General features: G+C 72.4%; 669 protein-coding genes, 3 tRNA genes and 7 pseudogenes (1 of these 679 only partly in view). 358 read left to right on the forward strand and 321 right to left on the reverse strand.

Features of this window, described 5'->3' with window-relative positions:
- Positions 1–611 precede the first annotated feature (611 nt).
- Together WME98_RS43925 and WME98_RS43930 are read left to right on the forward strand one after the other, a co-directional pair.
- Positions 612–2,165, forward strand: coding sequence for an RHS repeat-associated core domain-containing protein (locus tag WME98_RS43925; protein ID WP_437954088.1), 1,554 nt, complete (start codon positions 612–614; stop codon positions 2,163–2,165).
- Positions 2,162–4,936: a hypothetical protein gene (locus tag WME98_RS43930; RefSeq protein WP_437947585.1), complete on the forward strand. Its 2,775-nt coding sequence runs from the start codon at positions 2,162–2,164 to the stop codon at positions 4,934–4,936. The genes WME98_RS43925 and WME98_RS43930 overlap by 4 nt, the downstream gene beginning before the upstream one ends.
- Before the next feature lie 176 nt (positions 4,937–5,112).
- On the opposite strand, the gene WME98_RS43935 is transcribed toward WME98_RS43930, so the two are convergent.
- Together WME98_RS43935 and WME98_RS43940 are read right to left on the reverse strand one after the other, a co-directional pair.
- On the reverse strand, positions 5,113–5,616 hold the full coding sequence (locus WME98_RS43935) for a hypothetical protein (RefSeq protein ID WP_437947586.1): 504 nt from the start codon (positions 5,614–5,616) through the stop codon (positions 5,113–5,115).
- Positions 5,617–5,633: 17 nt separating this feature from the next.
- Positions 5,634–6,545, reverse strand: coding sequence for a LysR family transcriptional regulator (locus WME98_RS43940; RefSeq protein ID WP_437947587.1), 912 nt, complete (start codon positions 6,543–6,545; stop codon positions 5,634–5,636).
- Positions 6,546–6,674: 129 nt separating this feature from the next.
- Here WME98_RS43940 and WME98_RS43945 point away from each other — a divergent pair, with 129 nt between their 5' ends.
- Positions 6,675–7,367 (forward strand): O-methyltransferase, encoded by a 693-nt coding sequence (locus WME98_RS43945; protein ID WP_437947588.1) that lies wholly within the window; start codon positions 6,675–6,677, stop codon positions 7,365–7,367.
- Between the two features lie 71 nt (positions 7,368–7,438).
- On the opposite strand, the gene WME98_RS43950 is transcribed toward WME98_RS43945, so the two are convergent.
- The gene (locus WME98_RS43950) at positions 7,439–8,461 is read right to left on the reverse strand and encodes a zinc-dependent alcohol dehydrogenase family protein (protein WP_437947589.1); all 1,023 of its coding nucleotides are present in this window, start codon (positions 8,459–8,461) and stop codon (positions 7,439–7,441) included.
- 96 nt (positions 8,462–8,557) lie between these two features.
- Here WME98_RS43950 and WME98_RS43955 point away from each other — a divergent pair, with 96 nt between their 5' ends.
- Together WME98_RS43955 and WME98_RS43960 are read left to right on the forward strand one after the other, a co-directional pair.
- Positions 8,558–9,496, forward strand: a complete 939-nt coding sequence (locus WME98_RS43955; RefSeq protein WP_437947590.1) for a LysR family transcriptional regulator — start codon at positions 8,558–8,560, stop codon at positions 9,494–9,496.
- Positions 9,497–9,639: 143 nt separating this feature from the next.
- Positions 9,640–10,566: a peptidoglycan-binding protein gene (locus WME98_RS43960; RefSeq protein ID WP_437947591.1), complete on the forward strand. Its 927-nt coding sequence runs from the start codon at positions 9,640–9,642 to the stop codon at positions 10,564–10,566.
- A gap of 39 nt (positions 10,567–10,605) precedes the next feature.
- On the opposite strand, the gene WME98_RS43965 is transcribed toward WME98_RS43960, so the two are convergent.
- Positions 10,606–11,466 carry an NAD(P)H-binding protein gene (locus tag WME98_RS43965; RefSeq protein WP_437947592.1) on the reverse strand — a complete coding sequence of 287 codons (861 nt, stop codon included), beginning with the start codon at positions 11,464–11,466 and terminating at the stop codon, positions 10,606–10,608.
- 166 nt (positions 11,467–11,632) lie between these two features.
- Here WME98_RS43965 and WME98_RS43970 point away from each other — a divergent pair, with 166 nt between their 5' ends.
- The 3 genes from WME98_RS43970 to WME98_RS43980 all read left to right on the forward strand — a co-directional run bounded on the left by WME98_RS43970 (position 11,633) and on the right by WME98_RS43980 (position 14,230).
- Entirely contained in the window at positions 11,633–12,580 is a 948-nt protein-coding gene (locus WME98_RS43970; protein WP_437947593.1) for a LysR family transcriptional regulator, read from the forward strand.
- Positions 12,577–13,161: a hypothetical protein gene (locus WME98_RS43975; RefSeq protein WP_437947594.1), complete on the forward strand. Its 585-nt coding sequence runs from the start codon at positions 12,577–12,579 to the stop codon at positions 13,159–13,161. The genes WME98_RS43970 and WME98_RS43975 overlap by 4 nt, the downstream gene beginning before the upstream one ends.
- A gap of 229 nt (positions 13,162–13,390) precedes the next feature.
- Positions 13,391–14,230 (forward strand): cyclase family protein, encoded by an 840-nt coding sequence (locus WME98_RS43980; protein ID WP_437947595.1) that lies wholly within the window; start codon positions 13,391–13,393, stop codon positions 14,228–14,230.
- A gap of 24 nt (positions 14,231–14,254) precedes the next feature.
- Here WME98_RS43980 and WME98_RS43985 read toward each other — a convergent pair whose 3' ends face one another.
- Complete coding sequence (locus WME98_RS43985; RefSeq protein ID WP_437947596.1) at positions 14,255–15,520, reverse strand: Kelch repeat-containing protein; 1,266 nt, start codon at positions 15,518–15,520, stop codon at positions 14,255–14,257.
- Positions 15,521–16,308: 788 nt separating this feature from the next.
- Between WME98_RS43985 and WME98_RS43990 the strand changes: the two genes are divergently transcribed.
- Together WME98_RS43990 and WME98_RS43995 are read left to right on the forward strand one after the other, a co-directional pair.
- On the forward strand, positions 16,309–17,220 hold the full coding sequence (locus tag WME98_RS43990; RefSeq protein ID WP_437947597.1) for a glycoside hydrolase family 43 protein: 912 nt from the start codon (positions 16,309–16,311) through the stop codon (positions 17,218–17,220).
- A 159-nt stretch (positions 17,221–17,379) separates the two neighbouring features.
- A complete protein-coding gene (locus tag WME98_RS43995; RefSeq protein ID WP_437947598.1) occupies positions 17,380–17,706 on the forward strand; it encodes an antibiotic biosynthesis monooxygenase family protein in 327 nt (108 codons plus the stop codon).
- Between the two features lie 73 nt (positions 17,707–17,779).
- Here the strand turns inward: WME98_RS43995 and WME98_RS44000 are convergent, their stop codons facing one another.
- Together WME98_RS44000 and WME98_RS44005 are read right to left on the reverse strand one after the other, a co-directional pair.
- On the reverse strand, positions 17,780–19,219 hold the full coding sequence (locus tag WME98_RS44000; RefSeq protein ID WP_437947599.1) for a PLP-dependent aminotransferase family protein: 1,440 nt from the start codon (positions 19,217–19,219) through the stop codon (positions 17,780–17,782).
- 3 nt (positions 19,220–19,222) lie between these two features.
- Positions 19,223–19,810 (reverse strand): LysE family translocator, encoded by a 588-nt coding sequence (locus WME98_RS44005; RefSeq protein WP_020735854.1) that lies wholly within the window; start codon positions 19,808–19,810, stop codon positions 19,223–19,225.
- Positions 19,811–19,950: 140 nt separating this feature from the next.
- Between WME98_RS44005 and WME98_RS44010 the strand changes: the two genes are divergently transcribed.
- The 4 genes from WME98_RS44010 to WME98_RS44025 all read left to right on the forward strand — a co-directional run bounded on the left by WME98_RS44010 (position 19,951) and on the right by WME98_RS44025 (position 23,515).
- On the forward strand, positions 19,951–20,490 hold the full coding sequence (locus tag WME98_RS44010; protein WP_437947600.1) for a hypothetical protein: 540 nt from the start codon (positions 19,951–19,953) through the stop codon (positions 20,488–20,490).
- A gap of 642 nt (positions 20,491–21,132) precedes the next feature.
- Positions 21,133–21,285, forward strand: coding sequence for an ATP-binding protein (locus tag WME98_RS44015; RefSeq protein WP_437947601.1), 153 nt, complete (start codon positions 21,133–21,135; stop codon positions 21,283–21,285).
- A gap of 127 nt (positions 21,286–21,412) precedes the next feature.
- Positions 21,413–22,120 carry a response regulator transcription factor gene (locus WME98_RS44020; protein ID WP_437947602.1) on the forward strand — a complete coding sequence of 236 codons (708 nt, stop codon included), beginning with the start codon at positions 21,413–21,415 and terminating at the stop codon, positions 22,118–22,120.
- 3 nt (positions 22,121–22,123) lie between these two features.
- Positions 22,124–23,515, forward strand: a complete 1,392-nt coding sequence (locus WME98_RS44025; RefSeq protein WP_437947603.1) for a HAMP domain-containing sensor histidine kinase — start codon at positions 22,124–22,126, stop codon at positions 23,513–23,515.
- A gap of 79 nt (positions 23,516–23,594) precedes the next feature.
- Here WME98_RS44025 and WME98_RS44030 read toward each other — a convergent pair whose 3' ends face one another.
- The 3 genes from WME98_RS44030 to WME98_RS44040 form a co-directional block, all read right to left on the reverse strand.
- Complete coding sequence (locus tag WME98_RS44030; protein WP_437947604.1) at positions 23,595–24,032, reverse strand: hypothetical protein; 438 nt, start codon at positions 24,030–24,032, stop codon at positions 23,595–23,597.
- A gap of 120 nt (positions 24,033–24,152) precedes the next feature.
- Positions 24,153–25,160: an anion permease gene (locus WME98_RS44035; protein WP_437947605.1), complete on the reverse strand. Its 1,008-nt coding sequence runs from the start codon at positions 25,158–25,160 to the stop codon at positions 24,153–24,155.
- A complete protein-coding gene (locus WME98_RS44040) occupies positions 25,157–25,774 on the reverse strand; it encodes a DUF47 domain-containing protein (RefSeq protein ID WP_437947606.1) in 618 nt (205 codons plus the stop codon). The genes WME98_RS44035 and WME98_RS44040 overlap by 4 nt, the downstream gene beginning before the upstream one ends.
- 166 nt (positions 25,775–25,940) lie before the next feature.
- On the opposite strand from WME98_RS44040, the gene WME98_RS44045 reads away from it, so the two are divergent.
- Positions 25,941–26,714, forward strand: a complete 774-nt coding sequence (locus WME98_RS44045; RefSeq protein WP_437947607.1) for a polyphosphate polymerase domain-containing protein — start codon at positions 25,941–25,943, stop codon at positions 26,712–26,714.
- Positions 26,715–26,739: 25 nt separating this feature from the next.
- Here the strand turns inward: WME98_RS44045 and WME98_RS44050 are convergent, their stop codons facing one another.
- The 5 genes from WME98_RS44050 to WME98_RS44070 all read right to left on the reverse strand — a co-directional run bounded on the left by WME98_RS44050 (position 26,740) and on the right by WME98_RS44070 (position 33,340).
- Positions 26,740–28,146: a TolC family protein gene (locus tag WME98_RS44050; RefSeq protein WP_437947608.1), complete on the reverse strand. Its 1,407-nt coding sequence runs from the start codon at positions 28,144–28,146 to the stop codon at positions 26,740–26,742.
- Positions 28,134–30,224: an HlyD family efflux transporter periplasmic adaptor subunit gene (locus WME98_RS44055; protein ID WP_437947609.1), complete on the reverse strand. Its 2,091-nt coding sequence runs from the start codon at positions 30,222–30,224 to the stop codon at positions 28,134–28,136. The genes WME98_RS44050 and WME98_RS44055 overlap by 13 nt, the downstream gene beginning before the upstream one ends.
- A gap of 148 nt (positions 30,225–30,372) precedes the next feature.
- A complete protein-coding gene (locus WME98_RS44060; RefSeq protein ID WP_437947610.1) occupies positions 30,373–31,056 on the reverse strand; it encodes a DUF4956 domain-containing protein in 684 nt (227 codons plus the stop codon).
- 44 nt (positions 31,057–31,100) lie between these two features.
- Complete coding sequence (locus WME98_RS44065) at positions 31,101–32,786, reverse strand: CotH kinase family protein (RefSeq protein ID WP_437947611.1); 1,686 nt, start codon at positions 32,784–32,786, stop codon at positions 31,101–31,103.
- A 269-nt stretch (positions 32,787–33,055) separates the two neighbouring features.
- The gene (locus WME98_RS44070) at positions 33,056–33,340 is read right to left on the reverse strand and encodes a hypothetical protein (RefSeq protein WP_437947612.1); all 285 of its coding nucleotides are present in this window, start codon (positions 33,338–33,340) and stop codon (positions 33,056–33,058) included.
- A 323-nt stretch (positions 33,341–33,663) separates the two neighbouring features.
- On the opposite strand from WME98_RS44070, the gene WME98_RS44075 reads away from it, so the two are divergent.
- Positions 33,664–33,807, forward strand: a complete 144-nt coding sequence (locus WME98_RS44075) for a hypothetical protein (protein WP_437947613.1) — start codon at positions 33,664–33,666, stop codon at positions 33,805–33,807.
- 1,049 nt (positions 33,808–34,856) lie between these two features.
- Here WME98_RS44075 and WME98_RS44080 read toward each other — a convergent pair.
- The 3 genes from WME98_RS44080 to WME98_RS44090 are packed head-to-tail and all read right to left on the reverse strand — an operon-like array spanning position 34,857 to position 36,537.
- Positions 34,857–35,678, reverse strand: a complete 822-nt coding sequence (locus WME98_RS44080; protein WP_437730028.1) for an ATP-binding protein — start codon at positions 35,676–35,678, stop codon at positions 34,857–34,859.
- Positions 35,678–36,154, reverse strand: a complete 477-nt coding sequence (locus tag WME98_RS44085) for a hypothetical protein (RefSeq protein ID WP_437947614.1) — start codon at positions 36,152–36,154, stop codon at positions 35,678–35,680. Before WME98_RS44085 ends, WME98_RS44080 begins: the two co-directional genes overlap by 1 nt.
- Positions 36,145–36,537: a transposase gene (locus WME98_RS44090; protein ID WP_437947615.1), complete on the reverse strand. Its 393-nt coding sequence runs from the start codon at positions 36,535–36,537 to the stop codon at positions 36,145–36,147. The genes WME98_RS44085 and WME98_RS44090 overlap by 10 nt, the downstream gene beginning before the upstream one ends.
- 314 nt (positions 36,538–36,851) lie before the next feature.
- On the opposite strand from WME98_RS44090, the gene WME98_RS44095 reads away from it, so the two are divergent.
- The 3 genes from WME98_RS44095 (at position 36,852) to WME98_RS44105 (ending at position 38,345) form a co-directional block, all read left to right on the forward strand.
- Positions 36,852–37,571 (forward strand): lectin-like protein, encoded by a 720-nt coding sequence (locus WME98_RS44095; protein WP_437947616.1) that lies wholly within the window; start codon positions 36,852–36,854, stop codon positions 37,569–37,571.
- Positions 37,572–37,702: 131 nt separating this feature from the next.
- Positions 37,703–37,843 carry a hypothetical protein gene (locus tag WME98_RS44100; protein WP_437799447.1) on the forward strand — a complete coding sequence of 47 codons (141 nt, stop codon included), beginning with the start codon at positions 37,703–37,705 and terminating at the stop codon, positions 37,841–37,843.
- Between the two features lie 358 nt (positions 37,844–38,201).
- Positions 38,202–38,345 carry a hypothetical protein gene (locus WME98_RS44105; RefSeq protein WP_437947617.1) on the forward strand — a complete coding sequence of 48 codons (144 nt, stop codon included), beginning with the start codon at positions 38,202–38,204 and terminating at the stop codon, positions 38,343–38,345.
- Between the two features lie 876 nt (positions 38,346–39,221).
- Here the strand turns inward: WME98_RS44105 and WME98_RS44110 are convergent.
- The 3 genes from WME98_RS44110 to WME98_RS44120 all read right to left on the reverse strand — a co-directional run bounded on the left by WME98_RS44110 (position 39,222) and on the right by WME98_RS44120 (position 42,220).
- Positions 39,222–39,371 carry a hypothetical protein gene (locus WME98_RS44110; protein WP_437947618.1) on the reverse strand — a complete coding sequence of 50 codons (150 nt, stop codon included), beginning with the start codon at positions 39,369–39,371 and terminating at the stop codon, positions 39,222–39,224.
- 316 nt (positions 39,372–39,687) lie between these two features.
- Entirely contained in the window at positions 39,688–40,671 is a 984-nt protein-coding gene (locus WME98_RS44115) for a protocatechuate 3,4-dioxygenase (protein ID WP_437947619.1), read from the reverse strand.
- Positions 40,672–40,762: 91 nt separating this feature from the next.
- Positions 40,763–42,220: a hypothetical protein gene (locus WME98_RS44120; protein ID WP_437947620.1), complete on the reverse strand. Its 1,458-nt coding sequence runs from the start codon at positions 42,218–42,220 to the stop codon at positions 40,763–40,765.
- Positions 42,221–42,585: 365 nt separating this feature from the next.
- Between WME98_RS44120 and WME98_RS44125 the strand changes: the two genes are divergently transcribed.
- From WME98_RS44125 to WME98_RS44140, 4 genes are all read left to right on the forward strand, one after another.
- Entirely contained in the window at positions 42,586–43,299 is a 714-nt protein-coding gene (locus tag WME98_RS44125) for a response regulator transcription factor (RefSeq protein ID WP_437331909.1), read from the forward strand.
- Complete coding sequence (locus tag WME98_RS44130; protein WP_437947621.1) at positions 43,296–44,666, forward strand: sensor histidine kinase; 1,371 nt, start codon at positions 43,296–43,298, stop codon at positions 44,664–44,666. The genes WME98_RS44125 and WME98_RS44130 overlap by 4 nt, the downstream gene beginning before the upstream one ends.
- A 1,366-nt stretch (positions 44,667–46,032) precedes the next feature.
- On the forward strand, positions 46,033–46,152 hold the full coding sequence (locus tag WME98_RS44135; protein ID WP_437947622.1) for a helix-turn-helix domain-containing protein: 120 nt from the start codon (positions 46,033–46,035) through the stop codon (positions 46,150–46,152).
- 204 nt (positions 46,153–46,356) lie between these two features.
- Entirely contained in the window at positions 46,357–47,343 is a 987-nt protein-coding gene (locus WME98_RS44140; protein ID WP_437947623.1) for an NAD(P)-dependent alcohol dehydrogenase, read from the forward strand.
- Between the two features lie 16 nt (positions 47,344–47,359).
- On the opposite strand, the pseudogene WME98_RS44145 reads toward WME98_RS44140, so the two are convergent.
- The 3 genes and pseudogenes from WME98_RS44145 to WME98_RS44155 all read right to left on the reverse strand — a co-directional run.
- Positions 47,360–47,596: pseudogene (locus WME98_RS44145) on the reverse strand (ArsR/SmtB family transcription factor); the annotation flags it as partial.
- Between the two features lie 99 nt (positions 47,597–47,695).
- Positions 47,696–48,361 carry a hypothetical protein gene (locus WME98_RS44150; RefSeq protein WP_437947624.1) on the reverse strand — a complete coding sequence of 222 codons (666 nt, stop codon included), beginning with the start codon at positions 48,359–48,361 and terminating at the stop codon, positions 47,696–47,698.
- A gap of 77 nt (positions 48,362–48,438) precedes the next feature.
- Positions 48,439–50,346, reverse strand: a complete 1,908-nt coding sequence (locus tag WME98_RS44155; RefSeq protein ID WP_437947625.1) for a M6 family metalloprotease domain-containing protein — start codon at positions 50,344–50,346, stop codon at positions 48,439–48,441.
- Positions 50,347–50,539: 193 nt separating this feature from the next.
- Here WME98_RS44155 and WME98_RS44160 point away from each other — a divergent pair, with 193 nt between their 5' ends.
- Together WME98_RS44160 and WME98_RS44165 are read left to right on the forward strand one after the other, a co-directional pair.
- On the forward strand, positions 50,540–52,054 hold the full coding sequence (locus WME98_RS44160) for a sigma 54-interacting transcriptional regulator (protein ID WP_437947626.1): 1,515 nt from the start codon (positions 50,540–50,542) through the stop codon (positions 52,052–52,054).
- Positions 52,051–55,413 (forward strand): protein kinase domain-containing protein, encoded by a 3,363-nt coding sequence (locus WME98_RS44165; RefSeq protein WP_437947627.1) that lies wholly within the window; start codon positions 52,051–52,053, stop codon positions 55,411–55,413. The genes WME98_RS44160 and WME98_RS44165 overlap by 4 nt, the downstream gene beginning before the upstream one ends.
- 16 nt (positions 55,414–55,429) lie before the next feature.
- Here the strand turns inward: WME98_RS44165 and WME98_RS44170 are convergent, their stop codons facing one another.
- A complete protein-coding gene (locus tag WME98_RS44170) occupies positions 55,430–56,332 on the reverse strand; it encodes a hypothetical protein (protein ID WP_437947628.1) in 903 nt (300 codons plus the stop codon).
- A gap of 511 nt (positions 56,333–56,843) precedes the next feature.
- On the opposite strand from WME98_RS44170, the gene WME98_RS44175 reads away from it, so the two are divergent.
- Positions 56,844–57,605 (forward strand): AAA family ATPase, encoded by a 762-nt coding sequence (locus WME98_RS44175; RefSeq protein WP_020735859.1) that lies wholly within the window; start codon positions 56,844–56,846, stop codon positions 57,603–57,605.
- 378 nt (positions 57,606–57,983) lie between these two features.
- Here WME98_RS44175 and WME98_RS44180 read toward each other — a convergent pair whose 3' ends face one another.
- The 3 genes from WME98_RS44180 to WME98_RS44190 all read right to left on the reverse strand — a co-directional run bounded on the left by WME98_RS44180 (position 57,984) and on the right by WME98_RS44190 (position 65,784).
- Positions 57,984–58,412, reverse strand: coding sequence for a hypothetical protein (locus WME98_RS44180; RefSeq protein ID WP_437947629.1), 429 nt, complete (start codon positions 58,410–58,412; stop codon positions 57,984–57,986).
- 372 nt (positions 58,413–58,784) lie between these two features.
- Positions 58,785–59,645 carry an SDR family NAD(P)-dependent oxidoreductase gene (locus WME98_RS44185; RefSeq protein ID WP_437947630.1) on the reverse strand — a complete coding sequence of 287 codons (861 nt, stop codon included), beginning with the start codon at positions 59,643–59,645 and terminating at the stop codon, positions 58,785–58,787.
- 181 nt (positions 59,646–59,826) lie between these two features.
- Positions 59,827–65,784 (reverse strand): AAA family ATPase, encoded by a 5,958-nt coding sequence (locus tag WME98_RS44190; protein WP_437947631.1) that lies wholly within the window; start codon positions 65,782–65,784, stop codon positions 59,827–59,829.
- A 436-nt stretch (positions 65,785–66,220) separates the two neighbouring features.
- Between WME98_RS44190 and WME98_RS44195 the strand changes: the two genes are divergently transcribed.
- The 4 genes from WME98_RS44195 (at position 66,221) to WME98_RS44210 (ending at position 74,257) form a co-directional block, all read left to right on the forward strand.
- Positions 66,221–70,117, forward strand: a complete 3,897-nt coding sequence (locus WME98_RS44195) for a serine/threonine-protein kinase (protein ID WP_437947632.1) — start codon at positions 66,221–66,223, stop codon at positions 70,115–70,117.
- An 83-nt stretch (positions 70,118–70,200) separates the two neighbouring features.
- Positions 70,201–71,046, forward strand: a complete 846-nt coding sequence (locus WME98_RS44200) for a hypothetical protein (RefSeq protein ID WP_437947633.1) — start codon at positions 70,201–70,203, stop codon at positions 71,044–71,046.
- 295 nt (positions 71,047–71,341) lie between these two features.
- A complete protein-coding gene (locus tag WME98_RS44205; protein WP_437947634.1) occupies positions 71,342–72,568 on the forward strand; it encodes a sialate O-acetylesterase in 1,227 nt (408 codons plus the stop codon).
- A 600-nt stretch (positions 72,569–73,168) separates the two neighbouring features.
- The gene (locus WME98_RS44210; protein ID WP_437947635.1) at positions 73,169–74,257 is read left to right on the forward strand and encodes a hypothetical protein; all 1,089 of its coding nucleotides are present in this window, start codon (positions 73,169–73,171) and stop codon (positions 74,255–74,257) included.
- A gap of 75 nt (positions 74,258–74,332) precedes the next feature.
- On the opposite strand, the gene WME98_RS44215 is transcribed toward WME98_RS44210, so the two are convergent.
- Positions 74,333–74,800 (reverse strand): hypothetical protein, encoded by a 468-nt coding sequence (locus WME98_RS44215; RefSeq protein WP_437947636.1) that lies wholly within the window; start codon positions 74,798–74,800, stop codon positions 74,333–74,335.
- A gap of 150 nt (positions 74,801–74,950) precedes the next feature.
- Between WME98_RS44215 and WME98_RS44220 the strand changes: the two genes are divergently transcribed.
- Complete coding sequence (locus tag WME98_RS44220; protein ID WP_437947637.1) at positions 74,951–75,595, forward strand: TetR/AcrR family transcriptional regulator; 645 nt, start codon at positions 74,951–74,953, stop codon at positions 75,593–75,595.
- Positions 75,596–75,700: 105 nt separating this feature from the next.
- Positions 75,701–76,210 (forward strand): hypothetical protein, encoded by a 510-nt coding sequence (locus WME98_RS44225; RefSeq protein WP_437947638.1) that lies wholly within the window; start codon positions 75,701–75,703, stop codon positions 76,208–76,210.
- A 216-nt stretch (positions 76,211–76,426) separates the two neighbouring features.
- On the opposite strand, the gene WME98_RS44230 is transcribed toward WME98_RS44225, so the two are convergent.
- Both WME98_RS44230 and WME98_RS44235 read right to left on the reverse strand, forming a co-directional pair.
- Positions 76,427–77,386: a DUF1259 domain-containing protein gene (locus WME98_RS44230; protein ID WP_437954090.1), complete on the reverse strand. Its 960-nt coding sequence runs from the start codon at positions 77,384–77,386 to the stop codon at positions 76,427–76,429.
- A 77-nt stretch (positions 77,387–77,463) separates the two neighbouring features.
- Entirely contained in the window at positions 77,464–78,075 is a 612-nt protein-coding gene (locus tag WME98_RS44235; RefSeq protein ID WP_437947639.1) for a hypothetical protein, read from the reverse strand.
- Positions 78,076–78,383: 308 nt separating this feature from the next.
- Here WME98_RS44235 and WME98_RS44240 point away from each other — a divergent pair, with 308 nt between their 5' ends.
- Positions 78,384–78,512, forward strand: a complete 129-nt coding sequence (locus WME98_RS44240) for a hypothetical protein (protein WP_437947640.1) — start codon at positions 78,384–78,386, stop codon at positions 78,510–78,512.
- A 53-nt stretch (positions 78,513–78,565) separates the two neighbouring features.
- On the opposite strand, the gene WME98_RS44245 is transcribed toward WME98_RS44240, so the two are convergent.
- Positions 78,566–79,366: a bile acid:sodium symporter family protein gene (locus WME98_RS44245; RefSeq protein ID WP_437954091.1), complete on the reverse strand. Its 801-nt coding sequence runs from the start codon at positions 79,364–79,366 to the stop codon at positions 78,566–78,568.
- 122 nt (positions 79,367–79,488) lie between these two features.
- Between WME98_RS44245 and WME98_RS44250 the strand changes: the two genes are divergently transcribed.
- The 3 genes from WME98_RS44250 to WME98_RS44260 all read left to right on the forward strand — a co-directional run bounded on the left by WME98_RS44250 (position 79,489) and on the right by WME98_RS44260 (position 82,223).
- The gene (locus tag WME98_RS44250; RefSeq protein ID WP_437945512.1) at positions 79,489–80,034 is read left to right on the forward strand and encodes a hypothetical protein; all 546 of its coding nucleotides are present in this window, start codon (positions 79,489–79,491) and stop codon (positions 80,032–80,034) included.
- 119 nt (positions 80,035–80,153) lie between these two features.
- A complete protein-coding gene (locus tag WME98_RS44255; RefSeq protein ID WP_437945511.1) occupies positions 80,154–81,449 on the forward strand; it encodes a hypothetical protein in 1,296 nt (431 codons plus the stop codon).
- Positions 81,450–82,040: 591 nt separating this feature from the next.
- On the forward strand, positions 82,041–82,223 hold the full coding sequence (locus WME98_RS44260) for a hypothetical protein (protein ID WP_437947641.1): 183 nt from the start codon (positions 82,041–82,043) through the stop codon (positions 82,221–82,223).
- A 102-nt stretch (positions 82,224–82,325) separates the two neighbouring features.
- On the opposite strand, the gene WME98_RS44265 is transcribed toward WME98_RS44260, so the two are convergent.
- The 7 genes from WME98_RS44265 to WME98_RS44295 form a co-directional block, all read right to left on the reverse strand.
- Positions 82,326–83,213 carry a chromate resistance protein ChrB domain-containing protein gene (locus tag WME98_RS44265; RefSeq protein WP_437947642.1) on the reverse strand — a complete coding sequence of 296 codons (888 nt, stop codon included), beginning with the start codon at positions 83,211–83,213 and terminating at the stop codon, positions 82,326–82,328.
- Between the two features lie 444 nt (positions 83,214–83,657).
- Positions 83,658–84,731 carry a DMT family transporter gene (locus tag WME98_RS44270; protein WP_437947643.1) on the reverse strand — a complete coding sequence of 358 codons (1,074 nt, stop codon included), beginning with the start codon at positions 84,729–84,731 and terminating at the stop codon, positions 83,658–83,660.
- A 249-nt stretch (positions 84,732–84,980) separates the two neighbouring features.
- Complete coding sequence (locus WME98_RS44275) at positions 84,981–86,312, reverse strand: hypothetical protein (protein ID WP_437947644.1); 1,332 nt, start codon at positions 86,310–86,312, stop codon at positions 84,981–84,983.
- A gap of 37 nt (positions 86,313–86,349) precedes the next feature.
- A complete protein-coding gene (locus WME98_RS44280) occupies positions 86,350–87,390 on the reverse strand; it encodes a hypothetical protein (RefSeq protein WP_437947645.1) in 1,041 nt (346 codons plus the stop codon).
- 370 nt (positions 87,391–87,760) lie between these two features.
- The gene (locus WME98_RS44285; RefSeq protein WP_437947646.1) at positions 87,761–88,489 is read right to left on the reverse strand and encodes a hypothetical protein; all 729 of its coding nucleotides are present in this window, start codon (positions 88,487–88,489) and stop codon (positions 87,761–87,763) included.
- A gap of 7 nt (positions 88,490–88,496) precedes the next feature.
- A complete protein-coding gene (locus WME98_RS44290) occupies positions 88,497–89,579 on the reverse strand; it encodes a hypothetical protein (RefSeq protein WP_437338543.1) in 1,083 nt (360 codons plus the stop codon).
- 163 nt (positions 89,580–89,742) lie between these two features.
- Positions 89,743–89,919 (reverse strand): MbtH family protein, encoded by a 177-nt coding sequence (locus WME98_RS44295; protein WP_437954093.1) that lies wholly within the window; start codon positions 89,917–89,919, stop codon positions 89,743–89,745.
- 453 nt (positions 89,920–90,372) lie between these two features.
- On the opposite strand from WME98_RS44295, the gene WME98_RS44300 reads away from it, so the two are divergent.
- Both WME98_RS44300 and WME98_RS44305 read left to right on the forward strand, forming a co-directional pair.
- Positions 90,373–92,121 carry a lipoxygenase family protein gene (locus WME98_RS44300; protein WP_437947647.1) on the forward strand — a complete coding sequence of 583 codons (1,749 nt, stop codon included), beginning with the start codon at positions 90,373–90,375 and terminating at the stop codon, positions 92,119–92,121.
- Between the two features lie 27 nt (positions 92,122–92,148).
- On the forward strand, positions 92,149–93,483 hold the full coding sequence (locus tag WME98_RS44305) for a cytochrome P450 (RefSeq protein WP_437947648.1): 1,335 nt from the start codon (positions 92,149–92,151) through the stop codon (positions 93,481–93,483).
- Positions 93,484–93,517: 34 nt separating this feature from the next.
- Here the strand turns inward: WME98_RS44305 and WME98_RS44310 are convergent, their stop codons facing one another.
- From WME98_RS44310 to WME98_RS44325, 4 genes are all read right to left on the reverse strand, one after another.
- On the reverse strand, positions 93,518–94,837 hold the full coding sequence (locus WME98_RS44310) for a hypothetical protein (protein ID WP_437947649.1): 1,320 nt from the start codon (positions 94,835–94,837) through the stop codon (positions 93,518–93,520).
- Positions 94,837–97,602 carry a TonB-dependent receptor domain-containing protein gene (locus WME98_RS44315; RefSeq protein WP_437947650.1) on the reverse strand — a complete coding sequence of 922 codons (2,766 nt, stop codon included), beginning with the start codon at positions 97,600–97,602 and terminating at the stop codon, positions 94,837–94,839. Before WME98_RS44315 ends, WME98_RS44310 begins: the two co-directional genes overlap by 1 nt.
- A 196-nt stretch (positions 97,603–97,798) precedes the next feature.
- Positions 97,799–98,482, reverse strand: coding sequence for a potassium channel family protein (locus WME98_RS44320; RefSeq protein ID WP_020735879.1), 684 nt, complete (start codon positions 98,480–98,482; stop codon positions 97,799–97,801).
- A gap of 206 nt (positions 98,483–98,688) precedes the next feature.
- Positions 98,689–100,263 (reverse strand): CotH kinase family protein, encoded by a 1,575-nt coding sequence (locus tag WME98_RS44325; protein ID WP_437947651.1) that lies wholly within the window; start codon positions 100,261–100,263, stop codon positions 98,689–98,691.
- Between the two features lie 230 nt (positions 100,264–100,493).
- Between WME98_RS44325 and WME98_RS44330 the strand changes: the two genes are divergently transcribed.
- Entirely contained in the window at positions 100,494–101,669 is a 1,176-nt protein-coding gene (locus tag WME98_RS44330; protein ID WP_437947652.1) for an MFS transporter, read from the forward strand.
- 21 nt (positions 101,670–101,690) lie between these two features.
- Here WME98_RS44330 and WME98_RS44335 read toward each other — a convergent pair whose 3' ends face one another.
- The 4 genes from WME98_RS44335 to WME98_RS44350 all read right to left on the reverse strand — a co-directional run bounded on the left by WME98_RS44335 (position 101,691) and on the right by WME98_RS44350 (position 105,086).
- The gene (locus WME98_RS44335; RefSeq protein WP_437947653.1) at positions 101,691–102,617 is read right to left on the reverse strand and encodes a hypothetical protein; all 927 of its coding nucleotides are present in this window, start codon (positions 102,615–102,617) and stop codon (positions 101,691–101,693) included.
- 15 nt (positions 102,618–102,632) lie between these two features.
- The gene (locus tag WME98_RS44340) at positions 102,633–103,070 is read right to left on the reverse strand and encodes a CHAT domain-containing protein (protein ID WP_437947654.1); all 438 of its coding nucleotides are present in this window, start codon (positions 103,068–103,070) and stop codon (positions 102,633–102,635) included.
- A gap of 252 nt (positions 103,071–103,322) precedes the next feature.
- Positions 103,323–103,556 (reverse strand): hypothetical protein, encoded by a 234-nt coding sequence (locus WME98_RS44345; RefSeq protein WP_437947655.1) that lies wholly within the window; start codon positions 103,554–103,556, stop codon positions 103,323–103,325.
- Between the two features lie 264 nt (positions 103,557–103,820).
- Positions 103,821–105,086: a PAS domain S-box protein gene (locus WME98_RS44350; protein ID WP_437947656.1), complete on the reverse strand. Its 1,266-nt coding sequence runs from the start codon at positions 105,084–105,086 to the stop codon at positions 103,821–103,823.
- A gap of 499 nt (positions 105,087–105,585) precedes the next feature.
- On the opposite strand from WME98_RS44350, the gene WME98_RS44355 reads away from it, so the two are divergent.
- Together WME98_RS44355 and WME98_RS44360 are read left to right on the forward strand one after the other, a co-directional pair.
- Positions 105,586–105,798 (forward strand): MbtH family protein, encoded by a 213-nt coding sequence (locus WME98_RS44355; RefSeq protein ID WP_437947657.1) that lies wholly within the window; start codon positions 105,586–105,588, stop codon positions 105,796–105,798.
- 291 nt (positions 105,799–106,089) lie between these two features.
- Positions 106,090–107,373 carry a hypothetical protein gene (locus WME98_RS44360; protein WP_437947658.1) on the forward strand — a complete coding sequence of 428 codons (1,284 nt, stop codon included), beginning with the start codon at positions 106,090–106,092 and terminating at the stop codon, positions 107,371–107,373.
- 13 nt (positions 107,374–107,386) lie between these two features.
- Here WME98_RS44360 and WME98_RS44365 read toward each other — a convergent pair whose 3' ends face one another.
- The gene (locus WME98_RS44365; RefSeq protein ID WP_437947659.1) at positions 107,387–107,911 is read right to left on the reverse strand and encodes a GNAT family N-acetyltransferase; all 525 of its coding nucleotides are present in this window, start codon (positions 107,909–107,911) and stop codon (positions 107,387–107,389) included.
- Positions 107,912–108,595: 684 nt separating this feature from the next.
- On the opposite strand from WME98_RS44365, the gene WME98_RS44370 reads away from it, so the two are divergent.
- The 4 genes from WME98_RS44370 (at position 108,596) to WME98_RS44385 (ending at position 111,950) form a co-directional block, all read left to right on the forward strand.
- Entirely contained in the window at positions 108,596–109,783 is a 1,188-nt protein-coding gene (locus WME98_RS44370; RefSeq protein WP_437947660.1) for an HNH endonuclease family protein, read from the forward strand.
- 262 nt (positions 109,784–110,045) lie between these two features.
- On the forward strand, positions 110,046–110,591 hold the full coding sequence (locus WME98_RS44375; RefSeq protein WP_437947661.1) for a hypothetical protein: 546 nt from the start codon (positions 110,046–110,048) through the stop codon (positions 110,589–110,591).
- A 542-nt stretch (positions 110,592–111,133) separates the two neighbouring features.
- Positions 111,134–111,460: a DUF6968 family protein gene (locus WME98_RS44380; protein ID WP_437947662.1), complete on the forward strand. Its 327-nt coding sequence runs from the start codon at positions 111,134–111,136 to the stop codon at positions 111,458–111,460.
- Positions 111,461–111,743: 283 nt separating this feature from the next.
- Positions 111,744–111,950, forward strand: a complete 207-nt coding sequence (locus tag WME98_RS44385; RefSeq protein WP_437947663.1) for a hypothetical protein — start codon at positions 111,744–111,746, stop codon at positions 111,948–111,950.
- Positions 111,951–111,999: 49 nt separating this feature from the next.
- Here the strand turns inward: WME98_RS44385 and WME98_RS44390 are convergent, their stop codons facing one another.
- From WME98_RS44390 to WME98_RS44400, 3 genes are all read right to left on the reverse strand, one after another.
- The gene (locus tag WME98_RS44390; RefSeq protein ID WP_437947664.1) at positions 112,000–113,193 is read right to left on the reverse strand and encodes a PAS domain-containing protein; all 1,194 of its coding nucleotides are present in this window, start codon (positions 113,191–113,193) and stop codon (positions 112,000–112,002) included.
- Between the two features lie 383 nt (positions 113,194–113,576).
- Entirely contained in the window at positions 113,577–115,514 is a 1,938-nt protein-coding gene (locus WME98_RS44395; protein ID WP_437947665.1) for a TrkH family potassium uptake protein, read from the reverse strand.
- Positions 115,515–115,591: 77 nt separating this feature from the next.
- Positions 115,592–117,067, reverse strand: a complete 1,476-nt coding sequence (locus tag WME98_RS44400) for an ATP-binding protein (protein WP_437947666.1) — start codon at positions 117,065–117,067, stop codon at positions 115,592–115,594.
- A 704-nt stretch (positions 117,068–117,771) separates the two neighbouring features.
- On the opposite strand from WME98_RS44400, the gene WME98_RS44405 reads away from it, so the two are divergent.
- Positions 117,772–118,347, forward strand: a complete 576-nt coding sequence (locus tag WME98_RS44405; protein ID WP_437947667.1) for a hypothetical protein — start codon at positions 117,772–117,774, stop codon at positions 118,345–118,347.
- Positions 118,348–118,426: 79 nt separating this feature from the next.
- Here WME98_RS44405 and WME98_RS44410 read toward each other — a convergent pair whose 3' ends face one another.
- Positions 118,427–120,820: a HEAT repeat domain-containing protein gene (locus tag WME98_RS44410; RefSeq protein WP_437947668.1), complete on the reverse strand. Its 2,394-nt coding sequence runs from the start codon at positions 120,818–120,820 to the stop codon at positions 118,427–118,429.
- A gap of 744 nt (positions 120,821–121,564) precedes the next feature.
- Here WME98_RS44410 and WME98_RS44415 point away from each other — a divergent pair.
- Positions 121,565–123,100 (forward strand): hypothetical protein, encoded by a 1,536-nt coding sequence (locus WME98_RS44415; RefSeq protein WP_437947669.1) that lies wholly within the window; start codon positions 121,565–121,567, stop codon positions 123,098–123,100.
- Positions 123,101–123,136: 36 nt separating this feature from the next.
- Here the strand turns inward: WME98_RS44415 and WME98_RS44420 are convergent, their stop codons facing one another.
- Genes WME98_RS44420 through WME98_RS44430 form a run of 3 tightly spaced genes read right to left on the reverse strand, consistent with a single transcriptional unit; the run spans position 123,137 to position 126,379 of the window.
- Positions 123,137–124,510 (reverse strand): sigma-54-dependent transcriptional regulator, encoded by a 1,374-nt coding sequence (locus WME98_RS44420; protein ID WP_437338574.1) that lies wholly within the window; start codon positions 124,508–124,510, stop codon positions 123,137–123,139.
- Entirely contained in the window at positions 124,507–126,024 is a 1,518-nt protein-coding gene (locus WME98_RS44425) for a sensor histidine kinase (protein WP_061629297.1), read from the reverse strand. The genes WME98_RS44420 and WME98_RS44425 overlap by 4 nt, the downstream gene beginning before the upstream one ends.
- A gap of 37 nt (positions 126,025–126,061) precedes the next feature.
- Positions 126,062–126,379 carry a hypothetical protein gene (locus WME98_RS44430; protein ID WP_437947670.1) on the reverse strand — a complete coding sequence of 106 codons (318 nt, stop codon included), beginning with the start codon at positions 126,377–126,379 and terminating at the stop codon, positions 126,062–126,064.
- A gap of 195 nt (positions 126,380–126,574) precedes the next feature.
- Here WME98_RS44430 and gspC point away from each other — a divergent pair, with 195 nt between their 5' ends.
- Positions 126,575–127,510, forward strand: a complete 936-nt coding sequence (gspC, locus tag WME98_RS44435) for a type II secretion system protein GspC (RefSeq protein ID WP_437947671.1) — start codon at positions 126,575–126,577, stop codon at positions 127,508–127,510.
- Positions 127,511–127,518: 8 nt separating this feature from the next.
- Here the strand turns inward: gspC and WME98_RS44440 are convergent, their stop codons facing one another.
- The gene (locus tag WME98_RS44440) at positions 127,519–127,977 is read right to left on the reverse strand and encodes a hypothetical protein (RefSeq protein ID WP_437947672.1); all 459 of its coding nucleotides are present in this window, start codon (positions 127,975–127,977) and stop codon (positions 127,519–127,521) included.
- A gap of 224 nt (positions 127,978–128,201) precedes the next feature.
- Here WME98_RS44440 and WME98_RS44445 point away from each other — a divergent pair, with 224 nt between their 5' ends.
- The gene (locus tag WME98_RS44445; protein ID WP_437947673.1) at positions 128,202–128,942 is read left to right on the forward strand and encodes a helix-turn-helix domain-containing protein; all 741 of its coding nucleotides are present in this window, start codon (positions 128,202–128,204) and stop codon (positions 128,940–128,942) included.
- On the opposite strand, the gene WME98_RS44450 is transcribed toward WME98_RS44445, so the two are convergent.
- From WME98_RS44450 to WME98_RS44465, 4 genes are all read right to left on the reverse strand, one after another.
- A complete protein-coding gene (locus WME98_RS44450; RefSeq protein WP_437947674.1) occupies positions 128,920–129,393 on the reverse strand; it encodes a DinB family protein in 474 nt (157 codons plus the stop codon). The genes WME98_RS44445 and WME98_RS44450 overlap by 23 nt on opposite strands.
- Positions 129,394–129,580: 187 nt before the next feature.
- A complete protein-coding gene (locus tag WME98_RS44455; RefSeq protein ID WP_437947675.1) occupies positions 129,581–129,976 on the reverse strand; it encodes a cupin domain-containing protein in 396 nt (131 codons plus the stop codon).
- 193 nt (positions 129,977–130,169) lie between these two features.
- Complete coding sequence (locus tag WME98_RS44460) at positions 130,170–131,945, reverse strand: rhamnogalacturonan lyase (protein ID WP_437947676.1); 1,776 nt, start codon at positions 131,943–131,945, stop codon at positions 130,170–130,172.
- 882 nt (positions 131,946–132,827) lie between these two features.
- Entirely contained in the window at positions 132,828–132,977 is a 150-nt protein-coding gene (locus tag WME98_RS44465; protein WP_437947677.1) for a hypothetical protein, read from the reverse strand.
- Positions 132,978–133,546: 569 nt separating this feature from the next.
- On the opposite strand from WME98_RS44465, the gene WME98_RS44470 reads away from it, so the two are divergent.
- Positions 133,547–133,975, forward strand: coding sequence for a CBS domain-containing protein (locus WME98_RS44470; RefSeq protein WP_437338588.1), 429 nt, complete (start codon positions 133,547–133,549; stop codon positions 133,973–133,975).
- A gap of 114 nt (positions 133,976–134,089) precedes the next feature.
- On the opposite strand, the gene mnhG is transcribed toward WME98_RS44470, so the two are convergent.
- The 8 genes from mnhG to WME98_RS44510 form a co-directional block, all read right to left on the reverse strand.
- Complete coding sequence (gene mnhG / locus WME98_RS44475; protein ID WP_437947678.1) at positions 134,090–134,464, reverse strand: monovalent cation/H(+) antiporter subunit G; 375 nt, start codon at positions 134,462–134,464, stop codon at positions 134,090–134,092.
- Positions 134,454–134,735: a monovalent cation/H+ antiporter complex subunit F gene (locus WME98_RS44480; RefSeq protein WP_437947679.1), complete on the reverse strand. Its 282-nt coding sequence runs from the start codon at positions 134,733–134,735 to the stop codon at positions 134,454–134,456. Before WME98_RS44480 ends, mnhG begins: the two co-directional genes overlap by 11 nt.
- Position 134,736: 1 nt before the next feature.
- The gene (locus WME98_RS44485; RefSeq protein WP_437947680.1) at positions 134,737–135,234 is read right to left on the reverse strand and encodes a Na+/H+ antiporter subunit E; all 498 of its coding nucleotides are present in this window, start codon (positions 135,232–135,234) and stop codon (positions 134,737–134,739) included.
- Positions 135,235–135,238: 4 nt separating this feature from the next.
- Positions 135,239–136,729: a proton-conducting transporter transmembrane domain-containing protein gene (locus WME98_RS44490; RefSeq protein ID WP_437947681.1), complete on the reverse strand. Its 1,491-nt coding sequence runs from the start codon at positions 136,727–136,729 to the stop codon at positions 135,239–135,241.
- A complete protein-coding gene (locus WME98_RS44495; RefSeq protein WP_437954095.1) occupies positions 136,726–137,019 on the reverse strand; it encodes a sodium:proton antiporter in 294 nt (97 codons plus the stop codon). The genes WME98_RS44490 and WME98_RS44495 overlap by 4 nt, the downstream gene beginning before the upstream one ends.
- 53 nt (positions 137,020–137,072) lie before the next feature.
- A complete protein-coding gene (locus WME98_RS44500; protein WP_437947682.1) occupies positions 137,073–137,495 on the reverse strand; it encodes an MnhB domain-containing protein in 423 nt (140 codons plus the stop codon).
- Positions 137,477–139,795: a hydrogen gas-evolving membrane-bound hydrogenase subunit E gene (mbhE, locus tag WME98_RS44505; protein ID WP_437947683.1), complete on the reverse strand. Its 2,319-nt coding sequence runs from the start codon at positions 139,793–139,795 to the stop codon at positions 137,477–137,479. Before mbhE ends, WME98_RS44500 begins: the two co-directional genes overlap by 19 nt.
- Before the next feature lie 335 nt (positions 139,796–140,130).
- On the reverse strand, positions 140,131–143,061 hold the full coding sequence (locus WME98_RS44510) for a molybdopterin oxidoreductase family protein (RefSeq protein WP_437947684.1): 2,931 nt from the start codon (positions 143,059–143,061) through the stop codon (positions 140,131–140,133).
- A gap of 532 nt (positions 143,062–143,593) precedes the next feature.
- On the opposite strand from WME98_RS44510, the gene WME98_RS44515 reads away from it, so the two are divergent.
- Genes WME98_RS44515 through WME98_RS44530 form a run of 4 tightly spaced genes read left to right on the forward strand, consistent with a single transcriptional unit; the run spans position 143,594 to position 148,646 of the window.
- Complete coding sequence (locus tag WME98_RS44515; protein WP_437947685.1) at positions 143,594–145,837, forward strand: bifunctional alpha,alpha-trehalose-phosphate synthase (UDP-forming)/trehalose-phosphatase; 2,244 nt, start codon at positions 143,594–143,596, stop codon at positions 145,835–145,837.
- Positions 145,834–147,558, forward strand: coding sequence for a DUF389 domain-containing protein (locus WME98_RS44520; protein ID WP_437947686.1), 1,725 nt, complete (start codon positions 145,834–145,836; stop codon positions 147,556–147,558). The genes WME98_RS44515 and WME98_RS44520 overlap by 4 nt, the downstream gene beginning before the upstream one ends.
- A 39-nt stretch (positions 147,559–147,597) precedes the next feature.
- The gene (locus WME98_RS44525; RefSeq protein ID WP_437947687.1) at positions 147,598–148,311 is read left to right on the forward strand and encodes a hypothetical protein; all 714 of its coding nucleotides are present in this window, start codon (positions 147,598–147,600) and stop codon (positions 148,309–148,311) included.
- On the forward strand, positions 148,230–148,646 hold the full coding sequence (locus WME98_RS44530) for a nuclear transport factor 2 family protein (RefSeq protein ID WP_061614382.1): 417 nt from the start codon (positions 148,230–148,232) through the stop codon (positions 148,644–148,646). The genes WME98_RS44525 and WME98_RS44530 overlap by 82 nt, the downstream gene beginning before the upstream one ends.
- A 56-nt stretch (positions 148,647–148,702) precedes the next feature.
- Here WME98_RS44530 and WME98_RS44535 read toward each other — a convergent pair whose 3' ends face one another.
- The 4 genes from WME98_RS44535 to WME98_RS44550 all read right to left on the reverse strand — a co-directional run bounded on the left by WME98_RS44535 (position 148,703) and on the right by WME98_RS44550 (position 164,189).
- Positions 148,703–152,893 (reverse strand): ATP-binding protein, encoded by a 4,191-nt coding sequence (locus tag WME98_RS44535; RefSeq protein ID WP_437947688.1) that lies wholly within the window; start codon positions 152,891–152,893, stop codon positions 148,703–148,705.
- Positions 152,894–153,030: 137 nt separating this feature from the next.
- Complete coding sequence (locus WME98_RS44540; protein WP_437947689.1) at positions 153,031–153,429, reverse strand: nuclear transport factor 2 family protein; 399 nt, start codon at positions 153,427–153,429, stop codon at positions 153,031–153,033.
- A 112-nt stretch (positions 153,430–153,541) separates the two neighbouring features.
- Positions 153,542–158,971, reverse strand: a complete 5,430-nt coding sequence (locus tag WME98_RS44545) for a type I polyketide synthase (RefSeq protein ID WP_437947690.1) — start codon at positions 158,969–158,971, stop codon at positions 153,542–153,544.
- Positions 158,958–164,189 (reverse strand): amino acid adenylation domain-containing protein, encoded by a 5,232-nt coding sequence (locus tag WME98_RS44550; protein WP_437947691.1) that lies wholly within the window; start codon positions 164,187–164,189, stop codon positions 158,958–158,960. Before WME98_RS44550 ends, WME98_RS44545 begins: the two co-directional genes overlap by 14 nt.
- 1,038 nt (positions 164,190–165,227) lie before the next feature.
- Here WME98_RS44550 and WME98_RS44555 point away from each other — a divergent pair.
- Positions 165,228–165,680 carry an Rrf2 family transcriptional regulator gene (locus tag WME98_RS44555; RefSeq protein ID WP_044986266.1) on the forward strand — a complete coding sequence of 151 codons (453 nt, stop codon included), beginning with the start codon at positions 165,228–165,230 and terminating at the stop codon, positions 165,678–165,680.
- Positions 165,681–165,721: 41 nt separating this feature from the next.
- Here the strand turns inward: WME98_RS44555 and WME98_RS44560 are convergent, their stop codons facing one another.
- Positions 165,722–165,856 (reverse strand): hypothetical protein, encoded by a 135-nt coding sequence (locus WME98_RS44560; RefSeq protein WP_437947692.1) that lies wholly within the window; start codon positions 165,854–165,856, stop codon positions 165,722–165,724.
- Here WME98_RS44560 and WME98_RS44565 point away from each other — a divergent pair.
- The 3 genes and pseudogenes from WME98_RS44565 to WME98_RS44575 form a co-directional block, all read left to right on the forward strand.
- Positions 165,855–166,472: pseudogene (locus tag WME98_RS44565) on the forward strand (class I SAM-dependent methyltransferase); the annotation flags it as partial. The gene WME98_RS44560 and the pseudogene WME98_RS44565 sit on opposite strands and share 2 nt — an antisense overlap.
- 141 nt (positions 166,473–166,613) lie before the next feature.
- Positions 166,614–167,189, forward strand: coding sequence for a hypothetical protein (locus WME98_RS44570; RefSeq protein WP_437954097.1), 576 nt, complete (start codon positions 166,614–166,616; stop codon positions 167,187–167,189).
- Positions 167,190–167,379: 190 nt separating this feature from the next.
- Positions 167,380–167,862 (forward strand): hypothetical protein, encoded by a 483-nt coding sequence (locus WME98_RS44575; RefSeq protein WP_437947693.1) that lies wholly within the window; start codon positions 167,380–167,382, stop codon positions 167,860–167,862.
- A 52-nt stretch (positions 167,863–167,914) separates the two neighbouring features.
- Here the strand turns inward: WME98_RS44575 and nhaA are convergent, their stop codons facing one another.
- Positions 167,915–169,321: a Na+/H+ antiporter NhaA gene (nhaA, locus tag WME98_RS44580; protein ID WP_437947694.1), complete on the reverse strand. Its 1,407-nt coding sequence runs from the start codon at positions 169,319–169,321 to the stop codon at positions 167,915–167,917.
- 335 nt (positions 169,322–169,656) lie between these two features.
- Here nhaA and WME98_RS44585 point away from each other — a divergent pair, with 335 nt between their 5' ends.
- The gene (locus WME98_RS44585) at positions 169,657–170,676 is read left to right on the forward strand and encodes a phosphotransferase family protein (RefSeq protein WP_437947695.1); all 1,020 of its coding nucleotides are present in this window, start codon (positions 169,657–169,659) and stop codon (positions 170,674–170,676) included.
- Here the strand turns inward: WME98_RS44585 and WME98_RS44590 are convergent.
- The 3 genes from WME98_RS44590 to WME98_RS44600 form a co-directional block, all read right to left on the reverse strand.
- Positions 170,645–171,292, reverse strand: a complete 648-nt coding sequence (locus tag WME98_RS44590) for a histidine phosphatase family protein (RefSeq protein ID WP_437947696.1) — start codon at positions 171,290–171,292, stop codon at positions 170,645–170,647. The two genes, WME98_RS44585 and WME98_RS44590, sit on opposite strands and share 32 nt — an antisense overlap.
- Before the next feature lie 189 nt (positions 171,293–171,481).
- A complete protein-coding gene (locus tag WME98_RS44595; protein ID WP_437947697.1) occupies positions 171,482–172,210 on the reverse strand; it encodes a DUF4336 domain-containing protein in 729 nt (242 codons plus the stop codon).
- A 70-nt stretch (positions 172,211–172,280) separates the two neighbouring features.
- A complete protein-coding gene (locus WME98_RS44600; RefSeq protein WP_437954098.1) occupies positions 172,281–173,627 on the reverse strand; it encodes a DUF1552 domain-containing protein in 1,347 nt (448 codons plus the stop codon).
- 803 nt (positions 173,628–174,430) lie between these two features.
- Here WME98_RS44600 and WME98_RS44605 point away from each other — a divergent pair.
- A complete protein-coding gene (locus WME98_RS44605) occupies positions 174,431–174,952 on the forward strand; it encodes an HPF/RaiA family ribosome-associated protein (RefSeq protein ID WP_437947698.1) in 522 nt (173 codons plus the stop codon).
- 6 nt (positions 174,953–174,958) lie between these two features.
- Here the strand turns inward: WME98_RS44605 and WME98_RS44610 are convergent, their stop codons facing one another.
- Complete coding sequence (locus tag WME98_RS44610) at positions 174,959–176,296, reverse strand: PQQ-dependent sugar dehydrogenase (RefSeq protein ID WP_437954100.1); 1,338 nt, start codon at positions 176,294–176,296, stop codon at positions 174,959–174,961.
- 332 nt (positions 176,297–176,628) lie between these two features.
- Here WME98_RS44610 and WME98_RS44615 point away from each other — a divergent pair, with 332 nt between their 5' ends.
- Entirely contained in the window at positions 176,629–178,947 is a 2,319-nt protein-coding gene (locus WME98_RS44615) for a nitric-oxide reductase large subunit (protein ID WP_437947699.1), read from the forward strand.
- 288 nt (positions 178,948–179,235) lie between these two features.
- On the opposite strand, the gene WME98_RS44620 is transcribed toward WME98_RS44615, so the two are convergent.
- From WME98_RS44620 to WME98_RS44645, 6 genes are all read right to left on the reverse strand, one after another.
- Positions 179,236–179,619 (reverse strand): hypothetical protein, encoded by a 384-nt coding sequence (locus WME98_RS44620; protein ID WP_437947700.1) that lies wholly within the window; start codon positions 179,617–179,619, stop codon positions 179,236–179,238.
- A 79-nt stretch (positions 179,620–179,698) separates the two neighbouring features.
- Complete coding sequence (locus WME98_RS44625; protein WP_437947701.1) at positions 179,699–182,608, reverse strand: biotin/lipoyl-containing protein; 2,910 nt, start codon at positions 182,606–182,608, stop codon at positions 179,699–179,701.
- Positions 182,609–182,610: 2 nt separating this feature from the next.
- Positions 182,611–184,344, reverse strand: coding sequence for an acyl-CoA carboxylase subunit beta (locus WME98_RS44630; protein ID WP_437947702.1), 1,734 nt, complete (start codon positions 184,342–184,344; stop codon positions 182,611–182,613).
- A gap of 261 nt (positions 184,345–184,605) precedes the next feature.
- On the reverse strand, positions 184,606–186,516 hold the full coding sequence (locus tag WME98_RS44635) for a GNAT family N-acetyltransferase (protein ID WP_437947703.1): 1,911 nt from the start codon (positions 186,514–186,516) through the stop codon (positions 184,606–184,608).
- A gap of 85 nt (positions 186,517–186,601) precedes the next feature.
- Positions 186,602–187,012 (reverse strand): CBS domain-containing protein, encoded by a 411-nt coding sequence (locus WME98_RS44640; protein ID WP_437947704.1) that lies wholly within the window; start codon positions 187,010–187,012, stop codon positions 186,602–186,604.
- Between the two features lie 262 nt (positions 187,013–187,274).
- Entirely contained in the window at positions 187,275–187,694 is a 420-nt protein-coding gene (locus tag WME98_RS44645; RefSeq protein ID WP_061621948.1) for an outer membrane protein assembly factor BamB family protein, read from the reverse strand.
- 589 nt (positions 187,695–188,283) lie between these two features.
- On the opposite strand from WME98_RS44645, the gene WME98_RS44650 reads away from it, so the two are divergent.
- Positions 188,284–188,871 (forward strand): hypothetical protein, encoded by a 588-nt coding sequence (locus WME98_RS44650; RefSeq protein ID WP_437947705.1) that lies wholly within the window; start codon positions 188,284–188,286, stop codon positions 188,869–188,871.
- Positions 188,872–189,167: 296 nt separating this feature from the next.
- On the opposite strand, the gene WME98_RS44655 is transcribed toward WME98_RS44650, so the two are convergent.
- Positions 189,168–189,953: a CBS domain-containing protein gene (locus WME98_RS44655; protein WP_437947706.1), complete on the reverse strand. Its 786-nt coding sequence runs from the start codon at positions 189,951–189,953 to the stop codon at positions 189,168–189,170.
- 416 nt (positions 189,954–190,369) lie between these two features.
- Here WME98_RS44655 and WME98_RS44660 point away from each other — a divergent pair, with 416 nt between their 5' ends.
- Complete coding sequence (locus tag WME98_RS44660; RefSeq protein ID WP_061621391.1) at positions 190,370–191,044, forward strand: universal stress protein; 675 nt, start codon at positions 190,370–190,372, stop codon at positions 191,042–191,044.
- Between the two features lie 220 nt (positions 191,045–191,264).
- Positions 191,265–192,608: a sialate O-acetylesterase gene (locus WME98_RS44665; RefSeq protein WP_437947707.1), complete on the forward strand. Its 1,344-nt coding sequence runs from the start codon at positions 191,265–191,267 to the stop codon at positions 192,606–192,608.
- A 92-nt stretch (positions 192,609–192,700) separates the two neighbouring features.
- Here WME98_RS44665 and WME98_RS44670 read toward each other — a convergent pair whose 3' ends face one another.
- A complete protein-coding gene (locus tag WME98_RS44670) occupies positions 192,701–194,242 on the reverse strand; it encodes a hypothetical protein (protein WP_437947708.1) in 1,542 nt (513 codons plus the stop codon).
- A 712-nt stretch (positions 194,243–194,954) separates the two neighbouring features.
- Between WME98_RS44670 and WME98_RS44675 the strand changes: the two genes are divergently transcribed.
- The 10 genes and pseudogenes from WME98_RS44675 to WME98_RS44720 all read left to right on the forward strand — a co-directional run bounded on the left by WME98_RS44675 (position 194,955) and on the right by WME98_RS44720 (position 208,260).
- Positions 194,955–196,034: a latent transforming growth factor beta-binding protein gene (locus WME98_RS44675; RefSeq protein ID WP_437947709.1), complete on the forward strand. Its 1,080-nt coding sequence runs from the start codon at positions 194,955–194,957 to the stop codon at positions 196,032–196,034.
- 38 nt (positions 196,035–196,072) lie between these two features.
- Positions 196,073–196,849, forward strand: a complete 777-nt coding sequence (locus WME98_RS44680; RefSeq protein WP_437947710.1) for a hypothetical protein — start codon at positions 196,073–196,075, stop codon at positions 196,847–196,849.
- Positions 196,850–196,913: 64 nt separating this feature from the next.
- The gene (locus tag WME98_RS44685) at positions 196,914–198,056 is read left to right on the forward strand and encodes an aromatic ring-hydroxylating oxygenase subunit alpha (RefSeq protein WP_437947711.1); all 1,143 of its coding nucleotides are present in this window, start codon (positions 196,914–196,916) and stop codon (positions 198,054–198,056) included.
- Positions 198,053–198,871 (forward strand): hypothetical protein, encoded by an 819-nt coding sequence (locus WME98_RS44690; RefSeq protein ID WP_437947712.1) that lies wholly within the window; start codon positions 198,053–198,055, stop codon positions 198,869–198,871. The genes WME98_RS44685 and WME98_RS44690 overlap by 4 nt, the downstream gene beginning before the upstream one ends.
- Before the next feature lie 146 nt (positions 198,872–199,017).
- On the forward strand, positions 199,018–199,854 hold the full coding sequence (locus WME98_RS44695) for an AraC family ligand binding domain-containing protein (protein WP_437947713.1): 837 nt from the start codon (positions 199,018–199,020) through the stop codon (positions 199,852–199,854).
- A gap of 254 nt (positions 199,855–200,108) precedes the next feature.
- Positions 200,109–200,957, forward strand: a complete 849-nt coding sequence (locus WME98_RS44700) for a family 16 glycosylhydrolase (RefSeq protein ID WP_437947714.1) — start codon at positions 200,109–200,111, stop codon at positions 200,955–200,957.
- Positions 200,958–201,319: 362 nt separating this feature from the next.
- Positions 201,320–201,640 (forward strand): annotated as a pseudogene (locus WME98_RS44705) (protein kinase domain-containing protein); the annotation flags it as partial.
- 187 nt (positions 201,641–201,827) lie between these two features.
- Positions 201,828–203,399: a hypothetical protein gene (locus tag WME98_RS44710; protein ID WP_437947715.1), complete on the forward strand. Its 1,572-nt coding sequence runs from the start codon at positions 201,828–201,830 to the stop codon at positions 203,397–203,399.
- A gap of 335 nt (positions 203,400–203,734) precedes the next feature.
- Positions 203,735–205,150, forward strand: a complete 1,416-nt coding sequence (locus tag WME98_RS44715) for a serine hydrolase domain-containing protein (protein WP_437947716.1) — start codon at positions 203,735–203,737, stop codon at positions 205,148–205,150.
- A gap of 278 nt (positions 205,151–205,428) precedes the next feature.
- Entirely contained in the window at positions 205,429–208,260 is a 2,832-nt protein-coding gene (locus WME98_RS44720) for a PAS domain-containing protein (RefSeq protein ID WP_437947717.1), read from the forward strand.
- On the opposite strand, the gene WME98_RS44725 is transcribed toward WME98_RS44720, so the two are convergent.
- The gene (locus WME98_RS44725) at positions 208,244–209,488 is read right to left on the reverse strand and encodes a zinc-binding metallopeptidase family protein (protein WP_437947718.1); all 1,245 of its coding nucleotides are present in this window, start codon (positions 209,486–209,488) and stop codon (positions 208,244–208,246) included. The genes WME98_RS44720 and WME98_RS44725 overlap by 17 nt on opposite strands.
- Positions 209,489–209,696: 208 nt before the next feature.
- Positions 209,697–210,701 carry a hypothetical protein gene (locus WME98_RS44730; protein WP_437947719.1) on the reverse strand — a complete coding sequence of 335 codons (1,005 nt, stop codon included), beginning with the start codon at positions 210,699–210,701 and terminating at the stop codon, positions 209,697–209,699.
- A 45-nt stretch (positions 210,702–210,746) separates the two neighbouring features.
- On the opposite strand from WME98_RS44730, the gene WME98_RS44735 reads away from it, so the two are divergent.
- Positions 210,747–211,703: a LysR family transcriptional regulator gene (locus WME98_RS44735; protein ID WP_437947720.1), complete on the forward strand. Its 957-nt coding sequence runs from the start codon at positions 210,747–210,749 to the stop codon at positions 211,701–211,703.
- A 252-nt stretch (positions 211,704–211,955) separates the two neighbouring features.
- Here the strand turns inward: WME98_RS44735 and WME98_RS44740 are convergent, their stop codons facing one another.
- The 4 genes from WME98_RS44740 to WME98_RS44755 form a co-directional block, all read right to left on the reverse strand.
- Complete coding sequence (locus WME98_RS44740; protein ID WP_437947721.1) at positions 211,956–215,162, reverse strand: glycosyl hydrolase 115 family protein; 3,207 nt, start codon at positions 215,160–215,162, stop codon at positions 211,956–211,958.
- 228 nt (positions 215,163–215,390) lie between these two features.
- On the reverse strand, positions 215,391–215,972 hold the full coding sequence (locus WME98_RS44745; RefSeq protein ID WP_437947722.1) for a hypothetical protein: 582 nt from the start codon (positions 215,970–215,972) through the stop codon (positions 215,391–215,393).
- Positions 215,951–217,360 carry a M64 family metallopeptidase gene (locus tag WME98_RS44750; RefSeq protein ID WP_437947723.1) on the reverse strand — a complete coding sequence of 470 codons (1,410 nt, stop codon included), beginning with the start codon at positions 217,358–217,360 and terminating at the stop codon, positions 215,951–215,953. The genes WME98_RS44745 and WME98_RS44750 overlap by 22 nt, the downstream gene beginning before the upstream one ends.
- Before the next feature lie 296 nt (positions 217,361–217,656).
- Complete coding sequence (locus tag WME98_RS44755) at positions 217,657–218,502, reverse strand: LysR family transcriptional regulator (protein WP_437947724.1); 846 nt, start codon at positions 218,500–218,502, stop codon at positions 217,657–217,659.
- Positions 218,503–218,593: 91 nt separating this feature from the next.
- On the opposite strand from WME98_RS44755, the gene WME98_RS44760 reads away from it, so the two are divergent.
- Together WME98_RS44760 and WME98_RS44765 are read left to right on the forward strand one after the other, a co-directional pair.
- Entirely contained in the window at positions 218,594–218,989 is a 396-nt protein-coding gene (locus tag WME98_RS44760; RefSeq protein ID WP_061625898.1) for a tautomerase family protein, read from the forward strand.
- Between the two features lie 510 nt (positions 218,990–219,499).
- Positions 219,500–221,212 carry a glycoside hydrolase family 5 protein gene (locus tag WME98_RS44765; protein ID WP_437947725.1) on the forward strand — a complete coding sequence of 571 codons (1,713 nt, stop codon included), beginning with the start codon at positions 219,500–219,502 and terminating at the stop codon, positions 221,210–221,212.
- A 100-nt stretch (positions 221,213–221,312) separates the two neighbouring features.
- On the opposite strand, the gene WME98_RS44770 is transcribed toward WME98_RS44765, so the two are convergent.
- Positions 221,313–222,257 (reverse strand): cupin domain-containing protein, encoded by a 945-nt coding sequence (locus WME98_RS44770; protein ID WP_437947726.1) that lies wholly within the window; start codon positions 222,255–222,257, stop codon positions 221,313–221,315.
- Between the two features lie 166 nt (positions 222,258–222,423).
- Between WME98_RS44770 and WME98_RS44775 the strand changes: the two genes are divergently transcribed.
- On the forward strand, positions 222,424–223,467 hold the full coding sequence (locus tag WME98_RS44775) for an aldo/keto reductase (RefSeq protein WP_437947727.1): 1,044 nt from the start codon (positions 222,424–222,426) through the stop codon (positions 223,465–223,467).
- Between the two features lie 113 nt (positions 223,468–223,580).
- Here WME98_RS44775 and WME98_RS44780 read toward each other — a convergent pair whose 3' ends face one another.
- The gene (locus WME98_RS44780; RefSeq protein ID WP_437947728.1) at positions 223,581–225,386 is read right to left on the reverse strand and encodes a glycosyl hydrolase family 28-related protein; all 1,806 of its coding nucleotides are present in this window, start codon (positions 225,384–225,386) and stop codon (positions 223,581–223,583) included.
- 520 nt (positions 225,387–225,906) lie between these two features.
- On the opposite strand from WME98_RS44780, the gene WME98_RS44785 reads away from it, so the two are divergent.
- The 5 genes from WME98_RS44785 to WME98_RS44805 are packed head-to-tail and all read left to right on the forward strand — an operon-like array spanning position 225,907 to position 231,102.
- Positions 225,907–228,069, forward strand: a complete 2,163-nt coding sequence (locus WME98_RS44785) for an ABC transporter substrate-binding protein (protein ID WP_437947729.1) — start codon at positions 225,907–225,909, stop codon at positions 228,067–228,069.
- Positions 228,066–229,034 (forward strand): branched-chain amino acid ABC transporter permease, encoded by a 969-nt coding sequence (locus WME98_RS44790; protein ID WP_437947730.1) that lies wholly within the window; start codon positions 228,066–228,068, stop codon positions 229,032–229,034. The genes WME98_RS44785 and WME98_RS44790 overlap by 4 nt, the downstream gene beginning before the upstream one ends.
- Positions 229,034–229,804 (forward strand): ABC transporter ATP-binding protein, encoded by a 771-nt coding sequence (locus WME98_RS44795; RefSeq protein WP_437954101.1) that lies wholly within the window; start codon positions 229,034–229,036, stop codon positions 229,802–229,804. Before WME98_RS44790 ends, WME98_RS44795 begins: the two co-directional genes overlap by 1 nt.
- A complete protein-coding gene (locus WME98_RS44800) occupies positions 229,779–230,492 on the forward strand; it encodes an ABC transporter ATP-binding protein (RefSeq protein WP_020735987.1) in 714 nt (237 codons plus the stop codon). Before WME98_RS44795 ends, WME98_RS44800 begins: the two co-directional genes overlap by 26 nt.
- Positions 230,493–230,538: 46 nt before the next feature.
- Complete coding sequence (locus WME98_RS44805) at positions 230,539–231,102, forward strand: DinB family protein (protein ID WP_437947731.1); 564 nt, start codon at positions 230,539–230,541, stop codon at positions 231,100–231,102.
- Here WME98_RS44805 and WME98_RS44810 read toward each other — a convergent pair.
- Positions 231,099–231,920, reverse strand: a complete 822-nt coding sequence (locus WME98_RS44810) for a phytanoyl-CoA dioxygenase family protein (protein WP_437947732.1) — start codon at positions 231,918–231,920, stop codon at positions 231,099–231,101. The genes WME98_RS44805 and WME98_RS44810 overlap by 4 nt on opposite strands.
- A 296-nt stretch (positions 231,921–232,216) precedes the next feature.
- Here WME98_RS44810 and WME98_RS44815 point away from each other — a divergent pair, with 296 nt between their 5' ends.
- A complete protein-coding gene (locus WME98_RS44815; protein WP_437947733.1) occupies positions 232,217–233,413 on the forward strand; it encodes an endo-1,4-beta-xylanase in 1,197 nt (398 codons plus the stop codon).
- A gap of 268 nt (positions 233,414–233,681) precedes the next feature.
- On the opposite strand, the gene WME98_RS44820 is transcribed toward WME98_RS44815, so the two are convergent.
- Entirely contained in the window at positions 233,682–235,481 is a 1,800-nt protein-coding gene (locus WME98_RS44820; RefSeq protein WP_437947734.1) for a vWA domain-containing protein, read from the reverse strand.
- An 18-nt stretch (positions 235,482–235,499) separates the two neighbouring features.
- On the opposite strand from WME98_RS44820, the gene WME98_RS44825 reads away from it, so the two are divergent.
- Positions 235,500–236,420 carry a pirin family protein gene (locus tag WME98_RS44825; RefSeq protein ID WP_437947735.1) on the forward strand — a complete coding sequence of 307 codons (921 nt, stop codon included), beginning with the start codon at positions 235,500–235,502 and terminating at the stop codon, positions 236,418–236,420.
- A 160-nt stretch (positions 236,421–236,580) separates the two neighbouring features.
- On the forward strand, positions 236,581–237,426 hold the full coding sequence (locus WME98_RS44830; protein WP_437947736.1) for a helix-turn-helix domain-containing protein: 846 nt from the start codon (positions 236,581–236,583) through the stop codon (positions 237,424–237,426).
- A gap of 132 nt (positions 237,427–237,558) precedes the next feature.
- On the opposite strand, the gene WME98_RS44835 is transcribed toward WME98_RS44830, so the two are convergent.
- On the reverse strand, positions 237,559–238,395 hold the full coding sequence (locus tag WME98_RS44835) for an SDR family NAD(P)-dependent oxidoreductase (RefSeq protein WP_437947737.1): 837 nt from the start codon (positions 238,393–238,395) through the stop codon (positions 237,559–237,561).
- Between the two features lie 391 nt (positions 238,396–238,786).
- On the opposite strand from WME98_RS44835, the gene WME98_RS44840 reads away from it, so the two are divergent.
- From WME98_RS44840 to WME98_RS44850, 3 genes are all read left to right on the forward strand, one after another.
- The gene (locus WME98_RS44840) at positions 238,787–240,445 is read left to right on the forward strand and encodes a serine/threonine-protein kinase (RefSeq protein WP_437947738.1); all 1,659 of its coding nucleotides are present in this window, start codon (positions 238,787–238,789) and stop codon (positions 240,443–240,445) included.
- A gap of 305 nt (positions 240,446–240,750) precedes the next feature.
- Positions 240,751–241,395, forward strand: coding sequence for a TetR/AcrR family transcriptional regulator (locus tag WME98_RS44845; protein ID WP_437947739.1), 645 nt, complete (start codon positions 240,751–240,753; stop codon positions 241,393–241,395).
- A 59-nt stretch (positions 241,396–241,454) separates the two neighbouring features.
- Positions 241,455–242,207 carry a class I SAM-dependent methyltransferase gene (locus WME98_RS44850; protein ID WP_437947740.1) on the forward strand — a complete coding sequence of 251 codons (753 nt, stop codon included), beginning with the start codon at positions 241,455–241,457 and terminating at the stop codon, positions 242,205–242,207.
- 19 nt (positions 242,208–242,226) lie between these two features.
- Here the strand turns inward: WME98_RS44850 and WME98_RS44855 are convergent, their stop codons facing one another.
- Positions 242,227–243,471, reverse strand: coding sequence for a glutathionylspermidine synthase family protein (locus WME98_RS44855; protein ID WP_437947741.1), 1,245 nt, complete (start codon positions 243,469–243,471; stop codon positions 242,227–242,229).
- Positions 243,468–244,319 (reverse strand): DUF350 domain-containing protein, encoded by an 852-nt coding sequence (locus WME98_RS44860; protein ID WP_061623759.1) that lies wholly within the window; start codon positions 244,317–244,319, stop codon positions 243,468–243,470. Before WME98_RS44860 ends, WME98_RS44855 begins: the two co-directional genes overlap by 4 nt.
- A gap of 161 nt (positions 244,320–244,480) precedes the next feature.
- Between WME98_RS44860 and WME98_RS44865 the strand changes: the two genes are divergently transcribed.
- Genes WME98_RS44865 through WME98_RS44875 form a run of 3 tightly spaced genes read left to right on the forward strand, consistent with a single transcriptional unit; the run spans position 244,481 to position 247,366 of the window.
- Positions 244,481–245,437: a hypothetical protein gene (locus WME98_RS44865; RefSeq protein ID WP_437947742.1), complete on the forward strand. Its 957-nt coding sequence runs from the start codon at positions 244,481–244,483 to the stop codon at positions 245,435–245,437.
- Complete coding sequence (locus WME98_RS44870) at positions 245,434–246,792, forward strand: hypothetical protein (RefSeq protein ID WP_437947743.1); 1,359 nt, start codon at positions 245,434–245,436, stop codon at positions 246,790–246,792. The genes WME98_RS44865 and WME98_RS44870 overlap by 4 nt, the downstream gene beginning before the upstream one ends.
- 1 nt (position 246,793) lies before the next feature.
- Positions 246,794–247,366: a hypothetical protein gene (locus WME98_RS44875; RefSeq protein ID WP_020736002.1), complete on the forward strand. Its 573-nt coding sequence runs from the start codon at positions 246,794–246,796 to the stop codon at positions 247,364–247,366.
- 327 nt (positions 247,367–247,693) lie between these two features.
- Here the strand turns inward: WME98_RS44875 and WME98_RS44880 are convergent, their stop codons facing one another.
- On the reverse strand, positions 247,694–248,467 hold the full coding sequence (locus tag WME98_RS44880; RefSeq protein WP_437947744.1) for a hypothetical protein: 774 nt from the start codon (positions 248,465–248,467) through the stop codon (positions 247,694–247,696).
- A gap of 197 nt (positions 248,468–248,664) precedes the next feature.
- Here WME98_RS44880 and minC point away from each other — a divergent pair, with 197 nt between their 5' ends.
- The 3 genes from minC to WME98_RS44895 all read left to right on the forward strand — a co-directional run bounded on the left by minC (position 248,665) and on the right by WME98_RS44895 (position 252,477).
- Positions 248,665–249,507, forward strand: coding sequence for a septum site-determining protein MinC (gene minC, locus WME98_RS44885; RefSeq protein WP_437941780.1), 843 nt, complete (start codon positions 248,665–248,667; stop codon positions 249,505–249,507).
- Between the two features lie 610 nt (positions 249,508–250,117).
- A complete protein-coding gene (locus WME98_RS44890) occupies positions 250,118–250,684 on the forward strand; it encodes a hypothetical protein (protein ID WP_437947745.1) in 567 nt (188 codons plus the stop codon).
- Positions 250,685–250,893: 209 nt separating this feature from the next.
- Complete coding sequence (locus WME98_RS44895) at positions 250,894–252,477, forward strand: MSCRAMM family protein (RefSeq protein WP_437947746.1); 1,584 nt, start codon at positions 250,894–250,896, stop codon at positions 252,475–252,477.
- Positions 252,478–252,505: 28 nt separating this feature from the next.
- Here the strand turns inward: WME98_RS44895 and WME98_RS44900 are convergent, their stop codons facing one another.
- Positions 252,506–254,233: an ABC transporter substrate-binding protein gene (locus WME98_RS44900; protein WP_437947747.1), complete on the reverse strand. Its 1,728-nt coding sequence runs from the start codon at positions 254,231–254,233 to the stop codon at positions 252,506–252,508.
- A 309-nt stretch (positions 254,234–254,542) separates the two neighbouring features.
- Between WME98_RS44900 and WME98_RS44905 the strand changes: the two genes are divergently transcribed.
- Positions 254,543–255,214, forward strand: coding sequence for a cyclase family protein (locus tag WME98_RS44905; protein WP_437947748.1), 672 nt, complete (start codon positions 254,543–254,545; stop codon positions 255,212–255,214).
- A 60-nt stretch (positions 255,215–255,274) separates the two neighbouring features.
- On the opposite strand, the gene WME98_RS44910 is transcribed toward WME98_RS44905, so the two are convergent.
- Positions 255,275–256,240, reverse strand: a complete 966-nt coding sequence (locus tag WME98_RS44910) for a DUF4423 domain-containing protein (RefSeq protein ID WP_061623014.1) — start codon at positions 256,238–256,240, stop codon at positions 255,275–255,277.
- A gap of 151 nt (positions 256,241–256,391) precedes the next feature.
- On the opposite strand from WME98_RS44910, the gene WME98_RS44915 reads away from it, so the two are divergent.
- Positions 256,392–257,066 (forward strand): hypothetical protein, encoded by a 675-nt coding sequence (locus WME98_RS44915; protein WP_437947749.1) that lies wholly within the window; start codon positions 256,392–256,394, stop codon positions 257,064–257,066.
- Between the two features lie 70 nt (positions 257,067–257,136).
- Here the strand turns inward: WME98_RS44915 and WME98_RS44920 are convergent, their stop codons facing one another.
- From WME98_RS44920 to WME98_RS44935, 4 genes are all read right to left on the reverse strand, one after another.
- Positions 257,137–257,580 carry an NADAR family protein gene (locus tag WME98_RS44920; RefSeq protein ID WP_437338667.1) on the reverse strand — a complete coding sequence of 148 codons (444 nt, stop codon included), beginning with the start codon at positions 257,578–257,580 and terminating at the stop codon, positions 257,137–257,139.
- Positions 257,581–257,654: 74 nt separating this feature from the next.
- Positions 257,655–258,782 carry a substrate-binding domain-containing protein gene (locus WME98_RS44925; RefSeq protein WP_437947750.1) on the reverse strand — a complete coding sequence of 376 codons (1,128 nt, stop codon included), beginning with the start codon at positions 258,780–258,782 and terminating at the stop codon, positions 257,655–257,657.
- 322 nt (positions 258,783–259,104) lie between these two features.
- Entirely contained in the window at positions 259,105–259,854 is a 750-nt protein-coding gene (locus WME98_RS44930; protein WP_437947751.1) for a S1 family peptidase, read from the reverse strand.
- A gap of 442 nt (positions 259,855–260,296) precedes the next feature.
- On the reverse strand, positions 260,297–262,882 hold the full coding sequence (locus WME98_RS44935) for a protein kinase domain-containing protein (RefSeq protein WP_437947752.1): 2,586 nt from the start codon (positions 262,880–262,882) through the stop codon (positions 260,297–260,299).
- Positions 262,883–263,268: 386 nt separating this feature from the next.
- On the opposite strand from WME98_RS44935, the gene minD reads away from it, so the two are divergent.
- A complete protein-coding gene (gene minD / locus WME98_RS44940; protein WP_020736015.1) occupies positions 263,269–264,096 on the forward strand; it encodes a septum site-determining protein MinD in 828 nt (275 codons plus the stop codon).
- Between the two features lie 11 nt (positions 264,097–264,107).
- Entirely contained in the window at positions 264,108–264,422 is a 315-nt protein-coding gene (gene minE, locus WME98_RS44945) for a cell division topological specificity factor MinE (RefSeq protein WP_020736016.1), read from the forward strand.
- Positions 264,423–264,652: 230 nt separating this feature from the next.
- Here the strand turns inward: minE and WME98_RS44950 are convergent, their stop codons facing one another.
- The 5 genes from WME98_RS44950 to WME98_RS44970 form a co-directional block, all read right to left on the reverse strand.
- Positions 264,653–265,582, reverse strand: coding sequence for an SWIM zinc finger family protein (locus tag WME98_RS44950; RefSeq protein ID WP_437947753.1), 930 nt, complete (start codon positions 265,580–265,582; stop codon positions 264,653–264,655).
- Positions 265,579–268,710 carry a DEAD/DEAH box helicase gene (locus WME98_RS44955; RefSeq protein WP_437947754.1) on the reverse strand — a complete coding sequence of 1,044 codons (3,132 nt, stop codon included), beginning with the start codon at positions 268,708–268,710 and terminating at the stop codon, positions 265,579–265,581. The genes WME98_RS44950 and WME98_RS44955 overlap by 4 nt, the downstream gene beginning before the upstream one ends.
- A 313-nt stretch (positions 268,711–269,023) precedes the next feature.
- Positions 269,024–269,626 carry a peroxiredoxin gene (locus WME98_RS44960; RefSeq protein WP_061624557.1) on the reverse strand — a complete coding sequence of 201 codons (603 nt, stop codon included), beginning with the start codon at positions 269,624–269,626 and terminating at the stop codon, positions 269,024–269,026.
- 11 nt (positions 269,627–269,637) lie between these two features.
- On the reverse strand, positions 269,638–270,267 hold the full coding sequence (locus WME98_RS44965) for a DUF3501 family protein (protein WP_437947755.1): 630 nt from the start codon (positions 270,265–270,267) through the stop codon (positions 269,638–269,640).
- 214 nt (positions 270,268–270,481) lie between these two features.
- On the reverse strand, positions 270,482–272,845 hold the full coding sequence (locus WME98_RS44970) for a hypothetical protein (protein WP_437947756.1): 2,364 nt from the start codon (positions 272,843–272,845) through the stop codon (positions 270,482–270,484).
- A gap of 311 nt (positions 272,846–273,156) precedes the next feature.
- On the opposite strand from WME98_RS44970, the gene WME98_RS44975 reads away from it, so the two are divergent.
- Positions 273,157–274,119: an SMP-30/gluconolactonase/LRE family protein gene (locus WME98_RS44975; protein WP_437338676.1), complete on the forward strand. Its 963-nt coding sequence runs from the start codon at positions 273,157–273,159 to the stop codon at positions 274,117–274,119.
- A gap of 37 nt (positions 274,120–274,156) precedes the next feature.
- Here the strand turns inward: WME98_RS44975 and WME98_RS44980 are convergent, their stop codons facing one another.
- Positions 274,157–274,930: a queuosine precursor transporter gene (locus WME98_RS44980; RefSeq protein ID WP_437947757.1), complete on the reverse strand. Its 774-nt coding sequence runs from the start codon at positions 274,928–274,930 to the stop codon at positions 274,157–274,159.
- Positions 274,931–275,008: 78 nt separating this feature from the next.
- On the opposite strand from WME98_RS44980, the gene WME98_RS44985 reads away from it, so the two are divergent.
- Complete coding sequence (locus WME98_RS44985; RefSeq protein ID WP_437947758.1) at positions 275,009–275,992, forward strand: asparaginase; 984 nt, start codon at positions 275,009–275,011, stop codon at positions 275,990–275,992.
- Here the strand turns inward: WME98_RS44985 and WME98_RS44990 are convergent.
- The 6 genes from WME98_RS44990 to WME98_RS45015 all read right to left on the reverse strand — a co-directional run bounded on the left by WME98_RS44990 (position 275,960) and on the right by WME98_RS45015 (position 282,364).
- Positions 275,960–277,561 (reverse strand): amidohydrolase family protein, encoded by a 1,602-nt coding sequence (locus WME98_RS44990; protein WP_437947759.1) that lies wholly within the window; start codon positions 277,559–277,561, stop codon positions 275,960–275,962. The genes WME98_RS44985 and WME98_RS44990 overlap by 33 nt on opposite strands.
- A gap of 276 nt (positions 277,562–277,837) precedes the next feature.
- Complete coding sequence (locus tag WME98_RS44995; protein WP_437947760.1) at positions 277,838–278,293, reverse strand: nucleoside deaminase; 456 nt, start codon at positions 278,291–278,293, stop codon at positions 277,838–277,840.
- Entirely contained in the window at positions 278,290–279,339 is a 1,050-nt protein-coding gene (locus tag WME98_RS45000) for an ABC transporter substrate-binding protein (RefSeq protein ID WP_437947761.1), read from the reverse strand. Before WME98_RS45000 ends, WME98_RS44995 begins: the two co-directional genes overlap by 4 nt.
- A complete protein-coding gene (locus WME98_RS45005; RefSeq protein ID WP_437947762.1) occupies positions 279,336–280,190 on the reverse strand; it encodes an ABC transporter ATP-binding protein in 855 nt (284 codons plus the stop codon). The genes WME98_RS45000 and WME98_RS45005 overlap by 4 nt, the downstream gene beginning before the upstream one ends.
- On the reverse strand, positions 280,187–281,059 hold the full coding sequence (locus WME98_RS45010) for an ABC transporter permease (protein WP_437947763.1): 873 nt from the start codon (positions 281,057–281,059) through the stop codon (positions 280,187–280,189). The genes WME98_RS45005 and WME98_RS45010 overlap by 4 nt, the downstream gene beginning before the upstream one ends.
- Before the next feature lie 306 nt (positions 281,060–281,365).
- On the reverse strand, positions 281,366–282,364 hold the full coding sequence (locus WME98_RS45015; protein WP_437947764.1) for a PAS domain-containing protein: 999 nt from the start codon (positions 282,362–282,364) through the stop codon (positions 281,366–281,368).
- A 495-nt stretch (positions 282,365–282,859) separates the two neighbouring features.
- On the opposite strand from WME98_RS45015, the gene WME98_RS45020 reads away from it, so the two are divergent.
- From WME98_RS45020 to WME98_RS45030, 3 genes are all read left to right on the forward strand, one after another.
- Positions 282,860–283,780, forward strand: a complete 921-nt coding sequence (locus tag WME98_RS45020; RefSeq protein WP_437947765.1) for an SMP-30/gluconolactonase/LRE family protein — start codon at positions 282,860–282,862, stop codon at positions 283,778–283,780.
- A gap of 113 nt (positions 283,781–283,893) precedes the next feature.
- On the forward strand, positions 283,894–284,904 hold the full coding sequence (locus WME98_RS45025; protein ID WP_437947766.1) for a helix-turn-helix transcriptional regulator: 1,011 nt from the start codon (positions 283,894–283,896) through the stop codon (positions 284,902–284,904).
- 78 nt (positions 284,905–284,982) lie between these two features.
- Positions 284,983–286,956, forward strand: a complete 1,974-nt coding sequence (locus WME98_RS45030; RefSeq protein WP_437947767.1) for a serine hydrolase domain-containing protein — start codon at positions 284,983–284,985, stop codon at positions 286,954–286,956.
- A 9-nt stretch (positions 286,957–286,965) separates the two neighbouring features.
- Here the strand turns inward: WME98_RS45030 and WME98_RS45035 are convergent, their stop codons facing one another.
- Positions 286,966–288,015 carry an endonuclease/exonuclease/phosphatase family protein gene (locus tag WME98_RS45035; protein ID WP_437947768.1) on the reverse strand — a complete coding sequence of 350 codons (1,050 nt, stop codon included), beginning with the start codon at positions 288,013–288,015 and terminating at the stop codon, positions 286,966–286,968.
- Positions 288,016–288,224: 209 nt separating this feature from the next.
- The gene (locus WME98_RS45040) at positions 288,225–289,355 is read right to left on the reverse strand and encodes a pirin family protein (protein ID WP_437947769.1); all 1,131 of its coding nucleotides are present in this window, start codon (positions 289,353–289,355) and stop codon (positions 288,225–288,227) included.
- A 146-nt stretch (positions 289,356–289,501) separates the two neighbouring features.
- Between WME98_RS45040 and WME98_RS45045 the strand changes: the two genes are divergently transcribed.
- Positions 289,502–290,719: an MFS transporter gene (locus tag WME98_RS45045; protein ID WP_437320957.1), complete on the forward strand. Its 1,218-nt coding sequence runs from the start codon at positions 289,502–289,504 to the stop codon at positions 290,717–290,719.
- A 49-nt stretch (positions 290,720–290,768) separates the two neighbouring features.
- Here the strand turns inward: WME98_RS45045 and WME98_RS45050 are convergent, their stop codons facing one another.
- Positions 290,769–291,122: a hypothetical protein gene (locus WME98_RS45050; RefSeq protein WP_061625477.1), complete on the reverse strand. Its 354-nt coding sequence runs from the start codon at positions 291,120–291,122 to the stop codon at positions 290,769–290,771.
- A 157-nt stretch (positions 291,123–291,279) separates the two neighbouring features.
- On the opposite strand from WME98_RS45050, the gene WME98_RS45055 reads away from it, so the two are divergent.
- The gene (locus tag WME98_RS45055) at positions 291,280–293,109 is read left to right on the forward strand and encodes a sigma 54-interacting transcriptional regulator (protein ID WP_437947770.1); all 1,830 of its coding nucleotides are present in this window, start codon (positions 291,280–291,282) and stop codon (positions 293,107–293,109) included.
- Positions 293,110–293,134: 25 nt separating this feature from the next.
- Here WME98_RS45055 and WME98_RS45060 read toward each other — a convergent pair whose 3' ends face one another.
- The 3 genes from WME98_RS45060 to WME98_RS45070 all read right to left on the reverse strand — a co-directional run bounded on the left by WME98_RS45060 (position 293,135) and on the right by WME98_RS45070 (position 297,336).
- Positions 293,135–294,148, reverse strand: a complete 1,014-nt coding sequence (locus tag WME98_RS45060) for a hypothetical protein (RefSeq protein ID WP_437947771.1) — start codon at positions 294,146–294,148, stop codon at positions 293,135–293,137.
- Between the two features lie 18 nt (positions 294,149–294,166).
- On the reverse strand, positions 294,167–296,212 hold the full coding sequence (locus tag WME98_RS45065) for a DUF4215 domain-containing protein (protein WP_437947772.1): 2,046 nt from the start codon (positions 296,210–296,212) through the stop codon (positions 294,167–294,169).
- Positions 296,213–296,322: 110 nt separating this feature from the next.
- A complete protein-coding gene (locus tag WME98_RS45070; RefSeq protein ID WP_437947773.1) occupies positions 296,323–297,336 on the reverse strand; it encodes a hypothetical protein in 1,014 nt (337 codons plus the stop codon).
- A 293-nt stretch (positions 297,337–297,629) separates the two neighbouring features.
- Between WME98_RS45070 and WME98_RS45075 the strand changes: the two genes are divergently transcribed.
- Positions 297,630–300,479 (forward strand): nSTAND1 domain-containing NTPase, encoded by a 2,850-nt coding sequence (locus WME98_RS45075; protein ID WP_437947774.1) that lies wholly within the window; start codon positions 297,630–297,632, stop codon positions 300,477–300,479.
- A gap of 173 nt (positions 300,480–300,652) precedes the next feature.
- Here the strand turns inward: WME98_RS45075 and WME98_RS45080 are convergent, their stop codons facing one another.
- From WME98_RS45080 to pheS, 3 genes are all read right to left on the reverse strand, one after another.
- A complete protein-coding gene (locus WME98_RS45080; RefSeq protein WP_437947775.1) occupies positions 300,653–302,962 on the reverse strand; it encodes a glucosyltransferase-I in 2,310 nt (769 codons plus the stop codon).
- 607 nt (positions 302,963–303,569) lie between these two features.
- A complete protein-coding gene (gene pheT / locus WME98_RS45085; RefSeq protein WP_437947776.1) occupies positions 303,570–306,032 on the reverse strand; it encodes a phenylalanine--tRNA ligase subunit beta in 2,463 nt (820 codons plus the stop codon).
- 32 nt (positions 306,033–306,064) lie between these two features.
- Positions 306,065–307,114: a phenylalanine--tRNA ligase subunit alpha gene (pheS, locus tag WME98_RS45090; protein WP_061626417.1), complete on the reverse strand. Its 1,050-nt coding sequence runs from the start codon at positions 307,112–307,114 to the stop codon at positions 306,065–306,067.
- A 910-nt stretch (positions 307,115–308,024) separates the two neighbouring features.
- On the opposite strand from pheS, the gene WME98_RS45095 reads away from it, so the two are divergent.
- The 18 genes from WME98_RS45095 (at position 308,025) to WME98_RS45180 (ending at position 331,009) form a co-directional block, all read left to right on the forward strand.
- Positions 308,025–309,077, forward strand: a complete 1,053-nt coding sequence (locus WME98_RS45095; protein ID WP_437947777.1) for a TRAP transporter substrate-binding protein — start codon at positions 308,025–308,027, stop codon at positions 309,075–309,077.
- Positions 309,077–309,733 (forward strand): TRAP transporter small permease, encoded by a 657-nt coding sequence (locus WME98_RS45100; RefSeq protein ID WP_437954103.1) that lies wholly within the window; start codon positions 309,077–309,079, stop codon positions 309,731–309,733. The genes WME98_RS45095 and WME98_RS45100 overlap by 1 nt, the downstream gene beginning before the upstream one ends.
- Before the next feature lie 21 nt (positions 309,734–309,754).
- A complete protein-coding gene (locus WME98_RS45105) occupies positions 309,755–311,047 on the forward strand; it encodes a TRAP transporter large permease (protein WP_437947778.1) in 1,293 nt (430 codons plus the stop codon).
- A 719-nt stretch (positions 311,048–311,766) separates the two neighbouring features.
- Positions 311,767–313,389 (forward strand): carbohydrate porin, encoded by a 1,623-nt coding sequence (locus WME98_RS45110; protein ID WP_437947779.1) that lies wholly within the window; start codon positions 311,767–311,769, stop codon positions 313,387–313,389.
- Positions 313,390–313,517: 128 nt separating this feature from the next.
- Complete coding sequence (locus tag WME98_RS45115) at positions 313,518–314,864, forward strand: MFS transporter (protein WP_437947780.1); 1,347 nt, start codon at positions 313,518–313,520, stop codon at positions 314,862–314,864.
- A gap of 5 nt (positions 314,865–314,869) precedes the next feature.
- Positions 314,870–315,631: a 2-dehydro-3-deoxy-D-gluconate 5-dehydrogenase KduD gene (kduD, locus tag WME98_RS45120; RefSeq protein ID WP_437947781.1), complete on the forward strand. Its 762-nt coding sequence runs from the start codon at positions 314,870–314,872 to the stop codon at positions 315,629–315,631.
- 11 nt (positions 315,632–315,642) lie between these two features.
- Entirely contained in the window at positions 315,643–316,731 is a 1,089-nt protein-coding gene (locus WME98_RS45125) for a PfkB family carbohydrate kinase (protein ID WP_437947782.1), read from the forward strand.
- 13 nt (positions 316,732–316,744) lie between these two features.
- Positions 316,745–317,416 (forward strand): bifunctional 4-hydroxy-2-oxoglutarate aldolase/2-dehydro-3-deoxy-phosphogluconate aldolase, encoded by a 672-nt coding sequence (locus tag WME98_RS45130; RefSeq protein WP_437947783.1) that lies wholly within the window; start codon positions 316,745–316,747, stop codon positions 317,414–317,416.
- A 27-nt stretch (positions 317,417–317,443) separates the two neighbouring features.
- Complete coding sequence (locus WME98_RS45135) at positions 317,444–317,803, forward strand: cupin domain-containing protein (RefSeq protein ID WP_129575856.1); 360 nt, start codon at positions 317,444–317,446, stop codon at positions 317,801–317,803.
- Positions 317,804–317,903: 100 nt separating this feature from the next.
- Entirely contained in the window at positions 317,904–319,589 is a 1,686-nt protein-coding gene (locus WME98_RS45140; protein WP_437947784.1) for a pectate lyase, read from the forward strand.
- A 258-nt stretch (positions 319,590–319,847) separates the two neighbouring features.
- Entirely contained in the window at positions 319,848–321,338 is a 1,491-nt protein-coding gene (locus WME98_RS45145) for a right-handed parallel beta-helix repeat-containing protein (protein WP_437947785.1), read from the forward strand.
- Positions 321,339–321,403: 65 nt separating this feature from the next.
- Positions 321,404–322,663: a pectate lyase family protein gene (locus WME98_RS45150; RefSeq protein ID WP_437947786.1), complete on the forward strand. Its 1,260-nt coding sequence runs from the start codon at positions 321,404–321,406 to the stop codon at positions 322,661–322,663.
- Positions 322,664–322,817: 154 nt separating this feature from the next.
- A complete protein-coding gene (locus tag WME98_RS45155) occupies positions 322,818–323,987 on the forward strand; it encodes a vWA domain-containing protein (protein WP_437947787.1) in 1,170 nt (389 codons plus the stop codon).
- Between the two features lie 264 nt (positions 323,988–324,251).
- Complete coding sequence (locus WME98_RS45160) at positions 324,252–326,006, forward strand: protein kinase domain-containing protein (protein WP_437947788.1); 1,755 nt, start codon at positions 324,252–324,254, stop codon at positions 326,004–326,006.
- Between the two features lie 28 nt (positions 326,007–326,034).
- Complete coding sequence (locus WME98_RS45165) at positions 326,035–326,856, forward strand: hypothetical protein (protein ID WP_437947789.1); 822 nt, start codon at positions 326,035–326,037, stop codon at positions 326,854–326,856.
- Positions 326,857–328,489: 1,633 nt separating this feature from the next.
- Positions 328,490–329,395, forward strand: a complete 906-nt coding sequence (locus tag WME98_RS45170; RefSeq protein WP_061628867.1) for a ParA family protein — start codon at positions 328,490–328,492, stop codon at positions 329,393–329,395.
- Complete coding sequence (locus tag WME98_RS45175; protein ID WP_437947790.1) at positions 329,392–330,138, forward strand: hypothetical protein; 747 nt, start codon at positions 329,392–329,394, stop codon at positions 330,136–330,138. Before WME98_RS45170 ends, WME98_RS45175 begins: the two co-directional genes overlap by 4 nt.
- On the forward strand, positions 330,128–331,009 hold the full coding sequence (locus WME98_RS45180) for a hypothetical protein (RefSeq protein WP_437947791.1): 882 nt from the start codon (positions 330,128–330,130) through the stop codon (positions 331,007–331,009). The genes WME98_RS45175 and WME98_RS45180 overlap by 11 nt, the downstream gene beginning before the upstream one ends.
- Before the next feature lie 36 nt (positions 331,010–331,045).
- Here the strand turns inward: WME98_RS45180 and WME98_RS45185 are convergent, their stop codons facing one another.
- Entirely contained in the window at positions 331,046–332,401 is a 1,356-nt protein-coding gene (locus WME98_RS45185; RefSeq protein ID WP_437947792.1) for a sigma 54-interacting transcriptional regulator, read from the reverse strand.
- Between WME98_RS45185 and WME98_RS45190 the strand changes: the two genes are divergently transcribed.
- Both WME98_RS45190 and WME98_RS45195 read left to right on the forward strand, forming a co-directional pair.
- Positions 332,370–333,482 carry a diguanylate cyclase gene (locus WME98_RS45190; RefSeq protein ID WP_437947794.1) on the forward strand — a complete coding sequence of 371 codons (1,113 nt, stop codon included), beginning with the start codon at positions 332,370–332,372 and terminating at the stop codon, positions 333,480–333,482. The two genes, WME98_RS45185 and WME98_RS45190, sit on opposite strands and share 32 nt — an antisense overlap.
- 131 nt (positions 333,483–333,613) lie before the next feature.
- Complete coding sequence (locus WME98_RS45195; protein ID WP_437954104.1) at positions 333,614–334,198, forward strand: HD domain-containing protein; 585 nt, start codon at positions 333,614–333,616, stop codon at positions 334,196–334,198.
- A gap of 49 nt (positions 334,199–334,247) precedes the next feature.
- On the opposite strand, the gene WME98_RS45200 is transcribed toward WME98_RS45195, so the two are convergent.
- The 4 genes from WME98_RS45200 to WME98_RS45215 all read right to left on the reverse strand — a co-directional run bounded on the left by WME98_RS45200 (position 334,248) and on the right by WME98_RS45215 (position 340,184).
- Positions 334,248–335,324 (reverse strand): pectate lyase, encoded by a 1,077-nt coding sequence (locus WME98_RS45200; protein WP_437947795.1) that lies wholly within the window; start codon positions 335,322–335,324, stop codon positions 334,248–334,250.
- Positions 335,325–335,630: 306 nt separating this feature from the next.
- On the reverse strand, positions 335,631–336,701 hold the full coding sequence (locus WME98_RS45205) for a vWA domain-containing protein (protein WP_437947796.1): 1,071 nt from the start codon (positions 336,699–336,701) through the stop codon (positions 335,631–335,633).
- Positions 336,702–337,098: 397 nt separating this feature from the next.
- Positions 337,099–338,544, reverse strand: coding sequence for a DUF1552 domain-containing protein (locus tag WME98_RS45210; RefSeq protein ID WP_437947797.1), 1,446 nt, complete (start codon positions 338,542–338,544; stop codon positions 337,099–337,101).
- Entirely contained in the window at positions 338,541–340,184 is a 1,644-nt protein-coding gene (locus tag WME98_RS45215; protein ID WP_437947798.1) for a DUF1592 domain-containing protein, read from the reverse strand. The genes WME98_RS45210 and WME98_RS45215 overlap by 4 nt, the downstream gene beginning before the upstream one ends.
- Here WME98_RS45215 and WME98_RS45220 point away from each other — a divergent pair.
- On the forward strand, positions 340,183–340,332 hold the full coding sequence (locus tag WME98_RS45220; RefSeq protein ID WP_437947799.1) for a hypothetical protein: 150 nt from the start codon (positions 340,183–340,185) through the stop codon (positions 340,330–340,332). The genes WME98_RS45215 and WME98_RS45220 overlap by 2 nt on opposite strands.
- Before the next feature lie 175 nt (positions 340,333–340,507).
- Here the strand turns inward: WME98_RS45220 and WME98_RS45225 are convergent, their stop codons facing one another.
- On the reverse strand, positions 340,508–341,920 hold the full coding sequence (locus tag WME98_RS45225; protein WP_437947801.1) for a pectate lyase family protein: 1,413 nt from the start codon (positions 341,918–341,920) through the stop codon (positions 340,508–340,510).
- A gap of 119 nt (positions 341,921–342,039) precedes the next feature.
- Positions 342,040–342,501 carry a hypothetical protein gene (locus WME98_RS45230; protein WP_437947802.1) on the reverse strand — a complete coding sequence of 154 codons (462 nt, stop codon included), beginning with the start codon at positions 342,499–342,501 and terminating at the stop codon, positions 342,040–342,042.
- A gap of 154 nt (positions 342,502–342,655) precedes the next feature.
- Here WME98_RS45230 and WME98_RS45235 point away from each other — a divergent pair, with 154 nt between their 5' ends.
- Complete coding sequence (locus WME98_RS45235) at positions 342,656–342,847, forward strand: Uma2 family endonuclease (RefSeq protein WP_437947803.1); 192 nt, start codon at positions 342,656–342,658, stop codon at positions 342,845–342,847.
- Between the two features lie 2 nt (positions 342,848–342,849).
- On the forward strand, positions 342,850–343,041 hold the full coding sequence (locus WME98_RS45240) for a hypothetical protein (protein ID WP_437947804.1): 192 nt from the start codon (positions 342,850–342,852) through the stop codon (positions 343,039–343,041).
- A 15-nt stretch (positions 343,042–343,056) separates the two neighbouring features.
- Here the strand turns inward: WME98_RS45240 and WME98_RS45245 are convergent, their stop codons facing one another.
- The 8 genes from WME98_RS45245 to WME98_RS45280 form a co-directional block, all read right to left on the reverse strand.
- Complete coding sequence (locus tag WME98_RS45245) at positions 343,057–344,196, reverse strand: response regulator (RefSeq protein ID WP_437947806.1); 1,140 nt, start codon at positions 344,194–344,196, stop codon at positions 343,057–343,059.
- Complete coding sequence (cheB, locus tag WME98_RS45250; protein WP_437947807.1) at positions 344,193–345,299, reverse strand: chemotaxis-specific protein-glutamate methyltransferase CheB; 1,107 nt, start codon at positions 345,297–345,299, stop codon at positions 344,193–344,195. The genes WME98_RS45245 and cheB overlap by 4 nt, the downstream gene beginning before the upstream one ends.
- On the reverse strand, positions 345,296–347,365 hold the full coding sequence (locus tag WME98_RS45255) for a hybrid sensor histidine kinase/response regulator (protein WP_437947808.1): 2,070 nt from the start codon (positions 347,363–347,365) through the stop codon (positions 345,296–345,298). Before WME98_RS45255 ends, cheB begins: the two co-directional genes overlap by 4 nt.
- A 9-nt stretch (positions 347,366–347,374) precedes the next feature.
- Entirely contained in the window at positions 347,375–348,847 is a 1,473-nt protein-coding gene (locus WME98_RS45260; protein WP_437947809.1) for a CHASE3 domain-containing protein, read from the reverse strand.
- Positions 348,844–349,416, reverse strand: a complete 573-nt coding sequence (locus WME98_RS45265) for a chemotaxis protein CheW (RefSeq protein ID WP_437947810.1) — start codon at positions 349,414–349,416, stop codon at positions 348,844–348,846. Before WME98_RS45265 ends, WME98_RS45260 begins: the two co-directional genes overlap by 4 nt.
- Positions 349,413–350,972, reverse strand: coding sequence for a CheR family methyltransferase (locus WME98_RS45270; protein WP_437947811.1), 1,560 nt, complete (start codon positions 350,970–350,972; stop codon positions 349,413–349,415). Before WME98_RS45270 ends, WME98_RS45265 begins: the two co-directional genes overlap by 4 nt.
- Positions 350,969–351,406 carry a chemotaxis protein CheW gene (locus tag WME98_RS45275; RefSeq protein WP_437947812.1) on the reverse strand — a complete coding sequence of 146 codons (438 nt, stop codon included), beginning with the start codon at positions 351,404–351,406 and terminating at the stop codon, positions 350,969–350,971. Before WME98_RS45275 ends, WME98_RS45270 begins: the two co-directional genes overlap by 4 nt.
- A gap of 155 nt (positions 351,407–351,561) precedes the next feature.
- Positions 351,562–353,004 carry an ABC transporter substrate-binding protein gene (locus WME98_RS45280; protein WP_437947813.1) on the reverse strand — a complete coding sequence of 481 codons (1,443 nt, stop codon included), beginning with the start codon at positions 353,002–353,004 and terminating at the stop codon, positions 351,562–351,564.
- 483 nt (positions 353,005–353,487) lie between these two features.
- Between WME98_RS45280 and WME98_RS45285 the strand changes: the two genes are divergently transcribed.
- Positions 353,488–357,792, forward strand: coding sequence for a DNA topoisomerase 3 (locus WME98_RS45285; RefSeq protein ID WP_437947814.1), 4,305 nt, complete (start codon positions 353,488–353,490; stop codon positions 357,790–357,792).
- Between the two features lie 18 nt (positions 357,793–357,810).
- Here the strand turns inward: WME98_RS45285 and WME98_RS45290 are convergent, their stop codons facing one another.
- The 3 genes from WME98_RS45290 to WME98_RS45300 all read right to left on the reverse strand — a co-directional run bounded on the left by WME98_RS45290 (position 357,811) and on the right by WME98_RS45300 (position 360,760).
- Complete coding sequence (locus tag WME98_RS45290; protein ID WP_020736078.1) at positions 357,811–357,939, reverse strand: hypothetical protein; 129 nt, start codon at positions 357,937–357,939, stop codon at positions 357,811–357,813.
- 260 nt (positions 357,940–358,199) lie between these two features.
- On the reverse strand, positions 358,200–359,816 hold the full coding sequence (locus WME98_RS45295) for an SBBP repeat-containing protein (protein WP_437947815.1): 1,617 nt from the start codon (positions 359,814–359,816) through the stop codon (positions 358,200–358,202).
- 125 nt (positions 359,817–359,941) lie between these two features.
- Complete coding sequence (locus WME98_RS45300) at positions 359,942–360,760, reverse strand: SDR family NAD(P)-dependent oxidoreductase (protein WP_437947816.1); 819 nt, start codon at positions 360,758–360,760, stop codon at positions 359,942–359,944.
- 402 nt (positions 360,761–361,162) lie between these two features.
- On the opposite strand from WME98_RS45300, the gene traA reads away from it, so the two are divergent.
- Positions 361,163–363,223, forward strand: coding sequence for an outer membrane exchange protein TraA family protein (gene traA / locus WME98_RS45305; protein ID WP_437947817.1), 2,061 nt, complete (start codon positions 361,163–361,165; stop codon positions 363,221–363,223).
- Between the two features lie 2 nt (positions 363,224–363,225).
- Entirely contained in the window at positions 363,226–365,115 is a 1,890-nt protein-coding gene (locus WME98_RS45310) for an OmpA family protein (protein WP_437947819.1), read from the forward strand.
- A 386-nt stretch (positions 365,116–365,501) separates the two neighbouring features.
- On the opposite strand, the gene WME98_RS45315 is transcribed toward WME98_RS45310, so the two are convergent.
- Positions 365,502–366,158, reverse strand: a complete 657-nt coding sequence (locus WME98_RS45315; protein WP_437947820.1) for a hypothetical protein — start codon at positions 366,156–366,158, stop codon at positions 365,502–365,504.
- A gap of 166 nt (positions 366,159–366,324) precedes the next feature.
- Here WME98_RS45315 and WME98_RS45320 point away from each other — a divergent pair, with 166 nt between their 5' ends.
- Both WME98_RS45320 and WME98_RS45325 read left to right on the forward strand, forming a co-directional pair.
- Positions 366,325–366,840 carry a peptidylprolyl isomerase gene (locus WME98_RS45320; protein ID WP_437947822.1) on the forward strand — a complete coding sequence of 172 codons (516 nt, stop codon included), beginning with the start codon at positions 366,325–366,327 and terminating at the stop codon, positions 366,838–366,840.
- 123 nt (positions 366,841–366,963) lie between these two features.
- The gene (locus WME98_RS45325) at positions 366,964–367,455 is read left to right on the forward strand and encodes a hypothetical protein (RefSeq protein WP_437338735.1); all 492 of its coding nucleotides are present in this window, start codon (positions 366,964–366,966) and stop codon (positions 367,453–367,455) included.
- A gap of 35 nt (positions 367,456–367,490) precedes the next feature.
- On the opposite strand, the gene WME98_RS45330 is transcribed toward WME98_RS45325, so the two are convergent.
- Positions 367,491–369,290, reverse strand: coding sequence for a HAMP domain-containing sensor histidine kinase (locus WME98_RS45330; RefSeq protein ID WP_437947823.1), 1,800 nt, complete (start codon positions 369,288–369,290; stop codon positions 367,491–367,493).
- A gap of 131 nt (positions 369,291–369,421) precedes the next feature.
- On the opposite strand from WME98_RS45330, the gene WME98_RS45335 reads away from it, so the two are divergent.
- From WME98_RS45335 to WME98_RS45345, 3 genes are all read left to right on the forward strand, one after another.
- Positions 369,422–370,039, forward strand: coding sequence for a DUF47 domain-containing protein (locus tag WME98_RS45335; RefSeq protein WP_061621730.1), 618 nt, complete (start codon positions 369,422–369,424; stop codon positions 370,037–370,039).
- On the forward strand, positions 370,036–371,043 hold the full coding sequence (locus WME98_RS45340) for an inorganic phosphate transporter (protein WP_061621731.1): 1,008 nt from the start codon (positions 370,036–370,038) through the stop codon (positions 371,041–371,043). Before WME98_RS45335 ends, WME98_RS45340 begins: the two co-directional genes overlap by 4 nt.
- Positions 371,044–371,147: 104 nt before the next feature.
- The gene (locus tag WME98_RS45345; protein WP_437947825.1) at positions 371,148–372,026 is read left to right on the forward strand and encodes an NmrA family NAD(P)-binding protein; all 879 of its coding nucleotides are present in this window, start codon (positions 371,148–371,150) and stop codon (positions 372,024–372,026) included.
- Positions 372,027–372,039: 13 nt separating this feature from the next.
- Here WME98_RS45345 and WME98_RS45350 read toward each other — a convergent pair whose 3' ends face one another.
- Positions 372,040–373,239 carry a 6-phosphofructokinase gene (locus WME98_RS45350; RefSeq protein ID WP_061622868.1) on the reverse strand — a complete coding sequence of 400 codons (1,200 nt, stop codon included), beginning with the start codon at positions 373,237–373,239 and terminating at the stop codon, positions 372,040–372,042.
- A 244-nt stretch (positions 373,240–373,483) separates the two neighbouring features.
- A complete protein-coding gene (locus WME98_RS45355; protein ID WP_437947826.1) occupies positions 373,484–376,225 on the reverse strand; it encodes a phosphoenolpyruvate carboxylase in 2,742 nt (913 codons plus the stop codon).
- Between the two features lie 511 nt (positions 376,226–376,736).
- Between WME98_RS45355 and WME98_RS45360 the strand changes: the two genes are divergently transcribed.
- Positions 376,737–378,236 (forward strand): serine/threonine-protein kinase, encoded by a 1,500-nt coding sequence (locus WME98_RS45360; RefSeq protein WP_437947827.1) that lies wholly within the window; start codon positions 376,737–376,739, stop codon positions 378,234–378,236.
- Positions 378,237–378,244: 8 nt separating this feature from the next.
- The gene (locus tag WME98_RS45365; protein WP_437947828.1) at positions 378,245–379,153 is read left to right on the forward strand and encodes a LysR family transcriptional regulator; all 909 of its coding nucleotides are present in this window, start codon (positions 378,245–378,247) and stop codon (positions 379,151–379,153) included.
- A 14-nt stretch (positions 379,154–379,167) separates the two neighbouring features.
- On the opposite strand, the gene dut is transcribed toward WME98_RS45365, so the two are convergent.
- Positions 379,168–379,623: a dUTP diphosphatase gene (gene dut, locus WME98_RS45370; protein WP_437338742.1), complete on the reverse strand. Its 456-nt coding sequence runs from the start codon at positions 379,621–379,623 to the stop codon at positions 379,168–379,170.
- 50 nt (positions 379,624–379,673) lie between these two features.
- Positions 379,674–381,053 (reverse strand): site-2 protease family protein, encoded by a 1,380-nt coding sequence (locus WME98_RS45375; RefSeq protein ID WP_437947830.1) that lies wholly within the window; start codon positions 381,051–381,053, stop codon positions 379,674–379,676.
- A gap of 148 nt (positions 381,054–381,201) precedes the next feature.
- Between WME98_RS45375 and WME98_RS45380 the strand changes: the two genes are divergently transcribed.
- Positions 381,202–382,071: an SGNH/GDSL hydrolase family protein gene (locus WME98_RS45380; protein ID WP_437947831.1), complete on the forward strand. Its 870-nt coding sequence runs from the start codon at positions 381,202–381,204 to the stop codon at positions 382,069–382,071.
- 126 nt (positions 382,072–382,197) lie between these two features.
- Here WME98_RS45380 and WME98_RS45385 read toward each other — a convergent pair whose 3' ends face one another.
- The 5 genes from WME98_RS45385 to WME98_RS45405 all read right to left on the reverse strand — a co-directional run bounded on the left by WME98_RS45385 (position 382,198) and on the right by WME98_RS45405 (position 385,643).
- On the reverse strand, positions 382,198–382,950 hold the full coding sequence (locus tag WME98_RS45385) for a lysophospholipid acyltransferase family protein (protein ID WP_437947832.1): 753 nt from the start codon (positions 382,948–382,950) through the stop codon (positions 382,198–382,200).
- 130 nt (positions 382,951–383,080) lie between these two features.
- On the reverse strand, positions 383,081–383,512 hold the full coding sequence (locus tag WME98_RS45390; RefSeq protein WP_061623647.1) for a secondary thiamine-phosphate synthase enzyme YjbQ: 432 nt from the start codon (positions 383,510–383,512) through the stop codon (positions 383,081–383,083).
- Between the two features lie 9 nt (positions 383,513–383,521).
- The gene (locus WME98_RS45395; RefSeq protein ID WP_437947833.1) at positions 383,522–384,421 is read right to left on the reverse strand and encodes an HvfC/BufC family peptide modification chaperone; all 900 of its coding nucleotides are present in this window, start codon (positions 384,419–384,421) and stop codon (positions 383,522–383,524) included.
- Positions 384,405–385,277, reverse strand: a complete 873-nt coding sequence (gene bufB / locus WME98_RS45400) for an MNIO family bufferin maturase (protein WP_437947834.1) — start codon at positions 385,275–385,277, stop codon at positions 384,405–384,407. The genes WME98_RS45395 and bufB overlap by 17 nt, the downstream gene beginning before the upstream one ends.
- Positions 385,278–385,337: 60 nt before the next feature.
- Positions 385,338–385,643, reverse strand: coding sequence for a hypothetical protein (locus tag WME98_RS45405; protein ID WP_061623645.1), 306 nt, complete (start codon positions 385,641–385,643; stop codon positions 385,338–385,340).
- A 367-nt stretch (positions 385,644–386,010) separates the two neighbouring features.
- Between WME98_RS45405 and WME98_RS45410 the strand changes: the two genes are divergently transcribed.
- Both WME98_RS45410 and WME98_RS45415 read left to right on the forward strand, forming a co-directional pair.
- Positions 386,011–386,997: a hypothetical protein gene (locus WME98_RS45410; protein WP_437947835.1), complete on the forward strand. Its 987-nt coding sequence runs from the start codon at positions 386,011–386,013 to the stop codon at positions 386,995–386,997.
- Positions 386,978–388,012, forward strand: coding sequence for a hypothetical protein (locus tag WME98_RS45415; protein ID WP_437947836.1), 1,035 nt, complete (start codon positions 386,978–386,980; stop codon positions 388,010–388,012). Before WME98_RS45410 ends, WME98_RS45415 begins: the two co-directional genes overlap by 20 nt.
- 12 nt (positions 388,013–388,024) lie before the next feature.
- On the opposite strand, the gene WME98_RS45420 is transcribed toward WME98_RS45415, so the two are convergent.
- Genes WME98_RS45420 through WME98_RS45430 form a run of 3 tightly spaced genes read right to left on the reverse strand, consistent with a single transcriptional unit; the run spans position 388,025 to position 390,001 of the window.
- Positions 388,025–388,603: a hypothetical protein gene (locus WME98_RS45420; RefSeq protein ID WP_437947837.1), complete on the reverse strand. Its 579-nt coding sequence runs from the start codon at positions 388,601–388,603 to the stop codon at positions 388,025–388,027.
- Positions 388,600–389,877 (reverse strand): AAA family ATPase, encoded by a 1,278-nt coding sequence (locus WME98_RS45425; protein WP_437947839.1) that lies wholly within the window; start codon positions 389,875–389,877, stop codon positions 388,600–388,602. Before WME98_RS45425 ends, WME98_RS45420 begins: the two co-directional genes overlap by 4 nt.
- On the reverse strand, positions 389,870–390,001 hold the full coding sequence (locus WME98_RS45430) for a hypothetical protein (protein WP_437947841.1): 132 nt from the start codon (positions 389,999–390,001) through the stop codon (positions 389,870–389,872). The genes WME98_RS45425 and WME98_RS45430 overlap by 8 nt, the downstream gene beginning before the upstream one ends.
- A gap of 278 nt (positions 390,002–390,279) precedes the next feature.
- Between WME98_RS45430 and WME98_RS45435 the strand changes: the two genes are divergently transcribed.
- Positions 390,280–390,756: an SRPBCC family protein gene (locus WME98_RS45435; RefSeq protein ID WP_437947843.1), complete on the forward strand. Its 477-nt coding sequence runs from the start codon at positions 390,280–390,282 to the stop codon at positions 390,754–390,756.
- Between the two features lie 526 nt (positions 390,757–391,282).
- On the opposite strand, the gene WME98_RS45440 is transcribed toward WME98_RS45435, so the two are convergent.
- On the reverse strand, positions 391,283–393,901 hold the full coding sequence (locus WME98_RS45440) for an efflux RND transporter permease subunit (RefSeq protein WP_437947845.1): 2,619 nt from the start codon (positions 393,899–393,901) through the stop codon (positions 391,283–391,285).
- A 285-nt stretch (positions 393,902–394,186) separates the two neighbouring features.
- On the opposite strand from WME98_RS45440, the gene WME98_RS45445 reads away from it, so the two are divergent.
- Entirely contained in the window at positions 394,187–394,849 is a 663-nt protein-coding gene (locus tag WME98_RS45445; protein ID WP_437947847.1) for an HAD family hydrolase, read from the forward strand.
- A 59-nt stretch (positions 394,850–394,908) separates the two neighbouring features.
- Here the strand turns inward: WME98_RS45445 and WME98_RS45450 are convergent, their stop codons facing one another.
- Complete coding sequence (locus tag WME98_RS45450) at positions 394,909–395,769, reverse strand: hypothetical protein (protein WP_437947849.1); 861 nt, start codon at positions 395,767–395,769, stop codon at positions 394,909–394,911.
- 13 nt (positions 395,770–395,782) lie between these two features.
- Positions 395,783–396,865 (reverse strand): fatty acid desaturase family protein, encoded by a 1,083-nt coding sequence (locus tag WME98_RS45455; protein ID WP_437947851.1) that lies wholly within the window; start codon positions 396,863–396,865, stop codon positions 395,783–395,785.
- Positions 396,866–397,200: 335 nt separating this feature from the next.
- Here WME98_RS45455 and WME98_RS45460 point away from each other — a divergent pair, with 335 nt between their 5' ends.
- The 18 genes from WME98_RS45460 (at position 397,201) to WME98_RS45545 (ending at position 418,939) form a co-directional block, all read left to right on the forward strand.
- A complete protein-coding gene (locus WME98_RS45460; RefSeq protein WP_437947852.1) occupies positions 397,201–398,022 on the forward strand; it encodes a fatty acid desaturase family protein in 822 nt (273 codons plus the stop codon).
- A 661-nt stretch (positions 398,023–398,683) separates the two neighbouring features.
- Entirely contained in the window at positions 398,684–400,477 is a 1,794-nt protein-coding gene (locus tag WME98_RS45465; RefSeq protein ID WP_437947854.1) for a phage tail sheath family protein, read from the forward strand.
- An 11-nt stretch (positions 400,478–400,488) separates the two neighbouring features.
- Positions 400,489–401,016 (forward strand): phage tail protein, encoded by a 528-nt coding sequence (locus tag WME98_RS45470; protein ID WP_061624199.1) that lies wholly within the window; start codon positions 400,489–400,491, stop codon positions 401,014–401,016.
- Positions 401,017–401,018: 2 nt separating this feature from the next.
- Complete coding sequence (locus WME98_RS45475) at positions 401,019–401,750, forward strand: phage baseplate protein (protein WP_437338758.1); 732 nt, start codon at positions 401,019–401,021, stop codon at positions 401,748–401,750.
- Positions 401,747–402,778, forward strand: coding sequence for a hypothetical protein (locus tag WME98_RS45480; RefSeq protein WP_437947857.1), 1,032 nt, complete (start codon positions 401,747–401,749; stop codon positions 402,776–402,778). Before WME98_RS45475 ends, WME98_RS45480 begins: the two co-directional genes overlap by 4 nt.
- A gap of 6 nt (positions 402,779–402,784) precedes the next feature.
- Entirely contained in the window at positions 402,785–404,026 is a 1,242-nt protein-coding gene (locus tag WME98_RS45485) for a DUF4255 domain-containing protein (protein ID WP_437947859.1), read from the forward strand.
- On the forward strand, positions 404,026–406,002 hold the full coding sequence (locus WME98_RS45490) for an ATP-binding protein (protein ID WP_437954106.1): 1,977 nt from the start codon (positions 404,026–404,028) through the stop codon (positions 406,000–406,002). The genes WME98_RS45485 and WME98_RS45490 overlap by 1 nt, the downstream gene beginning before the upstream one ends.
- Before the next feature lie 11 nt (positions 406,003–406,013).
- Positions 406,014–406,259 (forward strand): hypothetical protein, encoded by a 246-nt coding sequence (locus tag WME98_RS45495; protein WP_437947860.1) that lies wholly within the window; start codon positions 406,014–406,016, stop codon positions 406,257–406,259.
- Positions 406,256–406,909 carry a hypothetical protein gene (locus tag WME98_RS45500; protein WP_061622520.1) on the forward strand — a complete coding sequence of 218 codons (654 nt, stop codon included), beginning with the start codon at positions 406,256–406,258 and terminating at the stop codon, positions 406,907–406,909. Before WME98_RS45495 ends, WME98_RS45500 begins: the two co-directional genes overlap by 4 nt.
- Before the next feature lie 13 nt (positions 406,910–406,922).
- A complete protein-coding gene (locus tag WME98_RS45505; RefSeq protein ID WP_437947862.1) occupies positions 406,923–407,213 on the forward strand; it encodes a LysM domain-containing protein in 291 nt (96 codons plus the stop codon).
- Between the two features lie 2 nt (positions 407,214–407,215).
- Positions 407,216–408,334, forward strand: coding sequence for a hypothetical protein (locus tag WME98_RS45510; RefSeq protein ID WP_437947864.1), 1,119 nt, complete (start codon positions 407,216–407,218; stop codon positions 408,332–408,334).
- Positions 408,331–408,900: a phage baseplate assembly protein V gene (locus WME98_RS45515; RefSeq protein WP_061622523.1), complete on the forward strand. Its 570-nt coding sequence runs from the start codon at positions 408,331–408,333 to the stop codon at positions 408,898–408,900. Before WME98_RS45510 ends, WME98_RS45515 begins: the two co-directional genes overlap by 4 nt.
- A gap of 1 nt (position 408,901) precedes the next feature.
- On the forward strand, positions 408,902–409,243 hold the full coding sequence (locus tag WME98_RS45520) for a hypothetical protein (protein ID WP_437947866.1): 342 nt from the start codon (positions 408,902–408,904) through the stop codon (positions 409,241–409,243).
- Complete coding sequence (locus WME98_RS45525; protein ID WP_437338767.1) at positions 409,244–409,606, forward strand: GPW/gp25 family protein; 363 nt, start codon at positions 409,244–409,246, stop codon at positions 409,604–409,606. It begins immediately after the preceding gene.
- Positions 409,603–412,251, forward strand: coding sequence for a putative baseplate assembly protein (locus WME98_RS45530; protein WP_437947868.1), 2,649 nt, complete (start codon positions 409,603–409,605; stop codon positions 412,249–412,251). The genes WME98_RS45525 and WME98_RS45530 overlap by 4 nt, the downstream gene beginning before the upstream one ends.
- On the forward strand, positions 412,248–415,265 hold the full coding sequence (locus tag WME98_RS45535) for a baseplate J/gp47 family protein (RefSeq protein WP_437947870.1): 3,018 nt from the start codon (positions 412,248–412,250) through the stop codon (positions 415,263–415,265). Before WME98_RS45530 ends, WME98_RS45535 begins: the two co-directional genes overlap by 4 nt.
- Positions 415,262–417,418: a hypothetical protein gene (locus WME98_RS45540; protein WP_437947872.1), complete on the forward strand. Its 2,157-nt coding sequence runs from the start codon at positions 415,262–415,264 to the stop codon at positions 417,416–417,418. The genes WME98_RS45535 and WME98_RS45540 overlap by 4 nt, the downstream gene beginning before the upstream one ends.
- A gap of 21 nt (positions 417,419–417,439) precedes the next feature.
- Positions 417,440–418,939: a DUF6519 domain-containing protein gene (locus tag WME98_RS45545; protein ID WP_437947874.1), complete on the forward strand. Its 1,500-nt coding sequence runs from the start codon at positions 417,440–417,442 to the stop codon at positions 418,937–418,939.
- A gap of 554 nt (positions 418,940–419,493) precedes the next feature.
- On the opposite strand, the gene WME98_RS45550 is transcribed toward WME98_RS45545, so the two are convergent.
- The gene (locus WME98_RS45550) at positions 419,494–420,264 is read right to left on the reverse strand and encodes a hypothetical protein (RefSeq protein WP_437947875.1); all 771 of its coding nucleotides are present in this window, start codon (positions 420,262–420,264) and stop codon (positions 419,494–419,496) included.
- Positions 420,265–420,296: 32 nt separating this feature from the next.
- On the reverse strand, positions 420,297–420,722 hold the full coding sequence (locus WME98_RS45555; RefSeq protein ID WP_437321042.1) for an EVE domain-containing protein: 426 nt from the start codon (positions 420,720–420,722) through the stop codon (positions 420,297–420,299).
- A gap of 331 nt (positions 420,723–421,053) precedes the next feature.
- Here WME98_RS45555 and WME98_RS45560 point away from each other — a divergent pair, with 331 nt between their 5' ends.
- Both WME98_RS45560 and WME98_RS45565 read left to right on the forward strand, forming a co-directional pair.
- Positions 421,054–422,100: an RNA polymerase sigma factor gene (locus tag WME98_RS45560; protein WP_437947877.1), complete on the forward strand. Its 1,047-nt coding sequence runs from the start codon at positions 421,054–421,056 to the stop codon at positions 422,098–422,100.
- Between the two features lie 233 nt (positions 422,101–422,333).
- Positions 422,334–423,347: an OmpA family protein gene (locus WME98_RS45565; protein ID WP_437947879.1), complete on the forward strand. Its 1,014-nt coding sequence runs from the start codon at positions 422,334–422,336 to the stop codon at positions 423,345–423,347.
- Between the two features lie 26 nt (positions 423,348–423,373).
- On the opposite strand, the gene WME98_RS45570 is transcribed toward WME98_RS45565, so the two are convergent.
- A complete protein-coding gene (locus tag WME98_RS45570) occupies positions 423,374–427,786 on the reverse strand; it encodes a hypothetical protein (protein WP_437947881.1) in 4,413 nt (1,470 codons plus the stop codon).
- A 141-nt stretch (positions 427,787–427,927) separates the two neighbouring features.
- Here WME98_RS45570 and WME98_RS45575 point away from each other — a divergent pair, with 141 nt between their 5' ends.
- The 5 genes from WME98_RS45575 to WME98_RS45595 all read left to right on the forward strand — a co-directional run bounded on the left by WME98_RS45575 (position 427,928) and on the right by WME98_RS45595 (position 434,680).
- The gene (locus tag WME98_RS45575) at positions 427,928–428,206 is read left to right on the forward strand and encodes a type II toxin-antitoxin system Phd/YefM family antitoxin (protein WP_437617145.1); all 279 of its coding nucleotides are present in this window, start codon (positions 427,928–427,930) and stop codon (positions 428,204–428,206) included.
- Entirely contained in the window at positions 428,203–428,580 is a 378-nt protein-coding gene (locus WME98_RS45580; protein ID WP_437947883.1) for a type II toxin-antitoxin system RelE/ParE family toxin, read from the forward strand. Before WME98_RS45575 ends, WME98_RS45580 begins: the two co-directional genes overlap by 4 nt.
- Before the next feature lie 145 nt (positions 428,581–428,725).
- Complete coding sequence (locus tag WME98_RS45585) at positions 428,726–431,131, forward strand: peptide ABC transporter substrate-binding protein (RefSeq protein WP_437947885.1); 2,406 nt, start codon at positions 428,726–428,728, stop codon at positions 431,129–431,131.
- A gap of 171 nt (positions 431,132–431,302) precedes the next feature.
- Positions 431,303–432,319, forward strand: a complete 1,017-nt coding sequence (gene galE / locus WME98_RS45590; protein WP_437947887.1) for a UDP-glucose 4-epimerase GalE — start codon at positions 431,303–431,305, stop codon at positions 432,317–432,319.
- A 45-nt stretch (positions 432,320–432,364) separates the two neighbouring features.
- Positions 432,365–434,680, forward strand: coding sequence for a peptide ABC transporter substrate-binding protein (locus WME98_RS45595; RefSeq protein ID WP_437947889.1), 2,316 nt, complete (start codon positions 432,365–432,367; stop codon positions 434,678–434,680).
- On the opposite strand, the gene WME98_RS45600 is transcribed toward WME98_RS45595, so the two are convergent.
- Positions 434,562–435,098, reverse strand: coding sequence for a protein kinase (locus WME98_RS45600; RefSeq protein WP_437947891.1), 537 nt, complete (start codon positions 435,096–435,098; stop codon positions 434,562–434,564). The two genes, WME98_RS45595 and WME98_RS45600, sit on opposite strands and share 119 nt — an antisense overlap.
- Before the next feature lie 106 nt (positions 435,099–435,204).
- Here WME98_RS45600 and WME98_RS45605 point away from each other — a divergent pair, with 106 nt between their 5' ends.
- Complete coding sequence (locus WME98_RS45605) at positions 435,205–437,604, forward strand: glycoside hydrolase family 31 protein (RefSeq protein WP_437947893.1); 2,400 nt, start codon at positions 435,205–435,207, stop codon at positions 437,602–437,604.
- 26 nt (positions 437,605–437,630) lie between these two features.
- Here WME98_RS45605 and WME98_RS45610 read toward each other — a convergent pair whose 3' ends face one another.
- Positions 437,631–438,530 (reverse strand): LysR family transcriptional regulator, encoded by a 900-nt coding sequence (locus tag WME98_RS45610; RefSeq protein ID WP_437947895.1) that lies wholly within the window; start codon positions 438,528–438,530, stop codon positions 437,631–437,633.
- On the opposite strand from WME98_RS45610, the gene WME98_RS45615 reads away from it, so the two are divergent.
- The 4 genes from WME98_RS45615 to WME98_RS45630 all read left to right on the forward strand — a co-directional run bounded on the left by WME98_RS45615 (position 438,529) and on the right by WME98_RS45630 (position 443,186).
- A complete protein-coding gene (locus tag WME98_RS45615; RefSeq protein WP_437947897.1) occupies positions 438,529–439,296 on the forward strand; it encodes an SDR family oxidoreductase in 768 nt (255 codons plus the stop codon). The two genes, WME98_RS45610 and WME98_RS45615, sit on opposite strands and share 2 nt — an antisense overlap.
- Before the next feature lie 331 nt (positions 439,297–439,627).
- The gene (locus WME98_RS45620; protein ID WP_437947899.1) at positions 439,628–440,905 is read left to right on the forward strand and encodes a parallel beta-helix domain-containing protein; all 1,278 of its coding nucleotides are present in this window, start codon (positions 439,628–439,630) and stop codon (positions 440,903–440,905) included.
- Positions 440,877–442,049, forward strand: a complete 1,173-nt coding sequence (locus WME98_RS45625) for an SO2930 family diheme c-type cytochrome (RefSeq protein WP_437947901.1) — start codon at positions 440,877–440,879, stop codon at positions 442,047–442,049. The genes WME98_RS45620 and WME98_RS45625 overlap by 29 nt, the downstream gene beginning before the upstream one ends.
- A gap of 204 nt (positions 442,050–442,253) precedes the next feature.
- Positions 442,254–443,186, forward strand: coding sequence for a fibro-slime domain-containing protein (locus tag WME98_RS45630; RefSeq protein WP_061625248.1), 933 nt, complete (start codon positions 442,254–442,256; stop codon positions 443,184–443,186).
- A 99-nt stretch (positions 443,187–443,285) separates the two neighbouring features.
- Here the strand turns inward: WME98_RS45630 and WME98_RS45635 are convergent, their stop codons facing one another.
- Complete coding sequence (locus WME98_RS45635) at positions 443,286–444,983, reverse strand: hypothetical protein (protein ID WP_437947903.1); 1,698 nt, start codon at positions 444,981–444,983, stop codon at positions 443,286–443,288.
- Positions 444,984–445,428: 445 nt separating this feature from the next.
- Between WME98_RS45635 and WME98_RS45640 the strand changes: the two genes are divergently transcribed.
- Positions 445,429–446,295, forward strand: a complete 867-nt coding sequence (locus WME98_RS45640) for a mechanosensitive ion channel family protein (RefSeq protein ID WP_437947905.1) — start codon at positions 445,429–445,431, stop codon at positions 446,293–446,295.
- Between the two features lie 186 nt (positions 446,296–446,481).
- Positions 446,482–447,474: an aldo/keto reductase gene (locus WME98_RS45645; protein WP_020736128.1), complete on the forward strand. Its 993-nt coding sequence runs from the start codon at positions 446,482–446,484 to the stop codon at positions 447,472–447,474.
- A 60-nt stretch (positions 447,475–447,534) separates the two neighbouring features.
- On the opposite strand, the gene WME98_RS45650 is transcribed toward WME98_RS45645, so the two are convergent.
- From WME98_RS45650 to WME98_RS45665, 4 genes are all read right to left on the reverse strand, one after another.
- Entirely contained in the window at positions 447,535–448,944 is a 1,410-nt protein-coding gene (locus WME98_RS45650) for a PLP-dependent aminotransferase family protein (RefSeq protein WP_437947907.1), read from the reverse strand.
- A 208-nt stretch (positions 448,945–449,152) separates the two neighbouring features.
- Positions 449,153–450,370, reverse strand: a complete 1,218-nt coding sequence (locus WME98_RS45655) for a hypothetical protein (protein ID WP_437947908.1) — start codon at positions 450,368–450,370, stop codon at positions 449,153–449,155.
- A 464-nt stretch (positions 450,371–450,834) separates the two neighbouring features.
- Positions 450,835–452,313 (reverse strand): hypothetical protein, encoded by a 1,479-nt coding sequence (locus WME98_RS45660; protein WP_437947909.1) that lies wholly within the window; start codon positions 452,311–452,313, stop codon positions 450,835–450,837.
- 182 nt (positions 452,314–452,495) lie between these two features.
- Positions 452,496–454,037, reverse strand: coding sequence for a GH1 family beta-glucosidase (locus tag WME98_RS45665; protein WP_437947910.1), 1,542 nt, complete (start codon positions 454,035–454,037; stop codon positions 452,496–452,498).
- Positions 454,038–454,181: 144 nt separating this feature from the next.
- Between WME98_RS45665 and WME98_RS45670 the strand changes: the two genes are divergently transcribed.
- Positions 454,182–455,150, forward strand: a complete 969-nt coding sequence (locus WME98_RS45670) for a quinone oxidoreductase family protein (protein WP_437947911.1) — start codon at positions 454,182–454,184, stop codon at positions 455,148–455,150.
- Positions 455,151–455,172: 22 nt separating this feature from the next.
- Here the strand turns inward: WME98_RS45670 and WME98_RS45675 are convergent, their stop codons facing one another.
- Positions 455,173–455,661 carry a LuxR C-terminal-related transcriptional regulator gene (locus tag WME98_RS45675; RefSeq protein WP_437947912.1) on the reverse strand — a complete coding sequence of 163 codons (489 nt, stop codon included), beginning with the start codon at positions 455,659–455,661 and terminating at the stop codon, positions 455,173–455,175.
- Between the two features lie 161 nt (positions 455,662–455,822).
- Here WME98_RS45675 and WME98_RS45680 point away from each other — a divergent pair, with 161 nt between their 5' ends.
- From WME98_RS45680 to WME98_RS45720, 9 genes are all read left to right on the forward strand, one after another.
- Positions 455,823–457,322, forward strand: coding sequence for an ATP-binding protein (locus WME98_RS45680; protein WP_437947913.1), 1,500 nt, complete (start codon positions 455,823–455,825; stop codon positions 457,320–457,322).
- 284 nt (positions 457,323–457,606) lie between these two features.
- Positions 457,607–459,160: an AAA family ATPase gene (locus WME98_RS45685; RefSeq protein WP_437947914.1), complete on the forward strand. Its 1,554-nt coding sequence runs from the start codon at positions 457,607–457,609 to the stop codon at positions 459,158–459,160.
- A gap of 257 nt (positions 459,161–459,417) precedes the next feature.
- Positions 459,418–459,717, forward strand: coding sequence for a hypothetical protein (locus tag WME98_RS45690; RefSeq protein ID WP_437947915.1), 300 nt, complete (start codon positions 459,418–459,420; stop codon positions 459,715–459,717).
- Between the two features lie 49 nt (positions 459,718–459,766).
- Positions 459,767–460,132 (forward strand): glutaredoxin, encoded by a 366-nt coding sequence (locus WME98_RS45695; protein WP_061625238.1) that lies wholly within the window; start codon positions 459,767–459,769, stop codon positions 460,130–460,132.
- 257 nt (positions 460,133–460,389) lie between these two features.
- Complete coding sequence (locus WME98_RS45700) at positions 460,390–461,310, forward strand: ABC transporter permease (protein ID WP_020736135.1); 921 nt, start codon at positions 460,390–460,392, stop codon at positions 461,308–461,310.
- A 2-nt stretch (positions 461,311–461,312) separates the two neighbouring features.
- The gene (locus WME98_RS45705) at positions 461,313–462,386 is read left to right on the forward strand and encodes an ABC transporter permease (RefSeq protein WP_437947916.1); all 1,074 of its coding nucleotides are present in this window, start codon (positions 461,313–461,315) and stop codon (positions 462,384–462,386) included.
- Between the two features lie 41 nt (positions 462,387–462,427).
- A complete protein-coding gene (locus tag WME98_RS45710; RefSeq protein ID WP_437947917.1) occupies positions 462,428–463,441 on the forward strand; it encodes an ABC transporter ATP-binding protein in 1,014 nt (337 codons plus the stop codon).
- Positions 463,438–464,454 (forward strand): ABC transporter ATP-binding protein, encoded by a 1,017-nt coding sequence (locus WME98_RS45715; protein WP_061621690.1) that lies wholly within the window; start codon positions 463,438–463,440, stop codon positions 464,452–464,454. The genes WME98_RS45710 and WME98_RS45715 overlap by 4 nt, the downstream gene beginning before the upstream one ends.
- Before the next feature lie 125 nt (positions 464,455–464,579).
- Complete coding sequence (locus tag WME98_RS45720; protein ID WP_437947918.1) at positions 464,580–466,088, forward strand: hypothetical protein; 1,509 nt, start codon at positions 464,580–464,582, stop codon at positions 466,086–466,088.
- A 186-nt stretch (positions 466,089–466,274) separates the two neighbouring features.
- On the opposite strand, the gene WME98_RS45725 is transcribed toward WME98_RS45720, so the two are convergent.
- Entirely contained in the window at positions 466,275–467,054 is a 780-nt protein-coding gene (locus tag WME98_RS45725) for a hypothetical protein (protein ID WP_437947919.1), read from the reverse strand.
- Positions 467,055–467,223: 169 nt separating this feature from the next.
- On the opposite strand from WME98_RS45725, the gene WME98_RS45730 reads away from it, so the two are divergent.
- Positions 467,224–467,574: a BolA family protein gene (locus WME98_RS45730; RefSeq protein ID WP_044988516.1), complete on the forward strand. Its 351-nt coding sequence runs from the start codon at positions 467,224–467,226 to the stop codon at positions 467,572–467,574.
- A 14-nt stretch (positions 467,575–467,588) separates the two neighbouring features.
- Complete coding sequence (locus tag WME98_RS45735) at positions 467,589–468,401, forward strand: metallophosphoesterase family protein (protein WP_437321083.1); 813 nt, start codon at positions 467,589–467,591, stop codon at positions 468,399–468,401.
- Between the two features lie 99 nt (positions 468,402–468,500).
- Here WME98_RS45735 and WME98_RS45740 read toward each other — a convergent pair whose 3' ends face one another.
- Complete coding sequence (locus WME98_RS45740; protein ID WP_437947920.1) at positions 468,501–469,262, reverse strand: Rpn family recombination-promoting nuclease/putative transposase; 762 nt, start codon at positions 469,260–469,262, stop codon at positions 468,501–468,503.
- A 1,311-nt stretch (positions 469,263–470,573) separates the two neighbouring features.
- On the opposite strand from WME98_RS45740, the gene WME98_RS45745 reads away from it, so the two are divergent.
- A complete protein-coding gene (locus WME98_RS45745) occupies positions 470,574–471,452 on the forward strand; it encodes an AAA family ATPase (protein WP_437954108.1) in 879 nt (292 codons plus the stop codon).
- Between the two features lie 5 nt (positions 471,453–471,457).
- A complete protein-coding gene (locus tag WME98_RS45750; protein ID WP_437947921.1) occupies positions 471,458–472,585 on the forward strand; it encodes a hypothetical protein in 1,128 nt (375 codons plus the stop codon).
- A 42-nt stretch (positions 472,586–472,627) separates the two neighbouring features.
- On the opposite strand, the gene WME98_RS45755 is transcribed toward WME98_RS45750, so the two are convergent.
- Positions 472,628–473,071: a CBS domain-containing protein gene (locus WME98_RS45755; RefSeq protein WP_437321085.1), complete on the reverse strand. Its 444-nt coding sequence runs from the start codon at positions 473,069–473,071 to the stop codon at positions 472,628–472,630.
- A 713-nt stretch (positions 473,072–473,784) separates the two neighbouring features.
- Here WME98_RS45755 and WME98_RS45760 point away from each other — a divergent pair.
- The 4 genes from WME98_RS45760 (at position 473,785) to WME98_RS45775 (ending at position 481,103) form a co-directional block, all read left to right on the forward strand.
- Entirely contained in the window at positions 473,785–474,612 is an 828-nt protein-coding gene (locus tag WME98_RS45760) for a hypothetical protein (RefSeq protein ID WP_437338808.1), read from the forward strand.
- Between the two features lies 1 nt (position 474,613).
- On the forward strand, positions 474,614–478,696 hold the full coding sequence (locus tag WME98_RS45765; RefSeq protein WP_437947922.1) for a serine/threonine-protein kinase: 4,083 nt from the start codon (positions 474,614–474,616) through the stop codon (positions 478,694–478,696).
- Positions 478,697–479,151: 455 nt separating this feature from the next.
- Entirely contained in the window at positions 479,152–480,063 is a 912-nt protein-coding gene (locus WME98_RS45770) for an esterase/lipase family protein (protein WP_437947923.1), read from the forward strand.
- Between the two features lie 14 nt (positions 480,064–480,077).
- Positions 480,078–481,103, forward strand: coding sequence for a lipase secretion chaperone (locus tag WME98_RS45775; RefSeq protein WP_437947924.1), 1,026 nt, complete (start codon positions 480,078–480,080; stop codon positions 481,101–481,103).
- 183 nt (positions 481,104–481,286) lie between these two features.
- On the opposite strand, the gene WME98_RS45780 is transcribed toward WME98_RS45775, so the two are convergent.
- The gene (locus tag WME98_RS45780; protein WP_437947925.1) at positions 481,287–481,751 is read right to left on the reverse strand and encodes a hypothetical protein; all 465 of its coding nucleotides are present in this window, start codon (positions 481,749–481,751) and stop codon (positions 481,287–481,289) included.
- 531 nt (positions 481,752–482,282) lie between these two features.
- On the opposite strand from WME98_RS45780, the gene WME98_RS45785 reads away from it, so the two are divergent.
- Together WME98_RS45785 and WME98_RS45790 are read left to right on the forward strand one after the other, a co-directional pair.
- A complete protein-coding gene (locus WME98_RS45785) occupies positions 482,283–482,609 on the forward strand; it encodes a DUF1587 domain-containing protein (RefSeq protein ID WP_437947926.1) in 327 nt (108 codons plus the stop codon).
- A 90-nt stretch (positions 482,610–482,699) separates the two neighbouring features.
- A complete protein-coding gene (locus WME98_RS45790) occupies positions 482,700–483,206 on the forward strand; it encodes a hypothetical protein (RefSeq protein WP_061628507.1) in 507 nt (168 codons plus the stop codon).
- Between the two features lie 44 nt (positions 483,207–483,250).
- On the opposite strand, the gene WME98_RS45795 is transcribed toward WME98_RS45790, so the two are convergent.
- From WME98_RS45795 to WME98_RS45805, 3 genes are all read right to left on the reverse strand, one after another.
- Positions 483,251–484,921, reverse strand: a complete 1,671-nt coding sequence (locus WME98_RS45795) for a S28 family serine protease (protein WP_437947927.1) — start codon at positions 484,919–484,921, stop codon at positions 483,251–483,253.
- 235 nt (positions 484,922–485,156) lie between these two features.
- Positions 485,157–485,921: a hypothetical protein gene (locus WME98_RS45800; protein WP_437947928.1), complete on the reverse strand. Its 765-nt coding sequence runs from the start codon at positions 485,919–485,921 to the stop codon at positions 485,157–485,159.
- 92 nt (positions 485,922–486,013) lie between these two features.
- On the reverse strand, positions 486,014–487,582 hold the full coding sequence (locus tag WME98_RS45805) for a GMC family oxidoreductase (protein WP_437947929.1): 1,569 nt from the start codon (positions 487,580–487,582) through the stop codon (positions 486,014–486,016).
- A gap of 825 nt (positions 487,583–488,407) precedes the next feature.
- Here WME98_RS45805 and WME98_RS45810 point away from each other — a divergent pair.
- From WME98_RS45810 to WME98_RS45850, 9 genes are all read left to right on the forward strand, one after another.
- Positions 488,408–491,191, forward strand: coding sequence for a DUF2169 family type VI secretion system accessory protein (locus tag WME98_RS45810; RefSeq protein WP_437947930.1), 2,784 nt, complete (start codon positions 488,408–488,410; stop codon positions 491,189–491,191).
- Positions 491,188–493,059, forward strand: coding sequence for a type VI secretion system Vgr family protein (locus WME98_RS45815; protein WP_437947931.1), 1,872 nt, complete (start codon positions 491,188–491,190; stop codon positions 493,057–493,059). Before WME98_RS45810 ends, WME98_RS45815 begins: the two co-directional genes overlap by 4 nt.
- Positions 493,056–495,482, forward strand: a complete 2,427-nt coding sequence (locus tag WME98_RS45820) for a pentapeptide repeat-containing protein (RefSeq protein ID WP_437947932.1) — start codon at positions 493,056–493,058, stop codon at positions 495,480–495,482. Before WME98_RS45815 ends, WME98_RS45820 begins: the two co-directional genes overlap by 4 nt.
- Positions 495,469–496,548 carry a pentapeptide repeat-containing protein gene (locus WME98_RS45825; protein WP_437947933.1) on the forward strand — a complete coding sequence of 360 codons (1,080 nt, stop codon included), beginning with the start codon at positions 495,469–495,471 and terminating at the stop codon, positions 496,546–496,548. The genes WME98_RS45820 and WME98_RS45825 overlap by 14 nt, the downstream gene beginning before the upstream one ends.
- A complete protein-coding gene (locus WME98_RS45830) occupies positions 496,545–497,234 on the forward strand; it encodes a DUF3540 domain-containing protein (RefSeq protein ID WP_437947934.1) in 690 nt (229 codons plus the stop codon). Before WME98_RS45825 ends, WME98_RS45830 begins: the two co-directional genes overlap by 4 nt.
- A 9-nt stretch (positions 497,235–497,243) precedes the next feature.
- Positions 497,244–497,630, forward strand: a complete 387-nt coding sequence (locus WME98_RS45835; RefSeq protein WP_437947935.1) for a DUF4150 domain-containing protein — start codon at positions 497,244–497,246, stop codon at positions 497,628–497,630.
- Between the two features lie 1,382 nt (positions 497,631–499,012).
- A complete protein-coding gene (locus WME98_RS45840; protein WP_437947936.1) occupies positions 499,013–499,357 on the forward strand; it encodes a molybdopterin oxidoreductase in 345 nt (114 codons plus the stop codon).
- Positions 499,358–499,609: 252 nt separating this feature from the next.
- Entirely contained in the window at positions 499,610–501,463 is a 1,854-nt protein-coding gene (locus WME98_RS45845) for a serine/threonine-protein kinase (protein ID WP_437947937.1), read from the forward strand.
- Positions 501,464–501,565: 102 nt separating this feature from the next.
- On the forward strand, positions 501,566–502,354 hold the full coding sequence (locus WME98_RS45850) for a hypothetical protein (RefSeq protein ID WP_437947938.1): 789 nt from the start codon (positions 501,566–501,568) through the stop codon (positions 502,352–502,354).
- Positions 502,355–502,436: 82 nt separating this feature from the next.
- Here the strand turns inward: WME98_RS45850 and WME98_RS45855 are convergent, their stop codons facing one another.
- The gene (locus WME98_RS45855; protein ID WP_437947939.1) at positions 502,437–503,198 is read right to left on the reverse strand and encodes a hypothetical protein; all 762 of its coding nucleotides are present in this window, start codon (positions 503,196–503,198) and stop codon (positions 502,437–502,439) included.
- A gap of 407 nt (positions 503,199–503,605) precedes the next feature.
- Here WME98_RS45855 and WME98_RS45860 point away from each other — a divergent pair, with 407 nt between their 5' ends.
- The gene (locus WME98_RS45860; RefSeq protein WP_437947940.1) at positions 503,606–504,472 is read left to right on the forward strand and encodes a hypothetical protein; all 867 of its coding nucleotides are present in this window, start codon (positions 503,606–503,608) and stop codon (positions 504,470–504,472) included.
- A 63-nt stretch (positions 504,473–504,535) separates the two neighbouring features.
- Here the strand turns inward: WME98_RS45860 and WME98_RS45865 are convergent, their stop codons facing one another.
- The 6 genes from WME98_RS45865 to WME98_RS45890 form a co-directional block, all read right to left on the reverse strand.
- Positions 504,536–505,330, reverse strand: coding sequence for a hypothetical protein (locus tag WME98_RS45865; protein WP_437947941.1), 795 nt, complete (start codon positions 505,328–505,330; stop codon positions 504,536–504,538).
- Positions 505,327–505,968: a hypothetical protein gene (locus WME98_RS45870; RefSeq protein WP_437947942.1), complete on the reverse strand. Its 642-nt coding sequence runs from the start codon at positions 505,966–505,968 to the stop codon at positions 505,327–505,329. Before WME98_RS45870 ends, WME98_RS45865 begins: the two co-directional genes overlap by 4 nt.
- A gap of 118 nt (positions 505,969–506,086) precedes the next feature.
- Positions 506,087–506,728: a hypothetical protein gene (locus tag WME98_RS45875; RefSeq protein ID WP_437947943.1), complete on the reverse strand. Its 642-nt coding sequence runs from the start codon at positions 506,726–506,728 to the stop codon at positions 506,087–506,089.
- A gap of 838 nt (positions 506,729–507,566) precedes the next feature.
- Entirely contained in the window at positions 507,567–509,339 is a 1,773-nt protein-coding gene (locus tag WME98_RS45880) for a DUF2169 family type VI secretion system accessory protein (protein ID WP_437947944.1), read from the reverse strand.
- A gap of 1 nt (position 509,340) precedes the next feature.
- Complete coding sequence (locus WME98_RS45885) at positions 509,341–510,297, reverse strand: nucleotidyl transferase AbiEii/AbiGii toxin family protein (protein ID WP_437947945.1); 957 nt, start codon at positions 510,295–510,297, stop codon at positions 509,341–509,343.
- Entirely contained in the window at positions 510,294–512,378 is a 2,085-nt protein-coding gene (locus WME98_RS45890; protein ID WP_437947946.1) for a DUF4365 domain-containing protein, read from the reverse strand. The genes WME98_RS45885 and WME98_RS45890 overlap by 4 nt, the downstream gene beginning before the upstream one ends.
- 291 nt (positions 512,379–512,669) lie before the next feature.
- On the opposite strand from WME98_RS45890, the gene WME98_RS45895 reads away from it, so the two are divergent.
- The 4 genes from WME98_RS45895 to WME98_RS45910 all read left to right on the forward strand — a co-directional run bounded on the left by WME98_RS45895 (position 512,670) and on the right by WME98_RS45910 (position 517,466).
- Entirely contained in the window at positions 512,670–512,888 is a 219-nt protein-coding gene (locus WME98_RS45895) for a hypothetical protein (protein ID WP_437947947.1), read from the forward strand.
- Positions 512,889–512,901: 13 nt separating this feature from the next.
- On the forward strand, positions 512,902–514,149 hold the full coding sequence (locus tag WME98_RS45900; RefSeq protein WP_437947948.1) for a DUF2169 domain-containing protein: 1,248 nt from the start codon (positions 512,902–512,904) through the stop codon (positions 514,147–514,149).
- A 24-nt stretch (positions 514,150–514,173) separates the two neighbouring features.
- On the forward strand, positions 514,174–515,628 hold the full coding sequence (locus WME98_RS45905; RefSeq protein ID WP_437947949.1) for a hypothetical protein: 1,455 nt from the start codon (positions 514,174–514,176) through the stop codon (positions 515,626–515,628).
- Positions 515,629–515,966: 338 nt separating this feature from the next.
- Positions 515,967–517,466, forward strand: a complete 1,500-nt coding sequence (locus WME98_RS45910) for a phosphatidylserine decarboxylase (protein WP_437947950.1) — start codon at positions 515,967–515,969, stop codon at positions 517,464–517,466.
- Positions 517,467–517,544: 78 nt separating this feature from the next.
- Here WME98_RS45910 and WME98_RS45915 read toward each other — a convergent pair whose 3' ends face one another.
- From WME98_RS45915 to WME98_RS45925, 3 genes are all read right to left on the reverse strand, one after another.
- Complete coding sequence (locus tag WME98_RS45915; protein ID WP_437947951.1) at positions 517,545–519,005, reverse strand: FAD-dependent oxidoreductase; 1,461 nt, start codon at positions 519,003–519,005, stop codon at positions 517,545–517,547.
- Positions 519,005–521,134, reverse strand: coding sequence for a molybdopterin oxidoreductase family protein (locus tag WME98_RS45920; RefSeq protein WP_437947952.1), 2,130 nt, complete (start codon positions 521,132–521,134; stop codon positions 519,005–519,007). Before WME98_RS45920 ends, WME98_RS45915 begins: the two co-directional genes overlap by 1 nt.
- 208 nt (positions 521,135–521,342) lie before the next feature.
- Positions 521,343–522,848, reverse strand: coding sequence for a hypothetical protein (locus tag WME98_RS45925; RefSeq protein WP_437947953.1), 1,506 nt, complete (start codon positions 522,846–522,848; stop codon positions 521,343–521,345).
- A 630-nt stretch (positions 522,849–523,478) separates the two neighbouring features.
- On the opposite strand from WME98_RS45925, the gene WME98_RS45930 reads away from it, so the two are divergent.
- Positions 523,479–524,354 (forward strand): hypothetical protein, encoded by an 876-nt coding sequence (locus WME98_RS45930; RefSeq protein WP_437947954.1) that lies wholly within the window; start codon positions 523,479–523,481, stop codon positions 524,352–524,354.
- Positions 524,355–524,830: 476 nt separating this feature from the next.
- Positions 524,831–526,177: a hypothetical protein gene (locus WME98_RS45935; RefSeq protein ID WP_437947955.1), complete on the forward strand. Its 1,347-nt coding sequence runs from the start codon at positions 524,831–524,833 to the stop codon at positions 526,175–526,177.
- Positions 526,178–526,196: 19 nt separating this feature from the next.
- Here the strand turns inward: WME98_RS45935 and WME98_RS45940 are convergent, their stop codons facing one another.
- Entirely contained in the window at positions 526,197–527,498 is a 1,302-nt protein-coding gene (locus WME98_RS45940; RefSeq protein WP_437947956.1) for a hypothetical protein, read from the reverse strand.
- Positions 527,499–527,944: 446 nt separating this feature from the next.
- On the opposite strand from WME98_RS45940, the gene WME98_RS45945 reads away from it, so the two are divergent.
- From WME98_RS45945 to WME98_RS45960, 4 genes are all read left to right on the forward strand, one after another.
- Positions 527,945–528,694: an RNA polymerase sigma factor gene (locus tag WME98_RS45945; protein ID WP_437947957.1), complete on the forward strand. Its 750-nt coding sequence runs from the start codon at positions 527,945–527,947 to the stop codon at positions 528,692–528,694.
- Positions 528,691–531,174: a serine/threonine-protein kinase gene (locus tag WME98_RS45950; protein ID WP_437947958.1), complete on the forward strand. Its 2,484-nt coding sequence runs from the start codon at positions 528,691–528,693 to the stop codon at positions 531,172–531,174. Before WME98_RS45945 ends, WME98_RS45950 begins: the two co-directional genes overlap by 4 nt.
- A 147-nt stretch (positions 531,175–531,321) precedes the next feature.
- The gene (locus WME98_RS45955; protein ID WP_437947959.1) at positions 531,322–533,112 is read left to right on the forward strand and encodes a glycoside hydrolase family 44 protein; all 1,791 of its coding nucleotides are present in this window, start codon (positions 531,322–531,324) and stop codon (positions 533,110–533,112) included.
- A 350-nt stretch (positions 533,113–533,462) separates the two neighbouring features.
- Complete coding sequence (locus tag WME98_RS45960; protein ID WP_437947960.1) at positions 533,463–535,334, forward strand: protein kinase domain-containing protein; 1,872 nt, start codon at positions 533,463–533,465, stop codon at positions 535,332–535,334.
- A 29-nt stretch (positions 535,335–535,363) separates the two neighbouring features.
- Here the strand turns inward: WME98_RS45960 and WME98_RS45965 are convergent, their stop codons facing one another.
- The 4 genes from WME98_RS45965 to WME98_RS45980 all read right to left on the reverse strand — a co-directional run bounded on the left by WME98_RS45965 (position 535,364) and on the right by WME98_RS45980 (position 559,739).
- On the reverse strand, positions 535,364–540,802 hold the full coding sequence (locus WME98_RS45965) for a trifunctional serine/threonine-protein kinase/ATP-binding protein/sensor histidine kinase (protein WP_437947961.1): 5,439 nt from the start codon (positions 540,800–540,802) through the stop codon (positions 535,364–535,366).
- A complete protein-coding gene (locus WME98_RS45970; protein ID WP_437947962.1) occupies positions 540,775–548,307 on the reverse strand; it encodes an amino acid adenylation domain-containing protein in 7,533 nt (2,510 codons plus the stop codon). Before WME98_RS45970 ends, WME98_RS45965 begins: the two co-directional genes overlap by 28 nt.
- 162 nt (positions 548,308–548,469) lie before the next feature.
- Positions 548,470–553,152 (reverse strand): type I polyketide synthase, encoded by a 4,683-nt coding sequence (locus tag WME98_RS45975; protein WP_437947963.1) that lies wholly within the window; start codon positions 553,150–553,152, stop codon positions 548,470–548,472.
- Entirely contained in the window at positions 553,149–559,739 is a 6,591-nt protein-coding gene (locus WME98_RS45980; RefSeq protein WP_437947964.1) for a type I polyketide synthase, read from the reverse strand. Before WME98_RS45980 ends, WME98_RS45975 begins: the two co-directional genes overlap by 4 nt.
- Before the next feature lie 170 nt (positions 559,740–559,909).
- Here WME98_RS45980 and WME98_RS45985 point away from each other — a divergent pair, with 170 nt between their 5' ends.
- The 3 genes from WME98_RS45985 (at position 559,910) to WME98_RS45995 (ending at position 568,217) form a co-directional block, all read left to right on the forward strand.
- Positions 559,910–565,333 carry a type I polyketide synthase gene (locus tag WME98_RS45985; protein WP_437947965.1) on the forward strand — a complete coding sequence of 1,808 codons (5,424 nt, stop codon included), beginning with the start codon at positions 559,910–559,912 and terminating at the stop codon, positions 565,331–565,333.
- A complete protein-coding gene (locus WME98_RS45990) occupies positions 565,330–566,232 on the forward strand; it encodes a phytanoyl-CoA dioxygenase family protein (RefSeq protein ID WP_061627950.1) in 903 nt (300 codons plus the stop codon). Before WME98_RS45985 ends, WME98_RS45990 begins: the two co-directional genes overlap by 4 nt.
- A gap of 68 nt (positions 566,233–566,300) precedes the next feature.
- Complete coding sequence (locus tag WME98_RS45995; RefSeq protein WP_437947966.1) at positions 566,301–568,217, forward strand: formylglycine-generating enzyme family protein; 1,917 nt, start codon at positions 566,301–566,303, stop codon at positions 568,215–568,217.
- Between the two features lie 208 nt (positions 568,218–568,425).
- On the opposite strand, the gene WME98_RS46000 is transcribed toward WME98_RS45995, so the two are convergent.
- Entirely contained in the window at positions 568,426–569,607 is a 1,182-nt protein-coding gene (locus WME98_RS46000) for an endo-1,4-beta-xylanase (RefSeq protein WP_437947967.1), read from the reverse strand.
- A 214-nt stretch (positions 569,608–569,821) separates the two neighbouring features.
- A complete protein-coding gene (locus WME98_RS46005) occupies positions 569,822–570,088 on the reverse strand; it encodes a DUF6289 family protein (RefSeq protein WP_061627948.1) in 267 nt (88 codons plus the stop codon).
- 597 nt (positions 570,089–570,685) lie between these two features.
- Between WME98_RS46005 and WME98_RS46010 the strand changes: the two genes are divergently transcribed.
- On the forward strand, positions 570,686–571,645 hold the full coding sequence (locus WME98_RS46010) for a DNA-formamidopyrimidine glycosylase family protein (RefSeq protein WP_437947968.1): 960 nt from the start codon (positions 570,686–570,688) through the stop codon (positions 571,643–571,645).
- A 94-nt stretch (positions 571,646–571,739) separates the two neighbouring features.
- Positions 571,740–572,498, forward strand: coding sequence for a hypothetical protein (locus WME98_RS46015; protein WP_437947969.1), 759 nt, complete (start codon positions 571,740–571,742; stop codon positions 572,496–572,498).
- 54 nt (positions 572,499–572,552) lie between these two features.
- Here WME98_RS46015 and WME98_RS46020 read toward each other — a convergent pair whose 3' ends face one another.
- The 5 genes from WME98_RS46020 to WME98_RS46040 form a co-directional block, all read right to left on the reverse strand.
- Positions 572,553–573,638, reverse strand: coding sequence for an AI-2E family transporter (locus WME98_RS46020; RefSeq protein ID WP_437947970.1), 1,086 nt, complete (start codon positions 573,636–573,638; stop codon positions 572,553–572,555).
- A 442-nt stretch (positions 573,639–574,080) separates the two neighbouring features.
- The gene (locus WME98_RS46025; protein WP_020736186.1) at positions 574,081–574,611 is read right to left on the reverse strand and encodes a pyridoxamine 5'-phosphate oxidase family protein; all 531 of its coding nucleotides are present in this window, start codon (positions 574,609–574,611) and stop codon (positions 574,081–574,083) included.
- Between the two features lie 203 nt (positions 574,612–574,814).
- Complete coding sequence (locus WME98_RS46030; protein WP_437947971.1) at positions 574,815–575,819, reverse strand: zinc ribbon domain-containing protein; 1,005 nt, start codon at positions 575,817–575,819, stop codon at positions 574,815–574,817.
- Complete coding sequence (locus WME98_RS46035; protein ID WP_437947972.1) at positions 575,816–576,877, reverse strand: hypothetical protein; 1,062 nt, start codon at positions 576,875–576,877, stop codon at positions 575,816–575,818. The genes WME98_RS46030 and WME98_RS46035 overlap by 4 nt, the downstream gene beginning before the upstream one ends.
- 40 nt (positions 576,878–576,917) lie before the next feature.
- Positions 576,918–577,991: an alpha/beta fold hydrolase gene (locus WME98_RS46040; RefSeq protein WP_437947973.1), complete on the reverse strand. Its 1,074-nt coding sequence runs from the start codon at positions 577,989–577,991 to the stop codon at positions 576,918–576,920.
- A gap of 821 nt (positions 577,992–578,812) precedes the next feature.
- Between WME98_RS46040 and WME98_RS46045 the strand changes: the two genes are divergently transcribed.
- Complete coding sequence (locus WME98_RS46045) at positions 578,813–579,145, forward strand: hypothetical protein (RefSeq protein WP_437947974.1); 333 nt, start codon at positions 578,813–578,815, stop codon at positions 579,143–579,145.
- Between the two features lie 40 nt (positions 579,146–579,185).
- Here the strand turns inward: WME98_RS46045 and WME98_RS46050 are convergent, their stop codons facing one another.
- From WME98_RS46050 to WME98_RS46060, 3 genes are all read right to left on the reverse strand, one after another.
- Positions 579,186–580,727, reverse strand: coding sequence for a hypothetical protein (locus tag WME98_RS46050; protein ID WP_437947975.1), 1,542 nt, complete (start codon positions 580,725–580,727; stop codon positions 579,186–579,188).
- Positions 580,728–580,774: 47 nt separating this feature from the next.
- A complete protein-coding gene (locus WME98_RS46055) occupies positions 580,775–582,349 on the reverse strand; it encodes a hypothetical protein (protein WP_437947976.1) in 1,575 nt (524 codons plus the stop codon).
- Positions 582,350–582,581: 232 nt separating this feature from the next.
- The gene (locus WME98_RS46060) at positions 582,582–583,619 is read right to left on the reverse strand and encodes an extensin family protein (protein WP_437947977.1); all 1,038 of its coding nucleotides are present in this window, start codon (positions 583,617–583,619) and stop codon (positions 582,582–582,584) included.
- Positions 583,620–584,429: 810 nt separating this feature from the next.
- Here WME98_RS46060 and WME98_RS46065 point away from each other — a divergent pair.
- The 3 genes from WME98_RS46065 (at position 584,430) to WME98_RS46075 (ending at position 588,243) form a co-directional block, all read left to right on the forward strand.
- Positions 584,430–586,292, forward strand: coding sequence for a M14 family zinc carboxypeptidase (locus tag WME98_RS46065; protein WP_437947978.1), 1,863 nt, complete (start codon positions 584,430–584,432; stop codon positions 586,290–586,292).
- A gap of 258 nt (positions 586,293–586,550) precedes the next feature.
- Positions 586,551–587,153, forward strand: coding sequence for a DUF4360 domain-containing protein (locus WME98_RS46070; RefSeq protein WP_437947979.1), 603 nt, complete (start codon positions 586,551–586,553; stop codon positions 587,151–587,153).
- A gap of 94 nt (positions 587,154–587,247) precedes the next feature.
- Positions 587,248–588,243 carry a hypothetical protein gene (locus tag WME98_RS46075; RefSeq protein WP_437947980.1) on the forward strand — a complete coding sequence of 332 codons (996 nt, stop codon included), beginning with the start codon at positions 587,248–587,250 and terminating at the stop codon, positions 588,241–588,243.
- 48 nt (positions 588,244–588,291) lie between these two features.
- Here the strand turns inward: WME98_RS46075 and WME98_RS46080 are convergent, their stop codons facing one another.
- The 6 genes from WME98_RS46080 to WME98_RS46105 all read right to left on the reverse strand — a co-directional run bounded on the left by WME98_RS46080 (position 588,292) and on the right by WME98_RS46105 (position 595,070).
- Positions 588,292–588,717 carry a hypothetical protein gene (locus WME98_RS46080; RefSeq protein ID WP_061627990.1) on the reverse strand — a complete coding sequence of 142 codons (426 nt, stop codon included), beginning with the start codon at positions 588,715–588,717 and terminating at the stop codon, positions 588,292–588,294.
- Between the two features lie 220 nt (positions 588,718–588,937).
- Complete coding sequence (locus tag WME98_RS46085; RefSeq protein ID WP_437338845.1) at positions 588,938–589,537, reverse strand: RES family NAD+ phosphorylase; 600 nt, start codon at positions 589,535–589,537, stop codon at positions 588,938–588,940.
- 20 nt (positions 589,538–589,557) lie between these two features.
- On the reverse strand, positions 589,558–590,190 hold the full coding sequence (locus WME98_RS46090; RefSeq protein WP_437947981.1) for a hypothetical protein: 633 nt from the start codon (positions 590,188–590,190) through the stop codon (positions 589,558–589,560).
- A 184-nt stretch (positions 590,191–590,374) separates the two neighbouring features.
- Positions 590,375–592,546 (reverse strand): DNA ligase D, encoded by a 2,172-nt coding sequence (ligD, locus tag WME98_RS46095; protein ID WP_437947982.1) that lies wholly within the window; start codon positions 592,544–592,546, stop codon positions 590,375–590,377.
- Positions 592,547–593,103: 557 nt separating this feature from the next.
- The gene (locus WME98_RS46100; protein ID WP_437947983.1) at positions 593,104–593,559 is read right to left on the reverse strand and encodes a hypothetical protein; all 456 of its coding nucleotides are present in this window, start codon (positions 593,557–593,559) and stop codon (positions 593,104–593,106) included.
- 203 nt (positions 593,560–593,762) lie between these two features.
- Entirely contained in the window at positions 593,763–595,070 is a 1,308-nt protein-coding gene (locus tag WME98_RS46105; protein ID WP_437947984.1) for a hypothetical protein, read from the reverse strand.
- A gap of 472 nt (positions 595,071–595,542) precedes the next feature.
- Here WME98_RS46105 and cysK point away from each other — a divergent pair, with 472 nt between their 5' ends.
- A complete protein-coding gene (cysK, locus tag WME98_RS46110; RefSeq protein WP_437947985.1) occupies positions 595,543–596,535 on the forward strand; it encodes a cysteine synthase A in 993 nt (330 codons plus the stop codon).
- Positions 596,536–596,542: 7 nt separating this feature from the next.
- Positions 596,543–597,538, forward strand: coding sequence for a serine O-acetyltransferase (locus WME98_RS46115; RefSeq protein WP_437947986.1), 996 nt, complete (start codon positions 596,543–596,545; stop codon positions 597,536–597,538).
- Between the two features lie 216 nt (positions 597,539–597,754).
- Here the strand turns inward: WME98_RS46115 and WME98_RS46120 are convergent, their stop codons facing one another.
- The 3 genes from WME98_RS46120 to WME98_RS46130 all read right to left on the reverse strand — a co-directional run bounded on the left by WME98_RS46120 (position 597,755) and on the right by WME98_RS46130 (position 599,827).
- Complete coding sequence (locus WME98_RS46120; RefSeq protein ID WP_437947987.1) at positions 597,755–598,045, reverse strand: SelT/SelW/SelH family protein; 291 nt, start codon at positions 598,043–598,045, stop codon at positions 597,755–597,757.
- A 33-nt stretch (positions 598,046–598,078) separates the two neighbouring features.
- The gene (mgtE, locus tag WME98_RS46125) at positions 598,079–599,512 is read right to left on the reverse strand and encodes a magnesium transporter (RefSeq protein WP_437947988.1); all 1,434 of its coding nucleotides are present in this window, start codon (positions 599,510–599,512) and stop codon (positions 598,079–598,081) included.
- Positions 599,513–599,617: 105 nt separating this feature from the next.
- Positions 599,618–599,827 carry a hypothetical protein gene (locus tag WME98_RS46130; RefSeq protein WP_236644690.1) on the reverse strand — a complete coding sequence of 70 codons (210 nt, stop codon included), beginning with the start codon at positions 599,825–599,827 and terminating at the stop codon, positions 599,618–599,620.
- A gap of 166 nt (positions 599,828–599,993) precedes the next feature.
- Here WME98_RS46130 and WME98_RS46135 point away from each other — a divergent pair, with 166 nt between their 5' ends.
- A complete protein-coding gene (locus tag WME98_RS46135; RefSeq protein ID WP_437947989.1) occupies positions 599,994–601,613 on the forward strand; it encodes an SEL1-like repeat protein in 1,620 nt (539 codons plus the stop codon).
- Positions 601,614–601,920: 307 nt separating this feature from the next.
- The gene (locus WME98_RS46140; RefSeq protein ID WP_437947990.1) at positions 601,921–603,909 is read left to right on the forward strand and encodes an ATP-binding protein; all 1,989 of its coding nucleotides are present in this window, start codon (positions 601,921–601,923) and stop codon (positions 603,907–603,909) included.
- A gap of 168 nt (positions 603,910–604,077) precedes the next feature.
- Here WME98_RS46140 and WME98_RS46145 read toward each other — a convergent pair whose 3' ends face one another.
- Positions 604,078–607,374: a UvrD-helicase domain-containing protein gene (locus WME98_RS46145; RefSeq protein ID WP_437947991.1), complete on the reverse strand. Its 3,297-nt coding sequence runs from the start codon at positions 607,372–607,374 to the stop codon at positions 604,078–604,080.
- Between the two features lie 529 nt (positions 607,375–607,903).
- Between WME98_RS46145 and WME98_RS46150 the strand changes: the two genes are divergently transcribed.
- From WME98_RS46150 to WME98_RS46180, 7 genes are all read left to right on the forward strand, one after another.
- Positions 607,904–610,225 (forward strand): DUF2169 domain-containing protein, encoded by a 2,322-nt coding sequence (locus WME98_RS46150; RefSeq protein ID WP_437947992.1) that lies wholly within the window; start codon positions 607,904–607,906, stop codon positions 610,223–610,225.
- A gap of 112 nt (positions 610,226–610,337) precedes the next feature.
- Positions 610,338–612,755, forward strand: a complete 2,418-nt coding sequence (locus WME98_RS46155) for a type VI secretion system Vgr family protein (RefSeq protein ID WP_437947993.1) — start codon at positions 610,338–610,340, stop codon at positions 612,753–612,755.
- 67 nt (positions 612,756–612,822) lie between these two features.
- Positions 612,823–613,290 carry a hypothetical protein gene (locus WME98_RS46160; protein WP_437947994.1) on the forward strand — a complete coding sequence of 156 codons (468 nt, stop codon included), beginning with the start codon at positions 612,823–612,825 and terminating at the stop codon, positions 613,288–613,290.
- Between the two features lie 45 nt (positions 613,291–613,335).
- Complete coding sequence (locus tag WME98_RS46165; protein WP_437947995.1) at positions 613,336–615,984, forward strand: DUF2169 domain-containing protein; 2,649 nt, start codon at positions 613,336–613,338, stop codon at positions 615,982–615,984.
- A complete protein-coding gene (locus tag WME98_RS46170; protein ID WP_437947996.1) occupies positions 615,981–617,030 on the forward strand; it encodes a pentapeptide repeat-containing protein in 1,050 nt (349 codons plus the stop codon). Before WME98_RS46165 ends, WME98_RS46170 begins: the two co-directional genes overlap by 4 nt.
- A gap of 17 nt (positions 617,031–617,047) precedes the next feature.
- Positions 617,048–617,692 (forward strand): DUF3540 domain-containing protein, encoded by a 645-nt coding sequence (locus WME98_RS46175; protein WP_437338861.1) that lies wholly within the window; start codon positions 617,048–617,050, stop codon positions 617,690–617,692.
- 18 nt (positions 617,693–617,710) lie between these two features.
- Positions 617,711–618,103 carry a DUF4150 domain-containing protein gene (locus tag WME98_RS46180; RefSeq protein ID WP_061627573.1) on the forward strand — a complete coding sequence of 131 codons (393 nt, stop codon included), beginning with the start codon at positions 617,711–617,713 and terminating at the stop codon, positions 618,101–618,103.
- Between the two features lie 25 nt (positions 618,104–618,128).
- On the opposite strand, the gene WME98_RS46185 is transcribed toward WME98_RS46180, so the two are convergent.
- Positions 618,129–619,409: a hypothetical protein gene (locus tag WME98_RS46185; RefSeq protein WP_437947997.1), complete on the reverse strand. Its 1,281-nt coding sequence runs from the start codon at positions 619,407–619,409 to the stop codon at positions 618,129–618,131.
- Between the two features lie 483 nt (positions 619,410–619,892).
- On the opposite strand from WME98_RS46185, the gene WME98_RS46190 reads away from it, so the two are divergent.
- A complete protein-coding gene (locus WME98_RS46190; RefSeq protein ID WP_437947998.1) occupies positions 619,893–621,329 on the forward strand; it encodes a DEAD/DEAH box helicase in 1,437 nt (478 codons plus the stop codon).
- 319 nt (positions 621,330–621,648) lie between these two features.
- Complete coding sequence (locus WME98_RS46195; protein WP_437947999.1) at positions 621,649–622,575, forward strand: M23 family metallopeptidase; 927 nt, start codon at positions 621,649–621,651, stop codon at positions 622,573–622,575.
- 166 nt (positions 622,576–622,741) lie between these two features.
- On the opposite strand, the gene ltrA is transcribed toward WME98_RS46195, so the two are convergent.
- Positions 622,742–624,253 (reverse strand): group II intron reverse transcriptase/maturase, encoded by a 1,512-nt coding sequence (gene ltrA / locus WME98_RS46200; protein ID WP_437948000.1) that lies wholly within the window; start codon positions 624,251–624,253, stop codon positions 622,742–622,744.
- A gap of 556 nt (positions 624,254–624,809) precedes the next feature.
- Between ltrA and WME98_RS46205 the strand changes: the two genes are divergently transcribed.
- From WME98_RS46205 to WME98_RS46215, 3 genes are all read left to right on the forward strand, one after another.
- On the forward strand, positions 624,810–625,904 hold the full coding sequence (locus WME98_RS46205; protein WP_437948001.1) for an alpha/beta fold hydrolase: 1,095 nt from the start codon (positions 624,810–624,812) through the stop codon (positions 625,902–625,904).
- Positions 625,905–626,329: 425 nt separating this feature from the next.
- Positions 626,330–626,731: an SPW repeat domain-containing protein gene (locus WME98_RS46210; RefSeq protein WP_437948002.1), complete on the forward strand. Its 402-nt coding sequence runs from the start codon at positions 626,330–626,332 to the stop codon at positions 626,729–626,731.
- Positions 626,732–627,279: 548 nt separating this feature from the next.
- Positions 627,280–627,780 carry a hypothetical protein gene (locus WME98_RS46215; RefSeq protein WP_437948003.1) on the forward strand — a complete coding sequence of 167 codons (501 nt, stop codon included), beginning with the start codon at positions 627,280–627,282 and terminating at the stop codon, positions 627,778–627,780.
- Positions 627,781–627,901: 121 nt separating this feature from the next.
- On the opposite strand, the gene WME98_RS46220 is transcribed toward WME98_RS46215, so the two are convergent.
- A complete protein-coding gene (locus WME98_RS46220) occupies positions 627,902–629,158 on the reverse strand; it encodes a dicarboxylate/amino acid:cation symporter (RefSeq protein ID WP_437321154.1) in 1,257 nt (418 codons plus the stop codon).
- 151 nt (positions 629,159–629,309) lie between these two features.
- Here WME98_RS46220 and WME98_RS46225 point away from each other — a divergent pair, with 151 nt between their 5' ends.
- A complete protein-coding gene (locus tag WME98_RS46225; RefSeq protein ID WP_437948004.1) occupies positions 629,310–630,944 on the forward strand; it encodes a protein kinase domain-containing protein in 1,635 nt (544 codons plus the stop codon).
- 85 nt (positions 630,945–631,029) lie between these two features.
- On the forward strand, positions 631,030–631,524 hold the full coding sequence (locus WME98_RS46230) for a hotdog fold domain-containing protein (RefSeq protein ID WP_061626140.1): 495 nt from the start codon (positions 631,030–631,032) through the stop codon (positions 631,522–631,524).
- A 49-nt stretch (positions 631,525–631,573) separates the two neighbouring features.
- Here the strand turns inward: WME98_RS46230 and map are convergent, their stop codons facing one another.
- Positions 631,574–632,323, reverse strand: coding sequence for a type I methionyl aminopeptidase (map, locus tag WME98_RS46235; RefSeq protein ID WP_061626141.1), 750 nt, complete (start codon positions 632,321–632,323; stop codon positions 631,574–631,576).
- A gap of 104 nt (positions 632,324–632,427) precedes the next feature.
- Between map and WME98_RS46240 the strand changes: the two genes are divergently transcribed.
- Entirely contained in the window at positions 632,428–632,745 is a 318-nt protein-coding gene (locus WME98_RS46240) for a LysR family transcriptional regulator (RefSeq protein WP_061626142.1), read from the forward strand.
- Between the two features lie 29 nt (positions 632,746–632,774).
- Complete coding sequence (locus tag WME98_RS46245; RefSeq protein ID WP_437948005.1) at positions 632,775–634,673, forward strand: inositol monophosphatase family protein; 1,899 nt, start codon at positions 632,775–632,777, stop codon at positions 634,671–634,673.
- A 29-nt stretch (positions 634,674–634,702) separates the two neighbouring features.
- On the opposite strand, the gene WME98_RS46250 is transcribed toward WME98_RS46245, so the two are convergent.
- Positions 634,703–636,895 (reverse strand): AAA family ATPase, encoded by a 2,193-nt coding sequence (locus WME98_RS46250; protein ID WP_437948006.1) that lies wholly within the window; start codon positions 636,893–636,895, stop codon positions 634,703–634,705.
- 2 nt (positions 636,896–636,897) lie between these two features.
- Here WME98_RS46250 and WME98_RS46255 point away from each other — a divergent pair.
- Positions 636,898–637,008: pseudogene (locus tag WME98_RS46255) on the forward strand (inositol monophosphatase family protein); the annotation flags it as partial.
- Between the two features lie 268 nt (positions 637,009–637,276).
- On the opposite strand, the gene gnd reads toward WME98_RS46255, so the two are convergent.
- Both gnd and WME98_RS46265 read right to left on the reverse strand, forming a co-directional pair.
- Positions 637,277–638,260 (reverse strand): phosphogluconate dehydrogenase (NAD(+)-dependent, decarboxylating), encoded by a 984-nt coding sequence (gene gnd, locus WME98_RS46260; protein ID WP_437948007.1) that lies wholly within the window; start codon positions 638,258–638,260, stop codon positions 637,277–637,279.
- A 101-nt stretch (positions 638,261–638,361) separates the two neighbouring features.
- Positions 638,362–639,387 carry an STAS domain-containing protein gene (locus tag WME98_RS46265; RefSeq protein WP_437948008.1) on the reverse strand — a complete coding sequence of 342 codons (1,026 nt, stop codon included), beginning with the start codon at positions 639,385–639,387 and terminating at the stop codon, positions 638,362–638,364.
- A gap of 307 nt (positions 639,388–639,694) precedes the next feature.
- Between WME98_RS46265 and WME98_RS46270 the strand changes: the two genes are divergently transcribed.
- The 8 genes from WME98_RS46270 (at position 639,695) to WME98_RS46305 (ending at position 649,353) form a co-directional block, all read left to right on the forward strand.
- Complete coding sequence (locus tag WME98_RS46270; RefSeq protein ID WP_020736229.1) at positions 639,695–639,916, forward strand: hypothetical protein; 222 nt, start codon at positions 639,695–639,697, stop codon at positions 639,914–639,916.
- 267 nt (positions 639,917–640,183) lie between these two features.
- Positions 640,184–640,699, forward strand: a complete 516-nt coding sequence (locus tag WME98_RS46275) for a hypothetical protein (RefSeq protein ID WP_020736230.1) — start codon at positions 640,184–640,186, stop codon at positions 640,697–640,699.
- Between the two features lie 58 nt (positions 640,700–640,757).
- A complete protein-coding gene (locus WME98_RS46280) occupies positions 640,758–641,999 on the forward strand; it encodes a YcaO-like family protein (RefSeq protein ID WP_437948009.1) in 1,242 nt (413 codons plus the stop codon).
- Positions 641,996–643,402, forward strand: a complete 1,407-nt coding sequence (locus tag WME98_RS46285; RefSeq protein ID WP_437948010.1) for a TfuA-like protein — start codon at positions 641,996–641,998, stop codon at positions 643,400–643,402. Before WME98_RS46280 ends, WME98_RS46285 begins: the two co-directional genes overlap by 4 nt.
- A gap of 140 nt (positions 643,403–643,542) precedes the next feature.
- Positions 643,543–644,409: a hypothetical protein gene (locus WME98_RS46290; RefSeq protein WP_437948011.1), complete on the forward strand. Its 867-nt coding sequence runs from the start codon at positions 643,543–643,545 to the stop codon at positions 644,407–644,409.
- 185 nt (positions 644,410–644,594) lie between these two features.
- Entirely contained in the window at positions 644,595–645,455 is an 861-nt protein-coding gene (locus WME98_RS46295; RefSeq protein ID WP_437948012.1) for a hypothetical protein, read from the forward strand.
- A gap of 157 nt (positions 645,456–645,612) precedes the next feature.
- Positions 645,613–648,327 carry a tetratricopeptide repeat protein gene (locus tag WME98_RS46300; RefSeq protein ID WP_437948013.1) on the forward strand — a complete coding sequence of 905 codons (2,715 nt, stop codon included), beginning with the start codon at positions 645,613–645,615 and terminating at the stop codon, positions 648,325–648,327.
- 126 nt (positions 648,328–648,453) lie between these two features.
- On the forward strand, positions 648,454–649,353 hold the full coding sequence (locus tag WME98_RS46305) for a hypothetical protein (protein WP_437948014.1): 900 nt from the start codon (positions 648,454–648,456) through the stop codon (positions 649,351–649,353).
- Between the two features lie 287 nt (positions 649,354–649,640).
- Here the strand turns inward: WME98_RS46305 and WME98_RS46310 are convergent, their stop codons facing one another.
- Positions 649,641–650,501 carry a hypothetical protein gene (locus WME98_RS46310; protein WP_437948015.1) on the reverse strand — a complete coding sequence of 287 codons (861 nt, stop codon included), beginning with the start codon at positions 650,499–650,501 and terminating at the stop codon, positions 649,641–649,643.
- Between the two features lie 432 nt (positions 650,502–650,933).
- On the opposite strand from WME98_RS46310, the gene WME98_RS46315 reads away from it, so the two are divergent.
- Entirely contained in the window at positions 650,934–652,202 is a 1,269-nt protein-coding gene (locus tag WME98_RS46315; protein WP_437948016.1) for a DNRLRE domain-containing protein, read from the forward strand.
- Here WME98_RS46315 and WME98_RS46320 read toward each other — a convergent pair.
- From WME98_RS46320 to WME98_RS46350, 7 genes and pseudogenes are all read right to left on the reverse strand, one after another.
- The gene (locus tag WME98_RS46320; RefSeq protein ID WP_437948017.1) at positions 652,187–653,209 is read right to left on the reverse strand and encodes an ABC transporter permease; all 1,023 of its coding nucleotides are present in this window, start codon (positions 653,207–653,209) and stop codon (positions 652,187–652,189) included. The two genes, WME98_RS46315 and WME98_RS46320, sit on opposite strands and share 16 nt — an antisense overlap.
- Positions 653,209–654,345, reverse strand: a complete 1,137-nt coding sequence (locus WME98_RS46325) for an ABC transporter permease (RefSeq protein WP_437948018.1) — start codon at positions 654,343–654,345, stop codon at positions 653,209–653,211. The genes WME98_RS46320 and WME98_RS46325 overlap by 1 nt, the downstream gene beginning before the upstream one ends.
- A complete protein-coding gene (locus WME98_RS46330) occupies positions 654,342–655,184 on the reverse strand; it encodes an ATP-binding cassette domain-containing protein (RefSeq protein WP_437954110.1) in 843 nt (280 codons plus the stop codon). Before WME98_RS46330 ends, WME98_RS46325 begins: the two co-directional genes overlap by 4 nt.
- A 222-nt stretch (positions 655,185–655,406) precedes the next feature.
- A pseudogene (locus tag WME98_RS46335) lies at positions 655,407–655,838 on the reverse strand (ATP-binding cassette domain-containing protein); the annotation flags it as partial.
- Between the two features lie 83 nt (positions 655,839–655,921).
- A complete protein-coding gene (locus WME98_RS46340) occupies positions 655,922–657,214 on the reverse strand; it encodes a BMP family lipoprotein (RefSeq protein WP_437948019.1) in 1,293 nt (430 codons plus the stop codon).
- Positions 657,215–657,327: 113 nt separating this feature from the next.
- The gene (locus tag WME98_RS46345) at positions 657,328–658,554 is read right to left on the reverse strand and encodes a vWA domain-containing protein (RefSeq protein ID WP_437948020.1); all 1,227 of its coding nucleotides are present in this window, start codon (positions 658,552–658,554) and stop codon (positions 657,328–657,330) included.
- 316 nt (positions 658,555–658,870) lie between these two features.
- Positions 658,871–659,845 carry a quinone oxidoreductase family protein gene (locus WME98_RS46350; RefSeq protein ID WP_437948021.1) on the reverse strand — a complete coding sequence of 325 codons (975 nt, stop codon included), beginning with the start codon at positions 659,843–659,845 and terminating at the stop codon, positions 658,871–658,873.
- A gap of 271 nt (positions 659,846–660,116) precedes the next feature.
- On the opposite strand from WME98_RS46350, the gene WME98_RS46355 reads away from it, so the two are divergent.
- Together WME98_RS46355 and WME98_RS46360 are read left to right on the forward strand one after the other, a co-directional pair.
- Positions 660,117–660,356, forward strand: coding sequence for a type II toxin-antitoxin system Phd/YefM family antitoxin (locus tag WME98_RS46355; protein WP_437948022.1), 240 nt, complete (start codon positions 660,117–660,119; stop codon positions 660,354–660,356).
- A complete protein-coding gene (locus tag WME98_RS46360; protein ID WP_020736246.1) occupies positions 660,353–660,760 on the forward strand; it encodes a type II toxin-antitoxin system VapC family toxin in 408 nt (135 codons plus the stop codon). Before WME98_RS46355 ends, WME98_RS46360 begins: the two co-directional genes overlap by 4 nt.
- A 16-nt stretch (positions 660,761–660,776) precedes the next feature.
- Here the strand turns inward: WME98_RS46360 and WME98_RS46365 are convergent, their stop codons facing one another.
- Positions 660,777–662,372, reverse strand: coding sequence for a metallophosphoesterase family protein (locus tag WME98_RS46365; protein WP_437948023.1), 1,596 nt, complete (start codon positions 662,370–662,372; stop codon positions 660,777–660,779).
- A gap of 129 nt (positions 662,373–662,501) precedes the next feature.
- Here WME98_RS46365 and WME98_RS46370 point away from each other — a divergent pair, with 129 nt between their 5' ends.
- Positions 662,502–663,749 (forward strand): SUMF1/EgtB/PvdO family nonheme iron enzyme, encoded by a 1,248-nt coding sequence (locus WME98_RS46370; protein ID WP_437948024.1) that lies wholly within the window; start codon positions 662,502–662,504, stop codon positions 663,747–663,749.
- A 138-nt stretch (positions 663,750–663,887) separates the two neighbouring features.
- Here the strand turns inward: WME98_RS46370 and WME98_RS46375 are convergent, their stop codons facing one another.
- Positions 663,888–667,355 carry a Kelch repeat-containing protein gene (locus tag WME98_RS46375; protein WP_437948025.1) on the reverse strand — a complete coding sequence of 1,156 codons (3,468 nt, stop codon included), beginning with the start codon at positions 667,353–667,355 and terminating at the stop codon, positions 663,888–663,890.
- 309 nt (positions 667,356–667,664) lie between these two features.
- On the opposite strand from WME98_RS46375, the gene WME98_RS46380 reads away from it, so the two are divergent.
- Together WME98_RS46380 and WME98_RS46385 are read left to right on the forward strand one after the other, a co-directional pair.
- Positions 667,665–668,393 carry a hypothetical protein gene (locus WME98_RS46380; protein ID WP_437948026.1) on the forward strand — a complete coding sequence of 243 codons (729 nt, stop codon included), beginning with the start codon at positions 667,665–667,667 and terminating at the stop codon, positions 668,391–668,393.
- Between the two features lie 291 nt (positions 668,394–668,684).
- Entirely contained in the window at positions 668,685–674,222 is a 5,538-nt protein-coding gene (locus WME98_RS46385) for a thrombospondin type 3 repeat-containing protein (RefSeq protein WP_437948027.1), read from the forward strand.
- Here the strand turns inward: WME98_RS46385 and WME98_RS46390 are convergent.
- Complete coding sequence (locus WME98_RS46390) at positions 674,212–675,195, reverse strand: aldo/keto reductase (RefSeq protein WP_437948028.1); 984 nt, start codon at positions 675,193–675,195, stop codon at positions 674,212–674,214. The genes WME98_RS46385 and WME98_RS46390 overlap by 11 nt on opposite strands.
- Before the next feature lie 772 nt (positions 675,196–675,967).
- On the opposite strand from WME98_RS46390, the gene WME98_RS46395 reads away from it, so the two are divergent.
- The 6 genes from WME98_RS46395 (at position 675,968) to WME98_RS46420 (ending at position 685,811) form a co-directional block, all read left to right on the forward strand.
- Positions 675,968–676,804: a hypothetical protein gene (locus WME98_RS46395; protein ID WP_437948029.1), complete on the forward strand. Its 837-nt coding sequence runs from the start codon at positions 675,968–675,970 to the stop codon at positions 676,802–676,804.
- Between the two features lie 386 nt (positions 676,805–677,190).
- The gene (locus WME98_RS46400) at positions 677,191–678,999 is read left to right on the forward strand and encodes a serine/threonine protein kinase (protein ID WP_437948030.1); all 1,809 of its coding nucleotides are present in this window, start codon (positions 677,191–677,193) and stop codon (positions 678,997–678,999) included.
- 25 nt (positions 679,000–679,024) lie between these two features.
- Positions 679,025–680,917 carry a PEGA domain-containing protein gene (locus WME98_RS46405; protein WP_437948031.1) on the forward strand — a complete coding sequence of 631 codons (1,893 nt, stop codon included), beginning with the start codon at positions 679,025–679,027 and terminating at the stop codon, positions 680,915–680,917.
- A 437-nt stretch (positions 680,918–681,354) separates the two neighbouring features.
- On the forward strand, positions 681,355–683,184 hold the full coding sequence (locus WME98_RS46410) for an OmpA family protein (protein ID WP_437948032.1): 1,830 nt from the start codon (positions 681,355–681,357) through the stop codon (positions 683,182–683,184).
- Between the two features lie 258 nt (positions 683,185–683,442).
- Entirely contained in the window at positions 683,443–684,915 is a 1,473-nt protein-coding gene (locus WME98_RS46415; protein ID WP_437948033.1) for a hypothetical protein, read from the forward strand.
- Between the two features lie 122 nt (positions 684,916–685,037).
- The gene (locus WME98_RS46420; protein WP_437948034.1) at positions 685,038–685,811 is read left to right on the forward strand and encodes a PP2C family protein-serine/threonine phosphatase; all 774 of its coding nucleotides are present in this window, start codon (positions 685,038–685,040) and stop codon (positions 685,809–685,811) included.
- Between the two features lie 42 nt (positions 685,812–685,853).
- Here the strand turns inward: WME98_RS46420 and WME98_RS46425 are convergent, their stop codons facing one another.
- Both WME98_RS46425 and WME98_RS46430 read right to left on the reverse strand, forming a co-directional pair.
- Positions 685,854–686,915 carry an EfeM/EfeO family lipoprotein gene (locus tag WME98_RS46425; RefSeq protein ID WP_437338899.1) on the reverse strand — a complete coding sequence of 354 codons (1,062 nt, stop codon included), beginning with the start codon at positions 686,913–686,915 and terminating at the stop codon, positions 685,854–685,856.
- A 96-nt stretch (positions 686,916–687,011) separates the two neighbouring features.
- Positions 687,012–688,244 (reverse strand): di-heme oxidoredictase family protein, encoded by a 1,233-nt coding sequence (locus WME98_RS46430; RefSeq protein WP_437948035.1) that lies wholly within the window; start codon positions 688,242–688,244, stop codon positions 687,012–687,014.
- 174 nt (positions 688,245–688,418) lie between these two features.
- Between WME98_RS46430 and WME98_RS46435 the strand changes: the two genes are divergently transcribed.
- Positions 688,419–689,207 (forward strand): hypothetical protein, encoded by a 789-nt coding sequence (locus WME98_RS46435; protein ID WP_437948036.1) that lies wholly within the window; start codon positions 688,419–688,421, stop codon positions 689,205–689,207.
- Between the two features lie 22 nt (positions 689,208–689,229).
- Here WME98_RS46435 and WME98_RS46440 read toward each other — a convergent pair whose 3' ends face one another.
- On the reverse strand, positions 689,230–690,759 hold the full coding sequence (locus WME98_RS46440) for a PGRS family protein (protein WP_437948037.1): 1,530 nt from the start codon (positions 690,757–690,759) through the stop codon (positions 689,230–689,232).
- Positions 690,760–691,034: 275 nt separating this feature from the next.
- Between WME98_RS46440 and WME98_RS46445 the strand changes: the two genes are divergently transcribed.
- Positions 691,035–691,520, forward strand: a complete 486-nt coding sequence (locus WME98_RS46445; protein ID WP_437948038.1) for a hypothetical protein — start codon at positions 691,035–691,037, stop codon at positions 691,518–691,520.
- A 96-nt stretch (positions 691,521–691,616) separates the two neighbouring features.
- Here the strand turns inward: WME98_RS46445 and WME98_RS46450 are convergent, their stop codons facing one another.
- Positions 691,617–693,476 (reverse strand): acyl-CoA dehydrogenase, encoded by a 1,860-nt coding sequence (locus WME98_RS46450; protein ID WP_437948039.1) that lies wholly within the window; start codon positions 693,474–693,476, stop codon positions 691,617–691,619.
- Positions 693,477–693,736: 260 nt separating this feature from the next.
- Here WME98_RS46450 and greB point away from each other — a divergent pair, with 260 nt between their 5' ends.
- Both greB and gloA read left to right on the forward strand, forming a co-directional pair.
- Positions 693,737–694,210 (forward strand): transcription elongation factor GreB, encoded by a 474-nt coding sequence (gene greB, locus WME98_RS46455; protein ID WP_020736264.1) that lies wholly within the window; start codon positions 693,737–693,739, stop codon positions 694,208–694,210.
- Positions 694,211–694,260: 50 nt separating this feature from the next.
- Entirely contained in the window at positions 694,261–694,656 is a 396-nt protein-coding gene (gene gloA, locus WME98_RS46460; RefSeq protein ID WP_061628651.1) for a lactoylglutathione lyase, read from the forward strand.
- 146 nt (positions 694,657–694,802) lie between these two features.
- On the opposite strand, the gene WME98_RS46465 is transcribed toward gloA, so the two are convergent.
- On the reverse strand, positions 694,803–695,720 hold the full coding sequence (locus WME98_RS46465) for a hypothetical protein (RefSeq protein ID WP_061628650.1): 918 nt from the start codon (positions 695,718–695,720) through the stop codon (positions 694,803–694,805).
- Positions 695,721–696,056: 336 nt separating this feature from the next.
- Here WME98_RS46465 and WME98_RS46470 point away from each other — a divergent pair, with 336 nt between their 5' ends.
- Positions 696,057–696,365 carry a YciI family protein gene (locus WME98_RS46470; RefSeq protein WP_437948040.1) on the forward strand — a complete coding sequence of 103 codons (309 nt, stop codon included), beginning with the start codon at positions 696,057–696,059 and terminating at the stop codon, positions 696,363–696,365.
- A 42-nt stretch (positions 696,366–696,407) separates the two neighbouring features.
- On the opposite strand, the gene WME98_RS46475 is transcribed toward WME98_RS46470, so the two are convergent.
- Entirely contained in the window at positions 696,408–698,924 is a 2,517-nt protein-coding gene (locus WME98_RS46475; RefSeq protein WP_437948041.1) for a hypothetical protein, read from the reverse strand.
- A gap of 186 nt (positions 698,925–699,110) precedes the next feature.
- Here WME98_RS46475 and WME98_RS46480 point away from each other — a divergent pair, with 186 nt between their 5' ends.
- Complete coding sequence (locus WME98_RS46480; protein ID WP_437948042.1) at positions 699,111–700,049, forward strand: hypothetical protein; 939 nt, start codon at positions 699,111–699,113, stop codon at positions 700,047–700,049.
- A 70-nt stretch (positions 700,050–700,119) separates the two neighbouring features.
- On the opposite strand, the gene WME98_RS46485 is transcribed toward WME98_RS46480, so the two are convergent.
- Positions 700,120–701,418 (reverse strand): glycosyltransferase family 4 protein, encoded by a 1,299-nt coding sequence (locus tag WME98_RS46485; protein WP_437948043.1) that lies wholly within the window; start codon positions 701,416–701,418, stop codon positions 700,120–700,122.
- Positions 701,419–701,713: 295 nt separating this feature from the next.
- Here WME98_RS46485 and WME98_RS46490 point away from each other — a divergent pair, with 295 nt between their 5' ends.
- The 3 genes from WME98_RS46490 (at position 701,714) to WME98_RS46500 (ending at position 706,612) form a co-directional block, all read left to right on the forward strand.
- Positions 701,714–703,177, forward strand: a complete 1,464-nt coding sequence (locus WME98_RS46490) for a hypothetical protein (RefSeq protein WP_437948044.1) — start codon at positions 701,714–701,716, stop codon at positions 703,175–703,177.
- Between the two features lie 417 nt (positions 703,178–703,594).
- The gene (locus WME98_RS46495) at positions 703,595–704,956 is read left to right on the forward strand and encodes a TIGR03013 family XrtA/PEP-CTERM system glycosyltransferase (RefSeq protein WP_020736272.1); all 1,362 of its coding nucleotides are present in this window, start codon (positions 703,595–703,597) and stop codon (positions 704,954–704,956) included.
- A gap of 117 nt (positions 704,957–705,073) precedes the next feature.
- Positions 705,074–706,612, forward strand: a complete 1,539-nt coding sequence (locus tag WME98_RS46500; protein ID WP_437948045.1) for a hypothetical protein — start codon at positions 705,074–705,076, stop codon at positions 706,610–706,612.
- A 29-nt stretch (positions 706,613–706,641) separates the two neighbouring features.
- Here WME98_RS46500 and WME98_RS46505 read toward each other — a convergent pair whose 3' ends face one another.
- Entirely contained in the window at positions 706,642–707,352 is a 711-nt protein-coding gene (locus tag WME98_RS46505) for a PA14 domain-containing protein (protein WP_437948046.1), read from the reverse strand.
- Positions 707,353–707,667: 315 nt separating this feature from the next.
- Here WME98_RS46505 and WME98_RS46510 point away from each other — a divergent pair, with 315 nt between their 5' ends.
- Positions 707,668–712,017 (forward strand): PAS domain S-box protein, encoded by a 4,350-nt coding sequence (locus WME98_RS46510; RefSeq protein WP_437948047.1) that lies wholly within the window; start codon positions 707,668–707,670, stop codon positions 712,015–712,017.
- 184 nt (positions 712,018–712,201) lie between these two features.
- On the opposite strand, the gene WME98_RS46515 is transcribed toward WME98_RS46510, so the two are convergent.
- The 3 genes from WME98_RS46515 to WME98_RS46525 all read right to left on the reverse strand — a co-directional run bounded on the left by WME98_RS46515 (position 712,202) and on the right by WME98_RS46525 (position 712,608).
- A tRNA-Asp gene (locus WME98_RS46515) sits at positions 712,202–712,278 on the reverse strand.
- A 138-nt stretch (positions 712,279–712,416) separates the two neighbouring features.
- Positions 712,417–712,493: transfer RNA gene (locus WME98_RS46520), tRNA-Asp, on the reverse strand.
- A gap of 43 nt (positions 712,494–712,536) precedes the next feature.
- Positions 712,537–712,608, reverse strand: a tRNA-Val gene (locus WME98_RS46525).
- 866 nt (positions 712,609–713,474) lie between these two features.
- Here WME98_RS46525 and WME98_RS46530 point away from each other — a divergent pair.
- The 3 genes from WME98_RS46530 to WME98_RS46540 all read left to right on the forward strand — a co-directional run bounded on the left by WME98_RS46530 (position 713,475) and on the right by WME98_RS46540 (position 716,073).
- Positions 713,475–713,933, forward strand: coding sequence for a hypothetical protein (locus tag WME98_RS46530; RefSeq protein ID WP_437948048.1), 459 nt, complete (start codon positions 713,475–713,477; stop codon positions 713,931–713,933).
- Entirely contained in the window at positions 713,930–715,057 is a 1,128-nt protein-coding gene (locus WME98_RS46535) for a carboxylate-amine ligase (RefSeq protein WP_437948049.1), read from the forward strand. The genes WME98_RS46530 and WME98_RS46535 overlap by 4 nt, the downstream gene beginning before the upstream one ends.
- Before the next feature lie 251 nt (positions 715,058–715,308).
- Positions 715,309–716,073: a hypothetical protein gene (locus WME98_RS46540; RefSeq protein ID WP_061626381.1), complete on the forward strand. Its 765-nt coding sequence runs from the start codon at positions 715,309–715,311 to the stop codon at positions 716,071–716,073.
- Positions 716,074–716,129: 56 nt separating this feature from the next.
- On the opposite strand, the gene WME98_RS46545 is transcribed toward WME98_RS46540, so the two are convergent.
- On the reverse strand, positions 716,130–717,551 hold the full coding sequence (locus WME98_RS46545) for a serine/threonine protein kinase (RefSeq protein ID WP_437948050.1): 1,422 nt from the start codon (positions 717,549–717,551) through the stop codon (positions 716,130–716,132).
- A gap of 648 nt (positions 717,552–718,199) precedes the next feature.
- On the opposite strand from WME98_RS46545, the gene WME98_RS46550 reads away from it, so the two are divergent.
- Both WME98_RS46550 and WME98_RS46555 read left to right on the forward strand, forming a co-directional pair.
- Positions 718,200–719,852, forward strand: a complete 1,653-nt coding sequence (locus tag WME98_RS46550; RefSeq protein WP_437948051.1) for a hypothetical protein — start codon at positions 718,200–718,202, stop codon at positions 719,850–719,852.
- 103 nt (positions 719,853–719,955) lie between these two features.
- Entirely contained in the window at positions 719,956–720,507 is a 552-nt protein-coding gene (locus WME98_RS46555) for a GNAT family N-acetyltransferase (RefSeq protein ID WP_437948052.1), read from the forward strand.
- Between the two features lie 579 nt (positions 720,508–721,086).
- Here WME98_RS46555 and WME98_RS46560 read toward each other — a convergent pair.
- The 6 genes from WME98_RS46560 to WME98_RS46585 form a co-directional block, all read right to left on the reverse strand.
- Positions 721,087–722,358 carry an outer membrane protein assembly factor BamB family protein gene (locus tag WME98_RS46560; RefSeq protein ID WP_437948053.1) on the reverse strand — a complete coding sequence of 424 codons (1,272 nt, stop codon included), beginning with the start codon at positions 722,356–722,358 and terminating at the stop codon, positions 721,087–721,089.
- Positions 722,345–723,640, reverse strand: coding sequence for a tetratricopeptide repeat protein (locus WME98_RS46565; RefSeq protein ID WP_437948054.1), 1,296 nt, complete (start codon positions 723,638–723,640; stop codon positions 722,345–722,347). The genes WME98_RS46560 and WME98_RS46565 overlap by 14 nt, the downstream gene beginning before the upstream one ends.
- Before the next feature lie 31 nt (positions 723,641–723,671).
- Positions 723,672–727,130 carry a sulfatase-like hydrolase/transferase gene (locus WME98_RS46570; RefSeq protein WP_437948055.1) on the reverse strand — a complete coding sequence of 1,153 codons (3,459 nt, stop codon included), beginning with the start codon at positions 727,128–727,130 and terminating at the stop codon, positions 723,672–723,674.
- A 71-nt stretch (positions 727,131–727,201) separates the two neighbouring features.
- Positions 727,202–727,678: a transcription elongation factor GreA gene (greA, locus tag WME98_RS46575; protein WP_020736283.1), complete on the reverse strand. Its 477-nt coding sequence runs from the start codon at positions 727,676–727,678 to the stop codon at positions 727,202–727,204.
- Between the two features lie 114 nt (positions 727,679–727,792).
- Complete coding sequence (locus WME98_RS46580; RefSeq protein ID WP_020736284.1) at positions 727,793–728,107, reverse strand: hypothetical protein; 315 nt, start codon at positions 728,105–728,107, stop codon at positions 727,793–727,795.
- Positions 728,104–728,964, reverse strand: coding sequence for an outer membrane protein assembly factor BamD (locus tag WME98_RS46585; protein ID WP_061627909.1), 861 nt, complete (start codon positions 728,962–728,964; stop codon positions 728,104–728,106). Before WME98_RS46585 ends, WME98_RS46580 begins: the two co-directional genes overlap by 4 nt.
- Positions 728,965–729,081: 117 nt before the next feature.
- On the opposite strand from WME98_RS46585, the gene WME98_RS46590 reads away from it, so the two are divergent.
- A complete protein-coding gene (locus tag WME98_RS46590; RefSeq protein WP_437948056.1) occupies positions 729,082–730,602 on the forward strand; it encodes a sigma-54-dependent transcriptional regulator in 1,521 nt (506 codons plus the stop codon).
- A 40-nt stretch (positions 730,603–730,642) separates the two neighbouring features.
- Here WME98_RS46590 and WME98_RS46595 read toward each other — a convergent pair whose 3' ends face one another.
- Positions 730,643–732,160, reverse strand: a complete 1,518-nt coding sequence (locus WME98_RS46595) for an ATP-binding protein (protein ID WP_437948057.1) — start codon at positions 732,158–732,160, stop codon at positions 730,643–730,645.
- A 262-nt stretch (positions 732,161–732,422) separates the two neighbouring features.
- Here WME98_RS46595 and WME98_RS46600 point away from each other — a divergent pair, with 262 nt between their 5' ends.
- The 5 genes from WME98_RS46600 (at position 732,423) to WME98_RS46620 (ending at position 741,967) form a co-directional block, all read left to right on the forward strand.
- Positions 732,423–733,073, forward strand: coding sequence for a transaldolase family protein (locus WME98_RS46600; protein WP_061627907.1), 651 nt, complete (start codon positions 732,423–732,425; stop codon positions 733,071–733,073).
- Positions 733,074–733,112: 39 nt separating this feature from the next.
- Positions 733,113–734,639 carry a methyltransferase domain-containing protein gene (locus WME98_RS46605; RefSeq protein ID WP_061627906.1) on the forward strand — a complete coding sequence of 509 codons (1,527 nt, stop codon included), beginning with the start codon at positions 733,113–733,115 and terminating at the stop codon, positions 734,637–734,639.
- Between the two features lie 181 nt (positions 734,640–734,820).
- A complete protein-coding gene (locus WME98_RS46610; protein ID WP_437948058.1) occupies positions 734,821–735,792 on the forward strand; it encodes a hypothetical protein in 972 nt (323 codons plus the stop codon).
- A gap of 197 nt (positions 735,793–735,989) precedes the next feature.
- Positions 735,990–740,057: a hypothetical protein gene (locus WME98_RS46615; RefSeq protein WP_437948059.1), complete on the forward strand. Its 4,068-nt coding sequence runs from the start codon at positions 735,990–735,992 to the stop codon at positions 740,055–740,057.
- A gap of 200 nt (positions 740,058–740,257) precedes the next feature.
- Positions 740,258–741,967, forward strand: coding sequence for a hypothetical protein (locus WME98_RS46620; RefSeq protein ID WP_437948060.1), 1,710 nt, complete (start codon positions 740,258–740,260; stop codon positions 741,965–741,967).
- Positions 741,968–742,061: 94 nt separating this feature from the next.
- Here WME98_RS46620 and WME98_RS46625 read toward each other — a convergent pair whose 3' ends face one another.
- From WME98_RS46625 to WME98_RS46635, 3 genes are all read right to left on the reverse strand, one after another.
- Complete coding sequence (locus WME98_RS46625) at positions 742,062–742,304, reverse strand: hypothetical protein (RefSeq protein ID WP_236644703.1); 243 nt, start codon at positions 742,302–742,304, stop codon at positions 742,062–742,064.
- A gap of 53 nt (positions 742,305–742,357) precedes the next feature.
- Positions 742,358–743,638 carry a hypothetical protein gene (locus tag WME98_RS46630; RefSeq protein ID WP_437948061.1) on the reverse strand — a complete coding sequence of 427 codons (1,281 nt, stop codon included), beginning with the start codon at positions 743,636–743,638 and terminating at the stop codon, positions 742,358–742,360.
- A 169-nt stretch (positions 743,639–743,807) separates the two neighbouring features.
- The gene (locus WME98_RS46635; RefSeq protein ID WP_437948062.1) at positions 743,808–745,175 is read right to left on the reverse strand and encodes a hypothetical protein; all 1,368 of its coding nucleotides are present in this window, start codon (positions 745,173–745,175) and stop codon (positions 743,808–743,810) included.
- A gap of 296 nt (positions 745,176–745,471) precedes the next feature.
- Between WME98_RS46635 and WME98_RS46640 the strand changes: the two genes are divergently transcribed.
- On the forward strand, positions 745,472–747,400 hold the full coding sequence (locus WME98_RS46640) for a L,D-transpeptidase (protein WP_437948063.1): 1,929 nt from the start codon (positions 745,472–745,474) through the stop codon (positions 747,398–747,400).
- Positions 747,401–747,584: 184 nt separating this feature from the next.
- Complete coding sequence (locus tag WME98_RS46645) at positions 747,585–748,610, forward strand: tetratricopeptide repeat protein (RefSeq protein WP_020736297.1); 1,026 nt, start codon at positions 747,585–747,587, stop codon at positions 748,608–748,610.
- 125 nt (positions 748,611–748,735) lie between these two features.
- Here the strand turns inward: WME98_RS46645 and WME98_RS46650 are convergent, their stop codons facing one another.
- The 8 genes from WME98_RS46650 to WME98_RS46685 form a co-directional block, all read right to left on the reverse strand.
- The gene (locus WME98_RS46650) at positions 748,736–749,215 is read right to left on the reverse strand and encodes an ATP-binding protein (protein WP_061628164.1); all 480 of its coding nucleotides are present in this window, start codon (positions 749,213–749,215) and stop codon (positions 748,736–748,738) included.
- Entirely contained in the window at positions 749,212–749,796 is a 585-nt protein-coding gene (locus WME98_RS46655; protein WP_061628163.1) for a SpoIIE family protein phosphatase, read from the reverse strand. Before WME98_RS46655 ends, WME98_RS46650 begins: the two co-directional genes overlap by 4 nt.
- Positions 749,793–750,578: an anti-sigma regulatory factor gene (locus WME98_RS46660; protein ID WP_437948064.1), complete on the reverse strand. Its 786-nt coding sequence runs from the start codon at positions 750,576–750,578 to the stop codon at positions 749,793–749,795. Before WME98_RS46660 ends, WME98_RS46655 begins: the two co-directional genes overlap by 4 nt.
- Positions 750,559–750,954 carry an STAS domain-containing protein gene (locus WME98_RS46665; RefSeq protein WP_020736301.1) on the reverse strand — a complete coding sequence of 132 codons (396 nt, stop codon included), beginning with the start codon at positions 750,952–750,954 and terminating at the stop codon, positions 750,559–750,561. Before WME98_RS46665 ends, WME98_RS46660 begins: the two co-directional genes overlap by 20 nt.
- A gap of 23 nt (positions 750,955–750,977) precedes the next feature.
- Entirely contained in the window at positions 750,978–752,327 is a 1,350-nt protein-coding gene (locus tag WME98_RS46670; RefSeq protein ID WP_437948065.1) for an STAS domain-containing protein, read from the reverse strand.
- A gap of 543 nt (positions 752,328–752,870) precedes the next feature.
- Entirely contained in the window at positions 752,871–753,560 is a 690-nt protein-coding gene (locus WME98_RS46675; protein WP_061628160.1) for a tetratricopeptide repeat protein, read from the reverse strand.
- A gap of 195 nt (positions 753,561–753,755) precedes the next feature.
- Complete coding sequence (locus tag WME98_RS46680; protein ID WP_437948066.1) at positions 753,756–756,188, reverse strand: DEAD/DEAH box helicase; 2,433 nt, start codon at positions 756,186–756,188, stop codon at positions 753,756–753,758.
- A gap of 39 nt (positions 756,189–756,227) precedes the next feature.
- Positions 756,228–756,761, reverse strand: a complete 534-nt coding sequence (locus tag WME98_RS46685) for a hypothetical protein (RefSeq protein WP_061621702.1) — start codon at positions 756,759–756,761, stop codon at positions 756,228–756,230.
- Between the two features lie 228 nt (positions 756,762–756,989).
- Here WME98_RS46685 and WME98_RS46690 point away from each other — a divergent pair, with 228 nt between their 5' ends.
- Positions 756,990–758,489: a hypothetical protein gene (locus WME98_RS46690; RefSeq protein ID WP_437948067.1), complete on the forward strand. Its 1,500-nt coding sequence runs from the start codon at positions 756,990–756,992 to the stop codon at positions 758,487–758,489.
- Between the two features lie 10 nt (positions 758,490–758,499).
- Here WME98_RS46690 and WME98_RS46695 read toward each other — a convergent pair whose 3' ends face one another.
- Positions 758,500–759,438 (reverse strand): hypothetical protein, encoded by a 939-nt coding sequence (locus WME98_RS46695; protein WP_437948068.1) that lies wholly within the window; start codon positions 759,436–759,438, stop codon positions 758,500–758,502.
- A gap of 266 nt (positions 759,439–759,704) precedes the next feature.
- Here WME98_RS46695 and WME98_RS46700 point away from each other — a divergent pair, with 266 nt between their 5' ends.
- The 3 genes from WME98_RS46700 (at position 759,705) to WME98_RS46710 (ending at position 764,577) form a co-directional block, all read left to right on the forward strand.
- The gene (locus WME98_RS46700; protein ID WP_437948069.1) at positions 759,705–761,201 is read left to right on the forward strand and encodes a TolC family protein; all 1,497 of its coding nucleotides are present in this window, start codon (positions 759,705–759,707) and stop codon (positions 761,199–761,201) included.
- Between the two features lie 160 nt (positions 761,202–761,361).
- Complete coding sequence (locus tag WME98_RS46705; RefSeq protein WP_437948070.1) at positions 761,362–762,957, forward strand: 3,4-dehydroadipyl-CoA semialdehyde dehydrogenase; 1,596 nt, start codon at positions 761,362–761,364, stop codon at positions 762,955–762,957.
- A gap of 63 nt (positions 762,958–763,020) precedes the next feature.
- Positions 763,021–764,577, forward strand: a complete 1,557-nt coding sequence (locus tag WME98_RS46710; protein WP_437948071.1) for a protein kinase domain-containing protein — start codon at positions 763,021–763,023, stop codon at positions 764,575–764,577.
- 83 nt (positions 764,578–764,660) lie between these two features.
- Here WME98_RS46710 and WME98_RS46715 read toward each other — a convergent pair whose 3' ends face one another.
- A complete protein-coding gene (locus WME98_RS46715) occupies positions 764,661–767,318 on the reverse strand; it encodes a dynamin family protein (protein WP_437948072.1) in 2,658 nt (885 codons plus the stop codon).
- Between the two features lie 164 nt (positions 767,319–767,482).
- Here WME98_RS46715 and WME98_RS46720 point away from each other — a divergent pair, with 164 nt between their 5' ends.
- The 6 genes from WME98_RS46720 to WME98_RS46745 all read left to right on the forward strand — a co-directional run bounded on the left by WME98_RS46720 (position 767,483) and on the right by WME98_RS46745 (position 780,043).
- Positions 767,483–772,678: a pentapeptide repeat-containing protein gene (locus tag WME98_RS46720; RefSeq protein WP_437948073.1), complete on the forward strand. Its 5,196-nt coding sequence runs from the start codon at positions 767,483–767,485 to the stop codon at positions 772,676–772,678.
- 179 nt (positions 772,679–772,857) lie between these two features.
- Positions 772,858–773,445: a Uma2 family endonuclease gene (locus WME98_RS46725; protein WP_437948074.1), complete on the forward strand. Its 588-nt coding sequence runs from the start codon at positions 772,858–772,860 to the stop codon at positions 773,443–773,445.
- 98 nt (positions 773,446–773,543) lie between these two features.
- Positions 773,544–774,338, forward strand: a complete 795-nt coding sequence (locus WME98_RS46730; RefSeq protein ID WP_437948075.1) for a helix-turn-helix domain-containing protein — start codon at positions 773,544–773,546, stop codon at positions 774,336–774,338.
- 24 nt (positions 774,339–774,362) lie between these two features.
- On the forward strand, positions 774,363–774,824 hold the full coding sequence (locus tag WME98_RS46735; RefSeq protein ID WP_437948076.1) for a DoxX family protein: 462 nt from the start codon (positions 774,363–774,365) through the stop codon (positions 774,822–774,824).
- 332 nt (positions 774,825–775,156) lie between these two features.
- Positions 775,157–776,185 carry a hypothetical protein gene (locus WME98_RS46740; protein WP_437948077.1) on the forward strand — a complete coding sequence of 343 codons (1,029 nt, stop codon included), beginning with the start codon at positions 775,157–775,159 and terminating at the stop codon, positions 776,183–776,185.
- 63 nt (positions 776,186–776,248) lie between these two features.
- Positions 776,249–780,043 (forward strand): outer membrane protein assembly factor BamB family protein, encoded by a 3,795-nt coding sequence (locus WME98_RS46745; protein WP_437948078.1) that lies wholly within the window; start codon positions 776,249–776,251, stop codon positions 780,041–780,043.
- A 149-nt stretch (positions 780,044–780,192) separates the two neighbouring features.
- On the opposite strand, the gene WME98_RS46750 is transcribed toward WME98_RS46745, so the two are convergent.
- The 5 genes from WME98_RS46750 to WME98_RS46770 form a co-directional block, all read right to left on the reverse strand.
- Positions 780,193–780,456: a hypothetical protein gene (locus WME98_RS46750; RefSeq protein ID WP_437948079.1), complete on the reverse strand. Its 264-nt coding sequence runs from the start codon at positions 780,454–780,456 to the stop codon at positions 780,193–780,195.
- A gap of 89 nt (positions 780,457–780,545) precedes the next feature.
- Positions 780,546–782,300, reverse strand: a complete 1,755-nt coding sequence (locus WME98_RS46755; protein ID WP_437948080.1) for a hypothetical protein — start codon at positions 782,298–782,300, stop codon at positions 780,546–780,548.
- A gap of 76 nt (positions 782,301–782,376) precedes the next feature.
- Positions 782,377–783,402: a hypothetical protein gene (locus WME98_RS46760; RefSeq protein WP_437948081.1), complete on the reverse strand. Its 1,026-nt coding sequence runs from the start codon at positions 783,400–783,402 to the stop codon at positions 782,377–782,379.
- Positions 783,403–783,605: 203 nt separating this feature from the next.
- Positions 783,606–786,494, reverse strand: a complete 2,889-nt coding sequence (locus WME98_RS46765; RefSeq protein ID WP_437948082.1) for a serine/threonine-protein kinase — start codon at positions 786,492–786,494, stop codon at positions 783,606–783,608.
- A 241-nt stretch (positions 786,495–786,735) separates the two neighbouring features.
- The gene (locus WME98_RS46770) at positions 786,736–788,205 is read right to left on the reverse strand and encodes a hypothetical protein (RefSeq protein WP_437948083.1); all 1,470 of its coding nucleotides are present in this window, start codon (positions 788,203–788,205) and stop codon (positions 786,736–786,738) included.
- A gap of 370 nt (positions 788,206–788,575) precedes the next feature.
- Between WME98_RS46770 and WME98_RS46775 the strand changes: the two genes are divergently transcribed.
- A complete protein-coding gene (locus WME98_RS46775) occupies positions 788,576–789,310 on the forward strand; it encodes a hypothetical protein (RefSeq protein ID WP_061621259.1) in 735 nt (244 codons plus the stop codon).
- Positions 789,311–789,362: 52 nt separating this feature from the next.
- On the opposite strand, the gene WME98_RS46780 is transcribed toward WME98_RS46775, so the two are convergent.
- The 4 genes from WME98_RS46780 to WME98_RS46795 form a co-directional block, all read right to left on the reverse strand.
- Positions 789,363–790,559 carry an outer membrane protein assembly factor BamB family protein gene (locus WME98_RS46780; protein WP_437948084.1) on the reverse strand — a complete coding sequence of 399 codons (1,197 nt, stop codon included), beginning with the start codon at positions 790,557–790,559 and terminating at the stop codon, positions 789,363–789,365.
- Positions 790,560–790,669: 110 nt separating this feature from the next.
- Positions 790,670–791,260: a Uma2 family endonuclease gene (locus WME98_RS46785; RefSeq protein ID WP_437948085.1), complete on the reverse strand. Its 591-nt coding sequence runs from the start codon at positions 791,258–791,260 to the stop codon at positions 790,670–790,672.
- Positions 791,261–791,317: 57 nt separating this feature from the next.
- Positions 791,318–791,905, reverse strand: a complete 588-nt coding sequence (locus tag WME98_RS46790; RefSeq protein ID WP_437948086.1) for a Uma2 family endonuclease — start codon at positions 791,903–791,905, stop codon at positions 791,318–791,320.
- Positions 791,906–792,120: 215 nt separating this feature from the next.
- Positions 792,121–792,747, reverse strand: a complete 627-nt coding sequence (locus WME98_RS46795) for a CDP-alcohol phosphatidyltransferase family protein (protein ID WP_129576052.1) — start codon at positions 792,745–792,747, stop codon at positions 792,121–792,123.
- A gap of 246 nt (positions 792,748–792,993) precedes the next feature.
- Between WME98_RS46795 and WME98_RS46800 the strand changes: the two genes are divergently transcribed.
- The gene (locus WME98_RS46800) at positions 792,994–795,417 is read left to right on the forward strand and encodes a PQQ-binding-like beta-propeller repeat protein (protein WP_437948087.1); all 2,424 of its coding nucleotides are present in this window, start codon (positions 792,994–792,996) and stop codon (positions 795,415–795,417) included.
- 66 nt (positions 795,418–795,483) lie between these two features.
- Here WME98_RS46800 and WME98_RS46805 read toward each other — a convergent pair whose 3' ends face one another.
- Complete coding sequence (locus WME98_RS46805) at positions 795,484–796,068, reverse strand: septal ring lytic transglycosylase RlpA family protein (protein WP_437948088.1); 585 nt, start codon at positions 796,066–796,068, stop codon at positions 795,484–795,486.
- Complete coding sequence (locus WME98_RS46810; RefSeq protein ID WP_437948089.1) at positions 796,068–796,613, reverse strand: hypothetical protein; 546 nt, start codon at positions 796,611–796,613, stop codon at positions 796,068–796,070. The genes WME98_RS46805 and WME98_RS46810 overlap by 1 nt, the downstream gene beginning before the upstream one ends.
- Positions 796,614–796,826: 213 nt before the next feature.
- Between WME98_RS46810 and WME98_RS46815 the strand changes: the two genes are divergently transcribed.
- The 3 genes from WME98_RS46815 (at position 796,827) to WME98_RS46825 (ending at position 800,913) form a co-directional block, all read left to right on the forward strand.
- Complete coding sequence (locus WME98_RS46815; RefSeq protein WP_437338959.1) at positions 796,827–797,492, forward strand: RNA polymerase sigma factor; 666 nt, start codon at positions 796,827–796,829, stop codon at positions 797,490–797,492.
- 62 nt (positions 797,493–797,554) lie between these two features.
- Positions 797,555–798,433 carry a hypothetical protein gene (locus WME98_RS46820; RefSeq protein WP_437948090.1) on the forward strand — a complete coding sequence of 293 codons (879 nt, stop codon included), beginning with the start codon at positions 797,555–797,557 and terminating at the stop codon, positions 798,431–798,433.
- Positions 798,421–800,913 carry a hypothetical protein gene (locus tag WME98_RS46825; protein WP_437948091.1) on the forward strand — a complete coding sequence of 831 codons (2,493 nt, stop codon included), beginning with the start codon at positions 798,421–798,423 and terminating at the stop codon, positions 800,911–800,913. The genes WME98_RS46820 and WME98_RS46825 overlap by 13 nt, the downstream gene beginning before the upstream one ends.
- Here WME98_RS46825 and WME98_RS46830 read toward each other — a convergent pair whose 3' ends face one another.
- Both WME98_RS46830 and WME98_RS46835 read right to left on the reverse strand, forming a co-directional pair.
- Positions 800,914–801,687, reverse strand: coding sequence for a sigma factor-like helix-turn-helix DNA-binding protein (locus WME98_RS46830; RefSeq protein WP_437948092.1), 774 nt, complete (start codon positions 801,685–801,687; stop codon positions 800,914–800,916).
- 237 nt (positions 801,688–801,924) lie between these two features.
- A complete protein-coding gene (locus tag WME98_RS46835; protein ID WP_437948093.1) occupies positions 801,925–802,422 on the reverse strand; it encodes a MerR family transcriptional regulator in 498 nt (165 codons plus the stop codon).
- 374 nt (positions 802,423–802,796) lie between these two features.
- Here WME98_RS46835 and WME98_RS46840 point away from each other — a divergent pair, with 374 nt between their 5' ends.
- The 3 genes from WME98_RS46840 to WME98_RS46850 are packed head-to-tail and all read left to right on the forward strand — an operon-like array spanning position 802,797 to position 807,486.
- Complete coding sequence (locus tag WME98_RS46840) at positions 802,797–803,690, forward strand: alpha/beta fold hydrolase (protein WP_437948094.1); 894 nt, start codon at positions 802,797–802,799, stop codon at positions 803,688–803,690.
- Positions 803,690–806,380, forward strand: a complete 2,691-nt coding sequence (locus tag WME98_RS46845; RefSeq protein ID WP_437948095.1) for an ABC transporter substrate-binding protein — start codon at positions 803,690–803,692, stop codon at positions 806,378–806,380. Before WME98_RS46840 ends, WME98_RS46845 begins: the two co-directional genes overlap by 1 nt.
- Positions 806,377–807,486: an ABC transporter permease gene (locus WME98_RS46850; RefSeq protein WP_437948096.1), complete on the forward strand. Its 1,110-nt coding sequence runs from the start codon at positions 806,377–806,379 to the stop codon at positions 807,484–807,486. The genes WME98_RS46845 and WME98_RS46850 overlap by 4 nt, the downstream gene beginning before the upstream one ends.
- 18 nt (positions 807,487–807,504) lie before the next feature.
- On the opposite strand, the gene WME98_RS46855 is transcribed toward WME98_RS46850, so the two are convergent.
- The 3 genes from WME98_RS46855 to WME98_RS46865 form a co-directional block, all read right to left on the reverse strand.
- A complete protein-coding gene (locus WME98_RS46855) occupies positions 807,505–810,606 on the reverse strand; it encodes a response regulator (RefSeq protein WP_437948097.1) in 3,102 nt (1,033 codons plus the stop codon).
- A 181-nt stretch (positions 810,607–810,787) separates the two neighbouring features.
- Positions 810,788–812,671 carry a protein kinase domain-containing protein gene (locus tag WME98_RS46860; protein ID WP_437948098.1) on the reverse strand — a complete coding sequence of 628 codons (1,884 nt, stop codon included), beginning with the start codon at positions 812,669–812,671 and terminating at the stop codon, positions 810,788–810,790.
- A gap of 118 nt (positions 812,672–812,789) precedes the next feature.
- Positions 812,790–814,022: an SPFH domain-containing protein gene (locus WME98_RS46865; RefSeq protein ID WP_437948099.1), complete on the reverse strand. Its 1,233-nt coding sequence runs from the start codon at positions 814,020–814,022 to the stop codon at positions 812,790–812,792.
- A 350-nt stretch (positions 814,023–814,372) separates the two neighbouring features.
- Here WME98_RS46865 and WME98_RS46870 point away from each other — a divergent pair, with 350 nt between their 5' ends.
- Positions 814,373–815,491 carry a hypothetical protein gene (locus WME98_RS46870; RefSeq protein ID WP_437948100.1) on the forward strand — a complete coding sequence of 373 codons (1,119 nt, stop codon included), beginning with the start codon at positions 814,373–814,375 and terminating at the stop codon, positions 815,489–815,491.
- A 147-nt stretch (positions 815,492–815,638) separates the two neighbouring features.
- Complete coding sequence (gene nikR, locus WME98_RS46875) at positions 815,639–816,082, forward strand: nickel-responsive transcriptional regulator NikR (RefSeq protein ID WP_061627294.1); 444 nt, start codon at positions 815,639–815,641, stop codon at positions 816,080–816,082.
- Between the two features lie 63 nt (positions 816,083–816,145).
- Here the strand turns inward: nikR and WME98_RS46880 are convergent, their stop codons facing one another.
- On the reverse strand, positions 816,146–816,973 hold the full coding sequence (locus WME98_RS46880; RefSeq protein ID WP_437948101.1) for an SPOR domain-containing protein: 828 nt from the start codon (positions 816,971–816,973) through the stop codon (positions 816,146–816,148).
- A gap of 290 nt (positions 816,974–817,263) precedes the next feature.
- Here WME98_RS46880 and WME98_RS46885 point away from each other — a divergent pair, with 290 nt between their 5' ends.
- Complete coding sequence (locus WME98_RS46885) at positions 817,264–819,219, forward strand: potassium transporter Kup (protein ID WP_437948102.1); 1,956 nt, start codon at positions 817,264–817,266, stop codon at positions 819,217–819,219.
- A 122-nt stretch (positions 819,220–819,341) separates the two neighbouring features.
- On the forward strand, positions 819,342–820,754 hold the full coding sequence (locus tag WME98_RS46890) for a hypothetical protein (protein ID WP_437948103.1): 1,413 nt from the start codon (positions 819,342–819,344) through the stop codon (positions 820,752–820,754).
- A gap of 157 nt (positions 820,755–820,911) precedes the next feature.
- Here WME98_RS46890 and WME98_RS46895 read toward each other — a convergent pair whose 3' ends face one another.
- Entirely contained in the window at positions 820,912–821,448 is a 537-nt protein-coding gene (locus tag WME98_RS46895) for a carboxymuconolactone decarboxylase family protein (protein ID WP_437948104.1), read from the reverse strand.
- A 699-nt stretch (positions 821,449–822,147) separates the two neighbouring features.
- On the opposite strand from WME98_RS46895, the gene WME98_RS46900 reads away from it, so the two are divergent.
- Positions 822,148–822,765 (forward strand): DUF47 domain-containing protein, encoded by a 618-nt coding sequence (locus WME98_RS46900; RefSeq protein WP_061625957.1) that lies wholly within the window; start codon positions 822,148–822,150, stop codon positions 822,763–822,765.
- Positions 822,766–822,793: 28 nt separating this feature from the next.
- Complete coding sequence (locus tag WME98_RS46905) at positions 822,794–823,363, forward strand: hypothetical protein (RefSeq protein ID WP_437948105.1); 570 nt, start codon at positions 822,794–822,796, stop codon at positions 823,361–823,363.
- On the opposite strand, the gene WME98_RS46910 is transcribed toward WME98_RS46905, so the two are convergent.
- The 5 genes and pseudogenes from WME98_RS46910 to WME98_RS46930 all read right to left on the reverse strand — a co-directional run.
- Positions 823,354–824,091 carry a PepSY domain-containing protein gene (locus WME98_RS46910; RefSeq protein WP_437948106.1) on the reverse strand — a complete coding sequence of 246 codons (738 nt, stop codon included), beginning with the start codon at positions 824,089–824,091 and terminating at the stop codon, positions 823,354–823,356. The two genes, WME98_RS46905 and WME98_RS46910, sit on opposite strands and share 10 nt — an antisense overlap.
- Before the next feature lie 279 nt (positions 824,092–824,370).
- Positions 824,371–825,171: a nucleotidyltransferase domain-containing protein gene (locus WME98_RS46915; protein WP_437954111.1), complete on the reverse strand. Its 801-nt coding sequence runs from the start codon at positions 825,169–825,171 to the stop codon at positions 824,371–824,373.
- A gap of 116 nt (positions 825,172–825,287) precedes the next feature.
- Positions 825,288–825,737, reverse strand: a complete 450-nt coding sequence (locus WME98_RS46920) for a formylglycine-generating enzyme family protein (protein WP_437948107.1) — start codon at positions 825,735–825,737, stop codon at positions 825,288–825,290.
- A 61-nt stretch (positions 825,738–825,798) separates the two neighbouring features.
- Positions 825,799–826,593: pseudogene (locus WME98_RS46925) on the reverse strand (serine/threonine-protein kinase); the annotation flags it as partial.
- Positions 826,594–826,637: 44 nt separating this feature from the next.
- Positions 826,638–827,057 (reverse strand): annotated as a pseudogene (locus WME98_RS46930) (toll/interleukin-1 receptor domain-containing protein); the annotation flags it as partial.
- Between the two features lie 516 nt (positions 827,058–827,573).
- Here WME98_RS46930 and WME98_RS46935 point away from each other — a divergent pair.
- Positions 827,574–830,708 (forward strand): DNRLRE domain-containing protein, encoded by a 3,135-nt coding sequence (locus tag WME98_RS46935; RefSeq protein WP_437948108.1) that lies wholly within the window; start codon positions 827,574–827,576, stop codon positions 830,706–830,708.
- 154 nt (positions 830,709–830,862) lie between these two features.
- Here WME98_RS46935 and WME98_RS46940 read toward each other — a convergent pair whose 3' ends face one another.
- Positions 830,863–831,915 carry a helix-turn-helix transcriptional regulator gene (locus WME98_RS46940; protein ID WP_437948109.1) on the reverse strand — a complete coding sequence of 351 codons (1,053 nt, stop codon included), beginning with the start codon at positions 831,913–831,915 and terminating at the stop codon, positions 830,863–830,865.
- 206 nt (positions 831,916–832,121) lie between these two features.
- Here WME98_RS46940 and WME98_RS46945 point away from each other — a divergent pair, with 206 nt between their 5' ends.
- Positions 832,122–833,075, forward strand: a complete 954-nt coding sequence (locus tag WME98_RS46945) for an SDR family oxidoreductase (protein ID WP_437948110.1) — start codon at positions 832,122–832,124, stop codon at positions 833,073–833,075.
- 24 nt (positions 833,076–833,099) lie between these two features.
- Here the strand turns inward: WME98_RS46945 and WME98_RS46950 are convergent, their stop codons facing one another.
- The 5 genes from WME98_RS46950 to WME98_RS46970 form a co-directional block, all read right to left on the reverse strand.
- Positions 833,100–833,876 carry a class I SAM-dependent methyltransferase gene (locus WME98_RS46950; RefSeq protein WP_437948111.1) on the reverse strand — a complete coding sequence of 259 codons (777 nt, stop codon included), beginning with the start codon at positions 833,874–833,876 and terminating at the stop codon, positions 833,100–833,102.
- 5 nt (positions 833,877–833,881) lie between these two features.
- On the reverse strand, positions 833,882–834,472 hold the full coding sequence (locus WME98_RS46955; protein WP_437948112.1) for a TetR/AcrR family transcriptional regulator: 591 nt from the start codon (positions 834,470–834,472) through the stop codon (positions 833,882–833,884).
- A gap of 243 nt (positions 834,473–834,715) precedes the next feature.
- Positions 834,716–835,153: a 23S rRNA (pseudouridine(1915)-N(3))-methyltransferase RlmH gene (locus WME98_RS46960; protein ID WP_020736363.1), complete on the reverse strand. Its 438-nt coding sequence runs from the start codon at positions 835,151–835,153 to the stop codon at positions 834,716–834,718.
- Positions 835,154–835,161: 8 nt separating this feature from the next.
- Positions 835,162–836,052: a ribosome silencing factor gene (rsfS, locus tag WME98_RS46965; RefSeq protein WP_437338984.1), complete on the reverse strand. Its 891-nt coding sequence runs from the start codon at positions 836,050–836,052 to the stop codon at positions 835,162–835,164.
- Positions 836,053–836,111: 59 nt separating this feature from the next.
- On the reverse strand, positions 836,112–837,392 hold the full coding sequence (locus WME98_RS46970; protein WP_437338985.1) for a glutamate-5-semialdehyde dehydrogenase: 1,281 nt from the start codon (positions 837,390–837,392) through the stop codon (positions 836,112–836,114).
- A gap of 70 nt (positions 837,393–837,462) precedes the next feature.
- Between WME98_RS46970 and WME98_RS46975 the strand changes: the two genes are divergently transcribed.
- From WME98_RS46975 to WME98_RS47035, 13 genes are all read left to right on the forward strand, one after another.
- A complete protein-coding gene (locus WME98_RS46975; protein ID WP_437948113.1) occupies positions 837,463–837,828 on the forward strand; it encodes a hypothetical protein in 366 nt (121 codons plus the stop codon).
- Complete coding sequence (locus tag WME98_RS46980; protein ID WP_437948114.1) at positions 837,825–838,118, forward strand: hypothetical protein; 294 nt, start codon at positions 837,825–837,827, stop codon at positions 838,116–838,118. The genes WME98_RS46975 and WME98_RS46980 overlap by 4 nt, the downstream gene beginning before the upstream one ends.
- A 117-nt stretch (positions 838,119–838,235) precedes the next feature.
- Positions 838,236–839,810, forward strand: coding sequence for a glutamine-hydrolyzing GMP synthase (guaA, locus tag WME98_RS46985; RefSeq protein ID WP_437338988.1), 1,575 nt, complete (start codon positions 838,236–838,238; stop codon positions 839,808–839,810).
- Between the two features lie 2 nt (positions 839,811–839,812).
- Entirely contained in the window at positions 839,813–840,130 is a 318-nt protein-coding gene (locus tag WME98_RS46990; RefSeq protein ID WP_437338989.1) for a PEGA domain-containing protein, read from the forward strand.
- A 174-nt stretch (positions 840,131–840,304) separates the two neighbouring features.
- On the forward strand, positions 840,305–840,727 hold the full coding sequence (locus tag WME98_RS46995; RefSeq protein ID WP_437948115.1) for a hypothetical protein: 423 nt from the start codon (positions 840,305–840,307) through the stop codon (positions 840,725–840,727).
- A complete protein-coding gene (locus tag WME98_RS47000) occupies positions 840,724–841,653 on the forward strand; it encodes an RNA polymerase sigma factor (protein ID WP_437948116.1) in 930 nt (309 codons plus the stop codon). The genes WME98_RS46995 and WME98_RS47000 overlap by 4 nt, the downstream gene beginning before the upstream one ends.
- Positions 841,654–841,708: 55 nt before the next feature.
- The gene (locus tag WME98_RS47005) at positions 841,709–841,879 is read left to right on the forward strand and encodes a hypothetical protein (protein ID WP_437563796.1); all 171 of its coding nucleotides are present in this window, start codon (positions 841,709–841,711) and stop codon (positions 841,877–841,879) included.
- Positions 841,880–842,204: 325 nt separating this feature from the next.
- Positions 842,205–843,878: a serine/threonine-protein kinase gene (locus WME98_RS47010; protein ID WP_437948117.1), complete on the forward strand. Its 1,674-nt coding sequence runs from the start codon at positions 842,205–842,207 to the stop codon at positions 843,876–843,878.
- Between the two features lie 67 nt (positions 843,879–843,945).
- Positions 843,946–844,929, forward strand: coding sequence for a hypothetical protein (locus WME98_RS47015; RefSeq protein WP_437948118.1), 984 nt, complete (start codon positions 843,946–843,948; stop codon positions 844,927–844,929).
- Between the two features lie 135 nt (positions 844,930–845,064).
- Positions 845,065–846,375, forward strand: a complete 1,311-nt coding sequence (locus WME98_RS47020) for a 3-deoxy-7-phosphoheptulonate synthase class II (protein ID WP_437948119.1) — start codon at positions 845,065–845,067, stop codon at positions 846,373–846,375.
- Positions 846,376–846,679: 304 nt separating this feature from the next.
- Complete coding sequence (locus tag WME98_RS47025) at positions 846,680–847,384, forward strand: hypothetical protein (protein WP_437948120.1); 705 nt, start codon at positions 846,680–846,682, stop codon at positions 847,382–847,384.
- A gap of 339 nt (positions 847,385–847,723) precedes the next feature.
- Complete coding sequence (locus WME98_RS47030; protein WP_437948121.1) at positions 847,724–848,107, forward strand: ribosome-binding factor A; 384 nt, start codon at positions 847,724–847,726, stop codon at positions 848,105–848,107.
- Positions 848,104–849,231, forward strand: coding sequence for an RtcB family protein (locus WME98_RS47035; RefSeq protein WP_437948122.1), 1,128 nt, complete (start codon positions 848,104–848,106; stop codon positions 849,229–849,231). The genes WME98_RS47030 and WME98_RS47035 overlap by 4 nt, the downstream gene beginning before the upstream one ends.
- A gap of 47 nt (positions 849,232–849,278) precedes the next feature.
- Here WME98_RS47035 and WME98_RS47040 read toward each other — a convergent pair whose 3' ends face one another.
- A complete protein-coding gene (locus WME98_RS47040; protein WP_437948123.1) occupies positions 849,279–851,891 on the reverse strand; it encodes a S8 family serine peptidase in 2,613 nt (870 codons plus the stop codon).
- Positions 851,892–852,497: 606 nt separating this feature from the next.
- On the opposite strand from WME98_RS47040, the gene WME98_RS47045 reads away from it, so the two are divergent.
- The 4 genes from WME98_RS47045 to WME98_RS47060 all read left to right on the forward strand — a co-directional run bounded on the left by WME98_RS47045 (position 852,498) and on the right by WME98_RS47060 (position 856,401).
- Complete coding sequence (locus tag WME98_RS47045; protein WP_437948124.1) at positions 852,498–852,851, forward strand: hypothetical protein; 354 nt, start codon at positions 852,498–852,500, stop codon at positions 852,849–852,851.
- On the forward strand, positions 852,848–853,810 hold the full coding sequence (locus WME98_RS47050) for an NAD-dependent epimerase/dehydratase family protein (protein WP_437948125.1): 963 nt from the start codon (positions 852,848–852,850) through the stop codon (positions 853,808–853,810). Before WME98_RS47045 ends, WME98_RS47050 begins: the two co-directional genes overlap by 4 nt.
- Positions 853,811–853,860: 50 nt before the next feature.
- Positions 853,861–854,535, forward strand: a complete 675-nt coding sequence (locus WME98_RS47055) for a glutathione S-transferase family protein (RefSeq protein WP_437948126.1) — start codon at positions 853,861–853,863, stop codon at positions 854,533–854,535.
- A gap of 117 nt (positions 854,536–854,652) precedes the next feature.
- Positions 854,653–856,401, forward strand: coding sequence for a cation:proton antiporter (locus tag WME98_RS47060; RefSeq protein WP_437948127.1), 1,749 nt, complete (start codon positions 854,653–854,655; stop codon positions 856,399–856,401).
- Between the two features lie 25 nt (positions 856,402–856,426).
- On the opposite strand, the gene WME98_RS47065 is transcribed toward WME98_RS47060, so the two are convergent.
- Positions 856,427–857,365 (reverse strand): DMT family transporter, encoded by a 939-nt coding sequence (locus WME98_RS47065; protein WP_437948128.1) that lies wholly within the window; start codon positions 857,363–857,365, stop codon positions 856,427–856,429.
- A 302-nt stretch (positions 857,366–857,667) separates the two neighbouring features.
- On the opposite strand from WME98_RS47065, the gene WME98_RS47070 reads away from it, so the two are divergent.
- Both WME98_RS47070 and WME98_RS47075 read left to right on the forward strand, forming a co-directional pair.
- Positions 857,668–858,543 carry an ABC transporter permease gene (locus tag WME98_RS47070; protein WP_063823965.1) on the forward strand — a complete coding sequence of 292 codons (876 nt, stop codon included), beginning with the start codon at positions 857,668–857,670 and terminating at the stop codon, positions 858,541–858,543.
- 19 nt (positions 858,544–858,562) lie between these two features.
- Positions 858,563–859,456, forward strand: a complete 894-nt coding sequence (locus WME98_RS47075) for an MlaE family ABC transporter permease (protein ID WP_437948129.1) — start codon at positions 858,563–858,565, stop codon at positions 859,454–859,456.
- Between the two features lie 25 nt (positions 859,457–859,481).
- Here WME98_RS47075 and WME98_RS47080 read toward each other — a convergent pair whose 3' ends face one another.
- Positions 859,482–860,222 (reverse strand): ABC transporter ATP-binding protein, encoded by a 741-nt coding sequence (locus WME98_RS47080; RefSeq protein ID WP_061629343.1) that lies wholly within the window; start codon positions 860,220–860,222, stop codon positions 859,482–859,484.
- A 161-nt stretch (positions 860,223–860,383) separates the two neighbouring features.
- Here WME98_RS47080 and WME98_RS47085 point away from each other — a divergent pair, with 161 nt between their 5' ends.
- Complete coding sequence (locus WME98_RS47085; protein ID WP_061629344.1) at positions 860,384–861,406, forward strand: MlaD family protein; 1,023 nt, start codon at positions 860,384–860,386, stop codon at positions 861,404–861,406.
- A 70-nt stretch (positions 861,407–861,476) separates the two neighbouring features.
- Here the strand turns inward: WME98_RS47085 and WME98_RS47090 are convergent, their stop codons facing one another.
- Complete coding sequence (locus WME98_RS47090) at positions 861,477–861,692, reverse strand: biotin/lipoyl-binding carrier protein (protein WP_437339000.1); 216 nt, start codon at positions 861,690–861,692, stop codon at positions 861,477–861,479.
- Positions 861,693–862,145: 453 nt separating this feature from the next.
- On the opposite strand from WME98_RS47090, the gene WME98_RS47095 reads away from it, so the two are divergent.
- From WME98_RS47095 to WME98_RS47105, 3 genes are read left to right on the forward strand one after another with little or no spacing between them, the layout of a single operon-like run.
- Positions 862,146–862,913: a hypothetical protein gene (locus WME98_RS47095; protein WP_437948130.1), complete on the forward strand. Its 768-nt coding sequence runs from the start codon at positions 862,146–862,148 to the stop codon at positions 862,911–862,913.
- Positions 862,914–862,932: 19 nt separating this feature from the next.
- A complete protein-coding gene (pyrF, locus tag WME98_RS47100) occupies positions 862,933–863,712 on the forward strand; it encodes an orotidine-5'-phosphate decarboxylase (protein WP_437948131.1) in 780 nt (259 codons plus the stop codon).
- Position 863,713: 1 nt separating this feature from the next.
- Positions 863,714–864,460 carry a TrmH family RNA methyltransferase gene (locus tag WME98_RS47105; protein WP_437339003.1) on the forward strand — a complete coding sequence of 249 codons (747 nt, stop codon included), beginning with the start codon at positions 863,714–863,716 and terminating at the stop codon, positions 864,458–864,460.
- 512 nt (positions 864,461–864,972) lie between these two features.
- Here WME98_RS47105 and WME98_RS47110 read toward each other — a convergent pair.
- Entirely contained in the window at positions 864,973–866,196 is a 1,224-nt protein-coding gene (locus WME98_RS47110; protein ID WP_437948132.1) for a cysteine desulfurase family protein, read from the reverse strand.
- Positions 866,197–866,201: 5 nt separating this feature from the next.
- Positions 866,202–867,464, reverse strand: a complete 1,263-nt coding sequence (locus WME98_RS47115; protein WP_061629350.1) for a hybrid sensor histidine kinase/response regulator — start codon at positions 867,462–867,464, stop codon at positions 866,202–866,204.
- A gap of 389 nt (positions 867,465–867,853) precedes the next feature.
- On the opposite strand from WME98_RS47115, the gene lnt reads away from it, so the two are divergent.
- A complete protein-coding gene (lnt, locus tag WME98_RS47120; RefSeq protein ID WP_437948133.1) occupies positions 867,854–869,548 on the forward strand; it encodes an apolipoprotein N-acyltransferase in 1,695 nt (564 codons plus the stop codon).
- A gap of 54 nt (positions 869,549–869,602) precedes the next feature.
- On the opposite strand, the gene WME98_RS47125 is transcribed toward lnt, so the two are convergent.
- The 3 genes from WME98_RS47125 to coaE all read right to left on the reverse strand — a co-directional run bounded on the left by WME98_RS47125 (position 869,603) and on the right by coaE (position 872,646).
- Positions 869,603–870,253 (reverse strand): DUF72 domain-containing protein, encoded by a 651-nt coding sequence (locus tag WME98_RS47125; protein ID WP_020736395.1) that lies wholly within the window; start codon positions 870,251–870,253, stop codon positions 869,603–869,605.
- Between the two features lie 127 nt (positions 870,254–870,380).
- A complete protein-coding gene (locus tag WME98_RS47130) occupies positions 870,381–871,982 on the reverse strand; it encodes a ribonuclease H-like domain-containing protein (RefSeq protein WP_437948134.1) in 1,602 nt (533 codons plus the stop codon).
- A 37-nt stretch (positions 871,983–872,019) separates the two neighbouring features.
- Positions 872,020–872,646 (reverse strand): dephospho-CoA kinase, encoded by a 627-nt coding sequence (gene coaE / locus WME98_RS47135; protein WP_437948135.1) that lies wholly within the window; start codon positions 872,644–872,646, stop codon positions 872,020–872,022.
- A 318-nt stretch (positions 872,647–872,964) separates the two neighbouring features.
- Between coaE and WME98_RS47140 the strand changes: the two genes are divergently transcribed.
- On the forward strand, positions 872,965–874,971 hold the full coding sequence (locus tag WME98_RS47140; RefSeq protein ID WP_437948136.1) for a sensor domain-containing protein: 2,007 nt from the start codon (positions 872,965–872,967) through the stop codon (positions 874,969–874,971).
- A gap of 70 nt (positions 874,972–875,041) precedes the next feature.
- Here the strand turns inward: WME98_RS47140 and WME98_RS47145 are convergent, their stop codons facing one another.
- Together WME98_RS47145 and WME98_RS47150 are read right to left on the reverse strand one after the other, a co-directional pair.
- Positions 875,042–875,725: a cysteine hydrolase family protein gene (locus tag WME98_RS47145; RefSeq protein ID WP_061629254.1), complete on the reverse strand. Its 684-nt coding sequence runs from the start codon at positions 875,723–875,725 to the stop codon at positions 875,042–875,044.
- Positions 875,726–875,804: 79 nt separating this feature from the next.
- The gene (locus WME98_RS47150) at positions 875,805–877,181 is read right to left on the reverse strand and encodes a nicotinate phosphoribosyltransferase (protein WP_437948137.1); all 1,377 of its coding nucleotides are present in this window, start codon (positions 877,179–877,181) and stop codon (positions 875,805–875,807) included.
- Between the two features lie 151 nt (positions 877,182–877,332).
- Here WME98_RS47150 and WME98_RS47155 point away from each other — a divergent pair, with 151 nt between their 5' ends.
- Genes WME98_RS47155 through WME98_RS47170 form a run of 4 tightly spaced genes read left to right on the forward strand, consistent with a single transcriptional unit; the run spans position 877,333 to position 880,993 of the window.
- On the forward strand, positions 877,333–878,196 hold the full coding sequence (locus WME98_RS47155; protein WP_437948138.1) for a bifunctional 5,10-methylenetetrahydrofolate dehydrogenase/5,10-methenyltetrahydrofolate cyclohydrolase: 864 nt from the start codon (positions 877,333–877,335) through the stop codon (positions 878,194–878,196).
- A 2-nt stretch (positions 878,197–878,198) separates the two neighbouring features.
- On the forward strand, positions 878,199–879,494 hold the full coding sequence (locus tag WME98_RS47160) for an alpha/beta hydrolase (protein WP_437948139.1): 1,296 nt from the start codon (positions 878,199–878,201) through the stop codon (positions 879,492–879,494).
- Positions 879,491–880,243, forward strand: a complete 753-nt coding sequence (locus WME98_RS47165; RefSeq protein WP_437948140.1) for a class I SAM-dependent methyltransferase — start codon at positions 879,491–879,493, stop codon at positions 880,241–880,243. Before WME98_RS47160 ends, WME98_RS47165 begins: the two co-directional genes overlap by 4 nt.
- A gap of 9 nt (positions 880,244–880,252) precedes the next feature.
- Positions 880,253–880,993 carry a hypothetical protein gene (locus WME98_RS47170; RefSeq protein WP_437948141.1) on the forward strand — a complete coding sequence of 247 codons (741 nt, stop codon included), beginning with the start codon at positions 880,253–880,255 and terminating at the stop codon, positions 880,991–880,993.
- Between the two features lie 277 nt (positions 880,994–881,270).
- Here the strand turns inward: WME98_RS47170 and WME98_RS47175 are convergent, their stop codons facing one another.
- The 7 genes from WME98_RS47175 to WME98_RS47205 form a co-directional block, all read right to left on the reverse strand.
- Entirely contained in the window at positions 881,271–882,209 is a 939-nt protein-coding gene (locus WME98_RS47175) for a hypothetical protein (RefSeq protein WP_437948142.1), read from the reverse strand.
- Between the two features lie 324 nt (positions 882,210–882,533).
- Positions 882,534–883,835 (reverse strand): DUF1552 domain-containing protein, encoded by a 1,302-nt coding sequence (locus WME98_RS47180; RefSeq protein WP_437948143.1) that lies wholly within the window; start codon positions 883,833–883,835, stop codon positions 882,534–882,536.
- Positions 883,832–884,458: a DUF1588 domain-containing protein gene (locus tag WME98_RS47185; protein WP_437948144.1), complete on the reverse strand. Its 627-nt coding sequence runs from the start codon at positions 884,456–884,458 to the stop codon at positions 883,832–883,834. Before WME98_RS47185 ends, WME98_RS47180 begins: the two co-directional genes overlap by 4 nt.
- Before the next feature lie 223 nt (positions 884,459–884,681).
- A complete protein-coding gene (locus tag WME98_RS47190) occupies positions 884,682–885,197 on the reverse strand; it encodes an RNA polymerase sigma factor (protein ID WP_437948145.1) in 516 nt (171 codons plus the stop codon).
- Between the two features lie 596 nt (positions 885,198–885,793).
- On the reverse strand, positions 885,794–886,438 hold the full coding sequence (locus tag WME98_RS47195; RefSeq protein ID WP_437954113.1) for an ATP-binding cassette domain-containing protein: 645 nt from the start codon (positions 886,436–886,438) through the stop codon (positions 885,794–885,796).
- Entirely contained in the window at positions 886,438–887,730 is a 1,293-nt protein-coding gene (locus WME98_RS47200) for a hypothetical protein (RefSeq protein WP_437948146.1), read from the reverse strand. The genes WME98_RS47195 and WME98_RS47200 overlap by 1 nt, the downstream gene beginning before the upstream one ends.
- 199 nt (positions 887,731–887,929) lie before the next feature.
- Entirely contained in the window at positions 887,930–891,334 is a 3,405-nt protein-coding gene (locus WME98_RS47205; protein WP_437948147.1) for a hypothetical protein, read from the reverse strand.
- Between the two features lie 601 nt (positions 891,335–891,935).
- Between WME98_RS47205 and WME98_RS47210 the strand changes: the two genes are divergently transcribed.
- From WME98_RS47210 to WME98_RS47220, 3 genes are all read left to right on the forward strand, one after another.
- Positions 891,936–893,027 (forward strand): DUF72 domain-containing protein, encoded by a 1,092-nt coding sequence (locus WME98_RS47210; protein WP_437948148.1) that lies wholly within the window; start codon positions 891,936–891,938, stop codon positions 893,025–893,027.
- A 286-nt stretch (positions 893,028–893,313) separates the two neighbouring features.
- Positions 893,314–894,879, forward strand: a complete 1,566-nt coding sequence (locus tag WME98_RS47215; protein WP_437948149.1) for a phytoene desaturase family protein — start codon at positions 893,314–893,316, stop codon at positions 894,877–894,879.
- A gap of 352 nt (positions 894,880–895,231) precedes the next feature.
- On the forward strand, positions 895,232–896,641 hold the full coding sequence (locus WME98_RS47220; RefSeq protein WP_437948150.1) for a hypothetical protein: 1,410 nt from the start codon (positions 895,232–895,234) through the stop codon (positions 896,639–896,641).
- Positions 896,642–896,748: 107 nt separating this feature from the next.
- Here WME98_RS47220 and WME98_RS47225 read toward each other — a convergent pair whose 3' ends face one another.
- Positions 896,749–897,213 (reverse strand): hypothetical protein, encoded by a 465-nt coding sequence (locus WME98_RS47225; RefSeq protein WP_437948151.1) that lies wholly within the window; start codon positions 897,211–897,213, stop codon positions 896,749–896,751.
- A gap of 185 nt (positions 897,214–897,398) precedes the next feature.
- The gene (locus WME98_RS47230; RefSeq protein WP_437948152.1) at positions 897,399–898,307 is read right to left on the reverse strand and encodes a sugar phosphate nucleotidyltransferase; all 909 of its coding nucleotides are present in this window, start codon (positions 898,305–898,307) and stop codon (positions 897,399–897,401) included.
- A gap of 429 nt (positions 898,308–898,736) precedes the next feature.
- Between WME98_RS47230 and WME98_RS47235 the strand changes: the two genes are divergently transcribed.
- From WME98_RS47235 to WME98_RS47270, 8 genes are all read left to right on the forward strand, one after another.
- A complete protein-coding gene (locus tag WME98_RS47235; protein WP_437948153.1) occupies positions 898,737–901,052 on the forward strand; it encodes a family 2 encapsulin nanocompartment cargo protein terpene cyclase in 2,316 nt (771 codons plus the stop codon).
- A 21-nt stretch (positions 901,053–901,073) separates the two neighbouring features.
- Complete coding sequence (locus tag WME98_RS47240; RefSeq protein WP_437948154.1) at positions 901,074–902,480, forward strand: family 2B encapsulin nanocompartment shell protein; 1,407 nt, start codon at positions 901,074–901,076, stop codon at positions 902,478–902,480.
- Positions 902,481–902,576: 96 nt separating this feature from the next.
- Entirely contained in the window at positions 902,577–903,977 is a 1,401-nt protein-coding gene (locus WME98_RS47245; RefSeq protein ID WP_437948155.1) for a family 2B encapsulin nanocompartment shell protein, read from the forward strand.
- 14 nt (positions 903,978–903,991) lie between these two features.
- Positions 903,992–905,677 carry a mechanosensitive ion channel family protein gene (locus WME98_RS47250; protein ID WP_437948156.1) on the forward strand — a complete coding sequence of 562 codons (1,686 nt, stop codon included), beginning with the start codon at positions 903,992–903,994 and terminating at the stop codon, positions 905,675–905,677.
- Positions 905,678–906,025: 348 nt separating this feature from the next.
- Entirely contained in the window at positions 906,026–906,259 is a 234-nt protein-coding gene (locus tag WME98_RS47255; RefSeq protein ID WP_437948157.1) for a hypothetical protein, read from the forward strand.
- 95 nt (positions 906,260–906,354) lie between these two features.
- Positions 906,355–907,743, forward strand: coding sequence for an MFS transporter (locus WME98_RS47260; RefSeq protein WP_437948158.1), 1,389 nt, complete (start codon positions 906,355–906,357; stop codon positions 907,741–907,743).
- A 217-nt stretch (positions 907,744–907,960) separates the two neighbouring features.
- The gene (locus WME98_RS47265; RefSeq protein WP_437948159.1) at positions 907,961–908,725 is read left to right on the forward strand and encodes a YoaK family protein; all 765 of its coding nucleotides are present in this window, start codon (positions 907,961–907,963) and stop codon (positions 908,723–908,725) included.
- On the forward strand, positions 908,725–909,975 hold the full coding sequence (locus WME98_RS47270) for an MFS transporter (protein ID WP_437954115.1): 1,251 nt from the start codon (positions 908,725–908,727) through the stop codon (positions 909,973–909,975). The genes WME98_RS47265 and WME98_RS47270 overlap by 1 nt, the downstream gene beginning before the upstream one ends.
- A gap of 232 nt (positions 909,976–910,207) precedes the next feature.
- Here the strand turns inward: WME98_RS47270 and WME98_RS47275 are convergent, their stop codons facing one another.
- Entirely contained in the window at positions 910,208–911,833 is a 1,626-nt protein-coding gene (locus WME98_RS47275) for a protein kinase domain-containing protein (RefSeq protein WP_437948160.1), read from the reverse strand.
- A 368-nt stretch (positions 911,834–912,201) separates the two neighbouring features.
- Between WME98_RS47275 and WME98_RS47280 the strand changes: the two genes are divergently transcribed.
- Positions 912,202–912,828, forward strand: coding sequence for a hypothetical protein (locus tag WME98_RS47280; protein WP_437948161.1), 627 nt, complete (start codon positions 912,202–912,204; stop codon positions 912,826–912,828).
- A gap of 28 nt (positions 912,829–912,856) precedes the next feature.
- Here the strand turns inward: WME98_RS47280 and WME98_RS47285 are convergent, their stop codons facing one another.
- Together WME98_RS47285 and WME98_RS47290 are read right to left on the reverse strand one after the other, a co-directional pair.
- Entirely contained in the window at positions 912,857–913,549 is a 693-nt protein-coding gene (locus WME98_RS47285; protein ID WP_437948162.1) for a nucleotidyl transferase AbiEii/AbiGii toxin family protein, read from the reverse strand.
- Positions 913,530–917,048, reverse strand: a complete 3,519-nt coding sequence (locus WME98_RS47290) for a hypothetical protein (RefSeq protein ID WP_437948163.1) — start codon at positions 917,046–917,048, stop codon at positions 913,530–913,532. The genes WME98_RS47285 and WME98_RS47290 overlap by 20 nt, the downstream gene beginning before the upstream one ends.
- An 870-nt stretch (positions 917,049–917,918) precedes the next feature.
- Here WME98_RS47290 and WME98_RS47295 point away from each other — a divergent pair.
- On the forward strand, positions 917,919–918,542 hold the full coding sequence (locus WME98_RS47295; protein WP_437948164.1) for a hypothetical protein: 624 nt from the start codon (positions 917,919–917,921) through the stop codon (positions 918,540–918,542).
- 330 nt (positions 918,543–918,872) lie between these two features.
- On the opposite strand, the gene WME98_RS47300 is transcribed toward WME98_RS47295, so the two are convergent.
- The 4 genes in view from WME98_RS47300 to WME98_RS47315 are tightly spaced (at most 44 nt apart) and all read right to left on the reverse strand, a layout consistent with a single transcriptional unit that may run on beyond the window.
- A complete protein-coding gene (locus WME98_RS47300) occupies positions 918,873–920,609 on the reverse strand; it encodes an Hsp70 family protein (RefSeq protein WP_437948165.1) in 1,737 nt (578 codons plus the stop codon).
- Between the two features lie 44 nt (positions 920,610–920,653).
- Complete coding sequence (locus WME98_RS47305) at positions 920,654–921,310, reverse strand: nucleotide exchange factor GrpE (RefSeq protein WP_437948166.1); 657 nt, start codon at positions 921,308–921,310, stop codon at positions 920,654–920,656.
- Positions 921,310–921,657 (reverse strand): DnaJ domain-containing protein, encoded by a 348-nt coding sequence (locus WME98_RS47310; RefSeq protein ID WP_437948167.1) that lies wholly within the window; start codon positions 921,655–921,657, stop codon positions 921,310–921,312. The genes WME98_RS47305 and WME98_RS47310 overlap by 1 nt, the downstream gene beginning before the upstream one ends.
- Positions 921,654–922,746, reverse strand: the final stretch of a protein-coding gene (locus WME98_RS47315) for a hypothetical protein (RefSeq protein WP_437948168.1). Its footprint extends 1,328 nt past the window's final position; the window shows 1,093 of its 2,421 coding nt (coding positions 1,329–2,421); its start codon lies beyond the right edge, outside the window; its stop codon occupies positions 921,654–921,656. The genes WME98_RS47310 and WME98_RS47315 overlap by 4 nt, the downstream gene beginning before the upstream one ends.

Raw genomic sequence — 922,746 nt, forward strand, 5'->3', positions numbered from 1 at the left:
AGCCGAACGGAGAGATCACACGGTTTCGATACAACCGTGAGGGGCGCCTGGTCGAGATCCAGAATGCGCTCGGGGAGCGCCACAGGATCGAGCTCAACACCGCGGGGATGGTGACCAGAGAGCGTGGGTTCGATGGGCGCGTGTCTCGATACAAGTACGATTACAATGGCCGTCTGATCACCTTCGAGAACGCCGCGGGCGAGAGGACGGAGTACACGTACGACCTCGCCGGGCAGCTTGTCGCGCGTACCTTCGGCGACGGTAGCGTCGAGACGTTCACCTACGACGCCCGCGGCGACCTCATCGCCGCCGAGAGCCCCGCCGGCTCGTTCTCTTATGAGCGTAACGCCGTCGGCTGGGTCGTGTCCGAGACCCAGATCGTGGGAGGCGAAACCGCGACCGTCCGGCGCACCTTCGATCTCATGGGTGACGTCACGGAACGCACCACGTCGCTCGGTCACTCCGCCAGGTGGATTCGCAACGTTGGCGGGCTCGCCGAGAGGGTGATCCTCGACGGAAGAGACGAGGTTGGGATCGCGTACGACGCCGCGGGGCGTGAGGTCTGCCGCGCGCTCCCGCGAGGCGGCCGGGTCGAGAGCGTGTGGGACCTGATGGATCGCCTCGTGGAACGGCGCGTCTCCTCGCCGTCGAGCCGTGTCCCGGTCGGGCCGAACGAACCAGCATGGGTGGGCCCAGCGCCGGCTTCGGTGACGGTCCACCAGGCGTACCGATACTCGCCAGCGTCGGAGCTCGTCGAGGCGTGGGACCAGGCGTACGGCACGCGCCGCTTCGAGTACGACCCTGCGAACCAAATCCTGGCGAACCTCCCGGAGCACGAGCGTGCCGAGCTCTTTCGGTACGACGCCTGCGGGAACGTGTTCGACGTCGCCGCCGGCAAGGTGGATCGCTCGTACGGTCCTGGCAATCGCTTGCTCAAGAAGGGAGATACCGAGCTCGTATGGGACGACGATGCGCGCCTGAAGGAGACGCGGACCAGGACGCCCGCCGGAGCGCTCGAGGTCACCCGGTACGCATGGGACGCCCGTGGGCTGTTGCGGTCGGTCGAGCGCGCCGACGGGACCGTCGTGGAGTTCTCGTACGATCCGGACGCCCGGCGCGTCGCCAAGCGGGTCTCCCGGCGGCTCGCGACCGGCGAGCTGCGGCAGGACAGCGCGACGAGGTTCGTCTGGGATGGCGCCGAGCTCGTGCACGAGATCCGGCGGGTCACCCGCGACGCGGCTGCCCCCGTCGTGGAGGCGCGCACGTACGTCTTCGAGGGCGGCGCGCCGTGGGCACAGCGCGCCGGGGAGGGCGAGTGGTACCATTACCTGAACGACGAGATCGGTACGCCGGAGCGGCTCGTTGGCCCCGACGGCGCCGTCGCATGCGAGCTGCGGCGGAGCGCCTGGGGAAAGATCGAGCCCGCGCCCGGCGCGTCGACGTCGACGCCGATCCGCTTTCGCGGGCAGTACTGGGACGACGAGATTGGCCTCTGCTACAACCGCAATCGCTACTACGATCCCGAGGCGGGGCGCTACATCAGCGCTGATCCGATCGGGGTCCTCGGCGGGCTCAACGGATTCGCCTACGCGGAGAACCAGCCGACGCGGCTCATCGATCCGGACGGGCTCATGGCCAAGGCCGGGACCGAGATCGAGACCGCCGGCGGCAAGACGCACCACGGATCGAGCACGTTCGGGGGCGCGCTCGACACTGCGCTCCAGCCCGCTGTCGCCAATGCCCACAAGAAGTTCGACGACGGCAAGGTGGCGGGGCCGGCGCCATCGAGCGCCGGGCACTGCGCCGAGATCGATGCGTTGAACAACCTGGCGAAGGACATCCGGCAGGACCGCAAGAAGAACGGTAAGACGTTGAAGGACACCGCGGCCGAAGACATCGAGATCAGGAAGGAGCTGCAGAAACAGGTGAAGGAGGGCAAGATGACGACGACGGACAGGCGCGGTAAGCTCATGGATCCATGCAAGTTCTGCGCGCAGGTCCTGCGTGAGCTCGGCCTTCACCCGGCGAACAACGGCGGTACTGGCAAGAAGAACGGTGTCATCGGCTCGGATGGCAAGGCGTGGAACGGCAATGTATGGCTAGCGGGACGCTCCGTGCCGTTCAGGACTGCTCCCTCGAGCACGCCACCCTTCGAAGGGACATGAGCCCTCCTTCGCGAGCACCGGATGCGCCGGCCGCCGGCCCGGCGGCGGCGGAGCGCGGCGTCCTCGACTTCTGGCGCGAGGTCGAGCGCTGCCGCAGCGCCCCCCTCGGCGGGACAGCGCGCGCTGGCGCCGTGGCGGGCCTCGAAGCGTGGCTGGAGCATGGCGGTGCGCGCGTGGCGCTGCTCGGGCCGAGCGGGCGCGGCAGGTCGATGCTGCTGGGCGCGTGGGCGCTGGAGCTGGCCCGCGCGGGCCGGCACGAGGTAGCGTTCGTCCCAGTGAGCCGCCGGTTCGGTACGGCGCTGGAGTCCACGGCGCTGAACCTCCTCTATGCTCGCGTGGCTCTGTTCCTCAGGACGCCGCGGCGCACCGGCGAGCGGCCGCACGGGGTCGAGCAGATGCGGCGCGACCTTGCGCTCATGCTCGCGGAGGGCCGCCCGCCCGGAAGCAGGCCGCTCGTCGTGATTCTCGACGGGTTCGACGAGGGCGTCTCCTGGACCCTCGATGCCGCGCAGCGATTCCTGCGAGACCTCGGCCCCGGCGTGCGCGCCGTGCTGTCGGCGCGCTCGATCGAGGCGCTCGGACGGCTCCGGGAGGGGACGGAGGTGGTCGCGCTGCCGCCGATCGCGGTCGACGAGGTCGCGGAGGCGATCGGGCGGAGGCTCGGCGAGCTGCCGGCCAGCGTGAAGGACGAGGTCGCACGGGTGAGCGGCGGGGAGCCGCTCCTCGTGGAGGCGCTCGTCGAGGCCTTGGCGCAGGATCCCGTGGCTGTGGCGCCGGCGCTCGCGAGCGTTTCCGCCGGAGCTCAGGGGGTCCTGGATCTCTGCGCCGGCGGCGCGATCCGCCCTGTATTGCTGCCATGGCTTGCAGGCGCTCTCGCGCCGATCGAGGTGGAGGAGCTCTTCGAGATCTCGACGGTGAACGGCGGAGCCTGGAACGAGCCGAGCGGACCGCTCGTCGCCGCCGGAGAGCCGGGCCTCGCGCTCCGTCACCCGGCCTGGGCCGAGGCCATCGAAGGGCGGCTCGCGCCGCATGAGCGCGCGGCGGTCGATCGCCGGTTCGCCGACCACGGGAAGCGCGCGTTCGCGTCGGGCACGGTCTCCGACTACGTATGCCGGAACTGGCGCGCTCACCTGGAGCGGGTCGGCGCGAGCCTCGCAGAGCGGATCGAGCTGGCCTCGAGGGCGTGGCTCGACGTGTGGAGGACGCGCCCGGATGGCTCGTCCGGGTTCATCGCCGACGTGGACGCGACGGCGGCGTGCGCGGCGAGCCTTCTGGTCGATGCCGCGGCCGGAGGCGATGTCGTGGCGGTGCTGGCCGCGCGGGTCCGCTGTCTGCTCGTCACGAGCTCCGTGCGGGAGATCCTTGGCTTCGAGGAGACGCGGCGTGTGCTGGCTGCGCAGGCCGCGCAGGACGACGAGGAGGAAGAGGAAGGGGCCGAGGGAGGCGAGGGCTCCGCCGGACCCCACATCGAGATGCCGCGCGTCGGCGAGGACGTCCTCGAGGCCGGGCGGCCGATCGCCGACGCCGCCGAGCGCGCCGGTGCCCTGATCCGGCTGGCGCACGAGCTGCCCGACGCCGAGCGCGCCGTCGTGCTCGCCTGGGCGCTCGAGGCCGCCAGCGAGGAGCACGCCGAGGGGGGCGCGCTCGCCGCCGTGGCGCACGCGCTCGACGGGCAGGCGCGCGTGACGGCCGCGCGCGAGGCGGCGGCGCGGCTCGGTCGCGAGCCGACCAGGGAGAGCCGCCTCGCGCGCGTGTCCCTGGCGGCGCTGCTGCCCGAGGACGAGGCGCGCGACCTCGGTCGCGAGGCGTTCGCCGAGGTCCCGGCCGACGCGAGGAGCAACGAGCTGCCGCGGCTCTCGGAGGCTGCCGCGCGATGGTCTCCCGCGGCGGTGCGCGGGCTCTGGGCATGGTCCGAGGCGCTGCCCCCCTCGGAGCGGCACATGGTCCTCGCGCGCCTCGCTTCGGGCCTGCCCGCGGAGGAGCGGGAAGCGGGCGCGTCGGAGGCGCTGGGGCTCGCGCTGTCGCTGCTCTCGGGCGACTGGCTTCCGCAGGACGCGTGCTGGAGCGTCTGCGCGCTCGCGCCGCATGCACCTGCCGGCGCCGCGTCCGCGCTGGTCCAGGCGTGCGGGGCTGTGGCCGGCCTCTACCCTCCGGTGGTGACGGCCGTCGCCGCGCGCCTCTGCGATCTGGGGCGCGTGGAGGATGCGCTCGCGCTGGTGGAAACGTTGCCCCAGCCGTCGGACCGGATCGAGGTGCGATCCGCGCTGCTCGCGCACCTGCCCGCCGCGGTCCGCGAGGCCGCCTGGGCCCAGCTGTCGGGCGATCTGCGGGCGAGCGACGGCGCGCGCCTGCTCTTCGCGCGGAACGCCGCTGCGTGGACCCGGGCTCTCGGGGCCGATGCGGTCCTCGACCTGTCACGCGAGATCGGCGCCAACTGGCCAGCCCTGGTCGCGATCGCCGTGGCCTCGCCGGACGACGCGCCGGCGATCGCGCGCGATCTGGTCGAGCGCGCTCTGGAGCAGCCGAGCGACGAGGACGAGGCGCTCTTCGCGCTGATCCCGCTGGCCGCCTGGATGACCGAGCCGCACGCGCGCCGCCTCTGCCAGAGACTCCTGAACGAGCTCGGCTGGAAGCCGCGGCCCGATCTCCTCGACGACTGGACGAAGGACGACCTCGGGCACCTGGCGCCGTTGTTCGCCCGCGTCGCTGGACCGCAGGGCGTCGTCGCGGTGGCGCGGGAGATCGTCGACGTTTGCCGGTGGCTGCCCTGAGCGTCCGCTGGGGAAACGGCCGGCGCGACGCCTGGAGCTCTCCCGGCGAATGCTGCGTATTTCAACAATGCGACGCCTCCGCCTGGAGGTCCGGCTGCTCTAGGTACGTGGGAGCATCGGAACGGGCAGTGGACGCGGATCCATTGAGCGCCGAGGACCCTATGGCAACAAGGAATCTAGAAGAAATCGATCCATCGCTTCTCTCCTGGATCCAGCGCCATGCCAAATTCAACCGCTCGTGGGACGAGCTCCTGCTGCGCGGGCTCCTCGAAGGGCGCGGCGTGCCTTGCTCCGACATCCTCGTCGCCTGGGAGCGCGATCTCCATGCGCTCGGCGAGGGGAATCGAACGGCTTCCCCTTATCTGCTCGAGCTGTCCGACACAGGCTTCGGAACCGTGGCGGCGGGCGCCGCTCAGGCGACGCTCCCCGGAGACGGCCGGAACGTCGTGATCATAGGCCGCTTCGTGTGGGGCGGCGCGCTCGGGATGGACGAGCGCGGGAGACTGTACAGCAGCGATGGAGATGAGTGGATTGCCCTCGCCGAGCACCCGGCAGTTTACCTTGCGAGGCTCGCGCTCGCGGGGATGGCCGAGGAAGAACAGCGACTGCACCTCGTGCTCCCGGGGCGCGAGCAGGCAGGCCTGCTGGCGGAGAGACTCGGCGTGGTGGAGATCCTTCATGGGCAGCGTGGCCGTGCCTACGCCCCGAGCTCCGCGATTGACCGGCAGACGCGGCGGAGCCGGTCGCGCAGCCACCGGTGCGCGGGGTCGGCGTCGAAGCGGGGGTGCCACGCCTGCGCGATGGTGATGCCCGGCGTGGTCACGGGCAGCGGGAAGGTGACGAGATCGAACCGCGGTGCGGCGTGCGCGAGCCATTTCGACGGAAACGCGCCGACGAGGTCGGAGCTGGCGAGGAGGCACAGCGCCGCATAATGGCCTGACGCCACGGCCGCGGTGGTCCGGGCGAGCCCTTTCTTCTTGAGGGCGTCGTCGATGGGGCCCCAGATCTTCCCCTGCCTCGACACGCCGAGGTGGGCGTGCTCGACGAACCGCTCCAGCGTCACCTTGCCGGACGCGAGCGGGCTGCCGCGGCGCACCACGCCCACGAAGCGGTCCCGGGCGAGCGCCTGCACGCGGATCTCCGGGCCCATCTCGCCGATGATGCCGACGTCGAGATCGATCCGGCCCTCGCGGAGCGCGGCCACGTCCTCGTCGCCCTCGGGGAGGAAGCGGACCGTGACGCCCGGCGCCTCGGCCCTCAGGGCGTCGAGCAGCGGGGCGCCGAGGAGCCCGAGCATGCCGTCGCTGGTCCGCACCGCGAAGCTGCGGGTGAGCGCGGCGACGTCGAGCGCGCCCCGCTCGCGGAGGACCGCGCTGGCCGAGGCGACCACCGCGCGCACGCGCGGGCGCAGCTCCGCGGCGCGCGGCGTGGGCACGAGCCGCTTGCCGGCGCGCACGAGGATCGGGTCGCCCACGGCCTCGCGGACGCGCGCGAGCGTGCGGCTCATGGCCGAGGGGCTGAGGTGCATCCGCCGCGCGGCGACGAGGACGCTCTCCTCCTCGAGGAGCACGTCGAGCGCGACGAGCAGGTTCAGATCCATGGAGTGCATGGGACGCAACGATACCTTACCGACCATGCACTGGAAGCCATGTCTCTCCGGGCGCACCTTCCGTGTCGAACAGGGCAGCCGCGAGGGCAGCAGCGCCGTCGCCGTGAGCCCCGGAGGAGAATCGCCATCATGAGCACCACGCTCGATTCGCCGCGCATCCAAAGCATCCTCGACCGCCTCTTCCAGGACGCCGACAGCGGCGATCCGAGCATCATCGCCCGCGTCCGCGGCGACTGGGAGCGCCGCGGGCCGAGCCCGGACGCCGAGGGGCTCGCCCACATGTTCGCCGACGCGTATCTGCCGGTCTCCCGCGACGTCGGCCGCTTGCTGCACCTCCTCGCCTTCGCGGCGAGGGCGCGCACGGTGGTGGAGTTCGGCACGTCGTTCGGGATCTCGACGCTGTTCCTGGCCGCGGCCCTCCGCGACGGGGGCGGCGGGCGGGTGATCGGCAGCGAGATGCACCCGGAGAAGGTGCGGCGGGCGCGGAACAACCTCGATGAGAGCGGGCTCGGCGATCTCGTCGAGATCCGCGAGGGGGACGCGCTGGTGACGCTCCGGGACGTGGAGGGGCCGATCGATTTCGTCCTGCTGGACGGCTGGAAGAACCTCTATCTGCCGGTGCTCCGGATGCTCGAGCCCCGCCTGCGGCGGGGCGCGCTCATCGTCGCCGACGACCTCGACATCGCGCCCGACGACCTGCGGCCTTATCTCGAGTACGTCCGCGGCGCGGGCAGCGGCTACGGATCGGTGGAGGTCCCGCTGGGGGACAGGCTGGAGGTCTCCTGCTGGCACGGCCGCGACGGCGGCGAGGGCGGGGCGTGAGCGCGAGCCTGCCCCTCGCGCGAGGGCGACCGGCGTGATCCGGCGCGCGAGGGGCTCGGGCCGGCTCCGCTTCAGTCGAGCCGGATGACGACCTTGCCGAAGTGCTTGCCCGCGGCGAGCTTGGCGAGCGCGTCGCTCGCCCGCTCGAGCGGGAAGACCTCGTCGATCACGGGGCGGATCGCGTGCGCCTCGAGCGTCGCCGTGAGATCGACGAACGACTGGCGCGAGCCGACGATGACGCCCTCGACGCGGATCGCCCGGAACAGGATCGGCATCGGATCGATCTGGCTGCCGACCCCGGTGAGCAGCCCGATGAGGCTCACGACGCCGCCGGCCTTCACCGCCTGCAGCGAGCGCGGGAGCGTGCCGGCGCCGCCGACCTCGATCACCCGATCCACCCCCTCGCCGCCGGTCAGGCGCAGCACCTCCTCGTGCCACTCCGGCTGCTGCCGGTAGTCGATCGTGTCGGTCACGCCGAGCGCGCGCAGGCGCTCGATCTTCGCCGCGCTGGACGACGTGGCGATGACCCGCAGCCCCGCGGCGCGCGCGAGCTGCGCGGCGAAGAGCGACACGCCGCCGGTCCCCTGGACGAGGACGGTGGCGCCGGGCGCGGGGCGCGGCCACGACTCGAAGAGCGCGGACCACGCGGTCACGGCAGCGCACGGGAGCGTCGCCGCCTCATCGAAGCCGAGGTGCGCGGGCGCGGGGAGGAGCCCGTCCTCGGCGAAGACCACGAGCTCGGCGAGGACGCCGTCGTTCTGGCCGGCGCCGAGCTGCGCGGCGCGGTACGCCTGGCGGAACGATCCCGACGCCCACGTCGGGAAGTACGTCGAGACGACCCGATCCCCGGTCTTCCAGCGGCGCACGCCGGCGCCGACCTCGACGACCTCGCCCGCGGCGTCCGCGAGGGGGATGAGGTCGTCTTTGCGCTCGCCGTGATACAGGCCGCGCGCGACCATGAGGTCACGGTAGTTGATCGACGCGGCGCGGATGCGCACGAGCACCTGTCCCGGACCGGGCCTGGGCGCGGGGCGCTCGGCGAGCGTCCATGCGTCGGCTTCGGAGGCGTTCTTTCGAATGATGACAGCTTTCATGGCGTGTCCTCCCTGGACACCCCATCCGTAGATCCATTCCGCCGGGCGCAGTAGTCCGCGCGAGGGAACGTCACCTGTGCTATTTCGGCACAGATCATGATCTCGCTAGCCGCGATCGAGCTGCTCGTCGCCACCGTCGAGACCGGGAGCTTCTCTCGCGCGGCGCGCCGGCTCGGCGTCACGCCCTCGGCGGTGAGCCGTCGCGTGATGCGCCTCGAGCGGGAGCTCGGCGTGGCGCTCCTGGCGCGCACGACGCGGTCGCTCCGCCTGACCGACGACGGGCAGGCCTTCTATGCGCGCTGCGTGCGCATCGTCGAGGAGCTCGGGGAGGCGACGGAGGCGATCGCGCGCGCCAGCACGAAGCCGGTGGGGCTCCTGCGCGTCGACGCGCCGGTGACGCTCGGACGGGAGGTGATCGCGCCGAGCCTGCCGCGCTTCTCGGCGCGCTATCCAGACGTCCGGGTCCACCTGACGCTGCGCGATCAGCACGTCGACCCCGTGGCCGAGGGGCTCGACCTGCTCGTGCGCATCGGCCAGCTCGGCGACTCGAGCCTGGTGGCGCGCCGGCTCGGCGCGAGCCGCATCGTCCACTGCGCGGCGCCGTCGTACATCGCGCGGCGCGGCGCGCCACAGGCGCCGGCCGATCTCGCGCGCCACGACTGCGTCGGGTACCTGCGCGATGGGCGGCCGGATCCGTTTCGCTTCCCGACCGGGGACGGGGATGCCGTGCTCGATGTGCCCATCTCCGGGCCGCTCCACGCGAACGACGCGGATGTCCTGAAGCGCCTCGCGCTCGCGGGGAGCGGGATCGTGGCGATGTTCGATTTCCTCGTGAAGGACGCGCTGGCCGAGGGGACGCTCGTGACCGTGCTGGAGGAAGCTCGGACGATGAGCTGGCCGATTCACGCGCTCTACCCGAAGAATCGACATTTGCTGCCGAAGGTACGGGTGTTCGTCGAATACCTCGCGGAGGTCTTCGCGCCGTCAGGGGCGCGGCGCGGGGGGGAGCGCCGGCGCGGCGCGCGGCGTGGGTGAGACGCTCGTTGATGGCTCTGGTCTGGCGTCTTGGACGGCGCTCCGGGCAACCTCGGCATGGACCTTCGTGACGAGATCACGGTACGTTGTCCCTGGGGCGCGCGATCCGCGTCCGTCACGCGAAGCGGCGGGGAGGTTGCACGATGAGCGATGTATTGACGACGGCCCAGGCGATCGAGGCAGCGAGATACAATGACGCCCGCGCGCTCGACCTGCTGGTCATGCTGCGGGGCTTCTTCGGCGTCGACCAGCAGGAGAGCAAGCGCACCTACACCGAGGCGCTCGTGCAGCGCATCGCATGGTTCCAGCGGCGCTTCGACCTCTCCGTCGACGGCAAGATCGGACCGACGACGCACCCGCTCATCCTCGAACAGATGGGCGCCGTCGACGCGGGCCCGCTCTGGCCGGCCGAGGACGCGCCGCCGGAGGCCCGGCTCGCGCACTACACGATGCTGTGCAAGCTGGTGGGGCACGACCCCGCGGGATCGAGGACGACCTTGCTCGGCCTGCGCGGCGTCCGGCTCTTCGGCCTGCGGACCCATATCGTGAGGAGCCGGAGCGAGTACGACGACGCGTTCGTGCTGCTGAGCTTCCAGGGCGACGAGAAGGTGTACGAGTTCCGCGGCGCGACGCACCCGTACCAGACGATCTCGATGGCCTCTCCGGACTTCGACGGTGATCGCCGTCCCGACGTCGGGATGCTGAGGCCGGGGCACTATCATGTCGAGGCCCGGTCCGACCTCTACAAGGGTCACCCGGCGCTCATGGTCCTCCGCCCCTCGGGAGCGAACCGCGGGCGGCTCCCCGCATACCGCGACACAAACCACGACGGGCTCTTCGACGAGGCCGAGATGCGCGCGTCCGAGGCGGCCACCTCCGGAGGGCAGGTGTCGGAGGGGATGGGGGCGTGGATGGATCAGGTGCTCTTTCATCCGGGCCTCGGATTCAGCTCGATCGGCTGTCAGACCGCGCGTTCCGAGGACATCAGGAAGCTCCACGCGCTGGGGAAGTTCGAGTACCTGCTCGTCAATGCGGTGGACGTGCTCGCCCTCATGAAGCAGAGGCGATGAAGGAGCCTCGGGGCTGACAGGCGAGTCGCGCCCGGCGCCTCAGCGTGACAGGCGCGCCGCCAGGTAGTGACGCATGGACATCGGCGCTCGGCCGAGCAGGCGCTCCAGCGTCGGATCCACGGCGGCGAACTCGCGCTCCCGGCTCGCCGCGAACAGGCCCAGGAGCAAGTCCGCCCGTTCTTCGGGGACGCCGTGAGACACCATGTCCGCTCGGAACGCTCGATCGCTGACGGTCACCCGCGTGATCGAGCGCCCGAGGAGCTCCGAGGCGATCGCGGCGATCTCCGCGAGGTCGAGGGCGGGGGAGGCGGTGAGCGGCGGGGTCGACCCCCCGAGGCGCGCCTCGTCCGTCAGCGCGATCACCGCCGCGTCGGCCAGGTCGCCGTGCTCGGTCCACGAGACCGGGCCGTCCTCTGGCGCGACGAGCTTGCCGGTCTCGAGCGCCCGCTCGAGGAGCATGAGCGCGGACGCGGCATAGAACCCGTTGCGGAGCGAGGTGAAAGCGACCCCCGACCCCTGCAGCAAGGCCTCGGTGGCTGCGTGGTCGCGCATCGGCGCGAAGCGGGACGCCGGGTTCGAGCCCATGTGGCTCGTGTAGAGGACGCGGTGCGCGCCCGCCGCGCGCGCCGCCTCGATCGCGGCTCCATGCTGGCGTACCGCGGCCTCGCCTGCGCTGTCGACGGAGACGATCAGGACGTGCGACGCGCCCTCGAAGGCGTGGCGCAGGCTCGCGGGGTCCTCGAAGGTCCCCCGACGCACGCGGACGCCGCGCGCGGCGAGCGCGCTGGCCTGCTCCGGGTTGCGCACGCTGACGCCGAGCCGAGCGGCGGGCACACGCTGAAGGAGCCGCTCCGTGATGGCTCGGCCGAGCTGACCGTTGGCTCCAGTGACGATGATCATGACAACCTCCTGCCGCGTCGGGCGCAGCGACCGTGCGCAATCGTCCCGAGGACCACGCGGCTCTCCATGCGCCGCGCGGCCCGTGACGGTGGCGCTCTTGACGGGGTCGAACCTAGCGCCCGCCGCCGGAGCGCATTAGTGTGCTTGGAGGGAAGGAACTGTTGCCGTGGACGCACAGATCGATCTGGACCTCAACGACGCCGCGCTCCTCGTGCGGGTCGTCCGGGCGCGCAGCTTCTCGGCCGCCGCCCGCGAGCGCGGGGTGCCGGTCTCCACGGTGAGCCGGCGCATCGCGCGGCTCGAGTCCGCGCTCGGCGTCCGGCTCCTGGAGCGAACGACGCGGCGGCTGCGGCTCACCGACGCCGGGCGCGCGTACTTCGGCCACGCCGAACGGGCGATCGACGACCTCGCGCAAGGCACGCATCACGTCCGCGAGCTCCAGAGCGAGCCGCGCGGGCGCGTGCGGATCGTGGCGCCGGTCTCCCTCGGCGCCGCGGTGGCGAGCGCCGTCTGCACCTACCTCGCGAAGCATCCCCGCGTGTCGGTCGACCTCGAGATCGACTCGCGGCGTGTCGATCTCCTCGCCGGGAGCTTCGATATCGCGATCGTCCCGGGCAAGGTGGACGACACGACCGACTTCGTGGCGCGGGAGCTGTGGCGGGCGACGCGGAAGCTGCTGTACGCAAGCCCGCGCTACCTCGAGGCGCGGGGCGTTCCCCAGCGGGTCGAGGACCTCGCGCGCCACGATTGCATCGCGCTGCACGCGACCGAGGGGATGGCCACGTGGACGCTCGGGCAAGGGCGCCGGAGGCGGCGCTTCGCCTTCGAGCCCCGCTTCTATGTGAGCGAGTCCTCCGCCGCCTACCGCGCGACGCTCGCGGGCATCGGCATCGCGATGCTTCCGGAGGTGTTCTGCGCCGAGGACGTGGCCGCGAAGCGCCTCGTCCGCGTCCTCAGGGGCTACGAGGCCGAGGCCGGGGGCGTCAGCCTCGTCTATCGCGCGCATCGAGCCCTGACGGCCGCCGTCCGGACCTGCGTCGACCATCTCCTCGGGGAGCTGCCGGCGACCGACCCGGCGCGCGCCGGCCGCGGCCGCCGCGAGGACCGACGTTGAGCGCGCGCATCATCCTGGTTCGGCACGGCCGCTCGGCGCACGTCCACACCGGCTGGATCGACGCCGCCGGGTTCCAGCGCTGGCGCGACGCCTACGACGCCGCGGGCCTTTTGCCCGGGGAAAGCCCGCCGCCGGCGCTCCGGGCCCTGGCGACGCAGGCGGGCGCGGTGGTGGCGAGCGATCTGCCGCGCGCCCGCGCCTCGGCCGAGCTGCTCCTCCCCGGCGGCGAGATCGCCACGTCGGCGCTGCTGCGCGAGCTGGAGCAGCCGGCGCCGCCGCTGGGCAACGCGCGGGCGCCGCTCGCGGTCTGGGCGCTCGCGATCGGGCTCCGGAAGGCCTACGGGGCGCTCCGCGCCGAGCCGCCGCCCGCGGCGCAGCAGCGCCAGGCCGCCGAGGCGGCCGAGTGGTTGATCGGGCTCGCGGCCCAGCGCGGCAGCGTGCTCGCGGTCACCCACGGCTGGCTGCGCGAGGTGCTCGCGCAGGCGCTGGTCGAGCGCCGGTGGAGGCGCGAGCACATGTCCGGGCGCTACGCCCACTGGAGCGCGTGGACGCTGACCGACGGGCGTCGATCGGGATCGTGATTGCCCGCCTGGTGGGCTTGCTGCGACCAACGAGCTGAAACTGCCTGAGAGCGCAGAGCTTCGAACCGCCAAGGCGCCAAGGACGCCAAGAAAAAGACAATATCTTGGCGTTCTTGGCGCGCCTTGGCGGTTTACTTCTCGTCGATTCCTCGCCGGGGCGTAGCCTTGGCGCTCACACGACGCGGGGGCGCGGCGTCTCGGGCCTCCGGTCGGGATCCGGGAGGGAACCATGGCACGTGCGATGTTCTGTGCGCTCTTCACCGCAGTGACGCTCGCGCTCGCGAGCGGGTGCGCCGCCGGGAACGAGGCCTCGACGCCCAAGGCGGCCGCGACCCAGGGCGGGCTGCGCCTGCCCGAGGGAGCGAGGTTCGTGGATCTCACGTACCCGTTCGACGACACGACGATTTACTGGCCGACAGCCGCGACGGGCTTCGTGCTGAATCGGGTGCACCACGGCCCCACGGAGGCTGGATACTTCTACGCTTCGAACGACTTCTGCGCGCCGGAGCACGGCGGGACGCACCTGGACGCGCCCATCCATTTCGCGGAGGGCAAGAGCACCGCCGACGCCGTGCCGATCTCGCGCCTCGTCGCGCCGGCCGCCGTCGTGGACGTGTCGGCAGCCGCTGCGAAGGACGCCGATTACCGCGTGACGAGGGCCGACATCGAGGCCTTCGAGCGGGAACACGGCGCCATCGCGCCCGGGACCGTCGTGCTGATCCGCACCGGCTGGGGGAGCCGCTGGCCCGATCGGAAGCGCTACCTCGGCGACGACAGGCGCGGCGACGCGTCCAACCTGCACTTTCCCGGCATCGGCGAGGACGCCGCGCGCGCCCTCGTCGCGCGGAAGGTGGCCTCGGTCGGCATCGACACGGCGAGCATCGATCACGGGCCGTCGAGGGACTTCATCGCGCACCGGGTGCTCCTCGGCGCCGACATCCCCGCGTTCGAGAACGTCGCCTCGCTCGAGGCGCTGCCGGCGCGCGGCGCCCTCGTGTTCGCGCTGCCCATGAAGATCCGCGGCGGCTCGGGGGGACCGCTTCGGATCATCGCCCTGCTCCCGCGGTAGCGCCGGCGCTGGGGCGTGAACGCGTCAATGCCTCTTTTTGCAGCCCCCGTAGCGCTCCACGCTCGCGAGCGTCGGCGGGTTGACGAAGTACGTCGCGTCATACCCGCCCGTGACGAGCACCGACCCGTCCTGCAGCGTCGTCGCCGTGTGGAAGCCTCTCTGGATCGGCTCGTCGATCACCGTCCAGGTGTTGTTGGCCTCCTTGTAGATCTCGGCTCCCTCGCTGCCGACCGCCATCACGCGGCCGTGATCCAGGGGCGCCACGGCGGACGCCCAGGTGTGGCGGAAATTCGGCGGCGGGGTCGACGTCCACGTGTCGCTCGCGGGGTCGTAGATCTCGGCGGTCTCGCCGGCGTCGACGAGGACCACGATCTCCTCCTCGGTGCCGCCGTAGATCCTGCCGCCGCCTCCGACCACCAGCACGCGCCCGCTCGGCAGCAGTGTGGCCGTGTGCTGCATGCGGGGCAGGTTCGTCGGCGCCGCCGCCGTCCACGCGCCCGTGGCCGGATCGTAGATCTCCACGCTGGTGCGACCCTCGGGCATCTCGTTGCCGTTCAACGTGTAGCCGCCGACGACGAGCACCCGACCGTCCTGGAGCAGCGTCGCCGTGTGCAGGTGGCGCGTGACCGACATCGACCCTGCGCTGGACCAGGTGTTCGCGGCAGGATCGTAGAGCACCGCCTCCTTGAGCACGCGGTCGTCGTCGCTGCCGCCCGTGCGCAGCAAAAGCCCGCTCGGCAAGAGGGTCAGCGCCGTCTGGGCGAACTCCCAGCCGCGGGCCGCCTCGGCGGGGGTGAAGGGGACGCTCGTCGTCGCTCCCGTGCTCGGATCGTAGACCAGCCCGCCCGGGCTGAAGAGCACCCTGCCGTCCTGCAGGAGCGCCGCACCCACGGGGGACATCGGGTAGGGCAGCGCGTCACCGATCGTCCACGTGTCCGTGGCAGGATTGTAGAAGTCGACCGTCGTGGGGTAGGGGTAGTCGCCGCTGCCGCCGGCGACCATCACCTGGCCGTCCGGCATGAGCAGCGCGATGTGCCGCTCGCGCGCCTGGGGCAGCGGCGCCACGGATGACCACTCCTCGTGGACGCCGACGTGGCGGCGGCACTTCTTCTTCGCGTGCTCCGCGTGGTGGCCGGCCATCGGCGCCGCGTGCGCCTCGAGCGCCGCCTCCTCGGATGCGTCATCCGCCAGGGCCGCCGGCTCCGCCTCAGGGCCGCACCCGGCGGCAGCGAGCGCGGCGAGGGAAAGGCAGGCGACCAGACCACGATGGCGACGACCGGTGGTAGACATGGTAGGACCTCGTCAGGAGTTGGGGGAGGGTGAAGCCGTCCCGTGCGGGGACCGCCACGAGCGCAACCGACGATCCTACCAGACGGCCGCGCGGGGGAGCACCTATCATCCAGGACACCACCGGAGCCTCCCGTGCCCGAGGCGCTCCCTTCCGTGCTCCCGGAGGAGCTCGAGACGAGCTCTCCTGGGACAGCTCACGCGGACGCCGTGGCCGGCCGCCGCTGCGCACCCGTCGCGGTCGAGAGCCCCGCGAGGGTCATTTTGCTTTGACATCGGTTATGTTAACGTTAACAATAGGGTCTCCGGCTCGGATCCTTGCTCATTCAGGGGCGTGATCCCGCTTTGGGCGGCGAAACCTCGCAGATCCCCGGCCGGCTAGGTCCATCATGAAGAGGCGACAACTCCCTTTCTTAGGAGCGCAGTCTCTGGCGCTCGTCATCGCTGGGCTCTGGCTCACGGCTTGCGACTCGTCGGGCCAAGCGTCGAGCGGCGCCGGAGGCGCCGGTGGACAGGCCGAAGGCGCCGGTGGACAGGCAGGAACTGGCACCACCGCGACCGGCAGCACCAGCAGCGTCGCCACGACCGGCAGCTCCGCCACGACCGGCGGCACCGGCGGCGGCACGGGCGGGACGATCGATCCCGGGGAGGGCGGCGGCGGGACCGGCGGCACCGGCGGCGCGGACGACGCGCCACCACCGACGGAGTTCGACAATCCCATCATCAAGTACGACGCGCCAGATCCGACGAGCGGTCCTGGAGACCCCATTTTTACCGCAGATGCCGCCGCGATGGTCTGGAACAACAAGGTCTACCTGTATACCGGCCATGACGAGCAGGCCGAGGGGGCGAGCGGTTATCGCATGTTCGACTACCGGCTCTGGACCTCGTCCGACATGGTCCGCTGGGAGAACAAGGGCGCGGTGATGCGCTACGATGTGTTCTCCTGGGCTCGCGGCGGCGAGTCGACGGGCAACGCCAATGCGGGGCAGGTGGTCCATCGCGACGACAAGGACGGCAACCCGAAGTTCTATTTCTACGCGCCGGTGGAGGGCGGCCAGTCCGGCTACGGGATCTCGATCGGCGTCGCGGTCGCGGACAAGCCGGAAGGACCGTTCAAGGACGCACGTGGCGTCCCGCTCATCTTCTTGGCCGACACCCAGGGCACGGCAGAGCATTCGTGGCGCAACCTCGACCCGACAGTCCTCGTCGACGACGACGGCCGGGTCTACATGTACTGGGGAAATAAAGTCCTGTACTGGGTCGAGCTCGAGCAGGATATGATCCACCTGAAGGGGGAGACCTACACCACCGACGGCAGCGGGAAGATGCAGAACCGCAGCCTCGGCAGCGCCCAGATCCATGTGCTCAAGGACATCCCCAGCTACACCGAGGCGCCGTTCCTCTCCAAGCACGGCAGCCTCTATTACTTGACGTACGCTTCCGGGTTCCCGGAGACCATCTCCTACGCCACCAGCACATCGCCGGAAGGGCCGTGGCAACATCGGGGCGTCATCCTGGACCGGGTGCCGAACAGCGACACCATTCACCAGTCGCTCTTCGACTTCAAGGGGGCCAGCTACCTCACGTACCACAACGCCGGGCTGCCGACCGGCGGCAGCTACCGGCGATCGACATGCGTGGATCGCGCCTACTTCAACGACGACGGTACCCTCAAGAAGATCGTCCCGACGCACAAGTGATCGGTCGCGAGCGCGTCGCGTCGCATCGGGCGTTCCGGCTGTCCTCGAGGGCGCGTCTGCTGCGGCGCGCTTGACAGGGGCGAGAGCTCTGGCGTTTCGTACGCCCCGCAGCGCGGGGCATCGATCGCGTACCCCGGGCGCGCTGCTGCAGGAGGTCGCATGATTCGACGGATCTGGCACGGCTGGACAACCCCCGAGAACGCAGACGCGTACGAAGCCCTGCTCAAGACGGAGATCTTCCCGGGGATCCTGGCGAAGCAGGTGAGAGGCTTCCGCCGCATCGAGCTGCTCCGGCGCCCGCTCGGAGACGAGGTCGAGTTCGTCACCATCATGGGGTTCGACTCGATCGAGGACGTGAAGGCGTTCGCCGGCGAGGCCTACGAGACCGCGTACGTGCCAGCCAAGGCGCGCCAGGTCCTCGCCCGCTTCGACGCCCGATCGCAGCACTACGAGGTCCGCGAGACGCGCGTGAGCGAGGACCCGTAAGCCAGCGCCACCCACGCCGGCGACGCGCGATCCCTCCCAGCAGGCGTGACGCCGGCGGCCGCCCCCCGGCCCGCTACGCCACCACCCCGGCCCTCTCCATCGCCCCCCGCGCGCTCGCCACCGCCGCGAACCGCTGCGTCAGGTACTCCGCCACCCGCGCGTGCTGGCTGAACACCGCGTTGAACCGGAGGTGCGGATCGCCCGCCCCGTCCGCCATGAACGTCGCCCCGCGCGCCAGCAGGATCTTGTTGAGATAAGCGTCCTTCACCAGCTCGTCGACGTCCACGCCGCGCGGCACCGCGCCCCAGAGGAACAGCCCGCCCTCGCCCGGATGGTCGAGCAGCACGCCGGCGTCGCGCAGCCGGCGCGCCGCCGCGTTCCGCGCCGCGCCGAGCTTCTGCTGCAGCCGGTCGATGTGCTTGCGCCACCTGCCGGCCGACAGCACCTCCAGCAGCACGAGCTCGTTCAGCGCGCCGGTCGTCAGCACCGAGTAGATCTTCTCGCGCAGGAGCGGCTTCAGCCGCCCCGGCTCGGCCGCGATGTAGCCCAGGCGCAGCGCCGGGCTCAGCGCCTTGCAGAAGCTCGAATAATAGACGACCCCGTCCAGCCCCGAGAGCTGCGCCAGCCGCGTCGGGTGCCCGGGGTGGAAGTGACCGTGCACGTCGTCCTCGGCGATGAGCACGCCGTGCTGGTGCGCGATCAGCAGCGCGCGGTGCAGATTGGCGGCGCTCGACCCCCAGCCGGTCGGGTTGTGCAGCACGCTCTGCAGGAACATCAGCTTGGGCCGGTGCTCGCGGCACGCCGCCTCCAGCGCCCCGAGATCCACGCCGTCGGGCCTCCGCGCGACCGGCACGATGCGGTAGCCCGCTTGCCGCAGGCGGCCGAATATCAGGAAATAGCCGGGGTTTTCCACGAGCACCGCGTCGCCCGGCTGGAGGGTGCTCCGGCAGATCAGGTCGATGGCGTGCGTGCCGCCCCAGGTGGTGAGCACGCGGCCCGCGTCGGCCGGGATGCCCTGCGCGCGCAGCAGCGTCGCGATCCGCTCGCGCAGCGCGGGCAGCCCCTGCGGCGGGCAGCGCGCCGCCATGCCGGCGTCGCTCCGGGCGAGCGCGCGCTGGAGCACCGTCGCGGGGATGGCGTCGCTCAGCCAGCTCGCCGGGAGGGCGCCGCTGCTCGCCAGCAGCACGCCGGCGCGCTGGTCGTTCGACTGCTGCGCCAGCCACACCGGCTCCTGCTCCTCCCCGGCCTCGAGCCACGCCTCGCTCGGCATCGGCGACGCCGCCTCGCACACGAAGTAGCCGGACGTGCCGCGCGACTCGACGAGCCCGGCCGCCGCCAGCCGATCGTAGGCCGCGACCACGGTGTTGGGGCTCACGCCCAGCTGACCGGACAGCTGGCGGATCGACGTCAGCCGCGCGCCGGGCGGCAGCCGCGCGCCCTCGATCAGCGCGCGCAGCCGCGCCTCGATCTGGTCGGCCAGGGGAACGGCGGAGTCGCGGTCGAGCGAGAACATGGGTCAGCGCAGGAACAGGAGCGCCAGCACCGCCAGCGCGCCGGCCATGATGCCATTGAACACCCGCTGCCGTCGCGGATCGGTCAGAAATCGCCGGAGCGCCACGCCGAACAGCGCCCACGCCGAGATGCACGGGAAGATGACGACGAGGCCGACGGCGGACACGAGCAGCGCGCCGCTCGCAGCGCCCATGCCCGCCGGCATGAACACCGAGGCCAGCGTGACCGCCTTGACCCAGCTCTTCGGGTTGACGGCCTGGAACAGCGCCCCCTGTGCGAACGACAGCGGCCGCGGCACCTCGGCGCCCTTGAGCGCGGCGCCGCCGGTCAGCCGCCATGCCAGCACGAGCAGGTACAGCGCGCCGGTCACGCGCAGCACGCCGTGGAGCGCCGGGTACGCGGTGAACAGCGCGCCCAGGCCGAGGCACGTGACGAAGGTCTGGACCGCGCCGCCCACGCTGATGCCCAGCACATGCGGCAGCGTCCCGCGGTAGCCGAAGTTGGCGCCCGAGGCGGTGAGCATCATGTTGTTCGGCCCGGGGGTGCTGGACATCACGAAGCAATAGGTCGCAAGGGGCACGAGCTCGGTCATGGGGGGAAGCTCCGGTCGGGGATGGGCCAGAGCGTAAGGAGGCGGCGCTCGCCGGTGAAGGCACAGGGGCCGCGCCGCGCGAAAGCACTGTGTCAGTCGCGCGGCTGGTACAGTTCGGAGGCCGTGAGCGTGGAGGAGACATGACGGACGAATCAGCGGACCGCGCGGCCGAGAACGCGGCGTTCTTCCGACCGGAGAACGAGGAAGAGGGCTCGCGCGAGGAGAGCTCGAGCCCCACGGGGAAGTACAGGCTCGTGGTCTCGAGCTACTCGACCGGACACGGCACCTGGGACTACACCCAGGGCGCGGTCTACAGGGCGGGCGCTGCCGACCCCATCGCCGTCGTGCAGCGGAACTTCGGGTCGTTCCCGTTCCTCTTCGTCGAGGCGCACCCGAACGGCCACGACTACCTGGTGTGCGGCGAGGACTATCAGGGCCAGACCGTGGTGGAGCTCGACACCGGGAAGCGCCGAGACCACCTGCCGGAGGAGGCGAGGGAAGGGGTCGGCTTCTGCTGGGTGGACATGCGGTTCGAGCCGTCGGTCGCGATGCTCGTCGTCGAAGGGTGCGTCTGGGCGTGCCCGTACGAGCTGCGGTTCTTCGACTTCGCGGACCCGATGTCCGGGTGGCCCCGGGAGCGGGCAAGAATTCCCGCCAGGATTTTTGTGATGATTAGGTAGGGCCGGGAGAATTGTCAATGATTTCATTTGTTTGTGGCTGTTTTCCAGCCGAGCGAGCCCCCCCATAAATCAGACCGACTACGCCGGATGCGCCGGTTGAAACGACCACGAGCATCATCAAATCAACTGCCATGGACCAACCGCGTGAACTGCGTGACGCCAGCATCCAGACGATGATGAGTGGAATCGTCAGCAGTCCCGACACGGCAATGCTGAACAGCGACCGCAGTGAACCCAGATCCTCTCGGGAATTTGCCGCTGCGCGGATGGCTAGCTCGTAGCCCAGAACTAGTGCAGAGTAGCCTAGCAGCGCTACCGAGAGGAAACCTCAGCCGTCGCCCCAATTGACGTTTATCGGCTTGGACATCGCCACGCCGCCGACGACGATGACGCCGAGACCGAGGGACAGTGCACCTGCTCGTTCGGGAGTGTTCATGCCGCGATTGTACCGGGTGCATGCCTCAACGAAGCCCGCACCTAGCGACTGGTGGCACCGCTCTGTTCGGGACGGGTCGCTTGCTCAGCTCGACAACCGGCGCCGCGGCGCGGACCTTGACGCTGCGGCCGCCTGCCTCTCGGGCGCCATGTACGGGGCGCAGATGACGGCACCGAGCTCGCTCGATGTCTCCCCGGGCGGCCCCGGTGACGAGCGCGCGACCGGGGGTGGGCCTCGGCCTGGTGCTGGCGCGTCGGATCGTCGAGGCGCACGACGGCCGGCTGGAGATCGCGAGCCGCGTGGGCGAGGGGAAGACGGCGCGGATCGCGCTGCCGGCGGCGGCGGGGGACGCTGCGTGAGTCCTGCGAGCGGGCAGGGAGCCTCGGTGCGCGTGCAACGCTCGTGGCCGCATGCCCGCTCCATCCATGTTAAGCAACGGTTAACGGGCTTCCCCGCCCGGCGCGCGAATGTTACGCTGCGGTGACAATGGCAGTTGAGAGGTGCGCGGCGTCGATCGTGTACATCGAGGACGACGAGAAGCTCGCGCGGCTCACGGCGCGGTACCTCCAATCGCACAACATGTGCGTCACGGTCGTGGCCGAGGCTCGCGAGGGCATCGCCTGCGTCCTGCGCGAGCGTCCCGACGTCATCCTCCTCGATCTCATGCTCCCCGAGATCGACGGCATCGAGGTCTGCCAGAAGCTCCGCGCCCGCGTCGATACGCCGATCATCATGGTCACGGCGCGGGGCGAGGAGACCGATCGCGTGCTGGGCCTCGAAGGAGGCGCGGACGACTACATCGCCAAGCCGTTCTCGGCGCGGGAGCTTTTGGCGCGCATCCGGGCGCAGGCGCGGCGCGCCCGCGGCCTCGCGGGCCCCACCTCGGAGCGCCGCCTCGTCACCGGCTCGCTCACCGTCGATCCGGCCGCGCGGCGGGCGATCTTCGGCGGCGCCGAGCTGTCGCTCACGACCTACGAGTTCCAGCTGCTCTACACGCTGGCCGGGCGCGCAGGGCGCGTGCTCACGCGCGAGCAGCTCGTCGAGCTCGTGCGGGGCAGCGCCGACGAGGCGTTCGATCGGTCGATCGACGTGCACATCTCCCACTTGCGCAGAAAGCTCGGCGACGATCCGAGGAGCCCCCGGATCATCAAGACCGTCCGCGGCATCGGCTACCTCTTCGCCGACGACGCGTGAAGCATGGCGATCCGGGACCTCCTGCGCGGGCGGCTGGCGCTCCGCATCTACCTCGTGGGGCTCGCGCAGATCGCGGTCGTCGTGGCCGGCTTCATCGCCGTCATGGAGCTGAACCGGCGGACCGGCCAGAACCCCGGTAGGCAACAGCTCCGATTCATCGCCAGCGTCATCGCCCGCTCGATCGACGATCCGCGCGCGCTCGAGGGCGTCCTCGCGAGCGCGAGCGAAGAGCTGAACGCCACGATCACCGTGATCGATCCGGACGGCGCGGTCCGCGCGAGCGGCGCCCCCGCGGGGGCTCTGCGCTGCGTCCCGACAGGCTCAGCCTGGCCGCCGGATTCCGAGACACCGCGCTGCCATACGTCTCCGCTCCGCTTTCCGGACGGCCGGGAGGGGCTCGTCGAGCTGATGGCCCCGCCGCCGCCGCCGCCGTTCAGCGGGCTGCGCGTGATCGCCTTCGTCCTCTTCGTGGTCGGCGTCTCGTCGTGGCTCCTGGCGCGCACGCTCACGCGCCCGCTGCGCCAGCTGTCGGCTGCCGCGCGCGCCTTCGGCGGCGGCAACCTGAAAGCCCGCGCCGTCCTTCCGAGCCGGGACGAGCTTGGCGAGGTGTCCCGCGCCTTCGACGAGATGGCCGATCGTGTGACCGAGCTGTTGCGGGCCGAGAGGGAGTTGCTCGCCAACGTCTCGCACGAGCTGCGCACGCCCCTGTCGCGCATCCGGATGGCGCTCGCGCTCATCTCGGAGGCGGAGGGAGACGTCGCCGTCGCGCAGGAGCTGTTCGCCGACGTCTGCGGCGACCTCGACGAGCTCGAGCGGCTCATCACCGACGTCCTCACCGCCGCGCGGCTCGACCTCGAGGACGCCGCCTCGCCAGGCGGCATTCCCCCGCTCCGGCGCGAGCACGTGGACGTCGCCGGTCTGCTCGCGCACGCGGCGTCGCGCTTTTGCGCGGCGCATCCGAAGCGGACGCTGCGGCTCGACGTGCCCGAGGATCTGCCCTCGATCGACGCCGACGCCGTGCTCCTTCGGCGCGTCATCGACAATCTGCTCGAGAACGCTCACAAGTACACGGAGCGGACCTCCGCCGCGATCGAGCTAGTCGCGCGCGGTGGGAGCGAGGTCTCGATCGAGGTGATCGACGAAGGCATCGGCATCGCTGCCGCGGACCTTTCGCGCGCATTTCGACCGTTCTTTCGCGCCGACAGGAGCCGCACCCGCGCGACTGGAGGCTTGGGGCTCGGCCTTACGTTGGCGAAGCGCATCGTCGACGCCCACGGGGGCCAGATCGAGCTCGTGAGCGCCCCGAACGAAGGGACGCGCGCGCGCGTGCGGCTCCCGATCGCGCGCGCGCCGGCGGCTCGTTCGATGCCCGCGCACGATCGCGGCGAAGGCTAAGCGCTTCGAGGAAGCCACCGCCACCGGCGGTCGGGGGATAACGACGTTCCAGGCCCGAGCCGGCGGGCCTCGCGTGGCGTCACTGGGCCGCCCCGGGCACGCAGAGGCCCATCATGCAGTTGTTGCCGGCCGCGCAGTCCTGCGCTCCGGCGCACGGGAACGAGCATCGTTGCGCGGTCAGGTTGCACCTGTGCGTCCCGCAGCTCGAGTCGGACTGACACGGCAACGCCAAAGGGTTTGTCGTGGTTCCTGCCGCGGTCGCCGTCGTCGTGGGCGCCGTGGTGGTCCCTTGCTGCGGGTATCCTTGCTGCGGATACCCCTGCTGCGGGTATGCCTGCTGCGGGTATGCCTGCTGCGGATACCCCTGCTGCGGGTATGCCTGCGCGGCTCCCTGCTGGGTATATCCTCCCTGCGCCGTGGACGGGTCCTGCGCCGGAGGCTCGCTGGAGCAGGCGGTGACCGAGATCGGCATGGTGAAGAGAGCGAGGGCGAACAGCGAGGAGACTTTCTTTTCCATAGAGCTGTATCCCCGAGCCTGCGGGATCTCTGTTCTGGAGGTGTGAACGGATTGTGAGCGATTGTGTAGCTCGCCTCGAGGCGAGCACGGCGCCCCGGCCCCCGCGTTTGCAGGCCTCGGTCAGGGCGCTCCGGTCACCGCGCGGGCCGCGGCGTAGGTGAGGGCAGCGAGCAGCGCCGAGGCCGGGATGGTGAAGATCCAGGCCCAGACGATGCGGCCAGCCACGCCCCAGCGCACAGCCGACAGCCGGCCGCTCACAGCGCCGACGCCGACGATCGCGCCGGTGATGGTGTGCGTGGTGCTCACCGGGACCCCCAACGCGGTCGCGCTGAAGAGCGTGGCCGCGCCCGCGGTCTCCGCGGCGAAGCCGCCCACGGGCCTGAGCTTCGTGATCTTCATCCCCATGGTCTTCACGATCCGCCACCCGCCCGACAGCGTGCCCAGGCCCATGGCGGCGTGGCAGACCAGCACCACCCAGAGCATGGGCTGCATTTTCGCGCCGCCCTCCTGGACGCCGGTCGAGACGAGCAGCGCGGTAATGATGCCCATGGTCTTCTGCGCGTCGTTGCCGCCGTGCCCGAGCGAATAGGCTGCTGCCGAGAGCAGCTGCAGACGCCGGAACCGCACGTCCACCGTGCCAGGCGCCGAGCGCCGCCCGAGCCGCCGGATGGCGTGCATCAGCGCGAACCCGAGCGCGGAACCCACGAGCGGCGAGACGACGATGAACGCCGCGGTCGTCCCGAAGATCTTCGCGTCGAGCACGGAGACGCGGCCGGCGTTGAGCACGGCCGCGCCCGCGAAGCCGCCCATGAGCGCGTGCGAGGACGACGAGGGCAGGCCCCACCACCAGGTGAGCAGGTTCCAGAGGATCGCGCCGGCGAGCGCCGCGAGGATCACGTTGGGGGTGATGAAGGCCGGCTCGACGCCCTTGGCGATGTTGCGGGCGACCGTCGGCTCGAACAGGGCGAACGCGATGAAGTTGAAGAGCGCGGCCCAGACCACCGCGCTCCGCGGGGAGAGCACCCGTGTGGAGACCACGGTGGCGATGGAATTGGCGGCGTCGTGGAAGCCGTTGATAAAGTCGAAGGCCAACGCGACGACGATGATGGCGATGACGTAGGTCGTCATGCGTGCTCGAGCACCACGCCCTCGATGACGTTGGCGACGTCCTCGCACCGGTCAGTGGCGTTCTCGAGCTGATCGTAGATGTCACGCCACTTCATCACGAGCAGCGGGTCGCTGCCCTGCTTGAAGAGCGCCGCCAGGGCCACGCGGTAGTGCGCGTCGGCGGCGTTCTCGTGGCGGTTGATCTCGACGCAGAACTCGAGCAGCCGGGCGCGGTTCTTCACGTCGCGGAGCGAGCTGGTCGCCGCGCTCATGGTGACGCACGCGGCCACCACCGACTCCGCGAGGAGGCGCGCCTCCGCTATCGCGCTTTTGATCTCGAAGAGGACGATACGCTCGCTGGCGGCCTCGATGCAATCGAGCACGTCGTCGAGCCGGGTGATCAGCGCGTGGATCTCCTCACGATCGAGGGGGGTGATCCAGGTCCTGTGCAGCGCAGCCAGGCAGCTGTGCGTGATCCGGTCCCCCTCGTGCTCGATCTCCTTAATTCTCTTGGCGATGACCGGGGCGTCCTCCAGCTGGTCGAGCATTTGCAGGAGGAGCTTGCTCGCCGTGGCGCTCTTCTGCGCGTGCTCGGCGAGGGCGTCGAAGAAGAAGGCGTCCTGGGTCAGTCCCATGCCGAGTTGAATAATCCGGGATCCCGGGGCGCGTCAACGCGCGCAAACGAACCAAAACACCTCGTTAATAAATGAAAACAATGGGACTCGCCTCCTCCTCCTCTTGCGAGTCCCACCGTCGATCTTACGATCGAGCACGTTGAGCGCGCGCCGCTCTCCTTCCGCCATGGACAGCATCATCGAGCGCTACGAGTACAAATACCTGATCCCGGATCGGCTCATCCCGGCGATCCGCGCCGCGGCGCGGACGACCTCGCGCATCGACAAATACGCCGGGCCCGACGGGACGTACCGCATCCGGTCGCTCTATTTCGACACCGACCGCTTCGACCTCTACTGGGCCAACGAGCGGGAGCAGGGGGATCGCTTCAAGCTGCGCGCCCGCGTCTACCCGGGGAGCAAGGCGAGCCCCGTGTTCCTGGAGGTCAAGCGGCGGGTGCTGGACGTCATCGTGAAGACGCGCGCGGCCGTGCCGGCGGAGCTGTGGCGCGAGGTGCTCGCAGGGCACGACACGGCGCTCTCCGCGCTCCCACCCGCGGCGCGGGCAGGGGCCCTGCGCTTCCTCGCCCCGTATCACCGCCACCACCTGCGCCCCGCGGTGCTCGTCGAGTACGAGCGGGAGGCGTTCATCAGCGAGGTCGAGGCGTACGCGCGGCTGACGTTCGATCGCAAGATCGCGGTTCAGAGCTGGGACTCGCTCGATCTGGAGGCAGATCCGCGGAGGTGGCGGCCCATCGATCATACGGCGCAGACGCGGACGGCGGAGCCCGTCACCGTGCTCGAACTCAAGTTCGAGCGGCGGCCGCCGGCGTGGATGGTCGCCCTGGTCAAGCGCCTCGAACTCATCCGCTATTCGTTCTCGAAGTACTGTTATGGCGTGAACGCGGAGCTGACTCTGCCGGGGGAGCGATCGCCGAGGAGGGGCGGGCGCGGCGGGTGAGCCGCCGATCAACCACCCTTCATCTTCATCGTCGCGCGGCGCCGCCCGGCGCCGCGGGGAGGTGGCCGCCGACGGCGCGGCGCAGCTCGGTGAGCGCCGTGCGATGGCGGCGCAGGAGCTCGAGGAGCTTGATCTCCATCTCCAGGCGCTGTTCGTCGGTGGAGAGGGCGTCCACGGCGGGGAGGGCCCGGTCCTCGAGGGCGCGCCGGGCCGCCGTGGCCGCGCGCTCGGCGACGGGGAGCGCCCGGGCGCGGAGCTCGGTGACCAGCGTCGCGGCGGCCTCGACCTCCCGGAGGCGCGCGCGCACCTCGCGCGCCACCAGCCTCACCTGGGCGGCGAGGCCGCTCCGCGCCGCGCGGGTCGCCGTCTCGGCGGCGAGGGTAGCCGAGCGGTTGGAGTTGAAGATGGGCAGCTCGATGCCGGCCTCGAACGTCCAGCCCAGCCCGCGCTCGGTGCCAGGCGAGAACTCGTAGCCGAGCTCCAGGAACGAGAACCAGGGCCAGCGCTTGCGGCGCTCGATGAACGCCTGCGCGTCGGCGGCGTCGATCTGCGCGGCCGCGGCGGCGACCTCGAGGCGGTTTCTGAGCGCCGTCTCGATCAGCGCGTCCTCCGAGGGGAGCGCGGGGGGCGGCCACGCGGCCAGCGGATCGCCGACGAGGCGCACGGGCGCGGCGGGGTCGAGCCCGACGCGCTCCAGGAGCTCGCCGCGCACGGCGCGCAGGCGCGCGCGGTGGTCCACGCTATCCTGCTCCGCCTCGATCGCGGACAGCTCAGCCTTGGCCTCGTCGAGCGCCGTGGCCGCGGCAGCCTGGACCCGGGTCTTGGCGTTCGCGGCGATGGCCCGGCGCACCGCGACGACGGCGTCCGCGGCCGCGATCTCCGCCTCGAGCAGGATCGCGTCGTCGAAGAGCCAGCGGATGTCGGCCTCGACGGCGAGCACCTCGGCGTGGGCCTCCGCGCGCGCGGCGGCCTCCTCGGCGCGCGCCGCGGCGACCTCGGCGTCGATCTCGCCCGGGCGGGCGGGGCGGAAGCGGACCCCGGCTGCCAGCCGTGGCTCGCCGGCGAGGACCTCGTCGAGGCGCAGCTGCGAGACGCGGAGCTCCGGGTTCTCGTGGTGGCTCTCCGCCGCGGCCGCGGCCTCGGCCGCGTCCGCGAGGGCGGTGAGCTCGGCGAGGCGCGGGCTGTTGTCCCTGGCCATGGCCACCGCCTGGTCCACGGTCAGCGTGCCGGGAGCCGCGCCCGCGGCCGCGCGCGCGGCGGGGCGGAGCGCAGGGCCTCCTCGCGGCGCGGGGTGAGCGCCGCCGCGCGCGCGGTCCTGGCGGTAGAGGGCGACGGCGCGCTCGACGCCGGGCGCGCTGCTCGGCGCGTAGCAGCCCGCGAGCGCGAGGCCCAGCGCGGCGAGGAGGACGCGCTCGACCCTCAGCGGTCCCACGAGAGCTCCTGGAAAGACGGCGCGCTGCTGCCGGCGTCGAAGACGACCATCAGCTTGCCCGCGGACAGCGAGGGGGCGATCCCCTCGGGCTTCAGCCCAGGGAAGCGCTGCACGAGGCGCGGGGCGAGGGCGCCGGGCTGCGGGCCGTCGACCCGCCAGAGCGCGCCCGCGTCGCCGTCCGCCGTGGAGGGCGTCGACGCGATGGCGAGCGAGCCGTCGGGCAGGAACAGGAGATCGGAGATGCCGCCCGGCGTGGCCCGGCCCGCGAGATCCACGTCGACGCGCGCGCGCGCCCAGAGCGAGAGGCCGGCGTCCTCGAGGAGCTTCGGGTCGGCCGGGGGCTCGCTTCCTTTGCCCTTGCCCCTGCCGGCGGTGCCCGTCGCGGGCCGCCGTTCCGGGAAGAGCGCGCCCGGCGACGCGACCCGCCAGATCATCGCGTTGCCCTGCGCGTCGAGCGGGGCCTTCAGCCCGAGGTAGAGCGAGCCTTGGTTGAAGGCGATGCCCTCGATGTCGAGCTCGCGCGTGCCGCGCGGGAGCCCGAGCGCCGCGGCGCGCTCGGCGCTCGCGTCGAGCATCTCGGCGAGGTGGACCTCGCCGTCCACGCGGAAGCCCTGACCGTCGCTGCGCAGGCGGAGGAGCGCCGTGCGGCCCGGCTTGCGCCGCCCCTTCTTGTTGTAGCTCTGCGAGGAGAGGAGGTAGATCTCGCCCGCGTCGCCGGCGGCGATCCCCTCGACGTCGACGAGCTCGTCGACGCCCTGCACCACGACGGGCTCCGGGTCGACGGCGCCGGTCGCGGACATCGCGAAGAGCCACGGCGCGCCCTCGTCGTCCTTGCCGTCATGGCCCGTGTCGTCGCTGATGATCAGGTAGCGCCCCTCGGCGGGGCGAACGAGGAGCCCCGAGGGCTCGAACCGCGATCGCTGCGAGAGCGCCGGCGGCACCCGCATGGCGAGCGCGCGCACCGCTGCGGCGGGCGACGGTGGGGCGGCGGAGGACGGGGCGGCGCTGAGCGCGGCGTGGCCGGGCTTGAACACCACGTCGAACGCCTGGCCGGCGAGGACGTCCACGGGGTACTCGAGCGCGATGGTGACCTCACGGCCCCACATGGGCTGCCGCGGCGACGTCCAGCAGCGCATGGGCAGCTCGGCGACGAGCGGGCCCAGCGCGGCGATCTTGCCGGGGAGCGGCTCGCCGCGCCGGCCGCGGACCCAGAGCCGGGCGGCGTCCCCCTCGGCGAGGCCGAGGGCGGAGCGCTCCGGGACGCAGGCGACCACGGCGCCGCGCGGGCTCACCACGCGCACCACCGGTTCGCCGGGCGCGGCCACGTCGCCGACCTGCTTGTCGATGCCGGCGACGCGCCCGCCGCTCGTGGCGCGGAGCGCGTAGCCCGCCCGGCGTTGCTCGAGCATCTCGACGTTGCGCCGGGCGACGAGCAGGTCGGCCTCCAGCTTGGCCGCGGCCGCGGACGGCTGCCCCTCCGCCTCCTGCCGGCGCTGCTTGGCGACCTGGATCTGCCGGGAGAGGAGGCCGAGCGTGCGGGGCTTCTCCGCGGCGAGGGCCGCGGCGCCGGCTTGCTGCACGGCGAGCTTGGAGAGGTCGTCGACGACCGCCAGCCGGTCCTCGACGAGCTGCTTGACCCTGGCGACCTCGTCGCCGAGCACCTGGGCCTCGGCGCTCGCCTGGAGCTGCTCCTCGCGCTGCCGCGCCAGATCGCGCTGAAGCTCCTCGACGGTCAGGTCGAGCTCGTGGGCGAGGAGGGACTGCTCGGCCCGCGCTTCGGCCTCGAGCTGCGCCGCCTCCGCCTGGGCGACGGCGATCTCCGCGTCGATCGCGGAGGTGTCCAGCGTGGCCACGATCTGCCCCGGGGCCACCTCGTCGTTGAGGCCGACGTGGATCGACGCCACCCGCGCGATCTCGGTGGGGGCGAGCGCCTGGAGCACCGGCTGCTCGAAGCCGACGATGGGCCCGCGATCGTCGCCGCCGAAATGGAGGTACGAGGTGACGCCGAGGGTGGCGACAAGGCAAATCCAGGGGGCGGCGTCCTGGAGCGCCGCGCGGAGTCGGTGGGTGATCATCATGGAAGGATCCTCGCGCGCTGAACAGCGCAATGAATCAACGGCACTGGTCCACTGCCCTCAAAGCTCGTTCTGGGTCTCTGGCGCCACGCGGCGCGCAAGAAGCAGCCGGAAGGGACCGGCGGGAGCGTGGGTATCCGAGGCCCCTGATTCAGAGATCCAGCGTCGGCTCCTGCAGCAGCAGGGAGACGTCGCGCATCCCCGGGAGGGCCTGGAGGCTGGTGACGAGCGGGGTGCGGAGCTCGGGGGCGAGGACGCTGACCTGGTAGGCGTGCTCCATGACCGTGCCCTGCGCCGCCTCGCGGAGCGTCACCAGCGAGAAGGTGCGGCAGTGCGCGCGGAGGATCCTGGCGATGGCCTCCTCGACCCCCTGTCCCGAGGGCGCGACGAAGCGGAGGAGTCCATCCGGCTGCCGGCGCGCGCCGTAGCCCGTGACGTGCAGGAGCACGGCCCCGCCCCCGAAGATCAACGTCCCCGCAATGGCGGTGCCGTAGGCCTGGAGGCCGCTCGCCATGCCCACGCCGAGCGCCGCGAAGACGAAGATGATGTCGCGCGGATCGCGCATGGTGGTGCGGAAGCGGACCACGCTCAGGCCGCCCGCGACGCCGATGCCCGCGGCGATGTTGGCGCCGATGGCGAGCATCAGCATGCAGGTGATGATGCTGCCCATGGCCATCCCATGCACGGTGGTCCGCGCGTACGACAGGCCGCGAAAGGTGGCCATGTACACGGCGGCGATCACCTGGCCGAGCCCGAAGGCGAGCAGGAGGGCCACGACGGCCCTGCGCCACTCGAAGACGCTCCCGGTGATGACAGGCTCGAACAGCTCGTTCATATGACCCTTCCGCGCGGCGCTCGCCGGTCAGCGATCCCTGTGCGTCACTGCCCGAGGAACGTGGTCACGTCCTCTTGGCGCGTGCTGGCGTGGGCGATCAGCTCGTCCAGGGCCTCGTTGAACGAGGCCTCCGATTCCACGAAGGTGTGTTTCTCGATCTCGCCCTCCGGGCCGACGACGTACGGTGCGATCAGCGCGTGCGCCTCGCGGAAGCGCTGCTCGGCGGCGGCCGGCTCGTAATCGACCTGCACGGTCTGGGCGAGGTTGTCCCGGTACATCTCGGCGTAGACCGGATCGTCGAGGAGGAAGCGGATCAGCGGCCATTCGTCGGTCAACTCGTCCAGCGAGAGGGACAGCCCCCGGCCGAATCCCCCGCTCGTCGCGAACGCGAAGCTGTGATCCCAGGGGATCCACCGGAACTGGCCGTCTCTGTCTTCGTCCGCGTACAGGAAGTAGTTGTGCGCCATGCGGCCGTACTGGTCCCAGTCCTCGATCACGGTGTTGACGGCGAGCCAGCGCAGAAAGCCCTCGACGTCGAGGTGAGCCTCCAGCCCGGCGCGCCACGCCGGGGCGTCGGTCCGGTCCGCGTGCAGCGCGTCGAAGAGCGCCTGCGCGTCCGAGAAGTCGGCCTCGTCTTTATTGTTCTCCTTGCCGAGGGTGTCCGGATCCCACGTGGCCCAGGTCGCGCCGGCGCCGTCGGGCTTGTAGACGTTGCCCTCGTCGTTGTCGAACTGGGTCTTCAGGAACACCTTGTCCGACGGGAGCTCGATCCCGGTGTACAGCCCGAAGTAGGTGGGCCCCTCTCCGTGGTCGATGAAGACCCGGTAGAAGGCGGTCGCCGGCGACGGGACGCCCGCTCTGGCGAAGATCTCGGTCGCGATCTTCTCGCGCACGAGGGATTGATCCCCCGTGCCGTTGGCCAGGCTCAGGTTCTTGAAGCCGTAGAACCGCTGGTCCTTGATCTCCGGGTAATCGTCCTCGAACTTATCGAACGAGAGGCGGAGCGGGAGCTTCCAGCTGCCCTGCGACCAGGGCATGGCCAGGCTGGAGTTGCCCTTGAAGCGGATGCCGACGTGATGCCACTCCCGGTCCTCGGTCGCGACGTCGCACTCGACGTAGATGGGCGTATCGTCGATCAGATCGATGCTGCCGCCATCCGGCCCTCCCGGCCCTCCCGGCCCACCACTCGGCTCACAGAACAGGCTGCCGTCGCTGTACTCGGCGCATGTCCCCGCGAGCTCGTTCCCTGCGAGTTGCGCGGCGCAGGCGTCGCCGAGCGTGAGCCCGGCGCACGCGTCGAAGAGCTCCTGCGGCGGCGCGCCGGGGCCGCCCGGGGCGCTGCCGCCGTCGCCGCCCGGCCCGCCCGGGACGCTGCCGCCGTCGCCGCCCGGCCCGCCCGGCCCGCCCGGGACGCCGAGGCCGCCCTCGCCGAAGGCGCCCACCTGGGCGGTCATGTCGTCGAGCATGGCCTGCCAGTTCTCCCGCGTGATGGTGATATCGAGGCGGGGCACGCGGTCCTGCGGAAACGCAGCATCGTAGTCGGGGTCCTCCTTGGCGTCGTCCTCCTCGCCGCCCGAGCCCGCTCCCCCTGCGCCTCCACCTCCCATCCCCGTGCTGGCGGTCGCCCCCGTGGTTCCGTCGGCGTCAGGGGTCGAGTCGCCGCAGCCCTGAAGCGTCGCGGTGGCCAGCACAACGGCCGTCGCCGTGGTCGTAAGGAATCTAATATCCATCGATTCACTCCCGTGGTCGCGTGGTGGATGGAGATCCTGTGACAAAATTGTGTTACGTGAGCGAAGGAATTGTTTCGATATGTGAAGACACCGTGAACGACCCGCCCCGCGCGTATCCCGGGAGCTCCGAGCCGTGCGCACCATGGATGGGTATGCGGGCATGGCGCCGGACTTCGGCGGTACGGAGCGTGACCGCGCTCTCGTGACGAGCCTCGCATCAGGCGTGCCGTTGCGCCTGCGCCGGCCCGGCGAGCCCGCCTGTCGCCCGCTCACTCTGGGAAGAACGTCTCGAGCGTCAGCGCCGGCGTCCCGTCCGCGTGGACCCCGCCGAGCAGCGCGAGCGTCCCGTTCGGCGCGGGCACCACGGCAGCGCCTCGCCGCGGCGCCCGCAGCGGCAGCTCCTCGACCTGCGCCGCCGCGACGTGGACCAGGAAGCTCCGCGTCGGCCCGTCGTCGCCGGCCTCGGAGCCCACCGCGAGGATGCGCCCGCCGGGCAGCGCGAACGCGGCGACGCCCCCGAGGGCCGCCGTCAGGGCGGCGCCCTCGACCTCCACGGCCGCGCAGGTCGCGGCGCTGCCATCGCTCTGTCCATGTGGAAGAGCAAGGCCATGTGGAAGAGCAAGGAGGAGTACGACCCGACGAAGCGTCGCAAGCCAAGCTGACAGCCTGCCTCATGTGCGGACACGCCCCGGCCGAAGATCGGCTACACGTTGGCGTAGTACCTGGAGACAGGCATGATTCGAGGGTGAGCATCCATTGGATTTCTGGCACCGGAGCATGTCTCCGGATGCCCCAGGGTCAGGAAATCCAAACGCGATCCGAAAATCAATCTCCTCGTAGTGGCCGTCCCACCGTACAGCCACGCTGCACGCGCTGGTTGACGTATAGAACCTTACGCGATCCGCATCCCCAGCTGCACGACGGGAAGCTCTCCTACGAGGCGAACATCGTGATCGGGGGTGTGGAGTTCGAGCTCTCGGTCGACGCCGACGGCAACATCATTGAGCTGAACTATCCTTAGCTCGCGTGTCAGAAATCCCGCCAGAAAAACCGGTCGATGGCGAGCGGCCGCCGGAAACAGTAGCGATTTCGATAACTTCCGCCTGTTTCGCCGCCGAGGGCGGCTCCGGTGTGGCCCAACGGGGCGCCCTCCGCCGCCGCGTCGCCTGAGGTGAAGGGCCCGCGGCATCACCGATCGGGGTCGGCGACTGGCCTGACGGCGCAGCGCCGAGGGATTCTTCTTTGCTCGCCGGCCTGTTGCTGGACCGTTTGATACGCTGCCGCCTGTTTCGGGATCGTGCCTGCGTCCCCGCGCTCTTACGGCCCAACGACTGGCGTTATAGGGTGTAGAGCGTCAGGAAAAGTTGCTGTCGCTTGACAACCGCGTTCGCTACCGGCTCACCCTTCGCCGCGCCGCTTTGCTTGGCACCTTCGCACGGCGTTTGGACGAGCTCAGCGTAATATTGTATACGTTACGCTGGTGCGGCGCAGAGCGCGCGAACAGGCGCATTGGCGGGGAGCCTGGGGCTGATCGAACCTCGACCAAGCCCATCCGATCGTCGCATCCATGAGGCGGTGCTCACCGACCGGCGCCTTCCACGCCTGAAACGCCTGCGAATACCGCGCGCTAGCTTGAGGTGCTCGTGCCCTTTATCGGGCGTGGGGGTTCAAGTCCCCCTCCGGACGCAGAAGAAGAGCCCCTGACCCGTGAGGTCAGGGGCTCTTCTCTGCCACGTCGCAGGGTCATGGGGCCACCCCTTTGCAGGGTCATGGGGCCAGGGGGAGACGACGTGATCGGTCTCGACCATGCCCGAGACCGCGAAGCGTGTCGAGGTCTCCGGAGCCGGGCGCGAAGCGACCGGCGACGTCCCTCTTTTTGCAGGGTCATGGGGCCACCCGGGCCCCCTGGTAGATCCGGCGCAGGAGCCGCGACGCGCAGGAGCAGAACGTCCACCCCGCCCCCGGTGCCCCTCGCGGTCACCTTGACGAGGGTGAGCGAGGCGCGGCGAGTGGAGCGAGGGGGTCAGCGGCGCGGCCCCGGGATCGACGTCCTCGCCGGGGCCGCAGCGGTCATCGCCGCTTGCTGCGTGGATGGGTGGGCGGCTTGCTGCGCGCGGGCACTGGCGCGGCCGTGTTGCTCTCGTCGAGCTTCGGCTTGAGCCGTGGCCTGTACGACTCGCCCTCGACGATGAAGTCGAACGCCGCGTTCTTGAACCGGTCGACGGCGCTCTGCGCGAGCAGCACGTCGTCGAACATCGCGAGCCACTCGGCCGTGTCGCGATTGCTCGTGACGATCATCGACGCGTGGCCGGTGCGCTCGAGGAAGAGCTGGTAGACGTCGCGGCTCTCTTCCTTGCTCATCGCCTCGAGCGCGAAGTCGTCGAGGATGAGCAGATCGACGGTCGTGAGCGCGACCATCTCGGCGTCGCGTGAGTTGTCGAGCCTGCTCTGGCGCAGCCTGCGCAGCATCGCGTCGGCGCGCAGGAAACGCACGCTGTAGCCGTGCTGGCACGCGAGGTGTCCGAGCGCGTTCGCGAGGAAGGTCTTGCCCACGCCGACCGAGCCGAGGATGACGATGTGCTTGTGTTCTTCCAGAAAGCGCAGGCTCGTGAACCCACCGAGCAGACGCTTGTCGAAGCTGACCTTCGCGGTCTTGTCCCAGAGCTCCAGCCGCATGTTGGGATCGAGCCCGGCGTCGCGTACGCGGCTCTCCGTCGCGCTCGCCTCGCGGCGCGCGATCTCGTCGGTGAGCAGCATGAGCAGCATCTCCTCGTGCCCCATCGACTGCTTCTCGGCCAGCAGCAGCCGCTCACGCAACGTCGCTGCGATGCGGCCGAGGCGCAGGCGCTTGAGCGCCGTGACGAGCGCAGGGTCGACTTCGCTCGAGCTCATCACGCTTCCTCCTTCGTCGCGGCAGCCGCCAGCGTGCGCGTCGCGAAGTGCTCGGTGCTGCGCGCGAACCGCGGCGTGGGGAGCGTGACGACCTTGCGCTCGTCCGTGGGCGGTGACGCGGGCGTCTTCGCCGCCTCGAGCATGCGCGTCACGCGCTGCACGTCGACGACATCGAACGCGAGCGCGCTCTGGCAGATCGCCTCGACGCGCCCGTTGCCGAACTTGTTGCACAGCCGCAGCAGCGCATAGACGAGCCGCATGCGCGTCCAGGGGAGCGGCACATCGAGCAGCCGCTCGGCGTAGATGCCGACGTGCACGCCGCACTTCTTCGCGCTCGCGATGAGCGAAGCCACATCGCGCTCGGCCGCGATGTCCTTGCCCACGGGGTAGTCGCTCGGGTCGGTGGAGCGCTTGCCCGGCGCAACGCGCGCGTGCACCTTCACGAGCTGCGTGCCGGCGTAGATCCTTACGGACACGCTGGCTCTCGTCCCGAGACGGCGGAGGCGCAGAGCGCTGCCTCGGGCTCGTCGTCCTCCTCGACGTCGTGCTCGATCTCGAGGTGCCCGTGCCGCCGGAGGTAACGGAGCATCCGCCCGACGGCGTGCTCTAGGACCTGACCGACCTCGCGCGTTCGCAGGTGACCGAGCTCGTTCCGCACGAGCTCGGTGCCGTCTTCGTGATAAGCCCCGTCGAGGAAGACCACGTGCAGATGCGGATTGAGCCGCATGTCGCCGGACGTGCGTTGCACGAGGGTCACCGCGCCGCTCCTGACCGCGCCGCACGCGCCTCGGCGCGCGGCGCGCTCTTCGTAGAACCGCTCGACGCTCTCGACGAAGAGGCGCGTCAGCACGCCGAACAACGCCCCGTCCTGGGCGAGCCTGCGCCGCCACGGAAACGGAAGCGCGCGTGAAGCGCTGATTCTGGATCGTGCGCGGTCGGCAGGGCCGATTGGGGGGAGTCCGTCGGGACTTCCCTGGTTGCTCTGGCAGTCGCAGTTTCGACCTTGATCGTCGCCGTCGGAGGACGGCGGTGGGGTCAACCTGAACCGGGACCACCGAGGGGAGATCCGCGAACGGCTCGCGCCGATCGCCGAGCCCGTGGATTTGAATTGACACCGAAAATGTGAACGTTCACAATCGACCCGATCTGTATCCCCATTCCCCATGAGTCCGGGTGCTGCGACGCGAACGCCACATCGGTCTTTTGCGGGTCGAAAGCTGGAACGAATCGATGAAACTCTCGGATTTTTCTCTGAAGCTTTGGGGCTTCCTTGCCTCAGGACTGCTCGTCTCCTGCTCCTCGGACTCCCCGCCGGGAAGCAACGAAGGCTCGGCCGGGCAAGGCAGCGCGGAGGGCGGAGCCGTGACGACCGGTGGTGCCGGAACGGCTGGCTCCGCGACGGCTGGTGGCGGTGGTGGTGGTGGTGATGGTGGTAATGGCTCCGGGCAAGGCGGCAGCGGAGGAACCAGCGGCGGTGGAGACAACGGAGGAAGCGCTGGTATGGGAACGGGCGGCTCGAGCTCGGGCGCGCATCCCGGCGACGCCGTGCAGTTCAACGGTCATTGGTACCGCCATACGACTGCAACCATCGATGCAGCGGCAGCTCAGGCGATCTGCTCCGGGCTGGGAGGCTATTTGGTCTGCATCGAGAGTCAACCAGAAGATGCCTTCGTGCTGACGCTCGCGGGCACCACCCGCCCGTGGATGGGCATGAACAACTTGAAGGACGTCAATCACTACGAGTGGATCAATGGCAGCCCGGTGACCTACACGCACTGGCAGCCGGGCCAGCCGGACAACCCCGCGAACGAGCGCTGGGTGAAGATGGTCGCCGACGGCACCTGGGACGACGGCAACATCGACACCTCATACATTTGCGAATGGGACGACTGACGCCCAGAGTCTCGAGAAACCTGCGCAGATTTCCGCGTGGACGAGATCTTCGGGCTCGACACCTCGATTGCGGTTTGAAGCGGGGACCAGAGCGAAGCTGGGTCGAGTTCGGCGTTCAGCGACGCGAGAGCGTGGAGACCGCGCTCGAAGGCATGCAAGCAGTCGTGTATCTGATGACGTGCCCACGCCGTTCGATGCCGCCGCGCGCCGAGCTCGGCCGCCGCTCGCGGCTGCTCGAATGGTGGCTGCAGCAGCTGGCGCGTCGCGTCTGAGCTCGGGTACGCTCGCGGTAGCCTCGCTCGCCAGCGCCCGCTGCCACGGCCGGTCGGGGAAGCAAGGTGGGCGCCACTGCTGTAGCGCCCACCGCGGCATGTGAGCGCACCCGCAGCTGCGCCGCCGATCCACCGAGATTTTTTGCCTGCGCATCGACGACATGCAGCTTGTACGTTCCGGCGCTGGCCGGCACGGCGATGGACGTAGCGTCCCCTGCCGCCTTCGTCATCGCCGCGCCTTCCGTGAACGTGCCGGTGCCGGCCGGATCACGAGACGCTATGCGGCGTCACCGAGCGCCTTGCGGCGCAGAACGGTGCTCTTCCAGTACGGCGGCCGCCGCGTCGGCGCTGGGAGAGCGTGCTGGAGAAGCTCGGCGGAACCTTCGAGATCGCGATTCCAGAGCAGAAGACGCCCACGGATATCGGCTACGATACGAAGCGTGGACGCGTCCTTGTGCCCCACGTCTTGGTGGACACGGTGGACGTCTACGAGCTGAGGTAATCAGCGGACGCACGCTGGGCCGCGCCTGCGGGTGGTGAGGGAGCTTGGGGTGCTCACCGGAGGGGCTGGAGTGCAGGCGAGCCACAAAAGGGGCTCGCCGGATGGAGTGCAGGCGAGCCACAAAAGGGGCTCGCCGGAACGCAAGCTCTCCCGCGACGAATGGCAGGCCCGCCGCGCGTCGATTTCGTGAGCCGGGGGACGCGTTCGGGTAGCATCGCGGCCGTGGCCCTGCTGCGTCCGCTCGCCCCGCCGTACGATCCGCTCGACTGGGTGAAGCGGCCGGCACGAGCGGGCTCACGATGATCGTGAGCTCCGCGCCAGCCTGCTCGACTCCGGCGAGCTCGACGTGCGCGAGCTGCGTGGGCGCCAGCCGTGGGCGGGCTCGTGACCGACGTGGACGCCGTCGTCGTCGGTCCGCGCAGCTGATTGCGATCCTATGGGCTCGACCAGCTTTCACCCCTAATCTAGCCAAGAGGCTGCGACTGCTCACGCGCAGCCCGAGGCGGTCCACCCATACCGGACCGCCGCCGAGGGCGAAGGGGAGCCCTCTCCTCGAGCCATTCTCGATGCTCGTCAACTCCGCGAGGCGAGGTCCTTCACGCGGAGCTCGGCCCATTCAAGCAGACGGAGGCCGGCGCCGTACAGGAGGGAGGCCAAAAGGAGCGGGACGCCGGTCATGCGATCCAGGAGAGAGCTCACCTCGGTCGGAGTCAGCACCGCGGGGAGGCGCGCGGGGCGCTTCGCTCGGGTGAAATCGACGTGCCGCGCGAGGGGGAGCGCGAGGACGTGGGTGTAGAGGAAGAGGATGGCGGCGAGGGGCTTGGTTCTGGGTCGAGGCGCTGACGTGCTGGTCGGTCGCCAGATGCGTGAGGAGGCTCATGCCTCCGGTGCCACCGGCAGCCCGAGCAGCCGACCGAGCGCCCCGTGAACGACCCGGGCCGCCACCTCATCCCCGAGAGCGACGGCGCGGCTCAGGGTGCACGCGAGCGAGGCGACGACGGCCGCCCGAGGCGACGGATCGGTCACGGCGAGCTCCTCAGGCCTGAGGCTTGACGCTTGGGCCCGGGTTGGGCCCACGCCTTCCGAGGGGCTGCGATCCGTCGTCACGCTCTCCCCAAATCCCCGGGGAAGCGACAGATCGCAACGGTTCGCCCCCGCGGAAGAGTCCCGCCAGGGATTGCTGACGCGCGAAACCAGCGCGGACGCGAAGCCGGTCGCCCCCGCACCAGGCGCCTGCGCTCGCCGCGCGGCATCGCCCGCCTCTTCGAGCCGTGGTTCGCCCGCTCTGTGGCGCCGTGGCGCGGCGAGAGCGCTCCCGGGCGATGGGCTCGATAGCTGCGGTTCAGCCGCCGGGCGGGCCACCCCCAGCACCGGGCGGGCCACCCCCAGCGCCGGGCGGGCCACCCCCAGCGCCGGGCGGGATGGGCGGCCCGCTGGTGTCGCCGCAAAGCGTCTCCTCCAGCGACGAGCGGATCACGAGCACCTTCCACGCGAGCAGCGCGCCGTCGGGCTGGAGTGCGGTCGAGAGCAGGGCCTCGTCACCCACGTAGACGAGATCTGTCGAGTTGCTCGTGTCCGGCTGCCCGAACTCCTTGTAGTCCGCGTGCTCGGCGAAGATCTGCGCGGTCAGATCCTCGGGGAAGAAGAGCTGGGACGTGACGTACTCCTGACCTCCGACCCGCAGGGTGAAGTGGATGTGGACGGCGCGCCCCTCGTACCACCCCGGATAGCAGGTGTCGAAGTCGACCCGGCCGTCGGCGCCGGTCGTCTGCACGCCGCGGAAGTAACGGTGCGACTCGGCATCGGCGTCATCGAACGTGCACATATCCACCGCGTCATTGCCAGAATACAGGCCTGCATTGCGGGTGTGCCAGATATCGACGGAAGCGCCCTCGACAGGGTTGCAGGACTCGTCGACGACGAGGAGCGCGAGCCGGACGGGCAGGCCCGGGTACCCCTCGCTGATGTCCCTTCGCTCGATTGTCTCCGCATAGCAGGGCCCGAGCATGAGCGCGCAGGTCATGGCACAGGTGGTGCCGAGGTCGTCCGTGAAGGGATCTGGATAGTCGCCGGACATCGATGCCGTGCCGCCGCTCGCCCAGTCGCCGGCGCTCGTGGTTCCGCCCGTCGCTCCGGTGCCGCCGGCGCCGCCCGTCGCACTCGAGCCGCCGGTCCCGCTCGAGCCGCCGGTGCCGCTCGATCCCGTGTCGCCGCATCCGCCGAGGCTGGCAAGGGGCATCACCGACAGGGCGATACCGAGGCCATGAAGAACATCGCGCCGCGTGACGGCGCGTGGCGCTTTTCTCTGCTCCATCTCGTCTCTCATCTCTTCCTCCTGGAAACATCCGACGTCCCGTGTCAGTCAGCGCCGCCGCTGAGAGAAGAACGCCTGGTGGCCCCTGGCCGCCCGGCGCGCGTCACTCCGCCGTGGCGCCCGCCTCGATCCAGGCGCGGATTGTCTGGATCTCCTCGTCCGTGGGCTTCACGCCGGCGGGGGGCATCGTCGTGCCGCACTCGGTGCATTCGATGTTGCTAAAGTCTCCGGTCAGCTTGCGGATCAACCAGCTCGTGCTGGGGGAGCCTGGATCGACCAGCGGCATATCGATCTCGGTGGCCGTCACCCCGACCAGGGCTTCGCGCACCTTGGAGGGGGCCACACCGCTGAGCACCAGCCCTTTGGAAGCAGCCACCGCGCCGTGGCAGCCGGTGCAGTACGCGTTCAGGATGGGCGCCACCTTCTCCGCGAACACGCCCGTTTCCGTGGTGGTCGGGCCGCTGGACGGTGGCGCCGCGTGGCCGAGCGCATGCATCTCCTCGCACTGGGCGATCATCTCGGCCTTGTATTTCGCCTCGTCCTCTCCAATGCCCTTCGCGACCCGATAGCGCTCCCACATGTCGTCGATCCAACCATGCAGCCGCCAGAAGGACACCAGGGCGACATTGACGTTGTTGTCGACCAGGTTGTACGGCGAGCCTGGCACGGCCCACTGCGAGTGCAGCCCGCCGTGGATGCCACCCGGAGGACGGCCGGAATCGTCCGTTCCACCCCCGTCCCCACCCAGTCCACCCCCGCCCCCACCCGGTCCGCCACCGCCTCCACTCGTTCCGTCGCCGCCAGCCGATCCGTCACTCCCACCCGTTCCATCGTCGCTCCCGCCCGGTCCGCCGCCAAAGCCGGGAGGACCCCCCGGCGGGAACCCGCCAGGACCCCCCGGCGGGAACCCGCCCTCTCCCAGCTGGATCCATTGTCCCAAGTCGTCCTCGCTTTCGAACAGATCGAGGTTGTTCTCGATGTCCTGCAGGAGCGCGATCGCTGCCAGCTGGTCCTCGCTCCAGCGGATGTCGACCCACGGCAACGGGTTCTCGGGATCGTCCTGGGTCAGCGGCACCTCCTTGAAGCCGCTGATGATGGCGGCGTGCTTGGGGAACGCTTCCTTGAATCCACGGATCATGTGGCGATGCATCACGAGGAACGCATAGCCGTCGCCGGGCTCGCCTTCCTGGATCTCGGCGCGCCACAAGCCACGCGCTGCCATGACCTCGGCGCCCTCGCAAATGCCTCCTGGGCGGCCCTGCACGCAGCCCTGATCCCAGCGCCGGATGTTGTGCCAGTCGCCGTGCTCCTGATCCCATTTCTGCTCCTCGATCCAGTCGAACATCTCCTGAGGCAACTGCAGGTCGTATTGGTCGTCCGAGGGATCGTTCGGGTCGCCCTCGCTCGTGTAGATCCGGATGAGCTCCCCGGTCATCGTTGCGTCGCGCGGATCTGGATCGTAGGGTATGCCGCATTGGGCATGCTCTCCGACGTGCGTGCCCGTGTCGGCCTGCGCATCATCGGTCGTCTTCGTGCACGACGCCGGGACGAGGACGAGCAAGAGCGCGATGGGCGAGAGCCCTCTAGCGCCCCCGCTGCCCCGGCCCGAGGAGGCGGAGTCCGTTCCCATGTTTCTCAACATGAGTCGCTCCGAGCGGACGAAAGGCGCGGCCTGGGCCGGAAGCCCTGCCGCCCATCGCAGAAATCGAGCGTGAACCATGTCAGTTCTCCTTGGCGCCTTCTTTGCTCGGCCGGCGACGCCGGTGATCGAGAGGAGGAAGGCCGCTCTCCTCACGAAGGCGTTCCACGTCCGCCCGACCCGCCCGCGACGATGGCCGCCCGCCATGTGGGCGTCGTTGCTGGAGTGTGTCGGAGTGTTGCAGGCGGGCTCGCCCCGCCCCGCCCGGGGTTATCTTCGGATCTCGAATGGATACCCTGGAGCCTCCGATCCGCGCCCTCCTCGTCGAGGACGACGAGCGCCTCGCCCGCTTCACCCGCGAGTACCTGGAGGAGCACGGCGTCTCCATCACCCACGCCGCCGACGGCGAGGCCGGCCTGCGCGAGGGCCGGCGCGGCGGCCACGACGTGATCATCCTCGACCTCCTGCTCCCGCGCCGGAGCGGTCTCGAGGTCTGCCAGGCCCTGCGCGAGGGCTCCGACGTGCCGGTCCTGATGGTGACAGCCCGGGCCGAAGAGGCCGATCGCGTCCTCGGCCTGGAGATGGGCGCGGACGATTACCTCACCAAGCCTTTCTCCTCGCGCGAGCTGCTCGCGCGTATCCGCGCCATGGTCCGCCGCGCCCGCGGCCAGGTCACCTCGGGGCCGCGGGTGCTGCGCGTGGGCCCTCTGGTGCTCCACACCGGCAGCTTGCGGGCCACCCTGGGCGGCCGGGAGCTCGCGCTCACCGCCTACGAGTTCACGCTGCTCCGCGTGCTGGCCGAGCGCCGGGGCCGGGTGCTCACCCGCGAGCAGCTGCTCGATCTGGCCAAGGGCGCCGCGGAGGAGGCCTTCGATCGCTCCATCGATGTCCGCATCTCGCGCCTCCGGCAGAAGCTCGAGGAGGACCCGAAGCGCCCGCGCCTGCTCAAGACCGTGCGCGGCGCCGGCTACCTGCTCGCCGACGACGAGGCGGACCTGTGAGCCGCACCGGCCGCGCGCTGCGCCGCTTCCTGGTCCGGGTCTACCTCCACGGCCTGCTTCTCATCTTCCTCGCCGGCGCCTCGGTCTTCCTGGTGCTGGAGTCGATGGTGCGCCCCGCCATGGATCAGCGCGTCGACGGCACGACCGCCTGGGTGGTGGATCACATGGCCCTCTCCACGGGCGATCCGGCGCGCCTCGAGCGCGAGCTCGCCGCCCTCAAAGGCCGCGCCAACATCCAGCTGTCCTTCTACGACGCGCGCGGCGCGCTCCTCGCCACCGGCGTCCATCCCCCGTTGCCCCCGCTCCCTGCCGAGCAGGCCGCGCGCCTCGAGCCCGGGGTAGCCACGCCCATCGGTCCCCCGCACACGCACGCCGTCGGCCTCTTCACCGACGGCCGCCGCGTCGGCCACGCGATCGCCCATCGCGCCATTCCCGCTTCGCCCATCACGCCCGCGGTGGTCGCGCTCCTCGCGGTCCTGCTGGTGCTCGCGGCCGCCTCCATCCCGCTCGCCCGGTCCGTGGCGCGCCCCATCGAGCGCCTGCGCGGAGTGGCCCAGGCCTTTGGCGCGGGCCAGCTAGAGGTGCGCTCAGCGATCGCGCGGCAGGACGAGATCGGCGATCTCGCCCGCTCCTTCGACGAGATGGCCGATCGCCTGGTCGCGCTGCGCCGCGCCGAGAAGGAGCTGCTCGCCAACGTCTCCCACGAGCTGCGCACCCCCCTGTCGCGGATCCGGGTCGTGCTGGATCTCGCGAGCGAGGGCGATCCCCAGCGCGTCCGCCGCTACCTCGGCGAGCTCGCGGAGGACCTCGGCGAGCTCGAGCGGCTGGTCAACGACGTGCTCACCGCCGCGCGGCTCGATCTCGCCGTCAACCCCGGCGGCCTCCCGCGACTCGAGCGCGCGCCGGCGGATCTCGGCGATCTCGTCGAGGGCGCGGCGACCCGCTTCCGCGCGCGCTCTCCCGAGCGGCAGCTCGCCCTCGCGGTGGATCTCGACGGGCCCGTGTCATTCACGGCCGACCGCTCCCTGCTCCGGCGGGCGATCGACAACCTGCTCGACAACGCGCAGAAGTACTCCGACGCCGACGCACCCGTGACGCTGCGCGCCCGCCTCGACGGCGGCGCCGCCGTGATTGAGGTGGAGGATCGCGGCGTCGGCATCCCCGAGGAGGACCTGCCCCACCTGTTCCGCCCCTTCTTCCGCGGCGACCAGAGCCGCACCCGCGCGACCGGCGGCGTCGGCCTCGGCCTGATGCTGGCCCGCCGGATCGTGGAGGCGCACGGCGGCCGGCTGGAGATCGAGAGCCGGGTGGGCGAAGGAACGACGGCGCGGATCGCGCTGCCGGTGGAGGCGGGGGAGGCGGCGTGAGTCATGCGAGCGCGGCGGAGCGCCGCGAGCCCGCCCAGAGCGCCCGCATCTGCGTCACGCTCGGCGGCGCCACGCAGCGGCGAGGCCTGAGGCGGGGGATCCGCACATGTGAAGCAACGGTGAGCGGGCGCTTCCGCCCGGCGCACGAATGAGGCCGATCAGGTCGATCGTCGGGCGATCGACGAGCAGATCGAGCTCGTGATCGCGTTGCTCGTCGATCTCGACGCCTCGCAGGGCGCGGGCGCCGCGGTGACGGGGCCCGGGGAGATCGTGCTGGTGGGCGGGGTGCAGGGCGGCGCCGCGGCGCCGACCCGGCGGCTCGCGCCTGGGTGCGCCGGCGCGTGCGCCGCCGCGGAGGTCGCGGGCGCCCGCCCTGCCGGCTGCGGTCGCGGACGTCGCGGCGTTCGCGCTGCCCGGGGGCCGGGTCCTCGCCGTGGGCTCCGAGGCCGGCGCGGACGGGCTGACGAGGAGCTTCGTGGTGCGAGAGATTGATCGCCCGCGCACGCCCTCGCGCTTGCCTCCCCGGCACAGGCCTGCTGATTGCCGACAGCTCCCCAGGCCCGGGGCTTGACAGCTGGGCCCGGGTCGGGGCCATGCATCCCGAGGGAGTGCGATCCGCCGTCACGCTCCCCAAAATCCCGGAGGATCCGACGGAACGCGACGGTTCGGCGCCGCGGAACAGTCCCGCCAGAAACACCGGTCGATGACGAGCGGCGGCCGGGAACAGTAGCGATTTTCGTAGCTTCCGCCTGTTTCGCCGCCGAAGGCGGCTCCGGTGTGGCCCAACGGGGCGCCCTCCGCCGCGGCGTCGCCCGCGGTGAAGGGCTCGCGGCATCACCGGTCCCACCGTACGGCCACGCTGCACGCGTTGGTTGACATAGAGAACCCTATGCGATCCGGCCCTCCTGGGAAAACGACGCTATATCAATAATTTATCTATGCATCTAAGGGGCCGTCTTCACGCCACAGCCTGCGGGGCGCTGGCCATGGCGTATCTCTATGGCGAGCTCGGGCTCGATCCCGACGAGGCCGAGAACCGCCGGTATACGATGGCGGCCGAGCACGCCATCCAGCACCGGCAGGCTCCCCCGTGAGCGCCCGGGCGCCCACGCGGTCGCGACGTGCCAGCGCATCGCCCGAGGACCGAGGACCGAGGGTGAGCTGGTCCCTCGCCGGCGGCCAGCCGGGCGCGGCGCGTGCTAAAACGTCCGCATGGAGGCGATGAGGATCGAGGGAAGCGAGCGCGATCTCGAGACGTTCGCGGCGGGGATCCTCCAGGGCGCCGCGCCCATCGAGACGCCCACCCCGTTCGAGCGCCAGGTGCGCTGGGACCTGCAGGGCAACACGGGAAGAGGCCCATCGCCTGTTGCGCCAGCGGGCGTGCAACGTGACCGAGGTGGCGCAGCGGGTGGGGTACGAGAACCCGAGCAAGTTCGCGGCCGCGTTCCGCAAGCGGTTCGGCGTGCCCCCGTCGACGGTGGGCTGAGCGCCCTGGGGGCGACGCTCGCTGCCGCGGACGGCGAGGGGGCGCGCGGGGAGCATCGCCACGAGGGGTAGGCGCTGCCAGGGGCCGGCTCGAGGCACGGTCCTCCCGCTGGGAGCTGAAAGGCTCCTGCGTGGAGCGGCGGCGTGCGGCCTCCGGAACCACCATCGCAGCGGGCGGCGAAGGGGCTCGCCCCGGGAGAATGCGATGAAGGCGATTGTTCAGTACGAATACGGTTCGGCGGACAACCTGCGGCTTGAGGAGATCCCCATGCCCGCGCTCAGGGACGACGGTGTGCTCGTGCGGATCGAGGCCGCGTCGGTGAACGCGGCCGACTGGCACATGATGCGGGCGGATCCGTTCTTCCTTCGGTTTCTCGGCTTCGGGCTCTTCGCGCCGAAGCACCGGGTGCCCGGCGCCGACATCGCCGGTCGGGTGGAGGCGGTGGGGAAGAACGTGACCCGGTTCCGGGTGGGCGACGAGGTGTTCGGGGATCTGTCCGCTCACGGGTGGGGAGGCTTTGCGGAATACGTCTGCACGTCGGAGCAGGCGCTGGCCCCGAAGCCGTCGAACGTGAGCTTCGAGGAAGCTGCGGCCGTCCCCTTGGCGGCGTTGGCTGCGCTCCAGGCGCTCCGCGACTGCGGGCGGGCTCGGGCCGGGCAGCGGGTGCTCGTCAACGGCGCCTCCGGAGGGGTGGGGACGTTCGCCGTCCAGATAGCGAAGGCCCTGAACGCGGAGGTGACAGGGGTGTGCAGCACCAGGAACCTCGATCCGGTGCGGTCGCTGGGCGCCGATCACGTCGTCGACTACACGCGCGCGGACGTCACCCGGAGCGGGCACGAGTACGACCTGATCGTGGACGCGGCGGCTTACCGATCCGTCTCGGACTACCGGCGCGTGCTCCGCGATGGCGGCACGTACGTGCTCGTCGGAGGAACCACGGGGGCGTTTCTGCGGGTCGCGCTCCTGGGGCGATGGTCCGGGTCGAAGGCGATGAAGGCGCACGCGTCGCGTCCGAGCGCCGCCGATCTCATCGCCCTGACGAAGCTGATCGAAGCGGGCACGGTCAGGCCGGTGCTCGATCGGCGTTATCCCTTGAGCGGGGTACCGGAGGCGGTCCGCTATCTGGAGAGCCGTCGCGCGCGGGGGAAGGTGGTGGTTACGCCCGCCACCGCCGTCGTCCCGCCGTCGTGACGCGGGGCCTCCCGCGTCACGTCTCCAGATCGCGCTTCAGCCGATCGAGGAGATCGACCGCGGCGGTGGCGTAGGGGCTGATCCACCGGTCGTGGATCCGCTTGATGGGGAGCACGTTCAGGTAGTTGCAGCGATGGCGTCCCTCCCGCTTGATGATCACGAGCTCGGCCTTCTCCAGCACGCCGAGGTGCTGCATCACCGTGCAGCGATCCCAGTCGACGAAATGGGCGCAGAGCTCGCCCGTCGTCTTGGGCCCGCTCAGCGTGGTGTAGACAACATTACACAGCCGAGTGAACTCGTTGGATCGCGCCTAAGGCCGAGGGGAATAAGTGCGGGCCGACGGTTCAGAGGTCTACGCGGCGACGTATCGCCGCTGCAACACACGGCGCTCCTCCTCCGTCGTCGCCACGATGAGCGCGATATAGGGCTCGAAGGCGAGGGGCATGGGGAGATCGAAGAGCAGGTGCTTCTCGGGATCGACGCTCTTCCCCGCGCCATGGCAGAGGAACAGGCGCTCCTGGAGGAGCGGGAAGACGGCGATGGAGGTGAGCTCGTGCCGCTCGATCGTCTCGATGTCGGCGATCGACGGCTCGAGGAGCTCGTCGAACACGCCGCTCGGATGCTTGAACGGACCTCCGGCGTGACGGTTCACGTCCTTGCGCACGAGCGCCCCGCCGCGACCGATCGTGATGAACGAGCGCTCGTGAGGCGTGCCCTCCCAGACCGTCACCCGCCGACTCGTCGCGTCGGGGTGGATCCACACGGTCGGGAGGTCGATGTTCAACGGCGCCACGCCCTTGACCCGGCCGATCGTGCTCGACCCGAGGAACTGCCGGGTGACGGCCGCGCAGAAGAGGACGTCCGTCGGAGCGAGCCGTGTCCCATGCCAGCCGCGATCCCGGCGGAAGTGACGGAAGAAGAGGAGGTAGGGAGACCTGCACATCTGCGCGAGGACGAAGAGCCCCCTGCGGGTCTCGACGTCGATCACGTTGCCTTCGCCCCAGGTGACGCGCCCCATCGCGACCGCGACTCTACCCGTTCAGGCTCGCTCCGGCGAGGGGAGCGTCTCCTGTCAGCACAAGGAGGTCGCTCCGCTCAGTCGCAGCCCCCCACGCTCCACATGCCCGGCGCCTCCACGTGGAGCGTGACGACCTCGCTCTTGTCGAGCCCGAGCGCCTCGTGCGCGCCCGTGGTGCGGTATCCGAGGAAGATCTGCCCGTCCCCGAAGTCCACGATCTGCTTCTGCGCGCGGCCGTGGATCTCGTGCTCCGCCACCGACGCGGTGATCGCGTTGCAGGCGAAGGGCACGTAGCTCACGTGCGCGAGCATGATCGGCCCCGCGGCGTTGAAGCCCGTGATCGAGAGGCCGGTGAACTGCCCGTCCGCGTCGTCGCTGCTCGGATCGGTGAGCGGCGTGAAGGTCCGGCCGCCCTCCGCGTTGTAGAGGTTGGCGAGGGAGCTCGGCGAGCTCGGGTTGCCCGCCATGAAGGCGACCTTCCCGGCGCTCGCCTCCCTGGCCTCGTCGATCCGGTAAATCCCCACGCCGCCGGAGACGTCCTCGAAGTCGAACCAGCGCTGCAGACCGCGATCATAACCCTCGTTCTGCCGGTTCTCGACCAGGAAGTACTGGTCCGGATCCGAGGTCTCGATCTTGTAGATCGTCGGAGCGACGCTCTGCCCGAAGAGCTCCGCGCCGGCCGACTGGACGATGGGAATGTCGTGCGCCGGCGCCCCGGGCTCGATCACGGTCGGCGCGAGGAAGCCGGCCTTGACCCGGCTCCAGGCGCCCATCGCCACGGGCACCGAGCCCGCGGGCGCCCCGTCCGTGCTCCCCCAGCTCCCGCTCGCCATCACGCACCACGCCCCGACCGGCGTCGGGCCCTTGTAGAGATCCGGCAGGCCGATCGCCGCGTGCCCGAGCTCGTGGACGATGACGCCCACGGTGGCCGGCATGGTGGTGGGCACGCCGCGGATCTTGTGGACCTGCCGCTCGCCGATCGCGGCGTAGCCGGGGAGGACCTTCCCGTCGAGCGTGATCGGCGCTTCAAAGGGCTTGGCGTGAGCCCACACGGACGGCGTCTTGCTGCCGTTCGAGGTCTCGTAGCCGGCCACGACGAAGAGCACGTTGAGCTCGTCGCCGCGGACCTTGCCGTCGGCGTTGACGTCGTACGAGGCGAAGTCGACGAACGGGTTCGCCATCACCAGCGCCTCCTTCAGGTAGGGCTCGAGGAGCGCGAAGTCCTTCTTGCTGTTCGGGTGCGCGAACGGGAGCTTGACCCGGACGATGCCGTCGTTCGCCGTGCCCTGCGTCTCCCGAGCGCGGGTGAACGAGAACTTCCCGCGCGACATGTCGGCGTAATAGTGGTTCACCGAGCCCGGGAGGCTCCCGTACAGGGTCTGCTTCCAGTGCGCGATGTCGGTCTCGAAGTTGCCGGTGAACGCGCCCGGCAGGGCGATCCCGCCCCCCTGGGTGAACTCCAGCTGGATGGTGAGCAGCGGGCGCCGGATCGCGGAGGTCGCGGCCAGCCCCGCCGCGCGCGGGAGCGCGCCCGCGGCGCGCGGGATCGCCGCCTCCCAGAGGGCGTCGAGCTCCTCGGCGTCGATGCGCGGGAGCAACGCCGGATCCACGGCGCCGCCCTGCGCGCGGAGATCGCGGACCAGCACCCCGGAGGGGACGAGCGCGACGGCGCCGCTCCTGGTCGAGCCGAGCTCGGCGACCTCGTAGTCGCCCGAGAGGTCGTTGAGCACGACGACGGTGCGGTCCGCCATCCGCAGGTAGTCGAAGTGCTCGTCGCCGATCACCTCGGCGCGGAAGGTCGCGCCGGTCGCGTCGAGCGGGATCTCGCGCAGCCCAGGCTCGGCGCTCACCGCGGCCGCCGGGCGGCTCATCGAGACCGCGCTCGCCAGCACCGCGAGCCCGACGAGCCCGAGCCTCGCCCCGCCCCGCGCGCCGATGATCCCCTGGTGCTCCACCTTGCCCGCGCCGCTGTACCGAGACGTCATGTCCGCATCCTCCTCAATCCGCGTTTCGCCGCGTTCGATGAGGGCGCATCGCAACCGACGTGCCGCGCTGACGGGCGGCGCGGATCGCCGCGTTTTCAGGCCGATCCGCGCATCGCGGGCGAGCGCCGCGCCCCGCGCCGGAACGCCGCCGGAACAGCTGTCACGCGCGCGCGACGGCGGCTGTCGCGGCGGCATGACAGCGGTCCTCCCGGCGCGCCGGCGCGGCCCCGCGGGCGCCGGCGCGGCCCCGCGGGCGCGCTGGTTCCTGATTGACGCGGCCCCCCTCGAGGGCACCATGGCGATCATGGGCGACGATCCCGGGGCGACCTGCACGCTCACGAGCTTCGATCAGGGGCGCTCCCTCCGGCTCCCGGCGCTCTCCGTGACGGTCGCCCTCCCGGACCGGCGCACGCTCGCCGCGCCGCTCGATCTGCGCCCCATCGTCGTGGGGGCGGGCGCCGACTGCGATCTGGTGCTCGCCGATCCGCGCGCCTCGCGCAGGCACTGCGAGATCCGGTTGACCGAGCAGGGCGTGCTCCTGCGCGACCTGGGCAGCAAGAACGGCACGCTGATCCGCGACGTCCGCATCCGCGAGGCCTTCCTCCCGCCCGGCGTCCCCGCCACGGTCGGCGGCTCCGAGATCGTCGTCGGCCCCGCGGGCCCCGCGGCGGTCCTGCCGCTCTCGGCCGCGGACGCGTTCGGCGAGGCCGCGGGGCGGAGCCTCCCGATGCGCGCCCTGTTCGCCCGCCTGGAGCGCGCGGCCCCGACCGACGAGACGCTGCTCCTGCTCGGCGAGTCGGGCACCGGCAAGGAGGTGCTGGCGCGGGCGATCCACGCGCGGAGCCGCCGCAAGGACGGCCCCTTCGTGGTCGTGGACTGCGGCGCCATCGCCCCGAACCTGGTGGAGAGCGAGCTCTTCGGCCACGCCCGGGGCGCGTTCACGGGCGCCGCGGCGGCGAGGCCGGGCCTGCTCGAGCAGGCGAGCGGGGGCACGCTCTTCATCGACGAGATCGGCGAGCTCCCGCTCGACCTCCAGCCGAAGCTGCTCCGCGCCATCGAGGGGCGGCAGATCCGGCGCCTCGGGTCGAACGAGTGGGTCCCGTTCGACGCGCGCATCGTGGCGGCCACCCACCGGAACCTGCGCGCGAAGGCCCAGGAGGGCTCGTTCCGGGCCGATCTCTACTTCCGGCTCTCGGTGGTGGAGGTCCACGTCCCCGCGCTCCGGGAGCGCAAGGACGACCTCCCGCTCCTCGTCGAGCGCTTCCTCGCGGCGCGGGACCCGCCGCGCGCGCTCGCGGACCTGCCGCCTGGCGCGCTCGCGCTGCTGGACGCCTACGACTGGCCGGGGAACGTGCGCGAGCTCCGGAACACCGTGGCGCGGCTCGTCCTCTTCCCCGAGCTGCTGCACGAGATCGTCGGCGCCGCGCCGCCGGCGCCTCAGGGGCTCGATCCATCCGGCGCAGCTTCCTCCGGCGGTGCGCCCTCCGGCGAGGCGCCCGCGGGGCCCGGGGACGCCCGCCTCCGCAGGCTCCTCGAGCTGCCGCTGCCCGAGGCGCGGGAGGTCGTGCTGGAGGAGCTGGAGCGCGCCTACGTCACCGAGAAGCTCCGCCAGCACGGGGGCAACATCTCGCACGCGGCCGACGCGATGGGCGTCTCCCGCCAGCTCGTCCACCGGCTGATCCAGCGCCACGGCCTCCGCGCCCGATGATCCGGCCCACGGACGCCGACGACCCCCGCATCGCGACCCCGCCGTGGCCGCGGCGCGGGCGCGACGACGCGACCGTCACCGGCCCGGCCCCGCCCGCCGCGCCGGGCGTCCTGCCCGACGGCGCGCCCGGCGCACCCGAGGCCGCGCCCGCGGCGCCCGAGCCCACCCCCGACCTCGGCCTCGGCGAGGAGAGCCGCCGCCCGAGCGCCGCGCCGGAGGCGCCCTCGCCGATCCCGCCCTCGCTCCACGCCCGCTTCGAGGACTTCCACCTCCTCGGCCGGGGCGGCATGGGCGTCGTCTACCGGGCCCGGGATCTCCGGCTCGGCCGGCGCGTGGCCATCAAGCTCCTCGCCGCGGGCGCGCAGGTCGACGGGAGCTTCCTGCGCGAGGCGCGCTCCCAGGCGCGGCTCCGCCACGAGAACGTCTGCGAGGTCCACGAGGCCGGCGTCGCCGATCACGTGCCCTTCCTCGTGATGCGCTACATCGACGGCCGGTCGCTCCAGGAGGCGCGCGGCGACCTGACCCTCGAGGAGAAGGTGCGCGCCGTCCGGGCCGTCGCCGCGGCGCTCCACGAGGCGCACCGGCTCGGCCTCGTGCACCGCGACGTGAAGCCGAGCAACGTCATGCTCGAGCGCGGCGAGGACGGGGCCTACCGCCCGTACCTCATGGACTTCGGCATCGCGCGCGAGGCCGGGGAGAACGGGCCCACGCTCACCGGCGCCCTGCTCGGAACCCCCGCGTACATGGCGCCCGAGCAGGCGGCGGGGCGGGTGCGCGCCCTCGACCGGCGGACCGACGTCTACGGCCTGGGCGCGACCCTCTACGCGCTGCTCGCCGGCCGGCCGCCGTTCGTGGGGGGCGCGGTGATGGACGTGCTCCGCCAGGTGCTCGAGGACGACGCGCCGCCGCTCCGGACCCTGGACCGCGACGTCCCTCGGGATCTCGAGGCGGTGGTGATGCGCTGCCTCGAGAAGGAGCCCGGCGCCCGCTACGAGTCGGCGCGGGCGCTCGGGGAGGACCTGCAGCGCTTCCTGGACGGCGATCCGGTGCTCGCGCGCCGCGCCTCCCTCGGCCGCCGCCTCGCCCGGCAGGCGCGGCGGCACCGGGCGGCGGTCGCGGGCGCGGCCGCGCTGGTCGTCGCGGCGCTGGTCGTCGCCGGCGTCTTCGTGCGGGGCCGCCGCGCCGCCGCGGAGCAGGCCACGCTCGCGCGCGAGCTCGGCGAGACCGTGAAGGAGATGGAGCTCTTCCTCCGCGGCGCCCACGGGATGCCGCTCCACGACGTCGAGCGCGAGCGCGACGTGGTCCGCGCCCGGCTCCGGGCCGTGGAGGCCCGCATGGCGCAGGCGGGCGAGGCCGGCCGCGGCCCCGGGGAGTACGCGCTCGGCCGCGGCCTGCTCGCGCTCCAGGAGCCGGCCGCCGCCCTCGAGCACCTCCGCGCGGCGGAGCGGGCCGGGTACCGGTCGCCGGGGCTCGACTACGCCGCCGGGGCGGCGCTCTCCGAGCTCTACCGCCGCGGCCTGGAGGAGACCCGCCGCATCCGCAACCCCGCGCAGCGCGAGGCGCGGATCGCGGCGCTCGAGGCCGAGCTCAAGGCGCCGGCCGTCGCGCACCTCCGCGCGGCGCTCGACGGCGCCGTCGCGGCCCTCGAGGCGCCCGCGTACGCCGAGGGGCTGCTCGCGCTCGCCGAGGGGCGGCACGAGGCGGCGCTGGAGAAGGCCCGGGAAGCGTTCGCGGGGGCGCCGTGGCTCCACGAGGCGAAGAAGCTGGAGGGCGACGTGCTCTTCGCGATCGGGAGCCGTTACCGCCACGACGCCGCCACCTTCGATTTCGAGAAGATGAAGGGCCCGTTCGATGGCGCCGCCGAGGCGTACCGGATCGCCGCGGATCACGGCCGCTCCGACCCTTCGGTCCACGCTGGCGCGTGCGAGCTCTGGACCCAGACCATGAACGCCGCCGGCAAGCACGGCGCCTCGATGCGCCCGAGCTTCGAGCGGGCGCGGGAGGCCTGCGCGCGGGCGATCGCGGCGAGCCCGCGGAGCCCCGAGGCGTACGTGAAGCTGGCGTGGGTCCACGGCTGCTTCGCCTGGTGGGTCGCGAGCGGGATGCAGGAGGGCGAGGACGCGGAGGCGGCCCTCGGCGAGGCGCTCGCGCGCGCCGAGGAGGCGATCACCAGGAGCCCGGACGACGCCATGGCGCGGTACGCGGTCGCCCTGGTCTTCCGGGCGCGGGCCTACCACGCGGACCACCTCGGCCGCGACCAGGGCGAGGCTCTCGAGCGCGCCATCCAGGGCTACGAGGCCGCGCTCCAGCGCGATCCGGCGTTCGTCTGGGCCCTCAACGAGCTCTGCGTCGTCCTCGCCGAGCGCGGCCGCTACGAGTCCCTGCGCGGCCTCGACCCGGAGAGCTCGTTCGAGCGCGCTCAGGCCCGCTGCGACCAGGTCCTCTCGATCGACCCTGGCTTCGGCAGCGCGCGCACCTCCCGGCTGACCACCGGCTTCTACGAGGTCGAGCACCTGGTCCGCACCGGGCGCTCCCCCGAGGCGGCGGTCCAGCGGATGCACGGGGTGATCGACGCCATGCATCGAGACGATCCGTCCTGGACCGGGGCCCCTTATTGGCGGCTCTGGCTGGAGCACGCGCTGGCGCTGCATGCGCTGGAGGCCGGGGTCGATCCCGGCCCGGCGCTCGAGCGGGTCCAGGCGAGCGCGCGGGCGGTGGCGCCGGGCGTCGCCGCGTATCCGGAGTCGCTGCGGGGGATGCTGGGGATGCTCGAGGCGCGCGTCCGGCTCGCGCGGGGTGAGGACCCGGCGGACGCGCTGCGGATCGTGCGCGAGACGCTCGATCGCCGGATCGCCGAGGCGCCCTGGGACGTGTCGGATCGGGTGCAGCGCGTCGAGGCGGAGCTCCTCGCGTTCCGGTGGAGCGCGCGGCGGGGCGCTCCGGACGCGGCGCGGCTCGACGCGGCGCTCGTCCCGCTCCGCCCCCTGCTGCTCGGGGAGCCGTCCGCCGATCCGCGGCCGTACGCGTTGCTGGCCGAGCTTCACGAGGCCCGCGCCGCCCTCCGGGCCGGGCGCGGGCAGGACGCCGCGGCCGAGATCGACGAGGGGCTCCGGCACGCGGGCGCGGCGCTCCGGCTGAACCCGCGGTCCGATCGCGCGCTCGCGGCCCAGGGCGGGCTCTTTCGCCTGCGCGCCGCGGCGGCGCCCGACGCGGCCGGGCGGTGGGAGGCCACGCTGCGCGAGGCCGAGGCCCTGGAGGCGGCGATCCAGGCGAACCCGCTGCGCGTCCGGACGGTGGGCGCGCGCGCCGCCGAGGCGCGGCGGCTCGCGGGCGAGGCGCCTGGCCCCGGCGCGCCCTGAGCGGCGCCCGCGGGGCTCAGGGGGTCAGTCGACGCGGCCGCTCGCACCAGGGCGGCTTGGGGTCCGTCAGCCACGTCATCGTGCACGGCTTCCCGTTGCAGGTGTAGCGGCCGTACTTCGGGTCGCCGTCGACCACGCATTCGGTGGGGTAGTCCTTGAGGAATCCCTTGTAGTCGAGGCCGCAGGAGCCCTGCTCGTAGCAGTACCGCTGCGCCAGCGCCGCCGCGGGGTCGAGCCCGCACCCCCTCGCGAAGGCCTCCGTGACGTAGACGTCCACGCCCACGTCGTAGGTGACCGTGACGGCGCCCGTGGAGGAGCTCGTGACCGGGACGACGTTCGCGCACCAGACCGCCTCGCCGTAGATGAAGCCGTGGTGTTCCTCCGGGTCGTCGTTCACCAGGGGGCCCGTGAGCAGGACGCTGACCCCATCGGTCTTGTCGTTGACGAACGCAATCACGCACTCGAGCACGTTGGTGATCACGTTCATGGGGAGCGCGCCCTGCGCCCAGCTCGACGCGCCGGCCACCACCCCTCGTCCCTTGTACTCGTGGTCGCCGTGGGTGATGGAGAAGCCTCCCTCGACGGCGCAGCGGAAGGCGTGATCGAAGACCTCCTGCCCCCCCGGGTCGTCGAGGAACCCCATGGCGAGGATCTCCGGGTTGAGCTCCGGTTTGCTCTCGGGGTCCAGCGGGTCGTAGCCCGGGAACAACGGGCGCAGGAGCGCGTCCACGAGTGGCCCCTTCCACGCGTGCCAGGCGCTCTTGGGGGTGCCGTTGGGGTCCTGCGTTCCGGGCTTGTCCCACGTCGCCTCGAGCCCCGGCCCCGCGATCTCGCCCTCGATCTGCGGCGCCTCCCCGCAAGCCGCCGTGAAGAGCCCGACGCCCATCGCCATCCCGAGCGCACCGACAGAGCGCATCATTGCGATCTCCTCGTCCAAAGAGTTTCGAGCCTTCGTTCCGGCGAGCTGGCCGTCAAGGATGCAAGGGGCCATGCTCGCACGCGCTGCGCGCCGGAGACAAGCAGCACGCGCCGTGCCACCCCTGCGAGCGGCGCAGGATCCGCGGATCGCCCGCGCTCGTCGCGTGGAGGTGGTACCGCGGCGTGACAGGTGACCGCCGCGTGGACAGCCGCTGTCACGCGGCGGCGACAGCGGGCCATCGGCGTTGCCGGCGTGAGCGGCGGGGGAGGGGAGCGAGCGACCGGCAAAGGGCGCGTCGTCGGACCGGGGAGGGGTGGGATTCACCTGGCTGCGCCGCCGGCTATACTCGGCGCATGCGCACGTACCCTTCTGCATGCGGCGGGCTCGTTTCCTGCTCGCCCTTGCGCGCCGCCCTCGGCCGCTCGTCCGGGGAGCAGGCGGGCGCAGCGCCGAGCCTCGTGGCGCCCCGGGAGGCGCGCGGGCGGGCGCGTGGCGCCGCCTCGGCGGCGTCATGAAGCGCGCACACCTCCCGGGGGGCTTCATCCGCTCCGTCCAGCTCCTGCGCGAGCGGGTCGAGGATTTCTCGAGGTATCCGTTCAGCATCCCCGCCGTGCGCGCCCTCGAGGAGCTCGCGCTCGACCCCAAGGTGACCTTCCTCGTCGGCGAGAACGGCTCCGGCAAGTCGACCCTCATCGAGGCGCTCGCGCTGCTCGCCGGCTTCAACGCCGAGGGCGGCTCGAAGGGCTTCAACTTCGCGACCCGGCGCTCCGAGTCCGAGCTCCACGCCGCGATGCGGCTCGTCCGCGGGGCGCGGCGGGAGAAGAACGGCTTCTTCCTGCGCGCCGAGAGCTTCTTCAACGTCGCCACGCAGGTGGACGAGCTGGGCGCGACCCAGTTCTACGGCGGCACGTCGCTGCACGAGCAGTCGCACGGCGAGTCGTTCCTGGCGCTCGTGAAGCACCGGTTCAAGCCCGAGAGCCTCTTCCTCCTCGACGAGCCCGAGGCGGCGCTGTCGCCGGCCAGGCAGCTGACGCTGCTCGCGCACATGCACGAGCTCGTCGAGCGGGGGCGGTCGCAGTTCATCATCGCCACGCACTCGCCCATCGTGCTCGCGTATCCCGGGGCGACGATCTACCGGCTGTCCGAGGACGGCATCGCGGAGGTCGCGTACGAGGAGACGGAGCACTTCGCGCTCACGCGCGATTTCCTGCTGCACCGGGAGCGGTTCTTCCGGGAGCTCTTCAGGGGCGGTGATGACCAGGATACATCTTAGCCGCTCGATAGCGCTTCCCCGCCCGACAGAAATGCGATGAGGCCGTGCGGGGCGGTCTCGCCGAAGCAGAGCTCGAAGGTCGCCGCGGCCTCGGGAGCGGCCTTCGCTCCACGGCTCTTCTCATCGTCGCGCTGATAGTTAGGATCGCTTATGGTTAGAATCACTAACGATTCGTTGCGAGGATAGAGGGGCGCCGCCGCCGCCGCGCTCCGGGCGCTCGCTCCCACGTACGCCCAACTTCGGTCGGCGCTCGAGCGAGCATCGCGTGATCGGTGATGGCGCCGAACCGTCGGCTCCTTCGCCCGGATAAACAGCGCCTCCTCTAGCCGGGGTGCTCGGCACACCTCGCCATCAGAGGCGGCCACGGACGACAGGATGCTACATCATCCCGACCGGCGTGCGCTCCCGAATCGCGTCCTGCAACGCGCGCTCGAACAGGGCGCGGGACGGGTGGACCGTGAGCTTGCGGATGGCCGTGTTCGCGACCTGAACCCCGAAGACGACGACCTTCGACCCGAGCAGGAAGTGCCCTCCCTCGATCGCATCGAGAACGGACATCGTCGCCTCGGTCAGCCGCGTGCGCGAGGGGAGATCATAGTCGGTCATCGCCTCCCAGTCGTTGAAGACCAGGACGCGGCCGTCCGCGGCGACCCGGCGCAACATCACCTCCTCGATCGCCTGAGCGCCCTCTTCGACGAGCACCCCGGTGACGCACGTGACCAGCAACGCCGGCGCAGGACACCAGATATTTACCGTGCCCTTGTTGCACCAGTGGCTCTGAAGCGGCTGTGTCGGGAGCGCGAGCATATCCGGTGCGCGTAGACTGGGACGCGCGCGCCCGTTCGTCGAGGGGCGAATCGCAGGTTTTCTACATCGGACCCGAGCGCCAGAGCAACAGGCGGAGCGTTCCGAGTCCGTGAGGCTGTAATCGCCTCGGCCGTCAGCAGAGATGAAACATCGTTTTTACATGAGCGCTAAAAGCTCATCCAGTCCGATCTTCTTTTTACAATCGCAGCCGCGATCGGAGACGATCATGGGTCCGTCGATCGCGCGGGACGGGAGCGGGGACGGCCCCACGCCGCTGCGGCGGCGCCAGGGCAGCGCGACGCCGTGGGGTGTGCGTGGGCATGAATCTGCATCCGCCCGCACAGGGCTCCTGCTCCGGAGGAGCCCTACGCGTCAGGGCTTCGCCGCGCCCGCCATGTAGGCCGCGAACGCTTCCGCGAAGTCGGGGTGCCAGCGCGACAACGCGGGTCGGTTCCGGATGAGGTCGTCGGCCGCCCACTGGATGCGGCGCTCATCCATCTCGCGCGTGACCGCGTTGTCCGGGCAGAGGACGTAAAAATCGCCCCGGCCCATGCTGACGATCATCATGTCCACCACCTGCTCGGCGGTCCACGCCTCCGCGGGCTTCTCCGGGCCGCGCGCGGTCATGCCGGTGAACGTGTACCCCGGGATGAGCAGGTGGGCCGTGATCTTGCTGCCGGCGACGTTGCGCAGCTCGTGAGCGAGCTGCTCGGTCACCACCTTCACGCCGGCCTTGGAGGCGTTGTAGGCGGCGTCGCCCGGCGGGGTGGTGATGCCCTGCTTCGAGCCCGTGTTGACGATGGCGCACGGGGTGCCCTGCGCGAGCATCGCCTCGGTGAACGCGTGCACGCCGTGGATCACGCCCCAGAGGTTGACCTCGATGAGGCGGCGCCAGCGCTCGATGTCTCTCCACGGCTTGGCGCCGTCGCCGACCCCGGCGTTGTTCATCAGGACCGCCACCTCGCCGAACGCGTCGTAGGCGACCTGCTTCAGGCGCTGCACGTCCTCCAGCCTGGCGACGTCGGTCGGGGCCGCTCGCACGTCGGCCTCGCCGCCGGCCGCGACCGCGGCGACGCGCGCGAACGCCTCGCGCAGCGCCGGCCCGTCCAGGTCGGCGAGACAGACCTTCAGGCCCATGCGCGCGAAGCGCTCGGCGGCGGCGAGGCCGATGCCGCTGGCGGCGCCGGTCACCACGGCCACGCGGCCAGGTGTCAATGCGGGATGGTTGCTCACTGGGGATCTCCGTCGGGCGTTGGGGTCGCGCCAGCCGCGGCGCGACGGTCGCGGCGAGTGTAGAGGGCGCCGGCGCGTCGAGCCAGCGCCTCTGGCCGGCGCACCGCGATGCGCCGTGATGCGCTCAAACCAGGGCCCGCCGCCGCGAGCCAGGGCGCGACCCGCTGCTCACGGGTGAGCGCTACCCGCCAGAGCGGGAGGCGACCGCGCTCTTCGGCAGGAGGAGGACCAGCATGAACGGCCGGTGGCCATCGCGCTCTTCCCCGGTGAAGCGCACCAGCGCGTCACCGCCGCGCGCCCGGAGGCGCTCGCGCACGATGTCGAGCCCGACGCCTCGACCGGCGACTCGACCGATCGTCTCTGCGGTCGAGACGCCGGAGAGGAAGATCTGGTCGGCCAGGGCTTCATCCGGCAGAGGAGGATCGCCCCCCCGCCGGCGCAGCTTCTCGAGCGGAAGCCCGCGGCCGTCGTCGGAGATCTGCAGCTCGAGCGCGCTCGGTCCGCTCCGCGCGCGAACATGGATGCGGCCCTGCGCCGGTTTGCCGGCGAGCGCTCGCGCGTCGGGCGTCTCGATGCCGTGATAGAGGGAGTTGCGAAAGCACTGCACCAGGATGTCCTTCACGAGCCCCGTCCAGTCGCCGGCCAGCTGCGCCTCGGCGTGCTCCGTCAGCACCGCGGGCGGGGGCCTGCCGAGCTCGGCGGCCAAGCTCGGCAACATCTCGCGCGTCTCGTCGACGACGCGCGCCACCGACGTCGGGTCGAGCCGCGCGAGGGCTCGACGCAGCTTGCGCGCCAGCTCCTGCGCGTCGGCGGAGTCTGCCGTCGCGACCAGGCCCCGGATGTCTTGAAGGACACTCTCGCTCCGCTCGTCCGGCCTCTTGAGCGCGGTCGTCAGCTTCTCCTGGCAAACCGACTCGTACTCGGCGACCGCTCGCTCGACCGCATCCAGGCGCTCCAGCAGCACGTGCCTCTCGATCGGCTGCCCTGGAGCTCGGCGCAGCGCCTGATAGGCGCTCTCCGCGGAGTGCAGGCAGTCCACCAGGTGCGTGAAGCCGTGCAGGCGAGCGTTGCCCTTCAGCGTGTGGAGGTTGCGCAAGGCGGCGTCGCAGCGCCGCTCGGACAGCTCGGCGTCCGGCCCGAGCGCCGCGCGATTCTCGGCCAGCAGCGCGCGGCAGTCGGCGCAGAACGCGCGCGTGGCGTCGACCCCGCGATCGAGCGCCTGCACGATGATGTCGACCTCGCGCTCCTTGTTGCGCGCCGTCTGCTTCAGGCTGCGCAGCAAGGTCACGTCGCGAACCGTGACCAGCATGCGCTCCACGTGATCTGACTCCGACGCGATGAAGCTCCAGGAGATCTCGAGGAACTGGGGCTTGCCGCCGGGGCCCGTGCGCTCCACCTCGCGGATCAGGTGGTCGATGTTCAGCGCCGCCAGCCACTGTTCTTGATCGAAGGCGCAGCACAGCGCCGCCTCCGCCGCGCTCCGCGCGTCCGGGCGCACGCTCGAGCCGTCGAACAACAGCGCGAGGCAGTCTCGACCGACCAGATCGGTATCGCCGAGGATCTCCATCAATCGTCGAGAGTATCCCGGCTCGACGCGCCGGCTCCGGTCGATGGTGAAGACGCCATCGTCCAGGTTGTCGAGCATCGACGCGATCTGGCGGTTCTTGAGCGCCAGCTCCTCGGTGCGCTGCGCCACGCGTCGCTCCAGCTCCTCGTAGAGCTGCGCGTTGTAGATCGAGATCGCCGCCTGGCTGGCGATCACCTGCAGCGCGGCCAGGCGCTCGCGCGTGAAGACATACGGGCTGACGTTGTTCTCCACGTACAGCGCGCCCAGGACGTCTCCCTTGCGCATGATGGGAGCACACAGCACCGAGCGTACCCCCCGCCTCCGAATCTGCGGGTCCTCCAGGAAGGCGCCGGCCTTCGACGCGTCGTCCAGCGTGACGGCCTCTCCCGTGTGCAGCACGTAGCTGACGACGCTCGGGCACAGGAACTCGGCTTCCGAGTACGCAACGCGCCGCGGGAGGCTCGCGATCGGGCGCTCCACGTGGGCGCGCGCCTCCACGTAATACGTGCGATCGGCGTCGTCTCGCAGGACGAGGCAGCCGTGCTCCGCTCCGGCGTTCTCGATCAACGTGGCCATCAGGGCGGCGAACAGCCGCTCGGGCTCGACCTCGACGAAGATGCTCTGCGTCGCCTTGAGCAGGGACGCGCCGTCGAAGCCCAGGCCGGCCGCCGCCGCGCCGCGCGGCGTCGCGATCTCTCCCAGGACGGCATCCGCGAGCAAAGCGGGGTGCTCGTGCGCGAGCGATTCGAGCTTCGCCGTCGCGCCCCAGTCGTTGTAGAGCCTGTAAGCCGCCTCCAGGCACGTCCTCGCGTGGAGGGGCTCGTCCAGCGACAGCCACATCTCTGCTTGGTGCTCGTGCACGAGCGCCCGTAGGTGGATGAACCCGTCTCCGGCCGTCCGGATCGCGTCGCGGTGGCGGGCGAGCACGACGTGCAGCGGCTGCCCCGTCAGGCGCGCGTGCTCGGCGGATAGGAAATGATATTTGTGGGCGAAGTTCTCCGCGCACAGGCGGGACCAGACCTCGAGCTGCTTCAGGTTCTCCTCGACGACCGCGAGCTGCGCCTCCCGCGTCTCCGGGCCTCCTTCGCGGCACGCCCGCGCCGCCAGCAGCCCTTCGAAGAGCCTGTAATCGGGGAGCGAGAACTGCCCCGCCGAGATGATCAAGAACTCCCGGGTGAACTCCATCCACTGCCGCGCCGAGGCGAAGTCGCCGAGGATGAAGCTCGTCATCATCTGGGCTTGCCCGTGGGCGTAGCAGTACTGGGTGCTCTTCTCGGCGGCCATCACGGCCGTGGCCTCGCGGTCGGCCGCGGCCACGGCCTCCCGCTCCGACTCGCGCGCCATCAGCCGAGCGACGGCTCGCTCGACGACCAGCGCGTTGACCAGCTGGCCCGCCGCCGAGATGTGCGTCAAATACCGCCGCAGCTCCGCGACCTGCTCGCGGCACGCCCGCAGCCGCGCGCCGACCAGGAACGAGCGCTGGGCGCGATCGTTCTTGGCGTAGGCGACGTGCTGCAGGTCGCCCAGCATGAGCCCGCTCTTCTCCCCCCGGTCGTAAACCGCGAACAGATCTCGGTACGTTTCCTTCCAGTGCGCGAGAAAGGCCGCGAACACGAAGCACACGCCCGATTCGACCGGGGTCGGCGAGAAGCGCTTCAAGAGCTCGAAGGCAGCCAGGCCCATGCGATAGGCAGCATCGTAGTCGCCCAGCACCGCGAGGAGGATGATGCCGCAGTCGGCGAAGTTCTTGCACGAGACCGCGTCGACGCCGCGGCTCAGCGCCAGGTCGAACATGATGAGCTCCGCCAGGAAGAACAGGGGCGGATACGTCTGAAACGCCGGAGGGATCACCTGCGCCAGCAATTCGAGGGCCAGGCGCGACTCGGGGTCCTCCGCCCTCGGGAGGGCCGGCAGGCCCTCGATCGTCACGCGCGAGAGGTGCGCTTGCAGCTTGCCGATACCCTCCCCGATGCCCTGGTTGATCTCGTCGGGCGCCTCCGGCAAGCGCACGCCGAGCTCGGCCAGCGCCGCGCGCACCTGGACCACGGCGTCCTGCATTCGCCCGCCGTGCTCGAGGATCCGGGTCTTCAAGACATGAACGCGGCCGCGCGCCAGGCGGTCGGGGGCGAGCCCGAGCGCCTCCTCGCAGAGCGCGTCGACGCGCGGATCCGCCAGGACGAAGGCCGTCTCGGCGCGCGCGAAGATCGCTCGAAAGGCCAGCTCCGGTGGACGTTCGCTCTCGCAGCTGGCCAGGAGCTCGACGGCGATCTCGGCGTGGGTCCCCGCGATGCTCCACGCGCCGCTCTGGAGCGCCTGGTCGCTCGCGGTCAAGTTGAGCTCCACGAGGTCGAGGCGCTCTCCTCGGTCATGGATCGCGCCGCGAGCGGCGTTCAAGTGACGGAGCACCTCGAAGATCCGACCCGGCGCGCGATCGCCCCGCAGGCGCTCGCGCAGGACCCGCCCGATGGACGCGTCGAGCGCCACGCGCTCCGCGTCGCTGGCGCGCGAGAGCGCCGCCTGCCGCACGCGCGAGTGCTCGAAGGCGTACGAAGCGGGCTCGTGACCCCGGACAGGCTCCGGCCGCTCCGCTCGAGCTTCGGCCGAGACCTCGGACACGAGGCGATGGGCCAGCGCCTCCCGGACGAGCTCGAGGCAGGCCGCGACCGGCCTGTCCACGGCCTCGGACAGGGTTTGCAGATCGAAGCGCATCCCGAAGCACGCCGCGGCGGACAGGAGCCTCGCCGCGTCGGGGCCGAGGTTCTCGAGGCGCTCCGCCATCAGCGCGCCGACGTTGTCGCAGGCGGGGTGCGCCTCCGCGCGCCGCGCGTCGGCGGACCACCGGCCGCGCTCGACCTCCAGGCGCAGCGCGCCCTGTCGATGCAAGGAGACGAGCAGCTGGCCGATGAAGAACGGGTTGCCGTCGGTCTTGCGCTTCACGATCTCCGCGAGCCCACGGACCTCGGCGACGGGCGCGCGCATCGAGCGCGCCACGATCTCCGCCACCGCGTCGGACGACAGCGGCCCGAGCGGCAATGTCAGCACGACCTCCTTCGTCCGGCGCGACGCGTTCCGCAGGTTCAGGAGCGTCGGTACGTCGCCGACGTCGCCGCCGCGGAACGCGGCCAGCACCATCACGTGGCTCGAGTCCGGGTTCGTCAGGAGGGCAGACAGCAGCTCGGCGGAGGCGGCGTCGAGCCACTGAGCGTCGTCGAGCACGAAGACGAGGGGGCGCTCCGCCGTGGCGAAGACACGGATGAAGGAGAGGAAGACGTGCTTGAGCCGGCGCTGCGCCTCGAGGGGATTCAACGCCACGACGGACGTGGAGGCGCCGGTGACGCAGGAGAGCGCCGGCACGAGCTCGGTCAGGAGACCTGCGTTGTGCCCCAGGGCCGCGGTCACGCGCTTCCGCAGCTCGGTCAGCTCGGCTTCGGAGAGCGACAGCAGGTCCCCCGCCAGGCCTCGCAGCACGTGCGCCAGACCCGACAGCGGCACGGCCTCGCCCCGCTCTTCGAACGCCGTCGACAAAAGGCGCGCCGGCGCTCCGCCGTGCCGCCTCAGGAACTCCGCGAGCACGGCGGACTTTCCGGCCCCCGCCGCCCCCGGCATGAGCACGAGCAGCCTCTTCCCGGAGCGCGCGCCGTCGAGGGCGCCTCCCAGCTCCGACAGCTCGGCGTCGCGCCCCTGGACGTCTCGACTGACCACGAATTCGGTGGAGACGTCGCTCGCCCCCAAGACGAGGGCAGGGAAGGCCCGCGTCCGCCGGAAGCTCTCGCACAGCGTGGTCAGGTCGCTCAGCAGCCCGTGGTCGCTCTGGTAGCGCTCGTCAGGATCCTTCGCGAGCAGCCTGGACACGAGCTGCGCGAGGACGGGCGGCACGTGGGGCGACAGCTCCGTGACGAGCGGCGCGCGCTTGGACGCGTGCGCGTGCGCCCAGCCGATGGCGTCGCTCGCCGCGAACGGCAGCTGGCCCGTCAGCATCTGGAAGAGCGTGACGCCGAGAGAATAATAGTCTGCACGGTGATCGGGGCGACGATTGAGGCGCCCCGTCCGCTCTGGCGCGACGTGGGCGAGCGAGGTCGCGAATTCGAAGGCGGCGCCGCCCGCCGCGCCCTCGGAGACCGCCAGGAGGTCAGCGAACTCGACACGCAGCGTCGCGAGGTTGACCAGGAAACTGCCATGGCTCACGTCCTCGTGCAGCCACCCCTGCTCGTGCAAGCCATGCAGCGAGCGAGCCATGCCGAGCGCGAGCTCCAGGCACGTTCCGACGTCCAACCCGTCCGCGGGGATCGCGAGCGGCGCGCCTCCGAAGTCCTCCACGATCAGCGACGGCTCGCCGTCCACCTCGCACACGTCGCCGTCGATCGCCAGCGCGCCGATTCGACGCCATTTCTGCAGCTCGAGCTCCAGGACCCGACGTGGCTGCGCGACCGCGCGCCGGAGCGAGTGCAGCAGCACGCTCGCGCCGGAGGTCGCGTGGCGCGCGCGCCGCCAGATGCTCCGCGGCAATACGGCCACGGTCTCCGTGACCTGATAAGCGTCCTGACCGAGGTGCGCTTGGCTGTGTCGGTTCATTGAATCGGATTCCCGTTCGCTTTCGTCGGCCGGCGTTGGCTCTGTCGTGTGGGCGAGGGCGGCGCTCCTCCTGACGGCGTGAAGGAACCACGGCGCTCCGCGACCCCCCGGGCGAGGAGCCGCTCACGCCTCGCACCCCTACGCCGCCCCCGCTCTCCTCCTGGCACGCACGTGCCGACCCTGGCGCCTCCCGCAGGAACAGAACATCGAAACGCCTCGGAAACGTCAAGCGTCAACTGCGGAATCCGCCCCGGCTGGCGGACATGCTTCGCTGCGCGCGGCCTGCGGGAGCTCGCCCAGAGCGGCCCGGCATCGGTCCCACCTGGGTCTGAATCGGGTCCAACCATCGATGCGCCCCGGGCGCCGCGCGCGCGGATCCGCGGCCCAAATTCACACCATCACTGGACGAACCGCATTCTCCGTCTATCCTTGATGGGTGCGCTCGGGGGAGCTCTTGGGGGGGCGCTTCCGCGTCGAGGCGCTCGCGGAGATCGGGGGCATGGGCGCGGTCTACCGCGCCTGTGACGTGACCACCGGAGCGCGGGTCGCCGCGAAGGTGCTGCACGATCCGTCGCCGCTCCACGTCGCGCGCTTCGCGCGGGAGGCGGAGCTCCTCGCCCGCCTCGCACACCCGGGGATCGTCCGGTACATCGCCTACGACGCCGCGCGCGAGGGCACGCCGTTCCTGGTCATGGAGTGGCTGGAGGGAGAGGACCTCTCCCGCCTCCTCGCGCGGCGGCGGCTCACGGTCGCCGAGACGGTGGAGCTCGGGGCGCGCGTCGCCGCGGCCCTGGGCGCCGCCCACGCGCTGGGGGTCGTCCACCGCGATCTCAAGCCGGCCAACATCTTCCTCGTCGGCGGCCGGATCGACGAGCCCAAGCTGCTCGATTTCGGGATCGCCCGCTTCCCGGGCATGGCCCCGATCACCGGCGCCGGGGTGCTCGTCGGAACGCCCGAATACATGGCCCCGGAACAGGCGCGCAGCGGCGATGAGGTCGGCGCGCCCGCCGACATCTTCTCGCTCGGCTGCGTGCTCTTCGAGTGCCTCACCGGCGCCCCGCCGTTCCAGGCAGATCACCTGATCGCCCTCCTCGCCAGGATCATCTTCGACGAGCCCCCGCGCCTGTCGGAGCGCTGCCCCGACGCGCCCCCGTGGCTCGACGCGCTGCTCGCGCACATGCTCGAGAAGGATCCGGCGCGGCGCCCGCGCGACGGGGCCGCGGTCCACGCCGCGCTCGCGGCCGAGGAGGTCCACGGCGGGTCGATCCCGGCGCCGCCGAGCTCCGCGCTCACCACCAGCGAGCGCCGCTTCCACGGCGTCGCGGTGGTGGGCCGCGCGAGAGCCTCCGCGCTCGACGCCACCCTCTCGGCCGGCGAGGCGGGCGCGGACGCCGGCGCGCTCCGGGAGGTCGCCGCCCGCTTCGAGGGGCGCCTGGAGCTGCTCGCCGACGGCACCGCGGTGCTCATCGTCGGCCGGCCGCACGTGCCCACCGACGTCGCCGCGCAGCTCGCGCGCTGCGCCCTGGCCCTGCGCGAGCGCGTCCCCGATCGCCCGATCGCGATCACCGTCGGCTGGGGCGAGCTCGGGCGCGGCCTGCCGGTCGGCGACGCCATCCAGCGCGCCGCCGGGCTGCTCCGGAGCGCGGACGGCGCGGGCGCGCCGCCGATCCTCCTCGACAAGACCACCGCCGGGCTGCTCGAGGCCCGCTTCGAGGCCGCCATCGCCGCGTCCGGCGCCCTCGAGCTCCGCGGCGAGCGCAGCGCCGCCGAGCCGTGGCGCCCGCTCCTCGGCAGGCCCACGCCCTGCGTCGGCCGCGATCACGAGCTCCGCCTGCTCGAGCAGACCTTCGCCGCCTGCGCCGGCGAGCCCGCCGCCCGGGCGGTGCTCGTCATCGGCGCCGCGGGCATGGGCAAGTCCCGCCTCCTCCAGGAGCACCTCGCCGCCCTCCGGCGCGCCGGCGCGCCCGCGGAGATCTGGGCGGGGCTCGGGGATCCGCTCCGCGCGCGATCCACCGGCGGCCTGCTCGCGGAGGCGATCCGCGGCGCGGCGGGGATCAAGGGCGGCGAGCCCCTCGAGGAGCGGCGTGCGCTCCTCCGGGTCCGCGTCGCCCGCCGCGTGCTCGAGGCGGATCGGCGCCGGATCGAGGAGTTCCTCGGCGAGCTCGCCGGCGTGCCGTTCCCCGACGAGGACAGCCTCCCGCTCCGCGCCGCCCGGCAGGATCCCGAGCTGCTCGGCGAGCAGATGCAGCGCGCGCTCCGCGATTTTCTGCGCGCCGAGTGCGCGGCCCAGCCGGTGGTGCTCGCGCTGGAGGACGTGCACTGGGCCGATCGCGCCTCCGTCGCTGCCATCGACGCGGTGCTGCGCGAGCTCGCGGACCAGCCGCTCGTCGTGCTCGCCACGGCGCGCCCCGAGGTCAAGCAAGCGTACCCCGATCTCTGGGCCGAGCGCGGGCGCCAGGAGCTCTGGCTCAGGCAGCTCCCGCCGAGGGCGTGCGCGCAGCTCGCGCGGGAGGCGCTGGGCGACGCGGCCGACGGCGCCCTCATCGATCGTCTGGTCACCCAGTCCGAGGGCCAGCCGTTCTTCCTCGAGGAGCTGATCCGCGCGACGGCGGAGGGCCGGGGCGACGCGCTGCCCGAGACGGTGGTGGCGATGGTGCAGGTCCGGCTGGAGGCGCTCGCGCCCCCCGCGCGCCGGATCCTGCGCGCCGCCAGCGTGCTCGGCGAGGTGTTCTGGCGAGGGGCCGTCGCGCATCTGCTCGGGGGCGACGAGGCCGAGCCGCTCGCGGAGCACCTCTCCGCGCTCGTCGCCGGGGAGCTCTGCGTCCGCCACCGCGAGGGTCGCTTCCCCGGCGAGGAGGAGTACGCCTTCCGCCAGGCGCTCCTGCGCGAGGGCGCTTACGCGCAGCTCACCGAGGACGACCGAGCGCTCGGCCACCGCCTCGCCGCCGACTGGCTCGAGGCCGCGGGCGAGGCCGATCCGCTGGTGCTCGCGGCGCACTGCGAGCGCGGCGGCCTGACCGCCCGCGCGGCGTCGCTCCTCGCCCGCGGCGCCGAGCTCGCGGCCGCGCGCCGGGCCTACCTCGACGCCGAGGGCTGCTACGGGCGCGTCGAGGCGCTGCTCGGCGCGCTGCTCCCCGAGGAGCGCCGCGCGCGGGGCCTCGCTCGCTTCCGGCTCGGGCGCCACACCGAGGCCCTCGCCGACCTCGCCGTAGCGCGCGAGGCGGCGGCCGCGGCGTCGGAGCCGGGGGCGGAGATCGAGCTCCTCCTCGACGAGGCCATGATCCTCGACTGGACGGGCGAGTACCGGGCGGCGAGCGAGCGGGTCGCGGCCGCCGAGCGCCTCGCCGACCGGGCGGCCTCGCCCCTGCTCGGCGCCCGGCTGCTCCTCGGCGTGGGCCGCTCGCTCCACCGCGCCGACCGCGAGGACGAGGCCGCCGCGGTGCTGACGCGCGCCGCGGCGCAGGCGGCGCGGCTCGGGGACGAGGGCCACGAGACGCACATCATCGCGCGGCTGCTGCTCGGCTTCATCCTGGCCAGCCTCGGCCGCGTGGAGGAGGCGGCGCGGGACCTCGACGCGGTGATCCAGAGCTGCGAGGAGCGCAGCGATCTCATGCACCTCGGCGCCGCGCTCAACAACCGCGGGCTCGCGCGGGCCCTGGAGGGCGATCGCGCCGGGATGATCGCCGATTTCGAGCGCACCATCGCGCTCGGGCGCGACCTCGGCCAGCCCGCGTTCGAGCTCGTCGGGCGTTACAACCTCGCCGAGTACCTGTACCTGATGGACGATCTCGCGGCCGCGCGGCCCCATGCGCGCGCCGTCCAGGCGATAGCGTCCCGCTGCGGCGATCGCCACGCGCCGGTCGTCGTGGCGCTCCTGATCGCGCGCCTGCGCCTCTACCAGGGCGACGAGGCGGGCGCTCGCCGGATCGCCCGGCGGCTCCGCGCGGCGCGCGACGACGCCGGCTGCGAGGCGCTGAAGCCTTCAGAGGACGTGCTCTGCGCGATGATCGAGCTCGCGACCCGCGACGACGACCGCGCCGCGTGGGCCGCGCTCGAGGAGCGCTCCGCGCGCTGCTCGGTCGGGCAGGAGCGAATCGAGGTGCTCGAGGCGCGGGCGCTCGCCGCCCTGCGCCGCGGCCGGCGCGCCGACGCCCGGGCGCAGCTCGAGCGCGCCCTCGCGGCCGCCGCCACCATTCCGACCGTCATGGGCGGGCGACTCCGGCGCTGGCACGCGGCGTTGACGATGGCGGAGGCGGACGCGACTGACATCGATCTCGCCGCCGCCGAAGCGACTTTCACCGGCGCGACGGCGCGGGAAAAAGTAGAATATTGAACCCATCCAGCGAATCGATGGGAGCCCGCGCGCGCCGCGCGCAGGGCGCCGTCGGATCATGCGCCAGGAACACGGGGGAATCCATGTCTCTCAAGCGGACATTCATCGTGCTTGGTTGGGCAGGGGTGCTGTCGGGCTGCGTCGCCGAGGTAGAGGACACCGATGCGTGGGACGAGCCTGTGGGGGAATCCCAGGGCGCCCTCTTGGGCGGCAACGCGCTCAGCACCAACGCCCTGAACCTCAACGCCTTGAACCTCAATGCCCTGAACCTCAACGCCTTGAACCTCAACGGCCTCAGCGCGCGGAACCTCGCCGCGATCCAGGATCCCGGGTCGAGCGGCGCGCTGGCGCGCGAGTTCGTGCGCTATGCGACGAGCTGCGCCCTGAGCAGCTCGTCGTCTTTCAATTTTTCGTGGACCGACTCGAGCGGCACCAGGCACGATGAGCGCTACCCCGGGTTGCTCGGCGTCGCGCGCGCGTGGGCGACCGGGCCGCTCGACGAGGCCGGGCAGCGCATGGTCTCCAGCTGCGTGGCGGCGCGCGTGAACTACTATCAAGTACCGGTGCTCCTGTCCGCCCGCTCGCTGCGGGATCCGCTGAAGACGCTCTCCTCCAGCCAGGAGCTCATCGATTATCCGGACATCGAGGGGGCCTTCTGGGGCAACCTGTTCGCCGCGCAGCCGTACCTCAACGCCTGTTACAACAGCGCGACGGTCGACAACTCGCGCGCGTACCAGCGCGACTGCGCCGCGGGCCACCTGACGTCCGGGGGGAGCATCGCGGAGTGCGGGTTGATCCGCATCGTCGGGTCCTGCGACCGGGTCTGCCAGAACATCAACGGGGCGGGCCAGTACTACCCGTCCTGCGTCGATCGCCCCGGCCAGAGCACGGCGACCACGAAGGACGTGATCACCACCGCCTTGCCCTGACGCTATCGAGAGCCTGGCGCGCTTCGCGGAGCGCGGCGCGCGGCGCTCGCGGAGGTCTTCGACGATCGTCCGGAGATCTCGCACGACGTCCAGCCATGCTCCGTCGCGGTTGCTCTAGCTCCCTACAGGGGCTCCCTCGAGCACGAGCACGACAGCGCGGTTGCCTCGTGATGGGCCCGCTGCGTTGCCCGCGCGACGCGTCCGTTTCAAATTTCCGCGGTCCCGGACCATGAAACCGCTTCGCCTCGAAAGGAGCGGTCGGCGCTTGAGGCGAAGCGAAGAACGAACGCCGTCGATGATGAAAAAATCCAGCGTCAAGGTCTTCTCCTCGTGTCGTCCGACAAGCCGAATCCTGGACGCCAAGCGCCCAAGATGCGATAGGCTGGGCCCCGGCGCTGAGCTCTTTGCGGGCGAGGTTCGCCGCGCCGGCATCGCGACGCCGGCCTACCACTTCCGCCATTCTCTTCAGATCGCGCCCCGGCGCGACGAGGTAACGACCATGACCGAGATGAACCGCACGACCCGAGGCACACCCAGGTTCCTGCTCCTCCCAATTCTCTGCATCATCGCTGCGTCCGGTTGTGGTGAGTCCGGCGCGGGCGGTGAGGACGACAACACCGGAGGGGCCGGCTCGGGGACCGGCGGCGCCACGACGGGCAGCACGAGCGCGGGGACTGGAGGCGGCGCCACGACGGGCAGCACGAGCGCGGGGACCGGGGGCGACGCGGCAGGCAGCACGAGCGCGGGGACTGGAGGTGACGCCACGGGAGGGACCGCGTCGGTCAGCAGCGGGGCAGGCACCGGCGGCGCGCCGAGCGCAAATCCGACGTTCCACATCTTCATGCTCATGGGCCAGTCGAATATGGCTGGCGTCGCCGACAAGCAGGACAGCGACAAGAATTCTGACGAGCGGCTCAAGGTCCTCGGCGGATGCAATCAGCCGGCCGGACAGTGGAACCTGGCCAATCCGCCGCTCAGCGATTGCCCTGGTGAAAAAGGATGGAACCTGTCGACCTCCGTCGACCCGGGCATCTGGTTCGGCAAGACCCTGCTCGGAAAGCTGCCTGAGGGGGATACGATCGGGCTGGTCGGCACCGCTGAGAGCGGCGAGTCGATCAACACGTTCATCTCTGGCGGCTCGCATCACCAGATGATCTTGAACAAGATCGCCAAAGCGAAGACAGCCGAGAACGCGCGCTTCGCGGGCATCATCTTCCACCAGGGTGAGTCCGACAACGGCCAGAGCTCATGGCCCGGCAAGGTCGTTCAGCTCTATAACGAGGTGAAGGCGGCCTGGGGGGTCGACTACGACGTTCCCTTCATTCTCGGAGAGCTCCCCGCGGGCGGATGTTGCAGCGGTCACAACAACCTCGTGCACCAGGCGGCCGACATGTTGCCTATGGGATACTGGATCAGCCAGCAGGGGACGAACGTCATGGATCAGTACCACTTCGATCATGCGTCCGTCGTTATCATGGGCACGCGTTATGGGGAGAAGATGATCGAAGCTCTGAAGTGGTGACAGAGCGGCCCGCGGCGGGGGGCCGCGCGACCGAGGCCGCTCGGATCCCCTGGGTTCGAGCGGCCTTATGCTGTCGGCCGCGGGGATCGCGGGATATTGGCCCCGGAGTGATCCCCATGAAGGCGGGAAGGCGGGAAGATCATTGATCTTTTCTTCCCGCCTTCCCGCCTTCATGTTCAAATCCGGCCACCACCCGGAGCTACACGGTCATCTGCGAGGCCGCTAGCTAGGGCCGCCGAGCCAAGGATCGGCGCCCCGGGTCCGGCTCCTCGGCGACCCGCGGGCAGCGACCCATGGAGGAGCGCGGTGGATGCAGCGGCACCGGCGCTACCGTGGGGACGAGCGCCTCGTCCGCGCTTCGCCCGCCGGGCAGCGGGGTGACATTCCCGCGAAACCGAGCGGCAGGCTCATCGTAGGTGCAGGGTGAAGACGCCGCGAGCCGATGCGGCGTCGACCTCCCCGGTGCTCGGGTCTCGTCCACGGCCCTGGCGCGAAGCCGGTGAACCGCGTCGAGCTCCACGCCGGAGCCGCGTTCGGCAGAACAACCCTCGTCGATTGGAGAAGAACATGCTGCAAGGCCATCGCAATGCGTTTGCGTCCATGAGCCCGCTCGAGAATGTCTCGGTGCACCGCACGACGCGGGGCCCTGGACGACATGTGCGGTTTCGCTCTTCGCTCGGTCCGCTGCTCCTCGCAGCGCTGGGCGCCGCGCTGACCGTCTCCGCCGCGCCGAGGTCCGCCGAGGCGAGCGTCTTCGACAGCGCGAGTCGCTGGCCTGAGGACGCCGACGGCTATGTCCGGATCCCGGTCTGCATCGACCCCACGAGCTCGGCGGAGCAGAGGGCCGACGGCGCCGCGGGCGGGCTGATCCATGCGCCCAACCCCTCGCTCGCGGAGGTCATCACGCGCGTGCGCACCGCGCTCCAGGGCAGCTGGGAGCGCTGGAGCTCGGTTCGCTTCACCGGCTGGGAGAGCTGCGATTCGCTCCTGCCGGCCACGCGCATGACCTACGTCGGCGTCAGGATCCACCCCGACGCCCCCAACCAGTCGGACTCGATCGGCGTCTACAACAAGGGCGGCTTGGTCCAGTTCAAGCCCTGGGGCGCCGACTTCAACCGTTGCATCAAGTACAACTGGCAGACGACCCGCGTCGAATACAGCTTCGACTGCGTGGAGCAGTACGCGATCCACGAGATGGGTCATGCGATCGGCTTCATGCACGAGTGGCATCACCCGTTGGTCCCCAGCGGCTGCAGCCAACGACAGCCGCTGCCCGCGAGCGAAGTCGCCAGCGGGTGGCCCTCGAACCGCCGGTACATCGTCGTGAACCCTGGCTTCTACGACTACGACTCCATCATGACGTACTGGGGTGGGTGTTCGGATCAGGACGGCGTGCGCTTCGGGAGCGAGAGCCTCGACGCGGTGGACATCCAGGCGGTCGCCACGGTGTATCCGCCCGTCGCCGGGGCGCCCGATGTGTGCAATCCCGGCTGGTTCGCAGGAAAACGCTGGTTCTGCGCGGCTCAGCCGACCGTCTCGGTAGGGAACTCGTGCTCGTCGGGGTGGGTGGAGTGCCTCCCGCACTGCAACCCGCGTCCGTTCCAGGGCGAGTGGTGGACCTGCCCGACGAACCCCTCTACGGTCACCGGCCAGAGCTGCGCCGCCCCGTGGGAGCTCTGCGGCTACTGACGACGACCGCCGCTCGGAGAGCATCGATCGATGCCCCGAGCGGCGCAGCCCGGCGTTGCGGCCTGCAGCCCGCGCTCAGCGCAGCGCGAGCAGGGAGGACGCGAAGCCGAAGAGCCCCAGGCCCACCCGCACCCAGTGCCAGCGGGCCCAGCGCGAGAGCTCGGCCGCGAGCCCGGAAGGCCCGGGGCTCGCCGCGGCGAAGCCCGCGTTGGCCCGCCGGAAGTACAGGAAATAGACCGCCACCAGCGACGCCGCGAGCCCGGCCGACAGCAGCGATGCCCAGCGGGTCGGGCTCGACGCGAGGAGCGAGACCGCCGCCGCGACGACCGCGAGCAGCGAGGCCGCCGTCGTCAAGGGCGCGAAGAAGCGGTAGAGCCGCGGCCCGAAGGCGCCGTGCAGCGCGAAGAACTCGGCCGGGGGCAGCGAGCGCCAGTAGGGCACGAGCAGCACCCCCTCGGCCAGGAGCGCGCCGATGAAGAGGCCGAAGAGCCCCGAGGAGAGCAGCTGCAAAGCCTCGGAGAGCGGGAGCAAGGCGCTAGCCACGGCGGCCCCCGAGCGCCGCGCGCGCGGCGGGCCCCGACCGGCGACGAAGGCCCAAGGGCGGGCGGCGACAGAGGATCATAAAAGGGAGCATATGCTCCCTTTTGTTGCCGGTCAAGCCGTCGGCCGATACCGTGGGGCCAGGAGGCAGCCATGGCGAAGGCCGCGATCGATCTCGCCCCGCGCCGAGAGCCCGAGCAGGAGCGGGCCCGGCAGACGCGCCAGCGCCTGCTGGAGGCGGCGGCGGCGCTCCTGGCCGAGGTCGGGGTCGAGGGCTTCAACACGAACCTGCTGGCCGAACGGGCGGGGGTGCGCGTGCGCAGCGTCTACCGCTATTTTCCGAACAAACTGGCGGTGATCGTGGCGCTCGCCGAGGCCATGGTGGCCGAGTGGGGGGCCTGGTTCGACGAGGTGGACGACCTGGCCGACCCACGCTCCGACTGGCGAGCGATCTGGGGCCGCCTCATCGACGCCTACGTCCGCGGCATCCGGGCCTTGCCCGGGGGCACGGCGGTGCGGCGCGTGATGCACGCGGTGCCGGAGCTGCGGGCCATCGATCAGCGGGACAACGCGGACCTCGCGCGGCGGGTCGCGCACAACCTCGCGCGGCGGGCGGCGAGGCCGGACGCGTCGGCGGCGGTGCTCTCGCGGGTGCTGCTCGAGACCGCGGCGTCCGTGATCGATCTGTCGCTGAGCCTGCCGGCCGAGGAGTCGCGCGAGGCCGTCGAGCAGCTCAAGCGGATGCACCTGGCCGCGATCGGGCTCTGGCTCGAGGGCGAGCCGAGGGGGGCGGGGTGAAGTACGAGCGCGTCTTCCACGCCGCGCGCGCCGCGCCATTGCCTCCGGCGAGCCTCGCGCGGGCGTGATGCAGGCGGCGCGAGCGCATGGAGGCTACCGTGACCCATGGGTCCCTCCTGCACCTTCTCGGCGGCATCCTTCTCCGAGCTGGATGAGCACGCCCGCGTCGATTTCGGGGCGAGGAGCTTCGCGCGCCTGACCGGCGCACAGCAGCAGGGCCTGGTCGACGCGCTGCTCGGCGGAACGATCGTGCCGCTGACCATGATCGGCCCAGACGCCGCGCTCGCGCTCCAGGCGCGCGGTCGCCTCATGGTCATCATCGTGAAGATCGCATACTGGACGAACTTCCCGGAGCACCGGGTCCGGGCGGGAGCGCTTGGCTTTGGCTCGGGCGAGCTTGTCTTCTCCGATCCCGAGAACTTGATCACCAACCCGAACGACATCGACACGATGACGGCCTTCGATTATCTGGGGTGGCATTACCCTTTGCGGATCGGCGTCGAGCGCGACTACGAGGTCGCCTTCCTCCAGGCAGGCGTCGATGAGGACTCCGACGCGACGCTCATCAGCCTCCTCCAGAGAGACCAGGATCGGACGTTGATCAAGGACCCTTGAGCCGACGCGCCCAGCCTTGGGCTGCCAGGTGTCGGAGTCGCTGCAATATACCTGCTGGTCATGGCTCCCGCTCGCCAGCCGTCCCGGCTGTTCGCCTTCCACGCCCGTCTCGTTCTGCTTGGGCCCGCCGGCGAGCGCTCGAGGCGCTCGCTCGACCCGAGCCTCGCGGGACGTGACGGGGGCTTCAGACCGTCGCTGCAGGGCGCCGGCCCGCAGTCATGGCTGGCTCTTCGTGAGCCCGAGCGCGCCCTTCAACACCTTGCCGAGCTCGGCGACGGGGCCGCGCCCCCAGTAGTGGAAGAAGAGGATGCGCGGCTCCTCGCCGACCATGTGGTGGTGGATCGCCACGATATGGATCTTGCCCGCGCGGAGCGCCTTGAGGACGGGCTGGAGCTCGTCCTCGGTGACCGCGAAATCGCCATCCACGACGGCGTTGTCGTCCGTGCCCGCGAACGCAGCCCACGTGTTCACGCCCATCGCCTTGCCGATCTTGCAGCCGCAATCGGCCACGGCGGCAGGCCGGCCAATCACGGCCTTGACCATGCCGTCCTTGACAGTCCCCTTCACGCCGAGCGCCGCCTCCACCTTGGCCGGATCGATGGCGCTCTTCGCAGGAATGGCCGGCCCCTCGAAGCGTTCGCGTGGTTTTGGCGTCGCCTTCCGGATGGTCCTCGTCGCGTCGAGGGCCGCGCGCACCCCCTTGCCGAGCGCGTCCAGCTTGCCCTCGCCGCCGATGTGCATGAAGTAGATCTTGGGCCGGTCATAGAAGAAGTGGTTGTGAAGCGCGGTGACCTCGAGCCCGGCGTCGAGGGCGGCGCTCATGGCGTCGCTGACCTCGTCCTCGAACAGGACGAGGTCGCCCATCACCATCGCCTCGATGCCCGGTTTCTGGCCGGGGGTGAACCCGGCCCACGAGGTGAGCCCCATGAATGGCGGCATGGCCCAGCCATCCACCTCGACCTTGACGTCGTTCCGCGGGAACGAGACCTTGACGACGCCTTCAGCGACCTCCGCCTTGGCGCCCGTGGACGCCTCGACGACCGCGGGATCCAGCGCGGCCGGGGCGGCCGGCGCTGGCTGAGCGGCGGGCTCGGCCGCAGGCGGAGCCGTGGGGCGCGGGGCCGCCGGCGGCTCCGCCGAGGGCGCCGGGGGTGCGTTGCTACAGCCGAGCGCCATCAGCGCGGCGAGACAGAGCCAATCAACGATGTTCCTCATAGCTTCTTCTCCTCTTGTCCAAGCGGCATCTTCTCAGATCAGAGCGGCATGATGGTGAGGTCGTCAAAGTACGTGACCGAGTCCGCCTTGGTCCAAACGCCGACCTTCCCCGGCGCAGTGAACGTCCGGTCCGTCGCGTCGATGATCTGGCTCCCGTCCCAGTGGACCTGGATCCGGTCCTCGCGGGCACCTACCTGCAGCTCGTGCCAGTTGCCAGCTACCGCGCCGCTCCAGCTCGCGATCTGCGTCCGGCGTCCGTCCTTGACATGATAGAGCCGCACATTGCCCTCGAGCGCGTTCGCACGGGTGATGTAGTAGTTGTTCTCGTCGAGATAACGGAAGACGAGACCACACGCCTGGTCCACCTTGCCGGAAACGGCCCTGCACTTGACCGAGGCCCGGAGGTCGCGCAGCGTGGGCTCATCGGCGACGGCCACGGGAAACCGGGAGCTCGTGGCGTCGGCGTCGACCTGCGCGAGGACGTTCGTTCCGCTCGGGGCTCCGGCCTCCGTCTTGATCACCCACTTCCCCACGGCGCCCCCGCCCGTCCTGCCGAAGGAGAACCCGGCTGGCGGCGCGCCAGCTTGCTGCGCGTCGAAGTCCCAGGTGCGCGCCGCCGCCGACCCAGATGGAGCCGAAGGCGACGGCACCGAGGAGGCCGCAGGCGCGGCAGCGCCACCGTCGCCGTCGCGCGGCTCGGTCGTCGGTTTCGCGGATGTGCCGGGCGTCGAGAGGGGCGGCGCCGCGGGACTGGGTGGGGCTGCCTGCTCGCCACGACATGCGCCGAGCGCGACAAGGGAGAGGAGCGCTGCAACAGGTCTCGTCATCGTTCGCCTCGCTGGAGCCATGGCACCGTATGATACATCTGCTCTATGTGTGTAACAACTGTTGCATACGGCCATGCCCGCGCGTAGGGGATGGGAAAACTGGATCCACGTGAAGCATCCCGTCGTTCCTGATGGTCCTCGGGCTCTCGGCGCTCTACCTCCGCTTCGGGCGGCTGCCGTGGATGCAGGGCGCCTTCTACGGCGTGCTCGTCGCGGCGGGTGTCGTGGGCCTCCTGCTGAAGGGAGCGCTCAGGACATGAAGCGACGTCGTGTCGAGCTCCCCGAGGTCGAGGTGATACGTGCCGGCGGATCGTCACGAACCTCGTCTCCATCGTGAAAAGAGCCCCGGACCTGACGAAGGGGACCGAGCGATCTTCCGCGCAGCAGCGCTTTGGCTGCGTGCGTCGACAACTCCGGCCACGATCTGCTGAACCAGGTTGTAAAAGATGATCGGCAGCATCACCTCCGGGTGATCCGGAAGTGCAACGGATGCCAGCACCAGCCCTGTCCCGTTGTTGGTCATGCCCAGACCGAACATCAGCGCGAGTCTATCGGCCGCGTCCGCCCGCATGCAGCGCGCGAGGAATCCCCCGAGACCGAAGCTGAGAACGCACAACGTCGTGGTGATCGAGGCGATGATGAGCAGCAGATCCCAATCGGGGTGGCTGAGCGCTTGAGGCAAGGCGCTCGATGCGTTGGAGTAGTTTAGCACCAGCAGGTCTACCAAATTGAGCAGCTTCAATGCCGGCGATACCACATCCCGCGCTCTTGAGCCCAGCGCGCGCTGCAGAAGCATGCCCACCAGGGATGGCACGACGACCGCGACGATGAGAAATCCGCTGCTCCCCTGGAATGCCAGCTCGTGCAGATCCTCGGCGTAATCCCCACGCGCCATAGAGCCGACGAGGTGCAGCCCCACCGGGGTGATGAGGGGGCTACAGAGCGTCGACAGTAGTACCAGGCCCAAGCTCAAAACGGGATTGCCTCCGGCGTTTTGCGACCACGCCGTAGAAGACCCGGAGACAGGCATGGATCCTATGAGCGCCAGCCCGACCAGGATGTTCTGTAACTCGTCGTCATGCCTCGGCACGGCCAAAAGCGAGACGGCTAGCACCAAACGCCCCCGATCCCTTCGGAGCGTTCACCGACGACTTCCGCCTCAACGTATGATCATCGCCCGAGCCTGGCTGCTGCAGGCTTTCGTCGCTGTGGGATGCTCGTCATGGGGAGGGCATCATGACGACGGACACGGCGACGACACAGGCGAGCGAGGCGCCGCAGCAGGCGTGGGTACGCTGGCAGCGCAAGCATGCGGACGTGCTGGAGGGGGCGACACGGTCGGAGCAAGTCCTGCTGGAGGCTGCGGTGCGGTTTGGGGCCGCCATCGCGGCCCAGCCGATCCTGCTGCGCGTCGCAGCCTTTTTCCTCCTGCATGCGGACATGGGGCTGACGGCCGCGCAAGTGGGCGCGGCGGTCGGTCGCACCGACCGGGCCATGCGCACCGTGCGCACGCTCTCGGCCCACCAGATGCTCGAATCGATCTGGTCGGAGCTCGGGCGACACCGGCAACCGCGGCTGCGCCCGGAGCATGCCGGTCCGATCGCCAAGTACCTCGTCGACCATCCACGATGCACTCAGCCCGAGGTGGTCGCGTTCATCCAGCGCGAGCTCGGGATCGACATCGAGCAGCAGACGCTCCGCCGGTTTCTCGACGCCTACGGCCTGTACGTCTTTCGCCCGGAGCACGATCGCGCGGAGGCGCATGTCGCGCGCCCCACCTGATCGGGCGCACCCATTTCGGGGGCGCCTTCCTCCTGCTGCCGGCCGCGCTCGCTCTGAGCCGCGCCGCGGAGCGCACGCTGGCCAGGGCGCTGGGGAGCGCGGACAAGGCGCAGCGCCTCGTGCTGTCGCTGTTCTTCCGCGCGAGCCTGGGCATCGAGCGCATCTTTCACTTCGAGACCCTCGACGATCCGGGCTTTGCGATCCTGTCCGGCGGCAAGAAGGTCATGTCTCGATCCCGCCTTGGCGGGCTCGTGCGCGCGGTGACGACCGAAGGGGTCAAGAGGCTCACGCGCATGACCGAGTCGTGGGGCGCGCTGCGCCACCGCAGGGTGACACTGAGCCTCGACGAGCATGTCGTCGCCCGCTTCACGCGCAAGTTCAAGATCCCGAAGGGCTTCCATACCCTCCGCAACAAGAAGATGCGCGCCGAGAAGCTCTTCTTCCTGCACTGGCCCCAGGCGCGCCGCTTCCTCGGGCTTGTCGTCACCCGCGGCAACGGCAAGCTCATCGAGCGGACCCTCGGCTTCCTCCGCGCGGTGCGTCGGCGCGTCCGGGTCCGTCAGCTTCGCTTGATCATCGACGCGGGCGCCTCCGCCACCAACGAAGGCCTTCGGCGCCTCAATCGCTTCCGCAAGACCGTGTTCTTGATCCGCGCGCCTCGTCGGCCGGGCTATGTCAACGCGTGGAAGCGATTGCCACGAGCGCGGTTCACCCCCTATGAGGAGCCCGGCCGGTACACGGGCGCCAAGCCCAAGAGGATCGAGCTCGCCGAGACGACCACCACGATCCGCGGCATCGCTCGGCCCCTGCGGACCGTGGTCGTGCGCGAGCACGCGATGAAGGGCAAGGACCGCTGGCACGCGCTCTTCGTCTTGCACGACACCACGACGCCGGCCCTGGAGCTGCTGCACGAGTACCGCACTCGCCAGCACCACGAGCAGGGCCACCGCATCGGCGTGCACGACCTCTGGCTCGACACCTCGGCGAGCGGTTATCCCAAGCGCGGTCGGCCCGACCGCCCCGGATTTCGCCAAGGACCGCTCGCGCTCTGCGCCTGGATCGCTGCGCTCGCCTGGGACGCGCTCCGCGCCTTGGGCGACGCCCTGCCCCCCCGCTTCCACTTCGCCCACCCGCGCACGCTGCGGCGCTGGGTCCTGATGCGCGACGCCGACCTGATCCTCACGCCCTCGCACCTGCTCGTCGTGCTGGCCTTCCTGCCGCGTCGAGCCTGGCTCCGCCCGCTGGTCCAACGCTTCAACGCGGCAGAGATCGGCTTGCCGTGGCTCGGCGGGCGCCGCGTCGTGATGGGGTTCGCTGCCAGGGGTCGCACGCCGTCAGACGCACGGCCTGTGCTGCCAAATACCGCGGAAGCGGGTTCTGGCAGCGCGAAGGGCTGTGGGAGCGTTTGGTGCTAGCGTGAAGAGGATTGGTAGAACGGTGCTGGCCGCGAGTCCGATGCCGAGGAGCCCGATATACCTGGTCAGATGCCTGAGTTGCTGCACGCGAGCGCCGAAACCCGCGTTTGCCAAGAGGAACGCCAGCAGGAGCAACGGCAGAGAAAGCTCGACGCGGCCGCCGCGCACCCAGGGGAGCGACCCGGCAGACAGGTTGCGCAAACGTAGACCTGGCCCGGACACCAACCACGCCAGCGCGTAGGAGCAGAGGAGCAGCCACAGCAGTCGGCGCTGCATCCAATCCAGAGCCTTCTGGACGATCTGGTTCATGAGGTCCTCGCACCGGCGCCTGGCAGGTCCACCTTCGATCCTGGGAACTCGCCGTCCTCGCCGAGCCTGCCCTCCGCGCCGACGAGGACGCTGCAAGCCAGCTCATGCGCGCTGCCGGCGTCGAGGCCAGGGGAACGCCGCAGCGTACACTCGCCTCTATGGTACAGCTGTTCTACTCATGGATCAGTTGATCCACAACCATGGCCGTCCATTGGACGTAGCCGCTGCGACGGACCGGCCGCCGCGAGCGTCACGAACGTGCCGCGCAGCCTCGCAGCGGCCATGGCGCCGCTCCTCGCGGGCGCGATGCTCAGCCGCTCGAGCTTCGGCTGGCCGCTCCTGTGCGGCGGCATCGCCAAGACCGTCTACGACGTGCTCCTCCTGAGCCAGTTCGGCGCCGTCAAGCCGCCGGAGGAGACAGCACACGGGGGCACGGCAGCGACCCGACCCCGGTGCTCACGATGAACCAGACCGTCGCGCGCTCACGGTGACCGCTCTCGCGATCGTCGCCGTCGGCAGGGTCGAGCTCGGCCGCAAGTCAGCACAGCGAGGCGCACATGTCGCTCTTCATTCTCTCTTGCGCGCGAGCGACTCGTACAGATCGCCGAAGAGCGCCGCTCCCCGGGCGAGCCGCGCCTCGTCATCCCGCTCGACCATGGCCAGCCCGTTCACGAGGCACTCCACGCCCGGCCGCTCGGGCCGGTTGAACTTGGCGTCCTTGAGGTCGATGTCGTGGATGATCTCGGCAATGAGGCCCAGCGCTGGATCCGCGAGCCCGAACCGCTCGAGGAGCACCTCGAACGTGCAGCGGTCGCCCTCGTGGGTGAACTCGGCCTCGAACATGTCGAAGCGCAGCTCGCCCGGTTCGGGCGTGTAGCCCTTGCCGCTCACGAACTTGAAGCGCGCCTCGGGATCGAGGAAGCGCCGGATGAGCCACGCGCTCGCGATGCGGTCGACGTGGATGTGCTTGCGGGTGACCCAGGTACGGCCGCGCACGTCGGCCAGCGCCGCCGGCTGGCGCTTCGTCGACGGTTCGCTCGCGCCGCCTTCGAGGCGCACCTCGAGTCCATGCACGAGCCCCTCGACCGTAACGCGCCCGGTGGACGCGAAGAAGTCGACCGCGGCGATGTCGGCGAGCTGCTTCCTGAGCCGCGCGACCTCGCCCGCGAGCTCGGCGCGGCGCTCTTCGGGGATGCTTCCGCGCCGAGGGAGGGCCTTCTGAACGGCGCGCGCCTCCTCGGCCAGGGCCTCGCAGTCGGCATTCCGGGCTGCGTGGAACAGCGCCTCGATCTGCTCGTCCGAGAGCCCCGCGAAGAACCGCGCCTCGCACACCGACGCCTCGCCGCCGCCGTCGATGATCTCGCGGTGCACCCAGGCGAAGTCCTCGCGCGCCGCGTCGGTCGCCGGGAGCGCGTAGACCGAGTTCTTGATGGCGACGGCGCCCAGGCGATGCAAATGGCGCCCGATCTTCACGCGGAGATACGCCGGCTTGGGCGGGAGCTGATGGATGAGGAGCAGCCATCGCCCGGTACGTGCGTCGTCTGGGTGTGCGGCCGCCGGAAAGTCGCGCACGTGTTCGCCCGGCGCGACCGGAGCGTCATCGCGCCGAGCGTCAGGTGCGGGGCGTGCTGCGCGGGAAGGCGGCATTCAGCAGGCATGTTTTCCGATGTGGAGGTCACGTGTCAACGTCGAGAGCCACCGTGGCTGGTATGTTCCGGGGTCGTCGGTCGCTGGGCCGTCAGCCGAACCGACCCGGAGCATCAGGGCGGATGGCGGGGTACTCCTATGCTCGCGTCTGGCCATGCGGGGCTCCGCGGATGGCGGGACGCCGAGGTTGTCGGGCTGGTAGGGGAGACACCCGCGACGGGGTGCCCTGTCGCAGCGGCGCTGCGCTCGGCTTCAATCGTGCTCGTGCCGGTGGTGGAGGTCGGGCACGTGCGGGTGGGCGTGAGAGAGCGGCTCGTGCCGGTGCGGGTGGGCGTGCGGCGCGTCGAGCGCGGCGTGCGGGTGGACGTGCGCGTGCTGGTGGTGCTCTTCGTGGGTGTGGACGTGGTCGTGCTCGAGCGCCGCGTGGCTGTGCGTGTGCGCGTGCTGCTCGCTCCGGAGGAGCGCGACGCCGGCCACCATGAGGCCCGCCGCCGCGAGATCCGTCGCGCCGGGCCGGTCACCGAGGAGAGGGACAGAGAGGATCGCGCCGATGAAGGGGGCCGTCGCGAAGTACGCGGCCTCGCGGGCGGCGCCGAGGATCCGGAGCGCCTTCATGTCGAGCACGAGGCTCACGCCGTAGCTGAGGCAGCCCAGCAGGAGCGCAGGTATGGCCAGCGAAGGCTCGGGGAGCGGCTGCCCGGTGAACAGCGCGAGCGCCGCAGCGCAGGCGCCCGCCCCCAGCGTCTTGATCTGGACGACGGCGAGCGGGTCGCGCAGCGTGAGCCGCTGGCTCAGGTTGTTGTCGATGGCCCAGCTCAGGCAGGCGCCGGCGATCGCCGCGACGCCCGCCGCCGAGGCGTGCAGCTCGCCCGGCCGGATGCCGAGGAGCGCGGCGCCCGCGACGATGAGGGCCGCGGCGCCCGCCGCCCGCCGCCCGAGGTGCTCGCGGAACACGAGGACCGCGAGCGTCATGGTGAGCGGCGCTTCCAGGTTGAGGAGCAGCGACCCGGCGAGGCCGGACACGCGCGCGAGACCGAAGAGCATCAGCACCGGTCCGACGAGGCCGCCGAACAGGACGACTCCTGCGAGGAGCGCGACGTCCGTCTTCCGGAGCGCGGCCTCCCGGGGCGCGGCGTGCCTCGCTGCAAGGAGCCGGATGAGGGTCAAGCCGACACCGGCGCCGAGGTAGAGGAGCGCCGCGAGCACGAGCGGTCCGGCATGCGGCAGCAAGAGCTTGGCAAGGGGAGCGCTGGCGCCGAAGAGCGCGGCGGCCGCGAGCCCGTACGCGCCGCCGCGCCGATGGGCGGTCCGTTCAGGAGTTGCCATGCCTTACCTTGCTACATATCCCGGCCGACCTTGCATCCAATCGACCTTTCTGCCACTCGCTCCCCGCACCAGGGAGGCACCCCAGGGACGAGCTGGCGGTGGCGTAGCGGCGCGAGGCCAGCCGGTAGGGGCCGACGCGAGGCCGACCAGCGACAACCAACGTGACACGGCGACGGTGCCATTGTCCCCGCCGAGCCTCGCGCGGGGGTAACGCAGGCAGCGTGAGCGCATGGGGGCGCTAGGAGCTGGCTACCGCGCCGGCGCGCGCGGCGGCGAGCCGTCGAGATCGGCCATCTTGCCCTCTCGCTCCAGCCGCCAGATGTCCTCGTCGGTCACGAAGTCCTGCGCGAGGAGCTCCCGCGCCCGCTTGATCTTGGCGAGGAGGACCGGCTCCGTGACCGGGATGTTCGACTGCTTGGTCGGCGCGGGCGGCGGCCGCATCAGCGAGAACGTCCCGCGCGCCGGGTACCCCTCCGCCGTCTTCCCCTCGAGGAAGTACGTGATCGTGAAGACATCCGGTTCGCCTCGCGTGTCGAGCTTCACCGCCACGTCGACGCCCTGACCCGGCGGGATCTCGGCCAGGCCGAGCGAGGCCTGCTCGTGCGGTGAGCTGTTCGCCGCCTGGATGTAGTGCCGCACCGCCGTGACCGCATCGATCCGGACCGGCGCGTCGCGGTGATGCCAGAGGCGGAAGGACTGCCGCACCACGCCGTCGCCGTCCTGCCTGGGAAAGCGGGGCGTCGGCGTCGCCAGGACGGTCACGACCCCTCGCTCGGCGAAGTTCTGAAAGATCATGTTCGGGATCTGGAGCAGGGCGCGGCCGGTGAGCTTCTCCCCCGCATCGCCGCGGACCTCCACCCGGAGCAGAAACTCGGAGACGAGCGAGGTTTGCGGGCGGCGCTCGTAGCTGTGGGTCACGAACGGAGCCGCCGTCTCCTCCGACTCCCCGTCGTCGAACACCCAGGTATAGCGCGCGGGCTTGAACGGCCTCGCGTCGGGGTCGTCCTTGGCCCCGACGTCGACGATCCGCGCCGCGAGCTCGACCTCATCGGCCGTGTTGGGCAGCAGCCTGTGGGTGACGGCGACGAGCCGCTCCGGCTTGCAAGCTTTGACCGTGTATCTCGGGACCTCGATCTGACGCATCACGTTGTTCCGCCCGAACACGGAGATGACGGGCATCTCGTACGAACCGTCCGCGTCCGGCCAGATGCGGAGCGGCACCCGCGACCCCGCGTGCCCGCCGATGACGCCGTGGAGGTGGTCGTCGGTCCCGTTCGTGGTGTGGGCGCGCACGGCGATGAGGTTCTCCTCACCGGCGCACACCTCCGACTTCTCGACCTCGACCCCGTCGATGACGGGCGCCGGATCGCCCGCGGGCGGCTTCGCGCTCGCCGCGGCCGCGCTCGCCGCGCGCTTGGCGGCGGGCGGGGCCTCGGGCGCGCTCGCCTTCCGCGCCGGCCGAACGGGCTCGGGAGCGCCGGGAGCGCGGAGATATCCGATCGAGAGCCCCAGCGCGGCGGCGAGCACCGCCGCGCCGGCCCATCGCGCCTTGGACCGATGCGCATCGACCTTGGTCGTCATGGCCTGAGCTCCTCACGTCATCGTGCTCGAACGCGCGTCAGTACCAGCACCCGTAGACGTTGCCTCCAGAGTTCCACTGGACGTTGTGCCCGATATCGGCGGACCAGACCGTCGCGCCGGGCTGCGTCCCCCAGACGTGCCCGCTCCAGCCGCCGATTCGGTCGGGGCTGATCGACACGGCGACGGTGCTCGGCGTGTCGCGGACGCCTCTCCACAAGCTGCCGCTGCTGGTGTCGCAGGCGTGCGACGCCATGCAGTTCGCCACCTGATTGGCGGCCTTCCCGCAGATGTCCGTGGTGAGGCAGGCGATCGAGGTGCCGATCGAGCCCCAGAACCCCAGGCTGCTCTCGCAGCTGTCCCTCACCCCGGCGTACAGGGCGTTGGCCGCGTTGGCGAGCTTCTCGTGGCCGTACGTGTACGGGGGGATGGCGCCCTGGCCGTCGACGTAGTGCGCGTACGCCAGGAAGGAAGAGCAGACCATGCCGTTGTTCCACGCCGGCCCGCCGGTCGGCGTGCCCTCGGTGGTGCGGTACTGGTACAGCGAGTAGCGCACCCGGGCTCCACGGATGTTCGGTCGATCGATCTCGACCGCCTCGTCGACGATCGAGTGATCGGCGTAGTAGGCCACCTCCCACCAGATGGCGTCGCCGATCGAGGCGGCCTTCTTGCCGTCGCCGACCTGATACGTCAACGAGGCCGGCCCGCTCCCGCCGCTCCCGTAGAGGAAGCGGTAGATCCCGCCCTGGTTGACCTGCGACAGCCCAGGATAGCCCTCGATCAGGTCGCTGGGCGTGACGGGCGTGCTGCACACCGCAGGCCAGGAGTTCTCGGTCGGCTGCTTCATCGTGGCGTGCGTCACCCACTTCCCGGGGCCGTGCGACAGCATGGAGTGCGTCCTGATCTCGCCGACCGCGTTCAGGAGGTCCCCGATCAGCCCGGAGCCGACGCTGAACACGGCCGCGCCGTTCGGCGCGTTCCAGCCGGCGCTGGAGTACCCGCACGCCTGCTCGGCGGCGGCAGCGGCGGAGACGAAGCACGACGATGCGACGACGAGCGGTATGACGATCGCTGAATTCACGGGCGCACCTCCGATCGACAGCATGGCCACGGGGACACGAGACAGTGACGCGGGCGCATGGAGCGTTGGGCGGAGCGGCGCGAACGTCGCGAGCGGCCTGACGCGAGGGGCGCTCGCTCAAGATAGAACCGAAAGGATTGGACCCCGAGACCGGCGGCGCACGCGCGGCTCCCCACCCCAGGAAGAGGATGGGGTCTCAAGAAACAGCGAGCAAGCGGAAAATCGAGGTGTGATTGCCCTCTGTCGCCGGTTCGAGCGCCGCCGAGCGCTCAGATCTCGGACGCGCAGGACGGATGAGCGATGCCCTTGTGTCGCCCGGCGGGCGCTGGCGGCGCCGGCTCCCCGTGGGATGGCGGGCGCGGCGCGGCCGTCAGGCGCCGAGGAGGCGCACCCCGCAAGCGAGCACCAGTGGACCGAAGGCGGCGAGCATCATGGCGCCGATCGCGAAGCAGCCGAATCGCCGGCCCTTGGGGCTAGGGACCGCGCCCGCCGAGAGGAGGCCCGCCGCGGCCGGCGGCTCCGGTGGCTTTTTTTTTAAGGTCGGCACCCGCGTCCACCGCGACGGCGCCGCCTCGCCGTCGCCCAGCGCCACCGGCGGGGTCGCCTTGACGATCGCCATCGCGCGCGCGGCCCGGCTCTCCTCGTGGCTCCGCTTCCAGGCGCGGATCGCCGCCTCGGGGAGCCCGAACACCTCGCCGGAGCCGTACGTCCCCGCGAGCCCGTCGAGCACGCGAAGGTGCCAGTCGACGGGGACCGCTTCGGGCAACGTCGCGGCCGCCTCGGGCGGGACCGGCGGGAACCAGGCCGCGAAGTGCTGGACCTGCCGTCCGGTCCAGTCCCTCCGCGCCGGATCGAGGAACCTCACCGCCACGTAGGGATAGGCGCGCGGCGCCCTCTGCCCGCGCTCGTCGACCTCGAGCAGGCCGTAGCGGAGCTCCCCGGCGCCCGCGTCGGCGTCGCCGAGCATCGCCTCGAGCGTCGAGAGCCAGGCGGGCAGCGCCGGGATCTCGGGGACACAGATGAACTCGTAATCCCAGTGCTCGCCGCGCGTCCTCCAGAGGAGGCGCGATGTTTCGACGAGGGGCGCGGGCGCGGGCATGACGACCTCACTGGTTCTGGTGGTAGGCGCGGGCGCCCTCGTCGTCGCGCAGGGCCGCGACCATCGCGGTCAGGACCGCGGTGAAGGTGTCGCCCTTCCGGATCGCGTCCTCGCGCGTCTTCTTGAGCCGGTCGAGCCGGGTGGTCGCGAAGTCCTTGATCGAGATGAACCGCAGGATCTTGCTCACGATCTGGTATCGCTTCGGCAGGAAGTCGTCGAGGGAGTCGACGAACTGCACGAGATCGCGCAGGCCCTGGAAGAACGTCTCTCCGGCCGACTTCTCCTTTCTCGCCGCCTGCGCCTCGCGCACCGCGCCCTCGACCGTGCTCACCAGGATCGCGGGGGCGAGGGTGCGCACGCCGAGCGACGTCCTCGGATCGACCGCTGCGCCGGCCGGGGCGGCGACCGACGAGAGCAGCATGAAGCGGTGCCCGAACGCGTGCTCGGCGCGGAGCACCGAGCAGAGCTTCGCGAGCTGATCGTCGGCGTCCCGGCAGACCTCGCGCTCGAAGTCCCTCGCGCCGTAGTCCGGCGGGAAGAGATCGGCCTTGCTGAGGGCGAGGATCCACTCCCGCGGGAAGCTCACCTCGTCGCCCGTGGCGGCGCTGGCCCGGCGCAGCCGGTCGCACTCGTCGGCGAAGTGCTCGAACAGCCACCGGATGTACCCGGTGCCCTCGGCCCGGTACTTCGCGCCGTCCGCGAGGAGGATGCCCACCTGGCTCATCCCGAGCCGGAGGAGGCCCTGGCGCATCGCCTCCCGCTCGTCCGCGTCGACCGGCTCGTCCTCCCACCAGCGTCCCGGGTAGTCGTACCAGTGGATGCGGACCGCCGGCTCGGGCAGATCTCTCGGGAAGAAGTCGAACTCGTACTCGTCGAAGCGCGTGCTGCCGTCCGGGAATCTGCCCTCCTCGAGGCGATAGAACCGACCGAGGAGCTGGTTGCCCTGCGCCTTGTTGACCGCCTGGATCTTGTACGCGTACTCCTGCTGGAACGAGGGCTGGGTCTGCGCCCGGTAGAAGGCTGCCAGGAGGACCGTCTTGCCGGCGCCGGAGGCGCCGAACAAGGCGACGTGCAGATCGAGGGGCGGCATGACGGATGCGTACGGGAGCGCGGGCCCCGGCACAAGCGCCGGCGCGCGCGACGTCGACGGGCTCGCGCGATCCCGCGCGGCGCAGCCGGCCGAGCGCGACGATGAACCGGCGGCTGAGCCCGCCGCCCGGCCGCTCGCGACGGGCGCTCGGGCGGCCCGCGATTCAGGGGCTCTCGGCCATCCTCTTCCGGAGGCTGAGCGGGCGCATGTCCGTCCAGACCTCCTGGATGTACGCGAGACACTCCGCCTTGTTGCCCGTCTTGCCGGCCTCTGTCCAGCCGAGCGGGTTCTCTCGGTCCGCCGGCCAGATGGAGTATTGCTCCTCGTAGTTCACCACCACCTTGTAGAGATACGAGCACGAATCGGACGACTTGCGCGGTTGCCATTCAAGCCATACGTCGTCGAGGTAGCGGTACGTCGGGAGCGAATACGCCCGGCGCAGGGGGGGCGCGGCATCCGGCCGCTGGCCCCGGTGCCGAACAAAAGAGCTTGACACGCGTGAACGCTCCACGGTTTCCTAGCAGCCTCGACAATGCACGCGTAAGCATCGATCGCGTGCAACTCGGCGCGACGGCTCTTCGTGGAATCGCACCTGGTCGATTCTACGTCGAAGGGAGACGCGATCGGCTGCGGGGGCAGGTCGAGGACGGGGGGCGGCGCTGGATGATTGAGTCCTGTTGCGACTGAGACGGAACCATTCCGGCGCGCGCTCGGACCGCTGCGACGCGAGAGCGATGCTTGACGTGAACCACCCAATCCACCGTCCGTCTGAGACGGAGAAGAGAGCACGAGCATGAGGGAGCCCAGCTCGACACCGAACTGGCGCAATTTCGGGTCCAACCTGCCGGCCGGCAGCGATTCCGTGCCGCCGGGGGAAGGTTTTCCGATCAAGAAGATCTTGGCGCTCAACCTCGGCAAGTGGAAGGACACTGCCGGACTGCAAATCGCGCAGACGCTTCACCTGTTCGCGTACGGGTACAGGCGCTATCGCGAGGGGAAGTTCATCCTCAGGGCCACGTCCGACCTCGGGCTGGGCGCCATCTTCGAGTCCATCGACAACTGGGAGAGCTTCGATCAGTTCGAGGAGTTCTTCAAGCCGTGGACCTTCATCCGCAAGCCCTTCGTTGCGACGCGGTGGGCCGAGGACGCCGAGTTCGGGCGGCAGCGCCTCGTGGGGATCAACCCGGCGCACATCCGCCGCGCGACCCCGGCCGATCTCGCCGATTTCCTGAGCGGCGCCGAGCCCAAGCCGGTGACGATCGCCGACGGTCGCACGCTGGAGGCGGTGCGCGAGAGCGGGCAGCTCTACTTCCTCGACTACCGCATCTTCAAGGACATCGTCGACACCGACGTGCAGGAAGAGCTGGGCAAGTACCCGCTGGCGCCGATGTGCATGCTGCACCAGACCGCGGCCGGCGAGCTCTTGCCCGTGGCCATCAGGCTCGTGGACTCGCGCGCCGAGAAAGGGGCGCACCCCGACAAGATCTTCACCCCTTCGGGCCCGTCGGACGACTGGCTCACGGCGAAGATCGCCGTCGCGAGCGCCGACGCCATCTTCCAAGGCCAGGTGAGCCACCTGCTCTACGCGCACCTGATCGTGGAGCCGTTCGCGGTGAGCACCTACCGCAACCTGCCCGCGACGCATCCGCTCCATCAGCTGCTCAGGCCGCACTTCTTCAACACCCTGGCCATCAACGAGCTGGCTCGCCGGCGCTTCCTCGGGCGAGGGCGCTTCTTCGACATCACGAGCTCGGTGGCCAACATGGGCTCGTTCGAGCTCTTGACGCGCGCCTACAGCGGCAAGGGCGTCAAGGGCTACCGCGGCAAGCCCTACCGGTTCTACGAGAGCGCGCTCCCCCACGACCTGGCGGCGCGCGACGTCCGCGACCTTGTCGGCTATCACTACCGCGACGACGCGCTGCTGCACTGGGACGCGATCCAGGAGTACGTCGGGCAGGTCCTGAAGATCGCCTACCCGACGCCGGGGCGCCTGGCGAGCGACGCCAGCCTGCAAGCGTGGATGAAGGAGCTCGTGTCTCCCGAGCTCGGCGGCATGGATAGCCTGCTCCCGCCGGACAGTGAGAAACAGCTCGCGAAGCTCACGAGCCTCGACGACCTGATCGCGATCGCCACCAACGTCATCTTCACGGCGACCGCGTACCACGCCGCCGTCAACTTCGGGCAAACGGACTATTACACCTGGATCCCGAACGCTCAGTTTGCCACCTACCGCTCCTTCGGCGATGTCCTGAACGGCAGCGAGAAGCGGCTGTTCAAGCCGCTGGAGCGCCTCCCGGGGCGCGCGCAGAGCATCCGCCAGATGGTGCTCAGCCGCTCGCTCAGCATGGGACCGCCGCTGACCAGCGAGAGCCTCTTGACGATGAAGTGCCTGTTGCAAGATCCCGCGGCGAAGCAGGCGTTCGCCCGCTACCGCGAGCGCCTGGCGCACATCGAGCGGGAGATCACCGAGCGCAACCGCACCCGCGAGCAGCCGTACCTGTACCTGCTCCCGTCGATGGTCCCCCAGAGCGTCGCGATCTGATCGGCATGCGAGAAAGGAATTCGCCTCATGAGCATTCACATCGAAGAAGACGGGCGAGCGGACGCTGCCAAGGCGCCGCCCTTCGACTACCTGCAGGCCCTCCACAGCGCGCTGTCGAACGAGAACGATCCGGTCAAGCGGAAGCAGATCGAGGCCGGCATGGTCTTCAAGTGGCTGAGGGAGGAGCCGCTCCCGTTCCTCAGCCAGCTGCGGCGCGAGAAGCCCATCTTCTCCATCCCGGCCATCACGCTCGTGACCCGGTACAACGACGTCGTCGAGGTCCTCAACGCCAACGACGTCTTCTCGGTCGACAACATCGCGCCCAAGCTCGTCGAGAACGTGGGCCAGAACATCCTGGCGATGAACGATTCGCCCAAGTACGAGCACGAGAAGTCGCTCCTGCGCCTCGCGTTCCCGCGCGCCGATCTGCCCCGCTACCGTCAGATCGTCGTGGAGGAGGCGAACCGGCTGCTCGCCAAGGTCGGCGTCGACAAGCCGTTCGACCTCACCGGCGACTACGCGCTCAGGGTGCCAGCCGGCGCGATGGCCCGGTACCTCGGCGTCGGCGAGATCCCGACCGAGAAGGTGGTGGCGTGGACCCACGCGCTGTTCCACGAGATCTTCCTCAACCCGACCAACGACCCGGCGGCCGTGGCGGCGGCGAGGGCCGCTCGCCAGGAGGCGCTGCCGCTGATCGACGCGATCGTCGCCGCGCGGAAGAAGCAGCTGGCGAAGTCGCCCCCGCCAGAGCAACCGTCGGTGCTGGACCGCTACCTGCTCATGCAGGCGGTCCCCGAGACCTACGAGAGCGACGAGGGGATCCGCGACGTGATCCTGGGGCTGCTCATGGGCTGCGTGGACCTCAGCGGCGGCGCGATCGTCAACGCCCTGGTCGAGCTGATGAAGCGCCCGCGCGTCCTGCGCGACGCGCTCAACGTGGTGAACGTCGAGGACGACGCCGCCATCACCGGCTATGTGCTGGAGGCGCTGCGCTTCCGTCCCCCGTCGACCGGCGTCACCAGCCTCTGCGTGCGCGACTACACGGTCGGGCGCGGCACGCGGCACGAGGAGAAGATCCCCGCCGGCGCGCTGGTGATGGCCTGCAGCGCCTCGGCGATGCATGACCACGAGCACATCGACGCCCCGGACCAGTTCAGGCCGGGGCGCCTGCCGAGCAAGAACTACCTGTTCTGGGAGTCAGGGATCCACACGTGCCACGGCAAGTACGTGGCCATCCTGCACATCTCGCTCGCCGTCAAACAGCTGCTGCGGGCCGGCGTCCCCAGCGCGATCGACCCCCTGCCGCGCGTCCACGGGTACCCTGCGCCGTTCCGCGTGCGCCTGACCGCCGCCGAGGGCTGACCCGCTCCTCGCGTGGGGCGGCTTGGTCCTGGCGTCACTCCACCTGCACTTCCCGTCGCCTCACGCTCGCGCCGCCCCGCGTGTCGTGAACCACCGCCCACAGCGACACGCGCCCCGGCTCCGAGGGCGGCGTCCACGTGGTCCCGTTGCCCCCGCGGGAGGCGCCGGTCGTGTCGTTCACCAGGCGGCGCGCCCCCTCGAACTCGCCCCCGTCCGTGTAGTAGTCGACCCAGATCGCCTCGCGCGCCGGCGGACCCCCGAGGCCGGCGGCTTCCTCGTCCACCTCGGCGGCCTCCTCCGGCACGACGGCCTCGATCTCGTAGGTCGTGCACTCGTCCTCTGCCGGCTCGGTCCGGCCGCAGCCCTGGGCCTGCTCCTCCGACCGAACGCACCGCTTCACGACGGGCACACCGTCCTCGCCCGGAGTGACGGGTTTGCCATCGAGCTTCAGCGTGAAGTCGTCGATGGGCGGGTTCGCGTTCAGCCGCTCCTTCTTGAAGACGTAGACCTGCGTGTAGCCCACGACGAAGCTGTCCGGACCGAGCACCGTCCCGTCGTCGCCGACGCACTCCAGCGGAAACCCGGCCTTTTCGGGCGCCGACGCCACGCGTGTCCTGCCGGCGCACACGGCGAACAGCACGTAAGCCGACGAGTACACCGTCCCCGTCTCGGTGGGCCTCGCGTCCTTGAGGATCTCCTTGGGCAGCTTCCACGTGAACGAGACCGCATCGGGCTCGCCGCTCTTCTCCGGACCGCTCTCCTGCTGCGCGAAGGGGACGGTGCGCTCCTCGTCGCCGCCGCTGCCGCTGCCGCCATCGCCGGCGGCACCGCCGCTGCCGCCGGCACCGCCGCTGCCGCCGGCACCGCCGCTGCCGCCGGCACCGCCGCCACCCCCACCACTGCCGCCACCCCCACCACTGCCGCCGGCACCGCTGCCGCCGGCGCCACCACTGCCGCCGTCACCGCTGCCGCCGGCGCCACCACTGCCGCCGTCGCCGCCGGCACCGCCCGGATTCGCGACGATTCCCGCCGCATAGGTGCCCAGCCACTGCGGAATGCACCCGAGGTGCTCGTCCACCCCGACCGGCGGATTCACGCAGCCGCCCACCCACGTGACCTCGACCTTCCGCGGCGCGCCGTCCTCCGCGCCCTTCGCGTCGGCGTACGTCATCCGGAATGTCACGAGCTCCTCCGCCGCCGCGTACGGCTTGTCCGCCGTCACGGCGAGGACGCGGAGCCCCTTTACCTCGGACGAAGGGGCCATGTCGCTCCCCGCGCAGCAGGGGATGCCCACGGCCAGGGTCGAGAGCGCGGCGAGCAGCGCGCGACGAGCGGGCAGTGCGGTCCGTTTCATCAGAAATCTCCTCGCAGCCCGAGCGTGGGCAGGAAGGGGAGCCCCGTCACGTACTCCCGCTGCGTGTAGTTGAAGTTGTAGCTGATGCCCTCCGCCGCCATGTAATTGTAGACGTTCTGGATGTCGAGGTAGAGCCCGAGCTGCCACCTCTTGAATTTCCACGTCTTGTCGGCGCGGATGTCGAGCTGGTGGAACAGCGGCATCCGCTCGCTGTAATCACCCCCGAGCGGGATCGGCGAATATCTCGCAGAGGACGCGTGGTAGATCGCGTTCACCCGGTTCGGATTGCACCCCTTCTCCTCCGGATCGCAGACATAGGGCGTCTGCAGGTTGCCCGACACGAGCCGGAAGCGCGCGCCCAGCTCCCAGCCCCGGCCGAGCCGCAGGCTCCCGAGCACCGTGAGCACGTGCGTCTGATCGAACTGCGTGAGGTGCTCCTCCTCGTCGGGGCCGTCCTTGCGCACCGACCGCGAGAGGGTGTACGCCGCCCAGCCGAAGAAGCGCTCGTCCGGCTTGTACTTCAACAAAAGCTCGCCGCCGACCGCGTATCCGGTGCCGTCGTTGGCGTAGTCGTCCTTCTCCGGCGAGAAGACGACCAGCCGATCGAGCTGCTTGTAGAACCCGTCCAGCGTCACCTCGACCTGCGGCGTGATCTCCTGCTCCACGCCGAGGCCGTAATGCACGGCGCGGTTCGACTTGAGCTCCGCGTTGCCGAACGGCTCGATGCTCTCCGCGAACTGCGGCGCTTGATAATAAAGACCCACGCCCCCCTTGGCCGTCGTCCGCGGGAAGCCGGGCCGGATGTCGTAGCGCGCGTTGACCCGCGGGCTCACGTCGAGCGTCTGCGTATCGAGCGCGTAGTCGACCCGCACCCCGGGGACGATCCGCGCCCGCGACGAGGGGACGACCTCGAGCTCGGCATACGCGGCGGGCCGCGAGTACGCGCCGTCGAACGACCGGTCCTGGAACGGGTACGTCGAGAACGGCTGGTTCGACGGGTGGCCGGCGGGCTGCTGCGACGGCGCGCGGATGTTGACCGTGGCGACGCCGCCCGAGAGGTCGGTCCCGACGTTCATCGTGAGGTACCGCGCGAACCTGTGCGAGAGCTCCAGCCGCAGGTCGAGCGACGTCGAGACGACGTTGAAGGCGAGGGGAGAGATCTCGAAGTCGGCGATGTCCCGGCCGAGCGCCATCGACCACAGCAGCCGATCCCGGCTCCCGATCCGGTTCTCGTAGCTGAGCTGGAAGCGCTGGAAGGCGGTGTGCAGCCCGAAGTCGCCCGTCAGCGCCGGCTCGTCCTCCGGCGGCTTGTCCAGGGTGATCTTGAAGGCGTCGTCCGATCCGTAGAAGCTCGCGCGCACGCGCTCGCTCGCGGAGGGGCGGCCCTCGAGGACGAACTGGTAATCGTAGTAGACGGGCGCCTGCGTGACGCTGGAGCCCGCCTCCTTGAGCACGGGCCCGAGCCACGCGTCGACCCAGCTGCGGCGGCCCGCGGCGATGAAGGTCCAGTCCTTGAGGAACGGGACGGGGCCCTCGAGGAGCACGCGCCCGTCGATGAGGTCGAGCTGGACGACGCCGTGGTACTTGCCGTCCTGCTTCGGCGAGCGGAGCCCGACGTCCACGATGCCGCCCATGGCGCGGCCGTACACGGCGCTGAAGTTGCCCGGATAGAAGTCGATCTTCTCGAGCATCTCGGTCGGCACGACCGAGGAGAGGCCGCCGAAGTGGTAGATGATCGGCACCGGGGTGCGATCGACGAACGTGAGCGTGTCCTGGGGCGCGGACCCGCGCACGATGAGCAGCCCGAAGCCGCTGCGCGCGACGCCCGGCAGGCTCTGCAGCGAGCGCAGCGCGTCGCCGCCGGTCCCGGGGATGCGGTCGATCTCGCGCCGCTCGATCGTCCTCCGCGTCACCTCGCGCGGCGGGCGCTCCCCCTGCACGGTCACCTCGATGCCCGGCGCCGTGCCGTCCTGCGGCGCGGCGAGCGCGATGCGGTAGCGCACCTCGATCGCCTCGCCGGCCGCGATCTCCTCCTCGGCCGCGAACGGCTCGAACCCCGCGGCGGCGACCTCGACCCGGTACTTGCCGGGGGGGAGGTTCTTGAAGCGGAACTTGCCGCCCTGGTCCGTCTTCGCCTCCTCGCGGCCGCCGTCGGGGCGCACGAGGGTGACCGCGATGTCCGGGAGCGGCTCGCCGGTGCCCGCGGACAGGACGGTCCCGACCACCGTCTCGACGTCCGCGGGCGGCGCCGGCGCGGCCGCGTCGGCGGGCCTCGGCGTGAGCGTGAACGCGTACCGGTAGAGGATGCGCGCCGCCGCGGGCGTGCCGTCCGGGCGCCGCGCCGGCGCGAACTCCAGGCCGGGCGCGGCCGCGAGCGCGGCCTCGTCGAAGCCGTGCCCCCCCGGCGTCGCGACCTCGGCCTTGGTGACGCGCCCGGTCTTGTCGATGTCGAGCTTGAGGATGACGCTGCCCTCGACGCCGGCGCGCTGGGCCTCGATCGGATACGCGGGCGGGGAGTACTTGAGCAGCGTCGGCGGGCTGACGGCGGCGGGCGCCGGCGGGGGCGTGCCCGGCTGAGGGACGACGACCGCGCCGGCGCCGCCGCGGGGGACCGAGGCGCCGCCCGAGTCGCCCTCGGCGGCATTTGGCTCTGGGGGGGGCGCGCCGGCGGGCTGCGCGCGCGCTGCGCTGCCGGTCATCGCGACCGCGAGCAGCAGCGCTTCCGAGACGACGAGGCGCATCACGGAGGACGCTGTGGAAGGCATGCGGTCCGCCCTCTTGCATGGCGAGGCCGAGGCGGAAAGACGCATCGCGCAGCCAGGACCGTGCTTCACATTGCTTCACACGTTGGCCGCCGCGCGCGCGCACGTCGACAGCGCGCGGCGCGAGCGCGGGCGGCGCGCGGCGCGAGCGCGGGCGGCGCGCGGCGCGAGCGCGGGCGGCGCGCGGCCCGCGGCGCGATCAGCCGCCGACCTCGGCCACGAACCGGCTCACGTCGTCGCTGTCGCCCACGAGCAGCAGCGTGTCGCCGTCGCGGATCACGTAGTCCGGTGTGGGTGCCTCGAGCCGCGGCTTGTCGCCGGGCAGCTTGTTCGTGTGCGGCCGCACACCGAGCACGTTGATGCGGTAGCGCTGGCGGATCTTCGAGCCGGCGAGCGTCTGTCCGACGAGCGGCCCGTGGGCGTTCCAGGGCACGACGCGGTAATGGCTCGCGAGGTCGAGGAGGTCCTGCGCGAGCGGCATCGTGATGTCGGCGCCGACGCGGCGGCCCATCTCGGTCTCGAGCTGGATGACGCGGGTCGCGCCCACCGCGCGCAGGATGTCGGCCTGGCGATCGGTGGCGGCGCGCGCGATGATCTCGCGCACGCCCATCCGGACGAGGGAGGCCACGCAGAGCACCGACGGCTCGAAGTGCTCGCCGAAGGTCACGATCGCGGTCTCCACGTACTGCGCGCCGATCCCCTCGAGCACCTTGTGGACGGTGGCGTCGCCGACGAACGCGGCCGAGGTCTTGTCCTTCACGGCGTCGACGGCCTCCGGGTTGTTGTCGACCGCGATGACCTCGGCCCGGTTCTTCCAGAGGGTCTCGACGACCGACGTGCCGAACCGGCCGAGCCCGATGACGAGGACGCTCTTCGATTTCATGATCTCCGGTCGCGCGCCGCCCCCTCGGGGCGCGGCGCCGCGAAGGTCTCACGGATGCGCCGGGAGCGCCACGGGTCGCCGCTGCCGTCGCCGCCACGGCGTGGGTCGGCGCTGCCGTCGCCGCCACGGCGCGGGTCGGCGCTGCCGTCGCCGCGGCGGCGCGGCTCACGCGGCCCGCGCGGGCCGCGCCGCGCGTCGCGCGCCGCTCAGTAGAGCTCGTCCTGGTGCTGCCACCGCTCCGAGATCCACGCCTTCAGGTACGCGATCTCCTCCTCGTACGTCGTGAAGTCGTCGCGCCCGCTCCAGCCCTCGTAGCCCCGGTACGCCTCGCCCCACCGCGCCTCGTCCCGGCGCGCGCTCGCGTCGATGCGCTCCACGTAGCCGTCCACGATCCCGTGGATCTCGGCCTCGGCGAAGGCGCCGCGCAGGACCTGCCCGTAGCGGGCGCGCAGCGGGTCGCCGATCGAGGGCTCATCGAGGAGGCGCTCGAAGAGGAGGTTCGCGTCCCGGTACTCGACGCGCTCCGAGGCCGGCTCGCGCTCGGTCTCCCACGACTGGCCGAAGCTCGCGTTGAAGTCCCACGGCGCGTAGCGGAAGACGCCGTCCGAGGCCGGATCGCGGTAGTGGTAGCTGTTCTTTCCGGCCGAGTCGTTGGCCATGATGAACGTGACGAAGATCCACCAGTCCTCGTAGTCGCGCAGATCGATCCGCGACCCAATCTCGGCGGCGAACGTGGCCTCGTTCGACTCGGACACGAAGGTCACGAGATCGTCGAGATCCGAGAACGCCCCGGGCTCGCCCTCGGCCGGCGCCCCCTCTTTCTTCTCGAAGCCGTCGTGCAGCGTCTCCTTCTTCTCGCCGGAGTGGTCGATCAACGCGAAGTTCGCGTCGTGGCTGACCGCCTTGTAGAGGTTGCCGTCCTGCGGGTAGCCGTGGTCCTCCATCAGGTAGCCGTCGATGTGATCCGCGACGGTGTAGAGCCCGGCGTACTCCCCGTCGAGGTACAGGACGGCGCTGTAGGTCTTGACCTGGATGTGCTCGGGATCGAGGCGGTTCCAGAGGTCGTAGGCGAGGCGCTGCCGGACATAGGAGTTGTCGTCGAACGTGGTGATGAGCACGACCTTGCGACGATCGGTGAAGCCGCCCGCCTCGTCGGGCTCGTTGAACTTGTCGTCCTTGGGGAACTTGAGGGTGTAGCTCCGCTTCGGGTACGAGAGCGAGCTCTCGCCGCGGAGCTCCGCCTCCGCGGCGTACGTGTGGCCGCGGTAGATCACCGTGGCCGGGGCGTACTCCTTGTCCTTGGGGACCGGTGAGAGGAAGAGCACCGGCAGGCCGTACTCCTCGGGGTAGCGGGCCGGATCGACGACGGGCACGTTCGACGGATCGGCGAAGGCGTCGGCGACGCCGACCTTGACGCGCCCGACCTCGGACGTCTGCGCCACGCGGATCTCGATGTCGTAGACGGCCGCCTGATCGAGCCCGGGCGAGAACGTCACCTCGCGCTCGATCGGGTCGTAGGCGGCGCCCTCGGGGAGCGGGCCGACCTCGAACGCGTCGCCGGCGAGCGCGAGGCCGGTAGCGCACGCCACGGGGAACGTCACGGTCTCCCCCTCGAGGAGCCAGTGCGGCCCGCCGCCCGACGGATCGCAGCGCGAGCCCGCGTCGCTGGCGCCGGACGGCCCATCCGCCGCCGCGGACGAGCCGTCCGAGCAGCCGGTGGCATGCAGCGATCCGAGGAGCAGGGCCGCCGTCAGCGGCAGAAAAGGGTGAAAAGTTCGCATGGCATCAATCTTACGCGACCGCGCGCCAGCGTGGGGGGGTCGCGCGCGGGCTGGCTGGCTGGCTGCCTGGCGGATGAGCAGGCACGACAGTTCCGCCCATGAACGGGCCGCCCTCACGTAGGTGGCGGGCGGGTGGAAAACATGCAATCTCGCCCGTTCATGCTTCCACCGAGATCGCGGAAGACACGTCGATCCAGGGCCAGCGGGGCGCCTGGGGAGAGGCCGCCCGCGTGCCGCCGCTCCTGATCCTCACCTACGTGGGGTTCGTGAGCCTGGGCCTGCCCGACGCGGTGCTCGGCGTCGCGTGGCCCTCGCTGCGCGCCTCGTTCGGGCTCCCGCAGAGCGCGCTCGGCGCGCTCCTGGTCGGGACGGGCGTGGGGTATTTCTCGTCCAGCGTCGCGGCGGGGAAGCTCGTGGATCGGCTCGGCGTGGGCAAGCTGCTCGCGCTGAGCAGCGGGCTCATCACGGTCGCCCTGCTCGGTTACGCGGCGACGCCGGTCTGGCCGCTGCTGATTTTCTGCGGGCTGATCACCGGGCTCGGCTCGGGCGCGATCGACGCAGGGCTCAACGCCTACGCGGCGAGCAACTTCTCCGCGCGCCACGTGAACTGGCTGCACGCCTGCTACTGCGCCGGCGCGGCGCTCGGGCCGCTCATCGCGACGGCGGCGCTCACGACCACCGGCTCCTGGCGCTCGGGCTACGCGATCATCGGCGCGATCATGTTGCTCCTGACCACGGCCTTCGCCGTGGTGAAGGGGTCGTTCCGCGCGCGGGCCGCGGCCGCCGAAGGCCCGGAGGAGGCGCCGGCGCCGGGCGTCCCGCTCGCCGCGGCGCTGCGGCAGCGCCGCGTGTGGCTCCAGATCGCGGTGTTCTTCCTCTACACGGGCCTCGAGGTGATGCTCGGGCAGTGGAGCTTCACGCTCAACACCGAGGCGCGCGGCGTCGCGGCGGAGACGGCCGGGGTGTGGGCGGGCGCCTACTGGGGCAGCATCGGCGTCGGGCGCGTCGTGCTCGGCATGGCGGTCGATCGGGTGGGCGCGGACCGGCTCCTGCGCATGGCCACGGTGGTGGCGCTGCTCGGAACCGCGCTGTTCGCCGTCGGCCCGGCCTGGCCAGGGGCCGCGGGGCTCATGCTGGCGGGGCTCGGCCTCGCGCCGATCTACCCGACGCTGATGTCCCGCACCCCGGCTCGGCTCGGCCCCTACACGGCGCACGCGATCGGGTTCCAGGCGAGCGCGGCCATGGTCGGCGGCGCGGTCCTGCCGAGCATCGGCGGCGTGCTCGCCGCGCGCGTGGGGCTCCCGTCGATCGGCACGCTCGCGGTGCTCACGGCCGCGGGCCTGTGGCTGCTCCACGAGATGCTGGTCCGGTCGACGCGCCCTCGGGGCACGAGCGACGGCGCGTAGGCATACCGCCCGGCCTCGAGCTCAAGGCTCCGGCCGCTTCGGGGTGATGCGCACGCGGATGGTCGCCGGCGGCGGCGCGCCGGCGATGGACAGCGTCATGGTCCGCCCATCGGGGAACGACCACGACGCTCTGCCGGTCACCTGTCCATCGATCACACAGCCGAGGAACGCCTCCTCGGCCTTGCACTCGTCCGGGATCACGAAGCTGCGCTGGCCCGGCTTGCCGAAGAGCCGGACCAACGCGGCCTCGGTGTCGCGCAACGCGCCGGCGAGGCCCCCCGCATCCTCGGCCGGGTCGATGACGAGCTCGACCGCCGAGAGACGGCCGTCCGTGAACTCGAGCTGCGCCGAGGCGCCCGGGAGCTCCCCGGAGGGCTTGCCGCTGCAACGGGCAGCGCCTGCGGCCTCGCTCCACTGGAGCCCGGCCCCCCAGCAGGTCGCGGCGGCCTCATCCATCAATTCGCCAAAGACGAAGCCGGCGGCGCCCGGCGGCGGGGCAGGGGGGCGAGCGTCGCGGCGGGGCTCCTCATGAACCAGAGGCGCGCTCCCCATGCCCTCGCCCAGCTCCTTCTTTCGATGATGCGCCTTCGCGCACTGGCCAAGGACGTTGAAGCCATGGATCGCTGAGATCCCGGAGACCACGATCCCGGCGCCGCCGACGAGGATGCCCGCCTCGGGGCTGATGGCGTACGGCTTATACTCCCTGGCCCAAACCCCGGTCTCGGTCGCGGCCGGAATGATGAGCGTTAAAACCATGCTGGACACGATGGAGATATCCATGATGGCCCACCACGGGTGATCCGTGCAGTCCAGCGCCGCCTCGGGACCCGTCTCCTCGGGGTCGGTCTTGGGTCCGCGGCTGAAGGCGAAGGAGCAGCCCGCGCACGAAAGCCCGAGCCCGCCCGCGACCAGCACCGCCAGCATCCGTGTCTTCTCGCGCCCATCCATGATCGCATCCTCCCATCATCCCCCGAACCAGAGGCTGTTCACGCCCGCGGTGAAGGGCGCCTCCGCGCCGCGTTCGTCGACGAGCGCGCCGAAGGGGACGAGGTGCAAGGGGCCATCCAGGCTGAGGAAGACCCAGCGGGTGTCGCCGAGGAGCTCTCGGACGGGCTCCATCAGGAGACGGTCGAGGTCGCGGGCGGCCGGCCTGGGGTCGTGCGTGAGATCGTGGTCGGCGAGGGCGCGGCGGAGGGCATCGACGGCAGCCTCGAGGGGGGCGGCCTCGCCGAGATCCGTGAAGGCGGGGTCGCCGCCCGGCCCGAGGACATACGCGACGTAGCGGGGGGCGCCCCAGTGACCCGACCGCGTGTCGGGGCGGAGGTGGTAAGGACGATACTGCGCGATCTCGACAAGCGCGGCGCCTTCGGGGATCGCCGCCTGCACGTCGGGCAGGATCACGGGCTTTTGCTCGGCGCGGAACGAGGCGCTCCGCTCTCCGACCTCCGCTTCCAGCGCTTCCCGCTGCTGCTCGAGCGCGGCGAGCCTCTCGCGGTGACGAGGCCGCGGCGTGGCTCGCCCGCTGCGAGGCCACGGTCGGCCCGCGCCGGCAAGGCGGCGCAGGCTGGCGCTGAGAAGGCGCCGCGACGGCCGCGCGCCGGAGATCCCGGCGGGGGACAGGGCGCGCGAGGCGAGGGTGAGCCGCCGGCGATGTCAGGGCGAGCCGTCGGGGTCGCGCCGGTCGGGCATGACGATGCCCTGATGTTGCCTGCACTCCGTGCCGTTCCACACGCAGCCCTCCGGGCAGACCGGCGGCGGACCTGCGTCGACCACCGGGCACACATCGGCGGGCGCGTCGGCGGGCACCGCGGTCCCTCCACAGGCGCAGAGCGCGGCGGTCATCGCGATGAAGAGGGAGCTCGGCGAGAGGATCGACGGGAGACGCATGTTCCTCCAAGAGGACCTGTCGTTGCGCGTGCGGCGCAGGACGGCGCCCGCAGATGCCCCGGCCGGTAGGACGCGTCAACTCATCGATGCATCGACGATGAGGCGGCCTTCACCCCACAGCCTGCGGGCTGTGGGTAGTGCTCAGTTTGCCCGGAGAGAGTTCACATGAAGGCGGGAAGGCGGTAAGATCATTGGTCTTTTCTTCCTGCCTTCCCGCCTTCCCGCCTTCATGTTCAATTTCAGCACTGCCGGCCTGCGCGCGGCCTAGGCGCTGCAGCGGGAGAGCGCGTAACGGAGAGCGCTCTGGAGCAGCCCGAACGTCAGAAACGCCCCCTCCGCGCTGCCGATCTCGGTCATGGTCCGCGCGATCGCCGGCGAGATCCCGGAGACGAGGCACTGGCTACCGAGGAGGCTTGCCGCGCGCACCACGGCGAGCAGGTGCGACACGGTCGCGGCGTCCACCGCGCTGACACCGGTCAGGTCGAGGATCGCGAAGCGCGCCTGTGTCCGGACGATCTCGGGGAGCAGCCGCTCCATGATCTGCGCCGCCCTCGCGGTCTCCACGGCGCCGATGACCGGCAGCACGAGCACGCCCTCCCACGCCTGGATGATCGGCGTCGACATCGCGAGCATCGTCTCCTGCTGCTGCCGCAGCAGCGCCTCGGCGCGCTCGCGCTCGGCGTTCTCCTCGGCGAGCTCGCGGTTCTTCCGCTGGAGCGCCTCGGCGTCGCTCTCCCGGCGCCGGAGAGCCTCCCGGAGCTCCGCTTCCAGCTGCTTGGACGCCGTGATGTCCTTGACCGTCACCGCGACTCCGTCGTCGAGCGGGACGATCTGGTATTGCAGCCACAGGCGCTTGCCCCCGGGCAGCGGGCTCTCCGTCTCCACGAGCAGCCGCTCGCGCGTCCGAAAGACGTGCTCGTATTTCTCGAGGAGCCCGAAATCGCGAACCGCGGGAAAGACCTCGGCGACCCGCCGGCCGAGGATCTCCTCGCGCGGCTTCGACGTCACCTGGCTCACCAGCAGGTTGGCGTCGGTGAACACGAAATCAACGGTCTCCCCCGGCTCGCCGACCGTGCGACGCAGCAGGCAGAACCCGTCGAGGCTCCCGTCGATCGCCGCCCGGTACCGCGACTCGGCCGCGAGCAGCGCCTCCTCGGCGCGCCGGCGCTCGGTGATGTCGCGCGCTACGAAATAGACGAGCTCAGCGTCCGGGTAGATCGCCGAGTTCCACTCGATCCACAGATACGAGCCGTCACGGCGTCGATATCGGTTCACGAACGTCGCGGTGGCCTCGCCGGACAACAGCTTCGCCGACGCGGTCACGGTGCGCTCGCGATCTTCGGGATGAACGAAGTCGAGGAAGGGCCTGGTCAGGAGCTCTTCGCGCGAGAAGCCGAGCGTCTGCTCCCAGGCCCCGCCGATGCGCTTGAAGTATCCGTCGAATCCGGCGATCCCCACCAGGTCGACAGAGAGCTCGAAGAAGCGGTCGAGGTCGTCGCTTCGAGAGGCTTCAGGCATGATGAAGAGCATGGCTATCACCTCCGCCGCGGGCCGTCGACCCCCTCGGCCAGGCGCCCCGCAGCGAGCCGCGCGATGGCCGCAAAGCACACCACATCAGACCACGAGGTCATGGCAAGTGCGCGGCCGCCTCGCGCCCGCGGCTGTGGCGCCCGTCGGACCGCATCGGCGTCGTGCGCGCGACGCCAGCCCACCCCATGGCCACCACCCGCTTCTATCGGGCCGGCGATCCCTACGGGCTCTTCTCCAGCGTCTCGCGCCGTCCCGCCTCTCGCTCACGTGTCACGCGCCCGAGTCATGAATGCGCCGCGGGGGCCCGATGCTCCGGCGCTGCGCGCTCGTGACGCATGCCATGACGTGGGCGTCGATCCCGGCGTGATGCCGTCTCGGGCGAAGACGGCCTGATCCTGCGATCCGAGCTCGGAGATTCCGGCTCGACGGCGCGAGCGCCGAGGTTATCGTGCGACCCCGCAGCGCAATCGGGCCGACCCGCGGAGGTAGAGAGGTAGAGATGAGCCAGGGAGAGGGACAGGACGCAGCGACCTATCGCGTCGTCGTCGATCACGAGAAGCAGTACACCGTCTGCCCCGTCGAGCGCGCGATCCCGCGCGGGTGGCGGGAGGCCGGCAAGCAGGGCTCCGTCATGGAGTGCCTCGCTTATATCGATCAGGCATGGGAGCGCCTGCGCGCCCCGGCGGAGGTCGCGAGCGCGCCTTCGCGCTGACGTTCGCGAGCGCGCCTTCGCGCTGACCTCCGGAGCGCACCTCCGCGCTGACCCCGCGCGCGGACGCCGCCAGGCTCCGGCCCCCGCACCCCTCCGCTCCGCCGCCCGCCGCCAGGCTCCGGCCCCGCACCCGTTCGCTCCGCCGGAAAGCTGCGCGCCGCGCGCCGCCGTCGGCCCTGTCCTTGACACGCCCTCGCGCACGGTTTAAACGATTGTTTGAAACGGTTGATCGTTGGGAGTCTGCCGGAGAGCAGCGGCTCCTGGTTCGGCCGTGCAGAGCGGAGGTGTGCGATGACGTGGTGCAAGACCGTGCGCGTAGCGCGGGGCGCGGCGGCGCTCGTGCTCGGGGTGATGGGGGTGACGGGCTGCGGGGACGACGAGCAGGCGCCCTCGCCGTCGGGGTCGAAGGTGACGTGGTATCGGGACATCCAGCCGCTCGTGGAGCGCTCGTGCGCCTCCTGCCACGACGGCGCGGGCGTCGGCGGGGTGGCGCTGACGGACGCCGCGACGGCGCAGCGGCTTGCGGAGCTCATGGCCCTCCGGGTGAGCGACGGGGCCATGCCGCCGCCGGTGCTCGACCCGAGCTGCCGCAGCTACGCGGGCGCGGAGCGGATGAGCCTCACCGTCGAGGAGCGCTCTCGCTTCGAGGCCTGGGCCAGCGCGGGCGCGCCGCTCGGCGATCCGGCCGACGCGCCCCCGCCGCAGCGCGCGAAGGACACCATCGAGGCGCCCGACGCCACGCTCGAGATGCCCGAGGCGCACGACGTGACGCTCGACGACGACGGCAACGAGTACTTCTGCGCGATCATCGACAACCCCTTCACCGAGCCCGCCTGGATCACGGCGTTCGAGGCGATGGTCGGCGATCCCGCGGTGGTGCACCACATGGCCGTGTATCGGGATCTCGCCGGCGACGCCGGTATCGGATACGGCGTTCCGCCGGGGACGCGCGCTTTCCCGTGCCGCGATCCGGTCATCGAGCTCGACTGGCAGCTCCTCCACAGCTGGGCGCCCGGCGTCGGGGTGACGCGGCTGCCGGAGGGCGCCGGGGTGCGCGTCGAGCCGGGCGAGCAGCTCGTCCTGCAGATGCATTATTTCGGGCGCCGGGGCACGAGCAGCCGCGATCGATCGGGGTATCGACTGCAGCTCTCGCGCGAGCAGCCCCGCGCCGAGGTTTACATGGATGTGTTCGGCCCGGTGCCCTTCACGATCCCCGCCGGCGCCGCGGGGCACACCGAGCGGAGCAGCACGCAGAACGAGGGCCCGCCGCGGCTCGTCTACGGCCTGTTGCCGCACATGCACCTGCTCGGCCGCTCGTACCGGGCCTGGGTCGAGCGCGACGGCGGCGAGGAGGAGTGCGCGGCGCGCGGCGAGTTCGAGTTCCACCACCAGGCGCTCTACATGTTCGACGAGCCGCTGCGCTGGGGGACGGGAGATCGCTTCGTGGCCGAGTGCACCTGGGACAACACGGCCGAGAGCGAGGGGCAGTTCCAGCTCCCGCCGCAGGACGTGCCCTGGGGGGAAGGGACGAATCAGGAGATGTGCTTCATGGTCGCGTATCTGTCGGACGAGTGATCTCCGGGCGCCGTCACGTCGCGCCGAGGTCGAGCCGCATGGCGCAGCGCCGCGCCGGGTCGAGGCCTTGACGCGCCTCGTTCTTCAGGATCGCCGCGAGCCGCGGCGGCGTCTCGGCCGGCGACAGCTCGCGAAAGCCCATGGCGGCGTAGAACGGCCCATTCCAGGGGATGGTCCGGAACGTGGTCAAGGTGATCGCCTGGAGTTTCGCGCTCCGCGCCCACGCGATGACATGGCCGAGCAGGCGCCGACCGAGCCCCTGGCCCTGGCGTTCGAGCGCGACGTCGAACTCGCGGATATGAAGCTCGTCGCCGATCGCCTCGGCGCCCAGGAACGCGATGGGCGCGCCGGCGCCGTCGTCGACGACCCAGAGCGTCCCTGCCCGGAGCGCATCCCGCCATCCGTCGGCCGGCGTCACGCTGGCGAGGGCATCGAGGTTGAGGTCCGTCCCCCGGAACGCCTCGCTGGCCGAGCGTTCGATCTCGGGGAGGCGAGGGAGATCGGACTCGATGGCTTGTCGCACGAACGCTGACGTCATGGGGTGGCGATGGCTCGAGCGTAGCTGGATCGGCTGACCTGGGATCGACGAATCTAACGATAACGAGGGGGCGCGCTCTTCAATTATCCGCGCGCGTGACGGCTTCTTGCGATCGTCACGAGCCTCAGCGTGACGCCCGGCTCGTCGAAGTCATCGAGGATGTCGCCTATCTACGCACATCCCCCCGAGCACGAGCTGCACCTGCACCGGGGTACCTCGGATGTTTCTGGCCGACGTACCGCTCGATCGCGTGCTCCTGAACGCCTGAGCCGTGCGCGATACCGTCCAGCACGACGGCGTTCCACTTCCACCTGCACCCCGAGCTGGTGTTTCATGGAACGGTCCCCCCACCAACGCGCGAGCTCGATCCGTGCCCCCTGCCGCCTCGCCCAACTTCTCCTTCCTCGCCCACCACGACCCGCGCCTTGCCGTCCTCGGCACGCAGGCGGAGCGCTACTTCACCGAGGACCCGAACACCTGCCTGGTGAAGCTGCGGCAGTTCGGCGAGATCCTCGCTCAGCGTGCCGCGGCGCGCCTCGGGCTCTACACGTCGCCCGAGGACAACCAGGCCACGCTGATCAACCGTCTCCGCGAGCGCGGCGCGCTCGACGCGACGAGGGCTCGATCGTCCGCGAGACCGACGTGTACTCCGCCCTCAAGGCGCGGGTGGACGAGGATCGCTCGATGGGTCCGCTCGATCACCTCCGGCGCCTCGACAAGTTCTCGCAGTACTACACCATCCTGCTCCGGCCGCAGCACGAGCCGAGCGCCCAGTTGCGGGACCGGCTGATGCGGCTGAACCGCCTGGAGGTCACTGTCGCGTATCCCTTCCTGCTGAACGTCTATGGGGACTACGACCGCGGTGCCCTCTCGGAGGCCGACGTTATCGACCTGCTCGACACGCTCGCGAGCTTCCTGGTCCGCCGGTTCGTGTGCGCGGTGCCCACCCACGGCCTGAACAAGATCTTCGCGCCGCTGTACGCGCAGGCGTCCGCGGAGCCGAAGTTCGTCGAGGCCGTCCGCAAGATCCTCGCGGGCAAGGGGTACCCGAGGGACGAAGATTTCCGCGACCGGCTCGAGTCCGCGCGCCTCTACGGCGCCGGCGACCGGCGCGAGAAGACGAAGCTCCTGCTCGAGCGGCTGGAGGCGTCGTTCTGGCACAAGGAGCACGTGGTCACGGCCGGGCTCACCATCGAGCACGTGATGCCGCAGTCGTTGACCGACGAGTGGCAGGCGGAGCTCGGGGCGACGTGGGAGGAAGATCACGAGCAGCTCCTGCACACGCTGGGGAACTTGACGCTCACGGGATACAACTCGGAGCTCGACAACGATCGGTTCTCGGACAAGCAGAAGCTCTACGCGGAGAGCCACCTCGAGCTGAACAAGTACTTCGCCACGGTCGAGCACTGGACCGCGGCGGAGATCGACAAGCGCGCCGAGGCCCTCGCCGAGCGCGCCCTCGCCGTGTGGCCCTACTACGGCCCGGTCCACGTGCCGGCCGGCGCGACGGACAAGTCCCCGGTCACGGGAACGATCCCGCAGACGGTGCAGGTGCGCGGGCGCAGCTACCCGGTCAAGGCGTGGGTCGAGGTGGCGGCGGTGACGATGGAGACCATCGCGAGCCTTGGGGACGAGGAGTTCGACCGGGTGGCGACGGAGCTGCCGAAGTTCGTGAACCGGGACGCCTCGTCGTTCCGCAAGTCGAGCCGGCTGAAGACCCTGACGAACGGGGCGTACATGGAGATCAACCTGTCGGCCGCCGCGTTCCACCGGTTCTGCGTGCAGGCGACGCAGCTAGCCGGTCTCGGCCCGTACGAGTGGCGGGTGCGCTACGCGCCGCGCGCGGTGGCGGAGTCGGCGATGGCGGGCTGAGCTGAGCCCCTCGACGGGGTGTTTGGTTCGCGTGTCCTTGCCTGACGTGACTGTCTTCAGCGCGGACCCCCAGCCTCGGCCGCGTTTCTTCCCGCGCCATCCGGGGCGTGCCGGATCCCGGCTGACGGTAGGGGTGGCGGAACGTCGCACCCCCGCCTTGCCACGATCCGTAATCGTTGCGACAGTACGGACATAATTGTGGCTTAGATTCCAGTTGACGCCGCTCTCTGGTGGGGAGAAACCGCACGAGTCGGGGGTAGAGATGGGGGACGGGCTGGGGACGAAAGCGCGCGCGCTCGTTTTGTGCGGCTGTGCCTGTGCGCTCGTCGTCGCTCCGGAATCGGCGAAGGCTTTCGAGCTCAGCGGCGGCGTGAGCGTGGGCGGGATCCAGATCGGGACCGGTCCCAGGCTGGCGCTGAGCCCTTTCGTCGGCTTGCTCTGGCGCCAGGAGAAGGAGCTCCTGCTCGAAGTCCACAACATGTTCAGCGTCGTTCCAGGGGCACGCGTGGGGGCCTGCGATCGAACCGCATTCACGCTCGTGTACGCCTGGAGGACCGGCAAGGTCAGCCTGGGTCCGTCCTTGTCGATCTATTCAATGCCGGTATGCGGAGCCACGATCTGCAACCGGGTGGTGGGGGTTGCTCCGGGCGGTCATGCCCAGGCCGACTGGTACTTCTCCGAGCCTTTAGGGGCGTCGTTGAGCGCCAATGCGGATTGGGCCGGCGGAAACAGCCGTGTGCTTCATGGTAATCTGGCAGCGATGGTCACTGTTGGGCCTGTCTGGAGATTCGGGGGAGATTCCAAATGAACAGAGCTTTGGCCACCGTGCTTCTCGGTCTGGTGGCTTGCAACTACGACGTGGGCGAGTGCTGGGTCCCCGGTGACGAACCGAGCGGGGCCGGGGGTGGCATCATCAACCCGACAGGGGCCGGCGGATTCGGGGCTGTGCCGCGGCAGCCACAAATCATCGGCGACTCCTGGGATCTGTGCAGCTCGCAAACCGTGGAGTGCACGGTCATGTGGAGGGCCGGTTCGAGCGCTTGCAGAGGACGCGAAGCCAGTTGTACAACGATCTACCAGGGCCAGCACGCCTCGCTGGACGAGGCCGAGGAGCAGTGCGAGAGAATCAATGGGGTTGGAAGCGACTCCGGAGCGCAGTCTTGTGGTTCTTGTGAGTGGGCGACGAGCTCGGCGAATAATTCTTGCCGCAAGATCTGCGAAGAAAGAGCAGAGGCTTGCGAAGCGGAATGTCGCAAGCTCCCTGAGGAAGACAAAGTGGCTCGTCGGAGATGTTGGGAGGCGTGCAATAATGCCTATGCTGAATGCGTCAAGAAGTGCAAGGGCTAACCCATGAGCACGCATACGCCTCCCAGATCGCTGGTGCGCACGCTTCAAATGACCGTGGCCGGATCGAGCGACGTTCGCGACATCATCGTTCGTATCGGGTTGCCAGAGCGCGATCCCGTTTCAGGCGGAGACTTCCGGGTGCTGGTTGAGATCGAGGGGTTGGATGAACCGTACTCGCGCCACTTCCATGGCGTCGACGAGCTCCAGGCATTCCTCGCGGGTTGCTGGATTGTGCCGCAAATCCTGCCTGCTCTCGCCCCACCTGGCGCCAGGCTGACATGGCTCGGGGAGGACGACCTCGGGTTCGGGACTCCTTCTGCGACCCCATGAAGCGCACTTGCAGCGCGGCGCCGGCTTCCGCCGTGGGATTTGCGATAGACACGAGTCTTGGTTGTCAGGGAACGCCTCAAAAAAATATGATTCGTGAGCTGCTGCGAAGGTCGTGCCAAGCGGACAAAAATCAAGTCTGTTGCGTGAGGTGCAATAATGAATGTTGATTGTATCTCAGAGGATGTGGTCGAGGCTGCTGGGGGCGTCGGTGCTTGAGCTCATTGCAAAGTTTACGCCAGCAGATGGAAGCTCGCCGCGAACGATCACCCTCCGGATCAGCGACGTGCGCCCCGATCCTGATGGGATCACGTGGTCCGTCGCCGTCGACGTGCTCGGGTTCAAACACGATGACAGCGTGCGCTTGAAGCAGGTGGACTGGGTGCACGCGATTCGAGACGCCGCGAGCTTCATCGCCAGGATGGTGGCAGACAAGATCGAGCACGCAGGCGGAGGGACGCTCGATCCGCCCCTCGATCCGCCGGAGTGGTGACCCACGACCGCACGCGGACGGGGCGGCGCAGCCGGCGGGGCGCGCGGGCTCAGGGCGCCGGTTTCTGGGCGGGCGCCGGGCTCGCGGCGACGGACGGCGCCTGGGCGCGGGTCATGGACCGGATCGCGTGGTTGAGCGCGGCGCGGAGGTTGCGCTGCGTGTTGAGCTGCGACATGTCGAGCCCGAGCGCGACCATCGTCTGGGCGACGTTCGGCTTGATGCCGGCGACGATGCCTTCGGCGCCGAGCAGCCGGATCGCGGTGACGAGCTCGATGATGTGGCTCGCGACCTTCGTGTCGACGACCTCGACGCCGGTGAGATCGAGGATCGCGTATCGCGCTTGCTTCTCGACGATCTTCGAGAGCAGGCTGTCCATGACGTCGGCGGTGCGAACGCTGTCGACCGTCCCCACCATCGGGAGCGTGAGGACGCCGTCCCAGACCTCGATGATCGGCGTGGAGAGGTCGCGGATGACCCGCTGTTGCGCCTCGATCTGCTGGAGCTGCGTGCGCAGCTCCTTCTCGGCGCGCTTCGCCTCGGTGATATCGAAGGACACGCAGACCACGCCCGCCCCGGGCTCACCGCGATCGTCGCGCAGCGGAATGGCCCAGAGGTCCCAGTAGATGCCGAAGAACTCGTCGCGATGGCGGTGCGTCGTCCCGTCGAACCACGCATGAAGGTCGATGCCTGCCTTGCGCGCCTCATCGTCGAAGATCTCGAACCAGTTCGCCCCGACGAGATGCCCGGGCTTCAGCCCAGCGTTCGCGAGCCCCTTCCCCTCGTGGTAGAAGCACACCGCATCGCGATCGAGCCCCCAGATCACGGTGTCGTCCAGGTGCTCGACGATGGCGTCGAACATGCGCGCCTTGGAGCGAAGCGCCTCGAGCTCCTCCTCCGTCGCCTCGGTCGTGGCCCGGAGCGTCCCGAAGACGACACCGCGGTCCGACGACCGCCTCGCGTTGCAGGAGAGCGGCCGGTGCGCCCCGCTTCCGTCGCGCAGGCGAACGCGGAAGGAGACGGGACCCTCCGCAGCGACCAGCCTCGACCAGGCCTCCGCGAGCGCCGCGCGATCGTCCGGGTGAGCGAGCTCCGCGAGCGTCGCGCCCTGCAAGGCCGCGGGGCCGAGCACCTCCCGCAGCGCGTCGCTCGCGTGCAGCAGCGCCCCCTCGGCCGACGCGACGAAGAGCAGGTCTGGACAGCCGGCGAAGAACTCCCCGAGCAACGCGTTCGAGTCAGATTCCATCAGGCGCTCATCTCCTTGAGGCGGGAGAAGGAAAACTACCGTGAGCGGAGCGTATCAGGGAAGGGTCCTCGCGCCGCCTCGGCGCTGTCATGCCGCGAACAGGCGGAATCGGCGGTGGTGGAGATGCGGAAGGAGAGCGAGGCCGCGCACGTTGCGCGCGGCCTGTGCAATTCAGACCGCGCTCAGCGCTTCTGGAACCCTCGCCGATGCGCCGGGCCGAACAGAAGTCGCCATCATGACTCACATTCTCCTGCACGAGCTCCTGATCGGCGCGCACCCGGTGGATCCGATCTCGATCCCGGCGCTCATCCAGGTAGCCGACCTGGAGATTCCCATGTCGAGAGGGGAGAGCCCAGCTCCGATCGCGCCCGCCCCGCCCCCCCTTACCCGATCCCCACGCGCTCCTCCGGCAGCCGGTAGCTCCGCGCCCTCGCCTGGTTCGCCAGCGCCAGGGCCAAGGTCAGCGGCCCGATGCGCCCGATGAACATCGCCACCGTGATGACCAGCTTCCCCGGCGCGCTCAGCGACGGCGTGATGTTCGCCGACAGCCCGACCGTGGCGAACGCGCTGACCGTCTCCAGCGCGAGCCCCATCGGGTTGTGCGGCTCCAGGGCGAGCATCACGAGCAAGAACCCCGAGACGAGCACCACCATCAGGAACGCGACCCCGAGGGCACGGCGCACCGTGCCCGCAGGGAGCGTCCGGCCGAGGAGGCTCGGCGCCTCGTCGCCGCGCAGCTCGGCGCGCACCGTCGCGAACAGCGCGGCGACCGTGGTCACCTTGACCCCGCCCGCGGTCGACCCCGGCGCCCCGCCGATGAACATCAGCATGCACGTGAGCATCCACGTCGCCGGGCCCATGAGCCCGTAATCCACCGTGTTGAAGCCCGCGGTCCGCGTCATCGCCGACTGAAAGAAGCTCGCCAGCACCTTCACCGGCCACGACAGGCCGCCCATCGACCGGCGCCACTCGAGCGACAAGAAACCCGCAGCCCCGACCACGAGCAGCACCGCCGTCGTGATCAGCACGACCCGGCTGTGCAGCGACAGCCGCGACGGGCGCTCGCCCCGGAGCCGCAGCCGCGCCCGGCGCAGCAGCTCGTCGTGCACCGGGAAGCCGAGCCCTCCGAGGATCACGAGCGCCGCCACCACGAAGGACACCGCGGGCGAGCCGACCAGCGGGACGAGCCCCTCCCGGAAGAGGGAGAAGCCCGCGTTGCAGAACGCGCTGACCGCGTGGAAGACGGCCGCCCAGAGGTGATCGCCGGCGCCCGAGAGGGGCTCGCCGGCGACGGGCCCGGAGGCTATCGGGTGGTGGGGCAGGAAGCTGAACAGCAAGGCGAGCGCGCCCACCGCCTCGATGACGAGCGTGAACAGGACGATCGCGGCGACGTTGCGGCGGAGCTGGGCGAACGACTCGGCGTCGATCATCTCGGCCATCACCGCCGCGTCGCGGAGCCGGAGCTTCCTGCCGGCCACGATGGCGAAGAACGTCGACAGCACCATGAGCCCGAGCCCGCCGACCTGGATCAAGAGGAGCAGGACCGCCTGGCCGAACGGCGTGTACGTCTCGGCGACGTTGTGCACGGCGAGCCCGGTCACGCACACCGCGCTCGCGGACATGAACAGGCCGTCGATGAACGAGGCGTGCTCGATGTCCCGGAGCGACTGCGGCAAGGTGAGCAGGAAGCTGCCGAGCAGCGTGGCGACCCCGAACGACACCACCATGAGCCGGGCCGGGTGCTCCGCGGCCGTCGCCAGGAGCCGCTCGAGCGGCCGGCGCCCCAAGATGCCCCCGAGCGCCACGAAGAACGCGAGCGCCGTGTACGTGCGGTAGAGCGCGACGACCCGCTGCCCCGGATCCCCGGCCGGCCGCCCGAGCACGAGGAGCCACTTCTCGCCGAGGCACGCGAGCAGCAGGACGAACGCGAGCACGAACAGGGCGAGCCGGGGCTTCCTGGCCTGGAGCCTGGCGCCGGCGAGCGCCCTGCGCAGGCGCTCCAGCGAGACCACGGCCGCGACCCACGCGGGCACGAGCAGCGTCTCCACCGCGGTCAGCGCGGCCGAGGCCCGCGGCGTGATCGCCAGGGCGAGGTCGACCCCGAGGAGGGCGGCGCTGCCGACCAGCAGGGGGGCCGGCCGCATCCACGCGGCGCGCCTCCGGGGCGCGATCGAGACGGCGCCCGTCGCGGCGACCCCCGGCGCGGGCTGCGCGAGCATCGAGGCGACCGTCGGCCGCTGCGGGGCAGGGGCGCCGGACGGCGCGGTGCGCGGCGCGCTCGGTCGCGACGACGGGCTCGGCGATGGATCCACGCGCCGCATTCACGCCGCCGCGACCGGCGGTGTCAAGCCGCCGTCCCGGGCGGTCCACGCGACCTCCACGGCGGCGGCGCGCCCCGTCAGGACGCGCGCGGCAGCTCGACCCGGAACACCGAGCCGGCGCCGGGCTCGCTCTCGACCAGGACGCGGCCGCCGTGCGCCTCGACGATGCGCTTCGCCACGGCGAGCCCGAGGCCCGTCCCCGGGATCGCGCCCGCCGACGCCTTGAGGCGCCGGAACGGCTCGAAGAGCTGCGGCAGATCGGTGGGATGGATCCCGACCCCCCGATCGCGGACAGCGATCTCGGCGCGGCCGTCGCCGCCGCGGACCGTCACGTCGACCTGGCCGCCGGCGGGAGAGTACTTGAGCGCGTTCGAGAGGAGGTTGTTCAGCACCTGCTCGATCCGGGTCGCGTCGCAGCGGACGGGCACCGGCGCCTCGGGGAGCGAGAGCTCGATCGGGTGCTCTGGCGAGACCGGGCGGTAGAGCTCCACCGCCTCCTGCGCGAGCTCGCGCAGGTCGCGCTCCTCGAGCTTGAGGTCGAGCTCGCACGCCTCGATCTGCGACGCATCGACGAGATCCCCGACCATGCGCTCGAGGCGATCGACCTGCCGCCCGACGAGCGCCATGGTCCGTTGGACGCGAGGATCCGGCGGGGGGCCGTCGAGGTTGAGGAAGCTCACGGACAGCCGGAGCGCCGAGAGAGGGTTCCTGAGATCGTGCGCCACGCCGCCGAGGAACGCGAGCTGCGCCTGTCGCTGGCGCTCGAGCGACTCCGCCGTGCTGTTGAAGGCCCGCGCGATGTCGCCGAGCTCGCGCGGCCCGACGAGCGGCGCGCGCGCGGCGCGATCCCCGGCGCCGTAGCGGCCGATGGCCTCCTGGATCGCGACGACGGGGCCGTAGACGAGCCGCCGCGCGCTGAGGAGGACCAGGGACGCGCCGGCCATGAAGAAGATGACGGCCGCGACGCCGGCGGAGCTCGCGCGCTGGCCGAGGCGCGCGACGAGCTCCTTCGACGCGCTGGCCTGCTCGAGGTTGATCTCGACCAGGCGATCGAGGGCCCGGAAGGCATCGTCGAAGTCGAGCGCGTCCACGGCGGGCGCCACGGCGGACGGCGAGGGGGGCAGGCTGACCTCGTCGGCGGCGCGGCGCCGGGCGAGGTACGCGTCGACGCGCCGCTGCGCGTCCTCGAGGACGCTGCCCTCTTCCGGGCTGCTCACGTAGCGGTGCGCCTCCGCGAGGCCCGCCCTCAGCTCGCGCTCCCACGCATGGTCGTCGGCGATCACCCCGAGGCTGCCGAGCCCGGCCCTGCGGCTGAGCTGGTGCGCGTCGAGGAAGAGGTCGACCTGCAGCCGGTCCGCCAGGCGGACGCTCTCGCTCGCGTCGCCGAGGATCCGGGTGGCCTGTTGCATCGTCGTCGAGGCGACCAAGAGCGCGGCGACGACGGCGATCGCCGTGCCCGTGAGGAGACATGTCGCGGCCGCGAGGAGCGTGCTCAGGCTCAGCTGCCTCGGCTGGCGGAGCTCCTGCGGGAGCTGCGTCGCAGTTGTTTCCATGTCCTCGATTGATCCGGTTTTGTGCCCGATGCAAATCCGGCGCGCTCCTCCGGCGGCCGGGCCCGCTCGCACCGGCGACCCCGGCGCCCCGGCCGCCCGGGATCGTGGCGCGCCTCGCACACCCATCCTGTGTCGCGCCGGCGCATCGCCGCCGGACACGAGGCCTGCTTCGACCTCGTCCAGGAGGTCCGCCTCTCCGGAGGGGCGGACCACGCAACGAAGGACGGTCCGTCGACCCGGAGCAGGGCGCCTGCGCCCCGTCGAGGCTTGATATCCATCAACCGTCCTGGGCCTCATCATCCCTTCCGAGCCGCGCAGGAGTCCCAGCTCTCCCCCTGAAGGCTCGTGAATTTCGCCCCCCCCGCGGCACCGTCCGCTACGCCGGCCTCCACCTGTCTCTCGTCTCTCGTCTCTCGTCTCTCGTCTCTCGTCTCTCGTCTCTCGTCTCTCGTCTCTCGTCTCTCGTCTCTCGTCTCTCGTCTCTCGTCTTCCGTCTTCCGTGCTCGTCCTTCGTGCGCGTGCGCGTGCGCGTGCGCGATTCCCGGAGTATCCCATTGCGATTCCAATCTTCCGAAAACTTTCCGAACGACCGGCGGCGATCATAACGTCCAAAATACAATCCACGGCTCCGCCGACAAAACCGACAGCTCCAACGAGCTCACCGAGTCGCGTGATATCGTCCCCCCCACGCCGGAGACGAGATCATGGACAACGACAAGCCCCAAAACCTCACCCCATCTCTCACGGATCTGATGGGCGCCATGGCGGCAGCCCAGGCCGCGCAAGAGCCGTTCTTCCTCGGCCGCCTCCGCGCGCACTTCGGCGCCGACCCCCGAGCCCTCCCGGTCGTCGCCGAGGAGTTCCCGCCCTCGGACCACCCGAACTTCCAGCTCGCCATCGAGACCCACCTCCGCGACGGCGGGTTCACCGCCGAGCTGCTCGGCGTCTCCGGCGGCGATATGTTCCGCGGGGTGAGCCTCCCCGATCTCGTCTCGCCGCCTCCGGCGATACCCGGGGTCGGCGGGGCGCCGCCCTCGCTGGGCCCCGTCCAGTACCGCAACGTCCGACTCGACGAGGAGCGCGTCATCGCCTGCGTCGCCGGCGGCATCTACCTCCTCGGCCACGGGGAGGACGAGCGCTTCGCGCTGCTGGTGCGCGGCCCGAACGACGCCGGGTTCCGGCGCCAGCAGCTCACCGTCGAGGCGCTGCACGAGCTCCTCGTCGACGGGGGGCCGCTCACCCGCAGCCTCCTCGGCGCTCAGGGCCACCGTCCCTCCTGACCGCCCGGGCGCCCGCCGGCGCGTACGAGCCCGCCGCTCCGCGCCCCGTCCCGCTCCGTGTCGAAGCGTGGATGTCTCGTCAGGCGCCCATGGACGCCAGCGCGTTCCGCGCGAAGCGCCGTACCTCGGGCGACCAGTCCTGGAGCGCGAACCGGAGCAGCTCCCGGGCGACCGGTCCGCCGAAGTGCCCGAGCGAGCGGGCGCCGTCACGGCGGACGCGGAAGTCGGCGTGGCTGAGCGAGCGCGCGATGAGCTCGAGCGTGCTCGGATCGCGCAGGTACGCGAGCGCGCGGACGCCGCTCATCAGCTTGTTGTACTCCGGGTCTTCCAGGCGCTCGACGCGGCGCTGAAGGAGCCCCTCGACGAGGTCGACGAGGGGCCGCACGGCGCGGCCGTCTCCGACCTTCCCGAGCGCCAGCGCGGCCTTGCAGCACACGGCGTACTCCGGGTCGCCCAGCGCGCGGGTCAGCGGCTCGACGGCCCTGACGCCGCCGTGCGCGGCGAGGGAGGCCGCCGCGCTCGCCCGGACCGCGGGCGCAGGGTCGCCCAGCGCGGCGAGCAGGGCGTCCACGGCCTCCACGGCGGCGTACCGCTCCAGCGCCTCCGCGGCCGCCTGGCGCGCCTCCGGATCGGCGCCGACGAGCGCGTCGACGAGCGGCACGACGGCGGCATCGCCGATGGCGTCGAGCGCGGCGCAGAGAGGCTGGCTGCGCCCGGGGAAGGGCGCGTTGCGCGAGAGCGCGAGGGCGAGCGCAGGGGCGAGCGCCGGATCGGCGAGCAGGCGGGCGACCCCCGCGGCGGCCTCGACGGGGTCCGAGGGCGTCTGCGTGAGCGCGCGGATCAGGGCGCCGCGCAGGAGGGCGCGGGTCTCGTCCGACCGCGGCGACGTGCTCCCGGCGGCGCCGTCTCCCGCGGCGGCGGCGAGCACCCGGCCGATGGCGTCGAGCACATGAGAGCTCATCGAGTGCAGGGGCCTCATGCACCCCTGCTGCTCCCACGAGATCTCGTCGCCGAGCGCGGCGGCGAGCGTCGGGAGGAGCGGCGTGCGCCGGTAGAGCATGAGATCCGCGAGCCCGTCGAGGGCCGCGATCCGCACGCGGACATCCGGATCGCGCACGGCGGTCGCGAGGTGCGCGGCGACCTTCGGGTCGCGCAACCGGGCGAGCGCAGAGGCGGCGATGATGCGCACGCCGGGGTCGGGATCGCGCAAGGCGCTCGCGAGGTGCGCCGCGTGCACCGGGTGGAGCAGCCAGGACAGCGCGGACAGGGCCTGCCGGCGCACGCCGGGCGAGGGCTCTCGCGACAGCTCGACAAGCGTCCGCGAGGCCAGCGGGCTGCCGATCGACGCGAGCGTCGTCGCGGCGTCCATGCGGATGCCCGCGTCCGTGTGGCGGAGGAGCGGCTTCAGCAGCGCCTCGCCTCGCGTGCTTTGCACGTGGCCGGCCAGCGCGGCGTAGACCTGGCCGCGCACCGCGGGCGAGGGGTCGCCGGCCCAGGGCGCGAGGCGCTCGAGCGCGTCCGGCCCGGCGGCGAGCCTCGCGACGAGCGCGACCGCACCGCTCCGGTGGGCCTCGTCCGGGTCGCTTTGCAGGCGCGAGAGCGCGGCGCCCGCGCGCTCCGGGTGAAACTCGACGAGCGCGAGGGCCGCGGCGTGGCGCACGGCCGCGTCCTCGTCGTCGAGCCGGCGCTCGATCTCGTGGACGATCGTCGCGTCGCCCAGCCGCGCCAGCGCCGCGACGGCGGCGCACCGCACCGCCGCGCTGCCGTCCGCCAGCGCCCGGAGCAGGGCCGCGCGCACGTGCCGCGGATCGAAGCTGCCGAGTGTGTCCCTGGCCGTGGCGCGCACGTCGTCGCGCGCGTCCGCGAGCGCCCGCACGAGCTCCGGGATGGCCGCGTGGCTGCGCAGCTCCCGGATCAACGTGGCCGCCTCGAAGCGGACGTGCCCGAGGGGCTCCTCCGTGAGCAGCTTGAGGAGCGGCTCCAGCGCCTCTCTGCCGAAGCGGCGGAGCAGCTCGTCCCTCTTCTGATCGTGGTCGCTCAGGCAGACCCCGATGATGTGCTCGTTCTTGCGATCCGCGACGGCGGCCTCGTCCCTCCTCCTGGTGAGCTCGGCGAGGCTGCGCACCATCGCAACGATGTCGTCGGCGGTCGATCGGTCGTCGATGGCCGCGGGCTCGCCGCGATCGACCGCGTAGGCGACCAGCACGGAGGGGAGCGAGACGGTCTCACCCTCCTGCCCGCGCGTCAGGAGGATCTTCCCCGCCCGCGGCGCGAGGAGCGTCGCGCCGATGTGCGTTGGGCCGAACGCCAGACCGAGGAGGTCCGTCACCACCTCGACGAGGGGCTGGTCCTTGGCCACCTCGTCGCCCGGCGAGACCAGCCATTTCTCGATCTCTGCCGTGTCGACCCAGTGGAGGAGGCTGACCAGCTTGAACTCATGGGTCGTTCCCTCGGTCTCGTTGACGTCGTGCATCTCTCGGCCCGTACGTACAGAGACCTCGCCCGGAGGTTACAGGGCCCGCAACGGGCCAGCATGGGCGTCGCACGGGGCTACGCGCGGCGGCACGGGCGCGCCGCGGGGTCGCCCCTCGGCCAGGGGATCATCTCCAGGTAGAGCCGCCGCACCCAGAGCCCCGCCAGGGATCTGCCTCGCGACCAGCCAGCGGCGGCGCGCCGCCATGCCGCGTCGCGTCGAGTCGGACCTGCGGCGCCCGCGCCGACGGGGCCGCGGCGGGCTCACGGCCTGATCGCCGCGAACCGGACCGTAATGCAGGGCCGAGTTGGCGGTCGATGGAGAAATCGCGATCGCTTAAGAAATGGTGTTGCAATAGGTGCCCGAATCCCATAATGAGATCAGCATGGGATGATCACGTTCGCGTGTCGTTCCTGCATTGCGGCAGCATGACGCTGGCCGTGGGCTCTCATGGGCGCTGCGCCATGCCGTATCGCGTGAGGTCGGGTCTGCAGCGCCCGCGGTGATGGAAGCCGCGGGGCCTCACGGCCTGATCGCCGCGAACCGGACCGTAACGGCCGGGCCGAGATCTCGGCCGATGGAGAAATCGCGATCACTTAAGAAATGGTGTTGCAATAGTTGGCCGAGTCTCCTATTTAGACCACCATGGGAGATCACGTTCGCGTGTCGCTCCTGCATTGCGGGCGCATCACGCTGGCCGTGGTCTCTCATGGGAACTGAATCTTCTTTGGAGGGGTACGAACCATGGAACAGCACGTACGATTCGCTCTATCCGCCGTGCTCGTGGCTGCGTCGCTGAGCGTGGCAGGGGCAGCTTATGCAGGCGTGACCGTCACGGGGGATGTGTCGCCCGGAAACCCGAGTGATCCGTGGGATCTGGGGTCGAGCACGCTCATCGTTGGCGGCGCGAGCAACCCCTGGGAGCCGACCGCCGGTAGCGGGGGGCTGATCGTCGTGAACGGCGGGCAGCTGATCAGTGCGAACGCATGGATAGCCAAGGATTTCATCGGTACGGTTCAGATCAGCGGGTACGGATCGACGTGGACCAACAGCGGGGCCATCGAGATCTGCGTCGACGGCCACCTTTGCGATGGGCTGCTCGTCGTCCGGGACGGCGCCGAGGTGCTCACCGATGATCTCGTGGTGGGTCGTCGGTCCTCCGAGAACTATGGCCGCATGGTCGTCGAAGGGTATGACGCCACCGTGACGAGCCGAGCGAACACGTACGTCGGCCTCAGGGCGAAAGGTCGTGTCGAGCTCAAGAAAGGGGGGGCCTTCTTCTCGAACAATGTCTACATCGGCGGCGGCAGCGGCGCGTCGGGCTGCACGAGCTGCAATGGCCACGTCACCGTGACCGGCTCCGCGACGAGGTGGGTGAGCACGGGAGAATTCGCTGTGGGCGTGAACAGCCCGGGCACGCTGGACATCGACCGGGGCCAGGTCTTCACGAACAATGCCAGGATCGGTCACAGGGATATTCTCATGAGGAGCAAGGTCAGCGTGCGCGGTTGGGGTGGTACGTGGACCAACCAGGGGCTCCTTCGCGTGGGGGCGGCGAGTGGATATGGCGAGCTCACCGTCGGGGCGTACGGGACCCTCGTGACGGAAGATACAGAGATCCATTCCGAGCTCGGCGGGGGCTTCATCAGGGTGAACGACGTCTATGCGTCATGGCTCAACAGCGGCGACGTCACCATCTTCGCCAAGGGCAATGCGTCTCCGTCGCTCCTGGTCGACAAGGACGCTTTCGTGAGCATCGGCGGCCTCCTCCGAGCCGCGCCGGTGGTCAGCACCTATCCCTACGTGGGGCCCTCCGTGCGCCTCGCGGACGGCGACCTCGTCGCGGGCGCCATGGAGGTCGAGGAGGGCGACTTCGACTTCGCCGGCGGGCGCCTCGCGATCGGCAGCTTCGTGGGCGATCTCGACAACTTGCAAGCCGGCGAGCTCGCGGTCGGGGAGGAGCACGCTTCGACGGCCATCGTCGGCAGCTACAGCCAGGGGCCGGGATCCACCCTGCGCATCACCGTCGGGGGTTCGAGCCCGTCGCCGCTCCTCCAGGTGGACGGGGACCTCCTCCTCGACGGGGCGCTGGAGGTCGTGCCGGCCGACAGCTCCGTGCCATTCCAGGCCGGGGACTCCATCGTGCTGCTCGGCTGGGGCGGCGACCTCGCGGGGACGTTCGCTGCCATGAACATCGACCTGCCGCTCGCCCCGGGGCTCGCCTGGGACACCTCCGCCCTGTACACGACCGGCGAGATCACCGTGGTTCCCGCGATCTGATCACGCCACGGCGGGCGCGCGGTGGCGGGCGCTCCCTCACGCCCCCTCCTCGCCCTCGCTCCCCCCACCGAACCAGCGCTGCAGCGTCCGCCGGTCGACGCCGAGCAGCGCCGCCGCCCGCTGCTTCTTGCCGCCCGCGCGCCTGAGGACGATCTGCGCGTACTCGCGCTGGAGCTCGTCGAGCGTCATCAGCCGATCCGCCGCGGCCTCCAGGAAATCCGGCGCGCCTCGCCGCGCGCGCACGCCCTCGGGGAGGTCGTCCGGGGAGATCCGCCCGCCGTCGCAGAGCGCCGCCGCCCGCTCGATCGCGTTCTCCAGCTCGCGGACGTTGCCGGGCCAGTCGTACGCGAGCAGGCGCTTCAGCGCCGCGCCCGAGAACCCCGCGATCGGCTTGCCCGCGTTCGCGGCCGCGCGCGCCAGGAAGTGCTCGGCCAGCGGCACGATGTCGTCCGTCCGGTGCTTGAGCGGCGGGATCGCGATCTCGATCACCGCGAGCCGGTAGAAGAGATCCTCGCGGAAGGCGCGCTCGGCGACCGCCGCGCGCAGATCGCGGTTCGTCGCCGCGATGACGCGCACGTCGACCGGCTCCGACGACACCGAGCCGACCGGGCGGACCTCCCGCTCCTGGAGCGCGCGCAGGAGCTTCGCCTGGAGCGGCAGCGCGAGCTCGCTCACCTCGTCGAGGAAGAGCGTCCCGCCGTCGGCCTCCTGGAACATCCCGGGCCGATCGCTGCGCGCGTCCGTGTACGCGCCCTTGCGCACCCCGAACAGCTCCGCCTCGATGAGCGCCTCGGGGATCGCCGCGCAGTTGACCGCCACGAACTTCCGCCCGCGGCGCCGGCTCTCGCCGTGGAGCGCGCGCGCCACGAGCTCCTTGCCGCTCCCGCTCGGGCCGCTCACGAGCACCGTCGCCGGGTTGTCCGCGACGCGCCGCACGAGCGCGATCACCTCCTCGATCGCCCGGCTGCGGCCGATCATGCCGGCGATCGAGAACCGGTGCGCCACCTCCGAGCGCAGCTCGGTCAGCTCGACCGTCATCGCGCGCTGCCCGAGCGCCCGCTCCATCCGGAGCGCCATGTCCGCCGGCTGGAACGGCTTCGGCAGGTAGTCGAACGCGCCGGCGCGCATGGCGCGGACCGCGGTGTCGATCGAGCCGAACGCCGTCATGGCGATGATCGCCGCCCGCGGGTCGAAGCGCGCGATCTGCTCGATGAGCTCGATCCCGTCCATCTCGGGCATGCGCACGTCGGTCACGACGAGGTCGAACTCCCGCTCCTCGAGGAGCGGCAGCGCGAGCAGCGGCGCGGTCAGCGTCGTCGGCTCGTGGCCCATGTCGCGGGCGATGTCGGCCACGAGCTTCACCATCTCGAGCTCGTCGTCGACGACGAGCACCCGCGCGCGCGGGCTCACGCGCGCGCCTCCACGCCCACGCCGCGCGCGGCGAGCGGCGCGGCGGCGCCGCGCGGCAGGGTGACGCGGAAGCAGGCGCCGCCGCGGCCGGTGCGGACGAGCTCGACCGAGCCGCCCGCGTCGCGCACGATCCCCTCGACGATCGCCAGGCCGAGCCCGGTGCCGCCCCCGTCGCCCCGCGACGTGAAGAACGCCTCGAAGATGCGCGCGGCGACGCCCGGCGGGACGCCCGGGCCGCGATCCTCGACCTCGAACGACGCCTTGCGGCCGTCGGCCTGCGCGAGGCGCACCGCGATCTCGCCGCCGTTCGGCTGCGCCTGCGCCGCGTTCAGGCACAGGTTGAACAGCACCTGGAACAGGTGATCCGCGTCGAGCGCCACGTGGAGCGGCGCCTCGTCGTGGTCGATCCGCGTCGTGATCCCGCGCTGCCGGCACTCCGGCCCGAGGAACGCGAGCACCTCGCGCGCGACCTGGGCCACGTCGCTGCCGCGGCCGAGGGTCCGCGGCGGGCGGGCGATGGAGAGCAGCCGCGCCACCACGCGGGAGATGCGCTCGGACTGCGTGGCGATCGTCTCGAGCTCGCCGCGGGCGGCGTCGGGCCAGCCGGGCTGGTCGGCGAGGCGGCGCGCGCGCGCCAGGATGACGTTGAGGGGCGAGCCGATCTCGTGGCCGATCGAGGCGACCACCTGCCCGACGGCCGACAGCGCGTGCGCCTGCTGGAGCTTGCGCTCGACGGCGGCCCGGGCGGCCTGCTCCTGCTCCAGGTGGGCGCGCGCCTCGGCGAGCGAGGCGGTCATCGCGTTGAACGCCCGCGCGAGCCGCCGGAGCTCCTCGGCGCCCCCCTCGGGCACCGTCACCCCGAGCTCGCCGCGCGCCACCCGCTCGACGCCCGCCACGATCGCGCCGGCCGGCCGCCCGACCGTCGCCCGGCTCGCGAACGCGGCGATCAGCGCCGTCGCCGCGAGGAGCGCGGCCCCGGCGAGCGCCAGCCCGCGGTTCGAGCTGCGCGCGAACGCGTCCAGGTAGCGGAGCTCCCGGACGACCACGGCGACCACGGACAGCCCGCGCTGCGAGAACGTGACGGTGCGCACGAGCGCCGGCGCCCCGCCGAGCGTGCGCTCCTCCTCGATCTCGGCGCCCGTCGAGAGCGCCCTCCGCGCCAGCGCCGCGAGCTCCGCCGCCTCGCCGGCGATCGGATCGGTCACGAGGATCGGGCCCCCGGCCGCGTCGAACGCCGCGATCCCGAGGATGCGGTCGGCCTGCGCGAGCCGCTCGATGCGGTGCTTGAGCAGCTCGACCTGGCCCCGCTCGACGGCGCCGCCGATCGCCGCCTCGACGAGGCTCGCGTGGTGGCGCAGCTCGGCGGCCGCCTGGCTGCGGAGGAACTGGTGCCGCGTCGTGTGGATGACCGCCCCGTAGAGCGCGACGGCCAGGACGATCGGCACGAGGAGCATGAGCCACAGCTGGAGCGTCAGCCCCATGGTGGTCCGCCCCTCTCGGCTTCGCGCGTTCATGCGATCCATTGTCCCAGATGCGACACGATGTCGCACGTCACCGGTCCTCGCACGTGCCGTCGCGGCAGAGCTGGTCGGATCGGCAGTCGCGCGCGTCCCGGCACCGGAGCACGCAGCGCCCGTCGACGCACTCGTTCCCTGCGCCGCAGATCGCGCTGGAGAGGCACTCCACGCATGTCGCGCTGATGCAGTACCTGAGATCCTCGTCGCGGCGCCGGCACTCGGCATCTCTGGAACAGGGCGCGTTCTGCGGGTCCGGCGCGCATCCCGCGGCCAGAGGTGCGGCGATCGCGGCGATCGCGGTGAGGAGCGCGATGGGGCGGGGGCGCGGTGCGGAGCCTGTCCTTGTCGTCATGCGCCTGCGGGCAGCAACTCCCAAGCCACGTGGGCACGGATGCTGCTCCACCACGGGCAGGCTGCGCTCGCGCGAGGGTCGCGGCGCGCAAGGCGTGCAAGCAACACCCGCGCGGGCGCCCGCGCTCCATCCGTGGCCGCCCTCGGGTCGCGGGGGCGCCGGCGCTCGCGCGGACACCCGATCTGGAAGACGACGTTGATCCCGGAAGTCCTCATCAAGCGAGCTTTCCCGGCGCTCCTCGGCGGGATGATCATGACGGCTGCGTACCAGCAGGCCTCCGGGATCTCGTACCTCGTCGAGGAAGCGTGGCTCTCCGGGCTGCCCGCGGCTCGGCCGGAGCCGCCGCCGCCGCCGCCCGTCCTCGCGCCCAGCGATCACGCGACCAGCGCGGCGGCGATCCTCGCGCGGAACCCGTTCGACTCGAGGACTGGGCCCCTCACGCCGAGGCCCGCGCGCGAGGAGGCGGACGAGGACCCCGCGGCGTTCGGCGATCCGCTGCTGGATCCGACCTGCGAGGACGCGCGCGTGCTGCTCATCGCCGCCTCGGAGGATCCCACCTGGTCGTTCGCCACGATCGCGGTGGGGCGAGGGGAGCCGCTCCTCCGCCGGGCGGGCGACGCGGTCGAGGGCCGCTCGGTGCTCGCGATCGGCTGGGACCGCGTGTGGCTGGCCGAGCCGGGGGCGCGCTGCCAGGTCCGCATCGGCGACAACCGGCGCGCGCCGGCGCCGCCCGCGCCCCGCGCCGCGCCGAAGCCGCCGAAGCGCGGCGCGCTCCCGCCGGAGATCGCGTCGAAGATCCGGAAGGTGAGCGACACCGAGTTCATCGTCGACCGGACGGCGATCGATCTCGTCCTGGAGAAGCAAGGCGAGCTCATGCGCTCTGCGCGGATTGTCCCCGTCCGCGAGGGAGAGCGGGTGATCGGCGTCCGCCTCTCGCGCGTCGGGGCCGGCTCGCTCTTGACCGCGGTCGGCCTGCGCAAGGGGGACACCCTCCGGTCGATCAACGGCTTCGATCTGACGGACCCGCAGAGCGCCCTCCAGGCCTATGCCCGGCTGCGCTCGGCGGACAACCTCGCGATCGCCGTCCAGCGGGGCGGAAAGGACATGACGATCGACCTCCGGATCCGGTGAGCTTGCGCTTACAGGTCCATGACCTCGACGTGATCCGACGCGGAGGCTCCCTCCGTGATGCGCAGGAGGCCGTCGAGCAGGTGGCCGAACACGTCGTCGAGGCGGTCGCCGGACGGCGCACCGAGCAGCGGCACGGAGTCGCCCCAGTCCTTGACGAGCATCGTCTCGCGCTCCGCCGGCGGCGGCCAGCGCAGGCTGAGGACCGCGCGGGTCCGGCCGCTGATCGCCAGCGCGTCGAGCGGGCGCCCCGCGAGCGCGGCCCGCGCCCGCCGGAGCTCGTCGTGGAGCTTTTGCGCCGGGAGCACCACGCGCTGCCCGCCGAGGGCCCCGGCCGCTCCGTGGATCGCCGCGAACTCCTCGCTCGGACACCCGTCTTCGAGGTGGTGCTGGATGCTGTCCCGCAGGAGCGCGTACACGATCCAGCGCTGCTCGATCCACCCCCTGGGTCCAGAGAAGGACAGGCTCATGACCGGATTCTTAGCTCGCTCATTGTTTGAGATCAAACCGATTTCCGCGGCGGACGCCCGGCTCTGGACCTCGCCGCGTCTCCTCGGGGCTCCGCCCCGCTCCGCACCCCGGCGTCCGCTTCGCGGCCGCCCTGGAAGCCCCTCGCCCCCCAGAGCGCCTGAGCTAGGATGGACGAGCTGATGAGCCCGCGGATGTCGACATCCCCCGAGGGAGCCAGCCACCGTTGAGCACGCCGGCGAGGTTGAACGGTACGGTGTTCGCCTCGGAGACGCGGATGCTCTACGTGGGCCCCCTCGTCGCCACGAGGCGCCACGCGCATCACGCGGCCCAGGTCGTCATCGCGCCGCAGGGGCTGTGCATCGAGGACGGCGCCGGCGGGCGCCTTCACGTCGGCGCCGCCGTCATTCCCCCACGCATGCCCCATCGACACGGCGCGTGCGCGCACGCTGCGATGCTGTTCCTCGACGGGGACGACGTGGCGAGCCGAGCGCTCTCTCGTGACGCCGAGCCCCGGTGCGCGACGTGGGGCCGCGACGCGATCGACGTGAGCGTCCCCCGCGATCCCACGCCGGAGATGGCGCGCGGCCTCATGGCCTCGATCCTCTCCGCCGTCGACCTGCGTCAGCCGCCGGAGCCGCGACACCCGGCGGCGCGCCGGATGTGCGCCTACCTCGACGGCCCCGACCCGGTCGACCTCGCGCGCCTCTCGCACGAGGCCGGGCTCTCGCCGCGGCAGATGCGTCACGCCTTCGCGCGCGACGTCGGGCTCCCGATGCGGGCGTACCTGCGGTGGAAGCGCCTGCGCCGCGCCATCGCCGCGGTGGAGGGGGGAGCGAGCCTGAGCGCCGCCGCGGCCGCCGCCGGGTTCGCGGACAGCGCCCACCTGAGCCGCGTCTTCCGGGAGCAGTTCGGCATGACGCCGACGCAGGGGCTGAGCTCGATCACGTGGCGGACGCTCGACTGACGAGGAACTCGGGGAATCCGTCCCTCCGGCGCGGCATCCCGCACTGGTACATGATGGCGTCCACGTTTCCGCGGTGATGGGTCGTGTGTGTGACCACGTGGAGGATCATCGTGGCGGCGGTCATCGGCACGACCTTTCCGTCGGTGAAGCGCACATCGCGAGGTCGTGAGAGCTCCTCTGGTCCGAGCGACGCCGCGGTATCCACATACCAGCGGTCGATGGCCTCGGATCCGCGATCGAGCTCCTCGAGCGCAGGAAGGACCGCGCTCTGCGTGGACTCGTAGCCGTGGGATACGCCCTGGAGGTGGGCCTGGAAGATGCGGCTGACGACGTGGATGTGGTCGAGAACGCGCACGATGAGGTCTGCGCCCTTCTGCGATCCGAAGGCATCGACGTCGCGAAGGGCGGCGAAGAGCTGTCGGTTGGCCCACGCGGCGTGAGCGACGAGCATTTGGAGTGGCTGGATCGGACGGTTCATGCGTCCGAGCGTGGGCAGCGAGCGGGCTGCGCGCTTGAACGCAACGGCGGTCTCGGCGCCGCGTCGGGCCGAGCTCGCGGGCGACGTCGCGAGCCGGCAGCCCCTCGGCCAACACCCCCCGCAGGCGCTGCGGGGGCCCCCCGCCGGTCATCGCGTGGGATCAGCTCGCGCGGTGCTGGGTACCCTCGCCGGGCGTGATGAAGATCATCACGCTCGGCGCGCGCACGATCTGCCCGTGCCAGACGCCGCGGGGGACGATGCACGCGCCCTGATCGCGCAGCTCGATCACGCGCTCGCCGAGCTCGTCTTCCAGCACGACGTCGACCGCCCCGGAGAGCAGGATCAGGACCTCGTCGCCACGGGGGTGGACCTCGCGGTGATCGGGGCTCTTGTCCATGTGGAAGAGGCCCACCATGCGGCCGGCGTGCAGCTCCTCGCGCTCGCCGATCTTCGCCCAGAACTCGGCGTCCACAGGGATCGGCTTCGCGGCGCCGCCGTCGAGGAGCTGCAGATAGGTGTCGGAGAGATGAAAAGCGTGGCTGTCGTGTCGGGTCATGCGCCCACCATGAGCCGTCGCGCGCGCCGGTGATTGTAGATTTTTTCCGAGCATGCCGGCGCCCTCCACGGAGCCCTGGCGCGCGTCGTCAGGGTCGGGATGCCCATGGCCTGCTCGCTGGCGCGCTCCAGCCCGTCGCTCCGGCCCCGCGCGGCGGCGGCGCCGTGAGCGGGCGCACGACGGCGCGCCGGCGTCACCGCACCGTGATGTCGGGTCTGGGGGGCTCCCTCATGCCGTCGCCGATATGGAAGCTGGTGTGCGGCGGCTGGTTGTAAGTAGCGTTCTGGGCCGACACGTTGGCACGGTACTGCGGATCGTGCATCAGCGTATAGATGCGGCGTCTGGTGATCTGATCGGTGGTGTAGATGCGCAGGCTGTCGCCGCACAGGAAGACGACCTCCTCGCGCCAGTCGCCGAACAGGTCCGCGCTGAGCGTCGGCACCGACTTGCTGCCGTTGATAGAGGTGCAGCCGCTCGCGGTGAAGCCCCTGCCTTCGCCGTCGAAGTTCGTGACGGTGTTGCCGTCGAGCAGCTCGCGGCTCTCGTCGCCGTCCCACCAGATCAGGAAGTTCACCTGGCGGGGACGGGAGCCGATGTTGCGACCGCTCTCCGCGCTGAACAGGCCTGCGGTGTTGGTCCAGGCCTCACCTCCGGGGTTGTCGGGCGAAATGTCGTCGGCCGCGCCGCGGCCCGGTCCCTCGCCGTCGCTGTTCGGGCCGCGCCACAGGACCTCGCAGGTGTCCGCATCTCGCACGAAGTAGGAGGGCACGCCGTCCGCTTCGGTTGGCTGAAACACCTCGAGCCCGGGGCGTGAGGGGACCAGGTCGGCGACGTGAATCGCGTCGCCGTGTCCATAGAAGTCGACGGCGCACTTGCCCTTGCCGTCGGGGCCTATCGTCGCGGCGCCAGGGATGATCTCCTGCCTCAAATCGCCGTCCGTGTCCGCCGCCATGACGCTGTGTACGCCCTTGCCGGCGAAGGCGCCGTTGCCGTTCGCGGACGAATCGAAGCTCCACACCAGGCTCAGCCGGCCTTCGCGGTAATTGTATGCTCCGAACGTCGTTCGGGCGTAGTAGCCCCGCTGCATGACGACGCTCGGCTGGCCCGAGTCATCGAGGAAGGCCAGCGTGGCGTTGTAGCGATCCGAGCGGTTGCCGTTGTTGTCGCCGAAGCTGCCGCTCGTGATGGGGGCGTGGTACTGGATGGTCGCGAGCTCCGCGCCGTCGACGCCGCTGAAGACCGTGAGGTATTCCGGTCCGCTCAAGATCTTGCCCGCCCCGTTGCGGTAGTCTCGCGCGTCGTCATCGTCGGCGGCGGGACCGGTGTGCAGGAACGCTCCCTTCCCATCGCGTGTGCCGGGCGCGGTCTTGACGGCGATCTCGGCGCGACCATCGCCGTCGAGGTCGTACACGACGAAGGGCGTGGTGTGCTCGCTCTCGCGGATGTTGATGCCCAGGTCGATGCGCCACAGGAAGGTGCCGTCGGTGTCGTAGGCCGCGAGCTTGGGCTGGCCGGTGCGGCCGTCTTGCGACGGATCGCGCGGGTTGTTCTGCTCTTTGACCACGAGCTCGTAGTCGCCGTCGCCGTCGAGATCGCCGGGAGAGGCGTCGCCGGCTTGATAATTGTCGGGCGTCTTGAGCGGGATGGTCAGATAGTTTCGCGCCCACGTGGGTGTGCCCGGGTCCCCGCCGCGCGTGTTGGCCGAGTCGCCCTGCTCGGCGTCATCGATCACGGCGCGGACGGTGTACTTCGCGTCTCCGGGGGCTCCCGAGTCGAAATAGTTGGTCGAGTCGGTGATGGGAGCGTCGTTCACCTTGGCGCCGTCGCGGTAGACGTTGAACCCGATCTCGGGATCCTCGTAGCCCATCAACCGCCAGCTGATGAAGTTGCCTTCGCCCGAGCGCACGGCCACCACGCCACGGCACAGGTTCTCCAGCGCGACGTGGCCGGTCGCGGCGGCCGGCGTCACGCCGCAGATGGACTCGCCTGGGCTGTCGGTGCCGCCCGTGCCGGGGTCTCCGCCGCCCGCGGCGCCGCTGGACGACTGCCCCGCGGCGCCGCTGGATGTCTGCCCGGACGCGCCGCTGGATGTCTGCCCGGACGCGCTGCCTGCATTCGGAGCGCCGCCGGAGCCGTCATCGCCCGACTCGGACCCGCCGCACGCACCCAGGGCTCCCGCCACGACCAGGGCCATGGTCCCATAAGCAATAGCTCTCATTGTAGTACTCGCCTTTCAAGCCAATCGAAAACGAGACGAACGCCGGCGCCGGCGCTGCCGGACGTGGCGCGCGTGAGCTGGTCGCGGATCACTCCGAGATCGAGGGCCCGCTGAGCGGCCGCTACGGAACGTCCGAGATCACCGTTTCCAGAGCTCGACGTGGTTGTGGGATGAGGTGCTGGCTTTCGGTCACCACTCGGAGGCGTCCACTCAACTTTTTTTGATGGCGCATCCCGGAGGAGCCGCAGGAGTGGAATTTTGTTGTGGTCGGGCGGGATGGTAGGCTCGACGCGCCGTGACGTTCTTGCGCCCGCATCCCGAGACCGGGGAGATCCTCGACCAGCGGGACGTGCCCCGAACGGTCCTCGATCTGTTGAGAGCGCCGGGGTCTTCGCAGGTGCGCCACGTCCGGCCGCTGGGGCCCCTGCGGCTCCGGTCCGGGAGCGTGTCGGTCGCCGATCCGGTGAGCTATCCTGCGCCCTCTTCGGTTAGCCGGCGCTGCCGCCGCGCCTGCGCCGCCAGGCGCGCTCATCGAGCGGTCTATCGCAGGGCTGGTACAGCGTTGCCCAAGCTCGTCCCTGGTGACGGAGAAGAAGAAGGGAGCGAACGCTGCCGCGCGTCGCGCGGGGCGGCTCAATCGTCGAGCAGGAACGAGCCGAACGTCGGCTCGCCCGCGCGCCGATAGGTGTTGAGCACGACGCCCCGCCCGGTCGCGCGCGTGGCCCGTAGCTCGAAGGCCGTGGGCGCGACGCGCTCGAAGAGGCGCTTTCCAGCGCCGAGCACGACCGGGAACGTGAGCGCAAGAACGCATCGGCGCGCTTGAACACGTCGACCATGAAGGCGCCCAGGTCGTCGTCGAAGTGGGGCCGCACCCAGCCCTCGTAGGCGAAGCCCCCGCTCGGGTCTTCGCCCGGCCCGCCGGGGGCCTGCATCACGCCGTCGAGCGTCACGAACGTCGTCATCGTCAAGATCGCCATGGCTCACGCTCCTCGGGGCGCGGCGGGACGGTCCGCCGCGACCTCTGTCACTTCGACCCCTCGAGCCGCCGAGGATCATCGGCCCGACGACGATTTCTTCTCGCCGGCCGGCGCCGGGCTCGTGCGACGGCGGCACGAGGTCAGCCTGCGGATGGGTCAGGGCAGGGGACTGACCAGACCGAGCGCTGGAGAGCGCTGCCGCCTCGTGCCCGCTCGGTCGTCGCGAGATCGCATTCCGCGCCATCCCCTGTTCGTCGCGAGCTCGACACCCGTGCCTCGCGGCGCGATGGCTCGTCATTTGCTGGTGCTGGATCTCCAGACGAGACGATGGGCGTCTCGAACACGAAGCGGAATTCGATGCCAGGAGGAGAGACAATGAACTGCTCCGAGCTCATGAAGACCGACGTGGCGTGCTGCAAGGCGGGCGAGCCCGTCGAGCGCGTCGCCGAGCTGATGCAGTCGCGGAACATCGGCTTCGTTCCGATCTGCGGCGATGACGGCTCCGTCATCGGGACCCTCACCGATCGCGATCTCACGATCCGGGTGCTCGCGGAGCACCGCCAGGCCGCGTCGACACGGGCGGAAGACGTCATGACCCGAGAGGTCGTCTGCTGCCGTCCGGACGAGGACGTGAACGTGGCGGCGAGCCTCATGAGCAACCACAAGAAGTCGAGGATCGTCTGCGTCGACGACCAGAAGCATCCTGTCGGCGTCATCAGCCTGTCGGACATCGCCGACAAGGACGGCGGGGCGAGGTCGTCAGCGCTCTTGAGCTCGATCTCTCAGCGAGAGGCCCGCGCGTAGCGCCCGCCGCGCCGCGCTCGTGCCGCTCGTGCGCCAGGGCGGCCCGCCGCGCGCCGGCGGGCCCGCCCCGCGCGCGGCCCTGCGGGCGCGGCGGCGTGCTCCGCCGGCCTCGGCTCACCCGTCCTCCTTCACGTCCTCCGCACACTCGGGGTTGTCGCGCTGGCGCTGCACGGAAGGCCCGTACTCGTCGACCCGCGCGCCGGGCGCCCGCATGCCGCTGCGGTACGCCGCCCGCGCCAGGATGTGCGCGCCCACGGGCGCGGTCACGCCCACGAAGAACAGCGCCAGCGCCGCCTTGGTCACGCTCGCCAGCTCCCCGAAGTGCAGCGCGAGCGCGGCCAGCAGGCACGCGAGCCCCAGCGTCGCGGCCTTCGTCGGCGCGTGGATGCGCGCATAGAAATCCGGGAGGCGCAGGACGCCGAGCGACGCCATGAACATGAAGAACGTCCCCGCCACGGCGGCGGCGATCTCGAGCCCGCTAGCGAACAAGGGAGCCCTCCAGGTAGGCGGCCAGCGAGATGGTGCCGATGAACCCGAACAGCGCGGTCACCAGCACCATGTCGATGAACGCGTCCGTGGCGAGCAGCATCGATGCCACGAGCGCCACGCCGACGACGTTCATCAGCAGGCAATCGAACGCGAGCAACCGATCGAAGTGCGTTGGCCCGCGCGCGATGCGGATCGTGCAGAGCCCGATGCCGGCGCCGAGCACGAGGAGCGAGGCGAATAGGACGGCGGACCGCGGGTCGACGCTCTCCATGTCATTCCCCCGGCGACGGCGGCGGCCCGCGGCCTGCGGCGCGCTGGATCAGATCGACGAAGCGGCGCAGCCGGCCGCGCAGCTCCGCCGGATCATTCGCGTAGAGCGAGTGGATGTAGAGCGCCCGCTCCTCCGAGCCCACGTCGACCGTGAGCGTGCCCGGCGTCAGGGAGACGAGGCAGGCGAGGAGGATCGTCTCGACGGGGCTCAGGTCGCGCACGTCGAGGCGGACGAACGCCGGCTGGAACGCCGGGCGCGGGCGGAGGATGTCGCGCGCGAGCGTGAGGCTCGAGAGGACGAGCTCCCGGACGAAGCTCCAGGCGAGGGCGAGCACGCCGGCCGCGGCGCGGGAGTAGCCGCTCCGGCCGAGCGCGCGCTCGGTGAGCGCGATCGCGCCGAAGCCCACGAAGAAGCCCAGGACCAGCCCCCCCAGGGAGAGCTCCGCCTGGAGCAGGACCCAGACGATCGCGAGGAGCAGGTTCGACGCGAGGCGGTTCATGGGCTCATCGCCGCTGCACGAGGACCGCGTCGAGGTAGGGCGTCACCTCCAGGAGCGCCGCCGCCGTCCGCTCGAGGTGCGCGAAGAGCGGCGCCGCCGCGAGGCCCAGGATCACGGTGAGCGCGCCGAGGCCGAGCGTCGCGCCCAGCATGCCCAGGTCGCCGCCGCGCCGAGGGAACCGCTGTCCGGTGGGCTCTCCCCAGAAAACAGCGGTCCATATCTTGAGCATCGACGCGAGCGTGAGGAGGCCGACGACGAGCGAGACCGCGGTGACGGCGAAGGCTCCGGCCCGGAAGCCGGCGACGACGAGGAGCAGCTTTCCCCAGAACCCGCTGAGCGGGGGCAGCCCGGCCAGCGACATGGCCGGGACGAAGAAGCCCGCGGCCACCCACGGGTGCGTGCGCGCGAGCCCGCGGGCGTGGGAGAGCGCCCCGGACCCGCCGATGCCCTCCGCGATTCCCCCGGCGAAGACGAGCGCGGTCTTCGCGACCATGTTGTGGATCGTGTGGAAGAGGCCCGCCGCCAAAGCGAGCGGGGTGAACAGCGCGAGGCCGAAGATCATGTATCCGACCTGGCTCACGATATGGAACGACAGGATGCCGCGCATCGTGCTCCGCCCGAGCGCGCCCACGACCCCGATGACCATCGTGGCCGCGCCGAGCGCCAGGAGCGCCGGGCGGAGCCCGCTGGGCGCGGCGGCGCCCAGGAGCGCGACGGCGCGAAACAGCGTGTAGACACCCACCTTGGTGAGGAGCCCGGCGAAGAGGCCGTTGACCACGGCTGACGCCTCCGGGTACGCGTCGGGCAACCAGAAGAACACCGGCGCCAATGCCGCCTTGACCATGAACACCACGATCACCAGGGCCCCCGCGCCCCAGAAGGCGGGAGGCAGGCCCCCCTCGCGGACGCGCACCGCGAGCTCGGCCATGTTCACGGTGCCGGCCGTGCCGTAGACCGCGCCCACGCCGCCGAGGAGCAGCGCGCTGGCGACGAGGTTCATCACCACGTACGTGAGCGTAGGTTGGAGCCCCCCGGCCCGGGCGCCGAGCGCGAGCAGCGCGAAGGACGAGAGGAGCATGAGCTCGAAAAACACGAACAGGTTGAAGAGATCGCCGGTGACGAGGGAGCCGTTGACCCCTGCCATCATGAGCTGATGGAGCGGGTAGAAACACCGCCGCTCGCGCGCGCCGCGCAGCGAGCCGGGTGCGTAGGCGAGCGCGGCCATGGCGACGATCGACGCGAACAGCAGCATCAGCGCGGCGAGCGGGTCCGTCACCCACACGACGCCGACGCGCGGGCTCCAGCCTCCGATCGCGAGCACGAGGATCTCGCCATGGGCGGTCCGGGCGGCGATCGAGAGGGTGGTAGCGACGAGGAGGGCGCCGCTCCCGAGCGACAGCCATCGCTCCAGCCGCGGCCTCCCGGAGAGCTGCGCCAGGAGCGCCGCGGTGAGCAGGGGCAGCAGCACCGGGAGCGCCACGAGCGCGGCGCTCATGCGTCGTCCCTCCCGGAGGGCTCGTGGTTCGCTTGGCTCCGGTGGATGTCGACGGCCATCGCGAGCAGGAACGCGGCCATCCCGAAGCCGATCACGATCGCCGTGAGGATGAACGCTTGCGCGAGCGGATCGGCCGTGGTGCGGGCGAGGGTGGCGGCCGGATCGTCAGCCGGGATCAGCGGCGGCGCGGCGCCCGCGGGCATTCCCGCGGACGTCAGCACGAAGAGGTTCACGCCGTTGGACAGCAGGAAGAAGCCGATCGCCACGAGCTGCACGTCGCGGGACAGCATCAGGTACAGGCCCGCGGCGAGGAGCACCCCGGCGGCGATGGCGGCGGCTCCGATCACGGCGGCGCCTCCGCGGCGAAGGCGTCTAGCACCTTGATGGCAGCGCCTACCACCGTGAGATAGACCCCGACGTCGAAGAGCAGCGTCGTCGAGAGGCGGAGCGCGGGAGCGTCGGGGAGGTCGAGTTGTACGTGGTGATGGGTCAAGAACCCCTGGCCGCGCGCGGCCGCCGGCACCCCCGACGCCGCGGCGACGAGCAGGCCGATCCAGGGGAGCCGGCAAGCGAGCGGCGCGAGCGCGGCCCGCACGGTGCCCGCGCCGAAGGCGAGGGCCGCCAGGACGAACGCGATGGTCGTGACGAGCCCGGCGATGAAGCCGCCGCCCGGCGCGTCGTGCCCGCGGAGCAGCAGGAAGAGCGCGAAGACGGCGATCAGCGGGAGCATCCCTGTGGCGGCGGCGCTCAGGAAGGGCGATCGCATGACCCGGCCCCCCCGTGCCCGGACGTCGGCGCCGGCTCGCGCCGCGGGCGCAGCGCCGCCACGCCCAGCGCGGCGACGGCGAGCACGGTGATCTCGCCGAGCGTATCGGCGCCCCTGAAATCCACGAGGATGACGTTGACGGCGTTTCTTCCGTGGGCCTCGGGGAGCGACAGCGCGAGCTGCTCCGCTCCGGCAGGGGCTCTCGGAGGATTCACGCCGGTGCTCCAGGCGAGGGCCGCCGCGAGGGCCGCGACGGCGCCGGCCACCGCGGCGTGAGCGACGCGCGCCCTGCGAGGCCGCACGTCGGCGCCTGGCCTGGGGAGCCTGCGAAAGACGAGCAGGAGCAGGATGAGAGAGACCGTCTCGACCAGGATCTGCGTGAGCACGAGGTCGGGCGCGCGAAAGAGGATGTAGAAGACGGCGACGCCGTACCCCGCCACCGCCAAGGTCACGACTCTGGCGATGCGGCTGCGCCCGAACGGCGTCAGCGCGGCGCCGGCGACGATCATGAGCGCCGGAACGCAGGCGATCCCGAGATCGGGGCCCCACGTCCTCGTCCCGAGAGGCCCATTTTCCAGGGCGATGGCGGCGCACGACGCGGCGGCGGCGAACAGGAGCATCACCGCCAGATAACGCGGCAGCCCCCCTGCCTGTGCGGCTCGACCGGCCCAGCCCGAGAGTCGGAGGACGGCCCCGGAGATGCGGTCGGAGAGGACCTGCGTCTCCGGCTCGCGGGGCGGCTCCGCGATCCGCCTCCAGAGGAGATAGCCGACGACCCCCAGCGCGATGGTGAGCAGGCTGAGGGCGAAGAGGGCGTCCACGTGGTGCCACACGGCCAGCCACCCCAGCCGCTCGGATCCGGGCTCGAGGAGGGAGCCCAGCCGCCCGGGCGCCACGCCGCCGATCACCTGCGGAGCGAGCAAGAGGAGGGGCACGACCAGCAGCCATGGCGAGAGCTGGCGCCTCGGATGGCCGCGATCTGCGGGCGGGATCTCGGGACCCCAGAACGAGCTGACGAAGAGCTTGAGGGCATAGGCGACGGCGAAGGCCCCGCCCACGACGGCCGCCGCGAGCGCGATCACGCCGGCCGGGGAGCGTTCGGCGAGCAACGCCTCGTAGAGGATCTCCTTGCTGATGAAGCCGAGCACGAAGGGAAAGCCCGCCATGGCGGCGGCGCCGATCCCGATCAAGACCCCGGCGACCGGCTCGCGCCGGAACCAGTGCTCCTCCTTCAGGATCGACAGATCGCGTGTCCCCGTCACCTTCTCCATCCAGCCGACGAGCAAGAACAGAGAGGACTTGTACAGCGCGTGGTTCGCGATATTGAGCAGCTCACCACGCGTCCCCGCCGTCGCGTACAGGCCGTACAGCGCGGTCAGCACGCCGAGGTATGCCACCGTGCTGTAAGCGAGGAGCTTCTTCAGGTCCCAGGCCCGGACGGCGTCCCATCCGGCCACGACGAAGGTGGTGAGCCCCACCGTGACGAGGACGGGTCGCCAGGCGGGGGACGCATGAAATATCGGGAGCAGTCGGCCCATCAAGAAGATACCGCCCTTCACCATCGTGGCGGAGTGGAGATAGGCGCTGACGGGCGCGGGCGCGGCCATGGCGCCCGGGAGCCAGAAGTGGAACGGGAACTGCGCCGATTTGGCGAACGCCCCGGCGAGCAGGAGGAGGAGCGCGGCGACATGGGCAGGGTTCGCCACGATCTCGCCCGCGCGCGGGGCGAGCTCGGACAGGTTGTAGGTGCCGGCCAGCTGCCCGAGCAGCGCCACGCCGGCGAGCATCGCGAGGCCCCCTGCGCCCGTGACCAGGAAGGCGCGGATCGCGCCGCTCCGCGCCGCCGGATCGGTGAAGTCCATCCCGATGAGGAGAGCGGACGCGATGGTGGTCAGCTCCCAGAAGACGTAGAGGAGCACGAGCGAGTCCGAGAGGACGATCCCGACCATGGCCCCCATGAACGCGAGGAGCGCCGCCCAGTAAGCGGGTTTGCCCTTCGAGCCCAGGTACGCGCGGCTGTACTGGACGACGCCGAGGCCCACGCCGGCGACGAGCAGCACGAAGAAGGCGCCGAGCCGGTCCAGGCGCAGATTCGCCGCTATCCCGACGGAGGGGAGCCACGCGATCGGGACCGTCGTGGATCCGCCCGCGGACACCTCCGGCCAGCGCGGAAGCATGATGAAGAGCAGGAGCACGGGGGGGACGAGCGCGACGCGTCCGGCCCACCGCGGGGGGAGAAACAGCACGAGCGCTGCGCCCAGGAAGGGAACAGCGATGGTCCATGCGAGGGTCGGTAGCATGCGAGGTACCTTGTTGCCGGACGGTGCATGTCCCCCTTGGCATGTGGCTACGCTCCGCCGCGCGCGCGGCCATGGACTCTCCGTTCTCCGTGCGAACCATCGCGCCCGTGGACGTCGGCGCCGCGCGCGTCCTCGCCGAGCCGCTGGGCGAGGGGCGCAGCGGCTCGCCCGGCTCGCCGTGCCGCTGGAGAAACGCCGGTGTCGCAGGCGATCGGCATGGGTTGCCGTGAGACAGCGAAAGGTGTGCCTGCCTGTGCGGCGTGCGACGATTGCGCGCTCGGTTGCTGGCGAAGCGACCGAGCGGCCATGCCGCCGGCCGCCTGGTCGCGCCCTCGTCAGAAGGGGACGCCCAGGACCTGCGGCGCGTTCGCGCCGACCTGGGTGAGGAGCCACGCCTGCTGGCGGTGCGTGTTCTCCTCGATGCGGTCGCAGCTCGCCATGAGCGGGCGGTCGAGCAGCATCATGGCCGTCTTCTTCACGGCGACGAGCGTGATGTGCAGGTCGGCCGCGAGCACGTAGAGCTCGTGCAGCCCGCGGAGCTGCCCGAGCTTGCCCTCTCTGGCCCGGTTCAGGCGGATCTTCTCCGGCAGCGAGCCCAGCTCGTTCGCGTCGCCGGCCGGCGGGGCGGGGTTGTACGGGCGCGCCGCCGGCTCCAGCCACGAGAGCGACCGCCGCGAGAGCTCCTGCAAGCGCGAGAGCCCCATCGACAGCTCGCCCTCGTTGAGCTCGTGCTCGGAGGCGGCGTCGCACGCCGCGATGAACCGCTCGTGGGCCAGCCGGAGCAGGCCGAGGTAGTCGCCCAGGCGCTGCCGCTCCGCGGTGTCGCCGGAAGGGCGCGCGATCGCCGACGCGACCGCCGAGGCCGCGGCGCCGGCGCGCGCGACCGCCCGCTCCGCCGCGCCGGCGATCTTCGCGGCGGCGCTGCGCGCGGCGCTCACCTTCTGCACCCTGGCCGCCGCGAACTTCACCGCCGGCTGCTTGCTCACCGGATCCCACGTCGTCATCGTCAGCTCGTTCGCGGCCCGAGGGCGCCCGTCCGGCTCGGCCCCGTCCGTCCCCTCCTCGTCCCAGTATCCGTAATGGAACGGGATGAACAGGTGCCCTGGGAGGATATCCCCGATCCTCGCCGCCCCGCGCACCCGGCCGCGGCGGGTCACGACGTCGACCATCTCTCCCTCGCTCACGTCCATGCGCGCGGCGTCATCGGCGCTCATCTGAACGAACACGTCCGGGGCCGCCGCCTGCAGCGCCGGCGACCGGCCCGTCTTCGTTCGCGTGTGAAAATGGTAAACGAGCCGCCCGGTCGTCACCCACAACGGGTACTCGTCGTCGGGCGACTCCGGTGGAGCGAACCAGTCGGCGGCCTTGAGGATCGCGCGGCCCGCCGGGTCGTTGGCCGAGTATTCCTCGCGCGAGACCGCCGCGCCGGTCTCGATGTCGTGCCCGTAGCTCCCGCACGCGTCGGCGCCGGTCGGGAAGCGCAGATCCGCATACAGCCGCTCGGTCCCGTCGGGGTGCGCGTCGTTCACCGGCCACTGGATGCCTGAGCCGCCGGTGAGCCTTGCATAGGTCAGGCCGCTGTAATCGCAGTTCTGGCCCTTGGTACACGCGCGCCACGCGTCGAACGCGCCCTCTGGCGTGTCCCACGGGATCAGCGGCCGACCGTCCTTGTCGGTGAACCCCATGCGGCGCGCGAAATCCACGAAGACATCCATGTCCGGCCGCGCCTCGCCGGGCGGGTCGACGGCCTTGTACGAGATGTGCACCGTCCGATCGGCGTTCGTGAACGTGCCGGTCTTCTCCCCCCAGATCGCGCTCGGCAGCACCAGGTCCGCGAACCGCGTCGTCTCGGTCGGGAAGGCGTCCTGGACGACGACGAAGAGATCCTCCTTCGCCAGCGTCTTGCGGATGCGGGGCAGGTTGGGCACCGAGACGGCCGGGTTCGTGCCGATGATCCAGAGCATCCGGATCGACCCCTGCTCGGCCAGGCGGAACAGCTGCGTGCAGTGGGTGTGGGGCGCGAACGTGGGGATCACGTCCGGCTCGACGTTCCACACGCGCGCGAGGTCGGCCACGTGCGCCGGGTTGTTCATGTTGCGGAACCCCGGGAACTCGCCGTCCGCGCCGGTCTCGCGGGTGTTCTGGGCCGTCGGCTGGCCGTTCGACTGGATCACGCCGCAGCCGGGTTTGCCGATCATGCCGCGGATCAGGACGAGGTTGTTGACCTGGCACGCCGCGGCCGTGGCCTCGTGCGCCTGATAGACGCCCTGGAGCACGGTGGCCAGGAGCCGCTCGCTCGTCCCGAGCAGGCGGGCCGCGGCGTTCAGCTGGTCCACGGGGACGCCGGTGATCTCGGTGACGCGCCGGGGCGGATACGCCGCGACCTTCTCCCGGAGCACCTCGAACCCGACCGTGTGCGCATCGATGAACGGCTGATCCACATGCCCGTTCTGGATCAGCAGGTGCATGAGCCCGTTGAGCAGCGCCACGTTCGTGCCGAGGCGCGGGGTCAGGTGGACGTCGGCCTCCCGGGCGGTGTCGGTGGTCCGCGGGTCGATCACGACGAGCCTGGGCGGGTTCGGGCCCCGGCGGCGATCGAGGATGCGCATCCACGACACGGTCTGCGTCGCGGCGATGTTGTGGCCGACGTGCAGGATGCAGTCGGCGACGTCGAAGTCCCGGTAGCTGGACGGCTGCCCGTCGCGGCCGAACGTCTCGCGGAGCGAGCTGCCGGCGGTGGCGGTGCACAGCCGCGTGTTCCCGTCGATATGGTTCGTGCGGAGCCCGGCGTGGGCGATGACGCTGAGCGTGTAGTAGTCCTCGATGAAGAGCTGCCCGCTGTTGTAGATGGCGACCGCGCCGGGCGTGTACCGCGCGACCACGTCCCTGCACCGGCGGGTCATGAGATCCATCGCCTCGTCCCACGTGGCCTCGCGGAACGCGTCGCCGGGCTTCTTGCCGGTGCGGATCAGCGGCCGGGTCAGCCGGTCGGGGCTGTTGTTCGCGACCCAGCCGTGGAGCCCCTTCGGGCCCAGCCGGCCGTGGTTCACGACGTCCTGGGCCCGGCCGCGGACGCCGACGATCCTGTTCCCCTTGACGCCGATATCGAGCCCGCACCCGTTCGTGCACAGCACGCAGCAGGACTGGACCCATCGCTCCGGCTCCTCCTGGGTCTGCTCGTCGACCCGTGCCGGCCACTGATGCTCGCCGAAGTACGGCGTCCGCTCGCCCCACGGGCTCGTCACGCTGTTCCGTGTCTGGGCCATGCTTGGACTCCTTCCATGTCGCCAGCGTGGGCCATGTCGCCAGCGTGGGCCATGCGGCCAGCGTGGGCCATGTCGCCAGCGTGGGTATCCGTGGCGGGTGGCGTAGCAGGGGCGCGGTGGGGTGCCAGCTTCGATGCACCGCCTCGATACCGCGCGATCGAACAGACATCCTCGAGCGAGTCGCGCCTGACAGGATGCGCCTGACCTCCATCGGCGCCCGACGCGCCGCGACACGCCTGCGCGGCGAGGTGCGAGGTGGACGACCGATCGGCGCGCGCGGCCGTCCGGCGCGCCGGATCAGCTTGCGCGACGCCGCGCGATATGTTTTGAGTTCAAAGTATTCGCTCAGCCACGCGCGCCCGCGGCGGACCCCGCGGTGGGCGTCGCGCCCTGTTCGTTTTCGGCGGTACGCGGCCTCGCGCGAGGCGCGCGGCTCGTCCCGGCGCCGGCGCGCCTAGCGCCCGGCCGACGAGGGCGGCGCCGCGCCTCGCGCCCGGCGAGCGGCCTCGTCACCGCAGAGGAGGGGAATTCCATGGCCCGACTGCTCATCGTCTCGAACCGTCTCCCGATCAGCGTGCGCGTCGATCGCGGGGCGCTCTCCCTCACGCGCTCCTCGGGCGGCCTCGCCGCCGCGATGCGCGGTCCGCACGAGCGCCACTGCGCCGTCTGGATCGGGTGGCCCGGCAGCGTCGCGAGCCTCTCCCCCGAGCAGCGGCAGGACGCCGACGCGGCGCTCGCCGGGATGCGCGCCGTGCCCGTGCACCTCGGCGCCGCGGAGCAGCACCGCTTCTACGACGGCTTCTCGAACGGCGTCCTCTGGCCCCTGTTCCACTACCTGCTCGACAAGGTGAACCTCGACGCCGAGCTCGACTGGGAGGCCTACCAGCGCGTCAACGAGCACTTCGCCGACGTCGTCGCCGCGCAGTACACGCCGGGCGACGCGATCTGGGTGCACGACTACCAGCTCCTGCTCCTCCCGGCGCTCCTCCGGCGGCGCCTCCCCGGGGCGCGGATCGGCTTCTTCCTCCACGTCCCGTTCCCGTCCGCCGAGGTCTTCCGCATCCTCCCGTGGCGCGAGCAGATCGTGCGGGGCCTGCTCGGCGCCGACCTGATCGGCTTCCACACGGCCGGCTTCCGCAGGAATTTCGCGGCGTCGGCGGCGCACGTGCTCGGCGTCGAGCCGGGCGAGGCGGCGATCGAGCACGACGGGCGCGCGGTCGCCCTGGGGGTCCACCCCATCAGCATCGACGCCGCGGAGATCGAGCGGCTCGCGGGCCACCCCGGCGTCCGGGAGGAGGCGGCGCGCATCCGCGCCGAGGCGCGCGGCCGCAAGATCGTGCTCGGGATCGACCGGCTCGACTACACGAAGGGGATCCCGCGCCGCCTGCTCGCGATCGAGCGGTTCCTCGAGCGCGAGCCGGAGCTGCGCGATCACGTCCGCTTCCTCCAGCTCGCCGTGCCCACGCGCGAGTCGGCCGGCGCGTACGCCGATTTCCGGCGGCTCGTCCACGAGATGGTCGGCCGCATCAACGGGAAGTACGGGACGACGTACGCGACGCCGATCCACTACATGCACCGCTCGCTGCCGTTCGAGCAGGTGGTCGCCCTCTACCTCGCCGCCGACGTGATGCTGGTGACCCCGCTGCGCGACGGCATGAACCTCGTCGCGAAGGAGTACGCCGCCGCGCGGATCGACGACGACGGCGCCCTGATCCTGAGCGAGTTCGCGGGCGCGTCCTCCGAGCTCGCGGAGGCGATCTCCGTCAACCCGTACGACATCGGCTCGGTCGCCGCCGCCGTGAAGCAGGCGATCGCCATGCCGCCCGCCGAGCAGCGGCTCCGGATGGCGGCGCTGCGCCGCCGCGTGGCCACGCACGACGTGCACACCTGGGCGCAGTCGTTCCTCGACGATCTCGACCGCGCCGCGCCGACGGCGCCCGCGGCGGCCCCCCCGTCGCGCCGGGGGATGCCCGAGAGCGTCGTCGAGGGCGTCCGCCGGGCGCCGCAGCGCGTGTGGATCCTCGACTACGACGGCACGCTGGTCCCGTTCGCGCCGGTCCCCGATCTCGCCGCGCCGGACGAGGAGCTGCTCGCGCTGCTCCGGGCGCTGTCCGAGCGCGACCGCGTGCACGTCGTGAGCGGCCGCCCGCGCGCCGACATCGAGCGCTGGCTCGGCGCGCTGCCGCTCCACCTCCACGCCGAGCACGGCTTCTGGTCGCGGCCCAAGGCGAGCGACGACTGGGTCGCGCTCGAGCCGGACGCCGCCGCCTGGAAGGGCGAGGTGCGGAAGATCCTCGAGGACGTCACCCGGCGCACCCCGGGCACCTTCATCGAGGAGAAGACGGTGACCCTGGCCTGGCACTACCGCACGGCCGAGCCCGAGCTGGCGAGCCAGCACGTGCGCGAGCTCTGCGCGCGCCTCGAGGCGCGCCTCCCCATGGATGCGCTGGAGCTGCTCGCCGGCGCGAAGGTGATCGAGGTCCGGCCGCGCGGCGTGCACAAGGGCAGGGTGGTGCCGCTCATCCTGGACGACGTGCCGGCGAGGGCGGCGGTGATCGCGATCGGCGACGACCGCACGGACGAGGACATCTTCGCGGCGCTGCCGCCGTCCGCGTGCACCATCCACGTCGGCAACGCGAGCAGCCGCGCCGCCTACCGGCTGCCCGACGCCGGCGCGGTGCGGCGCCTCCTGCGCGTGGTCCACGCGGGGCTGGACGCGGGCCGCGCGGGGCTGGACGCGGGCCGCGCGGGGCAGGGCGCCGGGGTCGTGGCTTGACGCACGCCGCGTGGGGGGCGCTCCAGGACCGCATCGCGGCCGCGTTCGGGATCGAGCCCGAGGCGCGCGAGGCCATCGTCCGGAGCATGCTGGAGCGGAGCGCCAAGGGGGCGGCGGGCTACTGGCTCCAGCTCTTCCTCGCCATGGGCATCGCCTCGCTCGGGCTCGTCCTCGGCAGCGGCGCGGTCGTCATCGGCGCGATGCTGATCTCGCCGCTCATGGGGCCCATCGTCGAGCTCGGGATGGGCCTCGCCATCGGCTCGCCGTTCCTGGCGCTGCGCTCTTTCACCCGCGTCGCCTTCAGCGTCGTCATGGTCGTGACGAGCGCCGCGGCGCTCACCCTGACGCTGCCGTTCTACGAGGTGACGTCGGAGATCGCCGCGCGCACCTCGCCGACCGCGCTCGATCTGCTCATCGCGATCTTCTGCGCGATCGCGGCCGCCTACACCACCGTGCGGCCCGGCTCGGACACGACCTCGACCGCCGCGGGCACGGCCATCGGCATCGCCCTCGTGCCCCCGCTCTGCGTCGTCGGCTACGGGATCGGCACGCGGGTGAAGAGCATCGCCAGCGGCGCCGCGCTGCTCTTCACGGCGAACCTCTGCGCGATCCTCCTGTTCGCCATCCTCTGCTTTTTGCTCCTCGGCTACAGCGCCGTCAGCACCGCGGAGCTCGAGCACGCGGAGCTCGCGAAGCAGAAGCCGGGGGCGATCCGCCGGGTGGCGCGCGCGCTGCAGGTCTTCTTCGAGCTGCGTCACGGGTGGATCTTCCGCGTGATGATGCCGCTCGCGCTCCTCGGGGCCGTGTACCTCCCGCTCCGGGAGGCGCTCGCGCGGGTGTCGTGGCAGGTGCGCGTCCGCACGGCGATCGTGCGCATGCTGGACGCGCTGCCGCAGAGCACGGTGCGGTCGAGCGTCACCGTCGACCACGGCAGCGTCGCCGTGCGCCTCGTGCTGCTCGGCCGGGCCGACGAGGCGGAGCGGCTCGAGCGCGATCTGCGCGATCGGATCGCCGTCGTCGCGGGCGTCACCCCGAAGGTCGACGTGATCGCGGTGCTCGACGCGAGCGCGCTGGAGGAGGTGGCGGCGTCGGTCCGGGCGAGCTCGGCGCCCATCGACGTGGCGCCCAAGGAGGCGGAGCTCGCGCTCGTCCAGCGGGAGCTCGCCGCGTCGCTCGGGGGCGCGTGGCCGCACGCGGCGGGGCCGCTCGTCGCGTGGCGGCTCCGGTTCCCGGACAACGAGCCGGCCGTCGTGGAGGTCGTGCACGTCGGCCCGGCGCTCGGCGCCCCGGCGGCCGACCTGCTCGGGCGCGCTCTGTCGCGGGAGCTCGGCGCGGAGGTGGCGGTGCAGGACCGCGCCATCGCGCCCGAGCCGATCGTCGCCGAGCCGGAGGGCGGGTGGCCCTGGCTCCAGGAAGCCCGGCCCGCGCTCGCCTGGCTGGACGACGTGGAGGCGCTGCACGGGTGCGTCGAGGTGCCGCCGAGCCCCGGGGAGGCGAGCCCCGGGGAGAAGGCGAGCGGGGAAGTCGAGGCGGTCCTCGCGGCGCTGCGGTCGCTGCCGGCCCTCCGCTCGGATCGGGTGCACGTCCGCGAAGGGGCGCGGTGGCGGGCGGTCGTCTCGACCGTGCCGTGCGCGCCGCCGGAGCCCGCGCCGGCCGACGCCGCGGCGGGGGCCGACGCCGCGGCGGGGGCCGACGCCGCGGCGGACGCCGGCGCGCGCTGAACGCTCTTCGGCCTGCTGGAGGGGCGGACGTCCAGGTACATGCCCGCTGCCCTGCTGATGCTCGCGGCGCTCCAGCTCATGGCGGCGCTCTCGTTCGCGGCGTACGGGCCGCAGGAGGCGCGCGCCGCCGAGGCCTCCGCCGCGCCGGACGCGCGCGCCCGCGCGCTGTACTGGCCCATGGTGGCCATGGGCGCGGGCGCCTTCCTGGTGATGAGCCTCCTCATGGTGCCGACGCCGCTCCAGATGTGCGGCGTCGAGCAGCGCTCGGTCCAGCAGGCGAGCTGGGTGATCCAGGTGCACCTCCTGAGCATGTACCTGCCCTCGCTCTCGGTCGGCGCCCTCCTGAAGCGGATGTCGATCGCGCAGCTGCAGGGCGTGGGGCTGCTGTTCCTGCTCGTTGGGTTTCTGGTCAGCTGGGTTCCGGGGTTCGAGGGGGCACCTGGTCGGCTGGCGCTGGTCGGGGTCGTGTGGTGTTACGTGTTCGTGACCGCGACGACCCTTGTCGCGCGCAGCCGCCCGGGCTCCGAGCGCTTTCGCGCGCAGGGCGTCGCGCGTCGCCTCCGGGGTGCTGTATGCTCGGCCGAGATCAGGCTCGGATCGGTACGGGAGCAGCGGAGCGCATGGAGTCCTCGGAGAGAAAGCCGGCAAGTCCAGAAGATTCGGTTCGCCAGATGCTCGTCGAGTTCGCGCGCGCCTTCGAGCGAGGCGACGTGGACGCGTTATGCGACATGTTCGTACGTGACGATGCCCTGATCTTCTACGGCACACACGACAAGCTGCACTTCACGCGCTGGGCCGAGATCGAGGCCTCGTTCCGGCGGCAGAGCGAGATCCTGAAGGACCTCGTGTGCAGGATCACCGGCGATGTCCAGGTGCGTCTGCTGGCCGGGGGAGCGGCCGCCTGCGCCGGGACGGCCGGCTTCGGTATCCACGCCACCATGGGCGGCGTGCGCTTCGACCTGCCCGCGCTCCGACTGACCTGCACGGTGGAGCGCCACGGGGATCACTGGCGGTTCGTGCAGCTCCACCTCTCCGTGTCGGACAGGCCGTTCCTCGACAGCGTGGGCCACGTGCTCGAGAGCGCCTGAGAGCGCCTGAACGCCGCGCCGCCACACCACGCCGGTGCGGCGGCGCGGCCCGCGCCTCACGTGGGGACGTCGCTCGACTCCGCCAGATCCCGGAGCGCCCTCTCGCTCCGGCGCAGCGCCTCCTCGGTCCGCTGGACCTTCAGCGCCTCCTGCTCCAGCTCGCCGCGGAGCACGGTGTTCTGCAGCGACAGCGCGGCCAGGAACTCGAGGAGCGGCAGCCGGCGCAGGATGAACGCGCCGTGGACCAGCCGGTTCTCCAGGTAGAGGAGGCCGCCCACCTCGCCGGGGTTCTTCATGAGCGGCATGCACAGCACCGACTTCGGCCGCTCGCGCACGAGGTACTCGTCCCCGGCGAAGGCGCCGCTCGCCCCGACGTCGCTGAGCACCACCCGCTCCCGCGTCCGCTCGACATAGTTGACGATCGACGCCGGGACGCGGGTCGCGAGCGGCGCCGTGCTCCGCTCGTACACGCGGATGCTGATGCCGTCGCGGTCCACCACGGCCTCGGCGGCGAGCCGCAGGCCGTCCCCGATGAGCAGGAGACAGCACCGCTCCGCCCCCTCGTGCTCGACGACGAGCCGCATGAGCGACTCCATCATCTCCTTCGGCGTCATGTCGCTCGAGAGCGACCGCGAGACCTTCACCGCGGTCTGCGCGTCGATGGCCTCCGCCGCCATCGTCATGACGCCGCTGCTCGTCGCGCGGCGCTGCTCCTGGTTCAGGACGAGCGCATGCCGCTGCTCGATCTGCCTCACCTTCTCGCTCGCGCCCCAGCGCGAGTACGACGCCACCGCCTCCCGCAGGTAGAGCCCCGGCAGGCCGCTGTAGCCGCGATCCAGGTAGAACCGGGCGGCGAGCTCGCTCGCGAGCGCCTCCTGGTGGATGAACCGGGACTCGCGGAAGGCCACGATCGCCTTATCGTAGAGCGCCGCGGCCTCGTCGTGCCTGCCGTCGACGCGCGCGCGCTCCGCCGCTACGAGCGCGTGTTTGCCGGCGAAGTTGTCGGGGCAACTCTCGGCCCAGACGCGCAGCTGCTCCTCGTGGCAGGCGAGCGACCGCCGGAGCCCGGCCTGCTCCTCGGCCGGGGCCCCGGAGAAGCGGGCCGCCCGGGCGAGGGCGCCGAAGTAGTGGTACTCGGCCGAGAACAACATCCCGTTGCCCCCCGAGATGTTGCGCTCCGCCTTCTCCGCGGCCAGGGCCGCCTCGTCGGGGTTGGAGGCCAGGAGGTGCTGCGCGGTCTTCATCACGTAATGGACGAGCCGCACGCTCGGGAAGCTCTCCTTCTCGAGGCGGTCCTCGAACGCCTGCTCGTCGAAGTCGTCCGCGCTCATCGTGCCGAGGTGGCGCGTGGCGCCCCTCATCGCCTGGACCAGGCGCAGCATGCTCGTCACGGCGTCCGCGGCGAACGTGATCTTCGCCTTCGTCGCGTAGTCGAGCGCGCTCACCGCGCCCTTGTACGCCTCCTCGAGCGGGTCGCCCCGCACGATCACGTTCAGGGTGAGCTGGATGTGGCTGAAGCTCCCCCACGTCAGGTTCCCGACCTCGTTCGCGGCCTGGATGCTCACGCGCTGGCAGGCGATCCCGGTGTCGATGTGGCGCGTCCAGACCGAGATCAGACAGCCATAGAGGTTGGCCACCTCGGGCTTGTAGACGAGCGCGTTCATCTTCTCGGTCAGCTCGTAGCCCACCCTGCCGATCCGGTCGCCGTCCTGGTACGCGCCGAGCTTCTGGCAGAGCGCCTTGCCGAGGCACGTGTACCCGATGCCGGTCGGCTCCGCGTTGCCGTGGAGCAGGCTGAGCCGGACCATCTGGCAGACCAGGAGGTCGTTGAGGTTCGGATCGGTGTAGAAGGTCGAGGCGTACATCACGGCCATCACGCCCATCGCCGCGAGCATCGGCGGCGCCGTCATCCTCGGCTGGCCGAGGATCTCGTCGGCCGTGCGATCGCGGAGCGCGTCGCGCAGCGCCGTGATCTCCGCGACAACCTCCTCGTCGGCCGGCTGCCTCCCGAGCTTGATGCCGAGCAGCGCGAGGCACTCCAGCCCGACGCCGATGCACGCGTCGTGCTCGGACCGGGCCATGTGGTTCTGCATCAGGACGCGGTAGGCCGCCGCCTTGTCGAGCTGCGTGCGCGCGCGCTCGAGGAGCATCGAGCAGAGGTCGATGGACCGATCGAACTCCCCGTTCACGCACGCGCTCTCGGCGAGATCGAGGTGCAGCGCGAAGGCGAGCAGATCGTCGGCTCCCGCCCAGTCGTCCTCCCCGATCAGCGCGCAGCCCGCGGCGAAGTAGGCCACCGCGGAGCCGTAGGCCCCGGAGGCCCTCGCCTTCCTGCCGGCGCGGAGGTTCAGCTCGGCCGTCCTGCGCCGCTCGCCCGGATCGGTGATGAAGGAGGCGCCGATGTTCAGCTGGTTCGTGATCTCGAACAGCCGGTCCTCCAGCGCCTCCTCCGGCGTCTGGACGAGCAGCAGGCGCCCGATGCGCAGGTGCGTCGAGGCGTGGTTGCCCTCGCGGATGAGCAGGTACGCGGCCTGCTGCACGCGGTCGTGGAGGAACTTGTACGTGCTGCCTCGGCGCGCCACGAGCCCCTCGCGGATGGCCGGGGAGATGGCGGCGTGCGTCGTCTCGGTCGACTCGCCGTACATGGCCGAGAGGACCTCGGCGTCGAAGCGGGCGCCGAGGCACGCGGCGAGGGAGAGGACCCGCTGCGTCTCGCCGTCCAGCCGCCTGAGGCGGCCCAGCACCAGGTCGACGACGTTGTCGGTCAGGTTCTGCGCGGCGATGGCCTCGATGTTCCAGCACCAGACGGCGCTCACGGGATCGACCCAGACCAGCTTCTGGCGATAGAGCTCCGTCAGGAACTGGCCCACGAAGAACGGGTTGCCGCCCGTCCTCTGGACGAGGAGCCTGGTGAGCTGAGCCCCCGGCTCGTCCTCGCAGCGGAAGGTGTCCATGACGAGCTCGAGGACGTTCTCGTGCGGGAGCGGGTCGAGGCTGAGCGTCGAGACGCGCGCGCCCGTGGCGTGGATCTGCCGGAGCACCTCCATGAGCGGGTGCGACGGGGTCACCTCGTTGTCGCGGTACGCCCCGATCACGAGCAGGTGCCGCTTCTCGGGCGCCGCGATGACGTCGCGGATGAGCCTCAGGCTGGCGGGATCTGCCCACTGCAGGTCGTCCACGAACAGCACGAGCGGGTGCCGCTTGCGCGCGACCACGCCGAGGAACGCATGGAACACGCGGACGAAGCGGCTGCGCGCCTCGTTCGGCGCGAGCGGCGGCACCGGCGGCTGCTCGCCGAGGATCAGCGAGAGCTGCGGGATGATGTCGATGATGACCCGCCCCTCCTCGCCGAGCGCGTCGCTCAACCGGTGCTTCCACCCCGCGAGCGACTGCGGGCTCTCCGTCAGGATCTGCCGGACGAGCTCCCCGAACGCCTGGGCGATCGTGCGGTAGGGGATGTCGCGCTGGAGCTGATCGAACTTCCCGGAGATGAACGCCCCGCGCTCGCGGACGATGGGCGCCTGCACCTCCTTCACGAGCGAGGTCTTCCCGACGCCCGAGTACCCGGCGACGAGCACGAGCTCGGCCGTGCCCGTGGCGACCACACGCTCGAACGCCTTGAGCAGGATCGCGCGCTCGCGCCTCCTGCCGTAGATCTTCGTCGGGAGCTGCAGCCGGTCCGGGATGTCGGCCGTCCCGAGCGGGAACGAGTCGATCATCCCGAGCTCCTCCAGCTCGGTCTGGCACATGAGGAGATCCGACCAGAGCCCGCGGGCGGTCTGATAACGCTCCTCCGGAGACTTCGCGAGGAGCTTCATCACGATCTCGGAGACGATCCGGGGCACGTCATGCACCAGCTCCGCGAGCGGCACAGGGGCCCTCGCGATGTGGGCGTGCGCCCACGCGGGCGCGTCCTCGGCGTCGAGCGGCAGCTTGCCGGAGAGCAGCTCGTACAGCGTGACGCCGAGCGAGTAGAGATCGGCGCGCTCGTCGATCGGCCAGTCGACGCGGCCCGTCCGCTCCGGCGCGATGTAGGGCAGCGACTCCGGGTTGATCTTCGTCTCGTCGGACAGGCCGAGATCGCCGCGCACCACGGCCAGCCCACCGTCGAGCGACACCTCCCCGCTCTCCGGGTGCACGGAGAGGTTCGCGGGGCGGATGTCCAGGTGAAGGGTGCCTGACTTATGAAGTTTCGACAGCGCAGATGCGATCTGCACCGCGTGCGTGAGGAACCGGCGAAGATCCATGAGAGCCCTGGTGATCGTCGATAGGACGATCCTGAGTGGACGGTACTCGAAGCAGGATCCCTGTCAACGTTTTCTCCGGCCTCGCCGGCGAGGCGCCGGCCGCCGGAGCGCTTCGACCCGCTCGGCGCGGACGTCGATCACGACGCGTCATGGATCCTCGTCGTGTGGTGCACGAGGGCTTTCCATTCACCGCCCTGGAGCTCCCAGACCGCGGTGAAGGCGATGGTGTTATCGAGCTTGACACCGCCCTTGAGCTCGGCGCGCGAGCGGTAGACGCCGCTCACGATAGCGACGTCCCCGCCGACGATACGCACGTCGCACTGCCGGAGCTCCTGCGTGTACGTCAACATGCTGTCGACGAGCTTCAGGTACTCGTCCTTGCCGCGCTGCACTCCGTTGTAATCGACGTACCGCCAGCCTTCGGCCAGGTGGCGATCGAGGAAGCCGTAGTCCTTGACGGCCCCCACCGCCTTCGTCCACGCCTTGAGGAGCGCGACGTGCTCCTCTCTCGCCTGCTCCGCGGTGATCTTCGACATTCTCCACCTCCGCCGCGCGCCCTGGCCGCACTCGATCCCGCGCGACCGCGCGGGCGTGTCGCCGTCGCCGCTCCACACCCATGGTAAAGAGCCCGCCGGCCGGGCGTCAACATCAGCCCTGATGTCCCGCCGCCTCGAGGGCCGCGCGCAGATGATCGGCCATGATTTGCACGTTCGGCGGCAAATTCATGGTGATGTGATTGCCAGGGACCTCGTGGACAGTGAGCTGGCCCTGGATCAAATCGAGCCATCCCCGCGCCGGGTTGTTCACGGTCATGGCGTCGCGCTCGCTCGCCTCGAAGAAGAGCACGTCACCCGGGTAGGGGCGGGGGACATAGCGCAGCATCGCCTGCAGGTTGGCGGTGACGATCTTGCGGAACGTGGCGAGCTCCTGGAGCGCCAGCTTCGGGAACATCCGGGAGACACCCTTCTTGCGCTGGAGCACGTGGAGCAGCTGCTCGTCCGGGGAGAGGTGCCGGATCTCCTCCGCGGGGACGGGGAGGCTCGCATCGCCGCTGATCAGGTAGGCGAGGCGCTCGGGGGTGTCGAGATCCTCGGGGAACACCGCCGAGGGCGCGGGCGTGTCGATCATCATGAGAAGCGCGACGCGCTCGCCCCCGGAGATGAGCTGGTGCGCCATCTCGAAGGCGACGACCCCGCCGAAGGACGACCCGCCGAGCACGTAGGGGCCCTCCGGCTGGATGTGCCGCCGTACCGCCTCGAGGTAGCGCGCGGCCATCTCCTCGACGCGGGTCAAGGGCGGCGCCTTGCCTTCGATGCCCTGCGCCTGCAGCCCGTACACGGGCTGCGCCGGGTCCAGGCAGGTGGCGAGATCGTGGTAGAAGTAAACGTGCCCTCCGACCGGGTGCATCAGGAAGAGCGGCCGCCCGGTGCCGGGCTTGATCCGCACGAGCGACGCGGGCAAGAGGCGCGCGGGAGAGCGCCTCGACAGCGAGGTGGATGAGGGCGAGTCGGACTGCGCGACGAGGTCGGCCAGGGCCGCCACGGTCGGCGCGTTGAGCAGGCTGTGGCCGGGGAGATCCATGTTCACGACGCTGCGCAGCCGGGAGATGAGCTGGACGGCGAGCAGCGAGTCGCCGCCGAGCGCGAAGAAGTCGTCGTGGACGCCGATCCGCTCGATGCCGAACAGCTTCTCCCACGTCTCGGCGACGGCGCGCTCCAGCGGATCGCGCGGCGCCACGTAGGCCGTGCCGAGGTCGGGCCGCGGGTGGACGGATCTCGGGATGCCCTCGGACTCGACGTCCCGCGAGGGCGGCGCGATCGAGCTGGCCGAGGGGCGCTGCTTAGCCTGCGCTTCCCGCTTCAGGACCAGGACGTGGGGCGTGGGGCTCGTGAGGACGCGCATCCAGGCGTCGAGCGCCTCGTCGCGCGAGATCCCCTCCTCCGCGGCGGCCGCGCCGCCCTCGCTCGAGTCGGCCGCGGGCTCGGGATCCTTGCCGCGCGAGGCGTCCTGCCGCTGCCACGGGTCCCACTCGATCGCGATCGTGAGCGGGCCGTCACCGGCGGCCCGCCGCTGCGCGAAGGCGCCGAGGAAGGCGGTCGCGGCGCACTGGCCCGCGAGGCCCGCCCCGCGGGCGCCCGCGGTCCGCGCGGCGCACAGCGCGACGAAATCGGGCCGGAGGCCCCGGAGCGACTCGTCGAGGACGAGCGCGCCGTCGAGCTTCGGGGCGAGGAGCGCCTCGCCCTCCTCGCGCGTCATGCGCTGGAGGGGCACGGCGCGGCGGGCGCCCGCCGCGTGGATCACGCCGTCGATCCGCCCGAAGCGCTGGAGCCCCTCGGCCACCGCGCGCTGCATGTCGTCGAGCCGCGTGACGTCGGCCGTCACGAGCAGCACCTCGGCGCCCAGCCGCTCCATCTCGAGCACCGCGCCGATCTTGCGGCGTAGCGCGTCGAAGGCGCCCGCGCCGGCGAGGCCGTCCCAGGCCTCCCGGGGCGGGAGCGCCGTCCGGCCCGCGAGCACGAGCTTCGCGCGCGCGACCTTCGCGAGGTGCTCCGCGAGGGCGGAGCCGACGGCCCCGAGCCCGCCGGCGATCAGGTAGACGCCGCCCTCCCGGAGGCGCGGCGGCAGGCCCTCGGCGCGGTCCATGCGCGCGGGCTCGAAGATCCGGACCCAGCGCTCCCCGTTCCGGTAGGCGATGACGGGCTCGGTCTGCTCCAGCGTGACCTCGGCGAGGAGCTGGTCGATGAGCCTCGCCTCCTGCAGCGTCCGCGGCTCCGGCAGGTCGATGTCGACGCTGATGCACGAGACGTTCGGGTACGCCCTGGGGATGGCCTCGCACGGGCCGAGCAGCGTGGCCTTCTCGGGGCAGAGCACGGCCGCGTCGGTCACCTTCTGCATGTGGCTCGTCACGACGCCGAGCCGCACCTCGTCGCGAATCCCCGCGTCGCCGATCCCCTGGGCCAGCGCGACGAGGCTGGCGAACCCGAGCCGCTGGGCCTCCGCGAGGCGGCCGGCGTCGAGCGGCGCGCGCGCGGGCTTGGTCACGCCCCACAGGAACATGATGCGCGAGGGGGACACGCCCGCCGCGCGCAGCGCGCCGAAGAGGGACGCGTGGTCCGCGCGGCTCGCGGGGGCGACGGTGAACTCGCCCTCGCCCGTCTCGGCGAAGCCCTCGCCCGGCCGCACGGTGATGACCTTGTAGCCGTCCCGGCGGAGCCGCATCTCCATCCGGGCGCCCAGCCCGTAGCTGTCGGCGAAGACGACGCAGCACTGCGCCCTGGCCGGCCGGGCCGACGCCTTCATCGACCCCGACAGCACCGAGCGCTTCCAGGCCAGGAGGTGGATCAGGCCGGCCGGCTCCGGCGCGCTGCGCGCCGGCCGGCGCGCGGCGCTCGAGGGCGGGTCGATCCAGTACCGCTTCCGCTCGAACGGGTAGGTCGGCAGGGACACGCGCCGGCGGGGCTCGTGGGTGTAGAAGCCCGACCAGTCGACGCGGACGCCGGAGAGCCAGAGCTGGCCCAGCGTCTCCAGCAGGAACCCGATGTCGGACTGGCGGTGGTGGACGTGCCGGATCGACGAGAGCATCACCCGGCGGGCGCCCCGCGCGGGGTGCTGCTTGGCCAGGGTCGCGAGCACCCGGCCCGGGCCGACCTCGAGCAGGGCGCGCGTCGGATCGGCGAGCACCTCGCCGAGCCCCGCCATGAAGCGCACCGGCTCGCGCACGTGCCTCGCCCAGTACCCGGGGTCCTGCGCGTCGGCCGCGGACAGCCAGGTGCCGGTGACGTTCGACGCGATCGGGATCTTCGGGGCGCTCGGGCGCGCGCGGGCCACGATCGCGGTGAACGACGCGAGCATCGGCTCCATCATCCGGGAGTGGAACGCGTGCGACGTCTGGAGGCGCGTGCACTCCAGCTCGCGCTCGGCGAAGAGCCGGTCGGAGAGCGCCTCGACGGCGTCCTCGGGCCCGGCCACGACGCAGGCGGCCGGCCCGTTGACGGCCGCGAGCGAGAGCGCGCCGCCCCCCTCGTCGAGCAGCGGCTGCACCTCGGCCTCGGGCAGCGGGACCGCGAGCATCGCGCCCGGCGGCATCTCCTGCATCAGCTTGCCCCGCCGGGCGACGATCTTCAGCGCGTCCTCCAGCGAGAAGACGCCCGCGAGGCAGGCCGCGACGTACTCGCCGAGGCTGTGGCCGATCATCGCCGCGGGCCGGATGCCCCACTCCATCCAGAGCGTGGCGAGCGCGTACTCGATCACGAAGAGCGCGGGCTGGGCGAAGCGCGTCTGCTTGAGCAGCTCCGCGGCCGCCGCCTCCCGCCCCGGGGGCGGGTAGATCACCTCGCGGAGATCGAACCCGAGCTCGGGCTGGAGCATGGCCGCGCAGAGATCGACGCCGGCGCAGAACGTGGGCTCCCGCTCGTACAGCTCCCGCGCCATGCCGGCGTATTGCGTGCCCTGCCCCGGGAACATGAGGACGACCGGGCGATCGATGGCCTCCTCGACGTGCGCGAGGACCCGCCGCTCCCCGAGCGTCGACAGCAGGCTCACCGCCTCGTCTGCGTCGTTGCAGACGAGCATGCGCCGGTGCGGGAACGTCTTGCGGCCGACCTGGAGCGTGAACGCGACGTCCGGCAGGCTGACGTCCGGGTGCGCCTTGAGGTACCCGACGAGGTTCTCGGTGATCGTGTCGAGCGCGGTCCTCGTGCGGGCGGAGAGCAGGAGGAGCTGCCAGGACCGCCCGCCGGGCGCCGCCGCCGCGTGGGGCGCCTCCTCGAGGATGGCGTGGGCGTTGGTGCCGCCGATGCCGAACGAGCTCACGCCGGCGCGGCGGGGCCCGTCGCCGGGCTCCCAGTCCGCGAGCGCCGCGTTGACGTAGAACGGGCTGTTCGCGAAGTCGATCTCCGGGTTCGGCGTCTTGAAGTGCAGGCTGGCCGGGATCTGCCGGTGGCGGAGCGCCTGCACGACCTTGATCACGCCGGTGATGCCGGCGGCGACGTCGAGGTGCCCGACGTTCGGCTTGACCGAGCCGAGCGCGCACCAGCCCTTGCGCTGGCCGCGGGACCGGGCGCGGAACGCCCGGGTGAGCGCCGCGACCTCGATGGGATCCCCGAGGCGCGTGCCGGTGCCGTGGGCCTCCACGTAGCTGATCGTCTCGGGATCGGTGTTCGCCATCGCCAGGGCCTGCGCGATGACCTGCGCCTGCCCCTCCACGCCCGGCGCGGTGAACCCGATCTTGCCCGAGCCGTCGTTGTTGACGGCCGAGCCCCGGATCACCGCCTCGATGTGATCGCCGCTGTCGAGGGCGTCCTCGAGCCGGCGCAGCACGATGACGCCCGCGCCGTTGCCGACCACCGTCCCCTGCGCCTCGGCGTCGAACGCGCGGCAGCGCCCGTCGGGCGAGAGGATCATGCCGTGCCGGTACAGGTAACCCGACCGCGTGGGGACGTTGATGGCCACGCCGCCGGCCAGCGCCATGTCGCACTGGTAGGTGAGCAGCGCCTGGCAGGCCATGTGGACGGCCACGAGCGAGGTGGAACAGGCGGTCTGGACCGCGACGCTCGGCCCGCGGAGGTTCAGCTTGTACGAGGTCCGCGTGGGCAGGAAGTCCTTGTCGTTGGCGACGTAGACTTGATAGTCCATCGCCTTCCTGAGCTCGTGGTTCGGGTAAAGGTTGCTCAGGAAGTACGTGTCGTGGCCGCTCGCGCCCGCGTAGACGCCGATGGTCCCCTTGAACGCCTCGGGGTTGTACCCGGCGTGCTCGAGCGCCTCCCACGCGCACTCCAGGAAGAAGCGGTGCTGCGGATCCAGGATCTCGGCCTCTCGCGGGGTCATCCCGAAGAAGGCCGCGTCGAACCACTCCACCTCGTCGAGCACGGCCCGCGCGCGGACGTAGCTCGGGTCCGAGGCCACCTCCGGGGGCACGCCCGCCGCGGCGAGATCCTGATCCGAGAGCGCCGCGATCGACTCGACCCCATCGCGCAGGTTCTGCCAGAAGGCGTCGACGCTCCTCGCGCCCGGGAAGCGGCCGGCCATCCCGATGATCGCGATTTGGTCCTCCGGGACGGGTTGATCAAGCGGATCCATTCTGTCTGCTCTTGGCTGCCTGCTTCTTTCGTTTCAGGATCTCTCGCTGTTTCAGCGCCCGGGCGTTGGCCTCCGAGAGGTCGCTCCCGCCGCCGCTGCCGCTCGCGAGGAACGCGGCGAGATCGGTGACCGTCGGGCGCGCGAACACATCGACGATGGAGAGATCGCTGCCGAACGACTCCCGGACGCGCTCGTGGAGGCGCATCAGGAGCAGCGAGTGGCCGCCCAGATCGAAGAAGTTGTCCTGCACGCTCACGCGCTCGATGCCGAGGACGTCCTGCCATATCGCGGTGAGCCGCTCCTCGATCGAGCTCCGCGGCGCCACCATGGGCGCGCTCTCGGGGCGGAGCTCGACGGGGGCCGGCAGGGCGCGGCGGTCCACCTTGCCGTTGCCCGTGAGGGGCAGCGCGTCGAGCAGCACGATGGCCGAGGGGTGCATGTAGTCGGGCAGCCGCCGCTGCGCGTGATCGCGGATCGCACGCTCGAGCCCGCCGGTCGGATCCGCCATGAACGGGCGCGCGCGGGCCCCGGCTTGCGCGGGCGGCGCCGCGGCCCTGCCGCCGTGCGGGACGACGTACGCCACGAGGCGCCGGTCGCCCGAGCGCGCCGGCTGCGCCACCACGACCACCTCGCGCACGGCCGGGTGCTCGCCGAGGACCACCTCGATCTCGCCGAGCTCGATCCGGTAACCGCGGACCTTGACCTGCTGATCCATGCGGCCGAGGAACTCGAGCTGCCCGTCCGGCATCAGGCGGACGCGATCGCCGGTCCGGTACAGCCGCCCTCCCGGCTCGCCGCCGATGGGATCGTGGATGAACCGCTCCGCGGTGAGCTCCGGCAGATCGAGGTAGCCGCGCGCGAGGCCCTCTCCGCCGATGCAGAGCTCCCCGGGGACGCCGGCCGGGACCTCGTTGAGATCCCGGTCGAGCACGTGCACCCTCGTGCCGGGGATCGGGCTTCCGATGGGCACCGTGTGGCCGACCGGGCGCTCCACCGCGGCGCAGCAGGCGAACGTCGCGGCCTCCGTGGGCCCGTAGCCGTTGATCATCCGGCACCCCGGGAGCTCGGCGAGGACCCGGTTGACGTGCTGCGGGGACAGGACGTCCCCCCCGGCCACGATCTGGCGCAGGCCGCGCAGCGCCGTGATCCGCTCGTCCACGAGGAGGTGGAAGACGCCGGCGGTGAGCCACACCGTGGTCACCCCGTGCTGCCGGATCACGCGATCCAGGTCGTCGAGCGACGCGGGCGCGGGGGGCATGACGACCAGCCGGCCGCCGTTGAGGAGCGCGCCCCAGATCTCGAACTGCGACGTGTCGAAGGAGATCGACGCGAGCTGCAGGAAGACCTCGTCCGGCGCGAAGCGCGCGTACGTCGTGCCCTTGACGAGCCGGGCCACGCCCCGGTGCGGCACGGCCACGCCCTTGGGCCGGCCGGTGGAGCCCGACGTGTACATGACATAGGCGAGTTGGTCCGGCGTCGCCAGCTCCGTCGGGTTGTCGTCGCGCGCCCGGCCGATCTCCTCGGGATCCGCGTCCAGGCAGAGGACGCGCGCGCGGCACCCCGGCAGCACCGCGCCGACGCGCACCTGGGTGAGCATCACGCGGACCCGGGCCTGCTCCAGCATGAACGCGAGGCGCTCGGTGGGGTAGGTCGGATCCAGGGGCACGAAGGCGAGGCCCGCCTTCAGCACGCCGAGGAGCGCGACGATCATCTCGATCGACCGGTACATGCACACGGCCACGCGGTCTTCGGGCGCGAGGGCGCCCTCGTCGGTGCGCGCGAGGGCCCCCTCGTCGGGGCCGGGCGCGGCTTCGGGCCCCGGCGCCCCCGGCGCCCCCGGCGCGCGGAGGCCGAGCAGGGTGTGCGCGAGCTGGTTGGCCCGCCGGTTCAGCTCCCGGTAGGTGAGCGACGTGACGTTGCCCGCGCCGTCGTCGAAGACGACCGCGACGGCCTCGGGAGAGCGCTCGACCTGGGCCTCGAAGAGGCGGTGAATGCACGCGTCCGACCCGGGGCCGGCCGGGGCGGTGCCCCACGCGCGGAGCGCGCTCCGCTCCTCGGGCGTGAGCAGCGGCAGCGCCGAGAGGCGCAGATCGACGTCGCGCGACGCGCCCTCGAGCAGGGCCTCGTAGTGGCCCGCCATCCGCTCGATGGTGCGGGCGTCGAACAGCGCGGTGCTGTACTCGATGCGCCCGATGATGCCGTCCTCGCGCTCGTCGAGCTCCAGCATCAGGTCGAACTTGGACGCGCCCGTGTCCACGTCGAGCTGGCTCAGGGTCCAGCCCGGATCGAGCGCCGGCACGGGCGGCTCCAGCACGAAGGCGACCTGGAACAGCGGGTTCTGGCCGGGGACCCGCTTCGGCTGGAGCGCCTGCACGACGCTGGCGAACGGCACGTCCTGGTGCGAGAGCGCGGCCTGGCTCACCGCTCGCACGCGCCCGAGCAGCTGCCGGAACGTCGGGTCGCCGCGCAGGTCGGTGCGCAGCACGAGCGTGTTCAGGAAGAAGCCGAGGAGGTCCTCGGTCTCCGGCGGGTGGCGGCACGACGCGGACGTGCCCACGACGACCTCGTCCTGCCGCGCGTACCGGTAGAGCATCGCCTTGAAGGCCGAGAGCAGGACCACGAAGAGCGTGACGCCCTGCTCCCTGGCCAGCGCCTTCAGCCGGAGCGTGAGCTCCCGCGACAGGGCGACGCAGTGGCGGGCCCCCGCGAGGCTCGGGGCGGCCGGGCGCGGCCTGTCGGTCGGCAGCTCCAGGGTGGGCAGGTCGGCGAGCTGTCGCCTCCAGTAATCGAGCTGCGGCTGGAGGGCGCCGCTCAGCTGCTGCTCCCGCTGCCAGACCGCGTAATCGGCGTAGTGGATCGCGCGCTCGGGCAGCGGCGACGGCCTGCCCGCGGCGAACGCCTGGTAGAGCGCGTGGAGCTCCCTCGGGAGCGCGTCGAAGATGGAGACTCCATCCATCAGGATGTGGTGCACCACCACGAACAGCACGTGGTCGGCCTCGTCGAGCCGGACCAGCGTGGCCCGGAGCAGCGGGCCGCGGGCGAGATCGAACGGGCGCCGGGCCTCGTCTGTGGCGAGCGCGACGGCGCGCCCCCACCGCGCCTCGGCCGGCAGCGCGGTCAGCTCGACGACCGGCAGATCGAGCGGCGCCGGGGGCAGGATCTGCTGCACGGGCTCGCCGCCGACGACCGCGACGACGCTCCTCAGGATCTCGTGGCGCCTGAGGAGCTCGTCGAGGGCGCGCCCCAGGACCGGGACGTCGAGGGGCCCGCGGAGGCGCAGGGAGAACGGCTCGTTGTAGAACAGCGCGCCCGGGTGGAGCGAGGCGTGGAGCCAGATCTGCCGCTGCCCGTGCGAGAGGGGGATGGGCCGGTCGCGCGGCGCAGGCCGGATGGCCGCGGCGGCCGGGCGCTGCTTCGGCCGGGGGAGCGACTCCACGAGCTCGGCCAGCGCGGCGACCGTGGGGGCGTCGCACAGGCTCTGCAGGGAGAGCTCGACGCCGAGCGCGCGGCGCAGCCGCGACAGCACCCGCGCGGCGAGCAGCGAGTGCGCCCCGAGGTCGAAGACGTCGTCGTGGACGCCGAGGTGCTCGATCCCGAGCGCCTCGGCCCACGCCGCGGCGATCGCCGCCTCGATCTGGTTGCGCGGCGCGAGGGGCTCGCCGTCGCCGCGATCGGGCCGGGCGGCGTCCGGCGGCGGCAGGGCCGCGCGGTCCACCTTCCCGCTGGGGCCGAGCGGCAGCGCGTCGAGCAGCACGAACGTCGACGGGATCATGACCTCGGGGAGGCTCTCGCGGAGGAAGCTGCGCAGCGCGGGCACGACGGCCCGGGGGGCGGCCGGGGGCGCGTCCGGCGCGTCCGGGCGTGCGACGACGTAGGCGACGAGGCGGCCCTCGCTGGCGACGGCCACCGCCGCGCGGACGGCGGGGTGGCGCCCAAGCGCGGCCTCGACCTCGCCGAGCTCGACGCGGTGGCCGCGGATCTTCACCTGCTGGTCGACGCGCCCGAGGAAGGCGAGATCGCCGCCGGGCAGGCGGCGCACCACGTCCCCCGTGCGGTAGAGCCGGGCCTCCGGGGTGGAGCTGAACGGATCGGGGACGAACCGCGCCGCCGTGAGCTCGGGCCGTCCCAGGTAGCTCCGGGCCAGCCCGGGTCCACCGAGGTAGAGCTCGCCGGCCTCGTCGTCCGGGACCGGGCGCATGGCATCGTCGAGCACGTAGCAGCGCGCGTTCCTGATCGGCCGGCCGATGGAGAGGGGCTCGCCGGGGTCCCGAACCGGGTCGAGCCCGTCGGCCATCGTGGCGCACACGGTGAACTCGGTGGGACCGTAGGCGTTGATGAACCTGCGCCCCTGCGCCCAGCGCGCGGCGAGGTCGGCCGGGCAGGTCTCGCCGGCGACGATGAGGGTCCGGAGCGCGGGCAGCGAGCGCTCCGCGCCCTCGGGGAAGGCGGCGAGCGCGGAGGGGGGGAAGGTCGCGATCGACACCTCTTCCGCGCGCATCCGATCGAGCAGCGCGGGCCCGGGGATCATCTCGGCCTGCGCCCCCATCACCAGGGTGCCTCCCCGGGCGAGCGTCATCGCGATCTCCCAGACCGACGCATCGAAGCTGAGGGACGCGAACTGGAGCACGCGGCAGCCCGGCGCCACGTCGAATCGCTCGGCCAGCGCGCGGGTGAGGTTGGTGAGGCCGCGGTGCGTCAGCAGCGTGCCCTTGGGCCTGCCGGTCGAGCCCGACGTGTAGATGACGTAGGCGAGGTCGTCGGGGCCCGTGGTGTCCGGCGGGTCCTCGCCGCTGAAGCCCGCGGTCAGATCGCGATCGCCGTCCAGGAGGACCACGCGCGCCCCGTGGCGCGGCAGCGACGGGAGCAGCCGCGCCTGGGTGAGCAGGACAGGCGCCCCGGCGTCCTCGAGCATGAAGGCGACCCGCTCCCGCGGGTACGCGGGGTCGACAGGGACATAGGCGCCGCCGGCCTTGAGCGCCGCGAGCAGCCCGATGAGCGCCTCCAGGGAGCGCTCGGCGCAGAGCGCGACGAGGACGTCGCGGCCGACGCCCAGGCTCCTCAGGTGGTGCGCGAGCTGGTTCGCGCGGCGATTCAGCTCTTGATAGGTGAGCCGGTCAGGGCCGAAGGATGCGGCCACGACGCCGGGCGTGCGCCCGGCCTGGAGCTCGAACGAGCGGTGAATGCTGGCGTCCTCGGAGCTGAAGTCGTGATAGGTCATGTCGTGTGTGGTGGCAGGAGTCTTTTCAGGGGCAGAACATCAGCCGCCGTGTGCGAGCCCGAGCAGCGACGCGAGGGCGTCACGCATCTCGTTCAGAACCGTCCCAGGAGCACCGGAGTGAGCTCCAGGGCGGCAGCCGGTGACACGGGCGCGCCCCCGACGTTTCAGGGGCGCGGTCGGCACGGATACCATGCTGCATCACACTGGTACTCACGCCTCGATGGGCGAGTCCATCGACGCCGTGGCAGGGTGACGGTCCACAATTCAAGGCTATTCGCAGCGCAGCCGATTACACACAACCGCGGAATGAAGGTCAAGCGGGACGTACGGCTTTTTTCGGCGTGGAGGGGCATGTGGTCGCGGCGCTGCGTCATGAGGCGATCGCTCCCGGCCGGCAGTCGTGGCCCGCGTGGCCCGCGTGGCCCGCGACGACCGCGCCGGGCTCGCACACCGCGACGGAGCCCGCCGCGAACGAGGCGTCGGGAGCACTCGTAATCAGGTGGTGATCGACGATGTCCCGATTGCCGATCGTACGGGTTTCATGAATCGAACACCGCCGATCTTCAGAGGTCGCCGAGAGGGGCTGTCGAGCGTCCGCCCCGGCCCCGACCGCGCCGAGACATCCCTCGCGCGGAGCCCTGCCGCGGGGCGGGCCCGCGGCGCGTCCATCGCCGGCGCCGCCTCACCGCGCCTCCGCGGCGGACGCGCCGCGACCCGGACCGGCGCCGCGCTCACCCGATACCCACGCGCTCCTCGTTGAAGCCCTCCGTCCGCGTCATCGCCGACTGGAAGAGGCTCGCCAGCACTTCGCCGCGTTGGGAGTGTGCCAACGAATAGGCGTTTGCGGGACTGCGCCGAGACCTCGCCGTCGCTGCTGCTCAGGCGCCACGGTCGCGCCGCGGCGGCGGGGCGCCGCCGAGCTCGCCGCGAGCGCTTCCCTTCGAGAAGGCCGCCGAAGCGCTTGGGCGCGGGTCGACGGCCGAGCTTCCGCGGCCGTGCTCCTTGACAACCCTCCGGTCACGTAACATCATAAGTTGCGTGAGACGAGACAGCCGACTCTCCGGGGTGCTTCACGTCCTGCTGCACATGGCCCAGCACGAGGGGCCCTTGACGTCCGAGCAGATGGCGAAAGCCATGGACACCAATCCGGTGGTGATCCGGCGAGTCATGGCCGGTCTCCGGGAGCAGGGATACGTCCGGTCGGAGAAGGGACATGGGGGGGGGTGGTCCCTGGCGTGCGATCTCGCGAAGGTGACCCTGCGCGACATCTACACTGCGCTCGGCTCGCCCTCGCTGCTCGCCATTGGGAACCGGACGGAGACGCCCGGCTGCGCCGTCGAAGAGGCGGTCAACGCGGCTCTTAGCAAGTCGTTCGAGGCTGCGGAGTCGCTGCTTCTGTCGCGCCTCGGCGAGGTGACGCTCGCGGCCCTGGGCGAGGACGTGCGGACTCGGGTGGCTGCTCGCCCCGCGCCTCCCAGTGACATGAGATGAACGATGAAGGCGAATCCATCCACACGAGCAGGCGCCGCCGATCAAGCCATCCACGCCCCTTCCCAGCGCCGCGCCGTCCTGGCCGGCGTGTGCGTCGCCCTCATGTGAAGAAGTACATCGTGGAGGCGCCCCAAAGGCCATGAGTAGTTCACGACGAGCAGGAGCCAAACCATCATGACCGAATTCTGGGAAACCGCGTTCGCCGAGAAGCAGCTGATGTGGGGACTGGAGCCGACGACGTCTGCTTCTCTCGCGCGCGACACGTTCGCTCGAGCCGGTGTCAAGAGTGTCCTGATACCCGGCATCGGCTACGGCAGGAACGCGAAGCCGTTCCTCGAGCGCGGGATGTCAGTGGCGGGGATCGAGATCTCTGCGACGGCGATCGAGCTCGCCCGCTCGCGACTCGGTCTCGAGATCCCCATCGTCCACGGATCAGTCACCGACATGCCCTTCGACCGCCGGCAGTACGACGGCATCTTTTGCTACGGGCTCGTCTTCCTCCTGGATGCCCGCGGTCGCGAGAAGCTCATTCGAGACTGCTACCGCCAGCTGGCGCCCGGTGGGCACATGATCTTCACGATCATCTCAAAGAAGGCGCCAATGTACGGACATGGGCTCCGGCTCGGCGACGACTGGTACGAGCGCCTGCCCGGTCTTCCGATGTACTTCTACGACGCCGAGTCGGTGAAGCGGGAGTTCGGTCCGTACGGGCTCGTCGAGCTCTCCGACATCGACGAGCCTGCGGGCAGTAGCGCGACTCTCCCATTTATCAATGTAGTCTGCAGGAGGGACGCCGTGATCGTCGGCGCAGATGAAGCCGTGAGGCGGCTCCACGCCGGACAGGTTGAGGTCACGGTCGACGGCGCGCTCCGGCAAACCCAGGTGGAGGCGATCGCGAAGGCTCTCGAGACGAGCAAGACCACTATCCTGAGGATGGGCGGCTGCCAAATCACAGACCTTGGCTGCAAGGCCATCGGAGACGCTCTCCTCGCCAACACCGCGCTCAAGGAGCTGTGGCTGTTCAACAACGAGATAGGGGACGTCGGCGGCGAGGCTCTGGGAGATGTCCTGAGAAAACACGCTTCTCTCGCGACGCTGTGTCTCAACGAAAACCGAGTGGGCGATGTTGGGGCCAAGGCGATCGGAGAGGCTCTCCGAGCGTCCACTTCATTGGTCGAGCTGGGGCTCGGGCGGAACCAGATCGGCGACGTTGGCGCCGCGGCCATTGGAGAGGCGCTCGCATCCAACAGCTCGTTGATCGCGCTCAGCCTCAACCACAACCAGATCTGCGACATCGGCGCAGCGAGTGTCGGCGACGCCCTTCGCAACAACGCCTCGCTCAAGATTCTCCGGCTGCGCAACAACGCCATTGGGGACGTTGGTGCGGAGGCGGTGCGGACCGCAATCGCTATGAACACCACCTTGAGAACCGTCAACTTCGAAGAAAACCCCGCGTCCCCTGCCTTTCACGCTGGCATCAAGGCAGCCCTGGAGGGGCGTCGCCAATGAGCACGGACTCGCGCGGACGGATCCGGGGCGGCTCGGGTCGCGCGGGCATGCCTTCCCTCTTTTCGGCTGCGCATGGTGCGCACCGGTGACGGGACACGCGAGGACCGGCTCGTGGCCGTGGAGATCCTGGTGGAGTGAGATCGGCCTTCCTGCTGTTCGCTCCGCGGGAAATCGCCCGTACCCTGTCGCCATGGACTGCCCCACGTGCGCCCGCTCGAACCCGGAGGCCTATGTCTTCTGCCCGGACTGCGGCGCCCGGCTCTCCCGCGCCGCGAGCGCACACGTCGCGGATCCCGTCACCGATCCCCACGCCGCGAGCGCGCCGGCGGGGCGCTCCCTCGAGGAGCGGGTGGGGCGGCTCGAGCGCGAGGTCCAGGCGCTGCTCGAGCGGCGATCCGCGTCGATGCGCGACGAGCTACGCTGCCCCGCATGCGGCGCGAGGAAGATCCTCCACGCGCCCAAGGTCCTCGACGCGGACGCCGACGGGCGGAGCGAGCTCGCCATCGCGCAGCCGAGCGTCTGGAGCAGCCGGAGGGTCGGCAAGCTCGAGGCGTACATCTGCGCGGGCTGCATGCTGGTCGAGTGGCACGTGAGGGAGCTCGAGGGGCTCGACGAGCACGTGGAGGTGTCGGTGCTCGATGGCGAGGCGCCGCGCCAGGGACCGTATCGTTGATCGATCGCGTCCGCCTCTGGGTTCCTGCCCGGACTCCTCGCGGAGGGTGGGGCTACTGCTCCGTCGACGCCTCGGCCTCGGCGGCCGTCCGCGCCGCGCCGAGCGCCGGGGCCGCCGGCAGCGCGAGCCTGCCGACGAGGAGGCCCACCACGGCGGCCACGGCCGAGGCGAGCAGGACGCCGAGCTTGGCCGCGGCGAGCTTCGCGGGGTCGTCGAACGCGAGGCCGGCGATGAAGATCGCCATCGTGAAGCCGATGCCCGCGACGCAGCCCACGACGGCGATCCCGCGCCAGCCGACGCCGCGCGGCAGGGCGCAGACGCCGAGCCGGACCATCGCGAAGCTCGCGAGGAAGATGCCGATCGGCTTGCCGACGACCAGGCCGAGCATGACCCCGAGCAGGATCGTCCCCGAGGACGCGTGGCCGAGCGAGGAGCCGTCGACGCGGACGCCGGCGTTGGCGAAGGCGAACAGCGGCATGATGCCGTACGCGACCCACGGGTGGAGCGCCGCCTGGAGGCGGACCACGGGCGGCAGCGCCTCGAGCTGGGCCTGCCGGATCCGCCCGAGGGGCTGCAGCAGCTCGTCCGCGCGGTGGTCGTCGCGCTGGACGAGCGCGGCGACCCGGTCCACCGTGTCGCGCGCCGCGGCGAGGAACCCGTGGCTGCCGAACCAGGAGCGCACCGGCGTGAGCAGCCCGATGACGACGCCGGCGATCGTCGGGTGGACGCCGGCGCTGAGCATGCCCCACCAGAGGACGGCGCCGGGGGCCACGTAGGCGGCGGGCGAGCGGACGCCGAACCGCTGGAGCAGCCGCACCGCGAGCAGCCCGCCGCCGGCGATGAGCAGCCCGCTCCACGCGACGCCCGACGAGTAGAACAGCGCGATGACGATGATCGCGCCGATGTCGTCGATGATCGCGAGCGCGAGCAGGAGCACGCGCAGGGCAGGGGGCACGCGCTTGCCGAGCAAGGCCAGGACGCCGACCGCGAACGCGATGTCGGTCGCCGTGGGGACGCCCCAGCCGTGCCGCGAGGCGGGCGACATGTTGAGCGACAGGTAGAGGAGCGCGGGCGCCATCATGCCGCCGAGCGCCGCGGCGACCGGCAGCGCCGCGCGCTTGAGATCCGAGAGCTCCCCCTCGTGCATCTCCCGCCGGATCTCCAGGCCGACGACGAAGAAGAAGATCGTCATCAGCCCTTCGTTGATCCAGAAGTGCAGGGGCTGCGTGAACACCAGCGAGCCGGCGCCGATCGTGATCGGGAGATGCCAGAGGTGCTCGTACGCGTCGCCCCACGGAGAGTTCGCCCAGGCGAGGGCGACGACCGCCGCGATCAGCAGGACGATCCCGCTGGCGGCCTCGACGTGCAAGAAGCGCTCGATGGGGCCGAGGACGCGCTCGGCGATGCGGCGCGCGGGGGCCCAGGTTCCGGGGGCGAGCTGGGAAGGGGATCGGCTCAAAGGACCGCCAAGGCGCGAGCGACGTCGCGCAAGAGGGGAAGGCGGCCCGACCGTCCCACGAAGACCTGTCGCGGCGCTCCGCCGCCGCGACACCCGCGCGGGAGGATACTCATCCGGGCGGCCGAATCCAGCGCGAACGGGCTCGCGGACCACGTGCGCGGCGCTGGCGCCGCGCCGTCGCGGTCGCGCGCCGCTGCTCCGGGCCGCTGCTCCGGCGCTTCGCCTCCGCCGCTCGAACATCGGCAGGCGCACGGCTCCGGCGCGTGGACCAGATTCGAGGCGCCGTGTGGATCGTGAGCTGGCCTCGGCGCATGGTGCGGTCAGGGAGGTGATGGATGACGCGAGATGCCCTGGATCGCGCCGCGGTGGCGGCGTTTCTCGTCGGGCGCCACGGCGACGCTGCCCGCGACGCGGCCATCGAGGTGCGCCCGCTCCCGGGCGGGCTCTGCTCGGAGGTCGCGCTGATCACCGCGCAGCTGCGCGGCGGCGCGGGGGCGCGCCCGGTCGCGCTCGTGGCCAAGCTCGCGCACGGCGCGGCCGCGCGCGAGGCCGCCGTCTACCGGCGGCTCTCGAGGTCCGTCGCGCGGCGCTTCTCGCCCGAGCTGCTCGGCGTAGAGCGGCTCGGGCGCGGGCGCTGGCTGCTCTACCTCGAGCGGATCGAGCCGGCGCACGCCTGGCCGTGGGCCGACAGCGCGCACACGGCCCAGGTGCTCGAGCGGCTGGCGCGCCTCCACGCGACGGCGCCGGGCGCCTCCCTGCCGGCATGGGACTACGAGGCCGAGAACCTGGCCGCGGCGCGGGGCACCCTCGCGCTGGCCGAGCGCCTGCCCCGCGGCGAGGTCCCGGCGCTCGCCCGGTCGCTGCCCGCGCTGCGGCGGGTCGTGGCGGCGCTGCCCGCGATGCGCCGCCAGCTCCTCGAGATCCGGCCGCTCGGCCGCGCGGTGATCCACGGCGACGTGCACCCGGGGAACGTCATGGTCCGCCGGCGCGACGGGGTCGTCGAGCCGGTGCTGCTCGACTGGGCGCGCGCGCGGATCGGCTCGCCGCTGGAGGACGTGAGCTCGTGGCTCCAGGCCCTCGGCTATTGGGAGCCGGAGGCGCGGCGCCGCCACGACACGCTGCTCGCCGGCTACCTCTCGGCGCGCGGCCTCGCCCCGGCGCTGACCCGGCCGCTGCGCGACGCCTACTGGTTCGCGGCCGCGTCCAACGCGCTCGCGGGCGCGCTCGGGGTCCACCTCGCGCTGGCGTGCCGGGCGAGCGAGCCCGGCGCGACGCCGGACGCGCGCGCGGCCGCCGCCCGGAACGCGGCGGACTGGCTGCGCGTCATCCGCCGGGCCGACGCGTGCTGGCGCTGACGTGCTCGCGGTCGTCGAAGCGCAGGAGGACGCCGCGCTCGCCCTGCCACGAGAGCGACGTGAGGCTGGCGTTGCCTGGCCGGAACGGCTCCCAGCGCGCGGCCGGGACGCCGTGCAGCGCCCCGAGGATCTGGCCGATGACGCCCGCGTGCGTGACCACGAGCGCGCGCTGCCCCGGGTGCGCCGCGGCGATCGCGCCGATCGTCGCGAGGCAGCGCGCGCGGAACTCGCGGTAGCTCTCCCCGCCCGGCCAGCGGAAGTCGTCGTCGTCCTGGCGCAGGTTCGCCTCCCAGAGCGCGGCGTGGCGCGCCTTGACCTCCTCGATCGGCGCGCCGTCCACGTCGCCGCAGCAGATCTCGCGCAGGCCGTCGTGCGGGCGGACCGGGCCCCACGCGCCGGCCGCGATCCGCGCCGTCTCGAGCGCGCGGCTCAGCGGGCTCGCGTACACGGTGTCGAACGCCGGGCCTCTGGCGAGGCGGCGGCCCAGCGCCTCGGCCTCCTCGCGCCCGCGCGCGTCGAGCGGCGTGTCGGTCCACCCGCTCATCGGCGTCGCGGGACCGCCGCGGTTACCCGCGGTGCGGCCGTGGCGCACGAGGAACAGGAGGCAGGGTCGCATGGTCCGGGGGAGCGGGGGCGCTCGGCCAGGAGGCTAGTACCGCGGGTCAGGAGTCCCGCCAGAAGGACCGGTCGATGGCGAGCGGTCGCCGGCAACCGTAGAGATTTCCATGGTTTCAGCCTCTTTCGCCGCCGAGGGGTTCTCCTTCGCTCGCCGCCCTGCCGCCGGGCCCTTCGGTGCGCTGCGACGCTAGCGCGTGGCGCCGGGCTGCCTCAGGTGAGGAGGAACAGCGAAGTCCCAGGCTTCGGCGAGCCGTTGAGCGGGTCGATCCGTGATCGGATCGGCGTGGGCCACGAGGATCCGCTGGAGCGGCAGCGCGCGCATCTGCGCGATCGATTCAGCCACCGCCGTGCTCGCACGAGCATGCATTCGGACGTCGGGGGGCGTCCCGACTTTCTCGTAGCGTCCCGTGATGCGCGCTGCAGCTCGCCAGGTCCAGTGGTCGCGCGCGCAGGCGGACATGAGCAGATCTGCGGCGATCAGAGAGCCGCTCGCCGGGTGGAAGAAGACCGTCTCGTCGAGAAAAGGAACGCCCCTCAGCTGAATAGGGGTCAGCTCAGGGGTAGAGCGGAGATACGCGGGATCGTCCGCGCCCATGGTCGAGCGGACGCGCGGGTTGCGCGCCTCTGCAGACCTTGGTCCGACGACGAGCGCGTCCGGGTATCGAGCGGCAGTGGCCGGCGTTTGCAGGTGGTGGAATCGATTGGGCACCACGATCCAGCGCACCTTGCCGAGCGCATCGAGCGCCGCGCACACGTCGTCCGTGGGGGTGCAGGGGCTATGAACCCAGAGGGCATCGCCCGAGAGTCGAACGACGGTGGTCCTCGATCGCAGGCGAACGCCGCTGAACCATACCGGGCGTTCGGTGACCCAGATGGAGTCTGGCACGACGACCTCGAAGACGCCGGGAGCTGTCACTGGGGTAGCTTACGCTCCTTCGGGTCTCGCTGCCGGAAATCTGCTCGCAGCGCGGCCCGCAAGGCCGGGCCTACGTGAGGTTCGTGAGCGGCCCGGTGCAGTGCGCCAGCGAGCCGAACGTGGTCCGGGGGTCGCCGAACAGGTTCAAGATCGAGACGAGCAGGTTGTTGTGCGGGAGGCTCGGGTACTGGACCCAGCGCCCGGTGCGCAGGCCCCCGCCGCCGCCGGCCAGCAGGAACGGCATGTCCTTCTTCGCGTGGGTCGCCGGATCCGAGATCTCGGAGCCGAAGAAGACGACGCTCTCGTCGAGCAGCGAATGCCCGCCCATGTCGATCTTCTCCATCTCCTGCAAGAGATAGAGGTGCTGCTGCGAGTACCAGGTGTGGATGCGCGCGCACTCGACCGGCCTGTAGCCGCCGTTATGCTGGTAGAAATGGTGGTTCTCGGTCAGGTTCAGCCACGGCAACGTGTGCTTCGCCTCCGTGTCGCTCCACTGCAGGGTGCCGACCGCGGTGATGTCGCAGGCGAGCGCCATCACCAGCATGTCCGTCATCAGCTTGCCCACCCTGGGGATGGCCGCGTCGGTCGAGGCGTCCACGTTCGCGCCGTTGTCGTCCGCGTTGAGCCCCGAGCTCGGGTCGTAGTCGGACGTGTCGACCCCCGTCGGGACCCGGCAAGCGGCCGTCGCGGCCGGCGTGCTGCCGAGGCTCTGCTCGATCTCGCGGATCTTCGTCAGGTGCTGGTCGATCTTCTGCTTGTCGGCCGCGCCGAGCCGCGCGGAGAGGGCGGCGTAGCGCCCGTCGAGGAAGTCGAGGATCGATCGCTTCCGCGCGAGGCGGAGGGCGGCGTCGTCGCTGGCGCCGGGGTTCAGCGTGCCGAAGAGCTCGGTGAAGATCTCCACCGGATCGAGGCGCGGCGGGATGGGGCTGAACGGCGCGGTGTCCTCGAAATTGACGACGTTCATGGGCGACATCAGGCCGTGGGACTTGCCCGTCGCCCAGCGCACCGCGAGCTGGAGGCTCGCCTTCGCCTTCCGACCGGCGGAGATCCGGGAGGCGATCACCTGATCGATGGACGGCCCCCTCCCGTAGCCGCCGTTGCTCGCGCCCTCCTGCTCCGTGCCCGTGAGCCAGGCGATGATCCCGGCCTGGTGCTGCTCCCCGCGCGCGCTCTTCATGTCGAGGCCGTCGACGACGAGCAGCCGGTCCTGCACCGGCGCGAGCGGCGCCAGGATGGGGCCCAGGGTGAAGCTCGTCTCGGTGCCGGTCGGACGCCAGCGGTCCATCACGGTCCCGCCGGGCGTGTAGACGGCGAGGAAGCGCCGGGCGGGGGCGGGTTGCGCGTGCGCCGGGCGCTCGGTCCCCATGATCTCCAGCCACGGGAGCGCGACGGCGATGGCGCCGGCGCCGCGCAGCATGGCGCGTCGACTCAAGCGGACCTTCGACATACCCCTCGCTCCTGTCAGGCAGCCATGTAGAGGAAACCGCACGTCCGGGTGAGCTCGACGAGGAGCCGCAGGCCCGTGACCTGAGGACCAGAGCTCGTCGTCGCTCCTCGCCCGCACCGGCCACGCCGATGCCCCGTGATTCAACAATACTATTTACGAAATGACCAGAGGATTGTGGTCCGGGGCCCACCGGACCACGATGCGGGGCACGACGAGAGCGCATGCCGTACAGATGCATTTCTCCTATTATCGGGGCGGGCCTCATTGCCGCGATGCGGCATGTCTGGCTGCGGGCGGGATTCCGGCAATTCGCGTACGTCCGGCACGGCGGGCGAGCGCGGCTCTGCCATGGCCACAGGCAGCTCGGCTGTCCGAGATCGTCTTCGAGGCCGCGAAAGAGCTTGCCGACGCGGCGGCAAGGCGCAATGTCGTGGGCGGGGGACACGCCATGGGGTGCACGCAGGGACGGGCGGCCCGGAGTGACGCAGAACAGCCGGGCGACGAGCGGCGTCGGGGCGAGGAGCAGCGCGCCGGGCAGGCTGGACAAGTGGGCCTGCCGGCCAGGCCCCCGCGTGATGTCGATGTCGTGGACGAGGCCTGTCAGCAGTCGTTTCCCGCGAGCGATCCGCCGGCGTGGACGCCTGCGAGGGCCGGCCTCCCACGCAATGAGCTCGTGGCCGAGCGAGGCTCGGGAGCTGAGCTCGGCTCGGCGATGAGGCGCATGCAGCACCCCCGTCGCGGCAGCGCTCCCCGCAAGCAGCGGGGGACCTATCATGGGTGATCGAACTCGCAAGGTGGCAGCAAGCAAGTTTCGGACAGCGCTGCCGGCCGAGCTCCCGCGGCCCGTCAAGCGGGCCGGGAGCTCCCGCGGGCAGCCGCCTGCCCACGTGCGCACGATCGGGGTGGACCTCGATCCCACGGACCGGGAGCACATCCGCCAGAAGCTGGGCAGGAGGCTCAGCAAGTTCGGTGCGTCCATCGAACGCATCAGCGTTCGCCTGACGGACACCAACGGGCCGCGCGGGGGCATCGACAAGATCTGCCGGATCAAGGTGGTCCTCTCCGGGCTGCCGAGCGTCGTTACCGAGCATCGAGATGCGTCGAAGCAAGCCGCGATCGATGGCGCGCTCTCCAGGATCGAGCCGGCCGTGCGGTCGCGCCTCGGGCGTGCACGCATGAAGCCGCTGCACGGAAGAGCGTCCCGCCCGCTCGTACGCACGCGCCGAGCGCCGACGCGGGGAGTCGAGCCAGCGCGTGGATCGGCCACGCCCCGCTCCCGCGGCTCGGCCGCTTAGCGCTTCTCAATCGGCGGGAGCGCGGCTTCCGCCGTAGGCGACCCGCCACACGGTGTTGCTCTGGTCGTCGCTGACCAGCAGCGCGCCGTCCTTGGCCACCGCGACGCCGACCGGACGGCCCCACACGTCGCCGGTCCTCGTGACGAAGCCGGTCATGAAGTCCTCGTAGTACCCCTCCGCCTTGCCGTCCTTGACCGGGATGCGGATCACCTTGTAGCCGGTGCGCCGCGAGCGGTTCCACGAGCCGTGCTCCGCGGCGAAGATGTGGCCCTGGTAGTCGGCCGGGAACTGCTGGCCCGTGTAGAAGCAGAGATCGAGCGACGCCGAGTGCGACTGGATCAGCACGTCCGGCACGAGGACCTTGTCCCTCAGCTCGGGGCGCTTGCCCTCGTGGCGCGGATCCTGGTTCGGGCCGAGGTAGTACCAGGGCCAGCCGTAGAAGCCGCCCTCTTGCACGCGCGTCACGTAATCGGGGACCAGGTTGTCGCCCAGCTCGTCGCGCTCGTTCACGCTGGTCCAGAGCGCGCCGGTCGACGGCTCGATCGCCAGCCCGACCGGGTTGCGGATGCCGGACGCATAGAGCGTCTCGTCCTTGCCGTCGGGCGTGAAGGCCAGGATGCAGGCGCGGCGGTGCTCGTCCTCGTCGTCGTCGACGTTGGAGCGCGAGCCCACGGACACGAACATCCGCTGGTTGTCCTTGCTGAAGGCGATATCGCGGGTCCAGTGGCCGCCGCCGCCCACCATCTCCTTGCCCGAGGGGATGTTGGTGACCAGCGGCTCGGCCGGGCCGCTGGCCTTCGTGTCGCCCGTCTTGTAAGGGAACCTCACCACGCTGTCCGTGTTCGCGACGTAGACGTGCGTCGGCGCGTCGGTGCCCGACGGATAGAAGGCGATGCCGAAGGGGCGGTTGAGATCCTCGGCGAACGCGCTGCGGGCTTCGGCCTTGCCGTCGCCGTCCGCGTCCCGGAGCACCGTCACCCGGTCCGCCCCGCTCTCGGCCACGAACACGTCGCCGTTCGGCGCCACCTGGAGGACGCGCGGCTCGTCCAGGCCCGTGGCGAGCTCGGTGACGGTGAATCCTGACGGCACTTTGGGGAACACACCGGCTGGACGATCTGCCTTGCTCGGCCGGTTGACCACCGACTCGTCCTCGTTGGGCGGCGGGAGGTCAGCGACGGTGATCTTGCGTTTGACGCCGGGCGCGTCCGTGGTCCAGTCGCCCAGCGCGTCGGCGCCGGTGAGGATCCTGTCGGTGGGCGCTGGCTGCGGCGTGACCTCGGCGCGCTTGGGCGAGCACGCGGCCAGCGCGCCCGCGCCGGCGAACGCCAAGAGCACCCGAGCCACCCTGCGCCGGGCCCACCGGCGGTCTGTTCTTCGGTCGTCCATGACCTGTGATTGCCATTCGGATCCTCCTCTGTCCACAGCTCCTTTCAACCACCGATCAGCGACCGATGAGCCCGCCAATCTCCTCGCCTCGCGTCAGGCGCACCGGCGCCCCCGCGCGGCAGAGGACGTCGAGCAACGGGTGCGCGTGGGCGCAAGACGTGCGCCCCAGCACCCACGAAATGAAGCGGGGAAGGGGACAGGCACGCCTCCTGCTTATTGGCCTGATGTCGCGACCGGAGCCCGGAGGCGCCGCTGGCGCGCCGCGGGCTCGCGCGAACCACGAGGTCGATATGCATAGCCTACGACGACTCTGGCTGGCGCTCGCCGCCGTCATCACCCTTGGATTCTTGATCCTCGGCTTCATGGGCCGGGAGGTGTACCGCAAGGCCCCGCCGATCCCCGAGATCGTGCGGACGCCGTCCGGCCGGGTGCTGCTCACGAAGGACGATATCCTTGACGGGCAGCTGGTCTATCAGAGCATCGGCGGACAGCAGGTCGGCAGCGTCTGGGGCCACGGCGCCTACCAGGCGCCGGACTGGTCGGCCGACTGGCTCCATCGCGAGGCCGAGGCGCTCCTCTCGCTCTGGAGCCAGCGAGCGCACGGCGCGCCGTTCGCGGCGCTGCCCGACGAGGCGCAGGCCGCGCTCAAGGCGCGGCTCCAGCGGACGATGCGCGACAGCGCCGTCGACCCGGCGACCGGCGCGCTCACGATCTCCGAGGATCGCGCGCTGGCGATCGAGGAGACCGCGGCGCACTACCGCGCGCTGTTCGGCGATGAGCCGGCGCTCACCGGCCTGCGCGAGAGCTACGCGCTGCACACGGGCGCGGTCCCGGACGCGGGGCGGCGCGACAAGCTGACGGCGTTCTTCTTCTGGACCTCGTGGGCCTGCGCCGCGGAGCGCCCCGGCACCGGCGCGAGCTACACGAACAACTGGCCTCACGAGCCGCTCATCGGCAACGTCCCCACGGCCCCCAGCGTCGTCTGGTCGGTCGTGAGCATCGTGCTCTTGCTCGCGGGGATCGGCGCCCTCGTGTGGTACCACGCCTTCCGCCGCGCCGAGGACGCCGCCGCCCCCGCGCCGGCGCGCGATCCGCTGGCCGGCTGGGTGCTCACCCCGTCGATGCGGGCCGTCGGCAAGTACTGTGTCGTCGTGGTCGCGCTGCTCGCGCTCCAGGTCGCGCTCGGCGCGCTGACCGCGCATTACACGGTCGAGGGACACGAGGTCTTCGGATTGCCGGTCGCCGACTACCTGCCTTACGCGGTGACGCGCACCTGGCACGTCCAGCTCGGCGTCTTCTGGATCGCCACGGCCTTCCTCGCGGCGGGGCTCTTCCTCGCGCCGGCCGTGGGCGGGCGCGAGCCGAGGGGGCAGCGGCTCGGCGTGAACGTCCTCTTCGGCGCGCTCGTCCTCGTGGTCTTCGGCTCGCTCGCCGGAGAGTGGCTGTCGGTCAAGCAGCGCTTCGCGCTCGAGGCGTCCTTCTGGTTCGGGCACCAGGGGTACGAGTACGTCGACCTCGGCCGCGCCTTCCAGATCGCGCTCTTCGGCGGCCTCGCGCTCTGGCTCTTCCTGATGCTGCGCGCCCTCTGGCCCGCCCTCGCGCGGCGCGACGTGAGCCGGCACATCGTGCTGCTCTTCACCGGCGCCACGGTCGCGATCGGGATGTTCTACGGCGTGGGCCTGTTCTACGGCGCGAAGACGCACCTCTCGATCATGGAATACTGGCGCTGGTGGGTCGTGCACCTCTGGGTCGAGGGGTTCATGGAGGTCTTCGCCACCGCGGCGATCGCGTTCCTGTTCACGCGGCTCGGGCTCGTGCGGCCCGACAGCGCGGCGCGGGCCGCGATCCTGTCGACCTGCATCTTCCTCGTCTCGGGCATCCCCGGCACGTTCCACCACCTGTACTTCAGCGGCACGCCGGTCTCGGTGATGGCCGTCGGCGCGAGCTTCAGCGCCCTGGAGGTGGTGCCGCTCGTCCTCGTCGGGATGGAGGCGCACGAGACGTGGCGGATGCAGCACCGGAGCGCGTGGATGCAGGCCTATCGCTGGCCCATCCAGTTCTTCGTCGCGGTCGCGTTCTGGAACTTCGTGGGCGCGGGGGTGTTCGGGTTCCTCATCAACCCGCCGATCGCCCTCTATTACATGCAGGGCCTGAACACGACGCCCGTGCACGCGCACGCCGCCCTCTTCGGCGTCTACGGCCTGCTCTCGCTCGGCCTCGTGCTCGTGATGCTCCGCCGGCTGCGTCCCGAGGCGGTCTGGAACGAGGCGCGGCTCCGGGTGGCGTTCTGGGGGATGAACGCCGGGCTCGGGCTGATGATCGCGCTGAGCCTCCTGCCGATCGGCCTCGCGCAGGCGTGGGCCAGCGTCGACCGCGGGCTGTGGTACGCGCGGAGCGCGGAGTTCCTGCAGCAGCCGCTGCTCGAGGCGCTGCGCTGGATGCGCCTCGTCGGGGACAGCGTGTTCATCGCCGGCGTCGTGGCCTTCGTGGCGTTCGTCGCGGGGCTCTGGACGCGGCGGCCGGCGGGCGCCGCCTCGGCGAGGCCCGCCGCGGCCGGCGAGGCGGCGGCGATGGCCGCGCCCGCGGCGAGCCGCGCGCCGGCGGCCTGAGGCGCCCGAGGCCCGAGTCGCTGTGGGTGATGACCCAATTGGCCCCGGAGTGATTCACATGAAGGCGGGAAGGCGGGAAGATCATTGATCTCTTCTTCCCGCCTTCCCGCCTTCATGTTCAAATCCGGCCATCACCTCGCTGTGCACGAAAAGGCGAGCTGCCGGCGGAGGGGGGCCGCCGGCGCGAGAGGCGGCGAGCGACGCTTCCTGGGTCAGGGCGTGATCGTCATGATGCTGCCGTCTTCGCCGTAGGTGAGGTCGGCGAGCTCCACCGAGCGAAGCTGCCCTTCAGAACAGCAGCCGAACGCCTCCGCCGAGCGGGCCGATGTGCAGCTCCGCCCGGGTCTTCGCGCGATCGCTCTGGATCTGCCCCGTGATCCAGAGCGGTATGCCGGTGACGGCCATCGCGCCTCCGAGGCTCATGAGCACGGTGGGAAAGACCCACGCCTTCGACGCGCAACCGCAGAGATCCTCGCCGCGCGGCCGGGTGAGGAAGTACATCCCCGCTCCGACGGAGCCGAGCACCAATCCGCCGACGGAGAGGCCGACGCCCACGTCGCGCCGGGTGGTGTCGACGGGAGGAACGGGCGCGGCTTGCTCGGCCCGCGCGTCGCCCGCGAGGAGCGCGTTGCCCGCGAAGAGCACGATCGACCCGAGCGCGGCGAATCGCATGCCTGCGAGGATCCCTGGTCCCGGCGCGCCCGTCAAGGCGAGCCGCGGAGGGGCGCCCCGCGCCGGGGCGCTCGCTCCCTCAGGGCCCCTCCGGATCGAAGATGGCGTCGACATAGCGCGTCGTCTGCTCGCGCCGGCGGCGCTTGCGCTCGGCCGCGTCCTCCTCGACGTGCGCCTCGTCCGGCCTCACGCGGAAGAGCGGCTGCCCCTTCTGCACGATCGTCCCCTCGCCGCCGTCGATGAGCACCTCCTCGATCGTGCCCGAGAACGGCGCGAGCACCTTGTTGAACATCTTCATCACCTCGAGGACGTAGAGCGGATCGCCCGCCTCGAAGTGGCTGCCCTTCGCCACGAAGGGGGGCCGATCCGGCGCCTCCTGCGCGTAGAACATGCCGCCGGTGACCGCGACGATCTCGTTCGCCCGCGTGGCGGGCGGCGGCGCGAGGACCTTGCGCATCCGGGCCGCGAGCTCGCGGTCGAGCAGGCGCTCGGGGATGACGACCTCGCCGTCCTCGCGCACACGGAGCTCGAAGAAGCGCGCGGCATCGCCCGCGAGGACCAGCGCGTCGAGGAGCTCCAGCCCCGCCTGGAAGCCGAGGTGCGCGCCGCGGACCCGCCGCCAGAGCTCACCGTCCCAGCCGGGAGGCGCGGCGGGCTGCGACAGGGCCTCTCGCAGCGCGGGCCACGACGGCGCGCCGCCCGCCTGGCCCATCCGCTCGCCGAGGCGCCGGTAAAAGCCGAGCGCGCGCGCGAGGAGCGCCTCGTCGTGATCCCAGATCACGTGGGCCGCGGGGGCGTGCGGCTGCGGCGTCATGTTGAGCAGCCAGTACGTGTCCGCCAGCACCTCGACCGGGTTCTTGAGCCAGCGCACCCGCCCGGACCGGACCTCGAACGACCCCAGGTTCCGGCTGAGCCACGCCGACAGCAGGTGCGGCTCCGCGCAGATCCGCTCCACGGGGCGGCGCACGAGCGTGTCCTTGAGCGCGAACACCTTCCTGAGCCCCGCCTCCGCGCCGTCGCCGGCCTGCGCCGCGAGCCGGCGCTCGTGGCGGGCGCCGAGCTCGGCCCACATCGCGTCGAAATCGAGGCCTCCGAGCTCCGCCGAGAGCTGGCCGACCAGCGTGAGGTACGGGACCACGAAGCGCGTCGTCGGCTTCGCCCACACGTCCCGCGCGAGGAACCAGTGCACGAGCCCGTAATGAAACAGGAGGTTCGTGTGGAGATCGCTGCCCCGCAAGGTCGTCGTGCGCAGGATCTCGCAGAGCCGCAGGTAGGACTCCTCGCGGGAGCCGCCGTAGGTCACGAGGAGCGCGACGTTGCTGTCGTACGCGCCCGCGAGCCGGTAATGCATGAACACCCCGGTGTCGGGGTTCTTCACGCAGATGCCCTGATCGTCGCGGATCTCGTGCGGGTGCGGATCGCTCCAGGAGACGATGACGCCGCCCGCGTGCGGCTCCAGCGCGCCGTTCGTGGCGTTGAGGCGCGCCTCCACCGCGGACCCCTCGCGCCGGACGCGGACCGGCCGCGGCAGCCGCTCGCCGTGGCGCGCGAGCAGGACCATGCACTCGATGAGCGACGTCACCTCGAACGCGTCGGCCGGATCGGCCGGGTTCTCGAAGCGGAGGGCATAACAGAGCTCCGACACCCGGTGCTCGACCTGGATCCGGGTGTTGACCTCCATGAAGTAGTGATGATCGCCCTCGACGATGCACTCGAACGTCGAGGCCGAGTTCAGCCCAACGGCGAGCCCGAACCGCTCCGCCTCGGCCTCCATCCGGGCGAGCGAGGCGAGCTCGCGCTCGAGCGACGCCGCTCGCCGCTCGTCGCCGGCGGCGCGCGCCCGCTCGATCGCCTCGCGGAGCCCCTCCTGCGTGATCGCCACCTCGAGCAGCTTCTGCTCGTGCATCTGGATCGAGCAGTCGCGCCCGCCCAGCGCGACGCACCACGCGCCGTTGCCGATCAGCTGGATCTCGTTGTGCCGCGTCTCCTCGACGTTGAGCTCGAGCAGGATGTTCTTGTTGTCGCCGACGCCCGCGGCCTTCACCTCCGCGAGGACCTCCCGCGCCAGCGCGGGGACCTCGGCCGCCCGCGCGCGCGCCGCGGCCTCCGGCTCCGCCGCGCCCTGGGCGACGCCGGCGAGGAGCCGCTGCCCCTTGCCGCCGCCGCCGCCGATGGCCTTGAGCCGGATCCGCCGCCCCGGGTGGCGGGCGAGGAGCTCGGCCGCGCCCCGCTCGAGCTCCGCGCAGAGCTCGTCGGTCGTGTAGAGGTCCACGCGCGCCGCGTAGGCCGCCGCGAGCAGCGCGTCCGCCGCCTCGGCGAGGGGGACGCCCTCGGCGAGCCGCGCCGCGGCGCCCGGGTCGCGCAGCAGCCCGCGCTCGGCAGCGGCCGCGCGCAGGGCCGCGTGATCGGGCCACCTGCGGAGCACGATCCGCCGGGTCGCGTCGTCGATGCCGGGCGTCACGCTGACCGCGGTCGCGAGCGCCGTGCGCTTCGCCTCGTCCTTGAGCCCGGCCGCGCGCTGGACCGACGAGCGGGGGCCGATGAAGACGAGCCCCGCCTCCTCGAGCGTGCGCACGAACTCCTCGTCTTCGGCCATGAAGCCGTACCCCGCGAACACGTGCGTGTAGCCGCCGGCCCGCGCGATCGCGACGATCTCGTGCATCAGCTTGACGCGCTCGTCCTTCGTCGCGCCGGTATAGTCCTTGACCCGGTGCACGTGCGCCGGGTGGATGCACCGCAGCTCGGGCGCCAGCGCGTGCGTGTAGACGATCGAGTCCTTCTCCGAGAGGAGGATGCCATAGTGCTCGATCCCCATCTGGGCGAAGACGTCCATCGCCTCTTTGCGGATTGGACCCCGGCCGACGATCAGCGGCCGCACGTCGTCGGCGGCGAAGGACCGCGCCCACGCCGAGCTCGCTCGGCCGAGCCGGCGGTCGCGCACCACCATCGGATTGCGGTCGTAACCGCGCGTGCTCCCGAACCCATCCATGCTCAATGAAACTCCCGCTGAACCCCGGTGAACGGCCCTGGCTGGTAATGGCGGAGCAAGAACTCCAGGTTCTCTCCGATCACCGCGCGGAGCTCGCGCGGCATCACGAGCCGCGAGATGGAGCCCAGGCTGAGCCCCTCGCGCGGGTTCATGAGCTCCCGCTCGTACCGCGCGCCGAACTCGGCCTCTCTGGCCTTCAGCCACGCCGCGGCCTCCTCGCGGGCCTCGGCCTTCGCCTTCGCCTCGTCCAGGCCGCGGCCGAGCCGCTCCTTGACGCCCGCCTTCTCCCTGGCGCTCGCCTGCGCGCGCACCTTGCGGAGCTCGTCCTTGTAGACGAACTCCTTGCCGGCGGGCCCCATCACGGCGACGCGCGTCGTGGGGAGCGCGAGGACGACGTCCGCGCCGGTCGCGTAGTTGTTGAACGAGGCGTAGGCGCCGCCGAACGCGTTGCGCACGAGCAGCAGGATGCGCGGGGTGCGCACGTCGATGATCGCGTCGAGCATCGCCCGGCCGGCCTGCACGATGCCCATCGCCTCTTGCTCCCGGCCCGGGAGGAAGCCGGTGGTGTCCTCCATGAAGAGGAGCGGGATGTTGTAGAGGTTGCAGAAGCGGATGAAGCGCGCGTTTTTGTACGCGGCCGCCACGTCGATCTGCCCCGAGGCGACCGCGCTGTTGTTGGCCACGAAGCCGACGACGCGCCCGCCGATCCGCCCGAACGCGGTGATCGTGTTGCGCGCGCGCTGCGGCTGCACCTCGAAGTAATCGCCGTGATCGCAGATGCGCTGGATGATGATGCTGATATCGAGCGGCGTGTTGAAGCCCGTGGGCGACGAGAGCGCCCTGCGGAGCAGCGTGTCGATCTCGGTCGTCTCGCGGTCGAGCGGATCGCTCGTCCGCTGGAACGGCGGGCTCTCGCGGTTGTTGCTCGGCAGGTAGCCGAGCAGGCGGACGGTGGTGCGCAGCGCGCCGACCTCGTCCGGCACCGTGAGATCGGCCACGCCCGAGGCGCCGTGGACCCGCGGGCCGCCGAGGTCGTCGGGCGAGACCACCTCGCCGAGGACCGATTTGACGACCGCCGCCCCGGTGAGGCCGAAGAACGTCCCGCCCGGCTGGATGACGAAGCTGCCCTGCCGCGGCAGGTAGGAGCCGCCGCCGGCGTTGAACCCGAACATGCACATGATGCTCGGCACCACGCCGCTGATCTTGCGCAGCGCCGCGAACGCCTCGGCGTAGCCGTCGAGCCCGCCGACCCCCGCGGGGACGTAGGCGCCGGCGCTGTCGTTGAGGCCGATGAGCGGGATCCCGCGCTCTCCCGCGAGATGGAACAGCCGCGCGAGCTTGCGGCCGTTCGTCGCGTCCATCGACCCGGCGCGGACCGTGAAATCGTGGCCGTAGAGCGCGACGTCGCGGCTGCCGATGCGCAGGATCGCCGTGACCAGCGAGGCGCCGTCCAGGTTCGGCCCCCAGTTCTCGAAGAGCACGCGCGGCGGCTCGGGGGTCAGCACGCGGATGCGCTCCCAGATCGTCATCCGGCCTTTGCTGTGCTGCCGGATGATGTTCTCCGGGCCCGCGGAGACATAGGGCCGCCGGCGGAGCTCCTCGGCCTCCCGGAGCGCGGCGTCGTACGCCGAGGCCGGCGCGGCCGCCCCGCCGGGCGCCTCGTCGAGCGGATCGTCGAGCGAGGGCACGACGGCGGCGGGCTTCGTCACGAGTTCGTTGCGATCAAGGGGGCTCATGGACAGGCGCGCCACTCTACCATGGCGCGATCTCGCGGCGCACGCCGCGCGCCCAGCGAGGCGCGCGCCCGTCGCGGCGTGTGGGGCGCGGCACGGAGCGCTGCCTCGGAGGCGGCTCGACGAGTCCGCGGCTGCGCCGCGACGCGTCTTCACCGCGTGCGGCGGGACCGTATGCGGCGGGACCGTATGCGGCGGGCGGCGCGCGGCGTCGACGAGACCGGGCGCGCGGCGGGCGGCGTCGACGAGGCCGGACGCGGCGAGTCATGGATGGCCGGTCGCCGCGCTGCCCGGGCCGGCCGCCGGCGCGCGGCCTTCGGGCGCGTCGAAGCGCGCGGTGACGTGGTAAACGCCGGCCTCGAGATCGAGGCTCAGGCGCAGCCCGCTCTTCTCGAGCACCCGCATCATCGCCTTGTTCGAGAGCAGGACGTCGGCCTCGAACCCCGAGAGCCCCCGGGCCCTCGCGATCTCCGCCATCCGCCGCATGAGCAGGGTGCCGACCCCCTTTCCCTGCCATTCATCGCGGACCACGAAGGCGATGTCGGCGAGGTTGTTCTTCGGATCGACGTCGTAGCGGGCCATCCCGACCACGGCGTCGCGCTCCGGGCCGGCGCAGGCCACGATGGCCATGTTCTGCTCGTAATCGAGGTTCACGAGCTGCTGCATCTCCTCGTGGGGGTGCTCGCGCTTGTGGCTCATGAAGCGGCGATAGACGCTCTCGTCCGAGAGGCGATAGAAGAGGTCCTGCAGCGCGGCCTCGTCGGAGAGCCTGACCGGCCGGCAGAGCAGCGCCTCGCCGGAGGGGAGGCTCGCCGCCCGCGCCTCCTGAAAGGGGTAGTCCGCGCGCGAGACGACCTGGTCGCTGAACACGTAGCGGCGCTGCTTGGCGGCGGCGAGGAGGTCGGCGCGGTGATCGGGGTGGGCGATCTCGATGAGCGCGAGCGCGCGCTGCCGGATGTTCCGGCCCCAGAGGTCGGCGACGCCGTGCTCCGTCACCACGTAGTGCACGTCCCCGCGGCTCGTCACGATGCCGGCGCCCTGCTCGAACGCCGGCTGGATCCGGCTGATCGTGCCGTCCTTCGCGGTGGACCGGAGCGCGATGACCGGCTTGCCGCCGCGGCTCCGCGCGGCGCCCCGGATGAAGTCGACCTGCCCCCCGATGCCGGAGAAGAAGCGGCCCATCAGCGTGTCGGCGGCGACCTGGCCCGTCAGATCGACGGCGAGCGCCGCATTGATGGCGATCATCCGGTCGTTCCGGGCGATGATCAGCGGATCGTTGGTGAAGGCGCAGCCGCGCATCTCGAGGACGGGGTTGTCGTGGGCCCAGGCGTAGAGGGCGCGGCTCCCGAGGAGGAACGAGGTCACGAGCTTCCCTGGCAGGAGGGACTTTCTGCGGTTCGTGATGACGCCGCGCCGGACGAGCTCCATCACGCCGTCGGAGAGCATCTCGGTGTGGACGCCGAGGTCGCTCCGGCCCTCGAGCGCGGCGAGCACGGCGTTCGGGATCTTGCCGATGCCCGTCTGGAGGGTCGCGCCGTCGGGCACGAGGGTCGCCACGTGCCGGCCGATGGCGCGGTCGATCTCGTCGAGCGGCTCGATCGCGCGCTCGGGCAGCTCGCGATCCACCGGGACGAGGTGGGTTATCCGATCCACGTGCAAGAACGAGTCTCCGTGGGTGCGGGGCATCCGCGGGTTGACCTCGGCGAGGACCAGATCGGCCGAGTCGACGGCGGCGCGGACGATGTCGACGGAGACGCCGAGGCTGACGAAGCCGTGGGCGTCCGGGGGGCTCACCTGGATGAGGGCCACGTCGATGCGCACGCGGCGCGAGAGGATCAGGCTGGGGATCTCGGAGAGGAAGACCGGCATGAAGTCGGCGCGCCCCTCGTGGACCGCCTCGCGGACGTTCTGGCCGATGAAGAACGCCGTGTGCCGGAACCGCCGCTCGAGGCCGGGGCGGACGTAGGGCGCGGGGCCCTCGGTCATCAGGTGGACGATCTCGTTGTCGGCGAGGTGATCGCCGGACTCGACGAGCGCGTTCACGAGCTCGCTCGGCTCCGCGGCGCCCGAGCCGACGAGGATGCGCCGCCCCCGCGGGATCGCGCGGACGGCCTCCTCGGCCGTCTTCACTTTGTCGGCGAAGCGCGTTTGCCAGTCCGTGACCGTCTGTTGCATCGAGTGCCTCTTCCTGCTGTGCTGGTGGGGAGTGGAGGGGGTGTTGCCGGCGCGGGCGCGGGCCGCGGCGCTCGCTGGGCCGCCGTCAGGCGGTCTCTTTTTCGGCGAGCAAGGCGGCCAGGACGGCCAGGGCGTCGGTCGTCGTGAAGACGCCGACGACGTGCGCGCCGTTCAGCACGACGGCCGAGCCGTACTTGTGCTCGGCCATCTCGCGGACCACCTCGGAGAGCGGCGCGTCCGGCGCGACGGCGTAGGGGCTCGGCGACATGGCCTCGCTGACGAGGAGCTCGTCGCCCTCTTGGTCCTTGAGCGTCTCGATCCAGTAGATGTCCCGCTCGGAGATCATGCCGACCAGCCGGCCGCCGCGCAGCACCGGCAGGTGCCGGATGCGGTGTCCTCGCATGAGCTTGCGGGCGAGGCCGACCTTCTGATCGGCGCCGATCGAGTGCGGGCTCCTGGTCATGCAATCCTGGATGCGAAGGGTCGAAGAGCTCATGAGGCCTCCCCGGGCGCTGGGCGTCCGTGACGATCCGAGCGATTCAGGCGTCTGCAAGAGGGTCAGCAAGATGCGGACCACCGGGCGGAGCTCGGCTTCTGGCAGCGGTGGTCAGCGCGGCGGGCGAGCTGAGCTGGCTCGATGCGCCGCGTGCGCGGCGCTGGCGACCTCCGACTTCCGGCCGCCGGCGAGGGCGCGCCTGCAGCGATTGCGCGCGAGCGCAGGGGGTTCGCCAGCGCGGACCAGGGCGCCTCGGCGCGCGTCACTCCTTGTCGTCGGCCTGGGCGACGTTGCCCGGCACGCCCAGGGCGACCGGGCCCATTCCCTTGCCCTTGAAGCGGTTGTGCCAGAGGCGCTGGCCGGTGATCGAGAAACACTCGATCTCGCCCTGTTTGGCGACGAAGAGCCGGTCTCCCTCCAGGACCAGCGTGGCGCGGCCGTGCGTGGCGGTCTTTACCTCCCAGAGCAGCTCGCCCGTCGGGTAGCGCAGGCAGGCGACGCTGCTGAGGGCCGCCGCGTAGATCGCAGCGGGTGTGATCAGGAGCGCCGTGGACGTGATCCCGGCCCCGTCTTGCTTGTGCTCCCACAGCACGCGCCCGGTGACCGGGTCGATGCCGAAGATCTGACCCAGGAACGCCGCCACCAGCACCGGCGCCGCTGCGGTTGTCCGGTATTCGCTCATCCGCCGCCTCCGTTCGTGATTGCTCTCAGCGAGCTATCAGCAGGGGGCCGGCGCGGCAAGGTGCGAGCGCGCGTGATCGGGAAGATCGACAGGTCACCGCGCTCGCTTTACGCTCCTGGCCTCGATGAGAGACACTGCACCGGCCCAAGGCCTGCGAGGCCGGCAGCGACCCGCTCTGGAATCACGTGATGTGGGCCTATCCAGATTTGGGCGAGAGCGCCGACGATTCGTGTCAGCTCGCGCTCCTCGGCGGCTACGCCCCCGTCCCCGGTCCCTTGGCCCCGACCTTTCTGCAACGATTCTTGCAGGGCTCGCTGCGCTGAAGCGCGCCCTCGTCCTGCGCGTCGTCGCCGCGCTCGCGGCAGCCCTGGCAACAGGTCAGTCGGGTTGTGATCGAGAGCGCCTTCCCCAAGGCGACGTTTCGACGGGGGGGCTCCCATCGTCGGCGAGCGCGCCGGCGGCGCCGGCCTCGCCCTCCGGAGCCCCTTCGGCGGGCGGCGGTGGGCTGAACGACCTCGATGCTCCACGCCCCGGCACCACCGGGGCTCCTCGATCGGGATCGCCGCCGTCGTCGCTCGGCGATGCAGGGGTGGCCTCACCCGCTCCTGCGACCACCGCCGGCCCGAGCGCGCCGGCTGGCCCGCCGTTCGACCAGGATGCCTGGCTGGCCGCCCGCGGCGCCGTGTGGCGTCCCGATGCCGCGTGCTGGTCGACCCTCGCCACGAGCCCGCCTCAGCGCATCAACATGTGCTCGTGCCACCAGGCGCTCAGTCTGCCGGAGGTCGAGCTGATGGTGTGCTCTCGCGCGCGCGAGCCGGAATCCGACGCGGCGCCCGTCGTGACGCACACGGTCCTCTACGCAGCGCGGAGCGGCGCGCTCCAGGTTGTGCTCGACGTCCCCACCGGCGCGACGCTCGACGAGTGCGCGCCGGGGGCCCCGATCCCGTGCTCGGTGGTGCTCGAGCTTCGCGTCGAGGGGAGCTCGATCCGATTCGACGATACGGCGGGGACGACCCCCTCGTGCGACCATCCCTGGATCGCCGCGAACAACTCCCTCCCAGGCGCGTCCGGCGGGAGCAGCGCCTCCGGGCAGCGCGTGCGCGCCGCCTACCGGCGCATCTGCAGCGCCCGCGGCCGCTACGTCTGGCAGCGCGGCGCGCTCCGCCGCGCGCCGTGATCAGGCAGCCCCGCCTGCGCGGGAAGGCTCGAGACCACCGCAGGAGGCAGGTCTGTGTGCTGAGCTAGACCAGAAGCCTCGCTCCGGAGACAGATCTGTATGATGAGCTACACCAGGAGCCTCTCCCGGACACAGATCTGTATGATGAACTACACCAAGTACCTCTCTCCGGAGACAGATCTGTATGATGCGCTACTGTTGGATCCAAATTCGCAGACAGATCTGGTTGATGTCCTACGTCGACCCCCAGATCCGCAGACACGTCCGCGTATCTTCTTGCTCGGGGCGCTCGCCCCTCAGGCTCTCCTGCGCCCCGGCGGGATCAGGTATCCGCAGCTCCGCCCGAACCACCGCAGCACGTCGAGCGACGACAGGATGCCCACCACCTTGCCGTCGTCCGAGACGATCGGCAGCCGGTGCACGCCCTCGTAGGCCATCAGCGACGCGGCCTGCCGGATGCTCGCGCTCTCGTGCAGCTGCACCACGACGGGCGTCATCACGTCGCGCGCGGTGACCTTGACGGGCTCGTACACGTAGAAGCCCTGCTCCATGTCGAGCGGCGCGACGTCGGCCGGGTGCAAGCTCATCCGCTCGGATTCCTCGGTGTCGCCGCGCTCCTCGGCCGCCCGGAGCACGTCGGCCCGCGACACCATGCCGACCGGCTTGCCGTCCGCATCCACGACCGGCATCCCGCTGATCCCGTGGCGGATGAGCAGGGCCGCGATCTCGTCGACCGTGACCTCCGGCCGCACGCAGATGACGTCCCGGCTCATGATCCCGGCGAGCGGCGCCGCCGGATTCACGTGCTGACTCACCCCGGCCAGCGGGTCCGCGCTCCCCATGGCCGACATCGCGCGCTCGGTATGGCAGACGACCGACGTCGTGCGCGACGCCGCGTCGAAATGCAGCGCGTGAAACCGACGGCACGACTCGCACTCGGGCACCGTGGCCGACCGCTCCTTGAGCGGGCAATAGACGGTCGCGACGACCGACGCCTCGCCGTCGTCTCCAACGATGCGCGCGCTGCGGATCGCGTGCTGCGGGATGGGGTGCTCTCCGTTGATCGGTCCAAGGGTCGTCATCGTCATCTCTCCGCTCGCCTCCGCGGCCTTCGCTCCGAGGCGCGCCCTGCGTTGAGCACCGCCCGTGCCACGCCCGAGCGCCCCGGAACGCCGCGGCAGGGCGGCAGGCCCCGAGCGCCGCGCCCGCGCCGCCGCGCGCCGTTTGCGCCGCGGCGAAAGGCATGCACGCCCCGCGCGCCGCGCGCGGAGGTCCGCCGCCCGCGGGGCGACGCGCCCAGCGCGCGAGTCGCCCGCGCTCCGCCTTCGGAGCGCATGGCAGGGCCCGCCGCTCTCCGCCTTTCGGAGCGCATGGCACGGCCCGTGCGAACCCTGCGAGCAGCGCGCGCGCGGCGTGCCGAGAGGCGCGCCGCGCAGCACGCCGGGCAGAGCAGGGCAACCCGCCCGGATGGACTGGCAACGAGGCTGAGGAGGACGTCATGTCGAGCGTGGGCGCAACGGGTCGGTTCATCGTCGTGGTCGGGATCGACTTCTCGGATCTGAGCAACCGCGCGCTCGATCAGGCGCTCGAGTCCGCCTGCTGCCGCGACAACGCGGAGGTGCACGGGGTCTACGTCGAGCCCGAGAGCTGGGTCGGCGTCGGGCTCTCGCGGGCGCCGGCGGCGGCCACCAAGCCCGACGTGGCGCTCCAGCAGCTCCAGGCGCGCGCGAGCGAGCGCGTCCGCGCCCTGGGCGCCAAGCTCGACGGCAGGCGGCTCAAGCGCGTCGTCGTCCACTTCCGCCGCGGCGATGCGGCCGGGAACATCGCTCAGCTCGCCGCCGACCTCGACGCCGACCTCGTGGTCGTCGGCTCTCACGGCCACCGCGGGCTCGAGCGGCTGCTCCTCGGCTCGGTCGCCGAGCGCGTCGCCCGGCTCGCGCGCTGCCCGGTGTGGATCGTGCGGCCGAAGGATCACGCGACCGCCGGCCGGGTGCCCGAGATCGAGCCGCCTTGCCCCGAGTGCGTGAAGCGCCGGCAGGAGACCGGCGCCGCCGATCTCTGGTGCGCGCGCCACTCGGAGCATCACGTCCGGCCCCACCGCTACTCGTACGCGACGAACGGGGTCTACGCGACGTCGAGCGCCGCCTACCACGCGACGCCCGAAGGGAATTGATCGTGATTGATCGTGATCGAGAGGCGAGCTCGACGAGGTTGCGCACCTGCGGGGTAAACCCCCGACATCCTGTCCTGTGAACGCCGGACGAACGGCGCATTCAAGCGTCGAAGGTCGAAGATCGCGCCGCCGCTCCCTCGCGTTCGATCTCATCGGACGGCGGCCCCCGCCGCGCGCCGGCGTATTGACGCTGCGCTGCCAGCGGAGAATATACCGTGTCATGAAGCGCTCCTGCATCGCCGTGGCGGCTCTCGCGATCTCGCTCTCCGCGTCCGCCGCGGCACAGCCGGTGAAGCTGTTCGTGCTCGCGGGCCAGTCCAACATGGTCGGCTACGGCGTGGGCACCGCTTTGCCGGCCGAGCTCCAGAGCCAGCCCGACATCTGGTACGACCACCACAACCCCGACGCGCGCGAGGGGGGGCCGTACGCCGCGGCGACGAGCACCGACTGGGGGCCGCTCGAGCCGAAGGGCGAGGCGCGCCGCTACGGGCCGGAGATCACGTTCGGCCACGCGATGGCGGCGGCGTACCCCGAGCACCGGATCGCGATCGTGAAGCTGGCGCAAGGGGGCACGAACCTTGTCGACCACTGGGGGCGCGGGCTGGGGCCGGATCCGGAGGTGCTCTACAAATCGCAGCTCTACCACGCGCTCCTCGGCAAGCTGGACTCCGCGACGTACACAGGCGATCGCGCCCTCCGCTACCCCGACGAGCCGACGCGGCTCGACAACGCCCTGGCGCGGCTCGAGTCGGAGGGGCACGACGTCGAGATCGCCGGGCTCCTCTGGATGCAGGGCGAGAACGAGGCGGGGTGGGCGGCCGCGTTCACCTACGGCGACACGCTGCGCGGCTTCATCGCGGCGATCCGCGAGGATCTCGGCGCGCCCGGGCTCCCGGTCGTGCTCGGCCGGATCAGCGACAACCTCTACCCGGCGAACGGCGGGCCCATCGCCGCCGGCAAAGAGGCGAACATCGACGCCGTGCGCGCGGCGCAGGTGGCCGTGGCCGAGGAAGACCCTCGGGTCGCGTGGGTCGACACGGACGACTTCGCCCCGCGGCGGGCCGACGATACGTGGCATTTCGACTCCGCCGCGTACCAGCTCCTCGGCGAGCGCTTCGCCGAGGCGTACCTCGCGCTGGTCGGCGAGACGGGCTCGCCGGGCGCCTCGTCGGCGAACAGCGCCACGAGCGCGGGCGCGGGGGGAGGGGGCGGCGCGGCGGGGGCGAGCGGGAGCACGGTGGCGGCCGGCAGCGCCGCGGGCGCGGGGGGAGGCGGCGGCGCGGCGGGAGCGAGCGGGAGCTCGGTGTCGTCGGCGAGCGGCGCCGCGAGCGCGGGCGTGGGAGGGGGCGGCGCGGCGGGAGCGAGCGGGAGCGCGGCGGCCGCGGGCAGCGCCGGGAGCGCGGCCGGCTCGAGCGGGGCCGCGCCCGGGGGCGCCGGCGGTAGCAGCGGCTGCGGCTACCGGACGGCCGGGGCCCCGGGCCAGGGGCCGACGGCGGCGGCGCTCGCGCTGATCGCGCTGGCGGCATTGCGACGGCGCCGCCGGAGCGGGCGCGAGCCCGGCTGAACCGGGGCTCGCCGCCTCAGGGAGGAGGTCGCAGAGGCCCGCCGTCGCGTTGGACGGGCCCTCTGCGGGTGCTCAGCGCCGCTGGGTCAGCCCTACAGGCAGAGGCCAGCGCTGCACACGTAGCCGTCGCGGCAGTCGTCCGCCGTCTCGCACTCGGCGATGCAGGCGCTGTTGCCCTCACTGTCCGAGTCGCAGTAGCCGCCGCCGGCGCAGTCGTCGGCCCCGGGAGTGCACGGGCCCGTGCAGTACCCGCCCGGCCAGCCATCGGCGTCGGAGAAGCAGAAGCCGCCGGCGCAGTCGGCGTCGGCGGCGCAAGCGTCGCCGTCGGCGCCATCGCCCGCCGGCGGGTCGCAGTAGCCAACGGCATTGCAGACGTACCCGTCCGAGCACTGAGCGTCGCTGGTGCAGCCCGGGTAGCAGGTATTGTCGGCGTCACAGATGTAGCCGTCGCGGCAGTCGCTGTCCGCCGTGCACGAGGTGAGGCAGATGCCGGTGGTGTCGCCCGGCTCCATGTAACAGGTGCCACCGCCCGTGCACTCGAGGTCGACGCCGCAGAAGCCCGAACAGTAGCCGCCCGGAAAGCCGTAGTCGGCCTGGGAGATGCACCAGTCGCCAGAACACACGCTGTCCTCCGTGCAAGCGCTGCCGTCCGGAGTATAGCAGGCGCCCCAGTAGTCATCGCACACGCCCACCTCCGTGCACTGCGCGTCGCTTGTGCAGCTCGGCCAGCACACCCCGCCTGGGATGCACGCATAACCGTCGCGGCAGTCGTCCGATGTCTCGCACTCGGCGGCGCACATGGTGAAGCCAGATTCCTCGTTCACGAGGAAGCAGGTGCCGCCGCCGGCACAGTCGCTGTCCGTCACGCACTCCGCGCTACAGTACCCGGAGGGAAAGCCGCTTCCGGTCTCCGGGAGGCAGGCGCCGCTGGCACACGTGGCACCGTCGGTGCAGGCAGCGCCGTCGGCAGCGGGCTCGCCGCCGCCGGCGCCGGTGGTGGCGGAGGTGGTGGAGGTGACGCTGCCGCCGCCGCCGGTGGTGACGGAGGTGGTGGAGGTGACGCTGCCGCCGCCGCCACCGTCGCCGCCGCCGCCAGTGGTGACGGAGGTGGTGGAGGTGACGCTGCCGCCGCCGCCACCGTCGCCGCCGCCGCCAGTGGTGACGGAGGTGGTGGAGGTGACGCTGCCGCCGCCGCCACCGTCGCCGCCGCCGCCAGTGGTGACGGAGGTGGTGGAGGTGACGCTGCCGCCGCCGTCGCCGCCGGTACCGGTGGTGGCAGAGGTGGTGGAGGTGACGCTGCCGCCGCCGCCGCCGTCGCCGCCGCCGGTGGTGGCGGAGGTGGTGGAGGTGACGCTGCCGCCGCCGCCGCCGTCGCCGCCACCGGTGGTGGCGGAGGTGGTGGAGGCGACGCTGCCGCCGCCGCCGCCGTCGCCGCCACCACCGCCGGTGCCGCCACCCTGGCCGCCGGTGCCGCCACCCTGGCCGCCGTCGCCCTGGCCGCCGGTGCCGCCGCCCTCGCCGCCAGCGCCGCCGGTTCCCGCCGTCGTGCTGCCGCTGGTCGTCGTGCTGCCGCTGCCTCCGCTCCCGGGGGTCGTCGGGTCGTCATCGCCGCACGCCGCGGTCACCAAGCTCAACGCAAAGAGGCACACCAAAGATCGCATCTTCATCCGCTGCTCTCCAGCCGGTAGGGGTCCAGTGACGCGGTGCCGGCCGTCGGAGGCGAGGCGCCGCAGCGCGATGGGCGCGCGCGCATCTTCTGTCGAAACGACACGGAAGCCAACGGCTCTTTTCACTTCCTCTCCGCTCTTCCGCGCGGAGAGCACCCGGAAACGCCGCGCTCGATCGACGCCGCGCTCACCCCGCCCCCGCAGAGCCCGTTCAGCGCAGCTTTTCGACGGCGACCCCGCGCGATTGTCGGGTCCGCTCCACGTCGCGCGCAGCACGCATTGCGGGCAGCAGCGTCGTTTTCTCGTCTGCCGCGCGAGCCCTCCTCCTGACCCGCGCGCCTGACATGCCACACGTCGCTGCATCGCCGCTACGCTGCGTGCCCCGCTGTGATCTCCCGACTCGAGCTCAGCCCGAGCGCGCGCACTCCGCTGCTGCCGCCGCGAGCGCCGCCTCGATGATTGACCCGCCGCCTGCTGAGCTGGTATACGTAGCCGTTTTCCTTCGGAAGAATTTTACAATCACATTCGAAGCGAGGATCGGACGAGCGCGGTGTGCGCAGGTGAAGGGTACCTGGAGCTCCCAGCGCCAGCCGTGTCGTAGTGCCCTCGCCGGCTTCGCGGCGGCGCGCTGCGCTCCGGCGGGACGAGCCCTCGCTTCAGAAGATGATGAGGAGATCCCATGCGTGTCGCACACGTGATGATCACAGCAGCTCTCGTCAGCCTCTTCGCCGCCTGCGCCACCTCGGGCGGCGGCGGCGGCGGGCCGCCGGTCTACGCGACGGTCTGCGAGGCCCGCTGCGCCTGCGAGGACTGCTCCGGGGACAACGAGGGCCTGTGCGAGGCCGAGCAGGAGGCCATCGAGGAGCGGGCCGAGGAGCGCTGTCAGGACGAGCACAAGGCCTATGCCGACTGCGTCCGCCTGGAGGGCCGGTGCGTGGATGGTCATCACCTGGCCGAGGTCTGCAACGCCCACGCGGCGGCCCTCCTCGGCTGTCTCGAGCCAAAAGGCCGCGATCACTGCCCCTCTGCCGGCGACGGCATCTGCGACGAGCCCCAGGGCACCGACACGTGCGCGGCCGGGACCGACCCAGCCGACTGCCTCTCTTTCTGTCCGTACACCGGCAACGGCATCTGCGACGAGCCCGAGGGCGCCGGCCGGTGCCCGGCGGGCACGGACGTCGACGACTGCAAGCTCGTGCCGTGCCCGTCGGTGCAGGACGGGACCTGCGACGAGCCCCAGGGCACCGGCCGGTGCGACGAGGGCTCGGACGTCGACGACTGCATGGGAGCGACCTGCCCCGAGGCGAACAACGGCGAGTGCGACGAGCCCGAGGGCACCGGGATCTGCGACGAGGGCACCGACGCGGCCGACTGCGCGGGCGCGCCGTGCCCCTACGTGAACAACGGCGACTGCGACGAGCCCGAGGGCTCCGGGTACTGCGAGGAGGGCACGGACGTCATCGACTGCGAGACCGGCGCCGTCGCCTGCGACGACATCGGCGTCTGCGGCAGCGCCACGAGCGGGTGCGTCGCGTGCGCGAACGAGGGGAGCTGCGCCGACGAGCTCGAGGCGTGCACCATCAGCGACGACTGCTACTTCCTCGTCCAGTGCCTCGTGACCTGCGCGAACGACGCCTGCATCGATGAGTGCCTGGAGGTGTATCCGGACGGGGTGCAGACGTACTCCAGCTACGATAGATGCTTGAACTGCGAACAGTGCTACTACTCGTGCGGCGGGAGCGACGTGTTCGAGTGCTGAACCGTGGCGCATCCCCGAGCGCCGCGGAGGAGATGGACATGCTTGATCGACGAGACGTTCGTGCGCGTTCGGCCCGCGCCGCCCTCCTGGCCGCCCTGGCCGGCGTCGCCTCGTGCGGCGGCCTCTCCGCGGGCGACTACGCGGTGTACCGCGTCGCCCTCGAGGCGCCCGAGCAGGCGCCCGGCTGCTTCCCCGGCGACCGGCCGCTCCTCGCGCAGAAGTACGACGCCACCACGTTCCGGGACGGCCAGACGCTGCTCCTCTACCTCCCGACCGACGACGAGGCGGTGCTCGACACCGGCGGTCTCGTGCTGCATGGCTCCTCGGAGGACGACCCGTATACCTTCGAGGGCAGCTCCGAAGACATCGAGTTTCCCTTCCGCGACACGGTCACCGACGCCGACCAGGACGGCATCTCGGACGACGTCGACCCGTTCGTCGACGCCGACAAGGACGGCGACGACGACACGGATCCGTCGCGCGACCGCGTGGTCGACACCGACGGCGACAAGCTGGACGACCGCGATGAGCTCGAGGACGGGTTCGTCGACGCCGACGACGACGGGGACGACGACCGCTTCCGGGAGATCGTCGGCGCCACGAGGACGATCGCCCGCCTGCGGGTGAGCGTCTCGATGACGGTCGACGGGTCGACGGTCAGGGGCGTCGTGACGCGGACGACCGAGGAGACGTGCGAGGGCGACCTGTGCCCGCCCCACGTGGACCAGCCGTGCGTCGACGTGCAGCGGTTCCGCGGCGTCGAGGTCGACGAGGCGCTGCTGACCTTCGGGGTCGACGCGCGCCCGACCGGCTGAGCGGCGCTTCTTCGGCGCGCCGCGCGGCGCGCGCCTCGCTCCCGTTCTGGTAGCATCGCCCCGCTTGCCGGCGCTCCCGCTCTCCCCCGCCGACCTCCGCGCCGTGCTCGCGCCGCTGTCGGCCGCCCGCCCGCTGCCCGCGCGCGCCTACTGGGACGAGGACGTGTTCGCCTTCGATCAGGCCGAGATCTTCGGTCGCTCGTGGGTCTGCGTCGGCCGCGAGGACGAGATCGCCCGCCCCGGCGAGTGGGTGCTCGCGCCGCTCACGCCGGCGGGGATCCTCGTCCTCCGCGGCGCGGATCTGGAGATCCGCGCGTTCCACAACGTCTGCCGCCACCGGGCGGCGACGCTCGTCGACGGCGCGTGCGGCCGGCTCTCTCAGCTCGCGTGCCCGTACCACGGCTGGACCTACGAGCTCTCCGGCGCCCTGCGCGCGGCGCCCCACGCGCCCCCCGGCTTCGACCGCGGCGCGCACGGCCTCCTGCCCGCGCGGGCGGGCGCCCTCTTCGGCTTCCTCTTCGTGGCGCTCGACCCAGGGGCGCCCCCGCTCGAGAGCGCGCTCGGCGGCGCGCCGCCGTGGCTCGCGCGCCCCGAGCTGCGCTCGCTCCGGCGGGGCCGGCGGGTGGAGTACGAGGTGGCCGCGAACTGGAAGCTCTGCGTCGAGAACTTCCAGGAGTCTCACCACTTCCCGCGCGTCCACCCCGCGCTGGAGCGGCTCACCCCGTGCGACGACGCCGTGTCCTGGGGCGGGGGCGGCCCGTGGCTCGGCGGGCTCATGGAGCTCGTCCCCGGCGCCGAGACGGTCTCGCTCGGCGCGGCGCGCGGGGCGCGGCCGCTGATCGTCCCCGAGGCGGAGCGGCGGCGGGTGCGCGACGCCATGCTCTTCCCGGGCCTGCTCACGAGCCTCCAGCCCGACTACCTGCTCACGTACCGGCTCACCCCGCGCGCGCCGGACCGGACCCACGTGGTCGCCGACACCTACTTCCACCCGGCGGCGTTCACCCCCGGCTTCGATCCGGCCGACGTGTTCGCCTTCTGGGACACCGTGAACCGCGAGGATCGGTCGATCTGCGAGCGCCAGCAGCGCGGGATGCGCGCCCCGGGCTACGCGCCGTCGACCTACGCCGCGGTGGAGGACGGCGTGCACGCGTTCGATCGGTGGGTCGCCGAGCGGTACCTCGCGGCGCTCGGCGCGGGGGCGTCGTGAGCAAGCTGTGCGGCCTGTGGGGCCGCCCGTACATCGATCTCTCGCCGTTGATCGACACGTCCTGCTTCCCGGAGCTCGATCGCGAGATCGTGCTCGGGCTCTGCCGCGTCGAGCCCTCGTACACCGGCGGGAGCCTGAAGTGGATGGGCGTGGTCGCGCCGTGGGTGCACGAGGATCCGTACGTGGACTACGGGCAGGTCATCGGCGGCTTCTCGCGCGAGGAGCTCCGCGACTTCGTGGCGCTCGCCGACGACCCGTCCGCCTTCGATCTCGAGCGCGGCGGCGAGCACACCTTCGGAGACGAGACCGATCACCCGCTCTCGCGGGCGCAGATGCTGTACCTGAAGTACCGCTACGGCGTCTATTTCCCCTGGAAGGTCTGCTATCACCTCCTCGAGAACGACCGCTGGGAGGACAAGCACTCCGGCGCCGGCAAAGATTTCTCGGCAGAGGCGAGGGCGGTCTTCCCGCGGACGGTCGAGTTCCTCCGCGGGCTTCCGTTCGTCGAGATCGGGCGTTGCGTGCTCTTTGGCCTCGAGGCGAACGACCACGCGCCCGCGCACCGCGACACCGAGCCCGGGAGCGCGCTCGGCGTGGCGCAGTCGATCTCGTTCGCGCCGCGCGGCGGCAAGCGATTCTATGTCTGCGACAGGGAAGGGGAGGAGCGCACGGTCGTCCAGGCACCCATCTACTGGTTCAACGACATGGATTACCACGGGGTCGAGCCGGACCCGTTCTTCCGCTACTCGATCCGGGTGGACGGGGTGTTCGAGCCGGCGTTCGTGAAGCGGCTCCAGCGGCTCTATCGGCGCTGAGCCCGTGGACCCCGAACAGCTACAGCGTGGCTGTACGAGAGGCGGGCAGCCGCGAGAGCATGACTTCACGGAAGCCGTTTGCTTGTCCTGGCCCCCGCTTTTCATGAGTGCTTCCCTAACCAGGCTGCACTATCCTTGGACGTACCGTGAACCTGCTGTGGCAGTCGTTCCCCATGCCCGAAGGTCGACGCGCCCAGGCCTGGCGATATCATCCCGTCTACCGGCGACCAGCCCATTTCCACGACGAGCCGGAGTTCAACCTCGTCGTCCGGGGAACCGCCATCTTTCGCGTGGGGCATCGTCGCGTTCCGATGGGCCGCGGATCCTTGTTGTGGTACCCGCCCGGGCTGGATCACTATCTCGAAGACGCCAGCCCGGACCTCGAGCTCTATGTGGTAGGGTTCCGGCCCGAGCTGATCGATGCGTTCGCGCGCGAGCACGGCTGCGCGCCGAGCTTCTCTCGGCCTCCGCAGCGCCTCGACGAGGCGGCCTTGTTGGCTTGTGCAGACGCGATGGCCCAGGTGCCGAGCAGCCGCGACGACCCGGCCGTCGAAGGACGGCTGCTCGATCTGTTCGCAGCGCTGGCCCAGACGACGCCTCCTCCGCAGGTGAGCCTTGGCCACCGCGCTGCGGCCCTGCTGGTCGAGGCGCCGAGCCTCCGCCGCGACGAGCTGACCCGGCGCCTGGCCAGCAACCGCGGCGATGTGAGCCGCAAGTTTCGCCGCGACCAGGGGCTGTCGTTGACGGAGTACAAGAACCGGCTGCAAACGCTGAAGCTCCTCGATCTGCTCGAACAGGGCTGCATCCACTTGACTCACGCGGCGCTCGACGCCGGGTTCGGCAGCTACTCGCGCTGTCACCAGGTGATCAGAGAGTTGCTGGGCATGGCGCCCAGCGCGCTCCTCGACCCAGGCACCCGGAAGCTGCTCGCCGACAGGTTGGAACCGTTGAGCGCACGGCACGATCGCCGAGATCCCGGGTAGCTCGCGCGACCCGACCCCTCGTTCCGGCATCGCTGCTCCGCGAATCGGCCTTCAGGCTGCGGAAACGCACAAACTTGGATGCTCGCCGTGCGGCGGTTGGGTATGCGATCGGCATGCGAAGTCGATCAGCCCTCGCCTTGCTCGCGCTCCTGGCGTTCTCGGGATGCTCCAACGACTCGCCGGATCCGGGCTCCTCCCCCGGCACCGGTGGAGGTCCCTCCAACACGGCGACGGGTGGGGCTGCTGCCGGCCCCATGACCGGCGGCGATGGCAGCATGCCGCCAGAGATGCCCATGACCGGTGGCGCAGGTGGTACGGGGGGCGCAAGCTCCGGCGCGACGAGCGGCGCAAGCTCCGGCGCGACGAGCGGCGCGACGGCTGGCGGCACGGGTGGCGCCGCTGGAGGCGGCGCTGGCGATGGCAGCTTCGAGCTCGCCTGGGAAGATCCGTTCGACACCGTCGATCTCGCGCGCTGGCAGCTGATGACCCACAGCTGGGACGGCAATCTCGCGCAGTTCACCGGCGAAAACGCGGCGGTCAGCGACGGCATCCTGCGCCTCTCGCTGACGGCAGCCAACGATACCAGCAAGCCCTTTCGCGGCGTGGAGATGCGCTCTCGCGAGACGCTGACCTACGGAAAAATAGAAGCGTCAGCGCGGTTCGCGCAGGGCTCCGCGGTCGTCTCTTCTCTGGTGCTCATTTATACCCCATGGCCGCCCGACGACTGGAACGAGCTCGACATCGAGTTTCTGGGCAAAAACACCGATCGCGTTCAGTTCAACCACATGGTGAACATCCCGCCCGCTGATCCAGCCACCGGCCACCTCCAGTTCCCCGAGCTCGTTACTTTGGGCTTCAACCCCGCAGCGGGCTTTCACACCTATGTCATCGAATGGGTGCCCGGTGAGGCGCGCTTCTACGTCGACGGAGCGCTCTTGCACACGGCCACCGAGGAGATGGAACGCATGGTCCTCCCTCAGAACATCCTCTTGACGATCTGGGCTTCTGGGTCGCCAGATTGGGCAGGCCCGGTCGACAGCAGCACCGCCCCCACGCGCGCCGAGTACGACTGGATCCGCGTCTACCGCTACGTCGGTCCGTAGGCGCTTCGTGGGTTCCGAGCCGCTGAAGGCGGCTCGGGCGCGCGCAGCTTTCCGCCTCGTCTCGGCCGGCGGCGGGGGCTCGGGCGCTGCCTCGCTCAGCCGCCGAGCGCCTTGTCGATCGCCTGCGGCGCGGGCTGCTTTCGGTCTGGACAGGTGAGGCCGGACGCGTAGTGTAGTCTGTCGTGCGCAGCGCACCGGAGGGGAGCGACACGCAGGACCTCCAGGCGACGTCGGACGCTCTGGGAAGGGCGTCTCCGCCTGGCGAGGGCGACGAGCGAGCCGAGGGCGCGAGGCGGAGCTTTCGCCCCGGCGACATCGTCGCAGGCAAGTACCGGCTGGATCGGCTGCTCGGCGAAGGGGGCATGGGCGTGGTCTGGGCCGCGAGCCACGCGCTGACCGGCGCGCGGGTCGCGCTCAAGCTCGTGAAGGGCGTGTCCGGCGCGGTGCGCTTGCGCCTGCTGCGCGAGGCGAGGATCGCGCACGAGCGCGACCACCCCAATGTGGTCGCGGTGCACGACGTGGCGCTCGAGGACGGAGCGCCCGTGATGATCATGGAGCTGCTCTCCGGCGAGTCGCTCGCCGACAGGCTGTCTCGCGGGCCGAGGATGTCCCTCCCGGAGGTGGCCTCCATCTTCTCGCAGGTGGTCTCGGCCGTCGCCGCGGCGCACGCCCGGGGCGTCATCCACCGCGATCTGAAGCCGGAGAACATCTTCCTCGTCGACGGCTCGAGCCAGCGGGTCAAGGTCCTCGCCGAGGTCGACCCCATGGCGCCGACCGAGCGCCCCAACACCCCGCCGCCCCCGGCGGAGCCCCGCTCGACCGGAAGGCGCACCGTCGCCCGGGCGGGCGGCCTGGACGATCGGCCTCGCCGTGGCGCTCGCGGGCCTGGTCGCCGTGGTGCTGGCGTGGCGGGGGGGCCCGGCTCCGGTCGAGGAGCGGCCGCCGCCCCCCGCGATCAATCCGCGGGCGCTGTCCCGGTACGCAGCCGCGCTCGAGGCCGTCGGCGACGCCAACGAGGGCGAGGCGGCGGACCGCCTGCGGCAGGCGATCGCCCTCGACGACGCGCTGGCCGCAGCGCACCTCCGCCTCGCGATCTACGCGCCGGACCGCGCCGAGGCGCGGATGCATTACGCGCGCGCCGAGGCGCTGCGCGATGGGCTCGACGCCCGCGAGCGAGCGCTCCTCCATGCCATGGAGCCCCTGCTCGGCGGCGATCCCGGGGACGCGGCGCTCTGCGCTGCGCGGCTCTCCGCGCTCGCCGCGCAGCGCCCGCGCGACGCGGAGGTGCTCGCCCTCTTCGCGCGCCGCGCGCTGCGCTGGAACATCCACGCCAGCGTCGAGGCGGCGACGCGGGCCACGACGAGCGAGCCGCAGCGCGCCCAGGGCTGGGCCGCGCTGGCGCGGTCGCTGCGGCACCTCGGGTCGTTCCAGGACGCAGCCGCCGCCGTCGACCAGTGCCTCGCGATCTCACCCCAGGCGGCGAGCTGCTACGAGGTCAGGAGCGAGATCCACAGCGCGCTCGGCAGCTGCGGCGAGGTCGAGCAGGACCTGCAGCTCATGCTGTGGATGACGGGCGCGAGGGGCCAGGCGATCCAGCGCAAGCTCGCGTCGTCGAGCTACGCGCAGGGGCGGTCTGCCGACGCGGTGATGGTGCCGCTGCGGCAGGGCTGGGTCTCGCTGCCGGACTCGGAGCGACGCTACGTCGCGCTGATCGACGAGGCGAGCGTGCGCGCGCTCACGGGCGACTTCGCGGAGGCCGAGGTGCTGCTGCGAAGCGCGCGCCTGCGGATGAGCGCGGAGTCGAGGGCGCACGCCGACGTCGCCCGCGCGCTCGTCGATATCTATCTCGAGACCGATCGCGAGATCGAGGCGGCGCGCATCGCGGAGACGTGCCTCGACAACTACGTCGCCTGCGCCAGCGGCTCGGCGGACCTCTTGCGGGTCATGCTGCATGCGGGCTTCATCTCCTGGCCCGCGTTCCAGGAGCGGCGCGCCGAGCACCTGCCGCCGTCGGGCGCTCCGGCCGGCGCCGAGCGCGCGCTCTCCGCCGTGGTGAGGGCGCACGCGCGCTGGATCGAGGGCTTCGAGGAGGCCGCGGAGGCTGTCCCCGCGCTGCCGGTCAGCGCGCTGATGAGCGATCAGGTCGATCACGACGTCCACGCGGATCTCGGCGCGGTCTACCACCTCGCGGGCATGCCCGGCCACGCGATCCCCGCGCTCCGCAAGGCGGTCATGACGTGCGATATGCTGGACTGGCCGGTGACGTACGTGCGCTCGTTCTGGTTCCTCGGTCAGGCCCTCGAGCAGACGGGGGACATCGCCGGCGCGTGCCAGGCCTACGCGAGCGTGATCGCGCGCTGGGGAGGCGCGAGCCCGCCCTCGCAGACCGCGGCGCGGGCGCGCGAGAGATCGATGGCGCTCGGCTGCGGACCGATCGACTGACCCGCCCGCCCGCCCTCCGCGCGCCGAAGCCGAAGAGGCGCGCCGCGGCATCGTGGACGGAGAGGTCGGGCGCGATGCGCTCACCGCATGTGGCCTATGCAACATCTGACGGCGCGATTGTTTGCGAGCGTTCATCGGACACGTGTGCAGAGCGGCGGCGCCTTCGCACAAGGGCGCTCGTTTCGTCTTGACACCCCGTGTCCGCGGGGCGTCTGCGTACGTCAAACCAGCATCGTTGTCGGGACAAACCCGGCTAGCTGACGCGCTGGAGAGCGCGTTATCATGGTGGTCTCGACCTTTTGTCGCCGGGCAGCTCTGGCGAGGAGGCATCATCCATGGGAACGACGTCTATTCTCGTGTCTTCCTTGGCGGTCCTGGCGGGCTTCGGCGCGCCGGACGTCGCTTACGGGGGTGCCTCTCAGCCCTCGAGCGGAGCGTGGCCCCGCAGGCTGCAGCCCGCGGAGCCGGAGTCCGTGTACATGAGCAGCGCCGGGCTGCGCGATGCGACGCTGGCCCTGGAGGACGCCATCGCGGGCGGGGAGATCCAGGGCGCCGTCCTCCTGGTCGCCCGCCATGGGCGGATCGTGCTCCACGAGGCGCTGGGCGAGCGCGACGGGTTCAACGCGAGCTGGCCGGACATGCCCTCGCCGCCGATGCCGCGCGACGGGATCTTCGATCTCGAGTCGATGACGAAGCCGTTCACCGTCTTCTTGGCGATGAGGATGCAGGAGTCCGGCCGGTTCCCCGGCTTCAAGATCGACAACACGGTCGCGTCGTACTTCCCCGAGTTCGCCACGAGCCCGGACAAGGCGCGCGTGACGGTCAGGGACCTGATGCGCTACGTGTCGGGCGAGGACATGGACGCGAGCGGCGTCCTCGGCGCCAGCGACCGCTGGCACACGATGCTCACGGCGCCCTTGCTCTACACGCCGAGCCAGAAGGTCCTCTACAGCGACCTCGGGTTTCGCCTCCTCGGCCACGTGCTGGAGAAGGCGGGCGGCGACTCGCTGCAGGGGCTGATGAAGACCAACATCTTCGATCCGCTCGAGATGTCGAGCACGTCCTACCGGCCGAAGGTCTACATGCCGGCGAAGGGCGAGCGCTTCGTGGGGACGGCGTGGTCGAGCGTGCGCGGGCGTTACCTGCGGGGCGAGGTGCAGGACGAGACCGACTACGACGTGGAGGAGAACACGGGGACCCCTCAGCACGGCCACCTGACCGGGTGCGACGGCCTGTTCTCGACGGCGCTCGATCTCGCCAAGTTCGGGCAGATGCTCCTGAACCGGGGCGTCCACGTCTGGGGCCCGGACGCGCTCTGCAACCCGATGCTCCTGTCCTGTCCGGGCCAGCGGATCATGTCGCGGCCCTCGGTGGAGCGCATGACGACGCTGCAGACGGGCGACATGGGCCTCCCGACGCCGGCGACCACGTTCGCCCAGAACCTGTTCTACTCGGGCAAGGGGCTCGGGTGGGAGATGTACGATCCCGGCGCGTGGCCCGGCGGCGATCACACCTCGACCGTCGCGTACAGCAAGACCGGCGGCGCCGGGACGCTCATCGTCATCGACCCCGATCCGGCGCGAGACCTGATGATCATCCTGCTCACGAATCACGGGCTCCCGGGCTACGACCACCTCGGGGTCGACGAGGACCAGCTGTGGTACTGGGACGATTTCGACGCGATGATCGAGGCGATCCGCGCGGAGGAGGTCAGCGATGCGGTCAACCTGTCGCTGATGGATGTCCCGTAGGGGCCGCACGACGGCGTCCGTCGGCGGGACATGGGGTGTTCGCATCGGGGTCATTCAGCACATCGGGCCATCGCGCGAAGTCGCTCGGCGCTGTCAGCGTAGGAGCGGCGAGCAGGCCGCTCGCCGGGGGTGCGCCCGCGATCGCGCGGGGTGACCGGGCGCGGCGGGCGCGGCGGTGCGCCGGGGCGTGCGCCGAATGACGCGGCGGAGCGCATGGCGCTTGCGCTCGTGCGAGCGCGCCCGCAAAGGTAGGTGTCCCGCCGCAAGGACGCCCCCGGATGAACGACGACCTCCGCACCAGCCAACCCCACGCCGCAACCCGCACCGAGACGGCGAGCGCCGAGGCGGAGCTCGCCCCGCTCTCCGGCGAGGATCGCCTCTCCTCGTTCTACGCCGGGTGCCCGGTCGCGCTCTTCACGACCACGCCCGCGGGGCGCTTCATCGACGCGAACCGCGCGTTCGCGCGCCTCCTCGGCTACGCGGACCACACGCAGTTCCTCGACCTGCCCGTCCCAGGCTTCTACGCCGACCAGCGGCAGCGGCAGGAGATCATGCGGATCCTCGACCAGGAGGGCGCCGTCCACGGCTACGAGGTCGAGTTCGTGCGCCTCGACGGGACGCACCTGTGGGTCAGCATCACCGCGCGGGCCATCCGCGACGCGACCGGGCGCGTCGCGCGCTACGAGGGCGCGCTCGAGGACGTGACGCCGCGCCGGATGGCGCAGGACCTGATGCGCCTCAGCGATCAGCGCTTCCACCTGCTCGCCAAGGCCACGAACGACACCATCTGGGACTGGGACTTCACGACCGGCACGGTCTGGTGGAACGAGAACTTCGAGCGCACCTTCGGGTACCGGCTCGACGATCTCGAGCCGGGGCCCGAGAGCTGGACGGGCCGCATCCACCCCGACGACCTCGAGCGCGTCTCGCGCAGCATCCACGACGCCATCGACGGCACCGCGACGACGTGGAGCGGCGAGTACCGCTTCCGCCGCGCCGACGGCGAGTACGCGTACATCTACGACCGCGGCCTCGTGCTGCGCGACGCGACTGGGAAGGCCGTCCGCATGATCGGCTCGATGATGGACGCCACCCTGCAGCGCCGGCAGCAGATCCTCCTCGGGTGGCAGCGCAAGGTGCTCGAGATGATCGCCCTCGACCAGGGCATCGAGGAGACGCTCGAGGTGCTGTGCCGCGACGCCGAGGAGCTCTCGGCGGGCCGCCGCTTCACCGTCCTGCTCGCGAGCGAGGACGGCCGCCGCCTCCTGCACGGCGCGGCGCCGAGCCTGCCGGCGTCGTACAACAAGGCGGTGCACGGGATCCTCGTCGGCCCGCGCGCGGGCTCGTGCGGCACCGCCGCCCACCGCCGCGCGCCGGTCGTCGTGGAGGACATCGCGACCGATCCGCTCTGGGCCGACTTCCGCCAGCTCGCCCTGCCGCTCGGGCTGCGCGCCTGCTGGTCCACGCCCATCGTCTCCTCGAAGGGCGAGGTGCTCGGCACCTGGGCCGTGTACCGGTCCGCGCCCGGCGCGCCCACCCCCGCCGACGAGGAGATCGTCCGCGTCGCGACGCGCCTCGCCGCCATCGCCATCGAGCGCGCCCGCGCGGAGCGCGCGCTGCGCGAGAGCCGCGAGCAGCTCGCGAAGGCGCAGGAGGTCGCGCACCTCGGGAGCTGGTCGTGGGACGTCGCCGCGGGCAAGCTCGATTGGTCCGAGGAGCAGCTCCGCATCCACGGCCTGCCGAGCGAGAGCGGCGGCGTCCGGCCCGACGCCGCCATCGCCTGCGTCCACCCGGAGGACAGGGCGCGCGTCGCCGCCGTGCTCGAGGCGCTGCTCTGGCAGGCGGGCGCTGGCGAGATGACCTACCGCATCGTGCGGCCCGACGGCGCCACGCGCTGGGTCCACGCGCGCACGGAGGTCGAGCGCGCGCCCGACGGCGGGCCGGCGCGGATGCTCGGCACGTGCCACGACATCACCGAGCAGCGGCAGGCGCAGCGCGCGCTCCAGGAGAAGGAGGAGCGCCTCCGCGCGGCGCTCGACGCCTCGGCGACCGGTACGTTCCGCTGGATCCCGGCCACGAACGAGCTCGACTGGGACGAGAACCTCGATCGGCTCTTCGGCCTGCCGGCGGGCGCGACCGCGCGCCACATCGACCAGTTCACGGGCCTCGTCCACCCCGACGATCGCGAGCGCGTCCTCGAGGCGCTCGATCGCTGCGTGCACGACGGCGCCGACTTCGACCTGGAGTTCCGCGTGGTGTGGCCCGACGGCAGCGTCCACTGGCTGCTCGATCGCGGCCGCATGCTCCGCGACGCCGAGGGCAGGCCGCTCACGATGACGGGCGCGTGCACCGACGTGACGGAGCGCATGAACGCGGAGCTCGCGCTGCGCCAGCGCGCGGACGAGCTGGCGAGGCTCACGGAGGCGCTGCAGCGCATGAACCGCGAGCTCGACCAGTTCGCCTACATCACGTCGCACGATCTCAAGGCGCCGCTGCGGGGCATCGCGAACCTCTCGCAGTGGATCGAGGACGACGAGGGCGAGCGGCTCAGCGACGTGTCCAAGCGGAACCTGGAGCTCCTGCGCATCCGCGTGCAGCGCATGGACGCGCTCATCGACGCCATCCTCGCGTACTCGCGCGTCGGGCGCATCCGCGTGCCCACCGAGGTGGTCGCCGTGGGCCCGCTCGTCGACGAGGTGGTGGATCTCCTGTCGCCGCCGGGGGGCTTCCGCGTCGAGATTGCCGGCCCGTTGCCCAGCGTCGTTGCCGAGCGCGCGCTGCTCCAGCAGGTGTTCATGAACCTCATCGGCAACGCCATCAAGCACCACTCCGACAAGGGGAACGGCCGCGCGGTGGTCTCGTGCGCGGACGCCGGCTCGCACTGGCGCTTCACGGTGGCGGACAACGGCCCTGGCATCTCGCCGCGCTTCCACGACAAGGTGTTCATCATCTTCCAGACGCTGGAGGCGCGGGACCGGTCGGAGGGCACGGGGGTCGGGCTCGCGCTCGTGAAGAAGATCGTCGAGAGCAGCGGCGGCGCCGTCGCCCTCGACTCGGACGTCGGGCGCGGCGCGGCCTTCTCGTTCACCTGGCCTAAGGCGCTGGTGTAGCGGCGGGCGCGGTCGCGGCGGGCGCGGTCGCGGCGGGCGCGGTCGCGGCGGGCGCGGTCGCGGCCGGCTGGGTCGCGGCGAGGGCTCCGTTCACCACGAGGTGGATGAACTGAAGCTTGGCCACGGCGGGGCGCGGCATCACGAACGGGTAGAAGTCGTGCTGGCCCATGCTGCGCGACATCTCGTTGAGCACGGCCGTCAGCTCCACCCAGGCGTTCAGGAAGCCGAGGAAGCTCGCGGCCCCTGGATCGTCCGGCCGCCACAGCGCGTCGGTGCCCCAGGGCTCGACGTCGAGCTCCACCTCGTCGGCGTCGATGCCGAAGCTGAGGGCCGTGTCCACGGTGTCGACCATGTGGAGGTAGTGGGCCCAGGTCTCGGCCCAGTCTTCCCACGGGTGCATGCTGGCATAGGCGCTGACGAAGCGCTGCGGCCAGTCGGCGGGCGGGCCTTGCTCGTAGTTGGCCTTCAGCGCTGCGGCGTAGTCCTGCTGCTCGTCGCCGAACAGCTCCCGGAACGGCGCGAGCCATCCGGTGTCGCGCACCAGGCGGTCCCAGTAATAATGGCCGATCTCGTGCCGGAAGTGCCCGAGCAGCGTGCGGTAGGGCTCGCGCATCGCGGCGCGGATGCGCTCGCGCGTGGCGTCGTCCGCCTCCTCGATGTTCAGGGTGATGACGCCGTCGGCGTGGCCGGTCATCACCCTGGGCCCGTCGGGCGGCGAGGCGAGGAAGTCGAAGCAGAGGCCGTGCTCCGGATCCTCGCCGACCTTGGACTTCACCGGCAGGTTCAGCGCGAGGAGCTGCGACACGAGCCGTCGCTTGGCCGTCTCGATGCGGCGCCACAGCGCCTGGTGCTCGACGACGGTGAGGTCCGGAATGGTGCGGTTGAGCCGGCACGCGGCGCAGAGCGCGGGCGTCTCCGCCGCCACCGGGACGAGCCAGTTGCAGCCGGACGCCGTGTCGAAGTTGCCGCAGCGCCGGTAGAGGCGCGGCGCGGCCGCGGCGTCGTGCCAGAGCTGCCAGGTGCCCTCGGGCGCGCCGGGCTTCAGCGGCATCACCTGGGCGCGCTCGGGCTCATAACCGAGCGGCGTCTTGCAGGCGAGGCATTCGCTGTTGCGGAAGAACACCGGCCGCTCGCACTGGCACCGGTAGGCGCGCGGGGCGGTGGGTTGCTTGACCGGTTTCCATGCGCTGCGCAGGCGCGTGATCAGGCTGTCGAAGCGGGTGGACATGGTGGTTGGGCGGGCCGAGGAGAAGCGGTTTCGTCCTGGATTCCTGGCGCCGCGCTGTCGGCGTGTTGGCAATCCATGTGCCAGGCGAGCAGCGCGCGATTCGCGTCGCGGCTGAGGCCGCGCGACGAGTTGCCGCTCGATTGGCCGTCGCGGACTGTCTCAGTGTGGCAAAAACGCCGTCCTGTCCGGCCGAGCGCCGCGCTCCTGCCTAGAGCCGACGGATCCAGGCGCGCAGCGCCGCCAGGCCGTCCTGGTCGACGATCTCGGTCCCGAGGGGCGGCATCGAAGGCCAGTCCGGATCGCGCCTCCGGGCGCGCTCCACCACGTCGCTGTCGTCGGGATCGCCCGGGCGGATCACCGTGCCCACGGCGGTGCGGTAGGTGGCGGTGGCTTCGACCGACGCGATCTCGTCGACCCGGAGCGTGAAGTCGAACCTGCGCTGCGGGTCGTAGCAGCGCGCGCCGTCGCTGCTCGGGCGGGTCCTGTTGTGGCAGTGGCTGCAGTTCGCGTGCAGCCAGCCGAGGGCGGCTTGCGCCACGGCGTCTCCCGGGAGCCGGACCGGCCGGCGCGGAGGATCCGAGAGCATCCCCCGGGCGGCGATCGCGTCGAGGTCGACCTCGCCGCGGCTCGCGGCGAGCTGGATCGCGGAGAACCCGAGCACGCGGCTCTCGGTCCCGCCGTGGCAGCCCATGCATTCTGCCGCCGCGGGCACGTCGTGCGGCGTGCCGCGCGCGTCCTCGGCGCCGCCGGGCGTCGCCAGCGCGTCGGTCCCGTCGGCGTTCCAGACATAGGCGACGGCGGCCCAGTCCTCGGGGGCGGGGCCCACCTTGGCGAGCAGGCGGGTCTCGACGAGGACTCCGTCCCTCCGGAACTCCTTCCAGAGGCGGGTCCCGTCGGGGAACTGCCATGCATCCTGAGCGCTTGTGTCGATCTGCGCGCCCTCCGGCAGCCGGATGAACCGCTGCTTGTCCGCGCCGTCGCTCCAGAGCTCGAAGCCGGGCTCGTAGGCCACCACGTCGCTCGCCACCGTGCGCGCGGCGATGTCGGCGTAGAGGCCGGTCTGCGACAGCGCGGCGGGCAGCGCGGCCTGGCGCTCCGGATCGGGGGGATCGCACTGGCGGAGATCGTCGCAGCCGGCGGCGGCGAGGCCGGCGGCGGCGAGCCACAGGGGCGCGAATCCAGCGCGTGTCGGGCGTCTCTCGCGGGTGGACATGGCCGTATCTAGACAGGGGCCGCGTGCCACCTCCAGTGATGGATCGTGATAGATGTCATCACCGTGGTGAATCTATCGGCCATCGATCTCAACCTGCTCCACGTGCTCGCGGTGACGCTCGAGGAGCGCAGCGCGACGCGCGCCGCGCGCCGGCTGGGCGTCACGCAGTCGGCGGTCTCGAACGCGCTCGCCAGGGCGCGCGAGCTCCTCGGCGATCCGCTGCTCGTCCGCGATGGCCGCGGCATGGCGCCGACGCCGGCGGCCGAGGAGCTGCTGCCGGAGCTCGCGGCGGCGATGGCCCAGGTGCGGTCGGTGGTCGAGCACCGGCGGACGTTCGACCCGCGCTCGTCCACCCGGGAGCTCACGCTCGCCTGCGCCGACAACTCGCAGATCGCGGATGTGCCGCTGGTCGCGGCGGCGCTCGCGCGGGAGATGCCGCTCGCGCGGCTCCGGGTGGTGAGCATCGACGCCCTGATCGCCTCGGGGGGCCTTGCCCAGGGCGGGATCGACGCGGCGATCGTGCTGCGGCGGCGCGATCCTGGGCTCCGCGTCGCGGCGCTCTACCGGGATCCGACCGTGGGGGTGGTCCGCCGGGATCATCCGGTCGTGGGCCGGCGCCTGACGCGGAGCGCGTTTCCGCGGCTGGGCTTCATCGACGTGCACATCACGCTCGGCCGTCCGGGCCGGGGGCACGCGCTTGTCGAGCGGGCGTTCCGCGCGCAGGGTCTGGTCCGCCGGATCGCGCTGGTGGTCCCCGGGTTCGCGCCCGCGGCGATGGCCGCGGCCGGCAGCGACCTCGTCGCGTGCATGCCTCGGCGCGCGGCGCAGGCGCTCGCGTCGCACCTCCCGCTGCGGGTCGTCGAGCTGCCCGTGGCGGACCTCGGGCACGAGATGTGGCTCGCGTGGCACGAGCGGACGCACAAGGACCCGGCGGCGGCCTGTCTGCGGAAGGCGATCGTGCAGGCGCTGCGGGCGCCCGAGGGTCGGCCCGACCCGGGTTGAGGCGAGGGGGGCGGGGCGACCCAGGTTGAGGCCGGGCGGGCGGCTCAACCCAGGTTGGGGTCACCCGGCCACGGCACGGTGTCCTTGCGAGCGTGTGCCAGCCGTCGTGGCTCCCCGACACGAGGCTCGACGTCTTGTCGGTCGTCGTCTCCCACGAGGTCAGCCACATCGTGCTGGTGTTGCCCTAATGGTAGGTGGTGGACGCCGACAGGCCGGTGCTGTCGTAGCTGGTCGACGTCACCTCGCGCCGCGCTACCGCGTCGCGCGGAAGCTCTCCGGCGGCCCCAGGTAGCTCGGCTTGAGCCCGCCCGTGTCCACCACCAGCTTCTGCACCACCACGGTCGGATCGACCATCCAGAGCTTCAGCACGTGCGCGCCGGGCTGAGCGATGGTGTGCGTGGTCGACGTGCGGTTCACGTTGTCCGACGTGTTCCTCTCCCACGACTTGTTCATCGGGATGCCGTTGAGCGCCGTCGTGACGTTGACGATCTGCGGCTGCCCGTCGTCGATGGACACCGCGTACTTCAGGCCGTCGGTGCGCAGCACGTTGTTCCTCGGCGACAGGTACGCCCAGACCGTCACCTTCCCGGTCGTGAAGAGGTGGATCGTGTACTCGAGGCGCGGGCTGTCACCGCCGGGCGTCTGCCTGGCCGCGGTGACGGGGAAGGGCGTCATGCCCCCGGCCGTCCGGCCGATGTCCGGGATGAGCTGCCACGAGATCGGGTCCGCGCTCACGGCCCGGGTGAAGTGCTCGGCCTCCATCGAGACGTACCCGTTGCTCTCCACGAACCCCTCGATCGCCTCGCGGTTCACCTCCGGGTTCTTGACGACCGCCTGGACGACCACGGTGCGCCCGTTCGACGCCGTCACCGTGATCGGCACCTCCGTGGTCCCCTGGGGCGCCGCCGCCCAGTCCACGCTCACGGTCGCGCGCACTTCCTTCTCGATCGTGCCGTTGTTCGGCGAGACCTTCACCCAGGGCACCGACGGCTCGATCTGGTAATCGAACGGCTCCTGACCGCGGTTGAAGACCTCGATGTACTGGGCCGGCTGGGCCTGGAACGGGCTGAGCTCGGGCAGCACCGCGGGCGTCCGCTCCGCGGGCCAGACCTTGTCGGACCCGTCGATCGCCACGCCCATGTCCGCCGCGCGCGGCACGTTGATCTGCTTGAGCTCCGGCCAGATGAAGTCGTCCAGCAGGGTGCCGTTCCTCTCCGGCTGCTGCCAGCCCGAGTCCGGATACGGCCCGCCATAGCCGATCTTGGGCTGCGTCTGAAAGCCCTTCCACTTCCCGCCGGCCAGCGCATTGTTGTAGTAGTCCGACATGGCCTTGTCGTCGGCGAGCCGGGCCTCGGCGGTCGCGGCCATGTCCTTCGTGGCGGCGCGCCCCTGGGCGGCGTAGAGGATGTTCTTGAACCCGGCCAGGCGGAGCTCGTACAGGTTGGCGCTGGCCTTCACCTGGTAGAGCACGAGCTGGTAGTAGGCGTCCCGGTACGCCTCCGGCAGCTCCTCGTTGATCCGCTCCGCCTCGGCCGCGAGCGCCTGCCACTCCGCGACGACCCGCTCCGCCTCGCCGTAGTGGATCAGGCTGAAGGGGCTCCCGTCGGCGTAAACCACGGCGCTGTCGGGGTTCGTGGCGATGTTGGCGTTCGGGTTGAGGGTGATGACCCGGTTGAGCAGCTCCGGCTTCCGGCGCGACTGGAGCCTGGAGTACATCGTCAGCACCTCGGCGATCTCGGCCGCGTGCTTCGGCCCGAACTGCTGCGCCGCCCACTGCCGCTCCCACACGGGCAGGCGCTCGATCGGCCACCGCTCGGGGTTCCACGCGTAGTCCAGGAAGAACTCGAGCGGGTGCTCCTCGTTCTTCAGGTCGCCCACGTTCACCACCCACAGCCGATCGACGCCGTACCGATACGACAGGTGGAGCTGCTCCCAGATGTTGGGGAGGAGGTTCGTGTCAATCCACTTGTAGTTCCGGCCGCCGCCCACGTAGTCGAAGTGGTAGTAGAGCCCGTAGCCGCCCGACCGCTCCGGCGCCGACGGATCGGGCAGCTCGCGCATGTTGCCCCAGTTGTCGTCGCACCAGTTGATGATCACGTCGTCCGGCGCCCGCATGCCCTCGTCCCAGAAGCGCTGGACCTCCTTGTAGAGCGTCCAGACCTGCGGGATGGTGGTGACGTCCTTGCCCGTGACGTCGGCCAGGATCTTCCGCTGCGCCTCCACGATCCGCTGCATCAGATCGATGTTGCCGCCGTCGTCGATGGGCAGATCGCCGTTGCCGCGCATCCCGACGGTGACCACGCTCTCGTAGTCCTTCATTCGCTTGATGCTGTCGGTCCAGTACTTCTTCAGCGCCTCCGTGTTCTTGTCGAAGTTCCACTGCCCGTTGCCGCCGTACCGGCCCCCGGACTGTCCGTAGCGATCCCACTCGTCCTGCGCTCGCATCATCGGCGCCTCGTGCGAGGTCCCCATCACGACGCCGTACGCGGCGGCCAGCGCCTGGTTCTCGGGATCGTCGTCGAAGAGCGACCTGCCCCACACGGCCGGCCACAGGTAATTGGCCTTGAGCCGGAGCAGGACCTCGTACACCTTGGCGTAGAGCTCGTGGTTGAAGCCGTTCGGGCGGCTCGTGTTGGGCGCGGGGCCGAACGTGTTGCGCGCCCACGTGCCCAGGGCGGGGTTCTCGTCGTTGATGAAGAAGCCGCGGTATTTCACCTTCGGCTCCCCCTGCGAGTAGCGGCCGGGCAGGATGTACAGCGCGCCGTGCTGGTGCGCCGGGACATCGTCCCAGTAGTGCCAGGGCGACACCCCGATGTTCCGCGAGACGTCGTAGGCGCCGAAGATCGTCCCGCGCTGATCGCTGCCCGCGATCACGAACGCCCGGCGGACGCCCGGCGCCGGATCGTTCACGACCTGCAGGAGGGACGTCTCCCAGCGGCCCGCGATGCCGGCGACGTCGAGCTTGTTCTCGCTCACCAGCTGGTCCACGAGCTTGCTCTTGCCCAGGGTCCCGATGATCACCACGTCCTCCGACGCCGGGATCGCGTCGAGCGAGACCTCGGGCTCGACCTGGGTGACCCGCCCGATGTCGGCCTTGAGGTCGCTCACGACGCGGATCACGCCCGCGTGGTCGCTCGAGCTCACGACGAGCGGCGCGGCCTTGCCGGCGGCGACCAGGGGGAATCTGTCGGACCCCGGCTCGAACGTGACGTACTTCTCCGGATCCTCCGGGTGCGGCGCCGGGTCGTCCGGCCCTCCCGGCCCTCCCGCTTGCCCGTCCGGCCCTCCCGCCTGCCCATTCGGGCCACCGGCCTGTCCGTCCGGCCCTCCCGCCTGCCCGCCCGGCCCGCCGGTCTGCGCGCCTGGATCGCCGGGCTTCGGCGACGCGTCGTCCGATCCCGAACAACCACCCCCCAGCGCGGACAAGGAGAGCGGCAGCGCCCCGCAGAGGATCCCCATCCGCACCAGGGGACGCCAGGCGGCCCAGAGCGCGCCGAGCGCCCGTCTGCCTGGAGCGGCGCAGGGACGACGGGCGCGCCGGCCGCGGGGGACCGCTCGGTGGAATCGCGTCGACGCATTGGCCCTGCAATCTTCTTCATTGGCTGTCATATGCGACCTTTTCACGCCTGACGCGGCCAGCGCGGCGCGCCCTTCATCCCGTCGTGCGCCAGCGCGGTTGGGCGTCCTTCAACCACCTTCGAGGCAGATCGTGCGCACGAAGCGCCTCACGGTGGAGGCGCGATGCTCGGCGTAGTAGCCCTCCGCCGCCGTTCTCGAATCCTCGCCCGGCGCCTCGAGGCACCCCGCGATGATCTCGTAGCCGTCCTGGAGCCGGCTCGGGTCCCCGGGGTGCGTGCGACGATACTCGCGCACGAGCTCGCGCATGCGCGCGCCGTCCCGCGCGCTCATCGCGTCGTTCAGCAGCGCAATCAGACCATTTTCATGCTGCATCTCGAGGTGACGCGGCGTGACGGGGTGGGGGTGAGCGGGGCCGTCGTGCCGGTCGTCGGGGCTCGGCCCGACGACGGGCAGGTCGATGGCCGCCGCGGCGAGCTCGGCGCCGGCGGCCGGCGCGGGCGGCTCACTCGCCCTGTGGCGCGACGCCGCCTCGCGCGGCGCCTCCTGCGGCGCTCCCTGCCGGGACGAGGGCAGCCGCCGTCCATCGGGCTCTCGCGAGCGATCGACGAGCCATAGCGCCGCGCCGAGGAGCACCAGCGCGGCCACGCCCCAGCGCCCGCGCGCCGGCCTCATGGAATCGTCACCGTCCACGTCACCGTCTCCTGCGAGCGGGGCCAGTTGTCGCGACCCCAGCAGGGATCGTAGTACCTGGGGTCGGTCGACGGCGGCGGGTCCAGGCACTCGCCGCTGCGGTAGCGCACCCACGCTTCGCCGGCGTTGTCGTAGGCCTTCGCGACGATCGTGTGCGTGCCCGGAGCGAGGCCCGCCGCGGCGACGTTGTAGACGGGGCCGCCGTCGGTCGCGATCACCTCGCCGTCGAGCGTCCAATCGACGCTGATGACCTCGGGATCGATCACGTTGACCGCGAGCGTCGCCGGGTCGGTGACGGCGCCGGCGGGCGGATCGGTCGAGTCGATCGGCTTGATGCGCATCCAGATATCCATGATCATCTTCTCGCGCGAGACCGGGTTGAAGCTCGTGTTCTTGTGGCCTCCAAACAGGCTGTTCATCATCGAGTTCGACGACGGGCGGTACTGTCCGCCATCGACGTAGCGGCTGCCGACGAAGGTGCCCTGGAGGCCCGTGGCGTCGGCGGCGTCGTAGCCCAGCCACTTGTCCCATTTGCCGGCCGTCGTCGCGCAATCGGCCGTCGAGTTCACCTCGACGTACTCGGTGCCGCTGCCGCCGCACGTGTTCGCGCCGCAGCCCGCGCCCGTCGCCTTGGCGCAGTACTCGTCGGCGAGCTGATGAAAGCCGTGGCCGCCCTCGTGCAGGGCCGCGCCGGCAGCCTCCGGATGCGCGCCCGACCAGAGCATCCAGGAGGAGCCCGTGTTCCACCAGCGATCGTTGTTCAGCACGATGGCGTGCCAGTCGACCTCGAAGTCGGCGGGGAGGTTCGCCTCGAGCGCGGCGTCCGCCGCGCGGGTATCGCAGTCCGCGAGGCGGCTCTCGTCGTCGCCGGTGCAACCGAGCACGCCCGGGACGCCGTTCGAGGGGCTGACCACCTTGATGGCGCAGATGTTGACGAACTTGCGATATCTGCCGTACGGCTCGCCGATCGGGCTGCTGAAGCGCAGGGCCATCGCCGCCTCGATGTGCTCGAGGTACGTGGTGTTCACGGCCTCGGCGTCATAGCCGTCGCCGATGATGACGTAGTTGACGCGGTTCTCGGGCGGGCCCGCGCTCTCGATAGCCACGCCGTTCGTGCCGCAATCGAGGACGTAAGCGGAGCCGCCTCCGCCATCGCCGCCGGGCACGAAAGCACCCCCGGCGCCCGTGCCGGCCGAGCCGCCCTGGGCCGCGCCGCCCGAGCCTGGACCGCCGGCGCCTCCGGCGCCTCCGCCCGCTGAGCCGCCGGCCGCGAGATTGCCGCCCTCCGACGTGCTGCCGCCGTCGGTCGTCGCGTCGCTGTCCGGTGCGTCGCCGCAAGCGCAGAGCGCCACCAGACATGAAACGCGCAGGATCCAGCTCGACTTCATCGATTTAGCCTCACGATTCCTCGCCGGTGGTACCCATCGCGCCGTCGTCGATGACAAGGTCCGAGCGCGCATCCACCCATCCGGAGCGACGCGCCAGAAGACCCCCTTCGAGGCCGGAATGTGAACGTTAACATGTTCGGTGTCAACGGCGATCGGCCGGCCCGCGGCGATATCGAGCCGATACAGGAAAACGCCCATTGGTTCTCCTCTCGAGCGCCGCGTCAAGTCAAGAAGAGGGGTGCCGTGTCACGCCGGCCAGGGCGCCGCGCCCGCGAGGAGCGTCGGCCAGCGAGGCGTCAGGCCGCCTTGGCCCACGCCGCGAGCGCGCCGAGCAGGCGCTGGAACCCGGGCCGGGACAGCCCATAAAAGGAGAGCCGCCCGGGGGAGCGCCAGCGCCGCGCGTCCTGCTGGGCCAGATTCACGAGGTCGGGCGGTACGGCCGACGCGTTGAGGCAGCCCACGCCCCAGCCCGCGCGCACCGCGGCGACCGCGGCCTGGCTGCCGCTGCAGGTGAGCCGCACCTCGTGGGCTCGGCCGCCGCGCGCGAGCGCGCCGAGCGCCATGGCGCGCACGGGGCAGTCCGACCCGAGCAGGACCAGCGGGACGGCGCCTTCGGCCGGCGGTCGGACGCCGGCGCCGACCACCCACGCGAGCGGCTCGCGGCGCAGCAGGCGCGCGTCGGGGAGCGGCTCGCTGGCGGTCACGACGACCGCATCGGCCTCGCCGGCCTGCCATCGCCGCTGCAGCTCCGCCGAGCTCGCCCAGAGGAGCTCGAGCCGGGCGCCGGCCGCTTGATGCTCGAGCAAGGCGAGCAGCGCCTGGAGCCGGTGGGGAAGGAAGTACTCGCTGATCCCGATGCGCCACACGCCCTGCTGCGGCGCGGGCTTCAGCGCGGCCTGGGCGGCGGCCTGCAGCTCGAGCAGGCGCTGCGCGTAGGGCAGGAACCGCTCGCCCTGCGCGCTCAGGCGCAGCGAGCGGGTGGTGCGCTCGACGAGGCGCGCGCCGAGCGCGGTCTCGAGCTGGCGCAGGTGCGTGCTCACGGCGGAGGGCGTGCGGTGCACCTGCTGGGCCGCGCGCGCCACCGCGCCGCTGGCGGCGATGGCGACGAAGCTCTGCAACCAGAGCGGCTCGAGGTGATTCATCAGAATTTCTGCCGAATAGGACGAAATTGTTCTGCTTCTCTGCGCAATGATGGCGACCTAGAATGAGGGCGTCAACTCGAAAGGAGCCGTCATGCCCTATATCCATATCCAGATCTCAGGCCCCGCCGACGACGCGCTCGCGCAGCGGACCGCCGCCGCGGCGAGCGCGCTGACCGCGCAGATCTTGCACAAGGACCCGTCGCTCACCGCGGTGGTGATCGACTTCATCGAGCCCTCGCGCTGGTTCGTCGCCGGGCGCGCGCTGTCGCAGCAGGGCGCGCGCTCGTATCACTGGATGGTCAGCATCACCGACGAGACCAACACCAAGGCCGAGAAGGCGGCCTACCTGAGGGCGGTCCACGAGGCGATGCGCGAGCTCCTCGGCGAGGTGGCGGAGCACTCCTACATCCATATCGCGGACCTGCGCGCCAGCGCCTACGGCTACGGCGGGCTCACGCAGGAGCACCGCTACCAGCGCCCCACATGACGGCGAAGCGCACAGTGACGGCGCCCTCGCTCGACCGCCGTGAGCAATGACACGCCGTTTCCCTGGGTTTGACACAGAGCATCATGAGGTCGCGAGAGCTTGACACGGAGCATCATGGCGGCGCGTCGAGGCCCGGAAAATTCGTCGCCGATCCGAAAGTCAAGCTCCGCGAGGCCAAGGCTGTAGGGACATCCCTGCTGCGTGCGCTCTTCGGATCGATGAGACGATGAAGAGATCCACCCCCGTGGGAAAGCGACACTCTGTCGATAATTATCCAGCCATGCCCGCATGGCGGGGCACATCCCATCTTGACCCCTTGTTTTACGGCGGGTAGTGTACAGCCCCGGTTGGCAACCCGTCGGTGTTGCCTGTCTGCGAATTCTGCACAGGGTCGACGTCGAGCGCGACCAAGCCTTGAGATTGGATTGGCTTGCGGTTGTGTCACGGGGGCGTGGACGCTCGAAGCCGTGTACCGTGCGCTGAGTTCGGGCTTAAAGAAAGAGCGGAGCTATGAGAATCCGAGGAAGCCATATCTTTTTGTGTTCCTTTTCCATCGCCGGCCTGCTGGCCATCGGCTGCGGCGGTGACAGCTCGAGCGGGTCCAGCGGCGACACCACGGGCTCGGGCGGCGCGGGCGCGAGCGCGGGCGTCGGCGCTGGGACCCCGACCAGCAGCGGCGTTGGCGCTGGCACCCCGACCAGCAGCGGCGTTGGCGCTGGCACCCCGACCAGCAGCGGCGTTGGCGCTGGCATGCCCACGGGCACGGGCGTCGGCGGCGGCGGCGGCGGCTCCAGCAACCCGAACGGGGATCCCACGCCGCCGACCGATGGCTCGCCGCCCGGCCGCTTCCGGGTCAACGCCGATGGCCGCCTGACGCAGGACGGCACGGCGATCCAGGTTCGCGGCGGCAACTGGTTCGGGCTCGAGGGACAAGACGACCTCCAGCGCCCCGGCGCCATGGAGCTCTTCATCGGGTCGATGAACTGGGTGAATACCACGCGCACGATCGAGCAGACGATGAAGGAGCTCACGAGCTCCGCTCTCAAGTTCAACACCATCCGGCTTCCGATCGCGCCGCAGACCCTGGTCGCCAACCACCCGGACGGCGACTACAGCAGGACCTCGCCCAAGATCAGGAACAACAACGCGACTGTCTACCCGTACGCCAACGCGCGCGAGGCGCTCGAGGACTTCCTCGTCCAGGCCAACAAGAACAACCTGAACGTCATCATCGGCATCCACTCCTGCTCGAACCACCTCGGGTGGCGCGCGGGCAGGCTCGACGATGCTCCGCCCTACGTGGACAGCGCGCGCGAGAACTACGACTACAAGGCGGACGCCTACAACTGCACGATGGGCGAGGACGCCTACAACATGGAGAAGTGGCTCGCGGACATCCGCACGATCGCGCAGCTGCCCAAGAAGCTCAACATCAAGAACGTCATCGGCATCGACTGCTTCAACGAGCCGTGGAAGTACTCCTGGGCCAAGTGGGCAGACATGGCCAAGGCGTGCTACGACGTCATCAAAGAGGAGAACGACGACATGATCGCCGTTGTCCAGGGCGTGTCCGGCAGCTTCCAGCCCGAGGGCACCAGCGGCCTGACGTCGATGCCGGAGCCCCACGGCGATGAGAACCTCAACCCGAACTGGGGTGAGAACTTCTTCGGGCAGCACGCCTACCCGATCCAGATCCCCAAGGATCGGCTCTGCTTCTCGCCCCACACCTACGGGCCTGCAGTGTTCGTTCAGAAGCAGCACGTCGATCAGTCCCAGGCCGGGTGCGCCGATCTCGAGGACGAGGAGGCCGCCAAGGCCAAGTGCGGGCTGGACATCGAACGGTCCAACCCGGCGGCCGTCGAGAGGCTCGCGAAGCAGTGGGACGAGCACTTCGGGTTCCTCCACGACGAGAAGTTCTGCGTGATCACCGGCGAGTTCGGCGGCGTGAAGGACTGGCCGAAGAACGAGATGGATCCGGGGCTGGCCCAGATGTGGGCGCACTTGCCTGCCGGCAAGCGCTACGACTGGGAGTGGCAGAACATGTACGTGGACTACCTGATCAAGAAGGGGATGACGGACTTCACCTACTGGTCCATCAACCCCGAGTCGGGTGATACGGGCGGCATCTACGGCCACAAGTACACCGACGCCGACAAGACGGGCTGGGGCACCTGGACCGAGCTCGACAAGGAGAAGGTCGATATGCTGGCTCGTCTCAAGTAGACCGAGCCGCAGATCGTGACGACCGCCCGCAGGCCTGCCCCTGCGGGCGGTTTTTCTTTGTGGCCAGCGCCGGTGACCGACCGGGCGCCAGCCGGACGCGTCACTCCACTCGCTGCTCGTCGAGCCGATGCTTCCGGCGGTAGCGCCCCGGCGACACGCCCATGACGCGCCGGAACACCTTGCCGAACGAGCTCTCCGACTCGTAGCCGACCGCCGTCGCGATCGCCGCGAGCTTCATCGGCCGGCTCTCGCGCATCATGCTCGCGGCCCGCACCATCCGCCACTGCGTCAGGTGATCGAGCGGCGTCTCCCCGACGAGCTCGCGAAACCGCGCGGCGAACGCCGAGCGGGACATCGAGGCGACGCGCGCGAGCTCCGGCACCGTCCACGCGCGGCCCGGCGCCGCGTGCATCTGCCGCAGCGCCTCGCCGATCTGCGGGTCGGCGAGCGCCCGGAGCCAGCTCTGGCTCCCGTCCGGGAGCGACGCCTGGATGCGCGCGCGCATCGCCTGGACGAAGAGCACCTCGGCGAGCCGGTCCACGACCGCGGGCGACCCGGGCAGGCCCTGCGCGATCTCGGCGGCGATGAACTGGAGCGTCGACTGGAACCAGGGCGCCGCGTGCGCGTCCGACGCCGCCAGGTGGAGCATCGGCGGAAGATGCCTGACCAGGAGCTCGCTGTCGGGCGAGGCGAAGGTGAAGCACCCGGCGACCACGGTGACGGGCGCGCCGCCGCCGCCGTGCGCGATCAGCCGCGACCGGTAGAACTCCTCCGGCGGCGTCACGTCCTCGGCCGCGCGCAGGCGCGCCCTGGGGCTGCTCCGGAGCGAATACGCCTCGGGCGCGGGCAGGAAGACGAAATCGCCGCCGACGAGCGGCACGAGCGCCTGCTCGTCGACGCCGAGCAAGCAGGAGCCGCGGGTCACGATGAGACAGATGCCCTTCTTGCCCGGGAACTGGAGCCCGAACGGGGCCGTGAGCTCGAGCCTGCCGTAGAGGTGCCCCTGGGTCCGGAGCAGCGCCATGATGTCGGTGAGAACATCCACATCACCCTCGCTCGCGTGGCGTTTTGGACCAGAAAACCGGCGCATTCGACATGGATGCTCCAGGCCGTGAGGCGTACGGTGCGGTCACCGCGTGAGCATAAGCGGCCGTGATCGTCTGGTCTACGTCGGCCGCGGAGGGCGTCATTCCCGCGGTGAGGAGCTCTCGATGCGCTACAAGATTCTCGGCCGGCGAACCGGCCTCAAGGTCTCCGCGTTGTGTCTGGGCACCGGGATGTTCGGGAGGGCGTGGGGCTACGGCGCCGCGCCGGACGAGGCGCGGAGCATCCTGCAGGGCTATGTCGAGGCGGGCGGCAACTTCATCGACACCGCCGACAACTACCAGCACGGCGAGGCCGAGCGGCTGATCGGCGAGATCGTCGCCCCGTATCGGAACGACCTCGTCATCGCGTCCAAGTTCAGCCGCGGCGCCGGCCCGGCGCCGGCGCTGGCCCGGCTCGGGAACAACCGCAAGGCCATGGTGCAGGCCGTCGAGGAGAGCCTCGTGCGGCTGAAGACGGACCGCATCGATCTCTATTTCGTGCACATGGACGACGGCGTGACCCCCATCGACGAGATCGTCCGCGGGCTCGAGGACCTCGTGCGGGCCGGCAAGATCGTCTACGGCGGGCTCTCGAACTTTCCGGCCTGGCGCGTCGCCGTGGGCGTGAAGGCCGGCGATCTCCGCGGCGCTTCCCCCATCACCGCGATCCAGGTCGAGTACAGCCTGCTCCAGCGCACCACGGAGCGCGAGCTCCTGCCGATGGCGGACGCGCTGGGCCTCGGCGTGATGGGGTGGTCGCCGATGGCCGGCGGGCTCCTGACCGGCAAGTACCGGAAGGGAGAGCGGGGCCGCGCGACCGATCTGAAGGCGAGCGTGCTGCACGACGAGCCCGCGCGCCACGACCCCGTGCTCGACGCGCTCATCGCCGTCGCGGACGAGCTGGGCGCGAGCCCGGGTCAGGTCGCGATCGCCTGGGCGGCCGCGAAGGGCGTGATCCCCGTCGTCGGGCCGCGGACCCGCGCGCAGCTCGACGAGAACCTCGGCGCCGCGGCGCTCGCGCTCGACGACGCGAGCCTCCGCCGCCTGGACCAGGTCAGCGCGGTCCCGTTCGGCTACCCGCACGAGCTGAACAGCCACGCCGAGCAGCGCGCGGTCATGACAGGGAACCGGTGGGAGCAGATCGACTTCCCCGAACGGACCGTTGCGTGACGGATCGATGAAGGCGGGGAGGTCACCCCGGCGGACGCGCCCGGGCAGGTGAGCGGTCATTCCGGCGCTTCATCTCACGGGGTCTCCGAGCGACGCGCGCGGGCAGGTGTCACTCAGTCATAAGGGCATACCATCGAATGTGGCGCGCTCGTTCCGTCGTGTAGGAAGACGTCCGAGTAGACAATGTCCTCCGGATAGAAGAGCACCTCCGCGCCTGGTGGGCCCGACAACCAGCATTGCCACTGGATGGACTTCGATTGCCTCCCGCGCGAGGTGCAGAACTGCGGCAAATAGCCGTCGTCCTGCCCGAACTCGCCTCCGTTGATCGTGACGTCACTGGCATGAATCATGATTCCAGGGTAGTCGCCCGCTTCGGGGGTCAAAGCGTTGTTGAAGATGATCGGGTTCTCCAGGGTCACGGTCCCGACCCGGAGCGCGCTCGCGGGCAGCGATCCCTTCGACTGCAGGTACACGCCGGAGTATCCATTGCCCCAGGACCAGAGGTCCAGGAGCTCCACATCGGTCCCCGCCTGGATATGGACACCATAGCTCCCGTTGTAAGCGGACCTGACGCCCTCGAGGCGGATCTTCTCCGGGCGCTTATCCGCGATGGGGCTCGCCATCATGACCCCAGAGCCGCCGTTGTGGTGAAAGTAGCTATCCTGGACCAGGACATTCCTGGGCCTCGTGCTAGGATTCGAGTTTTGGGCGGCGATCCACAGCCCGTGCCCGCCAACTGCGGGAAGGCCATCGCGCGGATGAATCAGGCTGTGGTGCACCTCGCAGTTTCGCACGGTCACATTGGAGGTGATGATCTTGATCCCGGCTGCTCCGACGGGGCCGTTGATGTTTCTGATCTCGCAGTTCTCCACGTAGGTGTGGGGCGTGGTGTTGGTGCCGGTGCTGACCGTGGACAGGTAGATGCCGCCCTTCGGTACGCCGTCCACGATCACGTTCCGGATCGCGCCCCAGGACCCCAGGCCGAAGGTGATGCCATCCAGGTTGGGTGGCTTGCACTGAGGCGGCTGAGGCAGCTTATCGGGGAGGGGAGCGTACCGCATGATGATGTTCTCCACCTCGCAATTCGAGCAGCTGTTGACTCGGATGCCGCTGTTGGCCTGGACCCAGGGGCCATCCGTGAGCCTGATCTGAAAATTGCGGATCCAGACCCCCGAGACTCCAGGCTTGTTGACCTGGATCGCCCCGGGAAACTGCTCCGGATTGCAGGGGACCGCCACCAGCGTCGCGGTCCCGGGATCGCCAGGGGCGGCGTTCGGAGACAGCTCCGGCCCCTCCAGGGTCAGATTGCTGTGCTCGGGTCTCAGCGGCGTGCGCAGCACGTAACGCCCGGCAGGGAAGTACACGGTGTGCCTGGTCGTCGGCTGCGACATTGCGCATTCGATCGCCCTCGAGATGGCCAGGCTGTCATCGACGTCGTCGCGTTCATCAACGGCGGGATTGGCGGAGAAGTCCGCTCCTTCCGGTCGCGTCACATTCACATAGGGCAGGACATTGACCACGCCATCCGTGACAGACCCTGCCTCACAGCAGGTGATACCCGTGTCAACGTCCGTGTCGCCGTTCCTGTCGACGCCGCATCCGTTCGAATTCTCATGCGGCTGTTCGTTTCCCTTGCAGACATTGCCGGGGAGGCAAAAATCTCCCGTGCAGCGCGGCGGCGGGTCTGGGGGGGCCGTGGGACAGCCAACGTTGCTGTCGCCGTCTCTCGTGAACGGAGTCTCGTTGTACGGGGCGTCGAGGCTGCACAAATTGAAGTCCTCGGCGCTCTGCTCCGCCGGAGGGTGATAGCCCCAAACCGCGCCGGAGCTGGCCGTGGACGCTGCCGCCCCGGCCGGCGCGGAGACGAGCGCGAACAGGCCAACTAGAAAGGTCTTCGTGATCCGCCGCGTCGACAGCATACGTTTCCTGTTGTTGGTCGAGTGTGGGAACTCGTTTTTCCGAGCCGCCGGGGAGCAAGAACCACACCACCAGGTCGGCCTGGTGCACCGGGTGGCCGACGAGACGGGGGCGCGTGCGCGCCCCGAGGAGGGTTGCCGGAACCATAGGGGCTCGTCGGCGAGCCCAGCTGCCCATCGAGCGATGCGAGCGCCAGGCGGACCGGCGACGAACAGGCAGGCCGTTCCTCTGCCGGTGTCAGCGTGCCAGCGTGCCAGCGTGCCAGCGTGCCAGCGTGCCAGCGCGGCGGGACCCGACCCCGTGGCCCAGCAACGTGAACCAGGGCGCGCCGCCGCGCCGGCGACCCCAACCTGGGTCGGGTCGCTAAGGCCGCTGGCCGTGCCCTGACGGCCAGCCTCGCCGGTCAGACCCCGGCGGCGCGGTGCGCGTCGGAGCGCGCGTCGGAGATCGACGGCGGCGTGCGGCGCCGCGCGCCGCCAGATGGCGTGCGCGCGCCCGGACGCGGGGGTGTAGGATGCCGCGATGCGGAAGCTGGTCCTGTTCTTTCTGACGCTGGCGGCGATCGCGTGGAGCGCGCCATCGCCCGCAAGAGCGCAGTCCAGCGCGCTCGGCCCGCAGGGGACGGCGGCGGCCCTCTCGCGCACGGCCATCGTCGGGTTCACCGCGTCGCTGACGGGGAACGTGAACGTCGAGTCGACCCGGCAGACCAACGGCATCAAGATGTGGGTGGACGACGTCAACAAGGCCGGCGGCATCCGCCTCGCCGACGGCAGCGCCGTCACCGTCGACATCCGGTTCTATGACGACGAGAGCAACAAGGATCGTGTCCAGCAGCTCTACACGCGGCTGATCAACGAGGACAGGGCCGATTTCCTCATCAGCCCGTACAGCAGCGGCCTGACGGACGCCGCGGCCGTCATCGCCGAGCAGTACGGCCGCGTCATGGTCACGGCGGGCGCGTCGTCGGACTCGACGCATGACAAAGGCTATTCGCTGGCCTTCATGACCTACACGCCCGCGAGCCGTTACCTGACAGGGGCCTTCGACGTCCTCGCCCACCTCGATCCGGCGGCGAAGCGGGTCGCGATCGTCCACGAGCGGGACAAGTTCTCCACGGACGTGGCCACGGCCGCGAAGAGCCACGGCGAGGCCAAGGGCTACGAGATCGTCCTCTTCGAGGGCTACGCCAGCGGCACCACCGACTTTGCGCCGTTCATCAACAGGATGCCGGGCGACGTGGACGCCATCATGGGCGGGGGCCACTTCGCCGACACGAGCACCTTCGCCAGGCAGCTCGCGGAGAAGGGCATTCACGCCAAGTTCATCGCGCTGCTCGTGGCGCCGCCCGAGCCGCGGTTCGGCGAGCTCGGCGCGGCGGCGCTCGGCGTGATCGGGCCGAGCCAGTGGGAATCCACCGTGAAGTACAGCCCCGAGGCCGCGCGCGCCGCGGGCCTCCCCTGGCACGGGCCCTCGGTGGGCGACTTCGTCGCTCGCTACAGAGAGCGGTTCGGCGATACGCCGTCGTACCACGGCGCGGGGGGCTACGCCGCGGGCCTGATCCTGGAGCAGGCCATCGCGCGGGCGGGGTCGCTGGAGACGGCGAAGGTCAAGGCGGCGCTCGACGGCACGGACATGCTGACGTTCTTCGGCCACACGAAGTACGACACAAGCGCGAAACGGCACGGCCGCCAGGTCGGTCACGAGATGGTCTACATCCAGTGGCAGAAGGACGAGCAGGGGAGGCTCGTCAAGCGGGTCGTCTGGCCCGAGGACGCGAGCACGGCCAACCCCCTGTATCCGGCCCGCGACCAGGCGGCCGCGGGCCCGAGCCAGCTGCTGACGTCGCTCGTGGACGGGCTCATGCTCGGGTTCGTGTACGGCCTCGCGGCGATGGGCATGACGCTCATCTGGGGGATCCTGCGCATCATCAACCTGAGCCACGGCGCGGTCATCGCGCTCGGGATGTTCGCCAGCTACTTCCTGTTCACGCACCTCGGCGTGAACCCGTATGTCGGGCTGGTCGCCGTGGCCGGGGCGGGCCTGCTGCTCGGGCTCCTGATCTACCCCGTGGCCGTGCACCGCGTGATCCACGCGCCGCACCACCTGACGACCCTGCTGGCCACGTTCGCCGTCAACATGATCTTCATCGGGCTGGGCACGGCGCTCTTGACCACGACCCCGCGCAACATCGACTACTCCCTCGGCACGGCGCGCCTCGGTCCGGTGGCGCTCCCGGGCACGCGCCTCATGGCGGCCCTGATGGCCATCCTCGTCGCGTCGGCGCTCACCTTGTTTCTGCGCCGGACGCGGCTCGGCAAGGCCATCCGCGCGGTGGCGAGCAACCGCGCCTCGGCGGAGCTGATGGGCATCCCTTCCTCTCGCGTGCTGGCCCTCAGCTTCGGGCTCGGGACGATGCTCGCGGCGGCGTCCGGCGCGCTCATCGCCACGTTCTTTCCCTTCACCATCCTGAGCGGCGAGTCGTACCAGCTCAAATCATTCGTCATCGGCGTGCTGGGCGGCCTCGGCAACCCCATCGGCGCGCTCGCCGGAGGGCTCTTGCTCGGCATGCTGGAGGGGCTCATCCCCATCTTCCTCCCCGTGAGCTGGGTGCCCGTGGTGGAGTTCGCCCTCTTCGTCCTCGTGCTGCTGCTCCGCCCGAGCGGCCTCATGGGAGCCCGCACATGACCGCGCACCGACGCCCCGCCTTCTGGCTGACGCTCCTCCTCGTCGCGGCGCTCGGCGCCCTCCCGCTCGCGACGCGCGGCGACACGCTGCGCGAGGCGATGTTCACCCTGCTGATGTTCGTCACGCTCGCCTCCAGCCTGAACCTCTTGCTCGGGTACACGGGCTACGTGAACTTCGGCCACATCGTGTTCTTCGGGCTGGGTGGGTACACCGGCTTTTACCTCCTGAGCCAGCGGGGCGCCTCGCTCTACCTCGCGATGCTCGCCGGCGGCCTCGCCGCCTCCGCGCTGGCCGGCCTGCTCGGCCTCGCCATCCTGCGCCTGCGGGGCGCCTATTTCGCGCTGGCCACGATCGGGATCAACGAGGCGGCGCGGGCCTTCGTGAACAACGTCTCCCTGTTCGGCGGCGCGACGGGGCTGTCGATCAACTTCTCCGTGTACGGGGAGTACGGCGGCCCGTCGAGGGCGCTGTGGCTCACGTACTCCCTGCTCCTGGCGGTCACCGTGGTGGTGGTCGCCATCAGCTTGCTCGTGAAGAGCTCGCGGTTCGGGCTCGGCCTGCTCAGCATCCGCGAGGACGAGGACGCGGCGCTCGTCATGGGCGTGAACGCGCCGCGGCTGAAGACGCTCGCCTACGTGCTGTCGGCGTTCTTCCCGGGCGTGGCCGGCACGCTCTACTTCTTCAAGAACGGCAACGTCGAGCCGGGCGACGCCTTCCGCCTGCACACCTCCATCGAGACGCTGGTCATGGTGATGCTGGGCGGCGCGGGGACGGCGCTCGGGCCGGTCCTCGGGGCGGCCGCGTACGATCGCCTCCGCAGCTTCCTGCTCACGACGCCGCTCTTCAAGGATCTCCACCTGGCCTTCGCGGGGGGCGTGCTCCTGCTCATCGTCCTGTTCGTGCCCTCCGGGGTCGTCGGCTGGCTGCGCGCGCGGCTGCCCCGCGCGCGGGGGGTGCTCGAATGATGCTGCACGTCCAGGGGATCGCGAGGCGCTTCGGCGGCCTGCAAGCGCTGAGCGACGTCACGTTCGGCGTCGCGGACGGGGAGATCCTCGGCCTCATCGGGCCGAACGGCGCGGGGAAGACGACGCTCTTCAACGTGGTGAGCGGCGTGCACCCGCCGGACAAGGGCCGTATCGTCTTCCGCGGCCAGGACATCACCGGCTTGCCGCCGTACCGCGTGGCGCGCCTCGGGCTGGCCCGCACCTTCCAGATCGTGCGGCCGCTCCACGACCTCACCGTGCGCGAGAACGTGATGCTCGGCGCCTGCTACGGCCGCGAGCGCCACGGGCGCGGCGCGGCCGCCAGGGTGGCGGACGAGGTGCTCGCGCTGGTGGGCCTCGGCGAGCGCGCCGCGCAGCTGGCCGGCAGCCTGAACGTCGCGCAGAAGAAGCGGCTGGAGCTGGCGCGCGCCCTCGCGGCCCGGCCGTACCTGCTGCTGCTCGACGAGGTCCTCGCGGGGCTGAACCCCGCCGAGATCGGACGGATGATCGACATGATCCGCCACATCCGCGCGCAGGGGGTCACGATCCTGATGATCGAGCACCTCATGCAGGCGATGATGAGCCTCTCCGATCGGATCGTGGTGCTGGACTATGGCAAGCTCATCGCCGAGGGGGAGCCGCGGGCGGTGGCCGCGGATCCGAGCGTGATCGAGGCGTACCTCGGCGACCCGAAGCTCGGGCGAGAGCTCTTGGCAGGAGGCTCGGATGGCGGCAGCGCTCGAGGTGACTGAGCTGGTCACGGGCTACGGCGAGGTGCAGATCCTGTGGGGGGTGAGCCTGCGCCTCGAGCCGGGGAGGCTGACGGCGCTCGTGGGCTCGAACGGGGCGGGCAAGACGACGCTCCTGCGCGCCGCGACGGGGCTCTTGCCCGCGTGGCGCGGCTCGGTGGTCTTCGCGGGCCACGACGTGACGCGCCTCCCCGCGCACGCCCGCGCCGCCGAGGGGCTCGCGCTGGTGCCGGAGGGGCGGCAGCTGTTCGCCGACATGACGGTGCTCGAGAACCTCGAGCTCGGCGCCTTCTCGAGGCGGGCCCAGCCGGGCTTGCGGCGCAACCTGGAGCGCGTGTTCGAGATGTTCCCGCGCCTCGCGGACCGGCGCGGCCAGAAGGCGGGCACGCTCAGCGGCGGCGAGCAGCAGATGGTCGCCGTCGCGCGGGGGCTGATGGCCGAGCCGAAGGTGCTGATGCTCGACGAGCTGTCGCTGGGCCTCTCGCCCCGGCTGGTGCTCGATCTCTTCGAGTCGCTGCGCCGGCTCAAGGCCGAGGGGCTGACGATGCTCCTCGTCGAGCAGAACGTGGCCATGGCCATGGCGGTGAGCGACTACGCCTATGTGCTGGCGGAGGGGCGCGTCCACCTGGAGGGCGAGGCGAGCGAGCTGGCGAGGAAGGAGGAAGTGCGGAGGGCCTATCTCGGGCTGTGAATCCCCTCGGCCCTCGGCGGGCGGGCGGCCGTGCTAGGCTGGGGCGATGAGACGCGAGAGCCCTGAGGTCCCGCCTCCGCCCGTGGCCGGCGAGGCTCGCGGCTACCTGGTCCGGCAGCTCGAGATAGCGTGGCAGCTCACCAGCTTCCACCTCGACGGGCTCACCACCGAAGAGTGCTTGTGGCGCCCTGCGGACGAGGGATTGCACGTTCGTCGGACCGACGATGGAACGTGGCGCGCCGACTGGCCGGAGCACGAGGGATACGATCTCGGCCCGCCGAGCATCGCCTGGGTGACGTGGCATCTCGGGTTCTGGTGGTCGATGGTGCTCGACCACTCGTTCGGCGACGGAGCCCTCGCGCGCGAGGACGTGACCTGGCCTGGCGACGCCGACGGCGTGCGCGCGTGGCTCGGCGGGCTTCAGGAACGGTGGCGGGCGGCGATCGAGCAGGCCACCGACGACGACCTGCGCTCGACGCGGCGGACGCGGTGGCCTTTCCAGGACCGGCCGTTCGGCGACGTCGTCGCGTGGGCCAACGTCGAGCTCACGAAGAACGCCGCGGAGCTCGGCTACGCGCGCTTCCTCTACGCGAGAAGGCCGCGCGTTTAGGGGGCGAGCTCGCGCGTCCCGTCCGGAGAGATGGCCGCCGCGCCGCTCAGCGCCAGGCGGATGGCTTGCTCGACGGGGGAGTAGTCGCCGCGCTCGCGCTCGAGCGATAGCGGCTCGGTCGGGAGCAGGGGAGGCTGAGCCATGAAGCGCGGCCGCGCGCCGCGGTGTGGCTGGGCGGTGTGGACGAGGAACGGGTGGCACAGATAGACCGTTCCCGCGTCGCCCGCCGCGAGCACCTGCGGTCGATGCGCCGTCTCCGCGAAGCCGTTCGCGGCCAGCTCGCGCAAGGTCATCCCCTGCTCGCCGGCCGGCGCCAGCTGCCGCGCGATGTCGAGGTGCGACCCCGCTCGGATGCGCGTCGGCGCGTCGTCCTCGCCGACATCCGAGAAGAGAAAGAGCATGAGCAGCGCGCGGCCGCGCGACCGGACGTTCGCGCGCCACTCCATGAAATCGGGGCTCTCGGTGCCGAAGCTCACGTCGATGTGCCAGCCCGCGTCCCCCGGGTCGAGGGGCGAGGGGAAGCGGATGGGGAACGTGCCGAGGGCGGCGCACGGTTGCCAGCGCCCGCTGCCGACCAGCTGATCGAGCGCGGCGCGGAGCACCGGGGTGTTCGCGGCCTCGGCGAAGGGTCGCTGGCCGTAGTGCCCGAGTCGAACGACCGGCTTCGTCCAGGTCTTGGGGTCGTCCGGGGTCATGCCTGTGTCGCGCCACAGGATGGCGCGGGCCTCGTCGGCCAGCGCCCGGGGGAACGCCGCGTCGATGCGGACGAAGCCCTGGGTGATGAAGTGCTCGATCTGCGAATGGCTCAACTCGGTCATGGGGCGGCTCACCTTGTACCGACCGTCTCGGCGGCGCAAGTTCGGCTTCAGGTGCAAAGTTGCTATGTTGGCGCAGAGGGCCAATGCCACTGCATGTTTCCTCTCGATGAAAAACGCCAAGCGTAGGCATTTTCAGGCGAATGTCGCAGATCACTTCCATCGGTCGCGGGAATTGTAGGCGCCGGGCTCCCGGCGTGGGCATCGCTGAGCGTGTGCGCTCCGGCTCGCGTCGCAGTCGATCGGCGCTCCCGCTCCTGGAATCTCCACCCCAATCGCTCAACTCTCGGAAGTCCAACATGAACAAGAACCGTTCTTCTCGATGGCTGTGCGGCACGACGTGGATCGTGCTCGGGCTCGCGACCCTCTCTGGCTGCTCCGACGGGGGCGATGGCGGCGAGGGGGGCGCGGGCGGCGAGGGGGGAGCGGGGACCATCACGACCACGACCACGACCACCACCGGCGCCAGCGCTGGCCCGACGACGAGCAGCAGCAGCAGCAGCTCGGCCACCAGCGGCACCGGGGGGGCGGGGACGACCAGCTCTTCGACGACCGGCGGTTCGAGCGCGGGCGGCGGCGGGGCGGGCGGTGAGGACAACGGGGCCGGCGGAGGCGGCGGGACCCCTGCCGCGAAGTTCGTCGGCAACATCACGACGAGCGGCGCTGTGCGCAACGGCTTCGCGACCTACTGGAACCAGATCACGCCCGAGAACGAGGGCAAGTGGGGCTCCGTCGAGAGCTCCCGCGGCCGTCGCGACTGGAGCAAGCTCGACGCGATCTACAAGTACGCCAAGGACAACAACATCATCTTCAAGCACCACGTCTTCGTGTGGGGCAGCCAGCAACCGAACTGGGTCGGGGGCCTCTCCGGGTCGGAGCAGCAGGCGGCCGTGCGGGACTGGATGAAGTCGTTCTGCGAGCGCTACCCCGACACGAAGTACATCGACGTCGTCAACGAGCCGCCGCCCCACACCACGCCGTCGTACAAGAACGGCATCGGCGGCGACGGCGCCAGCGGCTGGGACTGGATCGTGAACTCCTTCAAGTGGGCTCGCGAGTTCTGCCCGGGCGCGGTCTTAATCCTCAACGACTACAACAACATCGAGTACGAGAACGACCACAACAACTTCGTGCGGATCGCGAGGGCGGTCATCGACGCGGGCGCCCCGGTCGACGCGCTCGGCGCTCAGGCCCACGACGCCTACAAGATCAACACCAGCACCGTGAAGGGCTACCTCGACAAGCTCGCCGCGCTGGGCAAGCCCGTGTACATCACCGAGTACGATATCGGCATCGCGGACGACAGCCAGCAGAAGAGGGTGATGGAGGAGCAGTTCACGATGTTCTGGAATCACCCCGCCGTCCCGGGCATCACCTTGTGGGGCTACATCGTCGGCACCACCTGGCGGGACAACACCGGCATTCAGCATTCGAACGGCACCATGCGGCCGGCCATGGCCTGGCTCATGGAGTTCCTGGGTCGCGGTGGTCCCTGACGTCGCGCTGGGTAGTGGTCAAATTTGAACATGAAGGCGGGAAGGCGGGAAGAAAACCTGAATGATCTTCCCGCCTTCTCGCCTTCATGTGGACTCTCTCTGGGCAGAGTTGACCACTACCTCGCGCTGACCCGATGATCCGCGCGAGCTCCTTCCGCGGAGGGAGCTCGTCGAAGCTCGATTCACCCGCCGCGCGTCCGCCGTGATCGGCTCGCCTGGCCGGCGAAATCCCTGGAAGGGGATCGCGCCGGCCGGGGAGCGCCGCCGATCACAGCGGCACTTCGAGGACGTCTTCGCAGGTGAAGTCGACGCCCAGGGACACTTCGACCTGGGCTTGCACCACGGCGCACGTGTCGTCGCAGAGCACGATCGCGGTCGGGTTCGCGGGATCGTCGTAGCGCCAGGTGCCCGCGGCAGCGCAGGCCTGATCGTACACGAGCGACGTCGGGGTGTTGGTCGTGGCGCTCGTGTATTTCACGTCCACCTTCTGCTTGTCAAACGTCCTCCCGTCGGGGGGCGGCGGGATCGGGATCGTGCACGAGACCGCGGCGCCGCGGATCTCCTCGACGGCCGCCTTGAACGCGGCCGTGGTGTCCGCCGCGTTGCCGGTGTCGATGATGAACGCCTCTCCTGTATCGCCCGCCGCCGCGATCACGCGCAGGTTCTCATCGAGGCTCGGCGGCGCGCCCTCCACCGGCGGGCTGTTGACCCCGATCACGAACGTGGAGATGCCGGCGGCGCGCGCCGCCTCGACGCGCTCGACGACGGCCTCGATCGAGTTCGACTGGCGGCATTGCTCCGGATAGCCGTCGGTCACGAGGACGATCGCGTATTTCCCGGGGTTCAGCTGGCGTTGCTCCTCGATGTACGCGGTCGTGCCTTCGATCACGAATGCCGTCGGCGTGCCGATGCGCCAGCTCCGGTCGTCCTGAGGCGTGACGGCATCGATCGCCTCACCGAACGCCGGAGACGGCAGCGGCGTCATCGCGACGTTCGGCGCCAGGTACGTGCTTGCGTTGCACATCTGTCCCGCGCCAGGGAAGAACGTGAGCGACGCCCGGAACCCGGCCGAGGCGGGATCCACGAAGAACTGCTTCGTCGCGGCGACGACGGGATCCCACTTGAGCGACCGATCGCGCCAGGGCACATCGTTCGCGCCCATGCTGCCCGACACGTCGAACGCGAAGGCGAGGTACACCTGCTGGAACCCGGCCTGGGAGGTCTCGGTGGCGCACGCCTGGCCTGCTGCCGTCGAGCCGCCGCTGCTGGCGCCGTTTGCACCGGAATTCCCGCTCGATCCCAGATCGTTCCCGCTGCCAAAGCTGTCATCGTAGCCGTTGCCGGTGCCGTTGCCGGCGCCGTTGCCGGCGCCGTCGCCGTTGCCGTTGCCGGTGCTGTTCTGGGACCGCCCGGAACCCCGCCGCATGCGGCGCTGGCCAAACTCACCATCGACAAAGCTATGGCCATCGTAGGCAATCTCATAAATCCACTCCTCTTCGAGCGCATGCCAGGCGCGATACGCCAGCACGACGCACATAAAAACGAGAGGTCTCCGGAGGCGGAATTTTGCAGGATCGCGCCTCGTCGGAGCCCCGGGATCGATGAGGAGTATAATCGATGACGCTGATCTTTGCGCGGGATACGGCCTGAAAAGTGGTTGCGTCGTACTGCGACCATCACGGCGCAATGCGGCGATCGCGCTAGGTCTCTGTAGTCCATCCAGGCTGCACACGCGGCGCCGCGGATAGAGGATCAGCGATCCGCCCTCGTGAGAATGCGACGATCTATTGGCAATCGATCGACACTCCGATGGACCATCCGACCGAGGTCGGGGTCGCCCCGGAGCCTCGGCCGGGTCCGCTCGGTCCTGGAGAGGGGCGGCTGGAGCGATATCCGAGATCGAGTTGCTGCCGCCGTCGGCGACCTCGATGCGGTCGATCGCACGCTCCCGCTCTCCTCGTCGCCCTTCGCCGGGCGAGGGCGGCCGTGGCCCCGTGCGCGAGGAAGAACGGGATTGCGGCCCCGCGCGTCGGGGCGCTAGGTTGAGCGCCACGAGCACGAGCGCCATGGGAGCAAGGAGTTTTCGATGAGCCGATATCCCGACAAGGAACCGGAGTGCCTGGGCGCCGACAGCGCGAACATCGACCTCGTGATCGAGCCGCGCCCGCGGGATCTGGGCGGCTTCACGGTGCGCAGGTCGCTCCCAGCGGCGCAGCGACGTCACGTCGGGCCCTTTCTCTTCTTCGATCACATGGGCCCCGTCGACTTCGCGCCGGGTCAGGGGATCGATGTCCGGCCGCATCCGCACATCGCGCTCGCGACCATCACGTATCTCCTCGAAGGGGAGTTCGTGCATCGCGACAGCATCGGCTCGGAGCAGCCGATCCGGCCGGGCGACGTGAACTGGATGGTCGCGGGGCGCGGCGTGGTCCACTCGGAGCGAACCGCGCCGGAGGTGCGGGCGCGCGGCGCCAGGATGCACGGGATCCAGACGTGGGTCGCGCTCCCGCAGCAAGACGAGGAGATCGATCCGCGCTTCGAGCATCACCCGCGCCAGACGATGCCCGTCGTGCGCCGCGACGGCGCGGAGCTCCACGTCATCGCCGGGACCGCCTACGGCGCGAAGGCGCCCACGGGGGTCCTGTCGCCGACGCTCTACGTGCATGCTCGGCTCGACGCCGGCGCGACGCTGCCGATCGACGACGAGCACGAGGAGCGCGCGATCTACGTGGTCGACGGGGCGATCGCGTGCGACGGCAAGCGCTTCGGCGCGGGCGCGATGCTCGTGCTCCGTCCGCGCGCGGCCGTCGCCGCGGAGGCGATCGGCGCGACGAACCTCATGCTCATCGGCGGCGCGCCGCTCGACGGACCTCGCCACATCTACTGGAACTTCGTGGCGAGCTCCAAGGAGCGCATCGAGCGAGCGAAGGCCGACTGGCGCGAGGGCCGCTTCCCCACGATCCCCGGCGATGACACCGAGTTCATTCCGCTCCCGGAAGGCTCGTAATGCGAGCCCGCGGCGGGCTCCGGGATCACGGGACGCGAAGCGTCTTCCCGCCGCCGTCGGAGGAGCGCGTCCTTGGCCGCCTTTTCGGTGGGCTTGGCGTCGTTTCGGTTGCCGCTCTCGCGCCGCGAGCACGCCGCGATGAAGGTGGTACGCTTCGCGGGTGAGCCACGACGAGCTCGACCCCACGCCGATCCGGTTCATGCGGCATGTGTGCCACGGCGACCACGCGCGACCGATGCAGAGCCCGGCGGTCCACACGTACGTCGCCCTGGCGTTGCATGTCGGAGGCCGCATGCGGGTCGAGCACCGCGGCGAGTTCGAGCTGCGGGCCGGGCACCTCCACCTCATTCCGGCTGGCGACGCGCACCGCGTCCTGTCGGCGAGCCATGCGGAGATGTGGGGGATCGGCTTCTGCCGGACGTGCCTCGATCCGGCGCGCTACGGCGACCTGTTCGCCCCGCTCGACCGGGTCCGGCACGGGGCGTCGCCCGTGGTCGAGCTGCCCGCGGCGCGGCAGGCGTACGTGCTCGATCTGCTCCGGGAGCTCGAGCGCGAGCAGCAGGCCGCGGGCGCGCTGCCGGTGGTCTCCGAGAGCCTGCTCGCGCTGGTGCTCGCGGAGGTCGTGCGCGCGAGCGGCAGCGTCCGGGCCGCGCCGGCGCAGCGTCCTTCGATCGTGGCGGAGGCGCTGGCCGTGATCGAGGCCCGGTGCCTCGGGCCCCTGTCCTTGAAGGAGGTCGCGGAGGCGGTGCGCCGGACGCCCGCCCACGTGACCACCGCGGTCAAGCAGGCCACCGGGCGCACGGTGGTCGCGTGGATCGTGGAGGGGCGTCTGGCCGAGGCGCGGCGGAGGCTCCTGGCGACCGACGAGTATGTCGACGTGATCGCCGAGCGCGTCGGCTACGCCGATCCGAGCCATTTCGTGCGGCTGTTCCGGCGCCATCACGGCGTCACCCCCGCTGCCTGGCGCGCCCAGCACCGCAGAGCTCAGCGACCTGACCCGGGCTGAGCGATCCCGCGCGGCGAGGCGACCGAGGTTTGGGTTGCGCTCCCAGACCGGGGTTGCCCCAACCTGGGTCGGTCCGAGGTTGCCTCAACCTGGGTCGGTCCGGGGTTGCCCCAACCTGGGTCGGGTCGACCATCATGTCCAAGGAATAATCTGACGGTGCTGCACGAGCTCGCCATAGAGGTCTGGCGATCCCGCGGGGTGCGTGCAGATCCAGAGGACGTCCTTCGCGGCATCCATCGGCGACTGCGCGGACGACATGTCGTCGAACCACGGACGCGACGCCTCGGTGTCCACCAACCCAGGGCAGACCGCCGCGATGAGGAGCCCGCGTCGCGCCGCCTCGTCCTTCCGCTGGCCCGCGGCGACCTTCATCGAGGCGACCTGCGCGATCTTGGACGGGATGTTGATCCACGCCGGCCAGTGGTGGGCCTCCGCCTCGCCGCGCTCGACCAGCTCCACGTACTCGTCCATGACGCGCTCGATGTCCTCGAGCGATCGCGTGGCAGGGTCGAAGTGGTGGTGAAGCCGCGGGTCCAGCTTGCGCAGCGAGCCGAAGGCGCTCGCCACCACGAGGAACCGCCCGCCGTCGCGGAGCAGCGGCACGAAGGCGCGGATCATCCGGTACGTCCCGTGGTTGTTCGTGTCGATGAGGGTGCGGACCTGGGCCGCCTGCGGCAGCTCCTTCACCATGCGCGCGGCCGCGTTCGAGAGCACGATGTCGATCCCGCCGTGACGGCGCGCCAGCGTCTCCGCCAGGGCCTGGACGCTGGCGTCGTCGGTCACGTCCAGCTGGGCCAGCGTCGGCTGCAGCCCTTCCTCGCGCAGGCGAGCCACGGCCGCCTCGCCGCGCGCAGGATCCCGCGCCGCCAGGTACACGGTGCTTCCGGCGGGCAGCTCCTGGCACAGCCGGGCGACCATCGCGTAGCCGAGGCCCTGGTTCGCGCCCGTGACGAGTGCAATCTTTGTCATCATCCCTCCTCGATCTGCGCGCCCGCGAAGAGACGGCCGCTTCAGGAGTCCTACATCAACTCGGGTCGGCTCTCCGCGCTTCTCGCATCGCGGACCGGAGGCGCCGGCGACCGGAGAGCGGACGCCTCGGCCGCGTGTGCGAGGCGCGAGGCCGCCGCGTGGCCCCCAGGAGCCCCCGGGGCCGGCGGGGCGCGCGTCCGCGCCGCGTGGTCCCGCGCCCCGTCTCGAGCGTTGGTGAGCGAAACATGCCGTAGAGGTGCGCGTCGCGACGCTGTCGTGTGGGCTTGCGGGGCTGCGTGCGCGAGGGATCCGGGTGTTCGCGATTCAAAGGTCCCCGCGTTCGCGATACGCTGCGGACATGTCCCGGCCTCTCAACCCAGGTCGTCCGCGAATGGGCACGCTCGCCGGTCTGGGACACGGGGGCGCCACGAAGGTCACGGGCATGCTCCAGCCGCCCGCTCCGGATCGACGGCCCGATCCCACGGCGAGAGACATCGCGCGCGACGCCGCCACGCTCAGCGTGCAGCAGCTGCAACCAGCGCAGCCGTCTCCGGCGGCGCCGCGCGACGCCGGACGGGACGGGACCCGAGCGAAGCCCCAGCCCGGCCGCCTCGTCGCTGGACGGTACAAGCTCGCGCATCCGCTCGGCCACGGCGCCATGGGCGAGGTGTGGCGCGCGCACGACGGCGTCCGGCGCTTCGATGTGGCGCTCAAGTTCCTCGTTCTCCCGCGGCAGAGCCTGCCCATCGACGCCATGGAGCGCTTCCGTTTCGAGGCGCAGGTCGCGGCGCAGCTCGGGCGGAAGACCGACCTCATCGTCACCGTGCACGACGCCGGCGAAGATCCCGCGGTAGGCCCGTACCTCGTCATGGAGTACGTGCGCGGTCGATCCCTCCGGCAGCTGATCCAGGAGCGTGGGCCGGTGCCGGCGGCCGAGCTCGCCGCGCTCCTCTCCCAGATCGGAGAGGCCCTCTCGGTGGCGCACGGCCTCGGGATCGTGCATCGCGACATCAAGCCGTCGAACATCCTCCTCCGCGAGGGACGCGACGGCCGCCTGCGGGCCAAGGTCGCCGACTTCGGGATCGCCAAGTGGATCCGCCAGGATCTGCCGGCCGATTTCCCCCGCCAGACCGCGGAGGGCGTGGTGCTGGGCACGCCGGCCTACCTGAGCCCGGAGCACACCTGTGACGGGCACGCGGATCCGCAGCTCGACATGTGGGCCCTCGCGGTGGTCGCTCACGTGGCGCTCACCGGCCACCAGCCCTTCGCCGGCGGCACCATCGCCGATGTGCTCGCCTCCATCCTCGCCGGCGAGCGACCTTCGCTGTCGACGCTGGCCCCGGAGGCGCCGCCCGAGCTGGAGGCGTGGTTCGAGCGCGCTTTCGCCCTGAACCCTGAAGAGCGATTTCCCGCCATCAAGCCGATGGTCTCCGCCTTCGTGGCCGCGGTCGGCGCCCTGGACGCGGCGCCGATCTCGGCGGCGCCGGCCTCGGTGGCGCCCGCTTCGGTGGCGCCTGCTTCGGTCGCGCCCGCCTCGGTCGGGCCGGCATCGGTCGGGCGCGCTGCGCCGCCGCAGCGGCCCCGGGGGCGCCTCGCGGCCGCGGGGCTCTTCGCGGCGCTCGGGATGGGGATGGCGCTCGCCACCGCGCTGCCCCGGGCGCAGCTGCAAAGCTCGTCCGCCGCGATGCGCGCGGTCGGCGGCGAGGTGCGCGCCGTCGCCCGCCGCGCGCCCGCGATTCAGACGTCCAGGGCACCCCAGGCGGGTGCGTGCTCGGCCGTCCCGCCGGCCGCCTTCGTGGCAGCGCCGCTCGCGACGGCAGGGCCCCAGACGGCGCCGCTCGCCGTCGCGGCGGCGCCGGAGCCCGCGCCGCCCCCCGCCGTTGCGGCGGAGCCGGCGCCGCGCCCCGCCACCGCGGCGGCGCCGGAGCCGGCGCCGCGGCCCGCCGCAGCGCGCCCCGCCCGCGCGTCCGAGGCGCCGCGGAGCACGGGCGGAGCGCTCCCCCGACAGCGCACGACCGACTCGGGCGCGCGGAAGAGCGCGATCTTCTGAGCGGCGCCGGCGAGCCGGCCGGTCTGGCTCCGGGGCATTCGATCGCCGTCGCACCGCGCTCGGCGCGCGAGCGAGCTCAGCGTCGCAGCTTCGTCGGAGCCGCGCCGGAAGCCCGCTAGCCCAACCTGGGTCGGGTCGCGCCGGGCCGGGCAGCCCAACCTGGGTCGGGTCGCGCCGGGGCAGCCCAACCTGGGTCGGGTCGCGCCGGGCCGGGCAGCCCAACCTGGGTCGGGTCGCGCCGGGCCCCTTGACGAGCGCCAGCTCACAGCCTAAGTAAACGGTACGGTTTCGTTTACAAGAGCAGGATGATGGCGAGCCACGAGGAGCGCAAGTCGGCGAAACAAGCGCAGATCAGGGCAGCGGCGCGGCGCCTGTTCCTCGAGCGGGGCGTGGCCGGGACGAGCACCGACGCGCTCGCCGCGGCGGCCGGCGTGTCGAAGCGGACGCTCTACGCCCATTACCCGAGCAAGGAGCGGCTTCTGCAGAGCGTCCTCGAGGAGCTCATCGCCGAGCCGGGTCGGCGGGAGCTCGCCCTGGCCTCGTCCATGCCTGAGGACGCGCAGGCGCTCCACGACGCGCTCGCGACCTTCCTGCGTGCGGTGCTCACCACGCTCATGCAGCCCGATTATCTCGGCCTGGCGCGGGTGATCATCGCCGAGGTTCCCCGGATGCCCGAGGTCGGCGCGCTGTTCCGCGAGACCGTGCCGACGCCGATCCTGAGCGCAGTCGGGCGGCTGCTCGAGCATGGTCAGGAGCGCGGGCTCGTGTCGTTCCCGAGTGCGGAGACGGCGGCGCGCATGGCGATCGGCGCGCTGCTCACGCACGTCGTGATGGACGGTCTGCTCGGTGACGGCTCTCCGAGGCCGCTGCCCATCGAGCGCGTCGACGAGGTCGTGGCTCTGCTTTTGAAGGCCGGCCGGCTGGCCGAGACCAGCACCGAAAGGCGTTAGGTCGATCGTGGGTTGAACGGGTAGGGCAGGTGACTCAGCGCGGGTGGAGGTCATGGATCATGTCAAGTCAATATGACAGCTTCGCGAACACCTATAGCAGGGCCATGGCCCTGGATGTGCGTCGCTATGTGGACTACTTTTCGCTCACCAAGGCGCTCGGTGATGTGGGGGGCAAGGCTGTCCTCGACGTCGGCTGCGGCACGGGGGTCATCACGAGGATCCTCAAGCAGAGGGGCGCGCGCCGGGTGGTCGGGCTCGACCTCTCCGAGGGGATGCTCGACGCCGCGCGCGGCGAGGAGGCCAGGAGCCCTCTCGGCGTCGAGTACGTGCGCCGCGACATCGCCGACGCGGGCGCGCTGGGCCCCTTCGATCTCGTGACGGCCTGCTACGTCCTGCCGCACGCATCGTCGCCCGATCAGCTCGCCGCGATGTGCAGAGGCATCCACGAGGCGCTCGCCCCCGGCGGGAGGTTCGTGGCCATTCACCCGAACGACGCGTTCGCCGTGAACGATCCTGCGTATTACAGCGCCTACGGCCTGCGCGCCTCCGTCGACGGTCGTCTCGAGGACGCGGCGCCGATGAAGGTGACGGTGACGACGGTCGACGCCGAGCTGACGATCTCGACGCACTACTGGACGCGGGGCGGCTATGAGGCCGCGCTGAGGCGCGCAGGGTTTCGAGAGATCCGATGGCGCTCGCCCGAGGTGGCGCCTGAAGGCGTCGAGGCGCTCGGGGAGGCGTTCTGGAGCAATTACCTCGCGCGGCCCTACGCGATGCTGTTCGAGTGCACAAAGGAGCCGGCACAGCGATAGCGGGCGGCGCTGGCGCCGGCTACCGCACCAGCGCCGGCGCGCTCAGCGCGGCGGCGTCCGTCATCCCGGCCTGGACGCGCGCGTAGATGCCGCACGCCTCGCCCGCGATGAGGTAGACGCCGTAATTGACCGACTCCCGCCGCTCGTTCTCGAGGGCCGCGAAGTACCGCTGCGCGATCCACCGGCCCTCGCGCGCCTTGGCCAGGGAGGCGCGCCAGACGTCGTCGGACGTGTGGCGCCCGAGGATCACCTCTTCTCCCTCGGCGCCATAATCGCTCTTCAGGACCCACTCCTCGCGCTGCGCGCGGAGCATCTCGGGGTGCACCGTCTCCAGCCGCGACGTCACCGGCACGTGGCGCTGGATCACCGACTGCGCGTGCGGCGAGAAGCGGTGGAGGTGCTCCCACATGAAGGCCATCGAGCGCTTGTTCTGCGGCAGCACCGCGCCGAGCGGGTTCAGCACGGCGACGCGCCCGTCGGCCGCGGCCGAGAGCACGGCGCCGAGCGGGCCCGCGAGCGGCTCGGGGTCGGGGATCTGCTCGTCGGTCCACACGCTCGAGCGCTCGCCCCACCAGTCCGTCTTGTAGTGGCGCAGCAGGATCGAGAACGGGACGTCGAACAGAGACAGGCCCCGCTCATCGTGAGCGAGGTTGTAGGGCGAGCCGAGGATCACCGCGTAGCCCCGCTCCTCGAGCCAGCGCCGGTAAAGGCGGATCACCGAGAGATCCTCGGTGAACTCCGTCGGATAGACGAACCCGAGGCGCCGCGTCGCGGCCTCGCCGAGGAGCGCGCGGGCGACCTCCTCCACCATCGCGCAGAACCGGGGGCCGAGCTCGCGGTTCGGGTCGAGCGCGCCCGGGTGGTCCGCCGCGGCGAGCGCGCTCAGCACGACCGCCTCCGCCTCGCCCGTCGGCGTGTCGCAGTTCAGCTCGGCGATCGCGGGGCCCTCGTCGGTCAGGAAGACGTCGGCGCGCGCGATGCCGTGCCACAGCGGCTGCGACGAGAGCCACATCGCCTTCTGGCACGGCGTCAGACAGAAGAAGTCGTCGAGCAGCGACGGCTCGTCCGCGACCAGCAGGCACAGCTCGTTGTACACCGCCGCGACCTCCTCGGCGGCCCGGTAGAGGGCGCGCTGCTCCGCCGCCGTGACGAGCACCGGCTCCTCACGGAACCGCGGCGCCCCGTCGAACCACGGATCGGTGATGAGGCCCGTCTCGACGATCCTCGCGGCGAAGGCGTCGTACGCCCGGACAGCGTCGCTCATAGGAGGCGCGCGATGGCGATCGAGGTCGCGAGGTAGGTCGCCGCCTCGAGGGCGCCCATGCCCTCGTTGCGGTCGGCCGCGATGCCGGCGTCGAGGCGGCCGCCGCGCAGCGCGAGCGGCGCGCCGAGCAGCACGCTCTGCACGAGCAGCTGCCGGACAGGGTAGAGCGCGAGCAGATACAGCAGCACGCCGCCATAGCCCTTCAGCGAGATGAAGAGACCCTCGAAGTCGCCCTCGAGCGCCCGCGCGATGATGATCGCCACCGCGATCGAGGCGCCGGCGTAGCTCAGGGCGGCGGCGAGGTTCTCTCCCTGGATCTGCTCGGCGTCGTCGTAGGTGGTGAGCGCCCGGAAGAGCGAGATGAACACGTGCAGCGTGATCTGCGCGAGCAGGAAGAAGCCGAGGGAGATCGCGAGATCGCCGAGGTCCTTGCCCGCGATCGCGCGCGAGGTGATGAGCCCGGTCGCGACGTAGTGCGCGCCCGCCGCGAGCCCGGCCGCCGCGTTGCCGCGCTCGATCTCGGCCGGGAGCCGCGCCTTGAGCAGGAGCCGGATCCCGAGCTCGCCGGTCGCGATCACGAGGAGCAGGCCCACGACCGCGAACGCGCTCACCCACAGCAGATCGCGCGCGAAGCTGGACCCGTCGAGGCAGTTCTTGACGGCGTTCGCGGCGACGAGGAACACCGCAAGGACCTGGCCCACCGTGAGCAGCCGGCGCGCGGCGTTGCTCTCGGCGAGATCGCGGGCGACCGTGTGTGCCGGCGAGAAGATCCTCTGCCCGATGCGCAGGAGGGCGAGCAGAGCGAGCGTCGTGCCCAGCCCGAACCCCATGACGTAGGACAGATCCATGGGACGCACGCTACAGAACGCGCCGCGCCGTCACAAGCCCCGGCGCGCGCCGCCAAGGGCCCGCGCGAGGCGCTCTCCGGCGTAGGGTTTGCGGGGCGGCGCGCCCTTTGTGATATGGGTACGTCTACCGGCCGGCGACGGACCGGCTGCCGCGGCGGATCATGGTCGAACCTCCCAGCGACTCCGGCACTCAGGGCATCACGGGCATCTTCGCGCGGCCCTATATCGACCTCGCGCCGTACCTCGACCTCGCGCCGCTCGGCGAGCTCCACGACGAGATCTGCCTCGGGCTCACCCAGGTGCCGATCGATTACACCGGCGGCAGCCACCGCACGATGGGCATCATGCCGCCGTCGCGCCTCGGCGAGGCGCTCGCGGATTACGGCGAGGTGATCCGCGGCCTCGGCGACGAGGAGTTCGCCACGTTCCAGCGCCTCTCGGACGACCCCTCGGCGATCGACCGCTCGGCGCGCGCCACGCTCGAGTTCGGAGAGGAGCGCGAGATCCCGCTCTCGCGGCGGCAGATGCTCTGGCTCAAGTTCCGCCATGGGGTCTACTTCCCCTGGAAGGTCTATGTCGAGCTGATCCCGAACCGCTACTGGAGCGACAAGAGCCGGAGCGAAGGCAAGGATTTCACCCGGCTCGCGCGCTCGTTCTTCCCGAAGACGATCGCCTACGTGAAGCGCCTGCCGTTCTCGTCGATCGGGCGCTGCAACATCATGGGTCTCGAGGCGAACGATCACGGCACGGTGCACCGCGACGGGGAAGGGGAGGGGGCGCGCGCGGAGGGGGACCGCGGCGTCGAGCGCGAGCCCGATCACTTCATCACGCTCTGTCCCGCGGGCAACAAGCGCCTGTTCCTCTGGGACGAGCGGGCGCGGCGGAAGACGGCCGTCGCGGGCCGGGCTTACTGGTTCAACGACCACGACTACCACGGCGTCGAGGCGGATCCGTTCTTCAGGTACTCTGTGCGCATCGACGGCACCTTCACCCCGGAGTTCATCGAGGCGCTCCGGCGCGACCACGGCCGGGCGGCGGGGGTGGGGGCCGTCGCGGAGGCGGGGGGCGTCGCGGAGGCCGACGGCGCGCCGCGCGACGGCGAGGAGGCCGCCGCGTGAGCCGACCGAACGAGCCGTTCGAGCGGGACGAGGCGCTCGACAAGCCGGGGATCGTCGGCGCGCGCTGGTGGCACAAGGGCCTCGCCGAGGCGCCGAAGGACGCCTCGCGGCGGAACGCGATCCTCGTCGCGCTCGGCGCGGTCGGGCTCGCCGGGGTCGCGGCGGCGATCGCCGTGGCGGCCGACGGGTGCTCCGAGGACGACCACGAGGTCCAGAGGAAGCGGGCGCTCGACATGCAGCGGACCTTCGGCTGGAGCTTCGGCGCGGCGCAAGAGAGCGTGACGTTCGACGGCGAGTCGAAGAAGCCGTTCGATCAGGCCGCGATCTCGAGGATGGCGACCGAGCTCAGGCCTGCGGACGAGGCCATGCGCGCCTACTATGTGCCCGCGCTGTTCGAGTCCCCCTCCGCCGTGCCCACGCTCGTCGCCCAGGGGGATCCGGCGCCGATCACGCCGCTCGGCAGCGTGCTCCGGCCGATCTTCACGCCGGCGATGGAGCGCGCCTACCGGAGCGGCAAGGCGCTCGCGTCCCTGCTCCTCGCCGCCCGGACGGTCGGCGGCCTGCGCCGGGACATCGCGGTCATCGTGGATCTGGATGGCCCGGAGTCGGTGGCCTTCGCCGCGGGCGCGGCGGAGGCGTTCGATCCGGTGTTCACGTTCGACAACTGGCCGCATCCGCGCGGCGTCGTCAAGGCGCACCAGACGCTCGCGGCGGCGGCGTATTATCAGCCGCTCTTCGCCCGCCCGCACCCCGGCCCGCGCGCGACGATGTTCGTCCTCGATCGCCAGCGGCTCTCGCCCTACTCGGACGACGCGGCGCAGTTCGACAACCGGCATGTCGCGCGGCTGCCGTCCGCCGACACCCTGTGGGAGCGCGGCGTCCGCTACGTGCTGTACGTCGTGCCCACGGAGGCGGACACGACCGAGACGGACGATCTCAACGACGATCTCGTGGCCTACCGGATGCGCCAGCTCCACGTGGCGATGATGGCCGCGAGCGTCTTCGCGCCCGATCCCGCGGAGCCGAGGCCCGCGAACGCCACCGAGGACTGGCCTCCTCACTATTACGGGGGCAGCGCCGCGTCGCACGGCTGGTTCTGGGTGGACTACCCGTGGGGGGCGCCGCCCCGGCCGGCGCCGGTCGAACCCGCCGTGCGGCGGCCGGGCAAGGGCTATGTGCCGATGGTGCGGGCGACGCCGTTCTCGAGCGGCGGCGCCGCCGGCGGGACGCCGCCGGTCCCGGACGGCTTCGGGACGGTGCCTGTCGTCGTGGCGCTCGGCACCGGCGCGATCCTCGGGGCGGCGCTCAGCCGGAGCGGCTCGTGGAACCGGGCTTCGGGAGGGTACGGAGGCTAGCGTGGAGCACTCGATCTTCGCGATGGAGGTGTGCGCGCGCATGGACCCGGGGAGCGTCCTGCAGCGCACGCTGCACGAGTGCGTGCAGGGCCATTGCGAGACGATGAGCCTGAACCAGAAATGGCACCAGTACCGCCGCGCGCAGATGGCGCTGCTGTCCAATCTGCATGTCCTCGAGAAGGGGTGCTGGGACTATTTCGACGACAACGCCCGCGCGCTCAACGACTTCAGCATGTGGTCCCGCGGCATGACCACCGAGGAGGGCGCGCGCAGGGGGCCGTCGGGGACGCCCGACCCGTACCGCGGCCAGCCGCGCTACCTGACGTTCACGATGGCGTTCCTGCTGGTCCAGGGCTCGCCCACGGATCGGATGCTCTGCGCCGTCTGCGACATCCCCAAGGACCGCCTCTGGCGCCGCGACGTGTTCGGCCACATCCTCCAGAACCTCGGGCACGTGAGCTTCGCCAGCGTGAAGTCGGATGTCATCTACCTCATCCCGCGCGACGAGGGGTGGGCGCTCACGGCGGAGGATCTGAACGATCCCAAGTTTCACTACCTGCGGAAGATCGTGTAGAGCAGCTTCGCCGCGGCGTTGCGTCCTCCGTCTTCCGTCCCCCTCTTCCCTCTTCCGTCCACCGTCTTCCCTCTTCCGTCCACCGTCTTCCGTCTTCGTGCGCGTGCGCGTGCGCGTGCGCGTGCGCGGTTTCGTGCTCGTGCACGACGATATCGTCATATCGATCGCGAGATACACAGACGTGCACGGAAGAGAATAACGAATCGCGCGCACGCGCACGCGCACGAAGACGCAGACGGAAGAGGGGAGACGGGAGACGGAAGAGGGGGCAGATCACGCTCGACAAAACGCACCGCGCTTCCAGACCCTTTCCTCCAGCCCCCCTGCCTAAAACCACGTTTCCCACCGGCCGGGATCGATCTCCGCCGCGTGCACCGTCGCCGAGATCCGGTCTCGGCCGCCGGAGAACGGCTGTATCTGGTGCAGCCGGTAGCTGTCGATGACGAGCGCGCCCCCAGGCCGATAGCTCGCCACGAGGCTCCGCGCGGAGAGCGCCTCGTCGCCCGGATCGTCCCTCCCGTCGTAGAGGACGTCCCACAGCTTGAGCCCGCCGTCCGTGTCGGGGAGCTCCAGCATCACGACCACCGTGATCGCGCGGAGCCGCCGGGCAAGGTGGTAGTCGGAGAGCCCCTCCGTGTCGAAGTGGACGACGCCGCCCTCGCGCGCGACCTTCTCCCCCGCGGGAAAGATGTGCACCCCCGGCCCGCAGAAGCCGCGCCGGGGCTGCGCGAGACCGCCGGTGAGCGCCGCGGCGAGCGCGCGCATCCGGCGCTGGAGGCCGGGGAGGTGGCGCTCGACGCGGGCGTCGGACGCGGCCGCGTCGGCGAAGTACTCCCGGGAACGCCCCTGCTCGAGGTGCGTGTAAAAGGCGCGCCCCAGCGAGAACTGCTCGCCTCCGAAGTCGGCAGTCCACGCGCCGCGGGCGGCGTAAACCCCCTCGACGAGCGCCGCGCGCTCCGCCTCCGAGACCACCCCGGGGACCTCCAGGGCGAGGTGACGGCCGAGCGCTTCGACGGGCGGAGCCCCCGGGCGACCGGAGGAGGCCGCCGCGCGGAGATCGAGGTCGAGCCGCCGTACGGAGGCGCGGCGCGCGGTGGGCATGGCCAAACCACCGTTAGCATCGCCCGCGGCGGCCAGCCAAGCGGCGACGCGCCGGCCCGTCGGGGGCGACGGCGCCGGCGGCGACGGCGCTGACGGCGCTGACGGCGACAGCGCGCCCGCCGGTTTTTCCGGCGCGCGCCGCCGGATCCGGGTTACAGTGCCGCGGCGGAAGCACCTTTTTGCGAGCGAGGACAGCGATGGTGTCGGGCAGGCGAGGGGAGAAGCGGCAGGAGCAGCAGGCGTTTGCGCTCAAGGGCACCATGCCCGCCATCACGATGCTCTGCCTGCGGACGGCGGATGTCTCGGCCATCGAGCGTCAGCTCGCCGACCACATCTCGCAGATGCCGCACTTCTTCCTGCACCTGCCGATCCTGCTCGACCTCGACGCCCTCGGCGACGAGCCTGTCGACCTCGGCGCCCTCGCCGGCCTCCTGCGGAAGCACAACCTCGTGCCCATCGCCGTGCGCAACCCGACCGACGCCCAGCGCGAGCGCGCCGTCGCCGCCGGCCTCGGCGTGCTGCGGACGCCGCTCACGCGCTCGCCGCGCCAGGGCGCGCAGGCCGAGGGGGCCACCCCCACGCCGGGGCCCGTCGCGGTGGGGCCGGCGCCGGCGGACCGCGGGGGCGCTGGGGCCGCCCCCGACCGCGGAACGGCTGGGCCCGCCCGGCGCCCGAGGGACGCCGCGCCGGCGGCCGACGCGGCCGAGCCGCCGCCCGCGGGCCTCACCGTGCGGCACCCGGTGCGCAGCGGGCAGGTCATCTACGTCCCCCACGGCGACCTCGTGGTCCTCTCGCCGGTCAGCTCGGGCGCGGAGCTCATCGCCAACGACAACATCCACGTCTACGCGCCGCTCCGCGGCCGCGCCATGGCCGGCGCCCACAACAACGCGGACGCGAGCATCTTCTGCATGAGCCTAGAGGCTGAGTTCGTCTCGATCGCCGGCCGCTACCTCATGGCCGACGAGATCCCCGACGAGCACCGCGGCAAGCCCGCCCGCATCTCGGTGCAGAACGACGGGCTCGTGGTCACGCGGCTGTAGCGCTAGCGGCGCCTCCAGCCGAGGTTCACCGCAGGCGGCGGCCCGCCACGCCGTTCGGGACGCCGCCGCTGGCCATCCGGGGCGAACCGCCCGCCGGGGCGTCGCCTACACGGGCGCCGACCGAGTCCTCGGCGGAGGACCACCCGGGACGCGCGCGTTCGTACAGGCAGCCTTCGCCGCCCTTCTGCCGCTCGCGCAGGGCAGAGGTCGTTCGGTTCGAACGACCTCTGCCGGATCGGACGTGGTCGACATCTCGCGTCCGGACCGGCGTCGAAGCACCGGTGACAGATCCTATCACGCATGCGTGGGGCGAGGACGAACCAGTGTTTCCGCAGGCTGGCGACGCTGGAACAAACAACTATCGTCCAGCGCGACTACCCTGAAACAATACCATCAGCCGAAAAAGCTCTTGCACCGGCGCACTCGTGGAATAGCTTACCGCTCGCTGTCACGCAGAACTCAGCCGAGAGCGTGACCGCCTTCGGGCCCGCGGAGGCAAGTGAGCCGGCGACAGACGTCGTTGACTCGCGTCTGCCGATGCGGAGCTGTACGCCGGGAGATCTGTCCCGGCGTGGGAACGTTCATCTGTGGTCTTAATTGGAGCGGTTCCATGCAGAAGCTGCTTGTTTCGTCTCTCGTCCTCGTTGCCGCGACGCTCTCCGCCAGCGCGATGGCGCTGGACATCAAGAACAATGATTTCGAGGTGAGGCTCGACGTCGGCGGCCGTCTCATCGACGGAGGCACGATGGCGTGCGATTCCTTCTGGACCGAGTACAGGGATGACGTCACCGGTTACCCGGCGGACTTCTGTGCGTACGAATGCACGCTCAGGTTCGATTGGGGATGGCTGGAGAGAACGAACGTCAACCTCTTGGAGCTGGCGACGCGCGGTCACAAGGACTGCGACAAGAACCGCAAGGAGGGGTTCCTCACCAACGTCTTCAACGACCCTGAGCGGGACAGCAAGCTCATCGTCAAGAAGGACAAGAAGAAGATCAGGACGATGGTGCTGGGCGAGAGCAGGGACAACAACATGTACGGCACGGTCGTCTTCAAGGAGCACAGCTACTATCCCACCGGCATCGAGTTCACGGCGGTGCCGGCCGGCGACGATCACTACGATGACGAGGGCGGCGAGGATCCCCCCGAGGGCGAGGAGCCGGAAGAGGGCACCTGATCCTCGACGCATGACCCGGAGCGCCGCTGAGCCGCGGCGGGCCGGAGCTCCCGGGTGCACAAGGGAGCTCCGGTGACCGATTGCAGCGCGCTCCGGCCTGCGGCGGAGAGAAAGAGCCGCCGGCGCTCGCCGGCGGCTCTCCCTTTTTGTGCCAGGCCTCTGTCGCGCGACCGCGCGCTCGCCGGGGTACGCCACCTGGAGACACGACGATGCACCAGCACAGCTCAAGAACACGCTACCCTCACCGGTTCAGGCTTTCCCTTCTCGCCCTGTTCGCCCTCGCGGTCGCGGCCGCGGTGCTGCTGCTCGCCCGCCCGAAGGCCGAAGAGAGCCCCGTCGAGGGCCGCGAGGAGGCTCCTGGCGAGGCGCGGAAGGGAGCGTCCACCTACCGGAACCGGGCCATCCTGAGGGCTCCCGCGCCGTCCCGGTCGCGCGGGCCCGAGGGCCCGCGGATCGTCGGCGAAGTGTACGACACCGACGGCAACACGCTCGCGGGCGCGACGGTCGTCGCGACGACGTTCGAGGTCGCCGGCAACATCCCCTCGACCGCGAGCGCCGTGAAGAGCGACGAGCGCGGGCGCTTCGAGCTCAGCGTGCCGGACGGGACGTACCAGCTCAACGCCGATCTCGCCGGTTACGGCCCGACCAACACGGTCGCGCACAGCGGCGACACGGTGAGCCTCGTCCTCTCGCGGAGCGGCGTCGTCACCGGGCGCGTCGTCGACGAGCACAAGGAGCCGGTGCGCCGCTTCACCATCGATGTCCTGTCCGCCGCGCCCGAGGACGTGCCGGCGGCGCCGCCGATGACCTCGAGGACGTTCGACAGCCCCGATGGGACCTTCCGCATCGACCAGCTTCCCCCCTGGAGCGTGATCCTCAAGGCGACGGCCGAGGAGCGCGCGCCCGCGTTCTCTGACGCGATCTCCGTGGAGGCCGGCGAGACGAGCTCGGTGGAGCTCGCGCTCTCCCGCGGGTGCGCCCTCGCGGGGAGGGTGGAGGACCCGCAGGGCACCCCGCTGCCGGGCGTGTTCGTCGACGCCGAGTCGCGCCTCGCCGTCGGCTCCCTGAGCGAGATGGCCATGAAGTCCTCGGCCGACGTGCAGCAAACGCAGACAGGGGACGACGGCACCTTCCGGCTCGATCATGTGCCCACGGGCGACATCCAGGTGCGCGCCTACGACGGGAGCCATGCTGTGACCACGGTGGCCCTGAACATCTCCGAGTGCGGCAAGGCCGAGCAGGTCAAGGTGGTCATGTCCCCCGGAGGGAGCCTCCGCGGCGTGGCGCGCCGGGAGGACGGCTCGCCGATCCCGCACGCAAAGCTCACGCTCCTCGCCCGCTCCGTCGGGTTCGTGAACGTGATGGCCGACGCCGAGGGGCGCTTTCAGATCGACGACCTGCCCGCCGAGAGGATGCGCCTCGAGCTGCGCGAGGGGAGCCGGGCAACCATGGTGTCCGTGAACCTCGAGGAGGCCAAGGTGGTGAACCACGATATCTCCCTCTTCGGCGAGGGGACCGGAGAGATCCGCGGGCGCGTGACCGCCGGCGACAAGCCTCTCGCCGGGGTTCGCCTCCTGATCGCCACCAACCACGGCCGCAAGCGGGGCTTCGAGCGCCACTCGCCCGTGACCGACAAGGACGGCAACTTCCGCGTGCCCTCCCTCGCCGCGGGCGCTTACGTGGTCACCGCGCTGGCCACCCCCGTGGGCCAGGGCGCCCACGTCGAGGAGGGCGGCGTCGCGACCGTGAACCTCGACGTCACGCCAGAGCCCGCCTCCGACGACACCAACTGATCCTCCACCCCCCGCCCGCCCGGGGCCTTCACCTCGGCCGCAGCTCGGTCAGGACGAGCAGGTACTCCGGCGGGTTGTTCGGCGTCAGCTTGGCGTACGGGTTCTCGGTGGTGGGGAACCCGGTGAACCGCTTCGTGCTGTACTCGCCCCACGAGGGATTCTTGAACAGCGGGATCACCGGCGCGGCCTCCACGAAGATCATCTGGATCGCGTCGAGGATGCGCTTCTGGTCGCTCGGATCCGTCGCGGCCTCGAACTGGTGGAACAGCGGGTCGGCGTGCTTCGCCCCGAAGCGGTGCCAGTTGCGCGCGCTCACCTCGCCGACGGGCTTCAGGAGCTCCGTGCTCATGAGATCTCGGTAGAAGTTGTACGGCGTCGGCTCCACCGTGGTCCACCCCATCGACATGTCGAACGCGCCCTTCTGGAGCGCCGCGAAGAACGCGCTGAAGTCGTACGTCCTCATCGTCGCGTCGATGCCCACGGTCTGCAGGTTCTGCACGATGATCTGCACCGCGCGGACCCAGTCCGACCAGCCGCTGACCACGTTGATCTCGAAGCGCAGCGACTTGCCGTTCCTCGTCCGGATCCCGTCGGCGCCCCTCGGATACCCCGCGTCGTCGAGGATCTCGTTCGCCCGCTGCGGGTCGAACCTCACCCAGTCGCCCGCCGCCACCGCCTTCTCGCTGCGAAATCGCTCGTAGGAGTCGTCCAGCCCCGTCGCGTCCGCGCCGTGCGTGTAGTTGTCGGCCGCGAGCTTGACGATCTGCTCCCGGTCGATGGCCATGCTGATCGCCTTGCGCACGCGCACGTCGTCGAACGGCTTCCTCGTCGCGTTCGGGTACAGCGTGGCCGTGCCGCCGACGAGCGGGAACCAGTAATGATGGTGCGCCGGATCCTTGGCGACGAAGACCCGCTCGATGTCCGGCACGAACGCGCCCGCCCAGTCGACCTCGCCGTTGACGAGCGCCATCGTCACCTGATCGTTGCTCGGGTACGCCGGGAAGCGCAGCCCGTCGACCGCCGGCTTGCCCTCCTGCCAGTAGTGCGGGTTCTTGCCGAGCTCGTACACCTGGTTCTGAAAGACCCTTACCTCGGTGAACGGCCCTGTCGCCACCGGGTTCTCGTTCGCGAACGTGACCGGATCGGCGACGTCCTTCCAGACGTGCGCCGGCACGATCGGCTGATGGCCGATGTAGCTGAGCCCGGGGACATAGGGCCGCCGCAGGACGAACTCGACGGTCGACTCGTCCTCCGCGGTCACCGCGCCGAGGAACCTCCACACCCCGGAGAGATCGAGCGCCGGGTGCTTCTTGAGCAGCGCGAACGTGAACGAGACGTCCTTCGCCGAGAACGGCTGTCCGTCCGACCACTTCACGCCCGAGCGGACCGTGAAGGTGAGCTTCCGGTTCCCGTCGCTCCACGCATAGCTCGTCGCGAGCCACGGCGTGTACTCGTTCCTCATCGTGTTGTAGATGAGCATCGGCTCGTAGATGCCGGCGACCGTCGGGAAGCGCACGCTCCCCTCGGCGAGCAACGGGTTGAAATTGCGCACCCAGGTGGCCTGCTGCTCCCGCGCGATCGTGACCATCGCGGCGCCCTTCGGCGCGGGCTTCGACGCGGACGCCGCCGGCTCCGCCTTCGCGGCCCGCTCCGGCGCGACGGAGCCGCTCTCCGCGCCTCCGCCCTTGGAGCGACAGCCCAACCCCGCGCCGGTCGACAGGATCAGCGCCGACAGGAGGAGCGCTCGGCGCGGCACGGCTCGACTCATCCCAGGCATCCAGCTCTCCACGCGGGCACGCTCGCCGCGATGATCCATTTCAATGACAGCACCCGACCCAGCGCCCGTTACGGCACCCGTCCACGAGGCTCGCCCCGAGGACCCTCGGGCCGAGCGCGACATCCCCGTGGTCACACTCTATCGGCGTATGTGGGCGGGTGTCAACTCGCCTGGATTGCCCGATTTCTGGATCTCGTCGCGCGCTTTCGCGAGACTGACGGCGGCTCGGCGACCCGACCGCGCTCGCGAGAGGCGCCGCCGCGCGGAGACCCTCCCAAGGAGCGGACCGTGACCACCCCCGTCTCACGAATCCTCGTCGACCTCAGCCACACCGTCGAGCACGGCATGGTGACGTACAAGGGCGTGCCGGCGCCCATCCTCTGCGACTTCCTCTCGCGCGAGCAGTCCCGCGCCGTCTACGCGGAAGGTGTCGAATTCCACATTGGCCGCATCGACATGGTCGCGAACACGGGCACCTACGTGGACAGCCCGTTCCATCGCTATGCGGGCGGCAAGGACCTCGCCGCCCTGCCGCTCGAATCGCTGGCCGACCTGGAGAGCGTGGTCGTCGAGGCGCGGGATCGGTCCGGGCGCGCGATCGACGAAGGCGCGTTCGAGGGGCTCGATCTCGCCGGCAAGGCCGTCCTCGTGCGCACCGGCTGGAGCGAGCACTGGCGCACGGATCGCTATTTCGAGGGGCACCCGTTCCTCACGCGGGGCGCGGCGCGGCGCCTGGCCGACGCGGGCGCCGCGTTCGTGGGCGTCGACACCTACAACATCGACGACACGGCCGATCCCACGCGGCCGGTGCACTCGATCCTGCTCGGCGCGGACATCCCGATCTGCGAGCACATGACCGGGCTCGAACGGCTCCCCGCCGCCGGCGCCCGCTTCTTCGCCGTCCCGGTGAAGGTCCGCGCCTTCGGCACGTTCCCGGTGCGGGCGTTCGCCATCGTGTGAATCGCGCGCGCCGCTCGCCGCGCCGGGGCGCTCCGCGCGCGCCGCCGCGGCGGGCGCGGCTCAGCCCCCGTCGAGCGGGAAGAGCTGCAGGTTGACGACGACCACGCGCTCGGGCGGCCGCGACTCGGCGATCACCGCGCGCATGTTCTGGTAATAGCTCACGTGGAGCTCGGAGAGCTTCGCCAGGTCTGCCTCGGAGACCGTGAACACGTTGAACGAGAAGCGCCCCTCGGCCTTGCGCGTGAGCCGCGAGAGCCCGACGCCCGCCCAGAAGCACTTGAGCCGGTGCTCGGCGTCCGGGTCGGGGCGCGTGTCCACCGTCCGGATCGGCGCGACGATCCACCGCCCGCGGCTCTTCCGGATCTGGCCGGCCTCGGCGAGCCGGTCGAGGCAGCGCGCCTCGTCCTCGGCGGGGAACCCGAGCCGCCGCGCGATCCACCCCGGCTCGTGGCGCGGCAGCGCGCGGTAGGACGGCATGTCCAGGGCGAGCAGGATCGCGGGCAGCAGCGGCTCCTCATAGACGGCGCGGCGCTGGGCCTCGAGCGTGCGCCACGCCGCGCTCGCGGCCGGGAGCGCCGCCGGGTCGGCGAAGAGGGCCACGAAGTCGAGCAGGCGCAGCGAGCAGGCCTCGACCATCCGCAGGAAGTCCGGGAGCCGCGGCTCGGCCTCGCCCGAGAGCCAGCGCGCGACCGCATAGCGGCTCCTGCCCGCGCGGCGCGCCACGTCGACGATGGGCGACATCGATCGCAGCTCCGAGAGGAGCGCCGCGACGCCCTCGGCGGACGCCGGGTCGGTGTGCGCGAGCCAGGCGGGCGTCGAGGGGAAGAAGCGCCCCACCGCCCCCGCGACGTCGACGCCCGCGCGCCGGGCCGCGACGAGGAACGTGGCCGCGGTCGGCCAGCGCCTGCCCGACTCCCACGTGTACACGACGTTGGTGCGGAAGCCGAGCCGGCGGCTGAAGCCGAGCTGCGAGCGCCGGCCGCGGAGCGCGCGGATCAGCTCTCTTGCGAGGGATTCGTGGTTCACGTAGCGCAGATTCGCACATCTGCAGGCCTGTTTGCTCTATGAAATGTGCGAAGCTGAGCTGGCGTCGCTCCGGGGGCCGACGCAAGGTAGGCCGCAGGAGGTCATGAACATGCGCGAGCGGCTTTGTCTTTCTTGGGTAGCGGCGGCGGTGATGAGCGTTGGCCTGTGGGGGTGCGTGTCCGGCGAGGGCGGAGGGCCTTCGGACGACACGGCGCCGGGCGGCCAGATCGGCGGCGTCCAGGTCAACGAGGGCGGGTGCGACGAGGTGAAGGAGGACATCGGCGCCGACGACGTCTCCCCGCTGGGCTTCTCGGCGCGAGACGCGCTCTCCGCCCTCTCCGGGGAGCGCTCCGCCCCGCTCGCGTGGTCGCAGGGCGGCAGCACCACGGCGACGGTGGCCGCGGGCGAGCTCGTCGCGGCGCGCTTTGTGCGATCGACGGTGGCGAAGGTGGCGGACAGCGGACCTGGCGGCGCCGAGTCGACGGCGATCGCCGTGGACTGCGCGGATCACCTGCAGCTCGACGTCCCGCTGGCCTTTTCGACCGAGGACGGCGCCTTCGACGAGTCGTTCGCGGTCACGCTCAGGGTCCCGCAGGTCGGCGCGGGCCGCTTCTTTCACAGGATCGATCTCGACGCGCTCCAGGGCTCGTACGAGGTCACCGAGGTGGATCCCACCGATTTCAGGGAGGTCTTCGTGTACCTGAGCGGCGAGCTGACCGGCAGCGCCGTCTCCGGCACGATCAGCGGCATCGCCGAGACCCACCCGGTCGGGACTGGGCCCGATTCGTCGGTATCTGGGCAGCCGTTCAACGTGGCGGATTTCTGAGCGCCGCGGCGGCGCCGCCCGGCGGCATGCGAGGGCCTTCGGACCTCCCGGCGCGGGCGGCGGCTCGCCCTCAGGCCGGGCGGCGCAGCTGCTCGCGGATCTCCATCAAGATCTTCCCCAGCATGTTCCGCCCGCTCCCGTCGCCCCCGTCGGCCCAGTAGGCGTCGTTCGCGGTGTGCTCGACCAGCTCGGCGTCCCCGGTGTCGAGCAGGGCGCGGCGGAGATCCTTGTGCTGGGTGAACTTCGCCAGCACCGCCTCGCGCATGATGTCGTCCTTCACCTGCTCCCAGTCGGGGCGCAGCGGGCGGCTCCGCTGGCGGCCCATGCGGGCCGCTTCGCCGGGGCCGGGGGCGCTCCGGATCTCCTCCTCGTGGTCCGTGCCGGCGAACTTCTGGGCCTGGAAGTAGTGCTCGCTCGTGGGCCACACCTTGCCTTTCAGCGTGAACGGGTGGCGCGAGAAGTTCGAGAAGAACCCGTGGGCGTCGCCGGCGCGGTAGAAGCGAATGACGGTCATGGCCCCAGTCTATCCCACGGCGCCGGCGGCGCCCGGCAGGAACCGCGCCGGGCCTCCCGCGAGCTGCGCCGCCGCTACTGGATGGCGCCGATCGTGTTGAGGAAGTCGTTGTAGTCGTCGATCTTCTCCGACAGGACCACGTCGATGCCGATGTTGACCCGGCCCTTGTCGTCGACCAGCGGGGCCAGGATCTGCTTTGTCGCGTCGAGGCCGATGGTGTTGATGCCGTAGAGGATGTAGGGCACGAGGTAACCCTCGTAGTACTGCCGCTGGGTGTGCGTGGCCCGGATGCGCCCCTCGCGCATGTACTCGACGGTCTTCGGATCGTAATCGAAGGCGACGATGGGGACACCCTCGATGCCCGCGGCCTCTGCGGCCATCACGAGCCGGTACGAGATGTTGAACAGGCCGAGCATGCCGACGACGGGCGGGTTCGCGGCCTCGAGGACGGCCTTCATCTGGTCGACGTCGGCGCTCTCTTCGCCGACGAAGGCGGCCTGGGTCACCGTGAACGTGTAGCCAGCCTTCCCGATCACATCCTGGGCCGCCTGCGTCCGGTCGAATGCGTCGGGCCAATCCTTTCCGGTGATGCCCTGGATCAACACCGTGCCTGGCGGCTCGGGCAGCATCTCGAGCAGGGTGCTCGCGGCCGTTTTTCCGGCAGAGTAGCCGAGCGATCCGACGTAGAGCGAGCGCTTCGAGTCCAAAAGGTCGCTGTCGAACGTCACCACGTGGACCCCGGCCGCGGCCGCCTCGTCGATGGCGGCTTTGTTGACGTCACCGAAGGGCGAGACGCCGATCCCCTTGGCGCGGTCCGCCACCGCCTGTTGGATCTGCTGGTTCTGGAGGTCCTGCGTTGTCGTTGGATCATCGTCCGGCTGGTCCGTGGGCCCGAGCACGTTCCCGATGGCCTCGAGCTCGCCGATGGCCCGGTTCGCACCCACGGCGATCGGCTCGAAGAAGTCAGACAGGTTTTTCAGCAAGACCACCATCTGCATCGGCTCGAGCGAGGTCTTGTTGAGCTCGGCGACGAGGCTGTCGATCCTCGACTCGAGCTCCATCGGAAAGAACTCGTTGTCCGGTATATCCGCCCGCGTGATGATGTCGCTGTCGGCGCCCTCGCCGCCGGCATCGCCCGATCCGCACGCCGCCGCCGCCAGCATGAGCCCGAAGGCCGCCCAGCATCGTCCGGTCGTCTTCATGAGATCCCTCCTCGTCCGTGGTTCGCTCGGTCGCGCGGGACACCCTCGCGTGAAAGTCGATGCAGCAGCGAGCATGCTCGATCCTTCGTGTTACGAGAACGAGGATCTCGCTGTCAAGCGGGATGTAAATGTTCCGTAAGGGGAGGTCTGGAGGCCGAGGCACAATTCAGGCGAATGTGTGGCTCGGGGCACGGTGGCCGGGGCCCGGTCCCGAAGAACCGCGATCTCACGTCCGTGGATCGTGGCGTTTGGCTCGAAATGTAGGTGTGAAGGCGAGAGGCGGGGGAAGGAACCCTGGCGACACCGCGCGGTCGACGCGGAGCTAGGGCGCGTTGACGAACGGGTCGATGAAGTCGAGGGAGAGGTCGACCCGCGCATGCCAGCCGTCGGTGCAGATGCTGGGCGCCTGCACCCCGCCGAACGACGTCACGCCGACGATGGTGGGGACGCCGTTCACGTCCATCAGCGCAGGCCCGCCCGAGTCTCCCACGCACGTGTGGTGGTCCCGGTCGCCGAGGCCGACCAGCGACGGGGTGACGGTGTGCACCGTGGTCGATACGTGGAGCTTGAGGCCGCCAAACCCCCAGATCTCGTGATCGTCGCCGAAGCCGATCAGCCGGCCCGGCTCGCCGACCCTGTCCGCGGTCAGCGGCGCCCGGTTGTACGCGAGCGGCTGGATGGCGACGGGCTCCGCGAGAATGGCCACCGCGACGTCGTGCCCCGCCTGATGGTTCGTGTGGTCGTACGCGGGGTCGATGTGGGTCTCGACAACGTTCACCCAGAGCCCCTCCTCGCCAAAGGAGTCGGTGCCGAAGAAGGCCGTGACGGTCCCGCCGTCGACCTTGTCCGGCGTCACGCAGTGGGCCGCGGTCAGGAGCACCTTCGGAGCGATGAGCGAAGCGGTGCAGATCGCCCCGAAGTCCTCGCCTTGCGGGTAGATGCGCAGCATCGCCACGGCCGGATCGCCCTCGTCGACGGTGCCTCCGATGATGCCCGCGGGCGTCTCGTCCGTCTCGGCCAGGGGGAGGTCGTCCACCTCTCCCGTGCACGCCGAGAGGATTGCTGCGGCCACGAAAATGATGCTTCTTCTCATGATAAGCTCCGCTTGGCTGTCGAGCTGAGCGAGAGGGGCCCAGGCGTGGACCTGGGCTGCCCCGAGAGCCCCCCGAGGACCGGAGAACGACGCTCGTCCGGCGCGCCCAGCGGCCTCGGTCCGCGAGGCTCGGCTGGTCCCTGCGCCGCCGCTCGTTTGTACCTGGTGAATGCGGCGACCTCGGTCGTCCTTCGCTCGAATTGCACGGACAGGGATCTTTTTCTGCCGCGCGCATCACGGCCCACAGGGCGATCTCGGCGCAGCGGTGACGTGGGCTGCGCGACGCGCTAGGGCGAGCGCTGCGCGCGTCGTCCGAAGCCCGAGGGTGCGACTTCGTCAGTCTAACTAATTGTTCGTGATGGGGCTCCGTCGCGGGGAGGCCTGGATGGGGCGCATCGTCCCTCGCCGGCGGACCGCGACGTCATCGATGCTCGCCCAGCCACGCCCGAGCGAGCGCGAGCGTGCGGGCGTTCTCGGGCACGTTCTCGAGGAAGCCCGCGCGCCACGCGCGGTTCGCGATCTTCGCGGCGCGGGCCAGCAGCCGATCGCGGCCGAGCGCGACGGCGGCGCGGGCCCCGCCGAGGTCGCCCGACGCCGCGAGCGCCTCGGCGTGCACCAGGTAGACCAGGGACTCGCCCGTCTCGAGGTGGCCACGCGAGGTCACCGCCGCGGAGGCGAGCTCGGCGGCGCGCGCTGCGCTCTCGAGCGCCTCGGCGGCGCGGCCCTGGGCGAGCAGCACGTTCGCGAGCGTCGCGAGCACGCACGGCACGAGCGGGGGGACGTCGGCGAGGAGCTCGCACGCCCGGCGCGCCTCGGCCTCGGCCGCGGCGAGGTCCCCGGCGAGGCGGAAGACCTCGGCCAGGTAGATGTAGGTGCCGCCCTCGAGCCGCCGCTGGCCGGCCGCCACGAAGTGCCGGCGCGCCTCGAGCTCCAGGGCGCGCGCCTCGTCGAGGGCGCCGAGGTGGAGGAGCGCGCGGCCGAGGTTCTCCTTGGCGTGCGCCACCGTGTTCGCGAGCGCCAGGCGCTCGGCGTCGGCCAGGGCGGCGCGGACGGTCGGCCGGTCGCCCCAGTGGAGGTCCTCCAGGACGAGCAGGACCGGCCGGGCGGCGCACTCGGCCCGGGCGAGCTCGACCCACGCCCACTGCATCTGGTCGCCCATGCGCTTCGCGTCCTGCCGCGCCGCCTGGAGCAGCACGCTGTCGTCGTCCGGGAAGGGCGTGCCCACCATCTCGCCGAGGAACTCGGTGACCGGCCGCCGCAGGGGCTCGGGCACGTGCGCCGACACGCGCGCGGCGAGCTTCTGCCGGCGCGCCGCGATCGGCTCGCCGTCGAGCAGCCGCGCCGCGCGCCGGACGATCTGGCCGAGCATGCCGAACGGCGCGCCGACGCGCATCGAGTCGCCGCGCGCGGTCCAGATCTCGACCGGCTCCCCGCGCGCCGCGAGGCGCCGCACGAGCTCGTGGCGCAGGCGCGATTTGCCGACGCCGGCGCCGGCCGTGACCAGCACCGCGCGCGCCTCGGACTCGGCGGCGCACTCGTCGAAGGTCGCCTGCAGGAGGAGCAGCTCGTGCTCCCGTCCCACGCACGTCGTCGGCTTCCCGAGGAGCCGCCGCGCCTCGTCGGCGGGCTCGATCTCGCCGACGAGCACGAGCCCGCCCGCGCCGCGCGAGACCTCGAACCGGTCGCTCAGGAGGGCCGCGGTCATCGGGTCGAGCAGGATCGGCGGCGCGCCGTCGGCCGGGCCCTCGGCGCGGCCCTCGAGCAGCGCGCTGGCGCGGTCGATGACCTGCTCCATGGGCTGCGTCCGCTCGACCTCGTCCCAGCCGGTCGCGAGGGCCACGCGCGCGCCGGGCAGGAGCCCGCGGAGCGTCAGGGCGCAGCGCGCCGCGCTCGTGGCGAGCTCGGTGGGCGAGCCGGCGCCCGGGAGCAGCGCCGCGAGGGAGCCGTCGCCGAGCAGCTCGAGCTGGGCGCCGTGGCGCGTCACGACCTGGCGGAGCGCCTGCGCGGTCAGGGCGAGGGCGTCGAGCGGGGGGGCGCCGCCGAGCGGGGCGGTCCGGTCGGCGGCGGCGAGGCCGCGCCCGATGTCGCCCGCGCCCGCGGCGAGGATCACGCTGGCGACGCGCCGCTCGCGGCCGGTGAGGGCGGCCGACGAGGCGGGCGCGCTCGACGAGGCCGGCCCGGAGGCCCGGGCCTCGAGCGCGCGCAGCGCCTCGACCACGGCGGCGGCGCTGGCGGGCCGCGCGGCGGGCTTCTTGGCGAGCAGCCGCGCGATGAACGCGTCGAGCGCCGCCGGCAGCCCCGGGCAGAGCGAGCTCGGCGGCGGCGCCTCGTCGAACACCACCTTGGCGAGCGTGGCCACGAGCTGCGCGGCGGCGAAGGGCGGCCGGCCCGTCAGGCACGCGAACAGCACGCACCCGAGCGCGTACAGGTCGGCGCGGGCGTCGATCTCCTGCTCGCCGGTGACCTGCTCGGGCGGCATGAACGACGGCGTGCCCAGCGTCTGCCCCTCGCGCGTCAGCGCGTACGTGGCGTCGCGGAGGTGGACGAGGCCGAAGTCGACGATCTTGACCCGATCGAGGTCGCCCTGCGGGAGGAAGAGGTTCTGCGGCTTGATGTCGCGGTGGACGACCCCCTGGCCGTGCGCGGCCTCGAGCCCCTCCGCGACCCTGGCCGCGAGCCGGAGCGCCGCGGCCGGCTCCAGCCGTCCGCGCGCGAGCCGCGCGCCGAGGTCCTCCCCCTCGAGCCACTCCATCACGAGGTACGGCTCGCCGTCCGCCATCACCCCGTGGTCGACGTACCGGACGATATGGGGGTGCTGCAGCGCGGCCAGCGCGCGCGCCTCGCGGGCAAACCGCTTGAGCGCCTCCTCGCTCGGATCCCGGAGGACCTTGATCGCCGCCGGCTCGCCGGTCTCGACGTGCCGCGCGAGGTAGACGGTGCCGAGCGAGCCCGCCCCGGCCCGCCGCTCCACCACGTGATGCGGTCCGACCCGCTGACCCGGTGTCATTCCGACAACAGTATTGCATAAGCGACCCCGCCAAAGGCCGCGGGCGCGCAGGGGGAGCGTGGTGATCGACCCGGAGATCCCGGCGACCGGGCCGCCTCTTCCCGCAAAAATGCCCGCGATCCGCGGCCGTGCAGCGTTTGCCTACATGTAGGGAATTTGGAACCAGGTCGCCGGATGGGGTACGCTGCAAGTTTCGCCGCAAAAAAGTTGTTCGTTCGGCGCGCCATGACGTACCCAGTCGAGCGCGTCCCCGGCCTCAAGGGAATCGGGTGGGCGCCGAGCTCCGAACACGTCGACGGCGCCTCCTCAGCGCCGGAGAGACGGGCATCCGGGCGGGCTCGGCCGTCGGACAGCCACGTCTTTCGAACCATCTAAGGAGGTTTCTGGTGTCAAAGGTAGTCGTCGTCACCTCGGGCAAGGGCGGAGTCGGCAAGACCACCACGACCGCAAACCTCGCGTCCGGTATCGCGGCTCTCGGTTACAAGACGATTGCCATCGATTTCGATGTGGGTTTGCGCAACCTCGACCTCGTGATGGGGTGCGAGCGCCGCGTGGTCTACGATCTGGTCAACGCGATCCGCGGCGAGGCGACGGTCCGCCAGGCGGTGATCAAGGACAAGCGGATCGAGACCCTCTATGTGCTGCCCGCGTCGCAGACGCGGGACAAGGACGCGCTCACGATGGACGGGGTCGGGCGCATCCTGGACGAGCTGCGCGCCGCGGGCTTCGATTACATCTTCTGCGACTCGCCGGCCGGCATCGAGTGGGGCGCCCAGATGGCGATGTATTTCGCGGACGAGGCGATCGTGGTGACGAACCCCGAGGTCTCCTCGGTGCGCGACTCGGACCGCGTGCTCGGCCTGCTCGACGCGAAGACGCGGAGGGCGGAGCTCGGCGAGGAGCCGGTGAAGACGCACCTCCTGCTCACGCGGTACGCGCCGGCGCGCGTGGCGAAGGGCGAGATGCTGGGGCACAAGGACGTGCTGGAGCTGCTCGGCATCCCGCTGCTCGGCGTGATCCCGGAGTCGCAGGCGGTGCTCCAGGCGTCGAACGCCGGGACGCCCGTGGTGCTCGATCCGACGAGCGACGCGGCGCAGGCCTACCTCGACGTGGTCCAGCGCTTCCTCGGCGAGGAGCGGCCGCACCGCTTCCTCGAGCCGGCCAAGAAGGGGTTCTTCAGCCGGATTTTCGGCGGCCAGGCGGCGACCGCCTAGGGGGTTGTGCCATGTCGATCATGGATTATTTCCGGAGGTCGCAGCCGAAGTCGGCGACCGTGGCGAAGGAGCGTCTGCAGATCATCGTGGCGCGCGAGCGCGTGCGTCCGACGGGCGAGCCGGATTATCTGCCGCGGCTCAAGCAGGAGCTGCTCCAGGTGATCTCGAAGTACGAGCGGATCGATCTGGACCAGGTGAGCGTCAACGTGGAGCGGAGCGGCGATTGCGACGTGCTCGAGCTGAACGTGGTGCTCTCCGAGTCGGAGCGCGCCGCAGTGCGCGCCGCCGCGTCCCGCGCGGGCGCCCCGGCCGCGCGGAGCTTCTGACGGGGCGCGCGCGGGGCGCGCCTCGACCCGGTTCCAGCGCTCCACCTGGTCCAGGAGCTGGACCGCCCTGGTCCACCGCGCGGGTGGTGGCCGGATTTGAACATGAAGGCGGGAAGGCGGGAAGAAAAGATCAATGATCTTCCCGCCTTCATGGGAATCGCTCCGGGGCAAATTGGGCCACCACCACCGCGCGGGCGCGTGGCGTCGCGCCACCCGGATCGTTAGGTAGTCTAACGATCGGATTTTCCGCTTCGACGAGGGCCCTCCGCCATCGCGATCTCCCGCGCCCGCTCGGACGCCGCCCGGATCAGCGGCCCGAGGAGCTCCGCCGGCGATCGCTCCTCGGTCCACCCGGGCGGCGCGCCGAGCTGGGTCAGCAGCGCCCCGCGCGACCGCGGCGGCGCCAGCGCCACGTCGAGCGCCGGCGGCGGCTCGCGCCAGGCGTCGAAGTCGCTCGCCTCCATCGGGCCGAGCGTCACCGTCGCCACGGGCGGCTCGTCGGCGGCGCAGGGCGCGCGCTTTCGGCCCGCGCCCCCGCGCGCTCTCCGCCCCGGCGCGGCGCCTCGGGCGGCGCGGAGCGCCTCGATCACCTGCGCGCGCGTGCGACCGCGGAGCTCGAACAGCAGGAACGGGTCCTTGTCGAGGGCCTCCCCGAGCACGTAGTGCGTCGCGGCGACGTGCTTGCAGGGGTTCGCCCAGTCGGGGCACGAGCAGGCCGTGGTGAGGTCCTCCGGCCGCTCCGGGAACAGGCTCGCCCCGGCGCTTCGGAACGCCTCGTCGATCTCCTCCGGCATCCGGCCCGCGAGGAGGTCCGCCGCGAACTTCGCCCGCGCCGCCATGGCCGCGATCGCCTTCGCCCACGTGGCGTCGTCGAGCCGCGCGATCGTGAGGATCACCTTGTACGGCTGCGGCCGCGAGCCGGTCACGCGCGCCGTGACCAGGCCCGGCTTCACCTCGAGATCGTGCGTCCGCCCGGCGCGCGCATACGTGCGCCCGCGCCCGAGGCGGGCCGCGTCGTCCGGCGACATCCGCTCGAGCGCCTCCACCCAGCGCTTGCCCCACCAGGTCGCGCCGGCCCGCTTCATCCGGATGCCCCGCGCCGGCGGCGGCGGTTTCGGCCCGGCCTCCCGGCGGATCAGCGCCCAGCGCGGCGCGCTCATGTCCGCGCCTCGCCCCGGCCGCGCGCCCCTGCTCGCGCGGAGCCCCGCCGCCGGCCCTGCGCAAGCCGCTCTCCCGGCTCGCCCCCCTCCGGCCGCTCGCCGTCCGGCTCCGGCTCGTCGCGGTCGTCCAGCTCGCCCGCGAGCGCCACCGCGTCCCGCGACAGCGCGAACAGCTCGCGCAGCGACGCGTCGTCGAGCTCGGTGATCCACGCCTCGCCGTCGCCCACGACCCGCGCCGCCAGGTCGCGCTTCTGCTCCAGCATCCGGTCGACCTTCTCCTCCACGGTGCCCGCGCAGACGAGCTTGTGCACCTGCACCGCGTTCCGCTGCCCGATCCGGTGCGCGCGGCCCGACGCCTGGTCCTCGACCGCGGGGTTCCACCAGCGATCGAAGTGGAACACGTGGCTCGCCGCCGTCAGGTTGAGCCCCGCGCCGCCGGCCTTGACCGAGAGGACGAACACGCGCGGCCCCCGCGGATCGTCCTGGAACCGCCGCACCATCTCGTCGCGCGCGAGCCGCGGCGTGCCGCCGTGCAGGAAGAGGACCTCGGTGTCGAGCGACGTAGCGAGGTGCCGGACCAGCCGGTCGCCCATCTCGCGGAACTGCGTGAACACGAGCGCGCGATCGCCTTCCGCGAGCGCCTCCTCGAGCATCTCCGTGAGGCGCGCGAGCTTGCCCGACCGGCGCGCGAGCGGCCCCGCCTCCCCGAGGTACTGCGCCGGGTGGTTGCAGATCTGCTTGAGCATCGTCAGGAGCGCGAGCACGAGCCCGCGGCGGGCGATGCCCTCCGCCTCCTCGATGCGGCGCATCGCCTCGTCGAGCGCCGCCTGGTAGAGGGTCACCTGCTCGCGCGTGAGCGCGCAGAAGACCGGCGCCTCGATCTTCGGCGGGAGGTCCGGAACCACGGTAGGATCCGTCTTGACGCGACGCAGCAAGAACGGCCCGACGATGCGCCGGAGCCGCTCGGCGGCCTCGCGGTTGCCGTAGCGCTCGATGGGCACCGCGTAGGTGCGCCGGAACGCCTCGAGCGGGCCGAGCAGGCCGGGGTTCGCGAACTCGAGGATCGACCAGAGCTCGGCGAGGCGGTTCTCGACGGGCGTGCCGGTCAGCGCGACGCGGTGCGGGGCGCGGAGCGCGCGCGCGGCGCGGGCCGTGCGCGAGGCGGCGTTCTTGATGTTCTGCGCCTCGTCCAGCACGACCGCGGCCCAGTCCACGCCGGCGAGCGCCGCGGCGTCGCGGCGGAGGAGGCCGTACGTGGTCACGACGAGCGCGCCGCCCGGGCTGCCGTCGCCCCGCGCGCTCGCCGCCCGCGCCGCGAGCTCCTCGGCGGAGCGGGCCCGCCCCTCGCCGTAGTGCCGCACGAGGGGCAGGGCAGGGGCGAAGCGCGCCGCCTCCCGCTCCCAGTTGCCGACCACCGACGTCGGCGCGACGAGCAGCGCCGGCCGCGCGTCCTCCGGCGCCGCCGCGCGCCGGCCCGAGAGGAACGCGAGCAGCTGGACCGTCTTGCCGAGGCCCATGTCGTCGGCCAGGCAGGCGCCGAGGCCGAGGCTCGCCATCGTCTGCAGCCACGCGACGCCGCGCGCCTGGTACGGGCGCAGCGCCCCGGCGAACCCCGCGGGCGGCGCGGCGGCGCGCTCCGCGCCCGACCGCAGCCGCGCGATCGCCTGCGCGAGCGCCCCCTCGGCGACGACGGGGACCGAGAGGCCGTCGAGCTCGGCCTCGCCCGCGAGCGCGACCTCGAGCGCCTCGCGCGCCGGCAGGCGCCCGCCGCCGGCCTCGAGGCGCCGCTGGATCTCGGCGAGCTCCTCGGGCACCACGACGACCCAGGCCCCGCGGTGCCGGACGAGCGGCGACTTCTGCCGCGCGAGCGCGGCGAGCTCGCGCGCCGAGAGCGGCTCGTCGCCGAGCGCCGCCTCCCACGCGAAGTCGAGCGCCTCGTCGAGGCCGAGCCCAACGCCGCCCGCGACCACGCCGGCCGTGCGGCCCGCCCCGCCGACGCGCAGGCGGAGGCGCAGGCGGCGCTGCCCCGAGGCGAGGAGCTCGCCCGGCACGATCACGCCGAACCCGGCCTCGCCGAGCGCCGGGGCGGCCTGCGCGAGGAAGGCCCACGCCTCCGCGGGCTCGAGCGCCACCTGCTCCGGCCGCGCCTCGCCGAGGGCGCGCGCGATCGGCGCGAACAGCCGCGCGGCGGCGCCGAGGGCGCCGAGGAGCGCCTCCTGCGGGTCGGAGAACGCGCGCCCGAGCGCCTTCAGCGTGCGCCCCCGGGCCTTCCACACGTCGGCGGCGGGCACGAGCAGGCTCGGATCGTCGGTCGCCTGCAGCAGGAAGCGGAGCGCGAAGCCGCGGTCGCCCTCGGGCAGCTCCAGCCGGAAGCAGGCGCGCAGCGCGTCGCAGGCCCCGAGCGCGGGCCGGGCCCAGGCGTCGAGGTCGGCGACGAGCGCGCGCTCGGCGAGCCCCTCGGTGGCGAAGGCGGCCTGCGGGCCCGTCAGGGCGAGGACCAGCCGGTGCTCCCAGGGCGCGTGCGCCGGCCGCGGCGGCGCCTTGGGGCGGTTCGTCGCGCTGCCGCGCGCGAGCGCGTCCGCCACGGCGTCGAGGAACGCGCGCAGCAGGGCCTCCGCGGACCACACCTCCGGGGCGGCGCCCGCGCGGGGGCGCCCGCGGCCTCCGCGGCCATCGGGAGCGGCGGCAGCCTGCGCGCCCGCCGGCACCGCGTGCGCGGCCGGCGGCATGGCGCGGGCGAGCGCCGCGACGCGCGCGGCGTCCTCCGGGGCGGCGAGCGACGCCGCCCAGCGGGCCTCGGCGCGCTCCCCGGCGGCGCTGGCGGGCGCGACGCGGGGCACGACCCGCTCGCGCACCACGAGGTCGAGCGCGAGCTTGCTCGCCAGGCTCCACGCCGCGACCGACGGCGGCGCTCGCCCGAGATCGTCCTGGGCCATGCTGGCGAGGGCGGACACGCCGTCGAGGAGCGGCGCGGCCTCTCCGGTCTTCCTCACGGCGCGCCCCGCCTCGGTGACCACCACCGCCTCCGCCGGGGTCGTCTCGCCGAGCGACCGGGCCGCTAGACCCTCAGGGGCCGAGTCGTCCCAGAGGAAGAAGCGGAGATCGTCGGGCAGGAAGACGAGCGGCATCGACGCGCAGATTCATGGCACACCCGAGCAGGACGAAAAGGGCCTTTGCGCGTCGTGAGGTGGAAAAAGTGGTTGGACGGGCGGGAGCGCCCCGATCCATCACGGGGTGCGGCCCATTCCGAATCGAGTCTGCGAATTGCCAGGATTTGTTTGGAACCTCCGATTCGCACGATCGGAGAACATGTCGTGGAAAAAGAGCGTGGCTCGATGGAATGATCGCCGCGGCGCGCTGAGGTGGGCGCACGACGAGCTCGAGCGGCGGGTCGGCGAGGCGCGCGCGCGTCGTGTGGACCGCGGCGCGCCTCGCTGTCGGTCAGAGCTGCCCGGCGTGCTCGGAGAGATATGCGGCCACACCGGTGGTCGAGGCCGTCATGCCGCGCTCGCCTTTCCGCCATCCGGCCGGGCAGACCTCGCCGTGCTGCTCGTGGAACTGGAGCGCATCGACCAGCCGGATCAGCTCGTCCATGTTGCGCCCGAGCGGCAGATCATTGACGATCGCGGAGCGCACGACGCCGTCCCGGTCGACGAGGAACGCCGCGCGCAGGGCCACGCCGTCCTGGTTCTCGACGCCGTAGGCGCGGCAGATCTCGTGCTTCACGTCGGCCGCCAGGGTGAAGCGGACCGGCCCGATGCCGCCCCGCTCCACCGGGGTCTCGCGCCAGGCGTGGTGCGTGAACGCAGAGTCTATCGAGATCCCGATGACCTCGACGTTGCGCTCGCGGAACGCCTCGATCCGGTGATCGAGCGCGATCAGCTCCGAGGGGCAGACGAAGGTGAAGTCGAGGGGATAGAAGACGAGGAGCCCATATTTCGACTCGACGGCCTCCGAGAAGCGGAACGCGTCGGAGATCGAGCCGTCCGGCAGGACGGCGGCGCAGGAGAAGTCAGGGGCTTTCTTGCCCACCAGCACGGTCATATCCATTCCTTTCACGGACAATCGGCGACAGACGACAGCATCGGAGCGCGGGCGGCCGGCGTGCTGTCCGCGCCGAGGCCCAGGGCGAGCTCGTCCACCGTCTCGCGCGAAAGCGCGGAGGTCTCGAGCCCGCCCGCGTATTGGACGCCCAGGTGGACATCCACGCGCCGCTCGCGCAGCGCGCGGACGGCGGCGTGGTCGAGCGGGAACCGCAGGTATTGCACGGGGCAACAGGGGTCGTCCACGGGGGAGAGCAGCTCGGCGGCGACCCTCCGCTCGCCGAGCATCAGCATCACCACGGCCTGCCCCGCGGCGAGGCCCGCGATCAGGGCCTGACCCGCGAGCGGGGGCCCGCCATGGATCATGAGCGTGGCGGTGAGCTCGCCGGCCCTCGGGATGAGGCGGTCGTGTTCCGCGATCTCCTCCCTGACGCGCTCGGGCCTCACGGGGCGATCGAGCCAGAGGATCTCCTGGATGTGGTAGAGGACCGTCTCGCGCGACTCGAACAGGACCGAGACGTGGAGGCCAACGGTCACGCGGCGCCGGCGCTTCAGCTCGATGATGCGGCCGCGGTACCTCGCGCGCACGAGGTCGTAGGCGTCGGTGGAGAGGAGATCTTCAGGGGCGATGGCAGGGGTCATCGAATCCTCGTCCCGGCTGAGCGCGAGCCCACGAGCCCACGAGCAGGAGCGGAGGCACGATCGGCGGCGGAGAGCGCGTCCCGGCGAGCCGCGCTCGACGGTGCGTCCGAGATAGCACGGGTCCTCCGAGACGCAAATGAAATTCACTTTCATTTTCAGATCGGCCGTGGCGTCCTGGCGGCTCGATCCTCTCGATCGATGAACGTGACCGGCGCTAGAGGGGCCCCTCCACCGCGCAGAACCCGTTGACGCAGCGGTTGGTCGGATCGCAGCAGTCGGCGGCCGTCTCGCACCGCTCCTGAGGTTGCGAGCACTGTCCGTCCGGCGGGGCGTTCGAGCAGACGAGCTCGCCGTCGGCGCCGGGCTGGCAGTACCCGCCGCAGCATTGATCGCCCGTATCGCACGGCGTGCCCTCGGATCGGCACGGATCGAGCACCCAGAACCCGCGCGCGTTGCCCGCGAGCAGCTCCTGCGCGGGCAGGTAGAACGCGGGGTGGCTCGGGTCGGTGCCGGGCGTCGCGCCGAGGTCGATGGCGGCGACCCAGAGCTTCTTGGTCGTGATGTTCGTGACCAGGTCCACCCCCCGGGGATCACTGCAGAACGGCGGGATCGTCGCCGCGTTCCCGTACAGGCGGCGGCTGGTGAACACGACCCAGGCGTAGCCGCCCGACGCGACGGGGTTGACCGTCGGCTCGTAGTTCATGTTGACGTCGTCCTTGTGGCGGCTGTCGATGTCGCCCACCGAAGTCTCGTCTGCGGTGCAGGTCATCACGATCGGCGCGCGCAGGCTCGGCAGGTAGACCGAGCCCGGGCCGTCCCGTCCGTTCAGCAGATCGAGGGGGACGGCCGTGCCGGATCCATCGATGCTCGCCCAGGCGAGATGGGCCTTGGCGCCCCGGCGCGTCCTCAGATCGCCGAAGCCGTCGCCCTCGTTGCCCGGGTCGGTCTGGTGGTGGAACACGACCGATTTGCTGTCGGGGAGGAACGCCGGCCACCCCGGGCGCGTGCCCGCGGGCTCGCCGGTGTCATCGACGATGACCTCGGGATCGGTGAAGTCGCCCGTCGTCGCGTCGAACTTCATCACGAAGAGCTTCCTGCGGGGGTTCGCGCCAGGGCCGGACATCGCGTTGAACACGACGTGTGTGCCGTCCGGCGAGAACGCCGGCGTCCCGAGCTCGTAGGCCACCTCGTCGAGCCCGGAGGTCGGGCGGGGCGTGGAGCTCGGCAGCGAGAGGAGCTCGCCCGCCTGGGTGAGCGCGATCGACCCGTCCGGAGAGATCGCAGCGAAGGGCGCGGCAGTCGAGAGGGCGTGCTCGGTGGCGCCCGCGGGGGTCAGATCGTAGGCAGCGCTCAGGCCGTAGGAGTCGAGCCCGTTCTGGACCAAGAGCCGTGATCCGTTGGCCGAGACGGAGTGACAGACCCGGCACTGGCTGTTGCCGCCGTTCCCCCCGGCGACGAGCTGGGGCGCGGTGTCTCCCGCCCGGATCGACAGCACGGCCCCGCCGAACCGGCCATTGCCGCCCACGGCCCCGTCGTCGTTCTCCGCCAGGCGGGTGCCGTACGAGTTGTAGTAGATGATCCCCGACAGCCGGGCGGGGGCGACGGTCCAGGTCTGGGAGATCGGCCCGTACGCCCGTCCCTCGCGCGCGACGGTGAGGCTCACGGTGAGCCGGTCCGGCGAGCCGTCGGGCGTCGGCCCTCCGGCGCTGTCGGTGGCCATGGTCCAGACGTCCTGGGGGATCGGGTGCCGGATGAACGGCCGGCCGGTGGTGGACAGGATCTCGGGCCGCCCGAACGTCCCTTTCCACGAGAACGAGCCGCTCGTGGTCCTGAGCTCGATCTGGATCGCGTCGGCGTCTCCGGGCGCCCACTGCCACATCAGGAGCGGCGCGAGCAGGCCTCGAGGCCACACCGTGCCGTCGTACGGGTAAAGGAACTTGAGCTGCTCCGCCCCGCCGTCGCTGGCGGGATGCTCCAAGGCGTCGAGGGTGGCCGTGCTCGTGACCGCCACGCCGAGGCCCTCGCCGCCGACCCCGCCGACGCCGCCGCCGAGCGTGAGCTGCGTCGGATCCGTGGCGATCTGCTGCGCCTGGGCCGGAACGGCCGCGTCCGCGCCGTTCTGCGCGGCGGTCAGCTGGATCAAGACGTTGCGCTCGACCGTCTCGCCGTTCAAGCCGGCCCGCACGGTGACGAGGCCGCCCATGGTCCCCCTGGGGGTGAACGTCGCCATGCTCGCGGGACCCGCGCTGATGGCCCCGAGCTCGCCGCGGTCGACCGACCATCCGACGTTGATGGGCGCGTCCATCCGCATCGCCGTGTAGCTCACGGAAGGCGGTGTCTGCCCCGCCGCGACGGCGATCGTCTGGAGGTCGCTCGGCTCGACCGTGAACCCGAGCGGGACGCTGCCCCCGCCGCCTCCGACACCCGGGCCCGTGGGGTTGAAGTCGTCGCCCGACGAGCTGGAGCTGTCGCCTCCACCCGTCGTGGTGCCCCCGCCGCCAGACGCTGCGGACGTCTCGGTGCCTGGGCCTTGCGCCGAGCACGCAGCGAGGGCAACCCCGAGGCTGAGCGCTACCACCAGCGTGCTCCACGATTGAAGACGACTTCCCATGTAGAAATGGATCTTACATGAACGTGACAACGGGGTTCAATCCGGATTCCGGTGCGACACCCGTGTTCCACGGATGAAACGTGCTCGCAATGTTGACGTCGCGCCGAGGATTGCCCGCCGCTCCGGCCACGGAGGCCCTCGCCCTCGCGCGTCGCGCTCGTTCGGCCTGACCGGCCGGGTGACGCGGCGGCTCCCGATACCCCCTCGTGGACGGGATGGGGGTGGTATGCTCGCCCGCGTCGAGCGCGCGGCGGGGTGCCGCGCCGGGAGGTCGATTCATGTCATCTGTGCGGGGCTTCACCCTCGATCCGGCCCGGATCGAGCACGTTGGGCAGGGGCTGGTCCGGCCGGAGTGCGTCATCGCCGAGGCGGACGGCACGCTCTGGACCTCGGACGCCCGCGGCATCGCGACGCGCATCGATCCCGACGGCAGGCAGGCGACCCTCGGCCCGGACGTGGGCGAGCCGAACGGCATGGCGATGGACCGGCAGGGCAACCTCATCGTCGCCGCCCTGTCCGGCGGCAAGGTCTACAAGCTCCACCGCGACGGCCGGTCCGAGGTCCTCCTCGACTCCATCGACGGCCTGCCCCTCGGGGCCGTGAACTTCTGCTTCGTCGACTCGCGCGACCGCCTCTGGATCTCCGTCTTGACACGGCAGCTCCCGTGGTGGCTCGCCGTCGCGGGCAACATCCGCGACGGGTACATCGTTCTCGTCGACGAGAAGGGCCCGCGCATCGTGGCCGACAACCTCAGCATGACGAACGAGGTGCGCCTCGACGCCGACGAGAAGTTCCTTTACGCCGTCGAGACCATCCCCGGCCGTCTGCTCCGCTTCCCGGTGCGGGACGACGGCAGCCTCGGCGATCCCGAGCAGTTCGGCCCCGACAACCTCGGCATCGGCGGGTACATGGACGGCTTCGCCTTCGACGCCGAGGGCAACATCTGGGTGGCGGCGGTCTGCCGCAACGGCCTCTCGGTGATCTTCCCCGACGGCAGCCACCAGACCGTCTTCGAGGACCCGCGCCCCGAGGTCCTGGAGGCGATGACCCTCAAGCAGAAGAGCGGCACCATCGAGCCGATGGATCTCGGCGCCTGCGCCGGGGACACCGTGCAGCTGCCCACGAGCATCACGTTCGGCGGGCCCGATCTCCGCACGTGCTACATGGGGTCGCTGGCCATGCCGCGGCTCCTCACGTTCCGCGCGCCCGTCGCGGGGCTGCCGCTCGCGCACCTGCGGTAATCGAAAAGGTGGGCTCAGGGCGGCCCCGGAGCGCGGCCTATGCCTGCCGCTCCGGGACGTCGCTGCCCTTCTTGTCGGGTACGAGATAGATGCCCGGCAGGCTTATCAGGGTCATGGCGAATTTCGTCGCGAGATTGATGGCGAAGATCTGCCAGATCACGTCGAACGGCAGTACGAAGGCGAAGGCGCCGAAGCAAAACACCAGGTTGTCGACCGGAACGCTGACGGAGTTGCTCGCGAGGACCGCGAGCCACTGGCGCCTGGGTCCGGACTTTCTCAGATAGGCCTCGCGCACCCGATGGAAGATCTCGGTGTCCAGCAGCTCGCTCACGATCTCCGCGACGATGCTCGCGAGCACGATTCGCCACACCGGGCTCAGGATGGCCGAGTACTGCTCGCCGAGACCCCAGGACGGGTCGGACGGCGCTCGTGCGGCCCAAAGGAGATAGAGGGCCATCAGGAGATTGGCCCCGCCGGCGCAAAAAATCAGCGTCTGGGCGCCGCGCTTGCCGATGGTCTTGTGGACCATATCCCGCAAGGTGAAGGTAAGGGGATAGATGAAGGTCCCCATATCGACGGCCAGCGAGAAGACGACGCCGATCTTGAGGCTCGCGATCTGGCTGATGAGCTGTGCCGCGATATAGAACGAGATGACGATGATGGCCGCCGGTCCGACGGCGCCCGCCAGGTCTCGGCTCGCCCTCTCGGACGGCGATCCGGGCATGAGGCTCGCCTCGTGAAACGAGAGCTCCTCGGAAGCGGCGCGCGCCTCGGCGGGGTCGACCGATCGGAGAGGGGAAGGTTTCGGCACGGGTCCGACCCATTCTCCGCCTTCTCCCCACAGATTTCCAGGTTCAATTCGACGATGACATTGCCAAGGAGCCACCTCATGCCTCGACTCCACCTCGTCACCACCGGCGGCACCATCGCCAGCCGCGTCGATCCGCAGACGGGCGCCGCCGTGCCCGCCGTCCGCGCGGAGGAGCTCGTCGCCGGCGTGCCGGCGCTCGGGCGCGTCGCCGAGATCGCGGTCACCGAGCTCTGCCTCGAGAGCAGCTGGAACCTCGGCCCGGACAGGATCGCGGAGGTCGCGCGCGCCGCGCGCGCTCTGCAGGCCGATCCCGAGGTGGCCGGCGTCGTCGTCACCCACGGCACCGACACGCTGGAGGAGACCGCGTTCGGGCTGGATCTGCTGCTCGACGGCGACACCCCGGTGGTGCTCACCGGCGCGATGCGCGACGCGAGCACGGCGGGCGCCGACGGCCCGCGCAACCTGGTCTCGGCGGCGCGGGTCGCGGTCGCGCCGGCGGCGCGGGGGCTCGGGGTGCTCGTCGCGATGAACGACGAGATCCACGCCGCCCGGTGGGTGATGAAGACCCATACGACCGCGCTCGGCACCTTCGCCTCGCCGGGCGCGGGGCCGCTCGGCGAGGTCGACGGCGAGGGCGTCCGCGTCTTCGCGCGCCCGGCGAGGACGCCACAGCTCCCGCTCGCGTCGCCCGAGCCGCGGGTCTACCTCGTCAAGATGGCGTCGGGGATGGACGACCTCCTCCTGCGCGCGCTCCTCGACGCCCGGGCGCGCGGGGTCGTGATCGAGGGCTCGGGCGCGGGGAACGTCTGCGGGAGCTGGGAAGGGGCGATCGCGGCGCTGGTGCAGGCCGACATCCCGGTGGTGCTGAGCTCGCGCTGCCCCGGCGGCCGGGTCACGCCGACGTACGGCGCGCCCGGCGGCGGGCGGCGGCTGCAGGGCCTCGGGGTGATCGCCGCGGGCGCGCTCTCGGGGCCCAAGGCGCGGCTGGCGCTGATGTTCGCGCTGGGGGCGGGCCTCGACGCGGCGGGGCTACGCGCTTATTTCGATCGCTTTGCCGGGTGAGCCCTCGCTCCGCGCGCCCGGCTGCGGGCCGCGCCGCTCGTCGCCCTTCGCCTGCGCCCTCTGCTTGAGCTTCTCCTCGACCCGCGTGCCCTTGAAGAAGCTCGCGTTGGCCTCGGTGTAGAGCTTGTACGGGTTCTCGAAGACGTACGCCTTGAAGTCCTCGGCGCTGATGACGCCCTCTTCCACGAGGTTCCAGCTCTCGGCGAGCGCCTCGGTGAGGTCGGGGACGTCCCAGTGGCCGACGTCCGAGGAGTAGATGGCGTTGATCTTCGCGCCGAGCGGGTTCGCCTTGTCGTTGAACGCGGCCGCGATGGTGCGGTCGTCCGACTCGGACCCGAAGAAGAAGTTGTTCACCCAGCGATCGCGGATGTCCTCGATCTTCTCGATGCCCGCGGCCGCGAAGTCGTTGCGGTGCTCCGGCGCGGGCTGGCGCGCGTCGCTCGTGTACCCGACCCCGAGCGTGTCGGCGATCAGCTGCTCGCCCTCGATGGAGCGCCCCTTCACGAGATCCGCGCCGTAGCGCCGGAACAGCTCGGTGAGGAGCGCGCGGTCGGTCGCCGCCGGGTCGTAGTGCTTGAGGCCCTCGGGCCCGCGCTTCTGGAACCGATCGACGAGGTGGATGTAGACCCGCGCGCCCCAGTCCGCCCCGCCCTCGAGCATGCCGATGCGCAGCCCCGGGAAGCGGCGGGTGACGCCGCCGAAGAACAGCGCCTTGGCGAACGCCTCCGAGCCGTCGGCGAAGTGGCCGATGTGGTTGTTCATGTAGTTGCTGATCGACGAGCGCCCGGTCCAGCCCTGGCTGCCATAGTGGGTGAGCACGGGCACGCCGAGCTCGACCACCTTCGCCCAGAAAGGATCGTAGTCGTGCTCGCTGTCGATGCCGTAGAAGTCGATGTAGGTCGCGTACTTCGCGATCTCCGGGTGCTGGTCCGGCGGGTACTTCTCCGCGATCGCCTTGATCGGGCGGCGGACGCCGCCGGAGATGTTGATCGCCTTGAGGCCGAGCTTCTTGACGGCGAACTCCAGCTCTTCGATGCCCTCCTCGGGCGTGTTCAGCGGGATGCCGGCCACCGGGGTGAGGCGGTCGCTGTACTTGCGAAATAGATCCGCGTGGTAGTGGTTGATCGCGCGCGTCAGCGCCTGCCGCGCGGCCCGGTCCTTCACGGCGAGCGGCGCGAGGGTGTTGTTCGGGAACAGCACCGAGTAGTCGGAGCCCTGCTCCTCCAGCCGCTCGGCGAGCAGCGACGGGAGGTGGTACGTGGCCACGTCCAGCGTGTTGCGCGTCACCCGCGCCCACCACGGGGAGCGGACCGTGCGGTGATGCTGCCGCTCCTCGGGCGTCTGGGTGTACCAGTCCTTGCCGCTGCTGTTCTCGGCGTTCCGCCGGCGTGAGCTCAGCGCCTTGCGCAGATCGTCCACGAGCTTGGCGCCGCCGTACGTGGCGACGAAATCCTCGAGCGCCGGCGAGTAATCGTTGGTGTGGATGTCCGTGTCGATGACGGGGTAATCGAGCTTTTCCTTGACCGCCACGGAGGGCGAGGCCTTGAGACGAGCAATACGGTCGGTCATGAAGACTCCCGAGAAGGAGAGGGGCGCGCCGAGGTCGCCGGTGAAAGGTCGATGGCCGTGTTGGCGCGCCGCTCGCTGCAACGCGCGTGCCCCGAGGCCGGCGCCACGCATCGCCCTTGTCCGACCGAGATTTTCGGCGCCCCTCCGGCGCGCTCGCCCCGCGCGCTGCTCGGATCCGAGCAGCGGTTCAGCGCGTCTGCTTCCTCAGCAGCAGTCCTTCGTCAGCCGCGGTCACCCGCGCCCGGGCTCCGGCGGCGAGCCCGTCCGTCCCGCGCGCTACGCTCGACCGAACAGCGCGAGGCACTCCGCGTCGCGGACGCCGCCCAGGAGGTCGACGGGAGCGCCGGAATGCTCGTTCATCCACCGGGCCGGGACGGTGAGCTCGCGCTGCGCGCCGCCGGTCGCCGCCGTGACCTCCGCCATCGTGCAGCCGAAGACGACGCGGCTGATCCGGGCGAGCCAGGCCGCGGTGAAGCACATCGGGCACGGCTCCACCGTCGTGTAGAGGGTGTATCCTTGCAAGTCGGGCCCGACGGCCGCGCAGGCGCGGCGGACGGCGCCCACCTCGGCGTGGTACGTGAAGTCACGCTGGCCGTTCACCTCGTCGGTCGCCTCGGCCACGATCGTGCCGTCCGGGGCGACCACCAGCGCGCCGAACGGCGGCTCGCCGGCGCGCTGCGCGCCGCGCGCGAGCTCCAGCGCCTGCCCCATGAGCTCGTCGTCGCGGGTCATCGGACGAACCTCGGGTCGAGCAGCGCCTCGGGCGCCGGCGCCTTCTTGACGAGCTTCGACTGGACGGTGAAGTCGACGACCGACTTCACCGAGGCATAGGCGGGGCCGGCCTTGTCCGCCGCGCCGAAGAGCTGCTTGTTGTCGGCCAGGTCGTAGATCTTGTCGCCGCTCAGCATGCCCTTCACGTCCTCGGGCGACGCGTTCAAGTACTTGCCGATGATGGGGTGGGCCTTGTCCGGCTCGCTGCGCAGCGTCTTGACCCCCTGATCGATGGCGCCGAGCAGGCGCGTGTAGGCGTCGCCCCCGGAGGCGAGCTTCGACCGCTGCACGGCCACCGAGTTCGTGATCGTGTCGGGCATGCTGGCGCTCGAGAAGATCACGTGGCCTCCGTTCTTGGTGGCCTTGGTGATCCACGGCTCCCAGGTGACCGCGGCGTCCACCTTCCCGGCGACGAACGCGGCGCCCGCGTCGTCGGCGCTCATGCTCGTGATCTTCACGTCGCCGGGGCTGATACCGCTCTTCTCGAGGCCGAAGAGGAACAGCATGTGGTTGACCTCGCCGAGCGTGAGGGCGACCGTCTTGCCCTTGAGATCGGCCATGGTCTTGACGCTCTCCTTCGCCACCACGGCGTCCGCCCCGTTCGAGCTGTCGACAAGGGCGATGGCCACGACGTCCGACTCGCTGTTGCCGTGCAAGACCGCCAGGTTCTGCAGGGTGGTGAGGCCGACGTCGAGCTGCCCCGCGGCCAGCGCCGCGAGCGTGTCCCCGGGGTTCGAGAACGGCTTGAGCTCCACGGTCAGCCCGGCCTTCTTGAACAGCTCGAGCTCGTTCGCGAGGAAGACGCCCGAGTAGCCGATCCACAGGTCGTGACCGACGGTGAGCTTCACGGGCGCCGCGGCCGGCGGCGCGGCGGCCCCGGCGCCCGCGCTAGGGCCCGCGGCGGCGCCCGGCGCGCTCGGCGCCGCGTCCTTGTTCGAGCAGCCCACGGACAGGACGAGGCAGGCGAGCGCCGCCCCGAGCTCTTGCAAGACGGTCCTTCGTTTCATGGTCCCCCTTCTCCCGAGTTCGATTGCGTGTTGGTGAGCCCGAACAGCAGGCGATCGCGCTGCGTCTCGAACCGATCGCGCCCGCGCAGCAGCGCCAGGATCTCGCGCTTCTGGTGCAGGAACGCCTCGTCGAGCTTGAGCGCCGACGAGCGCGCCGCCCGCGCGAACGTCACGTCGAGGGTGGCGAGGACGCGCCCCGGCCGCTCCGAGAAGACGGCGACGCGATCGGACAGGAGCAGGGCCTCGTCCACGTCGTGCGTGACGAACAGCGTGGTGATGCGGTGGTGCTGGATGAGGTGGAGCACGAGCTCCTGCATCTGCTCGCGCGTCTGGGCGTCGAGCGCGCCGAACGGCTCGTCCATCAGCAGCACCTCGGGCTTGCCGACGAGCGCCCGCGCGAGGGCGGCGCGCTGCTGCATGCCGCCGCTCAGCTCCGCGGGGTAGCTGTCGCGGAAGTCCCAGAGCCCGACGAGGCGCAGTAGGCTCTCGACCCGCGCCGCCCCCCGATCGCGGTCGCCCCCGGCCGCGCGGCCGCGGTGGTGCGCGAGCGTCAGCGGGAAGCGGACGTTCTCGCGGACGCTGAGCCAGGGGAACAGCGTCTGCTGCTGGAACATGAGGCCGATCTCGGCGCCGGGGCCGAGGACGCGCTCGCCGTCGAGCTCGACGGCGCCGGAGGTCGCCGGCTCGAGGCCGGCGACGATGTGCAAGAGCGTCGATTTGCCGCACCCGGAGGGGCCCACCAGGCTGATGAACTCGCCCTCGCGGACGGCCATGTCGAGCGGCACGAGGGCGTCCGTCTCGCCGCGGCGGCCGGAGTACGTCTTGCTGACGCCGCGCAGCGACAGCTTCATGCCCCGGCGCCTCTCGTCCAGCGGAAGAGGCGGCGAGAGGCCGCGCGGAACACCCAGTCGAGCCCGAGGCCGAGGAGCCCCAGCACCAGGAGGTAAGCGTAGATGCTCGGCGTCTGGATGAAGCGGTAGAAGCGCAGGATGCGAAAGCCGAGGCCCTCGGTCGCCGCCACGAGCTCCGCGACGACGACGTAGCTCCACGCCCAGCCGTTGCACATGCGCAGCGCGCTCCAGATCCCCGGGAGGGCGGCCGGGGCGAGGACGCGCCAGACGATCTCGCGCCGGTTCGCGCCGAGGCTCTGGCTGACGTGGAGCAGGTGCGCCGGGACCCGCCGCACCTCGTCCGCGGTCATGAGCAGCAGCTGAAAGAAGGTCCCCAGGAACACGAGGAGGACCTTCGCGCCCTCGCCGATGCCCGCCGCGATCATGACGAGCGGGATGAGCGCCGGGACCGGGACGTAGCGGAGAAACTCGGCCGGCGGCTCGAGCAGCGCGGCGATCGACCGGAACGCGCCGGCGAGCACGCCGAGGGGGACGGCGAGGAGCGCGGCGGCGGCGAACCCGGCCGTGACGCGCAGGAAGCTGTGCTGGACGTCGACCCAGAACTCCCTGGCGGCGAGCGCGTCGGCCGTGGCGCGCCCGATGCTCGCGAGGGTGGGGACGACGGCGGCGCTCGCCCCGTCGCGATCCGGGAGCCAGGCGTAGAGCGCGATCATCGAGAGGAAGCTCGCCGCCGCGAGCGCGAGGCGAGCCCGGCCCGGGAGCGCGCGCCCGAGCGCGAGCCAGCGGGGGGGCGCCTGTCCGCACTGGCGCGACGGCGCGCGCAGCTTCGGGTCGACAAGCATCCTCGTGAAGGCCTCCGTGCCTCCCATCGTGACGTTCTTTCGAGGCAGAGCGAGCCCAGACGAGAGGCGATTCGGCCCCGAAGACGAGCTCTGGTCCGCGCCTGTTCTCCAGGCGATCAACCGACCTTCCAAACGACCTTCGTGAGGACGATCCTGAAGCGATGTCACCAGCCCGGCGGCAGACCGTCAAGTGAGATCTGGCGCTCGGGGCGCGCGCCCCGGGTCGCGCACGATGGGTGGAGGTGCGAGGAGAGGCGTTGAGCGCCACGGCAGGCGCAGGCCGCCGGCCGTGAGCGGGTGAGGGGCGCGTCGCGCGTCGCGTGCTCGGGCCGTCTACGGGAGCATCATCGGATCGACGCGGGCGAGCGCCTTGCGCCGGGCCATCGCGTAGCGCACGCCGGCCCGGAGATCCCTCAGGAGGACGAGCTCGTCGAGCGACTCGCCGGTGTTCACGAGCGAGCCGGCGGTGCGCGCGGACATGCCCACGAGGACGCACTGCGCGCCGAGCAGAACCACGGCCTGCACGGCGCGCAGGATGTGATTCGCGACGTCGCCGTCGATGAGCGGGACGCCGGTGAGATCGAGGATCACGAACTCGGCGTCATGGCGCTCCACGCCGTGCAGCATCGCCGTCATGAGCTTCCGGCACCGAGATCGGTCGAGGTGGCCGACGAGCGGCAGGACGAGGACGCCCTCGTCGATCGGCAGCACCGGCGTCGAGAGGGCGGCTATCGTCTCGAGGAGCCGCGACTGGCTGGCGAGGAGGTCGGACTCGATCTGCCGCAGCGCCTCTTCCGTCCTCTTTCGTGCGGTCATGTCGACCACGACCCCCACCATCCCGATCACGCGGCCGCGGTCGTCGCGGAAGGGGACGTTGTTCTCCAGCGTCCAGCCGTCGCTCCCGTCCTCGAGCTTCCACCGGAGCTCCACGTTCAGCCGCGGCACCCCGTCCGACATGATGATCTCGTCGTTCTCGCGGTAGCTCTGCGCGACCTCCGGGACGAAGATCTCCTCGTCGCGCTTCCCGATGATCTTGTCGGCCGAGAGGCGATAGTGATCGGCGTAGGCCTTGTTGACGGCGAGGTAGCGGTGGTCGCGATCCTTGAAGAACACCATCGCCGGGATCGCGTCGAGGAGCGCGGCGTGGCCGGAGCCGTCCACCGAAAAGAACTTGGCCAGGAGCCCGTGCTGCACCTCGGCAGGTGTGTTCTCGCGCGGACGCCGCGCCTCGGCCAGCTCCTCCTCCAGCTCTGCGACGCGCCTCCGCAGCGCGGCTACCTGCTCCTCCAGCGGCGTGTCGTTCGGCGTGTCGTTGTGTGGCTCGGACCGCATTCAGTGTACCACGTGCTGGCCGCCACATTTAGCGCATGATTGTCTGGAGCGCAACACTGGTCAAACGAGGTCCTAGCGTCGCACTCGTCGTACTCGTCGCACTCGTCGCACTCGTCGCACTCGTCGCGTTTGGCGTCGTCCCGGCGGACAGGCGGGCTCTATCGATCTCGACCAAGACGTTCGTCGTCCTCGTGGAGATCCGGCCATCGCGGCGCGCGATGTTCAAGCTGTACTCCGAGCGCGCCCATTGGACGTGAGCCGAGGACGATTGGCATGCTCGTCTCACGGAGCCCGAGACCGCTGCTCAGACATGGAGATGAGGCGCCAGGACGCCGAGGAGAGGACTCTTCATCTCGCGGGGCCGGACGGCCCGGCGCCGCCGTGAGCGTTTCGGGCGCGTCAATGAGCGCCGCGGGCGCGCGCCGCGCGGCGACCGGGAGCACGGTAGGCGCACACCCGGCGCGTCGCCGGCCGTGTTCAACCGAGAGAGCCCCCATGAAATCGCACCCGAAGCGCCTCGCTGCAGTCCTCGTCTCCCTGTCCGCCGTCGTCCTCCAGGCGTGCGCCGAAGACGCGGCGCCGGTCGCGCCGGAGCGCCGCAGCGTCGGCGGCTTCACCACGCCCGAGTCCGTGCTTCACGACGAGGAGCGCGACGTGTACCTGGTCTCGAACATCGTCGGCTCGCCCGTCGACAAGGACGATCGAGGCTTCATCTCGCGCGTCTCTCCGGACGGCGAGGTCCTCGACCTCACGTGGATCGACGGCGCCTCGGAGGGCGTCACCCTGAGCGCCCCCAAGGGCATGGCCATCGCGGGCGGAAAGCTCTACGTGGCCGACATCGATGCGGTCCGCGTCTTCGACGCGGGCGACGGCGCGCCGATCCAGGACATCGAGGTGCCCGGCGCCGGCCTGCTCAACGACATCGCGGTCATGCCCGACGGCGCGATCGTGGTGTCCGACACGGGCGTGACCCTCGAGGGCGGCGCCATCACCGGCGTCGGCACGGACGCGCTCGTCGTGATCGCGCCGAGCGGGCAGGTGTCGCGCATCGTCGCCGACCCCGCGCTGCCGCACCCGAACGGCGTCGCGTGCGCGGACGGCGAGATCTGGGTCGCCTACCTCGGCGCGGCGCGGGTGGACGTGTACGACGCCTCGGGCGAGAGGCGGCGCGAGCTCGCGCTGCCGGCGGGCTCGCTGGACGGCCTCGTGCGCCTCGACGACGGCCGGGTCCTCGTGTCGAGCTGGGACGCGGGCGCCATCTTCGCGATCGACCCGGCCGGGGGCGCGGCGCCGCGCGTCTCCACCCTCGCCGAGGACCTCCCGAGCCCGGCCGACCTCGGCTGGGACCGATCGAGGAATCGCCTGCTGGTCCCGCTCTTCAACGATGACGAGGTCGTCCTGCTCGACGTCCGATGATCCTGCGGAAGAGCGCTTTGGCCCGCGTACCTCCGCGGTTACGCTCTGCCCCCCGGCCGGTCTGGCGGGCGTCCCGCGGCGAGCGAGCCACGGTCCAGGAATCAGGAGCGACGATGACGACCCAGCTCACACGACTGCTCGAGCCCTCCGATCACGCCCAGGCCTGGAGCGCGCTCCGGGAGGCCCTGGCCCGCCTGGAGCGCGCGTCCGCGGCGGGCGGCGCGAACGGCGCCGGCCTGGCCCGGTGGATCGGGGTCTTCTCCCGCGCGCGCGATCGGGTCTCGATCCAGCGGCTCTCCCGGCCGCTCATCGTGCTCATCCTCGACGGCACGAAGCGGATCTTCCTCGACGGCCCGGACGGCAACGCGCGCCTCGTCGCCCGGGAAGGGCAGATCCTGCTCGTGCCGCAGGGCATCCCCCTCGAGCTCGTGAACGAGCCCGACCCGGAGCGCGGCGTCTACCGCGCGTTCACCGTCGAGCTCCTGAGCGAGGTCGACGCGCGGCTCCAGCGCCGCTACCCCACGCTCTGCGTCCAGCGGGGGCTCGGCGGCTTCGAGGCGGATCGGCCGCACCTCCTGCGCTCCGCGCTGCCGTCGATCCAGGCGATGATCCACCTCGTGAGCACGCTCCTCCTGCCCGGCGCGCACGCGCTGCTCCTCGAGCACCGGCTGGAGGACCTCGTTCTAACCCTGCTCTTGCAGCACCGGGAGCAGCTCGAGGAGGGGCGCGCCGCCGCGTCGACGCTGGCGCTCGATCCGACGCTCGCGGTCCGGACGCTGGTGCGCCGCGATCCGGCGCGCCCCTGGGCGGCGCAGGACGTGGCGCGCGCGCTCGGGGTGAGCAACGCGACGCTGCGCCGCCGGCTCGGCGCGAAGGGGGTCTCGTTCCGGGCCCTCCTGTGGAAGGAGCGCCTCGAGCTGGCCAAGACGCTCCTGCGCTCGGGGCGCCACGGCGTGCTGGAGGTCGCGACCGCCTGCGGCTACGACTCGGCGTCGCGCTTCGCCGAGCAGTTCCGGCGATCCGAGGGCGTCAGCCCGTCGGAGTACCGCGCGCAGCACCGGGCCGGCGCGAACGATTGCTGGAGCGAGCCGCCCGATCCGCCGCCCGCCGTCCGCGCCGGGTGACGGGCGCGCGCGTCCCCCGGCGCGCCCGCGGCGAGCGATGACCCCGGCACCCGGTCCTGGTAGCCTCGCGCCTCGCCCATGCGCCGCGCCGCCCTCCTGTCGCTGCTCCTCACGCTGACCCGCTGCGCCGCGGGCGAGCGGCCCGTCGCGCCCGCGGCCCCGGCGCCGCGGCCGGCCCCCCGCGCGGCGGCGGCGGCCGCGCCATCGCCCGCGCCGCCCGCGCCGACCGACGCGCCGATCCTCGTCGCCGAAGACCCGCCCGCGTGGGTCGACGACCCCGGGCGCCGGACGAAGCTCCTCGCCATCGTGCCGCAGATCGAGGCCCACCTCGGCGCCGAGCTCGATCGACAGAAGCTGCCGGGGTTCGCCATCGGCATCGTCGAGGGCGGCGAGCTCGCGGTCTCCCGGGGCTTCGGCGCGATCGATCCGGCGACCGGGGCGGCGCCGGACGCCGATACCGTCTACCGCGTCGGCTCGATCACGAAGACCTTCACCGCGGCCGCGATCCTGAAGCTCCGCGACGAGGGCAAGCTCGCGCTGGACGACCCCGCGTCGCGCTACCTCCCGGAGCTCGCGGAGGTCGTCTATCCGACCGCCGACTCGCCGCGGATCACGCTGCGGCACCTGCTCACCCATGCTTCGGGGCTGCCGCGGCTCGGTCGGTTCGAATACTCGGATTCGACGCGCGAGGTCACCGCGGCAGAGGTCCGCGCGGCGGTGCCCGGCACGGCCCTGGAGTACGTCCCCGGGACGAAGGAGGTCTATTCGAACTTCGGGTTCTCCCTCCTCGGGCTCGTCGTCGAGCGCGTCTCCGGGCGCCGCTACCGCGATTACGTGAGCGAGACGATCCTCGCGCCGCTCGGCATGACGTCCTCGGTCTGGGACGAGGGCGCCGTCCCCCCGGGGCGCCTCGCGACAGGGCACGTGAAGAAGCACGGCAAGCTGAAGCCGGAGCCCCACTGGCGGTTCGGCGCGTCCGAGGCGGCCGGCGGGCTCTATGCGTCCGTGCGCGACATGGCACGTTACGCCGCCTTCCAGCTCTCGGCCTATCCGCCGCGCGGCGGCGCGGAGGCGGGCCCCCTCCGGCGGAGCTCGATCCGCGAGGCCCACACCGCGGCGCGGCCCGCGCACCTCTCGGTCGACCCGGCGCGTCCCGAGGGCCGTTACGCGGTCGACGCGAGGGCGAGCGCGATCGGGCTCGCCTGGCGCGCTCTCGAGAGCTGCGAGGACGAAGAGGTCGTCCTGCACAGCGGGGCGGTCGACGGATACTCCGCCTGGGTGGAGCTCTATCCGCGCGCCGGCGTGGGGCTCGTGCTGCTCTCGAGCCTCGTCGACACGGACCGGGAGGCGCTGCTCGGCGAGGTGCGCGCGGCGCTCCGGCGCGCCGGCGTCACCGCGCCCCGGAAGGAGCGCCCGAGCCCTCGCCTGGAGTCGGCCTTCCAGGCGTCCGTCGCCCTGTACGACCGCTTCGAGCGGGCGCGTTATGAAGAGCTCTTCACGAAGGGCTTCGTCGAGCACGTCTCGCCGGGCGCCTTCGAGGAGATCGTCGAGCGCCTGCGGAAGGACCACGGCGCCTGCAAGCCCGGCGCGCTGATCTCGTCCAAGGGGGCGCGCGAGGCGCGGTTCGCGATGGCCTGCGAGCGAGGGCGCATGGCGGCCAAGCTCACCCTCGACGCCGGGACATCGAAGATCAGCGCCTTTCGTTTCAGCGCCGTCGCGCCGCCCACCGAGGCGATGAAGCGCAGCGCGGAGCAGGTCGTCGCGCTCGCCTCCGGCCAGAAGACGGCTCCCTTCCAGCAGGTGTTCTCGCACGCCGTCGACGAGGGCGCCGTCCAGCGAGAGCTCTCCGAGCTGCGCGCGGCGCACGGGCGGTGCAAGCTCGGCGGATCGATCGAGTCCGACGGGGAGCAGGAGCACTCCTTCCGCCTCGTGTGCGAGCGCGGCGGGAACATGGTGATGAAGCTCGAGCTCGATCCCGGCGCGCCCGGCCGCGTCCGCGAGCTCGAGCTCGAGGCGGCGCCGCAGGCGGGCAGGTGCCCGGAGAGGCCCTGAGGCGCGGCGTCAGCGGGCGGCCCGCTCCGCGCCGGCGCCTTCGATCGTGGCCAGGACGCCGAAATGGTCCGACAGCGTCGTCCGGACGGCGCGCCCCGCGGCCTGGATCGTGATGGGCGCGTCCAGGATGCGGTCCGCGCGGAGGCCCGCGTCGAGGCCGCGCACGAGCACGTGATCGAGCCGCCAGCCCGAGTCCTCGACGTCGCCCGTGCCGAGCCCGTCGTGCGAGAAGGTCGCGCGGCGATCGGGCACGTCGGCGTCGCGGAACCCGGCGCGCTCCAGGCGGCGGAACAGCGACGAGCCGGGCGTGGTGTTGAGATCGCCGAGGAGCAGCGCCGGCGCGCCGCCCGCCTTCGCATCGACCCAGCCGAGCAGCCGCTCGAGCTGGGGCGGCTGCTCCGGGCCGCCCGGCGACAGGTGCGCCGCGAACACGTGCAGCGCGCCGAGCTCGGCCGCCGCGACGCGCGCGTACAGGGCGCCGCGGGCGTTCACGGTCGACTCGAACACGAGGAGGTCGCGATCGTCGAGCGGCGCGGCCGCGAGCAGCCCCGTGCCGAACGAGCCGCCGTACGCGATGAGCCCGCCGAAGCGCGACGACGAGCCCGCGGCCGGCGCCGCGGGCGTCGCCGGGTCCCCGACGCACCGGTCGACGATCTCGTGGATCGTGCCGACAGGGCGGCTCGCGATGCAGTTGAGGCACGGGGTGGGGAGGGCGAGCGCGGTGGGCGCGCAGCTCTGCACGACGCAGCGCGCGAGCGCCTCGTCCGTCAGCCCGCTGCATTTCGCCTCAGCGCACGCGACGAGCGGCCTCACCTGGGAGGCGCCGCACGCCGCGCGCGGGGCCGGGTGCGCGGGCTCCGGCCGGAGCGCGTGCGGCAGGCGCGACTCCAGCGCTCGGCGGAGCAGATCCCAGTGCGCGTCGAGCCAGAACTCCTGCACGAACAGGAGGTCCACGTCGAGCGCGGCGAGCGCCTCGACCACGCGCGGCACGCGCTCCGTCGCGTACGGCAGCACCCCGACGGCGAGCCCTGCATTGAAGGTGGCAATCCGGAACGGCATCGCGCGCGGCGATGCACGCGGTGTGCCCGTCGGCGCGAACACGGTTGTCGTCGCCGCATTCGCGCCCTCGTCCGCGGCGCCGCCGTGGCGCTGCTCGCCGCGCGATCCTGGGATGTCGGTCGGCCGCCTCGCTGGCGCAGGCTCCTGTCCAACACCGCCGAGGGCCGGCGTTCACGCCGGAGCGCCGCTCGGGCTCGCCCCGGCGAGGATCATCCGGCCTTGTCGACGCGCCCGTCGGGGTACCGCGCGAACCGGCCTTCCGCGCGCCCGTGGACCGGATCGTCGCTCGGCCACGGCCACCCGCCGAAGCCGGTCCGCCGGTAGTCGAGGAAGGCCTGCTGGACCTCGGCCATCGAGGTCATCACGAAGGGGCCGTGCTGCGCGACGGGCTCGCCGATGGGCCGGCCCTGGAGGAGCAGGATCTCGGCCTCGTCGGGGCCGTTCTCGAGGAGCGCGGCGGCGCCGTCGCGGAGCGTGATCCGCTGGCCCCCGGGGACGCGGCGGGCGCCGACGCGCAGCTCGGCGCCGCGGAAGAAGTAGAGGGCGCGGTTCGTCCCCGGCGAGGCGGCCGGCAGCGCGAACCGCGCGCCCGGCGCCATCTTGAGCGTCCAGATCGCGACGTCGGCGTCCGCGCGCGCCGCCCACGATTTCGGCGGCGGCGCCGGCGGGCGGAGCTCGCCGAAGCGGCCGGCGACCACGGTGATCTCGGTCGCCCTGCCGGCGGCGTCGCGCGCGAGCTGCCTCGGGATCGTGTCGCCCCACATCATCACGAAGTGCGGGTCGGCGAGCTTGTCGGCGCGCGGGAGGTTGAGCCAGATCTGGAAGAGCTCGAGCGGGTTGGGCCCGCCCTCCTCGACGAGCGGGAACATCTCCGCGTGCACGATGCCGCTCCCCGCCGTGAGCCACTGGACGTCGCCGCGGCCGTAGCGCGCGGCCGCGCCGAGCGAGTCCGAATGATCGACGAGCCCGCGCCGCACGATCGTCACGGTCTCGAAGCCGCGGTGCGGGTGCTGCGGGAAGCCGGGGACCACCGCGCCGTGGTACATGCGCCAGCCGTCCTTGCCCGCGAAATCGCGGCCGATGGCGCGGCCCGCGAGCGATGCGGCCGGCCCCATCCGCTCGTTGCCGGCCGGGTACGCGTCGTCGTGGTGGACGCAGAACAGGAACGGGTCGAGCGTCTCCCAGGGCGAGCCGAGCGGCGCGACGCCGCGGACCACGTCCTCCGCGGTGAGCGCGGCTTCATCGGTGCGGCTGGGCGAGGGCTCGGTGCGGGCGCACGCGGCCGCGACGGGCGCGGCGGCGAGGGCCCCGAGGGCAGTGCGGCGATCCATGGCAGCCATCGTAAGGTGCCACCCGTCGACGGACAACGGTGCGCGCGCGCAACGCGGCGTTGCGTGGTCAGCAACCATCGAGCCGCCCGCGCGCAACGTGCTCGATCCGTATTCTCCTCGTCCGAGCGCCTCGCCAAGGGTTACAGTCGATCCTTGTGTCCACACCTCGCTCCGAGCGGAGCATCATCTTCCTCGTCGCTGCGGTCCAGTTCATCAACATCCTCGACTTCGTGATGGTGATGCCGCTCGGGCCGGACTTCGCGGTCGCTCTGGGCATCCCGATGTCCGACATCGGCCTCATCGGCGGCAGCTACACCGCGTCGGCCGCGCTGTCGGGCCTCGCCGGCGCGTTCTTCCTCGACCGGTTCGACCGGCGCAGCGCGCTCGCGGTGGCGATGCTCGGCCTCGTCGTCGGCACCGCGGCCGGCGGCTTCGCGACCGGGCTGCCGAGCCTCATGGCGGCGCGCGTGCTCGCCGGGGCGTTCGGCGGGCCCGCGACCTCGGTCGCGTTCTCCATCGTCGCGGACGTCATCCCGCCCGAGCGCCGCGGCAAGGCGATGGGCGTCGTGATGGGCTCGTTCTCGGTCGCCTCGGTGTTCGGCATCCCGGCCGGGCTGGAGCTCGCCCGGCGCGGCGGCTTCCCGCTGCCGTTCTTCGCCGTCGCCGCGCTCGGGCTGCTCGTCGCCGGGCTCGCGGTCTTCCTCCTGCCCTCGATGCGCGATCACCTCGCCGGCGAGCCGCCGTCGGGCGGCGCCCTGAGCGAGCTCCGCGCCCTCCTCGGCCGGCCGATCGTGATGCTCTCGTACGCGACGACGGCGACCGTGACGATGGCGTCGTTCCTCGTGATCCCCAACATCTCCGCGTACGTGCAGTACAACCTCGGGTACCCGCGCGAGCGGCTCGGGCTGCTCTACTTCGTGGGGGGCCTGGTCAGCTTCTTCGCGATGCGCGCGGTGGGGCCGCTCGTCGACCGCTTCGGCGCGTTCCAGACGGGCTCGGTGGGCGCGGCGGTGCTCGTGGGCGTCCTCTACGCCGGCTTCTTCTCGTACGTGCCGGGGCTGCCCGTGCTCGTCATCTTCATCGTCTTCATGCTCGGCATGACGTTCCGCAACGTCTCGCACAGCACGCTGACGTCCAAGGTGCCGCGCCCGGCCGAGCGCGCGCGCTTCACCTCCATGCAGTCGGCCGTGCAGCACATGGCGTCCGCCATCGCGGCGTTCTGGTCGGCGAGGATGCTCCACGAGCTGCCGGACCGGCGCCTCGACGGCATGCCCGCCGTCGCCGCGCTCTCGATCGCCTTCACGCTCGCGCTCCCGCTCCTGTTCCTCGGGATCGAGCGGCGCGTCGCCCTCGCCGCCGCCCAGCGCACGTAGCCGTGCCGCCGCGCGCCCGGCCGCGGCGCGAGCGCTCGGGGCGCGGGCGTCAGCGGGCGGGGCTCGTCTGCGAGATGCGATAAGCGCCGACGGTCGCGGCGAGGGACGAGAGGATGAGGAGCGCGAGCGCCAGCGCGATGTTGTGGAGCGACTCGCCGAGGCCGACGATCCACAGCCAGCGCGCGTCGGGCGGCACCGCGCCCATGAGGGTGAGCGATTTGATGGTGCCGCTGACGAACCCGAGGCCGCCGGACACCAGCGTGAGGATACCGAGGCTGATCTGGAGCGGCACGAACCGCCGCTCGGGCGAGACAGCATAACGGACGGACGCGGCGAGGAGCAGGAGACCGAAGACCAACGTCGGATACATCCCCCAGCCGCCCATGTGGAACGCTTCAGCCATGACGAGTGCCTCCTTGACCAGGGCTCTTGACAGGCGCTGGCGCCGAAGGTTCCGGCGCGGGAGGGCGAATCCCTCGGAGACGCCCCGTTCATCCCATCGACGCTCGAGCCGCCGAAAGCGCTGTTGCCGGCGTTGACGAGGGAGGCTCGCGCCTTGCATGCGCGAGCGCTTCGGGTATAGCTTCGGGCTGATGAGCGGCCTCGCGAGCTCGCCGTTGACGACGCAGACCTTCGATCTGCGGCAGTCCCCGGACAGCCGTGGAATCTACTCCTACCTCCTCGTCATCGGCGCTTCCTCGTCGTACCGGCGCGCCCTGCCGGACGACGGCGTGCTCGTCGTGGGGCGCAGCGACGACGCCGACGTGCGGCTCGACACCGCCGCGGTGTCCAGGCGGCACGCCGAGCTCGTCTTTTCCCGGGGCGAGATCCGGATCGCCGATCTCGGCAGCCACAATGGCACGCTCGTCAACGGCGAGCGCATCGAGGGCTCGCGCGCGCTCGGCTCCGGCGACGTCATCACCATGGGCGACACCACGCTGATCCTCCGGCGCGAGTCGCCGTCGCGGGGCAGCGCCCTCATCGAGATGGGCCGGCTGCGCCGGCGCGTCGAGGAGGAGATCGAGCGCGCCGCCGACTCGGCGCGGCCGTTCGGCCTGGCGGTGGTGTCCCTCGGGTCCGTGCAGATGCGCACGACGCTGGAGCAGCGGGCGCTCTCGGCGCTCCGGCTCGTGGACATCGTCGCCTGGGACGGCGCCTCTCAGCTCGCCATCGGGTTCCCCGAGCTCGGCGGCGATGCGGCGCGCGCCGCGGCGCTCCAGGTGCTCGAGGCGATCGCGCCGCTCTCCCCCGAGGCGCGCGCCGGCCTGGCCTGCTACCCGTTCGACGGCGGCGACACCGAGACGCTCCTCGCCGGCGCGCGGACCGCCGCGTCGATCGCCGCCCCGGGGGCGATCGCCTCCGCCTCGGAGGCCGCCGTCCGGCACGTCATCGGCGAGCGCACCGTCGTGGTGGCCGATTCGGCCATGATCCGGCTGTTCGAGCTGATCCGGCGCCTCGCGGCGAGCGATCTGCCGGTGCTCGTCCTCGGCGAGACGGGGGCGGGCAAGGAGAACGCCGCGGCCGCCGTGCACCACTGGTCGGCGCGGGCCCAGAAGCCGATGATCACGCTCAACTGCGCCGCGCTCCCGGAGACGCTGGTGGAGAGCGAGCTCTTCGGCTACGAGAAGGGCGCCTTCTCGGAGGCGCGGGTGCCCAAGCCCGGCCTGCTGGAGCGGGCGCACGGCGGCACCGTCTTCCTCGACGAGATCGGCGAGCTGCCCCTCGGCGCGCAGGCCAAGCTGCTCCGCGCGCTCGAGGCGAAGCGGATCACGCGCCTCGGCGACGTGCGCGATCGCGAGGTGGACATCCGCATCGTCGCCGCCACCAACCGCGACCTCGAGGAGGAGGTCCGCGCCGGCCGATTCCGTCAAGATCTGCTCTTCCGCCTGAGCGCCGCCGTCGTCGAGCTGCCCCCGCTCCGGCACCGGCGGCGCGAGCTGCCGATCCTGGCCCGCCTGTTCCTCGCCGAGGCGTGCGCCCGGGCCGGTCGGCCCGCGCTCGATCTCTCGGAGGCCGCGCTCGCCGCGCTCTTCGCGCACCCGTTCCCCGGCAACGTGCGCGAGCTCAAGAACGCGATGGAGTACGCCGCCGCCACGGCGGACGGCCCGGTGATCGAGCCCTGGGGCCTGCCCGAGCGCATCGCCGGGCTCGAGCTCCCGCCGCGGCCCGCGGCGGATCCGTCGGCGCCGCCCGCGGCGGGGCCCTCCCGCTTCAAGCCCATCGCCGAGGAGCTCCGGGAGATCGAGTGCACGCGCATGCGCCAGGCGCTCGACGCCGCGGACGGGGTCCAGAAGCGGGCGGCGGCGCTCCTCGGGATGCCCGTCCGCACCTTCACGTTCAAGCTCAAGCAATACGGCATCTCCACGCGAGAGGGGAAGCGGAGCCCGTGAGGGAGCGGTCCGGTCCCCGGACGGATCAGAACACGAGCCGCGCCGACAGCGCCGCAGCATCGGGCGACGCGGCGGGCCGGAGCTCGATCTTCACGCCGCCGCGATCCGGGGTGCGGTAGGCCTCTGGCCCGTTCACGAAGAGCAGAACCGTCCCCGTGATCACGGCCGCTCCACCGACGAGGAGGGCGCCGATCCCCAGCCCGTTCTCGAGGTGGGTGCCGTCGTACGTGTCAGACGTGAACGGCTTGCACGACGGAAGGCAGCGGGCCTCTAGGCGCTGGTCGGTTGCTTCCTCGGCGGCGGCGGCATGCCGCATCAGCGCGCCGCCCGCGATGCCCAGGGCCGCGCCCGCCCCGAGCGTGGCCCACGGGAGCCACGTGGCCCACCGCGGCCCGCTGACGACGGTATCGGCGCTCAGGGCGATCTGGCCCGAAGCCTCTTGGCCGGCGAAGACGAGGATGGGCTTGACGACCGTAAAATAGCCTCCCTTTTTCGCCGTGATGACGTGCTCTCCCGGCATGACCATCCGGCGCTCGGCGCCGGGGCCGATGAACCAGGGCTGGCCGTCCATCAGCACGACGGCGCCCGGCTCGTCGCAGCGGATCCGGATGGCGGCGAGCTCCCGCTCGGCGAGCGCTCGCATCGCCGCGCGCGCCTCCTGCTCCTTCTCGGCGTCGAGCGAGCCGGGCCCCCAGCGCAGGGCGAGGCGCAGGTTCTCGTGGGCCGGGAGGGGCAGGCCCATGAGCTTCAACACCCGCCCGAGGTAGAGCCGGAGCTCGGGCTGCTCCCAGACCGCGAGCGCCTCCTCGTACTTGGCCCGCGCCTCGGCGAGCATCGCGCGCCGGTGCAGCTCGCGCGCCTCCTCGAAGAGCGCCCGCGCCCGCTGCTTTCGCTCCTCGGAGACCCCCTCGTGCCATGGCCCCGGCGGCGCCTCGTGGGCGCGCGCGGGCCCAGCGCACAGGGTCACGACGGCGATGGGCAAAAGGAGCTGCGCTGTCGAGAGCGCGAATCGAGCGGGTCGCTTGCGGGTCGTCGTCATGAAGCCGAGCGCCTCCCACTACCGCGGCAGCACCGTCCGGATGTGACGATAGATGGCGCCGCCCTCGCCGACGACAAAGGACGATTTCCCGGTGCCCCAGACCGCGAAAAAGATGCGATCCGTCGTGGGATCGAGCTTGAGCCAGGAGGTCCCATCGTAGTGCAGGAGCTCGCCGAACTGGCCCACTGCAAAGACATCCCGCGGCCCGCTCCCCCACACCCCATTCAGCGTTATCAGCGTGGTCGAGCTCATGGCCTTCCAGCCCCGGCCGCCGTAGTGCAGGATCGTGCCTTCAGAACCCACGGCGAAGACATCCTGCGGCCCGCTCCCCCACACCCCGGTCAACCATGCCTCCGGTGCGGGCGAGGGCATTTTCTGCCAGCCCTCGCCGTCGTAGTGCAGGATCGTGCCCCGATCACCCACGGCGAAGACATCCGTCGGCCCGCTCCCCCACACGCCCTTCAACGATGCCTCCGGTGCGGGCGAGGGCATTTTTTGCCAGCCCTGGCCGTCGTAGTGCAGGATCGTGCCTTCAGAACCCACGGCAAAGACATCCTGCGGCCCGTACCCCCACACGCCGTGCAACCATGGCTTCGAAGGCCAGCTCTCATCCTCCCAGCCCTGGCCGTCGTAGTGCAGGATCGTGCCTTCAGAACCCACGACGAAGACATCCTGCGGCCCGCTCCCCCACACGCCGTTCAACGATGGCTTCGTGGGCCGGATCTCCGCCTCCCAGCTGTGGCCGTCGTAGCGCAGGATCGTGCCTCCATCACCCACGACGAAGACATCGCGCGGTCCGCTCCCCCATACGCCGCTCATCCATGCCGTCGTGGGCGAGGTCATGTTCTGCCAGTCCTGGCCGTTGTAGTGCAGCGTCGTGCCTCCGTTCCCCACGGCGAAGACGTCCTGCGGTCCGCTCCCCCACACATCGTGCAACCGTACCTGCCGCGAGGACACCTCCTCGGGCAACGTCGTGGGCAACGTCATGCGCCGCCAGCCCTCGCCGTCGTAGTGCAGCATCGTGCCCTCGACATCCACGACATAGACATTGTCCGGCGCGCTCTCCCACACGCCCGACAAAGCCTTCGATGTGGGCGAGGGCACGGCCTGCCAGCCCTGACCGTCGTAGCGGAGCATCGTGCCCTGATCACCCACGGCGAAGACGTCGTGCGCCTCGCTCCCCCACACGCCCGACAACGCTTCCGACGTCGGCGAGGGCATGACCCGCCAGCCCTGACCGTCGTAGCGCAGGATCGTGCCTTCAGACCCCACGGCGAAGACATCGTGCGCCTCGCTCCCCCACACGCCCGACAAAGCCTCCGACGTGGGCGAGGGCATGGCCTGCCAGCCCTGACCGTCGTAGTGCAGGATCGTGCCCCGAGCGCCCACGGCAAAGACATCGCGCGGCCCGCTCCCCCACACGTCCGACAACGCTTCCGACGTGGGCGAGGGCATGGCGTGCCAGTCCTCACCGTCGTAGTGCAGGATCGTGCCTTCAGAACCCACGGCGAAGACATCGCGCGGCCCGCTCCCCCACACGCCCGACAACGCTTCCGACGTGGGCGAGGGCGAGTCCTGCCAGGACTGGCCGTTGTAGCGAACGATCGCGCCGCCGTCACCCACGGCAAACGCTTCCTGCCGCCAGCTCCAACCGGCGCGCAACGCTCGCGAGGTCACGCGCTCCTGCCGCCGCCAGTTCCAGCTTCCGCACGGGATGACGGACAGGTCATCGCAGGAGCTGACGCACCCCGGGCGGCCGAAGTCGTAGCTCAGCGAGACGCAGGATATCGTGACCGGCAATTGGGTGTCGCAGATCTCATCCCGTGTCAGCTCCCCGTCGCCGCAATGCACGCACCTGCTGCCGCAGCCGTCGCCGCCGACCTGGTTGCCGTCGTCGCAGTCCTCGCCGGCCTCCACGACGCCGTTGCCGCAGGTGTTGACGCTCGTCGAGGCGACGCACGTAGCGGAGACGCAGGTGTAGCCGGACGGGCAAACCCCGCCGTCGCACGGGATCCCGCCCTGGAGGCACGCCCCCGCGATACAGAACAAAGCCAGCACGAACACGGCCGCAGCCGCATGGCGGAGCGCTCCTCCGCCTCGCCACAGGCCCGAGACCGCTGGGCTCGCATCCTCGTCCCGCCTCCGCATTCTACCTCGCCTTTTCCTCGGTTGGATCAGAACACGACCCGGCCGGACAGCATCGCACCCTCGAGCGACGCGGCGGGCCGGAGCTCGATCTTCACGCCGCCGCGATCCGGGGTGCGGTAGGCCTCGGGCCTGTTCATGAAGAGCAGGACACTCCCGGTGATCACGGTCGCTCCGCCGGCGACGAGGGCGCCGATCCCCAGCCGGTTCTCGAGGACGCTGCGATCGTACGCGTCGCGATCGAGCGCTTCGCACGTCGGAACGCAGCCGCCTTGGAGGCGCTTGTGGACATTTTCGTGGTCCGTGTCGGCATGCCACATCAGCCCGCCGCCCGCGATGCCCAGGGCCGCGCCCGCCCCGAGCGTGGCCCACGGGAGCCACGTGGCCCACCACGGCCCGCTGACGACGGTATCGGCGCTCAGGGCGACCCGTCCCGAAGCCTCTTTGCCGGCGACGACGAGGATGGGCTTGACGACCGTGAAATAGCCGCTCTTTTTCGCCGTGATGACGTGCTCTCCCGGCATGACCATCCGGCGCTCGGCGCCGGGGCCGATGAACCACGGCTGGCCGTCCATCAGCACGACGGCGCCCGGCTCGTCGCAGCGGATCCGGATGGCGGCGAGCTCCCGCTCGGCGAGCGCTCGCATCGCCGCGCGCGCCTCCTGCTCCTTCTCGGCGTCGAGCGAGCCGGGCCCCCAGCGCAGGGCGAGGCGCAGGTTCTCGTGGGCCGGGAGGGGCAGGCCCATGAGCTTCAACACCCGCCCGAGATAGAGCCGGAGCTCGGGCTGCTCCCAGACCGCGAGCGCCTCCTCGTACTTGGCCCGCGCCTCGGCGAGCATCGCGCGCCGGTGCAGCTCGCGCGCCTCTTCGAAGAGCGCCTGCGCCCGCTGCTTTCGCTCCTCGGAGACCCCCTCGTGCCATGGCCCCGGCGGCGCCTCCTCGGCGCGCGCGAGCCCAGCGCACAGGGGCACAAGGGCCATCGGCAGGAGGAGCTGCGCTGTCGAGAGCACGAATCGAGCGGGTGGCTTGCGGGTCGTCGTCATGAAGCCGAGCGCCTCTCCGCCGGGGCGTCCGTGGGACCTGCGCTCCCGCGCCCGATCGGCGCGCGCCCGGGGTCGCCGGGCACGTCGCGCGCATATCGCGGTCGCCGCATCGAGCGCAAGGAGAGGAGAGGCGACGATCGCACGGGGGCTCCTGCCCAGCAAGCCGACGCCCGGATGTGCCGTCGGGGGCCTGGGCCGCTCGGAGCCGGGTGATCTGACCGGAGGCCGTGTGGGAGGGTCGCGGTCGTGCCCCGTCGCGTGAAAGGGGTGCTGCCGCGCGCCGGAACGGTACTATGCTCCCGGCCGTGGTCGCGGGCGCTCGCGAGATGATCAGGACCCAGACGATGCGCGCGACGGTCGACCCGCCGTCGTCGCGCGAGCCCGGCAAGTCGCCGCCGTCCGCCGGCGCCCGCATCGGCCATTACGAGCTCCTGCGCGAGCTCGGCCGGGGAGGCATGGGCGTCGTCTTCCTGGCGCGCGACCTCCGGCTCGCTCGCCTCGTCGCGATCAAGCTCCTCACGAAGCTGAGCAGCACCGGAGTCCAGCGCTTCCTCGCCGAGGCGCAGGCCACCGCGCGCTGCAAGCACGAGCATATCGTGACGATCCACGAGGTGAACGAGCACGACGGATTCCCGTACATGGTGCTCGAGTACATCGAGGGGCAGAGCTTCCGTGCGTGGATGAAGCAGCGCAGGCCCGGCGACGCCCCCAGCCGGGCGCGGGCGGCGCCGGTCCCGCCCGGCCTGGCCGTCGAGATGATGGTCCCCGTCGTGCGCGCGCTCGCGAGCGCGCACGCGTCCGGCATCGTCCATCGCGATCTCAAGCCGGAGAACGTCATGCTGGACGCCGCGGGCGCGATCAAGGTGGTCGATTTCGGCATCGCCAAGCTGCGCGACGACGAGGCGAGCCTGGTCGCCGAGCGCCCCGCCGTCGACGACGTGCGCCTGACGCACCCGGGCGCGGCGCTCGGCACGCTGCCTTATATGTCCCCCGAGCAATGGGAAGGGCGGGAGATCGACCCGTCGAGCGATGTCTGGGCCGTGGGCATCATGCTTTACGAGCTCGTGCTCGGGGCTCATCCGCTCGCGCCGTGCCGGATGCCGGACCTCATCGCGGTGCCGCGCCTCGACGAGCCGATGCCCGAGGTCGGCGCGCGCTACCCGGAGGTCGGCGCGCTCGGGGCGATCATCGACCGCTGCCTGCGCAAGCGCAAGGCCGAGCGGTACGCCTCCGCCGAGGAGCTCCTGACCGAGCTCTTGCCCCTCCTGCCCGGACGCCGGGAGATCCACCTCGGCAGCGACGAGAGCCCGTTCGCCGGCCTCTCGTCCTTCCAGGAGGCCGACGCCGACCGCTTCTTCGGCCGCGCGCAGGACCTCGCGGGCGTCGTCGCGCGCCTGCGCAGCCAGCCGCTGCTCGCGATCGCGGGCGCTTCGGGCGTGGGGAAGTCGTCGCTCGTGCGGGCCGGGGTGATCCCGGCGCTCAAGCGCTCCGGCGAGGGCTGGGAGGCGCTGGTCCTCCGGCCGGGGCGCGAGCCGCTGGCGGCGCTCGCGGAGCTCCTCGGCAGCCCTGCCGTGACGCTGAGCACCGACGTGCAGGCGCTCGCCTTCGACACCGCCGCGGGGACGCGCGCGGCCTTGGCGCCGCGGCTGCGCGCCGAGCCGGGCCTGCTCGGCGCCGCGCTGCGCGGGTGGGCGGCCCGGGCGCAGCGGCGCCTCTTGCTGTTCATCGATCAGTTCGAGGAGCTCGTCACGCTCGGCGCCCCGGCCGACGAGCGCGCGGCGTTCCTCGCGTGCCTGGAGGGCATCGCCGACGACGCGTCCTCGCCGCTCCGCGTCGTCCTGTCGGTGCGATCGGATTTCCTCGAGCGAATGGCCGAGCACGAGCACTTCATGGCGGCGATGACCCGGGGCCTCGTGTTCCTCCGGCCGATGGGGCGCGAGGGGCTGCGCGAGGCGCTGGTGAGGCCGATCGAGGCGGCGCGGCACGAGATCGAGGACCCGGCGATGGTCGAGGGCATCCTCGACGCGCTCTCGACGACGCGCGGGGCGCTGCCGCTGCTCCAGTTCACCGCGGCGAGGCTCTGGGAGATGCGCGATCGCGGGCGCCGGCTGCTCACGTGGGCGAGCTACGAGGCGATCGGCGGGGTGGCGGGCGCCCTGGCGAGCCACGCCGACACGCTGCTGGCGGGGATGAGCGAGCGCCAGGCGAAGCTCGCGCGGGCGGTCCTGGAGCGGCTGGTGACGCCGGAGCGGACGCGGGCCGTGGCCAGCCTGGGCGAGCTGTGCGAGCTGCCCGGGGACCCGGGCGAGATCGAGCGGGTCGTGGGGCAGCTGGCCGACGGGCGGCTCGTGGCGATCGAGAAGGGGAACGACCGCGCGGGCAGCACGGTGGAGCTGGTGCACGAGTCGCTGATCGAGCGGTGGCCGACGCTGAAGCGCTGGCTCGACGAGAGCCAGGACGACGCCGTGTTCCTGGACCGGCTGCGCGCGGCGGCGAGGCTGTGGGACGCGAGCGGCCGCGCCGCGGACACGCTCTGGCGCGGCAACGTCGCGAAGGAGGCGCGCGGCTTTCGCGGGCGCTACCGGGGCGCGCTGCCGGAGCGGGAGCGGCTCTTCCTGGAGGCGGTGCTCCGGCTGGCGGACGAGACGCGGCGCCGGAGGCGCCGGCTCGTCTCCGGGACGATCGCGGCGCTGTCGCTCCTCGTGGTCGCGGCGGGGGCGGGGATCGTGAAGCTGACCCGGCAGAACGGGGTGATCACGGCGCAGCTCGACGCGATCCGCAGGACCGAGGAGACGCTGAAAACGGCGCTCGCGAGCGAGGAGGCGGAGCGGAGCGCGGCCGAGAGGGCGCGGCACGAGAGCGAGGCGCAGCGGAGGCGGGCCGAGGCGATGCAGCGCGAGGCGGAGCAGGCCCGGGACCGCGCCAAGGCCGAGGCCGAGCGGGCCCGCGTGGCGGCGGGCGAGGCGCGGGCGGCGCGGGACACGGCGCAGCAGTCCGAGGTCGAGGCGCGAAAGGCCGAGGCGAAGGCCACCGAGGAGGAGCGGAAGGCGAGGGCGGCCGCGGAGGCGATGCTGCAGAGCAAGCGCGAGCAGGAGCACCTCATCCAGCGGACCGTGGGGAAGATCGACGAGAAGTTGAAGTAGCCGGCGCCGCCGGGGCCGCGCCTCGGCGGGGTGGGGGACGGCCTCGTCGCGTCGCGAGGGGCGTTCCGCGGCGGCGAGGTCGGCGCAGAGGGGCGGTGAGGAGGGCGCTCCAGACATCGTTTCGGGGTGCGGCGCGCTGCGCTGGAGCGCTCCTTGGGATCGAGGCGGCGCGGCTACCGCGGCGGTGCCGTCCGGCTGTGGTGGTAGATGGCGCCGCCCTCGCCGACGACAAAGGACGAGCTCCCAGCGCCCCACCCCGTGAAAAGGCGGCGGTCTGTCGTGGAGTTGAGCTTGATCCAGGAGATGCCGTCGTAGTGCAGGAGCGTGCCGAACGCACCCACGGCAAAGACATCCCGCGGCCCGCTCCCCCACACGCTGTACAGATCGACCAGCGTGGTCGAGTCCATTTTCTGCCAGCCCTGGCCATCGTAGTGCAGGATCGTGCCCTCGTTCCCCACGGCATAGACATCCCGCGGCCCGGTCCCCCACAGGTTGTTCAACGCTACCGATGTGGGCGGGTTCATGTCCTTCTGCCAGTCCCGACCGTCGTAGTGCAGGATCGCGCCGCCCTCGCCCACGGCGAAGACATCCTGCGGCCCGGTCCCCCACACGCCGCGGAGCGGCGGCAGCGATTCGGGCCGGGGCATGTCCTCCCAGCTCTCGCCGTCGTAGCGCAGGATCGTGCCGCCGTACCCCACGGCGAAGACATCCCGCGGCCCGCTCCCCCACACGCTGGACAACGATTCCAGCCCTGTGGGCAAGGGCATGTCCTGCCAGTCCTGGCCGTCGTAGCGCAGAGCCGTCCCGTTGGGACCCACGGCGAAGACATCCCGCGGCCCGCTCCCCCACACGTCGAACAACAGCTCCGACGTGGGAGAGGGCATGTCCTGCCAGTCCTCGCCGTCGTAGTGCAGGATCGTGCCCTTGTCACCCACGGCAAAGACATCCTGTAGATCGCTCCCCCACACGCTGTACAGCCAGTCCGATGTGGGCGACGTCATGGGCTGCCAGCTCTGGCCGTTGTAGTTCAGGATGGCGCCGCTGTCGCTCACGACGAAGACATCCCACGGTCCGCTCCCCGACACGCCGGACAGCTGTTCCACCGAGATGGGCAAGGGCATGAGCTGCCAGACCTCGCCGTCGTAGTGCAGAATATTGCCCTGATGACCCACGGCGAAGACGTTCTGCTGCCCGCTCCCCCACACGTCATGGAACGTCTCCACCCGCGCAGGCAAGGTCATGGGCTGCCATTCCTGGCCGTCGTAGCGCAGGATCGTGCTGTCGTCACCCACGGCAAAGACGTTCTGCGGCCCGCTCCCCCACACGCCCCTCAGCGTGAGGAATTCCGGGAAGGGCGAGGTCATGGGCTGCCATTCCTGACCGTCATAGTGCAGGATCGTGCCATAGCCCACGGCAAAGACGTCCTGCGGCCCGCTCCCCCACACGTCATACAACACGTTCGGTGTGGGCGAGGCCGTGCGCTGCCACTCCTGTCCGTCGTAGTGCAGGATCGTGCCGTTATCGCCGACGGCGAAGACATCCCGCGGCCCGCTCCCCCACACGCCCTTGATCGTGATCGGATCCGAGGTGGGCAAGATCATGGGCTGCCACTCCTGACCATCATAGTGCAGGATCGTGTCATAGCCCACGGCAAAGACATCCTGTGGCCCGCTCCCCCACACGCCGTTCAGCGTGGTAGACGTGGGCAACGTCGTCGCCCGCCAGTCCTGACCGTTGTAGTGCAGGATCGTGTTATAGCCCACGACGAAGACATCCTGCGGCCCGCTCTCCCACACGCCGGTCAGCGGCCCCGATGTGAGAAAATCGTGCTGACGCCAGTTCCAGCTTCCGCACGAGCCGACGGACAGGTCATCGCAGGAGCTGGTGCACCCCGGACGGCCGAAATCGTAGCGCAGGTTGACGCAGGAGGTCGTGACCGTCACGCCGGGATCGCAGGCTTCATCCTGCGCCAGCTCCCCGTCGCCGCAGTGCGCCTCGCAGTCGAGCCTGCAATACCCGCGGCGCTCCGCGTTCTGGCCGCCGCGGCACAGCGGGTCGGTCGACCTGACTTCATCAGAGCCGCAGTCGCAGGTCTCCCCGCGCATCACGTCGACGATGCCGTTGCCGCAGCGCTCGTTGGACTTGCAGTCGGCGCTGCACCCGTCGCCGCCGCGCTCGTTGCCGTCGTCGCAGACCTCGCCCCGCACGGCATCGACGACGCCGTTGCCGCAGCGCTCGTTGGACTTGCAGTCGGCGCTGCATCCGTCGTCGTCCTTCGTGTTCCCGTCGTCGCAAACCTCGTCGTTCTCGAGGATCTCATTGCCACAGCTATGGCCGTAGCCGGGGACGGCACACCGGGGGTTGCCGTCGGCTGGCATGACGCATTCACGGTCGATCGGGCAAAAACTGTCACCGCAAGGGACCGCGCCCTGAAGGCATGCGCCCGTGGCGGCGATCAGCGCCGTCGCGAACACGATCGCCACGACGTGGCGAGGCGCCCAGCCGCCCCGCGGAGGGCGCGTGACGACGCTCCGGTTCCGCTCCATGCTCCGCCTGCGCATCGATGCCCGCATCCTACCCTCGTGGCTTTCTCTCTGATCGACCCGGCAGATCGCTCCGGGGTATCGCAACGCCAGGACCGCCGCTCCCGCGGCGCCGCCAAGGAGATATCGAGGCACGAGCAGGCGGTCCACGGGCGACATCTCGAGCGAGGAGCAAGCAGCAAGCCACATGCCGCCTTGGCACCGCCGCAGGCCGCGATCGTGCACCTACCGCGTGCTGAGCCGCCGCGTCTGCTGTCCTCGCGGGCGACGCGCGGCGGCGTCGGGCGCGCCCTCGGGGCGCGGTGCCGGCGCGATGGCAATCCTTGCCGCGCCTCTGCCGCCGCGGCGATGGCAATCTTTGCCATGAAGGCAACGCTTGCCACGCGCGCGCGGATCCAGGGCGCGAGAGCGGCCGCGGGAACGCCGATCGTCCAGGTTCGGACCCGACGCTCGGCCGGCACGGTTGCTGCCAGTCCGGCGAGCGCGAGACGGCGATCGACGTCCGCGGGCGGGCGCGCCGCTCACCGCCGGTCGCCGCCCGCCCGCCTCAGCGCTGCTGCGCCCCGAACCGCGCCTTCGCCGCGTCCACCGCGGCCTTCGTCCAATGATCGACCTCCTCGTCGGTCAGCGTCCGCTCCGGCGACCTGAACCACAGCGCGAACCCGAGCGAGTGCGTCCCCGGCGGGAGCTCGCCGCCGCGGTACCGGTCGAACAGCTCGACCTTTTCGCAGCGCTCCCCGGCCGTCGTCCGCAGCAGCTCCAGCACCTGGCCCGCCGGCACGTCGAGCGGCAAGAGCAGCGCCACGTCGTGCCGCATCGCCGGGAACCGGCTCGGCTTCGCGGCCGCCGGCGCGCGGTAGGCCGCCGCCACCGCCGCGAGATCGAGCTCCGCCACCACCGCCCCGGTCGTGATCTCCAGCGCGTCGCGCACGTCCGGGTGGAGCTCCGCCACGTACCCCACGGCGCGGCCGTCGAGCGTGACGCGCGCGCCCTTGCGCGGATGTGCCCACGGCGGCGGCTCGCCCTCGAGGTCGAACTCCGGCGCCACGCTGCCCGCGAGCTCCGCCAGCACCGCCTCGACCACACCCTTGCCGTCGTAGAAGTCGACGTCCTCGGGCCGCGTGAGATAGCTGTCGCGCGGCCCCGCGAGCAGGACCGTCAGCCGGGTCGGCTCGTCCACCGGCGGCCGCTCGACCCGCGCCTTCTGGCCCGCGCCGTCCGTGCCGCCCGCGCCGCGCGCCTCGCCCTGGCGCGGCAGGAACACCTGGCTCACCTCGAACAGCCGCACCCGCGGCACGTTGTACCGCTGCGAGCGCTGCGCGACCGTGAGCAGCCCCGGGACCAGCGACGGCCGCATCACCGACTTCTCCTCGGAGAGCGGGTTCAGCAGCCGGAGGAGCGGCTCGACCTCGAAGCGCGACGCCTTCAGCTCCTGCGGCGACAGGAACGAGTACGTCACCGCCTCGTGCAGGCCGATCCCGGTGCAGATCTGGCGCACCCTGCGCCGGAGGCGGTAATCGCCCCGGGCGCCGGCGGGCGCCGCGCCCACGCGCGGGAGGCTGCTCGGGATCTTGTCGTAGCCGGCGACGCGCGCGACCTCCTCGATGAGGTCGATCTCCTCCACGATGTCGGGCCGGTGCGCCGGCACCTCGACGAGCAGCCGATCCGCCTGCTGCTCCACGGTCGAGACCCCGAGCGTCTCCAGGATCTCGCGCGTCCGCGGCGGGGCCTCGGCGCCGATGATGCGCTTGTACCGCGGCAGCCGCAGCGTCAGACGGCGCGGGGCGCGGGGCGCGACGTACGCGTCGATCGGCTCGCCCGCCGCCTCGGCGCCGGCGAGCTCGCAGATGAGCGCGGTCCCGCGATCGCGCGACAGCGGCACCCCCGAGAGGTCCACCTCGCGCTCGAAGCGGTGCGACGCTTCGGTGTGGAAGCCGTACCGCCGCGCCGACCTGCGGATCCCGCGCGGCTCGAAGTAGGCCGACTCGAGGAACACCCGGCGCGTCGTCGCGGTGACGCCGCTGTCCGCGCCGCCGATCACGCCGGCCAGCGCCACGACGCGGTCCGCGTCGGCGATCACGAGGTCGTCCTCGTTCAGGGACAGCTTCTGCCCGTCGAGCGCGACGAACGCCTCGCCCTGCCGCGCCCTCCGGATCTCGACCGGCAGCCGCAGCGCGTCGAGATCGAAGGCGTGGAGCGGCTGCCCCCGCTCGAGCATGACCAGGTTCGTCGCGTCGACGACGTTCGTGATCGGCCGGACCCCGAGGCGGCCGAGGCGCACCCGCGCCCAGAGCGGCGAGGGACCGACGCTGACGCCCTCGATCACCTGGCCGGCATACCGGGGGCAACGCTCCTTGTCGCGCACCTCGACGCTCGCGCGCGCCCCGCCGCCGCTCGCCTGCGGCCGCGCGACCGCCGGCGGCTGGAAGGGGACGCCGAGCACCGCGGCCACGTCCCGGGCCACGCCCAGGTGGCCCAGCGCGTCGGGCCGGTTGGGGGTGACGCTGAGCTCGATGATCCAGTCCTCGAGGCGCGGCTCCCAGTCGAGCAGCGATTGCCCCGGGCGCCCGCCCTCGATGGTGAGCAGGCCCTCGTGGCTCGACCCGAGGCCGAGCTCGTCCTCGGCGCAGAGCATGCCGGCCGACGAGACGCCGGCGACCGCCTTCTCGGTCAGCGTGACGAGCGCGCCGCTGCGGTCGAGGACCTGCGCCCCCACCGGCGCATAACAGACGAGCGCGCCGCCGCCGGGGGCCGGGATGTTCTGCGCGCCGCACACCACCTCGCCGCCTCCGCCGGCGCCGCCGGCGTCCACGCGGACCAGCGTGAGGCCCTTCTTGCTCGGGTGGGGCCGCGTCGCCTCGACGCGCGCGAGGACCACCGGGCGCAGCGCGGCGCCGACGTGCGTCACGCGATCGACCTCGAGCCCGCCGCGGCCGAGCGCCGACGTCACCGCGTCGACGCCGGGATCGGCGCCGAGGATCTCTTGAAGCCACTTGTACGATATCAACATGGGGAGTCGGGCTCCGGCGCGAGGGGAGTCGCCTAGAGGCTTCCGAGGAAGCGGACGTCGTTCTCGTAGAAGGCGCGGATGTCGTCGACGGCGAACTTCATGTTGGCCGTGCGATCCACGCCGATGCCGAACGCCAGCCCCGTGTAGAGCTCCGGGTCGATTCCGACGTTCCGGAGCACCGTCGGGTGGACCATGCCGCACCCGAGCACCTCCAGCCAGCCGGTGCCCTTGCACTGCGGACAGGCGCGGTTCGCGCCGAAACAGACGAGGCAGGAGACATCGAGCTCGGCGCTGGGCTCGGTGAAGGGGAAGTAGCTCGGCCGGAAGCGCGTCCGCGTGTTCTCACCGAACATCCGGCGGCTGTAGACCTCGAGCAGGCCCTTGAGGTCGCCGAGGGAGACGTCGCGGTCGACGACGAGCCCCTCGATCTGCACGAACATGGGGCTGTGGCTGGCGTCGTCGTCGCGCCTGTAGACGACGCCCGGCGCGACGATCATGACCGGCGGAGGGTGGGAGAGCATCTCGCGCACCTGCACCGGGCTCGTGTGCGTGCGGAGGAGCACGTTCTGGCCCGGATCGCCGGCCACGTAGAACGTGTCGTGCATGTCCATGGCCGGGTGATCCGCCGGGAACCCGAGGAGATCGAAGTTGTAGCGCGCGAGCTCGATCTGCGGCCCCTCGGCGACGTCGAACCCGAGCCCGACGAAGATATCCACGATCTCGTCGAGGGTCCGCATGATGGGGTGCGGCCGGCCGGGCGCGCGCCAGCGGCCGGGCAGGGTGATATCGAGGGGCGGCGCGGAGAGCTCGCGATCGCGCGCGGTCCGCTTGATCCGGGCGGTCGCCTCCTCGCGGGCGCGCTCCACGCGGCCCTTGACCGCGTTGAGGCGCTGGCCGAGCGCCTTGCGCTCCTCGGGCGCCGCCCCGGGCAGCTGCTTCATCAGCGCATTGAGCGAGCCGCGGCGCCCGAGCAGGCTGGCATACAGGCGGTTCAGCTCATCGAGATCGCCGACGGCGGCGAACTGGACGTCCACCGTGCGATCGACCTCGTCGATGAGGCGGCCGAGTTCGGGACCACTCATTGCCGCCCCCTTACCCCAGACCCCCAGGCAACGCAAGACATCACCACCCGCGCTGCGCCGGCGCGTGCGGGACGTCCGGTGCGCGGACGGCGGCGACGGAGCGCGCCGCGCGCCGGGCAGAGGGGAGGGGCCGTCGGCCGTCGCCCGAGGCGAACGCCCGATCCGCGCGGCGTCGCGCCGCGATCCAGGGGGGCGGCGCGCGACGGCTCCGCGCGGGGCGCGCAACAACGGTTGTCACCACGGTCAACTCCGGGTTGACAGCGCCCCGGCGGCGCCGGCACGGCCCCATTCGGGATCTACGCCAGCCGCGCGCTGGCGCGACCGTTGCAAAACCGGTTCAGCACGGTGTGCCATTGGCCGGGCGCCGCTCGGCAGCGCGCGGCCGAGGCCGGCGTCTGCCCGCCGCGGGCTGCGCTCGGCCCCGCGACGTACCGCAGCGCCGCGCCGGCACCGCTTCGTCCTCACCGAAGACCCTTCGGATGCATCGCTATGGCCAAGATGACCGCCTTCTTCATCGCGCTCTGTTACCTGCTCGGGGCCATCCTCGCCTACCGCGCGCTCGCGCTGCTGACCCGCCCCGCGCCTCCGGAGGGCGCGCGCGAGATGAAGACGTCGGGCGCCGAGGGCCGCGGCGCCAGGGTTTACGGTGTCTCCGGGAGGCAGCGTCTCTTCGAGCGGGAGCGCCCCGGCGCGCGGGGACCCCGGGAGCGCCCGGCGAGCGCGGGAGGGCGCAGCCCCCTCCCTGGCGCAGCGATTGCACAACCGCGGTCCATGGGCCGAGCGCCCCTGAGCTCCGCGCGTGGCCGCCGTCGAGGCGTGCCTGCCGCGGGCTGCCATCGGCCTCCGGGGCGCCGCGCTGCGCAGCGCCGTTCAACCCTCACCGATAACCCCGATTCCAGCGTGCATCGATATGGACAAGAAAGCCGTCTCCTTCCTCGTGCTCGGTTGCCTGCTGGGGACCATCGTCACCTCCGGCGCCTTCTCCGTGCTGGCCCGCCCCGCGTCGGCGGAGGGCGCTGGTGAAAGGCAGGCTGCCGGCGCGGCGAGCGCCGGCACGAAGAAAGTGGTCCTGAAGCTGTCGCACGCGCTCGATCAGGCGCATCCGGTGCACGTCGCCATGGAGTACATGGCGAAGCAGCTCGACAAGAAATCGGGCGGCGCCGTGCAGCTGCAGATCTTCCCGAACGGGCAGCTGGGCAGCGAGACGGAGAGCATCGAGCAGGTGCAGCGAGGGGCGCTGGCGATGGTCAAGACCTCCACGGCGCCGCTCGAGAGCTTCATCCCGGAGATGGCGCTCTTCGGGCTGCCGTACCTCTTCCGGGACGAGGACCACTTCTGGAAGGTGCTCCTCGGCGACGTTGGCAAGGATCTCGCCGCGGCCGGGGCGAAGGTGGGCGTGAGGGGCCTCTGCTACTACGACTCCGGGAGCCGGAGCTTCTACACGGCGGACGCGCCCGTCATGAGCCCCGCGGATCTCAAGGGCAAGAAGATCCGCGTCATGAAGAGCAAGACCGCGATGGACATGGTCTCGCAGATGGGCGCCGCGCCGACGCCGATCGCGTTCGGCGAGCTGTATTCCGCGCTGCAGCAGGGGATGGTCGACGGGGCCGAGAACAACCCGCCCAGCCTCTTCACGAGCCGTCACTTCGAGGTCACCAAGCATTACTCGCTCGACGAGCACACGAGCGTCCCCGACATCATCCTGTTCAGCCAGAAGATCTGGGAGTCGCTGAGCCCTGAGGTCCAGCGGTGGGTCCAGGAGGCGGCCGATGAGTCGGCTGTCTTCCAGCGCGAGGCGTGGAAGAAGAGCACTCAGGAGTCCCTCGATGCGCTGAAGAAGGCGGGGGTGACCATCCACCGGCCGGACAAGGAGCCGTTCCGCAAGCAGGTCCAGCCCATGTACGACCGCCTCGAGGGCACGGAGCTCGGCAAGCTCGTGAAGCGCGTCCAGGAGGTCGAGTGATGGACGTCCAGGAGCGAAGGGCAGGGCTCCTGCTCGACGAGGAGACGAGCGCTCCTCAGGAGCCGCCGTCGCCTGTACAACCGCCGGACGTGGGCCCGGCCGGCGCGCCGAGCGCGGGGCGTCGAGCGCCGGCCGTCGTCGGGCCGCTGCACAGGCTGCACGCAGGCCTGATCAGGACCCTGGAGGTCGTGCTCGTCGCCGCGTTCGCGGTGCTCACGCTCGACACCCTCTGGGGCGTCTTCTCCCGCTACGTGCTCGGCAACCAGAGCCGCTGGACCGAGGAGCTCGCCGTCTATCTCCTGGTCTGGATCTCGCTCCTCGGCGCCGGGCTCGCCTACGGCGAGAAAGCGCACCTCGGCGTCGACTACTTCGTCGGCAAGATGGACCCGGCGGCCCAGCGCGTCGCGGCGATCGCCATCGAGCTCCTGGTGGCTTTCTTCGCCGCGTTCGCGCTGATCTACGGCGGCTGGACGCTCGTCGTCAAGACGCTCGAGTCCAAGCAGACGTCGCCCGCGCTCGACATCCAGGTGGGCTACGCCTACCTGGCCGTGCCCATCAGCGGGGTCTTCTTCCTCATGTTCTGCATCGAAAACCTGGTGGAGCTGTTCACCGGGCGGGTGTCGCCGAGGAGAGGCGAGCCCGTCACCGACGCATAACCTTCCAGAGCCGGGCCCGCCATGGAAATCCAAGTCCTCATCCTCGTGTTCAGCTTCTTCGCGCTGCTCCTCCTCAACGTGCCGGTCGCCGTCTGTATCGGCCTCTCCACGGTGCTGACGATCGCCTCGCTGGGCGACGTGCCCACGGCCTACATCGTGGCGCAGCGCATCTCGACCGGCATCGCCAGCTTCCCGCTGCTCGCCATCCCCTTCTTCGTCCTCTCCGGGCTGCTCATGGGCGAGGGCGGCATGGCCCGCAGGCTCATGGATTTCGCGAGCGCCGTGGTCGGCCGCTTCCACGGCGGCCTCTCGTACGTCAACACGCTGACGTGCATGCTCTTCGGGGCCGTCTCGGGCTCGGCGGCGGCCGCCGTCTCCTCCATCGGAGGCTTCATGATCCCCGAGATGGAGCGGAAGAACTACGGGAGGGAGTTCAGCGTCGCGCTGACCACGACCTCGGCCACCACCGGGCTGCTCATCCCTCCGAGCAACATCATGATCGTCTATGCCGTGGTCGCCGGGAACGTGTCGGTGGCCGCGCTGTTCCTGGCCGGCGTCGTCCCGGGCCTCCTCGTGGGCCTGAGCATCATGGTCGTGGCGTTCCTGGCCAACCGCAAGCAGCCGGTGGGCGTGAGCGAGAAGGTCCCGTTCAACGAGGTCGTCCGGAGCTTCGCCCAGGCGATCCCCAGCTTGCTCCTGATCCTGATCGTCATGGGCGGGATCCTCGCCGGGGTGTTCACGGCGACCGAGGCCAGCGCGGTGTCCGTGGCCTACGCATTCCTGCTGGGGACGCTGTTCTATCGTGAGGTCAAGCTCAAGGACATGCCGCGGATCCTGCTCAAGTCCGCCAAGACCACGGCGGTGGTGATGATCCTGGTGGGGGCCAGCCAGGCCATGAGCTGGGTGCTCGCCTTCGAGCAGGTGCCCCAGAGCGTCAGCCAGGCGATGCTGGGGATCTCCCAGAGCCCGTTCGCGACGCTGCTCATCATCAACGTGCTCCTGCTCGTCGTGGGCACCTTCATGGACATGACGCCTGCGGTCCTGATCTTCACGCCCATCTTCCTCCCGGTCGTCACGGGGATGGGCATCCACCCGGTGCACTTCGGCGTCCTGATGGTCACGAACCTGTGCATCGGCCTGTGCACCCCGCCGGTGGGCACCTGCCTGTTCGTGGGCTGCGGCGTCGGCAAGACCACGATCGCAAAGGTGGTCCGGCCGATGATTCCGATGTTCGCCGCCATGATCGTCGCGCTGATGCTCATCAGCTACGTGCCCCAGCTCTCGCTCTGGCTCCCGGCGCAGTTCAACCTCTGAGGCCGCGCCCCCGCGCCCGCGACGCGCACCGCGCCGCGCCGGCAGGGCGGGAAGGCCGCTCTCGACGCCGTCGCCGCCCCGCGCACCGCCGGAGGAGCTCCGCTCCGGCGCTCCTTCAAACCCCTCCTGGACTCGCACGCTCATCCTCGATGGGCGCTCGCCGCTACCGCAGGCGCTCATGCGCGACAGCGCCGGCCCCTGCGCGCGTCAATCACCGCTGTCGCCTATGTCAACCGGGGGTTTACGGCGTTGCGGGGGAATCTGCCTCCCGTTCAGGCGGAGCGCGCCAGGTCGTCGCGGGGGCGCGTCGGGGCAAGTCGTGCGCTCCGGTCGGATCCGGCCCAAAGCGGCTGCGGTCGGGCCCCAGCTCGGAGCGCCACCTCCGCGCGTCGCGCGCGTCACACCTCCGCGCGTCGCGCGCGTCACACCTCCGCGCGTCGCGCGCGTCACGGCGCCGCTGCGGCGCTGTGTGCCCCTGGCTCGTGGTTTGCAATCGAGCATGGACGCTGCCAGCGCACCCCACGCGGAGCGAGCCACAAGGCGTGCTGTCGGGCGTCGCTCGCCTCGACGACAGCCCCGCTGATCGCGCAGGCGCAGGTCCAACCCTTCACGAGATCGGCGCACTCTTGAATTCCATCGTCAATCCCTGTTGCCAATCTGGGCATGATGTTCCGCGTGGCTCGCGATGCGGCGCGCGCTCGGCAGGCGGAGGCGCGGCTGTGCCAACTACCGGCTTCGCGAGCGCGCGCAACCTGGCTTGCGCGCTGCTCGGCGCCGCCCTCTGCGCGGCTCCCTCGGTCGCCAAAGGGCAGCCGTCGCCTCCTCCGACGGCGCCGGACCAGGCGCCCGAGGCGACGGACCCGCCCGCCGAGACGCCCGCCGCGGCGGCGCCCGCCCAGGGCGCGGCTCCGGCGCCCGACGCCGGAGGTACCGGGGCCGCGGCCGTCCCCCCCTCCCAGCAGCCGGTGCAGAAAGAAGAGCCCTCCGCGCCGCCGTCGCCGCCGGTGGAGAGCGGGTTCTTCTTCGGCGCCGTCAGCCGCGCCGTCGCGGCCACGGACGCCGAGCTCGGGCCGGGGCGCGACGCCGACATCGTCTTGAGAGGATCGCGCCTCGACGAGTCCACGTTCATCCAGCTGGACCTGGAGCGGCAAGACTACTGGGAGTCCACCGGCGCCACCACGCGGGCCGCCGTCCGCCTCGTCGTGGACGCCCCGGTCCTCCATTACAACAACGCGCGGCCGTGGAACGTCAACATGTCCGTGCGCAACGCCTTCGTCGAGGAGCGCGACCTCGGCGTCAAGGGGCTGTCCGTGTGGATCGGCTCGCGCCTCTACCGCGGTGACAACTCCGAGCTGCTCGATTTCTGGCCGCTCGACTGGCTGAACACGCTGGGCGGGGGCGTCCGCTATGACCTGCCCTCGAAGCGCACGTACTTCGCGGCGCACGCCGGCGTCAACCGGCCGCTCACGCCGTATTACCTGCAGACGGTGGAGCGCGCGCCGGCGCTCAACCAGCCCGGCACGGCGAACGTCAACCTCCTCGATCGCCAGCGGCTCATCACCAGCTTCAAGGCGAGCCACACCGTCCCGATCGGGGAGAAGGGCGGGGTCAAGGGCATCCTCTACGGCGAGCTGCACCAGCTGCCGTCGGGCACGCGCGAGACGGCGGAGGCCGGCGTGTACGAGCGGCTGCCGCGCGACTCCGGGTACGTCATCGGCGCGCAGATCAGCCCGTTCACCGGCGTGGACAACGGGCACCTGCACCTCTTCCTCCGCTACGCGGGCGACCTCGCGGCCTACGGCGAGTTCGGCTCCCCCACGCAGCCCGCGCCGGACGGCACCGCATCCGGCGCGCACGAGCTCATGTTCACCATGAGCGGCAACTACGAGACGGGGAAGCTCGGCCTGATGGCCTCGGGGTACGTGCGCTCGTTCCGCAACGCCAGCGAGCCGTTCGACTTCGCCGATCTGGACGAAGGCATCTTCGTGGTGCGACCGCATTACTACATCCGCGACTGGGGAGGCATCGCCGTCGAGGGCTCGTACCAGGCCCAGCGGCGCGGGAGGGTCCCGCCGCCGGCCGACCCCGCGGCGCCGGGCGCGCACCCCGGAGCGAGCCACCACAGCGCGAGCCTCGTGCGCTTCGGGCTCGTGCCGTTCCTGAACGCGGCGGGCAAGGGCGACTTCAAGCGCCCGCAGTTCCGCTTCATCTGGCTCGTGACCCGGCGCGACGAGGGCGCGAAGGCCCTTTATCCGCAGGACGACGTGTTCAGCAAGCGCACGTGGGAGCACTTCTTCGGCCTGAACGTCGAGTGGATCTTCAAGGCGAGCCCGGCGTTCTGACGCAGATCTCGCGTGCTCCTCCCGCTCGCCGCGGGACCGAAGCCAGCGTGATGGCTCTTAACACACAAAGAGAGAGGATCTTCGAATGATGAGCTGCCTACCGCTCGCGAAAACGTGGGGAGGTGAGCATGGTCATGAAACCTGACGTCTCCGTGAGCGCTCCTCCGCTGCTCGCGGGAGCCGAGCGGAGCTACGGCGACGACGCCGCGCCGGCCGTCATCACCGGCGTCGGGCGCTACCGCTGGGTGATCTGCGCCCTCCTGTTCACCGCCGCGACGATCAACTACGTCGATCGCCAGGTGCTGGGCGTCCTCAAGACGACGCTCCAGAAGGAGCTCGGCTACAACGATATCGATTACGGCAACATCGTCACGTCGTTCCAGGCCGCCTACGCGATCGGGATGCTGACGATGGGCCGCCTCATGGACCGCATCGGGACGCGGCGCGGCTTCTCGTTCGCCGTCGGGTTCTGGAGCCTGGCGGCGGCGGCGCACGCGCTCGTCGGCAGCGCCGGCGGGCTCTCGGCGGCCCGGTTCGCCCTCGGCATCGGCGAGGCCGGGATGTTCCCGGGCGCCCTCAAGACGATCGCCGAGTGGTTCCCGAAGAAGGAGCGCGCGCTCGCGACCGGGCTGTTCAACTCCGGCACCAACATCGGCGCGATCGTATGCCCCCTCGTGGTGCCGTGGATCGCGGTGACCTGGGGCTGGCGCGCCGCCTTCGCGCTGACCGGCGCGATCGGGGCGCTCTGGATCGTCGCGTGGCTGATCCTCTACTCCCCCCTCGCGCAGAACCCGCGCGTCTCGCCGGCGGAGCGGGCCTACATCACGAGCGAGCCGTCGCCGTCGCCGGGCAAGATCGGCTGGCTCACCCTCGTCCCGCACCGCCAGACGTGGGCGTTCGCCATCGGCAAGTTCATGACCGATCCGTTCTGGTGGCTTTACCTGTTCTGGGTCCCCGACTTCCTCAACCGCAAGCACGGGCTGAACCTGCTCCAGATCGGGCCGCCGCTCGTCACGATCTACCTGCTCTCCGACGTGGGCAGCATCGCCGGCGGCTGGTTCTCCTCGACGCTCATGCGCCGCGGCTGGACCGCGAACGCGGCGCGCAAGACCGCGATGCTCGTGTGCGCGCTCGGCGTCGCGCCCGTCTTCCTCGCGACGCGCACCGACTCGCTGTGGGTGGCCGTGCTCCTGCTCGGCCTCGCCACCGCCGCGCACCAGGGCTTCTCGGCGAACCTGTTCACGCTCACCACGGACATGTTCCCGTCGCAGGCCGTCGGGTCGGCCGTCGGGCTCGGCGGCATGGCCGGCGCCATCGGCGGCATGCTCATCGCGCAGATCGCCGGCCACGTCCTGCAGCTCACCGGGAGCTATTCGACCCTCTTCATCATGGCCGCGTCCGCGTACCTCCTCGCGCTCGCCATCATTCACCTGCTCGTGCCGCGGCTCGAGGCCGCGCGATTGAACCAAGGATAGTTGGTATGACGAACGATCCGTTTCGTTTGGACGGCAAGGTCGCGCTCGTGACGGGCTCGGCCACGGGGATCGGCGCGGCCATCGCGACGGCGCTCGCGGCCGCGGGCGCGGACATCGCCTGTCACGGCAAGGACGAGCCGGGCGAGGCCACGATGGACGCGGTGCGGAGGCTCGGGCGGCGCGCCATCGGGACGGCCGCGGACCTGGCCGACCGCGCGGCGCACGAGGAGCTCATCCGGAGGACGCAGGCCGAGCTCGGGCGCCTCGACATCCTGGTGAACAACGCGGGGCTCATCCGGAGGTCGCCGGCGGTCGAGTACTCCGACGAGGACTGGGACCTCCTCCTCGAGGTCAACCTGACGTCCGCGTTCCGGCTGTCGCGCATCGCCGGCAAGCACATGCTCGAGCAGGGGTCGGGCAAGATCGTCAACATCGCGTCGCTGCTCTCGTTCCAGGGCGGGATCCTGGTCCCCGCCTACGCGGCGTCCAAGGGCGGGATCGCGCAGCTGACCAAGGCGCTCGCGAACGAGTGGGCGGCGAGGGGCGTCAACGTGAACGCGATCGCGCCCGGCTACATCGCGACGAACAACACGGCCGCGCTCCGGGCCGACGAGGCGCGCAGCCGCCAGATCCTCGAGCGCATCCCCGCCGGCCGGTGGGGCGAGGCCAGCGACATCGCGGGGGCGGCGCTCTTCTTGTGCGCCGAGGCGAGCAAATACATCCACGGCCACGTGCTGGTCGTCGACGGCGGCTGGATGGGCCGTTGAGGAGCGGGAAGATGCAGATTCGCAGTGCAAAAGGTTGTGCGTGGGATCAGGTGAGCCTCGGTGAGGTGATGCTGCGCCTCGACCCGGGCGAGCGCCGCGTCCACACGACGCGGACGTTCGACGTCGGGGAGGGCGGGGGAGAGTACAACGTGGCGCGCGGGCTCCGGCGCTGCTTCGGGCTCCGCACCGCCATCGTCACGTCGCTCGCGGACAACGCGGTCGGCCGGCTCATCGAGGATCTGATGCTCCAGGGCGGGGTCGACACGTCGTTCCTGCGCTGGGTCGATTACGACGGCGTGGGCCGGGAGGTGCGCAACGGCCTCAACTTCACCGAGCGCGGCTTCGGGCCCCGGGCCGCCGCCGGGTGCTCGGACCGCGGCCACAGCGCCGCGTCCAAGCTGAAGCCGGGCGACCTCCCGTGGAAGACCATCTTCGGCGAGCGCGGCGCGCGCTGGTTCCACACGGGCGGCATCTTCTGCGCCCTGTCCGAGGCGGCCGGCGGCGTGGCGCGCGAGGCCATGGAAGTCGCGCGCGAGCACGACGTGCGGATCTCCTACGACCTCAACTACCGGCCCTCGCTGTGGAAGAACTTCGGCGGCCAAAAGAGGGCGCGCGAGGTCAACCGCGCGCTCATGCCCTACGTCGACTGCGTGTTCGGGAACGAGGAGGACTTCGTCGCCGGCCTCGGATTCGAGATCTCCGGCGTGGACACGAGCTACAGCCAGCTCGACACGAACGGGTTCCGCCGGATGATCTCCGAGGTCGTCGCGGCGTACCCCAACATCTCGGTCGTCGCCACGAGCCTCCGGACGGCCAAGACCGCCAGCGTGAACGGCTGGGGCGGCATCCTGTACTACAAGGGCGAGTTCTACGAGGTCGCCCAGCGGGACATCGAGATCCTCGACCGCGTGGGCGGCGGCGACTCGTTCGCCTCGGGGATCATCTACGGCCTCCTGGCCGATCAGGGCCCGCAGTGGGCGCTCGAGTGCGGCGTGGCGCACGGGGCGCTGGCGATGTCGACCCCGGGGGACACCTCGATGGCGTCGCTCGCCGAGGTGCGGCGGGCCATGGGCGGCGGCGGCGCGAGGATCGAGCGGTGACGAGGGTAGAACCATGAACAGAGAGCAAGTCGTCCGCCGCATCGAGGAGATCGGCATCGTCCCCGTCGTGCGCGCGCCGAGCGGAGAGCTCGCCGTGCGGGCCGCTCGCGCGCTCCGCGCGGGCGGCATCGAGGTCATCGAGATCACGATGACGGTCCCCGACGCCCTAGCGGTCATGCACGAGATCGCCTCCCGCATGGGGCGCCACGTCCTCGTCGGCGCGGGCACCGTGCTCACCGCGGACGCCGCCCGCGGGTGCATCGAGGCCGGCGCCGAGTTCATCGTGAGCCCGGGGCTCAACCTGGAGGTCATCCGCGCGGCGCACGACCTCGGCAAGGCGGTCTTCCCCGGGGGCCTCACGCCGACCGAGGTGATCACCGCGTGGAACGCCGGCGCCGACGCGGTGAAGGTGTTCCCGTGCTCGGCGATGGGCGGCGCGAAGTACCTGCGCGCCCTGCGCGCGCCGCTGCCGGACGTGAAGATGTTGCCGACCGGCGGGGTCAACCTGACGACCGCCAGGGACTTCATCGAGGCCGGCGCCGTGGCGCTCGGGGTCGGCGGCGAGCTCGTCGACGCCGCGGCGCTCGCCGCGGGCAAGGACGAGGTCCTCACCGAGCGCGCGCGCGAGTTCATGTCGGTGGTGAGCGCCGCGCGGGCCGATCTCAAGGGCGGCGCGCGGGCCTAGTCGTATCGAGGAAGAAGAAGAAGAACCATGAGCAGCCTTCAAAAGAGAGATGTCCCGAGCCTCATGCGCGTGCGCAGCCGCGAGGTCGTGTTCTTCACGCCCGAGCCTGGGCTCAAGCGCCGCATCCTGGCCCACAACGCGAACATGATGCTCGTCGAGCACCACATGGAGATCGGCTGGGCCGGCGCGCGCCACAGCCACCCGCACGATCAGCTGGTCTACGTCATCTCCGGACACCTCAAGTTCTCGTGCGCGGACGAGGAGTTCGAGGTGCGCGCCGGGGACAGCTTCGTGGTCCGCGGGGGCGTCGAGCACCAGGCCTGGGCGTTCGAGCCGAGCGTCGTGCTCGACGTGTTCACGCCGGCCCGCGAGGACTACATGCCCTGAGCGCGGCGAGGCCCCGCCTGCCTCGCCAATTCACCACAATCATCATGTCTTTTCGGCGGGCCTGTGACCGACGCAGCGCCCCCGTGCGATCGAGGAATCTATGAAACGCAGAACGTTCGCGATGTCGATGCTATTGCCCGTGGTGCTGGCCGCCTGCGGCGAGGACAGCGACCCGGAGCCCGGTCCCGGTCCCGGCCCGGGCCCCGGTCCGGAGGTGCCGCCCGAGATGGCGCCGTACTACGAGGCGATGAAGCGCGCGGCCACCTTCATGAGCGAGAAGGTCGCGTACAAGGGCGGTTACGTGTGGAGCTACCTCCCCGATCTCTCCCAGAGCTGGGGCGAGATGGAGGCGTTTCGCACCATGCTGTGGGTGCAGCCGCCCGGCACGCCGTCGATGGGTCACGCCTACCTGGACGCTTACCACGCGACCGGCGACGAGCTCTTCTACAAGGCCGCCGAGCAGGTGGCCCTGGCCCTGATCGAGGCCCAGCACGAGGCCGGCGGCTGGAACTACATCTACGACTTCGCGGGCGAGGCGTCGCTCAAGGACTGGTACGAGACCATCGGCCAGAACGGATGGCGGCTGGAGGAGTTCCACCACTACTACGGCAACGCGACGTTCGACGACGCCGGCACCGCCGTGGCCTCGCAGCTCCTCCTGCGCATGTACCTCGAGAAGAAGGACGAGCGGTTCCGCGGGCCGCTCGAGAAGGCGATCGGCTTCGTCACCACGGCCCAGTACCCGGGGGGCGGCTGGCCGCAGCGCTTCCCGCTGATGAGCAAGGAGGAGGGCAAGCCCGACTACACGAGCCTCGTCACCTTCAACGACGACGTGGCCGGGGAGAACATCAAGTTCCTGATCATGTGCCGCATGGCGCTCGGCCAGCCTGAGCTGCTCGACAACATCGAGCGCGCCATGGGCAACTTCGTCGCCATGCAGCAGCCCGCGCCGCAGCCCGCGTGGGGTCTGCAGTTCACGCTCGAGGGCGAGCCGGTGGGCGCGCGCACGTACGAGCCCACGGCGCTGACCACGCACACGACGGCCAACAACATCCAGCAGCTCCTCAATTTCTACGAGCTGACCGGGGACGAGAGGTACATCGCCCGCGTGCCCGAGGCGCTGGACTGGCTGGACAAGGTCAAGCTCACGCCGGAGCTCATCGAGCTCTTCCCCGATCGCACGCACCCCACGTACATCGAGATCGGGACCGACGTTCCGCTCTACGTCCACCGGCGCGGCTCGAACGTCGTCAACGGCGAGTATTACTTCGACAAGGACCCCGCGAAGCCGATTGGCCACTACGGGCAGGCGCGCAAGCTCGACGTCGCCGCCATGCGCAAGCGCTACGACGAGCTGAAGGCCAAATCGCCTGAGGAGCTGACGGCGGGCTCGCCCCTGAAGACCGACGAGCCGGCGGAGCTGCCGAAGTACTTCTCGCTGCGCGAGGTGTCGCTCGTCGATCTCTACGTCGGCCGCACGATGACGACCACGCCGGTGACCGAGGCGGACGCGCAGAAGGTCGTCAGCGAGCTCAACCAGGAGGGCTACTGGCCGGTCAAGCTCACGTACATCACCAACCCCCCCATCGGCCCGGGCACCGCGGAGCCTTATCTCGAAGACACCTACGCCACGACGCACGTCGGTGACCTGAACGACACCTCGCCCTACGAGCCGAGCAAGGCGCCGGCGGGGTACCCGCCCGTGGAGGCGCCGACGGGCATCACCGTGGAGAGCTTCATCAAGAACATGGGCGTCCTCATCTCCTACGTCGCGCCCGTGCAGTGAGCGCCCGAGGGCGCCCGCCCTCGCCCCGCACCCGCTGGTGCCGCGCCGCCTTGGTCCGTTCCTGATGGGATGAGAAGGAACCGCCGAGGCGCAGAGGACACAGAGGGAAGAGAAGGGAGCTGAAAGTTCTCTCTCTTTCTTTCTCTCTCTGTCTCTCTTTCCTCTGTGCCCTCTGCGCCTCTGTGGTTCAATTTCTTGTTGTCAATGACCAGGACGGGCTTGGCGAAGCGGCATTCCCCTAGCCCTGGAGACATCGGCATGCGCTCTTTCATCTTCGCCGCGCTCGGCGCCGGTTTCCTGCTCGCATCGACAGCCTCTTGCGGCGACGCCGGCGATCCCGCCGGCCAGCCCGATGGGTCCTCCGGCGGGACCGGGGGCGCGGGCGCCGGCACGGTGAGGTCGGGGGGCGGCCAGACGTCCACCACCGCAGGACCGGGCGGCGGCTCGACGACGGCCAGCACCGGAGGGCAGGGCGGGGCCACGTCCGTCTCCTCCGGCGCCAGCACCTCGGCGGGCGCCGGCGGTATGGATTTGCCGCCCTCGGAGGACGACCTCTACGTCGCCCCCGACGGCGCGGAGGACAACCCCGGAACCATCGACGCGCCCACCACGCTCTACAAGGCGATCACCCTGGTGCGGCCGGGCCAGACCATCTACCTGCGCGGGGGCGAGTACCTCTACGTCCCGACCGTCGAGATCTCCCACGGGAACGACGGGACGCCCGAGCAGAGGAAGCGCCTGTTCGCCTATCCCGGCGAGGAGCCCGTGCTCGAGTTCAAGGACCAGTACTACAAGAAGGGCGACCCGGCCAGCCCGCGCGGCGTCGAGCTGCACGGCAGCTACTGGCATATCCAGGGGATCGAGATCGCCAACGCCGGCGACAACGGCCTCTTCATCTCGGGGCACCACAACGTCGTCGAGCGCTGCGTCTTCCACCACAACCGGGACTCGGGGCTCCAGCTCGGCGGCCGGCTGGGCGAGCTGGAGACCCCGGAGGAGGAGTGGCCGTCCCACAACAAGATCATCAACTGCGACTCGTACAGCAACTTCGACCCGCCCGACGGCGGCGACGCGGACGGCTTCGCCCCCAAGCTGAACGTCGGCGAGGGGAACGAGTTTCACGGCTGCCGCGCCTGGAACAACTCGGACGACGGCTGGGACATGTTCAACCGCAACGGCAAGCCGCTGAAGCCCGTCCTCCTGGACCAGTGCTGGGCCTTCGACAACGGCTACAAGGAAGGCGGGTACATGAGCACGCCGCCTCCGGTCCCGTACATGGGCAACGGCAACGGCTTCAAGATGGGCGGGAGCAACGGCCTCGCGTCCGACCACGTGATCACCCGCTCCGTCGCGTTCGGCAACAAGGTTCGCGGCTTCGACGAGAACAACAATGTCGGCAACATCACGGTGAAGAACTGCACGGGGTGGCTGAACGGATCCATGAACTTCGCGTTCGGCGAGGGCGGGTTCCACACGTTCATCAACAACATCTCGCACGCGAGGAAGTCCAGCGACGAGCCGGTCGGCACCGCGGTCTCGAACGCGTTCGAGGGCGCCACCGACGCCGACTTCCTCAGCCTCGATCGCGCGCTGGCCAAGGCCCCCCGCGACCCCGACGGCAGCCTGCCGGCGACGGATTTTCTGCGGCTCGCCCCGACGAGCCAGTTCATCGACGCGGGCTCGACCGAGGGCCCCGCGCTCCCGTACGCCGGCGCCGCGCCCGACCTCGGCGCCTTCGAGGTCCAGTGAGCCCGGAGGAGGCCTGATCCGGGGCCTCCACGCAAGGTCTTTCTTCACGCTTTCAGGAGGCAATCATGCGGCATGAGAGGTCGAATCGTTTCACCCCCTTCGCGGCGGCCCTCGTCGCGCTCTCTGGCGCTGGAGGCTGCGCGGCGTCGGGGGACGGCGGCGACGCGGCCGGCGCGACGTCATCCGGGGCCGGGACCAGCGGCGCGTCGTCGACCGCGAGCGGCGGCGCGGCGAGCAGCGGCGGCACGACCAGCGGCGGCACCGCGAGCAGCAGCGGGACCACGGGCAGCGCGGGAGGCGCGACCGGCGGCGCCGGCGGCGGGGGTGCGGGCGGCGGCGGCGGGCAGGGCGCGGGCGGCTCCGGCTCCGGCGCGGGCGGCGGCGGCACGGTCGACGGCTGCCCGGCCAGCGCGCCGATCGGGTGGGCGGGCGTGAGCGGCCACGGCGTGGCCACCACGACGGGCGGCCTCGGCGGGATGACCGTCACGGCGACCACGACCGAGCAGCTCGTCGAGTACGCCGAGAGCCCCGAGCCGCTGATCATCCAGATCGCCGGCGACATCGACATCAGCGGCGTGGACATCGACGTGGCGTCGAACAAGACGCTGATCGGCGCGGGCCCCGACGCGACCCTCCGGGGCCGGCTCCAGATCCGGGGGAAGTCGATCGACGCGCCGATCCAGAACGTCATCGTCCAGAACCTCAAGATCGACGCCAGCTCGACCGCCGACGACGGGATCCAGATCCACTTCGCCCACCACGTCTGGGTGGATCACGTGGAGATCTGGGACGCGCTGGACGGCAACCTCGACGTCGTCCACGGCTCGGACCTCGTGACCGTCTCGTGGTGCAAGTTCCACTACACGAGCGACGCGCCGGATCCCGCGCACCGCTTCTCGAACCTGGTCGGCCACAGCGACAACAACAGCGGCGAGGACACGGGGAGGCTCCGCGTCACGTTCCATCACAACTGGTGGGCCGACGGCGTGATCGAGCGTATGCCGCGCGTCCGCTTCGGCGAGGTCCACGTCTTCAACAACTACTACTCGGCGGCCGGCAACAACTACGCCATCGGGGGCGGCCTCGAGGCCCGGCTCCGGATCGAGAACAACACCTTCGACGGGGTGAAGGATCCGCACGTCTTCTACGACGGCGAGCCGACCGCGCAGATCGTGGCGAGCGGGAATGCCTATTTCGGCCTGTCGGACACCACCCGGAAGGACATGGGGCAGGGGAGCGCGTTCACCCCGCCATACACCGTCGCGCTGGACCCGGCCGGCGCCTCGTTGAAGGACGTCGTGACACGGTGCGCTGGTCCGAGATAACGACGTTCGCGCACAGCGCACCTCATTGACGGCACAGACTCCCGTGTGCCCTGGCACCCGGCGTGCTTCGGAGTCCCGGGACCACGGGCCATCCCGGCGACTCGATGCTTGCGGCGCGAGGGCGGGACGCGGTGGTGCAAGGAGCCGACGACGTATGAAATTGCTTCCAGTTGCCATGGCGATGCTGAGCGTGGCTGCGGTCGGGCTCGGGTGCGGCAGCAGCCCGAGCGATGCGGGAGAGGGCGAAGGGGCGAGCTCCGGCGGGAGCTCCGGCGGGGAAGGGGGCTCGTTCGACATTGGCGGCGAGCCCGGCCCCGGATCGAGCGGCGCGGGCGACGGCAGCCCCGCGGGCGGCGGAGCGTGCGCGACCCAGACGGCGGCGGCGTCGCTCCAGCCGGTGTACCTGGCCTTCGCGTTCGACGTGTCGGGCAGCATGGGCAAGGGCGACAAGAAGTGGCACGACAAGTCGCTCAAGTGGGATCCCGTGGTCGCGGCGACCCGGCAGTTCTTCGCGGATCCCGGGTCCGAGGGGCTCACGGCGTCGCTCACGTTCTTCCCGGCCGAGGACGACAAATGCTCGGCCGAGATCTACGCGACGCCGGACGTGCCGCTCACGCCGCTGCCCTCGCCGGCGTTCGGCGCGGCGCTCGACGCGATCGAGCCGGCGACGTCGAGCGACTGGCGCGGCGGCACGCCGACCGCGTGGGTGATGCGCGGCACGAGCGCGCTCATCGAGGCGCAGCGCCAGCAGAACCCCGGGAAATACGCGATCGTGCTCGTGACGGACGGCTACCCGCAGGGCTGCGACGAGGCCTCCGACACGATCGACGCCGTCGTCGCCGACGCCCAGGCGGCGCTCGCGGACAGCATCCTGACGTACGTCATCGGCGTCGAGAACCCGCCGATCGACGGCGCGCCGGACACGCTCGACGACCTGCACGAGATCGCGGCCGCGGGCGGCACCGAGGGCGCCGTCCTCATCGACACCGGCGATCCCTCGCAGACCACGGCCGCGTTCAAGGCGGCGATCGAGCGGATCCGCAGCGCCGCGGTCTCGTGCACGATGGCGATCCCGCTCCCCCCCGACGGGAGCAGCTTCGACAAGGAGAAGGTCCGCGTGGTCTACACGGACGGCGCGAACGCGGCCACGGAGCTCGCGTACGATCAGAGCTGCGCGACCGAGGGCGCCTGGCGTTACGACGAGCCCGCGAGCCCGACGCAGATCGTCCTCTGCGTCGACACGTGCACGACGGTCCAGGCGGACGCGGCGGCGCAGCTGAGCGTCGATTTCACCTGCGAGAGCGTGATCGAGGTCCCCCTGTAGCCGCAGGCCGCCGCGCCAGCGCCGCGCGCCCGACCCGCCGCCGCGCCGTCGGGCCGATCCGTGTCAACCGTGCGTTGACACTGTGGACGCACTCCGTTGCACCCCCATCGATCCCACCTCGGCCGAGCGCGGATCCGTCGCGCCGGGCAGCGCCGCGCGTTATCCGCGGCGGTGCCCGGCGCCCCCTCGCCGCGGGCCCGCCGACCGTGCGGGCGCATGTTACCGTCCAGCAACGCTGCTGAGATGTTGTAAAACAGGGCGACGATGGAAGCGGCTCAGGAGCGCGAGCGGAGGACCCTCGATCGATACACGCTCCACGGCGTGATCGCCTCCGGGGGGATGGCGTCCGTCCACTTCGGTCGGCTCGTCGGCGCCCACGGCTTCGCGCGCACCGTCGCGATCAAGCGCCTGCACCCGCAGTTCGCCAGGGATCCCGAGTTCTCGTCGATGCTGCTCGACGAGGCGCGGCTGGCGGTGCGCATCCGCCACCCGAACGTCGTCACCACGCTCGACAGCGTCCAGGCCGACGACGAGCTCTTCGTGGTCATGGAGTACATCGCCGGCGAGTCGCTCTCGAGCCTGCTGCGCGAGGCTGGCAGGCAAGGGCAGAAGGTGCCGCAGCCGGTCGGCTCGGCCATCGTCGCCGGCGCGCTCGCGGGCCTGCACGCGGCGCACGAGGCGATCGACGAGGATGGCGCCCCGCTCCAGATCGTCCACCGCGACGTGTCGCCGCAGAACATCCTGGTCGGCGAGGACGGCATCGCGCGCGTGCTCGACTTCGGCATCGCGCGCGCGGCGGTGCGGAGCCAGGTGAGCCGCGTCGGGCAGCTCAAGGGCAAGCTCAGCTACATGGCGCCGGAGCAGCTCCGCGGCGCGCCCGTGAACCGGCGCGCCGACATCTACGCGGCCTCGGTGGTCCTGTGGGAGGTGCTCACGGGGCGGCGGCTGTTCACCGGGGAGTGCGACGCGGAGATCTACGGGAGGATCCTCGAGGGCGTGGTCCAGCCGCCGAGCGCGTACGGCGAGGTGCCGAAGGCGCTCGACGAGGTGGTGCTCCGCGGGCTCGAGAAGGACCCGGAGCGGCGCTACGCGACCGCGCTGGAGATGGCGGCCGCGCTGGAGGAGGCGCTTTCGCCGGCGAGCCCGCGCGCGGTCGGGGCGTGGGTCGAGGCGACGGCGGGGACGTTGCTCGAGGCGCGGGCGAAGAGCCTCGCCGCGATCGAGACGTCGCAGCGGAGCGCGGCCTCGACGCAGCGGAGCGCGTCCCCGGCGCCGTCGGGCCCTGCCGCCGTGCAGGGGGCGCCGCTGCGGGAGATCGACACGCGCCCGGCGCTGCCGGCGGGGCAGCGCGCGCGCGCGGCGCGGGTCTCGGTGACGGTCGCGACGATGACGAGGACGGTCGAGGACATGGCGCGGCCGGCGGCGTCCGCGCTCGCGACGCCGATCGCGGCGGCGGGGCCGGCGCGGCGGGTGAGCGCGCAGCTCGTCCGCGCCTCGACGCTGGCGTTCGGGGCCGCCGCGCTCCTGCTCGCGGTGGTCGCCGGCAGGGGCTGTGGCGCGCGGCCGGAGGCCGCGCCGGACGAGCGCGCCGGCGTGGGCGAGCCCTCGGCGCCCGCGAGGGTCTCGGCGCCGGCCATCGCGTCGGCGGCGGCGGCAGAGGGCGTTGGAGTCGTCGAGGGCGCTGGGGTCGCGGAGGGCTCTGGGGCCGCCGAGGGCTCTGGGGCCGCCGAGGGCTCTGGGGCCGGGCCGAGGGCCGCAGCAGCCGCGCCAGGGGCCTCTGGGGCCGCGCCAGGGGCCACAGCAGCCGCGCCCGCCACGAGCGCGTCCGCAGCGGCACCCGCGGCGTCCGCGAGCGCCCCCGCGAAGGCCGCGTCGGTCGCGCGCGCGGCCGCCACGGAGCGCGCCGCGGGGGTACGCGCCGCGGCCCCCGCGCGCAGCGCGCGGCCGCGATCGCGCTGCGAGCCCCCCTACTACCTGGACGGCGACGGCATCCGGCGGATCAAGCGTGAGTGTCTGTGAAGGACGGAAGCGTGTAGCCTACGCTGCGATGAAACGGGGCCTCCTCGTCGCCTTCGTCGCAGCCGTCACGCTCCTCGCGGGCTCGCGCGCCCGCGCTCAGGGCGTGGGAGAAGCGTGCGCGGCCTCGTACGAGCAAGCGCAGCAGCTCGTCCGCGACCGGGCGCTGCGGCGGGCCCGGGCCGAGCTCCGTCTGTGCGTGAGCTCGTGCCCGGCGACGCTCGCCCGCGACTGCCAGAGCTGGAGCGAGCAGGTCGAGCGCGACATGCCCAGCGTCGCGCTGTCGGCCACGTCCGCGGACGGCCACGCGCCGGGCCGCGTGCGCGTGCTCCTCGACGGCGCGCCGCTCGTCGAAGCGCTCCCGAAGGACCCGATCGAGCTCGATCCCGGGCGCCACACGCTGACCTTCGAGGACGCGGCGGGGACGCGCGTCGCGACCGTGGTCACGGTGTCGCCGGGCGACAAGGCGCTGCCGATCGCGGTGCGGTTCCCCGCGGCCGCGCCGCCGGCCGCGGCGCGCGGCGGGGCCGCGCCGGTGCGGCAGCGCTGGCCGCTCGTGCTCGCCGGCGTCGGCGCGGTGGCGGTCGGCGTGGGCGCGTTCCTCGGCATCAAGGGGCACGTCGACCGGAGCGAGCTCCGCAGCAGGTGCGCGCCCGGGTGTACGGCGGACGAGGTCGAGGCGATCGACACGCTCTGGAAGGCCGGCGCCATCAGCGCCGGCGCGGGGCTCGTCGTCGCGGGGGTGGGGACGGTGCTGTACTTTCAGCTCGATCCGATGATCCCCGCGGCGCCGACCACGGGCTCCGCCCAGCTGCCGAACGGCGCTGCGATCTCGCTGCGCGGATCGTTCTGAGGGCCTGCGGGAGGCCCGTCGGCCTCGCTCGGGGCGCCGTGGAACCGGTTGCGGAGTTCAGAGAGGGAGTGTCGCCAGGATCTCCGCGATGTGAAGCTCGAATGCCTCGATGCTCACGATGCGACGGACGGCGGACGGATCGACCATGCGCGGAGGTCTGCAAAGGGGTGTGCTCGCAGGGTACTGCCGAGGCCGAGCGAGGCCGAAGAGGACTCCGTCCACCTCGATTCGAGCGCTTCGATGGGCTCAATCCCCACGAGCCACCCGCGAAGAACTCGGGCGGCGTCCTCGACGGCAGCGATCATGGCGCCCCTCGCCAGCTCGCCGCCGAGCGTGGCGGTCCAGATCCATGGGATAGCTGTCCAGAGGTCGTCTGGCGGTCCAGCGATCTCACGCTGCAGTCTTGCGAGGACGGCCGCACGGTAGGTCGGATCGCGAAGCGCGAGTTGATACCCTTCGCGGCAGTGACCCGCGAGCCGAGCGTCCCGCGCCGCTAAAGCGTCACGTGCATCCACCACGGCTCGGAGGATACGCGAGCCCGGCGCTCGCCACAAGCTCCGCAGCGCGCGTCAAGGTAGCCCTTGAGCACAGGATCGCGGCCGGCGTCGCGGATGCGAGGCGGCTCAGGCGTCCGCTGAAATTCGGCGAAAATCGATTCATGGACCGCAAGGGCGCAAGGGACGCAAGGGGAAGAGAAAGAGAAGAATACAATTTCATCTCTGTCCCGTTGCGCCTCTTGCGCCCTTGCGGTCTCTCCCCTTGCTGCGACGCGCGCCGCTCCGATGCCAACCCGAGCAGCCGCCGGATCGCATCGTGAACGACCCGGGCCGCAGCGTCCGCCGCGCGTCCCCCTGCGGCCTCGACGTGAGAGTGCGCGCCCGGATCCTGTCCTGTGCGCAGAGGCTGCGCGCCTGCGCGGTGCCGCCGCCCTGCTGCTGCCTGCCGCCGTCCCTGCAGCGCCGCCCCGCCGCGCTCCTGCGCAGCCCGCGACGCCCTGCAGCGCCGCCCCGTCGCCCTCCTGCGCGTCCCCCGCCGCGCTCCTGCGCATCCCACGACACCCTGCAGCGCCGCCCCGCCGCGCTCCTGCGCATCTCCCGCCGCGCTCCTGCGCACCCCGCGACACCCTGCAGCGCCGCCCCGCCGCCCTGCAGCGCCGCCCCCGAACCCCGCCTGCGCAGCCCTCGGAGTGTCCTTTGTTACAATCGCGCGCCTCCTACGCCGCCCCCGAGCTCCCCCTACACAGCCCGTGGAGTATCCTTCGTTACAGTTGGATGGCTCCTGCGCAGCGCCAGCCCCCTCCTGCGCGCCCTGTCGGCTGCCGAGCGCGGGGCTCGATGGCATCGCGCTCACCTCGCGGAGCTCCCCGAACCTCACCGTCCACGGCCTGAGGAGCCGCCCGCCGCGCGCCCCGTCAGCCCTTGGGAGAGGCCGATCGAAGCGGCGGCCCGCGCGACGTTGCCGCCACTGTCCCAGCTTCAGCCGTCGCTTCGGACGTCGGGGCGCTCCCAACGCGGGCGCGCACGGGTGAGCTCTGCGTGAGAGGCGTGCGGTCTCGGCCGCCCCGCTCCCGGACGTTCGCGCGCTTCCGCCGGAACTTCCGAGCGGTACGGCTGTGGCGTATGCTCCCACCGGCATGCCGGATCGGCCGAAACAGAGCGTCCTCGCGGTGCAGAACATCAAGGGAGGGGTCGGTAAGACGACGATCGCCGTCAACCTGGCCGCGCTCCTCGCCGAGAGGCACCACCAGCGCGTCCTTCTGATCGACGCCGACCCGCAGTGCAATGCCAGCCTTTATCTGCTGAGCGACGAGCGCTTCGAGGCGAGGACGCGCGAGGACAAGGCGCGTCGGGAAGGCAACCTCCACGATCTGTTCCACGGCGACGTGCGGTACTTCGACGTGGTCAGCGGGAAGCCGCACGGCCCGCTGCGCAAGGTGAGCGACTACCTGGAGCCCGTGCGGGCGTGCGCCGGCGGGGGCTCCCTCACCCTCGTGTGCGGGAGCGCCAGGATGTTCGAGGTGCAGGAGATCGCGGCGGAGATCGTCGTGTCGCGGATCAAGAAATGGCTGCCCAGGGCCGGCGATGCGTACGAGCACGTCATCATCGACTGCCCGCCGAGCATCAGCAGCGTCAGCCTGGCGGCGCTCAAGGCGGCGGACAAGATCCTGGTCCCGATGACGGCGGATCAGTTCTCCCTGCACGGGCTGCCGCTCCTGATGAAGGCGCTGCGGGAGTACAAGAAGGTCCTGGACATCAAGGCGAAGGTCGCCGGGGTCGTGCTGAGCATGTTCCCGCCGTCGAGGGATGCCATCCAGCGGGCCAAGGCACAGGGGTACGTGGAGGCGATCGGTGCTTTGTGCGCGGCGCAGAAGCCTGCGGTTCGCTGCCTCTCCGCGAGGATCTCCGAGGATGAAGCCTACCGAAACTCCTTCGAGGCGAACGAACCGTTGCCGTTCTCCGACAATCCCGAGCACGAGCCGCTCGTCGCCGAGCTCGACGCGGTCGCGCACGAGGTGGGGCTTCTTGGAGGTGCGCCGTGACGAGCCCCGAGCGAACAGGCAGTGATGGAGTACGAGCAGCGCGAGCGCTGCTCAGCTTGGTCGAGGAGCACTCTGCGGACGATTTCCAGGCCGCCGAGGCGATCCTCGGCGGACAGCAGGAGCTGGCGCAAGTCCTCCAGCTGCTCCGGAATTTCAAGCGGCAGCAGAGCCCCGAGGACCAGGAGCCCATTTCGATGGAGCGGCTGCGTGAGATCGTCAAAGACGAGCTTGTCGCGCTGGCCCGCGACAATGCCGATGTCGAGCGGGCGCTCCGTGAACGGTTCGACCTAGATACGCCGCCGAACTCGACGTTTGAAGAGGCCATCGCGCGCGCCATTCGTCGAATAGACAAACAACTTGTTCCTCCTGCCGAAAAAGTGTCGAGGTTGCTGGACTTGCTCAGGTTCGCCTCCGGTCGTGCGGGACAGGCGCATCGAGAAAGAATCGAGTCGCTCCTCCGCAATCTCGCGATCTCGGCAATCGACGGGAACGTGATCGTACTGCCGACGCTGCACTCCATCGCGCAGCTTCGGACCATGTGGTCGCCTAATCCGCTGCCCTACAAGGCGCAAGAATCACGCCGGCACCTCGCAGAGAGGCTCTTCAAGGACGCAGAGCGCCTCGCGCCCCTCACGATCGAGGGCATCACGACCCGCTTGCTGGCCGAAGGGGTGCGCAGCCCCGCCGACCGGGCGATCGCAGAGACACGCCGTATCAACAGAAAGAAGGCCCATGGCGAGTAAGCGACAGCGCCGCGACTCGCCCCGCGAGAAGCTGCTCGCGGAGGTCGGCCGGCAGGTCGAGCGCCGGCTCGGTGGCTCCGGATCGGAGCTCGCCGCCTCCCAGCAGACCCTCGCCTACCTGAACTGGCTCGCCTGGCACTGCAGCGGGTTTGCGGCGGTCCCTGCGTTCTTGAACGCGGCACGAGCGGACATCCTCGCGATCTTGCATGCAGGTGCGCTCGGGGTGGAGCGCACCGCCCATGTCCATGCCCGGAGCCTCCTGGAGAACCTCGTCCGGCACTGCTACTTCGACTCGCGTCCCTCCCTGTTCGTCGCGCGCTCCCTCCTCCCCGAGGAGAACGTGAGAGACGTCTGGGCCGACCTGCTCCAGGAGATCCAGCGCCTTCCGCACTTCCAGCCTGCGCTCGGCGACGCCGCCGAGACGTCCTTTCTGTTCTCCGAGATCGAGCACGCCTACCGGCAATCGAGCCGCTTCGTGCACGGCTCCACCGCGCGCTACCGGAGCCTCTACTGGAACATCCGTTCGATCGACCTCGATGAGGAGCGCGCCCGGGACCTCGATGCCGCCCTCCGGCGCCTCGGCGAGGCCTGCCTGCTCCTCCTGGCGCTGTATCACCTCGGGCCTTACCTGCTCGTCTCGCAGCCCATCCGGCGCTTCATGTTGCGTGACGCCATGGACGCCGGTGGGCGCATCCGCTTTCTGCGCTGCATGGAGTCCGTTCCCGTGACCTGGGCGCAGCACCAGCGCGCTGCGGCGCTCCGCACGTGGCGGGAGCGGAAGCGCAAACCTTTTCCGACGAGCGACGGCCTGCTCCTCGACAGGAAGGGGCTCGCCCTGGTGGCGAGCCCAAGATCATCACTGCAGCCGTAGGCTTCCGCTCTCACGTCCCGGCGCCGCCGCGCCCCGTCACCCCTTGCTGCGGATGCCGTAGCGCTCCATCAGCCGGTGGACGAGCTGCCGGGAGACGCCCATCGACGCGGCGGCCCGCGCGACGTTGCCGCCGCTGTCCCGCAGCTTCATCGCGATGAACGTCCGCTCGAACTGCTCGACGACCATGTCGCGCGCCTCGCGGAGCGGCAGCGACGCGAACTGGACGACGCCCATGTCGGCGGGCCGCGGCGCCACCTTGACGATCGCCTCCTCGGCCAGGTGCGGGAAGAGCACCAGCCGCGCGACCGTGTTGCGGAGCTCGCGCACGTTGCCCGGCCAGTGGTGCCCGCGGAGCAGCTCCAGCGCGTTCGGCGGCAGATCGGCGAGCGAGCGCGGCGGCATCTGCGCCGCCAGGAAGCGCTCGACCAAGAGCGGGATGTCCTCCTTGCGCTCGCGCAGCGGCGGCACCACCGCCTCGACCACGGCGAGCCGGTAGTAGAGGTCCTCGCGGAACGACCCCGCGCCGATGCGGCCCTGGAGGTCGCGGTGCGTGGCGGCGATGACGCGGGCGTCGAAGGACGTGTACGCGGCGGCGCCGATGCGGCGCACCTGGCGGGCCTCGAGGGCGCGCAGGAGCTTCGGCTGGAGATCGAGCGGGAGCTCGCCGATCTCGTCGAGGAAGAGCGTGCCGCCGCTCGCCTCCTCGAGCAGGCCGGCGCGCGCGGCCTGGGCGCCGGTGAAGGCGCCCTTCGTGTAGCCGAAGAGCTCGGCCTCGATGAGGTTCGGGGCGACGGCGCTACAGTCGAACACGACGAAGGGGCCGCCGCTGCGCGGGCTCGCCTCGTGGATGGCGCGGGCGAGGACCTCCTTGCCCGTGCCCGACTCGCCGAGGAGGAGGATCGTCTCGGACGTGGCCGCGGCGCGCTCGAGGCGGGCGAAGAGCGCGCGCATCGGGACGCTGCTGCCGAGGGCCTCGCCGAAGCTGGCCGAGGTGGAGAGCGGGACGACGACCGGGGCGCCGCCGACGCGCACGGTGAGCGGGACGCCGCCCAGCGAGGCGAGGGCGCCCGGCGTGAGGAAGCCCTCGACGATCAGGACGTCGTTGATGAACGTGCCGTTCTTGCTGCCGAGGTCGGTGAGGGCGACGCCGCGCGGCGTGAACCGGAGCTGGCAGTGGCGGCGCGACACGCGCGAGTCGGGGATGACGACATCGCACTCGCCGCTCGTGCCGAGGACGAGCGGCGCGACGCCGAGCGTGGCCTCGATCGGCGGGCTCTTCTGGGGGGTGACGAGGACGCGCAGGTCCGGGAGCTCGACCGCGTCGCTGCGGAGGGTCGTGATCGTCCGGGTGGAGTCGTGCATGGAACGGGCGGCGAGGGGGAGGGTCAGCATCTCCGAATTCCTGGCGGATTTCCAGCGCGCGGTGCGCCCCGGGCGCCGGACGGCCGCGTCGCCGGGGTATCGCCAGGGTATCCTCGCGGCGATGCCCGAGTTCACGCCGGCCGAGGCCAAGACCCTGTCCCAGTGCGTCACCCGCTTCACGGACGCGTTCCGCCGCGACGTGGCGGACGTGATCCGGCGGGAGTTCCGCGGCTACGAGCCGCCGGAGGTGACGGAGCTCATCGGGCAGCTGAGCCTCCTCGGGCGGCAGCTCGAGCTGCGCCAGCCGCACGTGCCGATCCACGAGACGCAGGGCCCGCTGCTCAAGCGCATCCTGATCGACCTGCGGCGCGACAGCGCCACGGCGATCGAGGAGCCGCTGCAGAAGGCCGTGAACGCCGACACGATCCGGCACCTCCGGCGCGAGATCCACGCGCTGGAGCAGCTGATGGCCGCGCCGTGGTTCGCGGCCACGCGCGCGCTCCAGGTGCCGCGGCTGACGGACTACATGTCGATCCGGCACGCCGAGGCCGTGCTGCCGGAGGCGCCGCCGCTCCGGCCGCGCGAGTACGACGAGAAGTTCCACATCCTCGAGGCGCCCGGGCTCTTCCTCCCGGATCTGGCGCACTACCGGGCGCGGTGCGCGCTGCGCGGCGCCGCGATCGCCGTGGCGTTCATCGACATCGACGACTTCAAGGCGTTCAACGTGCAGCACACCGAGACCGCGGTCGACCTGCACGTGCTGCCGCCGCTCATGGAGAGCATCGAGGCGCACGTCTTCGGGCACGGGCACGCGTACCGGTTCGGCGGCGACGAGTACATGGTCACGCTGCCGAACGCGACGCGCGCGTGGGCGGTGGACTTCCTGCGCGCGCTGCAGGCGCGGCTCGCCCGCCGCCGCTACCGCCGCGTCGAGCGGGCGCCGACGATCTCCGCCGGGCTGTGCGTCGCGGACGTGGACTGCTTCCTGACGGACCGCGAGATCCAGGGGCGCGCCAACCTGGCCAAGAACCACGCGAAGGCCACGGAGAAGGGCCGCATCGCGACGTACGACGGGGAGCTGTTCCGCCCCGAGGACCTGGTGCTCGCGTGACCGCTCCCGCGAGGCCGGGCGGCGCCGACGCGGCGGGCGAAGCGGGGGAGGCGCCCGCGGGCGCCGCGGAAGAGGCGCGCGCTGCCGCGGACGCCGGCGGCGCGCCGCCGGAGGCGCCGGGCGGGCTCGCCCTGCCGGAGCCGCTGTGGAGCGCCGTGCGGGCGGCCTACGGCGAGCCCGGGCGCGCGTACCACGACCTGGCCCACGTGCGCGAGGTGCTGCGCCGTGTGGCCGAGGTCGGCCGCGACGTCGGCTGGCGGCGGCCGCGCGAGGTGGTCCTGGCCGCGCTCTTCCACGACGCCGTGTACGCGCCAGGCCGCCGCGACAACGAGGAGCAGAGCGCCGAGCTCGCGCGCGAGGCCGTCGCGCGCTGGCTGCCCGGCGAGGGGCTCGACGAGGGCCTCATCGCGCGGCTCATCCTGCTCACCGCGCGCCACGGATCGCTCGCGCCCGCGGACGTCGGCGAGGACGAGGCGCTGTTCCTCGACTGCGACATGGCCATCCTGGGCAGCGACGCGGCGGCGTTCGACGCCTACGACCGCGCGATCGCCGCGGAGTACAGCGCCGTGCCGCCCGAGCTCTACGCCGCGGGCCGGCGAGCCTTCTTCGAGCGGCTGCTCGCGGCGGAGCACATCTTCCTGTCGCCGTATTTCCGGGAGCGCCTCGAGGCGCGCGCGCGCGACAACCTGCGCCGCAAGCTCGGGGTGGGATCGTAACGGAGCGGGGCAGAGCGGAGCGGGCGCCGCCGCTCGCGCGGTCACGCGCTCACCAGCTCTTGATGTCGCTCTTGCTCACGCGGCACGTGGCGGTGTTCCACTGGCTCGCGCCGCCGTGGAGCTTCTCCGACTCGCCCATGTGGTCGGTGACGGCCCGGTACTCCTGGCAGATCTTCGGCTTGTCGTCCTCCTCGTCGTATCCCCCCTTGACGTAGAGGTTCGTGATCGTGACCGTGTCACCGTAGTTCTGGTTCGCGCCCGCGACCGTCGTCTTGACCTTGTCCACCCGGACGTTGTCGATGATCAGGTTGCGCGGGCCGCCGTTGGCGGTGCAGTCGCCGCACGAGCGCCAGAGCTTCCCGAAGTCGGCGATGTACGAGTTCGTGACGATGGTCGTGGAGCCGCCCTTGGCGTTGTGCTGGAAGATCTTGTCGGCGGAGTGCAGGGCGATCGAGCCGTTGATGCGCATCGTCGCGCCGTCCTTGCTGTTGGTCGCGGCGTCCTCGCAGACGTCCTCCCAGTAGACGTGATCGAGGGTGCAGTCGCCCTTGCAGACGATGCCGTTGCCGGCGGGGAGGCCGCCCGCGATGATGAGGTTCTTCACGGTGACCCCGTCCTCGACCTCGAACACCGTCTTCTGGCCCTCGCCGTCGTCGCAATCGGCGGTGTTGTTCACGCCGATCTTCTGGTTGTTGAAGTCGTAGACGTCCTGCCCGCCGTTGGCCGCGTTCTTCAGCACCGTCGTCTGGGTCCTGATCTCGCCGGCGCCGTTCGTGGGCGTCGGGATCACCATCGGGATCTCGTCGCTGAGCGGCTCCTCGCCGCCCGCGCCGCCGGTGCCGCTGCTCGTGGTGCTCGCGGCGGTGGTGCTCGCCGACGTGGTGCTCGCGGCGGTGGTGCTCGCCGACGTGGTGCTCGCGGCCGTGCTGCTCGCCGACGTGCTGCTCGAGCTGCCGCCGCCGCCGCCGCCGCTCCCCGTGGTCGTGCTCCCGCCGCTGGCGACGGCGCTGCTGGTCGAGCTGCTGCCCCCTTCGCCGTCGTCCGGCGTCGCCGCGTCGTCCGAACAACCGAGCTGGGAGGCGCCGGCGGCGCCGAGCACGAGCAGCAAAGTGAAGGCTGACTTCAATCCGAATCTCATCTCGCTACCTCTCTTTCAAATTACGATGGGCGACCCGCGCCGGGAGCGCTCGCACGACGCCGGCTGGCGCCGTCATCGAGGTGGCAACCACGAACCCACGCTCCACGTCGTCGAGCGGGCCTCGGGGTCAAGCGGTCTACGAGAATGCAAGCGGCGGTCCAGCGGGCGCCACGGGGCGCCGGGCTGCCGCGCGGACGTGGGGGGCGGTCTCCGTGTCAACGCCAGGTCGACACCGGTTGACGATCGCGGTTGACGCGCCGGCGCTCCGCGCGCGGGCGGAGCGCGCCCGGCGGCTCAGTAGATCGGGTCGTCCTTGCAGCCGAAGATCACCTTGACCGCGCCGGCGCCGCTGCTCGCCACCTGCTCGCACGCGGCGCCGTAAAGCTGGATGGTCGTCATGTCGGGCCCCGTGTAATTCCAGCCGTTCATGCCTGTGGTGTCTTGCATGACCGCCTGATCCCCGACGAACACGCCCACGTGGTCCGGGTTCGGCGGGGGCGCGCTCAGCGGGAACAGGCAGGTCGAGACCTCTCCCGTGATCGTCAGCAGCGACGCCACGAGCTCGTCCTTCGTGGCCGCGAGGTAGAACTTGGGCGCGAGCGGATCCGGGTCGTCCCGGGGCTCGAGCCCCGCGACCGCGAGGCCGTTGAGCGCCTTGACCTTGCTCTCCTGCGACGCGATACCGACCACGAACGTGTGGAAGCCGGCGGCGGCGGCGTTCGTCACCGCCTGCACCGCGAACTCGTCCGAGTCGCTCTTGGGGCACGACGGGTCGCCGTCCGTGGCGAGCAGGATGTACTTCGGGTCGTCGTTCTGGATCGACTGCAGGTACTCGACCGCCTTGTTGATGGCGTCGCCCGTCGGCGTGCCGTCCCCCTCGGGGATGGTGCTCGAGATCGCCTGATTGACCGTGGGCGCGTTGTTGCCCGCGATCGGGATCAGGATGTCGCGCGGGAAGCTCTCCTCGGTGCAGGTGCCCGTCCGGTCGCCCTGCGGGAAGACCTTCAGGCCCCAGGAGGCCGCCTCGTTCGTCGCCGCGATCACCTCCTGCAAGGCGGGCACGACGAGCTCCCATTTCGACGGCGTGCCCTCGTCCCCGCTCGGATCGTCCTGCATCGACGCGGAGCGGTCGAGGACCAAGAGGATGCTGGCCGGCTTGCGCTCGACGTTGAAGTTCTGACGCCCGCAGTCCACTTCCTCTCCTCCGGTCGTGACGCCAGGGGTGAAGTCGCCGCCGGGCTCGCCCCCCGTCGCGTCGCCGAAGTCGTCAACGCCGGGGCCGGCCCCCGCGCCCGTATCGCCGCTGCTTCTACCGCTGTCGCCGTCGATGCTCGCCGCACAGCCCGATAGCGCTGCCAACGTCACGACGGACCAAACCAAGGATGCTCTCCGCATGCTGCCTCCCGTAAGCAGACTCCGGGTGACGCCCTCACGATCGCTCTGCCGGCCCCGCTCTCCCGGGCAGGAGCCAGCACGCGCGTCAGCGAGCGCCCTGCGTCACCGAAATTTTGGCTGAACTCCCACGATGCGCGCGGCGGGCTCAGGCGCCCGCGCGCCGTTCGCGGGGACATCGCAGCAAGGCGCGTGCCCCGGGGCGCGGGGTGGCTCGAGGGTGCACTCGTGGCATGCTGACTGGCATATTCTACGCAAAGGCTTCTTCCGCCCCACCACTCGTGGCGGGGCGCCCTGCGTCGTCGCCCGGGGCCGTCCACCGCGGGTTGACACGGTGGACGCTCGCCGGTACCTCCGCGACCGGGCGTGCTTACGTGAGCTCGCTGAGCGCGCCCGTGGTGAGCTTCGGGTCGGGCTGGGAGCCGAAGGACTCGACCTCGACGCCGAACGCCTGGGCGATCGACACAAGGATCCGGCTGTTCGTCGTGGGCGAGAACGTCGCGTCGTTCTCGCCGCAGAACGGCGCGTCAGCGGGGCAGTCCGGCCGCAGCTTGATGCGCCGGCCCATCCTGAACTTCCCGTTCGCTCCGCCCGCCAGCAGCGTCGGCACGTTGCGCGTGCTGTGCAGGGCGGGGTTGCCCATGTCGCTCGACGCGTAGATCAGCGTGCTGTCGAGCACGCCGAGCTCGTCGAGGCGCTGCATGAGGCGAGCGATCTTCGAGTAGCTGTAGCGGTTGAACTTCGCGAGGGGGACCCACGTCGCCGGGTTGCCCTCGCCGGGCCAGCCGCCCTTGCCCACCGGCGACGCGTCGTACGTGTGCGCGACCGAGCCGTGGTTGTCCGTCGGCAATCCCAGCGGATTGCCCTCGTACGCCAGGTCGTTCATGAACAGCGTGGCGAAGCGCGTGACGTCGCAGGCGAGGGCCTGGGCCAGGAGATCGATGTGGGCGTCGGTGATGGCGTCGAAGTAGGGCTCGCCGCCGTTGTACTGCTTCAGGCTGGGGAACTTCGATGCGTCCGGCTGCGGCGGCAGGGCGCACGCCTGCCCGCCCGCGGCGGGGCCGGCGATCTGCTTCTCCAGCTCGCGGAGCGACGTCAGGTGCTGGTCGAGCTTCTGCTGCTCGGCCGGCGCGAGGCGCGTGCGCAGGCGGTTGATGTCCCCCCGCACGAAGTCGATCACGCTCTGCCCGAGCTCGCGCTGCCGGGCCGCGCGGGCCTGCGCCTCGGGGTCGTCGCCCACGACCAGGCCGGCGAACAGCAGGTCGAACGCCTCGACCGGGTCGATGATCTTCGGCAGGGGCGCGCCGCCTGCCCCGAAGGAGAGCGTCTGCCCGGAGTCCGCTCCGTCCATGCCCACGCCGAGCGCGACGCTCGTGATGCGCGTGTCGGCGCCGAGGCCCTTCTCCACCGCGAGGAACTGGTCGAGCGAGACGTTGAGCGGCTTCTTCCCGTCGATGCGGCTGCCCGTCAGGATGGTGCCGGCCGAGTCGTGCCCGTTGGCGTTCGACAGGTGGTCGATCCCCTCGACGATGAGGATCTTGTCCTTGAAGCTCCGGCCGTAGGTCGCCGGATCGTCGAACGGCTGGAGCGAGCAGTTCTCGTACGTGATGTCGAAGCTGGTCTCCGTCTCGCCGGCGCGCATGGCCCAGTACTCGGCCGAGATGCCGTGGGGGTGGTAGATCGTGACGAACTTGAGCGGCAGCGCCTCGCCGCCCGCCTGGGCGACGGAGTCCCCGAGCATGTTCACGAAAGGGAGCGTCGCGAGCCCCGCGCCCACGGCGCGGAGGAACGAGCGGCGTGTGGACCGGCGATTCACTGGGGCCTCCGATGGCTGAAGAGACTGCTCTTGACGTAGGTGACGAGCGTTTCGACGATCTTGCCCTGCTCTGCTTCCGGCGCGGCTTCCCACGCCCTCAGGAAGGACTCCTCGCTCTCCGCTGCGCCCTTGCCGCTGCGGCCCGCCGAGGCGCGGAACACCTGGCGGGCGAAGCAAGAGCGCACCATCGGGCTCCTGGAGAGGGCCTGCGCGAGGGCGTTGCTGTCGGCGTACGCGCCGTCGATGTCGGCGCCCATCGCCACGGTCACGGCGCTGTCGACCGGGTGTCCGTTGTCGGTTTCGCGGATCTTGCCCATGCCGTCGAATTGCTCGAAGGAGAAGCCGAACGGGTCGATGTGGTCGTGGCACGACCTGCACTCCGCGTCGGTCGAGTGGATCGCGAAGCGGTCGCGCGTCGTCTTGCTCGGATCGGGCACCGGCGGGACGACGTTGATGTTCAGCTCCGTCGGTGAAGGGATGTCGCTGCACGTGACGCGGCGGAGGACGGTCACCCCGCGCAGCACCGGCGCGGTCTCGGTGGCGTGCGCGTAGACTGCGAGGAAGGCGCCTTGGTTGAGGAGCCCTCGCCGGTTCGATAGCGAGACGCGCCCCGCGCCCTGAGCTCCGTAGAACCCCCTGAGCGGCTCGTCGATGACGCTCCAGTCGGCGCCGAGCAGCTCGCCGACCGTGCCGGTGGAGCTCGACAGGACCTCGTTGACGAACGCCTCCGTCTCGATCTCCATCGACGGCCTGACGGCGGCGAACTCGCCGTAGACGTTCGAGTCCTTCGCCGTCATCGCGATCCGGTCGATGCCGAGCCACTCGCGGACGACCCGCACGATGCGGTCACGGGCGGCCGACGTCTGGAGCAGCCGGCGCACCTCGGTCTCCCGGCCCTCGGGGGTCGACAGCGCACCCGACGCGGCGGCCTCGAGCAACGGGTCGTCGGGCGGGCCGGCGGTGATGAGGTACGAGAGGGAGCTCGCGAGCTCGTGCGGCGTGAGCTCCAGCGCGGATCCCCCGGAGCCGTCGCCGATCTCGGTCAGGTAGAGGAAGCCGGCCGACTGCAGGACCGCGCGCGCGACGAGCTCGACGCCGTCCGCGTAGGTCGCGCCCTTCGCGCCGACCCGATAGACCGTAAGCAGCCCGTCGATTTCCGCGGTGTCGAGCGGGCGGCGGTAGGCGCGTCCGCCGAACGACCTGATGAAATCGGTGGCGCAGCTCTCCCCCTGCGCGGCTGGGTCCGCGCAGGGAGCGAACTCCGCGAGCTTGCTCTTCACCTCAGCAGCGAGCGCCTCCGCCGAGGCGGCGAGCTGCTTGGCCAGCACCGGGTCGACGCGCTGGGCGTCGTTCACGGTGTAGCCGTCCTGCCGCGAGTCCGGCGCAAAGCCTTCGCTCGGGTCGGCGGTGGTCCTCGTCAGCGCGCGTGCCGAGGCGGCGTACTCGGCGTTGGTCAGGCGGCGGATGCGCGCGGGCAGCAGGCTCACGCTCTCCGTTCCATCCGGCAGCGTGATGCCGTCGCCGTCGCCGCCTGGTAGTGAGCCGTCGCGGTCTCCAAGCTGCCCGGTGCAGCCGGCGATCGCCGCGGCCGCCAGGGCGAGCGTGACCCTGGATCTCCCAAGTTGAAGCAGTCGAAGCATGGTCCTCTTCTATAGTGATGAGGAACTCGCGTGCAATGGCTGCTGCTCCTCGATGCTCGATTTCCACGAGCGCGAAGGCCGGCGCGGTCGCGCCGCCCCGGAGCTCGGGGCCTTCCGCGAGCAGATGAGTGATCGTACGGCAGAATGACAGGAAGCCTGCGCCGTCCGGCGCTGGTCGTCGTCAACTCGGAGTTGACTGTCAATCCGGAGTTGACTGTCAATCCGGAGTTGACTGTCAATCCGGAGTTGACAGACCCGGCGTTGACAGCGCGGTCACTGGGCGGTGATTGGCCGCCGCGGTCCCGCCGGACGGCCAGCGCCCGTCACTCGACATCGTCCGCGAAGCTCTCGAGCCAGCCCTCGATGTCGTCGGCCGGGACGACCAGCGGCCGCGTGGTCGGCTCTGCCGCCGGGTAGCCCCCCACCTCGTCCTGGCTGTTCACGAGCATGCCGCCGCCCGACACGAAGTCTTCGATGATGCGCAGGTCGACCTCATCGCGGTCCCTGGGGCGCGCGCCCGCGTGCGCGAGCACCGCGTCGACGACCGACGCCGCGGGGAGCGCGACGAGGCCGTCGGGCCACACGGGCTTCTCGGGGAGGATGACGACCTCCGGGGAGGCGAGCGGCGCCGGTTCACCGCTCGCGTCGACGACGATGTTGTCCTCCAGGTACGCCGAGCCCATCGAGTTGGTGCCCACCATCGGGAGTCCTGGCAGCGTGTCCACGCCGTGCTGCATGTAGTTGCCGACGATGCTGACCCTGGGCGGCTCCGGCGTGATGCCCGAGCTCTCCCACTCCTTGACGACGGGGCCCAGCCGCATCGCCCATTTCCCGGGATTGTAGACGACGTTGTTCACGATCGTCCCCGTCGCGAACCCTTTGAACCAGGGGTTTCTCTCGTAGTTGTGGGCGTAGAGATTGCCGACGACGGTGACATCGGTGCAGTAGTCGTGCACGAGGGTGCCCATCGAGTGCGCGCCCTTCGCGTGCACGGATTCGTGGAGCCCTTCGGCGATGATGTTGTTGCTGAGGATTACGCGGTGCGATGTGCCGGCGGGGCCGTTGAAGCGGGGGCCCGAGACGGACAGGTTCTCGTCCACGCCCCACGCCACCGAGCAATGATCGATCACGATGTTGTACGCGGAAGGGCCGTCGGTCGTGACGTCGGGCTCGAACCCGGACGCTGGCGCGGCGCCGGCGTCGCCCATGCGGAAGCGGAGGTGCTGGATCCGCACGTCGTGCGTGCTGATCCTCATGCCGCCGCGGATCAGCGTGATGCCCGGCGAGGGCGCTGTCTGGCCGGCGATCGTGACGAACGGCTTGGTGATGTCGAGGCGGGCCTTGTTCAGATCGATGATCCCGCCGACCTCGAACACGATGATGCGTCGGCCCGGCGTCTCGATCGCTTCGCGCAGCGATCCCGGTCCGTCCGCGTCGAGGGTCGTCACCTTGATCACCGTGCCCACGTCCTCGACGGGCCCAGAGCCGCCTGCGCCGCCTGCGCCGCCCGAGCCGCCCGAGCCGCCCGAGCCTCCTGCGCCGCCGGAGCCGACGGTGGCCGAGCCGCCCGTTCCGTCCGAACCTCCTGAGCCGCCTGACCCGCCCCCGCCACCCGGACCGGTCGCGGCGGAGCTGCTGCCGCCGCCGGAGCCTCCTGCGCCGCCCGAGCCGATGGTGGCAGAGCCGCTGGTCGCCGCGCCTCCCTCGGGATCGGTCGAGCATGCCGCGAGGATCATGAGAATCGCCAGGGCGGCCGCGTCGGACGCCCGACGAGCGCGGAGGAATCGAATGTGCACTGGTCTCTCCGTTCTTGAGGCGGGCCCAGCTCCGAGAGGCCCGCCTTTGCAGGGAAGCTTCAAAGCCCGATCTTGCCCACGCCGGCGCCGGCCATCACGATCGCCGGGACATCCGCGCTGCTGTCCACCGTATAGTCGTAGTAGGTGCTCGGCTCGACCACCGGGCCAGCCACCTCGATCTCGTGGTTGCACTCGACGAGGGTGTTGTCCCGAGCGACCATGCGGCCAGGGCTGTTGTCCTCGAAGAGCACCCGGCCGGGGTTGTTGACGCTGAAGAAATAGTTGCCCTCGGCGACCACCCCGGCGTTCCAGGTGGACGCGATTTCATAGCTGTTGTCGTTGTAATCGTTGTTGTAGACGTGCACGGGCTCGCCGAAGCGGACCCGCGGGTTGCGCTGATCCGAACGATCGAAGAAATTGTGGTGATAGGTGACCCGGAGCCGACCGACGTCCTGAGAGGCGCCGATGGGGCGACAAGCAATGTCGGTGCCGCCTTCTCCAAGCTGCCCACCGGCGGGCATTCCGGCCCGCTGGAAGCCGCGCCGCGCTCGCGGCGCCAAAGCCCTTGTCGCAGCGCGCCGTGAGCTCGCCGAGTCAACCGCGGGTTGACGTGCTTGACGGTGCCGACGCGCGCCCCGTCAACCGCGCGTTGACCGCAGCCATCGGCGGGAGCTCGTGCGCTACGCGCGGCTGGGCATCCCGGAGTATTTCGTGTACGACCGGCTGCGGCAGCAGGTCCACGGCTACCGCTTGCCAGCCCCGGATGCGCCGCGCTACCAGCGCATCGTGCCGCAGATGGGGCGTTACTCCTCGGCGGTGCTGGGCCTCGATCTGGCCGTCAGCGGCGGCAAGCTCCAGTTCTTTTAGGCATGGCCGAGCTGTTTGGCTCCGCCGACCTCATCGGTCGGCTCCAGGGAATGATGAGCGACCTGGAGACGAGAGCCGAGCACGCCCAGGCACAGGCCGAGCAGGCCATGCTGGGCCTGAGGGAGGCGCTCCTGGCGGCGCTGGGATCCCCCGTGATCCTCCTCGAGCGTCCGATATCGCCCGTTGCCGTGTGATTCCAGCGAGCCCGCTCAGCTCGCGGCGGACGCCGCGTCGCGCGCGAGCAGGCTGATGGCCGCGATGCCGCGCTCGGAGTCCTCCTCGCTCAGGAACATGCGCAGCGTCTCCCGGATGGCCGGCAGCGCGCGGTGGAGGTCCTCGGGCGACATCGACCACGGCTCGATGCCCGCGCGCCGGCACGCCCGCACGATGGTGCTCGGCCCGATCACGCTCGAGAGCCCGCTCACCGCGACGACCTGATCGAACAGCGACCCGGCCCCCGGGAACACGCTGCGCGCGCGGCTGCCGGCCCGCGAGCTCGGCGGCGGGAGATCCGGGCTGCTCCCGGCGCGCCGCGCGGCGGCCCCGCCGCCCGCGGCCGGCGCAGGCCTGTTCCGGAACAGGCCCCGCAGCCGCGACCGCAGCATCGTCAGCTCGGGCGCCTTCAGCACGAAGTCGTCGACGCCGATGCGCGCGCCCTCCGCCCGCGTCGCGGCGTCGTCGTGCCCCGTCAGGATGACCACGGGGATGTGGCTCGTGCCGCTCGATTGCTTGATCCGCCGCGCGGCCTCCAGGCCGCCCATCCCCGGCATCAGGAGGTCCATGATCACGCAGTCGACCCCCTCGACGGAGAGCAGGCTCAGCGCCTCCTCGCCCGACTGCGCCGGGATGACGTCGCAGCCGTCCTGCCGCAGGACGTGCGCGAGCGAGGCGCGGTACGTGGGGCTGTCGTCCACGACGAGGATCTTCTTGCCGCTCAGGCCCGAGCCGCCGCCCTCCGCCGCGCGGCGCGCGCTGCTGCGCTCGCTCACGAGCTCCATCGCCCGGTGCACGAGGTAGCTCCCGTCGTACGGCTTCCCGACATACTCGTCGGCGCCCATGCTCAGCCCGTGGATCCGGTGCCTCACCTCGATCTCGGTGGACAGGAGGATGACCGGCATGTGCGCGAGATCCTCCGAGGTGCGGATCTCCCGGAGGAGGTCGAGCCCGTCGCCGTCCGGCAGGAGCACGTCGAGGATCACCAGGGAGAACGCCCTCGTCTTCAGGACCTTCTGGGCAAGCGCCTTGGTCTCGCACGCCGTCACCACGAACCCGGCGCCGGTGGTGAGCAGGGTCCGGAGATCCATGCGTATCGTGAGGCTGTCATCGACGATCAGGACGTGCGGCTTCATGGCGATTTCCTCGTGCTCCTGGACAGCGCCAGCAACGTAGGGCCAATGGCCCCGGCGGATAAGATGTGCTGCGCCGCGCCCCGCGCGATGGCCTCCCGCGGCATCCCGAACACGACCGACGACGGTTCGTCCTGGGCGAGGGTCGTCGCCCCCGCGCGCTTCATCGCGAGCATCCCCTCGGCGCCGTCGCGGCCCATGCCCGTCAGCAGGCAGCCGATGGCGCGCTCGCCGACCTCGACCGCGACCGACGCGAAGAGCACGTCGACCGAGGGGCGGCACGAGTGCCGCTCCGGACCGTCGGTCAGGCGGAGCCGCCCCTCCTGGACCACGAGGTGCCTGTCGGGCAGCGCCAGCCTCACGCCGGGCTGGCCGGCGCGCGGGAGCGGCTCCCCGTCGGTCGCGATCGAGACCGGGATCGCGAGCCGCCCGGCCAGCCACTCGGCGAACGCGGGCGCGAACGGCGCGCCGATGTGCAGGACGAGCAGGATGGGCACCGGGAACGACGCCGGCAGCGGGCTCAGCGCCTCGACGATGGCCGACGGCCCCCCGGTCGAGGCGCCCATCGCGATGACCCGGCACCAGCCGTCATCCGCGCGCGCGCCGCCCGGCGCCTCCACGGCGGGCAGGGGGCGCGCGGGCCGGAGCTTCCTGCGCAGGTGCGTGATCACCTTGATGCGCGCGACGAGCTTCACCGCGCTCACGAGCCGCAGATCCCAGGCGTCGCCCTCGTCGCCGGCCGCCGGTTTGTCGAGCACGTCCACGGCGCCCGCGGCCAGCGCGTCGAACGTCCCGAGCGCCTCCCCGCGCTCGAGCGAGGCCGAGACGATGAGGATCGGCGTGGGGCAGTAGGCCATCACGTGCTCGGTCACCGCGACCCCGCTCGCCTTGGGCATCATCATGTCGAGCGTGAGCACGTCGGGCCGGAGCTGCTCGCACAGCGCGATCGCGGCCTCCCCGTCGCCGGCCTCGCCGACCACCTCGATCTCCTGGTCCGCCTCGAGCGCGGCCACGATGCGCCTGCGGACCGTGCGCGAGTCGTCGGCCACCAGCACGCGGATCTTCCGCGAGGGGGCGCGGGGCTCGGCCTGCGGCGCGCGGCTCACGACGCGGCCCCCCGCGCTCGAGCGACGAGCCCGGCCACGGTGTCGAGCAGCCGCCGCTGGTCGAACTCGCCCTTCACGATGTAGTCGTCCGCGCCCGCCTCCCTGGCGCGGCGGCGATCGGCCGCCGACGACAGCGACGTCACGATGACGAGCGGCGTCTCGCGCAGCGCCGGATCGGCGCGGACGCGCTCGGCGAACTGGAAGCCGTTCATCCCCGGCATCTCCACGTCCACGAGGAACAGGCCGTAACGCCGCTCGGCCGCCTTGCGCAGCCCCTCCTCGCCCGAGGACGCGAGATCGACCTCGTACCCGCCGGACTCGAGGATGCTCTGCTCGAGCATCCGGGTGGTGAGCGAGTCGTCCACGACGAGGATCGGCGGCGGCGGGCGCCGCTCGCGCCTCCGCGCGCCGCCCGGGCCGGCCGCGCGCACGAGCTCGACCAGGCCGCGCGGATCGAGGACGAGCACCGGGTCGCCGCGCGCGTCGAGGCTGGCCCCGAGCGCCGCGGGCGGCGCCCCCGCCGCCGCGGGGAGCGGCTTCACGACGACGGGCACCGCGCCGAGGAGGCGATCGGCCCCGAGCACCGCCTGCGACGCGCCCGCGCCGACGACCACCGCGCAGCGCGGCTCGCCCTCCGGCTCCGCCGCGCCGAGCACCGCGGCGAGGCGCGCGAACGGCACGAGGCGATCCTCGATCACGATCGCGTCGCGCTCCGGGCCGCGGACGATCGCGCCCGCGTCGAGCCGGAGGGCGTGCCGCGCGGCGTCGAGCGGCAGGAGCGCCGTGTGGCCGCCGTCCTCGATCCGCAGCGCGGTCACCGACGAGAGGGAGATCGGGACCACGAGCTCGATCGTGGTCCCGCGCCCGGGCTGGCTCTCTGCGCTCGCCGTGCCGCTCAGCTTCGCCGCGGTCTCGCGCACCACGTCGAGGCCGACGCCGCGGCCCGAGAGCGAGGTGATCGCCTCGCACGTGCTCACCCCCGGCCCGAAGATGAGCTCCAGCGCGTCCTCCGCGGTGAGGTCGTACGCCTCCTCCTCGCGGCGGAGCCCCGCGCGCACGACCGCCCTCCGGACCGCGGCCACGTCGACGCCGCGGCCGTCGTCGCTGCAGATCAGGGCGACCCGGCTGCCGCGCTGCTCGACCCGGAGCTGGATCTGCCCGGCCGCCGGCTTCCCCGCGGCGCGACGCGCGGCCTCGGGCTCGATCCCGTGGTCGACCGCGTTCCTCGCCATGTGCAGCGCCGCGTCCCGCAGCGCGGAGATCACCGCGCTGTCGAGCCGGATGTCGCCGCCGCTCGCCTGGAAATCGACGCGCTTGCCGAGCGAGTCCGCCGCCTCGCGCACCGCGAGCTCCACCGCCTCGAGCACGCCGGCGCACGGCAGGAGCTGCAGCTCGCGCGTGCGCGCCTGCGCCTGCCGGAGCTCGGTGGAGAGCCGGTCGATGCCCCGCGCGAGCTCCGCGCGCGCGGCCGCGAGCGCAGCGCAGAGCTCGCGGTAGAGCCCCCCGGCCCGCCGCGCGCCGAGCTCCCCCAGGTTGCGCACCACCTCCTCCGGCGAGCTCACGGTCCCGAGCGCCTCGGTGAGGCGCTCGGCCCGATCGAGCGCCTCCGCGCTGCTCCGCAGCGACTCGAGCTGCACGATCGCCTCGCCGATCTCGTCGGCCAGCGCGCCCACGTGGGCCAGATCGACGCGCGCCACCTCCTCGTGCGCGCTGCGCCGGGCCGGACGGCCGCGCTCGGGGTCGCAGGGCTCCTCCGCGGCGAGGCGGGAGACCTCGTCGCGGATGAGCCCGATGAGCCGCATCAGCTCGCCCATGTGCTCCGCCGGGATCGGCTGGCGGTCCCGCCGGAACGGCGTGAGCACGTCCTCGACCGTGTGGGCGAGCTCGGCGATCTTGAGCTGCTTGGCCGCGCCGGCGGCGCCCTTCAGCGTGTGCGCCAGCCGGAAGCACTGGTCGAGCGGCTCCCCCTGGCCGCCCTGCTCCTTGAGATCGAGCAACCTCCACGCGAGCCCGTCCGCGAGCTCCTGGGCCTCCATCCGGAAGTATTTGTAAAGATCGCTCCCCAAGCGGTGCTCCTACGCCCCGGCTGGCCGCTGGATGAGGCGGACGAGGTCCTTCGAGAGCGTCGCGAGCTCGGAGGACGTCTTGAGCGTGACCGACGAGCTCGCCTCCGTCTCGCGCGCGGTGCGCGCCACGTCGAGCAGCGCCGCGTTGACCTGCTCGACCGCCGTGGCCTGCTGCTTGGTGCTGAGCTCGATCTCGCGCGACGCCTCGGCGGTGCTGCTGACGAGCTCCGAGATCTGCCGGAAGCTCGTGGCGACCTCGCCGAACTGGCGCGCGCTCGCGTCGACCGCCTTCGAGCCGCTCTCGGTCGCGATCACGGTCGTGTTCGCGGCCGCGCGGATCTCCTCGATGAGCGCGCGGATCTCCTTGGTCGAGCCGCCCACGCGGTCGGCGAGCTTGCGGATCTCGTCGGCGACCACCCCGAAGCGCCGGCCCGCGTCCCCGGCGCCGGCCGCCTCGATCGTCGCGTTGATCGCGAGGATGTTCGTCTGCTCGGCGAGCTCGTTGATGATCTGGAGGATCCCGCCGATCTCTTGGGATTTCTTGCCGAAATCGAGCATGTGGAGGACGATCTGCTCGACCTGGCGCTGGACGCCGTCGATGCCCTCGCGCGCCCGCTTCACGGTCTCGTCGCCGGCGCGCGCGGCCGCGGCGGTGTCGGCGGCGATCTGCGTCACCCGCTGCGTGCTCTCGGCGATCTGGTGGGAGGTCGAGAGCAGCTCCCGCATGGTGGCGGAGACCTCGGTCGAGGTGGTCGCCTGCTCCTTCGAGCCCTGCGCCTGCTGCGTGGCGGCGGCCTGGAGCTCCGTCGCGGAGCTCTCGATGCGGCGGGTCGCCGAGTGGATGCGGCGGTTGATGCCGCGGATGATCAGGAAGCCGACCGCGGCGACGACGAGGACGGTGAGCGCGGAGCCCGCGGTGAGGGTGACGAGCAGGCGCTGCTCGCTCGCCGCGGCCTCCTCCTCTCGCGCCGAGAGGGCGCGCATCTCCTCGGCGCGGAGCTCGCCGGCGACGGCGCGGATGTCATCCATGGCCCGCCGGCCGCGGCCGCTCGCGACCGTCGCCGCGGCGGCCGCGGCGCCCTCGCGGCGGCGCTGCTCGACCGAGAGGCGCATCTCCTCGAGCTTGTCCCGCATGAGCGGCCGGAGCCGGTCGAGCCGCCCCTGCGCGCCCAGGTTCCCCTCGGTCAGCCGGCGCAGCTCCTCGTAGTCGGCGTCGATCGAGTGCAGCGCGATCTCGTAGGGCTCCAGGAACGCGTCGTCGCCGGTGATGATGAACCCCCGCTGCCCCGTCTCCGCGTCGAGGAAGTGGGCGTGGAGCTCGTCGAGCTCGGTGAGCACCCGGTAGGTGTGCTTCAGCTCCTGGCTGATCTCGAGCAGGCTCGCCGTCTTGTGGACGGAGACGACGCCCAGCGCGATCAGCACGACGAGGGGGAAGAACAGGCTGGCGGCGATCTGCTGCGGGATGGTCCACGTGGTCTTCATCGATCTTCCTTGGGACGCTCTGCGCCTCGCTCGGCCCGGCGCAAGACGGTGTCCGCGACGGCGGCGACGCGGAGGAGGCCCCGCGGCTCGCCGTCGACCTCGACGGCCTCCGTGACGAGCTCGCCCGCGCCTTCGCGCTCGCCGGCGGCGGAGCGCGCGCCCTCGCGCGGGACGCTGGCGTGGCCCTCGATCTCGTCGATCGCGAGCGCGATGTCGGGGTGCTCGGCGCAGACGAGGAGCCAGCGCGGCGCCGGCCCGGCCGCCGCCGCGCCCACGCCGGCGCGCGGCCGGCCGGAGACGAGCGCGGCGAGGTCGTACGCCGCGGCGAGCCGGCCGCGCAGGCCGACGAGCCCGAGCAGCCCCGGCGGGCCGCCGGCGAGCGGCACGATCCGGCGGCACGGCTCGACGGCGGCGAGCTCCTCGATGCGCACGAGGAGCCTGCGGTCGCCCGCGCGGACGGCGAGCGCGCGCGCCGGCTCCTCGGCGCGGGGGCGCGCGGGCTCGGCGAAGGACGCGTCGAAGGCGGCCTGCAGCGCGGCGAGGCGCTCGGCGAGCAGGGCGCGCTTCATCCGGCGCGCCCTCCCCGGGCCGTGAGCTCGGCCTGACAGAGGCCGATCAGCGCCGACCTCGGGAAGCCGCCGCCGAACAGCACGAGGCGCTCCTGCCGCTCCGAGACCAGCAGCGCCGCCGCGCGGCCGAGCTCGTCCAGCGTGGTCGCGAGGTCGCCGGCGCGCTTCGCGAGCAGCCCGAGCCGGAGGTGCGGCATGGCGAAGCTTGGATCGCGCGACGCCGCGGCCTTGTAGTGCTGCGCGGCGCCCGCGGCGTCGCCGGCCTGCTCCTGGCAGAGGCCGAGCACGTAGTGGGCCGCGCCGCTGTCCCCGGCGTCGCCCGCGTCGAGCGCGCGCTGGCAGGCGCGCTCGGCGCGGGCCAGCTCGCCCTGCTGGCAGAGGATCACCGCGCGCAGGAGCTCGACACGGGCGCTCGACGCGGCCCGCTGGGGCAGCGCCGCGAGCGCCGCCATCGCGTCGGTGAACCGCTCGCCGCCGATGAGCTCCAGCGCCCTGTCGATCGCCGCGAGCTCGGCCAGCGCCGGCGGCCTCGTCGACGGGGGCCTCGTCGGCGGGGGCCTCGTCGATGGGAACGCGCGTTGCGCGGTCGGCGAGGCCGGCGCGTCGCCCCGCGGGGGCGGCGACACGCGCTGGGCCACCTCGGCGACGCGCGCGGAGGCCTCGCGGATGCGCGCGACCCAGCGGCTCGCGCGCGGGGCGTCGCCGCGCGCGGGGCGGGGGGGCGCGCTGCTCCGCCGGTAGTAGAAGATGCCGTGCGAGTGCGCCGCCTCGAACGCGGCGCTCGCGGCGCGGAGCGACTCGCTCGAGGCGAGGAACAGGAAGCCGCGCGGCGCGAGCGCGGCGTGGAGCCGGTCGAGCACCTCGGCCATCCTCTGCGGCGCGAAGTACATGAGGACGTTGCGGCAGAAGATCGCGTCGAACGCGCCGGGCCTCCAGAAGGCGGGGTCGTCGTCGAGGAGGTTCCGGACCTGGAACTCGACGAGCCTGACGATCTCCTGGCGCAGCGCGACGTCGGCCCCGGCGCGCGCGAAGAAGCGCTGGCGCATGTCGTCCGGGACCGCCCGCAGGGCCCACTCCGAGTACCGCGCCCGCTGCGCCTTCTGGATGGCGCCCGGGTTGACGTCGACGCCGACGACCTTGATCCGGTGCGGCAGGAGCCCCGGGTACGCGGCGTGGAGCGCGATCGCGAGCGTGTACGCCTCCTCGCCCGAGGCGCAGCCCGCCGAGAGCACGGTGATCGGCTCGCCGCCCTGACGCGCGGCGAAGCGCTCCGGCAGGGCGATCTCGACGCAGGCCTCGATCTGCTGCCATTCGCGGAAGAAGTACGTCTCCCCGACCGTGAGCTGGCCCGCGAGCACGTGGAGCTCCTCGCGGGCGACCTCGGGCCGGTCGAGCGCTCGCCGGTAGTCGCCCAGATCGGAGCACCCCCGGGCGCGCATCCGCTCGCGCAGCACGGCCTCGAGATCGGCGCCGAGGTGCAGGGACGCGCGCGAGAGCCCGAGGCGCTCTTCCAGGAGCTCCTCGAGCGGGCCGAGGTCGCGCTCGGCGGAGCTCACGCCGTGCCTCGGAGGGCCGACCACGCGGCCTCGGGCAGGAGCCGCGCCGTCTCGAGCAGCGCCATCGCCTGCCCGTCGAGCGTGCCGAGGCTGTCCACGCACTCCGGCAGGGCCTGGGCGACGAGCGGCGGAGTCTGCTCCAGGGCGGCCGGGTCGAGCTCCTTGATGCCGAGCACCTCGTCGACCTCGAGCGAGAGCGGCCGCGCTCCGGCGCGGACCGAGACGAGGCGCGCCCCGCGCTGCCCGTCCGCGACGCCGAACAGCGCCGCGAGGTCGATCACGGGCACGTGCGCCCCGCGGATGACGGCCAGCCCGCGCACGAACCGCGGCGCGCCGGGGACGCTCCGGACGTCGAGGGCGCGCATGGTCTCGACCACGGCGGTGAGCGGGAGCGCGCAAGCCCACGAGCGGGCGCGGACGACCAGGGCTCTCAACCGCCTCTCCTCCTCCGACGCGCAGGTCTCGGCGGCGCGGTGGGGTCTCCTGCAACGTGCCTCATGAGGGACCTGCCGCGCCCGGGCGCGACCCGCTCGTCACGTTACCCAATTCACGAATCCTTTTGAAGGCGTAGACGCAGCGCGCGGCGACGTCACGGCGCGGCGGGCTGCTGCTCCAGCGGGGGGTAGAAGATCTGGAGATCGTCGAGCTGCCGCACGTCGCCCTTCCGTTCGCGGGCCCAGGTCTCCGCGTAGTCCCTCGACAGGAACGCGTCGAGGTCGCCGTCTTCCGTCTCCGCGTACCACGCCTGCTCGGCCAGCAGCTTCAGGCCCGTGTGTCGGTCGTGCACGAACATGGCGCGCGGCCGCTTCCCCTCGGCCGAGAGCGCCTGGCGCGCCGCGAGCGCGGAGGCCGCGTTCTCGTACGATCGCACCCGGGCCTCGCCGTCCACCCAGAGCTGCGCGGCGCGCTTCGGCTCCGCGATCGGCGCCCCGGTGCGCGCGTCGCGCTGCGCGAGGGGCACCCTGGCGCGGCGCGAGAGCCGCTCTTCGTAGCTCACGCCGGACGCCGCGCACGCCTGCCGGATGTAGCGATCGTCCACGAACCGATCGACGTCGAGCGAGGCGTTCGTCCGCTTGAGGAGCGCCAGCGTGTCGGCCGCGACCCGCAGCCCGCGGAGGAACTGGGGCTTGAGCGTGACGTCGCGCGTCTGGATCCCGAGGGGGCCGTGGAACATGTAGGCCACCTCGGCGTCGACCCCGGTCACCTGCTCGATGAGCTCGCTGTACCGCTCGGGATCGCGCTCGAAGATGCGGTCTGCCTCGATGATCGCGCGGAGGAGCCCGACGACGACCTCCGGGTGCTCCTCCGCGTAGGCGGCGCGCACCAGCATGCCGTGCGAGGTGGGGATCTGCGTGGTGGCGCCGTCGTAGATCTTGCGCGCGGCGCCGCGGAAGGGGAACAGCTCGACGAAGGGGACGAAGCTGGCGTGGGCGTCGATGCTGTTGTCTCGGAGCGCCGCCTCGGCCTCGGCGGGCTGCTGCGGCACGAGCGTGACGTCCCGCTCCGGGTCGAGGCCGGCGTCGCTCAGCGCGCGCAGCAGCATCCCGTGCGCCGTCGAGCCGAACGGCACGGAGACGCGCTTGCCCTTGAGATCGGGCACGCCGTGCACCGGGGAGTCGATCGGGACCACGATCCCGTTCCCGGCGCCTGCGGCGCTGCCGGACAGCGTCGCAATATAAATGCTGCGCTTGCCCGCCTGCTCCGACGCGATGCCGTTCAGGACTGCCGGGAAATCGGCCATCATGCCGAAATCGAGGCCGCCGGCGATCATCTCGGCCGTGATCGGGGGCCCCGACGAGAAGTCCCTCCATTGAATGTCGTAACGGACGTCCTCGTAGGCCCCTTCTCTGGGGAGATATCGCTTGAGCAGATCGAGCTCGCGGAGGAGCAGCCCGCCCGTGGCGCAGTTGATCGTCGCGTTCTGCGTGCCGACGGCGATGCGGATCACCTTCTTTTCAGGCGGAGTGCACGCGGCGCCGAGCGCGGCGATCATGAGGCAGAGCAACCGCCGCCACGGACAGAGCTTCGTCATAGGAAGGGTGCTTATCGTTGCAGAGCGTCGATGCTCGCAGCGGCGGTGAGCGGCTGTCAAGCGCGGATGGAGAGATCGTGAGTCGACCGGTGTGTGGTGTGTCAGGCGCGCGGACGACGTGGTGTCATCATCGTCCTTCGAGGACGGCAGGCGGCCACGCGCGACGGTCCACGATAGGGCCAAGTCCATGTCGCCCGCGTTTCGAGAGGCGGCCGGAGACATCGCGTGGCGCGCGCTGGACGTACCGTCGTCGGAGCATGGCGGCGGGGAGGGGAGCCTCCGAGGCGGCATCGGCCTCGGCGCTGCGTTCCCGCCGTTCCGTGGAATTTCTCGGGGCGATTGAGGGCGCCACCCGCCCGTCCGCGCGCCGCTCGCGGCCGTCCGGCGCGCTTCTCCATACCGCCCGAGCGCGGCACGCGCTATCAACGCCCCGCGGGAGGCGCGGGCGACGCCCGTGGCTCCCGGTGGTCGCATGGTCTTCGCATGATCGCCGTGGTCGCAGAGAAGCCCGCCGTCGCCCGCGACATCGCCGCGGTGCTCGGGGCCTCGCGGCGCGCCGAGGGGTTCCTCGAGGGCGGCGGCTACGTCGTCACGTGGGCGGTGGGGCACCTCGTCGCCATCGCCGAGCCGCACCAGATCGACCCCGCCTGGAAGCGCTGGCGGCTCGACCTCCTGCCGATGTTGCCCGCGCGGTTCCCGCTCGTCGTCCTCCCCGGGACGCGGGCGCAGTTCGAGATCGTCCGGAAGATCCTGGGCCGGCGCGACGTCGAGCGCGTCATCTGCGCGACCGACGCGGGCCGCGAGGGAGAGCTCATCTTCCGCTACATCTACGAGGCGGCCGCCTGCAAGAAGCCGGTCGACCGGCTCTGGATCTCGTCGCTCACCCCCGACGCCATCCGCGACGGCCTGCGGCGGCTGCGCGACGCGCGCAGCTACGACGGCCTCGCCGACGCCGCGCGCGGGCGCAGCCGGGCCGACTGGCTCGTCGGCATGAACCTCTCGCGCGCCTACAGCCTCGTCTTCGATCAGGATCTCTCGGTCGGCCGCGTGCAGACGCCCACGCTGTCCGTGGTCGTCGAGCGCGAGCTCGCGATCCGGCGGTTCGTCCCGGAGCCGTACCTCGAGGTCGTCGCGACCTTCTGCCCGCTCCGGGAGGGCGGCGAGGGCGCCGCGGACGCGTCGTACAAGGGCACGTATTTCCGGGACCAGCCGCTCGCCAGCGATCCGCGCGAGCCGACGGGCCCCGCGGGCGAGGGCGAGAAGGCCGAGACCGCGCCGTCGCGGCGGCGCCTCCCGCCGGACGGCGAGGAGGCGCGGCGCATCATCGAGCGGGCCCGGCGCGGCGAGGCGCGCGTCGAGGCGGTGAGGTCCGAGTCCCGCCGCCTCCCGCCGCCGCTGCTCTACGACCTGACCGAGCTCCAGCGGCACGCGAACCGCCTTTACGGCTTCTCGGCGCAGAGGACGCTCGAGGTGGCGCAGGCGCTGTACGAGCGCAGGAAGCTCATCAGCTATCCGCGCACCGACAGCCGCCACCTCTCGACGGACGTGGCCGCCACGCTCGGCGCCGTGGTGCAGGCGATCGAGGGCGCCTACCAGGGCATGCTCGCGCCGGGGACGGGGACCCGGCCGCTCGGCAAGCGCTTCGTCGACGACGGCAAGGTCGGCGATCACCACGCCATCATCCCCACCGGCGCCCGGGCCTCGCGCGCGGAGCTCTCGCCGGACGAGCAGAAGATCTTCGACCTCGTCTGCCGCCGCCTGCTCTCGGCGTGGCACGAGGATCACGTCACCGCGATCACCACGGTCATCACCGCGATCACCACGCGCGCCCGGGGCGAGGGCGCCGGGGCGCCGATCGTGGATCGCTACCACAGCGCGGGCAGCGTCGTGGAGAAGGTCGGGTGGAAGGTGCTCGACATCGGCTTCGGCAAGCCGCCGGCGAGGCCGCGCAAGAAGGGGGAATCGGACGTCAAGGGAGACGCCAAGGGAGGCGAGGGGCGCGAGGCGGACGAGGGGGAGGGCGAGCGCGAGACCGCGGATCAGCTGCTCCCGCCGGGCCTCGCGCGGGGGCAGGTCCAGCTCGTGCTCGACGCGCAGGCGCTGTCCAAGAAGACGCGCCCGCCGCCGCGCTTCACCGAGGCCACGCTGCTCACCGCGATGGAGACCGCGGGCAGCAGCCTCGACGAGAAGGAGCTCTCCGAGGCGATGAAGGACTCGGGCCTCGGCACCCCGGCCACGCGGGCGGCGATCATCGAGACGCTCCTCCGGCGCGAGTACCTCGTGCGCAAGGGCAAGCTCCTGCACGCGACCGACAAGGGCATCGGGCTGATCGAGGTCGTCCACGCGGACGTGAAGAGCCCCGCGATGACGGGCGCGTGGGAGGCGAAGCTCGCCCGCATGGCCCGGGGCGGCGGCGATCTGGCCTCGTTCATGGCGGGCATCGAGTCGTACGTGCGCCATGTGGTGGAGGAGGTGAGCGCCGGGCGGCGCCCGGCGGGGGGCGCGGCGCCCCGGCCGGAGGAGCGGTCGTCTCCGTTTCCGGAGCGCGGCGCGCGGCCGGGCCTCGGGAGCGGCCGCGGCGCTGCGCCCGCGGCGGCGGAGGCCCGTCGCGACCGCGAGGCGCCGCGCGCGACGCCCCGGCGCGCGCCGGCCGGCGGCGCGGGGGGCGCGCCGGGCACCGCCTCGCGCGGCGCCCTTCCGGCGCTCGCGGGGGCGGCCGCATCCCCGCTGCCGACCCGGGCGCGCGCGGCGGCCGTGGTGCGCTCGTCCGCCGCGGCGGGCGCGGTCGCCGCGGCGGCGGCGCCCAGGCCGGCGCGCGCCGCGGCCGTCAAGTCACCTCCGGAGCGCGCCGCCGCGGCCGTCGCGCCGCTCTCGCCGCCTCCTCCTCCGCGCGCCGCCGCGATCGTCGAGCCGCCTCCGCGCGCCACGGCGGGCGCCGCGCCTTCCTCGGCGCGCGCGTCGATCGCTGCGTCACCGCCGGCGCGCCGGCCCGCGGATCTCCTCCAGTTGCTTCAGCAGTGCTTCGGCTTCCGCGCGTTCCGCCGCTACCAGGAGGCGGTCTGCCGGACGGCGGCCGCGGGGAGCGACGTGCTCCTCGTCATGCCCACCGGCGCCGGCAAATCGCTCTGCTACCAGCTCCCCGGGATCGCGCGCGGCGGCACCACGCTCGTCGTGAGCCCGCTCATCGCCCTGATGGAGGATCAGACCGCCAAGCTCCGGGCGTGCGGGTTCGCCGCCGAGCGGATCCACTCCGGCCGGAGCCGGCCCGAGTCCCGCAAGGCCTGTATCGATTACCTGGACGGCGCGCTCGACTTCCTGTTCATCGCCCCCGAGCGGCTCCGCGTGCCCGGCTTCCCCGAGCTGCTCGCCCGCAGAAAGCCGGTGCTCGTCGCCGTCGACGAGGCCCATTGCATCTCCAAGTGGGGCCACGACTTCCGGCCTGATTACCGCATGCTCGGCCAGCGGCTCCCGGCGCTCCGTCCAGCGCCGGTCATCGCGCTCACCGCGACCGCGACGCCGGTCGTGCAGGACGACATCGTCGAGCAGCTCGGGCTCACCTCCGCGGCGCGCTTCATTCACGGCTTCCGGCGGAGCAACCTGGGTATCGAGCTCCTCGAGGTCAGCCCGGGAGAGCGCCTCGCCCGGGTGCGCGCGCTGCTCGGGCAGGAGGGCCGCACGCCCGCGATCGTGTATGCGCCGACCCGGAAAGAGGCCGAGTCGCTCGCCGCCGGTCTCGCGGAAGATCTCCCCGCCGAGGCGTACCACGCGGGCCTGGCCCCGCAGGTCCGCGACCGGATCCAGGCGGCGTTCCTCGATGGCAGCACCGAGGTTATCGTCGCCACGATCGCGTTCGGCATGGGCATCGACAAGCCCGACGTCCGCACGGTCATCCACGCTGGGCTGCCCGGGAGCCTGGAGGGGTATTACCAGGAGATCGGCCGAGCCGGCCGCGACGGGCTCCCGTCGCGGGCCGTGCTGATGCACTCGTATGTCGACCGGCGAATGCACGAGTTCTTCCACGAGCGCGACTACCCTGATCCGGCGGTCTTGCAGAGGATCGAGGGGGCCCTCTCTGCGGAGCCGCGCCCGCGGGAGGAGATCCTGGGCGATCTCGGGATGGAACCGGAGGTCGCGGACAAGGCCCTGGAGAAGCTCTGGATCCACGGCGGCGCGCGCGTGGATCCGGACGGGGGCGTGGCCCTGGGCGAGCCGGGGTGGCGCGGGCCCTACGAGGCGCAGCGGCGCCACAAGCTCGCCGAGCTCGTGCAGATGGCGCGGTTCACCGAGAGCCACGGCTGCCGCATGCTGCACCTGGTCCGCCATTTCGGCGACCAGGAGGACAGCGGCGAGCCCTGCGGCCTCTGCGACGTCTGCGCGCCGGCCGCGTGCGCGGCGCGGGAGTTCCGGGCGCCGAGCCGCGACGAGGCGCAGGCGATCGCGAGGATCCTCTCGGCGCTGCGCGACGGCGAGCAGCCGACCGGCCGGCTCTACCGCGAGGCGTTCGCCGGCGGATCGCTCGAGCGGCGCGACTTCGAGCACCTCCTCGGCGGCCTCGTGCGCGCGGGGCTCGTGGAGGTGCGCGAGGACTCGTTCGAGAAGGCGGGCGAGCTCATCACCTACCAGCGCGCGTCGCTCACGCCGCGCGGCCGCCTCGGCGAGCCGCCGGTCGACGTCCCGCTCGCGAAGACCCCGCCGAAGGTGAAGAAGCGGCAAGGCGCGAAATCGTCGGACGCGCGGCGGGCGTTCTTCGCGCGCAAGGCGCAGCGGAAGAAGGGCCGGTCGCGCTGAGGGGCGCGCGGGCGGCGATCAGCGGAAGATGCCGAAGTGCCCCAGCACCCACCAGAGCAGGACGAAGATGAGGATGGTGCTGAAGCACCCGCCCCCGAGCTTTTTCGCGCCATAGCCTGCCGCAATCCCACGCAGAATCTTGCTCATCGACGGACCTCCGGCCCCGTGTCGGGGTGCTCGATCGGCAAAGCAACAGAGATGCCATCTCGAGAGGTCGGAGTTTCGGGCTGGAAGCCGATGGCCTCGCTCGCTGGGCGGTGGGGACGTCGGCGCGGGCGCCACACTGGGGCGTTTCGCTACGCTCGTGCGGGCGTGGGGCGTTGACGTTGGGCGGCGAGGGGCGACGAGAGCGGTCGCGACGCGGTCGCTGGAGACGGCGGCGGCGGCGACGGCGGTGTGGCGGCGCGTTACCGGCCCAGCTTGGCGATGACGAGGTGCTGCAGGGTGCCGTCGCTGGTCCAGGGGAGGGGGCCCGTGCCGAAGTCGGCGTCCACCGCCTTGGTCCAGCCCGCGACGAGCGTCTCGCCTTCGGGGGAGGTGGCGACGGCGGACATGCTGACGCGACGGCCCAGGAGACGACTCCATACGAGCTCTGCATCAGGGGTGAGCTTAGCAACGAAACCCTGGGTGTCGTTCGTCGCGAGCGGCCCGTCGCCGAAATCGATCTGGCTGGTGGCGTGTCCGACAACGACGATGTTGCCGTCGGGGTCCAGAGCGACGCCGCCCGTCCACTGATCCCCGTCTCCGCCGAAAGCACGCGCCCAGCTGACAGTGCCGTCAGCCTCAAGCTGCACGACGAACGCATCGTTGTCGTCCGAGGCCGTCAGCGTGTGTGTCCCCACCTTCAGCTCGTCCCTGTAATATCCTGCCACGACAGGTCGCCCCGAGGCGTCCACGGTGATACCCCTCGCCTGCACGGACGCCGCCTCGCCCATCTTCGTAGCCCAGACCGGTGTCCCGGACGGGGTCAACTTCATGACGAAGCTGCTATTTTCGATCTCAAACGTCCCTCCTATGCGAAAGGTTCCGCTGGACGAGCCAGCGACGAAGATGTTGTTCGATCGGTCCACAGCGACGGTGTTGGCCCCCTGCCACCCTGTGCCGCCGAACTTGCGCGTCCAGCAGCCCGGCGCGGTCGCGAGGCCCGTGGCGCCGTCGAGCTTCGCCACGATGATGTCCGAGCTATCGTCGGGCGCGATCGGCCCCTCGCCGAAGTCGATCGCCTCGTCGAAGGATCCCACCACGATGACGTCGTCATCTGCGTCGGTCGCGACAGCATGAACCACGCTGTCGTCTCCGCCCCCCAGACCCTTGCTCCAGGCATGCTCTCCCGATGCATAGAATCGAGCGACGAACGCGCCTTTCGGGAGCGGCCCGTCGCCGAAATCGATCGAACCGCTGGTGGTTTGGCCGGCCATAATGGGGCTCCCCGTGGAGTCGACGGCCAGTCCCCACGGGTTGTCCGCGGAAGAGTCCCCGAACTTCCTGGCCCATAGGGCATCGCCAGCCGGGCTCAGCTTCAGAAGCAGCACGTCTGTGGTATCGGCCGAAGCGAGTGTTTCACCGCCAATGGTAACCGTCCCGAACAAAGCGGCGCCGACGAATACGTTCCCCTCGGCGTCGCTTGCAACGCCCATCGGGTAGATGTCTCCCGTTTGTTTGTATGTGGTCGCCCAGACGATGCACTCTAGTCCGTCGCAGTTTTCATCGTCTACGGCATCGCATCGCTCCACCGCCGGTAGGATCTCGCCCTCGCATACGTCCCAGGCTCCATCGGCGCCGCAAGTGCGCCTCCCCTCCCGGCAGGCACCCTCGTTCCTGGTCGCCGGCGGACCGGCGTAGCACTCCTCCGACGCATCGGGCGAGCACGTCGGGTCCGTACCCTCCGAGCCGCCCGTGCCGCCGGCGGCCACGCCGTCCGGCGGCTGATCCGTGAAGTCGTCGAGCCCAAGCAGCAGCGCGCACCCGCTGCCGCAGAGGCCCAGGCTGAGGAGGATAGTAACAACGTGAGATCGTGCTCGCATGATGTTCCGCGCGCCCGAGAGCCGCGGCGGACGCGGTAGAGTGGGCGCCGGAGCTGATGTTATCACGGGCCGAGCCGCGCGCCGCCTCCGCGGATCGATGGGTCGCCGGGGATCGAGCTCTCGTCCTAGCCGCGGCCGCCTCGCGGAGGCGCGCCATAGCCGAGGAGCGGAAGCCCGATTCGCGCCGAGAGCCGGCGTATCGCCGCGCGCGGCAGCACGCGCGAGAGCTGGGCCGTGGCCTTGCTCAACGCGGTGGGGACGGCGACCACATCGCCGCGATCGGCGGCGGCGATGCCGAAGGATGCGCAGGCATCGGCGGAGAGCTCGAACGGCAGCTTCCTGCGCGGCACACCGGGCGCGCCTGCATCGAAGATCTCCGTCGTCACCGGCCCCGGGCACAGGGCCGTCACGGTGACGCCGGTCCCGCCGAGCTCCACCGCAAGGCTCTCGGAGAACGAGAGCACGAACGCCTTCGTGGCCCCGTAAACCGCGTACCCCGGGGTCGGCTGGAACGCGGCGAGCGACGCGATGTTGAGCACGCGCCCACTGCCGCGCGTCACGAGGTCGGGGACGATCGCTGCGCACAGCGCGACGACGCTCTCGCAGTTGAGCCGCACCAGCAGGGCTTGCGCAGCGGGATCGCCGTCCACGAAGGGTCCGAACCGCGTCGTGCCGGCGTTGTTGACCAGCCAGGCTGCCCCGCCCAGCTCGCGCGCTCGATCCCGAACACGGACGCCTGCACCCTCTGCGGTGACGTCGAGCTCGAGAGGGTGGATGGGCGCGTGAGACGCTGCGCGCGCCCGCGCGGAGAGCTCTTCCAGGCGGTGCGCTCGCCGGCCGATGGCGAGCACCGGCTGCCCGCGCGCCGAGAGTTGCCGTGTGAGTGCTGCGCCGATGCCGGACGAGGCGCCCGTGACGATGGCGAGGCCCGAGGCTGTGATCATGGCGCGATCCTTTAGGCTGCCTCGCCGGAGATCGCGAGCGGGTCGTTGGCCATGGTGCACGGCCGCGCCACGGCGCTCGCCGCACCGCGGCACGACCGTGAGAACGCCGCGCGTGCGTCATCCGGTGCCGGCGCCCGAACTGGCGCGGCACGTCGATCCCATGGCGTTCTCGTCACAACAGCCCATGCCGTCCCGCACGGGGCGGTCGATCGCCCGCGTGATCCGCCGGGCTGTCCCACAGGCAGGAGCGTCGGGCTGGTAGAGGCTGTCCCCCTACATTGGAGCGCGACTTCGCCGCCTTCCTCTTGCAGAACGCTACGCGCAGCGGGTACGCTCCGGAGCGTGCTTCCGACTTCGGGTGCTGAGGATCCGCGAGCGATGCGAAGGACCCGCGAGCGAGCCATGCGCATTCGAGGCGTCACCCTTGCGACGGCGGCCCTATCTGCGCTGCTGCCGTCGCCCCTGCACGCGCAGCAGAAGCCGAAGCCGCGGCCGGTCGCCGTTTCAGAGCCGGTAATGGAGCAGCTGCCGGAGGGCGAGGGCACCGGCCTCTGCGCGGCCTCGGCCATCTCGACCAGCCCAGCGGGCGATTTCTTGCCCGACTTCACGGAAGATACCAACGAGTTCATCGACAATCACAGCCAGGATCGCCTTGAGTACGTCATTCGAACTCTCCTGGATCTGAGCAACAACAATACCGCTGGCGACGCATCCAACCCGCGGAGTTACGGCGACTTCAGGCGGCTGTCTCCGGATTGCGGCATCGGCGGCTGCAGCTTCCCGTGGGATGACCGTCCCAATTATGCGTCGATCGCCTTTGGTTCCCGTCTTCGAGGGTTCCTCACCGTCACCGAAGAGCTCGCGGGGAAGCCGGTCCACTTCGGCTTGTACGCCGATGATGCCGTGAGCCTCACCTTCTTCGACAAGAACGCTGGCGCGAGGTCAGTCTTGATCCAGCCGCCGGAGCTCGGCCTGCCGGTCTGGCGTCTCTCGAACACGGTCACGTTCGCGAAGCCAGGCCTGTACCCGATCGAGGTCCTCTATGCGGAGGTCGCCGAGCACGCCGCGTTCGAGATGTCGTATTTCGTCGGAGAGTTCGACGACTTCCATCGTGCCGCGGATGTTGACCCTGTCGTGAAGCTCAACGACAGCTTCACCGTCTTCCAGCCAACCCAGTTTTTCCAGACGCTGAGCGGCTCGCCGTCGTTCCCCGATCTCGATCAGTGCCAGCAGTGCGAGCGCCAGTTCGTCGGCCACGCCGGCAACAACGGCTGCCCTTCGAGCTACTACTGCAACGAGGCGGCCCTCTGCGCCCCGTGCGACACCGCGTTCTTCTGCGGCGAGTCCTGCTCGCCGTGCCTCGGCGACAAGCAGTTCTGCATCAACCTCGACGGCAGGAGCCAGTGCGCCGAGTGCCGCACCGACGCCGACTGCCGCGAGGGCTTCAGCTGCGATCCCGAGACGCACGTCTGCAACGAGTGCAACGTCGACCCGGACTGCCCGCGCGGCGAGATCTGCGTCGACCACACCTGCACGCCGTGCGACACGGCCGACCGGTGCGCCGGCAACTCGTGCAACTGCTGTCCGAACGGGATCAACGGCACGCAGATGGACTGCGCGGCCGTCGAGCCGGGCGGGATCGAGATGTGCGTCGAGTGCCTCACCGACGCGCAGTGCCCCGGTGACAAGGTGTGCCACGTGCCCACGGGCCACTGTGTCGACAGGCCCCTCCCGACGAACGCGCTGCCCAACTGCTGCGGCGAGGGCTGCGTCGACTGCATGCACCCCGAGGACCCGAACGACCCGCAGACACCCCCGGTGCCGTTCTGCCTCCCCGGGCCGGTCGGGACGGCGTGCGCCGCGTGCCGCAACGACATGGATTGCTCCGAGGGCCAGTACTGCCTGAGCGGCGAGTGCAAGGCGTGCGTCGAGGACCGGCGCTGCGGGATGCGCTGCGACAGCTGCGGCGGTGACACGCCGTTCTGCTCCGGCCAGTTCGCCGAGCTCGCCGTCTGCGTGCGCTGCACCTCGGACGAGCAGTGCGCCGGCACGACGTGCAACCCCGAGACGCACGAGTGCGACCCCGGGTGCATGGCGACCTGCGGCGAGGACACCCCGTACTGCGACGGCCAGCGGTGCGTCGAGTGCTACGCCGACACCCAGTGCCCCTGCGGCAACACCTGCGACCTGGAGACGAACACCTGCGACATCTCCTGCAAGTCGAACCTGGACTGCCTCGGCAACGAGCACTGCCGCTGGACCGACGAGGCGGACGCCAAGGAGTGCGCGCTCGGCCCGATGCCGGACAACGTCGCGTGCGGCGGCACCCTGGCCGAGATCTGCAGCGTCTCGGTCGTCGGCGAGAAGGGCGCCGATCCGCGGCGACCCGCCGGGCTCCTCGCCCTCGCGATGCTCGCCCTGCTCGAACGGACGCGCCGCCGGCGCAGCGGAGGTGCCTCGTGAGAATGCGCCGGCTCCTCCTCCCGCTCCTCGCGCTGGCCGGGCTCCTCGCCGAGCGCCCCGCGCTCGCGGAGGAGGGGCGCTTCGACGCCCAGGTCTTCCGCCCCGCGGCCGCCCCGCGCGACCTCGTGATGGTCCAGAAGTCCGAGGTCATCGGCAACCTCTCGCCGACCGTCGGCCTCTACAGCGACATCGCGGCCGACCCGCTCGTGCTCTTGCTCGCGGGCGACGACACGAAGCAGACCGTCAACGCCATCACCGGGCGGCTCGAGCTCGCCCTCCTCGCCGGCATCGGCTTCTTCGACGTGTTCGACGTCACGATGACCATGCCGCTCATCCTCTTCCAGGAGGGCGGCAACCTGCGTCGGTTCGGCACCGAGGGGTCGGTCAAGAGCACCACCGTCGGCGATCTCCGCCTCTCCACGAAGGTCTCGCTCCCGTACCTGAACCGGAAGGAGCAGGTCAAGGAGGGGTTCGGGATGGCGATCGCGGGCAACCTGAACTTCCCCACGGGCGACCAGAACGCGTTCGCCAGCGACGGCGCGCTGAGCGGCGGCGCGACGCTCATCGCCGACTACCGGTTCAACTTCGGGCTGCTCCTCGCCGCGAACGCCGGCATCTGGCTGCGGCCGGACAACCAGTTCGCGGGCGTGCGCGTCGGCGACATGGCGCAGTTCGGCGTGGCGGCCGAGCAGTACGTCGTGCAGCGCTGGGGGCTGTCCGTCATCGGCGAGGTGTACGGCTACCCGTCGATGACGAGCTACCCCGACGACCCCGGGCAGATCCCCGCGGAGGCGCTCCTCGGCCTGCGCTGGCAGACCAAGCACGGCATCACGATCACCTTCGGCGGCAGCTTCGGCGCGGCGTGCGGCTTCGGCGCGCCCGCGATCCGCTTCTTCAACGTCATCACGTGGCAGCCGAAGACCTCGCAGGAGCAGGAGGAGATCAACCGCCTGCAGCAGCGCGACAACGACGATCCGGATCGCGATGGCCTCATCGGCGCGGCGGACCGCTGCCCCGACGTCCCCGGGAGCCCCGAGAACTTCGGCTGTCCGGACCTGGACACCGACGGCGACGGCATCTTCGATCGCGACGACAAGTGCCCCGACAAGCCCGCGGGCCCGCACGGCAAGGACGGCTGCCCGCTCGCCTTCGTCCGGGGCGACGAGATCGTGATCACCGAGCAGGTCCACTTCGCGACCGACAGGGACATCATCCTGGAGGACTCGAATCCGACCCTCGAGGCGGTCGCGCAGGTGCTGATCGACAACCCGGAGATCCGCGAGGTGCGGATCGAGGGCCACACCGACGTGCGCGCGACGGACGTCTACAACCTGGCCTTATCCCAGCGCCGCGTGGCGAGCGTCATGGCCTACCTGATCGCGAAGGGCGTGGACCCGTCGCGCCTGCAGGCGAAGGGGTACGGGCACACGCAACCGATCTACGACGACACGGGCTGCGTCGGGCCCGACGACCAGCTGACGCCCGATTGCCAGTTCATGACGTCGAAGAACCGGCGCGTGGTCTTCCGCATCCTGCGCTACGGCAACGCGGCGCCGAAGCCGCTCACCGGGTCCCCCGAGGGGAGCGAGCAGATCTTGCCGTCGGGCGGGGTGCTGCCGCAGAAGAGCCAGGGCACGTTGCCGACCCAGGGCACGCTGCCGGGTCAGGGGGTCCTCAAGCCGAACGTGCTGCCGAGCGGCGGATCGGCGCTCCCGTCAGCGGGCGCGGTGCCCGGCGGCGCGGCGCCGCTGCCGAACCGCAGCGAGGCGGGGGGGCTCCCGAGCAAGTCGGGGGTGCTGCCGAGGTCCGGCAGCACCACGCCGCCGGCCCCCTCCTCGTCGGCTCAGCCGCCGGCGCCGCCGCCGCAGAAGCCGCCGCCGGCGCCGCGCTAGAGGCGTCGATCGTGTCGATGGTCGAGAGATGAACCGCCAAGAACGCGGTGGTGGCCGGATTTGAACATGAAGGCGGGAAGACGGGAAGAAAAGATCAATGATCTTCCTGCCTTCCCGCCTTCATGGGAATCACTCCGGGGCATATTGGGTCACCACCAAGAACGCCAAGAAGAGAAAAAGATCCTGGCGGCTTGGTGGTTCGAGCTTCTGCTCTTTCGAGCGCTGCTCTAGCCAGGCAGGAGAGCGGAGGTACGACGGGCCGCGGCAGGCTGCCCGGCCCGCGGTGGCGGCGTGCTTCGCGCGGCGCACGGGATCGACCGCGCAGGTCGAGCGCGCGCGCCGCCTCGGACACAAGAGCGCAGCGGCGCTCGAAGCGCCGGGGCGCGTTACTTTTTGGGCGCGGTCTTCGGGGGCGTGGGGGACGACGGCTTGGCCGACGTGGGCGCGGACGGCGATGGCAGGGGCGCGGACGACGACGGCTTGGCCGACGTGGCCGCGGACGGCGACGAGGGCTTCGCGCCAGGCTTGGGCGGCTGCCCGGGCTTGCCCGGCGCCGTCGAAGCCGCAGGCGCAGCGGCGTCCTCGTACGGCTCGTCGGACGCAGGCGCAGCCTCCTCCGCCGGCGGCGCCTCCGGCTCGGCTGCCGCCGCGGAGTCGGCGGGCTTCGTCGCCGGATGGAACGTCAGCGGCTTCGCCTCGCCTTCCGTGCGGCGGACCCAGATCACCGCGGTCCCGCTCGCGACGCTGGCATAACGGCCGTCCTCGGTGCGGATCTCCTCGTTCACCGCCTCGATGACCGCATCGCCGCCCACCGCGCACGCAGCCTTGCGGAGCGACTCGAGGCGCTCCGCCTCGGTCCGAGCCTCGGGATCGCTCGCGATGGGCTGAAGGCGATGGTACTCGCGATCGGGCAGCTGGCCTGCCGGTACGACGTGCATGTCGCTGCAGAACTCACCGGAAGGCGTGCGTTTGTCCCGGAAGGGGGTGCTGCAACCGGCGATCAGCGCGGCACCCAGTGCCGCCGAGAGGAGGAGGCGCTGCATGGTGCCTTCTTACCAGCGATGAGACGCGCGATGCAAACCCCGCGCATCGCGGACGACGCCGATCCGCAGGACAGGCGCCTCCCGGCAGGCAGACCACCGGCCACGCGGGCGCGCACCCGCGCGCCCGTGTTCCGATCGCGTGAACGCCTGGCTATGCTCGCGGGCGATGCGCCCGCTCGAACGACGCCCTCGTCTCGTCCCTCTCGTCCTCGGCGCGGCGCTCGCCGCCGCGTGCGGCGCGTCCCAGCCGGCGCCGCGCGCCGCCCCGGGCGAGGCCGCCCCCGTCGAGGCGAGCGCCCCGAGCGCCGCCGCATGCCTCACGGCCGCCAACGCGAAGCGGCAACCCCGCGCCGACGAGCCGGCGCGCATCGGCGTGAAGCACGTCCTCGTCCGCTACGCCGGCGCCGATCGCGCCGAGGGCGCGACGCGCACGCGCGAGGAGGCCTGCCTGCGCGCGATGGAGGCGCGCGACAAGATCCGCGGCGGCGCCGACTTCGACGAGGTGGTGACGCAGTACAGCGAGGAGGCGGGCGCCGCCTCGCGCGGCGGCTCGCTCGGCACCGTGGAGCGCGCCGACGTCCTGCCGCCCTTCGCCGACGCCGCGTTCGAGCTCGAGCTCCACCAGCTCAGCGACGTCGTGGAGACCCGCTATGGGTTCCACGTGATCTTCAGGACCGAATAGCCCTCCTGCCGCGCGCAAGGCCCCTGTTCGCGACCGCTCTACTCCACGCTACCCGCGCGCGACTCGCGCCGCGCGCCTCGCCCGAGGGTTGCGTTCTCGGCGGAGGCGCAGCATGAAGCACCCATGCGCGCCCACCAGCTCTTCGCCGCCCTCGCCGTGATGATCGCCTCGCCAGCGCTGCTGATCGCCGCGTGCAAGTCGAGCGACGCTCCCGAGGATGCGGGCCCGGCGCCGGCCGACATCGCCGCGCCGACCGCGACGGCGCCGCTGCCCGCGGCGACCGGGACCGTGCCCGCCGCGACGCCGGCGACGCCGGCCGCGCCCGCGGCGCCCGCGAAGGCGTCGCCGGCGCAGCCCGCGGCGGGCACCAAGGCGGACGCGGGCGCTTCGCCCGACGGCGGCGACGGCGGCGCGCCGAAGGACGGGGGCCCCACCGGAACGCTCGACGCGGGGGCGCTCTCGGGCAAGCTCGCGGCGTGCGGCGCCAAGTGCCAGTCGATCCTCCAGACCTGCCTCACGCCGAAATTCCCCGCGGACGGCGGCCTGCCGAAGATCGAAAATCCGGCGGCGTGCCAGAAGTCGTTCGACGACTGCCGCGACGCCTGCGCGCCGTAGCGCCCGCCGCGCGGGCAGAGGGGCGGCAGCCCGGGCTACCTCGGGGCCGCGGCCGCCGCGCCCGGCAGCGTCACGCGGAAGAGCGCGCCGCCGGCCTCGCCGGTCGACACCGTGATGTCGCCGCTCATCGCCTCGACGAGGTGCTTCGCGATCGACAGGCCGAGCCCGGTGCCGCCCGACGCGCGGGAGCGCCCCGGATCCACCCGATAGAAGCGCTCGAACACGCGAGCCTGGTGCGCCGCCGGGATGCCCGGGCCGTCGTCCTCGACCTCCAGGATCACGCGCCCGTTCGCGGCCCTCGCGCGCACCTCCACGCGCGACCCCTCCGGCGTGTGGTGGATCGCGTTGTCGACGAGGTTGGTCAGGACCTGGTCGAGCGCGCGCGGATCCGCCTCGACGAGCGTGCCCCACGCGACGTCGACGGTCACCTCGGTCCGCTTCTCCCGGGCGCGCCCGCGCAGCAGCGCCACCGCGGCCTCGGCCTGCGCCGCGAGGTCGAGCGTGCCCGGCGACAGCGACCGCTCGCGGCCCTCGATGCGCGACAGGTCGAGCAGATCGTTCACGAGCCGGTGCAGCCGCGCCGCGTTCCGCTCGATCACCTCGACGAAATCCCGCGCGGCCGCCGGGTCGTCCAGCGCGCCGCCGAGCAGCGTCTCGCTGCTCGCGCGGATCGACGCGACCGGCGTGCGCAGCTCGTGCGACGCGTTGGCGATGAAGTTGCGCTGCAGCCCCTCGATGCGCCGCAGCTCCGTCACGTCGAAGAAGACGGCGACGACCCCCGCCGCGCCGCGGCCCTGCGCCGGCAGCGTGAGCGGCGCCGCGTTCACGACGAGGATCCGGCGCCCCGGCGGCCCCGCCGCGCCCGGCGACGCCGGCGCGATCTGGATCTCGCGCGTCGCCGCCGCGCGCGCGAGCGCGACCTCCTCGATGAGCTCGTGCAGGCTCGCGGAGCGGAGCACCTCGAGCGGCGGGCGACCGACCGCGTCCCCGCGGATGCCGAGCAGCTGCGAGAGCGCCGGGTTGACCAGCGTGATGTCGCCCCGCTCGTCCGTGACGAGCACGCCCTCGCGCATCGACTCGAGCACCGCGCCGAACCGCTCGCCCTCGCCCCCGAGCTCGCGCCGCGAGCGCTCCAGGCTCTCGGCGAGCTCGTCGAGCGCGCCGCCGAGCGCGGCGATCTCGTCGCGCCCCTGCACGCGCGCGCGCCGGCTCAGATCGGCGCGCATCTCCCGCGCGACGCCGGTCAGGTAGACGAGCCGCCCGGAGAGCGCGCTCGCGCCGGCGAGCGCCGCGCCCACGGCGAGCACGAGCGCCAGGATCGTCCCCTCCACGACGCGCGTGTGGGCGGCGGACAGGCTGCGGTCGATCGCGACCGGCTCGAACGCGAGCCGCACGACCCAGGGCCCCTCCGGCCGGTCGAGCCGCTGCGCCGCGTACAGCATCCTCATCCGCGTCGTCTTGCTCACGCGCTCGCTGCGCCCCGTGCCGTGGTGCCGCGCGTCGGCGACCTCGTCGCGCGTCGCGTGGGCCTCGAGGCCGCCGAGCCGCTCCGGCGCGACCGACGAGTCGCCCCGCACCGCGCCGCCCGGATCGATGAGCGTGACGCGCGCCCCGGCGCTCGCCGACAGCGCCGACGCGAGCGCGGGCGCCTCGGCCGCGAGGTCGACCGCCCTCGCCGCGGCCTCGGTGACGAGCGCCGTCCGCGCGGCCAGGTCGGCCGCCGTGTGCTCCCCGAGCTCCGCGCCCAGCGTCTTCACGACGTAACCGTCGAACACCACCGCCGCGAGGACCGCGATCCCCACGGCGAACGCGATGAGCTTGCTCCGAATACCCATGTCACCCGCGTGCCGAGCGCCCGGCGCGCGCCACGTGCGCGACGGCGCGAAGTGGATGATGTTACCTAGTTTTGTCTGGTCCGTGACGACTCGTTGACGTGATGCGGGGAGACGGGTAAACGGCCCGCTCCATGGGACTGACCCGTGATGCCGTCTTCTTCGACGCGCTGGCCAACCACGCGCAGCGGAGCGTCGCGGCAAGCGAGCTCCTCCTGGAGATGCTCGACCAGCTCGACGAGGCGCCGGCGCTGGCGAGGCGGATCTCCGACCTCGAGGACGAAGGCGACAAAATTACCCACGGATGTCTGGCCGCCCTCCACCAGACCTGGATCACCCCGCTCGATCGCGAGGAGATCCACGCGCTCATCACCCGGCTCGACGACGTCCTCGACTGCATCGAGGCGGCGAGCGTGCGGATCGTGCTCTTCGAGGTCGGCAGCGCCCTCCCGGAGGCGCGGCAGCTCGCGCAGGCGGTGGTCGACTCGTGCACCGCCATGAGCTCCGCCGTCCAGTCGCTCAGGGACCTGAAGCGGCAACCGAACCTCCTCGAGCTCTGCGTCGAGATCAACAAGCTCGAGAACGCGGCCGACGGCCACTATCGCACGGCGCTGGCGGCGCTCTTCAAGAAGGGGAACGACCCGCTGCTCGTGATGAAGTGGCGAGACATCTACGACCTCCTGGAGAACGCGACGGACCGCTGTGAGGACGTCGCGAACATCATCGAGGGCATCGTGCTCGAGCACGCATGACAACCTACATCCTCGCCATCCTCGTGATCGCGCTGGTGTTTGACTACATCAACGGCTTTCACGACGCCGCGAACTCGATCGCGACCGTCGTCTCGACGCGCGTCCTGTCGCCCCGCACCGCGGTCATCTGGGCCGCCGCCTTCAACTTCATCGCGTTCGCCCTGTTCGAGCCCACGGTCGCGCGCAACATCGCGAAGGGGGTCGAGCCGGCGTTCATCACCCCGAACGTCATCCTGGGCGGCCTGCTCGGCGCGATCATCTGGAACCTGCTCACCTGGTGGTGGGGGCTGCCGTCGTCGTCGTCGCACGCGCTCATGGGCGCGTTCGCGGGGGCGGCGGTGAAGAGCGCGGGGCGGCTGTCGGTGCTCGACGCGACGGTCTTCGGCAAGACGGCGGCGTTCATCCTGGTGTCGCCCCTGCTCGGCGCGATCATCGGGTTCTCGCTCATGCACGGCATCCGGCTGCTCGCCAAGGGCTGGACGCCCGGCAAGGTGAGCTCCCGGTTCCGCCGGCTGCAGCTGCTCTCCGCCGCCGCCTACTCGCTCGGGCACGGCGGCAACGACGCCCAGAAGACGATGGGCATCATCACGGCGCTCCTCATCTCCGCCGGCCTCCAGGAAGGCGGCCACGAGCCGAAGCCGATGCTCTGGGTCGTGCTCGTCTGCCACGCCGCGATGGGCCTCGGCACGCTCTCCGGCGGCTGGCGCATCGTGAAGACGATGGGCATGAAGATCACGAAGCTGAAGCCGGTGGGCGGCTTCGCCGCCGAGACGGCCGGCGCGGCGACGCTGTTCAGCGCCACGGCGCTCGGCATCCCCGTGAGCACGACCCACACGATCACGGGCGCGATCGTCGGCGTCGGCGCCACCAGCGGGCGCCTCTCCACCGTCCGCTGGGGCGTCGCCGGCCGCATCGTCTGGGCCTGGATCTTCACGATCCCCGCCTCGGCCATCCTCGCCGCCACCGTCTACACCGTCGCGCGCCTCATCAGCGGCGTGCCCTGACCGCCCGGCCGGGCGCGTCGGCTCGCCGCGCCGGGCGCTCCCGGCGCCTTCGCCCGGCGCGACGAGGGCTTACGGAGCCCGCCCCGCGTCCCCATAGCGCGGCCATGCGGGCGCTGGTGACGGGGGCGGCGGAGGCGCAGGGCGGGGCGATCGCGCGGGCGCTGCTCGCCCGAGGCCACCGCGTGCGCGCCTTCTCCCGCGGGCCCGGCGACCCGGGCGCGGCGCGGCTCATCGAGCTCGGCGCCGAGGTCGTCCAGGGGAGCCTCGACGAGCCGCGCGCGGCCGCGCGCGCGGCGGCCGGCGTCGACGCGGTCTTCGCCGTGGGCGCGCCGCTCGACGGCGGCCCCGGCGCCTGGGACGCCGAGGTGCGGCGCGGGCTCGCCGCCGCCGAGGCGGCCAGGGCCGCCGGCGGCGCGCACCTCGTCTACGCCTCGGCCGCCGGCGCCGACCGGGGCACGGGGATCCCCCAGCTGGAGAGCAAGGCGGCCGCCGAGCGGCGCATCGCCGCGCTCGGCGTTCCCTGCACGATCCTCGCGCCCGTCTATCTCATGGAGGACCTGCTCTCGCCCGCGGCGCTCCTCGGCCTCCAGCGCGGCGTCTACGCCGTCCCGCTCCCGGCGGGCTGCCGGCTCCAGCAGCTCGCCGCCGACGATCTGGGGCGGTTCGCGGCGCTCGTGCTCGAGCGCCGGCGCGACTTCCTCGGGCGCCGCGTCGAGCTCGCGTCCGACGAGCTCACAGGCGCCGAGGCCGGCGCGGCGCTGTCCCGCGTGGCCGGCCGCGAGATCCGCTACGCCGAGGTGCCGCTCGCCGAGGTGCGCGCGCGCAGCGAGGGCCTCGCCGCGATGTTCCGCTGGCTCGCCCGCGGCGGCCCCGGCGTCGACATCGCGGCCCTCCGCGCCCTGTCCCCGGAGGTCGGGTGGCGGCGCTTCGAGGACTGGGCGCGCGAGCACCTCGCGGGCGCGCTCACCCGCGCGGTCGCCTGAGAGCCGGCGCGGCTCAGCCGTGCGACCCGGGCGCGCGGCTCGTCCGGCCGCCCCCGAGGCTGATGAAGTGGTCGAGGATCCAGGTCTTGAAGCGCTGCAGGTCGAGCCGATCGAGCAGCGGCAGGAACGCGCGCTCGACCCCGTCCTCGCGGCGGATGGAGGCGAAATCCAGCACGCCGACGTCGTTCGCGGCCAGCACGTACGGCATCACCTCGGTGCGCCCCTCGTCGAAGGCCGAGAGCAGCAGCGACGCCTTGAGGAACGCGGCCGACACGTCGAGGAAGGCGGGGCGGATGCCGCGGATGTACCGGCTGAACGGCTCCGCGATGACGCGCTTGTCCGGCGTGTCGCGGAGCCCCGCGCCCTCGAGCTGCTGCTTCAGGAACACGCTCGCCGACACGCCGGGGTGCTCCTTGCGGCGGCGCTCGGCCTCGTAGCCCTCCGCGACGATCACGAGCGCGTAGTCGGCGCGCCCGAGGCCCTCGGCGAGCTCGCCCAGCACGTCCTGGGGGAAGCGGAAGAAGGGGAGCACGATGAGGTGCGCGCGCGCCGCCACCGCGCAGTGCAGCGCGTGCCGCCCGCTGCGGTTGCCCATCATCTCGAGGATGTAGATGCGCTTGTGCGTGTACGCGTCCTCGTAGAGCCCGCGCGCGATGTTGGCGCCCGTCTCCACGCCCGACAGGAAGCCGATCGCGCGATCGCCCTCCAGGTCGTTGTCGATGGAGACGTTGACGAAGCCGGACTGCGGGCGGACCTCGAACTCGTCGAGCCACGCCTTGATGCCCTCGAACGTGCCGTTGCCGCCGACGCAGATGAGGTGCGTGAACCCCTGCTCCTTGAACGTCACGGCGGCCTGCTTGCGCTTCTCGCGATCGAGGAAGCCGGTGTAGCGCTCGCTCCGGAAGTCGCTGCCGGCGTCGAGCACGCGCCGCCCCATCGAGCGCGCCGGGATGCCCTGCGCGAGCAGGGAGTAGCGCTGGCGGCGGCTCATGATGAGGCGCTCGAAATGGGGCTGGGCGCGCGCGTCCGCGGTCAGGGAGCGGAAGCCCTCGGTCGCGGCCCACACCTCGAAGCCTCGTCGCGCCGCCTCCTCGGTCAGCGCGACAGCGACCGAGGAGTAGCCGGGGGCATTGCCGCCGTCGAAGACGAGCAGCAGGCGCTTGTCCGATGCCGGAAGGGTGTCGGGACGTCCGAACTCGACGATGCTGGTCATGGCGCCGGCCTTCTACCACGCGACGCCCGCGTTGGCCGAGCGATTGTCACGCGTTCGAAGCCGTCGCCCGGCGACGCTGGGCGTCGACCGATCGTGCCGCGCCGCGTGGTGTCGGGCGAGCACGCCGCGTCGACGAGCGACGCGGCGTCGACGAGCGACGCGTCGTCAGCGAGCGCGCCGCGTCGACGAGCGACGCGTCGTCAGCGAGCGCGCCGCGTCGACGAGCGACGCGGCGGCGCGCCGCTCACCCCGTGTTCCGCATGCCGGCGGCGATGCCGTTCAGCGTGAGCAGGAGCGAGCGATCGCGATCGGAGTCCCCGCCGCGGCTCGCCCGCAGGAGCTCGACTTGCAGGAATGAAAGGGGGTCGACGTAAGGATTGCGCAGCGAGATGGACCGCTGGAGCGTCGGGTTGCTGTCGAGCAGCCGCCGGTTGCCCGTGAGCCGCTTGAGCCACGACCGCGTCAGCCGGTACTCGGCGATGATCCGCGGCGCGACCGCCTTCCGCGCCGCGGCCGGCGCGAGCTCGGCGTAGCCCGCGAAGATGTTCATGTCGGCCTTCGCGAGCACCATCTCGACGTTGTCGATGACCGCCCGGAAGAACGGCCACGACGCCATCATCTCCTTCAGCAGCTCCGCGCCCTCGGGCCGCTGGCCCATCGCCTCCAGGCCGCTGCCGACGCCGTACCAGCCCGGCAGGATCGCCCGGTTCTGCGTCCACGCGAAGACCCACGGGATCGCGCGCAGCGACTCGAGGCCGCCCGCGCGCCGCTTGCTCGGGCGCGAGCCGAGCGGCAGGCGCGCGATCTCGTCGATCGGGGTCACCGCCGTGAAGAACTCCACGAACTTGGGCTCCTCCCAGACGAGCCCGCGGTAGACGCGGCGCCCCGTCTCGGCGAGCTCGTCGAACGCGGCGGCGTAGCGCAGCTCGGACGCGGTGGGCGGCCGCGGCTGCGCGCCCAGCGTGTGCAGGATGACGCCGCTGAGCATGAGCTCCAGCGTGCGCATCGCGAGCTCGGGCCGGGCGTACTTGTGGTCGAGCGCCTCGCCCTGCTCCGTCGCCTTGTAGCGGCCGCCGACGCTGCCGGCCGGCAGGGCGAGCAGCGCCTGGTGCGCCGGGCCGCCGCCGCGCGCCACCGACTCGCCGCGGCCGTGGAAGACGCGGAGCGGCAGCTCGGCCTCGGCGGCGATCTTCGGCAGCGTCTCCTGCACGCGCCGGAGCGCCGCGCTCGCCGCGAGCAGGCCGACCTCCTTGCCGGAGTCGCTGTAGCCGATCATCACCTCCTGCACGCCGCGGGCGAGGACGTGCGGGCGGTACTCCGGGTGGGCGAGCAGCGCGCGCAGGATCCGCGCGCTGTCGTTCAGCGCGCCGAGCGACTCGAACAGCGGGACCACGTCGATGCGCGCGCACGAGCGGGCCTCGTCCCACAGCCCGGCGGCCTTCGCGCACGCGAGCGCGGCGAGGACGTCGTTCTCGCTATGGGTCATCGACAGGACGAGCGTGCGGCACGCCGACTCGCCGCTGTCGCGCTGGGCGGCGGCGATCCGCTGGAGCGCCTCGAAGACGCGGCGCGCCTCCGGCCCCATCTGCGCCGGCTCGATCCGGCCCTCCGCGACCTCGGCCGCCGCGGCGCGGGCGTCCTCGGCGGGGGCGCGCATCTCGAGCTCGGCGAGCGCGAACCCGAGCGCGCGCACCTGCGACAGGAGCGCGCGGGCGCGCCGCTCGCCGGAGTGCCCGGAGCGCGCGGCGCGGAGGCTGTCGGCGACGAGCGCGAGGTCGCGCTCGAGCTCCGCGGGCTCGCGGTACGGGACGGCGAGCGTCGGCTCCTCCGGGCGCACGAACGCGCGCCCCTCGAGCGCGGGGCCCTGGCCGTAGCGCGCGCGGGCCTCGGCGCGGCCGTGCTCGGCGTGCTCCAGCGTGGCGGTGAGGCGCGCCTCGATGAAGCGCAGCTTGCGGCGCCACGGCTCGCCCTCGGTGCGCGGCCCGAAGTGCGCGGCCACCTCCGGCATCGCGGCGGCGTCCTCCTCGATCGAGGCGAGCAGCCAGGGCGGCGGCGTCACGTGCCGGAGCGACTGCGACAGCGCGCCGCCGAGCTCGCGCGCGGCGCGGATGAGCCGGCGCAGGCCGCGGATGCGGTAGGCGAACAGCGCGTCCTCGAGCACGGCGGGCACGACCAGCGGGTTGCCGTCCATGTCGGCGCCGACCCACGAGTGAATGCGGAGCGGCACGAACTCGGCGTCGAGCGGCTCGCCGTACGCGGCCTCGAACGCGCGCCCGATCGCGGCGGGGAGCTCGGGGAGCAGGTCCCAGAGGATCTCCTCGATGTACCAGGCGACGTTCTTCACCTCGTCGCCGACGGTGGGCCGATCGCGGCGCACCTCGTCGGTCTGCCAGAGCGCGGTGATCTCCTCGCGGATCTCGGCGAGCTTCTTCGCCGACTCGTCCGGCGTGAGCTTGCAGCGGTCGCGCTCCTCGAGGTTGCGCGCGATGCGGTAGAGCTTCTCGAGGACGGTGCGCCGCGCGGCCTCGGTCGGGTGCGCGGTGAGGGTGAGCGTGACGTCGAGCGAGCGGAGCGCGGCGCGCACGCGCTCCGCGGGCACGCCCGCCTCCTTGAGCGCGCGCATCGCGGCCTCGAGCGAGCCGCGCTGCGGGCGCGCGTCGGGGTCGGTCGCGTACGCGCGCGCGCGGCGGATGCGGTGGTGCTGCTCCGCCAGGTTGACGAGGCGGAAGTAGACGGTGAACGCGCGGATGACGGGCTCGATGCGATCGTGCGGCAGGCTCGCGAGCAGCTTGCTGAGCTCCGCCTCCGCGTGCGCGCGCCCGTCGCTCGGGCCGCGACGCCTCCGGATGGCGAGCGTGCGGATGCGCTCCTCGAGCGCGAAGAGATCTTCTCCCTCCTGCTCGATCAGCACTTCACCGAGCAGGCGGCCAAGCAGGCGAACTTCTTTACGAAGAGGTCGATCGACCTCGCGGCGACGCGGCGGCATGCGGCGAGCCTAGCGCGACGCGGCGTAAAACGGACCACCGAGTGTGGCCCGGGCGGACTGTCGGGCGCTCCCGGGGGGAAGGTGATGGAGCTCACCGGCGGCGCGAGAGCGCGGCCGGGGTGCCGGGGCAGGGGAGCGAGGGCGCTCGCGGCGGCCGCCGAGCGCGCCGGGAGCGCCCTGGCGGGCGGCAGCGGGGGCTGCCGGCTGAGCTCGCGAGGGCCTTTGCTGAGAAGAAAGATTTCACGTGAAGATGAAAGTCGTGAGAATGATTGATCTTTATCTTGCGTTTCCGTCCAACATCGCGGGGGTAGCGCGTCCGAGCGGGCGCTCGTGGTGAGGCGGGAGCGGAAGCTGGTGGGCGGGGAGCCCGGCTCTCGAGGCGCCCAGTGCGCACGGGTAGGCAGACAGGCGGGCAGGCGGGCAGCGCAGCCAGGGCAGGCGAGGCAGGCGCCGCGAGGTCGATGCTCCCGGGCCTTTCGAGGCCGCGCCGAGCTCGTGTACGCTCCGGCGGATGGCCGATGACGTCTTCGGGATCGTCGGCACGACCCAGGGGGCGTTCAAGGTGGAGCGGGTCGTCGCCGAAGGGGGGTTCGGCGTCGTGTACCGCGCGTACCATGAGGCGTTCCGCGCGCCGGTCGCGCTGAAGTGCCTCAAGGTCCCCGGGACGCTGCCCGAGGAGCTGCGCGCGCAGTTCCTCGACAAATTCCGCGAGGAGGCGGAGCTCCTGTTCCGCCTCTCGGCGGCGATCCCCGCGGTGGTCCGGCCGCTGCACCACGACGTGATCTCGACCGCGGGCGGCGTCTTCGTCCCGTTCATCGCGCTGGAGTGGCTCGAGGGCAGCACGCTCGCGAGCCACATCGCCGCCCGCGCTGCAGAGCGGCGGCCGCCGCTCTCGCCGATCGAGGTGATCCGGCTGCTCACCCCGGTGGCGCGGGCGCTCGAGGCGGCGCACCGCTTCCCCGGGCCGAGCGGCCCCACGTGCGTGGTGCACCGCGATCTCAAGCCGGCCAACATCTTCCTCGCCCAGACCCACGGCGCCGAGGTCGTGAAGATCCTCGACTTCGGGATCGCCCGCGCCCGCGACGCCGCGACGGTCATGGCCGGCCAGACCGCGACCACGTCGGGCGGCCTCTCGACGGCGTTCACGCCCGCGTACGGCGCGCCCGAGCAGTGGGCGCCGAAGCGCTTCGGCAAGACGGGCCCGTGGACCGACGTCTGGGGCCTCGCGGTCACCGCGGTCGAGGCGCTCGCCGGCCGCGAGATCATCGCCGGGGATCACGTCGCCATGATGGGCACGGTGCTCGACGAGAAGCGCCGCCCCACCCCGAGGAGCGAGGGCGTCCTCGTGCCCGACGCGCTCGAGGGCGCCTTCCGGCGCGCGCTGGCCGTGGATCCGCGCGATCGCTTCCGGGACCTCGGCGCGTTCTGGGACGAGGTCGAGCAGGCGCTCGGGCTCCCGCAGAGCGCGCCGCCGATCGCGCTGCCCGGCCGCGGCCCCGCGCCGCCCGGCGCCCGCCGCCCCTCGGCGTCGCCCGCGGCCGCGCGAGCCACGCGCGCGCTGGATCGCCCGGGCGCCGGGCTCACGTCGCCGGCGTCGTTCGCGGACGAGGCCACGCGGGAGCTCGATCTGCCGGAGCGCGGCGGCCGCCTCCCGGCGCACAGCCTGCCCACCGAGCCGGTCGTGCCGCTCGCGCTCGACTGGTCTCCCCCGGCGCCCCCGCCCTTCGCGCGGCCGTCGTACGCGCCGTCGCGGATGCCGCCCCCGATGACGGCCCGCGCGCCCGCGCGCCCCAGCCTGAGCGCCGGCGAGCTCATGGCCATGTTCGCCTTGCCCGTGCGGCTCGCGGGCGCGGCCGTCGTCATCACGCTCCTCGATCTCGGGGCCGCGTCGCTGCTCTTCGACGGCGAGCGCATCGGCGTGGGCCCGCTCCGGCTCCTCCACCTCGCGGTGGGCCTCGTGGTCCTGGGGATCGGGATCGCGGTCTTCCGGCTGTTCGCGTCGGATCGCTAGCGCGCTCCATGGCCGTGAGATCGCAGGACCTCGGCGACGCGCGATGGGACGACATCCGCATCTTCCTCGCCCTCCACCGCCACGGCAGCCTGGGCCAGGCGGGCGTGCGGCTCGGCCTCGACACCTCGACGGTGAGCCGCCGCCTGACGGCGCTCGAGGCGACGCTCGGCGCGCGCCTCTTCGATCGGACGCGCGAGGGCCTCGTCCCGACGCGCGTCGCCGAGCTCGTGCTGCCCGCGGCCGAGGCGATGGAGGCGGCGCACCGGCGCCTCGCGCGCGACGCCTCGGGCGCCGAGGCGGACGCGGAGGGCGTCGTGCGCCTCAGCGTCGCCCCCGGGTTCGCCGACTCGTTCGTCGTGCCGACGCTGGTGCGCCTCCGCGCGCGCCACCCCGGGATCCGGATCGAGCTCGACGCGTCCGTGCGCGTGCTCGATCTCACCCGGCGCGAGGCGGATCTCGCGCTGCGCTCGGTCCGGCCGGAGGGCGCCGACCTCGTCGCGACGAAGCTCGCGTCGGCGCGCTGGGTCGCCGCGGCCTCGGCGGAGCTCGCGCGGGACGCCGGCCGCGTCGAGGCGTGGGACGCCCTGCCGTGGATCACCTGGGATCGCGACCTCGCCAGCTTCCCTCCGGCGCTCTGGCTCGCGCGCCACGCCCCCGGCGCGGAGATCGCGCTGCGCACGAGCTTCTTCCGGTCGCAGATCACCGCGGCCGAGCTCGGCCTCGGCGCCGCGCTGGTCCCGGAGCCGTACCTGCGCGTGCACGCGCTCACGCCGCTCGGGTTCGCGGGCGCGCTCGAGGCGAGCGCGGCCGAGTGGCCGACCGACCACCTCTGGCTCGTCGGGCACCGCGCCCTGCGCGACGTGCCCCGCGTGTCCGCCGTGTGGAGCTTCCTGCTCGAGGAGCTCAGGTCGCGGTGAGCCGGCGCGCGGCGCTAGGGCTCGCGGCGCACGCCCGTCGAGCCGTAGCCGCCCGCGCCGCGCGCCGTGGGCGCGAGCGCGGAGACCAGGACCACGTCGGCGAGGGCGACCGGGCAGATCACGAGCTGCGCGATCCGATCGCCCCGGCTCACGGTGAACGGCTTCGCGCCGAGGTTGATCAGGACGACCTTGATCTCCCCGCGGTAATCCGGGTCGATCGTCCCGGGGGAGTTGAGCACGGTGATCCCGTGGTGGAGGGCGAGCCCCGAGCGCGGGCGCACCTGCCCCTCGTAGCCGTCGGGGAGGGCGACGGCGTAGCCCGTGGGCAGGAGCTTCCGCTCCCCGGGCGCGAGCGTCACCGGCGCGTCGACGGCGGCGCAGAGATCGAGCCCGACGGCTCCCTCGGACTTGTAGGCGGGCGGCGGGACCTCGACGGATCCCACCTGGAGGAAAGGCACCTGGATGCGCACGCGCCGGAGCCTAGTTCAGCGCCCCGGAGATCCCGTCAGGATTTCCGCGATCACGGGCGCGGCAGCACCGCCTCGAGCCCGGAGCCGCGGAGCGCCTCGAGCGCCGTGTCCGACCACGCCCGCGCCCGATCCGAGAAGCCGGCCTCGACCGCGCGCCGGAGCAGCTCGAGCGCGCCCTCCAGGTTTCCGTCCTTGGCGCTCGCGCGCGCGGCGCCGTAGGCGTCCTCGCTCTGGCCCGCGCGGCGGAAGATCGCCTCGTAGAGCCGCGCCGACCAGTCGAACGCGCCGTGCGCGAACGCGATCTCCGCCATCCTCCGCGCGTCGTCCTCCGAGAGCTGCTCCACGATGTCGAGCGCGACCGCGGCCGCCCGCGCCACCTCGCCTTGCTCGACGAGCACACGGATCAGCGGCCCGGCGACCTCCTTCCGGTCGTCGCCGGCCTCGCGGGCGGCCTCCAGGACCTTGCGCGCCTGCCGGAGCTCGCCGAGCGCGAGGTGCACCGCGCCGACCAGCGCCGGATCCGGCTCGCCGTGCTTGCGCGCCTGCGCGAGCGACTCGCCCGCGCGCGTCGTGTCGCCGAGGAGCAGGTGCGACCAGCCGATGAGCTCGTGCGCCTCCCGGATCGCGCGCTTCGGCGGCGCCGGGGACTGCGCGAGCACCTCGTTCGCCAGCGCGATCGCCTCGTCCGTCCGCTCGTCCTCCACGGCCCGGCGCGCCCGCTGGAGCAGGACCGCCGTCTCGGGCGGCACCGGCTCCTCGTGGAGCGCGGCGCGCCGGCGGTTCATCGCCGGCGACGAGGCCGCCGGCTCGCTGCGGAACCGCTGCAGGCTCTGGAAGGCGGACATGACGAGGATCAGCGAGAAGAAGAAGAACCCCGCGCGGAGGAAGAAGATGGCGAGCAGGACGGCGGCGACGCCCGAGATCCCCGCCGTCAGCCGGCCCCGCCGCGGGCCGAGCGCGTGCTCGAGCACGTGGCCGCCGTCGAACGGGAGCACGGGGATCAGGTTGAGGATGCCCCACCACACGTTGACCGTGATGAGCATCTCCATCCCGCTCAGCACCATGATCGGGAGGGCGTAGAGCGCCGGGACATAGAGGAGCAGGAGGTGCAGGACGCCGGCGACGAAGAACCCGGCGAAGGGGCCGGCCAGGCTGATGATCACGTGCTGGAGCCGACCGAGCGGCAGGAGCGACCGCCATGTCGTGGTCCCCCCCATGAAGTGCAGCGTGATCTCCGGCTCGATCCGGTGCCGCTTGATGGCGAACGCGTGACCGAACTCGTGCATGAGGACCGACAGGAAGACCACGAGGACCCACACGAGGAACTGCTGGTACTGTTCCCTGGCCAAGATCCCGAACCCGAGCAGCGCGGCGGAGAGCCAGAACCCGAGCTGGACGTCGACCGAGACTCCAAACAGACGGAAGCTCATGCGCATGTAATAAGGCCTGCGGGCCGTCTGCTCAATGATTGCCGTGCGGACGCGGCCTGCCCTAGAGTGCGCCGCGCGACCTTTTCGCGCGGCCGCGTGCCCCTCCGGCGCCTCCGGCCGCGCGCTCGACGCGGCGTTGGGAGCGAGCATGGGCAGCGGGATCCGGGTCAGGAAATGGGCGTTCGCCGGGGTTGCTGCGGCGGGCATGGCGTGCGGCGCCGCGCCGCCGCCTGGGCCGCCCGCTCCGCCGCCGGACGCGCCGCCGTCCGGGGTCGCGCCGGCCCCGGCCCGCCCCCCGGAGGCCGCCGCGCCGCCCGCGGCGTCCGCGGACGCCGTCGCGCCGCCGCCGGCCGCGCCGCCGGAGTTCTCGGTTCCGCCCAACACGGCGGTCCTGCACATCGGCGACTCGTTCGCGCTCGCGGGCTTCGCGCAGGCGCTCCGTCCGCGGATGGAGGCGCACCGCGTCCGCTACGCGGTGAAGGCGGAGACCAGCTCGTACACGGTGACGTGGGCCTCCAGGATGGAGCTCCTCGTCGCCAACTACCAGCCGGACCTCGTGATCATCAGCCTCGGCGCCAACGAGGTCGAGAACGTCAATCCCCCGGCCCACGCCGGCGCGGTCCGGCGCATCGTCAAGGCGATCGGCGGCCGCCCGTGCGTGTGGGTCTCCCCGCCGCTCTGGCGGAAGGACACCGGGATCATCGACGTGATCCGGACCAACTCGGCGCCGTGCCGCTTCTTCGACTCCGACGCGCTGGTGCCCGGCCCCCTCCCGCGCAAGAAGGACAAGATCCACCCGAACGAGGTGGGCGGCGCGCGCTGGGCCGACGCCTTCTGGGCCTGGCTCATGGCGGAGCACCTGCCGCCGGGCGAGGGCGAGGGCGGCGAGGCGACGAAGCGCAGCCCCTGGGCGCTCCGGCCGTCCCCGCCGGAGGAGCACCGATCGCGGGCGCAGCCGCCGGAGAGCGCGCTCCAGCAGAGCGAGCCGGCCGCCGCTCGGCAGGCCGAGCGGCTCTGAATTGCTCCGGGCACGATCTCGCGCACGCGCACGCGCACGGGGATGCCAGACGAGGACGGGAGAGGGGAGACGGAAGACGGAGGACGGCACCATGGGCCGCCCGAGCGCGAAGCCCGCCGCAATCCCCTACGCCGGCGACGACGTCGCCACCCCGACGCCGCGGTGGACCAGCCCCGGATCGTGCCCGAGCGCGCCCGCGATCGCGGCGCGCACGTCCCGCATGAGCCGGTTGCGCCCGCCCGCGCCGTAGGGCGCCGGATCGATCGGCGGCATGATCGTGACCACCACCCGGTGGTGCTGCTGCACCACGTAATCCTTCGCCCTCAGCACGTGCCGCGTCCCGTCGATCGCGACCGGGAGGATCGGCGTGTTCGTCTCGATCGCCATCCTGAACCCGCCGCTCTTGAACGGCAGGAGCGCGCCGGTCCGGCTCCGCGTGCCCTCCGGGGCGATCCAGACCCGCGTGCCGTCCTGGAGCATCGAGGCGCCGACCTGCAGGCTCGCGCTCGCCTGGACATGGTCGCTCCGGTTGATCCGGATGAACCCGGCCGCCTTCATCGCCTGGCCGAAGACGGGGACGTTGAACAGCTCCTTCTTCGCGATCATCCGGAGCCGCCCCGGGATCGCCCGGAACACCACCGGGATGTCGAAGAGGCTCTGGTGATTCGACATCACCACGAACGGCCGCATCCCCGCCGCATGCTCGCGCCCGCGCACCACGAGATCCACGTCGGCGTCCTCGAGGACCTTGCGCGCCCACCAGTCCAGCCGCTCATCGCAACGCTCGAGCGTCACGCGGCCCACCATCGCGTCCACCACGGTCGGAACGCAGATCCGGGCCGTGTCGAAGATTCCCATGAACGTCGTATGAAGGCTCATCGCTCTGGTTCCGCTGGGTGAGGGGTCGCGTGCGCGCTCGCGCGATCAGGCCCTGCCGGGCGCGGCGGACGAGCGGCCCTCCGGGGGGGCGCCGTGCTCATCCGGGATGCGAACGCGTCGAGTATACCACTCAACCCGCAGCTGTGGTGCCCGTTACCGTCACCACCACGCGGCGCACGTGCGGAGAGCTACGGTGCTCCCAGACATACAGGGCTTGCCATGTCCCGAGCGCGAGGCGCCCGCCGGAGATCGGGATCACCTCGCTCGATCGGGTGACGGCGCTGCGGAGGTGACCGGGCATGTCGTCGGGGCCCTCGTCGTCGTGCTCGTAGTCGCGGCCCTCCGGCGCGAGGCGCGACATCCAGCGCTCCAGATCGCGGAGGACGGCCGGATCGGCGTTCTCCTGGATGACGAGGCTCGCCGAGGTGTGCTGGAGGAACACGGCGCAGAGCCCGACGTCGACGCCGGCGCTGGCGACGACGCGCGCGACCTCGCGCGTGATGTCGACGAAACCGCGGCCGCTCGTGCGGACCTCGAGCGTGCGCTGGACGATGGTGGTCACCGCGCCATCTTAGCCGCGTTCGGCGCCGGAGCCCGGCGCGACGTCGACGATCAGCCCCCAGCTCGTCCACTGCTGGAACCAGGCGCCGACCCGCGCGCCGAGCGCCGCGCTCGCCGCCTCGCCCGCGGCCTCGCGAGCGCCCGCGGCCCCGTCGACGCCGGCGGCCACCTCCTCGCACGCCGCCACGAGCGGCACACCCCGCCCGAGCGCCTCGAGGAGCGCGAACGCCCGGGGCTCGAGCTCCTCGCACCGCATCGTGAGATCGGCGTCGCTGCGGAAGACGGCGAGCCGGACCGGGCGCGGCGCGGGCAGCGCCGGCGACCGGCCCTGCCGGAGCTCGCTTCGGAGGGCGTGCGCCGGGTAGTGGAGCTGCATCAGCGCGAGCAGCGGATGGAGGACGATCCGGGCCGTGGACCAGCCGTCCTCCGGCATGCCCGTCACCTTCGCCGGATCGAGCGGCGGCGGCGACACGCCGTCGAACCGATCGGCGAGCGCCTGCTCGTAGCGCGCCACGTCGCGCGCGAGATCCCGCAGGGCAGGGGGGAACCCCTCGTGCGCGGCCGCGAAGTCGGCGACGCGCCGCCCGAGATCGCGCAGGGTGAAGCTCGCGGGCGGGTGCGCCGCGAGGTACGCCCGGCAGAACGCGTCGAAGCCGTCGTCGCCGAGGACGTGCGCGAGCGCGGGGAAGTCCTCGCGCAGGGCGTCGCGGTGGCGCAGCCAGAACTGCCGCCGGTAAATGTCGGCCTGCTCGGCGGGCGTGAGGCGGCAGCTCCCGGCGACGTGCGCGCGGCACCGCGCGGCGAGCTCCGGGTCGTCGGGGAGCGGCGCGCCGGCCGTGAACAGGCGGGCGAGCTCGCCCATCATCGCGGCGAGCCCGGGCGGGGGCGCGGCGTCAGGCGGCGCGCGCACGCGCCACCTCCTCCCGGATCGCGCGCGCCTTCTCGGCCTCGGCCGCGAGGACCTCGAACGCCGGCAGATCGTCGTCCCACTCGATCAGCGTCGAGACGTCGCCCGTGTGGCCCAGCGCGCGCCGGTACAGCGCCCACACGGGGTCGGCCACGTGAGCGCTGTGGGTGTCGAGGATGTACTTGCCCTGGTCCGTGTGGCCGGCGAGGTGGATCTGCACGACCCGGTGGTGCGGCACGCCGTCGATGTAGGCGCTCGGATCGAAGCCGTGGTTGTGCGAGGAGACGTAGACGTTGTTGACGTCGAGCAGGATGCCGCAGTCGGCCTCCTCGACGACCGCCGAGAGGAACGCCCACTCGCTCATCCGGCTCGAGGTGAAGGTCAGGTAGCTCGACACGTTCTCGAGGGCGAGCCGCACCTCGAGGAAGTCCTGCACCACCCGCGCCCGCGCCGCGACGTGCCGCACGGCCTCGTCCGTGTAGGGCAGGGGGAGCAGGTCGTGCAGGTGGACGCCGTGCGCGCCGCTCCAGCAGAGGTGATCGCTCACCCACGGCGAGCCCACCTTGCGGAGGAGCGCCTTCAGCCGGCGCAGGTGGTCGAAGTCGAGCGGATCGGTGCTGCCGATCGACAGCGAGACGCCGTGCTGGACGAGGCGGTAGCTCGCGAGGGCGCGCTCGAGGTTGGCGATCGGCATGCCGCCGTCGACCATGAAGTTCTCGCTGATGATCTCGAACCAGTCGACCCGCGGCCGGTGCTCGAAGATGTGGCGGTAGTGCGGGATGCGCAGCCCGACGCCGACGCCGAGGTCGGGGAGCCCGAGCCGCATGCGCTCGAGGTTCGCGCGCTCGAGGGTCGCCATGGGTCACCACGCCGCGGCGACGCCCGGCCCGCGGGGCCGGGCGCCGCGCGGCTCAGCGGCTCAGTGGCCGCCGCAGTCGGCCGGCTTGCAGCCGCCCTGGCCCTTGCACTCGTTCTGGCCCGCGCACCCGTGGGTGTCGCTCTTGCAGCCGCCCTTGCCCTTGCACTCGTTCTTGCCGGCGCAGCACTCCTTGGCGCCTGCCGCGGGCGCCTCGGCGGCCGCCGGCTCGGCCGGGGAGGCCCCGGTCTCGGGGGCGGGCGGCGGCGACGAGGCACAGCCCGCGAGGCCCGCCACCATGCCCGACACCGCCGTGAACGCCAACGACTTGCCCATGTCCATCGCCATCGGAGCCTCCACCTTCGTCATTCATCGAGAGCACCGAGCCCATCGCGCGCCTCGCCCGCATGGCGGCCCGCGCGTGTGGGCTCCTCGGGCCTCGCCGGTCTCCTCGACCGCGCCGAGCCCTTCGCTACGCGTCCTTACGGCCGACCGGCTGCGCGGTTTCACCTCGGACGCGTTGATTCTTCCTTCAACTCCCCGTAAGTGAGCGGCGTTGACCTCCAGGCCCACGCGAGCCCCCCTTGCGCGCACCGCGTCCGGCGGCGTGTCCTCTGCGGCTCGGACGGCCGGCCAGCGCGCGGCGTTCCACGTACGACGTAGCTTGCTTCGGAGCGCTCGCGCAAGACAAAGCGTCCACGGCGGCGCGGCCCGGCCGGCGCTCGCGGTGCGCGCGGTGTTCGCGACGCTCGCGACGCTCGCGGCGGTCGCGCTCAGCGCGGCGGGCTGCAGCGGGGCTGCGGGCGAAGGAGCCGATGCGGCCGGGCGCGAGGTCTCGATCGCGGCGGCGGCCGCGGAGCTCGAGGCCATGAGCGGGGCCGTCCTCGAAGGGCGCGAGGCCACGTTCCGGGACATCCTGGCCGACACGATCGCGAAGGACGCTTATTTGTGCCTGCCGGCGCCGCGGGACGTCTTCCACGGGGAGGCGCCGGAGGGGGAGCGGCGGATCGCCGGGATGATGCCGCACTATGGCCTCTTCTTCGGCCCGATGAGCTACCTCGTGCGGCGGCGCGGCGGCGCCTGGGAGGTCGAGGTCCGCATCGCGGTCGATCCGCCGGCAGACGCTGGCGCCTGGCTCGAGCTGCCCGACTGCGGGCTGGCCGGCGCGCTCGGGGGCGCGATCGCGTGCCGCGGGACGCCGTACGCGCGCTCCGGCTCGACGGACGCCTGCCCTGGCTCCGGCGAGTTCTCGGCCCGGGCGACGCCGGCCGCGATCCGCGCGCTGCTTTCGCGCTGGTCGACCGAGGTCGAGGGGTACTGGAACCGCGACGCGCGCGCCTTCGGGCTGCCGGTGCGCTACGACTTCGACTTCGTGCTCGGGGACGACGCGCGCGGGAGGGCGCTCCGGGTGGACCTCGCGGTGCCGCTCTCGCCGACCTGCGGGCGGACGCCGTACTTCAGCGCGATGCGGGCCGGCTGGTCGCTGCCGGTACTCGCGCACGAGGTGGGGCACGTGCTCGGGCTGCTCGACGAGTACGAGGCGCTCTCCGGGATCGTCCGCTGCTACCCGAAGACGCCGTTCCCGGGCGCCGAGATCAGCCGGATGGGGCTCTCGATGCGGGAGCAGACGCTGCTCTTGCCGGTCCACCATTACCTCGTGCTCCGCCGCTTCTTCTGCCGGGCGCCCGCGTCCATGGATCCCTATGCCGGCGCGACCCGCTGAGCGCTCCGCGCGGCCTCGCGCCGCCCGTCGCCGCCTCGCGGCGCGCGGGCGCGCGTCGCTCGCGGCCGCGGCGCTCGCGTGCGCGGCGCTCGCCGGCTGCCGGTCGGAGCGAGACGGCGGCGCGGCGGACGCGGGGGCCGGCGCCGTGGACGGCGGGGCTGGCGCGGCGGACGCGGGGGGTGGCGCCGTGGAGGCGGCGCCGCCGCTCGTGGGGGCGCCGCCCGGGCCGAGGGCGCCGGCGCCGGTCGCGGAGCCGCGCTGCCCGCCGGAGATGGTGCGGGTGGCGCGCCGGTTCTGCGTGGATCGCTACGAGGCGGTGCTGCTCGACCGGGAGACGGGGCTCGAGCTCTCGGCGTTTTACCCGCCGTCCCGGCAGGCGGCCGCGTCGGTGGAGCGCGCGTGGTCGAAGATGCGGCTCCAGCTCGGCGACGCGGAGGCGCGGCGCATGGAGCTGCCGCTGCTGCCCGGGTGGCAGAAGCAGCGCGAGTTCGAGCCGCGCGCCGTGTCGCGCCGGGGCGTGCTCCCGCAGGGGTACACGACCGGCGCGCAGGCGGAGCTCGCGTGCCGGAACGCGGGCAAGCGGCTCTGCACGCTCGACGAGTGGCGGACGGCGTGCCGCGGCGAGCGCGACGAGCAGTTCCCGTACGGGCCGACGTACGCGGACGGGAAGTGCAACGTCTTCCGCGAGGCGCACCCGGCCGGCGTGCTCCACCGCGACGTGAGCCTCGGGCACAGCGATCCGCGGCTCAACCTGGTGCGCGTCGCCGGGGCGCCGCTCCTACGGCGTACGGGCGAGACCGCGACGTGCGCGAGCGCGTGGGAGGGCGACGCGATCGCGGATATGATGGGGAACCTGGACGAGTGGATCGACGATCCCGAGGGGACCTTCGTCGGCGGGTTCTATGCGCGCGCGACCCGGGAGGGGTGCATGGCGCGCGTCGCGTCGCACGATTTCACGTACTTCGACTACTCGACCGGCGTGCGCTGCTGCGCGGATCTGCGCGAGACGCCGTGATGGATACGCGCGTCAAGGGACCCTGGCCAGCCCCTGCCGCACGACCTCCCTGGCGACGAACGGGCTCCATTCGCGCAACCACTCCAGCGTCAGCCCTCCGTCCAGGTACGCCGCGTAGTACATCTCCCGTGCGGCGATGCACTCCTTGTCATTGAGCTTCAGGCGCTCGATGGTCGCCTGGACACGCTCGCGTGCCTCGTCGTGAAGGCCAGGCGCTGGCAGCACCTGAAGGAACGACATCTCCAGGACGAACCATCCGTCAGGGATCTCCATCGGATCGAGCACGTCCTCGAAGTCGCGCTTGCGCGCGTTCATGAGGGAGCACACGAAGCGGTAGTTGCTCCACTCGTACGCCATCTCGCGCCGCTTCGATTTCGGCGCGATGTGATCGACCGATCGCGCGCCTGTGCCTCGCGGGACGAGCACGCACAGGTAGGCGCAGATGCTGCGGTAGCTCTCGCGGAGATCGTCCAGGCACTCCCGCCAGTAAGGGGGCAGGTGCTCGACGTTCGCGGCGAGGGCGCGCAGGCCGGGCTGCCGGACGAGCGCGTCGAAGCGCGCTGGCTCCGGCTGGAGCGGCACGTGGATCACGGCGTGAGCCCGGCCTGCCGCGCCCTGACAAGCCAGCGCGCCCAGAAGGGGTCGGTGTCCTTGAGCACCTCGTGCAGCTCCTCGTGGATGCGCTTCGCGTCCTCGATCGGCAGATCCGGCCGCCGCATCGCCGCCATGGCGTCGAGGATCGCCCTCTCCGCCTCGACGGACCGCGCCTGCGCGAGGTCGAACACGTCGGACGTGAGCCACGACGAGGCGTCCCCGCGCGGCTTCCATGCGGGCTTCGACACGGTGACCTCGGCCCCGTCGAGGTCGAACAGGAAGAGCGCGTCGCGCGCCTCGTCGAAGTGCGGCTCGGCGGAGGCGAGGACGAGCGGCGCGTGGGTCGTGATGAAGAGCTGCGTCTCGATGGAGGCCTCGAGCTCCCGGGACACCCGGAGCAGGGCGGGCAGGATCACGCGCTGCCACTGCGGGTGCAGGTGAGCCTCGAGCTCGTCCACGAGCACGACCAGGCTCCGCTCCGGCGCGGTGTTCCGGAGCTTCGCGGCCTCGACGTGCTCGCGCCACATCCAGACGAGCAGGTAGGCGAACGAGAGGATCCGCTTCACCCCGGCGGACGCGAGCACGACCGGGATGTTGCCGTAGGGCATGTCGAGGGTGGGGATGTCGCGCACGTCGTGCAACGAGACCCGGGTCGTGATCGCCCCGGGGCGGAGGGTCTCGCCAGGCTTCGGCGACAGGACCTCCAGCACGCGCGTCAGCAACTCGAACGTGCTGTCCCTCCGGAGCTGCCATGTCGTCCAGTCGCGGATCAGGCCGTTGCAGAGCACCGAGCCGTCGTGGTCGTCGGCGGTGAGCCCGTTCCAGATCTGGCTGGGCGTGAAGTGAAAGCCAGGCACGGGTCCCGTGGACTTCACGCCGAGGGGGAACTGCAGGTGCCCCGCAGGCCGCAGCGGGTCCCACACGGAGAAGCTGCCGTCGACCCGGGCGTAGAAGACGAGCCCGGAGCGCCTGGAGGCGCCGCGCGGCTCGACGGTGTGCCAGTCTTGCCGCTCGAAGTCGAACGACGACGAGATCCGATGCGCGACGTCCCCGTCACGCGTCTCCCGGACGATCTCTGGCTTGACCGTGGGGCCACGCCGCGGCGCGGCGGGGTACCCAGGCCACGTGCCCGTCATCGCGAACCAGCTGACGTCGAGCACGAAGGTCTTGCCCAGTCCGTTGTCGCCCGCGAACAGGTTCAGCCGCGGCGCGAGCTCGAACGCCATCGAGGGCGCGGGGCCGGTGTCGTGCAGTTCCAGCCGCTCAAGCATCGCCGCCCCTCTCGACCGCCCGCGTGTCGTCCCGCCCGGGGTCGATGACGGCCGCGAGCGGATGGCCGCGGTAGCCGTGCCAGACCTCCTTGCGGCGGGACTTCACCGGCTGCGTCATGACCATGGCAACGCGTGATCTGCTGGGTCGCGCGATAAAAGGCAAGAAAAGGCGCTCCCGCGGGGCTCCGCCGGCCGCAACGCATCACGGGGAGGGAGCTGCGCGACTGCTCCGCCGGGGCTGGTCGCCGGGGGCCCGGAGCCACCGAGGCGCTGCCAGCGGGTCTGGGGATGGCAGCACCGCGTCGTCGTGCGGCCGAGCGCGGCGCTGCGGAGCGATCCGGTAGCATCGTCCGCTGCGCGGAAGGAAGTCGCGCTCGTGCGACGCCGCGGGGAGGAACATCGATGCTCGCAGCCCGGTATCACGTCTACGATTCGGCGGTGGTGGACGCGCCCGTCGAGGACGCATGGCGAGAGCTCCGCGACGTGGTCAAGCTCCTGCCGATCGTCTTCGGCGACGCCGTCAAGGACTACCGTTACATCGACGGCGGGTCGGCGGAGAAGATCCCGTCGCGCTTCGAGTTCACGCTCCATCCGTCGGGAGAGAGGGCCCTGGAGGAGGTGGTCGCGCGATCCGAGACCGAGCGCTCCGTCACGTACCGGCTGCTCGGGCAGGTCCTGGGCGCGGAGGGGTACATCGCGACGTACCGGCTCCGCCCCGTCACGAGCGAGCCGGGCAAGACGTTCCTCGAGTGGTCCCGAGAATTCGGCGTCGCGCCAGGCCACGAGCCGGAGATGGTCGCCCCGTCGATCGCCGCCCTCACCGCGAAGGAGCTCGTCGCCATCAAGGAGTACTTCGCGCAGCGGCGCCGCTCCGGGTGATAGGCAGCGGCGCTGTTGGAGCGCGCGGGCCGAGGCGGAGCATGCACGGCTCGGTGAGGGGTGGCCGCAGGGGCCAGCGCCGGACCGCGTCCGTCGGGAGGGGCTGGCGCCGGGGGGGCGCAACGGATCGCAACCGTCAGGAGGGGCCGGCGCCGGGGGGGCCGCAACGGTTCGAGTGCTCTCGCAGGGGCCGGCGCCAGGGGGACGTGACGGTTCGAGTGCTCTCGCAGGGGCCGGCGCCAGGGGGGCCGCAACGGTTCGAGTGCTCTCGCAGGGGCCGGCGCCAGGGGGACGTGACGGTTCGAGTGCTCTCGCAGGGGCCGGCGCCAGGGGGACCGCAACGGTTCGAGTGCTCTCGCAGGGGCCGGTGCCAGGAGGCCGCAACGGTTCGAGTGCTCTCGCAGGGGCCGGCGCCAGGGGGGCCGCAACGGTTCGAGTGCTCTCGCAGGGGCTGGCGCCGGGGGCCGCAACAGGTCGTGCCCGCCGGCTGGGGCGGGCGTGCCGCGAGGGATCGCCGCCGGAGCGCTCAGGTCGTCGGGCGGCCGACGGCCAGGAAGCTCTCCTCGCCCTTCGGGCGCCGCCGGTCGCGCCAGAGGAGCGCCGCGGGCAGCACGAGGACGGCGGCGAAGAGGCAGGCGAGCTCGCCGAGGACCGCGGCCACGCCGAGGCTCCGCACGGCGTGGTTCTGCGAGCGCACCAGGGCGAGGTAGCCCAGCGTCGTGGTGAGGCTGCAGAGGATCACCGCGCCGCCCGTCTCGCGCACGGCGGTCAGCGCGCCGCCGGCGCCCTCGCGCGCGTAGCGCTGCACGATGTTCACGGCGTAGTCGACGCCGATGCCGAACGTCAGCGGGAGGGCGATGAAGTTCAGGAAGTTGAGCTTCACGCCCAGCAGCACGAGCAGCCCCGCCATCCACAGGACGCCGACGAGCAGCGCGCCGAGCACCGCGAACGCCGGGCGGCCGCCGCGGAAGGCGATGAGCACGACGAGGACCGTCGCGGCCAGCGAGAAGAGCACCGCCGGCGGCACGTCGTCGATGACCGCCGCCCACATGTCCGCGTAGATGACCGCGCGCCCCGAGCCGCGCACGACGCTGCCGTCCGGCAGCCGCGTCTCGCGGTACGCGTCCGCCCAGCGGAAGAGGTAGTGCGCGTCGTGCACGCTCTCGGGCGTGATCGGGCTGATGTACACGATGCGCCCGCGCGTCCCGTCCGTCTCCGTGAAGGCCCGCGCCACCCCCGCCGGGAGGTCCTCGATCCCGAACGGCGCGAGATCGTCCGGCGGAATGATGGCCTGGATCCGGCTCCAGTCCTCGTCGCCGATGAGGCCGCGCTTCTTCGCCCGGAGGACGCGCTCCTTGATCTCGAGGAGCAACGGGATCTTCGCCGCCTGATCCTTCGGGACCAGATCCTGGAGGGCGTAGATCTCCTTGAACGGCTTCTCGCGCTCGGGCGCCGCGTCGCGCCGCGCGTAGAGCGCCGCGCGCAGCGGCTCGACCTGCTCGGGCCGATCCACGAGGATCGCCATGCCGTCGGTGCCTACGTAGCCCGTGATCTCCTCCGCGAGCGCGGTCAGCCGGATCTCCTCGGCGCGCGCGCTCTCGTCGTTGCGGAGGTTCCGGAGGTCGTACTCCATCGGATCGGCGCGCACGTAGGCGACCGTCGCGACGAGGCCGACCGCGGCCAGGGCGAGGCCGGCGACCGTCAGCGCGACAGGGCTCCGCGCCGCGAGCCGCGCGAACGGCTCGCCGAACGCGATGCCGCCCTGGGTGCGCCGCCGGAGCCTGCCGAAGAGGCCCGGCGACGCCCGATCGAGGGGGCTGAGCCGCTCCATCACCGCGAGGACGCTCGGCAGCGCGAGGAACGTGGCGACCCAGCAGAGCACCATGCCGGCGCTGCCGATCAGCCCGAAGTCGTGGAAGCCGCGGAACTCGGTGACGAGCAGCGAGCCGTAGGCGGCCGCGGCGGCGCAGCCGGCCGTGAGCGTGGGCAGCCAGGTCTCGCGGTGGGCGACGCGCACGCCCTCGAGCAGGCTCGCGCCGCCGCGGCGCGCCTCCAGGTAGCGCGCCATGTAGATGATGCCGAAGTTGATCCCGTTGCCGGCGACGATCGAGAAGAGGAACCCGGTCGCCATGTTGAGGTGGCCGATCGCGAGCTGCGTGACCCCGAACGTCCAGGCGACGCCGGTGCCGATCGTGATCAGCATGGCGACGAGCATGCGCACGCGCAGGTAATAGAGGAACACGACCGCCCCGATGAGGACGGCGCCCGCGACGCCGACGTCGGTCAGGTCCTCGTTGATCGCCGCGTACTCGGCGATGCCGGTCTGCAGATCGCCGGCGAGGCCGTAGGTGATCCCGGGGTCGAACGAGGCGGGGCGCACGCGATCGACGACCTCGCGCACGCGGCGGATCGCCTCGCTGCCGGCGGCGAAATCGCTCCCCAGCACCTTCGAGCGGATGGCGACGACGACGGTCTTGCCGTCCTTCGACTGGTAATAGCCGTCGGGGTAGCGCCCGGCGTCGATCCCGTTCAGGCCGAGGCTCTGCTCGATCGAGCGGGCGCTCACCTCGGGCGGCGGCTCGTCCTCGTCGAGCAGCGCGCCGGTCGCCTTGTTGACCTCGTAGGCGTAGCGCGCCTCGATGTCGTCCCGCAGCTTCGTGAGCCGGTCGCGATCGACGTAGAGCCCGGCGCGCGGCGAGAGGTAGCGGAACGCCTCGTGCACGCCGTCCTCGACGCTGCCGACCCACGGCGGCCCGAGCCGCTCGAGCTCGGGCACGAGCGCGTCCGCGGCCTTCTGGAGCGCGACCGTGGGCGTGCCCTCGCCGCCCTGCAGCACGACGAAGAGCGTCGACACGCCGGCGGTCTTGGCCGCGACCCGGTCGAGCTCCTGCACGCTGGGCCGGGACGCCGGCAGGAGCGACTCGAAGCCGGTCAGCACCGTGAGCCGCGTCGCCAGGAAGAGGGCGATGACGGTGATGAGCCCGGTGGCGAGCAGCGGCAGCGCGGGCCGGTTCACCTGGAGCTCGGCGAGGCGCGCGGCGAGCCCGCCGCCCTTCGAGGAGGGCGGCGCGGCGTGGGGGGAGGAGGCGTGGGATGGCGAGGTCGGCGAGCGAGGCGCCGCGGGTGGCATCTGCGGAGAGGGCATGAGGAGGTCAGGGGATCCGAGGGCTTGAAACGGTGAGCGCGCGAACGCGCCAGGGTGAGCTACGCCCTACCTAGGGAACAGCTTCCCCGCGGAACAGCGGAGCGCGCTCGGCGAGGCGGCCGGGCGCGGCCGACGTAGGGAGGCGGCCCGAGGATCGCGGGGGAGCGATAGCAGAAATCCGTGACCCAGCGACCGGTCGCCGGCGGGGAACCCTGCGAGCAGCGAACGGGCGTGCGCGCCGGCGCCGTGGAGATTCCGCGGTGCGGCGGGTGCTAGTGTCTTGCCATGTCGCTCTCGCAGCCGAAGGCCGTTCTCTGGGATCTGGACGGGACGCTGATCGACTCCAGCGAGCTCCATTTCACCGCCTGGCGAGACGCGCTCGCGGCCGAGGGGCGCACCTACGACCACAGCGACCATGATGCGGTGTTCGGGATGCGCAACGACGATCTGCTCCGCCGCCTGCTCGATCCAGGGATCCCGGAAGCCGAGATCGCCCGGATCGCCGGCGCGAAGGAGCGGCGCTACCGGGAGCGGGTGGCCGCGTCGGGGATCGAGCCGCTGCCCGGCGTGCGCGCGTGGCTGAGCGCGCTCCCACGGCGCGGCTTCCGGATGGCGATCGCGTCCTCCGCGCCGCGCGAGAACCTCGACGCGATCCTCGCGGCGACCGGGCTCGCGGGCGCGTTCGACGCCGTCGTCAGCGGCGAGGAGGTGTCGCACGGCAAGCCGCACCCCGCGGTGTTCCTCCGCGCGGCCGAGGCCGTGGGCGCCCCGCCGGGCCGGTGCGTCGTGGTCGAGGACGCGCCGGCCGGCGCCCTCGCCGGCAAGCGCGGCGGCATGAAGGTGATCGGCGTGGGCCCGCGGCACGCGGCGCTCGGCGCGGATCTCTCGGTCGAGCGGCTCGACGAGCTCCCCGAGGACGCGTTCGATCGGCTCCTGTCGCCCGGCTAGAGCGAGCGGGAGCGAGGGCGAGGCGACGCTCGCGCGCTCGTTCGATCGGCGCCTCGCGCCTAGCTGGAGGCGGCGCGCGGCGACGCGCCGCCCGCGCGCCGCCGGACCCAGCGGCCGCGCGCGGGCGCGGCGCTCGGGAGGCGCGCGGCGTCGCGCAGGGCGGTCCCGAGCGGCTGGACGAGCAGGAAGAACGCGAGGCAGAGCGCGCCGCCCGCGGTGCTCAGCGGCCCGAAGCGCGGCCGCGACAGCGCGAGCGCGGTGCAGCCCACGAGGCCGCCGAGGACGCCGGCCACGCCGAGCGAGAGCAGCGCGATCTTCCGCCGGCAAAGGGCGCGCGGGTCCACGCTGGACACGAGCGCGGGGCGCATGCGATCCGCGCCGTCCGCGTCGTTCACCGCGCGCTCCACGTCGCCGAGCAGCCACACCGGCGCGCCCGGGCCGATCCGGGCCTCCACGGTCCGGGAGAAGCCGCGCGGCTTGCGCGCGTGCTGGTAGGCCTCGTCGAAGCGTGCCTCGGAGGGGCACGCGGACGCCGCGCGGACCTCGGCCCGCGACACCCAGACCTCGCCCTCCACGGCGGGCGCGATCGCGATCTCCCGCCCGCCCGCGACGACGGTGCCGCCGTAGATCTCGCCGCCGCGGCCGCTGTCGGCGAAGACGATCTCGTCGCGCGTCGAGCCGCCGGCGCCCGCGCGGCCCACCTGCTCGATCCGGTGGCCGGCGAGCGCGCCGCCGCGCCCGTCGCCGCGGAGGACGCGCGCCTCGATCAGCGCGGCGCCGCGCTGATCAGGGCGCGCGCCGAGCCGCCGGAGCGTCGCCGCGACGGCCGCGAGCTGCTTGAGCGCGGCCGCGGCGATGAGCAGCGTGTTGACCCAGAGGATGGCCAGGGCGAGGGCGCCCATGAGCTCGCGCGTCAGCATCGCTCGGCGCGCCTTACACGCTGGCGGCCTCGGCCTCCGCGCGGCGGAGCTCGCGGGGCGAGAGCGCGATCGGCGGAGCGGACCGCTCCGCCTGGGCGACGTCGCGCGGGGCGGGCCGATCGAAGCGGAGCACGTAGGTCCGGAGCAGGTAGCCGAGCATGCTCGGCTCGTTCAGCCCAGGATCGATGCGCGGGGCGACCTCGCGCTGGTGCGCCTCGGCGAGCACCGACCAGTGCAGCCCAGCGCGGTTGTGGTGGATCGTGTGATAACCGTTGTTGCACATGATCCAGTTGAACGCGCGTCCGACGAAGTTGCGCGAGTGGTTCCACTCGCTCCGGACGTCGCACCCGTCGTGCTGGATGAGGTTGATCCGGAGGATGCAGCGCGCGCCGTAGAGCTGCGGGAGCACGACGAAGAAGAGCGCCGTCCAGAAATCGACGAGGAGGAGCGCCCCGGTGAGCCCGAAGGCGAAGACCGTCTCGAGCCGGTATTGCCGGACGTGCTCGGGCCGGCCGGCCAGCGCGTTCCAGCGCGCGACGCCGGCGAAGGTGTTCGGCCCAGCGACGTTGGGGAAATGGATCAGATTGAGGAGGTTCCAGCGAAACGAGACGTGCTCCGGCGCCGCCCAGTCGGGCTGGCCCTCGTCGTCGAAATGGTGGTGGACCAGGTTGTGAGAGGGGACGTTCGCCGACGCCGGGTAGAGCGCGCCGAAGCTGAGCACGCAGCGGAAGAGCATGTTGAGCCGGCGGCTCTGGAAGATGCCCTGGTGCAGGTGGTTGTGGATGACCACGGCGTTCAGGAAGCTCAGGCAGCACGCCGCCGCGAACACGACGACGTTGCGGCACGCGGGCGCGCAGAACATCGCCGCGAGCAGGCCGAGGTAGGCGGCGACGATCCCGATCTGGCGCCACTCGGCCGGGTGCTTCACGAGCCGCGGCGCGCGCCGCGGGCGCCGGGGCTGGCCGCGCGCGTCCGCGCCCTGCTGCCCCGCCCGCTCCCCCGGAGCGGGCGACGCGTCCCTCCCCATTGCCCCGGCCGCGCCGGGGCGCTCCTCGCCGCCGGACGCTGGAGCTCGTGTGGCGACTTCGGCTGTCACCCCACCGTCACTATCACTGTTGCCCAGCTCCAACAACGTTGAGCGAGCCGCGCGGAGGCGCCTCGCACGGTCGCGTCGCCCGCGCCGCCGCTCCTGGGAGTCGCGCCGCGCTGCGAACTCACGTTCGCAGGCCGATCTGCGCGTGGGCCCCAGCGGCGCGCCGAAATCCAGCTCGGCGCGGCGGGAGCGTGGACAATCTATGGACGGAAGTAAGGAACCGGTGTAATCCAGATGTCTCGACAACGGCGTTCGCGGCGAGGCGGAGGCGGCCCTCGGCGTGGGGCCATCTCCGCGCCAGGGCAGCGCCGCCTCGGGCGCGGGGGAGGCTCAAGCACATGTCGGTGATCGTTTCCACGTTGACGTCGCTGCCGTTCACGCAGCTCCGACGAAACCGATATTTCTATCTTTATTACGACGGGTTCTACGCGCTCGCGTGCGTGGCCCTCCTCGCGTGCATGCTCCTCGGCGGGCACGAGCCGCTCATCGAGCGATGGGACAGCCGCCTCTGGCTGGTCCTGCCGCTGGTCTGCCACGCGCAGATCCTTTGCAGCGTGTTCATCCACAACGCGACCCACAACAACTTTCCGCGGCCGATCAACCGGCTCGTCGGCGAGCTTTGCGGGCTCGTGGTGCTCACGCGGTTCGCCTCCTGGGAGGTGATCCACCAGCGCCACCATCGTTACTCGGACGACGTCGACAGGGATCCGCACCCGGTCGTGGCCAGCTACTGGGCGTTCCTGGTGCAGACGGTGGTGAACGTGGAGCGCCAGCTCCAGCAGATCTACTTCGATCTTTACGGCGATACGCCCGAGAGCCGCCGTTACGAGCGGGTCCGCGCGTACGTGAGCTACGCGACGAATCTGCTGCTCATCGCGTGCTGGTACGTGTTCCTCGGCCCGGTCGCGTTCTTCTTCCTCTTCGTGCCCGCGTCGATCGTGGGTTTTCTGCACCTCGTGCACTTCAACTGGTCGACGCACAACGCGTCCTCGCCGGACGGCGACTTCAAGCCGGTGAACCTGAACCACGGGTATTACTGGCTCGGCAACCTCCTCTGGCACGGCATCTACATGCACGCGAACCACCACAAGCGCGCGGGCCTGTTCAACCCGGCGAAGCTGACGCCGGGGCTGCCCATCACGAGGCCGGGGGCGTCCTGATTCGGCGTCGCCTGGCGCGTCCCCGGTCGCGCAGGAGGTCTTGCCGGGCCGCCCGGCCCCCCCGGGGAGGGCGTTCGTCGCGCCGGCGGAGGCCGGCCGAGCTCGCCCAAGACGTCGTATCGAGGGAGGACGCCGGCGTGGACCAGCTGCGCCCGTGGCGCCGCCTGGAGGCCGAGGGCGCGCCGATGGAGCCCTTTCCTGCCGACTGACGCTTCGCGCACGCCCGCCCTCCGACCCGGGTCTCGCCCCCGGCGCCGACGGGGGCAGCCGCGCTCGCAATAGAGCAACGCCACGCGGTCGCCGAGACAACGCGCCCTCGGGCGTGGAGCAGCCGCCCAGAGCCGGTGGAGATGCCGGTGCGCTAGCCGCCTCCGAAGGGCGTGCCCGCGCCGGACGCCCGCGCGGCCAGCTCGCCGGCCGGGATGAATGAGAATAAATGAAGTAGATTCATGAAGTTGAACGTTAATCGAGATGGGCGCGGAAAAATATTTTGACACAAGGGAATGCAATCTCGTACAGGTCATTACGTCGTGGTCCGAGCCGGACGCAACGACAGTAGACGTTTTCCTTGAATGAATCGGGCGATCGGCGGGGGGGCTGCCGCGCGAGCGAGCGTGTTCGTCCCGTGCTTGGATTGCGCCGAGAATGAGGAGGGGTCGCCATGCCCAGTGCGCTCACATATCCCGGTGTGTACATCGAGGAGATTCCGAGCGGCGTTCGCACGATCATGGGGGTGGCGACGTCCATCACCGCGTTCGTCGGGCGCGCTCGGAAGGGGCCGACCGATGTCCCTGTTTTGATTAACAATTTCGGCGATTTCGAGCGCAAATTCGGCGGGCTATGGGCCGACAGCACCATGAGCTATGCCGTGCGCGATTTCTTCCGCAACGGCGGCGGACAAGCGCTCATCGTGCGTGCCTATAACGACGGCGCGGGCACGGGCACCGGAACAGGTACCGGAACGGGAACCGGAACAGGCACGGGCACGGGAACCGGAACAGGTACCGGCACGGGAACCGGAACAGGCACGGGCACTGGAACAGGCACCGGCACGGGCACTGGAACAGGCACCGGCACGGGCACTGGAACAGGCACCGGCACGGGCACGGGCACGACGACCGGCGCGTCCCGTATCGTAATCGACTCGTCGCTCACGCTGGAGGCGGCGAGCCCCGGCGCGTGGGGCGACGCGCTGCGCGCGCGGGTCGATTACGACGTGGCGCCCGGCGACGCGTCGCTCTTCAATCTCACGCTCGCGCTCGTTCGACACGACGCGAACGGCAAGGTCGAGGCGGTCTCGGAGATCGAGGTCTTCCGGAACGTATCGCTCATGGAATCGCACCGGCGGCGCGTCGATCGCGTGCTCGCGGCCGAGTCCCAGCTCGCGTGCACGCCGTCGTCGTTCACCCCGGCGACCGGCGCGGCCACGCGGCCCGCCGCGCACGCCAAGCCCACGTCGCAAAACCCGCTCTGGGGGAGGAACTCGGGCAATACCACGAGCGTCGGAATCGACGTCGGCGGGAGCGCCGGATCGGACGGGACCGCGCTCACGCAGGCGATCCTCACCGGGGGCACGACCGCGAGCGATCGGACGGGGCTCTACGCGCTGGAGAAGGCCGATCTCTTCAACATGCTCTGCATCCCGCCGCACGATCGCGAGACCGACATCGAGAGCGGGCTCGTCGAGGACGCGATCGCGTACTGCCAGAAGCGCCGCGCGGTGCTCATCATCGACCCGCCGCTCGCGTGGAAGACCCCGGACGCGCCGGCCACCACGATCGACACGGCGCCCATCGGCAGCGTGAGCCGCAACGCGGCGATCTTCTTCCCCAGGCTGCGCGCCCCGGATCCCCTGCGGGAAAACCAGCTCGAGGACTTCGCCCCCTGCGGCGCGGTCGCGGGCGTCATCGCGCGCACCGACGGCGAGCGCGGCGTCTGGAAGGCCCCCGCGGGCCTCGCCGCCACCCTCGTCGGCGCGCCGGATCTCTCCGTGAGGCTCACCGACGACGACATCGGTCAGCTGAACCCCCTCGGCGTCAATTGCCTCCGCGCGATGCCCGGCGCCGGGCGGGTGGTGTGGGGCTCGCGCACCCGCGAGGGCTCCGATCGCCTGGCCTCCGAGTGGAAGTACCTCCCGGTGCGGCGACTCACCCTCTTCATCGAAGAGAGCCTGTACCGCGGCACCCAGTGGGTCGTCTTCGAGCCGAACGACGAGCCCCTGTGGTCCTCGATCCGCCTCAACGTCGGGGCGTTCATGCACTCGCTCTTCCGCCAGGGGGCGTTTCAGGGAAAGACCGCGCGCGAGGCGTACGAGGTCAAATGCGACAGCGAGACCACGACGCAGAATGACATCGATCGGGGCGTCGTGAACATCGTCGTCCGCTTCGCGCCGCTGAAGCCGGCGGAGTTCGTGGTGATCAAGATCCAGCAGCTCGCCGGCCAGGTCCAGGTCTAAGGAGGGGCGTCATGGCGCAGTTCACCCAGAATCCCAATCGGCTCGATCCCTACAAGAACTTCAAGTTTCGGGTGCGCTTCGGCAACGACGTCGTCGCGGGCGTGAGCAAGGTCGGCGCGCTCAAGCGGACGACGGAGGTGGTCAAGCACCGCGACGGCGGCGACTTCTCCAGCAGCCGCAAGTCGCCGGGCCGCACCGAGTACGAGGCGATCACGCTCGAGCGCGGCGTGACGCACGACAAGGAGTTCCAGAACTGGGCCCGCGCGGCGCAGGCGTTCAACGTCGTCGGCAGCTCCCCGGAGCAGATGGGACTGGGCAACTTCCGCAAGGACATCATCATCGAGCTCTACAACGAGTCCGGACAGAAGGTGCTCGCCTACAAGGTCTATCGCTGCTGGGTGTCGGAGTACCAGGCGCTCCCGGATCTCGACGCCAACGCGAACGCCGTCGCGCTCGAGCACATCAAGATCGAGAACGAGGGCTGGGAGCTCGACGAGAGCGTCACGGAGCCGAAGGAACCCGACGCGACCCCGAGGTGATCGTGCGCGCGCTCACGGCCGTCGACGTGCTCCAGCTGTGGGAGCGGTGCGCCTCGCTGCACCCGGTGGATCGCGCGCTCGCGATGCTCCAGGCAGGGTGGCCGCACGACGCCCCCGAGGCGCTCGCCGCGCTGCCGATCGGCGAGCGCGAGCGCCGCGCCGCGGCCCTGCGGGTGCACACGTTCGGGCCGCGATGCGAGGGGGTGGGCGAGTGCCCCGGCTGCGGGGAGGTGTACCAGGTGGATCCGCCGATCGACGCCATCCTCGCGGCCCCGGAGGCGCCCCGCGAGCCCGTGGCGCTCACGGTCCTCGACCACGAGCTCGTCGTGCGGGTGCCCGACAGCCGCGATCAGGCGGCGCTCACCTGGTGCCACGACGCCGACGAGGCGCTGCGCGTGCTCGTCCGCCGCTGCGTCCTGTCGGCCTCGCGCGGCGGGCAGCCGTGCGACCCGGCCGCGCTCCCGGAGGCCGTGCTCGCCCGGGTCGGCGACGCGCTCGCGGCGATGGACGAGAACGCCGAGACGCTCATCGAGCTCGCCTGCGCGCGGTGCGAGCACCGGTGGGTGCTGGCGTTCGACGCGGGGGAGTTCCTCTTTCGCGAGGTGACGGCGAGGGCGCGGCGGCTCGTGTACGAGGTCCACACCCTGGCCCGCAGCTACGGCTGGCGCGAGGCGGACATCCTCGCGATGTCCGGGCGCCGCCGGGAGGCGTACCTCCAGATGGTGGGGCGATGAGCGGCTACCTCTCGCGGCTCGTGCAGCACACGCGCGGGGAGCGCGCGGTCGTACGCCCGTTCACGCCCGCGATCACGGCGCCCGACCCGGGCGCAGAGGCGTGGGACGACCGGACGGCGCACGCCGCCGTGGCCGATCCCGCGGGGCGCACGACCGGCGAGGCGACGGGCGCGCCGAGCGCGCTCCCGCTGCACCCGGCGGCGCGCGGACCCGCGCCGCGGGCCGCGGCAGCCGCGGCGCCGGGAGCGCGCTCCTTCGAGGAGCCGACGGCGCTCGCCGCCCCGGCCGATGCGGTCGGTCGCGCGTCCGACGGCGCTGCGCGCGCGGAGGAGGCGATGCCGCCGGGCCCGCGCGCGCCGGCGAGCGGCCTCCTCGGGAGCGGCGCGCTCCCGCCCGCGTCGGCCGCGCCCGCCGCGCCAGGGGGGCGCGCGCGCGCCGAGGCGCCGCTGGCGAAGCCGGTGCCGCGCGGAGATCGCCTCGCGGCACCGCCGCCCGCCGAGGGGCGCGCCGCGCCGCCGCCCGGCGAGGGCCGCCTGGCGCCGCAGCGCGAGCCGCGCGCCGCGGGGCAGGCGCTCGCCGACATCGCCGTGGAGGCGCCGCCGCCTGGAGCGACAGGGGAACCCGGCGCCGGGACATGGTCGTCCGTGGCGCCGATCGACGCGGAGGCGCTCCTGGATCGACGCCCGGCGGCGCGGCGCACGCGCGCCGGAGGGGCGTGGTCCGCGGACGGGCGGCCGCTGGCGCGCCCCGCCCCGTGGGCGGGCGAGCGCGGTCCCGGCGGCGAACGCGCCACCCCAGCGGCGCGGACAGGGGATGGGGAGGCGCCCGGGGCGCACGGGAGGCCCTCGCCGCCGCCCGGCCCGCCGGCGGCCGAGGCGAGCGGCGCTGGACCGACGGTCGAGGTCTCGATCGGCCGCATCGAGGTGCGCGTCGCGCCGGCGCCTCGCGCGGCGCCGCGCAGCGCCGCGGCGCCGCCTCGTCCGGTGGTCGACCTCGGCGAGTATCTCCGGCGACGCGAGCAGGGGTGAGGGACAGTGAGCAACGGAATCGCCATCGCGGTCGCCACGGAAGGCCTGAAGGCCCTGCTCTCCGATGCCTTCCTCGAGGCGGGAGACGTCAGCGTCGCCGGCGCGGTCGTGACCTCCGCGCGGCCTCACACGCTCGACGCGGGCACGCGCGGGGTGAACGCGTTCCTCTACCAGGTGACGCCGAACGTCGCCCTGAGGAACGCCGATCTGCCGACGCGGCGGGCGAGCGGCGAGCTGATCCGGCGGCCGCAGCTCGCGCTCGACCTGCACTACGTCCTCACGTTCACGGGCGACGAGACGTCGCTCGAGCCGCAGCGCATCATGGGCGTCGCGCTGTCGGGCCTCCACGCGCGCGCCGAGCTCACCGCGGAGAAGATCGACGCGATCGTGATGAACGCCGCGCCCGGGAGCTACCTGCGCCAGGCGGACCTCGCGCAGCAGGTCGAGCGGGTGCGCTTCTCGCTCGCCGCGATGAACCTGGAGGAGCTCTCCAAGCTCTGGTCGGTGTTCTTCCAGACGCCGTACCAGCTCTCCGTCGGGGTGCAGGCGTCGGTGCTGCTGCTCGAGGCGCCGCTCACCCCGGCGCCCCGCCCGCCGGTGCGCGAGCGCGGCATCTACTCGGGCGCGCCGCGGCCGCCGTCCCTCACCGCGGTGAGCCCCCAGCTGACGCCGCGCACGGTCGCGGGGGGCCGCGCGCGCCTCACCCTCGCCGGCGCCGCGCTCCGCGGCGCGTCGACGCGCGTGCGCCTCGGCCCGCTCGATCCCGTCGCGGCGATCTCCGCCGACGACGCGGAGGTCGTGGTCGCCGTCCCCGACGACCTGCGCGCCGGCGTCCACGTGGCGCAGGCGCTCGTCACCCACGCGTTCGACAACGCTGGCGAGGCGCGCCCGTTCGAGCTCGAGTCGAACGCGCTGCCGTTCGTGCTCGCGCCGGCCATCACGAGCGCCTCGCCGCTCGCCGCCACGGTCGGCGGCGTGCTCTCGCTCGCGGTCGAGCCCCCGGTGGGGCGCGCGCAGGCCGTGCGCGTGATCGTCGGCAGGCACGCCGCCGCGTGGGCCCCGCCGGCGCCGTCGCCCGGGGGGCCGACCGAGTTCTCGACCATCGAGGTGACGCTGCCCGCGGCCGTCGGCGCCGGCCGTCACCCGGTCCGCGTGGAGATCGACCGGGCGACCAGCGCGCTCACGGACCCGCCCGACCCGACCGCGCCGGGCGCCGTGGCGTCGCCCTTCGTCGAGGTGGTGGCGTGATGGACGGCGCGGGCGCCGGCGCCGGGAGCGCCTGGATCGACGCCAACCAGCGCTACGTCTCCGCGGCGGTGCGGCTGGTGCAGGCGCGCCTCACCGACGCGGCGCGGCGGATCGACGACAAGGCGCCGCCGGACGGCGCGGGGGACGAGGCCGCGCGGCAGCTCCGCGAGCTCGCGCAGGCGATGCCCGTCCCCGCGGCGCTCGAGCGGATCCGGCGGGCCTTCGATCTGAGCCCGTTCGAATACGAGGTGCTGCTCCTCGTCGCGGCGGTGGAGCTCGCCGGCGCCGTGGGCCAGGCGTGCGGGGCGCTACACGGCGATCCGCGCCGGCGCCACGCTTCGTTCGGGCTCGCGCTCTGGGTGCTGCCGAACGCCGACTGGAGCGCCCTCAGCCCCGAGGCCGCGCTGCGGAGGTGGCAGCTCGTCACGCTGCAGGAGGGGGGCATCACCGACGCCGCCCTGCACATCGACGAGCGCATCCTCCACGAGATCGCGGGCGTGACCTCGCTCGACGAGCGCCTGCGGGGCGTCGTGACGATCCCGGAGGGCGCCCGCGTCCCCGCGCGGTACCGAGACGCCGTCGAGGAGATCGCCCGCTGCCTGGAGGCGCCGTCGGCCCCCGTCGTGGTCCTGAGCGGCGGGAGCGCGGCGTCGCGCGCCGCGGTCGCGTGCGCGGCCCTCCGGGCGAGGCGCGCGGCGCCGCTCGTCGCGCGCGTCGGCGACGTGCCGGCGCAGCCCGCCGAGCGCGAGCTCTTCGTCGCGCTCGTGCGCCGGGAGCTCATGCTGCGCGGCGGCGGGCTCCTGATCGAGGCCGCGCCGGGCAGCTCCGCCGAGCGGATCGCGGCGGCGCGCTCGCTCGCGCAGGGGAGCGATCACCCGGTGGTGGTCTCGGTCGGCGGCGAGCTCGGGCTGGAGGGGCCGACGGTGAGCGTGGCGCTCCCGGCGCTCGACGCGGCGGGCCAGCGCGCGATCTGGGTGGAGGCGCTCGGCGGCGCCGCGGTGGCCGAGGACGTGCTCGACGATCTGGTCAGCGAGTTCCGCCCGGAGCCCGAGGAGATCGCGCGCGTCGCGGACGAGTGGCGTTGCCGGGTGGAGGCGGGGGAGACCGCGGACGCGGCCGAAGAGCACCCGCTCCGCCGGCGCCTGCGCGCGGCGAACCGCGGGCGCTACGAGGGGCTGGCGCACGTGAGCGTGCCGGTCGCCCGCCGCGAGGACCTCGTGCTCCCCGAGGCCCAGTCGGAGATCCTCCGGCAGCTGGAGCTGCACGTGCGGTACCGCCGCACGGTGCTCGAGGACTGGGGCTTCTTGCGGCGCGAGGCGCGGGGCCTCGGGGTGACGGCGCTCTTCCACGGGCCGAGCGGCACGGGCAAGACGCTGGCGGCAGAGGTGATCGCGGGGCGGCTCGGCCTCGATCTGGTGCGGGTCGATCTGAGCCAGGTGGTGAGCAAGTACATCGGCGAGACCGAGAAGAACCTGCGGAGCATCTTCGACGCGGCCGACCGCGGCGGCGCGGTGCTCCTCTTCGACGAGGCCGACGCCATCTTCGGCAAGCGCACCGAGGTCAAGGACAGCCACGATCGCTACGCCAACATCGAGGTCGGCTACCTGCTCCAGCGCATGGAGGCGTTCCGGGGCCTCGCGATCCTGACGACGAACGCCAAGCAGTCGCTCGACACGGCGTTCCTGCGGCGGCTGCGCTTCGTCGTGGCGTTCCCGTTCCCGGGCGCGGCCGAGCGCCGGGAGATGTGGCGGCGCGCGCTGCCGGCCGCCGCGCCGCGCGAGGGCCTCGACGTCGACCGCCTCGCGCGCCTCGAGGCGACGGGCGCCAGCATCCGCAACATCGCGCTCCACGCGGCCTTCCTGGCCGCGGCCGAGCGCGCGCCCGTCCGGATGGCGCACCTCTTCATGGCGGCGAGGGACGAGTGCGCGCGCATCGAGAAGTCGGTGTCCGCGGCCGAGATCGGGGGGTGGGTGTGACGTCTCCCAGGATGATCATTCGCATCGACAAGATCGTCATCGACGCGCCCGAGGGCGCGGACGTCGCGGCGCTCGCGGACGAGGTGCGCGCGGGCATCGCCGCCTCGTTCTCCGAGGGCAGGGCGCCGCGCGCGTTCTCGCAGGACGCGCCGCTCCTGCGCGCGACCCACACGCCGGATCCGCGCGGCGCGGGGAGCGCGTGGACGGGGATCGGCGAGGCCATCGCGCAGGCCGCCGCGCCGCGGGGGCGACCGTGAGCGGCACGCCGATCTCTCCGCGGATGCTCAAGGGCGCCATCATCGGGATGGACAAGTGGAACCCGCTCGCGAGCGTGGTGGTGTTCCAGTACAACCCCGACACCATCACGCGGCGGCTGCAGGCGCGCTCGGGCCGCGCGGGCGGCGGCGACGCGGGGGCGCGGTCGGACGCGCAGCGGCTCGGCGGGCCGCCGCAGGAGACCATCAGCGTCAACATCGAGGTCGACGCCGCGGACCAGGCCGGGGGCGTGGCGTCCGCCGTCGGGGTGCACGCGCCGCTCGCCGCGCTGGAGATGCTGCTCTACCCGAAGAGCGCGTTCGTGATCGCCAACATGGCGACCATCCAGGCCGGGATCATCAACTTCATCGCGCCCGAGGCGCCGTTGACGCTGTTCGTGTGGGGGCCGACCCGCGTCGTCCCGGTGCGCATCACCGAGATGACGATCACCGAGGAGGCCCACGACAACCTGCTCAACCCGGTGCGGGCGAAGGTCGATCTCTCGATGCACGTGCTCAGCTACTACGACCTGCACCCGACCAACCCCGGGTGGGCGCTCTTCCTGGTGCACCAGATCACGAAGGAGGCGCTGGCGGTGACCAACACCGGTTGGACGATCGCCAACGCGGGGACGTCCCTGAAGCTGTTCTGAAGGAGGCGCGACGATGCTCCAGCGAACGAGCCGGTACTACAACCTGGAACGCGCCGAGTGGACGGCGCCCGACGGGCGCACGGTGCTCTACGTGCGAAGGCGCTTCATCCCGCGCGCCCCGCCGGTCGCGCTGGCCGAGCACGTGGTGGCGGCGGGCGACCGGCTCGACAACATCACCGCGCGCCACCTGGGCGATCCGGAGCAGTTCTGGCGCGTGTGCGACGCCAACGGCGCCGTGCGGCCCGACGAGCTCACCGAGCGCGTCGGCCGGCCGATCGTGATCCCGCTGCCCCAGGGTCCGTGACGATGTTGCTCGACGTCCTCGGGATCCAGGTCCTCCTCCAGGTCGGGCCCACGCTCCCGCTGCCGGCGCCGTTCCCGGTGGCGGAGGCGCTGCGCTCCATCGAGGTGAGGATGAGCAACGACGGCCGCGACGGCTTCCAGCTCACCTTCGCGGTGGGCCACGACACCCCGGTCGACGCGTCGCTCGTCGCCAGCGGCATCCTCGAGCCGCCGAGCCGCATCGTCGTGTCGCTCCTGATGGGCGCGATGCCCGAGGTGCTGATCGACGGGATCATCACCGACGTGCAGTTCAGCGCGTCGCCGGAGCCCGGGCAGTCGACCCTCCACGTCACCGGCGAGGACCTGACCCTGATGATGGACATCGAGGAGAAGAACCGCACCTTCGAGCTCCGCCCCGACGCCGCGATCGTCACGGAGATCCTCGCGCCGTACATGGCGCGCTTCCAGATCGTGCCGGCGATCACGCCCACCGCCGACGTCCCCCTGTCGACGCAGCGCATGCCGTCGCAGCACGGCACCGACCTGGCGCACGTCCGCCACCTGGCCTCGCGCAACGGCTTCGTGTTCTACGTCGAGCCGATGCTGCCGGGCGTGTCGCGCGCCTACTGGGGCCCCGACGCGCCGACGAGCGTCCAGCCGGCGATCAACGTCGGCATGGACAGCCATCGATCGTCGGAAGGCGCGCTCCAGGGGCGCTTCGACGCGCTCAGCGCGTCGACCCCCGTGGTGACCGTCACGGAGCCCAACACGGGCGTCGAGATCCCGATCCCGGTCCCGCAGCTCCTCGCCGTCCCACCGGTGGTGCGCCCCGCGGTGCCGATGCGGAGGACGCTCGCGCGCAACACCGCCGGCCTGAGCCCGGTCCAGGCCGCGCTCGAGGGCTTCGCGTCGGCGGCGCGCGGGAGCGATCCGGTCCGGGTGTCGGGCGAGGTCGACGGCGTGCGTTACCGCTCGGTGCTGCGCACGCGCAGGCTCGTCGGCGTCCGCGGGATGGGCCTCACGTGGGACGGCCTCTACGCCGTCGAGCAGGTGACGCACCGGCTCCAGCGCGGCGAGTACAAGCAGCAGTTCACCCTCAAGCGGAGCGGGTTCATCTCGCCCATCCCGGTGGTCATGCCATGACGGAGTCGCGACGACAGTTCTGGGGCAAGTACCGCGCGCGGGTCCACAGCAACAAGGACGATTACAAGCTCGGGCGGCTCCAGCTCATCATCCCCGACGTGCTCGGGACGAACGTCTCGGGCTGGGCGCTCCCGTCGTTCCCGTACGCGTCCCCGAGCCTGACGCCCGGCGGGGGCGTCGGGCTCTTCTTGATTCCTCCGAAGGACGCCTGGGTGTGGGCCGAGTTCGAGCACGGCGACCCCGAGCGGCCGATCTGGACGGGGTGCTTCTTCCCGGCGGACGAGACCGCGCTGGCGGCCATCACGGCGTCGCTCGCGCCGCTCAACGGCATCGATCCCGCCAAGAAGGTGCTCAAGGTCGGATCGTGGGTGATCACGGTCGAGGACGACTCGCTCAAGATCGAGCACGTCTCGGCCCTCGTGCCGCGCGCCCGCGTGAAGATCGACGGGACGAGCCTCAAGCTCACGAACGAGCCCACGCCCGGCGCCAAGCCGCTGGTGTGCGCGACGATCGAGCTGTCGGGCAACACGACCGCCATCAACGGCAACGCGCTGGAGGTGACGTGACATGGGCAATCCCCTCCTGCACGTCAGCGCCCAGGTGACCTGCCCTCACCTCGCGAAGGCGAGCGACGCGTCGACCAACACGCGCGTGAAGGTGAGCGGCATGGCCGTCGCAACGGCGGTCGATGGGTGGCAGATCGCGGGCTGTCCGTTCCAGGTGCCCGCGGGGGCGACGACCAAGCCCCAGCCGTGCGTGACGATCCAGTGGAGCAGGCCCGCGACCCGGGTGAAGGTGAACGGCTCGTTCGCGCTGCTGCAATCGAGCCAGGGCCTCTGCAAGAGCGCCGAGCAGATCGCGCAGGGCCTCTGCACGGCGGTGACGCAGACGCGCGCGAGGGGGAAGTAGATGAACATCGATCACCCGTTCCGGTTCGATCCGCGCGGCGCCGCGGCGACCACCGACGACGACGACCACGTGCGCGACATGCTCGAGCAGCTCCTGCTCACGAGCCCCGGCGAGCGCGTGAACCGCCCCGATTTCGGCTGCGGGCTGTTGCGCCAGGTGTTCGAGCCGAACAGCCTCGAGCTCGCGGCGGGCGTGCAGTTCACCGTGCAGGCGTCGATCCTCCGCTGGCTCGGCGACATCATCGAGCCGCAGGCCGTCGAGGTCACCGCCGACGACGGCGCGCTGCGGGTCACCGTGAGCTACGCGCGCCGCAGGACCGGCGAGCGCAGGGCCGAGACCTTCACCTGGAGCGTCGGGCCATGAGCGACGCGCTCCGCTGCCGATCGAGCGACCGCCGGGCGCGCGTCCGGAAGGCGCCGCGCCTCACGGGCATCGATTACGTGGACTACGCGCGCGCGCCCGCGCCGACGCTGACCGTGCACCTGCTCGGCCCGCTGCCGCAGGGGATCACCGCGCGGTCGTTCGTCGTCGAGGGCGGGCGGCGCGTGACGGGCATCCGGGTGGTCAGCCTCGCGCGCGTCCGGGGCGACGAGGCCGACCCCGCGGTGGCGCTGCAGCTCGACGCCGAGGGCGACCCGTCGACGTACACGGTGCGCCTCGTGCGCGACGCCGACCGGGACCGCTCGCTCCCGGACGGCGTCGATCCGAGGTACGACCGGGCGAGCTTCAGCTTCAAGCTCGACTGCCCGGCGGACATCGACTGCGAGGGCGCGCGGGCGCCGCGCGCGGCCGCCGGCGGGGGCGGGCCCGTGCTCGACTACCTCGCGAAGGACTACGCGAGCTTCCGGCGGCTCCTCTTCGACCGCCTCTCGCTCACGCTGCCCGCCTGGCGCGAGACGCACGCGCCCGACGTGGGCGTGGCGCTCGTCGAGCTCATGGCGTACGCGGGCGATCACCTGAGCTACCAGCAGGACGCGGTCGCCACGGAGGCGTACCTCGAGACGGCCAGGAAGCGCATCTCCGTGCGACGCCACGCGCGGCTGGTCGACTACCGCATGCACGAGGGGGCGAACGCCCGCGCGTGGGTGACCGTGTGCGTCGACCAGGACGTGACCTGGAAGGCCGAGGACGTCGCGTTCTACACGAAGGTGACCGGGCTCTCCTCGGCGGTCACCGAGGAGAAGATCGCCGCGTCGGGCGAGCGCCACGAGGTCTTCCTGCCGGTGACCGACCGGGCGGAGATCACGCTGCGCGCGGCGCTCGGGCGCATCTCGTTCTACACGTGGGGCGGGGAGGAGTGCTGCCTGCCCCGCGGCGCGACGCGGGCCACGCTCGCGCTCCCCCGGAGCGAGCAGCCGCTCCTCGCGCCCGGGGACGTGCTGATCCTCGAGGAGGTGGTCGGACCGGCGACGGGGCTCCCCGAGCACGCCGATCCCGCGCACCGCCACCCGGTGCGGCTCGCGCGCGTGACGGAGGTGCGCGACCCGCTGGCGGAGCGCGGCACGCGGCCCGGGGAGGGCCCGCAGCAGGAGGTCGCGCTCTACGACGTCGAGTGGATGGCGGAGGACGCGCTGCCGTTCCCGCTGCGTCTGTCGTCGCTCGACGCCGCGCGCGGGTGCGCGCCGATCCGCGACGTGAGCGTCGCGCGGGGCAACGTGATCCTCGTCGACCACGGCCGCTTTCGCGAGGAGGACCTCGGCTGCGTCGAGGTCGACGAGGCGCCGCCGGTGTGCGACGGTCCGGGGAGGACCGCGCTGACGAGCCCGCGGGCGCGGCCGTACCGACCGACGTTGCGGGAGCGCCCCGTGACGTTCCGCGCGCCGCTCCTGGCGTGGGAGGCGCTCGACGCGCAGGGGAACGTCGTCCGCGTCCCGCCGCCCGCGAGCGCGGCGCTCCGCCACGATCCGCGCGAGGCGCTGCCCGTGGTCTCGCTCTGGTCCACCCCCTGCGGCGACGAGCTCCGCTGCGCGCGCTGCACCGCCTGCGGCGCCGAGCAGCCGCGCGGGAGCGTCGCCCGGCGGCGCCCCCGCGACGCGCAGCCGCCGCCCGCGTGCGTCGCGTGCTCCGCGGCGCTGGAGACGATCGACTGGACCGCCCGCTTCGACCTGCTCGACAGCAGCGGCGACGACGCGCACATCGCGGTCGAGATCGACGACGAGGGCTACGCCCACGTGCGGTTCGGCGACGGCGTGAACGGCCGCGCGCCGGAGCCGGGGATGGGCTTCGTCGCGCGCTACCGCGTCGGGTGCGGCCCGTCGGGCAACGTGGCGGCCGAGGCGATCGCGCACGTGTCGCTGCGCGGGGGGCTGAGCGGCGTGTCCGTGCGCGTGCGCAACCCGCTGCCCGCGGCGGGGGGCGCCGCGCCCGAGCCCGTCGATGACGTGCGGCTCCTGGCGCCCGAGGGGCTGCGCGCGCGGCGCGAGCGCGCGGTGACGGCCGACGACTACGCGGAGATCGCCGCGCGGGATCACGCGGCGCTGCATCGCGCCGCGGGCGCCCTCCGGTGGACGGGGAGCTGGTACGAGGCGCTGGTCGCCATCGATCCGCTGGGCTCCGAGGAGACGCCCCCGGCGCTGCGCGGCGCGGTGGAGCGCCGCCTCGAGCGCTACCGGCGCATCGGCCACGACCTCCGCGTCTCGGGGGCGCGGTACGTCCCGCTGGACGTGGCGCTCACGGTGTGCGTGGAGCCCGGCTACCTGCGCGCGCACGTCCGCAAGGCGGTGGCGGGCGCGCTGGTGGGGACGGCGACGTCGCGCGGGTTCTTCGATCCGGACCGGCTCACGTTCGGGCAGGCGGTGTCGCTCAGCGCGCTCGTCGCCGCGGTGCACGCGGTGCCCGGCGTGCTCGACGTCCAGGTCACGCGCCTCGCGCGCATGTTCGAGGGCGACCGCGGCGAGCTCGACGCCGGCGAGCTGGCGGTCGGCCCGCTGGAGATCGTCCGGCTCGACAACGACCCGGCGCGACCGGAGGACGGCGTGCTCGACATCACGATGCGAGGGGGGCGATGAGCGACGACCGCGGTTGCTGCGAGGGGGACCCGTCCAGCGGGCCGGAGGCGATCGAGAACCCGCCCGGACAGCCGACGCTGTCGTACCGCGTCGGCACGCACGGGACGTTCCTGAGCGCGATGCTGGCGCGGCTCTCGGCCCTCCGGGCGGCGGCCGACGTCGCACCCGGCGGCCAGGGCGCCGCGGGCGACGGGTGCCTGGGCGAGTCGCACGTGACGTTCCTGCCGGGCGGCGAGCCCGAGGCGGCGACCGCGCTGCTCGACGGCTGGGCCTGCGTCGCCGACGTGCTGACGTTCTACCAGGAGCGCATCGCGAACGAGGGGTACCTGCGCACCGCGACGGAGCGGCGGTCGGTGGTGGAGCTCGGCCGGTTGACGGGCTACGAGCCGCGGCCGGGCGTGGCGGCCAGCGTGCGCCTCGCGTTCACGGTGCAGGAGAGCTTCGACGGCGAGGTGCCCGCGCGGACGAAGGTGCAGTCGGTGCCGCGGCCCGGGCAGGCCGCGCAGACGTTCGAGACGACCGAGCCGCTCATCGCCCGCGCGCAGTGGAACGCGCTCCCGGCGAGGGCGCAGGCGCGGGGGCTGTTCATCCGGCGCGAGACGTACAAGACGCAGCCTACCGGCAGGATCGAGATCTTCCTGAAGGGGATCGATCAGAACGTGCACGCTGGCGACGTCGTGGTCCTGCAGGAGTCCTCTTCCGAATCCGAGCTCCTCTCGATCTATCGTGTCGCGGCGAGCCGTCCGGACGTCGCGCGCGACCAGACCACGCTGCGGATGGTGCTGTTCGACGGGCTCAACTACCCCGAGAGCTGGAGTGACGCGCCGGCCCCCTTCAACCTCGGTGCGGTCACCACGGCCATGAAGCCGGCGCGGGCGACGGTGGCGGCGCCGCCGACGCGCAGCCTGGAGGAGCGCTTCATCGGGGGCGACTCCGCCCACCTCTTCAGCGAGCCGGACCGGGACGGCGAGCCGGAGGGGGACGGCGAGCCGGACCGGGAGGGCGAGCCGGAGCAGCGGTGGCGCCGGGCGGTGGCGTACCTCCGGAGCCGCCCGGGTCTGCTCAGCCTGCTGGCGTATGACAGCCCAGCGCTCCGCGACAGCCTGGCGGCGGCGTTGCGCGGCGCCCCGGCGCCCGAGCAGCCCGGCGCCTACGTGCTCCGCGCGACCGCGCAGGTCTTCGGCCACAACGCCCCGCTGCGGATGACCGTGACGACGAGCGAGGACAGCGGTGTCCCCGTGACGACGACGTACGACGAGTGGGAGGCCGCGGCCGACGAGGACGTCGACGGCGACGTGATGTTCCTCGACGGCGATTTCCCCACGATCCGGGCGGGAGACCACGTCGTGGTGCGCTCGATCTTCGGCCCGACCGACGCCGACTTCCGCACGAAGCTGATCCGGGTCGACGGCGTGTCCGTGCGGTCGCGCTACGCGTACGGGCTGTCTGGCAAGACGACCCGCCTGGAGCTCGGGGCCCCGTGGTGGGCGCCTGTCGAGGGAGAGACCAGGAACAAGATCGCCGCGATCCGGAGCGCGCTCGTGTACGTGCAGAGCGAGCCGATCGCCCTCGTGGGCGAGCCGATCCAGGCCGACGTATCCGGCAGCTTCATCGACGTCGAGGGGATCATCGACGGGCTCGAGGCGGGGCGCTGGCTGATCGTCGAGGGGGAGCGCGCCGTGCAGGGGGCCTCGGGGGTCGCCTCGGCGGAGCTCGCGCGCGTCGCGTACGCGGAGACGAGGACGACCGAGGACGCGACAGGGGACGACGGCGCCCCCGTCCCGACAGCGCCGTTCACGCGCATCCACCTCGTCGAGCCCCTCTCGTCCGCGTACGCGCGCGCGTCGGTGGTGGTCCGGGGCAACGTCGCCCGCGCCACGCACGGCGAGACGCGCGACGAGGTGCTCGGCAGCGGCGACGCCTCCGTGCCGAGCCAGCGCTTCGAGCTGCGGCAGCCGCCGCGCACGTGGGTGTCGGCGCCGACGCCGTCGGGCGTGGCCAGCACGCTGGAGGTGCGCGCGAGCGGCGTGCTCTGGCCGGAGGCGCGGTCGCCCACGGGGCTCGGGCCGCGCGACGAGGTGGTGGTGACGCGCACGACCGGCGAGGGTCGCGACGAGGTGATGGGCGGCGACGGTCACCGGGGGGCCCGCTTCCCGACGGGGGTCGAGAACCTCACCGCGCGGTACCGCGCGGGGCTCGGGGCGGCCGGCAACGTCGGCGCGGGGCTCATCACGACGCTCGTGACCCGGCCGATGGGCGTGCAGGACGTGAAGAACCCCCTCCGCGCCTCGGGGGGCGCCGACCCCGACGGGCGCGACGAGATCCGCGAGCGCATCCCCATCGCCGCGCGCGCGATCGATCGCCTCGTCTCGGTGCAGGATCACGCGGATTTCGCGCTCAACTCCGCCGGCGTCGACAAGGCGAGCGCCTGGCTCGGCGCCGATCCGCACGGCGGCGCGACGGTCACCGTCGTCATCGCGGGCGACGAGGACGTCCCCATCGACGAGACGTCGGATCTGTTCGTGAACCTGCGCGAGGCGTTCCGCCGGTACGGCGATCCGTCGACGCGCCTCCACCTGAAGGTCGCGCAGGGCGTACCGCTCGCGCTGCAGGCCAGGGTGGGGCTCGATCCGCGGTACACGTGGTCGCGCGTGGAGCCCGCGCTGCGCGAGGCCCTGTACGCGCGTCAGGGCTGGGCCGCCCGGTCGATCGGGGAGCCCGCGTGGCGCTCGCGGGTCATGGACGTGATGCAGTCGGTGGCCGGGGTGCGCTCGGTCGACATCGACGTGTTCGGGCCGATGTACAGCGAGGAGATCGCGCCGCCGGCGCCGTCCGCCGGCGGCGCGGCGCGCGCGATCGATCCGAACCTCGTCAGGCGCTTCTGGGGGCTCGTCACCCGCCTCAAGGAGGCGCGCGGCGGGCCGGTGTGGAGCTTCGCCGCGGCCCGCGACCAGGTCCTCTACTTCGCGCGCTCGCTCCCCGACGCGGTGAGCCTCCAGGAGGTGACGCCATGACCGCCCCCGTGAACGACCGGCTCTACGCGCTGCTGCCCTACGTCTACCGCTTCCGCGACGCGCAGCGGGGCCACCCCCTGCGCACGCTGCTGCGGGTGATCGAGGAGCAGGCCTCCGTGATCGAGCGGGATCTCGATCGGCTCTACGACAACTGGTTCATCGAGACCTGCGACGACTGGGTGGTGCCGTACCTCGGCGATCTCGTGGGCTTCCGGGCCGTGGCGAGCGCGGGCGAGCCGGGCGAGGTCCAGGGCGCCGAGGGCATGCTCCTCCGCCGCACGCTCGCCCCGCGCAGCGACATCGCCCGCACCCTCGCGCAGCGCCGCCGCAAGGGCACGCTGCCGCTGCTCGAGGAGCTCGCGCGCATGGTCGCGGGGTGGCCGGCGCACGCGGTGGAGCTCTACCGGCAGCTCTCGTACACGCAGCCGATCCGCCACCAGCGCCTGGAGCGCGGGCGCACGATCGATCTCCGCGACGGCGCCGCGCTCGAGGCCCTGGGCGGCGCGTTCGGGGCGGCGGCGCACACGGCGGACATCCGCCGCCCGACGTCGGCGCGCGGCCGCGGGCGGCACAACATCCCGAGCGTGGGCGTGTTCGTGTGGCGCCTGCGGGCGTGGCCGGTGACGCGCTGCCAGGCGTACCTGCACGAGAACATCGGGCGGGGCGGCCTCGGGTGCTTCTCGTTCAACGTGCTCGGCGACGACACGCCGCTCTTCGTGCGCCCCGAGGCCGAGCCCGACGCGCACACGCTCTCCGAGCCGTGGCACGTCCCGGCGCCGCTCACGCGCGGCATGCTGGAGCGGGACAAGGCGCGGTACTACGGCGAGCACCGGAGCCTGTGCATCTGGCTCGATCGCGACGGCCAGGGCCTCGCCCCGGTGCCCGCGGCGCGGATCGTCGCCGCGGACCTGACCGACTGGCGGTACCGCGTCCCCGCCGACGCGGTGCTGGTCGACCCGGAGCTCGGCCGCTTCAAGGTGGCAGGCGAGGTGCGCAAGGCGCGCGTGAGCTTTCATTACGGCTTCAGCGCGGCGATCGGCGGCGGGGAGTACGACCGCGACCTGATCGGCCCGGCGGAGGCGCACCGGTGCTACGTCGTGGGGGAAGGCCCGGGGCAGTGCGCGACGCTCCGCGACGCGCTCTCGAGGTGGCGCGCGGACACGGCGAAGCGGCGCGACGATCCGGCGATCCCGCCGCGGTCGATCATCGAGGTGGCGACGCGCGGGGCGCAGACCGGGCGCGTGACGATCGAGCTGCCCGCGGGCGAGACGCTGGTCCTGCGCGCGGCGGACCGGTCCCGCCCCGTGATCCGCCTGCTCGACGAGGAGGCGGACCGCGCCGACTCGATGCACGTGCGGGGCGAGCGCGGCAGCCGCTTCGTGCTCGACGGGCTCCTCGTGGCCGGCCGCGGCGTCGACGTGCGCGGCCCGCTCGAGCAGGTGGTGATCCGGCACACCACGCTCCTGCCGGCGGGGCGCTCGGAGGAGCCGCGGGAGGGGGGGCCGGGGGCGAGCCTCGTGCTCGACGGCGTGGCGGGGGACGTGCGGATCGAGCGGTCGATCCTCGGGCCGGTGATCGTCTCGAGCCACGGCGAGGCCGCGTCCGTGGAGCCGGCGCGCGTGGAGATCGTGGGGAGCGTCGTCGACGCGGGGCACGACGGCGACGAGGCGGTGAGCGACGGCGAGGGGAGGATCGCGCGCGCGGCGCTCACGGTGCGGACGACGACGGTGCTCGGCCGGGTGATGGCGCACGCGATCGCGCTGGCGGAGAACTCGATCTTCTCGGGCGAGGTGCAGGTCGCGCGGCGGCAGCCGGGCTGCATGCGCTTCTGCTACGTGCCCGAGGGGTCGCGCACGCCGCGGCGCTACCACTGCCAGCCCGATCTGGCGCTCGAGGCGGTCAAGGGCGAGGCGGAGCGGCGGCTCGCGGCGCAGCGCGTGAGGCCGGTGTGGACGAGCCGGAGCTACGGCGATCCGGCGTACGTGCAGCTCTGGCGGGACGTCGCGCGGGAGATCGCGCGCGGCGCCGACGACGAGGGCGAGATGGGCGCGCTCCACGATCTTTACCTCCCCCAGCGGGAGGACGCGCTCGCGGCGCGGCTCTCGGAGTACGTGCCCGCGGGTACCGAGGCCGGGATCTTCTTTGTGACGTGATCAGCCAACGGGGTGAGCGAGATGGAAGGCGACTTTACGCGAAGCAGTGACGATCCCGATCGGAGCTACAGCGGCGTCCTGATGCAGCAGGGCCGCGTCCAGCTCGACGCCGACTGGAACGAGCAGTGGGCGATCCACACGCGCGCGCTGCGGCTCGCGCTGAAGGACATCATCGGACAGCACGGGGGCCCCGCGGGCGACCTGGGCTTCCAGATCGCGGCGGAGCTGCCGGACGGCGTGGAGGCGAGCCGCGTGAACCCGAACACGGACAAGGCAGATATCGACTTCTTCGTCAGCCAGGGCACCTATTATGTGGACGGGATACGGATCGTGCTGCCGGACTGGCGGCGGGTGGAGACCGGCATCAGCCCGGGGCAGAACGGCGCCAGCTTCCTCGCCTATCTCGAGGTCTGGGAGCGCCACGTGAACGCCGTCGAGGATCCGGCGATCCGGGAGATCGCGCTGCTCGGGCCTGACACGGCGACGCGCGCGGAGGTCGTGTGGCGGGTCAACCTGCTCCGGCTGGAGCGCGATGACGGCACCAGTGACGACGTGAACCGCTCGGAGCGAGCCGAGGAGCTCGTGCGCGATCACCTCCGGTCGCGGCGCAGCCTGCGGCTCGCGGCCCGGGCCTTTGCGGAGGACGCCTCGAGCGACCCGTGCAAGCTGGCGCCCGGGGCGCGCTATCGCGGTCACGAGAACCAGCTCTATCGCCTGGAGATCCACCGCGGGGTGTCGCAGGCCGCCTTCGCCGGCGAAGAGCCCTTGGACGATCAGACCCTCTTTACGTTCAAGTGGTCGCGCGACAATGGCTCGGTGGTGTTTCCCATCGAGTCGTACAGCGGGCCCGATCGCGTCGAGGAGGGAAAGGAGATCTCGGTCACGGTGAAGGTGGCTCACCTGGGGCGGGACGCGCGCTTCGGGCTCACGCCGGGCGACATCGTGGAGTTCGTGCACGACGGCGTGACGCGCGGCGGCGTCGCGGTCCACGAGCAGGGGCAGGACGACCTGCGCCAGGCGGGCGCGCTCGGTCGCGTGACGGCGATCGATCCCGAGACGCGGGACGTGACCGTGACCGTGATCGGCTCGAAGATCGCCAAGATCTGCGTCCGTTCCCTGCACCCGTATCTCCGCCGCTGGGATCACGGCGCGAGCGGCGCGCAGGCGCACGAGGCGGGCGCGCTCCCCGTGACGCTGTCACAGCTCGGGACGTGGATTCCGCTGGAGGACGGCGTGCAGGTGCGCTTCGAGAGGCCCGAGAGGGACAAGGGCCTGCGCGTCCTCCGCGCGGGGGACTTCTGGCTGATCCCGGCGCGCACGGCGACGGGCGACGTGCTCTGGCCGACGGAGGCTTCCCCGAGCGGGCAGGGCGCGCGGGAGGCGAGCTTCCGTCCGCCTCATGGCGTCGTCCTGCACCACGCGCCGCTGGCCTTCGTGACGCTGGGAGCCGGGCAGCGGATATCCAATGTGGTGGACGTGCGAAAGCGCTTTGCTGCGCTGGCGCAGGTGCCGCCCACCTGACGGCGCGCCGGCGGGCGCGGACGTGACGGTACTTCCCTGAACCGCCGGCTCGACGATTCTCGTCATCGGGCGCCTCCTCGCGGGCGACGGGCATGAAGACCAAGGCGCCTGCTCCGCCTGGGTCGCGGGACCGACTTCCGCGTAATCCATGGCTGGTGGTGCCCGACAGCCAACGAGGCGCAGTGGGCGCGCCTCGTGTTCCGGCGCGAGTCGACGGACAGATTCCGCTTTGTCACGGCCGAGGGCGTGCCCTTGGTGCCCGAGGGGCTCCGCGCCGCCCACTTCATCAGTGAGGACGTCAATACTGGATTGAGGAGGGCCCCCCAGAAGAGACGAAAGGATTGAGCGAGGCGCTCGGGACAGCGGAGTAGGCACGCGGTGACGTACCCTCTCTGATCGCTTTGTGCGTCGGCCCTTATTTGGGAGGATTACCCGTGCATCCGCCGGGTTTCGGCGGGTCGCAGCGCCTCCGGCGACCCGTGCGAAAGTGCGCGCCGCCTTCCAATCCAGGCCGTTCCGCGCCACCCGGCCGGCAAGAAGCGCCCAGGTCGAGGCTAGCTGCCCTGCGCGGGCGTGCCGGCGTCCCCGGCCCCGGCGCTCGGGGGCTTCGGCGCGCCGCCCGCGCCCCCGTCGCGCGGCGCGCCGGCGTCCGCCGGCGTGGCGCCTGCGCCGCGCGCGCCGGCGTCGACCGCGCCCCCGCTGGCCGCGCCTGCGTCGACCGCGCCCCCGCTGGCCGCGCCTGCGTCGACCGCGCCCCCGTCGGCGGCCGCCGGCTCGGCGGCGGACGCGTCGGCCGGCGCCGGCTCGGCGCCCGCGTCGGGCGAGGGAGCGGGCGCCGCCGGGAGCTCGCTCTCCCAGCACTCCGGCTTCGGCGGGGCCGCGAAGTGGACCGTGCGCGACGCGGCGTCGCCCTTCCGGGTGACGAGCTTGTCGGTCTTGTACACCGTCGCGTTGCCGCACGCGTACTCGGCGGCGTGCTTCGTCTCGCGCGACAGCGTGCGCGCCCTCGGCGCGCGCTCGTTCTCGCACTGCGCCCACTCGAGCTCGTACTCGGCGTCCTCGTCGGCGAGCAGGATGCGGCTCACCGGATCGTCCTTCGACCGGCGCCCGGTGAGCGTCGCGCGCGTGATCGGGTCCTTGCCGTCGCGCACCGTCAGCGCGACCGGGAAGCGAAGGCTGCCGCGCATCGGCGCGCGCGTCGCCCCGACCTCGAAGTCGGGGCAGATCGGCTCGCCCTCGACCGGGGACGGCGTGGGCGGGCCGCCGCACGCGGCGCTGGAGAGGAGGAGGAGGGCGAGGGCTCGGGCTCCAGGGCGGAGGTTCACGCCGGGATTAGTCGTTACCCCGGGTGCCCGCGTCAAGCGATCTTGGTCTTGCCCAGCTTCAGCACCCGGTCGAAGTGCTCCTTCGAGACGGGGACCACGCTCAGCCGGGACTTCTTCAAGAGCGCGATCTCGACCAGCGACTCGTCGCCGCGGATCGTGTCAAGGGTCACCTGCACCTTGAGCGGGGCGACCGGCTCGATGTCCACCACGCTCCAGTCCTCCTCCGCCTCGGCGGTCGGATCCGGGTACGCCTCGCGCTTGACGCGCGCCACGCCCGCGACCGCCTTGCCCTCGTTCGAGTGATAGAAGAGCACGAGATCCCCCGGCTTCATGGCCCGCATGTTGTTGCGGGCCTCGAAGTTCCGGACGCCGTCCCACATCGTCTGGCCGTCGCGTAGGAGCTGCGCGAACGAATATTTTTGAGGCTCGCTCTTCATCAGCCAGTAACGGCGAGACATGCACGATCTCCCGGGCGGGCATGAGGGCGGCGGCGGTCGGGCCGCCGCGCCCCCATCTTCGACGGACAGCCCGTCGATGTGACCGGGTACCCTAGCACCCCACCGTTCCGTCGGTGATCACGATCTTGGCGCCGTCCGGCGAGGTCCCGCCGGGCCGCGCCCTCGTCAACCTCGTCGCCGTCGAGCGGCAGGGGGCCGGTGGACCATGCCCGACGGTCGGCACCGCGCGCCGCGCGACGGCGTGTGACGCCCGAGCGACGTGTGCCGTATTCTCGAGCGGGCGCGTCACACTCCGCGGCCGCCGCGCGATGCAGGGGCGATGAGCACGACGATGACCACCGAGCCCAGCCCCCCCGCGACGAACCCCCTGGCCGAGCCAGGGATCCGCCGCGCCCTCGAGGAGTTCGTGCGACGGCGGGTGCCGAGCGGCGCGGTCGACGACGTGGTGCAGACCGTCCTCTGCGAGGCGCTCGCCTCGCCCGCGCGGCCGGCCGACCCGACGGAGCTCCGGCGATGGCTGCTCGGGATCGCGCGCCACAAGGTGGCCGACCACCACCGGCGCTCGTTCCGGGAGACCGCGACCGAGCTGCCCGACCTGCCGGTCGGTCCGCCGCCCGTCGAGGCGCGCGAGCTGGCGCGCTGGGCCGAAGAGCAGGCCGCGGCGAACCGCGACGGGCGGCAGACGCTCTCGTGGATGGCCCGCGAAGGCGAGGGAGAGAAGCTCGAGAGCATCGCCGCCGAGGAGCAGGTGCCCGCCGCCCGGGTGCGGCAGCGCGTGTCGCGGATGCGGCGGTGGATGCGGGAGCGCTGGCTCGCGGAGCTCGCCGCGGCCGCGGCCCTGGCGATCCTCGCGATCGTGATCGTCCGGCTCCTGCGATCGACGAGGGACCTGCCCGAGGTCGCGCCGCTGCCCGAGCCGCCGCCGAGCGCCCCGCCCGTCGAGGCGCCGCCGCCGCTCGAGCGGCTCGACCCGCTGGAGCGCGCGCGCTCCCTGAGGGCCGAGGCGCTGCGCGCCTGCGACGAGGCGGCGTGGCGCCGGTGCCTCGACCAGCTCGACGAGGCGGACCGGCTCGATCCGCGAGGCGGCGCCGCGCCCGACGTCGCGGCGGCGCGCGAGCGCGCGCTCGACGGGCTCCGCGCGCCGACGGACAAGCCGCCGGCGCCGCGGCCGATCCAGGAGCAGCTGCCCGTCAAGAAATCGAAAGCGCGGGACGAGACCGACGTTCGCCCCGCGCCCCCGCCCCGCCAGGACGTCGCCCCGACGCCCACCTTGTCGGCGCCTGTGAGGCCGCTGCTCAAGTCGAAGAAGCCACAGGCGCCTGACCTGAAGAGCAGTGGTGCATTCGAAAAAATGGATTTCCCGCCCGAGAAACGCTAGCTCCGCCCGCCCGGCGAGCCACGTCGCGCCCGGGGAGTCGATCTCGATGGCTCCCCAGCGGTGCTGTCGTCTCCGGAGCGGGTCCGACGCGCCGCCGAGGGGGAGACGAGCGCCTCGCCGTGCGTTTAAATCTCGCAGTTTCCGGCGCAGTCGTCTAAACACGCTGGCGCTCGGCGCAATCAAGGACGCCAAGGAGAGGAGCCCAGGAGATGCGAACCACGAGATGGCTTGGAATGGCATTCGCAGTATCGCTGCTCGCCGCGAACGCCGGCTGCGCGAAAGAGCCCCAGATGCAGGCGCAGCCGCCGGCCCCGCCGGCGCAGCCGACCCCGCCGCCGGCCCCGCCGGCCCCGCCGCCGGACGCGGACGCGGACGGCGTGCTCGACGACGGCACCGACAAGTGCGTCGCCGAGAAAGAGGACGGCCTGCCGCCGGACGCCAAGGACGGATGTAAATCCACCGACCCGGACGGTGACGGCTTCGTGGCCGAGGCCGACAAGTGCCCGAACGAGGCCGAGGTCAAGAACAATTACAAGGACGATGACGGTTGTCCCGACGTCCCCCCGGTCGAGCTCGCCAACAATGAGGTGAAGCTCAACGCGAAGATCGCCTTCGCCGCCGGCAAGGCCGATATCGAGCCCGCCTCGCAGGAGCTCCTCGCCAACATCGCCCAGATCTTCAAGGACCATCCGCAGATCCAGTTCGTCGAGGTCGCGGCCTACTCCGAGAAGGTCGGCAACGACGCCGCCACCGTGACGCTCACGAAGAAGCGCGCCGACGCCGTGGTGAAGGCGCTGACCGCGCTCGGCGTCGAGAAGAACCGGCTGCGGGCCGCCGGCTACGGGGCGCACTGCGCGTCCGACGCGGGCGAGACCGAGGAGGCGAAGGAGAAGAACCGCCGGGTCGAGATCAAGATCATGCGGTTCGAGGGCAAGGACACGGGCGTCGAGCTCGCGTGCGCCGCGGCCGTCACCAAGGGCCTCAAGCCGGCCGGCGTGCCCGCCACCGCGCCGAAGGGCGCCGCGGCCGCGGCCCCGAAGGCCTCCGACGCGAAGCCCGCCGCCGCGCAGCCCGCCGCGGCGAAGCCGGCGGACGCGAAGCCCGCTGCGGCGCAGCCCGCCGCCCAGCCCGCCGCGGCACAGCCCGCCGCCGGCGCGCAGCCCGCGCAGGCCGCGGACACGAAGCCCGCCGCGGCGAAGCCCGCCGATCAGAAGCCGGCCGAGACGAAGCCCGCCAGCGTGAAGTAGGCGCGAGGCGGCGGGCGGGCAGGCGGCTACCGGTCGTCGGCCTGCCCGCGCGCGGCGGCGAGCAGGCGCAGGAGCGCCTCCTTCGCGCGCTGCCTTCGCTGCGCGTCGGGCAGCGCGCCCGCGCGCAGGCGCTCGACGTCGGCGCACAGCGCGGCGCGATCGGCGGGAGGCTCGCCGCAGAGCCGCGCGTGCGCGCCGTCGGCCCGCGCGCTGCGCGGCGGCGGCTCGCCCGCGAGCGCGGCCGCGGCGGCCTCGATGAGGTGCGCGGTCGCCGCCGCGTCGTCGCTCTCCCCCGTCCACCGATCGACGAACTCGGGCTGCTTCGCGAGCCGCGCGAGGACGTCCCAGCGCTCCGCGCGCACGGCGAGCTCCGTCGCGAAGAGCACGACCTTCAGGTTGCGGCCGAGGTCCGGGAGGGCGCGCGTCTCGCCGTCGAGCGAGAGCACGTCGTCGACGACGCTCGCGTCGAGCGCCGCGGCCGCGCAGCGCACCGCGACGCTGAGCAGGTCGGCGCGCAGCGCCGGGCCGAGGGCGGGCTCGCGGCCGAGCGCGCGCGCGGCGGCGAGCACGAGCGGGCCGCAGTGCCCCTCGCGCCGCTGCCGCGTGAGCAGGACGCCGGCGTCGTAGAGCCGACCGCTCCGGCGCAGCGCCTCCACCGCGGCCGTGAACGCGTCGGGGTCGTACGTGCCCCGCTCCGCGGCCGTGAGGAAGCCGTCGAGGCTGCGCAGGACGGGGCACGCCGCCGCGCTGCCCGCGCGCCGGAGGTGCGGCAGCCTGCCGAGCACGTCCGCGATGCGCAGCGAGAGCGCGAGCGGATAGGCGTCGCACGCGGGCTCTTCGTAGCCGCCGAGCTCGACCTTCGCCTCGGTGCACGCGAGCGGGCCGGCGACCGCGGCGAGCGAGCGCGCGGTCCTCGCGACGAGCGGGCCGACGCCCGGCGCCGCGGCGAGCCCGGCGGGGAGCGGATCGAGCAGCGCCCGGACCGCGGCGTCGTCCGCGTCGGGCGGCAGGAGGCCGCGCACGAGCGTCCAGAGATCGCCGGCCAGGAAGGGGTGGCCGGCCTCGGCGGCGAGCTGGGCGTCGATCGCGAGCAGCGCGCGGGCGTCGCGGCCCCAGGCGAGCGGCTGCTCGGGGCGCAGCGCCCGCGGCCCGAGCCGCAGGCCGAACGAGAGCGCGGCGATGGCCCGGCGCGCCGCGGCCGCGCCGCGCTCGGCGTCGCCGTCGAGGAAGTGGTAGGCGGCCGCGAGCGCCGCCGCGGCGACGTAGGCGCGCGCGGCGTCCTCGTCGCTCTGGGGCGAGCCCTCGGGCGCGAGCGCCGCCGTGAGCGCGCCCTCGGGCTCGCCGCGGGTGCGGAGGCCGAGGCCGAGCTGGAAGCCGGTCGACCCCTCGAGGAGCCCGGCGCCGTACGAGACGTCGAAGCTGAGCGAGAACACGCGGGTCGCGGTCTTCTCCTCGTAGCGGTAGGTCATGCGCGGGACGCGCAGGCCGCGCGCGTCGGCGGACGCGAGGACGCGGTCAAGCGCGTCGCGCGCCTCCGCGCGCCGGCCGCCGGCGAAGTCGCGCACGGCGCCCATGACCGCGAGCACGTCGCCCGCGTCGGCCGTCTGGCAGGCGTCGTCCGACGCCGCGCGCATCGCGTCCGCGTAGGCCGACGGGTCCGGGGCGACGCCGCGCCGGGCCTTCGCGATCTCGCTCAGGTACGAGAGCGCCCACGCGACCCGGCTGCCGCGCTCGCTCGCGAGCGCGACGGCCTCCGGCGACGGCGGCCCGCCCAGCACGGCCGCGCCGAGGAGCGAGGTGAGCAGCGCGAGATCGGCCTGGTCGCGCAGGCCGAGCGCCGAGAGCGCCCTGGCGTAGCCGACGAAGAGGCCCCGGACGTCGCCGTCCGCCCGGGAGGCGGGCAGCGACGCGAGCGCGTCGAGGAGGGCGACGCCGGCCGGGCCCTGCCCGGCGCCGCGCGGCGACGCGCCGCCGCCGAGCGCCGCGGAGAGCCCGCGGAGCACCCGGCCGAGGGGCGCGCCGCTCTGCTGCGCGAAGCGGTCCGCGGTGGCGGACGAGAAGAGCGCGCGGGCGAGCGCGTAGCCGCCGGTGAGCGCGTCCGCGAGGCCAGGGTCGCCGAGCCCGTCGAGGCCCGCGGCGACGGCGGCCTCGGCGTCGGCGTCGGGGACGGTGAAGCGCACGCGCGGCTCCTCTGCGCCGGCGCGCGGGGCTCGGCCCGCGCCTGGCGCGGCGAGCAGGTCGATCGCGTCGGAGAGGAGCGTCACGAGGAGCCGCGCCTTCCGCACCCACGCGCCGTCGCCCTGCCGGTACCGCGGCGCGAGCAGGATCCGGCCGCGGACGTCGACGAGCCGCGCGAGCGCGCGGCGCGCCTCGGCGCTCGGCCCGCGCCCGGCGGCGGCGCACGCGTCCTTCGCGGGCGGGGGCTTGCGCGAGCGCTCGGTGAGCAGCACGGCGAGGACGCCGTCGGCGAGCGCGGTGATGTCCTCCACGAGGCTGGGCGGGGGCGCGTCCGCGTCGCCCGCCGCGCCGCCGCCCGGAGCTCCGGGCGCCGCGAGCCCCGCGACCGCGCGGCGGAGCGCGTCGCGCGCCGCCCGGCGCTCCGGGGGGAGCCGGGCCGCGTCGGTCGCCCGCGGATCCAGCGCGCCGGCGGCGCCGAGCGCGGCGTAGCGCGAGAGGCTCGCGGCGAGCGCCGCGAGGCCGGGGTAGGGGAGCGCCGGCGCGGGCGCGAGCGCGCGCTCGATCTGCGCCGACGAGAACGCGAGGTCGGGCGCCTGATCCGAGAGGAGCCGGTACGCCGCGTCGGCCGCGTACAGGCCGGCGACGCCCCAGCCGGCCTGCGCGGTGAGGTCGCCGCGCAGCTTCGCGGTGAGCGCGCCCTGGAGGGCCAGGAAGTGCGCGGGCTGCACCTCGGGCGGGTACGACATGCCGGCGAAGACGCCGGCGAGCGCCGCGCCGAGGACCGCCTCGGGGTCGCGCGCGTCGGCCATGCGGCGCTGGACGGCCACCTGCGTGAGGTCGACGATGGCGTCGCGGAGGCGCTCGTCGGCGAGCACCCCGGGGCTGTAGGCGAGGGGGATCTGCGCGAGCGCGCGGTAGCGGCGCGGCTCGGCCTCGGCGAGCGCGCGCAGCGCGGCGAGGTGCGCGAGGCCGAGCTCGGTGACGCGGCGGCGCGCGGCGCTGCCCGACTGGCCTGCGGCGGGCGCGGGGCCGCGCTCGTAGAGCAGGCTCGGCGCGTGGGCCCACGCGGTGCTCGTCTGGTCGACGGCGCGGACGAGCGCCTCGTAGCGCGGCAGCCACGCGTCGAGCGGCAGCCGCCTGCCCGGCGCCGCCGCCCCGGAGCTCCCGGCCGCGGGCGCGGCGGGCGCGGCGTCGCCCGGGGCGAGGGCGCCGGCGAGCGCGGCGGCGAACACGAGGTCGCGGGGCCCGTCCATGGGCGGGGCGAGGTCCCGGCCGCAGCCCGGGGCCTTGCCGAGCAGGTCGTCGAGCGCGGCGCGTCGGTCCGCGGGCACGGCCCGCAGCACCGCCGCGCCGCGGGCGCGCCACGCCGCGCGGCCGTCGCGGGCCGTGCGCACGCGGAGCAGATCGCCGTAGGGCGTGTCGCCCGGGGCGGGCGGAGGACCCCCCGCGGGCGCGCCGGCGGCGCCGGTCGCGTCGCCGTCGTCCTCGAGCGCGACGCCGGCCGCGCCGAGCAGCTGCAGCGCGTACCGGCCGCGCAGCGCGGGCTCGTCGTTCGGGTCGCGCCCCTTCAGCGCGGCGGCGAGGGCGTCGGCCGCGCGGGCGGCCTCGACGTAGCGGAAGGCGCCGGCGGCGCTGAAGGCGCGGCGCACGAGCGCCGCGAGCGCGATGTCGTCCGCGGCGCGCGCGAGCGCCGCGTCGCCGCGCGCGATCGGCGCGAGGCCGGCCATGAACGGCCCGAGCGGGTCGCGCGGAAAGATCTGGACCGCGCCGCCGCGAGCGCGCGCGTGGATGAGGTGCTCGTACCCGAGGGCCTCGCCGAGCGCGAGGAGCAGCGCGTCGGCGCCGAGCGCGCCGGGGTCCGGCAGCGGCGCGGCGCGGATCCAGGCCGCGCCCGCCGCGCCCCCGCGCGGCGCCTTGCCGGCGCCCTCGGCGCCCACCTCGACGACGATCGCGACGCCCGGCCTCGACCCGCCGCGCCGGTCGAGGTCGCGGAGCAGGCGCGCCCACGGATCGCCTTCGTCCCGGGCGGCGCGCGCCTCGACGTACCCCAGGGCGAGCTCGCGCGGCGCGCGGCCTTCGGCGAGGGCCGCGGCGAGGGCGCGCTCGCACGCGTCGAGGTGCGCGGGATCGCAGCGCGCCGCCGGCGGGGGCGCGCCGCCCGCGGGGCTCGCGCCGCCGCAGCCGGCGGCGAGGAGCCCGAGGGCGAGCGCCGAGCAGACCGAGAGAGCGGCCGACGAGACGATCACGCGAGCGTGCAGCATGACGAGCGCGCGACCTACCACGAAGACCGCGGGAGGGCTGCGATGGGATCGCGGATCGGATGGGGCCGGCTCTCCGCCGGGTTGCGACGACCCGGGGATCCGTTAGAAGATCGGGGCACCTCGACGCGACAGGAGCACCGCATGGCGATTTCTCCCGAGGACATCGTGCCGCTGAGCCAGGCGGAGGCTCGGCTCACGGAGCTTGCGGACCAGGTTCGCGCGGGTCACGAGAAGATCCTCACCCGCAACGGGGAGAGCTACATCGCCCTCGTCGATGCGCGCAGGCTCGATCACTACCATCGCCTGGAACGGGAGCATGTGCACCTCACCCTCCTGGATGAGGCGGAGCGCGGTCTCGACGATCTCGAGGCAGGGCGGACGCTGAGCGTCGAGGAGCTCCGCGAAAAGCACGGCCGATGAGCCGTCGCGCCGCGGTTCGGGTCACCGAGAACTTCGAGCGCAACCTGGACGACATCCGGCGCTTTCTCGAGGAGGCGGAGCTCTCCTCGGCGTTCGGCGACCTGCTGGATCTCCTCTTCGAGGACGTGATCCCGAGCCTGGAGGTCTCTCCTCAGATCGGGTTCGACTTCCTGGCGCGGGCGCCGCAATCCGTCGAGGCCGATGCGCGGATCCAGGCGCTCCGGCGCCGTCTCGGCCCCGATTCGTCGCTGAGGGAGTATATCGTCGGCGACTATCTGCTGCTCTATGCGCTCGGCGGCGAGCGAATTCATCTGCTCGCCATCAAGCACCATCGCCAGCTGTCGTTCGATTTGCGGGCGCTCTGGCGTCGGTGAGCGCACGTCCGCGATATTCCGTGCGACCGTGGAGGTTCGCCGGCCCGCGCAGCTGGCCATGACCAGGCCGCGCGTCGGCTGCGCCACGTCCGGGCCGCGCAGCCGCTGCCTTCCTGCCCCTACCGCCCCGTGCTACTTCCGCAGCATGCGACGGGCTCCAGAGCGACGAGGTGCCGGCGGCGAGGGGGGCGGCGGGGGCGCCGGTCGAGCGGCGCGGGGCGCCGTCGCGGCGCTCGGGCTCGCGGGCCTCGCGCTCGCGGCGTGCAGCGAGGGCGAAGGCGGATACGCCGGGACGACGTCGCGCGTCGGCAAGGACGATGCGACGATCTACATCAACAACGGCGGAGAGCCGGAGTACGTCGACCCGGGAAAGTCGAACGACTCGGCGAGCTCCACGCTGATCCAGCAGCTCTTCGAGGGGCTGACCACCTACGGCGCCGGCGACCTTCGCCCGGTCCAGGGGGTGGCGACGCGCTGGGAGCAGAGCGACGACAACCGGATCTTCCGGTTCCACCTGCGGCCCGAGGCGCGCTGGTCGGACGGCAAGCCGGTGACGGCGCACGACTTCGAGTACGCGTGGAAGCGCGTGCTGCGCCCCTCCACCGCCTCGCTCGCCGCGACGAACCTCTACGTCCTGAAGAACGGCGAGCTCTTCGCCCTGGGCAAGCTCAAGGCGCTGCGCGAGGCCGCGCCGCTCCGCGCGGCGCCCCGGCCGGACGCCCCGTCCGCCCTGGAGCTGGCCAAGGGGTCGTTCGTCGTGGTGCTGGCGCGCTCGCCGATCCAGGTCGACACCGCGATCGCGCCGCTCGCGGCGCTGCCCGAGGGCGCCGCCGCGGTGACGTTCGCCAAGGGCGACGGCAAAGGCGGCGCCGGCGACCGGCTCTCGTTCGGCGAGGGCGGCGCGGCGGCCATCGGCCCCGCGCCCGGCGGCGGCTGGCAGGGCGCCGTGGTCGACATCGTCCGCGCGGGCCCGACGTGCCAGTGCAACGGCGCCGCCGACCGCTGGTTCGAGATCGCGCGGGACGGCGCGCGCGGCTTCCTCCCGGGCTGCCTGCTCGTCCCCCCCGCCGCGGGCGCGGCCGGCGCGGGCGCGGCGCCCCGCGAGACGTACGCGATCGTCACGCCGCACGCGGACCTCCCCACGTACGACCCCGCGGCGGCCCCCGCGGCCGCGCCGAGCGAGCCCCCGGTCGGGTTCGTGCCCGACGCGCTCCTCGTCGAGGACGACAGCGCCGTCGGCGTCCGCGCCCGCGACGACCTCACGCTCGACGTGCAGCTGGAGCAGCCCACGCCCTACTTCACCGATCTCACGAGCTACGTGACCCTCTTCCCCGTGCGCAAGGATGTCATCGAGGCGTTCGCGCAGCGCGGCGAACCCGAGCTCTGGTTCCGCCCCGAGAACATCGTGGTCAACGGCCCCTACACGCTCGATGAGTGGAAGTTCCGTTACGAGATCACGATGAAGCGGAATCCGATGTACTGGAACCGCGACATGCTGAAGATCCACCGCGTCGTCTGGCTGGAGATCGAGCAGTACAACGCCGCCATGAACATCTACAAGGCGGGCGATCTCGATTACGCGGGCGACAACTCCTCGCTTCCCTCCGAGCACCTGGACTGGCTGTCGACCAAGAAGGATTTCCAGCGATATCCCTACCTCTCCACGTACTGGTTCGAGTTCAACACGAGGAAGCCGCCGGTCGACGACGTCCGCGTCCGCCGGGCGCTCAACCTCGCGGTCGACAAGCAGCAGATCGTCGAGAAGATCACGCGCGGCGGGCAGACGCCGGCCACGCACTACGTCCCGGACTACACGGGCTCGGGCTACGCGGAGGCGGTCGCCGAGGACAGGCGGCTCGGGATCGACCCGTTCTCGTCGCCGGACGTCATGTTCAACCCGGAGCGCGCGCGGGCGATGCTCGCCGAGGCGGGCTACGAGGTCGTCCGCGAGGGCGACGGATACCGGGCGAAGAACTTCCCGGCCCTCGAGATCCTCTACAACACGAGCGAGGGGCACAAGCAGATCGCCGTCGCTGTCCAGGATATGTGGAAGCGCCACCTCGGCGTCTCCGCCACGCTGCGGAACGAGGAGTGGAAGGTGATGCTCAAGAACGTGCGCGACGGCCACTTCCAGGTCGTGCGGTTCGGCTGGATCGGCGAGTACAACCACCCGGCGACCTGGCTCGGCACGCTGCTCTCGTACAGCCCGCAGAACCGGACGGGCTGGGCCGACCGGGAGTTCGACGACCTGATGCGCGCCGCCGCGGCGACGTCCGATCCCAAGGAGAGCATCCGGATGTTCCGCAGGGCGGAGAAGCGGGCCGTCGACCGCATGCCCAAGATGCCGCTCTACTTCTACACGAAGTCGACGCTGGTGAAGCCCTGGGTCAAGGGGTTCAAGGGCAACGCGCGGAGCCTGCAGCTCGTGAAGTGGTTCTGGATCGACCCGCGGTGGCGCGACGACCCGTCGAACGAGATCGCGTTTCCGCAGCTCGAGTTCCCGGCGCCGGGCCGGCTCGGCCCGACCCTGGGCGGGCCGGACGCGCCCTGAGCGCGACAGGCGGCCGCGGCAGCGCCCGCGGGCCGCGCGGCGCGACGATGCGGCGCAACGATTTCGCGGGCCGAGCGGCCGCGGGGTGATGGAGACGTCCCCGTTGACGCGCTGGCCTGGGCCATGGCCTCATCCACCGGAGAGCAGCATGGACCCCCTCGGGAGAACGACATGAGCAAGACGATCCTGGTCACCGGAGGCGCGGGCTACATCGGCTCGCACACCTGCGTGGAGCTCCTCCGCGCGGGCTACCGAGTGGTCATCCTCGACAACCTCTGCAACAGCCGCAAGGCGGCCGTCGACCGCGTGGAGCGGATCGCCGGCAAGCAGGTGACGTTCATCCAGGGCGACATCCGCGACGCGGCGCTGCTCGCTCGGCTGCTCGCCGAGCACCCGGTCGACGCGACGATCCACTTCGCGGGGCTCAAGGCGGTCGGCGAGTCGGTCGAGAAGCCGCTCGCCTATTACGAGAACAACGTCGCCGGGACGGTGTGCCTGCTCAAGGCGCTGGACGCCCGGGGCGCGCGGAAGCTCGTGTTCAGCTCGTCGGCCACCGTCTACGGGGATCCGGAGCGCGTGCCGCTCGACGAGGGGTGCCGGCTCGGGCCGGCCAACCCCTACGGGCAATCCAAGCTCATGGTGGAGTACATCCTGCGCGACGTCGCGGCCACCGGGGGCTGGTCGCTCGCGTCGCTGCGCTACTTCAACCCGGTCGGCGCGCACGAGAGCGGGCTCATCGGCGAGGACCCGAACGGCACTCCGAACAACCTGACGCCGTTCATCACGCAGGTGCTCGTGGGGCGGCGCGACAAGCTCCGGGTGTTCGGGGGCGACTGGCCGACGCCGGACGGCACCGGCGTGCGCGACTACATCCACGTGGTCGATCTCGCGCTCGGGCACCTCGCCGCGCTGAACCGCATCTTCACCGTCGGCGACAGCTTCACCGTCAACCTCGGCACCGGGCGCGGGAACTCCGTGCTCGAGGTGGTGGCCGCGTTCGAGAAGGTCAGCGGCAAGCGGGTCCCCTACGAGATCGTCGCGCGGCGCCCCGGGGACGTCGCCTCCGTGTACGCGGACCCGGCGCGCGCGACGGAGCTCCTCGGCTGGCGCGCGGAGCGCGACCTCGAGACCATGTGCCGCGACAGCTGGCGCTGGCAAGAGCAGAACCCGAAGGGGTTCGCCGACTGACACCGCATCTCTCGAGCGCGTCGCTGGATCCGTGATGGGTGGAATTTGAACCACAGAGGCACAGTCCTCGGCGCGCTGCTCGCGACGCTCGCGGCCTGCACGGGCGAGGGCGAGGGCTACGTCGGGACGACGGCGCGCACCGGCAAGGACGCAGCGACCTTCTACGTCAACAACGGCGAGGAGCCGGAATACCTCGATCCCGGCAAGGCCGTCGACTCGGTGAGCATCTCGCTGCTCCAGCAGATGTTCGAGGGGCTGACCGCCTACGGCCCCGGCGACCTCCGCCCGGTCCAGGGGGTGGCGACGCGCTGGGAGCAGAGCGACGACAACCGGATCTTCCGGTTCCACCTGCGGCCCGAGGCGCGCTGGTCGGACGGCAAGCCGGTGACGGCGCGCGACTTCGAGTACGCGTGGAAGCGCGTGCTGCGCCCCTCCACCGCCTCGCTCGCCGCGACGAACCTGCACGTCCTCAAGAACGGCGAGCTCTTCAACCTGGGCAAGCTCAAGGCGCTGCGCGAGGCCGCGACGCTCCGCGCGGCGCCGCGGCCCGACGCGCCGCCCGCGCTCGCCCTGCCGCGGGGCGCGTTCGTCGTCGTGCTCGGCCAGTCGCCCGCCCGGGTGACGTCGGCGGTGCCGCCCCTCGCGGCGCCGCCTCCCGGGGTCGCCTCGGTGACGTACGCCGAGCCCGACGAGACGACCGGCGTCGGCGAGCGGCTCTCGTTCGGCGCGGTCGGCTCGGCCCCGGCGCCCGCGCCCGCCGACGCGGCCGCCGGCGGCGCGTGGCGCGGCGCCGAGGTCGCCCTCCTCGCGGCCGGCCCGCCGGTCGCCTGCAACGGCGCGGCCGACCGCTGGTTCGAGATCGAGGGACCCCAGGGCCGCGGCTTCCTCCCGGGCTGCCTGCTCCGGCCCGCCGACGATGCCGCGTACGCGCTCGTCGCGCCCCACGCGAGCCTCCCCACGTACGACCCCGCCGCGCCGCGGTCGTCGCCGCCCTCCGGCGGCGGGGTGACCGGGTTCGTCGCCGCCTCGGAGCTCGTCGAGGACGACGCCGCCGTGGGCGTGCGGGCCCGGGACGACCTCACCCTCGAGGTGGAGCTCGAGCAGCCCACGCCCTATTTCACCGATCTCACGAGCTTCGTCACGCTGTTCCCGGTGCGCCGCGACGTCATCGAGCCGTTCGAGGCGCGCGGCGAGCCGGAGCTCTGGTTTCGCGCCGAGAACATCGTCGTCAACGGGCCCTACCAGCTCGACGAGTGGAAGTTCCGGTACGAGATCACGATGAAGCGGAATCCGGCGTACTGGGCCCATGACGCCCTCCGGATCCACCGGATCGTCTGGATGGAGATCGCCCAGTACAACGCCACCTTGCAGCTCTACAAGGCGGGGGATCTCGATTACCTCGGCGACAACTCCGAGCTCCCGTACGACCACCTCGGCTGGCTGTCCGGGAAGAAGGACCTCCGGCGGATCGAGTACCTCTCCACCGTGTACTACGAGGTCAACACGGCGAAGCCGCCGCTCGACGACGCGCGCGTGCGGTGGGCGCTGAACCTCGCGGTCGACAAGCGCGAGCTCGTCGAGAAGATCACGCGGGTGGGGAAGCCGGCGACGCATTACGTGCCCGACATCACCGGATCCGGCTACGCCGAGCAGGTGGCGGAGGACCGGGCGCGCGGCGCCGATCCGTTCGCGAGCCTCGAGGTCGGCCACGACCCCGCGCGCGCTCGCGCGCTGCTCGCCGAGGCCGGGTACGAGGTCGTCCGCGAGGGCGACGAGCTCCGCGCGAAGGGGTTTCCGCCGCTCGAGGTCCTCTACAACACGGGGGAGGGGCACGGGCAGGTCGCGGTGGCCATCCAGGACATGTGGAAGCGCCACCTCGGGATCTCCGCGACGCTGCGGAACGAGGAGTGGCGGGTGATGCTCAAGAACCTCCGCGACGGCAACTTCCAGGTGATCCGGCTGGCCTGGTACGCCGACTACAACCATCCGCAAACGTGGCTCGGCAACTTCCTGTCGTACAGCCCCAACAACCGGAGCGGCTGGGCAGATGCGGAGTTCGACGAGGAGCTCCGCCGGGCCGCGGCGATCGCCGATCCGCGGGAGAGCATCCGTCGCTTCCGCGCGGCCGAGCGGCGGGCGCTCGACGGCATGTGCCGGATCCCGCTCTATTTCGAGGAGAAGACGACGCTGGTGAAGCCGTGGGTGAGGGGGTACATCCCCAACGCGCGGAACACGCAGCTCGTCAAATGGCTCTGGATCGACCCCGACTGGCAGCACCGGCCGGCCGGCGAGCCCCCGCCCGTGCTGGAGCTGCCGCCGCCGGGGCGGCTGGGGGCGGCGCCGGGCGCGCCGCCGCCGTGACGGGGATCTCGCCGGTCGGGTCCGGCGCGTTCTCGCCGACCGGGCGCTGGCCCGCGTGCGACGGCAGCGGCACCGTGGCCTCGGTGCCGCTCACCGGCGGATCCCCGCCGACCTGCACCACCCGCCGCTCCACGGCATCGACGGTCCCCATGACCATGAAGGGAGCGCCGGTCGCCGGGTCCGCCCCGGCGTCGATCACGCTGACGATGTGCGGGTCGTCGAGCATCGCCACGGTGCGCGCCTCGCGCTGGAAGCGCTTCAGGGCGAGGCCACCCCCCTGAAGGGCAGCGCCGTGCATGACCTTGACGGCGACCCGCCGCTCCGACGCGGCGAGCTGCGCTTCGTAGACGGCGCCCATCCCGCCTTGGCCGAGCAGGCGAATGATCCTGTATTTCCCGTCGAGCGTCTCCCCGACCACGGCGCGAGCGTAGGAGAACCTCGCCGGCGCTTGCAACAGCAGGCCCGCATTTCCGCGCCGCGCGGCGATCGTGGCGAGCGCGGCGGGCCCCGGCTAGAGTCGCCGCATGCTCCTCACCGACGCCGCGATCGGCGCGACTCACGTGCTCCTCTCCGGCGCGCGCGCCGCCGTCGAGATCCGCTGTCCAGGCCCCGGCGTGCTGCGCGTGCGCCACGCCCCCTCGTCAGCCGTGACGGGCTTCACGCACCCCGATCTGCCGCCCAAGCGCTCCTTCGCCGTGGTGGCCGAGGGCGCGCTGCCGCTCTCCGCGCGCCGCGAGGGGGACGCGCTCCACGTGAGCGCCGAGGGCGCCTCTCTCGAGGTCTCGCTCGCCTCGGGCACATGGACCTTCGGCGACGGAGAGGGCCGCGCCCTCGCGCGCAGCGAGGGCGTGTCCGGCGAGGTCCGGCCGGCCTTCCCCGTCGACGAATTCCGCTCGCGGCTCTCGCTCGCGGCGCCGCCCGGCGAGGCCTACCTCGGCTTCGGCGAGAAGGTCGGGCCCCTCGACAAGCGCGGCCTGCGCTTCACCTTCTGGAACACCGACGCTTTCCCCCCGCACGTCGAGTCCGACCCGCTCTACGCCTCGATTCCCTTCTTCCTGGCCCTCCGCGGCGGCGCCGCCTGGGGCTTCTTCCTCGACGAGCCGTGGCGCTCGGAGGTCGATATCGCCCTGAGCCACCCGGATCGCATCGAATGGGAGTCGCGGGGGCCCGAGCTCGACGTCTATCTCCTCGCCGGCCCGCGCCCGGCCGACGTCCTCCGGCGCTACGCCGCGCTCACCGGGCTCCCCGCGATGCCGCCCCTCTGGAGCCTCGGCGCGCACCAGTCGCGCTGGGGCTACGAGAACGAGGACGACGTGCGCGGCGTCGTCCGCGGCTACCGCTCGCGCGGCCTCCCCCTCGACGTGGTCCACCTCGATATCGATTACATGGATGCTTACCGGGTGTGGACCTGGGACCGCTCGCGCTTCCCGGACCCGGCGCGGCTCGCGCGCGATCTCGCGGCCGAGGGGGTCAGGCTGGTGACCATCGTCGACCCCGGGATCAAGGCGGATGTGGGCTACGCCGTGTACGAAGAGGCGCGCGCGCGCGACTTCCTCGTCCGGCTGTCGCGCGGCGACACGCTCGTGGGCGAGGTCTGGCCCGATCCAGCGGTCTTCCCGGATCTGACGCGCGAGGACGTGCAGCGCTGGTGGGGCGATCTGCAAAAGGCCTTCATCGACGCGGGCGTCGCCGGCATCTGGAACGACATGAACGAGCCGGCGTGCTTCTCCGTCCGGCCCGACCGGGGCCTGCCCGCGCCGAACGGCGGGCGCACCTCGGGCCTCGGCACGATCGAGGGCAGCACGCTCCCCTACGACGCGCGCCACGGCGCCCGCCGGCACCTCGAGGTCCACAACGTCTACGGCCTCGGCATGTCGCGCGCCGCCCACGAGGGGCTCGCCCGCCACGCGCCGGAGCGCCGCCCCTTCGTGCTCACGCGCGCGGCCTTCGCCGGCATCCAGCGCTACGCCGCGGTGTGGACCGGCGACTTCGCCAGCAATTTCACGCACCTGGAAGCATCGATCCCGATGCTCCTCGGCCTCGGCCTCTCGGGCGTGCCGTTCGTCGGCGCGGACATCCCGGGCTTCGTCGGCCGCGCCAACGGCGAGCTGCTCGTGCGCTGGATGCAGGCCGGGCTGTTCTACCCGCTGATGCGCAACCACGCGGCGCGGGGCCGGCCTGCGCAGGAGCCGTGGCGCTTCGGCGAGCCGTACCTCGGCCTCGCGCGCGCCGTGCTCGAGCGGCGCTACCGGCTCCTGCCGACCCTGTACACGCTGATGCGCGAGGCGGCGGAGACGGGCCTGCCGGTCATGCGGCCGCTGTCCCTCCTGGCGCCCGAGGATCCCGAGGCGCTCCACGCCTACGATCAGTTCCTCTTCGGCGACGACCTGCTCGTCGCGCCGGTGGTGCGGCCGGGGCAGTCGAAGCGGCTGTCGTACCTGCCCGCCGGCGCGTGGATGGATTTCGCCAACCTGGAGCGCGCGGGGAGGGTGGAGGAGGGCGGGCGCCACGTCATCGCCGATGCGCCGCTCGGGGTGGTCCCCGTGTGGCTGCGCGCCGGGGGCGCGGTCGCGCTCACCGCGCCGCGGATGCACACGACGAGCGCGCGCTGGGAGGAGATCACCTGGCACGTGCACGCCGCGGAGCGGGTGAGCGGCCGCCTCTACGAGGACGAGGGCGACGGTCACGGCGCGTCGCGCACGACGCGGCTCTCGGGCGGCCTCGACGGCGCCGCGTTCACGCTCGAGCGCAGCGTCGAGGGAGAGCTGCCGGCGCCGGCGGCGCGCGAGGTCGAGACGATCCGGGTCTACGGCGTACCGCCGCCGCGCGCCGTGGTCGGGGCGAGGTCGCACCGCGCGCTGGACGGCGGCGTCGAGCTCGAGGTGGCGGCCGACTGGCGGCGGATCGAGCTCCGGGCGTCCTGAGCGCCGGCGGCGCCGGCGCGGGGCGCTCAGCCGTGCCGGATCACCCAGTCGAGCGCCAGGCGCACCCGCGCGGGGAGGAGCCGCCGCGACGGGTACACCGCGAAGAGCTCGCGCGGCTCGACGGTGCGGCCCGCCACGGTGAGCTCGACGAGCGCCTCGCCGTGCTGCGCGATCACCTCGCGGGGCGCGCAGACCGCGCCCAGCCCCTGCGCCGCCGCGGCGATCGCCGCGCGCGGATCGTTGACGCAGAAGCGCGCGCGCGGCCGGACCTCCTCGACGGAGCCGTCCCGCCGGCGGAGGCGCCACGCGGCGTCCGCGCGGCTCAGGACGGCGGGCAAGTCGCCGAGCGACGCGCGCGCGAGCCGCGTGCGGCCGCGCAGGGCCTCTTGCACGAAGCGCGGCGACGCGGCCAGCGCGTACGGGAGCGACCACAGGCGCCGCGCCACGAGCTCGGCGTCCTGAACGGGCCCCGCGCGAAACGCCAGATCGACGCCCTCTTCGACCAGCGGGACCACCGCGTTGGTGAGCGTGAGCTCCACGGTCAGGCGAGGGTGCCGAGCGGCGAAGGCGGACAGCGCCGGCGCGATGCGCTGCGCGCCCGTCATCACCGGCGCCGTCACCCGGAGCCTGCCCGCGGGCTCGTCCTCGCGATCGGCGACGCGGTCGAGCACCGACCCGAGCTCGTCGAGCAGGGGCCCGGCGCGCTCGAGCAGCCGCGCGCCCTCGCCGGTGAGGCCGACGCGGCGGGAGGTGCGCTGGAGCAGCCGCACCCCCAGCGCCTCCTCCAGCAGCGCCACCCGGCGGCTCACGGTGCTGGTGGGCACCCCCGTGCGCCGCGCCGCCTCGACGAAGCTCAGGTGGTGCGCGACGGCCGCGAAGAGCCGCACGTCCTCGAGGGAGATCATCCCGTCCATGGGACGAAGCATGCCATATCGTCCCATGGTGCTCGCGGGGCGCGCGCGTTACCCCTCGTTCATGAACCTTGAACACCAGCATGTCGTCATCATCGGGGGCTCGTCGGGCATCGGCCTCGGCGTGGCCAGGGCCTGCCTCGCGCAGGGCGCGACGCTGACCCTCGCGAGCCGCTCGCCGCAGAGGCTCGCCGCCGCCGCGGCCGAGCTCGGGGAGGCGCGCCGCGTGCGCACCGTCGCGGCCGACGCGACCCAGGAGGCCGAGGTGCAGGGCCTGTTCAGCGAGCATCCGCCGGCGCACCACGTGGTGGTCACGGCGGTGCAGGGCCATTACCAGCCGATCCGCGAGCTCGACGTCGCCGCGGCGCGCCGCACGATCGACTCGAAGCTCGTGGCGGCGCTCCACATCGCCAAGCACGCGCGGATCGAGCCCGGCGGCTCGCTCGTCTTCACCACCGGCATCGCGGCGGCGCGGCCGGGGCCGGGCGGCGCGGTCATCGCGGCGGCGAACGGCGCGCTCGAGGCGCTCGTGCGCGCCCTGGCCATCGAGCTCGCGCCGGTGCGCGTGAACGCGCTGTCGCCGGGTTGGGTGGACACGCCGATCTGGGACTCCATCGCCGGCGGCGAGAAGGGGCAGCGGTTCGAGCAGCACGCGCGCCGCCTCCCGGCCCGGCGCGTCGGCGCGCCCGCGGACATCGCTCACGCCGCGCTCTTCCTGATGGGCAACGGGTTCACGACCGGCGAGACGCTGCACGTCGACGGAGGGCACCGCCTGGTCTGAGCCCGTCCGCCGGGGGCAGTGCTCAAAAAATCGAACATGAAGGCGGGAAGGCGGGAAGAAAAGATCAATGATCTTCCTGCCTTCCCGCCTTCATGTGAACTCTTTCCGGGCAAATTTGAGCACTACCCCGCCGAGGCGGCGTGACGCGACGGGAAGCGCCGAGGCGCGAGGCGCAGAGACGGGGGCTCACCGCGGGAGAGTGCGCCAATTTCTTGTGTCATTGCGCTGATTTGTGCGCGATTCGGCCGCGGAGCGAGGTTGGACAACCCGAGCGCGCTCCGGTAGCCTGCGCGGTGTGAAATTCCAGCGGAACGTCTTCTTGGGAGCCTGCATGAGCCTGGCGCTCGCGGCGGTCGCCTGCAGCAGCGAGGAGGGAATCACCCCGGCCAGCGGGAGCGGCACCGGCGGGGCGGGCGGCGGCACCGGCGGGGCGGGCGGCGGCGGCGGAGCGGGGGGCGGCGGCGGAGCGGGGGGCGAGGACGCGTGCGCGATTCGGCTCGCGCCGGGCGACGACGACACGACCGCGGTGCAGACGGCGCTGATCGACGCCGCGCCCGGGGCGACGGTCTGCTTCGAGGCGGGGACGTTCTCGTTCACCACCGAGCTGTCGCTCGACGTCGACGGCGTGACGCTGGTCGGCGCGGGCAAGGACGAGACGATCCTGGACTTCTCGGACCAGGACACCGGCGCCAACGGGCTCCTCATCCGCGGCGACGGCGTCACCGTGCGGGATCTCCAGGTGCGCAACACGCCGGGCGACGGCATCCGCGCCGACAGCGTGCAGGGGATCGCCTTCCGCGAGGTCGCCGTGATGTGGGAGGCGGACGCGTCGGAAGACAGCGGCGCTTACGGCCTCTACCCGGTCGGCTCGACCGACGTCGTGATCGAGCGGTGCGTGGTCAAGGGGGCGCGAGACGCTGGGATCTACGTGGGGCAGTCGCAGAACATCCTCGTCGCCTCGAACGAGGCCTACGGCAATGTCGCCGGCATCGAGATCGAGAACTCGACGGATGCGGTCGTGCGCGACAACCACGCCCACGACAACACGGGCGGCGTGCTCCTCTTCAACCTGCCGGATCTGCCGGTCCAGGACGGCAAGCGCGTCAACGTGTACGATAACCGGATCGAGAACAACAACGGCCCGAACTTCGCCGCCGCGGGCACCGTCGTCGCGGCCCTGCCGCCGGGGCTCGGCGTCATGATCCTCGCGTCCGACGACAACGAGGTTCACGACAACGAGATCCGGGGCAACCAGTCCGTCGCGGTGGCGATCCTGAGCTATAGCGAAGACCTCCTCGGCCCGGTGATGGATGACGATTTCGACCTCTTCCCGCAAGGCAACTTCGTCCACGACAACGTCTACGAGGGCAACGGGACGGAGCCGCTCCCGTTCTTCTCGCTGTTCACGGAGATACGGCCGATGCCCGACGTGGCCTGGGACGGCTGCACCGACCCGAGCGCCGAGGACGACGGTCACCTCGTCAACTGCGTCTCGGAGCCCGAGGCCACGTACGTGAACTTCAACCTCTGCGGCGAGCTGCCGGCGGAGAGCCAGGACGTCTCTGCGGTCGAGTGCGCCTATGACCCGCTCCCTCCCGCGCAGCCTTAGCCTCGCCGCGTGCCTCTCGCTCGCGGCCTTCGGATGCGCCGGCGAGGGGGACGCCCGGCCGGGGGGCGCCCCGCCGCCCGAGGAGCCCGAGCGACCCGATCCGCCGGACCCGCCCGAGCCGCCGCAGAAGAGCATGCCGTACGACACGCTGTCGGAATACGGCTTCTTCGAGGGCGCGCTGTCGGCGCTGCGGCCGGCCGAGGGCGTGATCCCCTACGAGGTGGCCGCGCCGCTCTGGGCCGACCACGCCGGCAAGGGGCGATTCTTGGTGCTCCCGGCGGGGGAGCAGATCGCGGCGAGCGAGGTGGAAGACTGGGAGTTCCCGCTCGGCACCATCGTCATCAAGACGTTCTTTCTGGGGCTCGATCGGCGCGATCCTTCGGGCGCCGCCCGCATCCTCGAGACACGCCTGCTCATCCTCGGGGAAGAGGGGTGGAAGCCGCACACGTACGTATGGAACGAGGAGCAGACCGAGGCGACGCGCAGCGTGGCTGGCGCCCGGATCGAGCTCGACGTGATCGACGCTTCGGGGAGCCCGGCGCGCGCGCGGTACCTCGTCCCCAACACCAACCAGTGCAACAGCTGTCACGAGCGCGACGACCGCACCGCCGTGCTCGGGCTGATCACCCCGCAGCTGAACCGCGAGATCGTCGTCGACGGGGCGCCCCGGAACCAGCTCGCGTGGCTCGAGGCGCAGGGGATCTTCCGCGCGCCCCTCGGCGCGCCCGAGCGGCTGCCCAGCTTCCCGGATCCGTTCGGCGACGCGCCGCTCGACGCCCGCGCCCGGGCGTACCTGCACGGCAACTGCTCCCATTGCCACCGCCCGGGCGGCGGCGGCGGCGTGAGCGGGCTGGTCCTGCTCGCCTGGGAGACCGACCCATCCAAGAACGGCGTGTGCAAGGTCGCGGCGGCGGCCGGCGCGGGCACCGGCGGGAACACCTACGATATCGTCCCCGGCGCCCCGGAGGAGAGCATCATGGTCTTCCGCATGCGCTCGACCGATCCCGAGATCAAGATGCCGGAGCTCTCGAATCGTCTGCCGGACGCGGACGGCGTCGAGCTCGTCCGCGCGTGGATCGCGGCGATGGAGCCCGAGGGGTGCGGCGCCGCCGCGCCCGCGCCCGACCAACCCGCCTCGCCCTGACCGGCCCGCGCGGGACGACGCAGCGCATTAGTTCTCTCTCTTGCCAAACGAGGCAAGATTCCGTCGGATGCAGCCGGGCTGAATTAAGCGATCTCCACGCGATCGTGGCGGCAGGCGCCGCGCGATCTCGCGTAGGATTCCAGGGGCGACGTTGACAACCCCCACGAGGTGTGGTTGTCCTACTTTATCCCAGGAGTACTCTCTATGTCCCCTCGCTCTCTCTTTCTTGTGACCTTCGCCATCGCGGCCCTGGCCTGCTCTTCGGGGCCTGACGACAACAACGGCAACTCGAGCTCCGGCTCCGGCGGCGGGCCGACCACCGGCGGCACCAGCGGGTCGCCTTCGGGGGAGAGCAGCAGCTCGAGCGGCGACGACATCGGGAGCATCTCGGGGGGCAACGTGAGCATCGGCGCCGGCGGCGCCGGCGGGAGCGACTGCAAGAGCACGCTCGAGGTCCTCTACCGCGACTTCAAGGACACGCACCCCGACTTCGAGATGGACTTCCGGGGCGACGTGGTTCGCCGCAAGCTCATCGAGCCGCAGCTCGACGGCGACAGCAAGCCGGTGTTCCTCGACTCGATCGGCTGCCAGGCGGACCTGCAGACCCCGCTCGACTGCGGGGGCGGGACCCCGAACCAGGTCGTCATCACGAGCAGCGAGTCGTTCAGCCAGTGGTACCGCGACGTGCCTGGCGTGAACATGACCTTCCCCAAGCAGCTCGAGCTCGAGGAGTCGCCGCCCGGCTCGGGCCGGTACGTCTTCGACAGCACGGATTTCTTCCCGCTCGCGCCGGAGGAGGGGTTCGGGATCAACCCTCCCAACGGCAAGAACCAGAACTTCCTCTTCACCACCGAGATCCACCTCAAGTTCGGCTACGTCGCCGGCCAGGAGTTCAGCTTCCGGGGCGACGACGACATGTGGATCTTCATCAACGGCAAGCTCGCCCTCGATCTCGGCAGCATGCACGGGCCCGAGTCGGGCGTGATCGACTTCGACGCCCAGGCCGACTACCTGGGAATCGCTCCGGGCAACACGTACACGATGGATATCTTCCACGCGGAGCGCCACACCGACGGGTCGAACTTCCACATCGAGACGAACATCTCCTGCTTCGTGCCCGTCGACGTCCCGCGGTGAGGCGAGGCGCGCCGCGCCTCGGGTCGCGGGCGGGATCGCCGCGCGACGCCCGCGCCGCAGGATGGCGCGGGCGTCGCGACGACGCCGGGGCCGAGGCCCTCAGGGGCCGAACGTGGCGACGAAGATATCGCGGCCCCCCGCGTAAGGTGCCGGGCCGGTCCCGAAATCGACCGGACCGATCATGTCGCCGGTGACGCCGATCGTGCCATTCGGCGCGATCGCGATATCCTCCACGCGAGCATCGAAATCGACCCACCAGAGCTCGTTGCCGCTCGCGTCGAGCCTGGCGAGCCCGCCCCCGGCGACGATGATGCCGCCGGCAGGATCCAGGGCGATCTTGTTGCCGAAGCGGACCGAGCGGCTGAAGACGTGCTGGCCTGCCGAGTCCAGCTTGACGAGCACGGGGCCGGCGGGGAGCACGCCGCCGCCGAAGTCGACGAGCCCATCCGCGGAGCCCGCCACGAGGATCTCATCCGACGCGTTGACCGCCACCGAGGAGGCGCCCATCGCCCCGCTGTTCTCGAACATCCGCGTCCAGACCAGAGCGCCCGCCGGGTCAAACTTGAAGACGGTGAAGTACTCCCCGACGAGATGCGAACCGTCCGGGGGATCCTCGTTCGCCACGATCGCGTTGCCGGCGCTGTCGACCGCGAGGCTCACCGCTGCATTGCTGAGGTCGGATGCCGGAACAAACTGTGTCCAGAGGATGCCGGCGCCGCCGGCGCCGATCTTCGCCAGGTAGGTGTAATCGTAGATGCTGTAGAGCATGTACACATTACCGACGGCATCGACCGCGATCTCAGCTACTCGCCACACCCCCGTGGCGCCAAAGATTGGGAATCCGGTGCTCCAGAGATGATCGCCGCCGGCGTCGAACTTGGCCACGAAGACTCCGGAGTCGTCGCCGGCCGCGATCGGGCCCCCGCCGAGATCCGGGCCTGGGAAGAGCCCTATGATGCCGTCGTACGCGCCGGCGAGAAAGATGTTGCCGTTCCCGTCGACGGTCATGACGCCGCTCCAATCGTCGAACTCGGTCCCGTAGCGCCTGCTCCAGATCACCGAGCCCGTGGGATCGAGCTTGAGAAGGAAGATGTCGTATCCCCCTGCGCTGGTGAGGGGGCCGGCGCCGAAGTCGACCGTTCCCTCGAAGTGCCCGGAGACGTAGTAGTTGCCCGAGAGGTCGCTCACGATGGCCAGGCCGTGATCGTAGCCGGGGCTGCCGTACCCCCGCGCCCACGGCGACGCCTGAGGGCAATCGGGCACGCCGTCGCAGCTCTCGTCCACCGGCGTGGCGCAGAGCTCCGTGGCGGGCGTCACCTCGCCCGTACAGGGGCCGTAGCCGAGGCCATCGACGCGGCACGTCTGCGTTCCAGGAGCGCAGCGCCCGACGCCCGCGGTGCCCGCGGGGCCGGTGTAGCAGACGACGACCGAGCCTGGCGCGCACGTGCCCGGCATCCCGCTGCCTGTCGAGCCGGCGCCGCCAGCGCCGCCCTCGCCGCCGGCGCCGGTAGAGCTGCTGCCGCCCTCGCCGCCGCCGGTAGCGCCGCTGCCGCCCTCGCCGGCGCTGCCACTCGAGGCCTCGCAGTCGTCCGCGCCCCCGTCGCCCAGCGCGCTCCGCGCGTTGACCGTGTGGTCGCTGTCCGCTGCGGCGCTGCCGCTCTGGCGATCCCCTGCCGCGCCCCGGCGCGCCGCCGGCTCACACGCCGCGGCGGCGAGGACTGCCGCTATGGTGAAGGCGGCCGAGGCGCCCATGGTGGCCGTGGATGCTGAATGGATAGGATCGGAGTCTCTGGTCATGGCCGCTTCGATGCTGGGCGCGGGCACGGCGTTCATCGACCGTTGCTCGTCAGTGGGCAACGCAGATCTCGCGCCCGGTCGGAGGTCGTGGAGCGCACAGGGGCGCATGGCCTGCCACGTCGGTGAAGCGACGGAGGATGGGACGGCGGGACTTGACCCCTCGCTGTGTTGCTCGGTACCATGATCGTGCTGGACCTCGGCTGGAACGGGGTTCGGCCACGCAGCTTGGGGGGTTGGTGCACCCGCGCCGAGGTTTGTCCTGCTCGGCCGCCCGGCCACCGGTGTGTTGCCGAGGCGTGCGAGTGCATTCCGGCTCCCACGGCTCGGATGGGTTCTTGTTTGCGAGGGCGCCGCGGCGATCGGCAGAGGTCGAGCGGGCGCGACGAACCATCACCCGCTCGCTCGCGGGGACATCGCTGGACCAAGAGAAGGGAGAGATCGCGGGATGAACGAGACCCTCAAGAGGTACGTGGACGTCGGGCTCGTGATCGGCGCCGAGATCGGCACCAAGATCATCGGTGCCATCGTCCTGTGGATCGTAGGGCGCCTGGTCATACGCGGCGTCCTTCGTCTGCTCGATCGAACGACGAAGTTTCGCAACATCGACGAGACGCTCGCGCGCTACCTGCACTCGGTCGCGAGCGTGCTTCTCAACATCCTGCTCGTCATCACGGTCCTCGGCGTCTTCGGCGTCCAGACCTTCACCTTCGCCGGGATCCTGGCGGCCACCGGGGTCGCCATCGGTATGGCCTGGTCCGGCCTGCTCGCCAACCTGGCCGCTGGCGTCTTCATGATCGTGCTGCGCCCTTTCAAGGTCGGCGACGTGGTCACCATCGCCGGCGTCACGGGCATCGTGCACTCGATCGGCCTCTTCGTCACGTCGGTCGACACCTTCGACAACGAGCGCACCTTTCTCGGCAACAACAAGATCTTCGGCGAGATCATCAAGAACCACTCGGAGAACCCCGTCGCGCGCTTGAACATCAACGTGCAGCTCCCTCACGGCGCCGACGTGCACAGGGTTATCGCTGTATTGAAGGAGAAGCTCACCCAGGCGCCTCACGCCGTCAGCAGCCCAGCGCCGTTCGTCGAGCTGGTGGGCGTGACCCCCACCGGCCCGCTGCTCGTCGCGCACCCCTACATCGAGAGCTCGAAGTACCCGCTGGCGCTCGCCGCCGCGCACCTCGTCGTTTACGACGAGATCGCGAAGCTGGGCTACCCGGCCCCGGCGCAGGCGGTGGTGCTCCGCCAAGACGGAACCCGGCTCGCCGCGGCCAACGGGCACGACGCGCGCGGGCTCTCGCCGGTGTGAGCTGCTCGGCGCCCGGCTGATGATGACGGCGGAGCACGGGCCCATGCTCGGAGCGTCGTCCGCGGCGGCCGCCCCCGACCATGGCTCTCCCGGTGGTCCACGCCGGAACCGCAGCGGCGGTCCTCGTCCCCGCGCGCCTGCGGCCTCATACCTGGGCCCGGACATTCGATCCATGAGGAGGACGCCATGAAGCGACGATGGGAGAGCGTGGGCATCGAGACGAGCGCGCTGGGCCTGGGGTGCTGGGCCATCGCTGGGAAGTGGAACGATCCGGGCGCGAGCTGGGAGTGGCACGGCACCGACGACGCGGAGTCGATCCGGGCCATCCGCGCCGGCATCGACGCCGGCGTCACGCTGCTCGACACCGCCGACGTGTACGGCTCGGGGCACAGCGAGGTCCTGGTCGGGAAGGCCATCCAGGGGATCCGCGACCGTGTCACCCTGGCCACCAAATTCGGTCACGTCTTCGACGAGGAGAAGCACGCCAACCTGGGCAGGACGGACGCCAGCCCGGCGTACATCAGGCGCGCCGTGGAGGGGAGCCTGCGGCGGCTGGGGACCGATCGAATCGACCTCTACCAGCTCCACATCTGGGAGCACCCGCCGCAGAAAGCCGGCGAGGTGGTGGAGGTGCTCGAGCAGCTCGTGAAGGAGGGGAAGATACGCGCTTACGGCTGGAGCACCGACGTGAAGGCCTCGGTCGAGGCCTTCGCCCGCGGCCCGCACTGCGGCGCGGCCCAGATCCTGCTCAACGTGTTCGAGGGAAACGACCGGCTGATCGCCTACGGCGAGGGCAAAGGGCTGGCGCTCCTGTGCCGGAGCCCGCTGGCCATGGGCATGCTCTCGGGCCGGTACACGAAGGGCGAGACCTTGCCCCGCGGCGACGTGCGGACCAGCAACTTCGAGTGGATCACCTGGTTCAAGGACGGCAAGGTGAACCCCAATTACGCCCGCCGCCTGGAGGCCGCCCGCGAGATCCTGACCAGCAACGGCCGGACCCTGGTCCAGGGCGCGCTGGCGTGGATCTGGGCCAAGAGCCCGAACACCATCCCCATCCCCGGCTTCAAGAGCACGGCCCAGGCTGTGGAGAACGCGCGGGCCATGGAGAAGGGGGCGCTCACCGCCGAGCAGGCGCGTCAGGTGGCGGAGCTCGTGGCGTACGAGGATCGGAACCTGTAGAGCCCGCCCATCGACTCCGCCTGTCCTGATCGCAACGCCGCAGGCGGGGCGACGAAGGGCTCATGGCGAACGGATCTCACGGTCCGTATTCCGCTCGACGAGGGCTCCAAGCAGCTTGAGACCCTCGTCGAGCTTCTCGTCCGCCACGTTGCCATAGCCGATCACCAGCGCGTCGCTCGCGCGGGGCGGCTCGGCCCGGAACTCGTCCTCGGTCGAGATCCGCAGCCCCTCCGCGCTGCAGGCGTCGGTGAAGATCGGGCCGAAGCGCCGACCGCAGAAGCGCGCGTGCAGGTGGAATCCGGTCTCGCCGCCGCCGGTGCGGACCTGATCCCCGTAGCGGGTCCCCAGGAAGTCGAGGATCGCTTCCAGCCGCGCGCGGTAGCGCCGCTTCATGGCGAAGATATGGCGCTCGAGATGACCCTCCTCGATGAAGCGGGCCAGCGTCCGCTGGTGCGGGATGGAGCCCCGGAGGTTGGTACGCCGCACCAGGTCGGCGATCGGGCCGACGAGGTGGGGCGGGGCGATGAGATACCCGACCCGCACGAACGGCGCCAGGCACTTCGAGAAGGTCCCCAGGTAGACGACGCGCTCGGCGTCGAGCGAGGCGAGCGGCGGGACCGGGCTGCCGCGGAAGCGGAACTCGGAGTCGTAGTCGTCCTCGAGCACCAGCCCTTCGGCCGGGGCGGCCAGCTCCAGGAACTTCACCCGCCGCTTGAGGGGCAGGAGCGCGCCGATCGGGAACTGGTGGGAGGGCGTCAGGTAGAAGAGCGCGCCGCGGGGCACCTCGCCCAGGCCGGAAGGGAGCGCGCCGGAGTCGTCGACGTGCATCGGGCGGCAGCGGAACCCGGCCGTGCCGAAGACGTCGCGGGCGAAGGTGAGCCCGGGCTCCTCGCAGAAGAGGGTCGTGGCGGGGAGGAGCCGTGAGAGCAGCGACAGGGAATGCGAGGTGCCGGAGGTGATGCAGATCTGCTCCGGATCGGCGGCCAGCCCGCGGAACCGGTACAGGTAGTCGGAGATGGCCTGGCGCAGCCGGGCGTCGCCGAGCGCCGGGCCGTAGGAGAGGTCGGCGGCGAGCGCCAGAGAGATCGCGTCGTCGGCGGCGCGGCGCCACGCTTGCCGCGGGAAGCTGGCGAGATCGGGGATCCCGGGGGTGAAGTCGAAGCGGATGGTGGGCCGGTGCCGCCGGAGCATGGCCGCCCCCGGGACGCTGGCGTGCGGCGCCCGCACCGGCAGCGCGGCGGCGTAGGTCCCGTGGCCCGCCCGGGTCTCGAAATAGCCTTCGCCGGTGAGCTGCTCGTAAGCGTCCGTCACCAGCCGCCGGGAGATCCCCAGCTCCGCGGCCAGCAGGCGCGAGGGGGGGAGCCTGGCGCCGGGCGCGAGCTCGCCGGCGACGACCGCCTGGCGCAGCCCGTCCGCGAGCTGGAGCGCCAGGGAGCGCCGCGAGGCGCGATCGAGCACGATGCCGAACACGGAACGAGGATAGTGCTTCGACGCACGAGCAGACCAGCGGCGCCGACATGGGATCGCGGGGAGACGCGTCGCCGCCGATCGACGGGAGCCGGCTGCTGGTCGCGCGCGCGAACCGGCAGGTCCTGCTGACATCCACGTGCCCCCTGCGCCGCTCCCGCCGTGGTGGACGCTGAAGCTTCCGAAGGCGGCCGGTCGGGCCCGCGTTGGGTCAGTCCTCGGGGCAGGAGGGCTTCGGGTCAGGGCACGGCTGGCCCTCGACCCAGGGGCGCGTCTGCTCGCAGCCGCTCACGTCCTCGAAGGTGTTTCCAGACACGAAATCGGGCCCCGCGGTGCCGTTCCAGCCGCGGGTGACGCCGTGGCCGGCGACGTGGCGGAACGTCGACCCCTGGATGAAGGCGCTGCTCGGCGCCTGGCTGAAGATGACGGCGCCGTTGAACGTCGTGAGATCGTTGCAGCTGAGCAGGATGCAGCCGCAGTCGTAACCCGCATACTCGACGATGACGTTCTCCAGGACGTTCTCGTCGCGCGGGATGCCGCCGAACCAGAGCCCGCCCCAGTCGCCGGGCGCGGGGGTCTCCGCGGCCGAGGTGAAGACGATGGGCCGCTCCGGCGTGCCCAGCGCGCGGAGGGCGCCGCTCGCGGCGAAGTCGCCGGTGAAGCGCTCGATCTGCATGAAATTGCCGGGCTCGAACCGGATGGTGACGCCGGGCTCGATGGTGAGCGTCGTGAGCGGCGCGCCCTCGCCGCCGCCGCCGATGTTGAAGCGGGCGTCGCGCCAGTCGCCGAAGTGGTAGGGCACGCCGCGGTCGCGCAGGATCGTGTCCTGCTGCAGCCCGGAGGTCTGATTGGCGCCCTCGTCCTGGATCAGGATCTCGTCCCTTCGATTGCCGGTGTACACGCCGACCGGGATCGAGCCGAGCGCCTGCTCGCCGAGCTCCAGCGGATACGGGTGCTCCTCGCTGCCGCTCTCGGTGATCACGAGATCGGTGGAGCCCTCGGCGAACGCCGACGCCCGCAAGAGGAGCACCCCGGCGCCGAGCGACCCGCGCACCGTCACGTGGTCGACGAGCAGCACCGGCGCCGCGGGGGTCACGGACCCGCCGTACGCGGAGAGCGCCGCGTTCGCGTGGAAGCGATCGCCGCCGCCGCCCTCGAGCGTCACGTGGCGAAGGGTCGCCTTGGCCGGCCACGCGACGTGCACGTCGTTCCACCGCGCGCCCTCGCTGCCGCGGAACGTGATCGGCCGCGCCTCGGTGCCCTCGGCCTTCAGCTCGGCGCCCTCATCCATCGCGGAGATGCCCGTGTCCTCCTCGAGCAGCACCTCGGCGCACGGCTCGATCGTGAGCGTCACGCCGGGGCGGAGGCGGACAGGGAAAGTCACGACGTGCGGGCTCCCCTCCGCGGTCCAGGTCTCATCTTCGCTCACATCGCCCGAGTGCTCCGTCGGGCCGCCGGACGGCGCGGGGCACCCCGGCTCGGCCGAGCCGCCGCCGCCGCCAGCCCCACCCGAACCGCCAGCCCCACCCGCAGCGCCAGCGCCGGCGGGGGGCGGGTCTCCGGGATCGCACGCGACGAGGAACATCACACCTGCCGCAGTGAGCGTAACTACAACGTTGCGTAGAACCATATCCCTGTGTCCTTTGTGAGCGCCTGTGCGTCCGCGCGCACACGCAAAGACGCACAGATTAGCGCATTCGCGTCGAATCCACAGAGTCTTTGCACACCAGAGCTCGTCCCCTCGCGGCAGGATTTGCGCGCTCCGATGGGCCGAGCGACGTGTTCCCCGAGAGCGCGCCGGGGCGACGGCTGCGCCACGCGGAACGACGCGAATCGCGCGGAGGCGCCGCTCGGGCCGCGCGCGAACAGGGCCGCGCGCCGAGCCCAGCGCCGTCACGGGATGAGCTTCACGACGAGCATCGACTCCCTCGCTTCCGGGCTCGAGATCGGTCCGGCGCCGAAATCGATCGTGCCCTTGAGGTTCCCGACGGCGACCAGGGCTCCGGTGGGGTCGACGGCGATCCGGGACAGGCCTCCGTACTCCGACGGCTCGAAGGAGACGCTGCAGAAGCCCTCGCCGCGCGGGTCGAGCCCGGCGACGAAGAGCCCCTGGAGCTTCGCGGTCAGCGGACCGCAGCCGAAGTCCGCGTCGTAGAGGAAGGCGCCGGCCAGCCACGTGTTGCCGGCGGCGTCGGCGGCGAGCGCGTGCGCTCTCGAGAAGCTCCTGCCGAACGTCGGGGCGCCGCCGGCGGAGAGCTTGGCGACGAACACGGCATCCCCATCGCTCGTCAGGGTGTCGCCGCCGAACTGGAACGTCTGGCCGATGGAGCCGAGCGAGACCACGTTGCCTGCCCCATCCACGACCGTGCCGCCGGGGTGCTCGCCAGCGACGCTGCCTAGCCGCTGGCTCCATCGATGCTCGCCGTCCGGACCGAGCGAGGCGACGAAGATGTCGGACGCTCCGGCTGCCCCGGATGGGCCAGCAGCCCGGAGCGGGCCGCCGCCGAAGTCGACGACGACGTCGAAGCTACCTCCGAGCGCGATGTTCCCCGCCGCATCCAGGGCGAGCGTGGAAGATTGCACGGCGCCCGACCGGCCGAAGCTCTTGCTCCAGACGTGGCCGCCCGCAGCATCGAGCCTGGCGACGAAGACGCTCGGCTCGTCCCTGCGGTCGATGAAGGCCTCCCCGCCGAGATCCATGGTCCCCACGTAATCGCCGGTGACGACGATCCCTCCCGCCGGATGGAAGCCGACGCCGCGGACCGCCGCGGACCCCGCCCCGACGTGCGTGCTCCAGACGTGCTGTCCCGAGGCGTCGAGCAGGACGATGAAGCCGCTCTTGCCCTGCGCCGCCAACGGGCCACCACCGAAATCCGTCGTTGCGCCGAAGTGACCCCCGACGAGGATGTTTCCCGCCGCGTCCGTCGCGATGGCAAGACCGGCCTGAAGCTCGGGCACGGCGGAGAGCTCGCCGAACCGCCGGCTCCAGAGATGGCGGCCGAGCGGATCGAGCTTGAGGACGAACGCGTCCTTGTAGCCCGTGCTCACGAGAGGACCGCCTCCGAAATCGACGGTGCCCTCGAACGCCCCGGTGATGAGGATGTTGCCGCGGGCGTCGACCGCGAGGCCGGTCGCCTCGGCGTAGTCGAAGGGCCGCGCGAAAGCGACCTCGAGGCAACCCGCCTGGCACACAGGAGCGCTGCCGCCGGCGCCGGCGCCGACGCCGCTGCCGCCGGCGCCGCCTTCCCCTGCCTCCGGGCCGTTCGCCGGGGCCGGTGCCCAGTCGTCCAGGCTGCTCCTCGCGCCGCATCCGAACGTGGCCAGCGCGCACACCAGCGCGAGATGCCTCAGCGTAGACCCGCGCCTGTTCATCCCTGCCTCTCCACGCCGCGACGATACCACCGTCGAAGTCGGCGCAGGGAGACGACCTCGGGAAAGCCAGAGTTCGACGCCGTCGCGCGCGAGGGCCGCGCTCGGGCAGCGACCGCCGGCGCAGGACGAGGAGCGCGCCGGCCGCGCGGCCCGACGGGGAATCGGGCCGCGAGCCTCCGGGATCAGCCGGTCACGTTGTCCCAGGCCACCGCGGTCGGCCCGAGGAGCGAGCGCCCGTTGGTCGCGATGACCTCCTTGTACCAGGAGAACGAGTCCTTCGGGATCCGGCGCTGGGTCTGGTAATCGACGTAGACGAGCCCGAACCGCTCCCTGTAGCCCTCGGCCCACTCGAAGTTGTCGAGGAGCGACCAGGCCCAGTACCCGAAGACATCGACGCCCTCCTTCATTGCCCGCGCGAGGCCGAGCAGGTACCGGTGCATCAGGTCGATGCGCTGCGGGTCGTGCACCTTCCCGTCGAGGAAGACCTGGTCCCGCGTGGCGGTGCCGTGCTCGGTGATCCCGATGGGCAGCTTGTACCGCTCCCAGAAGTACCTCGTGCCCCAGTACAGGGTGCTGGGGACCACCTGCAGCCAGTCGAGCGTCGCGCGCGGGTAGCCGGGCGGGGACGCGACGCGCTCGGGCTTGCCGTCCTTGCCCCGCCGCCACGTGCCCGCCGAGTACATGTTGAGCCCGAGGTAGTCGAGCGGCCGCTTGATCTGGTCGAAGTCGCTGGCGGGGAAGTCGGGCACGTCGTTGCCGAAGAGCTTGAGGCCGCTCTCCGGATACCGCCCCTCCAGCACCGGCGCGATCCACCAGGCGTTGTTCCACGGGTGCCGCTCGTAGACCGAGAAGATCGCCTCGCGCGCCGCCTCGACGTCGCCCGGGTCCTCCGTCGCGGGGCGCTGGACCTGGGTCGCGAGCACGTAGCCGACCTTCGCCGCCTTGGCCGCGGCGCGCAGGGCGTCCACCTGCTTGCCGTGGGCGCGCATCTGGTTGTGCGCGGCGGTCAGGTAATCCCGGTACGGGAGCTTGAGCCCGGGGGCGAAGTGCCCCTCGAGGAGCGCGTTGCCGATGAACGCCTGCGGCTCGTTCTGCGTCACCCACCACGGCACGCGATCGCCGAGCCGCTCTGCGACGACGGTCGTGTAGTCGGCGAACCAGTCGGCGACGTCCCGCTGGAGGAACCCGCCGCGGTCCTGGAGCGCCTGGGGGAAGTCCCAGTGGAACAGCGTGCACAGGGGCACGATGCCGAGGCGGAGGAGCTCGTCGACGAGCCGGTCGTAGAAGTCGAGCCCTTTCTGATTGACCTTGCCCGTGCCCTCCGGGAGGACGCGCGTCCACGAGACGCTGAAGCGGTAGCTCTTGGCCCCGAGCTCGGCGAGCAGCCCGAAGTCCTCCTTGTAGCGGTGGTAGTGGTCGCACGCGACGTTCCCGGTGTGCCCTTCGAAGACCTTCCCGGGGGTGTTCGAGAAGACGTCCCACACGGAGGGGCCGCGGCCGTCCTCGGTGGCGGCGCCTTCGATCTGGTAGGCCGCGGTGGCGGCGCCCCACAGGAAGCCCTCGGGGAACGGCGCGGCCGTCGTGCCTGCCGGCCCCGCGCCGGCCGACGGGGCCGGCGACGCGGGCGCCGAGCCGGACGCGGCGGCCGCGGCAGCGGACGGGGCGGGCGAGGCGCCAGGGGCGTTGTGCTGGGTGAGCGACTCGGAAGGAGTGGAAGCGGACATGAGAGCGCATCATCCACGGCGCGCGTTGGGCAGCAATGGGATCGATGCCCGCGGCGCGGCGGCGCCCGGCTGAAGCGTGAAGCGATGCGTCGATGCCCGCACCGGTCGCTTGACGGGCCGCTCCGGCTCGGCAACATGGGCGGCATGCTCGCGATCCGACCGAAAGCCGCTGGCGGCCCCGAGGTGATGACGCTGGAGGAGCACCCGACGCCGACGCCAGGCCCGGGTGAAGCCGTGGTCCGCGTCGAGGCCGCCGGGGTGAACTTCATCGACATCTACCAGCGGAGCGGCCAGTACAAGGTCGAGCCGCCGATCCCGCTCGGGCTCGAGGGCGCGGGGCGCGTCGAGGCGGTGGGGACGTCGGTCACCGGGGTGAGGGAAGGGGACGAGGTCGCGTGGGCCGGCGGCCCCGGCTCGTACGCGACGCACGTCCGCATCCCGGTCGCGAAGCTGGTCCCGGTGCCCGCGGGCGTCGGCGCGAAGCGCGCGGCGGCGGCGATGCTCCAGGGCATGACCGCGCATTACCTCGTGCGCTCCACGTTCGCGCTCGGGCCGGGCCATACGTGCCTGGTCCACGCGGCGGCGGGCGGGATGGGGCTGCTCCTCTGCCAGATGGCGAAGCGCCTCGGCGCGCGCGTGATCGGCACCGTCTCGACCGAGGAGAAGGCGCGGCTCGCGCGCGAGGCCGGCGCCGACGAGGTGATCCTGTACACGCGGGCCGACGTCGAGGTCGAGGCGCGCCGGCTCACGGGCGGCGCCGGGGTCGACGTGGTCTACGACGGGGTCGGGCGCGACACGTTCGAGAAGAGCCTGGGTGCGCTCCGCCCGCGCGGCATGCTGGTCCTCTTCGGCCAGTCGAGCGGGCCGGTGCCCGCGTTCGACCCGCAGATCCTGAGCCAGAAGGGGTCGCTCTTCCTGACGCGGCCGAGCCTCGGGCACTACACGGCGACGCGCGAGGAGCTGCTCCAGCGCGCGGAGGACGTGCTCGGCGCGATCGCGCGCGGCGAGCTCACGATCTCGGTCGGCGCGACGTACCCGCTCGCCGAGGCGGCGGAGGCGCACCGCGCGCTCGCCGGGCGGGCGACGACGGGGAAGGTGCTGCTCGTGCCGTAGCGCCGGGAGTGGACGCACACCGCTATCGCGCCGCGCCCGGCGGGCTCTGGCCGAGGCAGAGGGCGAGGAGCTCGCTGCGGCTCTGGACGCCGAAGCGGCGGTGCAGGGCCTTCACGTCGTCGTGCACCGTGTGCTGGCTGATTCGGAGTTCGGCGGCGATCTGCTCCTCGCCGAGACCGCGGAACGTGTCGCGCGGGCGAGGGGGCAGGCCGGCGAGGAGCGCGGCCGGGACCTCGGGTGGCCGGTGCAGAACGTCGCATTCCGCGTGGACCACGTCGATGAGCCGGCGCTCTCGCTCGCGGTACTGCCGATCTCCCCAGGAGCGATGCAGCGCAATGGCGCAGGCCGTATCAGGGCGAGTCAATAACCGCAGCTTGCGCTGGGCAGCGGAGCTCACGACGTCCGGGTGGGCAGCCCTTGACGGCGGGAGCGTCGCTCTGGAGCGCTCGAGGCGGGGAACCTGGTCCACGTGGGCGTCCACCGCGGCGACGCCCGAGCAGCCCGCTGCCATGGGCGATTCACCGCGACCTGCTTGCCTTTCGCCTCGATCCAGCACGGGAGCGCGGGATGCACGCGACCCGGGCGCGCAGGTCCGCACCGTTCTGGGGTAGACTCCGGCCGGTGTCCCGCTGGTTCAACACGGCCGGTGCCTGTCTACCGGCAGACCATTACATGCTCCCGACGCATCGCCGCCTGCCTGACGTGCGCCGGCTCATCGATCAGCGGGAGTCGTTCGTCGTCCACGCGCCCCGTCGTGTCGGCAAGACGACATCGTTCCTCGCGCTCGCCGAGGAGCTCACGGCGGAGGGGCGCCACGTCGCTCTCCTCGTGTCCACGCTCTCCGGAGCGGATCGCCCGGACGAGCCCGGCGGGGCCGATCTCGCCCTCCTTCACGCGCTCGAACAAGCGGCCAGGGCGCAGCTCCCCTCGGAGCAGCAGCCGCCTCCGCGGCCCGAGGCCCAGCCGGGCGGCCGCCTCAACGCCGCGCTGCGGGCATGGGCGCGGGCCTTGCGTCGGCCGCTCGTCGTCTTCTTCGACGACGTCGACGCCTTCCCGGGCAGCGCCATGGACGACGTGCTGCGGCAGCTGCTGCGGGCCTCCCTGGGGCAGCCTGCTGAGGCCGCCCCCTGGACGCTGGCCCTCCTCGGCCTGCACGGCGGCCCCGAGCGCTGGAGCGCTGCCGCCGGCCACACCGATCCTGGCGCGCCGGAGCCGATTCTCCACGCCGTCCGGTCGATCACCCTTCCCGACTTCACGCGGGACGACGTGGCCGAGCTCTACCAGCAGCACACGGAGGCGACCGGCCAGCGCTTCGAACGCGCGGCGGTGGAGCGGGCGTTCGCGCTCAGCCGAGGTCAACCGTGGCTCGTCAATGCGCTCGCCAAGCTGCTCGTCGAGCAGCTCGACGTCGACCGCGCCCGGCCTGTGGCTCTTGCCGACGTCGAGCGCGCCGGAGAGCTCCTGCTCGCCGCGCGCGGAACTCCCCTCGACCGCCTGTCCCAGCGATTGCAGGCCCCCCGGATCCGGGCGGTCTTCGAGCCGATGATCGCCGGCACGAGGCCCGAGGCGCTGTCGGAAGAGGACATCCTCCTCGTCGCGCAGCTCGGCTTGGTCCGTCAGGTGCCGGGGGGGTCCATGGAGGTCGCGAACCCCATCTACCGTGAGCTGATCGCGCGTACGCTTGCGCTGGCGTCGCGCGCGTCGCTGCCGCACCTCCCGCCGACGTGGCTCCGAGCGGACGGACGTCTGGACCTCGAGCGGCTCCTCGACGCGTTCGTCGGCTTCTGGCGACGCCACGGCGAGGCCCTGCTCACCTCGGCGAGCCCCGAGATCGCGCCCTACATGGTCATGACCGCGTTCCTGGACCGCGTGGCGAGCGGCGGCGGAACGCTGGAGCGAGCGTACGGCATCGGCCGGGGGCGGATGGACCTCTGCCTGCGGTACGGGCCGGAGGTGCTCGGCCTCACGCTCAAGGTGTGGCGCGAAGGGGGCGCAGACCCGCTGGCCGAAGGCCTGGAACAGCTCGAGGATCACCTCGCCGGGCTGGAGGCCAGGGCAGGGTGGCTGGTCCTCTTCGATCAGCGGAACGGAATTCCGCCTGTGGAAGAACGGCTTGCCGTGAGCCGACGGGAGACGTCGACCGGACGCGCCGCGGTCGTCCTCCTCGCCTGACAGCGGCCTTCGCGGGTTCCTCGCTGCGGCTCGGGCCCGATCAGCGTCGCATTCCGTCGAGTGGCAAAATTTGCCATTTCCAATCTTCTTTTTTGAGGCCGTGCGTCTGGTAGGGTTCGACGCTGCATTGTATTCACGCGAAAATTATTCTCATCGGTGACCATCGAGGTGAACCGAGGCTTCGGAGCCAGCGCTCAGCGCGACAATGCGCGACAATTGAGCCAGTCAAGCTCGGCCAATGTGGTTTCGAGCCCGAGCGCGGGGGCCTGTGCTATAGGGGTCTGATGCCCCGTTGGTTCAACACCACCGGCGCCTGCAACCCGCATGATCACTTCATGCTCCCGACCTGGGAGCGCCTGCCGCAGGTGTCCCGGTTGATCAACCAGAAGGAGTATTTCGTCGTCCACGCGCCGCGCGGTGTCGGCAAGACGACGTCGCTCCAGACCTTCGCCAGAGATCTCACCGCGAAGGGCTCTCATGTCGCCGTGCTCATCTCGATGCTCGAGGGGGGCGACAACGTGGAGGACGTCGGCACCGCGGAGCTGGCCATCCTATCGAGCTGGCGGCGCAGCGCCAAGGAGGAGCTCCCGCCGGAGCTCCGGCCACCTCCCTGGCCCGATGCGCCGCCGCGCGACCGGATCGGCGCCGCCCTGAACGCCTGGGCGCATGCCGCGGCTCCGAAGCCGCTGGTCCTCTTTCTCGACGAGTTCGACTCGCTGCGCGACAGCGTGCTGCTCTCGGTGCTCCGGCAGATCCAGGTGGGACACCGCCATCGACCCAGCGGGTTTCCCTGGTCCCTGGCCTTCGTCGGCCTGCGCGACGTGCGCGACTACCGGCTCGCCTCGGACGACGAGGGCCGGCGCGGCACGCCGAGCCCGTTCAACATCGTGGACAAATCGATCACGCTCGCTCCGTTCGACCGGAGCCAGATCGCGGAGCTCTACGGCCAATACACGCAGGAGAAAGGGCAGCCCTTCGAGCAGTCCGCCGTCGATCGCGTGTTCGAGCTCACGCGAGGACAGCCATGGCTCGTCAACGCGCTCGCCCAGACGCTCACCGTGGAAACGGTCCCCGACGGCCATACGCCGATCACCGCGGACCACGTCGATCGCGCCAAGACAGCGTTGATCCGGGACACGCGCACGCACATCGATTCGCTCGGTGAGCGGCTGAACGAGCCGCGGGTCAAGGCGATCATCGAGCCGATCCTCGCAGGCACCACCCTGAGCGGGCCGCGAAACGACGACATCCGCTACGTCCAGGATCTTGGCCTGGTGCGGATGCGCGAGTCGGGGGGCCTCGAGGCCGCCAACCCCATCTACCGGGAGATCATCGTCCAGGAGCTCACGTTCGGTCCGCTCGCCGCGCTCCCGCAGATCGAGCCGACATGGCTGGAGCCCGGTGGCCGGATGAATGTCGATCGGCTGTTGGAGGCGTTCGTCGCGTTCTGGCGCCAGCACGGCGAGCCGCTGCTCCAGGCGGCGTCGTACCATGAGATCGCACCGCACCTCGTCCTGATGGCGTTCCTCGATCGCGTGGCCGATCGCGGAGGCACGCTGGAGCGCGAGTACGCCATTGGCTCGGGGCGGATGGACCTGTGCTTGCGCTATGGCCCGGACGTGGTGGCCATCGAGATCAAGGTGTGGCGCGACGGGCGGAGGGACCCGGTGGAGGATGGGCTGGAGCAGATCGATCGCTACCTGGCCGGTCTGAGCCTGGCGCGGGGGTGGCTGGTGATCTTCAACCAGCGGAAAGAGCAACCTCCCGTGGAGCAGCGGGTCACCGTCGAGCCCCGGATGACACCTGGAGGGCGAGCCGTGTCGGTCATTCGCGCCTGACGGCGCTGTCTTGTCACCATCGCTGTCGCGCGGCAGCGCATGCGGCCCCGCCACGCCCGACAGCACTGCGCTCGGCCGGCGTACGCGCGGGGAGCGGCCCTGCGGCCGCGCCGTTCCCCGCGCCCGGTCGGCGGAAGCGCTACGCCCTCCGGTCCGACGAGGGCTGCGAGCCCGGGCGAGGCGGGCCCGGATCGAAGGTCCGCGCGTCGGGCATCAAGTGGTTCACGGACGGCACGCCGGTCGAGCGGCTCGCGTGCGTGAGCGAGCCGTACGCCGATCGCCCCGGGTGGTCCGGCGCCTTCAACCTCCCCGAGGAGCCGCTCGCCGCGATCCTCGACGAAGGCCTGCACGGCTCGCCCCGGGAGAACCAGCTGCTCTTCCACGCCGTCGGCGACGAGGCGATGGTGCTCTCGCGCGACATCTTTGGCCCCATCTCTCCCGAGGAGATGGTGGGCACGACGAGCGAGCTCACGATGGTCGGCGGCGAGATCGTGTGGGCGTCCGGGGCGATCGCGCTGCACGGCGAGGCGCGGCAACGGGTTCTGGCGCGAGGTTGACCGCGCGCCCTCCGCGCCGGTAGGCTGCCGGCGCGGAGGTGCTCATCTCATGTCCGAACGTCCCACGCTCGCTCCCGAGAAGGTTTCCGACACGGTGAAGTCGCAGGTCGCGAGCTTTCATCGATCCATCGTGGACGAGGTCGCCGGCGCCGTGAGCCGCGACCGGGTGGTCGTCGTCGGGATGGCCCAGAATCCCTTCGTGAAGAAGGCGCGGCAGCTGCTCGATGGAGAGGGCGTGACATATACTTACCTGGAATATGGGAGTTACCTCTCCAAGTGGAAGGAGCGGCTCGCCATCAAGCTCTGGGCCGGCTTTCCGACGTTTCCCATGGTGTTCGTCGACGGGGTCCTCGAGGGAGGCTACGCGGAGCTCGTGAAGCTCCGCGATCAGGGCAAGCTCAAGAAGCAACCGTGAGCGGGCGCGGATGAACGCCGCCGACGGCCGGCGCCCCCAGCGCGCAGGCCGCCTCGGCCGCGGCAGCGCGACGCGCCGCGCGAAACGCCGCGTCGGCGAGCGATTCCGTGATATGCGGGAAGACGCGGCGCGCCCTGGCCGTCGCCGCGCTGAAGGAAGGCAGCACGGAGGCACCTCGTGACATCGCTCGGGATCCACGCAAGGCGGCGGCATGACGAGGCGAGCGGCGCGGCACGACGGCCGGCAGGCGGCGCGCCGTGAGCACCTACGCCATCAAGCGGCTGCTCTCGATCATCCCCACGCTCTTCATCGTCGCCACCCTGGTGTTCATCCTGGTGCGCATCGTGCCGGGCGGCCCGTTCGATCAGGAGCGGGCCGTGCCCGTCGAGGTCCAGCGGCAGCTCGACGCCAAGTACCACCTGAACGATCCGGTGCTGAAGCAGTATGGCGACTGGCTCTTTGCGCTCGTCACCCGAGGCGACCTGGGTCCGACGTTCAAGTACCCGAACCGCACCGTCAACGAGATCATCGCCCTCAGCCTGCCCGTGTCGATGCAGCTCGGGTTCTGGGCGATGCTCTTCGCCCTGGCGATGGGCATCCCGCTCGGCATCGTCGGCGCCATCCGCCAGAACACCTGGAAGGACACCGCGGCCATGGGGGTCGCCATGGTCGGCCTCAGCGTGCCGCGGTACGTGCTCGCGCCGCTGCTCATGCTCGTCTTCTCGCTCAAGCTCTACTGGTTCCCCGTGGCCCGCTGGGAGACGTGGCGGCACATGGTGCTCCCGGTCATCTGCGCCGGATTGCCGGTGGCCGCCTACATCGCCCGGTTGACGCGCGGCGGGATGCTCGAGGTGATCCGCTCCGACTTCATCCGGACCGCCCGCGCCAAGGGGCTGTCCGAGCGCAAGGTCGTCCTGAAGCACGCGCTCCGGGGCGGGCTGCTCCCGGTCGTGAGCTTCCTCGGCCCCGGCTTCAGCGGCCTGCTCGTCGGCTCCCTCGTCGTCGAGAAGATCTTCAACATCCCCGGCATGGGCCGCTACTTCGTCGAGGCGGCCACGAACCGCGACTACAACCTCGTGATGGGGGTCATGCTCGTCTACGGCTTCCTGCTCATGCTCTTCAACGCGCTCGTCGACGTGGCGTACGCCTTCATCGACCCGCGCGTGGAGCTGCGCTGACCATGCCCGCCGCCCCCCCGCCGCCCGCCGCAGAGCCCGCCGCAGCCGGCGCCTCGCCCGCCGCGCCCGGCGACCTGCCCGCCGTCCCCGGCGGCGCGGCGCCGCGCCCCGCAGGCCCGCTGCGGCTCGACGCCCTCGAGCAGGGGTCTAGCCTCGGGCGCGACGCGTGGCGGCGGCTCCGCAAGAACCGCGCGGCGGTCGTGTGCGGCGCCGTGCTCCTCGCGATGATCCTCGCCTGCATCCTCGTCCCCGAGCTCTCCAGCTACCGGTACGACAAGGCCGACCTCAAGCTCGGCGCCCAGCCGCCGTCGCTCGCGCACTGGATGGGCACCGACTACTTCGGCCGCGACCTGATGGCCCGCGTCTTCTTCGGCGGGCGCATCTCGTTCGCCGTCGGCATCATCGCGACGCTCGTGAGCTTCGTCATCGGCGTGAGCTGGGGCGGCGTCGCCGGCTACTTCGGCGGCAAGGTCGACGCGATCATGATGCGCATCGTGGACGTGCTCTACACGTTCCCGTTCCTCATCCTCGTCATCCTGCTCATGGTCTTCTTCGCGAACGACCAGACGCCCCTCTACCGCGCCTGGAAGGTCGCGCTCGGCCTGTTCGTGCAGGATCCCTCGGATCCGAGCTATTTCCCCATCTTCCAGATCGTCGTCGTCTTCGCGGCCCTCGGCGGCATCTCGTGGCTCACGATGGCCCGCATCGTCCGCGGCCAGGTCATCGCGCTGCGCAGCCAGCCGTTCATCGAGTCGGCGCGCTCGATCGGCGTCGGCCACGCCGCGCTGATCTTCCGGCACCTCGTGCCGAACGCGCTCGGCCCGATCATCGTCTACACGACGCTCACCATCCCCGAGGTGATGATGACCGAGGCGTTCCTGAGCTTCCTCGGCCTCGGCACGCAGGAGCCGCTCTCGAGCTGGGGCCTGCTCGCGTCCACGGGCGCCGACGCGATGGACCTCTTCCCCTGGCAGCTCATCTTCCCGGCGCTGATGCTCGCGCTCACGCTGATCTGCTTCAACTTCCTCGGCGACGGGCTCCGCGACGCCCTCGATCCACGCATCCGAAAGGACTGAAGGGCTGCGCCGCCCCCGCGGCGCGCGCGCTCAGACGAACCATGCTGATCGAGGTCAACAACCTGAAGACCCATTTCTTCACCGAGGAGGGGGTGGTGCGCGCGGTCGACGGCATCTCCTTCAGCCTCGATCGCGGCGAGGTGCTCGGGATCGTCGGCGAGTCGGGCTCGGGCAAGAGCGTGACGAGCCTCTCGCTGCTCCGGCTCATCCCCGACCCGCCGGGGCGGATCGTCGGCGGCCAGATCCTGCTCGAGTCCGAGGGGGGCGTCGTCGAGGACCTCGTGGAGGCGAGCGAGGCGCGGATGGAGCGCATCCGCGGCGACCGGATCGCGATGATCTTCCAGGACCCGATGACGTCGCTCAATCCCTACCTCCGGGTGAGCGAGCAGCTCATCGAGGTGCTGGAGCTGCACCGCGGCATGGGGCGCGCCGAGGCCCGCCGGCGCAGCGTCGAGATGCTGCAGGCGGTGGGCATCCCCGCGGCGGCGTCGCGGATCGACGACTACCCGCACCAGCTCTCGGGCGGGATGCGGCAGCGCGTGATGATCGCCATGGCGCTGCTCTGCGACCCGGATCTGCTCATCGCCGACGAGCCGACGACGGCGCTCGACGTCACGATCCAGGCGCAGATCCTGGACCTCATCCGGGAGCGGAAGGAGGCGCTCGGCGCGGCGGTCCTGCTCATCACGCACGACCTCGGCGTCGTCGCGAAGATGGCCGATCGCGTCGCGGTCATGTACGCCGGGCGCATCGTCGAGGAGGGCCCGGTCGGCGCCATCTTCCATGCCCCGCGGCACCCGTACACGATCGGCCTGTCGCGGTCGATCCCGCGGATCGAGGGCCCTCGCGGCGCCGACCTCGTCCCCATCCCCGGGATGCCGCCGTCGCTCGCGCGCCTGCCGCCGGGCTGCCCGTTCCACCCGCGCTGCGCGCACGCGGTCGCCGCGTGCCGCGAGGCGGCGCCGCTGCCCCGGGTCGTCTCGGGCGAGGGGGACAGGAGGGCGCTGCACGTCGTGCGGTGCCATGTCGAGGACGTCGCCGGACGAGCGCCATGACCACACCCGCCACACCTCCGCCGCTGCTCTCGGTGCGCGATCTCAAGGTCCACTTCCCGGTGCGGCGCGGCCTGCTCCAGCGGCAGGTCGGCACGGTGCGCGCGGTCGACGGCGTCTCCTTCGACGTCGGCCGCGGCGCCACGCTCGGCCTCGTCGGCGAGTCCGGCTGCGGCAAGTCGACGACGGGGCGGGGCATCCTGCGCCTCGTCCCGCCCACGTCGGGGAGCGTGAAGATCGACGGCCGGGAGATCCTGACGCTCGAGCCGCGCGCGCTGCGCAAGGCCCGCCGCGAGATGCAGATGATCTTCCAGGACCCGTACGCGAGCCTGAACCCGCGCATGACGGTCCACGACCTCATCGCCGAGCCGCTCTTCACCCACGGCCTCACCTCGTCGCGCGACGAGTCGCTCCGCGAGGTGGCGCGCCTGATGGAGCTCGTGGGGCTCTCGCCCTCGTACATGCGCCGCTATCCGCACGAGTTCTCCGGCGGCCAGCGGCAGCGGATCGGCATCGCCCGCGCGCTCGCCCTGAAGCCGAAGCTCGTGATCGCGGACGAGCCGGTCAGCGCGCTCGACGTGAGCATCCAGGCGCAGATCGTCAACCTGCTCGCCTCGCTCCAGCGCGAGCTGTCCCTCACGTACGTGTTCGTGGCGCACGACCTCGCGGTGGTCCGCCACCTGTCAAGCGAGATCGCGGTGATGTACCTCGGCCGGATCGTCGAGCGCGCCCGCCCAGATGCACTATTCCGCTCACCGCAGCATCCGTACACGCAGGCGCTGCTATCGGCGATCCCGATCCCGGATCCCGACCAGGAGCGCAAGCGGCGTCGCCTGACGCTCGTCGGCGAAGTGCCGAGTCCGCTGAATCCGCCCTCTGGGTGCCATTTCCACACCCGCTGTCCGTATGCGATGGAGCGGTGCAGCATCGAGGCTCCTCCCTTGGAGGAGCGCCGTCCCGGTCACTGGGCTGCTTGCCACCTCACCGAGTTGCCCACCGTACCTACGCATCCGTGAAGTGATCCGGCGGAGCGCAGTTCCCCACATCGGTTGAGCTCGCTCTCCAGACATGACGGGGAATGTCCGATGACAGGATTTTCCTGACCTCTGTTTGGGTCGAGGAGGTTAGGATCCTTGGACCGATGCCGCGAATTTCCGACGCCACGCTTCGCGCCCAGATCCCGACGGCCCTCCTCATCGGCGGCGATCAGGCGCTGCTAGAGCGCTGCCAGGCGGCAGCGATGGATGTGGGGATCGTCGTCAAGGCGTGCCCCGTATCGATGGCCGCGGCGCTGGCGGAGGAGCGCCGGCCGGTGGCCATCGTGGTCACGTCGTCGACCTACGCGCTGGCTCCCGACGGGTTCGAGGAGATCGCGCGCGAGGTGGTGAGCACGCTCGTGCGCGTCGACGAGACGCTGACGGACGACGAGCTCGGGGCGATGCTCGGCACGGCGGCGCGCGAGAGCCGCAAGCAGCGCTCGTGGCAGCACACGCCGGGGCGCTACTCGCTGACGCCCGCGGACGACGGCGCGGGGCCGCGCTCGGAGCGCTGGACCCTCGGGGCGATGACGGATGCGTCGTCGCGGCGCGACGCCGAGGCGACGCCGCTGCCGCGCTCCGGGCCGCGGAGCGCGGGCGCGCAGGATCTCGCGTTCCGCGAGCGCGTGGCGGCCGCCGTGGCCTCGCAGCGGCCGGAGCGCTTGGCGGCCGGGGGCCAGGGGGAGGCGTCGCACCGCCCGCTCGATCCGGCGGCGCCGCGCGCGGAGCGCCTGGGCGTGATGGCGTTGACGTCGCGCGCGCTGCCCTCGTCGCCGCCGGCGCCGACCGGCGTGGTGGTTGCGCGCCGGGACGCGTCGGTGCCGCCCGCGGGCAGGGCGGGCGCGTACGCGCGGCGGGACACGCCGATGCCGGGCTCGCAGCCGGCGGGCGGGTACGCGCGGCGGGATACGCCGGTGGCGGGCTCGCAGCTGGCCGCGACGTACGCGCGGGGGGCGACGCTGCCGGCCGCCGCGCATCCGCGGCGGGACACGCCGGCGCCGCTGTCGCGGCCGGCCGCCGCCTACCTGCGGCGCGAGGGGCAGCCGGGGGTCGCGGTGCCGCGGCGGGACACGCCGGCGCCGCTGTCGCAGCCGGCGGTGCCTGGCTCGTGGCAGGCGGCCGGGGCGTCGTCCCGGCGCGAGCCGCTGGCGCCGAGCTCGCGCCCGGCCGCGCCGAGCTCACGGCAGGCCGCGCCGAGCTCGCGGCCGGCCGGGGCGTCGTCCCGGCGCGAGCCGCTGGCGCCGAGCTCGCGCCCGGCCGCGCCGAGCTCGTGGCCGGCGGCGCCCTTGTCGCAGCCGGCGGTGCCGAGCTCGCGGCGCGAGGCGCAGCTCGCCGGGGCGCCTCTTCGGCAGGAGACGCCGGTGCCGGCCTCGCAGCGCGGAGCGGGGTACCCGCAGCCGGAGATCACGGCGGGGCAGGTGGGCGCGGCACCATTGCAGCGAGAGGCGCTCGCGCCGGGTGCGCTGGAAGGTGAGGCCCACGGCAGCCATTCCACCCCGCCGCCGAGCTCACACCGGGCCCCGCCTTCCTCCCGCAGAGCTCAGTTCCACGTCGACATCGCGCTCCTGTTCGACGAGCGCGGCCTGCCGCGCGCCGATCCAGAGGCGAAATGATCGATCGGCCGGGCTGGACCGGCGCGGGGCAACAGCGAGCGGGCTAGGGCGCCCGGAGGAGAAGGGGCCAAGCGCCACGGCGCCCAGGAGAGGCGGCAGCGGCCGTGCGTCTCCGCGCTCCGGCGAGGGGCACGTCGGGCTCTCCCGCCAGCGCGTCGGGTTCTCCCGCGCTCGCGAGAGGTCGCCTCAGCCGCCGCCCGAGCCGCCGTCACCGCCCGAGCCGCCGCCACCACCATCGCCGCTCGAGCCACCGCCACCGTCGCCGCTCGCGCCGCCGTCACCGCCCGAGCCGCCGCCACCATCGCCGCCCGAGCCGCCGCCACCATCGCCGCTCGCGCCGCCGCCACCATCGCCGCTCGCGCCGCCGCCACCATCGCCGCTCGCGCCGCCGTCACCGCGCGAGCCACCGCCGCCGCCCGCGCCGCCGTCACCGCCCGAGCCGCCGCCGCCGTCACCGCCCGCGCCGCCGCTGCCATCTTCACACGACGGAGCGACGGTCAGCGACAAGCTCCGGGTGAGCGGCTCCTGCTTGCTCTCGCCGCCGAGGATCGGCTCGCCCGCGTCGCTCACGGCGGCGACGGTGATCTCGAGCTCACCGTAGCGTTCCTCGGGATCGAGCGCGCCGAGGCGCACGTCGATCACGCGGCCGGCCGCGGCGTTGTTCCTCTCGCCGCCGACGCTGAGCACGAGGTGCCCGCACTGCCGGTACGTCAAGCAGGTGCCGGGAGGGCGGAGGAGGAGCTCGGAGACCGTGACGCTGATCGGAACCGTCGGCACATCGTCGGACGAGGCGTCCGAGGGCTCCCCGATCGCGACGCAGGCGCCGTCCTTCGGGCTCACGATCTCGAGCTCTGGCACTCCGGTCGGGCCGGGGGCGGTCGACGTCTCATCGTCGCTACAGCCGGAAGCGCCGGCGAGCCCGGCGACGAGGACGAGCGCGAGCCGCGCAACCATCGGAGATGCCATGCCGCGCGGTTTATCCGTTGGCGTGGCGCCGGGCAATCTCTTCGTCCACGGCGGCCATCTCGCGGCCCGCGGAGGGCCCTCCGGCCAGGGTCCCGGCGGGCGGGCGCCCCTCCGCGGCGGCGCTCATCGGGTGACCGGCGGCGCGGCCGAGGCTAAGCTTCGCGCGGCCATGACGACAGCGACGAGGCAGGAGTCGATCCAGAGCAAGCTCGCCCGCGCGCTCGAGCCCGTGCATCTCGAGGTGGAGAACGAGAGCCGCATGCACAGCGTGCCGGCGGGCTCGGAGACGCACTTCAAGGTGCTCGTGGTGAGCGAGGCGTTCCGGGGCCTGAGCCCCCTCGAGCGCCACCGGCGCGTCAACGAGGTCGTGCGCGAGGAGTTCGGCGCCGGGCTGCACGCCCTGACGATCCGCGCGATGACGCCGGACGAGTGGGAGCGGCAGGGCAGCGCGGGCTTCCGCTCGCCCGCGTGCCTGGGCGGCTCCAAGGGGACGCCGGATCCCGGCGCGGCGTCGAGCTGAGCGGCGGGGCGCGGATGGAGCTCGTCGTCGCGCTCGTCTCGGACCTGCACTTCGGCCCGCAGGCGTCGTTCGGGGGCAAGCTGCGCAAGCTCACGGGCGAGGCGCCCGCGCTGACGCGCGCCTTCGTGGAGCGGATGAACGAGGTCACGCGGCCCGACCTCGTCGTGAACCTGGGCGACGACATCGAGGACGAGGGTCCCGAGGCGGATCGGGCGCGTTACGGCGAGTGCATCGCGGCGCTCCGCGGCGTGCGGGCCGAGCTCTTTCACGTCGCCGGCAACCACGACGTGATCCACCTGAGCGAGGCCGAGCTGCTGTCCGCCTGGGGGAGGCCCGAGGTGACGCGGCTCCACTACTCGTTCGACCGCGGCGGGTACCACTTCACGGTCCTCCACACGCGCGAGCGCAAGGATCACGACGTGTCGGTGGGGCCCGAGCAGCTCGCCTGGCTCGCCGAGGATCTCGCGGGGACCTCGCTGCCCAAGGTCGTGCTGATGCACCACAGCGCGGCCGATCAGGATCTCCGGGGCAACCGCTGGTTCGAGGGGAGCCCGCACATCTGCCTCGTGCGCGAGCGGCGCGCGATGCGGAAGCTCTTCGAGGAGCACGGCGTCCTCGCGGTCTTCAACGGTCACCTGCACTGGAACCACCTCGACGTGATCCGCGGCATCCCGTACGTGACGCTCCAGAGCTTGATCGAGAACCTCGATGACGACGCGCCGGGCCGCCCCGCGGCCGCGCACGCCGTGGTGCGCCTCGGCCCGAAGCGCGTCGTGGTCGAGATCGAGGGCGCGGAGCGGGCGCGGTACCAGTTCGACCGGCGGTAGGAGGCGGCGGCCGGCGGCTCCGCGGGCGCTTCACCTGCGGCCGGGGGTGCGGCCGAGCGGGCGGCCGCCTCCGGGCGGGCGTGGCGGCGTTTCCCCGGATCAGGCCCGCCGGGCGCGTTTGCGTGCCGCAGGGCGCCGCGTCGCTGCGGGGCGCTCGCCGTCCTCGGCGAGGACGTCCTCCGGCGTCGGGGCCGTGAGCACCCGCGTCGTCCAGGCGACGAGCGCCGCCTCGTCCGCGGCCAGGATCCGGGCGCTCACGTCGGCAGGCACCGCGCCGAACCGGGCCGCGAGCAGCTCCAGGAGCGTCTGCGCGCGCCCCTGCGCGCGCCCCTGCGCGCGCCCCCTGCGTTCTCCCCTGCGCTCGATCTCGTCCAGCGTCGTCACGATGGCCTCCTGGGCCCGCGGGCCCGCCGCCTTTTCCAAGAGCCGACCGATCTTCCGCACGCTGAAGCGCGCGTGCGTGGTCACAAGATAGCGCAAGAGCGCCTCCAGGGCAGCGAGCCCGCTCGGCGCCTGCAGCACCTCGTCCAGCGCGGCCGCGATGCGCCCGATCTCCCGCTCGAGCCGCGCGTCGTCGCCGGACACCGAGAGGCACCACAGCACCACCTTTCCCAGCGCCGTCAGCGCCTGCTCCACCAGATCGCCGGCGCGCCCGCCGCTCACGTCGATCAGGCGCAGCTCGAAGCGCGGCGTGTGCGGCAGGAGCGCCGCCCGCGCCGGTCCATCGATCGCGACGATGTCCTCGAAGGCCCTGGCCGCCGTCCACCCCGTGTCGCTGTGATGGACCAGCACCGGCATGACCGGCGGCAGCTTCTTCAGTCCCGGCTGTTCGCGGACGAGCTGCTCCCAGAGGCGCATCATACAGGAGGGCCTCCGAAGTGACACTACGTGTGTCCTGTCGTTTACAGGAGGGCCTCCGAAGTGACACTACGTGTGTCCTGTCGTTTACAGGAGGGCCTCCGAAGTGACACTACGTGCGCTCCGTCGCTTGCAGGGAGGGCTCCCGGGCGGCTCAGCCGCTCGCCACGCTGTGCGTGCTCCGCGGCCGAGAGCGCGCACGCCCCTTTGCTTCCGGGGACCGTTCGCCGACGCGGCGCGCGCTCGAGCTCGCTGGTCCCGACAAGCGGGAGCTCCGTCTGCGACCGACACCCGAGCCACGCCACCCGACCCGGAAGGAACTGCACGGCAAGGCTGGCCAGGCTCGCGCCCGGGGCGTTGCGGGAGCATCGTCGCCCATCGAAGCGTCAACCTGCTCGTCCGGCCCTGAGATGGCAAACGTCGACTTCCCGGCCGCAACCGTGGTAGCGCTTGCCTGGCGCGGGTCGGCTCCATGCCGCTCGGGCTTCTGCTCAGCGGTGCGGCGCGGTCCTGGTCGCTTGCTACAGTGGCGCGGGTGCCGCCGGTGCAGCAGCATACAGCAAACGCAGCAGGCTTCGAGGCCACAACGGGAGAGCGGGAGGTTCTGTGAGTCTGGTCGGATTCGGGGTCAAGAACCTGAGGTGCCTGACGGACACGGGGATCCTCCCCCTCAAGCCCATCACGCTCCTGGTCGGCCGCAACAGCTCCGGGAAGAGCACGTTTCTGCGTGCGTTCCCGTTGCTCCGGCAGAGCGTGGAGGCGGAGCGGAGCAGCCCTATCCTCTGGTATGATCCGAAGTTCGTGGATTTCGGCTCCGTTGCTGACGCTGCTAATTTTAGGGCCGTCGAAAGAGGCGTCACGTTCTGCTTTCGCATAAACTTACCCAGTGGCTACAGGATTACGGAACCAACTACATTTGATGTGGCGATCACCCTCGCAGAGGCCACGCATGACCCTTACCCAGTCAGTTTGGATATTCATGTAGAGGGGCATGAGGTGCTTGTAAGGGCCACGCCCGATGGGCGCATTGCTGAGTTTGTCGTTGATTCATATAGTGTGCTCACCGACGGAATTTCTCTCATGCTGGGCGGTCGCACGATTCTACTTCCGCCCGTGGTGTCGAATGAAGACGGCAAGGCCCTGTATGTGCCTGCGCATAGGCTACGCTGGCAAGATGACGATTTTTACGAAGGTAGGATGATAGATATCAATCATCCATTTTACAATATAACGGAGTCCGAATTGTTGCGAGCATTCGGCTCTGGTGCTCCGGCTGGGTTGGTTGACCAAATACATATTGGATCGTTCGTGCGGATGTTGGATGACGCAAAAAGCTTCCTATCCACTGCCGGGGGCGAGGACGTCTGGGCTGAGCTCGACCTCGGCAGCCCTGGTCTTCGTAGGGGACTCGCCTTTCACCTTGCAAACCTTCTGCTGACGTCCATCCCAGATCTCGACCATATGATCGCCAGCTTCTTCGCCGGTGTTAGGTACGTCGCACCGCTGCGCGCGAGCGCTCTGCGCAGTTACCGTATTCAGCAACTTTCGGTGCAGGAGATCGATCCCCAGGGCCAGAACCTCGCGATGTTCCTGCGATCGCTCTCCCCCGAGGAGGCAAGGAGCTTTGCCGCATTTACCCGCGCTCACCTCGGCTTCGAGACCATGGTGCGCACCGAGCGCCTCCATGCGGAGATCCTCATCAAGGAGCGCGGCGCCGATCGCTTCGTCAATCTCGTCGATGCGGGCTTCGGCTACTCCGAGATCCTACCGCTCGCGGCGACCCTTTGGTCCGCCTGCTTCCGCGAACAGGAACCGGGGGACGTGCCGACGACGATGCTCGCGATCGAGCAGCCCGAGCTGCACCTGCACCCGGCCCATCAGGCGAGGCTCGCCGACATGATCGTCGGCGCCCTTCTGGAGAGCCGGAAGTCGGGTCGCGAGGCCAAGCTGATGGTCGAAACCCACAGCGAGGCGCTCGTGAACGGGCTGGGGATGCTCATCCGGAAGAAGCAGATCGACCCGTCGGATGCCCAGATCCTCTTCTTCGATCAGGACAAGGAGACCCGGCAGACGTCCGTGACCGTGAGCGGCTATGAACCGGACGGGGCGCTCAGCGATTCCTGGCCCTTCGGCTTCCTCGCGCCCGTCGCGGAGCCCCTGGAAGAGCTCCCCGTCGCCGTCGGCCAGCGATAGCCCGCATGCTGATCTATCTTGACCGGTCCGCCATCGCGGACGCGATCGGAGGCGGGGCGACCGCAGAGAAATCCTGCGAGTGCATCGAGCTCCTCCTCCGAATGCACCGCGAAGGGCTGCACATCGTCGCCATCGCTCCCGAGCACATCGAAGCCTTCGCGCCCATGTTCCCACGGCTCTCGCGGCGCGAGAGGAGCACGCTCGAGCGCATTCGGGGCACGTCGCTGGAGCTCTTGAGCCTGAAGAACCGGCTCGACTGGTACATCGAGCTCGGTGTGGGCACGCTGTTCGACGGCAAGGAGCAGCCCGTTGGTTCAGGCAGCCATGTCATCCGGGCCTCCCTCCACCACTTCGACAGGAGCACACGGGCGATCCGCGCCGTGCTGCTCGGGGAGAACCTCATCGATGTGGATCTGTATGCCGAGATGGCCCAGCTGCTCCTCGCCGTGCGCAATCTACGGAAACTAAGGCTGCAGGTCGAGCGCCGCGGAGCTGGCGGAAGCACCCTCGCGCCGGAGTTCACGAGGATCGCGGACGACGGCCGCATCGTGCTCGCGATCGCGGACAGCGATCGCCGGTACCCCGATGGGCCCCCTGGAGGCACATGGAGCGAGCTGGAGAAGAAGGCGCAAGGCAGGCCAGCGTTCCAGCGGGCGAGGGAAGTGCACGGCCGTGAAGCGGAGAACCTCGTCCCCCTTGATGTCTATGATGCTGCGCTCGCGCAGAAGAGCGCGAAAGATCCTCGCCTCTCGATCGTCGCGGACCTCCGTCGCCTCGCGGAAGTTCACCGCGCGCATGCCGATATCAAGGACGGCATCCGACTGTACCAGGTAGAGCACACGATGAAGGCCGGAGAGCGCGAATTCTGGTCCGACGTGAGCGCCGAGCTCCGGCGCGACCGTTGCCAGCAGCCGGAGAGCAAGTGCCAGGAGCGCGCAGCGTGCGGGTGCTTCGTGGTCGAAGGATTGGGTGCCCACGTGCTCAAGCAGACCGTGGAGTGGCTTCGCCGAGAGGGCCCGCGGCGCACGCGAGAGGTCGCGCGGCTCTTCGACCTGCCGCAAGACGCGAAACTCGCGCAGCTTGCTGGCGAGGTCGTCGCCTGGGGGTGCGCGCTCCCGGAGATGTTGACCTAGCGAAGCTCTGGGCTCGCGGCGGCTCCGGCAGCGCGCCCGACGTCAGGCGGAGGTCGGCGGGACCGGCAGCACCCGCTCCACGAGGTAGCGGAGGATGTCCTCGGGCGTGATGATCCCGACGAGCCGCCCCTCGCGCACGACCGGCAGATGGTGGATCCGGTTCTCGCGCAGCAGCGTCATCACCTCGTCGGTGGGCATGAACTCGTCCACGCAGATCGGCGGGGTGCTCATCACGTCCGCGGCCGTCATGCCCTCGTACTCCTCGCGCAGCAGCGCGCCCAGGAGATCCGTCTCGCTGACGAACCCGACGATGTGGTGCCCCTCGTCGATGACCGGCGCGCCGCTCAGGTTCTGCTTCGCGAACAGCTGCAGCATGTCGGTGACCGGCGTGCCCTGCTCCAAAGCGATCACGCGCTCGGTCATCAGATTGCGCGCATGGCCCTTCATGGTCTGCGGCATGTAATGATCGAGGCGCAGCGGCGTCAAGGGCGCATCGACGCACCGCGCCGAGCAGTCCGTCCCGCCGCCGTGCGCCCCCGCCCGCGGCGCGCCCCTCGATCGAGCGAACGCCGCGGACGGCCGCGCGCAGACAGGGCGCCCCCGGCCCGGACGAGCCAGCGCTGCCGTCGCCGCCGCCCCGCGACCCCGCGCCACCGCGCCCCCGGCGCGTCGACGCGGACCCAGGGAACGCCGGCCACGCAGGTCGGCAGACCACGACGTCCTCGTCCTCCGCCCCGGCGACGCCAGCGCGACTCTCGGCGCCGACGACGCCAGCGGCGAGCGCCCCCGCGCTCCGCCCGGCAGGAGGGTGGCTGTCAGCGCCTCAGCGGCGCCTCCGCCGCTCATCGCGCCTCCGTCCCCGGTGGGAGCATCGCTGTCCGTGATGGCGTGGACAGAGTGGACAGTGCGGTGGTCTCGCCCCGACAGAGCGATACCTCCGCGACACAAAAAAAAGAGCGTATTGCGTGCGCGTCGGTCTTTGCCACGCGGTTTATCAGTGACATCTTTCCACGTGTCGCTGTAGCGGAGATGACTCACGTCGGCCGCTCCGGCCTTGTAGACTTCTTCGCGGCTCGTGCATTTGAACCAAGATGTACGCACCGGCGTTCGATGCGAGCACCCGTGGTCCGCGTTCAGGCGCCGGTCGTTTCGGGAGCTCATGGGCGAAGAGCTCATGGGCATCCCAGGGGGCGTTAACCATGGAGCATTCGCCGAAGCTGGCTGCACTCGTCCTGGCCGTCGCCGCGCTCTGCACAGGCGCCTGCGCGGCCCCGCTCGACCCGGAACCCTCGGCCGAGGCCGAGGACGGCGACGCGTCCCAGGCCGTCGGGTCCAACAACGCGCTGACGTCGAACGCGCTGACGTCGAACGCGCTCACCGCCGAGGCGCTGACGTCGAAGGCGCTGACGTCGAACGCGCTCACCGCCGAGGCGCTCTCGGAAAACCCGCTCACGGCCGCGGCGCTCCGCGACCCGGCCGCGCGCACGGCGCTGAAGTACATCGCGAGCTGTGCGCTGCCCCGAGGCGAGCGCCTCGCCCTCACCATCGACGGCGACGAGCACTCCTTCCCGGGAGAGCTCGGCCTCGCGCCGCGCTGGGGAAAGGAGGGCGGATCCTGCGACGGCGCGTGCCGGAGCTGGGTCAGCGGCTGCGTCCTCGCCCGCGTCAACTACCTCGGAGAGCGGGTGAGGATCTCCCTCCGCGGCGATCGCGCGGAGCTCCTCGCCGACAAGGTCGAGCGCGCCGCGTTCCCCGTGCGGGAGGCGACGTACTACGGCGACATCTTCGCGGCGCGGCCCCTCTACCGCGCGTGCCTCCCGCAAGGGATCTCGGCCATCCCCCGCGTCTGCGGGCCGTCGCTCGAGACGTGCGCGATCGAGGTCGGCGGATCGTGCGAGCGCCTGTGCGACGCGCCGAGCAGCGACGGGAGCTTCCGGAACTGCCGCAGCACGGACCGCGGCCGCTCGGGCGAGCTCGCCGTCGAAGAGGTGCCGCACCCGGGCTCGGTCACCGTGTTCCTGCGCTGACGTGAGCCACGCGGAGGTCGTCGCAGGGCGCTTCGTCCTCGAGGGCGAGGCCGCCGCCGGAGGGATGGGCACCGTCTACAAGGCGCACGACCGCCTCGGCGGCGCGTCGGTCGCCCTCAAGATCGTCCGCCTGCGGAGCGCGATCCAGGTCGAGCGCTTCGAGCGGGAGGCCGCGCTCCTCGCCGCGCTCGTCCACCCGGGCATCGTGCGCTACGTCGCGCACGGCAGCACCCCGGAGGGCGACCGCTACCTCGCCATGGAGTGGCTCGACGGCGAGGACCTCGCCGCGCGCCTCGCCCGCCGCGTCCTGCCCGCGAGCGAGGGGCTCTCGCTCGTGCGCCGGGCCGCCGACGCCCTCGCGTTCGCGCACGCGCGCGGCATCGTCCACCGCGACATCAAGCCGAGCAACCTCTTCCTCCCCGGCGGCGACGCGGGGCGGGTCAAGCTCGTCGACTTCGGCATCGCGCGCCCCAGCGCGGACGCGGGGCGCGTGACCATCACCGGCGGCGTCCTCGGCACGCCCGGGTACATGGCCCCCGAGCAGGTCGAGGCCAGGAGCGCGCCCGATCCGCGCAGCGACGTGTTCTCCCTCGGGTGCGTCCTCTTCGAGTGCCTCACCGGCCAGCCCGCCTTCGCGGCCGCGAGCCCGATGGCCGCGCTCAGCAAGATGCTCCTCGAAGATCCGCCCCGCCTCCGCGACGCACGCGCGGACGCGCCCGCGCCGCTCGACGAGCTCGTCGCGCGCATGCTGTCGAGGCAGCCCGGCGATCGCCCGCGCGACGGCGCCGAGGTCGCGGCGGAGATCGACCGGATCGCCGCGATGGCCGGCGCGTGGATCGCCCCGCCCGACGCGCCGACGCTGTCGGGGAGCGTGCCGCTCGGCGCGCCGACGCGCGCGGGGAGCGCGTGGGGCCGCGGCCCCGGCCCGCGCGAGCGCGCCTCCCTCACGCTGGACGAGCAGCGCGTCGCGAGCCTCGTCTTCCTCGGCGCGGCCGACCACGGCGCCGTCGCCGAGGTCGACCGCGGCGCCGTCGCCGAGGCCGGCTCGCCGCCCGCGTCGAGCTCGCGCGGCGCCGAGGTCCGCGCGCTCGTCGAGCTCCACGGCGGCAGGCTCACCCAGCTCGCCCCGGGCGTGGACCTCGTCGTGATGTCCGGCCCCGGCAGCGCCGTCGACCGCGCCGAGCGCGCCGCCCAGTGCGCGCTCGCCCTCCGCGCCGAGCTGCCGGGCGCGCCGCTCTGCGTCGTCACGGGGCGGGGCGTCTTCTCCGCGGGCGTCGCCGGGGGCGACGCGATCGACCGCGGCCTCGCCGAGCTCCGCGACGCGCGCGGCGCGGGCGGCGCCCGCGCCGTGCGCCTCGACCGCGCGACCGCCGACATGCTCGGGCCCCGCTTCGTCGTCGCGCGCCCCGCGCCGGGCGAGCCGCTCGTCCTCTCCGGCGAGCGCGCCGTGGATGAGATCGCCCCCGCGCTGCTCGGGAAGCGCACGCCCTGCGTCGGCCGCGCCCGCGAGCTCTCGATGCTCCACGGCGCGCTCTCCGGCTGCATCTCCGAGTCGCTCGCGAGCGCCGTGCTCGTCGTCGGGCCGCCCGGCGCCGGCAAGTCCCGGCTCCGCCTGGAGCTCTTCGCCGCCCTGCGGCGAGAGGACGAGCCGGTCGAGATCCTCTGGGGCCGCGCCGATTCGAGCTCCCCCGGCTCGCCGTTCGGCATGATCGCCGACGTCCTCTGCCGGGCCGCGGGCCTCCGCGAGCGCGACCCGAAGGCGGCGCGCCACCGCAAGCTGAAGCAGCGGCTCGGGCGCCACCTCGGCGGCCCGGCGCTCGAGCGCGCGGCGGCGTTCCTCGGCGAGATCGCCGGCGCGCCGTCGCCCGAGCACGCCCGGCTGCTGCGCGCCGCGCGCCAGAGCGCCGCGGGCGTGAGCGACGGCGTGTGGGCCGCGTGGGAGGACTGGCTCGCGGCCGAGTGCGCCGCGCGCCCGGTGCTCCTCGCGCTCGAGGACCTGCACTGGGGCGACGCCGCCACCGTGCGCCTGCTCGACGCGACCCTGCGAAACCTCCGCGAGCTGCCGCTCCTCGTGCTGGCGCTCGCGCGCCCCGACGTCCACCGGCAGTTCCCGAACCTCTGGGCCGAGCGCGAGGTGCAGACGATCAAGCTCGGACCGCTGCCGCGCCGCGCGGGCGCGGAGCTCGTGCGCGCGGCGCTCGGCGAGCCCGTGCCCGAGGGCGTGGTGGCGCACCTGGTCGAGCGCGCCGGCGGCAACCCGTTCTACCTCGAAGAGCTCATCCGGGCGGTCGCCGGCGGCAAGGGCGAGCTCCTGCCCGACTCGGTGCTCGGCACGGTCGAGGCGCGGCTCGACGCCGAGGGCAGCGAGGGCAAGCGCGTGCTCCGGGCGGCCAGCATCTTCGGCGATCGCTTCTCGAAGCGCGGCGTCGCGGCGCTGCTCGGCGGCGAGGAGCGCCTCGCCGACGTCGAGGCGTGGCTCAGGGCGCTCGCCGACCGCGAGCTCGTCGCGCCGGCCTCCGGGTCGGGGGGCCTCGCCGACGCCGCCGACCACGTCTTCCGCCACACGCTCGTCCGCGAGGCCGCCTACGCCATGCTGACCGAGCACGATCGCGCGCTCGGCCACCGGCTGGCGGGCGCGTGGCTCGAGCGGGGCGCATCCGTGGATCCGCAGGTCGTGGCCGAGCACTTCCGGCGGGGCGGCGAGCCCGGCCGCGCGGTGCGCTGGTACCGGCGCGCGGCCGAGCAATCGCTCGAGGCGAACGACCTCTGCGCCGCGATCGAGCGCGCCGCGAGCGGCGAGGCGTGCGGCGCCGCGGACGACGATCTCGGCGCGCTGCGGCTCGTCGCGGCCGAGGCCAAGGTCTGGGAGGGCGATCTCGCCGCCGCCGAGGCACTGGGCGCGTCCGCGGCCGAGCTGCTCCCGGCCGGCTCCCCCGGGTGGTTCCGGGCCGTGACGCAGATCGCCGTCGCCGCGGGGAAGCTCGGCGCCGTCGACCGCGTGGCGAGGTGGGCCGCCATCGCCGAGGGCCTGTCCGCGGCGCGCGATCCCGCCGCGCCGCCGCCCCCGAGCGCGCCCGCGCCGCCGCCCCCGAGCGCGCCCGCGCCGCCGCCCCCGAGCGCGCCCGCGCCGCCGCCCTCCGGCGCGCCGGCGCTGCGGCGCGCGCGGATCGCGTGCTTCTGCGAGTGCGGCGCGCAGCTCGTGTTCGGCGGCCGCTACGCCGAGGCCGACGCCCTGCTCGCGCGCATCGACGAGGACCTCCGCGCGGCCCCGCCGCCCGACGCCGAGCTCGTCGCGATGGCGCAGCAGCTCCGCGCCATCCGCGCCTCGGCCGGCGGCGACCCCGAGGCCTGCCTCGAGGGCCTGGAGGCGGCGCTCGCCGCGTTCGAGCAGGCCGGGGACAGGCGCAACGCCTGCGTGATCCGCGCGAACGTCGGCTTCATCTACGCCGAGCTCGGCGAGCTCGAGGCGGCCGAGGCGGCCCTGCGCGCCGCCCTGGAGGCCGCCGATCGGATGGGGCTGCGCGAGCTCGCGACCGTGGCGCTGCACAACCTCGGCCACGTGCTCGGGCAGCTCGGCAAGCTCGACGAGGCGCAGCTCGTCGAGGGGCGCGCGGTGGAGGCGTTCCAGCAGCGGGGCGACCTGCGCATGGAGGGCGTGGCGCGCACGTATCTCGCGAAGATCGCGCTGCTCTCGGGCGACGCCGCGACCGCCGAGCGGGAGGCGAGCGCGGCCGAGGCGGCGCTGCGCGTGGCCCCGCGGCTGCGCGCGCCGGCCATGGCGGTGCGCGCGCGCGCGCTGCTCGCCGGCGGCCAGGTCGCGGCGGCCCTCGGCGCGGCGCGGGCGGCGTTCGGCGAGCTCGCGGCGCTCGGGTCCCTGGAAGAGGGCGAGTCGCTCGTGCGGCTCGCGTACGCCGAGGCGCTCGCGGCGTCCGGCGCGCACGCCGAGGCGGCCGCCGTCCTCGCCGACGCCAGAGAGAGCCTGCTCGCGCGGGCCCAGCGCATCGCAGACCCGCGGCGGCGCGAGCGGTTCCTGACCGCGGTGCCGGAGAACGCGCGCATCGTCCTGGGCGACGCGTCGACCTAGCCGGCCTCGCGTCGCAGCGAGCCAGCCGGCCCGAGGGGTGCATTCACCCTCCGCCTCGCCCGCCCGTGCGCGCCCGCTTCCCGCGCGGATCGGCGCGACATGGACGGTTTGACGCGCGCGGCTCGTGGCCTGTCGCGTCGCCTGGACGAACGTGACCGGTGCGGGGCCGGACACCTGCCTGCCGATTGTCCAGGATGAGCGAGGTGCTTATTGCGCTGAGAGCCTGTGAGTTCTGCTTGATTCAAATTAAAAAAATACTCTATCAGAGGTGACAGGTGATCAGACGAGCTCATTCCTCCAACACGGGCGCTGTACTACCCACCACCGTCACACCTGCTCGAAATGGGCAGAGAGTCGAGAGAAAACGAGGGGCTGGGTGTCGAATGTGGATTGACGCATTGCGCTGTGCGGCCGGCGCTGCCGTCCTGCTGCTCTCGCAAGGATGCGTTGCGTCGATGGATGAGGCGGCGGGCGAGGAGCGCGCCGACGTCGGCGAGGCGGCCCTGGCGCTGAAGAGCTATGCGAAGACGCAGTATCCGATCGTGCTCTGTCACGGGATGGCCGGCTTCAAGGCGATGTTCGGTGTGGTCGACTACTTCGGTGGGATCGCGTCGACGCTGCGCTCCGGCGGAGCTGATGTGTACGCCACCTCCGTGCCCCAGTTCGACAGCACCGAGGCGCGCGGGGAGGCGCTGCTCGCCCAGGTCGAGGATATCGTCGCGCGCACCGGGAGCGGGAAGGTCAACCTGATCGGGCACAGCCATGGCGGGCTCGACGTCCGGTACGTCGCCGCGGTGCGGCCGGATCTCGTCGCCTCGGTGACCACGATCGGGTCGCCGCACCAGGGGGCCGAGCTCGCCAGCTATCTCCAGGAGAACCTGCGCGACGGCGGCTTCGCCCAGGGGGCGCTCTCGTTCCTCGCCAACAGCCTGGGCACGGTGCTCAGCCTGCTCAGCGGGCACGTGGCGCCTCAGGACTCGATCGCCGCCGTGAGGTCGCTCTCGGCCGAGGGGATGCGCGAGTTCAACGCGCTTTACCCGGCCGGGCTGCCCGCCGACCGGTGCGGGCAGGGCGCCGCCGAGGAGAACGGCGTGCGCTTCTTCTCGTGGTCGGGGACCGGGATCATCACGAGCCTCCTCGATCCGACCGACGTGACGCTCGGGCTCATCTCCAAGCTGTACTCGGAGTCGAACGACGGGATGGTGGGCAGGTGCAGCGCCCACTTCGGGGAGGTGGTCCGCGACGATTACGGGATGAACCACCTCGACGAGGTGAATCAGCTGTTCGGGTTTATCAACCTGTCTGGCCCGAACCCGAAATCCGTGTTCCGGGCGCACGCGAGCCGCCTGAAGAACCTCGGTCTCTGATCCGGTGAGGGCCCGTGGAGCGTCGTAGAAGGAACGTCCTCGTCGCGGCGATGGCGGTCGCCGCGCTGCTCGGCGCCGGGCGGCTCCTCTCGCGGGAGCGGCCCCGGCCGGCCGCGTCTGCCGCGCGGACGAGCGGGCTGGCCGCGCGCTCCCTCCCGGCGGAAGCGCGGCCGGCGCTGTCGACGGCGGCGGCCCCCGCGCGCGTCCGGCAGGCGCTGTCGGTCGCGCCGCGGACGGCCGCGGCACCGTCGCTCCGCGGCACGGACGTCGACGGTGCGGTGCTCGTCGACGCGAACGGCGATCTGATCGTCGGGCCCGAGCTCCTCGCGCTGTTCGACTACTTCCTGAGCGCGACCGGCGAGGCGCCGGCCGCGGCGATCCGCGCCCGCATCGTGGCGGCGATCCGGGAGCGCGCGGCGGGGCCCGCGGCGGACCAGGCGATCGCCCTGCTCGACCGGTACCTCGGCTACCGCGAGGCGGCCGGCGCGGAGCGCGCCGCGCAGGCGGCCGATCCAGCCGAGCGGCTCGCCGCGCTGCGCGAGATCCGGCGGGCGCACTTCGGCGACGAGGTCGCGGCGCGGCTGTTCGGCGACGAGGAGCGGGAGGGGGAGGCGGCGATCGAGGCGTCGCGCGTCCTCGCGGACGCGACCCTCTCGCCCGAGGAGCGCGACGCGCGGCTCGCCGAGGTCGAGGCGGCGCTGCCCGAGCACCTCCGCGAGGCGCGGGAGGCGGCGGTGCGCCCGCTCGTCCAGCAGGCCGAGGAGCAGGCGCTCCGCGACGCGGGCGCCTCGGACGAGGAGCTCTACGCGCACCGGGTCGCGACCGTGGGCCCCGAGGCCGCGGACCGGCTCGCGGAGCTCGACCGGCAGCGGGCGGACTGGCAGCGGCGCCTCGACGCGTTCGAGGGCGCGCGCGCGGCGATCGCGGCGACCGAGGCCGATTCTGAGGCGCGCCGCGCCGCCGAGGAGGCGCTGCTCGCGCGCGCGTTCACGCCCGAGGAGCGGCTGCGCGTGCGGGCGATCCTGGGCCTCGCGCCGTGACCCGCGCGCCGGCGGGTAGTGGTCAACTTTGCCCAGAGAGAGTCCACATGAAGGCGGGAAGGCGGGAAGATCAATAAGGATTTCTTTCCGCCTTCCCGCCTTCATATTCAAATTTGACCACTACGCGCCGGCGCGCCGCGGGCGCTCCGCGATCCGGGCGCGCGCGGGGACCTCGATCCGCGGCTACATCGAGCCGTGGATCGAGAGCCCGAGCCCGTCGGGGGTGACGACCGGCGCTGCGCCCACCTGGAGCACGCTGCCGCGCTTCATCGGCACGCGCACCTGCCGCGGCATGGCGATGCCGCCGAGCAGCATCCCGAGGCCGACGGCCTGGCCGGCGCCCAAGACGGAGAGGCCGACCGCGCCTGCCGCCGAGTGCCGCCCCGTGCCGAGGTGGATCCAGGGGCCGGCGAGGGGGATGAGCAGCGTGGTGGGGCTCGCCGAGGCGCTGTCGCGCTGCCGGACGAGGGAGCACGCGCACTTGGTGCAATGGGGCACGAGCCGGGAGTGCGGCCGCTCGAGGCTGAGGGCGGCGCCGTAGATGGCCGACGCGGTCCAGAAGCCGCCCAGCGTGGACGCTCCGGCGACGATCCAGCGCCGCTTCTGGGGGTTCGCGACGTAGGTGGAGGCGGCCTGCTGCGTGCCCATCGAGGCCCGCTGCGGCCCGAGGCGGCCTTGCGCATGCGCATGCGCATGCGCCTGCAGCGAGGTGGCCTGTGCGGCGTCGCCCGCGGAAGCGCTGGAGATGCCGAGACAGAGGCCGAGCCCGAGAAGCCCGGCGAGCCCCCCCACGACGCCTCTCCCTCTTGTTGACCTACCGCTGTTTCTCCCCGTCTTCGAAGTCCGCATGAGCCCCTCCCGGTGCCACGAAGCGCGCACCTGCGCTGGGGAGAGCAAGCCGCGGACCCTCCGGGAGAGGCCTCTCGCGCCGGGGGCGCGAAAGCCCGAGATCCGCGCCGCGCAGGCACAGGGAGCACAGAGGGCACGGAGAGCACAGCGGCTCTCTGGGATTCTCTCCGAGTCCTCTGCGCCGCCGGAATTCCTCTTGCTGGAGGGGAGACGCCGGGTCCTGCTCCGGGGAGGACCTGGAGAGAGGCGCTCGCGGCGAGGTCCTTGACTTCCGAGGGGGCCTGTGGAGTTCCTGTCGGGCGCCGCCCATCTCACCCGCAGGAGCCGGCCATGACGTCCCGACGCGACCGAGCGACCATGAGCCTCCGGCGCGCCGCTTCGGGGTGCCTCGTGGGCCTCTCGTGCGCTGGCCTCGTCGGATGTGGCGGCGATCCGGAACGAGCGCCCGCCGTCTCCGGCGGCATGCCGCTGCACCGCATGACGGCCGCCGAGTACAACACCACCGTCGCCCACCTCCTCGGCACGAGCCTGCGGCCGGCGGACGGCTTCCCGGCCTCCGGCGCGAAGGGCTTCGACGTGAACGGGCTCGGCGTGGCGTCGTTCGGCGACGATCTCCGCGGCGAGCCGAACCGGCTGCTCGAGGAGATCCTGCGGTAACCGCGCTCGCGCTCGCTCGCCGAGCGGGCGAGCGCGGCTTTGACGACCTTCGGTCCGCGGATTGCTAAGCCGCGCGGCGGGAGGTTTCTCATGACACAGTCCGCGATCTACCCGAGCACCGAAGACATGCTGTCGCCGGAGGTGACCAGGCCGGGCGCCGCCGCGCCGGCGGTCCAGAAGAACGCTGCGATCCCCTCCAAGCTGCTCTTCGGCGTCCTGCCCATCCGGCGCCTCATCCCCCAGGACGTCCACTCCGCCCTCGATTACTCGAACGGCCTCATGGTGGCCCTGGCCGGCCTCGCCTCGAACCGACGTGAGGCAAAGGTCGCCGGTGCGATCCTCGGCGCCTCGGTGATCTCCGTGTCCCTGCTCACCGACTACCGGATGAGCCTGGCCAAGCTGATCCCGATCCAGGCGCACGAGGTGCTCGATTATGTGTGGAGCGCCTCGGTGATCGCGGCGCCGTTCGCGCTCGGGTACACGAAGCGCGCACCGCTCGCCGCCTTCGTCCAAATTGCCACAGGGGCCGCCAACATCCTGGGCTCGATGTTCACCGACTACCGCGCGGCGCGGGGGAGCATGCAGTCGGCCACCTAGCTCCGCCCGTCAGGAGCTCCGCCCTCTGGGACGGGCGACTGCGGTCAGCGCCGCATGATCCACCGACGGCCGCGGAGCAGCATGCGGGGCGCACGCGCGCGCGCGCGGTCGACGTCGATCGGCGAGACACCCGCCCACGACGCGAGCGCACCGAAGGCGATATCGCGCTCGGGCGGCGAGAGATCGCCCAGGCTGGAGAGGTGGTTTCCATCCGGCACGACGAAGCGGTGCGTGTCCCGAGCCGCCCCGACGTCGAAGGCGGCGGCCGTGTACGGGTCGTTCTCGCCGTAAAGGAACATCAGCCGCTCGCCCTCGGCGGTGAGCCAAGCGGAGATGTCCCGCATCGCCCCGGGATCGAAGACCGGATCCTTGCCGGGTCCAGGGACGATGAACGACGTGGCCGTGTCGGCGTCGGGGTACACGAGGAGATCGGCGAGGTGCTCCGTCGCGATCGCCGGATAACCAAGCTGGACCGCAGCTTGCCAGTAGTACGGCTCGTACACGAGGAGGGAAGCATCGCTGTAGAACGAGGGCTGGCTCAGCGTATCGAGGAAGGCCCAGACGTCCTCGTCGTCCGACGCCGCGGTCGGGACGGCGCCGCAGAGGGTCGCGTCCATGTACTGCCAGAAGGCAAAGACGGAGTCGACCACCGCGGTCTCCAGGACCCTCTCGATGCCGAGCAGGTCGTAGGAGAAGCCCTCTGCCGCGGCGTCGGCCTCCATGCGCGCCAGCATCGCCGGGCGCCGCAGCAGCACCTCGCGCTGGAACTCCCGGAGCGCGCCCTGGCAGGCCGCATCGCCGCGCTCGGCCAGGAACTCGAGGTAGCGCGGGTCGGGGTTGCCCATGCTGTGCGGCGCCACGTAAGCCACGGTGCCGTCCACGTCGTCGGGATAGAAGCGACGATGGTAGATCGAGGTCATCCCGCCCTTGCTCCCGCCGGTGGAGATCCACTTGCCCTCGTAGAAGGGCCTCAACGACGCGATGACGTGGTGAATGTCCGCGGCGGCTTGCTCGATGGTGAGCTGCGACCAGTCCGCAGGCTCCGGGCGGGAAGGCGTGAAGAAGCGGTGCTCGACGCGGATCTGGTTGCCGGCGAGCAGCTCGGTGGGCTCGTCGAGCCACTGGTAGTCCGGCCAGAGGTTGTAGCCTTCCGTCGCGATCACCACGGGCGCGGCGGGGTCCCGGTGGTGGAGCACAAGGCGCTGGCGAAACCGCGCGCCGTCCGGCTCATCGTGATCCGCAGGCTGGTCGATCTCCATGACGAAGTAGCGGTAGCCCGGAAGGCCCGAGTCCTGCTCCTCGACCGTGAGCCCCTCGACGGCCTGGAGCTGATCGAGGATGTCGTCCGAGCTATGGGGGTCCGCGCCGCCCGCGCCGCCGCCGCCCTCGGCCTGGGGGTCCGCGCCGCCCGCGCCGCCGCCGCCCTCGGCCTGGGGGTCCGCGCCGCCCGCGCCGCCGCCGCCCTCGGCCTGGGGGTCCGCGCCGCCCGCGCCGCCGCCGCCCTCGGCCTGGGGGTCCGCGCCGCCCGCGCCGCCGCCGCCCTCGGCCTGGGGGTCCGCGCCGCCCGCGCCGCCGCCGCCCTCGGCCTGGGGGTCCGCGCCGCCCGCGCCACCGCCGCCCTCGGCCTGGGGGTCTGCGCCGGCATCATCCCCGCAGGCGACAAGCGAAAAGGTGGCCGAGGTGAAGGCGAGCAAGATCAGGTATCGGGTGCGCATGACGGCCGAGCCTACAGGAACGAGGCGCTCGTTCCGAGGGACGCCGCCGTCGGGAAGCTGCCTTCACGACCTGGTCGCGCAGCCAGCGCTGCGCCGGCTCGTTCTGCGCGCGCCGATGACAGATCAGCGCGAACCAGAAGCTGGCGAGATCGAGCGGCGGCGGGTGCACCGTCGGCCCGAGCGGCGCCATCCGCAACCACCGCCTGACATCATCGCGCGCGGCCCCCGCCGTGCCTCACCGCAGGCAAAGTTCCTCGACGAGGCGGCGCATCGCGGGGTTCACCTCGAAGTGCCGCTCCACCCAGCGCAAGAGAGAAAGCGCCGACTCCGGCGTCCTCTCGTAGCCCTGCATGAACGAGGCGAAATCAGCCGTCATGTCCGGATACTGCTGCTCGATGCGCCGCTCGCGACCGAACGGATCGCGGTGCACCGGCTCGGGCGTCCTGATGTGCGGGAGCAGTTCCATCACCCGATCGACCGCGTATCCCTGCACGAACCGGTACGCCGAGAGCTTCTCCCCGCGTCGATACCGGCACAGGCCGACGTACAGGTTGGTCACCAGCTCGCCCACGTTCCACGCGACCGACCGCTCCTCTCGATCTCCGATCTCCTGGGCCGGGATCCGCAAAGACGCATCGCAGTCCCGCGCCCTCCAGACGAATCGCCCCTCGGCATAGCGCACCTTGGGCAGCTCCTCTGGCTCGTACACCTCGAGCTCGCAGAAGATCCCGTCCTCGTAGAGCAGCTTGTAGCCGTGCGGCGTGTTCTGGAAGCACCACGCCACGGGATGGGCCGCGCTCATCCAGCGAAGATCGCGGAGGAACTCAGCCTTGTGGCCGGGGCGCACGACGGCGTAGAAGTCGAGGTCCGAGTACCTGTCGGCCCGCGCGGTCTCGACGCCCAGCGAGCCCAGTCCGATCAACGCGAGCGCCTTGCCGCTGCTCTCCAGCGAGCGACCGATCGCGTCCAGCCGCTCGTGTAGCTGCTCCGGTCGATTCATGACGTTCCTCCCGCGCTGCTGGCCATGCACTCCACAGCTGGCCGCTCCCCCAGACAGTCACGCTGCGCGCGCTGGTCCGCGTCCGCCGCCGGCTACACCGCGCCCTCGCGGAGCCACTCGCCGAAGCGCTCGCCGATCATCAGCGCGGTCAGGTTCGTGTTCACGCTCGGGATGGTCGGCATGATGCTCGCATCCGCGACGATCAGGCCCTCGACGCCGCGCACCCGCCCGCGCCCGTCGACCGCCGCCGCCGCGTCCCCCTCGGGCCCCATCGGGACCGTCCCGCACGGGTGATACCCGGAGCCGCAGCTCCGGGTGATCCACCGCTCCAGCGCCTCGCGCCGCATCAGCGTGCGCTCCGTGGGCCACAGGAAGAAGCCGAGGTCGCGCATCGGCGCGGTGCGGGCGACCTCGTACGCGAGCACCAGCGCGTCGACCGCACGCGCGCGATCGTCGCGGTCGACGAGCATGTTGGAGACGATGCGCGGCCGCGCGTGCGGGTCGGCGCTCAGGTACTCGATGCGGCCAGCGCCGCGCGGCTTGCCGATGCAGCACGCGATGGCGAACGCCGGGATCGTGAGGCGCGGGTGCACCGGGAAGAAGGAGCCCGGCTGGAGCTGCATGTCGTTCGGGTACGGGCTGCCGCGCGACGTGTAGCGGAGCACCGTCTGCACGAGCGGCTGGCGCAGGACGTCGATCAGCCCGCGGCGGCGCGGCCACAGGCCGATGGCCGCCCCCGGATGGTCGAGCAGCCGCGCCCCCACGGCGGGCACGTCGGACACAGGCTCGACCCCGAGCCGCGCGAGCTGGTCGCGCGGCCCGATCCCGCTGCGCAGCAGGATCCCGGGCGTCGCGATCGCGCCCGCGCTCAACACCACCTTCCGCGTCGCGACGACCTCGACGCGCCCGTCGGTCTCGACCTCGACCCCCTCGACGCGGCGATTCCGCACCAGCACCCGCCGCACCGTCGTGCGCGGCCGGAGCCGCAGGTTCTCCCGCCGGCGCACCTCGGCGGTCAGGTAGCAGCGCGCCGCGCTCATGCGCTGGCCGTCGATCTTGTTCATCGCGTGCGGCCCGACTCCGTCGGGCGCCTGCGGATCGTTCGTGTCCGCGCACTCGCGGTAGCCGAGCGCCCTGCACCCGTCGACGAACGCCGCCTGCCACGGCACGAGCTCCTCGCGCCGCGCCCGGCGGATGGGCACCGGGCCGCCCTTGCCGTGCCACGGCTCGCCGAAGTCGCGGTCGTCCTCGAGGCGCTTGAAGTAGGGCAGGCAGGCGTCGAAGCCCCACTCGGGCAGGCCGAGCGCGGCCCACTCGTCGTAGTCGTACGGCATGCCGCGGATCGCGATGCACGTGTTCACGGCCGACGAGCCGCCGACCACCTTGCCGCGCGGGAACAGGAACATGATCTGCCCCGGCGTCGGCCGGTGGCGGTAGCCCCAGTCGTGCGCGAGCCACGAGTTGCGCGTGCCGTCCCGCAGGTCGGCGGGCAGGCGCGAGAGGTCCGGGTAGTCCGGGCCCGCCTCGAGCAGCAGCACCTCGCGATCGGCGCGCTCGGTGACGCGCGCGGCGATCACGGCGCCAGCCGAGCCGGCGCCGACCACGACGAGCTCTGCGGCGCCAGCCGGGCCGGGCGAAGAGGGCAGCGACGATCGAAACATCTTGGAAACTCGACCTACACGGGATCGCGCCGCCGGGCAACGAACCCTCGCTGAGTAGAGCTCGAGCCTCCTTGAGGTGAGCGAGTGCCTCCTCGACCGTCTCGCACTGACTTGCGACCTCGATCTCGAGGCAGGCCCTGGCGCGCCACGTCCGGCTCGGGCGCTCGACGGCCGTGCCGAGGTAGTCTTCGAGCTCGCCGCGGTCGTCGGCGTCGGGCACCTCGGCGGCGGCCGAGAGCGCCCGCGGCTGCCACCGGTGCGCGAACCGGGATCGCACGGCCCTCGAGCGTCATCCTCAGCGAGGCGGCGCTCATCCCGAGGTGGGCCGCTGCCTGCGCGAGGATCTGGGCGCGCTCCGCCCGGGCATGGTAGTGGTCTGGACCCGCGGCGAGCCGGGCTCGTGGCAGGGTCACGTCGGCGTCGTCTCGCACGTGGAAAGGCAACCGCTTCTGGTCGATCGAAGGCAACGCGGGGGCGATCCTCCGAGACAGCAGCCTGCTTTCAGCACATGAGGACGGCACACCTCACCCGACGAGGCCGATCTCCGGCGCAGCAAGGGGATCACGGAGTGGCACATTACCTGCGAGAGTGTCCCTCTGCCATGCACCCAGGCAGCATCGATAACGCGATCCCACCGGAGCGGAGTCGGATCGGATCAACACCGGTGGGCGGGCGGGTGATGTCTGTGTACGCGGCAGTCTGCACAGCGCGCAGCGCAAGTGAGGTAAGGTGACGACCTCCCTGCAAATGTGGCCAGTCCGCGTCATCCCCCTCGGCGAAGCCGCCTGTGGGACGCGGCTGTGGAGCAGTCGCGGGCACCTGCGCGTGACGGCGGTCGTCAAGGGCACGTTCGCCCTCGTGAACGGCGGGCCGATGACGCCGATGGCGGCCGCGCCGGTCGTCCGCGACGACGAGCACGAAGGCGATGTCCCCGAGCGCAGCCTGCGCGCCGCCGGTGAGCTGGCGCCGCACGTGCGCAAGGTGGATGTCCTGCTCACCGGCGACGCGTACGCGCCGCCGGGTCAGAGCGCGAGCGCGGTGACTGCCCGGCTGCGCCTGCTGCGTGACGGCGCGGTGCTGATCGACAAGGCGATCCAGGTGCAGGGCGAGCGCGCCGAGGAGGGCGCCGATCCGCGGCCCTTTCAGCGCATGCCGCTGGTGTACGAGCGCGCGCTCGGCGGTCCCGGCACGGACAACCCGGCGGGCGTGGGGCCGGAGCGCTCGCCGAACCTGCTCGATCCCGAGGGGCGGGTGCTGCCGGCGGGCTTCGCGCCCATCCCGTGCGTCTGGCCTTCGCGCGCCAGGCTGCTCCGCGACGTCGACATCGCCGCACTGGAGGCGCTGGTCCCGACGCTCCAAGCGGACTTCCCCTGGGCCTACTTCCAGGCGGCGCCGGCCGATCAGCGGCTCGACAAGCTGCGCGGCGACGAGTGGATCGTGCTCGACGGCCTGCACCCGGAGCTGCCGCACGTGGAGACGCAGCTCCCGTCCGCGCGCGGCGTCGCGCGGCTCTATGGGCCGGCGCACGATCTCCAGGCGGGCAAGCCGATCGAGCTCTGGCCCGACCGGGTGCACATCGACACGCTGGCGCGGAGCTGCACGATCCTGTGGAGCGGCCACTTCCCGGCCACGGGGCTCGATCTGCGGTCCCTGCAGATCACGGCCGGGATCGAGCTGCCGGAGCGACCCGTGGCGTGGCCGGTGACGGCGCCCGAGCGGCCCGCGCCCACGACCATCAGGATGAGCGCGAGCGAACTGGCGAAGCAGCTCGCCGCCCGCGGCTTCACGATGCCCGACCCCGAGGGGCCTCCGGCGGCTGCTGCGAGGCCGCGGCCCGGCCGGCCGCCACGGATCGACGTCGCGCCGGAGGCCGAAGCGCCGCCGGCCGCCGACGGGTCGACGATGGTGCTCCGCCTCGAGGAGACCGCGCAGCGCCGGCCCGAGGGCGCGCTGCCGTTCAAGCCCCGGCCGGAGCCGAGGCAGGAGGAGGCGGGTCAGGCGACGCTGCGCCTGCGATCGGGGGAAGAAGCGCTGCGCGTGCCCGAGGACGCGCTCCCGTTCCGGCCCGGAACGCCGCGGGACGAGGCGGCGAGCAGGCGTGAGGAGCCGAGGCAGGAGCAGACGGCGGGTTCGGCGACGCTGCAGCTGCGGTCGGGAGAAGGCGCGCTGCGCGCGCCCGACGAAGCACTCCCGTTCCGGCGCGAGCCGGAGCCGAGACAGGAGCAGACGGCGGGCTCGGCGACGCTGCAGCTGCGGTCGGGAGAAGGCGCGCCGCGCGGTCCCGCGCTGCCGTTCCAGCGCGAGCCGGAGAGGCCGAGCGCGCCTCCGGCGGTGGCCCTGTCGTCGCTCGCGGCCGAGCCGCCGGTGGTGGCGCCACCGGCGTTCCTCGCCCCGCCGCCCGCCGTGGCGCCGCCGGCGTTCCTCGCGCCGCCCCCAGCAGCGGCGGAGCTGCTCCCAGCGACAAGCTCGTACGCACCTCCACCGACATCGACCGCCCCCGCATCCCCCGCCGCCGACCCGCCGCCCACCGGCCTCCGCGCCATCGTGCTCGCGCGCATCGCCGCCCGCGAGCCCCTGCTCGACCTCGACCTCGTCGGCACGGACCTGCACGGCCTCGATCTCACCGGCGCCACGCTCGCCAAGCTCAACCTCACCGGCGCCAACCTCGGCCGCTGCAAGCTCGCGCGCGCGCGCCTCGGCGCGGCGCAGCTCGCGGACGCCGACCTCAGCGGCGCCGACCTCACGGACGCGGACCTGAGCGACGCCGATCTCGGCCGCGCGGTGCTGGTGAAGGCGCAGCTCGACAGGGCCGTGCTCACCGACGCGAGCCTCGCCGGCGCGGCGGGGCAGGGCGCGAGCTTCCACGGAGTGACGGCGGCGCGCGCCACGTTCGCGCGCGGAACATGGGACGAGGCCAGCTTCGCGGGGGCCGACATGGCGGCCGCCGACTTCACCGCGGCCTCGCTCGCGGGCGCGCGCTTCGAGGGCGCGAACCTGGCCGCGGCGTGCTTCGACGAGGCGCGCGCTCCCGGTGCCGTCTTCGAGCGCGCGCGCCTCGCGCAGGCGCGGGCCACGGGCGCGACGTTCGCGGGGGCCTCGCTGGCCGAGGTCGACGCGCCCGGATCGGTCTGGGAGAAGGCGACGCTCGACCGCGCCTCGTTCGCGGGCGCCGACCTGAAGGGCGCGAACCTGCGCCGCGCGAGCTGCGCCGGGGCGAGCTTCGCGCGCGCCTCGCTCGGCGGCGCCAACCTGCAGCGCCTCACGGGCGACGGCGCCGACCTGCGCGAGGCCCGGCTCGAGGGCGCGGACCTGCGGCAGGCGCGGCTCGAGGGCGCGGGCTTCGAGCGCGCCGTGCTGCGCGACCTCTCGGCGACCAAGGCGGAGCTCGCCGGCTGCCGCTTCGATCACGCCGACCTCGCGGGCGCGAGCCTGCGCGGGGCGCGCCTCGCCGGGGCGAGCTTCGCGCGCGCGGACCTCGAAGGCGCCGACCTGCGCGACGCCGACCTGGCCGGCGCCAACGTCTTCGGAGCGTCCCGCAAGACCGCCAAGCTCGGCACCAACACCCGCGGGCTCGTGGAGATCGACCCCGGCGAACGGAGCGACGGATGAAGGACCTTTTCACCATTCAATCGAGCGCGCTGCCCGACACCACGACGGTCGCCGCCTTCCAGGGGAGCGAGGGCATCTCGCGGCTCTACGCGTTCGAGATCTTACTCTTGGTGGGCGCCGAGGGGCGAGAGCTCGACCTCGGCGACGTGGTCGGCACCAGGGCCACGCTCCAGGTGGATCGCGAGGACGGCCGCCCGCCCTTCGCCCTCCACGGCGTCCTCGCGGCGTTCGAGCTGCTCCACGAGACCGACGAGCACTCGCTGTTCCGCGCCACGCTGGTGCCGCAGCTGTGGCACCTGACCAAGACGCGCCACAGCCGCATCTTCACCGACATGAGCGTCCCCGAGATCCTGCGCGAGGTGCTCGAGGACGGCGGCCTGAACAGCGGCGACTTCGCCTTCGAGCTGCTCGAGCGCTACCCGCCGCAGGAGCACGTCTGCCAGTACCAGGAGAGCAATTTCGACTTCATCACCCGCTGGATGGAGCGCGAGGGGATGTACTACTACTTCCGGCACGGCGAGGCCGCGGAGCAGCTCGTCATCACCGACAACAAGTCGTTCCAGTCCGAGGTGGACGGCAGGGGCGTGCGCTTCTTCGCGCTCGGCGGCAGCGACGTCACGGCGGGCGAGGCGCTCAACACCTTCACGTGCAAGCACCAGGCGCTCACCGGCAGCGTGCGCCTCCGCGACTACGACTACGGCCGGCCGACGCTCGACGTGTCGGGCAGCGCCGCGGTGTCGCGGGTCGGGCTCGGCGAGATCAACGTGCACGGCGGGCGCTTCTTCTCGCCGGAGGAGGGCAAGCGCCTGGCCGCGATCCGCGCCGAGGAGCTACGCGCGCTGGAAGTGGTGTACCGCGGCGCCGGCGGCGCGCTGGGTCTGCGGTCCGGCTACCGCTTCAAGCTGCGCGAGCACCCGCGCGCGGCGTTCGACATGGAGTACCTCGCCGTCGCCGTGGAGCATCAGGGCAACCAGGCGATCACCGACCCGGCGCTGCGCGCGCTCACCGGCGTCGAGGGCTCCGAGGGGTACCGCGTGGAGGTGCAGGCGATCCCTGCCAGCGTGCAGTTCCGCGCCGAGAGCCGGACGCCGTGGCCGCGCATCTACGGCTCCGAGAGCGGCACCATCTGCGGCCCGGCGGAGAGCGAGTACGCGCAGATCGACGACGCCGGGCGCTACCGCGTGAAGTTCCACTTCGACGAGAGCGACCTCAAGGACGGCAAGGCCTCCACCTGGGTGCGCATGCTCCAGCCCCACGGCGGCAGCATCGAGGGCTGGCACTTCCCGCTGCGCAAGGGCACCGAGGTGCTCTTCACGTTCCTCGGCGGCGATCCGGACCGGCCGGTGATCGCCGGCGTCGTCCCCAACATGCTCACGCCGAGCCCCGTCACCCGCAGCAACGACACCACCAACGTCATCCAGACGGGTGGGCGCAACCGATTCGAGCTGGAGGACAAGGCCGGCCATCAGCGCATCACGCTGCAGACGCCTTACTGCAACACCGTGCTGCGCATGGGCGCGCCCAACGACGGCCACAACATGATCCTCAGGACCGACGGGAGCTCGCTGTCCCTGACCGGGGGGATCTCCGACGAAGTCGTGTTCGGGCGCAAGACCGGCGTGTTCATCGGCGGCAAGGCCAACCTCACCATCGGGGCCACGGCCGAGCTCTTCATCGGCGCCACGGTCTCCGCGAAGCTCGCGGGGAGCTTCTCGTACAACACCCTGAACGTCTCGGGCACGGAGGTCTCGATCTCGGAGACCGGGACATCGCTCAGCCACACCTCGCTCGACCTGAAGGACCAGGCCCTCGCCCTCGCGCACGCCGGGCTCCACCTCACCATGACCAGCTTCTTCATCGTCTCATGAAGGCGATCAAGCCGCAGAAGCTCAGCGTCTTTTACCGCACGTTCGAGGCAGCGGGGCGCGTCGAGCTGTGCGTGACCGTGCTGCTCGCGGCCCCCTTCGACGCGCCCGAGAGCCCGCTGCACGAGGCCAACCTGTGGAAGCTGCTCGCCGCGGAGCTGGGCCCGGACACGCCGCCCGACGCCGGCATGCCCAAGCCGCGCGCCGAGGTGCTGGTGATCGGGCAGGCGTACCCGCAGGGCGAGGAGCGGCCGCTGCGCCTTTCGCTCGGCCCCATCGACAAGGCGATGCGGGTGAGCGGCAAGGCGACGGGCTTCGGGCCGCTCGACGCGATGGCGCCCGAGCGCGTGGCCAGGGCCGGCACCTACGACGACGCCTGGCTCGAGGAGCGATCGCCGGATCTGCCGCTCGACTTCGACCCCGCCTATCACAACACCGCCCCTGCGGATCAGCAGCTCGACGAGCCCTTCGCGGGCGGCGAGCCGTTCACGCTGGAGCACATGCACCCGGACCAACCCGTGCTCACGGGGAGGCTCCCGCGCCTGCGGCCGCGCGCCTTCGTCAAGCTGCGCGAGGGCGAGCTGCGCGAGGTCCCGATGCGCTTCGAGACGGTGCAGCTCTTCCCCGCGGCCGAGCGCATGCTGCTGCTCTTCCGCGGCGTCACCCCCGTCGCCGAGGACGACGCCTCCGACGTGCTCCAGCTCATCGCGGCCTGCGAGGCCCCTGGTTCGCCGCGGCCGCTCGCGCACTACCAGGCGGTGCTCGCCGAGCGCCTCGACAGGAAGCGCGGCGCCCTCGCCGCGCTGCGCGACGGCGACCTGATGCCGCCGGGCCCGGCCGCCGAGGTGGCGCTCGACGAGCTCACCGACCCGGACCTGGCCGTGCAGAGCGAGCAGCTCAAGGCCAGGAACATGCGCCGGAAGACGGCGCGCCAGCGCGACGAGGTGCGAGCCCGCATCCAGGCCGCGGGTCTCGACCCGGACGAGCACCTCCCCCTGGCGCCGCCCGCGGAGCCCGGGCCGAGCGCGACGGCGCCCACGCTCGACGAGATCGAGGGCATCCTCGCCCGCGCTCAGAAAGACGCCGCCAGGCGAAAGGCCGAGGCGGCCGAGGAGCGCCTCGCGACGGAAGCGGAGGCGCGCCGCCGGGCGCAGGCGGCCGGCATCGACTACGACAAGGCGCTGCTCGAGCAGAAGAAGCAGCAGGGCGGCCCTCCGAAGTTCTCGGCGGAGGCCGAGAACGAGCGCCTCCGCGACATGCTGCAGCTCGCGCAGAACGCCGGCACGCCCCTGCCCGCGGTGGAGGCCCGGCTCGCAGACCCGCGCCTGCGCGAGAAGCTCCAGGCCGTCGAGGAGCAGCTCCGCGAGCAGTACCGCGCGGCCGCGCACCGCCTCCCTGCCGCGCCGCCCGCCGCGGCGTCCGTCAGCGAGCGCGCGCGCGTCGAGCTGCCGTCCGGCGCGCAGGGCGGCGTCAGCTTCGCCGGGCGCGATCTCACCGGCGCCGACCTCGCGGGCCTCGATCTGCGCGGCGTCGACCTCGGCTCGGCGTTCCTCGAGGGCGCGAGCCTGGCCGGCGCCAACCTGAGCGGCGCCAACCTCTCCCGCGCGGTGCTGGCGCGCGCCGATCTCACCCGCGCCGATCTCACCGGCGCCAGGCTCGCGGGCTGCAACCTCGGTCAAGCTTCGCTCACCGACGCCGACCTCGCGGGCGCCGATCTCACCCGCGCGGTGCTCGCGGGCGCCGATCTCACCCGCGCCCGCTTCCGCGGCGCGCGCCTGCACGGCGTCGATCTCGAGGAGGCGATCTTCGACGACACGGATTTCGGCGGCGTCGCCGCCACGAGCCTCACCTTTCTCAGGTCCGAGCTGCGCGGCATCAAGCTCGCGGGCGCGTCGCTCGTGAAGTGCAGCTTCATCGAGGTCGATCTCCGCGGCGCCGACCTGACCGGCGCTGACCTCAGCGCCGCTACCTTCGTCACCGCCGACGCGGCCGGCGCGAGGCTGCGCGGCGCCACCCTGACCAGGCTGCGCGCCGTGCAGGGCTCCTCGTTCGAGGGCGCCGACTTCACCGGCGCCGCCCTGGAGGGCGCCAACCTGCGCGGCATGAACCTCGCCGGCTGCAGCTTCGCCCGCGCCCGCCTCGGCGGCGCCGACCTCTCCGGCTGCGATCTGCGCGGCGCCCGCTTCGACCGCGCGATCGCCCACGAGGCCCGCTTCACCAAGGCCGACCTCTCCGGGGCGAGCCTGGTCGACGCCAACCTGATGCTCGCCCTGGTCGATCGCGCCAACGTGCGCGGCGCGAGCTTCCGCGGGGCGAACCTCTTCCGCGCCGACCTCTCGAAGATCGAGGCCGACGACGCGACCGTGCTGGACGAAGCGAACCTGACCCGGGCCCGGGTCACCAGGAGGGCGCGTGCAGCGAGCTGAGCTGATCGACCTGATCCACAGCGGCGAGATCGTCACCGGCGCCGATCTCGCGGGCGCCGATCTCGCGGGCGCCGATCTCCGCGGCGCGATCCTGGAGGACGTGCGCCTCCAGGGCGCGCGGCTCGCGGGCGCGAACCTCAAGGAGTCGCTGCTCACCGGCTGCGATCTCGCCGGCGCCGACCTCACGGGCGCGAACCTCACCCTGGCGGTCTTCACGCGCTGCTCGCTCGCCGGCGCCGCGCTGCGCGACGCCACGCTCCTCAAGGCCAAGCTCCTCGCCTCGAACCTGGCGCGCGCCGATCTCACAGGCGCCAAGCTCGCGCTCGCGTTGCTCAACCAGGTCGACCTCGGCGCCGCCTGCCTCGCCCGCACGAACCTCGATCGCGCGGCCATCCTCGACGCCGTGACCGCTTCGCTCTCGCTCGCCGAGGCGAACCTCAAGCAGACGGTGCTCCACAAGGCCGACCTCACGACCGCGTCGCTCTCGGGCGCCCGCTTCGAGCTGGCCATGCTCGCCGGAGCGCGCCTCGCTGGGCAGAGCCTCGCCGGGTTGGAGATCCTGATGACGCAGCTCATCGGCGCCGATCTCTCGGGCTGCGATCTGTCGGCTGCGACCCTCACGCAGAGCAACTTCACCGGCGCGAACCTCGCCGGCGCGAACCTCAGCGGCGCGCGCGCCGGGCGCGCCCTCTTCACCGGTGCGAAGCTCGCGGACGCCAACCTCGCCGGCGCGCACCTCCTTCAGTCGATCTTCCTCCGCGCCGATCTCTCGGACGCCGATTGCTCCGGCGCCAACCTCGATCAGTCCGTCCTCGCCGAGGCCACGTGCCTCGGCACCCGCTTCGACGGCGCCAGCCTGCGCCACGCCGACCTCTCGCGCGCCGACGTCGCGCGCGCCGTCTTCACCGGCGCCGCGCTCGAGCGCGCGCGCCTGCACCGCGTCATGGACGAGGACACCGAGTGGGGAGATCGCAGCGCGGCGCTCGCCGACGACGCCGAGCTCACCGCCGCGGAGCTGTGGCAGCCCAAGGAACGAGCACCGGCACGAACGAACGGAGAAACATGAGCAACCTGGCGCGCAAGATCCACATCCACAACGACGACGACGACGAGCCCGGCCCGCTCGCCGACCGCGCCGTGCAGGAGACCGGCCGCGTCCTCGCGCTGCGCGACGACGGCGCCGTGGTCGTCCGCACCGCCTCGGGCAACCACGAGGCCCGCCGCGCCGTGAGCTGCCTCATCGCCGCCGAGGTCGACGACCTCGTGCTCCTCGCCCGCTCGCCGCGCGATGGCGCCTTCGTCCTCGCGGTGCTGCGGCGCGATCCCGCCGCGGCGAAGACGATGGCGGTGGACGGCGACCTCGACCTGCGCCTCGCCGGCGGCCGCCTTCGCATCGCCGCGCAGCAGGGCGTGGAGGTCGCGGCTGGCCGCGAGGTGAGCGTGGTCGCGCCGGTCCTCCGCGCCGACGCCGACGAGGGCCACGTCACCGTGCGCAGCCTCTCCTTCCTCGGCGATCTCGTGCGCGCCGAGCTCGGCGCCGTGAAGCTGCTCGCCGCCCGCGTCGACTCGGTCCTCGAGCGCCTCTCGCAGCGCGTCCAGCGCTCGTACCGCACGGTCGTGGAGACCGACCAGCTCCGCGCCGAGCGCATCGACTACACCGCCGAGAAGACGGTCCGTGTCCACGGCGAGCACACGCTCCTCACCGCCGAGGAGCTGGTCAAGGTCGACGCCGAGCAGATCCACCTGGGCTGAGGAGAAATCATGTTCGCTAATACACAAGCGGGAGGCATCGACTCCGCCTTCCCCGACGTGCTCTTGACCCCGCCCGCCATGGCGCCGGTGCCGTATGCAAACACCGCCCACGGCGCCCAGGGCGTCCCGCCCGCCGGCAACGTCTTCCTCCAGGGCATGCCCGCGCACAACATGGCCACCAAGGTCCCCCTCAGCGACGGCAACAACGCCGGAGTCGCCGGCGTCTCCTCGGGCACCGTGGGCGGCGCCGCGCGCCCGGTCACGGGCGCGTCCACCGTGCTGTTCGACGGCATGCCGGCCACGCGCCTCACCAGCATGAGCCAGCAGAACGTGACCAACGGCTCCGGCGTGCGCGTCACCCCGAGCCAGACCAAGGTGCTCCTGCTGGCCCCCTGAGCTGCTTTCCCTCACAGGATGCGAACGGGCACGACCCGGTTGTCGTATTCCTCGACGTCGTCGTTCATCCCCGGCAAAACCAGCAGCGCGGGCCGCTGCGGCTGACCGCTGTTCTCGACCATCTCACAGAGGTGACCATCACCGGCGGGATCCGCGACCACGTGCACGAGTACCCGCACGCGGCAGCAAGTCGGCGGAGGTCGTGGCGACAGGGCCAGACGGCAGCCTGAGGATCGGGCGGCTGGACGAGAAGATGGATCGTAACCGTTCACCACCCGGGACGCCGAACGCGTCGAATCCGTCTTCCCTCTTCCGTCTTCCGTCTGCGTCTTGCCTCCTCGTGCTCGTGCGCGTGCGCGTGCTCGTGCGCGCTCCGTTTCGACCTCGTTCCAACCGGAACCGTCCCTTTTCACGCAACTGCGCGACCTCCCGCGACGAATCGAGAGCATGGCTCTCCTCGATCATGAAAACCTCGACGTCTACCACCGATCCATCGAGTTCCTGACGCTCGCGCTCCGTTTCGTCGCGCGTCTGCCTCGCGGTCAGGTGGCGAGCACGAGATGATGTGCAAGGTGCGTAATCGCGCGAACAGCGCAAGACCGCTCAGGCTGATCGCGATGCAGCTGAGGACCCGGCCCACCAGCGCTCGCGCGCATCGTTCAGCCAAGGGCGCTCGACCCGCGCGAGGCCGAGCGCCCGTCCACCCGGGCTCCGGCCGGGGTCAGGTTCTCGAGCAGCCACTCGCTCGTCCGCCGGAGCTCCTCGATCTCCTCCGTCGTGAACGGGTGGAGCCCCTTGAGCGCGTCCGCTCAGGCACCCCGGCCTGCGCGGGAAGGCGCGCGACCGCCCGAGGAGGCAGGTTTGTATCCCAAGCCACGCCTCCCCCCTCGTCTCGCAGCCCATCGTGGGTGCCAGCCCACACCGAGGTCCGGCAAAACAGCCTGCTCTGCCTGATTTCTCGCTTCCGGCCGCGCTCCCGGAGCCAGGTCTGTCTACTTTCTTGCTCCTGGACGCCTCCCGGCAGGCCCTGGTGCACGGCACCCGGCCTCCAGGTGCCCCCGCCGAGACGACGGATCCGCCCAGCGGCCCGCTCCAGGCAGCGACGGCGGCCCCGATCGCTCCTTGACCTCGATGCGGCCACCACCGAGCCGGGCCCTACCGCGAGGACCTCTGCGGCGCTGCAAGAGCGGGATGAAGACGAAGTGGACAACGACGTCCGAAACACCCTGGAAACTGGGCCTACACGGAATCGCGTCGCCCGCAGCGTCCGCTCGAAACCGGCTGCGCTGTACGACTGCGGTGCAATTGCATCGCGTCCCACGCGGCGTGCGCCCGTCCGACGGCGGCGCGCGCCCGTCCGGCGACTCGCCCGGGAGGCCACATTGGAAACACCGAGGTTCATACAGGGTGTCTACGGGTTCGAGGGGCAGGGCCTGGAGCGGCCGGTCCCCCTCCGTCCCGCGATCGGGTACACCGTCCCGCGAGACAAGCGCGCGCAGCTCATCTACCTGCGCGCGGGCAACTCCACGTCCGAGCTCATCTACCTGCTGCTCAAGCGCGATGGCCACCCGATGCGCTACTTCCCGATCGGCGCCAAGGGGGCGATCCACGTGCAGCTCGTCATCGTCGAGGACATCCACCCGGAGAGCGTGCTGGAGCTGTTCGTCGGCGCGCCCGAAGGGACGCGCGGCCTCGCGACGATCGACATCGGCCTGGCGGAGATCTGAGCCATGCAGAGGAAGCGGGAGAGGCCCTGAACGGCGGGCCGGGGCTCAAGACCTATCCGGTCCGTCTGAGCGCGACGAACCAGATCGTGGTGCAGCTCGAGCGGGCCGGGGGCCGATCGCGCCCGGCGCGACCGGGACCCGACCCTTCGGGCGGCGGCGCCGGGCGCTTTGCGGCGCCCCTCGGTCGGGCGTCCGGGGATAGGCTACGGGGGCGCGTCGCCCGCGACGCCGCCCGGAGGCTTCCCTCTCGCCATGGTCGACCTCACGACAGCCGCACCGCTCGCCCCCGGCGCCGTCCTCGGGGGCGATTTCCGCATCGTCCGTCCCCTGAGCCAGGGGGGCATGGGCGCCGTGCTCGTGGCCGAGCAGATCTCCACGGGCAAGCAGCGCGCGGTGAAGCTGATGCACGCGCAGCTCGCGCAGGACCCGCGGTTCCGCGAGCGCTTCGAGCAGGAGGCGAGGGTGGGGGCGCGCATCGAGAGCGACCACGTGGTGGAGGTGGTCGCGGCCGGCGTCGAGCCGGCGACGCAGACCCCGTGGCTCGCGATGGAGCTGCTCGACGGGGCCGATCTGTCGACCGTGATCGCGCAGCGCGGCGCGCTGCCGCCCGACGAGGTCCGCGAGCTGATGGGGCAGCTGTGCCACGCGCTCGCGGCGGCGCACCGCGCGGGCGTGGTGCACCGCGACATCAAGCCCGAGAACGTCTTCATCGCGCGGCCGCGGCAGCAGAACGTCCGCTTCAAGGTGAAGGTGCTCGACTTCGGCGTCGCGAAGATCGTGGCCGAGGCGCGCGCCACCACGGCGCTGACCGCGTCGGTCGGGACGCCGCTCTGGATGGCGCCGGAGCAGACCGAGGCGTCGCAGCACGTCACCCCGGCGTCGGACGTCTGGGCGCTCGGGCTGCTCGCCTTCACGGTGCTCACGGGGCGCATGTACTGGCTCGAGCCGAGCCGCGGGCCCAGCGCCTCGGTCATGTCGCTGATGCGCGAGGTGCTGTTCGTCCCGCTGGAGCCGGCGTCCGCCCGCGCCGCGCGCCTCGGCTGCCCGCACCTGATCCCGGCGGGCTTCGACGCCTGGTTCGCCCGGTGCGTCGCGCGCGACGCCCGCGCTCGCTTCGCCGACGCCGCGCAGGCCATGGCCGCGCTCGATCCCGTGCTCGCCGCGGCCGCCCACCGGCCCGCGGCCCCGCTGCCCGGGCCGTTCGCGCCGGCCCCGCCGGCGACCACGGGCGCGGTCTACCCGACGCTCGTCGGCACCGGCGTCGGCGGCGTGGCCGGCGGCACCCTGGTGCCGGTCCCGGCCCGACCGGCGCGCAGGGCGCCCTGGGGCCTGCTGCTCGCGATCGCCGGCGGCGGGCTGCTCGCCGTCGCCGCCCTCGCCGTCGGCGGCGTCGTGCTCGTCGCGCGCCTGCGCGCGACCGAGCCCGAGGCCCTGCCGCCGCCGTACGGCAGCGCGGGCAGCGCCGGCGCGGCCCCCGGCGGCGCCCCGACGCCGCCGGCCCGGCCCCCGGGCGCCGCGACGGCCGGCGACGTCGACCTGGCCGGCACGTACGACATCACCGCGTCGCGCAACCCGGGCGGGCAGGGCAGCTATGCGGGCAACGTCCTCCTGTCGCGGAGCGGGGACACGTACCGCATCGCCTGGATCATCACGAAGGGCGCCGGCTACGAGGGGATCGCGTTCTTGCAGGGGCAGACCCTCGCCGTGGGCTGGGCGAGCGGCGGCCCGTACGGCGCGGCCGCCTACCGCATCGAGGGCGATCGCCTGCGCGGGCAGTGGATCGCGAGCGATCGGCCCGGCCAGATCGAGGCCGAGACGCTGCAGGGGCCCGAGGGGCTGACCGGCAGCTACCGCATCGTCGAGGGGAGCCGGCAGGGGACGGTCGCCATCGCGCGCACGGGCGACACGTACGCGGTGACGTGGACGCTGAGCACCGGCGCGCTCAAGGGGGTGGGCCTCCGCGCGGGAGACCAGCTCGTGGTGGGCTGGTCGCCGGGGCAGCCGGTCGGCGTGGTGAGCTATGCGATCGAGGGCAGGCAGCTCACGGGGCGATGGGCCAGCCTGGGCAGCTCGCAGGCGGGGGCGGAGACGCTGCTCCGGCGGTGATTCCATCGCGCGCGACGGGCTCGGAGCGCCCGCACGAAGCGAGAGCACGATGTCGCGCTGGCGGTTGCGGCGAGGCGAGCTCCATAATCTCCTCGTAGGATCATGGCCTCCTTGCCCGCCCCGAACACCCTACTCCGCGATCTCGCGCTGCCCGCGCTCTGCCCGTCGGCGGACGAGCAGCTCAGGCGCATCTGCGCGTTCCTTTACGTCGTGGGTCTCCCGGAGGTCCAGACGCGCGCGCTCCTCGCGGGGTACACGCCGGAGATGCATGCCGAAGGCGTCTATCGCGCGAGCCTCGTCGGGGGGGAGCGCTCGTTCGGGGAGTGGCGTCGATGGCGCTCGTTGCGGCCTCCGCGCGACCCCGACCTGCCCGACCTCGTGGCGGAGCTCGACCGGTTCGTGAACCGGTGGCGACCTCGGGCGCTCTCGGCGGCCGCCGAGGTGGCTGACGCCGACGACCGCGACGAGCTCGAGGACTACCTCGGCGCATCCTTCGAGCGACCGAGCCGGACGTGGCGCGCCAAGGCCTTCGTCCAGGGCATCGAGCACCTCGCCGAGGTGCCGATCCCCTCGTACCGGGCCACGTGGGCTGCCCTCGTCGCGGAGGGCATCCAGACCGAGCTCACGCGGTTCCACGAGATCCTCAAGACGGTGCAGGACTTCCTCGCCACGACGCCCCTCGACGCCGACGAGATCGCCGACATCCAGGCGGCGCGCGAAGAGGGCGCCGCCTCCATCGACGCGTGGCTGACAGCGCGGCGGCGCGAGTTCGCGGGGCACTTCACCGAGGAGACGCTGAACCTCCTCGCGCTGGGCAAGGCCGTGCCTCCGCCGCTGCCCGACGTGCCCCTCTCCGTGCTCGCCCGCTTCCGGCCGACGGCGCGCGCTTAGGCGACCACGCCGGCGCGCCTCGGCGGTGAGCTCGGCGCCTGGCCTCACCGCGGCGGGCCCGGAGGTACGGCGAGCGTCGTGCTCATGACAGGCAGCGGCCTTCTGGCGGGATCCGTGCCGAGTGGTGCGAGATCGAATCCATGTGAGCCAGGACCTCCGCCTGACCCCAGCGCTCGAGCGCGTCCATCTCCGCCGGGCCGAGCAGCCGCTGAATCGCCCCCCAGGTGCGCTCGAACTCGACCGCGGCCAGGTGCAGCGACAGCCCGGTGAGGGGGCTCAGGTCGGGGTCATCGGCGCGGTAAGCCGCGTACGCCTCGGCGTCCCATCCCTCCAGCGGGAGCGCGTCCGCCTCGCCGATGCGCCGATCCAGCGCGTCCGCGGTGTCCGCCCACGCTCGGGCGATCTCGACGAGCTTGGCGACCTTGCCGAGCGGCAGGCCGAAGCTCGCGACGCGGTGCTCCGTGCGGTGCGGCAGCCACGCGACGAGCACGTGCCACATCGTCCGCCAGCCCGGCTCCTGTCCGAGGACGAAGAAGCGCTCCTCGATCCAGGCGCGAACCTGCGCCGCAGCAGCCGTGCCCTGGGCGCGCTCCACGTCGGCGAGGAACGCCTCGATGTGCACCGCGATCATGCCGTCATAGTCCCGCTCATCGTCGTCCAGCGCCTCGATCGCGATCTCCGCCCGGACGCAGCGACGCGCGGCCGTCTTCACCGCCTCGACGTCGTCGATCCGGAGCCCGAGCTCGGGCCAGAAAGGCGTCACCCTGTCCAGGCTGAGGAGCCGGACAGCGGTCGTGTAAGCGTAGGATACATGGGGGTCGCGGAGGTCGAGTGTGGGGTTCATCGGCAGCGCGACTCGGGTTGGTCCGGAGCGGCCAGTCTCGCGACGCCGCGGGTGAGCGGGTAGGTCGCCTTGCACACGATGGTGAGCCGAAAGCCACCCGGTAGGGACGGCCATAAACCAGGGCCTGCCGGGCCGCACCCAGGCGTGAGAACGTAGACGGACGTGGCTCCGGGAGCGCGGCCCGAAGCAAAAAATTAGGCAGATCAGGCTGTTCTGCCGGACTTCGGAGTGAGCTGTCATACATGAGTGGCCCCGAGAGGAGGGATTTGTGTAGTTTGTCATACAAAATCGTCTCCTCCGGCGGTCGCGCGCCTTCCGGCGCAGGCAGCGGTGCATGATTTCGTGCCTCGAGGTCCAGCGCCGGAGTGCTTCCTGGCTCCTGGTCGAGCCTGGTAGCGTCGGCGACCATGGCGAAACCCAAGACCCGACCCGAGAAGTCCGCGGCGCAGGCCAGGGCGGAGGAGGGGGCCCGGAGCTACCAGGCCCTGTACACGCACTACCGGGCGATCGGGGCGGGGCTCCCGCTTGGGGAGGTGCAGGCGTGCCGCGCCGATCCGCGCCTCGTGCTGGTCAACGTGAAGCGCGGCGTGGCGGCGGCGCTCGGCACGAAGGAGCAGGTGAAGGCGGTGCGCGAGCACCTGCCCAGGATCGCGGTCGACGAGCTCCTAGCGCTGCCGGACCTCGCCCGGGCGCTCCTGTTCGCCGCGCGCGAGGCGCTGCCCCGGGCGGCGGGCCCGAAGCAGATCCAGAAGGCGCTGAAGGAGATCGGCGGGCCGCGCGAAGATCTCCTGATTCAGGCGGAGCTCTTCGCCCGGCGCGGCCTCCTCGACGCGGAGCGCGTCGCGAAGATCCGGGCCGGCTCGGGGAAATACGACATGGCGCGGGATGGAATGGAGCTCGCGGCGCTGTTCACGCAGCACGCGGACGCGCTTAAGGGGCTCCACCCGTTCACGCGGGAGGAGATCGAGGGGCTCCGGCGGACGAGCGAGTGGCTGCTCGAGAACGTGACCCCGGCCGGAGCCCGGGTGGTGGTCAAGAAGAAGGACAAGACCGCGGCCGAGGACGCGAGGGATCGGCTGTGGACGCTGCTCGTGCGGCGGCACCCGGCGCTCCGGAAGGTGGGGTATTACTTCCACGGCGACGATTTCGAGTCGATCACGCCGCGCCTGCTCGCGCGGGCCCCCTCGGCGCAAGCCGTCGACGAGGCGCTGGAAGAGGAGGCGGAGGCGGTCGCGAGCGGCGCGGTGGAAGGCGGCGAGGGCGAGGCGCCCTGAGCGCCGCGTCGCAACTAGCCTGAGCGAGAGCGGCAAGGCGAGCGGCGTCCCTGGCGCGATTGGTCAAAGCTGCCCATACTCACGGATCCGGTCGCGCTTCTCTCCCTTGTCGGGCTCCAGGTCGACGACGATCCCGAGGCGCGGTTCGACGTAGGCCGCCCAGATGATTCCATGCGTTGGAACGCTGGTCCAAGCGTTCATCTCCGTGATCGACAGGAGCCCATCCATGCTTCGATCGAAGATTCTTATGTCCTTGAATCGTAATCCGCATGTGATACCGAGCTGGACGTTAAAATTGAGGGAATACACGTCTCCGCCGAGGAACAGATCGACGTGCGTGGTCCGGACGAGGGTCCCCTGTGGCCTCAAGGTCGTGGTGAACATGGGAAGAACGGCTCCGATCAATTTGTAGAGTTGAAGGCTCGTGGCCGCGCTCGCCCGGAACGGTCCGGCTTCGAACGTGGCATGGATCCCCAATTGCTTGTCTTCGATCGTCGATACACTCTCCTTGCCCATCCCAATGCCTACGAAATATCCGATGTTGAGCTCTTGGGTGGGGCTCGCGGTCTGCCCGAAGCTCACCATGACTGTATGGACAGCCCCCGGAGCTGTTCCGCCGCCATACGTGAATCCGAGCCTTGCAAAATGGGGGAGCTTCGTCTGAACAATCCCGTTGAGGTAGAGGCCGTCCCATTGGAATTTTTCTGGAGGCCGTTGCTCTTGCGCTGATGCCAGAGCGGCAAGGGAGAACGCTCCAAGCCCTGATAGCGTGCGCAACAATGGCTGCCCTGGCCTGCTCGAACGGCGGGTCGACGGATCGCGCGAGACGAACGGCGGATCGAAATAGGTTCGAGTCATTTGGCCTGCATGCGGGCTATGCACTCTGGGTTCTTCACCAGCTCATCGACGTCGACGTCGCCGTACTCGCTTTTGGTCATATAGGCGCTTTCCATTGCGTCGATTCCGAGAATATCGCTCGCAACATCTGGCTGCGACGTATCCTCGAAGGATCTTACGACGGCGGCACAAATCGAGTATTGCGTTTGGGCCAGATCTCGAATGCTCAAAACGGTGCCGCAGTCGAGCGTACTGCTGCCCAGTATTTCCTCGTATGCGTTGAATTGCCACCTGAAGTCCCGGCAGTTCGCGGCCATCCACTTCAGCTCCTTCGCTCGCGATGCGATGACGCACTGCTCCGTAGATTCTGGCTGAGGTGAAGGCGTGGGGTTGTCTTCGGTGGTGTGGGGCTTTCCCTCTCTCTTCTGAAGGTGGTGGTCTCGATGCTGGAGGGTCTTTTCGCAGTTGGCCAACCTCTTCCGGGCGGCGCTCAGGGCTGACCGAAGATCAGGATCGTCCTTGCTGGTGACGGCCTGGTGCGAGTGAGGCTGGTCGTCGCCCTTTGCCGAGATTCTTCCCAGGCCGTATGCCGCCGCCAGCACGGCGATGGCGATGGCCCCAAATCCAATCCATGCCGTCGGTTTCGGTGATGTTCCCATGCGTCGAACGTTGCGGGTTGAAGTCCGGATGGCGTGCGCGAGAACGGCGTCCCTGGCCTGTTCGACCAGCGTGGCGATGGCTCCCGCGACACAAACGTCGTCGTGAAATAAGTTCGATTCATTCGGTCTGCATGCGGGCAATACACGCTGGGTTCTTCACCAGCGCATCAATATCGTTAACGTCGCCGTGTTCGCCCTTGATTGCATAGGCATCCTGCACCGCGTCAGCGGCAACGGGATCGATCGCTGCGCCTTGCTTATCGATCTCCTTGTTGACTTGTATAATGAGAGTACAAATATTGTATTGTGTCCGGGCGAGACCTCGAATACTTAAGACGGTTTCGCAGTCGAGCGTGCTGCTGCCCAGTATCATCTTGTATGCATCGAAATGTCCCCTGAAGTTCTTGCAGTTCGCGCCCGCCATCGTCAGCTCCTTCGCTTGCATCGCAGCGATGCATTGCTTCGAAAGCTCTCGCTCGGGTGGAGGTATGGGGATGTCTTCGCTGGTGAGGGGCTTTTTCTCTCCCATCAGAGGATGGTGGTCGCGACGCTGAAGGGACTTTTCGCAGTTCGCCAGCCTTTTCTGGGCAGCGCTCAGACTTGACCGGAGATCGGGGTTGTCCTTGCTGGCGGCGTCCTGGTGCGATTGAGGCTGGTTATCGCTCTCTGTCGAGGTTCTTCCCAGATTGTATGCCACCAACGCGGCGGCTGCGATGGATCCAGATACAATCCACGTTGTCGGTTTCGGCGATGTTCCCATGTGTCCAACGTTGCGGGCGGCGGCGATGACAATCGTTGCTTAAATGCTAGTCGGTGTGATGGGAATAGGTCTCCAGGATGGTACGAGCTAGAAGTGGCAGGGATCCTTCTTAGTCGGCGTTATTCCAACATCTTGAGGGGTAATGGTTATACTGGTACCGTTGCTGGGTGGTAGTGACTCGCGCCATTGAGTGCACGTCTTCGTGCTTAGTATCCCGTGGAATCGGACTTGTAGCGGTGTCGTCCTCTCGCAGCCGAATGTCTGAGGGAATCCAGGTCCCTGCACACACAGCGCTTTACAGTGTGGTGATGGATCCATGCACGTCGGTGCTGGTATTTCGTCGAAGATCGTGCATCCGGTTTGGGATAGTACCGTCGAGGAAATGATCTGGGCGAGGAGGGTACGGGTTGTCCTCAAACGACGACGTGCTGCGGTCATAGGCTCTTGCTCTGAGGGGCATCTGGTCGTGTCTCGCGTTTGCCTCAAGAAGGAGGCACGAGGATACAGGAGAGACCGTCGTCCTACGATAAATCCGTGCACATGGCCGCGGCCAGACGTCGCGAGCAAGCGCGTCGCGCTCCCCGCGGCACGCGCGCGATGTTCAGGACGTCGCGAGCAAGCGATGACGCGCGCGGCCGGTCGCGGACATTCTCGCTTCACTTTCAGGGGATCGACGGGGGGCCAATCGGTGCGCGCGGCCCACGCCGCGAACGCTCGTTGGCAGCGCGCCCATTCCCTGGCGCGCAGCCACCCCTCGGACGTCTGGGCCTACGCGGTCATGAAGCGGCTTCGGGCCGAGCGGCGCGGCACGCTCGCGGACCGCCGGCGATGCGAGACATCACAGCGCGGCGAGCGCGCGCTCGATCTGCTCCGCGAGCGCGGCGCTGGAGGCGACGCGCCGCTGCCACACGCGCTTGAGCCGCATGCCGAGCGAGGCGTCGAGCCCCTGGTCGGCGATCTCCAGCGTGAGCGTGCCGCGCCGCTCGGCGCCGAGGAGGCGAGCGTACGCTGCGACGCCGAACCGGTCCGGGTGGCGCCGCTCCCAGGCGTCGACGTAGGCGTCGTCGAAGCGCTCGCGCAGGGCGCGCTCGCCGCGCTTCAGCTCGCGCTCCAGGGCGTCGCGAAAGCGCCGCTCGGCCTTCCGCCAGGTGGGCTCGTCGAGGTCATGCGCGGAGAGCACCTCGCTGCGCACCGCGCCCTTGTCGGCGAGCTCCGCGGCGACGGCGGCGTAGCGCTCGATCGGGACCGGCTCCTCCGGGGGCGCCACGGCCGGCGCGGGCGCTGCCACGGCGGCCGGCGCGGGCGCTGCCACGGCGGCCGGCGCGGGCGCCGCGGCGGTCGGCGCTGGCATCGGGCCGCGCGGCATGGGCGCCACGGCCGGCATCGAGGGCGCCGCGGCGCTCTCCGGCGCGCGCGCCTCGTCGACCGCCAGCGTGCCGCCCGCGCCCGCGGCGGGCCGGCGCGGATCGCCGGGACGCGACGGCGCGGCCGCCGCGGGGCTCGGGCGGGGCGGGCGACGCGGCGGCACCGCCGGGGCGCTCCCGACGCCCACGCCGGCGACGACCATCAGGCGCTCGCGCTGCGCGAGGTCGCGCAGCTCGACGTGGGCGCGCCACGTGATCGTGCACAGCAGGCGATCGGCGTCCACGTGCAGGCCGTCGGCGTGGAACGCGAGCCGCCTCGGCGCGTCGGGGTCGGCGTCGTCGAGGCCGTACACCGCCCCGGCGACGCGCGCGTCCGGCAGCGCGCTCTGGAGGCGCGGGCGCTCCGCGTGGAACCCCTCGAGCACGACGACCGCGTCGGCCTGCAGCGCGCTGACCCGCTGGTCCCGCGGCGCGCACTGGAAGTACGACCAGTCGACGCCGCTCGGCACCTCCATCACCTGGGCGTCGAGCCCCGCGCGCGCGCCCGCCGCGAGCCGCCGGCTGCGCGCCGGCCACACCGCCGCGATCGGCCCGAAGCCGGCGGGCCGCCGCGGATCCGCCGGATCGAGCACGTTCGGCAGCTCGCCGTCGTCCTCGCTGCAGCCCACCGGGTTGTCCGGCGCGTCGAGCCCGCCGGCGGCGCGCTCGTAGGTGATCGGCAGCCGCGCGAACGGCTCCGGCGCGTCCCCGGCCTTCTTGCGGCGGCCGACGACCCGCACCGCCTTGTCGACGCCCGGCGCGCCGCGCTGCACGAGGGCGAACCGCGCGGTCATCTCGGCGACGGGGCGGCCGCCCGGCGCGCACGCGTGGCCGAGGGCGGTCACGTCCACGTACTGGCGGTAGGGCACCCGATCGCTCGCCGCGGTCACGTGCGTCATCGGCCCGCCGCGGTGGTGCACGTCCTTCGCGTGGATCGGCTCCACCGCGTCGGCCGGCGCCATCGGCGATGCGTCGATCGAGAAGCTGGCCTTGACGACGACGGTCAACCGGAGCGCGCCCTCGTGGCGCCACGCGACCGAATCGACCGCCGCCCGCGCCGCCGTCGCCGAGGCCGCCGGCGTCAGCGAGGCGCACACGACCCCGCCCATCCCGCCGCTCGCGCCCTCGGGCGCGAACGGCAGCGTCTGCGCCGCGAGCTGCCCGGCGTGCGCGGAGTCCAGCGGGAGTGTCGCGTTCTGCTCGCTCATGTCACGAGTCTGCAGGGTCCCCGTCGTCTTGTGGCCGATCAACGAGCGGTTCGCCCGAGCTCTGATGGCCCCAGGTCCAGGTCTCAGCGCTCCACGTGCCGGCCCCGCCCGCCAGCACCGGGTCGAGAAATGCTTCGACTGCGTGAAATAGCACGTCGATGGTATGCCACTGAAGCGCGTTCTCTTGCGCGAGGCTGGCATAGACAGCGTCCCAGGTAACGGGCGGGCTCGGCAGCTTCGATGGCACCGGGTGCGTCGCACGATAGGCGAAGACGGCAGCGATCGTGTCACGAAGTACCACCGCATCGTACGTACCGCTTCGTGCGAGCAGCGCGAGGTCCGGCAGGTCGCGGACGCGGGAATTGGCCACAGGGTATGGATACGTGTACGCGTGCAGCTTCTCTGAGATGTGCACCTCACGTGCGTAGACGGCGACCTCGAATGGTGGCAGGCCAGCGAACCCGAAGAACTCCCCCGCGGTGACGCGATCGGGAGGTCTGGGCATGAGCCCACCGGAGACGACGTCCACATGGAACGGCTCGCCGTAGATCTTGCCGGCCAGCCGTGCTTCGCCGCGGAAACGGTGCCCTTGATAAGGGCTCGTCGTCGCGATCACCGCGTGCTGCGCGTCGCGCCGGATTTCGAAGGTCATGAAATCGCCGAGGTCCATCCGACCTGCAGCTTGCAGCTCGGCGAGCAGCGCGCCGGGATCTCCTGACACCCGCAGATCCATGTCGCGCGTGGCGCGAGCTCCATGCAGGCGCAGCTCCAGCGCAAAGCCTCCCTTGAGCACGACGCGCGATCCAAAAGCCGACACGAGCCGCGCTGTGAACCGCTCGAAGACCGCGATCTGCCGGACGCGCACGATGAGCATGCCGCTGCGCAGCGCCTCGGTGCGGATCCGCTGCTCGAGCGCCTGCCGAAATCGATCGGCGGTGCCATATCTCCTCGTCTTCATTCCGCGGCCACAATGGCGCTCGGGGGCAGCTCTTCGGCCGGAAACATGCCGCGTTCGATTCCTTCGCGGCACGCTTGGTCCACTAGCTCTGGATCCAGCCCAGCCACGCTGCAATCTCGGATGGTGCGTAGGGGAGTCGTGACAGGCACGACATCATGCCAGGTGATCTCCGACTCGGCGAGCGTCGCGCGGTGCATCACGACATGAGCCGGCAGCGGCGCAGCTGGCGTCCACGCCGGCGGAACAGTCACGTGAATGCGCGGTGGAAGGATGTCGGAGAGCTCATGCAGCACGAGCGCGGTGTGATGGGAAAAGATCGCTGTCTTGCCGCTCTGGAGCCAGACAATGACCAGATCCTCCACGTCGGAGACCGGCGGAAAGTGAACCATGCGGAATACGCCCTCCGCCACGGTCTCCACCTTCGTGCGCTGCTCGAGGTAGTCCAGGTAGTCAGCGAAACAGCCGATCGCCCGCGCCTGCTCGGCCGTGAAGTACCCTGCCTGCTCCTTCGCCAGAGCGTCGAGACGATCCTCGAGGCTGCCATCAGGGGACCAGTCCAGGTAGCGCCCTCTGCACACGAAGTTCAGTTGAAACGTATCTTGCATCGACGCGAGCGCTCGCCGCAACGCACTGTTGTACGACTCGACGAAGCGCTCGACGTCGGTAATCTCGAACCGTACAGGTCCGATGGGCACACGAACGCCGAAGACCTCGACGGCATCGTCGCCATCATGGACGAGGGTAAGCGGACCTTCGGTCGAATCGATCGATAACTCGCTTGTGCGTTTCACGGAGAGGCTCGCCCTGTACGTCATCTCGTGCTCGCCTCCGGAGATGATACGGAGCAATTTGAGTGCACTTTGCACTTGTTGCTGCGACGGCGGGAATGCGAAACTGAAATGGCCGTATCTCCGTACGCGCTCCTGGAGCAAGCTGAGCCTCTGCAAGAGCTCGTGCGTTCGCCGCAGCGACGCGCGTTCTTCCTCCGGCACGGAGACAGAGAACGGCAAGATGCACGGATCCGCTTTCTCGTCGAGCCGAGCCATTCTCAGGCTGCCGCCAGACTCTGTGGCCACAAGGACGAACCACACGGCAGCCCTGGCCTCGTCGAGGCCCCTCCCGCCCAGCGCAAGCTCGATGCTCGCCCGGACGTGCTTCGTGTCCTCGTCGTCGAGGACGAGCTTCAAGGTGACCGCCGCATGCTGGTGCTCATTGCTTAAGGTCGCGTACCGGCGACCAGAGCGAGCAAGCCGCAGCTCGACATATGCTAGCAGTGCTGTGCCCGCTGGTGATGCGGCTTCCACCTGAACTTTCGCGGATTCACGTCCAGGAAGCGAGAAGAGCCGGACCTCGATGGCGCGTTTCCAGTAGCCTTCTCCGAAGGCCATTCGGAGGCCGTCGTGGAGCATGATCAGGTCGGAGATGAATCGACGCTCGATGGTCACTGCTCCGCCGCCTTCCCAGAACTCGATGAGTTCGTTCTGTTTGGCGCGCCCCTCCGGGGTCTCGTCGAATTGGAGCGACAACTCGACGGGCACCTCTTCACCTGGCCGGACCAGCTTCGGGAGCTCATCCCGCGCTACTGCCTCTCGCAACCTCCCGAGCCCTTCGTCGTCCGTGACATTGGTCTTCGGGATGAGAAGCGTTGCACTGTGCTTCCGACGCCATCCAGAACTCTCCGTGTCCAGGCGCTTGCAAGCATCTCTCGCGAGAACCCAGTATCCGCGCCGCTCGCGGATATCCCAGGCAATGATAGCAACTGGCCTTGTTTTGCTTGCCCACCCCCCGAGGTGCTTGACGTCCAGCGGGTAGTACAGATGAGCGGGATCACTCTTCCTGAGAAACCGCTTGACGCTCTCGTGCCCCTTCACCTGGAGATCGAGCGAGAGCCCGGTGCGAGCTCCTCCCGGGTCGAAGATCTCGACCCGAACGTCCTCGCCGGTGTCTGGATAGATGGCCGGCGACTCGACCTTCCACCATGCTTCCGTGAGCCGATCGGCGAGCTGGAAGATTGCCCGCTGCGAGATGCGCATCTCGGCGCTGAACTGAGGCCCCGTCCTCTTATTCGCCTTGGGATCCATGGCTCCGGCAGATGCTACCACTCCGCCGCGGTAGGTGCTTCGGCTCGGCATGTCAACCGCGGAGGCGACCTTGCTGGATGCCGCCGAGCGAGGCGGCTCCGGTCCGGTAGGACGGGCTGGAACACTGTCGGGCGGGCCACCGTGGGCGGAACACGCCCGACCGGCTCGGCTCGGCCGCCAGCCCTCGAGCATCGCCCTCCGCACGCGGCCCGCCTCGTGACGGACGTGACGGAAAGGTCGCCCGCCCGCACGCCCGCCGGGTAGCGCACGCCCGCCGGGTAGGATGACGCCATGCCTCGGCCGCCCGACGCCTTCGATCTGCTGCCGGAGGAGCAGCGCCACGAGCTCATGAAGGACACGGTCACCGCGATCTTCGGCCCTGCGCTGGGCCAGGCCTTCTGGGAGCAGATGGAGCCGCTGCTCACCGACACGCGGCGCCAGCCTGGCGACGCCGAGGCGCCGGAGAAGAACTACTGGCGAGGCCGGTGGCGCATCTACGAGGCCGAGTGATCCGGAGGCGCCCGTGATCGACGACCCGACGCCGCCCGCGCCGACGCCGCCGCCCGCGCCGGCGCAGCGACCGCGCCGCAAGACCGAGCTCTTGCTCCAGGGCGAGCCCGACGGACGGCCATGGATCGCCTGGGTCATGAAGCGCACCTACCGCATCCACAACGGCCGGTGCGAGCTCGACGCCCCCGGGCGGCAGGAGGTCCTGCACGACGACGAGATCCCGTACAACGACAAACGCAAGCCGCCGCGGGTCTCCCCGCCGATCGCCGTCGACGATCTGCTCCCGTTCCGGCGGGCGACCGACGTCGTCGTGCAGGCGTTCGCCCACGCCTACGACGCAGGGACCCGCAAGCTCACCGCCAGCGTGCAGTTCGGCAAGCACCAGCGCGAGATCGTGGTCCACGGCGACCGCCTCGGAGAGCTCGATCGCGCCGGCCGGCCTCGCTTCTCCGAGGCAACCCCGATCGAGGTGGTCCCGGTCCGCTACGACTACGCATATGGGGGCGTCGACCTGACGGCGCTCGGGCGCAATGGCGATATCCTCGGCCAGCTCATCCAGGATGCCCGGCGGGGGATGAGCGCGCTCGCCGACACGCCGTATCACTATCCCAGGAACCCCTGCGGCTACGGCTACCTGATGGAGCTCGACGCCGAGAGCTTCACGGGGCTGCCGATCCCGAACCTCGAGCACCCGTTCGACCCCTTGACCCCCCAGCGCCTCGCCGTGGGCACGCCGTACCGATGGATCCACGCCCCGCTCCCGGCGGGGTGGGATTTCCAGTCGACGGCCTGGTTCCCCCGGCTCGCGTACCTCGGGCTCGCGCCCTATTGTCAGACCGACGGCAAGCTCCCCGCAGAGGTCGAGCGGGGCTGGGCCGCCCGCGATGTCCTCGAGATTCCGCCGCTGTACCAGGACCCGGGCGCGCCCCTTCGCCTCGAGCATGCCCAGACGGCGTCTCCCGGGATGAGCGTCTCCGATCTCGCGCCGGGCGACTATTTCGAGCTGCGGAACCTGCACCCGAACCGGCAGGTCTACTCGTTTCATCTGCCCGGCGAGGCGCCGCGGGTTCACCTGGAGCTCGATCCGGGCCGGCTGACCGAGGTGGAGACGCACCTCTGCTCCGTGGTCGTGCGCCCCGTGCCGGGCGAGGTCGTCGTGGTCTGGAGCGCCCGAGCCCCCGTGGCCCTGGAGCTCACCGAGGAGCAGAAGATGAACCTGCGCCGCGCGGTGCGCTGGACGCTGGACCGCACACGGCGGTGAAGCGGCGGTGAAGGAGCGCTTTCGATGGGCTACGGCTGTCTGACCGTCACGCGGTGGAACGTGTTCATCGGCCTCTCGTGGCACGAGGCCCTGTTCTGGTGGCCGATGCCGCCGCCTGGGGCTTACGTGCCGCAGAAGTACTGGCCGCACCTCGACGTCGGCCTGGTCAGCGGCACCCACCTGTTCTCGTTCTGGTCGGAGCAGGGCAAGCGCGAGATACAGCTCGACGGCGTGCACTGGATGGGGCGGGGGAGCGACGCGAGCCTCGTCGTCCCGCACGTCGACGTGGTCCAGGGGTGGAATCCACTGCTGCCCTGGACCATCCTCTTCGGCAGCTCGATCTCGGTCTGGGGGACGAGCGGCGTCGCGATCGCGTGCGATAACCCCATCTTCGGCGAGACCGTGTGCGATCTCGCGTGCTCGCCGTTCAAGACCGTGCCGTTCTCGCTCCACCTCGCGTGCAATAGCCCGGTCAGCCTGCCGCTCGACTTCACGGTCGTCTGGGGCACCGCCAAGGCCGGCTTCACCTTCGCCGATTTCGTGGCGTGCCTCGTCGACATCGCGATCGAGATCGCGATGGATATCCTGATGAAGTTCGGCGGCCAGATCGCGGGCAAGATGTGGAAGGGCGCCAAGGCCGCGGGCAAGGGCGCGCTGAAGGGCGCCAAGTTCATGGCCAAGGGGGCCGCGGATCTCGCGCAGCCGTTCTTCGAGCGGGCCGGCAAGGCGTTCGCGCGGGAGAGCGCCGAGGGGACGCTCGCGAAGATCCTGAAGGAGTCCGCCGAGGAGGCCGCGGACGAGGTGGCGTCCAAGGTGGGCAAGCAGGCCGCGGAGAGCTTCTCGGACGCGCTCGGCCGGCTGCGCTCCCAGAGCGACGAGCTGCTCGAGGAGCTCGCGGAGGCCGCCGACGGCAGCCTGTGGAGGTCGTTCAAGCAGGGCGCCGCGGAGCTCGGGGAGGGCGCCGCCGACCAGATGAAGCGCTTCGGGAAGAGCGTCAAGGCCGCGGCGATCTCGGCGAAGGACACGATCATCGCCATCAAGACGTGGAAGAAGGTGACCGAACAGAGCCTCCTCCAGTCGAGGAAGGTCAGCAGCATCCTCAAGTACACCGCCCTGGCGAACGGGTTCAAATACACGAAAAAGGTCGGCGGGAAGGCCTACAGCTCCATCGACGCGCAGTACCATGACCTCGGGGACCTCGACGCGGGCTCGGACGGCTACAGCTTCGGCCCGTTCGCGCTCGGAGACCGGGACAGCGTCTACGACCGCATCGCGGGGGAGGACGACGACGTCGAGATCGACCGGACCTCGGGCATGGGCCGGTTCACCTGGAGGGGAGAGGCGTCCGCGCGCGCTAAGGCGCGCGGGAGCGGGCGCTTCGCCTGGGCCGAGCGGGCCAACGAGGGGAGCGGCGGGAGCGCGGGGGTCGACGAACGCTTCGCGTGGCTCACGCGCGAGCCCGGCGCGGCCGCAGGCTAGCTGGACCGTTCGCTGGCGGCGATCCTTCCGGCAAAGATTTGCCAGCAAGTCGCTACCGGCCGGCAAGGATTTGCCAGCCGCTGCCGTCGGCAAGAGCTCCTGGGCGCCCACGATGCGCGCGGGCCGTCGCGCTGATCTGCGCGATCTGATCGGATCGCGGGGCCATCCCGAGGTACGGGCCGTCCGGTGTCTCAGCCGCCTCTCGGGTCCCCGTGGCCATGGCACGCCCACTGCAAAGCATCGCGGCGACACGCGCAGCGCCAGCGCTCTCGTGTCGGCGCGCGCCGGACGTCGAACGTTCGAGCCACCAACCAACGACTCGCGCCAAGGAGAGGCCTATGAGCAGCAAGCACCGCATCGTCCCCAGCTCCGTCCGACGGAGGCGCGTCGCGTCCGCTCAGGACCTGGATCGGGCTTTGAAGCGCTCCCACGAGACCGCAGGGCCGGCGACGGGCGAGCTCGCCTCCGCGGCGGCCAAGCAGCTTCCGCCGCAGGCGCCGCCGTTCCTGCGAGACCTGCCCCAGGAGGGGGTGGCCTACGAGCCCCAGCAACGGGCGACGAAGGAGCTCAAGTCCATCATCGAGGCGAACTACTATCGTGGCGCCTTCGAGGACGCCATCAAGACCGTGAGCGCGCAGCGCGTCCCGGAGCTGGATCAGATCAAGACCCTGGACCAATTCTATTTCTACGTGGACGCGCTGGTGACCTGGATCCCGGAAATCCGCGTCTGGGACTGGGATGGCGAGGAGCTGCACGAGCGCACGGTGTACCTGCGGATCACGCAGTTCTACTACTATTTCAACCAGCCGTCGCTGGAGGTCCTGCAGAGCCCGATCGCGCCGCTCGACGGGGCGAAGCTCTCCCCGATCTCACGCTGGCTGCGCGACTTCGCTGTCGAGTGGGGGGCCTTCCTGGACACGCCGGAGTCGATGAAGTACATCGAGAGCTTCAAGTACGCGCCTGAGTATGCCTGGCAGGACTACGAGAAGGCGCCCGAGGAATACACGACCTTCAACGAGTTCTTCGCGCGCAAATTCAGGGACATCGATGGACAGCGGCCGGTCGCCTCCACGAAGGATGATCGGGTCATCGTGTTCCCCGCCGAATCGACGTTCGTGGGCCAGTGGACGGTCAGCACGAAGGTGGGCAAGCCGCTGCCGGCGCCGCCCTCGATCGTGGTCAAGCACATCGAGTGGTCGATCCGCGAGCTCCTTCAGGACAGCGAGTATGCGAGCTTCTTCGAGGGCGGCATCTTCTGCCACAGCTTCCTGAACACCTATGACTACCACCGGCAGCACACGCCGGTGGCGGGCAAGGTGCTGGAGGCCAAGTTCATCCCGGGGCAGGTCTACCTGGAGGTGGCGCTCGATACGCAGGATGGGAACGACGTGAACGGCGACCTCGCGCGGGCGGTCATCCCGCAGCGCTACCTGGACGCCGGGGACCCGACCGGATACCAGTTCGTGCAGTGCCGCGGCCTCTTGGTGCTCGAGTCCGAGATCGGCAAGGTCGCGGTCCTGCCCATGGGCATGGCGCAGGTCTCTTCCGTGGTGTTCGTGACCCCCGCGGCTGATGGACAGCGGCCTATCACGCTGACGCCGGAGGAGAAGAAGGGGCGCGATTACCAGCAGCAGGTCGATCTCTTGAACCAGAAGATCCGAACCAAGCTGGTGGGCAAGCAACTGAGCAAAGGCGAGATGTTCTCGTACTTCCAGTTCGGCGGTTCGGATTGCGTGATGGTGTTCGAGCGCAAGGCCAACGTCGACGTGACCGCGAAGGTCGGCGTGCATTATCCGGTTCGAAGCCAGTTCGCCGTATCGAACATCAACAAGAAGTGAGCGCCCGGGCTCGCGCGGAATCGCTTGCTCCTCCGGTACGCGCCGCGCGAACCCCCACGAGAAGCCAGGAACCCGCGCCTACCCTGCGGCCACGATGCGTCCCGCGGGCGGCTCCTCCGCGGGGGCGTGCCGGGCCACGATCTGCGCGACCTCGCTGCGGCACGAGCCGCACCCGGTGCCCGCCTTGGTCGCCGCGCACACCGCCTCGAGCGTGCAGGCGCCCCCCTGGATCGCCTCTCGGAGCGCCGACTCGCTGACCTTGTGGCAATTGCAGACCATCCGCTCGCCCTGCGCCGCCGTCCCTCCACCACCGCCGCCGCCCCCCGCGCAGAGCACCTCCAGCGGGTCGGCCGGCAGCGGATCGTTGCGATCGAACAGCTGCACGAGCGCCGCCGAGGCCGCGGTGTTGCCGACGAACATGGCCCCGAGGAGCCGCCCGTCGCGCATGACGAGCTTCCGGTAGGTGCACTTCCGCGTCTCCACGATCTGCAGCACCTCGTCGCTCTCGAGCTCCGGCTCGACGCTGCCCATCGAGGTGACGTCGACCCCCGCCACCTTCAGCCGGCTGTAGAGCTTCGAGCCCCGGTAGCGCGCCTGCGGGTTCGCGCCCGTCAAAAGATCCGCGAGGACGGCGGCCTGCTCCCAGATCGGCGTCACGATGCCGTAGAGCCTGCCCCGGTGCTCCGCGCACTCGCCGATCGCGTAGACGCCGGGCACCTGGGTGGCCATGGTGTCGTTGACCACGATGCCCTTGTTGATGGGCAGCCCCGAGGCGCGCGCGACGTCGACGCGCGGCCGCACCCCGCACGCCAGGATCACCATGTCCGCCGGCAAGACGCTGCCGTCGTCGAGCCGGACCCCTTCCACCACCTCGTCCCCGCAGATCGCCTCGACCGTGCGCCCGGTGCGGACGAAGATCCCGCAGCGCTCGATCTGCTGCTCGAGCATGTCGCCGCCCATCTGATCGAGCTGCGCGTTCATGAGGCCCTTGGCGACGTGAATGACGGTCACGTGCAGCCCCATGTCGCTCAGCACCTTGGCGGCCTCCAGGCCGAGCAGCCCGCCGCCGACCACGATGGCGTTGTCTCCCGCCCGCGCGTGGCCGCGCATCCGGAGGCAATCGTCCATGGTCCTGTAGACGAAGACGCCCGGACGCAGATCGCCCTCCGCCGTCGTCATCCCCTCGAGCGGCGGGACGAGCGGCCGGCTCCCGGTGGCGATCACCGCGACGTCGTAACGGTGGGCCGCGGCGCCGTCCGTCACGACCATCCTCGCCGCGGTGTCGAGCCGCTCCACGGACGTCCCGCTGACGAGCTTCACGCCGTTCCGCTCGTACCACGCCTGCGGCTTCGTCACGATGGAGTCGGGCGCCTCGCCCGCGAGCACCTTGCTGAGCAGGACGCGGCTGTACGCCCCGCCCGGCTCCTCGCCGAACACGGTGATGTTGTAGCGGTCCCGGGCGCCGCGCGAGACGAGCTCGTCCAGCAGGCGGCAGGTGGCCATGCCATTGCCAACGACGACAAGGTCCTTCCTTCGCATCAGTTCGACTCCGAGACCCGGCGCGCCCTGACGGCGCACACCTTGAACTCCGGCATCCGGCTGGTCGGGTCCAGCGCCGGCTTGGTGAGGACGTTGGCGGCCTTCTTGCCGCCCCAGTGGAACGGCGCAAACAGCGTGTCGGGCCGGATCTCCGGCGTGACCGAGACCCGGAAGATGACCGACCCTCGGCGGCTCTCGACGAGCAGCCAGTCGCCTTCGACCACGCCGAGCCGCGCCGCCAGCCGGGGGTGGGCCTGGACCTTCGGCTCGGGCTTGGCCTCGTCCAGCGCGGAGACCCGGCGCGTCTGAGCGCCGGAGTTGTAATGCTCCTTGTAGCGTCCGGTCGTGAAGTAGAGCGGATACGCGTCGTCGGGGAGCTCGGCGGCCGGCCGGTGGTGGACGGCGTGGAAGCGCGCCCGGCCGCCGGGGTGATAGAAGCGATCGGCGAAGAGGCGCGGCGTCCCCGGGTGCTCGGTCGACGGGCACGGCCAGAAGACGCCTCGCTCGCGCCGTATCCTGTCGTAGGTGATGCCGCTGTAGTCCGCCTTCGCGCCCGCGGTCGCCCGCCGCAGCTCGTCGAACACCCGCTCCGCGCCCTCGTACTGGAAGTGCTTGCCCGCGCCGAGCCGGCGCGCGAGCTCGCAGAAGATCTCGATATCGCTCTTCACCCCGGGGGGCGGCCGGCGCGCCCGCTGCCGGAGGATCACCCGCCCTTCGAGGTTCGTCATCGTGCCCTCCTCCTCCGCGAACTGGGCGACGGGGAGCACGGCGTGGGCGGAGGCCGCGGTCTCGTTCACGAAGGCGTCGCAGACCACGAGCAGGTCGAGCGCGGCGAGCTTGCGCTCGACGTTGAGCGCGTTCGGGGACGCGACAACCACGTTGGAGCCGAACACGAGCAGCGCGCGGATCCCGCCCTGGGGGCCGAGCGCGTCGAGCAGCTCGTAGGCGCTCTTCCCCTTGGACGGCAGCTCCGCCGGGTCGATCCCCCAGACGCGGGCGATCGCCTGCCGGTGCTCCGGGTCCTCGATCAGCCGGTAGCCCGGCAGCTGATCCGCCTTCTGGCCGTGCTCGCGGCCTCCCTGGCCGTTGCCCTGTCCGGTCAGGCAGCCATAGCCGCTGTGGGGTTTGCCGACCTTGCCGAGCGCGAGCATCAGGTTGATGAAGGAGAGGACGGTGTCCGAGCCCTTGGACTGCTGCTCCGGCCCGCGGCCCGAGAGCAGCATGCTGCTCGGCGCCTCGGCCAGCAGCCGCACGGCCCGGAGCTGGTCCTGCGTCGAGACCCCGGTCAGCCGCTCGACGTGCGCCGGGTGGTACGAGAGGACGACGCGCCTGAGCTCGTCGAAGCCCTCCGTGCGCGCGGCGATGTACGCCGGATCGACGAGCTTCTCCTCCAGCGCCAGGTAGAGAAGGCCGTTGGCGAGCGCGAGGTCGGACCCGGGCGTGGGCTGGAGGTGCAGCGCCGCCCCGCGCGCCGTGTCGGTCCGCCGCGGGTCGACGACGATCAGCGCGCCGCCGTTGTCGCGCTGGGCGTAGATCCATTGCATGATGGGCGGCAGGGTCTCCGCGCAGTTCGCGCCCCACAGGAGGAGCGTCTTGGTCTGGGCGATGTCGGACACGGGGAACGGCAGGCCGCGATCGACGCCGAACGCCTTGTTCTGCCCCGCCGCCGCCGAGGACATGCAGTAGCGGCCGTTGTAATCGACGTTCGGCGACCCGAGGGCCAGGCGGACGAACTTGCCGAGGAGATAGGTCTTCTCGTTCGTCAGGGCGCCGCTGCCGAACGCGGCCAGCGCCGCGGGGCCGTGGGCCTCGCGCAGCTGGAGGAGCCGCTCGGCGATGAAATCGAGCGCCGTCTCCCACCGCGCCGGGAGGAGGCGGCCGTCGCGCCCGCGGAGCAGCGGCGACGTCAGCCGCTCGCGATGGTCGAGCAGCGCCGCGGAGGTGAACCCCTTGATGCACATCTGCCCGCGGTTGACGGGGAACTCCTCGTCCGGCCGGACCTCGATCGGCCCGGAGAAGGGCGACAGATCGGTCACGACCATGCCGCACTGGAAGGCGCAGTACGGGCAGTGGGTCCGCGTTGTCTCGGAGGTGACGACCTTGAGGTGGAGGGAGGAGCGCGCGGCCATGGAGGAGGGGCGTGACCGTCCTCGACGAACACGCCGGACCGGGTATAGCGGTCGCCGTGTTTCCCATGAGTTTCGCCGAAATGTGCGGCGGGTAAATCGGACGCGGAGATCGGGATCGGCCTGGTTTGCCGGAGATCGTCGACGCCGGCGCCACGCAGGAGCTCGACCTGATCGCAGGATCGGCCCCGCGCGCGACGCCGACGGCCGCTCAGGGCGCGGGCACGACGGTGATCTCGCCGGTCGTCTGCAGCGCGGAGGTGTCCCAGGCGAGCCCCGGGGCGAGCGGCACATCGATATCCACGGCGGTGAGCGTCCCCGTGAGGCCGCCGCTCCAGCCGAACACGGCGATGACGTCCCCGGCCTGGAACGACACGGGCCCATCGGCCGGGAGCAGCCTCAGCGCCCCGTCGAGGTGGAGGTCCCCGTCCACCTGGAGGAGCGGCACGGCGCTGGGGCCCGCGACCGTGATGCTCAGGGTAGCGTCTGGCCCCTGGCTGTAGCTGCCGGCAATGATGGTCGATGGGTGAGCTTCCCCGACGGAGAGCTCGCCGGCTTGCGTGTTGGCGAGATCGCCCACGAAGCTGCCTGTCTGGAGGCGCCCACTGGCGAACTCGAAGTCGCCCGTCGCGGCCTCGATCGCGCCCGCGATGAGCTCGCCATCCGCGAGGCGCACCGAGGGCCCCAGGTAGGGGTAGGGATCGCCGCCGGCCCAGGGCGCCGTCCGGAGGAGGCCGCCGATGCTCACGAGGGCGCCATTGTCGACCAGGAGCGATGGATACTGGTTGCCGATGGCAGAGACGGTGACGTCGCCGCTGTTGAGCCACGATGCATAGACATCGTTCACCTTGACGAAGCCCCCGCCGAGCTGAGAGCGGATCTCGGTGTCTTCTGTCACGAGGGTCCCGTAGGCCCCGACGGTGAGCGTGCCGTATCCATAGTTCGACCCGACGCGCAGGAGCCCCTGGTTCGTCCACGTGCCGCCCCAGCCGCTCACGCTCGCATGGCTGGTCATGTAGCCGATATCGTCGCCGAGGATGCGTGCGTTCACCGTGAAGAGCTGGCCGCGGTAGATGTCCAGCGAACTATGGCTCCTCACCCCCAGGACGAACTCCCCCGTGCTCACCCACTGCGTCCCGGACCCCGTGATGGCGACGTCACCCCCGCAGCTCATGCAGCCGCCGCTTCCGCCGATATAGACATTATGCGAGAAGAGGCTCGCGCCTTGCTTGAGCTCGACGTGGCCCTGTCCAGTGTGGCCGATGTAGGTATTCGCCGTGCTCGTCATGGTGGCGTCGTACCCCTCGACGATCAGACGTCCCTCATGCAGCGAGTATCGAGTGCCCACCACGAGATCATCGGTGATCGCCGCGGCACCGTTCCGGATGACGACCTGACCCTCCATGTCCCCGCCGATGTTGATCGATCCATCGTTGATCCAGGTCGACCCATACCCGTCGACCCGGACAGCGCCGACCCAGTCGAGCCCTCCTGCCACGGACGCACCGGGGCTGATCAACGTCCCGCCATAAGTTACGTCGACCGTCCCACCTCGCACGACGAGCGGGGTCAGCCCCAGGTCCCAGGGATCGGTCGGATTCTGGGGCGATACGTATCCCCAGCTGGAAATGGTCACATCCGCGCTGGCCGGTCCTGCAAAGCTCACCGACGCAGCGACGAACAGCGCCGAGAGGGCGCATCGAGCTTGGTAGTTCATGGATCTCCATACCTCCACGAGAAGGCCCAGTTCCCATGAGAGCCCACCGTTGGCTTGGTCCTCCCTCGCAGCTCCGGAGCACCGGGCGCGCGTGGTCTCCCATGTTCGCATCCATATTCGCATCGATTCGCAATGGCAAGCATTTCGTTGGCCAAACGCTCGCCGGGTCGATCTTCCGGCATCGGAGGCGGCCCCGCTCCGATAGCTGAGCTTTCCTCCGGCATCGGAGGCGGCCCCGCTCCGATAGCTGAGCTTTCCTCCGGCATCGGAGGCGACCCGGCGCCGATAGCTGAGCTTTCCTCCGGCATCGGAGGCGACCCGGCGCCGATAGCTGAGCTTTCCTCCGGCATCGGAGGCGACCCGGCGCCGATAGCTGAGCTTTCCTCCGGCATCGGAGGCGGCCCAGCTCCCCAATGGCCGCGCTGCGCAGGCACGACATCGCGGCGCTCGGCCATGGGCCGTCGAAATCTTGCCATGTCCGTTGACCGAGCGGTACGGGTGCTTACCCCTGGCACGAACGTCCGGCGCGCGCCGGACGCGCACAACACGTCCAGCGCAGGGGAGTAGGGAGCACGGCGCTTGTGTCCCTTCGCCGCCCGGCGAAGGACTTCGACGAGAGGTGTTCCCCTCATGGCCAAGCCTTCCTCTCCGGTCAGCAAGAAGAAGCCGGCGCCCAGCGCGCTCGCGGCGCCGCCCCAGGCGGCGGCGGCGTTCGACAGGACCCTCCCCGAGATCGAGTCGCTGAGCCCGGATCGACTCGTCTCCATCAAGATCGACATCCCTCGCGCCGTCTCCCAGGTGCTCGGCGTGCTGCCAGGCCTGCTCGCGCTGCGCCCCGCCATCGCCGCGCAGCTGCAGCAGCACGAGCTCGCGCTGCTCGACCGGCTGGAGACCTACGCGCTCGCCGCCTGGTACGCGCACCTCCTGTGGCTCTCCAGCGGAGGCGCCGAGAACGCGCTGAAGCCGCTCCTCGCCGAGGCGGCCGCGCTGCGCGAGAACCTGCTGGGCGACGCCGAGGCGCTCGCCCGTCGCGGCCTGCTCGACGCGGCGGCCGTCGCGGAGATCCGCGCCGGCCACGGGCACGTCGACATGGCCAACGACCTCGTCGCGCTCTCGGCCCTCCTCGGCGGGCGCTGGTCCGATATCGCCGGCAAGACGGCGGCGACGGAGGAGGAGGTGAAGCGCGCCGGAGAGATCGGGCCGCAGCTCCTCACCGCCCTCGGCGCGCGGGAGCACGGCAAGGCGCCCGGGCCGACCGAGGCCGCGGACAAGCGGGCCCGCGCGTTCGCGCTGCTCGTGCACGCCTATGACCAGACTCGCCGCGCCGTGACCTACCTGCGCTGGAACGACGGAGACGCCGACACGATCGCGCCGTCGCTCTACAAGGGCCGCGGCGGCCGCGCGGCGTCCTCCAACGACCCCGCGACCGAGCCCGCGGACACCTCCGGCGCGGCCGCGCCGACCGGACCGGAGGTGGCGCCCGAGGGCGCGCCGCCGAGCGGCTAGAACGCCGAACAGGCGGGCACCGCGCGAAGGCGTCGGGGCTCATGCCCACCGCGTCCAGGGGCAGCGCGCACGTCGCACGTCGCGCGTCGATCAACAGGCACCAACAGGCACGCTGCCGGGCTTGTGTGACTCGATTTCTACCATCCGCTCGCACGCGGGCCCAGGTCGCGATGACACGGCGAAATTCATTGCAATGGTGAATCGATTCGCATATCCATTTCATCGTGGGAGACCACATTCGCATGGTGCTCCGGCGCTTCTGGGGCATCAGGCAATGGCGCGCTCTCACGCGCACGGAACCTTCTCGTGGAGGGATGAGAATGACGAAATACCAAGCTCGATGCGCTCTCTCGGTGCTGCTCGCTGCCGCGTCGGCGGGCGCGGCAGAACAGGCCCACGCAGCCGTGACCATCGCGGGAGGCGTAACGCCTCAGAATCCATCCGATCCTTGGGACCTGGGGACGAGCCAGCTCGTCGTGGGATCCGGGACGGTCGAGGTGACCGATGGTGGGACGTTGATCAGCCCCGGCGCGTCCGTGAACGGGGGGAGCGCCGATTTCGGCACCGTCTTGATCGAGGGGTATGGCTCGACATGGATCAACCATGGATCCATGGGGATCGGCAGAGCCAACCTCTCCGAGGGCTGGGTCGTCGTCCGGAACGGCGCCGAGGTGATCACCGACGACCTCGTGGTGGGCGCGAGGGGCACGCTGGGTCATGGTCGTCTGTTCGTCGAGGGGTACGACGCCACCCTGACGAGCGGAGGAAACACCTACATCGGCGACCTCGGGCAGGGGTACGTCGAGCTCAAGCAAGGAGGGAGCCTCTTCTCCCATGACGTCTATATCGGCGGCGTCCACGGCTGCTCGATCTGCGGGGGCGAGGTCGTGATCACGGGCTCCGCGACGAAGTGGGTGAGCACGGGGGAGTTCGTCCTCGGCGTGGCGAGCCGTGGCCTCCTGAACATTCACCGCGGCGAGCTGTTCACGGTGGGCGCGAGCATCGACGGCGATGACCTCCTGAACAGCCACGCGACCGTGAGCGGCTGGGGCGGCACGTGGACCAACCAGGGGCTCCTGCGCGTAGGGGCGAACCGCGGATACGGCACGCTCACCGTCGGGGCCTATGGGACCCTCGTGACGGAGGACACCGAGATCCGCTCCGAGCTCGGCGGGGGCTTCGTCAAGGCGAACGATGTCTATGCATCGTGGATCAACAGCGGCGACGTCACCGTCTCTGCCATCGGCAACCAGTATCCATCGCTCCTGGTCGACAAGCACGCCTTCGTGAGCATTGGCGGCCTCCTGCGGACCACGCCGTGGGCAGGCGGCGATCCCTACCCGTACCTGGGGCCGTCCGTGCGCCTCGCGGACGGCGACCTCATCGCGGGCGCGATGGAGGTCGCGGCGGGCGACTTCGAGCTCGCCGGCGGGCGCCTCGAGATCGGCAGCTTCGTGGGCGATCTCGACAACCTCCAGGCCGGCGAGCTCTCCGTGGGAGAGGTCCACCCGTCGACCGTCGTCGCCGGCAGCTACACCCAGGGGCCGGGCGCCGCCCTCCGCGTCACGGTCGCAGGATCGAGCGCCTTGCCGCTCCTCCAGGTGGACGGTGACGTCCACCTCGACGGGGCGCTCGAGGTCCGGCCGGCGGACGGGTCGACGTCGTTCCAGGCCGGGGACACCGTGGCTCTGCTCGGCTGGAGCGGCGACCTCACGGGGGCGTTCGCCTCGGTGAACATCGACGTGCCGCTCGCCCCAGGGCTCGCGTGGGACACCTCCGCGCTGTACGCGACCGGCGAGATCGCCGTCGTGACCGCGCCCTGAGCGCAGCCGGCTCAGGACGTCAGTTCCACCGGTAGGCCACGCCGAGCGGCAGGGACGCCGCCAGGCCGTCCGCGCCGACGAGGAACAGCGGCGTGGCCTGCAGGAAGAGCGAGCCCGACGGGCTGTCCGTGAGCTTCATGCCGATCTCGGCGCCCAGGCCCAGAGCAAATCCCAGCGACAAGCTCGCCTCCACCATGTCTCCACCATATTGGTAGCCGTCCTCATTCCACGAATAGCTCTCCGTGTAGGCCGTCCCGCTCTGCGTCGCCGTGCCGAAGAGCAGCGACGATCCCACCCGGAAGCGATCGCCGAGCGGGTACGACACCGACGGGCCGAGCGCGATGAGCAGGCCCGCGCTCGAGTGAAGGCTGAGGTGGGCGCGAATGCCGAGGTCCAGGCGCTCCGTCGCCGTGTATCCGATAAACCCCGTCGCCCCTGCGAGGAAGCTACCCTCTGCGAGAGCGTAGTAGCAGTCCCCATACCCGCTGATGCTGCAGACATCGATGTCGTCTGCCTCCATCCAGAGATAGCCGATGAACCCGCCTGCCTCGAAGACGAGGCGGTCCAATACGCCCGGCGTGGCGGCGCGCACGCTCCTCTCGTCGCGCACTCCATCGCGCGGCGCATCGGGCAGCAGCCGCGCCCTGGGCAGCCGCGCCGCCGGCGACCGCGCCGCCGGCCTCGACGCGGCCCCCGGTGCCGCCTCCGCCGGGGCCGCCTCCGCCGGCGCGGGCGCCGGCACGGCGACGTCCACGCGCTCCGACTCCTTCAGCGCCACCGTCGTCTCCCAGAAGACCTCCCCTTGGTGCGCCGCGGCCACGACGTGCTCGCCCGGATCCACGGGCAGCTCCTTGTCCCACGCGACCGGATCGAGCGCCGCCCCGTCGAGCAGGATCGTCACCTGGTCGGCGCCCGCGTCGCCCGCCGAGGCGCGCACCCGGAGCCAGGGCACCCGCGGCGCGAGCGCGTCGATCCGCGCCTTGGCGAACGCCTCCCGGGCCGCGTCCCCCGCGGTCCGCGCCGTGATCAGCGCCTCCTGGAAGCCGACCCAGGCCGTGGCCACCTGGCCGAGCCGCTCGTGGCAGAAGGCGAGGTTGAGCTTCGTCCCGAGGCTCGGCTCGAGGCGCTGGCTCTCCTCGAGCTTGGGGCAGGCCTCGGCGAAGCGCTGCTCGACAAGGAGCGCGCGGCCCTCTCGAAACAGCTGCTCGGCGGCGCTCTCCACGGCGGCGGCCTGCCGGCCCCAGAGCAGCGCGGAGGCGCCGAGGAGCGCCCCCGCGAGGGGAGCGCGGAGCGTACGACGGAACGGACGGAGCGGTTTCACGTGGTCCTCGGGAGGCGCTAGCGGTCAAGAGTCTCAGAAGCCGTCGGAGCATCGCTCCGGCCTGCCAGCCCGATCCCCGGGCGTGCGGCCGGGACGCCGAGCACCGTGAAGGTAACCTGCTGTCCTTCCACCTGTCCTTCCACGTCGACGCCCCCGTCGTCACACGCGGCGGGCAGCGAGGCAAGGGCCAAACGAGATGCCTTGTTCATGTCCTGTTCTCCTCTTCACGCAAGGTCGGCTCAAACATCGAGTGCTCCCGAGGCCGCGCCTCCCGTACCACCGAGGCGCGCCTCCGCAGCGCCGAGCGCCGGGCGGCGCGAGCGCTCGGAGCGCCGGCAGGCCCGCCCTGCGCCCGCGGCCCGCCGGAGCTCCCTCCCGGGGTCGGCCTGTGGTAGCTTCGCCTCGTCGATGATCCTATTCCGCGTGGCCCCCGCGTCCCTTTAGGCATGGCCGACGATTTCTCGCGCGGGCCCCGGCGAGGCAGGTTTCCGACGACCCACCGGTCCGCCGTCGTCGCGGTGGGCAGCGACGACCCGGCGGAGCGCGCGCGCTCGTTCGACATCCTGGTGCGCGCCTACTGGAAGCCGGTGTACAAGCACCTCCGCGTCCGCTGGCGCATGGAAGGCGAGCGCGCCGCCGACCTGACGCAGGGCTTCTTCGCGCGCGCGCTCGAGCAGCGGACGTTCTCCGCGTACGACCCGGCGCGGGCGCTGTTCCGCACCTATCTCAAGATGTGCCTCGACCGCTTCGTCATGAAGGAGGCCGAGAGCAGCGGGCGGCAGAAGCGCGGCGGACATGCGGTGACGCTGAGCCTTGACTTCCCCTCTGCCGAGCGGGAGATTGAGGCGCTCGCCGTGCCCGCGCCCCACTCGATCGACACGTACTTCGACCGGGAGTGGAAGCGTCACCTGGTCGGGATGGCGGTCGACGCCCTCCGCGAGCGCTGCGAGCGGGGCGGCAAGCAGCTCACCTTCCGCGTCTTCGAGCGCTACGTGCTCGACGAGGGCCCCGAGGGCCGCCCCACCTATGCTGAGCTCGCCGCGGAGCTCGGGATCAAGGTCACCGACGTGACCAACTACCTCTCCTCCGCGCGGCGCGAGTTCCGCGGCCTGCTCCTCGACAAGCTCCGGGAGATCACCGGCTCCGAGGCCGAGTTCGAGGCCGAGTCGCGCGCCTTGCTCGGGGGCGCCCGGTGACCTTCCTCGACGACGCGGGGGTCGGGCGCCTCGTCTCGCTCGCGGCCGAGCCCGAGGTCGTCGCCGGCAGGTTCGAGATCGACACGCTGCTCGGGGAGGGCGGCATGGGCGTCGTCTTCGAGGCCTGGGACCGCGAGGAGCGCCGGAGCGTGGCGCTCAAGCTCCTGCGCGACGTCGACGAGGCGACGAGCGCCCGGTTCGACCGGGAGGCCGAGGCGCTCGCCGCGCTCTCCCACCCGGGGATCGTCGGCTACGTCGCCCACGGCAGCACCCCGATGGGCGAGCGGTACCTCGCCATGGAGCGGCTCGTGGGCGTGACGCTCGCGGAGCGGCTCGCCGCCGGCCCGCTCGGCGTGCGCGACGCGGCCGAGGTCGGGCGCGGCGTCGCCTCGGCCCTCGCCGCCGCGCACGAGAAGGGCCTCGTCCACCGCGACATCAAGCCGAGCAACATCTTCCTGCAGGACGGCGCCGTCGATCGGGTCAAGCTCCTCGATTTCGGGCTCGCGCGCGGGCCGAACGCGGCCGCGGTCACCGGCGCCGGGACGCTCGTCGGCACGCCGAGCTACATGGCGCCCGAGCAGGTGCGCGGCGCGGCGACCCCCGACGCGCGCACCGACGTGTTCGCGCTCGGCGCGGTGCTCTTCGAGTGCCTGACCGGCCGGGCGCCGTTCTCGGGCGCGGACACCGAGGCGGTGCTGGTGAAGATCCTCGTCGAGCGGCCCCCCGCGGTCCGGGAGCTCTGCCCGCTCGCCCCGCCGGCGCTCGAGGCGCTCGTCGCGCGGATGCTCTCCAAGGCCCCCGAGGGCCGCCCGGCGAGCGCCGCCGAGGTCGCCGCCGAGCTCGGCGCCCTCCTCGCCGACGGGGGCCTCGGCGCCGCCCCGGCCGCGGCGGCCGGCGACCCGGCGCAGGCCGCCGCGCCGGGGACGCTGCTCGCCGGCAAGTACCGGGTGGTCCGGACGCTGGGCAGCGGCGGGATGGGGGTCGTGCTGCTCGCGCGGCACGAGGCGCTCGAGCGGAACGTGGCGCTCAAGCTCCTGCGCGGCAGGAAGAGCGGCGGGGACGTGGCGCGCTTCCTGCGCGAGGCGCGGGCGGCGTCGCGGCTCGAGAGCGAGCACGTCGCGCGGGTGATGGACGTCGGCACGCTCGACGACGAGACGCCGTTCATCGTGATGGAGTTCCTGAGCGGCAAGGACCTCGGGCAGGTCCTGCACGAGAAGAAGCGGCTGCCGGTCGGGGTGGCGGTGGACTACGTGCTCCAGGCGGGGGAGGCGATCGCCGAGGCGCACGCGCTCGGCGTCGTCCACCGGGATCTGAAGCCGTCGAACCTGTTCCTCACCGCGCGGCGGGACGGCTCGCCGCTCGTCAAGGTGCTCGATTTCGGCATCTCGAAGATCTCGCGCGCGAGCGACGCCGCGCGGGCAGGCGACGACGCGCACGCGGTGACGCTCCCGCTCGACGTGAGCATCACCGCGCCCGACGCGATCATGGGCTCTCCGCTGTACATGTCGCCCGAGCAGCTCGAGAGCACGAAGCGCGTGGACGCCCGCACGGACATCTGGTCCCTCGGCGTGGTCCTGCAGGAGCTCCTCACCGGCCGTCCGCCGTTCGCGGCGGGCAGCTTCATGGCCATGGGCGCGAAGATCGCGGCCGGCGCGCCCGCCGGGCTCCGCGAGGGCTGCCCCGAGGCCCCGGAGGGCCTCGCCGCGGTCGTGCTCCGCTGCCTGGAGAAGGACCCCGCGCGGCGCTTTCAGAGCGTCGCCGAGCTCGCGCAGGCGCTCGGGCCGTACGCGCCGGAGGGCTCGCGGCTCTCGGTCGAGCGCATCGCCCGCGTCGCCGGGGCCGGCGCGGCGGCCGCCGACGCGAGCGCCGCGCCGGGCGCGGACGCGGGCGCGCCGGCCGCGCGCCCGGAGGACGCGCCCTCGGACCGCGCGACCACGGCGCGCACCACGAATGCGCCGGCCGCGTCCAGGGGGCGGCGCGGCGCGCTCGTCCTGGTCGCGGGCGCGGCGATCGCGCTCGGCGCTGGGCTCGTGGCCGTGCTGCGCGCTCCGGGGGGCGCGGAGGGCCCGCTCGCGGCGCCTGCCTCCGCCGACGCGACGGCGCCGTCGACCGACGAGACGCCGAGCCCGAGCCACGCGCTCCAGCGCAGCGCAGCCGCGCCCGCGCCGCCACCGCCGCCCGCGCCGGCGGCGAGCGCGGCGGCGCCCGCTCCGGAGGCCGACGCCGCCGCGGGCGCGCCGCCGTCGCGGGGCGCCGGCCTCCCGGACGGCGCCCCGCCGTCGCAAGGCACGGGGGCCGCGGCCGCAGCGGCGCCGCCGAGCCCGCCAGAGCGCCCGCCGTCCAGCGCGCGCGCCCGTCCCGCCGCGCCGCCGGCCAAGGACAGCCCCCCTGAGGCGCCCGCGGTCGAGCGAGCGCGCCCTGCCGCCAAGCCATCTCCCGGCGAGGTCGATCTGATGGACCCGGCGCTGCTCCGCCGGTAGCGGGTGATGCGGTAACGGCCGCACGCAGCGCCGCGAAAGCGTGGACCGCCAAGACATCGAGGGCGCCGACCGGGCAGGGTAAACCGGTTAATAAATACATTTAACTTAAGCGGTTCGGGAAATGATGGCCGGCAGGAGACCATCGTAATGAAAATTTCTACACTTGGTTCGCTTGCTCCCGAGCGAGTCCTGTTCGCGCTGCTCGCGTCGGCCGCCCTCCTGGCCTGTGGCGACGACGGCGACACGTCCCTGGCGGGCAGCGGCGGCGCCGGCGCCTCCGGCGGCGGCACCGGCACGGCCAGCGGCGGCACCGGCGCTGCCGGCGGCGGCACCGGCACGGCCAGCGGCGGCACCGGCACGGCCAGCGGCGGCCAGGGCGGCCATCTGCCCTCGGACATCGTCGAGCCCGGCGACCCCGGGCAGGGCGATGTCACCTTCACCGTGCGCGTCGATCAGGGGGTGCGCCCCATCAGCCCGCTCATCTACGGGGCCAACTGGGCCGAGGACCTGGACGGCGAGCAGCGCGGGACGAGCGTCGTGCGCATGGGCGGCAACCGCATGACCGCCTACAACTGGGAGAACAACGCCTCCAACGCCGGCTCGGACTACATGTTCCAGAACGACGCCCACCTCGCCGGCAATGGCCCCAACGGCGATGTCCCCGGCGAGGCGGTGCGCGTGCTGGCCAAGGACGCGCTGTCGCACGGCGCCGCCTTCATCGCGACCATCCCGATCTGCGGCTATGTCGCGGCCGACAAGGCCGGCGACGGCGACGTCAACAAGACCCCGAATTACCTCCAGACGCGCTTTCACCGCACCATCGCGCGCAAGGGCGCTCCGCTCTCCGCGGCGCCGAATCTCGGCGACGACGCCGTGTACCAGGACGAGTTCGTCGCCTGGATGAAGCAGGCCTTCCCCGACGCTTTCCAGGGCGAGGTCGCGAGCGTCCTGTTCTCGCTCGACAACGAGCCCGACCTCTGGAATCACACCCACGAGCGCATCCACCCGGAGCCGGTGACCTACGCCGAGCTCGTCGAGAAGAACATCGAGTTTGCCTCCGCGGTCAAGGACGTCGCGCCGAACGCGCTCGTCACCGGCTTCGTCTCGTACGGGTATTCTGGCTACGTCAGCCTGCAGGACGCGCCGGACGCGGACGGGAACTTCATCGAGCATTACCTCGACGCCATGAAGGCCGCCGAGGCGAGCGCGGGGCACCGCCTTGTCGACGTGCTCGATCTGCACTGGTACACGGAGATCTACGCGAACGGCGAGCGCATCACGGGCGACGATTCCTCGCCCGAGTCCGTGGAGGCGCGCGTCCAGGCGCCGCGCTCGCTCTGGGATCCCACCTTCAAGGAGGACAGCTGGATCGCGAACGACGTGTTGAACGGCCCGATCACGCTCATCCCGTGGCTCCGCGGCCTGATCGATGCCCATTACCCGGGCACCGAGATCGGCTTCACCGAGTACAATTACGGGGGCGGCAACCACATCTCCGGCGCGATCGCCCAGGCCGACGCGCTCGGCATCTTCGGCCGCGAGGGCGTGTTCCTCGCGACGATCTGGGATCCCGGCGAGGAGGTGTCGATGCTCCGGGCCGGCGTGCGGGCGTTCACGAGCTACGACGGGAAAGGCGCGCGCTTCGGCGACACGTCCATCCACGCCGAGACGAGCGACGTCGCGAAGGCCACCGTGTACGCGAGCATCGACGAGGCCGATCCGAACCGCATGGTCCTCGTCGCGATCAACAAGACCGCGGCCCCGCTCACGGCCGCGGTGACCCTCGCCGCCTACGCGAGCTACACGGCCGTCGACGTGTGGCAGCTCACGGCCGCAAAGGCCGATCTCGTGGCCGCGGATGCGGTCACCCCGGGCGCCACGAACGCCTTCACGTACGCGATGCCGGCCCACAGCGTCTCGGTGCTGGTGCCCCGGTAGCGCTCGCGGCGGAGGGGGCCGCCCTCGCGTCGCGCCGCGGGCGGCCCCCGGCGCGACGCAGCACGGCCCCACCCGCGGCAGCTCGGCCGCGTCCCGAACGGCGATGTCCCGCAGGACGGCGCGCTCGAAGCGAGGGTGGTAGAGGAGATCGCTCCTTCCGCCCGCGCGCGGTGCAGCAGCGGGCGATCTCCGCATCATGGCGAGCGATCTCCGCGGCCGCGCCCGAACGGCCCTGCGGCGCGCTGCCCGTTGACCGGCGGTCCGCGGAAGCGTAGGTGTTTTGAGCTGTCATGCACGACCACACGATCGGAGGCAGGTACGCGCTTCGGCGCATGATTGGCCGCGGCGGCATGAGCGTCGTGTGGGAGGCGTTCGATCAGATGCTCCGCCGGACGGTGGCGATCAAGCTGATGGCCCCCCATGAGCTCGCCTCCGACGAAGCGCAGCGCCGCTTGGCGCAGGAGGCGACGACGATCGCCCGGGTCCGGCATGAGCACATCGTCCAAGTGCACGACTTCGGCATCGACGAGGGGTCGCCCTACATCGTCATGGAGCTGCTCGAGGGCGAGGACCTCGACTCGCGGCTCCGGCGGGTGCGCCTGCTCCCGGCCCCGACCGTGCTGTCGTTGCTCCGGCAGATCAGCGCGGGGCTCGACGCCGCGAGCGCTGCGGGCATCGTCCATTGCGATCTCAAGCCCGCAAACATCTTCCTTGCCCGGAGCGCATACGGCGAATCCGTGAAGATCCTCGATTTCGGGATCGGGTGGACGCTCCACGAGGGGAGCGACGCTCCATCGAACGAGCGGTATAGCGGGCGGTTCGGGACCCCGGCGTACATGAGTCCCGAGCAGGTCCGCGGCGCCGTCCCGCATCCCCTGACCGATCTCTGGTCGCTCGGCGTCATCGTCTACCGCGCGCTCACCGGCCATCTCCCGTTTCCGCTGACCGACGTCCGGGAGCTCATCGTCAGCATCTGCACCGATCCGTTCGCGCCGGCGTCGTCGCTCGGCGTCGACCTCCCCCCCGGCGTCGACCGCTTCTTCGAGCGCGCCCTGGCGAAGGACCGCTCTCGCAGGTTCCAGTCGGGCCGAGAGCTCGTCTCGGCCTTCGCCTCGATCTGCAATACCGCGGCGAGCCCCGCCAAGATCCTGGTCGTCGACGACGAGCCCGACCTCCAGATGCTGCTCAAGCTGTATTTTCGCAAGAAGACCGGCCGCGCCTACGAGCTCGTCTTCGCCGACAACGGCCAGCTCGCCCTCGACGAGCTCCGGCGAAACCCGGACATCGACGTCATCGTCACCGATCTCAACATGCCGGTGATGGACGGGTTCTCCCTCCTCGAGCGCGTCCCCGAGGTGAACCCGCTGGCGAAGACGGTGATCGTGTCCGCGTACGGCGACATGCCCAACATCCGCCGCGCCATGAACCGGGGCGCCTTCGATTTCCTGTTCAAGCCAATCCACTTCGAGGATCTGGAGGCGACGCTGGAGAAGACGCTCCGGAGCGTCGAGGAGCACCGGCGCAAAGCGCATTCGAACGAGGAGAACGACCTCTTGCGGAAGTTCACGAATGCAGCCCTGATCGAGCGGCTCCGGTCGCACGGGCCCGCGGGCGTGACTGCGAGCGAGACGCTCGAGGCGACGGTGGTGTTCGTCGATGTCCACCGGTTCACCCGCATCGCGAAGGAGCGGCCCCCCGTCGAGGCCACGCGGCGGCTCAACGCCAACTTCGAGGTGATCGTCCCGGAGCTCCTGGCGCAGGGCGGGATGGTCGACAAGTTCGTCGGCGACGCGGTCATGGCGGTGTTCCATGGGCCGGATCACCTCGATCGGGCGCTCCGGGCGTGCCTCGCCGTGCGCGCGCAGATCGAGACGATCGCGCAGCGCGCAGGCGACGACTCGCCGTATGCGCACGGGGTGTGCATCGGCCTCTCCACGGGCGACGTCCTCGCGGCGGGCGTCGGCTCGCACGCGTGCGGGCAGCTCGGCTACTCGGTGCTGGGCGAGGCGGTGAACGCCGCCGCCCACCTCGCGCGGGCGGCGCTCCCCGGAGAGATCCTCGTCGACGAAGCGGTCTGCGCGGGGGCCAGGCGCGACATCAAGCTCGAGGCCGCCGGCGCGCGGGGCGTCTGGCCGAGGGCGGATCCGACGGCGGTCTACCGGGTGCTTCGGAGCGACCCCGCGTCGCGCGCGCTCGCGGAGATGCCGACCGTCGAGATGTAGCGCCGCGGCCGGGCGCGCCGCCGCGCGGATCAGCCGACCGACGGCCCCGGCAGGGGCAGCTTGACGATGAACTCCGCGAACTGGCCCTCCTCGCTCTCCATGCGGAGGGTGCCCCCGTTGGCCTGCACGATCTCGTGGCTGATCGACAACCCGAGGCCCGTGCCCTCGCCTGCCGGCTTGGTCGTGAAGAAGGGCTGGAAGATGCTGTCGCGGATGGCCAGGGGGACGCCGGTGCCGTTGTCGCGGACGCGGATCTCCACATGGTCGCCGAGGTTCTTCGTGCTCAGGGCGATCGACGGAGCGAAGTCGCTGCCGGCCGTCGCCTGCTTGGCGCGCGTCGCATACCAGGCGTTGTTGAGGAGGTTCACGAAGACCCGGCCGATCTCCTGCGGCACGAGCACGACGCGCGGCGTGGACGCGTCGTAGCTCGCCTCGACGGCCACCGGCTCCAGGCCGTCGCGCGAGCGCAGGGCGTGGCAGGCGAGCGCGACGTACTCGGCGAGGAGCGTGTTGATGTCGATCGCCTCCCGCGAGCCGGTGCCCCCGCGGGAGTGCTCCAGCATCGCCCGCACGATGGCGTCGGCGCGCCGGCCGTGCTGGTTGATCTTCGTCGCGATCTGCTGGAGGTCGTCGAGCAGATCCGTCACCCGCTCCGCCGCCGCAGGGTCGCGCCCGGCCACGGCGGTGAGCTGCTCCCGCAGGTCGTCGAGCAGCCCCACCGAGAGCTCAGCGAAGTTGTTCACGAAGTTCAGCGGGTTCTTGATCTCGTGGGCGATGCCGGCGGTCAGCGCGCCGAGGCTGGCGAGCTTCTCCTGCATGAGCAGCTGGTTCCGGGTCTCGACGAGGCGGCTCATCGCCCGCTCCAGCTCGGTGTTCTTGCTCTGCAGCTCCGTGGTCCTCTGCGCCACCTTCTGCTCCAGGGTGTCGTACAGCCAGGCGTTCTCCAGGGAGATCGCCGCCTGGGAGGAGAGGACCTCGAGGACGCGCGTGCGATCCGCGGTGAACGCGCCGGTGGTCAGGTTGTTCTCCAGGTAGAGGATCGCGAGCCGCCGCCGCTGCTTGACGACGGGCGCGCACAGGATCGATTTGATCCGGCGCCTCGCCACGGTGGGATCGGCGTGGAAGCGGGGGTCGTTCGCCGCGTCGTCGAGCACCAGGATCTCGCCGGTGCGCTCGACGTAGCGGACGATGGAGAGCGGGAGGTCCGTGCACCGCTCGACGGGGATGGACCGGAGGGCGGTGACATGCTCGCCGCCGGCGGTGCCCGCCGCCTCCTCCGCGAGCCCGCTCTCGCGGTGGACGAGGAGGTGACCGCGCTCCGCGCCGGCGTTCTCCAGGATGATGCGCATCATGCGCTGGAGCAGGCGCTCCAGCACGATCTCGCTCGATATCGTCTGCACGGCCTTCATCACCGTGGTCGCGTCGAGCGCCGCGCCCGAGGGGCCGCCGTCGACGTGCTCGGCGGTGAGGTGGGGATAGCGCTCCTCCAGCGTCCTCGCCTTGGCCGTGGCGCCCCAGCGGGTGTAGGCGTCGTGGGCGATGACGAGGTAGCCTCGCACGAGGGTACGCCGGCCGCGGTCGAGGTGGAGCTCGGCGGCGCGCTCGGCCGCCAGCGCGAGGTGCTGCAGGAAGCCGTGCTCGCTGGCCGACACGATCGCCTGCTCGTAGAGGTCGATGGCGTCGATCTCCCGGCCCTGCAGGCGCGCGAGCTCGGCCGAGAGGAGCAGGTGCTGGTGCTGGAAGTTCGCCGGGCAGCCCTCGGCCCAGCGCCGCAGCTTGTCCAGCCAGCGCAGCGCCGCCTCCTCGCTCGCGGCGCGCTCGGGGCCGGACAGCCCCTGGGCCACGATCATCGTGGAGAGGGCGGCGTAGAAGGCGAAGATGGTGGGCGCGAGCTGGCCGAAGAGGATCGACTCGATGTCGCCGAGGGCGATGGAGGCGTCGATGACGCGCATCGCCTCCTCGTGGCGGCCGGAGAGGGCGAGGGCCTGCAGCTTGGCGACGTGGTAGTGCTGCAGCGCGAGCACGCTGCACGCCCGCAGATCCGCGATGAAGCGGGCCTCCTCGATGGTCCCGTCGTCGAAGTCGCCCGGGGCGCGCGTCGCGCCCTTCAGGCTGAGCGCCATCTGGCGGTGGGCGAGCACGCTGAGGCGGCTCTCGGCGTCCATGTGCCGCCGGTAGTGGGCGAGCTCGGTGAGCGCCTCATCCATGCTCTCCCCGCGCGCCATCGAGTGCACCGCGAGGAAGAACGCGGCGTACGAGGCGTAGGCCGGGTCGCCCGCGCGCACGCCCATGTCGCAGGCCTCGCGCAGGACGGCGATGCCCACCGGCAGCGGCTCGCCAAAGTGCCCGACGCAGGCGCCGTACCACACGCCCGAGCGGCACCCGGCGCGCGGGTCGCCGAACCTGCGGCTGAGCTCCATGGCCAGCTGGCCGAACGCGCAGCCGGCCCGCGAGTCGTGCATGGCCACCCCGAGCAGCGAGCCGTACGCCGCGTAGGCGGAGCAGGAGGCGCGCGCGTTGCCGTGGCGCAGCGAGAGCACGACCAGCTTGAAGACGGCGACCTGCAGGAGCAGCGGCCCCACGTAGATGGCGTCGATGGAGAGCTCCTCGAGCAGATCCATCACGACCAGCGTCTCGGGGTCGGTGACCTCGGGCAGGTCGATGAGATCCGCGATGGCCCGGCCGGCGAGCAGCGCCTTGAGCTCGCCCGCCTCGGCGGCGGCGATCGCGCCGAGCCGCTCGGCGTCGTCCGGCGACGGCAGATCGACGCCGAGCAGGCGCAGGCCGGAGAGGATCACCTGCACGGCGTCGCCGTAGCGCACCGCGTTCCGGTAGAGCATCGTCCGCAGGACGCAGATGTTGGCCTTCTCCAGCGCCGTGCGGGCGTGGCCGAGCAGGTCCACGAACAGCCGCTCGGCGGCGTCGTGGTTCGCGTCCAGGAACTCGCACTCCGCGCGCAGGAGGTGCAGCGCGTAGACCAGCTCGTAGTCGCGCTCCCAGCTCCCGTCGGTCAGGAGCTGGTCGGCCACGGCCAGGTGCTTGAGCGCGACGCCGTAGGCGGTGGAGGCGCGCGCGCGCCGCCCGGCGAGCAGGTTCAGCTCGGTGAGCTGCCGCCGCTCGGCGGGCGCGTCGATGAGGTCCAGGCAGAGGTTGAGGTGGCCCGCGATGTCGAACACCTGCTCCTCGAGCGCGGCGGGGCTCACGCGCGCGAGCAGGAGTCGGCCGGCCTTGAGGTGCACCGCGCGCCGCTCCTCTTCCGAGATCAGCGTGTAGGCGGCCTGCTGCACCCGGTCGTGCAGGAAGCGGTAGGAGATCTCGATCGGCTCGAGCGCCGCAGGATCGGCGTCGAAGGGGAGGGTCTGCGACGGATCGCCCTGGCCGAGCTTGCTGTGCGGCTGCGAGGCGGTGGACGGCGGGCGCTCCTGGGAGGGAGGGCCGGCGGCGGCCCGCCCGCTCTCGAGCAGGGCGCGGGCCTCGGGGCTGAGGTCGTCCAGGAGCGGGACGATCTGCCCCTCGTTCACCGCCTCCCAGAGATCGGCGGCGATCTCGGCGCGCGAGCGGCCGGTGACCACGGCCAGCGTGCTCAGGTGGAAGAGGTTGCCGATGCAGGCCGCGAGCGTCAGGGTCGCCCGGGTCCGCTCGGGGAGCCTCCGCAGGCGCCGCACCATCAGATCGATCACGTTGTCGGTGCTGCCCTTCTGCCGGCGCACCTCGCCCACGTCGCAGCGGAAGGAGCCGCTCTGCGGGTCGAAGCGGAGCAGCCCCTCCTCGTGCAGGGCGTGCAGGAACTGGATCAGGAAGAAGGGGTTGCCGTGGGTCCGCTCCAGGAGCACCGTGGCGAGCGGCTCGGCCTCGCCGCGGGCGGCGCGGAGCGCGTCGGTGACCAGCGCCACGACGTCGGGCCCGGCGAGCGGCCCCACCGCGATCGAGCTCATCCGCGCGCCCGCCCGCTCGATCTCCTTCATCGCGAGCTGGAGCGGGTGTCCCGCGTCGACCTCGTTGTCGCGGTAGGCGCCCACCACGAGCAGGTGCAGCTCCTCCGGGCCGGTGGTGAGCCGCTGCACGAGCTTCAACGACGCGGAGTCCGCCCACTGCATGTCGTCGAGGAAGACCACGAGCGGGTGCTCCGGCCCGGCGAAGACGCCGACGAAGCGCTCGAAGAGGGAGCTGAAGCGGTTCTGCGCCTCGCTCGGGCCGAGCTCCACGGCGGGCGGCTGCCCGCCGATGATCAACGAGAGCTCCGGGATGACATCGGTGAGCACGCCCCCGTCCTTGCCGAGGGCCTCCAGCAGCCGCTCTCGCCAGCGGGCGAGGCTCTCGGGCGACCCGCCGAGCAGCTGCCGCAAGAGGCCTCGGAAGGCGGCGGTGAGCGCGAAGTAGGGGATGTCGGCCTTGAGCTGCTCGTACTTGCCCTCGATGTACAACCCCCGCCGCCGCACGACGGGCTTGTGCACCTCGCGCACGATGGCGCTCTTGCCGATGCCCGAGTAGCCAGCCACGAGCACGAGCTCGCGCCGGCCGGCGCTCGCGCGCTCGAACGCCTCGACCAGCGCGGCCACCTCGGCCTCGCGACCGTACAGCCGCTGGGGGATCTGGAAGAGATCGGGCCGGTCGCTGGCGCCGAGGTTCAAGTGCTCGACGCGCCCGAGCGTGGCGAGCTGCTCGAGGGCTGCGCGCAGGTCGGCGAGGACGCCGCGGGCGCTCTGGTAGCGCTCCTCCGGGTTCTTGGCGAGCAGCCTCATCACCAGGTCGGAGACGGGCCGCGAGACGGCCGGCACGAGCTCGTGCGGCGGCGTCGGCGTCCGCGCCAGGTGCGCGTGCACCATCTCCATCGGGTCCGAGAGGCGGAAGGGCAGGCGCCCGGTCAGCATCTGGTAGAGCGTGACCCCGAAGGAGTAGTAGTCCGTGCGGTGGTCGATGGGCCGGTTCATCCGGCCCGTCTGCTCCGGCGAGACGTAGGGCAGGAGGCCCTCGATGCGCTCCGGGCTCAGCGCGTTGGGCGCCTCGCGCGGCAGGCGCGTGGCGGTGCTGAAGCCGAGCAGCTCGACCCGCCGCGCCCCCACGTCGACGAGCACGTTGTACGGGTTCACGTCCTTGTGGAGGATGCGGCGCTGGTGCATCTCGCCGACGCGATCCATGAGCCGCTCGGCGATCCAGAGCGCGGTCTCCTGCGGCATGCCCTCGCCGGGGATGATGCGCGCGAGCGGCGCTCCGCCCGGATCCTCGGAGGCCACGACCCCCCCGGGGTGCAGCCGGCTCGGCTCGCGCGCATTGAGGAAGTGCCCCCAGCCGAGCAGGAGCAGCATCCCGTATTCGTGCCGGAGCTTCGCCAGATCCGCGGTGCTGTCGGGACGCCTCGGCGCCCGCAGGATCACGGTGCGACCGTCGGCTTCCCGGCGCGCGCGGGACACGATCGTGTGCGCGCTCGTGTACAGGGTGTCTACGACGTTGTAACCCGGGGTGTGCATGAGCTCCTCTCCTGCGCGCCGGCGGGGGCGCCGCGCCCATCGCCGAGATCCATGGTGTCCCGCCGCTGCGATCCCTCGCCGCCCGGGGGCGCGCTGACCTTGTCGAGGCAGCGCGAGAGCAGCTCGGCGAGCGCCGCGACCGCGGGCTCCTCGAGCATCGACTCGTGGTCGCCCGGGGTCGGGCGCACCTCGACCGGCCAGGCGGAGAGCGGCCCCCACCCGAGATCCGGGTCGCCCACGGCGCGGCGCTCGGCGCGCAGGAGCGCGACGCGGACGGGGCACGGGGGAGGGGCGTAGCGGCCGAGGATCGCGGCGTTGCGCTCGGTGTTGGCGCGGTAGTACGCGAGGGCGTCGCCGAGCTCCCGCACGGTGGTCGTGGCCGGCAGCGCCCCGGCGTCGCGCGCCGCCTCGAGCACGCGGCAGAGCCGCGCCTCCGGATCGAGGCCGCGCAGCGCGGCGGCCTGCAGCGGGGGCGGCGCGGGGTCGCGGCCGGCCTCGCGCGCGCGGCCGCGCCGGAGGAGGTTCGCCGCGAAGCGCAGCGTCCAGGCGACGTCGTCGTGCACGGCGAGGGCCCGCGCGACCATCGACGGCGCGGCGGCGTCGAGCATCACGACCGCCAGCACGCGCTCGCCGGCCGCGAGGAGCCGGCGCGCCAGCTCGAAGGCGAGGATGCCCCCGTTCGAGTAGCCGCCGAGGACGAGCGGGCCCACTGGGCCCGCGCCCAGAGCGGCGCGGCAGGCGTCCACCGCCTGCGCCAGGGTGGGCAGCGGGCCGCTGGCCCCGAACGTGGGCGGCTCGATCGCGAGGAAGGGCCGGTCCGGCGCGATCCGCGCCGCGAGGTGCTGGAAGTGCAGGGACGCGCGGGATCCGGGCGGCGTGAGGCACACGAAGGGCGGCCTCTCGCCGCCTGTCCTCAGGGAGACGAGCTTCGCTTCCCCGAGGGCGGCCGGCTCCGGGCGCTCGCGCCGCAGCCGCCGCGCGATCTCCGCGACGGTGGGCCCCTCGAACACGGCCGCGAGGGGCAGCGCGGCGCCACAACGCCGCTCAAGGCGCTCCACGAGGCGCGCGGCGAGCAGGGAGTGACCGCCGAGCGCGAAGAAATCGTCGTGCACGCCGGCAGGGCGCACGCCGAGCACGTCCTCCCAGACGCGGGCCACCTCGGCCTCGAGCGGGTCGCGGCTCGGCTCCGGCGCGCGCGCGGCGCCCGCATCGCAGGCGAGGGGCCCGCCGGCGGGGACCGGCGCGCGGCGCGCGAGCGCGAGGCGATCCACCTTGCCGGTGGGCGTGAGCGGCAGCGCGTCGAGCAAGGCGAGCGAGGCCGGGATCATCGCCGCCGGCAGCCGCTCTCGGAGCGCGCCGGACAGCGCCGCGGGGTCGGGGCGCGCGCCGCGGCGCGGGACCACGTACGCCGCGAGCCGCACCTCCCCGGGCTCCCCCGTGGCGACCACCGCCGCGTCCTCCACGTCGGCGAGCCCCCGCAGCGCGGCCTCGACCTCGCCGGGCTCGACGCGCACGCCCCGGATCTTGACCTGCGCGTCGCGCCGCCCGGCGTGCTCGAGGCTGCCGTCGGGCATGAGCCGGCCGAGGTCCCCGGTGCGGTAGAGCCGGCGCCCCTCGGCGTCGGTCGCGAAGGCGGCCGCGGTGCGCTCGGGGTCGCGCCAGTAGCCGAGCGCCAGGTGCTGGCTGCGCAGGACGATCTCGCCGACCCCGTACACCGCGACCTGCTCGCGCCCGCCGGAGAGCAGCAGGACCTCGACGCCAGGCACCGGGAAGCCCACCGGCGCCGAGGGCCGCGCGAGGGCCGCGGGGCCCTCGAAGTAGGCCTGCAGCGCGAGCGTGCACTCGGTCGGACCCAGGCCGTTGACCAGCACGCACCCGGGCGGGAAGCTCGCCGAGAGGGCCTCGACGTCGCTGCGCCGGGCCTCCTCGCCGCCCAGCACCACCCGGCGCACGGTCTCGAGGATCTCGGGCGCGGGGAGCGTCTCCAGGATGCGCCGGTAGACGGTCGGCGTGGCGTGCAGCACCGTCACGCGCCGCTCGGCCACCGCCGGGCCCAGCCGCAGCAGCGCCTCGCCGCCGGCCTCGATCGGGCAGAGGGTGGCCCCGGCGAGCAGCGCGCCGAAGAGGTCCATCACCGCCGCGTCGAAGGCGTAGCTCGAGAGCAAGCTGACGCGGTCGTCCGCGTCGAGGAACAGGCCGCTCGCGTAGGTGCGCGCGTGGTGCAGCGCGCCGCGGTGGCTCTGCATCACCCCCTTCGGCCGCCCTGTCGAGCCGGAGGTGTACAGGAGGTAGGCCAGCGCCTCGGGGGCTACCGCCGGCCGGGCGCGCTTCGGTCCCGCGGGCGCCTCGTCGACGTCCACCACCGCGGCGCCGGGGGGCGCGACGCGCGCCGCGCGGGCGAGCCCCCCGGCGTGCGTCAGGATCGCGCCCACCTCGGCGTCGAGCGCGATCGTGGCCAGGCGATCGTCGGGCAGGCGGGGGTCGAGCGGCACGTACGCGCCGCCCGCCTTGAGGGTCCCGAGCACGCCCGCCACCATCTGCTCGTCGTGCTCGAACAGCAGCGCCACGCGCGCCGCGGCCGCCGCGCGCCCGAGCAGCGCCGCCGCTGCGCGCTCGGCCCGCGCGTCCAGCTCGGCGTAAGTGACCTGCTTCGCGCCGGTGTCCACCGCCACGGCCGCCGCGCGCCGCCGCGCCTGGGCCTCGAAGCAGGCCACGAGCGTGTCGCCCTCGCCGCGCAGCTCCACGAAGCGCGGGCCTGGCGCGCCGAGCGCCCGCCGCTCGCGGCGCGCCGCGGTGGGCGGCGACAGGGCGATGGACGAGACCGGAGCGTCCGGCCGCAGCGTCGCCGCCGCCAGCACCTCCGCCACGTGCTCCAGCAGCTGGTCCGCCTGCTCCGGGGCGAACACGGCCGCGTCGTGCGCCGCGGTGAGCGCGACGCCGTCCGGCCGCTCCACCGCGCGCACCGTCAGCGTGTAGGGCGCCGGCAGCTCCGCGGGGACGAGCATCTCCGCTTCCAGCTCCCCCAGCGAGAAGCGCTCGACGTCGGCGTGGACCCAGTTGAAGAAGACCTGGAACAGCGGGTGCCGCCCCGGCTCGCGGCCGGACGAGAGCGCCTGCACCACGCGCTCGAAGGGCAGCGCGCGGTGCGCGTGAGCCCCCAGCACCGCCTCCCGCGCGCGCCCGCAGAGCGCCCGGAAGGTCGGGTCGCCGCGCAGATCCACCCGCAGCGCGGCCGGCTCGACGAACAGGCCGATCAGCCCCTCCACCTCGAGCTGCTCCCGCTGGCCGAAGGGCGCCCCGATCACCACCTCGGAGAGCCGGGCGTGGCGACCCAGCACCACGCCGAGCGCCGCCAGCACGGCCATGAACGGCGTCGCCCCCTCGCCGCGCGCGAGCCGCCGGACCGCATCGACCAGCGGACCGGGCAGCGCGCGCGACCGCCTCGCCGCCCGCCGGGGCCCCGCTCGCGCGCGCGGCGCGCAGAGCGGCAGCTCGAGCTCCGGCGCGCCGGCGAGCTGCTCCCGCCAGTAGGCCAGGTGCGCGTCGGCGGCGCGCGCCGTCAGGCGGCGCCGCTGCCACGCCGCGTGGTCCGCGTACTGGATGGGCAGCGGGCCGAGCGGCGACGGCTGGCCTCGCGCGAGCGCCCCGTAGAGCGCGCAGAGCTCCTCCCGCAGCACGCGCATCGACGCCGCGTCCGCCGCGATGTGGTGCACGCACACGGCGAGCACGTGCTCGTGCGGCCCCATCGGCACGAGCGCCGCTCGCCAGATCGGGCCCCGCTCCAGGTCGAACGGGCGATCGGACCAGGCCGCGAGCCAGCGCCGGACGGCCGCCGCGGGCTCCTCCCCGGGCCCGATCGGCAGCTCGATCGGCTCGAGCAACGCGCGGCGCGCCGGGCCGATCCGCGGCATCGGCTCGCCGTCTGCCGGCGTGAACGTGATCCGCAGCACCTCGTGCCGCTGCTCGATCTCCGCGAGGCTTCGCTCCAGCGCCTCGCGGTCGAGCCGGCCCCGCAGCCGCGCCGCCTGCGCGATGCGGAGCGAGGTGTCCGACGGGTCGATCCGGTGCAGGAGCCACAGCCGCCGCTGCGCGAACGAGGCCGGCGGCGGCCCGTCCCGGAGCGCCGGCCGCAGCGCGGGCGCCGGCTCCGCCCCGGGCGCCGCGCGCGCCGCCTCGACGCGCGCGGCGAGGGCCTCGACCGTGGGCGCCTCGAAGAGCGCTTTCAGGGTGAGCTCCACCCCGAGCGCGTCCCGCACCCGCGCGAGGAGCCGCGCGGCCAGCAGCGAGTGCCCCCCCGCCTCGAAGAAGCTCGCCCGCCGCCCGGCCGGGGCCGCGCCGAGCACGTGCGCCCACAACGCGCACACGACGTCCTCCACCGGTGTGCGCGGCGCCTCGTCCGCCGCCGGCGGCTCCGGGCGGGGCGGCGGCAGCGCGCGCAGATCCACCTTGCCGTTGGGCGTCAGCGGCAGCGCGGCGAGCGCCGTGATCGCGCCGGGCACCATCGGCTCCGGCAGCCGCGCCCGCAAGAACCCGCGCAGCTCCGGCGCGCCAGGCGCCTCGCCCGTGCCCACGACGTACGCCCGCAGCTCCGCCTCGCCTCCGTGGCCCTCGGCCAGCACCACGGTCGCCTCCCGCACCGCTGGGTGCTGCCGCAGCGCGGCCTCGACCTCGCCAGGCTCGACGCGCACGCCCCGGAGCTTCAGCTGGCGGTCGGCGCGCCCGGCGATCTCCACCTGGCCGTCCGGGAGGAAGCGGCCGAGATCCCCGGTGCGGTAGAGGCGGTCGCCGGGATCGGCGGAGAAGGGGCTTGGCAGGAAGCGCTCGCGCGTCGCCTCGGCGTCGCCCGCGTAGCCGCGCGCGAGGTGCGGGGTGCGCACGTAGATCTCGCCGAGCTCACCCACGCCGGCGAGGCGGCGGTCGGGCGTGAGGACCAGCAGCTGCGCGCCGTCGATGCCCCGGCCGAGCGGCACGCGCTCGCGCGCGAGCGCCTCGCAGCCCTCGGGCAGCGCGATCCAGCCCATCGCCTGCGGCGTCTCGGTGGCACCGTAGAAGCTCACGAAGGCGGCGCCCGTCGCCGCGGCGCGCGCCGCGGCGACGTCGCGCGGGAAGAGCGCCTCGCCGCCGAAGCAGACGCGGCGCAGCGCCGGCAGCGGCGCCTCGAGCAGGCGCCCGACGGCCGGGGTGAGGTGGACGGCGGTGACGGCCGCGCGGCGCAGCCACGCCGAGAGGCCGGGCGGCGCCGCGGCCTCGCCGTCCGGTACGCAGAGCGCGGCGCCGAGCGACAGCGGGGTGAAGACGTCGCGCAGCAACGGATCGTGCGCGAGGCCGGAGAGCAGCGCGAAGCGGTCGTCCGGCCCGAGGCCGGAGGCGCGCGCGTGCCAGGCGACGAAGTGCGCGAGCGGGCCGTGGGCGCCCTCGACGCCGCGCGGCGCGCCGGTGGTGCCCGAGGTGAAGGCCACGTAGGCGAGATCGCCGGCGCCGATCTCGACGCCGGGGTCGTCCGGGGGCAGCGCGCGCCACGGCCCCTCCGCATCCGCGCCGCCCGGCGGGAGCCGGATCACCGCGGACCCGCAACCGGCCTCGGCGAGGGCGGCTGCGAGCTCGGGCGGCAGCGGGCCCGCCTGTTCGAGGTGGAGGCAGGCCCGCGGCGCGGCGATGCGCAGGCACGCCGCGAGCCGCGCTTGCGGGTAGGCCGCGTCGAGCACCACGAACGCTGCGCCTGCCCTGGCCACGCCGAGCAGCGCCCACACCAACGCCGCGCTGCGCTGCGCGTACACCGCGACCCGATCGCCCCGCCTCACGCCGCGCGCGGCGAGCAGGCGCGCGAGCTGGCTGGAGCGGGCGCCGAGCGCGCCGTACGTCCAGCGCTCGCCCGGCGCCTCCACCGCCACCCGCGCCGGATCGCGGCGCGCATGATCCGCGAAGCGGAGGTGCACCGGCGGCCCGGACGTGGCGCGGATCGGCGCCGCCGGGTCGGGCAGGCGCCGCGCTGCCTCGGGCGTGACCAGCGAGAACTGGCTGGCGCGCCGCTCCGGATCCTCCAGCGCCTGGGCGAGCAGGGCGGCGATCTGCGCGAGCAGCTCCCGCGCGCGCTCCTCCGAGAACAGGTCGGCGGCGCAGGCCAGCTCGAGGCGCAGGCGCTCGCCGCGCGGCCGCGCGTAGAGCGTGAGATCGAAGCGCGCCCCCGGCATGCGCTCCTCGAGCTCGGCCTCGACGCCCGGCAGGGAGAGGCGGGCCTCCTCGAAGCCGATCCAGTTGAGCATCACCTGGAAGAGCGGCCCGCGTTGGCGCCGGTCCGCCGCGAGCTCGGCCGCGATGCGGGCGAGCGGGACCCGGTCGTGCGCGAAGGCCTCCAGCGCCGCCGCCGAGGCCCGGCGCGCGAGCGCGCGGAACGAGGGATCGTCGGAGAGATCGGCGCGCACCACGGGCGTGTCCACGAACAGACCGATGAGCGGATCGAGCTCGGGCGTGCCGCGGCCTGCGCTCGGCGCGCCCACGGCGACGTCGGCCTGCCCGCAGAGCCGCGCGAGCAGGATCTGCAGGGCCGCGAGCAGCGTGGCGAACGGGGTGACGCCCTCGGCGCGGCTCCACGCGGAGAGCGCCTGCGCGATCTCGGGCGGCACCTCGCGCCCGACACGCCGGCCGCGGTAGCTCGGGGCGGCGGGGCGCGGGCGATCGGCGGGCAGCGGCAGCGGGCCGAGATCCCGCAGCTGGGCGCGCCAGAAGGCGAGATCGGCGTCGACCTCCGGGCCGGAGCGGGCGCGCTGCCAGGCGGCGTAATCGGCGTACCTGACGGGGAGGGGCGCGAGCTCCGGCCGGAGGCCCGCGGCGAGGGCAGGGTAGCTGGCCTCGATCTCGCGGGCGAGCACGCGCGTCGACCAGGCGTCGAAGGCGATGTGGTGCGCGACGAAGAGCAGGCGATGCCGCTCCTCGGCGAGCCGGAGCAGGACGGCGCGCGCGAGCGGGCCGCGGGCGAGGTCGAAGCGCTGCTCGGCCTCCTCGTCCGCGACGGCGCCGGCTCGCTCGGCGGCGTCCCGCGCGCCGCGCAGGTCGAGGTAGCGCACCGGGAGGGCCGAGCGCTCCGGGGGAGCGACGATCTGCGAGCACGCGCCGTCCACCTCGGCGAAGGTGGTCCGGAGCGGCTCGTGGCGGAGGCCGATGAGCTCGATGGATCGGGCGAGGGCGCCTGGATCGAGCGGGCCGGCGAGGTGGATCGTGAGCGCGATGTTGTACGCGGCGCAGCTCGGCGCGAGGCGCTCGAAGAGGTAGAGGCTCTCCTGGGCCCACGAGGCCAGGAGGGGGCCGTGGGCCGGCGCCGGCGGGATGGCGCGGGCGCTGCGGCGGGCGCGCTGCAGGGCGAGCAGCTCCGGTTTGTGGCGAGCCACGAGGTCCCGGAGCGCGGGCGTGATCACGCCCGCGGGGGCGCGAAGCCGGAGCTGGTCTCCATCGGTCGATAGCTCGACGCCGCGTCGTGCCAAAACCGCAAGGAGCTCGGAGGCGTCCACCGTAACCCATCCTACTCCGGGTGGCAGTCGTCCGGTGGTGGGATCGCGAGCGCGCGCCGCTTTCCGTCGGTCTCCGTCAGTCTCCGTCGGTCTCCGTCGGTCACCCGCGCGCGGGGGCCTCGCTCTCGGCGAGGGCGGCTCTCCTGCCGGCCCGCGCCCGCCTCACGCTCCGCGCAGCAGCCGTCGCACCTCGGCGTCCGGCAGCTGCTCGATCTCGCCGAGCATGTCCCCGAGCGCCGCGCCGCCGGCGGGGCAGGGGGCGGCCGCGAGCTCGCCCGAGGCGGGCAGATCGAGGCCGAGCGCGCCGGCGAGGTGGCGCGTGAGGTCGGCGAGCGTGGGGTGTCGCCAGGCGAGGGTGACCTGGAGCGGCACGCCGAGGCTCGCCTCCAGCAGGCGGCGCAGCTCGGTGGCGAGGAACGAGTCCATGCCCAGGTCGCTCCAGGAAGCGCCGAGGGGCATCTGATCGGCGGGAGTGCCGAGCACCAGGGCGGCGAGCCCGAGGACGTGCTGCTCCAGCGCGGCGCGCCGCGCCGCGGGCGTGGCCTGCGCGAGCATGGCGCGCGCGGGCGCGATCCCGCCCGAGGGGGCCGGCTCCTGCCCGAGCAGCGCGAGCCAGCGGGCGTCGGCGCGGCGGCGCTCCGCCGCCAGGCCCGCGGGGTCGAGCGGCAGCGTGAGCACGTGCGGCGGGGCCGCCGCGGCGGGATCAAGGAGGCGGCCGAGCAGCGACAGCGCGTCGTCCTCGGCGATGCCGGCCATGCCGCGGCGCTCGAAATAGGCGTGGGCACGGGCCACGCGCGGGTCGCTGGCCATGCCACGGCCGGACCAGGCGGCCCAACCGATGCTCAGCGCGGGGAGGCCGAGGGCGCGGCGATGGCGCGCGAGGGCGTCGAGGGAGGCGTTGGCGGCGGCGTACGCGGCGGCGCCCGGGACGCCGATCCAGGCGGCGACGGACGAGAAGAGCACGAAGGCGTCGAGCGGGCTCTCCAGGGTGAGGCGGTGGAGGTTCCAGGCGCCGGCGAGCTTGGGCGCGAGCAGGGCGCCGAGCGCGCGGGGCGCGAGATCGGTGACGAGCGCGCGCTCGGCGACCCCCGCCGCGTGCACGACGCCCCGCAGCGGCGGGAGCGCCCCCGCGGCGCGCGCGAGCAGGGCCGCGAGCTGCTCGGCGTCCGCGACGTCGGCGCGCTCGACGAGGATGCGGGCGCCGCCGCGCGACAGGTCGTCGACGACGCGCGCCGCGGCCTCGCCGGGGGGGCGCCGGCCCACGAGCACGATCGCCTCCGCGCCCTGCCGGGCGAGCCAGCGAGCCACGGCGAGGCCGAGCGCGCCGAGGCCGCCGGTGACGAGCCAGGCGCCGGCGACGGGGGGCGCCGCGGCCGAGGGCAGGGGCAGCGGGGCGACGCGGGGCACGAGCCTCGCGCCGCCGCGCAGGCCTACCTGCTCGGCGCGGTCGTCCGATCGCAGCACCTCGGCGAGCGCGCCGAGCTCGGGTTCGCCGGGCGCGGCGAGGTCGACGCTGGTGAAGGCGAGCTCGGGATGCTCGGCGGCGATCCCCCGCCCGAGGCCCCACAGGGATGCCGCGGCCAGGGACGCGGCGTCGCGGGGCGCATCCACGGCCGCGCCGGTGGTGACCAGCCAGAGCCGGGGCGGAGCGCGGCAGGCGGCGAGCGCTTGCGCGGCGTGCAGCAGGCCGGCCGCGGCGGCCTCGGCGTCCCGGAGCAGGACCGCGCCGGTCAGCGCGTCCGGCGCGCGCTCGCGGAGATCGAGCGCGCCGAGGTGCACGACGCCGCGGCAGGGCGGCGCGGGCGCGGCGAGGAGCGCGTCGATGGCGGCGCGGAGCTGCTCGGGCTCCTCCACGCTGACGCGCGCGCAGGTGTCGCCGGCAGCGCCCAGCCGGGCGGCGAGCGCGCCGGCCGCGCCGCGCGCCCCGCCGAGCAGGATCCAGCGGCCCGGGGCCGTCGGCGCCGGCGGCGCCATGACGGGGCGCGGCTCCGGCCTCCAGGTGACGCCGTGGACGACCGGGGGGGCGGCGGCAAGGCCGACCCCCTCCGGTGCGGCGGACAGCGGCGGCGCCGCCTCCGTCGCCGCGGCGCGCGGGCGGGCGGGCGGCGCACCGGGGATCGGAAAGCGCTGCCGCTGCCAGGGGTAGGTGGGCGCGGGGACGCAGCGCGCGCGGCCCGGGTGGAGGCGGGCCCAGTCCACGGGGCGGCCCTCTGTGTAAAGCGCGGCGAGCGCCTCGAGCATCGCTCGCCGCTCGCCGCGATCGCGGCGCAGCGAGGCGAGCGTGAGCGCCTGCCGCTCCGTGCGGCGCGCGGCGTCGTCGACGGACGGGAGCAGCGCGGGGTGCGCGCTGAGCTCGAGGAAGATCCCGTGGCCGTCCTCGAGCAGGCGCTCGACGGCGGGCCAGAAGAGCACGCGATCGCGCACGTTGCGGGCCCAGTGCGCCGCGCCGAGATCCGGCCCCTCGACGCGTGCGCCGGTCACGGTGGAGTAGAGGGGCAGCGCCACGGGCCGCGGCGCGAGATCCGCGAGCGCGGCGCGCAACGCGTCCGCGGCGGGGCGTACGGCGGGGCCGTGGAATGCGTGGGGGGAGCGCAGGCGGCGCGCGGCCACCCCACGCGCGGCGAGCCGGGCGAGCGCGGCGTCGAGCGCCTCGACGGGCCCCGAGAGCACGGCCTCGCCGGGGCCGTTCCAGGCGGCGATCGCGAGGCGGTCGTCCTCGCCGCGGAGCTGCTCCTCGGCGTCGGCCGGCCCGAGGTCGATCGCGGCCATGGCGCCGCGGCCGGCGCTGAGCGCCAGGCTCTCCGCGCGGGTGCACACGACGCGCACCGCCTCGGCCAGGCTCAGCGCACCGGCCAGGTAGGCGGCCGTCACCTCGCCCAAGCTGTGGCCCACCACCGCGTCCGGCAGGACTCCCCAGGAGCGCCACAGCGCGGCCAGCGCGGCGCTGAGCGCGAAGATCAGGGGCTGGCCGATGGTCACCAGGTCGGCGCGCGCCGGGTCGGAGTCGGCCGCGATCTCCTCGAGCAGGCTCCAGCCCGCGCGGCGCTGGACCTCGGCGTCGCACGCCTCGAGCTCGCGGCGGAAGGCGGGCTCGTCGCGGAGGAGCTCGCGCCCCATCCCCGCCCGATGCGCGCCGGTGCCCGGGCAGACGAAGACCAGGCGGTGCGGCCGCCGCGCGGACGGGCGCGCTCCGGCGCCGTCGGACCGGAGCGCCGCCGGATGCGCCTCGCCGCGCGCGACCGCGGCGAGCGCGGCGTCGATCTCGCCGCGCGACGCCCCGACGACGGCGAGGCGGTGCTCGAAGTGAGCGCGCCGCGCGCCCGCCGTGTACGCGAGATCCGCGAGGGCGGCCGAGGGCGCGGCTGCGATCGGCTCGCGGTACGCGGCCGCGAGCGCGCGGAGGGCGGCGGGGTCGCGGGCCGAGAGCGGCAGGAGCACGGCGCGTCCGGCGGGCGCGGCCTCGGTCGCGGGAGGGGGCGGGGCCTCCTCGACGACGATGTGCGCGTTCGTGCCGCTCAGCCCGAACGAGCTGACCCCGGCCACGCGCGGTCTGCCGGCGCCGGGCCAGGGCAGCCTCGAGGTCGCCAGGCGGAGGCGCGTGCCCTCGAGCGAGATGCGGGGGTTCAGGGCCTCGAAGTGGAGGTTCGCGGGGATCGCGCCGTGCTCCATGGCGAGCACGACCTTGATGAGCCCGGCGACGCCGGCGGCCGCCTCGAGGTGCCCGAGGTGGGGCTTCAGCGCGCCCAGCGCGCACGGCGGACCGCTGTGCGCGCCGCCCAGCACGGCCGCGAGCGCCTCCACCTCGATGGGGTCGCCGAGCGGGGTGCCGGTGCCGTGCGTCTCCACGTACGTGACGTCCTCGGGAGCGACGCCGCTGCGCTGGAGCGCGGCGCGGAGCAGCTCTTCCTGCGCGCGCACGCTGGGCACGGTCAACCCCGCCGAGCGCCCGTCCTGGTTCACGGCCGAGCCCCGGAGCAGCGCCAGCACCGGGTCGCCGTCGGCGCGCGCCCGCGACAGGCGCTTGAGCGCCACGAGCCCGCAGCCCTCGCCCCGCACGAAGCCGCTCGCTCGCGCGTCGAAGGTCCGGCAGCGGCCCTCGGGCGAGAGCGCGCCGTTCAGCCGCGCGCCCATCTCCATCGTGGCGGGCGAGAGCATCAGGCTCACGCCGCCGGCGAGCGCGAGATCGCACTCGCCGAGGCGCAGGCTCTGGCAGGCGAGGTGCACGGCCACCAGCGAGGAGGAGCACGCGGTGTCGACGACCAGGCTGGGGCCCATGAGCCCGAACACGTGCGAGATCCGGCCCGCCGCGAAGCCGCGGAACGCACCGGTGCCGGTGTGCAGGTCGAAGCGGGACGGGTCCCCGGCGGCGCTGCGCTCGCGGTGGTCGTCGTGCATCGCCCCGACGAAGACGCCGGCGGCGCTGCCCGCGAGCCGCTCGGGCACCTGGCCCGCGCGCTCGAGCGCCTCCCAGGCGACCTCGAGCAGGATCCGCTGCTGTGGATCCATGCTCGCCGCTTCCCGGGGCGAGACGCCGAAGTGATGCGGGTCGAAGGCGTCGATGTCGCGGAGGAAGGCGCCCCAGCGCGCGGCGCGCTGCGCGGGCGCCGGGTCCGCGGCGGGCGCGAGGGGCCAGCGGTCCGGCGGGACCTCGGTCACCGCGTCGGCGCCGCCGTCGAGCAGCCGCCAGAGCGCCTCGGGCGACGAGGCCCCGCCCGGGAAGCGGCAGGCCATGCCGATGACGGCGATGGGCTCGGCGCGCTCGCGGCGTAGCGCGTCGAGCTCGGCGCGGAGCTCCTCGATCGCGGCGAGGGCGCGCTTGATCGGGGAGGCCTGCGCGTCGCTCAAGGCGCCCCTCGCCGCTCCAGCGCCCCGAGTCGCTCGAGGAGCAGCGCTTCGGCCTCCGCCTCGGACAGGCGGAGGATCGCCTCCTCGGCGAGCGCGGGCGGGTCACCGCCCGGCGAGGCCGAGCGAGAGCCCGCCGGGGGCGCGGCCGGCGCGCGCGACGCCGGCGCGTCGCCGAGGCCGAGCTCCGCGAGCAGGTGGGCCGAGAGCGCCTTCACGCTCGGGTAGGCGAAGAGCAGCGTGGCCGCGAGCCGGAGGCCGAGGCTGGCCTCCAGGCCGTTGCGCAGGTCGAGGCTCATCAGGGAGTCCATGCCGAGATCGAGGATCGGCCGGGTCAGGTCGAGGCGCGCGACGTCGACGCCGACGACGCGCGCGATCTGCTCGGCAAGGTGGGCCTCGATCAGGGCGCCGCGCGCCTCTGGGCGCGCCCTCGACAGCGCGTCCCGCATGCCCGCCGCCGACGAGGGCAGGGCGTGCTCCCCCGCGCTCCGCAGCGCCGACCAGAAGGGCGAAGCCGCGGCGCCCGGATGCGACTCCAAGAAGCGGAGCGCGTCGAGGCGGACCACCCCCCAGGTGCCGGCGGCGCCGGCCCCGAGCAGCCGGCCGAGCGCCGACAGTCCCTCGGCAGGGCTCAAGCTGCCGACGCCCCGGCGGCCGAGCCGGGCCCCGCGGCGCTCGTCGGCCGCCGCGAGGCCGACCTCGGAAAAGGGCCCGAACGCCACGCTGAGGCCGGGCAGGCCGGCGGCCTGGCGGGCGCGCGCGAGGGCGTCGAGGAAAGCGTTGGCGGCAGCGTAGCTGCCTTGCCCCGCGGATCCGAAGAGCGAGGCGACGGACGAGAAGAGCACGAAGAAATCGAGCGGCAAGGAAGCGGTGAGCGCGTGCAGGTTCCAGGCGCCCCGGGCCTTGGGCGCGAGGACGCGGGCGAGGCGCGGCGCGTCGAGCTCGAGCGCGGTGCCGTCGTCGAGCACCGCCGCGGCGTGCATCACGCCGCGCAGCGGCGGCCCCTCGCGCGCGATGGCGTCGAGGAGCGCGGCGAGCTGCGCGCGGTCCGCGACGTCCACCGCCGCGGCGTCGACGCGCGCGCCGGCCCGACCGAGCTCCGCGATGACCTCGGCGGCCGCGCCGCTCGGCGCGCGCCGCCCCGCCAGCACCACGCGCCGCGCGCCGCGCGCGACCATCCAGCGCACGAGCCTGAGGCCGAGGCCGCCGAGCCCGCCGGTGACGAGGTAGGTAGCGTCCGGCGCCAGCTGCGGATCTGGCGCCGGCGCGAGCGGGGCGCGGACGAGGCGCGCGGCGCGTCGGCCGTCCGCGCGCAGCGCGACGCGATCCTCGCCGTCGGGCGCGAGCAGCTCCGCGAGCAGGGCCTCCGCCTCGTCCGAGCGGGGCGCCGGATCGAGATCGACCGAGGTGCAGCGCAGCTCCGGGTGCTCGAGCGCGAGCGCCTGACCGAGGCCCCACAGCAGCGCCTGTGCGGGCCGCGCGGGCTCGGCCTCGCGCACGGCCTGGGCGCCGCGCGAGACCAGCCAGAGCCGCGGCGCGTCGCGCGTCTCTCGGCGCAGGATGGCCCGGGCGGCGCCGAGCGCGCCGAGGAGACCGAGCCGCGCGACGGCCTCGATCGCGTCGAGGCCCGCCTCTGGCAGCGCCGGCGCGTCCAGCGCGCCGAGGTGCACGACACCCCGCAGCGGCACGCCGCCCGCGAGGGAGAGGTCGCCGAGCGCGCGATGCGCCCCCGGATCGGCGGGATCCAGGCGGTCGACGCGGCGCGGGGCGCGCGCGCCGGCCGCCGCGCGCACGCAGCGATGGCCCCGCGCCTCGAGCCGAGCCGCCAGGGCCGCGCCCAGCCCGCCCGCGTCCCCCACGATGACCCACGTGCCCGCGTCGGGCGAGGAGCTCCCCGGCGGCGCCGCGGCCCGCAGCGGCCGGGGCGCCCACGAGACGCGGTGCAGCCACGCGTCCGAGGCGCGCGTCCCGTGGAGCTGGCCGAAGCGCACTCCGCTGGCCTCTACCAGCACCCGGCCGCGCGCATCCAGCCACGCGAGATCGCCGCGCGGCAGCTCGCCGCCCACCGCCGGCCGGAGCCGCGCGCGCACCCACGCCTCGCGCGGCAGCGCCTCGTACACGCGGAGCCGCTCAGCACCGGCGGGCACGTAGGCGATCCCTGCGGCGCCGGCGCCGCCAGGCGAGCCGGCCGCCGCCCCGGGCCCCTGCTCCAGCGCAGCGCCGAGGAGCCTTGCGAGCAGCTGGAGCCCGCCGTCGATGAGCGCGGGCTGGAGGATCCAGCGACCGGGCTCGAGAGCCGGAGCGGCGGGCGCGACGAGGCGGGCCAGGGCCTCGCCCGGGGCGCGCCAGAGCTCCACGAGCCCCTGGAACGACGGCCCGTAGACGAGCCCGCGCGCGGCGAGGTCGGCGTAATGGGCGGCGGCGTCCTCGGCGACGGCCCGCTCCGGCGGGGCTGGCGGCGAGGGCTCCGCGCCGGGCGCGCCGTCCGCGGGCTGCGCCTCGCCGCGCGCGTGTACCACCCACGCCTCACCGCCCTCCTGCAGGCTCGCCACCTGCACCGAGGCGCCCGCCCCCGGCCCAGGCGTGACGGCCACCTGGACGGTCCGCGCGCCCGTGGCTGGCAGCGCGAGCGGGCGCTCGAAGCGCAGATCGTCCAGCACGACGCCTCCGGGGGCCCTGCCCGCCGCGGCCGCGAGCGCCATCTCCGCCAGGACGGCCGCGGGGACGATCACCTCGCCGAGGACGCGATGGTCCGCCAGCCAGCGCGGCGCGCCGGCGCGGAGGCGCCGCTCCCAGAACCGGGCGCCTGGCTGCGTGGCCACGGTGAAGCCGCCGCCGAGCAGCGGGTGCTCGCCGGTCCGCGCGGGGCGCTCCGGCGCTTCGGCCGGGGGCGCGTCGAGCCAGAAGCGCGTCCGCTGCCACGGGTACGAGGGCAGCGAGACGCAGCGGCCGCCGCGGGGATGCAGCGCTCGCCAACGGACGTCCACCCCCGCGGCGTAGAGCGCGGCGAGCGCCTCGAGCATCGCGCGGCGCTCCGCGCGGCCGCGGCGCAGGGTGGTGATGACGCGGCCCGCGGCGCCCGCGGCGGCGATCGCGCGCTCGAGGTACGTTGCGAGGGCGGGGTGGGGGGAGATCTCGACGAGCACGTCGGCTCCGAGATCCAGCGCGGCGCGCGTCGCCGCCGCGAGCTGGACGGGCTCGCGCACGTTCCGGCCCCAGTAGCGCGCGTCGAGCTCTGCGCCGGAGGCGCGCGCGCCTGTCACCGTGCTGATCAGGGCGCGCGCCGCGCGCCGCGGCGCGAGGCGGTCCAGCGCGCGCTCGAGCGCGTCGCCGAGCGGCGCCACCTGGGGGCTATGAAAGGCGTAGCGGACCGGCAGCGGTCGGACCTCGACGCCCCGGCCGCGGAGCGCGCGCAGCACCTCCTCGAGCGCCGCGGTCTCCCCGGACAGCACCACCGAGCCCGGATCGTTGACCGCGGCGATGGCCACGCGGCCCTCGTGGCCGGCGATCGCGCGCGCCGCCTCCTCGGGCGCGAGCTCGACGGCGGCCATCGCGCCGAGCCCGGTCGCTCGCTGAAGGAGCCGCGATCGGTGGTGCACCACGACGAGGGCGTCGTCGAGCGTCAGCGCCCCCGCCGCGCAGGCCGCTGCCACCTCGCCGAGGCTGTGGCCGAGCAGCAGCTCCGGCTCGACGCCCCACGATACGAGGAGCTCCATCAAGCCGAGCTGGACGGCGAAGAGGGTCGGCTGGGCGATCTCGGTGTCGTGCAGGCGCCTCGAGGCCTCGCCCGCCTCCAGCGCGGCTTCGAGCGACCAGCCTGCGAGCCGCCGCCAGCGCTCGTCGCAGCGCGCGATCGCCGCGCGGAACACGGGCTCCGAGGCGGAGAGCTCCCTGCCCATCCCTGCCCATTGCGTGCCCTGGCCCGAGATCACGAACGCGATCCGGGGGCGCCGCAGGGCGGGCGCCGGGGCGCGCTCGGCCGCCGCGAGGGCGTCGAGCGCGGCGCCGATCTCCTCGCGGGAACCGCCGACCGCGGCGGCGCGATGCTCGAGGTGGCTGCGGCGGACCGCGGCGGTGTAGGCGATGTCGGCGAGCAGCGCGCGTCGGCCCGCCTCCGAGGCGAGATGAGCCCGGTGCGCGCGCGCCAGGGCGGCGAGCGCGGCCGGATCCCTCGCAGACAGCGGGACGATCTCCACGCGCGCGGGGCACGGGGCGCGCTGCCCGGCGGCGGCCTCGCGGACCGCGGCCAGCGCGTCGAGCATCGAGCGGCGCTCGTCCTCGCCGCGCCGGAGCGACGGGAGCACCACCGCGGCCCGCCCGGCGTGCGCCAGGATCGCCTCGAGGTCCTGCTGCAGGATCGGCTGCGCGCTCACCTCCACGAGCACGGCCGAGGGCTCCGCGGCGGCGCAGGCGACCGCCTCGGCGAAGCGCGCCGGCTCGGCGATGCTCCGCTCCCAGTGCGCCGCGTCGAGCGACTCGCCCCGCGCTGCGCCGCCGGTCGCGCTGGAATAGAGGGGTACCCGGGCCGCGCGGGGCCGGAGCCCGGCGAGCGCCGCGCCGAGCTCCGCACGCGCGGCGGGGCAGGCGAGCGCCGGCCCGTGCGCGGCGACGTCGCCCCGCACCGGCCGCCACCCGACGCCGCGGGCGGTGCACGAGGCGAGCACGTCGCCGAGCGCCTCGGCGTCGCCGGACAGCACCGTGGCCCCGGGGCTCGCGTGCACCGCGACCCGGAGCCGATCCGCGCGCCCCTCGATCAGCGCGGCCGCCTCGGCCGGGGGCAGGTCGACGTGGGCCATGGCGCCGCCCCGCGCGCGCGCGGCCCGCCGGGCCAGGCGCAGCGCGATCTCCATCGCCTCCTCGAGGCTCAGCGCCCCGACCACGTGCGCGGCCGCGACCTCGCCGACGCTGTGGCCCACCACGGCCGCGGGCTCCACGCGCCACGATCGCAGCAGCGCCGCGAGCCCGATCTCCAACGCCACCAGCGCAGGCCAGGCCACCTCGACGTCCTCCAGCGCGGCGCTCGCCGCGCCGGCCGCGATCGCTGGCAGGATCGCCGGGCCGCCGAGGCCATGGAGCGCGTCGGCGCACGCCTCGAGCGCCGCGCGGAAGACCGGCTCGCGCTCGAGCAGCGCGCCGCCCATGCCCGGCCGCTGCGATCCGTGGCCCGCGAACACCAGGATCACCCGCAGGCCTGGCGCGTGCGCCTCGCCCTCGGGCGCTGGCGGCTCGGCGAGGACCAGGTGGGCGTTGGTGCCACCGAAGCCGAACGCGCTCACGCCGGCGAGGGCGGGCTCGGCGGGCGAGGGCCAGGGGCCGATCTCGGTCTGCACGCGCAGGCGCCACGCCTCGAAGGGGACGCGGGGGTTCGGCGTCTCGAAGTTCAGGCTCGGCGGCACGGCCCCGCGCTCGACGCAGAGCGCGGCCTTGATCAGGCCCGCGGCGCCCGCTGCAGGCTCGAGGTGCCCGATGTTGGTCTTCACGGATCCGATGCGGAGCGGGCGGTCCGCCGGCCGGCCCGCGCCGAGCACCTCCCCGAGCGCCTCCGCCTCCACGGGGTCGCCGGCGGACGTGCCGGTGCCGTGCGCCTCGACGTACTGGACCGCGGCCGGCAGGACGCCCGCGCTCCGGTAGGCGCGGCGCAGGAGCGCGGCCTGCGCGCGGGCGCTCGGGGAGCTCAGCCCCGTCCGGCCCCGACCGTCGTTGTTCACTGCGCTGCCGAGGATCACGCAGCGGACGCGGTCGCCGTCCTCGCGCGCGCGCGCGAGGAGCTTCAGCACCACGACGCCCACGCCCTCGCCCCGCACGTAGCCGTTGGCCCGCGCGTCGAAAGAGAAGCACCGGCCGTCGGGCGACAGCCCGCCGAACTTGGTCATGGCCACCGTGCTCTCGGGCGAGAGAATGAGGTTCACGCCGCCCACGAGCGCGAGCGACGACTCGCCCGCGCGCAGGCTCTGGCAGGCGAGGTGGACGGCGACGAGCGCCGAGGAGCAAGCGGTGTTGAGGGCCACGCTCGGCCCCTCCAGCCCGAGCGCGTACGAGACGCGCGCCGCCAGGATGCTGAGATCGTTGCCCGTCGCCGTGTGCTGCGAGATCGCCTCGCCGCGGGCGCCGGGCAGCCGGCCATAGTCGCGCCACATGGCGCCCAGGAACACGCCCGTCGCGCTGCCGGTGAGCCCCGCCGCCGGGATGCCGGCGTCCTCGAGCGCCTCCCAGCTCGCCTCGAGCGCGAGGCGCTGCTGCGGGTCCATGTGCGCGGCCTCGCGCGGCGAGATGCCGAAGAAGGCCGCGTCGAAGCGGTCGACCTCGCCGAGAAAGCCGCCCGCGCGCGTGAGCATCTTGCCGGGGGCGGCCGGATCGGGCGCGTGGTAGGCTTCCGCGTCCCAGCGGTCTGCAGGGACGTCGCGGATGGCCTCCGCGCCGTCGCAGAGGAGCTTCCAGAGATCCTCGACGCTCGGCGCCCCGGGGAAGCGGCCGGCCATCCCGATCAGCGCGACCGGCTCGGCGGGCTCGACGCTCCGGGGGTCCTCGCGGCGCCTTGCGCTCGTGTCGCAGGCCCCCACCTGCTTGTCATCCGTCGAGTACAGCGGCACGCGACCTCCCGGGAACGAGCGAACCTCGCGTGGAAAGTCCGCTGAATACGTGAGAACTTCGGGATCAGCAAGCCGGCGCGGGCCGCTGTGGGTCGTGACATGCGCACGCGCGCTCGTGGTAGGGTGCGCGCTCGAGCGCGGCAGCGCGCGGGCTGCTGGCGGGGTGCTGGATGGAAGGCCGGGAGATCCCCTGGGACGAGGTGTCGGCGCGCGCCGCCGCGCTGTCGCCGGAGCGGCGGGCGCTCTTCGCGCGCAAGCTGCGCGCCGCGGGTGAGATCCCGCGGCGGCTCGTGGTGGATCCCGTCGCCATCGTGGGCATGGGCTGCCGGCTCCCAGGTGGCGCCGACGATCCGGAGGGCCTCTGGCGCCTGCTGCGCGGCGGCCACGACGCCGTGACCGAGGTGCCGCCCGAGCGCTGGGACGCGCGCGCCTGGTACGACCCGGACCCGGGCGCGCCCGGTCGGACGAGCTCGCGGTGGGGCGCCTTCCTGCGCGAGATCGATCGCTTCGACGCCGCGTTCTTCGGCGTCTCCCCGCGCGAAGCGGCGCGCATGGACCCGAAGCACCGCGTGCTCCTCGAGGTCACCTGGGAGGCGCTCGACGACGCCGGCCTGCCGGGCCCCTCCCTCGCCGGCAGCCGAACCGCGGTATTCGTCGCGGCTTACCAGGGTGACCACGCGCGCCTCGCGCTCGCGGACCCGGGCGCGATCGACGCCTACGCGGGCCTCGGCGCCCAGCAGTGCCTCGCGGCGGGCCGCATCTCCTACCTGCTCGACCTGCGCGGGCCGAGCCTCGTCGTGGACACCGCCTGCTCGTCCTCGCTCGTCGCCGTCCACCTCGCCTGCCGCAGCCTGCTGGCCGGCGAGTGCGACCGCGCCATCGTCGGCGCGGTGAGCCTCGTGCTCGCGCCGGAGGAGTGGGTGGCGATGGCCAAGCTCGGCATGCTCGCGGCCGACGGGCGCTGCAAGACGTTCGACGCGCGCGCGGACGGCTTCGTGCGCGGCGAGGGCTGCGGCGTCGTCGTCCTCGAGCGGCTCTCCGACGCGCTCGCCGCGGGCCGCGACATCCGCGCGCTCGTGCGCGGGACGGCGGTGAACCAGGACGGCCGCACCAACGGCCTGACCGCGCCGAGCGGCCGCGCGCAGGAGGAGGTGATCCGGCTGGCCCTCGCCGACGCCGCCGCCTCGCCCGCGCAGATCGGCTACGTCGAGACGCACGGCAGCGGCACCCGGATCGGCGATCCCATCGAGGTCGAGGCCCTGCGCGCCGTCGTCGGCGCGCCGCGCCCCGATGGGGGGGCCTGCGTGCTCGGCGCGGTGAAGACCAACCTCGGGCACCTCGAGGCCGCGGCCGGGATGGCGGGGCTGCTCAAGGCGGCGCTCGCGCTGCAGCGCGGCGAGATCCCGCCGAACCTCCACCTGGAGGAGACCAACCCCGATCTGCCGCTCGCGGGCTCGTGCTTCCTCTTGCCGCGAGCCCCGACGCCGTGGCCGCCGGGGGGCGGGCCGCGGCTCGCGGGGCTCAGCTCCTTCGGCCTGAGCGGCACGAACGCGCACCTCGTGCTCGAGGAGGCGCCCCGCCCGGCGCCCGCGCCCGCGCCGCGCCCGCCGGGGTGCGCCGAGCTCCTGCCCATCTCGGCGCGCAGCCCCGGGGCGCTGCGCGCGCTCGCGGCGGGCTACCGGCGGCTCCTCGACGCGCCGGAGGGCGAGCCTTCGCGCGCGGAGGTCCACGCGATCTGCGCCGCCGCCGCGCTCGGGCGCGCGCACCACGAGCACCGCCTCGCGCTGGTCGCCCGGGGCCGCGCCGAGCTCGCCGAGCGGCTCGACGCCTTCCTGAAGGGCGAGCCGCGGCCCGGTACGAGCGCCGGGCGCTCTCCGGTCGCCGGACGGCCGCGGCTCGCCTTCGTCTTCCCGGGGCAGGGCGGCCAGTGGCCCGGCATGGGCCGCGCGCTGCTCGAGAGCGAGCCCGCCTTTCGCGAGCGCTTCGAGGCATGCGACCGCGCCCTGCGCGCCGCCGAGGGCTGGTCGCTCCGCGACGCGCTCGCCGGCGATCCCGCCTGGCTCGATCGCGTCGATCGCGTCCAGCCGCTGCTCTTCGCGATCCAGGTCTCCCTGGCCGCGCAGCTCCGCGCCTTCGGCATCGAGCCCGACGCGGTGATCGGCCACAGCATGGGCGAGGCCGCGGCCGCCGTCGTCGCGGGCGCGCTCGACGTCGAGGCGGGCCTGCAGGTCGTCGCGCGCCGCAGCCGGCTCCTCTCGCGCGCGCGAGGCTCGGGCGGCATGGCCGCGGTCGCGCTCTCGGCGGAGCAGGCCGCGGAGCTCGTCGCAGGGCGGCCGGAGGCGCTCTCGATCGCCGCCGTCAACGGGCCGACCGCGACGGTCATCGCGGGCGACGCCGCCGCGCTCGACGCCATCGTCGCGGAGCTGGAGCGCCGCGGGGTGGACGCGCGGCGGATCCGGGTGGACGTGGCCTCGCACAGCGCGGCGGTGGAGGAGCTCTGCCCCACGATCCGCGCCGAGCTCGCGGATCTGCAGCCCCGCCGCGCGGCGAGGCCGATGATCTCCACGGTGACGGGCGCGCCGGTCGAGGGGCCCGAGCTCGACGCCGCCTACTGGGCCCGGAACCTTCGGGAGCCGGTGCGCTTCTGGCCCGCGCTGCGGACGCTCGTGTCCGACACCCCCTCCGTGTTCCTCGAGCTGGGCCCGCACCCGACGCTGCTCGCGCCGCTCCGGGAGGGCCTCGCCCTCCTCGGCCTCGAGGCGCGCAGCCCGCTGCTCGCCGCCATGCGGCGGGGCGAGGACGATCGCGCGGGCCTCCTCGCCGCCGTCGGCGCGCTGTACTGCTTCGGCTTCCCCGTCGCGTGGAGCGCGCTCCAGCCGCCCGGCGGGCCGCGCGCAGCGCTGCCGGCCTACCCCTGGGACCGCGCGGCCCTCCCGGCAGCGCCGGAGCGCCGCGCTCCGGCGGCCCGCTCGCTGCTCGGCGAGCACATCGCGCTGGCCGAGCCGCCGGGCGCCCACCTCTGGCACGGCGCGCTCGACGCGGCGGATCTGGCCCTCTTCGCCGACCACCGCGTCGAGGACGCCATCGTGCTCCCGGGCACGGCGACGCTCGACGCGGCGCTCGCCGCCACGGCGGAGCTCTTCGGACCGGGCCCCCGCGATCTCACGGACGTCGTCTACGAACGGCCCGCGGTGCTGCCAGGCGACGGCACGTGCCGGTTCCAGATGCTCGTCACCGAGCAGGGCCCGGGCGCGGCCGCGTTCCGCCTGCACCAGCGCCGCCCTGGCGAGCCGGCATGGACGCTCGTCGCGCGCGGCGGAGCCGCCGTCGCCCAGCCAGCCACCGCGCCCCTCGCGCTCGACGTCGCCGCGATCCGCGCCCGCTGCGGCGCCGTCGAGCCTGGCGCCGCCTTCTACGCGCGGCGCGCCGCGCGCGGCAACGCCTGGGGCCCCGGCTTCCAGGGCATCGCGCGGCTGTGGCGCGGCGACGCCGAGGCGCTCGCCGAGATCGTGGCCCCCGCGGAGGTCGCGGGCGCGCTGCCGCGCCACGCGCTGCACCCCGCGTTGCTCGACGCCTGCGGCCAGGCCGCCGTGGAGCTCGCCGAGGACCCCGCGATGCCCGGCCCCTTCGTGCTCGCGGGCGTCGCGCGGGTGCGCCTGCGCGGCCCCCTGGTCCCGCGGCTCTGGAGCCACCTGACCGTCCGCCACCGCGATCGAGACGGCGTACACGCGGACGTGCGCGTCGCTGATCCGGACGGCCGGATCGTCGTCGAGGTCGACGATCTCCGGCTGGCGCGCCTCGCCGCGCGCGGACCGCAGCGCCGCCCCGAGGACGCGCTCACCGTCCTCCAATGGCAGCCGGCGCCGCGCCCCGCCGGCGCGACGACGTCGCGCGGCGGCTGGCTGATCGTCGCGGATCGGGGCGGCGTGGGCGACCGCCTCGCGGCCATCGCTCGGGCCGATGGCCGCCCCTGCGCTCTCGTGAGGCCGGACGTCGGCGCCGCACGCGCCTCGCTCCCCGGCGCCGCGGCGCCGGAGCCGCCGTGGGAGATCGTCTACCTCGTCGCGCTGGACGCGCCGGCGGGCGGCGCCGCAAGCGCGGCCGCGCTGGAAGCCGAGGTGCTGCGGCTCGCGGGCCTCGCGCTGGAGCAGCTCCACGGCGCGCTCGACTCCGGGCGATCGCACCGGATCTGGCTGATCACGCGCGGCGCGCAGCCGGTCGAGCCAGGCCCGGTCGCCGCGGCGCAGGCCGTGCTCCTCGGACTCGGGCGCACGCTCGAGGCCGAGCGCCCCGAGCACCTCGGCGGCCTCGTGGACCTGCCGCCGGACGCCGCCGCCGGGGAGGCTGCGGCCCTGATCGCCGCGGAGATCGCCGGCCGATCCGGCCCCGCGGAGGAGGTGGCGTACCGCCGGGGTGAGCGCCTCGCGGCTCGGCTCTCGACGTGGGACGACGAGCGCTCCGCCCCCGAGCCGCTCCGGCTGCGCCCCGACGCGAGCTACCTCGTCACCGGCGGCCTCGGCGACCTCGGGCTGCTCGTCGCGCGCCGCCTGGTCGAGCGGGGCGCGCGGCACCTCGTCCTCCTCGGCCGGACGCCGCCCAGCGCGGCCGGGGCGGGCGACGCGCGCGCCGCCGCGATCACCGCCCTCGAGGCGCTCGGGGCGCGCGTGCGGATCGCCGTGGCCGACGTCGGCGACGAGCGGGCCCTGCGCGCCTCGCTCGCGGCCCACGACGCCGCGGCCTGGCCTGCCATCCGCGGCGTGATCCACTGCGCCGGGGTGCATCGCCCCGCGCCGCTCGACCAGCTCGCGGCCGACGATCTCCTCCCCGACCTGCGATCCAAGGTGCTCGGCGCCTGGCTGCTCGATCGCCTGCTCGCGGATCTCGACCTCTTCGTGCTCTTCTCCTCCGCCGCGACGCAGCTCGGCTCGCCCCTGCTCGGCGGCTACGCCGCCGCCAACGCGTTCCTCGACGCGCTCGCCCACGATCGCCGGGCGCGCGGCCTCCCCGCGCTGAGCGTCGGCTGGGGCTACTGGGACGGCGTCGGCATGGCCGCGCGGCGCGAGCGGGCCGAGGGCCGGCGCGCCGCGCCGCGCGGCGTCGCGCCCCTCGCCCCGGATCGCTGCCTCGACGTGCTGGAGCGCCTGCTCGCTGGCGCACCGCCCCACGTCGGCGTGCTGGGCGTCGACTGGAGCGCGTGGTCGGCAGCCTACCCCGAGGCCGCGGCCGCTCCGCGCCTCGCGCTGCTCGCCGGGCGCGGCGCGGCCCCCTCGGGCCCGGGGGGCGCCGCCCTGCTGGTCGCCGACCCGCTCGCCGGCGCGCCCGAGGAGCGGCGGGGGCGCCTCGAGCTGTACCTGCGGGCCCGCGTTGCGGCGGCGCTGCGCCGGCCCGCGGCGGATCTGCCCTTGGACGAGCCCCTCGTCCGCCTCGGCCTCGATTCGCTCATGGCGGTCGAGCTCCGGAGCCGGCTCGCGGCCGAGCTGGCGATCGCGGTCTCGATCGTCGATGTGTTACGCTCGCCGGGCGTGCTCGCCCTCGCGGAGCTGCTCGCCGCGCGCGCCGAGCCCGCGGGGGGATGGGAGGAGATCACCCTGTGAGCAGCGCGACCCTCAGCGACGCCATGCTCCGCGCCTTCTCCGACGAGGGCTACCTGCTCGTCGAGGGCGCGCTCCCCCCGCCGGTCGTCGCCGCGGTCATCGACGAGCTCGACGCGGCGGTCGACGCCTGCTCCCGGGATCTCCGCGACCGAGGCCAGCTCGAGGATCCGCTGGAGGAGCACGGCTTCGACACGCGCCTGCACCGGCTCTCCCTGCGCACGGACGCGGTGGTGCGGACGCTCTTCAACCGCAACTACATGCGCCCTGCGCTGCTCGAGCTGATCCGCGGCCCCGCGCTCCTCGATCTGCTCGAGCCGCTGCTCGGCCCCGAGATCGCCTGCCACCCCGGCTACCGCGTCCGGCCGAAGCTCCCGAGCAGCAGCCCCATCTCGTGGATGCGCGCCATGCCGTGGCACCAGGACGTGGCCTACCTGGTGCCGGAGTGTGACCGGTACTTCTACGCGACCGTCTGGATCCCGCTCACGGAGTCCACCGAGGAGAACGGCTGCATCGAGGTGCTCCCCCGCGGTCATCGAGGCATCCTTCCGCACCGCAACGTGCACGGCGAGCCGTTTCTCGAGATCCTGGGCGAGGCGCTGCCGCCGCTCGAGTCCGTGAAGGTCCCGGCCCGCCCGGGCGATGTGCTCCTCATGAGCGGCCTCATGCCGCACCGGTCCGGCCTGAACCGGACCGAGCGCGTCCGCTGGAGCCTCGATCTGCGCTACCACGCGGCGGACGTCCCGCCGGGCTACTCCGGGGAGCCCGCCCTCCTGGTGCGCAGCCGGAGCCGCCCCGAGGGGGTGATCCGGGACTGCGCCGACGTGGAGCGCCTGCGCGAGGCGAGCCCGGCTGTGGACGCGCCGCGCTACCGTCGCTGGCCGACGGTGCACCCCACCTGAGCGGACGCGGCGCGACGGGCTCACCCCTCGTCACGCCCGTGTGTCGCGTCGAGCAAGGAGAAACAGCAATGGACCTCGAGACCCGCAGCCCCCCGACCGCCGGCAGCGCGCGCGTCACCAACCTGGAGATCGTCGGCCGGGAGGGCGACGAGATCACCGTTCGCTTCGACGTCGCCTGGGACAACTCGTTCCGCGAGCGCGGCGGGCCGGGGGCTGGCAACTGGGACGCCGTCTGGCTCTTCGTCAAGTACCGCGGCACCGAGGTGGTCCCGTTGCACGACAACGGGGACATCCGCGCTGCGGCGGATCAGGGGGACCTGTCCCCGCTCGCCGCAGCGGCGATGGCGGCGGTCCCCGCTCCCGCGGCGGCCCCCGCTGCCGTGGCGGCGGCGGTGGCGATCCCCGTTCCCGCGGCGGCTGCGCCGATCCCCGCTCCCGTGTCTGGGAGGCCGAGCTCCTTGCGATTGCGCGGCAAGCGTGAGGTGCACCCGGTGACCCCGGGCCAGAAGTGGCGCGTCCGGGTGGAGCGGTACCACCACCGCAGCCCGATGGGCCCGCTGGAGTCGTCCGTCGAGGACATCACCGTGCGGGCGCTCGGCGACAGGAGCCACGGCCTCGAGGCCAGCCGGATGAGCGAGTGGCGGCACGCGCTGATCGCAGCCGCCCGCGCGCCCGTTGGAGGCGAGGTGCTCCTCCCCGAGGATCAGCGCGGCGTGTTCCTCTACCGCAGCGACGAGAACGCCGGCGTGGGCCCTGTCGTCTTCCGCGCGGTGACCCTGACCCTCTGCCGCCCACCGGACGGCCCTGCCTTCGCCGACCACGTGTCGCTCTGGGTGTTCGGCATCGAGATGGTCTACATCCCCGAGGGCCCGTTCTCGCTGGGGGATCCGCTGGGCCCTGGCGGGGGGCCGGCCGCCTGCTTCTACGACGCCTCGCTCGGCGACAAGGAACCCGATCGATCCTACCGCGTGACGTCCGACGGCCCGATCGAGGTGGGGCCGAACGGCGACCGGTCGCGGCTCTACTACGACGGGGACGCGTCCGACGGGAACGAGGGCGACGGGCAGGGCCCGATTCCGAAGGGATTCCCGAACGGGTACGGCGCCTTCTACGTGATGAAGTACCAGATCAACCAGGGCCAGTACGGCGATTTCGTCAACACGCTCCAGGGCCCGGCGAGAACGGTGCGCTTTTCGTACTGGTTTGGTTCTTATCGCTACACCACCTTCATGACGCAATCGAGCGCTCGCCTCACGCTGCGTCCCGACAACGCCTGCAATTGGCTCGCGTGGATGGACGGGGCAGCCTTCGCCTGCTGGGCGGGCCTGCGCCCGCTGACGGAGCTCGAGTACGAGAAGGCCTGCCGTGGTCCAGCGCAGGCCGTGAGCTGCGAGTATGCGTGGGGCACCACCACGGCCGTGCAGGCCCAGGTGATCTTCGGCAACGAGGGGGGCGTGAGCTGGGTCAACGGCAACGCGGCCTTCCAACAGGCCATCTTCGTCGGCGGCGACGGCGGCTCCGGACCGCTGCCCGGCAACGCCTTCGGCGGCCCGCCGGCGTCCTGGTCCGGCGCGTGCGCCTTCGGCATGCGTCGCGATTTCGTCGAGGACCAGTCCAGCCTGTCCCCGGTCCAGGTGAACGAGCGAGAGCGGACCGGCGCATCGTATTACCGGGTGATGGGGCTGAGCGGCAATCTCTGGGAGTGGTGCGTGACCGTCGGGGAGCCCCAGGGCCGGGCGTTTACCGGTACCCCCGGCACCGGCGAGCTCGACGGCTTCGGGAACCCCGACGTCAAGTTGCTCGGCTGGCCTGACGTCGACGTCGTTGGCGCCGGCGCGCGGGGGGGCTCCTGGTACACCGCGCTGACGAAGCTGCGGCTCGCGGATCGATCGTACGGCTCCGGCTTGGAGAGCTACTCCACCCGGGCCCATGATATGGGCTTCCGCTGCGCGCGGACGGTCGGCTCGTCGGCGCCCACGCGCTGACGCCGACGGCCGGCGTCCCCTCACGCGCCCGCCCGAGCGGTTGCCCGTCGGCGCTCACCGCGCTCACCGCTGCCGCCAACGCCGCCGCTCTGCCATATCCGGGTCAACCGCGGGGGCCTCCAGCGCGTGCGCTCGGCTCGCCCGCTGCCGAGTCGGGCGCGGCGGTGCGGTGCTCGTCGCCCCACGCTCCGAGCGGGCCGGCGACGGGTCACTCCCCGCGACCGAGGAACTCCATCAGCCAGGCCATGGCCGGCCGCATGGTGCCGTCCGGGTGCAGGAGACCCGTGTTGTCCCGCCAGGTGGAGCCGACGACATAGCCCCAGAGGGTGATGCCTTTGACGGCGGGGTGGTTGTAGAACATCGTGAACTGCTCCTCCATCACCCGTCGCTGCTCCTCGTCGTCCGCGAGGCTGATGTCGTACTCGGTGATGTACACGGGCAGGCCCGTGGCGGCGAGCCCGTCGATGAAGCCCTGCACCGTACCGGTGTCCATCTTGTATGCGTCGTGGGCCTCCGCGCCGAGGCCGTCGATCGGAGCGCCCGCGGCCAGCAGCGCCTTCACCATCTCGACGAAGCGGTCGTGTTCGCCCTTGTACTCGATGTTGTTGTAGTCGTTCAGGATCAGGGTCGCGCCCGGGCAGAACTCGCGCGCCCACTTGAAGGAGTTGACGATCCAGTCATAGCCGCTCTCGCCATCGCCCCCGATGGCGTTCTTGAAGGTAGGCGTGGTGTGGGGCGGCGGCTCGTTCACGACGATGATGTACTTCGTCGCGGGATACCGTTCGCAGAACGCCTGCATCCAGTCCCTGATGGCCTGCCGCTGCTCGTCGGCGGTGAGGCGCACGAGCCAGCTCGGCTGGGTGGCCCCCCACACGAAGGCGTGCTCCATGAAGGGAATGTCGTTGTCCTGCGCGTATTTGTAGATCGCGTCGAGCCTGCTCCAGTCTCGAACGCCGCGGGAAAACTCGACGCTGCCGAGCTTGCCCTCGACCTCGGGCGTAATCTGGTCCCAGTACCGGACGAAGTCGTCGCGCACGGCGCGATCCGTCGTGATGTTGCCGACGAATTTGCCGGTGCCCGTGCTGCTCGAACCGCCCGACCCGTGGCTTGAGCCGCCAGCCCCGGAGCCGCTCGTCCCCGCACCCCCGGAGCCGCCGTCGCCGGCGCCGCCCGTACCCGCGCCAGAGGCCCCCGCGCCGCCCGCGCCAGCGCCGCTCGCGCTGACGCCGGCGCTGACGCCGTGGCCGTCCGCTCCGGTCGAGCCCCCTGCGCTCGACGAGCCGCCCGGGCCAGGGTCAACCCTGTCGACCTTGCCAGAGCAGCCAGAGAGGGCCGCGAGCCCGAGCCCGAGCGCGCCGCACAGCCATCGAGAAGCACGGTTCTTGTTCATGCCAACCCCCGCGATTTGGATGATCGTCGATGGTGACTTCTGGAGCAAGAAAGCCGTTGGTCAGCCGCGCGATCCGAGAGAGCACGCGCCCGGCCAGGCACGCCGGGCAGATCGGTCCCTGGAATTCCCGCTGTCCTCTGGATCGATTGCGATCCGTGCCGAGGAGCGATCCGTGCGACGGTCACGAGAGCGGGCGGAGCGTGGCGTGCTTGCCTCAGCGAGGAGGCGGGGTGCAGAGAAAACACCCGCCGCACTCGTAATGCTGCGTCTTGGTGCCCCACGCGATCTGGTTGTTGCAGCAATCGCGGCCGTACTTGCCGACGACCGTCGTGTGGCTCTCGTCGCTGTAGTAGATGCAGTTCGCCCCGGGCGCCGCCTCGCTCGAGGGAGCCAGCAGGGCGGCGCTTCCCAGCATCGCCGCGCCTGCAGTCAGGGCAGCGAAGAAGAACCGCAAGCGGGTAGCAGGGCCGATCCGACGCATGGATAACTCCTTTTGCGATGGAGGTCTTTCCTGGCCTCCGGGTCGATGCGACACACCTTAGAACGAATGCCCGGCTCGGGCAAGCGCGCGGGCCGAGCGCTCGATACGGCCATCGACGGATGCATTCCTGCATTGGTGAGAGCGCCGCCGAGGATGGCGGCGAATCGTGGAAGCAGCGCACCAGCCTTGCTGCAACGGCACACCTCGCGCGCTGCGCGCCGACGGTCGATTGTCGCTCCGAAAGAAAAGTCCGCAGGCACAGCAGTGCTGTCCCCTTCGTCTGCCTGGCTCAGCTCGGTTTTATTTTGCGCCCTTCACGCCATAACACCCAACATTACAATTCTTAACGAACGCCTGAGAGACAGACGGTGCTAGCCGCTCTCGTGGACGACGCGGTAGCTCCCCGGGATCTCGGCGGGCGCCGATCCTCGCAGCCTTGCTGTCGGCGCCGGTGGCGTTCCCGATCTCGAGGACGATCATCTCCTGCGCGCGGATGCAGGCGCAGGCGGACATGTGCCGGCGGAGCATCGTACGCTCTTCGCGCTGGAGCCCCTTGCGATCCGGTCGGTCGGCACCCAGAGCGTCCTGGAGCCGCTCATGCCCGAAGGCGACACGCTCTTCCGGATCGCCGCTGCCCTTGGCCCCGCGCTGGAGGGCGCGCGCGTCATCGCCCTGGAGCTGCCCCGGAGCGACCGGCGGTGCGACGCGCTCGTCGGCCGGCGCATCGAGCGCGTGGAGGCGCGCGGCAAGAACCTGTTGATCTTCTTCGACGAGGGCACCGTGCTGCACACGCACCTGCGGATGAGCGGCGCGTGGCACCTCTACCGAGAGGGCGAGCGCTGGAAGCGGTCCGAGGCGACGGCGTCGGCGATCCTCGCGGTCCCGGGCTACGTCGCCGTCTGCTTCCGGGCGCCCATCGTGCGCCTGCTCCGCGCGAGCGCCTTGCGCGGCGACCGGCTGCTCGGCGGCCTCGGCCCGGACCTGCTCGGCGACGGCTTCGACGCCGCGGAGGCGCTCCGCCGCCTGCGCGCGCTCGACGAGGTGCCGCTCGGGGTCGCGATCATGGATCAGCGCGTCGTCGCCGGCATCGGCAACGTCTACAAGAGCGAGCTCCTCTTCCGGAGGCGGCTCGACCCGTTCGCCCCGGTCCGGGCGTACTCGGACGAGGAGCTCTCCGCGATGCTCGACCTCGGCCGCCGTCTCCTGCAGGCCAACGTCGAGCCGCGGGATCCCTCCGGCGCGTACCGCGGTCCCACCGCGCACTACCTCCACACGCGCACGACGCGCGCGGGGTTCGACCGCGGCAGGCGGCCGGTCAGCGTCTACGGCCGCGAGGGGCGCGCCTGTTACGACTGCGGCGCCGCGATCCAGATGCGCCGCCAGGGGACGATGATGCGGTCGACGTACTTCTGCCCCCGCTGCCAGCCGGCCCGCGCCGCGCCGGCGCCGTCGGCTGCTCCAGCGACGCCGGCGGAGACAATGCAGCCGGACGGATCTGCGCCGTCCTCGGACGGGTCCGCGCCTTCATCGGACGGATCTACGCGATCGGTATCGTGATCTTGGCCGCCTGCGGAGGGCGGCGAGGCGGCCGAGATCCGGAGATGCGCGAGGCCGAGACCTTTTTGTCGGCCGGAGCGTAAGATCCAGCCTCATGCGCGTCGCCTGGTTCCTTCTCGTGCTCGTGCCTGCGTGCAGCCACCCCGTGGACGAGCCCGTCTCTCCGGATGCCGAGAACCCGAAGAGCCCTCCCTCCGGCGGTTCGTCCTCCTCTCCGGCGTCTCCGGCCGCTGCGCCCTCGGCAGGCGCCGCCGAGGTGGACGCCCGCTTCGCCCCGCTGATCGCCTCCGCCTATCGCGACTACAAGGCCTGGGGCCGCGTCGACGACGAGCTCCGCTGGGCGCCCTGGCTGTGCCGCCTGCCGCTCCCCGGCCGTGCCCGCATGAGCGCCGCCGAGGACGGCGGTCACGCCCGCAAGCTCTACTCGGTGTTCGCCAAGCACCGCGATCGCTATCCGCTGGTGCAGGCCGAGGCGCCCGTGTCCCAGCCGGTCGGGCAGGCCCTCGTCAAGGAGAGCTACCACCCCGAGCTCGTCGACGCGAAGGAGGTCCCCGAGCTCCCATCGCACCAGCCTTCGGGGCCTGACGGCGCGTCCGGCACGCCGGATCACTTCGATCCTTACCTGCGGGACGGCGATCGCGTCTACCGCGCGTCGCGCTTCGCCGGCGCCTACGTGGTGCTCAAGGTCGCGCCGGAGACCCCCGGCACCGACGCCGGCTGGGTCTACGGGACGGTCGCGCCCGGGGGCGAGGTGACCTCCGCCGGCCGGGTCGCGTCGTGCATGGGGTGTCATGTGAGCGCCCGCCACGAGCGCGTCTTCGGGATCGCGCCGGCGCCGTCCGCGGCGCCCTGACCCGCACCGCGCGACGTGCTCCCTCGCCGGCCCCCTGGCCGGGCACAACCTCGCTCACCCCGATCTCCGCGCTCCCGCCACGCTCGGACGCAGCAGCGACGGCGGCGCCTGCTCCTCGCTCGCCGGCGCCACCTCCGGCTCGTGCTCCTCCGGCGCCGGCTCCATGACGCGCGCGATCCACGACAGCCCCTCCACGTTCTCCAGCGTGATCTTCGCCACCATCATGATCGGCACCGACAGCAGCGCCCCCGACGGCCCCCAGAGCCAGCCCCAGAAGAGCATCCCGAGCAGCACGGCGAGCGGGGACAGCCCCAGCGTCCGCCCGAGGACCCGCGGCTCCAGCACATTGCCCACCAGCAGGTTGATGAGCAGATACCCGATCGCCACGATCGCCGCGGTCCCGGGCCCCTGGCTCGCCAGCGCGGCGAGCACGGCCGGGATCGTCGCCACCGCCGCGCCGATGTTCGGGATGAAGTGCAGGACGAACAGGCTCGACGCCAGGAGGAGCGCCAGGTCCACGTCCAGGAGGACCAGCATCACGTAGGCGAGCACGGCGACGAGCAGGCTGGTCAGCGTCTTCACGAGCAGGTACTTCTTCACCTCGCGCACGATGCGGTCGACGTGCTCGAGCCCGCGGCCGGGGTCCGCGATGATCGCCCGGAGCTTCGCGCCGGCGCCCGCGAACTCGCAGAGCGCGAAGAAGACGACGAGGAGCACCATGCCCAGGTTCGACGCCGCGCTGGCGACCGTCACCGCGGCCCCGCCGAGCAGCGGCACCAGGGACGCCGTGTGCAGCGTCTTGGACAGGAACTCCGGGTTCACCGGCAGCCCGCGCTCCGTGAGCGTCGCGGCGATCGCCACGGTGATCTCCGAGGCGCGCGCCAGGTAGGCCGGCACCTTCTCCTCCAGCTCCACCCCCGCGATGGTGACCACCGCCCCCACGAAGGCCAGGATCGCGAGGTCGACCACGAGCGCCGCCAGCGCCCCGACGGCCGGGGGGAGCCCCCGCCGCGTCACCCAGCTCGCGATGGGCGAGGAGATCGCCGCGAGCGCGATCCCGAACAGCACCGGCACGAGGAACGGCTCGGCGTAGCGTAACCCCACGATGACAACGACCGCGGCCGCCGCGACCATCATCATCTGAGCTCGACGAGATATCGTGAAGATCCCCATGCCTGACCTCGCTGCTGACGGGTTCCCGCGTCACGTCCATCTCAGAAGGTGAACACGGTGCAATTCCATGAAGAGCAAGGGATGCGCCACGCTCCGTCCCGCTGGTCCCCCGCGCGCGCGGGCGCTCGCGGACTCGCCGCGTCCGCTGGATTCGCGCGCTCGCCGCGCGCGGCGCGGCGTTCGTTCCTCGCGCGGGATCGTGGAGGTGGGGCCAGCCTGCACGGGCGGAGCGATCTGCTACGCGCGCCGGTTCGATGCTGGGGGGAGGGGGGGGCAGACTCAGGAGCGCCGCAGAGGGCAGTGAGGCGCGATGTCGCATGCGGCGCCGCGCCACGTCGGCCGCATCGACGCGTCGGAGCGCTGCGCCAGAGCGAGCCGGCGCAGCGCTCCGCGCCGCGGTGGAGATCGCTTACCGCGCGGCCACCCGGCCGTCGCTCGTCGGCCCGCCGTTGAGCGGCACCGCGGCGTGCTGGCTGGCGTCGGTCTTCGGGGTCGTCCCGGTGACGTAGGCCTTGACCGCCTCGACCAGGAACCGGAGCCCGGCCGTGCCCTGGTTGTCCCAGTACTCGCCCTCGCGCGGGGTCACATGGATGAGCGCGAGGTGGGGGTCGTCCTTGCCCTTCGGGAAGTAGACCCTGGCCTCTTCCGACCACAGCTCCTCGATCTTCGCCCGGCTCCTCACGATCGACGCGCGACCCGAGAGCGACAGGAAGCGGCGCTCCTCCTGGAGCGTCACGTTCACCTCCGGATTCGACTCGATCTCGTCGATCTTGCCCGAGTCGATGCTCGTCATGAACCAGATGTCCCCGGTGCCGTCGTCGACCTTCACCAGCGCCATGGGACGCGCCCGCAGCGAGCCGTGGTTGGCCTGCGTGACGAGCATGGCATTCCGGAACTTCTTGAGGATCTCCAGCAGCTTCTCTCGCGACCCAGTTTCCATGGTCTCCTCCGTTGAGTCCCGCCGTCAGTTGCGAGATCCGGACCACGGCCGGCTCACCCGCGAGATCGCGCGATGAACGGCCCTGTTGTGCCGCACCCAGCGTGCGCTAGAGGCATTCCGCCACAGCCTTCAGCGCGGTCCGCGCGAGCGCGAGCCGCCGCCCTGCGCAGCGCCAGGAGGGCTGTCGCGCGGCGCTGGCGAAGCTACCCAGCGCGCGTGAGCGCGAGCGCCGCGACGACGATCGCGATCAGCGCGAGCGCGCCGACGACCACGAGCGCCACCTTGCCCCACGCGATCGGCGCCGTGCCCGTGACGCAGCTCGCGTCCTGACCGTGCACGACGGCGCGGTAGCTGCGCCCCTCGTAGCGGTAGGCGAGCACGTACGAGGGCAGCGCCACCCGGCGCGTCTCGAGCGCGCGCAGGAGCACCGCCACGTGCACATTGCGGAAGGTGGACCCGGGGATCACGCCCTGCTTCAGCGCCGCCTCCGCGGCCGCGGCGATCCGCTCGCTGACGATCTTCCGCGCCGCCGAGCGCTGCGCGTCGAACTGCTCCAGCACCGCGTCCTCTGGGCCGAGCTGCTGCTGGGACCGCTGCGCGACCGGCACCACCTGGTCGAGCCGGAAGCGCGGCGCGAGCTCCCGGGCCTCGTCGAGCGACAGCCCGCGCGACGCGGACACGAGCAGGCTGCGGAACGGCAGCTGCGTCTGTCCGGCGTGGGGGGCCCAGGCGCTCCGCCGGGCGCCCGCGTTCGAGTCCGCCGTCCAGCTCACCACCGCGTCCGCGTTGACGAGCCAGCCCGCCCACCAGATCGGGCGCAGCCCCTCCACGGTCGCCGCCTGCGACAGGTCCGACGGCCGGAAGAAGCCGAGCGTCGACATCCACCGCCGCAGCGCCTGGTCGGCCTCCGCGGGAGGCACCCTGAACGGGAGCAGCCAGTCGGCCTGGTCGACCGGGTCGGCCGGCTGCTCCAGCCGCGTGACCGCGCCGCAGAAGCGGCACTTCGGCGCCTGCGCCTCGGCCGAGTACGCCACCGCGGCGCCGCACTCGGTGCACCGCAGCACCTGCACCGGCGGCGGGGCCGGGCCGCGGTCCAGCGGCGCGGCGAGGCCGCAGACGGCGCAGCGCAGGTCGCCCGGTTCCAGCGGCCCCTGGCAGCGCGCGCAGCACCGCGCCGCGGCCGGCGAGACGCCCAGGCTCATGCTCATCGCGCCCCTCCGGTCGGGGTGGGCCTGCTCCCGCCGGGACGGGCGCGCTCGGCCGGCGCGGGCGCGGCGGCGGGGGCCGGCGGCCGCGCGACGCCGCGCCGCTCGGCGGGGTCGCGGTCGCGCGCCGCGGCCAAGACGAACGGCGCCGCGAGGAGCAGGATCGCGAGCAGCACGGCGAGGGCGATCTTCACCCAGGAGAGGGGCGCCTTGCCGTGGATGGCGCCGGTCTGGCCGTTGATGAGGACCCGGAAGGGCGGCTTGCGCGGGTCGTGCCGGATCGCGAGCACCCAGAGGGGCACATAGATGAGCTCGAGCGTCTCCTGGTCGAGGCGCGTCTCGTGGGTGAGGCCGTGGTGGCTGTCCCCGGGCATGAAGCCCGGGAGGTCGCGGCCGACCTTCTCGAGCGCCTCCCGCCGCGCGAGGGCGTAGCACTCCGCCTGCGTCATGGTCGGCTCCTCGGCGACCCAGCCGCTCAGCACCGCGGGCGTGTAGCGCCGCATCGTGCGCAGGTCGAACGGCTCGATGGCCTCGAGCTCGGCGTTCTGGACGGCGCGCGACGCCACGACGAGCACATCCATGACGTAGGTGGCGCGCTGGCCTTCGAGGTGCCGGTGCTCGGTCCTCGTGACGACGCGCGTGCGGGTGACGGTGTTCCCCTTGTCGTCGGTCGTCGTGTACGTCTCGGTCTCCTGGTAGTTCTCGCCGATCTGCGCCGCGTAGCGCGTCTGCGCCATCGCCGAGTACAGGTATGCGGGCGTGTAGACGCCGCGGATCGCGTCGATGGTGCCCTTCTTGACGCTCGACTGCACGAAGAGGCTCCGCTTCCCGAGCCACGCCGCGACGGCGCCCTGCGCGCTCTCCCTGGCCATGGCGAACCCGAGCACGAAGTGCGGCGACGGCCGGTCGTTCGAGGGCGGCCGCTCCACGACCGACGGCGACGCGCAGTAGGGGCACACCGCCGTCCGCTGGTCCGCTTCGACGCGCAGCGAGGCGCCGCAGGTCTCACATTCGAGTTGCACCGGCGCCCGAGAGAACCGCACCCGGGGGCGGGGCGTCAACAGGGAAGGGGCGGCGCGGCGCCGGCGGGGCCGCGCGCCGTCAGCAGGGGACGGGCGGCGGCCGGCTCCCGAGATCGGCGGGAGACACGGAGTCGCCGGGGTCCTGCTGCGGTGTTTGCCGGAGCAGCGGTGAGAGCGAGCGCATCGCCCACTGCCGGACCGGGGCGTCCGCCCACGGCTGCCACCGCGGGCTGGCCGGCGCCGCGACCGCCGCGGCGGCAGCGCGGGGCGCGCGCGCCCCGGCGCGCAGGCGCGGCGGGGGCCGAGGCTCGTCGAGGAAGCGCAGCAGCTCGGGGGCGAGATCGGCCACCGCTTCCCGGTGCGGGTAGTGCCCCGCCTTCGCGAAGCGGCGCACCGCCACCCCCTCCAGGTAGCGGTCGATGTCCGCCGCGTGGCGCACCGGGATCACGGGATCGCGCTCGCCCCAGTAGACGGCGACCGGCGGGATCTCCGGGATCCGGTGCGCGATGTCCATGAGGTGCTCGCGCTGGCCGCGCAGATCGATCGCGTGGCGGAGCGTGCGCGACAGCGCGCGGGCGGTGCCGGGCCGCGCGTTCACGCGGGCGAGGTGCCGACGCTCCTCCGCGTTGAAGTTGCCGCCGAGCACCAGCATCCCCGCGTGGGTGCCGACGCCCATGAGCACCGGCGCGGCCAGCTCCAGCAGCCCTGTCACCGCGGCGAAGCGCAGCGGCAGCGCGACCTCGCTCCCGATGCCGCCCGCGGCGACCAGCCCGAGGCGGTGCACGCGCCCCGGCCGCTCGATCGCCACGCACATCGAGACGCTGCCGCCGAACGAGTGCCCGATCAGATCGAAATCGCTGAGCCCGAGGGCGCGGATCCACTCCGCGACAACGCTCGCGTACCAGGCGACCGTGTAGGGCGCGTCCGGACGGGCCGAGTGTCCGTGGCCGGGCAGGTCGAGCGCGACGACCCGGCGCCCGCCGGCCGCGAGCGCGGGCGCGAGCCGGTTCCAGGTCCTACAGCTATCGGACAGGCCGTGCACCAGGACCACGGTGCGCTTGTCCGGGTCGCCATTCCGGGGAGGGCTCCACTCCTCCCAGTGCACCTCGCCTGCGGAAAAGCTGCGAACATGGCTGCGACACCGGATCGACATGTTCTTTCCAAAAAATCGCACGAAGCGCAGCGTCTGTCCAGATTGCACGCCCGTCCTTTTCTTCGTCGTGGGCGGCTTCAGGCCCCCGCGAAGCCTGTTTCGCATTGGGTGTGGGTTGTGCAGCCCCGGCGTACGCCATCCTGGGACGTGGACCGGACCGCGGCCCGGCCTCCGCCCTAACCCGGCATGCCCCTGCCGCCGTCGGCCGCCTTATCGCCTCGCTGATACGCCCGATGCTCTGGCCGGTCGCCCCACCTGGCGCACGGACAGAATTTGTACCCCTGGTTACCCATTGACGCCACACTCGACTGAGAAGAGTCTCGCCGCGCCGGGGAGTGAGGTGATATGAAGGCTAGCTTAATTGTAATCTGTGGCTTCGTTGCTGCGTGCAACTACGACATGGGTGAGTGCTACCTTCGGGATGGTCGTGGCGAGGGCGTCGGCGCAGGGATCATCACCCCGGGCGGAGCCGGAGGCTTCGGAGATGCGCCACCGGATCCGCGAGACGAGATGGAGCGTTCGGAGTGCAGCGAAGCCGTTGAGGCGGCAGCCCAGGTTAATTGCGCGTCCCCCGGCAGCCATACGTGCGTAAACCAGTGTGAGGCGATCGGCGCCTACTGCGTTCATCACGCTTCGCATCCGTATAGCCCTAGTAGCGGAATTGGCGATCTGTACTGGTGCAAGGGTGGCAAGCCCACGTGGACATGCTCTTATCAGTATTCAAACGGAGACAACTGCACTGTCATCAATCCGATTGGGACCTGGCTTTGTCGATATCAGTTTGAGAATTAGGGGACGGGAGAATGACGCATGATCGGCAAGTGGCGCAGGCGCTCTCTGAGGGGCTTAACTGTCTCTCTGCGATCGTGGAGTCGCTCGACGTCGGCGCATCGGCGTCCGAGCTCCCGAGGAATGAATGGTTAGGGACGCTGCGCGCGATGGGAGATGCCTTCGATGCAATTCTAGCTAGAGAGGTGGCGACGACGCTAGTCGTGCGGCAGGCTGACTGTGATTTCGTCCGAAGGTTGCTCGGCTTGGTGCTGGAGTGGACGACTGCGCGCCAGCCTCCACAAGAGCTGCGGACGACGACTGAGTCTATTTTGAAGATCTTCGATCGTCGCGGCACCGAATCTGCTCCTGATACGCAGAAGTGACGAGGCGCCCGCCAGCGTCGGAGCACGCTCGCGACACTGCCTACTCCGGGAAGCGAAGCGTCTCCACGACGACGCCATCCTCTCCCGTGATCATGGAGCCGTCATGGCTCCAGCTCGTGCCGCCTGGGCCCGGCAGGCCCAGCTCGAAGGTGACCCCCTCCAGCGCGAGCTGGTCCTCGTCGAGGTAGGCGATCCCGATCACGTCGCCGCCGCGCCCGGGGCCGCCGTAGCCGCCGTCGCCGCCGTAGCCGCCGCGGCCACCGTTGCACGCCCACGCGCCGTCGCCGCCGTAGCCGCCGTACCCGCCTCGTCCGGGTTTGCCGCCTTGCTGGGGCGGCCCGCCGTCGCCTCCCGCCCCACCGGCGGGCACCTTGATGACGCTGTCCCGGACCGTCACCCTGGCGTGCAGCGCGGCGATGCCGATCGACGGCGAGCCGTTCTCGCCGGCTCGACCCCCTCGGCCGCCACAGCCGCCAGCGCCTCCAGAGCCGCCGCCGGCCCCTCCCTTGTCCGCCGCGGTGCACACGGCGAGCCCGCCGCGCCGGCCGCCGCCTCCGCCTCCGCCCTGGCCCGGCGTTCCCCAACCGCCGTCCGTCCCCTTGTCGCCCTCCCATTTCGTCTCGGTGAGGCGCCCGATGCCCTGGCCGGCCGCCCCCATCGTTCCCCGGGTCCCGGAGAGCCCGGACTGGCCGTGCTCGCAGGCGCTCCCCTCGCGCTCCGCGCCGCCGCCGAGGCCCGAGGTCGGGTCGGCCGCCGGCACCGGTTCGCCGGTGTCTCCGTCCTCGGCCCGCGCGGGCAGCCCATCACCGCCCTTGCCCCCGGTGCTCGACGTTCCGTCGTCACACGGGTTCGTCACCGCCGCTCCCCCGGGGACCGTGGCGGCGGAGCACGCGTCCTCACCGAGCAGGCCATCGGGGCCGGCCGCTGCTCGGCTCGGCCACGCCTCCCCGTCGTGGCCCGCAGTGCCGTAATAGAGCGTCCTGATCTCGCTGCGGACGATCTCCACCGCGGTGTTGGACTGAACGAGCACCCCGATGGGGGCCCCACTCAGGACCCTCACGCGATCGAGCGTCGAGACCCCGTCCGCGGCCCCCGTGTCGCCGGGGCGTGCCGGCTCGACGATCACCCCGACCCGCGCATCTACCTCGGAATCGATGCGGCCGTTGTTGTCGCTGCTCCGGCGCCACCATTCGAGGAAGTCGAAGCCGCCATGGATGTCCACGCCGGAAGGAAGCCTGAGCGCCCCTACGAAGGTATCGGTGGTCACGAACACGCGACCGCGCCCGGTGCGAGCGAGCTCGATTCCCCGCTGGATCGAGCGAACCGGCCGGTCCTTCGTGCCGGGGTTCGCGTCGTTGCCGCCGAGGATCTCGCTGTTGACGAACACCCCGCAGCCGTCGAGGGCGCGATCCGCGGCGAGCTCCTCGAGGCACGCCGACTCCGGGACGGCATCGCCCGGACAGGAGGACCGAGCGTCGCACGGCGGTTCGCCGCCCGGCTCGTTCGCCTCGGGCGGGTTCCCGCAACCGGCCATGGCGAGCGGCAGGACGACGAACGGAAGGAATACGGACTTCTCGCGCATGGGCATGCCTCACCGGAAGCGTCCCCTGGGACGCACTCTATCCAAGGCTAACGGGGCAGCTCGTCCGGCCCGCTGAACGCCTGGGTCTCCGCCGAAGGACCGGAACCGCCTTTGCCAGCCACATCGACCGCGCCGGCGTTCCCCGCGAGACCGCCCTCGCCAGCCGCTCCGACCGTGATGTAGGTGCCGGGCCGGAGGGCCAGGTTGGGGACCACGTAGGCGATGCCGATGGACGGGCCGCCGAGCCCGCCGCCGGCATCTCCCCCGCGGCCGCCGTTGCCGCCGTCGCCGCCATGGCAGGCGTCCCACATCCCGGGCACAAACCCCTTGCCACCGTACCCGCCGTGCCTGCCGAAGCCGCCCGGTTGGCCCGTTCCGCCGGTCCCCCCGTTCCCGCCGCGGCCCGTGAACACCTCGGTGGCCTCGATCGCGAGCTCCGTGCCCTCCAGCGCCACGATGCCGATGCTCGCGCCGCCGTAGCCGCCGCCCTTGCCGCCCAGGCCACCGCAGCCGCCGCCGCCCCCCGAGCCGCCGGCCGCCCCGGTCTGGGGTCGGGAGGCCAGGCACACGGGGGGAGTCACGCCCTCGCGCGACTTGCTCCCGCCCCCGCCGCCCCCAGCCTGGCCGACGCCGCCCCGCTCCCCGTCGTCACCGCGGACACCGATCCACCCGTCGGCGGTGAGATAGCCAATGCCGGCCGCGCCGCTGGCACGGCCACGGTCCGCGCCGGGCGCGCCATCGTTCCCGTCGCTGCACGCCGTGCTGCCGGCGCCGGCTCCTCCAAGGCCCTTGCCCTCGGGGTTCGGTGCCGGCTCGGGCTGTCCCGAAGCGCCGTCGCCGCCCCGCTCGATCCCGCCGTCGCCCCCGTACCCGCCCGTCGACTCGATGCCCTCGCCGCACGCGGTCACGACCGGGAGGGCGCCCGTTGCGGCGTCCGCCGTGCAGGCATCCGCCCCGTCGATCCCGAACTGCCCGCCCTGCGCGCGGACGCTCGGCGCGTCCTCGCCGGGCTCCCCGTCCTTGCCGTTGCCCGCGATGACCACGCTCGACACCAGCCTCGCCTTGCCGCCGTAGCTCAGGATCACCGCGATCGACGACTTGCCGTCGATCGCCGCTCCCTCCGCCGCCACGGCGCGCACGCCGGAGATCGTCGACGTCGCGTCCTCCCCCTGGAGGACGCGCAGCGGGACCCCTGCGGGCGGCGCGATGGTCGTCCGCTGATCGGGCCCGCCGGGCGACCAGCCGCCGCCGTCGCAGAGACGGCCGCCCCAGAGGTCGACGCCCGAGGGCAGCGTGATCGCCTCCTCGAACGCCCCGCCGCAAGCGTACACGCGCCGGGTCGGCGCCGCGCCGCCGCCTCGTCCGCTCGCGGCCAGCCCGACCGCGCGCTGGAGCGTCTTCACCGGCGCGTCCTTCGTGCCGGGGTTGTCGTCGTCGCCGTGCTCGCTGCTGACGAACACTCCGCACTCGTCGAGCGCCGGCGCCGTCCAGGGCTCTCCCTCGCACGGTCCGGGCGGCGGCTCCAGATCGGGGGCGCACGCGAACACCTCCCAGCAGGCATCGGAGTACGTGCACGCGGTCGACGTGCTCGCGCTCCACGCGCACAGCGCGAACGCCACCACGGACGCTCCCCCAGTGGTTGTCCCCTGATCGCCCGTTCCGCGTGCACGGTAGTTGCGCCAGCCGCACGGCGTCAACCAGCAGGAACCGCAACAACAAGGAGCATTTGTCCGTGAAAAATATCTCTCGACAACGCAATGCGACCCGCTGGTCAGCGGCATGCGCAGGCCCTTTGCTTCCAGCGGGCGCTCGATGTGTCCAGCGCGCGGAGCGACACCGCGCCTTGACGCGCGCTCACTCCAGCAGAAAGTAGCGCGCGTCTCGCTTGATATCGAAATGGAAGTGGTCCGCGTGCGCCTCGTTCGCGTTGGGCGTGAGGACGACGTTGAACAGCCCGCTCGTGGAAATGGCGCAGAGGATCTCCCGCAGCTCCCGGGCGTGGGAGGTGGGCACTGTCGGCTCCGACCCGGGGCCGCACGGCGGCGCGCCGATGGCGCCGAGCCAGTCGGCCTTCACGTCGAGCCGTGCGCCGTCGGCCTTCACGAAGGCGGCCACGTCGATGGCGAGCCCGAGGGCGTGCTGGCTGGGGCGCCCGGGCGCCGCCGCCGGGTTCTTCGCGGCGCGGTCGCCCGGCTTTGTCGCCTTGCCGGCGGCCTTCGGGGTCTTCTTGCCTGCCGGCGGCCTCGCGGGCGCCTTCTGCGCCTTCTGCGCCTTCTTCGGCTTCGGCGTGGCCGTGCCGGCGGGAGCGGGCCGGTGCATGCTGACGTGCACCACCTCGGCGATCCCGCGCGCCGCCAGGAACGCGGCGAGATCGTCGAGCGCGAGGACCAGCCGGCAATCGGCGATGTCGAACGGGGAGGCCGACCTGGGCTTCGCCACGCCGTCCCCACGGAATGTGACCCCGTGCAGCGCGCCGGTGATCCTGATCGGCCGCTCGACCAACGGGGCGCCGCGCGCCGGGGCGTGCGGGATCCCGCGGCGCTTCATCTCCCTGTCGCAAGCGTCGGCCGAGAGCCCTCCGTAGCTGGCCGCGCGCGACGCGGCGGACCACGCGGGCAGCTCGAAGAGCGCGCCGCCCGCGTCCCCGCCGCCGTCCGGGAGGCCGCCCGCGCCGTCCGCAGGCGCGCCGGCGTCGCCGTCCAGAGGGCCGTCCCCGCCATCCGCGAGCGCCGTTGATGCGGCGGGGGGCCCGGGCGCCGCCGCTGCCGGGGCATCAACCCGCTCCTCCGAAGCGCGGCGGAGCGAGGCGATGCCGAGCGGCGTGAGGAGCGCCGCACCGCCGATCAGGGCCGCGCCGAGGGACAGCGCACGGCGGGAAGGGAGCGCGCTCATCTCTGGCGGAGCTTAGGAGAAACCGGGCAGCCTGGCAGCCTTCGTGGCACCGAACACGGTCCGGGGGAGACTGCCCGCTGCCTTCGTGGCACCGGACACGGTCCGAGGAAGGCTGCCGGCAGCCTTCATGGCACCGGACACGGTCCGGGGGGAAGCTCCCCGCAGCCCTCGCTGCACCGAACACGGTCCGAGGAAGGCTGCCGGCAGCCTTCATGGCACCGGACACGGTCCGGGGGGAAGCTCCCCGCAGCCCTCGCTGCACCGGACACGGTCCGAGGAAGGCTGCCGGCAGCCTTCATGGCACCGGACACGGTCCGGGGGGAAGCTCCCCGCAGCCCTCGCTGCACCGAACACGGTCCGAGGAAGGCTGCCGGCAGCCTTCATGGCACCGGACACGGTCCGGGGGGAAGCTCCCCGCAGCCCTCGCTGCACCGCGGACGGCGGCCCGTGGCGGTGCTCTCTGGTTCATGGCACAGCACGTGCTGTCCAACCATCGCCATACCCAGCGTGCCTGTCGCGGCGCTAGCAGCGCCCGAGCCAAGGCTCGGGCTCCGCGATGGCCAGGCCGCCTTCCGGCAGGGCGACGTCGCTATCCAGCCCCGCGCGAGCCCGAGCGCCATGGCGCAAGATTACGACCGTCGGCGGCACGCCGATCCGCACGCGTCACTGCGGCCCACCTTGACACTGAAGCCCGTGCCGCGACCATGCCCGTCATGGCGCGCGGCGCCGGTCACGAACATCCCGGCGATCCCGGGGATGAGCCCCGGATCACGCCTTGCCGTTCTGCGCGGAATTTGGTCGACTCCCGCGATGTCACGCCCCCGCGCCACGCTCGCTGGCCGCGTCATTTCCCGTGGAATCGCGCTGATCTCGCTGCTCGTGGCCTGCCAGGCCCCCGCGCCCGGCTCGCCGGCGGCCGGAGCCGCCGGTCGACCCGCGCTCGCATCGGCGCTCGTCATCACCCCGCGCGCGCGGCCGCCGTCGCTCGTCACGGAGGCCGAGCGGACCGGCTTCCAGCGCACCGGCCGCTACGCCGAGGTCGAGCGGCTGTGCGCCGGCTTCGAGCAGGCCTATCCGGGCCGCGCCCGCTGCTTCCGCTTCGGCGTGACGCCCGAGGGCAGGCCGATGCTCGCGATCGCCGCCTCCGACGACGGCGCGCTCGACCCCGCCGCGGCGCGGGCGAAGCGGCGCCCGGTGATCCTGTTCCAGGGCGGCATCCACGCCGGCGAGATCGACGGCAAGGACGGCGGCTTCTGGGCGCTCCGCGAGCTGCTCGACGGCGCCATGGCGCCCGGCGCCCTCGCCGCGACCACGGCGCTCTTCGTCCCCGTGTTCAACGTCGACGGCCACGAGCGCTTCCGCCGAAACCAGCGGCCCAACCAGCGCGGCCCCGAGGAGATGGGCTTCCGCACCACCGGCCAGAACCTCAACCTGAACCGCGATTACATGAAGGCCGAGGCGCCCGAGATGCGGGCGATGCTGGCCCTCCTCGACGCCTGGGACCCCGTGGTCCAGGTCGACCTGCACACGACCGACGGCGCGAAGTTCCAGCACGACGTCGCGGTCATCGTCGAGCCGTCGACGCCGCACCCTGGCGATCTCGACGCCGCGGCGCGCGAGCTCTCCGACGCGCTCCAGGCGCGCCTCTCGGCGCTCGGTCACCTGCCGCTCCCGTTCTATCCGTCGTTCCGCGAGGACGACGATCCCGCGTCGGGCATCTCGGCCAAGCCGGGGCCGCCGCGCTTTTCGCAGAGCTACGGCGCCGCCCGCAACCGCGTCGGCGTGCTCGTCGAGACGCACAGCTGGGCCACGAACGCCGCGCGCGTGCGGGCGGTCCACGACCTGCTCGCGGCGCTCTTCGAGCGCGCTGCCGCCGGCGCGGGCGCCCTCCGCGCGGCGGCCGATCGCGCGGACGCCGCCGCCGCGCGCCTCGCCGGCACCCCCTTCGCCCTCACGCACCGCGCGGGGCCGGTCCCGCGCATCTTCCCGTTCCGCGGGTACGCCTACGAGAAGCGCGCCTCGGAGATCTCGGGCGGCACGTGGACCCGCTACGACGAGTCCCGCCCGGAGATCTGGCGCGTGCCGCTGTTCGACCGCCTCGAGCCGGATCTGACCGTCACCGCGCCCGCCGCCGGCTATGTCGTCCCGGCGGCGCACGCGGCCTGGGTGGCCGACAAGCTGCGCCTGCACGGCGTGCGTTACGAGCTCCTGCCCGAGGCGCGCCCCGGCTTCGCCGTCGAGGCGTTCCGGGCCGACGCGGTGGCCTACGAGCCGTCGTTCGAGGGCCGGACGCCCGTCGAGCTGAAGGGCGCCTTCCGGCCGGAGCGACAAGATCTGCCGGCCGGCTCGCTCTTCGTACCCATCGCGCAGCCGCGGGCGCCCCTCGTCATGCACCTCCTCGAGCCGCTCGCGCCCGACTCCCTCGTGGCCTGGGGCTTCTTCAACGCCGCCTTTGAGCGCAAAGAGTACATGGAGGCCTACGTCGCCGAGGAGGAGGCTCGCCGCATGCTGGCCGCCGATCCGGCGCTGCGCGCCGAGTTCGAGGCGCGCCTGCGCGATCCCGCGTTCGCGAAGGACGCGAAGGCCCGGCTCGATTTCTTCTACCAGCGCCACCCCTCCTGGGACGAGCGCGTGAACCTCGTCCCGGTGTTCCGCGTCGCCGCCTCGCCCTGAGCCGCCTCTCCGCATCTCGCCTGCGCTCCGGGATCCGGTCGAATGTCCGTGCGTCCCGCGGATCTCACGCCGCTCGACGGATTCCGCTCAATCCGCGGCGCGGGCGCCGCGCGTGGGCGCCCCGCGCAGGTTGCGCGGAGCGCGCCGCCATCGCATGCTCGTCATGACATGTCGGCTGGCTTGCGACAGCGTTGATCCGCGCGCGGGCGCCGACGGACGGCGACGCGATGTCGTCTGAAGATGAAAAGGGGGGCAAGCATGTTGCTGCGATGGGCGTTCGGCTTTTCTTCGGCGTTTCTCTTCGCATTTCCGGCGCTGGCGCAGAATGCGCGGATCGAGGCGTTCACCTACGCCGGCAGCGGATGTCCCGTCGGCTCCGCCGCGGGGGTGATCTCGCCGGATCAAAAGGCGTTGACGGTCATCTTCGACCAGTTCGAGGCGCACGCCGGCCCGAACGCCGCGCGCGCCGCGAACCGCGCGTTCTGCCAGCTGGCCGTGGATCTTCGGTTCGATCCGGGATGGCAGGTGGCCATCTTCGACGCCACGTACCGCGGCTTTGCCGACCTGGAGCCGGGCGTCCACGGGCTCCACGAGACATCGTATTATTTCTCGGGCTCGCCGCTCACCTCGGGGCCGCTCACACGGAGCATGATCGGGCCGTTCACGAACGACTTCTCGCGCACGGACGCGTTCGCGACCACGGTCTGGTCCGAGTGCGGCACGGTGCGGCCGCTCAACATCAAGACGAGCCTTTACGTCACGAACCGCCTCGCGCCGTCGAGCTCCGGGGTCCTCACGAACGACACCACCGACGTGCAGGTCCGGATCGATTATGCCCTCACGTACCGCCGCTGCCCCTGAGCTCCGCGGGGCGCCCCGACGCGCGCGGCGCGATCGGCGATGACGGGCGCCGACGCCCTGGTGCGCCGGGGCGCCGGCCTGGTACGCTGACCCGATGACGTCCACCCTGCTGATCATCGCGCTCAGCGTTATCGTGCCGCTCGGCATCACTGCGGCGGTCCTCTTCGGGGTCTGGAAGAAGGTCCTCGGTCCGCTCCGGGCCCAGCAGCAGGAGCAGCAGCAGCTGCTTCGAATCGGCGTCTCGTGCGCGGCGCGCGTGCTGCAGTACCAGGAGACCGGCATGAAGGTGTCGATGGGCGCCCAGGACTCCTACAGCCTCAAGCTGCTCCTCGAGGTGATGCCGCCGGGAATGCCGCCCTATCAGGTGGAGACGGTCGCCCTCGTGTCGGTGCTCGCGGCCCCTCGTATCCAGCCGGGGTGCGTCGTCACGGTGCGCTACGACCCGGCCAATCCCCGCCGCGTCGCCATGGAGGCCGCGTATCCGCCCGGGCAGGGGCCGGCCACCGCAGCCGCGCTCGGGGGCTATCCTCCGGTGGGGGCTCACGGAGCGCCACCAGGGGCTCAGCCCGGCGCCTATGGCGTTCCCGCCGGCGCTTATGGCGCTCCCGCCGGCGCTTATGGCGCTCCCGCCGGCGCTTACGGCGTTCCCGCGGGCGCCTACGGCGCTGCCCCCGGCGCTTACGGCGCGCCGCCTGGAGCCCCGCCCGGCGCCTACGGCGCGCCTCCTGGGGTCCCGCCCGGCGCTTACGGCGCGCCTCCTGGAGCCCCGCCCGGCGCCTACGGCGCTGCCCCCGGCGCTTACGGCGCGCCGCCTGGAGCTCCCCCCGGTCCGGCCGGCGCCTACGGGGCTCCCGCCGGCGCCTATGGTGCCTTCCCTGGCGCTCAGCCCGGCGCTCAGCCCGGCGCTTACGGTGCGCCTCCGGGGGCCCCGCCTGGCGCCTCCGGTGCGCCCGCCGGCGCCTACGGCGCGCCCGCCGGTGCCTACGGCGCGCCGCAGGGCGCCCCCGGCCCCCACGCCGCTGGTCCCGACGGCGTCTCCGGCGGGCCGGCCGGTCCTTTCGGGCCCGGCGGCGGCCCGCGCGGCTCCTGAACGACGCCCTTTCCGGGCTCCAGGCGCTGGCAGCGCCGCCGCGCTCGCTCAGGCCACCACGCAGCCCGCCGACGATCCCTGCATCGGCACGATGGCCTTGAGCTCGCCGCTCTCCCCGAAGACGAGGAGCCGCGCCACGATCGCCTGCTGGACGGCGCCGCAGAGGGGCAGGATCGCCAGCCGGAGCGCCGGCCCGCTGCCGCCGTCGAACTTGAGGGCGAGCAGCTGCTTCTCATCGCACTCCTCGAGGAGCTCCACGTCCGCTTCCAGGTGGATCGGCGCCCCCCGCGCGCACGCCTTCGCCTCGCCGAAGCTGTCGATCGTGCAAACGTTGGCTTCGAGCGAGAGCCGGACCCGAGACGACCCCTCGCCGCCGATCGTCGCGATCTGGATCTGGTGAATCGCGAGCCCCTTCTGGAGCGCGATGGGCTCCACGAGATAGCCTGTTTCCAGCCGCAGATTCTTGATTTTCATCGAACCCCCCGCCGCCCGGCCGCGCGCGCCGCGGCCACCGCCCGCCGCGGCGCCGCCGCAGCGCGCCTGTGTTCACGGGAAGCACCGGCTGTGCCGGCGCGCGCGCGCCCGGCGCGCACGCGCGTGGCTCCCGCCGGGCGCGCCCACGCCGCGCCCGGCGCCGCCGTCTCGCGGCGCGGCACGCGCCTCGGGCGCCGCGCGGCCCTCCGCGCGTCGATGCTCAGACGAGCCCGAACTTGTAGGTGTCCAGGATCGTGGCGAGGAGCGCCGCGTGCGCCGGATCCGCGAGGGAGCCGAGCCGGGTGACCGAGAGGTCCGCGCTGGCGCGCTCGAAGAGGGCGGCGCAGACGCGGCTCGGATCGTGGCGCGCCGCATAGGCGATGCCGTCGGGTCGCCTCGGGTGCTCGTGGATCGCGAGCGCCCAGCGGTGCGCGGCCCCGTACGATTCGCCGGAGGTCAGGCGGGCGTCGGCCCCGAGGCGCGCGAGCCCCTCTCTCGTGAGGTTCACGAGCCGCAGCGGGCGCCTCGGCGCGATGCGCGCGAGCCCGCGCGCGGCGAGCTCGCCTTGCTCCACGAAGCGCACGCCGGTCGCGTGCCCGAACACCTCGATGAACGAGCAATGCTCGTCCTTCCCGGCGTACAGCACCCCGAACTCGCCGGCCGGGGCGTCGAAGCGGTTGTCGCCCGAGCGGCCGAAGTACAGCGGATCGCGCGCGAGCCCGTGGATCCGGAACCAGCACCGCCGGAAGATCGTGATGGGGAGCGGCCTCGTCGCGAAGTCGAAGGGCGGGTCCGGATGCGGCCCGATCGTCGTCGTCATGTCGGCTTCGCGGCGCGCTCTCAGGCCGCGCCTTGCTCGCCGAACGTGCGCGCGACGAGCCGCACCGGATCCAGATCGCCGCGGCGAATCCGGTCGAGCGGCCGATCCCCGTCGAGGCGGTGGCTGCCGGAGAGGAAGAACCGGACCTTCGCCAGCGGGGGGTGGTCGTCGAGGAGGGCCAGGATCTCCTCCAGCCCCGGCAGCACGCCGTCGTCCGCGAACTGCCATACGGGGTAGAGGTGCCCCCGACGGCCGATGCTCACGGCCAGCAGCCTCCCGGCGGCGCGCCGCGCCTCGATGGCTTGCGGCGCGAGGTGGAGCGCCTCGCCGACCTCCTCCGCGGTGAGCGCGCCCCCCTCGGCGGCGAGGAGCGCGTCCCTCGCCTGGAGGCCGCGGAGGCGGGCCGGCGTGAGCGGATCCGCAGCGGAGAAGAGGCCCACGGCGCTCGGCTGCGTGAGCGCCGTCACCAGGGCGTCCGCGTTGCTGGGCGACGCCACGACCTCGCCGAGCTCGCGCTGATCGAGCCGCTCGGCGACCTGGGTGAGCGCATCGATGCCGCGCGCCAGAAACGCGACCCGCAGCGGCTCACCGTCGAACTGGTGGAGTCGCTCTGCAATTTCCGCCAGCGCGCTGGAGTCCCGATCCTTGGCCATGACAGACGCAGGGGACGATGCAGCGCGCCCGCGGCATCGTCAACCAAGCGCACGCCGCCATGTTGCGATAGTACGACCCCGCTGAACATAACGTCAGTGAAAGGTACATTCGTTGTGTCGCAGGTGTCTCTCTTCTTCGGTGTGCTCACCGGCTCCTGGGTTTGCCGGGGACGTCGCGAGGAGGTCAGAGCCCGACCTGCTTCATCATGGCGCTGGTGATGGACTGCCGCACGGTCGGGAGCTCGGCCCACGGATCTGCGATGGTCGCGAGGCGCTGCGGCACGGCCTCGATGGTGAACGAGGCGGGATCGAGCGGCGCGTCGAGCTCGTCCCACGAGAGCGGCGTCGCCACGGCTGCGCCGGGGCGCGCGCGGGTCGAGTACGGCGCCACGGCGGTCGCGCCGCGCCCGTTCCGCAGGTAGTCGACGAAGACCTTGCCGGTGCGCTTGGCCTTCGAGAGCGTCGCGATGTACCGCGCCGGATCGAAGCGCACGAGCGCGTCGGCCACGGCCTTCGTGAACGGCTTCACCTCGTCCCAGCGCCTGCGCGCCTCGATCGGGACCACCACGTGGAGGCCTTTGCCGCCGGTCGTCTTGACGAAGCTCCGCAGCCCCAGCGTCTCCAGGAGGTGCCGCACGGTCTTCGCGGCCTCGGCCACGCGCTCCCAGGGGAGCTCCGGCGCCGGGTCGAGGTCGAAGACCATCATGTCCGGCTGCTCGATCCGGTCGACGCGGCTCCCCCAGATGTGCATCTCGAGCGCCCCCATCTGCACGAGCGACACCAGCCCTTCGGTGTTCTCGATGTAGAGATACGTTCGTGTTCCATCGTCCTCTTCGACGAGCGTCCGCCGGATGGCCTCCGAGAGCCCCTCGGCCTCGTGCCTCTGAAAGAAGCAGGGTTTGCCCTGACCCGCGGGGCAGCGGACGAGCGTGAGCAGCCGCTTCGCGACATAGGGCAGCATGTGCTCGGCGACCTGCGCGTAATACCGCGCGAGAGCGAGCTTCGTGATCCCCTGCGCCGGATAGAGCACCTTGTCGGGGTTCGTCAGCCGCGTTCCCGCGACCTCGATCCTCTCGGCGCCGCCCCGGCCGCCGCGAGGGGCCTTGCCCGGCGCCTCGATCGCCGCTGCGCCGGCCGCCTTGCCGGGCGTCGTGCCGGCGGCCCTGCGCGTCCCTTTGCCCGCCGCCTCGCTCAGGGCCGCGCTCACCGCCTTGCCGGCTGCCGCGCTCGCCCCCTTGCTCCTGGCCGCGCTCACCGCCTTGCTCGGCGCGCCGGCCGACTTGCGGGGCGGCGGCGCCGGCGGGGGCTGCTCGCGCTCGACGGTGACCGACTCCGGGGTGCGGTCCTCGCGGAGGCCCTCGAACGACGGGTGCCGCAGCCGCCCGTCGCGCGTCCAGGCGGAGAATTGGACCTCTGCGAGGAGCTTGGGCTCGACCCAGTGCACGCCGCGCATGCGCGGCGCCCCTGCAAAGGCCGGCTTGGCGCGCTCGATCGACTCGAGACGGCTGCGCAGGGTCGTGAGCGTCTTGTTCGTGAAGCCCGTGCCCACCTTTCCGGCGTAGGCGAGCTTGCCTGACCTGTTCACGCCGACGAGGACGGCCCCGAGCCCCTGGCGGGCCCCGGTCGGCTCGGTGAATCCGACGATCACGAACTCCTGGCGCTTGCCGCACTTCACCTTGAGCCAGCTGTTCCCGCGCCCGCTCCGGTAGGGAGCCTCCGGGCGCTTCGCGATGACGCCCTCGATCCCGAGCTTGCACGCGTGCTGGAACACGGCGGCGCCGTCCTCCTCGAGGTGCTCCGTGTAGCGCAGGGTCCCTTCCTCCGGCGCTTCCTCCAGCAGCGCCTTGAGCGCCCGTTTGCGGGTGACCTGCGCGCAGTCGCGGAGATCGCGGCCGTCCAGGTAGAGCAGGTCGAACACGAAGTACATCAGTCGCCCCTCGCGCCCATCATTTCCGTCGCTGAGCGCGTTCTGCAGGGCCTGGAAATCGGTCACGCCGTCGGGCCCGACGATGACGATCTCGCCGTCCAGCACGGCTTCGCGGGCTGGCAGCCGGGCGAGGTCGTCGCGCACGTTCGCGAACCGCTCGGTCCAGTCCTGGCCGCGGCGGGTCAGGAGCGTCACGCGGCCGCCGCGGAGCTGCGCGAGCATCCGGTAGCCGTCGAACTTGACCTCGTAGAGCCACCCGTCGCCCTGCGGAGGCCCGGTGACGAGCGTCGCGAGCTGGGGTTCGACCTCGTCCGGGAACGGCCCTCTCCGGGCGCCCTCGAGCGCATCCGCGTAGGTCAGCGTCCGGCGCGGGGCCGCGGCGGCGCCGTCCGTTGGTCCCTTCGCGGCGGACGAGCGCGGGCCGTCCACGTCCGTCGCAGTCGCGCCGCGTCTGCGGCGGGCTGTCGGGGGTAGGGGCCGCTCGTCCTGAGTCCGCCGCGCCGCGCTTCGCGCTTGTCTCTGTCCGACCATCGTCGCGCACCGCCTTTTTTTTTGACGGCAAAGCAATTTCGATACCGGAATGCGATCTGCGCTCTGGCTCCTTAATCTCGTCACGTCTATAGCTGAGCTCGGCACACGCGCCCCAGAATGAGGCGAACTGCCACATTCGCGGCTTCGCGACGCGCCTGGCGCGTGGATTGCGCTCGTGGACAGCGAGATGCACTGGGTCGCGGGATACATGCTGTCCGGACAGCGATGTGTTTCCACGCTCGTCGCGAGCCTGGATTGAACAGCTGCTCAGGGCTGCACGCGCGCTTCAGCCCGAGACAGGACGGACTTGAGGTTCGGCAAGGGGACGCCCCCATCCGTGCAGATGGTCCGTGTTACGTCCGCCGTCACGGGCGCTCGGCTCGCCGTGCCGAGACGATGTGGGCGGTCGAGCCGCGCTCATCGGGACGAGCGACAAGGCGCGACGTCGGGCTGAGCTACTGCAGCGCCTCCGAGGCGCTCGCCGCGGTGATGGCCTGGTCGTGCCACCGCTCCAGTGTCGGGAGGTCGACACACGCCTCGATGCGGGCGTCGTCGTCCGGTCTGAGCTCGAGCTTACGGCGGGCGAGCACGCGTCGCAGGGCAGCGCGCGCCTCGGCCAGCCGTCCCTTGCCGATGCCCTGTTCGACGCCTCTCTCGATCAGCCGCTTCTGAACCTGCGGGCTCGCTTCGAGCAGCACCTCGAGAATGCGCTGCCGCCGGGCCTCCACCTCCGGGTCCTCGGCCTTGCCGAACCGCCACAGGAGCTCCTCACGGGTCGTCGCTGACATCGCCAGGTACTCTAGCATGGCCAGCACCCACTCGATGGGCCGGCGTCCCGCGACCCAGCGGCCGAACTCGTCGAGGGCTCGACCGGAGCGGGCGACCAGGAACGCGATCAGCTCGTCCCGCAAGGGGAGCTCGTTGGTAGCAGCTCACGATCGCGGGAGCCAACTCCAAGGCTCGCTCAACGAGGTCCGCTGGCCGCCCTCCCTCAACAGCGCTCGCGGTTCGACGCGCCGAACCGACCTAAGACGAATTCTCAAATGAAACCGACTTCGTCTCCGTAATCCACCCTCTCGTCGAGGGCGCGCGCCCAGCACGCGCTCTCCGCCCGTCACCGCGCGGGGGTCTCGCTCCAGTGGCGCACCAGATCGGGCACGGCCGTCTCCGCCATGCGGGTGAGATGTCGCACGTGATCCGGCTTCTGGGTGCCTGGATATCCGCGCACGTGGAACGCGCCCCGGTGCGCCTCCGACAGCGGAGCGAACCGCGGCTTCGCCTCGCCCGACGTCCCCGTCAGGTCATAGACCGCCTGCGCATCGGCGCCGGCGCTCGGCGAGCGCTGCGCCCCCGTGAGCTTGAGGAGAGCGTCCGTGCTCTCGTGCGTGCCGGCGTAATCGCCCACCGGGATGATCTCCGAATGCGTGATCGACATGAGCTTCTTGCCGGCGGCCGCCAGCTCGGCGAAGCGCCCGAACGGCTTGAGACGCTCCATGTCCAGGCTGTGGTCGATCGGCATGTACCCGGTATGGATGCCGTCCAGGAGGAGGACGGCGTCGACCTTGTCGGCGAACCCGGGCTGGTTCAGGAGCCCGCGAACCGCGCCGTACCCCGCGCTGAACGCCGAGAGCGCGACGCGCCTGAGCCGGGCGTCGCGCAGCCCGCGCGCCTCGAGCGCGGTCTGCGCCTTCGCGAGGAGCACCGGCAGGTAGGAGCGGATCGAGAACCGGGTCTCGTACGCCGCCGAGCTGATGCCCATGTTGATGATCATCACGACCGCGTTGAGCCCGGCCCGCTCGAACCCCGTCTGGACGACATCGTTGATCCCGTGAAAATGGACCACCAGGTCGTAAGCCCCATCCGCCGAGGAGAACGACGAGGGGATGGTGATGATCCCGTCGGGGATCGGGATCACCGCCGAGCGATCGAGCGTCGCGTCGGCACGGTCGTCGAGATCGATGAGCGGCGTCGCCGCCTCCGCCTGCGCCTGGACCGGCGCAGCCGCCTTCGCCCGCGCCTCGACCCGCGCCGCCGCCCCGGTGGAGCGCAGGACCGCCGCCGCAGCCGCCGCGGGCTGGATCGCCGAGCCCCCGCGGAGATCGAAGCCCGCAGCCCCGAGCTGCAGCGAGACGAGCGCGCCCAGCACCGCCGCAAAGCCCAGGCCCGCCCCCGCGCTCAGCGCGATCAGGCGCGACATGGAACGCCGCACCGGCGCCGCCTCGACTGGCGTCGCATCGACCGGAGCCGCCGCCCCGACCGGCATGGCCATGCCCGCAAGCGATGCCGGGGGACGGCGGAAAATTAAAGTGGGTTCATCCTCGTCGTGAAGCAGTTGGACCTCCGCGCGATGGGCCTCTGCGGGGAACATGCTCAGCCATGATGCGAGGCCCATGCCACGAAGGGCAAGCGCGAAATTCAGCAAGCTAAGCTCGCATTCGCGCGCGTCAAGAAGGTGGACCTGGTCCGGCGTCGTACCATGGAGATGGTCAGCCGAGCCCTCAGGCAATCACCTTACTTTGCGACCGAACGCCTATGCGTCTACCGCGCTTCGCGCGTACTCGAATTCGCGGCCTGACGGTGTGAACTGGCCATGAACCGACTGACGTCCACCCGTCTGGCGCTCGCGCCGCGGGCGAGCGCTCGCGCGCTGGGCCTCGCAAGCCGTTGGATGTCCAACGGGTCGGTTGCACGTCCATCGGTTGCACGTCCAACGGCCCGCGAGCGGTCCCGCGCCGCGCGGGCGCCCGGCGAGCGAGCGGGCGCTGGGGCGCGCCGGGCAACGCCGCGCCGCGCTTTGGAAATCCCGGGCGGCGAGGGGCGGGGCGAACGTGGGCCTTGACAGCGCGGGGCGCCTCTGGATCTCCTTTCCCCTCCTCCCACCCGCACGGGCCCCCATGACCAACTTCCCCCGCGTCTACGAAGACAACACCCAGAGCATCGGCCGCACGCCGCTCGTCCGCATCCGCCGGGCGACCGACGGCGGCGGCGCCATCGTGCTCGCGAAGATCGAGGGGCGGAACCCGGCGTACTCGGTCAAGTGCCGCATCGGCGCGGCCATGGTCTGGGAGGCCGAGAAGCGGGGCGCGCTCGGCCCCGGCAAGGCGATCGTCGAGGCGACCAGCGGCAACACCGGCATCGCGCTGGCCTTCGCCGCCGCCTCGCGCGGCATCGAGTGCGTGCTCACCATGCCCGAGACGATGAGCATGGAGCGGCGCAAGGTGCTCGTGGCCCTCGGGGCCAAGCTCCTCCTGACGCCGGGCCCCCAGGGGATGAACGGCGCCATCGCCAAGGCCGAGGCCCTGGCCGCCTCGGACCCCAGCCGCTACGTGCTGATGCGGCAGTTCGAGAACCCGGCGAACCCCGCCATCCACGAGACCACGACCGGCCCCGAGATCTGGGACGACACCGGCGGCAACGTCGACGTCCTCGTCTCGGGCGTGGGCACCGGCGGCACGCTGACCGGTGTCAGCCGCTACTTCGAGCGCGTCCGCGGCCGCGCGCTGCACTCGGTGGCCGTGGAGCCGGTCCACTCGCCGGTCATCGCGCAGACGCTCGCGGGCCAGCCGCTCACCCCGTCGCCCCACAAGATCCAGGGCATCGGCGCCGGCTTCGTCCCCAAGAACCTCGACCTCTCCTTCGTGGATCAGGTCGAGGCGGTCTCCAACGACGAGTCGATCGCCATGTCGCGGCGCCTGGCGCGCGAGGAGGGCATCCTGTGCGGCGTCTCCTGCGGCGCCGCGATGGTCGCGGCGAGCCGGCTCGCGCGGGATCCGAAGTGGGAAGGCAAGACCATCGTGGCCATCCTGCCGGACGCAGGCGAGCGGTACCTCTCCGGGCCCCTCTTCGAAGGGATGTTCGCGGAGATCGAGGCGATGAAGGCCTCGTGAGGTCGACGTGAGCAAGGAATGTGATGGTGCCTCGGCCCAGGCGTCGGGCGACCTGCACGGCATCGTCGATGCGCTGATCGCGAGCTACCGCGAAGATCCGCGCGGGCATCACATCAACAAGCGCTTCACCCCGTCGCGCCAGGAGATCACGGAGATCATCGATCTCCTGCTCCAGATCTTCTACCCGGGCTACCACGGGCGGCAGGATCTGTCGGACGAGGACCTGCTCTACCACGTGGGCACGCTGGTCTCGAACCTGCGGGACAAGCTGGAGCGGCAGATCGAGCGCTGCCTCTGCTTCCAGGACGAGACGGTGGACGCGCGGCGCCTCGACGTCCCGAAGTGCCGGCAGCGGGGGCGCGACGTGGCGCGGGCGTTCGTGAGCCGGCTGCCGGACGTCCGGCGGCGCCTCCTGCTCGACGTGCAGGCGGCCTACGACGGCGACCCGGCGGCGGCCTCGATGGACGAGGTCATCCTGGCCTATCCGGGCCTGCTCGCCGTGACGGTGCACCGGGTCGCGCACGAGCTGTACCTGCTCGGCGTGCCGCTCATGCCCCGGATCATGAGCGAGTGGGCGCACACGCGGACGGGCGCCGACATCCACCCGGGCGCCAACATCGGCGACAGCTTCTTCATCGATCACGCGACCGGCGTCGTCATCGGCGAGACCACCGACATCGGCGCGCACGTCAAGCTCTACCAGGGCGTGACGCTCGGCGCCCTGTCCTTGCCCCAGCACTCGCGGGGCGCGCGCGGCCTGAAGCGCCACCCCACGGTGGAGGACGACGTCACCATCTACGCGAACGCCACCGTGCTCGGCGGAAAGACGGTGCTGGGGCAGGGGAGCGTGGTGGGCGGCTCGGTGTTCCTGACGAAGAGCGTCGCCGGCGGCCAGCGCGTGGCGATCGAGGCGCCCAGGCTGCGCGTCGCCTCGCCGTCCCAGGGCCCGCCCGCGGTCGGCGGCTCCGAGCTGGACGCCAGCATTCTAGACTTCGATATCTGAGGCGGTCGCCCACTCCGGATACGGGCCCATCATCTGAGGCGGTCGCCCGCTTCGGATACGGGCCCATCTCGACGTTTTCGGTGCTCGGCGTACAAGAGTACGCCTGCGCGCCGAAAACGCCGATCTGGGCCCGTCTCCTGTGCGGGCGACCGCCGCTGGCGATAACATTTGTATGTTTTGTATGTAAAAGAGGGGATTGAGCGGCGCGCGGGAGGGTCAGCGGTCGGAGTGGCCTAGGGGGCGGGTGGGGGCGATGCGGTCGCGGATGGATTGCTTCAGCTCCTTGGGCTCGGGGAAACGCTCGGCCGTGGAGCGCGAGAAGAGGAGGACGCCGTCGAGCGTGACGTCGAAGATGCCACTCGATCCCGGCGAGAGGAGCACGTCGATCTCGTCGGGGAACGTGATGAGGAGCTCCTGAGCAAGCCAGGCGGCGCGCGTCAGCCAACGGCACTTCGGGCAGTAACGGATCGCGACGAGCGGGCGGGGCGGGGCAGGGACGGCATCCATGACGCGAGCGTAGCGCGATCCGACGGCGCAGGCTCAGACGAGGAACGCACGGGCCAGGCCGAGGAAAATGAAGAAACCCATGCTGTCCGTGGTGAACGTGAGCAGGACGCTGGAACCCTGGGCCGGATCGCGGCCCAGGCGCTGAAGAACGATCGGAACCATGCAGCCGACCATGGCCGCCACCACCAGGTTGAGCAGGATCGCCGCGGCCATCACCAGACCGAGAGGGACGCTGCCGTAAAGGGCCATCGCGGAGAGCCCCACCAGCGTGCCCCAGACCGCGCCGTTCATCAGGCCCACGAAGAGCTCCTTTTGCAGGAGATGGCGCACGTTCGCCCGCGTGATGCGGTCGAGCGCGAGGCCACGGATGACGAGCGCCACCGTCTGATTGCCGGTGTTGCCGCCGACGCTCGCCACGATCGGCATCAGCGCGGCCAGCGCCACGAGATCCCGAATGGTGCTCTCGAATAGACCGATGACCCGCGAGGCCACGAACGCCGTGAGCAGGTTGACGAACAGCCAGAGCCAGCGGTTTCTCGCGCTCGTCCACGCGGGGGCGAAGTAGTCCTCCTCGCCCGCCAGGCCCGCGCGCCGCAACGCCTCGCCCTGCGCCTGCCGCCGCAGGAAATCCATCACCACATCGACGGTCAGCCGGCCGACCAGCTTGCCGCGCTCGTCCACCACCGGCGCGGCGATGAGGTCGTACCGCTCGAACGCCTTCGCCGCGTCGCTGGCCCGATCCCGCGGCGTGAAGCTCACCACGTCCGCGGACATCACCGCGCTCACGCGCGCGCTCGGCGGGCGGAGCAGCAGGTCCTTCAACGAGAGCGTGCCGCGGAGCACGTTGCGCACGTCGACAACGAACAGCGCCTCCGTGTGCGACGGCAGCTCGGCCCGCCGGCGCACCTCCTCGAGCGCGCCCGCAATATCCCAGCTGTCGCGCACCCAGACGAGCTCCGGGCTCATCAGGTGGCCGACCGAGTCGTCCGGATACGCGATCGTCGACCGGAACAGCGACTGCTCGCGCGCGTCCAGCGACTGGTACACCTCCGCCACGATCTCCGGATCGATCGACTCGTTGATGTAGGCGAGATCGTCGGGGTCGAGCTGGCCGAGGAGCGCGACCAGGCGGCCCCGCTCCGTCTCCGCCACGAGCGAGTCGCGCACCGACGGTGAGGCCTCGAGCAGCACCTGTGCGGCGTGGTAGGGCTCGAGCTCAGCCCAGACCACAAGCCGGTCCGGCTGGGGGAGCACCTCGATGATGTGCGCGAGATCCGCCGGGTGCAGATCCCTGAGCTTCCTCTGCAGCAGGGCGAGATTTTGACGGTGGACCAGCGACTCGATCAGCTCTTTGTTCTTGCTCTCCTGCTTGTGCGTCAGGGCCTCGATGACGCGTTGCTTTTCGAGCAGGGTAGTCACCAGGCTCTGGCTCTCTTGCAGTCTCTCCTGGGACCTGGACGTGCTCATGGAGGCTCCGGGCGCGGGCGGCGCGCCGAGCATAGCCCGGCACGGACCGCGCGGCCGGCGTACGGGCGCGCTGCCGCGCTCGCCATATTGACCGGACCCCACGGCTCATGGTTCTGTCGCCCCGATGAAGCGCGCCTTCGACATGTGCGTGGTTGGGCTCTCGCTCGCAGCGACGGCCTGTGGACCGGGCCTGGATCCCGAGGTGGTCGTGCACCCGCCCCGGCCCACCGTCTTGCCCGCGAGCAGCGCCGGCGAGAACACCGGCGGGTGTCCGGCCATCGGCCACACCGAGCCGCTCATCGTCGACTGGCTCACGACCCGCCGCTCCGATCTCGGCCTCGCGATGAAAGAAGGCGTCGCCGTCGTCTCCTACGACTGCACGACGTTGAAGCTCCTCGCCCAGTGCAAGCTCCAAGGGACCTACTCCTACGCGGGCGTGAGCCGGAACGAAAATGTGGTTCAATTAACAAATCCTGCGGAGATGCAGGCGAACGTTCCGTTCGGCGCGCCGGCGCTCAGCACCGCGATCGAAGGCAACCAGACGGCCGCGTTCGACGTGGCGCTCGTGCCCGCAGGGAAGATGGCGACCACGGTGACGTCGGCCTCGGCGCAGGACCTCTCGGGCAGCTGCGAGGGCGCGACGCACTTCGTGCGCGCGGCGCTCCTCGGGGCCTTCGCGATGGCGCCGGGCAGCCGCGGCGCGGCGCGGACGGTCGATCAGGTCTTCGCGGCGGTCGGGCCTGCGGCGGCGTCGAACCAGGGGGGCACCGCGAGCCGGGAAGGGGAGCTCGAGGCGTGCCGGGCCGCGAAGCCCGACGCGCAGGCCCCGACGGACCGCTGCCATGCGCCGCTTCGCCTGGAGCTCGTCCCGCTGGAGGCGAAGAAGGCAGAGACGGCCGAGCCGGCGGCGAAGCCGGCCGACGACGAGCTCCCGAAGCTGGCGAGCTCGTGCCCGGTCGGGACGGTGCGGAGCGGGGCGAAGTGCTCGCCGCCGGCGGCCACGCCCGCGCACCTGTGCGAGCCCGCGGACGCGAGGGCGTGCGCGGCGCAGTGCGGGAAGGGCGACGTCGGCAGCTGCTATCACCTCGGGATTCACTACCTGAGCGGCAAGGACCTGCCGCGCGACGACGCGAGGGCGGCGGAGCTGTTCGAGAAGGCGTGCGGCGCGGGCGTCACGCAAGCCTGTTACGCGCGGGCGCGGCTGCAGCTGCGCGACATCCAGAGCGCCAAGGTGCCGCCGGACACCGCGGGGCGGGCGAAGGTGCGCGAGTTCGCCGACAAGGCGTGCGAGATGGGCGACGGCTGGGCGTGCTTCAGCGCGGCCGAGTGGTACCTGAGCGAGGGCCCGCAGGCGGTCCTCCCGAAGGACGCGACGCGCGCGGTCGCGTTCCTCCGGCGCGGCTGCGATCTGGGGTACGGGCCGAGCTGCAGCGCGCTGGGCAAGATGCTCATCGAGGGGAAGCTCGCGGCGAAGGACGTGGCGGTGGCGGTGGGCGTGCTCCAGCGCGCGTGCGAGGGGGGCCAGGCCGAGGACTGCGTCGACCTCGGGGACATCCTCCGCAAGGGGCAGGGCGCGCCGAAGGACGGGGTGAAGGCGATCGCGGCGTACCGGCGCGGCTGCAGCCTGGGGGACATGCGCGCGTGCAACGCCGCGGGCGCGGTCTTCGCGGAGGGCGACGGCGTGCCGAGGGACGTCGCAAAGGCCTATTCGTTCTTCGAGAAGGGTTGCCCGGAGAAGGGCTTCGGCGCCGAGGCGTGCATGAGCCTCGCCGGGATGTACGAGAAGGGGACCGGCATTCCGAAGGACATGGCGCGCGCCGCCGCGCTCTACGAGAAGGTGTGCGGCTCGGGCGGCTGCCTGCGGGCCGCGGAGATCTGGCAGCGCGGCGACGGGGTGACGGCGGACCCGGAGCGGGCGTTCTCGCTGTACGAGAAGGCGTGCTCGCAGTGGGGGGAGAAGAAGGCGTGCGACGCGCTCGGCCCGCTCCTGGAGAAGAAGGACAAGGAGCGCGCGCGGGCCTTCTACGCGGAGCAGTGCTCGCGGACCCAGGACAAGGCGGCGTGCGCGAGCCAGAAGCGGCTCGGCGGCGCGCGCAAGTAGGCGAGGGCCGCGGCGCTCCGGCGAACCGCGAGCTCACGACGTCGAGGCGGGGGCTCCTGCTCGTCGCTCGCCGAGTTCACCGAAATAGCTCACATCGGCCCGGTTCGGTTCGGCCGCCGCGAACGCGCCGCGCTCTCTTCAGTTCATGCACGCTTTCCGCCCTTCGCGGCAGGGCTGCGGATCCGACGTTGACGATTGTTGGAAAGGTGGTTGTCACGCGGGATCGCATACCGTAACCTACGACCGGTCACGAAAGCGCCTGGCTCGCTCCGCTGGCGTCCTGGGATCGCGATCGATCGATCCCAGGATGGGGAGGGCCACGATGCGGATGAACATGGATCTGCCGCGCGGTGACGTCGCGGTCACCGGCCCGCGCGTCGCGCCGTTCGACGTGCCCAACCACGCTGTCCAGTTCTACGAGAGCGAGACCTTTCTGGCTGAGAGGGTCGCCGCGTTCCTGATGGAAGGGCTGGACGCCGGTCAGCCGCTCCTCGTCATTGCCACGGAGCCGCATCGCGACGCGTTCGTTGCTCGCCTGGCGTCGGCGAGGCCCGAGCTCGACGCGCTCCGCGCCGAGGGTCGTGTCATCTTCCTGGACGCGCGCGAGACGCTCTCCACGTTCATGATCGGCGCGATGCCGGATCCCGAGCTCTTCCGGGGCACGATCCGCCGCTTGATAGAGCAGAGCCGACGCGGACTCGACGGGGTGACCCTGCGCGCCTATGGGGAGATGGTCGACGTCCTGTGGCGCGACGCGAATCCGGACGCGGCCATCCGGCTGGAGGAGCTCTGGAACGAGATCGTGAGCGACGGCACGATCGCCCTCTTGTGCGCTTACGCGATGGGCGGCTTCCGCACGGATGCGCACGGATCGCGGTTTCGAGACGTCTGTAGCACGCACGCGCACGTGATTCCCACCGAGAGATACACGCAGCTCGAGGAGCACGCCCGCCTGCGGGAGATCAGCGTGCTCCAGCAGCGCGCGCGAGCGCTGGAGAGCGAGCTCGAGTACCGCGAGGAGCTCGAGGGCGCGCTGCGGCAAGCGCTGGCCGATCGCGAGCGCGCCGAGGCCGAGCGCGAGCGGGTCCTCGCGATGGAGCGAGCAGCCCGAGCAGCGGCGGAGGCGGCGAGCCGCTTGAAGGACGAGTTCTTGGCGGTCCTCTCTCATGAGCTGCGGACGCCGCTCAACGCAATCCTGGGATGGTCGCATATCGCCAACGGCGTCCCGGAAGATGCGGCGACCGTCAAGCACGCGCTGACGGTGATCCGTCGGAACACGGCAGTGCAGCTGAGGGTCATCGAGGATCTCCTCGACGTGTCGCGGATCGTGACCGGAAAGCTGCGGGTCAGCGTCAGCATCGTCGATCTCGGCGAGATCCTGAGCTCGGCGCTCGACACCGTCCGCCCTGCGGCGGACGCGAAGAGGATCGAGCTGACGCTGCGCATCGACGACTCCGCGCGCAGGACGACCGGCGACCCCGCGCGGCTTCAGCAGGTCGCCTGGAACCTCCTGTCCAACGCCGTAAAGTTCACGCCCGAGTGCGGGAGGGTCGAGGTATGGCTCGAGCGTGCCGGCGGGCAGAGGCGGATTGTCGTTCGGGATACCGGGCAGGGCATCGCGCGCGAGTTCTTGCCGCACGTCTTCGAGCGATTCCGTCAGGAGGACACGGGCACCACGCGCAAGCACGGAGGTCTCGGGCTAGGACTATCGCTCGTGCGGTACCTCGTGGAGGCGCACGGAGGCACGGTCGCGGCCGACAGCGACGGCGAGGGGCGCGGCGCGACGTTCACGGTGACGCTGCCGTTCCGCCAGCCTGCTGCGGACTCCGTGAGGCAGCCTGCTCCACGAACGAAGGTGACGCTGCGCGACGTGCGCGTGCTCATCGTGGACGACGACGCCGACACGCGGGAGCTGTTCGCGTACATGCTCACCGGGACGGAAGCGACGGTCGCGTGCGCAGCGTCGGTTGAGGAGGCGCTCGCGCAGCTCTCCTCGCGAGCGTTCGACGTGATGATCAGCGACATCGGAATGCCGGGGCGCGACGGCTACGTGCTCATCGACACGGTCCGCAGGCACGTCGACCCGAAGGTCCGCAGCATCCACGCGATCGCGGTGACGTCCTACGCGGGGGAGCACTACCGGCGACGAGCCATCGAGGGCGGGTATGACGAGTACATCGCGAAGCCCCTGGAGCCGGGTCGCTTCGTGGCGACCGTCGCGCAGCTGGTCGGGCGACCGTCGCGCAGCGCGTCGTCGGGGGCGACCGCGGGGACAAACGACGAAGATGTTTGCTAGCGGTGCTCGACGCGGTTTGAACCTCAAGGCGCGCTGATCGCCATAAAGAAGATGGTGATTCGATCCGTCTCGGACGCCGAGGAGCGGATCTTCGGGTCCTCTGGCGCCCTTGGCGCCTGACGGTTTTTATCCTCGGGCTCGCTGTTCAGGCGCGGCGCGAGCGCTGCCCTAAAACAGCTTCATCTGGCGATCCGCCGCCGCGCGCGGCCTCTTCTGCGCCTCCGGCGACGGACCGGCCCGCAGGAGCAGCCGCTCCTCGACCTCGCGAACGAACGGCGAGATCTCGGTCTCGACCACCTTGCCGTGCCGCGCGCGCTGCATCGCGCGCGTGAGGAACAGCCGCTCTCGCGCCCGCGTCATGCCGACATAGAAGAGGCGGCGCTCCTCGGCGACGTCCGTCTCCTCCCTGCCGGGGAACCGCAACGGGAGCAGGCCGTCCTCGCACCCCACCAGGAAGACCACCCGGAACTCCAGCCCCTTGGCCGCGTGCAGCGTGAGGAGCGAGATGCGGTCGGCCCGCGGATCCCACGCGTCGATCTCCGTGCTCACCGCGAGCTCGATCAAGAATCGGTCGAGATCCCCTCCGCAGCGCTCCGCGAGCGGCAAAAGCAGCTCCAGTGCCGCGTCCACGTCGGCCTCGCCGAGGCGCGCCGCGCCCTCCGCGACCGCCTCCGCGGGCGGCGCGCCGTCCACCGCCGGCTGCGCGACCTCCTCCCGCAGCCGCGCCGCGGCCGCCTTGAGCCGCGCCGCGAGCGGCCCCGGCGGAGCGCCGGCCAGCGCACGCGCGAGCGCCTCCGAGGCCGCGCGCTCGACGAGGCGACGCTCCGACCGCCGCTGGAACGGCATGCCCGAGCGGGCGAACGCCTCCCGGAGCGGCTCGGATTGCGCCTCCGTCCGGTAGAGCACCGCGAAATCCGAGAAGGAGTATTCACCGCCCGACACGGGCAGGTCCACCCGCCCGCTATCCATCGAAAAGAACGTCGACCCCCCGAGCATCCGCTCGATGGTGTGCACCACGCGCTCGGCCTCGGCCGCCTCCGTGGGCGATTCATGGACTGCCACGAGCTCCACGCCCCCCGCGCTCGGCAGGAGCTCGCGCGCGCCGAGCGTCGGCGAGGGCGCGATCACCTGGAGCGCCGCCTCGACGATCGGGCGCGACGAGCGGTAATTCCGCTTCAGCCGCACCACGCGCGCCGCCGGGAAGTCCTGCTGGAAGCGGAAGAAGAAGCCCACGTCCGCGCCGCGGAAGCCGTAGATGGCCTGATCCGGATCGCCGATGGCGCAGACGTTCCCGCCGGGCGGGACCAGCGCGCGCACCAGCCGGTACTGGCGCTCGTCGATGTCCTGGTATTCGTCGATGGAGAGATACCGGGCCCGCGCGCGCGCCGCGGCGAGCGCGTCGCCCTGCGCCTCGAGGAGCAGCACCGCATGGCCGACGAGATCGTCCAGGTCGAGGAGCCCGCGCGCGGCGAGCTCGTCCTCGTACACCTTCCACGCGCGGTCGAGGTGGCGGTCGATCTCGCCGCCTTCGGCCGGCGCGCCCTCCTGCGGCCGGGGCGCGTCGGCGTGGCGCGGGTAGCGCCGCTTCAGCGCGGCGATGTCGGCGAGCAGCCGGGCCGCCCGCCGCTCCGGGACGTTGAGCGCCGCGGCGAGCATCGCCAGCCGCTCGCGCTCGCCGGCGATCCCGGGCGGAGCGCCGCCGGCGGCCTGCGCGTGCTCGCGGAGCAGCGAGAGGCCGAGCGCGTGGAAGGTCATGGCCGGCACGCGGCCGCCGGCCTCGCCGAGCAGCGCGCCGAGCCGCTCCCGCATCTCGTCGGCGGCCCGGCGCGTGAACGTGATCGCGAGGCACTGCTCCGGCGGCACGCCGAGATCCAGGACGAGGTGGGCGATCCGGTGCGTGAGCGTGCGGGTCTTGCCCGTGCCCGGCCCCGCCAGGAGGAGCACCGCGCCCTCGGTGAGCTCCGCCGCGGCCCGCTGCTCCGGGTCGAGCCCGTCGAGCAGCGCCGCGCCCCCCGGGGGCCCCCCGCCGGGCGGCGCGCCGAGGGACGCCTCGCCGGCGGGCCCCGGCGCGCGCTCGGCGGGGGCCCGGCCGCGGCGCGGGGGCGGCCGCGACGCGTCGGAAGCGCGCGGCGGCGTGGGAGGGCGCGCCGGCGCGGACGGCGGCTCCGGCGCCGCGGGCTCGGGCTGGAAGAGGAGCCCGCCCCCGCGGCGCTGCGTGAGCTCCTCCGGCTGGAAGACCCGGATCACGCCGTACTCGCCGTCGTAGCCGGCGTCGCGGATCACGCGCCCCTCGCGCATCCGCGCGATCGCCTCGGAGAGGAGCGGCGTCCCGGCGCGCTCGATCTCGTCGAGCGGGGCGTCGCCGAGGAGGAACAGCTCGGGGCCGAGCCGCGACAGCACCCCGTCGTAGCTCCGCTGCACCACCTTGCTGGAGGCGCCAACGCCGTGGAGCTCGGCCAGCACCTCGGGCAGCGGCACCAGGTTGCGGAACTCGCTCGCGCCCTCGGGGCGCACCCCCTCCTCGCGGTCGGCGAGCTCCTCGACCCGGTGCAGCACGCCCACGGTGACCGGGTGCCCGCACACGGGGCACGCGAGGGAGCGCGCCCGCGTCTCCGCCGGCGACAGCACGACATTGCACTTCCGGTGGCCGTCGAGGTGGTATTTGCCCTCTTCCGGGAAGAACTCCACCGTGCCGCCGAAGCCCTGTCCGGTCTCCAGGGCGCGCCGGATCGCGAAGTAATCGAGCGGCGCGTCGAACGCCGTGGCCTCGCGGCCGAGCTTCGCGGGCGAGTGCGCGTCCGAGCTGGAGACGAGCCGGTAGCGATCGAGCCCCGAGATGCGCCAGTTCATCGCGGGATCGGACGAGAGCCCGGTCTCGAGCGCGAAGATGTGCGGCGCGAGATCGCCGTAGCACTCCTCGACCGCGTCGAAGCCGGCCTTGGAGCCGAGCACCGAGAACCACGGAGTCCAGATGTGCGCTGGCACGAGGTAGGAGCCCTCGCCCGACTCCAGCACGATCTCGAGCAGGTGGCGCGAATCGAGCCCCAGGATCGGCCGCCCGTCGGCGGTCAGGTTGCCGATCTTCGAGAGCGCGCGGACGATCCGGTCCGCGGCCTCGAAGTCCGGCGCATAGAGGAGATGATGGATTTTGCGCGTCCGATCTCCCTTCTTGTAGATCGTCGAGATCTCCACCGAGAGCATGAAGCGGGTCTCCCCGCGGCACGCGCCAGGGAGACGCTCCGACACGGCGCGGCCCAGGTCGTCTCGCAGGCGGAAGAGGCCGGGCTCGGCGGGCACGAGGCGCTCGCGGAGCTCGGCCATCCACGCCGGATGGGTGAAATCCCCCGTGCCGAGCACCGCGATGCCCTTGCGCTGAGCCCAGTAGCTCAGGTGCGCGAGATCGCAATCGCTGCTCGTGGCGCGCGAATATTTCGAATGCACGTGAAGGTCGGCATAGAAACGCATGGTGACCCGTAATTGAGGTGTTGTTCCCTATCGAGAACTTCCTCGCGCTGTCAATCGTGGACACCGATGCTTTTGTTGAATAAATGATGGGAAAATTGATGCGCGAATCGTAAAGATCCGAGATGAAGCGCGGAACGTGGCAATCGAGGGTCGCTCGCCGTAATGTCAATGCCGGCGGGGCGGGCGCGACGTGGATGCGGCATGGATGCGGCCTGGAGTGGAAAGGAGTGGAGAGGCGGTTGTCGACGGGCGTCGAGCGCGACGCGCGTCGACGGAGACGCGTGCGACGCGCGGGGGCCAGCGCGCCTCTGTCGCTCGCTATCGCGTCGAGTCCGCTCGCCCCTCGACTGGGCCGGTGTGCTCGCGGCGAGATCTCCGGAACGACACGCTCCTACCTGGAGCGATCCGGACAGGCGACCTACCTCACCTTCGCTGCGCCCGCTTGCATCCGCGAGGCGTGCCACGGTACGTTACACCGCCCAAGAGCCCTCCGTCGCGGTCGAGGCGCGCGGGGCCCGAGAGCTCGTTCGTGCAGTCGCCCTGGCCCCTCCCTGTCGCCACCCTGACGCCGGCCTCGTGCGGCGCCGTCCTGTGGCGGATGCAGGGCGCCGAGCGGCTCACGGTCATCGTCAAGGCCACCTTCTCCCTCGTCCACGAGCGCACCGCGGAGCTCGCCGCTCCGGCGGCTCTCGTCGGCGCCGACGTTCCTCGGGATGGGTGGGGCAGCCTCGAACAGGCCTGCGAGACAGCACCCTACCTCCCGAGCGCAGGGGTCCTCGTGCGCGGACACGCCTCGGCGCCCGCGGGGACGACCGTCACCGCGCTCTCGGTGCGGGTCGCGCTCTTCGGCGACGACCGCTGGATCCTCAACAAGGTGCTCCACGTCTACGGCGACCGCACGCGCGAGGCGCCGAGCCCACGCCCGTTCGCCCGCATCCCGATCGTGTACGAGCGCGCGTACGGCGGCCCGCATGTCGAGACGAACCCCGTGGGCGTGGGGTTCGGCGCGACGCTGCCGAACCTGGTGGATCCGGCCGACGCGACGCGGCCGGCCGGCTTCGGTCCGATCGCGCGGACATGGGCCCCGCGGCGGTGCTTCCTCCAGCAGGGCCAGGAGCCCGACGCCCCCGTGCCGGCGCTCGATGGCAGCTTCGATTTCCGCTACTTCCAGGCCGCGCCCGCGGACCAGCAGCTCGATTTCCTGCGCGGCGGCGCGTGGATCTACCTCGAAGGACTGCATCCGCACTACCCGTGGTTCCGGTCGAGCCTGCCGCCGGCGCGCGGGGTCGCGCGGCTCTACCGGAGCGGGCCGGGGGGCGAGGACCACGAGCAGCCGGTCGAGCTGGTCGCCGACACGCTGGCCATCGACGCGGATCGCCTGCTCTGCTCGATGGTCTGGCGCGGGAGCGCCGCGCTCGCGCCGGGCGACACGCTGGCCCGGATGCGCGTGGCCGCGGGCGTCGAGATGCCGGGGGTGCCGCTCGTGTGGCCCTCTCCACGCTCTGGCCCGTCGTCGCCCCTCGCGCCTCCCGATGCGCCCCCCGCCGGGAGCGCACCTGGGGCCGGTCGTGGCCTGACGCTCGCCGGGGACGAGCAGGAGGGCGAGACCTCCGACGGCCACCCCTCGAGGCCCCGGTCCCGCCCGCTTGCGCCCTTCGCGCTGGCCGAGCCCCGGAGCGCGCCTGCGCCCCAGGGGACCGCGCTCCCCGGGGCGCCCTGGAGCCCGGTGCGCTTCATGCCATTGAATCCGCTGCTCGGCGAGACGGCGGACGCCACGGTGCGCGCGTACGCGCCGCCGTTCGATATGTCCCCGCCCCAGGCAGGCGGCGCCGAGCCGTCGCCGCCTGCCGGCTTGCCGTTCGTGCCGGCGCCGGTGCCGCGTCCCGAGCGGGCCCCGGACGCCGTGCCGTTCGCGATGCCCTTCGCCCGCGCCGAGGCCGCGCTGCCGCCGCACCTCGACGCTCCCGCCGGGGTGGCCGCGCTGCCGCCGCACCTCGACGCTCCCGCCGGGGTGGCCGCGCTGCCGCCGCACCTCGACGCTCCCGCCGGGGTGGCCGCGCCGCCGCCGCACCTCGACGCTCCCGCCGGGGTGGCCGCGCTCCCGCCGCACCTCGACGCTCCCGCCGGGGTGGCCGCGCTCCCGCCGCACCTCGACGCTCCCGCCGGGGCCCGGGGCACACGCGCGACGCTGCTCGCTAGACTGCGCAGCCGCGGGCCGCTCGACGACCTGGAGCTGGCGGGCCTCGACCTCGAAGGCATCGATTTCAACGGAGCGTCGCTCGAGCACCTGAACCTCGCCGGCGCGACCCTCGCCCGGTGCAACCTCTCGGCGGCGCGCCTCGCCGGGGCCAACCTGCGCGGCGCGGATCTGACGGACGCGCGCCTCGACGCCGCCGACCTCACGCGCGCCGATCTCTCCCGCGCCACGCTGGACCGCGCGCAGCTCTCCTCCGCGATCCTCGATCGCGTGGATCTCTCCTTCGCGAAGGGCTCGAACGCGACCTTCGCCGGCGCGTCGCTGCAGGGCGCCGACCTGCGGCAGGCGCGCTTCATCGAGGCCACCTTCGACCGGGCGAACCTCGCCGGCATCAACGGCAGCAAGGCCGACTTCTCGCGCGCCGGCTTCTCGCGCGCCAACCTCTCCGGCGCCGTCCTTCGCGCGGCGAAGCTCAAAGAAGCGCAGCTCCCGTGCGCCAGCGTGGAGGGCGCCGACCTGCGCGACGCGGACCTCGCGGGCGCCAACGTCTATGGCGTCAAGCTCGAGAGCGCAAAGTCGAGCGGCGCCATCCTCCGCTCCCTCGTCGAGATCCCGCCGTCCGAAGGCGATCCAGGAGAACTTTCCAGGAGTTGACCTTGCGGCCAATTTTTGTCTAGTTGCATGATGAGCTCTCCCCGGGGCGTCAGGCGGCCGCGGTCGTCGCGCGATCCCCGGTGCGTGCCCTCGAAAGTTGCAGGTGAATGCCATGGATCTCATCACAATCTCTTCGGGCGTGCTCCCTGCCACCACGCGCGTCGTCGGCTTTCGCGGCATCGAGGCCATCTCGCGCCCGTACCAGATCGAGATCTTCCTCCAGCTCCAGGGCCAAGACGCGGAGTCGTTCGACCTCTCCGACGCGGTGGGCGCCAAGGCCTCGCTCGTGCTGGATCGGGTCACCGACAAGCTCCCACCTTTCGTGTTCTCCGGCATCTTCGCGAACGTCTCGATCCTGCACGAGACCGAGGGCCGCACGCTGCTCCGCGCGGCGCTCGTCCCGAAGCTCTGGCTGCTCAGCCTCTCCCGGCACAGCCGCATCTTCACCAGGCAATCGGTGCCCGACGTCATCAAGGCCGTCCTGGAGGAGAACGGGATCGCCGCCGACGAGTACGAGCTGCGGCTCGGCAGCTACGAGGTCGAGGAGCACATCTGCCAGTACCGCGAGAGCGACCTCGACTTCCTCTCGCGATGGATGGAGCGCGAGGGCATCTTCTATTTCTTCGAGCACACGCCGGACGGCGACAAGGTCATCTTCTGCGACGCCACCAGCTATGAAGAGGACGCGATCGGAGAGCCCGTCCGCTACCATCCCCAGGAAGGTCACGACGTGAGCGCGGGCGCGTCGTTCCGGTCCTTCACCTGCCAGCACACGACGCTGCCGGCGATGATCAAGCTCAAGGACTACGACTACGCCCGGCCCAACCTCAATGTCGCTGGCTCGGCCCACGTGTCGCCGAACGGCGCGGGCGAGGTGAACCTGTACGGGGAGCGCTTCTTCACGCCGGCGGCGGGCGAGCGGCTCGCGAAGATCCGCGCCGAGGAGATGCTCGCGCGGCAGGTGCTGTATCACGGGACGGGCACCCGCACGCACCTCCGATCCGGCTACACGTTCGAGCTCGAGGACCACCCGCGCGCGGCGTTCAACGCGAGATACCTCACCATCGAGGTGCGCCACCAGGGCAACCAGATGGCGGCGTCCACGCAGCTCCGCGAGCTGCTCGACCTGCAGCACGAGGACGTCTATTTCGCCGAGATCACCGCCATCCCCCTGAAGACGCAGTTTCGCGCGGAGTCCCGCACGCCGTGGCCGCGCATCTACGGGTACGAGAACGGCACGGTGGATGGACCGGCCGAGAGCGAGTACGCGCAGATCGACGACCTCGGCCGCTACAACGTGAAGTTCAGGTTCGACGAGAGCAACCTGAAGAGCGGGAAGGCCTCGACCTTCGTGCGCATGATGCAGCCCCACGGCGGCGGCATCGAGGGCTTCCACTTCCCGCTGCGCCGGGGCACGGAGGTGGTCCTGAGCTTCCTCGGCGGCGACCCCGATCGGCCGGTCATCTCGGGCGTCGTGCCGAACGCGCTCACGCCGAGCCCGGTCACGAGCGGCAACCACACGAAGAACGTCATCCAGACGGGCGGCCGCAACCGCCTCGAGCTCGAGGACCAGGCCGGGCAGCAGCGCGTCACCCTGTCGACCCCGTACTCGAACACCTACGTGCGCATGGGCTCTCCCAACGACGGGCACGAGCTCATCGTCAAGACCGACGACAACACGCTCCTCGACGCGGGCAAGACGTTCGACCAGACGGTGGGCCAGAACGGCGGCGGGTCGTGGAACGCCACCATCAAGGACAACTGGATCACCCACGTCCAGTCCGGCATCCACGAGCTCTACGTCGAGACCGGCACCTCGTACACCGAGGTCAAGGGCGACACGTGGCTCCACGTCACGAGCGGCAACCTCTTCACCGACGTCGACTCGGCCACGATGGTGACCAACGTCGAGGGAGACACCACGACGACGGTGAAGACCGGCAATTACACGGTGAACGTCAACACCGGGAACACCACCGTCACCACGAAGGCGGGCGATACGCTCGTCGACACCCAGGCCGGGACCACGACCGTGAAGAGCAAGGGCAAGCTCACGCTCGACACGCAGGACGAGTGCGAGGTCCGGGTCAAGAGCAACATGATCGAGTACATCGACGGCAACCGCGTCGGGCAGATCAAGGGCGCGGAGGAGCTCAAGACCTACGGGCCCTTCAAGAAGCTCTTCGTCTCGAACAACGTCAACGTCACGGGCGGGTTCAAGAGCGACACGTTCCTCGGGCTCTCGGTCACCACGGCCGTCGGCGGCGCCGTCTCCACCTTCATCGGCCTCAAGGCGACCCTGGAGCTGTCGGCCGCCTTCACGGCGACCTACGCGGCCAAGTTCGACATCACTGCCGGCGTCGCGATGGCATACAAGTTCGGCGCCTCGCTCACGATCAACAACTCCGCGGACATCACGGTGCGCCCGATCGAGCTCAAGGAGGTCAAGGCGCGGATCGAGCACATGCCGGCGAGGCTCGCGATGAGCTCGCTCCGCTTCTCCCTCTCGAACGTCCATGTCCTCAGCTAGCGCGCCGGACGGAGCGCTCCCGGGCCGCCTGCGCGGTTCGATCTGGCGAGCCTCGATCTAGCGCCCCATGCAGGCCAAGGAAAGCGCGCGCAGGAACATGGGTATCGTCATCGCTCTCACAGCCATCCTCGTGCCGCTGGTCGTCATCGCGGCCATCCTCTTCTTCGTCTTCCGGGGCGAAAATGCGCTCATCGCCAAGGGCAGGGAGCGGATGGCCGAGCTGACGCAGAGGATCGCGCGCGCCGCCCCGGCCCAGGCCACGGTGTCGTCGAGCCGCACGCTCACCACGTTCGAAGGCGGCGCCATGGCCTTCGTCGAGCTCCGGCTCGACGTGCGCCCCTCGAGCGGGGCTGCGTACGCCGCGACGACGGAATGGGAGCTCAACACGAGCTCCTTGTCGCAGGTCGAGCCCGGGAGGCCCGTGGGCGTGAAGATCGACGCCGAGGACCCCGGGCTCATCTACCCGGACGTGACGTGGGCGACGTTCTCGCGCGCGTACGCCGCGCGCCGCCTCACGGGCGCGCCCAAGCGATGAGCCCTCTTCCGGTCTGAACGAGCCCCCCGAGCCCTCGAATCCTCCATGCGCGTCATCAAACCCCAGCGCGTCTCGATCCTGCAGCGCGTGTTCGAGCTCAAGCAGGAGCGCTTCCTCGCCCTCGGCCTCACGGCCTATGTCCCGCTCGACGCGCCGGAGCTCCCGCTCCCGGAGATCGCGATGTGGCAGGAGGTCGCGAAGCAGCTCGGCAAGGACGCCGCGTTCGACGAAGGGCTCCCGAAGCCGCGGGGCGAGGTCCTGGTCTTCGGCAAGGCGTTTTCGGCGGGCGGCCAGCCGCGCCCGGCGTTCCGCGCGCGCGTCCAGGTCGGCCCCATCGACAAGGTCGTGTACGTCGTCGGCAAGCGCCGCTGGGAGCGCGGCGTGCCGACCGACCCCGAGCCGCTCACCGAGCTCGCCCTCGGTTGGGACAAGGCGTTCGGCGGGCCGGGGTTCGCCGCGAACCCGCTCGGGACGGGGTTCGCGCCGACCGAGGAGAACGGCAAGAAGATCCACGCGCTCCCCCAGCTCGAGGACCCGAAGCGCCTCGTGAAGTCGCCGAACGATCGCCCGCCGCCCGCGGCGTTCGGCCCGCTCGACCCCACCTGGCCAGGGCGGATGGACAAGGCGGGCACGTACGACGCCGCCTGGCTCGAGAACGACTTCCCCGGCCTCGCCCGCGACCTCGACCCCGAGTACTTCATGGCGGCGCCGCCCGACCAGCGCCTGCCCGGGTTCTTCCAGGGTGACGAGCCGATCGCGCTCGAGCACCTCCACCCCGAGCAGGCCGCCCTGACGAGCCGCGTAACGGCGCTCGCCGCGCGCTGCTTCTTGACGCGCGCCGCGGGCGACGTCCCCCTCGAGGAGGTCGCGACGCGGCTCGATACCGTCGTGCTCCTGCCCAACGTCGCGCGCATGATCGCGATCTTCCGCGGCGTCGCGCGCGTCGAAGAGGACGACGCGCACGACGTGAAGTGCCTGCTCGCGGCGCTCGAGCGCCGCGGCGCGCCGCGCCCCAAGGAGCATTACCAGGCCATCTTCTCGCAGCGCCTCGACAAGAAGAAAGGCGCCCTCGTGGCGTTCCGCGACCGCGACCTCCTGCCCGAGCCCGACCCCGGCGCGCCCGCGCTGCCGGACGAGAAGATCGGCGACATGGAGGACCTCCTCCAGCGCGAAGGCGCGCTGGAGCGCCGCTCGCACGAGCGGGCGCGGCGCGAGCTGGAGAAGGCGCGCCTGTCCCTGCGGGCGCTCGGCATCGATCCGGACGAGAAGGGCGTCCCGCGCGAGCTGCCGTCGCCCGAGGCGCCGCCGCGGCTCGACGACTTGCCCGACTACGTCGAGCGGGTCGAGTCGGAGGCAGCCCGCATCGAGGCCGAGGCCAAGGGCAAGCAGGAGGAGGCGCTCGCCGTGGCGCGCCAGGAGCTCGCCGAGCACGGCCTGAACCTCGACGAGATCATCGAGCGGTCGAAGAGCGAGCAGGGCGGGCCGCCGCGGTTCCGCGTCGACGAGCACATCGCCCGCATGCGCGAGACCGCCGAGGCGGGCCGTGAGCTCGGCGCCCCGCTGGAGCAGCTCGAGGCGCAGCTCGACGACCCCGCGTTCCTCGCGAGGCTGCGCAAGCTCGAGGAGGCCCAGCTCGTCGCCTACCGGCTGACCGCGCACCACCTGCCGCCCGCGGCCATCCCGGACGCCGAGGCGCGGCGGGATCTGCGCGGCCGCGTCGAGGCTGCGCTCGCTTCCGGCACGCGCGCCGTGATGACCGGCTGGGACCTCACCGGCGCGGACCTCCGCGGGCTCGACCTGTCCGGGGCCGCCCTGCAGCAGGCGCTGCTCGAGCGCGCCGACCTGCGCGGCTGCACCCTGTCCGGCGCGGACCTGTCCGGGGCCGTGCTGACGCGCGCCAACCTCGAGGGCGTCCGCCTCGCGGGCGCGACGCTCGACGGCGCGAACCTCGGCGAGGCGCAGGCGCGCGGCGCCGACTTCGGGGGCGCGCGCCTCGCCAGGGCGGTCCTGCAGCGCGGCGCGCTCGAGGAGGCGGTCTTCCGCGGCGCGGACCTCCGCGGCGCGGACCTGCTCGAGGCGCGCTTGCCGCGGGGGGACCTCGAGGGCGCCCTCGCGGACGAGGTCCTCTTCTTCGAGTGCGACCTCGAGGGCGCCAAGCTCGACCGCGCGAGCCTGCGCAAGGCGACCTTCTACCGGTGCCGGATGGCGGGGGCGAGCCTCGCGGAGGCGGTGCTCGAGGGCGCGGCGCTCGTCGAGTCCCGCGCCGAGGGCGCGTCTCTCCGGGGCGCCCGGGCGAACAACCTCCGCCTCGTGCTCGGGTGCGAGCTCGGCGGGGCCGATCTCTCGGGCGCGGAGCTCGCCCTGGCGACGATGCGCGGCGCCGCGATGGCGAAGGCGGATCTCTCCGCCGTCCGGGCCGACGGGTGCGACCTCAGCGAGTCGAGCCTGCGCGAGGCGCGCCTCGCGGGCGCGAGCCTCCGGGGCGCGCGGCTCATCCGCGCGGACCTCGCCGACGCCGAGCTCTCGGACGCGAACCTGATGGAGGCGATGCTGCAGGGCGCGAAGGTGCCCGGCGCGTCGTTCCAGCGGGCCAACCTGTTCCGCGCGAACCTGATGGGCGCCGAGGGCGACGCGCGCACGAGCTTCAAGGACGCCCACGTCGTCCGCACCCTGTTCCCGAGGCGGAAGCGATGACCAGAGACGATCTCCTCGCGTGCGTCGCGAACGCGGAGCCGGTGACCGACGAGGACCTCACGGGCGCGGACCTCCGCGAGGCCGACCTCTCCGGCGCCGTGTTCGAGCGCGTGTCGTTCCGGGGGGCCGACCTGACCTCGGCGAAGCTCCACGAGTCGGTCTTCGCCGACTGCCGGTTCGAGGGGGCGCGGCTCCCGGGCGCGCGCCTGCGCCACGCGACCTTCGACCAGTGCACGTTCCTCGCGGCCGACCTGCGCGGCGCCGATCTGGTCGCCGCGAGCCTGGTGGAAGCCGACCTGTCGCGGTCGTGCCTCGACGGCGCCGACCTGACCATCGCGAGCCTCGTCAAGCCGCGCCTCGAGGAGGCGAGCCTGAAGGGGGCGAACCTCGACCGCGCCGCGCTCGTCGACGCCGACGCCCCGCGGATCGTCCTCGAGGGCGCGAACCTGCTGCAGACGGCGCTCCTGAAGGCGGACCTGACGACGGCGAGCCTGCGCGGCGCGCGCCTCGACAAGACGATGCTGATCGGCAGCAAGCTCACCGGCCAGGACCTCTCGGGCATGGACCTCACGCTCGCGCAGCTCATGGACGCGGATCTCGGCGGCTGCGACCTCCGGGGCGCGCGGCTCGTGCAGACGAACTTCAAGGGGGCGTCCCTCGTGGGCGCCCGCCTCGACGAGGCGAACCTCGAGCGCGCCCTCTTCGCCGACGCCAACCTGTCGAACGCGTCGCTCGCGAAGGCGAAGCTCGACCAGGCGCTCTTCGTGAAGGCGCGGCTCGACGCGGCGGGCCTCGACGGCGCGAGCGCGTACCAGGCGATCTTCAAGAGCGCGAGCTGCATCGGCGCGACGTTCACCGGCGCCGATCTGACGTACGCCGACTTCTCCTACGCGGACCTCACGAGGGCCGACTTCTCGCTTTGCAAGCTGTTCCGCGCGCGGTTCCACCGGACGCGCGAGCAGGACACCCAGTTCACCAGCCGGTCCGCGGCGCTCGGCGACGACGAGGAGCTGAGCGCCGCGGAGCGGCGCTCGGAGAGTCGATAGGCAGCAAGGAGGTACCGATGAGAGACAATCTGGCAAGAAAGCTCGCGTTGCCTGAACAGGAGGTCGCGACCGTGGTGGGGGTGTCGGGCCGCTGCCTGCGCGTCCGATCGAGCTCCGGCGAGCTCGAGGCGCGGCGCGCGGCCAGCTGTCTCCTCGACCCGGCGCTCGGCGACGAGGTCCTCGTGGCGCACCACGAGCGCGGCTCGCACGTGCTCGCGGTGCTGGAGCGCGACGAGGACGCGCCGGCGCGGCTCTCCGCCGAGGGCGACCTCGAGATCGCCGCGGCCGCGGGCAGGGTCTCGGTGAGCGGGCGCGACGGCGTGGAGGTGCTCACGCCCGGCGAGGCCGTGATCGCGGCGGGCGCCGCGCGCGTCTCGGCGGGGCGCGCCGAGGTCGTGCTCGGGGCGCTGAGCCTCCTCGGCGACAGCGTCACCGCGCAGGTCGACCGCGTGAAGACCGTGGCGCAGTCGGTGGAGACGGTCGCCGAGCGCCTGGTGCAGCGGCTCGACCGGGCCTACCGCTTCATCGCGCGGTCCGAGACGGTGCGCGCGGAGTACGTGGAGTTCGAGGCGCGGTCCGCGTTCCACGTGAAGGCGGAGGCGACGCTCGTGAACAGCGGCGGGCTGACCAAGATCGACGGCCCCCAGATCCACCTGGGCTGAGAGGACGGAGGACACGAGATGTTCGCGAACACGCAGATGATGGGCATGTCCCTCGGCTTCCCCGACGTGTGCCTCACGCCGATGCCGGCCCCGACGCCGATCCCTTATCCCAACATCTCCATGCAGCCGATGGGCATCCCGGCCGCGTACAACGTGCTGTTCATGTGCACGCCGGCGCACAACCTGGCGACCACCGTGCCGCTCACGAACGGCGACAACCCGGGCGTCGCGCTCGGGGTCGCCTCGGGCATGGTGATGGGCCCGTCGCGCCACGTCACCGCGTCGTTCACCGTGCTTGCCGGCGGCATCCCGGCCACGCGGCTGACGAGCATGACGATCACGAACTCCACGAACTGCCCCGCCGTCTCCGTGGTGCCGAGCCAGGTCAAGGTGCTCCTGCTCGCGCCGTGAGCGAGCGGCCCTCGCGTCGCGGGGGCTACGGCTTGCCCGCGGAGGGCGCGGCGGGCTTGCGCGTGAGGTAGAAGAAGTCGCGCAGCGAGCGCTTGCGGATGTACTCGTCTTCCGAGAACTCGAAGCCGCTCGCCAGCGCGACCGGCATGAGCGCGCCGCCCTCGCTGGGCTCGTAGAGCAAGAACTTCGGGTACGACCAGTTCACGTCGAGCTGCGCCACCGCCGTGGCGCCGACGTGGCGCAGGCCGAGCGCGATGGCGGGCGCCGTCGTGTGGTTGCTGATGGCCACGAAGAGGACCTTGCCGTCGCGATCGAGCCCCACCGCAGAGCGGCGGATCACCGTGTTGCCGTCCAGCGTGGCGCCCCAGTTGCGGACCTCGGGCACGCGGAGCGCCGGGTGGAGCTCGCCCTCGTCGACCATGCAGCTCGGCGTCTGCCGCCACCACCGCATGGCGCCCTCCTCGGCGGCCATGCGGGCCCACGGCGCGATCTGCATCCGGCCGTCGCCGTGGAGCGCGAGGGTGCAGCCGTTCTCCCGGGGGCGCACCAGGGTCACGCCGTCGATCCGCATGCCCCACTGGCCGTGCTCGGTCATGAAGCCGCCGTTGAACGCCGCGAGCAGCCGCTCGTGGTCCGCCTCCGGGATCTTCGCGGGCCGCTCGTAGGTATTGCCCTCCTCGGTCGTCGCCGCCGGCTCCCGCGAGCCGGCCATGAGGTGGACGTCGACCCCCGAGAGATCCACCGCCACGATGAACAGCTCCGCCCAGGAGCGGTGCGGATCCGGGTGGATCAGCGTCTTGTAGAGGCGCGGCGGGTCGCCCGGGCGCGCGCGATCCACGATGGGCACCCACTGCCCGTCGCCGGGCGCCGGCCAGGCCGCGTGCGAGGGGCCGACGTCCTTCGGCCGGAACGCCGCCGCCACGACCGCCGGGGCGACCGCGGCGCTCGCCTCGGCGGCGGGCGCGGCCGGCGCCGGCGCCGGCTCGGGCACCTCCCAGTACGTCTTCGGCGGCTCGTTCTTGCGAAGGAGCTGGTGGACGCGATCCTCGACGCCGTAGGCGGTCTCCTCGAGCGCCGTCACGTTCTCGGCCCCGATCACGGAGCGCAGGCCGTTCGCGACGAGCGGGCCCATCCACGGGATCCGGTGCACCGCGATCCACAATCCGACGCCGGCGAGCCCCGAGACGGCGAGGGAGCCGAGGACCCAGCGCCGCAGCCGGCGGCGGCGTTGCAGGGCGTCGGGGCGCTGCGGGGCGGAGTGCCCGGCCTGGGCCGGCGTGTTCGAGGCTTCGGCGGTGTCGGCCATTGGATGATGCGCGTGATGCGCGTGATGCGCGTGCTGCGCGTGCTGCGGGTGCGTCGCGTGGAGGGGAGCAGCGAAGCGACGCGGGCGCTCGCGATCCGCGGTCCCCCCGGCTCGGGGAGGGTGTAGCACGATGCGCCGAGCGCACGAAACCCGCTCCGCGCAGGGCGCGGCGCGGAAGCGGAAGCGGAGAGGAGCGGCGAGCGCGGGTCCGACCGCCGCGTCCGTCGCGGCGCGCGGCGACGATCCCGCTGCCGGGTTCGCGGTCGCGCCTCGACTTCCTCACCGCGCCGTACTAGAGTCGCGGCCTCGGACTGACCTGGCACGGGTCGCGGTGCTCGGTCGCTGTCATGTGGACCTCGCAGTCTCCGCTGAAGGAGGCGCGAGGCGGCAGCTCTCCGTGATCGGGCCCTTCGCAGAGGAGGGCGCGGTGCCGCGGCGCTTTCCGCCCTTGCTCAGGAGGGGCTCTCCACGAGCCCGATGTCCATGGAATTTGCCGATCTCAAGCTCATCGAACCGCTGCTCCGCGCCATCGAGGCCGAAGGATACAGCACCCCGACGCCGATCCAGCAGCAGGCCATCCCGCCGATCCTCGAGGGCAACGACGTCCTCGGGTGCGCGCAGACCGGGACCGGCAAGACCGCCGCGTTCGCCTTGCCGATCCTGCAGCGCCTCGCGCAGAGCGGCGCGCCGACCCAGCGCGGGCTCCGCGTGCTCGTGCTCACCCCGACGCGCGAGCTCGCCGCGCAGGTCGGCGAGAGCTTCACCACGTACGGCAAGAACCTCGGCCTGCGGACCGCGGTCGTCTTCGGCGGGGTGGGGCAGCGCCCCCAGATGGAGGCGCTGCGCCGCGGCGTCGACGTCCTCGTGGCGACGCCGGGCCGGCTCCTCGACCTGTGCTCGCAGGGCCTCTCGCCGTTCGGGCGGCTCGAGACGCTCGTGCTCGACGAGGCCGACCGGATGCTCGACATGGGGTTCATCCACGACATCCGGCGCGTGCTCGCGATGCTGCCCGAGCGCCGCCAGACGCTCCTGTTCTCGGCCACGATGCCGCCGGACATCCAGAAGCTCGCGGACACCATCCTGCACCGCCCGGTGCGGGTCGAGGTCGCGCGGGTCGCCACGACCGCCGAGAACATCGACCAGCGGGTGGCCTTCGTCGAGCGGTCCGACAAGCGCGCGATGCTGGAGCACGTGCTCAAGGACCCCGCGCTCCGCCGGGCGATCGTGTTCACCCGCACCAAGCACGGCGCCAACCGCGTGGTCCAGCAGCTCAGCCGCGCGCGCATCGAGGCCGTCGCGATCCACGGGAACAAGTCGCAGGGCGCGCGCGAGCGGGCGCTCGCGAGCTTCAAGCAGGGGACGACGAGCGTGCTCGTCGCGACCGACATCGCGGCGCGCGGCATCGACATCGAGGACATCTCGCACGTGATCAACTACGACCTCCCGAACATCCCGGAGAGCTACGTGCACCGCATCGGCCGCACGGCGCGCGCCGGCGCGTCGGGGGTGGCGCTCTCGTTCTGCGACATCGAGGAGCGCCCGTACCTCGCCGACATCGAGCGCCTCATCCAGAAGCGCCTCCCGCTCCTCTCCATCCCCGGGATCCCCTGGCTCCAGGCCGACCCCAGGCCCGCCCATCAGGCGCAGCCGCAGGGGCGACCCCAGGCGCAGGGGCGGCCCCAGCAGCGCCCGCAAGGGCAGGGACGGCCCCAGGCGCAGGGGCGGCCCCAGCAGCACCCGCAAGGGCAGGGACGGCCCCAGGCGCAGGGCAGGCCGCAGCAGCACGGGCACGCCCGGCCTCAGGGACCGGCGCGGCCCCAGCCGCCGGCGCGGCCCGGGGGACAGGCACGGCCTCAGCCGCAGGGACAGCCCCAGGCGCGGCCGCAGCCGCGCCACGATACCCCGCGCGCGGACAACTGACGCCCCTCACGCCAAGAGCGGCTCCCCGCCGCCCCGCCGCGCCGCGCTCGCCCGGATCGGCCGTGCGAGCCGTCGCTGGCGCCATCCTCACGCTCGGCAGCGCGGGCGAGGGCGCCAGGCGGCGGGCCTCCCGCCGCTCCCACCGGCGCGTGCCTGCATTGCCCACATCCACATTATTTTCGCGGTGTGCGCAAGTTCTGGCACGATCTCAGCCATGCGCGTTCCCGCCATCGTTGTAAGCTTGCTCACTATCGCTGCCTGTGATCGCGGCGCTCCATCGAGCTCGCCCGCCGCGGATGCCCAGGCGTCGGCCGCTCCGGTGGCGGATGCCTCCGCCGCCCCGCTCGCCTCGGCCAGCGCGCCGGCCCCGGCGAGCGCGGACGCGCCGGCCGACGCCGACGCCGGCGCCGCGCCCGCCCCGGCCGACGCCGGCGCGGCCGCGGCGGCGAGCGCGGACGCGGGCGACGCCGGTCCCCCCGCGGCCGACGACGGCCGGCTCACGGTGGAGGGGCGCGCCGTCCAGGGAGGGCTCCTCCGCGCCAAGCTGAACGGCAAGCTGCGCCGCATGGCGTTCCCCGGCCACCGCGTGACGGTGAGCGATGAGGGGGAGTTCCTCATCGCCTTCTCGCGCAACGCGCCGGCGCACGAGAAGCTGACCATCACGTTCGATGACGGACAGGTGCTCGAGAAGCTCTTCGACGTGGAGCAGCGCACCTACGAGGTCGACAAGGTCGACAACCTCCCGGAGAACATGGTCAAGCTCGACATGGCCACGCGCGTGAAGCTCACGCAGGCCGAGAAGAAGCTCGACGCCATCCGCAACAAGTACACGAAGAAGAACTGCTACAAGAACGGCTTCATCTGGCCGTCGAAGGGCCCGGTCACCTCGCGGTACGGCCAGCCGCGCGTGCTCAACGGCACGGACGGCGGCGTCCACTGGGGCGTGGACATCGCGGTGCCCGTCGGGTCGCCGGTGCGCGCGCCCGCCTGCGGCAAGGTCGTCTTCGTCGAGAAGGACCTCCCGCTCAGCGGCCACACCATGATCATCGATCACGGCCATGGGCTCACCTCCACGTTCATCCATCTGCACGGCTTCGCCGCGAAGGTGAACGACGAGGTCAAGCAAGGTCAGGTCGTCGCGACCGTCGGCATGACCGGCCGCACGAACGGGCCGCACCTCGACTGGCGCATGAACCTCTTCGAGACGCGCGTCGATCCCGAGCTCCTTGTCACGCCGGCGAAGTGACGGCCGGCCTCCTCGCTCCACCCTCCAGGAGTCCGGCCAGGGATCCGGAGAGAGATTTCAACGCAAAGGCGCAAAGGCGCAAAGGCGCAAAAAAATAAATAATAGTATGAATCTGCATTTTTGCGTCTTTGCGCCTTTGGTCCCGGTAGGGACGGCCCGTGCTGACCTACCTTCGGTCAACCCGGACCGCCCCCCGGACAGAGCCCGGCGAGCGGATTTCCCGCACCGGGCTCCCACCTCGGGTCGACGGACTGGCTCGCGGTAGAGCCGGCCAGGGATGATGGATGCGGGGCTGCGGGAGAGGGAACCGCTGCTCGAACCCCCTTCGTTGCTGCCGGGACCAGTGCGCGCGCTGGCTCCTCCGCTGAAGCTGGCGGTGCCAGCTTGCGCGCACGCGCTCCCGAAACTGCTGCAGCGCCGGGTAGTTGGTGGGCACCCCGTAGTACCGGAAGTGCCCTTCGAGCACGCTGGAGAGCCATGCGTGCTGGGCTCGCACGGGCTCATGCCGACGCTCGCGCATCTCTTCGCGCAGGCTCGCCAGCTTCGCGTTCCGTTTCTTCCGCGAGGTACGACGCTTCAGCTGGAACTCGCCTCGCCGACTCACGCCGGCGATGTGCGTGAACCCCAGGAAGTCGAACGTCTCGGGGCGTGTGCGCCCGTCGCGCTCGGCGTCCTGCCGGGCGAATCTCCCGAACCGAATCACCCGGGTCTTCTCCGGGTGCAGCTCCAGGCCGAACTTCGCGAGACGAGAGGTCAGGGCCTCCCGCATCGCGCGCGCGTCCTGCTCGTACTGGAAGGTCACCGCGAAATCGTCGGCGTAGCGCACGATGTACACCTCACCGCGCGCATGCCGCTTCCTCCACTGGTTGGCCCACAGATCGAACGCGTAGTGAAGGTAGACGTTCGCAAGCAGCGGGCTGATGACCCCTCCCTGCGGCGTCCCTTCCTTCACCTCGCGCAGCTCGCCTTCCTCCATGACGCCCGCGTGCAGCCACTTCATCAGCAGCCGCACCATGCGCCCGTCCCCGATCCGGTGCTCGAGGAACTTCTGCATCCACCCGTGATCGATGGTGTCGTAGAACGATCGGATGTCTGCATCGAGCACCCAGCTCGTCTTCCGGCTGATGGCCTCAGCGAGCGCGTTCAGGGCGTCGTGCGGCCCCCGGCCGGGCCGGAAGCCATACGAGAACCCCACGAACGCCTGCTCGTAGATCGGCTCCAGCACCATCCGCACCGCCTGCTGGACGAGCTTGTCCTCCAGCGCTGGGATGCCGAGCGGTCGCGTACGCCCATCGCCCTTCGGGATGTGCACGCGCCGCACCGGCTGCGGGTGGTAGCTGCCGCGATGGACGCGATCTTGAAGGTCGAGCAGCCGAGCGTCGAGGTGCTCGCCGTACTCTTCCCATGTGACCCCGTCCACGCCGGGCGCCGCCCGCTTGCGCAGGCGCTCGTACGCCTCCTTCAGCAGCGGCGCCTTGATCGCGCTCAGCAGGTTGTCGAACCGCTCCCCTTTCTTCTCCTTCGCTCGCTGTCCGATCCGCACCACTTGCGTGGGCGCGCCTTGCCGGTCCTGAGCCCGGGGCGCGTTTCGTGCTGCGGATTTCCCCTCGGCCGTGGGCCGTCCCTCCACCGACTCGACGGGCGTTACCCGCGTCTTCGTCAGCTTCTCCGGTACCATGCCCCCGTCCGACTCCTCGAAGTACGGCACCACGGAGTGCGGCGTTGTGCCTTCCCGTGGCTGTCCGCTGCCCACCACCGGCGACGCGGCTCCTTCGAGGTCTCCCGGTTCCCGTGCATGAGGCGTGTGTGCGCGTGCCGAACTCTTCGACCCCGGAGGGGATGGGCGGCCCAGGTCCACTTTGTTCGGGTCTCCACCGTGGCCTTCCACGAAAGACGAGCGTGTCGGCCCCCTCGAAATTTCAACGTTTCGGGGCTCTATCGCCCGGCCCGCGCACTCGTCCCCCTACGCTTCGCCTCGCAGGTCGCCCCACGCTGCGCAAGGGTTGGCCTTCCCGGGGGTGGACTCCTCCCGGGGCAGGACTTGCTCGATTTGCTGGTGCTGCTCCTCGTTGCTCACCTGCTCCCTCATGCCGGTCTTGACCGGCGCATCCGCCTTTGCGTTGAAATCTCTCATGCTCGCGAGGCAGGTCCCTGGCGGGATTCCTGACCCGCGGCCCGCGCCGCTCCTCCGCAGCATCGCTCGTCGTCCTGACACGTCACCTGGAAGGTCCCTGTTGAGAACGCTCGCGCTCACCCCCGTCCTCGCGTCGCTCCTCCTCTCGCTCGTCCCGGCGTCCGGCTGCGCGCCGGCCCCCCGCGTCGAGCCTCGGCCGGCCGGGTCGCCGGCCGCGCGCCCCGAGGGGCCGCCGGCCGCGCAGCCCGCGGGGAAGCCCGCGACGGGCCTCGACCCGGAGCTCACGTCGTACGCGTACCCTTATCCGGTCAAGCACTTCGAGGTCGAGTCGCAGCGCCAGAAGCTCCGCATGGCGTACATGGACGTGCAGCCCGAGACGCCGAACGGGCGCGCGGTGCTCCTCCTGCACGGCAAGAACTTCTCCGCGGCGTACTGGGAGCCGACGATCCGGGCGCTGACCGAGCGGGGGTTCCGGGTCATCGCGCCCGATCAGATCGGGTTCGGCAAATCGACAAAGCCCACCGCCTATCAGTTCAGCTTCCACGGGCTGGCCGAGACGACGCGCGCGCTGCTCGACGCCCTCGGCGTCCAGCGGCCGGCCGTGGTCGGCCACTCGATGGGGGGCATGCTCGCCGCGCGCTTCGCCCTCATGTTCGCCGACCGGACGGAGCGCCTCATCCTCGTGAACCCCATCGGCCTCGAGGACTGGAAGACGGTGGTCCCGTATCGCTCCATCGACGCCTGGTACAAGCAGGAGCTCGAGGCGACGCGCGACAGCATCCGCGAGTACCAGCGCAAGAGCTATTACGACGGGGCGTGGAAGCCCGAGTACGAGCGCCAGATCGAGATCCAGGCGGGCTGGACGGAGCACCCCGAGTATCCGCGCGTCGCCTGGTGCTCCGCGCTCACGTACGACATGATCTTCACGCAGCCCGTCGTCTACGAGCTCCCGCGCCTCCGCACGCCCACGCTGCTCATCATCGGGCTGCGCGATCGGACGGCGCTCGGCCGCGCCTGGGCGCCGAAGGAGGCCGCGGACGCGCTCGGCGACTACACGACGCTGGGCAAGAAGACCGCGCAGGCGATCCCGGGGGCCAAGCTCGTCGAGCTGCCCGGCGTCGGCCACCTGCCGCAGGTCGAGGCGTTCGAGAAATACCGGGACGCCCTGGTGGGCTTCCTCGAGCAAGCTCCTTAAGGTCGCCCCGCACGCCGGCGCGCCCGGGGCGGCGCGGGCCTGGGAGAACGGGCGAGCGCGCTGGACAGCCAGGACGACACGGCCTCTCCGCCAAGGACATGACCCGTCGAGAGCTGCCGTGTCCCGTGGCGGGTGGGCGATCTCGGGGCAATGTGCCACAGGACGAGATCTCCAGAGCACCGGCCATGCGGCAGGAGCGGCGCTCGTGATTCCAGGAGCGCGGCGCTCGCGGTGGCCATCGCCGCCGCAGCGCGCCAGCGCAGGCCGGCTGACAATCCCTCTCCGCGCCGTGGAATGATGGAATGGCCGCTGAGCTCGCCGCGGAGGACGGCCCTCCGCGCCGGGCTGCCCCGCGGCATGCGCCTTGCAGCTCTCCAGACCGACGAAGGCACTCAAACCAAACATAGGATTGCAAGGAGTCGGTCATGAAGATCCTGTCGCCTCGAGCTCATGGGTACATCGATTATGCGGTTGCGGCCCTGTTCCTGCTGGCTCCGTCGCTGTTCGGCTTCAGCGGTCTCCCGGAGACGCTCTGCTATATCCTGGGCGCCGTGCACCTCGGCATGACGCTGCTCACCGCGTTTCCGCTGGGCGCCGCCAAGATCATCCCGTTCCCGGTGCACGGAGGGCTCGAGGCCGCGGTCGGCGTGTTCCTCGTCGCCGCGCCCTGGCTGTTCAACTTCGATGCGGCGCCCGCGGCGAGGAATTTCTTCGTCGTGTCGGGCGTGGCCGTCGGCCTGGTCTGGCTCGTGACCGACTACCGTTCGGCCTACGCGACGACGGCGGCCAGCGCGCGTTACCGCTCGGAACACCGGTCGTTCTCCTGATGACGGCGTGAGCGTTCCTCGCGAGTCGGCGCCGCGGCCGGGGCTCAGCCCCGGCCGCGCGCTTTTTTGTCTCCCGGGGAGAGCGCCATCCCACCCCGACCCTGGGCGCGGCTCCGCCGGAGCCCCGTCCCCACCGCGAGCTCGGCGGGAGCCGCAGCCCCTCCTTCTGCCTACTACCTACCTGCTACCTACCTACCTACTACCTACCTGCTACCTACGGCCAGCCGACCACGGCCAGCCGAGCAGGCGAACGGGGCGCATATCGCCTTCAGAGCGCAGCGAGGCACTCGCGACGAGCTCATCCATGATCGGACGAGCTCGGCGGATGAGCACGGCGCTTTGCCTCTCGTCGCTCTCAAATTGCTGCCTTCGGCTGCCCCGTTTCGGACGCGTTTCGTCCAGCACACAGCGCTTTGTCGCGAACGCCAGATGCGCCTGGCGCTGCCGGCCCGTTCGGCCAGGGCGGCGGCGACGGCTGTCGCTATCGTGGACGCTCCTCCGTTCGGTTCGTCCATCCATCCGCTCCGTCCGAAGCCCTGTCCGCTCCCGTGGAGGAAAGCGCCGCGCTCCAAGCCTTGGATATTGCTCCGATCCGGGCAGGGAGTTATTTCAATCCCCGCAACGACCTGACGGAGAGAAAAGCCATGATGAACATGCCAATGAGCTCGATGCCGATGATGTGTACGATGATGCCGTCGATGGGCGGCATGATGCCGATGGGCGGCATGATGCCGATGATGCCCAACATGATGGGTATGATGGGCATGATGCCGAACATGATGGGCGGCATGATGCCGATGATGTCCGACATGATGGGCATGATGCCCAACATGATGATGAGCCGCATGATGGGCGGCATGATGCCGAACATGATGGGCATGATGCCCGGCATGATGATGCCGAACATGATGGGCATGATGCCGAACATGATGGGCATGATGCCCAACATGATGATGGGCGGCATGATGCCGAACATGATGGGCATGATGCCCGGCATGATGATGCCGAACATGATGGGCATGATGCCCGGCATGAAGATGGCGGCCTGATCTCGGGATCGAGGACAGACGTCGAAAACCCCGATGAGCGAGGGCGAGCGCCCCCGCTTGTCGGGGTTTCGTGCTGGCGCGGGGCCTCACCCGCGAGGCGCGGCGCGCCGGCCCTGCCCGGTCACGCCCCGGCCGCCTCCGGCGGCTTCGGGTGCTGATCCCGCGACACGAACACCGCGGCGGCCAGATCCCCCACCACGTTGATCACGGTCCGGCACATGTCGAGGAACCGATCCACGCCGAGGACCAGGCCGAGCCCCTCGGGCGGGATCCCGAGCAGACCCAGGATCATCGCGATGACGGGGAGCGAGCCGGCCGGGATGCCCGCGGTGCCGATGCCCCCGAGCACCGAGATGAGCATCACGATCGCCTGCTGCCCGAAGGTCAGCGACACGCCGTAGACCTGCGCGAGGAAGAGCACGGTCACCCCCTCGAAGAGCGCCGTCCCGTTCTGGTTCATCGCGGCGCCGGCGGTCAGCACGAACCGGGCGACGGACGGCGGCAGCTTGAGCTCCTCCTCGGCCACCTTCAGCGAGGTCGGCAGCGTCGCGTTCGACGAGGCGGTCGAGAACGCCGTCACGATCGCCGTCCGGCTCCCCCGGAAGAACGCGACCGGCGACATCCCGCCGAGGAAGCGCACCGAGAGCGAGTACACGACGAACATGTGCAGCCCGAGGCCGAGCAGCACCGTGAGCACGTACGCCGCCAGCTGCTGCATGATGCCGATGCCCATGCGGGACGTGATCGTGAAGAGCAGCGCGCCCACGCCGATCGCCGCGAACCGGAGCACCCCCTCGATGAGCCGCATCGAGACGTCGAACAGCCCCTGGATGACCTCGCGGAGCCGCGCCGCCGCCTCGGTCTGGGTGAGCGACAGCGCGAGGCCGAAGAGCAACGAGAACGTGATCACGGCGAGCACGTCGCCCCCGGCGGCCGCCTTGATGACGTTGTCCGGCACCATCGCGATGATCATCCCCACCGGCGAGGTGTCGACCGGGGCGGTGGCCGCCTTGATCCCGCCGCCGTGCGCGAGGCTCCGGACCGCCTCGGGCAGGCCGTCCCCCGGGCGGATCAGGTTCACCAGGACGAGGCCGATCAGCACCGCGATGGTCGAGACCACGGCCGTGTAGCCCAGCGTCCGCAGGCCGAGCCGGCCGACGTGCTTCAGATCGAGCTCGCAGACGCCCATGACGAGCGCCGAGAACAGGATCGGGAGCACGAGCATGAACAGCAGGCGCAGGAAGATCTGGCCCACCGGGTAGGTGATGTGATCGACGATCCAGGTGAGCGCCGGAGAGCCTGCCGCGACCGCGTTCGCCGTCAGACCGCCCGCTGCCCCCACCGCGACCCCGAGCAGCATCGTTCGATGCGATGACATGACGCCACCTTACACAAGCCGCGGCGCCGTGAGCCGCGGAGTTCGCGCCACGGTCGCCCTCCGTGACCGCGGAGCGACCGCCCTCCTGGCGGGCCAGGGCCGCCGGCCGCCTGTCCAAGCCCGCGTGGATCCATTACGCTCGCCGCCGGGCATGCTGAAGCCGGGCGATTCGTTCGAGCGCTACACGATCGAGGCCGCCATCGGGCAAGGGGGGATGGGCTGCGTCTACCGGGCGCACGACGCGCGGCTCGGGCGGCGCGTCGCCGTCAAGGTGATCGCGGGCGGCGCCATGGACCACGACGCCGGCGCGCGCCTGCTCCGCGAGGCCCGCGCCGCCGCCGCGCTCGATCACCCGAACGCCGTCTCGATCTTCGACGTCGGCGAGCTCGATGGGACGCCGTTCATCGCGATGGAGCTCGTCGACGGCCGCACCCTGCGCAGCGCGATCGGCGGCGCCGAGGCGCCGGTCCCGACCCGGGTCGGCTGGCTCGCCGACGTCGCCCGCGCGCTCGCCGCGGCGCACCGGCGGGGGCTCGTCCACCGGGACATCAAGCCGGAGAACGTGATGGTCCGGGACGACGGCGTGATCAAGGTGCTCGACTTCGGCATCGCGCGCCGCGCCGCCGGCGGCGCCGATCCGACCGCGTCCACCGAGGCCCCCGCGCTGCCGACGCTGACCGCCCTCGGCGTCAAGCTCGGGACGCCCGTCTACATGGCCCCGGAGCAGATCCGCGGCGCCGAGCTCGACGGGCGCGCGGACCAGTTCGCGTGGGGCGTGCTCGCGTTCGAGCTCCTCACCGGCCGGCTGCCCTGGCGCGGCGCCGGCGACATGCTCGCCGTCGTCGCCTCGATCCTCACCGACGAGGCCGACCGCGCCGCGCTCGACGCCGCCGCCGTGCCGCCCGCGGTGAGCGCGGTCGTGCTGCGCGCACTGTCGAAGCGCCCCGAGGACCGGTTCGCGTCGATGGATGACCTCGTGCGCGCGCTCGAGGCGGCCGGGCGGGGCGAGGCGCCCGCCGCGATGCCGGCGCCGCACGCGCAGGCGCCCGCCGCGAAGGGGGGCGAGGCGCCCCGCGGCGGCGAGACCGCGGCGCAGCGGTTCTCGACCGAGGAGGTCCGCGACGTGCTCGCGCGGGCGATCGAGCGCCAGGCCGCGGGCGAGGCCGGCGCCGCGCGCGCGCCGCGGGGCGACGCGCGGCTCGGCTTCGACGACCTGCTCGCCGCGGCGGAGGAGGTGGGCGTCGACCCGGAGGCGGTGCGCGAGGCGAGCCGCGCGCTGCGCGCGCGCGAGCGCGACGGCGTGGAGCGGAAGGCCGGCGCGGCGACCGCCGCCGAGCGCGCCGCCTGGCTCCGGCGCAAGCGCCGCAACTTCTACCGGCACCTCGGCGTCTACCTCATCGTCAACGCGGCGCTCCTCACGCTCGCGCTCGTGCTCGGCGTCGTGCTCTGGGCGGCGATCATCCCGCTGGGCTGGGGCATCGGCGTCGCCATCCACGCGCTCGTCGCGTTCACGGCGCACGAGGACGACTGGGCCGAGGAGGCCGAGCGCATGGAGCTCTGGCGCGAGCACCACCGCCGCATGCACGAGGTGGCCCTCGCGCGGGCGGCCGGCAGGGGCCCGCGCCCCGCCGCGGCCCGGCGCCAGCGCATCGAGGGGGCGGACGAGGAGCGGCAGGGCAGGCTCCGCGTCGCGTCGGACACGGCGCGCTCCCGGGCGGAGGAGGCGGAGCAGGCGGAGGAAGACGCCGAGGTCGCGGTGAGCAAGGCGCGGCGGCGGCGGCGCTGACCCGGGCTCCGCGCGCCGGCCGCTCGCCGAGCTTCGCGCCGGGACGACGCCGGCATGGGGTAAGCTCGCGGCCCTCGGAGGCCCCATGTCTACCAAGCCGAACTTCATCGCCCGCGCCCTCGCCCCGCTCCAGGTGCTCCCGCCCTTCCTGCGCTCGCGCGCGCAGACCGTGCTGTTCCAGCGCATGGTGCCGTTCACGGGGACCGCGGGGATCCAGTTCGAGGAGGTGGGCCCGGATCGGGTGGCGCTGCGGCTCGCCAACGGCCGCAGGGTGCATAACCACATCGGCGGCGTGCACGCGGCGGCGGCGGGGCTCCTGGCCGAGACCGCGACCGGCTTCGTCGTCGCCGTCAACCTCCCCGACGACAAGCTGCCGCTCCTGCGCAGCATGAAGGTCGACTACACGCGTCGCGCCCGCGGCGGGCTGCGCGCGGTCGCGACCCTGTCCCCCGAGCAGCGGCAGGCCTTCCTCGACCAGCCGAAGGGGGACGTCGCCGTCGCCGTCACCGTGACGGACGAGGGCGGCGCGTCGCCGATGGAGTGCGAGTTCGTCTGGGCCTGGGTGACCAAGGGGGTGTGACGGCGCCCGGGCCGCCGGCGCGATCGCGCGCGGCGCGCGGCCGCTCGCGTCAGCGCGTCAGGATCTCGCAGCCGTCCCGCGTCACGAGCACGGTGTGCTCGAACTGCGCCGAGAGGCTGCCGTCCTCGGTGACGATGGTCCACCCGTCGTCGAGCGTGCGGATGTTGTGCGAGCCCAGGTTGACCATCGGCTCGATCGTGATGGCCATCCCGGCGCGGAGCCGCATGCCCGCCCCGCGCACGCCCGTGTGCGCGACGTGCGGCGGCAGGTGCATCCTCCGCCCGATGCCGTGCCCGCCGACCTCGCGGACCACGCTGCACCCCTCCGCCCGCGCGAGCTCCTCGATCGCCGCGCCGATGTCGCCGAGCCGCGCCCCGTCGCGCACGACCGCGATCCCCGCGTCCCGGCACCGCCGGGCGACGTCCACCACGTGCCGCGCCTCGGCGCTCGGCTCCCCGACGAAGAACGTCGCGGAGGTGTCGCCGTGGTAGCCGTCGAGCTCGGTGGTCACGTCGACGTTGATGATGTCGCCCGGCTGGAGCACCTCGTCGCGCCGCGGGATCCCGTGGCAGACGACGTGGTTCCGGCTCGTGCACACCGCCGCGGGGAAGCCCTTGTACCCGAGCTGACTCGGGCGGCCGCCGCGCTGCGCCGTGTCCTCGCGCACCCAGTGGTCGATGTCCGCGGTCGTCACGAAGGGCGCGAGCCGCGCCCCGACGGCGGCCAGGGTCGCCGCGGCCGCGCGCCCGGCGCGCCGCATCGCCTCGCACGCGCGAGGCCGAAGGATGTCCACGTTCATGCGAGGCGTATGCGCGCGCGGCGCGCGGCCATCCAATACTGTTTTGATCTCGGGCGCCCGCGCCCGGCTCCTCTCCCGAGCGGCGTTCGAGTAGAATCGCCCGCGTGAGCCTGTCGCAGATCCGCTACTTCATCGCCGTCGCCGAGGAGGGCCACGTCGGCCGCGCCGCGCGCCGGCTCCACATCGCGCAGCCGCCCCTCAGCCGGCAGATCCGCGGCCTGGAGGACGAGCTCGGCGCGCAGCTGTTCGAGCGCACCGCGCGCGGCATGCGCCTCCTGCCGGCGGGCGCGGCGTTCCTCGATCACGCCCGCACCATCGTCGCTCAGGTCGACGCGGCCGTCGCCGACCTCCGCAGCTACGGCGCCGCGCCCCCGCCAGGACCGCTCGACGCCGGCGGGTGCCGGCGCGCCGAGCTCGGGTAGGCGGCCTCGCTTGGAGCCACGGGACCGGCATGGGTTACGACGCTGAGCTCGCGCTCGCCGTCGAGGCGGCGCGCCGCGCGGGCTCGCTCCTCCGCGCGGAGTTCCACCGCCCCGGCGGCCCTCGCGGCGCCGGGACGCACGCCGACGTCGACGTGGAGGTCGAGCGCCTCTTGCGCGACGCGCTCACCCGCGCGACCCCCTACGCGTTCCTCGGGGAGGAGACCGGCACCCTGGACGGCGCGGACCCGTCGCACCGCTGGGTCGTCGATCCGCACGACGGCACCGCGTCCTTCCTGCACGGCTACCGCGGCGCCTCGGTCTCGATCGGCCTGTTGCGCGAGGGCACGCCGGTGCTCGGCGTCGTCTTCGCGTACGCCTACCCCGACGACCACGGCGACCTCATCGCCTGGGCCGAGGGCACCGGGCCGATCCGGCGCAATGGCGCGCCCGTCTCGTCGTCGCTCGCCGGCGCCACGCTCGATCGCTACGCCGTCGTGCTGCTCTCGCAGTCGGCGGACTACCTCCCGGCCCGCAACGCCCGGTGCGTCGCGCCGGCGCGGTTCCTCTCGCTGCCGAGCCTCGCCTACCGGCTCGCGCTGGCGGCGGTCGGGGAGGGGGTCGCCGCGGTCTCGCTCAGCCGGCCGCGCTGCTGGGACTACGCGGCCGGCCACGCGCTCGTGCGCGCCGCGGGCGGCGAGATCGTCGACGACGACGGCGCGCCCATCGCGTACACCGCGGAGCGCGAGGGCCAGATCTGCCGCCTCTTCGGCGGCGCCCCCGCGGTCGTCCAGGAGCTCGCGCGGCGCCCGTGGAACGCCGTCATCCACGGCCGCATCCCGGCGCCTCAGGGGACGTACGGGCTGCTGCGCCCGTCGCACAGCCTGCTGATCGAGGGCGCCGGCGCGCTCTCCCGGGCCCAGGGCTGCCTGCTCGGCCAGCTCGCGGGCGACGCGCTCGGCTCCCTCGTCGAGTTCCGGAGCGCGGAGCAGATCGAGCGCCTCTGTCCGGGCGGGGTCCGGGACCTCGCCGACGGCGGGACGTGGAACACCCTCGCCGGGCAGCCGACCGACGACTCCGAGATGGCGCTCATGCTGGCGCGGTCGATCGTCCGCAAGCGCGGCTTCGTCGCCGAGGCCGCGCTCGACGCCTACGTGCACTGGTACCGCTCCGGCCCGTTCGACGTCGGCAACACCGTCGCTGCCGCGCTCCGCGCCGCCGCGGGCGCGCCCTCGCCCGGCGCGCGCCGCGACAGCGCGAGGGCGGCCGCGAGCCTGACCAGCGAGGCGAACGGCTCGGTGATGCGCGCGGCGCCGCTCGGCATCCTCGGCGCGGGCCGCCCGCGGGAGGCTGCGGTGTGGGCGCGCGACGACAGCGCGCTCACGCACCCCCATCCGGTCTGCTGCGCCGCCTCCGGCGCGTTCGTCGCGGCCATCGCCGCCGCCGTGGGCGGCGCCGGCGTCGATGGGGCCTTCGCGGCCGCGCGCGCCGAGGCGGAGCGGAGCGGCGAGCGCGTGGTCCTCGCCGCGCTGGAGGCCGCGCAGCGCGCGCCGCCCCGGAGCTCCTCGCACCAGGCCGGCTGGGTCGTCATCGCCCTGCAGAACGCCTTCTACCGGCTCCTCCACGCGCCCTCGCTCGAGCAGGGGCTCGTCGACACGGTGATGGCCGGCGGCGACACCGACACGAACGCCGCGATCGCCGGCGCGCTGCTCGGCGCGGTTCACGGGCGGGACGCCGTGCCGGATCGCTTCCGGCGGCTCGTGCTGTCCTGCCGCCCGCTGCCCGAGGCGGGGGCGAAGCACCGGCGCCCGCCCGAGCTCTGGCCGGTCGACGCGATGCTCGTTGCCGAGGCGCTCCTCGCCGCCGGGCAGCGAGCGCAGCCCGAGGAGCCCGACCTGCCGGAGAGCTTTCAGACCGGGGACATCGGTTAAATTCATTCATTTCGATAGCTTACCGCCAGCTAATGCAGCCATCTTCCGGCGAAGGTCACCTCATCGGCGGCCGCGAGCACGGCCTCCTCGCCTCGGGCCCGGCGAAGGACGCCCGCGAGCTGCGCCACGCTCGCCCATCCCTGGAAGACACCGGCCAGCGACGGACTTCCCGACGCGTCGAACAGGCACGTCGACAGCAGCCGTGCCGCGTCGGCAGGGCTCATCCACGGCGCTGCCTCGCAGAGATCGCCGAGCGCGTCGGCGTCCGCGCCTCCTGCCTCGAAGGCGAGCACCGCGCGTTGGGCAGCCTCGGCGCGCATCGGTTCGGGGAGGGCGCTGGCGAGCCGTGCCAGTGCCACGATTCGAACATAGCTCCCGGACGGCTCGCCGCCGTCGTCCGCGATCCGTAAAGCCGCTTCCGCCCCCAGGATCGCGACCGAGGCGGAGGGATGCTCTTTGATCAAATTGCATCGCTTCTCCGGATCGAGCTCTTCGAGGAGGGCCTTTACCTCCTTTTCCGGCCGCCTTCCCGGAGGGAGCCTCTCGCCGAGGCGAAGCAGCGCGTCCGCCTGGTACCCGGCGCTGCTCCCCGCCCATCGCAGCACGAGCGCGCGCGCCTCGTCCTCTCGCCCGAGCGATACCAGCCGCGCGCCGAGAGCGTGCACCGGCCAGACCGGGACCTCCTCGAGCGCCCTCTCCAGGAGAGGCTCGGTCAGATAAGGCGCTACCGCCGCGGCCTCCGCCTCGTTCTCGAAGCACCAGGGGGCCCAGCTCCGCTCGATCTCCTGGACAGCGCGAGCCCTCGCCGCTGCCGGCAGGCCGGCGAGCAGCCGGGCGAGGACCCGAATCCGCTGGGGCGCGGGCAGGGAACGCGAAGCTCGCTCCAGCGCGACGGCGGAAGCCTCGCTCACTCCCGGGACAGGCACGAGCGCGGGTGGCGCCCCTCCAGCGCGCGCGATGGCCTCTGCCGCGATCTCCTGAGCTTCCTCTTCGGGGAGCAGACCCGCCGCCGCGACGAGCTCCCGGGGCGCGTCCCCCCCGTCCGAACGGCGCGCAACGTCCAGCGCGGCGCGCGCGATCCGGATGCGCCGCTCGCCCTCTGCCGCCTCGGCCACGGCGATCAGCGCCGAGGGGCTCGACCACCGCGCGCCCGTGCGATCGGCGATCTCGAACGCTTTCTCGAGGACCCCGGCTCGGGGGGACGGTGAGACCTCCGCTGCGAGGGCGACCAAGGAGAGAGCGCGCGCCGCGTCCGCGTCGAGTCGTGGCGTCACGAGGTCGGCATCGGGGCTCGCCCACGGCTCCGCGTCTCCCAGCGTCGCCGCCGCGCCCTGCGCCGCCGCGCAGCGGACGAGCGCCGCGGCGAGGTTCGGAGTGAGGGACCTGCAACGCACCACCTCCTCTCCGAGACGATCGCGCAGGCGGCGGAGATCGACGAGGGCATCGGCGAGCGCCTCGGCGGAGACAGGGCGTACCCAGCTCGGCTCCGCGAACGCGAGCATCGAGGCGACACGAGCGCCGCCGAGGGCGAGGTGCGCGCTCGCGTCTGCCCCGCTCGGGACGCCTTGGCTCTCCGCCGCCGCGGGGGAAACGGGTGCAATCTCGACGAGATGAGCATAAACGCCGTTCCAGCCGAGGCGCTCCCTCCAGGCGTGCGCCTCGCTCTCGCCACCGGAGATCGAAACCGCACATCGAACGTGCTTCCCGAGCTCCCGAAGCGTGGATATGCGCCCATCGTGAGGCCAGTCGATGCACTCGTCGAGACCATCGAGCACGAGGAGCAACTCGGGCTCGTCTTCATCCTGGCCATTGGCCAGCCGGTTCCGGAGCTCCGAGCGCAGCTTCAGGAGGTCCCGCGGAGGGCGCAGCACGTCTTCGCCGAGCTGCTGCAGGAGCGACGTGAGGATCTCATGCTCGGAGGCGAAGCGGCGCGATCGTTCTATGTGCACCACAGCGGCACATACCCCGGCACGCTCGCGCGCCTCGGCGACGAGCCGGTCGCACAGCGCCGTTTTGCCGGCTCCCGAAGCACCGTGCAGCAGGCACGCGGGTGCCGGAGACGCGCGCCAGCGCTCGATCGCTTCACGGGCGCGCTCTTCCCCCTCGGTCAAAGACGCGCCCGCGGGAGATCCTTTCTTTTCCTTCGGACGCATTCGCACCTCGGTCCAAGACGTTCGCCTCGGCTGTTCTAGACTAGAGCGGTCCTTAGGTGGGACTGACACGGTCTTCCGTCTTCCGTCTTCCGTCTTCCGTCTTCCGTCTTCCGTCTTCCGTCTTCCGTCTTCCGTCTTCCCTCTTCCCTCTTCCCTCTTCCCTCTTCCGTCTTCCCTCTTCGTGCTCGTGCGCGTGCGCGTTGACTCCGAGGAATCGCGCACGCGCACGCGCACGAAGGACGCGCACGGAAGACGGAAGACGGAAGAGGGAAGACGGAAGATGGGGGACGGCGGGACGGGGACGGCGGGACGGGGACGGCGGGACGGGGGACGGGGGACGGGGGACGGGGGACGGCGGGGCGGGGGACGTTTGCATGGATCGGCACGCCCCTCGATCTCCCCGATGGGCGCCCGAGCTACCCCTCGCCGGCGGCTCCTTCCTCGCCCCGCTCAGCCCCCCGTCGGCCGCTCCAGGTGCCCGCCGAACTTGTGGCGCATCGCCGACAGGACCTTCTCGGCGAACGTGTGATCGTGCCGCGAGCGGAAGCGCGCGTAGAGCGCCGACGAGAGCACCTCGGCGGGCACCGCCTCCTCGATCGCCGCCATCACGGTCCAGCGGCCCTCGCCGGAGTCCTGCACGAAGCCGCTGTACCCGGCGAGCTCCGGGCTCTCGCTCAGGGCGATCGCGGTGAGGTCGAGCAGCCACGAGCCCACCACGCTCCCCCGCCGCCAGACCTCGGCGATCTCGCCGAGGTCGAGCGCGTACCGGTGCTCCTCGGGCAGCCGCTCGGTCCCCGCGTTCTTCAGGATGTCGAACCCCTCCGCGTACGCCTGCATGAGGCCGTACTCGATCCCGTTGTGGACCATCTTCACGAAGTGGCCGGCGCCGACCGGGCCGCAGTGGAGGAAGCCCTCCTCCGCCGTGCTCTGCGCCTCGCGCCGGCCCGGCGTGCGCGGGATGTCCCCCGGCCCGGGCGCGAGCGTCCGCAGGATCGGCTCCACCAGCGCGAACGTCTCGGGCGCCCCGCCGACCATGAGGCAGTAGCCGCGCTCGATCCCCCATACGCCGCCGCTCGTCCCCACGTCGACGTAGCGGATGCCCTTCGGCGCGAGCGCCCTGGCGCGGCGGACGTCGTCCTTGAAGTAGGTGTTGCCCCCGTCGATGATCACGTCGCCCGCGCCCAGCTTCTCGCCGAGCTCCTGGACCACGCGCTCGGTCGGGGCGCCCGCCGGGAGCATGACCCAGACCACGCGCGGCGACGCGAGCTGCGCCACCACCTCGCCGAGGGACGAGGCCGTCGCCGCGCCCTCCGCGCCGAGCTGCCTCACGCTGTCCTGGTTCAGATCGAACGCCACGACCTCGTGGCCGCCGCGCATGAGCCGGCGCGCCATGTTGGCGCCCATCCTCCCGAGTCCGATCATTGCGAGCTTCATCTGTCACGCTCCTGTCTGCGCCCGCGGGCGTATCACAGGGCGCGCCGCGAAGCGCGCCGCCGGCGCCGCGCCCGCGTCCGGCCGCCGCTTCGGGGGGCGGCCTACCGCGGCCGCTGCCGGAGGGCGCCCATCACGTGCTCGAGCGCGCTCCTCAGCGTGCTGAACACCGGGATCCCCTCCAGGCTGCCGCCGACCTCCAGGAGGCGCCCGACCATCGCCGCCGGGACGCCGGAGACGATGCACTGGCTGCCGAGCAGCCTCGTCGCCGCGAAGATCCTGAGGAGGTGCTCGATCGTCGAGGCGTCGGTCGCCTGCGCGCCGGTGAGGTCCACGATCATGAAGCGGGCGCCGTGCTGGACGACCGCGGCGAGCACCTCTTCCATCATCCGCGCCGCGCGCGCGCCGTCGACCGTGCCGATCACCGGCAGCGTGAGCACGCTGTCCCACACCTGGATGATCGGCGTCGACATCTCGAGCATCGCCTCGTGCTGCGCGCGGACCCGGTCGAGCTGCCGCCGGAGCTCGAGTTGGACGCGCTCGAGCTCCTCGTTCTGCTCCCGCAGCTGCGCGCTCGCGGCGGCGAGGTCGAGCGAGTTCTTGAGCATCGTGTACGTGGCGCCGACGTAGAGCGCGTACGTGGTCGCGCTCGCCAGCGCCTTCCGGTCGATCTGGCGCTGGTCCTCCAGGGCGAAGAGCATCGTGCCGATCGTCTTCTTGTAGACCTGGATCGGCACGTGGAAGACGACGTCCGGGTCCTCCGCGAGGAGCCACGCGCGCGCCTGGTCCGCCTCCCGCGCCTCGGTCCAGGGCCCCTTGAACCACGCGGCGCGCTGCGCCTCCAGCGCCGCGACCATCCACGCGTCCACGACGACGCCGCCGCCCTGGGGCGCGCCGTACTCGAAGTTGCCGCGCTCGTACCGCGCCGCGATCCGCGCGCCGCCGCCGTCGTTGCCGAGCACGACGCAGAGCCGCTGGGACGGGACGATCCAGCGCGCGCTCGAGCAGACCTCCTCCCAGAGCGACCGCAGATCCGGCTGGCTCGCGAGCTTGAGGAGGATCTCGTTCAGGACGCCGAGGATGATCCACCCGCCGCCGCCGGTCTCGTGGGGCTGGCCAGAGTCTGGCATCGCCATCAGCAATCGGCGTCGAGCGGGGGACCCGCGGCGTCGGTCCGTGGTTCGATGAGCTGCGAGGAGGCCGCCGTCATGACGCTCCCCCGGGCCGCTTCCGCGCGGAGCCCCGCCTCGCCGATGCAAGCGACGGGATCAGGACCAGATCGAATCTCGGCACGGTGCACACTCCTCGCGCGCGGCGCGGCCGCATCCTACCGCGCCATCCGCCCGCGGTGAAGGGGGGGGCGCCGCCGTGCTCGCGCGCTCGCGGCGTCGTCGGCAGGCGACCCCGCGCCGCGCCGCCGCGTGCTACCGCTACGGCATGAAGATCAAGGCACGCGACGGCAAGGTCTACGAGGTCGCCTCCGCTCCGCCCGGCGGCAGCCACGAGGTGCGGCTCGACGGCAAGGTGATCGGCTCGTTCGTGCTCCTGCCGGACGAGACGCAGGTCACGGTGAAGAGCAAGCCCGCCACCGACGCGCTCCTCGTGGACATCGCCGATCGGTTCGTCGCCGAGGGCGGCGCGCCCATGGGCATCAGCTGATCCTGCGCCGAGCCGACGCTCGACGGCGCGCGGGGCCGCTCGCGGCACCCCGCTGTCCTGCGCGCTCGCGAGACCGCGCTCCCGCGCGAACGTCACCTTGACATCGGTGAGCCTCCTCGCACAGGATGGCACGGTCCACGGGCTCGACCATCCTGCGATGGTGCCTTGCGTCCCGACGACCTTCGCCTGGCTCCGATCGAGATCGAGCGCGGCTGGCACGCGGGCGCGGTCGGAGCAGGACCGCCTGTTGCGACCACGGAGGCAAGCATGTCAGGCGATCATGGCGAGATGTGCCCGAAGCCCAAGAGGGCGCCGCACAAGGATGAGGATCTGGTGATCGCGGCGGACAACGGGAAGATCTACTACCTCCGGCGAGAGCATTTCATGCGACCGGAGTTCGAGATCACGCAGGAGAAGTGCGCCCCCTGTTACGACCGGACGACGGAGCTGCTCCGGCAGGGCGTCTCGCTCGCCTGGATCAAGCCTCGGCCCGGCAATCAGGCCTGCTATCTCGTCAACCTGTCCAGCCTGCGCCGGGTCACGCCGTTCGAGAAGCCGACCCCCAGGTCCGACAGCGATGATCCGATCGAGGACGTGTTGATGGCCGCCGAGGGGGCCGATCTGGCGGCCGCCCAGGCCACCGCCTCGGCGCTGGCCATGGATCTCGACGAGCCCCAGGAGGCCCTGAGCAGGGCCGTCAAGGTGCTCGAGAGCGCCGAGCAGGCGGCCAAGTACGCGCGCGCCGCGATCGAGGGCCTCACCAAGGCCTCCAAGGCCAGGTGAGCGCGCGGCGCCCGGCGCTCGCGCGCGCGCCCCTCGGCCCCCGCCGCAGACCCCGCGCATGACCCAGCCTTTGCTGAAGGCGTTCCGGGAAGGCACCCACCGCCTCGTCCCCCCCGCGCAGACCCTCGCGCGGCTCGCGCCGCACCTCGCCGCTTTCGGCGTCACCCGGGTGGCCGACGTCACGGGCCTGGATGTCATCGGCCTCCCGGTCGTCATGGTCTGCCGCCCCAACTCCGCCTCTCTGGCGGTGTCCCAGGGCAAGGGTCTCACCGCGGATGCCGCGCGGGCGTCGGGCCTCATGGAATCGATCGAGTCGTTTCACGCCGAGACGATCGATCTGCCGCTCAAGCTCGCCAGCTACCGCGAGCTCTCGAGGGCCTACCGGGTCGTCGATGTCACCGCCCTGCCGCGCTTCTCGGTCAGCGCTTTCCACGAGCACCACCGGCTCCTCTGGGTCGAGGGCCACGACCTGCTCCACGACGAGCCGGTCTGGGTCCCCTACGAGATGGTGCACACGAACTACACGCTGCCGCTCCCGGCCGGCAGCGGCTCCTTCGTCATGAGCTCCAACGGCCTCGCGTCCGGCAATCACCTGCTCGAGGCCATCAGCCATGGCATCTGTGAGGTGGTGGAGCGCGACGCGACGACGCTCTGGCGGGCCGGCGGCGGGGCGGAGGTCCCCGGCTCCCGCGTCGATCTCGACACCGTCGATGACCCCGCCTGCCGGCGCGTCCTCGCGCTCTACGAAGCGGCCGGCGTCGCCGTCGGCGTGTGGGACACCACCACCGAGCTCGGGCTGCCCTCCTTTCTCTGCCTCATCGTCGACAGCAAGCCGGATCCGTTCCGTCTCCTCTACGCCACCGAGGGGATGGGCTGTCACCCGGATCGTGGCGTCGCGCTGCTGCGGGCGCTGACCGAGGCAGCCCAGAGCCGGCTGACGTTCATCGCCGGCTCCCGCGACGACGGCGGCCGTGATCGCTTCGAGCGGGTGCGCCACCCCGACTACGTCGAGCAGGGCCGCGCGCAGATCGCGCACCTGGGCGGGCCGCTCCGCGACTTCCGGCACATCCCTTCTGGTGGTGGGGACACCCTCGACGAGGACGTCGCGCGCGCGCTCGACGGCCTCCGTTCGGCCGGGATGGATCGCGTCATCGTGGTGGACCTGAGCAAGACCGGGCTCGACGTCGCGGTCGTCCGGGTGATCGTCCCCGGGCTCGAGTCGGTCGACGACGTCCCCGGCTTCGTCCCCGGGCCGCGGGCCCGCGCGCGCAGGGCCGCGAGAGGAGCCGGGCGGGCATGACCGTCATCGTCTTCACCGGGCCGACGTTGGCGCCGGCAGACGGCGCCGCGCTGCTCGAGGGCGCCGTCTTCCTGCCGCCGGTCGCGCAGGGCGACGTCTACCGGGCCACGCTGGAGAAGCCCTGGGCCATCGGCATCATCGATGGCTACTTCGAGCGCTTCCCCGCCGTCTGGCACAAGGAGATCCTCTGGGCCATGTCGCAGGGCATCCATGTGTTCGGCAGCGCCAGCATGGGGGCGCTGCGCGCCGCGGAGCTCCACGCGTTCGGCATGGTGGGCGTCGGCCTCGTCTTCGAGGCGTACCATCGCGGCGCGCTCACGGACGACGATGAGGTCGCGATCGTGCATGGTCCCGCCGAGGACGGCTACCGCGCGCTCTCGGATGCGATGGTGAACATCCGCGCCACGCTGGACGCCGCGGTGGGCGGGGCCGTCCTCCGCGCCGAGACGGCGCGGGCGCTGGAGGCGATCGCCAAGCGAACGTTCTACGCCCAGCGGAGCTTCCGGGGGCTCCTCGCGGACGGCGCGCGGGAGGGCGTGCCCGCGGACGCGCTGGACGCCCTCCGGCGGTGGCTGCCGGAGGGCCGCGTCGATCAGAAGCGGCGCGACGCCGTCGCGATGCTGGAGGCGATGGCCGCGCGGCGCGCGCGTGCGCCGGCCGCGCAGCAGGTGACCTATCACTTCTCCTATACCGACGTCTGGGATCAGGTCTCTCGGCGCGCCGGCCGCAGCAAGCTCTCGGCGCAGCCTGGCGGGACGGCGCGCCGGCCGGCCGAGGCTGGAGCTTCCGCGGCGGCGCGCTCGCTCGTGCAGCCCGAGGTCGTCCTCGACGAGCTTCGGCTCGAGGGGTCGTGGTCCTACGGTCACGCCGTGCTCGGCGCCCTGGCGCGGGCGCTCGCCGTCGAGGAGGCGCGGCGCCAGGCGCTCGAGGTACCCCTGGAGCTCTTCGAGGAGGTCTTGACCCAGGTTCGCCGGGAGAAGGGCCTGCTCACCTCGGAGAGCATCCGCGCGTGGATCGCGGAGCAGCAGCTCGACGTCGACGGCCTCACCGGGCTGATCCAGCGGGAGGCCCGCCTGCGCTGGGTGCAGACCATGTTCGCTCCCGAGATCGAGCGCCTCCTTCCCGACCAGCTGCGCATGATGGGCCGTTACGGCGAGCTCCACGCCCGGGCGCAGCACAAGCAGCAGGTGCTGACCGAGCGCGGCCTGGAGGTACCTTCTCTCGAGGCCCTCGGCGTCGCGCCGCAGGATCTCCTGGCCTGGTACTTCGCCGAGCTCGGCCGCCCCGTCCCGACCTACCTCGACGGCTATGCGGCGTCGCTCGGGCTCGATGACAGGGACGAGCTGCTCCTCGTGCTCGCGCGCGAGCACGAGTACCGGCGGCTCACCGCCCGGCCGGGCTGAGGCCCCCTGGCTGCATGTCGTTTCCGAGATAGCGCTGCGCGGCTGTCCGGAACCCATGAACGACGCCCACCCGTTGCGCTGCAGCGGAGCCTGCGCGCAATCCAGCGCGCCGCTCTCCGGCGTCCTCTGGATGGTCCTTCATGGCGACGACCTCCCGGAACTTGTGGCACCTGGGCTTCGCGAACCTGGTTCGCGCCCGCGCGCCCGCGAACATCTCCGTCCACCTCGATGTGCCGCTCACGATCGAGCCGCAGCGCGCGGACATGCTGCTGTTGCGGAAGGAGGGCGCGCCGCACGAGGGCGGCGGCGCCCGGGGGCTGCGCGGCCTCTGGCCGCTGCTCGGAACGGACACGCTGCTCGAGTACAAGAGCCCTGCCCGGTCGGCGTTTCGCCGCGGAGATCTCCTGCGCCTGTGGGGCTACGGCGTGCAGCATCACGTGGCTCAGATCGACCGGCTGTCGAGCTATCGCGAGCTCACGCTGGTCCTCGTCGTCGCGAGCATTACGCGCACGTTGGTCCGGGAGCTCGACGAAATGGACTGGACGCTGGCGCGCCTGGGCGGAGGTTACGGCCGGATCGACGGCGCGGTGTACACGACCTATCTTGTCGTCACGGATGAGGTGGCGGAGGCGGAGCAGGACGACTTCTTGAGGATCTTCAGCCATCGCCCGGTGCTCGGCTCCGAGGCGCAGCAGTGGCTGCGGCAGTGGGTGAGGCCGGCGAAGGAGGGTACGATGCAAGACGTGGAGGAGATGGAGGGCTACGACGAGATGCTGCAGAAGCTGCTCGACTCACTGCCGGTCGAGCGGCGGCTGGCCGGGTTGACGCCGGAGGAGCGGCTGGCCGGGCTGGCTCCGGAAGAGCGGCTGGCCGGGCTGTCGCCCGCGCACCAGCTGCTGGCGCTGTCCGACGAGGCGCTGCGCGGCTTCCCCGACGAGTACCTGCGCTCGTTCCCGGCCGAGGTCCAGGACGCCATCCGGCGCCGGATCGGCCGGCCCTCGGCCTGATCGCTGTGCCGTGGAGAGCGCCCGAGGCGGCGCTCTCCACCGCCCGGCAGGCGTGAGGCGCGCTGCGGCGCGCGGCGGGGTCGGCGCGGGCAGAACGCGACGCGGCGATCAGACCCCGGTGGCGCCGGGCCACGCCGGTTCACGTACACGCCCACGTGGCGTGCGGCTTGCTCTGCTGGCCCCGCATGAAGCTCGGAACGTGCCTCACCCTCGCGACCGCGCTCGGCATGCTGACGGCCGGCGGCCCCGCGAGCGCCTGCGACCCTGTGGATACCAGCGTCTCGGAGGGGTTCCTTCGCGCTGCCGCGCCGGGAGAGCCCGCCACGGTGCCACGCAATGTGGCGATCGTGATCTGGGGCGAGCTCCCGGAGCTGTCGCACCTGCTGGTCGAAGAGGAGACCGGCGCCGCCGTCGCCGGCGCTGGCTCCGACGTTCCGGTAGCCCCGCCGGGCTACAGCGTGATTCGCCCCGCCGATACGCTGGCCCCTGACACCACGTACCGATTGCGCCTGAGGCCGTCTGTCGAGCGCCTCGTCCGGACGTCGGATGTCGTCGATGGCACCCCGCCGAGCGCGCCGGTGCTGGCGGGCGGAGACATCGAGTTCCACGCGAACGAGCCCGCGTGCGGTTACGGCGGCTGCCCGGACATGACCACGCTGACGTTCGATCTGGCCGCGCCCAGCGAGGACGATCACACGCCCGCCGAGGCGCTCGTCTACGCCGTGTACGTGGGCTTCAGCCCGGAGCAGGCGCTCGCCAAGTCGCAGCCGGACGCGTGGCTGGAGGGCGATTCGATGTTCCTCTACGTGGACGAGGACCACGTGGGCCGCAACGTGTACATCGCGGTCTCGGCGATCGACGAGGCGGGCAACGAGAGCGAGCGCAGCGAGGTGCTCCAGGTCGAGCGCGAGGCGTCGGGCTGCGCGTTCTCGCGGGGCTCCACGCCGAAGGCGGGGCTCGCCCTGCTGCTCCTGGCCGCGCTCGCGCCGCTCCGGCGCGCGGGGAGGAGGGGAGACCGGGGTTCCGTGGCGCGCGACGGGCGATGAGCTCCATCGTCGCGCGGCCCGGCGGGGGAGTGCCCGGAAAGGGAGCGTCCCGGGCCTCTCCTGCCCACGCGTCCTGATCCGTGACGGGTGTCATTCGCTGTCCAGCGCACCGCGACGGCTGTAAGCTCGCCGGAGCAGACTGCAGCCCTGCGCGCGCATGTCGGATCCGGTCCGTCTCTTCATCTCCGCTGTCCCGAAGGACGTCGCGTTACGTGACGAGCTCGACGTCTGCCTGAAGCCCCACGAGCGCGGCGGGCGGATTGACGTCTGGCACGAGGGGCGTGTCGGCGCCGGTGACGCGTCCGCGGCGGAGGCGCGGGCGAGGCTCGAGGCGGCGGACATCGTGGTGCTGCTGGTGAGCCCTGATTTCCTCGCCTCGGATCGCCATCATCACGAGGAGGCAGCGCGCGCGCTCGCCCGGAGCGCCGCGGGCGAGGTGGTGGTCGTGCCGGTGCCTGTCCGGCACTGCGACTGGAGCTGGACGGGGTTCGGCCGGCTCAAACCGCTGCCGGCGGGTGGGCGGCCCGTCAACGCCTGGCCGGATCGGGACGAGCCCTGGAATGAGGTGACGCGCGGCCTGCTGGAGGTCGCCGATCAGGTGGCGCGGCGTCGGGCGGCCGGCGGGGGCCCGAGCCCGCGGGCGGCGGGGCTGCCCGAATTGGGGCGGTGCATCGGCCGGGACGCGGAGGTGGAGGCGCTCGCCGCGGCGGTATCGCGCGATCCTCCGGGGCGCGTGCTCCTCCTCGGCGCGGCGGGGATCGGCAAGAGCACCGTCAGCCGGGCGGTCCTGCACCGGCCCGAGATCGTGGCCCGCTTCGGGGAGCGGCGCTTCTTCGTGGCGCTCGACGCCGCGCCGGACGCGGCATCCGCGGCCGTTGCGCTGGCCGACGCGCTGCGCGTCCCGCCCGGACCGGATCTGCGGCAGCGGGCGCTGTCGTTCCTCGCCGCGGGGCCGGCGGTGCTCGCGCTGGACAACCTGGAGACGCCCTGGGATGGCGGCGACCAGGCCGGGACCGAGGCGCTCCTCGCGGAGCTCGCGGCGATGCCGCAGCTCGGCCTCGTGGCGTCGGTGCGGGGCGCGGGCCGGCCGGGGCGCGTGGCCTGGAGCGCGCCGGTCGAGCTCCGGCCGCTCGGACCGGCCGACGCGGAGGAGATGTTCTGCGCGATCGCGGGCGAGGAGCACCGGGGCGAGCCGGCGCTCGCCGAGCTCCTGTCGCTGCAGGAGGGCGTCCCGCTGGCGATCGAGCTGCTCGCGAGCGCGGCGCAGGGCAACGATCTCGCCAACCTGAGGGCGGAGTGGGAGCTCAGCCGGGCGGCGGTGCTGGAGCGTGGGGGCGGGGCGCGCGATCGGCTCCGGAGCTGGAAGGCCTCGCTGGAGCTGTCGATCGGCTCGCGGCGGATGACCGCGGAAGCGCATCGACTGCTCGCGGTGCTGGCGGTGCTGCCGGACGGGATCGCGCAGCGGGATCTCGCCGCGATTCTACCGGATGCAGGGCCTGCAGCGGCGCGCGCGCTGGCGCAGCTCCGGCTGGCGTACTTCGAGGGCGGGCGGCTGAAGATGCTCTCGCCCGTGCGCGAGTACGTGAGCGCAGCGTATCCGCCGGCTGCCGAGGATCTCGGGCGGGTGATGGAGCACTACGGTGAGCTCGCGCGGACGCTCGGGCCGCTGCCGGGGAGGCCTGGCGGCACCGAGGCGGCCGCGCGGCTCGCGCCGGAGACGGCTAACCTGGATGCGATGATCCGGCGGGGGCTCGCGGAGGCCGGCGCGGCGCGATGGATCGACGCCGCGGCGGCGTTGACCCGTTTCGCGCGGTTCTCGGGTCATGCAGCGCCGTTCCCTCTCGGTCGGGCGCTGGAAGTGGCGCGGCGCGCCGGGGACACGCGGCGAGAGGCGCTGTGTGCCGAGAGCCTTGGAGACATCGCGCTGGTGCGTTCGCAGCATGCCGAGGCCACAGCGCGCTACGAGCAAGCGCTGCCGCTCTACCAGAAGGTCGGGGATGTGCTCGGCGAGACCAACTGCATCCGGCGCCTCGGAGACATCGCGCTGGAGCGTTCGCAGCACGCCGAGGCCACAGCGCGCTACGAGCAAGCGCTGCTGCTCTACCAGAAGGTCGGGGATGTGCTCGGTGAGGCCAACTGCATCAAGAGCCTCGGAGACATCGCGCTGAAATGTTCGCAGCACGCCGAGGCCACAGCGCGCTACGAGCAAGCGCTGCCGCTCTACCAGAAGGTCGGGGATGTGCTCGGCGAGGCCAACTGCATCCAGAGCCTCGGAGACATCGCGCTGAGATGTTCGCAGCACGCCGAGGCCACAGCGCGCTACGAGCAAGCGCTGCTGCTCTACCAGAAGGTGGGGGCTGTGCTCGGTGAGGCCAACTGCATCCGGCGCCTCGGAGACATCGCGCTGGAGCGTTCGCAGCACGCCGAGGCCACAGCGCGCTACGAGCAGGCGCTGCCGCTCTACCAGAAGGTAGGGTCTGTGCGTGGCGAGGCCAGCTGCATCCGACGCCTCGGAGACATCGCGCTGGAACGTTCGCAGCACGCCGAGGCCACAGCGCGCTACGAGCAAGCGTTGCCGCTCTACCAGAAGGTCGGGGATGTGCTCGGCGAGGCCAACAGCATCAAGAGCCTCGGGGACATCGCGCGAGCCCACGGCGATGCCGGCGCTGCCGGTGCTCTCTACCAGGAAGCCCTCGCGCTGTACCAGCGCATCCCGGAGCCTGACTCGATCGGCCATACCCATTACTATCTCGCCGCCATCGCGCCCGATTTCACGACCCAGCGCCGGCACGTCGAGGCCGCGCGCGCCGCTTGGCGCAGCATCGATCGGATGGACCTGATCGCCCGCCTGGACCAGGACTTCGGCGCCTGACCCGCGTGACACCACCCCGTCCGGTCTAGGGCGCGCGCCGCCGACTCCTCGCTTGGGAAGATGTCGGCAATCCGCCAGCGGAGCGGATTGTTGGCCCGCCGCCGAACGAGCTTGTACGGGGCCCGCATGGGCACGACTCGGACGGCCTGGCACGTGTTGCTCGCTGCGCTCCTCAGCCAGCGCGGGTCGCGCAGCTTCGAGGTACGCGTCGAGGTGCCGCTCTCGACCGAGCCGCTCCGGGCGGACTACCTGCTGCTCCGGAAGAACGCGGCGCCCGACTCGAGCGAGCCGGCCGGCACGTTGAGGAAGCTCTGGGCTCTCCTGTCCAAGGACGCGATCGTCGAGTTCAAGAGCATCGGCCGGCCGTATCGCCGCCGTAACCTCGATCGGCTGTTCAGCTACCTGCACCTGTACTGCGCCGATAATCTGGAACGGATCGAGCAGCGGAGCGATCTGTGTGGGGTACTGCTCGTCCCGACGCGCACGAGGTCGCTCGATACGGATGTGGCGGACCTGGGTCTGGGGTGGGACGATCTCGGCGACGGCTACTGGCGGCTCCGGGGCGGAGCCTTCGCGCTGGTGGTCGTGGAGATCGAGGCGGTGGCGGCGGCGGAGAACGACGATCTGCTACGATTGTTCGGTCACGACGAGGCCCCGACGCTCGCGGCCCGCCGGTGGCTGGCGCAGCAGGTTGGAGCCGAGGAGATCGCGATGGCCATGCACGACTTGGAGGGCTTCGACGAGGTCGTCCGGAAGCTGCTTTCGACCCTCCCGCCCGAGCAGGTGCTCTCGGCGTTCCCCCCCGAGCAACGGGTGGCGGGCCTGCCGCCCGAGCAGGTGCTCTCGGCGTTCCCCCCCGAGCAACGGGTGGCGGGCCTGCCGCCCGAGCAGCGGGTGGCCGGGCTGCCGCCCGAGCAGGTGCTCCTTGCATTGCCCGACGACGTGCTCCGAGCGCTCTCCGATTCCTACCTGGACACGCTCTCGGCGGAAACGAGGGCCGCCATCCGCGCGCGCGTCGGGCGGTAGCGCGCGCCCATCGGTCGCCCGGTCCGGATCACGCCAGACCCGACCCGCAGGTCCCGCCCGCCCGGTCCGGACCCCCTGCAGCCGACCCGCAGGTCGCGCCCCCCTTGGTCCGTACCACCCCGCAGCCGACTCACAGGTCGCGCTCGCCCGGTCCGGACCACCGCGCAGCCGACCCGCAGGTCGCGCCCACCCGGTCCAGACGCCCCCGCAGCCGACCCACAGGTCGCGTCCGCCCGCTCCGAACCACCCGCAGCCGACCCGCAGGTCGCGCCCGCCCCGCCTTGACCCTAAAGCCCCCCGGCCTCCCCGCCGGCATCCGCCGGGCTCGCCTCCGCCAGCCCCGGCTGCGCCGCCCCCGGCTCCCCGCTCGGCTCCGCCCCCGGCGCCTCGGCCGGCGTCTCCGCCGCCTTCCCCCGCGCCGCCGCAGGGCGCCAGTTCTCGATCGGCGCGAGCAGCTGCTGCGCGATCTCCGTCTTCCTCGGATCCCGCTTGCTGACCATCCCGGACACGCGGACCACGTACGTCCGCAGCGCGTCCACGAGCTCGTCCAGGGCCGCGCGCACGTTCGTCACCTCGACCTCGGGGCCCTCCGCGGGCGACGTGATCCCCAGCGCCGCGCCGTACGCCTCGTGCGCCTCGTAGAGCCGCTCGAGGATCTTCCCCGCGCCGAGCCGCTTCAGCTGCCCCTCGAGCTCGTTGTCCTTGATCATCAGGATGCGCGTATTGCTCTCGGCCCACTCGAGCCTGTACGCGATCTGCGTGAACTTGAGCCCTCTCGGAAACAACGCGGCGCGCAGCGACGACGCCGACTCGGCCTCCGGCAGCCCGGGGATCTTCGACCAGCCGCCCAACACGTCGTAGAGACCGCTCCAGATGGCGTCCACCGTGATATCGGCCGCCTTCGCGCGCGCCGTGTCCTCGGTCGGCTGGGAAGGTAGGCGCGTCGCGACCGCCTGGTTCAAGGTCGCGAGCGCCGACGTCAGGTCCTCGTGCGCCTCCACCACCCCCTCAGGGACCTTCCGGGCCGCACCCCTGTCGCCCAGCACAGCCTTCGCGGCGGTCAACACCTCGGTGCCCAGCGCCTGGGCGGACGGCGCGTCCAGCTTCGGCAGCTGGACCAGATCAACGGCGGTGAACGTTCGCCTCATGCCTGCCTCTTCTCCTGGTCATCTTCTGGCTATCTCCTGACCATCTGTGGGCGAACGTAAGCGCTCCCCCGTTCGTCACCGTATATCCCGACCACCTACCCCTCGCCAGCGAGCCCACCCGTCGGAGCCATGCTCCGCAAGAAACCGTCAATGCCCCCGGAGCCCTGAACGCGCGCCACGCCCGCGCCGCGTTCACACCACGTTCAGCGGATCGCGATATCACCGCCAATCCGCGACGCAGCCGACGTAGCCGCCGCAACCGCCGTGGCCGCCGTAGCCGCCACGACCGACGTAGCCGCCACAACCGACCCGGCACCACCCCGGCACCGCCAGACCCGTTCGCGCCCCCCGCGCCCGACGCGTGAACACGCTCGACCAAAAAGTCAGCAATGAGCGTTGTATAGCGTGCAAAGGAGGAATATAAGGTGGATCATGCGATACATCCGTACAAGCGCCGCGCGCGCTTGCCTCTCCCTCCTCGTGCTCGCTGCGCTCCCCGGGACGGCGTTCGGGGCGACGACCGCGATCACGTTCGTCATCAACCACGCCGATTGCGGCAACGCCGAGTTCTCGCTGTACCTGAACGGGGTCCTCCTCGACACGGTCCCGAGCGAGAACGGGTGCGAATGCCGCACGGAGACGCTCCAGAGGGCGTTCACCGAACCCGAGGTGCTGGCCCTCTACGACCCGAACACCTGTAACGATGTCCGGGTCGATATCGACAAAGGCCAGGGCCTGCTCCTCGGCTTCGCGCGCATTCACGTCGATTCCACCGAAGGCACGTCGCACATATGCCTGTACGACGCGGAGCGCGGCCCGAACCCGTGCGCAGATCGCGACGTCTGCGACGGCTACGGCGTCGGGCTGACGTCGCTCGGGAGCCAGGACGGGGACGGTATCGCGCCAGGCCTGGGCAGGGGCTGCGACAACTGCCCCGTCACGCACAACCCTGATCAGGCCGACGAGGACGCCGACGGGATCGGCGACGCCTGCGACCCCTGTCCGCGCGGCGACGGCGACCGCGACGCCGTCTGCGACGCGGCCGACAACTGCGCCTCCGCCGCCAACCCGAGCCAGACCGACAGCGACGCCGACGGGATCGGCGACGCCTGCGACAACTGTCCCTCCGCCGCCAATCCAGACCAGGCCGACAGCGACGGCGACGGACACGGGGACGCGTGCGCACACGCCTGCGTCACCCTCCAGCGAGGCACCTTCGGCGAGGTCGCGGACGCCGATATCTGGGAAGCGTTCCCCAACTACAGCGACGGCCGCGTCCCCTACAACGCCTCGGGCAACGCCCACGGCTTCCGCAAGCAAGCGCTCTACCGGTTCGGGCTCGACAGCATCCCCGCCGGCGCCACCGTCACGTCGGCCGACTTCGGCGTGGCCGCCTACGGCTCAGGCGACGAGACCGTCCGCATCCACCGCATCACCGCGCCCTGGCGCGAGGACGCCGTCACCTGGAACAACTTCGCCGCGAGCTACGACGCGGACGTCGAGGCCGAGCTCACCTGGATCGGACCCTACGATATGAGCGCCGACCTGACCGGCCTCGTCCAGGCGTGGGTCGACGGCACGGCGCCGAACCACGGCTTCCTCGTCGAGGAGGATCCGACCGGGCGCACGTCGTACCGCTCGAGCGACCACCCCCTCCAGGAGGACCGCCCCTGGCTCGAGATCTGCTATTCCGCGCCCTGATCCGCGCCGCGCGGCCTCTCCTCCGCGCCGTCCTCCGCGGGGTAGGGCCTGCCGAGCGCGGCGGGGGGCGTCGCGTCGAACGCGCGCAGGAGCGGGCGGCGCGCCGCGTCGGGCAAGAGCGCGCCGAGGCGCGAGAGGAGCCCGCTCGAGGTGAGCCCCAGGACCACGATCATCAGCGCGAACGGCGCCACGCTGAAGACCTGCGTCGGCACCGAAGGCAGCGCGCTCTGGCCGAGGCTCGCCATCGACGAGAGCACGCCGAACAGGCACGCGCCGAGCGCCGCCCGCACCGGATGAAAGCCGCCGAAGATGACGATCGCCAGCGCGATCCAGCCGTAGCCGGCCGTGTGGCGGTGGCTCCAGCCCGCCTTGAAGTCGAGCGAGTACGCCGCGCCGCCGATCCCCACGAGCGCCCCGCCGACGAGCGTCGCCAGGGCGCGCACCCAGGCCACGCGCGCACCGCGGGCGTGCGCCGCCGCGGGCTGCTCGCCCACGGCCCGGACCAAGAGCCCCGCGCGCGTGCGGTACAGGAACACCCAGGCGCACGCGACGAGCAGGTAGCTCGCGTACACCACCGGATCGCTCCGGAAGAACAGCGGGCCGAGGATCGGCACGTCCCCGAGCACCGGGATCGAGAGCGCCGGGACCGTCGGCCCTGGCACCCGCACGAACGGGCCGCCGAGCACCGACGAGAGATCCGCGCAGAGCATCGCCAGCACGAAGCCGATCGCGATCTGCGAGCGGCGCAGGAAGATCCCGCCGATCGCGACGACGAGCGCGACGAGCGCGCCGGTCGCGGCCGCGGCGGCGAAGCCGGCGAGGACGCTCCCGGTCGACAGCGCGGCCGCGAAGCCCACCATCGCCGAGAGCATCATCGAGCCCTCCGCCGAGAGGTTGATGACCCCGGCCCGCTCGGCGATCGTCTCGCCGACCGCCGCGTACACGAGCGGCGTCGAGGCCGCGAGCGCGGTCGCGAGGAGCGAGAGGAGCTCGCCGCCGTCGTCCATCAGGCCCCCTCCGGCCGGCCGCCGCCGCGCGCCCCGCGCGCGCTCCAGGGCGACAGCAGCGCGAAGAGGACGAGCGCGCCCTGGAGCACGCCCGCGAGCGAGGACTCCAGGCCGAGCGTCATCGGGAGCTTGAGGCTGCCGACGTTGAGCGCGCTGAAGAACAGGGCGATCGGCGCGACGAGCGCCGCGCGCCGGCCCGCGAGCAGCACCACGAGCAGCGCGAGGAAGCCGAGGTTGCTCGAGACGTTCGGGAGGAGCCGGTGGAACGTGCCGAGCACCTGCAGCGCGCCGGCGACGCCGGCGAGCGCGCCCGAGATCGCGAACGCGGCGAGCATCTCCCGCGCCGCCGGGACGCCGAGCACCGCCGCGGCCTCGGGGCTCAGCCCCACCGCGCGCAGCCGGAGCCCGAAGTGGGTCCGCCCGAGCACCACCGCCGCGCCGACGAGCGCGAGCGCCGCGAGCAGGAGCGCGGTCGGGCTCAGGTCGGTGCCGCCCAGCGTGGATAGCCAGAGCGCGCCGTCGAGCGGCTCGGTGCCGGCCATCGACGCGACGCCAGGCCGCTTCCACGGCCCGAAGACGAGGTAGAGGACCGCCCCCTGGGCGACGAAGTTCATGCCGAGGCCGGCGAAGATCTCGCTCACCCGGGCGCGCGTGTGCAGCGCGCCCGTGAGCGCGCCCCAGAGGACCCCGCCGAGCGCCCCGGCGGCGATCGCGAGCGCGACGACGAGCCCGGCGGGGAGGCCCGGCCAGAGCGCGCGCGCGGCGCCGGTGGCGCAGACGGCGCCGATGACGAGCTGCCCCTCGACCCCGAGGTGGTACAGGCCGGCGCGGAACGTGAACAGGAGGCCGCTGCCGCAGAGGAGCAGCGGCACCAGCGTGACGAACACCCGCGCGGCCTGATCCGCCGTGCCGAACGCGCCGTCCCACAGGCCCGCGGCCACCGCCGCCGGCGAGGCGCCCAGGAGCGCGCAAAGCCCCGCGACGAGCGCGAGCGAGAGGGCGAGCGGCGCGAGCGGCGAAAGGCGGGCGGCGACCTCGCGCGGCCACGCCGGCCGCGCGCCGGTGCGGGATCCGCCGGGCGGCCCGGGGCTCATGGCGGGCGGCTCGGGGCCGATGGCGGGCGGCCCGGGGCTCATGGCCCAACCCCCGCGGGCGCGGCCGGCGCGGGCTCGTCGAGCTCGCCGCCGATCATCCGGCCGAGCCGGTCCAGGGTGAGGTCGGCCGCGTCGACGGGCCGCGAGACGCGCCCGCCGCTGAACACGAGGATCCGGTCGCTGTAGCGCATGAGCTCGTCGAGCTCGGACGACGCGAACACGAGCGCCGTCCCGGCCCGGCACCGCGCGAGGAGCTGCTCCCAGACCCACCGCGCCGACGCGAGGTCGAGCCCGCGGGTCGGCTGCTCCAGGAGCAGCAGCGCGAGGCCCTCGGGGAGCAGCGCGAGCTGGGTGCGCTGCTGGTTGCCGCCGGAGAGCGCCTCGACGCGGGTCTCGGGCCGACCGCGGATCCGGAACGCCTCGATGAGCCGCTCGGCGGCGCGGCGGATGTCCCGCGGGCGGAGGAACACCCCCGGCCGGGGCGCGCGCAGCGCGACGTGCTCCTCGAGGGAGAGGCCCGCGATGAGGCCCTCCCGCCGGCGATCCGCGGGCAGGTAGCCCACGCCGGCGCGCAGGAAGGCCGGGTAGGGGCGGCCGGTCAGGTCGGCCCCGCCGATCGCGACGCGGCCCTGCCGCACCCGGAGCAGCCCGGCGCAGGCGCGCAGCAGGAGGCGCTGGCCGCTCCCCTCGAGGCCCGCGAGCCCGAGCACCTCGCCGCGGCGCACGGCGATGCGGGGGAAGCGCAGGTCGAGGCGGTGATCGCCGACGCCGACGCCGTCGAGGGCGAGCGCGACCCCGTCGCCGGCCGTCGGGAGCCGCTCCGGGGGCGCGAGCGCCTCGCCGAACATCAGCGCGACGAGGCGCTCGGCGCCGGCCGGCATCTCCGCCTCGCCGGCCACCTTGCCCTGCCGCAGCACGGTCACGCGGTCGCAGAGCGCCTCGACGTCGGAGAGCTTGTGCGAGACGAGCACGATCGCCTTGCCGTCCTGCTTGAGCCGCCGCAGCGCCGAGAAGAGGGCGTCCTGCTGCGCGCCGGAGATCCCCGTCGTCGGCTCGTCCAGGAGGAGCGCGCGGACGCCCAGCGAGAGGAGCCGCAGGAGCTCGAGCTGCTGGCGCTCCCCGAGGGTGAGCCGCCCGACCTGCTCGTCCGGATCGACGGAGAAGCCGAACCGCGCCGCGAGCGCGAGCAGCTCCTCGCGCGCCGCGCGGCGGGGGAGGAAGACGCCCGCGGCGCGGCGCGAGGGCGGCGCGGGGGAGGGCGCGCCGCTCTCGTGCCGCGCCGCGGCAGCGGGGCGGGCGACGAGGAAGCTCTCCAGGACGGTGAGGGGAGGGAAGTCGAGCGGCTCCTGGTGGAGCACGCCGACGCCGGCGGCGAGGGCGTCGGCCGGGCTGGCGAGCGCCACCGGACGGCCGTCGAAGAGGAGGCGGCCGGCGTCCGGGCGGAGGAGCCCGCCGAGGATGCGGAGCAGCGTGCTCTTGCCGGCGCCGTTCTCGCCGAGCAGGCCGTGGACGGCGCCCGCATGGATCGTCAGCGACACGTCGTCGTTGGCCCTGACCGGGCCGAACCGCTTGGCGACGCGCTCGATCTCGATCCGCATGGAGCACCGCCCCGCGGCGGCTACTTGCTCGGCCCGGTGATCCCCTGGACCAGCTGCGGCAGATACCAGATCTGCTGGGGCGTCGCGGCCTCGCCGTCCTTCAGGAAGTCGGTGCCGTCCTGGAACTTGAGCGGCCCCTTCCAGAGGTCGAGCCCGTTGGCGAGCGTCAGGACGAACGCGCCGAGCTGCGCCTTGCGCTCGCCCAGCGCGTCGCCCGGCAGGAAGCCGACGACCGAGGCGTCGCCGTTGAGGTCGCGGAAGTCCGGCCCTTCCCAGACGAACTCGCTCGTGTACTTGCCCGCGCGCGCCTTCTCGATGGCGTCGCGGTAGAGCGGCGCCCAGTTGTAGTAGGCGACGCCGAGGCAGATGTCCGGCGCCAGGTCGCAGCCGGCCTTGTGGTCGTAATGGACGTACTTGACCTTCTTGCCCGCGCCGCTCGCCTTCTTGGCCTGCAGCGCGGCCTCGGGCGTGTCGAGCCCGGTGAGGAGCACGTCGAAGCCGCTGCTGTAGAAGTCGTCGGCCACCTTGGTGGGGTCGAGGGTGACGCCCGGGATGTTGAACCAGAAGCCGATCCACGTGACCTTGAAGGTGAGCTCCTCCGGCTTCTTCTTCTGGTACTTCTCCCAGCAGTAGCGCGCGCCGAGGTACGCCGCCGTGACGAGCCGGCGGGTCTCGTCGTTCACGAGCGGGCCGAGATACCCGATCTTGCCGGTCTCGGTGCCGAGCGCGGCGGCGCACCCGGAGATGTGCTTGGCGGTCTCGATGCGGCCCATGATGTTGCCCAGGTTGGGCTGGGGCTTGTAGTTCTTGCCGTCCTTCCAGGCGTAATCGCCGGAGACGTGGAGGACGGTGACCTGCGGGTGCTTGCGCGCGGTCTCGAGGGCGTCGTCCTTGTAATCGTCGGAGTTGTAGACGACGAGCTTGGCGCCGCGGGAGATGAGGTCGTCCGCGACCTGGGAGCCCTTCACGTTGGGGCGATCGGCCGGGTTCACCTTGTCGACGTACTCGAAGCTGACATCCGGCATCTTGCCGAGGACCGACCGGAGGCCGTCGTAATGGGCCTGGTTCCACCCCTTGTCGTTGTAAGGGCCGACCAGGATCATGCCCACCTTGTATTGGGCGGTCGGCGCGGCGGCCGACGCGCTCGCCTCGGCCGCGGTCGGCGCGGCGGTCTTCTCCGCGGGCGGGCTCGTGCTCGTCGACGAGCTCTTGCACGCGCCGGCGAGCAGCGACAGCGCGACGGCGAGGGCGGAGCAGGCGGAGGCGCGGGGAGCCGCGAATGCCGCGGGCGACTTCGGCGTGCGGGGGATCACCCGATCCATCGTGGGCGGGATTGCCGCAGGGTGTCAAGGACCTGCGGCGGTGTCGGCGGGCCGCGCCGCCGGGGCGCGGCGCGCGGGGCGGAGGGGCCGTCGCTGGCGGCGGATCACCGGGGGATCGTGATCACGTCCTCGCAGGTGAAGTCGACCCCGAGGGCCGCGCGCGGGTCCGCCTGGATCGTGGCGCACGTGCTGTCGCAGAGCACGATCTGCGACGGGTTCTCGGGGCTGTCGTAGCGCCACGCGTTCGCGGCCGCGCACTCCTGGTCGTACGCGAGCGCGGTCGGGGCGCCGTCGCCGCTCGTGTACGTCACGCGGACCTTCTGCGCGTCGAAGGTCCTCCCGTCGGGCGCGGGCGGGATGTCGACCGTGCAGGAGACCGCCGCGCCGCGGATCGCGTCGATGGCGGCCTTGAAGGCGGCCGAGGTCGCCGCGGGGTTGCCGGTGTCGATGATGTAGGCGTGCTCGGTGCCGCCCGCGACGGCGACCTCGTCCATGTCCGCGACGGTCTTCGGCGCGCCCTCGATGGGCGGGTTTTCGACCCCGATGACGTACGTGGAGATGCCGTTCGAGAGCGCGCTCGAGGCCTCGTCCGCCACGAGCGAGATCTTGTTGTACCGCGAACCGCAACCTTGCGGATACCCGTCCGTGACGAGGACGATCGCGTATTTCCCGGGCGTGGCCTCCCGCTGCGCCTCGACGTACGAGATCGTCCCTTGCATCACGAACAGCGTGGGCGTGCCGCCGCGCCAGTCGTTGGCGGTCGCGGGTGTGACGGCGTCGATCGCCGCGGCGAAGGCGGGCGAGGGCAGCGGCGTCATCGGCACCTCCGGCGTCGTGTAGGTGTCCGCGTCGCACTTCGTGTCGGTGTCGCCCTCGCTCGGGAAGAACCGGAGCGAGGCGTTGAGCCCCTCGGACAGGGGGTCGGAGAAGAACTGCTTCGTCGCCGCGACGACGGGATCCCATTTGAGCGACTTGTCGTGCCAGGGGTCGTCGCCCATGCCCATGCTGCCGGACACGTCGAACGCGAAGGCCAGGTAGACGGGCTCGAGATCGGCCTCGGCGGTCTGGGTGGCGCACGCTCCGCCCTCGCCCGAGGAGCCGCCGCTGCCCGGGCCGCCCGGCCCGAGATCGCCGCCGAACCCCGGCAAGCCTCCTTCGCCCGCGCCCCCGTCGCCCGCGCCCCCTTCGCCCCGGCCGCCGCTCGTCGTCGCGCTGCCAGTCCCGGGGCCGGACTGCGAGCTCCCGCCGCTGTCCCCGGCGCCATTGCTCCCACATGCGACACCGATCGCACCCACTGTCAGCAACACAATGGTCTTCGTGGGCAATTTCATGAGCTGGATCCTCCATGAGCGCGGTCCGGGCGCAGGTTGATGCGCGGAGCCGTCGATGGTGCGTGACACATTCAAGGCAAACGCGGCCGCGAAGCTCGCTTCGAGATCCCGCGGTCCATACAGCATAGCTGACGGAGCTACCTGCCGGCCGGCGTCCGACCGCGAAATGATGCTTCACGGCATTGCGGCGCGGCAATGGGACCACCGCGGCACCGCATTCCTTGGATTGTGGTCGCGTGTCTCACGCCGGCCGTCGCGCGGCGCCGGGGTGCGGAGGTGAGGGCCCGGAGCGCCGCGTTCGCGCGGCGCTGCCGGCTCAATGCACCTGGAGGGCGAGCTTGCCGAGGTGGTGACGGCCGAGGGCGAGGTGGGCTTCGGCGGCCTGGGCCAGGGGGAATCGGCCCGCGATCTCGATGTGGAAGGGGCCGGACGCGACAAGGCGGTTCAGCCGTTCGATGATGTCGGCGTCGGGCTCGCCGTTGTAGCTGGCAAGCTGGACGGCCGGGCGGGCCTCCGGCGCGGGCTGGACGCCGTTCGGGTAGGCGGCGCGCCCGCCGTCGCGCACTGCGAGCAGCGCTCGCTGAGCGGCGTCGCCGCCGGCGGCGAGCAGGGCGGCATCGAGCCCGTCGGGCGCGAACGCGCGGGCGGCGGCCAGCACATCGCCCTTGCGCCCGTCGACGGCGGCGTCGGCGCCCAGCCGCTCGACCAGCGCCACGCCGTCGTCGCCCGAGGCCGCCGCGAGCACCCGGGCGCCCAGGCGCTTGGCGAGCTGGACGGCCGTGTGCCCGACGCCGCCGCTGGCGCCGAGGATCACCACCGATTCGCCCTGCTTGAGATGAAGCGTGTCGTCCAGCCCGCGCAACGCGGTGGTGGCGACGCCGCCCATCACGGCCGCTTGCTCGAGCGTGAGCGCGCCGGGGATCGCGGAGACGAGATCGGCGCGCACGGCGGCGTACTCTGCATAGAAGCCGCCCTTGGGGTTAAGGAAGCCGAGCGCGTAGACCCGGTCGCCCGCGCGGAGGCGGCGGACGTGCTCGCCCACCGCGACGATGGTGCCCGCGCCCTCGGAGCCGAGCACGTACGGGAACCGGGGCGGCTGCCCGAGCATCTCGGCGTAGCCGCCTTCGCGCTCGAAAGGGTCCCATTCGCCGACGCCCGCGACCTCGACGCGAATGAGGACCTCGTCCGGGCCGAGGGTAGGGACGGGGACCGTTCGAAGGGCGAGCGTCTCGGGACCGCCGAACCGGTCGATCGCGATTGCCCGCATCGTGCTGGGTGTCGACTGTTCCATGGGTGACCTCCTGGAAGGTGAGCGGCGGGCCGTCGGGCGATGTGGCGATCACGCCGGCCGACGGCCGGCGAGGCGACCTCGGCGGGCAGGCGTGGCCTTGCGACCAGAACATCCTCGACGGCGCGCATGAGGCAGGAACCTTACTGCGGGCGTGGGCGCGTCGCGAGCGCGTCGCGCCCGGCCGGAGGTCGTTCTGTTGCGTGGATGTGGTACACTTGGCGAGCCGTTGCCCACCAGCCGAGGACGCGCGCCTGCCCAGGATGAGATCGCGATGACGACGATCAGCATCGAGGAGATCCAACAAGATTTGCGCGGGTACCTGCGCCGCGTCGCCGCGGGAGAGACCCTGGTTGTCATCGAGTCGAACCAGCCGGTGGCCGAGATCAGGCCGGTCGCCACACCGGCGCGCGGTTCTCGCCCCTTCGGCCTTTGCGCTGGCGAGTTCGCCGTTCCCGACGACTTCGATGCTCCGCTGCCCGAGGATCTGCTCGATTCGTTCGAGGGAAGATGAAGATCCTCCTGGATACTCACGTATTTCTCTGGTTCATCACCGGCGATGCTCGCCTGTCCGAGGCAATGCGTCACGGCATCCGTGAACCAGAGAACGAGGCGTACCTCAGCGTCGTATCCGTCTGGGAGACGATGGTGAAACATCAGCTCGGCAAGCTGCCGCTGCCGGCGCCACCGGAGAGCTACATCCCAGCACAGCGCGAGCGGCACCGCATCGAGAGCCTCGCGGTCGATGAAGCGAGCGTGGCCTGCCTCGCCAGGCTACCCCCGCTGCACCGTGATCCCTTCGATCGGATGCTGATCTGTCAGGCGATACGCCACGATCTCGTGCTGGCGACCGCGGACGCCGCCATGCGTGGTTATACCATCGACGTTCCGGGAACGCCCTGGCAGCGGCCGCGTTGACCCGTCGCCGCTCACCTCAGGACACCGCAGCCTCGGCGGCGGCCGGGGGCGCCTCGACGGCGGCGCGCGCGGGGCGGAGCGGGTGCGTCTCGACGCGCCAGATGCCCTCGTCGGTCAGCCGGATCGCCGCGAACCGGGCGACGCCGTCGAGGTGGCCGTCCGTCTCGTGGCCCAGCGTCGACGAGGGGTGCGCGTAGACGCTGACGCGACCGCCGCTCTTCGAGCGGTAGTGGCCGAAGAACGCGAGGTGCTTGTGCCCGTGCAGCACGAGCGCGCTGTTCTTCTTCGGGTTCTTCTGCTGGTACGCCGCGAGCATCTCGAGCAGGCGCGGGCCATCCATCGCGATCATGAACGTGTCGTTGAGCGAGATCGGCCCCGCGAGGCGCGCCACGTGGTGGTGCAGGAGCACGATGACCGGGCCGGAGCCCCGCCGGAGCGCGCGGGCCAGGCGCCGGAGCTGACCGCCGCCGATCTGCCCGATCGCGTTCGACCCCACGAACCGCGAGCGGTAACGGTTCGAGTTGAGCCCGAAGATCCGGATTCCCCCCTCCAGATCGAGCCGCCGCGGGTACAGGCCGGCGATGGCGCGCAGCCGGCGCCGCGCGCGCTTGCGGGCGGGGATGTGCAAGCGGGGCTGGAAGGGGCCGCGCTCCACCCGGGTGAGCACCTCGATGAAGCGCTGCTCGCGCTCGGCCCGCTTCTTGAGGTACGGGTCGGGCGACGTGCCGACGTTGATGGCGATATCGTGGTTGCCAGGCACCATGAGCACCTGCGACGACGCCGGGATGCCGGAGAGCGCCGCCTCGAGCTCGGCCCACTGCGCCTCTTCCCCGAGATCGGTCATGTCGCCCGTCAGCGCGACGAGCGGCGGCTTCATGGCCGCGATCTCCGCGACGAGCCGCCGGAGACGGCCGGTCAGCTCGGCGGTGTCGGGGCGAGCGACCCCCTCGGGCCAGGCGGCCGAGCCCTCCTCGATCTCGTACGGCTCGCGGCCGCCCGCCGTGATGTGCAGATCGGAGAGCTGGCAGAGCACGAGCCGCCCGCCGGGGATCGCGTCCCCAGGGTCGGGGAACAGCGTCGCCGCGCCGCCATACCGCAGGATCACCCGGGTCGCCTCGCCCAGGGCGAACGCGAGCCAGGCATACAGCGAGAGCCCGAGCGCGAGCAGCGCGAGCGCGATGCAGCCGGCGAGGACGAACGCCGCGCCGCCCCCGAACGAGACGCTGCCGCCCGCAGGGAACCACGCGAGATCGGCCCCGAAGGACGAGAGGATCGAGCCGTCCAGCCACGCGGTCAGCCAGCTCGGGACCCCGATCTCGAGGAGATGCGCGATGAACCCGCCGGCGAGGCAGACCGCGGCGAGGACGAGGAACAGCAGGATCAGGCGATCGCGGACGACGTCGATGACGTCGACGACCTCGCCGAGCCGCCCCCGGAACGACGACCGGAAATAGCGGCTCCCGTAGGAGATCTTCTTCCACGTCTCCGGCCGCCACACGCGGCCGCGGCTCGCGATGCGCGAGACGACCACGGCGGGGGCGACGATCAGGGCGGACAGGACGAGCACCGGCAGGAGCGCCAGGTAGAGAATTCGCAGGGCCGCCCTTCGCACGATGCTTCATTTGACGTGCCCCGGGCAGGACCGTCAAGCAGCCGCTCGGGTAGGCAGGCGGCCGCGCGCGCCCTGAAAGTTGCCGAAATCGATGGATGTCCGTAGCAGTAAGCGCGAGCCGTCCCACCGATGTCCTGCCCCGAGACGCCGCACGACCCGGCCTCCGCGCCGCGACCGCCCGCGCCGAGCGATCCGCCGCCGGCGCTCTCGACAGGGCCGCGCGCCGCGAACGCGAAGAGCGCCACCGCGCGCGGCCGCGGATCGATCGCGGCGCTCGCCGCCGCGGGCGCGCTCGGCGCAGGCGCGCTCGGCGCGGCCGCCGCCGTGGAGACCGCGGCGCACGCGAACGCGCCGGCGGCGCGGGCCGCGGCGCCGCTCATCGCAGGCGCGCTGCAGGAACGCGCGCTCGCCGCGTCGGCCGCGCCGCCGGAGCGCGCGGCGCCCGCGGGGGACGGCGAGGACGTCGCGCCGGACACGCTGGAGGAGCAGCGCCTCCGGCTCTTCGCGCGGATGCGGCGCGAGCTCGCGCTCTCCGACGAGGCGATGCGGGAGGTCGAGGCGATCTTCGCGGCGTCGCCGGTGCTCGGGCAGGGCAACCCCGCGCTCTCGCGTCACCCGATGTCGCGCTCCGAGTGCCGCCGCGCCCGGGAGCTCGCGGGCGTCGCGCCGGCGCGCGAGCCGGCCTGCGGCGCGCCGGGGATGGTGCCGCTCTTCGATCCCACGCGCGGGCAGACCGCGGAGAGCGCGCCGGTCTGCATCGATCAGCTCGAGTTCCCGAACATCCCCTGCGAGTATCCGGTCGTGCACGTCCGGGCGCGCGAAGCGGCGCTCCTCTGCAGGGCGATCGGGAAGCGGATCTGCGATGCGCACGAGTGGGAAGGGGCGTGCGCCGGCGCCCTGAGGGAGCCCGACGTCGAGTACGAGTGGGAGCGGCCCCGGGACGAGGCGAGCTGGCACCACAACCTCCTTCGCGAGAAGGTGTGGAGCTACGGTCCCGAGAAGAACCACGCGCTCTGCGGGACGGGGAGCGCCCGCACGCCGGGCTGCCCGGGCGGCGGGTGGGACCGCTGCGGCTCCAACACGTATCCGGCCGGCGCCTTCCCCGCGTGCCGGAGCCGCCTCGGGGTCTTCGATCTGCACGGCAACGTGGCCGAGCACATGAGCCTGCCCATCCTGCCCGACGAGCTCGCGCGGCGCGGCGATCGGGGCTTCACCGAGATGAAGGGCAGCTGGTTCGCGTTCTCGTCGATGGAGGTCCACGCCGACGACTGCCGATGGCGCGCGCCCGCCTGGCATGGAACGCGGATCATGAGCAAGGGCAGCCACGCGAACTACCACCTGGGATTCCGCTGCTGCAAGGACATCGGGTCACCGTGAGCGCGCGCGCCCTGCGGCGCGCGGCGGCGCCCCCCGCGGTGCGAGGGCGCGCCGCCCGACCCGGGCGAGCCGCAGGGCGGGGCGCCGCCGGGCCCGGAGGCCTCCCGTGCTCGCCGGGATCCTCCGCCTCGCCGGGGCTCAGCGGCGACGCCGGCGCGCAGCCGCAGCGACGCCGAGCCCGGCGAGCGCGGCCAGCAGCGGGGCGCCCGCGCCTCGCTCGCCCATGTCCGGCGCGCCCGGGACGCGGCAGGAGCAGGACGGGACGCCGGGGGGCGACGGCGAGGCGACGCAGGCGCCGGCCAGGTTGCACACCGACGGGGAGACGCAGTCGGCCGTCGACCGGCACTGCTTCAGGCAATCGCCGGCGCCGGACGGGCAGCGGTAGGGAGAGCAGTCCTGATCCGCGGCGGCCGCCATGCGGCGCGTGTGCTCGCCGTCGCAGCTCGGGCCGATCTCGCGCAGATCGGCGCAGGCGCCGTCCTGGCAGATGAAGTCGAGGGTGCAGTCGGCGTCCGACGCGCAGGTCGTCCTGCACGCCGTGCCGTCCTCGGCGCAGCGGAATCCGCGGCACGACGAGCGCTCGGTCGTGTAGCTGCCTCTGCCGTCGCAGGAGAAGCGCAGCTGCGTGCCAGCGGCGATGGCGCAGTCGCCGCCGGCACACGTGCACTCGCCCTCCCTCAGGACCTCATCGCTCTGGGGGAACTTGCACGATCCGTCTGCGTTCCCGCCGCAGTAGCCGCGACAGCTCTCCTCGCCGCCGCAGCCCTCGCGCCGCGGGGCGCCGTCAGCGCCGGCATTGGGGTGCGGGTCCTCCCGCCGCTCGTCCGTTCCGACCGCCGTGCATCTGCCCAGCGAGCTCGCGATGTCGCAGGCCTGACAGGGGGCGCCGCACGCGCTATCGCAGCAGACTCCATCGACGCAGTGCGCGGATGCGCACTGCTCGTCGTCCGTGCAGCTCGTGCTGACAGGCAGCTTGCGCCTGCACAGGCCGACGTTCGCCGGAGAGCCGCCGCCGGCCCCCGCGCCGCCTGCGCCCGCCGCGCTCCCGGCGCCGCCAGCGGCCCCCGCGCCGCCGGTACCCGCGGCGCCCGTCGCGCCGCCCGAGCCACCCGCGGCGCCCGCGCCGTCGCCCCCCCCGACACCCGCCGCGCTCCCGGCGCCGCCAGCGCCCGCCGCGCCGCCCGAACCGCCAGCGGCCCCCGCGCCGCCGGTACCCGCGGCGCCCGCCCCGCCGCCCGAGCCACCGGCGGCGCCCGCGCCGCCGGCACCCCCAGCACCCGCCGCGCCGCCGGCACCCCCAGCGCCGCCCTCGCCCTCTGCGCCCGCAGAGAGATCGCACCAGGCGTCGGCCGCGCAGTCGGCGCTCGCCGCGCACCGGCTGACGCACAGGCCGTCAGGTCCGCACACGCCGGGGGCGCAGCTGCGCGTCAGGTCGCTCGCCACGACCTCGCCTGCGCCGTCGCACTTCTTGTGCACCTCGATGCCGCCGACGCACTCCACCGGGAGCTTCGCTTCGGCCTCGACAGGCCCGCAGATCCCGTTGTCGTCGCCGCTCTGCTTGCGCGCCGCCAGGCACGAGATGCACTGGCCGGCGCAGCGCTCGTTGCAACACACGTTCTCGGTGCAGTACCCGGATAGACAGTCGCTGTCCTCCCGGCAGGCATCCCCGAGCGCCCTGACCAGCACCTCCGCGCTGGATTGCACCACGACATCGTCCGTCGCGAGGGCGAGGCCGACGCCGCCCGTCACGAGCACGCCGACGCCGGACGCGATGGAGTCGCCGCCGCTGACCAGCACGGCCGCATGGTCCTGATGGTGCTGGTCCCTCGCGCCCGGGATGAGCGCGCCGAACCTGCCCGAGAGCGCCGAGTAGATCTCCGCGCTGGCGAGCGGTCTGCCGTCGGTCCCGCCGGCGATGACGACGTCCCCGCTCGAGAGCCGCGTCGCGGTGTGCGCGGCGCGCCGCACGCCCATCGCGGGCGCCGCGCTGACGGCGACGGCGTCCCCCGCGATCGTGATGCGCTCGGCGCTGCTCAGGTAGGTGAAATTGCCGCTCGCCGCGGTCACGCCGCCCGTGAACAGGACGCTGGACGAGCCCTCCTCGGGACCGGGGTCGAGGAGCGTGGCCGTGTGCCGGGCCCGGCTGCCGATCAGCCGCTGGGAGAGCAAGGCGAACGTGCCCCGCGGGCCCCCCGCCGGGTCGTAGATCTCGAGCGTCTGCCCGGCGACGACGGCGTCCACGAAGCCGCCGGCGACGAGCACGCGGCCGTCGTTCAGCAGGACGGCCGCGTGCGCCTTGCGCGACGCCTGCATCGCGCCGTCACCGGAGACGAACGCGCCGCTCTCCGGGTCGTAGACGTCGAAGGTCCCGAGCGGGAACACGTTCGCGGAGGAGGTCGCGCCGCCGGCGATGAGCACGCGGCCGTCCGCGAGCCGCGTCGCGGTGTGGGCGATGCGCGCAGAGCGCATCGACGGGCCCGGTGAGAACAGGCCGTCGGCGTAGACGAGCGTGGTAGTGACGGCCGTCCCGGTGGCCGACCCGCTGCCGCCGGCCAGGAAGACCGCGCCCGTGTCGAGCCGCGTCGCGGTGTGGCCGCCGCGCGCCTGAGGCATCGGGGCGATCGTGCCGAACGAGCGGCTCTGCTGATCGTAGAGCTCGGCCGAGGCGAGCGCCGCGCCCGAGGCGCCGAAGCCGCCGGCGATGAGCACCCGGCTCCGCGGATCGTCGTCGTCCAGCCGCGTCGCGGTGTGGCGCGTGCGCGCCTCCGCCATGGCCTCGGAGGTGACCTGCCAGTACGGGTCGACGAGCGCCGGGTAACGCACGCCCGCGCCCGCCCAGGCGACCGTCACCGCGCACGCCGCCGCGCCCGGCGCGGTGACGGGCCGACCCCACGGCGGGCGCGGGCTCGTGTCGACCGCGCAGCCCTCCACCGCGAGCCGGGCGGGCCGCCGCTCGCCGTCCGCGTCGAGCACGTACGGCGGCGCGATGCGCAGCCGCGGGGCGCCGCCCGCGTCGAGGAACTCCAGCGTGTTCGCGACGAGGCGCAGGCCGGCGGCGCCGCCGACGTCGACGCGGTATCGGAGCTCCTCGCGCGCGGGCGCGCGCTCGAAGAACGCGAAGTCCTCGGTGCCCACGCGGTCGACCCGGTGGAGCAGATCCGCGCCGTCGGGCCCGGCCCCCGCGTAGATCGCGAACCCGTCCGCCTCGGCGAGCGGCGCGTCCGCGGCGCCGTCCAGCGAGAACGCCACGCCGAGGCCCGAGGTCATGTCGCTGAGACGGACCGGCCCGGAGGCGCGGGGCGAGAGCTCCACGGCCGCGAGCGCGCGCGGGACGTGCGGCCGGACGGCGCCCGGGGAGACGGCGACGCTCGCCGGCCCGGGGCGCAGCGCGAGCGCGGCGCCGGCGCCCGGCAGGCGCGCGCGGATCGCCGCGAGCCGGGCGCGGCTGTCCGCCGCGCCGAACGGCGCGGGCGGAGCTGCCGGCGGGTCCTCCGGCGCGCGGGGGCGCTCGGAGCAGACCGAAAGCAGCAGGACGGCGCCCGCGCCGGCGAGGATCCTGGCAGGTCGCGGGAGCGGCGCGGCGCGATCGCGCTTGGGCTTGAGCACGGAGTCGTGTTCCTTCCTCGGGAGTCCGTCCGGCCGGCGCAGCGGTGGCCGGCGCATGGCGCTGCCGGACGAGGGGGCCGCACGATATCAGAACCGGAGAGCGCCGCGCCGCGGAATCAGAACCAGGGACGAGGGACCCGGGACCGGGAGCCGGAGAGCGACGCGCGCGGATGCGGGGGAGCGCGGCAGCGCGGATCGCGCCGGGCCCCACACGGGACCACACGGGCGCGATCCTGTCGCCGGACGCGCTTGCTGCGCGCGAGAGCCGGGGTGTAAATGGAGATCTCGGCCGAACCGAGAGGGGAATTCATGCGACGATTGACCTATCTTTCACTCGCCGTGACGGCGCTCCTCCAGGGGGCTGCGTGCGGCGAGGATGCCGCGCCCGGCGACGCGACGACCGGCGGCGCGGGGGCGGCGGACGCCACCACCACAACCACGAGCGGCGGGGGCAGCACCGGCGGCGGCGAGGGAGGCCAGGGGGGCGGAACGGGCACGGGCGGCGGGGGAGCCACGGGCGGCGGGGGCACGGGCGGCGCGGGCACGGGCGGCGCGGGGGGCATGGGCGGCGCGGGCACGGGTGGCGCAGGAGGCACCGGCGGGGCGACGACGTATGGCTACTGCGCCAAGGGCTGCACGATGCCCGCAGATTGCTGCCCGCCAGGTCAGGGCAACTGCCCGAGCGACAGCTATCCCACGAACTATACCTGTGACGAGAAGGGCATCTGCGGCGCGCCTCAGTGCGTGAGCCACGACGACTGCACGAACGGCGGCGCCAATCCGAACAAGCGGTGCGCGGCATCAGGCGGCGTGAGGCAGTGCGTCACCCCCTGCTCCGTCGACACGGATTGCTCGGGGAGAGCCAAGTGCGTCGGGGTCGACGATGTCGGTAACACGTTCTGCAGGATTGAATCCGAGCCGTTCGTGTGCACCAGCACCGAAGAATGTGGCGGCTCGGGCAAGTGCGTCGAAGGCGCATGCGCATGCGAGAGCAACGACGATTGCACGGCCTCTTCTGCGAACGCGTGCGTTTTGTGATAACCGCCGCCCGGCGCCACGCGGGTCGCAACGGGCATAGTTCCAACGGGCGCAGCACTCTCGATCGTGTCTTTCAACAACCATCGCGGAGGGCTCGCCGTGGCCCCTCACTTCCTGTGTCGTAACCCTCGGCAGCGCGCTTGGCGCCGCGACCATCGCTTCGACGCTGTGACGTGGCATTTCCGCCTGCTCGTGATGGTGTTGTCGGTCCTCGCCGCGGTCGTCCCCAGCTCGAGGAGCGCATGGGCTCAGTCGTGCGTGCCATCCGGCATAGACCCTGACGGTGACTGCGTGCGCAACATCGGCTCATCCCCGGACAATTGCCCCTACATTCCCAATCTCGGGCAGGAGAACAGCGATGGGGATGGGCATGGCGACGCCTGCGACAATTGCCCCAGCATCGCGAACGAGAGCCAGGAGAACTCGGACGGGGACAGCAGGGGCAACGACTGCGACAACTGCCCAGACCTTGCCAGCGAGGACTTCGACGACAACGACGCGGATGGCCTCGGGAATCCGTGCGACGACGACGACGACAACGACGGCATCGACGACGATGACGACAACTGTCCGCTGGTCGAGAACCCGCCCGCGGCGCCGGGCGAGCCGCAGGCCGACAACGACGGCGACGGCGACGGCGACGCCTGCGACCCCGACGACGACAACGATGGCGTCGACGACGACGACGACAACTGCCAGTTCGTCGCCAACCCGCCCGCGACTCCGGGCGGGCCGCAGGCCGACAACGACGGCACCGACGGCGGCGACGCCTGCGACCCCGACGACGACAACGATGGCGTCGTCGACGACGTCGACAACTGCCAGTTCGTCGCCAACCCACCCGCGGCCCCGGGCGAGCCGCAGGGGGACAACGACGGCACCGACGGCGGCGACGCCTGCGACCCCGACGACGACAACGATGGCGTCGTCGACGACGTCGACAACTGCCAGTTCGTCGCCAACCCGCCCGCGGCGCCGGGCGAGCCGCAGGCCGACAACGACGACGACGGAGATGGCGACGCCTGCGACCCCGACGACGACAACGATGGCGTCGTCGACGGCATCGACAATTGCCGGTTTGTCGCCAACCCGCCCGCGGCGCCGGGCGAGCCGCAGGCCGACAACGACGGCGACGGCGACGGCGACGCCTGCGACCTCGACGACGACAACGATGACGTCCTCGACATCGACGACAATTGCCGGTTCGTCGCGAACCCGCCCGCGGCGCCGGGCGAGCCGCAGGCCGACAACGACGGCACCGACGGCGGTGACGCCTGCGACCCCGACGACGACAACGATGGCGTCGACGACGATGTCGACAACTGCCCGTTCGTCGCGAACCCGCCCGCGGCGCCGGGCGAGCCGCAGGCCGACAACGACGGCACCGACGGCGGTGACGCCTGCGATCCCGACGACGACAACGACGGCATTCCCGACTCACTCGACAACTGCATCACCTCAGCGGACGATTCCCTGCTTGACACCGATGGGGATGGTGAAGGCGACGCCTGCGACATCGACGATGACGACGACGGCGTCGCTGATCTCATGGACAACTGCCCGCTCCTCTCCAACCCCGTTCAGCCCGGCGGCCTCCAGCAGCTCGATACGGATGACGACGGAGAAGGCGATCCCTGTGACGCCGATCGTGACGGCGACGGCGTTCCCAACACCTCCGACAACTGCTCGGTCATCGCCAATCTCGACCAGCTCGATCGCGACGACAACGGGATCGGTGATGCCTGCGAATGCGATGATGCGGCGCAGCGAGAGTGCGATGACGGCAATCCATGCACGTTGAACGATACGTGCCAGAACCGCACGTGCACGCCGGGCGTCGCAGTGGTCTGCCCCGATCCTCCTGACGCTGTGTGCCAGCAAGGCTGGTGCAACGACGATAACGGCGCCTGTCTGGTCGTGCATCGCTTGGAGGGGACGCGCTGCCCCGGCGGCTTCTGCCTCGCAGGGGGTTGCTGGCTGGAGTCGCTCAACGGGGAGGGGGCAAACGGAAGCGGTGGGGGAGAGGGGGCAGGCGGAGACGATGTTGCTGGCGGGGGAGATGCGGACAGCGCCGAGAGCTTAGGCGCAGGCGGCGCGACCGGAACGGGCGCAGCCGGTTATGGTGGGAGTCCCTGGGAGGCGACCGGCACGGCCGGCGCCGCCTGGACGCCTCCCGCCACCATCGAGGGAGCAGGAACGGCGCGTCTCCATGGCAACGGTTGCGCGGTGGGCGCCACGCCCCGGACGGCCAGCCGCGTCCCGGCATGGTCCGTGCTTGTGCTGCTGGCCCTTGCCGGAGCCAGAGGTCGGCTCGCCGGGGAGGTCGGCGCGTTGCGGATTGAGTTGCTAGGGCCCCCCCACCGGTCCACAGAATGGTCCCCCCTCGTCACACGGCCTTGCCGCGGGAGACGGCAGGCGTGTAAAATCAAGATCGCGGCCGAACCGAGAGAGGGCTCATGCGACGTTTGGGATTTCTTCCATTCGCCGGGACGGCAATCTTCCACTTGGCCGCAGGGGCGTGCGACCAGACGAGCTGCGGCGATGAGTCGCCCGTTGCATGACCGCCAGAGCGGGCGCATCGAGCGCCGGGATCGCGACCGTGAGAGGCGGCGGAAGCAGCGCCGACGCGTCCGCCTTGTGACGGCCGCCTGGCGGCGGCGCGCAGCTCGCAGGGGATCGACTGCCCAGATCATGGCAGCTCTTTCGAGAGTATTCTCCTACACCTACCGCGGAGGGCTCGCCGTGGCTCATCACCTCCTGTCTCCTTCCTCTCACCGGTACTCTCTGCGTGGCGGCACGCTCCCGTCCGCCGTGATGTGGCATTCCCGCCTGCTCGTCGTCGGCTTGTCGATCCTCGCTGCGTCGGTGCTGAGCGCACGCAGCGCCTGGGCCCAGTCGTGCACTCTGCCCGCGGCGCTCGATCCCGATGGCGACTGCGTCAGCAACGTCGGTGCTTACCCCGACAACTGCCCGGATCTTCCCAATCCCGAACAGGAGAACGGAGACGGGGACAGGCACGGCGACGCTTGCGACAACTGCCCGAGCACCAAGAACGAGAGCCAGAGGAACCAGGACGGGGACAGCAGGGGCGATGACTGCGACAACTGCCCATACCTCAACAGCGAGGACTTCGGCGACAACGACGCAGACGGCCGCGGGAACCCCTGCGACGACGACGACGACGACGACGGCATCGACGACGACGACGACAACTGTCGGTTCGTCGAGAACCCGCCCTCGAATCCGGGCGAGCCGCAAGCCGACAACGACGGCGATGGCGACGGCGACGCCTGCGATCCTGACGACGACGACGACGGTGTCCCCGACGTCGGCGAGGACGATGCCCCGCTCGACAACTGCCCGTTCATCGTGAATCCGCCATCGACCCCGGGCGAGCCGCAGGACGACAACGACGGCGACGGCCTGGGCAACGCATGCGACAACTGCCCCGATGACGACAACGGGCCGCTGGAGCCGGGGCCTGACCTCGATATCCAACGTGACAGCGACGGCGACGGCGACGGCGACGCCTGCGACCCCGACGACGACAACGATGGCGTCGACGACGACGTCGACAATTGCCGGTTCGTCGTGAACCCGCCTTCGGCCCCAGGCGGGCCGCAGGACGACAACGACGGCGATGGCGAGGGCGACGCCTGCGACCTCGACGACGACAACGATGACGTCCTCGACGTCGACGACAATTGCCGGTTCGTCGCGAATCCACCTTCGGCCCCAGGCGGGCCGCAGGACGACAACGACGGCGATGGCGAGGGCGACGCCTGCGACCTCGACGACGACAACGATGACGTCCTCGACGTCGACGACAATTGCCGGTTCGTCGCGAATCCGCCGTCGGCCCCAGGCGAGCCGCAGGACGACAGCGACGGCGATGGCGACGGCGACGCCTGCGACCCCGATGACGACAACGATGGCGTCGCCGACGACGTCGACAACTGCCCCTTCGTCGCGAACCCGCCCGCGATGCCTGGCGGTCCGCAGGCCGACAACGACGGCACCGGCGGCGGCGACGCCTGCGACCCCGACGACGACAACGATGGCGTCGCCGACGACATCGACAACTGCCAGTTCGTCGCCAACCCGCCCGCGGCCCCGGGCGAGCCGCAGGCCGACAACGATGGCACCGGCGGCGGCGACGCCTGCGACCCCGACGACGACAACGATGGCGTTGCCGACGACATCGACAACTGCCAGTTCGTCGCCAACCCGCCCTCGATGCCTGGCGGTCCGCAGGCCGACAACGACGGCACCGACGGCGGCGACGCCTGCGACCCCGACGACGACAACGATGGCGTCGCCGACGACATCGACAACTGCCAGTTCGTCGCCAACCCGCCCCCGGGGCTGGACGCCTCGCAGGCCGACACCGACGGCGACGGCCTCGGCGACTCGTGCGACAACGACGCCGACAACGACGGCCTTCACAATCAGCTGGAGACGCTCTGGGCCACGGGCTCGCGGAACGCGGACACCGACGCTGACGGCATCGACGACGCCACCGAGGTGTGCCCGAACTTCGTGACATGCGTCCCGTGGAACAGCGTCGCCGGCAACGGCGACACCAGCGGGGTCATCGACAGCCTGCGGATCTGCACCCAGGATGACGCCCCCCGGAGCTGCTATATCGCAAAGGCCGTCGATACGGTCCGCGGCGACGGCATCCCCGACGCGCTCGAGGTGTGCGCGGAGAGCGACCCGAGCAGCTGCTACGCCCTACTTCCGATCGACACCGACAGCGACGGGATCCCCGACAGCCTGACGCGCTGCGCGGCGGGGGGCTGCTACTTCACCGAGCCGACAGACACGGACGACCCCGAGGGCCGCGACCCGGACGACGGGGGCATCGACGCGCTCGACATCGACAGCGATGGTGATTCCGTGCCCGACCAGGAAGAGGCGCAGCCGCTCACCCCGGACGGCCTCCCGGCAGACACCGACGCGATCGGCGACGACCGCGACTGGATCCCCGATTATCGCGATCTCGACTCGGACAACGACGGCTTCCTCGACGGGATGGACAACTGCAGGACCCACCGCACCCTGGATCAGCACGACGAGGACGGCGACGGGCGCGGGGACGCGTGCGACGACGAGGACATCGACAACGATGGAATCCGGAACTTCGAGGACAACTGCGTGTACGTGGCGAACGGGCCTGCCGCGCCGACGCCGGATGACCCGAGCGACGACCAGCTCGACGCCGACGAGGACGGCGAGGGCGACGTATGCGACGGAGACGACGACAACGACGGCGCGCCCGACGACGACGACAACTGCCCCCTCGTCGCGAACGGGCCCACCCTGCCGACGCCGGACGACCCGAGCGACGATCAGCTCGATACCGACGGCGACGGCAACGGCGACGCGTGCGATGACGACGACGACAACGACGGCGCGCCCGACGACGACGACAACTGCCCCCTCGTCGAGAACGACCAGTCCGACGCGGACGAGGACGACCTCGGCGACGCCTGCGATCCGTGCCCGAACGAGCGGGGCGAGGCCTGCATGCCGACCGGCCAGGGCGGCGCGGGCGGCGCGGGCGGCGCAGGCGGCGCGGGCGGCGGCGAGGCCGGGGCCGGCGGCGGCCAGGGCGGCGCCGGCGGCGCGGACGGGGAGCCGCCGTTCGACAGGCCGAAATTCGAGGGGGGCTGCGACTGCCGCATGACAGCCGGCGGAGGCGCCACCGAGGGCGCCGGCGCCAGCTTGCTGCTGCTGCTCGCGGCGCTCGCGCGCCGGCGCAGACCGCGGTCTGCGCGGCCGCGCGCGCCGCGTTCAATGGGCGCCGGCGCGTCGTTCAGGCCTTGAAGGAGTCGTAACGGCCGGCGCGCGGCGCGACGCGCGCCTCCAGCGCGGCCCGCTCGGCGGGCGGCATGGGGAAGGGCAGGGACCTCGCGCCGAGGTTCTCGCGCACCTCGGCGATCGAGGAGCAGCCGATGATCACCGTGTCGGCGTGGCTCGCCGCATAGTGGATGAGTTCGCTCGGGCTCGCGGCGCGATCCTGGAGCAGGCGGCCCGCGGCCATGATCTTCATACCGATGACGCCGACGCCGCGCCGCCGCGCCTCCTCGACCACTGTCGTCAGGAACGGGAGCCGCGCCGGATCCGCGGGGTTGATCGCGCACAGCACGGTGTCGACCGGGTAGCGTCGCATCGCCTCGATGAGGATCTGCGGGTCGTGGTGCCCGGTGATCCCCACGTGGCGCACGCGGCCGTCCGCCTTGGCCTGCTCCACGGCCTCGATCGCGCCCCCCTTGCCGAAGATGGCGTCGAGTTCGTCCAGTTCGCGCAGGTCGTGCAACTGCCACAGATCGAGGTGGTCTGTCCCGAGGCGGCGCAGGCTGTCGTCGAGCAGCCTGAGCGCGCCATCGCGGTCGCGCGCGTGCGTCTTGGAGGCGAGGAAGACCTGCTCGCGCGCGCTCGACCCGGCGGCGCGGAAGGCCTCACCATAGTAGTCCTGGCTCTGCTGGTACGCAGGCGCGGTGTCGCAGTACCTGACGCCCAGCCGCAGCGCCTCCAGGATCACCGGCACCGCCTCGCGATGCCGGCCGGTGGTCCGGAGGATCCCCTCTCCGCCGAGCGACACCGCCTCCACCTGCGCGCCGGTCCGCCCGAGCGTGCGGGGCGGCGCCGCCGCGGCGCCTCGAGCGGCCGCGGGCGCCGCGGACGGCGCGCCCCCGGCGGCGCCGCTCACGATGGCCGCGGCGGTCGTGGCGGCCGCGCGCAGCCCCCCGCGGCGGTTCGCGTCGGCCCCTTCCGTCTCCTTCGGCTCGTTGCTCATGCGTCCTCCGGAGAAAAGCTCTACCAACCCGCTGACCGCACGTAAACGGCCGTCCGGCTCCCCGCAACACAGGCTCGCTCACATGAGCCCACTTGCGCGCATCAGGTGGTTCATCGGCGCAGGTTTGCTCTGGCGCGGCGGACTCGAGCGCGCACGGCGGAGCTGCAGAGTTCGAGCGCCCACCGCGGAGCCGCGGTGACGGAGGCGGATGGTTACGGCCCGAGTCGATCGACTCGCGTCTTGCCTTCGTTGGTCACAAACGGCGCATCCTGAGCAGGTGAGGCGCAGGGGGCCGGGGCCTCCGATGCGGCGCGGGCGGTTTCTGGCCGGGTCAGACGATCGGCCCGCGAGGCGGCGCGAGCCGGCCGCCCGCGCGTCACCGGAGGGTCGCCGCGGCTCTCGTTCACGACGGCCGCGGCGCGGGCGGGAGCGCACGTGATCTGCTCGAACGCGCGCGATAGAGGGTTTTGCGCGCCGCGCGAGCGACGGCCGCGAAAGCGGTGAGTTCGTCATCTCCAGCGGACGCGCACGGCCCGCGCGCGATAGACCCGCCTCGTGGTGGACGTCCCGCCGGTCTTCGCGCTGAGAACCCGGGAAACCAGCGCCGGCGCTGATCCAGAGAATGCCTTTTCGCGGGCGCGGCGCGGCCGGCAGCGCGAGCTCCGAGCGGCAGTGTCTGCACACGAAGGCTGAGGCACACAGCCTGCTCTTCGATGAGCCCAAGATGGCGCGGGCCTTCCGGCCATCACGGGATATTGAGGAGGACGACAACATGCTTTCGATTCATGGCAAGGTGCTGGGACTCGCGGTGGTGATGGCGGCGCTGGGCACGGGGTGCGCCGTCGACTCGGTGAGCGACGTGGAGCTCGACGAGGCCGGTCTCGACGAGGTCGGGCAGGTCGATTCGACCGCTCAGGCGCTCGAGGGGGATGACGAGGCGAGGGGCGGGTTCCAGCAGGCGCCGAGCAAGGCGCCGCTCAAGGGGGGGCTGCAGGGGCCGGCGGATCTCGGCCAGGCGCCGATCGGCGCGCAGGGGCCGGCGGCTCCTGGTCTCCAGGGGCCGATTGGCCAGGTCGGCCAGGCGCCGATTGGCCAGGTCGGCCAGGCGCCGATTGGCCAGGTCGGCCAGGCGCCGATTGGCCAGGGGCCTGTGGGCGTGCCGGGCGTCGGTGGGCCTGGCCTGCCGGGCCTCGGCCTGCCGGGCGTCGGCGTGCCGGGCGTCGGCGTGCCGGGCCTCGGCTTCGGCATGCCGGGCTTCGGCGCCGTGGGCTCGCGCTTCGGCGGCTTCGGCTTCGGCGGCTTCGGCGGCTTCGGCTGCTGCCCCACGATTTTTAACAACAACACCAACGTCAACATCAACACGCTCTTTGACGACTTCCGCTTCCGCGACGACTGCCGCTTCCGCGACGACTTCCGCTTCCGCGACGACTGCCGCTTCCGCGACGACTTCCGCTTCTGCCCGCCGTTCCGCGACGACTTCCGCGACGACTTCCGCTTCCGCGACGACTTCCGCTTCTGCCCGCCGTTCAACCACTGCTGCCCGCCCTTCCACCACTTCTGCCGGCCGCAGCACTGCAGTGGTGGTGGGGGCGGCGACTTCGGCTGGTAGCCGGCGCTCGGACCGAGGCAGCTGCTAAAGCCGCGCCCGCTCGCGCGGCGCGAGCAGAGCCCTCGACCTCGCCCTTGATGGCCGAGCGGCGTCGGGCCCCCTGTCGCTAGCTCTCTTCGCAAATATCCCCGCGGCCGCCTGGGGCCTACCCCCAGGCGGCCAGCGATGCCGGGGACGTGACGGCGGCGGAGGCGGGGGGCGGCCGGCTCCGACCGGACGCGGCGTGGCCGGGTGAGGCCGCGCCCCGCTCCAGGTGCGCGCCCCCCCAGGAGCACGGCGTGTCCCGCGAGACTGTACGCGCATCCGCGACGGGTTGGGCCGCGAGCGCGCGCGCGCTCGCGGACATTGCCCCCCCGTGCGCGATCTCTTAGAGTGGCCGGAACGCTGTGATCGGCACGATCATCGACGGCAAGTATCAGATACGCAAGCTGCTCGGAGAGGGCGCCATGGGCTCGGTCTATGAGGCCGAGCACACGGGGACCGGCCGCCGCTGCGCCGTGAAGGTGATCAGCTCGGCCGATCTCACCCGCGATCCGAAGGTGGTCAGCCGCTTCCAGCGCGAGGCGCGCGCGGCTGGCGCGATCGACACGCAGCACATCACCCAGGTGCTCGACGCCGGCGTCGACCGCGACTCGAAGCTGCCCTTCCTCGCGATGGAGTACCTCGCCGGCGAGGACGTCCACCAGCTGATCAAGCGCGTCGGGCCGCTCGCGCCCGACCTCGCGCTGCGCATCGTCGCGCAGTCGTGCCTCGGGCTCCAGAAGGCGCACGAGGCGAGCGTCGTCCACCGCGACATCAAGCCGCACAACCTGTTCCTCTCGCGGCGCGACGCCGGCGAGATCCTCGTCAAGCTGCTCGATTTCGGCATCGCCAAGGTCAAGATGGACCGGGCGAACGAGACCGAGGGCGCCGACCTCACGCGCACCGGGAACCTCATCGGCTCCCCGCTCTACATGTCGCCCGAGCAGGCGCGCGGGCAAAAGGAGATCGATCACCGCACCGACATCTGGTCGCTCGGCGCCGTGCTCTACCAGGCGCTCACCGGGCGAACGCCGTACCATCACATCACCGCGCTCGGCGAGCTCATCATCGCCATCTGCTCGGATCCCCCGCCGTCGGTGCAGGACTTCGCCCCGTGGGTGCCGCCGGAGGTGGCGGCGATCGTGCACCGCTGCCTGCTGCAGGCGCCCGGGCAGCGCTACCAGAGCGCGCAGGAGATGTTCGGCGCCATCCGGCCGCTGCTCCCCTACGGCTGGGGCATCCACGAGAGCATGCTCGTGCCGCTGCCGGACGCGGTGTGCAGGCAGTCCGCGCCGCGGCTCTCGATGAACGTCAACGCCCCGCCCGCGAACCAGAGCGGTGCGTACGCCGCCGCGTCGCCCGCCAACCAGAGCGGAGGGTACCCGGCGCTCGCGGCCTCGCCCGCGAACCAGAGCGGCGCGTACGCCGCCGCGTCGCCCGCCAACCAGAGCGGAGGGTACCCCGCGGTCCCGCACGAGCACCGCGGAGGAGGGTACCCGTCGTTCGCGCCGCCCCCGAGCCCGGGCGGGCCGCACGGCGCGATCGCGCCCGCCGCCAACCACGCCGGCGCCGCGACCACCGGGGCGCTCACGCAGTCGCATCGCGGCACGCAGCCCGGCGCGTCGCGGGTGCCGGTCGTGGCCGGCGCCGCGCTGCTCGCCGCGGGCATCGCGGCCGGCGTGTACTTCGTCAGCGGCGGGTCGCCAGAGCCCGCCGCGCCGCCGGCGGCGTCGGCGACCCCGGAGGTGCTCCCGACGGCGGCGGCCACCCCGGCGCCGACCCCGGCGCCGCCGCCTGCCGCGACGGAGACGTCGGAGGCCGTCGCGGCCGAGCTGCAGCCCAGGCGGGTTCAGGTGGTCATCCTGCCGCCCGACGCCTCGGTCGAGGTCGAAGGCGCGCGCGCGACCACCAGGAACGGGATCCTCGAGATCACCGGGCCGCTCGGGAGCGAGCACAGGGTGCGCGTGTTCAAGGGGGCGAACGAGGCGGTGACCGACGTGATCGTGACCACCAGCGGCGCGCGGCCGCTCAAGATCGAGCTCGCGCCGACCCCGACGAAGGGCGCCCCGGCGCCTCCGGCGAAGAGCGCCTCCGCCGCGCCAGCGCCGGCGCCGGCCCCGGCGCCGACGACCTACAAGGGGATCATCAACGACACGGAAGAGTTCGGAAAGTAAGCGCAGAAGGACAAGGCTGAGTACGGTGCTCGATCGAATGGATCTGCGTACGCGGCGCGGCGGCTCGTGTCCTCTCTCCCTCGCGCGGCGGCTTCGGCCGGCGCGGCGGCTGCGCGCGCTCTCGGCCGCGCTCGCCGTCGCGGTCGCCGCGGGGCCGGCGCTCGCGCAGCCGGCGCCGGCCGCTGCGGAGGGCACCGCGCCGGCCGGCGGGGAGGGCGCCGCGCCGGCCGGCGGGGAGGGCGCCGCGCCGGCCGGCGGGGAGGGCGCCGCGCCGGCCGAGGAGGCGCCCGTCTCCGAGACGACCCGGCAGGTCGCGCGGCTCCACTTCGAGAAGGGGCTCGCCCTGCTGCGCGAGGAGGCCTGGGGCCCCGCGCTCGCCGAGTTCCTCCTCTCGCGCAAGCTCTACCCGACGCGCGCGGCCACGAACAACGCCGCGATCGCGCTGCGCAGGCTCCAGCGCTACGACGAGGCGCTCGAGATGTTCGAGACCTTCCTGCGCGATTTCACCATGTCGGCCGCCGAGCGCGCGGTCGCGCAGCGCGAGATCGCCGAGCTGCGCGCGCTCGTGGGGACGCTCGACATCACGAACGCCGAGCCCGGGGCGTCGATCGTGGTGAGCGGCGAGGAGCGCGGGCAGTACCCGCCCGTCAAGCCGATCCGCGTCGCCGCGGGCGCGCACGTCGTCCGCGTGTTCAAGGAGGGCTACGAGCCGGTCGAGGTGCGCGTCGACGTCGCCGGGGGCCAGACGGTCACGGTGAACGCGAAGCTCCGCAGGCTGGTCCGCTCCGGCCGGCTGCGCGTCGTGGAGCGGGCCGGCAAGACCGTCGACGTGCTCGTGGACAACGTGGTCGTGGGGCAGACGCCGTGGATCGGCACGCTGTCGGTCGGCGATCACATGGTGGCGCTGCGCGGCGAGGGGAAGCTCGGGACGCAGCCGACGGCGGCGCCCGTGAAGCCGCAGGAGCTCACGACGCTGTCGCTCCTCGCCGAGGACCTCGACGCGTCGCTGCGGGTCGACCCCACGCCGCCCGGCGCGAGCGTCTGGATCAACTCGGTCAACGTGGGCAACGGCGTCTGGCTGGGCCGGCTCAAGGCCGGCGCGCACCGGGTGGAGGTGAAGTCCGACGGGTTCGTCTCCGAGGCGCGCACGGTGACGCTGCAGAAGGGCCAGCGGCAGGGCCTGAGCCTCGCGCTCGAGCGCGACGAGGACGCGGAGATCTGGCGCAAGCCGCCGAAGATCACGCTCGAGGCGAGCGCCTCGTTCCTCGTGGCGCCGACCTTCGGCGGCGACGTCGCGAGCGCCTGCGGCTCGGGGTGCTCGAGCGCGATCGGCCTCGGCGGGCTCGGCACGATCCACGGCGGCTACGAGCTCGGCTCGGGGCTGGGCGTCGGGATCGAGCTCGGCGGTATCGTCGCGGCGCAGCAGCTCGACGAGCGCGCGGCGGAGCTCAGGCCGATCGGCTACCGGGATCCGCTCGGCGGCGCGGCGAGCGACGCGCTCCGCCTCGGCGGCTTCCTGGCCGGCGCGACGTTCGGCTATCACCTCGGCGAGCAGTACCCCGCGCTGCTGCGGCTCGGCGCCGGGGTGCTCGTGGGCGAGGTCCGCGACGAGCGGGCGGGCAGGTTCAGGACGACCCAGGGGGCGTGGTTCAACACGTACCCGGTGGTCGACTTCGCCTCGGCGACGTACTTCTACGTGGATCCGGAGGCGAGGCTCGGCGTGCGGCTCGGGGAGCGCTGGGAGCTCTCGGCCAGCGTGAAGCTGCTCCTCCTGATCGGCCTCAGCAAGCCGTCGTGGGACAGGACCATCGAGCTCGCGGCGTCGACCGACGGCATCGGGACGTACGCGCAAGAGTCGCTCATGGGCGACTTCGTCCTGATGATCGCGCCCGGGGCGAGCCTGCGGTACCAGTTCTGACGCGCCGGCCCGCGGCGCGACGCCGCTCAGATCCGGCCGACGGGGCCCGGTTGGACGCGGCACGATGCGCGGAAGCTTCGATTCCAGTCTACGTGCTACCTGGCACGCGCTACACGCCTACGCGGGTCTCAGCATCCATGGGACCGTCGTGGCCGCGGACGACACCACGGTCGCGCCGAATGGCTCGGCCGCGATAGCAGACGACGGGACGTCCACCTTCACTGGACAGGCGCCAAGAGGCAAGGAATTCAAGGTACACTGGCACATCGATGTCAATGGCGCCGGGACTCGCGAACGGGGTTCGAGCGAGCCGGATCATGTGCGGACGAGCAGCCATGCGGTGAATCCTGCGGGAGCGCGCGGGGGGCACGCGTGACCCGCCGAGGCGCGATGGCATGTTGCCCCCCGCGTCACCCCCCCGCTATCGTGGCCGGCCGATGAGGTCTTCCTCCGTCGCAGCGGTCGCTTCCGCGGCCGTCCTCATGACGCTCGCCAGCGCGTCGAGAGGCCAGTCCACCGGCGGCTTCTCCCTCAACCGGTTCGAGCCGGCGCCCGCCGGGGACGCGTTCTTCGGCGTGCCGTCGCCCGCCGCTCCCGGCCACTTCGCGGCGCGCGCCCACGCGATGCTCGATTACTCCCACCTGCCGATCCGCACGAGCGGCGATGCCGATGTCGCCATCGTCTCCTCGCAGGCGTACCTGCGCCTCGACGCATCGCTCGCGCTGTGGGAGCGCCTGCTGCTCTCGATCGATGCGCCGCTCGCCATCGCGCAAGGGGGCGACGACCCGGGCATCCCCGGCGTGCAGTTCACCGAGCTGACGGCGCCGAAGCTCGCCGACCTCCGCCTCGGCGCGCGGGTCCGCCTGCTCGGCGAGGACGCGGGTCCGGTCCAGCTCGGGCTCGGCGGCTACCTGTTCGCGCCCACGGGCTCACCGTCGCAGTACACCGGCGACGCCGAGGTCCGCGGCGCCTTCCACGCGAGCATCGGCGGGCGCGCCGGCTCGACGCTCGGTTTCCTCTGGAATGCGAGCGGCGGGGTCGAGCTCGGCGGAGGGCAGAACCGCCCTCCGCTGGTCACGTTCGGCGGCGCCGCGGGGCTCCTCCTGGGCGGCGATCTCCTCCAGCTCGGCGCCGAGCTGTACGGCGCAGCGCCGCTCGGCGAGGAGCTCGTGCTGTCGAGCGTGCCGGCCACGCGCGCGGACGCCGGCGTCAACGCCGAGCTGCTCTTCGGCGCCAAGCTGCGGGTCCTCGGCGGCTTGACGTTCGGCGCCGCGCTCGGTCCCGGCCTCCTGAACGCCGTTGGCACGCCGACCGTGCGCGCCGTCGGCGTGCTCGGCTGGGCGCCCCTCCCGAAGCCGGCCTCGGCGCGCGCGCCGAACGTCGCCGCGGCTGGCGACAAGGACGACGACGGCATCGACGACCACATCGACGCCTGCCCCGACGTCAAGGGCGATCCTTCGCCCGATCCCGCGAGGGACGGCTGCCCTCCGGCGGACCGCGACGGCGACGCGGTGCTCGACATCGACGACGCCTGCCCGTCCACCCCTGGCGCGCGCAGCGCCGACGCCACGCGGAACGGCTGCCCGGACGACTCGGACGACGACGGCTTCCACGACGGCATCGACGCTTGCCCCAGCGTGCGCGGCGGGCCGAGCGACGACCCGAAGCAGGTGGGCTGCCCGAGCGACGCGGACGGCGACGGCATCGCCGACGCCTCGGACGCCTGCCCGAAGGTCAAGGGGCCAGCGAGCCAGAACCCGAAGCAGAACGGCTGCCCGGACGATCCGGACGGCGACGGCGTCCGCGGCGCCGCGGACGCCTGCCCGAACGAGCGGGGGCTCTCCGACCCCGATCCACGGCAGAACGGCTGCCCCAAATTCGTCCGCGTGAACGCCGACGAGATCACGACGTCGAAGCCGGTGCAGTTCGTCGTGTACGGCAAGACCCGCGCCCAGACGGTCGATCCCGTCTCCGACGAGATCCTGTACGAGGTGCGCGACGCCATCCAGCAGAACCCGGACATCGAGCTCGTCGAGGTGCAAGGGCACACGGACGACAGCGGGACCGAGGAATACAACCAGCGCTTGTCCCAGGAGCGCGCCGAGGCCGTCCTCTCGTGGCTCGTTGCCGCGGGGGTGCCGCGAGAGAAGCTCGTCGCCAGGGGCTACGGCTTCGAGCAGCCGCTCGGGGACAACCGCGTCAAGACAGGGCGCCAGAAGAACCGCCGCGTCCAGTTCGTGATCATCAAGCGCAAAGGACGGCAGTAGCGAGCGGGCGAGGTCGTCGTGATTGCGACCTCGCCACGCCACAACGCCCGAGACACCACAGCCCCCGACAGCCGCGCCGCGCCTTGCGGCCAGGGCAATCGCCGCCGCGCCGCCACGCCATACGCTATCGCCCGACCCCAGTCGTGACCGTTCCCTGACAGCCGTGGTCAGGCGCGTGTGTCACCTTGAGGGATGCTCCATACGGTGGCAATCTCAGATATCCATCTTTGCGAGCTCGAGCCGGGTGACGGTCTTTGGATGCGCTACCGTCAGGCTCCTTACTCCCCCGACAGCGAGGTCGCGGCGATGCTGGACGCGCTTCGGGACGAGATGAAGCAGGGCACGGCGCGCGGCGCCGGGCGGCATGAGCTCACGCTGGTGCTCAACGGCGACGTGTTCGACCTCGACGCGCCGCGCGTGATCGATCAAAAGAGCGTCTTCCACGACCTGCCGCGCAGCGCCGAGCACGCGGTCCCGGCGATGAAGGCGATCCTCGCGGACCACCCGGTGTTCATCGAGGCGCTGGGCCGCGTCGTCGCGGATGGTCACACCGTCGTGTTCATCTCCGGCAACCACGACGTTCAGCTCACGTTGCCCGAGGTGCGCGACCTGGTCCGGTCCCGCGTGGTCGAGGCGGCGCTCGCCGCGCTGGACGGCGCGCCGCGCCCGGGCTCGAGCTCGCCCGCGCGCGAGGCCGAGCGGGCGCGCGCGGCGCTGGGCGCGCGCGTCGTGTTCCGCGCCTGGTTCCACAAGACGCCGGACGGCATCATCGTGGAGCACGGCAACCAGTACGACGCCTATTGCAGCTACCGCTACCCCATGGTCCCGTTCGGCCGGAAGCCGGGCGAGATCCAGCCGACCATGGGCTCGCTCGTGTGCCGGTTGCTCGTCTCGCGGATGGGGTACTTCAACCCGCACGTGGACTCCTCGTTCATGCTGTCCGCGTTCGGCTACCTCGCGCACTGGGCGCGCTATTACCTGTTCTCTCGCCGCTCGCTCGCGGGGGCGTGGGCGCTCGGCGCGCTGCGCACGGTCGTCGAGCTCGTGCGCCGGCGCGAGCCCGAGCGGCGCGCCCGCCTGCGCGAGTGCCTCGCCGCCGCCGCGCAGGAGACGGGCGCCCCGCTCCGCGCCGTCGCCCGCCACGCCCGCCTGTTCGCGCCGCCGGCCGAGGACCGGCTGGGGCTCGTCGCGCGCGAGCTCTGGCTCGACCGGGCCGCCCTCGGGCTGCTCGCGGTCGTCGTGGCCCTCGTGTGGCTGCTGCTCGCGCCGACCTGGCTCGCGCCGGCGGCGCTCGTCGCGCCGGCGGGGCTCGTCGTCTACGAGCGCCTCGTGCCGAAGCTCCCGCTCGAGGCCACCTGGCAGCGGGTCAGCCGCGCCGCGCGCCAGGTCGCCCGCGCCCACCGCGCCCGGGCGGTCGTCTTCGGCCACACGCACACACCCGAGGGCAGCTGGGAGGGCGGGCTGTTCTTCGGCAACACCGGCTCGTGGTCCGCCGCCTTCGAGGACATCGCCTGCACCAAGCCGGTCTTCGCCGCGCGCCCCCTGGTCTGGCTGCGGTCCGAGCCCGGCGCGGGCAGCTCCGCGCGCCTCTCGGGCGGGCTCGTGACCTGGAAGAACGGCCGCTTCGAGGCCCGCACGGCCAGCGTCCCGCCCCCTGCCGAGCAGCTCCGCGAGCCGCACGGCGCCCCCCCGCCGCTGCGGTCGCCCGCGACCGCGGCGCTGCGCACGTAGCGCGCGTGCGCGAGCGGCCCGGCGCTCCCCGCTCGAATTGAGCCCCTTCCTGACTTGCGCGAGGCGTCCGGTCGCTGGATGCTGCCCGGAGTCGACATGCGTCTCGCCGACGAGGAAGCTCCGTGAACGCCCCGCTCCGCATCGAAGCCGCCGGTGAAAGCCATGTTGGCCGCCAGCGCGAGCACAACGAGGACAGCTTCGCCGTCGATCTGGATCTCGGCCTCTTCGTCGTCGCGGACGGCATCGGCGGCGCCGCCGGGGGGGAGATCGCGTCGCGGATGGCGGTCGACATCGTGCAGGCGTGCTGCAAGGAGGGCGAGGGCGAGATCACGCAGCCCACGGGCTACGACGAGACCGCGGGCCCCTTGGAGCTGCGCCTGGTCTCGTCCATCTGGCGCGCCAACGAGCGCATCTTCGAGGTGGGGCAGCGCGACCCCCGCTTCTACGGGATGGGGACGACGTTTGCGGGCGTGTACGCCGACGCGACCTCGGCGTGCATCGCGCACGTGGGCGACAGCCGGGTCTACCGGTACCGCGAGCACCGGCTGGAGCGGCTCACGGAGGACCACTCGCTCTGGAACGAGCACCTGCACAGCGGCGAGCAGCTGCCCGACGACGTGGATCCGCTGCTCGCCCGCAACGTCGTGACGCGCGCGCTCGGGATGGGGAAGACGGTCGACGTCGCCACGCGCATCGAGCGCCCCGAGGCCGGCGATGTTCTGCTCATCTGCTCGGACGGCCTCTCCGGCCCGGTCCCCGAGCCGGAGATCGCCGAGCTGCTCGCGCAGGGCGCCGATCTCGCCACGACGGCCCGCTCGCTCATCGACCGCGCCAACCAGCACGGCGGCCCCGACAACGTGACGTGCGTCCTCATCCGCTGGACCCCCGCCGCCTGACGCCCCTGGCCGCCCGCCCGCTCCCCCCCAACGGATCTTCGCCTAAGGCAGGGAGGGGATGCCGAGGAGGTCTGCGGATCTCGTCATATCGTAAGCGAGCGTGCCCGGCGTCGCGTCGTCGCTCTCGCGCTCGACGAGCGAGAACAGCTTGCCGAACGGGGTCGCGAGCTGCTCCTCGGTCGGCGCTTCCTCGCTCCACTCGTCCGGCAGCGGCGGCAGCGCGTCGCCCTCGATCGCGTCGTACGCGCTCGACAGCCGGTCGAAGCCGGCGAGCACCGCCTGGTCGACCTCCGCGCCCTCGGCCCCCTTGGTGAGCAGCCACGGCTGGAAGGCGGCGTAGGTCTGCTCGCCGGCCGCGACGTTCGCGCGCATGTCGGCGAGGGTGTACTGCGCATAGCGCGACTCCTCCTCGCCGGTCGCCGCCTTGCTCGTCTTCTCGACCTGCTCCAGGATCGAGCTGATCACCCCGCGGTACGCGGACGGCGCGTCGAGCGCGAGGCCCTCGAAATCGGCCTTCATCTTCTCCGCGTCGGCCTTGAGCCGCTCGCAGAGCTCGCCCTTGAACGCGGCCGCCTCGGCCTCGGTGGCCGGGAAGGCCGCGGCCTTGTAGTTCGTGAGCGCCGACTCGAAGGCGAGGACGGGCTCCGGGATCTCGTCCGCCCAGAGGATGCGCTCGACGGCGTGCACGCCGGTCACCCCCTCGTCGTCGAAGAGGTCGTCGTCGGCGGCGACCTCGATGAACGCGTCGTAGCGGGCGTCCGTCGAGTAATCGAGGTCCGGAAAGACGACCGCGATGGCCCCCTCGACGCGCTCGTAGGACTGCCGCGCCTCCTTCCACGCGGCCTTCATCGCGTCGACGGCCGCCTTGTCGCTCGACGCGCTCCACCCGTCCTCGTCCGGCTCGGGCGCGGCCGCCTGGAGCGCGGCCGTGGCGGCGGCGAACTCGTCGAGGTTGTCCTGGATGAAGGCCTTCACCTCGAGCACTGCCCGTCGCTCGTAATCCGCGTCGGTGTACAGCGTCTCGTTGTCGCTCCCGCACGCGGGGAGCGAGAGGGCGGCGGCGGCGATGGCCAGACCGGACCGCAGGCAGGCGGGGATGTGCATGGATCTTTCGAGCTCCTTGGTCGCGGCTCGCCCGGAGCGAGCGCGGGATATCGGTTGGCGCGAGCGCGCGCGCCGGCGAACGTCGGCGAACGTCGATCAGAGCGAGCGCACGAAGTCGATGAGGGCCTCGCGATCCTCCCGGGAGAGCGCGCGGAAGGCGGCGACCGAGTCGGCCGCCTCCGACGCCGGGCCGTCGTGGAGCAGGATGGCCTGCTCGATGGTCCTGGCGCGGCCGTCGTGGAGGTACGAGGTGCTGTGGCGCATGCCGATGAGCGGCGCCGTCCGCCAGGAGACGGAGCTCGCCGACTCGTCGGCCAGCCCGTCGGCGAGATCGGGGCCGAGATCGTGCAGGAGGAAATCGGTGTACACGGGCGCGTCGATGTCCGCGAGCTGCGCGATCGGGTAGTCGGCGCGCGTCCGCAGCGAGGGGACGTGGCAAGCGGCGCAGTCGACCTCGGCGAACAGCGCCTGACCGCGCTCGTCGGCGGGCGCGCGCCTCGGGATCTCCAGCAAGCGCATGTAGTCGGCGACGGCGTTCACCGTGTCGAGGACCACGTCCTCGCCCGGCTTGGCGTCGTCCGTGAGCCCGTCCGGGTTCGGCAGCTCGTCGGGGCGGAGCGGCGAGGTGATGCCCATGTCGCCCTGGTAGGCGTCGGCCGTGAAGTCATCGAGCGTCGCGACCCGCGCCTTGAACCCGAAGCGGCCGATGAGGTTCTCGTCGCCCTCGGCGAAGGCGTGGAACGACTCGTCCGCGTTCTTCTTCGAGTGGAACACCACCCGGTTGATGCGCCCGCGGATGGCGTCGCCGCGCGCGGCCTGCTCGGCCGCGACCCGCTCGATCTCGGCGTCGTCGACCGCCTCCATGTACCCGCGACCGAACACCGGCGGGCCGAGGCGCTGCGAGAGCTTGATCGTCCCCTCGAGCTCGGGCCGCGCGAGCGTCGTCGCCCCGGCGACCCCGTAGGGCCGCATCGTGTGCCCGTAGGGGAGCGCCGCCTGATCCACCGCCGGCGTCACGCCGTCGGCCTCGACGAGCACCATCTTCTGGACGGCGCCCGGGCCGCGCGCGGCCCCCTCGTGGCACCCCGCGCAGGAGGAGCGGATGTACAGCGGCCCGAGCCCGTCGCGCTCGCGAAACACGAAATCGAAGAGCGCGTCGCCCTCCTTGAACCGGGCCACCTGCTCCGCGGAGGCGCCGTGCAGCGGGATGTCGCTGAGATCATCGCCGATCAGCTGCAGGCCGAGCAGCGGGTCGGCGGGCGCAGGCTCTCCGCCGCAGCCGACGAGGAAGAGCACAGGAAGCGCGAGAACTGAGGCAAATCGCGACATGTTGTCGACGCGTAGCGTAAGGGTAATTGAAAGTCGATGTCAACAACCCGGAACGCCGCGCTGACCGCTGCAGATCTCGCACGGACGGTCCGCGTTACCGCGCGAAGCGCGGCGGAGGTCCAGGCGTTACACTGCGGGGCCGGCGCGGACGGGGCCCACGCTGGAGGACGGCGGATGACGCAGCGAGATGACGAGCGGCGCGCGGCCTCGATGGCCCTCAGGGACGGGCTGCGGGAGCTCGCGTGGCTCGACGATCGCCGCGCGGCCCACCTGGCGCTCAACGCCGGCTGGCTCCGGTACATGGGCCCTGGCTACGGCAACGACGTCTGCTCGATGTGCGGCGCGCTCCTCGAGCGGGGCACGGCGTACATGCACTGCGCGCCCTGCCTGGCGACGCGCGGGATCGACGAGCAGGCGCTGCTCTGCGCCTGCGCGGACGCGATGGCCGGGGACTGGCCGTTCCAGGACCGTCGGCCCGACGGCAGGCGCTGGGCGCACGCGCTGATCGCGTTCTGGCGGAACCACGTCGATCCGATGGAGTCGAGGGCGGTCCCGTACCGGAACAACACGCTCGAGTCCGCCTTCAACTACATGAAGCGGCGGCTCGCCGAGGCGGGGGTCGCGGAGATCTGGACGTTGCCTGAAGAGAGCCAGCGCGGGCTCGATCCTGCGATGGTCGTGCGCGCCCGGGGCGGCGCGGTGGCGATCGGCGTCGCCACGCAGCGCCGCATCGCGACGGCCGAGGACGGGGCGCCCGGCGGGCACGTCGCGCTGTTCGACGAGTTCCTCCGCCTCGCGGGCGAGCGGGAGGGGTTCCTGGTGGTCGAGAAGCTGAGCCGGCGCGCGCGGCGCGACGCGCCCGTCCGGGAGAGCGGGGTGACGACCGCCGAGGGACGGCGCGTGACGCAGCTCCGCTGCATGCAGGAGGACCGGAGCTGGCCCGCGCCCCCGGCGCCGGCGTAGGCGCTCTCCGGCGGCCGGCGCGCTACTGCCGGAAGGACTGCTCGATGTCGTAGATCTCGGCCGCGACGCCGTCCTGCCCGTTGTACCGCGCCGAGCCCCCGCGCCCGCCGAGCCCGGCCTCGCCGAGCTCGATGGTCGTGTTCGAGAGGGAAGGCGCCCTGACCGCGTAGGCGACGGCGATCGAGTGCCCGCCGAGCCCACCGCCGCCGTGGCCGCCCCGGCCGCCTCGCCCGCCCGGGCCGCCGCTGCAGGCGGCGTTCAGCCCCGTGGCCTCGCCCAGGATACCGCCGGGCCCGCCCTGACCGCCCTCGCCGCCCTCCTGGCCCCTGCCGCCGTCTCCGCCGTCGCCCCCGCGCCCGGTCCTCAGCACCACGTCGTCGAAGAGGACCGTCGCGCTCCCCGCGAACACGGCGATGCTCGCCCCGCCCGCGCCCCCGCCGTTGCCGCCGAGCCCGCCGCAGCCGCCTGCGCCCCCGGAGCCGCCCGCGGCGCCTCCCGCCGTGCTCTCGAACGGGCACATCAGCGCGCCCGCGCCGCCCTTGGCGCCGCCGCCGCCCCCGCCGCCCTGACCCGGCTTGCCCGGCGTGCCGTTGCCGGCGAGCGGACCGGTGTACCCGTCCAGGATCACGTCGCCGAAGCCGGCCGCCCCCGCGCCCGGACGCCCATCTGCGCCGTCCGCGCCCGCCACGCCCGGCGTGCAGGCCCTGCTGCTGGACTCGCCACGCCCGCCGTTCTCCGCGCTGGTCTCCGCGCCGCGCGGGTCCCCGTCGCCGCCATCGGAGCCCGACGAGATCGAGCCGACGCCCCCGCTGCCGCTGCGCGAGTCGTCCTCGCTGTCGTCCGGCGTACCGCAGGTGTTGAACACCGGGGCCCCGCCGAGGACCGAAGCGGACGTGCACGCGGCGTTGCCGAAGTTGCCGGACTGCCCCGCCTCGGCGGGGTCGCTCGCGAACGACTCGCCCTCTTTGCCCGGCGCCCCGTCGCCCGCCTCGAGGATGCACCGCGTGAAGGCGACCGGGATCCCCGAGGTGTTCGCGGCGATCGAGGAGCGGCCAGCCAGCTCGGTGTGGGTCGGCAGGATCGAGCGCGCGATGACGTGGAGGTCCTCGACGAGCACCGTCGCGGCGCCGCTGCCGCCATGGAACTTGAGCGGTGTCTCGCCTTCAGGCGCGGTGAGCGTCGTCTTCTTCTTGTCGCCTATCCACCGCCAGTCGTCGCGGCAATCGAGCCCACCGAAGATCCTGTGTCCCGCGGGCACGAGCACCGCCTCGTCGAACTCCTCGGCGCAGACGTAGATGCGCTTTCCCTTGCTAAAGGCGAGCTCGATCGCCTTCGAGAGCGTCTTCAGCGGCGCCCCCGAGGTCCCCGCGTTGCCGTCGTGCCCGGTGCGGGAGACCCACAGGCCGCACGACGATGCGATCTTCCCCTTGGCCTTGCTCGGAGTGCAGTCGTCGTCCGACGGCCCATCATCGATGGGTATCTGGATGGAATCACCCCCGCCGAGGCTGCAACCGCTGGCCGTCGCCGCGGCAGCCGAAATGAATCCCAGCAATACGAGTGCATCAGCTTTGAATTGAATCCCCATACTATTCTTATTCCGGCCACCCCGGGGCGTTTACCAAGCAAAGCGACCTGGCGCCTCCCGCGCGGCGCGCTCTCCACGGATGTTCTCGTCGCGTCCGCCGTCGCCGCGGGGTGTCAGCGCCGCGCGCGACGGGGGCTTAGAGCGCGACGTCCCCCGCCGGAAGGAGGTGTATCTGCCGAGCTGCCATCGCGGTCGCCCATCGCGCTTGCCCATCGCGGTGGTTTCCGTGCGAACATCGGCCCATGAGCGCGAACCTGAAGGACCTCGTGCGCGAGCTGCTCGACGCCGGCGGCGGGGAGCCGCTCGAAGGCGGTCGCTTCCTGCCGCTCGTCACGCTCGAGTCGGGCGCGCGGGTGGGGCTCGACGGCGCGGGCGGCTGGGTCTTCGCGCCCGAGGACGGCGGGGCGGCTCAGGCGTTCGCGCCCGAGCGCGGGCGCGTCTTCTTCGAGGTGCTGGAGTCGCGGCGGGACGACTTCGACGCGAGCATCGAGGCGGCGGCGAAGGCCGCGGGCTTGCCCCCCGAGGAGGTGGCCTTCTCGTTCCCCGCGGTCGACGTCGTCCGGGCGGTGCTCGCGCGGGGCCTGCCGAGCATGACGCGGCTCGCGCTCGCGTGGCTCCGGCTCACGGAGGCGCGGGCGCTCCGCGCCGACATCGTGGCCGTGTCGCGCGACCCGACCATGCCGGTGCCCATCCGGGACCTGGCGGAGCGCCTCACGGTCCCGGAATGAGCCCGCGCCGCGCGGCCGAGCCCCCGCCCCGAGGCGAGCCCGGCGCGGGGGAGGGCGGTCGGACGGCGGCGAACGACCCGAGCGGGACGCGCGAGATCAGAGGGTCGCGAACGACTCGATGGGGATGTCCAGGGCGGACGAGTCCTCGCGGCCGAGGAGCTCGGCGGAGAACTTCGCGTGCGGGAGCACGTTGGACGCGAAGTAGAGGGCCGCGTGCTTCTTGCCCTCGTAGAAGGCGCGGTCCTTCGCGCCGGCGTCGCCCTGCGGCAAGGTCTCCAGCGCCTTGAGCGCGATGACCGCGCCGTCGAGCAGGAGCCAGCCGATCGCCAGCTCGCTCATCATCTCGAGGAAGCGGTTCGCCGCGAGCGGCACCATCGGCATCTTGCCCATCTGGAACCACGAGAGCAGCCGCATCGCGGTGCCGGCGACGGCCTCGTGCGCCTCGCGGAGCTCCTTGACGCTCGCGGCGAGGACGGGGTGCTTCTCGTGCGCCTTCACGAACTCGGCCACGTCGTTCAGGAAGGCCTGCAGGTTGGCCCCGCCGGCCTGGCCGAGCTTGCGCCCGACGAGGTCCATCGCCTGGATGTGGTTCGTGCCCTCGTAGATCGAGAAGACCTTCGCGTCGCGGCAGTACTGCTCGACCGGGTAGTCCTTCGTGTACCCGGCGCCGCCGAAGGTCTGGATCGCCGTCTCGCAGACGCGGAACGCCTGATCGGACGAGTAGGCCTTCACGAGCGGCACGAGCAGATCGACCTGGCCCTGGTTGTACGCGGCCGCGCGGTCGTCCTTGCCCTGGTAGACGGCGACCGCGTCCTGGTGGCGCGCGAGCTTGATGATCAGCGCGCGGATGCCCTCCACGCGGCTCTTCATGTCGAGCAGCATCCGCCGCACGTCCGGGTGGTCGACGATCGGCACGCGCGGCGCGGTCGCGTCCTTCCACTGGAGGATCGACGAGCCCTGCTTGCGGTCCTTCGCGTACTCGAGCGCGTTCAGGTACGCGGACGACGCGACCGACACGCCCTGCAGGCCGACCGAGATGCGCGCGCCGTTCATCATCCGGAACATCTGCGGCATGCCCTGGTGCTCGACGGTGCCGACGAGCTCCCCGAGGCAGGCGTCGTTCTCGCCGAAGTTGAGCACGCACGTCGACGAGCCGTTGATGCCCATCTTGTGCTCGATGTTGCCGACGAGGACGTCGTTCGGCTCGCCGAGCGAGCCGTCGTCGTTCACCCGGAACTTCGGCACGACGAACAGGCTGAGCCCCTTCGTCCCGGGCGGAGCGCCCTCGACGCGGGCGAGCACGAGGTGCACGACGTTCTCGGTGAGGTCCTGGTCGCCGCCGGAGATGAAGATCTTGGTGCCGCGGATGAGGTACTTGCCGTCCTTCTGCTTCACCGCGGTCGTCCGCGACGAGCCGACGTCCGAGCCGGCCTGGGGCTCGGTCAGGCACATCGTCCCGCTCCACTGCCCGCCGAACATCCGCTTCAGGTAGATGTCGCGCTGCCGCGGCGTCCCGAAGTGCTCGATCAGCTCCGCCGCCCCGTAGGTCAGCCCGGGGTACATGTTGAGCGCCGCGTTGGCGCCGCAGAGGAACTCCTCGACCACCGTGTAGAGCGTGAACGGGCCGCCCTGGCCGTCGTAGGCGGGCGAGACGGAGACCGACTTCCACCCGGCCTCGTACAGCTTGTCCCAGGCCTCCTTGAACCCCGGCGGGGTCTTGACCTGCCCCGCCTCGATGCGACAGCCGACCCGATCGCCGACCGTGTTCAGCGGGCCGAAGACCTCGCACGCGAACTTGTACACCTCGTCGACGACCATCGAGACCTCGTCGCGCCCCCACGCGTCGTACGGCGCGTTGCCGAGCAGCTCGTCTAGGCGGAATTGCTCGAACAGGAGGAAGCGGATCTCGCGGAGGTCAGCCTTGTAGCGGTTCTGGAAGGTTTGGGCGTTCGACATGGGAGACCTCCTCGTTGCCGCGGCTTCCGGCGCTGGCAGCCGGTACCCTTCCCGGTCTACCGCGCAGCCGCGGCATAGTTCTTCATTCGCCTAGCATGCCGCCGCGTCGCGTCAACATGCGTCCGTGACAGGGGGGCCATCTTGCGGAAATCAGACGCGATCCGGGGGTCTGCCGGGGGTGTCGTGGGGCGGGTCCGCGGCGGGCGCCAGGGCGGTGGATCCGGCGGGCGGCGCGGCGTAGGCTCCGTCGCGATCGAACCATGTCCGACCCGGCTTACATCACGCCCGGCGGGGCGAAGAAGCTGTCCGAGGAGCTCGCGCGCCTCCGTTCCGTGGAGCGGCCGCGCATCGTCCAGGAGGTCGCCGACGCGGCGGCGCAGGGCGACCGCTCCGAGAACGCCGAGTACATCTACGGCAAGAAGAAGCTGCGCGAGATCGACCGGCGGATGCACTACCTGACCAAGCGGCTGGAGAAGGCCGTGGTGGTCGACCCGTCGGAGCAGCGCGGCGACAAGGTCTTCTTCGGCGCGACGGTCGAGATCGAGGACGAGGACGGCGCGCGCCACACCTACCAGATCGTGGGCGAGGACGAGATCGACAGCGGGGCCGGGCGCATCAGCTGGCGCTCGCCGGTCGGCCGCTCGCTCCTCGGCAAGCGCGCGGGCGACGTGATCACCGTGCGCCGCCCGGCGGGCGAGGCGGAGATGGAGATCATCTCGGTGCGGTACGGCTGAGCGCCGCAGCGGCGCGGCCTGAGGAAGAGGAAAAGGAGCAGGAGTTCGGCATGAGGATCTTGCACACGATGCTGCGGGTCGGCGATCTCGAGCGCTCGATCGGCTTCTACAGGGACGTGCTCGGGATGCAGCTCCTGTCGCGGAAGGACTACCCGGAGGGCAAGTTCACGCTGTGCTTCCTCGGGTACGGGAGGAACCCGGAGCACGCGGAGATCGAGCTCACGCACAACTGGGGCGTGGAGAAGTACGAGCTCGGCACGGCGTACGGGCACGTCGCGCTCGGGGTGGACGACATCTACGCGGCCTGCGACCGCATCCGCGCGGCGGGCGGGAAGATCACGCGCGAGCCGGGCCCGATGAAGCACGGCAAGACGGTGATCGCGTTCGTCGAGGATCCGGACGGCTACAAGGTCGAGCTCATCGAGGAGTCGAGCCGCAACCAGTAGCCCGACGATCGAGGCCGGCAGGCGGAGGTCGGGGCGAGGTCGAGGAGAGAGCGCGCGACCGGAGAGGCGCGGATCGGGGCGGAGGCTCGAGGGCCTCCGCGGCGTCCGCGCCTCGTCGCGTGGATCTCCTCGCGAGGCGCCGAGGTTCAGGCGCTCGCGACCGGCGCTGCGTCGTTCGCCGGCTCGGGGGCGGGCAGCGCGCCGCCGTCCGCGGCGGCCGCGTCGTCGGCCGACGCCTTCGACGGCGCCTCGGCGGCCGCGCCGCTCGCGGCCGCGGCGGCCTTCTCGGCGTTCCGCGGGCGGCCGCGCGGCTTCTGCAGGAGCGACGGGGCCAGGTCGCCGTCGCCGCCCTCGTGCCAGCGCAGGTAGGCGACGGCGCGGCGGCACTCCTCGTAGGCCTTGGCGACCAGCGAGATCGCGCGGGCGCGGCGATCGCTCGCGTCGGTGATCTTCGGCGCCGCGGACGAGCCCTTGCCGGGCTTCGCGGCGAGCGCGGCGAGGAGGCGCACGCCGAGATCCGCGGCGCGCTCGAGCTCCTCGTCCTCGACCGCCGTCTTCGCGCGGACCTTGTCCCAGGAGCCGCGGAACAGCTCGGCGAGGGCGATGAGATCGCTCGCGAGATCGGTGTGGCCCTTGCCCTTGCGGATGTCGGCGACGCGCTGCTTGTCGAGCAGGTTCCTGTAGGCGAGCGCCTCGGCGGCGACGAGGAGCCCCTCGCGCAGCGTGCCGGCGTCGTCGGTGAGCTTCTTCGCGTCGAGCTCGCTCGCGGGCGTGCTGTAGAGCAGGTCGGCGTACCACGCCGCGAGGGCGTAGTCCTCGAGCTCGTCCAGCATCTCGATCGGGTGGTTCGGGAGATCGCGGACGATCTCGTCGCGGAGCTCGCGCAGGTGGGGCAGGGCGGAGAGCACGGAGCTCACGGCCCTGGGGACCTCGACGTAGACGGTCACGAGGTCCTCGGGGCCGAGCTCAAGGAGCTTCGGCTCAACGCGGCCGTACGCCGCGAGCGCGGCGGCAGGCGAGGACGGGAGAACGGGAGCAGGTGCTGCTTTCGGGGGTCGCGCCATACAGATGTCTCCAGCGGAGGGCGCGCACACTGCCAGACGGAAGCGCGAAGGGAAAGGGGGGCGTGCGACGACGCGACGTCCATCGTGCCCTCGCATGCCCTCGCCGCCGCGCTTCCGCATGGCGGGCCGCCAAGTCAAGCCTGGAGATCGCGAGGGCAGCACATTCCGGCGATGCGATGGGTTTTCTCGCGATCCGTCGCGGCGGCCCGCCGGCGCGCGCCCCCTTCGGACGCGCCCCGCGCGGGCGCGCGAGCTCCGGCGGACGGCGGCCTGTCCAGAACAGGCTCGGCAGGGCGCTGCGCTCTGGTAGATTGCCGCCCGAGGAATCGAGACATCATGTACGCGATTGCGATCATCCGTTACCGGCGCCCGCTCGACGAGGTGCTGAAGGTCGTCGACGACCACCGCGCTTATCTCAAGAGGCTCATCGATCGAGGGCTGGTGCTCGCGTCAGGGCCGCTCGATCCGCGCTACGGCGGAGCGATCCTGCTCCGGGTGCCGGACGACGCGGCCGGGGCGACGCTGGATCAGATCCGGGACGGCGATCCCTTCACGCAGAAGGGGATTGCGCAGTACGAGCTCCTGCCGTGGGCGCCGGTGTTCGGGAAAGAGGAGCTCGATCGGGTCTTCGCCCCGAAGGCCTGAGGCGAGGGCAGCGTCGCGCCGTGGCGCGCCGCGGCCCGCGCGCTACGGGGCGCCGAACGCCAGCACGCCCGCGTCGTCGGTCGTGTGGGCGCTGCCCGGCGTGACGCGGACCACGAGCTCCGCCCCTTGCGGCACGACGGCCACGTCGTAGCCGGCCCTCGGCGAGAGGCCGGTGATCACGTGCTTGCGCGTCGCGGCGGGCACCCGATAGGACACCGGCCCCGGGGTCGCTTGCAGGTCCGAGCGGAAGAGGACGGCCCGGCCGGCCACCAGGGCGCCCTCGACGCCGGAGCCCTGGGCGCCCTCGATCCGCACGGCCGCGTCCATCGTCGCGCCCGCGTCCGCGCCTTGCAGCACGTGGAGGAAGCGGACGTCCGCGGGGCCGGCCGGGTCCTCCACGACGAGGCGGTGGGTCGTCGGCTCCATCTCCGCCGCGTCGTCGACGTCCTCGACCGGCACGGCCGTCATGCGGGCGCTGCGGGGCAGGAGGCTCTGGACGAACAGCGCCTGCCCCCTCGGGGTCACGGCGGTGGCCGTCCGGCCCGAGATCTGCGGCGCCGCGGTGGTCATCAGGTTGAACCGCTTGAACCGGCCGGCGGTGCGCGAGGCCGCGCGGTCGTAGACCACCACGTGATCGGGCTCCAGCCAGACGATCGACCGGCTCGCGTGGACGATGTCGCTGGCGGCGTCCGACGGGACCCAGGCGTTCGGGCGGGTGTTGTAGAGGTCCGTCGCGACGCCCTCGGCGAACACGTAGCCTGCGCCCCGGCTCATGCGCGCGATCGGGTCGCCGGCGGCGCGCCCCTCGCGCCACTGGCCGCCTCGCGGGGCGAGCTCCTTCTCGAACCAGCGCAGCCGCGACGGCTGGTCGTTCTGCAGAGAGAGGGTGTTGTGGTAGTCGGCCGTGGACCCGATGAGGTTGCTGGAGTAACTCGTGTGCTCCTTGGTCAACCACTCTCCCTTCCGGTAGAGCTCGATCTGATTGCAGTCGCCGAGCTGGTGGTTGATGGTGACCCAGCCGCACCGCCACGTGAACCACGTCGCGCTCTGGGTCCAGTCCGAGCGCGCGAGCACGGCGCCGCGGCCCGGCGCCCGCTCGAAGAAGACGGTGGGCATCGCCGGGCGAGGATCCGGCGGGAGCGGCGCTGCCGGGTCGAAGAGCAAGAAGCTCAGGATGGCCCGGGTCGGGACCGGCGAGCCCCAGACCTTGGACGTGCGCGCGTAGAGCGCGGGCGCGCCGCCCTCGAACGCGTTGGCCACGATCCAGCGCGATTTCTGCAAGCGCGCCGTGTTGCCGGTGAGGAGGTCGTAGACGCCCAGCGAGCCGAACACCTCGGCGAAGCGCGGCTCGACCCGGACCCGCAAGGTGTCGCCGTAGTTCGCCGCCTCGTACACCGGCCCGAGGTCGGGCATCGACGGGTACGTGACCGGGCCCGGCGACATCGAGTGCAGGAACCCGTCCGAGAACCGGTCCCAGTACCCGCTGCGCAAGAGGCCGATCTGCGGGCCTGACAGGGCGCGGGCGTCGTAGCCGGCCGTGTGGAGCGCGAGGAGCGCCTGGTGGAGGCTCGCCAGCCCGCCGCCGTAGAGGAAGCCCTCCACGGGCAGGCCGCCGCTGGCCACGCCGAGGCCGTCGGGCGAGACGCCGAGGTGCTTGGCGGCGATCTCGGGCGCCTCGAAGATGGCGAAGGCCTGATAGAGCCAGGCGCCGGTGGCGTCCGCGCGGTAGCTGCGCAGCGTGTTGCCGAGCGCCTCCGGCGGGGTGTTCGGATCGAGCGGGCGGTCGTCCGCCTCGTCCATCGCGAGCGACATCAGCGTGACCTGGCGCAGGTGGCCGAGATAGAAGTTGTTCGCCGCCCACCGGAGCTGGAGCGGATCGCGGAGCAGCGCCGGATCGTTCATGACGCCGATCGGGTGGGGGTGCTCGTTGCCCGCCGTGGCGGCGTGAAGGTTGTCGTCAGCCCACCTGAGAAAAACCTGCCGTATTTTGGCCTTGTCCCCGGCGGAGAGCACGGGGCGGCCGCCCGCGTCGGTCGCGCCGTAGATCCAGTCCACCGTCAGCGGGAACCCATCGCCCCACCAGCGCGAGCGGTCGCCGGTCGCGAACTTCGGGTCGCGGAAGGGCTTGCCGTCGGCGCTCCCCTTGCTCGCCTCCTCGATGGCGTACATCAGCAGGTTGCGCGCCCTGACGGCGTGGACCGGGCGGGCCGCGACGTCCGGATCGATGAGCGACATGAAGGCGAAGAACTCGGCATACGCCTCGGTCGGATACTGCACGTAGGCGTTGGTGCCGCCGTCCGGCCACGCGGGGTTCGGCAGGCCATTCGGGTAGAAACGGCCGTCGTACGCCGCGATGGCGCCCTGGAGCGCGGGCAGCATGGCCTCCTTGTACATGCGGTTGCGGCTGTCGGCCGCCCACCCGCGCAGCCTGGGGAGGTGGTCTTTCGTGAGCCAGAGTCGCGGGTGCCCTGCGGTGGGCGCCGCGTCGGCGCGCGCCGCCGCGCCGACAAGGCCCAGAGAGAGCGCCGCGGCGGTGAGGATGTGGTGAATCGGTCGCATGGGATCCTCAATGTTGCTCGGCGCGAACAGCCGCGCCGGCCAGCGTCGATCGACGCCGAGCAGCACGCGTCATGCCGGGTACAAGCGTGCGCGCCCCGCGTCACCCCGAAAGCGCCGAGCGTTCCTGCCGAACGGCCGCCCGGCGCCAGGCGCCGAAGCTCGCACCCGCGAAACATTCAAGAAACATTGTCGAAACATCGCGCCCGGCGCAACCGGCGCGACCAACGCGACCAACGCGACCAACACGACCAACACGGCCAACGCGACCAGCATCCCGCTCGATCCGCGCCGCTGTCGAAAGCTGGTGCTCGAGCCCGGGACGACGCGCAGGACGACGCGCAGGACGACGCGCAGGACGACGCGCAGGACGACGCGCAGGACGACCAACGAGGCCGCCGCGCTGCCCGTCTCCGGGCGGCTGGCCCGGTTCAGAAAGGAGGAGGTGACGCGAATCTGTCGCACATTGGCGCGGATCTGCCGCTACACTACGAGAAGATGGGAGCCCTCCGCAGTATGCTCGCACCAGACTTCTCCCCGTTCCTCGGCGATCCACGGATCGTCGGCGAGGGCAATCTCGTGAAAGGCACCCTGATCGGCTCGCGCGCCCAGACGCTGCGGCAGAGCTATGGCGAGCGGTTCGTGGCGGATCTCGGCCGCCATCTGTCGCCGCAGGCGGCCCGCTATCTCAGCGATCCGCCGATCCCGTCGACCTGGAACGAAATGGCGCCGCTCATCGAGATCGACTGCGCGCTCATCCACGGCGTCTTCGCCGGCAGGATGGAGAAGATGCGCCACTTCGGCGCGGACGTCGCCCGGAGCGATCTGACGACGATCTACAAGACGATGGCGCTGGGGAGCTCGCCGTCGATGCTCTTCAAGCGCTTCGGCCTCGTGTACAGGACTTACTTCAAATACGGCGACTTCAGCGTGCGGGTCGTCAGCGAGGTCGCGGGGAGGGTCACGCTCTCGGGCGGCGGCTTGCCGCTCTACCTGTGCAGTCAGGGCATCTCCGGCTGGATCGAGGCGGGCCTGGCGCTCGCGGGCAGCCGGCGCATCGCGGTCGAGCACACGACCTGCAGGCACCGCGGGGCGCCGCAGTGTACCTGGTCGATCTCGTGGGGGTGAGCGGCGAGGGGAGGGGGCTGCGCGGTCACGCCCGGGCCCGGCGCCGCGGCGCCGCGCGATGTCCCAGGCGTCAGGCGGCGGCCCGCCCGCCTTCTCCGAACGCCGCCCGCGCGAGCAGCCGGCGCAGCGCCTCCGCGCTCTCCTCCCAGGACGGCGGCGCCGCCTCGGCGAACGCGCCGTCGTCCCAGGTCCGCGCGAGCGCGTCGCGCAGCGCGCGGCCGAGCGCTCCGGCGTCGCGCGGCGGGACGAGCAGCCCGGTGCGCCCCGGCGTCACCACGTCCGGAATGCCCCCCACGCGCGTCGCCACCACGGGCCGCGCCGCGGCCAGCGCCTCGAGCACCACGTTCGGGGTGCCCTCCGCCCAGCTCGGGAGCGCCAGCAGATCCGCCGCCGCGAGGTGGCGGGCGACCTGGGCGAGCGGCCGCGCCCCGACCGCGATGATCCGGCCCCGCTCGCCCCGCAGCTCGGCCGACCCGCCCTCGCGATCGCGCCGCAGCGCCGCCTGCTCGACCGCCGCCCGCTCCGGGCCGTCGCCGACGACCACGAGGTGGATCGGCTCACCGCCGTCGCCGCCGTCCCGGTCGATCGCCTCGAACGCGCGCAGCAGCTCGTGAATGCCCTTCTCGCGGAGGACGTTCCCGACGAACGTCACGACGCGCCCGCGCTCCGGGAGCCCGAGCTCGCGCCGGGCGGCGCGCCGGTCCGCCGGGCGGAAGAGCGCGCGGTCGACCCCGTTGCGGACGAGGACCGCGCGATCCCGCGGGGCGCCGAGCGCCGCGAGCGCCTCCACCATCGGACGGCTCACGCCGATCGCGTACGCGGCGGACCGGAGCGCGCCGCCGACGAGCGGGCGCACCGAGCGCCAGCGGGCGACGACGTTCACGTCCGTGCCATGGGCCTTCACCGCATAGGGGAGGCCGAGCATCCGGGCGAGCAGCGCCGCCGCGCAGGCGTCGGGGTACAGCCACGCCCCCAGCACGACGTCGAACCGCCCGCGCAGCCGCGGGACGTAGGGCAGGAGCCCCGCCAGGTAGAGCGGCGCGTTCACCGGCGCCAGCACGCGGCCCGCCCCCGGCAGGTACGGCGCGCGCGGGTGCACCACCTGCACGCCGTCGATCTCGTCGCGCTCGGGCACCGCCGTCAGGCGGCCCGGCCGCGTGCGCCCGCCCAGGAGCGATACGCCCGGGTGGTACGGGATCGCAGCCAGCACCTCCACCTCGCAGCGCCGCGACAGCGCCGCGAGCTGCTGCCGCTGGAACGCGCACGACAGCGGCTCAACCCGGTTCGGAAAGATGCGCGTCACCCAGAGAACGCGCAGCGGCCTCGACAAGCCTTCCTCCTCCACGCCCGCGCCCACGCCGAATTTCATGATGTAACTCATATTACGAGCCGTCCTTCCGCCCCAGCGGGGCAGGGGCCGACTCGAGGTACGTCCCGCCCTGCCTGCGCACGTCCACGCCGCGAGCGCCCGCGGTGCCAGCCCCGAGGAGCGCTCAGGTCGCCGCCGCGCGCCACACCCGCGGCATGCCGGGTCAGATTTGTAATGTTGCAAACATTAGCGAACGTGGGACGCTCCGGGCGCCGGGCGTGCTGCCGGGGAGGGAAGGGCGGCCGATTCGGGTCGCGCCCGCCGCGCGGCGTGCCGCTCGACAGCAAGGGGGCGCGTGTTCTCGTTCGTCTTGCCGATGTGGGAGTCCGACGTGACGGCGCAGGCGGCGGTGGAGCAGAGCGTGGCGTCGAGCGTCAGGGACGTGGGCTCCGGCGCGCTGATGGCCGGCGTCGAGGGCTCGGTCGAGGGCTCGCTGCGCGGCGAGAGCTCGCGCTACGGTTTCAGCGTCGACGGGAGCTACGGGCGGGTCCTTCAGGTCTCGCTCGACGCGGCGCGCTCCGCGCCGTCCGACAGCGTCTCGGCGCGCCTCGGCGGGGGAGCGGGCTGGACGCTCTCGCCGCATGCGGACCTCTCGATGGCGGCGGCCGGCTACCTGGCGACCCGCCTCGGCGTGCGCGCCGCCGACGCGCTCGCCGCGCGCGATCCGTTCCTGTACGGCAATCGCCTGCAATACACGCTCTCCGGGGGACCGGCCCTGTCGATCGTGACATCGCGGCGAGCCGCGGCGCGCCTCGAGCTCGGGTACGAGCAGGCCGGCGCGCTCTCGGCCGACGACCCGGCCGGGGTCGGGATCGACGCGCACACGGGGCGGGCCCAGGTGAGCACGTCGATCGACCTCGGCGCGCTGGACACGCTGACCCCCGAGCTCCGGTACGAGATCACCCAGTATCATCACGCGCTGCTCGACACCGAGCTCACGCGCGGGGAGGCCCGCGTCCACGCCGGCGCGGCGCTCCTGTCCGCGACTCACGAGCTCACGCGCAACGCCTCGGCGCGCGCCTCGGGCGGCGTGACCGTCGCGAGCCCGCCGCCCGTGCTGTCGTCGCGCGACGCGGTGATCGCGCCGACGGCGCGGGTCGGTCTCACCTACGTGCAGGAGCGCTACCGGCTGACAGCGGGGTACGCGTACGCCTATACGTCGCTCGGGCCGAGGATCGGATTCGGGCACGAGCACGAGGCGTCCCTCGAAGCGAGCTTCCGGCCCGCGCGGGGCGGCGCGACCCGCGATCTCCTCGTGACCGGCGTCGCCCGCTTCTCGACCGGCAGCGCCCCCGTCGCCGCGAATCCGCCGCTCCACCTCGCCCCCGGCGCGCCGGCGCCCTCCAGGGAAGGCTCGCTGTCCACGACCACGGCGCTCGCGGGCGCGGAGATCGCCTATCCCCTGGCGCGCGGGATCGCGCTGCGCGGCGGCGTCGACCTGGAGTTCGTGCGCGCCGCGCTCGACCCGGCGCCGAGCACAGGCGAGGCCGGCGGCTCGCTGAGGAGCATCGTGACGGCCGGGATCTCGGGGACGCTGTCGACGGATCGCCACCGGACCGTGCGTCGCGATCCCGACAGCGCATGGGACGACGAGCGCCGCGCCGCGATGATCCAGGGAATGCCGTCCGGCCGCTGGCGAGCGCCCGAGCCGGGCCGCGAGCGCGACGACCGCAGCGCCGCCTCCGGCGACTCCGCCGCCCCCGGCGAGGCCCCGCGGGAGACGCCGCCCGCGCGCGCCGGTGACGTCGGCGCGCGATAAGCCGCGTCGACATACCTGTTCGACACACCCGTTCGACACACCTGTTCGACACGACGGGGCAAAGCGCGCTCCCGGCCGGAGCGACGCGCTCACCGCGCCGCCGATCCGCAAAGCTCCCCGAGCGCCCGCCCGGAGACGACGTACGCAGTCCGTCGACAGCGTTCTCTCGCCGCGACTCCCCTCGTCACCGCGCATTCCCGGCGCAACCGCCCGCGATGTCGTCGATTGCGCCGCGCCCGGCTTCGCGCGCGGCGGCTCAGTCCGCCGCCGATGGACGAGATTCGTCGGAGGCATCTGGCGATCTGCCCCGGTCCGCTCTAATGTGGGTCCAACTACAACCGTGTGTGCCCCGCCGGAGGCGATGCGCCGTGGCGCGCGACCGCCCGGGGCGCTGGGCTAGACGAGTGGGGAGGGACGATGCTGGAGCTGTTCCGGTCGCCGCGCCGGGCCATGGTGTGGTTTGTCGAGGCCAGCCTGCTCTCGCTCCTGGTGTGTTGCGCGCCGGGCGTGCTCGTGGGCTGGGAGCACGCGCTCGACGGAGAGCGCTTCGGGCAGACGCTGAGCATCTCGCTGGTCGCGCTGGCGTCGCTCTACTATCACGGCCTGTACGGGCCGGAGCCGCCCAGGGCGCGCGCGCTGTTCCTGACGATGTTCCGGGCGCTCGGCATGGCGGCGGCGGTGCTGTGGCTCGCGTTCTGGCTCGTGCCGGACGCGGAGCTCGGCGACCGGGTGCTCCTGACCTCGCTCGGGGCAGCGGCGATCGTGCTCCCGGCGTGGCGCGCGGCGTGCAATCGGGTGCTGAGCAGCGAGAGCTTCTCCACGCTGGCGGTCGTGCTGGGGTCGGGCGAGCTCGCCCGCACGTGCGCGTCCCTCATCCGGAAAGACGGAGACGTCCTCGGGCTGCGCCTCGCCGGCCGGCTCGTCAGGGACGAAGAGCCGATCGACGATCCCGAGATCGCGGGCAGGACCCGGGATCTCCGGCGCCTCGTCGAGCAGCGCGGCGTCGCGGTGGTGATCGTGGCGATCCCCGATCGGCGCGCCGCCTTCCCGCTGGAGGAGCTGCTCGATCTGAAGTTCCGCGGCGTCCAGATCGAGGAGGGCATGGACTTCTACGAGCGCGTGACCGGCAAGATCTGCGTGCGCGAGCTGAAGCCGAGCCAGATCATCTTCTCTCACGGCTTCCGCGTGCGGCGGCGGACGCTGGTCGCGAAGCGGCTCTTCGACGTCGTATGCGCGAGCGCCGGGCTCGTGCTCGCATTGCCGCTGATGGCGCTCACGGCCATCGCGGTGAAGGTCGACTCCAGGGGACCGGCGCTCTATTCGCAGATCCGGACAGGCGCCCTCGGGAAGCCGTTCCGCATCCACAAATTCCGGTCGATGCGGACCGACGCCGAGAAGAACGGGGCCGCGTGGGCCATCGAGAACGATCCGCGCGTGACCCGGGTCGGGCGGTTCATCCGGAAGACGCGGCTCGACGAGCTGCCTCAGCTCTGGAACGTGCTCGTCGGCGAGATGAGCATGGTGGGGCCGCGGCCCGAGCGCCCCGAGTTCATCGAGGCGCTGGAGAAGCAGATCCCCTTCTTCCGGCAGCGGCTCTGCGTGAAGCCGGGCGTGACGGGGCACGCGCAGGTGCGCTGCCGTTACGGCGCGTCCGCCGAGGACGCGCTGGAGAAGCTCCAGTACGATCTCTATTACATGAAGAGCTTCTCGCTCTGGTTCGATATCTCCATCCTCATCGACACCGTGAAGGTCGTGCTCTGGCGCATCGGCGCACGGTGAATGCTCCGGCTGCCGACGCGTGCAATGGCTGCGCTCTTTAACGACGCGCCCGGTGGCGCGGCCTCTGCAGAGAACGCCCGAGGGATCGGCGAGCGTCGGTCTCCGGGGGGATCAGCGATGAAGACGCGGATGAAGGCGGGCATCGTGAGCTCGGTGTTTCTGCTCCTGGGCTGCGCGGAGCTCGACCGGGCGCCCGACGAGCGCGTCGCCGCCGCGCAGAGCAGCGTGAACGGCCCCGCCTTCCACTTCATCGAGGGTGGGCCCGTGCCCTACGTGCTCGGCTACACGCCCGAGACCGGCCAGATCCTCGGCGGCGCCCACCAGCTGCTCATCCCCACGACCGGCGGCCGCGAGGCGATCGACGGCGCCAACCTGCCCTCGCACCTGCACCCCGATCTCCAGGGCGACCGGCTCCGGCTCGACACGACGCTGCTGCAAGGCGAGGCGCAGTCGAGCGCGTTCCCCTCGAACTGGTGGCCCCAGCGGCAGAACGGCATCGCCGACCGCTGGAATTCGATGTTCAAGAACTACTCCGATCGGACCTCCGACCCGGACAACCTCTCTCCCGTCGAGAAATACGACGTTCTCTTCCACCCGGGACAGATGGAGTCGCTCGCGAGCATCGCCACGTGGAGCGCGGACGACCTCCGGAGGCCCCCGTACCTGCGCAACCCGCCCTACATCCAGCCGGCGGTGGTCGTGGCCGGTCCGGCGACGCGCTGGGAGCTGCAGCATCACGGGCTCTACCAGGGGATCTATCCGGAGTACTGGTGGGGGCACTGCAACGGGTGGTCGGCGTACGTCGCCGCCGAGGGCGCCGGGCCGCGCCGCGACGTCCGGGTGAAGCTCGTCGACTCCAAGGTGACCGAGTGCGCCGCGGCGGAGACCGGGTGCGTCCTGTTCCGCATGGCGGACATCGAGGCGCTCATGAGCGAGGTCTACTTCAGCGACGCGGTGACCTTCTCGGGGCGCCGCTGCGAGACGCGGGCGGATCGGACGGCGCGCGACATCTACGGCAGGCCGCTCGACCCCGCCTGCCGCGACCTCAACCCCGCCACGATGCACGTCGCCATGACCGGGCTGCTCGGGGTCGGCGCGAAGCCGCTCTCCGGCGAGTCGACCCAGAAACAGCGGCTCATGTTCATCGTCGACCACACCTGGGACGCGGAGGTGTGGAGCTTCCCCGTGAAACAGTTCTCGATCGACACCATCGAGGAGATCGGCCCGCAAGACGCCGCGCGGCTCCTGTGCGGCGGCGCGTACATGGGCGCCGACTGTTACAACTACCGGATGAACCCGGCCGCGAGGCGCTTCGTCCGCGTGGCCGCGCGCTTCTGGATGATCTCCGATTCGGTCACCGGCGAGACGCTGCTCCTCCCGCCCGCCCAGCGCGACGTCCCGCTCTCGGTCTCGGAGCTGCACTACGTGCTCGAGCTCGACAGCGATCTCACGATCCTCGGGGGGGAGTGGATCAAGAACCCGTCGATCGTCAACGGGATCAACGGCAAGGAGCTCCACCCCGACTACGCGTGGATGCCGGTCCGGGCCCAGGGGACCGGCGAGGACAGCGACGATCTCGGGGGCACCGAGGACAACCCCTACGTCTCGTACACAAAGGTCAAGGCGCTGCTCGCGCTCGCGCAACGCGGCGGCTGAGCGCGGCGCGGCCGCCGCGCGCGCCGCGCTCAGAGCACCCGGGAGATGTCGAGGATCTGCCGGCCGCCCTGCGGGGGCGTCACGAAGAGCTGCAGCGCGATCTCGAAGCGCGGCCCCTGGAAATAGCCGATCCGGATCCGGTGCTTCCCCGGCTCCAGCATCACCGCGCCCTGCGCGCTCTGCGGCTCGTGCCGGCCGTCGTTCTCGACCACCACCCGGTCGTCGATGAAGAGCCTGGAGCCGTCGTCGGAGAGCAGCTCGAACTGGTGCGCTCCGCTGCGCGAGGTCACGAACTCTCCCTCGTACGAGATCTGGAACCACTCGTTGCGTCCGCCGGGCACGCCCGGGAAGCCGCTCTGCCAGGACCGCGGCGAGATATCGAGCCGCGGCGTGTAGAGGACCGCGACCGGGCTCAGCGAGGCGGTGTTCAGGAGGTGCGACGTGCCGTTCGGCACGAAGTACACGAGGCCGCGCAGCGCGTTCACCCCCGCGGTCTCGGGCCCGCCGAAGTCCGTCGCCTGCCCGACCACGACGACCCCCGGCGGCGCGGCGGGCACCGCGTCGATCGTGACCACCGCGCCGCTCACGAGGACCGGCCCGGCCCGCGGCGGCTCCGCCTGCGTCGTCATGGCGCAGCGCCCGACGAGCACCGCGGCGCCCAGGGCGCCCACCACGGCGCACGCCGCCGCCGCCTTCACCGTGACGGACGTCGCCCTCCACCAGATAAGAATTCGACTCATAAGCGCTCCGTGTCTCCGCGGCCGGTCCGGCCGCTCGGCGGCTATGCACGCGGAGATGATGCGATTTGTCAAGGACAAGCGTCGCATTCGCGTCCGCGGAGACGACGTGTGACGACCGAGCCACGAGCGCTCCCAGGAGGTGGCGCACCTGGATATGGCGGTCGGGTAGATCCTTATGGCGCTCCCGGCCGCGCTTCGCGCCGACGTTCGCTGGCTGTTGTCCCAGACGTGTACTAAGCGTCGGGGGCTTTGATGCGAAGCGACGGTGAGAGCCGCGATGCCGCGACGGGAGTCCCGTCGCCCCAGCGAACACGGTTGGCCGACAGCCTCGTCGTCGCGCTCGGGGCGTCGGCGGGGGGCCTGGAGGCCTTCAGGGCCTTCCTCTCGGCGATGCCGCCCGACAGCGGGTTCGCCTTCGTGCTCGTGCACCTCGAGCCGCACAACGCGGGCGTGATGTCGCAGCTGCTCGCGGCCCACACGGGCATGCCCGTGCTGGAGGCGACGGACGGGCTGCCGATCCAGCCGAGCCACGTCTACGTCACCCCCTCGCACGCCACGGCGACGATCCAGGACGGCGTCTTCCGGCTGAGCCGCCTCGCGGAGCCGCGCGGGCACCGCGCGGCGATGGACGCGCTGCTCCGGTCGCTCGCCGAAGAGGCGAAGCAGCGGGCGGTGGCGGTGGTGCTCTCCGGCTCGGGGCACGACGGCGTGAGCGGGCTCAAGGTCGTCCGAGAGCACGGCGGGCTCACGATCGCGCAGCACCCCGCGACCGCCGCTCACCCGGAGATGCCGCGGCACGCGATCGACACCGGGCTCGTCAACTACGTGCTCGCCCTCCGCGACATCCCCGCCGCGCTGCTCGAGTACGCGCGGCGCCTGCCCGCGGAGGGGGATCGCGCGGACCTCGTCGAGGAGATCGCCGCGCGGCTGCCGGAGATCTGCGCGCTGCTCCTCGAGCGCACGGGGCACGACTTCCGCCAGTACAAGCGGACCACGCTGGTCCGGCGGGTGCAGCACCGGGCCCAGGTGCTGCGGGCGACCTCGATCGCCGACTATATGGCGCTGCTCCGGCGGGAGGCGGACGAGCCGACGCAGCTCGTCCGCGATCTCCTCATCGGCGTGACCGAGTTCTTCCGCGATCCGGAGACGTTCGAGGCGGTGCGGGAGGAGATCGTGCCGGCGCTCTTCGCCGAGCGCGAGGCGGACAGCCCGATCCGCGTCTGGGTGCCGGGCTGCGCCACCGGCGAGGAGGTCTACACGATCGCGATGCTCCTCATGGAGCACGCCGAGCAGCTGCCCGCGGCCCCGCGCGTGCAGATCTTCGGCACCGACGTGGACGACCAGGCCATCGAGATCGCCCGGCAGGGGCGCTACCCGAGGGAGGCGACGCAGCTCATCGCGTCGGGCCGGCTCGCGCGCTTCCTCGTCGCCGAGGAGGGCGGCGCCCGCTCGGTCGCCAAAGCGATCCGCGACGTCTGCGTCTTCTCCCGGCACGATCTCACCAGGGATCCGCCGTTCTCGCGGCTCGATCTGATCTCGTGCCGCAACGTCCTCATCTACCTCGAGGGCGAGCTCCAGCGGCGGGTGCTCGGGGTCTTCCACTACGCGCTCGTCGATGACGGCTGCCTGCTCCTCGGCCCCTCGGAGAGCGTGTCGCAGCGGAGCGACCTGTTCCGCCCCATCGACGGCAAGCGGCGGATCTTCCAGAAGAAGCGCGCCGTCGGGCACGCGCTGCCGCGGCTCCCGCTCGCCGAGCGGACCGGGGTGGACGGGCGCGCGGGCGAGCTCGCGCGCCGCGGCGCCTGGTCGGCCGAGCAGAGCATCGAGCGCACCATCGAGCGGTGCCTCCTCGAGCGCTACGGGCCGCCGTGCGTCGTCGTGAACGAGCAGGGCGACATCGTGTACCTGTCCGGCGAGACGGGGAAGTACCTCGCGCCGTCGACGGGGGCGCTCGACGTCAACGTCTCGAACATGGTGCTGCGGGCGCTGCGCCCCGAGGTGCGGTCGGCCGTGCACCGCGCCGTCAGGATGCGCGAGCAGGTGGTCCACGAGAACATCGCGGTCGAGACCATCGCCGGGACGCAGCGCCTCAACCTCGTCGTGCGGCCGCTCGGCGGCCTCGAGGACGACCTCGGCCTGTTCGTCGTCGTGTTCGACGAGCTCCGGCCGGCGGCGCGGGGCGAGGCGCCGCCGCCCGGCCCGCGGCGGGAGAGCGCGTCGCTCGTCGACCAGCTCGAGCACGAGCTCAAGGCCACGCGGGAGCACCTCCAGACGACGATCGAGGAGCTCGAGACGTCGAACGAGGAGCTGAAGAGCTCGAACGAGGAGCTCCTCAGCATGAACGAGGAGCTCCAGAGCCTGAACGAGGAGTTCGAGACGCTGAACAGCGAGCTGAAGTCGAAGATCGAGGCCCTCGACGCGGCCAATGACGACCTCCAGAACCTCCTGCTCAGCACCCAGATCCCGACGGTGTTCCTCGACGACGAGCTCAGGATCCGGCGGTTCACGCCCGCGGCGACGGAGGTCTTCCGGCTGATCGAGGGCGACATCGGTCGATCCATCCTCGACATCGCGGCGCGCTTCGACGCCTCCTCGCTCGTCGCGGACGCGCGCGACGTGCTGCGGACGCTCGCGCCGAAGGAGCGGGAGGTGCAGCTCGAGGACGGCCGCTGCTGCTACATGCTGCGGGTGCTGCCGTACCGCACGCTGGCGAACGTCATCTCGGGCGTGGTCGTCACGCTCGTGAACGTGACGAGCGTCAAGGAGGCCGAGGAGCAGCGCGGCCGGCTCGCCGCGATCGTCGCGTCGGCCGAGCAGGCGATCCTCGGCGCGGCGGTCGACGGGGCGATCACGAGCTGGAACGCGGCCGCCGAGCGGATGTTCGGCTACGGCGAGAGGGACGTGACCGGCCGCCCCGTGCAGCTCATCATCGCGCCCGAGCGCGCCGACGAGATGCGGGCCGTCCTCGAGCGGGTGCTCGGCGGCGAGCGGGTGGAGCCCGTGGAGACGGTGGGGATCGCGCGCGGCGGGGATCGGGTCCACGTCTCGATCAGCGTCGCGCCCATCCACGACGCCGGCGGCGCGATCATCGGGGCGTCCGCGATGCTGACCGACATCACGCGGCGCAAGCGCGCGGAGGAGGCGCTCCGCGCGAGCGAGGAGGACTTCCGCCTGATCTTCGAGAGCGCCGTGGTCGGCAAGGTCCAGTGCGAGCCCGCCACGGGCCGCTTCGTGCGGGTGAACAGGAAGTTCGCCGGCATGCTCGGGCACGAGGCGACGGAGCTCCTCGGCAAGGCGCTCCTCGACGTCACGGCCCCGGAGGACGCGAGCGCCGTCGCCGATCGGTACGAGCGGCTGCTGCGCGGCGAGATCAGCGACTTCGCGCTCGAGAACCGCTACGTGACGAGGGACGCGAGGCGCCTCTGGGCGAGCACCACGGTGACGGCGGTGCGGGACGCGGGCGGCCGCATCACCCACACGATGGCGGTGGTGCAGGACATCACGCGGCGCAAGGAGGTCGAGGCGGAGCTCATCACGGCGCGCGAGGCCGCGGAGCACGCGAACCGCACGAAGGATCAGTTCCTGGCCGTCCTGTCGCACGAGCTCAGGACGCCGCTCACGCCGGTGGTCACGGCCGCGTCGCGGCTGCTCCGCCGCGACGACCTGCCCGACGAGGTCCGCCGGGGCGTCGAGATGATCCAGCGCAACGCCGAGCTCGAGGCGCGCCTCATCGACGATCTCCTGGACCTGACGCGGGTGGTTCGAGGCAAGCTCGAGCTGGTCACGCACACGGTCGCGGCGCGCACGGTGCTGGAGCACGCGATGGAGATCTGCGCCGACGAGGTCGACGCGAAGAGCATCCGGCTGACGCTCGACGTCGCGCCCGGCGAGCACTGGGTCTCGGCGGACGTCGCCCGGCTGGAGCAGGTGGTCTGGAACCTCCTGAAGAACGCGGTGAAGTTCAGCTATCCCGGGTCGCAGATCGAGCTCTGCTGCTATGACGAGGCCGCGCAGGTGGTCATCGAGGTGCGGGATCAGGGGGTCGGCATCGAGCCCGAGGTGCTGCCGCGGATCTTCGACGCCTTCGAGCAGGGGAACGCGGACACGACGCGGCACTTCGGCGGGCTCGGCCTCGGGCTCGCGATCTCGCGCGCGATCGTGCAGCTGCACGGCGGCACGATCACGGCGTCGAGCCCTGGGCGGGGGGCCGGGGCGACCTTCCGCGTCCTCCTGCCCGCCGCGAGGCCGCCTGCGGCCGCCACGCCGACGCAGGCGAAGGCCGCCGGGACGGCCGCGCCGAGGCGCGCGCTGCGCATCCTGCTCGTGGAGGACCACGAGGACACGGCGGAGATGATGAGCGAGCTGCTCACGCTGACCGGCCACACGGTGCGCATCGCCCGGAGCGTGCGCGCCGCGCTCGACCTGGTCGGGGCGGAGGCGTTCGATCTGCTCGTGAGCGACCTCGGGCTGCCCGACGGCAGCGGCACGGACCTGATCGCGTCGATCCGGTCCGCCGGCCACGGGCTCAAGGCCATCGCGTTGAGCGGCTACGGCATGGAGGAGGATCGCCGCAAGACGATCCGCGCCGGCTTCCTGGAGCACCTCATCAAGCCGGTGAGCTTCCGCGACCTCGACGCGGCCATCCAGCGCGTGATGGCGCGGTGAGGGCAGGGCCTACGCGAGCGGCGCGGCGAGGGCAGGGCCTACGGCGCGGCGAGCGCAGGGCCTGCGGCGCAGCGATGGCCCAGCCTGTGACGGCGCGCGGCCAGGTCAACGGGCTCAACAGGCTGTCGAGCGGCCCTGGAGAAAACGGCCTGACGGCCGGGCATCGAAGATGCCGATGCGGTGCTGGCGGGGTGGACGGGACTCGAACCCGCGGCCTCCGGCGTGACAGGCCGGCGTTATAACCAACTTAACTACCACCCCAGATGTCAGCGTTCCGATCGCCGTGCGGGCAGATGCCCGGCTCCCATGAGCCAATCTTCCTCGCAGCGCCGCATCGATCGATGCGAAACTACCGAGGGAAGCTCAGGTGAGCGGCGACTCGGAAATATAAAAGAAAGCTGGCGGGGTGGACGGGACTCGAACCCGCGGCCTCCGGCGTGACAGGCCGGCGTTATAACCAACTTAACTACCACCCCAGACTGACATCATCACAGCTCGCCCAGGCCCTTGACCCAGGAGTGGGCGGGACAGGGGTCGAACCTGCGACCATCGGCTTGTAAGGCCGACGCTCTGCCGCTGAGCTACCCGCCCCGTCGGAGAGGTGCGCGACTCTACTCGCCGAGCAGGTTCCGTCAAGATCTATTTTCGGACGGCCTCCGTCCCTGGCCGATCTGGCCGGGGTTTTCCGCCTGGGGCTGCGCGTCAAGCGCGTGCCGTGCGCGTGGAGCGCTCTTCACGCCGCGCGCGCCACGCTCGCCGGTGGCGGACGTCCTCCTCTGTCTCTGTGTCCCGCCGAGCACGGCCATGCCGCGATCGCACCGGACGGACCGGCGGGCAGAGCCGTTGACCGGGCTCGCGCGGCCGTCTCATCGCTACACTTCTAGCGTAAAATTCCTGGGTATCCGCGCTACGCTGTGCGTCAGCGGCGGTGGCCGCGACCATGTGTGGTGGGAGGAGACAGCAACGTATGGCGGAGAAAATCGGCATCCTCGTCGGCTGGGAGCAGTCGTTCCCGCAGGCCTTCCTCGAGAGGTGCAACAAGGTGCCGGGCGTCCGGGCGGAGATCGCGAAGATCGGCGGGACGCCCGAGCGCTTCGAGAGCCCGTACCGGGTGCTCATCGACCGGATCAGCCAGGAGGTGAAGCACTACCGCTTCCACCTCAAGGCGGCGGCGCTCGGCGGGGCGTTCGTGATCAACGACCCGTTCTGGTGGAGCGCGGACGACAAGTTCTTCGGCTACTCGCTCGCGTCGCAGATCGGGATCGCGACGCCGCGCACCGTCATGCTGCCCCAGCGCGACTACATCCCGGCCATCGTCAAGGAGCGCAGCCTCCGCAACCTCGAGTACCCGCTCAACTGGGAGGCGATCATCGACTACGTGCGCTTCCCGGCCATCCTCAAGCCCGCGGACGGCGGAGGAGCTGCTCGCCGCCTACAACGCCTCCGGGCAGAACGTCATGACCCTGCAGGAGTTCATCGACTTCGACGACTACGTCCGCTGCATCTGCGTCGGCAAGGATCGCATCCTCCCGATCCAGTACGACCCCAAGGCGATCGGCCCGACCGGGCTCCGCGGCTGCTACGTGCAGCACGACGACGAGCGGTGGCTCCCGAAGGCGCTCCACGATCGCATCGTCGAGGACGCGATCAAGATCAACAGGGCGCTCGGCTACGACATGAACTCGGTCGAGTTCGCGATCCGGGACGGGGTGCCGTACGCGATCGACTTCACGAACCCGGCGCCCGACATGCACATCGAGCACCTGCGGGAGCGCTACTTCAACATCGCGGTCGACTGGATGGTCGCGTACGCCGTGGAGTGCGCGCGCGGCGACCGGCGGACGCGCGACGGCTACGCGTGGTCGAGGCTCGTGCGGCCTTCCATGCAGAAGGTCCGGCTCGGGGCCTCGTCGTGACCGCGGCCCTGGGGCTGCTCGACGGCCAGTTCACGCTGGGCGTCGAGGAGGAGTTCCAGATCGTCGACGCCGAGACGCGCGAGCTCCGGTCGTACGTGAGCCAGCTGCTCGAGGGGGGGCAGGGCCACAAGCTCCTTCGCGAGCGGGTCCGCCCGGAGATGCACCAGTCGGTCGTCGAGACGGGCACCGGCGTCTGCCGGGATATCCGGCAGGCGAGGGAAGAGCTGGCCGAGCTGCGCGGCAGCCTCAGGGCGCTCGCGCGGCAAGGCGGGATGCGCATCGTCGCGGCGGGGACGCACCCGTTCAGCGACTGGAAGAAGCAGGAGATCACCGACGGCGAGCGCTACCGGGGCATCGTGGAGGACCTGCAGGACGTCGCCCGGGCGAACCTCATCTTCGGGCTGCACGTGCACGTGGGCGTCAAGGACCGCGAGGTGGCGATGGCCCTGGCGAACCAGGTCCGCTATTTCCTCCCGCACATTCTCGCGCTGTCGACGAGCTCGCCGTTCTGGCTCGGCCGCTGCTCGGGCCTGAAGAGCACGCGCAGCGAGATCTTCAAGCGCTTCCCGCGCACCGGCATCCCGGGGCGCTTCGAGTCGTACGGCCACTTCCAGCGCTTCGTCGACCTGCTCGTGAAGACGGGCTGCATCGACAACGCGAAGAAGATCTGGTGGGACGTGCGCGCCCACCCGTTCTTCGACACGGTCGAGGTCCGGATCTGCGACATGACGACGCGCCTCGACGACACCGTGGCGCTGGCGGCGCTCATCCAGGCCGTCATGGGCAAGCTCTACCTGCTCTACCGGCGCAACCTCGGGTTCCGCGAGTACCGGCAGGAGCTCATCGAGGAGAACAAGTGGCGCGCCGTGCGCTACGGCATCGACGGGCAGCTCATCGACTTCGGCAAGCAGGAGCAGGTCCCCGTCCGCCTCCTCGTCGGCGAGCTGCTCGAGTTCGTGCAGGAGTCGGCGGAGATCTTCGGATCGCAGGGCGAGCTCGAGCGGATCCGGGCGATCCTCGACGAGGGGACGAGCGCCGATCGCCAGCTCGCGGTCTACGCCCGGACGCAGAGCTTCGAGGCCGTCGTCGACGACCTGATCGAGCAGTCCAACCTCGGCCTGTAGGCCCGGGCGCCGGGCGGCGGGGATCGCCCGCGGCGCGGGAGGGCGCCGCGAGGTCCTCTCGGTCCGGTCGCGGGAGCCTCGGGGCGGGCTCGCGCCTCGGGGCGGGCTCGCGCCTCGGGGCGGGCTCGCCGCGGAGCCGGCGTCGACCGCCGCCGCCGCGGGCCTCCCGGCGAGAATTTCTGCTCGCGCGCCGGCTCTGCTACCGTGCGGCCGTGGGAATCGCTCCGCGCCGCTCTGCTTTCGCTCTCTCGGTGGGCTGCCTGGTCGCGCTGTCTGTCGCCGCGGGCGCCGCGGGCTGCGCGTCGACCGAGTACGTCAACGAAGGTCCGGGGCAGCCGACGCCGCGGGCCTCCGGCACGCTGCCCCCCGGCTCGGTGGGCGTCTGCAAGCAGCCGGAGACGAAGCGGCCGCCGATCGTGAGCGAGGAGCTCTGGGCCCACGCGAAGCCGTGCACGCCGCGCACGCCCGCCTCGTACATCCGCCTCGGCTACGCGAAGGACGGCGCGGCGGGCGCCGATCCCGAGGCGGAGCAGCTGGCCGAGCGGGTGCTCGCGGCGCTCACTGAGGGGCCGAAGCCCGACGGCGGCAACAACCAGGTCACGGGCGCGATCCGCGCCGTGCGGGCCTACGCGGCGAGGAAGGACGAGCTGCGCGCCCGGGTCGTGAGGGAGTCGGCCACCGGGCAGACGTGCGACGTGACCTACCTGCTCAACACGATGTCCGCCGCGCGGAGCAAGCTGTCCGGGGGCGAGGCGTGCACCGCGGAGGTGTTCGACCCGGAGACGCGCGCCGACGCGTGCCTCTTCGACACGAAGCGGCCCGAGGGGCTGTGGCTCTCGAGCGGCTGGTCGTGCATGACGTTCACCGGCGCGCTCGGGAACGAGGCGTCCTGCCATCAGCTCTGCGGTTACGACGATTACTGCGCGCGGCAGGTGTACTGCGCGGCCGGCGACGTCAACCTCCTGCTCTGCACGCTCGGCGTCTGCCTGCCGGAGCCGTCCGCCGGCATCAAGTGACCGCGGCCGGCGCGCGCTGACCGCGCGGCGCGAGGCCGCCGCGGCCGAGCGTGGAGCTAGTCGGCGAGGAGGGCGCTCAGCCGCTCGAGCAAGCCGCGGAGCAGCTCGCGCGCGCTGCGCAGGAGCGAGCGCCCGTCGCGCAGGAGATCGTGCACCTCGCCGGGGACGGGCAGGAGGCCCGCGCGGGCGGCGAGCGCCGCGCCCGTGACAAGCAGCAGGACCAGGAGCAGGGCGAGGGAGATGCGGCGGCGCCACCTTCGCCGGGCGCGGGGCGCCGGGGTGACCAGGGCCGGAGGCGCGGACGCGACCGGCAGCGCGAGGCTCGCGGGCGACTGGGACGAGGACTTCGGGGGAGGCTCCTCGAGCGAGACGGGCAGGATGCCCGCGAAGGTGGCGGGGAGGGGCGTGTTCCCGGCGGGCGCCTGCTTGCGCCGGTCGCCCCTGATCGAGGACGCGGTGCGGCCTTCCCCCCGCGCCGACATGCGGCTGTCCGCGAGCTGGATCGCGGTCGCGAGCTTCTTCCGGCGCTCGGCCACGATGTCCCCGAGCGTCTCGCGGACGAAGCGGCCGACGTCGCCGTCCGTCACCGGGGTGCCGATCGCGATCGCGATCTGGTCGAGCGTGCGCTGGAACGACGCGCAGTCGTTCCAGCGGTCCGCCGGATCCTTGGCCAGCGCGCGCTCGATGGCGACCGCGAGGTCGAACGGGACGTCGGGCACGAGCTCCCGGAGGGGGACCGGGGCGAACCGCAGGATGTTCTCCATGGTCTTGGCGTCGCTCCGGCCGCGGAACGGGTGGTAGCCGCTCAGGGTGGTGTAGAGGAGGACGCCGAGCGAGAAGATGTCGGAGCGGCGATCGACCTTGCCCGAGGTGAGCTGCTCCGGAGAGAGGTACGGGATCTTGCCCTTGAGCTGGCCGACGACGCGCGTCTCGTGCAGCCGGCCCGTGGCCTTGGCGACGCCGAAATCGACGATTTTTACGATGCCGTCGTACGACACCATGACGTTCTGGGGCGAGATGTCGCGGTGCACGAGGTCGACGAGCTTCCCCTCGTCGTCGCGGAGCTCGTGCGCGGCGTGGAGGCCAGCGCAGATGCTCGAGGCGATGCGCAGGAGGATCGGCAGGGGGACGCCGCCGGTCGATCGGACCTGCTTGTTGAGCGTGGAGATGGTGTCGCCGTCGACCCACTCCATGACGATGTAGAGGACGCCGTTCTCGTCGCCGAGCTCGACGATCTCGACCGCGTGGGGGTGCCGGATGCGGGACGCGAGGCGCGCCTCGTCGAGGAACATCGCCTCGAAGGCCGGATCGTTGCCGATCTCCGGCAGCATCGTCTTGATGGCGACGATCTTCTGGAAGCCGCGGGAGCCCACGAGGCGCGCCGCCCAGACGGCCGCCATCCCTCCACGGGCGACCGGCATGAGGATCTCGTAGCGGCCCAGCGTGTCTCCAGGCTTGAGGTCCGACAAGATCTGCACGCGGTGGTCCTAGAGGGGGAGGCGGAGTTGGGAGGGGTGGGGCTCGAGTGCCGCCTTTACGTTCGTGGAGGCACGCAGCCTCGACGTCTGCCGGAGCGACGCAGCGCCATCGCGCTCGCACGTCACGAAGGAGGTCCTGCGAAGCCAGGGTGCCACGAAGGGGACACGGACCTCAAGTTCGGGCGCGACGGCGGCCGAGAGGAATGATCTCATCGGCTTCCGGGCCGAAGCTCTCGTACCGGATCGGCGCCGCGGCCTTGCCGATGACCGCGGCGATCCGCTCCGGGAACTGCGGCCGCGGCGCCCGGTGGCGGCGCGCTCGGCGCGCGGCGGCTTGACATTTCCCAGCGACGTGCCGCGCGCGGCGCCCGGGGCGCAGGAGCGCGGGCGCGGAGCGGGCGTGAGGCGGCCGCGCCGCGCGGCGGCGGCAGGAGCGCGGCGCGAGGTCGGCTCATCACAGCAGATACTACGCGAGCACGGTCGGGCAGGAAGAATGCAGCGAGCGCCGCTGGGGCGATCGATGGGCGCCTGCAAGAGAACGGCACCGGGCGAAAAGGAATGATTCGTAGCGAAGAGTGCGCCAGATCGGGCTGGAGACGCGGGCGCGAGAGTCGTGGTACAGGGGAGCGACCTGCTCGACGAGGCATCATGGAAGCCAATTTGCGCCCGATCCCGCCGCCGCACGACGAAGACGACGAAGACGTGCACTGGGCGCTGTCGACCGCGACCGCCCTGTGGGGGCGCGGCGAGCGTGAAGAAGCGCTGAGGTGGCTGCGCCGCGCCGCGGAGCAGGCCTCGGATGCCAACGCCGACCTGCGCGCCCTCGAGCTCTTCAAGGCGGCCGCGGAGGTGGCGCAGAAGATCGCGGTGACCGAGGAGGATCCGGGCTCGGCCACGGCCACGGACTCGCCGCCGGCGATCGGGAGCGCGCCGAAGACGCCCTTGAGCGCGCCGCCTCAGGCGTTCGGCGCGTCTCCTGCCACGGCGAGCGCGCCGCCGCCGAGGCCGGGCGCGTCGGGAGCCGGGTCCCTCGCGGCGCCGTCGCGACCGCCGAGCGCGGAGGGGGGCCGGGGCGAGCGCAGCGGCCAGAGCGTGCCGCCGGCCCCCGCGTCGCCGGCCGTGAAGCGGTCGCCGTCGGTCCGCGCGCCTGCCGGCGATGCGCCGGCGGGGCCGATGACCTCGGCGATGGCGTCGTCCCGCGACGCCGGCCCGCCGCCCAGGCCCGTCGGAGGGCTGGGCCGCGCGGTGCCGCTCGGGGCGGGGCGCGACCCCGGGGCGGCGAGCTCCGTGGCCGTACGCGAGGCGACCCCGACGCAGCTGTCGCCCGCCGCGCGCGCGGCGGGCGCCGGGGCGGGGCTCCCGGGGCGTCCCGCTGCCGGACCGCAGGCGGCCGGAGCGGCCGGCCGTCCTGCCGCGATCAAGGCGCGGCCGATCGCCAGCTTCACGGGGCCGACCCACGCGCGGGTATCGTCGACCACGGCCGTGACCGAGGAGTTCCCGGCGGTCAAGCTCCCCGTCGCGGGCGCGTCGGCGGACCAGGAGCCGGGGGAGGGTGCGTCCCGCGCCGAGCCCCAGAGCACGACCGGGGAGCAGCTCGCGGCGGACGGGGAGGCCCCGCCCGATCAGCGCGAGACGGTGCCGACGGCCATCGCGGTGGCCTCGGCGGCACGGCGGCAGGCGAGCCCGCTGCTCGGCGCGAGCTCGTCGCAGGAGGCGACCGAGCGGCGCCCGCGGCTCTGGTCGGACGACGAGGGCACCACGCGCCGGCCGCTGACCGCGCAGGAGCAGCGGGTGCTCATGGAGCACCGGATCGAGGACCTGGACGAGGAGACGCCGATGCTCGGCCTGGAGCAGGCGGGCGACGGCGAGCCGTCCGCCGCGGCTCCGGCGGACGCGCCCGAGGCGTCCGAGGATCGCGCCGACTGGACCGAGGCCGAGCCGGACGACGACGACGCGGGCGCCGCCTCTGGGGATCAGCAGGGTGAACCGACGCTGGCCGGGGGGCCTCCGGGGGCGATGCAGGCGCGGCCGTCCGAGGGGGCGGCGGTGGACTCGGCGTGGAGCGATCCGCCCTACGAGGGCGAGTGGCAGGCGCCGCCGCCGCGGCTGCCCGCGTCGCAGATCGAGCCGCTGCCGGCGCTGCGGATCGCGGTGATCGGCATCTCCAGCACGGGGGAGCTCCGCCTCGTCCCGATGGACGGGCGGAACGCTCCGCCGCGGGGGGCGGCGCTCGGGATCCTCGTCCCGCTGAGCCCCGGGGACGGCGAGACGATAGCGCGGCTGCTCCAGCTGCGCGGCTGAGGTGCCGCGGCGCGCGGGCGATCGGCAAGAAGTGGGGCATCCCGGGCGATGGCGGTAGCCTCCGGGGATGCATGACGAACGGACGGCACCGAAGCGCATCCGCGTGACAGGACTGCAGGAGGCCCAGCTGCCAGCGCTCGCCGCGACGGAGCAGGCCTGCACGGCGATGTACCACGAGATCGGCTTCGACGCGGCGGAGGTGCCGGCGCGGACGGTTGCCGACATCATCGCGCTGACGCGGCAGCACGACGTGCGCGTGGCGGAGGCGGACGGCGAGGTGGCCGGCTACCTGGCGTGGCGCGACGAGGCGCCCGGGGTCGCGTACCTGGAGGAGATCTCGGTGCATCCGGACCACCAGCGGCGAGGCATCGCGACGCGGTTGCTGGCGGAGCTCCACGAGCGGGCGCGGGAGCTCGGCATGGAGCAGATCGTGCTGAAGGTCAGGGAGCGGGCGAGCTGGGCCCAGGCGTTCACCAAGAAGGCGGGGTTCGCGAAGCTCGGCGATGACGCGCCCGCGAAGGTCCGCGCGTGGCGGAGCGAGCAGGAGGCCGCCGGAAGGCCGCTGACCCGAAGCGGCGAGGTCGTGCTCTGGGCAGCGATCCCGCCGAAGGCCGCGGAAGCGCCGGACGAGGACGAGGCGGCCGCGGACGGCTGAAGCTGCTGGCGGCGGCCGGTGGAGGGCCGTCGTAGGCGGGGTGTGCCCGGCAGGCGTGGACGCCGGGGCGCGGTGGGGGCGGTCGCGGCCGCCGGGTTCGCCGGTACGGAGCGGGGCGGCGTGCGCCGGTGGGGGCTCGTTCGGGCGGGTTGCGCTCCGCCGGGGGTCGGTCGACGGCGCGAGTTGACATAATGTTTCTTATGCGATCCGAACACGGTCCTGAGGGCAGGGGGCTGGAGCTCGATTTTGCGGGTCATTTCGGGCACCTGGCGTCGATTTCCGACCTCAACCCGGGTCAGCCTCCTCGCCGCCGCCGACCTCAACCTGGGTCAGCCTCGCCGCCAGGTCGGCCTCGCCGCCCCGACCTCAACCTGGGTCAGCCTCGCCGGCCTGACCTCAACCTGGGTCAGCCTCGCCGCCAGGTCGGCCTCGCCGCCCCGACCTCAACCCGGGTCGGCGCTCCAGCGCTCCAGGACACCCGCGCACCACAACGCACTGCGTCATCCGTCAGCCCTACAGCACCCAGCGCCCTGCCGGCCCTTCGACCCCAGAGCGCCGCGCTCGAGCCTGAACGACTGCTCAGCCTTTGGGAAGCGGTGGCGTTTCGACGTCGAGGCTGAGCAGCGCGCCGCCGTTCGTCAGCACGAACGCGCGCCGGCCGTACGCGGCCGGCGTCATCGCGATGCCGCCCCCCGTCTCGATGCCGTCGATCACCGCGCCGTCCAGCGGCGAGAACAGGAAGATCCCGTAGCGCGTGGTCGTCACCAGCAGCGCCCCCGCGAACGGCACCGGCGCCGAGATGCCCCCGTCCGGCAAATCCCGCCGCCAGATCGTACGGCCGTCCTCCGGGTCCAACGCCCACAGGCCCGTCAGGCCCGACGACGCGAGCAGCACCTTCCGCTCGGGCACGATCGGACCGCCTCCGCTCCGCGCCGCGTGCGCGGGCTGATGCCACAGCACGAGCTCGGTGACGCCGACCGCCGCCTCGTTCACCCAGGCCCGGGTCCCGTTCTCGGCGTCGAGCGCGAACACCCCGCCCGCGTAGCCCGCCACGAAGACCACGTCGCCCGAGGCGATCTGGCCAAAGACCGGCGTGGTGTCCGTATCGAGGTACTTCGGCGTCTGACCGCCCGCGCTCTGCTCGGCCTCAGCCGCCAGATCGACGAGCGCCCACTGCTCGGACCCGTTCTTGAGGTCGTACGCCATCACGACCCCATCGGAGAACGCGGTGTAGACCTTGTCCCGCCCGAGCGCCGGGCCGGCGTGCCCGGAGATCTCCATCCCGAACGCCGGCGTCCGATGCTGATACCAGCGCATCGCGCCCGTCTCCGCGTCGAGCGCGATCAGCGTGTCGTTCGAGTTCGTCACGTAGAGCACGCCGTCGCGCAGCACCGGCCGCCGCGCGACCTTGGCGTTGGTCATGAAGCGGTAGACCAGCTGGCCATCCGAGGCGCGCACCTTGTAGAGCGCGCCGTCGTTCGAGCCGAAGTAGACCGCGTCCGACGCGGCGTCGTAGAGCGGCTCGCTCTGCACAGGGCCGAGCGTCTCGAACCGCCAGAGGACGTCGCTCGTGTCGGCCCGCACCGCGTACAGGCCGTGATCGCTCGACCCGACGAAGACGCGCCGGTGCGCCGCGTCGATCTCGGGGCGGCCGCGCTCGTAAGCCTCGCCGACCTTGCGCGCCTCGGCCGTGAGCTCGCGGCGCTTCGTGATGCCCAACGCGCTCCCCGGGTGGTGCAGCCAGAGCGGCGCATCGGGCGCCGCGGCGACGCCCAAGTTGCCGCAGCCGCCGAGCGACGCGAGGCCCAGCCCGAGGAGCACAGCGCCCGCGGCGCGGCTAGTGCGGCGCATCGCCCGCCTTCTTCTCCGCGTTCTCGCGCGCGCGGCGGAGCAGCTGCTCGATCTCCTCCGGCGTCATCGTCTGGCCCTTCGGGCCGCCGAACGCGGCGCGGGGCGGCACGGCGGCCGGGTCGATCTTGCGCAGCATCTCCTCGACGACGGCCTCGAGGAACTGGAAGGAGCGGCCCTCGGTCGAGGGAGCCTGGAGCTTCTCGTGCGCGCTCTTGAGCAGCTCCTTCGCCTTCTCGCTGTCGCCCTTGGCCAGGTGGATCCGCGCCTGGTGGTACAGCGCGAGCTCCTTGTAGCCCTTCATGTCGATCGCCTCGAGCTCCTTGAACGACGCGAGCGCGCCGTCGAGGTCGCCCTTGCCCTCCCGCGCGAACCCGATGCCCTCGATGGCGCGGCCCTTCACGTCGGGATCCGCCCCCGCGAGCGGCGACGAGACCACGGCGCTGTACGCTTCGAGCGCGCGGTCGTAGTCCTTCTTGTCGAGCAACACCCCGGCCTGCCCGAGCTTCGCCAGGAGCGCGGCGCCGCTGCCGCCGTGGTCGTCGATGACCTTGTTGTACGCGGCGAGCGCGGTGTCCGACCGCTCGCCCGCGGACTTGAAGGTCCTCGTGACGTCGAACTCCTTCTCCTCCTCGCTGCGCGTGTCCTCGGCGAGCACCCTGCCCCGATCCGCGGCGACGGCCGACATGAGCGCCGACGTCGAGACCGCGTCCTTCTTTTCGGTGCGCGACAGGTAGAACAGCACGCCGCCGGTCGCGACCAGCGCCGCCAGCACGCCCCACTGGACGACGTGGAAGTTCTTCTTGATCCACCGGCCGGCGCCGGTCGTCATCCGGCTGAGCGCGTCCTCGACCATCTCGCCCGGCAGCAGCTGGACAGGGCGGCGCCCCGCGGCCTGCTCCCGGCGGCGCGCGAGCAGCTCTTTCGCGCGGGCGTTCTTGTCTTTGGGCAGCTCCTCGCCGGCAGCCTTCTTCTTGCGGCGGCGCGCGGTGGCCTCGTCGCGGCGGCGGGCGGCGCGGTTCGGCGCCGCCGGGGCCGCCTCGTCGCTCGCAGCCTCCGCCGGGGGCACCTCCTCCGGCTCGCCCACGCCGAGCGCCTCGGCGACGCGCTGCGCCGCCTCGTCGTCGCTCTCGTCGGCGCCGGCCTCCCTCACCGGAGCGCCGCGCGGCGGCCGCGCCGGGGCCGCCTCCGCAGCCCCGCCCTCGTCGCCATCGCTCCGCGTGGCTTCGTCCTTGTCACTCCCCGCGGATTTCTCTTCGGCCTGCTCTCGGTCCTTGTCCGACACGCGGCGGACTCTAGTCTTGCCGCCTGCGGCGTCAATCTGGCCGGTGAGCCGCAGGCGCTTCGTCCGCCGAGCGCGGCGGCGGCGCCGCCTCGTCGCCGGCGCCGCCAGCTGCGCCCGGCGACCAGGGCGCAGGCGGCGGGGGCGGGATCTCGTCGCTCAGCGGGACGACGGCGCACGCCTGCACCTCGACGTTCTGGGTCGCGTACACCACGAAATCGGCGTAAGCGCCCGGCTGCGCGCCCGTCGCGGGCGGCAGCGTCGCGAACGCCTCGGTCGGCTCGCTCCCCGGCGGGATCGCGAGCGTGACCGCGCGCTCCGCGTCGAGCTCCGGCGCGCTCGCCGGGACGATCGACGCGCCGTCCCGCTTCGGCGGCCGCGCGCCGCGCCTGGGGCTGCCGAAGCGCACCTCGCCGGGGCGGCCGTCGTCGGTCCGCGCGCGACAGAGGACGCGCACGCCCTTGCCGTTGCCCGCCTTCGGGATCACGACGCCGAGCCCCACCCCGCTCTTCGCGAAGCGGCGCAGGCGGCCGAGATCGCGCTCGCGCGGCCCGCCGAGCAGGTCGAGGATGTCGGCCCGGAGCGCCAGCCCGAGCCCGCCGGGCAGCGGATCCGGCGTGCCGAGCATGCGCAGGAGCGGCGCCCGCAGCTCCGGGCCGGCGCCGAGCTTCACGAGGGCCTCCGCGATCGCGACGCGCGCCGTCTGGTACGGCTCCTGGCCGAGCCGCTCGGCGAGCGCCGGCCGCGCGGCGTCCTCGCCGATCGCCGCGAGCGCGGCGGCGGCGTACGGGCGCAGCCGCACGTCGCCGAGCGCGGCGATGAGCGGCGGCAGCGCGGCCTTCACCCGGATCTTCGCGAGCGCGTCGACGATCTCGCGCGACCGCTCGAACGACGTCGCCTCGCCCGCGCCTTCGCCGCCGTCCTGCTCCGGGCCGCGGACCACCTGCCGCAGCCACGCGACGAGCACGTCGTCGCCGCGGCGATCACCCGACTCCGCGAGCGCGAGCGCCGCGAGGCGCCGCCACTTGCGATCGCGATCGACCACGAGATCGCGCGTCAGCGGCGCGCCCTCGCCGAGCCGCGTGAGCGCGAGCGCCGCCCACCGCCGCACCTCGTCGTCCTCGTCGCGCACGAGCGCGAGCCGCAGCGACGGCGCCGCCTCGGAGCGGCGCAGATCGAAGAGCACCTCGCCCGCCTTGCGGCGGATCGCGACGTCGGCGTCGTCGAGCAGCGCCGCGACCTCGACCACCGCGTCGGCGTCGCCCGCGATGCCGCGGCGGAGCGCGTCGGGCCAGCCCTTGCCCTCCTTCCTCAGGCCGCGGACCTCGTAGCGCCCGTGCGACGCCTCGACGGCGCGCAGCTCCGACCGCATCGCGCCGAGCTCCGCGGGGCGCAGCGCGGAGATGTCCTGCTGCTGGCGCGGATCGGTCGCCACGTCGTAGAGCGCGCACGCGCCGATCTTGCGCGCGCAGACGAGCCGCAGCGTGCCCTTGGCGAGCAGCGTCTGCGTGTCCGTCTCGGCGAACGCGAAGCCCGGGAGCGAGGGCGGCCCGCCCGGCGGCGCCGCCTTGCCCTGCTCGGCCGCCGCGTCGCCGGCGGCCAGCAGCGGCCCGAGATCGGCGCCGCGCACGCGCGCGGGCCGCGGGATGCCGAGCCCCGCGAGCACCGTGGGCAGCAGATCGACGAGCTGCACCGGCGCCCGCACCACGCGCGGCGAGAGCAGGCCGGGCGCGCTCACGATGAGCGGCACGCGCGCCTGCTCCTCGTACACCGTCGTGCCGTGGTAGCGCCCGCCGTGCTCGCCGAACTCCTCGCCGTGATCGGCCGTGACGATCACGACCGCCTCCGGCCGCTCCTTGCGGATCTCGTCCACGATCGCGCCGACGCCCGCGTCCGCCACGGCGATCTCGGCGTCGTAGCGATCGATGTCGCGATCGCCGAGCGGGTGCTCCGGGTGCGCCTCGTACGGCTCGTGCGGCTCGAAGAGGTGCACCCACATGAACGCGCGCTGCTCCGACCCGAGGCCGGAGAGGTAGCTCCGCACCTGCTCCAGCCGGAGCGCGGCGCTCGCGAACTCGATCTTCTGGTACTCGAAGTCGAGCGCCCGATCGCGCAGCGCGCCGAAGCGCTCGCCGTCGATGAAGAACACCGCCGGCGGGTAGAAGCCCGCCGTCTTGTAGCCGTAGCGGCGGAGGTGCTGCGCGAACGTCTCGGAGTCGTCCCCGAGCCCCTGCAGCACGAGCGGGCGGATGTACTTGCCCGTCATGAGCGACGAGACCGCGTACGACGTGTGCGGCGTCGGCGTGTACGCCGCCTCGAAGCGCACGCCCTCGGCCGCGAGGCGATCGAGGTTCGGCGTGATCTTCCTCTCGTAGCCGTACGCCCCCACGTGGTCGGCGCGCAGGGCGTCGATGCTGATCAGCACGACGTCGCGCCCCCGCAGATCGATCGCGTTGCCGCTCGCGCGCTCGTCGAGCGGCGCGGCGTCGAGCGGCTCGGGCGGCGACAGCACGGCGGCGAGCTCGACCACGTGCCCGAGCAGCGGGCCGTGCGCGGCGTAGATGAGCCGGATGTTGTCCGCGAGCGCGAGCCGGTCCGCCGCGCCGGGCGCGAGCGCGGCGCCGAACGCGAAGAGGACGAGGGCGAGCGCCGCTCGCACGAGCCTCGGCGAGCGCCGCTCGCGCCCGTCGCCCCGGCCGGACGGCCGCGTGGGCAGCGCCGGCGTCGCGAAGGTCGCCGCCGCGAGCGTGAGCGCCGCGAGCCCGAGGTGGAAGGCGGCGTAGAGGCGCGGCAGGACGCGCACGTTCGCGACCTCGAGCAGGACGACCGCGCAGGCCGACGCGAGGACGAGCCACCGGCCGGCCCCCGCGGCGCGCGCCCGCTTGAGGGCGCGCGCCACGCGCGGCGCCGCCGCGAAGGTCGCGCCGGCGCCGAGGAGCGCGAGCGCCGCGATGAACGGCGCGCGCCGGCCGCCCTCGAACATGCGCCCGGCCGAGACCCCGAAGGCCACCGCGCCGCCGAACGCCCCGGCGAGCAGCGCCGCCGCGACGCGGAACCCCCGGCGCTCGGCGCGCATGGCGATCTCGAGCACCGCGCCGAGGACGGCGGCGCACGGCGCCGCGGCCGCGAGCGCGAGCGGCAGGAGGTCGCGCACGGCGCGGCCGAGCTCGTAAGGCCCGAGCAGCTCGCGCCACCGCAGGACGCCGACCACCAGGAGCTCGGCGAGCGCGAGCGCCGCGAGCGCGAGGTAGGCGTCCGCCATGCGCCACCCGATCTCGGTCTCGAGCTTGCGCGGCGGGGCGTCGGAGCTCCCGCTCGGGAACGTGGCGCGGCCAGGCGCCGGCGCCGGCGTGGACGCGCGCGCCGGCCCGGACTGCAGCCGCGGCGCCGACGGCGCCCGGTGCCCGGGCGCTCCCGGCGCAGCGCCTGCGAGCCCGTCCGCGGCGGCGGCCGTGTCAGGCCGGCTCCCGTGGGCGAATCGACCGGGGGGCACGGACCCCCCGGGAGGCCGGCCGGCGCCCCCATGGCCCCGCGGGCGCATCGGAGCGGCGCCGTTGCGATCGGTCATGCGTAGGAGACTTCGAGGATCTCGTAGGTGCGTGGACCGGCCGGCATCATCACGCGGACCTCCTCGCCGACCTCGTGGCCGAGCAACGCGCGCGCGAGCGGCGAGGCGATGGAGATGCGCCCGACCTTGAGATCGGCCTCCTCGGGCCCGACGATCTGGAAGCTCTGCTCCTCATCCGTGTCCACGTTGGCGAGCTTGACCTTGGCGCCGAACTGGACCTTGCTGCCGCTCAGCTTGGACGGATCGATGACCTCGGCGCGCGAGAGCGTCTGCTCGAGGTAGCTGATGCGGGCGACGATCATGCCCTGCCGCTCCTTGGCGGCGTGATACTCGGCGTTCTCGGAGAGATCGCCGTGCTCCCGGGCCGTCCCGATGTCCTTGACGACCTGCGGCAGGTCGATCTCTTTCAGCCGTCGCATCTCTTCGCGGAGCCGCGCTTGCCCCTCGGGGGTCATGGGTACTTTCTCGGACATGGTGGGGACGCTTTTAGCATGGCTCCCGGCCGGTCGACGACGGCGCGAGACGCGCCGATCGCGGATAGCGCCGGCCGCCCGGACCGCAGCGCGCCCTGCCCTGCCCCCGCCGGACTACCCCCGCCAGCGCACGATCTTCCGCGGAGGCCGCCGCGCGTGGGCGTCCGCTGACTTCGTCGCGCTCCGGACGAGGGCCGCCGCGGTCCGGGAGAGCTCCTCCGGGCGCGGGCCGCCGTGCGGGACGGCCGCGGCGTCGACCGTCGCCGTGGCCGCGCCGGTCGCCTCGGCGAGCCGCACCTCGACCGGGACGTCCGCGTCCGGGAGCCGCACGACGCCGCGGTAGACGAACTCGCCCGGCGCGCCGCCGGCGTCGGCCTGCTCCAGCACGTAGCGAGCGCCCGAGGACGGCCGCCCGACCGCCTGCGTCACAGCTGCGGCCCCGAGCGGGCCGGGCCCGACGCCGCCTTGGCGGGCGCGCGGCGCTGCCCGCCGGGGCCCATCTCGTCGAGGAACCGCCGCGCGGTCACCGCGAACGGGCCGCCGAAGTCCCGGATGACCGACTCGAACACGGCGCGCGCCTCGTCCGGCTTCTTCATCTTGAGGAGCGTCTCGCCCTTGAGCACGAGCGCCTCCGCGTCGAGCCCCGAGCCTGGGAAGGTCCGCAGCGCGTAGTCGATCCGCGCGATGGCCGCGTCGAACACGTCCTCCTTGAGGTAGTAGCGCGCCACGTAGAGCTCGTGGCGCACGAGCCGCCCCGTCACGACCTCGAGCATGTAGGCCGCGTCATCGCGGTAACGGCTGCGCGGGAACTGCCGGAGGAAGGTGCGGATCTCCCGGTGGGCCTCGATCGTGGTCGCCTGATCGCGCTCCTCGGCCGGCGGCAGGAACACCGTGTCGTCGATGTCCAGGAAGAGCGACTTCGCCATCCGGTACTTCGCGTACTCGACGTTCCGATCGGTCCGGTGCTCCTGGATGAACGCGCGGTACGCCGAGATCGCCTCGGGGTACTTGCCCTGCTCGAACTCGAGGTCGGCGATCCTGAGGTCGGCGAGCCGGGCGTAGCGGCTGTACGCGAAGCGCCGCTTCACCTCGGAGAAGAGGGCGCGCGCGTCCTCCCAGTCCTTGGCCTCGAAGGCGGCCATGGCCTCGTTGTACGCGGCCTGCGCGTCCTCGGTGTACGTGAGGGTGGCGGTGCGGCCGTCGTTGAGCTCGAAGTCGCAGCCCACGAGCCCGCCCAGGGCAGCGAGGCACCCGGCGAGGGCGAGGACAGCGGCGGTGGGTCTCATCGTGCACGCCTCGTACCCAATCCGGCGCCGGCGCGCCAGGGCTTCCGCCGTGGGCCGGGCGCGCGCGCCCTTGCTCCCGCGTCGTGGCACCCGGGGGAGCTGGGGTATGGTCGGCCCATGCCCGCTTCCCCTCCGGCGCCCGCGCCAGCGGCCCCCACCCCGACGCTGCACCCGGGCGGCGCCGCCTCGCCCACGGTCCTCATCGTGGACGACGAGCGCAACATCCGCCGCACCCTCGCGCTCGTCCTGCAGGGCGAGGGCTACCAGGTCGCCGAGGCCCCGAGCGCCGAGGCGGCGCTGGAGCTGCTCGCGCACGGCGACACCCCCGTCGACCTCGCCCTGGTCGACCTGCTCCTGCCCGGCATGAACGGCCTCGACCTCCTCCAGCGCGTGCGCCAGGACGACGCCACCCGCGAGCTGCCGGTCATCGTGATCAGCGGGCACGCGACGGTCAACGACGCGGTGAAGGCCGTCAAGCTCGGCGCCTGCGACTTCTTCGAGAAGCCGCTCAACCGCGAGCGCGTCCTCGTGGGGGTCAAGAACGCGCTGCAGAACTCGCGGCTCGCGCGGGAGGTCGAGGACCTGAAGGCCCAGGTGCAGTCGCGCTACGAGATGATCGGCCAGAGCGCCGCGATGCAGCGGCTGTTCAAGGAGATCGATCGCGTCGCGCCCACGAAGGCGAGCGTGCTCATCACCGGCGAGAGCGGCACCGGCAAGGAGCTCATCAGCCGCGCCATCCACCGGCTCTCGCCGCGGGCGCGGGGCCCCTTCGTCCGGGTCAACTGCGCCGCGATCCCGCGCGAGCTCATCGAGAGCGAGCTCTTCGGCCACGAGCGCGGCGCGTTCACCGGGGCGAGCGGGCCGAAGCGGGGCTTCTTCGAGCAGGCCCACGGCGGCACGCTGTTCCTCGACGAGATCGGCGACATGGACCTCGCCGCCCAGGCCAAGGTGCTGCGCGCGCTGCAGTCGGGCGAGATCTGCCGCGTCGGCGGCGAGCACAGCCGGCACGTCGACGTCCGGGTGCTCGCCGCGACGAACAAGGACCTCTCGCGCGAGGTCGCCGCGCTGCGCTTCCGCGAGGACCTCTTCTTCCGCCTCGCGGTGTTCCCGATCAAGAGCCCGGCGCTGCGCGACCGCATGGAGGACCTGCGCGCCCTCGCCGACGCGTTCATGGCGGCGTTCTGCAACGAGAACGGCTTGAAGCAGAAGGCGATCGATCCGGTGGTCTACGCCGCGCTCGAGCGCCGGAGCTGGCCGGGCAACGTGCGCGAGCTCAAGAACGTCATCGAGCGCGCCGCGATCCTCTCGGGCGACGTCGTCACCATCGCCGATCTGCCGGAGGATCCGCACGAGAACCCGTTCGAGGACGACGCGCAGGCCGCCGCCGGGGAGGGGCCCTGCGCGCCGCCCGCCCCCGGCGCGGCCGAGCCGCCCGCGGGCGCGGCCCGGAGCGAGCCGGAGCGCCCTCGCCTCACGCTGCGCGAGTTCCGCGATCGGGCCGAGCGCCGCTACATCGTCGAGGTGCTGGCCAGCCTCGACTGGAACATCTCGCGCGCGGCCGTGCTGCTCGGCGTCGAGCGCACGAACCTCCACAAGAAGATCCGCGCGTACGGCATCAAGCGGGGCGAGGCGCCGTAGCGCCGGCGCCCGCGCCTCGCGACGCGGCCCTGCTGCCCCGCTACGCGGCCCCGCCGAGCGCCCTGCGGACGGCGCGGAGGAGCGACTCGGCCGTGAACGGCTTGCCCAGCACCGCGGCGTCCGGCCGGGCGGCGAGCGCGTCGCCCGTGTAGCCGGACATGAAGAGCACCCGCATGTCCGGCCGCTGCTTCACGAGGCGCTCGGCGAGCTCGCCGCCGGACATCTCGGGCATCAGCACGTCGGTGAGCAAGAGGTCGACCCGCCCGCGCTGCGCCTCGCAGACGCGCAGCGCCTCGCGCGGGCCGCGCGCCGTCAGCGTGGTGTAGCCGTGCTGCGCGAGGATCCGGCTCGCGAGCGCGACCACCGCGTCCTCGTCGTCGGTGACGAGCACCGTCCCGCCGTCGCCCCGGCGCGGCGCGGCGTGGGGCGCGCGCCCGCGCCGCGAGGCCGACGGCCGCGCCGAGAGCGGCAGGTAGATCTCGACGCGCGTGCCCTCCCCGGGCTGGGACGCGAGCTCGATGAAGCCGCGCCACTGCTTGACGATCCCGTACACGGTGGCGAGCCCGAGGCCGGCCCCCTTCCCCCTCGGCTTCGTCGTGAAGAACGGCTCGAAGGCGCGCGTCCGCACGTCGTCGCTCATCCCGCTGCCGGTGTCGCTCACGACGAGGCGCGCGTACCTGCCGGGCGGGATCGCCGGGTGCGCCTCGTGCAGGCCCCCCGCGGCGCCGACGCGGACCGCGCGCGCCTCGATCGACAGCCGGCCGCCGTCCTGCATCGCGTCGCGCGCGTTCAGCGCGAGGTTCATGACCACCTGCTCGAGCTGCCCCGCGTCCGCGAGCACCCGGCACCCCGAGGGGCCGAGCGCCATCGCGAGCTCGACGCCGCCCCCGACGGCGGCGCGGAGCGCGCCCTCCATGCCGCGCACCACGTCCCGCAGATCCAGCACGACCGGCTGCGCGAGCCCGCGCCGGCTCACCGTGAGCAGCTGCCGCGTGAGCGACGCCGCCCGCTGCGCGGCGCCCTTGATCTCGGCGAGATCCTTCTGCACCGGGCTCTGCTCGTCGAGCTCCTCCATGACGAGGCTCGTGTAGTTCAGGATGATCGCGAGCAGGTTGTTGTAATCGTGCGCGATCCCGCCGGCGAGCCGCCCGACCGCCTCCATCTTCTGTGCCTGGCGCAGCTCTTCCGAGAGCTCGCGCCGGCGCTCCTCGGTGGAGCGCGAGGACGACAGATCGACGATCGCCCCGGTCACGAGCCGCTCCCCGCGCCCCTCCGCGAGCGACTCGGTCCGCATCACGCGGACCGTCGATCCGTCGCGGCGCGTGAGGCACGTCTCGATCGCGCTCGCCGGCGGCGGCTTCCCGCCCGCGCCGCCCGCCACGCACCCGCCGAGGACGAGATCCGCCGCCGCGAGCGCCTCCTGCCGCGAGCCGTAGCCGAGCAGCCGGGCGAGCGCCTCGTTGCAGTCGAGGAGGCGGCCGTCGAGCGAGGCCACGTAGAGCCCGGCCGGCGAGCAGGACGCGAGCAGCGAGCTGTGCAGCAGTGGGCTGTGCTCCACCGGGTCTCTCGACGACGATCGTCCGCTGCTCATCGACGCGCTGTCCGTGCCGAAACGTTCAGCCGGAGGGAGATCCCCGACTCCCCGAAATGAAGCGCGGACTCCCCTCGACTGCAACGCCGTTCACGCCGGCAACGTGCGCGCGTGGCGGGCGGACCGGGCCGCTCTGCCGCGCAGCGCAGCGCGGACGGTTTCTCCTTCTCCGTCCCGCCGAACTGGCCTAGACCCCGCCGGGGCTCGGGCGAGCCCGCAGGAGCGCGGCATGTTCTTCCTCGACAGCTCGAACCCGGACGAGATCAAGGAGATGTTCTCCTGGGGCGTGCTCGCGGGCGTGACCACGAACCCCCTCATCCTCTCGCGCGACGCGGGCTGCGTCGACCTCGAGCGGCGCATCCGCGAGGTGCTCTCGGCGTCGGCCGGCCCGGTGTCGGTCGAGCTGACGAGCGAGACCGAGGCGGCGATGCTCGAGGAGGCCCGCGGCTACCACGCGTGGGCGCCCGAGCGGATCTGCGTCAAGGTGCCGTTCAGCGACGTCGGCCTCAAGGTGACGCACGCCCTCGCGAAGCGCGGCGTGCGCACCAACGTCACGTGCGTGATGAGCTTCAACCAGGCGTACCTCGCGGCCCTCGCTGGCGGCGCGTACGTCTCGATCTTCAGCGGGCGCATCCGCGACATGGGCTACCCGGCGGCCCCGGTCATCGAGCGCACGCGCGCGCGGCTCGATCGCGAGCGGCTGCGCGCCGAGATCATCGTGGGCTCGATCCGCCACCTCATGGACGTGAACGAGGCGCTCGACGCCGGCGCGCACATCGTGACCGTGCCGCCGGCCATCCTGCGGAAGATGCTCCACAACCCGAAGACCGAGGAGACGATCCGCGAATTCAACGCCGCCTGGGAGAAGCGTGCTAAGTAGCCGCGCGTGAACGCCGAGCCCGGCCGCGCGCGAGGAGACGTGGAAGCTCGAGGGCCGCGCCCCCCCGGAGACCCGAGAGACGAGGACACCGCCGGCCCGCGCGCGCCGCTCCGCGCCCCGGCGGAGGCCCCCGCCGGCCGCAAGTACGCGGTCGAGGAGGTGAACCGGGCCCTCGTGGCCGTCGCCGGCCGGCCCCGGACGGTGCTCGACGTCGGCTGCGGGATCGGGCTCAACGGCGCCGCGGTCAAGCGCACGGGCGCGCGCGTGACCGGGATCGAGATCGCGCCCGCGTCGCTCGCGCGCGCCGGCGAGGCGCTCGACGAGGTCCTCGCCGCCGACATCACGAGCGACGCCGCCGTGCGCGAGGCGCTCGGCGACCGGCGCTTCGACCTGATCCTGTTCGCCGACGTCCTCGAGCACACCGCCGATCCGCTCGCCGTGCTCTGCCGCTTCCTGCCGCACCTCGAGGAGGACGGCCACGTCATCGTCTCGCTCCCGAACGTCGCGGCGTGGCCGGTGCGCCTCGGCCTCCTCGCGGGGCGGTTCGACTACGCGCCGAGCGGCATCCTCGACGACTCGCACCTCCGCTTCTTCACCCGCGCGTCGGCGCTCCGGCTCGTCGAGCGGGCCGGGCTCGAGGTGCTCCGCGTCGAGCAGAACCCGATGCTCGTCCGCGCCGCCAAGGAGCTCATCCTGAGCGGCCTCGGCGCGGGCGACGACCCCACCGATCTCGCCCGCTCGCTCCCCTACAAGGCCTACCACGCGCTCGTCCGCCCGCTGGAGGACGTCGTGGCGAGCCGCGCGCCCGGCCTCCTCGCGTTCCAGCACGTGATCGTCGCCAGGAAGCCGCCGCGCCCCCGCCGGATGCGGCTCACCGTCGGCATGCTCACGATGGACGAGGAGGAGAGCGTCGGCGCCATGATCGGCGAGATCAGGAAGGCCGCGCCCGACGCGGAGATCCTCTGCGTCGACAGCTCCACGCGGGACCGGACCCCCGAGATCGCGGCCAGCCTCGGGGCGCGCGTGCTCCGCCAGGTGCCGCCCCGCGGCCACGGCCCGGCGATGGAGCTCCTCATGTACAGCGCCGCGGCCCGGAGCGAGCTGCTCATCTACCTCGATTGCGACTTCACCTACCCCGCCGAGAACATCCCGGTGCTCCGGCGGCTCGTCGAGGAGGAGGGCGCCGACGTGGTGAACTGCGCTCGCACGCGCTCGCGGCCCGCGGCCATGCCGGTCCCGAACTACCTCGCCAACCGCGCCTTCGCCGCCATGGCGCACGCGATGCACGGCATCCCCACCTCGGACGTCCACAGCGGCATGCGCGCTTACCGCTGCTCGGTGATTCGGGCGTTCGATTTCGACGGTGAGGGGGACGCGCTGCCCATCGACACGCTGCTCTTCCCGGCCAAGTGCGGCTATCGCGTGGTGGAGATGCCGATCGACTACAACGAGCGCGTCGGCACCTCGAAGCTGCGCAAGCTGGCTGGCACGGTGTGGACCATGATTCGCCTCCTGCGCGCGCTCCCCGTGGGCGACCGCCTCGGCGATCGCTACGAGCGTCGCTAGGCGTCCCCGAGCGCGCCGCCCGGCGTCACCGCTTCGTCGCGCAGCAGCGATGAGGCGGTGACAACGCGGTGCGGCGTCCCGTCTCCCGCGTGGTCATCGCATTCCCGGCGCCTATACTCGGCATCTTTGAGTCGAGAGGAGGCGAGAGATGCGATTTCAGAAGGTAGTTTGCGTACTAGGTGTGTCCGCGCTGACGGGCGCGGCGGCTGCGGCGGGCTGCGGTGGCGACGACGGCGGGGGGACGAGCTCGAATTCCTCGGGGGCGACCGGCGGCGCGACCGTAAGAGACTGCTCGCAGAAACACCCGGTCTGCACGGCGGTCGCCTCGGACTGCGTCGCCGTCCATGACAATCGGGACGCGACCACGTTCGGGCTGCGCATGGCGCAGCTCACGATCACGAAGCCCGACGTGCTCGCGATCGGCTATGTCGCCCGCCTCGTCGCCCAGGGCCTGACGATCAATCTGCCCCAGTGTAATCTGAACGGCACGGGCACCTTTTCCTGGCTGCTCGAGTTCGACAAGGCGAACGGCAAGCTGCGCACCGGCGGCGCGAAGATCGCGGACGACCCGCTCGAGGGGTACTGCTTCGCGAACATGTCCGTGGGCGAGTTCGAGATCGCGCCGACCGAGATCGACGCCCCCGTGGGCGACGACGGCGCGTGGAGCGGCGAGGCCGAGACCCTCAACGTCCCGATCTTCCTGGAAACGAGCCCGGATCCGATCATCCTACCCATGCACCAGGTGCGGCTCACCGACGCGACGCTGTCCGCGGACAACAACTGCATCGGCCGGTACAACGTCGAGGGGCTCGACCCGATGAACGCCTGCCTCCCCGGCCAGGACGGCGACCCGCCGGCGTTCATCAACGGCGGCAAGCTCGCCGCCTTCATCACGCTGGAGGAGGTCGACCGGGTGATCGTGCCCGACGTCAACCAGAGCCTCTGTGTCGTGCTCTCGGGCGATATCGTAAAATACGGAGCCGGTGGGGCACCCAATACGTGCAAGCGCGACGAGGGCGGCCAGATCGTGCTCAAGGGCGACTGGTGCAGCGCGACGAACTCGCCTGCGACGGACGACTGCGCAGACGCCTATACGCTCGGCGGCGAGTTCGCGGCGAGCGCCGTCAAGATCAACGGTCTCTGCCAGCAGTAGCGCTTGCGGGCGGCTCTCCGGGGAGCGTACGCTTTGTCGTGGCGTCCTGACGCCCGCGCCCAGCGGGCTCGGCGCTGCGGGCCGCGCTCCTCGGAGGGTTCCTTATGCCCCGCGTCATCAAGCATTTCTCCTCCATCCTTGTGCTCCTTGTCATCGCCGGGTGTGCCGCTTCGGGCGGCGGGTGCTCCGGCTGTGGAATGACACCCCTCCCCGCCGGCTTCAAGCCCGCGGACCGCATCGAGAACGCCGGCTCGGCGCGGCTCACGCAGTCGGGCATCGAGTTCCTCGAGCAGAACCTGGGCGTGCTCGGGCGCGCGCTGCTCGGCGGCGGAGACAGCGGCGTGATCACCTTCTCCATCCCGAAGTCCTCGGGCTCCGTGGCCGCCGGCATCGTCGATTACACCCTCTGTCCCGGCGGGGCCGATCCGGCGGCGACCCCCCCGGCGTGCGTGGCCGAGATCGACGCGGGGGGCGCGGCGCTGCAGATCCAGCCCAAGACGCCGCACAACCTGGTCATCCGGGGGCCTCTGCCGGTGCGGATGCAGCGGCTGCCCATCTTCCTCGACGGCGGCATCCTTGGCGAGAGCACCCAGTACGTCACCCTCAACGGCAACGACGCGTGCCCGCCCGACGAGCAGACCTTCACGAACATCGATGTCGAGGTCGACCTCTCGATCGAGATCGACGTGAACCCGCAGCACTCGCGGCAGGGCTACTCGCGCGTCAAGGTGAACCGGCTCTGGATCGACGAGGATCAGCTCGAATCGAGCCTGCACCTCGACTGCGGGGGCACGTGGGTGGGCGATGCCCTCGATTTCGTGAAGCCGATCCTCACGAGCTTCATGGGATCCATGTCCGACGCCCTGAAGGGTCAGCTCGACCAGCAGCTCTGTCTGAAGGCCGATCCGACGCTGGATCCGGCCTGCCCCGACGGCACGAACGCTATCGGCGGGGTCTGCCGTTACGGCACGCACGCGACCGACGAGTGCGCCTCGATCCTGCTCGGCGTCGAGGGCCACCTCGACCTCGGCCAGCTGCTCGCGAGCATCTCCCCCGGCACCCAGGGCGGGTTCGACCTCCTGCTCGCCGGCGGCGGCATGGGCGAGCGCGACGACGGCTCGGATCTCGCGTGGGGCGACCTCAACCCCATCGGCAACGGGGTCACCCTCGGCCTCTACGGCGGCGCCGAGCCGCTGCCGACCTCGAAGTGTGTGCCGCTGTCGGACGTCGAGCTGCCCGCGGGCATTCCGATTCCGGATGAGCTCGTCGCCAACACCGTCTCCGGCTGGCCCGGCGACCTCCCCGGCCCGCACGTCGGTCTCGCGATCTCCGAGCGGTTCGCGAATTACGCCATGAACGGTCTCTACAACAGCGGACTGCTCTGCCTCGGGATCTCCACGGAGACGGTGCCTCTCCTCAACTCCGGCACGCTGGGGCTGCTCGCGGCGTCGGCCAAGGACCTCGCGCTCCAGCGCGAGTCGCAGCAGGTCGCGCTCGTCATCCGCCCGCAGGCGCCGCCGCGGGTCACCTTCGGCGACGGCACGGATGCCGTCGATGATCCGCTGATCCGCATCCAGCTCGAGCGGGCGAGCTTCGATTTCTACATCTGGTCCCTCGACCGGTTCATCCGGTTCATGACCGCGACGTTCGATCTCGATGTGCCCATGAACCTCGCGGTCACCCCCGAGGGGCTCACGCCGGTGATCGCGACGATCGGGGTCACGAACGGCGAGGTGACGAACAGCGCGCTCCTCCGGGAGAACCCCGGGTCGATCGCGGAGGCGCTGGGGAGCCTCCTCGGCAGCCAGGTCGGGCAGCTGATCGGCAGCGGCCTGCCGGCGATCGATCTCGACGGGCCGCTCGCGCCGCTCGGGCTCTCGCTGATCCTCCCGGAGTCGGCCGAGGGGGCGGGCTCCCCCGGCCTACGGAAGCTCACGAAGGGCCAGGACCACTACCTCGGCATCTTCGCGTCGTTCGCCACGGCGGCGCAGCAGCGCTCAATGCAGAGCGAGACCCAGGCCGAGCTGAGCCGCAAGGAGGTGCGGGCCGAGGGGCTCCGCCTGCCGACGATGACCCGCGACAACGGGCCCACGGCGCGGCTCGTCATGAGCTCGCCGCTCGACGACGGCACCCGGGTCGTCGAGTACTCGTACCGCGTCGACAGCGGCGCGTGGCGCCCGTTCACGCGCGAGCGCATCGTCGACCTGCGCGACAACTGGCTGCGGCTCCCGGGGCGCCACCTGATCTCGGTGCGATCGCGCGTCGCGGGCGACCCGCTGTCGCTCGATCCCACGCCAGCGACCGTGGAGATGGTGGTCGACGTCGATCCGCCGGTCATCTCGGTCGGCGCGGCGGTCGACGGGTGGGCGCCGCTCGAGGTGCGCGACGGGGTGTCGGACGCCGAGCGCGCGAAGGTGCGCGTGCGGCTCGACGGGGGGCCGTGGTCGGCGTGGTCGACGGCGGCGGAGATGCGGTCGGTGGACGTCGGCGGCGCCGCCGACATCGAGGTCGAGGCCGTGGACGAGGAGGGGAACCTCGGCACGGCGCGGCAGCCGATCCTCCGCGGCCGCTTCCCGGTCGACCCGTCGGCCGGCTGCGGTTGCGTCGTGGCCGGCGGCCCGAGCGGCGGTCCGTCGGGCGGCCTCTGGCTCGGCCTCGCGGCCGCCGCGGCGATCGTGCGGCTCGCGCGGCGCGGCGGCGCCCGGCGCGCCGCCGGCCGCGGCGAGGCGCCCGCCCGCGGCGAGGCGCCGACGCGCGCGGCGCCGGGACGCGCGCGCGGCGCGCTGGCCGCGGTCGCCGTCACCGCGCTCCTCGGCTCGCACGCGGGCTGCTCGTGCAGCGACGAGCCGGTCGTGGAGGACCAGAAATGCGTCGCGCCCGACTGCATGACGCTGGAGCACGGCCTCATCGGGGCCTACACCTCGGTCGCGGTCGCCGGCGACGAGCGCACCGTCTGGGTCGCCGGTTACGCGGAGGCCGACTGGCGCAACGCCTTCCAGTGGGGCGACCTCGTGGTCGGCACCTGGGACGGCGAGGCCGTCGCGTGGGAGGCGATCGACGGCGTGCCCGCCGAGCCTCCGGTCGACCCGACCCGGTTCGACGCGAGCGGGTTCCGCGGGGGCCAGACCGAACCGGGCGACGACGTCGGCCTCTGGACCTCGATCGCGATCGGCCCGGACGGCGAGCCGGCGGTCGCCTACTACGACCGGACCCACCGCGGGCTGAAGTTCGCGCAGAAGCAGGGCGACACGTGGGCCGTGAGCTCCGTGCAGCAGGCGCCGAACAGCGACATCGGCCGCTACGCGAAGCTCCTCTTCGTGAAGGGGCTGCCCGTCATCGCCTACCTCGCGATGGAGCCCGGCGAGGACGGCGCGGTCACGTCGAGCGTCCGGCTCGCGACCGGGGAGAGCGCCACGCCCGGGGAGGGCGCGTGGCGGTTCGAGGACGTGGCGACCGACGAGGCGACGCCGTGCCGCGAGTTCCTCTGCGGCGCGGGGACGAAGTGCGTCCGGTCCACGGGGCGCTGCGTGAAGCCGCTCGCGAGCGGCGACTGCGCGCCGGCGTGCGCCTCGGGAGAAGCGTGCATCGACGGCGACGGCTCGCCGGCGTGCGCCGAGATCTCCGACGGGAACCGGACCGAGACGTACCCCGAGGCGATCGGCGACTACATCGCGATGGCCCCGGACGACGCGGGCGGGTTCGGCCTGGCGTTCTACGATCGCATCCGCGGCGACGTGGTGATCGCGTCGCGATCGGCGGGGGCGTGGGAGACGCGGATCGTGGACGGCGCGGCGCCGGACGGGACCGACACGGGCGACGTCGGCATGGGCGCGTCGCTGTTCATCGATCGCGCCGGCGACTGGCACCTCGCCTACGCGGACGGCCGCTCGGAGGGGCTGCGGTACGCGCGGGTGAAGGGCGGCGAGGAGGTCGAGGCGCCCGAGGTGGCGGACGACGGGCTCGGGATCGAGGGCGTCCCCTTCGCGGACGGGCAGCACCTCGTCGGCGACGACGCGAGCGTGTTCGTGACGGCGGCCGGCGAGGTGCGCATCAGCTACCAGGACGCGACGAGCGGGACCCTGCGGCTCGCGATCGGGACGAAGAGCGGCGACGGCCACAGCTGGCTCGTGCAGGAGATCGAGCAGGAGGGGTTCGCGGGCGCCTTCTCCCGGATCATCGAGGTGGACGGGGAGCTGCTCATCGCGAACTGGTGGCGCGTCGGCGGCCAGACCACGAAGGGCGACGTGGCGCTCGTCGCCCCCTGAGCCCCCGCCAGGGCGCCGGGCCCCGGCCCGCGCGGGCGCGGGGCGCCGCGCGCATCTCCGGCGGGAGCACGCGGCCGGCGGATCGCCCTTGATCCGGCGATCCGCCGACTGGCTATGCTCCGGTCGGCGCGACCAGGGCGCGGTGCGTCCTCTGCAAGGATGTGCAGGCACGGCGAAGCGCCACAGGAAAGGCTTGGACGATGAGAGCGACGGAACGGACGAGCAGCAAGGCGGTGAGCAACGCATCCCCTCCCCCCTCCGGCGGAGCGCAGGCCGAGATCGGCGCGCCGTCGCGGCGCGCCGCGCGCCGGCGGAGGCTCGGCATCCCCTTCCTGTGGACGCTCCCCGCCGCGTCGGCGGTCGTGGCGTTGCAGCTCGTCGGATGCTGGCCGCTGTCCTACTCCGAGGATTGCGAGGACGACGCCCGGTACTGCCCCCCCGCAGCGACCGGGACCGGCGGCAACGCGCCCGACCCGACGTGCGACCCGGATCCGACCCAGGACGCGAGCACGGTGACGGAGCGGTGCGCCGTGTTCGCGAGCGCGGACGCGGCGTCTGACGGCGACGGGACCAAGGCGCGGCCGTATGCGTCGCTCGCCGAGGCCATCGCGAACGCGAACGGCAAGCGGGTGCTGGCGTGCTCGAGCGGCGTGTTCGAGGAGAGCGTCACGGTCAAGGCGCCGGTCGAGGTGATCGGCGGCTTCGACTGCACCGCGGACTGGACCTGGAGCGAGCAGGCGCGGAGCGCGATCGAGGGCTCCGCCGACGAGGTGGCGCTCACGCTCGCGGAGGACGCGGGCGGGGTGAAGGTCCGGAGCTTCACGATCCGCGCGGCCGACGCGACGAAGCCGGGCGGGTCGTCGATCGGCGTGGCGGTCGCGGATATCGAGGCCGAGCTCGTGCGCGTCGACGTGATCGCGGGCGATGCGAGGGACGGCGCGTCGGGCGAGACGTCGGCGGCCGCGCAGAACGGAGCGAGCGCGCCGGCGGACGTGTCGCACGCGTGCGTCGTCGCGGTCTACGGCGGCTTGCCGGGCAAGACGACGTGCGACGACGGCGAGACGAGCGGCGGCGTCGGCGGCCTGGGTGGAAAGCCCGAGGAAGACGAGGGGCGCGGGCAAAACGGCCAGACCGGCACGCCGCAGGTGGATCCCTCGACCGAGGACGGCGTCGGCGGCGTCGGGCACGGGCAGCCAGGCGCGTCGATCGACTGCAGGAGCGGCGAACCCGGCGCGAGGGGCGCCACCGGCGGGGCTGGCACGGGCGGCAGCGACACCACGCTGCAGCTGGCCAGCATCGTCGGAGGCGACGGCGGCAAGGGCGTCAACGGGGCGCGCGGTCAAGGCGGCGGCGGCGGCGGCGGCGCGAAGGCGGGACAGTTCTGCTCGCTCGGCGGAGGGAGTTTCACCGAGGGTGCGGGCGCCAGCGGCGGCGGCGGCGGGGCCGGCGGCTGCGGCGGCAGAGGAGGAGCCGGCGGCAAGGCCGGCGGATCGAGCATCGCGATCCTCAGCCTCGGGACGCAGCTGGCGCTGACCGACGTGACCGTCGCCGTCGGCAAGGCGGGCAACGGCGGCGCGGGCGGGGACGGAAGCCCCGGTGGCGCGGGCGGCACGGGGGCCGACGGCGGCAACCGCGTCACGGCGTCCGGCTCGATCGAGGGCTGCCCGGGTGGCAAGGGCGGGGCCGGCGGCGACGGCGGCCCCGGCGGCGGCGGTCGAGGTGGCCACGCGGTGGGCATCGCCTACAAGGTCACGCCGAGCCCCGCGCCCGCCGAGGTGCCGTTCGACGGAGGCCCGGCCGGAGGCGGCGGTCGCTCCGGGTTCGGCGGCGGCGACAGCAACGCCGGCGCGCCCGGGGTGAGCGGCGCCTGCTGGGACTTCGCCACGAACACGAGCTGCGCGCCGCAGTGAGCCGCGCCGCAGCGCCGCCGTGCGCTCACGGCGACGCCACAGCGCGGCGCCGTCACGCGCTCACAGCGAGCCGCAGCGCGACGCCGTCACGCGCTCACAGCGACGCCGCGCGGATCTCCGTGATCGCGGGGCCGCTCACGCGCGCGCGCTCGGCGGCCACCAGCTCCAGGAGCTCCTGCCGGGTCGCCTGGCCGCTCTCGAGCAGCTCGCGCATCGCGCCGTCCACGTAACCCTTCGCGCGCGCCAGGCGGGGAGCGCTCTCCCCGCCCTCCCGCGCGATCAGCATGTCGTGCAGCATCCGCCTGAGCCCCGCCATCGCCTCGGTCTTCGAGCGCATCGCCATCACCTCGCCCGATCGGCCTAGCGGAGGCGGCGCGATCCGGCCAAGTTTCAGGCGCGCGGCAGCCTGCTGAGCGCGGCGTCCGCGGCCGCGCGCTCGATCCCCGCGAGCGCGACCCCCGGGCCCTTCCGCGGGACGAGGACCACGCGGCAGCGGCCGCGGGCCGCCGTCTCCACGTGGGACAGCCCGAAGTCGAGCGCCGCGCCGAACGCGAACACGAGCGCGCCCATGCCGAGCAGCTCGGGGGAGCCCGCCCGCGCGCCGTCGACGAGCAGCGACACGCCGAGGTACGTCCCCAGCCCCAGCGCGACGAGCCCCGCATAGAGCCCGAGCCGCGGGTAGCGCACCTCGCGCGTCGCCCGCAGGAGCGACTCGACCGGGATGTACGTCTCCTGCTCGCGCAGCGTCCGGCCGAACAGCTCGGTCCGGCTCCGGACGGTCACGCCCCTCGCGCCGATCTCCACCGCGGCCGGCCGGCGGTACCGCAGGAGGAACCGCCCCGCGAGCCGGGCGGCGTGCATCGCCAGCAGGATCCCGGTCGCCGCCAGCAGCACGAGCGCCACCGGCCCGCGCGGCGGCGGCGACAGCTCGCCCGCGAGCCGCCCCGGCGCCCGGCCGTCGCCCTCCGCCCAGCCCTCGTCCCCGCTCGCCCCCGCGCCGCCCTGCGCGGCGTCGCCGCCCGCGGCCGACGCGCCCGGCGCACGGCTCGGCCGCCGGCCGGGCGACGCCGCGTCGCGCAGCAGCGACCGCACGATCGGGTCGCGCACCTCGTCCACCAGCGCCGCGGCCTCGGCGCGCGCGTCCGGCGAGGCGCTCCCCCGCAGCGCGGCCGCGGCGATGATCGCGCCCGCCCGGCCGAGCTGCGGCAGCGCGCCCTGGTCGGCGCGCCGCACCAGCGCGGCGACCGCCCGCCAGAGCCCCGCGGCGCGCTCGCCCAGCGCGGCGTCCAGGGCCGCCAGCGCGTCGACCGAGGTGTACGTCGCCAGCCAGACGAGCGCCTCGGCCACGCGCCCCTCCGCGTCCGGCCCCTCGGGCGGCGATAGGGCGACCCCGCGGGCGAGCAGCGTGGCGAGGAGTACCCGGGTCGCACTCCCCGCGCCCTCGCTGGTGCCGCGCTCGAGCGCCCGGATCACGTTGCCGAACCGGGTCTCCGCGTCGGCGGCCGACAGGCCCGCGCGGTCCACGAGCTCCGCGAGGCCGCCCTCCAGGGTGGTCCGCCGCTCGTCCGCGGCGGCGAAGGCCGCCGTGTGGACGACCCGCGCGAGGTCGTCGCCATGGGGGTGTCCGGCAAGCTCATCGAGCACGGCGTGCGGAGAGTGATCGGGCGTCATCGGCGCGGGCTGGTCGGATTAACTGAACGCCGCCCCTTTGGCTAGTGTTCCGAGCGGCCCCGGAGGGTCTCCGCGCCCCCCGAGGCGCGCGCGGCCGTCCTTTGCCCCGCGCGCCGCCCCTTCCCCGCCCGCGGCGCTGCCCGGCGCGTCGCCGCTTCCGCGCCGCGCGCTACTTCCTCCTCCGCGCGGCGGCCTGCTCCCGCAGCGCCTGCTCCACGAAGCCCATGATCAGCTTGAGCTGCCGGTTCGTGACGTGGAGCTTCGACCAGATGACCTTCCCGTCGGTGTTGAAGGTGACCTCGTCCACCACGTCGATGCGCGTGATCCCCAGGTTGATGGTCCGGATCGCGTTCAAGGTCCTCGTGAGCTCTTGCGCGTGAGCCAGCGCATCTTCAGGGGATTCGTCGCCCGCCGTGAGGGTCAGGTCGGCGCCCCCGTCCTTGGTCGGCGTGACCGTGAGCCGCATCCACGCGATGCTCTTCGGGAGCGCCTGGACCCCGCGGAAGGCGTTCGCCGGCGTGAGCAGGGAGATGACGATGCCCGCCGCGGACGATTTGTTGAAGCCTTTCATAGACTTCAACTTGGATAGTTGAGCTTCTTCTTCAGCGGGAAGGACCACGAGCAGCCGCCGGTCCGGGACCAGCGCGAAGATGCGCTCGCTGCGGTCGGCGGTGGCCCGGGCGGCGGGGACGGGGGCGTCCTCGATCCACGAGCCGTTGGAGCGCCGGACGACGACGTCGACCGCCGCGCGCATGGCCTCCTCGGGCGCCCGGTAGTCCATGACGGCGACGACCTTGCTGGAGTCGCGCAGCTGCGGCCCGGCGATGAGGAGGTGGTCGATGTCCCGGATCGGGTCGACGGCGGTGTCCTGGAAGAAGGACTGCCACTGGGGGATGGTCGTCAGGATCCGGCCGAACCACTCGCCGAGCTCGTGGCTGCGCAGCCGGTCGCCGGCGATGAGCACCTGCACGTTCGGGTCCTTCGACGCGAGCTTGCCCGGCGCGCCCGCGGCGCTCAGCGGGGTGCGGAGGTTCGGGTGATCGCTGTCGTCGCCCGCGCCCCCGTCCCCGGCCGCGTCCGGGCCCGCGTCGCCCGGCGGCCGGCGGCGCGGCGGCGGCGCGCCGGCGTCCGGCGCCTCGGGCGCGGCGCTGGCCGACGCCGCGGGAGGAGGCGTCGCGGGCGGCGGCGTCGCGGGCGCGGCGGCGCCCTCGCCGCCGGGCGTCGCCGCGCCGCCGGTCGCGGAGGGCGCCGCCGCGACCGCGCTGGGATCGTCCGCGAGCAGATCGAGGTCGATCGGGACGATGGTCTCGCCGGCGTCGTAGTCGGTCAGCTCGCCCCGCAGCGCGAACATCGCCTCGAGCCACGAGAACAGCGGGGTCGGCAGGAGGGGCAGGTGCAGGAGCAGCGCGACGGCCGCCGCGGTCGCCAGCGCGCGCCGCGAGGCGGCGCGGACGAGCGGGATGACCCCGGCGCCCAGGCCCGCACGCCGGGCCGAAGTCGTGTTGTTCGAGCCACGCCCCGGGGTCCGTTCCGCCACGGCGGTACCCTAGCAGCCGCCGTCCGAACGGCACTCGCACCGCGGACGGCGCGCGGGCCGCGCGTGCGCCCCACGTCGGGGCTGCGTGGCATGTCGTTCGCTCCGGCGACGCTCATGCGATGCCGCCTGCCCCGGCGCCCGCCGCGGCGAACCCCGAGGGACGCGCGCTCCGCAGAGAAGTGGATCGACACGTGAGTGACCAGGTACTAAGACCGCCGAGCCGACCCGACCCTACGGGTCGATCAAACGACCGCGAGGACCGGGATGGCCGGTCCTCGCCCAACGCTGTGGATGCGATGAACCGCTCTCAGGCGCCCCGCCCCCGCGGGCAGAACGACCCCGCACGATCGCACGGCAGCGGCAACGTCCGCACCGGCGGCGCGCGGAAGCCGCAACCCGCGCCGGACGCCGGCCGCTCCGCGGGCGGCGCCGCGCGCTCCTCGCTCGTCTCCAGCGCGCTCGGGTTCATCGCCGCGGCGGCCTTCGCCGGCACCGCCGCGTGGGCGAGCGGCTGCCAGGGCGAGGCGCCCCCCGGCCCCTCCACCGAGGGCAAGTCGCCGCCCGAGCGGACGTCGTCGCTCCCCCGCCCGTCGCCCACCTCGTCGGCGCGCGCGATCGCGTCGGCCGACGCCCCCAAGGAGGCGCCGAGCGCCGCGCCCTCGGCGGCCCCGGAGCCGCCCGCGCCCGACAAACCCTACACGGGTCCGCTGCTCGGCTCGATCGTGCCGCAGGCGGCGGTCTACCCGACGATGGAGTTCTCGAAGCAGCGGCTCGGCTACATCCGGCTCGGCAGCAAGGTGCCGGTCGATCCGAAGCCGATCAAGGGCGGCAGCTGCGCCAAGGGCTGGTACCGCCTCCTCGACGGCGGCTACGTCTGCGGGAGGTCGGCCACGACCGACCTGTCGAACCCGCAGGTGCGCCTCGGCATCACGGCGCCGAACCTCGACGACGTCCTCCCGTACAAGTACGCGTTCAACACGACGCACGGCACGCCGCTCTACCGCTCCGTCCCCTCGAAGGACGAGATGGCGCGCTACGAGCCGTACCTCGAGTCGTCGAAGCGCAAGAAGAAGGAAGAGGAGCGGCAGCGCGCCGAGGAGCTCTACGAGGAGACCGAGAAGGAGGTCGCCGCCGCGGCCGCGGCCGCCGCCGCGCGCCCCTCGGCGAGCCCCCCCGAGCCGGGCGCGACCCCGGTGGCCGCCGTCGCCACGCAGGCGTCCGCGGCGGAGGACAAGGCGGCGGCCGTCGCCGCGGCCGCGTCGCTCGGCATCATGGCCCCGGCGCCGGTCGAGGAGGAGCCCGAGAAGCCCTGGTGGGAGAACGTCGACGAGAACGGCAGGCCGCGCAACGTCACGCTCGCCGATCTCGACAAGGACTCCGACGCGACGGTCGCGAAGCGGATGGTGAAGGGCTTCTTCGTCGCGGTCGACAAGACCTTCGGGTGGAACGGCCGCAGCTGGTACAAGACGACCGCGGGGCTCGTCGCGCCGAGCGACCGCATGTACATCATCAAGCCGCCGTCCTCGCAGGGCATCGACTTCCCCGAGGGCGCGAAGTCGGTCGGCTTCATCCTCGCGAAGACGGCGAGCAAGTACCAGTTCGACGCCGAGATGAAGTCCGTCTCCGTGGCCGGCTCGCTCGAGCGCTTCGCCGCGTTCGGCCTCACGGGCGAGGTCCACAAGCACAAGTCGGTCGTCTACCGGAAGACCACCGAGGGCTGGTGGATGAAGGGCGCCGACGGGACGTACACCGAGCTCGGCGCCCCGCCGCAGGACCTCGCGCCGGGCGAGAAGTGGATCGACGTGAACCTGTCGCGCAAGACGCTGGTCGCCGTCGAGGGCGACAGGCCCGTCTTCGCGGCGCTCGTCTCCCCCGGCAGGCGCTCGAAGGACAAGAAGAAGGACCACCCGACGCTGACCGGGGTGTTCCGCATCCGCGAGAAGCACATCGCGACCACGATGGACGGCGACGGGACGGTCGCGGGCGATCTGCCGTACAGCATCGAGGACGTGCCGTTCGTCGCGTACTACGACGGGTCGTACGCGCTCCACGGCGCCTTCTGGCACTCCAACTTCGGCCGGGAGATGAGCCACGGCTGCGTGAACCTCTCGCCGCTCGACGCGAAGAAGGTGTTCTTCTGGAGCGAGCCCAGGCTGCCCCGCGGCTGGCACGGGGTGTGGGCCACGCCCGAGAACCGCGGGACGATCATCTCCATCCACGAGTGAGCGCGTCGCGATCGAGCTCGACCCAGGAGGCAGGGCGCCGCCGGCCGCTCCCGCGGGCGCCTGGCCGGCCGCCGAGCTCGGCGCTGGAAATCCGGGCAGGTCGTGTTCGGAACAGCTTGAACGGTCGCTTTGACAGGGCTCCCTCTTGACTCTGGAGCCCCCTTCGCACACTTGTGGAGCCGCCATGGACCAGTTCTCGGCGCACCTCGATCGCGGGTGGGATCTTGTCCAGCGCGGGGATACGCGCGGAGCAGAGGCGTCGGCCCGGCGGGCGCTCGAGCTCGATCCGAACTCGCCGGAGGCTCACAACCTGCTCGGCTTCGTCGCCGCCCTGGAGGGCGAGGGCGAGGAGGCCATCGAGGCGTATCGCCAGGCGATCGCCCTCGACGACACCTACCTGGAGGCGATGCTCAACGCCGCCGAGGTGTACATCCACCCGCTCGGCGATTTCGACCAGGCGATCGAGATGTGCGACCAGGCGCTCGACCTGGCCGAGGTCGACGAGGAGATCATCGACGCGCTCCTCCTCAAGTTCGACGCGCTGCTCGGCAAGGGCGATCTCGACGAGGCCGCGCAGGTCGCCGCCAGGATCCCCGACGGCCCGTACGACAACCCGAACCACACGTTCCTCGTGGGCCGCGCCTTCTACGAGATCGGCCAGGCCGACAAGGCCGCCGCGCTCATCGAGGAGGCGGCGCTCAAGGACCCGCGGCACGCCGAGGCCCACTACTACCTCGGGCTCATCCGCGACGAGCGGGGCGACGTCCGCGGGGCGACGCAGGCGTTCCTGCGCTCGCGCGAGCTCGACGTCGAGCTCGGCATGCCCCCCTGGGCGCCGAGCCGCGACGGCTTCATGACGCTCGCGCAGAAGACGATCGCCGCGCTCAACCCCGTGCTCCGTCGGTACGTCGAGGGCGCGGAGCTCTACATCTCCGACGTGCCCGGGATGGAGCTCGTGGCCGAGGGGGTCGATCCGCGCGCGCTGGTGCTCCTCGACGGCCTCAACGCCGACGAGCGCGAGCGGGGCCTGCGCGGCAGCGCCGAGGTCCACCCGTGCGCGCGGGTCTTCGTCTACGCCCTCAACGTCGCGCGGCTCGCGGGCAGCATCGAGGCGCTCGACCGCGAGATCAACCTCGCGCTCGAGCGCGAGATCACCGCGACGTTCCTCGAAGCCGAGCAGAGCGAGCGGACCGAGAAAGAGCTCAACTGACGCGCGCGGTCGCCGCGGGCGTCAGCCGACGCCCGCGCGCGTGATCGCCGCGATCGGCGCCCGCTGGCGCGCCGAGCCGCTGCCGCTCGGCGCGGAGGCTCGCGCGGCGCGGGCGCGCGCGGCGCCTACTTCCACTTGACGGCGATCACCTCGGTGCTGATGCCGGGCGAGGAGCGGATGACCACGGAGCTCATCAGCCGGTGCACGGCGCCGAGCCCGACACCGAGGCCCTGGCCGGGCATCCTCGGCGCGAGCCGCGCGGAGCTCGACGAGGACGGGCTGCGATCGCTCTTCGGCCCCACCTCCTCCAGGATCGCGAGCTTCGGGTCGATGCCGGGGCCGGAGTCGCGCACGATCACCTCGACGCCCCAGCGGCCGCTGCCCGCGAGCGCGTCCTCGCGGATCGCGCGGATGCTGATGCTGCCGCCGCCGCCGTGGCGCACGGCGTTCGACACGAGCTCGGCGATGGCGATCGCGAGCTCGTGCTGCGCGCGCTCCGAGAGCCCAGCCCAGCGCGCGATCTGCGCGCCCTCGGCCGCGCAGGCGAAGCGATCTTCCTCGCGCGTGACGGGGATGGTGAAGACGGGCGGGCTGCGCTGCGTCACGAAGGGACCCTGTCGCGGAGCACCGCGACCACGCACGTCGCGTCGTCGAACGACTTCTTGTGGGCCTCGACGATGCGGCGCGCCATCTCCTCCGGATCGAGGTCGCGGAACGCGCCGAGATCGAAGCCGCTGGAGATGCCGTCCGAGTGCAGGAGGACGACGTCGCCCGGCGCCACGGGGAATCGAAAGCTGCGGAGCCGCCGCACGCGGCGCCCGAGGATCCCGGCGGAGCAGAAGATCGGCATCGCCGTGCGCGTGATCGCCTTCATCGCGATGTTGCCGACGCCCGAGAACTCGAGCTCGCCGGCGGCCTCGTCGATGCGCAGGAGCGCGGCGGCCGCCCCGCGCGTCGACGCGAGCTGCTCCCCTGCCCCGGTCAGCAGATCCTCGAGCGGCATCGACGCGTGGTCCTCCACGTAGCGACAGAAGGCGGAGGCCGCCTGCGCTGCGTGGGGACCGTGGCCGAGCCCGTCCGCGAGGCCGATCAGCGCCCAGGAGGACTGCCGGACCACCACCACCTCGTCGCCGGCGACCTCCTCGCCGGCCGCGACGCAGCACGCGGTCCCGATCGCAATTGTCATCCGAGGTACTTCCTGACCGTCACGGTCGTCCCCGCGCCGGGCGCCGTCTTGACATCGAACGCATCCATGAGCGCCTTCGTGCCGCGGAGCCCCGCGCCCATGCCGTGGCGCGAGCGGTACTTGCCGCTCAGGATCTCCTGCAGGTTCGAGATCCCGGGCCCGTGATCCTGCGCGATGATCTCGATCGCGCGCATCGGCGAGGTGAGCGAGCGGACGATGATCTGCCCGTTGCCCGCGTACCTCACGATGTTGCGCCCGAGCTCGGAGATCGCCGTGACGATCTTCGTCTGCAGGACGTCGCTGACGAGGTGCTCGATGCAGAGCTCGCGGCCAGCAGACCGCGCGCGCAGCACGTCCTCCTCGTTGCGCACGTCGATGGTGATCTCGCGCGGCGCCGGGGCGGCGTGATCGAGCTCGCCGAGCTCGGTGATGCACCGATCGAGCTGCGCCTGATCGCGCACGAACAGCTTCACCCCGCGCTTGACCTCGACGAGCAGGCGCCTGAGATCGCCCTCGCGCGCGTAGAGCGGGTCGACCTTCGCCTGCCGAATGCCGCAGTCGATGACGCTCTTCCTCACCGCGGGCGAGAGGAACTGCGCCAGCACCGTCTCGATCTGATCCGTGATCGAGCGGCCGACGATCTGCGGAGACGACGGCACAGGGCCGCGCGCCGATTGCGGCGAGCTCGGCATGCGCGTCGACACCGGTCCACTGGACCGGCTCGACGGCGGCCCCGTGGCGCCGCCGCTGGAGGGCGGTCCGTCACGAGGAGGGATCTTCATGCGTCACCTCGTTCGTGAGCTCGGGCGGCATCAGGTCGTCCTCCGCGGACGGCGCGAGCATCTCGACGGCGCGCTCCAGGTTGAGCGCCGTCACGACGCCAGGGATCTCCAGATCCATCTCGACCAGGGCGATCGCGACCGCGGGGCGCAGGCCGCACACCGCCGTCCGGACGCCCATCAGCCGGGCCGTGAGCGCGATGTCACGGATGGCGCGGGTGAGATAGCTGTCGAGAATCTCGACACCGGAGAGGTCGACGATGAGGCCGCGGGGCGAGCGCGATTCGATCGACCCCGTCACGTCGTCGCGCAGCTGCTCGACCTGCCCGTCGGTTAGCCCGCCCTGCACCGAGACGATTAAATTCCCGAAGAGGCCCACGATGGGGACCCTACCCGCTTGCATCAAGTGGACGTCTCCTTCCTCGCGCTGAGCTGCAGCTGTGACGTGGTCATGGGACCGCTGCCCGACGGATCGAACGCGGCCCCGTGGCCGCCAGGGGTGAAAGGCTGTCCCGCCGGCTTCTCGTCGCCCTTGGCCGCGCCGCGGCGGCCGCCCATGAGGGACGAGAGCGTCGGCTTCTGGCCGGCGAGCGCCAGGCTCTCGCGCAGCGCGTGCTTGAGGTTGCGCGCGGCGCGCACGGAGCCGAGGTTGATGCCGAGCTCCACCATCGTCTGCGCGACCGCGGGCCTGACCCCGGTGATGCGGCACCGCGCGCCGAGCAGCTCGACCGCCTTCATCAGCTTCATGAAATGGTCGGCCGTCCGCGTGTCGATCACCTCGACGCCCGTCACGTCGATGATGACGTAGCGCGACTGGCGACGGACGATCTCGTCGAGCAGCCGCTCCATGATCTGCGCGCTCCTCCGCGAGTCGACGACGCCGATGATCGGCAGCGCGAGGACGTCGTCCCAGAGCTCGAGGATCGGCGTCGAGATCTCGTCGATGGCGTAGCGGAGCCGCTCGACGAGCTCGCTCTTGGCGCTCTCGCTCTCGACCAGGTCGCGGTTCTTCGCCTCGAGATCCTCGATGAGGCGCTTCTTCTCGGTCGCGTCGCGGAAGACGGCGACGGCGCCGGAGATCGAGCCGTCCTTGCCCCGCATGGGGCTCGCGCTGACCGTCAGGAACAGCCCCGCCGCCTGGCCGGGATCGAGCCGCGCGTCGGCGAACATCGGCGGCAAGCGGACCGAGCGCGGCTCGCCGTCGTCCGCCTGCGGCCCCGAAGCGGGGGCGAGGGTCGCCATGGCGTTGCCCGGCGCGGCCTGCGGCAGGCGCGCGTGCCGCGCGTCCTGCTCCGCGGGCTTCCTCACGAAGAGCTCGACCTGATCGACCGTCTCGCCGCGCAGGGCGCGCACGAGCGGGTGCTCGGACGCGGGCCAGGGCGTCGCCTGGTCGGGGAAGAACAGCGTGGCCTCGCCGGGCCCCGGCTCGCCGTTCGCCGCGACGTCGAGGGACGCGCGGCCGAGCATGTGCTCCGCGGCCGGGTTGCGCATCAGGAGCTCGCCCTCGTGGTCCACGACGGCGACGCCGTCGGCCATGCTGTCGAGCACCAGCTTGAAGATGCCCGCTTGCCGCCGCAGCTCGTCCTCCGAGCGGGCCAGCTGCTCGCCGCGCTCGCGCGCCTCGCGCCTCGCCTGGTCGAGCTCCGCGGCCTGCTCCTTCGCCGCGCGCTCGCGCGCCTCGATCTGCTGCTCGAGCGTCGCGACGCGCTCCGTGAGCCTCGCAATCTCTTGCCGCAGAGCTTCTTCGCTCATCGCGAATTCTCCGTCGTGAGCCCGCGCTCGCCGTGCAGCGCGTCCCTCCGATGCGCGGCGCGGCGAGCCACGTCGCAGGCTCGCCCGACGTCTGCGCGCCGGGAGCAGGAGACGCGCAGGCCGGACGAGGCGGCAGCGGAGGGCGCCTGGCGCTCCGTCGTCCTGTCCGTCCTTTGCACGCTCGTGACGCTCATGTCTTCTCCTCGCAGGGTGCCCTCTCCCGAACGGGGACCGTGTCCAGCACCAGTCGAGAAACACAGCTTATCGCCAACCGGGCAACCCACCGTCAAGCTTCGCGTCGGCGGTGCGTGTCGCTTGTGGCGACGGCATCCGCAGTCGCCCAGACGAGGTAGCCCGTGCCCATACAACCTCGCTGTGCTCTGCGTCACGACGGACGCCGCCTGCCGCGCCGCAGCGCGGTCGAGCCCGGCCGCCGACGACCGGCGGCTCCCCTCCTCGGAGGTGTGGATGAGAGGCGCGAGCGCACGTGGGCTCCTCGCGTGGGGCGCTCTGCGGCGGTGCGCGCGGGAGCGGGCGGGCGGCTCAGTCGCCGAGGCTCTGGCGCTCGCGGGCGCGCCGCCGCTTGGTCTTGCGCTTCGAGTCGGCCGAGCGCTGCGGGGCAGGCCCGCTCTCGCCCGCGGTCGGCGCGCCGGCGTCCAGCCAGCGCCACAGCGCCATCTGGTCGGCCGTCGCCCCGTGGCGGATGGCGCGCTTTAAGATCTTCTTCGCGAGCACCAGCTTGCCGCACCGGGCGAGCGCGTGGGCGTAGCTCGCGGCGATGTCGGCCTCGCCCGTCTGCGCCTCGGTGGCTTGCGCCAGGAGCGGCAAGGCGTCGTGGGGACGGTTCAGGGCAACGTCGTAGAGGTGGCCCAGGTTGTGGGCGTACCACGGGTTGTCGGGCGCGATGGCCAGGGCGCGCTCGTAGGCGCGCGCGGCGTAGCGGTAGTTGCCGAGGAGCGACTGCGCGAGGCCGAGCACCGCCCACGCGCCGTCGTCCTCCGCGTGGAACTGCAGCACGCGGCGCGCGAAGAGCGCGGCGCGCCACGGGTCGTGCTCGACGCCCATCTCCGCGAGGTGGCGGTGCGCATAGAGCCACGGCTCGCTGCCGGGCGCCGTCGCGCGGGCCAGACGCGCGAGCAGCGGGAGAACCCTGTCCGCGTCGAGCTTGTCAGCGAGCGCTCGATCGATGTCCCGTCGAAGCCGGTCGATATCCTCCGCTCCACTTCGCGCCATCCCTTCCGTGATACGACCAGTGGGCGAGCTTGGCTAGCGCGTTGCGCGCGGGGAGGCGCCGCCTGGACGGCGTCGCACGCGAGCGCCCACCGACGTACGCCGGCGGGCGGTGTCTGGCACGCGCGGCGGCAGCGCGAAACGCCAGCGCGGAGCCCGGTCCGCCGCCTCGCCGCGACGGACCGGCGCGCCCCGCGTTCAGGCGTCTTCCGTCACCTCTTCAGCGCTTGACGTGCGCTCCCGAGCCTGCTCCGCGCGCGCCTCCTTGCCCGCGATCGTCGCGCCGTTCAGCGCCGCCACGACCCGCGCGAGCTCGGCCTTCGGGACGCTGACGAACGCGTTGCGCTCGCGCACGCGGATGCGCCGGATGTCGCCCTTGGCCATCCCGGCCCGCTCGATGAGCGCGCGCTGGAAATCGGCCGCGCGCGCGCCGTCGCGGCGGCCGAGGTTGATGAAGACCTCGACGAACTCGCTGTCCGCCTCGTCGCGCGAGGGCTCGGCGCGCGGCGACTCGCCAGGCTCGCCGCTCTCGATCTCGACCGCGGGCTCGCCGCCGAGGAGCGCGGGCGAAGCGCCGCTCGCGCGCTCGCCGCCGCGCGACGCAGGCGAGCCGGGCGGCGGGGACGGCGGCTCGCCGAGGATCGGCTCGTCGTCGCCCTCCTCCTCCGGCGGCTGCCACATGGTGAAGTCGGCGTGGCGGGAGAACGGCTGGCCCTGCGCGCCGCCGCGGCCGGGCGCGGCGGCGACGCCGGCCGCGGCGGGGCCGCGGCGCGCCGACAGCAGCGTCGCTGTGCCCGGCCGATCGCGCAGGCGCTCCGCCGGGCCGCGGCCGGGCGCGCCCTCGCCGCGCGGCGGCTCGATCCGCATCAGCGGCTCCGGCCGCGTGAGCGGCTCGACCGAGACGGGCCCCTCCTCGCGCGCCCGCGCCACCTCCGGCCGGCGCGGCTCGAGCCGCGCGTCGTCCCCGGCCGGCGCGTCCGCGCCGCGGGGCCCGCGCCGCCCCTCGTCCCGCCGCAGGCGCAGCGACCGGCGATCCCGGTCCCGCCCGCGGTCCCGATCGCCCTCGCGCGCGACCTCGCGCTCGCTGCTGCGCTCCGTCTCCGGCGAGCGCGGATCGACCGAGTCGGCCGCGCGCGGGATCGCGCCCTGCGACGCGCGCTCGCCCCGCGCGCTCGCGGCGCGCGCCGCGGGCTCGGGCCGGGTCGAGGGCTCGGCGCCCTCGCGCGCCGCCGCGCGCGGCTGCTGGGCGCGCCGCGCGGCGCTCGCCTCCTCCTGCGCCGTCGGCCGCGCGCCGAGGTGATCGCGCAGGAGGCCCGCCACGATCGCCTCGGCCTGGTCGTGCGTGAGCAGCCGGCGCGCGAGCGAGAGGTCGTCCGGGTGCGTGCCCTTCGGCAGGAACGCCTCGGCGAGCATCGCGACGAGGTCGGCCTCGGCGCGCGTCTTGAGCTCGCCCTCCGTGGGCAGCTGCTTCTCGAGCGGCCGGATCTTGTACGTCAGCCGGAGGATGTAGAGCGGCCCGACGTCCTGCGGCGTGATCAGCGCGATCGCCGTGCCGGTGCGCCCCGCGCGGCCGGTGCGGCCGGTGCGGTGCACGTACGCCTCGGCGTCCTGCGGGAAGTCGTAGTTGATGACGTGCGTGAGGTGCGAGATGTCGATGCCGCGGGCCGCCACGTCGGTGGCGACGAGGAAGCGCAGGCGCCCCTCGCGCGTCGCGCTCATCACCTTCTCGCGATCGGACTGCGGCAGATCGCCGTTCAGCCAGTCGGCGTCGTAGCCCTGGCGCTTCAGCGCCGCGGCGACCGTCTCCGTCTCGTCCTTGGTGTTGCAGAAGACGACCGCGTTCTCCGGGTTCTCGACCTCGATGATCCGGATCAGCGACGTCAGCTTGTCGCCCGTGATGAGGTAGACGTAGTGCTGGATCTGGAGCGCGCCGACCGCATCGCCGGAGAGGGTGATGAACTCGGGCGAGCGCAGCTTGCTGCGCGCGATGCGCTCGATGTCGGGCGGGAGCGTCGCCGAGAACAGCAGCGTCTGCCGCTCCGGCGGCAGCTCGGCGAGGATCGCGGTGAGCTCGCGCTCGAAGCCCATCGAGAGCATCTCGTCGCACTCGTCGAGCACCAGCAGCCGGATGTGCTTGGCGACGATCGTCCCGCGGCGCAGGTGGTCGAGCACGCGGCCCGGCGTGCCGACGATGACCTGCGCGCCCGCGGCGAGCGCGTCGATCTGCCGCTGCATCGGCGCGCCGCCGTACACGGCGACCACCTTCACGCCCTTGCGCTTGCCGAGGCGCTCGACCTCGGCGGAGACCTGCAGCGCGAGCTCTCGCGTCGGGCAGAGCGCGAGCACCTGCGCCTGCGCGAGCGAGCGCTTCACGGCGTGGTCGACGATCGGGAGCCCGAAGGCCGCCGTCTTGCCGGTGCCGGTGCGCGCCTGCACGACCGCGTCGCGCCCGCGCGTGACCGGCTCCCAGACGGCGAGCTGCACCGGCGTCGGGTGGACGTAGCCAATCTCCGCGAGCGTCTCGCGCAGCTCGGACGACAGGGGCAGCACATCAAAGGTGGGCAGCGGCTGGGGCTTTTCGCCGGTCTGCGCTTCACCCGCCACTGCGGCAGGGGGAGAAGGAACGGTCATATCGGTCATATCGTCCTGCGTGATCGCCGCGTCGGGGTATTATCTCGGGGACACGGGCCCAAGCTGGCCATCGACGATCGCCCGGACCCTGCGCCGTAGCGGAGCCAGATCGCCTGCCTCGCGCCGCGCTGCGTGCTCCTCCGCATAGCGGAGCCGCTCGATGGCGTCGAGAGCGCGCTCGTTCTCGGCGGAGCCCCGGCACGAGGCGGCGACTCCGTCCCGGTAGCCCCACGCCGGAGCGAGCGTGCTCCGGAACCGGGCGAGGGCGGCGTCCTCCCCGTCGGTCCCCGGGGCGGCCTCCCTGGCCCGCTCGACGGCCCGGACGAGCGCCAGGAGGCCCTCCTCGCAGCTCCCGTAGGGCGACGGCGCGGCCGGCAGGAAGAAGACCTGCCGGATCACCTGGAGGGTGCACGAGACGATGATGAGCGCGGCGAAGCTGTAGTAGGCGACCAGGGCGATGCGCCGGCCGCGGGCGCGAGGCCCGCCGGGGCGCCGCCGCCCGCCGGGCGATCGCGCCTCGGTCCCTGGCACGGCCGGGGCGGGGGCGATGGGCGCGGGAGCTTGGGCGGGCATGAGAGCAGCGATTCCTTGGGCGGGATGGGGTGCGCGGGCGCCGGCGCGGCGATGGCCGGCGGCCGCTCCTCGTCTCGATTCGTTGTGGTTCGCTGGCCGGGGAGCCTTGTCGCCGGGCCCGGCCACCGCTGGTCGGGCTCCGCTTCCGCGGTCCCTTCCGTGCGCGCCAGTGCTATCACCTCGCCGCGGGCGCGACGAGATGCTGTTGGACCGGAGGGGCAGCGCGAGGTGAGCGAGACGACCGCGCCGCGCCGCGCCGCCCGCCGCCCCGCCGCGGCGCTCGCCGCGCTGGCCCTCGTCCTCGGCCCGCCGCGGGCCGCGCCGGCCCAGCCGCTCAAGGACAACGCGTACACCATCGACCTCTTCCAGGGGCCGATCCTGGCGCCGCTGCGCGTGACCGGGATCGCCGGCGCGTACGCCGCCTACGCCGAGGGGATCGCCGGCATGGTGGCCAACGCCGCCGCGCCCGCGGTCCGGGAGCCCTTCAGCGTCAAATGGCTCGAGTGGGACGTCGCCGCGTCGATCTCGCTGCCCATCGAGCTCTTCGGGGACATCGATTTCGACAACAACGACTTCGACAACAGCGGCGACCTCGACCTCGACTACTCGAATTTCGTGTACCTGACCCTCGGCGGCCAGCTCCAGGCGGGCGATCTCGGCCTCGGGGTCAACGCCGAGCTGCAGCGGTACTCGCTCGTGGACGACCGCGGCGCCGAGACCACGGTCGTGACCGGCAAGTACCACTTCCTCGGCGGAGCCCGCCTGCTCGGCGACGCGGTCGTGCTGGGCGCCGGCGCCCGCGCCGTGACGCTCGGCCTCGGCGCGGAGCAGACCAACCTCACGATCGCGGGCATCTCCCCGGAGCTCGGGGTGCTCGTCCGCCCCGACTGGGCGTCCTACCGGGTCGGCGCGACGTTCCGCTTCCCGGTGAACGGCGGCCGTCTGCTCGGCGAGGGGGTGGTCACGGACGGGAACGTCCGCCGCGCAGGCGGGCTGATCCTGCCGAACGAGGTCGTCCTCCCCTGGGAGCTCGAGCTCGGGCTCGCCGTGCAGGTGGGGCCGCGCCCGCTCAACCCGGCGTGGATCAACCCGCGCGATCAGGAGCGGGAGCTCCGCGCGGCGATCGCGCGCAGGCGGGCCGAGCGGGAGGCGCGGCGGGAGCGCGCGCTCGCCGGGATCGCGGACCCGGAGGAGCGCGCCCGGCGGGCGCGGATCTTCGCGCTGGAGGGCGCGCGCGAGCGCGAGGCCGACGAGCGCGAGCTCGCCGCCGGGCCGGACCTGCTCGAGAAGGAGCGGCGCGCCCGCTACTGGAACTGGCCGCGCGAGCACCTGCTCATCACCGCGGAGCTCCTCGTCACGGGCGCGGTGTCGAACGGGGTGAGCCTCGAGCATTTCCTGGCGCAGAACCTGCCGGAGCGGGCCGACGACGACTCGGCGGTGGGCGCGTCGGGCGCGCACGTGAGCTTCTCGCCGCGGTTCGGGATCGAGACGGAGCCGATCCCGGGCCGCGTGCACACGCGGTTCGGGAGCTACTACGAGCCGAACCGCTCCGGCCACCTCGGGAGCGGGGGCGTGGGGCGGCAGCACTTCACCTTCGGCGCGGACATCCGCGTGCTGACGACGACCTTCTGGGGGCTGATCTCCGAGGCCGCCTACACGCTGCAGGCGTCGATGGACATCGCGCCCCGCTACGAGAGCGTGAGCGCCGGCATCGGCGTGTGGCACTGAGCGCCGCGGCTCACGCCGACAGCGCGCGGCGGCGGTGCTCGGCGAGGAGCACGCGCAGGTGGCTCATCCGGGCGGGGTCGCGCCTGCCGAACTCGTCGAGCGCCGCGGCGACCGCGACCGGCGCGCCGCCGCGCGGCTCCTTGCGGAGCGCCCGCGCCGCCAGCGCGAGCGCGCGCGGGCGCAGCACCTCGTCGATGCAGAGCCGCACGGGGGGCGGCCGCCACGCGGCGTCGCGGTAGCCCCCGGGCGGCGGGGGCTCCGCGGCCGACGCGAGGCCGTCCGCCTTGGCCTGCATGGCCGAGAGGATCTCTCGCTCGATCGCGCTGCCCTCCTCGCGGTCGCCGGCGCGCTCGATCGTGAAGATCGCGTGGGGCGCGCCGCGCCGCGCGGCGCCGAGCCAGTCCTTGCGCCAGCGCACCGCCGTGGCCCGGCTGATGACCGCCTCGCCGCGCGCGACGAGGCCCGTGAAGGCGCTGAGCATCAGCACCTCGAACGGCGAGAACGCCTCGTGGCCCCGCGCTCCGACGAGGCGCGAGAGGTTCGCGGCCACGACCGGGAGCCCCGCGTCGATCGCGTCCGAGGAGCAGAAGAGCGTCGAGCCCGCGCTCGTGGGGCGGAAGTCGGTCAGGCTCACGCCCTCGCCGGCGCCGTACCACCCGAAGAGCGTGCTCACGGTGCCCCAGCGGGCGCCGTCGGCGGAGCAGTACGACCACGTGGTGCCCCAGAGCTCGAAGAGCGAGCGCACGATCCACCGCGCGAGCCTCACGCCGAGCCACAGGATCGCGGCGAAGAGCGCCGCGGAGGCGAGGGAGCTGTCCGCGGACTCGGCGAGGCCGGTCAGGAGCAGCGCGTAGAGCGCCGAGTACGCGAGCAAGAGGCCGCTCGTGATCGCGCTCAGGAACAGCTCGATCCTCGGCGACGCGCCGCGCCGCTCGGCGCGTCGCCACACGGCGCGATGAGGGGGCTCGCCGCAGCGGGCGCAGGGGTCGGCGGCGCCGCATCGCCGTCGCTTTCCGCAGCCGAGGCAGATGTCGTTCGGGGGCAACCGGCTTGGCATCGGTGATCCAGAATAGTGGCGCATCCGCGCTCCGCCGCCATGCCTTGGGCCGCCGCGCGGCCGCTCGCCCACGGTTTCGCACACGCGCGCAGGCCGAGACCGCGCGCCTGTCCGCTTCGGGCTTGTCGTCGCGCGCCGGACAGCGCATCGAGTCGCGCATGCCCCGTCGCCGGCTCCGCATGGTCGCTGTCCTCACCGTCGCTTCCCTCGCCCTGCATCAAGGAGTCGCCCTCGCGCAGCCGGCCCCTCCGCCGGCGCGACCGGGCCAGCTGCCTCAGGGGCGGCCTGGCCAGCAGGCCCCCGCGGGCGCCGCCGCGCCCCCCCCGGCCGCCGCCCCGGCGCCGGCGGGGGCGACCGCGGTGACGCCGCAGCGCATCGAGGTGAACGACCCCGCGCTCGCGCCCGTCCCGCCGGCGGCGCGCACGCTCGCGAGCTGGAACGAGGCGCGCGCGATCATCGAGCAGCGGTCGGTCGATCTCGTCGTCGCCGTGCAGGAGGTCGCCCGCGCCGAGGGGAGCGCGCGGCGGGCGCTCGCCCAGGCGCTGCCGAACCTCGACGCGAGCGGCGAGCTGAGCCGCCTCCTGGCGCCCGGGGGCGCGGACGCGCCGACGCGGGCGGCGGCGTCGCTCACGCTCCGGCAGCCCATCCTCGCGCCGCGCGCCTGGTACGGCATCGGCACCGCCGACCTCGCGGTCGAGGTCGCCAAGCTGAGCCTCGAGGACCGGCGCCGCTTCACGCTCGTCGCGGTCGCGGACGCCGTCGTCTCCATCGTCACGACCGAGCGGCTCAGCGAGGTCAACCGCGTCGGGCTGCGCAGCGCGCTCGAGCTGCTCGAGCTCACGCGGCGGCGGGAGCGCCTCGGCACCGGCACCAAGCTCGACGTCGTCCGCGCGGAGCAGGACGTCGCGCTCGCCCGCGCGACGCTCGTGTCCGGCGACGAGTCGCTGCGCAGGTCGCGCGAGGCGCTCGGGGCCGCGCTCGGCCTGAAGGGCGAGGTCGGCGTGCCGCAGGAGTTCTCGCTCAACGGGATCGCGACGGAGCTCGGGTCCCAGTGCACCCAGACGCGGACGGATCAGCGCGCCGACGTCCGCGCCGCGCGCGCCGAGCTGGAGCTCGCCGAGCGCGGCCTCACCGACGCGAAGCTCGCGTTCGCTCCGTATGCCGAGGTGTCGAGCACGCTGGGGGCCGAGACGTACTTCGGCGGCACCGCCCCCGTCGGCGGCGTCGGCGGCGTCGGGGACGCCGGCGACGCCACGCGGTCCGGCTGGTCGTGGTCGATCCGCGCGGTGCTCACCGTGCCCATCTGGGACGGCGGGGCGCGCTACGGCGATCTCCGGATCAACCGGGCGGCCGTGGAGCAGCAGCGGGCCCGCCTCGGCGCGGTGGAGCGCTCGGCCGAGCTCGAGTCGACGCAGGCGGTCCGGAGCGTCGAGGTCGCCGAGCAGGCGCGCGCGGTCGCCGAGCAGTCGCGCGACCTCGCGCGCGAGACCGCGCGCCTCACGCAGGTCGCGTACGAGGCCGGCACCGTGACGAGCTTCGATCTCGTCGAGTCCAGCCGCAGGCAGCGCCAGGCCGAGATCGACCTCGCGGTGCGGGAGTTCGAGGTGGTGAAGGCGAAGATCTCGGCGCTGCTCGCGTCCGCCTCGTGCAAGTGACCGTTCGTGGCAATGACCGCGCGCGGAGAGGAACGAGGCGCATCGAGGTGACGCGCGCCGCGTCGCGCGCGTGCGCGCGTAACAACCGCGGCGGACGATGCGGCGCGCCGCCCCGCGTGGGGGTTGTGCCGAGCGACCGCGCGAGTAGGCTACGCGCCCCATGGAGCGGCTCGAGAGCTACGTCGAAGGTCAGTGGATCGCCGGTCAGGGAGCGCCGCACCCGCTCGTCAACCCCGCGACCGAGGAGCCGCTCGCCGAGACCAGCACGGACGGGCTCGACCTCGCCGCCGCGGTGGCGTTCGCCCGGACGGTGGGCGGGCCCTCCCTGCGCGCGCTCACGTTCGCCGAGCGCGGCGAGCTGCTCCGCGCCATGTCGCGCGCCGCGCACGCGCACCGCGACGCGCTCATCGACGTCGCCATCCAGAACGGCGGCAACACCCGCAGCGACGCCAAGTTCGACGTCGACGGCGCGATCGGGACGCTCGCCTACTACGCCGACCTCGGCGCCCAGCTCGGCGACGCGCGGCTGCTCGCGGACGGCGAGGGCGCGCAGCTCGGGCGCTCGCCGCGGTTCTTCGGCCAGCACATCCTCGTGCCGCGCCCCGGCGTCGCGGTGCACATCAACGCCTTCAACTTCCCCGCCTGGGGGCTCGCGGAGAAGGCCGCCTGCGCGCTCCTCGCGGGCATGCCGGTCATCACGAAGCCCGCGACGAGCACGGCCCTCGTCGCGTTCCGGCTGATGAGGATCTTCACCGAGCGCGCCCCGCTGCCGCGCGGCGCCCTCTCCTTCGTCGCGGGCCCGCCGGGCGACCTCCTCGCGCACCTCGGCGGCGAGGACGTCCTCGCGTTCACCGGCTCGAGCGCCACCGGCGCGGCGCTCCGGCTCCTGCCGGGCCTCGCGCGGGAGAGCGTCCGCGTGAACGTGGAGGCCGACAGCCTGAACGGCGCGGTCCTCGGCCCCGACGTCGATCCCGGCTCCGAGACCTACGCGATGTTCCTCCGCGACGTCGTGCGCGACATGACCCAGAAGGCCGGCCAAAAGTGCACGGCGATCCGGCGCATCTTCGTCCCCGCCTCCGTCATCGCCACGGTGCGCGGCGACCTCGTCGACCGCCTCCGCGACGCGCGCGTCGGCGATCCCGCGCAGGACGGCGTCACCGTCGGTCCGCTCACCACGGCCGATCAGCTCCGTGGCGTGCGCGCCGGCATCGAGCGGCTCGCGGCGGGGGCGGAGGTGGCGATCGGCGGCGACGGGCCGTTCGAGAGGATCGGCGTGCCCGAGGGAAAGGGGTACTTCGTGCCGCCGACGCTGCTCGTCGCGGGCGGCCCGGACGGCGCGCCCGCCGCGCACGAGCACGAGGTCTTCGGCCCGGTGGCGACGCTCTTCCCGTACGACGGCGGCGCGGCGCACGCCGTCGCCCTGCTGCGCTGGGGCCGCGGCAGCCTCGTCTGCTCGGTCTACAGCGACGACCGCGGCTTCGCGGCGGAGGTGCTGCTCGGCGTCGCGCCGTACCACGGCCGCGTCCTGCTCGGCAGCGAGCGGATCGCCGACCAGGCGCCCGGCCCCGGCACCGTCCTCCCGCAGACGATCCACGGCGGCCCGGGCCGCGCCGGCGGCGGCGAGGAGCTCGGCGGCCTGCGCGGGCTCCACCTCTACTCGCAGCGCACCGCGGTGCAGGGGTCGCGGCCGATCCTCGAGGCGATCCTCGGGACGAAGGGCGAGCCCCGGCACGCGCCCGCGCCCGCGAAGCCGTGACGCGCAAACGCCGGGGTAGCCCTTCTAGAAGGACGCAGAGGACCCTATGGTGAAGTCTCGCTCATGAGCGCGGGCCCGGAACTCATCGGCCGAACCATCGCGGGGCGCTTCCTCGTCACCGGGTTCATCGGCGAGGGCGCGATGGCGGCGGTCTACCGCGGCTTGCAGGACGGGGAGCCGCGCGACGTCGCCATCAAGATCATGCACCCGCAGCTCCTCGGCGACGAGACCTTCGTGACCCGCTTCTACCGCGAGGCGAAGGCGGCGTCGCGCCTCCACCACCCGAACACGGTGCAGATCCTCGACTCCGGGGTGGAAGGGCACCTGCCGTACATCGTGATGGAGCTCGTCTCGGGGCAGGACCTCTTCGAGCTCCTGCTCGCCGAGCGCCGCCTCTCGGAGGCCCGCGCCGCGCGGATCCTGATCGGCATCGCCGACGCGCTCGACGCCGCGCACGCGCGGGGCATCGTGCACCGCGACCTCAAGCCCGAGAACGTGATGATCCTGCGGGATCCGGCGGATCCGTCGGTCGAGCGCGTGAAGGTGCTCGACTTCGGCATCGCGAAGATGGTCGAGGGCGGCACGAGGGCCGGCGACGACGGGCCGAACAGCGCGCCGATCAGCGTCTGGGGCTCGGTCACCACGGTCGGCGTGGTCGTCGGCACGCCGGCGTACATGTCCCCGGAGCAGTGCCGGGGCGACGCCATCGACGGGCGCAGCGACGTGTACGCGTGCGGGATCCTGCTGTTCCTGCTCGTCACGGGCCGCCTCCCCTTCCCGCCCACGTCGGTCGTGTGGGAGGTGGCCATGGATCACATCCGCAAGCGGCCGCCCCCGCCGAGCCTGTTCCTGCCGCAGATCCACCCCGCGCTGGAGGCGATCATCCTCACGGCGCTCGCGAAGATGCCCGGCCAGCGCCAGCAGAGCGCGCGCGAGCTGCGCGAGGAGCTCGAGCGGCTCCTGCCCCACCTGTCCGACGCGCTGCTCCCGGCCGCCACGGCGAGCGCGCTCGAGGACGCGCCGACCATGGAGTCGGCGGTGCCGGTGTCGATCCGGAGCACGATGACGGCCGCGCCGCCGCTGCGCGACGCCGACCCGCCGCCGCCGGCGCAGCGGGGCGAGATGCTGGCGAAGGCCATGTTCCGCGAGGGCGCGCTCACGGAGGGGCCGGCGTCGAGCGCGATCTCGTCGCGCGCGGCGGCGCTGCCGGCCGCCGGCGCCCTGCGGCACGACCCGCTCGCCGGGCCGACGTCCGAGGATCTCTCGCGCACGCTCCCGCAGGCGCGGCTCAGCAGCCCGTCGAGCGATCCGCCGTCGAGCGACCTCGTGATCCACGATCGCAAGGACTTCGCGCCGCTCTTCTCCGGCGCGGGTGCCCGCGCGCCGTCCCCCGGGCAAGAGGCGCCGCGCGGCGCCGGGCCGACCGGCGCCGCGCCGCCGCCGCGGCCTCCGTCGCGGCCCGCGGCCGAGCAGATCATCGAGATCACGCCGTCTCCGGTCCGTCGGGATCGCCGGCCGCCCCAGCGCCAGACCGATCTGTGGCTGGTCCGGCTGGTGGTGCCGCTGGCGCTCGTGATCGGGCTGGCGCTCGGGGTCCTCGCGTTCTTCCTGACCCGCTGACGCAGCGCCTCCGCGCCGCTGACGCAGCGCGACCGCGAGCCCGGCCGCGCTCAGCGCCGGTCGGGCCGCGAGCCCGGCCGCGCTCAGGCGCCGGCCGGCGGCGCCTCGGGCGCCTCGAACGCCGCCCGGAGCGCCTCCGCGCGCAGCTCGATCGCCGCCGAGGCCGCCGGCGGCACGGGCGCCTCCGCCTCGGCCGACAGCGCCATGGCGAAGGCGTCGATCGCGGCCTCGACCACGCCCTCGATCGAGCGCGCCGCGAGCTCGTCGGGGGCGTCGTGCACCGCCACCATGCCCATCAGGACCGCGCGCACGTGGGCCGCCGCCCGCGGCGACGGCGCGGCGGCGCTCGCCTCCTCGACGCCGCCCGCGGCGCGCGCCCCCGGCTCCACGCCCGCGCGGGCCGCCCGCGCGATCTCCGCCGAGAGCGGCCAGCTCAGCCGCGTGACGAGCCGCTCCTGCACGTAGGCGCGGACGCCGGCGTCCGCGCGCTTGCGCTCCTCGGGCAGCGCCGCGATCGGCCGCAGGTCGGCCGCGAGCTCCCGCCGCGCGGGCTCGAGCGCCTTGTCGATCGCCGCGGCGATCGTGCGCCGGTCGCGGCGCAGGTACGCCGCGCTCGCGCGGAGCCGGTCGGCCTCGGCGCGCGCCCGCCGCCCGGCCTCGCGGTCCTCCGCGGCGCGCGCCGCGGCCGCCTGCGCGAGCTCGGCCGCGATGCGGCCCGCCTTGCGCCGGAGCGCGCGCTCGCGCAGCGCGTCGCTCGCGTCGACGATCTGCTCGGCGAAGAGCGCCTCGACCTCGGCCCACCCCGAGGCCGCGAGCGCCGCCTCGTCGCCGAGCCGCCCCTTCAGCGAGAGCCGCGCCGAGAACGCGATCGGCGGCGTGAGCGAGGTGATGGCGCTCGCCGCGAGGCTGTCGCGCACGTGCGCGAGCACCGTCTCCAGCGCGTCGGGCTTGAGCCGGTCGGCCTTGTTCGCGAGGATCTGCACGGGCACGCCGAGCGCGCTGATCTCGGAGAGCACCCGCCGCTCCGACTCCTTCATCGCCTGGGGCGCGTCGAGCAGCCAGATGGCGACGTGGGCCTCGTCGAACGCGCGCCGCGCCTCCGCGATGTGGTCCGGGTCCGGCGCGTTGAAGCCGGGCGTGTCGAGGATCTCGACGCGCTTGAGCCGCTCGATCGGCGCGTAGATGAAGACCCGCGCGACCTTCGCCCCGTCCGCGGCGAGCGCGCGCAGCGTCTCCTTGAGCGCCGCGTGCGGCACGACGCGGTCCTGGCCGCCGCGCACGACGATGCGCGCGAACGGATCGGGCGCCCAGGCGACCCAGTGGAGCGTCGCGGTCGTCGGCAGGACGCCGGTCGGCGCCACGTCCTCGCCGAGCAGCGCGTTCAGGAACGTGCTCTTGCCGGCGTTGAACTCGCCGACCACCGCGGCGCGCAGCGGGCGCTCCCGCTCCACCGCGAGGGCCTCGGTCGCCGCCAGCAGGTCGAGCCGGTCGAGGAGCTTGGCCGTCCGCGCGAGCTCGCGCAGCACGTCCCCCCACGCGGCCATCCGCGGCGCGGCGGGGATCCAGGCGCGCGCGATCGCGCGGCGCATGTCGTCGGCCCACGCCGCGCCCTCGCCGGCCACCGCGTCGAGCGCGTCGAGCGCCTCGCTCCCCTGCCCCTCGGACGCCCTCCTGGCGGCGTCGCGCAGCCGGACGAGGTCGGGCGGGAGCGGCGGCGCCGCGCCGCCGCGCAGGTCCACGCCCGCCGCCCGCGCCGCGAGCGCGTCGAGCGCGCCGAGGTCGCGGGTCTCGACGGCCATGCGGAGCAGCGCCGCCGCGGCCGCGCGATCGCCGGCGGAGAGCCCGCGCGCGAGCGCCTGCCGCGCGTCGTCCCGCCGCCCCTCGGCGAAGGCGAACGCGGCGGCCCAGGTCGGCTCGTCGAGCGCGCCCGCGGCGCGGACCACGCGGCGCACCCGATCGACGACGAGCACGTCGCGGGAGGCGGCGACGAGCGACGCGCAGAGCTCCGCCGCGCCGGGGACGTCGAGCACGAGCGCCCGCAGCCCGAGGTCGAGCGCCCGCGCCACGTCGGCGGGCGGCAGCGCCGCGGCGGAGGCGCCCGTCGCGGCGCCCGCCTCGGCGAGCGCGAGCCGGGCGAGCACGAGGGCGGCGCGCCCCTCGATGGCGGTGGGCTCGCCCAGGATCGCCGCGGCGGCGCGCGCGCCGTCGAGGTCGCCGTGGGCGAGCGCGCACTCGGCACGGCGGAGGGCGGCGTCGCGGTCGGGCGCGGTCGAGAGCGGCGCCGGGATGCGGTCGAGCCAGCGCTGCGCCCGGGCCGGGTCGCCGGCGGCGAGGTCGAGATCGCAGAGGTCGAGCAGCGCGAGCCGCGCCGCGTCGCGCTCCTCGGGCGCCGCGGTGGCGCGCTCGAGCGCGTCGCGCGCGCCGTCCCAGCCGACGCGCTGCCCCGCGCGCCCGAGGCGGAGCCACACGTCGGCGCGCCAGGGCACGCGCTTCGCGAGGTCGGCGAGCGCGGTGACGACCTCCTGATCGAGCCACGCGTCCTCGGCGGCGTCGGCCCAGAGCGCGAGCCCGACGGCCGAGTCGGGCAGGACGGAGAGGATGGTGCGGGCGTGCTCGCGGGCCTCGAGCGGCATCCCCTTCGCGAGCGCGGCCTCGGCGGCGCTGCGCTCGTTCTCGAGGCCGAGCGCGAGGATCTCGACCCGCCCGAAGAATCGATTCAGCGCCTCGACGAGCCTCGCCATGGGCGGGATGAAAGCCTTGCGCGCGGGCGGTCGTCCAAGAAAATCGGCCGGGCCGCGACCCGGACAGCGGCCTTCCGGGCGAAGCTCGGGTCGTCCGCCGTGGCAGGGGGGACGACGCCTCCGCCCACCGGATGGCGCGCGCGCTTGTTTGTTAGACTGACTAAGTGTCGCAGGACATCCCCACACGGCGCGTCGACCCAGCGCGCGTCGACGCGCTGGTCGTGACCGCGCTGCAGGACGAGATCGAGGCGGTGCTCTCGCTCGGCGAGGCCGGCCGGGACGGCTGGCGGGAGGCGCGGGATCCGGCGGGCTTTCCGTACTACGTGCGCGAGCTCCCGAACGACCGTGGAGCGCCGCTCCGCGTCGCCGCCGCGTGGTCCGGGCGGATGGGCGAGAGCGCCGCGGCGGCGAGGGCGCAGGGGCTCATCGACGAGCTCGATCCGGGGTGCCTCGCGATGTGCGGCATCTGCGCCGGGCGGCGCGGCGAGGTGTCGCTCGGCGACGTCATCGTCGCGGATCGGGTCTACAGCTACGACGAGGGCAAGCGCGTCGCCGCGCCTGCCGGAGGCGGCGACGGCGCGTTCTTCCACGACATCGAGACGTACAACCTCGAGCGGACGTGGAACATGGACGCCGCGCTCTTCGCGCGCGAGTTCGAGCGCCAGACGCCGCTCGCGGCCGCGCGCCCGCCGTCGCGGGCGTCGCAGGCGTGGTGGCTCCGGCACGCGCTCTACGCGAGCCAGGTCGAGGGGGGGCCGCCGCCCGTCGCGCGGCCGGAGCGCGCCGAGCGGTGCCCGGGCTGGACCGAGCGCGTCGGCGAGCTGGAGGCGGCGGGCGTGCTCCGCATCGGCGACGGCGGCCTCGAGCTCACCGAGGCGGGCATGGCGCAGGTCCGCCGGGAGCGCCTCGTCTACCCGGACGGTCCGCCCGAGGCCCGGCCGTTCCGCGTGCACATCGGCCCGATCGCCACGGGCAAGGCGGTGCAGGAGGACGCCGGGCTGTTCGATCGGCTGAAGTCGATCGGCCGGAAGGTGCTCGGCGTCGAGATGGAGGCCGCGGCGATCGGCTATGTCGCGGAGCGCCTCGGGCGGCGGTCGATCATCGCGAAGGCGGTCTCGGATCACGGCGATCCCGACAAGGACGACGGCTTCCGCGCGTTCGCGTGCCGCGCGTCGGCGGAGTTCCTCCTCGCGTTCCTGCGGCGCACCCTGGAGCCCGCGCGCGCCGAGCGCGCCGATCACGCCGGGCGAGGCCGCCGGCTGCGCCGCTTCTCGCCGCGCGCGGGGGGCGGCCACGCCGAGCACCACGACGACATCCTCTTGCCGGGCGAGGGGCGCAGCGACGACTTCCTCTCGCGGGTCGAGCGCGTGTGCAGGCTCCGCGAGCCCGAGGGCGTGAAGATCGAGTGGTTCGACGCGCCCCTCCCCTTCGGCGTCTACCTGCGCGTCTCGGTCAACGAGGGCGGCATCGTCCGCATCGCGCCGCTCGCGGCGCTCGAGAGCGGCATCTCGACCGAGGCGGTCTCCGCGTTCCTGGAGAGCATCGACGCCTCGTACCGGCGCGAGGATCCCGGCCTCGTGTCCACGCTCGTCTACGGCGGCGAGCCCGCGCCGGAGGAGCTCGTCCGGTACGCGAGCGCGCGGCGCGTGCGCCTCGTGCGGTTCCTCGAGTACCAGGGGCTCATCGACTTCCGCGGCTACCTCGCGTGGCAGAACGCGAAGCTCGAGCGGGATCCCACGTATCCGCCGGCGCTCTACGTCGACCAGCGCATCGCGCTCACGGTGGGCCAGGAGGAGGTGCTGCGCGAGCGCGCGCTCGACGCGTTCGCCGAGCTGCTCGACGCGGAGCACAGCCGGTTCGTCCTGGTGCTCGGCGATTTCGGCACGGGCAAGACGTTCCTCCTGCACGAGCTCGCGCGGCGCATGGGCACGGCGGGCGGCCCGCTGACGCCGGTGCTCATCGAGATGCGCGCGCTGGAGAAGGCGCGCGACCTGAACGCGCTCATCGCGCAGCACCTCGCGCTCGCGGGGCTCGGCAAGATCGACCTGCCCGCGTTCCGGCACATGCTCGCCGAGGGGCGGATCGCGCTGCTGTTCGACGGCTTCGACGAGCTCGCGTTCCGCGTGACGTACGACCGCGCGGTCGAGCATTTCGACACGCTGATCCAGGCGGCGCAGGGCAAGGCGGCGAAGGTGGTGGTCACGAGCCGGAGCCAGCACTTCATCTCGGAGCAGCAGGTGCGGTCGGCGCTCGCGGAGCGGGCCGCGCTCTTGCCCGGGTACCGGCTCGCGCGCCTCCTGCCGTTCACCGGGGCGCAGATCCGCCGGTTCCTCGTGAACCGGCTCGGCAGCGAGGACGCGGCCGACGGGCGCGTGCGGCTACTCGCGGACGTGAAGGATCTGCTCGGCCTGTCGGCGAACCCGCGGATGCTGGGGTTCATCGCGGAGATCGAGGAGGCGCAGCTCCGCCAGGCGATGGCGGGCGACGGGGAGATCACGTCGGCGGGGCTGTACCAGCTGCTCCTGGATCGGTGGCTCGTCTGGGAGTACGAGCGCGCGCACCCGAAGGGCGCGCAGCCCGGGCTGTCGGTGGCGCAGCGGTGGCGCGCGGTGACGGAGCTCGCGACGCGGCTGTGGCAGCGCACGGAGCAGAGCGTGAGCATCCGCGAGCTGCCGGCGGAGCTCATCGCGGCGCTGCAGGCGCTCGGGCGGCACGAGCTCGACGTGGCGGTGGCGACGCACGAGATCGGGTCGGGCACGCTGCTCGTGTGGGACGACCAGGAGAACTTCCGTTTCATTCACCAGTCGGTGCTCGAGTGGCTCGTGGCGCGGGAGGCGGCCGAGGAGGTGCAGCGCGCCGGGGAGGCGCCGGCGCTCGCGCAGCGCGAGGTGAGCGACCTGATGGCCGATTTCTTCGGGGCGCTCACCGGGCGCGAGGCGGCGGCGGCGTGGGTGCGGGCGGCGCTCGGCGGAGCGTGGGGGGCGGTGGCCGCGGCGAACGCGCTGCGGATCGACGGGCGGATGGGGCTCGGGGTGCGCGAGCGGATGAACCTCGCCGGGGCGGACCTGCGGGGGCAGGATCTCTCGGGCAAGGACCTCCGCGGGTGCGACCTGCGGGGCACGGATCTGCGGGAGGCGAAGCTCGTGGGGGCCGACCTCCGCGGGGCGCAGCTGGCGGGGGCGCTGCTCGACGGGGCGGACCTCTCGAGGGCGGCGCTCTGCGGGGCGGATCTGACGGGGGCGACGGCGGCGCGGGCGCGCCTCGTGGGCGCGGACCTGACGGGGGCGAGGCTCGCCGCGGTCAAGCTGCGCGGGGCGAAGCTGGTGGACGCGCGGGGGGCGCGGTTCGACGGGTGCGACACGTTCGGCGCGGCGATGCCGGAGGCGGCGATGTTCGAGCCGACCTGGCACTACGGCGGGAAATGCACCTCGATAGCCTTCAGCTCGGACGGCGCGCTGCTCGCCACCGGACACTCTGGAAGGATCACGCTGTGGGATGTGCAGACCGGCAGCGCGCTGCGCGTGCTGGATAGCCACTCCGGCACGGTCACCAGCCTCGCTTTCAGCTCTGACGGATACACGCTCGCTTCTGGCTCGGAGGATTGCACCGTCCGGCTGTGGGACGTGTCGACGGCCAGCGCGATCTGCGCGTTCAAGGGGCACTCCGATCACGTGACGAGCGTGGCGTTCTGCCCTGCCGGCGAGCTGCTGGCCTCCGGATCGCGCGACGGATCCATCCGGCTGTGGCAGGTGTCCACCTGCAGAGAGGTTCGCCTGCTCCAGGGCCACTCGCAGACGGTGACAGCTTTGACGTTCGGCGCCGCAGGCAGGACGATCGCCTCCGGCTCGTATGATACCACGGTCCGGCTATGGGATGTATCGACAGGGCATACGATTCGCGTATTCAGCGGGCACCAGGGCAGTGTGCTGAGCGTGGCGTTCAGCCCCGACGGCGCGACGCTCGCTTCCGGGTCCATGGACCGCAGCGTCGGCCTCTGGCAGACGTCGACCGGAGAAGCCTTGCAGATGCTGCAGGGCCACTCCTACGCCGTGATGAGCGTGGCGTTCGCGCCCGACGGCGCGACGCTCGCCTCGGGCTCTTTTGACAAGACGATACGGCTATGGCGCCTCTCTACGCGGGATACCCTGCACGTGCTGCAGGGCCACCTGTTCGCCGTGATGAGCATAGCGTTCGCGCCCGACGGCGCGACGCTCGCCTCGGGCTCTCTCGACGAGACCGTACGGCTATGGCACGTGCCGACCGGCAGAATGCAACGCGCGCTGGGGCAGCCGACGAGCCCCATTTCACAGTTCGCCCTCAGCGGCGACGGCGCGACGGTCGCCTTCAAGTCCGACGAGTTTGGCATCCAATTCTGGCGGCTCTTCACGGGAGAGATGCTGCCCACGCTTCGGAATGACGTGACCGGATTCTCGAAGCTCGCGCTGAGCCCTGACGGATCGATCCTGGCGGTAGGTGCGCAGGATCTGTCCGTCGAGCTCTGGCAGATCGCGACAGGTCGCCTGGTGCGGAGGCTGGATGGTCACTCCAGCTACGTGGTGGGCGTCGCGTTCAGCCCTGATGGTCAGCGACTGGCGTCCAGCTCGTTCGACGGGACCGTACGACTCTGGCATACGGCGACCGGCGCTGCGTTGCGGGTGCTTCAGGGTCACGACCGCGGCGTGACGGGCGTAGCTTTCAGCCCCGATGGCACGGCGCTGGCCTCCGCTTCACAAGACCGAACCATCTGGCTGTGGCACCTGGAGAGAGGGGGTGCAGCGCGCGTGCTCCAAGGCCACGAGCATACCGTCGCGAGCGTGGCGTTCAGCCCTGACGGGGCGCTGCTCGCATCGGGCTCGCAAGACGGCAGTGTTCGCATCTGGGACATCGCTGCCGGCGCGTCGCTATACAGGCTGAACGCCCACTCGGGTCCGGTGAACAGCGTGTGCTTTGGCCCGGGGGGCGCTCTCATCGCCTCGGGGTCGAACGACAGCACCATCCACATCTGGGAGGTGAACGGCGAGCTCGAGCGTGTCCTGCGAGGGCATGCTGGCGCGGTGCTGAGCGTGGCCTTCACCCCTGACGGCGGCACGCTCATCTCCAGCTCCACCGACAGCACCGTTCGTCTCTGGGACGTGCATACCGGCGCGTGCCTCGCCGTGCTCCTCAAGCTCGGCGAGGGCTGGGTCGCCTTCCGACCCGACGGCCGCTACAAGCTGGGCGGCGACGTCGCGGGTGGCTTCTGGCACGCCGCGAACCTCTGCCGCTTCGAGCCGGGCGAGCTCGACGCGATCATCCCCGGCCTGCGCATCCCGGACGACGAGCCGCTGCTCCCCGAGCGTCCTTCGCTTCGCGCGGATTGAGCGCGGGGTGGTCGAGAGATCGGCCGCTCCCGGCGATCGCGCCAATCCCGATCGAGCCACGTACGCCGCCGGGCTTCCTCGGCGACGAGGGGCGTCGCCTGTTGACCGGCCGCAGCCGCGGTCGTGTTCGCGCAGCGCGCCCCGAGTGAGGTAAGCTCCGGGGACCTGGGAGCCACCTGATGAGCCTTGCCCGGAAGCTGGATCGCCCCGCGACGAGGGCGGACCTCGAAGCGCTGCCCGACACGATGCGCGGTGAGATCATCGACGGCGACCTCTACGCCTTCCCCCGCCCGCGCGCGCCGCATGGAAGCCTCGAGACCAGCATCGCCGCCGACCTCCACGGCCCCTTCCAGAAGCGGCGTAACGGTCCCGGCGGCTGGTGGATCCTCGTCGAGCCCGGCGTCGAGCTCCCTCGGGCCCCGGAGATCTCGCCGGACGTCGCCGGGTGGCGGCGCGAGCGGCTGCCCCGCCTGCCCGTGAAGGAGCCCATCCGCGTCGTACCGGACTGGGTCTGCGAGGTCCTGTCTCCCCGGACGCGCGCTTACGATCTCATCGTCAAGCGACGCTTCTACGCCGAGATCGGCGTGGGCCACCTCTGGTACGTGGATCCCGAGGCGAGATCGCTCGCGGTCAGCCGTCTCGTCGACGGCAGGTGGCTCGAGCTCGGCGTCCACGGTCCGACGGAGCGGGTGCGCGCCGAGCCGTTCGAAGAGGTGGAGATCGAGCTCTCCATCTGGTGGGAGGACCTCGAGCTCGAAGGCGATTGACGCACCACCGCCGATCGACCGCTGGGCTGCGAGCGCTCGCTGTCCAGCGCGCCGTGGTCGCGCGTGGATCGCCGCCCGCCGGGTTAATCTCGAGGCCGATGCTCCTCCCGCCGAAAGCGACCGGCCTCGCCGCCCCCACCGGCGTCGCGCGGCCGTGGCCCTCCGTGCTGGCGACGTGGGGCCCTGGCGAGCGGAGCACGCTCCACGCCCACCATTGCTGCCACCTCGTGCTGGCGCTCGACGGGGAGCTCCAGGTCAGGACGGCCGACAAGGGCCCCTTCCAGGCTGGAGGCGCCGTCGTCACGGCCCCGGACGTGGCGCACGAGATCGACGCGTCGGGCGCGCGCGTGCTCCTCGTGTTCATCGAGCCGGAGAGTGACGTCGGCGACGCGCTCGCCCAGGCGCTCGGCGCGTCGGCGATCGAGATCGTGGGCCGCGAGGCGGCGGATCGGCTGCGGTCGCGCGTCGCCGCGTCCGGCCAGGCCGACGTCGCGGCGGCGCTGCCCGGCGTGCTCGAGGCGCTGGGGATCGCGGCCCCGCCGGCATCGCCGAGGCCGAGGCATCCCGGGGTCCGGCGGGTGCTGCGCCACCTGCGGGCGGACGCCGGGGGCGCGGACACCTCGCTCGAAGCGCTGGCCCGCGTCGCACGCCTCTCGCCCGGGCGGTTCATGCATGCCTTCACGGAGAGCGTCGGCGTGCCGCTGCGGCCCTACCTCCTGTGGCTCAAGGTCGAGCGCGCCGGCGCGGCGATGGCCGGCGGCGCGACGCTGGCGGAGGCCGCGAGCGCCGCCGGCTTCGCGGACGCGGCGCACATGACCCGGACCTTCCGCCGCATGTTCGGGGTGAGCCCCTCGGACCTGCGACGACGTAGCCAGTTGGTTCAAGACCGGTGAGGCGCGGATGCCCATCGTGACGGCATGGCACCTCTGCTCGTTCTCTCGATCTCGTTCGCGTTGCTCCTCATCCTCGGTCGACTCGGCGTCCGACACCTCGCGAGCTGGGTGACGTGCTTGCGGTACGCGCTCGCGGCGATGTTCCTGCTCACCGCGTCGGCCCACTGGGGGAGCCGGCGCGCCGAGCTCGTGGCCATGGTGCCGCCGGCCCTGCCCTACCCCGAGCTCCTCGTGACCGTCACGGGGGTCCTCGAGATCGCCGGCGCGGCGGCGCTCCTCGTGCCGAGGCTCGCGCCGTGGGCGGCCGCGGGGCTGACGATCCTGCTCGTGGCGATGTTCCCTGCCAACGTGCACGCCGCGCGCGCGGGGCTCACCCTCGGCGGCAGCCCGGTGACGCCGCTCGTGCCGCGGACGCTGATCCAGATCGTGTTCCTCGCCACGACGGTTGCCGTGGCGATGGGCGGCCGTGCGTCGAAGCGAACGTAGGAGCGGGTCGCCGCGCTGCCGGAACGGCCTGCCCGCCGGACGGGACGCGGCGCTCCGAGCCCAACCATGGGTTGCCCGTCGCCCAGGAGACAATTTTGTAAGCCAGATTGCGCATCCACCGCCAAACGGGACACAGCACTGAGAGCGCAGCAGCGCTGCGCGGGCCGCTGCGGCCGGAGGACGCAGGTCGCGCCTCCTGCGACGGGGCCGCGGCGCGGGCACGATTTCGCCGGTGCTCGCGGTGCGCGGATAGTGCGGTTGGATTGAACAGGTCGCCGGCGCTGTGGCACGGTCGCCGGCTGGACAAACCGCGCTCACACGGAGGGAGACCCATGGGCGGAAACAAGCACAGGAAGTCTGGCGCGAAGGCCGGCAAGCGGGATGGCGCGAAGGACGCGAAGGCCGGCAAGCGGGATGGCGCGAAGGACGCGAAAGCCGGCAAGAAGGACGCGAAGGCCAGCAACAAGGAGGCTCGGAGCGCGCGCAAGCGGGATCGGGCCGGCGTGGATCCGGCGGCGCTCATCGCGGAGGCCCGCGCGGACGCGTTCACCGACGAGTCCCCCGAGCGCGCCTTCGCGCACTTCCGGCCGCTCGCCGAGCGCGTGCCGGCGGCGGATCTGCCCGTCTTCACCGGCCAGCCGCTGCTCATGCGCGCGAACGTCAGGGCCGCGCTCGACGCGCTCGAGCCGCACCTGCCCGCCGCCGTGAGCGCGCTGCGCGAGCCCAGGCTCAAGGAGGTCTTCGAGCTGCCGGCGCTGGTCATGGCGCTCGACTTCAGCGCGGCGCGCGTGCCGGTCGCGACGCTCAGCGCGGGGGACATCGACAGGATGCTGGCCGAAGGCGCGCCGTGGCGCGAGCTGATGCTGAGCTACCTCGAGGTGGCGTCGCACCCGCTGCTCGGCCTCCTGCCGCGCGAGCGCGTCGCGGCCGTGCGCGCGGGCTCGGGCAAGCTCGACAAGGCGCGCGACTTCGTCGCCCTTCCGGGGCTGTTCGCGGAGTTCTCCGGCGCGCTCGCCGGAAAGCACCCGTTCCCGGCCGACAAGCTCGACCTGCTCGCCACGCTGGGCGGCGCGCTGGTGCAGCAGGTGCGCCCAGGCAACGCCGTCGGCGCGGTGCCGAAGCGCACCGGAGAGTCGATCCTGCGCGACCAGCTCGCGGCGCTCGTCGCCGAACGCTACGACCACCTCCAGGTGCTCGCGGCCGTGGCGCTCGGCAAGCGTAAGGCCGACGAGCTCTTGCCCGCGCTGCGCGCGGCGGTCGCGCTCGGCAGCAACGGGGCGGCCACGGAGCCGGAGGATGCGCCGGAGGGCGCAACGGCCGAGGCGCCGGGAGCCGCGCCGGCCGAGATGACGGACGGATGACCGGGTGAACGATGATGGGGAGGGCGCGCCGCGCGCTGCGCCCCACCCAGTCTTCAGCAGGCCATGCGGCGGCCCGAGAAGGTCGTCTGTTACACTGGCGTCGTGCCGGCAGACCTCATCGACTTCGGCATCGAGCGCAGCCGCCACGAGCACTTCTTCGGTCGAGAGGACGTGCTCGCGGCCATCGATCGCCACCTCGACGGCGCGGGGGCGTCGGGCCGCTGGGTGCTCGTCACGGGCGGGCCCGGTATGGGCAAGAGCGCGATCCTCTCGCGATGGCTCGATGCCGAAGAGCAACGCGGCCGCCGGGCGCCGTACCACTTCCTCCGGCGCGACGTCATGGACTGGGATCGCCCCGAGGCGGTCGCGCGCTCCCTGTCGGCGCAGATCGAGGCGCTCTATCCGGCGCAGAAGGACCCCGCGGCGAGGCCGGAGAGCCGGCTGATCGAGCTGCTCGCCAGGGTGTCGAAGCACGAGCTCATTCCGCGCGGAGAGCGCCTGGTGCTCGTCGTGGACGGCCTCGACGAGGCGCGGAGCGACGGCGCCGACCAGAACCCGCTGCCTGGCTTCCTGCCGTACGCGTTGCCGTCGGGTGTGCACGCGCTCTGCGCCTCGCGCCCGCAGTACCCGCACCTCGCGTGGCTGGAGAGCCGCGGGAACGTGCGGCACATCGACCTCGACGCGCCCGCGTGGGCGAGCTCAAACGAGCGGGCCTGCCGCGCGTTCTTTCGCGATCAGGCGCCGCGGTTCACGCCGCGGCTCGACCCGAGGCTCGTCGAGGAGGCGGTCGCGCGGGCGGAGGGGAACCTGCTCTATGCGGTGAAGCTCAGGGAATGGCTCGAGGAGCAGCCGGTCGAGCAGCGGCGCGTGGAGCGCCTACCCCGCGGGCTGAGCGGGTTCCTGGAGCAGATCTGGCAGCAGCTTCGTAGCCTGCCGCGCGAGCAGTTCGGGCTCGTCGCCAACGGGCTCGGGCTGATCTGTGCAGCGCGGGAGGCGCTGCCGCTCGAGGAGATCGAGGCGGCGTGGGGCTGGAACGACGTGGAGGCCGGGGAGGACTTCCTCCGCGCCGCGCGGGCGCTGCTCCTGGAGGAGCCGGCGTCGTGGCGCGCCGCGCGGGCCTACCGGCCGTACCACGAGGCATTTCGCGCGTTCCTCGCGGAGAAGCTCGGCCCGAAGCGCATGGCCGAGCTGCACCGGCGGCTGCTGGAGACGACAGCGCGGTGGCCGGTGGCAGAGGGAGAGAGCGAATTCCGGCGGCGCTATGCTGCACGCCACGCGATCGCGCATGCGCTCGCGGCGAGCGAGCGGGAGAAGGCGCGGGGGCTCTGCCGGGATCTCGGGCTGCTGGAGGCGCTCTGCGGCGACGATGGGCCGGCTGCGCTCGAGGATGCGCTGAGGCTCGGCGCGAAAGAGCCCGGGGACAGCGAGGTCGACCTGCTGCACCGCGCGGTGCGGGCCGAGTCGCACTGGCTCCGCGAGCAGCCGGAGGCGCTGCCGGAGCTGATCTACAACCGGCTGCGCTCGGCCGGATGGGAGGCGGAGCGGATCGCGCGGACGCTGCGGTTCTCGCGCGGCCTGCCGATGACACGATTGCGACATCCGGTACGGATGTGGACCGGAGAGGAGCGCACGCTGTACGGCCACTCCGGTCGGGTCAATGCTTGCGCGATCAGCCCCGATGGTCAGCACATCGTCTCCGGATCCGACGATACGACGCTCAAGGTCTGGGATCTCGAGACCGGCAAGCTCCTCTCCACCCTCCAAGGCCACTCCAGTTGGGTCAATGCCTGCGCGCTCAGCCCCGATGGCCAGCGTATCGTCTCCGCCTCCAGCGATAGGACGCTCAAGATCTGGGACCTCGCCACCGGCAGGCTCCTCTCCACCCTCCAAGGTCACTCCGATTGGGTCAGGGCCTGCGCGCTCAGCCCCGATGGCCAGCGCATCGTCTCCGCCTCCGACGACGCGACGCTCAAGGTCTGGGACCTCGCCACCGGCAAGCTCCTCTACACGCTCGAAGGCCACTCCGGCGGGGTCAAGGCCTGCGCGCTCAGCCCCGACGGCCAGCGCATCGTCTCCGCATCCAACGACACGACGCTCAAGGTCTGGGACCTCGCCACCGGCAGGCTCCTCCACACGCTCAAAGGCCACTCCGAAGGGGTCAAGGCCTGCGCGCTCAGCCCCGATGGCCAGCGCATCATCTCCGCCTCCGGCGACACGACGCTCAAGGTCTGGGACCTCGCCACCGGCAGGCTCCTCCACACGCTCAAAGACCACTCGGAAGGGATGAAGGCCTGCGCACTCAGCCCCGATGGCCAGCGCATCGTCTCCGCCTCCGACGACACGACGCTCAAGGTCTGGGACCTCGCCACCGGCAAGCTCCTCTCCACCATCGACGGCCACTCCCGTTGGGTCAATGCCTGCGCTTTCAGCCCCGATGGTCAACGCATCGTCTCCGCCTCCGGCGATAGGACGCTCAAGGTCTGGGACCTCGCCACCGGCAAGTTCCTCTCCACCATCGACGGCCACTCCCGTGAGGTCAATGCCTGCGCGCTCAGCCCCGATGGCCAGCGCGTCGTCTCCGCCTCCGACGACACGACGCTCAAGGTCTGGGACCGCGCCACCGGCAAGCTCCTCTCCACCATCGACGGCCACTTCGGCGGGGTCAAGGCCTGCGCGCTCAGCCCCGATGGTCAGCGCATCGTATCCGCCTCCTACGACACAACGCTCAAGGTCTGGGACCTCGCCACCGGCAGGCTCCTCTCCACACTCGAAGGCCACTCCGATTGGGTCAATGCCTGCGCGCTCAGCCCCGATGGCCAGCGCATCGTCTCCGCCTCCGGCGACACGACGCTCAAGGTCTGGGACCTCGCCACCGGCAAGCTCCTCTCCACCCTCCAAGGCCACTCCGCTTGGGTCAGGGCCTGCGCGCTCAGTCCCGATGGCCAGCGCATCGTCTCCGCCTCCGGCGACACGACGCTCAAGGTCTGGGACCTCGCCACCGGCAAGCTCCTCTCCACCCTCCAAGGCCACTCCGATTGGGTCAGGGCCTGCGCGCTCAGCCCCGATGGCCAGCGCATCGTCTCCGCCTCCGACGACACGACGCTCAAGGTCTGGGACCTCGCCACCGGCGAGCTCCTCTCCACCCTCGAAGGCCACTCCCGTGAGGTCAATGCCTGCGCGCTCAGCCCCGATGGCCAGCGCATCGTCTCCGCCTCCAACGATAGGACGCTCAAGCTCTGGGATACTTCGACAGGGGAATGCGTCGGTACCGTGCGCGGAGTCGGACCGTTCTTGAGCGTGGCTGTATCGCAACAGCTTCTATGCGCAGGCGACGCCAACGGCAACCTCTGGCATCTCCATCTCACGGCCTCGGGACCTCAAGAGAAGGGCCTTCCTGCGAAGACGCCCGTCCGTCTCTTCTTCAGCTACTCCCACAGGGACGAGGCCCTTCGCGACGAGCTGGAGACCCATCTCGCCCTCCTCAAACGCGAGGGTCTCCTCCAGAGCTGGCACGACCGACGCATCGGCGCCGGCGACGACTGGGCTGGCCAGATCGACAGGAACTTCGACGAGGCCGAGGTCATCCTCCTCCTCGTCAGCGCCGACTTCCTCGCCTCCGACTACTGCTTCGACAAGGAGATGCAGCGCGCCCTCGAGCGCCACGACGCCGGCCAGGCCCGCGTCATCCCGGTCATCCTCCGGAAGGCCGACTGGCACAGCGCGCCGTTTGCCAGGCTCCAGGCGCTCCCGAAGGACGGAAGGCCGGTCACCCTCTGGCAGGACCGCGACGAGGCGTGGACCGACGTGGCCCTCGGCATCCGGCGCGCCATCGAGGCGCTCCGAGGGCGCGCCGGGTAGCTATATGGCGATATGCCTGCCTGCCCCGCCGACCAGCTTGCCTGGCGCTATGCCGGCAGACCTGCTCGACCTCGGCATCGAGCGCAATCGCCACGAGCGTCCCTTCGGTCTTGAGGACGAGCTGGTTGAGGAATCGAATGCATGTGCTGCTATCGAGGAGGTACTTCATTCGATGGGCAGCCGGGTCTCGAGAGCGGTTGCGCGGGACGCGCCATCGGATCATCCGACAGAGCGCCGGCCAGCGCCTCGATCTCGGCCCGCTTCTTGTCCAGCGCCTCCGGCGGGGTTCGGGCTTCGTCGATCTCCTGCCAGACGAGCACGATCTCGACCCGGCGATGGGGGGCGCCGATCGGAAGCTCGACGTGCACCGTGCCCTGCTCGTCGCTCTCGCACAGCTTGCGAACCGTGTTCATCCAGGGTGCTCCTCCGGACCCATCAGAGTTGGCGAAATTTCTAGCGCGTGGCGCTGCCGGAGAGGCAGCAGGCTCAGCCCCCCCGCCCCTCACCGGTACGGCCCTCCCCGCCGCTCCCCCCGCATCTCGCGCGCCAGTGCCAGCATCGGCCGCAGCACCTCCCGCGCCGCCGCCGGATCCGCGAGCGGCCCCGCCATCGCCACGGCGATCTCCCCAGGCGCCACCGCGACCCCCTCCTCCGCGCCCGCGACGCCCCCGAGGCGCGCCGCCTGCTCCAGGATCGCCCCCGCGATCCGCTGCTCCGCCGCCCTCCTGGGCCTGACCGCGCCCGCGATCGGCGGATCCAGCCGCAGCGCGAGCCGCGTCCCCGTCGGCGCAGCCCCCTTGAACAGCGTCTCCACCTCGAACGCCGCCCCCTCGAACGTCCCCGAAAGCCGCATCGACCCGACCCGGAGCGCCCCGTCGCTCTCCTCCGCGAAGCGGCGCCACGCCGGCAGCCATGCGGCCATCGCCGCCGGCGGCGGAAGCGCCGCGCCGGCCTCCGCGAGCGCCCGCGCGAGCGCGTCGACCGGCGCCAGGAACGCCGCGAGCTCCGGCTCGTCCAGCGCCGCGGCGGCGCTCCACACCCACGCCTCAGCGTCGTCGACCTCGGCCCGGCCGAACGCGCTCAGCGCGCGACGCAGCGCGGGCCTGAGCGCCGCCAGCACCTGCGCCTCCTCCCGCCCCCGCACCCGGAAACGCCGATCGAAGCCGCTGTCCCCGGTCGCCACCCCGCCGAGCTCCAGCAGGGCACGCGGCCGCACGTCGAGATGCAGCCCCCAGGGCTCCGCGAACCGCACCATCGCGGCCAGGCCGCCCCACGACTCCCTCTCGGCCGGGACCACCGCCACCGCATACCCCGCGCGCACCCCGCGGAGCGCCAGCTCCCGCTCCGCGAGCGACAGCTCGATCCGCTGCCCCGCCCGCGACCAGAGCGCGCGCCAGCGATCCGCGCCGATGCGCGGCCGCTTCGCCTCGATCCCGGGGCGCGGCTCGAACATGTCGACGATCACCGGCACGCGGTGCAGCAGCCGGCCCTCCATGTGCTTGAACGCCATCTCCAGCACGTACTCCAGGGAGACCTCGCCGAAGCTGAAAGACGGCGCGAGATCGCGCGGCAGCGCGATGTGGAAGGGCACCTCCTGCCCCTCGGCGATCTTCGTGAGCTCCTGAAAGAACGAGAGCCGGCGGCGCTCGTTCGACCGGTCCCTCGTCCGATGGCGCTCGACGCTGACCAGCGCGACGTCGAGCGCGATCGGACGACTCCCGGCGTAACCGCGGAAGACGACGGCCCCGGCCAGGATCTCACCCGGGGCGAACGTCCGGCCCGGCAACGACACCTCGAGGAAGGCGCCGCTCTCCGGCCCGCTCGCGCTGGTCAACGGCTCGTCCCTCGGCGCCTCCGCGATGGAGGGCCGGACGAGGATCTCCTTGCGCTCCGCGGCGTCGATCCACCACGGGATGGAGACGAGCGCGCCGACCTTGCAGCAGAAGGACGCGATGACGCCGGCGTGCGACGGCGGTACGTCGCCCGGCAGCGTGAACGAGACCCGGTAGCGATGATTCCCCGCGCCGAGCCGCCCCTTCCCGGCCACATCCACGCTGAGGACGAGCAGATCGCGAGACCCGGAGAAATTCCGGTCCTCGTCGGTGTTGCTCTGCACGGCCAGCGTGTACTCCAGCGTCACGCGCACGAAGTTGATCGGCGTCTCCGCGGCGCAGTCGAGCGAGATCCCGACGTCGAACGTGTCGCCCGCGTGCACGACCCTGGGCACGCGGAGCGTGATGCCAGGGCGACTCCTCATGGCCGCCTTCGAGCGTAAACGACCGCGACCCGGCGGGGCGCCCCTCTCCGCCCGGCGGGCGGCGACGCGGCGGGCCCTACCCGCCCTGCAGCGCCCCCCCGCCCCGCGCCATGTACGCCGCGAACAGCGCCGGCGCGAGCCGCTTCATCGCGCGCCGCGCCTCGATCACCGCCTCGCCGGACCGCCGCGCCTCCCGCGACGACGCCGCGGCGAGCGCCGCGACGAAGCGCCGCGCCATCGAGAGCGCCTCGCCCTGCCCGGGCGACCACGGCCGATCCGGCGCTCCTCCGGATGCGGCGGCGCCGCCAGAGCCCGCCTCGTCGAGCGCGATCGCGATCCCCACGGGCGGCGGCAGGACGCCGGTCACGATCCCGACGGGCGCCGACCACGCCGCCGGCTCGTCCTCGATCTCGAGCTCGTACCGCGCGACGTCGGGCAGGCCGCGCACCACCTCGTCGCGCGCCGACGCGAGCGCCGCATCGAACGGATCGCCGAGGAGCGCCTCCAGGTAGTACCGCCGCGCCGCGGGCTCGCCGAGCGACGTGGCGGCGTCGCCGAGCAGGAACAGCGCGCGCGCGCTCCGCCGCGCCTCCACCGCGCGCAGCAGCGACGCGTGCGCCTCGGGCACGTCGCCCGCCGCGAGCCAGTAGTACCCGGGAGGCTGCCCCTCGAGCCGGCCGTCGTCGCCCTCCGCCGCGCGGAGCGCCGCCGCCACGCGGCCGAGGAGCACGCGGCACAGCGACGCAAAGGCGCCGCTCTCGCGCTCGAGGCCGCGCGCGATCTCGAGCAGCCCGGCCGCCGGCGCGGCGGAGCCCAGGGCGCGCGCGAGCTTCCGCTCGAGCGCGGCGATCCGCTCGGACTGGCGGCGGATGTCGGCGTCGGCCGGGTGGAGCGCCGCGAGCTCCGCGAGCATCCGCCGCGCCTCGCCGAGCTCCCCCGCGGCGATCGCCCCGGCCGCGCGCGAGAGCCGCAGCGTGCGCTGCGCGAAAAGGTCGAGCTGCCCCGCGGGCGCGCCGTCGCCAGGCGGCGGGCCGGCGGCGCCGTCGAGCAGGCCAGGCTCCGCCGGAAGCGCGCGGCCTTCGAAGAGGGAGAGCTGTCGCATCTCGAGATCGGGCTCCGCGCAGGCGTCCGAGCCTACCTCGAGCGGCGCAAGGCCGAGGGCATTGCATCGACAGGAGCCCGTTTGCCACCCGACAGCCGATGTCGAGCGGCCCCGCTCGGCGCGACAGCGGCGCTCCGCGAAGCGCGCGGCGCGCCTCGTCAGCAGCGCGCGGTGCTGCGCCGAGATGAGGCGCGTGAGCTCTCCTACTCGGCCGCCTCGCTCAGCCGCTCCGGCACGAGATCGAGCGCGCAGGCGTCGTCCTCCGCGCGGGCGCCGGCCGCGCGCTCGCGGAAGCGCGCCTCGCCCTCGACGCGGCGGAGCTCGTCCGCGAGGGCCGGCGCCGGGTCGCAGGCGATGCCGCGCGCCGCCCGCGCGAGCGCCGCGCCAGGGTCGCCGACCGAGAGCGCCTGCCGCGCCGCCTCGAGGTACGCCGCGGCCGCGCGCGCAGGCTCGCCGCCGCGCTCGAAGTGCTCGGCCAGCGCCATGGGATCGGCCTCGCCGCGCTCCGCGAGGAAGCCGCCCGCGAGCGCGTGGCCGAGCCGCCGGTCGCCCTCGGTCAGCATGGCATAGGCGGCCTCCCGGAGGAGCGCGTGGCGGAAGCGGTACACGGCGCCGCTGCCCGCGCCGCCCGCGCCGCCCGCGCCGCCCGCGCCGCCCGCGCCGCCCCGCACGACCGCCCCGCGCCGCGCGAGCTCGTCGAGCGCGCGCGCGACGTCCGCGCCGCCCACGAGCGCGGCGACCCCCGCCTCGGAGAACGCCTCGCCGAAGACGCTCGCGGCACGGAGCGCCCGGCGCGCCTCCGGATCGAGCGCGTCGAGATCCGACTGCACCATCGCGAGCACCGTCTCCGGCGGCGCCGAGATCCTCCCGCGGGCAGCGGCGCGGATCTGCTCCTCCAGGCAAAACGCGTTGCCGTCGGCGCGCTCGACGATCGCCCGCACGAGGTCTGCGCTCGCCCGGGCGCCGAGCGCCTCCCGCACGAGCCGCTCGCCGCCCGCCGGCGCGAGCGGCGGGAGGCAGACCTCCCTGCGCAGGTACGGCCCCCAGAGCCCCGGGAAGATCTCGCGCACGCCAGGCCGCGCCAGCGCGAGCACAGCGAACGGCCGGCCCCGCAAGCGGCGCAGCGCCGCGTCGACCAGCGCCACGGTCGGCGGATCGCCCCAGTGCAGGTCGTCGAGCACGAGGAGCACCGGCCGCGCGGCGCACTCGGCGTCGAGGAAGGCCTCCCAGGCGAGGCAGAGCTCGTCGCTCGAGATCGGCGGGCGCCGCGCCGCATCGAGCCGCGCGTCGCCGCCGTCCGGCGGCGGGGCGCCCGCGAGCTCGCCGAGCAAGGGCGAGATGCGCGCGCCCGCGGCGGCGCCGCCGCGACGCGCGGCGCGCGCGCGGAGCTTGCGCCGCCGCGCGGCGATCGGCTCGCCGTCGCGAAGGCCGAGCCCGCTGCGGAGCGCGCGCTGGAGCAGGCCGAAGGCGGAGCCCGCGCTCATCGGGTCGGCCTGGCCGATCCACACCTCGAGGGGCTCGCCGCGCGCCCGGAGCGCGCGGACGAGCTCGTAGCCGAGCCGCGACTTGCCCGCCCCGGCCGCGCCCGTCACGAGCACCGCGCCCGGCGCCCTGCCGCGGAGGCAGGCGTCGATCTCGGCCTCGACCAGGCCGAGCTCGCGCTCGCGGCCGACGTACGGCGTCGGCCGCCCGAGGAGCGCGGGCGGCGCGTCGAGCGCCTCCTCGCGGGCGCCGTACAGCCAGCACCCCGACGCGTCCCGGGTCGCGCCGAACCGCGCGCCGAGCAGGCCCGCGGTCATGTCGTCGATGCGGATGGCCGCCGGGCGGTGCGGCTCGCGCGAGCCCTGGACGAGCTGCACAAGGCGGTCGATCACCGCGCCGACCGGCAGCCGCGCCGCGACCTCGGCCCGGCCGGTGACGAGCGAGAGCCGCGCGCCGCCGAGCAGCTCCCGGAGCGAGAGCGCGCAGCACGCCGCCTGGGCCGCGAGATCGGCGGGCGCGGAGGGCCCCGAGAGCGTGACGAGCAGCCACCGCGCCTCCAGGAGCTCGATCCGGCCGCGGTGGCGCTCGACGATCTCCCGGATGGCGCGCGATCGGCCCTCGTCCGCGGTCTCCGAGAGGGTCGCCTCGGCGTCGGCCTCGTCCTCGTCCTCACGCGCGAGGATGAGGCACATGACCCGCCGCTCGCTGGCCGTGATCTCGCGCGCGCGGGGCGGCGGGTGGGACGACGAGGGCTGCGACCACGGCGGCAGGTCGCCGCCCGGGCGCCTGTCGAGCGCCTCCGAGGCGAGCGCCGCCGCGACCGCGCCGCCGTCGCGCGGGCGGGCCTCGCGGGCCTTCGACAGCATCCGCGCGACGAGCCGATCGAGGCCGGCCGGGACGTCGCCGCGGAGCTCCCTGAGCCGCGGCGGCTCCTCGAGGAGGACCTTCATGAGCACCGAGAGCGGGTCGCCGCCGGCGAAGGCGGCGCGCCCGGTCAGGCACTCGAAGAGCACGCTGCCGAGCGCGAAGACGTCGGCGCGCGCGTCGATCTGGGGCTCGCCGCGGGCCTGCTCCGGGGCCATGTACTGCGGCGTGCCGCGGATCTCGCCGAGCGTCGGGAACTCCTCCTCGTCCCCGGAGAAGCGCGCGGCGCCGAAGTCGATGAGCCGGGCGCGCTCGAGATCGCCGCCCTCGAGGAGGAGGTTGCCCGGCTTCACGTCGCAGTGCACGAAGCCGAGGCGGTGGACGGCGGCGAGCGTCTCGGCCACGCGGGCGGCGAGCGTCAGGCCCTCGGCGATCGTGAGCGGCGCGCAATCGAGCCGCTCCGAGAGGGTCTCGCCCTCGATCCACTCCATGGCGAGGTAGAGCCGGCCTCCCGCGGTCGCGCCGTGCGCGACGTAGCGGGCGACGCCGGGGATCGGGAGCGTCGCGAGGGCGAGCGCCTCGCGCGCGAGGGCGCCGAGCGCCGGGGTCGCGGCCGTCTGCAGGAGCTTGAGCGCGACCTTCGCGCCGGACCGGAGGTCGCGCGCGCGGTACACGCGCGCCGTCGCGCCCGAGGCGGCGTGCTCCTCGACCTCGAACCGGTCGTCGACGACCTCACCTGACCGCATCGAGCTGACGCGCTCCTCTCGGGCGCACGGCGCGCTTCTCCACAGCGTGCCAGCTGCGCGCGTCCGGCGTCCACTGCCACCTACCGCGACGCCGCGCGACGTGACGCGGCGCGCGTGCCGGCATACCATCGCGGCCTACGTCGTCGCGCAAGGGCGGCGTCCGCGTCGGTGCCGCGTGCACGCTGGCGCACCTCCGCGGCGCGAGCGCGAGAGCGCCGCACGCGCGCCGGCGGCGACCGGGTCAGCGCGGCGCGACGCCCGCGGCCTCGCCCCCGGCGCGGCGCCGCAGCACCACGTACCGGAGGTGCGGCACGCCGCTCACCGCCGCGGGCGCGAACTCTTCGCCGGCGCCGGGCAGGCGCGCGAGGTGCTGCTCCACCCCGCGCGCGAAGCGCGAGGCGGTCCACGGCGAGGCGAGCGCCTGCCCCTCGGCGAGCAGCAGCACGAGCGCGTCCACCCGGCGCGCGTCGAGCAGCGCGCCGGGGATCCGCTTCGTGGTGTGCCCGCCGGGGAGCGCCGCGATCGCCGGATCCGTGACGCCCGCGAGATCCACGAGCGTCGCGCCCGTCGCGGCGCCGAGCCAGCCGATGTCGAGCGCCGCGACGACCTCGGCCCCGGCGAGCGCGCCGCGGAGCTCCTCGATCGCGCGCAGCCGGTCGCCGCCGACGCGCGCGGCGGTCGGCCCGACGCGGATCATCACGAAGAGCTGCCCGGCGAGCGCGAGCGCGATCCGGAGCGCCGTGGCGCGCGCGCCCGCGGCCGAGGCGACGTGGGCCGCCGCGAGCACGACCGCGGGCAGCGCCGGCACGACGAGCCGCGACAGCGGCATCCAGTCGCCGCCCGCCGCCGCGACCGCGAGGAAGTGCACGGCGACCGCCGCGAGCAGCCCGCGCGGCCACGCCGGGAGCGCGCGCCACGCGACCGGCGCGATCAGCGCCACCGGCCCGGTCAGGAGGAAGCACGCGAGCGCGTACCGGGCCCCGAGCGCCGCGTCCGGCGCCTTGGCGAGCGCGGCGAGCGGCGCCGCGCGCCCGAAGATCGCGAGCCGCGCCGCGGCCACCGCGACGAAGGGCAGGCCCGCGAGGGCGAGCGCGGCGAGCGCGCGGGCCCCCGCGGGCACAGGCGGCGCGGCGCCTGCGCCGCCGGCGCGCGGGGCCGCCAGGGCCGCGAGCGCGACGACGAGCGCGAACGGCAGGAGCTCCGGCCGGAGCGCCGCCGCCGCCCCGGCGCAGGCCGCGCCGGCGAGCGCCCAGCCGAGCGCCGGCAGCGCGACCGCGAGGGCGCCGAGCGCCGCGACGACGCCGGTCTCCATGCCCGCCGCGGACCAGGCCGCGAGCGGCGCCGACGCCGGCACGAGCGCGAGCGCCGCGAAGCGCGCCGGTCTGCCGGAGGCCCGGTCGACCGCGAGCGCCAGCGCTCCGGCGGCGAGCGTCCACGCGGCGACGCCGATCGCCTTCGCGGCCGCGAGCGCGGCGAGCGGGCCTCCGGCCGCGAACGGCGCGAGCGCGAACGCCCACCCGAGCGGGGTCACGCCGTCGGTCACCGGCCCGGCCGCGTTGAAGCGGTAGCCCAGCCCGCGCGCGAGGTGGTGCGCGTAGCGCGCCGTGATCAGCGCGTCGTCGACCGTGAACCCCGAGAGCGCGAGCGCCGGGAGCAGCGCCGCGAGGGCGCCGGCGAGCGCGACGAGCAGCGAGCGCCTCCGCCCGGTCACGCGGCCCGTGCGTCCGCGCCGCACTGGAGCGGGCAGGAGGACCGCACGCCCGCCCTGGACCGGCGTTCGAGCTCTGCCGCGCGCGCTCCATCGAGGACGCATCGTCGGAGGCGCCGATGCTCGGGTTGCGCGGCCTTCGTCACGGCCGGCGATCCTGGGACAGGCGCACGAAGGACGCAATCGCGCTCGCCTGTCCGCAGCCGCGCAAACGCGCGGGCGAGCGGGCACGCGAGAGCGCGGACGTACGGGCGCGTGCACGTGCGAACGTCGAGAACGCCCGGGCGCGCCGCGCATCTCGCGCGGCGGACAGCGGCGGTGACGCTGCGCCTCGTGGCAGCCATGCGCCCTCGTGGACGGTATAGTTGCTCGCATGGCACTTCCCGCCGCGCTCCTGGCCGCCGTCGAGCGGCATTCCTGTTTCACCGGCTGCTATCGCAGCGAATCGGAAGTCCAGGTCTGCATCGATCCGGCGCAGGCGCTCGTGCCGACGGTGCCTGTCTGCTGCAGCGATTGCCTGAACTTCCACCCGGCGGCGCTCGTGAGCCTCCTGCCGCTCGGCATGACGTCGTACGCGCTGGCGAACGCGCTGACGGCCCACGTCCGCTCCCTGCGCGGGTACAAGTGGGCGACCGGCGGTTATCACACCGCGGGCACCGGCTTCTGGCTCAACGCCGCCTACTACGGCAACGGGCTCTTCCTCGTCGACGCCGCGCGCAACCGCAACGCGCGGACCGACGTCGACATGCTGATCGAGGCGTTCCAGCACGGCATCGTCCAGCCGGAGGACCCGCGCATGCTCGACCCGGCGCTCTACACGACCGAGCTCGCCTACATCAACATGTCGAGGCCCATCCTGCCGGTCCGCAGCAAGCAGGATCTCCTGGCCTCCCCGCAGCGCAGCGCCACGCCGAGGCAGGGGTTCTCGCGCGTGTCGATCGTGGAGTTCCAGCCGCTCGCCGCGGCCGGCGTCGCCGCGGGCGCGCAGCCGGCGAAGCCGGCGCCCCCGCCCCGCGAGCTCAAGCTCGGCGACACGTGCCCGACGTGCGGCGCCGCGGTCATGGAGCGGCCGCTGTTCTCCGGCACCTTCGTCGGCTGCCTCTGCTGAGCGCGGCCGCCTGGCCCGGTCGCGGGGACGGCGGCGCGGTCGCGCGGACCGGTCACGGGGACAGCGGGGCGGTCGCGCGCCACACGGTGCCGCCGGTCGCCGGATCGATCGCGCGCAGCGCGGCGCCGCTCACCGCGGCGCCGCTCACGACGTACACGTAGGGGCCCGCGGCCTTCACCGCCACGATCCGATCGCCGAGGTAGCCCGCCGCGCGCTCGTACCGGCTGGCCCCGGTCGCGGGATCGAGGGCGATGATCCGCAGCTCCGTGCCCCCGACGACATCGACGCCGACGACGATGGCGGCGCCGCCGCTCGCGACGAGGAAGAGGTCCGGCCGCCCGCCGGAGAGCGGCGCGCGCACCGGGAGCTCTTTCTTCCAGAGTGACGCGCCGCCGCGCCGCCCCTCGGCCGAGAGCCGCGGCGGCCCCTCGGTCGGCGCCGTGAGCGCGACCTCCACGTCGCCGACGTGGACCACCTGGGGGTTCTTCTTGCGCTCCCAGAATTGCCCCGTGATCGCCGACGGCGGCGGCGCGGTCGGGCAGTCGGCCACCTCGCCCCCGCCGAGCTTGATCCCGGTCGACGTGCCGTCCTTCATCACGACGGTCGCGCAGCCCTCGCCGGCCGCGACCTCGTCGGGGGCCCCGGGCAGGCTCGCTGCCCAGCGCGGCTTGCCCGTGCGGGCGTCGAGCGCGTGCAGCGTGGCGCTCTCCCCGCCGGCGAGCACCGTGCTCCCGTCGGCGCAGGCGAGCGCGTCCGGCCGGTCGAGGTCGGACGACGACCAGATCCCCTGCCCGCTGCGTCCATCGACGGCGACCACCCGCCCGCGCGTCTTGCCGTCCTGCCACAGCACCGGGTCGGGCGCGTCGTCGCCGTTCGCGTCCACGAAGCAGAGCGCGTCGAGCTGCGTCGTGAGCTGGCGCGCGCGCGGGGCGGCCTCCTTCGGCGGCTCGACGCGCGCGAAGAACATCACCGCGAAGCCGGCCCCCACCGCCGCCATCGCCACGGCGAGGAGCGCCTTCACCGCCCGAGGCGGCCCCGGCGACGGCGCGGGCGCGGGCGCGGGGGTGCCCGGCAGGGCGGCCGGCGCGGGCGCGGGGGTGCCCGGCAGTGCGGCCGGCGCGGGCGCGGGGGTGCCCGGCAGGGCGGCCGACGCGCCCGCCGCGCCGGGGTTCTCGGCGCCGCAGCGCGGACACGTGATCCCATGACGGCTTGCCTCCAGCGAGGCACCACAGCTCCTGCAGGGCCGCATCGCGCCAGTCTATCGCCGCGGGGCGCCCGCGATCGAGAGCGACGGCGCGCGGGGCGGCGGCGAGCGCGCGGCCGGGCAGCGTCCTCGGCCGGGGCCCTGACCCGATGCTCCTATTTTGCCCACAGGAGGGAGAGATCGAGCTCGATGGCGGCGAACGGCTCGACGCGGACCCGCGGGGCGTCGCGGTGGGTCGCGACGGGGGTCCACGCGCGCCCGGACGCGAGCGAGAAGACCTCCAGCGTGCGCGCGATCGGGTCGACCAGCCACGCGTGCCGGACGCCCTCGCGCGCGTAGACGGGCATCTTCTCGTCGCGGTCGAAGGCCGCGGTCGACAGGCTCAGCACCTCGCAAACCCAATCCGGGGCGAGGGTGAAATACGCCGTCTCCGGCAGGTCGGGCATGCGCTCGCGGCGCCAGCCGGCGAGGTCGGGCACGAGTACCTCCACCTCGCCGGGTGCCTCTGGATCTGGGGAATGAAGCTCGGGCTCGAGCAACATCCGCCACCCGCCTGGGCCGCCGCGACCGCGGTCGAAGGGGATGAACAGCTCACTTAACAGCGCTCCCTTGGCGCTTGCGTGCCGAGGCGCCGGCCGAGGAAACACGTGCAAGGTACCGCGGACGAGCTCCGCCACCTTGTTCGGCGGGACGGCTTCGAGATCGGCGTACGTGGCGCGGCGGGGCTTCTCGGCGGGCTCGCCCATGTGCCGAGCCTGCCCCGAGGCGTACGGCGAGACAAGGCACGCCAGCGCGGCGGCCTGCTACGCCCAGAGCACCGAGAGGTCGAGCTCGCTGGCGTCGAACGGCTCGACGCGGACCCGCGCGGCGTCGCGGTGGACCATCGCAGGCCCCCAGCGACGATCCTCGCCCAGCACGTAGACCTCGAGCGTGCGCGCGATCGGGTCGACCAGCCACGCGTGCCGGACGCCCTCGCGCGCGTAGATCGGCATCTTCTCGTCGCGGTCAACCCCCTCGGTCGACGGCCTCAGGACCTCGCAGATCCAGTCCGGGGCGAGCTCGAAGTAGGCCGTTTGGGGCAGCTCGGGCATGCGCTCGACGCGCCAGCCCGCGAGGTCGGGCACGAGCGCATCGATCTCGCCGGGCGCATTCGGATCGGAGAAGTGGAGCTCGGGCTCGTCCAGGATGTGCCAGCCGCCGGGTCCGCCCTCGCCCAGATCGAAGGGGCCGGACAGCTTCCCCCCGAGCCTGGACGACGCCCGCGCATGTCGTGGTGCCGGCCGAGGAAACACGTGCAAGGTACCGCGGACGAGCTCCGCCACATTGTTCGGCGGGACGGCTTCGAGGTCGGCGTACGTCGCGCGGCGGGGCTTCTCGGCGGGCTGGCCCATGGACGAAGCCTGCCCGGTACGCCGAGGGGCGGCAATGCGGCGCGGAGCAAGCGCCGGCGGCAGGCGCCGGCAAGGGCGGGAACAAAGGCGCATCCGTCACGGATGCCGTCCTCGGGCCGCTTGCCCTATCCGGCCGCAATCCTCTGAAGCTCCGGTGGACCGCGTCGCTTGAAGCTCCGGTGGACAGCGTCGCTTCGCACCCCCGCCCCCCGCCTCTACGGCTTCGGGATCCGCAGCGTGCCGCTCACCATCGCGCTGCCGCTCACCACGTAGACCAGGCTGAGCGGGTGGAACGCCCAGGGGCCGAGCGCGATCGACCCGAGCCAGATCTGCTCGTGCACGCGCTCCTGCGCGAAGAGGACCCCGAAGAGCAGCACAATGAGCAGGCTCGTGGGAATGGGCGTGCCCTCGTAATACCGCACCTTCCCGCGCTCGTCCGACAGCTCGGCCGCGGTCACGTTGTACCGCGCGAGGCGGCTGATCCCGCAGGCGACGAAGTAGACGAGCGCGGCGGCGTCCCACGGGCCGCGCAGGCCGAGCGCGTAGCCGAGCACCGCGGGCGCGACGCCGAACGAGACCACGTCGGCCAGCGAATCGAGATCGGCCCCGAGCGGCGAGTGCCGGCGACGCCACCGCGCGATCGTGCCGTCGAGGACGTCGCACGCGAGCGCGAACGGCAAGAGCCCGAAGACCACCCAGATGTAGACGCGCTCGCGCTCGGCCACGTAGTTCAGGCAGAGCAAGATGCTCAGGGTGCCGCTCGCCGCGTTCGCCAGCGTGACGAAATCGGCCAGCGCGAACGACCGGAGCATCGAGAAGTGGGGCGGTCTTTCGGAAGGCATGGCGCTCGGGGTGCGGAGTGTTGCACGTCCGGTTGGATTGCCAACCAGTCTACATTGCGCACGTCGCGCGCGTCGCGCGCGCCGCTGACCTCGCGCCTTCCTCGCGCCAGAGGGCACGCCCCGCGGGGGGCTGCCGCGGCGGGCGCCCGGCGCTGTCTAGTCAGGTGGCACGGGCTTGTCCACTCCGCGGCTATCCGCGCACAAAACTTAGGACCCGGCCCCACGCTGCCTAGCATCCGTCGGCGGATGCCCGGACTGTCTCTTGTCGCCGACAACACCCGATGCTCACCGGAGCCCGAGCGCACGTCGCTGCGCGATGTGCTCGACTTCGTCCTGGAGGGGGCGCGCAACGCACCTCCTCCGCTCGATGAGGCGGCGCTGCCGCTGCGCGCCGAGGCCGAGGCGCTGCCGCTGCTCTGCGATCTCGCCGAGGCCGCGGCGGAGCTCGCCTCCGGACGCCGCGCGCGCGCCGTCGTGCGGCTGTGCCTCGAGCCCGATCCCTGGGAGCTCGGCCTCGAGCGCGTGGGCCGCGATCTGCTCGTCACCGTCTTCCACGGCGGCGACGTGCCCGAGGTCGCCCTGCACGAGCGGCGCTTCGAGGGCGAAGCGCTCTGCGCCCGCGTGCTCGCGGCCATCGACCGGTTCGCCGCGCACCGGAGCCCGAGCGCCCGCCGCGACGCCGCCTTCTCCGACAACGACACGGGCGGCGGCCTCGGCGAGCACCGGCTCCCGGCCGCGCGGCGGTGCCTCGCCGCCGCCCTGCCGTTCTCGCCCGACGATCCGGGCGGCGAGCCCGCCATCGTGGGCGTCGAGCCGACCGGCGAGATCCCGATCGCCATCGCGGCCGAGGCGCTCCTGCGCACGTCCCAGGGCGCCGCGCTCACCCAGCCGGCCGTGCTCCGGGCCGACCTCTTCTCGCTCCTCTTCCGGGGCAAGATCCGCGTGCTCGTGGGCGAGGAGGCGCGGGAGCTGCCCGACGTCTTCATCTTCCCGTTCGCGGAGCAGCTCGCGTCGCTGTCGCTCGAGTCGCTCGACGCGTGGGCGCGGCGGCAGCCCTACCACCGGCGGCTGACCGTCGGCGGCGCGATCCTCGGCGTGCGGCTGCACAGCGAGGGGGCGCTCTCGCTCACGCTCGGCGTGCCCCGCGTGGGCCGCGTCCCGCCCGCCGATCCGCGCGCGCTCGGCCCGGGCCGCGGCTCGCCGTTCGCGGCCGCCGAGGAGCGGGCGCAGACCTGGACCTTCCCTGCCGTCGACGTGGCCGCGCTCGCCCAGGGCGTCGTCGCGTTCGGGCGCGCGCTGGCGCGCAGCCTCGTGCGCCGCGATCGCGCGCAGACCTCGAACCTGCGCCTGTTCGAGTTCCGGGCGCGCGTGCGCGAGCTCGCCGAGCGGCTCCGCGAGCTCACCCGCAACGACGCGAAGATCAACGTGGCCCCGGAGACGTACCGCGCCTTCGCCGCGGCGGCGCGCCCGCAGGCCGCGGCCGAGGACACGTTCGGGCGGACGCGGCTGCGCTTCACCGCCCGGTGGGTCGCGGCGATCCCCTCGGTCGACCTTCGCGCCACCTTCCTCTGCGGCGACGTGCTCGTCGTGGGCTCGACGCGCGAGCTCACCTGCATCGATCGGCGCACCGGCGAGTGCCTGTGGCGCAAGCAAGCGCCGCGCGCGGTCTCGGTGATGACGCCGGTCGGCCTCGGGCGGCTCCTGCCCGACGGCACGCTGCAGCTGCACGAGCTGTCGACCGGCGAGGTGGCCTGGTCGACGCGGCTCTCGCCGCGCGTCGGCGCGAACGCCTCGGGCGCGGTGGTGAGCGCCCCCGGGCTGCCCCGGATGCTCATCGTGAGCGAGGGGACGCGCCACCTGGCGGCGGTGGACCTCTACTCGGGCGAGGTGCGCTGGCGCTACGCCGCGCGGCGCGGCGAGAACTTCAGGCTGCGCCGCGCGGGCAAGCTCGTCGTGGTCGGCAGCGGCGAGCCGGCGCTCGCGGCGCTCGACGTGCTGAGCGGCGAGGTCGTCTGGCGCTTCTGCGACCGGCTGCCGTTCGCGTCGCCGGTGGCGGTCGACCACGACGCGCTCTTCGCCCTGGCCGGCGACGGGGCGTTCGTCGGCCGCGGCGGGGCGCGGCTGCACCACCTCGACCCGTGGTCGGGCGAGGCGCGGTGGACCGTCGACCTGCCGAAGCACGTGGCGCCGGTGGGCGCGCCGCTGCTCGGGCCCGAGACCGTGTGCGTCGTGACCCACGGGCGGCGCGGCACCGGGCTCGTCGGGCTCGATCGCCGCACCGGGGCGACGCGCTTCGACCTCACCGCGTGCGCGGCGACGGCCTCGTGCCTCATGGTCGACGACGTGGTCGTGGTGAACAGCGAGGCGGGCGAGATCGTCGGGGTCGGCGCGCACGACGGCGCGGTCCGGTACCGGCACGTGCTCGCGGGCGGCGTCGAGGGGGACCGGCCGCGGCGCCTCGAGCCGGTGCTCCGCTCGGGGGCGCTGTTCGTGCCGCAGAGCGAGGTGCACGTGGTGCGGCCGCGCGACGGCGCGCTGCTCGGCAAGGTGCCGACCGACCTCATCCCGGATCTCCTCCGGGTCGACGAGCGGTGCGACGTCTACGTCGCCGAGGAGAGCGGCCACCTGGCCGCCTTCGCCGCGGCCCCGCGGCTCAGCCTCGTGCAGTAGCAGCCGCAGAGCGGCCAGCAGCAGCCGCAGAGCGGCGGCCCCCGGCCGCCCGGCGCCGCGGCGCGATCAGCGCCCCCGCCGGGCGGGCTTCTTCCGGGCCGGCTTCCAGATGAGCTCGAGCGTCACGTCGGTCACGCCGTCGTGGATGAGCCCGATCCGCTCGGCGGCCCGGCGCGACAGGTCGATGATCCGGCCGCGCTTGAACGGGCCGCGGTCGTTGATCCGCACGCGCACGCGGCGGCCGTCCCGGCGGACGACGTCGACGAGCGCGCCGAAGGGGAGCGTCCGGTGCGCCGCCGTGAGCGCGCGGGGGTTGTAGGGCTCGCCGCTCGCGGTGGCGCGGCCCTTGAACTTGTCGGCGTAGTAGGTGGCGCGCCCGCGCTGAATCGCGACCCCCTTCGCCGCGCCCCGGGCGCTCGCGGGCGCGACGGGCGTGGAGATGCGGCCGTCGTCCTCGCCCGCGTCGTCGTCCTCGGCCCGGCCCGGCGCGACCGCCGCTCGGGGGCCCGGCGGGCGGGAGACCTCGGCGGACAGGGGCGGCGCGCCGCTCGTCCGGGCTGGGGGCGGCTGGTGCGCGGCGCAGGCCGGGGTGCCGAGGAGGAAGAGGAACGCGAGCGCCCGCGCCGCGCCGCGCCGCGCCGCCGGCGTCATCACGTCGCCTCGGGCGCGGCGCGGTCGGCCGACGAGGGGTCGAGGGCGGCCGCGGGCGACGCCGCCGCGGCGGCGAGGGCCAGGTCGGCGGGCGCGCTCCCCTCCCCGTCCAGGGCCAGCGCGCGCGCGGCGCTGGCCTTGGACCGCACGAACCTGGCCAGCTCGCGGAACGGCACGCCGGTCGGGCAGGTCTGCTCCTTCTCGGCGAGCACCGCCTCGGGCACGTGCGAGAGCGCGAGCGCCGCGGCGTCGAAGTCCGGCATGCTCCGCGAAGACGCGAGCACCACGGTCATGAGCCCGGGGTAAGCCCCCCTCGAGGCGGCGATGCGCTCGGCCTCGCCGAGATCGCAGCGCCCGCACGCGATGCAGCGGGAGAAGCCGGGCAGCGCCGCGCGCTCGGCGGGCGAGAGCGGCGGCAGGCCGTCGGCGTCGTAGTTCTCGCGGAAGAGGGCAAGCCCGCTCGGCCCGTCGAACAGACGGCGCACCACGACCTTGAGGAGCGACCACGCGAGGACCGCAAGGGCTAGAGCACGGCCGGAAAGCACCCTCGGTCCATAACCCGAAACAGGGCCGCGCGCAGACCCGATGCGCCCGGCGCCGCCGGCGCGGCCCGGGCCGGGGCGCGAGGATGGATCTTTCCACCTCGATGGCGGTCGCGCGCAGTGAACCCTCGTTAACAGCTCCCGAGGTACGGCCGCAGGCCCACCGAGGCACATCGCCGCCGCGCCGCCCGTCGATCCGGCCCTGGAGACGCTGGCATGTCGGGTGCACTGGCCCCCGGCATGTCCAACGGCTTGCCTCTCTGCGGTAAGGGATGCTCGGAAGACCTCGGCGACGTCGCCGAAGGGGTGCTGGTGCAGGAGATGATCGCGGGGAACGAGCGCGCCTGGCGCGCCTTCCACGCCCGGTACGATCGGCTGGTCCACCGCTGTATCAGCGGCGTGATCGCCCGCTTCTCCGCCGTGGTGGCGCAGGACGACATCCGCGACATCCACGCGACGCTGCTGATGCAGCTGATCTCGAACGACATGCGCAAGCTGAGGAGCTTCGACGCCGAGCGCGGCACGCGGCTCGGCTCCTGGATCGGCACGCTGGCCGTCCACTGCGCCTACGACCACCTGCGCGGCGCCCGCCGCGCGCCGCGCTGCGCCCCGCTCGACGACGCGGCCGTCGAGCTCCCCTGCGAGCGCCCCTCCCCGCAGGACCACGCCGAGCGCCGCGAGCGCGCCGCGATCGTGGGGCAGGTGCTCCACGATTTCTCCGACAAGGACCGCGAGTTCGTCGCGCTCTACTTCGGCGAGGGCCTGCCCCCGGAGCAGATCGCGGAGCGGATGCGCATCAGCGTGAAGACGGTCTACTCGAAGCGGCACAAGATCCAGAGCCGCCTCGAGGCGATGCTGTCCGGCGCGAGCCTCGCGGCCTGAGCCGCCCCCGCCCCCCGAAGGGGGCTCGGCGTCCGTCGGCCCTGTGGTATGAGCCGGAGAGGATGGCCGCCCCGCTCCGCATCACGACCACCCTCCTCGCCGTCGCCGCCGCCCCGCTGCTCGCCGCGTGCGGCGGCGGCAACGGAGACGCCCCCTCGATCCCCCTCGCCGACGAGCGCGGCAGCGGCGCCCGCATCGCGGATCTCGTCGGCGAGGCCGCGTGGTTCAACGCCGATCCAAAGGCCCAGGACAGCGAGGACTGCGAGGGCGTGCCGGCCGATCGCCGCGTCCACGTCACCGGCGCGACGCTCGTCGCGATCGACCGGTTCGACGAGACCGGCGAGGGGGCGCACGGCAACTACTACGTGCAAGACAGCGCCGACGAGCCGGTCCCGTACTCCGGCGTGACGGTCTTCCAGCCGGCGTTCAGCCCCCCGGACCTGCGGCTCTTCCCCGGCGACGTGGTCGATCTGCTCGGCGTGCTCACCGAGTTCCGCGGCCCCTCGTCCGGCCGGTTCCGCGGCTGCCGCACCCTGCCCGAGATCGGCGGGACCATGAGCTTCCGCTTCGAGGACCGCCCCGCGAAGCCGATCCGCGTGCCTCTCCGCGAGCTGACGAGCTACGCGACCGCGCGCAGCTACCTCGGCATGCTCGTGCGGGTCGAGGGGGTGACGACGGTCGGCGACCCCGCGAGGAGCGGTGGCCGGTACACGGCGCGGATCAACGTCGGCGCCGGCGTGCCCGCGGACGACATCCCAAGCCTCTCGAACGAGCTCTACGATCTCGCGGCCGAGGGGCCGCCCCTCGCGGACGGCGCGGCGTTCGACTCGGTCACCGGCGTGCTCACCTACTTCTACGGCTTCAAGATCGCCCCGCGATGCCCGGCCGACTTCCAGCCGGAAGGCGCCCCCCTGCCGGCCGACGACGCATGCGCTCGCTGACGCCCGCGCTCCCGCTGCCGCTCGTCCTGATCGCGGCCTGCAGCGGCGCCGCCCCCGGCGGCCCGACGGCGCCGGGGCACGCGCTCGTCTCGACGCCCGAGGGCAGCGTCGGGCGCATCGAGGTGCGCAACCTCGAGGCCCGCCCGCGGCTCACGCTCGTCTCCCGCGACGGCGACCCCGCGCCCGCGCTCGTCGCCTCGGTCGCCACCGATCTCGGCTCGGTCGCCACGACGGCGCTCGCCAGCGTGGTCGAGGCGCGGCTCGTCGCCGCCGGCTTCGACGTGGACGCGCGCATCGACCGCGGCGCCTTCCGCGTGCGCCTGCTCGTGCGGGACGCGGCGCGCATCGCGCCGTTCCTGCGCGCGCTCTCGGCGGCGTTCGCGCAGCCCATCGCGGCCGGCAGCCCCGAGGTGGCGCGGGCCATCGAGCGGTTGCAGGCGCTCAGGGCGAGCCCGCTCGACGCGCCCGAGCTCTCGCCGATCGCGGCGTGCACGGGCCGGCTGGGCCTCGCGGGCGCCGAGCCGGTGGTCGACCTGGCGACGCCAGCGGGCGTGCGGGAGCTCGAGGGGTGGCGCACCGCGGCGCTGCACGCCGGGCGCACCTCGATCGCCGCGGTCGGCCCCGCCGCGTTCTGCGCGGAGGCGGCCCGCGCCGCGGAGGGCCAAGGCGGCTGGCCCGCGGGCGGCCCGCCCGCGGACCCGTGGCCGGCGGCGGACACGGTCGGCGTGTACGCGACGAACCAGCTCGAGCGGCGGGCCGCCCGCGTCACCGTGGCCGCGCGCGTCGCGAGCCCGCAGGCGGCGGTCGCCGCGGCCGAGCGGCTCGGCGCGCCGGGGTCGCCGCTCCGCGCGCGGCTCTCGGCGCTCCCGTCGCCGTTCCGCACCGTCGAGGTGCTCGGGGTCGCCCGCCCGCGCGGCGGCTGCGTCAGCGTGACCATCGAGGCGTCCGACCTGCCCGCGGCCCCGCCCGTCGAGGCCTCGGCGGCGCTCGCCGCCGCGGTGGCGCGGCAGGAGATCCGCCGCGGCCTCGCGGCCCCCGCGAGCCCCGCCACCGCCACGCGGCAGATCCTCACCGCGCAGGACCCGCGCGACGCGGGCGCGCGCGCCGCCTGGTGGGCGCTCTCGGGCGGCGCCCCGAACGCGCCGCCCGAGCGCTGGGCGACGGCCCTCGGCCTCCCCCCGAGCGCCGATCCGCCGCGGCCCGCCGCGCCGGGAGAGGCCGGCAGCCGGCTCTTCGAGGCGGAGCTCGGCCGCGCGCTCGCGGCGGGGGCCCAGCCCGCGCTGGAGCGGCGCACGCTGATCGAGCGCGGGCAGGGCGAGGTGTGGGTCCTGCTCGCGAGCCCGTGCGGCGTCGCGGAGGAGGGGGTGTACGACGCGGGCGCGACGGCGCTCGCCGCGCTCGCCGCCGTGCAGACCCGGCGGCGCGAGCTCGACGTGACGATCGAGCCGTGGATCACGGCGGACGCCGTCGGCGTCATCGCGCACGCGCCGTTCCGCGACGATCGCGAGACGCCGGCCGAGCTCGGGCGCCGCGTCGCGAGCGCCGCCGCGCGCACGGTCGCGGCGACGACGCTGGGCCCCGAGGCGCTCACGCTGGCGCGCGCCGCGGCGCTCGAGCACCTGGAGCGCCTCTCCGGCGGGCGGGCCGCGGCGCTCGAGGCCTTCGCCTCGGCGGTCGCGCCCGACCACCCGTCCTGGATCGAGCCGTTCGGCGTCTGGGACCGGGTGGCGAGCGGCGCGCTCGAGACCGTGCAGCTCCGATGGCAGGCGCTCGCGACCGGCCCGCTCCGGCTCGCCGTCCTCGCGAACGCCGACGCCTCGCAGGCGGCCGCCGCGGCGGAGGCCGCCGAGCGCTGGCTCGCGCCGCGGCTCGCGCCGCGCGGGTGCGCCTCACCGGACGGCGCGGTGGTGCCCCGGCTCGGTCACCACGACGCCCGCCTCCCGGCCGGGACGCCGCTCTCGCAGGCCGTCGTCGGCGCGCGGCTCCCGGCCGCGCGCGAGGCCGCGAGCGCGACGCGCGATCTCGCGGAGCTCACGGTCGCCGCCCTCAACGGCGAAGGCGGCCTGCTCGCGGCCGCCCTCGGCGCGACGGCTCCTCCCGCGGCGGACGCCGCGCCCGCGCGGCGGCAGCTCGCGGCCCGCGCGAGCGCCCGTGTCCTCGGCGGGACGCGCGCGGCGGCGCTCGCGGTCGAGATCCGGGCGCCGAGCGCGGAGCTCGACGAGGCCACGGCCCGCGTGAAGGAGCTCCTCGCCGGCCTCGCGCAGCGGGCGACCGACGCCGACCTCGACCGCGCCGAGGCGCTCGTCGCCCGGCGCGAGCGCGACGCGCTCGCGGAGCCCCGGCGCCGGCTCATCCACCTGTGGAGCGGCCGCGCCCCCCGCACGCCGCCGGCGAAGGCCACGCTTACGGCGTGGCGCGCCTTCCTGGCGAGCGCGCTCGGCGCGGACGCGATCGTGACCGTCGAGGCCCGGCCCGACTGATCACTCCCCGCTGTCGAAGTCGCCCGCGTCCTCGATCTCCGAGGTCCGCCCGGCGGGCGTCGCCTCGAGGCCCTCGTCCTCCGCTTCCGCGTCCGCGTCGCCCTCGTCCTCGTCGAGCGCGACCTCGTCCTCGTCCTCGTCGTCCTCGGGCTGGGTCAGCACCGGGAGCCGGCGCTTGCCGACCGGGCCCTCGTCGACGTAGTCGCGCAGCGCCATCATGTCCTTCAGCGCCTCGAGCTTCGCGAGCGCCTTGACCTCGACCTGGCGGATCCGCTCGCGCGTCAGGTTCATGATCGCCCCCACGTCCTCGAGCGTGGTGCCGCCGCGATCGGCGACGTCGAGCGCGCACGTCTCGTTCATGTCCCAGACCTCGAGGTCGGGGAAATTGAGCTTGATGGCGCCCGTCCTGGCCGACACGTCGAGATAGAGGTGGTGCTGGCACGAGACGTACGGGCACGGCCTCGGGCCGTCGACGCACTCGGCGCGGGTCCGCGGCTTGTAATAATCGGTCTCCGGATAGAGCATCCGGCCGATCTCGAGCTCGCGCTTGGTCATGCGCTTGACGCTGATCGTCCGCGCCCGGATCTCGCGCTTCCTCCGGGACCTGCGCTGCTCGCGCGTGATGGCGTTCCCCGACGCCGCGGGGTCTGCTTGGAGCGCGAGCGCGCCCTCCACGACCGGCTCGCTGGAGCCCGCCGATTCGCAGTCACTCCCCGCCGCATCCGCCCCGTCTAGGCCGAAGATCTCGAGCTCGCTCTCAGACACCGTCGCCATGCGCTGCCTCCGTTTGGTAGCGTCTCCGCTCTCAAGCGCGCGCGTTTCCCCACACGCCCGAGTCCCAGCTCGAACGCAAAGAGATCCCGCTCCTTGCCCGACGTAACGCCGGATGCCGTCCCTAAAAAGTCGCGACGAAACGAGCCGGTGCCCGTCCCGTCGATCGCGTCAAACCCAGGCGGGGCCGCGATGCGGCCCCTTCAGTTCACGGAATCGAAGACCCTGCGACTCGGCACCTCAAGAGGATGCCGCCTGCTTCGTGAGCCGCGCCTGCGCCATCAGGCGCTCTTCTATCAACGACAGCTTCGCGACGAGCTCCCGCGCGAGCGTCTCCGCGCTCGCGAGGTCCTGGGCTATCGCCCTGCCGCTCGTCTCGCTCCGCCTCTCCTTGGCGGCTTCCCTGAGCGCATTGAAGACCTTGGTCATCGTGCGCTCGAGCTCCTCGATATCACCTCTCACGAACAGGAATTCACGCTGGATCTCTTCGATGGTGTAGTCCTGGGCCATCATCTCTTTGATGCGCTGAACCTGGCGGACTACCGTGGCCGGATACATCCCCTGCGAGCCCTGATGCTTGCCCTTGCGCCCTACCCGCACGCTTCGCGGGAGCAGGCCGAGCTGCACGTACTTCCGGAGCGTCGCCTCGCTGAACTTGATGCCATGCGCTGCGAACAACTCGAGAATATCGCTCGAGGTAATCCCCTGGGCGTGCTCCCGCTCGATGCGCTCAAGCACGTCCTCGGGGATCCTCTGCACCGGTCCTCCCATCGATTGCCGGAGGCCCTACCCAACCGACGCGGGCGACTCTATTCCACTGAATGGAATACAGTCAATTGACGCGACTACGATTATTGTGTGGCTGTCGCGAGACGCGGCGCTTTCCCGGGGTTCTTGACACGCCTCGGACATTTTTCGTCCGTCGGCGCCGGGGCTCGATCCGCTCCGCACGGCGGGTCCCCTGGGTGGAGGAGGGAAAAACGGGACGCGGGGCGCAATGGGTGGGAGCGGGGGGGCGCCCGTCGGGCAGCGGGGCTCGGGGAGCGACATGGTCCTTACCCTGACACACATCGGTCCTTTCAGACAAAAGGGCTGATAGTCTGGTCGCCATCATGGCCAAGGCCCTTGCCAGCGAGGGTCGGGGCGCGGCCTCGCCCGCCGCCCCCCGACCCGTCGAGCGCGTCATCAGGGACGTCACCGCCCGGGGTGTCAGGATGCGGGTCCTGGTCGCCGGGGCCGGCAACGGCCCGGCGCTCCTCCTGATCCACAACTTCCTCGTCAGCCACCTGGAGTTCGACGACGTGATCGACGCGCTGGCCCAGCGCTTCCACGTCATCGTCCCGGACCTGCCGGGGTTCGGGGAGAGCGAGAAGCCGAGCCCGGCGCGGTACGCCTACGGGATCGAGACGTTCGCCGAGGCGGTGGCCGACCTCATCGCCGCCTTCGGCGTGGGCCGGGCGCACCTCGTCGGCCACGCCATGGGCGCCGCCGTCGCGATCACGCTCGCGGCCGAGCACCCGGAGCTCGTGCAGCGCCTCGTCCTGGAGGACGCGCTCTGTTACCCGTTCCCGATGAGCTTCCGGATGAAGCTCCCGCTCCTGCCGGTCGTGGGCGGCATCGTCTTCAAGCAGCTCCACGGCCGCAGGATGTTCCGGTCGTTCTTCCGCGACGACGTGTTCCGGGCGGACGCGGCGGTGCCGCTGTCGCGCATCGACCGGCACTACGACCTCTTCAACGCCCCCTCGGCGCGCGAGAGCGCCCACGCGGTCCTGCGCGCGGTGCTCGACGCGCGCCCCGTCGTCGCGCGCCTCACGCGGATCACGGCGCCGACGCTCGTCGTGTGGGGGCGCGACGACCGCATCTTCCCGGCCGCGGGCGCGCAGCGGCTCGCCCGCGAGATCTCCGGCGCGATGCTCGAAATCATGGACGCCGGGCACTCGCCCCACGAGGAGCGGCCGGAGGAGTTCGTCGGGCTCGTGACGCAGTTCCTCGAAGGGAAGCGGTGATGGATCGCCCTGCCCGGCTCGCGCCCGCGCGCTGGGCGGCGCGGGCAGGCCGGCGCGCGGCGCGGGCCCTCCTCGGCGACGACGCGGCGGCGCGCCTGCTCGCGGACCGGTCGGCGCTGCTCGGCCTCGCGATCGTGGCGCTGCTCGCGCTGTTCGCCGCCGTGGGGCCGGCCGTCGTCGGCCACGACCCGAACGCGAGCGACTTCAGCCTGTCCCGCGACGCCTTCGGCGCGCCGCCGGGGCCGTCGGCCGCCCACTGGCTCGGGACGGACCCGCTCTTCCGCGACCTCCTCGCGCGCCTCGCGCACGGCGGGCGGCTCTCGCTCGGCATCGCGCTCGCGGCCACGGCGCTCGCCACGGCGCTCGGCGCGGCCGTGGGCGTCGCGGCCGGCATGGCCAGCGGCACGCGGGCCGGCGCGCTCGACGGCGCGCTCATGCGGCTCATCGACGTGATCCTCGCGCTGCCGTACCTCCTGCTCGTGACCGCGATCGGCGTCGCCGTGGGGCGCGCGGACGTGGGGACGATCCTGCTCGTGCTCGGCCTCACCGGGTGGACCTGGGTCGCGCGCGTCGTCCGGGCCAAGACGCTGGAGCTCGCCCAGCGCGAGTTCGTGGCCTCGGCGCGCGCGCTCGGCGCCGGGACGCTGCACGTCGTCCGGCGGCACGTCCTGCCGAACGTCGGCGGGACGCTGCTCGCGCTCGCGACGATCCTCGCCGGCCAGATGATCCTCGCCGAGGGCACGCTCAGCTACCTGGGCGTCGGCGTGCAGCCGCCGACCGCGACCTGGGGCCGGATGCTGCACGAGGCGGAGCCCTACCTCGGCGTGAAGCCGATGCTCGTCGCGGCGCCCGGCTTCCTCATCGTGCTCACCGTGCTCGGCTTCCACCGCGCGAGCGAGGGGCTCCGCGACGCGCTCGATCCCGCCGGCGACGGGCTCCCGCGCGGGCGGCGCCTGCCGGTCGATCTGCTCCTCGCCTGCGCGGCGCTCCTCCTCCTGTCGGGCGCCTCGCCGAGCCGCGTGCGGCCGCCGCTCGGCGGCGGCGAGGCGCCGCCCGGCGCGCCCGTGCGCGGCGGGACCCTGCGCCTCGCGACCACGGGCCACATCCGCACGCTCGATCCCGCGATCGCCTACGACGAGGTCTCGGGCATGGTCGCGGAGCTCGTCTTCGCCCGCCTCGTCACGTGGGACCAGGGCGGCCGCGTCACGCCCGAGCTCGCGCGCGAGGTCGCGGTCGAGCGGGGCGGGCAGACGTACGTGTTCACGCTCCGCGAGGGCGTGCGCTTCCACGACGGCGCGGAGCTCCGCGCCGCGGACGTGAAGCGCTCGATCGAGCGGACGCTGCACCCGCGGACGCCGAGCCCGGGGGCCAGCCAGTACGAGATGATCGAGGGGTTCGCCGCGTACCACGCGGGCGCGGCGCCGCACCTCGCCGGGGTGCGGGTGCTCGGCGACCACGCCGTCGCGATCGATCTGAGCGCGCCGGACGCGACCTTCCTCTCGCGGATGACGCTCGGCTTCATGGCGCCGGTGTGCCCCTCGTCCGGCGCCGTAGTCGACGCGGCGAGCCCGCCCCCGCCGTGCGGCGCCGGCCCGTTCCGCGTCGCCCGGTGGGACCAGGACGCCGGCGTCCGGCTCGAGCGACACGAGGGGTACTTCCGGCCAGGCCGGCCGTACCTCGACGCGATCGAGTGGCAGACCGGGGTGCGCGCGACGACCCAGCGCTACAAGTTCGAGGAGGGCGAGCTCGATTACCTGCGCGATCTGACGGGGGTCGACGCGGCGACCTACCGCGCCGACCCCGCGTGGAAGGGGTATACGCGCTGGGTGACCCGGAGCAGGACCAACGCCGTCTTCCTCAACACCGAGCTCGCGCCGTTCGACCAGCTCGCCGTGCGGCGCGCGGTCTCGTTCGCCGTCGACCCCTCCGTGCTCGAGAAGGTGCGCCCCGATATCTTCGTCCTCGACCGGGTGCTGCCGCCGTCGATCCCCGGCCCCCCGCGCGACGAGCCGATGCGCCGGCACGATCTTCAGCGCGCGCTCGCGCAGATGGCCGCGGCCGGGTACGCGTTCGACCCGGCGACCGGGAGAGGCGGCTACCCGGGGGTCGTCGAGTACATCGCGATCCCGGACACCTTCGAGCAGGCGGTCGGCGAGATCCTCCAGCAGCAGCTCGCGAAGGTGGGCCTCCGCGTCCGCCTGCGGCTCGTCAGCTGGGCGACCTACCTCGCCGAGGCGTCGCGGCGCCGCGCCGTCCAGATGGGCTGGGCCGGATGGCAGGCCGATTTCCCCGATCCCGCGAGCTTCTTCGAGCCGACGCTCTCGACGCGCGCCATCCGCGACGAGGGCTCGCAGAACTTCGCCTTCTTCAGCGACGAGGAGCTCGATCGCACGCTCGACGCCGCTCACGGCGAGCAGGACCGCGCGCGGCGCCTCGAGCTCTACGCGCGCGCCGAGCGCATCGTCCGCGATCGCGCGCCCTGGGTGCCCACGTACACGGTGGGCATGCTCGAGCTCTGGCAGCCCTACCTGCGCGGCTACGAGGGCTCCGCCGTGGTCCCGTCGCGCTTCGACGGCGTCTGGCTCGACCCGGCCGCGCGGGCCGCGGCCGGCGGCGGGGCGCGCGCGGGCGCGCCGCCGCGCGCCTCGCCGCTCCGCGCGCTGCCCGCGCGCGCCGTGCCCCCGCGATGAGCGCCGCGCCCTCACGCCGCACCGCCGCGACGAGCGCCGCTCGCGCGGGCCGCGCCGCCGCGGCGGGCGCCGCGATCGCGCACCTGCTCCGGCGCCTCGGGTGGGCGGCGATCGTGATCGCCGGGGTCACCGCCGTCTCGTTCGCGATCGCGCACCTCCTGCCGGGGGATCCGGCGCGGATGCTCGTCGGGCCGCAGGCGTCCGCCGCCGACGTCGATCGCGTCCGGACGGTGTACGCGCTGGATCGGCCGGCCCCGGTGCAGTTCGCGCGGTTCGTGCGCCGGCTCGTCCACCTCGGCCCGGATCCCGGGTCGCCGCGCCCGCACGCGGGCGCGCGCGGCGACCCGGAGCACCGGAGCTGCGCGGCCGGGCCCTTCGGCCTGCACCTCGATCTCGGCTACAGCTTCCACTACCGAAAGCCGGTCGTGGATCTGCTGGAGGCGAAGGTGCCGCGCTCGCTGGAGCTCGCGCTGGCCGCCCTCTCGGTGCAGCTCCTGCTCGGGTTCGCGCTCGGGCTCGTCGCGGCGGCCCGCCGCGGGACGGCCTGGGACCACGCGGCGCTCGGCGTCACCCTGCTCGTCGCCAGCGCGCCGACCATCGTGATCGGCCCCGCGCTGCAGTACGTGCTCGCCTACAAGCTCCGCCTGCTGCCCTACGACGGGTACGGCGTCACCGCGGCCGATCACCTGCGCTCGCTCGTCCTGCCGGCGCTGACCCTCGGCCTCTTCGGCAGCGCGCTCTACGCGCGCGTCGTGCGCGAGGAGCTCCGGGCGCTGCTCCGCCAGGACTTCATCCGGACCGCGCGGGCGAAGGGCGCCTCCCGGTTGCGCGCGTTCGTCGTCCACGCGCTGCGCAACGCGCTGCTGCCGCTCGCCACGCTGGCGGCGCTCGACCTCGGCGCGCTGGCGGGCGGCGCGATCGTCACGGAGCGGCTCTTCCGCTGGCCGGGCGTCGGGAGCATGGCCGTCGAGGCGCTGCAGAACCGCGACGGCCCGCTCCTCGTCGGGACGGTGCTCTTCGCCGCGGCCGCGATCGTGCTCGCCACCGTGGCGCTCGACCTCGCGGCGCTGGCGCTCGATCCGCGGCTCAGGTCGCGATCGCGCTGAGCGCCGCGCGCGGTCAGATCAGGGCACGCCGGCGAGCGCTCGGCACTCGGCGCCGAGCGAGGAGTCGGGCGAGGCGAGCTCGGCGCACTTGCGGAACGAGGCCCGACCGCCGCGCCCCGCGGCCTGCTCGGCGGCGCCGCGCAGGTGCCACGCCGCAGCGCTCCCCGGCGAGGCGGCGGTGAGCTGCTGGGCGAGCTGCACGGCCTTGCCGGTCTGCCCCGACTCCAGGGCGCGCATCACGCGGGCCGACAGGGACCCGCCCTCCTCGTCCGGCGCAGCGGGCGCCGGCGCAGCGGCCGCCGGCGCAGCGGGCGCGGTCGCGGGGGCGCTCGGCGGCGGCGCGGGCGCCCGCGCCGGAGCGGCGGCCTGGCCCGCGTGCGTCGGAGCGCCGGGCGGCGATGCCGGGGTCGAAGGCGCGGGCGAGCCGTGCTGGGCGGTGGTGGTGGCCGGGCTCGCCGCGGCTGGCCCGGCCGCCGCGGCGGGGCTCGTCGAGGCCGTGGTGGCGGTCGCCGCGCGATCGGACGGCGGGTCGACCGGGGAGTCGGACGGGGGCGCCGTGGAGAGCCCGGCGGCGGCGGTCGGCTCTCCTTCCGGCGAGGCCGGAGCTGCTTCGATCGCGGCGCCGGAGCTCTGCTCCTCCGCCTGCTGGGGCGCGTCGATCGGCGCCGGGGGCACGGGGGGCCGCGCCTGGCCGATCAGCCAGACGCCGGCGCCGCCGATCGCGAGCGCCGTGACCAGACCGATCGCGATCCGCGCGGCGCGCGCCCGGCGCTCCTCCTGGCGGGGGCGAAAGAGCGTGGCCTCGACGGCGCCGGCGGTCGTATCGGTGTCGTCGGCGGAGGGGTGCCCCTGCGCCTCGAGCCGCGCCGGCGCGTCCACCCCGCCGCGAAGGAAGAAGCGCTCGCTCTCGGTGATGGGCTCGGGGTCGCTCGAGGGCGCGTCGTCCGGCGCCGCCGAGAGGCTCGCCCCGGGGGCCGCGGCGGCGGCGGCCGGCGGCGCCGCGGCCGCCTCGAGCGGGCGCGCCTCCCCGCCCCCTGCCTCGCCGCGCAGCGGCGCCTGCGCCTGCTGCGCCTCGCGCGGGACGGCGGCGGCCGGCGGCGCGTCGCTCGGCGGGCGGGGCCGCAGCGTGGGGACCGTCGACGCGGGCACCGCGGCGGCGCGCTCGTCGCCGACGGGCGGCGGCGCGGCAGCCGGCGCCGCCGTCGGCGCAGGCTCAAGCGGCGGCGCGAGCTCCAGCGGTGGCGCGGGCTCGGGCGCCTCGGAGCGGGCGCGCTGCTCGGCGGGGGCGCTCGCGGCCGCGGGACGGTCGCTCCTCGCCGCGCGGTGCTTCTGCGCGAAGCTGCGCGGCGTCACCAGCGGTCGCGTGAGCGGGGCCTCGTCGCTGCTGGCGAGCGTGGTGTCCTTGTCGATGTCGATCTCTGCGTGCGCGCGCGCAGCCCGCGCCTCGACGGCCGCTGCAGCGCTCCGCGGCGGCTCCGACGGCACCCGCCCCGCCGGCCGCGGTGGCTCCGACGGCGCCCGCCCCGCCCGCGGCGGCTCCGACGGCACCCGCCCCGTCCGCGGTGGCTCCGACGGCACCCGCCCCGTCCGCGGTGGCTCCGACGGGGCCCGCCCCGTCCGCGGTGGCTCCGACGGCGCCCGCCCCGTCCGCGGCGGCTCCGACGGCACCCGCCCCGTCCGCGGTGGCTCCGACGGCGCCCGCCCCGCCGCGCCCGCGCGCACCGCGCCCGTCGCCGCGGCGCTCTTCGGCGGCTCCGACGGCGCCCGCCCCGCCGCGCCCGCGCGCACCGCGGCGCTCTTCGGCGGCTCTGACGGCGCCCGCCCCGCCGCGCCCGCGGCGGCGTTCGCGCCGGCCGTCCAGCCGACCGCCACGGCCCCGTGGACCGCGCTGCGGGCCGTCACCGGACGCCCGGCGGACTCCGCGTCGGGGTCCGCGGCCGGCGCGGGCAGCTCGTGCCCGGGCCGCGAGCGCGGGAGCATCGCCGGCGAGTGGCGGTTCGAGAGCGGCGCGGGGACCACCGCGGCGTCCTCGAGATCGTCGGCGCCGGCGTTGCCGCCGCCGTCCGGGTAATTGGAGCGCCGCAGCCCCGACGGCGACGAGAGCGGCGAGAACTCGTCGTGGAACGCCGCCTCGGGCTCGCTCGGCACCACGTCGTCGGGCGGGAGCGCCGCGGCGGGGACCAAGAGCCCCTCGAAGTAGAGCTTCGAGATGGTGGAGAGCGTCGAGAGATCCTCGAACGGCGACGCGTCGACCACCTGCATCAGCGTCCGCTTGCCGTCGAACAGGCGCAGGATGCCGTTCAGCTCGTCGGGGATCTCGTTCAGCCGCTCCAGGAGCTCCTCGCTGTCGACCTCGAAGACGGTCGACAGCGACGGCAGCGCCTCGAGGAGCCGGCCCCACTCGTCGACCCGGCGCATGCCCTCCATGAGGAGCCCCTGGGTCGATGTCTCGATCACGTCGGGGTTGTCGACCTTGCAGAACTCGACCTCGAACGTCCCCTCGTTCCACAGGAGCGCGCGGTAGACGGCCTCCTCGCCGCAGAGCCGGCCGAGCGTCGCGTCGACGACCTTGCCCTCGCGGAAATAGACCTGCGCCTCGTTGTCCGCGTGCGACAGGTGGACGATCCCGCTCTTCCGGCTCACCTCGAACGTCTGCAGGAGATCGACGACGTTCATGTCGAGGATCGACCCGGAGAACCTCGTCCGCCCGGTGGTCGCGAAATGCCGCGTCGTGATCCCCTCGCGCGTCCGCCGCGCGAGCAGCAGCGTCACCCGCGCGATGAGCTCCCGCACGAAGATCGGCTTGGTCAGGTAGTCCTCGACCCCGAGCTCGAGCCCGCGGATCTTGTCCTCGATCGACCGCTGGCTCGTGAGGAAGACGACCGGGATCGACGCCCAGTCGGCGTGCTCCTTCATCTTGCGGACGAGCGCGTAGCCGTCCACGTGGGGCAGGCGGGTGTCGCTGAGGACGAGGTCCGGCGTGGAGACCTCGAGCTTCGCGAGGGCGTCCCCTCCGTCCGTCGCGGTGGTCACGCTGTAACCGGCCTTCTTCAGGCTGACCTCGAGGACCCGAACGCTGCGTGGATCCGCGTCGACCAGGAGGAGCTGTTGCTTGGCCACTAGAGGTTTCCGCCTCGCGAAGGATGGCGAGCCCGAGCGGACGCTGTCAAGCGCTCTGCCCCGAGCGTCGCCGCTGCGGTCGATCGCTCGTCCCGCCGCCGTGGGTCCGGTGATCGCCGGCGCCCATCGTGAGCACAGTACGCCGGCGAAGGCCAGGTTTCGTCGTGGGCCGCGCGCGCGATCAGCGCTCCCAGGGATCGATGATATCGCCGGTCGCCGTCGGCCTCGAGGGGGCCACGGGCGGCGCGGCGGGGCGGGCCGTGGGCGCGGCCGGCTTCGCCGGAGCGGCGGAGGCCGTGCCGTGCGGGCGGGGCGGCTCCGGATCCTGCGCGAGCGGCGCGGCCGACGCGCTCGGGGCCGGGGCCGGGGGCGGCGGCGGCGGCTCGTCGGGCGCGAGGACGGCCGGCGTCGCCGCGTGGAGGGCGCCGGGGGCGGCGGCCTCGGGCGGGGCCTCGCGCGCCGAGGCGCGGAGCGCGCGGAACCCGAGGGCGATCGCGATGGGCACGAGGATCGCCGCGAGCGCGATCGCGACGCGCGCGCCCATCGAGAGCGGCTCGGACGGCTCGCTGGGCACCTGGACCGCGCCGAGCATCTCGTCGTGCTCGCGCAGCTTCAGCGCCTCGCGGCGCGGGGTCTCGTCCTGGAGCAGGGCCGCGGTGGCGCGGCTCGGCGCCTCGATGGCGAGCTCGATGGCGGCGGCGAGATCGGCCATCGAGGAGAAGCGCTCCTCGGGGTTCTTCGCGAGGCAGCGCATGACGATCGGGCCGAACGCGCCGAGCGCGGAGGCGTCGGGCATCACCTGCTCGAGCGGCTCGGGCGACATGTACATGTGCTTGGTCAGCACGCCCATGTACGTGTCCGCCTCGAAGGGGACGCGCCCCGCGAAGCACTCGTACATGAGGACGCCGAGCGCGTAGATGTCGGCGCGCGCGTCGATGCGCTTCCCCTCCGCCTGCTCCGGGCTCATGTAGTGCGGCGTCCCGAACACCATGCCGATGCGGGTGAGCCGCTTGCCGCCGGCGACCTTCGCGACGCCGAAATCGAGCAGCTTGACGAACTCCTGGTCGCCGTTGCGGACGAGGTACACGTTGTCGGGCTTGAGATCGCGGTGGATGACGCCCGCCGCGTGCGCGGCCCCGAGCGCCGCGGCGCACTGGAGCATGATCTCCCCGACCCGCGGCGCTGGCAGCGTCCGCTCGGTGCGCAGGAGCGCCGCGAGGGAGGTCCCGGTGAGGAACTCCATGACGAAGAAGGGCAGCTCCGGCTGCCCCGGCTCGACCTCGATGGCGCCGAAGTCGCTCACCGCGACGATGTTGGGGTGGCCGATCGCCGCTGCCGCCTTGGCCTCCTGGATGAAGCGGGCGACGAGCTCGGCGTCCTGCGCGATGTCGCGCCGGAGCACCTTGAGGGCGAAGAGGCGGCCGAGCGACTTGTGGCGCACCTCGTACACCGTCCCCATGCCCCCCTCGCCGACGACCGCCTGCACCTCGTAGCGGCCGTCGATCGTGCGCCCGAGCAGCGGATCGGCCGACGGGTTCCAGTCGGGCGCGTCGGCGAGCGGGTCGCCGTCGAACGGGCAGAAGCGGGAGTCGCCGGAGAAGGTCAGCTTGCAGGTCGGGCAGCGCCGCGCGCGCGGGACCTGCTTCACCTTCCCCCGGCGCGCCGGGAACCCGTCGCCGCGCGCGGGCAGCGGCGGCAGCGGCGGCAACGCCAGGTGCGCCTCGCCGCGCGGCGAGAGCGGCGGCGCCGAGCCGCGCGCCGGGGGCGCCGAGCCGCGCGCCGGGGGCGCCGAGCCGCGCGGCGAGAGCGGCGGCGCCGAGCCGTAGGCCGGGGGCACCGACCCGTAGACCGGGGGCACCGACCCGTGGACCGGAGGCACCGAGCCGTGGACCGGAGGCACCGAGCCGAGGGCGGAAGGCGCGTCGCTGCGCGCCGGCGGCTGCGAGGCCAGGGAGCCTCCGTGCGGCTGCGGGATATCCTCCCGATGGAACAGCTCGGCAGCTTCGGACTCGCCGTCGGTCATCTCGGGCGGATCATCCCCGGCCATGCGGAGCGTGACGGGCACCCCGGCGAGTCTAGCCGAAAGCGCGAGCGGTGTTTCGGATCAGATGGCATCAGGTGGCGAACGCGGTGAGCGCCCCCTACGGGCTCGAGGGCGCGGCGGCCAGAGCGCCCGGAAGGACTCAGATCTCTTCGAGAATCTTCGCCTTGCGGGCCTGGAACTCCTCGTCCGTGATGAGTCCCTTGTTCTTGAGATCCGCGAGGCGCTCCAGGCGCTGCTCGATCGACGGCCCTGCAGCCGGGGCGGCCTGCGGCGCGCCCGGGTAGCCCTGCTGCGGCGCGCCCGGGTAGCCCTGCTGCGGCGCGCCCGGGTAGCCCTGCTGCGGCGCGCCCGGGTAACCCTGCTGCTGCATGTGCGGCGGCACGAACTGGGGCTGCCCCTGCGCCGCGTGCGCGGGGTTCATCGCCTGCGCCAGGCCGGCGCCGATCGCCACCTGGGCGCCCAGCCCCGCGACGCCGCCGCCGTCGCCGCCCTGCGCCATGCCCTGGCCGGCCCCCATCATGGCCTGGCCGGCGGCGTAATTCTGCCAGTTGCCCGCCAGCTGCTGCACGTACCGCGCGTCCTGCTGGAACCGCTGATCGAGCTCGAACTGCTTCGCGCGGGCGGTGTCCTGCGCGACGCCGATGCCACGGCGCGCCTCGCCGCGGGCCTTGTTCGCCTCGCGGAGGAGCTTCTGGTCATCGGCCGAGAAGTTGATGTTGAAGTTGCCGATCTCGAGGATCTTGCAGCCGATCTCCTCGAGGTTCGGCGCCGACTGCACGATGCGGGCGCCGAGCTCCATGCTCATGCCCCCGAGGTTGAGCAGGCTCTTCTGCTGCTGCGCGCAGACCTGGCCGATCACGGTCTTCACGCTCATGAAGAACTTGCCCTTGATCCAGCTCAGGACGACGTCGTTGTCGCCGCTGCCGCCGCACTGGCCGTGGTAGCCGACGACGAACCGCACCGGATCGACCACGACCAGCGAGAACTCTCCGAAGATGCGCGGCGTCACGAACTCGTAGAGGATCGGGTCCTCCATCGACTCCAGCGGCCCGCCGAAGGGCACGCCGCGGACCGGCTGCGTCTTGACGAAGAAGATCTCGGCGATGAAGACGTCCCCGCCCGTGAACTTGTTGACGAGGTTGTTCAGGAACGGGATGTTCTGGGTCTGGAGGGTGTGGCGCCCCGTCGGCAGGTAACCGACGTACCGCCCGTCCTTGAAGAAGAGGGCACACTCATCGCTGTCGACGGTCAGCTGCGACCAGAAGGGGACGTTCTGGTCCGGGTGCTTGTAGACGATGAGATGCTTCGCCGCGTCCGGGCGCGCGATCATCATCTCGCGGACGCCGCTCTTCACGAAATCGAAAATCCCCATGTCGCGCTCCTCTTCGGTGTGCTGGATGTGACGGGCGTGCCGGGTACCCTGCCCCCCTGGACCTCGGGCTCGTTTCGACAGGCGGCGCGCTCGACCTGCGCTGTTCGTTCTCCGTTGACGATCGCCGCGCCTTTCAGGCACACAGCGGCCTCAGGATAATCCGCAGATCGCAGGGCAGCAATGCCCGCCGGGAAGGACCGCATGCCCGTCGCTTCGCTCGCGTCACCGGCGCAACCGACGACACCCGCGCCGCGCGCGCCGGCGTCGCCCGAGATCCCGAGCTCCGCCGCCCGGCGGGCGACGCGCTCACCCCGCCGCCGCGGGCGCGCGGCGGCGGGGAGGAGCGCGCGATGATCCCGCCGATCGACGCCTCCGCCTTCTCGCCGCCCGCGCAGAAGATGGCGCAGCCGGGGGCGCCGCAGAAGCTCCGCGAGATGGCCGCGCGCGGCATCGCCCCCGGGCTCAAGCCGGGCGAGGTGGTGACGCTGCTCGTGCTGCTCGCGTCGCGCGAGGAGGAGCCCGCCCGCGAGACGGCGGAGAAGACGCTGTCGGCGCTCCCCGATCCGCTCCTCCAGGGCGCGCTCGGCGGGGAGCTGCAGCCGGCCGTCATCGACCGGCTGGCCCGCCTCTACGCGGACCGCCTCCCGGTCGTCGAGCGGCTCTGCGCGATGCCGGGCATCGCCGCGGACACGCTCGAGGAGCTCGCGCGCACCGGGAGCGAGGCGGTGACCGAGCTCATCGCCGTGAACGAGGAGCGGCTGCTCAAGAGCCCGCGCGTCATCGAGCGGCTCTACCTCAACAAGAACACGCGGATGTCGACGGCCGACCGCCTCGTCGACCTCGCCGCCCGCAACGGCGTCGAGCTCACGGGCATCCCCGCCTGGCGCGAGGTCAGCATCGCGATCAAGGACGAGCTCATCGCCGAGCCGTCGCCGGAGCCCACGCCGGACGACGTGATGTTCGTCGAGACGCAGGCGCTTTCCGAGGCGCTCGCGGCCGACGAGCCGGTGGACACCCACGTCGAGGACGAGGAGGGGAAAGAGGAGATCAAGGCGCAGTACGTCCCGCTCTACAAGCGGCTCGCCGACATGACCATGTCGCAGCGGATCCGGCGGGCGATGCTCGGCTCGCGCGAGGAGCGCATGCTGCTCGTGCGCGACTCGAACCGCCTCGTGGCGAGCGCCGCCGTGCGCAGCCCGCAGATGCAGGAGGAGGAGGTCGTCCTCATCAGCCGCAACCGGAACATCTCGGACGAGGTGCTGCGGATCATCGCGACCACGCCGGAGTGGATGAAGAGCTACACGGTGAAGCGGAACCTCGTGGAGAACCCAAGGACGCCGGTGCTCGTTGCGACGCGGCTGGTCCAGCACCTGCGCGAGTCGGACCTCCGGGGCATCGCGAAGAGTAAGAACGTGACCTCGCCGGTGAAGGACGCCGCGCGGCGGCACCTCGAGCGGCGCAAGAGCTGAGCGGCGCAAGCGCGGAGCGGCGCGCGAGCTGAGCGGGCGAGCGCTCGCGTGGCTACCGGCGGGCGCTCGCCCCTCCCCGGGGAAGCGCGCTCCGGGCGGCGAGCCCCCTTCCCGCCCGGACCCATGCCCCGCTAGCCTGCGCCCACGATGAGCGACCTGGTCCGCTTCGGCGTGGCGATGGATCGAGCGCTGCTGGCCGAGTTCGATCGGCGCATCACCGCGCAGGGATACGAGAACCGCTCGGAGGCGCTGCGCGACCTGGTCCGCGCCGACCTGACGCGCGCCGCGTGGGACGAGGGCGCCGAGGTGGCGGCGACGCTGACCGTCGTCTACGCGCCCGAGGTGCGGGAGCTCGTGCTGCGCATCTCCGAGCTGGAGGAGCAGCACGCGGGGTCGGTGGTCTCCAGCCTGCTGGTCCGCCTCGACGAGGGCCGGGTGCTCCAGGTCATGGTGCTGAAGGGCCGCGGCGCCGAGCTGTCCGGGCTCGCAGGGCAGCTCGCCGGGGCCAAGGGGGTCCTGTCGTGCGCGCTCACGCCGGCCGCGGCGCTCGCGGAGGCGCCGCCCGAGGCGCCGCGCCGGCCACGAGGCTGAGCTGACGCCGGGCGAGCCGGCGCCGCGCCGCGCGTGCACGAACGCCTCGCCCGATCTCCCAGGCTACGCGTCGTCGCCGGGCGTCTCGGCCACCTTCACCGTGGTCTTCGGCGGATCGACGATGAACGTCACGAGGCGCTCCTTCGCCTCGAACTCCTGCCGGTAGATCACCGCCGAGCGCTTGTACTTGAAGGGGCCGATCCGCACGCGGTGCCACAGGCCGCGGCCCTTCACGTACGCCGGCTCGACATACGCCTTGTGGCCGCGCCGGCGCAGGGCCGCCGCGAAGCCCTCCGCGTCGGCGGGCTCCTTGAACGAGCTCACCTGCAGCTGGTAGCCGCCCGGCCCGCCGCGCTCGGTCTCGGGCCCCTCCTCGCGGGAGACGTGGCGGGCCATCGCGGTGAGCGTGTCGTTCGGAGCGACCTCGCCCCCCGCGGGACCGAGGACGTGCTGCGCCGGCAGCGGGACCACGGGGAGCCGGTCCGCGGCGAGCGGCGGACCCGCGTCGGCGGCCGGCGGCTGCGCCGACGCGGCCGCCTTGGCCGCCCGCGGGTCGCGCACCGCCTCGAGCGCCGTGGTCGGGTGCTCCGCGTCGGAGAGGATCGCAGGGAAGGTCACGTGCTCCCCGATGGTGGCGGGGCGCGGCGCCGGCTTCACGCCGGCCGGGTGCGCGCGCGCGACCAGATCGCCGAGCGGATCGGCGCTGACCGGCTTCTCGCGCGCCGGCGCCCGCAGGAGCGCCACCGCCGCGAAGACGATGCACGCCCCGCCGAGCGAGGCCAGCACCAGCGCGCCCGCACGCGACGGGCGAGCCCCGGGATCCTCTTCCTGGATCTCCTCGAGGTTCCGCACCGCCCCGGTGTCCATGCTCTCGCCTTTGCTGCGCCTCATGCTTCCTCCTCGACCCGTCTACCCTGCCCGGCCGGGACGCGACAACTTTCGTGTCTTACTTTATCCCACATCCACCGACCAGGCCCGTTCGCTGGCTGGGCGGTCCTCGACGCGCGCTGGACGGAGCGCTCGGCGGCGAGCCCGCGCCTCGGCTCGGGCCGGGCAGCCTCGCACGCGCGGCGGCCGCGGGGAAAATTCTCGGCCAGCGCCGGGGCGCGCGCGACGGGCCGGCGCCCGCGCGCATCTTCGTGTTGCCAGGCGCGAGGTGGCCTGCGATGGCGGGGTGACCGATGCCGGAAGCGACGCACGACCCCCACAGGCCGGCGCAGGGCGGCGCGCCTCCGCAGGACGGCGGAGCGGCGCAGGCGCACGGTCGCCGCGGCGGCGCCGCCGCGCTCGCGCTCGGCGCGCTCGGGGTCGTCTTCGGCGACATCGGCACGAGCCCGCTCTACGCGCTCAAGGAGTGCGTGAGCAGCGCGCACGGCGTCCCGCCCACGCCGGAGAACGTCCTCGGGCTGCTCTCGCTCATCTTCTGGTCGCTCGTGATGGTGGTCGCGGTCAAGTACGTCACCTTCATCACGCGCGCCGACAACGAGGGCGAGGGCGGCATCCTGGCCCTGCTCGCGCTGGTGCCGGAGCGGCTGCGCGCCCGCGGAGCGCAGGGCGTCGGGTGGGTCGCCGGGCTCGTGGTGCTCGGCGCCGCGCTCCTCTACGGCGACGGCGTCATCACGCCCGCCATCTCGGTGCTGAGCGCCATGGAGGGGCTCGCGGTGGCGACCGCCGCGCTCGAGCCGCTCGTCGTGCCGCTCACCTGCGCGATCCTCGTGGGGCTCTTCAGCGTGCAGCGCTGGGGGACAGCGCGCGTCGGCAAGATCTTCGGCCCGATCATGGCCGTCTGGTTCCTCGCGCTCGCCGCGCTCGGGCTCGCGTTCATCGCTAAAAACCCGGCGGTGCTCGCCGCGCTGAGCCCCGCGCACGCGGCGCGCTTCTTCGCCGCCCACGGCCTCCACGGGGTCGCGATCCTCGGGTCGGTCGTCCTCGTCATCACGGGCGGCGAGGCGCTCTACGCGGACATGGGGCACTTCGGGCGCCGCCCGATCCAGCTCGCCTGGTACGGGCTCGCGCTGCCGGCGCTCGCGCTCAACTACTTCGGCCAGGGCGCGCTCCTCCTGCGATCGCCCGAGGCCGCCGGGAGCCCGTTCTTCGCGATGGTGCCCAAGGGCCCCCTCACCTACGCGCTGGTCGCGCTCTCGGCCATGGCCACCGTGATCGCGTCGCAGGCGCTGATCTCCGGCGCCTACTCGCTCACCCACCAGGCGATCCAGCTCGGGTACCTGCCGCGGACCCAGGTGCTCCACACCTCGAGCACGGCCGAGGGGCAGATCTACATCCCCGCGACGAACTGGGCCCTCGCCGCCGGGTGCCTCGCGCTCGTGCTGATCTTCCGGCACTCGAGCCGGCTCGCCGCCGCCTACGGCCTCGCGGTGACCGGCACGATGGGGATCACCTCCATCGTCTACTTCGTGGTGATGCGGCAAACGTGGGGCGCTCCGCTCGCCAAGGCGGTGCCGCTCCTCTTGCTCTTCCTGGCGTTCGATCTGCCGTTCCTCGGGGCGAACCTGCTCAAGTTCTTCGAGGGCGGGTACGTGCCGGTCCTCATCGCGGCGGTCCTGTTCGCGATGATGGTGATCTGGAAGCGAGGGCGCGCGATCCTCGCCGAGCGCTTCACGCGGGCGGTCCCGTCGATCGAGGCGTTCGTGCGCGGGCTCGACGCGTCCTGCGGCGCGCGCGTCCCGGGCACGGCCGTGTTCCTGAGCTCGCGCGCCGGCAAGACGCCGTACGTGCTCTCGCACCACCTCAAGCACAACAAGGTGCTCCACGAGACCGTGGTGCTGCTGACCGTGGTCACGGAGCACGTGCCGCGGGTCGCCGACGGGCAGAGGCTCGAGCTGACGAGCCTTGGCAAGGGGGTTCACCAGCTCATCGTCCACTCCGGCTTCATGCAGTCGACCGACGTGCCGGCCCTCCTGCGGCGGGCGGCGGCGCAGCACGGGCTGCCCGTCGATTTCGCGGACGTGACGTATTACCTCGGCCGCGAGACGCTCCTCGCCACCGACGAGGGGCGCATGGGCAAGGTCGCGGAGACGATCTTCTCGGTGATGGCGCGCAACGCCGGCGCGGTGCCCGGCTACTTCAGGCTCCCGCCGGAGCGGGTGGTGGAGCTCGGCGTGCAGATCGACCTCTAGCGGCCTCGCCGCGCGATCGCGCGGGGGCGGGCATGCCCGAGCGCCGTCGGCCCGCGCCGCCCGCCGCCGCGCCGCGCCTCCGCGATGCTTTCGCGCGGCCGCGGCGCTAAGGATCCGCCCCCATGAAGATCCCGCCGATGGGCCGCGTCCTGCCTGCGCTCGGCCTGCTGCTCCCGGGCTGCGCTTCCGAGCCGCGCCCGCTCACGATCGAGGTCGTCCCCGGACACGAGGCGGCCGCCTTCCAGGAGGACCCGCCCGTCGCCCGGATCGAGGTGACCGCGACGTCGGCCGAGGGGGACGTCGCCGTGTCCGCGGCGGCGGCGCCCGGCGGGGAGCTCGATTTCGGCGAGATCCCCGCGGAGCGGGCGTACACGTTCGAGGTGCGCGGCTTCGACGCGGGCGGGGCGACCGTGGTGCGCGGGCGCTCGGCGTCGGGGATCTACCTCGCCGGCCTCAGCGGCGAGGTGCTGCCGCTCTTCGCCCAGCGGACCGGCGGGTGGGCGCGGCCCCCGGGCGAGCTCGAGGCGTCGCGCGTCGGCGCGCCCGGCGCGGCCCTCGCGGAGCGCTACGTGATGCTCACCGGCGGCGACGCGGCGGACGGCGCCGCGGCGGCGGACGTCGACCCGGCGCGGCTCGACGCGTACGACCTCGCGGAGTGGGGCGGGAGCGCCTCCAGCGGCGCGCTCCCGAGGGCGGCGCGGTCGCTCGTCGTCCGGGGGAGCCTGCTGCTCACCCTGGATGGCGAGGGCGCGACCTGGACCGACGTACTGTCGGCGCAGAGCGCCGAGGCGCCGCTGCCCGCGGGGCTCGGCTCGTTCGCGGAGGTGGCGGGCGGCCGGACCGTGGAGGCGGCGGACGGGCGCTCGTTCGTGGTGGGCGCCGCGCGCGCTGCGGCGCCGGCGGAGGCGCCGGGCGAGCCCTCGGACGCGGTGCTCGTCGTCGGCGCGAACAGGGCGCTCTCGGTGGCGAGGCTCCGCCACGCGCGGGCCGGCGCGGCGGCGGTGTGGGTCGACGGCGTGGGGCTCGTGGTCGCGGGCGGCAGCGCCGCGGGCGCGGACGCTGCGGGGCTGGAGGTGCTCGCCGACGGCGCGACCGCGTTCGATCCGCGGCCGTTCCCGCCGGACGCCGTGGAGGGCGCGGGCGCCGTCGTGACCGGGCCTGGCGAGATCGTGCTGGTCGGCGGCGTGCAGGGCGGCGCCGCGGCGCCGACGCGGCGGCTCGCGCCGGGGTGCGCCGGCGCGTGCGCCGCCGCGGAGGTCGCGGGGGCCGCGCTGCCGGCGGCGATCGCGGGCGTCGTGGCGTTCGCGCTGCCCGGCGGGCGCCTCCTCGCCGTGGGCGCCGAGGCCGGCGAGGGCGGCCTGACCAGGAGCTTCGTGGTCGACCTCGCGGCGGCCCAGGTCGAGGAGCTGCCGCTCCGGGAGCCGCGGCGCGGCGCGACCGTGGTGCCCGCGCCGAACGGGACGCTCGCGCTGCTCGGCGGGGTCCACGCGGAGGGGACGCCGGCGCTCACGGTCGAGACGTTCTTTCCGGAGTGAGCCGCGGGCGCGTTCGACGGCGGCGGCGCGCCGAAAGGGCCGGAAGGGAGCGAGCGAGGATGCGTCGAGACCGACTCGGAACGACGACCTGAGCGCGCTTCAAGCCATTTCAGCGGAAGGGGCTGACGCTCGAGGGCGCGGGATCGCGGCGGCGGCCTCACCGGGAGCCGCCGTCGCGGCCCCGCTCCGCGAGCACCTTCTCGAGCACGGCGAGCCCCTTCACCGCGCGCGGGAACCCCGCGTAGACCGAGACCTGCATGACCGTCTCGACGATCTCGTCGCGCGTGCACCCGACGTTGAGCGCGTAGCGGATGTGGTTGCCGAGCGGCACCTCCGAGTCGCCCACCGCAGCCAGCGCGGCGACGGCGGTCAGCAGCCGAGTCCGCAGGTCGAGGCCAGGGCGAGCATAGATATCGCCGAACGGATATTCGATCACGTACCGGCCGAAGTCCGGCGCGACGCCCGCATACGCCTCCATGACGCGCCCGGGGGCCCCCCGGTCGAGCCGGCCGAGCACGGCCTCGCCGCGGGCGAAGCGGTCGCCTGCCGCCGCGGGCGCCGGCGCCGCGACGGGCGGCGACGCGGGGCGGGCCGGGCCGGCCGCGGCGCAGCCCGCGAGCGCCGCCGCGGCGAGGGCCGCCGCCGCGAGCCGCGCCGCGCGGCCGCGGCCCCCCGGGGGACGGCCGGTGCTCATCGGATCACCCCGAGCCGAGCGGCGGACGGAGAGGTGTGGATTCCCGTGGCGAACCAATGCGTCTGCGCCTGTTCCATGGGGCGAAGGGGCTCCTCTGCCAGCGGCGCCCTTCGCCGCCGGCAGGGCGAATGCAAAGCACGCCCGGGGGCGCCGACAATGCCGGATCCTGGCGGGACCTTGCCTGATCCTGCAAGGCGCCGGGCGCCGCGACCGCCTCCCCCGCGCCGGACGCGAGCGCCGAGCGCGCCGCGGCGCTCGGGCTCCACCGCGCCACGCGCGAGCTCGACATCGAGGGCGTCGCCTTCCACCAGGGCGCGCGCTCTACCTCGGCCTCACGGCCCTGCCCGGCGGTCGGCTTCGACGCCGGCAGCGGCGCCCCGTCCTTCCAGGAGCTCTCGTGGGGCCGCTGAGGGGAGCGCGCCCGCCTCGTTCCGCCGGGCCTCGCGCTCGTGCGCCGCGGCGCGCCCAGGCGGGCCGCCGGGACGCGCCGCTCCGGCATCGTGAGCTTGCGCTCGTGACACTCGATAATGCTTTCCAGAGCGGAAGAGAAGCGATCCGTCTTCAGCGTGCTTGATCGTGGTCCCCGGCGGCGGGCCTCGCGAGCTGCGGCGGCGACCGCCGTTGTTTTCATTGATTAACGAGGTGTTCGGTTCGTTGGCGCGCATTGACGCGCCCGGCGACACCGGGGTATCACACGGCATGGGATTGACGAAGGACGCCCTCTTCTTCGACGCCCTCGCCGAGCACGCGCAGAAGAGCGTCGCCGCCAGCAAGCTCCTCCTGGAGATGCTCGACCGGATCGAGGACGCGCCGGCCATCGCGAGGAAAATCAAGGAGATCGAGCACGAGGGGGATCGGATCACGCATCGCTGCCTCGCCGCGCTGCACAAGACCTGGATCACTCCGCTCGACCGCGAGGAGATCCACGCGCTGATCACCCGGCTCGACGACGTGCTCGACTTCATCGAGGCCGCCAGCGAGCGAATCGTCCTCTTCGAGATCCAGAGTGCGACGCCGGAGGCGCGCCGCCTCGCGGAGTCGCTCGTGGCCGCGTGCATCGCCATGAGCACGGCCACGAGCTCGCTCCGGGACGTGAAGGACGGCGCCCGGCTGCTCGAGCTGTGCGTCGAGATCAACCGCCACGAGAACGACGCCGACGCGCACTACCGCGTGGCCCTGGCGGCGCTCTTCAAGCAGGGCAACGACCCGCTGCTCGTGCTGAAATGGCGTGACATCTACGATCAGCTCGAGAACGCCAGCGATCGCTGCGAGGACGTCGCCAACGTCATCGAGGGCGTGGTGCTCGAGCACGCGTGACGACCTGCGCCGTCGCGACCTAGGGTCCGTGCCGGATCGCGACGACGCGCCGCAGGAACGCGGGGAGGCGCAGAACGACCTGGGCGACGGGATCGAGGGGAGCGTCGCGTTCGACAGCGCCGGCCACCTCGTCGTGGTCGCCTGGCGGCATGACGGCTACGCGTCCGGATGCCCCTGCGACCAGGCCATCGTGGTGAAGAAGCACGACGCAGCCGGCGCCCTGCTCTGGAGCAAGATCTTCGAGGGCGAGGACACCACGGTGCTGGGCGGCGGCTCCGCCAGCAGCGTCGCGATCGACGCGTCGGACAGCATCCTCTTCTCCGGCTATGTCGCGGAGGCGATCGACCTCGGAGGAGGACCGTTGCCCCCCGGGTCGGCGTTCGTGGCCAAGCTGACGCCGCGGGCGAGCCTCTGTGGAGCCGGGTCGCCCCCCGCGGCGATCGCCTCGCCCTGGATCCGAGCGGCAACATCGTCGAGATCTCCGACGGGGCGCCACGCACCAGGGCCCGAGCGAGCTCCGCCGCGTCCCGCGGGGGCGCGGCGCTCGGGCGGCCGGCGAGGGCCCGGCGGGGTCCCTGGCGCGCGAGCCTACGGGTAATTCACCTCGACGACGTTGCCGTAGGCGTCCACCGAGATCTCGAACTCCACGCCCCCGATCACGATGTTCGCCTCGTAGGAGAGCTTGCCGTCGTGCAGCTCCTCGTCGAGCTCCACGATCCTGCCGCCGCGGGCCGCGAGGACGAGCGCCCAGTAAGCCCCCGGCGGGAGCATATCCATCGTGATGTCGCGCTCGATCAGCGTGCCGCGCCCGTCGATCCTGAGCGCGTAGGTCCGCCGGCCTCGCCGGATGTCGGCCTCGTAGACGGCTTCCCCGAGGTCCTCCTCGATCTCCATGCGCACCTCCAGGATCGCCGCTTTGGCGGCCTCTTCCTCGATCGCCGCGCGCGCGCCCTCGGGGATGCTGGCCAGGGGCACGATCCAGGCCTCGATCTCGCTGGCGGTCATGGTGCCCTCGGCGTCGAGCTCCACCTCGTAATAAGTCTCGCCGATCAGCACGTCGATCTCGTAGGTCGTGACGCCCCCGTCGATGTTCTCCTCTATCTGCAGGATCCTGAGTTTGCTCCCGAGGCTCATCAGCGCTGCATAGACGGGCGCCGGAAGCTGTTCGACGGCGATGAGCCGCTCGATGTCATGGGTCTGGCTGGGCTTCGAGCCCTCCTGTCCCCTCGCCAGCGCGGGGCCGCGCTCATCGGCCATCGCGATCGGGGAAGCGGCGGAGAACGCGCACAGCGCACAGGCCAGGACGACGGACGTCGACGCACTCACGACAGCTTTACGCGTGATCACTGGACCCCCCTCAACTATATGTCTCCCCTATCATGGCATGAAGCAGAGACGTTGGCGCCATCCATCCGATCGAGCTCGCGGAAGAGCCCTCGGTTCGCTGTGTCTTCTACACACCCGGATCGATGATGGATCCGAAGGACACTCGCGCGGCGACTCGGCGGCAGAGAAAGCCGACACCGGGAAGATGGCGTCGAGACCGTGAATGTGAGAATTCACGCCGCCCTGCCGGCTCCCCGGCGCCTGCGCAGCGCACCCGCTTCAGCCGGGGCCCGGGCCGGCGTCGCCGCCGGGCGCCGCCACCGGGATCCGCTCGGACTCCCACGGGAAGAACCCCCGCGCGCCGATGCACGCGTCGGCGATCGCGTGGGCGGCGCTCATCCGATCTTCCAGGGCGGCGGCCTCGAAGAACCGGCGCGCGCGGCGGGCGACGTCCGGGTCGCTCCGATCGAGCTCGGCGAAGAGCTCCTTGGTGCGGGGCAGGACGCCGTTGCGCGCACGGAGATGGTATCGGACGATCGCCAGCACGGCCTCGGCGAGCAGGGCGCTTGCCATGACCGGGTCGCGCTCGGCGACATCGACGGCGTCTTCGAGGAGCGTCGCGGCGCTGTACCGCTCCCACGCGTCCTGATCCGGCGTGAGCTCGGAGCGCTTCGCCAGCCACGCGGCGGCCTCCGCCCTGAGCTCGTCGAGGAGCGGAGCCCCGAGGACCGGAAAGCCGGTTGCGATCATGTGGGCGACGGACGGCCGCGCGTGCTGGTGCTCGGCGGCCCAGTACTCGCGGACGGCCGCCGGCGGATTCACGAAGATCTCCACGGGGACGCCCTCCCCGAACCAGCGCTGCAACCGCTGCTTGTACGGAGCGCCGTGGATCACGAAGAGATCGAGATCGCTCGACCGATCCCCGTGGCCGCGGACGATCGATCCGGCCGCCACGATGGCCAGGGGCTCGAACCGCTCGAGCACGAAGCCGACCGCCTCGCGGAGGGCGCTCGCGTACCTCGGCGACAGCTCCGGCCAGAGGCATCGCGCGAGAGCGTCGGCTTGCGCGTCGGGGCTCACCGGGATCGTGCCCCCCCGGCGGCCGGTCCCCGCGCAAACGGCGCTTCCGGCGTGATCGGCGCGTGTCTCCTCGCCATGACGAGGATCGCACGGTAGCGCCGGAGGACGGCCGCGTGTCAAGATCGACGCCGGCCCGCGCCCGCCGCCGTCACCGCGCCGGCTGACCGAGCGGCGGCTTTGCGGCGTGGGCCCTGCAGCCCGCCGCGGACGCAGCGGAAGCCGACGTCGACGTCCCGGGTGCCCGCGAACAGGAAGTGGCGCGCCGTGGCCCGCAGCCGGTGCTTCGCGATCACCCGCCACGAGCCGCCGCGGAGCACCCGACCATGGCCGATGGACGGCCCGACAGGATTGCTCACCGGGCCGTCGTTGGCCGGATAATCGCCGTACCAATCCCAGCACCACTCCCAGACGTTGCCGGCCATATCGAGGATCCCGAACGGCGACGCCCCCCTCGGATAGTACCCCACGGGGCTGGGGCCGGCCCGCTTGGCCAGCACCGGGCTCTTGATGCGCGCGTCGCTCCAGGCGACCTGGTCGGACGGCGGCTCGTTCCCCCACGGATACATCCGTCGGCGCGCTGTACACGTAGGTGCCAAGCGCGCCCGTCCGCGTCCCGCCGGTCGTGTCCGCGGCCGCGACGAGGTCGAAATCCGTGAGCCGCGGCTCGCCCGTGGGCTGGAGCAGGATGTTCGCCGGCTTCACGTCGCGGTGCACGAGGCCCTTTGCGTGCGCGGCGCGGAGGGCGTCGCCGACGCGCAGGACGAGGGGAATCACCTGCGCGGCCAGGAGGCGCTGCTCGATGACCGCCTGGTGCAGGTCGCCGCCGCTGACGAACTCCATGACGAAGAAGTGAAAGCCGCCGTCCTCGCCGTGCGGCTCGACGACCCGCACGATGCCGGGGTGATCGAGCCCCGCCATGCGCTGCGCCCCCCGGAAGAAGCGCTCGCGCCGGATCGGATCCTCCGCGAGGCTCGAATGCAGCACCTTGATGGCGACCACCTGACCCTGCTCGTCGTCGCGAGCGCGCCACACGTTCGCGAAGCCGCCGCGCCCGACCCGATCGAGGAGCAGGTATCTTCCGCCTGGGCCCAGCCGGTCTCCGGCGCGGAGCTGCCCCCCTCGCGCAGCTGCCGCCGGAGCTCCAGGACCTCGCGCTGCGCCTCGGCCGCATCGACGCCGGCGAGCTGCAGCGCCCTGAGCCGCCCGCGCGCCCGCTCGAGCTCCTGCGCGAGCCGCCGGGTCTCGAGGTCCGGGTAATTCGGCCTGTGGCCGTGCTGGCGCGGGTTCTTCTTGTCGAGGGCGGCGCGGATGCCGAGCACCACGTCGGTCCAGGCCTCGTCGCGATCGGCCCGGCCCTCGATGGGGCGCTCGCTGTCGGGCAACGCCGAGAGGTGCCCGAACGGGGCGCCCTTCCAGTCGCACGCCCGGAGCAGGATCGGGATCACCCGCGCCGAGCCGGCGGCGTGGCGCGCCATCGCGCGCTCCATCTCGACGTCGACGTCCCAGCAGGACGGAGAGGCGATGAAATCCGCGCTGACGAGCAGCAAGATCAGCTGCGCCGCCTCGAGGTGCTCGCGCACCTCCGCCTCCCAGTGCGCCCCGGCGTCGATCTCCCGGTCGTGCCACGCCCGGAGGACCCCTTGACGCTGCAGCAGCGCGAGGTGCGCCACGAGCTCCCGAAGAGCGGATTCATCCCTGCGCGCGTAGGAAATGAATACGTCGATGGGCTTCAACACGATCGCTCGAGGGTGCCAGCTGTCCAGTCGGCCTTTGCGGTGCATCGTTCGGGGAAGCAAATAGGAAGACCAAACGATACCCGAGAAGTCAAGGCCATCGCGACCGCCCGAATCCGTACAGCCTTGCTGGAGATCTCGGTCTCGACGCATGATTCTCGACGCACGATCTCGACGCACGATTCCGAACCACGTTCGAGCGTGGGCCGGCGGCGTTCAGGCCCCCATGCCCGCCGCGCACAAGGCGGCAGCAGCCCCCACAGGCTGGAGCTGCCCGTGCCTCGCCGGCGGGCGGTCGCTCGTCGATGTGCCTGATTCGCCCAGCGACGACACGCGGTCTGGCCGGCCAGGGGGCGGCAGCTCAACCGACGGCCGCCTCGACGACAAGGGCGGCGCGCGGCTCCGCCCCCGCGTCCGGGACACAGGATCTTCTCCTTCGCGGCCTTGACACAAGTGAATGCACCGCGCGACGATGAGCGGCTATCTGTCTTGAGCCTTTTCATCGATTCACGCCGCGCGCTCGCGTCGTACCAGCGGTCGTGACGGCGAGGCGCCAAGACTCCGGCCTCGCATCCGGCGGGGCTCGGCGGGGCTCACCACGAAGCGTGTCAGGGGGAATCTCTGTCTATGAGAAATAAAAGGAAGGTATTCACGACGTTATGCGCCGGTGTGACGAGCGCCCTCGCGGCCGGCTGCGGCGCCGATCCCGGCGGCGCCGGCGACGAGGGCGTCGGCCGCGCCGCGCTCGGTCTGTCGACCGAGGGACAGGTGTGCACCACGATCCGGCGCGGCGCTGGGCCGGCGGGCGTGGCCGACGCCGTGCTCTGGCAAAGCTCGCCCAGCTGGAACGATGGCGCGGGCGTGACGCTCAGCACGGGGACGACCGCGGGCGGCGGGCTCCGGCGCAGCCTGCTCCGGTTCGATCTCTCCGGCCTGCCCCAGGGCGCCGAGGTCGTGTCGGCGAGCCTGTCGCTCTCGCAGACGTTCAAGACGGTGGACAGCACGGTCCGCGTCCACCGCGCCACGAGCGCCTGGGAGGAGGCGGCCGTGACCTGGGCGAGCTTCGGCGAGGCGTTCGATCCGGCGATCGCCGCGTCGTTCACCTCCGGCGGCGGCTCCGGCTTCCGCTCGTCCGACGTCACCGAGCTCGCGCGGGCGTGGGCGAGCGGCGAGGCGGCGAATCACGGCGTCCTCCTCGAGGAAGACCCGGTCCAGCGGACCGATTTCCGCAGCAGCGAGAAGTCGGTCGTCGAGGAGCGGCCGAAGCTCGAGCTCTGCTACGTCACGTGCGACGACGGGATCCAGAACGGCAGCGAGAAGGGCGTCGACTGCGGCGGCGCGTGCCCCGCCTGCGGCGGCCAGTCGTTCGAGGGGCCGCCGGGCGGGAGCCCCGTCGAGCTCGAAGGGAGCGGCATCACGTACACGTGGTCGGTCGGGGACATCAACGAGCTGCCCGAGTCCGTCGCGCGGCAGGGCACGCACGAGCCGTGCACGACCAGCGAGGATTGCCAGTTCGACCAGTACTGCGAGCACCCCGCGCAGGGCGCGTGCGCCCACGACCCGTGCGACACCGGCGGCGCGCTCCTGTCGACCTGCAGCGGCTGCGTCGCGAAGGTCTGCGACGCTCGGCCGAGCTGCTGTACCCAGCCGGCGATACCGGCCGACTGCGGGCATGACGCCTGCCAGACCGGCACCGCGACGAACATGACCACGACCTGCGGCGACCCGTGCATCGCCAACATCTGCGCGACAAACCCGCTCTGCTGCGAGATCCACCCCACGAGCTCGGCGGAGTGCGCGGCGCTCATCGGGCCGGGCAGCACCTTGCTCTCCGGCGGCAGGTGCCGTCCGCCCACCTCCGGGATTTGCCCCCCGCCGACCACCCTCTTCAGCGGCGCGTGCGTGCCGCAATGGAGCGCCACGTGCAGGAACCTCGTCGCGACCCAGTGCCCCGGCAAGTCGTGCACGACGCCGACCAGCTCGTGGGACGCGACGTGCGTCGCCTTGGCCGAGCAGGAGTGCGGCGCCGCGTGCGGCACCGAGCCAGGCGTGCAACAGGGCCTCTGCAAGGCCTACCTGCCGAACCAGACGAACCCCACGTGCGCCGGCGTGGATCTCACGGTCGGCGTGCCCTGCGGCGGGACGATCCCGGTCTGCAACCGTGGTGACACGCCGGCGCCCGCGGGCGTCGCGATTCACCGCTATCCCGCGGGCGCGGGCCAGCTCCCCTCCTCGACCCCGAGCCGCGTCCTGGACTCCTGCAGCCCGACCGGCGGCACCCTCGCCTGCACGACCGCGCAGCCGATCGCCCCGGGCGAGTGCATCAGCGTGGCCGGCTGCACGGGCCTCGCCGACGGCATGGAGCTCATCGTCAACCCGCCGGGCCCAGGGCAGATCGCCGAGTGCCAGTGCGGCAACAACGGGAGCGTCTATCAATCGGCCGAGTGCACGTCGCCGGGCTGCATCGCCACGGCGAGCGCCTCGACGATCAGGCCGGTCACCCTGTTCGTGGCGCTCGATCGGTCCGCATCCATGGTGGCGAACTCGTCGAGCAACTCCCGATGGAACCCGGCGCGCGAGGCCCTCAGGGCGTTCTTCGCGGATCCGGCGTCGGCGGGGCTCGGCGTCGCGCTCCGGTTCTGGCCGCACAACAACCCCGGCCCGTGCGACGACGTCGCCGGCACCTGCCCGGCCCACGCCGTCAGCGGGTGCTCCATGCCGATCGTTCCCTTCGATGGCACGGCGGCCCGGAGGCTGACCGCGGACCCCGCGCCGCTCGATCAGCAGGAGCTCGCGCTCGTCAACGCGCTCTACCCGGGTCCCGGCGCCAGCGGCGATACGCCCATGTACCCGGCGCTGGACGGCGCCACGACCTGGGCGATCAACTACAAAAACGCCCATCCCGAGGAGGATGTCGCGGTCGTGTTCATGACCGACGGCGTCCCGTCGAACTGCGACACCGTCCCGAGCCACATCGCGGACCTCGCGCGCAATGCCTTCGACAACCACGGCGTCCGCGTGCACGCGGTCGGCTTCGGCAGCTCGAACGCGGAGATCATCAACCTCATCGCGACGCGAGGCGGCGGGCGCGCGTTCAACCTCACCGCCGGCGCGGGGCTGGCGACGACCCTCCGCGACGCGCTCGTCTCGATCCGCGGCGAGGCGCTCCCCTGCAACGTGGCGGTCCCGCTCGCCGGCGTCGCGGATCCCGCGTCGGTGTCGGTCGTCCATGTGAACAGCGCCGGCACCGAGACCGTGCTCACGCCGCGGGCCGACCTCGCCAGCTGCGGCCAGGGCTGGTACTTCGCCGACGCGACGAACACGAGCGTCCAGCTCTGCCCGCAGACGTGCACGGCTCTCCGCGACACCCCGGGGAAGGTCCGCGCCACCGTCCCGTGCGCGGCCGAGGCCCTCACGCCCATCACCACGGGCTGGGAGCGCTACCACGGCGTCTGCCCGCCAGGGACCAAGGCCCGGTGGGAATACCTCACGTACAGGACCGTCACGCCGGAGGACTCGAGCGTCGAGCTCTTCGTGCGCGCGGCCGACGATCCCGCCGGCCTCGACGCCGCCCCCGTGACGCTCGCCGCGACCGCTCACGCGACGCCCGCCGACACCCAGGTGTGCGACGAGACCTCGACGCCGCCGTGCGCGGTCGATCTCGCCGGCGCGCTCGGAGGGCTGCCGGAAGCGCAGGCGGACTACCTGGAGCTGCAGGTAAAGCTCAACCCGACGAGCGACGGCGCGGGCGGCGTTCAAGTCCAGGACTGGGAGATCGGCTATTCGTGTCCCGACGCCGACTAACCCCGGGCAGGACCGCGAGCGCTTCGCGAGACGCCGTCATCGTCATGCGCTCGCACCGACGCCGCGTCCCGTGACCCTCTCCGCCGGCATCGCGTGAGCTGACGCGTCCTCGCCCCTCGTCCCCTCCCCGCGCGCGAGCCGCCTCCGCGCGCATCTACCTCGCCGCCTTCCTGCCTCCCCGCCTCCGCGGCGGCGCCGCCGCGCCCCCACCCGCGCGCGCCCGCGCCGCCCGGCGCGGCCCGTACACCGCGCGGAGATCCGCCGCGATCCCCTCGATCCGCGCCCGCAGCGCCGCCGGCTCCACCGCCTCGACGTCCCGGCCCAGCCCCACGATCTGCGAGACCGCGATCGACTCCCGCTCGAAGTCGACCGTCACCGTCCTCGTCCCGTCGCGCCCGCGCTTCCCCTGCCCCCACCGCTCGTGCTCGCCGCTCGGCCGGATCCGCCGGAGCGCCGCCTCCCCCTCCTCGGTCACGCGCAAGGTCGCCACGTAGCTCGCCCGGCGCTCCGCGAACCGCTCGCACCACGCCTTCCAGCACGAAGGCAGGTCGAACCCCTCCGGCCGCGCGAACCCCTCGTCGAGGAGCCGCGCCCCCTCGACCCGCGCCCCCCGGAACACGCTCGGCCCCCGCTCCGTCGTCCCGGCCACGAGGTACCAGCGCTCGGCCTTGATCACGAGCCCGTACGGATCCACCACCCGCTCGCTCGCCGCCCCGTCGAAGTCCCGGTACGCGAGCCACACCTTGCGATCCTGCCAGACCCCCTCCCGCAGGACCTCGAGGTGCGGGACCACCTCCCTCCCCTGGAACCACCCCGACGAGTCGACGTGGAGCCGCTGCCGCGCGTGCTCCGCCATCGACCGCTGCACCACCGGCAGCGCCGCCGACAGCTTGATGAGCCCGCTCTGCAGCGCCGCCGACAGCCCGATGTCCGCGAGGGCGCCCGGCGCCGCGACCGCGGAGAGCGCCTGCACCTCGGCCTGCGTCAGCCCCGTCAGGCTCGTCTGCCACCCCTCCAGCAGCGCGATCCCGCCGTTCGGGCCGCGGTTCGCGTAGACGGGCACGCCCGCGGACGACAGCGCGTCGAGGTCCCGGTAGATCGTCCGCGCCGAGACCTGCAGGCGGCGCGCGAGGTCCTCGGCCGTCAGCTGCCGGCTCTTCGCCTGCTGGAGGAGCAAGAGCAAGCTGAGCAGCCGATCCGCGCGCATGACTGACCCTCCGTGGCTCCAGGGCGGCTCCGCGCCCGTCCGATTGCCGTCCGATTCCCGTCCGACCCGGCGATCAGCCTACGCGCAATTCATGACAGGAGGTGTCAGGAATCGTCCCGTAGCGTCCCCGGATGACCGGAGCCGCAGCGCCGCGCGCACCCACCAAGCGCCGCCGCGAGCTCCGGCGCGCAAGGAGGAGACAGCGTATGAGACCGCTTGAAGGACAGGTCGCCCTCGTCGCCGGCGCCACGCGCGGCGCGGGGCGCGCCATCGCGTGCTCGCTCGGCGAGGCCGGCGCGACGGTCTACTGCACCGGCCGCAGCGTCCGCGGCCGGCCCGCCACGGGGCAGCGCCCTGAGACCATCGAGGAGACCGCCGAGCGCGTGAGCGCGGCCGGGGGGCGCGGCGTCGCCGTGCAGGTCGATCACACCGTCGAGGAGCAGGTCGAGGCGCTCTGCGCCCGGATCCGGCGCGAGCAAGGGCGGCTCGACGTCCTGGTCAACGACGTCTGGGGCGGCGACGAGCTCACCGAGTTCGGCCAGCCGTTCTGGAAGCTCTCCCTGGCCAAGGGGAAGCTCCTGCTCGAGCGGGCCGTCACGTCGCACATCATCACGAGCCGCCACGCGGTGCCGCTCATGCTCGAGCGCGACCGCGGCCTCATCGTCGAGGTCACCGACGGCGACACCTTCGGCTACCGGGGCAACCTCTTCTACGACCTCGCGAAGATGTCGGTCATCCGCCTCGCCTTCGCGATGGCGTGGGAGCTGCGCCGCCACCCCGCCATGACGGCGCTCGCGGTCACCCCCGGCTTCCTGCGCTCGGAGGCGATGCTCGACGGCTTCGGCGTGACCGAGGAGAACTGGCGGGACGCGACCGCCAAGGACCCGCACTTCATCGAGTCCGAGACCCCGTTTTACGTGGGCCGCGCGATCGCGGCGCTCGCCGCCGACCCGAACGTCGCGGCGAAGTCCGGCCGCGTCTTCAGCTCGTGGGATCTCGCCAGGGAGTACGGCTTCACCGACGTCGACGGCAGGACGCCGCACTGGGGCGAGTACTTCGCGAAGACGTTCGGCGAGTGCAAGAAGGCCGACGAGGGCGCGTACGCGTGGTGGTTCAACGGCCCGATGGACCTCGCGGCGCCCGACTGGCCCAAGGAGTGACCGGCGCGCGCGGCGCGCCGCGGATCAGGCGCGCGGCTTGGGGTAGCCCACGAGGTAGGTCCCGTGGAGCGGCGCGTCCCCGAGCTTGATCGCGCCGATATCCCAGACCCAGTCGGGCGCGTCGATCTGCGCGACAAGCGCCCGCAGCTCCTCCACGCTGTAAATGCGCAGCCAGGAGACCAGGCCATCCCAGAGGACGAAGGCCTGCATCGCCGGGACGAGCCACGTCCACAGGAGCCACGCCCAGCGAAACGGGCGCCAAAAGGGCATGGAGACGGTGACCGTGAGCGGCGTGAAGAGGAGCCCGAGGAGCATGGGGAGCTCGCGGCTCACGACCTCGAAGACGCCGATGGGCTGCCGCTGCGCGACCGCATCGGCGAGGATCTGCCGCGCCTGCTCGGGGGGAAAGTGGTGGAACGCGTTGAAGACGGTGCGGAAGCCCGTGAGCTCTGCGGGGACGGCGGTCGCGTCCACCGGCGCGGCGCGGCCCACCACGGCGCCTCCGCTCCCGCGGGCGGCGTGCTCGAACGCAGGGAGGTTGGGGTAGAGATCCGTGAGCGTGACCGTGACCTCGCGACCGCGCTTCGCGAGCTCGTCGGCGATGGCGGCGGCCGGCCCTCCGCCGCCCGAGCACAGGTCGACGAGCCGGGTCTCGCCGGTCGCGTCGAGCACGCGCTCGAGCGGGCCGACGAGCATCCGCACATGGCCCGAGGCGCGCTCGGCGAAATTGAGAAAGGCGGTGCCGCCGTCGCGAAGGACGCTGGGAAACCAGGGGAGGTCTTCGAGCTCAACGAGCTGCATGCGGCTCATAACGGCTCCTTGGCGGGCACACCGCCATGCTGGTGGACAAGGCGCTCGATGACGGCGTCGAGCGGGTAGCTCGCAGGGTCGAGCACGTAGTGCTGGAACACCCCGTCGAGCGCGGCGAAGAGGAGGCGCGCCTCGAGCTCCGGCTCCGGCCGTCCGAGCTCGGCGAGCAGCGCGGTGAAGAGGCGAAGGTAAAGGGCTGACTGGGCGGCGATGCCCTCGGCCAGGCCGGCGACGACGGCGTGCTGGAAGCGAACCCCGTACGACACCCGCCAGAATTGCTCGTGCTCGCGCACCAGACGCGCGCTCACGCGGACCAGCGCGCCGAGCCGGGCGCGCGGCTCCGGGACAGCCGCGGCGCGGGCGAAGGCCTCCATGACGAGCCCCGCGCTCCGCTCGAACAGGGCCTGAAGCACCGCCTGCTTGGAAGGGAAGTAGTGGTAGAGCAGCCCCGAGGCGACCTGCGCCTCGGTGGCGATGTCGCGCACGCTGGCACCCTCGTAGCCGTGACGGGCGAAGACCCGGAGCGCGGCGTCCATCAGGTGCGTACGGACGTCTTCTGGTCGGGGGTGCCGGCGTCGGGGAGACATTTGATTGAACGTTCAATCAATGACCTGGGCCGAGGAGATCCGCAAGCTCCAGAGCAAGGAAGAGGCGCGAAGACGCGCGCTAGGCGGAACGCGACGAGCCCGAACCGCCGCCCGGAGGGACACCGGCCGGAGGTCGAGCGGCCGGCGTGCAGCGCACGCGCAGGCGCTCGCGCGCGGAAGGCGCCCGGCGGCGCACGCGCCCGCAGGGGCCGTAACGCGCGCCTCAGCGGGCGTCGGTGGGCGTCAGTGGGCGTATGGTTCGCCGCGCAGCAGCGTCATCGAGCGGTAGAGCTGCTCGATCAGCACGAGCCGCGCGAGGCGGTGCGGGAACGTGAGCGACGACAGGCTCCACCGATCGTCGGCCGCGGCGGAGACGTCGGCCGGCAGCCCGTCCGCCCCGCCGATCAGGAACGCGACCACCCCCTTGCCGCGCGAGCCCCACCGCTCCACCCCGGCCGCGAACGCCTCGCTGCCGAGCGGCTTGCCGTTCACCTCCATGGCGATGACGCTGGCCCCCGCCGACGCGCGCGCGAGCAGCGGCCCGACCTTCGCCGGCGGGCCGTCCGGGATCTCGATCTCGTCGCACGCGACGTAGCGGCGGACGCGGCCGAGGTACTCGTCGATCGCCGCGCGCAGCGGCTTGTCCTTCACGCGCCCGACGGCGGCGACGATGAGGCGCACGGGCGCGCTCAGCTCGGGTCGAACCGCGGGGCGGGCTGCGCCCCGGGCGGCGGGGTCTCCGACGGGACCGGGACGCGGCCCGCGTCGATCCAGAGCCCCTCGATGTCGTACAGGCGGCGCGTCTCCTCCTGGAACACGTGCACCACCACGTCGCCGAAATCGATCAGCACCCACGTCGCCGCGGCGAGGCCCTCCATCGAGAGCGGCGCGAGCTTCTGCTTGCGCACCGCCTCCTCCAGGCCCGTCGCGATCGCGTGGACATGACGGTCGGAGCGGCCGGTCATGATCACGAGGTAGTCCGCGTAGTCGACGCGCCCCACGACCTCGAGGATCTCGACGCCGATCGCCTTCTTGTCGAGCCCCGCCGCGGCCAGCGTCAGCGCGAGCTCGCGCGCCGGCGCCGACGGCTCGGGCGCCGGCGGCGGCGCGCTCCGCCGCGCGGCGGCGCGCTTCGGGCCGGCGAGCGGCGCCTTGCTCCGCGCCGGCGACCGCCCCGCGAGCGGCAGCATCGCCTTGGCCGAGCCCTCGCCGCCGCCCCGCGCAGGCCGCGGCGCGTCGCCCTCGTCCCGCGCGGGACGCCGCGCCCGCGTCGCCGGCCGATCCGCCGGGATCGGCCGCTCCGGGCGGTCCAGCTGCTCGACCTCGTCGCCCCCGCCGAGCGCGCGGCGCGCCGTCTTCTTCGCGCCGGCCTCGCCCACGCCCGCGTGCGAGGCGCGGATCCGAGGCGACGCCGGCCGCTTCGTCTTCGCCGCGGACGACGCCCGCCCGGCCGCGCCCGCCTTGGCCGTGCTCGCCTTCTTCCGCGCCGGAATGCGGGGCTCCGCGCTGTCGCTCGCCTTCGATCCCGACTTCGCCCGCGGCTTGCTGCTCCCTTCGCCTGCGTCCTTCTTCGTCGCCAACGTTCTCTCGCTTTCTCTTGCGCCCCAGAGGTCGCCGGGCGCCCCTCGTCTCGCCCGCGTCAGCGGGTCTGGCCCTCGCCGTATGCGATCCACTTGAGCGCCGTCAGGCTCGCGAGCCCCATCGGGCCGTAGGCGTGGAGCTTCGTCGTGGAGATGCCGATCTCGGCGCCCAGGCCGAGCTCGCCGCCGTCGTTGAACCGGGGCGACGCGTTCACGAGCACGCAGCTCGCGTCGACCTCGCGCACGAACCGCTGCGCGTGATCGTAGCGCGGCGTGCAGATGACCTCGGTGTGCAGCGACCCGTAGCGGCCGATGTGCTCGAGCGCCTCGTCGAGCGACCTCACCACCCGCACCGCGAGGATGGGCGCGAGGAACTCCCGCCCGTAGTCGTCCTCCGAGGCCCTGCGCGCCGACGGCACGAGCGCGCAGGTGGCCTCGTCGCCGCGCAGCTCGAGCCCGCGCTCCGCGAGGGCGGCGACGCGCGCGAGCAGCGGGGCGGCGACGCTCTCGTGCACGAGCAGGCACTCGAGCGCGTTGCAGACGCCGGGGCGCTGGAGCTTGCCGTTGTCGACGAGGCGAAGGGCCATGTCGATGTCACAGCCCGCGTCGGCGTAGAGGTGGTTCACGCCCTTGTAGTGCTGGATCACGGGGACGCGCGCGTTCTCGGCCACGAACCGGATGAGCCCCTCGCCGCCGCGCGGGATGGCCAGATCGATGAGGCCGGTCATGCCGAGCAGGAGGCGCGTGGCCTCGCGGTCGAGCGAGGGGACGATCTGCACCGCGTCCGCCGGGAGCCCGACCGAGCGGACCGCGTCCGAGAGCAGCGCGCCGAGCGCCGCGTTCGAGCGCGCCGCCTCCTTGCCGCCGCGGAGGATCGCGGCGTTGCCGCTCTTCAGGCAGAGCACCGCGGCGTCGACCGTCACGTTGGGGCGCGACTCGTAGATCATCGCGATCACGCCGAGCGGGACGCGCACCTGCCCGACGAGGAGCCCGTTCGGCCGCCGCTCCATCCCGATGACCTGCCCGACCGGATCGCCCGCGGCGGCGACCTCGAGCACCGCGCCGGCGATCGACGCGAGACGCGCCTCGTCGAGCACGAGCCGGTCGACGAGCGCCTCGGAGACGCCGGCGGCGCGCGCCGCGGCCACGTCCTCGGCGTTCGCGGCCAGCACGGCGGAGCGCTTGCCCTCGCCGGCCTCGGCGCGCAGCCGCTCGGCGATCGCGCGCAGCGCGCGGTCCTTCTGGGCCCGGTCCAGGGGGGCGAGGGCCCGGGCAGCCGCCCGGGCGCGCAGGCAGAGGGCGCGCAGCGTGCCCTCGAGATCGACGTTGCTCTGTTCCACAGCGGGAACCTAGCTCGCCTCCCTGCGCGGGCCAACCGTTCTCCTGCGCCTCCGTGCTAGCGTACCGGCCGTGTCCGGCGATCTCCGAAGCTCGAGCCAGGCGTCGTTCGCACCCCGCTCCCGCCCGGCCCGCCCTGCGCGGCGGGCGGCGCTCCTCGCGGGGGCGCTCCTCGCGGCGGTCGCGCCCGCGGCGTGCGGCGGCGCGGACGCCGCCGAGGACGCGCCCGCCCCGCCGAGCACGGGCATCCCGCGCGCGGCGCCGAACGCGCGCGGGGCGCCGCTCGAGGGCCCGCCGGCGCCCTCCGTCCCCTCCTCGCCGTTCGGCGATCCGGAGAAGCTCCAGATACCGCCCGATCCGTTGGGTCCTCCCGAGTTGCCGCCGCATCCCGTTCCTCCCGTGAACGCCGGGGGGAGCGGCAGCGGAGTCGAGCTATGACACGCCCGCACAACGCCTCTCAGGTCGCCGCGGTCGCTGCGGCCCTCGCCGCGCTCCTCGCCGCGGCGTGCTCCTCGTCCTCCCCGAAGCCGCTCCCGGCCGGCCCGCCGCCCGAGTACGAGCGCCCGCGCGCGTACGACGGCGGCGTGGGCGACGCGCCCGCGGCGCCGGCCTCGCCGGACGAGCCGGCGGCGACGCCAGGCGCGCCGCTGCTCGCCCCGTCGCCGGGCGCGCCGCCGACGGGCGCTCCGCCGACGGGCACGCCGCCGCCGCCGCCCACGCAGCCGTGACGCCAGCGCAGCCGTGACGCCCAGCGCGGCCATGACGCCAGCGCAGCCATGACGTCTGCGCGGCGAGCGCCTCGCCTGCGCCCCGGCCCGTCCGACGCTGGCGGATCCAGCACCGCCATGCTAGCGGCAGCCATGCTCTCACCCCGTCGGGACTTCGTCGTCATCCTCGATTTCGGCTCTCAGTACACGCAGCTCATCGCCAGGCGCGTGCGCGAGTCGGGCGTCTACTGCGAGATCCACCGCTTCGACGTGCCGATCGCCGAGCTGCGCCGGCTCGCCCCGCGCGCGCTCATCCTCTCCGGCGGCCCCGCCAGCGTGTACGGCGACAACGCGCCGCACTGCTCCCGCGAGGTGCTGGAGCTCGGCGTCCCGACGCTGGGCATCTGCTACGGCCTCCAGCTCATGGCGCACCACCTCGGCGGCAAGGTCGAGCGCGCGCACACGGGGGGCGAGTACGGCCCCGCCACGGTGCGGATCGATCGCCCGACCGGCATCTTCTCCCGCTTCGTCGAGGGTGACTCCATCGACGTCTGGATGAGCCACGGCGATCGCCTCACGGCGATGCCGGAGGGGTTCGTCGCGCTCGGCACCACGCCCGGCAGCCCGCTCTGCGCTGTCGCCCGCGAGCGCGACAAGCTCTACGGCCTCCAGTTCCACCCCGAGGTCGTCCACACCCCGCGCGGCAAGGAGATCCTCCAGGCGTTCCTCTTCGACGTCGCCGGCCTCTCCCCGACGTGGACGCCCGCGTCGTTCGTGGAGGAGGCGATCGCCGCGGTCCGCGAGAAGGCCGGCCCGCACGACCGCGTCATCCTCGGCCTCTCGGGCGGCGTCGACTCCTCGGTCGCCGCGGTCCTCTGCCAGCGCGCCCTCGGCGACCGGCTGACGTGCATCTTCGTCGACAACGGCCTCCTGCGCGAGGGCGAGGCCGAGACCGTCGAGCGGACGTTCCGCGACCACTTCCACATGAACCTCGACGCCGTCGACGCGTCGGCGCGCTTCCTCGAGGGGCTGCGCGGCGTCGTGGATCCCGAGCAGAAGCGCAAGGTGATCGGCCGCCTCTTCATCGAGGTGTTCGAGGAGGAGGCGAAGCGCGTCGAGGGCGCGAAGTGGCTCGTCCAGGGCACGCTCTACCCCGATGTGATCGAGAGCGTCTCGTTCAAGGGGCCGAGCGCCGTCATCAAGAGCCACCACAACGTCGGCGGCCTGCCCGAGCGGATGAACCTCGGCCTCATCGAGCCGCTGCGGGAGCTCTTCAAGGACGAGGTGCGCGCCGCCGGCGAGGCGCTCGGCATGCCGCGGGAGATCCTCTACCGCCAGCCGTTCCCCGGCCCGGGGCTCGCGGTGCGGTGCCTCGGCGAGGTGACGCCGGAGAAGCTCCGCGTGCTCAGGGCGGCCGACACGATCTTCGACCAGGAGATCCGCGCCGCCGGGCTCTACGAGTCGCTCTGGCAGAGCTTCTGCGTGCTCCTCCCGGTCCGCTCGGTGGGCGTGATGGGCGACGAGCGCACCTACGACGAGGCGATCGCGCTCCGCGCGGTGCACTCGACCGACGGCATGACCGCCGACTGGGCGCGGCTGCCCTACGACCTCATCGCGCGGGTGAGCTCGCGCATCATCAACGAGGTGCGCGGCGTGAACCGCGTGGTGCTCGACGTGTCGTCGAAGCCCCCCTCGACCATCGAGTGGGAGTGACGATGGCCGGCGGCAACGCGAGGCGGCCCCGCGCCGCGCTGGCGCTCCTCCTGCTCGGGCTCTCGTCGTGCGTCGCGCGGACCCCGGCCACGGTCTCGCTGCGGATGAAGGGCAACGTGCCCGACGCGTCGGTCACGATCGACGACCAGTACATCGGCGCGCTCGCGTACGTCGCCGCCCGCGGCGTCGCGCTGCCGCCCGGCGCGCACCGCATCACCGTGGAGAAGGCCGGCTACTTCGCCTGGGATCGGCTCGTCGAGGCGAAGAGCGGCGACGCGCCGATCCATCTTCAGGTGCAGCTCACGCCCGTGCCGGACTGACGCCTCGCCGGGCAGACGCCGCTCGCTCCATCGCGCCGCCGTCGCCTCGTCGCCGCCGCGCAGGCGCGCGACGGCGCAGGACGAAATCATCTCCAGACGCTCTCCGTAATCCTGGGAGATGGATGCGCGCAGCGCGCATTCGCCCTCAACCTCAGGCTTACGGTGGACAGGAACATGCCGAATCGGACCCGTCCGAAGGCGCTGTCGCGCGCGCCTTCCACGCAGAACATGGCCCGGCGCGCCCGCCGGCGCGCCACCCTCGAGGTGTGCGGTCCCGAGAGTCATCGCCCGGGAGGCCGCCTGTTCCACGCCCTGTGCGATCTCGCCGATCGCTTCCTGCAGCGCCGGGGAGATCCGCGGGCGACGCAGCTCGGCACCGTGCTCTTCTATGTCGCCTTCCACGGCGCTCGAGCTGCCGAGGACGAGGATTTCCGCCTCTCGCTCCGGACCTCCCTCGACATGCTCGTCGAGCTCGAGCCGCTCGAGCGCTGGCAGCGCCCGCCCCCGGCGTCCGATCTGCCCGCCGGCCGGCCCGCGCCGCGCCCGTACCCCACCTACGCCGGCGCGGATTTCCCGCAGGTGCGGGGGGCCGGATGACGTCGCCCTCGCCGCCTTCCCCGCCGGCGCGCCCGTCGTTCGAGACGGTCTACGCCGTGGGCCTGCCGTTCCTGCACCGCGCGCTCCGCTGGCTCGGCGTCGAGACGGACGATGTCGACGACATGCTCCAGGAGATCTTCCTCGCGGCCCACCGAGCCCTGCCCGGCTACGAGCCGTGGCGTTACCACGGCGCGCCTTCGCCCGGCCTCCCCGCGGACGGGCCGCAGCCCCTGCGCATCACGCCCGAGGCGGCGCTGCAGCGGTGGCTGTTCGGCATCGCGTGGCGGAAGACGAGCCACTACCACGCGCGCGCTCACCGGCGCCGCGAGATCCCGTCCGGGGCCGGCGCGTCCTGGCCGTTCGACGGGCGCGATCCGACGCCGACGCCGGAGCAATCGCTCGCGAGCGGCGACCGCGCCGAGATCGTGACGGCGCTGCTCCGGAAGGTCGCGCCCGAGCGGCGCGTGATCCTCGTGATGTACGAGCTGCTCGGCGTCGCGGTCGCGGACATCGCGCGCGAGCTCGAGCTCAAGGAGAACACGGTCCGCTCCCGCCTGCGCCTCGCCCGCGAGGACTTCCGCGCCGCGGTCGCGCGCCAGTCGTCCGAGCGCCGAAGCGCCCTGCGCGCCCTCACCGCGTCGGAGCGCCCCCTCCACGCCGCGGCCGCGTCCTTGCTCCGCGCCGCGGCCGTGTTCCCGACCGTCCCCGCGGCCGACGCGGGCGCGCTCTGGCTCCGTCTCCAGCACCGGATCGCGATGTGTGAGAGCGCTGCCGACGCGCCCGCCGTCCTCACCTCGCCGCATCGCGGCGAGCGCAACAAAGCCACCTCGCCGCCGCGCGGCGAGCGCAAGACCTCGCCGCCGCGCGGCGAGCGCAACAAGCCGAGCGCAACAAATGTGAAGCGGGCGACCGCACTGTCAGCTTGACGCTCCCGCACGTTTGTGTAGTCTCCGCCCCCCTCGCAGAGAAAGTCCTAAGATCATGGCCAATACTCCGAAGTGGAATGTCCGTCTGCGTCACGAATGGCTCGCCACCCCGCTCAAGAAGAAGCGCCTGAAGCGCTGCCAGAAGGCGCGGATCGGTCTCCTCGACGCGGAGCAGCGCAAGGCCGCCAAGCAGAAGCCGGCCCCGGTTGAGCAGCCCGCGGGCTGACCATCCGACCACCGTGCGGCGATAACCGGACCGGCCGCGCGAACGCCTCGACATCGCATACCGATCGCGGTTCGGTAGGTCGGCGCCCTCGCGCGGCGCGATCCGTGGTAGCGTCGCCTCGCGGTGTTCGCCCGCGCGTTGGCGACGAATCGTCGGTCCCCGCCTCCGGCGAGGATCGACCCGGATCCATGGGAGCGAGGCCCTGAGCGTGTCGGATTCGAGCTTTTCGCCCGGTCGCTCGGGCAGCCCTGCCGTACCCGCGTCCCGCGCTGCTGGCAGCGCGCCGCCGTCGCCTCCTGAGGAGGGCGAGGGCCCGACCCGCGTCATGAGCGACACGGAGCGGCAGGCCGCCCTGGCCGCCGTCCGCGCCGCGCAGGCCCAGGCCGCCGCAGCCGCGTCCCCATCCACGACCGCGGAGACGGTCCGGCCGCCTCCCCCCCCGGGGGGAAGCGAGGCGGCGCACGACGTCGCCCCGGTGACGGTCCGGCCGCACAACGTCCCCATGGGACCCGCTGCGGCGGCGCACTACGCGACCGCCGATACGGTCCGTCCCCCCGCCCCGCCGGCGTCGGACGCGCCGGGCGAGCCGCCGGTCGAGGCGGATCCGCTGGTCGGCACCACGGTGGCCGGGGCGTACCGCATCGTCCGCCTCCTCGGAGAAGGCGGCATGGGCCGCGTCTACGAGACGCACCACACCCGCATCCCGGGCAAGCGCTTCGCCCTGAAGACGCTTCACCCCGAGCTCGCCCAGCAGCCCACCATCCTCGCGCGATTCCAGCGCGAGGCGGAGGCGGCGGCGTCGGTCCGGAACCCGCACATCGTCGAGATCTTCGACGTGAACCGGCTGAGCGACGGCCGGCCGTGCATCATCGCCGAGTACCTGGACGGCCAGGGGCTCGGCGAGCTCTTCGCGGCGTCCGGGGGCCGTCTGCCGGTCGGCACCGCGGTGCGGATCGCGCGCGAGGTCTGCGACGGCATCGCGGCCGCGCACGCCGCGGGCGTCGTGCACCGGGACATCAAGCCGGAGAACATCTTCCTCACGGGCGACCCGGCGTGCCCCACCGTCAAGGTCCTCGATTTCGGCATCTCGAAGACCTCCGCCCCGTCCGGGCTCACGCGGACCGGCATGATCCTCGGAACGCCGGCCTACATGGCCCCGGAGCAGGCCAAGGGGGACGAGATCGACGCGCGGGCCGACATCTATGCCATCGGCGCGGTCCTCTACCACGCGCTCACCGGGCAGCGCCCCTTCGAGCGCAGCGACCCGACGGCGATGCTGCTCGCCGTCATGACCGAGGAGCCGCCGGCGCCGCGGATGGTGAACCCGGACATCCCGCCGGACCTGGAGCTCATCGTCCAGCGCGCCATGGCGAAGGAAAAGGAGGGCCGCTACGCCTCGATGGGCGAGCTCGCCAGCGCGCTCGCGCCGTTCGAGGAGGCGCCCCTGCCCGCGCAGCCGCCCAGCGCGTCGCTCGGGCGCCCGTCCGTGACGCTCGGCAGGCCCTACGCGCTCTCGCACGCCTTCGGCCTGCCCAGGTCGGCCACGTCCGAGGCGTACCTGACGCGGCAGATGGTCTTCCTCTCGGCGAGCCTCGGCCTCGGGTGGCTCGGCGCGGGGCTCGTCAGCTGCCTCGCCGGCCTCGCGCGCGCGGCGCGGAGCGACAGCGCCGCGCTGTCGGGCCAGGGCGCCACGCTGCTCACGCTCGGGGTCCTGTGCGCCCTGTTCGGCGTGGGGCTGCTCGGCGGCTTCTACGTCTTCCGCCACATCTGGCGGGACGACACGAAGCTGAGCGCGCTCGCGCCGCGGCTCACGACGCCCGTCGTGCTCGCCCTCGTGGCCTACGGGGTGGCGTCGCTGCTCGTCCGGCTGCTGGAGGGCGTGCTCCTGCAGCGCGCCGTCGGCATCGCATGGCCGGTCTGGGACGCGCTGCTCTTCCTGATCAGCGTCGGCGCCGCGCTCGCGGCCGCGCTGTTCCAGTGGCGAGCCGAGCGGCGATGAGCCCGCGGCCCGGCCGCCCGACGCCGCCCATGGGCCTCAGCCAGCGCCTGTGTTAGGGGAGCGGGGCATGCCGCCGCAGGCCTCCGGGACCAGCGCCAGCCAGGGCAGCCCCCCCGATCGACCGGGCTCGCTCCCCGGGACGACCACCGTCCTCACCGCGGGCGGCGGCGCCCCGGCCGGCCGCGCCGCCCTGCTCTCGCGGGCGCCCGCCGCGGCGCGATGGCTGGTCGCCGGCGCGGCCGCCGTCGTGGCCCTCGTGCTCGGCGCCGCCCTGCTGCGCGACGACGGTTCGCTCGCCCAGCTCGAGGCTGCGGTGAGCGCCGAGCGCGCGGGGTCCGCGGGCTCCGCGCCCCGGCGTCCGGTGGCCCCGCGGCCGAGCGACGCGGTCCCCGCCGACGAGCTCGCCGCCGCGACCGCGGGCGGCGTGCTCCAGCTCGAGGCGCTCGCCGCGCGCTACCCCAAGGATCCGTCGATCTTCCGGGCGCTCATGCTGCGCCACGCGCTCCCGCCCCCGTACCACGCCGCCGCGCTCGCGGCGGCGAAGCGGCTCTTGGAGCTCGATCCGGGCGCGGCGGCGGACGACGACGTGAAGCGCGTCGTCTCGAGCGCCGCCGGCGGCCCTCCCGAGGCCGCGTCGGCCGCGCTCGACCTGATGGCGACCGGCATGGGGAGCCACGGGGCCGATCTCCTCTACGAGCTCTCGATCGGCAGCGCTGCGCTGAAGGAGCGCGCCGCAAAGCGGCTCGCCGAGGCCGCGGTCCTCGCGCGGGCGACGCCCGCGCTGCGCGTCGCGCACGAGCTCCGCGCCGCCCCCTCCTGCAAGGCGCGGCAGGCGCTCCTGGGGCGCGCGACGGCCGACGGCGATCGGCGCGCGATCGACGTCCTCACGCCGCTCGTCTCCAGCAAGAGCAAGGGGTGCGGCTTCCTGGGGATGAGCCGCTGCGCGGCGCCGTGCGCCTCGATCGCGAAGGAGATCAAGGCGGCCATCCAGGCGATCGAGGCGCGCGTCGGGCCGTCGCCCGGGGCGGCCGACGCGCCCGAGCGCCGATGATCGCCCGCGCGCGCCGATCGCGTTGACCGAGGGTTGCGCGGGTGGGAGCCTTGCCATATCAGGGCTCAACTCATGTCCGTTCCTGCTCAACCTTGGTCGCCTGATTCATGGCGTGAACGTCCCAACGCGGCGCCCATGCCGTACGACGATGCCGCGGCCGTCGACGCGGCCGTCGACAAGCTCCGTGCGCTGCCGCCGCTCGTGACCTCGTGGGAGGTCGAGCGGCTCAAAGGCCATCTGGCCCAGGCGCAGGTCGGCCGGAGGTTCGTGCTGCAAGGGGGCGACTGCGCCGAGACGCTCGACGACTGCAGCCCGAACATCGTCACGAACAAGCTGAAGATCCTGCTGCAGATGTCGCTCGTGCTGGTGCACGGCGCCCGCCGGCCGGTCGTGCGGCTCGGGCGCTTCGCGGGGCAGTACGCCAAGCCGCGATCCAGCCCGATCGAGACGCGCGACGGCGTGAGCTTGCCGAGCTATTTCGGGGATCTCATCAACCGCGCGCCCTTCGAGGCCGCCGCCCGGCGCCCGGATCCGGGCCTGATGGTGGCGGGATACCAGCACGCGGCGCTCACCCTGAATTTCATCCGGTCCCTGTCGGAGGGCGGCTTCGCCGATCTGCATCACCCGGAGTACTGGGATCTGAGCTTCCTCGAGCGGGCGGATCTGCCCGGCGAGCTGCGCGAGCGTTACCAGCGGATGACCGAGCAGGTCGGGGAGGCCCTCCGGTTCATGGAGGCGCTCGCCGAGGTGCCTGTCGGGGAGCTGTCGCGGGTCGAGTTCTTCACGAGCCACGAGGGGCTCAACCTGCATTACGAGTCGGCGCAGACGCGGAAGGTCGCGCGCCGCCCCGGCTACTACGACCTGACGACCCACCTGCCCTGGATCGGCGAGCGCACGCGGCAGCCCGACGGCGCGCACGTCGAGTTCTTCAGCGGGGTGGCAAACCCCGTGGGCATCAAGCTCGGCCCGAAGACGGTCCCCGGCGAGGTGATCCGCCTCCTCGACCGGCTGAACCCGGCGGACGAGCCGGGCAAGATCGTGCTCATCGTGCGCATGGGCGCCGGCCGGGTGCGCGAGGGGCTCCCGCCGCTCATCGAGGCGGTGCGCTCGGCGGGGCGCAAGGTCCTCTGGATGTCCGACCCGATGCACGGCAACACGCAGACGACGGCCGGCGGGATCAAGACACGGAACTTCGAGGACATCCTCACCGAGATCGAGGCGAGCTTCGAGGTGCACGAGGCGCTCGGGTCCCACCTCGGCGGCGTTCACTTCGAGCTCACGGGCGACGACGTGACCGAGTGCATCGGGGCGGGTCTCACGGAGTCCGATCTCGACCGGCGGTACGCGAGCCTGTGCGATCCGAGGCTGAACTACCGCCAGTCGCTCGAGATGGCGTTCCGCATCGCCCACCGCATGGCGGAGTCCTCCCGGCGCTCGAAGGGCTGAGCGCCGGCGCCGCTCCGGGGCGGCGCTCGGGCGAGAGTCGGGCGATGAGAGATGAACCGCCAAGGCGGCCAAGGACGCCAAGAGAGGCAATCTGAGCTCTCTTGGCGCCCTCGGCGTCTTGGCGGTTTTTCTTCCTTTCGTCGAGAGCACAGAGCATTTGCCGTGATCCCCGCCGTGGCCTCAACTGCTCTCGCGGTATTTCCGCCGTCTCGCGTGCTCCGAGCGCCCCTCACCAAGAGCAGGAGACGCCTGCTGGCGATCCGTCGCGGCTGCCCCAATGAACTCGCGCAGGGGGTAGCTCGCCATGCAGAACATCTCGACAGAACAGGGTGAGAGCCGACAGGGAGAGGGACAGGCCACGACGGAGAGCTCGTTCGAGGGGCAGCAGCGCTCCGCCGCCTGCCCGACGCTCATCGAGTCTTTCCTGCCGGTGGCGGACATCGTCGTGAACGAGCAAATCGTCGTGATGGCGACGCCGGAGGCGACGTACGCGGCGCTGAAGCGGGTGGACTTCGCGAGGAGCCCCTCGCTGCTGCTGCGCGCGTTCCTCGCGCTCCGCGTGGCCGAGGCGCGTCGCGCCCGGCGCAGGCTCCGGCTCGCGCCGCTGCCGGCGCCCGCGCGCGTGTCGCTCCAGAACGTCGAGGACTACGGCCAGATCAGGCTCGCCGAGAAGGAAGGCTCCGAGATCGTCGTCGGCGCGATCGCGCGCCCGATGAACGCGGAGAGCCTGTACGTCAGGCGGTCCGCCGCCGAGTTCAAGGCGTTCGACTGCCCGGGGTACGTCAAGGCGGCGGGCAGCTACGTCGTGACGCCCCACGGCCATCGCCGGACGATGCTCTCGTACGAGGTGCGGATCCGCGCGACCGACACGCGGACGCGGCGGCAGCTGTTCTTCTGGGACGCGCTGACCGCGCCGCTCATGGTGGCGGTCACGCGCCGGACGCTCCGCTACGCCGCGAAGGTCATCGAGCGCCAGTGCGCCGCGTCGGCGCACCGACAGGCCCTGTAGCTCCGCCCGCAAGCGGTCCGGTCAGAGATGGCCGGACCGCCGCCCGCCGCAGGTCCGGCCAGGGATGGCCGGACCGCTCCACGCGCGGCGCCGAGCGCCGGAGCGGCAGGCGCGCGCGGCCCGCGGAAGCGCGGCCTTGCGCGCCTTGCGCGCCTGCCCTCGCTCGTGCACCCTTCGCAGCGAAGGAGGCCCGCCATGCACCCGATTGCATCGACGAGCCTCGGTCTGGCGCGCCGCTGAGCGCGCCGGCGAGGCTCACATCCCCGAGCTCATCTCGCGTGTCGCTGGAAACCGCGCGGCAGACGCGTAGGTGCGTCGCCGCGCCCTCGGGAGCATGGCATGAGCAAGGATCGATCGCGGAGCCGCGAAGACGCGCGCTCCGTCGTGGACGCAGGTTCGTTGTTCGGTGGGACGGCGGCGCGGAAGGCGCAGCGCAAGGAGCGCCAGCTCTGCCGTCAGGTGCAGGAGGCGGTGAGCGACGCGCTCGCCGCGCTCCGCGATGACGTCCTCCAGGACGTCTGGGTGATGCAGGTGGAGCCGGCGCCCGACGCGAGCCGGCTCGCGGTGGTCGTGCAGGTCGGGCCGGGCACGCCGCCGGAAGCGGCGGCGGCGCGGCTCGCGCGGGTGGCGGGCTACGTGCGCGCGGAGGTGGCGGGGGCGATCACGCGCAAGCGCGCGCCGACGCTCGCCTTCCAGGTGCTGCCGCCGGAGGAGGAGCCGTGAGCGCGCGCATCGCCGCGTGGCTCCCGGACGGCGCGGGCGCGGCGCTCGACGCCTCGCTCGCGCGGCTCGCGCGCACCGAGGACGTCGCGCACGTCGCGGTGATGCCCGACGCGCACGTGGCCGACGACGTGTGCGTCGGCACGGTGACCGCCACGACCCGCCGCCTCCTGCCGGCGGCGGTCGGCGGCGACATCGGGTGCGGCATGGTCGCCCTGCGGCTCCGCGCGGGCGCCGATCTGCTCGCGGACCGCGACCGCGCGGCGCGGCTCCTCTCGGGGCTCTGCCGTCGCGTCCCGCACGTCCTGCACCTGGCCGCCGGCGCCCCGCCGCTGCCGGACGACCTCGCCGAGGCGCGGCTCGGCGCGCCGCGGCTCGAGGCGATGAAGCGCCGCGAGGGCCGCATGGAGCTCGGCACACTCGGCCGGGGAAACCATTTCCTGGAGGTGCAGCGCGACGAGGAGGGCGCGCTGTGGCTGCTCCTGCACAGCGGCTCGCGCGCCATGGGGCCGGCGATCCGGGAGCACCACGAGGCGCTCGCGGCGCGCGATCCCTCGGGGGTCCGCTTCCTCGAGGCCGACAGCGAGGCAGGGCGCGCGTACCTCGCCGACGCGGCGTGGGCCGCGAGCTACGCGCGGGCGAGCCGCGCCCGGATGGCGGCCGAGGCCGCGGGGCTCTTCGCCGAGCTGTTCGGCGTCGAGGTCGACGCGCCGTCGCGCATCGAGGTCGATCACAACCACGTGCGGCTCGAGGAGCACGGCGGGCGCGCGCTCTGGGTGCACCGCAAGGGCGCCATGGGGCTCCGCGAGGGCGAGCTGGGCGTCGTGCCCGGGTCGATGGGGAGCCCGAGCTTCCACGTGGCGGGGCGCGGCCACCCCGACGCGCTCGGGTCGTCGGCGCACGGCGCCGGGCGCGCGCTGCCGCGGGGCGAGGCGCGCCGCCGCATCGGCGCGCGGCAGCTGCTGCGGGAGGCCGAGGGCGTGTGGTTCGATCATCGCCTCGCCGACCGGCTCCGCGAGGAGGCGCCCTCGGCTTACAAGGACATCGGCGCGGTCATGCGGGCGCAGCGCGCGCTCGTGCGCGTCGTCCGCCGGCTCCGGCCGGTGCTCGTCTACAAGGCGCCGTGAGCGCACCGCTCACGGACGATCGACACAAGGCGCCGTGAGCGCACCGCTCACGGCCGATCGATCGTGAAGACGGGCGACGTCCACGTGTCCCAGTGCGCCTCGTTGCCCGGATCGCCGAGCGCCCGGAGCGCGCGGAGCTTGATCCGATAGTCCCCGTCCGGCACGACCGTCGGCCGCCCGTCGAGCTTCGTCGTGCCCTTCCACCCGTACCGCGTGGCCGCCGTCGCCGACGAGCTCTGGCCGACGTGCGAGAGCGAGAGCGCGCTCCCCCACGGCTTCGCGGTCGCGGCATCGACGACGTCGAGGGTCACGCGCTCCGCGCCGTGGTCGAAGTGGACCATCACGTACGGCACGTCGTCCGACGCCAGGGTGTAGGTCGCGCCGCTCCGCTGGGGGACCATGCGCGTCCCGCTCAGCTTGCCGAGCCACGGCGCCTCGCTGCTGCCCGACGGCTTGAGGACGGGGACGCTCTGGTAGTCGCCCTTGAACCCCGCGTACGGCACCCGCAGCGGGCCGTCGGCCGCGCCGCCCCGCGGGGTGAACACGAGGTAGCCGCCGAACAGGCTCCCGTCCGCGAGCGCGTCGCTCGCCCTGATCGTGACGGTGACGGTCGCGCGCCCGCGGGCGGGCACGGTGACGCTCGGGGCGCCGAAATCGACGGCCGCGGCGCCGGCCGTCGCGCTCGTCGGCCTCCAGTGATCGCCGCCCGTCGCGCACGCGGCGGGCGCGTGCGACAGGTCGTAGGTGACGTCGTGCACGGCCGCGTTCTCGAGCGTCAGCGTGCGCGCGGCGGGGCCGGCTTCGCTCTCGCCGAGCGCGAGTTTGCCGGGGCTGATCACGGTGGTCGCGCGGATCGCCCGGTCGACGCGGATCACCCCCGCCCCCTGCCGGTGCGCGCCCTCGAGCACCTGCCCGCTCGGATCGCCGCCCCGCGGCGCGGGGACGGCGCTGTTCTGCAGGACGTCGCGCACGCGCGGCGCCGAGAGCTCCGGGCGCGCGTCGAGCAGGAGCGCGACGGCGCCCGCCACGTGCGGCGCCGCCATCGACGTGCCGCTGAGCGTGTCGTACGAGCCCTGCTCGACCGGTACCGTCGAGTAGATCGCGCCGCCGGGCGCGGCGAGGTCGGGCTTGAAGGAGAGCGCCGCGCTCAGGCCGTGCGAGCTGAAGCCGGAGATGAGGCCCGCCGTGCTGCTCTGCGCGGCCACGGCCCGATCGGTCCAGCTGTGGGTCAGCGGCCCCGCGTCGAGGCGCGCGCTCAGCAGCTCGCCGTCGGCCTGCGCGATCCCCACGACCGGGATCGAGATCGGGCCGCCCGACGCGACCGACGGGTTCATCTCCCCGCCCCGGTCGTTGTAGATCACGACGCCAGCCGCGCCCGCGGCCTGCGCGCGCGCGGCCTTCTCGTGGAAGGGGCAGCCGCCGCGCCGGACGAGCGCGATCTTGCCCGCGAGGCTGCCCGCGGGGAGCTCGTCGCAGGCGTCGCGCGCGCTCGCGGGCGTCCCGGTGCGCGCGAGCGGCGCGCTCCCCGAGAGCGGCGGGGGCGGGCTCCCCTCCGCGCGCGCGTAGCCGATCGCCGCGTTGCCCGGCGCCACGGTGAACGACAGGCGGGTCACGCGGGTGCCGTCGATCGACGCGGCGCCGATGACCGCCTCGCCCACGCCGGGCGCGCCCGCGGCCCAGAGCCCCTTCTCGCCGCTGTTGCCGATCGACGCGACGACCACGACGCCCCGCGCGACGAGCGCGGTCGCCGCGGCCGCCGTCGGGTAGTCGGGCCACTGGAACGGCGTTCCGATGCTGATGTTGACGACGCGCATGCCGTCCTCGGCGGCCCGCTCCATCGCCTTGAGGATGATGTCGGCGCGCGATCCGCCGCGGCAGCCGAACACGCGGTAGGCGCCGAAGGTCACGTCCGGCGCCACGCCCTGCACGATCCCGTTCGCCCCGATGATGCCGGCGACGTGCGTGCCGTGGCCCAGGCAATCGTCGGGGTCGCCGTCGGGCACCGGCGGCTTGCTCGCGTCGCCGCTGACGAAGTCGTCGCCGACGAAGTCGTGTCCGAACGCCACGCGGCAGCCCTGGCCGAAGCAGCCGCCGAGGTCGGGGTGATGGTAGTCGACGCCGCTGTCGATCACGCCGACGCGGATGCCCTCGCCGGTCACGCCGAGGTCGCGGCGCACGAGGTCCGCGCCAGACATGTCGCTCGCGACGGCGAGGTCCGGATCGACCGCGGTCGCGGCGCGCGCGACGTCGAGCTCCACGGGCACGACGGGGTAGACGGCCTTGACCCCGGGCATCTCGGAGAGCGCGGCGGAGCCCCCGCGCGCGACGCGAACGGAGAGGCCGTTCCAGAGCTCCTCGAACGAGAACCGGAGCGCGTACCGGAGCCCGCGCTCCTCGGCCGCCCGCCGGAAGAGCGCCCGCTCCTCGTCGGCGAGGCCCTTCGCGCGCGCGCGCCCGCCGCTCGTCGCGGCCGGCGCGCGCTCGAGCTCCACGAACCAGAGCTCCGTCGGCTCCTCCGGCGCGAACGCCGCCTCGCCCGCCGCCGCGCCGTCCGGAGGGGCGTTGTTCTGGCCCGCTCCCTCGACTCCAAGCTCTCCGCTGCACCCTGAAAGAGCGATGTGGAGGCAAGCCAGACCGAACCAGCGCACACCGTATTTCATGAGCCCTGTTCCGCGCGTGCCGTTCATTGAATCAGCTATGTTCGATGGCGCGAATCGGTCAAGCGAGAGCGGGGCGAGAACGGCTCTGAGAGCGAGCCTCGCCACGTCATCGTCGTAGACCCTGGAAGAGCGGCTGTTTCAGGTCAGCCCTCCTTTCGCGCCGGGGCGCAAGGGGACAGAGAGATAATCTGTTCCCCGCTTCCCCTTGCGTCCCTTGCGCCCTGGCGGTCCTCTTCCCATCTGCCGATTTTCTCTGGATCTTGACGTGATCGGTGTTCTAGGGTCGCGCGGCTCTCCGGCGCGGACGGCGCCGGGGCTCGGATGTGGAATGACGGTCCTCGCGCGCGCCTTGTTCTCCATGCACCATCGCCTGGTCCACGTGCCGCGCGTGGGCCGCGTCGCGCGGGCGCTGGCCGCGCAGGTGGGCCGCGCGTCGTCGCTGCTCGACGTGGGCGCGGGCGACGGGACGGTCGCGCTCGAGGTCGCGCGCCGGGTGGGCGCGCAGCGCGTCGTCGGCGTCGACGTGAAGGCGCGCCCCGGCGCGGCGCTCCCGGTCGTCGCGTACGACGGCGAGCGCCTCCCCTTCCCGACGGGGCGTTCGAGGCGGTGCTCCTCTCCGACGTGCTGCACCACTGCGCGCGCCCCGCCGCGCTGCTCGCGGAGGCGCTCCGGGTCGCCGCGCGCGTCGTCGCGCTCAAGGATCACTTCCGCTTCGGCCCGGTCTCGGAGAAGGTGCTGCTCCTCATGGACGTCGTCGGCAACGCCGCGCCGGGCGTCGAGGTGCGCGGCGCCTACTTCACGCCGGGCGAGCTCGTCGAGCTCGTGCGCGGCGCGGGCGGGCGCATCACCGGCCTCGAGTGGCCGCTCCGGATCCACGACATGCCCTTCCGCTTGGTGACGCAGGATCGACTGCAGTTCGCGGCCCGGGTCGAGCGCCCGGCCGGAGGAGGTGGGCGATGACCGGGCTCAGGTCGTTCGTCGTCGGCGGCGCCGGGTTCATCGGGAGCCACCTCACCGATCGCCTCGTCGAGCGCGGCCCCGTGACGCTGTACGACAACCTCTCGGTCGGGCGCCGCGCGTTCGTGGCCTCGCACCTCGCCTCCGGGCGCGCGACGCTCGTCGAGGCGGACGCCCTCGACCTCGAGCGCCTCACCGAGGCGATGGCGGGCCACGACCTCGTCGTGCACCTCGCCGCGAACCCCGAGGCGCGCTGGGGGCTCGCGCGGACGCGGCTCGATCTCGAGCAGGGGACGATCGCGACGTACAACGTGCTCGAGGCGATGCGGCGCACGGGGGTGAGCCGGCTGATCTTCTCGTCCTCCGGGACGGTCTACGGCGACACCGCGCGGCGGTGCGCCGAGGGCGATCTCGGCGCCCTGCCGATCTCGCTCTACGGCGCGAGCAAGCTCGCGGGCGAGGCGCTCATCAGCGCCTATGTCGAGTGCTTCGGCCTCACCGCGTGGATCTACCGCTTCGGCAACGTGGTCGGGCCGCGCGGGACCCACGGTGCGGCGCTCGATTTCCTGAAGAAGCTCCGCGACCGCCGCACCGAGCTCGAGGTGCTCGGCGACGGGCGCCAGTCGAAGCCGTACCTCGATGTCCGCGACTGCGCGGAGGGGATCCTGTTCGGCTTCGATCGCGCGGCGGAGCGGCTCAACATCTTCAACCTCGCGCCCGAGGACGCGACGAGCGTCTCCCGCATCGCGGAGCTGTGCGTGGCGGCGTCGCCCTACCCCGACGCGGTGATCCGGTATCAGGGCGGCGAGCGCGGGTGGCCCGGCGACGTGCCGCGATCGCGGATGGATCCGGGCAAGCTGGCGGCGCTGGGCTTCCGGGTGCGCCACACGAGCGACGAGGCCGTGCGCATGGCGGTGGAGGCGCTCGCGAGCGAGGTGTTCGGGGGCGAGCCGACGGGGTGAGGGCCAGGGCGGCGGCGCGCCCGGGCGCGCCGCGGTGGTAGACTCCGCGGATGGCTGAGCTCACTCTGTACATCGGAAACAGGTCCTATTCCTCGTGGTCGCTCCGGCCCTGGCTCGCCCTGAAGCACGCCGGCGCCGAGTTCGACGAGGTGGTGATCCCGCTCCGGGCGCCGGGCGTCCGCACCCCGGAGATCCAGCGCCACTCGCCCTCGGGCAAGGTGCCGGCCCTGAAGCACGGGGCGCTCACGATCTGGGAGTCGCTCGCGATCGCCGAGTACGTGGCGGAGAGCTTCCCCGACGCGAAGCTCTGGCCGGAGGCGCGCGGCGCTCGCGCCATCGCGCGGGCGGTGAGCGCCGAGATGGCGAGCAGCTTCGCCGCGCTCCGCACCGCGCTCCCGATGAACGTGCGGCGCAAGATCCAGGGCGTGGCGATCACCGAGGCCGCGTCGCAGGACATCGCGCGCGTCCAAGCGATCTGGAACGACTGCCGATCTCGCTTCGGCCAAGGGGGCGAGTTCCTGTTTGGCCGCTTCAGCGTCGCGGACGCGATTTACGCGCCGGTCGCGACGCGGTTCGACACCTACGGGGTCGAGCTCGACGCGGTCTCTCAGCGCTACGTGGCGTCGATCCTGGCCCTCCCCGCGATGCAGGAGTGGATCGCGAAGGCCAAGGAGGAGCCGCACATCATCGAGGCGTACGAGGCCATCGGCGTCGTGGGCAAGTAGGGGCCGGCACGCGGGCGCGACGATCGCGACGATCGATGACGATGTCGCGCAGCTTCCGCCGCTCCGTCGCGCGGTAACGGCTGCGGCCGGCGGCGAGAAGCGCTACTAGACGCGGACATGCCGCACGAACTCGACCTGATCCTCACGCTCACGGGCGGGCTCACCGCCGCCCTCGCGTTCGGCTTCATGACCCAGCGGCTGAGGCTGTCGCCCATCGTGGGCTACCTGCTGGCCGGGATCCTCGTCGGCCCCTTCACGCCGGGGTTCGTCGCCGACAAGGGGCTCGCGGATCAGCTCGCGGAGATCGGGGTCATCCTGCTGATGTTCGGGGTCGGCCTGCAATTCCACGTCCGCGAGCTCCTCGCCGTGCGCAAGGTCGCCGTGCCGGGCGCCCTCATCCAGATCGCCGTCGCCACCGCGCTCGGCGGCCTGGTCGGCCGCGCCGCGGGCTGGTCGTGGGCCGCGTCGATCGTCTTCGGCATCGCCATCTCCGTGGCGAGCACCGTCGTGCTCACGCGCGTCCTCAGCGACAGCCACGTCCTGCACACCCCGGCCGGTCACCTCGCCATCGGCTGGCTCGTGCTCGAGGACGTCTTCACCGTGCTCGTGCTCGTGCTGCTCCCCGCCCTGCTCGGCGGGGACGCCGGCGCGGGCGCGACGGGGGTCGCGGTGTCCGTGGGCATCGCGGTCTTCAAGCTCGCCGGGCTCGTGGCCTTCGTCTTCATCGTCGGACAGCGCGTCATCCCCACGCTGCTCGGTTACGTGGCGAAGACCGGCTCGCGGGAGCTCTTCACGCTGACGGTGCTCGTCGTCGCGCTCGGCGTCGCCGTCGGCTCGGCGAAGCTCTTCGGCTCGTCGATGGCGCTCGGCGCCTTCCTGGGCGGCCTCGTCGTCGGCCAGTCCGACTTCAGCTCGCGCGCCGCCTCCGAGGCGCTCCCGATGCGCGACGCGTTCGCCGTGCTGTTCTTCGTCTCGGTCGGCATGCTCCTCGACCCCACGCAGCTCGCCATCGGCTGGCCGGTCGCCGCGGCGACGCTCGCCGTGGTGCTGATCGGCAAGCCGCTCGCCGCGCTCTTCGTCGTGGTGCTGCTCCGCCGCCCCCTCCAGACCGCCTTCGCCGTGGCCCTATCGCTCGCGCAGATCGGAGAGTTCTCGTTCATCCTCGCGACGCTCGGCCGGCAGCTCGGCATCATGCCGGACGAGGCCTCGCAGGCGCTCGTCGTCGCGTCGATCGCGTCGATCACCTTGAACCCCCTGCTCTTCAGCCTCCGGGATCGCCTGGCGCGATCGACGTCGGCGCTCCTCCTGCGCCGCGGCGCCGCGGCGCAGGCCGGCGCGGAGCCCGCGCCGGTGGACGAGAGCGCCCACCGCACGGTCGTCGTGGGCTACGGCCCGGTCGGGCGGACGCTGACCCGGCTGCTCCGGGAGAACGGCATCGAGCCCACGGTCGTCGAGCTGAACGTCGACACGGTGAGGCACCTGCAGAGCCAGGGCATCCGCGCGATCTACGGCGACGCGACGCAGCGGGAGATCCTCGAGCGCGCCGGGGTCGGGACGGCAGACAGCCTGCTGTTCACGTCGGCGGGCCCGTCCGGGGACGCGGTGATCGAGCAGGCGAAGGGCATCAATCCGGGGCTGTTCGTCCTCGCCCGCGCCTTCTACATGCGCGAGGTGGCCGCGCTGAAGAAGGCGGGCGCGGACGTCGTCGTGACCGGCGAGGCCGAGGTCGCGTTCTCGATGACCGAGCGCCTCCTCGTGCGGCTCGGCGCGACGGCCGAGCAGGTGGAGCGCGAGCGCGAGCGCGTCCGGAGCGAGCTCTTCGGCACCAGCGCGCCGGAGCCCCAGCCCGCGGCGCCGGCGGGGTGATCCCGCGGCGGGGCGGCGGTCCGGCTCAGCGCGATTTGCCGAGCGAGGTCACGCCGCCGACGACCAGCGCGAGCCCGACGACCTGCTGCCACGCGAACGGCTCGCCCAGGATGACCCAGGAGAACGCGATCGTGAGCACCGGGCCGAGCGTCGAGAACGTCGCGGCCCGGCCGGCGCCGAGCCGCCGGATCGCCGCCGCGAGCAGGACGATGGGGAGCACCGTGCTGATCGTCGCCATCGCCGCCGCGTACCACCACACCGCGGCCGGGAGCTCCGAAAGCCGCGCGGGGCTCCCCGTCGCCGCGTAGTGCGCGAGCACCATCACGCACGAGGTCGCCCCGCAATACGCGGCGAGGCGCGTCGAGCCCACCCTGGAGGCGAGCTTGCCGACGCCGATGTAATAGAGCGCGTAGGTCACCGCGCTCGCGAACACCCACGCTCCGCCGACGGCGACGACCCGCGCGTCCCCGGTTTGCTCGAGATCGTGCCAGACGGCCGCCGCGAGGCCGAGATAGCACACGGCGAGCGCTCCCCAGGCCTTGGCGCGCACCGGCTGCTTCAGCCACACCGCGCCGATCAGGAGCACGAGCGTCGGATACACGAACAGGATCAGGCGCTCGAGGCCGGTGCTGATGTACGTGAGCCCGATGAAGTCGAACAGGCTGGACAGGTAGTACCCGAGGAAGCCGACGAGCAGCACGCCGCCCCAGAGGCGGGGCGTCATGCGCTCGGCGGCCTCGCCGCGCTCCCTCCGGGCGAGCCACAGGAAGAACGGCAGCGCGATGCCCATCCGCAGCGCGAGCAGCGACACCGCGTCGATCGGGTGCGCGGCGTAGGCGAGCTTCACGAAGATCGCCTTCAGCGCGAACGTCGCCGCGGAGAGGACGGCGAACGTCCGGCCGTCGTCGAGGAGGCCAGTCGGCAGCTCGCCGGTCAAGGTGTGCGCGCGCTCGGATTGGGACATGGAATCGCGCCTCTCGTCGTCACAGGCTCACAGGTCGATCCGCGGGAGACCGGGCATCGGCCGCCGCGCCGCCGCGCCACCGCGGCCCCGCCCCGCGGGCGCGCTCCTCGAGCGGGAGACGAGCCAACATTGCGCGTGGAAGTCCGCGTTTGCCATCGCACAGGACGGCTCCGGGGAGAGGCAGGTATTTTTCAGGTAGGGGACGATCTCCCGGCTGGGTAGCTGTCCGGGCCGCTGCGCGCGCGGATCGCGTCGGATCGGGCCGCGCTCCCCGTGGGCCTTGGGCTAAGCTCCCCGTTCCGATGACGTCTCCTGCTGGCCCAGGCACCGCCGCGCGCGTCCCGGGCGCGCTCCCCGCCCCCGGCGGGCCGCCCCCGCGGCGGCGGCGCGCGCCGCTCGCGCAGGAGCCCTCCGGCGTGCACCAGGTCGGCGCGTCGTTCCTGCAGATCGCCGCCACGGTCGGTGGCATGGCCGTGCTCGCGGGGCAGATCGCGGCGCGCGTGGCCACGCTCCGCGTCGACGGCGCCGAGTTCATGCGCAACCTCTACAGGATGGGCGTCAAGTCGATGCCCATCGTCGTCGTGACGGCGCTCTTCACCGGCGCGATCATGGTCATCCAGGCGGCGCCGCTGGTCGAGCGCTTCGGCGCGCACGGCCTGCTCGGCTGGGGCGCGGGCTTCGGCACGCTCCGCGAGATCGCCCCGCTGCTCACGGCGCTCATGATCAACGGCCGCGTCGGCGCCAACAACACCGCCGAGCTCGGCACCATGGTCGTCACCGAGCAGATCGACGCCCTCCGCGTGCTCGCGATCGACCCGGTGAGCTTCCTCATCGCCCCGCGCTTCCTCGCGATGGTGCTGACGCTGCTGCTCTCGGTGATCTTCGCCGACGCGCTCGCCCTGCTCGGCGCCGCGTTCACCGGCGACCTCCTGCTCGGCGTCGCCCCGGCCGTCTTCTACAACGGCCTCACGAGCGGGCTCCTCGGCATCGGCGACGTCATGAGCGGCCTCGTCAAGAGCGTCGTCTTCGGCGTCGTCCTCGCGCTCTCGAGCTGCCAGTACGGCCTCGGCGTGACCGGCGGCGCCCCCGGCGTCGGCCGCGCCGTCAACGCGACCGTCGTCGCCTCGGCCGCCGGCATCTTCATCCTCGACTACTTCGTCTCGTTCACGCTCGACTGACGGATCGACGGCGCCGCGCATGCCCCACTCCCACCCGAGCTTCCCGGATCGCGCGAGCGCTGGCCCCCCCACTGGCCCCCCCACTGGCCCCCCCACCGGCCCCCCCTCGAGCGAGCTCCGCGACGTCGCGCCCGAGCTGTCCGGCGTCGCCGCGCTCGGCGGCGCCGCGCTGTCCCTCCTCGCGTCCGCGCGCGAGCTCTACTCGGTGTTCGTAAGGACGCTTTACTACTGCGTGAAGGGCCGCCGCGAGCCGGGCGCCGTGCTCGTGCAGATGTACGAGATCGGCAACAAATCGCTGTTCTTCCTGACGGTCGTGATGGGCTTCATCGGGATGATCATGGTCTTTCAGGCCGGCCAGCAGGCCAAGCGGGTCATCCCGGATCTGACCATGCTCGGCGCGACCTACCTCGAGCTGCTCGTCCGCGATCTCGCCGCCTCGATCGGCGCGCTGATGCTCGCCACGCGCGTCGGCGCCGGCATCGCCGCCGAGATCGGCTCGATGGTGGTGACCGAGCAGGTCGACGCCCTGCGCATGTGCGCGGCCGATCCGATCGACTACCTCATCAAGCCGCGGTTCATCGCGAGCCTGCTCATGACGACGTGCCTCATCGTCTGGAGCGCCGCGGTCGCGTTCACCACGGGGATGGTCACCGCGTACAGCATGTTCGGCGTGAGCCCCGAGACGTTCATCAACGTGAGCCTCGTCGACGCGGGCGACCTCGCCACCGGCCTCGCCAAGTGCGTGGCGTACGGCGCCGCGATCCCGGTGGTCTCCGGCCACTCCGGACTCTCGACCTTCGGCGGCAGCGAGGGCGTGGGCTGGGCGACGACGCGGGCGGTCGTGAACTCCTCGCTCGCGGTCATCGTCCTCAACATGCTGATCTCGGCGGCCGCGTTCCTGATCTTCCGCTAGCCCGACCGCGCGGCCGCGCCGCGCCTCACTCGATCGGCCCCTCCGCGCTGCCGGTGATGAACTGCCGCACGATCGGGTCCTCGGCGCCCTGGAACACCGCTCGATCCCCGAGGAGGCGGACGAGCCCTTGATAGAGCATGACGATGCGGTCGGCGATCGTGAAGATGCTCACGAGATCGTGGCTCACGACGATGCTCGTCACGCCGAGCGTGTCGCTGAGCTCGCGGATCAGCTTGTCGACGCGCCGCGCGCTCACCGGGTCGAGGCTCGTGGTCGGCTCGTCGAAGAGCACGTAGCGCGGGTCGAGCGTGAGCGCGCGGGCGATGGCGACGCGCTTGCGCATCCCGTCGCCGAGCTCCGGCGGGAAGCGGTCGGCGAACTCGCGCATGTGCACCTGCTCGAGCCGCCGCCGCGCCTCCGCGAGCGCCTCCTTCGGCTTGAGCCCCTTGTGCTTGCGGAGCGGGAGCGCGACGTTCTCGGCGCACGTCATCGAGTCGAACAGCGTCGAGTGCTGGAACACCATCGCGCACTTCATCCGGACCGGGTACATCCGGGCCTCGTCGAAGCGGCTCACCTCCTCGCCGTCCAGCCAGATCTCCCCGCCGTCCGGGTAGAGCAGGCCGACGAGGTGCTTGATCAGCACGCTCTTCCCGACCCCCGACTGCCCGATGATGAAGAACACCTCGCCGTCCTCGACGTCGAACGAGACGTCCTTGAGGACCTCTTTGGGTCCAAAGGATTTTCTGACATTCCGGAACGAAATCATCGCGACCTGCGGGGTAATTGCGGTTGCGTCAGGGCAAAGGCAGCGCGAAGCGTCACGACGCGCGCCGGAAACAATGCGTCACAGGCGAGGAGGCACGCACGGCTGGATCCCGGCCTATTTCCCTCACCTTCTGCCGCAAGATCGGACAAGATGAAGCACCCATGGCAAGCCCGCGATCGATCGAGGTCAAAGTCGGGATCCTCATACTCACGGCGATCGGGCTCCTCGCCACGTTCATCCTCGTGATGGGCGGGGTCAACTTCCAGCCGAAGTACTCGATCTACGTCGAGTTCGACAACCCGGGCGGCCTCCAGACCGGGGCGCCGGTGAAGATCGCCGGGGTCGAGGTCGGCAAGCTCAGCGAGATCCACTTCCGCGGCGGCCAGGTCGGCAAGGACGGCCGCCGCGAGCCGCTCGTGCGCATCCAGCTGCGCGTCGAGGAACGTTACCAGCAGAGCATCCACGACAACGCCACGTTCTACGTCACGACGCAGGGCGTGCTCGGCGAGCAGTTCCTCGCGATCGAGCCGGGCTCGACCGATCGGCCGGTGCTCCCGGCGAACGCGGTCGTCCGGGGGCTGGATCCGCCGCGCCTCGACATGCTCCTCGCCGAGGGCTACGAGCTGCTGCACGCGACCGTCACGGCGATGCGCGAGCACCGGGAGGAGGTCGGCGAGGCGTTCGACGGGCTCCGGAAGACGCTGAAGGGCACCGGCGACTTCATGCACCGGAACCAGGACCGGCTCGATCGCATCGCCGAGAACGTCGAGCAGATCAGCCTCGACGGCACCGATCTCGTGAAGGACGCCCGGCAAAAGTACGTGAACAACCCGCAGATCGACCGGATCCTCGCGAACGCGGATCAGGTGAGCAGCACGGCCGCGCGCGATCTGCCGCCGCTCATGGCGGACGCGCGCGAGACGCTGGCCAACGCGCGCCGGCTGTCCACCACGGTGGGCGGCGAGCCGGAGCAGGCGAAGATCCGGAAGACGCTCGACGACATCGCCGAGATCGCGGGCAGGGCGAGGTCGGCGACCGCCGACGCCCAGGAGGTCCTCGCCCACGTCAAGCGCGGCAAGGGGACGGTGGGCGCGCTGGTGATGGACGAGCAGCTGTTTGACGACCTCCAGGAGCTCGCCCGCGACCTCAAGCACAACCCCTGGAAGTTCTTCTGGCGCGAGTGAGCGCCCGCCGCGCCCTCTCGGAGGCGGCGGGCAAGTCCGCGAAAGCGCGGACGCCGGCCGGCCCGGGCGGTCAGGCCAGCTTGATCAGCGGGGCGCCTTCGGTGACCGCGGCCCCCTCGGTGACGAGGATCTCCTCGACCGTCCCCTCGTCCTCGGCCTCGACGGGCATCTCCATCTTCATGGACTCGAGGATGACGACGACGGTCCCCTCTTCGACCCTGTCGCCCGGCTTGACCTCGATCTTCCACACGGTACCGGTGATGTGCGCCTTGATGACTTTTGCCATGGGCGCGCGAACCTACCGGAGAGCCGCCGAGAATCCAACGGGACCGTGGCGCGCGGCGCCGCGACCTCGGGAGGCGCTGTGTCGGGCTTCCCGGCCCGAGCATGTCCGCGGCCCCTCTCTGGACGGTACAGGTCGCTCGGCGGCGCGGGTGCGCGCGGCGGCGCGGGTACACAGGTGCGCGGACAACGGACGTCGAGGGCGTGGAAGCGTGGAAGGGACGGAGCGCTGCGATTTCCGCTGGTACCTGCCGTGCGCCACGGCGATAATCTGGCCGGCGGCCCCGCGGTTCCTCGACATCGCGAGGGTCGCGGTGATCGCGAAGATTTGCGTGAAAGCCGCGCTGCGGGTCAGAATCGTCTTGCTCGGTGCCCTCACCCGGGGCGACCTGCAGGTTCTCCGCGCCGCCCCTAGGTAGCCCAACCGCACGCGCTCGATCGAAGGAGCCACGAGGTCATGTCGGAACAGAAGGAAAGCTCGGTCCTGTTCTCGCTCAAGGAGCTGATGAACCTCGAGGAGGATCGCATCAAGACCGAAGAGGCCCAGAAGGCCGCCGCCGCCGCCGCCGCCGAGAAGGCGCGGGTCGAGGCGGAGCGCGCCGCGCGCGAGGCCGAGGAGCTGCGCCTCCGCACCGAGGAGGAGCGCCGCCGCAACGAGGAGCGGCGCGCCCGCGAGGAGGCTGCGCGGCTCGAGGCGATCCGGCAGGCCGAGATCGAGAAGGCGCGCGTCGAGGCCGAGCAGAAGGCGCGGCTCGAGGCGATGGCGGCGCAGCAGCACCACGAGCGCTCCCTCGCGGCGCTGCAGCAGGACGAGTCGAAGAAGAAGCTGCGCAAGCTCCTCATCGGCGGCGCCGTCGCCAGCGTGCTGGTGATCGGCGGCATCACCGTCGCCGCGGTCAAGTCGGCCCAGGAGAACGAGGCGCGCATCGCCGCCGAGGCCGCGCGCGCCCGCGAGCTCGAGGAGGCGAACAAGCGGCTCGAGGCGCAGATGAAGGAGTCCGAGTCCAAGATGTCGGGGCTCCGCGACCAGCTCGCGAGCGCGAAGGACGAGGCGACGCGCCTCGCCCTGCAGAAGCAGCTCGAGGCCGAGCAGCAGAAGCAGGAGCAGCTCCGCCGCGGCGGCGGAGGCGGCGGCGTGCGCCCGTCCGGCGGCCAGCCGGCGAGCGGCGGCAACAGCAAACCCTGCACCTGCGCCCCTGGCGATCCGCTCTGCAGCTGCTTCTGATCGGGGACGGGGTCACCGCATGACGAACACCGGCTACGTCAGGCAGAGGACGAGCCTCGGCGGCAGCTCGCTCGACGAGGCGCGCCGCAGGCTCGTCTTCCCGCTCGACTTCGCGACCCTCGACGAGGCCCGGGCGGCGGCGACCCGCGTCGCCCCCTCCGTCGGCGTGCTCAAGGTCGGCCTGGAGCTGTTCGTCCGCGAGGGGCCGGCCGCGATCGAGCTCGGCAGGTCGCTCGGCCTCGATGTCTTCCTCGATCTGAAGCTGCACGACATCCCCGAGACGGTGGCCCGCGCGGTGTCGAGCGCCGCCGCGCACGGCGTCCGCTACCTGACCGTGCACGCGGCCGGCGGCGCCGAGATGCTGCGGCGCGCGGCCCAGGAGGCGGCGCGCTCCCAGGATCTGATCCTCCTCGCCGTCACCGTGCTCACGTCGCTCGACGCGGGCGATCTGGCCGCGCAGGGCATCCAGGGGAGCGCGTCGGAGCACGTGGTGCGGCTGGCGCAGCTCGCGCGCGACGCCGGCATCCACGGGTTCGTCGCCTCGCCGCAGGAGGTGCCGGCGCTGCGAGAGGCGCTCGGGCGTGGCGAGCTCATCGTGACGCCGGGCATCCGCCTCGGCCCCGGGCAGGACGGCGCGCGCGCCGACGATCAGAAGCGCATCGCCACGCCCTCGGCCGCGATCTCGGCCGGCGCCGATCTCCTGGTGGTCGGCCGGCCGATCCGCGACGCGGCCGATCCGCTCGCCACGGCGCGCTCCATCGTGCAGGAGATCGCGCACACGCTCCACCCTCCGCGCTGACGTGAGCCGACTCGTCTACGGTCTCCAGCCCGTCCGGGAGGCGATCCGCGCGCACGGCGCTCGGATCGGCTGGGTCCTCGTCCAGCGCGACGGCGGCCCGAAGCTCGACGCGCTCGCGCGCCTCGCGGAGGGTCAGGGCATCCCGACCGAGCGCGCGCCGCGCGGCGAGCTCGATCGCCGCAGCGCCGGCGGCCGCCACCAGGGCGCCGTCGCGTCGGCGCCCGAGCTCCAGATCGTCGGGGTCGACGCGATCCCGGTCGTCGAGGAGGGCCAGCCCGGCGTCGGTACGATCACGGTGGCGCTCGACGGCGTGATGGACCCCCAGAATTTCGGCGCGGTGATCCGCAGCGCCGTCGCCCTCGGCGCGCGGGCGATCCTGTGGCCCGAGCACAGCTCGGCGCCGCTCACGCCGGCGACGTTCCGCGCGTCCGCCGGCGCGATCGAGCACGCGAGGCTCTGCCGTGTCCGCTCCTTGCCCGACGCGCTGGAGTCGCTCGCCGCCCGGGGTGTCGCCGCGATCGCGCTCGACGCGCAGGGCCCGGTCGAGCTCGGCGAGCTGCCCCTGACCGGCCCGGTCGCGATCGTGATCGGCGCCGAGGACAAGGGCACGCGCCGCTCGGTCCGCCGCGTCTGCCAGCACGTGGCCCGGCTCCCCATGACCGGCCCCATCTCCTCGCTGAACGCCTCGGTCGCCGGCGCGATCGCGCTCTACGAGGTCGTCCGGCAACGCCGCGCGCCCCGCGCGTAGCCCGAGGCCGAAAGCGATCGTCGCCTCGCCCGCGCGAGCGCACGTCGCCTCGCCCGCGCGAGCGCACGTCGCCTCGCCCGCGCCCTGCCCGGCGGACCCACGGCGCGTGCGCTGCGCGATCGTACGGCCGGCGCCGTAGGCCATTCCCGAGGGGACCTGGAGCGCTCGATCCCGCGCAATGAGACTGGCCTCGGCGCAACGCGCGCTGCGACGTCGTCAGGAAGCGCCGTCAGTTCATTCCTGAATTCAGAAAAATGATCAACAAATTTGCATAGATAAGCGGAACACCTGAAGCGGTTTCGAGCAGGGGGTCCATCGCTGAACAGGCTCGCAGCAGGACGGCCGATTCAATCCATTCAATGGATCGACAAAAAGAATCCACACCCCCCTCAAAAAGTTGAGTCGCTGCGAGGGTTTACCCCTGTGGACTCACCCTTTTCTGCGCGGTAATCCGGAATGGCTCGAGGGATGGTTCAAGAATCGACGGGCTCTCGGTAAGCGGCTGGATCGGCTCAGCTTCCGGCTGGAAGCGACCGGAGGCGGGAGAGCACGCGGGCCACGCGGCGCGCGGCCTCGACCAGGTCGGCTTCGGTCGTGTCCTCGCCGATCGAGAAGCGCACGGCGGAGGCCGCGCGCTCGGGTCCGAGCATCGCCGTGAGGACCGGGGACGGCTCGGCGGTCCCGGCGCTGCAGGCCGCGCCGCTGGACACGGCGACGCCCTCGAGGTCGAGCGCGGCGCAGAGCTCGTCGCCGCGCCAGCCGGGCCAGGAGAGGTTCGTGACGTGGGGGGCGCGCGCGCCCTCCCCGTTGCGGACCGGCGAAGCGCCGGCGGCGCGCCCAACCTGGGTGAGCTCGGCCTCGAGGCGATCGCGGAGCGGGGCGAGCGCCGCGTAGCGGGCGGGGGCGCCGAGCGCTCGACGGGCGGCGACGGCGAAGCCGGCCGCGGCCACGGGATCCTGCGTCCCGGGCCGCAGCCCGCGCTCCTGCGCGCCGCCGAGCAGGACGGGCCGGAGCCGGATGCCGGGCCGCGCCGCGAGGGCGCCGATCCCCTTCGGGCCGCGGATCTTGTGGGCCGCGACCGACACGAGATCCGCCCCGGCCCACGCCTCGGGCGGCAGGCGCCCCACCGCCTGGACGGCGTCCACGTGGAGCCGCGCCCCGCGGGCGTGGACGATCGCCGCGGCCTCGGCGACCGGCTGGACGACCCCCGTCTCGTGGTTCACCGCCTGGAGGCTGACGAGCCGCACCGGCGCGACCGCCGCCGCCCGGTCGATGGCCGCGGCGATCGCCTCCGGCGCGACCCGGCCGGACGGCTCGGGATCGACCCAGGCGACGTGCACGCCGCGGCCGGCGAGCCCCTCCGCGGCGCGGGTCACCGACGGGTGCTCGATCCGCGAGACCACGAGCGCGCCGTGGAGCCGCCCCGGCGCCGGCACCCCGGCCGCGCCCGCACCGGCCGCGCCTGCCTCGTCGCCGAAGGCGTGCAGGAGCGCGAGGTTGTTGGCCTCGGTCCCGCCCGAGGTGAGGGTCACGTCGCGCGCGTCGAAGCCGGTGAGCCGGGCGACCGCCTCCCGCGCCTGCTCGATGAACGCGCGCGCCCGCCGCCCCGGCCCGTGCACGCTCGCCGGGTTGGCCCAGGCCACCTCGGCGGCGGCCTGCATGGCCGCGAGGACCTCGGGGTGCGGCGGCGTCGTGGCGTTCCAGTCGAGGTAGATGACGCTGGAGGCAGGGCGCATCCGGCCTACGAATCGATGGGCGGCGACGAGGGCGGGCCGAGCCGGCCCGGCGAGCTGCCGTCGTCCTGGAGCGGCGCCCGCCGGGCGACCGTCAGGTAGAACGCGGCGCCGGTGAGCGACTCGCCCTCGATGACCTCGTTGCTCGGCGAGACGACGCGCACGTCGCCGCCGAGCCCGCGGGCGGTGCGCCGCGCGATCGCGAGCCCGACGCCGACGCCGCCGTAGGCGCGCGTGGCCGAGCCGTCGACCTGGTAGAACGGCTCGAAGATGCGCGGCTGGCGGTCGGCCTTGACCCCGGGCCCCGTGTCCGCGACGCAGAGCTCGTAGTGCCCCGACTGGAGCACGCTGACCCGCACGCCCGCGGTGCCGCCGGCCGGCGTGAACTTCGCGGCGTTCTCGAACAGCTGGATCATCGCCCGCTGCAGCCGGCCCGCGTCGCCCCAGGCGGGCAGCGGGCCGCGCGGGAGATCCTCGACGAGCTGGACCTTCCCCTCGGCGAAGCGGTCGGCCACCTGCGCGAGGGCGCGCCGCGTGGTGTCGAGGAAGTCGTACTCGGAGTGCATGAAGCGCATCCGGCCCGTCTCGATGCCGGTCACGTCGAGCAGGTTGTCGATGAGCGACCGGAGCCTGCGCACGCAGTCCTCCATCGCGAGCAGCGCCTTCTTCTGCGCCTTGTTGAGCGGGCCGAGCTCCTCGTCGGCGAGCAGCTTCACGTACCCGACGATCGGGGTCATCGGGGTCGCGAGCTCGTGCGAGATGTTGCGGTAGAACTCGGTGCGCGCGGCGTCGAGCTCACGCAGCCGGGCGTTGGCGCGCGAGAGCTCGGCCACCTTCTGCTCGAGGTGGGCGACGATGCGCTGGCTCTGCTCGCGCAGCCGGAGCGGCCCCTGCGACGCGGGGAGCTCCTCGCGCGCGCCGCTGAGGTAGCGGGCGATGACGGCCGAGAAGGAGCGCGCGTCGATCGGCTTCTGGAGGAAGCCGTCGCAGCCGACCGCGAGGCTCGTGTCCCGGTCGCCCTCGGCGGTGATCGCCACGATCGGGACGCCGGCGAGCGACGCCTCGCCGCGCAGGCGCAGCGTGACCTCGAACCCGTCGAGGCCGGGGATGTTCAGATCGACGAGGACGAGATCCGGGCGGTGCGCGCAGGCGAGGCGCACCCCTTCGAGCCCGTCGGCGGCCTCGAGGACCTCGTAGCCTGCGCTCTGGAGCAGCTTGCGGACGAGCAGGCGGTTCGCGGGATCGTCCTCGATGTGAAGTATCTTCGACATGGGCTCTGCGTGCGGATAGTAGTCACGAACGGCGGGGTTCAGGCACGTTCTGCGCTACTTTCCACCGCGTGACCAGGCGCGCCGGCGCGATCCGGGCCCGGTTCGTCCGCTTGGGGCGCTCGCTTGCAACGAGCTTGTTTCTTCGCGCTCGCTGAGCCCGTTGGGGGCCCGCGCGCAGCGGGTACCAGGCGCGCGCCGAGCGGGTGCCAGCCGCGCGCCGAGCGGGTTGCCAGCCGCGCGCCGAGCGGGCTGCCGCCGCGCGCCGAGCGGGTTGACGAGCGGCGGCGCCCATCCAATACGGGGGCCGCCATGCTCGGCTCCTTCAAGTTCGACCGCGCCGTCACGGCGGCGCCCTGCTTCGCCTCCCCCCGGTTCCCCCGGCGCTCCCGATGACGACCACGCACCAGCAAGAGAGCGAGGCCACCGGCGCAGGCGTCGGCGGCGGAGAGGCCGAAAACCTCCCTCGGCCGGAAGCGCCTCCCGGCGCGCCGCGCGAGAGCGCCGGCGCCGCGGCGCGGCCGCTGCCCGCGCGCCTCTCCTACGGGCTCGCGGCGCTCAGCGGCCTGTTCTATTTCCTCGGGTTTCCGGGGATGGACCTCTGGCCGATCTCGTTCTTCGGCCTCGTCCCGCTGATCGTGGCGCTGCGCGGGCAGACGCCGGGGCGCGCGGCGCTGCTCGGCTGGATCGCCGGCTTCGTCATGACGATGACCGGCTTCTACTGGCTGCTCGAGATGCTGCGGGTGTTCAGCGGATTCCCCACGATCCTCTGCGCGCTCTTCATGGCCATCCTCTGCGCCTACCAGGCCGGACGGATCGCCCTCTGCGGCTGGCTCTACGGGCGGGCCGAAGCGCGCGGATGGCCGGGCGCCGTGGCGTTCGCGCTCGCGTTCGTGACGAGCGAGCTCGTGTATCCGCTGCTCTTTCCCTGGTACTACGGCGCCTCGGTCCACAACGCGCCGGTCATGGGCCAGGTCGCGGATCTCGGCGGCCCCTACCTCGTCGGGCTGGTGCTTGTCGCCGCCAACCTCGCCATCGCCGAGCTGGTGACCTTCCGGCTCGATCGCGCGCCGCGCGCGGGCGGCGGCGCCGGCCCACGAGCCGGCCGCCCGCTCCGCCGCGCGGTCGTCGCGGTGGGCGTCGCGGCCCCCGCCCTCGCGGCCGTGTACGGCGTGATCCGCATGCGCGCCGTGGACGCGGCCGCCGCCGCGGCCGAGCCGATCAAGATCGGGATCGTCCAGCCGAACCTCGCGCTCTTCGACCGGCGGAACGCGCTCAAGATCCACGTGGACCGCACCCGGGCGCTCGCGAAGCAGGGCGCGGGGCTCGTCGTGTGGAGCGAGGCCGGCGTGCCGCAGGCCTTCCGCGAGTCGTCGTACAAGAACGACGTCCAGCGGTCGCTCACGAGCCGCCTCGGCGTCCCCACCGTGGTCGGCACGGTCATCCACCGGCTCCCGGCCGATCGGAACGAGCGCGGCGTGAGCTTCAACACGGCGCTGATGGCCGGCGAGGGGGGCGAGATCCTCGGGCGCTACGACAAGCAGTACCTGCTCGCGTTCGGGGAGTACCTCCCGCTCGGCGAGACGGTCCCGTACCTCTACACGCTGTCGCCGAACTCGGGCCGCTTCAGCCCGGGCACGTCGCTCGCCCCGCTCGAGTGGGACGGCCACCGGCTCGCGGCGATGATCTGCTACGAGGACATCCTGCCGCACTTCGTGAACAAGCTCGTCGCCGCGGGCGACCCCGACCTGCTCGTCAACCTCACGAACGACGCCTGGTTCGGCGACACGACGGAGCCGTGGATCCACCTCGCGCTCGCGAAGATGCGCTCCATCGAGCACCGCCGCTACCTCGTGCGCGCCACGAACAGCGGCGTCTCCGCGATCGTCGACCCGGTCGGCCGGGTCGTCGTGCACAGCGACACCTTCAAGGAGCAGACGCTGCTCGGCGAGGCGCGGTTCATGCGCGCGCGGACCGTCTACGGGACCGTGCAGGACATCCCGTGGTACGTCGCCGCGGCCGTGAGCGCCGCGATGGCGCTGTTCACGCGGCCGGAGCGCTGGCGCCTCCGCAGCGCCGCGCGCTGAGCCTCACCGCCGCGGCGCGGCGCGCTGGGCCGCGCCGCGGGCGGCGCGCCCGCGTCAGATCTTCATCGCCTTCTTGAAGCGCTTCGCGTCGGCGAACATGTCGACGTTCGTGAACACGTACGTCGCGTCGTCGTGCTTCGCGCCGCGCGCGATCTCCGCGAGCCGCTCGATCGCCGGGTCCTCGTAGCGCGACTTGTGCCCCGCCGGGCCGTGCAGGCGGTAGTAGGCCACCTTCAGCCGCGAGAGCCCCGCGGTCAGCGGATCGCGCGCGGCCAGGGCGCCGACCTCCTGGGTGAGCTCGTCGCTCTCGTCCGGATCCCACCCCGGGGGCGGCTCGAAGACGACGCGCTCGAAGCGCTTCTTCACGTTGACCAGGAAGTCGCGCAGGATCGCCTTGTTCGCGCGCGTCGGCGTGAACTCCGGGGGGCCGACGAAGACGGCGCTCTTCGCCTCGAGCTCGTCCGCCACGGCCTCGATGCTCTTCAGCGCCGTCTCGATGACCTTGCCGTCCCGGAAGCCCTCCTGCCCGATCTCGCGCGGACCGAGCAGGGCGAAACGAAAGCCGACCGGAGCTTCGCGCCGCCAGCGCCGGATCGTTCCAGGTCCCGGAAGGGACACGTGGGTCTCCTGCACCTCCACGAACATGAACTCGCGGAAATAGCGCGTCGCTGGGACGGGGAAACCGGCGCAGCCGACGGTAATCATCGCCCCCACCCTAGCCCACGCGCCCGCCGGCGAGAAGCCGGACCGATGGATTTCTCGATCGGCCCCGTCCCACCTACCTGCCCCCCACCCGGGGGCCCGCGCCGCAGGTTCCCGGGTGAGGGCCCGCTCACTCTTTCCCCTCGCGGCCCTCGCGCTCGGGCGCGGCGGCGGGCTGAGCGCACGGCCGCGCTCCGTCCGCTCCGCCGGCCACGGCGCGCTCGAACGGCAGCGCCAGCGCGGCGGCGCCGCCGGTCGCGCGATCGAGCTTCCGCCGCAGCCGGGCTCGGCGGCGCGCCTGCGCGGGCTCGGGCTCGGCGGTGCCCAGGTCGGCCAGGTCGAGGGCGCGGGCGAAGGCGCGCACGTGGTGCTCGTAGAGCTTCGCCAGCTCGAGGCGCACCGCGGGGTCGTCGATCTCGGCGGCGAGCGCCTCGTAGTCCGAGAGCGCCCGCGCCTTGTCCCCGCGCGCCTTCGCGATGTCGCCGCGCGCGCGGCGCGCCGCCGCGCCGCCGCCGCGCTCGACGGCCGCGTCCGCGAGCTCGGCCGCGCGCTCGAGCGCGCCCGCCCTCCGCAGCGTGGCCGCCACGCCGGCGAGATCGCCGGCGGCGAGGCTGCCGAGCGGCTCGCCGTAGAGGCCGACCAGCGCGACCATCGCGAGCACGTCGGCCGCGTTGTGCTCGACGACGCCGAGCAGCGCCTCCTCGTCGCCGGTGCGCAGGAAGTGGGCGTAGCACGCGACGATCTCGCCGCCGGGCACGTCCCCGACGCGCACCCGGCCGAGCACGTCGTGCTCCAGGGCGATCAGCGTGCGCGTCTTCAGCCGGGCCTTGTGGATGCGGCGGGCGACGTGGACGAGGTCGAGGTGTGGCAGCTCCGGCGGCGGCGGCAGGCGGTTCATCACGTAGCGCGTGCGCAGGAGCGGCATGTCGAACGCCTTGCCGTTGTACGTGATGATCATCGAGGCGCCTTCGAGGCGCTCGGCGAGGCGGCGCAGGATCGGCTCCTCCTCGCCGAGGCGACGCAGGAGGAGCTGCTCCATGACGAAGCCGTCGGACGAGGGCTCGCCGAGCGGGCCCGCGCTCGCCGCCCCGGGGTCGAACCAGGCGAGGCCGATCAGGAACGGCACGGTGCCCGTGCCGCCGGCGAGGCCCGTGGTCTCGGTGTCGAGGAACAGCGCCCTCCGCACGTCGCAGCCGGCGAGCGCGGGATCGAGCGCGAGCAGCGCGAGCATCGCCGGGTCGGCGTCGCGCGCGGCGACGAGCGGCGCGCGGCCGACGCGGGCCGCCGCGAGCGAGCGGGTGCGGCTCACGTAGAGTGGCCCGCCGGGCGTCTGCTCGACGTGGAACGGGAGCTCGCCGCGCGCCGGATCGGCCCGCGGCGTCGGCGGCGCGCCCCGGGCGACGATGCGGGAGATGCGATCGCGCAGCTCGTCGAGCGACGGCCGAGCGCCGCCCCCCGCGGGCGCGCCCGGCGCCGCGGGCCGCGGCCGCGCCGCCTCGGCCGGCGCGGCCACCACCAGGACCGCGCCGCCGGCGGCCGGGACCGCGCCGACGGCGTCCGCCTCGCAGAGGACCGGCGGAGGAGCCGGCGGCGCGGGCGGAGGGGCGGACGCCCGGTCGTCCGCCGCGGCGGGATCGCGGGCGAGCGCCGGCGCGGGGGCGAGCGGCGCGCTGCCCCGCCGCTCCGCCGGGAGCGGCCCGAGCCGCGCGAGCTTCGACTTGAACGACGTCATCGGCCGGCCGCGAGACTTCCACGCCGGGCACTGCGCATCAAGTCAGTGGTCCGGCGCGGCCGAGCTTCGCCCGGATCGCGGCGAGCACCTCGTCGGCCTGGCGCTCGGTCGCGGCGCGATCGCCGGCGTTGTCGATGACGTGGTCGGCGACCGCGACCTTGTCGGCGAGCGGGAGCTGCGCGGCGAGCCGGGCGCGCACCTGCTCCTCGGTCGCGCCGTCCCGCGCCATCGCGCGCGCGATCTGGACCGCCTCCGGCACCGCGACGACCACGAGCGGGCGGAACGCGTCGGCGAGCCCGTTCTCGACGAGGAGCGCCGCCTCGTAGCACGCGAACGGCTCGCCCCGCGCCTCGATCTCGGCGGCGCGCTCCAGGAGGAGCGCCCCGATGCGCGGGTGCACGATCGCGTTCAGCCGCCGGCGCTTGTCCGGATCGTCGAAGACGATCGCGGCGACGCGCGCGCGATCGAGCGAGCCGTCCGGCGCGAGCACCTCCGGACCGAAGGCGCGGACCACCTCGGCGAGCCCCTCGGTCCCCTTCGCCACCACGTCGCGGGCGAGCGCGTCGGCGTCGATCACCGGGAGCCCCTGCGCGCGAAACCGCGCCGCCACCGTGCTCTTGCCGGACCCGAGGCCGCCGGTGAGCCCGAACAGGACGAGCCCCATCGAGCTTCACCCCCCGCCGGGAGCGATCCGCGCTCCCACACCGCCATCCCACCCCGGCACACCGCCACAACGCATCGCGTCAGCACCGGCTCTCGTCGGCCGGTGACCGGAATTTTTCCGCTGGAGATCGACGGATCGCCGCAACGCCGGGGAAACGATGGCGGCGCCGGCGCCGAGCCCCGGCCGGGAGCGCCTGCTCTCCTCGTGACCACCCATGACCCGAGCCTACCCCAGCGGGGGGCCGTGGCCGTCGAGTTTCCGCGCCGTCGGCGCTTAAGAAGTCCGCTTCTCCGGGAATACAACTACCATAACGGGGTGGTGGCAAAGATCGATGACCGGCCGGAGTCGAGCCTGCACGCCGCGTTCGATCGCTCGGACGCGCACCGCGGCTCGCCGGACAAACAGCTTGCTGCGTGGCTGTCCGAGGTCGACGTCGGCCTGATCGAGGTCGACGCCGAGCAGCGCATCGTGCGCTGCAACGGCGCGGCGGAGCGGCTGACCGGCTGGTCGATCGTCGAGGCGCGCGGCGCGCTGCTCGATCGCGTGCTCCGCCTGATCCCGGCGGCGGGCACGACGAGCGGAGATCCGGACATCGACGTCGGCGAGATGAACGAGCTGTTCGACGAGGGCACGCCCGCGAAGCCCGCGCCGCCGTCGCCAGGGCTCACGCCGCGGCGCGAGCCCGTGGTGCCGCTCTCGCCGGTGATCATCGACGAGGGCGCGCTGCGCACGCCGGGCGCGCCGCTCGCCGCGCCCGAGGCGGCCGCGGCGAGCCGGCCGCCGGCGCGGTACACCGCGCTGCTCGAGCGCCGCGACGGCTCCGTGATCCCGATCCTCCACACGATCGGCACGGTCGCCGCGCGGCCCGCGCGCGAGGGCCACCGCGACTCGAAGCCGCCGCCGCCGCCGGGGCAGATCATCCTGTTCCGCGAGCTCGGCGCGCCGGGGCCCCTGCCGATCCACCCGGCCAAGCCCCGCTACGACGCGCTCACGCGCCTCCTCGATCGGTACGCGATCATCGATCGCATCGAGGAGGCGCTGAACGACTGCCGGAAGACCGGGACGCCGTACGCGCTCTGTTACATCGACCTCGATCGCTTCCGGCTCGTCAACGCGACGTGCGGCCACGAGGCGGGGGACGATCTGCTCCAGTGGGTCGCGACGCGCGTGCACGAGATCGTCGGGCCGAAGGACGCGGCCGGGCGGATCGGCGGCGACGAGTTCGTCCTCCTGCTCGCGGACAAGAGCGAGCGCGAGGCGGAGCGCATCGCGCGCGATCTGCAGATCTGCTTGCTCGAGTTCCGGTTCGGGTGGGCGGAGAAGACGTTCTCGATCGGCGCGAGCATCGGGCTCGTGGTGCTGACGCCCCACTTCGAGCGCGCGGTCGACGTGCTCGGCGCCGCCGATCACGCGTGCCGGATCGCGACGGAGAACGGGCGCGGACGGCTGCAGGTCTACCTCGACGACCAGCAGATGACGACGAGCCGGCGCTCGATGCAGTGGGTCGCGAGCCTGCAGCGCCACCTCGCCGAGGGGCGGCTCCGGCTCTACTCGCAGGGCATCCACCCGCTCGTGAAGCCGGGCGCGCCCCACACCCCGCGCGGCGCGCACTTCGAGGTGCTCGTGCGGCAGCTCGGCGAGGACGGCCGGTTCTACTCGCCGGTCGGCATCATCCAGGCGGCGGAGCAGAGCGGCCTCATCCACGTCATCGATCGCTACGTCGCGCGGCAGGCGTTCCGGCTGATCGGCGCGCTGCCGCAGCACGCGCTGCGCCGCCTCGACACGTGCTCGATCAACCTGTCGGGCGTGTCGCTCCTGCGCGAGGGCCTGCTCGATTTCCTTGTCGAGCAGCTGCACCGGGCGCAGGTGCCGCCGAGCAAGATCTGCTTCGAGATCACCGAGACGGCGGCGCTCGCCAACCTCGGCGAGGTGCTCTGGTTCATGCAGGAGCTCGGCGCCATGGGGTGCCGGTTCGCGATCGACGACTTCGGCAGCGGGCACGCGTCGTACGGCTACCTGGAGAGCCTGCCGGTCGACTACGTGAAGATCGACGGCATGTTCGTGCGCGACCTGCAGGACAACACGCTCCACCGCGCGATCGTGGAGTCGGTGCACCGCATCGGCGACACGCTCGGCATCAAGACCGTCGCCGAGCAGGTCGAGAACCAGGAGATCGCCGATCTGCTCACGTCGATGGGCATCCACTACGCGCAGGGGTGGCACTTCGACAAGCCGCAGCCGCTCGTCGATCTCTGCGCGTCGCTGCGGGCCCAGGGCGACCCGAGCGATCCGGACCCGACCGGCGGCGCGCCGCAGGGCCGCTGACGGCGCCGCGCGCGGGTCGTCGACGACCGCCGCGGGCGCCCCGGCGGTCCTCGCCGGCCGCGCGACGGCGTCAGCCGAGCACGGCCGACGAGGTCGCGAGGGTGACGCCGGCGGCCCGCATCTCGGCGAGCGCGGCGGCGACGCCGGCCTCGGTGATGCCGGCGACGGCGTCGGTCAGGACCGTCGTGCGGTAGCCGCGCTGGACGAGGCCGAGGGCGGCGGCGCGGACGCAGTAGTCGGTCGCGACGCCGTAGACGACGAGCTCCGGCGCGCCGCCGAGCGCCGCGGCGAGGTCGCGCAGGAAGCCCTCGGCGAGGGGGTTCGCGAACAGGCTGTAGACCTCCTTCTCGAAGTAGACCGCGTGGGTCTTGCCCGTCGCGAGCTCGCGCACCGCGGCGTCGATCGGCGCCTCCGCGACGTTCGGCAGGAAGCGGAAGCGCGGCGGCAGCGTCCCCTCGACCTTGAGCCAGCCCGGCGTCCCCTTCACGCAGTGGTCGGGGAAGCCCGGCTTTTCGCCCTCGGGCGCCGGGGTGTCGTTCGACCCGAACTCCCACGCGTCCCACGCGTGCGAGTCGACCGAGCCGACGATCGGGATCCCGCGCGCGACGGCGTGCGCGGTGAGCCGCCGGAACAGCGCGTTCGGCGAGCCCTTCACGTAGAGCGCGCCGGTCTCCTCGCAGAAGTCGCGCTGCACGTCGACGTCGACGAACACCCTCGGGTGCGGAGATTGCCGGGTCGGATCGCTGCTCGCCATGTCCTCTCTCCTCTCGCGTTCCCCTCGAAAGGCGCGCGCCGCGCCGCGGCCTCGCCGCGCGGCGGGCCGCTCGCCGTCGCTATCCTGCGCCGGCGACGACGCGGGCGCGCACCGCCTCGACCAGCGCGCCGAGCCGCGGCGACACCTCGGCCGCGAAGGGCGCGCCCGGCGCGGGGTCGTCGTCGATGCGCCGCAGCGCGTCCGGCAGGCCGGCGATCTCGGCGCGCACCCGCGCCCGGACGGCGTCGAGCCCCTCGGGCGGCGCGACCCTGGCGCCGCGCCTCATCACGGGCGCGAGCAGCGGCTCGCCCCCGGGAGCCGCGGGCTCGCCGTCGAGCGCGATGACGTCGCGGGCGAGCTTGCCGGCCGGGTCGCGGAAGCGGTGCACCTGGTGCGCGCCGGGCAGCGTCGCCTTCCCTTCCGAGAACTTCGCGATGGGCGTGCGCTCGCCGCCGGCGCCCGCCTCGGCGCCGCCGATCTCCACGAGCTTGTAGACGCCGCCCAGCGAGGGCGCGTCGATCGACGTCACGAGGTCCGTCCCGACGCCGTAGAGGTCAATGGGCGCCCCGGCGCGCCGGAGCTCGGCGATGCGGTGCTCGTTGAGATCGCCCGAGGCCACGATCTTCGCCGACGCGCACCCGGCGTCGTCGAGGATCTTCCGCACGGCCACGCTGAGCGCGGCGAGGTCGCCGGAGTCGATGCGCACCCCCTTCAGCTTGTCGCGCGCGACCGCGGCGGCGCGCGCGGCGCCGACGAGCGTGTCGTACGTGTCGATGAGCAGGATCGCCGCGTTCGGGAAGACGGCGACGTAGCCCTCGAACGCGGCCTCCTCGGTCGGGTGGGCCATGGTCCACATGTGCGCGGCCGTCCCGAGCACCGGGATGCCGAAGCGCATTCCGGCCTCGACGTTCGAGGTGCCGACGCAGCCGACCGCGTACGCGGCCCGCGCCGCGTCGACCGCCGCCTCCGGGTGGGCCCTCCGGGTGCCGAACTCCATGACGCCCGCGTCGCCGGCGGCCAGCACGATGCGCGCGGCCTTCGACGCGATCGCGGTGGCGTAGTTGACGGCGGACAGCGCGAACGTCTCGATGAGCTGCGCCTCGATGATCGGCGCGGTGACGCGCAGCAGCGGCTCGTTCGGGAAGAACACGGTCCCCTCGGGGACGGCCCAGACGTCGCCGCGGAAGCGGAAGTCGCGCAGGTAGCTGCAGAACGCCGGCGTCATCGCGTCCGCGAGGGCGGGGAGCCCGCGCAGATAGGCGATCTGCTCGTCGGTGAAGCGGAGCCCTTCGAGGTAGCGCACCGCGCGCTCCAGGCCCATCGCGACGAGGAAGCGCCGGTGCCTGGGCAGCCGCCGCACGAAGAGCTCGCACGTCGCGACGCGCGAGGCCATGCCGCGGTGGAAGTACCCCGCGGCCATCGTCAGCTGGTAGAGGTCGGTGTGCAGCGCGTCCACCGTTCATGGCTAAAGACGCTGGACGGACGGGTCAACCTGAAGATCGCGCCGCGGACGTATCGGTCGCCGCGCGCCGCGCCGGGCAGGCCGGCGCGGGGGCCGTGCGGGCGGCGCCCCCGGGGCGGCCGCGGCTGATCTAAGCTCCGCGGCCGTGGCAGCGAAGATCCTGGACGGCAAGGCGATCGCTCAGAAGGTCCGCGACGAGGTGCGAGAGGGGGTGGCGCGCTTCGCGGCCGCCCACGGCCGGCCCCCCGGCCTCGAGGTGGTGCTCGTCGGCGAGGACCCGGCCAGCGTGAGCTACACGCGGAGCAAGGAGCGGATGTCGAACGAGGTCGGCATGCGAGGCCGGCTCCGCGCGCTCCCCGTCGACACGACCGAGGCGGAGCTGCTCGCGCGCATCGCGGAGCTCAACGCGGACGACACGGTCGACGGGATCCTCGTCCAGCTGCCGCTGCCGCGGCACCTCCGCGAGCACGCCGCGCTCGACGCCGTCGATCCCGCGAAGGACGTCGACGGCCTCCACCCGGTGAACGCGGGCCTGCTCGCGCTCGGGCGACCGGGCGGGCTCGCGCCGGCCACGCCGGCCGGCTGCATGCGCCTGCTCGCCGAGGCGGGCGTGATGCTCGCCGGCGCCCGTGCCGTGGTGGTCGGCCCGAGCGACCTCGTGGGCAGGCCGGTGGCGCTGCTGCTGCTCGCGCAGGGCGCGACGGTCGCGGTCGCCCACGCCGACACGCGCGACCTGCCGGCGCTCTGCCGCGAGGCCGACATCGTCGTCGCCGACGTCGGCAAGGCGAAGCTCATCCGGGGCGACTGGATCAAGGAGGGCGCCGCGGTGATCGACGCCGGCACGAACCGCGACGACGCGGGCAAGCTCGTGGGCGACGTCGATTTCGAGGCCGCCAGGGAGCGCGCCGGCTGGATCACGCCGGTGCCGGGCGGCGTCGGCCCGATGACGATCGCCTCGCTGCTGGAGACGACGCTGCGCGCGGCGGAAGCGCGGGTCGCGAAGCGGTAGCCGTGGCGGCGCCGGGCTGGCTCGCGGCGATGGGACGGGCGGCGGCGGTCGCGGGGCTCGCGGCGCTGGCCGGCTGCGGAGACGCCGCGGAGGCCGGCGGCGCGCCGCGCGCGTCCAGCGCCGCGAGCGCGAGCGCCGCCAGCGCGAGCGCAGGCGGCGGTGGGCACGGCGGCGGCGCGAGCGGGACCTCGGTCGAGGCGATCCTCGACGAGCTGCGGGAAGACCGCGACGCGGCGCTGCTCGCGCACGCCGCGCGGACCGGCTGGCCCGTCCCGGTGGACGGCGGATATCTCTTCGTCTCGACGAGCGCGACCCTGCGCCTGCTCGCGGGCGATCACGACGGGTGGACCGGCGCCGAGATGACGAGCGACGCCGGCTTCCACTGGATCGTGCTGAACGTGCCCGCGGGCGCTCGCTACAAGCTCACGGACCGCACCGCGTGGGCGGCCGATCCCTGGTCGCGCGCGATCACCTACGACGCCTTCGGCGAGATGAGCCTCGTCGCGCCCAGCGCGGCGCACCTCGAGCGCCATTTCGGCGTGGGCGACGCGGCGATGGAGCCGCGCACCGTGCGCGTGTGGGTCCCGGAGGGGGACGTGGAGCGCGTCCTCTACGTTCACGACGGCCAGAACCTCTTCGATCCAGCGGGCCCGGCGGGCGGCTGGCACCTGCAGGATCACGCGCCGCCCGGGGTGCTCCTCGTCGGCATCGACAGCACCGCGGCGCGCCTCTCCGAGTACACCCACGTCACGGATCGCATCGAGGACGGCGGCGCGCTGATCGGCGGGATGGGCGACGCGTACGCCGACTTCGTGCGCGACACGGTCCGGCCCCTGATCCGGGCGCGCTACGGCGAGCCGGGTCCGGTCGGGATCATGGGCTCGTCGCTCGGGGGGCTCATCAGCTTCCACGCCGCCGATCGCCACCGGGGCGAGTACGCGTTCGCCGCGAGCCTGTCCGGCACCATGGGCTGGGGCAGCATCGGGGCGGGCGTGCGCCACGAGACGATGATCGAGCGGTACGCCGCGCACGCCGAGCCGGCGGCGGCGCTCTACCTGGACTCGGGCGGCGGCGGGGACTGCGTGGACGACGACGGCGACGGCATCGAGGACGACGACCCGGCGGCGGCCGACAACTACTGCGAGAACCGCCAGCTGCGCGGCACGCTCGCGGGGGCGCGGTCGCCGTACGTGGAGGGCGAGAGCGTGTTCTACGCATGGCACCCGGGGGCCGAGCACGACGAGGCGGCGTGGGCCGCGCGCGTGGCCGAGCCGCTCCGGATCTTCGAGGCGCTGTGACGCGGGATCTCGAGCCGGCGCCGGAGCCCCGCGGGCCTGCCGTGGCCCTCTCCCCTGCCGGGAGCGCCGCGGCGTTCGTGGCGCGCGAGACCGCCGTGGCCAGCCCGCCGCTCGTCCCCGAGGTGAGGCTCCACCTCGCGACCGAGGTCACGCCGCTCTGGCACGCGACCGAGGCGGCGCTCGCGCGCGCGGGCGTGCCGCCGCCGTACTGGGCGTTCGCGTGGGCCGGCGGGCAGGCGCTCGCGCGGTACCTGCTCGACCGCCCCGCCGCGGTCGCGGGCAAGCGCGTGCTCGACCTCGCCGCCGGCGGCGGCATCGTCGCCATCGCCGCGGTCCTCGCCGGCGCCGCGCGCGTGAGCGCCGCCGATATCGACCCGTTCGCCGCGGCCGCGATCGCGCTGAACGCGGCCCAGAACGGCGTCGCCGTCGACGTGATCGCGGAGGATCTCACGGCGAGCGCCGCCCGCGGCGCGTGGGACGTCATCGTGGCGGGCGATATCTTCTACGAGCGCGCGATGGTCGACCGGATGCTCCCCTGGCTGCGGCGGCAGGCCGCGGGGCCGGCGGACGTGCTCGTCGGCGATCCGGGGCGCGCCTACTGCCCCTCGGAAGGCGTCGAGGAGCTCGCGCGTTGCCTCGTCCCGACGTCGCTCGATCTGGAGGGGCGCGAGACGCGCGAGGCGCGGGTGCTGCGGCTGCTCCCGCTCCCGGGGGGCGCCGCGGTGGACTCAACCCACGATGGAGAATAGGGCCTCATCATGAGTCGATTGGCGATGATCTTCGCGGGCGTCCTGCTCGCCGCCGGCTGCGGGCGCGGCGCCACGGCGCCTGCCTCCTCGTCGGGCGCAGCTGCAGCGACTGGCGGCGAGCACGGCGCTTCGCCGCCCGCGGCCAGCGCCCCGGCCGCCGCCTCGGCGACCGCCCAGCCCGCGCCGCAGACGGCGGCCCCCGACGCGGCGGCGGACGCCGAGCACCAGAGCGCCGCCCCGGAGGCGTCGGGCGACCCTCGGATCGATGAAATCCGGAAGAAGTACGCGGAGATCCAGGCGGACAAAGGCCTGCGGACGAGCGTTCTTCGCATGGACTGCCCGAGCAGCGAGGGGAGCGCCGAGGTCCAGCTGTACCAGAAGAACGGAGCTGTCTCGAAAGCCGTGCTGAAGGACATCGCCGCGGGAGACGCCGGGTCCACCTACCAGTTCTATTATGATCGCGGCCAGCTCATCTTCGCCCTGAACGACGCCTTTCCCTTCGGCGAGCCCGCGAATACGCGCCTCCTGCAGCGCAGGTACTACTACTACCAGGGCAGCCCGATCCTCTGCACGAAGAAGGAGGTGTGGGGACCCGCCGACGAGGTCGAAGCCCTGCTGCGCAAGGAGCCCGATGAGCGTGTCGACTGCTCCTTCGCGCCTAAGGTGCAACGCCTTGCTTCGATGGTGCTGAGGGGCGCAGCGGCCATCGACGATTTGAAGAAGCTGCTCTGCCCGCAGCCGCCCCACTAAAACGTGGATTTCGATGCGCCAGGCGAAGCCTGGGCGAGGAGAATGCCATGTAGGACAAGCTGAAACCTCGCGAAGGGACCCAGCGGGTTCGAATCCCGCCGGCCAAGGTGGGCCACCAGCCGGAAGCGAGCCTTGCGTCGACGGGGGGTAACCTTCGCGACGAAGCGTAGACGTAACCGTTCACGACCCGGAGGCACCGTTCACCGTGACGATGCCCATCTATGTCTTGCTGATGAGGTCGCCCTTGCTCTCTCGGATGAAGAATTATGGCGGCCGTTCACTCCTCGCAGCCGATCCGCTCATCATCCAGCGCGACGTCGTCGATCCACGCCGTGAACCCCGGCGGCGCGCTCTGGTAGTTGTTCCACCCGATCCGGATCTCGCTGAACGCGTCCGGGATCTCCGAGCCCGAGTAGTTGCCCGGCCCGTTCGCGATGCTGATCTGGTCGAGGAGCTCGCCCTCCAGGTAGAAGTCGTAGCGCTGCGTTGGACCGTCGATGTGCCACTCGACGCAGTGCCACTGGTCTCCATAGGACCAGTCGTACGTGCTCCCCTTGCCGAACTCCGCCCCTGCGGGCTGCACGTTGTAGAGGTACTGGATGTGCGACCCGTTGCCGTCATTGTTCCAGCCGTCCTTGTCTTCCTTCACCGTGTCCACGACGCGGACCTCCTGGGCGCCCGTCGTGGGGCCGTTGCCGTACAGCGCGACGAGCGTCGAATGGACGAACGCGTCAGGCACCGGCTGCTGCACCCGGTAGCGGATCCGGCCCCAGTGCCCGCTCCCGAGCTGAGAAGCGTCGTGATAGATGCGCCGCTCCCCGTTCGCGACGGGGCCCATCTTCAGCGCGTGCTTGCCGTGCGCGGCCTGATCGTCAGCGACTGCGATCGGCTCACCATGCTTGGTCCAGCCCTGCGGAACGCCGCCCACATCGGTGTCCTCGAAATCCTCGCAGAGGATGTACCTGCCGGACGCGCAGCCCGTCAGAGAGGTCTCGCCGCCGCCCGAGCCGCCTTGCCCGCCGCCGCTCGACGAGCTGCTCGTGAGGCCCCCGCCGTCGCCGCTCGATGCGCTGCTCGTGACGCCCCCGCCGTCGCCGCCAGCCCCGCCGGTGCCGGTCGTACCGGTGCTGGTCGCGCCACCGCTTCCGTCGCCTCCACCGGAGCTCGAGTCCGAGGAGGCTGAATTGCAACCCACGTGGAATGCAACGAGGGCCAAGGTAAGACTCACAGCGTGAACACGATGCATGGTAGACCTCCGGCTCTCCGAGAGCCAAGCAAGCGGACCAGCCCTGGTACCTTTGTCATGGGGTGATGTCAAGACCCCCTCGTACCCCTTCGAGTGCACCCGCGATATCAAGAACAATGATGGATATCTCGAGTGCAAGAGATGAGCTGACGCGGTCGTGATGACCGCATCGACACCAATGTGGACGCCGAGGTGTCGCTGCGCTCGCTCACGTCGGTGCGCTGCGCGGGCGCTCCGCTCTCGGGAGCACCGGTGTACGACCCGAGCGAATCGCGCCGGAGGTTCACTTGCCGGTCAAGCCTTCAAGGACGCGTCGAAGTCTCCGGTGTAGCCCGTGCCGACGCTGATCACCGGGACGTCCATCGCGTGGCAGAGCGTGGCGAGCAGCTTGTTGTGCGGCATGCCCCCCAGCTTGACCTTCCGCCCGGTCTTGAAGAACCCCCCGCAGCTCCCGACGAGCAGGAACGGGATGTTGTTGACGGCGTGGTAGTTCCCCTCGTTCATGTCGTTGGCGACGACGACGACGCTGTTGTCGAGCGCGCTCCCGTCCCCCTCGGAGGAGTCGGCGAGCTGCGCCACGAGCGTGGCGACCTGCTCGTAGAACCACCGATCGATCGCCGTCTTCTGGGTCGCGTTGTTCGCGCCCTCGTGGGCGATGGCGTGGTAGTCGGGGCTGCCGATGCCGAGCCACGGGAACGTGAGGCTGTTGCCCCCGCCGTCGTCGACGAGATCGAGGGTGACCGTCCGGGCCAGGTCGCACTTCACGGCTGCCGCGGCCAGCTTCATCATCAGGTCGACGTGCTTCGGATAGTCGTTGATGTTATAGTAGTTGATCCGCCCCTCGCCCATCGCGGGCGGCGTGCACACGCGCTGCGAGGCCGCCGCCGCGAGGTCCAGCTCCACCGCGCGGATCGAGTCCAGATGCGCCTGCACCTTCAGCCGGTCCTCCGTCCCGAGGCGCTGGCCGAAGCGCTCGAGGTCGGTCCCCACCAGATCGAGGACGCTCTGCCTGCGCTTGCGCAGCTTGTCGATCTGGGCTGCCGGCAGGCTCGCCCCTCCGAAGAGCCTGTTGAAGAGGCGGTAGGGATCTGTCTCGGCGTTGTTCTTCTGATTCCGCCCCGCCCAGCTCGTCGAGAAGCCATAGGGTCGGCAGCCGAGGTTGAGCTGCGGCGAACTCACCCCCTTGCTCCTGAGATCGTCTCCGATGATCTGATCGATCGACGGCGCCACGCCGTCGCTGACCCCGGGGGCGGGGCTCACGCCGGTGAAGAGCGCGCCATAGCTGAAGTGCCCGTCGTACTGCCGGTTCGCGTCCAGCATCACCTTCAGGTCGACCCCTTGGGGGATCAGCACCTTGGACTTCCAGCTCTCGAGCGGCTCCAGGATGGTCGGGAGGCGCGCCGCGTTCAGGTCGTCGTTGCCCGGCAGCCAGTTCTTCTGGAAGATGCCGTTGGTCCAGGTCACGGCGATCAGGCGCTTCGGGAACGCGCTCGGCGCCGCCATGGCTGCGCGCTCGGCGTGCAGCAGCGGCAGCATGGCCGCCCCCACGCCCATCGCCTGGAGCAGTGCTCGCCGTGAGAATCGCGCCTGGTTCATTGCAGCACCTCTCCTTCCATGATCGCCCGGAAGCGGAACGTACGTGAGCTCACCAGCGCCACCATCAGCTCGCGGATGTCCTGATCAGCGCCCTTGAAGGCATCCACCACCGACTCGAACGAGGCCTTGTCGTCCCCCGTCTCGCGCCGACCGAGCGCATAGCGCAGCCATTGCTTGGCGAAGCAGCTGTGGACCGCCTCGCTCGAGGCGAGCACCTGGCTGAGCCCGCGCGCGTCGGCCACGGCGTGGACCTGACCGTCCAGCTCGACGGTGCTCGTCGCGTCCACCGGCTCTCCGTTGTCCGTTGTCCGGAAGCGTCCGATGCCGTCGTAGTTCTCGAACGGGAATCCGAGCGGATCCAGGAACGCGTGGCAGCCCTTCGCGCACGCCAGCTGGGAGTGCTCCGCGAAGCGCTCTCGCGTGGTACCTCCCTCATCCGGCTTCTTCGGCTCCGGGATGTCGTTCGGCGGCGGCGGGAGCGTCTGACACAGGAGCTGGTAAAGGATGGCTTTCCCTCGCCTGACAGGGTGCGAGCCGTCGGCCGGCGGGCTGCTCGCTTGCTGAATCCGATCAGCCGCAGTGCCCGCCCAGCCGCTGTGTCCGCTGCGTTGACGAGAGTTCACCGGCACCCCAGATGCTCGAAGGGGTGAGCCGACTTGCGGGGCCACCCGCTACTGCCAAGGCGCGCACTTCACCGGTTCACTGCTTCGACATCCGAGGCGACCCCGCCGGTACGGCACCACCGGGCCGGCGCCCGTGTCCCCCGGACGGCGCCGCCCGTGCCGCGCTCTCGCAGCCACCCCACGAAGCTGAGGCTGCCGAGCAGCGCCGGGCGCGCGCCGGACGTTACCTCGTTGTTGAGGAAGCGCACCACGGGATACGGCTCTGCGACGAGCACGTGCCCCTCGATGGAGACGTCGAGCCCCCGCACGAGCTCGATCTCAGCGCCCAGACCGGCGTCCGCCGCCGCTTGACGGTGGCCAGCGAGACGCCGACGGCCTCCGCGATCTCCGGCAGGCTCATGCCCTCCATGTACCGGAGCACGAACGCGGTCCGGTCGTCCGCGCTCAGCGTGTCGAGGATCGCGTAGAGGCGCCCCAGCGCCTCGCGCGCCTCGCTGTCGGCCGGCTCGACGGGGTGCTCCGGCAGATCCGCGGTGTCCGACAGCTGGAGGATGCGCCGCACGCGGCTTCGCCGGAGCTCCCACTTGAGGATTCGAACGGTCACCGAGAACACGAAGCTTCCCAGCGCGGTCGGGTCCCTCAGCCCGGATACCCTGGAGAAGACCCGCACGAACACCTCCTGGGTGATGTCCTCGGTGTCGGCGCCCGGTCCGAGCACGCGCGCCGCGATCCGGAACACCTTCGGAGCATGCTTGCTCCATACCGCCGCTGCCGCCCATGGCTCCCCTGCCACGAGCGCGCGCACCACCTCACCTTCGTCGGGACCGCCCCTCTCCGGAGGAGCGATGGCAAGGCTGGCTTTGCGTACTACGGCATCGCTCCGAGGGGCCATGACTCCGCAGCAGTCGTGCGGGCGGTCACAGTACCGAGCCGATGCTCCCGGCGCAAGAAGGTGAGTCGGGGCGGCCGGGGGAGCGCGCCCCGCGCACGTCCGCGGATGCCCCACGCGCGCGGCGGGGCGTCTTCGGTCCAGCTGGCGACGCGCACCTGCTGCAGTCGCGGCTCGGGCTCGAACCGGCTCACCGCGGGAGCGACTGGGGTGGGGATGTAGGTTTTGGGTAGTCGTCAAATTTGAACATGAAGGCGGGAAGGCGGGAAGAAAACCTTAATATCTTCCCGCCTTCCCGCCTTCATGTGGACTCTCTCTGGGCAACGTTGACCACTACCCTCGGCGGCGAAACAGGCGGAGACTATGCAAATCGCTACTGTTTCCGGCGGCCGCTCGTTATTGACCCGTTTTTCTGGCGGGACTTCTGACCTGCCGTGCTCGGCGCCTCAAGGCCGGGGCGCGACCCCCTCCGCGCCGAGCCGCCCCTCGCTCAGCCAGCGCGGCCGATCGCCGAGCGCCGACGCGAGCGCCGGATCGTTCGTCGTGAGCAAGGTCGCCTTCCCCTCGGCGCGGCGCTCCGCGATGAGGTCCAGCACCACGCGCGCGCCGCCTTCATCGAGCCCGTTCGTCGGCTCGTCGAGCACGAGCAGCCACGGGTCGCCGACGAGCGCGGCGAGCAGGAGCGCGCGCTTGCGCTGCCCGAACGACAGCCCGGAGAGGCGCTGACGAAAGAACGAGCCCGCGCCGATCCGCTCGACCCACGCGCGATCGAGCGGCGGCGCCTGCTTGAGCGCCGCCACGAGCGCGACGAGCTCGCAGACCTGCAGGTCGGGCAGCGCCTCGGTGGCGTCGGGCGCGTAGCCGAGCCGGCGCCGCGCCGCGACGCCGCCGCCGTGGACCGGATCGCCGCCGAGGACGACGGCGCCGCGATCGGGCTCCAGCAGCCCGGCGACGATCCGCAGCAAGGTCGATTTGCCGGCGCCGTTGCCGCCCATCACCACGGCCACGTCCGAGGGCCCGCAGCGGAGGTCGACGCCCGAGAGCACGTCCCTGCCCGCGAGCCGCTTGTGGATCCCCGTCGCCTCGAGCATCACCCCGCCCTCCTCTCCCCTGCCCTGGCGCCGCGCGCGCCGCGCGGCGCGGGCCAGCGCGCGCCGGCGGGCCCCGCGAGCAGCGCGGCCGCCGGGGCCCAGGCCGCGAGCGCGATCTCGTCCAGCATCCACGCGGCCACGGTCGCCGCGACGACGGCGGCGAGCACCGAGAGGAGCACCCGGCTGCTGTCGCGGCCGTCCTGCCGCACGGACCAGCGCACGCAGCCGAGCGCGACCCCGGACAGGAGCAGCCCCGCGAGGCCCGCGCCGCCGAGCAGGCGCAGCGCCGCGAGGGGCGCCGCGCGGGTGAGCGCGGCGACCGCCGCCCCGTGCGCGAGCCCGAGGGCGGCGAGCGGCGCGGCCACCGCGGCGGCGGCGGCGACCGCCCGGAGCGGGGCCGACGCGCCGCAGGCGTCGAGGAGCCACGCGATCCGCCGCTCCTCGCGCAGCACCGGGCCGGAGAAGCCGGCGCCCGCGCAGAGCGCGAACGGCGCGAGCGCGACGAGCGACGCGCCGGCGAGCGACGCGTCCTCGAGCGGCTCGCTGCTCCGCGCCCACGCCGCCGCGGCGAGCGCGCCGATCAGCGTGAGCGCGCCGCCGCGCAGGAGCACCGCGCGATGGCCGCGCACGAGCGCCGCCACGTAGGCGAGCGAGAGCGCGAGGGGCGCGCCGCCGCGGGCGGGCGCGGCCCGCGGGATGAGCGGGAGCTCGCGGCCGGGCGGGACCTCCGGCGCGCGGACGACGGCGGCGCGGAGCCCGAGGGCGAGCGCGGGCGCGGCGCACGCGAGCAGGAGCGGCGCCGGCGCCCCGAGCAAGATCGCGATGGCGAGCAGCGACAGCGCCGCGAGCTCGCGGCCGCCGCGCGGCCGCGCGACGAGCATGCCGTGCGCCGCGAGCGCGGCGGCGCAGGCGGCGCAGCCGGCGAGCGGGCCGGCGCCGAACGCCCAGAGCAGCGCCCAGGGGAGCTCGGCGACGGCGAGGAGCAGCGCGTGCGCGGCGAGCAGCTGGAGGCGCGGGACCGGCAGCGCGCGGAGGAAGAAGGTCGCCGGGGCGCGGAGCAGCGCGCGCGCCGCGGGCGTCCCGACGAGCAGCCACGCCGCCCACAGCCCGAGCCGGAACGGGAGCGACTCGCCCGCGAGCCCGGTGAGCTGCGCGGGGTGCATCCCGTTGCCGCCGAACACGACCGCGCCGACGAGGCCGAGCCCCATGTAGAGCGGCATGGCGCGGGCGAAGGCGTCCTTGCCGGCCGTCGAGACCAGGACGCGCAGGACGAGGGCGAAGCGGCGCAGCACGTCAGGTGCTTTGTACCCGCGGCGGGCGGGCTCTTCCCACCGGAAACGCGACCAGGGCAGCGCCGCGCACGAACGCGACGAGGGGGCCGTGGCCCCCTCGTCGCGACGATGTTCTACAGGGATGGATCCGGAGAGGCGCCGGCCGCGCCGGCCGCGCCGGCAGGCCGGCCGGGGCCGCGGCGCGGCCCCGGCGCCGACCTCACCGGCGGGCGGGCTCGCGCGGGAGCGCGGCCGCCCTGGCGTCGAACGAGCAGGTCAGGCCGCAGACGTTGTTCGCCGTGCCGACGCAGCGGTCGTCCCACGCGTTGTTGCAGCAGTACGGATCCTGCGCGCAGACCTCCGAGACGCACCAGTCGCACCCGGCGTCGAGCGCGACGCCGGTGTCGCACACGTCGTGGCTGCAACCGCAGGAGAGGCCGCACGCCGACGCCGCCTGGTCCACGCAGCGCGCGTCCCACGCGTTGTTGCAGCAGTACGGATCCGCCGCGCACACCGCGCTCGCGCACGGATCGCACGACGGGTCGAGCCCCTCGCCCGCCGAGCACAGGTCGTGGCTGCACGCCTGCGTGCAGGTCAGCCCGCAGGTGTTCGCGGCCTGCTCGACGCACGCGCGATCCCACGAGTTGTTGCAGCAGTACGGATCCGCCGCGCACACCGCCTGAGCGCACGGGTCGCACTGCGCATCGAGCGCGCCCCCGGGCGAGCACAGGTCGTGCGCGCAGGCGTCCTGGCACACGACGCCGCAGGTGTTCGCGGCCTGCTCGACGCACACCCGATCCCACTCGTTGGAGCAGCAGTACGGATCCGCCGCGCACACCGCCTGAGCGCAGGGGTCGCACGCCGGGTCGAGCGGCGCGCCCGGGTCGCAGACCTCGTGCTCGCAGGTCGGGCACGACCCGCAGTCCAGCGAGCAGCTGCCGCAGTCCTCGCCCTCGCCGCACACGCCGTCGCCGCAGGTGTCGACCTCGCAGGTCTCGCCGCAGATCGACGCGACCTCGTTCACGCACGCGCTGTCCCACGCGACGTCGCAGCAGTACGGATCCAGCTGGCAGATCGACGCGACGCACGGGTCGCAGGCCGGGTCGAGCGCACCGCCCTCCTCGCACTTCCTGTGCGCGCAGGAGGTCGTCTCCTCGCCGATGATGCGCACGTTGTCGATGTACCAGCCCTCGAGGTCGTTGATGGCGCCGTCGATCGTGTCGAAGCTGAACGCGATGGTGATGCGCCGATCCGCGAAGCCCGCCAGCGACTCGAAGCGCGGCTCGAACGTGCCGTTCGTCCACGAGGTCGTCCTCGGGAACACCGCCACGTTGCCGGGATCGTCGATGTCGGTCACGACGATGGTCGCCGCGTCGTAGTACAGGCCGCCCTCGACCTGGATGAACTGGTCGACGACGAGGAACGGGCTCGACACGCCGGTGAGATCGATGACCGGCAGCGTCAGCGTGCCCGCGTTCGTCGTGCCCGTGTCGTAGGTGCCGGTCTCCTCCAGGCCGTACCAGAACGACCGCTCGCCCTCGGACGCGCGGCGCGTGGTGATGTGCCACAGGCCGTCGGAGCTCCAGCCGCCCGAGTCGCCCTCGAAGCCCTCCGAGTACACAACGAGGCCGCCCTCGGTCGTGACCTGGACGTTGTTCGACACGGGCCCGACGTTGCCCGCCTCGTCGACGGCGCGCATGGCGACGTACACGGTCGCGGAGGGCGGCAGGCCCTCGACCTGCGCCTGCACCAGCCAGCCGGCCGGCTGCGCCGGCGGCGCCGACGTCAGCTTCGCGGAGGCGAAGTTGCTGTCGTCCATCGGGTACAGCGACCAGCGGATCTCGTACGCCGTCGGCGTGCCCTCGAGCCCGTCGTCGCCGGGAGAGGTGAACTGCACGACCGCCGACGTGGCCCCGGCGTCGATCGCGGTCAGATCCGTGACCTGCCCCGGCGGCGTGACGTCGGTGGTGAGCGCGAAGGTCAGCCCGTGCAGCTGGGCGGAAGCCCAGAGGGCGCCCCAGTGGAGCGTCCCGTTCTCCAGGTTGCCGTCGTCGTCGTCGCGCAGGAACACCTCGCGCACGGCCGTCGGGATGTCGGGCGCGTTCGACGGGAAGGAGGGCAGCACCAGGGCGCGGGCGAGCGCGTCGCCGGCCGCCTCGCCGAGCTCGCCGATCAGGTTGGCGCGGGCGTGCCACACGAAGCCGGCCCACGACTGCCCGAGGCTGTGCGCCTCGTCCCAGCCGCCCGGCGGATACACGTAATCGTTGTCGCACGTGCGGATCAGCCCGCCGTCGTCGGTGATCCCCCCGCCGACGATCGGGTCCTTGAGCAGCAGGCAAGCCAGCGTGTCGCCCCACCCCTCCGACAGACCGCCGTCGTAGATCCCGCCGAACCGATCGTCGACGAAGTGGCCGTACTCGTGGGCGATCACGCTGTCGATCGCGGAGTTGTTGCAGCCGCCGCCCGACAGGAAGAAGTTGATGCTGATCGCGCCAGGATCGTAGTACGCGTTGCAGAAATCGTTCAGGTTGACGTTGGTCGGCAGCGGCTCGCCGAGGGCGTCCGGCGCGAGGCCGTTCGCCTCGAGGAACGAGCGCGCCGCGTCCACGTAGCGATAGGCGGTGGTCTGCGCGATCTCCTGCTCGCCCGCGCCGGCCGACGAGAACGCGAGGCCGACCCCCGGGGCCGCCGCGGCGGCGGCCACGAGGTTCGGCCCCGACACGTTCTGGACCGTCGCCGCGCGGCCGTTCAGCGTCGCCTGGAGGGGCGAGCCGAGCGGCACGTCGAGGCTGAAGGCCCCCGCGGCGTCGGCGTGGACGAGGGTCCCGGGGCCCGTGACGCGCGCGTGCGGGAGGCTCGTCTGCGCGACGGCGCCGCCGGACGCGCCCGGGGCGCCGCCGCTCACCGTGAAGCCGGACACCGAGCCGCTCACGACCTCGAACACGCGGTCGTCGATCGTGAGGACCCGGCCGGCGGAGGGGCCGTTGGCGATCACGAGCACGCGCTCGTGGCGGCCGACGAGGCTGATGTCCCAGACCATCTGGAGCGCGCCCGCGATCGGGCGGATCACCCGCTCGGCCTTCGCCACGCGCGCGTCCGGCTGCGCGCGCAGGACCGTCCGGGCGAGCGCGTTCGCGCGCTCCTCGCCGACCTTGTCCTCCGTGTCGACGGCGGCGTCCTGGTAGAGGTGGTGGCTCGACGCCGCCAGCTTGCTCCCGCCGTTCCGGTCGGCGCGCAGGGTCAGGTTCAGGTACGTGCCGAAGATCGGCACGCCGTCGCGGACCTGACGGTAGCTCACATGGCTGAGGGTGGCGCGGGCCGGAGTGCGCTCGACATGCTGGCTCGCGGTCTCGAAGTCGCTCGCGGTGAGCGGGCCGAGCGCGATCTTCAGCTCGTCCTTCACCAGCGGCAGCACGTCGGCCGCGTTCAGCGAGCGCGTGGCCGGAAGCGCGATGTCCCTGCCCTGGTGCACACGGCCGCCCTTCACCTCGCGGCCGTACGTCTTGGCCGCCTGGGGGGGGTTGCTGGCGGGAGCCGCGATGGAAGAGGGGGTGTCCTCGCCGCCGCAGCCCGCCATCCCGAGCCCCAGAAGAAAGAGAGATACCAGTCCACGATAACTACGCATTCATCCCTCCGATCGTACTTGATCAGGTTCGAATTAGGACAATGACAACCATGCAGCGACCAGCCGGTCCGCCGCCGCATCGACGCGCGATGATTCGCGATCTCACACCCGCGCGCCCGGCGTCGGCCGGGCGATCGCGCGGCCGGCAGGCGGCGGCGAGCTGCCGTCTCGGGAGAGGCGGCGGCGCCATCGCTTGCGGTCTGCGATCTCAGCGGCTTGCTGCGCGCGTAAGAAAAGCGGCGTCGCTCAGAGGAGCGCCGCCCTAGTCTTCACCTCGAAGCAATTGCACGCGATGTACCAACGACGTCGCTCCCTCCCCCGCGCCGTGGCGTTCACGAGTTAGAGCCAAAATCAGAACGTTCCTTGGCTCAGGCGCGCTGGCCAAACGCTGGCCGGCCAGCTGGCCGGCCGCGTCGCGACATTGCACCTTGCGTACTTGAGCAAGAAGTTGCGGCAGTTCCTGGAGAAACCGCGCCTCCCGCCGCGCGTACGCAGGCGGCGCGCGTCGGAAAGCTGCGGTGGGCCCAGGGCGCGAGCGCCCCTCGCGCCGGCCGGCGCGGCGGTGCTCCCGGTGGGCGGCGGAAGCAGTAGACTCGCCCGGGTGAGCCGCTCCCCCGGGCGCCGTGGCGCTGTCCCCTCGCAGCTCTCGCTGTTCGGCGAGGCGCCGCGGCCGGCCGCCGCCGAGGCGCCCGCGGCGCCGGAGCCCGACGCGATGGCCGCGGTCTACGACGACGCCGCCCGCCTCGCGGCGCGGCTGCCGGCAGGGCTGCACCTCGGCACGAGCTCGTGGAGCTTCCCGGGCTGGCAGGGCCTCGTCTACGCCGGGCGGCGGAGCACGGAGGAGCTCGCGCGCGACGGCCTCGCCGAGTACGCGCGCCACCCGCTGCTCACGACGGTCGGCATCGACCGGAGCTTCTACGCCCCCATCCCCGACAGCGACTTCCTTCGTTATAGAGCGCAGCTGCCGGACGGCTTCCGCTGCGTGCCGAAGGCGCTGCACGCCGTCGTGTCCCAGACGCTCCAGCGCTCCGAGGCGCGGCCGGACGGCGACGAGGGGCGCGGCGCGAACCGCGGCCGCGCCGAGCCGAACCCGGACTTCCTGTCGGTCCCGCTCTTCCTGTCGCGCGTCGCCGCGCCGCTGCTCTCGGTCTTCCGGCCGCACGCGGGGCCGGTGCTGCTCGAGCTGCCGCCGGTCGGCCCGCCCCACCGGCTCCCGCCGCGCGCCTTCTTCGAGCGGCTCGACGCCTTCCTCGGCGCGCTGCCGCGCGAGCTCGCCTACGCCGTCGAGCTCCGGGAGCGGGCGTATCTCACCGGCGAGTACCGGGAGATCCTCGGCGCGCACGGGGTCGCCCACACCTACAGCTACTGGCGCAACATGCCGTCTCCCGGCGCGCAGGCGGAGGTGGTGCCCGTCTCGAACGCGCCGTTCGCCATCGTCCGGCTCTTGCTCGGGCCCGGTCGCCGCTACGAGGCAGAGCAGCGGCGGTTCCACCCGTTCAACCGGATCGTCGAGCCCGATCCCGCCATGCGCGCGGAGGTCGCGCGGCTCCTCTGCGAGGCCGCGGCGCTGCGCGTCGAGAGCTTCGTGCTGGTGAACAACAAGGCCGAGGGCTCGGCCCCCCTCACCGTGCGCGCCATCGCCGAGGAGGTCGCCGCGGCGTGGCAGGGGCCCACCGCGGCCGCAGACGGGTGATCCGACCCGGGCCGATCGCCCGCCGCTCCGCAGGAGGGCGCTGGCCGCGCGCCGCGCCTCGGCCGCCCGCCGCGCCGCAGGAGGGCGCCGGCCCGCCGCGCGCCGCGGCGGGAACAGGCTGGAAAGGCACCCCGCGCGGGCGGCCCCGGGGCCGGCGCGGCGCGCTCCTCAGGATTCCGGGGCGCGAAAAGGGCTCTCCTCGCCGCGTCATCCGTGCAACACCTCGCGCGCCGCGGCCCGCGCGCCGGCCGCGGCAGCGGACGCGCACAGCGCTTGGAGGTGCCCAGTGAAACGCAGTGAAGCTCCGGCCCGCGCCGACGTCGTCATCGTCGGCGCCGGCCACAACGGTCTCGTCGCCGCCGTCCTCCTCGCCCGCCGCGGGCTCGACGTCGTGGTGCTCGAGGAGAAGGACGCCGTGGGCGGCGCGGTGAAGACCGAGCGCCCCTTCAAGAAGGCGCCGTCCCTGGGCGTCTCGAGCGGCGCCTACCTGCTCGGGCTCGCCCCGCCCGAGCTGCTCGGCGAGCTCGGCGTCTCGCTCCCCCTCCGGCGGCGCGATCCGCACTATTTCCTCCCGACGACCGACCGGCGCTACCTGCTCTTCGGCTCGGACCAGGCCGCGATGAAGCGGCAGTTCCTCGAGTTCTTCTCCCAGGAGGACTGGGACGCGAACAGCGCCCTCCAGGCCGAGCTCGCCGCGCTCCGGGACGACATCGCCCCGACCTGGCTCGAGGAGCCGCTCTCCATCGAGGAGACCGCGGAGCGCTACGTGCGGCCCGCCCTCCGGCAGACGTTCGTGGCGCTCTGCCGGGGCACGATCTCCGACTACCTCGCGCGGTTCCCCTGGAAGAGCGATCTCCTCCAGGCGATGTACGCCGCGACCGACGCCTTCTCGGGGCTCGCGGGCGGCTTCGACACGCCCGGCACCGGGATGAACTTCCTCGTCCACAACATGTGCCGCCTCCCGGGCGGGGACGGGACGTGGATGATCGTCGAGGGCGGCATGGGCACGGTCACCCGCCTCTTCGCCGACAAGGCGCGGGCCGAGGGCGCCACGATCGTCACCGGCGCCCGCGTCGCGCAGATCGAGTCGTCCGGGGGCGCCGTCTCCGGGGTGCTCCTCGAGGACGGCGCGCGCATCGCCGCCCGGGCGGTCGTCTCGAACGCCGATCCGTTCCGCACCCGCGCGCTGGCCGGCGGCGCGGCGATCGGGGCGGCGCTGTCGGCGCGGCTCGACGCGCTCGCGAAGGACGGCTCCACGCTCAAGGTCAACATGGCGCTGACCGGCCTGCCCCGGTTCACCTGCCTCCCGGAGGACCGCGGGCAGTTCGGGCCGACCATCCACCTCCTGCCGGACGAGGACGTCGTGATGGACGTGCTGCGCCAGGCCCACCGCGGCGCGATGAGCGGGCGTCTGCCCGAGTTCCCCGCGATCGAGTGGTACTTCCACACGCCGATCGACCCGAGCCTGCGCGACGCGGAGGGGCACCACAACGCCGCGCTCTTCGTGCAGTGGGTGCCCTACGCGCTCGCGAGCGGCGAGACGTGGGACCAGGCCGCCCCGCGCTACGTGAAGCACCTCCTCTCGATCTGCGACCGGTTCGCGCCGGGGATGAGCGATCTCGTGCTGGAGACGTTCACGCTGGCGCCGCCGGACATCGAGCGGCACTTCGGGATCACGCGGGGGCACATCCACCACATCGACAACGGCTTCGGCTTCGCCGATCGCGTGCCCTACCGGTTCGGGCTCGCCGGGCTCTACTCGTGCAGCGCCGGCACGCACCCGGCCGGGTCGGTGATCGGCGCGGCGGGGCACAACGCCGCCAAGGCCGCGCTCGCCGACCTCGGCAAGTGACCCGGGCGGCGGGCGCGGGGGCGCTCCCGGTCGCACTCCTGCGCGACCGGGCCCTGCACCTGCTCGGAAGGGGGTCACACCCCGTCGGACCGCTGCGACGCTGACGCGGCGGCGCAGGAGAGACCGTGGTCGAGCCTCCAGCTACCCCGTCGTGGCGATCCTCACCGGACGGTGAATTTTGGTAAGGTCTACCGCATCTGTAGCGGGAGGCCACGAGCTCTGGACCGTGCAGCTCGACGGGCGCGGCCCGGTGGCCATGGGCCTTTGCAACGTGCTTTGTGCTGCACGTCAACGCCTCTCATGCCGACACGACGCCGACCCGCGGCGCGGCCGCCTCAAGGAGGGAATTTCGATGCTGGAGAGCCGATCACGATGCCTCTTGTCCGTGCTGTGCACCCTGGGGCTGGCGGGGTGCGCCATGGACGCGCCGGATCCATCGGGCGCATTGGAAGAGCAGGAACCTTCCGGCACGTCGGCCGAGGCGCTCACGGCGAGCCCGGGCGAGCACCTCTGGAGCCGGCGGTTCGGGGGCGCGCTCGATCAGCTCGCGGAGGACGTCGCCCTGGATCCCCAGGGAAACCTCCTGGTGGTGGGGCGCTTTTCGGGGAGCCTGGTCCTCGACGGCCTCGTGTTGACCAGCGCGGGCGGCGCGGACGTCTTCGCGGTGAAGATCAACGCGGGGGGCGTCCCGCTCTGGGCCCGGCGCTTCGGCGGCGCTGCCGACGAAGGGGCGACGCTCGCGGCGGTGGACGACCAGGGTGAGGTGGTGATCCACGTGGTGGGAAGTCAGCCGGTCGATTTCGGCGGAGGGCCGGTCGAGACCGCGTCGGCGGCGCTGATCAAGCTCGACGCCACAGGCAGCCATGTCTGGAGCCGCAGCCTGGGCGCGGTCGCGACCGCGCTCGCGGTGGACGGCACGAGCCATGTCCTGGTGGCCGGCACCTACACGGAGCTCGCGGATCTGGGGCTCGGGCCGATGCCGGCGTTCGGCTCCGACATCTTCGTGGCGCGGCTCGACGCCGGCGGCACCACCCTCTCGAGCTGGCGCTTCGGGGCGGAAGGCAACCAGGTGGCGCGCGCGGTCGCCGCCGACAGCGCGGGCAACGTGATCCTCGCCGGCGACTTCAACCCGCGCATTTTCCTCGGGGGCGAGGACCTCTATGCGCTTGGCTCCCGCAGCGCGTTCCTCGCGAAGCTCGACGCCGGAGGGTTCCACGTCTGGAGCCAGATGCTGCCGTCCGACAGCTGGTACAACTCGAGCGTCAACGCCCTCGCCGTCGACGGCGCCGACAACATCGTCGCCACGGGCTGGGACGGCGGCGGCGGCGCGAGCGGCAGGGCGCTGAGCGTGTTCAAGGTGGCCCCCGACGGCGCGGTGCTCTGGAGCCGGTTCTACTGGGGCACGCCCGCGGAGCCGGGAGATGATGCCGTCGGCGCGTGGCCCGGCAGGAGCATCGGGACGGACGCGGAGGGCAACGTGGTCGTGGCGACCGATCCGACCGGGATCAACCCGCGGTCGGGGTTGACGATCGATCTCGGCGGAGGGCCGCTGCCGTTCGGCGCCCTCCTCCTGAAGCTCGATTCCTCGGGCGATCACGTGTGGAGCCGAAGCTGGGCCAGGACGTCCCGGCCCGAGCTCGCCGTCGCTCCTGGAGGCAGGGTGTTCGTCGGCGGCTCGTTCACGGGCACGCTGGACTGCGGCGGCTGGCCGCTGACGAGCGCGGGTGGAGCCGACATGTTCCTGGCGAAGCTCGCCCCCTGAAGAGCCACCGCGCGCCGGCCTCGCCCTCCGCGCAGCCACGGCGCGCCGGCGCCTGTCGCCGCGTCGTGGAGCTTCGCGCTCGGGTGGGTGACGCGGTGCGACCGGCGCTACCCGCCGGCGCCCAGGCCCCCGCCGGTGCCCAGGCCTCCGCCGGTGCCCAGGCCCCCGCCGGTGCCCAGGCCTCCGCCGGTGCCCAGGCCTCCGCCGGTGCCCAGGTCCCCGCCCGTGCCGAGGTCCCCGCCCGTGCCGAGGTCCCCGCCCGTGCCGAGGTCCCCGCCGGCCCCGAGCCCGCCGGCGCCCAGCCCGCCGGCACCGCCCAGCCCGCCGGCGCCCTGGTCGCCGGGCCCCGTTCCGTCGTTGCTCCGCCCGCCGTCGCCCTGCGCGCCGGCCCCTGACGCGGGGCCGCCGTTACCGCTGTTCTGCCCGCCGGGAGGCGTCGTGGGCGGCGCCGAGGGCGGGCTCGGGGGCGGGAGGTCCGACGGCGATGGATCGTTGATGCACGCGGCGCCGATGAGCGCCGACACGAGCAAAGGCAGCCGCAGGAGCCGGCGCCGCAGGGGCATGGAAGACATCGAACGCATCGTTGCACCGTGCCTTTCTGGTCGGGTTTCCGGACACATGGAGCGAAGGCGGTCGCATGCCCAGTGTCCCGGCGCTCGAGGCGCTCCTCCGGCGCGCGACGTCGCTGCAGTGGGGGCGGCCCGTGGCGCCGGCCGCCCACCGCGGCGCACCTCGCGGCACGGCCCCGGACGGGCGATCAGCTGGCCGCGCGCACGACGCGTCCCTGCGTCGTCAGCACCGCGCGCTCGCACGGCGCGCCCACGTCCGCGCCGACGGCGACGCGCGCGCCGGGCCACACCACGCACCCGCGCAGCGCCCCGGCCCCCTCGACCCGCGCGCCCGCGCCGACGATGCTGCCGGTCACGTCCACGCCCTCGGCCACGGACGCCCCCGGGCCGACGTAGCTCGGCAGGCCGCGCTGGGCGAGCCAGCGCGCGCTCGCCGCGAGGTAGGCGGCGAGCGTACCGATGTCGTGCCACACGGCGGGCGCCGCGAACGTCGCGAGCGGCCGCCCCTCGCGCAGCCACGGCAGGTACACGTCCCCGACCATGCAGCCGCGCGGCGGCAGCCGCCGCCGGATCGCCTCGCCGACCACCTGCACGCCCACGAAATCGCCGCCCGCGACCTCCTCGCCGAAGCGCTCGCCGCGCAGCCGGACCACCTCGCCCCGGCCGCCGACGCCCACCGTCCCCTCGCCGGCCGGCCGCGGCGCCACCGCGAGCGTCGCGGCCGCGCCGCGCTCGCCGTGCGCCGCCCGGAGCGCCGCCACGTCGAGGTCGATGAGGATGTCGCCGTTCCAGAGCACCACGTCGCCGTCGCCGAGCGCGCCCGCCGCGTTCGCGAGGCCCCCCGCGGTGCCGAACGGCTCCGGCTCGTGCAGGACCTCGACCGGCAGCGGGAACGCCGCGAGCAGGTCGCGCGTGAAGCGCTCCGCGAGGTGGGACTTGTTCAGCGCGGCGCGCCGGACGCCGCCCGCGGCGAGCTGCCCGGCGATGTGCGCGACGAGCGGGCGATCGCCGAGCCACAGGAGCGGCTTCGGCAGCTCGTCGGTGAGCGGGCGGAGCCGGGTCCCGAGCCCCGCCGCCAGGATCATGGCAGAGGCCATGCGCCGGAGGATCGCCCCCTCCGCGAGGAACGTCCAAGAAATCGAGGGGGCGACCGCGGATAGCTCCGTGCGTGCATCGACGAGCGTCGGACGGAGCTCGGCTCCGAGTCACGTCGCAGGGCTGGGACCGATCCGCGCGGCGCACGTGGTCGACGCGGTCGTGGCGCCAGAGCGGTTCCGCACCAAGCAGCCGTTTTGGAGCCAACGCGGTCTGGGGCTGGTCACCAACTTATTTGGTCAAAGCCGCTGAGCTATTCTAGAACCGCCCGTACGAAAAATCCCGATCGGCCTGTATGGACAAGCCCTAAAAACTCGTCGTCGCACGTCTGCGTACGAGCGGCCGAGCTACGTCCGGGATCCTCACCGCCGAAGACATTCAGGTCGCCCCGCGTCGCCCCTATCGACGACGCACGAGAGAAGTCAGCGAACATGCAACCTTTCACGCTGCCCGACTTCTACATGCCGTATCCGGCGCGCATCAATCCGCACCTCGAAGGTGCGCGCGCGCACACCAAGGGCTGGTCCTACGAGATGGGTATCCTGGAGGAGAACCCGCAAGGAAAACCCATCTGGACCGAGAGCGACCTCGACGCGCACGACTACGCGCTGCTCTGCGCGTACACCCACCCCGACGCGCCCGCGCCCGAGCTCAATCTGATCACGGATTGGTATGTCTGGGTGTTCTTCTTCGACGATCATTTCCTCGAAATCTACAAGCGCACCAAGGACATGCGCGGCGCGAAGGCGTACCTCGATCGCCTGCCGCTCTTCATGCCCGTCGTGCCCACGGGGACGCCGCCGGAGCCGACGAACGTGGTCGAGCGCGCGCTCGCGGACCTCTGGGCGCGGACCGTCCCGCTCACCTCGGTCCACTGGCGCGAGCGCTTCCTCGAGGCGACGAAGAACCTGCTGCTCGAATGCATGTGGGAGCTCGCCAATATCCAGGAGAACCGCGTCGCGAACCCGGTCGAATACATCGAGATGCGCCGCAAAGTAGGCGGCGCGCCCTGGTCCGCGGGCCTCGTCGAGATCGCCGTGGGCGCCGAGGTCCCGGCCGCCGTCGCCGCGACGCGCCCCCTCGAGGTCCTGCGCGACACGTTCTCGGACGGCGTCCACCTGCGCAATGACCTGTTCTCGTACCAACGGGAGGTCGAGGAGGAAGGGGAAAACGCCAACTGCGTGCTCGTCCTCGAGCGTTTCCTCGGCGTCCCCACGCAAAAAGCAGCCGATTTGACGAACGAGATCCTGACGTCGCGGCTCCAGCAGTTCGAGAACACGGCGCTCGTCGAGGTGCCGGCGCTCTGCGTGGAGTACGGGCTCACGCCGGCCCAAGCCCTCGACGTCGCCAAGTATGTGAAGGGGCTGCAGGATTGGCAGTCCGGCGGGCACGAATGGCACATGCGATCGAGCCGCTACATGAACAAAAACGCGGACAAATCCGCGAGCGCCCCCGATTTCCTCGGGACGCCGACGGGGCTCGGCACCTCGGCGTTCCGGATCAGGCTCACCCCCGGCGCCCTGGGTTTGCAGCGGCTCAAGACCCTCACCCACCCCCCGTTCCGGCCCGTGGGCAGGATGCCGCTCCCGAAGATCTACATGCCATTCAAGCTCCGCTTGAGCCCGCACCTGCCCGCGGCGCGCCGGAACACCCTCGAGTGGGCCCGCAAGTTCGGGATGCTCGACGTGGTGCCGGGCGTCTTCGGCTCCGGGATCTGGGACGAGCGCAGGTTCATCGGCTTCGATTTTCCCATCTGCGCCGCGGGAATTCACCCGGACGCGTCCCCGCACGAGCTCGATCTGAGCTCGGGTTGGCTGACGTGGGGGACGTACGGCGACGATTACTTCCCGCTGGTGTTCGGCGCGACGCGGGACATGGCGGGCGCGAAACGGTTCAACGCGCGGCTCTCGATGTTCATGCCCCTCGACTGCGCGGGCGCCCCGGCGCCCGAGAACCCGGTGGAGAGCGGCCTGCTGGATCTCTGGATCCGCACAGCCTCCCCCATGTCGATGAGGTCGCGGCAGACGCTCCGCCGCAGCATCGAGAACATGACCGGGAGCTGGCTCTGGGAGCTCCTGAACCAGACCCAAAACCGGATCCCGGATCCGGTCGACTACGTCGAGATGCGCCGCAAGACGTTCGGCGCCGATCTCACGATGGGCCTGTCCAAGCTCACGCTCGGCGACGTGGTCCCGGCCGAGGTCTTCCGCACGCGGACGATGCGAGGGCTCGACAACACCACGGCCGACGTGGGCGGGTGGATCAACGATCTCTATTCGTACCGCAAGGAGATCGAGTTCGAGGGCGAGCTCAGCAACCTCGTGCTGGTCGTCGAGCGGTTCCTCGAATGCGACGCGCAGCGGGCCAAGGAGGTCGTCAATGATCTGATCACGGCGCGTGTGCTGGAGTTCGAGCACATCGTCGCGACCGAGCTGCCCCGCATCCTCGACGAGTTCGACCTCGACAAGGCGGCCCGCGAGGCCGTGCTCGGATACGTCGAGAAGCAGCGAACGTACATGGCTGGCGTCCTCAACTGGCACGTCGCGACGAGCCGGTACGTGGACGCGGAGCTCGAGCGCCACCCGATCGAACGAGCGATCGAGGGCGCGCGTGGGTTTGGCGCCTCTGCGGCGCGTATCAGCAGCTTCTTCGGCGCCGGAAAAGCCGGTGCCGCGGCTCCTGCTGCGAAGGCGGATCTTTCGATGGGTACGGCCCGGTCCGTGCCGGTGAAGCACGGGCGGTCCTAACCGTCCGGGAAAGAGGGACTCATGTCTATCTCAGGGAAGTTGGGTTCGATCGATCAGCAGCAGACCAGCCTCGCGACGGCGGCCGCGAGGCAGCTCGCCACGACCACCAAGTCGGCGCCGCAGATGCAGGGCATCTCGTCGCGGTGGCTGCTCAAGCTCCTGCCGTGGGTGCACGTCAACGGCGTATACCGCGTGAACCGCCGCCTGAGCTATGCGGTGGGCGACGGGCGCGTGACGTTCACGAGCACCGGCGCGAAGATCCACGTCATCCCGCAGGAGCTCTGTGAGCTGCCGCTCCTCCGCGGTTACGAGGACGTCGAGGTCCTCACCGCGCTGGCGAACCGCTTCGTGCAGCGTGAATACAAGCCCGGCGACGTCATCTCCGAGCGCGGCAAGGAGGCCGATCACATCTGCCTCATCGCGCACGGCAAGATCAACAAGATCGGCGCGGGCAAGTACGGCGATGAGACGGTGCTCGCGGTCCTCGCGGACGGCGACCATTACAGCTACCAGGCGCTCCTGGAGACGCAGGATTACTGGACGTTCACGGCCAAGGCCGTCACGGCGGTCACGGTGCTGACGCTCCAGCAGAACGTCTTCGAGGAGCTCGTCGCCCAGTACCCGTCGCTGAAGCAGCACCTCGAGAACTTCAAGGCGCTCGCCACGAAGAAGCAGGACAACACGGGCGAGGCGGCGATCGAAATCGCGGCGGGCCACTCCGGCGAGCCCGTCCTCCCCGGCACCTTCGTCGATTACGAGACCTCGCCCCGCGAGTACGAGCTCAGCGTGGCGCAGACCGTGCTCCAGATCCACACGCGCGTCGCGGATCTGTTCAATGAGCCGATGAACCAGACGGAGCAGCAGCTCCGCCTGACCATCGAGGCCCTGAAGGAGACCCAGGAGCACGAGCTCATCAACAACCGCGAGTTCGGCCTCCTGCACAACGCCGACCTGAAGCAGCGCATCCACACCCACAGCGGCCCCCCGACGCCGAACGACATGGACGAGCTCCTCGCCACGGTCTGGAGGGAGCCGTCGTTCTTCCTCGCGCCCCCGCGCGCCATTGCGGCGTTCGGCCAGGAGTGCAGCCGCCTCGGCATCTATCCGCAGAGCGTCGAGGTGAACGGCAACCACGTCCCGGCGTGGCGCGGCGTGCCGATCTTCCCGTGCAACAAGATCCCGGTCTCGGAGACGCGGACGACCTCGATCCTGCTCGTGCGCGCGGGCGAGAAGAACCAGGGCGTCATCGGCCTGCACCACGCCGGCATTCCGGACGAGGTCGAGCCGAGCCTCAACGTGCGCTTCATGGGGATCAACGAGAAGGCCATCATGTCGTACCTCGTCAGCCTCTATTACTCGGCGGCCGTGCTGGTCCCCGACGCGCTCGGCGTCCTGGAGAGCGTCGAGATCGGACGCGCCTACGAATGAGACGCGAGCGGTAGGCGCTCCGCGTGTGCCCCGCACAAACGCGGGGGATACGCGGAGCGCTCTGCTCTCCGAAGCGCGCAGAAGGAAAGGCACATCATGGCAAACGCCGAAACACCTGGGATCGGGAACGAGGTAGAGCGTTCGAGCCTCGGGACGCTGGGGGCGCGAAAGCTCGCGACGACGACCAAGTCGCATCCGCAGATGCAGGGGATCACGTCCCGGTGGCTCTTGCGGGTCTTGCCCTGGATCGAGGTCACGGGCGGCACGTATCGCGTGAACCGCCGCCTGAGTTATGCCATCGGCGACGGGCGGTTGAGCTTCGGCAACGTCGGGGCGAATGTGCAGGTGATCCCGCAGGAGCTCTGCGAATTGCCGCTCTTGCAAGGCTTCTCGGACGACGACGTGCTCGACGCCCTGGCGAGCCGGTTCATCCAGCGGGAGTACAAGCCCGGCGCGCTGATCGCCGAGCGCGGAAAACCCGCGGAGACGATCTTCCTGCTCGCGCACGGGAAGGCGCAGAAGCTCGGCGTCGGCAAGTACGGCGCCGACACGATCCTCGACGTCCTCGCGGATGGGGACCATTTCGGGGATCAGTCCGTCATCGAATCGAACGACGTCTGGACGTATTCGGTCAAGGCCGTCACGCCGTGCATCGTCCTCGAGCTGCCGCAGCGCGCCTTCGAGGAGCTGATCTCGCGATCCCCGGCGCTCCGCGCGCACGTCGAGTCGCTCAAGGAGCGGCTGAAGAAGCCGCAGGACAAGCTCGGACAGGCGGCGATCGCGATCACCGCCGGTCACGAGGGCGAGCGCGCGCTCCCGGGGACGTTCGTCGATTACGAGGCCGCGCCGCGTGAATACGAGCTCAGCGTCGCGCAGACGGTCCTCCGGCTCCACACGCGCGTCTCGGATCTCTTCAACGATCCGATGGATCAGCTCCAGGAGCAGCTCCGCCTGACCGTCGAGGCCCTGCGCGAGCGGCAGGAGCACGAGCTCATCAACAACCGCGACTTCGGCCTCCTGCACAACGCCGACCTGAAGCAGCGCCTCCATCCCCGGAGCGGCCGCCCGACGCCCGACGACATGGACGAGCTCCTCTGCCGGCGCCGCAAGTCGCAGTTTTTCCTGGCGCACCCGCGCACGATCGCCGCCTTCCACCGGGAGTGCAGTCGCCGCGGCGTCTACCCGACCAGCGTCGTGCTCTCCGGCGCGAGAGTCACGGCGTGGCGCGGCGTCCCGATCCTGCCTTGCGACAAGATCCCGATCAACGGGGACGACACGAGCTCCATCCTCGTCATGCGCACGGGGCAGGAGCATCAGGGCGTCATCGGCCTCCACCGCACGGGCCTCCCCGAGGAGATCGAGCCCGGCGTCTCGGCCCGCAAGATGGAGACCGACCCGAAGGCCATCAGCTCTTACCTCGTGAGCACGTACTACTCCGCCGCGGTGCTGGTGCCCGACGCTCTCGGCGTCCTTGAGAACGTGCAGATCGGGCGGTAGGCTCGTCAGCCTCGATGACGCTGCATCTCGACCTGCTCCTCCACAACCTCGTCGCGCTGTGCATCGCGATCGTGGTGCTCCTGCTCCTCTCGGAGCTCGTGGTCAGGCTGATCCATCGGGGCTACGCTTTCGTCTTGCGCTCGCCGACGCTGGAGCACGTCACGGCGGACGAGCGCAAATCGTTCCGGCGTCGCGTCCGTCGCCGCGCGCTCGTCTGGGTCGCGCTCGTCGGGGCCGTGCTCATCGGCGGCGCGGCGTTCGCCACGGTTCGCGGAATTCGCGCCCTCGACGTGGTGAAGAGCGCGCTCGTCGGGCTCGTCGGAGACGAGCCCGCGCTCGCCAAGACGCGGTTGCTCACCGCGCTCGGCATCGTCGTCGGCGCGCTCTTCGTCGACGCCCTCGCCCGGGGGCTCGCCGACGCGCTGGGAAAGGCGGTCGCGCGCTCGGACTGGCTGGCGAAGCGGCGCGAGCCGGTCGCAGAGGTCACGATACGCCTGCGCAAGGCGCTCCGCGTGGTCGTCCTCGGCGCCGCCGCGGTCGTCCTCACCGAGAAGCTCGCGCTCGCGCCGGGGCCCCAGCGCGCCGTATTGCTCGCCAGCTACACGCTGGGCGCGTTTTACGTGAGCCGCCTCGCGACGGGGATCGGATACCTCCTCCTCGACGTCATCTTCGACAACTCCACGAGGCTCGCCCGCGTCGAGAGCCCGCTCAGGTACCTCGGGAACCTGTCGCACCTGCTCGGGATCACGAAGCGCGTCGTCGATTATTGCGTGTACATCACGGCGGCGACGTGGGTCGCGGACGCGCTCACACCCGACACGTGGCTCTCGCAGGCGGGGCGGGTCGGGCTCCGGATCATCGCGATCGTTTATGCGAGCCGGGTCCTCGTCGAGATCTGCGTGCTCCTCATCAACGACCTCTTCCTCGGGAAGGTGGCGGAGGAGAACCCCCAGACGCTCCAGCAGCGAAAAACCCTGGTCCCTGTGGCCATGGGCTTCGTGCGGTACGCGATTTATTTCTCGGCTCTCGTGCTGGGCCTGCGCGAGGCGTCCGTCGATCCCACACCGCTGCTCGCCGGCGCCGGCGTCATCGGCGTGGCCATCGGCTTCGGCGCGCAGACGTTCGTGGGCGACATCGTGGCCGGCTTCTTCATCCTCTTCGAGAATCTGCTCCTCGTCGGGGATCTCGTGGAAATCGGCGGCATCCAGGGGCGCGTGGAGGAGATCGGCGTTCGCATCACGAAGATCCGCGACGAGATCGGCGTGCTCCATTCGATCCCGAACGGCGAGGTGCGCAAGGTCGCGAACCATTCGCGAACCTACGTGAACGCGGTGGTCGACGTGCACGTGCCTTACGAGGAGGACGTCCAGCGGGTGCGTGAGCTCCTCGCGAGGGTCGCCGAGAAGGAGGTCGAACTGCAGACGGGCGCTCCGGGGCAGGTGGACGTCGGCGTGGAGGAGCTCAACGAGGGTTCGATCGTCCTGCGTATCAGCGCGCGCGTGCCGCCCGGCAAGAACAAGGAAGTGAACGACGCGCTGCGCGGCCGCGTCGTGGAGGAGCTCTGCAAAGCTCAGGTCAGCGCGCCGCGCCCGCGCCGAGCCGTCCTCATCGACAGCACGCTTTCCGTCAAGAACCCGCCGAGGCGAGAAATCGAGGAATCCGCGCCCGTCACGCCTTTCTCGCCCGCGAGCGACGACTGACGAGCGGTTCGTCTCGCGGCCGTGCTCAGCCCCCGGGCGCGGTATTTCCTGTCCACACCGGCGGCGCATACCCGACCGGTTTATCGCCCACGGCGGCCCCGCCGGGTTCCGACGGATCGCCCCGGTTCGCCCCCGCGGAACAGTCCCGCCAGAGCAGCCGGTCGGTGACGAGCGGCCGCCGGAAACAGTAGAGATTTTGGTAGGACGCGCCAGCTTCGCCGCCGAGGGCCGCTCCGGTATGGCCCGACGCTCTCGCGCCCCCTCGGGAGAGCCCCACCCCGCGCGGCGCAGCGTATGCATCGCATCACGTGCGCACGGGCAGCGCTCCCGGCGCTGAAGGGGGAAATCATGGCATCGAGGGGGCCCGAAGATCGCGAATGGCCCGCAGAACGGGGCGAGACGGGTGTCCTCCAGGCACGCAGCGCGCTGGCGGGCGAGCCGCCGAGGTCCTCCGCGCCCAGGGCCACGAGCGTCCTCGGCGCCGCGCCGGTCGCGCCCGTCGCCTCGTTCGTGCCGGGGTCGACCGAGATCCCGAGCCGCACCGCCGTCTCGAGCCGCACGGCATCCGTGCTCCGGCGGTGACCGCCCCTCGGAGCGAGCCCCTCCCGCGGACGCGCTTCGCACGCCGGATCGGCGATGCGCTGCTGCGACAGCTCGGAGGGCGAGCGCAGGCCAGGGTGATCGTCCTGATGGCGCTCGTGCTGTCGCTCGACAGCGCCGACGCTGGCGCGATCGGGGGCATGGCCGCGCCGCTGCAGGGGTCGCTCGGCATCGACGGCACCGAGCTCGGCCTGTTGTTCACGGTCGAATCCGCCGTCGCCGCCGCCGGCACCCTCGTGTTCGGCTGGCTGGTCGATCGCAGGGCGCGGACACGGCTCCTGGCGCTGACGATCGTGCTGTGGGGCGTGGCGATGGTCGCCTGCGGCGCCGCGACCTCCTACGCCGTCCTCCTCGCCGCGCAGGTCGCGCTCGGCGCCGTCATCGCGGCCGCGCAGCCCGCGGTCGCGTCCCTCGTCGGCGACTACTCTCCACCTGATCTGCGCGGTCGGGTGTTCGGCTTCATCCTCTCGGGCGAGCTGATCGGCACGGCGATCGGCGTCATCGCCGCGGGATTGTTGGCCGAGATCTCGTGGCGCCTCGGCTTCTGGGCCCTCGCGCTGCCGACGCCCCTTCTGGCGTGGGCCATCCATCGCCTCCCCGAGCCGGCGCGCGGCGGCGCGAGCTGGCTCCAGCCAGGCCAGGAGCGCATCGAAGCGCGTCCGGGCGCGGCGGCGTCGCGCGACGAGGGGCCGTGGCCCCGTCCGGCGCAGAGCGTCGGCGCCAGGGCGCGCGCGGCCGGCGTCGAGCCGCGCGAGCGCCTCGTCCACGACGTCGACCGGCGCGAGCGATCGTTTCTCCGGGCGCTCGGCTCCGTGCTCCGCATCCCGACCAACCTGGTCCTGATCATCAGCTCCGCGCTCGGCTACTACTTCTTCGGCGGGCTGCGCATCTTCTCCGTCGAGCTCCTGACAGACCGCTACCACCTCAGCCACCAGGCGGCCCTCGGCGCCGCCGCGATCGTGGGATCCGGCGCGGTCCTCGGCGTCTACGTCGGCGGCAGGGGCGTCGATGGGCTGCTCGCCCGCGGGCACGAGACGGCGCGCATCTGGGTGGCCGCGTGCGCGTACCTGGCGAGCACGGCGCTGTTCTTTCTCGGCCTGCTCTCCGTCGCCCTCGCCGCCGCGCTGATCCTGTACGTCCTCGCCGCGTTCGCGCTCGCGGCCGCCAACCCTCCGCTCGACGCGGCGCGGCTCGACATCGTGCCCTCGCACCTGTGGGGTCGCGCGGAAGGCGTCCGGATGACGGTGCGCAAAGCGGCGGAGGCCGCCGCGCCGGTGGTCTTCGGGTACGTCGCCGAGAACGTCTTCGCCGGCGGCCCGTCACCCCTGCGCGCGACCTTCTCCGTCATGCTCATCTCGCTGTTCGGAAGCGGGCTCATCACCCTGATCGCGCTCCGCACGTACCTCCGCGACGCCGCCAGCGCCGACGCGCTCACAGAGCGAGCGCGAGGGCGTGGTCGCCGCTGAGCCCCGGGAAAGGGCCCGCCCCTTTCCGAGCGCTCGCCGACCTCGAAGCCCTTCATGCCCTGGCCGAGCGCCTCCTCCCCCGGCGCCAGCCGGAGGCGGCGGCCTCGGCGCGGCGGCTCGACCTCGATGACAAGCCACCCCCGCAAGATCGCGCGGCGGCGCGACGCGATCTTCGTGGCGCAGCGGTTGCAGCTCGCGCGGCGGCATGGACCGGCCGGTGAACGTGATCGAGGCGAGGTTCGGCGTGGCTGCCGCGCTCGCCTTCGTGTCCGGGGCCGTCGACGTGATCGGCTGGCTGTCGCTCGATCATCTCTACACGACGCACATGACGGGCAACAGCGCCGCGCTCGGCCAGGCCATCGCCCGCGGAGATGCGCGCGCGATCGTGACGCGCGGGCTCCCGGCCGTGGTCTTCGTGGCGGGCGTGGTCTGCGGCGCCGCGCTCGCCGAGGTCTGCGCCCATCGCGGCGTGCGCGCCGACGTCGCGCCGGGCCTCGCGCTCACCGCGGCCCTGCTCGGGGGCTTCCTCGTCGGGGTGAGCGTGACCGCGCACGCGGGGCCGGTCCCGCTCGAGCCGGCGTGGGCGTTCGACCTGCAGGCGTCGCTCGTCAGCCTGGCGATGGGGGTGCAGACGGCCACGTTCCGCCGCATCGACGGCGTGACGGTGCGCACCACGTACATCACCGGCATGCTCACCAACTTCGCCGAAGAGCTGGCCCAGCTGCTCGCCAGGCCTCGCGACGCCCCCGTCGACCTGCGCTCGACGGCGCGACACCTCGTGGCCACGGGGATCATCTGGCCGAGCTTCGTGACGGGCGCCGCCGCGAGCGCGCTCGCGCACGCGCGCTGGGGCGCGCGCGCGCTGGCGATCCCGGTCCTGCTGCTCGTCTCGCTGGTGGTGCTCGACCTCGCGTGGCCCGTGGGCGGACCCAGCGGGACGGCCGCGTGGCGGCGGGAGCAGCGGCGCCGGAGCGGCGAGTGATGCGGCCGGCGCGGGCGCGGCTCTCGAGCGCGGAGCGACGCCTCTTCCTTCTCCTCGGCGCCCCCGGCCTGGGGCTGTCGCTGTCCCTCACGGTCATCTCCACATACCTCCCCGTGCTCGCGCGCGGGTTCACGGGCTCGCGCGCCGGCATCGGCGCGCTCGTCGGCGGCGAGGGGCTCGTCGCCTTGCTCGTCCCCCTCTGGATCGGCGGCCTCTCCGATCGCGTCGACACCCGGTTCGGCCGCCGTGTCCCGTTCCTGATGGCGACCGCGCCCGTCGCGGCGGTCGCCCTCGCGCTCATCCCGCTCGCGCGCTCGCTCCCCGTCATGGCCGTGGAGGTGTTCTTCTTCTACGCCGCCTATTTCACCTACCTCGCGCCCTACCGCGCGCTCTACGCCGATCTCGTCCCCCTGAGCCTGAGCGGCCGCGCGCAGGGGATCCAGGGCGTCTTCAGCCAGGTGGGCCTCGGCTCCGCGCTCGTCGGCGGCGGGCTGCTCCTCGAGCTCTGGCGGCCGCTGCCGTACCTCGTCGCGGCCGCCGCCTTGCTCCTTGGGACCGTGCTGCTCGTGCTCGGGCTGCGCGGGACCGAAGGGCCGCCCGCGGTCCCCCAGCGTGGCTCCCGCTCGTCGGCCGCGGAGGTCTGGGCGCTGCTCCGTGACCACCGGGCCATCCGCGCGCTCATGATCGCCAACGCGCTCCTCTCGCTCACGCTCGGCGGCATGAAGGCCTTCGTCGTGCTCTGGCTGACCGAGGGGCTCGGCAAGAGCATGAAGTTCATCGCCGGCGCGATGACCGTCGTCGCCGTGGGGGCCCTCCTCGGCGCGCTCGTGAGCGGCCAGCTCGCGGACCGGCACGGCGCGGCGCGCGTCCTCGCGCGCACGCTCGTCGTCTTCGGGCTCGGGCTGGTCCTCCCCGCCTTCTCCAGCTCCACGCTCCTCCTCGGCGCGGAGCTCCCGCTCATCGCCTTCTGCGGCGGGGCAGCGAGCACCCTGCCCTACGCGACCGTCATGCAGCGGATGCCCGCTCGAAGCCACGGCGCCGCGGCGGGCCTCTTCGACGTGAGCGGCGGCGTCGGGACGCTCCTTGGGCCCGCGCTCACCGGCGCGGCCATCGACCTCCTGCGTCCGCTCTTCGCCTCCACCCAGGGGTACGCCGCGATGTGGCTCGTGCTCAGCGCGTCGACGCTCGCGAGCGTCGCGATGCTGCGGCGCGCGCGCGGAGCGGCTGACGCCGGGGCGTCGGTGAGGTGATCGCGGAGCGGGGGGTCCGACCTGCTACGAATACCGCGGGTCAGAACTCCCGCCAGGGATCTGCCTCGCGAGCGATAGAGAAATAAACGCAAAGACGCAAAGACGCAAAGACGCAAAACTACAAATCTTTTTTGCGTCTTTGCGCCTTTGCGACTTTGCGTTGAGCTCTCTCTCCGGATCCCTGGCCGGACTTCTGGCGGGCGGAACCAGAGGCGGGGATCCCGCCGGGCGCTCACTCGCCCCGCTCGAGGAGGTCGCGCGTCGCGCGCTCGAGCAGATCGTGCGCGGTCGTGTCGTCCTCCTCGAGGTGGGCGACGCCGATCCGGATGGTCATCCGGACGGGCATCGACGGGATGCGCCGGAACCGGTGCTGGCGCACCTTCTCGCCGAGCACCTTCGCGAACGCGGACGCCCGCGTCCGGCCGATCCCGGGGCGGACGATCGCGAGGAGGTCGCGGCGGTACCGCCCGAGCAGCCCGTCCTCGGGCACGTAGATCCGGACCACGCGCGCGAGGTCGTTGAGGATGCGGTCGACCGCCGCCCGCCCGTGCTTCTCCTCGATCTCCTGGAGGCCGTCCACGCCCAGCAGCAGCAGGGACAGCCGCCGGGTCCGCTGCTCCCTGGCGCGCTGGACCTCCTTCTTGAGGAAGGCCCGGAGCCGCTCCTCGTGGACGACCTCGGCGAGATCCTCGTCGCGGTGCCGCGCGTCGCCCGCGAGCTTCGGCGCGGGGTCCAGCGGCCTCGGCGCGGGGTCCAGCGGCCTCGGCGCGGGGTCCAGCGGCCTCGGCGCGGGGTCCAGCGGCCTCGGCGCGGGCTCGGGCGGCCGCGGTCCCGGATCGGGCGGCTTCGGTCCGGGGTCCGGCGGGGCGGCGGCGCGCCGGTCGTCGAGCTCGAGGCTGCGACGCGACGACGGCGGCGGGTTCGTGGGCGGAACCGGCCCGGGGGGCGGGCTCGACGGCGCGGGCGCGCCGAGCGCCTCGGCCATCAGGGCGACGGCCGTGGTGGCGCGGTCGAACCGGTCCCTCGGATCGATCGCGGTCGCCTGCTGGAACCAGGCGTCGAAGGCGGGCGGCAGCCGGACGGTGCGGCGCCGCGCGGCGCGGGCGCTCGCGGGCTCGGGCAGCCCCGCCGCCATCCGCTGGAGGAGCGCGAAGATCGAGGGCAGGACGTTCGCCTCGGTCAGCCAGTAGGGGCTGCTCACGAGCAGCGTGAAGGCCACGTGCGCCAGCGCGTGGATGTCGGCCTTCGGCCCCACGGCGCCGTCGCCGCGGATCTGCTCGGGGGCCATGTAGAGCGGCGTCCCGAGGATCGCGGTGCGGTCCGCCATGCTGCTCTGCGCCGCGATCTTCGCCAGGCCGAAATCGAGGACCTTGACGCACGGGGAGCCGTCGTCCCGCCGCGTCAAGAAGAGGTTCGCCGGCTTGAGGTCGCGATGGACGATGGCCGCCGCGTGCATCTTGTCGAGCGCGCGCGCGACCTGGGAGAGGTAGAGCACCACCTCCACCGGCGGCAGCGGGCCGCGGCGCGCCGACAGGCTCGCGAGCTCCTCGCCCTGGAGCAGGTCCATGACGAGGAAGGGCATCCCGGAGTCGGCGTCGATGCCGGCGTCGGAGACCGGGACGATGTGATCGCTCTCGATCCCGCCGGTGATCTTGGCCTCCTGGGCGAACCGGGCGCGCATGCCGGGGTCCTGGATGGATCCCGGGAGCATCACCTTGAGCGCGCGGCGGCGGTCCGTGACCTCGTCGACGACCTCGTACACCGCCCCCATCCCGCCCGCCTTGAGCGAGCGGACCACGCGGTATCGCCCGTGGAAAAGCGTGTCGGGTCGGAGCTGCGCGAGGCTCGGCGGATCCATCGGGAGATCGAGGCCACGGGAGCATAGATCGGACGGCGCCCGGGCCGGGCACCGTTCGCGACGGCGCGGCGCCGCGGGCGCGGCCCTCGTCGCGGAGGCGCGGCCCTCGCCGCCGGGGCGCGGGGGCCCGGCGCTGCGGCCGAGCCGGCCCGGTTGCATCCCGATTGCGCCATGACTGCGCCATGGACGCGAGCCGGCGTGCGGGCGGCGGCGCCGTCGCGGGCACGCCGGTCGCGCTCCCTGCGGGGCGGTGGGCGGCGGAAAACTCGACGCCCCCGGCGGGCACGTGGTAGCTCGGCCGGGTGGGTTCGTCTGCGCTCGCCGTCCTCTCCGCCGCGAGGCGGAGCTCCGCAACGTGGGTCGCGGCCGTGTTGCTCGGCCTCGGGGCCGTGACCCTCGCAACCCAGAGCTGCGGCACCGCCGCCGTGGGCATCGGTGCCTGCCGGCAGATCGAGACGGCCCGGTGCGAGGCCGCCGCCGCGTGCCCGGCGTGGGTCGGCTCGGCCGACGCCGACGAGAAGGTGGACGCCTGCGTCGAGTTCGTCTGGGACCAGTGCCTCCACGGCATCGAGAACGCCGGCACCGAAGACAACCCCGCGCCGGAGCCGACGGAAAGCCAGATCCAGGCCTGCGTCGACGCCGTCGGCGCGACGCGCAAGTGCGCCGCCGACAACGTCGCTTCCATGGCGGAGTGCTCCGCCGCGCAGCTCGCGGACGGCGCCGATGGGGCGATCAGCCCGTGCGAGGTGATCACCAAGCGGGCTCATGCGCTGAAGGCCTGCGCGTTCGTGGTCAAACCACCGACCGGCGCGGGCGGCGGCTCGGGCGATGGTGGCGGCGGCGGAAGCGCCGGCGCTGACGGTGAAGGCGGGGGGAACGGCGGCGGCGCCGGCGCCGGCGCCGGCGCTGACGGCGAAGGTGGCGGCGGAGGCGCCGGGGCTGACGGCGAAGGCGGCGGCGGAGGCGCCGGCGGCACGGGGGGCAGCGGTGGCTAGCCGCGCGTAGCAGGCGCCGGAGATCCACTCACAGGTCTGAACCGCCTTGACGGCTTTTCTTTCCAGGGTGCGCCAGGCGGGTGAGCAAGGAGATCAGCTCTTCCACGAACGCGCGGAGCTCGGCTGGCGAAATGCCGCCAGGTACACGCGCATCGTCGGGGATCTCGATCTGAGAGAGCACCCAGGCGAGGCTCGCAGGGGTCAGCCCACCATCTTTGCGTGCCGCGAGCGGCAACGCGGCCTCCACGCTGAGGCCGTATTGCTTCAGCGCATGGACGTCGACGAGGTCGCGGGGCTCCGAGCGTGACAGCAACGTGCACAGCTTGTTGGCGAGGATCTCCTCCGGGACGTCGACCCGGATGCCGCCGATGAGCTGCTTCTCTGGGCGCACCTGCACAGCGCGCTCGAGGACGAGATCCACCACCACCCGATCATCACCTCGCTTCACAAGCCGCCGGCGAAACTCGGGCGAGGTCTGGATGTTCTCGACCGAGGCGCCGATCTCCTGAGCAGCTGCCTTCAGGGCGACATCACCGGCGTCGAGATCACCGGTCGCGCCGAGCTCGTCCTGGGTCGTGAATAGATCGAGGTCCGCCGTGCGTCGATGACCGAGGTGGAAGCCGGCCAGCGCTGCGCCTCCGGTCAAGAAGAAGCGCTGCTCGCGACGAAAGAACGCCGCAAGAATGTCCGCTTGCAGCGGGCTAAGCTGGCTGGTGCTCAAGCAACCCCTCCTTGTGCCACCGATTGAGCAAAAACTCCCAGAACGCTCGCCGCCGCCCGAGCTGCCGCGAGAGGGAGCTGAAGCGCTCTGCCACCTCCTCGGGACTGGTGAAGCGCCATACGTCTGGATCGCGTGCCTCCCGCAGGATCTTTCCGAGAAGACGATCGCGCTCGGGAGGAGACGCCGTAGCGAGACGGCGCCGGACCTCGTGCACCGGCATGGGATCATCCCACAGGAAATATGGAATGGCGTTCTCGTCATCGAGCTCGGACGAGAGCGGAACCGCATGATCTGGATTCGGAAGCGGAGCGGTGACAAGGCGGCCGGGGCTCTCTTGCGACGCTGGAGAGCCAAGAGCGGGCGGCTCCGGTGCGACTCCAGCAATCTCCCCCGATTCACCGAACCGAAAGATGTGCACGTTGTCCCCTCGCAACAAAGAGAGCCAGCAGAACTGGCGACGTTCCCAGCGGCACGTCGCCTCCTGATCAGGGTGCCGCGGCAAGAGCACCCCGGCGGGTTCCCGAAGCACCCGCACGCCCCAGACGAGCACCTCGCCACGATCCTCGAGCAGGCGCGCGAGGGAGCCTCGCTGCATCAGAAGTGCCTCATGTAACTCCGGCCCTGCACCACCCCACCAGGTATATACAGCGTGCACCGTCCCGTGAAGATCATGGAATCGCCATTCTTCGCTCATGGGCGCACGCACACGCTTCACACCGGTGAGCTTGAGGGAGCGCCGAAGCCAGTGAGCCAGCATCCAGATCGCGCTCTCGCCCCGCTGCGACTCCCATCCGATCATCGCGGTGGTCGGCGTGACCGCGATGCTCGCCCCCTGACCGGACGCCGACCTTGAAGGTATTTCCAGAGGCTCATGGACACCGGCGGCCCAGGGGGCCCATGTCGCCTCCGAAGGGTCCACGTACGAAAGGGCTGGCACGCTCTCGGCAAAGCCGAACAAAGTATCCGCCGAGGACGGTCGAAGAGACTGCCGGAGCGCCTCCTCGCGCTCGATGAGGTCCGCTGCCCAGGAAGGCACGGTGCCAGACCAGAGGTGGAGCTCCGAGTGCGCCTGGCTCTGCGGCTCCCGGGTGAACGCGGTGCGCCGGAGCGTGAGCCACGACGCGTCTGCGGCCCAGGGCGGGACCGCGTGCCCGGGTAGTTGAAGCCAGGGGCCTATGTCCGGCTCCGGCGCGCGCTGCACCCACTCGTTGGCCCGATCGAGCTGTCCGTGAGCCTTTAAGAGGACCGTCGGGACCAGATGGCGATCGGCCCAGCCAATCCAGTGCACCCCGGCGGACGCAGCTGTTTCGATGACGTCGGAGGCAGGATTGGCCTCGAGCATCGACGCCATGATCGGATCGACCGGCGGCTCCGTCCACAGACGCTGGCCCACATGCGAGGACGACGGGACGCGCGCCGCCAGGTAGGCCTGGAGCATGCGACATCCGGTCCATACATACTTCTCTTCGACGGTATCGATGGGCTTGCGCGTGCTGTCATGGGCGCGCTCGGCTCGTCGCACGAGGGCGATGGTGCGCCAGATCGGCCCATCTGCCTCGTCTGCGTATGCCAGGGGCGACCTCGCCCAAAGCTCGTCCGCGTTCCGTCCCACGGCGCCGTCCCATCCCATGTCGCGCAGATGGGCCACGATCACGCCGAAAGCGAAGCGCTGCGGCGTCAGCGCCTCGACGGCCGCCGAGGAGGTATGCGACGCCAGCAGGTGCTCGACACGAGGGTCGAGGCATCGCCCGCGGGCGCCCGTGGACTCCGGCGCTTGGAAGAACGCCTCGATCGCCCGCGGCACCACATGCCACGCCAGCGCCCCCTCGATGGGCCAGATCCCCTCGTGGTCGTCGGCCTTCCGAGCCGCCTCTGCGTCGATGGCGAGCAGCGCCTCGCCCGCCGCGTAGGGCAGGCGCGCGTGCTCCAGGCTCGATTCCTCGACACGCACGCCCACGGCGACAGCGCGCTCGACGATGCCCCGCGCCGCGTGCAGCACGACGATATCCTCGCGCCGGTGCGCCGAGCCCGGCGTGAGGAGGTGGACGTCGACCCACGTCGCAAGCGCGCCGAGCCTCGGGTTCGCCCCGGCCAGGCAGGCGGCCCCGAAGGCGACCATCGCGATGTCCTCGACCATTTGCGGATCATTCGTGCCGATCGTCAGGTCGAGCCACCGGAGGAGCTCGTCGAGCCGGCCAGCTCCCCAGCGCGCCAGCGCCACACGCAGACGTCTGCGCCAGCGGCGGTCCAGCGACGTCAGGGCCCAGGCGAGCAGAAGCGGCGGTCCGTCAGCGGCATCGTCGGGCTCGATCGAGAGCTCCTCCAGGGCGACGTCGATGCGATGGCCACACAGGAGCGGCTGACCCCCCTCGTCCAGCAAGCTCGGGCCCGGCCAGAAGAGATCGCGCTGGATCGGGGCGAACAGCGACAGCGCCTCGTGCACGAAGCGGGGACCGAACGGGTGAGCCTCGTCCCGCGCGACCGGAACGCAGAGCTCGGCCAGGACGCGCCGGCACGAGGACATGCTCGCCGTCAGTCTCCCGAGGACCCACGGGTGGTAGGCGCGCGCGGCCTCGCCCTCCAGCGCGGCGATGGCGCGGAGTTCGAGGCGCTCCAGCTCCGACGCGGGAAGCTCGTTCTTCCATAGCCCTGACCCGACCAGGCTGATGCCTCTCTGGCCCAGCAGGATCGCGGTCTGCGTCAGCGCATCGGGACGTTCCGTGAGGGGCGACCGGAGCGCCGGCGCCTCGCCCCGTGCCAGCGCGGCCTGGACTTCCCGGCTGGTCTGCTCCGCGATCAGGTAGTCCATGAGCGGTTCATGGGCCGGCTCGACGTACGTCGTCCGCGGCGCGGAGAGCGTCTCGGGCTCGTCGGTCTGCAGGAGAAGCAGCCCGTGATTCTCTGCATGCTCGAGCACCGAGACCCAAGCTTTCGCCGAGAGGAGCTCCGGCGGTTCCATCGCGGCACGCGCACGAGCGATCGCCTCGTCGCGTCTCAAGGGACCACCTTGCACGTAAGCCGACGTGACGGCGGTGAGCATGCAGTGCAGCGGCGTATCTTTTTCTGAGGTCAGGCCGAGCTGTTCGCGCACGAATTCTTCGGCCAAATCGAGCTTTTTGCGAAGCAGGTTCGGCAGCGCCAGGGTCCGCCGGCTGGGTTCCCAGGCGGGATCCTCTTTCCGGAGCTCGCAGTAGAGGCGCACACTCAGCGGCTCGCGGATCGCCCACCGCAGACGCGGCCCCGGGGCCTCGACGCCATGATGCTCGCAGTAAATAGGCAGCAGCCGCTGAGCATCGCCGCGCTCCGCGAGGGGGACCTCCTCGATCCAGTCGAGCTGGTCTCCGTCGAGCCTCCCGAGGATGGCCTCACGGCTGGCCGTCCGGAGCGTCACCGCGACGCGCAGGCGTGGATGTCGCTTGAGATGCACCGGGAGCTCACCGAGCAGCTCGCGCCAGCGTCGGTGCTGGCCAGGCTCTTCCAGGCCGTCGACAGCCAGCATGAAGCACGTGGGCTCCGGCTCGATCGGCGCCTCGCCTCCGTCGCACCTCGCGTGCGCGCGCTCGCGCCTCCGCCGGACATCGGCGCGCACGGCGGTCGCCTCGAGCGCATCGAGCAGGACCTCGAGCCTCGCTCCCGGTCTATCGAGCGCGCTCTTGAAGATCTCCTCCCAGCCTTGGTCTGCGGGCAGCTCCTTCGCCCGGAGCAGCGCTGCCGGAAGCCCCGCGCGGAGCCGCACGTCGACCGCATGGGCAAGGCCGTGCGTCTTGCCCGCCCCGGGTGGCCCCGAGTAGACGATCAGGCGGGGCGCGCTTTGCCACCGGCGCCAGAGATCGCGGAGAACACGCACGGAGGACGAGGGCCCCTCGATGCATCGGAGCAAGCGCTCGCGGATCTCGCCCGTGGGACAGAACATCGATCCCCGCCGGTCGTGGAGCTCCCGCAACGCCTGGTCGAGACGCTCTAGAGCGTCCAGATCGCGCTCGGTCGCGGGCAGCTCCGCCGCGATGGCGTCGCCTCGCCGGAGCGCGCTCGCGAGCGCGTCGCCCGCCGCGATCAACCTGTCGAGCGCACCGATCGACGCCTCGATCAGGGGCGGGCCTCCGATCTCGCCGGTCGTGAACACGCTGAGCCAGACGAGCCTCGCAACGGCGTCGCGGGCCTCATGTAGGAGGCTCGTCGCCGCTTCCAGCTCGCGGAAGAGCCGGCCACGTGCCGCGGGCTCACCCAGACGGACGGCCAGATCCTCTTCGAGCTGCGCTGTCGCGTGCAGATCCGGGAAATAGCGCGGGCGGAGCCAGCGCCCCTTGGCCGATTCGAACCGCGCGCGGAGATCGCCGAGCGTCAGGACGGAATCGGGGAACCAGCAAGCGTGGAGCGTCTCGTTCTCGGGCTCGTTGAGGAGCTGCTCGATCCGCCCGTCATCCCAGAGCTGGATGTCGACCCGCGGGTCGTCCATGCGCGCCCGGGCGACCCATTCATCCCATCGCTCGCGCCGCGACTTCGTCGGCCGGCGTCGACGCGGCGTGTCGCCACCACTCCCCGCCGGCTTCGACGTCCGATCGTTCAGGTTCAACGGGAGCGCTACGAAGTAGCGCGCCAAGCATCGCGGTCGCACCGCCACCGCCGTCCGGAACGACTTGTCGATCTGCTTGATCTGCTCTCGACCGAAGTCGGAGGGAAACCACTTCGCCTGAAGCCCGATGATGTCGCCGGACGGAAGCTCGGCGTACGCATCGAGGCCCCCATCGCCGCCGCTGCCGTCGACGAAGCGCACCCCCTGGAAGCCAGGACCGTGCTCGCGTCGGCACCAGCGCTCGAAGAGTTGGCACACGAACGCCTCGAACGCCTCTCGCGGATCGTCGCCGCGTGTGTCGAACCGCGCCCACCGCCCGCTTCGCATCCCGGCGAACATGCCGCCCGAGGCGACGGGAGCGCAAGGGCGGCGACGCCACCCTGGGTGGCCAGGCGCCGCGGCCGGCAGCTCGGCCCATGAGCCGCGGCAAGCACGCGCGATCCAGCCCTCTTCGCGGGCCCTCGTGCGCGCGGCGCCCGCCGCACGCCGATGCGGGTGCCTCCCGCCGCTCCAGTCGGCCGTTGCAAGCCTTGAAGCGGCCCGCTCGGCCCCCGAGTCGCCGCTTTCAAGCCTTGAGATGGCCCGCTCGGCCCCCAAGTCGGCCATCTCAAGCCTTGAGATGGCCCGCTCGGCCCCCAAGTCGGCCATCTCAAGCCTTGAAATGCCCCGCTCGGCCCCCGAGTCGCCCGTTTCAACGTTTGCATCAAGCCTTGCAACGGCCGGGTCACGCCCCGCGGCCACGGCCCCGCCTCACACGAGATCGAGCAGCGCGTCCGACAGCTCGTCCATGAGCGCCGCCGTCCCCGGCGCCCTCCGCGCGACCGCCTCGGTCAGCGCCGCCGCCGCAGACCGCACCCGGGCGAGCGCCGCGTCATCGCCCCCGGGCCGCCCCAGCGCCCGCTCCGCGCGCGCCAGCATCGCCCTGGCCAGCGACAGATCGCTCTCGGTCGCCTCGCCGCCGAGCTCGCCCTCGCTCGCCGCCGCGCGCAGCGCCTCGACCTCGGCCTGCGCGGCCGCGCGGCGGAGCTCCGTCAGCTGGTACGGGCTGTTGGCGATCTCCACCGCCGCGCTCGCGCCGGACGGGAGGTGCGTCGCCGCGACGTGCAGCACGCCCGAGAGATCGAGCCGAAAGGTCACCTCGACCGGCGAGCCCGCGGGGCTCGGCGGGAGCGGCCCGACCCGGAGCTCGCCGAGCTGCGTGTTCAGGCCGAGCCGCTCGTGCTCGCCCTGCGCGATGGGCAGCATCGCCATCTCCTGATCTTCGTGCGACGTGTAGACCGTCTTCGTGCGCTCCACCGGGACCACCGTGCCCCGCGGGATCACCGGCGCCGCGCCGAGATCGCCGAGGCTCTCCGGCAGCTCGTCCTGCGGCAGCACGCCGACGCTGAGCGTGTGCGGGGTGATGTCGACGAGCACCTCGGCGACGCGCTCGCCCGCGATCCGCCCCGCGAGCAGCGACGCGCCGAGGGCGACCGCCCGATCCGCGTCGAGGTCGCTCCGCGCCGGCCGCCCGAGGTGCTCCGACACCATCCTCCGGACCAGCGGCATCTTGCTCGATCCCCCCACGAGCAGGACGCGGTCGAGATCCGCAGGGCGCAGGCGCGCGTCGCGCAGCGCGGCGTCGATGCACGCGAGCGTCCGCTCGACGAAGGGCCGCGCCGCCGCCTCCACCTCCGCGCGGGCGAGCGGCAGATCGAGGTGCGCGGCGTCCGCGCCCTCGCCGGTCAAGAACGGGTCGAAGAGCCGCACCTCCTCCCGGTCCGACAGGGCGATCTTCGCGCGCTCGACCGCCTCGAGCAGGCGCGTCATCGCCCGGGCGTCCGCCTCGACCTGCGCCCGCTTCGGGCCGAGGCGCCCGAGGACGACCGACGTGAGCGCGCGGTCGATGTCGTCCCCCCCGAGCTGCGTGTCGCCCCGGCTCGCGCGCACCTCGAGCAGCCCCTCGTCGCGCTCCAGGATCGACACGTCGAACGTGCCGCCGCCGAGATCGTAGACCAAGACGACCTGCTCGGCGCCCGACTGGTACGTGAGCGCCGCCGCCGTCGGCTCGTTCACGAGGCGCTCCACCGAGAGGCCCGCGAGCTGCCCCGCGTCGCGGGTCGCCTGGCGCTGGGCGTCGTTGAAATACGCAGGCACCGTGATCACCGCGCGCCGCGGGCGCTGCCCGAGCGCTTCGGCCGCGCGGTCCAGCAACGCCCCCAGGATGAGCGCCGAGATCTGCGGCGGGGTGAGCTCGCGCCCGCCGACGCGCCGGCGCACCTCCTTCCCCATGAGGCGCTTGATCGACAGCACCGTGCCCTCGGGATCGAGCACCCGCCGGTTCTTGGCGGCGCGCCCGACGAGGATCTCGCCGCCCGGGAGGGCGCCGACGACCGAAGGCACGAGCTCATCCCCTGCCCCGCCGGCGAAGAGCGCGACCTTGCCGTCGCGCACCGCGCCGATGAGCGAGTTCGTGGTGCCGAGATCGATCCCTACGACGTCCGCCATGCGCTTCCCTCTGCCTCCCTGCCCCGCCCGCCTCGCCCGTATCGCTAGAACCCGAGGCGCTTCCTCGGCGATCCGGCGCCGTCCACCCCGGCCGCCGCCGCGCGCGGCGGCCCCGACGCGACGACGTCGGCCTCGCGCACGAGCCTGCCGCGCGCGGCAACCCCGGGGCGGATCACCTCCACGACCATGCCCTCGGGCTCGTCCTCGCGCCGCGGCCTCACCTCGGCGACGCGGTGGACCGCCGGGTCCACGGCGACGCCGACGCGCCGGTCGATCGTCACCCCGCAGCCCTCGAGCGCCGCGACGAGCTGCGCCCGCAGCACGCGGAGCCCCTCGGCCAAGGCGCCGAGCTCCGGATCCGGCGCCGCGCGCCGGCGAAACGGCCAGAAGCCCGACCGCTCGAGCCGCGCGCGGCGATCGACCATGGCCGAGGCCTGCGCGACCGCGCGATCGAGGGCGTCCGCCACCGGCAGGATCGCGTCGAGCCAGGAGAGCTCCTCCGCCGGCCGGGGCGCGTCGCCGGCCTGCGCGCCGCGCGCGCTCTCCACGGCGCGCGCGAGCGCCGTCACCTGATCGAGGCACGACTCCGCCGCGGCCTGCGCCGCGACCGCCGCGCGCCCCTGGCGACGCACCTCGCGGACCAGCTCCGAGAGGCGCGCGTCGAGGTCCTCGGGCGGCGCGCCGAGAGGCGATTCTGCCATCAGGGTGTCCTTGCCCGGGGAACGCCGAGCGCGTCGAGATCGAGCTGGGACGCGACCGCGCGGAGCACCGTCAGCGCGAGCGCGCCCGCCGGCAGCGGCGCCGGAGCCGCCGGGAGCGACGGCGGGCCCACGGCCGGCATCGGACGGAGCAGGATCTCCCGCGCGCGCTCGCCGGGATCCGAGAGCAGCTCGAACGCCTCGCGCGCCCGCCGGAAGCCCTCGGGATCGACGTCCGGCGGGTGCGCCATCACCGCTCGCCGGTACGCCCGCTTGATGCCCGCGGCGTCCGCGTCCGGCCCGACGCCCAGCGCGTCATGCGCCTGGAGGAAAGGGTCGATCACGCTCATGCGCTCCTCCGTGGGCCGCCTCGCCCCCGGCGGGCAGCGGGGCCGGGGAAGCCCTTCCCGGCGCCGAGGAGGCGGTCGATGAGGCGCCGCAGATCGGCGCTCGAGCGCGCCGACGGCCCCTCCTCCAGGATCCGGTGCGCGCGCGCCTCGAGCGACCGGCGCTCGGCGGCCGGGAGCCCATCGAGCACGGCGGGCGAGACGCCGAGGTGCGCGAGCAGCCCGAGCAGCGCTGCGCGCTCGTCGTCCTCGTCGTCCTCCGTCGGGGCCCGGAGATCGCTCACCTCGAAGAGGCTGAACCCGGGCGAGAGCAACGCGTCGAGCTCGCCGCCGGCGACGTCCGGGCGCGGGGCGGTCAGGCCCCTCGGCTGCGCGTCCGCGGCGCCGATCGAGCCGGGCCCTCGGCCCGCCGCGGGCCGCGCCCGCCGCCGGACCTCGGCCAGGAGGCCGCGCAGGCGGGAGAGCTCGCGGCGCGGCCACTGCGGCGCGCCGAGCGCGATGAGGCGCTCCGCGAGGGCCGCGTCGCCCGCCGCGAGCGCCGCCTCCGCGAGCGCGGCGATCGCGGCGGCAGACTCCGCGCCGGGGCGCGCCTCCCGCGCGGCCTCGGCGAGCGCGCCCTCGAGGCCGAAGAGGAAGGAGACCGCGCCGAGCTTCATGACCGCCGCGGGCGAAGGCCAGGAGGCGCGCAGGGCCTCGACGAGCCGCGCGCGGCCCGCCGGCGGGCCGTCGAGATCCGCCGCCAGCGCGACGCAGGCGGCGTCGAAGGCGAGCTGCGCGTCGGGATCGAGGGCGCCGCGGAGCGCGGCGGCGCGCGGCTCGAGCGCGCTGACGAAGCAGCGCTCGGCGCGCGCCGCGCGGCGCAGCTCGGCGGCGAGCGCGCCTGCCGAGGTGGCGGACGGGGAGAGGCCGGCGAACGGCTCGAGCTGCCCGCGCCGGCCGAGCACCTCGCGCGCCTCGATCGCGAGCTCCGGATCCCTCGTCGCCTCGGCCCCCTGCAGGATCGCGTCGTCGAGGAGCGCGCGATCGCCGCGCCGCTCCGCGAGCGCGATCTTGAGCCACCACGCGTCGGCGTCGTCGGGGCGATCGGCGAGG

The sequence above is a fragment of the Sorangium sp. So ce296 genome (genome assembly GCF_051529605.1).
Classification (GTDB): domain Bacteria; phylum Myxococcota_A; class Polyangia; order Polyangiales; family Polyangiaceae; genus Sorangium; species Sorangium cellulosum_D.

Coding starts and splice junctions, on each gene's coding strand:
- WME98_RS43925 (WP_437954088.1), top strand. CDS start 612: ATGGATCGCCTCGTGGAACGGCGCGTCTCCTCGCCGTCGAGCCGTGTC.
- WME98_RS43930 (WP_437947585.1), top strand. CDS start 2,162: ATGAGCCCTCCTTCGCGAGCACCGGATGCGCCGGCCGCCGGCCCGGCG.
- WME98_RS43935 (WP_437947586.1), bottom strand. CDS start 5,616: ATGAAGGATCTCCACCACGCCGAGTCTCTCCGCCAGCAGGCCTGCCTG.
- WME98_RS43940 (WP_437947587.1), bottom strand. CDS start 6,545: ATGCACTCCATGGATCTGAACCTGCTCGTCGCGCTCGACGTGCTCCTC.
- WME98_RS43945 (WP_437947588.1), top strand. CDS start 6,675: ATGAGCACCACGCTCGATTCGCCGCGCATCCAAAGCATCCTCGACCGC.
- WME98_RS43950 (WP_437947589.1), bottom strand. CDS start 8,461: ATGAAAGCTGTCATCATTCGAAAGAACGCCTCCGAAGCCGACGCATGG.
- WME98_RS43955 (WP_437947590.1), top strand. CDS start 8,558: ATGATCTCGCTAGCCGCGATCGAGCTGCTCGTCGCCACCGTCGAGACC.
- WME98_RS43960 (WP_437947591.1), top strand. CDS start 9,640: ATGAGCGATGTATTGACGACGGCCCAGGCGATCGAGGCAGCGAGATAC.
- WME98_RS43965 (WP_437947592.1), bottom strand. CDS start 11,466: ATGATCATCGTCACTGGAGCCAACGGTCAGCTCGGCCGAGCCATCACG.
- WME98_RS43980 (WP_437947595.1), top strand. CDS start 13,391: ATGGCACGTGCGATGTTCTGTGCGCTCTTCACCGCAGTGACGCTCGCG.
- WME98_RS43985 (WP_437947596.1), bottom strand. CDS start 15,520: ATGTCTACCACCGGTCGTCGCCATCGTGGTCTGGTCGCCTGCCTTTCC.
- WME98_RS43990 (WP_437947597.1), top strand. CDS start 16,309: ATGGTCTGGAACAACAAGGTCTACCTGTATACCGGCCATGACGAGCAG.
- WME98_RS43995 (WP_437947598.1), top strand. CDS start 17,380: ATGATTCGACGGATCTGGCACGGCTGGACAACCCCCGAGAACGCAGAC.
- WME98_RS44000 (WP_437947599.1), bottom strand. CDS start 19,219: ATGTTCTCGCTCGACCGCGACTCCGCCGTTCCCCTGGCCGACCAGATC.
- WME98_RS44005 (WP_020735854.1), bottom strand. CDS start 19,810: ATGACCGAGCTCGTGCCCCTTGCGACCTATTGCTTCGTGATGTCCAGC.
- WME98_RS44010 (WP_437947600.1), top strand. CDS start 19,951: ATGACGGACGAATCAGCGGACCGCGCGGCCGAGAACGCGGCGTTCTTC.
- WME98_RS44020 (WP_437947602.1), top strand. CDS start 21,413: ATGGCAGTTGAGAGGTGCGCGGCGTCGATCGTGTACATCGAGGACGAC.
- WME98_RS44025 (WP_437947603.1), top strand. CDS start 22,124: ATGGCGATCCGGGACCTCCTGCGCGGGCGGCTGGCGCTCCGCATCTAC.
- WME98_RS44030 (WP_437947604.1), bottom strand. CDS start 24,032: ATGGAAAAGAAAGTCTCCTCGCTGTTCGCCCTCGCTCTCTTCACCATG.
- WME98_RS44035 (WP_437947605.1), bottom strand. CDS start 25,160: ATGACGACCTACGTCATCGCCATCATCGTCGTCGCGTTGGCCTTCGAC.
- WME98_RS44040 (WP_437947606.1), bottom strand. CDS start 25,774: ATGGGACTGACCCAGGACGCCTTCTTCTTCGACGCCCTCGCCGAGCAC.
- WME98_RS44045 (WP_437947607.1), top strand. CDS start 25,941: ATGGACAGCATCATCGAGCGCTACGAGTACAAATACCTGATCCCGGAT.
- WME98_RS44055 (WP_437947609.1), bottom strand. CDS start 30,224: ATGATGATCACCCACCGACTCCGCGCGGCGCTCCAGGACGCCGCCCCC.
- WME98_RS44060 (WP_437947610.1), bottom strand. CDS start 31,056: ATGAACGAGCTGTTCGAGCCTGTCATCACCGGGAGCGTCTTCGAGTGG.
- WME98_RS44065 (WP_437947611.1), bottom strand. CDS start 32,786: ATGGATATTAGATTCCTTACGACCACGGCGACGGCCGTTGTGCTGGCC.
- WME98_RS44080 (WP_437730028.1), bottom strand. CDS start 35,678: ATGAGCTCGAGCGAAGTCGACCCTGCGCTCGTCACGGCGCTCAAGCGC.
- WME98_RS44115 (WP_437947619.1), bottom strand. CDS start 40,671: ATGAGAGACGAGATGGAGCAGAGAAAAGCGCCACGCGCCGTCACGCGG.
- WME98_RS44125 (WP_437331909.1), top strand. CDS start 42,586: ATGGATACCCTGGAGCCTCCGATCCGCGCCCTCCTCGTCGAGGACGAC.
- WME98_RS44140 (WP_437947623.1), top strand. CDS start 46,357: ATGAAGGCGATTGTTCAGTACGAATACGGTTCGGCGGACAACCTGCGG.
- WME98_RS44150 (WP_437947624.1), bottom strand. CDS start 48,361: ATGGGGCGCGTCACCTGGGGCGAAGGCAACGTGATCGACGTCGAGACC.
- WME98_RS44155 (WP_437947625.1), bottom strand. CDS start 50,346: ATGACGTCTCGGTACAGCGGCGCGGGCAAGGTGGAGCACCAGGGGATC.
- WME98_RS44160 (WP_437947626.1), top strand. CDS start 50,540: ATGACAGCGGTCCTCCCGGCGCGCCGGCGCGGCCCCGCGGGCGCCGGC.
- WME98_RS44165 (WP_437947627.1), top strand. CDS start 52,051: ATGATCCGGCCCACGGACGCCGACGACCCCCGCATCGCGACCCCGCCG.
- WME98_RS44170 (WP_437947628.1), bottom strand. CDS start 56,332: ATGATGCGCTCTGTCGGTGCGCTCGGGATGGCGATGGGCGTCGGGCTC.
- WME98_RS44175 (WP_020735859.1), top strand. CDS start 56,844: ATGAAGCGCGCACACCTCCCGGGGGGCTTCATCCGCTCCGTCCAGCTC.
- WME98_RS44180 (WP_437947629.1), bottom strand. CDS start 58,412: ATGCTCGCGCTCCCGACACAGCCGCTTCAGAGCCACTGGTGCAACAAG.
- WME98_RS44190 (WP_437947631.1), bottom strand. CDS start 65,784: ATGAACCGACACAGCCAAGCGCACCTCGGTCAGGACGCTTATCAGGTC.
- WME98_RS44200 (WP_437947633.1), top strand. CDS start 70,201: ATGTCTCTCAAGCGGACATTCATCGTGCTTGGTTGGGCAGGGGTGCTG.
- WME98_RS44205 (WP_437947634.1), top strand. CDS start 71,342: ATGATGAAAAAATCCAGCGTCAAGGTCTTCTCCTCGTGTCGTCCGACA.
- WME98_RS44210 (WP_437947635.1), top strand. CDS start 73,169: ATGAGCCCGCTCGAGAATGTCTCGGTGCACCGCACGACGCGGGGCCCT.
- WME98_RS44220 (WP_437947637.1), top strand. CDS start 74,951: ATGGCGAAGGCCGCGATCGATCTCGCCCCGCGCCGAGAGCCCGAGCAG.
- WME98_RS44225 (WP_437947638.1), top strand. CDS start 75,701: ATGGGTCCCTCCTGCACCTTCTCGGCGGCATCCTTCTCCGAGCTGGAT.
- WME98_RS44230 (WP_437954090.1), bottom strand. CDS start 77,386: ATGGCGCTCGGCTGTAGCAACGCACCCCCGGCGCCCTCGGCGGAGCCG.
- WME98_RS44240 (WP_437947640.1), top strand. CDS start 78,384: ATGGTCCTCGGGCTCTCGGCGCTCTACCTCCGCTTCGGGCGGCTGCCG.
- WME98_RS44250 (WP_437945512.1), top strand. CDS start 79,489: ATGACGACGGACACGGCGACGACACAGGCGAGCGAGGCGCCGCAGCAG.
- WME98_RS44260 (WP_437947641.1), top strand. CDS start 82,041: ATGGCGCCGCTCCTCGCGGGCGCGATGCTCAGCCGCTCGAGCTTCGGC.
- WME98_RS44270 (WP_437947643.1), bottom strand. CDS start 84,731: ATGGCAACTCCTGAACGGACCGCCCATCGGCGCGGCGGCGCGTACGGG.
- WME98_RS44275 (WP_437947644.1), bottom strand. CDS start 86,312: ATGACGACCAAGGTCGATGCGCATCGGTCCAAGGCGCGATGGGCCGGC.
- WME98_RS44285 (WP_437947646.1), bottom strand. CDS start 88,489: ATGCCCGCGCCCGCGCCCCTCGTCGAAACATCGCGCCTCCTCTGGAGG.
- WME98_RS44290 (WP_437338543.1), bottom strand. CDS start 89,579: ATGCCGCCCCTCGATCTGCACGTCGCCTTGTTCGGCGCCTCCGGCGCC.
- WME98_RS44300 (WP_437947647.1), top strand. CDS start 90,373: ATGAGGGAGCCCAGCTCGACACCGAACTGGCGCAATTTCGGGTCCAAC.
- WME98_RS44305 (WP_437947648.1), top strand. CDS start 92,149: ATGAGCATTCACATCGAAGAAGACGGGCGAGCGGACGCTGCCAAGGCG.
- WME98_RS44310 (WP_437947649.1), bottom strand. CDS start 94,837: ATGAAACGGACCGCACTGCCCGCTCGTCGCGCGCTGCTCGCCGCGCTC.
- WME98_RS44315 (WP_437947650.1), bottom strand. CDS start 97,602: ATGCCTTCCACAGCGTCCTCCGTGATGCGCCTCGTCGTCTCGGAAGCG.
- WME98_RS44320 (WP_020735879.1), bottom strand. CDS start 98,482: ATGAAATCGAAGAGCGTCCTCGTCATCGGGCTCGGCCGGTTCGGCACG.
- WME98_RS44325 (WP_437947651.1), bottom strand. CDS start 100,263: ATGCGAACTTTTCACCCTTTTCTGCCGCTGACGGCGGCCCTGCTCCTC.
- WME98_RS44335 (WP_437947653.1), bottom strand. CDS start 102,617: ATGGATGGGCGCGAGAAGACACGGATGCTGGCGGTGCTGGTCGCGGGC.
- WME98_RS44345 (WP_437947655.1), bottom strand. CDS start 103,556: ATGCGTCTCCCGTCGATCCTCTCGCCGAGCTCCCTCTTCATCGCGATG.
- WME98_RS44350 (WP_437947656.1), bottom strand. CDS start 105,086: ATGCTCTTCATCATGCCTGAAGCCTCTCGAAGCGACGACCTCGACCGC.
- WME98_RS44355 (WP_437947657.1), top strand. CDS start 105,586: ATGAGCCAGGGAGAGGGACAGGACGCAGCGACCTATCGCGTCGTCGTC.
- WME98_RS44360 (WP_437947658.1), top strand. CDS start 106,090: ATGACGTGGTGCAAGACCGTGCGCGTAGCGCGGGGCGCGGCGGCGCTC.
- WME98_RS44365 (WP_437947659.1), bottom strand. CDS start 107,911: ATGACGTCAGCGTTCGTGCGACAAGCCATCGAGTCCGATCTCCCTCGC.
- WME98_RS44370 (WP_437947660.1), top strand. CDS start 108,596: ATGGGTCCGCTCGATCACCTCCGGCGCCTCGACAAGTTCTCGCAGTAC.
- WME98_RS44375 (WP_437947661.1), top strand. CDS start 110,046: ATGGGGGACGGGCTGGGGACGAAAGCGCGCGCGCTCGTTTTGTGCGGC.
- WME98_RS44380 (WP_437947662.1), top strand. CDS start 111,134: ATGAGCACGCATACGCCTCCCAGATCGCTGGTGCGCACGCTTCAAATG.
- WME98_RS44390 (WP_437947664.1), bottom strand. CDS start 113,193: ATGGAATCTGACTCGAACGCGTTGCTCGGGGAGTTCTTCGCCGGCTGT.
- WME98_RS44395 (WP_437947665.1), bottom strand. CDS start 115,514: ATGCGGCGCGTGGATCCATCGCCGAGCCCGTCGTCGCGACCGAGCGCG.
- WME98_RS44400 (WP_437947666.1), bottom strand. CDS start 117,067: ATGGAAACAACTGCGACGCAGCTCCCGCAGGAGCTCCGCCAGCCGAGG.
- WME98_RS44405 (WP_437947667.1), top strand. CDS start 117,772: ATGGACAACGACAAGCCCCAAAACCTCACCCCATCTCTCACGGATCTG.
- WME98_RS44410 (WP_437947668.1), bottom strand. CDS start 120,820: ATGCACGACGTCAACGAGACCGAGGGAACGACCCATGAGTTCAAGCTG.
- WME98_RS44415 (WP_437947669.1), top strand. CDS start 121,565: ATGGAACAGCACGTACGATTCGCTCTATCCGCCGTGCTCGTGGCTGCG.
- WME98_RS44425 (WP_061629297.1), bottom strand. CDS start 126,024: ATGAACGCGCGAAGCCGAGAGGGGCGGACCACCATGGGGCTGACGCTC.
- WME98_RS44430 (WP_437947670.1), bottom strand. CDS start 126,379: ATGACGACAAGGACAGGCTCCGCACCGCGCCCCCGCCCCATCGCGCTC.
- WME98_RS44440 (WP_437947672.1), bottom strand. CDS start 127,977: ATGAGCCTGTCCTTCTCTGGACCCAGGGGGTGGATCGAGCAGCGCTGG.
- WME98_RS44450 (WP_437947674.1), bottom strand. CDS start 129,393: ATGCTCGTCGCTCACGCCGCGTGGGCCAACCGACAGCTCTTCGCCGCC.
- WME98_RS44455 (WP_437947675.1), bottom strand. CDS start 129,976: ATGACCCGACACGACAGCCACGCTTTTCATCTCTCCGACACCTATCTG.
- WME98_RS44470 (WP_437338588.1), top strand. CDS start 133,547: ATGAACTGCTCCGAGCTCATGAAGACCGACGTGGCGTGCTGCAAGGCG.
- WME98_RS44480 (WP_437947679.1), bottom strand. CDS start 134,735: ATGGAGAGCGTCGACCCGCGGTCCGCCGTCCTATTCGCCTCGCTCCTC.
- WME98_RS44485 (WP_437947680.1), bottom strand. CDS start 135,234: ATGAACCGCCTCGCGTCGAACCTGCTCCTCGCGATCGTCTGGGTCCTG.
- WME98_RS44490 (WP_437947681.1), bottom strand. CDS start 136,729: ATGAGCGCCGCGCTCGTGGCGCTCCCGGTGCTGCTGCCCCTGCTCACC.
- WME98_RS44495 (WP_437954095.1), bottom strand. CDS start 137,019: ATGCTGTCCCGCGACGTGCAGCTCGTGGCGATCGGCTTCTTCCTGCTG.
- WME98_RS44500 (WP_437947682.1), bottom strand. CDS start 137,495: ATGCGATCGCCCTTCCTGAGCGCCGCCGCCACAGGGATGCTCCCGCTG.
- mbhE (WP_437947683.1), bottom strand. CDS start 139,795: ATGCTACCGACCCTCGCATGGACCATCGCTGTTCCCTTCCTGGGCGCA.
- WME98_RS44510 (WP_437947684.1), bottom strand. CDS start 143,061: ATGGCCCAGACACGGAACAGCGTGACGAGCCCGTGGGGCGAGCGGACG.
- WME98_RS44515 (WP_437947685.1), top strand. CDS start 143,594: ATGGCCCGACTGCTCATCGTCTCGAACCGTCTCCCGATCAGCGTGCGC.
- WME98_RS44525 (WP_437947687.1), top strand. CDS start 147,598: ATGCCCGCTGCCCTGCTGATGCTCGCGGCGCTCCAGCTCATGGCGGCG.
- WME98_RS44530 (WP_061614382.1), top strand. CDS start 148,230: ATGCTCGTCGAGTTCGCGCGCGCCTTCGAGCGAGGCGACGTGGACGCG.
- WME98_RS44535 (WP_437947688.1), bottom strand. CDS start 152,893: ATGGATCTTCGCCGGTTCCTCACGCACGCGGTGCAGATCGCATCTGCG.
- WME98_RS44540 (WP_437947689.1), bottom strand. CDS start 153,429: ATGTCGAAGATCACCGCGGAGCAGGCGAGAGAGGAGCACGTCGCGCTC.
- WME98_RS44545 (WP_437947690.1), bottom strand. CDS start 158,971: ATGGATCCGCTTGATCAACCCGTCCCGGAGGACCAAATCGCGATCATC.
- WME98_RS44550 (WP_437947691.1), bottom strand. CDS start 164,189: ATGACCTATCACGACTTCAGCTCCGAGGACGCCAGCATTCACCGCTCG.
- WME98_RS44560 (WP_437947692.1), bottom strand. CDS start 165,856: ATGATGGTTTGGCTCCTGCTCGTCGTGAACTACTCATGGCCTTTGGGG.
- WME98_RS44570 (WP_437954097.1), top strand. CDS start 166,614: ATGGGCGGCTGCCAAATCACAGACCTTGGCTGCAAGGCCATCGGAGAC.
- WME98_RS44575 (WP_437947693.1), top strand. CDS start 167,380: ATGGACTGCCCCACGTGCGCCCGCTCGAACCCGGAGGCCTATGTCTTC.
- WME98_RS44585 (WP_437947695.1), top strand. CDS start 169,657: ATGACGCGAGATGCCCTGGATCGCGCCGCGGTGGCGGCGTTTCTCGTC.
- WME98_RS44590 (WP_437947696.1), bottom strand. CDS start 171,292: ATGCGACCCTGCCTCCTGTTCCTCGTGCGCCACGGCCGCACCGCGGGT.
- WME98_RS44600 (WP_437954098.1), bottom strand. CDS start 173,627: ATGCTGCGCGGCGCCGGCGCCATCGCCGTCGCGCTCCCGTGGCTGGAG.
- WME98_RS44605 (WP_437947698.1), top strand. CDS start 174,431: ATGGGTGATCGAACTCGCAAGGTGGCAGCAAGCAAGTTTCGGACAGCG.
- WME98_RS44615 (WP_437947699.1), top strand. CDS start 176,629: ATGCATAGCCTACGACGACTCTGGCTGGCGCTCGCCGCCGTCATCACC.
- WME98_RS44620 (WP_437947700.1), bottom strand. CDS start 179,619: ATGCGATTCGCCGCGCTCGGGTCGATCGTGCTCTTCGCGGGCAACGCG.
- WME98_RS44625 (WP_437947701.1), bottom strand. CDS start 182,608: ATGGATGGGTTCGGGAGCACGCGCGGTTACGACCGCAATCCGATGGTG.
- WME98_RS44630 (WP_437947702.1), bottom strand. CDS start 184,344: ATGAGCCCCCTTGATCGCAACGAACTCGTGACGAAGCCCGCCGCCGTC.
- WME98_RS44635 (WP_437947703.1), bottom strand. CDS start 186,516: ATGCAACAGACGGTCACGGACTGGCAAACGCGCTTCGCCGACAAAGTG.
- WME98_RS44640 (WP_437947704.1), bottom strand. CDS start 187,012: ATGAGCTCTTCGACCCTTCGCATCCAGGATTGCATGACCAGGAGCCCG.
- WME98_RS44645 (WP_061621948.1), bottom strand. CDS start 187,694: ATGAGCGAATACCGGACAACCGCAGCGGCGCCGGTGCTGGTGGCGGCG.
- WME98_RS44655 (WP_437947706.1), bottom strand. CDS start 189,953: ATGACGACCCTTGGACCGATCAACGGAGAGCACCCCATCCCGCAGCAC.
- WME98_RS44660 (WP_061621391.1), top strand. CDS start 190,370: ATGTCGAGCGTGGGCGCAACGGGTCGGTTCATCGTCGTGGTCGGGATC.
- WME98_RS44665 (WP_437947707.1), top strand. CDS start 191,265: ATGAAGCGCTCCTGCATCGCCGTGGCGGCTCTCGCGATCTCGCTCTCC.
- WME98_RS44675 (WP_437947709.1), top strand. CDS start 194,955: ATGCGTGTCGCACACGTGATGATCACAGCAGCTCTCGTCAGCCTCTTC.
- WME98_RS44680 (WP_437947710.1), top strand. CDS start 196,073: ATGCTTGATCGACGAGACGTTCGTGCGCGTTCGGCCCGCGCCGCCCTC.
- WME98_RS44700 (WP_437947714.1), top strand. CDS start 200,109: ATGACCGGCGGCGATGGCAGCATGCCGCCAGAGATGCCCATGACCGGT.
- WME98_RS44715 (WP_437947716.1), top strand. CDS start 203,735: ATGGGAACGACGTCTATTCTCGTGTCTTCCTTGGCGGTCCTGGCGGGC.
- WME98_RS44720 (WP_437947717.1), top strand. CDS start 205,429: ATGAACGACGACCTCCGCACCAGCCAACCCCACGCCGCAACCCGCACC.
- WME98_RS44725 (WP_437947718.1), bottom strand. CDS start 209,488: ATGTCCACCCGCTTCGACAGCCTGATCACGCGCCTGCGCAGCGCATGG.
- WME98_RS44730 (WP_437947719.1), bottom strand. CDS start 210,701: ATGTCCACCCGCGAGAGACGCCCGACACGCGCTGGATTCGCGCCCCTG.
- WME98_RS44740 (WP_437947721.1), bottom strand. CDS start 215,162: ATGGGGATCCTCTGCGGGGCGCTGCCGCTCTCCTTGTCCGCGCTGGGG.
- WME98_RS44750 (WP_437947723.1), bottom strand. CDS start 217,360: ATGAAGTCGAGCTGGATCCTGCGCGTTTCATGTCTGGTGGCGCTCTGC.
- WME98_RS44755 (WP_437947724.1), bottom strand. CDS start 218,502: ATGAATCACCTCGAGCCGCTCTGGTTGCAGAGCTTCGTCGCCATCGCC.
- WME98_RS44760 (WP_061625898.1), top strand. CDS start 218,594: ATGCCCTATATCCATATCCAGATCTCAGGCCCCGCCGACGACGCGCTC.
- WME98_RS44765 (WP_437947725.1), top strand. CDS start 219,500: ATGAGAATCCGAGGAAGCCATATCTTTTTGTGTTCCTTTTCCATCGCC.
- WME98_RS44775 (WP_437947727.1), top strand. CDS start 222,424: ATGCGCTACAAGATTCTCGGCCGGCGAACCGGCCTCAAGGTCTCCGCG.
- WME98_RS44780 (WP_437947728.1), bottom strand. CDS start 225,386: ATGCTGTCGACGCGGCGGATCACGAAGACCTTTCTAGTTGGCCTGTTC.
- WME98_RS44785 (WP_437947729.1), top strand. CDS start 225,907: ATGCGGAAGCTGGTCCTGTTCTTTCTGACGCTGGCGGCGATCGCGTGG.
- WME98_RS44790 (WP_437947730.1), top strand. CDS start 228,066: ATGACCGCGCACCGACGCCCCGCCTTCTGGCTGACGCTCCTCCTCGTC.
- WME98_RS44795 (WP_437954101.1), top strand. CDS start 229,034: ATGCTGCACGTCCAGGGGATCGCGAGGCGCTTCGGCGGCCTGCAAGCG.
- WME98_RS44800 (WP_020735987.1), top strand. CDS start 229,779: ATGGCGGCAGCGCTCGAGGTGACTGAGCTGGTCACGGGCTACGGCGAG.
- WME98_RS44805 (WP_437947731.1), top strand. CDS start 230,539: ATGAGACGCGAGAGCCCTGAGGTCCCGCCTCCGCCCGTGGCCGGCGAG.
- WME98_RS44810 (WP_437947732.1), bottom strand. CDS start 231,920: ATGACCGAGTTGAGCCATTCGCAGATCGAGCACTTCATCACCCAGGGC.
- WME98_RS44815 (WP_437947733.1), top strand. CDS start 232,217: ATGAACAAGAACCGTTCTTCTCGATGGCTGTGCGGCACGACGTGGATC.
- WME98_RS44820 (WP_437947734.1), bottom strand. CDS start 235,481: ATGGCGCTCGTGCTCGTGGCGCTCAACCTAGCGCCCCGACGCGCGGGG.
- WME98_RS44825 (WP_437947735.1), top strand. CDS start 235,500: ATGAGCCGATATCCCGACAAGGAACCGGAGTGCCTGGGCGCCGACAGC.
- WME98_RS44835 (WP_437947737.1), bottom strand. CDS start 238,395: ATGACAAAGATTGCACTCGTCACGGGCGCGAACCAGGGCCTCGGCTAC.
- WME98_RS44840 (WP_437947738.1), top strand. CDS start 238,787: ATGGGCACGCTCGCCGGTCTGGGACACGGGGGCGCCACGAAGGTCACG.
- WME98_RS44845 (WP_437947739.1), top strand. CDS start 240,751: ATGATGGCGAGCCACGAGGAGCGCAAGTCGGCGAAACAAGCGCAGATC.
- WME98_RS44850 (WP_437947740.1), top strand. CDS start 241,455: ATGTCAAGTCAATATGACAGCTTCGCGAACACCTATAGCAGGGCCATG.
- WME98_RS44855 (WP_437947741.1), bottom strand. CDS start 243,471: ATGAGCGACGCTGTCCGGGCGTACGACGCCTTCGCCGCGAGGATCGTC.
- WME98_RS44860 (WP_061623759.1), bottom strand. CDS start 244,319: ATGGATCTGTCCTACGTCATGGGGTTCGGGCTGGGCACGACGCTCGCT.
- WME98_RS44865 (WP_437947742.1), top strand. CDS start 244,481: ATGGTCGAACCTCCCAGCGACTCCGGCACTCAGGGCATCACGGGCATC.
- WME98_RS44880 (WP_437947744.1), bottom strand. CDS start 248,467: ATGCCCACCGCGCGCCGCGCCTCCGTACGGCGGCTCGACCTCGATCTC.
- minC (WP_437941780.1), top strand. CDS start 248,665: ATGGTGTCGGGCAGGCGAGGGGAGAAGCGGCAGGAGCAGCAGGCGTTT.
- WME98_RS44890 (WP_437947745.1), top strand. CDS start 250,118: ATGCAGAAGCTGCTTGTTTCGTCTCTCGTCCTCGTTGCCGCGACGCTC.
- WME98_RS44895 (WP_437947746.1), top strand. CDS start 250,894: ATGCACCAGCACAGCTCAAGAACACGCTACCCTCACCGGTTCAGGCTT.
- WME98_RS44915 (WP_437947749.1), top strand. CDS start 256,392: ATGAGCGTTGGCCTGTGGGGGTGCGTGTCCGGCGAGGGCGGAGGGCCT.
- WME98_RS44920 (WP_437338667.1), bottom strand. CDS start 257,580: ATGACCGTCATTCGCTTCTACCGCGCCGGCGACGCCCACGGGTTCTTC.
- WME98_RS44925 (WP_437947750.1), bottom strand. CDS start 258,782: ATGAAGACGACCGGACGATGCTGGGCGGCCTTCGGGCTCATGCTGGCG.
- WME98_RS44935 (WP_437947752.1), bottom strand. CDS start 262,882: ATGACACCGGGTCAGCGGGTCGGACCGCATCACGTGGTGGAGCGGCGG.
- minE (WP_020736016.1), top strand. CDS start 264,108: ATGTCGATCATGGATTATTTCCGGAGGTCGCAGCCGAAGTCGGCGACC.
- WME98_RS44950 (WP_437947753.1), bottom strand. CDS start 265,582: ATGAGCGCGCCGCGCTGGGCGCTGATCCGCCGGGAGGCCGGGCCGAAA.
- WME98_RS44955 (WP_437947754.1), bottom strand. CDS start 268,710: ATGCCGCTCGTCTTCCTGCCCGACGATCTCCGCTTCTTCCTCTGGGAC.
- WME98_RS44960 (WP_061624557.1), bottom strand. CDS start 269,626: ATGACCGTGCTGGTGGGCAAGAAAGCCCCTGACTTCTCCTGCGCCGCC.
- WME98_RS44965 (WP_437947755.1), bottom strand. CDS start 270,267: ATGACCCCTGCCATCGCCCCTGAAGATCTCCTCTCCACCGACGCCTAC.
- WME98_RS44975 (WP_437338676.1), top strand. CDS start 273,157: ATGTCATCTGTGCGGGGCTTCACCCTCGATCCGGCCCGGATCGAGCAC.
- WME98_RS44985 (WP_437947758.1), top strand. CDS start 275,009: ATGCCTCGACTCCACCTCGTCACCACCGGCGGCACCATCGCCAGCCGC.
- WME98_RS44990 (WP_437947759.1), bottom strand. CDS start 277,561: ATGACCGACCGTATTGCTCGTCTCAAGGCCTCGCCCTCCGTGGCGGTC.
- WME98_RS44995 (WP_437947760.1), bottom strand. CDS start 278,293: ATGACCCGCGACGACGAGCTCATGGGGCAGGCGCTGGAGCTCGCGCGC.
- WME98_RS45000 (WP_437947761.1), bottom strand. CDS start 279,339: ATGAAACGAAGGACCGTCTTGCAAGAGCTCGGGGCGGCGCTCGCCTGC.
- WME98_RS45005 (WP_437947762.1), bottom strand. CDS start 280,190: ATGAAGCTGTCGCTGCGCGGCGTCAGCAAGACGTACTCCGGCCGCCGC.
- WME98_RS45010 (WP_437947763.1), bottom strand. CDS start 281,059: ATGGGAGGCACGGAGGCCTTCACGAGGATGCTTGTCGACCCGAAGCTG.
- WME98_RS45015 (WP_437947764.1), bottom strand. CDS start 282,364: ATGCGGTCCGAGCCACACAACGACACGCCGAACGACACGCCGCTGGAG.
- WME98_RS45020 (WP_437947765.1), top strand. CDS start 282,860: ATGAAATCGCACCCGAAGCGCCTCGCTGCAGTCCTCGTCTCCCTGTCC.
- WME98_RS45025 (WP_437947766.1), top strand. CDS start 283,894: ATGACGACCCAGCTCACACGACTGCTCGAGCCCTCCGATCACGCCCAG.
- WME98_RS45030 (WP_437947767.1), top strand. CDS start 284,983: ATGCGCCGCGCCGCCCTCCTGTCGCTGCTCCTCACGCTGACCCGCTGC.
- WME98_RS45035 (WP_437947768.1), bottom strand. CDS start 288,015: ATGCCGTTCCGGATTGCCACCTTCAATGCAGGGCTCGCCGTCGGGGTG.
- WME98_RS45040 (WP_437947769.1), bottom strand. CDS start 289,355: ATGGCTGCCATGGATCGCCGCACTGCCCTCGGGGCCCTCGCCGCCGCG.
- WME98_RS45050 (WP_061625477.1), bottom strand. CDS start 291,122: ATGGCTGAAGCGTTCCACATGGGCGGCTGGGGGATGTATCCGACGTTG.
- WME98_RS45055 (WP_437947770.1), top strand. CDS start 291,280: ATGCGCGAGCGCTTCGGGTATAGCTTCGGGCTGATGAGCGGCCTCGCG.
- WME98_RS45060 (WP_437947771.1), bottom strand. CDS start 294,148: ATGACGACGACCCGCAAGCGACCCGCTCGATTCGCGCTCTCGACAGCG.
- WME98_RS45070 (WP_437947773.1), bottom strand. CDS start 297,336: ATGACGACGACCCGCAAGCCACCCGCTCGATTCGTGCTCTCGACAGCG.
- WME98_RS45075 (WP_437947774.1), top strand. CDS start 297,630: ATGCTCCCGGCCGTGGTCGCGGGCGCTCGCGAGATGATCAGGACCCAG.
- pheT (WP_437947776.1), bottom strand. CDS start 306,032: ATGTTGATATCGTACAAGTGGCTTCAAGAGATCCTCGGCGCCGATCCC.
- pheS (WP_061626417.1), bottom strand. CDS start 307,114: ATGAGTGGTCCCGAACTCGGCCGCCTCATCGACGAGGTCGATCGCACG.
- WME98_RS45095 (WP_437947777.1), top strand. CDS start 308,025: ATGGACAAGAAAGCCGTCTCCTTCCTCGTGCTCGGTTGCCTGCTGGGG.
- WME98_RS45100 (WP_437954103.1), top strand. CDS start 309,077: ATGGACGTCCAGGAGCGAAGGGCAGGGCTCCTGCTCGACGAGGAGACG.
- WME98_RS45105 (WP_437947778.1), top strand. CDS start 309,755: ATGGAAATCCAAGTCCTCATCCTCGTGTTCAGCTTCTTCGCGCTGCTC.
- WME98_RS45115 (WP_437947780.1), top strand. CDS start 313,518: ATGGTCATGAAACCTGACGTCTCCGTGAGCGCTCCTCCGCTGCTCGCG.
- kduD (WP_437947781.1), top strand. CDS start 314,870: ATGACGAACGATCCGTTTCGTTTGGACGGCAAGGTCGCGCTCGTGACG.
- WME98_RS45125 (WP_437947782.1), top strand. CDS start 315,643: ATGCAGATTCGCAGTGCAAAAGGTTGTGCGTGGGATCAGGTGAGCCTC.
- WME98_RS45130 (WP_437947783.1), top strand. CDS start 316,745: ATGAACAGAGAGCAAGTCGTCCGCCGCATCGAGGAGATCGGCATCGTC.
- WME98_RS45135 (WP_129575856.1), top strand. CDS start 317,444: ATGAGCAGCCTTCAAAAGAGAGATGTCCCGAGCCTCATGCGCGTGCGC.
- WME98_RS45140 (WP_437947784.1), top strand. CDS start 317,904: ATGAAACGCAGAACGTTCGCGATGTCGATGCTATTGCCCGTGGTGCTG.
- WME98_RS45145 (WP_437947785.1), top strand. CDS start 319,848: ATGCGCTCTTTCATCTTCGCCGCGCTCGGCGCCGGTTTCCTGCTCGCA.
- WME98_RS45150 (WP_437947786.1), top strand. CDS start 321,404: ATGCGGCATGAGAGGTCGAATCGTTTCACCCCCTTCGCGGCGGCCCTC.
- WME98_RS45155 (WP_437947787.1), top strand. CDS start 322,818: ATGAAATTGCTTCCAGTTGCCATGGCGATGCTGAGCGTGGCTGCGGTC.
- WME98_RS45160 (WP_437947788.1), top strand. CDS start 324,252: ATGGAAGCGGCTCAGGAGCGCGAGCGGAGGACCCTCGATCGATACACG.
- WME98_RS45165 (WP_437947789.1), top strand. CDS start 326,035: ATGAAACGGGGCCTCCTCGTCGCCTTCGTCGCAGCCGTCACGCTCCTC.
- WME98_RS45170 (WP_061628867.1), top strand. CDS start 328,490: ATGCCGGATCGGCCGAAACAGAGCGTCCTCGCGGTGCAGAACATCAAG.
- WME98_RS45180 (WP_437947791.1), top strand. CDS start 330,128: ATGGCGAGTAAGCGACAGCGCCGCGACTCGCCCCGCGAGAAGCTGCTC.
- WME98_RS45190 (WP_437947794.1), top strand. CDS start 332,370: ATGGAACGGGCGGCGAGGGGGAGGGTCAGCATCTCCGAATTCCTGGCG.
- WME98_RS45185 (WP_437947792.1), bottom strand. CDS start 332,401: ATGCTGACCCTCCCCCTCGCCGCCCGTTCCATGCACGACTCCACCCGG.
- WME98_RS45220 (WP_437947799.1), top strand. CDS start 340,183: ATGGTCCTCTTCTATAGTGATGAGGAACTCGCGTGCAATGGCTGCTGC.
- WME98_RS45215 (WP_437947798.1), bottom strand. CDS start 340,184: ATGCTTCGACTGCTTCAACTTGGGAGATCCAGGGTCACGCTCGCCCTG.
- WME98_RS45225 (WP_437947801.1), bottom strand. CDS start 341,920: ATGATCCTCGCGGCATGCTCGACCGATCCCGAGGGAGGCGCGGCGACC.
- WME98_RS45230 (WP_437947802.1), bottom strand. CDS start 342,501: ATGCCCGCCGGTGGGCAGCTTGGAGAAGGCGGCACCGACATTGCTTGT.
- WME98_RS45240 (WP_437947804.1), top strand. CDS start 342,850: ATGGCCGAGCTGTTTGGCTCCGCCGACCTCATCGGTCGGCTCCAGGGA.
- WME98_RS45245 (WP_437947806.1), bottom strand. CDS start 344,196: ATGAAGCCGCACGTCCTGATCGTCGATGACAGCCTCACGATACGCATG.
- WME98_RS45260 (WP_437947809.1), bottom strand. CDS start 348,847: ATGAAGACCACGTGGACCATCCCGCAGCAGATCGCCGCCAGCCTGTTC.
- WME98_RS45265 (WP_437947810.1), bottom strand. CDS start 349,416: ATGAAGCGCGCCCTGCTCGCCGAGCGCCTCGCCGCGCTGCAGGCCGCC.
- WME98_RS45280 (WP_437947813.1), bottom strand. CDS start 353,004: ATGACGAAGCTCTGTCCGTGGCGGCGGTTGCTCTGCCTCATGATCGCC.
- WME98_RS45285 (WP_437947814.1), top strand. CDS start 353,488: ATGATCGCCGTGGTCGCAGAGAAGCCCGCCGTCGCCCGCGACATCGCC.
- WME98_RS45290 (WP_020736078.1), bottom strand. CDS start 357,939: ATGAGCAAGATTCTGCGTGGGATTGCGGCAGGCTATGGCGCGAAAAAG.
- WME98_RS45295 (WP_437947815.1), bottom strand. CDS start 359,816: ATGCGAGCACGATCTCACGTTGTTACTATCCTCCTCAGCCTGGGCCTC.
- WME98_RS45300 (WP_437947816.1), bottom strand. CDS start 360,760: ATGATCACAGCCTCGGGCCTCGCCATCGTCACGGGCGCCTCGTCCGGC.
- traA (WP_437947817.1), top strand. CDS start 361,163: ATGCGCATTCGAGGCGTCACCCTTGCGACGGCGGCCCTATCTGCGCTG.
- WME98_RS45310 (WP_437947819.1), top strand. CDS start 363,226: ATGCGCCGGCTCCTCCTCCCGCTCCTCGCGCTGGCCGGGCTCCTCGCC.
- WME98_RS45315 (WP_437947820.1), bottom strand. CDS start 366,158: ATGCAGCGCCTCCTCCTCTCGGCGGCACTGGGTGCCGCGCTGATCGCC.
- WME98_RS45320 (WP_437947822.1), top strand. CDS start 366,325: ATGCGCCCGCTCGAACGACGCCCTCGTCTCGTCCCTCTCGTCCTCGGC.
- WME98_RS45325 (WP_437338735.1), top strand. CDS start 366,964: ATGCGCGCCCACCAGCTCTTCGCCGCCCTCGCCGTGATGATCGCCTCG.
- WME98_RS45330 (WP_437947823.1), bottom strand. CDS start 369,290: ATGGGTATTCGGAGCAAGCTCATCGCGTTCGCCGTGGGGATCGCGGTC.
- WME98_RS45335 (WP_061621730.1), top strand. CDS start 369,422: ATGGGACTGACCCGTGATGCCGTCTTCTTCGACGCGCTGGCCAACCAC.
- WME98_RS45340 (WP_061621731.1), top strand. CDS start 370,036: ATGACAACCTACATCCTCGCCATCCTCGTGATCGCGCTGGTGTTTGAC.
- WME98_RS45345 (WP_437947825.1), top strand. CDS start 371,148: ATGCGGGCGCTGGTGACGGGGGCGGCGGAGGCGCAGGGCGGGGCGATC.
- WME98_RS45350 (WP_061622868.1), bottom strand. CDS start 373,239: ATGACCAGCATCGTCGAGTTCGGACGTCCCGACACCCTTCCGGCATCG.
- WME98_RS45355 (WP_437947826.1), bottom strand. CDS start 376,225: ATGCCGCCGCGTCGCCGCGAGGTCGATCGACCTCTTCGTAAAGAAGTT.
- WME98_RS45360 (WP_437947827.1), top strand. CDS start 376,737: ATGGCCGATGACGTCTTCGGGATCGTCGGCACGACCCAGGGGGCGTTC.
- WME98_RS45365 (WP_437947828.1), top strand. CDS start 378,245: ATGGCCGTGAGATCGCAGGACCTCGGCGACGCGCGATGGGACGACATC.
- WME98_RS45375 (WP_437947830.1), bottom strand. CDS start 381,053: ATGAGCTTCCGTCTGTTTGGAGTCTCGGTCGACGTCCAGCTCGGGTTC.
- WME98_RS45380 (WP_437947831.1), top strand. CDS start 381,202: ATGGGCAGCGGGATCCGGGTCAGGAAATGGGCGTTCGCCGGGGTTGCT.
- WME98_RS45385 (WP_437947832.1), bottom strand. CDS start 382,950: ATGAGCCTTCATACGACGTTCATGGGAATCTTCGACACGGCCCGGATC.
- bufB (WP_437947834.1), bottom strand. CDS start 385,277: ATGGCGACCCTCGAGCGCGCGAACCTCGAGCGCATGCGGCTCGGGCTC.
- WME98_RS45405 (WP_061623645.1), bottom strand. CDS start 385,643: ATGACGAAGGTGGAGGCTCCGATGGCGATGGACATGGGCAAGTCGTTG.
- WME98_RS45415 (WP_437947836.1), top strand. CDS start 386,978: ATGCCGGCGCGACCCGCTGAGCGCTCCGCGCGGCCTCGCGCCGCCCGT.
- WME98_RS45425 (WP_437947839.1), bottom strand. CDS start 389,877: ATGCTTGAGCGGCTGGAACTGCACGACACCGGCCCCGCGCCCTCGATG.
- WME98_RS45430 (WP_437947841.1), bottom strand. CDS start 390,001: ATGGTCATGACGCAGCCGGTGAAGTCCCGCCGCAAGGAGGTCTGGCAC.
- WME98_RS45435 (WP_437947843.1), top strand. CDS start 390,280: ATGCTCGCAGCCCGGTATCACGTCTACGATTCGGCGGTGGTGGACGCG.
- WME98_RS45440 (WP_437947845.1), bottom strand. CDS start 393,901: ATGCCCTCTCCGCAGATGCCACCCGCGGCGCCTCGCTCGCCGACCTCG.
- WME98_RS45445 (WP_437947847.1), top strand. CDS start 394,187: ATGTCGCTCTCGCAGCCGAAGGCCGTTCTCTGGGATCTGGACGGGACG.
- WME98_RS45450 (WP_437947849.1), bottom strand. CDS start 395,769: ATGCTGACGCGCGAGCTCATGGGCGCCCTCGCCCTGGCCATCCTCTGG.
- WME98_RS45460 (WP_437947852.1), top strand. CDS start 397,201: ATGTCGGTGATCGTTTCCACGTTGACGTCGCTGCCGTTCACGCAGCTC.
- WME98_RS45465 (WP_437947854.1), top strand. CDS start 398,684: ATGCCCAGTGCGCTCACATATCCCGGTGTGTACATCGAGGAGATTCCG.
- WME98_RS45470 (WP_061624199.1), top strand. CDS start 400,489: ATGGCGCAGTTCACCCAGAATCCCAATCGGCTCGATCCCTACAAGAAC.
- WME98_RS45480 (WP_437947857.1), top strand. CDS start 401,747: ATGAGCGGCTACCTCTCGCGGCTCGTGCAGCACACGCGCGGGGAGCGC.
- WME98_RS45490 (WP_437954106.1), top strand. CDS start 404,026: ATGGACGGCGCGGGCGCCGGCGCCGGGAGCGCCTGGATCGACGCCAAC.
- WME98_RS45495 (WP_437947860.1), top strand. CDS start 406,014: ATGATCATTCGCATCGACAAGATCGTCATCGACGCGCCCGAGGGCGCG.
- WME98_RS45505 (WP_437947862.1), top strand. CDS start 406,923: ATGCTCCAGCGAACGAGCCGGTACTACAACCTGGAACGCGCCGAGTGG.
- WME98_RS45510 (WP_437947864.1), top strand. CDS start 407,216: ATGTTGCTCGACGTCCTCGGGATCCAGGTCCTCCTCCAGGTCGGGCCC.
- WME98_RS45515 (WP_061622523.1), top strand. CDS start 408,331: ATGACGGAGTCGCGACGACAGTTCTGGGGCAAGTACCGCGCGCGGGTC.
- WME98_RS45520 (WP_437947866.1), top strand. CDS start 408,902: ATGGGCAATCCCCTCCTGCACGTCAGCGCCCAGGTGACCTGCCCTCAC.
- WME98_RS45525 (WP_437338767.1), top strand. CDS start 409,244: ATGAACATCGATCACCCGTTCCGGTTCGATCCGCGCGGCGCCGCGGCG.
- WME98_RS45530 (WP_437947868.1), top strand. CDS start 409,603: ATGAGCGACGCGCTCCGCTGCCGATCGAGCGACCGCCGGGCGCGCGTC.
- WME98_RS45535 (WP_437947870.1), top strand. CDS start 412,248: ATGAGCGACGACCGCGGTTGCTGCGAGGGGGACCCGTCCAGCGGGCCG.
- WME98_RS45540 (WP_437947872.1), top strand. CDS start 415,262: ATGACCGCCCCCGTGAACGACCGGCTCTACGCGCTGCTGCCCTACGTC.
- WME98_RS45545 (WP_437947874.1), top strand. CDS start 417,440: ATGGAAGGCGACTTTACGCGAAGCAGTGACGATCCCGATCGGAGCTAC.
- WME98_RS45555 (WP_437321042.1), bottom strand. CDS start 420,722: ATGTCTCGCCGTTACTGGCTGATGAAGAGCGAGCCTCAAAAATATTCG.
- WME98_RS45560 (WP_437947877.1), top strand. CDS start 421,054: ATGACCACCGAGCCCAGCCCCCCCGCGACGAACCCCCTGGCCGAGCCA.
- WME98_RS45565 (WP_437947879.1), top strand. CDS start 422,334: ATGGCATTCGCAGTATCGCTGCTCGCCGCGAACGCCGGCTGCGCGAAA.
- WME98_RS45570 (WP_437947881.1), bottom strand. CDS start 427,786: ATGCTGCACGCTCGCGTGATCGTCTCGTCGGCCGCTCTCTCGGTCTGC.
- WME98_RS45575 (WP_437617145.1), top strand. CDS start 427,928: ATGGCGATTTCTCCCGAGGACATCGTGCCGCTGAGCCAGGCGGAGGCT.
- WME98_RS45580 (WP_437947883.1), top strand. CDS start 428,203: ATGAGCCGTCGCGCCGCGGTTCGGGTCACCGAGAACTTCGAGCGCAAC.
- WME98_RS45585 (WP_437947885.1), top strand. CDS start 428,726: ATGCGACGGGCTCCAGAGCGACGAGGTGCCGGCGGCGAGGGGGGCGGC.
- galE (WP_437947887.1), top strand. CDS start 431,303: ATGAGCAAGACGATCCTGGTCACCGGAGGCGCGGGCTACATCGGCTCG.
- WME98_RS45605 (WP_437947893.1), top strand. CDS start 435,205: ATGCTCCTCACCGACGCCGCGATCGGCGCGACTCACGTGCTCCTCTCC.
- WME98_RS45615 (WP_437947897.1), top strand. CDS start 438,529: ATGCCATATCGTCCCATGGTGCTCGCGGGGCGCGCGCGTTACCCCTCG.
- WME98_RS45610 (WP_437947895.1), bottom strand. CDS start 438,530: ATGCTTCGTCCCATGGACGGGATGATCTCCCTCGAGGACGTGCGGCTC.
- WME98_RS45620 (WP_437947899.1), top strand. CDS start 439,628: ATGAGCCTGGCGCTCGCGGCGGTCGCCTGCAGCAGCGAGGAGGGAATC.
- WME98_RS45625 (WP_437947901.1), top strand. CDS start 440,877: ATGACCCGCTCCCTCCCGCGCAGCCTTAGCCTCGCCGCGTGCCTCTCG.
- WME98_RS45630 (WP_061625248.1), top strand. CDS start 442,254: ATGTCCCCTCGCTCTCTCTTTCTTGTGACCTTCGCCATCGCGGCCCTG.
- WME98_RS45635 (WP_437947903.1), bottom strand. CDS start 444,983: ATGACCAGAGACTCCGATCCTATCCATTCAGCATCCACGGCCACCATG.
- WME98_RS45640 (WP_437947905.1), top strand. CDS start 445,429: ATGAACGAGACCCTCAAGAGGTACGTGGACGTCGGGCTCGTGATCGGC.
- WME98_RS45645 (WP_020736128.1), top strand. CDS start 446,482: ATGAAGCGACGATGGGAGAGCGTGGGCATCGAGACGAGCGCGCTGGGC.
- WME98_RS45660 (WP_437947909.1), bottom strand. CDS start 452,313: ATGAACAGGCGCGGGTCTACGCTGAGGCATCTCGCGCTGGTGTGCGCG.
- WME98_RS45665 (WP_437947910.1), bottom strand. CDS start 454,037: ATGTCCGCTTCCACTCCTTCCGAGTCGCTCACCCAGCACAACGCCCCT.
- WME98_RS45670 (WP_437947911.1), top strand. CDS start 454,182: ATGCTCGCGATCCGACCGAAAGCCGCTGGCGGCCCCGAGGTGATGACG.
- WME98_RS45675 (WP_437947912.1), bottom strand. CDS start 455,661: ATGGCAGCGGGCTGCTCGGGCGTCGCCGCGGTGGACGCCCACGTGGAC.
- WME98_RS45680 (WP_437947913.1), top strand. CDS start 455,823: ATGCTCCCGACGCATCGCCGCCTGCCTGACGTGCGCCGGCTCATCGAT.
- WME98_RS45685 (WP_437947914.1), top strand. CDS start 457,607: ATGCCCCGTTGGTTCAACACCACCGGCGCCTGCAACCCGCATGATCAC.
- WME98_RS45695 (WP_061625238.1), top strand. CDS start 459,767: ATGTCCGAACGTCCCACGCTCGCTCCCGAGAAGGTTTCCGACACGGTG.
- WME98_RS45705 (WP_437947916.1), top strand. CDS start 461,313: ATGCCCGCCGCCCCCCCGCCGCCCGCCGCAGAGCCCGCCGCAGCCGGC.
- WME98_RS45710 (WP_437947917.1), top strand. CDS start 462,428: ATGCTGATCGAGGTCAACAACCTGAAGACCCATTTCTTCACCGAGGAG.
- WME98_RS45715 (WP_061621690.1), top strand. CDS start 463,438: ATGACCACACCCGCCACACCTCCGCCGCTGCTCTCGGTGCGCGATCTC.
- WME98_RS45720 (WP_437947918.1), top strand. CDS start 464,580: ATGCCGCGAATTTCCGACGCCACGCTTCGCGCCCAGATCCCGACGGCC.
- WME98_RS45725 (WP_437947919.1), bottom strand. CDS start 467,054: ATGGCATCTCCGATGGTTGCGCGGCTCGCGCTCGTCCTCGTCGCCGGG.
- WME98_RS45730 (WP_044988516.1), top strand. CDS start 467,224: ATGACGACAGCGACGAGGCAGGAGTCGATCCAGAGCAAGCTCGCCCGC.
- WME98_RS45735 (WP_437321083.1), top strand. CDS start 467,589: ATGGAGCTCGTCGTCGCGCTCGTCTCGGACCTGCACTTCGGCCCGCAG.
- WME98_RS45740 (WP_437947920.1), bottom strand. CDS start 469,262: ATGATGCGCCTCTGGGAGCAGCTCGTCCGCGAACAGCCGGGACTGAAG.
- WME98_RS45745 (WP_437954108.1), top strand. CDS start 470,574: ATGTTGGATGACGCAAAAAGCTTCCTATCCACTGCCGGGGGCGAGGAC.
- WME98_RS45750 (WP_437947921.1), top strand. CDS start 471,458: ATGCTGATCTATCTTGACCGGTCCGCCATCGCGGACGCGATCGGAGGC.
- WME98_RS45760 (WP_437338808.1), top strand. CDS start 473,785: ATGGAGCATTCGCCGAAGCTGGCTGCACTCGTCCTGGCCGTCGCCGCG.
- WME98_RS45770 (WP_437947923.1), top strand. CDS start 479,152: ATGGATGAGGCGGCGGGCGAGGAGCGCGCCGACGTCGGCGAGGCGGCC.
- WME98_RS45780 (WP_437947925.1), bottom strand. CDS start 481,751: ATGGGCACGCAGCAGGCCGCCTCCACCTACGTCGCGAACCCCCAGAAG.
- WME98_RS45785 (WP_437947926.1), top strand. CDS start 482,283: ATGACGTCCCGACGCGACCGAGCGACCATGAGCCTCCGGCGCGCCGCT.
- WME98_RS45790 (WP_061628507.1), top strand. CDS start 482,700: ATGACACAGTCCGCGATCTACCCGAGCACCGAAGACATGCTGTCGCCG.
- WME98_RS45795 (WP_437947927.1), bottom strand. CDS start 484,921: ATGCGCACCCGATACCTGATCTTGCTCGCCTTCACCTCGGCCACCTTT.
- WME98_RS45800 (WP_437947928.1), bottom strand. CDS start 485,921: ATGAATCGACCGGAGCAGCTACACGAGCGGCTGGACGCGATCGGTCGC.
- WME98_RS45805 (WP_437947929.1), bottom strand. CDS start 487,582: ATGTTTCGATCGTCGCTGCCCTCTTCGCCCGGCCCGGCTGGCGCCGCA.
- WME98_RS45815 (WP_437947931.1), top strand. CDS start 491,188: ATGAAGGACCTTTTCACCATTCAATCGAGCGCGCTGCCCGACACCACG.
- WME98_RS45820 (WP_437947932.1), top strand. CDS start 493,056: ATGAAGGCGATCAAGCCGCAGAAGCTCAGCGTCTTTTACCGCACGTTC.
- WME98_RS45830 (WP_437947934.1), top strand. CDS start 496,545: ATGAGCAACCTGGCGCGCAAGATCCACATCCACAACGACGACGACGAC.
- WME98_RS45835 (WP_437947935.1), top strand. CDS start 497,244: ATGTTCGCTAATACACAAGCGGGAGGCATCGACTCCGCCTTCCCCGAC.
- WME98_RS45845 (WP_437947937.1), top strand. CDS start 499,610: ATGGTCGACCTCACGACAGCCGCACCGCTCGCCCCCGGCGCCGTCCTC.
- WME98_RS45850 (WP_437947938.1), top strand. CDS start 501,566: ATGGCCTCCTTGCCCGCCCCGAACACCCTACTCCGCGATCTCGCGCTG.
- WME98_RS45855 (WP_437947939.1), bottom strand. CDS start 503,198: ATGAACCCCACACTCGACCTCCGCGACCCCCATGTATCCTACGCTTAC.
- WME98_RS45860 (WP_437947940.1), top strand. CDS start 503,606: ATGGCGAAACCCAAGACCCGACCCGAGAAGTCCGCGGCGCAGGCCAGG.
- WME98_RS45865 (WP_437947941.1), bottom strand. CDS start 505,330: ATGACTCGAACCTATTTCGATCCGCCGTTCGTCTCGCGCGATCCGTCG.
- WME98_RS45870 (WP_437947942.1), bottom strand. CDS start 505,968: ATGGGAACATCACCGAAACCGACGGCATGGATTGGATTTGGGGCCATC.
- WME98_RS45875 (WP_437947943.1), bottom strand. CDS start 506,728: ATGGGAACATCGCCGAAACCGACAACGTGGATTGTATCTGGATCCATC.
- WME98_RS45880 (WP_437947944.1), bottom strand. CDS start 509,339: ATGAGCGAGCAGAACGCGACACTCCCGCTGGACTCCGCGCACGCCGGG.
- WME98_RS45885 (WP_437947945.1), bottom strand. CDS start 510,297: ATGAAGACGAGGAGATATGGCACCGCCGATCGATTTCGGCAGGCGCTC.
- WME98_RS45890 (WP_437947946.1), bottom strand. CDS start 512,378: ATGGATCCCAAGGCGAATAAGAGGACGGGGCCTCAGTTCAGCGCCGAG.
- WME98_RS45895 (WP_437947947.1), top strand. CDS start 512,670: ATGCCTCGGCCGCCCGACGCCTTCGATCTGCTGCCGGAGGAGCAGCGC.
- WME98_RS45905 (WP_437947949.1), top strand. CDS start 514,174: ATGGGCTACGGCTGTCTGACCGTCACGCGGTGGAACGTGTTCATCGGC.
- WME98_RS45910 (WP_437947950.1), top strand. CDS start 515,967: ATGAGCAGCAAGCACCGCATCGTCCCCAGCTCCGTCCGACGGAGGCGC.
- WME98_RS45915 (WP_437947951.1), bottom strand. CDS start 519,005: ATGCGAAGGAAGGACCTTGTCGTCGTTGGCAATGGCATGGCCACCTGC.
- WME98_RS45920 (WP_437947952.1), bottom strand. CDS start 521,134: ATGGCCGCGCGCTCCTCCCTCCACCTCAAGGTCGTCACCTCCGAGACA.
- WME98_RS45925 (WP_437947953.1), bottom strand. CDS start 522,848: ATGAACTACCAAGCTCGATGCGCCCTCTCGGCGCTGTTCGTCGCTGCG.
- WME98_RS45930 (WP_437947954.1), top strand. CDS start 523,479: ATGGCCAAGCCTTCCTCTCCGGTCAGCAAGAAGAAGCCGGCGCCCAGC.
- WME98_RS45945 (WP_437947957.1), top strand. CDS start 527,945: ATGGCCGACGATTTCTCGCGCGGGCCCCGGCGAGGCAGGTTTCCGACG.
- WME98_RS45955 (WP_437947959.1), top strand. CDS start 531,322: ATGAAAATTTCTACACTTGGTTCGCTTGCTCCCGAGCGAGTCCTGTTC.
- WME98_RS45960 (WP_437947960.1), top strand. CDS start 533,463: ATGAGCGTCGTGTGGGAGGCGTTCGATCAGATGCTCCGCCGGACGGTG.
- WME98_RS45965 (WP_437947961.1), bottom strand. CDS start 540,802: ATGCACACCCCGGGTTACAACGTCGTAGACACCCTGTACACGAGCGCG.
- WME98_RS45985 (WP_437947965.1), top strand. CDS start 559,910: ATGGAAGGCCGGGAGATCCCCTGGGACGAGGTGTCGGCGCGCGCCGCC.
- WME98_RS45995 (WP_437947966.1), top strand. CDS start 566,301: ATGGACCTCGAGACCCGCAGCCCCCCGACCGCCGGCAGCGCGCGCGTC.
- WME98_RS46000 (WP_437947967.1), bottom strand. CDS start 569,607: ATGAACAAGAACCGTGCTTCTCGATGGCTGTGCGGCGCGCTCGGGCTC.
- WME98_RS46005 (WP_061627948.1), bottom strand. CDS start 570,088: ATGCGTCGGATCGGCCCTGCTACCCGCTTGCGGTTCTTCTTCGCTGCC.
- WME98_RS46010 (WP_437947968.1), top strand. CDS start 570,686: ATGCCCGAAGGCGACACGCTCTTCCGGATCGCCGCTGCCCTTGGCCCC.
- WME98_RS46015 (WP_437947969.1), top strand. CDS start 571,740: ATGCGCGTCGCCTGGTTCCTTCTCGTGCTCGTGCCTGCGTGCAGCCAC.
- WME98_RS46020 (WP_437947970.1), bottom strand. CDS start 573,638: ATGATGATGGTCGCGGCGGCCGCGGTCGTTGTCATCGTGGGGTTACGC.
- WME98_RS46025 (WP_020736186.1), bottom strand. CDS start 574,611: ATGGAAACTGGGTCGCGAGAGAAGCTGCTGGAGATCCTCAAGAAGTTC.
- WME98_RS46030 (WP_437947971.1), bottom strand. CDS start 575,819: ATGAGCATGAGCCTGGGCGTCTCGCCGGCCGCGGCGCGGTGCTGCGCG.
- WME98_RS46040 (WP_437947973.1), bottom strand. CDS start 577,991: ATGTCGATCCGGTGTCGCAGCCATGTTCGCAGCTTTTCCGCAGGCGAG.
- WME98_RS46050 (WP_437947975.1), bottom strand. CDS start 580,727: ATGCGCGAGAAGTCCGTATTCCTTCCGTTCGTCGTCCTGCCGCTCGCC.
- WME98_RS46060 (WP_437947977.1), bottom strand. CDS start 583,619: ATGAGCGCGCTCCCTTCCCGCCGTGCGCTGTCCCTCGGCGCGGCCCTG.
- WME98_RS46065 (WP_437947978.1), top strand. CDS start 584,430: ATGTCACGCCCCCGCGCCACGCTCGCTGGCCGCGTCATTTCCCGTGGA.
- WME98_RS46070 (WP_437947979.1), top strand. CDS start 586,551: ATGTTGCTGCGATGGGCGTTCGGCTTTTCTTCGGCGTTTCTCTTCGCA.
- WME98_RS46075 (WP_437947980.1), top strand. CDS start 587,248: ATGACGTCCACCCTGCTGATCATCGCGCTCAGCGTTATCGTGCCGCTC.
- WME98_RS46080 (WP_061627990.1), bottom strand. CDS start 588,717: ATGAAAATCAAGAATCTGCGGCTGGAAACAGGCTATCTCGTGGAGCCC.
- WME98_RS46085 (WP_437338845.1), bottom strand. CDS start 589,537: ATGACGACGACGATCGGGCCGCATCCGGACCCGCCCTTCGACTTCGCG.
- WME98_RS46090 (WP_437947981.1), bottom strand. CDS start 590,190: ATGGCCAAGGATCGGGACTCCAGCGCGCTGGCGGAAATTGCAGAGCGA.
- cysK (WP_437947985.1), top strand. CDS start 595,543: ATGACCAACTTCCCCCGCGTCTACGAAGACAACACCCAGAGCATCGGC.
- WME98_RS46120 (WP_437947987.1), bottom strand. CDS start 598,045: ATGGATGCCGTCCCTGCCCCGCCCCGCCCGCTCGTCGCGATCCGTTAC.
- mgtE (WP_437947988.1), bottom strand. CDS start 599,512: ATGAGCACGTCCAGGTCCCAGGAGAGACTGCAAGAGAGCCAGAGCCTG.
- WME98_RS46135 (WP_437947989.1), top strand. CDS start 599,994: ATGCAGGCGAACGTTCCGTTCGGCGCGCCGGCGCTCAGCACCGCGATC.
- WME98_RS46140 (WP_437947990.1), top strand. CDS start 601,921: ATGGGGAGGGCCACGATGCGGATGAACATGGATCTGCCGCGCGGTGAC.
- WME98_RS46145 (WP_437947991.1), bottom strand. CDS start 607,374: ATGCGTTTCTATGCCGACCTTCACGTGCATTCGAAATATTCGCGCGCC.
- WME98_RS46155 (WP_437947993.1), top strand. CDS start 610,338: ATGGATCTCATCACAATCTCTTCGGGCGTGCTCCCTGCCACCACGCGC.
- WME98_RS46160 (WP_437947994.1), top strand. CDS start 612,823: ATGCAGGCCAAGGAAAGCGCGCGCAGGAACATGGGTATCGTCATCGCT.
- WME98_RS46165 (WP_437947995.1), top strand. CDS start 613,336: ATGCGCGTCATCAAACCCCAGCGCGTCTCGATCCTGCAGCGCGTGTTC.
- WME98_RS46170 (WP_437947996.1), top strand. CDS start 615,981: ATGACCAGAGACGATCTCCTCGCGTGCGTCGCGAACGCGGAGCCGGTG.
- WME98_RS46175 (WP_437338861.1), top strand. CDS start 617,048: ATGAGAGACAATCTGGCAAGAAAGCTCGCGTTGCCTGAACAGGAGGTC.
- WME98_RS46180 (WP_061627573.1), top strand. CDS start 617,711: ATGTTCGCGAACACGCAGATGATGGGCATGTCCCTCGGCTTCCCCGAC.
- WME98_RS46185 (WP_437947997.1), bottom strand. CDS start 619,409: ATGGCCGACACCGCCGAAGCCTCGAACACGCCGGCCCAGGCCGGGCAC.
- WME98_RS46190 (WP_437947998.1), top strand. CDS start 619,893: ATGGAATTTGCCGATCTCAAGCTCATCGAACCGCTGCTCCGCGCCATC.
- ltrA (WP_437948000.1), bottom strand. CDS start 624,253: ATGGTACCGGAGAAGCTGACGAAGACGCGGGTAACGCCCGTCGAGTCG.
- WME98_RS46210 (WP_437948002.1), top strand. CDS start 626,330: ATGAAGATCCTGTCGCCTCGAGCTCATGGGTACATCGATTATGCGGTT.
- WME98_RS46220 (WP_437321154.1), bottom strand. CDS start 629,158: ATGTCATCGCATCGAACGATGCTGCTCGGGGTCGCGGTGGGGGCAGCG.
- WME98_RS46225 (WP_437948004.1), top strand. CDS start 629,310: ATGCTGAAGCCGGGCGATTCGTTCGAGCGCTACACGATCGAGGCCGCC.
- WME98_RS46230 (WP_061626140.1), top strand. CDS start 631,030: ATGTCTACCAAGCCGAACTTCATCGCCCGCGCCCTCGCCCCGCTCCAG.
- map (WP_061626141.1), bottom strand. CDS start 632,323: ATGAACGTGGACATCCTTCGGCCTCGCGCGTGCGAGGCGATGCGGCGC.
- WME98_RS46245 (WP_437948005.1), top strand. CDS start 632,775: ATGGGTTACGACGCTGAGCTCGCGCTCGCCGTCGAGGCGGCGCGCCGC.
- gnd (WP_437948007.1), bottom strand. CDS start 638,260: ATGAAGCTCGCAATGATCGGACTCGGGAGGATGGGCGCCAACATGGCG.
- WME98_RS46265 (WP_437948008.1), bottom strand. CDS start 639,387: ATGCCAGACTCTGGCCAGCCCCACGAGACCGGCGGCGGCGGGTGGATC.
- WME98_RS46270 (WP_020736229.1), top strand. CDS start 639,695: ATGAAGATCAAGGCACGCGACGGCAAGGTCTACGAGGTCGCCTCCGCT.
- WME98_RS46275 (WP_020736230.1), top strand. CDS start 640,184: ATGTCAGGCGATCATGGCGAGATGTGCCCGAAGCCCAAGAGGGCGCCG.
- WME98_RS46280 (WP_437948009.1), top strand. CDS start 640,758: ATGACCCAGCCTTTGCTGAAGGCGTTCCGGGAAGGCACCCACCGCCTC.
- WME98_RS46285 (WP_437948010.1), top strand. CDS start 641,996: ATGACCGTCATCGTCTTCACCGGGCCGACGTTGGCGCCGGCAGACGGC.
- WME98_RS46290 (WP_437948011.1), top strand. CDS start 643,543: ATGGCGACGACCTCCCGGAACTTGTGGCACCTGGGCTTCGCGAACCTG.
- WME98_RS46295 (WP_437948012.1), top strand. CDS start 644,595: ATGAAGCTCGGAACGTGCCTCACCCTCGCGACCGCGCTCGGCATGCTG.
- WME98_RS46300 (WP_437948013.1), top strand. CDS start 645,613: ATGTCGGATCCGGTCCGTCTCTTCATCTCCGCTGTCCCGAAGGACGTC.
- WME98_RS46305 (WP_437948014.1), top strand. CDS start 648,454: ATGGGCACGACTCGGACGGCCTGGCACGTGTTGCTCGCTGCGCTCCTC.
- WME98_RS46310 (WP_437948015.1), bottom strand. CDS start 650,501: ATGAGGCGAACGTTCACCGCCGTTGATCTGGTCCAGCTGCCGAAGCTG.
- WME98_RS46315 (WP_437948016.1), top strand. CDS start 650,934: ATGCGATACATCCGTACAAGCGCCGCGCGCGCTTGCCTCTCCCTCCTC.
- WME98_RS46320 (WP_437948017.1), bottom strand. CDS start 653,209: ATGGACGACGGCGGCGAGCTCCTCTCGCTCCTCGCGACCGCGCTCGCG.
- WME98_RS46325 (WP_437948018.1), bottom strand. CDS start 654,345: ATGAGCCCCGGGCCGCCCGCCATCGGCCCCGAGCCGCCCGCCATGAGC.
- WME98_RS46330 (WP_437954110.1), bottom strand. CDS start 655,184: ATGCCGGCCGGCGCCGAGCGCCTCGTCGCGCTGATGTTCGGCGAGGCG.
- WME98_RS46345 (WP_437948020.1), bottom strand. CDS start 658,554: ATGAAATTGCCCACGAAGACCATTGTGTTGCTGACAGTGGGTGCGATC.
- WME98_RS46350 (WP_437948021.1), bottom strand. CDS start 659,845: ATGGAACAGTCGACACCCAGCACGATGCGGGCAATCGCGATCGACCGG.
- WME98_RS46355 (WP_437948022.1), top strand. CDS start 660,117: ATGACGACGATCAGCATCGAGGAGATCCAACAAGATTTGCGCGGGTAC.
- WME98_RS46360 (WP_020736246.1), top strand. CDS start 660,353: ATGAAGATCCTCCTGGATACTCACGTATTTCTCTGGTTCATCACCGGC.
- WME98_RS46370 (WP_437948024.1), top strand. CDS start 662,502: ATGTCCTGCCCCGAGACGCCGCACGACCCGGCCTCCGCGCCGCGACCG.
- WME98_RS46380 (WP_437948026.1), top strand. CDS start 667,665: ATGCGACGATTGACCTATCTTTCACTCGCCGTGACGGCGCTCCTCCAG.
- WME98_RS46390 (WP_437948028.1), bottom strand. CDS start 675,195: ATGAGCAACGAGCCGAAGGAGACGGAAGGGGCCGACGCGAACCGCCGC.
- WME98_RS46395 (WP_437948029.1), top strand. CDS start 675,968: ATGCTTTCGATTCATGGCAAGGTGCTGGGACTCGCGGTGGTGATGGCG.
- WME98_RS46410 (WP_437948032.1), top strand. CDS start 681,355: ATGAGGTCTTCCTCCGTCGCAGCGGTCGCTTCCGCGGCCGTCCTCATG.
- WME98_RS46415 (WP_437948033.1), top strand. CDS start 683,443: ATGCGCTACCGTCAGGCTCCTTACTCCCCCGACAGCGAGGTCGCGGCG.
- WME98_RS46425 (WP_437338899.1), bottom strand. CDS start 686,915: ATGCACATCCCCGCCTGCCTGCGGTCCGGTCTGGCCATCGCCGCCGCC.
- WME98_RS46430 (WP_437948035.1), bottom strand. CDS start 688,244: ATGTCGCGATTTGCCTCAGTTCTCGCGCTTCCTGTGCTCTTCCTCGTC.
- WME98_RS46435 (WP_437948036.1), top strand. CDS start 688,419: ATGACGCAGCGAGATGACGAGCGGCGCGCGGCCTCGATGGCCCTCAGG.
- WME98_RS46445 (WP_437948038.1), top strand. CDS start 691,035: ATGAGCGCGAACCTGAAGGACCTCGTGCGCGAGCTGCTCGACGCCGGC.
- WME98_RS46450 (WP_437948039.1), bottom strand. CDS start 693,476: ATGTCGAACGCCCAAACCTTCCAGAACCGCTACAAGGCTGACCTCCGC.
- greB (WP_020736264.1), top strand. CDS start 693,737: ATGTCCGACCCGGCTTACATCACGCCCGGCGGGGCGAAGAAGCTGTCC.
- gloA (WP_061628651.1), top strand. CDS start 694,261: ATGAGGATCTTGCACACGATGCTGCGGGTCGGCGATCTCGAGCGCTCG.
- WME98_RS46465 (WP_061628650.1), bottom strand. CDS start 695,720: ATGGCGCGACCCCCGAAAGCAGCACCTGCTCCCGTTCTCCCGTCCTCG.
- WME98_RS46470 (WP_437948040.1), top strand. CDS start 696,057: ATGTACGCGATTGCGATCATCCGTTACCGGCGCCCGCTCGACGAGGTG.
- WME98_RS46475 (WP_437948041.1), bottom strand. CDS start 698,924: ATGCGACCGATTCACCACATCCTCACCGCCGCGGCGCTCTCTCTGGGC.
- WME98_RS46485 (WP_437948043.1), bottom strand. CDS start 701,418: ATGAAATTCGGCGTGGGCGCGGGCGTGGAGGAGGAAGGCTTGTCGAGG.
- WME98_RS46495 (WP_020736272.1), top strand. CDS start 703,595: ATGCTGGAGCTGTTCCGGTCGCCGCGCCGGGCCATGGTGTGGTTTGTC.
- WME98_RS46500 (WP_437948045.1), top strand. CDS start 705,074: ATGAAGACGCGGATGAAGGCGGGCATCGTGAGCTCGGTGTTTCTGCTC.
- WME98_RS46505 (WP_437948046.1), bottom strand. CDS start 707,352: ATGAGTCGAATTCTTATCTGGTGGAGGGCGACGTCCGTCACGGTGAAG.
- WME98_RS46530 (WP_437948048.1), top strand. CDS start 713,475: ATGACCCTGCAGGAGTTCATCGACTTCGACGACTACGTCCGCTGCATC.
- WME98_RS46550 (WP_437948051.1), top strand. CDS start 718,200: ATGGAAGCCAATTTGCGCCCGATCCCGCCGCCGCACGACGAAGACGAC.
- WME98_RS46560 (WP_437948053.1), bottom strand. CDS start 722,358: ATGCGCCGCACTAGCCGCGCCGCGGGCGCTGTGCTCCTCGGGCTGGGC.
- greA (WP_020736283.1), bottom strand. CDS start 727,678: ATGTCCGAGAAAGTACCCATGACCCCCGAGGGGCAAGCGCGGCTCCGC.
- WME98_RS46585 (WP_061627909.1), bottom strand. CDS start 728,964: ATGAGACCCACCGCCGCTGTCCTCGCCCTCGCCGGGTGCCTCGCTGCC.
- WME98_RS46590 (WP_437948056.1), top strand. CDS start 729,082: ATGCCCGCTTCCCCTCCGGCGCCCGCGCCAGCGGCCCCCACCCCGACG.
- WME98_RS46600 (WP_061627907.1), top strand. CDS start 732,423: ATGTTCTTCCTCGACAGCTCGAACCCGGACGAGATCAAGGAGATGTTC.
- WME98_RS46615 (WP_437948059.1), top strand. CDS start 735,990: ATGACACCCCTCCCCGCCGGCTTCAAGCCCGCGGACCGCATCGAGAAC.
- WME98_RS46620 (WP_437948060.1), top strand. CDS start 740,258: ATGAGAGCGACGGAACGGACGAGCAGCAAGGCGGTGAGCAACGCATCC.
- WME98_RS46625 (WP_236644703.1), bottom strand. CDS start 742,304: ATGCGCTCGAAGACCGAGGCGATGGCGGGGCTCAGGCGGATGCTGCAC.
- WME98_RS46630 (WP_437948061.1), bottom strand. CDS start 743,638: ATGACGCCCGATCACTCTCCGCACGCCGTGCTCGATGAGCTTGCCGGA.
- WME98_RS46640 (WP_437948063.1), top strand. CDS start 745,472: ATGAACCGCTCTCAGGCGCCCCGCCCCCGCGGGCAGAACGACCCCGCA.
- WME98_RS46645 (WP_020736297.1), top strand. CDS start 747,585: ATGGACCAGTTCTCGGCGCACCTCGATCGCGGGTGGGATCTTGTCCAG.
- WME98_RS46655 (WP_061628163.1), bottom strand. CDS start 749,796: ATGACAATTGCGATCGGGACCGCGTGCTGCGTCGCGGCCGGCGAGGAG.
- WME98_RS46660 (WP_437948064.1), bottom strand. CDS start 750,578: ATGAAGATCCCTCCTCGTGACGGACCGCCCTCCAGCGGCGGCGCCACG.
- WME98_RS46670 (WP_437948065.1), bottom strand. CDS start 752,327: ATGAGCGAAGAAGCTCTGCGGCAAGAGATTGCGAGGCTCACGGAGCGC.
- WME98_RS46675 (WP_061628160.1), bottom strand. CDS start 753,560: ATGGCGCGAAGTGGAGCGGAGGATATCGACCGGCTTCGACGGGACATC.
- WME98_RS46680 (WP_437948066.1), bottom strand. CDS start 756,188: ATGACCGTTCCTTCTCCCCCTGCCGCAGTGGCGGGTGAAGCGCAGACC.
- WME98_RS46685 (WP_061621702.1), bottom strand. CDS start 756,761: ATGCCCGCCCAAGCTCCCGCGCCCATCGCCCCCGCCCCGGCCGTGCCA.
- WME98_RS46700 (WP_437948069.1), top strand. CDS start 759,705: ATGCCCCGTCGCCGGCTCCGCATGGTCGCTGTCCTCACCGTCGCTTCC.
- WME98_RS46705 (WP_437948070.1), top strand. CDS start 761,362: ATGGAGCGGCTCGAGAGCTACGTCGAAGGTCAGTGGATCGCCGGTCAG.
- WME98_RS46710 (WP_437948071.1), top strand. CDS start 763,021: ATGAGCGCGGGCCCGGAACTCATCGGCCGAACCATCGCGGGGCGCTTC.
- WME98_RS46715 (WP_437948072.1), bottom strand. CDS start 767,318: ATGGCGAGGCTCGTCGAGGCGCTGAATCGATTCTTCGGGCGGGTCGAG.
- WME98_RS46725 (WP_437948074.1), top strand. CDS start 772,858: ATGAGCCTTGCCCGGAAGCTGGATCGCCCCGCGACGAGGGCGGACCTC.
- WME98_RS46730 (WP_437948075.1), top strand. CDS start 773,544: ATGCTCCTCCCGCCGAAAGCGACCGGCCTCGCCGCCCCCACCGGCGTC.
- WME98_RS46735 (WP_437948076.1), top strand. CDS start 774,363: ATGGCACCTCTGCTCGTTCTCTCGATCTCGTTCGCGTTGCTCCTCATC.
- WME98_RS46740 (WP_437948077.1), top strand. CDS start 775,157: ATGGGCGGAAACAAGCACAGGAAGTCTGGCGCGAAGGCCGGCAAGCGG.
- WME98_RS46745 (WP_437948078.1), top strand. CDS start 776,249: ATGCGGCGGCCCGAGAAGGTCGTCTGTTACACTGGCGTCGTGCCGGCA.
- WME98_RS46750 (WP_437948079.1), bottom strand. CDS start 780,456: ATGAACACGGTTCGCAAGCTGTGCGAGAGCGACGAGCAGGGCACGGTG.
- WME98_RS46755 (WP_437948080.1), bottom strand. CDS start 782,300: ATGAGGAGTCGCCCTGGCATCACGCTCCGCGTGCCCAGGGTCGTGCAC.
- WME98_RS46760 (WP_437948081.1), bottom strand. CDS start 783,402: ATGCGACAGCTCTCCCTCTTCGAAGGCCGCGCGCTTCCGGCGGAGCCT.
- WME98_RS46765 (WP_437948082.1), bottom strand. CDS start 786,494: ATGCGGTCAGGTGAGGTCGTCGACGACCGGTTCGAGGTCGAGGAGCAC.
- WME98_RS46775 (WP_061621259.1), top strand. CDS start 788,576: ATGGCACTTCCCGCCGCGCTCCTGGCCGCCGTCGAGCGGCATTCCTGT.
- WME98_RS46780 (WP_437948084.1), bottom strand. CDS start 790,559: ATGCGGCCCTGCAGGAGCTGTGGTGCCTCGCTGGAGGCAAGCCGTCAT.
- WME98_RS46785 (WP_437948085.1), bottom strand. CDS start 791,260: ATGGGCGAGCCCGCCGAGAAGCCCCGCCGCGCCACGTACGCCGATCTC.
- WME98_RS46790 (WP_437948086.1), bottom strand. CDS start 791,905: ATGGGCCAGCCCGCCGAGAAGCCCCGCCGCGCGACGTACGCCGACCTC.
- WME98_RS46795 (WP_129576052.1), bottom strand. CDS start 792,747: ATGCCTTCCGAAAGACCGCCCCACTTCTCGATGCTCCGGTCGTTCGCG.
- WME98_RS46800 (WP_437948087.1), top strand. CDS start 792,994: ATGCCCGGACTGTCTCTTGTCGCCGACAACACCCGATGCTCACCGGAG.
- WME98_RS46805 (WP_437948088.1), bottom strand. CDS start 796,068: ATGACGCCGGCGGCGCGGCGCGGCGCGGCGCGGGCGCTCGCGTTCCTC.
- WME98_RS46815 (WP_437338959.1), top strand. CDS start 796,827: ATGTCGGGTGCACTGGCCCCCGGCATGTCCAACGGCTTGCCTCTCTGC.
- WME98_RS46820 (WP_437948090.1), top strand. CDS start 797,555: ATGGCCGCCCCGCTCCGCATCACGACCACCCTCCTCGCCGTCGCCGCC.
- WME98_RS46825 (WP_437948091.1), top strand. CDS start 798,421: ATGCGCTCGCTGACGCCCGCGCTCCCGCTGCCGCTCGTCCTGATCGCG.
- WME98_RS46830 (WP_437948092.1), bottom strand. CDS start 801,687: ATGGCGACGGTGTCTGAGAGCGAGCTCGAGATCTTCGGCCTAGACGGG.
- WME98_RS46840 (WP_437948094.1), top strand. CDS start 802,797: ATGGCCAAGGCCCTTGCCAGCGAGGGTCGGGGCGCGGCCTCGCCCGCC.
- WME98_RS46845 (WP_437948095.1), top strand. CDS start 803,690: ATGGATCGCCCTGCCCGGCTCGCGCCCGCGCGCTGGGCGGCGCGGGCA.
- WME98_RS46850 (WP_437948096.1), top strand. CDS start 806,377: ATGAGCGCCGCGCCCTCACGCCGCACCGCCGCGACGAGCGCCGCTCGC.
- WME98_RS46865 (WP_437948099.1), bottom strand. CDS start 814,022: ATGGGGATTTTCGATTTCGTGAAGAGCGGCGTCCGCGAGATGATGATC.
- WME98_RS46870 (WP_437948100.1), top strand. CDS start 814,373: ATGATCCCGCCGATCGACGCCTCCGCCTTCTCGCCGCCCGCGCAGAAG.
- nikR (WP_061627294.1), top strand. CDS start 815,639: ATGAGCGACCTGGTCCGCTTCGGCGTGGCGATGGATCGAGCGCTGCTG.
- WME98_RS46880 (WP_437948101.1), bottom strand. CDS start 816,973: ATGAGGCGCAGCAAAGGCGAGAGCATGGACACCGGGGCGGTGCGGAAC.
- WME98_RS46885 (WP_437948102.1), top strand. CDS start 817,264: ATGCCGGAAGCGACGCACGACCCCCACAGGCCGGCGCAGGGCGGCGCG.
- WME98_RS46890 (WP_437948103.1), top strand. CDS start 819,342: ATGAAGATCCCGCCGATGGGCCGCGTCCTGCCTGCGCTCGGCCTGCTG.
- WME98_RS46895 (WP_437948104.1), bottom strand. CDS start 821,448: ATGAGCACCGGCCGTCCCCCGGGGGGCCGCGGCCGCGCGGCGCGGCTC.
- WME98_RS46900 (WP_061625957.1), top strand. CDS start 822,148: ATGGGATTGACGAAGGACGCCCTCTTCTTCGACGCCCTCGCCGAGCAC.
- WME98_RS46920 (WP_437948107.1), bottom strand. CDS start 825,737: ATGTATCCGTGGGGGAACGAGCCGCCGTCCGACCAGGTCGCCTGGAGC.
- WME98_RS46940 (WP_437948109.1), bottom strand. CDS start 831,915: ATGCGCGCGGATCGGCTGCTCAGCTTGCTCTTGCTCCTCCAGCAGGCG.
- WME98_RS46945 (WP_437948110.1), top strand. CDS start 832,122: ATGAGACCGCTTGAAGGACAGGTCGCCCTCGTCGCCGGCGCCACGCGC.
- WME98_RS46950 (WP_437948111.1), bottom strand. CDS start 833,876: ATGCAGCTCGTTGAGCTCGAAGACCTCCCCTGGTTTCCCAGCGTCCTT.
- WME98_RS46955 (WP_437948112.1), bottom strand. CDS start 834,472: ATGTCTCCCCGACGCCGGCACCCCCGACCAGAAGACGTCCGTACGCAC.
- WME98_RS46980 (WP_437948114.1), top strand. CDS start 837,825: ATGACACGCCCGCACAACGCCTCTCAGGTCGCCGCGGTCGCTGCGGCC.
- guaA (WP_437338988.1), top strand. CDS start 838,236: ATGCTAGCGGCAGCCATGCTCTCACCCCGTCGGGACTTCGTCGTCATC.
- WME98_RS46990 (WP_437338989.1), top strand. CDS start 839,813: ATGGCCGGCGGCAACGCGAGGCGGCCCCGCGCCGCGCTGGCGCTCCTC.
- WME98_RS46995 (WP_437948115.1), top strand. CDS start 840,305: ATGCCGAATCGGACCCGTCCGAAGGCGCTGTCGCGCGCGCCTTCCACG.
- WME98_RS47000 (WP_437948116.1), top strand. CDS start 840,724: ATGACGTCGCCCTCGCCGCCTTCCCCGCCGGCGCGCCCGTCGTTCGAG.
- WME98_RS47005 (WP_437563796.1), top strand. CDS start 841,709: ATGGCCAATACTCCGAAGTGGAATGTCCGTCTGCGTCACGAATGGCTC.
- WME98_RS47010 (WP_437948117.1), top strand. CDS start 842,205: ATGAGCGACACGGAGCGGCAGGCCGCCCTGGCCGCCGTCCGCGCCGCG.
- WME98_RS47015 (WP_437948118.1), top strand. CDS start 843,946: ATGCCGCCGCAGGCCTCCGGGACCAGCGCCAGCCAGGGCAGCCCCCCC.
- WME98_RS47020 (WP_437948119.1), top strand. CDS start 845,065: ATGCCGTACGACGATGCCGCGGCCGTCGACGCGGCCGTCGACAAGCTC.
- WME98_RS47025 (WP_437948120.1), top strand. CDS start 846,680: ATGCAGAACATCTCGACAGAACAGGGTGAGAGCCGACAGGGAGAGGGA.
- WME98_RS47030 (WP_437948121.1), top strand. CDS start 847,724: ATGAGCAAGGATCGATCGCGGAGCCGCGAAGACGCGCGCTCCGTCGTG.
- WME98_RS47040 (WP_437948123.1), bottom strand. CDS start 851,891: ATGAAATACGGTGTGCGCTGGTTCGGTCTGGCTTGCCTCCACATCGCT.
- WME98_RS47050 (WP_437948125.1), top strand. CDS start 852,848: ATGACCGGGCTCAGGTCGTTCGTCGTCGGCGGCGCCGGGTTCATCGGG.
- WME98_RS47055 (WP_437948126.1), top strand. CDS start 853,861: ATGGCTGAGCTCACTCTGTACATCGGAAACAGGTCCTATTCCTCGTGG.
- WME98_RS47060 (WP_437948127.1), top strand. CDS start 854,653: ATGCCGCACGAACTCGACCTGATCCTCACGCTCACGGGCGGGCTCACC.
- WME98_RS47065 (WP_437948128.1), bottom strand. CDS start 857,365: ATGTCCCAATCCGAGCGCGCGCACACCTTGACCGGCGAGCTGCCGACT.
- WME98_RS47070 (WP_063823965.1), top strand. CDS start 857,668: ATGACGTCTCCTGCTGGCCCAGGCACCGCCGCGCGCGTCCCGGGCGCG.
- WME98_RS47075 (WP_437948129.1), top strand. CDS start 858,563: ATGCCCCACTCCCACCCGAGCTTCCCGGATCGCGCGAGCGCTGGCCCC.
- WME98_RS47080 (WP_061629343.1), bottom strand. CDS start 860,222: ATGATTTCGTTCCGGAATGTCAGAAAATCCTTTGGACCCAAAGAGGTC.
- WME98_RS47085 (WP_061629344.1), top strand. CDS start 860,384: ATGGCAAGCCCGCGATCGATCGAGGTCAAAGTCGGGATCCTCATACTC.
- WME98_RS47090 (WP_437339000.1), bottom strand. CDS start 861,692: ATGGCAAAAGTCATCAAGGCGCACATCACCGGTACCGTGTGGAAGATC.
- WME98_RS47095 (WP_437948130.1), top strand. CDS start 862,146: ATGTCGGAACAGAAGGAAAGCTCGGTCCTGTTCTCGCTCAAGGAGCTG.
- pyrF (WP_437948131.1), top strand. CDS start 862,933: ATGACGAACACCGGCTACGTCAGGCAGAGGACGAGCCTCGGCGGCAGC.
- WME98_RS47110 (WP_437948132.1), bottom strand. CDS start 866,196: ATGCGCCCTGCCTCCAGCGTCATCTACCTCGACTGGAACGCCACGACG.
- WME98_RS47115 (WP_061629350.1), bottom strand. CDS start 867,464: ATGTCGAAGATACTTCACATCGAGGACGATCCCGCGAACCGCCTGCTC.
- lnt (WP_437948133.1), top strand. CDS start 867,854: ATGACGACCACGCACCAGCAAGAGAGCGAGGCCACCGGCGCAGGCGTC.
- WME98_RS47125 (WP_020736395.1), bottom strand. CDS start 870,253: ATGATTACCGTCGGCTGCGCCGGTTTCCCCGTCCCAGCGACGCGCTAT.
- WME98_RS47130 (WP_437948134.1), bottom strand. CDS start 871,982: ATGACGTCGTTCAAGTCGAAGCTCGCGCGGCTCGGGCCGCTCCCGGCG.
- coaE (WP_437948135.1), bottom strand. CDS start 872,646: ATGGGGCTCGTCCTGTTCGGGCTCACCGGCGGCCTCGGGTCCGGCAAG.
- WME98_RS47145 (WP_061629254.1), bottom strand. CDS start 875,725: ATGGCGAGCAGCGATCCGACCCGGCAATCTCCGCACCCGAGGGTGTTC.
- WME98_RS47170 (WP_437948141.1), top strand. CDS start 880,253: ATGAGTCGATTGGCGATGATCTTCGCGGGCGTCCTGCTCGCCGCCGGC.
- WME98_RS47180 (WP_437948143.1), bottom strand. CDS start 883,835: ATGAACCAGGCGCGATTCTCACGGCGAGCACTGCTCCAGGCGATGGGC.
- WME98_RS47195 (WP_437954113.1), bottom strand. CDS start 886,438: ATGCTCGAGGCGACGGGGATCCACAAGCGGCTCGCGGGCAGGGACGTG.
- WME98_RS47205 (WP_437948147.1), bottom strand. CDS start 891,334: ATGCGTAGTTATCGTGGACTGGTATCTCTCTTTCTTCTGGGGCTCGGG.
- WME98_RS47220 (WP_437948150.1), top strand. CDS start 895,232: ATGCTGGAGAGCCGATCACGATGCCTCTTGTCCGTGCTGTGCACCCTG.
- WME98_RS47225 (WP_437948151.1), bottom strand. CDS start 897,213: ATGTCTTCCATGCCCCTGCGGCGCCGGCTCCTGCGGCTGCCTTTGCTC.
- WME98_RS47230 (WP_437948152.1), bottom strand. CDS start 898,307: ATGGCCTCTGCCATGATCCTGGCGGCGGGGCTCGGGACCCGGCTCCGC.
- WME98_RS47235 (WP_437948153.1), top strand. CDS start 898,737: ATGCAACCTTTCACGCTGCCCGACTTCTACATGCCGTATCCGGCGCGC.
- WME98_RS47240 (WP_437948154.1), top strand. CDS start 901,074: ATGTCTATCTCAGGGAAGTTGGGTTCGATCGATCAGCAGCAGACCAGC.
- WME98_RS47245 (WP_437948155.1), top strand. CDS start 902,577: ATGGCAAACGCCGAAACACCTGGGATCGGGAACGAGGTAGAGCGTTCG.
- WME98_RS47250 (WP_437948156.1), top strand. CDS start 903,992: ATGACGCTGCATCTCGACCTGCTCCTCCACAACCTCGTCGCGCTGTGC.
- WME98_RS47255 (WP_437948157.1), top strand. CDS start 906,026: ATGGCATCGAGGGGGCCCGAAGATCGCGAATGGCCCGCAGAACGGGGC.
- WME98_RS47270 (WP_437954115.1), top strand. CDS start 908,725: ATGCGGCCGGCGCGGGCGCGGCTCTCGAGCGCGGAGCGACGCCTCTTC.
- WME98_RS47275 (WP_437948160.1), bottom strand. CDS start 911,833: ATGGATCCGCCGAGCCTCGCGCAGCTCCGACCCGACACGCTTTTCCAC.
- WME98_RS47290 (WP_437948163.1), bottom strand. CDS start 917,048: ATGCTGGCTGTCGACGGCCTGGAAGAGCCTGGCCAGCACCGACGCTGG.
- WME98_RS47300 (WP_437948165.1), bottom strand. CDS start 920,609: ATGGCGGACGTCGTAGGGATCGATCTCGGCACCACGAACTCGCTCATC.
- WME98_RS47305 (WP_437948166.1), bottom strand. CDS start 921,310: ATGGCAGAATCGCCTCTCGGCGCGCCGCCCGAGGACCTCGACGCGCGC.
- WME98_RS47310 (WP_437948167.1), bottom strand. CDS start 921,657: ATGAGCGTGATCGACCCTTTCCTCCAGGCGCATGACGCGCTGGGCGTC.